Source organism: Pelomonas sp. SE-A7 (genome assembly GCF_030345705.1).
GTDB lineage: Bacteria > Pseudomonadota > Gammaproteobacteria > Burkholderiales > Burkholderiaceae_C > JAUASW01.
The window spans coordinates 1,815,817-2,719,846 of record NZ_JAUASW010000001.1 but is presented as its reverse complement, the minus strand read 5'-3'; the positions used below and the strand labels follow the sequence as shown (position 1 = coordinate 2,719,846).

Genomic DNA, 904,030 nt, shown 5'->3' with positions numbered 1-904,030 from the left:
CCTACCGCGGGCAGCTGCTGGCGGCCGTCGCCGAGCGGATAGAGGCGCGGCGCAGGGTTCTGGTGCAGTGGCAGATGCAGGTCAACGGCAAGCCGCGCGCCGAGGCCGAGCAGGACGTCAGCGATGTCGCCGCCTGCTTCGCCTACTACGCCGGGCTTTGCCTGCAGTGCGATGCCTTTGCAGTCGAGCCCGTGGAGCTGCCCGATAGCTCGGTGTCGGCGCGGCGCGAACGCGTGGCCGTGGGCGTGGCGGCCCTGATCGTGCCCTGGAACTTCCCCATGGTCACCACGGCCTGGAAGCTGGCGCCGGCCCTGGCCGCGGGCTGCAGCGTGGTGCTCAAGCCCTCGGAGCTGAGCTCGCCGGCCGAGCAAGCGCTGTTCGAGCTGCTGGCCGAGGCCGGCATGCCGCCGGGCGTCGTCAACCTGGTCAACGGGGGCGCCGAGGTCGGTGCTGCCTTGGTTGCGAATGGGCAGGTCGACAAGATCTCCTTCACCGGCAGCACGGCCGTGGGCCAGCGCATCATGCGCGAGGCGGCCGGGGGCATGAAGCGCCTCACGCTGGAGCTGGGCGGCAAGTCGGCGCTGATCGTGCGCGCGGACGCCGACATCGCGCTGGCCGTGCAGCTGGCCGTGGCCGGCGCCTTTGCCAACGCCGGCCAGATGTGCTCGGCCACCTCGCGCATCCTGGTCCATGACGAGGTCTACCGCCGTTTCATGAGCGAGTTCGAGACCGCGGTGCGCGCGCTGGTCGTGGGCCCGCCTGGGCATGAGGCCAGCCAGATGGGGCCCCTGATCTCGGCGGCGCAATTGGCGCGGGTGCGGGCCCTGCTCGACCAGGGCCTGGACGCCGGTGCCCAGATCGCCTTCGCGGGCCGGGTGGCGGAGCGCGCGGACGACGGCTTCTTCATGGCGCCGGTGGTGGTGGCCGAGCCGCCGTCGGACAACGTCCTGTGGCGCGAGGAGGTCTTCGGCCCGGTGGCCTGCGTGCGCTCGTTCCGCGACGACGACGAGGCCCTGGCCCTGGCGAACGATTCGCCCTACGGCCTGGTCGCCACCGTCGTCACCGAGGACGCCGAGGCCGCCGAACGCTTCTCGACCGAACTGCGCGCCGGCCTGGTGTGGGTCAACACGCCGCAGCTGATCTTTCCGCAGGTCTGCTGGGGCGGGCTGGGTGCCAGCGGCGTCGGGCGCGAGCTGGGCCTGGAGGGGCTGCGCGCCTTCCAGGAACTGCGCCACGTGGTCCGCCGAAACTGATCTAAGCTTGCGCCGCCAACCGGGACGCCGCGAGCCGCATGTTCTCCAACACCACCGACCTCGACCTCCGCCTGATCCGCGTCTTCCTGGCCGTCGTCGATGCCCGCGGCATCACGGCCGCCGAGGCTTCGCTGGGCGTGCGCCAGTCCACCATCAGCACCCAGCTGTCGGCGCTGGAAACCCGGCTCGGCTTCAAGCTCTGCGAGCGCGGTCGCGGCGGCTTCCGGTTGACCTCCAAGGGCGAGCGCTTCGCCGCCTCGGCGCGCACCCTGCTGGCCGCCACCACCGACTTCGTCGCCCAGGTGCGGGAGATGGACCGCAAGCTGGTCGGCACGCTGGCCCTGGGCCTGATAGGCCAGGCGCCGCTGACCGAGAACACCCGCCTGGCCGAGGCGATAGGCGCTTTCCGCAAGCGCGACCAGGCGGTGCGCTTCACGCTGACGGTGGCGCCCTCGCAGGCGCTGGAAGAAGGCCTGGTCAACAAGCAGCTGGACCTGGCCATGGGCTATTTCTGGCACCGCGTGCCGGGCCTGAGCTACACGCCGCTGTTTGCCGAACGGCAGGAGATCTTCTGCGGCCGCGGCCATCCGCTGTTCCATTCGCGCAAGACGGTGAGCCTGGAGGACCTGCAGGGCTTCGACTGGGTCTGGCGCAGCTATCCGGTGCCCGAGGAGCAGCTGCCGCTGACGCAGCGCCATGTCACGGCGACGGCCGACAACATCGAGGCCGCCACCATCCTCATCCTCTCCGGCGGCCACCTGGGCTATCTGCCGGCCCACCATGCCGAGCCGCTGGAGCGGCGCGGCCTGCTGCGCGCCGTGGGGCGCGACTCGTTCGGCTTCGACGTGCCCTTCCATCTGGTGATGAAGCGGGCCAGCCTGGAACGACCCGTCGTCAAGGCCTTCTGCGAGGACGTGCTGAAGGCCTTCGGCGTCAAGAACGCCCATCCCTGAAGCCCCGTCCGGGGCGCCGGGCCGGAGCGCCGCCGGCCACATCGAGAAAGCCCAATGTGAGTGTCGAAAACTCAGGATTCGACGCGCATGGGCGCTTCCTATCATCGATTCGAACTTGGTTCCTGGCTCCCAATTCCAATCGATCAAAGGAAGACGCATGAAGAGACAAATCCTCGCTGCCTCGACGCTGTTCGCCCTGACAGCCGGCGCCCTCTGTGTTTCCGGTGCCTGGGCCCAAGGCGCCCCGGCCGCCGAGCCTGCTGCAGCCGATGCCGGCGCGGCCAAGACGGGTGACGAAGCCAAGAAGCTGGAGACCGTGGTCGTCACCTCGCAGCGGCGCGAGATGGTCATCACCAAGGTGCCGATGAGCGTGGCGGCCATCACCTCGGCTGCGCTGGAAAAGCAGAGCATCCGCGACGTGAGCGACATCAGCCACGCCACGCCGGGCCTGACGCTCAGCAGCCCCGATCCTTCGGGCGAATCCAACATCTCGATCCGCGGCATCAGCTCCATCATCGGCGCCTCGACCACGGGCCTCTACATCGACGACCTGCCGATCCAGATCTTCAACATCGTCAACTGCCCGATCTCCTGCGGCGGTGACACCCATCCCAAGCTGTTCGACGTGGACCGGGTCGAGGTTCTGCGCGGCCCGCAGGGCACGCTGTATGGCGCCAGCTCCGAAGGCGGCGCTGTGCGCTTCATCACGGCCCAGCCCAAGCTGAGCGGCCAGCTGAGCGGCCGGCTGCATGCCGAGGTCTCGGCCTGGCAGAAGGGCGCACCCAGCGAGGAACTGGGCGTGGTGCTCGACACGCCGCTGGCCACCGACGTGGCCGGCATGCGCCTGAGCCTGTGGCAGCAGCATGAGGGCGGCTACCTGAATGCCTATTCGCCGACCAGCCGCGCCCTGACCGAACGCAACGTCAACTCCAGCGATTCGCAGGTGGCGCGCATCGCCTTCCGCCTGGTGCCCACCGACCGGCTGTCGATCACGCCGTCCTACTTCTATCAGAACGTCAAGCAGGCCGACCGCGCCAGCTTCGTCGAGTCGCTGGGCGTGGACAAGACGCTGGCCAATATGCGCCAGCCCAAGCACGACCGCTTCGGCATTGGCGCCGTGTCGGCCGACTACGACTTCGACAGCTTCGCGATGAAGACCGTGGTGTCCAATCTGCACCGCATCGAGGACCGCATCGACGACACCTCCAACCTGGGCGAGGGCCGGCTCTACCTGAACTACCCCAGCCTGGTGCCGGCGCAGTTCCCGTTCTCGGCCCTGGCCGTGCCGCTGCCGAGCAAGGACGGCATGGCCAACTCCAGGTCGGTCACCCGCAACACGCAGAACACCTGGACCGCCGAGCTGCGCCTGACCTCGACGGACCGGCCCGACTCGCAGCTGTCGTGGATCGCAGGCGCCTACTTCCAGCGCGCCAAGCAGAGCTACAAGCTGGCCATCGAGGAGAACGTGCCCCTGCTCTCGTCGATGTATGACGTGCTCTGGGGTGGTGGCGGCACGCTGTACGCGCCCAGCAATCCGCTGGGCAACCAGCTCAGCTACACCGAGTTCGATCATTTCAACTCCAGCCAGCAGGCCTTGTTCGGCGAGAGCAGCTACAAGATCACGCCCAAGCTGACCAGCTCGGTGGGCCTGCGGATGACGCGGGTCACGACCTCGTTCGACAACGCGCTGGACGGCTGGTGGGCCGGCGGCCCCAACTACTTCTCGGGCAGCAACAAGGAAAGCCCGGTCACGCCCAAGTTCGGCCTGTCCTACCAGGCCTCGGCCGACACGCTGGTCTATGCCACTGCGGCCAAGGGCTTCCGACAGGGCGGCGCCAATCCCTCGCTGGCCGCCAACCCGACCTGCCAGGCCGACCTGAACGCGCTGGGCGGCGCCAACGTGGAGCCGCCGCTCTACAAGTCCGATTCGGTCTGGAGCTACGAGCTGGGGTCCAAGCAGACCCTGGCCGACGGCGCGGCCAGGCTGAGCGGCAGCCTGTTCTGGATCAACTGGAGCGACGTGCAGACCCAGGTCGCCCTGCCGACCTGCGGCTTTGCCTACATCGCCAACATGGCCACGGCCACCAGCAAGGGCTTCGACCTCAGCCTGCAGGCCAAGGCCAGCGCGGCCGTGACGCTGTCGGCGACGCTGGGCTACACCCATGCGACCTATACCAAGTCGGTGGACAACGCCGGCTACGCCAAGGGTCTGTCCTCCGTGCCCTACCTGGTGAAGGCCGGCGACCCGCTGCCCACGCCGCGCTGGACCAGCACGCTGGGCATCGAGTACGGCTGGCAATGGGCGGGCGCGGGGCCGGCCTATGCCCGGGCCGACTACCAGTTCGCCACCGGCTACTACCGCACCGGCAGCCAGGGCACCCAGGGCTACGAGCCCAGCACCCGCGACGTGAACGCGCTGCACATGCTCAACCTGCGGGCCGGCCTGCGCGCCGGCGACTGGGACTACAGCCTCTTCGTCAAGAATGCGCTGAACAACCGCACCGAGATGAGCCGCTTCGACTCCTACCGCCGCTCGGTGATCACCGGTGGCCCGTCGACCTTCTTCTATGGCATGGCCCTGGCACCGCGGATGTTCGGCGCCTCGGCCAGCTACAAGTTCTGAGGGCCCGGCGATGAAGAACGACAGCAGCAAGAAGGGCATCGAATGCATCACCCGGATGGCCACGGGCGTGGGCCGCGTGGTGGTGCCCGAGGTGCCGGCGGACACGCCCCAGCCCTGGATTGAAAAAGAGTGGCGCGTGGCCGAACGCCCGGCCGGCCGCTTCTACGGCGGCTCCTGGGCCGGCGAGGTGGGCCGCCTGCCCATCGAGTACACGTTTGACGAGTTCTGCTTCATGCTCAGCGGCCGCGTCGCCCTGGTGGACCAGGGCGGCGGCCGCGTGGAGTTCGGCGCCGGCGATGCCTTCCATGTGGCCAAGGGCTTCGTCGGCGAATGGCTGACACTGGAGCCGGCCAGCAAGCACTTCGTCATCGTCGAGTGAGTCTCGAGGATCCCCTTGTGGAGAGCCATCCAATGAGTGTTGAGCAGAGCGTTTCGCCGCCGCGGGCCCGGGGCTTCGTCGCCGCCATGATCGCCATGGGGGCGATGGCGGTGACCGTCTTCCTCGGCCTGCCCGAGATCGTCGGCCAGATGGCCCGGCAATGGGGCTTCTCGGAATCGGTGCTGGGCCTGATCGTGTTCGCCGACATCGTCGGCAACACCGTCGGCGCCCTGATCGTCGCGTTCTACCTGGGGCGCGTGCCGGTCCGTTGGACCTTGGCGGGCTCCGTGGCCCTCGCGGTGCTGGGCAATCTGCTCACGCCTTTTGCGCCGGATGCGGCGGCCTGCATGGCACTGCGCTTCCTCGCCGGCCTGGGCAGCGGCGGCATGAGCGGCGTGGCCACGCGCTACCTCTCGTACACCCGGCATGCCGAACGCGACCTCGGCCTGATGATGCTGGGCCAGAACCTGTGGTCCAGCTTGCTGCTGGCCCTGCTGCTGCCGGCGACCGGCCAGTGGAAGGGTGCGACCGGCAGCTTCCAGTTCACCGCGGCCGTGCTCGCCGTGTTCCTGCTGCTGATCGTCTACTTCGGCCGCAAGGAGGCCCTGGTCCACCAGGGCGCCGAGACCAGGAGCGCCAGCGGCCTGGTGAGTCCGGCACATGCCCTGCTCGCGCTGGGCGCGATGCTGATGCTCTACCTCGGGGCCGGCATGGTCTGGACCTTTGTCGAACGCGTCGGCAAGGACGCCGGCTTCGAACACGGCTTCATCTCCAACAGCCTCGGCGCGGCCAACCTGCTGGCCATGCCGGCCTGCGCGCTGGCGCCGCAGCTGATGAAGTGGGGCGGGCTGCGGCTGTGGAGCCTGGTGCTGCTGGCGGGCTGCGGCGCCTGCTCGGTCGGCCTGGGCTGGCTGCAGTCGCCGGTGGCGTATGCGGGCCTGGTGGCGGGCTTCCTGGTCACCTGGTCGGCCGCGGCCGTGCTGCTGCTGGCCACGATTCCGCGCTACGACGCCGTGGGCCGCTACGCCACCCTGGGCCCGGGCGTGCTGGGCCTGGGCTTCGGCCTCGGCGCCCTGGTGGCCGGCGTGGTGGCCGAGCACAGCTCCATGCCGCTGGCCCTGGCCCTGGCCGGTGGCGCCTGCGGCGTGGCGGCGCTGCTCTACGCCGTCCTGCACCACGTGCCGCTGCCCAGCGTTCGTCCGCTCAATCAAGACCCCAGGCCGGAGCCAGTCTCCGGACCCCATCAGGCCACAAGCCCATGACACATCCTCTCAAGCAGAACTACTGGAATGCCCATCCGCTCGCCGACCAGGTCGAGCGGGCCTCGAACGACCCGGCAGCGCGCGAGCTCTGGGCGTACCTCGACGGCGTGAGCCACGGGCCGGCAGAACCGGTCCGCCTCTATGTGCACTGCACGGCGGAGCGCTTCTCGGTCCGCGTCGTCCTCGACGACCCCAGCCAGGCCGTGGCCTGGGAGCTCAAGGACCTGGCCGGCCTGCGCCAGCACACGCCGGAGGACGCGGCCGTCAACGGCTGCGGCTGGCATTCGCCGGTCATCCTGCCGCTGACCTCGGGCTGGCGGCCGGGGCCCTACCGGGTCGAGCTGAGCGCCGAGCAGGACGGCGAGCAACTGCAGGCTGAAGCCTTCTTCGTCCTCAGGAACGAAGCCCAGGCGAACCGGGCCTCGCGCATCGCCATGGTGCTGACCACCTCGACCTGGAATGCCTACAACGACTGGGGCGGCGCCAACTCGTATCGCAGCGTGCAGGAGGACGGTGCCTCCATCGACATGCCGGCCCCGGTGCTTTCGACTCAGCGCCCCTGGGCCCGCGGCTTCCTGAGCCTGCCGGCCGACATGCCTCGCCACGGCGATGCAAGCGGCGATCTCGCGCCGGGCGAGGGTCCTTCCTATCCCTGCATCGACTGGGCATTGGAGCGCGGCTATTCGCGCCACTGCAGCGACGCCGGCTGGGCCTTCTACGAGCGGCCCTTCCACCACTGGCTGATCGAGCAGGGCTACCAGGTGGACCTGCTCACGCAGGAAGACCTGCACCTTCGGCCGGCCTGCCTGGACGGCTATGGCGTGGCCCTGCTGGTGGGCCATGACGAGTACTGGAGCTGGGAGATGCGCGACGCGATGGATGCCTTCGTCGAGCGCGGCGGACGCCTGGCGCGCTTTGCCGGCAACATGCTCTGGCAGATCCGCCTCGACCTGGAGGCGGGGCTGCAGACCTGCTACAAGCTCGCGTCCTACGACCCGGTGCATGAAAGCGAAGAGCCCAGGCGCACGACGACCTACTGGGACTCGGTCCTCGTGAACCGGCCGGCCGCGGCCAGCTTCGGCATCACGGCCTCCTCAGGCGGCTACCACCGCTACGGCCTGTGCTCGCCACGCGCCAGCGGCGGCTACACGGTCTACAAGCCGGACCACTGGGCGCTCGCAGGTTCGGGCCTGTTCTACGGCGACGTGTTCGGTGCCGGCGAGTCGCGCATCGTTGGCTTCGAGGTCGATGGCGCCGACTACGGCATGCGCTTCGGCCAGCCCTATGCCACCGGCCGCGACGGCGCGCCGCAGGACCTGGAAATCATCGCCATGGTGCCCGCCACCAAGGGTGAGCGCGCCGCGCCCGGTCAGGTCCTGAACGCACCGCTGGCCGACGGCCTGGGCCTGATGCAGGCCGTGCCGTCCATCAACGACCGCACGCCCGAGCAGGCCGAGTTCGGCGCCGGCATGGTCGTCGCCTTCCAACGCGGCCGCGGCCAGGTGTTCAACGCCGGCTGCTGCGCCTGGGTGACCGGGCTGATCAGGCGGGATGTGAGCGTGGAGGGGATTACGAACAATGTGCTGAGGAAGTTCTTGCAGCCTCAGCTCTAGGCGCTCACGTCACTTCACGTCACTTCGCTGCACTGGCAGGCGCGGCCGGGCTCAAGCTGAACCCCAGCTGCTCGGCCAAGTGCAACCTGTCGTAGGCCGCCCAGTTCTCGACGATGCGTCCGTTGGCAATCCGGTAGACGTTGGTGTACGACGCGACGACGTCCTTTCCCGCGATGGGCAGGTCGCGATAAACGTTGGTGTACCTGCCCCGCCAGGTGGACCGGACGGTCACCAGATCGCCCTCCGCCATCATGAAGTCGATGGTGATCTGGCGCGGGTTCAGAAAAGAACACATGGGACAGGCTTCGCGCAGCGTCTTCGCCGGCTCGCCCTTGCCCACCTGGTCCACCGTGGCCGTATGAAACGCCGCCTTGGGATCGCCCAGCTGATTCAAGGCGGCCAGGTCGCCGTCGTTGAAGGCCTGGAAGAGGCGTCGGACCAAGGCCTTGTTGGCTTCGATTGACGGGGCGGGTGCGTTGCTCCCGTTTGCAAAGCTTGTTCCTGCGGACGCGAGCAGCAGTCCAAAGATGAGCTCTACTTTCCTGTGCGCCATCGTTTGATCTCCTGTCTGTCGGTGAGCCGCAGCACCGTGGGCGGCTTGATGACCTGGCCTGGCCGCGCCTTTGCAATCGCTGGAGTTGGTCGTGGTCTTTGCGGTTTGGTGCCTTGGCGAGGGTACTAAGAAAGGCCGACAAAGGCAGTATTGGCGTCGGTGAATTCGGTAGCCAGAAATACTCCGTGCTTGCACCTCTGGGGGAGTCTTCCGGATCGACGCAAGTCGAGCTTGTGGTTGATCCGGATCTCTCAGCCTATGGCGGCCAACTCCGAGGCGCAGCCAGCCAGGTTACGGCCGAACCGACTGCCAGAGATCGAAGTTGCGCTCGGCTTGTCGATGAATGATCTGTTCAGAGTTGCTACGAAGTGTCGCTTGGTCAAGCAGGGCAGAGAGCGCCGGCGACGTCCCCAAGCTGCCTTCGACAACGTGAAGTCGACCTAGCGGACAAGCGTCAGGCCCTCAAGTCGTTCTCTGCCTCGGTTGAACGCCGCTAACTTATGAGAACGGCCAAGAGCAGAACTTGAGCAAACACATCAGCCCAAAAGTGCGCTGGCAACAGATGACCGTATCGCTTGCAGTGCGTGATGCAAACTTTGACCCATTGACTCTTGCTGCGGCGCATTTGAAATCGATGCGCCTAAATTGTTTATTAGCGGCCAAGAAAATACCCAATCCCGACCCAGATGACTGCTGCCGCGGTAATTAGTCCTCTGGCTAACCATCGGCTGCTGGATAACAGTCCAAATACTATGATCGGCACGCAGATTAAACTCGCGAGCAAAGAAAACTCAATGCCATGACCGATTCCCAACGGAATCATCGGACCGATCAAGAGAAAAGCCCAGCTGGGTATCTCTTCTAGGGCGGATGCGCCACCCATGCAACTCATTGCTAAGGCTACAGCTATCGCCATGCTTGCGTAAGTGCAAAGTACTAGTCGGATTGCTATGCGTCGATTGAGTCGCATGGTTACTTGCATCTACACTCTGGGAAGAGTGCCTTTGTCTTTTGGATGGCATCTCGAATTTCGGCAGGTGATGGGAATTCGTCACCTGCCAAATGGTTAAGGTCCGAGTACCCCGTATAAGTTTGGTAGCCTTTGTGTCCTCGAGCTGCACTGTCCTGCGCCGCGTGAATGGCCCGTCCGATGCTCTCGGTCGTTCCAAACGCCAACTGAACCTTAATAAAAGCCTCAGTTGATCGCCGTGCGTCGGAAACGCTTTGGCGTGGCCGTGCCATTGCGTGCCAGTTTGCTGAGCCAATACTCTGAGATACTTTCCATGAAGGCGTCCAATCTCCCGCGGCAGCCGCCCAAGCGAGCTCGTTGGCTCGCCGATAGGTAAATCCACACTGCCGTAAGGCTGCAATCGTGATGGAGACGTGATTGAGGGTCGTAAATAAACCCAATGGATCAGAATAGTTGAGCGGATTGTCGTCAACATAGGCATAGGTGTTGACGCCCCCTTGAAGCCCGATGGGGTCACTTTGAACATACCGACCCGTGGTCGGGTCATAGTCCCTGAAGTAGTTGTAATGCGTCCCAATGAACTCATCGTACTGCTGACCCGGAAATCGCAACGACAGCTTCAGCTCACCCACATTGCTCGGGTTCGCTTCCGCCGGCCAAGCTCCAAACGGCTCACCCGCCCAGCGCCACCGCAACCGATTCTGCTGATCCACGGCAACTCGCGGTGCACCCAAATGGTCGGCATGGATATAGAAAACTTCCGGAGTTCCGGTTCCAGCGGTTCGCACAGCCGCAATCGGCAGATCCGCCAGCCAGATGTACTCCATGCTTGCACTGCCATCGCTGAGGTACTCGCCGATCAGGTGGCCGCTCAGGTCGTAGACAAGGTGCGTTGTCGTCGTCGTGGCCGGGGAAGTGATCTTCTTCCGTACACGTTGACCCAACGCATCGTAGGCAGCTTCAAAACTGGCACTGCCCACCACCATCTTTGCGAGCCGGCCTTCGTTGTTGTACGTTGAGATGGCGGTGCCAGTCAGTTGATTGCCGGCCGCGTCATAGCTGAAGCTCTGGGCCGGATTCGTGATGCTCAACAGACGATTGCTGTTGGTGGCCGTGGTGTACGTGCTTGTGCCGCTGGCATTGCCGAGCAGGGTTCGGTTGCCATTGGCGTCATAGCTGTAGGTCCAAGAGCTGGTGCCCATGGTGGCCAACAGAAGCCGACCCAACTCGTCGTAGCCGAAGTCCTGATTCAGATTGGCTAGCGGCGAACCCGTGCTGGCGTCTGAATGGCGGTAAGAAAGGATGCGGCCAGCGGCGTCGTAGGCCAAGTCCCGCACCATGGTGCCCAGCGGGTAGCGAACGATTCGGCCCATGGTATCGAACTCCCGCGCATATGTTTGCTCTCCGCTAGCCATTTTCCAGCGCCACGCCGTCGGAGCCCCCAAGGGGCTCGTGACAATCTGGCTGAGCAAGGGACTCGATGTTGAGCCGCTGGCGGCCTTCAATCCGACACCGGTGACTAGTCCGTCTGTGTAGGTGTAGACGACTGAACGGCCAGAGGGATAGGTGAGCTGTGTGATGTGCCCCGCGGAGTTGTACGAATAGCCAACGCTGCGTGTTCCCTCATTCAGGATCTTCGTGGCGACCTGTGTTGCGCGGCCAGTCGGGTCGTACTTGAAGGTCGTTGAAGCCTCGGGCGTCGTCGCTGTGGTCAGGCGGCCGACACCGTAGCTGAATCCGCTCCCAACCTGGTCGTAGGTCCAAGTGATTTGGCGGGTGCCGCTGTTGGCAAGATTGCGCACTGAGCGAAGCGTAGGGCGATCTAGAGCGTCATAGCTGAAGCTGCTGATGAACCCCCTGGCATCGGTGCTGGTCACCAAGTTTCCGGCGACGTCGTAGGTATTGCTGGTCACGCCGGTGTCGGGGCTGGTCTGCTGCGTGACGCCGCCCATCGCCGAGACTTGGTACTGCGTCGAAAGGCTTCGCGGGTCCGTGACTTGCGTCAGCTCGTCGCGGAGGTCATAGGTCAGCTGAACCGCGCCATTTCTGGCGTTTGTGATCGACCGGCGTCGACCCAATGAGTCATAGACATTCGTGGTCGCGAAATTGCCGCCCACCAGATCGGGGGCCTGAACCGTCTTGGTCAGGTTGCCATCGGCGTCGTACTCGAACTTATGCGCTAGCGTGGAGGATGCTGACGAGAGGGGTGGATTGCCACCCGTCCCAGTGACCATCAAGTTCGCGGTTGCAGACTGACTATTTCCGTACGCAGCGTCTGCGCTGGAAAAACTGGCCGTGACTGTGTACTGCCCCGGGACCAGGGTTCCGCCGGGAATGGTCAACGAGGCAAATCCTCGCAATACCAACCAACACTCCAACGATGGCGGCAGAACAATGCCTGCTGGCCCAGGTGGCGGCTTGGGAAGCATAGTTGGAGCACATTCTTCGGTCGCGCGAAGGTCGACGGAGACGGTACCCAGGACCTGTTGGTTGGCCTTGAAACTGACTTGCCCCAAGACGCCAGGCGCAACTCTCGCATCGAGCGTCAAACTCTGACTCGTCGCTATCGAGTTCGTGCCCAAGTACAGCTTGGAGGCTGTCGCCGTCTGAGCTATGGCAGGCTCGTAAATCAATGCAGTTGCCGCAGCCAGCATCGCGATGCTCCAGCGGCGGAGGCTTCTTTCGCCATTCATGGCTGCACCCCCTGTGTCAACTGTTGCACCCGTCCGAGCGCGTCAAATATCCGGGTGATTTGGCTTGCCAACTGGCCGCTTGAATCCTTGATCTTTTCCGAAGTTCGATTGCCACTACTGTCCAGCGTGTACTCGATGCTATTGCCATGGCTGTCGTTGACTCCAACGAGTCGATGCGCGTCGTCATACTGGTAGCCAATGAAGCTGCCGTCGGGCTGACTGACCTGCTTGAGCAGACCTGTCGGCCAGTAGGTATAGGTCGTTGTTGCGCCGTCAATCTTGACGCTGGTCAGGCGCTGGCGAACGTCGTAGGTAAAGCTTGTGACGACGCCGTTTGCGTCTGACATCTCCAATACCTGCCCCGATGAGGTGTACTTCGTGTACTGCGTGACTTGCCCCAACGGATTTGCCACGCTTTTCAGATCCCCTGTGGTGTGACCGGAGGTGGTGTCGCCGTAGTAGGCGCTCATTGTGGTGTTGCCTCTTGGGTCCCTCATGGTCAGGACCTGACCCCTCTCGTTGTACGTGTACTGCCAAATCCGTGCTGTGACTCCGCTCTGCAGCGGCGCGCTGAAGCCCAGGCGTCCATTCAGGTCCGTCGTTGCCTGCTCAACCTGCTTGCACAACACAACCAGGGGTGCGCCGTCCATCAACAATGCCGAGCCTGGCGCGCATGACGCAATGGCGTTGCCATTGAACGGATCGGGCTGACCGTTGTAGACCATGGTGGTGATTCGGCGCGGCTCTGCCCGCCGAACAACCAGCCGCCAATCGGGATGCCATTGGGTGGAGACCTTGCGACTTGCATCGGGAAGCGCAACGCCCTCGGCAAGTACCGATGTACACGAATTTCCGCTGCCAAGCCCCTCTATCCGCACCGTCTCCGTACCGCGACTTGGGTCATGGGCAAAGCAACTGCGCCTGCCATCAAAGCCATCTAGTCTTTCGACATTGCCCAGTGCATCAAACGTCTGGTTCTTGCTGCTCGCGGAACAGCCCGATCCCGCAGGTTGCGATTGACCGGTGAGATAGGGCGAGCCTTGAATGGTTGAAACCGATAGGTCCGTCGATTCGCCATTGGGCAATAGCACCCGTGTCCCGACAGGTGCGTCCCATTCAATTGTCCGAACAGCCAAGGCAGGGGCTTGTGACAAGTCGACGGAAATTCTCCGGCTTGGTGGTGTACCCCATTCAACAGTGTGCCGGTTTGCATTGCTGCCGAGTTCAGTGCCAATTGCGCGGCCAGTGTCGTCGTACTCGTAGCGCGCGTATCTTGCCGAGCCTTCCTTGATCCCTGTGACGGCCCATGGCAAGGCGGTTGCCTCGTAGACGAAAACTTGTGAAGCCAAATCGGGCCACGCTACCGATTCAAGCCGGCCCTTGGAGTCATAGGAAAATGACGAGATCTCCAGCGCGTCCAAATAAAGCTTGCTCAGGGACTCGCGTACTCCATTGTTCTTGTAGAAAACCTGAAGCTTTCTACCGGTTTGGTCCTGCAACTCTATTGGCATGCCCCAATTTCCGGCGTTAACCGCAGGCGTGGCAGGGTCGCTGTATTTGTAGGTGATGGTTTGACCGCCAATGCTTTGGCTGGTCAGTAACTTGCCGCCCGAATCATATTTGTCGATTCTGCTCTTTGCCCTGTCGTAATGAAGGAAGCCCCCGCTCACTACGATCAGCCGATCTGCAGTGTCTGAAATTGGTGTGTAGACACCGGATCCTAAAGTAAATGAACTGAAATTGCCGGGAGCGCGAATAAGCTGAATGCCCCCACTCCCCTGGGCGTCGGCAGCTTGGACGACCAATGATCTAATAAATGATAGTCCCCATCCTTCCGCCACCAACGTGCTTCCGTCGTATTCGATCCCTTTGGTGTCACCTGCTGAAGTTGGCACCTTGGTGCGCGTGTTGTAATTTAGGCTGAGTGTGCTGCCAAAAATATTCCCGAGCGCTACTTCAATGCTCTTGGATCCAGCCAGCGGATGCACAGGATTGCCCCATGTAGGATTAGTTGTGTTGCAATTGCTGGCTTTGTCTTTGATCTCGTCGCGATAGGGAATGCAGGTGGTGTTGTCCAATGGGTAGAAGTTCTTCGTGCATTGACAAGGTCCGGGTGAGCCGGGAGGTGCGTCGACCGAATTCGACGGACAGATCTTGTCCAGGACTGGGCGAATCGCCATCGTGAATCCCGTGCAGGGTGAACTGCTCCCGTCCTTGTAATCAGTACACAAGCCGAGCCCGAAGCAATCAACAGCTCCGGCTGGAACAGGTATCGGGGTGCATTTGGCGGAGCCGCGAATCACGTGCACGTACTCCCAGCGTGGGCCTGGGCCAACTTGGTTGTCGTACAGTTTGTGGAATACTACGGTATATATTTCATTGGGGCTCGTACCGCAGAAATTTCCGCTGTAATAGACGTCGCACCAACCAGATTGCACCTTTTTTTGGACGAACCCAAGCGCGCTGGCATCTTGCATTGGCACGAGGAACGTCAAGGCCAGCATCAACGGCCATATGCTTACAGCTGCGAGTTTTCGCAGGGCAATAAGCAGTCTGGTTCGAGCGCTGGCGACGACTGGCTTGCAGTCCGCAATACGTGAGTACGATTTGCGCATTTTCCCCTCCCGACAATATCGATTGAATCTGCGTGGCTGCCGACTGGAATTGTTTTGTCGGCGCAGTCGAACAACAGTCTGGGCGCTACTTTTTCTGTAGAAAGCTCCCATCAAGGAGTTGTTTGTGATGGGGCTGGGCGCGACAAGAATTCAAGTCGCCGCTCGGGCGGCTGCCTTCTGGCGGCCTGACTTGCAGTGCGGACGCGTCTGAACTGTGTTAGGACGCATATTTGATCCGTTGCCCAGGGAATGCATCCGCAACGTGGATGAAGATCAGCGGGACGTGGTGGCGTTCGAGGCGCCGGACCCAGCGGGCCGCGGGCAGTGCCCAAGCCCATCATGAACTGCATGGCCGAGGAGGGATCTCGGCTTCAACGGGGAAGGTGGTGCGCAGCAGTCACCCCACCTCAAACACCCCCCAAACACAAATACTTCATCTCCAGATAGTCCTCGATCCCATGCCGCGATCCTTCGCGCCCCAGGCCCGATTGCTTGACCCCGCCGAACGGCGCCTCAGCCGTTGAAATCAGCCCGGTGTTGATGCCCACCATGCCGTACTCCAGCGCCTCGGCCACGCGGAAGATGCGGGCCATGTCGCGGCTGTAGAAGTAGCTGGCCAGGCCGAACTCGGTGTCGTTGGCCAGGGCGATGGCCTCGGCCTCGGTCTTGAAGCGGAACACCGGCGCCACCGGGCCGAAGGATTCCTCGCGGGCGCAGAGCATGTCGGCGCTCGCCTCGGCAATCACCGTGGGTTCGTAGAGCCGGCCCGAGCGCAACTGCCCGCCGGTCAGCACGCGGCCACCTTTGGCCTGGGCGTCGACCACATGCTGCTGGACCTTGGCCACGGCCGGGTCGTCGATCAGCGCGGCCACCTGCACCTCGGGGTCGAAGCCGTTGCCGAGCCGGAGCTGGCCCACGCGCTCGGCCAGCTTGGCGACGAAGGCCTCGTAGACGCCGTCCTGCACATAGAAACGGTTGGTACAGACGCAGGTCTGGCCGGCGTTGCGGAACTTGCTGGCCAGCGCGCCTTCGACGGCGCTGTCCAGGTCGGCATCGTCGAACACGATGAAGGGCGCGTTGCCGCCGAGTTCCAGCGAGAGCTTCTTGATCGTAGTCGCGCATTGCCGCATCAGGATGCGGCCCACCTCGGTCGATCCGGTGAAGGACAGGTGGCGCACCACCGGACTTTCGCACAGGGCCTTGCCGATGGCGACCGAGTTGGGGCCGTCGGCCGTCAGCACATTGAAGACGCCGGCCGGGAAGCCGGCGCGCGCCGCCAACTCGGCCAGGGCCAGGGCGGTCAGCGGCGTCTGCTCGGCCGGCTTGATGACGACCGTGCAGCCCGCGGCCAGGGCCGGCGCCACCTTGCGCGTGATCATGGCCAGCGGGAAGTTCCACGGCGTGATGGCCGCGCAGACGCCGATCGCCTGCTTGAGCACCAGCAGCCGCTTGCTCTTGTCGTGCGTGGGAATGATTTCGCCGGTGGCCCGGCGCGCCTCTTCGGCGAACCATTCGACGAAGCTGGCGCCGTAGGCCACCTCGCCGCGGGCCTCGGCCAGCGGCTTGCCCTGCTCGGCCGTCATCAGCCGGGCCAGGTCGTCGGCATGCTGCAGCATCAGCGCATGCCAGCGCATCAGCAGGGCCGCCCTCTCCTTGGCCGTGCTGTCGCGCCAGGCGGGCCAAGCCGCGTTGGCGGCGGCTATGGCCTGCTCGGCCTCGGCGGCGCCCAGATTGGCCACGCGCGCCAGCTCCAGGCCGGTGGCCGGGTCGCTCACCGCGAACTGCTGCGGCCGCTCCAGCCAGGCGCCGCCCACATAGGCCGCGGTCTTGAGCAGGGCGCGGTCCTGCAGCTGCAGCAAGGGGCCGGCGCTCATGCGAGGCTCGCTTCGCGCAGGCAGGCTTGCAGGATGTCCAGGCCTTCGTCGACCAGCGCGTCCGAGGCGGTCAGCGGCACCAGGATGCGGACCACGTTGCCATAGCTGCCGCAGGACAGCAGGATCAGGCCGCGCCGGGCGGCCAGGGCCAGCACGTGGCGGGTCAGCTCGGCATGCGGGGCCTTGAGGTCGGCCTGGCCCTGGCTGGTGAAGAACAGCTCGAAGGCCACCATGGCGCCCAGGCCGCGCACGTCGCCTATGACGGGCAGCTCGCGTGCCATGGCCTTCAGGCGCTGGCGGATGCGCTCGCCCATGGCCTGGCTGCGCGCCAGCAATTGCTCTTGCTCGAAGACCTTGAGCACGGCCAGCGCTGCGGCGCAGGCGATGGGGCTGCCGGCATAGGTGCCGCCCAGGCCGCCGGGGGCGGGGGCGTCCATCACTTCGGCACGGCCGACCACGCCCGAGATCGGGAAGCCGCCGGCCAGCGACTTGGCCGTGGTGATCAGGTCGGGCGCCACGCCCCATTGCTCGCTGGCGAACCAGGTGCCGGTGCGGCCTGCGCCGGTCTGCACCTCGTCGGCGATCAGCAGGATGCCGTGCTGGTCGGCCAGGGCGCGCAGGCGGCGGATGAACTCCACCGGCGCCACGTAGAAGCCGCCTTCGCCCTGCACCGGTTCGACGATGAAGGCTGCCACGCGCTCGGGCTCGATGTCGTTCTTGAAGATCTGCTCGATCGAGGCCATCGCCTCATCGACGCTGATGCCGTGCAGGGCATTGGGGAAGCGGGCATGAAAGATCTCGCCCGGGAAGGGGCCGAAGCCGGTCTTGTAGGGCAGGACCTTGCCGGTCAGGCCCAGGGTCATCATCGTGCGGCCGTGATAACCGCCGCTGAAGGCGATGACGCCGGAACGCCGGGTGTAGGCGCGGGCGATCTTGACCGCGTTCTCCACCGCCTCGGCGCCGCTGGAGAGCAGCAGGGTCTTCTTGGCGAAGTCGCCCGGGGCCAGCGCATTGAGCTTCTCGGCCAGCTCCACATAGGGCTCGTAGGCCAGCACCTGGAAGCAGGTGTGGGTGTAGAGGCCCAGTTGCTGGCGCACGGCATCGATCACCTGCGGATGGCCGTGGCCGGTGTTGAGCACGGCGATGCCGCCGGCGAAGTCTATGTAGCGCTTGCCTTCCACATCCCAGACCTCGGCATTGGCGGCGCGGTCTATGAAGATCTCGTGGCCCTGGCCGACGCCTCGGGCCACGGCGGCGCGGCGGCGCGCCATCAGTTGGGCATTGCTTGTGGATTGGGTCATGGTGAGGGAATCCTGTGCTGGGTCTTGATGCGAGGCACTCTAGGAGTCCGCCGCCCAGGGCAACAGGTACAGTTGCCGGCACACAGCGCCGCGCCGTACTGGTGCGCGGGCCTGTACAGATGCTCTCCACCCATGTTTTCCCTTGAGCACGACTCGACTACGCCCCTGGTGGCCCAGATCGTCGGCGGCTTCCAGCAGCTGATCGCCACGCAGGGCCTGCGGCCGGGCGGCCGGCTGCCGTCCATCCGCCAGTTTGCGCAGACTCAAGGCGTTAGCGTCTTTACCGTGGTCGAGGCCTATGACCGGCTGGTGGCCCTGGGCCTGGTGCATTCCAAGCCGAATGCGGGTTTCTTCGTGCGGCTGCGCGCCACGGCGGCGGCGCAACCGGCCGCCGAGGTGCAGGTGCAGTTCGACGCCAAGTGGTACCTGCGCCAGATCTTCGAGACCCGCGAGCTGGACATCAAGGCCGGCTGCGGCTGGCTGCCTCAGGACTGGCTGTTCCAAGAGGGCGTGCACCGCGCCTTCCGCCAACTGGCGCAGGAGGGCGCCGAGCTGGGCGGCTACGGCTCGCCCTATGGCCATGCCGGCCTGCGCGAACTGCTGGCCGAGCTGCTGGCGGAGCGCCAGATCAAGGCCAAGGCCGACGCCATCCTGCTGACCCAGGGCTCCAGCCAGGCCATGGACCTGCTGGCCCGCTACTTCGTCAAGCCCGGCGAGGCGGTGCTGGTGGACTCGCCCGGCTATCCGAACATGCTCTACATCCTGCGCTACCTCGGTGCCACGCTGCTGCCGGTGCCGCGCACGCCCGAGGGCTACGACCTGGCCGCGCTGGAAGCCCTGCTGGCCGAGCACAAGCCCAAGGTGTTCTTCACCCAGCCGCGCCTGCACAGCCCGAGCAATTCCACGGTGCCGCTGAACCAGCTGCTGCGCCTGCTGCAGCTGGCCCATCAGCATGAGTTCGCCATCGTCGAGAACGACATCTATGCCGACCTCGACGAGCAGCTGAATCCCAGCCTGGCCAGCCTGGACCAGCTGCAGCGCGTGGCCTACCTGGGCAGCTTCTCCAAGACCATCTCGCCCAATCTGCGGGTCGGCTATGTGGCCGCGGCCCCGAAGCTGCTGGAAGACCTGGCCACGCGCAAGATGGTCTCGGGCCTGACCTCGTCCGACCTGAACGAGCGCCTGGTGCTGCGCGCCCTGACCGAAGGCCGCTGGCGCAAGCACCTGGGCAAGCTGCGCGGCCGGCTGGCAGCGGCCCAGCTGGTGGTGGCCTCGCGGCTGAGCCAGCTCGGCTTCGAGCTCCACACCCAGGGCACGAGCGGCATGTATCTGTGGGCGCGCCACCCCGACATCCCCGATGCCGGCCTGCTGTCGCAGGAGGCCGCGCGCCACAGCATCATGCTGGGCCCCGGCCATCTGTTCTATCCCGAGCCCCGCGAGACCGGCTGGCTGCGCTTCAACGTGGCCTTCAGCGAGGAGGTCCGGCTGTGGAGCTTCGTCGAAACCGAGATCGCCCGGGCCGGCGGCTAGTCACTTCCTCCCCGTCGTCCTTTTTGCTTGATGCCCCACGAACTTCCCTTGCCCACCGCCTTCCTGATCGACCTGGACGGCACCCTGGTCGATACCCTCGGCGACTTCGTCTTCGTGCTGAACCAGGTGCTGGCCGAGCTGGGCCAGCGCGGCGTGGACCGGCGCTTCGTCGAGCACACGGTAGGGCAGGGAAGCGAGCACCTGATACGCAGCACGCTGGCCGAGGTCGGCGCGCCGGCCGCGCTCTACGAGGAGGCCTGGGCCCGCTACCAGCGGCACTACGAGGCGGCCAACGGCGAGCATTCGGATCTGTTCCCCGGCGTGGCCGAGGGCCTGCAGCTCTTGAGGGCACGCGGCCTGCCCATGGCCTGCCTGACCAACAAGCCAGCCCGCTTTGCCCGCGAGCTCTTGCGCCGCAAGGGCCTGGACGGCTTCTTCGACCAGGTCTTCGGCGGCGACGATTTCGAGCGCAAGAAGCCCGACCCGATGCCCCTGCTGAAGACCTGCGAGGCGCTGGGCACGCCGCCCGGATCAAGCTGGATGATCGGCGACTCCAGCAACGACGCGAAGGCCGCGCGGGCGGCCGGTTGTCCGGTGGTGCTGGTTCGCTACGGCTACAACCATGGCGAACCTATCGAAGCGGTCGATGCCGACCGCTTCATCGACTCGTTGGTCGAGCTGGGCTAAGGAAGATACTCAGCGGCGGCGTTTGCGCTCGATGCCGAGCAGCGCTTCCTTCAGCGAGTCATCGGCGGGCGACTTGCCCAGCCAGATGCGCATCAGGGCAGTGAAGAACTCGGGCTCCTTGATCGGATCGCCGGCGACCTTGCCATTGATCAGGATCTGCGAGCCAACGCCGGGGATGTAGTCCACCGTGAAGCTCTCGCCCTTGGCCAGTTCCTTCTTGGCGGCGAAGTGTTCGGCCACCTTGAGCACGCCGTTGATCGACTTGACGAATTCCTCGCGCGGGGCATTGGCTTCCATGCCCTTGGTGAACTTCTTGCCGAGGTCGTTGCCGTCGATGTCGCGCAGGGCCACGATGTGCAGGCGCTTGGGGCCGGCCATGGCCAGCAAGGCATCCGGATCGTTGGTCTTCTCGGAGAGGTACAGGCCGGCCGCATAGACCTTGATCACCACCGCGTAGCGGATGCCGGCGCCATTGAGCACCAGCTTCTTGCCACCCACCTCGGCCTGGGTGTCGTACTTGACCCCTGCCACTTCGACGGTGTCGGCCTGGCTGCCCAGCGGCAGCAGGAGGGCGGCGGTGGCGGCCACGGCCAGCGCAATCAGTGATCGACGGCTACGCATTCTGATGTCCCACTCCGTTGTTGTCGGCCGGGGCCAAGCCCGGCCTGTGATGCCAGAGGCCGAGTATGAGCCAGGCGAGCGAGCCTTGTCCGCGGCCGAATTCACGGACGTTCGATTGCCAGTACACTCGCCCGCATGTTCATCACGCGCAAGCAGATCAAGGGGTCGAACGACCGGGGAGCCTGGCCCTGGCGTCGCCCAACCGACTTCACTTGAAGCCGCTGCTGCTTGCCGACCTGCCCGCGACCCGGGCCCTCACTCTTCTCTGATCCGGCCAGCGCAGCGCCTGTAGATTGGTGCGCGCTCGTGAAGGCTGCGCACACTAGCAAGGTGTGTTGACGTGATCACAGAACTTGAATTCCAGAGCCTGGCCGCCGAAGGCTACAACCGCATCCCGCTGATCAGCGAGGCTTTTGCGGACCTGGAAACCCCACTCTCCCTCTACCTCAAGCTCTGCGCCGGTTCCGGCCAGGGCAAGCACAGCTTTTTGCTGGAATCGGTGGTGGGCGGCGAGCGCTTCGGCCGCTATTCCTTCATAGGCCTGCCGGCCCGCACGGTGTTGAGAAGCGCCGGCCAGCGTACCGAGGTGCTGCGCGACGGCGAGCTGGTCGAGACCCACGAGGGCAATCCGCTCGACTTCATCGAGGCCTACCAGCAGCGCTTCAAGGTGGCGCTGCGGCCGGGCCTGCCGCGCTTCTGCGGCGGCCTGGCGGGCTACTTCGGCTACGACGCCGTGCGCTACATCGAGCCCAAGCTGGCCCAGACCGAGAAGAGCGGCGGCCTGAACACGCCCGACGTGATGCTCTTGCAATGCGAGGAGCTGGCGGTCATCGACAACCTCAGCGGCCGGCTCTACCTGATCGTCTATGCCGACCCCGGCCAGCCCGAGGCCTATTTTCGCGGCAAGAAGCGCCTGACCGAGCTGCGCGACAAGCTGGCCTACAGCGTCAGCGCGCCGCGCGTGGTGCGCAGCGAGGCCCATCCGGTGGAGCGCGAGTTCCCGCGGGCCGAGTTCGAGGCGAACGTGCTCAAGGCCAAGGAATTCATCGCCGCCGGCGACTGCATGCAGATCGTCTTCGGCCAGCGCCTGCGCAAGCGCTACACCGGCTCGCCGCTGAGCCTGTACCGGGCGCTGCGCTCGCTGAACCCCAGCCCCTACATGTACTTCTACGACATGGGCGACTTCCAGATCGTCGGCGCCTCGCCCGAGATCCTGGTGCGCCAGGAAAAGACCGCGGGCGGCCAGCAGGTCACCATCCGCCCGCTGGCCGGCACCCGGCCGCGCGGCGGCACGGTGGAGAAGGATCTGGCGCTGGAAGCCGAACTGAAGGCTGACCCGAAAGAGCGGGCCGAGCACCTGATGCTGATCGACCTGGCCCGCAACGACGTGGGCCGCATCGCCGAGACCGGTTCGGTCAAGCTGACCGACGCTTTCGCGGTGGAGCGCTACTCGCATGTGATGCACATAGTCTCCAACGTCGAGGGCACGCTGAAGCAGGGTCTGTCCAGCATGGACGTGTTCCGCGCCACCTTCCCGGCCGGCACGCTGTCGGGTGCACCCAAGATCCGGGCGATGCAGATCATCGACGAGCTGGAGCCGGTCAAGCGCGGCATCTACGGCGGCGCCTGCGGCTACCTGAGCTTTGCCGGCGACATGGACCTGGCCATCGCGATCCGCACCGGCGTGATCCAGGACCAGACGCTCTACGTGCAGGCTGCGGCCGGCATCGTGGCCGATTCGGTGCCCGAGCTGGAATGGAAAGAGACGGAAGCCAAGGCGCGTGCCTTGCTGCGTGCGGCTGAACTTGTGGAAGAGGGGTTCTGAAATGCTGTTGATGATCGACAACTACGACAGCTTCACCTTCAACCTGGTGCAGTACTTCGGTGAACTCGGCGCCGAGGTGAAGGTGGTGCGCAACGACCAGATCACGGTCGAGGAAATCGGCGCGCTGAAGCCGCGGCACCTGGTGTTCTCGCCCGGGCCCTGCACGCCGGCCGAGGCGGGCGTCTGCGTGGAGGCGATCCGCGCCTTCAAGGGCAAGCTGCCCATCCTGGGCGTCTGCCTGGGCCACCAGAGCATTGGCGCGGCCCTGGGCGGCCGCATCGTGCGGGCCCAGACGCAAATGCACGGCAAGGCCAGCACGCTGACCACGGACCAGAAGGGTGTGTTCAAGGGCCTGCCGCGCCAATTCAGCGTGATCCGCTACCACTCGCTGGTGATCGAGGAAGCCACGCTGCCGGCCGAGCTGGAGGTCACGGCCCGCAGCGAGGACGGCGAGATCATGGGCGTGCGCCACCGCGAGCTGGCCGGCACGGCCACGCCGCTGGAAGGCGTGCAGTACCACCCGGAATCCATACTCTCCGAGCATGGCCATGCGCAGCTGAAGAACTTCCTGGAGCTGGCGCTGTGAGCCCCGTCATCGATCTGCGCAGCGACACCGTCACGCAACCCACGGCCGCAATGCGAGCCGCCATGGCGGCCGCGCCGCTGGGCGACGATGTTTTCGGCGACGACCCCAGCGTCAATGCGCTGCAGGACGCCACTGCAGCGCGCCTCGGCTTCGAGGCCGGCCTGTTCATGCCCAGCGGCACGCAGAGCAATCTCTGCGCGCTCCTGAGCCATTGCCAGCGCGGCGACGAATACCTGGTCGGCCAGTACGCCCACACCTTCCGCTGGGAAGGCGGGGGCGCGGCCGTGCTCGGGTCCATCCAGCCCCAGCCCATCGCCCATGCGCCGGACGGCTCGCTGCCGCTGGCCGAGATCGAGGCCCAGATCAAGCCGGACGATGCGCATTTCGCGCGCAGTCGCCTGCTGTGCCTGGAGAACACCATTGGCGGCAAGGTCCTGCCCATGAGCTACCTCGCCGAGGCCACCCAGCTGGCTTCGCGCAAGGGGCTGGCACGGCATCTCGATGGCGCGCGGCTTTTCAATGCTGCGGTGGCCGTGGCCGGCGAGTTCAATGGCGATGCCTATGCGGCGGCCAAGGCCATCTGCAGCCATTTCGACTCGGTCTCGGTCTGCTTCTCCAAGGGCCTGGGCGCGCCGGTGGGCTCGGTGCTGTGCGGCAGCCGCGACTTCATCAAGCAGGCCCACCGCTGGCGCAAGATGTGCGGCGGCGGCATGCGACAGGCCGGCCTGCTGGCCGCGGCTGCGCAGCATGCGCTGGACCATCATGTGAACCGCCTGGCGGACGACCATGCCCTGGCCCGCCGCCTGGCCGACGGGCTGGCCGGCATCAACGGCCTCACGGTCGAGGCTCCGCAGACCAATATCGTCTTTGTCGATGTCACGGCCGCCGACCAGGCCGCCGGCGTCGTGCCCTTCCTGAAGTCGCGCGGCGTGCTGGCCACCGGCCTGTACCGCCTGCGCTTCGTCACCCATCTCGATGTCGATGCCACCGGCATCGACCGTGCCGTCGCCGCGATGCGCGAATACTTCGGAGCTTGATGCCATGCCGATCACCGACAACGAAGCCCTGACCCGCGTCATCGAGCACCGCGAGATCTTCCACGACGAGATGCTGGCCCTGATGCGCCGCATCATGGCCGGCGAGATGTCGCCGGTGATCGCCTCGGCTCTGCTGATAGGCCTGCGCGTCAAGAAGGAGACGATTGGCGAGATCACGGCCGCGGCCGAGGTGATGCGCGAGTTCTCGGTCAAGGTGCCGCTGCCCAAGCTGCCTAACCTGGTCGACGTGGTCGGCACCGGCGGCGACGGCGCCCATACCTTCAACATCTCGACCTGCTCGATGTTCGTGGCCGCCGCGGCCGGCGCCCAGGTGGCCAAGCATGGCAACCGCAGCGTCTCCAGCAAGACCGGCAGCGCCGATGCCGTGGAAGCCCTGGGCGCGCGCCTGGACCTGAGCCCCGAGCAGGTGGCGCATTGCGTCACCAGCAGTGGCATCGGCTTCATGTTCGCGCCCAATCACCATCCGGCGATGAAGAACATCGGTCCGGTGCGGCGTGAGCTGGGCGTGCGCACCATCTTCAACATCCTGGGCCCGCTGACCAACCCGGCCGGCGCGCCCAACATCCTGATGGGCGTGTTCCACCCCGACCTGGTCGGCATCCAGGTGCGCGTGCTGCAGCGCCTGGGCGCCGAGCATGCGCTGGTGGTCTACGGCAAGGACGGCATGGACGAGATCTCGCTGGGCGCCGCCACCCTGGTCGGCGAGCTGAAGAACGGCGAGGTGCGCGAGTACGAGATCCATCCCGAGGACTTCGGCCTGGCCATGGCCTCCAACCGCAGCCTCAAGGTCGACGGCCCGGCGCAGAGCAAGACCATGCTGCTGGCCGTGCTGGACAACGAGCCCGGCCCGGCGCGCGACATCGTGCTGCTGAATGCCGGGGCCACGCTGTATGCCGCCAATGTGGCCGGCTCCATCGCCGAGGGCATCGAGCAGGCGCGTGAAGTCATCGCCAGCGGTGCCGCGCGCGCCAAGCTCGCCCAGTTCGTGGCGGCCACGCAAGCGGGCCACTGAAGCGCCATGGGCCTGCGCTCCGATGCCACCTTGCTGCGCGCCCTGATCGATCAGGCGCGGGCCGCGGGCAGTCTGCTGCTGCCGCGCCTGGAGCCGCATCCGGCGGCCCTGGTGGTCACGCTGGGCGGCACGGGCCTCGGCCTGGCCGCGGCCCGCAATCCTGATTGGGCCTGGCGCAGCGAACTCGGCTGGCTGGCCCTGGGTCTGGTGCTGGTCGGCATGCTGATGTTCTTGCTGATGCGCCGCGAAGGCGTGGGCTGGCAATTGGATCTGCAGCAGAAGCGGGCCGAGCCGCTGGGCGAAGTCGGCGAGCCGCGGGATTTGCAAGGCGAGGGCTGGCGGCTTTTCTGCGTGGCCGGCAGCAAGCGGCGCTCGCTGGCGCTGGAGCTGCGCCATGACGATGGCGGACGGCCGCTGCGCCTGTTCCAGACCCGCGGCGGGGCCGACCGAGAAGAGCATCGATTGACGAGCGAGCTGGCCGATGTGCTGGCCGCGCGGCTGGGCCTGGGCCGCGAAGGCCTGAGCCTCTGAGCAAGACGGGAACCGATTCATGTCCGACATCCTGAACAAGATCAACGCGGTCAAGCACGAGGAAGTGGCGGCCGCCAAGGCGCGTCGCTCGCTGGCCAGCCTGCGTGAAGAGGCCGAAGCCCGGCGCGACCTGCGCGGCTTCGAGCGTGCGCTGCGGGCCAAGGTCGCCGCCGGTGACGCGGCCGTGATCGCCGAGATCAAGAAGGCCAGCCCCAGCAAGGGCGTGCTGCGTGAGGACTTCCGGCCGGCCGAGATCGCCGCCAGCTACGCCGAGCATGGCGCGGCCTGCCTCAGCGTGCTGACCGACGAGCGCTTCTTCCAGGGCGCGGTCGCCTATCTGCAGCAGGCCCGAGCCGCCTGCGAGCTGCCGGTGCTGCGCAAGGACTTCATGGTCGACGAGTACCAGGTCTACGAAGCGCGGGCCATGGGTGCCGACTGCATCCTGCTGATCGTCGCCAGCCTGGAGGACGCCCTGATGGTCGACCTCGAGGCCTGCGCGCTGAGTTTGGGGCTGGACGTTCTGGTCGAGGTGCATGACGGCGCCGAGCTGGACCGGGCCCTGCGACTGAAGACGCCGCTGGTGGGCATCAACAACCGCAATCTGCGGACCTTCGACGTCACGCTGGAAACGACGCTGGGCCTGTTGAAGCACGTGCCTGAAGACCGGCTGCTGGTGACCGAGTCCGGCATTCTGGGCCGGGCCGATGTGCAGACGATGCGGGCGGCCGAGGTGAATGCCTTCCTGGTCGGCGAGGCCTTCATGCGCGCGCCGGTGCCGGGCCAGGCGCTGGCCGAGCTGTTCTTTCCATGAAGCTGGACTGGGACGACGCTGACGCCGGCTGGCAGCCGGCTCTGCAGGCCTGGCGAAACAGTGCGGCCGGCCAATCGCTGCTGGCGTTTCTGGCGCAGCGCGAGGCGGCCGGCGCGACCATCTATCCGCCCGAGCCGCTGCGAGCGTTGCAGCTGACGCCGCTGAACCAAATTCAGGTCGTGATCCTGGGCCAGGACCCGTACCACGGCCCTGGCCAGGCCGAGGGCCTGTCCTTCTCGGTGCCGGCTGGCCAGAAAGTGCCGCCCAGCCTGCGCAACATCTTCAAGGAACTGCAGCGCGACCTGGGCCAGCAGCCACCCATGAGCCCGCACCTGGGCGACTGGGCGCGCCGCGGTGTGCTGTTGTTGAACACCTGTTTGACGGTGGAAGACGGCCAGCCCGCCAGCCATGCCAAGAAGGGCTGGGAGGCGCTGACCGATGCGCTGATAGCGGCCGCGGCCCGCGACGCCGGCCCCAAGGTCTTCATGCTGTGGGGTGCCCATGCCCAGGCCAAGGCGGCCCTGATTGAAGCGGCGGGCGGCCGCCATCTGTTGCTGCAGGCCAATCACCCTTCGCCGCTTTCGGCGATGCGGCCACCCGTGCCCTTCCTGGGCTGCGGCCATTTTTCCCAGGCCCGTGCCTGGCTGGCGGCGCAGGGGCGAACCCTCGACTGGACGCTGCACGGATAGATACCAATCCTAGGGCTGGCCCTGATCCGCGGCTTGGTTCTAAACTGGTATGGTGATTGCACGCCCGCAGCCCTAGGCCCTCGCCTTTTTCCCTGTGACCCGCGGCCGGGCGGCCCACCAAAACCAGTGAAATACCAATTGACGCTTCAAAGCCGTTGGTATTAGACTGGTATCACGATGAGTACCGCATTCCAGACCCGATCCGCCGCGGCCAACCCAGCTGCTGGCCCTGTGCGCTTTCTGATCGGCGTTGATGGCGGCGGCACCGGCACACGGCTGCGTCTTTCCACCGTCGATGGCCGCCAACTTGGCCAGGGTGATGCCGGTCCTTCGGCCCTGGGCCAGGGCGTCGCTCAGGCCTGGGCCCATGTGCAACAAGCGCTGCAAGTGGCTTGCCGAGGCGCCGGCATGGAGCAGCTTGATCTGGCCGAATGCGCCATCGGCCTGGGCATGTCGGGTGCCGGCAATGCGCAGGCGGTGGCCGAGTTCCTGTCCGGCCATCCCGGCTATGCGCGTGTGGTGCTGGACAACGATGGCTACACCACGGTGCTCGGCGCCCATGGCGGCGAGCCGGGAGCGGTGATCGCTTCGGGCACGGGCTCGGTGGGAGAAGCGCTGCGCCGCGACGGCAGCCGTGTCTGCGTTGGCGGCTGGGGCTGGATCATCGGCGATGAAGGCAGCGGTGCCTGGCTGGGCCAGAAGGCCATGCGTCATGCCATGCAGGCGCTGGATGGCCGCGCCCAGGCCGGCACGCTGGCCCGTGGCATCTGGCGCGTGGCCGGCCAGGACCGCGAATCGCTGATCGCCTGGTGTGCAGCGGCCGGCCAGCATGGCTATGCGACGCTGGCGCCGCTGGTCTTTGAACATGCAGCCGGCGATGCGGTCGCCGAAGGCTTTGTCGGCGAGGCCGTGATCGAGCTGGAGAAGCTGGCCGCCGCGCTTGACCCTGCGGGCGACCTGCCCATGGCCCTGTGCGGCAGCATCGCCGTGCGCCTGGGCCCGCTGTTCTCCACCACCTTGCGCCAGCGCTGCGTGCCGCCCCAGGGCGACTCGGCCGCCGGCGCGCTGCTGCTGATTCGTCGTGCTCTTTCCTGAAACGGGTCATCTTTCATGAGCAACAACAAGCTGCCCTTCCAGTTCAAGCCGGATCCGCAAGCCGCTTCGCCGCTGTACATGCAGCTGGCCCACAAGCTGGCGCAGGCGATCCGCGAAGGTCAGTACCACGCCGATGAAGCCCTGCCCTCGGAGCGGGTGCTGTCGGAGTCGCTGGACCTGTCGCGCGTGACCGCCCGCAAGGCCATAGACCGCCTGGTGGAGCAGGGCCTGATCGTGCGCAAGCGCGGCTCGGGCAACTACATCGCGCCCAAGCTAGAGCAGCCGCTGTCGCGCTTGACCAGCTTCTCGGAAGAACTGCACCAGCGCGGCTTCAAGCCCAGCTCGCGCTGGCTGGCCCGCGGCTTCTCGCTGGCGGCGCCGGACGAGCAGCTGTCGCTGGGCCTGGCTACCGGCGAGCGCATCGCCCGGCTCGAGCGGCTGCGCCTGGCCGACGACGTGGTGATGGCCTATGAGGTCAGCGTGCTGCCGGCCTCGGTGCTGCCGGACCCGCACAAGGTCGAAAGCTCGCTCTACAACTTCCTGTCCAAGCATGGCGGTGCGCCGGTGCGCGCCCTGCAGCACATCCGCGCCATCAACGCCGACCCGCGCCTCGCCGGTCTGCTGCAGGTGCCGGTGGGCCAGGCCGTGCTCTTCATCACCCGCGTCGGCTATCTGGACGGCGGCCAGGCGGTGGAGCTGACCCACAGCTACTGCCGCAGCGACTACTACGACTTCGTCGCGGAAATGAGGCGCGAAGGATGAGCGGGCTGAAGGCGATCACCGGCCATGTGCTGACGCCGCAGGGCTTTGTCCGTGGCCAGCTCGAAATCGACGCGGGCCGCATCACGCAGATCAGCGGCCAGGCCGTGACCGAGGCCGAGGTGCGCGCCGGCGAGCTGCCCATCGTGCTGCCAGGCTTCATCGACATCCACGTCCATGGCGGTGGCGGCCGCGACACCATGGAAGGCGGCGATGCAGCGCCGCTGATCGCGCGCCAGCATGCCCGGCACGGCACAACCTCGATGCTGGCTACCACGATGACGGCCCCGCTGGATGAGATCCGCGCGGCGCTGGCCGCGCTGGGCCCGCTGTGCCGCCAGCGCGACCCGCAGGGCGCGCGCGTGCTCGGCGTCCATCTGGAAGGCCCCTACATCAACCCCGGCAAGCTGGGCGCCCAGCCCGACTTCGCCAAGGACGCCAGCCTGGACGAGGTGCGAGCCCTCGACGCGCTGGCGCCTATCAAGCTGATCACGCTGGCGCCCGAGATCGAGGGCTTGCTGGCCCTGATCCCCAAGCTGCGTGAAGCCGGCTTCCGCGTCCAGATCGGACACACGGCCGGCACCTACGAGGACGGCGTGGCTGCCCTGCAGCAGGGCGCGGGCGGCTTCACCCATTTGTTCAATGCGATGAGCGGCCTGCATCACCGCGAGCCCGGCATGGTCGGCGCGGCCCTGGCCCATGCGCGCTATGCCGAGATCATTCCGGACCTGCTGCATGTGCATCCGGGCGCGATCCGCGTGGCCATGCGGGCCATTCCCTGCATGTTCTGCGTGACCGACTCGACCGCGGCCGCCGGCATGCCCGACGGCGAATACAAGCTCGGCCGCCACACGGTGACCAAGTGCATGGGCGGTGTGCGCCTGCCCGACGGCACGCTGGCCGGCAGCACCCTGACCATGGACCAGGCGCTGCGCAACCTGGTGCAGAAGCTGGGGCTGGAAATTGCGGACGCCTCGCGTCGCGTGTCTACGCATGCGGCCGATTACATGGGCCTGGATGATCGCGGCCGCCTGGCCGCGGGCGCCTGGGCGGATCTGGTGGTGATGGACCGCGAGCTGCAGCTGCAGCGCGTGGTCGTTGAAGGGGAAGAGATTGACCTCGCGAATGCTTGAGGAGTGCCTGAGCGCTCCTGCCGCCGTGGCGCGCCAGCTGGCCGCCGATCAGAACGCCTATGCCGCACTCGGAGAATCGCTGCGCGCCAGCCCGCCCAGCTCGCTGCTGACCGTGGCCCGGGGTAGCTCGGATCATGCGGCCCACTACATGGCTTACCTCGTGATGGCGCGCCTCGGCCGCCTGGTGACCTCGCTGCCGATGTCGCTGATCACGCTGTACCAGAGCAAGATCGAATGCCAGGGCCTGGTGTCGCTGGCCTTTTCGCAGTCGGGCCAGAGCCCCGACCTGGTGGCGCCGCAGAAGTTCTTCCGCGCCGGTGGCGCCCGCACCGTGGCCTTCGTCAATGCCGCCGGCTCGCCGCTGGCCGAGGCCAGCGAGCATATGTTCGGCCTGCACGCCGGCCCGGAGCAGAGCGTGGCCGCCACCAAGAGCTACATCGCCCAACTGGTGGCCGGTGCCCGCGTGGTCGCCGCCTGGCAGGGCGACGAAGACTTGTCGGCCGCGCTGCAGCAGCTGCCCGCGGCGCTCGAAGAGGCAGCACGCCAGGACTGGAGCGTGGCGGTCGATGCACTCAAGGACGCCGACCGCCTGTTCGTGATCGGCCGCGGCACCAGCCTACCGATCGCGCTGGAAGCGGCGCTGAAGTTCAAGGAAACCTGCGGCATCCAGGCCGAGGCTTTCTCGGGCGCCGAGGTCAAGCATGGCCCGATGGCCCTGGTCGAGGAAGGCTATCCGCTGCTGGTGTTCGCGCCGCGCGGCCCGGCCCAGGCCGGCCTGATCGCCCTGGCCGAGGAGATGCGCGGCCGCGGCGCCCGCGTGCTGCTGGCCGCACCGGTCGGCACGCCGGGTGCCGAGCTGCCGCTGGCCTGCACCGGCAACGAGGACCTGGATCCGATTGCCGCGGTGCAGAGCTTTTATCCCATGGTCGAGGCCCTGGCTCGTGCGCGCGGCCTGAACCCGGATCAGCCCCGCCATCTGGCCAAGGTCACCAAGACTCACTGAGGTTCGGCGATGACGCAGCAGTCCAACGTCCATCCTGGCCAGCTGGTCATGGTCGATATTCCCGGGAAGTCGCTCGATGCCGAGACCGCGGCCTTCCTGCGCGAACGCCAGGTCCGCGCGGTCTGCCTGTTCCGCAAGAACCTGGGCACGGAAGACGAGATCCGCCAGCTGACCGCCGACCTGCGCGCGGTGATGGGCGAGCAGGCCCTGATCGGCATCGACCAGGAAGGCGGCTCGGTGATCCGCGCCATCAGCCTGCCGCAGGCGCCGGCCGCCATGGCGCTGGGTGCCATCGGCGACGAAGCATTGGCCGAGGAAGTGGGCGCCGCCGTGGCCCGCGGCCTGCGCCATCTGGGCATCAACTGGAACTTCGCGCCGGTACTGGACATCAACAACAACCCGGCCAACCCGGTCATCGGCGAGCGCAGCTTCGGCGAGGACGCCGAGACCGTGACCCGGCTTGCCCGGGCCTGGATGCGCGGCTCGCTGCGCGAGGGTGTGGCCTGCTGCGTCAAGCATTTCCCCGGCCATGGCGACACCCATGTGGACTCGCACCATGCGCTGCCCACGGTCGACAAGTCGCTGGCCGCGCTGGAAGCGCTGGAGCTCAAGCCCTTCCGCGCCCTGGCCTCGGGCCCTGAGGCGGCACCGGCGGTGATGACCGCCCACATCGTCTATCCGCAGCTCGACGACGAGCATCCGGCGACTCTGTCCAAGACCATCCTGACCGGCATCCTGCGCGAGAGCATGGGCTTCGACGGCGTGGTGATCACCGACGCGCTGATGATGAAGGCCGTGTTCGAGCGCTACGGCTATGCCCGCGCGTCGGTGCTGGCCCTGCAAGCCGGTGCCGACATGCCGCTGGCCCAGGGCTCCATCGCCGAGCAGGCCGAGGCCATAGACGCCATTGCGGCGGCCCTGGCGGCCGGTGAGCTGACGGCGGAGCGACTCGACCAGGCCAAGCTGCGCCTGGACCGGCTGGCGACCCGCTACCCGCTGGCCCGCCGCGACTATGACGCCGGCCAGCGCGAGGCCGACGACCAGCTGATGCGCGAGACCTGGGCCCGCGGCCTGAGCGCCTTGCGCGGCGCCGCTGCACCCGATCGGGCCGCACCGATCCGCGTGATCTGCCAGGCCAGCGTGGCCAGCGACGGCGTGTCCGAGGCCGGTGCCTCGGTGGCCCAGGTGGCCGCGCTGTTTGAAGGCTGGTTCACCGACGTGCAGTTCCTGCACCTGCCCAATCTGCGCGCCCTCTCTTCGGCCGACATCCCGGCCGATGGGCGCATCAACATCCTGGTGTCCAACCAGCGCGGCCGCTACCAGGCCAGCGCCGGCTCGGCCCGGCCCGACCTGCATCTGGCGATCTGGAATCCGTTCCAGGTGCTGGACATCGCCGCTCCGGCCGTCGTCAGCTGGGGCTATGCGGACGGCGCGCTTGAAGCACTCAGGCGCTGGCTGCGTGGCGAGCTCAGCGCTTCGGCGCGGCCGCCGGTGACCTTGCACTGACGACTCACAAACACACAAGACCTACGAGGGGACCCCGCATGGAAGCAGCCGCAGCAACTCAACAAGCTTCGCCTATCCGCTGGGTGCCCAGCCTGTACTTCGTGCAGGGCATGCAGTTCTTCGTCGTCATGCTGATTGCCGGCCTGATGTTCAAGAACATGGGCGTGGGCAATGACCAGATCGCCCGCTGGACCGGCGTGCTGGGCCTGGCCTGGGCCTTCAAGCCGCTGTGGAGCCCCTTCCTGGAACTGGCGCGCAGCAAGAAGCTGATCGTCGTGGCCATGCAGTTCACCGGAGCCGTGGGCCTGGCCCTGATGGCCGGCGCGCTGCAGCTGCCGGCCTGGTTCGGCGCCAGCATCGCCGTGCTGTTCCTGCTGGCCTATGCCTCGGCCACGCACGACATCGCCTGCGACGGTCTCTACATGGCCTCGCTCGATGCCAAGAGTCAGGCGGCCTATGCCGGCTGGCAGGGCGCCTTCTTCAATGCCTCCAAGTTCCTGACCCTGGGCGGCCTGCTGGTGCTGGCGGGACATCTGGAAAAGTCGATCGGCGTTTTCAACGCCTGGTCGACCATCTTCGTCATGCTGGCCGTGCTGCTGGCCGTGCTGGCCAGCTACAACGCCTGGGCCCTGCCCGGCGCGCTGAATACCGAGCACAGCGACCTGAGCGTGGCCAGCGTCGCCAAGACACTCGGCGAGGTGATCGAGGACTTCCTGCGCAAGCCCGGCATCTGGCTGGCCATCCTCTTCATCGTGCTGTTCCGCTTCGCCGAAGGCCAGGTGCAGACGATTGGGCCGCTGTTCCTGGTCGAGGCGCGCGACAAGGGTGGCCTGGGCCTGACCACCGAGCAGGTGGGTGGCATCTACGGCACGGCCGGCACGGCGGCCTTCCTGGTGGGCAGCATCCTGGGCGGCTATTTCACGTCCTGGCTGAGCCTGAAGCGGGCCATGCCGGTGTTGATCATTGCGATGGCCGTGCCCAACGTGGTCTTCTATTACCTGTCGATGGCCATGCCCGAGGTCAATACCGCGCGCGGCATGTTCCACGTTGGCACCGCGGTGAGCATCGAGATGTTCGGCTACGGCTTCGGCTTCGTCGGCATGATTCTCTACATCATGCAGGCGGTGGCGCCGGGCAAGTACCAGACGGCCCATTACGCGCTGGGTTCGGGCGTGATGCAGCTGGGCTTCATCCTGTCCAAGACCATCAGCGGCGACATCCAGGTCGCCATGGGCTACCAGCAGTTCTTCCTCTGGACCATCGCCTGCGGCCTGCCGGCCCTGGTGCTGATGTTCTTCGTGCGGATTCCGGGCCGCGAAGCGGTGCCGGCTGCCACGGCTGGCGAAGCGACGGCCGGCGCATGAAGGCGGCCCTGCTGGCCCTGCTGGTCTCGGCGGGCGCATTGGCCGCGCCGCCGGAGCGTCTGTTCGACGACTTCAGCCAGGCCGACCTGAACAGCCTGTTCTCCCAGGGCTGGACCGCGCGCAGCAAGGCCGGTCACCCGGGCGTGGAAGGGGCGCGCTGGAATCCGGCGGGCATCAGCCTGCTGGCCGATCCGGCCCAGCCCGGCAACCGCCTGCTGCGCATGACGGCGCAGACCGATGGCAGCGGCGCCGGCACCGAGCAGGTCCAGCTCTGCCATCAGCGCAAGTACCTGGAAGGCACCTACGCCGCGCGGGTCCGATTCAACGACAAGCCGGCGGCCGGCGTCGATGGCGATCCGGTGATCCAGACCTTCTACGCGGTGGCGCCGCTGAAGCACGACTACGACCCCAGGTTCAGCGAGCTGGACTGGGAATACCTGGCCAACGGCGGCTGGGGCAGCGAGAAGACGCGGCTCTACAGCGTGAGCTGGCAGACCGTGCGCATCGAACCCTGGGATGCCCACAACCAGCAGCACGAGGAAGTCGGCGCACTGGACGGCTGGCATGTGCTGATGATGCAGGTGGGCGAGGGCAAGGTCCGCTGGCTGCTGGACGGCCGCGAGCTGACCCAGCATGGGGGCCGCAACTATCCGGTCCAGCCCATGGCCATCAGCTTCAACCTCTGGTTCTCGCCGGGCGGATTGCTGCCCAAGTCCGAGCAGCCGCGGCGCTGGCAGCAGGATGTGGACTGGGTCTTGCATGCCCGCAACGAGATCCTGAGCCCGGCCCAGGTCGAGGCGGCGGTGCTTGACTACCGCCGGCGCGGCGTGGCGCGCGAAGACAGCGTGCCTGCCAGCGGACTCGACAGCCGCTGCGATATCTGAATCCGGGCGTCACGACGATGACGGCCGCCCGCCTGCAATCGGTCGACGCGCTGCGCGGCCTGACCGTGGCGGCCATGCTGCTGGTCAACAACCCGGGCGACTGGGGCCATGTGTACGCGCCGCTGGAACATGCGGCCTGGCATGGCTGCACGCCGACCGACCTGATCTTTCCGTTCTTCCTCTTCATCGTCGGTGTGTCCTGTGCGCTGAGCCTGGGCGCCCGCGTCGAGGCCGGTGCGGAACCTGACCCGTTGCGCAAGTCGGTGCTGGTGCGCAGCCTGCGCATCATCGGCCTGGGCCTGGTGCTGCATCTGCTGGCCTGGTGGCTGATGAACCGACCCGAGTTCAGGTTGATGGGCGTGCTGCAACGCATAGGCCTGTGCTTTGCATTCGTCGGCCTGGTGGCAATCCAGTTGAGGGAACGGTCTCAGTGCCTGCTGCTGGCGGGCTTGCTGGTCGGCTACGGCGCCTTGTTGCATGGCGGTGCGACGCTTGAGAAGTCGGGCAGCCTGGCGCAGCGGATCGACACCGCCGTGCTCGGTCGTTTCGCCTACGAATGGGATGCCGCGAGCGGCATTGCCTTCGATCCCGAAGGCCTGCTTTCCACGCTGGGCGCGCTGGGGACTTGCGTGCTCGGTCTGCTCTGCGGCGCCCAGCTGCGGAGCGGGCGGGTGGCTGCGCTGGTGGTGACCGGCATCGCAGCGGCGGCTCTGGGCCTGGTGTGGTCGGAGCTGCTGCCGTTCAACAAGCAGCTGTGGACGCCTTCCTTCGTGCTGTGGACCGGTGGCCTGGCCGCGCTGGCCTTGGCGGGCGCGCATTGGCTGGTCGATCAGCACCGCGCGCCTGCGCTCGGCCAGGCCTTCGGCATCAACGCGATTGCGGTCTATGCCGGCGCCTGGATGGCGACCGTCCTGCTCGAGGGCCTGGGCTGGATGCCCAAGCTCTACGCGACAGGCTTTGGCTGGCTGCAGGCCTGGATCGGGCCTTATGGACAATCGCTGGCATTCGCCCTCTGCTTCGTCCTCGCCTTCGGCCTGTTGGCCCGCTGGATGAAGCGGCGCGGTCTGGTGATCAAGGTCTGAGCCGCTGCCATCGGCGGGGAAATGAAGACAAGCGATGAAGCCGGTTGAAATCTGGTCGGCGGCCGACGAGCCGCAACTCAAGCAGCGTTTGGAGCAGCGCGCACAGCCGGTGCTGCTGAAGGGCTTGGTCAAGGAATGGCCCGCGGTGCAGGCCGGCCGGGCGAGCGTGCTGGGCATCTGCGACTACCTGCACCGCTTCGACCGCGGCAACGAGGTGATCGCCACCAAAACGCGGGCCGCTGCCCGCGGCGTGATGGGCTACAACGAAGGCCTCAGCGACTTCGCCTTCGTCAAGGCGCGCATGGGCCTGGGCGAGTTCATGAGCCATCTGCAGACCTATCTGACGGTCGAGGGCGCGCCTTCCATCGCTGCGCAATGCGCCAAGGTGAGCGAGATCATCCCCGGCTTCCTGGACGAGAACCTGCTGCAGGCCCTGCCCGGCGTGATCCCCAATTTCTGGCTGGGCAATGCGCTGACCGTGCCGGTGCACCACGACCATCCGTACAACCTGGCCTGCGTGGTGGCCGGGCGGCGACGCTTCACGCTGTTTGCGCCCGAGCAGGTCGGCAATCTCTACATAGGCCCGCTGGAGCACACGCCTTCGGGCGCGCCGATCTCGGTGGTCCATCCCAAGGATCCGGACTTCGAACGCTATCCGCGCTATCGCGAGGCGCTGGCGAACGCCCAGGTCGCCGAGATGGAGCCGGGCGATGCGCTCTATCTTCCGCCCCTGTGGTTCCATCAGGTCGAAGCCTTGGAGAAAGTCAATCTGCTGGTCAACTACTGGTGGCCGGTCGTGGGGGACGCCAAGCTGCCCACGCCGGTGGCCAGCCTGCTGCAGGCCATCCAGGTTCTGAATGCGCTGCCGGCCGATCAGCGCGAGGCCTGGGCCGCGATGTTCGAGCACTACGTGGTGCAGCGCGACGAGGATCCGTCCGCCCATATTCCAGCGGCCTGGCACGGCGTGCTGGCGCGTCGGCGTTGACCGCGCAAGGAGGCCGCATGCAAGCGATCAAGGAGCTGGCCGGCCTCACGCGCCAAGGCTTCGAGCAAGAGGTGCTGCAGGACTACCGGCCGGTGGTGATGCGAGGCCTGGTCTCGGACTGGCCCTTGGTGGCGCAGGGCCGGGCGGGCCTGGAGGCTTGCCTCCAGTACCTGATGGCTTTCGATGGCGGCAAGCCCGTCGATGCGGTGCTGGCGCGGCCGGACCCGGCGCGCGCCTTCGGCTACCGGCCGGGCCTGAGCGGCTTCAGCTTCGTGCACGACAAGCGGCCCTATGCGGCGCTGTTCGAGCAGCTCTGGCGCTACAGCCATTTCCCGGATCCGCCGGCCTTGGCGGCGCAGAGCGCCCTGGTGGCCGAGGTGTTGCCGGGGCTGGAGCAGGCCAATGCCTGCCCGCTGCTGGATGCCGCGGTGCGGCCGCGGATCTGGATTGGCAACCGGGCGAGCGTGCCGGCCCATTTCGACGACTCGCACAACATCGCCTGCGTGGCCGCCGGCCGCCGCCGCTTCACATTGCTGCCGCCGCAATGCGCGCCGCTGCTCTACATGGGGCCGCCCGACCACGCGCCCACGCCTGCGCCCATGTCGGTCCTGCCCAACTTGCAGACGGCCGATGCCGAGCGTTTCCCGCTGGTGCGCCAGGCACTGGAGCAGGCGCTGGTGGCCGAGCTCGGGCCGGGTGATGCGCTCTACATTCCGCCGCTGTGGTTCCACCAGGTCGAAGCGCTGGCGCCGGACCTGAACATCCTGATGAACTACTGGTGGCGGGACGCGCCGGCTGCGCAACGCAAGGACGACCTCCATCTGGCGGCGATGCGCCTGGCGATGCTGGCGTTCCGGCACTTGCCCGACGGCGAGCGCGAGGGGTGGCGAGCGCTGTTCGAGCACTATGTGTTCGGTGCGCGGGGCGAGTCTCTTGCACATATTCCCGCCGACCAGCGCCACATGTTTGGCGAGCTCGATGTGAAAGCCGACGCGGCCATCCGCAAGGACCTCATCGCGCAACTGGGCAAGCCCTGACGCAGGCAGTCCGCCTTTTCCTGTCGGCGAGAGCCAAAAAAACGGCCCCGAGGGGCCGTTTGCATTGCAGCAGCCGGTGCCCGAAGGCAGCCGGCTGTTTGCCAAGGCGTCAGAACTTGACGCGGGCAGTCAGGTAGTACTGACGGCCGTTGTTGTAGATCGCGCGCGGCTGGGTGTCGGACGCGAAGTACTTCAGCTTGGGGCTGTTCAGGTTCTGACCATCCAGGCTGATGCCGAAGTTCTCGGTCAGCTTGTAGCCGATCGAGGCGGACAGCACGCCGGAGCCCTTCTGGTAGTAGTCCGTGCCACGGTCGGTACCGATGTAGATGCTGTCGGTATAGCCGTAGTTAACGCGGGCCGAGAACTTGTCGTCTTCGTAGAAGCCGCCCAGGTTGACCGAGTGTCGGACGTTGCCGCGCAGCACATGGCCATTGCTGTCGTGGCCGTCGGCGAAGGTGTAGTTCGCACTGACGCCGAAGTTCTTGTTGATCGGCGATTCAAACGCGAACTCCAGGCCGGTGACCGAGGCGCTCGTGTTGATCGGGCCGGTCAGCAGGTACTTGCGGTCCACGATCTGGGCGGCGCCACCACCGGCCGGGGCCAGCAGCGTCGGCAGGGTCGCGCTGAAGGTGCCGTCCTTGATGTAGCTGCCCATCTGCATGTGGAAGGCACCCATGGACACAAAGGCGCGCGGGGCGAAGTACCACTCCAGGTTGGCGTCGAAGTTGTTCGAACGGATCGGCTTCAGGTTGGGGTTGCCGGCCGAGCCGCCACCAACCGATTGGTCCTGCAGGTTGGCCGGCGGCGACAGGTTGGCGGCGGCCGACAGCGCCGTGTAGTCCGCGCGGGTCATGGTGCGGCTCAGGGCCAGGCGACCGACCAGATCCTTCGAGATGTCGATGCGGATGCTCGCGCTGGGCAGCAGGTCGGTGTAGCTGCGCGAATTGCTCGTCAGGTACTCCGCGCCCCAGGCCGAGGTCACGTCCGGCTTGGCCGCGTTCGGCGTGTAGGTCCAGGCGTGCGAGGACTGCTTGGTGCGAACGGCACGCAGGCCGATGTTGCCGCTCCAGGCCTGGCCTTCCAGGTTGCCCTGCACGTACATCGCCGTGGTGGTTTCCTTCACGCCGTATTCACCGCCCTGGATGGGCGAGTGCACCAGGGCCGCGCTGTTCGGGTCACGGTTGGTGTACTTGGCGTTGAAGGCCGCCAGGTCGGCTGCCGAGACGTAGGCGATGCTCGTCGGGAAGCCTCCGCCCAGACCGCCGCCGAAGTTGCTCGGATAGAGCTGGCTGAAGGCCGGCGAGTTGGCGATGGTGTAGGGCGAGGGCGAGCTGGCGGCATTGTTGTCGTTGGCGCCGCAGTAGAAGGTGCCCGACCAGGGGAACATGCTGGCGCCATAGGCGGTGCCGGTGCTGCAACCCGGGCGCTGGTTGACCGTAGAGCCGGTACCGCGGTCGTGGGTGGCGCTGCGGGCGCCGAACTTCAGGCTCTTCAGCACGCCGGCGTCCATGGTGTATTCGCCGTCCACCTGGGCCCAGGTGTCCTTGTCGTTCACGACCAGGTTCTCGACGCCAAAGATCCAGCCGAAACCCATGCCGGCCGCGCTCGTGCCCGGCTGGTTGTTGATTCCCTTCTTGGGGTCGATGCCGACCGAGAACGCCGGTGCCGCGCTGTTGCCATTGAGCTGGTAGCCGGCGGCCTGGGTGTAGATGTTGGCTTCGTAGACGTCTTGCGAATCTGTCTTGCCCTTGCCCTTGGAGGTGCCGCCGTTGACCGACAGGGTCAGTGCGTCGTTGACCTTGAACGTGCCTTCCAGGCCCAGGAAGTTGCTCTCGGCCGAAGCCTTGCGCGAGATCATGTCGTAGACACCGCCGGCGGAGGGCGTGGTCCAGGTCAGATTCAGCTTGGACACGGTCTTCACGCCGTTCTTGTCGGTCACGACGCTGTAGTCACCCAGCTTGGCCGTGCTGTACGCCGTGAAGCCCGGCCGGTTGATCAGCATGTAGTTGCGGTTGTAGTTGTCCGCATCCATCTTGGACGAGAAGCCGGTCAGGATCAGGTCGACGTCCTTCGTCGGCTTGAACTCGGCGCGGACCAGGCCGCCCTTGCGTTCACGTTCCTGGGTGAAGTAGGCGGCACCGATCAGGTCGGGGATGTAGGCGCCTTCCAGGCCCGGGGCCTGGGCGATCAGTTCGGCGGCATTGGCTTTGGTCAACTGGTTGATCCAGCCGAGGGTCTCGACGCCGTCGCGACGCAGGCTGCGCTTCTCGGAGAAGGCCTGAACCAGCACGCCGAAGGTCTTGTCGTCGCTGCGGAAGTTCAGCAGGGCACTCAGCTGCGGATCGGTCTTGCGCGGCAGGTCGGCATAGACGGCGCCGACGCTGGCCTCGATCGTCAGCGGCTTGCTGAAGTCCAGCGGCTTGCGAGTGATGATGTTGACCGAGCCGGCCGTGCCGCCTTCGACCAGCGAAGCTTCGGCGTTCTTGCGGACTTCGACGCGGCTCACCAGTTCGGAGGGCAGCAGCGAGTAGCTGACGCTGCGGCCGACGCCGGCACCGGACTGGTCCAGCACGAACCAGTCGCCGTTGGCGATGGCGTGGCTGTCGACCAAGGTCTGGGTCAGGCTGGGATTGGTGCCACGCAGGCCCACGCGGTCACGCTCGTCGAAACCGCCGGAACCGCCGGCCGGGCTGTTCAGCACCGTGACGCCGGGAATGCGGGCCAGCGAGTCGGCCACGTTCTTGTCGGGCATCTTGCCGATGTCTTCGGCCGAGACCACGTCGATGTGGGCGTCAGCATTGCGCTTGACGCTCAGCGACTTTTCCTGGGAGGCGCGGATGCCGGTCACCACCACCTGTTCGAGCTGTTGGTTCTCGGCCGGCTTCGGCGCGGTTTGCTGGGCTTGCGCCAGGGCGCCGGTGCTCAGCAGGGTGAGCGCCACGGCGGCGGCGATGGGGGTCTGTCTGACCTTCATGAACTGCTCCTCGATTTGGCCAACGGATTCGAATTCGGCCTGTTGAAACGCGGAACCAGCGCATACCAATCTATGAAGTGGCATGGGGCTGGTGCCTCCAGGGGACCTCTTGATGCAACCAATGCCATGCCACTATATCCCTCGGTAGTGCCACTTTGCTACCACTTTCGGGTTCGTGTTTTCCCTGCCACCTGCCGGCCTTGATGCGCTGCGACCACACTTTTCCTGTGGCGCCCGGGCTTGGTCTTGTATTCGTCCGGCTCGTTGTGCTTGGTACCAGATTGGTATGGTCGCGAAGGCAGCGAGTGCGTGACGGCATGTGCCTGGGGCGATGCGTATGCATTGCCGGCGCGTGGGTGGTCGACGGGCTTTGAGCGGGCGGCGTCGGTCGCGATCTCGATGCCCTGGCTCAAAAAATGTTTGTCCCGAACAATTGCTGTGCTATAGTCGTGGGCTCGCTTCGGAGGGGTGGCCGAGTGGTTAAAGGCAGCAGACTGTAAATCTGCCCGCTAACGCGTACGCTGGTTCGAATCCAGCCTCCTCCACCAAAGCGAACGCCTTGATCCGGCTTGGTCGGGTCCGTGGCGGCGACTCCCGGGCGGGAGTAGTTCAATGGTAGAACCTTAGCCTTCCAAGCTAATGACACGGGTTCGATTCCCGTTTCCCGCTCCAGCAAAGGTGTCGGTTCTGCAGTGTTAGAGATGTCGGCACGGGTTTGCCGGTCGGTCCGCAAGATGGCCGTCAAACCTGTGTCGATGCCCATGTGGCTCAGTGGTAGAGCACTCCCTTGGTAAGGGAGAGGTCACGCGTTCGATCCGCGTCATGGGCACCACCTCCCTTCCTTTCCCTTTTCTTTTTGATCTGACCGCTCGGAGCGCAAGATGGCAAAAGGCAAGTTTGAACGTACCAAGCCGCACGTGAACGTGGGCACGATTGGTCACGTGGACCATGGCAAGACGACGCTGACGGCTGCAATTGCAACCGTGCTGTCGAAGAAGTTCGGTGGCGAGGCCAAGGCCTACGACCAGATCGACGCAGCGCCGGAAGAGAAGGCCCGCGGCATCACGATCAACACCGCGCACGTCGAGTACGAGACGGCCAACCGCCACTACGCGCACGTTGACTGCCCCGGCCACGCCGACTACGTCAAGAACATGATCACGGGTGCCGCCCAGATGGACGGCGCGATCCTGGTGTGCTCGGCCGCTGACGGCCCGATGCCCCAGACCCGCGAGCACATCCTGCTGGCCCGTCAGGTCGGCGTGAAGTACATCATCGTCTTCCTGAACAAGTGCGACATGGTCGACGACGCCGAGCTGCTCGAGCTGGTGGAGATGGAAGTTCGCGAGCTGCTCTCGAAGTACGACTTCCCGGGCGACGACACTCCGATCGTCAAGGGTTCGGCCAAGCTGGCGCTGGAAGGCGACACGGGCGACCTGGGCGAGCAAGCCATCATGCGACTGGCCGACGCGCTGGACACCTACATCCCCCAGCCGGACCGTGCCGTTGACGGCGCCTTCCTGCTGCCGGTGGAAGACGTGTTCTCGATCTCGGGCCGTGGCACCGTGGTGACCGGTCGCGTCGAGCGCGGCATCATCAAGGTCGGCGAAGAAATCGAAATCGTCGGTATCCGCGAAGTGCAGAAGACCACGGTCACGGGCGTGGAAATGTTCCGCAAGCTGCTGGACCAAGGTCAAGCTGGCGACAACGTCGGCATCCTGCTGCGCGGCACCAAGCGTGAAGACGTCGAGCGCGGCCAGGTTCTGGCCAAGCCGGGCACGATCAAGCCGCACACCCACTTCACTGCTGAGATCTATGTTCTGAGCAAGGAAGAGGGCGGCCGTCACACTCCGTTCTTCAACAACTACCGTCCCCAGTTCTACTTCCGCACGACGGACGTGACCGGTGCCGTGGAGCTGCCCAAGGACAAGGAAATGGTCATGCCTGGCGACAACGTCAGCATCACCGTGAAGCTGATCGCTCCGATCGCCATGGAGCAGGGTCTGCGCTTCGCCATCCGTGAAGGCGGTCGTACCGTCGGCTCGGGCGTCGTCGCAACGATCATTGCCTAAGTTTTAGAAGGCCACAGGGGCATAGCTCAATTGGCAGAGCGTCGGTCTCCAAAACCGAAGGTTGGGGGTTCGAGACCCTCTGCCCCTGCCAGCGAAAGTCGTCTGCGATAATCGCCGGTTCCAGTGGTCCAGCAAGCAGCCCGCGGGAGTTGATCCCGGCGGGCTTTGCTGCTGATGGGTCGGGTCCGCAGGGGCTTGCCTGATACGCAAAGAGTTCAATGTCCAATACGCAAGTCGAAACCGTCACTACCAGCGCCGACAAGGCCAAGCTGGCCGGCGCCGTGGTGCTGGTGGTTGCCGCACTGGCCGCGTACTACGCGCTGGCCAAGCAGGGCCCGATCGCTCAATGGGCCGCATTGCTGGTGCTGCTGGCTGCTGCTGCCGGCGCATTCTTCACCGCCGAGTCGGGCAAGTCGCTGATCGCCTATGGTCAGGACTCGCTGCGCGAAGTGCGCAAGGTGGTCTGGCCGACCCGCAAGGAAGCGATGCAGATGACGGGCTACGTGTTTGCCTTCGTCGTCGTGATGGCGTTGTTCCTGTGGCTGACCGACAAGACGCTGGAGTGGGTGTTGTACGACCTGATCCTGGGCTGGAAGCGCTGAGCGTAAGAGGAACGACGAGATGACCGAACAACTGAACGTCGCCGCAGAAGCTGCTGCCGCCCCCGTCGGGCTGCCCAAGCGCTGGTACGTGGTCCACGCCTATTCCGGCATGGAAAAGGCTGTCGAGCGCAATCTGCGTGAGCGCATTGACCGTGCTGGCATGCAGGACAAGTTCGGCCGCATCCTGGTCCCGACCGAAGAAGTTGTCGAGCTGAAGAACGGCAAGAAGGCCGTGACCGAGCGCCGCTTCTTCCCTGGCTACGTGCTGGTTGAGATGGTGATGGAAGACGACACCTGGCACTTGGTGAAGCACACGTCCAAAGTGACGGGCTTCGTCGGCGGCGCCAAGAATCGCCCGGCTCCGATCTCGGAAGCCGAGGTGATGAAAATCGTCAACCAGATGCAAGAAGGCATCGAGAAGCCGCGACCCAAGGTGGAATGGACCGTTGGCGAGATCGTCCGCGTCAAGGAAGGCCCGTTCACCGACTTCAACGGAGCGATCGAGGAAGTCAATTACGACAAATCCAAGGTTCGCGTCTCGGTCACGATCTTCGGTCGTGCCACGCCGGTCGAGCTGGACTTCGGTCAGGTGGAAAAGGTTTAACAAACGCAGTTTGTTAAACCTTTCGCCGGAGATCCGCAGGATCGAAGGCAAAAGGTCTCTGGGCCTGGCAGCCGCCTGATTGGCTGCCCGTAGTCAGTCTGCAACGAGAGGCGGACAAGAGGAGCGAAGGTAAAGGCGCAAGCCCCAGTCCTTCGCGCTAGCACTCAGGCATCGCGGCGTGGCCGCCGTGGTGCTCCTAGGAGAAATCATGGCCAAGAAAATTGTCGGCTTCATCAAGCTGCAAATTCCGGCTGGCAAGGCAAATCCTTCGCCGCCGGTCGGTCCCGCGCTGGGTCAGCGCGGCCTGAACATCATGGAATTCTGCAAGGCGTTCAACGCCCAGACGCAGAGCTATGAGCCGGGCCTGAAGCTGCCGGTGGTGATCACCGCCTTCGCGGACAAGAGCTTCACCTTCATCATCAAGTCGCCCCCGGCGACCGTGCTGCTGAAGAAGGCTGCCAAGATCGAAAAGGGCTCGCAGCGCCCGCATTTGGACAAGGTCGGCAAGCTGACCCGTGCCCAGCTGGAAGAAATCGCGAAGACCAAGCAGAAGGACCTGACGGCCGCCGACATGGACGCCGCCGTTCGCACCATCGCTGGCTCGGCCCGCTCGATGGGCATCATCGTGGAAGGCGTCTGATCATGGCAAAGCTGACTAAGAAGCAAAAGGCCCTGCAAGGCAAGGTCGAGAGCACCAAGCTGTACGGCCTGGGCGATGCGCTGAACCTGGTGAAGAGCCTGGCTACCGCCAAGTTCGACGAGTCGATTGACGTTGCCGTCCAACTGGGCATCGACGCCAAGAAGTCGGACCAAGTCGTCCGTGGCGCTGTCGTGCTGCCGCACGGCACCGGCAAGACCAAGCGCGTCGCCGTGTTCGCCCAAGGCGCCAAGGCTGAAGAAGCCAAGGCCGCCGGCGCCGACGTGGTCGGCATGGAAGACCTGGCCGAGCGCGTCAAGGCGGGCGACATGCCCTTCGACGTGGTGATCGCCTCGCCGGACACCATGCGTGTCGTCGGTACCCTGGGTCAGATCCTGGGCCCGCGCGGCCTGATGCCGAACCCCAAGGTCGGCACCGTGACCCCGGACGTCGCCACCGCCGTCAAGAACGCCAAGGCTGGCCAGGTCCAGTTCCGCGTCGACAAGGCCGGCATCATCCACGGCACGATCGGCCGTCGTTCGTTCGACACCGACAAGCTGGAAGGCAATCTGCGCGCGCTGATCGACGCCCTGAACAAGGCCAAGCCGGCCTCGAGCAAGGGCATCTACCTGCGCAAGGTCGCCGTGTCTTCGACCATGGGCGTTGGCGCCCGCGTCGAAATCGCGTCGATCGCTGCCTCGGGCGCTGCCGCCTAAGGCTCATTCGATTGAGGTGCGACGCGAGTCTGGCGTCGCGCCGATGAATTGGTGGGGCGTGGGAGTCAACAACTTCCGCGCGTCATCCAAGACCGCTGGTGTGAAGCCCTGCTGTATTGAGGGCAACGCTTAATCGGAGGGCGCAAGCCCGACAGCCAGCGCAGATGGCGAACCCGCTGCAAAGGATCTGGTTCCATGTCGAGTCTCGGCTGGAGCGGTTTCCCGAAACAGAAGGTCGCTGATTCCGGTGCCTGAAGCCGCAAGGCTGAGGGCGTAATGTGAGGAGTAGACCTTGAGTCTCAATCGCAACGAGAAGGCAGCCGTTGTCTCCGACGTCGCAGCACAAGCTGCCAAGTCGCAGACGCTGGCGCTGGCCGAGTACCGTGGCCTCACCGTGGAAGCTCTGAACAAGCTGCGCGTCACCGCGCGTGCCCAAGGCGTGTACCTTCATGTCCTGAAGAACACCCTGGCACGTCGTGCTGTCGCCGGCACTTCGTTCGAAGCTGCCTCGGAGAGCATGGTCGGTCCGCTGATCTACGGCTTTTCGGAAGACGCTGTCGCGGCTGCCAAAGTCATCGCTGACTTTGCCAAGACCAACGACAAGCTCGTCATCAAGGGTGGTGCCTACGGCGGCAAGGCTCTGGACGTCAACGGCGTGAAGGCGCTGGCGGCAGTTCCGAGCAAGGAAGTCCTGCTGTCGCAAATCGCCGGCCTGCTCAAGTCGCCGGTGCAGCGCACCGCGGCCGTGCTGGCAGCCCTGGCTCAGCAACGTGGTGGTGGTGCCGAAGCATCGGCCGAAGCCCCGGCTGCTGCCTAAGACGACGACATCGTCACACGCAACCAATCTGTATTTAGGAAACACATCATGGCATTCGATAAAGACGCATTCCTGGCCGCTCTGGACAGCATGACCGTTCTGGAACTGAACGATCTGGTCAAGGCAATTGAAGAGAAGTTCGGCGTGTCCGCCGCTTCGATGGCTGCTCCGGCTGCTGGCGGCGCTGCTGCTGGTGGCGCTGCTGCCGCTGAAGAAAAGACCGAATTCACGGTCGTCCTGGCCGAAGCCGGTTCGAACAAGGTCGGCGTCATCAAGGCCGTCCGCGAAATCACCGGCCTGGGCCTGAAGGAAGCCAAGGACCTGGTCGACGGCGCACCGAAGCCCGTCAAGGAAGGCATTGCCAAGGCCGACGCCGAAGCCGCCAAGAAGAAGCTGGAAGAAGCCGGCGCCAAGGTCGAACTCAAGTAAGATTTTGGGGAGGGGTTCTCCCCTCCGCTGCGCTAAAGGGGTGGTCCGCGAGGGCCTCCCCTTTAGTCGTCTAAGGGTTAGTCCCATTGAGGGCAGTTGAAAGGGCCTGGCATCAGGTATGATGCGCGGTTCTTTCAAGTGTTCTCTGATCCGACTGCAGAGAGCCGGTTTGGTCGGGCCCTGGTGCAACGCCAGGGTTGTCCGCCAGCGGTTGGTAGTGGCCAACCACCAAGCTTCGGTCGCAATGACCGAATAGCCAGTCGCCGACGAAGCCCGTACCACGGCCAGGTGCGGGCTCTCGACACGGAGTGTTTATGGCGCAAACAACCCCCTACAGCTATACCGAGCGCAAGCGGATTCGCAAGAGCTTCGGCAAGCGCGCGAGCGTTCTCAACGTTCCCTACCTCCTGACCATGCAGAAGGACTCGTACGTCGCCTTCCTGCAGAAGGACGTACCCCCTGCCAAGCGCAAGCCCGAGGGCCTGCAGGCGGCTTTCCTCTCCGCTTTCCCGATCGTGTCGCACAACGGGTTCGTGGAGATGAAATTCCTCGAATTCAACATTGCCAAGCCGCCGTTTGACACCCGTGAGTGCCAGCAGCGCGGCCTGACCTATGCAGCGGCCGTTCGCGCCCGCCTGCAGATGATCATTTACGACCGTGAGAGCCCGCAGGCCAAGACGGTCAAGGAAATCAAGGAACAAGAGGTCTACATGGGCGAAGTGCCCCTGATGACCGACTACGGTTCCTTCATCGTCAACGGCACCGAGCGTGTCATCGTCTCCCAGCTGCACCGTTCGCCTGGCGTGTTCTTCGAGCACGACAAGGGCAAGACGCACTCGTCCGGCAAGCTGCTGTTCTCGGCGCGCATCATTCCCTACCGCGGCTCCTGGCTGGACTTCGAGTTCGACCCGAAGGACGTGCTGTACTTCCGCGTCGACCGTCGCCGCAAGATGCCGGTCACCATCCTGCTCAAGGCCATCGGCCTGAACCCCGAGCAGATCCTGGCCCACTTCTTCGTGTTCGACAACTTCCGTCTGATGGACTCCGGTGCCCAGATGGAATTCGTGGCCGACCGCCTGAAGGGCGAGGTCGCCCGCTTTGACATCACCGACAAGAGCGGTGCCGTCATCGTCGAGAAGGACAAGCGCATCACCGCCCGCCACGTGCGCCAGCTGGAGCAATCCGGCACGCAGCACGTCAGCGTGCCCGAGGACTTCCTGGTCGGCCGCGTGCTGGCCAAGAACATGGTCGATGGCGACACCGGCGAGATCATCGCCAAGGCCAACGACGAGCTGACCGATTCGCTGCTGAAGAAGCTGCGCCAGGCCGGCATCAAGGAAGTCCAGGCGCTGTACACGAACGAGCTGAACGAAGGCGCCTACATCAGCCAGACCCTGGCCACCGATGAGACCGCCGACCAGTTGGCCGCACGTGTCGCCATCTATCGCATGATGCGCCCCGGCGAGCCGCCGACCGAAGACGCGGTCGAGGCCCTGTTCAACCGCCTGTTCTACAGCGAAGACACCTACGACCTGTCCCGCGTCGGCCGCATGAAGTTCAACGCCCGCGTGGGCCGCGACACGCCGGAAGGCGCCATGGTGCTGTCCAACGAGGACATCCTCGACGTGGTCAAGATCCTGGTCGAGCTGCGCAATGGCCGAGGTGAAGTCGATGACATCGACCACCTGGGCAATCGTCGCGTCCGCTGCGTCGGCGAACTGGCCGAGAACCAGTACCGCTCGGGTCTGGCTCGTATCGAAAAGGCCGTCAAGGAACGTCTGGGCCAGGCCGAGACCGAAGCCCTGATGCCGCATGACCTGATCAACAGCAAGCCGATCTCGGCTGCACTGAAGGAATTCTTCGGTGCCTCGCAGCTGTCGCAGTTCATGGACCAGACCAACCCGCTGTCGGAAATCACGCACAAGCGTCGCGTCTCGGCCCTTGGCCCGGGCGGCCTGACGCGCGAGCGCGCCGGCTTCGAAGTCCGCGACGTGCACCCGACCCACTACGGCCGTGTCTGCCCGATCGAAACGCCGGAAGGCCCGAACATCGGCCTGATCAACTCGCTGGCCCTGTACGCCCAGCTGAACGAGTACGGCTTCCTGGAGACGCCGTACCGTCGCGTGGTGGACGGCAAGGTCACCGACCAGATCGACTACCTGTCGGCCATCGAAGAAGGCAAGTACGTCATCGCCCAGGCCAATGCCTCGCTGAACCCGCAAGGCCAACTGATCGATGAACTGGTGTCTGCCCGTGAAAACGGCGAATCGGTGCTGACCTCGCCCGAGCGCATCCAGTACATGGACGTGGCCCCGACGCAGATCGTGTCGGTTGCCGCCTCGCTGGTGCCTTTCCTCGAGCACGACGACGCAAACCGCGCACTGATGGGCGCCAACATGCAACGTCAGGCCGTGCCGACCCTGCGTCCTGAAAAGGCGCTGGTTGGTACCGGTGTCGAGCGTGTGGCCGCCAAGGACTCGGGTACCGTGGTCGCGGCCCGCCGCGGTGGCGTGGTCGACTATGTCGACACCAACCGCATCGTGATCCGCGTCAACGACAACGAGACCGTGGCCGGTGAAGTCGGCGTCGACATCTACAACCTGATCAAGTATCAGCGTTCGAACCAGAACACGAACATCCACCAGCGTCCCATCGTCAAGCGTGGCGACCGCGTTGCAGCGGAAGACATCATTGCCGACGGCGCCTCGACCGACATCGGCGAGCTGGCCCTGGGCCAGAACATGCTGGTCGCGTTCATGCCCTGGAACGGCTACAACTTCGAAGACTCGATCCTGATCTCGGAGCGCGTGATCGCCGACGACCGCTACACCTCGATCCACATCGAGGAACTGGTGGTCAATGCCCGCGATACCAAGCTGGGCAGCGAAGAAATCACCCGCGACATCCCGAACCTGAGCGAGCAGCAACTGGCCCGCCTGGACGAGTCGGGCATCGTCTACATCGGCGCCGAAGTCGGCCCGGGCGACGTGCTGGTCGGCAAGGTCACGCCCAAGGGCGAGACCACGCTGACGCCGGAAGAGAAGCTGCTGCGCGCCATCTTCGGCGAGAAGGCTTCGGACGTGAAGGACACCTCGCTGCGCGTCGACCAAGGCACGCAGGGTACGGTGATCGACGTCCAGGTCTTCACCCGTGAAGGCATCCAGCGCGACAAGCGCGCCCAGCAGATCATCGACGACGAGCTGAAGCGCTACCGCCTGGACCTGAACGACCAGCTGCGCATCGTCGAAAGCGACGCCTTCGACCGTATCGAGAAGCTGCTGGTCGGCAAGGTCGCCAATGGCGGCCCGCAGAAGATCGCCAAGGGCACCGTCATCAGCAAGGACTACCTGGCTGGCGTCGAGAAGTTCCACTGGTTCGACGTGCGTCCGGCCGAGGACGACATCGCCAACCAGCTCGAGTCCATCAAGAACTCGCTGGAGCAGACCCGCCACTCGTTCGATCTGGCCTTCGAAGAGAAGCGCAAGAAGCTGACGCAAGGCGATGAGCTGCCCGCCGGCGTGCTGAAGATGGTCAAGGTGTACCTGGCCGTCAAGCGCCGCCTGCAGCCTGGCGACAAGATGGCCGGCCGTCACGGCAACAAGGGTGTGGTCTCCAAGGTCGTTCCGGTCGAGGATATGCCCTACATGGCCGACGGCACGCCTGCCGACATCGTTCTGAACCCGCTGGGCGTGCCCTCGCGGATGAACGTGGGCCAGGTGCTGGAAGTCCACCTGGGCTGGGCCGGCAAGGGTATCGGCCAGCGCCTGGGCGACATGCTGCAACAGCATTCCGCCGTTAGCGAGCTGCGCAAGTTCCTGGACGAGCTCTACAACAAGTCGGGTGGCCGTCCGGAGAGCCTGGACGAGCTCAGCGACGCCGAGATCATCGAGATGGCGCAGAACCTGTCCAAGGGTGTGCCTTTCGCGACCCCGGTGTTCGATGGCGCCAAGGAAGAAGAAATCCGCGCCATGCTGAAGCTGGCCTACCCGGACGACATCGCTGCGAAGAAGGGCCTGACCCCGACCCGCACGCAGGCCTACCTGCACGATGGCCGCACCGGCGAGCAGTTCGAGCGTCCGACCACGGTCGGCTACATGCACGTGCTGAAGCTGCACCACCTGGTGGACGACAAGATGCACGCCCGCTCGACCGGCCCGTACTCGCTGGTGACCCAGCAGCCGCTGGGCGGCAAGGCCCAGTTCGGCGGCCAGCGCTTCGGTGAGATGGAAGTCTGGGCCCTGGAAGCCTATGGCGCGTCCTACGTGCTGCAGGAAATGCTGACCGTCAAGTCTGACGACGTGAACGGCCGCACCAAGGTCTACGAAAACATCGTCAAGGGCGAGCACGCCATCGACGCCGGCATGCCGGAGTCGTTCAACGTGCTGGTCAAGGAAATCCGTTCGCTCGGTATCGACATCGAGCTCGAGCGCAACTAATCAGGAACAGGAGAGAACACATGAAAGGTTTGCTGGACCTGTTCAAGCAGTTCACGCCGGACGAGCATTTCGACGCGATCAAGATCGGGCTCGCATCGCCCGAGAAGATCCGTTCGTGGTCCTTCGGCGAGGTGAAGAAGCCCGAGACCATCAACTACCGGACTTTCAAGCCCGAGCGTGATGGCCTGTTCTGCGCCAAGATCTTCGGCCCGATCAAGGACTACGAGTGCCTGTGCGGCAAGTACAAGCGCCTGAAGCACCGTGGCGTGATCTGCGAGAAGTGCGGCGTTGAAGTCACCCAGACCAAGGTGCGTCGCGAGCGCATGGGTCATATCGACCTGGCCGCGCCCTGCGCCCACATCTGGTTCCTGAAGTCGCTGCCGTCGCGTCTGGGCCTGGTGCTCGACATGACGTTGCGCGACATCGAACGCGTGCTGTACTTTGAAGCCTACGTCGTGGTCGATTCGGGCATGACGCCGCTGAAGAAGTTCTCGATCATGAGCGAGGACGATTACGACGCCAAGCGCGTCGAGTACGGTGACGAGTTCATCGCGCTGATGGGCGCCGAGGGCATCAAGAAGTTGCTGGAGGACATGGATCTCGACATCGAGATCGACAAGCTCCGCAACGACATGACCGGCTCGGAGCTCAAGGTCAAGAAGAACTCCAAGCGCCTGAAGGTCATGGAAGCCTTCAAGAAGTCCGGCATCAAGCCGAACTGGATGGTGCTGGACGTGCTGCCCGTGCTGCCGCCGGACCTGCGTCCGCTGGTGCCGCTGGACGGCGGCCGCTTCGCGACTTCCGACCTGAACGACCTCTATCGTCGCGTCATCAACCGCAACAACCGTCTGGCTCGCCTGCTTGAGCTGAAGGCCCCTGAAATCATCGTGCGCAACGAAAAGCGCATGCTGCAGGAAGCTGTCGACTCGCTGCTGGACAACGGCCGCCGCGGCAAGGCCATGACCGGCGCGAACAAGCGTGCCCTCAAGTCGCTGGCCGACATGATCAAGGGCAAGAGCGGTCGCTTCCGTCAGAACCTGCTGGGCAAGCGCGTCGACTACTCGGGTCGTTCGGTCATTACCGTGGGCCCGACGCTCAAGCTGCACCAGTGCGGTCTGCCCAAGCTGATGGCGCTGGAGCTGTTCAAGCCCTTCATCTTCTCGCGCCTCGAAGCCATGGGCATCGCGACGACGATCAAGGCTGCCAAGAAGGAAGTCGAAGCCGGCACGCCGGTGGTCTGGGACATCCTGGAAGAGGTCATCAAGGAGCACCCGGTTCTGCTGAACCGCGCTCCTACGCTGCACCGTCTGGGCATCCAGGCCTTCGAGCCGGTGCTGATCGAAGGCAAGGCGATCCAGCTGCATCCGCTGGTCTGCGCGGCCTTCAACGCCGACTTCGACGGTGACCAGATGGCCGTCCACGTGCCGCTGTCGATCGAAGCGCAGATGGAAGCCCGCACGCTGATGCTGGCCTCCAACAATGTGCTGTTCCCGGCCTCGGGCGAGCCCTCCATCGTCCCGTCGCAAGACGTGGTGCTGGGCCTGTACTACGCCACCCGCGATCGCATCAACGGTAAGGGTGAAGGCATGGTGTTCTCGGACATCGCCGAAGTCCTGCGCGCGCTGGACAACGGTGCTGTCGAAATCACCGCCAAGATCGCCGTGCGCCTGACCGAGTACAGCAAGGGTGCTGATGGCAGCTGGGTCCCCGAGACCAAGCTGGTGGACACCACGGTCGGCCGCGCGCTGCTGTCCGAGATCCTGCCCAAGGGCCTGCCGTTCTCGAATATCAACAAGGCGCTGAAGAAGAAGGAAATCTCACGCCTGATCAACACGTCCTTCCGCAAGTGCGGTCTGAAGGAGACCGTGGTGCTGGCCGACAAGCTGCTGCAAAGCGGCTTCAAGCTCGCCACCCGCGCCGGCATCTCGATCGCCATCGACGACATGCTGGTGCCGAAGCAGAAGTACGAGCTGATCGAGCGTGCCGAGAAGGAAGTCAAGGAGATCGAGCAGCAGTACGTCTCGGGCCTGGTGACCGCCGGCGAGCGCTACAACAAGGTCGTGGACATCTGGGGCAAGACCGGCGACGAAGTCGGCAAGGTCATGATGTCGCAGCTGTCCAAGCAGAAGACCATCGACCGCAACGGCAAGGAAGTGGATCAGGAGTCGTTCAACTCCATCTACATGATGGCTGACTCTGGTGCCCGCGGTAGCGCGGCCCAGATCCGCCAGCTGGCCGGCATGCGGGGCCTGATGGCCAAGCCGGACGGCTCGATCATCGAGACGCCGATCACGGCAAACTTCCGCGAAGGCCTGAACGTTCTGCAGTACTTCATCTCCACCCACGGCGCCCGTAAGGGTCTGGCCGACACGGCGCTGAAGACCGCGAACTCGGGTTACCTGACCCGTCGTCTGGTCGACGTGACGCAGGACCTGGTCGTGACCGAGAGCGACTGCGGCACCGACAACGGCATCGCCATGCGCGCCCTGGTCGAAGGTGGTGAAGTCATCGAGTCGCTGCGTGACCGCGTGCTGGGTCGCGTGGCTGCCATCGACGTGCTGCACCCCGAGACCCAGGCGGTCGTGCTCGACGCCGGCAAGATGCTGGACGAAGACACGCTGGACATGCTGGAACAAGCCGGTGTCGACGAGATCAAGGTCCGCACGCCGCTGACCTGCGCCACGCGCTTCGGCCTGTGCGCCAAGTGCTATGGCCGCGATCTGGGCCGTGGTGGCCTGGTCAACACCGGTGAAGCTGTCGGCGTGATCGCCGCCCAGTCGATCGGTGAGCCGGGCACCCAGCTGACCATGCGTACCTTCCACATCGGTGGTGCCGCATCGCGTGCCGCCGTGGCCTCGAGCGTCGAAGCCAAGTCGGATGGCATCATCGGCTTCAACGCCACGATGCGCTACGTCACGAACGGCAAGGGCGAGTTGGTGGTGATTTCGCGTTCCGGCGAGATCATCATTGCCGACCCGCATGGCCGCGAGCGCGAGCGTCACAAGGTGCCGTACGGCGCGATCCTGAACGTCAAGGCCGACCAGCAGATCAAGGCTGGCCTGGTGCTGGCGAACTGGGACCCGCTGACCCGTCCGATCATCACGGAATTCGCCGGCCAGGCGAAGTTCGAGAACGTCGAGGAAGGCGTCACCGTGGCCAAGCAGGTGGACGAGGTCACCGGCCTGTCGACCCTGGTGGTGATCGATCCGAAGCGCCGTGGCGCTGCCAAGATCGTGCGTCCGCAGGTCAAGCTGCTGGACACCAACGGCCACGAGGTCAAGATCCCCGGTACCGACCACTCGGTGAACATCGCCTTCCAGGTCGGCGCCCTGATCCAGGTGCGCGATGGCCAGGAGCTGGCTCCCGGTGAAGTGCTGGCGCGTATTCCGGTCGAAGGCCAGAAGACCCGCGACATTACCGGCGGTCTGCCGCGTGTGGCCGAGCTGTTCGAAGCCCGTTCGCCCAAGGACAAGGGCGTGCTGGCCGAGCAGACCGGTACCGTGTCGTTCGGCAAGGAGACCAAGGGCAAGGTTCGTCTGCAGATCACCGATCCGGACGGCAAGGTCTGGGAAGAGCTGGTGCCCAAGGAAAAGAACATCCTGGTGCACGAAGGCCAAGTGGTGAACCGCGGCGAACTGATCGTCGACGGCGCGGCCGATCCGCAGGACATCCTGCGTCTGCTGGGCATCGAGGAACTGGCCCGCTACATCGTCGACGAAGTGCAGGACGTCTACCGTCTGCAGGGCGTGAAGATCAACGACAAGCACATCGAGGTGATCGTTCGCCAGATGCTGCGTCGCGTTCAGATCACGAACTCGGGCGACTCGCACTACATCGTCGGTGAGCAGGTCGAGCGTTCGGAGCTGCTGGACACCAACGACCGCCTGCGCGGCGAGGGCAAGCTGACCGCCACGCACGCCGATGTGCTGCTGGGTATCACCAAGGCTTCGCTGTCGACCGATTCCTTCATCTCGGCCGCTTCCTTCCAGGAAACGACCCGCGTGCTGACCGAGGCTGCCATCATGGGCAAGCGCGACGAGCTGCGCGGCTTGAAGGAAAACGTCATCGTCGGTCGCCTGATTCCCGCCGGCACCGGCATGGCCTTCCACCAGGCACGCCGTGCCAAGGAAGAAATGGACGACGCCGAGCGCCGTTCCATCGCCATGCAGGAAGCCGAGGAACTGGCTGCTGCACAGATGGCCAGCGTCGACGCCCCGGGCGAAGGTTCGGCCGAGTAATCGGTCAACTGGCTCAGGCCTACAAGGCTGCCGCACCCGCAAGGGGCGGCAGCCTTTTTCATTGCGGCCCGGTCAGGTGGGTGCTGTCTCTGTCCAGGCCTTGATCCAGGCCTCGGGCTTCTGGATCGTCAGGCCACAGAGTTTCTGAGCCCGCTTGGCCAGCGCCAGCACGGCGCGGTCGCGAGAAATCAGCCAGCGTGCCTGGCTCGCGACAGCCAGGTCGACGAAGATCTGGTCATCGGGATCTCGGCAGACCAAGCGGATCGCTGGTGCAGGGGGCTCTTGGACTACCGCGCACCAGCGAGAGAAGACTTCGCTGATGGCGGGCAAATCCGGCAAGCGATCAGCAGCGATCCCGCGCCCCAGCACATGCAGTAGCTCCGCCTGCATGTATGCCGTCCCAATCCAGGCGACGGCGCCTGACTGAATCGCGTCGACCAGTGGGACGACCGAGGGGTCGCGGAACACCAGCCAGTCCATGACGACCTGGGTGTCGATGACGATCTTTGGGGCTTGCATGGGCCGCGCAGCATAGCCCTGGTACAGCACTCAACACCGCCCCTTGTGCGGAAAACCCTAGCTGGTCTACAATCGCGGGCTCTCCGGCAGGCTTTGCTGCGCCTACGCGCGTCCAAAACCTGGGAATCCTGACGCACTGCGCTCCGCGTGGTGCGTTCAGTCGTTTCCAGAAACAGGGCGACATTCGATGGCACAGCAAGGTTTGCGGCCGCTGTGGTCGATGCTGCCGGGGGATGTGACTTCAAACGGGAACAAGTTACTTATGCCAACTATCAATCAACTCGTGCGCCAAGGCCGTCAGGCCGAGGTCACGAAATCCAAGTCGCCCGCGATGCAGGATTGCCCGCAACGCCGTGGCGTCTGCACTCGCGTCTACACGACGACACCGAAGAAGCCGAACTCGGCTCTGCGTAAGGTCGCCAAGGTTCGCTTGACCAACGGTTTCGAGGTCATCTCGTACATCGGCGGTGAAGGCCACAACCTGCAAGAGCACAGTGTCGTGCTGGTGCGCGGTGGTCGTGTCAAGGACCTGCCGGGCGTTCGCTACCACATCGTCCGCGGTTCGCTGGACCTGCAAGGCGTCAAGGATCGCAAGCAGTCGCGTTCCAAGTACGGTGCCAAGCGCCCCAAGAAGTAAGAAGCCAATAGCGTTTGTCATGGCGCAGCGTTGAACAGCAGCTGTCGCCGGATGTTTAGCGGTTTGTGCGGCCCAAGAGGGCTGTAGCAGCCGAGTAAGTGGATGACCCCAGAAGCCGGTGGTCATTCCAAGGCGAGGAGCTCAAGCTCCAAGCCAACTGAAGCAAGAGGAAGATTCCCATGCCACGTCGTCGCGAAGTACCCAAGCGCGAGATCCTGCCCGATCCCAAGTTCGGTAGCGTTGATCTGTCCAAGTTCATGAACGTCATCATGGAGTCGGGCAAGAAGGCCGTCGCCGAGCGCATCATTTACGGTGCTCTCGACCAAGTCGAGAAGAAGGCCGGCAAGGACCCGCTGGAAGTGTTCATGGTCGCCCTGAACAACGTCAAGCCGATGGTCGAAGTCAAGTCCCGCCGCGTGGGCGGTGCGAACTACCAAGTTCCCGTGGAAGTTCGCCCCGTTCGCCGGATGGCCCTGGCCATGCGCTGGTTGAAGGAATCCGCCCGCAAGCGCGGTGAGAAGTCCATGGCCCAGCGCCTGGCCAACGAGCTGCTGGAGGCCGCGGAAGGCCGCGGCGGCGCGATGAAGAAGCGTGACGAAGTCCACCGCATGGCCGACGCCAACAAGGCGTTCTCGCACTTCCGCTTCTAAACTACACCCTCTCAGCCGCCTCGGGTTTCTACCAACCCGATGGCGGCTCACTGCATTTGGAGCAAGACCATGGCCCGCAAGACCCCCATCGAGCGCTACCGCAATATCGGTATCTCCGCGCACATCGATGCCGGCAAGACCACGACGACCGAGCGCATCCTTTACTACACCGGTGTGAACCACAAGATCGGTGAAGTGCACGATGGCGCTGCCACGATGGACTGGATGGAGCAGGAGCAAGAGCGCGGCATCACGATCACGTCGGCTGCCACGACCTGCTTCTGGAAGGGCATGGACATGTCCTATCCGGAGCACCGTTTCAACATCATCGACACCCCCGGACACGTGGACTTCACCATTGAGGTGGAGCGTTCGATGCGCGTGCTGGACGGCGCCTGCATGGTCTATTGCGCCGTGGGTGGCGTGCAGCCGCAGTCCGAAACCGTCTGGCGCCAGGCCAACAAGTACAAGGTGCCGCGTCTGGCCTTTGTCAACAAGATGGACCGTACCGGTGCCAACTTCTTCAAGGTCGTCGACCAGATGAAGACGCGCCTGAAGGCCAACCCCGTGCCCATCGTGATCCCCATCGGCGCTGAAGACAACTTCAAGGGCGTGGTCGATCTGCTGAAGATGAAGGCCATCATTTGGGACGAGGCGTCCCAGGGCATGAAGTTCAGCTACGAAGACATCCCGGCCGACCTGGTGAGCGTCGCCCAGGAATGGCGCGAGAAGATGGTCGAGGCTGCTGCCGAAGCTACCGAAGAGCTGATGAACAAGTACCTCGAGACGGGCGACCTGACCGAGGAAGAGATCAAGCTGGCCATCCGTACCCGTACGATCGCCACCGAAATCCAGCCGATGCTGTGCGGCACGGCCTTCAAGAACAAGGGCGTGCAGCGCATGCTGGACGCGGTCATCGACTTCCTGCCCTCGCCGGTCGACATCCCGCCGGTGTCGGGTACCGACGAAGACGAGCAGCCGGCCAGCCGCAAGGCTGACGACGGCGAGAAGTTCGCTGCCCTGGCCTTCAAGCTGATGACTGACCCCTACGTCGGTCAGCTGACCTTCGTTCGCGTGTATTCGGGTGTTCTGCAGTCGGGCGCTACCGTCTACAACCCGATCCGCGGCAAGAAGGAGCGCATCGGCCGTATCTTGCAGATGCACGCCAACCAGCGTGAAGAAATCAAGGAAATTCTGGCCGGTGACATCGCAGCTTGCGTGGGTCTGAAGGACGTCACGACCGGTGAAACGCTGTGCGATCCGGAATCGATCATCACGCTTGAAAAGATGATCTTCCCGGAGCCGGTGATTTCGCAGGCCGTCGAACCCAAGACCAAGGCCGACCAGGAAAAGATGGGTCTGGCTCTGGGCCGTCTGGCTGCGGAAGATCCGTCGTTCCGTCTGCGCACCGACGAAGAATCGGGTCAGACCATCATCTCGGGCATGGGCGAGCTGCACCTGGAAATCATTGTCGACCGCATGAAGCGCGAGTTCGGCGTGGAAGCCAACGTCGGCAAGCCGCAGGTGGCCTACCGCGAAACCATCCGCAAGACCGCTACCGACGTGGAAGGCAAGTTCGTCCGCCAGTCGGGTGGTAAGGGCCAATACGGTCACGTCGTGCTGACGGTTGAGCCGCAAGAAGCTGGCAAGGGCTTCGAGTTCGTCGACGCCATCAAGGGTGGCGTGGTGCCTCGCGAGTACATCCCGGCGGTCGAGAAGGGTGTCATCGACTCCCTGCCGAACGGCGTGCTGGCTGGCTTCCCGGTCGTGGACGTGAAGGTCACGCTTACCTTCGGTTCGTACCACGACGTGGACTCGAACGAAAACGCGTTCAAGATGGCCGCTTCGATGGGCTTCAAGGAAGCCTGCCGTCGCGCCAGCCCGGTGATCCTGGAGCCGATGATGGCCGTGGAAGTCGAGACCCCGGAAGACTACGCCGGCAACGTGATGGGCGACCTGTCCAGCCGTCGCGGCATGGTCCAGGGCATGGACGACATGGTCGGCGGTGGCAAGGTCATCAAGGCCGAAGTGCCGCTGTCGGAAATGTTCGGCTACTCGACCACGCTGCGTTCGATGTCGCAAGGCCGTGCTACGTACACGATGGAGTTCAAGCACTACAACGAAGCTCCGAAGAACGTGGCCGACGCGATCATTACCGCTCGCGGCAAGGCGGCTTAAGACTCAAGCGAATCGTCTTCGCAGCGCACCTCCCGTCTGCCAGTCGGCGGGGCAACAAGGGCGCTGCGGAAACGCTAAACCAACAGACTGGCGCAATGCTCTTTATCTGGAGAATTTGAAATGGCAAAAGGCAAGTTTGAACGTACCAAGCCGCACGTGAACGTGGGCACGATTGGTCACGTGGACCATGGCAAGACGACGCTGACGGCTGCAATTGCAACCGTGCTGTCGAAGAAGTTCGGTGGCGAGGCCAAGGCTTACGACCAGATCGACGCAGCCCCGGAAGAGAAGGCCCGCGGCATCACGATCAACACCGCGCACGTCGAGTACGAGACGGCCAACCGCCACTACGCGCACGTTGACTGCCCCGGCCACGCCGACTACGTCAAGAACATGATCACGGGTGCCGCCCAGATGGACGGCGCGATCCTGGTGTGCTCGGCCGCTGACGGCCCGATGCCCCAGACCCGCGAGCACATCCTGCTGGCCCGTCAGGTCGGCGTGAAGTACATCATCGTCTTCCTGAACAAGTGCGACATGGTCGACGACGCCGAGCTGCTCGAGCTGGTGGAAATGGAAGTGCGCGAGCTGCTCTCGAAGTACGACTTCCCGGGCGACGACACTCCGATCGTCAAGGGTTCGGCCAAGCTGGCGCTGGAAGGCGACACGGGCGACCTGGGCGAGCAAGCCATCATGCGACTGGCCGACGCGCTGGACACCTACATCCCCCAGCCGGACCGTGCCGTTGACGGCGCCTTCCTGCTGCCGGTGGAAGACGTGTTCTCGATCTCGGGCCGTGGCACCGTGGTGACCGGTCGCGTCGAGCGCGGCATCATCAAGGTCGGCGAAGAAATCGAAATCGTCGGTATCCGCGAAGTGCAGAAGACCACGGTCACGGGCGTGGAAATGTTCCGCAAGCTGCTGGACCAAGGTCAAGCTGGCGACAACGTCGGCATCCTGCTGCGCGGCACCAAGCGTGAAGACGTCGAGCGCGGCCAGGTTCTGGCCAAGCCGGGCACGATCAAGCCGCACACCCACTTCACTGCTGAGATCTATGTTCTGAGCAAGGAAGAGGGCGGCCGTCACACCCCGTTCTTCAACAACTACCGTCCCCAGTTCTACTTCCGCACGACGGACGTGACCGGTGCCGTGGAGCTGCCCAAGGACAAGGAAATGGTCATGCCTGGCGACAACGTCAGCATCACCGTGAAGCTGATCGCTCCGATCGCCATGGAGCAGGGCCTGCGCTTCGCCATCCGTGAAGGCGGTCGTACCGTCGGCTCGGGCGTCGTCGCAACGATCATTGCCTAAGTTTTGCGTGACTGGTCAGGGCTGCCTTCGGCGGCCCCGGCCTCACAAAACTCGCGGCGAGACAGGACGTTAAGCCGCACGTTCTTTAAGGAATAGTCATGCAAAAGCAAAAGATCCGCATCCGCCTGAAGGCCTTCGACTACAAGCTGATCGACCAATCGGCTCTGGAAATCGTGGAAACCGCCAAACGCACCGGCGCCATCGTCAAGGGCCCCGTGCCCCTGCCGACGCGCATGCAGCGTTTCGACATCCTGCGTTCGCCGCACGTCAACAAGACTTCGCGCGACCAGTTCGAAATCCGTACGCACCAGCGCCTGATGGACATCGTCGATCCCACCGACAAGACGGTTGATGCTCTGATGAAGCTCGACCTGCCGGCCGGCGTGGACGTCGAGATCAAGCTGCAGTAATGCGGTCGCGGCCTTCGGGTCGCATCTAGAAAACGGCACCTCTCGGGGTGCCGTTTGTCCTTGGCGAGTATGCTTGCGTTGAACCTAGGGTTCACGCTATACTCGCCGCTTTTCCGCCCTCGGTGTCTCCCTGGGTGGGTTGAAGCGCGCCGCGTTTGCCTTTACCGAAGGCGGTGCATTTGGTCAGCCTGGCCAATCGATGTCAGGCATTTGGAGAAAAAACATGAGTCTTAGCAATCGTCTCGGATTGCTGGGCCGCAAGGTGGGCATGATGCGCATCTTCACGGACGATGGCGACGCCATTCCCGTGACGGTGCTGGACGTGTCCAACAACCGCGTGACCCAGGTCAAGACCGAAGAGACTGACGGCTACAGCGCCATTCAAGTGGCGTTCGGTACGCGCAAAGCATCGCGCGTCACCAAGCCGGAAGCCGGCCACCTCGCCAAGGCGGGTGTCGAAGCCGGTGAAATCCTCAAGGAATTCCGTGTTGCCGCTGATGTGGCTGCCGAATACAAGGCGGGCGCTGTGCTGCCCGTCTCGCTGTTCGCAGTCGGTCAGATGGTGGATGTGCAGGGCACGTCGATCGGCAAGGGCTTTGCAGGCAGCATCAAGCGCCACAACTTCAGCTCGCAGCGCGCTTCGCACGGTAATAGCCGTTCGCACAATGTCCCGGGTTCCATCTCGATGGCCCAGGATCCCGGTCGCGTGTTCCCCGGCAAGAAGATGACGGGTCACATGGGCGACGAAACCGTGACGACCCAAAACCTCGACATCGTGCGCGTTGACGAAGCCCGTCAGCTGCTGCTGGTCAAGGGTGCTGTGCCGGGCGCCAAGAACGGCCACGTGGTCGTTCGTCCGGCCGTCAAGGTCAAGGTCAAGAAGGGAGCCAACTGATGCAGCTCGAGCTCCTGAACGAGCAGGGTCAGGCCACCTCCAAGGTGGACGCGCCTGACACCGTCTTCGCTCGTGATTACAACGAAGCCCTGATTCACCAGGTCGTTGTCGCCTTCCAGGCCAACGCCCGCCAGGGTACCCGCGCCCAGAAGGATCGCGAACAGGTCAAGCACTCGACCAAGAAGCCGTTCCGTCAGAAGGGCACCGGCCGCGCTCGCGCCGGTATGACCTCGTCGCCGCTGTGGCGCGGGGGCGGTCGCATCTTCCCGAACATGCCTGACGAGAACTTCTCGCACAAGCTGAACAAGAAGATGTACCGCGCCGGTATGGCCGCCATTCTGTCGCAGCTGGCCCGCGAAGGCCGCCTGGCCGTGGTGGACTCGATCTCGGTCGAAGCCCCCAAGACCAAGCTGCTGGCTGCCAAGTTCAAGGCCATGGGCCTGGACTCGGTGATGCTGATTGCCGACTCGGTCGACGACAACCTGGCCCTGGCCTCGCGCAATTTGGCCAACGTGTTGATCGTTGAGCCGCGCTACGCTGATCCGCTGTCGCTGGTCTATTACAAGAAGGTGCTGGTCACCAAGGCCGCGATGGAGCAACTGAAGGAGATGCTGGCATGAGCGCCCCCAAGTTTGCTGAAGGCCGTCTGGCCCAGGTGCTGCTGGCTCCGATCGTGTCCGAAAAGGCCACGGCTGTTGCCGAAAAGCACAACCAAGTCCTGTTCAAGGTCCTGCGCGACGCCACCAAGCCCGAAATCAAGGCCGCCGTTGAACTGATGTTCAAGGTCGAAGTCGAATCGGTCAGCGTGGTGAACGTGAAGGGCAAGGCCAAGCGCTTCGGCGGCCGTGCTGGCCGTCGCGACCACGTCAAGAAGGCGTATGTCGCTCTGAAGGCGGGCCAAGAGCTCAACTTCTCCGGGGAGGCTGCGTAATGGCCGTCGTTAAAGTCAAGCCGACCTCGCCTGGCCGCCGTGCCGTGGTGAAGGTGGTTCACAAGCACCTGCACAAGGGCGCTCCGGAAGCTTCGCTGCTGGAGCCGCAAAAGCAGAACGCTGGCCGTAACAACAACGGCCACATCACGATGCGCCACAAGGGCGGTGGCCACAAGCACCACTACCGCGTCGTTGATTTCAAGCGCAACAAGGACGGCATTCCGGCCAAGGTTGAGCGCATCGAGTACGACCCGAACCGTACGGCCCACATCGCGCTGGTGTGCTACGCCGACGGCGAGCGTCGCTACATCATCGCTCCGCGTGGTCTGGAAGTCGGTTCGACCATCCTGAGCGGCGCCGAGGCCGCGATCAAGGCTGGCAACACGCTGCCGATCCGCAACATCCCGGTGGGTTCCACGATCCACTGCATAGAGCTGCTGCCCGGCAAGGGTGCCCAGATTATCCGTTCGGCGGGCGCTTCCGCCGTCCTGATGGCCCGTGAAGGCACGTACGCTCAGGTCCGCCTGCGCTCCGGTGAAGTGCGTCGTATCCACATCGACTGCCGCGCCACGATCGGCGAGGTCAGCAACGAAGAGCACAGCCTGCGCCAGTACGGCAAGGCCGGCGCCATCCGCTGGAAGGGCATCCGCCCGACCGTCCGCGGCGTTGCCATGAACCCGGTGGATCACCCGCACGGTGGTGGTGAAGGTCGTACCGGTGAGGGCCAGGCGCCTGTGTCGCCGTGGAACACCCTCACGAAGGGCTACCGTACTCGTAACAACAAGCGCACGCAGACCTTCATCGTCTCGCGTCGCAAGAAGTAAGAGGTAGGCCATGACTCGTTCGCTGAAGAAGGGCCCGTTCGTCGATGCCCACCTGATGGCCAAGGTCGACAAAGCGGTTGCCAACAAGGACAAGAAGCCCATCAAGACCTGGTCGCGTCGCTCGACGATCCTGCCCGAGTTCATCGGTCTGACGATCGCCGTGCACAACGGCAAGCAGCACGTGCCGGTCTATGTGTCTGACCAGATGGTCGGCCACAAGCTGGGCGAATTCGCACTGACCCGCACCTTCAAGGGCCATCCGGCCGACAAGAAGGCCGGGAAGAAGTAAGGATGCCAACGATGGAAACCAAAGCAATCGTTCGCGGCGTTCGCCTTTCGTGTGACAAGGGTCGCCTGGTGGCAGACCTGATCCGCGGCAAGAAGGTGGACCAAGCGCTGAACATCCTGGAATTCACCCAGAAGAAGGCCGCTGTGATCATCAAGAAGGCGCTGGAAAGCGCCATCGCCAACGCCGAGCACAACGACGGCGCTGACATTGATGAACTGAAGGTCACGTCGATCTACGTGGAGCAAGGCGCCACGCTGAAGCGTTTCTCGGCTCGCGCAAAGGGCCGTGGCAATCGCATCAGCAAGCCCACCTGCCACATCTTCGTGTCGGTCGGTAACTGAGGCCAAGAGGAAGACTATGGGACAAAAAATCCATCCGACCGGCTTCCGTCTGCCCGTCACCCGTAACTGGGCTTCGCGTTGGTACGCCAACAACCAGAACTTCGCCGGCATGCTGGCCGAAGATCTGCAGGTACGCGACTACCTGAAGACCAAGCTGAAGAATGCCGCGGTTTCGCGCATTCTGATCGAGCGTCCGGCCAAGAACGCCCGCATCACGATCTACTCGGCACGTCCGGGCGTCGTGATCGGCAAGAAGGGTGAGGACATCGAAAGCCTGAAGGCCGAACTGACCAAGCGTCTGGGCGTGCCGGTGGCCGTGAACATCGAGGAAGTGCGCAAGCCCGAAATCGATGCTCAGCTGATCGCCGACTCGATCACCCAGCAGCTGGAAAAGCGCATCATGTTCCGCCGCGCCATGAAGCGCGCCATGCAGAACGCAATGCGTCTGGGCGCCCAAGGCATCAAGATCATGTCCGCCGGACGTCTGAACGGCATCGAAATCGCTCGTACCGAGTGGTATCGCGAAGGCCGCGTGCCTCTGCACACGCTGCGCGCCGACATCGATTACGGTTTCTCGGAAGCCAAGACCACCTATGGCGTCATCGGCGTCAAGGTCTGGGTCTACCGCGGTGACCGCCTGGCCAATGGCGAGGCCCCCGTGATCAACACGCCGGCTGGTGCCGAAGACGACCGTCGTCCGCGTCGCAACGCCCGTCCGGGCGCTCCGGCCGGCCGTGGCCGCCGTGACGGTGACAAGCCTGCTGGTGACGCCGCTGGCGACAGCAAGCCTGCCGCCAAGCGCGTGGTCCGCAAGCCCGCCGCTGCCGCTGGCGAGGCCAAAGGAGAATAAACATGCTGCAACCTGCACGTCGCAAATACCGCAAGGAGCAGAAGGGCCGTAACACCGGTATCGCCACCCGTGGCGCAGCCGTGTCCTTCGGCGACTTCGGCCTCAAGGCTACCGAGCGTGGCCGTCTGACGGCCCGCCAGATCGAAGCTGCACGTCGTGCGATCTCGCGCCATATCAAGCGCGGTGGTCGTATCTTCATCCGCATCTTCCCGGACAAGCCGATCTCGCAAAAGCCCGCCGAAGTCCGTATGGGCAACGGTAAGGGCAATCCGGAGTACTACGTGGCTGAAATTCAGCCGGGCAAGGTGCTCTACGAGATCAATGGTGTGCCGGAGGCTCTGGCTCGCGAAGCGTTCACGCTGGCCGCTGCCAAGCTGCCCCTGCGTTGCACCTTCGTGGCCCGCCAGGTCGGCGCCTGATTGGAGAACACGATGAAAGCATCTGAACTGCGTGGCAAGGACGTCGCTTCCCTTGAAAAGGAAGTGACTGACCTGCTGAAGGCCCATTTCGGCCTGCGCATGCAAAAGGCTACCCAGCAGCTGACCAACCACTCGACCCTGGGCAAGACCCGTCGCGATATCGCTCGCGTCAAGACTGTCCTGGCCGAGAAGAAGAAGGGAGCCGCGAAATGACTGAAGCTCAAACCAAGAACACGCGCACCCTGGTCGGTCGCGTTGTCAGCGACAAGCGCGCCAAGACCGTCACGGTCCTGGTCGAGCGTCGCGCCAAGCATGAGCTGTACGGCAAGATCGTCGCTCACTCGCGCAAGTACCACGCCCACGACGAAAAGGGTGAGTACAAGATGGGTGACGTGGTCGAGATCGCCGAAGGCCGTCCGCTGTCCAAGACCAAGAGCTGGGTCGTGACCCGCCTGGTCGAAAAGGCTCAGCTGGTCTGATCGCCTGAAGACGGGATTGCCGCAGGGTCTTGCGCCCGGCGGCTTCCGAACGGCCGGTTCGCTGGATACTAGCGACCCGGCCGTTTTTCTTGACGTTTGCGAAGCAGGAGTCAACCCATGCTGAAGATTGGTGATCGCATCCCCTCGGGCACGCTGCAGGAATTCATCGAGGTCGAGGGCGAAGGCTGCTCGATCGGCCCCAACAGCTTCGACATCGACAAGCTGGTTGCTGGCAAGACGATCGCCGTGTTCGCCCTGCCTGGCGCCTACACGCCGACCTGCTCGGCCCAGCATGTGCCGGGCTATGTGGCCAAGGCCGCAGAGCTGCGCGCTGCAGGTGTCGATGAAATCTGGTGCATCTCGGTCAACGATGCCTTCGTCATGGGCGCTTGGGGCCGCGACCAGAAGACGGCCGGCAAGGTCCGCATGATGGCCGATGGCAGTGCCGACTTCACCAAAGCCACTGGCCTGACGCTGGACCTGACGGCCAAGGGCCTCGGCCTGCGCTCGCAGCGGTACTCGATGCTGCTGGTGGATGGTGTGGTCAAGTCGCTGAATATCGAAGGCCCCGGCAAGTTCGAAGTCAGCGATGCCGGCACTTTGCTGAGCCAGGCCAAGACCGCCTGATCCTGGTCATCGACGGAGGGGCAGCTCGGCAGCCCTCTTCGATTGCGCGCCGAAGTCGCTTGACACGACCTCGGGTAATCGCGCATAATGCAAAGCTTCGCCGAACGTCGAGGTGCGTGTCTACGCATTTTCGGCCTCGGATCCGCCCTTAACCGCCGGGCGTACCTTCAAGCTGAGGGTGCAATCGGTTCACGGGCCCAAGACTGACCGCTGCGGCTGCTCACGGCCAATGCGGGAGAAGTTGGGGATAGACATGATTCAAATGCAATCGCGACTCGATGTCGCGGACAACACTGGCGCCAAGTCCGTTCAGTGCATCAAGGTGCTTGGCGGCTCCAAGCGCCGTTATGCCGGCATTGGCGACATCATCAAGGTCAGCATCAAAGAAGCTGCTCCGCGTGGCCGCGTCAAGAAGGGCGAGGTCTACAGTGCTGTGGTCGTGCGTACCGCCAAGGGCGTGCGCCGCCAGGACGGCTCGCTGGTCAAGTTCGACGGCAATGCTGCTGTCCTGCTGAATGCCAAGCTGGAGCCGATCGGCACCCGCATCTTCGGCCCGGTGACGCGTGAACTGCGTACCGAGCGCTTCATGAAGATCGTGTCGCTGGCGCCTGAGGTCCTCTAAGGCCTCGTCAAGTCAAAGGTATTGCCATGAACAAGATTCGTAAAGGCGACGAGGTCATCGTGCTGACCGGCCGCGACAAGGGCAAGCGCGGCGTCGTGTCGTCGCGCGTTGATGCCGATCACGTCGTCGTTGACGGCGTCAATGTCGTCAAGAAGCACGTCAAGCCCAATCCGATGAAGGGCACCACCGGTGGCGTGGTCGACAAGACGATGCCTATCCATCAATCCAACGTGGCGATTTTCAACGCCGCTGCCGGCAAGGCCGATCGCGTGGGCATCAAGCTGCTCGCCGATGGCAAGAAGGTGCGCGTCTACAAGTCGACCGGCGAAGAGATCAAGGCTTAAGAGGTCCGACATGGCTCGTTTGCAAGCGATTTACCGCGAAAAAGTTGTGCCAGGCCTCGTTGAGAAGTTTGGCTACAAGTCGGTCATGGAAGTGCCGCGCATCACCAAGATCACGCTCAACATGGGTGTGAGCGAGGCGGTGGCGGACAAGAAGGTCATGGACCACGCCGTCGGCGATCTGACCAAGATTGCCGGCCAGAAGCCCGTGATCACGAAGTCGAAGAAGGCAATCGCCGGCTTCAAGATCCGTGAAAACGTGCCCATCGGCTGCATGGTCACCCTGCGTGGCGTCCAGATGTATGAATTCCTGGACCGCTTCGTGACCATCGCCCTGCCGCGCGTGCGCGACTTCCGTGGTATCTCCGGCCGCTCGTTCGACGGTCGTGGCAACTACAACATCGGCGTCAAAGAACAGATCATCTTCCCCGAAATCGAGTACGACAAGGTGGATGCTCTGCGTGGTCTGAACATCAGCATCACGACGACCGCCAAGACGGACGACGAAGCCAAGGCTCTGCTGGCTGCGTTCAAGTTTCCGTTCAAGAACTGAGGTGCCCTATGGCAAAACTCTCTATCAAGCAACGTGAACTGAAGCGCGAACAGCTGGTCGCTAAGTACGCCAAGAAGTACGCGGAACTGAAGGCCATCATCAACGACTTCAAGAAGTCGGAAGAAGAGCGCTATGCCGCCCGCCTGGAGTTGCAGAAGCTGCCCCGCAACGCCTACCCGACTCGCCTGCGCAATCGCTGCGAGTTGACCGGTCGTCCGCGCGGCACGTTCCGCAAGTTCGGCCTGGCCCGTAACAAGATTCGTGAACTGGCCTTCAAGGGCGACATCCCCGGTGTCGTCAAGGCCAGCTGGTAATCGGCAGGTTTAGGAGATTTCGTATGAGCATGAGTGATCCTATCGCCGATATGCTGACCCGCATTCGCAACGCCCAGAGCGTTGAGAAGAGCAGCGTCGTGATGCCTTCGTCGAAGCTGAAGGTCGCGATCGCCAAGGTCCTGAAGGACGAGGGCTATATCGACGGTTTCGATGTGCGCGGCGATGCTGCCCGTCCCGAACTGGAGATTGCGCTGAAGTATTACGCCGGTCGTCCGGTGATTGAGCGTATCGAGCGCGTGAGCCGTCCTGGCCTGCGCATCTACAAGGGCCGCCACGACATTCCTCAGGTCATGAATGGCCTGGGCGTGGCGATTGTCACCACCCCGCAAGGTGTGATGACCGACCGCAAGGCACGTCAAGCCGGTATCGGCGGCGAAGTGCTCTGCTACGTCGCCTAAGCGCAAGGAGAGACGACAATGTCCCGCGTTGGAAAAATGCCGGTGGCCGTCCCGCAAGGTGTGGACGTGACCATCAACGCTGACCAGATCAGCGTCAAGGGCACCCTGGGCACGCTGACCCGTCCGGTCAATGCCCTGGTGACTGTCAAGAACGAAGGCGGCAAGCTGAGCTTCACGCCTGTCAATGAATCCAAGGAAGCCGATGCCATGAGTGGCACGATGCGCGCTCTGGTGGCCAACATGGTCACCGGCGTGAGCAAGGGCTTCGAGCGCAAGCTGAACCTGGTCGGTGTGGGTTTCCGTGCCCAGGCCCAAGGTCAGAAGCTCAACCTGCAAATCGGGTTCTCTCACCCTGTGGTGAAGGATATGCCGGCGGGCATCAAGGTTGAGTGCGCCACGCAGACCGAAATCCTGATCAAGGGTGCGGACCGCCAAGTGGTGGGCCAGATCGCCGCAGAAGTGCGCGCCTTCCGTCCGCCGGAGCCTTACAAGGGCAAGGGCATCCGCTATTCCGACGAGAAGGTCTCTCTCAAAGAGACCAAGAAGAAGTAAGGAGCAGCGACATGATGACCAAGAAAGAACAGCGCATCCGTCGTTCGCGCCAAACCCGCGTCCGTATTGCCATTCAGCGCGTTGCACGCCTGACGGTGTTCCGCTCGAACCTGCATATCTACGCCAGCGTCATTTCCGACGACGGCGCCCGTGTGCTGGCCAGTGCGTCGACCGCCGAGAAGGAAGTCCGCGAAGCTCTGGGTACCGACAAGGGTGGCAACGTTGCAGCTGCAGCCCTGATCGGCAAGCGCATCGCCGAAAAGGCCAAGGCCGCTGGCATCGAAAAGGTTGCCTTCGACCGCGCAGGTTTCGCCTATCACGGCCGCATCAAGGCCCTGGCCGATGCAGCCCGCGAAGCCGGCCTGCAGTTCTGACGCACAAAGGATTTAGAAATGGCAAAGTTTCAACCCCGCGCGCAGACCGAAGGCAATGACGACGGCCTGAAGGAAAAGATGATCGCGGTCAACCGCGTCACCAAGGTGGTCAAGGGCGGCCGTACGCTGTCCTTCGCAGCACTGACGGTGGTCGGCGACGGCGACGGCCGCATCGGCATGGGCAAGGGCAAGGCGAAGGAAGTTCCGGTCGCCGTGCAGAAGGCCATGGAATCGGCCCGCCGCAACATGGTCAAGGTCAACCTGCGCAACGGCACCATCCACCACAACGTGACCGGTCAGCACGGCGCTGCCCGCGTCATGATGATCCCGGCTGCAACCGGTACTGGCGTGATCGCCGGCGGCCCGATGCGCGCTGTGTTCGAAGTGATGGGCGTGACCGACATCGTGACCAAGAGCCACGGTTCGACGAACCCCTACAACATGGTCCGCGCCACGCTGGACGCGCTGAAGCGCTCCACCACGGCGTCGGAAGTTGCCGCCAAGCGCGGCAAGTCGGTCGAAGAAATCCTCGGCTGATTCGCCCATTGGAGTGACAAACATGTCTGACAAGAAAACCGTGACGGTCAAGCTGGTCCGCAGCCCGATCGGCTGCCGTGCCTCGCACCGTGCCACTGTGGCCGGTCTGGGCCTGCGCAAGCTGAACAGCCAGCGCACCCTGGAAGACACGCCCGCCGTGCGCGGCATGATCAACAAGATCGCCTACCTGGTCCAGGTGCTGTAAGCGCCGGCCGGGAAATCGAGGACTTCAAGATGCAACTCAATACCATCAAGCCCGCCGCTGGTGCCAAGCACGCCAAGCGTCGCGTGGGCCGTGGCATTGGCTCGGGTCTGGGCAAGACCGCTGGCCGTGGCCACAAGGGTCAAAAGTCGCGTGCCGGTGGCTATCACAAGGTCGGCTTCGAAGGCGGCCAGATGCCCCTGCAACGTCGCCTGCCCAAGCGTGGCTTCAAGTCGCTGGCTCGCCCGTTCAATGCCGAGGTCACGCTGAGCGACCTGCAAGGCCTGGTCGGCGAGGAGATCGACCTGCTGACGCTGAAGGCCGTCGGCCTGGTGCCCGAACTGACCAAGCAGGTCAAGGTCATCAAGTCGGGTGAAATCAGCCGCAAGGTCACGCTCAAGGGCGTGGCTGCCACGGCTGGCGCCAAGGCAGCGATCGAGGCCGCTGGCGGCACCGTCGCCTAAATCGACAGGACCAAGGCACAGTGGCTACCACCACCGCTAACCAACTGGCCAAGAGCGGCAAGTTCGGCGACCTGCGTCGCCGGCTTGTGTTCCTGCTGCTGGCGCTGGTCGTCTACCGCATCGGGGCGCATATCCCCGTGCCCGGTATCGACCCGGCCCAGCTGCAGCAGTTCTTCAAGGGTCAGGAAGGTGGCATCCTGAGCCTGTTCAATATGTTCTCGGGCGGTGCGCTGTCGCGCTTCACCGTCTTCGCGCTGGGCATCACGCCCTACATCTCGGCCTCCATCGTCATCCAGCTGATGTCGTACGTGGTGCCGAGCCTGGAAGCGCTGAAGAAGGAAGGCGAAGCAGGGCGTCGCAAGATCACGCAGTACACGCGCTATGCCACGCTGGGTCTGGCCATCTTCCAATCGCTGAGCATTGCGCTGGCGCTTGAGAGCTCGGCCGGCCTGGTGATCAGCCCGGGCTTTGGATTCCGCCTGACCGCGGTGTCCAGCCTGGTGGCCGGCACGATGTTTCTGATGTGGCTGGGCGAGCAGATCACCGAACGTGGCCTGGGCAACGGGATCTCGATTCTGATCTTCAGCGGTATCGCTGCGGGTCTGCCGGGCGCCATCGGCGGCCTGCTGGAGCTGGTTCGCACCGGTGCGATGGGCCCTGTGTCCTTCCTGATCGTGGCTGCCATCATCGTCGTCGTGACCTACCTGGTCGTGTTCGTCGAGCGGGGCCAGCGCAAGATCCTGGTGAACTACGCCAAGCGTCAGGTCGGCAACAAGGTCTACGGTGGCCAGAGCTCGCATCTGCCGCTGAAGCTCAACATGTCGGGCGTGATCCCGCCGATCTTCGCCTCGTCGATCATCCTGCTGCCGACCACGGTGGTCAGCTGGTTCGCCACCGGTGACAGCCTGCGCTGGCTGAAGGACATCGCCGACATGCTGCGTCCGGGCCAGCCGATCTACGTGCTGCTCTACGCTGCTGCGATCGTCTTCTTCTGCTTCTTCTACACGGCCCTGGTGTTCAACAGCCGTGAGACCGCAGACAACCTGAAGAAGAGCGGCGCGTTCATCCCTGGCATCCGCCCGGGTGAGCAGACGGCGAAGCATATTGACAAGATCCTGTCTCGCCTGACCATGGCCGGCGCCATCTACATCACCGGCGTGTGCTTGCTGCCGGAGTTCCTGAACCTGAAGTACAACGTACCGTTCTACTTCGGCGGGACCTCGCTGTTGATCATCGTGGTCGTCACGATGGACTTCTGGGCGCAAGTGCAGTCCTACGTGATGAGTCAGCAGTATGAATCGCTGCTGAAGAAGGCAAATTTCAAGGCCAGCTGAAAGGCTGGACGAACCAGGTAGTAAATTAAAGAACCCATCAACACACGCATACGAGGCATGGCGAAAGACGACGTCATTCAAATGCAGGGTGAGATTCTCGAGAACCTCCCCAATGCCACGTTTCGTGTGAAGTTGGAAAACGGGCATGTCGTTCTCGGACACATCTCCGGAAAGATGCGGATGCACTACATCCGCATCCTCCCCGGCGACAAGGTGACCGTGGAACTGACACCGTACGATTTGAGTCGTGCTCGCATCGTGTTCCGGGCGAAGTGAGCGATTGAGTACCCCGGACTCGCGTTGAGCGATTAAGAGTAGGTCAAGGAGCAGACCATGAAAGTTTCGGCATCTGTTAAGCAAATGTGCCGCAATTGCAAGATCATCCGCCGCAAGGGCGTGGTGCGTGTGATCTGTACCGATCCGCGCCACAAGCAGCGCCAGGGCTGATTGCAGCACGACTAGAGCGAATTAGAGGACGCACATGGCACGTATTGCTGGTATCAACATTCCGCCGCAAAAGCACACCGAGATCGGTCTGACCTCGATCTACGGCATTGGCCGTACGACCGCGCAGAAGATCTGCACCGCTTGCGGCATTCCGTTCGACAAGAAGGTCAAGGACCTGACTGACACTGATCTGGAAAAGATCCGTGAAGAAGTCGGCCGCATGACCATCGAAGGCGATCTGCGCCGTGAGATGTCGATCAACATCAAGCGACTGATGGATCTGGGCTGCTACCGCGGCTTCCGTCATCGCCGTGGTCTGCCGATGCGCGGTCAGCGTACCCGCACGAATGCCCGTACCCGCAAGGGTCCGCGCAAGTCGGCCGCCACCGGCAAGAAGTGACGCTCGGCAAGCATTGAAAGAAGGTCATCATGGCAAAAGCACCCAATAACTCGGCTGCCCAGCGCGTTCGCAAGAAGGTTCGCAAGAACGTTGCCGACGGTATCGCTCACGTTCACGCCTCGTTCAACAACACCATCATCACCATCACCGACCGTCAAGGCGGCGCCCTGTCCTGGGCTTCGTCGGGTGGTCAGGGCTTCAAGGGCTCGCGCAAGTCGACCCCGTTCGCAGCCCAGGTGGCGGCCGAGGTGGCTGGCCGTGCCGCTCAAGAGCAGGGCATCAAGAACCTGGACGTGAAGATCAAGGGCCCCGGTCCCGGCCGCGAGTCGTCGGTTCGCGCCCTGGCTGCCCTGGGCATCCGGATCAACTCGATCTCGGACGTGACCCCGGTGCCGCACAACGGCTGCCGCCCGCAAAAGCGTCGTCGCATCTAATTCGCATTTGGTGCGATAATCGCGGTTTTCCACCGCCGGCGGGCACGCAAGTGCCGCGCCGGCTGTTTTGCTGAAGTGCCTGGGCCTTGCATGGCCGGCTCCTCAGAGACCACCGTCCGAGCCCACTAAAACACCGGCCGGACTCGCGCATCGGCTAACGACCTTTGCGTCAGCTTGAACAAGGACACTCAAAGTGGCACGTTACCTCGGCCCCAAGGCCAAACTTTCCCGCCGCGAAGGCACCGACCTGTTCCTGAAGAGCGCCCGCCGCTCGATCAGCGACAAGGCCAAGTTCGACAGCAAGCCTGGCCAGCACGGCCGCACCTCGGGCCAGCGCACCTCCGACTTCGGTCTGCAGCTGCGCGAGAAGCAGAAGGTCAAGCGCATGTATGGCGTGCTGGAGCGTCAGTTCCGCCGCTACTTCGCCGAAGCCGAGCGCCGCAAGGGCTCCACCGGCGTCAACCTGCTGACCCTGCTGGAATCGCGTCTGGACAACGTCGTCTACCGCATGGGCTTCGGCTCGACCCGCGCTGAGGCTCGTCAGCTGGTTTCGCACAAGGGCATCACCGTCAACGGTGAAGTCGTGAACATCGCTTCTTACCTGGTCAAGGCCGGCGACACCGTCGCCGTGCGCGAAAAGGCCAAGAAGCAGTTGCGCGTGACCGAGTCGTTCAAGCTGGCTGAGTCCATCGGCCTGCCGGCCTGGGTTCAGGTCGACGGCGGCAAGCTGGAAGGTGTCTTCAAGAAGACGCCCGACCGCGACGAATTCGGCGCCGAGATAAACGAGTCGCTGATCGTTGAGTTGTACTCGCGTTAAGTCTCTCGTTCTGGCCGGCGGCATCCTGGAGGGTGCGGCCGGCTTTTCCTCGTCCGGGCTCAGCCCGGTTGGTCCATCAGCCTTATCGGTGTAACGAACCGAGGGTATTGAAAGAAAGACCTCATGCAAACCAATCTGCTCAAACCCAAATCCATCAATGTGGAGCCCCTGGGCGGTCACCGCGCCAAGGTCACTCTGGAGCCGTTCGAACGCGGCTATGGCCACACCCTGGGCAACGCCCTGCGCCGTGTGCTGCTGTCCTCGATGGTGGGTTATGCGCCGACGGAAGTGACGATCGCCGGCGTGCTGCACGAGTACTCGGCCATCGATGGCGTGCAGGAAGACGTGGTTCACATCATGCTGAACCTCAAGGGCGTGGTTTTCCGCCTGCACAACCGTGAAGAAGTGACCCTCGTCCTGCGCAAGGAAGGCGACGGCCCCGTGACGGCCGCCGACATCCAAACGCCGCACGACGTCGAGATCATCAACCCGGACCACGTCATCGCCCATCTGTCGCAAGGCGGCAAGCTGGACATGCAGATCAAGGTCGAGAAGGGCCGCGGCTATGTGCCCGGCACGATGCGCCGTTATGGCGACGAGCCGACCAAGAGCATCGGCCGCATCGTTTTGGACGCTTCGTTCTCGCCGGTCAAGCGCGTCAGCTACGCCGTTGAAAACGCCCGCGTCGAGCAGCGTACCGACCTCGACAAGCTGGTCATGGAGATCGAAACCAACGGCGCCATTTCGCCCGAGGAAGCGATCCGTGCTTCGGCCAAGATCCTGGTTGAGCAGCTCGCCGTTTTCGCGCAGCTGCAAGGCACCGACCTGGTCGATGCCTTCGATCAGCCGGCCCAGCGCACCAGCAGCTTCGATCCGATCCTGCTGCGCCCGGTCGACGAGCTCGAGCTGACCGTGCGTTCGGCCAACTGCCTGAAGGCCGAGAACATCTATTACATCGGCGACCTGATCCAGCGTACCGAGACCGAGCTGTTGAAGACCCCGAACCTGGGTCGCAAGTCGCTCAACGAGATCAAGGAAGTGCTGGCTTCGCGCGGCTTGACTCTGGGCGCTCGCCTGGAAAACTGGCCGCCGCAAGGTCTGGACAAGCGTTAATTTTTGAAGGAAGGGTGGCCTAGAGCCACCCGGTGCACCCGGGCAGTACCTGATACGGCTGCTGGGATTAATCTAGGAAAGGAAATAGCACCATGCGTCACCGTAACGGCCTCCGTAAGCTCAACCGCACCAGCGAACACCGCAAGGCAATGCTGCGCAATATGTGCGTCTCGCTGCTGCAGCACGAAGCCATCAAGACCACGGTCCCCAAGGCCAAGGAACTGCGCCGCGTTGTCGAGCCCCTGATCACCCTGGCCAAGGAACCCACCCTGGCCAACCGCCGTCTGGCTTTTGACCGCCTGCGCGACCGCGACATCGTCAGCAAGCTGTTCAACGAACTGGGCCCGCGCTTCAAGACCCGTCCGGGCGGCTACACCCGTATCCTGAAGATGGGTTTCCGTGTGGGCGACAACGCTCCCATGGCCTTCGTCGAACTGGTGGACCGTCCCGAGGGCGAGACCGCCGGCGAAGCCGTCGAGTAAGTCGGCAGCAGGGCCTTGAGTTGATCGCTTCGTGCGTTCAACGCAGGGCTCCTGAAGCAAGAAGGCCAGCCTAGTGCTGGCCTTTTCTTTTTAGGATCGCCCGCCGCGGGCGTCCGGCGTCGAATGGCGCTAAGCTGCGCGCCTTCTTGTCCCGATATATCCGTGCTTCGCGCGGCCAGACCTTGATCCCCACCATGCTTCGTTTGTCGCTGCAACGACTCGTATTGCTGTCGCTCCTGATCCTGCTGTCCTTGGGCTCCTTCCAGGTCAGAGCCGATGACGACTTTCTGGAGCCCGAGCAGGCCTTCAAGCTCACCGTGAGGGCCGTTGATGCGAACACTGTTGAGGTGCGTTACCAAATTGCGCCGGGCTACTACATGTACCGGGAGCAATTTCGAGTCGAGGCGCATGGGGCTACGCTGGGCAAACTCGTCATGCCTGCAGGCAAGACCAAGTTCGACGAGACTTTCCAGAAGACGGTCGAGATCTACCGTGCTCAGCTCGAGGTGCAAGTTCCCGTGAGTGCGGCGCCAGGGCCGTTCAAGCTGACGGTGACTGGTCAGGGTTGTGCCGACAAGGGGCTCTGCTATCCGCCGCAGGTGACGAGCGTTGACGTGACCTTGCCAGCGGCCGAAGCGGCCAAGGGCAAATCGTCGCCCGCATCCGAATCCGTTCCAGCTGCAACTTCGACTGAGTCCGGCCGCCTGGACGCTGCGCTGCAGTCTGGACGCTTCTGGACCGTCGTGGGCGTGTTCTTCGTGGCTGGGCTGCTGCTATCCCTGACACCTTGCGTGCTGCCAATGTTGCCCATTCTTTCGTCCATCATCGTTGGCGAAGGCGCGGCCAGGGCGTCACGGGGTCGAAGCTTCCTGCTCGCGCTGAGCTATTCGCTTGGCATGGCCCTCGTCTATACAGGCCTTGGGGTCGCGGCCGGCTTGGCTGGTGAAGGTCTGGCGGCGGCGTTGCAACAGCCATGGGTGCTGGCCCTGTTTGCAACGACTCTGGTGGGTTTCTCTCTCTCGATGTTTGGCGTCTACGAGTTGCAGTTGCCTCATTCGATGACCGGCGGGCTTTCGAGCGCATCGCAAAAGCTGCCGGCCGGCCATTTTGCTGGCGTCTTTGTTATGGGTGGAGTTTCAGCTCTGATCGTCAGCCCTTGCGTGGCCGCTCCGCTCGCAGGGGCCCTTGTCTATTTGAGCCAGAGCCGTGACGTCTTGATTGGCGGTGCCGCGCTCTTTGCTTTGGCTTGCGGCATGAGCGTGCCGCTGCTACTGCTCGGCGCATCGGCCGGCGCTCTGCTGCCGCGCGCTGGTGCCTGGATGGATGGCGTCAAGCATTTCTTCGGCATGCTGCTGCTCGGCGTTGCGCTCTGGACCGTGCAGCCAGTGCTGCCGGCGCCGCTGGCGCAAGCGCTGTGGGGGGCGCTGTTGATTGCTTCGGCCGCGATGCTGGGGCTCTTCGAACACGGGCATGCGGCAGGCCGCCCCAGGACCTGGTTGCGCAAGACGGTGGCTGTCGTAGCACTGGTCTACGGCTTGCTCCAATTGCTTGGTGCAGCGGCCGGCGGTACCGATCCGCTGAAGCCTTTGGCGGGCCTGTCGGTGGCTCGCGCCGAGTCTGCTACCAGCGGTCCAAGCGGCCAGGGCGGCCTGAGTTTCCAGCCCGTGCGCAGTGTGGCCGAGCTGGATGCCGCCATTGCAAGTGCCGCGCGCCCAGTCATGCTGGACTTCTATGCCGACTGGTGCGTGTCGTGCAAGGAGATGGAGCGCTACACCTTTAGCGACGCACAAGTCCGTCAGCGCCTTGCCGGGGCCTTGCTGCTCAAGGCAGATGTCACGGCCAACAGTCCAGCCGACAAGGAACTGCTTAAGCGCTTCAAGCTCTTCGGCCCTCCCGGAACCGTCTTCTTCGATGCCATGGGTCGCGAGATCCGTGAGGCTCGCCTGATCGGCTATCAGGACGCCCAGCGCTTTCAATCGACGCTCGCGCTCGCCGGCCTCTGAGAATTGCGCTATACTGCTAGCTTCAGTCGCGGGGTGGAGCAGTCTGGTAGCTCGTTGGGCTCATAACCCAAAGGTCGTAGGTTCAAATCCTGCCCCCGCAACCAGCAATTTCGGGCCTAGGCCCATCGCTGAAGCCGCTCATCCCAGGAGCGGCTTCTTCGTTAGAGAACGAAGACAGATCAGTCGCGGGGTGGAGCAGTCTGGTAGCTCGTTGGGCTCATAACCCAAAGGTCGTAGGTTCAAATCCTGCCCCCGCAACCAAGTCGCCAACGCCAACCCAATGGGTTGGCGTTTTGCATTTCGGAGCGTGCAAGGTGTCTGTCGCTCCAGCTGTACCGCCCCCGGGCTCCGTTGCGCAACCTGTCGCGTCTGAACGGAGTCTGGCGCGCAAGCTGTGTTGATTGAGGCTAGGTCTCCGCCAGATACGGCCGCATCACCTCAGCCAGCCAGTTCATGAAGACCTGCACCCGCTTGGGCTGATGGCGGCGGTGTGGATAGAGCAGGGTGACGGGCATGGGCGCTGCTTGCCATAGAGGCAGCAGTTCGACCAGCTGGCCAGTGTCGATCAGCGAGCGCATGGCGGGTGCCGGCGTCTGGATGATGCCCAGACCTGCCAGGCAGGCGGCCAGGTAGGACTCGGAGTTGTTGACCGTCAGCATGCCGGCCATGGGTTGGAACCGGACCTGCTGCGCCTCATCGACGTATTCGAATCCAGCGGCCCGCTGTCCCAAGGTGGCTTGGTAGTGAACCAGCCGATGCTGCACGAGGTCTTGCAGAGACTCCGGCCGGCCATGGCTCGCAAGATAGGCCGGGCTGGCCACATTCAGCATCCGGTATTGGCCCAGCGGCCGGGCCACCAGGCTTGATTCGCCGAGCGGGCCGACTCGCAGCACGCAGTCGAAGCCCTCACGGACCGGGTCTACGCGGCGGTCGGTGCTGCTCAGGTCCAGTTCCAGCTGCGGATGCGCTTGCAGGAACGCGGGCAAGGCCGGTAGCACCACATTCCGTGCGACACCCATTGGCATGTCAACCCGCAATCGTCCGCCAAGCGGGGCACCGTCGCCATGGAATAGCTGCTGCAGCTCCTCGTAGTCGGCCAGCAGGTCCTGGCAGCGCTGCAGAGCTTGCTGGCCGTCCTGGGTCAGCTGAACGCGCCGTGTCGTGCGGTGCAAGAGCCGGGTGCCCAGCTCTGCTTCCAGCGAACGTACCGCCGCCGAGACCGCGGCCTTGGGCAGGCCGAGCTGATCGGCCGCCTGGGTGAAGCTGCTGAGCTCGGCCACCCGGACAAAGGCCTGCATGGCGGCAATCGGCTGCATGGATGCTCCTATTGGTCTGATTTCCTGATCAGTCTAAGCAATCAATCGCCATTTATCTCTTCATTGGCGATTAATAGACTGAATCCATCGCAGCCCATCCCGGGCCGCGCCACCAAGGAAACGGAATCCTCATGGACCCCAAGATCGCCCTCATCACCGGTGCCAGCCGCGGCCTGGGCCGCAACACCGCCCTGCAACTTGCCGCCCAGGGCGTTGACCTGGTGCTCACCTACCGCAGCCAGCGCGAAGAGGCGCAAAGCCTGCTGGCCGAGGTCCAGGCACTGGGCCGCAGGGCCGTCATCCTGCCGCTGGACATCGCCAAGACCGACAGCATCCCGGCCTTCGTTGTCGAACTGCGCCAGCAGCTGCGCGAGGTCTGGGACGCCGAGCAGTTCGACTTCCTGGTCAACAACGCCGGCATCGGTATCCACCAGGCTTTTGCCGAGACCACTCCCGAGCAGTTCGACGAGCTGATGCGCATCCACCTGAAGGGGCCCTACTTCCTGACCCAGGCCTTGCTGCCGCTGATCAGCGATGGCGGCCGCATCGTCAATCTGTCGACCGGCCTGACCCGCTTCGCGCTGCCGGGCTATTCGGCCTATGCGGCAATGAAGGGCGGCATCGAGGTGCTGACCCGCTATCTCGCCAAGGAACTCGGTCCGCGGGGCATTGCGGTCAACGCCGTGGCGCCGGGTGCCATCGAGACCGACTTCGGCGGTGGCCTGGTTCGCGATGTGGCGGATGTGAACCGCTTTGTCGCCAGCCAGACGGCGCTCGGCCGCGTCGGCGTGCCGGACGACATCGGTCCGGTGATCGCCTCGCTGCTGGCGCCGGCCGGCCGCTGGATCAATGCCCAGCGCATCGAGGCTTCGGGCGGCATGTTTGTCTGAAGTCGCGCTTCAGCGGAAGTCGCCGCGCAGGATCAGCGCCTTGAGCTGATCCTTGCCGGCCGTCATCGGAAATGACTGACCTGCAGCCGGTGGCGTCACAAACCGCAACCCTTGCAGCAGGGCCTGCTGGCTGGCCTGGACCGGCTGCTGCTTCAGCGGCTTGCCGTCCAGGCTGGCTTTGGTTCCAGCCATTCGTAGCACGACCGGCCGCTCCGGCGGAAGCTGGAAGCTCAGGCGCTGCCGGCCACCACGGGCATCGAGAACATCGAAGGCCAGCTTCTGCACCTGGCCAGTGCCTAGCGACCTGAGGGTCCAGCGCCAGCCATGGCGCTCGCGCTGACCCTGCACCTGCAGCGAGGCCCCGCGGCCAAACGGCAGCACGGCATCAAAGCGTCGCCAGGCTTGCGGCAGGGCGGGCGAAAAACGCAATTCGCCGCGCAGCAGGTCGGGCCGGAAGCCCAGGAAGTCCTGGAAGCCATTGCGCTCGAACTCCGCCACGCTCCAGGACTGGGCGAAGGTGCCCGAGGGCCCCGGCCGGCCATCGGCGCCGGGCAGGGCGTCGAGCAGCTCGCTCATCGTGCCCAGGGTGCCATCGACGTTGCGGCCCAGCACCTGCTCGGCAAGGTTGCGGCTCAGCTGCCAGGCCAGGTCTTGCTGGCCGAACTTGTTCAGGGCCGTGATCGCGAAGCCGGCGTTCCAGCCCCAGATCGTGCCGTTGTGGTAAGCCGCGTCCTTGTGGTGGTAGGTGTCGTTGACGTGGTGGGGATGGAAGTAGTCGCTCGTCGGGTCCAGCGAGGCGATGCCGTACGGAAACAGCAGGCCGTTGACCGAACTGCGCAGCATGCGGGCCTCGACGTCCAGCGGCACGATGGGTTGCAGAGGATCGAGCGGCACCGAGACCAGCATCAGCTGATTGGGCCTCAGCTTCAGGTCGCGGCTTCCGTCGGCGCGCAGCCGGTCTGCCATTGCGCGGCCATCCCAGAACAAGCGCAGCAGGCTTTGCCGAGCACGGGCAGCATGAGAGCGCCAGGCCTTGGCCAGTTCGAGGGACTTGCCCTGCCATTCGGCCAGCTCGGCGGCGGCTTCCAGCGCCGTGATCCAGAGCGCTTGGATTTCGACAGCCCGCGGGCCGCGGGCCGACCAGGGCTCACGGCCTTCGATGCGCGCATCCATCCAGGTGTCGGCGTCGTCATGGACCAGCAGGCCGTCGGCGTCGACCGAATGCTTGAGCGCGCCGTCAATGTAGGGCTTGGCCAGTTTCAGCAACTGCTCGGCAAAGCCGGTGTCGCCGCTGTAGCGCACGTACTCCAGGCCTTCGCGCAGCATCCAGGGCGTGCCGTCCACCGTGTTGTAGATCTTCTCTTCACCCCGCACCCGGTTGGGAATGCGACCGTAGTGGCTGGCGCGCTGGCCGGCCACCGGGTCCTTGGCATCGCCGTCCTTGGGCGGCTCCAGGTTCTGGTAGCGGGCGAAGTTGTCCAGCACCTCACGGGCCGACTCGAAATGGCCGCTGACCAGCAGGGTGCCAGGCAGGGCGATGAAGGTGTCGCGCCCCCAGTTCTCGCGGAACCAGGGCAGGCCGGCCCAGAGGCCGCGGCCGTATTCATCGACCAGAAAGCCCAGGGCCGAGGCCTTGGCCCACAGCAGGGCCTGGTCGTAGCTGGCGTCACCGGTGGACAGCCAGCTGCGGGTCAGGCGCTCGTGCAGGCTGGCCAGGCTTTGGGCGATCACCTGGTCCGAGCCGGACATGGCACGAGCCTGGGCCAGGGCCGATGCTTCGTCGGCCGCGATGGCCAGATGCAGCGTGAATCGGCGCGACTTCTCCTTGGCCTGCAGCAGCGGCATGCCGGCCGCGAGGGCACTGCCATCGGCGGCAATCTCGAACGGCTGATCAGCGCTGAGCGCCGCGACCAGCGGGCTGTCCGTCCACTGGATCAGCAAGACCTGACCTTCCCAGCGCAGCGTGGCCGGCTGGCTCTTCCAGAGCGGCTGGATGGCGAGCCGGGCGGCCTTGTCGCTGCCGACCTGCATGGACAGGCGCCGGCTGCCGGCGTGCATCACCAGTTGCTCTTGATCAGGCCCCAGGCGCAGTTCACGGCCATAGGGCAGCACCCGCTCCTGCGCGCGTGGCGAGGCGCGGTCCAGCAGGCGGCCATCGACATAGCTGGCCTGGTCTTTGAACAGGATTTGCTGGCCTATCCAGTAGCCCTCGCCGAGGCCATGGCCGCCGGTGCGGGCGTCGAGGTAGCCGTCGACGTTGTCGCCGACGACGAAGTGGCGTGGCTTGTCGGGGCTGACCTTCAGCGCCATGCCGGTGAACAGGGCCTCGACGCCTGGCCTGGGATCCTTGGCATTCGCCGATCCACCGACAACAAGGCAGGCCACCAACGTGGCCGCGCGCAACAAGCCTTTGTTCATCGCGCCCCCGCCAGCTTCTCGAAGCGGATGGCCTGGCCGCCGCCGGGCGCGAGTCTCAACACCAGCCGGCTGGCCGAGCCGACTTCGCGCCGCTCGACCACCAGGTCCTCACGCGCTGTCGTGTAGTTGGCCCTGGGACCGTCGCGGTAGATGTGGGCGCGGTAACGGGCGCCGGGCTCAAGGAAGTCCAGCTTCAGCTCGAGGCTTCGCGGGTGCTCGTCGGTGATGGCGCCCAGGTACCAGTCCTCGCCGCCGCGCTGCTTGCGGGCGATGGTCACGTAGTCGCCGACCTCGCCGTTGAGCACCCTGGTCTCGCTCCAGTCCACCGGCACCTGCTTGATGAACTCGAACGGCAGCGGATGCTTCTCGTAGTTGTCCAGCAGGTCGGCGGCCATCTGGATAGGGCTGTAGATCACCACGTAGAGGGCCAGCTGCTTGGCCCAGGTGGTGACGACGCCGGCGGGCTGCTGCGTCTTCATGGCCAGGATGCCGGGCGTGAAGTCCATGGGCGCGGACAGCAGCCGCGTGAACACCAGGTTGACCTCGTGCTCGGGCGGATTGCCCGGGCTGCCCCAGGCGTTGTACTCCTGGCCGCGCGCGCCTTCACGCGAGATCCAGTTCGGATAGGTGCGGCGCAGGCCGGTGTCCTTGACCGGCTCATGCGGATTGATCGCGATCCGGCGCTTGGCCGCCTCCTGCACCACCTTGAGGTGGTGGCGGACCATGTCCTGGCCCTCGTGCCAGCCGTAGCGCTCGACGCCATCGCTGCCCAGGACCTTGGCCTGGGCGGCATCGGCGACATAGCCGGTCTTGATGCTGCCTACGCCCAGCCTGGCGTAGAGGTCCAGGGCCGGGCCGAGCTGGCGCTCGTAGTTGGCGGCATTGGCGCCGGTCTCGTGGTGGCCGATCAACTGCACGCCCTTGGAACTGGCGTAGGCCGTGATCCGCTCCAGGTCGAAGTCGGCATAAGGCTCGGTGAAACTGAACTTGTGGCTGTCGGCGACCCAGTTGCCGTCCCAGCCCTTGTTCCAGCCCTCGATCAGCACGCCGCCGAAGCCGTGCCGTGCGGCGAAGTCGATGTGGCGAAGCGCATTGGCCGTGGTCGCGCCATGCGTGGGTCCGCTGCTCCAGGTGGAGAGGTTCTGGTGCATCTCCCACCAGATGCCGACGTACTTCATGGGCTTGAACCAGGAGACGTCGCCCAGGGCGTTGGGCTCGTTCAGGTTCAGCATCAGGCGCGACTCGGCGAGCCTGGCGGCGCTGTCGGCGATCTGGATCATCCGCCAGGGCGTGGCAAAGGGGGCGGTCCGGACCACCTTGGGTTGGCCGCCACTGCCCGGCGTCAGCTGGGCCTTGAGTCGGCGGTCCTCGACCCGCACGAGGTTCATGCCGGCGTAGTCCACCAGGGCGGCCTCGTGCAGGGCCAGGTGCACGCCATCGGCCATGCGCAAGGTCATCGGCGTCTGGGCCAGGCCGACCTGCTCGATGGGCGTGCGCTTGTAGAGGTATTCCTCGCGGTCCCATTCGAAGGCCGTGTTCCACCAGGCCGTGCCAGGGCTGGCGATGTTGAACTCGGTCAGCTCCTCGCCGATCTGCACCTGTTTCAGGTTCGGCTGCTCGGGGAACAGGTAGCGCAGGGCGACGCCGTCGTCATAGGCCCTGAGCCTGAGGCCGAGCCGGCGCTGCAGGCCTTCCTGCTCGCGCAGGACCAGGTCGAGCTCCTTGTAACGGTTGCGGATGAACTGCTGCTCGCCCCAGGGCTGCTCCCAGCGCTCGTCGTGTTCGGTGGCGGCGGTCCTGGACTCCAGCGCGAAGCCTCGGTCGAGCTTGGGCGCGTCGGCCAGCAGAAAGCCCAGCGACGAGGGGGCGATCAGAGGCTTGCCGAGGCGGCTGACGCTGTAGCTGGCGCGGCCATCGCGGTCGAGGCTGACGGCGATGCTCAGGCGGCCGTCGGGCGACTTGAGCTCGACCGCCGGCGCGGCCAGCGCTGCAGTGCCGACCAGGGCGAGCACCAGGACAAGGGAAGACTTCAAACGGGACAGCATGCTCGACGAACTCCTGGCCGGGCGGGCCGGCCGATCGCGGCATTGTTGAGCAGGCCTGCCGGCCCAGGATGCGGTCAAACCCCGCTCGGCAGCGTCAAGCGGGTTACCAAAGAGCGCTCAGAGCTTGTGGGTCGACAGCAGCAAACTGGTCTCGGTCTGGGCGATGCCTTCGATCAGGCGGATGCTGGACAGCACGCGGTCGAAGTCTTCCAGCGTGTCGGCGCGCAGCTCGGCCACCAGATCCCAGCGGCCGTTGGTGGTGTGCAGGGCAAACACGTTGGGATGGCCCCGCAAGGCCCGCAGCACCTCGCTGGCCTGGTTGCCCTCGACCGCCACCGTGGTCAGGGCTCGGATCCGTTGACCCTCGGCCTGGGGCTTGAGCCGCACCGTGTAACCCACGATCACGCCGTCCCGCTCCAGCCGGGCCATGCGGTTCTGCACCGTACCCCGGGCGACCTTGAGCTTCTTGGCCAGGGCCGACACCGGCAGTCTGGCGTTGTCGCGCAGCAGGGCGATCAGCTCGCGGTCCACATCATCGAGTCCGGACATATTGCTAGCTCAAGGTGTCAATGTGGCTAGTTTAGCTATTGGATCTGACAGGTTTCTGGCTATTTGTTGGCCGCGCGAGTTCCCAGAATGGAGGCCGAGGTGCACGCGGCGGCGAGGCGCCCTTTCCAGGAGATCCGCCATGACCCGTTTCATCGATGTGCCCGCCCTGTCCCGTCTGGTCCAGGAAGTCGGCGTCCCCCAATTCATGGCCGAGCTGGCCGACACCCTGCGCAGCGACTTTGCCCGCTGGGGCGAGTTCGACAAGGCCCCGCGCGTGGCCAGCCATTCGGACGTCGGCGTGATCGAGCTGATGCCGGTCGCGGACAGCGCCCGCTACGCCTTCAAGTACGTCAATGGCCACCCCAAGAATACGGCCCGCGGCATGTTCACCGTGATGGCCTTCGGTGTGCTGGCTGACGTGGCCACCGGCTATCCCGAACTGCTTTGCGAACTGACCCTGACCACGGCCCTGCGCACCGCCGCCACCTCGGCGATGGCAGCCAAGGCGCTGGCCCGGCCGGATTCGCGGGTGATGGCCCTGATAGGCAATGGCGCCCAAAGCGAATTCCAGGCCCTGGCCTTCCACAGCCAGCTGGGCATTGAGGAAATCCGCTTGTTCGATGTGGACCCGCGGGCCACGGACAAGCTGATCCGCAATCTCTCCGGCTATCCGGGCCTGCGCCTGGTCCGCTGCGCCTCGACCGCCGAGGCGGTGCGCGGCGCCGACATCGTCACCACCGTTACGGCCGACAAGACCCGTGCCACCATCATCACGCCCGACATGATCGAGCCGGGCATGCACATCAATGGCGTCGGCGGCGACTGTCCGGGCAAGACCGAGCTGCATGCCGACGTGCTGCGCGCCGGCAAGATCTTTGTGGAGTTCGAGCCCCAGACCCGCATCGAGGGCGACATCCAGCAGCTGCCGGCTGATCATCCGGTGACCGAGCTGTGGCAGGTGCTGACCGGTCAAGCGCCGGGCCGCAGTTCGACCAGCGAGATCACGGTGTTCGATTCGGTGGGTTTTGCGCTGGAAGACTTCTCGGCGCTGAGCTATGTGCACCGGCTGGCGCTGGCGCGCCAGGTGGGCGAGGACGTGGCCCTGGTGCCGCCGGCGGAGGATGATCCCAAGGACTTGTTCAGGCTGACCCGCGGAGGGCGGGCCCAGCTCCGTCGCGTGGCCTGAGCGGCCGCGACTGGATAGTTGTCAGGCGGACCAGCAGGCCGCGGAGCGATCCGCGGCCTTTTTCTTTCTTATGCCTCGGCTTCCGCCAGGGCCTGTTGCGGCTGCTGCTGCTCTTCGCTCTTGGGCTTGACGCAGCTGGGTTTGCAGACCACCTCGGTGCGGCCCAGGATGCGTTTGGATTGCAACGCGCTGGGCGGGCGGTGCTTGCCGCATTTGAAGCAGGAGCGGGTATGGCCGCTGCCCAGGAAGGGCGAGCCGCCCACCTTGGATTCGTAGCGCAGGCCGTCGTTGCTGACGGCGGTGTAGGTGTCTTTGCTCATTGTTGTACTCGGCTACCAAGGATCCGCACCTTGTGGGTGGCGGGCCAGATGCAATCGAAATCCCTCGTTGTTGAGCGATGTTAGGCGGCAGATCATGACAAGCGTCTGCTCGCTTGCCCGATGTAGAGGGTTTGTCCGGGGGCGCCCCGCGCGAGCCTCGCCCAGGTCTGGCGGCGGCCGGGCGGCACAATCGCGGCTCCCTTCCTGCCCCTGTTCCGATGGCCAAGCTGTTTTTCCGTTACGCGGCGATGAACGCCGGCAAGTCGACCGCCCTGCTGCAGGTCGCGCACAACTACGAGGAGCGCGGCCATCAGGTCCGCCTGTACACGTCCTCGGTGGACGATCGCTATGGGCGCGGCTACATCACGTCCCGCCTGGGGCCCAAGCGAGATGCCGAGGTCTTTGACGCCGGCACTGATTTCCTGGCCCTGGATCTCAAAGGCCAGGCCGTGGCCTGCCTGCTGATCGACGAGGCCCAGTTCCTCAGCAAGGCCCAGGTCTGGGCGCTGCACGAGATTGCCCACAACCACCATGTGCCGGTGATCTGCTACGGGCTGAGGACGGATTTCCAGGGCGAGCTGTTCCCCGGATCGGCCGTGCTGCTGGCGCTGGCCGACGAGATGGACGAGATGAAGACGATCTGCGACTGTGGCCGCAAGGCCACGATGAACATGCGCGTCGACGCCTCCAACCGCAAGGTCACGGAGGGCGCGCAGGTCGAGATCGGGGGCAATGCCCGCTACCGATCGGTCTGCGGGCGCTGCTTCAGGCAAGAAGCCTGAGCAGAAAAGCATCGCGGCCCGGGAGGGCCGCGATGGGAAGGAAGGCTTACTTGGCCGTCAGTTGCGCCTCAAGCTCTTTGCAGGAGGGCGCGCAGACTGGCTGCGATTTGCCGAGTAGCTTCTTGGACTTGAGCATGGCGCGCGGGCGATGCTTGCCGCACAAGAAGCACGACATGGTTGCCGCTCCGAACGACGAGGTCGCTGCGAACGGCGAGCCCGGTGCTTTTGAGCGATAGCGCAGACCATCCGCTTCGATGGTCGTCTTGGTACTTTCCTTGGCCACGCTGGTCCTGGTCTAGTGTTGCTGGGGGAGGGCGCATTGCGCCAGGGCGCTATTTTCCACCATGTGCCCCTCCCGGCCCTAGCCCGGGCTTTCACCCGAATGGGGGAGGGTCAGGAACCGCGAAAAACGGGCTTGCGTTTTTCCTGCCAAGCCTTTACCCCTTCGGCCAGGTCTTCTGAGGCGTTGGCCCGCTCTATGTCCGAGCGCAGATCGGCCGCGTCCAACGTGCCGCGGGCGATGCGGTTCAGGTGCTTCTTCATGCCCAGCAGGGCCAGCGGGGCCAGGCCGGCCAGGTCCTGGGCCAGGGCTTCGGACGCCTGGCGCAACGAGTCTGCATCGGGCAGTACGCGGTCCAGGAACTGGCCCTCCAGCATCTGCTGGGCATCCAGGGTTTCGCACGCCAGCAGCACCCGCTTGGCCATGTTGATGCCCAGCCGGGTGACATAGCGCTCCAGGCCGCCGCGGTAGAAATGCAGGCCCAGCTTGGGAGCCGGCACGAACATTTCGCAGGCGGCGACGCCGAGCCGGAAATCGCAGGCCAGGGCCAGGTCGGTGGCGCCGCCGTAGACGCCGCCGTTGATCGCGGCGATGGTGACCGCACGGCAGTTCTCCAGCTCGTCGGCCAGCCGTTCGAACAGGGCGCCGGCATCGACGCCCGGCACGCTGTCAATGTTGAAGCCGCTGCAGAAGTAGCGCCCCTGGGCGCTGAGCAGCAGTACCCGGACCTCGGGCGTGCGCTCTATCAGGTCCAGATGGTGGTGCAGGGCTTCCAGGTCCTGCAGCTCCAGCCGGTTGGCCTGCTGCGGGCGGCGCAGTTCTATTCGGGCGAGGGCGCCTTCCAGGCTCAGCAACGGGGTCTTGTCGGGCATGGCGGCAGTCTACTTTTGACCCGAATGTATTTTCGACCGACTGGTCGGACGACTTTTGTCAATACGGCCTGCTCCTAGCGGCCGGATCCGGGTTTTTGCGTAGAGTCGGTCGGCAACGCAAGCCCTGTGCGCGGAGTTCCCATGGATTTCTCGATCGCAAGCATCCTGGCGCTGGATGGCGTCACCAACGGTGCCATCTATGCCTTGCTGGCCCTGGCCACCGTCCTGGTGTTCGCCGTCACCCGGGTGATCTTCATCCCGCAGGGCGAGTTCGTGGCTTATGGCGCCCTGACCCTGGCCAGCCTGCAGCTGGGCAAGACGCCGGGCACTGCCTGGTTCCTGCTGGCCCTGGCCGGCGGAGTCGCGGTGCTGGACGCCTGGGCCGGCCTGCGAGCCGGCAAGGCGCCCGGACCACTGCTGCTGAAGCTGCTGAAGGCAGCCGCCACGCCGGTGGCGATTGCCCTGCTGACGATCTGGGCCGGCCCTCAGCAACTGCCCCTGCTCGCCCAGGCCCTGCTGACGCTGGCCCTGGTCACGGCCATGGGCCCCCTGATCTACCGCCTGGCTTACCAGCAGCTGGCCGATGCCTCGGTCCTGGTGCTGCTGATCGTGTCGGTTGGCGTGCACTTCGCGCTGACCGGTTTCGGCCTGGTGTTCTTCGGCCCCGAGGGCTCGCGCAACCCGAGCTTCTGGGACGCCAGCTTCAACCTGGGACCGCTGCTGCTGTCCGGCCAGACCCTGATCATCATCGGCAGCTCGGCCGCCCTGATCGTGCTGCTGTGGCTGTTCTTCGAGCGCAGCCTGCAGGGCAAGGCGCTGCGGGCCACGGCGGTGAACCGCCTGGGCGCGCGCCTGATGGGCATCTCCAGCGACGGGGCCGGCCGGCTCTCGTTCACGATGGCGGCCTTCATTGGCGCGCTGTCGGGCCTCTTGATCAGCCCGACGGCCACCATCTCCTACAACAGCGGCTTCGTCATCGGCCTCAAGGGCTTTGTGGCCGCCGTCTACGCGGGCCTGGCCAGCTACCCGGGCGCGGCCGTCGGTGCGCTGTTGGTCGGCCTGCTGGAATCCTTCAGCTCCTTCTGGGCCAGCGCCTTCAAGGAGGTGATCGTGTTCACCGCCATCCTGCCGGTGCTGCTGTGGCGCTCGCTACGCGACCCGCATTCCGAAGAACATTGAGACGAGCGATCAACAAGCCATGCTGCGCAAACTGCTGCCTCTCGCGGGTCTGATCCTGCTGTTCGGCCTGCCCTGGATGCCGGTTCCCGAGTTCTGGATCACCCAGCTCAACTACATAGGCATGTTCGCCATGGTCTCGCTGGGCCTGGTGCTGCTGACCGGCGTGGGCGGCCTGACCTCATTCGGCCAGGCGGCCTTTGTGGGCCTGGGCGCCTATGCAACGGCGCTGCTGAGCACGCGCTACGGCCTGTCGCCCTGGCTGGGCCTGGTGCTGGGCCTGGCCGTCACCCTGGTGGCGGCCCTGGTGCTGGCCTGGATCACGCTGCGCATGTCGGGCCACTACCTGCCGCTGGCCACCATCGCCTGGGGCCTGAGCCTGTACTACACCATGGGCAACATGGAATTCCTGGGCAAGCACGACGGCATCCAGGGCCTGCCCCCGCTGCAGCTGTTCGGCTGGAGCCTGGCCGACGGCCGCTCGTTCTACCTGCTGATCTGGTTGATCGCCCTGCTGAGCGCACTGGCGGTGCGCAACCTGCTCGACTCGCGGCCGGGTCGGGCCATTCGCGCGCTGAACGGCGCCACCACCATGGCCGAGGCCATGGGCGTTTCGACGCTGCGCTACAAGGTCGTGATCTTCGTCATCGCCGCCTTGCTTGCCTCGACCTCGGGCTGGCTCTACGCCCATTTCCAGCGCTCGGTCAGCCCCAGCCCCTTCGAGCTGAAGATGGGCATCGAATACCTGTTCATGGCCGTGGTCGGCGGCATTGGCACGGTCTGGGGCGCCTTCGCCGGCGCGGCCGTGGTCAAGCTGATCGAAGACCAATTGAAGGAGCTGCTGCCAGCCTTGCTGGGCTCCAACGGCAACTTCGAGATCATCGTGCTGGGCATCGTGCTGGTGCTGATGCTCAAGTACGCACCCAAGGGCCTTTGGCCCTTTGTCGAGACACAGCTGCGGCGCTGGCTGCCGCAGCGTCCACGAGAGCGCGACTGGACCGATGCCGCCGCGCTGCCGGCGCGCGACAAGCCTGTGCCCGGCGAACTGCTGCTGGATGTGGACAAGGTGCGCAAGCAGTTCGGCGGCCTGGTGGCGGTCAATGACGTCAGCTTCCAGGTCCGCGCCGGCCAGATCGTCGGCCTGATCGGCCCCAACGGCGCCGGCAAGTCCACCACCTTCAACCTGATCAGTGGTGTGCTGCCGCTCACCAGCGGCCAGGTCGCGTTCCGTGGCCAGGCGGTCGGCGGGCAGGCTTCGCGGCTGATCGCGCGGCGCGGCATGTCGCGCACCTTCCAGCACGTCAAGATGATCCCGGACATGACGGTGCTTGAGAACGTGGCCCTGGGCGGCTACCTGCGCTCCAGCACCGGCAGCCTGCGCGCGATGCTGAGGCTGGACCGCGACGAGGAGCGCCGCCTGTTCAAGGAGGCCGAAGCCCAGCTGACCCGCATAGGCATGGCCGCCCAGATGCACGAGCTGGCCGGCAACCTGGCCCTGGGCCCGCAGCGCCTGATGGAAATTGCCCGCGCGCTGTGCACCGACCCGGCCCTGCTGCTGCTCGACGAGCCGGCCGCCGGCCTGCGCCACAAGGAGAAGCAGGCCCTGGCCGAGGTGCTGCGCCAGCTGCGCGGCGAGGGGCTGTCCATCCTGCTGGTCGAGCACGACATGGACTTCGTCATGGGCCTCACCGACCGCATCGTCGTGATGGAGTTCGGCACCAAGCTGATCGAGGGCACGCCGGCCGAGGTGCAAGCCAGCCCCGAGGTGCGCGCCGCCTACCTGGGCACGGAGCATTGAAGAAAATGACGACGAACCTGCTTGAAGTCCATGACCTGCATGCCGGCTATGGCCGCGCCGAGGTGCTGAGCGGTCTCAATCTGAAGCTGGCCGCCGGTTCGGTGGTCACCGTCATCGGCCCCAACGGCGCCGGCAAGTCCACCACGCTGAATGCGCTGATGGGCGTGCTGCCGGCGCGGGGCCGGGTCTTGTTCGAAGGCGAGAACATCGCCGGCCTGGGCCTGGAGGAGCGCGTGATGCGCGGCCTGGCCCTGGTGCCCGAGAAGCGCGAGCTGTTCACCACCATGAGCGTGGAGGACAACCTGGTGCTCGGCGGCTTCCGGCCGATGAAGCTGGGCGAGCGCGCCTGGCGGGCCGAACTGGACAAGGTCTATGCCCTGTTCCCGCGCCTGCTGGAGCGGCGCAAGCAGCTGGCCGGCACGCTCTCCGGCGGCGAGCGCCAGATGCTGGCTGTGGGCCGCGCCCTGATGAGCAAGCCGCGGCTCTTGATGCTCGACGAGCCCAGCCTCGGCCTCGCGCCGTTGATCGTCAAGGAGATCTTCCGCATCGTTGCCACGCTGCGGGAGGCCGGCGTCAGCATCCTGCTGATCGAGCAGAACGCCCGTGCCGCGCTGGAAGTGGCCGACTACGGCTATGTGCTGGAGACCGGCGAGATCGCGCTGGAGGGCCCGGCCGAGCAACTGGCCGGCGATGCCCGCGTGGTCGAGACCTACCTGGGCCGCAAGAAAGAAGCCGAATAACGGCTTTTCGGGCCCGAGCCCCGGCCCTAGACTCGGCCCATGCGGGCAGTACCTGGTCGAACCGATGAACCGGCTCAGTAGCAGCCATCTGGTGGTCGGCAAGGCCGTCCCCTTCGACTGCTACGACGCACAGGGCAACCTGCTGCTGAAGAAGGGCCTGGTCATCGATTCGCAGCGCCAGGTCGATTTCCTGATCGACCGTGGCCTCTTCGGCAAGCCGGCCGAGGTGCAGAACAAGGTCGACGTGGTCAACGACCGGCCCCCCACGCCCTTCGAGCTGCTGGCCGATTACCACGGCCACCTGCTGCGCTGGTTCAGCCAGCTGGAATCCGAGCCCGGCGATGCCAGCCGCCTGCTCGGTATTGCCAGGCATCTGCAGGCCTTGTGCATGGGCCATCCCGACGAGGTGCTGGGCGCCGTTCACCTCGACATCGGCGGCCGCTACGGCGTGCGCCATCCGCTGCACCGGGCCATAGTCTGCGAGCTGCTGGCCGGGCGCAAGGGCATGCTCCCGGAGGAGCGCTTGCCGCTGCTGGCGGCGGCGTTGACCGCCGACGTCTCCATGCTCAAGCTGCAGGAAGAGCTGGTCCGTCAGGCCAGCCCGCTGCTGCCGGCGCAGCGGGCCCAGCTTCATCAGCATCCGCAGGAATCGGTGCGCCTGCTGAGCAGCATGGGCGTGCAGGACAGCAGCTGGCTGCTGACCGTGCTGCAGCACCACGAGATCCCCGACGGCAGCGGCTATCCGCGCGGCCTCAAGGCCGGCGAGATCAGCCTGGGCGCACGCATCCTCAAGATCGCCGACCTCTACACCGCGCTGACCGCGCCGCATGCCCACCGCGAGCCCTTGATCAGCAAGCTGGCCATGCGCGACATCTACATGCGCCGCGGCGCCGAGGTCGACGAGGAACTGGCCCTGCTGCTGATCAAGGCCATGGGCGTCTATCCGCCGGGCGCCTTTGTGCGCTTGCAGAGCGGCGAGCTGGCCATCGTGACCCAGCGCGGCGACAACCCCAAGGCGCCGGCCGCCAAGGCGGTGGTCGGCCCGCGCGGTGCACCCTACGAGCGCGCGCTGCCGCGGCGCACCGAACTGCGCGAGTACGAGATCCGCGACGTGGTCGAGCGCGACAAGATCGTCAAGCTCGGCCTCAACCACATCTGGGGCTACGAGACATGAGCCCGTTCCCTAAGCCGAGGAGGCTGCCGTGAGCACCACCCCCAAAGACGCTGGCGACGAACGCCTGATGTTCGACGACGACGACCGCGACGCCGAGGCCGATCAGCGTCCGCCGGCGCCGCCCTGGAAGCTGCTGATCGTCGACGACGATGCCGAGGTCCACAGCGTCACCAAGATGGCGCTGAACAGCTTCAGCTTCATGGAGCGCCGCCTGCAGTTCATCCACGCCTATTCCGGCAGCGAGGCCTGCGAAGTGCTGAAGGCCAATCCCGACATCGCCGTCGTGCTGCTGGACGTGGTGATGGAGTCCAACGATGCCGGCCTGCGCGCGGTGCGCAAAATCCGCGAGGAGCTGGGCAACAAGCTGGTGCGCATCATCGTGCGCACCGGCCAGCCGGGCCTGGCGCCGGAGCGCGAGGTCACGCTGAACTACGACATCAACGACTACAAGGCCAAGGCCGAGCTGACTGCGCAGAAGCTCTACGTGTCGCTGGTGGCGGCGCTGCGCTCGTACAACGACCTGCAGACCATCGAATCGAACCGGCGCGGCCTGGTCAAGATCCTCGACGCGGCCAGCAGCATGGACTTCCGCTCGCGCAGCCTGTTCGCCTCGGGCCTCTTGCAGCAGCTGGCGGCGCTGCTGGAGGTCGGCGAGCAGGACCTGCTGCTCTTGCGCCAGGACGAGGACGGCGGCGGCTGCAGCATCATGGCGGCCGCCGGCAACTTCGACGCCTTTGCCGGAGAGCCGGTCGACCAGGTGCTGGACCCGGCCCTGGTCGCCCGCATCATGGCGCTGTTTGCCGATGGTGTGCCGGCCCGCGAAGGCCGCTACAGCCTGCGCCGCATCGAGCTGGCAGAGCTGCCGCCGGTGGTGCTGATGCTGGGCGGATCGCGCCAGATCAGCGAGGCCGAGCTGCTGCTGGCCGCCATGTTCTGCCGCAAGATCGTCCAGGCCAGCGAGAACTTCGATGCGCTGGAACAGGGGCGCCAGGACCAGGAGGGCGCGTTGTCCCTGCTGGGTCTGCTGGGCAGCCAGGCCAGCTACCTGGATGCCCGCTACCTGGCCCACCGCGGCCAGCTCTGCCGCGATCTCGCGCTGCAGATGCAGGCTGATGGCGTGGCCATGGACAGGCGGCTGCCAGCCCTGATCCAGGGCGCTTCGCAGCTGGCCGACATCGGCAACGCCAAGCTGTCGGCGGAACTGCTGGAGCAGGCCACTCCGCTGAGCGAGCTGCAGCGCCGCCAGCAACGCGAGCATGTCCGCATCGGCGCTACCCTGATCGAGGACATGCTGGCCGTGCGGCCCGAAGCGCGGCTGTTGAAGCTGGCCCGCGAGTTGGCCCTGCACCACCATGAGCGGCCCGATGGCAGCGGCTATCCCCAGGGCCTGGGCGCGGCGGACATTCCGCTGGCGGCACGCATCCTGGCCGTGGCCGATGGCTATATGGCCCTCAGCTCGGCGCGGCCCTGGCGCGCCGCCTTCGGCCATGAGGCCGCGCTGGCGGAACTGCAGCAGCAGTCAGGCAGCGGATACGACCCGCAAGTGCTGCAGGCCCTGCAGGCCGTGGCCGAGCAATACCGGCCCGGGTCCTGAGGCATGGCTGCCATCCCGGTCGAGCTGGTTGCCGACGACGCCTCGCTGGCGTTGCTGGAACAGGCGCTGGCGGACCAGCCTGGGTCGGCGTCCTTGCAAGTCGCGCTGAGCTGGCAACTGCGCCAGCGCGACAGCGGCCGGGCGCTGGCGCTTGCTGCCGAGGCCCGCCAGACCGGCGGCCTGGAGCCCGGCGAGGCGCTGCGGCTGGACCTGGTCGAGGCCGAGTTCGCACTCTTGCAGGGCCGGACGGCCGAGGTCGAGCAGCGACTGCAGACGCTGCTGGTCGCGGCCGAGAACCTGGGCGATACAGGTCTGATCGGCGACCTGCACTGGCTGCGCACCAGCCTGATGGAAGACATGGGGCGGCGCGACCAGGTGCCGGCCTGCGTGGCCGCTGCGCGTCAGGCCTACCTGGCCGCCGGCGATACGGCGCGCCTGGATTGCCTGCGTGCCCGCGAGCTCAGCCAGGGCGTGTTCGGCGATCCCATCGGCGTGGGCCGGACCCTGGAGGCCGAGTTCCCGCCGGAGCGTGACGTCGGTGCCGCCGCCGGCTGCTGGCTGGCCACGGCGCGGGCCCTGGTCGCTGCGCTGACCGACGACCCGGCCGCCTCGATCCGCTTGTTCATGGACTCGCACCGCATGGGCCTGGCCAGCGGCCAGCTGCGGCGCGCCGTGGTGGCGGCCAGCAATGCGGCCGAATCGTTCTCGCGCCTCGGCGATCTGGACGCCGCGCTGGAACTGCAGGAGCGCACCGTGGCCCTGGCTCGCAGCGGCGGCTGGCCTTTCAACATAGGCGTGGCCCTGGGACGCCTGGGTGAGCTGATGCGCCGCAGCGGCCGCTACGTCGAAGCGCGGCGCTGCCTGGACGAGGCCGAGCCCTTGCTGGCGCGACCCGTGGGCGGGCGTGCCCATGTGCTGGCGGTGCAGGACCGGGCCCGGCTGTCGCAGGACGAAGGCGCTGCCGAGCAGGCCGAGGCGGAGTATCAGAAGACCCTGGCCTGGCTGGATGCCGAGCAGACGCCCGATCTGTTGATGGAATCCTGGCGAGGCCTGGCCCAGGCGCGCTTTGCCCTGGGCCGCCGTGACGAGGCCTGCCGGGATGCGCTCGCAGCCCTGGAGCTGGCCCGCGAGCGCCGCAACACGGTCACCCAGATCGAGGTGCTGCAAGCCCTGGCCGGCATGCAGGAAAGCACCGACGCCGCGCTGCCGTTGCTCGAGTCGGCGTTGGCGCTGTGCGAAAGCCTGAGCGGCTTCACCGTCATCCCCGAACTGCTGCAGCAGCTGGCGCGTTGCGAGGCCGAGCGCGGCCAGCACGAACGTGCCTATGACTTCAGCCGACGTGCGCTGGAAGCGCATCGCAAGGTACAGAGCAGCAAGCTGGAATCGCGGGCCCTGGCCCTGCAGGTGCGCCACGAGCTGGAGCTGGCCCAGGCCGAGGCCGCGCGCCACCGCCAGGAGGCCGCGGCCCTGCAGGAGACCACGGCCACGCTGGTGACCCTGAGCCAGGTCGGCCGCGAGATCACGGCCTGCCTGCAGCCCGACGAGGTGTTCGCCGCCCTGCACCGCCATGCAGGTGCCTTGCTGCCGGTCACCTCGTTCTACATCTACCTGCTCGATGCCGCGGCCGGCCAGTTGCTGCCCGGCTTCACCAGCGAGGCCGGACTGCCTATCCAGCTGTCGCCGGTGTCGCTCGATTCACCGCATTCGCTGACGGCGCGCTGTGCTCGCGAGCGCCAGGACCTGGTGTTCGACCTGAGCCAGGATGGCGAAGAAGCCCGCGTCATTCCCGGCACCTTGCCGACCCTGAGCCTGCTGTTCGCGCCGCTGGAGATCGGTGAGCGGCTGCTGGGTGTGATGACCTTGCAGTCGGCTCTGCCCAAGGCCTATGGCGAGCGTGAGCGATCGATCTTCCGCACCCTCTGCTCCTATGGCGCCATCGCGCTCGACAACGCCGGCGCCTATGTGGCTGCCGAGCGGGCCCAGCGCCAGGCCCAGGCAGCGCTGAAAGAGCTGCAACAGGCCCAGGCCCGGCTGGTCCAGGCGCAGAAGATGGCGGCGCTGGGCAGCCTGGTGGCCGGCGTGGCCCATGAGCTGAACACGCCGCTGGGCAACGGTTTGACGGCCGTCACGGCGTTGGACGATCAGTTGCGCGAGTTCCGCCGTGGCATGGCGGAGCAGGGGCTTAAGCGGGCTGCCTTCGACGATTTCCTGAGCCAGGTCGAGACCGGCGCCGAGCTGGCCCAGCGCAACTTGCGTCGCAGCGCCCAGCTGGTCAGCAGCTTCAAGGAACTGGCCATCAGCCCGCAGATGTGGGACCGCCTGCCCTATCAACTGGACGAGGCCGTGGCCCTGGCCCTGGACGAACAGCGCGAGGCCTTGAAGTCCAACGGCGCCCAGCTGAAGCTGGAACTGCCGGCAAGCCTGGCCATGCACGGCTGCCGCGCCGCCCTGTGCGCCGTGCTGGTCAAGCTGATCGATAACGCCCTGATTCATGGCCTCGCGACCGACGTGCCGGGGCGGCAGCTGCTGCTGCGCGGCGAGGTCGATGCGGCGACCGGCCGCCTTGCCCTGCGCGTGGCCGACAACGGCAAGGGCATTGCGGCCGAGCACCTGGGCCGTGTCTTCGATCCCTTCTTCACCACCCGCATGGGCCAGAGCTCGGGCCTCGGCCTTTACATCGCCAGCAGTCTGGCGGCTCAGGTGCTGGGCGGCGAGCTCAGTGCCAGCAGCGAGCCTGGCCAGGGCTCGACTTTTCTGCTGGAGCTGCCGCTGGACGACCGGCGCGAAGCCTAGCGAACTCCGTCCGAGGCCGGCTGTAGCAGCTCGGGCGTCACGCGCGGCAACCTCAGGCTGAAGACGCTACCTTGCCCCGGTGTCGAACTCAGCTCGAGTTCGCCCATCAGCAGGGAGCGCACGATCCGCTGGCAGATCGCCAGACCCAGGCCGGAGCCGCCCCGGCCGGCCCGGGTGGTGAAGAAGGGCTCGAAGGCCCGGGCCGCCGTCTGGGCCGACATGCCGATGCCGTCGTCCTCGACCTGCAGCAGCAAGGTCTCGGGCGTTTCCTGCCGCGCCGTGATGCGGATGCGGCCTTGTTCGCGTCCTTCGAAGGCATGGATGGCCGCATTCAGCACCAGATTGCTGAGCACCTGGCCCAACGGGCCGGGATAGCCGTCGCACTGGATGTTTTCCGGCACCTCGACCTCCATCTCGATCCGGCAGCTCCGGTTCTTCAGCTGGGGCCTCAGCGTCGCCAGCACGTCCATCACCAGGCTGCGCAGCTCGAATTCGCGGCGGCGTTCCGAGGCCTGGTCCACGGCCACCTGCTTGAAGCTGGCGATCAGCTCGGCCGCGCGCGTTCCGCAGTTCAGGGCCAGCTCACTGAGCTGCTGGCCGGTCTGCAGGAACTCCTGCAGGTTGGACTTGCTCATGGTGCCCAGGGCCAGCTGGGCGCGGATCTGGGCGAAGCGGTCATTCAGCGTGGAGGCCGCCGTGACGGTCGTGCCTATCGGCGTGTTCACCTCATGGGCGATGCCCGCGACCATGGCCCCCAGCGAGGCCAGGGTCTCCGATTGCACGACCTCGGCCTGGGCCGATTTCAGCTGCTCCAGGGCCTGCAGCAGGCGGCCGGTCTCGTTGCTCGACTGGGCGGCCGGCACGGCGGCGTCGAGCTCGAAGCGGGCAATGCGTTCTGCCGCTGCCGAGGCCTGCTGCAGTTCGCGGCCGACGCGGTGGACCACCACCCAGATCAGTCCGACCGTCAGCAACAGCGAGACACCCAGCAGCGCCAGCGTGCGGGCAATGAAGGCATCGACGCCGGCCTTCATGCCGCCCAGCGGGATGGCGACCTCGAACACGCCACGCACGTCTCCCAGCTTCCAGCCGGCCCGGGGCGACTGGGGATGGGCGTTGTGGCAGTTCACGCAGGCCTGGGTGGACATGCGGTCGGCCAGCGCATATCGATACACGGGCTGGCCCTCGCGTTGCTCGACCCGCCAGAAGGCGGTACCGGGTGCGGCTTCCAGATGGGCCAGGGCCTGCTGCTCGAAATCATCCAGCCGGGTCTCGGCCGCCGTGCGGTTGCTGAAGGGCCAGCGGCTGAACAGCCGCATCTCGCCGCCGGGCAGCTCGTTCAGCTTGGACAGCTCGCGGGTCAGCGTGGCGGGCAGGGGCAGGGCCTGCGGATCGGCTTCCCAGTCGGGCCTGACATGCATGCCGGCCGCCTGGGCCCGGTCCACCACATGCTCGGTGTAGAAGCGCCGCATGTTGACCACGGTGCTCGCCAGGCTGCGGGCGGCCATCAGGCCGGACTCCTCGGCCATCTGCCTGCGCAGGTCCAAGGTCAGCCACGCGCCCAGCGAAAGCAGCAGCACCATGCCGGCCAGGATGGGCAGCATGACCTTCCAGAACAAGGGCAGGTTCTTGATCACAGCAGTCTCCCTGCTGTGACGGTAGCGGCGGCGGACGGTGCTGTAAACCGGTGTTTCAGGCCCTCGCGACAGGGGGCAGCCGCTGCAGCAGCCAGTCGTTCAGCTCGCGGATTTCTTCCAGGCAGACCGAATGCTGTACCGGGTAGTCGTGCCACTCGACGGCGTAGCCCAGCGCTTCCAGCTGCTGGCGCGAGGCATGGGCCCGTTCGATGACGACCACCGGGTCGGCGCTGCCATGGGCCATGAAGATGGGCGTGTCCGCATTGGCCTCGCTGCGCTCGGTGGCCACGGTCTCGGCCAGCGGCAGATAGCCCGACAGGGCGACCAGGCCGGCCAGCTTGTTGGGCTGGCGCAGGCCGCTCATCAAGCTCATGGCGCAACCCTGGGAGAAGCCCATCAGCACGATGCGTTCGGCTGGAATGCCGCGCTCGATCTCGCGCGCTATCAGCGCGTCGACGATGGCTTGCGAGCGGCGCAGCCCGGCTTCGTCCTCGCGGGGCTGGGGCCAGGGGCCGTAGATGTCGTACCAGGCGCGCATGCGGTAGCCGCCGTTCAGCGTCACCGGCATCTCCGGCGCGCTGGGGAAGACGTAGCGCACCGGCCCCGCGGCCTCCAGGTCCAGCTCCTGGCAGATGGGCACGAAGTCGTTGCCGTCGGCACCCAGGCCGTGCAGCACGATGATGGCCGCCGTCGGCTCGGGCCCGGATTCCAGTTCGATCAGCTCGATGTTCATATGGCGTACCAGAGGGCGGCGAAGAAGTGGCAGCAGCTGCCGGCCAGCACGAACAGATGCCAGACCGCATGGGCGTAGCGGATGCGGTTGTCGAGCAGGAACACGCCGGCGCCCAGCGTGTAGGCCACGCCGCCGGCCACCAGCCAGGCAAGACCAGCCCCTTCCATGCGGTCCAGCAGCGGCTTGAGCGCGATCAGCACCACCCAGCCCATGGCCACGTAGAGCCCGGTGGACCAGAACGGATGGCGCAGCCGGTTGAACAGCTTGGCCGCCACGCCGACGGCGGCAATGCCCCAGGTCAGGCCGAACAGGGTCCAGCCCCAGGCGCCGTTGAGCACGCCCAGCGCGAACGGCGTGTAGCTGCCGGCGATGAAGACATAGATGGCCGCATGGTCCAGCCGGTTCAGCCAGCGCTTGGCCGTGCCCTGCGGCAGCGCGTGGTACAGCGAGGAGACCAGGTAGAGCAGGATCATGGTCGCGGCGAACACGCTGGCCGCGACCACGTTGACGGCCGAGCCCTGCTGGGCGGCAAAGTAGACCAGGATGGGCAGGGCGGCGATGGCCAGGGCGCAGCCCAGTCCATGGCTGATGGCGTTGGCGATTTCCTCGCCCAGGGATTGGGGACGGTCAAGAGTCATGGGGCGATTGTGCACAGCCGGCGGCACCGTCCAGCAGCACCTGCAGCGGCGCCGGTTCCAGCGGGATGCGCGGCCGGCCCGGCGCATCGCTCCAGCCCATCAGTTCGCGAGCGATGCCACCGCAGATGCGGCCCTGGCAGGCGCCCATGCCGCAGCGGGTCTGCAGCTTGGCCTCGCGCCAGCTCGCCGCGCCGCGCAGGGCGCCCAGGCGCACGTCCTCGCAGCGGCAGATCGTGGTCTTGGCATCGGCCAGCTTGAGCAGCTCGGGCCGCAGCGCAAAGTGGCGGGCCAGCGAGCGGCCAAAGCTCAGCGCGGCCTTGTGGGCGCGCGCCAGGCCGGGCTGTTGGCCCAGCATCTCCCGTGCGGCGCGTTCGCCTTCGATCAGCGACTTGTCGACGCCGCCAATGCCGGTGCACTCGCCCGCGGCGTAGATGCCGGGCAGCGAGGTCTGCTGCCTTGCATCGACTTCGATGGTGCCATCGGCATCCAGGCGGCAGCCGAGCAGGGCCGCCAGTTCGCTGCTGGGCAGCAGGCCGAAGCCCAGGCCCAGCGCATCGCAGGCCAGCGTCCGTCCATCGCTCAGTGAGATGCTCTGCAAGCGGCCTTCGCCATGGGCCGCGGTGACCCAGGTGCCCGTCAAATAGGGAATGCCGCGCAAGCGTCGGCGCAGTCCCAATGCCTGCACGGCCTTGCCGACGGGCAGGCCCAGGGCGAATCGGGCCAGCGCGGCGCGAGGCGCCTGTTCGACGAGGGCGAGGATCTCGGCGCCCTTGGCCTTCAGCGTGTCGGCCGTGGCCAGCAGCAAGGGCCCCGAGCCGGCCAGCACCACGCGTTGGCCGGCTATCGGCCAGCCGTTCTTGACCAGAGCCTGCAATCCGCCAGCGCCAGTGACGCCGGGCAGGGTCCAGCCCGGAATCGGCAACAGGCGTTCGCGAGCGCCGGTGGCCAGCAGCCATTGCGGGGCCTGGACCCGCAGGGCCAGGCCTTGCGCCTGGTCGTGCAGCAGCAGCTCCCGGCCGGCTTCGGCCGCGATCACGGCATGCGAAGCGAGGCGGGTCAGCCGGGGCGAGGCTTCCATGGCCTGGAGCTCCCTGGCCCAGGCCGGTGGCGGCCCGCCGCGCCAGATCTGGCCGCCGGCGCGGGGCTGCTTGTCTATCCAGATCACCGAGCGGCCGGCGTGCACCAGGGTCCGGACGGCTGCGATTCCGGCCGGACCGGCACCCACCACCACGGCATCGGCCTGCAGCTTTCGGCTCATGCCTCGGTCTCCACTTGCATGCCCTCTGCGACCAGGGTGAGACAGGACAGGCGGCCGGGCCGGCCATCAATCGTCACCCGGCATTCCTGGCAGACACCCATGCCGCAGAAGGGGCCACGGGGCTCGCCGCTTGCCGAGCGACGCAGCACCGGCAGGCCGACACGGGCCAGCGCCGCCGCGACGCTGATGCCTGGCTCGACCTCGTGAACCTGCTGGTTGATCTTGAGCTTCATGGCGTGGCGGCGAAGCGTGTCGGTGAATAGGGGCTGGCGTCGAGCAGCGGAGTCTGGGCCAGGCTCAAGTGGGCCAGCAGTTCGGCCGTGGCCAGGCTGGTGGTGATGCCCAGGCCCTCGTGGCCGCAGGCGACCCAGACTCGCTCAAGTCGCGGGTGAGCGCCAATCAGCGGCTGGCCGTCGCGGCTGGCCGGGCGTATGCCGCTCCAGCAGCGCAGCAAGCTCATCTGCGGCAAGGTGGGCACGAAGCTGCCGGCATGGGCCAGCATGCGCTGCAGCATGGCGAGGTCCAGCTCTGTGTCGTCGCGATTCAGCTGGCGCGAGGAGCCGATCAAGAGCTGGCCGCCGGGGCGCGGCTGCAGATTGAAGGACACGGTGTCTTCATCGGTCCGGTGCGCGTTCTTCAGATAGCCCAGTTCGACCAACTGGTGGCGGACCGTCGAGCTACCGCTTCGCTGCGTGATCGCGAGCTGGCCCTTCTTGGGCTGCAGGCAGCCCGCGGGCAAAAAGCGCTGGCTGGCCAGGCCGCCGCACAAGACGATCAGGGCGCCCCAGAGCCGGCGGCCATCGGCCAGGCGGACGGTCGAGCCCTGGATGTCCACCACTTCGCCGCGCACCAGGGTGGCCCGGCTTTCTTCCAGCCAGCGTGCCACCACGCGAGGCGGGTAGACGCGGGCGTCGGCCGGCACATGTAGAGCGCCGAACAGGCCGGCGCGCAAGAGCGGTTCGGCGCGTTGCAGCTGGTCAGCGTCCAGCAGTTCGGTCGGCTGGTCGACCTCGCGCCACCAGGCCTGCTTGCGCAGCGCGGCCTGCATTTCTTCTTCATCGGCGGCGAGCCACAGCGTGCCGCATTGATCATGCTCGGCGGCTTCGCCATGGGCGGGAGACTCGGCCAGCCATTCGGCCCACAGCTGCATGGAGCGCTGGCTGAGCTGGTACTCGTGCGTGTCGGGCGCACCCTCGGCATCGACGCAGAGCAGATGTCCCATCGAGGCCGCGGTCGCGCCGGCGCCGACGGCGCCCTGCTCGATCACGGCCACGCTGAGCCCCTGGCGGGCATATTCGCGGGCACAGGCGGCGCCGACGATGCCGGCGCCGATCACGATCACATCGGCCGTGCGTTTCAGGTGATGCCCCAGGCGAAGGGATCGGCCGGATCGAACAGCAGGCGCGCGTCCAGCACCACATGGGCGCGGCCGCGTATCGTGGGCAAGACCTGGCCCTGGGCGGCACCGTGCTGGTAGCTGGCCTCGAATACCGAGCCGATCACGCTTTCCTGGCGCCAGAGCTGGCCTGGCTGCAGTGTGCCTTCAGCGGCCAGGCAGGCCAGCTTGGCGCTGGTGCCGGTGCCGCAGGGCGAGCGGTCATAGGCCTTGCCCGGGCAGAGCACGAAGTTGCGGCCGCTGTTGCCGGCGCCATGGGCCGGGCCGGTCAGCTCGATGTGGTCGATCTCGGCGCCGTCGGCTCCGGTGATGCCTCGCTGCTGCAACTGCTGGCGTAAAGCCCAGCTGAAGCGGGTCAGTTCCTCGGCCTCGCCCAGGTCCAGCCTCAGGCCATGGTCGGCGCAGAGAAAGAACCAGTTGCCGCCCCAGGCGATGTCGCCGTGGACCGTGCGCCCTTCGACTTCCACCGCCACATCGCTGGCCAGCCTATAGGCCGGCACATTGGCGATGGAGACGCTGCCGTCCTCGTGCAGCGTGGCGGTGATGGTGCCGACCGGCGTGTCTATGCGATGCAGGCCCGGCTGGATGCGGCCCAGGTGGGCCAGGGTCGCCACCAGGCCGATGCTGCCGTGGCCGCACATGCCGAGGTAGCCGACGTTGTTGAAGAAAATCACGCCGCAGGCACTGCCGGGTTCGACAGCCTCGGTCAGCAAGGCGCCGACGATCACGTCCGAGCCGCGCGGCTCGTTGACGAGGGCGCGACGCCAGGCATCGTGCTGCTCGCGCAAGCGGGCCAGGCGTTCCGGCATGGTGCCGGAACCTAGGTCGGGGCCACCTTCGATCAGCAGCCGGGTCGGCTCACCGCCGGTATGGGAGTCGATGAATCTGGGGCTGCTCATTCAATCAATCACTTGCTGGGCAAAGCGGCGCAGGTAGTCGATCAGCGCATCGGCGGCCTGGCCGGCGGCCTCGGGCTGGCCGTCGGCAATCGCCTGGGCCAGCACCTGGTGGCAGCGTGCGCCTTCGCCTATGTCGCCTTGGTGCTGGTAGGCGTACCAGAAGCGCCGGCACTGGATGACCAGGGGCACGACGGCGCTGACCGCGAACGGGTTGCGGCAGGCAGCGTGGTTGATCCGGTCCAACGCCTGGTCGGCCTGCATATAGGCCGCGAGGTCGTTGGCGACCACCGTGGCCATCATGGTGTCGGCGGCTTCGAGCAGGGCCTGGCGCTGCGGCGGCGTGGCGCGGCGCGCGGACGTGGTGGCAATCAGCCGTTCCAGTGCACGGCGGGCTTCCAGCAGGTCGAGGTGTTCGGCCAGCAGGATGTCGCTGACCAGCAGGCCGCGCCGCGGCAGCTGCACGATCAGGCCATTGGCCACCAGGCGCATCAGGGCCTCGCGGGTCGGCGTGCGGCCCAGGCCGATGCGCTCGATCAGCTCGGCCTCGACGACCGGGCTTCCCGGCTTGAGCGCCAGCGTGGCGATCAGGGCCTCGATGGCGTCGTAGGCCTGGTCGGCGACGCGGCGCTTGTCCGCTTCCGGGGCTTCAGCAGCAGCTTGCATGGGGCTGGATCATCGCAGGCTGGGGCGGCTGTCCAGGGCCTTCTGGATGATGGTTTGCACCCGTTCGCGCTCGGCGCCGGCGAGCGGCAGGCGGGGCCGGCGCACCAGCTCGTTGCCGGCGCCGACCATGGCCTCGGCCAGCTTGATGTTCTGCACCAGCTTGGCATGCACATCCAGGTGCAGCAGCGGCATGAACCACTGATAGAGCTTGAGCGCCTCGTCGTAGCGCTTCTGTTGCATGAGCTCGTACAGGACGACCGTCTCCTCCGGGAAAGCGTCGCACAGGCCGGCCAGCAAGCCGTCGCAGCCCAGGGCCAGGCCCTCGAAAGCCAGGTCGTCCACGCCTATGAACAGCTGGTAGCGAGTGCCCAGCGCATTGCGCAGGTCGGTGATGCGGCGGATGTTGTCGCTGGACTCCTTGATGGCCACCAGCCAGGGGCAATCGGCCAGCTCGGCGAAGTCCTCGGGCTTGAGGTCGACCTTGTAGGACACCGGATTGTTGTAGACCATCACCGGCAATTGGGCCGCCTCGGCGATGCAGCGCACATTGGCCTTGGCCTCGGCGGCGTCGGCGCCGTAGAGCAGGGCCGGCATCAGCATCAGGCCCTGAACGCCCAGCTTGGCCGCGCCCTCCACATAGCGCAGGGCCTCGCGGGTCGACAGCTCGGACACGTTGGCCAGCACCGGCACCCGCCCCTCGGCGGCGCGCAGCGCAGTGGCGGCGACCTCGAGCTTCTCTTCCAGCGTCAGCGTGCTGGCCTCGCCCAGCGAGCCGCAGGTGACCAGGCCATGCACGCCGGAGCGGATCTGCCAGTCGAAGTGCTGCTCCATGGCGGCGATGTCCAGGCTTTCGTCGGCATGGAACTTGGTGGTGACGGCCGGGAAGACGCCGGTCCAGCGGGGCAGGGTGCTCATCGTTCTTGCTCCAGGTATGCGGTAAATATATCAACAAGATATTGGCGCAGTATGGGCTTGTGATCGCGGCCTGTCAACCGCATCTGGCGCGCTGGTCGGCATCGCCGCCGGCCCTGATCCGCTGGGGCTGGCCCCCGGGAAGGGGGCTCGGGCCGGCCGCATACAATCCGCCGTTCTTCCGCCCGCGCGCGGCAGTGCTCCTGCCTGCGCGATTGCGGCTCCCTACAAAGGAAATCGACGTGTTTATCTCCAATGCCTTTGCCCAAGCGGCTGCGCCCGCCGGCACGCCGGAATCCGGCCTGATGCAGTTCCTGCCCATCATCGCCATGTTCGTGGTGCTGTACTTCGTGATGATTCGGCCGCAGATGAAGCGCCAGAAGGAGCACAAGGCCATGGTCGAGGCGCTGGCCAAGGGCGACGAGATCGCCACCTCCGGCGGCCTGATCGGCAAGGTCACCAAGGTCGGCGACAGCGTGCTGAGCGTCGAGCTGGCCGCCGGCGTCGAGGTGCAGCTGCAGCGCCATGCCGTGGTCCAGGTCCTGCCCAAGGGCACGGTCAAGTAAGAAGACTCTCCCGCTGACGCGCTTCGGCCCGTCCGGCCCGGCCATCCGCGCATGGCGCCGGGCCCAGTTCAGTCCCCATCGAGGACGTCACCATGAATCGTTATCCGCTGTGGAAGTACGCGATGCTCGTCGTCGCGCTGCTGATCGGCCTCATCTACACGCTGCCGAATTTCTTCGGCGAGGCCCCGGCCGTCCAGGTCTCTAGCGGCAAGGTCACCGTCAAGATCAATGCCGACGTCACGGCGCGGGTCGAGAAGGCCCTGGCCGATGCCGGCGTGAAGCCCGACTTCGTGCACTTCGAGGGCAGCTCGGTGCGCGCCCGCTTCGGCGACACCGACACCCAGATCAAGGCCAAGGACGCGATCAGCAAGGCGCTGAACCCGGATCCGGCCGACACCAATTACATCGTGGCGCTGAACCTGGTCTCGCGTTCGCCGACCTGGCTGACCAGCCTGCACGCCTTCCCGATGTACCTGGGCCTGGACCTGCGCGGCGGCGTGCATTTCCTGATGCAGGTCGACATGAAGTCGGTGCTGTCCAAGAAGGCCGAGGCGCTGACCGGTGACGTGCGCTCGCTGCTGCGCGACAAGAACATCCGCCATGCCGGCATCAACCGCCAGGGCAACGAGGTGGTGATCAACTTCCGCGAGGCCGCGCTGCGCGAGCAGGCCCGCGACGTGCTGCGCGACAAGATCACCGAGATGCAGTGGACGCCGACCCAGAGCGGCGAGGACCTGCAGCTGGTCGGCCAGCTGCTGCCGGCGGCCATGACCGCGGCACAGGAAAACGCGCTCAAGCAGAACATCACCACGCTGCACAACCGAGTCAACGAGCTGGCCGTTTCCGAGCCGGTGATCCAGCAGCAGGGTCTGGACCGCATCGTCGTGCAGTTGCCCGGCGTGCAGGACACGGCCAAGGCCAAGGACATCATCGGCCGCACGGCCACGCTGCAGTTCCGCCTGGTGACCGACGTCGAAGGTGCCCCCGAGGTGGTCATGGAGCGGCTGCGTGACGGCACGCTCAAGCCCGTGGGCCTCAAGCGCGAGGTCTACGTGACCGGCGATCGTGTGCAGACCGCGACGGCCAAGATGGACGAGAACCAACGTCCGGCCGTTGGCATCCGCCTGGACGAAGCCGGCGGCCGTGCGATGAAGGCCATGAGCCGCGACAACGTCGGCAAGCCCATGGCCATCGTGCTGTACGAAAAGGGCAAGGGCGAGGCGATCTCGGTGGCCAACATCAACACCGAGCTGAGCTCCGACTTCCAGATCACCGGCAACTTCACGACCGAGCAGACCACCGACCTGGCCCTGCTGACCCGTGCCGGCTCGCTGGCTGCACCGATGGAAATCATCGAAGAGCGCACCATCGGCCCGTCGCTGGGGGCCGAGAACATCGCCAAGGGCTTCAACTCGGTGCTGTGGGGCTTCGTGGCCGTGGCCGCCTTCATGTGCGTCTACTACATGTTGTTCGGCGTGTTCTCCTCGCTGGCCCTGGGCTTCAACCTGCTGCTGCTGGTGGCCGTGCTGTCGATGATGCAGGCCACGCTGAGCCTGCCGGGCATGGCGGCCATCGCGCTGGTGCTGGGCATGGCCATCGACTCCAACGTGCTGATCAACGAGCGGGTGCGCGAGGAATTGCGTGCCGGCGCGGCGCCGCAGACGGCCATCTTCGCCGGCTATGAGCGGGCCTTCGCGACCATCCTGGACTCCAACGTGACCACCTTGATCGCCGGCGTGGCCCTGCTGGCCTTCGGCTCCGGCCCGGTCAAGGGCTTCGCCGTGGTCCACTGCCTTGGCATCCTGACCTCGATGTTCTCGTCGGTCGTGTTCTCGCGCGGCCTGGTCAACCTCTGGTACGGCCGCCAGAAGAAGCTCAAGTCGGTCTCGATCGGCACCGTCTGGCGCCCCGAGGGCGCCGCCACCCCCAGCCCTGAGGCCTGAGGCAAGCCATGGAACTCTTCCGTATCCATCGGGACATCCCGTTCATGAAGCATGCGTTGGTCCTCAACGCTGTGTCCTTCCTCACCTTCGCGCTGGCCGTGTTCTTCCTGGTCACGCGCGGCCTGCATCTGTCCATCGAGTTCACCGGCGGTACGGTGATCGAGGTCGAGTACGCGCAGAGCGCCAACATCGAGAAGACCCGCCACGTGGTCGAGGCCATGGGCTTCGGCGAGGTGCAGGTGCAGAACTTCGGCACCTCGCGCGACGTGCTGATCCGCCTGCCGGTGCGCGGCGACATCAAGCAGACCGAGCTGGTCGGCAAGGTGTTCGCCGAGCTGTGCAAGGCCGAGCAGGGTCAGGTCTCGCAGCGCGAGCTGGTCAGCGACAAGGGCGAGGCGATCAGCAAGCAGGTCTGCCAGGCCGGCACGGCCGAGCCGGTCAAGCTGTCGCGCAACGAGGTGGTCGGCCCAGCTGTCGGTGCGGAGCTCGCACAGGATGCAGCCAAGGCGCTGGCCTTCACCGTCATCGGCATCATGGTCTACCTGGCCTTCCGCTTCGAGTGGAAGTTCGCGGTGGCCGGCATCATCGCCAACCTGCACGACGTGGTCATCATCCTGGGCTTCTTCGCCTTCTTCCAGTGGGAGTTCTCGCTGCCGGTGCTGGCAGCGGTGCTGGCGGTGCTGGGCTACTCGGTGAACGAGTCGGTGGTGATCTTCGACCGGGTGCGCGAGGCTTTCCGCAAGTACCGCAAGCTGACCACGCACGAGGTGATCGACCACGCCATCACCAGCACCATCAGCCGCACCATCATCACGCACGGCTGTACCCAAATGATGGTGCTTTCCATGCTGCTGTTCGGCGGCCCGACCCTGCATTACTTTGCGGTCGCGCTGACCATCGGCATCTGTTTCGGCATCTATTCATCGGTGTTCGTGGCCGCTGCCATCGCCATGTGGCTGGGCGTCAAGCGCGAGGATCTCGTCAAAACGACGACGGCCAACAAGGAAGATCCGGACGATCCGAACGCCGGGGCCGTGGTATAGAGTGACACCTGTCCTCCACTGAGCCGCCGCAAGACCTCCAGCCATGACCGACCCCGCCCGCAGCACGGCCTTGGTAGCGCATGCGCGGCGTGTCTATCTGGAGGCCTTGCTGCGCGGTGTGCCGGCCCTGGTCCATTCGCTCAGCGAGGCAGGCCGGCAGCTGTTGCTGATGGCCGCGGAATACCCGGTGCAGATGGCCCGCAAGGATGCGGTTGGCGCCTGGATCAAGCTGGGCCCGCTCTGGCAGTCCACTTTCATGCAGTCGATCCGCCAGGCGGCGGCGGCCGGTGGCACCTTCGAGATCCATGCCGAGACCGGTGAGCCCAGCCGGCTGACCCTGGTCGAGGACAGGATCATCGAGCGCGAAATCACCAGCTCGCGCCTGGCTCTGGCCATCATGGACCGGGCCTCCTGGGAATTCACCGACCTGCGCACCCGCATCAATACGCTGGAGCAGCACGAGGAGTTGCCGTCGCACGACCTGCTGCGTGCCCCTGTGCTGGCCGGCCTGGTGTTGCACACCTGGCAGAACAGCGGCCTGGGGCCCAGCGAATGGCAGATGTTCCAGGGCGTGTTGCACGATGAGTTCGCCCATCTGGTCAGTGAGGCCTATCACGAGGTCAACCACTGGCTGGTTGAGCGCAAGGTCATGCCCGAGGTCGACCTGCGGCCCTTCATCAAGCGTTCGCCCCAGGCCCGTCAGGGCGCGCTGATGGCGGCGCTGGCCGGCGGCACGGTGGTGGTCGGCGCGGCAGTCACGACACAGGCCGGTGCCGTGACCGACGGCGCGGGCCCGATCAGCGAGGCGACCCGCTTCATGGCCCGGCCGGTCGCCACCGACCAGGCCGCGCTCAGCCCCTACAGCGCGCAGGCCGCCGAGGTGCTGGCCCAGCTGCAGCGCATAGTCGGCAAGCAGATCCCGGCCTTTGCGGCCACCATCGTCGGTGGCGAAGTCGAGCACCACGATCCCGTCCCGCCCTCGCCGCGCCTCAGCGCCGCGATCAACCGGGCGCAAGACGCGCTGGTGCGCCGTCCCGAGCAGGCCCGCCGCAGTGGCAAGACCGTCACCGGCGCCCCGCTGGCCGAGCCGCCGGCGCCGCAGGTGCTGGACGAGCTCAAGGTCCGCAACCAGGCCTTCAAGCAGGTCCTCAAGCAGGCCGCCGATTCGCCGGCCGAGCGGGCCACGATCGAGATCGTGGCGATGATGTTTCAGAGCATCCTGACCGAGGAGCGCATCCCGGCCGCCGTGCGGGTCTGGTTCGCGCGGCTGCAGATGCCGGTGCTGCGCGTGGCGGTCAGCGAGCCCGAGTTCTTTGCCGAGGCCGACCATCCGGCGCGCCGTCTGATCGACCGCATGGGCGCCTGCGTGATGGGCTTCTCCAGCTCCACCGGCAGCGAAAGCCTGGAGCGCGAGATCAAGCGCATCGTGCAGGTGGTCGAGGCCTATCCGGATACTGGCCGGCGCGTGTTCCAGACCGTGCTGACCGAGTTCGAGAAATTCCTCGAGCAGTACTTCGAGAAAGAGAACCAGGCCTCCGCCAAGGGCGTGTCGCTGGCCCAGCAAGTCGAGCAGCGCGAGACCATGGCGATCCAGTACACCATCGAGCTGCGCAAGATGCTCAACGAGGTGCCGGTGCAGGATGGCATCCGCCAGTTCCTGTTCCAGGTCTGGGCCGATGTGCTGGCGGTCACGGCGGTGCGCTCCGGCGCCCAGGCCGACGTGACCCGGCAGATGAAGCGGGCCGCGGCCGACCTGATCTGGTCGGCCAGCGCCAAGGTCTCGCGCGAGGAGCGGGCCGAGGTCATCCGCCGCCTGCCGCCGCTGCTCAAGACCCTGCGCGACGGCATGGGCCATGCCGGTCTGTCGGCCGAGAAGCAGGATGAGCACATCCGCTCGCTGAACAACTCGCTGGCGGCGGCCTTCACGGCCAAGGCCGCAGCCATTCCGCGCGAGCGCCTGGACGACCTGATGGACCAGCTGGAAACGCTGGAGGCCATGCTGCCCGAGGCCGAGGGCGTGGAGATCAACGACACGCTGATGCGTGACCTGTCCGGCCACGAGACCGAGGGCCTGGAAGTGGTGGCCGAAGGCGGCTCGGCACCGACGCCGGCCATGCTGGCCTGGGCCAAGGAACTGCAGGTCGGCGGCTGGTACATGCTGGACTACCGGGGCCGCAACGAGGCCGTGCAGCTGGCCTGGCGCGGCAACCGCCGCAATATGGTGCTGTTCGTCTCGCCCAACGGCCGCGGCGTGCTGTTCCAGCAGGCGCGGCTGGCTTCCTTCCTGCAGGCCGGCCTGCTGCTGCCAGCCCAGGACGAGGCGCTCACCGTCAAGGCCACGCGCAATGCGCTGGCCAAGCTGGACGTCGATCCGAGTCGACTCCTGAACTGACGGAAAAACGAAGGCCGCTGAAAAGCGGCCTTGTTGTCAGAGGAGCGGGCGTCGCTCAGTGGATCAGCCGGTCTTCCGGTGCGACGAAGAGCTCGTCCAGTATCAGCGCGTCGGGCTCCTCGCCCAGGCTCCAGAACACCATCAGCACGATGATCTTCAGGTCTTCCAGGTCCATGGGGGCGCCGGGAATGGCCATGGCGCGGTCTATCACCATCTCGCGCATCGGCGGGGGCAGCACGCCGGCCGATTCCAGGAAGCTGATGAAGCCCACCGAGGGCTCGCCCAGGTGGTCCAGCTCGTCCGGGGAATAGACCCGCAGGCTCAGCTGGCCCTGCTCGCCGTGGTGGGATTCGGCGGCGCTGGCCAGCCCTTGCAGCCAGCTCAGCGCTTCCTGGATTTCGTCATTCTCGAAACCGACGGCCGACAGCTTGCGCGTCAGCTGCGCGTGGTCCGGGCAGGCGTCCGGGCGCCAGTAGGTTTCGTACAGGTAGACCAGGACGTCGAACATGGGGCGCATGATAGCGCAGCCCCTCAGGCCGTCCGGCGCAAATAGCCTGTCGAAATCCCGTTCTTCAGCCGCGTGCGCGGCGCTGGAAAAGCTGACCTGGCAGCCGGGCCACATGGCCTTCCAGCTCCAGCTCCAGCAGCAGGGCGCTGAGCTGGGCGGCCGGCCAGCCGCCGCGGGCGATCAAGGCGTCCAGGCCGACCGGGTCATGGCCCATGGCTTCCAGCACCAGGCCGGCCTCGCCGTCCGGCCCCGGCGTGGGCTCGGGCGCCGCCTCGACTGGCTTGGGCCGCGGGTAAGCTGGTCTCAGTACCTCCAGCATCTCCTCGGGCTCCTCGACCAGGGCCGCCCCCTGGCGTATCAGCTCGTGGCAGCCGCGGGCCAGCGGCGAGCGGATGGAGCCGGGAATGGCGAACACCTCGCGGCCGGCCTCCGAGGCCAGCCGGGCGGTGATCAGCGAGCCGGAGCGCAGGGCGGCCTCGACCACCAGGCAGCCGCGGCTCAGTCCCGCAATGATTCGGTTGCGGCGCGGGAAATTGGCCGGCAGCGGCGGCGTGCCCAACGCGTATTCGCTGATCAAGAGGCCTTGCTCCTCGATGCGCCGGCCCAGCGCCGCATGGCGTTCGGGATAGAGCAGGTCCAGCCCGGTGCCCAGCACGGCGACGGTGCTTCCGCCGGCCTGCAGTGTGGCTTCGTGGGCCACGCCGTCTATGCCCAGGGCCAGGCCCGAGACTATGCAGAAGCCGGCGCGACTCAGGGCAGCCGAGAAGCTGGCCGCGTTGTCGCGGCCCTGCGGTGTGGGTGAGCGGCTGCCGATCACGGCCACGCATTCGGCCTTGAGCAGCTCACGGCGGCCGCTCAGGTAAAGCAGCAGGGGCGGGTCGGCGGTCTGGAACAGGGGCTCGGGGTAGTCCGGGTCGCCCAGGACCAGCAACTGGTGGCACGGATCGGCGGCCAGCCAGCGCTCGGTGCGTTCCAGCAGGGCCGGCAGATTCTCCGGTGGCCGGGACAGGGCTTCCATCAGCTTGGGGCCGGCCAAGGCCTTCAGGGCGGCGGGCTCGGCGGCGAAGACGGCTTCGGGAGGGCCCAGAGCCGCCAGCAGGCGCCGACATCCGGCCAGGCCCAGGCCGGGTGTCTCGAGCAGGCGCAACCAGGCGGCCAGCTCGGGACGGTCCATGGCGGCGTCCCGTCAGGCCCGTTCAGGGCTGCGAGAAGCGATCACCGCCGCGCACCGGCTGCTGGGCCGAAACGATCAGCGCATAGCTGACGCGCTCATAGACCTGGAACACGAACAGCGTGCCAATGCGCTCGTCCGGCAGCTTGACTTCCTCGCGGCGCTCACCGGTGGCGTCGGTGATGCGGCGGCCGTCCTGCAGCAGGCCCAGCACATGGCCGCGCTCCATGCCGTCGCGGCGGCCGCGATTCAGCGACACGATCTGGTTCTGACCGCCAGTCAGGGCGTCGCCATAGATGGCGATGATCTGTCCCTTCATGGCGCTCGCCGGCGCATGCGGCACGTAGCGGACGAATTCGCGCTGCGGCACCGGCGACAGGCGGTCGCCGACACCGATTTCCTGGCGCACCGCGCGGATGGTCAGCGTCGAGGCCGTCGGCTCGGTCTTGCCATCGGGCGTCTTCACTTCGTCGGCCAGGCGGGTCAGCTCGGCCGACCCCACATAGGCGGCTTCAAAGCCCAACACCTCGCCACTGGTCGGATCGCGCAGCGGCTTGGCCTGGCGGAACACACGCCAGTCGCGCGCTTCCTTGAGCGTGGCGCCCCGGGCGTAGGCCAGGTCGCCCCGCGTGGCCATGACGCGGCCTTCGGGCGCGGCGACTATGCGCGGCGCCGTGTTGATCGCGTCGGTGTCGAAGACCACGGCCTCGTTCAGGAAAGGCTCGATCAGGTGCTGGGGGATGGGCTGGATGGCCGCGTCTTCCAGCCGGCTGCCGCGGACCTGGGGCGAGAGCTTGGCCGACGGCAGGCCTTGCATGCCGGCGTTGCCAACAGGCTGGGCCATCTGCAGCGTGGCACGGCCGTCTTTCTTGACCAGGTACAGGACCTGGCCAGGATAGATCAGATGCGGGTTGGCGATCTGCTCGCGATTCATGCCCCAGAGTTCCGGCCAGCGCCAGGGGCTCTTGAGGAAGATCTTGGAAATGTCCCAGAGCGTGTCGCCGGTCTTCACCGTGTGCGACTCGGGTGCATCGGGGGCCAGCTCGGACAGCGGCACACCGGCCTGAGCGACCTTGTCGGCCGTCTGGCGCTGGGCGTCGGTGATCGGGTACTGCCCCTGGGCCGCGGCGGGGAGGGTGACCAGCACCAGGCTGGCGGCCAGCAGACTGAGCTTCAGCGGGTTCACGCAAGAAGGCATCGAGAACTCTCTCCAGGCTGGGCGGATTGCAAGGACTAGCAGCGGCTAGGCTGCGGCTTGTTCTTATATCGGCGAAAATCGCGCCGGACTGCGGCGATTCTGCCCTCAAAGGGCGGGCCGTCGCAATGAAACAAACCCGGGCACTGCCGCCCTTGCAAGCACTTACAAACAGGCGTTGTGCGCTGTCCACAAGCCTTCCCTCCATGGCCCAGCTGAACATCCTGAAATACCCGGATCCCCGACTGCATACCGTTGCCAAGCCAGTGGCCGAGGTGGACGAGCGCATCCGCACCCTGGTCGACGACATGCTCGAGACCATGTATGCCGCCGAGGGCGTGGGTCTTGCCGCAACCCAGGTCGATGTACATGAGCGGGTGGTCGTGATCGACACCTCGACCGAGCGCAACGAGCCTCGCGTGCTGATCAACCCGGAGCTGGTGAGCTTCAGCGAGGACTGGGTCGAGGGCGAGGAGGGCTGCCTGTCCGTCCCCACGATCTATGACAAGGTGCCCCGCCATTCCAGGATCAAGGTGCGCTCGCTGAACCGCGAGGGCCAGCCCTGGGAGTTCGAGGCCGAGGGCCTGCTGGCGGTCTGCGTCCAGCATGAGATGGACCACCTGATGGGCAAGGTCTTCGTCGAATACCTGAGCCCGATGAAGCGGGACCGCATCAAGACCAAGCTGGTCAAGAAGGCGCGCGAGGACCAGCAGTCGCGCGCGCGCCGATGAGCGGAACCGGACTGCGCGTCGGCTTTGCCGGCACGCCGGAATTTGCGGCTGTCGCGCTGCAGGCACTGCTGAAGGCCGGATTCGAGGTCCCGCTGGTGCTGACCCAGCCCGACCGGCCTGCCGGCCGCGGCATGAAGCTGCAGGCCTCCAGCGTCAAGCAACTGGCGCTTCAGCACCAGATTCCCGTTGCCCAGCCGCGCAGCCTGCGGCTGGACGGCAAGTTCCCCGACGAAGCCGAACTGGGCCGCCAGGCCCTGGTGGCCGCGAAGCTCGACCTGCTGGTCGTCGCCGCCTACGGCCTGATCCTGCCGCAATGGGTGCTGGACCTGCCGCGCCTGGGCTGCCTGAACATCCACGGCTCCCTGCTGCCGCGCTGGCGCGGCGCGGCGCCCATCCACCGCGCCATCGAAGCCGGCGATACCGAGACCGGCATCACCATCATGCAGATGGACGCGGGCCTGGACACCGGCGACATGCTGCTGATCGAGAGGCTGGCCATTGCCGCCGACGACACAACCGCCTCGCTGCACGACAAGCTGGCCCGGCTGGGCGGGCGCCTGATCGTCGAGGGCCTGGAGCTGGCGGCGTGCGGTGGCTTCCATCCAGTCCAGCAGCCCGAAGAAGGTGTCTGCTATGCGCACAAGATCGAGAAGGCCGAGAGCCTGATCGACTGGAAGCAGGGCGCGGAGCAGATCGAGCGGCGGCTGCGCGCCTTCGACCCCTTCCCGGGCGGCCAGGCCCAGTTGGGCGACGAGACGCTCAAGGTCTGGCGGGCCGAGCGGGTGGCCGATGCGGCGGGCGAGCCCGGCCTTGTGCTGGCCGTCGACGCGCGCGGCCCGGTTGTCGCCTGCGGCAGCCAGGCCTTGCGGCTGACCGAGCTGCAGCGCGCCGGCGGCAAGCGCGGTCCGGCGGCGGCCTTCCTGCAGGCCCGGCCCATCGCCACCGGCGAGCGCTTCGTCCTGGCTTGATTTCGGCCGCGGGGCCATCATCTGGATCCGACAGCCACTCTTTCGCTCCTGGAGCCTGAGACCACCATGTTCAATCTGATGAAGACCGCCGTGCTGATGGCCGCCATCACGGCGCTGTTCATGGCGATCGGTGCCCTGATAGGCGGCCGCGCCGGCATGATGCTGGCCCTGCTGCTGGCCCTGGGCATGAACTTCTTCAGCTACTGGTTCTCAGACTCCATGGTGCTGAAGATGTACAACGCCCGCGAGGTGGACGAGAGCTCGGCGCCGCAGTTCTACGCCATGGTGCGCGAGCTGGCCCAGAAGGCCGAGCTGCCCATGCCGCGGGTCTATCTGATCGACGAGGACGCGCCCAATGCCTTCGCCACCGGCCGCAACCCGGAGCATGCGGCCGTGGCCGCCACCACCGGCATCCTGCGCGTGCTGTCGGCCCGCGAGCTGCGCGGCGTGATGGCTCATGAGCTGGCCCATGTGAAGCACCGCGACATCCTGATCAGCACAGTCAGCGCCACCATGGCGGGCGCGATCTCGATGCTGGCCAATTTCGCGATGATCTTTGGCGGCCGTGACGAGGAGGGGCGTCCGGCCAATCCGCTGGTCGGCATCCTGGTCGCCATCCTGGCCCCCATTGCCGCCAGCCTGATACAGATGGCGATCAGTAGGGCCCGCGAGTTCGAGGCCGACCGTGGCGGTGCCGAGATCTCGGGCGACCCGGCGGCCCTGGCCTCGGCGCTGGACAAGATCCACCGCTATGCCCAAGGTATTCCGCTGGGGCCGGCCGAGGCCCATCCGGAAACGGCCCAGATGATGATCATGAATCCGCTTTCGGGCAGCGGCCTGGCCGGCCTGTTCAGCACCCATCCCTCGACCGAGGAGCGGATCGAGCGCCTGAAGGCCATGGTGCGCCGCTAAAGTGGCCCGCGATTCGGTCGATAGTTCCACGATGAAGCGCGCCATTTTTCCCCTGCTGGCCCTGACCCTGCTGTCGGCCGGCTGCGAGCAGCTGGGCATCGAGGACCCGGCCAAGATCGCTGCCGCCAAGGAGGCCGAGGGCAAGGCCGTGGGCAGCGCCTGCCGCCATGCCTCGCGTGCCATCGAGGACTGCTACCTGCTCAATCCCAAGGCCCAGAAGGCGGCGGTGTTCGCCGGCTGGAAGGAAATGGACGAGTACATGCGCGAGAACAAGCTGGAGGGCGTGACCCCGGTGGTGCCGCGCGGGCCGGATGGCAAGGCCCTGCCGCCGCCCGAGCCGGGTGCCTCCCAGGAGGCCGACAGCAAGGGCTCCGGCAAGGAGGGCAAGGACGGCAAGGACAGCAAGGACGCCAAGGCCAAGTCGCGCTGACGCCTGCTCGACGCCATCTGTTGCAGGGCGGCCGTAGGGCCGCCTTGGCGTTTTTGCACTTCAGGCCCTGAGTCCTGCACTTGGTCGTCAGGCGCTCGCAGCGACCCGGCGGCGTCGAGATGATGCGAGCCATCTCAACACCACCCCAGGAGACCGCACCATGAACCGTCGTCAACTGTTTGCCGTCGCCGCCCTTGCCGGCGCTGCCATCACCGCCTCCACTGCCGCCCGCGCCTTCGACTGGAACTGGGGCACCGAGCGCATCAAGGGCTCGGGCGAGATCAGCACCGAGAACCGCGATGTCGGTGCCTTCGACGGCATCGCCCTGGTCGGCGGCTTCAAGGTCCAGATCCGCCAGGCCGACTCGCACAAGGTCGAGATCAAGGCCGACAAGAACCTGCTGCCCTACCTTGAGACCCGTGTGGTCGAGAGCGGCAAGGGCCGCGTGCTGGAAGTGGGCCCCAAGAAGGGCGTCAGCTTCTCGTCCACCACCACGCCCGAGCTGAGCCTGACCATGGCCCAGCTGCGTTCGATCCGCATCGCCGGCTCCGGCCTGGTCAAGGTCGAGGCGATGAAGACCGGCGCGCTCGAGGCCGGCATCTCCGGCTCCGGCGACGTGCGCTTCGAGGACCTGACCAGCGAGAAGCTGAGCCTCAGCGTCTCGGGCAGCGGTGACGTGGTCGCCAAGGGCCGCACCGGCATGATGAGCGTGTCCATCGCCGGCTCCGGTGACGTCAAGGTCGCCGAGCTGGTCGCCGACGAGGTCAAGGTCAGCATTGCCGGCAGCGGTGACGCCCGCGTCAATGCGCAGAAGAAGCTGAACGTGTCCATCGCCGGCAGCGGCGACGTCAGCTACGTCGGCTCGCCCGAGATCAGCAGCTCGGTGGCCGGCAGCGGCAAGGTCCGCAAGATGAACCCTTAAACAGGCCTAACGCCACGATGCCCGTGTGAAAGCGGGCAGAAAGAAGCCCATACGACAATGCGTCGCATGGGCTTTTCTACTGCGGCGCCGGCCTGGCGCCACCCCGCCTTCGTCGAGGGTGCGCGCGACATGGCGGGCATCACGCTGGGCATCTCGGCCTGGGGCCTGGTGACCGGCGTGGCCATGGTCAAGAGCGGCCTGGGCGTGCCGCTCTCTCTCCTGATGAGCCTCACGGTTTTCGCCGGCAGTTCCCAGCTGGCCTCACTGCCGCTGATCGCCAGCGGCGCGCCGCTGTGGGTGCTTTGGGCCACGGCCTTCTGCGTCAATCTGCGCTTCCTGATCTTCAGCGCCCAGTGGCGCGAGTACTTCGGCAAGCTGCCGCGGGCGCAGCGGCTGCGCATGGCCTATTTCGCCGCCGACCTGAACTACGTGGCCTTCATGAAGCGCTTCCCCGAGCCGGGGCCGGCCAGCGATGAGCAGATCCGCTACTTCTGGGGCGGTGTGGCGCTGAACTGGCCTTCGTGGCAGCTGCCGGCCATCGTCGGCATCCTGCTGGCCGACAGTGTGCCCACCCATTGGGGCCTGGGCTTTGCCGGCGTGCTGGCCCTGCTGGGCCTGAGCTACTCGCTGCTGTCCGACCGCAACTCCTGGGTCTCGGCCGGCGTGGCCGGCTGCGCGGCCGTGGCAGCCTATGCCCTTCCGCTGCGACTCAACATCGTGGTGGCGATTGCGGCGGCCGTGGCAGCCGGGCTGTTGCTGGAGCGCTGGATGCCGGTGCCCAAGAGGGTGGGTTCATGAGCGCAGGCTGGACCGCCGTCGCCATCCTGGGCATGGCCGTGATCACCCTGATCACCCGCGGCTTCTTCCTGATCTCGGACCGCGAATGGCCGATGCCACCCTGGCTCAAAGACGGTCTGCGCTACGCGCCGCTCGCGGCGCTGGCGGCGGTCATCGTGCCCGAGATCGTGCTGACCCAGGGCCAACTGATCTCCACCTGGCAGGACGCCCGCATCTACGCCACCGTGGTCGCCACCGCCTACTTCTTCTGGCGGCGCGGCATCCTGGGCACCATCGTCTGCGGCACGGCCGTGATGCTGGCGCTGCGCCTGGGCCTCGGCTGGTAATCGCACGAAACGGCCGCTTGGTAAGCTTCGGCCCGGTTTTTAGGCTTCCGCTTTCTCCAAGAGTCCTTCCATGAACGTCCTGCGTTTCTCCGATCTGGTTGCTGCCGGCAAAGTCGCCGGCCAGCGTGTCTTCATCCGTGCCGACCTCAACGTCCCCCAGGACGATGCCGGCCGCATCACCGAGGACACCCGCATCCGCGCTTCCATCCCGGCCATTGAGCTGGCGCTGAAGGCTGGCGCCGCCGTGATGGTGACCTCGCACCTGGGCCGTCCCACCGAGGGCGAGTTCAAGCCCGAGGATTCGCTGGCGCCCATCGCCCAGCGCATGGGTGAATTGATGGGTCGCGAGATCAAGCTCGTGGCCAACTGGGTGGATGGCGTTGAAGTGGCCGCTGGCCAGCTCGTGATGCTGGAGAACTGCCGCGTCAACAAGGGCGAGAAGAAGAACAGCGAAGAGCTGGCGAAGAAGATGGCCGCGCTGTGCGACATCTACGTCAACGACGCCTTCGGCACCGCCCACCGCGCCGAGGGCACGACCTACGGCATCGCCCAGTTCGCCAAGATCGCCTGTGCCGGCCCGCTGCTGGCCGCCGAGATCGACGCTATCAGCAAGGCCCTGGCCCAACCGAAGCGCCCGCTGGTCGCCATCGTGGCCGGCTCCAAGGTCTCGACCAAGCTGACCATCCTCAAGGCCCTGTCCGACAAGGTCGACGGCCTGATCGTCGGTGGCGGCATTGCCAACACCTTCATGCTGGCCGCCGGCCTGTCCATCGGCAAGTCGCTGGCCGAGCCCGACCTGGTCGGCGAGGCCAAGGCCGTGATCGAAGGCATGAAGGCGCGCGGCGCCGCCGTGCCCATCCCCGTCGACGTGGTCTGCGCCAAGCGCTTTGCGGCTGATGCCGAAGCCACGGTCAAGGCCGCCACCGAGGTGGCCGAGGACGACCTGATTCTGGACATCGGCCCCAAGACCGCGGCCTTGCTGGCCGAGCAGCTGAAGGCGGCCGGCACCATTGTCTGGAACGGCCCGGTCGGCGTGTTCGAGTTCGACGCTTTCGCCCAGGGCACCGAGACCATCGCCCGTGCGATTGCCGCTTCCAGCGCCTTCAGCATTGCCGGTGGTGGCGACACGCTGGCGGCCATCGCCAAGTACGGCATCGACAAGGACGTGGGCTACATCTCCACCGGCGGCGGCGCCTTCCTCGAGGTGCTGGAGGGCAAGACCCTGCCGGCGTTCGAGATCCTGAGCAAGCGCGCAGCGGGCTGATAGCTTTCGCTCCAAGACCAAGGGACCCGGCAAGGGTCCCTTTTGTTTTGGTGAAGCCTTCTTGCGTTTCTTGCATGGGAGCCAAAAGGCCCGGCATTGGACTCTGGAGGGTTCGGCGCTAACCTGTGCGGCCCTCGAAAAGAAGTCCTGCAGGAGACAAACCCATGACCCAGCCCTTGTCGCCGGCCGAGGCCGCCTTGCGTGAAGCTGCGCTCGAATACCACCGCAGCCCGACGCGCGGCAAGATCGCCGTCACGCCGACCAAGGCCTTGTCCAACCAGCGCGACCTGTCGCTGGCCTATTCGCCCGGCGTCGCGTACCCCTGCCTCGACATCGAGAAAGACCCGGCCCTCGCCGCCGACTTCACCTCGCGCGGCAACCTGGTCGGCGTGATCACCAACGGCACGGCCGTGCTGGGCCTGGGCGACATCGGCCCGCTGGCCGCCAAGCCGGTGATGGAAGGCAAGGGCTGCTTGTTCAAGAAGTTCGCCGGCATCGACGTGTTCGACATCGAGCTGGCCGAGCGCGACCCGGACAAGCTGGTCGAGATCATCGCGGCCATGGAGCCCACGCTCGGTGGCGTGAACCTTGAGGACATCAAGGCGCCCGAATGCTTCTACATCGAGAAGAAGCTGAAGGAGCGGATGAACATCCCGGTCTTCCACGACGACCAGCACGGCACGGCCATCATCAGCGCCGCCGCCTTGCTGAACGGCCTGGAGCTGGTGGGCAAGGACATCGCCAAGGTCAAGCTCGTGGCCTCGGGCGCCGGCGCTGCGGCCATTGCATGCCTGGACGTGATGGTGGGCCTGGGCGTCAAGCGCGAGCACATCTTCGTCGTCGACTCCAAGGGCGTGATACGCGAGGGTCGCGGCGACAAGCTCGATGAGAGCAAGCAGCGCTACTGCCAGGTCACGGACGCCAAGACGCTGGCCGATGTGGTGCAGGGTGCCGACGTCTTCCTCGGCTGCTCGGCCGCCGGCGTGCTGACCGCCGAGATGGTTAAGGCGATGGGCCCGCAGCCCATCATCCTGGCGCTGGCCAACCCCGAGCCCGAGATCCGCCCCGAGCTGGCCAAGGCCGTGCGGCCGGACTGCATCATCGCCACCGGCCGTTCGGACTACCCGAACCAGGTCAACAACGTCCTGTGCTTCCCCTACATCTTCCGCGGCGCGCTGGACTGCGGCGCGACCAAGATCACTGAAGAGATGAAGCTGGCCTGCGTGCGCGAGATCGCCGCCCTGGCCAAGGCCGAGACCAGTGACGAGGTGGCGGCAGCCTATGCCGGCCAGGAGCTGGCCTTCGGCCCCGACTACCTGATCCCCAAGCCCTTCGATGCCCGCCTGATCCTGCGCATCGCGCCGGCCGTGGCCAGGGCCGCCGCCGAGTCGGGCGTGGCCACGCGGCCCATCGCCGACCTGGAGGCCTACCGCCAGTCGCTGGAGCGCTTCGTCTACCAGACCGGCATGTTCATGCGCCCGGTGTTCGCCGCTGCCAAGGCTCATCCGGCCCGCGTGATCTATGCCGAAGGCGAGGACGAACGGGTGCTGCGCGCTGTGCAGGTGTCGCTGGACGAAGGCTTGTGCAAGCCCACGCTGATCGGCCGTCCCGAGGTCATTGAGATGCGCATCCAGCGCGCCGGCCTGCGCCTGAAGCTGGGCGAGGACGTGGCCGTGATCGACCCCGAGAACGACAGCCGCTTCCGCCGGTACTGGGAGGCCTACCACCGCGCCATGGGCCGGCGTGGCTTCACGCCCGAGATGGCCAAGGCGGCCGTGCGCCGCTCCAACACGACGATTGGCGCACTGGCTATCAAGCTGGGCGATGCCGACGCCATGATCTGCGGCATGGTCGGTCGCTTCGACTCCCACCTGGAGCATGTGCAGGACCTGATAGGCCTGCGCGAGGACGCCCACTGCTTCGCCACCATGAACGCGGTGATGCTGGAGAAGCAGACGCTTTTCCTGACCGACACCTTCGTCAACGACAGCCCGGACGCCGAGCAGCTGGCCGAGATCGCCGCGATGGCAGCCGACGAGGTGGCGCGCTTCGGCCTGCCGCCCAAGCTGGCCTTCGTCTCGCATTCGATGTTCGGCTCCAGCAAGCGGCCGTCGGCGGTCAAGATGCGCAAGGCCCATGAGCTGTTCGCGGCCGCCCGGCCCGAGATCGAATGCGATGGCGAGATGCATGGCGACGCGGCCCTGTCCGAAAGCGTGCGCAGCGCCTTCCTGCCGGACAGCAAGCTCAGTGGCTCGGCCAATCTGCTGGTCCTGCCCACGCTGGACTCGGCCAACATCCTCTTCAATGTCTTGAAGATCAGCTCGGGCAACGGCGTGACCGTGGGCCCCATCCTGCTGGGCGCGGCCGCACCGGTCCACATCCTGACGCCTTCGGCCACCGTGCGACGTATCGTCAACATGACGGCGCTGGCCGTTGCCGACGTGCGTGCGAACAAGAGTTGAACCGTCATTTCGTAACTCGATGGAACTGCCACAGCGGGCATTCAGCGGCCCATAATCGGCCGCTGTAACTAAATTTCAGAGAGACAAGCCCATGACCCGAGCCACCAAGATCGTCGCCACGTTGGGGCCGGCGTCGTCTTCTCCCGAGATCCTGGAGCGCATGATCCGGGCCGGCGTCGACGTGGTGCGCTTGAACTTCTCGCACGGCAAGGCCCAGGACCATATCGACCGCGCCCGCCTGGTGCGCGAGGCGGCCGCCGCGGCCGGCAAGGAAGTGGCCATCATGGCCGACCTGCAGGGCCCCAAGATCCGCGTCGGCAAGTTCGAAAACGGCAAGATCGAGCTGGTCAACGGCACGCCCTTCATCCTCGATGCCGACCGCACCGAGCTGGGCAATGAGCAGGCCGTGGGCCTGGACTACAAGGAGCTGCCGCGCGACGTGAAGCCGGGCGACACGCTCTTGCTGAACGACGGCCTGCTGGTGCTGACCGTGGAGTCGGTGCGGGGCGCGGCGGTGCACACCATCGTCAAGGTCGGCGGCGAGCTGTCCAACAACAAGGGCATCAACAAGCAGGGCGGCGGCCTCACGGCACCGGCCCTGACCGGCAAGGACATGGAAGACATCAAGACCGCGATGTCCTTCCAGTGCGAATACCTGGCGGTGAGCTTCCCCAAGAACGCCACCGACATGGAGATGGCGCGCCAGCTGGCCAACGTGGCCGGCGAGCCCTATCGCCACAAGCCGGCCATGATCGCCAAGATCGAGCGCTACGAAGCCATCCCGCACCTCGAGTCCATCCTGAAGGCCAGCGACGGCATCATGGTGGCCCGCGGCGACCTGGCCGTTGAAGTCGGCAATGCCGCCGTGCCGGCGCTGCAGAAGCGCATGATCAAGATGGCCCGTGAGCTGGACAAGGTGGCGATCACCGCGACCCAGATGATGGAGTCCATGATCGTCAACCCGGTGCCGACGCGTGCCGAGGTGTCCGACGTGGCCAATGCCGTGCTGGACGGCACCGACGCCGTGATGCTCAGCGCCGAGACGGCCGCCGGCAAGTACCCGGTCGAGACCATCGAGCAGATGGCGGCGATCGCGCTGGAAGCCGAGCGCGCCGAGTTCGTCAGCCTGGACACCGACTTCGCCGGCCGCCAGTTCGGCCGCATCGACCAGTCCATCGCCATGGGCGCGCTGTTCACCGCCTACCACCTGGGCTGCAAGGCCATCCTCGCGCTGACCGAGTCCGGTTCGACCGCGCTGTGGATGAGCCGCCATCGCATCCAGGTGCCGATCTTTGCGCTGACCACCAAGCAGGTCAGCCAGCGCAAGATGTGCCTGTACCGCAATGTGCGCCCTCTGATCATGCCGAGCTTCGACGACCGGGACGTGGCCCTGGCCGCGGCCGAGAAGATCCTGGTGGACAAGGGCGTGCTGATGCCGGGTGACACCTATGCGATCACCTGCGGCGAACCCATGGGCTACCCGGGCGGCACGAATATGCTGAAGGTCTGCCGGGTCGAGTAAGCCGGCTAGGGCCTGCCATGTCGATGCGACGCCGCCAGGCCTTGATTGCCGCCCTGGCCCCGGTGGCGGCCGCGGCTGGAGCGGCCGAGCCCCAGCGTCCGCTGCCAGTGGCCGTGGCACCCAGCCTGACGCCCGAGTTCGTGCAGAAACTGCTGAAGTTGGTGGCCGAGGGCGGTGGCTTCGAATGGCAGGTCCAGGTCGTGCCCTGGGCGCGGGCGCTGCAGCTGGCGGAGCTGGGCCAGGCCATCGCTTTCGGCGTGGCCCGCAACAGCCATCGCGAGGCGGTGTTCGAGTTCTCGGAAACGGTCTACACCAACAACGTCTGGCTGGTGGCAAGGCGTGACCAGCGGCTGAGCTTTGCCAGGCTCGAAGACCTGCGAGGCCGACGCATTTGCGTGCGGCGGGGCACCAGCTATGGCGACGCCTTCGATGCCGCGCGCGGCCAGCTGTTCCAGGTCGAGCAGGTGGACGGTGACCTGCGCAGCCGGGTGCGCATGATGCTCGGCGGCCGTTGCGACCTGGTGCCGGGCTCGCATCGCAGCAGCCGGGCCGGCTTCGAGCGCCGCCTGGCCGAGGGCGCCAACTTCCTGCCCCAGGTCGAGGTGCTGCCCACGCCCCTGTCCAGTGAAAGCATTCATTTCGCGGTGGCCCGCGAAGCCCCGCTGGCTGCCGCGATGGCTCGCGTCAATACCGGCCTGCGCACACAGCGTGCGGCCATCCAGGCGCTGCTCGACGAAGACAGCTGAGCTGGCGCTATCCTGGCTCATGCCCGCGCAAGCCGATGAGCCCCCATCTCCGGCTGCCCGTCACCCCGACGAGCGCCGCCGCAAGCTGCTGGCCTGCCTTGCGGCGGCAAGCCTCGGTTCCGCGCGGGCCTGGGCACCGCAGCCTGTGCCGGTGGCCATTGGCGAGAACAGTTCGCGACCCTTTGTCGAACCCCTGCTCAAGCTGATTGGCGAGTCGGCCGGCATCAGCTGGCAGCTGCAGTCCGCGCCCTGGGCGCGCGTGTTGGCGCTGGCCGAGCGCGGCCAGTCGCTGGCCTTCGGCATGGCCCGCACGACCGAGCGCGAAAAGCTCTATGCGTTCAGCCAGCCGGTGTTCGACAACCATGTCTGGATGCTGATCAGGCGCGATCAGGCTCTGGATTTCCGCAGCCTCGACGACCTGCGCGACCGCACCGTCTGCATTTCACGCGGCACCAGCTACGGTGGGCGCTTCGACGCGATCAAGGGCAAGCAGGTGAGGGTCGAGTATGTCGACGGCGATCTCGGTGCCCGGCTGCGCATGCTGATCGCCGGTCGCTGCGACATGACGCTGGGTTCGCACCGCAGCCCCGATCCCTGGCTGATAGAGCGCCGTGCCCGCCAGCTGTCCGGCCTGGGCGCGGCCATTGCCGTGCTGCCGGTACCGCTGGCCGTCGAGCCGGTGCATTTCGGAGTGGGTCATGGCTCGCCGCTGGAGGCCTTGCTGCCGCGGATAGACCAGGCCGTGAAGCGCCAGCGTGTGGCCATCCGTGCCCTGGTCGACTCGGAGCTGTGAGCAGCGATCAGCCGCGTCGCGCGCTCTCCACCAGGGCCTGGATGCGCGGCGTGGCACCCACGGCCACCAGCTCCACCTCCGGATGAGCCCGGGCGAACACACGAAACAGCTCGTCGACGAAGCCGTGGCCGACCTCGCCAACGCCGCCGAAATCGATCTCTACCTTGCGGAAGGTGGGCAGGCGCGCCACCACGCGGCGGGCCTGGGCGCGCGAATCGAGTGCCTGGCCTTCGCCGGCCAGCAGGCGCAGGCTGACCTTGGTGCGGTCGAATTCGATGCCGTCGCCGGCCAGGCTCCAGGCTTCCATCACCTGGTCCAGCGTGCGCGTGGTCTCCAGCGAGATCGCCATGTAGATCGAGCTGCCCTGGCGCGGCAGCGGCCGGCCCTTGGTCCAGCCGGTGGATTCCCAGGCGCGGCGCTGGAAGGCCGTGCCGTTGGCATGGATGTCGAACACATCGGCCAGCTGCGAGCTGAAGAACAGGCCGCGGCCGGTGTGCTGCTCGGGCTGGCTGGTCAAGCGGCCCTTGCTGAGCTCCAGCATCGCGTGCTGGGCATCGGGAATGTCGAAGGTGGTGCAGATCTTGTCGAACACGCCGCAGCCATCGTCAGAGACCAGCAACTGGGCATGGGTGGGCGTCTGGCGCAGCGAGACGGTGACGCTGCTGCCGCCGCTGTGGTCGGCCGCGTTGTTGACCAGTTCGGTGAAGGCATGGCGCACCATCTGCTCCACATGCTTGGGCAGGGCGAAATGCGGGGCGAAGTCGCGCTGCCAGGGCAGGTCTTCCTGCAGGCCGTACAGCGTGTAGCTGCGCGCCACCTGGCGCAGGGCGCCGGGCGCCCAGACCGGCCGGTTGCGCGAGCCGCCGCGCACCAGCCAGTTGGCCTCGGCCAGGCGCCGTAGCGCCGACTGGGCCGAACGGCGACTGGCGCCGGTCTTCTCGGCCACATGGTCGGCCAGGTCCAGTGAATGCTCGCGCGCCGCCGCGGTGATCCACAGCGTCATCTGGTCGAGGGAGAGGCGGACGGTCATGAAGGCTTGAAGCCTACTGGCGCCCCGGGTGCGGCGCAAGCGAGCTTGCCCAGATCCCGGGGGCGAGGGGAGGTCGGGCGATGACCGCCCGGCTAGAATCCTGGCCAGTTACGGCGCGGTTACATGCAATGCTGCGCCCTGAAGATTCTTAGCAACTTCCCGGGGACTTCTCATGCCACTCGTGTCAATGCGCCAGCTGCTGGACCATGCAGCCGAACAGGGCTACGGCATTCCGGCCTTCAACGTCAACAACCTCGAGCAGGTCCAGGCCGTGATGGCCGCCGCCGACGAGGTCAATGCGCCGGTGATCCTCCAGGCCTCGGCCGGCGCCCGCAAATACGCTGGCGAGAGCTTCATCAAGCACCTGATCCAGGCCGCCGTCGAGGCCTATCCCCACATCCCGCTGGTGATGCACCAGGACCATGGCACCAGCCCCAAGGTCTGCGAAGGCGCGATCAACCTGGGCTTCGGCTCGGTGATGATGGACGGCTCGCTGATGGACGACGGCAAGACGCCGGCCTCCTTCGAATACAACGTGGACGTGACCCGCCGCGTGGTCGAGATGGCCCACAAGGTCGGCGTGACGGTCGAGGGCGAGCTGGGCTGCCTGGGCAACCTGGAAACCGGCGACGCCGGTGAGGAAGACGGCATAGGCGCTGTCGGCAAGCTGGACCACAGCCAGATGCTGACCGACCCGGAAGAGGCTGCCACCTTCGTCAAGGCCACGCAGCTGGATGCGCTGGCCATCGCCATCGGCACCAGCCATGGCGCCTACAAGTTCTCGCGCAAGCCCACGGGTGACATCCTGGCGATCAGCCGCGTCAAGGAAATCCACAAGCGCATTCCCAACACCCACCTGGTGATGCACGGTTCGTCCAGCGTGCCGCAGGAGCTGCTGGCCATCATCAACCAGTACGGCGGCAAGATGAAGGAAACCTTCGGCGTGCCGGTCGAGGAAATCCAGGAAGCCATCAAGCATGGCGTGCGCAAGATCAACATCGACACCGACATTCGCCTGGCCATGACCGGCGCGGTGCGCAAGTTCCTGTTCGAGAACCCGGACAAGTTCGACGCCCGCGAATGGCTGAAGCCGGCGCGCGAGGCGGCCAAGCAGGTCTGCAAGCAGCGCTACATGGAATTCGGCTGCGAAGGCCAGGCCGGCAAGATCCAGGGCCGCAGCCTGACGGACATCGCTGCCGCCTATGCACGCGGCGAGCTGGCCCAGCTGGTCCAGTAAGCAACAAGGAATTCCCTGGCAATCAGGAACGAGGCAACTCCACAAGCGTCGGCTTTCATCAAAGCTCTGGAACGCATGGGCCCGTCGGCTGTTGGTCAGCCGGCGGGCCGTTTTTTTGCCTGCCCGGGTCCCACTAAAATCGCCGCCTGCCTACGGATGCTTCCATGACTGCTGCCCTGCTCGAATCCAAGATCCATTCCCTGCCGCTGCTCGGCCGCGGCAAGGTCCGCGAGAACTATGCGGTCGGCAACGACCGCATCCTGATGATCGCCAGCGACCGGATTTCGGCCTACGACGTGATCATGGGCGAGCCGATTCCGGGCAAGGGCGCCCTGCTGACCGAGATGGCGCTGTTCTGGTTCAAGCAGCTGGACGGCATCGTGCCCAACCACCTGACCGGCGACGATCCGCTCTCGGTGGTGGCCGAGGACGAGCGCGAGCAGGTGCGCGGCCGCACCATGCTGGTCAAGCGCCTCAAGCCCGTGCCGATCGAGGCCGTGGTGCGGGGCTACCTGGCCGGCAGCGGCTGGGCCGAGTACCAGCACAACGGCCAGGTCTGCGGCGTGGCTTTGCCGGCCGGTCTGCAGAACGCCTCTAAGCTGCCCGAACCCATCTTCACGCCGGCCACCAAGGCCGAAATGGGCGACCACGACGAGAACATCGACTTCGAGCGCTGCGTGGCCATCATCGGCCGCGAGCTGGCCGAGGAAGTGCGCCGCGTGTCGATCGCGCTCTACCAGCGGGCCGCCGACTACGCGCTGACCAAGGGCATCATCATTGCCGACACCAAGTTCGAATTCGGCCTGGACGAGCAGGGACGGCTGACGCTGATGGACGAGGTGCTGACGCCCGACTCCTCGCGCTACTGGCCGGCCGAAAGCTATGCGGTGGGCAGCAACCCGCCCTCGTATGACAAGCAGTACCTGCGCGACTGGCTCGAGCAGGCCCAGGTGGATGGCAAGCCCTGGGGCAAGGTGGCACCGGCGCCGCAGTTGCCGGCCGAAGTGATCGCACAAACCGCGGCCAAGTACCGCGAGGCATTGGAACGACTGACACGCTGAAGTCTGGCGCTGGGCCGTTCGGGGAGGGCTCATGCAGAACAACCTGTCCAGGCTGATCCGCAGGCTGGATCAGCAGATTGCCCAGGCGGCGAATCCGGTCCAGGGCGGCTGCCTGATGGCGCAGCGCGCCATCGCGCTGACCCGCCATGGCCAGACCAGCGAGGCGCGCGACCAGCTCACCACGCTGCACCAACTGGCCTTCCAGACCCCGCATCCGTCCATTGGCGCCTGGCTGCATCTGGCCGAGGGCCTGATGAGCTATTTCACCGACTTCAGCGGGGCCGGTCGCGAGCGCATCCAGCGGGCGCTGGCCATTGCCCGCAGTGCCGGCTTGCGTGAGGTCGAGGCGCTCAGCCATGCCTGGCTCAGCCACCTGGCCTATGCCCGCCATGACCTGCCGGCCCTGATCGAGCATGCCCGACTCGCGCAGGCGCTCGCGGGGCCCGATCAGCATGCGGCCCGCTCGCGTCTGGCGATGGTGCTGGCCTTGGCCCACCACCATTCGGGGCAGTCCGAGCGAGCGGCCCCTTAGTACACCCTGGCCCGCCGCCATGCCACGGCCGAAGGCGACGATGCCACCCTGTCGGCCCTGATCTACAACCGCGCCGAGATGCAGACCGCCGAAGCCCGCCAAGCCGCGCTGTCGGGCCAGGGCGGGCGCCAACCCGAGCTGCTGCTGGGCGCCGATTCGGTGCGCAACTTCGACGCCGTGGTCGGTGGCTCGGCGATGGAATCGTTGACCTTCATCCTGCGGGGCCAGGCACTGATGCTGCAAGGCGACTACGAGACCGCCCGGCGACTGTTCGAGGAACACCTGCCGGTGGCCATGTCCAACGGCCTGGCGCGGCTGGGCAGCAGCCTGCTGGCCGACCTGGCCTGGTGCCGGCTCAATTGCGGCCAGCCTGAGCATGCGCGGCAGCAGGCCCGTGAAGCCGAGATCGAGCTGGACCCGGCCTGCGAGGTGGATGACCGCGCGGCCACCCACAGCCGGCTGGCCCAGGTCTACGCAGCGCTTGGCGAGGCGGACAAGGCGGCCAGCCACAGCGCCGCCGCGGCCAGCGAATGGGCCAAGTTTGCTGCCCAGCAGCGGGACTGGACCCTGGCGCTGGAAGCGGCCGACCTCAGAACAGCGCCATGCTGAGCTTGCGGCGGTACTGGTCGATCAGCGGGTCGCTGCCGGTCACGGCGGCCTTGCCGGCGATCTCCAGCGTGCCCTTGGACTCGCTCGCGGCCTGAGCCTTTGGCTGGGGCTTGGTCAGCAGCTCCAGGATGGCCACATAGGTCTTGCGCGCCAGCTCGCCGTTCCAGGCCTTGTCGCGCATGATGATTTCCAGCAGCTCATCCATCGCGTCGGTGAAGCGGCGCTCGGCGAAACGCGATTGCGCCAGCGCGAAGCGGGCCTCGAAATCGCGCTTGTTGGCGGCGATGGCGGCCTGCGCATCGGAGGCAATCGGATGGGCCTCGGCGGCGGCCAGCCAATGGCCCAGGGCGGCGAAGCGGGCATGCGGGGTGATGGTGTCGGCGGCCTTGGCGGCAACCGGCGTGAAGGTGGCTCGGGCCTCGGCCACGCGGTCCTGTTCCAGCAGGGCACGGACCAGGTCGAAACGCAGGGCCTCGTCCTCCGGCCTGGCCTGCAGCTGCTGGACCAGGCGGGCGACCGGGTCCTCGCCCTCGTCGGCCGGCGGTAATGCATCGATGGCTTCTTCAGCCTCGTCGGCCTCGCCCTCCGGTGGCACATGCTTGTCCAGGAACTCGCGGATCTGGCCTTCGGGGATCGCGCCGACGAAGCCGTCCACCGGCTGGCCACCGGCGAACATCACGCAGAAGGGGATGGAGCGCACACCGAAGGCCTGGCTTAGCTGGCCGGCAATCTCGGGCTGCTCGTCACTGTTGAGCTTGGCCAGCTTGAAGCGGCCGGCGTAGGCGACTTCCAGCTTTTCCAGGATGGGTCCCAGCGACTTGCAGGGGCCGCACCACGGCGCCCAGATGTCCAGCAGCACCGGCTGCTGCATGGAGGCGGCGAGCAGCTCGGCTTCGAAATTTTCCAGCGTGATATCGATCATGGCTTGGCTTGTGGGCGGGTGACGGGGGCGCCAAGCGGTCAATTGGCAGCGCCCCCCTACAATTCAAGGCTTTCCAGCCCCTCCATTGAGCGAGCCGTGCAGCCTATGCAGCAAAGCGCCTCCCCCTTGGTCGGCGTGGTGATGGGCTCCAGCAGTGACTGGGAGACCATGAAGCACGCGGCCGACATTCTCTCCGAGTTCGGCGTGCCCTTCGAGGCCAAGGTCGTGTCGGCCCACCGCATGCCGGACGAGATGTTCCGCTATGCCGAAGCCGCTGGGCAGCGGGGTCTCAGGGCCATCATCGCCGGGGCTGGCGGCGCCGCCCATCTGCCGGGCATGCTGGCCGCCAAGACGCCGGTGCCGGTGCTGGGCGTGCCGGTGGCCAGCCGCCATCTGCAGGGCGTCGATTCCCTGCATTCCATAGTCCAGATGCCCAAGGGCATTCCGGTGGCCACTTTCGCCATCGGCACGGCCGGCGCCGGCAACGCCGCCCTGTTTGCCGTGGCCATGCTGGCCGCCCATGACGAGAAGCTGCGCGAGCAGTTGGCGGCCTACCGCCAGCGCCAGACCCAGCACGCCGAGGCCATGAGCAAGGACCTGATCTGATGGCAATCGACAAGGTCCTGATGCCCGGCGAAGCCACGCTGGGCGTGATGGGAGGAGGCCAGCTGGGCCGCATGTTCGTCCAGGCCGCCCAGAGCCTGGGCTACCGCGCCGTGGTGCTCGACGCCGATGCCGACAGCCCGGCCGGCGCCGTGGCCCATCAGCAGGTGCGCACCGGCTACCTCGACCCGCAGGGCCTGGCCGAGCTGGCCGCGGCGGCGGACGCGATCACCACCGAATTCGAAAACGTCCCGGCCCAGGCCCTGGCGACCCTGGCCGAGCAGCGCCGCGTGGCGCCGGCCGGCCGCTGTGTGGCGGTCTGCCAGGACCGGGCCGACGAGAAGGCTCATTTCAAGGCCAGCGGCGTCGCATGCGCGCCGCACGCCGTGATCCGCAGCGAGGCCGAGCTGGCCGCGGTCGATGCGAGCCTGCTTCCCGGCATCCTCAAGACCGCCCGCATGGGCTACGACGGCAAGGGCCAGGCCCGTGTCCGCGACCGCGCCGAGCTGGCCGCCGCCTGGGCCGCGATGAAGGGCGTGCCCTGCGTGCTGGAGCAGTTGCTGCCCCTGGACCTGGAGCTGTCGGTTATCGTGGCCCGCGGCCTGGACGGCCAGGTGGTCGAGTTCCCGGTCCAGCAGAACCTGCACCGCGACGGCATCCTGGCCGTCACCGAGGTGCCGGCGCCCAGCGTGCCCGAAGCGGTGCAAGCGGAGGCCCGAACCGCCGCTGCCCGCATTGCAACCGAGCTGGGCTATGTGGGTGTGCTGTGTGTCGAGTTCTTCCTGTTGAAGGATGGCCGCCTGCTGGTCAACGAGATGGCACCGCGTCCCCACAACTCGGGCCATTACACGCTGGATGCCTGTGACGTCAGCCAGTTCGAGGCCCAGGTGCGGGCCCTGGCCGGCCTGCCGCTGCGCCAGCCGCGCCTGCATTCGCCGGTCGTGATGCTGAATCTGCTGGGTGACCTGTGGTTCGATGCCGAGGGCCGCGAGCGCAGCCCCTGCTGGGACCAGGTCCTGGCGCTGCCGGGTGCGCATCTGCATCTGTACGGCAAGGCCGAACCTCGACAGGGCCGCAAGATGGGCCACCTGAACATCATCGGCGCGAGCGCGGCGGAAGCCGCGGCCAGCGCGCGCCAGGCTGCGGCTTTGCTGGGCCTGCCGTCCGAATGGTGAGCGGGCGATGCTGCTGAACGGTCAGGACGGAAACGAGCTGCACCGCGCCGCCGAGGCGCTGGCCGCCGGCGACCTGGTCGGCATGCCCACTGAGACCGTCTATGGCCTGGCCGCCCGCGCCGATGTCGATACGGCCGTCGCCAAGATCTTCGCGGCCAAGGGCCGGCCGGCCGATCATCCGCTGATCGTCCATGTGTTGGACGAGGCGGACGCCCTGCATTTCGCGGCCGAGCTGCCGCCGGTGGCGCGGCGCCTGATCGCCGCCTTCTGGCCCGGACCGCTGACCCTGATCGCTCCTCGCCGCGCCGGCGTGGCCGCAGCTGCGGCCGGCGGGCAGGACACCATAGGCCTGCGCTGCCCGGCCCATCCGGTCGCCCGCGCCCTGCTGGAAGCGGCGCGCCCGCTGGGGGTCCACGGCGTCGCCGCACCCAGTGCCAACCGCTTCGGCCGCATCAGCCCGACCCGGGCCCGCCATGTGGTGGACGAATTCGAACCCGGCTTGCTGGTGCTGGACGGGGGCGACTGCGAGGTCGGCATCGAATCCAGCATCGTCGACTGCAGCCGTGGCCATCCGGTGCTGTTGCGGCCCGGTGTGCTCACGCCGGCCCAGATCGAAGCGGCGGCCGGGGAGCCGCTGCGCTTGCCCGACGCCCAGGCGCCCCGAGCCTCGGGGACGCTGGCTGCCCACTACGCCCCGCGGGCGCGGGTCCGGCTGTTTGCCGGCGATGACCTGGCGGCACAGGTGGCGAAACATTGGTCGCCGACGCTGGCTGTATATTCACGCACCGCGCGGCTGGCCGACGGTCCGCTGATGCGGCGGATGCCGGACGAGGCGCGTGAGGCGGCGCGGCAGCTGTTTGCCGTGCTGCGTGAGCTGGACGCCGCCGGCGCCAGCGAAATCTGGATTGAAGTACCACCGTCCGAGCGTGCCTGGGACGGTGTCAGGGACAGGCTGTCGCGCGCGGCGGCGGCTTTTGAAGGCTGAGGCCGCGAGGCAATTCGGCTCTGGGAATGGATGGAATGTTGATGAACAGGTTCAAGCAGAGTGCCCGACAACTGGGTCTGGCACTGCTGGCAGTGTCCGCGGCCGTGCTGGCCGGTTGTGGCGGCGGTTCGGAGCCGATCGAGAAGTTCGCGCCCAAGCGCATCATGGCTTTCGGCGACGAGTCCAGCACGATCACGAGCCAGGGCAAGAAGTACACGGTCAACGCCGTAGACACCAACGGCAACCTCGTTTGCATGGCCAACCCGATCTGGGTGCAGACGGTGGCCGCGGGCTACGGCATGGTGTTCCCTCAGTGCAACCCCGAGAACATTGCCGCACCTCAAGGCCAGATGTATGCCAAGGCCGGTGCCAAGGTGGCCGACGTGGCGGCGCAGCTGGACGTGTTCTTCTCGACCGGCAGCTTCAACGCCCACGACCTGGTGACCATGATGGCCGGCGCCAACGACATCCTGGAGCTGTATTCGCAGTTCCCGGCGGTCAGTCGAGACTCGCTGATCAACAGCGCCCGTGACATCGGCAAGCGCTGGGCCGCCCAGGTCAACCGCGTGGCCGATGCGGGTGGCCGCGTGGTCGTAACGACTTTGCCGGACCAGGGCGTGACGCCCTACGCGCTGAAGGAAAAGCAGACCAAGCAGGACACGGACCGGGCCAAGTTCCTGACCGAGCTGACCACCGAGTTCAACACCTATTTCCGGCTCAACATCCGCAACGACGGCCGTGCCATCGGTCTGGTGCTGGCCGATGAGATGACGCAGACGGCGTCGCGCTACCCGGCCTATGCCAGCCTGATCAACGCGACCGACGCCATGTGCCTGACCACGGTCACCATCGCCGACTGCACGACCAAGACCATCCTGGCGGAATCCGATCCGGCCACCTGGCTGTGGGCCAACGACAAGCTGCTGAGCCCGGCGGGTCACCACATGATCGGCCAGAGCGCCCTGAGCCGCGCCGTCAACAATCCGTTCTGACGCGACCGTCGCGTTCACCACCACACGACCCCGACCTTTGCGACAAGGTCGGGGTTTTTACTTTCCGGGGCCGCAAATCGCCCACTTATAGTCTTCCCGAGAAAAGCGAACGGTCGTTCTTTTTTCGAATCCCCAAACGAGAGAGACAACTCACTGCGAGGTTTGCATGAGCACCAAGAGACATCTGGCCCTGCTGGCCCTGGCCAGCGCGGCATTGGCCGGCTGCGGCGGCGGCGCTAACAACAACACCGATGACCCGCCGCCGGCGCGGGCCACCATCATCACGGCCCAGGTGGCCGGCGCCGCGACGATCGCCCAGATCGACGCCGGCACGGCGGCCTCCGGCGCCCAGGCCCTGACCGGCAAGGCGGCCTGCGACGTCGAGATCCGCTATGTGCTGTACATGACGCGCGACCCGAACGGCCTGCCGGCCACGGCCTCGGCCGGCGTGCTGGTGCCCAAGGGCACGGCGGCGGCCTGTACCGGTGATCGTCCGGTGCTGCTGTATGCGCACGGCACGACGACGACCAAGAGCTTCAACATGGCCGACGTCAGCAAGAACGGCGAGGCCTCGCTGCTGATGTCCATGTACGCGGCCCAGGGCTTCATCGTCGTGGCACCCAACTACCTGGGCTATGACCGCAGCTCGCTGTCCTACCACCCCTACCTGAATGCCGAGAACCAGGCGATCGACATGGTCGACGGCCTGCGTGCCGCCAAGGCCCATCTGATGGCCGACAGCAGCGTCAAGCCCTCGAGCAAGCTGTTCATCAGCGGCTATTCGCAGGGCGGCCACGTGGCCATGGCCACGCACAAGATCATCGAGCGCGACTACGGCAGCGAGTTCACGGTGACCGCGGCCGGCCCGATGTCCGGCCCCTACAACATGGTGGGCTTCGGCGACATCGTCACCGGCAGTGGCCCGGTCAACGCCGGCGCCACGCTGTTCGTGCCCCTGCTGCTGACCAGCTACCAGAAGTCCTACGGCAATATCTACAGCAGCCCGGCCGAGGCCTATCAGTCGCAGTTCGCGCCGACCATCGAGACCCTGTTCCCGACGGACACGCCGATCTCCGAACTGATTGCCGGCGGCAAGCTACCTGCCGACCCGACCTTCACCAAGCTGTTCGGCACCGGCGGTCTGTTGAACGACAGCTTCCGTGCCGGCTACCAGGCCTCGAACTACCGCAAGGCACTCCAGGCCAACACGCTGCTGGGCTTCACGCCCAAGCGGCCGCTGGTGATGTGCGGCGGCAAGCAGGATCCGACGGTGTTCTACGACGTCAACACGACGGCCATGTCGGCCGACCTGAAGACCCGTGCCGCCGCCCTGGTGATGGGCACCTACGACCTGGAGACCCTGTCCAGCCTGCCCGCCGGCGTGACCGGCCAGACGGTCTATGGCGGCTTCCAGCAGGCCAAGGCCGCGGCCGGCGCCAATGCCCAGAGCCAGTACCACGGCAGCCTGGTGCCGCCGTTCTGCACCGTGCTCGTGCGCGGCTTCTTCCAGCAGGTGCTGGCCACCGGCATCTGAGCCCGCTCAGCGACACGGAGACAAACACCATGAAGTTTCGTTCCTTTGTTCCCCATCTCGCGTTGGCACTGGGCCTGAGCCTGGCGGCCGGCCTGGCCGCCGCACAGACCCACAGCGTCTATCTCGGCGGCGTCTTCATCGACGTGCGCGCCAAGGCGCCGGCCCTGGAAGGCGGCCCGGCCGTGCCGGCTCCCGGCGGCCTGCTCGAGGTCGGCGATGCCAGCACCACGGGCTTCGGCTACGTCTACCATGCGACGCCCGAATGGTCGGTCGAAGTGGCCCTGGGCATTCCGCCGCGCCACAAGGTCTATGGCCGCGGCTTCCTGGAGCCCTTCGGCCAGATTTCGTCGGTCAAGCAGCTGCCGCCCACGGTCTTCGTCAACTACCGCTTCGGCGACCTCCTGCCGCGTCTCAGCCCCTTCGTCGGCCTGGGCCTGAACTACACCAAGTTCAGCCAGGCGCGCAGCACGGCCTCGGGCGATGCGGCCAGCGGCGGCTCGACCAAGATCATGCTGGACGACTCCTGGGGCCTGGCCGCCCATGCCGGCCTGAGCTATGCCATCGACAAGAACTGGGCCCTGGTCGGTACCGTGGCCACGGCCAAGGTCAAGAGCGACATGAAGGCGGTCACCAGCACCCGCACGGGCGACGTGACGCGGACCACGACCATCGACTTCCGACCCATCGCCTACACGCTGTCGCTGGGCTATACCTTCTAGCCCGCCAGCGCCCCCGCTCCGGCCCCTTCGGCAGTAGAAGGCGGCAGGGGCGGGGCTACACTTGCGCCATGATTTCACTGCTGTCCATCGACAGTTCGACGGAAGCACTGGCCCTGGCGCTCAGCGCTCCTGCGGGGCGCTTTTTTTTTGAAGGCGAGGGCGGTGCCAAGGCCTCGGCCGAGCTGCTGCCTCAGGTGCGCCGATTGCTGCGCGACGCCGGCCTGCGCGGCGAGCAGCTGGACGCCATCGCCTTCGGCCGCGGCCCCGGCGCCTTCACCGGCCTGCGCACGGCCTGCGCGGTCGCCCAGGGTCTGGCCTTCGGCTGGAACAAGCCCGTGCTGGCCCTCGACAGCCTGATGCTGGTCGCCCAGGATGCCCGCACCCAGGGGGCGCCCGAAGGCCTGCCGCTGTGGGTGCTGATGGATGCCCGCATGGGCGAGATCTATGCCGGCTGCTATCGCCGGGCTGGCGCGGCCTGGCAGGTGGTCGAGGCCCCGGCGCTCTACAGCCCCGAGGCCTTGCGAGCCCATTGGAGCAGCCAGCCCCTGGCGGTCTGTGGATCGGCCTTGCAGCCTTTCGCTGCCCAGCTGTCGCTGGAGGGCGTGCCGGCCTGGCCCGAATGCAAATCGCGCGCTGCGGCGCTGGCCGTGCTGGCCGAGCAGGCCTGGGCCGGCGGCGAGCACCTGGACGCGGCCGAAGCCATGCCGCTGTATGTGCGCGACAAGGTCGCGCAGACCACGGCCGAACGTGCAGCCGCCGGGGGCAAGGCATGAGCGCCCAGCCGCAGTCGCTGCTCGCCATCCTGCCGCTGCGCCTGGTGGACCTGGAGGCGGTGCTCGGCATCGAGCAGCAGTCCTACAGTTTTCCCTGGACCCAGGGCAATTTCGTCGATTCACTGGCGGCCGGCTATGAGGCCTGGTCGCTGTGGGAAGGCCAGGGCCAGCAGGCTCGGCTGATCGCCTACTTCCTGGCCATGCGCGGCTTCGAGGAGCTGCATCTGCTGAACATCACGGTGCACCCGGCCTATCAGGGCCAGGGCCTGGCCCGCTTGTTGCTGGACGAGCTCTGCGCCCGTGCCCGGTTGCTGGGCTGCCTGCAGGTCTGGCTGGAGGTGCGCGAGAGCAATGCCCGCGCCCGCAGCGTCTACCGCCGCTATGGTTTCACCGAGGTGGGCCTGCGCCGCGCCTACTACCCGGCCGGCCACGGCAAGCGCGAGGATGCGGTGCTGATGAGCCTGAACCTGGAAGCCGAGGAGGCCTCGGCATGAGGGCCGCAGCGCAGGGCCGCCCCAAGCAAGGCCTTACCCTCTCGGAGGGTCGCTCGATGTACTCGGAGAGCGGGGTGTCGACATGACTTGGGATCCGCGTCAACGTGCGATGTTGGAAGCCATGGGCTACAAGGTCTGGGCGGCGCCGGCGGTTGAGCCCGTGGCCCTTGTCGAGGAGCGGCCGGCGCCTGCACCGGCGCCGCGAGTTGCTGCACCTGTCCCTGCCGTGCAGGCCGTGGCCACCGCCCTGCCTCAGCGCGTGGCGGTTGCTTCGGCCCGCCCTGAAATCGCCCAGCTCGACTGGCAAGGCCTGCAGCAGAGTGTCGCCGCCTGCCGCAACTGCGGACTCTGCGAAAGCCGCCAGCAGACCGTGTTCGGCGTCGGCCATCCGCAGGCCGAGTGGATGATCGTCGGCGAGGCGCCGGGCGAGCAGGAGGACCGGCAGGGCGAGCCCTTCGTCGGCGTGGCCGGTCAGTTGCTCGACAACATGCTGCGGGCCGTCGGCCTGACCCGGGCCGAGGCCGAGCCGGCGCGCCAGGTCTTCATCGCCAACACCCTGAAGTGCCGGCCGCCGCGCAACCGCAATCCCGAGCCCGAGGAACTGGCGGCCTGCCAGCCCTATCTGGACCGCCAGATCGAGCTGGTGCGGCCGCGCATCATCCTGGCGCTGGGCCGCTTTGCGGTGCAGGCCCTGCTGGGCAGCAACGAGGCCCTGGGCCGGCTGCGCGGCCAGGTCCACCGCTACCAGGGCATTCCGGTCATCGTGTCCTACCACCCGGCCTATCTGCTGCGCAACCTGACCGACAAGGCGCGCGCCTGGGAAGACCTCTGCCTGGCCAAGGCCACGCTCGAACAGCAGCCGGAGCGGCGCTGATGGACGAGGACCGCCTTCAGCAGGAGATCGCCGCGGCGCGGCTGCGGCTGATCGCCGACAACGTGCCGGCCCTGATCGCGCTGTACGACGCGCGCACCGACCTCTGCCTGTTCGCCAACCGCCAATACGCCCAGACCTTCGGCCTGGACGAGCGCAGCATCCTGGGCCGCTCGTTTGGCGAGGTCATCGGCCCGGACGCCACGGAAAAGATCCAGTGGGCGGTCGACAAGGTCAAGACCGAGCACCAGGCCGCCAACTACGAGCGCCAGCTCGACGATGGCCGCTGGATCGAGGTCAACCTGATTCCGCACCTGGACGATGCCGGCACCCTGATCGCCAGCTGCGTGCTGATCAACGACATCAGCAAGCACCGCAACGCCGAGAAGCTGGCGCGCGAGACCCAGCAGCGGCTGGACAAGTTCATGCACGCCACGGTCGAGGGCATCCTGTTCCATCGCGACGGTGTCGTCACCGACGTCAATCCGCCGCTGTGCGCGCTGGTCGGCTATTCGCTGGAAGAGATGATCGGCCGCCAGGCCCTGGCCTTCGTGGCCGAGGACGAACTGGCCAAGGTCCAGCAGGTGATGAGCGCGGCGCGCGAGCTGCGCTACGAGACCGCCGTGGTCCACAAGGACGGCACGCGCATCCCGGTCGAGTTCATAGTGCGCACCATGGAGATGGACGGCGAGCGCCACCGCATGACCATCGTGCGGGACATCCGTGACCGCGTCGCCGCCCAGGCCCGGATCCAGCACCTGGCCCACCATGATTCGCTGACCCAGCTGCTGAACCGCAGCGCCTTCATGGAACGTCTGCAGCCGGCGCTGGACAGCGCCGCCTCCCAGGGCCACCAGCTGGGCCTGCTCTTCATCGACCTGGACAACTTCAAGCGGGTCAACGACTCGCTGGGACATCTGGAAGGCGACCAGGTGCTGACCACGGTGTCGCGCCGCATCACCGGCTGCCTGCGCTCCAGCGACCTGGTCGGCCGCTTCGGTGGCGACGAATTCGTCGTGCTGCTGGAAGACGTGCACCACCGCGACGACGTGCTGGTCGTGCTGCAGGCGCTGCTGGAAGTGGTCGAGGTGCCGGTGTTTGCCGACGGCCGCGAGCTCTCGGTCACGCCCTCGATCGGGGTGGCGCTGTTCCCCGAGCATGGCGAGACGGCGCAGGAGCTGATCCAGCATGCCGACACCGCCATGTACCGGGCCAAGGCCAAGGGCCGGGCCACCTACGAATTCTTCGCGCCCGACATGGCCGAGAGCGCCTACGCCGACCTGGTGATCGAAAGCGAGCTCAGCGCCGGCCTGGACGAGGGCGAGTTCCTGCTCTATTACCAGCCCCAGGTGGATGCCAGGAGCGGCCGCCTGGTCGGCGCCGAGGCCCTGTTGCGCTGGCGCCATCCGCAGCGCGGCCTGCTGACGCCCGAGGCCTTCATTGCCGTGGCCGAACGCCACCGGCTGATGCTGCCGCTGTCCGACTGGGTGCTGGCCGAAGCCGCCCGCCAGGCGCGGCGCTGGCACGACGCCGGCCTGCCGCCGCTGCGCATCGCGGTCAATCTGTCCAGCATGCAGTTCCGGCTCGACAGCTTTGCCTGCGCCGTGGCCCAGGTGCTGGAGGAGTCCGGCGCCAGCGGCGAATGGCTGGAGCTGGAGCTGACCGAGCGCATGCTGATCGACGACATCGACCATGCGCCAGAGACGCTGGCGCGGCTGCGCGCGCAGGGGCTCAGCATCTCGGTGGATGACTTCGGCACCGGCCACACCTCGCTGGCCCACCTGACCCAGCTGCCGCTGGACAAGCTCAAGATCGACCAGGGTTTCGTGGCCAAGCTGCCCGAGGATGCCGGCGCAATGGCCATCACCCGCGCCATCACCGAGATGGCGCGTGGCCTCAATTTCAAGGTCGGTGCCGAAGGCGTGCGCACCGACGAGCAGCGCCGCCTGTTGCAGGAATGGGGCTGCCACGAGCTGCAGGGCGAGCTGTTCGCCGTGCCCATGCCGGCGGCCGAGTTCGAGCGCTGGTTGCGACAGCGCGAGGAGATGGGTTGATCCATCGGCTGGAACAACAGATCCGCGACGAGATCGCGGCGGCCGGCGGCTGGCTGGGCTTCGAGCGTTTCATGGCGCTGGCCCTGTATGCGCCAGGTCTGGGTTATTACGCCAACGAGCGCCGCAAGTTCGGCCGCATGCCCGAGAGCGGCTCCGACTTCGTGACCGCGCCCGAGCTGTCGCCGCTGTTCGGCCGCGCGCTGGCGCGCCAGGTCGAACAGGCGCTGGACGCCACGGGCACCGACGAGGTCTGGGAGTTCGGCGCCGGCAGCGGCGCACTCGCGGCCCAGCTGCTGGAGACCCTGGGCGACCGGGTCAGGCGCTACCGCATCGTCGACCTGTCCGGCCTGCTGCGGGAGCGCCAGGCCGAGCGCCTGGCCGCCTGGAGCGACAAGCTCGAATGGATGGACCGCCTGCCGGATGCCATAGAAGGTGTGATCGTCGGCAACGAGGTGCTCGATGCGATGCCGGTGCAGCTCTTGCACTTCGACGGCGAGCAATGGCGCGAGCGCGGCGTGGTCGCGCTGGAGACTGGCTTCGGCTGGGCCGATCGGGCTACCGAGGCGCGGCCGCCTTTCAGCGCGCCCTTCGTGCCCGACACCCTGACCGAGATCCATCCGCAAGGCGAGGGCTTCATCCGCACGCTGGCCGCCACGCTGAAGCGAGGTGCGGCCTTCCTGATCGACTACGGCTTCCCCGAGGCCGAGTACTACCACCCGCAGCGCACCGGCGGCACCCTGATGTGCCACCACGAGCACAAGGCCGACCCCGACCCGCTGGTGCGGATCGGCGACAAGGACATCACGGCCCATGTCAACTTCACCGGCATCGCCCTGGCCGGCCAGGACGCCGGCCTGCAGGTGCTTGGCTACACCAGCCAGGCCAACTTCCTGATCAACTGCGGCCTGGTCGAACTGATGGGCGAGGCGGCCTTGCCCGAGCGGGCGATGGCGCACCGCCTGATCACCGAGCATGAGATGGGCGAGCTGTTCAAGGTCGTGGGCTTTGCCACCGGAGAGGGCTTCGAAGCCCTGGGATTTGCCCGCGGAGATCGCAGCCATACGCTTTGAAGAGCCGGGCATCCGGGCCGACTTCGCACGGCGCTACACTGCGCGGCGCATGGCCGGGGCAACGACTCGCAGAAGCTCCCCGGCTCAACAATCAGGGAGCATTCATGCAAGCAAGACAAGCAGTCGCGGGCGCCATCGCGCCTATCGTGGTGGCCCTTCTGACCGCCTGTGGCGGTGGCGGCGGTGGCAGCAGCGGCAACGGTGGGGCGCCGACCCCGGCACCGGTGCAGACCCAGCTAGCGATCACGTCAGGCAACTATGTGGGCGTGGCCCAGCAGGCGCTGGCGGCGTCGGACTTCGTGGCCAACTCCGGCGGCATGGTGGTGGCGGCCGAGACGGTCGACACCAACCTGGCGCTGCGCCAGGGCCTGGCTCTGCGCGACCGGCTGAGCGGCTGGTTCAAATCGGCACCGGTGCTTGCCGCGGGCGCCGAGACGCGCCAGGTCGTGCTCTGCGGAACTTCGGGCTCGATGGAGCTGACGGTCACGGACAAGAATGGCAACAACGACTTCGATGCCGGCGACAGCGTGAGCATCAAGGCCACGGCCTGCGTCGAGGCGGGGGTTCGCATGGACGGCGGTCTCAGCTTCGCCGCGACCAGCATGACGGGCAACTTTGCCTCGGCCTCCTACACGGCCGGCATGGTGCTGACCTTCAGCGACTTCAGCGCCAGCAGCGGCAATGTCGGGGTCACCGGCAACGGCCAGATGAACCTGAAGATCGTCTCGGCCAGTCCCTTCGACAACGAGCTGACGATCGACATCCCGAGTTTCAGCTCCACGGTTCGCATCGCGGGCCAGACCTACAGCCAGGCCTTCAGCAACTTCCACATGGTCGTCACGACCAAGCTGGTCGGCTCGGACTTCACGGCCTCGACCAGCGCCAGTGGCCAGCTGTCGGGCAGTGGCTTTGACAACAAGTCGATCAGCGTGGACACCCCCACGCCGTTCAAGCGCCGCGTCAATGAGGCCAACCCGACCAGCGGCCAGATCCTGATCCGCGGCTCCGGTGGCAGCCAGCTGCGCGCGACCGCCCAGGCCAACGGCACGATGGTGCTGCTGGAGCTGGATGCCGACGGCAACGGCGCGTTCGAAACCTCGGTGAGCAAGCCCTGGTCCGAGCTGCACTGATCTGGGCCCTGGCGGCGGCACCGGCCGCCGCCTGCTCGCCCGATCGGGTGGCACTGAGTCCGGTTCAATCGCACAGCCGCTGGAGCGAATGGAGCGAGGACCGCGGGCGCCTGGTGCTGGAGCGCGGCTGGCTGGCGGGGGCCGGCCTGGATCTGGCCGGCGGCTGTGCTGCCAATTGGCGCTGGGAGCTCCAGCTCAACCATCTGCAAGGGCGGCTCCCCTACCAGGGCCAGAGCAGCCGGGGCGCTCCACTGCAGACTCACAGCGAATGGCGTGAACAGGCGCTGGACCTGACCGCCCTCCACGCCCTGGCCTCCAGCCCCCTGCAGGTCGGAGCCCGCGTGATCTGGTCGCGCCAGCGCCGTGACATCGGCTCGGCCGGTGCCGTTCAGGGCTATCCGGAACAGTACCGGCAAGCCGGCTTGGCGGCAGGCTTGCGCTGGCGTGCCGCCTTGGCGACCCACTGGCAATGGCAGGCCCAGGCCTGGCTGGGGCGGTTCCAGCCCAGCCGGATCGCGATCGAATTTCCGACCGCGGACCCCACGGTCCTGCGCAGCGGGTCTGGCCGCATGGCCGAGCTGGGCCTCGGGCTGGAGTGGCAGATCGCCGGTCAACCCTGGGCTGCCCAGTTCGGTCTGGATTGGCAGCAGCAACACCGGTCGCAGGGCGCGGCCCAGCCCCTCTACCGGGGCGGCCTGCTGGTCGGGGTGGCCAGCCAGCCCGCCCACACGGAACTGAGGACCCGCCTGAGCGCCGGGCTTGCCTATCGTTTCTGATGGGGCGCGGCTCCGTTCCGCTCCACTAAACTCGTCCGCATCCCGCGTCGCAGCGGCGCCGGGTTTTCAGGCAAGACCCGAAGCGCGACCCGTCACGGCTCACAGCGCCCGCCTGTGGTGAGCCGGCTCCAGCATCCGAGTTTTTCTGCATGGAAAGCTATCTGCTCGACTGGGCCAACCTGCTGCTGCGCTGGCTTCACGTCATCACCGTCATCGCCTGGATAGGCGCCTCCTTCTACTTCGTCTGGCTGGACAACCACCTGCTCAAGCCCGAGGCCCCGGACCTCAAGGCCAAGGGCGTGGACGGTGAGTTGTGGGCGGTCCATGGAGGTGGCTTCTACAACCCGCAGAAATACCTGGTCGCCCCGCCCAACCTGCCGCAGCACTTGCACTGGTTCTACTGGGAGAGCTACTGGACCTGGATGAGCGGCTTCGCCCTGTTCGTCGTGCTCTACCTGTTCAATGCCCGCAGCTTTCTGATGGACCCGCGGGTCCACGAGTGGAGCGGACCCTGGCCGGCGGTGGCGGCGGCGCTGGGCTTCCTGGTCGCGGGCTGGGTGGTCTATGACCTGATTTGCCGTGCCTTTGGTCAGAACAAGGGCGAGGGCGGTCGCGTCGTCATCGGCAACGACGGCCGCGTGCTGGGCCTGGTGGCGGCCTTCGTCGTCGTCGCCAGCTGGGCGGCCTGCCAGCTGTTTGCCGGCCGCGCGGCCTTCGTCGTCGTCGGCGCCATGATCGCCACCATGATGAGCGCCAACGTGCTGTTCTGGATCATCCCCGGCCAGAAGCAGGTGATCGCCGACATGCGCGCCGGCCGGCCGGTGGACCCGGTGCATGGCCAACGCGGCAAGCAGCGCAGCGTGCACAACACCTACTTCGGTCTGCCGGTGCTGGTCGCCATGCTCAGCAACCACTACGGCATGCTGCACAGCCATTCGCAGAACTGGCTGGTGCTCAGCCTCTTGATGGCGGCCGGCGTGCTGATACGGACCTTCTTCGTCAAGCGCCACAAGGGCGTCAACAGCTGGGGCCTGGTGGTCGCGGCCGTCGCCTTGCTGGCAGGCCTGATCGCGTGGATGGCGCCGGCCAAGCAGGATGCGGCGATGCCGGCGCCTACGCTGGCCCAGGTCCAGGCTGTGGTCGAGCAGCGCTGCCTGATGTGCCACAGCGGCCCGGCCGCCCAGAAGGGCCTCAGGCTGGACAGCGCCGAAGCCCTGCAAGGCCATGCAGCAGCGGTCTACCAGCAGGTGGTGCTGCAGAAGACCATGCCCTTGAACAATGTGACCGCGATCACCGAGGCCGAGCGGGCCCTGGTCGCCCGCTGGTTCGAAGCCAAGTCCAAATGACATTCGAGCCGCGCGCCCTCTTGCGCCATCTCTACGAGGTGGCCGTGGCGCGCGCCCTGCCGGCCGAGGTGCTGGCCGCGCATCTGCCGGCCCCGCCCCGGGGGCGCACCCTGGTGCTGGGCGCGGGCAAGGCCGGCGGCTCCATGGCCGAGGCGCTGGAAGCTGCCTGGCCCGAGGCGGCGCCGCTGTCCGGCCTGGTCATCACCCGCTATGGCCACAGGCCGCCTAGCTATCAGCCGCGGCGCATCGAGCTGGTCGAGGCCGCCCATCCGGTGCCCGATGCGGCCGGCCTGCAGGCGGCCGAGCGCATGCTGGCGCTGACGCGAGGGCTCACGGCCGACGACCTGGTGATCTGCCTGATCTCCGGCGGCGGCTCGGCCCTGCTGAGCCTGCCGGCCGAGGGGCTCAGCCTGCAGGAAAAGCAGCAGCTGAACCGCGCCCTGCTCGACAGCGGCGCCGACATCGCGCAGATGAACTGCGTGCGCAAGCATCTCTCGCGCATCAAGGGCGGCCGCCTGGCCGCGGCCTGCACGCCGGCGCGGGTGCTGACGCTGGCGATCAGCGATGTGCCCGGCGACGACCCGGCGGTGATTGCCAGTGGCCCCACGGTGGCCGACGCCACGACCTGCGCCGATGCGCTGGCCATCTGCGCCCGTTACGGCATCGAGCTGCCTGCCGCCGCGCGCGCCGGGCTGGCAAGCGGCGCCTTCGAGACGCCCAAGCCCGGCGATCCGCGACTGGGCGGCCACGAGCTGCGCCTGATCGCCACGCCGCGCCAGAGCCTGCAAGCCGCGGCCGAGGCGGCCCGGGCTCTGGGCCTGCAAGCCCATGTGCTGAGCGACGAGATCGAGGGCGAATCGCGCGAGGTCGGAGCCCTGCATGCGGCGCTGGCCCGTTCGGTGGCCCGCCATGGCCAGCCGTTCCAGCGGCCCTGCGTGCTGCTGTCGGGCGGCGAGACCACGGTCACGGTGCGCCATCCCGAGGGCCGGGGCGGGCGGGCGGCCGAGTTCCTGCTCGGCTGCGCGCTGGCCCTGCGGGGCGAGCCCGGCATCCACGGCCTGGCGGCCGATACCGATGGCATAGACGGCAAGCTCGACAACGCCGGCGCCTTCATCACGCCCGACAGCCTGGCCCGCGCCGCGGCGGCCGGTCTGAATCCGGCCGAACTTCTGCAGGCCAACTGCGCCTACGACCTGTTCGCCGGCCTCGGTGATCTGCTGGTCACCGGCCCCACGCTCACCAACGTCAATGACTTCAGGGCCTTGCTGGTCGTCTGAGGATCGCAGCGACGGTTTGACGAAGAACAAGGCCGACGCGGCGGCGATGGCTGACCATGGCCGTACCCCTTTTCGAATCGACGCGCCGTGGACTCACTCGCCTCTCACAACGGATCCTCGCAACCGCGCAACTCCGGAACCTCGCCCTGGTTCGCGCTGCTGGGCAGCACGGCGGCCCAGCCGCCACTGCTGCACCAGCTGGACCTGCTGGTCGCAAGGCGCCAGCTGGAAGCGGGCAGCAATGTACTGGACCGACGACTCGCGGCAACCGAGCTGGTGGCGGTGGTCGAGGGCGGGGTCGGCCTGGGCCTGCTGTCGACCGAGGGCTTCCAGCTGGAGCGCAGCGTGCGGGCGCCGCAATGGCTGGACCTGTCGAGCGCCTGGCTGGGCGGCAGCTATGTCCAGGATGCGCGGGCGCTGGAGCGCAGCACGGTGATCTACATCCCGGTTGCCGCGCTGAGGCCGCTGATCCAGCGCGAGCCGACCCTGCAGCTGGCACTGATGCAGGCCCTGGCCCAGCAGGTCCACCGGCTGACGGCGGCCACGCAGGAGCTGATGCACAAGGGTGCCGAAAAGCGGTTGGCGGCCTGGCTGCTGCAGCACCGGCCCGCCGGTAGCAACGGCTCGGCCCTGCTTCAACTGACTGAGCGCAAGCGCGACATCGCGGCGCAGTTGGCGATTGCGCCGGAGACGCTGTCGCGGATGATGCGCGAACTCAAGCGCAAGGGCCTGATCGAGGTGCAGGGCTACCGGGTGCGCCTGCTCGATGTGGCCGGCCTGGAACGCGAAGCCATGCCCGGCTGAGCGATGGACTGATGGACTGTCAAATCCGACCGAATCGCCGGTCGATTCGCTTGCACTGGGCTGGCGAGGCTCTCTAGACTGGGCCGATCGCCATGCCCGATCCGGAGCCTTTCGAATGAGTCCATCTGCTGCCGCCGCCGAGAAGTTCTTCCACAAGAATGCCGCCCTGCCGGCGATGCCCGAGGTGGCCAGCCGGCTGCTCAAGAGCTTCGACGACGACAACATCAGCCTCGCTGCGATTGCCGAGCTGATAGGCAAGGATTCCACGCTGGCGGCCAAGGTGCTTCGGCTGGCCAATTCGGCGCGCTACAGCCCGGCCCATCAGATCGCCAGCCTGCAGGATGCGGCGGCCGCGCTGGGTATGGACACCTTGCGCAACCTGTCGCTAGGCGCCTGTCTGTCAGGTGCGTTTCCTGTCGTCAAGGGATTGGATCGCACCCGTTTCTGGCGCCACAGCATCAGCACGGCGGCCTATGCGCGCGTGCTTTCCAACGTGGTTCGCCTGGATGCCGACACCGCCTATCTGGCGGGCCTGATGCTGCGAACCGGCCAGCTGCTGATGGCCATGAGCGAGCCCGATCTGGTGGCCGACGTGGAGGCCCACGCACAAGAGCCGGGCAGCCGCTACTCGCTGGAGCAGCATCGTTTCGGTTGCACCCATGCCGACGTGACCGCCTCGCTGGCCAGCCATTGGCATTTTCCGGCGCCGCTGACCGAATCGTTCCGGCTCGCCAACAACCCGCTGGAGCTGCGCCCGTTCTCGCTGATGGCGGCCGTGCTGCACCTGGCCGAGGTGCTGGCCGATGCGGCGGAGCAGAAGATCAAGGCCTCCGAGGCCTTGCAGGTGGCGGTGCCCGAGCTGGTCGAGCACCTGCACCTCGACCTGGACTACCTCGAGGCGCGGCTCGCTGCGGCCGGCGACGTGGCCAGCGACGTCGATTCGATGCTGGCTTGAAGCTCGTCAGCCCGGCAGTGCTTCGAGCGCGGCCAGCCGCGCCTGGCCGACCGCCCGGCCGATGTCCGGGCCCTTGAGCCCACGTGCCAGGGCCTCGGCGCTGACCGCGCCCAGGTCCAGCGCCAGCAAGGTGACCAGGTCGCGTGACAGCAGGCGGCGCTGCGGATAGTCGCGCTGCTCCAGGCCGAGCCGGCCCCGCGCATCGCATTCGCAGGCCAGCAGCATTTCCTCGAAACGCTCGGGCCGGCGCAGCCCGTCGCAACGCTCGATCAGGCGCAGCCGTGCGGCCGGCGAGAAGCCCAGGCTCTGGTGCACATGGGTGTGCTCACGGGCGGTCAGCTCGGCCAGCTCGCTGCAGTCGCGTGGCACGCGCCAGCGTTCGCTGACCCGCCTGGCCAGCTTGGCGCTGCGGCCTTCATGGGCGATGTGGCGCGGCAGTTCTTCCTGCCGCGTCTCGCCCTTGCCCAGGTCATGGCAGAGGCTGGCGTAGCGCACCGTCAGCGGCGCGCCGACCAAAGCGCACTGGTCCAGCACCATCAGCGCGTGGATGCCGCAGTCGATCTCGGGATGGTGTTCGGCCGGCTGCGGCACGCCGAACAGCGCCTCCAGCTCGGGCAGCAGCCGCGCCAGCGCACCGCATTCGCGCAGCAGCTCGAACATGCGCGAAGGGCGGGCTTCCATCAGACCACGCGACAACTCCTGCCAGACGCGCTCCGGCACCAGGGCATCGACCTCGCCGGCCTCGACCATGGCCCGCATCAGCTGCAGGGTCTCGGGCGCGACCCTGAAGTCGTGAAAGCGTGCGCCGAAGCGGGCCAGCCGCAGGATGCGCACCGGGTCTTCGGCAAAGGCCTCGGACACATGGCGGAATACTCGCGCCTGCAGGTCCTGCTGGCCGCCGTACGGGTCGATCAGGCTGCCGTCGGCCGCCTGGGCCATCGCATTGATGGTCAGGTCGCGCCGCGCCAGGTCCTGCTCCAGCGTGACCTCGGGCGCGGCATGGAAGGCGAAGCCGTGATAGCCGGGCGCGGTCTTGCGCTCGGTGCGGGCCAGCGCATATTCCTCGTGCGTCTCAGGATGCAGGAAGACCGGGAAGTCCTTGCCCACCGGCAGATAGCCCTGGGCCAGCATTTCGTCCGGCCTGGCGCCGACGACCAGCCAATCCACGTCCGAGACGGGCCGCCCGAGCAGGCGGTCCCGCACCACGCCACCGACTTGATAGATCTGCATCAGCCCATTTTCGAATAGGTCCGGTAGGGTTCGTCTTCGGCCACCCAGACATGCTCGGCCAGCGCATCGGCCACCCAGGCTTTCACCGCGCTGGTCTGCTCCATGCGCTGCACATAGGCGCGGGCGGTCTCAGACAGCGGCAGCCCATAGCGCGTCACGCGCATCACCACCGGCGCGAAGAAGGCGTCGACCGCGCTGAATTCGCCGAACAGGTAGGGGCCGCCATGGGCCGCCAGCTGCTCGGTCCAGATCTGGTCGATGCGGGCCAGGTCGGCGGCGAAACCGGCGTCCTCGGCCATGAACTTCGGGCCCAGGTGCTGCAGCTCGGCCTCGACATTCATCGGGCAGAAGCTGCGCAATTTGTTGAAGCCCGAATGCATCTCGGCGCACAGGGCCCGGGCCTTGGCGCGCTGGCGTGCGTCGCGCGGCCAGACGGCTTTCTCGGGGTTCTGTTCGGCGATGTATTCGACGATGGCCAGCGAGTCCCAGACCGAGAAGCCGTCGGCCTCCACGGCCACCGGCACGCGGCCGGCCGGGCCCACGCCTTGCAGCGCGGTGTAGAAGGGCGAGCCGGGGCTGAAGTCGAACAGCACCTTGTGCTCTTCAAACGGGATGCCCAGTTCCTTGAGCAGCACCCAGGGCCGCATGGACCAGGACGAATAGTTCTTGTTGCCGATGATCAGTCGCATCGCTCAGCCCTCATTGAAAGAAGCGGCCATGCTAGTGGCAGCCGGGGCCGGCGGCGCTGAGTCATGCGCAACTCAGCGTTGCGCTTCGCTCAATGCCGCCGAGCTGGTTTCGCGCGGGCCTATGCTGCGGCCCAGGTGGTCGCGCAGCAGCGGCTTGGGCCGGCCCAGCAGCTGGGCGTAGATGGTGGTGTTGGACAGCACCTTCTTGACGTAGTCGCGGGTCTCGTTGAACGGAATGGTCTCGGCCCAGATCGCGGCATCGAGCGTCGGCCCGTCGCGCCAGCGGCGCGGCCGCGAGGGACCGGCGTTGTAGGCCGCGGCCGCCATGGGCAGCGAGCCCTCGAAGCTGTCCAGCACCATCTTCAGGTAATGCGTGCCCAGCAGCAGGTTGCGGTCGCGGTCGCTGAGGTCGCCCTTGCTGTAGGCGATGCCGTTCTTCTTGGCCAGCCACTGGGCCGTGGCCGGCATCACCTGCATCAGGCCCGAGGCGCCGACATGGGAGCGGGCATCGTGGACGAAGCGCGACTCCTGACGGATCAGGCCGTAGACCGCCGCCGGGTCCACGCCCACTTCGCCGGCCGTGGCCAGCACCTGGCTGCGCAGCGGCGTCGGGAAGCGCTGGGCCATGTCGATCTCGGTCTTGGTGCGTTCGCTGGCGCTGATGCAGCGGTCCCAGACCTCCTGCTCGCAGGCCAGCTGGGCGGCGGCCATCAGCTCGCGGTCGTTCAGGCCGCGCATCATGAAGTTCCATTCGCGCACGCCTTCGCTGCGCCATCCCAGGGCCAGCAGGGCCAGGGCGCGCTGCAGTCCCGGGTTGTTCGCGGCCTGCTCGCGCTCCAGCGCGCTCAGCGGCGTCGGGGCCGACGGCAGGCTGAGCGTGAGCCCCAGCTCGTCGGCCGCCAGCTTGCCGTAGAAGTGCAGCGGCGAGGCCAGCTGGCGCAGCTGCTCGCGGGCCTGACCGCGCTGGGCATCGCCGGGCGCGCCAATGGCGGCGGTGTTGAGCAGCGCATGGGCGCGCCAGTATTGCCAGGCCGTGTCGCGCGCCTCCTGCGGGCCCAGGCGGTCAATCGCCTGGATCAGCTCGGCATCGCGGCCGGTGCCGTAGACACGCAGCGCCGCGCGCGCGGCCCAGGCCAGCGTGTCCTCGCTCCATTCGATGCTGTCCTTGCCCTGCAGCCGGAGGGCGCGCTGGAAATAGCCCAGGGCCTCGGCCTGCTGCTTGAAGGCCGACTGCCGGCCCACCTGGGCCCAGACCCAGGCCGACAGCTCGTCCGGCAGGTTGCGCTCCCAGCGGCTGTTCATCAGCTCGGCGGCCTGGGCCGGGTCGCTTGAGGCGACGCGGATCAGGGCCAGGGCCGTGAGCTCCTGCTGGCCGCGCTGGGGCAGGGCCTGGCGGCGATTGAGGAACTTGCCGGCGCGGTCCTGCAGCTCTTCCAGTGACTTCAGCGTGGGCTTGCCGAGAAGGGCGCCGGCCTGCTTGATGGCGCGCAGCTTGTTGGCCTCCACCGCATAGCGCAGCTTCAGCCAGACATCGGACTGATGCAGCTTCCTGGCCTCGAACAGCGTGGTGGCGAGCAGGTTGCAGCCCTCGTCGCCATCCTTTTGCGCCAGCCAGGCGCTGCGGGCCGCGGCCTTGACATCCTTGCCGGCCAGGTTCTCGGTCAGCAGGGCATAGCAAGTGACCTCGCGGTCGTCATTCATCCTGAAGCGCGGATAGTCCAGCGCGAAGTTGCGCCAGTCGCGCCGGTGGCCCAGCTCCAGCAGCCAGTCGTTGCGCAGCCGGTCTTCCACATAGCTGCCGCGCCAGCGGGCGTAGAAGGCCTCGACCTCGGATAGGTTGACCTCCGAGAGGCGCAGGCCCAGCTCCCAGTAGTCGATCCAGGGGGCGAGCGGATATTGCTGCTGGCGCGCCTCGGCACTGATCAGGGCCAGCTGCTTGCGGTCGCGCTTGGCCAGGGCCTGCTTGGCACGCTCCAGCGGTTCGGGGCTGGGGGTGGCGGCTTGGGCCGGCGTAGCGACCAGTGCTCCATATACTGCCCAGGCCGCGAGCCAGCTGCGTCCTGCGGTTCTCAAACTCATCAACTTCATCTCTCTCGCCATGGCTGCCACAGTGCCACAAGCCGGACATCCCGTGCCGCATTCGCGGGCCGAATTGCGGCAACAGTTGCTGTCGCGCCGCAAAGAATGGCTGGCAACGCCTGCCGCCCATGCGGCCGCGCTGGCCCTGAGCCGCTCGCTGCACGAGGTGCTGGTGCAACTGGAGCCGACCTGCCTGGGCCTGTACTGGCCCTTGGACGGGGAATTTAACGCAGCCGATGCGCTGTTGCCCCACACGGAGGCCTTGGCCTGCCCGCTGGCCCTGCCATTCGCCTACAAGAATCCGCGCCGCATGGAGTTCAGGCTCTGGGATGGCCAGCCGCCAGAAGTGCAGGACGAGTGCGGCATAGGCTCAAGCAACGGCGCCGTGGTGCAGCCCGATGTGCTGCTGGTGCCCTGCGTCGGTTTCACCGAAGAGGGCTACCGGCTCGGCTACGGCGGTGGCTACTACGACCGCTACCTGGCGGCCCATCCCGGCCTCACCACGATTGGCCTGGCCTGGGACCTGGGCCGCTGCCATTTCCCGGCCGAGCCACATGACCAGGCCCTGACCCTGGTGCTGACCGAGACCGAGGTCGTCAGCCCCTGAGGCGCTGCATGGCTGCCCGGCATGCCTCGGCCTGCTCGGCTATCCAGGCCGCGAATTGCAGGACCTCGGGCCGTTCCCGCCCCTGGCTCGACAGCAGCAGCCAGTAGGCATAGGGGCTCTCGGTGCGCAGCTCGGGGCCGAAGGGTTCGACCAGCGCGCCTCGCTCCAGCAACTGCTGGCACATGGCCAAGCGGCCCAGGGCCAGAGCCTGGCCGGCCAGCGCCGTCTGCACCTGCTGGTGGGCATAGCTGAGGTAGAGCCAGCGGCGCGGCTGCAGTTGCGGCTGGCCTTGCGCGACCAGCCAGTTGCGCCAGCTCAGCGAGCCGTCATAGCGCCGCTCGTCGTCGTCCTCGACCAGGGTTTGGCGGCTCAGGTCGGCCAGGCGACGCAGGCCGGGGCCCTTGGCGAGCAGGGCCGGGCTGGCGACCGGGCTCAGCATTTCGTCGAACAGCCAGGTGGCGCCGGCGGTCGGCGTGGCCTTGCGCTGGTGGCGCAGGGCGAGGTCCAGCTCGCCTTCCTCCAGGTCCACCAGGGCGTCCTGGGCCGACACGCGGATGTCGATGTCTGGGTGGCGCTGCTGGAAGTCTTCCAGCCGCGGCAGCAGCCACAGCGAGGCAAACGAGGCGAAGGTCGAGACATGGACCACGCGGCGGCTGCGCGCCTGGCGGATCTGGCGCACGCTGCCGTCTATGCGCTTGAGCGCGGACACGGCGGCGCTCAGCAGCGAGGTGCCTTCCGGCGTCAGCTCCACATGACGGCTGCCGCGCCGCAGCAGCGGGGCGCCGACCTCGTCCTCCAGCGCCTGGACCTGGCGGCTGACGGCCGAGGCACTGAGGCTCAGCTCCTCGGCTGCGGCCCGAAAGCTGGACAGGCGCGCCACGGCCTCGAAGGCCCGCAAGGGGCCGACCGACAGCGGTCGTTGGCGGGGCGGTGCGCCGCGGGTCGTCATGCGTCTTTCTTCTTCCTGGCCTTGGGCTTCTTGGCCTGGGCCGCGCGCAGCGCAGCGTCCAGGGCCAGTCGCGCCCAGGGCTGCATCAGGGCCGGCGATTCCAGCGCCTCCTCGGGCGGGCGGAAGTACGACATCGAGACCACCTCGCCGGTGCCGGTCTTCTCGAAGCTGAACGGCAGGCACTGCTCGGCCTCGAAGCGCGGCCGGCTCAGCTCGTCGGCCTTCAGGAAGAGCTGGTCCTCGTCGACGATGGCGACGAAGAAGTCGTCCAGGTAGAGGCCATGGCCGCCGAACATGCGCCGGCTGCGCACCGGCCCCAGCGGCTGCAGCAGCTCGACGCAGTGGGCGATGAACTCGGGACTGTTCTTCATGGCGCCATCGTAGTCGGCCACAATGCTCGCCAGCCGACCGTCTGCCCCCGAGGAGTTGCCGACCGTGGACCTGAACGACCGCCCCGCGCTGCGCCACAAGCTGATCCAGGACCGCCTTGCGCTGCCGCACCGGCTGGAGCTGGCCGACGAACTGCAGCAGGTGCTGCGGGTCTGGCTGGTGCAGCGCCGCGAGACCACCATTGGTGCCTACTGGCCGATCAAGGGCGAGTTCGACCCGCTGCCGGCGCTGTTCCGCTGGAGCGAAGCCCACCCCGAGCGCCGCATAGGCCTGCCGGTGGTGGACCGGGAACACGGCACGCTGCGCTTCCACGTCTGGTATCCGGGCTGCCCGATGGAAGAGGATGCCTACGACATTCCCAAGCCCAAGGACACCGAGGTGTTCGAGCCCCAGCTGGTCATCGTGCCCTGCCTGGGCTTCGGCCCCTGCGGCCTGCGCCTGGGCTATGGCGGCGGCTTCATGGACCGCACGCTGGCCGAGCTGCAGCCGCGTCCGGCCACGGCCGGCATTGGCTATGCGCATGGCTTTCTGCCGCTGCTCAAGGCCGAGCCGCACGACGTGCCGCTGGATGCCATGCTGACGGAAGAGGGCGTGGTCTGGGATGTGAATGGCTAAGTGAGAATGCGGGCATGAACACCCTTCATGCCCACCACGTCGCCCAGCTGCAGCAGCGTGCCGAACAGGCGCTCGCCCGCACCGGTTTCGACGCCCTGGCCATTGCCTCAGGGATTGAGAAATTCGCCTTCCTGGACGACCGGCCCTATCTGTTCCAGCCCAATCCGCATTTCAAGCATTGGCTGCCGCTGACCCAGCATCCCAACAGCTGGCTGCTGGTGCGCCCGGGCCGCAAGCCCCTGCTGATCTACTACCAGCCGGACGACTACTGGCATCTGCCGCCCGAGGCGCCCAGCGGCTTCTGGGTGGACCCGTTCGACATCGTCGTGATCGCCGATCCGGCCGATGCCGCCGCCCATCTGCAGGGTCATGGCCGCCTGGCCGTGATCGGCGAGGCCGATGCCGCGCTGGAAGGCGTGCTGCCCAACAACCCCGAGGCCCTGCTGCATCTGCTGCACTACCCGCGCGCCTGCAAGAGCGAGTACGAGCTGGAGCAGATGCGCGCCGCCTCGCGCCGGGCGGTCAAGGGCCATGTGGCCGCGCAGCAGGCCTTCATGGAAGGCCGTTCCGAGCTGGACATCCACCGTGCCTACCTGGCCGCCACCGGCCACACGGACCGCGACCTGCCCTACACCAACATCGTGGGCCTGAACGAGCATTGCGCGGTGCTGCACTACCAGTACCAGGACCCCCAGGCCCCGGCCCAGTCGCGCAGCTTCCTGATCGATGCCGGTGCCCAGGTCAACGGCTATGCCAGCGACATCACCCGCACCTGGAGCCGCGGCGGCCACGAGGAATTCGAGGCCGTGCTGGCGGCGATGGAAGCGGCCCAGCTGGCCCTGGTCGATGAGGTGCGCGCCGGCACCGACTACCGCGAGATCCATCTCAGCACCCACCGCCGCATCGCCGCCATCCTGTCCTCGCAGGGCATCGTGAAGATGAGCGCCGAGGCCATCGTGGCCGAAGGCGTGTCCTCGACCTTCATGCCGCACGGCATTGGCCATCTGCTGGGCCTGCAGGTGCACGACATTGGCGGCTTCATGGCTGACGAGAGCGGCGCCGTCGCGCCCAAGCCCGAAGGCCACCGCTACCTGCGCCTGACCCGCGTGCTGGAGCCGGGCATGGTGGTGACGATTGAGCCGGGCCTGTACTTCATCCCCACGCTGCTGGACAAGCTTCGCGCCACGTCGGCCGGCGGCGCGGTGGACTGGGCCAAGGTGGAGCGCCTGCTGCCCTATGGCGGCGTGCGTATCGAAGACGACGTGGCCTGCCGCGCAAGCGGTGCGCCCGAAAACCTGACCCGAGATGCGTTCGCGGCGCTGGCTTGAGCTCGGGCTGCTGGTCGCGCTGGCCTTGGCGGGGCCGGCCGGTGCCGAGCCGCCGCAGCTGTCCAAGGTCGAGGTGCAGGGCGAATCCACCGCACCGCGCGAGCTCAAGACCTTGGCCACCTTGTACGAGGCCCGCGAGCTGTTCGAGAAGCACCATGCGCTGGCACCGCAGGCCGAGCTGAAGTTCAAGGTCTACGCCCGCACCCAGGCCGAGCATCAGCAGCGGATGAACCTGGCCCTGGTCACACGCCAGGGCCGGGTGCCGGTGCCGCTGGATGAAGAAGACAACTTCGTCATCGACCCGACCTGGAACCGCTATCCCGATGCCACCGAGCTCAAGAGCAAGCTGCTGGACGGCCGCGTGACCTGGCGGGCCGACATCCGCACGCCCGGCTGGCCGGACCACGAGCGGCGACTCGGCGACCTGCGGCTGCAGTGCCGCGTCGGCTTCGAAAGCGGCGTGGCGCGCGGCGGTGACCGGGGTTTCTTCGCGACCCTGGCCAAGGCCGTGTTCTCCAGCAAGGATGGCTGCGAGAACAGCTATTCCAGCAGCAGCAGCTTTGCCGACCGGCCGATCTTCTCGGTCACCCTGGTCGACGGCCCACGACGCATGACGCTCAGCAACGTGATGCTGCACGGACTGCGCGATGTCACAGGCGAGCAGTACGACTGGGGCTTCCTGCTGCGTGAGCGCATGTTTCGCCTGCCCATGGGCGACATGAGCTGGTCCAACGAGACGCGGGTGGTGATGGAGTTCGCAGAGGATCCTCAGCAGCCGGCCGATGCACAGCTGCTGGCCTCGGACCATGCGCTGGCTCAGGCCGCCCGAGAGCTCCGCGTCGGCGAGACCTTGGCCGAGTCGCTGCGCGAGAAGCTGGGCAAGGCCGACGAGAAGCATTTCGACAGCGGGCGCCGCCTGCTGCGGCACCTGAGCGTGAGAACCCTGTTGCCACCCGATCTGCCGCCCGAGGTGCTGGCGCAGCTGCCGGCGCAGGACCTCGGCAAGCTTTCGCCGGCGCAGCTGGCGGCCTTGCTGGCCAAGCTGCCGGCCTACAAGGCTGCCGCGGCATCGGCTGCCAAGGCGGCGTCGGGGGCAGCCCTGGGCCGCCCCGGGCTTGAAGTGGTCGAGCTGGTCACGCTCTTCGACGAGCAGGACCGCTTGATCAAGTACGCCTTGCGCCGGCTCTCGCCGACGCAGCGTTACCGTTAGGTCTGTGCCTTAGAAGCGCCATCCCAGGCCCACACCAAGCAGCACGGGGTCGACCTTGAAAGTGCCGACCTTCGTGCCCTTGGAGCTGACGTCGGTGTCGATCTTGACCTTCTTGAGGTCGATGTTCAGGTAGGTGCCCTTGCTGATCGCGATGTCGGCGCCGATCTGGGCCGAGAGGCCGAAGCTGCTGCGCTTGACGTTGGGACCCAGGGCCGTGACCACGGCGGGGGCGAACTTCACCGACGAGAAGTGGGTGTAGTTCAGGCCCAGGCCCACGTAGGGGCGGAACGTGGCTTCGGGAGCGAAGTGGTACTGCAGGCTCAGCGTCGGCGGCAGGTGCTTCAGCGAACCGATCTCGGCGCCGCCGGCATAGAGCCTGTGCTTCTGCGGCACGGTCAGAATCAGCTCGGCCGCCAGGTTGGGCGTCAGGAAGTAGCTGAAATCAACCTCGGGAATGGTCTTGTTGTTGATCGTGAGGCCGAGGCCGGTGCTGTCGCCGTTGGCCGAATCGATGTGGACCGCACGCACCCGCACCAGCAGCGGGCCTTCGGCGGCCGCGGTGGCGAAGCCGGACGCAGCGGTGAGCAGGGCGAGGGCGGCAATCTTCTTGTTCAACATGATGTCAATGACTCCTGGATCTGCGGGAACATTCCCGTCAGCAGTCATTGCATCGCTGCGCAAAGTGCCGGCCCTTGAGGTGACACAAGGGCCCTGGGCCACGTTTGCGTCCCGCGCAGGACGCTTGTGTCAGATCAAGCTTCTTGACCGAGGCCGAGGCGCCTGCACAACTCCAGCGTCAGCGCCGACTGGTTGAGCGTGTAGAAGTGGATGCCCGGCACGCCCTGGGCTATCAGGCGCTCGCACAGGCCGGCGATCACGTCCAGGCCGAAGGCGCGGATCGAGGCCACGTCGTCCATGTAGCCCTCCATCTTCAGCGCTACCCAGCGCGGAATGTCGATGCCGTCGCGGGCTGCGAACTGGGCGATGCGGGCGTAGTTGTGGAAGGGCATGATGCCCGGGACTATCGGCTGCGCAACTCCCAGCTTGCGCGCCTGCTCGACGAAGTGGAAGTAGGCGTCGGCATTGAAGAAGAACTGTGTGATCGCGCCGTCGGCACCGGCCTTCATCTTGTCGGCGAAGTGCTGCAGGTCCTTGGCGGCGTAGCGCTGCTGCGGGTGGTACTCGGGATAGGCCGCGACCTCCAGGGTCCAGTCCGCGCCTTGGGTCTCGCGGATGAAGCTGACCAGCTCGGAGGCATAGCGGAATTCACCGGCCGTGGCCGTGCCGCTGGGCAGGTCGCCGCGCAAGGCGACGATGCGGCGGATGTTCTGGGCCCGGTAGGTGGCCAGGATCTCGGCGATGCTTTCGCGGGTCGAGCCCACGCAGGACAAATGGGGCGCAGCCTCGTGGCCGGTGGCGGCGATGTCCGTCACCGTGGCCAGGGTCTTGTCGCGGGTCGAACCGCCGGCGCCGTAGGTGACGCTGAAATAGTGCGGGTTCAGCGCTCCCAGTTCCTGCACCACGGTCTTCAGCTTCTCGCTGCCCACCGGGGTGTTGGGCGGGAAGAACTCGAAACTCACTGCAGGGGTCGTCATGCTCGTCGGTCCTTGTCTTGTTCGTCTTGGCTTCAGGCTGCGGCCGAGGCCCACAGGAAGAATTCGCGGTTGCCGTCACCGCCGGTGATGCTGCTGTCGAACCAGCCCTGCCATTGCCAGCCCTGGGCCGCCACGGCCGCTCTAGCCTGCTGCTCCAGCTCGGCGTACTGGGCCTTGTCCTTGACCAGGCCGCCCTTGTTCAAGGCCTTGGGGCCGAGCTCGAACTGCGGCTTGATCAGCAGCAGCAGCTGGCCATCGGCCGCCAGCCAGGGCGCCAGCTGGGCCAGCGAGCCCAGCATGGAGATGAAGCTGAGGTCGCCGACGATCAGCCGGAAGCCGCCGGCCGGCTTGTGCGCTTGCAAGCCTGAGCTAGCCAGCTCGCGCACATGCAGGCCCTCAAGCAGAACGACCCGCGGGTCGTTCGCCAGAGAGGCATGCAGCTGGCCATGGCCCACGTCGACGCCGACGACTTTCTCTGCGCCGCCTTTCAGCAGGCAGTCCGTGAAGCCGCCGGTGCTCTGGCCCATGTCCAGCACCGTGAACCCTTGGACCTTGATGCCGGTGGTGGCCAGCGCACCTTCCAGCTTCAGCCCGCCGCGCGAGACATAGCGCAGCTCGGCGTCGTCCGTGACCCGCAGCTCCTCGTGCTCGGGCACGTCTTCGCCGGCCTTGCGCACCGGGCTGCCGGCCGCGCGCAGCACCGCGCCGCTCTCGATCAGCCGCTGGGCGGCCGAGCGAGAGGGAGCGAGCCCGCGGCTCAGCAGCAGCTGGTCGGCACGCATCCGTTCTCTCGATCAGTAGCGGTAGGTGTCGGGCTTGTACGGGCCGGCCTTGGGCACGCCGATGTAGGCCGCCTGCTCCTCGGTCAGCTCGGTGAGCTGCGCGTTGAGCGTGGTCAGCTGCAGGCGCGCCACCTTTTCGTCGAGGTGCTTGGGCAGCACGTAGACCTTGCCGATGTCGTAGGCGTCGCGGTGGGCGAACAGCTCGACCTGGGCGATGGTCTGGTTGGCGAACGAGGAGCTCATCACATAGCTCGGATGGCCCGTGCCGCAGCCCAGGTTCACCAGGCGGCCCTTGGCCAGCAGGATGATGCGCTTGCCGTCCGGGAAGATCACATGGTCGACCTGGGGCTTGATCTCTTCCCACTGGTACTGCTCGAGCGCCGCGACCTCGATCTCGTTGTCGAAGTGGCCGATGTTGCAGACGATGGCGTTGTTCTTCATCGCGGCCATGTGCTCATGGCGGATGACGTTCTTGTTGCCGGTGGTGGTGACGAAGATGTCGGCCTTGTCCTGGGCGAATTCCATGGTCACGACGCGATAGCCTTCCATCGCGGCCTGCAAGGCGCAGATCGGGTCGATCTCGGTGACCCAGACCTGCGCCGAGAGCGCGCGCAGCGCCTGGGCCGAGCCCTTGCCCACGTCGCCATAGCCGGCGACGACGGCGATCTTGCCGGCCACCATCACGTCGGTGGCGCGCTTGATGCCGTCCACCAGCGATTCGCGGCAGCCGTAGAGGTTGTCGAACTTGCTCTTGGTGACCGAGTCGTTGACGTTGATGGCGCGGAACAGCAGCGTGCCCTTGGCGGACATTTCCTTCAGGCGGTGCACGCCGGTCGTCGTCTCCTCGGTCACGCCGATGATCTCGGCGCTCTTGCGGGTGTACCAGGTCGGGTCGACGGCCAGCTTGGCCTTGATCGAGGCGAACAGGATGCGCTCTTCCTCGCTGCCCGGGTTGGCCAGCACCGACAGATCCTTCTCGGCCTTCTGGCCCAGGTGCATCAAGAGCGTGGCGTCGCCGCCATCGTCCAGGATCATGTTCGGGCCTTCGCCTGCGCTGCCGGCAGGGCCGAAGTCGAAGATGCGGTGGGTGTAGTCCCAGTAGTCTTCCAGCGTCTCGCCCTTGTAGGCGAACACCGGCGTGCCGGCGGCCACCAGGGCGGCGGCGGCATGGTCTTGCGTAGAGAAGATGTTGCACGAGGCCCAGCGCACCTCGGCGCCGATGGCCTGCAGCGTCTCGACCAGCACGGCCGTCTGGATGGTCATGTGCAGCGAGCCGGTGATGCGGGCGCCCTTGAGCGGCTGGGTGGCGGCGTATTCCTTGCGGATGGCCATCAGGGCCGGCATCTCGCTCTCGGCGATGGCGATCTCCTTGCGGCCCCAGTCGGCCAGCGAGAGATCCTTGATGACGTTGTCGGGGAGGTTGACGGGGGCGTTCATGCGGGGCTCCTTCAGAGAGACCAGCGTGGCCAGAGCATCCTTCACTCACCCACGCCGGATCGGTAGGTGAGCGCCGTTGCCAGGTCCCCGCACGGTCGCGGGGAGCGTCCCAAGCCTGGCCGGGATCCTGGGTCTCAGGTCCGGTTGCAGCGCCCCTTGGGTCAGGGCGCGATTATGCCGAACCTGGGCCGGTCCCAGGGCGCATTGGTGTGAAAATCCGCGCGCATCAAAAAAACAAGGGCGGCCGGTTGGGACGGCGACGCACCTGGGCCGTTCGGCCCGACCATCAATGATCAGAGGGAGTCATGCAGTTGAAGAAATACCAGGGGATGCGGGCAGGCGCCTGTGCAACGGCCATGGCGGCCGCAGTGTTGTTGGCGGCCTGTGGCGGCGGCGGTGGATCCGGAGGCGGTTCGACCACGCAGCCCACCCAACCGACGCAGCCCACCCAACCGACGCAGCCCACCCAACCCACCCAACCTACGAACCTGGTCTGCTCGGCCGGCACGCCTTCGGCCCAGGTGCTGATCGAAGGCCCGCTGGTCGGCAAGCAGGCCGCAGCGGCCATCGCCGGCTGCTCGGGTCCGATCAGCAATCTGCAGTGGACCCAGACCAGCGGCCCGGCGGTCAGCCTGCTGAGTGCCCAGACCCAGGTCATCCATTTCGAGCCGACGACGGCCGGCAGCTATGGCTTCCGCGTCAGCTATACCGACGTGGCCGGTGCGGCGCAGACGCGTGACGTGACCCTGGACATCACGGCACCGGCCACGCCGGCCAAGGCCATCGTCCGCAACCACCAGGCGGTGCGCATGGGCGGCAAGGCCTCGATCCGCGCCTGGTCCACGACGGGCGAGACGGTGCAGAGCGTGAGTTGGACCCAGCTCGACGGGCCGACGGTGAGCCTGGAGTCGGTCGACAGCTCGGCCCGCCAGTTCGTCGCTCCCACGGTGAGCCAGGACACGCTGCTGCGCTTCCGCGCCACGGTGCAGACCGCCAGCGGCAGCGACAGCCAGGACGTGATCGTGCTGGTCGAAAAGTACGACCAGGCGCCGGCGGCGAACAACAACTACGTCTGGTCGGACCGGCATGTCTCGCGTGTCCATGCCTATCGCTCGACCAGCGCCTACGCACCGGTGCTGGCTGACTGCGTCTACAACGCGGCGATTCGCACCTACGAGCTGTGCAGCGTGTCCCGCCTGCCGTTGTTGGGGCAGGAAACGAACGGCAATCTGCCGAGCATCGAGCAGGTGATGAATCGCGTGCTGGTGTCGCACGACTGGCAGGGCAAGAACTTCGAGAAGTTCCTGCAGGTCCATGATGCGCGCGGCGACTTCCGGCGCATGCTGATGAGCACCACGGCCGTGGTGATCGGCTCGCATGTCCGGCCGTCCTTCTACAACCCCTACACCGGGGCGATCTACCTGGATGCCGACAACATCTGGATCGAGGCCGGCGAGCGCGACACAATTGACGAGGCGCCGGACTACCGCGAGGCCTACAGCCAGGGCCTGGCCTTCCAGGACCTGTGGCGCTATGTGAAGTCCAACCAGTACTTCATGACCAACTACAGCGCGACGCGCCGTGCGACCCGCAGCATGGACGACCTGCTTGGCGACATGGGCTGGCTGCTCTATCACGAGCTCTCGCATGCGGGCGACTTCCTGCCTGTGGAAACCTTCGAGCTGCTGAACCAGCAGCCGGGCCAGACGATCGGTGCCTATGCGGTTGGCTATCGCTATGCCAACCGGCGCCTGGTTTCGGACCTGATGGACGGCGCCTATCCGCTCAAGAACCGCGACCTGGACGCCTTGGCCGACGTCAAGTTCGGCGGCACCGCGGCGTCGGCCGCGCAGAAGGCCGTCACGGCCGGCCAGGTCGGCGATTGGTTTGCCGCCGACCTGGCCACCGACATCTACGCCTACTACACCTTGCGCGAAGACATGGCGATGACGGTGGAAGAGTCGCTGATGAGCCTGCGTCTGGGTGTCTACCGCGACGTGGCCTTCGTGCCGCGTGATGCCAGTGGCAACCTGGTCCTCGGCGATGTCCGCTGGGGCCAGCGCGGGCGGATCGGCGAGTCCAGCCTGCGGCCTCGCCTGAAGCTGGTGGCGGCCAAGGTCGTGCCCTGGATGACGGCCGGCGACTTCGACACCCTGCCCGCACCCAAGCCCATGCGCGTGGGCGCCAGCTGGACCGACAACCTGGTGATCAATGGGCCGGTGCCGAGCGGCTCCGTGGTGCTGATCAAGCCGCAGGAGGCCGACTACCGGGCCGAGTACGAGGCGGCCGGCCGCCTGGCCCAATGGGCCCGCCGCGCCAAGGATCGCGAGGAGGGCCATCGCCAGGTTGAGCGCTGGCTAGGCAAGCGCTAAGAACCGCTTCATCGCTTCCAGCTCGCCCTGCACGGCGTCCTTGAACAGGGCGCCGGCAGGGCGTTTTTCAATGAAGCCCAGCTCGTGGCGCAGCCGGCCCTTGTCTAGGCGCAGATTGGCCCAGCCGATGATTTCCTCGCCCCACAGCAGGGGCAGGGCGTAGTGGCCCATGGTGCGCTTGTGGGCCGGCGTGTAGGCCTCGAAGCGGTACTCCCAGCCCCAGAAGCGCTCGAAGCGCCGGCGGTCCCAGACCACCGGATCGAACGGGGCCAGCAGGGTCACCTTGCCCTGCGGTGCCTGGTGCCGGCGCGAGCGCGGGTTCTCGTCCAGCGGCCAGTACCAGGTCTCGCCGTCGATCTGGGCATGGGCATAGCGGTCCTTGGCCGCCTTGCAGACGGCGCGGGTCTCGGCCTGCAGATGCGGTGCGCCGTAGCGCAGCAGCGTGGTCAGGTAGCCGAGGCTGGCCGCCGGTAGTGGCGCATAGAGCGCCACGACCTTGTCGAGCAAGGCCTCGGCGCACGCCTTGCGGGCGGCCGGGCTGTCGTCGGCCTCGGGATGGTTCACGGCTTCGTAGACACGCGTGCCGCTGTCGCGCCGCTTGACCCGCAACTTGCCGCGGTAGTGCAGGCCGTCCAGCAGCTGGGTGCTGATGTTGAGCTCGCCGCCCCAGTAGCCCGGCATGCGGCCATGGTGGGCGAACTCGTCCAGCACTTCGGTGGGATGGGTGGGGCCATGGCGGCGCACGAAATCGAGCAGCTCCTGCGCATGCTGCTCGCGCTGCGCGTCCCAGGGCTTGCGCGGCGTGCGCGGATGCATCAGCGCCAGGGTCTCGCGCGGCAGGAAGCCGTAGTTGACGAAGCAGTCTTCCTCGACAGCGAGGCGCGGGTAGCGCTGCTCCAGCTGGCCGGCCACATAGTCCTTGACCCTGAGCCTGAGGATCAGGTCCTGGGCCCGGGCCGGGGCCCGCATCGGGTCGGCCTGGACGAAGCCCAGCTTCTTGATGGCGGTGGGCAACGTGGTGGGTTTGAAAAGGGTGCGTGCCAATGCATAGCGGCGCAGCTCCTCGAGGGTCGGTGCCTTCATGGGCGGAGTCTCTCCAGTTGCCGGTCGTGCCAGCGCGCCAGCAGCCCTTGGGCCAGCAGCGCGCCCAGCCAGGCCAGGGCCATGTCCTTCTGCGTGTCCCAGGGGTCGCCTTGCGTGCCCAGGAATTCATCCGCCCCCTGGCCCAGGACCACGGCCGCGCCCCATTCGATCAGCTCGTAGATCGCGCTGATCGCCAGGCAGACGGCGGTGACCAGGCTGAAGGTCCAGGCGCCGGCCTGCAGCGGTGTCTTGCGCAGCAGCAGCTCGCGTGCCGCGATGGCCGGGATGAAGCCCTGGGCCAGGTGGCCGATGCCGTCATACGGATTGCGCGCAAGGCCGAACCCCTCCTGCATCCAGAAGCCCAGCGGCACGCGGGCGTAGCTGTAGTGCCCGCCCAGCATCAGGATGGCCGCGTGGACGAAGACCAGGGCCAGCAACAGCGGCGTGATTGGGAAGCGCTTGTGCGTGGCCAGCAGCAGCGGCCAGACGATCAGCACCGGCGCCACTTCCATCCACCAGGTGGCACGGTCATAGGCGCCGAAGTAGCTGAAAGTCAGCAGGGCGAGGCTGGCGGCGGCGGTGAGTTGCAGGGGGCGGCTGCTTGTCATGGCGGCCGATTGTGCAGAGGAAATGAAAAAGGGCCACCGAAGTGGCCCTTGCGATTGGCGATGCAGCCTTGTGGTCGCCGCTCACATCGCAAGCGATATGAGCGCCGCCCCAAGCCCCAGGGTTTGCTGGCGCAAACGCCGGGCCTTACAGCCCGGCCGCTACACGCAGCGCCTGGGCCTTGTCCGTACGCTCCCAAGAAAACTCAGGCTCCTCGCGGCCAAAGTGGCCGTAGGCCGCCGTCTTGGAGTAGATCGGGCGCAGCAGGTCCAGCATCTGGATGATGCCCTTGGGACGCAGGTCGAAATGCTCGTTCACCAGCTTGGCGATCTTGTCGTCGGGGATGACGCCCGTGCCTTCGGTGTAGACCGTGACGTTCATGGGGCGGGCCACGCCGATGGCGTAGGCGACCTGGATCTGGCACTGGCGGGCCAGGCCGGCGGCCACGATGTTCTTGGCCACGTAGCGGGCGGCGTAGGCGGCCGAGCGGTCGACCTTGGTCGGGTCCTTGCCCGAGAAGGCGCCACCGCCGTGCGGGCAGGCGCCGCCGTAGGTGTCGACGATGATCTTGCGGCCGGTCAGGCCGCAGTCGCCCTGCGGGCCGCCGATGACGAAGCGACCGGTCGGGTTGATCAGGTACTTGGTGTCGGGCGTCAGCCAGTCCTTGGGCAGCACCGGCTTGATCAGCTCCTCGCGGATCGCCTCGTAGAAGGCGTCGGTCATCTTGTCGCCCAGGCTCATCTCGGGCGAATGCTGGGTGGACAGCACCACGGTGTCGATGCTGTGCGGCTTGCCGTCCACATAGCGCATGGTCACCTGGCTCTTGGCGTCCGGACGCAGGAAGGGTAGGCGGCCGTCCTTGCGCAACTGGGCCTGGCGCTCGACGAGGCGGTGGGCGTAGTAGATAGGCGCGGGCATCAGCTCGGGCGTCTCGTCGCAGGCGTAGCCGAACATCAGGCCTTGGTCACCGGCGCCGGTGTTCAGATGGTCGTCGCTGGCGTGGTCCACGCCCTGGGCGATGTCGTTCGACTGCTTGTCGTAGGCCACCAGCACGGCGCAGCCCTTGTAGTCGATGCCGTATTCGGTGTTGTCGTAGCCGATGCGCTTGATCGTGTCGCGCGCCACCTGGATGTAGTCCACATGCGCATTGGTCGTGATCTCGCCCGCCAGCACCACGAGGCCAGTGTTGCACAGGGTCTCGGCGGCCACGCGCGAGCGCGGGTCCTGCTGGAAGATCGCATCGAGGATGGCGTCCGAGATCTGGTCGGCCACCTTGTCGGGGTGGCCTTCAGAGACAGATTCAGACGTGAAGAGGAAGTCGTTCGCCACTTTTACACTCCGGGTTCAGGGTCCATCGGCGTTGCCGGTGCTGGTGGAGCGGTGCGGCGAACGCTTTAGCGGCATTTATTGAGCTGCTTTGACACAGCCCGGCGGGAGTCTTGTTCCTCCCGCGTCGCCCCGCAAGTTGTCCATTTAACTCGGCGACGCGCGAATTATAGAAACATGTTTTTGCTGATGCGTTTGCTGTCCCGCCTGCCGCTGCGGCTTTTGCACGTGCTGGGCACTGGGGCGGGCTGGTTGACCTGGTTGCTGTCGCCCACCTACCGCCGCCGCTTCTCTGCCAACGTGGCCCAGGCCGGCCTGGCCCCGGCCCAGGGCCGGCCGGCCATTGCGGCGGCCGGCCGCATGATTGCCGAGACGGCCTGGCTGTGGCTGCGTCCACCGCAGCAGCCGCTCGGCAGCAAGCTGCAGTGGGATGGGGCGGAGCTGATCGACCAGGCCCTGGCCCAGAACAAGGGCCTGCTGCTGCTGACGCCGCACATGGGCTGTTTCGAGGTCTGCGCCCAGGCCTATGCCGAGCGATGGGGCGCGTCCAAGCCGATGACGGCGCTGTTCCGGCCGGCCCGCAAGCCCTGGATGCGCGAGTTCGTTGATGCCTCGCGGGCCCGGCCGGGTCTGCTGACCGCCCCGGCCAACCTGGCAGGCGTGCGCCAGATGATCCGCGCCCTGCGCTCGGGCCAGACCGTGGGGCTGCTGCCCGACCAGGTGCCGCCGGAGGGCCTGGGCGTCTGGGTGCCCTTCTTCGGCCGTGAGGCCTACACCATGACCCTGGCCGGCCGCCTGGTGCAGCAGACCGGCGCCGTGCCGGTGCTGCTTTGGGGTGACCGGCTCAGTGGCGGCCGTGGTTATGTGGTGCGGGTGCGACCCGCGCCACAGATTGCGTCCGATTCCACGCCAGAATCCGCTGCCCTGGCGATCAACAAGGCAATGGAACATTTGATCCTGCAGGCCCCGGGCCAATACCTCTGGGGCTACCACCGCTACAAGCAGCCGCGCGGGCTGGACATTGGCGCTGCCGCGAAAGCTGGCGAGGGTCAGAACGGATGATGGGTCGTTTCGCCGCCCGGCTGCTGATCGGCCTGCTGTGGCTGCTGCACTGGCTGCCATTGCCGCTGCTGGTGGTACTGGGCCGTGGCCTGGGCCGGCTGCTGTGGTGGCTGGCCGCCTCGCGCCGACGCATTGCGCTGCGCAATCTGGAGCTGTGCTTCCCCGAACTGGACGAGGCGGCACGCAGGGCGCTGGCGCGCGAGCATTTCGCCTTGATGGGCCGCAGCTTCCTGGAGCGCGGCCTGCTCTGGTTCGCCTCGGCCGAACGGCTGCAGCGCCTGATGCAGATCGAGGGCGACATAGCCCTGGCGGACCGTTGCGGGCAACCGGTGATGTGGCTGCTGCCGCATTTCGTCGGCCTGGAATGGGCGGCGCCGGGACTGCTGCTGAACCAGCGGACGCCGCCGGTGGATGTCTACCAGCGCCAGAGCAACCCGGTGTTCGACCGTCAGATGCTGGCCGGGCGCGGGCGCTTCGGCAATAGCGTCTTCGTGGACCGACACGACGGCATCCGTCCGGTGCTGCGCTTCATCAAGCAGGGCTATGGCTTCGTCAATGCGCCGGACATGGACTTCGGCGAGAAGGACTCGGCCTTCGTGCCCTTCTTCGGCGTGCCGGCCTGCACCCTGCTGGCCCCGGGCCGCATGGCAGCGAGCCAGGGCATGCTCGTGCAGCCGCTGGTGATCACCATGCTGCCGGGCGGCCGCGGCTTCAAGGTCGAGGCCTGCGCCCCCATCCCCGGCTACCCCAGCGGCGACCCGCTGGCGGACGCCCACACCCTGCATGCCTGGCTGGAGCAGCGCATCCGCGCCAACCCGGCGCAGTACCTGTGGGTGCACAAGCGCTTCAAGACCCGCCCGGCCGGCGAGCCGTCTCTCTACTGAGAGAATCGCAGCATGAATTTGCGCTTTACCAAGATGCACGGCGCGGGCAATGACTTCGTGGTCATTGACGCGACCCGGCAGCCCCTGACGCTGACCCCGGAGCAGATGCGCCGGCTCGGCGACCGCCGTTTCGGCGTCGGCTGCGACCAGATCCTGGTGGTGGAGCCGGGCCGCGAGCCGGGCGACGACTTCGCTTACCGCATCTTCAATGGCGCCAGCGGCGAAGAGGTGGAGCATTGCGGCAATGGCTCGCGCTGCTTCGTCCGCTATGCCGTCGACCACGGCCTGACCGACAAGCGCAGCATCCGCGTGCGCACCGTCAACGCGCTTTTGGAACTGCATCTGCGCGAGGACGGCCGGGTCACGGTGGACATGGGCGCCCCGGTCTTCGAATCCGAGCGCGTGCCCTTCGATCCGCGCGCCCTGACGCCTCGGCTGGAGAACGGCTTCGAGCAATGGCCGCTGGTCGATCTGGGCATCGAGGTGGCGGTGGTTTCCATGGGCAATCCCCATGCGGTGCAGCGCGTGGCCGACGTCGAGACGGCGCCGGTGCTGGAGCAGGGCCCGCGCATAGAAAACCACCCGCGCTTCCCGCGACGCGTTAACGCCGGCTTCCTGCAGGTGCTGGACCGCGGCCATGTGAAACTGCGCGTGTTCGAGCGCGGCGCCGGCGAGACCCTGGCCTGCGGCACGGGCGCCTGCGCCGCCGTGGTGGCCGGCATCCGCGCCGGCTGGCTGGACGAGCGCGTGGACGTGCAGGCCCGAGGTGGCCTGCTGACGATCGAATGGGCCGGCCTGAGTCAGGGCCTGCAAGCGCCGGTCCTGATGACCGGTCCGGCCGTGCAAGTGTTTGAAGGAGAGATCAGCCTGTGAGCAGCAGCAACCCCACCATCGAAGGCGTCACCGAGCACGACATCGCCAACTACCTGGCCAACAACCCGGCCTTCTTCGAGCGCCATGCCGAGCTGCTCGCCTCGGTGCAGCTGAGCCATCCGCACAGTGCGCGGGCCGTGTCGCTGCAGGAGCGCCAGGCCGAGATGCTGCGCGAGAAGATCAAGGGCCTGGAGCAGAAGCTGATCGAGATGATCCGCAACGGCCAGGAGAACGTGGCCATTGCCGACCGCCTGCACCGCTGGACCCGCGCCCTGATGCTGACCGCCGATGCGGCCAAGCTGCCCGGCGTGCTGCTGGAAGCGCTGCGCCACCAGTTCCTGATTCCGCTGGCCGGCCTGCGGCTGTGGGGCGCGCGGCCGGAGTTTGCTGAGGCCGATTTCGCCCAGGCGGTCAGCGCCGACGTGCGCAGCTTTGCCGAGAGCCTGAGCCACCCCTATTGCGGCATCAACTCCGGCTTCGAGGCCGCGCGCTGGCTGGGCGAGGGCAATACGGCGCTGTCGCTGGCCCTGATTCCGCTGAGCGTGCAGGGCCGCAGCTTCGGCCTGCTGGTGCTGGGTTCGCCCGATGCCACGCGCTACACGGCCGAGATGGGCACCGAGTTCCTGGCCCGCATTGGCGAGATCGCCAGCGCCGGCCTGGCTCGCCTGCTGCAACTGCAGGACGGCGATGGTGGCGCAACCGCAAGCACCGACGGCCCCGCTGCCTGAGCTGCTGCAGGCCTACCTGGGCTATTGCCAGGTCCAGCGCCGGCTGGCCGGCCGCACGCTGAGCATCTACGGCGAAGCGCTGCACAAGCTGCAGCGGCTGGCCGAGCGTGACCAGGTCGAACTGCTGCAACTGGGCACGGCCCAGGCCCGACGCTGGGTGGCCGAGCTGCATCGCGGCGGCCTCGCGCCGCGCAGCCTGGCGCTGATGCTCTCGAGCTGGCGCGGCCTCTACCGCTGGCTGGGCCAGGAGCAGAAGGTTGCCTTCAATCCGCTGGACGGCCTGCGTGCGCCCAAGGCCGGCAAGCCGCTGCCCAAGGCCTTGTCGGTCGACGATTCGGTGCAGCTGGCGGAGTTCAAGGCCGAGAGCGCCAGCCCGGCCGAGGAGGCCCGCGACCGGCTCATCGTCGAGCTGCTCTACGGCTGCGGCCTGCGGGTCGCCGAGCTGGTGGGCCTGGACCTGCACGCCGGTGCCGCGGCGGCCGGTTGGGTGGAACTGGGCAACGCCGAACTGCAGGTGCTGGGAAAGGGCAGCAAGCGTCGCTCGGTGCCGCTCGGCAAGGCGGCGCTGGAGGCGCTGGAGCAGTGGGTGCCGCTGCGCGCTGCCATCGCCCGGCCGGACGAGCCGGCCCTGCTGGTCGGCCCTCGCGGCGGCCGATTCCAGGCCGGCCAGGTACGGGCGCGCCTGAAGGCCAGGGCGCTGGCGGCAGGCATGCCGAGCCATGTCCATCCGCACATGCTGCGCCACTCGTTCGCCTCGCATCTCTTGCAGTCCAGCGGCGACCTGCGCGCGGTGCAGGAGCTGCTGGGCCACGCCAATATCTCGACCACCCAGGTCTACACCAAGCTGGACTTCCAGCATCTGGCCAAGGTCTACGACGCTGCCCATCCGCGGGCCAGGAAGAAGTAGGCCGGCGCAGCACCCTGGTATGGTGCGCACCCATGTTCCGAACTCGAATCCTGCCCGGCCTTGCCCTGGGCCTGGTGGCCAGCGCCTGGGCCGCCGATGACGCCATTCCGCCGACCCCGGGAGCACTGAAGGCGCAACCGGCGGCTTTCGAGGCCAACTGGACTTCGCTCAAGCTGCCCACCGGCGACCGCGTGACCCTGCTCGGCACCAGCTACCTGGTGGCCATGGACGAGGACTGGGGCGCCGGTCCCAGCCTCTACGGTGCGGCACGCGGCAAGATGGGCGGCCTGTTCACCATGGGCATGACGGCGCAGCGGCGCTGGCAGGTCGGCCAGGATGCCCACCTGGCCGTCAGTCTCTACGCCGGAGCCGGTGGTGGGGTCGGATCGAACGAGGTTCGCTTCGGCGGCGGTCTGATGCTGCGCCCGGAGGTCTCGCTGCGGACACGCTTCGGTTCCTGGTATGGCGGCGTGTCGGTCGCGCATACCCGCTTTCCCAGCGGCAATGTGCGAGGCACCTCGACCAGCCTGGTGCTGGGCACGGCCGATGGTTTCTTCAGTTTCGCGCCCACCGATTCGGGCTACCGGGCCAGTCCGCATCGGCGCACCGGCCTGGGCATAGACGAGGTGCTGCCCACCTTTGGCAGCTATCGCCCGCGGCACAGCAGCGTGGGTCGTGATGGCAGCCCCACCCGGGCGACGGTCGGCAAGGCCGGCGCCTCGCTGCGCCAATACCTGGACGAAGGTTCCTGGTGGGGCGTCGAGGCTGCCGGGGCCAGTACCGGCGGCAACGATGGCTACATGGAGGTGCTGGCCGCCCTGGGCCGTGACTGGCCCTTTTCTGCGGACCGCTCCGTGCGCCTGGGTTGGCATGGCGCGGCCGGCCTCGGCGGTGGTGGCAACCTGGACACCGGCAACGGCTGGGTGGTCAAGGCCGGTCCCACCTTGCGCTGGACCAGCCCCTGGGGCCCCTCGCTGCATCTGGAGGCGGGCCTGATGGGCGCGCCCAGCGGCACGTTCAAGGGCAGCTATTCGCGCCTGGCCATTGGTCTGCCGCTGGACAGCAAGGCGCGTGGCGACCAGATGTTCAGCCCCAGCAGCGGCACGGTGCGCTCGCAGGCCCTGTTCTTCAACTACGAGCATCTGGGCGGCGTGCGCTTCCGCGATGGCCGCCGCCAGGGCCTCGGCCTGCTGCAGGTGGCGATCACGCAGGACCTAGCTTCCAACCTGTATGCCACGGTGCGCGCCGGCAGCGCGGCCTGGGGTTCGGCGGGCGGCTATTCGATGGGCCTGATGGGCGCCGGTGTGCAGAGCAATCCGCTGGCGGGTGGCAAGCTCAATGTGGGTGCCGGCCTGATGATCGGCGCCTCTGGCGGCGGCGGCGTCGCGGTCAGCGGCGGGGCGGTCGCGCAGAGCGAGGCCTGGGCGCAATGGCGCTTCGGCGAGCAGGATCGGCTGCGCCTGCGTGCCGGCCTGACCCAGTGGCGCAGCCTGCGCGGCCAGACCCAGTCGGCCACCGGCTTCGACATCGCCCTGGGCTATGCCTTCGGCACGGTGAGCCGCTGAGCCGGACCGAAGGACAATCCGCGCCATGAAGACGATCAAACTGCGCCCCGGCAAGGAGCGTTCGCTGCAGCGCCGCCACCCCTGGGTGTTCGAAGGCTCCATCCACAAGGGCGGCGGCGACAGCGGCGAAACCCTGCGCATCGAATCCAGCGAGGGCGAGTTCCTGGGCTGGGCGGCGTTCAGCCCGCAGTCGCTGATCAGGGCGCGGGTCTGGAGCTTCGACGAGAACGAGCGCATCGATGCGGCCTTCTTCCGGCGTCGCATCGCTGCGGCCGTGGCGGTGCGCCAGCGCCTGCCGATTGCGTCGAACGCGATGCGCCTGATCCATGGCGAGGCCGACGGGCTGCCGGGCCTGGTGGTGGACCGCTATGACGACATCCTCAGCGTGCAGTTTTCTTCGGCCGGCACCGAGCGCTGGAAGAAGCAGATCGCCGAAGCCCTGCTCGAAGTCACCGGCCTGAGCCGGCTCTACGAGCGCAGCGACGCCAACGTCCGCAGCCTCGAAGGCCTGCCGGAAGTGCGGGGCTGGCTGCATGGCGAAGGCGCGACCGAGCTGACGATCCGGGAGCATGAATGGCGGCTGAGCCTGGACGTGGCCGAGGGCCACAAGACCGGCTACTACCTGGACCAGCGCGACAACCGCAAGAAGTTCGCCGAGGTCGTGCGCCAGTACGGTTGCAAGAAGGTGCTGAACTGCTTCAGCTACACCGGCGGCTTCTCGGTCGCGGCCCTGGCCGGCGGCGCCGAGCAGGTGACCAGCGTGGACTCCTCGGGCCCGGCGCTGGCGCGGGCCACGGCCCATGTGGCACTGAACGGCTTTGATCCGGCCCGCCATCAGGCCCTGGATGCCGACGTGAACGCCACGCTGCGCGCCGCGCTGAAGAATGGCGAGCGCTACGACGCCATCGTGCTGGACCCGCCCAAGTTCGCGCCCACGGCCGCCCACGCGGAGCGGGCCGCACGCGCCTACAAGGACATCAACCGCCTGGCCCTGATGCTGCTGCAGCCGGGCGGCCTGCTGTTCACGTTCTCCTGCTCGGGCGGCATTCCGCCCGACCTGTTCCACAAGATCGTGGCCGGTGCCGGCGTCGATGCCCAGGCCGACGGCTTCATCCTCGACCGCGTCGGCGCCACGCCCGACCATCCGCAGACCATCTGCTTCCCCGAGGGCGAATACCTCAAGGGCCTGTTGATACTGAAGCGCTGAAGGCCGGCGCCTCTACAGCCCGGCCCCGTCGCTCGTCGGCTGGTCGCAAAGCCGTTGGCGTCTGGAGCGTGTGAGTCGAGCATGCCGGCTTTATTCAATGAGGAGGCCGATTCATGAACGAAGTACAAGAGCTGACGCCGGCTGCACTGTCCCGCCGCCGGGCCCTGGTGGGCATGGGCGTGGCGGCCGGCAGCATGCTGAGCAGCAGCCTGCGGGCCCAGCCCGCGCCGGCCTGGCCGCTGTGGCAGGTGCATGGCCAGGATGGGCGTCGCGCCTATCTCTTCGGCGAGACGCCGGCACGCGCGTCGCCCTGGCACGATGCCCGCATCGAAGCCTTGCTGCCGACCTGCTCGGTGCTCTGGAACGAGACCAACCAACAGTGGCGAGGGGACCGCCAGGGTGTGATCAAGCGCTACGGCATGGACCTGCAGACGCCACTGCCCCGGAAGCTCGACGCTGCCCGCCTGGCGCGGCTGGAGCAGGTGGCAGCGCTGGCCAAGATGCCGCTCGAGAGCCTGGCGCCGCTGCGGCCTTGGACGGCGGCGCTCACGCTGGAAGGCGCCTACTACGCGCAGCTGAAGCGCAACCCGGCCCACAGCGCCGAGAACATCCTCATCCCCATCGCCAGGCAGGCCGGTATTGCGCAGGCGAGCGAGTTCGCTGCGCAGGATGATGTCTGCGCCTTCATGGGCGAATTCACGCCCGAGCAGGACCTGCAGTTCCTGGACTACACGCTGGACAACCTGCTCGCCGGCCCCGAGGCGAACGAGCGCATCCATGCCAGTTGGGCCCGGGGCGATGCCGCGCCTGCTGAGCAGGTGGTGCTGCGCACGAAGACGCAATACCCGGCTATACATGAGCGCATGGTGCTGGACCGCAATCGAGGGTGGGTGTCTCGTTTTGCCCAGATGCTGGCGGCGGACAAGCCGGCGATGGTGGTCGTGGGCCTGTACCACATGGCCGGGCCCGATAGCGTCGTCGCCCAGCTGCGCGCCGCTGGATACCGGCTCAGCCGGATCTGAAGCCGCGCCGCGCTCAGGCCGGCCGGTGCAGGTTCAGCCTGGGCTCGAACTTGCTGCGCTGGACGGCGAAAAAGCTCTTCACGTTGCGGACGTTGGCCTGCTGGGTGAACAGGCTCTGCACCAGGGCGTGATAGGCCGGCATGTCCGGCACCTGGACCACCAGCACGAAGTCCGGCCCCGGCGAGACCCGCCAGCATTGCTGCACGGCCGGCTCGCCCAGCACGCGGGATTCGAACTCGGCGAGGTGCTCGGCGCCCTGGCGGTCCAAGGTGATCTCGACGATGGCCGAGAGCCCTGCCCCCAGCTTGTCGGGCGATAGCAGGGCGACGCGTCGCTCGATCACGCCGCTTTCCACCAGGCGCTTGACCCGCCTGAGACAGGTCGCTGGCGAGACATGGGCCTTTTCGGCCAGGGCCTGGTTGGACAAAGCGGCGTCCTGCTGCAACAACTCCAGCAGCCGCCAGTCCGTCGCGTCGAGCTCGATGGGCTTTTGAATGAATGAATCTGCCGTATTCATTTGATTGGTGAAATTATTGGCCGTGAATATTTCACGACGGATGTTAATTGCATTTGCGATTGAAATTTGAAAGCAAATGCCGCCGCTGTCTGCCTAGGATCGCGCCCATCGCATTCAACCCAGCTGCCGTCACGGCAGGGAGCAAACACCATGTGTGGCATCGTCGGCGCCGTCAGTCAGCGCAACATCGTTCCCATCCTGATCGAAGGCCTCAAGCGCCTGGAATACCGCGGCTATGACTCCTGCGGCGTGGCGGTTCACCAGGACGGCGAGCTGAAGCGCGCCCGCAGCACCTCGCGCGTGGCCGAGCTGCACAGCCAGACCGCCGAAGACGGCATTGCCTCCGGCACCGGCATCGCCCACACCCGCTGGGCCACGCACGGCGTGCCCGCGGTGCACAACGCCCACCCCCATTTCTCGCATGGCCCCAATGCCGCTGCCGCGACCGCCGGCCGCATCGCCCTGGTCCACAACGGCATCATCGAGAACCACGACGAGCTGCGCGCCGAGCTCAAGGGCCGCGGCTACGAGTTCCACAGCCAGACCGACACCGAGGTGATCGCCCACCTGGTCGACCACCTCTATCACGGCGACCTGCTGGAAGCCGTGCAGCAGGCCATCACCCGGCTCAAGGGTGCCTATGCCATCGCCGTGTTCAGCCGTGATGAGCCGCATCGCGTGATCGGCGCCCGCGAAGGTTCTCCGCTGGTGCTGGGCGTTTGCGAACAGGAGAACTTCCTTGCCTCCGACGCCATGGCCCTGGCCGGCGTGACCGACCAGATCGTCTACCTGGAAGAGGGCGACGTGGTGGACCTGCAATTGGGCCGCTACTGGATCAGCCACCTCGATGCCGCGAGCAACCGTTTCGAGACCGTGCAGCGCGAGGTCAAGACGGTCCATGCCCACAGCGGCGCGGCCGAGCTGGGCCCCTACCGCCACTACATGCAGAAGGAAATCTTCGAGCAGCCGGTGGCCATCGCCAACACGCTGGACGCGATCACCGGCATCAGCCCCGAGATCTTCGGCGACGGCGCCTTCAGCGCCTTCAAGGAGATCGACTCGGTGCTGATCCTGGCCTGCGGCACCAGCTACTACTCGGGCTCCACGGCCAAGTACTGGCTGGAGAGCATTGCCAAGATACCGACCAGCGTCGAGATCGCCAGTGAATACCGCTACCGCGACAGCGTGCCCAACGAGCGCACCCTGGTGGTGACCATCAGCCAGAGCGGCGAAACCGCCGACACGCTGGCCGCGCTCAAGCATGCCCGTTCGCTGGGCATGAAGCACACGCTGACCGTCTGCAACGTGGCCACCAGCGCCATGGTGCGCGAATGCCAGTACAGCTTCATCACGCGCGCCGGCGCCGAGATCGGCGTGGCCTCGACCAAGGCCTTCACGACCCAGTTGGTCGGCCTGTTCCTGCTGACCCTGGCCCTGGCCCAGGCCCGCGGCAAGCTCAGCGACGAGCAGGAAGCCGAGCACCTGAAGGCGCTGCGCCATCTGCCGGTGGCCGTGCAGGCCGTGCTGGCCCTGGAGCCGCAAGTCGTGGCCTGGAGCGAGGCCTTTGCCCGCAAGGAAAACGCGCTCTTTCTCGGCCGTGGCCTGCACTACCCGATCGCGCTGGAAGGCGCGCTCAAGCTCAAGGAAATCTCCTACATCCACGCGGAGGCCTATCCGGCCGGTGAACTCAAGCATGGCCCGCTGGCCCTGGTCACCTCGGAGATGCCGGTGGTGACCGTGGCTCCCAACGATGCGCTGCTGGAGAAGCTCAAGAGCAATATGCAGGAAGTGCGCGCCCGCGGCGGCGAGCTGTTCGTCTTCGCCGATTCCGACACCCGCATCGAAAGCGAGAGCGGCGTCCACGTGATCCGCATGCCTGAGCATTACGGCGCGCTCAGCCCCATCCTGCACGTGATCCCGCTGCAGCTGCTGGCCTACCACACGGCCTGCGCAAGGGGGACGGATGTGGACAAGCCCAGAAACCTGGCGAAAAGCGTCACTGTGGAGTGACGCTTTTCGGCGCCGACGGCGCTGACTCCAACAAATAAAGTCCGTCGGGCACAAATAAAGTCCGTCGGGAGTATTCCGCATCGTGGAATATTGGGCGGCTTGTTTTGCTGAGTCTCGGCGAGCCGAAGGGGCGGACCTTCTGCTCGCCACTTTGGCCGCGACCGCCCCACCCGCCATCGACCGTCTTGTCCTGCTCGAACCCTATTCACTTAGAACATTTGAGCCGCATCGACCTGCTCCGCCTCGTCGCGGCTTGCCTGAGGGCTTTGACCTGTCGAACTCAACAAGCTGTGTGGTCAGCGTCACCGTGGCGGCTCATCCGCCGTACAACCGGTATTTGAGCCACCCTCAGACCTGGGACTCGGACGTGCTCACTCCCGTGATCCATGGGAGTAAATCGAGTTGCCGACTAAGGGCACCAGTGCACTCGACCATGGCGAATCCAGAAGTGCGACTGGCAGCCGTCACGAAGCCACACCGATGGGGTTAAGGATGGGCGACCTTTCTGGTCCAGGTCCAGATCCCAGCGTGGAGCAGCCTCTTTGATCAACAGAAGTTCGATCTTCCGGCCGCACCCGCAAGGGCACCGCATCCCTGCACACCAATCTTCATCGCCGTCCCGCGCCAGCACGAGGGCCCTGAACGGCAGCCTCGGAGGCAGGCTGTCTCCACTGACCAACTGGAGACGGCGAGCCGGCGCCACGAAGTCGAAAAGCCTCAGCAACAGCCTCTTGGCCTTCATGCGATTGCCTCCGACTTCGGCGCGCGTAGGGCGGGTAGCCCCAGGAGCGGTTCCAAGTCGCCGCGTGCGAACTGCGGGATGGTCGTCGTTGGGAACGACTCAACCGGGAAGAATTCCTCTTCGTTCGCAGCGAGGCTGAACTGCGTTCTGGCGTACGCAGCGTTGGACTCGTGGCGAAACGGGTAGGCCCGCGCGATGAACTCCATCACGCATGCGGATGCCGCCCTCATGTTCAACGCAATGACTGCTGGCGCTTCTTCGGCGACGCCGCGTAGATAGCCGGCCTGCATCTCTTCCCTGTGTGCATCCGGTGCCGTGCGCCGCAGGTACTCCGCGCGCAGCGAGGCGGGGTCGTAGACCCTACGATCTTGAAGCGTCGGGCCGCCCGGGTGGACGTAGTCGATTCGCCCGCAGACGTCAGCGATGGCTGATCCTCCCGTCGTCCTTCTGGTGGGAATCGAGACCCCGACGTCGAACAGCGGGATCAAGAAGCTGGCGGCCAAAAGATCTGCGATCTGTCGAGCGTCAAGGGTGTCGACGCATGAGAACATCACGTCGGCTTGGCTGGCGCACAGCACTGCTTCGCGTGTCGAGATTGACGCGTTCACTGGTACGGCGACCCCCTCGCCCCTGTAGCTGGTCACAGCTTCAGCAAACGCGACGACCTTCGATCTCTGAGCCTTGGCGTCCGCCAGCGTCGAGTTGACAATTCGATTCAGGTTGCGCGGTTCGATCTTGTCGAAGTCTATGAGGATCACTTGGCCGAATCCAAGCCGCGCGAGTTGCTCCGCGACGAGCGAGCCCGTCCCAGACACACCGATGACGCAGGCACTGAGGCGACCGAGCTCTTGGGTCGCCTCGCTGGTGAATGCTGTTGGTCGAGGGCTGAACTTCCTGTCCGCCCAGTGCCAGGTGAGGTCATCACCGGCAACCATCACAGACTCGACCGAGATCGGTGACAAGTCCTGCCGGTAAAGACGCGCCAACACGGCGCCATCAGGGGTCATGATCGCTGTGCCGTGTAGACCGCCAAGCGCTTGAAAGAGGCTGGGCACCGCCAACAGATCGCTTCTGTCGTCGTGCCGAGAGAAGCCGAATAGACCACCGGGATGCGAGTGGGTCAGCACCAAGGAGAGGCCATCAGCTTCCGCCAAGTCGATGGCCTCTTCGATCGCGGCCCCCGGCCAAACCAGGTAGTCCGAGCGCCGCTCCTTGCAAGCGGAATGCGGCACCAACAAGATTTGCTTCACGAGCAGGCGCACTCGTGGACCAGGAGTCCGAGCGCACAGCAAGATGGCGGCTGCCTCGAGACCATCGCCTGGAAAGAGGTGATCTCGCAGTTTCCGGTGGTCTGCATTGGTGATTGTCAGGTTGGTGGACGGGTTCATTGCTGCACCTCTTTGGCCAGCGCCGACTCGACCAGGGCAAGATGCGTCACGACGTTGTCGGAGTCCGGTCGCCACTGACAGGCATCGGACCGATGGCGTGACCACCGCTGGTACGACTGGCCACAGATGGCCTCCTGTACCTGCGTGCACTCAATCGCTTGGCCACTGTTAAGCGCGAGGCCCGGGAAGACATAGAACATGTCGATTTGCGCGCCGGGGTAGGTCGGCGGCACTTCGAGGCCCAAGGTGACCTGCTGTTCGTTGTAGCCCGCGGGCACCGAATATCCAAAGATCAGCAGCCAGCGCCGCTGGTTGTCGAGCACCGTCTCCCACTGGGCAAAGTGCTCGTCGAGGAAGCGTTCGTCGACGTCCAGCAACGGGAAGTCACGGCGAAGAGCTTGCGCAGCTTCACCGTTGCTCACGTCTTTCGGAGTCAACCGGATCTTCTCAATGCCGGGCGCCCGCAAGTCAACGACCGAGGTGAGTTCCAGCGCCTGCTTCGGTTGCCCGGCCACCTTGAGGAAGATGTGCCAGCCTTGATTGGTGTCAAAGCCCGCTTGGCGCATCGCATCACTGACAACGATCGTCGGCGTCGGCACCTCGAGGCGGACGCCCTGAATGTTGAGGATCCAGACGCGGGCTCGGCTGTAGAAGGCTTCGACTCCTGCGTGGCCGAGGTCCACAAATTCGTGGTCTTCGACGACAGCGTCAGCCTTGTCCTGACGCTGCAGGTACAGAAGTTTGTCCGCCTGAACTCCGCCGAGGTGGCGCAGGATGCTCCCGGAGATCCGCTGCGCTGGCCAATCGATGCGCTTGCCATCGATCGTCAGCCGATACGAGCGGTCAGTGACCACCACAACGAACCGGCCGCCGGGTTGCGGAACGCTCACCACTTCGGTCGGGCGAATGTCTTCCAGTTCGCCGTTGGCCAACAGGTGGAGAACGGTGACCACCTGGGCATCGCTGTAGCCAGCTGCGCTGGCAATTTGCGCCCCGGTGGGGGTGTGGTCAGCCAAAGGAACAGGCTTGAACACGAGGTCGAGGCCAGCGACCTCGATGAAGTGCCCATCTTGGGCAGGAGGGAAGGTGTTTGCGTTGGGCATGGTTGCCCCTTTCGTAAAGCGAAATGAACGTTTTTCCGTGACTGATCAGCCACGAAAGACCACAGACATCGCTTGGGAGCCTTGACTAGGGGCTCCGACGCAAACACACTCTCAATCGCCAAACCGAGTCGGGCGTTCGCGTCAGATTCACCCCTAAGGGCAAGCTCTCAAGCTTGCCCTTTCCTATTTGTACGGCAGCATTTGTTGCGCCTCCTTTCTTACTGGCAGGCCAGTTGGCTGTTGAACAAGTCGGAGACCTTGCCAGCGGAGCTGATCAGGTTTGACAGCAAGCGCCAGTTCTCCGTCTCCTTGCGAACTCTCCCGGCAATGATGGCCGGATGAATCTGTAGTTGCCGCGCCAGGTCGACCGCGTCATCGGTGGAGTGGCTGATCCTGACTGGGGCATTGACCCAGGCGGCCTCCGGAATCAAGGCTTCTCCGGCCTCTCGATCGGCCTCCAGCTCTTGATCGCTGGTTCGTGTCTTGTCATCCAGGTTGTCCGCAATGCACGGATCCGACGCAGTCAAATGCCGCTGGACGTGGATGAGTTCGTGCAGCAGTGCGAACCAGAAGTTGTCGATGCGGTCGTGCCGAAGCGTCAGCGCAACGATCGGTGCTTCGCCGTCCAGCATGGCTGCCCCGTCAAGGTAGGTCTTGTCGAAGTGCCGCTCAAAGACCAACGCGATGCCATGGTTGGAGAGGTACTCCTGAGCCAGCAGAGGGCCGGACTCGAAGGTCGACAGCCGAGTCAGGTTGCGGATCCACTCTGACGTGATGACGCCGTGCTGATAAGCACCTTTGAGAGCCATGGCGCGTGCCTTTCGCAGCACGCAGGCTTGCCAGACCTTGAACGCGTACTCGTCCATGGTGCGTGCCCCGGTTTGATGAAGCGTCGCACGCATCATGACCGGCTGTCCGCCCAGACCTGACGCGCACCGAAAGAAGCCCGTCACCAGTTCTTCTGCGTATTCTTTCAGGGACTGCAGCGGCCGCTTGTTCGGCCCGAACAGGCCGCGTTCCTGCATCTCGGCCAACGGGAACTTCGTGTAGTCCACCGTCGAATCAACCGACAGCTCTTGCCCTTCGCCGATCAGCACGTCAGCCGGGATACCCAGGCCTGCGTGCAGCCGGCGGATCATCGCCAGGCTCAACGGGCGCTTGCGGCTGAGTACCTCGGAGACCTTGGACATCGAGCCGATGTAGGGCACGAGGTCCTTGTGTGCCAGCCGCTGCTGATCCATCCGGAACAGGATGGCGTCGATCGGGTCCGGCGGCGTAGGGGGGAACTTGGTCTGTTCGTACGACTGGATGAGCAGGGCCAACAGCTCCAACTCAGCCTCTTCGGCGGACCCCGCTGCGGGGTCCATGTCCATCAGCTCAGACAGCCGAGCAACGGCAACGGCGTGATCGCCGTCCGTCTTCAGTACTCGAATCTGCGTGCTCATGTTCTTCTCCTGGTGTCGAGGGTTTTGGGGGCTCACTGGCCGAAGTTCTTCTTGTCGTACTCGGCGTGTGTGCCGCCCCACTCGATCATGACGATGCCGTTCTGAAAACGGACTTTGACAACCAGCCGGTAGCTGTTGCCCTTGATGTTGAAGATGACCCGGTTGCCACCCAAAAAACTTGCCGAGGCGTAGCGGTCCTTGATGTCCTGCGGGGAAGTCCAAGTCGCGCCCTCCACTTCCTTGCGCCAGGCATCCAGCACTCCCCGAGCATCTGCATGGGCCGCCTTCAGCTCCTCCAAGATGGGTATGTTGACTAGTTGCATAGGCCTCGCTTTGGCCCCCCGGCATGGTTGAATTGTGACTTCCCAATTGGGGAAGCGTCAAGAGTTCCCTTTTCCACGTTGATCGCCTCCTTGTGTTGTTGTAAGAATCGCTTTTGTGCGTCATCACGAATGCTGCGTACGAAATCGATGTTGGCATCCTAGCACTATCACGCTAAGATCTGCAACATGAACGATGCCGCACTAAAAATGAAGCTGGGCGATCTGGCGCACATCCGTGCCGGACACCCCTTTCGGGGCGCGGTTGAGGCGGTTCCTGAGGGCGCGGTCGCCGTTGTCCAGATGAAGGACATCCTGCCTGGCGGGGGTGTCGACTGGTCGTCGGCGGTCCGTACGGAACTGGTGGGGCGGAAGGAGCCGGACTGGGTGAGCGATGGCGACCTCCTTTTCGTGTCGAGGGGCAGTCGGTACTTCGCTGTGTGCGTTGATTCGCCCCCGGCGCCTGCGGTCTGCGGGCCTCACCTGTTCCACCTGACGGTCAAGGCTCGCGAGCTGTTGATGCCGGAATTCCTTGCCTGGGTCGTTGGGCAGGGCCCGGTGCAACGTCAGCTCCAGCAGGCAGCCTCTGGATCGCTGCAACTCAGCGTGACCCGGCAAGCGCTTGAGGCCCTCGAGATCCCGCTGCCACCGCTTGCGACTCAACGGGTCGTCACAGATTTGGCTGCCGCGGCCGCTCGTGAGCGCGCTGTTCTGACGGCCCTGATTCAAAACCGCGAACTGCAGCTTGAAGCGCTCGCCTCCGCCCTGGCCAGCGGACAACCCATGAAGCTCACCTGAGAGAACCGATGACTGAAATCACGAACGTCAGCCAAGACGACATCAACGCCGCCGTCTGGAACGCCTGCGACACCTTCCGCGGCACCGTCGACCCCAGCATCTACAAAGACTTTGTGTTGACGATGCTGTTCTTGAAGTACGTCTCGGACGTCTGGCAAGACCACTACGACAGCTACAAGCAGCAGTACGGTGATCACCCAGAGCTGATCGCCGAGATGCTCAAGAGCGAACGCTTCGTCCTGCCTCCGGACGCGAGCTTCTACGCCCTGTACAACCAGCGGCACAGCCCTGGCAACGGCGAGCGCATCGACAAGGCCTTGCACGCGATCGAAGAGGCCAATATCGCCAAGCTGCGCGATGTGTTCCAGGACATCAGCTTCAACTCCAACAAGCTGGGCGACGAGCAGCAGAAGAACGACATCCTCCGCCACCTGCTGGAGGACTTTGCCAAGCCCGAACTGGACCTGCGCCCCAGCCGCGTCGGTCAGCTCGACGTGATCGGCAATGCCTATGAGTTCCTCATCAAGAACTTCGCCTCCACCAGCGGCAAGAAGGCCGGTGAGTTCTACACGCCACCCGAGGTCTCGACGCTCATGGCGCGACTGATGGCACCGCAAGAGGGCGACGAGATCTGCGACCCGACCTGTGGCTCCGGCTCACTGCTGATGAAGTGCGGCCGACTGGTCCGCGAAAGCACTGGCTCGCGCAAGTACGCGCTTTACGGCCAAGAGGCGATCGGCAGCACCTGGGCCCTTGCCAAGATGAACATGTTCCTGCATGGCGAGGACAACCACCGCATCGAGTGGGGCGACACCATCCGCAACCCGAAGCTGTTGGATGGCGCGGCGAGCCTGAAGCACTTCGACATCGTCGTTGCCAACCCGCCCTTCAGCCTGGAGAAGTGGGGCTTCGAAGGCGCCGACGCCGACAAGTTCAGCCGCTTCCGCCGCGGCGTGCCACCACGCACGAAGGGCGACTACGCATTCATCCTGCACATGATCGAGACCATGAAGCCCGGCACCGGCCGCATGGCTGTCGTCGTGCCGCACGGCGTGCTGTTCCGTGGCGCAGCCGAGGGTCGCATCCGCCAGAAGCTGATCGAAGAGAACCTGCTGGATGTGGTGATCGGCTTGCCGGAGAAGCTCTTCTACGGGACAAGCATTCCTGCTGCCGTGCTGGTGTTCCGCAAGAACAAGTCCGACGAGAAGGTGCTGTTCATCGATGCCAGCCGTGACTTCGAAGCCGGCAAGAATCAGAACGTGCTGCGCGAAGTTGACCTTCAGCGCGTTGTGGATACGGTGCACTCGCGACATGGCGTCACCAAATACGCCTACCTCGCCACCAGGGCAGAGATCGCGGAGAACGACTTCAACCTCAACATCCCGCGCTATGTGGACACCTTTGAGGACGAGAACGAGATCGACCTCATGGCCGTGCGTAGGGAGCGCGAGCAGCTTAAAGCCGAGCTCGCCAGCCTAGATGCAAGGATGGCTGAGTACCTGAAGGAGTTGGGCTATGAGTGAAGGTTACGAACGCTGCGTCTCTACCAAGTGGCCTTCTTGGCAGGCGAATCCCAGCGAGCCTGTTGGATCTATCAAAGTTCTTTGTGAAATGACATGGGGGCGAGATGCTTCCTGACGGCTGGACTCTCGAACGTCTTGATGCGATAGCAACCGTTGAGCGAGGCAAGTTCTCTGCGCGACCTCGCAACGACCCCAAGTACTTTGGCGGTGACACGCCCTTCGTTCAAACAGGAGATGTTGCGGGCGCGCAGCTTTACCTCGGAACGCACAGCCAAACTTTGAATGCGTTGGGGCTCACCGTAAGCAAGGTCTTCGAAACCGGAACCATCCTGCTAACGATTGCTGCAAACATCGGTGCTACTGCGATAACGCGGGTGCCAACTGCGTGCCCTGACAGTGTGGTTGGAATTCGTCCCCTGTCACCGGCAACAGACCTGCTCTGGCTCAAGTACGCACTTGACGAGATGAGAGGTGATCTCGATTCCCAGGCAGGTCAGAACGCTCAGAAGAACATCAACCTTGATGTGTTGAAGCCACTTCGGATCGCAACCCCCCCTGCCAGGGAGCAGAAGCAGATTGGCGAGATTCTGTCCGCTTGGGATCAAGCCATCGCTACGGCCCAGCACCTGCTGGTCAATAGCAGGCGATGCTCGCGAGTCTTGATGTCATCGTTGCTGGCTGGGCACCGACGCTTCCCTGGCCTGTCCGACAAATGGCGCCACGCCGAGCTCGAGGCCATCTTCGAGCGAGTCACCAGGAAGAATACCGAGCAGAACACGAATGTGCTGACGATCTCCGCGGAGCACGGCCTCATCAGTCAACGCGACTACTTCAACAAGTCGGTTGCCAGTGCCAACCTCAGCGGGTACACGCTGCTGCATCGGCATGATTTCGCCTATAACAAAAGCTACTCCGCCGGGTACCCGATGGGAGCGATCAAGCCGCTCCTGGCGTATGAAGCTGGCGTCGTGTCGAGCCTGTACCTTTGCTTCCGCTTGCGCGAGGACGTAGACGCAGACTTCGACTTCTTCCGCCACTACTTTGAAGCAGGACTCCTGAACCAGGAGATTGAAGGCATCGCGCAGGAAGGCGCACGCAACCACGGTCTCCTGAACGTAGGCGTGACGGACTTCTTCAAGCTGCAGCTGCATATTCCCAGTGCGCCAGAGCAACGTCGCATTGCCGAGGTCATCAATGTCGCACGCGCAGAGGAAGCCTTGCTTGAAGCCCAAGTCCGAGCCTTGCGACAGGAAAAGACGGTCCTGATGTCGCAACTTCTGACCGGTAAGCGCCGCGTCAAGTTTTCCGAAGTTGAGTTGGAGGCCCAGGCATGAGCGCCACCCCCAATTCCCGCGAGCAGTACAGCGCTCACCTGCCAGCGCTGCACCTGCTGTGCAATCTGGGCTGGAACTTCCAGACGACGACACAGGCGCTGAGCCTGCGCGGCAGCACGCGCGAAGTGTTGCTCAAGGGGCGGCTGGTCGAGGTGCTGCAGACCCGCCGCTACGAATACAAGGGCGAGTGGTATCCGCTGTCGCCCAGTGGCATCGAACAGATCGTGCGGGAGTTGTCGGCGCTCAGCTTGGCCGAAGGGCTCATGCCGGCCAATGAGCGCCTGTACGGCAAGCTGGCCTTGGGCATCACGGTCACGGAGTTCATGCCGGATGGCAAGAAGCATCAGCCCACCATTCCGGTGATCGACTGGAGCGATCCTTCTTCGAACCGCTGGGACGTGACCGAGGAGCTGGAGGTGTTGTCTGCGCAAGGCACGCACCACCGAACGCCAGACGTTGTGGCCTACGTGAACGGCATCCCGCTGGTGGTGATCGAGGCCAAGCGCCCGGAGTCGGGCGGTGGCAGTCATCCTTCGAAGGCCATGGTGCAGGAAGGCATCAGCCAGCATCTGCGCAACCAACGCCCAGACGAGATCCCCAACCTCTTCGCGTACGCCCAACTGCTGCTGTCCATCAGCCAGACGGAGGGGCGCTACGGCACCACGCACACTGCTGCCAAGTTCTGGGCCAAATGGCGAGAAGAAGAGTTCGACGACGCGCACCTGCAGGCCGTCAAGAACGCGCCATTGCGTCCGGACGTCCGTGCCGCGTTGTTTGAAGGCAAGCCTGCATCGCTCGCCACCTACTTCGACACGCTCTGGAGCGCGCCGATGCAGGCCACTGAGCAAGATCGCTTGCTGGTGAGTTTGCTGACGCCGTCCCGCCTGTTGGAGTTCCTGCGCGGCTACGTGCTCTTCGACCGCAAGGTCGGCAAGATCGTCGCTCGCTATCAGCAGTTCTTCGGTATCCGCGCACTGCTGTCGCGCATCAGCCAGAAGAAGCCTGAATCGCAGGGCGGTGGTCGCGAGGGTGGTGTTGTCTGGCACACCACGGGCTCCGGCAAGAGCTTCACCATGGTGTTCTTGACCAAGGCCCTGCTGCTGGTCGAAAGCCTCAAGGAATGCCGCATCGTGGTGGTCACCGATCGCGTGGATCTTGAAACCCAGCTCTCGCGCAATTTCATGACGGGCGGGGCCTTCGGGTCGAGCATCGCCACGCAAAAGGATGGCGAGCGCAGCCGCACCCTGTCCGGTCGTGACCTGGCCCAGCGCATCGGGAAGGGGACCGAGCGGATCACCTTCACGCTCGTCCACAAGTTCAACACGGCGTCCAAGTTGCCCGAGTGCCGCAATGACTCTGCGGACATGATCGTGCTGGTCGACGAAGGACACCGGAGCCATGGCGGCGAAACCCATGAGCGGATGAAGAAGGCACTGCCCAAGGCGGCTTACATCGCCTTCACCGGCACACCGCTGCTTAAAGACGAGAAGACCTCCAACAAGTTCGGCCCCATCGTGCACGCCTACACCATGCAACGCGCGGTGGAGGACGAAACCGTGGCACCACTTCTCTACGAAGAGCGCGTGCCGGAACTGGACATCAACGAAGAGGCCGTCAACCGCTGGTTCGACAAGATCACCAGCAACCTCAGCGACGCCCAGCGCAGTGACCTGAAGCGCAAGTTCGCAAAAAAGGGCGCGATCTATGGTGCCGCCAACCGCATCGAGCTGATCGCCTGGGACATCGCGACTCACTTCAACGAGAACATCAAGAAGCTGGGCCTGGGTCTGAAGGGCCAAGTCGCAACCGACAGCAAGCTGGATGCGATCCGCTACAAGAAGGCGTTGGACGAGACTGGCCTGGTGACGAGCGCGATCGTGATCTCGGCACCCGACACCCGTGAAGGCAACTCGGAAGTCGATGAGGACACCCTGCCCGAGGTCCAGAAGTGGTGGAAGCAGGCCATGGCGACTTGTGGCAATGACGCTGAAGCTTACGAGAAGCAGGTGATCGGCGACTTTGGCACTGACGGGGCGCCGGATCTGCTCATCGTCGTGGACAAGCTGCTCACGGGCTTCGATGAACCCCGCAACACGGTGCTGTACATCGACAAGCCGCTGAAGGGCCACAACCTAATCCAGGCGGTAGCGCGGGTGAACCGCTTGCACGACGCCAAGCGCTACGGCGTGCTGGTGGACTACCGCGGCATCCTGAAGGAGTTGGACACTGCCATTCGCGCCTATCAAGACTTGGAGTCGCGGACGCAAAGCGGGTTCGATGTTCAGGACCTCGAAGGGCTGTACCACCAGTTCAGCACCGAGTACAAGCGCCTGCCGGCGCTTCATGAGCAGCTGTGGGCCTTCTTCAAGTCGGTCACCAACAAGCTAGACCGCGAGCAGTACCGACAGTTGCTCGCCCCTCGCTTCGTGAAGGACGCCGATGGCACCGAGTACGACGAGCGTCAAAAGCTTCGCGACGACTTCTATGACGCGCTCACAGCCTTTGGCCTGTGCCTTCAGACGGCACTGTCTTCGCGGAGCTTCTTCGAGGACAAGAGCTTCTCGGAGGAACTGATCACTCGATACAAAAGTGATCTGCGCTTCTTCACCGAATTGCGCCAAACGGCTCGCCGAGATGCCATGGAGACGGTGGATTACAGCGTCTACGAAGATCAGATCCGCAAGCTGGTCGACAAGCAGGTCATCGGCACGGAGGTGCGAGAGCCTGAAGGTGTGTATCTGGTCCACCAGTTGGGCCAGGAGAAGCCGGAGGATTGGTCGGAAGAGAAAACCCGCAACGAGACGGACATGATCCGGACGCGGCTGCGGAAGACCATCGAGCAAGAACTGGCTGAGGATCCGTACGCGCAGAAGGTGTTTGGTGAGTTGCTACGCCAGGCGATCGCCGAGGCCGAGGCGATGTTCGATCACCCGTTGAAGCAGTACGCCTTGTTCAAGTCGTTCGAGGAACAAGTGGCGTCGCGGGCGACGCCTGGCACACCCGACGAACTGGCAACCAACCCACACGCCAAGGCCTACTTTGGTGCCATCCGCTTGGTGCTGGGTGAAGACAGCTTCGCCGCTCTGGAGTCCCAGACCCTCGAGCGCTTGGTCCAGCAGTCTCTGGCCATCGACACCGTGGTCAAGGACTCAGTCGCCGAAAACTCGCTCAACCCCCAGAACATCGAAGCGGCGATCCGCAAGGGGCTGCTGCCACTTCTCTTCGGCAGCTTGGGGCTGGACAACGCAAAGCAAGTGGTGGAACAAGTCATCCAGATCACTCGCATCGGCCTCAGCAAGGCGTGACCATGGAGACGTTGGGTTTTGATGGTCAGCACCGAGTGGCGTACGGTGATGAGCAGATTGCTTTCACGTTGCGGCGGCAAACCACACGCGTGGTTTCGCGGGTTGCCATCCACGTTGAGCCGAATGGATGCGTGCAGGTCGACGCGCCACCGTCAACCTCGCTGGCCGACGTGCTGGCGGCGGTGCGCAAGCGCTCGCGCTGGATCAGTCAGCATGTCGCTGCTGCCAAGGCACGGATGGCGCATGTGCTGCCGCGCCAGTATGTGAGTGGAGAGTCCATCCACTACCTTGGCAAGCGGTATCGGCTCAAGGTTGTGGTTGAACCGGCGAGCGCTGCCGAGGCAAAGTTGCGTGGGGCGTTTGTGGTGGTGAATGTGCCTGGCCACGACGTCGATCAGATCCGCGCGTCTATCGACGCCTGGTATCGCGAGCGGGCTCGCGAGGTCTTCGCAGCGCGCCTGAAAGTCGTTGCGGAGCCATTGAGATGGGTTCGCCAGCTGCCGCCGTTTCGCTTGCAGTTCATGACCCGTCAATGGGGTAGCTGCTCTCCATCGGGCCGATTGACCCTCAACCCTTGGCTGGTGGCTGCACCGCGCGAGGCCATCGACTACGTGTTGCTTCACGAGCTTTGCCACCTGAAGCATCACAACCACGGCAGTGCCTTCTACCGAGCCTTGACGCGGCATTGTCCCGAGTGGGAGCGGATCAAGGTCCGTCTGGATAATCAGGCAGAGGTCTTTCTCCGCAGGTAGTACCTTTTAGTCAGCTTAGGTGAGCCGCTCGCACAGGCGACCTAGAAAAGCCAATGGTTGTTGCGAACAGCAGTGGCCGCAACCGGGCCGCGTTGCGGTTCCAAGCGGGATTCGCCATCCATCACGGGAAGGTATGCATGTCCTGCGATTCAGCTGAGCGCGGCTGCCTGGATAGGGCGATGGAACTCCAGCGCCTGACGGCCTGCGTTTGCCAGTCGCCGCCAGTCCGCGCCCAGAGACGAGGCTTCGCGCCAAGCATCCTGAAGGTGCTTTAGTCGACCTTGTTGAGAATGCCATTCGATCAACGACGCGGCTTGTTCTAAATCCAGGGCTTCGGCTTCTCGCGGGGCCGCCGACTTCTCGCCGAGGCCGATGATTTTGTGAACTGCGAAGCGCGCCGGATCAGGGAGGTTGACCGCGAAGGCACCGGTCTTCGCAAAGACGACTCCGCGTGTCTTGCGTTCAAGCAGGAACTCCATGTAGTTCATCGGGGCAAGAGAGGGCCGCAGGCCTTGCAAGTGGGGCATGTGATGGGCTACGGCAATAGGCGCAAGCATCTTGATGCGCAAGCCGGGCTCCCCACGCGCGCTAGCCTGCGCTCTGGCACGAGTCGACAGCTCCCGGATCGGGAGATTGCCTGTCTCCAGCGACACCAACGTTTCTCTTGCTGGAAGATCCAAATCGCTTGGAAGCGCGACGCAGACGTCTTGAACCGCTCGCCAGCAAAGGGCGCTGTTCGCTTCGTTGAACGCTTTCCAGCTGATCCCGAGCATGTTGCCTAGCGCTACGAAGGCATGCGCGCCAATCAGTACGGCGCCTGATCGGAAGAGTCCGTAGCTGGCCAGCTTTTGTAGGATCCGAAAGTGCCTTTCCGGCAAGCTGCTACAGCCCAGCGCCATGCAGGCCTGCGCGCGCCGCGAAAGTGCAGCGATACGCTCCGAGACTTGAGCATGCTCGTAATCTTTGATCAGGCTCTGAACACGTTCAGAGTCGGGGCCGACATAGACCGACCGTCCCCCGCCGTCGGCGTCTCTGAAATTGAAGTAGATGTAAGTCCGGCCCTTGATCTGACGCCGATGAAACGAGCCGCGCAGCGTATTGAACCGGGCTTGCTCGACAGCCTGGACCATGTCGTAGAGCTCGGCGTACGAGGTCTGCGCGCCAAGGGCGAGGTCAGAGAAGGACCGCGTGGTTACCATACGGAAGCTACGTTTGTATGGTAGTTCCCGTTTTTGAGGGCTGCGCTGCTTGCGGACCAAGCTGAGGGATGAATTGCGGCACCTGCGGCGGGCATATGGGGTGTTGGATTTCGCGCCTCAATTGGCGGTGTCAGCGGCCAAGGGTTCGTCCAACCACCGCGAAGATCGCCGCCCGCGTGAGTGGCATGCGATCCAGCCTGAGGATCTTGGCCTTCAGCTCCGGGATCCGCTGGTAGAGCTGGGGCAGCCTGAGGTGGCGAACGCCTTGCATCTCGAACATCTCCAGCGCGACCTGGCGAACTTGGTGAGCGAACTGCCGGTCCCGCGAATCCCAGTCCACGCGGGCCTGCGGCACGCGAATCGGCCGAGCCATCTTGGCGGTGTTTTCGGCCAACCAGTCGCGGTCGTTGCGATAGAGCCAGGCGTACGCTGCCGGCTCAGCCATGCGCGCGGCCTTCACGCCAGACAGAGGGTTCGCTGCCGTAGTCTGCGTCCAGACATTGCGGTTGCGATGCCTAGCGTTCTCGAAGCCAGCCTGACGCCAGGTCTCATGCAGGCCCACCTCGGTCCTTAGAAGGGTCGTCACCGTCTGAAGCGAGACCTCGCCGTAAGCCGCAGCCTCTTCCTTGGCGACGCCCTTGCGCAGCAGCGCGATGAGGCAGCCCCTCAAGTCGCCCTTGAGCAACTTCGGCCGCCGCGGAGTGGCCAAGCCGGCGGCGGCGGCCCACACCATGCCCGTGGTCGTGTCGATGCCCACCTCCTTGGCGGCCGCCGATGTCGAGCTCCCAGAGTTGATCAGATCTACCAGGCGGGCGCGGCGCGGGTCATCTTGCAGCTGCGCCGTGGACTCCGGCGCCGGTGCGGCGGTGCCGGTCGAGCCGCTTGTCGTCTCCATGCGGGCCAGTAGATCCTCGAGGTCGTCGAACAACCAGGCTGCGAGCGCCAACCGCCTCAACGGATGAACACTGGCCGAGCGGGCCGAGATTTGCCGGGCGATCTCGGCGTAGGCCTCATCGCTAGACGCGGGCAATTGCCCCATCTGCTCCAAGTCGAGCAACGGTCTCAGGAACTCTGCGTATGCCTCGCCGGCGGCAACGCGCCTAAGCCGCTGCGCAGCACCCGCCAGCAGGCCTCGGTTCCCCAACGCAGCACGAAATGTTTGGCCTATCAGGTGGGCGGACAGCAGCAGACCTGGCTTGGCCACCAGGCCTGCAACCATACGTGCGAGTTGTGTGACGCTGGGTGGCGGCGGCGCGGATGGTGCGGGCAAGAACTGCGACGGCGTCGGCAAGAGCCAGCCGAACCTGCTGATCCCAGTCGCCTTGAGGTCTGAAGACTGCAACCAGCCTCCGTGGCGACTGCAGATCCAGACACCTGGCAGTTGGTGCTCACGATGCCAGTACGGCGTGATGTGCTGCAGGGTGTCCTCCTGCATGCAAGCACGGCACGCCTTCAGCGGGTGGTTGGCCCTGAACCGACTGGTGAGCAAGCCGAGCTGGAATTTCAGCCGACCGGATGAGCTCTGCGCCGCGGCGCTGCTGGTCGCGTCGACCATCTCTGGGCTGGCGAAGCGCAGGTAGAGAGGAAGCAGGGTGTGCTCCTCCACGATGCTCGCCGCCGTGCCCAGCGCGTCGCCAGCGACGGAAAGGAAGTGGTCGAGTCGCGCGGGAAAGTCGTGGGCGCAGCCTTGCCTCGGATGCCCGAAGAGCTGACGGCATGTTGTCGAAGGCAGCTTGTTGCCGCTGGCCACGTGATATCGACTGCACAGGCTGAAAAGGGTCTCGTCGGGTAGCCAGCGTTGCGGCAAGCCGGGCTGAAAGGAGTCCAGCGTCGCCACCACAGCTCCCATACGTTCGCGTTATCGAACGCGCCGGATGTGAATCCCGGTCTTTGCCGCTTTACGGTGCAGCGCGGCGTCGCGCATCGCCTGGGCCTGCAAGGCCTCTCTCACAGATCTCTCGATCTGCCAGGCGCCCACACCGACCAGGAGGATGGAGAAGCCGCCCCACATAAGGGTGAAGAACGATCCTCCACTGGTCAGCCCAGCGCTAAAGACGCAGATGCAGAAGCACGCCAGCACCAACATGCTGATGCCGAAATGCCGGCGACGACGGGCGACGGCCGGCGTTATGACTTCCAGCGCTTCGCCCAACGCGCCGCGATCGGCGTCTGCCTGGTTGCCGCTGTGCCGGCGCAGCTCATCTTTTCCTGCCCGGTCGATCAGCGAGGCGCCAGTGGCCAGCAGCGCGATGGCCGCCGCACACGTCAGAAGGATGGCGGCCGGTCCGACGCGTCCTGCCAGCAGTCCCAGGGCAGCGATGCAGGCGCTGGCCATTGCCATCAGCGAGGTGCCCACGATGCGCCTGCGGCGGGCCGCTTCCTCGGTGCGCGTGTCTGGAGGTGATGCCACCACGTCGTACAGCGCTTCGTCCAGAAGCGCATCGATCGAACCCAGGGCCTCCTTTTCCACAGACGGCATCGATCAGGCCGCCATGAAGAGGGTCTCGCTGAGCGCGACCTCATCGATTTGCTCTTGCGACGCGAACTTGAGGTACAGGTGCTTCACGATGATGGCCTTCTTTTCTGGCGTCAGCGTGATGTCGCGGGACCGAGCCCAGGCGTCCACTCGGTCCGAGATGGCCAAGGACAGCTCCCAGTTGAGCAGCCGGCCAGCAGCCGTGACGCCCGGCTCACCGGTGAGCACCTTTAGCACATCGAATCCATGCGCTCCCAGTTCAAGCAAGCGCTCCGCCCCCAGCGACGACTGGTCTGTTTCGATCATGCCGACAGCGCTGCGGCTCACCTTCAGCAAATCAGCGAGCTGCTGTTGCTTGAGCTTCAATCGCTTGCGCTCGGCTGCGAGACGAAATCCGAACATGTATGCGCATCCTTGGAAGATCCGACCATTGTCTACAAAAAGCGACGCAAGACAAGATCCATGAATAATGTCAGCTAAATTGACAAATGGCGCCATGACTGCGACGATCTGAGCATGACAACCCTTCGGACCCCCGTCGAAGCGCGTGCCTGGCTTCAGCGCCACGGCGTGACGATCAGTGAGTGGGCACGCGCCAATGGCTTCAAGCCGGCGGTGGTCGCGGCGCTGCTAGCGGGCAGGTCTCAGGGCAACTGGGGTGAAGCGCACCAAGCCGCCGTCGCGCTGGGGTTGCGTTCGCCGCCCGCTGAAGGCGAGGAGCATCCTCTGGCAAGTGCGCTCCGCGCACCATCGCGCGTGCCAGCCCCTGCTCACGCCACAAGGAGCGCCTCATGAATTGAACCCACAACCAAGAATCCGTGGGACAAAAGCACCACGCCCCTGAACCTCGCCAAAGGTTCAGGGGCGTGTTTGGAATGTGCGAGCAGACTTTGGTAAGCGCCTGCCTGTACTTTCTGACAAAGCGCCCTTTCTGTCAATCCGGCCCCGTGGGGCCGGACGCGCTGTCGTGCTGTCCCCATCCTCGTCCTGCCGGCCTACGGCCGGCATCTGGAGACAGCGATGGCAGAACTGAAATTATCGGAAGCAAGGCTCACTGAAATCCTTCGGCGTCAGGACCCGCCCGCGTTCGGCGCAGGCTACGAGCCGTCGCTCAAGGCATGTCGCGAGGAGGCTCCGTCGGGATCGCGCTTTGCGACGGTCTGGTCGGAGTTGCTCGGACGGGAGGTACACACTTTGTCCACGCCGGAGCGGGCCTTCCTGTCGGTTCTCTTGTATTGCGAATGCGGCCTCTTTGAACTGCAAGAGCAGCGCATGCTGCCGTTCGCGCCAGCGGCGCATCCGCTTGAAGGACATCCCCGGGCCATCGGCCTGCCGCTCAAACGATTCCGCGGCACACTCAAAGTTGCCGACGAACTGCATCATCTTTCGTTCCATCCCTTCGTCACGCTGAAAGACGATGACGGCGGTCGTGATGTTCCTGGCTGCTGGGTTGGAGACTACCTTGGCTTCTTCGTTGATGCGCACGGGGCCTTCTGTCGGAACTTCAACATCAAGGCGACCCGCGCTGCGTTCACCGTGCCGAGCTACGGTGTAACGGTCAAGACCAAGTTGTCGCAGGCCACGGCGCGCAACACGGCGCGGCACGAGGTGGAAAAGCAGCTTTACGCGGATATTGAGATCCGCACCATCGAAGTCGCCACAGAGGAGATCCCGCCGATCCTCGTCGCCAACCTCCTGGAGTTGCTGCGGTGGCAAAAGCACCGCCACGCGCTGACGTCAGAGCAGGAGCGGGCCGTGCTCGACGCTTTCAACGAGGGCCTCGAGGTTGGCGCTTCGCCGCTGGAAGTGATGGGGGCCGTCGGGCTCGATCAACGCATCACCATGTACGACCAGAGGATTGTCCTGATGCAGGGAATCTTCAAGAGAAGGGTGCGTCTCGACCTCTTCGATAGCCACATCTTTATTGACAAGTCCATGGTCCCGGAACAGCAGGACGTGAAGGAGGTGTTTGGTCATTGGTTCCGGAGGGAAGCATGAGCATCGTTGCCGGAACACCCATCGTCGCGCCAAAGGGCTTCAAGAACCTCGCTGCCGGCGTCGTCTACTATTTCCTTCGAAGCAGTCCCAAGACCGAGCAAGTCACGCTGGTGGACTTCGTCATCCGGCCACCGAAGCAGGTGGTCCACGCCACGGCAAAGATCCCGAAGCGGACGGTCGCGCAGTTGCCGCTGCCCGTGCTAACGCGCCTGCCGCGCAGCGACTGGGAGGATGCCATTTGGGCCGGAAAGGTTCTGCCTGGCGAGAGAAAGCCGATGCCACCTTGGCTAGAAGGGCTCGACGGACTGGACCTTGTCGCGATAGACGCTGCGCGTAAGGAGCCGGCGAGGTCCCATCAGGATCGGATCGATGAGAAGCTTTTCAGCATCCACGCGATGGTCAACGACGTCGAAGAGATCCTGGACAGCGACGAACCCGAGAAGATCATCAATCGCCATGCTCGACTCCAGGTTCCGCCTCAGAACGAGACGCGGCTGCGACTCACCTTCTTCGTGTACGTCGCCTTCGGTCGCAACCGAAACGCCCTGCATTACCCGACCCATCGGATCGGTCACTGGGACCGTCTAAGCGACGAGCATGCCAATGACGCCAAGCGAGGCGCTCCAGGCAGCAAGGGCGCCGAGCACGGCTACAACGTGACCTCCGAGATGGTCGAGAAGATCAAGAACTCGTATGTGCGTCACGCAGGAGTGGGCGTTACAGACGAGGTGATCTACGGTGACGCTCTGAAGGACGACTTCGGCTGCAAGACGCGGTGGGTCACAAAGGGGCACGAGCGGGCGCTCCAGTATTTCCACCCTCGCGGCGAGCCCTTCCCGCAGAAGGGTGCCTACTTCTATCACGTCAACAAGCACTTTCGGCCGCATCTGGTGCAGGCGACGCGTCTCGGCGGCAACCGCGCACGCTCGAAGATCAAGCCGTTCCTCGGCACGTTCACCGAATCCGCCTGGAACCTCCTGCAGCGCGTCGAGGCAGATGCGTACTTTGTGCTCGATCTTCCACGTGGCTACATCGAGGGCAGTGATCTGCCGCCGCTGGCCGTCGTCGTGTGCCGGGACACCACTTCCGGCAAGAAGGTCGGGATCGGCTTCAGCCAAGGCAGAGAGACAGGGGCCGCTTATCGGATGGCCAAGTTCTGCATGGCCATTGGGCTTGAGGCATTTGCACTCCTGCTGGGCCTCAGGATCAAGGACACTAGCAAGGGGCTGTCGCCCCACGACATTACTGACAGAGGGCCTGGCGCGACGTCCACGGCGCAGTCGCGTGATCCCGCTCTGCGGCCGGTGATCCGCGAGGGGACGCAGTCGTACAGCGGGCAGGCCAAGGCCATCGTGGAGACCTCGAATCCAAAGACCCCCTCCAATGACGAAGCACCTTCCTTCCGAAGGTCCGGGGAGACAGTGATCGAGCTGGCCCGCCGCGAACTGGGCAAGCTCATCGAGTTCAACGAGACCACCAACGTCGCGAGTCGGGTCGATCCAGAGCTCGAACACAAGGTGCCCAGGCTGAGCCCGAATGGCATTTGGGAGGCGCTAGATTCGGTGGGACGTAACGATGCGGTGCTGGTCGCCTTTGAGGATGCCGTGCGCGCATATCTCGAACTCGTCCCGGCGGTGCTGAACCTCGGCGGCCTGATGGTCGCGGGCCGCAAGTACCACTCGAAGGCAGAGCCCTTTCAGGAGGCGCTGGGTTCCGTGGCGGAGAAGCAGGAGACGGACGTTAAGGTCTACGTGCTGACCTGCTGCATTCGGCATGTTTGGTTTGAATGGAATCATCGCCTGATCCAGCTCGATGTGAGGTACCCCATCGCGGTGTCCCGGCTGGTGCAAGACATGTCGCTGGCCGAGGCGTTGGAATATCACCAGCACATGGCGGCGCGCATCGCGGCCCATGACGACCATCGACGCGCGGCCCACGCCCACATCGCCGAGGACTTCCAGGCGCAGACCGGTATGTCGCTGAACTCCGGCACGCGCACGCCTGGCCGACCCAAGCGCGGGGGCGCCGCCGCCCGTCAGGAGGCCAAGGAGGCGAAGGAGATCGCAGCGGGACGGAGGGCCGCATGAGATGCGCCGACGCTTCGACGTGGACCAGGCCGTATGAAGACGCGCTTCAGCCGGGCGTGATCAAGGAGCGCGGGGAGACCCGCGGAAGTGCGCTGGGAGATCTCACCGCACTGGACATTGAAGGAGCCTGTTTCGCCATGGATATGGCGCTCAAGGCGGTCGTCCTTGTCACCGAACAGGGAGAAGCGATCATCAGGAGTCAGATCCAGCGGGCGCTGGCGCATGCCAAGGCGGTCTACAAGGATCCACACGCCGCGCTGAAGGCTACGTACCACGGCTTGGCGGCGGATGATGGTGTCGTGCCGACGGTCATCACGGGGCCAGCTGGGGCCGGGAAGTCGGCGATGCGGACCGCTCTCAAGAGGACGCTGGTCGAACAGGAAATGATCCGCATCGACGAGACGCATCCACCCGTTCCACATGTCGCGTTCGCCGAGTGCGTCGTCAAACAGCAGTCGAGCATGACGGGCGTCCTACGCAGGCTGGCCAGCCCGGAGATTGCGGCCGGGCAAGTCAAGGTCAGCCAAGCGGAGATGCCCGCTCAATGCTCGAAGTGGCTCCGGATTTGCGGCACGTGCTTGTTCGGTGTGGACGAGACACAGTTCATAGCCCAGTCCGAAGGCGCCTCCACGCTGGTCACCAAGGTCCTGCTGGGGCTCTCGGAGTTGCAGGTTCCGTGGTTCGTCATCTGCAACTATTCGCTGATCTGGAAGCTGCGTAACCGTCGACCCGCTGAGGCACAGCAGCGGCTGCTCGCGGACCCGGTCGTCCTACTGCCTGATGCGCCGCAGTCGGTGGATTGGCAGCGTCTGCTCGAGGAATACCAGGTGGTCCTTGGACCTACGGCTGGGTTCAAGCTGATGGACCATCCCGTCGACCTGTGGAACTACTGCGCTGGCCTGAAGCGCAAGCTGCGCTCGCTGTTGGTGTTGGCCTATCGAAAAGCTCGTTCAGACGGCGTCAGCGTGATGCTGTGGGATCACGTGATCAAGGCCTTTGAATCAGACAAGTACTCCGTTGCCCGAGCAGACGTCAACCGCCTCATCGCTTGCGCAGGGCAGTCCGGAGATCTGCGTCAGGACTTGCAGTGCCCATTCGACGGGCCCGAGATCCGGAGCAAGACGGAGGTGTACGCCGCCAAGCTTCGCGAAGCACGGCAGGGGACGGTCTCGAACGCCGCAATCCGCGCCTCGATGAATGCGCAGGAGCGCCGTGCGGTCGAGGCGATTGAGAAGGCCGTGGAGCCGCCCGCACCTTCCGGGAAGGTCGTGCAACTCGAGCGTCCGAAGAGGCAGCGGCGGACGCTGGACAGCCTGCTCGAAGCGGGACAGGATTTCATGGCCAGTCGACCCAATAAATCAGGTGCGAAGCCCTAGTTCATTGCCGAAGCGGCGACAAGCCGGCCCCTGCCTTCGCGCAGTACCGCAGGGGATGGTTGGCATTGCCCTGAATTTCAGTAATAAGGAAACGGAGCTTGAGCAGGCATATGGACTACTCGTTCAACAACCTATCCGCGCACATCAGTACTTCAGCGAAGCTGCCTAGCGCATCCATGACCCTTCCACGACCGCTCGATTCAGAGGGTGAGCTCGCGCTAGGTCATCTCGGTCGGGTCCGAAAGTGGTGCGGAATATCCGGCTCCCTAGAACACACAACCATTTCCATCCAGAGGAGTGTGTCGGCTCGCCTCGGCGTTGCCATGAGCTGGCCCAGCGCGATAGCGCATGGATGCGAGATCGATGCGCACGACTATGTCGCCAGGCACTCGATGCTTCCGTTCAGCGAGTGCGTTGACAGCGTAAACCAGCCCGAGTGCATCCACGCTTATGGCTGGCCCGAGTCGTTCCACGGTAGCCTGCTCGCCGCGCCCATGAAGCAGGCGGTGTTCTGTCGCCGCTGCGTTGAAGATCAGCTAGAGCAGCGCTCCTTTGCGGTGTGGCGAAGACTAGATCACCTGCCGTATCGATTCAGATGCGCGGTGCACGACATCCCGTTGTCGCGTGCACTCAATAGCGGCGCCCATGCAGAAGATCCGGCTGTGATTCTCGAGTCTGGCAGGTGGGTGCCCGTTGCGGCTCAGGCTGAATGGCAGGAATCAGAGGCTGTGCAGCGACTGGACTCGATCTCAGAAGCGCTGTTGCATGCTGGCGTCAGGTGGCCGCGCCATCGGGTGTGGGCGCGACTGAGACAACGCGCCAAGCGACGTGCCCTCCGCCTGACGCAAAAATCCAGCGGCGAACTGTTGTCGGACGAGATTTGCAAGACATTCCCGTCCAGCTTCTTGACTGACAGATTCCCGAGCTTTCGCAAGAAAGTTCGCGGTCGTTACATCGGGGCGGTCGACGGGGTGATCTCCGACAAGTATCAAGCCCTTTCGCCGCACCTCAGCTTGGCCCTCGCCGTGCTGTACCCGTCGGCAAAGAGCGCGCTGCGTGATCTCAGCACACCCGTTTGATCAGAGTGCGGAGAATCAAGCAAGATGAAAGCGACTGACGCCCGGGCTGAGCTCGTGGCATACCTGCGGCACCTGCTCGAGCAGAGCGGCGACGCGGAGGAGTTGACCCGTTTCGACGTGGATGCCTGGGTCGGCCTCTGGATCAAGGAGCCATTGCAAGAACTTGGTGGCTTGGCGCCAGAACGCGCTCTTCGCAGCGCATCTGGGCGGCGCCGAGTGCGAGCCCTGCTGGAACGGATGCGTGGCGGGCTGCCGGGCTAAAGGCTGCCGGCGTCGCCAATGCAAGCCACGGCCGGCAGTTCAACGCGCGCCGGACGGCATGCTCAAACATCACATCCCTTCTGATTGATAGTTGTAGGCATTGGCCAGCACAGGGTAACGCTACGGCTCCTCAGCGCCCTGATCTTCACTGGCATTTGCAGTTGGAGGGAGCTTGCCAAGGCCGGCCGGATCACGCAGGATCCGCTCGGCTAACTCGTGCACCTCAATGGCCGCGAGTTCACATGCCGGGGACCGGTCTGAGCATGGATCTGCGCCCTTGTGAAGGCAATGACGATTGAAGCGATCCAGTTTCATCGCGCCCGGCGGATGCCATAGGTCGCGGACCCACCGACTCAGGAGTGGGTCAAGTGCAGCCAAACTTCGTATGACGCCGAGTCATCGCCAGCCCATCCACAAATTTGATGACTGCGTACTGCGCGGCCCTGGCTTTCCGAGTCGCCCGCAGCAATACTGAACGCTCGCTTGTATTGAGAATGCCCCTGTTACCTCATCGAACAGGGCTCAGGCGATGGTGTTCGAGGCCCTGCATTGTGCGAGGGTGGGAGGGGAGCCCAATGTCTTTGGTTTCGCTCTGGTTCGGCAATCAAAGTCATCCCCTTCTCGCCAGATTCCGTGTACGCGCCGGTTGGCCTTGCACGGAGTGCCTGGAGCTTGAGGCGCGATGGAGCTGAATCCCGCGGCTGCCTGCCGGGCCGGGTTGGCCGGGGGCGGGCCAGGCAGCCATGGCCCTCAGGCTCGCGATACTTCGAGTGCTGAAGGCCCATCGGATCAACGCGCCCCTGCTGGAAGTTCCTTTGGTCCTGTGGTTCCAAAGGTGTCAAAACCCAGTGGCGGGGGATCCATCCGGGGCATGGGCGAGCGCGTGGAAGCCAACCCAGCGAACGGATCTTGCCGCCTCGAACTGCCATTGCATTTGCCTGAAGGTCGGGTCGACCTCGGCACCAACCTGACGCTCTCGTACAGCTCGGGTGGTGGCGATGGGCCATTTGGGCTGGGTTGGTCGCTGTCGGTGCCACAGGTGACCCGGCGCACTGATCGGGGTGTCCCGACGTACGGCTTGGGCGACCATCCAGACACCTTTCAACTCACAGGTGAAGATGATCTTGTACCTTGGGAAGAGGTGCAAGCTGACGGTTCGTCCTCTGCCCATCTCACCACGTTTGAGCGCTGGCGCATTCGAAGGTACCGCCCGCGGAACGAGCGCTTCGCGGCTCGCGTCGAGCACTGGTCTGACATGACCATTGGGCGTGACCCTGGGCATTGGCGCGTAACGAGCCGAGAGAACGTCACCTATCTGTATGGTTTCGACGGCGAAGCGCGAATTGCAGATCCTGCAGACCCAAGCCGGGTTGTCACGTGGCTTTTGCAGGAGGTGCGCGACGACCGCGGGAATGTGGCCATCTATCGATACAAAGCGGAGGACGGTGCGGGAGTCGACCCCAAGGCTGTGCACGAGCTGCAGCGCTGGCAGCAAGGTCGATTCGTCGCCACGGCGCAGCGCTACCTGAAGCGCGTGCTGTACGCGAATCGAGAACCTCAGGGCGTTGACCGAGGCAACCGCTTCAATCCGCTTCATTGGCAGATCGCTGAACCTCGGGCCGAGCATTGGTGTTACGAGCTAGTGTTCGACTATGGCGAGCACGACGAGGCCGATCCTTCGCCGCTGGAGCTGTCAACTTGGAAACTCCGCACTGATGGGGTGTCCTCGTACCGATGTGGCTTCGAAATCCGCACGCTGCGCCAATGCCATCGCGCGCTGGTGTTCCACCGACTGCCCGGAAAGGCGGCCGTTGGGATTGAGCCGGCGGCCCAAGCGCGGCTCGAGTGCGTGCGCGAGCATCACTTCAAGTACCGATCTGCAAGCCCGCTCGATGATGCGGGCCTGGGCTTCCTCGAAAGTGTCGACGTGCTGGGGATCGGTCGGGATTCACTAGGGAAGACTTACCGCGAGCCCGACAGCGCCTTGCCACCCGTGCGCTTCGACTACAGCCGTGTCCGCGATCCTGTTCTACTCCCAGCCGCAGATGTGACCGGTCCACTCCCGCGTGGCATGGACTCCAGTTGGTCCCGATGGATCGATCTGAATGGTGAAGGCCTGCCAGGGCTGTTGTGGGAAGGGACATCTGCTTGGCGGTTTCGCGCCAATCTTAGTGACGGCGGCTCTTCCGGCATGACGCTTGCCAGCGAGCCCGAAGTCGCGAAGGTTGAATTCGCGCCTCCAACTCAACTTCCCACCGTGCCACAAGCGGCCAGGGCAGGCCCTGGCGCCTACCTCCTGTCTGACGTTGATGCCGATGGGCGCCTCGACCTGGTTGCCACGGGTGACAGAGATGTGGGCTTCTGTGCCCGTGATGGGGGCGGTAACACTTGGGGAGACTTCCACGCGTTCCGGCAGGTACCGTCAAGCGTTCGAAGCGACCCTCGCGCACGTTGGGTGGACCTAACCGGCGACGGACTACCCGACATTCTCATCACTCGAGCGGACGAACTTGTTTGGTTGCACTCGCTGGGCTCGGAGGGTTACGCAGCCGCCGTCCGGCGGCTGGAGGTGCCTCGCGAACCCTTAGGTGGGCCTCCTGCAGTTTTCGCGGATGGCACGGAGACCCTGTTCATTGCCGACATGTCTGGCGACGGTTTGCCAGACCTGGTCCGCATCCGCAACGGCAGCGTGGTGTACTGGCCCAGCCTGGGTTACGGGCGATTCGGACTGCCGGTGGTGATGTCGGACTGCCCGCTGCTGGACCACGCTCAGCAGTTCGACCCGAAGCGCCTTCGGCTCGCCGACATCGACGGTTCAGGGACCACCGATCTTTTGTACCTGCGAGCAGACCGAATTGATGTCTATGCCAACGTGGCCGGCAACCGCTGGGTCAGCAAGCCGCCATTGAGGCTGTTGCCGCAGTGGACGCCCGGCGCTTCCGTGGAAGTTGTCGATCTCATGGGCAACGGTACGGCCTGTGTGGTGTGGTCCGGTCCATCGTCAGGGGGCAAGCCCGAGAGCCTGAGAGTTCTGGATCTCACCGGTGGCGTCAAGCCGCACTTGCTAACCGTCATGGACAACGGACATGGCGGCCGCACCACGATCGACTACACCACCTCGGCTCGCGAGTACCTCCGAGACAAGCTCAGCGGCAAGCCTTGGCACACCCGAGTTCCCGTTCCGGTTCAGGTGGTCAGCCGCATCACCCGCGCTGACGACCATGCGGGCACGCAACGTATCACGCGCTACCAGTACCACCATGGGCATTACGACGGCCGCGAGCGCGAGTTCCGAGGTTTTGCATTCGTCGAAGAGTGGAACGCGGAGTCGGCTGGCGCACCAGGACCAAAGAAGCCGCAGGACGACCAGCCTCCACGCTTGACCAAGCACTGGTTTCACACCGGAGCCCAGCTTCCGGACGACTTGGCTCGCCGTTTGGCCGCGGACTACTGGACCGATGACACCGAGAACAGGAGGCTCAGCCTTGACCCTGGCACGCTGCGCCTGATCGACACCCCAACGCTGACTGGCGTCGCTCCGCAAGACCAGCTCGACGCCGTTCGCGCGTTGGCCGGTAGGCCCCTGCGTGAAGAGGTCTATGGCCTCGATGGCAGCGCTGATCAGGGCATGCCGTTCATCATTCGCGAGTTCAGCCATGGCTTGCGGGTCCTACAGGCACGCAAGGGCAGGCAGGCTGCGGCCGTGCAGGTGCTGGAGGATCAGCAACTCGACTGCGTGATCGAGCGCGGCGACGCCACCCTCTTGACCAAGCCTAGTGCCGAGCGTGCGCCCCAGCAACCGCGCATTCAGCACACCCTGGCCTTGGCACACGACGCGCTGGGCTTTGTGGGTCGCCGCGCCACCGTGGCCTATGGGCATCTGCGGCAAGCAGGCACTGCACAGGGCCGAACATGGGTGACGCTTGAAGACCGGCAGTTTCATCACTTCGACGACCTGGCGAACCAGTTCCGTACTGGCACTCCCACGGCGGAGCAACGCCAGTCTGTATTGGCTCCGCTGGCATGGACGGGTGAACTGTGGAGCGCGGACAGACTGCGCCATGCCCTGGCTGACGCAACCCGGGCGAGTCCTGGCACTAAGCCTTCAGAAACTGCGGCCAATCAGATTCAACTGATCGAAGCCCGTTATTTCGAATACTGGGCTGACTCAGTGGGCACTGAGAAGCCAGCCCCTCTCGGTACCGCCTCGGCAAGGGCGCTGCTTCGCCGGGAAATCCGACTGGTGTTCACCGCCGACATGCTGGCTGCAACGCTGGGCGCGCAGCGCCTGAACGGTATCGACCTGTCCAAGGAGGGCGGCTATGTCCACAGCCAGACGTTGCAGCCGAAAGATCCACCGCCCTCACTGCCCCCTGACGCCTGGTGGGCACCATCGCCGGCAGTGACTTACGACCGCTCGCGGTTCCTACTGGCAAAGGAGCAGCGGGACCCATTCGGCAACACCACAAGCTTTGCATTCGATGATCATGCGCTGCACCTGGCCCAGGTGACCGATCCATACGCGAACAAAACCGTCGTCGAGACTGACTACCGAGCGCTGGCCCCCCGCCTGATCACCGACGCCAACCTCAATCGCACTGCCTTCCGGTTCGATGCCAATGCCCGCCTGCTGGCCATGGCACTGCTGGGGAAAGAAGGCTCCGATGAGGGCGACAGCGAGGAGTCCCCGACGGCCGAGTTCAGCTACCAGCTCAGAACTCCCGGCCAACCGATGATGGCCCGGTCTCGCGAGCGAGAGCAGCATCGTGCGGCCGACACGCGCTGGCGCGACATCATCACCTACACCGACGGCTCCGGGCGCGAGATCCTGCGCAAGATGCGCGCCGAGCCAGGCCTGGTGTCGGTGCGCGATCAGTCGGACGCCTTGGTGCTCGACGGGCAGGGCCGTCCCTCAGAGGCATTCGCGCAGGAGCGCTGGGTGGGCAGCGGGCGGGTGGTCTACAACGACAAGGGCAACCCCGTCCGTCAGTACGAGCCATACTTCGCTACCCACAGCGGCTTTGAGTCGGACGCGGCGGTTCGGCAGTGGGGCGTGAGCCCCATCATGACCTACGACGCCATGGACCGCCTGATGCGCACCGACCAGCCGGACGGTAGCCGGCAACAGGTGGCATACCTCACCTGGAGCCAGGAGCACTGGGACGCAGGCGACCTGGTCACGCTCTCTGGTTGGAAGCCACAAGACACTCAAGCGCAGTCGAACGCCGACGATGCCAAGCGCCTGAAGCGCTGCGCAGACCTGTCCGCACGCTACGCCGCCACGCCCGAACTGCGCTTGCTTGACGCCCTGGGTCGCGTTTGCGAGGTGAACGAAAACGACGGCCGCAACTTCCCCCGCATCGCACGGCAGACGCTGGATGCGCTGGGCAACGTGCTGGCCATCCAGGACGCTGACGGCCTCTACCTCAGCACCACACGCTTCGACCTGCTGAAGCGCCCGATGCATGACACCTCGGCTGCGGCCGGAAATACCTCGGTGCTGCATGCCAGCGACGGCACGGTGATGCGCCGATGGACGGCGCGTGGCCATCGCATGCGCCATGTGTACGACCGCCTGCGTCGTCAGACTCACCACTTCGTGCTTGACGCGGCCGGCGACCCGCCTGATGCCACTGCTCCGCCGCTCGAGCCTGCACCGGGCACGGAGGCGCAGGACGAGCCCGGTGGCTTCTTCGACTTCCTGTCGGCCATGGTTTCCTCTGTCGAAGTGGATGACGATGGCCCCGCGCCGCGGCGGGAGGGCGAGCGCCTGGTTCATCGTGTCTTCCACGGTGAATCCGTCAGCGACCCGAAGACCGCGCGCAAGCTCAACCTGATGGGCAAGGTGCGCCGCGAATTCGACGGTGCCGGCCTGCAGACCTTCAGCTACGACTTCAAGGGCAACCGCACCGAGACCGCACGTCGGCTCAGGCGCGTCTACCGCTGGCAGCCCGACTGGAAGCCGCTGGCCAGCGAGACACTGGATGCCGACAGCGCCCCCAACCAGGTGCTGGACGAACTGGAAAGCACCACCTACCGCATCGCGCAGACCTACGACGCCCTGGCGCGCGTGGTGCAGGAGCGCCACCCAGACGGCACCGAAGTCCGCCCCCAGTACGGCGACGGCGGCCTGCTCGACGCCATAAGCGCCCGGCCCCGTGGCCAGGGCGGCTGGCAACCCGTGGTGTTGAACATCGACTACAACGCCCGCGGCCAGCGCATGCAGGTGGCCTGGGGCAACGGCGTGCTCAGCCGCTATGCGTATGACCCGCTGCGCTTTCGCCTGCGTGAGCTGAAGAGCTGGCGCAAGCAGGGCGGCGAGGGCCGGCCGCTGCTGCACCACCGCTACTTCCACGATGTGGCCGGCAACATCGTCGAGATCACCGACGAATCCGACCCCACGCACTTCTACAAGGGCCACACCGAGCCCGGCGGCCAACTCTTTGAGTACGACGCGCTGTACCAACTCACCCGCGCCGAAGGGCGTGAACTGCCTGCGCTCCCGCCGGATGCCAGCGACCCCTTGGGCAGCCGCCTGCCGCACCGGGCAGACCTGCAGGCGCTGGCCCGCTACACCGAAGATTTCGGCTACGACCGCGAGGGCAACCTCACTGCTCTCCGGCATGAGTGGAAAGGCGCGCGCCCAGCCGTCTGGACCCGCGCCCACAGTCACGAGGCGGGCAGCAATCGCTTGACCCGCAGCGTGGCCTCGGGCTCACCGGCGGTGAACTATGCCTATGACGCCGGCGGCAACCTGCTGTCCATGCCGCACCTGCCGCAGATGCGCTGGGATGTCGAAGGCCGCCTTGCCTCCGTGGACCGCGCAGCCGGTGCGCGGGTGTGGATGAGCTACGACGCCCAAGGGCAGCGCGTACGCAAGGTGCATCGCCACGGCCAGCGGGTGGAAGAGCGCATCTATCTAGGCCCGTATGAGATCTATCGCCGCCGCCGCGCGGGCTCGGCCACCGTGCGCGTGGAGCGCAGCACCTCGCACTTGATGGACGGGACGCAGCGCGTTGCGATGCTCGAGACCTTGACGCGAGACGACGGCGATGCGGTCAGCAGCCCAACACCTCGCTGGCGATACCAGCTCAATGACCATCTCGGCTCAGGCTGCATCGAACTGGACGAGACGGCGAAGCTGATCTCGTTTGAGGAGTTCCATGCCTTCGGTACCACGGCGGTTGCCGCCCAAGGGTTTGGCGAGGTTTCCGGTCGACGGTATCGATACACGGGCAAGGAGCGGGACGAAGAGACAGGGTTGAACTATCACGGCGCCCGATACATGGCGCCTTGGCTGGCTCGATGGATCAGTCCCGACCCGGCTGGGCGGGTGGACGGGGTGAACGTCTATGCCTACGTTCGAAACAACCCGGTGAGGCATGTCGATCGCCAGGGGCAATGGGCAGAGGACCTCGCCATTGGCCTGCCGTCTCTGGTGATGGGCGTCTACAGCTTGGTTGACAACGTCAAGCAGGGCAACGTCAAGGATGCGGTCATCGACACGATCGGCGTCGTTGCGGACGCGGCTGCGATCGCATTGCCAGGTGTTCCAGGTGGTGCGGGCTACGCAGTCAAGGCCACCAGGGCCGTCGAAGTCCTGCAGAAGGTTGACAAGGCGGCCCAAGCTTACTCGGCTGCCGAATCCGCCTACAAGAACGGTTCAGAGGCTGTTGAGAAGTTCTCCGCTGGTGACACTTCGAGTGCAGTGAATTCAGCGGGTTGGAGCCTCCTCGCAGTAGCGGGAGGTCTCCTAAGCGCAAAGAGCAAATCACAGCCAACTGGGCCAAAGGCTCTCGGCGTGAAAGATGTGAAGGACGATTTCGCCAAGGCTAGGAAGAGCGAGTACGGTTCGTACACAAACACGCATCAGTCTGGAAAGAAATATGCTGGAAAGGGTTCATTGGATCGCGCCAAAGTTTCGGCGCGAGAGAAAGAGAAGCTATACGACGATCCAATCGTAAGTATCGACCACACGCCTGCGGAGTCCCAAGCTCAGCAGAGTTTTGATGAGGCACTGCGCATCCACGAAATTGGTGGCAAGAGCAGTCCATCGAACTACAACAAGATAGAAACGGGAAAGAAAATTGAGCCGGACCTGTATGCAGGCTTTATAAGCCTAATGAAGTGGGACCGCTAAGCCGCCTTCGATGAGCTATTCCCCAGAATTGAACTCGTTTTGCCGACCTGTATCGACTTGGGCGACTCTAGGATTCACTGGGAACTGAGGCAAAGCATCAATCGAATCGACCAATGGAAGCTCTTCGACTGATCCCTCAATTGTTCTTCGATCTCCTGGCACGAGTCGTCCCAGGTGTCGTTCTGCTGGTCATCGTCGCCTTCCTGCACACAAACGGCAGTTGGAAGGACTTGCTCAACGTCGCCGCCGGTGGCAGCCTCGACCCAGAGAACGCCTTCGCCTTCGCCTTTTTCATCCCGCTGGGCGTGGGCTTCGTGCTGGGCCACCTGATCGCCCCCATCGGCAAGACCCTGGGCGGCTGGGTGCGGCACCCGGGCTTCAAGGCGCCCTGGCGCGAGTACGACTGGCTGCGCATGCACCGCCCCGACGCTGGTGCCTTAGTCGCCAAGATCCGCGCCGAGTACACGATGCACTACTCACTGGCCGCCGCCTTCGCCATCGGGCTGGTGGCCGGCATCGCCATGCATGCCCTGGGCACCGCCGGCGCACCGCCCCTGTGGGGCCTCGTCGCCCTGGCCACGCTGACCGCCCTGTCGCTCTGGCGCGGGCGTGATACCGAGAAAGTGTTTGCCGACAGCGCGCGACAGTTCTATGCCGTGGCGCAGGAGGAGTTGCCGGTGTCGCCGCCGGCTATTCCAGGGCCAGACGGTTGATTGGACGATCTTGCCGTCCAAAGGATCTAAGGACGTTCTGGCCTGCTGAAACAGACCTCGAAGCAGGGCACTAGAAGCATCAAAGATTCCATCAGGGAGCGCCTCATGGCTGCTGATTTCAAAGACACCTGGTCACGTCTGCTGGCCGCCAAGGGTAAGCCGGGTGGAGGACTTTTTGACGCGGAATATCGGTTCGATCTGCTTGAGGGCGTGATCCAAGCATTCAAAGACAAATATGAGAACGCTGATGAAGAAGGGCTGCTGGCACGGGCAAACGGTCGGCTAAGTACGTTTAGCCTCTCTTACGCACAGATCGTTGGAGCGGCGGCGCCGTTCTTGGCTTCCGAGTCAAACAGCACACCGCCGCCGACTTGGCACGACTCGTTGCCCGTTGGCTTGCTCGTATTGGTGACACCTGCAACCTTCGATACCGTCAAGAAGGTGGAGGAACTCGCTCAGACAGCGCCTGGTGAGCTAAGCCCACACTGGGATGCGCTAGGTTCGCTGTTGGCCGTTCTTGATCGTGAACTCGGAAAGGCTGCCGATACGGAACTGTGGGGAGGCACGTGGTCTGAGTGGCTGCGCGTCAAACTGGCGCTCAAAACCAACCCGCCCGATGGGCCGGCGCGGGTCCACCTGTGGGTGACGGTGGCCGCGGCTGATGTCAGCCAGGCAAGTTGGCTGATGCCCGCTTACCGATCGCAAGGAGCCGCAGAGGCTGTCGCGATCATGGCGACGCCAGCGAAACCTAAGGAACTCGCCCCCAAGTCCGGAATGGAGGCGGTTGTCATGGTGGACGATCCGCGGACACTGGTCCCGGCGTCGCAAACCAACAAGGTGAAGTTCATCAGCGCCGCCAGCGTTGAGCTTCGCGTCGCCCTGTCTGAGCCGGAGCCGGACGAGTTGACCATTGCCGCGCTCATGCTCAGTCGCTATCGGCTGAATCCGGGATCCGGCGTTGATGTCGAGGATGCTGTCAGTCTCTGGGACGCGGCGCTGGACCTTGATCCGCCATCGGGCGGGGTGGGAAATGTTGACTGGGACTTCAAACGTAAAGTCTTCGATTTGAGACTCGGGAAGCTGATCAGTCGATCGTTGCCTGGTTCCGGACTTGCAGCTCAACCTGAAGAGACCTTGATCTCGGCTTGCTGGGCGCGTCGGCTGAGTGGTATTGCGGCGCACGGCCTTAGTTATTCGGCACCTGGGGTTAACGCTTCCATTCTCCCGATCGAACATGTCAAAGAGCCCGCTAGGACGCAGCAGCTTCCGCCCGAGAACGACATGGATGCTGACAAGTGGCCGATGCCATCGCCGGTGCCACAAATCCTCGACCCGCTGCTCAGTGCCTTCTACCTTGCCGTTCGACTAGGCGCTTCGGCCGCCTCAGCAAGGTCGTTGAACCTGCGCGTTGAGGATGCGGGCACGGGAGTGGCAGGGTTGTTGCTGCCGCCGGAGATGGTCTACGTCAATGTGGCTGCAAAACTCAGGGCTCGGCTTCGGTCACGTTCAACGACGGATGCGGCTGCCGAAGTCGTGAGGGATTGGATTCACGTGGCCAGGAACGAGAACGCCAGTTCCTGGAGACCTTGCGTTCGCCTTAGCGTGTTGGCGCTCTGTGAGGGTGCGCCGGCTCTGGTCCAGATCGCGTCCGGCGCGGAGGTGGCCGATATCAAGGTCGAATCGCGAAACGCGCTATCGACGTTGGAGGCGAGCCAGCTAGGGCTGGTCAAAGCACTTGCAGCCGTTTATGCCAACCCTCCAGTGGGGGGGCTTCCCGCCTTTGTCACCAGCGTAGCGGCCAACACGAAGGCCGTCGACGGCGCCGTGGCAGTTCAGGTGGGACAAGTGCCGCAGGTGGCGCTGTCACCTTCAATTGATATTCCGTCAGGACTCAGGAGGCTGCTGTCCAGGGGATTCGAAGACTTGGAAAGTTTGCTGAGTCGTCTAGCCCAGCAGGCGAAGAATGCGAGCGTGGTTCTGCGCGGGGCGCGCGACATCGTTCGAATGGGGCGAGGCGCTTTCATCAAGCGATTCACCAACGAGGCTCTGGCCCTGGAGCCCGCTCTGCTGTCACGCATCTATAGCCGGGCATGGAGCAAGACTAACGCTCGCGCGCAATTCATTGCCGCAACGCGCTCCAGCGACGTGACAAGTGGTGCTGCGCAGGCGCCGCACAAGCCTGAGAGCGTCGACTTCCCGGATCTTGCGCATCTGTTTGGGTTGACTGATCTGCCGACCTGCACTTGGGGGGACTCCATCCATGGCCCCGCGGCGTACTTGGTTGACGTTCTCGAGTTCCTGCGCCATCGGCGGCTAGTGTCCAGCAGCGATCTAGGGGTTCCCTCGCGCAGTGCCTTGAACTTGCTACTTGACCGTCGCCCGGATCTCGCTGAGATCGACCTCTCCAGCGAGAACGCGACGATCGAGATGCCTTTCATCGATCTCGTCAATGAGATTCTGGAGCAGCAGCTGCTGGGCACATCTGCCTTCCTGCTAGATGGCCCGTTTGATTGGATTCCCAAAGAAGGCCAGGCGCTTTCGGAGGGCTTCCTCAAGTCTTTGCAGACGTCCTTACAACCCTTCGGTTTGCATCTTCTATCGCCCGTGACCTCTTCGGAAGTACCGGAACGCGAACAGGAACCGGGATGCGTCAACGAAGAGTGGGTGGTCCGAGATGCTACTGGTATTGCAGTCCGCGTATGGCGCCACGTCAAGAAGCACGGTCGACCAGACCCTTGGCAAGCGCGTCTGATGCCGCAGACGACGTTGTCCGCGAGCGAGCTCGCGGCAGAGCCGCAGTTCGTTGAGCGTGCGGCCTATAAAGAGCTGGCCTCAGCCACCGTCCCGGGTAGCTACAGCTTGCCTTGGTCGCTCGGGGAAGCACAGCTTCGCGAGCTGCTGGCACTCGTGAGCGTTGATGTTCAACCTTTGCTCACGTGCGCAGTACCGGATTTCCTATTAGCAGGCGATGACGCCTGGCTGCCACGTGCACTCGCCGACCTCGGGATTTCTCAGGCCGAGGGGCAGGAGACGATATTTGGCAGTGGGAGCGACAAGCTGCTGTTTGACCCCGATCGGGATAGGGCCGACGACTACCGGTTGTCGGCATTCCTACAGCGCTCAGGGCTTGGATTTCATGAAGCGCTTGAGCTTGAACAGACGCATGCCATGCGGCGCGTGGGCTTTCGCCTTGTCGCTGTCGGTTCTGACCCGTGCAGCGCTGACTCCACAAGGATCCGCGTAGTCTGGAGCAACGACGAGGGGCCATCGCTAACGGCCAAGTTCCTTCGCCTGCGCAAGCGGTTGGGATGGCGCACCTCCGAGCTCGACCTCGCATTCGAGTCAAAGGACATCGGCAAAGCAGCGTTCAGCTCGAGGTTTGCCCTCCGCTTGTCAGAAGTGCGGGAACTCGGACAAAGGCTTCGTCTGTCAATCCGAGACACGCTTCGCATCTTCACCAGGCTACGGACAACTACCCCGAGGAACGCCACTGCCAGCGAGTGGGCATCCGTCTTCCTTGATACCCGAGCCAACGGCGCTGATGCCCTTCGAGATGCCGAGGCGCTGCAAGTGCTTCGGTCCCTGTCTAGTCCGGAGGGCAGGCGAACGTCGATCGAGCAACTGCTTGCGCAAGTCGGTCGCGAAAATGCCCCGCGAATTGAGCGACGACTGCAAGCCATGCTTGGTGCGGTGCTTCAGCTTCCCAGTGAAGAGCTCAACACGCTAACGGCGTTGAGGCATGACGCCGCGGCCTCATGGAAGCAGCTCGACAGCGAGATGTTGGCGCAACTCTATGGTGCGTCCCTGCTGCAGCGAGCCTGCGATGTCAGTCCAAGGGCGCTGGGCGTCATGCTGGCGATGTCCACGGGGAACCCGTTCACGAATCCCCACTCAGCGCTCGAGTTGGTCGAGTTCAGGGATGAAATCACCGCGGCGGGCCTGGATGCGCAGGTGCTCGGGGCCTGTCTCGTCCCGCCGCCCGGCGCGGCATCCAGTGCTGATACGGCAATGAGCGGGTACAGCCCTGTCACCGTCTTGGAGCGCCTGCTGGCCCTGTACAAGGCGCTGGAATCTGTAAAGTCGCGTGGCGTTACTGCATTGCTGGCCCAAGGTGACGCCAGCGCACGGCTGGCTCCTGAGAGCTGGACGCAGTTCTTGAAGGATGTCGGCTCTTCCATCTCGACGCATTCAACTTGGGAAGAGAGATTGAGCTTGCTGCGTGAGTCGGTCCGGCGCCAACTCCCAAGAATCCAGGCGGACGCGGTCAAACTGAGGGCTGAGCTTGTCGAAAGCTATCGGCTGGGCGGTCCGGGCGACTGTGATTGCGGCTCCAACTTACTAGCTGATCACTTGGAGGCGCTCGAGGCACTGCTGGACGAAGTCCTGCCGGAAGGGCTCCCGCCTTTGGACCCCTTTGCGCCTGGTTTGCAGCATGTCAAGCTAGGCAGCGATTTGCTACATCCAGTTGTAGCTCGGTGGATCGTGAAAGTCTTTGGCCCTGCGTTGCAGTGGGCAGGACTCAGCCGTGACGAGATTCTTGTTCGGCTGTCTCGCTGGCTAGAGAACGACGCGGAGGTGACTCGTGCCGGCCAGGCTGACGTCCCAGGCCTTCCGCCGGAGCCGGAGATCGCTGCTGAGTTGGCCAGCTATCTGGTCTGCCACCCATTAGAGCGACATGCGGCGATGCTCGACAGGCAGACGGCCCTGTCAGCGCAGCTTTCTGCGTCACTGGCTGTCACGCCGGAAGAAGCATGGGTTCTGTTCAACGCAACGCCATCGGGTTTGATGGACGGAAGTAGCGCCGCGCAATGGTGGTTGCAATTGAAGGAGCAGACCACTCCAGCGTGGAAGGGCCCAGCGGTACTGTCGCTGGGGCAGTTGGATACGGATGCGGCGCTGAGCGTGGCGTTTGATCAAATCAAGGCCATCTCCCTGTTCGCGCGCGCAGTTGCGGGGATGAAGCTAGACACTGCATCTTTGAGTTGGCTGTACGACCCGGCAGCGAGCAAGGATGGACAGTGTGCGGGGCAGCGTTTGAAGGTTCTGGTCCCCGGGGACCTGCTGGGGAATGCGCCCGGCAAGCCAGAGCAACTCAAGGAGTTGGCAGCTCGGTGGCGGAAGCTTTTCGCTTGGTCTCGCGTCTTCAAAGCAACGCCCGATGTTGCAGCCGTTGATGGATCCTCCGGCCTCGTTTCAATCCGGAAGGATGTTCTCGACGTTCTGCATGAGAAGGAAGAGCAGCGGACGTTTGCCGACGATGATTGGGCCCTTATCGCAGGCGCCCTGAAGAGGCTGTTTGGTTTGTCGTCCTCGGATGCCACAGATCACCTTCGAAGGCTTGGCACGTCCGTATTACTCGAACCACAGGTCTATGTGTGGTTGGAGCAGGTCGACAAGATCCTTGTGACTACGGGCTTATCAGCTCTAGACCTAGAGGGCGTCGCCGCCGCGATATCGAGTCCCGACGAGGTGGAGAGACTGGATCTAGGCAGTAGGCTGCGGTCTAGCCTTCGTCGACGGTTCGCGGACGCGGCATGGCCTGAGGCGATTCGCAAAGGACAGGACCGCCTGCGCGAGCAGAAGCGAGATGCGCTTGTCGACGCTCTGTTGAACAAGGGCGATGCAAGGTGGTCGAACCTCGATCGCTCCAAAGACAGGCTGTACGAGTACCTGCTGCTGGATACGCAAATGGCAGCCAGTATGACCACTTCCCGCATCGTTCAGGCGCATGCGGCAGTTCAGCAGTTTGCGATGCGCTGCACGATGGGGCTGGAGATTGAGTGGCGGATACCAGCGAGCGAGCTGGTCGACTGGGGGCAGTGGAAGTGGATGGGCACGTATCGGGTGTGGGAGGCCTGTCGAAAAATCTTCCTGTATCCAGAGAACTGGATGGAGCCGGAAGTTCGCGACGACAAATCGCGCTTCTTCGAGGAACTGGAAGCGGACCTTAACCAAGGCGAGCTGACCAACGACAACGCAGAGCTTGCGTTCACTCGCTATCTGCACAAGCTACATGATGTTTCTCGCGTGAGCATCGTGGCCACCTATTACGAGTTTGATCCGAATGAACCGGTGATGCACGTGCTCGGGAGGACACTCTCTCAGCCGTTCCGCTACTTCTATCGTCAGTGGGTAGACGAGCGCCGCTGGGCGCCCTGGGAGCCGGTGGATTTGGAGATCGAGTCCGATCACATTGTGCTGTTCAAGCGGGGTGGGCGCCTGTACCTCGGTTGGCTGATGGCAGCCCACGAGGAGACTCGCCCCAAGTTGCCTGAGACCTTCACGACGAAGCAAGGTACCGATGGCACAGTCACAGTGGGAGGCATAGAAGAGCCCGCCGTTCGATGGAAGCTTCAGCTCGCTACCAGCGAGCGGTCTAAGGAGGGATGGCAAGCCAAGCGTACAAGCCCAAGTTATCTCCTTTGGCCCGCTCAGCCAGTGCCGATGTCACGCCTCGCCAGAGAGAATCGGGTCGAACGGTTGCAGCTCAGCTTTCAGGACTTCGAGGTTCCCGAGATCCTTCTCACTGTCTTCCCGCAGGACGGTGAACCGCCGCAGGTGAAATCCAGTGCATCGAGGCAGCTCATCGGCTCGTTCTCTCTTGCAAGTTGCCTCGCATTGGCAAACCCCGAGCCATTGTCCGACGACCGACTTTCGCAACTTTCCGTCTATCCGGTCGTTCAAGCTGCAAAACCGCAAGGTTCGCGCTACCTCGAGCGTTTGGGGGCGAACGCCTCGCTCCGGTTGGAAGAGGGATCTGGTCCTGGTTCGGTGGCTGACGCGATCGATTCGATCCTGGCCGATCCACCCGAAGGCGTCGATCCAACGCCCGGTCGCTTTGCGGTCACGTTGGCCGCGCAGGCAAGCCTGTTGGATGCGCTCATTGCTATCGCCAGAGCGACATTGGTACCTTCGTCAACGCCGCTGCCGATGACGATGGGACTGGGCCTGCCGATCTTCTACTCGGACGACGTCGTTGACATTGCAATCAGGACCAAATTTGGGAAGGAAAAAGCCGAGCACGTCAGCGCCCGACAAATCGCACGGACGCTGGCAGACCTTCGGAAAGCCGTTCTGAGCGAGCCCGTTCAGACCAAAGTCTGGTCGTCGGCTTCATCACAGAGTACGTGGGACGACACATGGGCTGCGGAGGTGATCGACGCGATTGAGAAGGCATCCTCGTCCTCGCCGGTCGAAACAATCCTGACGCTGCTAGAAAAGGTTACGGACACGTACTCACCAGAATCTCCGTTTGAGCTGGCGGCGCGGACGCACCATCCCCTGGCTTGTGAGCTCGTTACGCGAGCCGAAGGCCGGGGAATCGCCAGCGTGTTCTCCGGCCGTGTTCAGGAGATGAGGCGCGAGGAGGTGTACCGCGGTCGAACCCAGACCCAGCTCAGCAAACAAGCGATCGAGCGTTTTCCCGTCTACGGGTTGTCTTTCGAGCAGTCGCGTGATGCCTATGCCTGCTACAACTGGGAGACGTTCTATCACGCCCCGTTCATGGTCGCGATGAAGTTCGCGGCGGAAGGCAAGTTTGAGGACGCCGTACGCTGGTTCAACTACATCTTCGATCCGATTGGAGTGGATGACGCTGTAGCCACGCCTGGTGCGGAGCAGCGGCGCCAGTTCTGGAGAACTCAGCCGTTCCGAGCTGCGATCGATGGATCGATCAATCCGCACAACGTCGATGTTCTGCTCGATCCCAGCAAATGGGGGAGCGAAGTTCGGCAAGAGGCGCTACAGGATCTCGCGGATTCCATCATGGCCTGGCGGCGCAGACCGAATTTGCCGTTCCAGGTCGCTCGCGGTCGATGGATCTCATTCCAGAAAGCCGTGGTTTATCGATACATCGATACGTTGATTGCGTGGGCCGATGCGCGCTTCCGTATAGACACACGCGAAGAGATCACTGCCGCCTCGCAGTTATACGTGCTCGCTGCACGCCTGTTGGGGCGCCGCCCACGATCCGACATCTCGATGTGCGATCGAGATGCTGCGCAAGGATGCGGTGCCAAGAGCTACGAGCAATTGCAGGCCTTGATCGATAGGCGCGACGATGAGCTCAGCAAGTACCTAGACACATTGCTGGGTGACGTTGAGGACATCCTGGATTGCACCGAGAACGAGGAGCCAGACTCCCCGCACCTGAACTTCTACAACGAATACTTCTGCATTCCGCCCAACGAAAAGTTATTCGATCTGTGGGATCGCATAGCTGATCGCCTGTACAAGGTCAGGAACTGCTTGAACATCGATGGCGTGTTCCGATCGCTGTCGCTGTTCGCGCCACCGATCGATCCTGCGCTTCTAGCGCGCGCCGGTGCAGCTGGTCTGTCTTTTGACCAGATCATGACAGGGCTCAACCAGCCGCGCGCCCACTATCGGTTCTCCGTCATGCTTCAGAAGGCCAATGAAGTCGCCTCAGAGCTGCGGGTGCTGGGTGGTGAGCTGCTGCAAGCGCTGGAGAAGCGCGATGCCGAGGAGATGGCGACGTTGCGGTCCCGGCTTGATCTTCAGGCAATTCGCTTGAACAAAGACATTCGAGATGAGCAGATCAGAGAGGCGAAGACGCAGCTTGAGGCAGTTATCACACAGATCAACACCGTGAAGGCGCGTCAGGGCTGGTATCTCGCTCGGATTGATAGAGGTACGTCGGCGAAGGAACTGGAGTCTATTGACGGCATTAGGAGCGGCCTGCTGGTGCGCACTCGCGTTGCTGCAATGAAATCGACAGCAGCGATTGCATCCATGATTCCCGAATTCACCGTCGGCGCCAACGGTGCGTTTGGATCGCCGCACTTCGCGCTGAAGATCAGTGGCCAGCCGATTGCTTTCGCCCAGAATTTCTTTGCCGACAAGTTGGCCGTTGAGGGCGACAAGGACCAGACGGCCGCAGGCATTACTGCTACGCTGGCGAGCTACGAACGTCGCTTGGAGGACTGGCAGTTCCAGCGAGACATGGCCTCCGGCGAGCTCCTGAGCCTTGAGAAACAGCGTATTGCGTCGGAAATCCGTCTGACCATGGCCTTGGCGGAAAAGAGAAACCTCGAGAGGTCCATCGAAAGCTCGGAGACCACAGACGCCTTCTTGAAGTCCAAGTTCACAAACACGGGACTCTACGATTGGATGGTCCGACAGGTTTCGACGGTCTATTACAAGACCTATCAGCTGGCGGCCGAGTATGCGAGAGCGGCCGAGGACTGCCTTAATCGAGAGCTCCCGGCGTCACAGTCCGGAGTCAAGGTCGTACGCTCAGATCACTGGAATGGGCTACGAAAAGGACTGCTTGCCGCAAGCAGCCTGATTCATGACTTGAAGCGACTGGAGTCTGAGCACATCAAGCGCAACAAACGTGTACCGGAGCTGATGAAGCATGTCTCCCTTGCCGTCGTGGACCCGCGGCAGCTGCTGGAGTTGAGAGCTACCGGGCGTTGCAGCTTCAAGGTACCTGAGGTGCTGTTCGACATGGATCATCCGGGGCAGTGCATGCGAAGGATCAAATCCGTAGCGCTGTCGGTTCAGTGTATTACCGGACCCTATGCAGGCGTTTCATGCAGGTTGAGTCTCCTGCGCAGCGAGATCCGAAAGCCAGACCAGGAGAAACCCGAGCGCGTACTTGGGCCGGCGGAAGCAATCTTTAGTAGTACGGCCAACAACGACGCCGGCCTCTGGGAACCGAACCTCAGAGATGAGCGGTACCTGCCCTTTGAGGGCGCTGGGGCTATCAATAGCGAATGGCGGCTCGACTTGCCAAACATGGTCCGCCTGTTTGACTACGCCACCATCTCTGACGTCGTTCTCCACATTCGATATACCGCAGAGCCTGGTGCAGATCCAGTTCAGGCAGACAAAGACCTCGCGATGAAGCTTCAGGATGCTGTTGAAATGGGCGGCTCGATTTGGGTCTATTCCAGCCTGCGATCCGACCTCGCGGATCAGTTCGCCGCGCTTGGCCGCGATTCAGGAGGGCCCCCCATTCGCCTCAAGATGCCAAGGGAGTTGATGCGTTGGAACGGACAGCCTGTGCGGCCTACCGGCCAAGTGGTGTTTGCCATCCTAGGGGAAGGTGGCGATGCCCCGACGGTTTCCTTTAACGGAGAGAAGCTGGTGGGGCTTAAGGCGCTGAACGAGAAGCGAAGCTTCTGGCGCGTTGAGACTGAAGTCAAAGACCCGGAGGAAGCACTAGGAGGCGCAGGTTTCGAGCTGTCCGTCACGGGTCTAACCCAGCTTCGAGATGTGATCATCTACGCTGAAGCGATCGCAGGGTTGTAAGCCACTGAAGATTGGCAACGATGCAAAGCAGTCGTTCTTGGTCTGGAACGACGGGTACATAGCGTGGCTTGACGAAAACGGCGGTCAGAGTCCGCTGTACGTACACAAGCGAGATTGCTGAATCGCTTGGGGCTCAGCGGAAACTTTCCATGTTTCAGGTCTTGCAGCGGAGACGGCGCGTGCGGTGGCCGACCGTGATGACGGCACCGTCAGTGCTGCTCACCTCATATGCGTCGAGCCACTGCGAGAGCTTGGCGACAGGCTGTCTGCCCATGTCGTGTTCCATATGGCGCCGGCCGCGCTTGCTCAGAAACCTGACGACCGTGCCGCCACCCAGGTGCTTCTCCTCGCCATAGCGGTCCAGAAGTTCCTCGATGAATGGGGGCAGGCCACGCTGCTGAGCCCGGGCCTGTGCGTGATGAGTCTTCGCCATGGTTCGCACTCCTAGAGGCTTGCCAGCAGTTCTTCCGAGGCAGCGTTTTCCTTCTTGGCAGCTTCGCTATCCGGAACCAGGCGGTCTGGGAGGTGGCAGCTCATCCCGAGCAGGCTTGCGCCCGGGTTGTTATTGAACGTGATGGAGAACGGGGTCGCATAGATGCTTGCAATGGGCGTAGGTGCTCCGCCAACGGTTCGGTTGATGAGGATCTCTCTGCCGCTTGTGGGCTCCACCCACTTCTCGCTGCAACCGGATTCTTCGTTCCAGATTTCGAGGGCCATGCGGATGGCCCAGAGTGGATCCTGCGCTGCGCGTAGCGGGAACAGTCCGTTCTCAAAGAAGGCGTCAGTTTCGTTCTTGTGATTGCTCCACAAGTCCCTGCGCCAGTCTTCGCAGTCATCGCCAAGGAACAGCAATTGATCGACCGTCTTGGCATCGGCAACCAGCAGCAGAAAGAGCCGATTGAAGAAAGCGTCACGCACGATCCGCTTGCGCTCGCAGATCTCGGCGAGGCGTTCGACCAGCGCCTGTGGGAGCCGCATGGTGACCGCCTTGCGCGGCAGCTTTGCGAGCTCCTGGGTCACATAGCGGTAGGCCTCAGGGCTGTTCGGGATGCTGACCTCCCGGTCCAGGCAAGCGAGCTCGCCTTCGATGACTTTGGCCAGGTACGCGTCGCGCCGGAAACAGGCGTCTCGCAGGGTCTCCTCGAGGCGTTGGGCAGCTCGCTGCCAAACCTGAACAGTGATTTTGAGCAACGGCACATCTTGGGCCTTCTTGCGCGTCGTCGGGCTCTTGGTGGTTCTGGGCATTTCGTACTCCGCTCGTCGATGGCGCAACTCTAGAAGAAACGTTGCGGCAAATGGGAAAGGCATTTGCCGCAACATCAGACGGCGCCAGCTTGGGCGGTGTCAGCACCCCGTCCTAAAGGACTGATGCAGCAAGAGCCCTAGTTTGGAGGAGCGGATACGGAGCAGCCAGATCCAAAAAGTGGCGATGCAGACTTGCGCGGTATTCAGCTCGCTACTCGTGCTTTCGAGAGGTGCCTCCGGATTGCTTGCGGCAGGGCTGCTGACACTGAGTCTGGTCTGTTGGCGCCGACCGAAGCCGAGGCAAACTACCGTAGCCAGCTTGCACGTCAGGCCGTCCCGGTCTGACTCACACCAACCGGCCTCCACGAATGCTGGGGCGATTCAGGGAGCGACGTCGTAAAACGTCTTCGGATTCCGTTCCAAGCTAAAAGCAGCATCTGAACCGCGCTGCTCCGCAAATACAAAGAAGACTCGATGGCATCTTCCCTGACCTGGCTTGACCATGACTCCGCCGCAAGAGACCGCAGCCTGCGTGTCCTATCGCTCTTTCGAGAGAAGGAAAGCCGAGACGAACTGGGCATCGGTTCGATCCGGGACGGCATCGCCGACATTCTTTTCCCGGGAACGTCGACTATCCAGACGCGTTTGCGCTACATGCTGCTGGTGCCCTGGATGTATCGAGAGCTCGAGAGCCGACGTCTGGCGCCAGGTTCCTTCTCGCTCGAGTCTCGCAAGTTCGAGCTGTCCATGGTCGAGCCGCTCTTGGACAGCAATGAGCGCGGAGTCTTCGGTGCTCAGTCCAAGGGGGATCTGAAGCGGCTACCGAGCTCGGTCTACTGGGCTGGCCTACGCACTTGGGGCATCCGGGCCTTTGATGGCTCCCAGAGCGACTACTTTCGTAGCGCACCGGCCCTGGCCCTGAAGCGGGCTGCCCGTCGCCGGAAAGACGACGACGATGCGGACACCAACGCATCGCTGAACACATGGCATCTGGGTCTGCCCGCTGCGCCTGAAGGGTTCCCGACCAAGCTCAGTCTGAAGATCAGTCCCGACGAAGCTCGATACCTGCGTGATCGCATCGCGACAAGCTGCCCCGACAGCCTCCTGTCGTGGCTTGTCCTATACGGTAGGTCTGACGACTGTCGCGAGCCCTGGCTTCACCACCAGCTCGGCTCGTTTCCGAAGTCGGCGCGTGACCTGCTGGAACACGGACGGCTCCTGTCGGACGTCGTCGAGGGCGCGGCATGGCTCTACAACGTCTGCTTGGCAGACAAGCGCCAAGACGAAGCCCTCGGTCAGAGCCATCGCGAGGGGCTTGAAGAGTGGCGGGAGCGCGCAAGCCTCTCGGACATCAAGAAGTGGAACCTCGGCGAGCTCTGGGACGTTCTGGCAAGTCGTGGTCATCCGGTCTCGAGTGCGACACGGGGCTTCGTGGCGGATTGGACTGCCCGTCTGATCGCCACCCGGGGTGAGTTCGCCGAGGATGACTTAGCCCGAGATCTGATCGAGCGTCGCGAGCGGACGCTCAAGAAGTCACGTTCTCGCTTCACCAATCGAGGAGCACTGAACCAATGGGGCGGCACCTCTGGCTTGAACCGGTTGGTGTATCGGTGGCCGACGACCAATGACTTCCTGGGCGACCTTCTGCCGGCACTTCGCCGAAGCTGACGCACATGCTCGATCCAAACAACCGCAGCCTTCTCACCAGCCTGTTGACGCCTCCGCTAGGACTGGTGTTCGACAAGGGCATCGCGACAACCTACTCGCTTGATCCATTGAGCCTCCTTGGAGTGCCCGTCCATCTGGCCTGGATGGCCAATCGGGATGATGCCTCCATCCTCCAAGACCCCATCCGACTTCTTGAGTCGCTGCAGCGGGTCGCCAAGCGACTGACGGTGTTCGCAGACCGAGGTCGGATTGCTGTTCCTGGCAACGGGAATGCCTTGTTCTCGATGCTCGAGTCCACCATCGCCGAGGTGAGAGCGCCGGGCGGCGGAGCCTTTCATCCAAAGCTCTGGCTTCTGCGCTTTGCAGATCCCAGCAACCAACGCCCCGCCCTGGTCCGCTTGGGGGTTCTGTCTCGAAATTTGACCTCCGACCGATGCTGGGACCTGTCCCTGGTCTTGGAGGGCGAAGTTCTACGCGCGACCCAGCCAGAGAACCGTCCCTTGTGCGACCTACTCAAGCTGCTGCCGGACTGGGCGGTCTCGCGCCTCAAGACAGCTCGAAAAAAGCAGCTCACCGAACTGACCGACGACCTCCTGCGTACCAAGCTCGCGCCCCCGGCCGATTGGCAGGAAGTGAAATTCCACGTACTCGGGCTCACGCAGACGCCGTGGATGCCCGGCCCCACCGATGAGATCGCTCTCATCTCTCCGTTCCTGACAGACACCGCCGTCGCCCAGGTATGCGGTACCGCCAAACAGCGCGTGTCACTCATCTCCCGGCCTGACACTTTGTCGGCACTGAGTGCGCAGACTCGAGCAAGCTTCAACGCCTGCTACGTTCTTGACGACGCTGCCGAGACCGAAGATGGTGAGGAGCAAACATCACCAGACCTCGTCGGCTTGCATGCAAAGGCCATCCTGCTGCGGCGTGCGTGGATGACGCATCTCTATGTCGGCTCGGCCAACGTGACCAATGCAGCGATGGTCGCCGGCACAAATGTGGAGGTCCTGGTCGAACTTGTCGGCAAGCACAGCAAAGTCGGGAAAGTCACCGATCTACTGTCCCAGAGCGGCTTCGGTTCAGTTCTGGCCCCATTCACCGACAAGGATGTCTGCGCGGCCGAAGATGCCGAAATCCAAGAAATACGCCGTCAACTTGAGAACCTCCGACGAGCAATCTCGGAATCGAACCTCAAGGCGGAGTGCATCCAAGCATCTGACGGCCTCTGGCAGGTTCGACTGACGTCGCCTACACACATAGAAGTCTCCAGCGCCCAGTTTGAGGCGTGGTTGCTCTCCCAGGCGCCTGAGACCGCAGTCGATGCCGCACCGCTCATGGAAGCGCAGGCGCTGCTGCTTCCCCCGGTGGAATCGGCCGATATCACTGGCCTCGTGGCGCTCTCGCTGAGCCTGAGCGGCCAGCGCCTGATGTTCGTTCTCAATCTGCCACTGACGGCGCCCGAAGATCGCGAGGCCGCGATCATGCGTCGGGTCATTCGAAATCGCGAAGGGTTCGTGCGGTACCTGAAGCTTCTTCTCGGTGGCTTCGACCAAGAATTTCCTGCCGAGCCATCTACAGGCCACGGCAAGGGCTTCGAGTGGAAGAAGGGGCTCGACGACTCCGCAGCGCTGTTGGAGGACCTTGTTCGAGTGTGGTCTCGCGAGCCGAAGCGACTCGATGACGTCGCGCGCGTCGTCGATCACCTAAGAGGCCTCGCTGGCGATGACGGGGACGTCGTGCCGCCAGCCTTCGACTCAGTCTGGAAGGTCTTCGAGGCGGCCAGGGCCGGAAGGGGGCGATGACGATGCCGTTTTCCGCCGACGAGACGCTTCGCAGTCTCAAAGACTTCCAGCGACGAACAGTCGAATACGTCTTCCATCGCATGTTCCTCGCCGAGAAGCCGACGAGGCGCTTCCTCGTCGCAGATGAGGTCGGCCTTGGAAAGACAATGGTGGCGCGGGGCGTGATCGCCAAGACACTCGAGCACTTGAAAGACAGCAAGGCGCGCGCAGACTTTGTCTACATCTGCTCGAACGCAGCCATCGCCCACCAGAACGTTGCTCGGCTGAATGTATTGGGCCAGAAGGACTTCTCGCTCGCAAGCCGGCTCACGCTGCTGCCCCTTCACGTCAAGAACTTGGCTGCGAACCGAATCAACTTCGTCAGCTTCACACCTGGTACCGCGTTTGACCTCAAGTCCCAAGGCGGATGGCTTCCTGAGCGCATCCTCATTTTCCGAATGCTCCTGGGTAATGGCCTGAATTCGGATGGACTCGCGAACCTACTCCATGCGACCGCTCGCTCGAGCGGTTGGGCCAATGCGATAGCAAGGCAGACCGAAGCGTTTGATCCCGATATCGCCGAGCGCTACATCCATAGTCTCCGGGCAGACGAGGCGTTCTTTGAAGGACTGCGCAGACTTGCCCTCAAGTTCAAGACCTACCGCGAAGACATCCCTCCTCAAGTCAGCGACGAGCGCTACGCCGTCATTGGTGAGCTGCGCCAACGCTTGGCCCGAATCTGCCTGGAGGCGTTGACACCAAGACTCGTCATCGTCGACGAGTTCCAGCGCTTTCGCCATTTGCTCCAAGACGAAGATCCGGCGTCCGAACTGGCACACGCCCTCTTCGACCACAAGACAGCCCGAGTTCTCCTTCTGTCTGCGACACCGTACAAGATGCTTTCGCTCGACCATGAGAAGGGCGATGATCACTATCCTGATTTTCTGAGGACGCTCGGATTTCTGTTCGACTCCAAGCGAGCCGTCGACGAAGTCAAGAGCGAACTCGATAGGTTCAGGCGCGACCTGCTCGACCTTTCATCGACTTCGTCGACGCTGCAGGCCGAGCCGGCCAGAGATGTCCTCCAGCGAAGGCTGCAGCAGGTCATGTGCCGCACAGAGCGCGTCGCGAGCACGACACTCCTCGACGCGATGACGCGTGAGCCTTCAGTGTCGGCGCCCATCGAGGTCGATGACCTGGCGCAGGCTGTTCTTATTGACGGAGCGTCGCTCAAGGCGGACGCGAGAGACTCCATCGAGTACTGGAAGTCCACCCCGTACGCCCTTAACTTCATGAAGGGGTATGAGCTGCGTCGCAACGTTGATGGCTTAACTCACACGCGTCGCGCCGAGCTCGTCGCATTTCTGCAGCGCAATCGACGAGCCCTCCTTACCAAGACTCGCTTCAAGAAGTTCGCTGCCGTCGCTCCAGCGAACGCGCGGCTGCGCGCGCTGATGAGAGACACAACGGGCCGCGGTCTCTGGCGAGTGCTGTGGCTACCGCCATCACTTCCCGCATGGGAGCCCGCAGGACCGTTCAAGGGTCTAGGCACTCAGACCAAGTCCCTGGTCTTCTCGGCATGGAACGTTGTCCCAGATGCGATCGCGTCGCTCTGCTCCTATGAAGCGGAACGCCTGGCGTTCACCGATAGCCAGGTTGCCATGGACTCGGGCCGCAACTACGAGACGGTCGTACCAAGGCCGCTTCGGTTCAGGCAGGAGACTGACGGCAGCCCGACCGGGATGACGGTGCTGTTGCTCATGCACCCCTCTCCAGCCCTGGCCGGCATAGTGGATCCGGTCGAGCTGTCCCTGAAGTCTGCCGACCTACCCAGTCAGCAATGGGTGCTGGACGAGGTCGAGGTGAGGCTCGATAAGGCTCTGCGCCCTCACCTTGCAAAGCATCAAACCTCTGTCTCCCGACCCGATGAGCGATGGTATTGGGCCGCAGTCGCACTCTTGGACGGCGCCATTAGTCCGTCGATTGCACAGTGGCTGCAGACCTGGCGAGGCGTTGATGATCCTGAGGATGGCGAGTCGAAGCACTCGGTGCATGTGGCGATGTTCATCCGAGCCGTGAGCGATGCGAGCGGCCTCAAGCTTGGACCGCCTCCTGCCGACCTAGCGCGAGTGCTGGCCAGCCTCGCACTCGCCAGCCCCGCGGTCTGCGCGCTTCGATCGCTCAAGCGGTCGTGCACCACAGCTGAGTGGGATGACCCCGCCCTGCTGAGTGCGTCCTCGAGCATCGGCGTGGCGTTCCAGTCGCTCCTCAACGTGCGCGAGTCCGTGACCATCCTTCGGGACACATCGACACGGCCATACTGGGAGCTCGCACTCCAACACGGCCTGGACGGCAATCTGGGTTCGCTCCTCGACGAACAAGTGCACGTGCTTGTGGAGTCTCTCGGGGTTGCACGCGCGCCTGACGAAGAGCGGGTCACCAAGGTTGCCGCCGAAATCAGCAACAGTCTCTCCATTCGAGCCGCGCCTCTGTCAGTGGATGAGTTCAAGCTGGAGCCCAACCGGGGACGAATGGAAGCTGTGCCCTTCAAGGTGAGGTGCCAATTCGCGCTTCGCTTCGGAGACCTGAAGGATGAGAAGGGAGAGACGCGCGCAGAGGTGGTGCGCTCAGCATTCAACTCACCGTTCCGTCCGTTCGTGCTCGCATCCACGTCCGTGGGTCAGGAGGGCCTCGATTTCCACGTCTGGTGCCATGCCATCGTTCACTGGAACCTGCCGTCAAATCCTGTGGATATGGAGCAGCGCGAGGGACGTGTCCATCGCTACAAGGGCCATGCCGTCCGCAAGAACGTTGCGAGTGCATTCGGTCGGGTTGGCCTGAGCGCTCATTGGGAGGCAGGGCAAGATCCGTGGAAGGTCATGTTCGAGCTCGCCAAGCAAGAACGCGGAACGGACCTCAAGACTTTCTGGCTGTTCGAGACGGAAGGCGGTGCGCGCATCGAACGCAGGGTTCCATTGCTACCGCTGTCCCGCGACGAGGTCCATTTGCAGCGACTCAAGCGCGGGCTGGCGCTTTACCGTCTAGTCTTCGGTCAGCCTCGGCAGGAAGAGCTTCTCACGCACCTCGGTGACCTCGACGAAGAGCAGCGTCAGGCGGCCGTTGCCAAATGGCGTATCGACTTGACACCGCCGGCGATGCCTGAACGGTCCGAGGACTAAATCGCTGCCTCGAAGCGCGAGCATGCACTCCGACTGACTTTGTTTGTCATCACTGCCCGAGGGGCTTCGAACGTGCAGCTCCCGACGGACTTTGCGCCAGCTCGTCAGTGCTGAAGAATCAAGCACTTATCGGCGCCCTCTCCGACGGACTTTATTTGTTGGAGTCAGCGCGGCGCCCTGGGCGCCCCAGGTTTCTGGGCTTGGACGTCACTCATTTGCCGCAGGCAAGTGAGAGACGGCACAAGGCTGCATTGCTTGGACGTCACTCATTTGCCGCAGGCAAGTGAGAGACGGCACAAGGGCGCATTGCTTGGAGGTCACTCATTTGCCGCAGGCAAGTGAGTGACGGCACTAGCCGCCGCACAATCTGGCGACCCAACGCAAGCCGGAGCACCCCATGCCCACCCCCGTCACCGTAGGCGCCTTCGCCATCGTGCCGAGCAATGACCTGGCTGCGGCCCAGCCGTTCTGGGAGCGCCTGGGTTTCCAGCGTACGGGGGGTGATGCCAACTACCTGATCATGACCGGCTGGGGCTGCGAAGTGCACCTGACGCAGGCGGGCAGCGGTCCCTGGCGGGTGCCCGAGTCCCACAACCCGTTCGGCGTCTTCATCCGCACACCGGAGGTGGACGCCATTGCCGCGCGCGTGGACGACCTGATCATCCGCCCCGGCGGCGTCCTGCGTCACCGCGAGTGGGGCCTCTACGAGGTGGGGATTGCCGGGCCGGACGGCCTGCTGGTCCGCATTGGCTGGCCCTCGAGCCTTGTGCGGGATGGCTCCGCGACTGGCCGCACCTGATGTCCGCTGCGCCGTTGCTGGACTTCCCGCAACAGCTGCTATGTCCCGAGGGGGCGAAGGGCTCGTTTCCAGCCGCGGTCGAAGCCTATGTGTTGAACGCCTTCAGCAGCTGCTTCAGGCGCTTGCGCCCATCACTATTCGTCTCGCGATAGGTCTTCAGCGCGAGCGCAAGGAACTGCTGCTCCCCAGCAGATAGCCCCGCGGGCTCACGCTCTTCATCGAGCCACCCGGCATCCTTACCGCAGTGCTGCTCGATCTGTCTCGCCAGCTTGTCGCCGATCGGTCGCGCCCCGCTCTTGGCCATCGACCAGGTGGCGCCGCTCACCTCGACCTTGGTTGCCCAGGCCGACTCCAGCCCCTTGGGAGGATCGCCTGCTGTGATGCGCTCTTCCGCAAAAGTCTGGAAGAGCGACAAGGCATTGATGCGACGGAAGGTAGTGATGCTGGACACGGCGGGTGTTGTTAAAACACTTCACATGCATTCTAGGGGTGAAAGGTGGTTGACGAGATTGTGAACACTCTTCACAATCCGCTCATTCGTTGATTCACCCCAACCCACACGGACTCATCATGCTTCGCCCAGCCCTCGTCACCAACGCCAAACGCCCCTTCTTGGGCGAGATGGCTTTGTGCGTCGCTGCAGGTCGACATGCGCTGCCGCTGGCACAGGGCCAGTCGCGCCTTGACCGATATGAGGGTGACTCAACGCCGCCGGGGAAAGCTCCAACTTACTGAAGCTTTCGTACTCCAGGGATCCGTCGATCCCATGAAGCCCGGTCTCCTGCAGGAACCGGGCTTTTTGTTTGGCGCCTGCGAATCGGATTGATGCCATTTCGGGTGTGCCCGTGCACAAGCACCGGCCGGCCCGGTGTGCATGTGTGCCGCGCACGTTCTGCAGACGGAGCCGGCATGCAGCGGTCAAGGCGAGCCTCGCTTGCCCGGATCGCGTGCGGACACAGCCGAGATTGCATCGCCTCGTTAGCTCAGTGGATCAGAGCGCCGGTCTACGAAGCCGGAAGTCGGAGGTTCGAATCCTTCACGAGGCACCAGCGTTCATTTCTGTCACGTTGGACTTCCGGTGAGGTCCTCGGCCCTTCAAGCCGAAGAGGCGGGTTCGACTCCCGCACGGGATGCCATACCAAAGCCTGTCGTCGAGCTCGCGCTTCGACCGGCGAAACCGGCCGCAACGATTGGGCGGCGTCGGAACCCGTCACCGACAGCCACAGCGAGCAGGACCCGTGTGTAGCGCAACTGGTAGCGCATCTGCTTTGGGAGCAGGCGGTTGCAGGTTCAAGTCCTGCCGCACGGACCAGAAGAGAAACATGTCGCCATAGCTCAGTTGGAAGAGCGCCGGTCTGTCGAACCGGAGGTCGCGGGATCGAGAACCGTCATCACTATCAGCGTTGAGCAGCTCTGCTGCCCGACAAGCCATCAGCTGGGGCGTAGCTCAACTGGAAGAGCAGCGGCCTTTGAAGTCGCAGCTTGCAGGTTCGAACCCTGCCGCCCCTGCCAGAGACATTGATTCGTGCGCAGTCACAGAAGGGAGGACGCCATGCACGACGTATTGCAGCTGGACATCACCGGCCAGCCTCAGGCCTGGATCTCGATCGAGCAGGCGGCCATCCACGTGGCCACCCGCTCCATCGCCTGGTCGCTCGGTGACACGCCGCTGGCCGTGCTGCGTGGCGGGATGAACGTCCGCACCGGCCATCAGTCGATCCTGGAGGTGCCCGCCATCCTGGCTCTCAGTGGCAACTCGCGTCTGAACCTGTTCGACGTGTCGCCCAGCTTCAGCAAACTCAAGTTGATCCGGCGCGACCGCCAGACCTGCGCCTACTGCGGCGAGCCGCGCGATATGCGAGACCTCACGGTCGACCACATCCTGCCGGCTTCGCGTGGCGGCCCGCTCAGCTGGATGAACACGGTGGCCGCCTGCCGCGCCTGCAATGCGCGCAAGGCCGACCGCACGCCGGAGGAAGCCAGGATGCCGCTGCTGTTCACACCCTACGTGCCCAGCCGCTTCGAGGACTTCCTGCTCAAGGGCAGGCGGATCCGAGCGGACGTGCATGAGTGGCTGGCCGCAAGGCTGCCGAAGGACTCGCGCTTGAACTGACCGGCTCGGTCGGCCAGGCGCCAACAGATCTGCCTTGGAAGGCAGGGCTCACAGGTTGGGGGTTCCACCCCACCGGTGCGCCGTGGCCGGGTTCGTCCCGTCGCCACAGCGCATGCCGCCCTGCTGAAAGGGGCCGATACGGTGAAACACGGTTGTCCCGCAAGGGCTTGGGTTCGACTCCCAGTTCATCACCACTGGATAGCTCAGTCGGGTAGAGCAACGGATTCAGATTCCGTGTGTCGTGGGTTCGACTCCCACTCCACCAATGGCCTGAACAGCCAGTGAAACGGTCGCAAGACCACCCCGCCGAACGTGTCGGAATGCCTTTGGGGCAACCGACATCAGCGCGGTCACCCGTGCCTCGGGCACGCGAGGCCTGCGTGCGCGGCCAGTCGAAGGTGTGCTGGGAGGGCATACCGTCGACGCACCGCGCCACCCAGGTCTTGGCATCCGAGGTCCGTGTCTGCGCTGTAACGGCACCCCTATTCAAACCACACGCTGCAAACAAGGAGAAAACCATGACGATCAAGCGTGTCAATGTGAAGAAGAACGAGCGCGGCTTGCTGCTGCGCAACGGCGATTTCGACCGTGTGCTGCAACCGGGTTCGCACTGGCTGTTCGCAGGCCTTGACGAGCTGCGGGTCGAGCTGTTCGCGCTGGATGCGCCGGCCTTCGTGCACCGCCTCACCGAGTACCTGCTGGTCAAGGAGCCCGAGGTGGTCGCGGCCGAGTTCGTTCGCGTCGAGTTGAATGCACATCAAGTCGGCCTGCGTACCGAGAACGGCGCGCTGGTCGAACTGCTGCCGCCCGAGACCCGGCGCCTCTATTGGAAGGGCCTGGTGGACGTGCAGGTCGAGGTCATCGACCTGGATGAAACCATCGAGCTGTCGCCCGCGCTGACTGCGCTGCTGCTGCAGACTCAGCTGCGTCCGCGCAGCATCACCGGCCTGGCCGGCGTGCTGCAGGTGATCGTGCCCGAACACGGCGCGGGCATCCTGTGGGTCGACGGCAAGATCGAGCGGCTGCTGGGCCCTGGTTCGTTCGCGTTCTGGAAGTTCAACCGCAACGTGAGCGTGGAGCTGGTGGACCTGCGGCTGCAGGCGGTCGAGGTGACGGGTCAGGAAATCCTGACCCGCGACAAGGTGGCGCTGCGGCTCAACCTCTCGGCGACCTGGCGCTTCATCGACGTGCTGGCCGCGTTCAAGGCGCTGGCCAAGCCGGTCGACCACCTGTATCGCGAGCTGCAGTTCGGCCTGCGCGCTGCGGTGGGCACGCGTTCGCTCGATGAGCTGCTCGAGAACAAGAGCGTCATCGACGAGGTCGTGACCGCCCAGGTCAAGGACAAGCTTGCAGCTCTCGGGCTGGAGCTCACCAGCGTCGGCGTGAAGGACATCGTGCTGCCGGGCGAGATGAAGACCATCCTCGCCCAAGTGGTGGAGGCCGGGAAGTCGGCCGAAGCCAACGTGATCCGCCGCCGCGAGGAAACCGCCGCGACCCGTTCGCTGCTGAACACCGCCAAGGTGATGGAGGACAACCCCGTCGCCCTGCGCCTCAAGGAGCTGGAAACCCTGGAGCGCGTGGCGGAGCGCATCGACAAGATCTCCGTGTTCGGAGGTCTGGACCAGGTGCTCAACGGGCTCGTGAAGCTGCGTTGAACACCGCCCCGGCCGGGCTCGATTTGAATCGGGCCCGGCCGGGGCTCTACATTGGAATCAAGATCATGAAAGAACCTCAACACATTCACGAAGACGTCCCCGGCGGCGTGCCGCTGAAGATGTGGACGCGTGGCGTGCCGGTGGAGGCCGAGGCCAAGCGCCAGCTCACCAATGCGGCGCGCCTGCCCATCGTCTTCAAGCACATCGCGGCCATGCCGGACGTGCACTTCGGCATCGGCGCCACCGTGGGATCGGTCATCCCGACCATCAAGGCCATCATTCCGGCGGCCGTGGGCGTGGACATTGGCTGCGGCATGATCGCCTGCAAGACCACGCTGCGCGCCGAAGACCTGCCCGACAACCTCGCCCCGCTGCGCGCGGCCATCGAACGCGCGGTGCCGCATGGCCGCGTGCCTGGCAACCGGGACCCGGGCGCCTGGCAGAAGCCGCCAGGCTCGGTGGACACGGCCTGGGGGCAGCTGGAGCCGGAGTTCAAGGAGCTGTGCCGCAGCTACCCGAAGCTGGAGAAGACCAACCATCACAAGCACCTGGGCACGCTGGGTGGCGGCAACCACTTCATCGAGGTCTGCCTCGACGAAGCCGGCGCGGTCTGGTTCATGCTGCACTCGGGTTCGCGCGGCGTGGGCAATGCCATCGGCACCATGTTCATCGAACTGGCCAAGCAGGACGCGATGCGCCATCAGGCCAATCTGCCGGACCGCGACCTGGCCTACTTCGAAGAAGGCAGCCGCTACTTCGGTGACTACGTGCGTGCCGTGAGCTGGGCTCAGAAGTTCGCTGCCACGAACCGCGAGGTCATGATGCGTCGTGTCATCGAGGCGGCCAAGACGGTTCTGCGCAAGAACTTCCAGAGCCACATCGAGGCGGTGAACTGCCACCACAACTATGTGCAGCGCGAGCAGCATTTTGGGAAGGATGTCTTCGTCACGCGCAAGGGAGCGGTGAGCGCCAAAGCTGGCCAGTTGGGCATCATCCCGGGCAGCATGGGCGCGCGCAGCTACATCGTGCGCGGCAAGGGCAATCCGGAGTCGTTCGAGTCCTGCTCGCATGGCGCTGGTCGCGTCATGAGCCGTGGCGACGCCAAGCGCAGCTTTACGCTGGCCGACCACCGCGCGGCCACGGAAGGCGTCGATTGCCGCAAGGACAAGGATGTGCTCGACGAGACGCCCGCGGCCTACAAGGACATCGATGCCGTTATGGCCGCGCAGGCCGACCTGGTCGACGTGGTACACACGCTGAAGCAGGTGGTTTGTGTGAAGGGCTGACTGGCAACCACCGCCAGCACAGGCCGCCCAGGGCCAGCGCCGCCGCCCCAGCCAGCCCCGCCAGCAAGCTAAAAAACCCCGCCGGACCCAGCGGCAACCACAGCCGGCCGACCAGGCCGGACAGCAGGTTGCCGGCAAAGGCGGCCAGGAACCAGGCGGCGATCAAGGTCGCGCCCAGGCCGGGGGGTGCCAGGCGGGCGAACAGGCTCAGGCCCACGGGCAGGATGAAGAGTTCGGCCAGCGTGTAGATGACGAAGAAGGCCAGCACCCAGGCCACGGACACCGGCCCGTCGCCGGCCGAGCTGGCGGCCGCCACCGCCGCCAGCAGCAGGTAGGCCAGGGCCACGCCTGCCGCGCCCATGGCCATCTTGCCCAGCTGCGTCGGTTCGCGGCCCCGCTGCGCCTGTCGCCGCCAATGGGCGACCAGGAAGGGCGTGAACAGGAAGACGAACAGCGGGTCCAGGGCCTGCACCCAGGTGGCCGGCAGCTGCCAGCCCAGCAGCCGCAGGTCGACCGACTGGTCCACCCACAGGGCCACGGTGTTGCCGCTCTGGGCGTAGGCACTGCGGAACAGCATCACGGCCAGGCCCACGCCCAGCAAGGGCAGCAAGGCTGCGAGCCGGATCTTGCCGCGAGGCTGCTGTTCCTCAACTCGCACGGAGGCGCTCGGCGCTCGCGGCGCGGGCAGGTAGCGCTGGCCCAGCACATAGATGGCCAGGCCCAGGCACATGCCGGTACCGGCCGCACCAAAGCCCCAATGCCAGCCGTAGACCTCGCCCAGCGTGCCGCAGACCAGCGGTGCCAGCAGGCCTCCCAGGTTCACGCCCACGTAGTAGACGTTGTAGGCACCGCCGCGTCGGGGATCGTCGTCGCCGTAGAGGTCGCCAATCTGGCTGGGAAGGCTGGGCAGGAACAGGCCGTTGCCGAGGCAGATCAGGAGCAGCCCGGTGTAGAACTGCGCCTCCCAGGCCAGGGCGAAATGGCCGATGGCCATCAGCGTACCGCCCAGCAGCACCGCGCGGCGCTGGCCCATCCAGCGGTCGGCAATGTAGCCGCCAAGTATTGGAGTCAGGTAGACGCCACCGGTGTACAGGCCGAAGATCATCGAGGCATCGGCCTGGCTGAACTGCAGCTGCTTGCTCATGTAGTAGATCAGCAGCGCGCTCATGCCGTAGTAGGAGAAGCGCTCCCAGGTCTCGGTCAGGAACAGGATGGTCAGGCCGGGCGGCTGGCCGAACCAGTTGCGGCCGGGCGAGGCGAGGGTGGCCTTCATTTGGCGCGCACCCCGCCCTTGATCACGGCGCTGGGACGCTCCAGCAGGCGGATGTCCTGCAGTGGGTCGCCGCGGACCGCCACGAAGTCGCCGAAGCGGCCGACCGCGATCGCGCCCACGTCACCCTCGCGCGCGAGCGCTTGTGCTGCGTTGCGCGTGGCGGTGCGGATCGCCTCCAGCGGCGACATTCCCCACTCGACCATCTTGGCGAACTGCAGCGCGTTCTGGCCGGCCGGGAAGACGCCGCCGTTGTCGGTGCCGAAGACCATCTTCACGCCGGCCTGGTGGGCGGCGCGGAAGCTCTGGCGCTGCTTCAGGCCGACCTCGCGCTCCTTGGCAAGCGAGGCCTCGTGCAGGCCGTTCTTCGCGCCTTCGGCGAGGATGTAGTCGTCCACATAGATGTCCATGGAGAACCAGGCGCCGCGTTCGCGGGCGAGATTGAACGAGGACTCGTCGGCCAGGCTGGCGTGTTCTATGGTGTCGACCCCGGCACGCAGCGCGTCGTTGATGCCGGCCGTGCCGTGCGCATGGGCGGCCACCTTCAGGCCCAGGCGGTGCGCTTCGTCGACGGCCGCCTTGATCTCCTCGTAGCTCATCTGCTGGGCGCCGGCGGCATCGGTGCGCGAGGTCACGCCGCCGGTGACGCACAGCTTGATCACCTCGGCGCCCAGCTTGCGCATCTTGCGCACCAGCTGGCGGAAGCCGTCGGGGCTGTCGGCCACGCCGGGCGTGGGCACGGCCGCATAGCTGGGCGGCAGGCCTTCGGTGTAGTCGCAGTGGCCGCCGGTCGCGCCCAGCGCATAGGTGGCAGGCACGATGCGCGGCCCCGGGATGTAGCCGCCCTCGATGGCCTGCTTCAGGCCCACGTCGGCATAGCCGGCCGAGCCCAGGTCGCGCACCGTGGTGAAGCCGGCTTCCAGCATGGATCTGGCATTGGCCACGCCCACCGCCACCCAGAAGGCGTCGGTGTACTCGAGGTACCGGCTGCCGTTGATGCGGGCGTCGGCGGCCAGGTGCACATGCATGTCGATCAGGCCGGGCAGCAGGCTCTGCCCTGGCAGGTCGATTCGCTTGGCGTCCCTGGGCAGACCGGTCTCGCCTTGCTTCAAAACGGCCTGGATGCGGCCGTCCACGACGACGATGGCCGGGCGCTCGACCCAGCGGCCGGACAGCACGTCCAGCATGCGGTCGGCGGTGACCACGGTGGTCTCCGCCCATGCCATCGACGCCATGGCGGTCGTGAGCACCAATGCCAACAGGCCATGCGCAGCCTGACTCGCCTTGCACTTCATCATGCAATTCGCTCCTGGGAACTAGAGGGGATGCGCGGACTGGCCGCCGCGCCGGCTGGGTCAGGACTTGGGTCGGCCGATGTGGATCTCGTCGCCTCGTACCTGCACCTCGAGCTGGAAGCCGACGCGCAGCAGCCGCGCGAAGGCATCCACGTTGTTGGCGTCGAACACGCCGCCGATCTCAATCCTGGCCACCTCGGCGTCGTCGATCACCAGCTGCTTGCGGTTGTAGCGATTGAACTCGCGCGCCGCGTCGGCGAGCGACAGCTGGTCGAACACCAGCTTGCCCTGCAACCAGTTCAGGTCGGCCTGGATCTGATGCGGCGTCTTGTGCGCCACCAGCACGCTCTCGGGCTCGGCGATGGCGGTGTCGTTGCGCGCCAGCACCGTCGGCGGTGCCGTGCCGGCCGCGACCTGGACCCGGCCTTCGGACACCTGGACCCGCACGTCGTCGCCCTGGCGCCGGACCGTGAACTTGGTGCCCAGCACGGTGATCTTGTGCTTGCCGGCATGGACGATGAAGGGATGGGCCGGGTCATGGGCGACCTCGAAATAGGCCTCGCCGCCTTCCAGCCAGACCTCGCGCGATTCGCTGGCGATCTCGGCACGGACCCGGGTGGCGGTGTTCAGCGTCATGCGCGAGCCGTCCTTCAGGGCCACGACCTCGCGGGCGCCGACCTCGGTCTGGTACTTCTGCGCTTCCGGCATCCGGGGCAGGCCGAGGACCAGCAGCAATGCGAGGGCGAAGACGCCGGGCACGGCGATGGCCCAGCGCGCACGGCCGGGGCTGGGCAGCCAGCGGCGGGGTCGGGTCGGCTCGTTGCGCTCGGCGGCAGCGCCGGCCTGCCGGTCCTTCAAGGCGACCAGCCGGTCGGCCTGGCGCCAGGCCGCGTCCAGACGCAGCCAGGCCACGCGATGGGCGGTGGATTCGGCGATCCAGCCGTCCAGCTCGGCCTGCCGCGCCGGCGTCCATTCGCCGGCCGACAGGGCGCGGTCGCGCGCCGCGATCCAGTCGGCGGCGCGTTCTTCGATGATCTGGCTGGACGTGAGCATCCTCATTTCTCTTCGCATGCAAGTCTTGACGGGCGAGGGCCTGGATTCCGGTACATGGTCGTCAATGCTCCGTTCGCTTGCGGGCACTGGCCCGGGCGCCGGCACGGCCGCCGACTTCCTGTCCCACCGCGGCCATGGCATCGGCCAGGGCCCGCACGCCCTTGGAGACCTGCCGTTCCACGGTGTCTTCGGTGATGCCCATGCGCGCCGCCACCTCGCGCTGGCTCATTTCGTCGATCTTTCTCAGCTGCACCACCATGCGGCAGCGCTCCGGCAGCTTCTCCAGCGCCGACTGCAGAAAGCGCAGGGCGCTGCGGCCCGCCGCGTGGCGTTCCGGCCCCAGCTCGTCGACCGGCTGCGGCAGCGAGTCGATCTCCGCATAGGACTCGAACGACACCACCTGGGCGCGCCGGGCCTGGTCGATCAGCAGATTGCGGGCCGTGGTCAGCACAAAGGCCTGGGTCGATTCCGGGCGGAACGTGGTGCAGGCGTCGAAGACCCGGGTGTAGACCTCCTGTCGCAGGTCGGCGATCTCGTCGGCATTGCGCCAGTTGCTGCGGAGGTAGCGCTCGATCACGCCTTCGAGAGGCAGAACCTCCCGAACGAACCAATCGCTGACATCGTCAAGCTCCACGCCCACCAACCCCTGCCGCAGCCCTGCGTCCATTGCCGAATTGGCGCGACGATACGTCGGTCGGCGGGGCGCGCACAACAGCAAATCGCGCCAACGCAAAAATAAAGAATTCGCGTACCGGAATCTTCTTTGAGCCTCGTCTTCCAGGACCCCGCAGCCATGGCCAGGCCCCTTTTTCAGCGCGTCGCAAGAAATTTGCGAATTCGATACCGGAGAACTCCGGCCACCTCGTCTTGGCTTGCATGGGCACAGTCGCCCTGATGAGGTCATCGATGAAAACCAGGCAAGGCGTTTCCAAGAAGTCCGTGTCCCGCTGGCTGCTGAGCGGGATCTGCGCGGCGGCCCTGTGTGCGGCCGCCCATGCGCAGGCGCTCAAGTTCGACATCCCGGCCGGCGACCTGAAGGCCGCGCTGGATGCCTATGCGGCCCAGTCGGGCGCGCAACTGATCTACAAGGCCGAGGACGTCAGGGGCCGCACGACCAAGGGCCTGCGCAGCGACCTGCCGCCGGCCGAGGCGCTGCGCAAGCTGCTCGAGGGCACCTCGCTGGCGGTGCGCACTGATCAGAGCGGCGCCGTCGTGCTTTTTCTCGAAGCCGGCCCCAAGGAAAGCAAAAAGACCGAGTACCTTGACGTCGTCGTCATCTCGGCCAACAAGCGTCCTCAGCGGGATGTCGCCGGCACCATCACCTCGTTCTCGGGCCATGCGCTGGAAGAGGCCGGCCTGAAGAATGCCGAGGACGTGTTCCACCGCGCGCCCGGCATCCAGATCAACAAGGGCGACCCCGACCTGTCCATGCCGACGATACGCGGCGTGGGCACGGCCACCAACGCCAACATCATCGGCCTGCAGCAGGCCACCACCGGCGTCTACATCGAGGACGTTCCGTTCACCGATCCGATCGCGGTCAATTCGACCGCCGACCTGGCGCCCTTCGACCTGGAAGGCCTGGACATCCTGCGCGGCCCGCAAGGCGCCCTGTACGGCTCCTCCTCACTGGGCGGTGCGATCCGCTACACGCTGAAGAAGCCCGACCTCAAGGCCTTTGATGCCAGCCTGCTGGCCGACCTCAGCAGCGTGTCCGGCGGCACGAGCCATTCGGTCTACGCCATGCTGAACACGCCGATCAAGACCGACGTGGCCGGCCTGCGCGCCGTGGTCTACGACCGGCGCGACGCCGGCTATATCGACAACCTCGGCACCGGTGTCAAGAACGCCAACAGCCTGCATCAGCGCGGCGGCCGGCTGATGGCCACGCTGAAGCCCGACGCCAGCCTCAAGATCGGCGGCCTCTACCTCTACCAGGAGTCCTCGATCGCCGACGGCTTCGCGGTCTCGCCCGCTCCCGATCAGCTGAGCATAGACACGCCCACGCCATCGACCCGCAAGGGCCGCTTCTCGCTGGCCCAACTGTCCATCGAAAAACAGATCGACAAGCTCACGCTGAGCAGCAGCACGGCCCAGCTCAACAAGCGCGTCTACACCTACGGCGACGTGACCAAGAGCTGGGCGGACTTCGGGACCTTCTTCGGCCTGCCGCTGCTGCCCCAGGTGACCGGGCCCGGCGAGCCGGTGAGCCGCGCCTTCTCGCAGGAGTTCCGTGTGGCCGGCACGGCCGACAAGCTGAACTTCGTCGCTGGTGTCTTCTACCAGCGCTACCAGGCCCGCTACGACGCCAAGTACCTGGCCAAGGGCGGCGCCAAGCTGTGGGGCGACGACCTGGTGCCGGGCGATGTGCTGTACACCGAGAACGACAGCAACCGGGCGGACGAGAAGGCCCTGTTCGGCGACGTCGAGTACCAGCTCACCGAGCAGCTCAGCCTCGACGTCGGCGGCCGCTTCTACCGCAACACCCAGCGCGCCTCCTACGACTCGCATCTGCTCGATGCGCTGTTCGGCGTGCTGCCGGTGATGAACGTGAACAACTCGCAGTCGGGCTTCACGCCCAAGTTCAACCTCAAGTACAAGCAGGGCAAGGCCCTGTGGTACGCCACGGCCTCCGAGGGCTACCGCTTCGGCGGCGTCAATCCGGGCGTGAACACCGAGTACAAGTCGGACTCGGTCTGGAACTACGAGACCGGCCTGCAGTACGCGCCGTCGCGCGACTTCAACCTGGACTTCGACATCTTCCGGGTCAACTGGCGCGACGCGCAGATGAACGCCCTGGTGGGTACCGGACCGACGGCGGTGAACGGCGTGGCCAACGTCGGCAAGGCCATCATCGACGGCGCCGAGCTGAAGCTGGTCTGGAAGCCCACAGCCGCCCTGACGCTGCGCACTTCGCTGGCCTACATCGACGCGCTGACCGCGCGCGACTTCACCGCTTCCAACGGCAACTTCGTGCCTTCCGGCAGCCGCCTGCCGGGCACGGCGCGCTTCCAGTCCTCGGAAGAAATCGACTACCGCTTCGACGGCCCGGGCGAGAGCAGCGGCCGGGTCTCGCTGAGCCACAGCTACATAGGCAACCGCAAGACCAACCTCGACCGGCCCGGCATGGTGGACGGCTACCAGGTCTTCGACCTGCGCGCCGGCCTGGCCTGGAACCACTACGAGCTGACGGCCTACGTCAACAACCTCGCCGACAGCCGCGGCTCCAGTGGCGGGTCCAAGGTGCGATCGCTGGGCGGCACGTACTACAACGTCTACTACCCGATCAAGCCGCGCAGCATCGGCATCAGCCTGCGTTACGACTACTGAAGCCGGCGGGGAGATCGCCATGTGCAGAGTGGGCGCATCGCTGCGGCGTGCCTTGATCGCGGGCCTGGTGATGCTGTTGCCGGGACTGGCCTGGCCGGACGCCGGCTTCAGCTTCACCAATGAGCCGGGGCCGAATGCCGTGGGGCTGAGGGTGCTGCAGCAGTACGACTTCTCGAGGTCGTATCGCAGCCGCTTCGATGCGGTCACCGGCCAGCCGGTGAGCGGCGAGCGGGCGCGGCCGGTCCAGACCCTGGTCTGGTATCCGGCTGCACCAGGGGGCCGTCCACTCCGCTATGACGACTACGTGGAGCTCAGCGCCACCGAGGAGAGTTTCGAGCCGGGTCGCGGCCGCAGCCTCGCCTTCGGCCGGCACGGGCCGGCGCTCAAGGCCGTGGCTGCCCAGGCCATGCGGGCCCGGCGTGACGCGGCGCCGGCCGCGGGCCGGTTTCCGCTGGTGGTCTATGCGCCCAGCTTCAGCGCCAGTGCCATCGAGAACGCCGACCTGTGCGAATACCTGGCCAGCCAGGGCCATGTCGTGCTGGCCAGCGCCTCGATGGGCGCCAGGACCCGGGCAATGACGGCCGACCTGGAAGGCGTCGAGGCCCAGGTCGGCGACATCGCCTTCCTGATCGCCCAGGCGCGCTCGTTGCCCCAGGTCGATGCCGAGCAGATCGCCGTGGTCGGCTTCAGCTGGGGCGGCCTGGCCAATGTGGCGGCGGCCGCGCGCGACTCGCGCATCCGAGCCCTGGTGAGCCTGGACGGCACGGTGCGCTACGACAACGAGACCCTCAGGTCCATCGCCTACCTGACGCCGGCCAAGGTCGCCGTGCCCTATCTGTTCCTGGCCTCGCGGCCGGCCTCGCTGGAGCAGATGAACACCGACAGAAAGTACTACGACCTGTCGCGCAACTTCCTCAACGAGCTGAAGTATTCGGAGCTGCTGCTCGGTTCGCTGCCCGCCCTGGCGCACCAGGACTTCTCGTCCTACCTGCTGCGGGTGCGGCCGACCGAGGCCTTCGGCGATGGCTATTCCCGCGAGGAGGCGGTCGTGGCCTATGGTTGGGTCGCCCGCTATGTGGAGCGCTTCCTGGCCGCCCACTTGAAGGCCAGTGCCGAGGCCAAGGCCTTTCTGGCCAGGGAGCCGGAGCAGAACGGCGTGCCGCGGCACTTCATGCGGCTGGAGACGCGCAAGGCCGAGGCCGTGGCGCCCACGCTGGAGAACATAGGCCTGGCGCTGAGCCGCCTCGGCTTCGAGCGGGCCGATGAGGTGATACGCGAGCTGCGCCTGGCCGAGCCGGCAACGCGGCCCGGCGAGGAGCTGCTGAACGACTGGGGCCACGAGGTGCTGTACAGCGGCCTGGCCGCGCGGGCCATCCAGGTCTTCCAGTTCGCCTTGCGCCTGCATCCGGCCAGCGCCGACCTGCTCGACGGACTGGGCGAGGCCTGGCAGGCCAGTGGCGACAAGCTGCAGGCCGAGGCGCATTACCGCAAGGCGCTGGCCCAGGATCCACGCCATGTCTTTGCGGCACGCCATCTACGAGCCCTGGCAGCCCCCTAGCCGCGAAGATGCTGCCTGCACCAACAGGGGATCCCATGCGCAAACTCATTCCTTTCGGCTTGCTACTGGCCGGCCTCGCGGCCTGTGCCTTGAATCCGCCCGCGACCGGGCCGGACCGGGCCGAGCGCCGCATCAGCGCCGACGACATGCTGCGGCACATCCAGCAGCTGGCCTCCGACGAATTCGAAGGCCGCGCGCCCGGCAGCCGCGGCGAGCAATTGACGGTGGACTACATCCGGCGCGAGTTCGAGCGCCTGGGCCTGGAACCGGCCGCAGCGGACGGCAGCTATGTGCAGGCCGTGCCCATGGTTGGCATCAACTCGACGCCTTCGCTGACGTTCAAAGTCGGTGGGCAGGAGCTGAAGCCGCTGCGCTCCATGGAGGACTACGTGGCCTGGTCCGCACGGCCGGTGGAGAAGACCCGGGTCGAAGCCTCCGAGCTGGTGTTCGTGGGCCATGGCGTGCAGGCGCCCGAATACGGCTGGGACGACTTCAAGGGCATGGACCTGCGCGGCAAGACCCTGGTGATGCTGATCAACGACCCGGCCATTCCCGATCCAGCCAATCCGTCGCGGCTGGATCCGCGGATGTTCAAGGGCAGCGAGATGACCTACTACGGCCGCTGGACCTACAAGTTCGAGACCGCGGCCCGGCTGGGCGCGGCGGCCGCGATCATCGTCCACGAGACCGGGCCGGCCGGCTATCCGTTCGACGTGGTGCGGCACAGCTGGGGCCACAAGAACCTGGGCCTGGCCGACAGCAAGGCCTTGCTGCATCCGCCGGTGTCGGCCTGGATGCAGCAGCAAAGCGTGAGCGAGCTGATGAAGGCGGCCGGCTTCGAGCTGGCGGCGCTGAAGCAGGCGGCCCTGAGCCGCGACTTCAGGCCGGTGGCCCTGGGCATCCAGGCGCGTATCGACGTCAGCAACCGGGTCGAGAAGCTGGACTCGCGCAATGTCGTGGCCCGCATCACCGGTTCCGATCCGGCGCTGCGCAACGAGGCCGTGGTCTACACCGCCCACTGGGACCACCTGGGCATCGATACCGCACTGCCCGGTCCGCGCGGCCGCCAGATCTATCACGGCGCGCTGGACAACGCGGCCGGGGTGGCCTCGCTGTTCAATATCGCCCGCGCCTTCAAGGCCTTGCCGGAACGGCCGCGGCGGACCGTGCTCTTCATCGCCACCACGGCCGAGGAGCAGGGCCTGCTCGGCGCCCAGCACTACGTGGGCCAGCCGCTGCTGCCGCTGGACAAGACCCTGCTGGCGGTCAACATCGACGTGCTCAATGCCTATGGCCGCACCCGCGACCTGCGCATCATCGGCGCCGGCAGGTCCGACGTCGACGAGCTGGTCGTCCGCGAGGCCCAGCGCCAGGGCCGCACGGCCCTGCCCGATGCCTATCCGGAGCTGGGCTCCTTCTACCGTTCCGACCAGTTCGAGTTCGCCAAGGCTGGCGTGCCGGTGCTGTTCCTGAAGGCCGGCACGCAGGTCATTGGCAAGCCCGAGGCCTATGGCGGCGAACGGCGGCACGACTACGTGAGCCACCGCTATCACAAGGTGGACGACGTGGTGGAAGAGCACTGGGACCTGTCGGGTGCCGTCGAGGACCTGCAGGTGCTGTTCCGCGTGGGACTGTCGGTGGCGAACGGCGACCGGCGTCCCCAATGGCGGCCCGATGCCGAGTTCCAGCGGCCAGGCCGCTGAGCGGCCTGGCTATTGCGTCTTTCCAAGTACCGGATCCTCCTGATGTCACGTCCGTCCTGGCCCGTCCTCGCTTTGCTAAGCCTGCTGTTCATCGCCCAGGGTGCGGCGGCCCAGGATCCCCACCTCTGGCTGGAGAAACTGAGCAGCCCCGAGGTCAGCGAATGGCGGCGCGGCGAGAACGACAAGACGGTGTCGGTGCTGGAGACGGATCCACGCTTTGCGGCCTTCCAGGCCCAGGCCCTGGCGATAGAGCAGGCGAGCGACCGTATTCCTTTCGTACGCCGACTCGACGGCGGGCTGTGGAACTTCTGGCAGGACGCAACTCATGTGCGCGGCCTGTGGCGCGTGGCTTCGCCCGCCAGCTATGACGCCGGTGGCACGCCGGCCTGGATGCCCGCGCTCGATCTCGATCAGCTCTCGGCCACTGAGCAGAAGAGCTGGACCTGGAAGGGCGCGCAATGCGAGGGCCGGCGCGAGCACCGCTGCCTGGTCTCGCTGTCCGAGGGCGGCGAGGATGCGGTCACGGTGCGCGAGTTCGACCTGCGCCAGCGCCGCTTCGTGCGCGGCGGCTTCGAATTGCCCCGGAGCCGACAGACCGTGGTCTGGGAAAGCGCCGATGCGCTGGTGCTGGCGCGCGAATGGCAGGCCGGCGAGCTGAGCAAGTCCGGCTACCCCTATGTGGTCAAGCGCCTGCCGCGTGGCCAGCCCTTGTCGGCGGCGGTGGAGGTCTTTCGCGGCAGCCCCGGCGATGCGCGCCTGCGGCTGCGCTCGCTGTCGGATGCGCAGGGCCGCCGGGTCGTGCTGATACAGCGCGGCCTCACTTTTTTCGAATGGGAAAGCCGGCTGCTGACGCCGTCCGGCACGCTCAAGCTGAACCTGCCCGCCAAGGCCAGCGTGCTCGAACTGTTCGACGGGCAGCTGATCGTCCGGCTGGACGAGGCCTGGTCGGCCGCGGGGGCTCAATTCAAGGCGGGCACCCTGGTGGCCGTCGATCTGGCCCAGGCGCTGACGGCGCCCGAGCGGCTGCGTCCGGTGCTGGTCTTCGCCCCGACTGCCCAGCAGACCCTGCAAGGCGTTGCCGGCACCAAGAGCGGCCTCTTGCTCACGCTGTTGGACAAGGTGCGGGGACGCGCGAACCTGCTCAAGCGCGAGCGCGACGGCCGTTGGACCAGTCATCCGATCGCGCTGCCCGAGGACACGACGGTGGAGATCAGCGAGGCCTCGCCGAACTCGGCCACGGCCTATCTCAGCGTGGCCGGCTATCTGCAGCCGCCGAGCCAGTGGCGCGTGGACGGTAGCGATCCGGCGCGCGCCCGGTTGTTGCGCTCGCTGCCGGCCCGCTTCGATGCCTCGCGGCTGCAAGTTCAGCAGTTCGAGGTCGAGTCGAGCGACGGCACGCTCATTCCCTACACCGTGGTCCATGCCAAGGACATGCGGCTGGACGGCAGCAATGCCACGCTGCTGCATGCCTACGGCGGCTTCGCGGTCTCCAAGTCGCCCAGCTACAGCGGCACGCTGGGCAAGCTGTGGCTGGAACGCGGCGGGGTCTACGTGGTGGCCAACATCCGCGGCGGCGGCGAATTCGGCCCGCGCTGGCACGAGGCCGGCTTGAAGACGAAGCGCCAGCAGGTCTACGACGACTTCATCGCCGTGGGCCGCGACCTGATCGCCCGAGGCATCACGAGCCCGCGCCGCCTGGGCATCACCGGCGGCTCCAACGGCGGCCTGCTGATGGGCGTGGCCATGACTCAGCATCCGGAGCTCTGGAACGCGGTCGAGATCGCCGTGCCCCTGCTGGACATGCTGCGCTACGAGCAGATCGCCGCGGGCTCGCTGTGGGTCGGCGAATACGGCTCGGTCGCGAATGCCGACGAGCGCGAGTTCCTGGCCCGCATCTCGCCCTACGCCAATCTGCGCCGCGACCGGACCTATCCGCAGGCCTTCGTCTGGACCACCAGCAAGGACGACCGCGTCGGGCCGCAGCATGCGCGCAAGTTCGCGGCCCGGCTGGCCGAATACGGCATCCCCCATCTGTTCTACGAATTCACCGAGGGCGGCCACAGCGCCGACACCAACCTGCAGGAACTCGCCCGCAGCCTGGCCCAGGAATACGTGTACTTCACGCGCCAGCTGATGGACCGTTGAACGGCCGCCTCTCTCCACCCCTTCGATTCGCCCATGAGCTCTCTCCTCATTGAGATGGACTGCCAGGTCCATTCGCCCCGGCTGCTGGAGCCGGTCCGCATCGCCGGCCATACCTTCTACGAGATTCCCTGCCTGCAAGTGCAGCTGAGCAGCGGTCCGCACCGCGGCCGCGGCGAGGCGGCGGGCGTGTTCTATCTGCAGGACGATCCGGCCCGCATGCCGGCCCAGCTGGAGGCGGTGCGCGGCGCCCTGCGCGAAGGCCTGGGCCGCGATGCCTTGAGGCTGGGCATGCCGGCCGGCGGCGCGCGCAATGCCCTGGACTGCGCGCTGTGGGAGTTGGAGGCGCGGCGCACGGGCCGGCCGATCTGGCAACTGGCCGGCCTCAACCCGCCGCGGCCGCTGCGCACGGTCTTCACTTTGAGTGCCCATGAGCCGGCCGAGATGGCGGCGCGCGCGCTGCGCGGCCTGCATGGCCAGGCCCAGGCGCTCAAGCTCAAGCTGACCGGCAATACCGACGTGGACATCGAGCGGCTGCGCGCCGTGCGGCGAGTTCGGCCCGAGGTCTGGATGGGCGTCGATGCCAACCAGGGCTACACGCCCGCCAGCATCGAGGCCTTGCTGCCGGTGCTGGTCGACTGCCGGGTACGGCTGCTGGAGCAGCCCTTCGCGCGCGGCCACGAGCAGGACATGGCCCAGGTCGACTTCCCGCTGCCCACGGCCGCCGACGAAAGCTGCCTGGACCTGATGGAGCTGGAAACGCTGCCGGGCCGCTTCGACCTGGTCAACATCAAGCTCGACAAATGCGGCGGCCTGACCGAGGCCCTGATGATGGCCCGCCGCGCCCGCCAGCTGGGCCTGCAGGTGATGGTGGGCAATATGGGCGGCAGCAGCCTCGCCGCGGCGCCGGCCTTCCTGCTGGGCCAGCTGTGCGACGTGGTCGACCTGGACGGCCCGACCGTGTTGGCTCAGGACTGCAGCCCCGGCGTGCGCTACGAGGGCGGCTTGGTGCATTGCCCGAGCGAAGTCTGGGGCTGAGGGGGCTCGTCCAGGGCGCGACAAACCCGGGTCGCGCGAGCGGGGCTTCTCGGTTAGGGTGGTGGCTCGTGTGCGCAAGCCCTGCGCCGCATGACCGTCGAGCATGGATCGCATCCACCACGCCCCGAGCTACTACGCCGCGACCGGCCTCGACCAGCCCGAACGCCGGCCGCTGCAAGGCAGCAGCACGGCCGATGTCTGCATCATCGGCGCCGGCTACACCGGCCTGAACGCGGGCATCGCGCTGGCGCGGCGCGGCTACCGAGTGATCGTGCTCGAAGCCGCGCGCGTGGGCTGGGGCGCCTCAGGCCGCAACGGCGGCCAGATCGTGCACAGCTATTCGCGCGACATCGACACCATCGCCGCCCGCCATGGCGAGGCCGTGGCCGCGCCGCTCGGCGCCATGGCCTTCGAAGGTGCCAAGGTCCTGCGCTGCAACGTGCAGGACTTCGGCATTGCCTGCCATCTGCAGGACGGCGGCATCTTCGCCGCGTTGACCGACAAACAGGCCCGCCAGCTGGAACACCACAAGGCGCTGTGGGAAAGCCTCGGCCACCCGGGCCTCGACATCGTCAGCGGCAGCGACGCACGGCAACTCGTCGACAGCGCGCGCTACAAGGCCTTGCTGGTCGATCCGACCGGCGGCCATTTCCATCCGCTGCGACTGGCCCAGGGCGAGGCGGCGGCGCTGGAATCGCTGGGCGGCCTCATCCACGAACAGAGCCGCGTGCTGCGCATAGAGCGCGGCGCGCAGCCGGTGGTCCACACGGAAGCGGGCAGGGTGCAGGCGCGCTTCGTGCTCGTGGCCTGCAATGCCTACATCGGCGACCTGGAGCCGGCGCTGCTCGGCCGCACCATGCCCTGCGGTACCCAGGTCATCGCGACCGAGCCGCTGGGGGAGCGCGCACTCGATCTGCTGCCGCAGAAGCACTGCGTCGAGGACTGCAACTACCTGCTGGACTACTTCCGCCTTTCGGCCGATGGCCGGCTGCTCTATGGCGGCGGCGTGATCTACGGCGCCCGCGAGATCGAGAAGATCACCGAGGTCATACGCCCCAAGCTGCTCAAGACCTTCCCGCAATTGCAGGGCGTCAGGATCGACTACGCCTGGACCGGCAACTTCCAGCTGACCTTGAGCCGCCTGCCCGACGTGGGCCGCCTGAGCGACAACATCTACTACTCGCAAGGTTGTTCCGGCCATGGCGTGACCTTCACCCACCTGATTGGCACGGTGCTGGCCGAGGCCATAGACGGCCAGGCGACGCGCTTCGACGCGTTTGCTCGCCTGCCGCATCTGCCCTTCCCGGGCGGCCGCATGCTGCGCGTGCCGCTCACGGCGCTGGCCGCCTGGTACTACCAGCTGCGCGACAGCCTGGGCTTCTGAGAAAGGGCTGCAAGGAGCTGGCGAGAATGGCGGCTTCGTCCGTCCAACCCGTCGCACCGCCATGACCCAGTTCCACCGATTCACGATCAGCCTGCTGCTGGCCTGCGCCGGCTCCGCTGCCGGGGCCCAGGCCACGCCCGACCTGGCCGCGCTGCGCAAGCTGATAGACGGCAACCGCTTCGTCGAGGCCAAGGTCCTGATGCAGCCCTTGCTGGTCAAGGACCAGGCCAGCACGGCCGAGCGCGAGCTGGTTTACGACTGGCTGGTGCTGAGCGACGACCTGCAGGCGCTGGACCGGCTCAGCCAGCAGCGCCTGGCCGGCGGGGCCGAGGCCATAGACCACATCGCGGCCGGCCGGCTCGCGGTGGAGCGCAAGGACTTCGAGGCGGCGAAGCGGCAGTTCCTGCGGGCGCGCGAGCTGTCGGCTGCATCGGCGCCGCTGGATGCCCGCGCGCTGCGGGGCCTGGCGGCCGTGGCCTACCAGCAGCGCCAGTACGAGGCTTCGCTCAAGCATCTGCAGGAAGCCCGGGGCAAGGACGCGACGCCCGACCTGCTGATGGCGCTGAACGAGACCCTGATCCGGCTGGGCCGGACCAATGAGGCGGTGGCCGCGGCCGACGAGGCCTTCCGCCTCAACCCGGACCATGAGCAGGCCAACTACCAGCTGGGCAACGGCTACACCCGCACCAACTACACCGACCTGGCCAAGCGCTGCGGTGCCGGCTTCGGCCAGGCGCAAGCCCTGACGCGCACGGCCTCGGATGCCTTCGAGCAGCAGGCGCTGGACCAGGCGAAGCAAGCGGCCCATGCAGCACTCGCGGCCTGCACCGGCTATGGCCGGGCCCATGCGGTGCTGGCCAAGGTGGCCGAGTTCCAGCGCCTGGCGGTCGATGTGCACAAGGACGCCGAGGAGCGGCGCTTCCAGGCCCTGGCCATGCCGCAGATTCCCGGCATCGAGCGCTATGTGCTGAACTGGGCCCAGCTGTCGGAGCGCCACAAGAAGCGTGTGGCCCTGTCGATCGCGCCCTGGAAGGCCTATGTGCCGGTGCTGGTGGCCGGCGGCGCCTCGCACTTCATCAAGCCGCTCTACATGCGGCTGTCGGAAACGCCGGGCGTGCAGCTGCTCAAGGACAGGCGCATCGACTACGACTCGCGGCTGTGGGACGACGTGCGCGGCGTCGGCGGCCATGCCACGGTGACCGGCATCGAGGACGTGGAGCGCTCGGTCTACGGCCGCTACAACACCGTGCTGCATGAGCTGAGCCACCAGGTCCATGGGGTGCTCGGCACGGCCGACAAGAAGCAGATCCAGGAGCTCTATGCCCAGGCCAAGGCGCGCGACGCGCAATCGGGCCAGGCCTTCCTGTCGCGCTATGCGGGCGGTTCGGAATGGGAGTATTTCGCCGAGGGCGCGAACTCGCAGGACACGCCGCGCCGTGATGCCTACGACTTCCGCGAGATCGTGCGCGAGCGGCTGATCGACAAGGACTTGCCGCTGCAGGCCCTGGTGCTGAAGCTCGAAGCCGCCACCGATGTCAGCGCCAGCCTGGCCGCCTCGCTGGTCAACGCGGCCTACAAGCATGTGTCGGCCGGCGAGCTGCCGCAGGTCTTTGCCAAGCTGGACGAGGCGCTGAAGGCCAGCCCCAAGGACGAACAGGTCTGGTCGGCTCGACTCCATGCCTTCGGACTCAAGGGCGACCGCAAGGGCGTCGAGGCTGCCGGCAAGCGTGCGCTGGCCTTGTTCCCGAACAGCGGATCGCTGCGTAGCAGCTATGTCGATGCGCTGTGGCACAGCGGCGCGGCGCTGGCGCCGCAGCTTGCATCGCTGGAAACGATGAGGGCCCGGCTGGACGCGGCAGATCGCTTCGACCTGGACAACGAGCTGGGCCGCTATGCCTTGCACCTGGGTCGCGCGCCTCGGGCGCTGGCAGCCTTCGACGCGGCCCTGGCCTACCAGGCCGGCAGTCCCGAGGCCCTGTGGGGCCGCGCCTCGGCCCTGGCCCTGGAGCGCCGCTGGGACGAGGCGGTCGAGACCTATGAGAAGGCGATCAAGATCCGCACCGGCACGCTGGCGCTGCGCCTGGACTTCGTCCGCGACCTCTTGATCGCCGGGCGCACCGAGCGGGCGCGGCGCGAGCTGGAGGAAGCGGCCACGCTGGGCCCGGCCGACGCCCAGTTGCTGGCCCTGCGCGGCTGGCTGGCCTTGCTGGACCAGCAGCCTGACCGCGCGCTGGAACTCACCGCCACCGCACTTGAGAAAGCGCCCTGGTGCGACACCGCCGTGCTGGTCAAGGCGACGGCGCTGCGGCTCAAGGCAAGCCGTGACGAGGCTCGCGAGTCCGTGCAACTGATGGCCGCACTGAACAAGCGCCTGGTGCCGGGCGCCAGCCCACGCCATGTCTACCGGGCCGACAGCTCCAGCTGGACCTCGGTGAACCTGGCTTCGGAAACCTGGCGGCGCAGCCTGGCCAGTCTGCAGGCCCTGAAGCCTTGATCTGGATCCAGAAACATCCCCCCGAGGCAGGGGGGAGGATGACCTGACCCCCCTAAGTCGAAGTCCGTTTTGCGATCTGCCCCCGGGCCCGGTGGGTTGCTACAAATCGTGACGCGGCTCAAGAATGGCCCCCAGGCTTCGACGGGCGATTGACGCACTCAACGGGGCCAAGGCGCGGTGGCTCAGGCGATGGCAAGTCCAACGTCCGCTGCCGACAAGGCCCCTCGGGGCCCAGGCACTAGGTTGGAGGGCAGTCATGGACCGCCAATTTCTCCTCCGTCGCGGCGCTCGCAAGCCCTTGGTGGCATTGGTAGCCGCTTTCGTGACCGCCCTTGCCCTGGCGGGCAATCCGGTGTTCAGCGGCCCGTCGGTCGGCAAGGCCTCGACGGCGGCCGAATTCAAGGGCTCGGGCTTCGCCGCCAATGCCTCGGTGCTGGTGATGGTCAAGTCGCCGGACGGCAACTCGGCCGGCTATTCGGCGGTGACCGATGCGAGCGGCGAGTTCCGCTTCACGCTGACGCCGTCGCAATCCGGCGTCTACACCTTGACCGTCGCCAACAGCGGCGGCCAGTCGCTGGCGTCGGCTACGGTGTCCATCCTGTCCTGAACGCCGTACCGCCATGGGACACCGAACTCTTGCTGCCTGTCGGGGTGGCTGCATCCGAGTCGCGCTGGTTCTGGGGCTCGCGGGCTTGGGCGGCATTGCGGTCGGCAGTGGCGGCAAGGCTGAGGGCGACGATCTGCTGTTCATGTCGAACCGAAGCGAGAACCGCTTCGAGTACTACCGCATGTCGGCCGACGGACGCAACGTGCGCCGCGTGTTGGCCGAACGCCGTGAGGTCGAGAGCATGCGCTGGTCCCCTGACGGTGCCAGCGTCCTCTATGCAGCGGCGCGGCCGGGCGAGCACCAGAATCTGTACCTGACCTCGACGCTGGATGGCAAGACCCGCCAACTGACCCACGACAAGATGCCCTGCATGGACGCCGTCTGGGCTCCGGACGGCAAGAGCATTGCGTTTGTCTCGCTGCGTGGCGGAGTCCGGCGAATCTATCTGCTGGACCTGGTCGACGGTCGCGAGCGTCGTCTCACGCAGTCCGAGCGCGACGACGAATTCGGGCCGCGCTTTTCGCCGGACGGTCGGAGCGTTGCCTATCTGGCGGCCACCGACAAGCTGGCCGCCCGGGTGGCCGTCGCGGACGTCGCCGCCGGCAAGGGTGGACTGGTCAGCCAGGTCACGGAGCGCAGCATCGAGACCCAGCCCGCCTGGTCTCCGGATGGCACGAGGTTGCTGTTCAGCACCAAGAAGGGTGAGGGCAGCCAGCTGGTGCTGATGCAGGCGGACGGCTCAGCTCGCAAGGCGCTGACAACCACCGAGGCGCGCAACAGCCAGGCGCAATGGTCGCCGGACGGATCGCAGATCCTGTTTCTTTCCGTGCCAGGCAACTCGGCGCGCCAATCCCTGTTCCTGATGAACGCGGATGGCACGGGGGTGCGCAAGCTGCATGGCGGCAGCAACGACGTGATGGACGCCGCCTGGTCGAGCGATGGCCGCAGCGTCTATTTCGTCGAGCACCTGCCGACCGGTGGGCAGGTGTTCGGGCTGGACCTGTCTGGCGGCGAGCCCAGGCGCCTGTCCGGCGGTGAAGGTTTTGACGTCAACGTTCAGGTCTGTTGCAGCAAACCGCCCGCACGGCTGCTCAGTTCGCGCTGAGCATCGGCCGGCAACGGATTCGAACCCTTTCCGATCCTCGCCTTTCCTTTGGAGGACTCCATGAACCCATCTGTCCACACCCGCCGCCCGGCACCCAGGCTGGCCGGTCTTGTCCTTGCCATGAGCAGCCTGCTTGCCTCAACGGCGCTGGCAGGCGGCCGGACCTATACCTTCGACGCCGATTTCTCGCTGGGTCTGCTCGAGAACCTGAACTACACCTCGGTCCACAACCAGCTGCAGGTCAACCTGATCGGCGTGGGATCCAAGTACATCTTCGTTGCCAATCACAACGAGGACTCGGTCTCGAAGTTCGACACCACGGATCAGCTCGGTGGCGGCGGCGTGATCGTGGCGCCGGGCAAGGAAGTGGCGCGCTACAAGACCTTTGCCAGTCCGATCGGTGGCAGCAACGGCGGCCATCCCTCGCGCATCGCGATCGACGTGGACGGCAACGCGTATGTGCTGAACCGGATGGATGGCTATGGCACGCCTCCGTACCTGATCAAGGTGCTGGTCGATACCGCGATCGACCGCAACGGCAACGGCCTGATCGACTCTTCGGGCGAGACGAATGGCACGGCGGGCATCCAGCCTGCAGAGATGATGCCGTTGGCAGGCAATACCAATGCAAGCCTGATGGATGAGCGCGTGGCCTGGATCCAGCCCATCGGTTCCGACACCTCGTTCGGTCGCTCGATCTGCATTGCGCCTGACGGCAAGCTCTGGGTCGGCATCTGGAATCAGGCGCGCTACTACCGGGTCGACCCGGCAACCGGCGCCACCTTGCCGATTCCCGGCAGCAATGCGCCCTACGTGCAACTGAGCAACTGGAATCCCTACGGTTGCACCGTTGACAAGAACGGCATGCTTTGGAGCGCGACCCTGTACAGCAACCTGGGCGTGGTCAACACCAACACCGGCACCTCGACGGTCGTCGGAAATCCCTACAGCGGCTACAACTACGGCATCGCCCAGGGCAACTCCAAGGTCTATCAGGCTCCCTACGCGGGTGGCTATGGCTGGGCCGCCTACAACCCGGCTGCCGGCACCTGGACACGCTCGCCGGACAGCTATTCCGGCGCCGGTATCGCCATCGATGGCGAGGGCAACATCCTGTCGACCGACTATTCCAACATTCGCAAGTACAACGGGGCGACCGGTGCGCTGATGTGGGCAAAGTTCGAAGGGGGCACCACCTATGGCGTGATGGTTGATGGCAACAACGACGTCTGGGTGATGAACACCGGCACGAACCGGACCACCAAATACCGCAGTGCCGATGGTGCCTTGGTCGGCTTCCTGCCGACCGGTGCCTTCCCCTATGTGTACACCGACGGATCCGGCCTCACGACCAAGAACAACACGGTGAACAAGCTCGGCACCTGGACCGTGGTCCATGACGGCGGTGCCGCCGGTTCGGCCTGGGGCAAGATCAACTGGACCGAGTCGGTGCCGACCGGTGCCAGCATCGAGGTGCAGGCGCGGGCATCGGACAACGCGGCCACGCTGGACCTGCAGGCCTATGTGCCGGTGGCCAACAACGGCAACTTCATGGGCACCGGCCGCTACATCCAGGTGCGCACCCGGCTGCAGATGAATGCCGGCAACGAGTCTCCCATCCTGTACGACCTGACGATCAACGGGGCGATGACGGTCTGCGATGTGGACGCCAATGGCTCGATCGACCTCAATGACATCAACCTGATACGCGCCGCCATCGGCATGACGCCCACGGCCAACGATCCGCGCGAAGCCACGGGCGACGGCAAGATCACGATCAACGACGTTCGCGCCTGCACGCTCAAGTGCACCCGCGCCTCCTGCGCCGTTCCGCCGCCGGTGAACTGAGGCCTGGCTTGCCAGCATCAACCGTCTACCGATTCAACCCGCAAGAAAGAAGGCCCACCATGAAAAAGATGCTTCTGTCGTTGGCGCTGGCGGCTGCTGGCCTGGTGTCGACCCTGCCGGCCCAGGCGGCCGCCCTGGTGTTCAGTGCGACGTCCACCCACATCAATGTGGGCGACAGCGTGACCATCGAGGCCAAGATCACCGGACTCGGAGCCCAGGTCCTTTCGGCCTACGACCTCAACTTCATCTACTCCGGGTCGGTGCTCAACTGGTTTTCCATCTCGCAGAACCTCGCCAGCTTCGGACCCGACTACATCGGCGGCGCCGCCGATCTGACCGATGGCAACCTGGACTTCTATGCCAATTCGCTGATGGACGACGCCTACCTGATGGCCAACCAGCCGGACGAGTTCCTGCTGTTCAGCTTCACGCTGAATGGGATGATGAACGGATCGACGATGTTCACGCTGGGCGGTGATCCCGATTTCGAACGGAACTTCGTGGGCCTGGAGTTCCAGACCATGGACGTCGACGTAGGCAGCATCTGCATTGCGGTCGGGGATGGGGCCTGTGCCGTACCAGAACCAGGTTCCTATGGCCTGGTCGGCCTGGCGCTCGCCGGCGCCCTGGTGCCCGCCTGGCGGCGCCGCTCGGGTCGCCCTGCGAACTGAAGGTCTCGGCAGTCTTGCCGCGATTGAAACAAGGGCCGGCGTCCTGATGGGCGCCGGCCCTCTTTCTTGCTTGCCTGTGTCGCTTGGATCTCAGTCCCTGAACTTCGGCGCCTGCCCCGTCTGGCCGGCCGCCATGGCTGCCATCAGGTCCTCGCTCATCAGCATGGCGGCATTCCAGGTGGCGATCTGGTTGAGGCCGTCGGCCACCGAATGGTCGCGGCTGTAGTTCAGCATCTCCTTGGCGCCGCGGATCGACAGCGGTGACTTGGAGGCGATCTGTGCCGCCAGTTCGCGCACGCCGGCCTGCAGGGCCTCGCGGCTCTCGAACACGCGTTGCACAAAGCCCTGGGACTGGGCCTCGGTGGCATCGAAGCGGCGGCCGGTGTAGCTCAGCTCGCGCACCCAGCCTTCGTTGCCGACGATCTTGGGCAGCCGCTGCAGCGTGCCCACGTCGGCCACCATGCCTATGTCGATCTCCTTGACCGAGAAGTAGGCGTCGGCGCTGCAGTAGCGCATGTCGGCGCAGCAAGTCAGGTCGATGCCTCCGCCGACGCAGGCGCCATGGATGGCGGCCAGCACCGGCTTGCGGCAGCGCTCCAGCGAGCTCAAGGTGTCCTGCAGGTCCAGGATCAGCCGGCGCAGGTTCTCGCGGGCGCGGCCGTCGCAGTCGTCGTGGATGGCGGGCAGCAGGCCGGCCATCAGACCCAAGTCGATGCCGGCCGTGAAATGCTTGCCCTCTCCCTCCAGGATGGCCACGCGCACTTCGCGCGTGCGGTCCACCCATTCGAAGGCGCTGCGGATCTCGTGCCACATCGCCAGGTTCATCGCATTGGCCTTGTCGGGCCGGTTCAGGCAGACGGTGGCGATGGAGCCGTTGACGGCGAGGCTGAGGGTTTCGAAGGTCGGCAGTGTCATGGCAGCGGGCGGGCACAGAGGGGGCCGGGCCATGGTACCCAGGATGCGCCGACCGGCGGGTCGCGGGCGTGACGCCGACCGGCGGCATAGCGACAGCCCGGTCGCCGACGACAAACTGCAGAACCAGGGCGACCGACTGCTGGGCCTCCGTGGCGCAGTGGCGCTAGGCTCCGGCATCGGCAACTCGCGGAGTCCGGACCATGCACAAGCGCTTCCTGCTGCAGGCAACTATTGCGCTGCTGCTGGTGACCTCCTCGGCCCGCTCGGGCCCGCCCCTCGACGAAGTCCAGCGTCGCGAGGACCTGGCCCGGTTCGAGACCGAGTTCCTGCAGCGCGACCAGGCCTACATGCCCGAGGCACGTCGCCAGGCCGAGCAGCGGCTGGCGGCCCTGAAGGCCCGCAGCGGCCTGATGGACGAAGCCCCGTTTGCTCTAGAGCTGGCCCGCATCGCCGCCCTGGCCGACAACGGCCACAGCATGGGGCTGCCGATGCCGCGTGCGGATCGCTTCAATCGCGTGGCGCTGCGGATGGTGCCGTTCGGAATCCGGTTCCACGTGCTGCGAACCCAGGAGGCCGATGCCGATCTGCTGGGCGCCAGCCTGGACGCCATCGACGGCCATCCGCTGGAGTCGCTGCGAGCGGCTGCCCGGGAACTGCAGGGCGGCACGCCGGCCTGGCGGGACCGCTGGGCGCCCTACCTGTTCGAAAGTCCCGAGCAATTGCATGCGCTGGGTCTGGCCGCCTCGCCGACCGAGGCGCGCTACCGCTTTCGCCTCACCGACGGTCGCCTGTTAGAACGTACGCTAGCTGCCGAACCGCCGCGCCCCGACCGGCCGCGCGCCAGCACGGAGCGCCTGCTGCTGCCTGGCGTGCTGGACGGGTCGCTGGGCTGGCGCGGCCCCCTGGAAGCGGCCCGCGCACCCTGGTCGCTGCAGGAACCCGGCGCGCTGGCGCGCCTGCGCTTCGATGCCGAGGCAGCAATGCTGGTGCTGGACCTGCGCATCAACCGCAGCACGGCCACGCTGAAACTGCCTGACTTCTTCGCCCAGGTGCACGACGCCGTGAAACTGCACCGGCCGCGCCATCTGGTGCTGGACCTGCGCCAGGACGGTGGTGGCGACCTCACGCAGACGCGCGACTTCGTCCAGGGCCTGCCTGCGCTGGTGGAGGGCCGGCTGTTCGTGCTGACCAGCCCTTGGACCTTCTCGGCCGCGATCAGCACCACCGGCTACCTGAAGCAGGCGGCCCCGCAGCGCGTCACCCTGGTAGGCGAGGAGGTCGGTGACCGGCTCGAATTCTTCGCCGAAGGACGCACGATCACCTTGCCGCATTCGCGTGTCGTGCTGCTGCCGGCCAGCGAGCGACATGACTACGCCGACGGCTGCCGGCGCTTCAAGGACTGCCACGGCAACGTGCAGCGTCATCCGATCGCCGTGACCACACTCGCCCCCGAGATTGCCGCGCCCTGGACCTACGAGGCCTGGGTGGCCGGCCGCGACCCGGCCATGGAGGCGGTGCTTGCCGACTTGCGCTCTGCGCCGCGTTGATCGCCGGCACGCCGCCAGATTGCGTCGGATGCCCGTGCCGCATGGCGGCGCTGCTACGCTTGCGGCCCGCAGCCCCACTGCCGCCCATCGCCACCCACCGCCATGCCCGCCTCGCCGCCTCCTGCGCCTTCGAGACCCGAAGCCTTTGCCTTCTGGCTCAAGCTGGGCTTCGTCAGCTTCGGCGGGCCCGCGGGCCAGATTGCGCTGATGCACGAGGAACTGGTCGAGCGGCGCCGCTGGATCTCCGAGAGCCGCTTCCTGCACGCGCTGAACTACTGCATGGTCTTGCCCGGCCCCGAGGCCCAGCAACTGGCCACCTACATAGGCTGGCTGATGCACAGGACCTGGGGCGGCCTGGTGGCCGGCGGCCTCTTCGTCCTGCCCTCGCTGCTGATACTGATCGCCCTGTCCTGGGTCTACCTGGCCTGGGGCCAGCTGCCGGCGGTGGCCGGCCTGTTCCATGGCATCAAGCCGGCCGTGACCGCCCTGGTGCTGCATGCGGCCTGGCGTATCGGCTCAAGGACTCTGAAGAACCGCTGGCTCTGGGCCATCGCCGCCATGGCCTTCGTCGCCATCTTTGCGCTGCAGCTGCCGTTCCCGCTGATCGTGCTCGGCGCCGGCCTGATCGGCTGGCTGGGCGGGCAATATGTGCCGCAGCAATTCCGCGGCGGCGGTGGCCATGGCGCGGCGCAGGCCGGCTACGGTCCGGCGCTGATCGATGACCACACGCCCACGCCCGAGCACGCGCGCTTCAGCGCGGCGCGGCTGGGCCGCAGCGTCGCGGTCTTCGTAGGCCTGTGGGCGCTGGTCGAGGGCAGCCTTTGCGCGCTGTTCGGCTGGCAGGGCACGCTGACCCAGATGGGCTGGTTCTTCACCAAGGCGGCCCTGCTGACCTTCGGCGGCGCCTATGCCGTGCTGCCCTATGTGTTTCAGGGCGCGGTCGAGCACTACCAGTGGCTGACTGCGCCGCAGATGATCGACGGCCTGGCGCTGGGCGAGACCACGCCGGGCCCGCTGATCATGGTCGTGGCCTTCGTCGGCTTCGTAGGAGGATGGGGCCGGGCCCTGTTCGGTCCCGAGTCGCTGCTGCTGGCCGGTGCCGTGGCCGCGGCCGTGGTCAGCTTCTTCACCTTCCTGCCCTCGTTCTTCTTCATCCTGGCGGGCGGGCCCTTCATCGAGACCACGCATGGCAAGCCGGGCTTTACCGCGCCGCTGACCGCCATCACCGCGGCCGTGGTCGGCGTGATCCTCAACCTGGCGCTGTTCTTTGCCTGGCATGTGCTGTGGCCGGCCGGCGGCGGCTTCGACACGTCGGCAGCCCTGATTGGCGTGGCCGCGGCCGTGGCGCTGTTCCGCTTCAAGCGCTCTGTGATCGAGGTGGTGCTGGGCGCCGGCATGGCCGGCCTGCTGCTGCGGTTGCTGGCCGCCTGAGCTCAGCAGCCCTCGATCTCCAGGCCGCTGACCCGCTGCGTGCGGCCTTCGACCTGGTAGCGCACCACGCAGCGGAAGTCCACCGGTCCGGCGTCGCCAGCCAGCTTGGCCGACTTGGCATAGACGTAGATGCTGGAGCCGTCGCGCTGCGGATGGACCGAGGTCGGCTTGCCCAGCTTGGCCAGCAGCTCCTGCAAGGGGGCGCCGCGCCAGGCGGCGAGGTTGCGATCGAACTCGGCCTGGCGGGCGGCGTCGACCTGTTGCTGACTGCTAGGCTTGGTGGGCTCGCCGGGCGCCGTCGTTGTTGTGGAGCGGCCCGTGGGAGAGGGCGAAGAGGGCGGGAGGCTGCTGCATGCGGCCAGCAGCAGGCCGGCGAGCAGGGCGGGGATGCGGGAAGCTGAGTAGCGTTTCATGGCGCCTCTAGCCTAGACCGGCCGTGGCCACACGCTGTATCCAATTGCAAGCGCAGAGCCCCTCACTTCAGGGGCGCGGCTGCACCCAAGCTTCATAGTCGCGCGGGCCGCCAAAGCGCTGCCAGGTCTTGCCCTCGGGCCGGCCCAGCAAGGCGGAGAGCAGCACGCCGTTCATCTCGCCGACCAAGCGGGTGTGCAGGATCTTGTTGTCCGGGTTCCTGTGCAGGAAGAAGGCGATGCGGCCATCGCCGGAGCGGCGGCGCAGCCAGTCGGCGTCTTCCTCCAGGCTCATGGGCCGCAGCGGCGCGAGAAAGTCCAGCATGCGGTGCGAGGCGCGCCAGGTGCCGCCGGTCGGGCCTATCACCGGCTTGCCGTCGATCTGGATGTTGCGGTCGTCGTAGGCGATGACTACCAGCTGGCGCCGCGCATCGCCGTCCAGCCAGTCCAGCAGCCGCCGGCCATGGCCGGCCGAGGCCTCGAAGTTGTAGTTGGCGTCCAGCAGGGCGATGCGGTCTATGGCCGGCGGGATGGGGGCCTGCTCCATCAGGCCGAAGATCAGGCCGCCGCCACCGCTGTGGGCCATCAGGTCTATGCGCACCGGGCCCGGCAGAGGGTCGGCCAGATGCGCCACCACCTCGGCGATGCGGGCGTTGGCGTCCTGCGGATGGGCGCGCCGCCAGGCCGGCCAGGACAGGCCGCGGGCTTCCATCAGCACCAGCACCAGGTTTTCTTCGCCGGACGAGCCCAGCTCGCGCAGCCGGCGCCACTGGGCGCCCACATGCTGGATGTCGTAATGCCAGTCCAGCCCCGGCTCCAGTCTGGCGCCCAGGGTCTGCTCGATGCTGTTGCCATTGGGCAGGGCGAAGGCCAGGAGCCGCGTGGGCTTGGCCGGGTCCAGCCGCGGCGGCGCCAGATAGAGCAGGCGCACGCCGTCATTGACCTGCAGTTCCAACCGCTGTTCGTCGAAATGCACCGAGCGCTGGAAGCCGGGCAGCAGGGCCGGCGCGTTGGCGCAGGCCGACAGCAGAAGGGCCAGCGAAGGGGCGAACAAGCGGGAGAACAAACGGGCGAACAACGGGGCAAGCACTCGCATGGCTGGGCATTCTCGCAACGAAGGCTGGCGCCGGGCCGAGGCATGATGCGAGGGTGTCCACCGAGCGCCCAGACCCCCAGGCTTTCGACGCCCAGCTCCAGGCCGCCGCGCGCAGCGGCGACGCCGGGCATTTCGACGAGTTGCGCGCCCGCCTGACCGGCGCTGGACCGGCGCCTTTCTCCTCGGCCTGGCAGCGCTTCTTCGCAGCGGGAGGCGCTGCGCAATGGGCCGAGCTGCCGCACCGCGCCGAGCGGGTGCGCCGGCGCATCCATGAGGACGGCGCGACCCACAACATCCATGGCCGCGACGGCGAGGCCGCACGCGACTGGCCGCTGGAACTGCTGCCCCTCTTGGTGGGCAGCGAGGACTGGCTGCAGATCGAGGCCGGCGTGCTGCAGCGCGCCCGCTTGCTCAACCAGGTGCTGGCCGATGCCTATGGCGAGCGCAGCCTGCTGGCGCGCGGCCTGCTGCCGCCGTCGCTGGTGCTGGCCCATCCGCAATACCTGCGGCCCATGCAGGGCTGCCGGCCGCCGGGCGGCGTGTTCCTGCATGTGCTGGCGGTGGATCTGGCGCGTGGCCCCGATGGTGGCTGGTGGGTGGTCGGCCAGCGCTGCCAGGCGCCCTCGGGCCTGGGCTATCTGCTCGAGAACCGGCTGATCGTCGCCCAGCAATTTCCCGAGGCCTTCCGCGAGCTGCGGATCCAGCGCCTGGCCGGTGCGCCGCAGGCCATGCTGCAGGGCCTGATGCGGCTGTCGCCGGCCGGCGAGCGATCGCATGTGGCGCTGCTGACGCCGGGGCCGCTGCACGAGACCTATTTCGAGCAGGCCTTCCTGGCACGCTACCTGGGCTTGAGCCTCGTGGAGGCCAGCGATCTGACGGTGCGCGGCGACCAGCTCTTCCTCAAGACCCTGCAGGGCCTGGAACGCATCCATGTGCTGCTGCGCCGGGTCGATGACGAATACCTGGACCCGCTGGAGCTGCGCGCCGATTCCACGCTGGGCGTGCCGGGCCTGCTGCAGGCGCTGCGGGCCGGCGAGCTGGTGATGGCCAATGCGCCCGGCGCTGGCTGGCTGGAGAGTCCGGGCCTGTCGGCCTTCTGGCCGGGCGTCTGCGAGGCCTTGCTGGGCGAGCCGCTGAAGCTGCCGGCCGTGACCTCCTGGTGGTGCGGCGAGGCCTCGGTCTGGCGCGAGCACCGCGGGCAGCTGGCCGACTATGTGCTGGCGCCCAGCTTCCCGGCCAGCGACTGCACCCAGAGCTTCATGCCGCAGCTGCTGGCCGGCCTGTCGCCGGCCGAGCTGGAGCAGGTGGCGCGCGATGTCGAGGCCGATCCGGCCGCCCACACCTTGCTGGCGCGGCTGCGGCCTTCGCAGACGCCGGTCTGGCGCAGCGGCGCGCTGGAGCCGCGGCCGGCCGTGCTGCGGGTCTATGCCATGACCGACGGCCGCGGTGGCTGGAGCCTGCTGTCCGGCGGCCTGGCCCGTGTCGCCAGCCGCGGCGAGGGCGGTGCCGATGCCTGGCTGTCCATGCGCGAAGGCAGCGCCAGTGCCGACTGCTGGGTGCAGACCGAGGGCCCGGTGGACCGCAGCCCGCTGGTGCAGCAGCCGCTCAGCGCCGCCGAGCTGGGCCAGAGCCAGCGCCGGGTCAGCAGTCATGCGGCCGAGAACCTGTTCTGGCTGGGTCGCTACACCGAGCGGGCCGAGAACGCCGTGCGGCTGGCGCGGCTGAGCCTGGAGACGCTGGCCGCCATCCAGCGCAGCGTCGCGCCGGCCGAGCTGCAGATCATGCTTGGCGAGCTGTGCGCGCAGCAGGGCTTGCTGCCTGCGGGTGTGAATGCCTCGTCGGCCCTGGAGCTGGAGCGCCAATTGATCAGCTCGCTGGGCGACTTGCAGGGCGCGCACAGCGTGGCTTGGAGCCTGCAGGCGCTGCGCCAATGCGGCCAGGCCTTGCGCGAGCGGCTGTCGGCCGAGCATTGGCAGCTGATCCACGAGGTCGGCGAGCATTTCGGCGAACACCTGTCCACCGTGCTGGCCAGCGGCAGCGCCGAGCCGCTGGCCGATGTACTGGGCCTGCTCGGCCGCGCGGCCACGCATCTGGCGGCGATCACCGGCGCCCAGACCGACCGCATGACCCGCGACGACGGCTGGCGCCTGCTCAGCGTGGGCCGGCAGATCGAGCGGCTGGACTTCCTGGCCGGCGCGTTGGACCTGGGCCTGGCCCATGGCCTGCACCGGCAGGACGAGGGCTTTGCCCTGCTGCTGGGCCTGTTCGACTCCACCATCACCTACCGCGCCCGCTTCCAGGCCAGGCTGGAGCTGCTGCCGCTGGTGCAGCTGCTGGTGCTGGACACCGAGAACCCGCGCTCGCTGGCCTGGGTGGCGCGCACGCTGCGCGATCGCCTGCTCAAGCTCTCGCGCCAGGAGGCGCGCTGGGCCGAGGTGGCCTTGGCGGCCCTGCCGCAGCCGGGCCAATGGCGGCTCGAGGCGCTGGCCCAGCTCGACGACCAGGGCCGTCCCGCCTCGCTGGCCCGACTGCTGCGCGACTGCGGCAGCGAGGCCCGGGCGCTGTCCTCCGCCATTGGCCGGCGCTTCTTCGCCCATGTGGGCAACGACGTCCATCGGGTGTGGCAATGAGCGAGCACGCCGCACGCCGCTGGCTGCATGTCCGCCACGACACGGTCTACCACTACGCCGCGCCGGTGGAGCTGGCCCATCACCTGGCCTGCCTGCGGCCGCGCGAAACGGAGCGCCAGCAGCTGCGTCATTGGCGGCTGGACATCAGCCCGCGGCCCGACCGCTGGGAAGGCACGGGCCTGCCACGCCACGCGCTCAGCGAAGACGTCTGGGGCAACGGCCGCATCGTGTTTTCGCATAACGCGGTTCATGAGCGTCTTGTCGTCAGCAGCAGTTTCGAGGCCGGCCTGCTGGCGCCGCCGCCGCTCGTGGCCGAAGACAGCCCGCCCTGGGAACAGGTGGCCGGGCAATTGCGCTACCAGGCTGGTGGCATCCGTCTGGAGGCGGCCGAGTTCACGCTGGCTTCGCCGTTGGCGCGCCCCGAGCCTGCGCTGGCCGAATTCGCGCAACGGGCTTTCACGCCGGGCCGGCCGCTGGCGGCCGCGGCGCTGGCGCTGATGGCGCAGATCCACGCCGGCTTCCGCTATGTGCCGCACAGCACCGACGTGGCGACCGACGCCTCCCAGGTCCTGGCCCTGGGCCAGGGCGTCTGCCAGGACTTCGCCCATCTGCTGATCGCGGCCTGCCGTTCGCTGGGCCTGGCGGCCCGCTATGTCAGCGGCTATCTGCTGACCCAGCCGCCGCCGGGGCAGCCGCGCCTGGTGGGGGCTGATGCCTCGCATGCCTGGGCCGAGGTCTGGTGTCCACGCCAGGGCTGGATTGCGCTGGACCCGACCAATGACATGCAGGCCGGCCTCGACCATGTGCTGCTGGCCTGGGGTCGCGACTATGCCGACGTGGCACCGCTGCGTGGCGTGATACGCGGGGGCGGCCAGGCCAGGCCGCAGGCCTCGGTGACGGTGGAGCCCGTCAGAGATTGACGGAGAAGAGTCGGCGCAGGAACAGCTGCTTGAAGCCCTGGGCCTGGTCCAGCCCCAGCCTTTCCAGGTAGGCCTCGGGCACCGGCCGTTCGCCGGTCAGGCTCTGGAACACCATGGGCAGCAGCTCGGCCGGATGGGCGCTCGCATGCTTGAGCTTCTTCAGCGCGCGCACGATCTTCAGCTCGTCCTCGTCCAGGTCGGTGCCGAACGGGAAGTCGGCCAGCAGGCCGGCATTGCGCCAGGGCCGCAGCTGCTCGCGCAGCATCTCCGGGCTGTTGCTGCGGAAGCGCTCGGGGATTCGGTAGTCCGGCTCCAGCTTGCCGTGGGCGACGGCCTGCTCACGAAGCGATTCCTGGAAGCGTGAGTCGGTCACGTTCAGCAGCCGCTTCACCACCTCGGCATCGGTCTGGCCGCGCAGGTCGGCAACGCCGTATTCGGTGATCACGAGGTCGCGCAAATGGCGCGGGATGGTGCAGTTGGCGTAGTCCCAGACGATGCTGCTGGTCAGGCCATGGGCGTTGTCGTGGGTGGCGCGCATCAGGAGCACCAGGCGCGCATCGGGCAGGGCATGGGCCATGGCGACGAAGTTGTACTGGCCGCCCACGCCCGAGACCATCTGGCCCGAGGCCAGGCCGTCGGACGAGGCCGCGCCCAGCAGCGTCATCTTCATGGTCGTGTTCATCAAGCGGGCCTGGCGGCGCTGGGCACGCTTCAGCGACTCGTCGGCGAAGCGGTCGCCCCAGAGCTCGTTGACGAAGGAGATGCGCGTCATCGAAATCTGCTCGCGCAGCGGCTCGCGCAGATCGCGCAGCCGCTGGTAGAAGTCGCCCGGGCCGAGGAAGAAGCCACCGTGCATCAGAGGTGCCTCGCGCCAGCGCTCGCCGATGGCGCTGTCGTCGTCCAACGTGGTGGGCCTTGCGCCCACTCGCAGGACACCGAAGCGTTCGAGGTAGGCGATGTCGTCCTCGCGCAGCGGCCAGGCGATGCGGCCGCGCTCCAGCAGCAGGCGCAAGACATTGGCGCCGGGCCTGGGGCCGAGCCGGCCTTGGTCCGATAGCGACTGCAGCGTGGCATCCATGAAGACGCGGCGGCGCACGATGCCGGCATCGATCAATCGCATGAAGCCATTGACGAACATCTCCGAGCAGCCGTACAGGCCCTGGGCGAAGGGCTCCAGCTCGCGGCCTTGCAGATCGCCGCCGGCCAGGCCGGTGAGCATGCGGCGGTAGGACTCGTTGTGGCGGTCGCGAACGATCAGCGCATTGGCGATGGCATCTCCCAGCGAGCCAATGCCAATCTGCAAAGTACCGCCATCGACCACGAGGCTGGAAGCATGCAGGCCTATCGCATGGTCGGCCCAGCCTATGGCGGCATTGGGTGGCGCGAACAGCGTGTGGCTGCAGGCCGGCTCGTCGATGACGATGTCGAAGCGCTCCGGCGCCAGCGCCGCCTCGCCGACCATGAAGGGCAGCTGGCGGTTGATGGCCGCCACGGTCATGAGCGGGCGGCCGGCGGCGCCCATGCGCTCGATCAGGTCCAGGGTCAGGTCGGGATTGCTGGAGAGCGAGAGCAGGCCGTCTCGCTCGGCCACGGCCTGGGCGATCAGGTTGACGCCTTGCGCCATCATGTCGCGCACCACGAAGCTGTAATTGGTGCAGACGAAACCCTGCTGGGCGGCGTCGTTGCCGAGGTAGTCGCCGGTCTTCATGAAGAACTCGTGGACCGCGATATTGGGCGGCAGGCCGGGCCCGCGCAGCGCCTTCACATAGTCCAGGTCCGGATAGTCGGCGAACACCCGCTCGCGCAGCGGCGCCAGGAAATGCTCTTCCAGCTCGCTGTGGCCGACCGGCTTCTCCAGCGACAGCGCCGTGAAGATCGCCAGCCGGCGCGAGGGCTCGGCGGCGATGCGCCGGTACAGCGCATTGACGAAGGCATTGGGCTTGCCTATGCCCAGCGGAATCGCCATCACGAGGTCGCCGGGAATGGCCTGCAGCACGGCCTCGACTGCGGCTTCGATGCTCTGAGTCTTCTTCGTCATGCGGTTCGTCTCCTGTCTCCAGTGTCGAACCGATGGACCCGGTCCGGCTTGACGTCGGACAAGGGCCGGCCTCGCCTCACTTCCAGGTACAGCCCTTGCCGCGTGCCGTGTCCAGGGCCAGCGGGATCACGGCCAGGATGCCGGCGTTCTCGTAGGCGCGCCGGCAGTCGGCGCGCTTGGCGGCCTCCAGTTCCTGCTCCAGCTTGCTCTTCTTGTCGGGCGGGGCCGGCACCAGGTCGACCATGCCGCGCACGCCCTGGCGGGCCAGCGGGCCGCCGCTGCGCGGCAGTTCCAGATTGAGCTTGGGCGCGCTGGCGCCCGGCGCCGGGGGCAGGGCCAGGTCGCTGCCGATCTTGCGGCCGGCATCGGGCGCGCCAGCCGGTGCTGCATTGCTGGCGCCGGGCGTGGTGACGGTGCGCTGCGGCGCGCTGTTGTCGGAGGTGCTGGGGCTGGTGGAGGGGCTGGCCGCAGGCGTGGTGGCGGCCGGTGCGGCAGCGACCGGGGCCTGGACCGGCTCGGCGGCCAGGCGTGGGGTCTCAGGCAGCGGAGCGATGGCCGGCGCGGGGCTGGCCTGCGTAGGCGTCGGCAGGCTGGGCAGGGGCTTGGCCGGCACGGCGGTCGAGGTCGGGGCGGCCACGGTGCCCAACGGCGTCGGCGTTTGCGGCAGGGCGGCGGGCAGGTGCACCTCGTTGGCCTGTACGCGGCTTGGCAGCGTGGGCAAGGGCTTGCTGGTCAGCGGACTGGCCGTCGTGCCCTGCTCGATGCGCGACATCGGCTTGGGCGTGGCGGTGAGTTCGGGTGTCACGACGCTGTCGACGCTGGTGCTCGTCGGCAGGGCATTGGGCAGGGTCTTGAGCGCGGGGGTGGCGGATTGGCTGACGGCGCGTTTGCTGGGCGCCAGCGTCGGTGCCGGCTGCAAGAGCTCGCTGCTTGCGGGCAGCGATTGCAGGGTCTGAAGCGAGCTGGCCTCGGGGTTGCTCACGCGGTTCAGCGTCCTGGGCTCGGGCGAGGGCTCGCTCTTGGCCGGTTCGGCCGGCGCGGCCGTGGCGCCGGCCCCCAGCTTCTCGCTGGGCAGCGGTTGCAGCTGGCCGCCCGGCACGGTGTCGGCCAGTCGGCTCAACTCGGGCTCTTCGCGGATCGGGTTGGTCTGGCCGACACGGGCAGCGCCGGGTGCAGCATCGGTCGGCGCTTCGGTGCTGCGCACCTGGCCTCCGATGCGGGGGGTGTCGCGCGGCGGCGCATCGCTGCTGCTGGGGCGCGGTGCGGCCGCGCTGTCCGAGCCCTTGCGATTGGGGCCGGGTTCGCCGCGCAGCGTCACGTTGATGCGGCCCCACAAGCCCTCGCCGACCTGGGCCGTGCCCGGGGTCGAGCCTATCCAGGCGACCAGCAGGCCGTGCAGCAGCAGGGCCAGCAGCAGGCAGCGCTCCATGGGAGTAGGCGCGCGGCCGGTGGGAGGCCAGGTGACGATGGTCGGGGCTGTGCGCAGCGACAGGAGCACGGAGGTTCGTGGGTTCGGTGGAGCCGGCCCTAGTGTCTCGCATCGCGGGGCTCATTTCTGGTCGGACACAAATCGGGCAAATGGGGGACAAGGCCCCAGGCTGCAATGGCGCTCAGGCAATGCAACCGGAGCGAACAGCATGCAGCACGACCATGACCAGGGACTGGCCTACGACCTCGAACAACTGCTGCGCCAGCGCCGCCGGACGCTGGGCTGGCTGGCCGGTGTGGGCGCGCTCGGCCTGCTGGGCTGCGGCGGCGGTGGGGGTGATGCATCGAGCTCCGCCGGTTCGTCGACGACCAGTGGCAGCAGCAGCAGCGGCGGCGGCAGCAGTTCCGGCGGCGGGACCACCACCACCGGCAGCTGCAGCGTGATTCCCGAAGAGACCGCCGGCCCCTACCCGGGCGACGGCTCCAACTCCGCCAACGGCGGCGTCGCCAATGCGCTGATGCTCAGCGGCATCCTGCGCTCCGACATCCGCAGCAGCATTGCCGGCGCCAGTGCCGTGGCCGGCGGCGTGCCGCTGAGCCTCAAGCTGCGCCTGGTCAACACCAACGGCAGCTGCGCCGACCTGGCCGGCTATGCGATCTACCTCTGGCACTGCGACCGCGAAGGCCGCTATTCGATGTATTCCAGCGGCGTGACCGCCGAGAACTATCTGCGCGGCGTGCAGGTCAGCGGCAGCGACGGCATGGTCACGTTCACCACCATCTTCCCGGGCTGCTACGACGGCCGCATGCCGCATATGCACTTCGAGGTCTACCGCAGCAGCACGGCGGCCACCTCGTTCAGCAACAAGATCAAGACCTCGCAGATCGCCTTCCCGACCGACATCTGCAACACGGTCTACGCCAGCAGCGGCTATTCGGCCAGCGCGACCAACCTCGCCCGCATCAGCTTCGCCGCCGACAACGTCTTCAGCGATGGCTACGCCACCCAGCTGGCCACGCTCACCAGCAGCGTGGCGGCCGGCTACGCGGCGACGCTGACCGTGGGCATCTCGGTGTGAACCGCGGCGGGTGGGCTGGGTTATCGTCCACGGGCGCCGCGGCCGGCGCGGTGGAGGACGGGATGACCCGCTGTCTGGTGGTCGACGACGACGCCGAGATCCGCAACTCGCTGCAGCAGTATCTGCAGGGCTTTGCCATGCAGGTGAGCACGGCGGCCGATGGCCGCGAGATGCGCCGCCTGCTGCTGGCCGAGGCGGTGGACGTGGTGGTGCTGGACCTGATGCTGCCCGACGAGAACGGCCTGGACCTGTGCCGCTGGCTGCAGCAGACCCATCCCGAGCTGTCCATCGTGATGCTGACCGCCCAGGGCGACCCGATCAGCCGCGTGCTGGGCCTGGAGATGGGCGCCGACGACTACCTGGCCAAGCCCTTCGAGCCGCGCGAGCTGGTGGCCCGCATCCATGCGGTGCGCCGCCGCACCGGCAAGGCCGACAAGCTGCTTGAGGGCGAGCGGTCGCTGCAGTTCCATGGCTGGCGCTTCGACCGCCTGCTGCGCCAGCTGGTCTCGCCCGAGGGTGTGGTGGTGGCGCTCTCCAGCGCCGAGTACCGCCTGCTCAGCGCCTTCGTCGAACGGCCCGGCCGCGTGCTGAGCCGCGAGCAGCTGATAGAGATGAGCCGCGCGCCGGGCGTCGAGGTCAACGACCGCAGCATCGACCTGGCGGTCTCGCGGCTGCGCCAGAAGCTGGGCGACTCGCCCAGGGAGCCGAGGTTGATACGCACGATGCGCGGCGAAGGCTATCTGTTCGATGCGCCGGTGGGATTTGCGCCTTGATGAAGCTCAGCTGGTTCACCGACACGCTGGCCAAGCGGCTGTTCCTGCTGATGTGGGGCGCCCTGGTGGTCAGCCATGTGCTGGCCTGGGCGGCCGTGCACCTGGTCTACCTGGAGGGCCGTGGCCGGCCTGTGATGCTGCCGACCTTTCCTTCGCTGCCGCCCACGCCCGGCCTGCCGGATGCGCGCCGTCAGGGCGGGGAGGGGGAGCGGCCCCTGCCACCACCGCCTCAGTCGAGGCAACGGCCGCCGCGCGGCGAGCCCGGCCCGCCCGACGAAGGCCCCGACCTGCGGCCCGAGATGGCCGGTGATGGTCCGGTGCCCCTGCGCCCTCGCGGCGGTGGCGGAGGCCTGCCCACCGAGGTGCTCGTGCTGGACTACGGCATCCGCCTGCTGGTGATTGCGCTGGCCGCCTGGTGGGGATCGCGCTGGCTGGCTGCGCCCATGAAGAAGCTGGTCCAGGCCTCGGACGACCTGGCGACGAGCATCCGCAGCGGCCCGCAGGCCGGCACGCCGCCGCCCCCGCTCGACGAGCAGCAGGGCACGCGCGAGGTGCGCGAGGCGGCCCAGGTTTTCAATGGCATGGCCCGTCAGCTGCGCCAGCAATTCACGCAGCGGGCCCTGATGGTCAGCGCCATCTCGCATGACCTGCGCACGCCGCTGACCCGGCTGCGCATGCGGCTGGAAACCCTGGGCCTCACGGGTGATCCGCTTGAGAAGTCGGTGACCGACATCCGCGAGATCAATGCCTTGATCGACACCGTGCTCGAAGTATTCCGCGGCGACAGCGGCGCTGCCGAACCGGCCCAGGCCTGCGATGTGGCCGCGCTGTTGCAATCGCTGTGCGACGACCTGGCGGAGCAGGGCTTGAAGGTGACTTGCGAGGCCGGTGGCGAAGCGCTGATCCGCTCCGTCCAGCCTCAGGCCTTGCGTCGCGTGCTGGGCAACCTGATAGGCAATGCGCTGCGCTACGCGGGCAGTGCCGAGGTCGGCTTGCAGCGCGAGCCGCGCGGTCTTGGCTTCGTCATCACGGTGGAAGACCGCGGGCCGGGTATTCCGGCCGACAAGCTGGAGTCGGTGTTCGAGCCCTTCTACCGCGTGGAGGCTTCACGCAACCGGCATACCGGTGGCATGGGGCTGGGGCTCTACATCGCCCGGGACCTGACGCAGCGCATGGGCGGCACGCTGGTGCTGCGGCCTCGCGAGGGTGGGGGGCTGAGGGCGGAGCTGAGCTTGCGTTAGGTCAGAGGCCGATCAATCACTGGAGCACGGTGTTAGCCGAGACCTGAACGCGTGGTCAGACAAGCGAGACGCGGTGCCTACCGCTCTTGGAATTGACCAGCGCGACCGCGCCCGAGGAAATGCAATTTCGATGCGAATGCCTTTGAGCAGCGCGCGAAACATCGCAAACATTGACGATGACCTTTCCATGGTCCCCAATTAGGCTGTTCATCACTAGCCGGATACATCATGGGATTCTCTGCATATCAGTGGGCTGCTGTTGGCGCCATGTTGGTAGCAATTTGGTTGCTTGATCGTTGGATCCTAAGTCAACCATTGGACAAGGGGCGCTGGGGGTGGCTGTTTAGGAGGTTGATTGCCGATACTAGATCCAGATGGATGTTTCGTCTGGTCGTTGGCATTTGTTTGATCGCGGCCATTGTTTGGAGGTTGCATGCTTAGACATGTTTTCACCATCTTCTTGCTCTTCGTGGCGTCGACCGCATCGTCGATTGACACGGCACGGTCAGTGAATGGTTCCGAATCTTCAAAGGCTTCAAAAAGGTTGACTGATTGCAGCCCAATTTCAATCCTGAAAACCAGTGGGAATAGGGTTTTTTCAGTGCGCCGCAGTGACGGGAGAGTTCTTGAATTCTCCTATGACGCTCAAGGGCGTCTTTCCACAATGCAGGTGGATACTCGCAGAAAGGTATTCTTTTATCAAGCAACAATGTTGGCACCCTATATGATTCGATTTGAATCGAGGCAAGTGGGTATTGCGGACGTTGTTCAGGATACAACCTCAGCTCGCGCATTGAAAGCCGTCGAAATTATCAATAGAACTCAGGGTCGCGATTTGTATAGGTTCATGAAGGCAATGGTAAGGGCGAAAGTTGTCGACTCGAAGATTGCCAAGACCGGATCCGGCGGAAGCTCCGCTGCATACTCTTTGGGGCTCGAGGAAGGTCCGGACCCTACCGATCCAATCTATTCGCATGAGTATGACTATTGGGTGGATGACCTGCTTGCTTATTATGTGCCGCAAGAAGATATTCCATCATTGCTGGTTTGTCAAACTCCTATTTCGTGTGCAATATGTCTGGGCGCCTGCCGATACATTACCAATCAAGCTCGGGCCGAGTGTGATGCGCTGTGGGGCGATGATAAGACGCGATGCCTAATTAACTCTGGGCGCGATGAATTGATTTGCGGCTTGGCATGTCTATAGTGGATTTTGGCGCTGCTGGCCAAATGGTCTCAAGGCGCGACGAGGTGCCCGGGAGTTCAAACAAGGGCGTTGCGTTGGTGCGTCGAGGTCTGAACGGTGTGCTGCGCTTGCCCTGAAGGCTAGGTCGGTATTGCGAGACTTTGATGGGCACAGCCCTCACTGCGCCCGCGCAGAAGGTCGACGAACCCACGGTGTCGGCGATCGGGCGGCAGGCGACGGCCCGCAGTCCGGCGGCACGGCACCGCATCAGCTCGACGAAAGGCAGGGCACGCGCGAGGTGCGCGAGGCGGCCCAGGTTTTCAATGGCATGGCCCGTCAGCTGCGCCAGCAATTCACGCAGCGGGCCCTGATGGTCAGCGCCATCTCGCATGACCTGCGCACGCCGCTGACCCGGCTGCGCATGCGGCTGGAAACCCTGGGCCTCACGGGTGATCCGCTGGAGAAGTCGGTGACCGACATCCGCGAGATCAATGCCTTGATCGACACCGTGCTCGAAGTATTCCGCGGCGACAGCGGTGCCGCCGAGCCGGCCCAGGCCTGCGATGTGGCCGCGCTGCTGCAGTCGCTGTGCGACGACCTGGCGGAGCAGGGCCTGAAGGTGACTTGCGCGGCCGGTGGCGAAGCGCTGATCCGCTCCATCCGGCCTCAGGCCTTGCGTCGCGTGCTGGGCAACCTGATAGGCAATGCGCTGCGCTGCGCTATGCGGGCAGTGCCGAGGTGGGCTTGCAGCGCGAGCCGCGTGGCCTCGGCTTCATCATCACCATCGAAGACCGCGGGCCGGGCATTCCGGTCGACAAGCTGGAGTCGGTGTTCGAGCCCTTCTACCGCGTGGAGGCTTCACGCAACCGGCATACCGGCGGCATGGGCCTGGGGCTCTACATCGCCAGGGACCTGACGCAGCGCATGGGCGGCACGCTGGTGCTGCGGCCTCGCGAGGGCGGGGGACTGAGGGCGGAGCTGCGACTGTCCTGAGGCCTGTGTCCAGCCTAGCGGGACCCCGTCAGCGGCGCAGCGTGTCGCCGATGGAATGCAAAAGGCCGACAACCCTAGGGCGTCGGCCTCGAAGGGCGCCCCGCATTGGCGGAGGCGCGCTCAGGTCTTGATCAACAAGAGCTCAGCGACGGCGGCGTGCCACCAGGCCTGCCAGGCCCAGGCCGACCAGCGCCAGGCTGGCCGGCTCCGGCACATGGTTCTCGCCGCTGCCGGTGTCGAACGCGATCTCATTGAGGTTGATGTAGGTGTCTTGGTGCGCAGAATCGAAGACGACGCGCACATAGCGGCCGGTTGCATCCGTCAGGTCGAACACCTGATGCGGCGTGCCGATGTCGTAGGACAGCAAGTTGTTGTCGTTGTTGCCGTACATGGCGTTGAACGCACCCAGCGAGCTGCTGACGGCGAAATCGGCGGTGTCGGAGATCAGCAGGTGGAAGGCATCGACGCCCTGGTAGTCGTGGTCGTTCCACATCGCCAGCCGTGCGAGGGTGTAGGAAGCACCCAAGTCGATGTCGACGACGGCACCGGCAAAGGCAAAGTAGCCTGCCGGGAACAGCGGCCACGTCGACGAGCCCAGTGCGGTCGGCGACGAAGCCAGGTAGGTGTCGAAGTCGGTCACGCCGTTGACGTAGTTGCTGGACAGGCCGGACTGGTCCACCAGCAGGCTGGCGACCAGACCGCAGCAGGCCGACGCCGACGACGCGATCACGGTTCCAGATCGAATGGCGCCAGCCGACGCTCCAGCCGTCAGGCCAGCCAATGCAAGCGCCGCGATTGCGGCGCGAAGGGCTTTGATGTTCATGGACGATCTCCAGGTCGTTACACGCAATCCCTTGCCGTTGAGCAAGGGGCTCAGGTTCCGAGCCAGGGTCGAAGCAAATGTGGTGCCAACAAGAAAAATCCATTGCTTTCAAGGACTTGAAGACCGGACGGCAAGGCGGTGCTGCCGGCATGTAAAGCACCTCGACAAGAGCCGGCGGCGGGGCCGAACGCATCTGTCCGGCAGGTGGCTCGGGCTCGGGGCTCGCTGAGGACGCCGCTCAGCCTGTTTCGGCGGCCTGTTGGGCGATTGCCGTCGGGTTCCGTTACAGATGCGCACGAAACCTCAGCTATGTCCTTGATTCCATTGGGTGGCACGGTGATTGCTGACGATTCGGGTTTTTCGCCCTGAGGTGCTCATGAGATTGATTCGAGGCTTGATTGCAAGCGTTTTGATGGCCGGTGCTTCGTTGGCCGCCGTGGCAGGACCCGTGACCGCCAAGGTGGTCTTCGATCTGAACAGCCAGATCAGCGGCACCACCTGGAAACAACCCGCGAACTTCACCGACCTGGTGTCGGCCGTGACCGTCAACGACCTGGATCTGGTGACGATCTCGATCTCCTTCCTGCCCGGCCAAGCGCTGCGCTGGAACGGCCAGGGCAGCATCGAGGCATGGCTGGGCGTGGACACCGTCTCGTCGTTCGGCACCTCGCAAGGTTCGCTGACCTTCACCGGCCTGCAGAGCGGTCCGGCCTGGTCGGCCGCCATCGCAGACAGCAGCAGCTGCTGCGCGCATCTCGGCATCACCCAGCGACTTTTCGGCGACGGTGTCACGCGCGAGTTCACCGGTCTCGACATCGGCTTCAAGGCAGATTTCTACGACAACAAGAGCCACACGTTCTCCCAGATCGGCTGGACGGCGCTCTTCCAGGGCAACGGCTTGGAAGTTCGTCAGGTGGCAGTCGTTGACCAGTCGGTGCCGGAACCGGGCATGCTGGCGCTGGTCGGCCTTGGCCTGGCTGGGCTGGCCGTCGCGCGACGTCGCCAGTCCTGAGCGATTCGGCGCACCGGGCCTGCGGCTCGGTGCGGCCTGCGCCGTCAAGCCCTTGGCCCGGGCGTCCAGGCGCCGCGCCTAGAACAGGTCGCCGGTCACCGGCCCAGGCTCGTCCGGCAGCGGTGGGTCCTTGGGCCTGGCCCGGCTCCTGCGGGCCTTGATCGCGCGGGCCGCCGGGTCGGTGGCGGCATCGCGCCAGGCGTCCTCGAACAGGTCCGGCTCGTTCTGCCAGGACTTGGGCTCGGCCAGCGGCTTCCAGGCCAGGGGATCGGGCTGCGATTCCAGCAGCTCGGCCGGATAGGGCCGGATCAGGCGCTCCGCCAGCTCGTTCGTGCCGAACAGCCAGTCGTCGTAATCGGACCGGAACAGGATCACCGGCATGCGTTTCTCGTCGGCGGGAGGATGCAGCTTGCCGAAGATGCCGTGGCCGTCGGCATTCACGGTCAACATGGTGAATGACAGCACCTCGGTGCCCTGCGGGTCGAACCACAGTCCCCACAGGCCAGCCACGCCCAGAGGTTCACCGGTGCGATGCCGGATCAGCCAGCGCACCGGCTCGCCGGTCTCGTAGCTGAACTCGTACAGCCATTCGACCGGCACGATGCAGCGGTGTCCGTAGGCCCAGGCCTTGCGAAACGCCGGCTTGGTCCGCATGGTCTCGGTGCGGCAGTTGTAGGTGTGCCGGCCGAAGGCCAGGTCCTGTGCCCATTCGGGCAAGAGACCGTAGCGGCCCAGAAAGCAGGCCCGCTCCTTGAGGTCGGCCTTGTGGTCGGGCCGCATCAGGAAAGGGGCGCCGACGCCGGGCGACACCATCTCGGGCGGATCGACCTCGTCCGGACGCACCACGCCGAAGTTGGCCAGCAGGCGATCCTGCAGGGTCACGGGCTTGTAGTTGGAACACATGCGGACGGGGGCTGGCGCGTAGGCGAGCCGCTATCCTAGCCCGCGCCTGCGGCGGGCTGGAGGCCCGCACTCACTGGATCGCCGCGATGCTCACGGTCCGGACGACGCCAGCGCAAAGCGCCGACGTGCCCACCGTGCCGGCGATCGGGCGGCAATCGGCAGCCGACAGGCCCAGCAGGTGCGGCCCGGCGGTCAAGGCGCGAGCCGGGATGGCATAAGTCGGCCCGAGCACGTCGTCCACTTCAGACTCCCACGACATCCAGGTCAGGCGGCCGGAAGTGACGTCGCCGATCCACAGGCTGTAGGCGAACTCGCTGGTGGACGTGGACGACGCGGCCCGGGTCGGAGCGGACCAGGCGACGGTCAACGCTTGTCCGGCCGGCACGGCGTGGGTCGCCGCAGGTGAGGTGACCACAGGCAGCGAGGCCAGCTGGCGGGTGGTGGCGGTGAAGACCTGGCTGCCGACGCGGACCGAAAGCGAGACCATCGCGCCCAGGTCGGCCGAGAGCGCGCCTCGATACACCTGCGTCTCGCTGTCAAAGACCAGGCGCCTCCCGTCGACGACCACCTCGGCGTCCATGACCGCCCCGCCGCGCATCGAGTCCCCCACATAGACCGAGGCCATGGCGTTGAGTCCGGCCGGCGGACCCGAGAAGAAGCTGTCGGTCGCCGGGTAGCCGTCGGCATACAGATAGACATTGGCCACGATCGAGGTGCCCGCCACGGCTGCCGGTGCTGGCTGGCCCGGCTGGGGTGACGTGACTGCCGGCGGGGCCATGGCGCCCGGGGCGGCCGCAAGCGCACCGCTGGCGGCGCCGCTACCGCCACCGCCGCAGGCGCACAACAGCGCAGCAGCGCAGCACAGGATCGTGGTCAGTCTGGGATTCGGGCATTGCATGGCGCGGCTCCCCGGGGTTGCCGTTCCAGTTTGGTTCCGGGGTGCGTGACCTTCAAGGCAATTCGACGGATGAGCGGGGATGTGATGTCGGTGATTTGGAGGACGGGGGCGTGCGGCTCACTGGCCCAGCTTGGCAATCTCGTAGAGATAGTCGACGTAGAGCATGGTCGCCTCGTCGAGGCCGGCGACCTTGGGATGGGTCGACTTGATGAGGAACCACTCATCAGGGGCATGCGCCCCGTTGCCGCGGCCGATTCCGAACTGGCCGGTCGGCAGGTTGAGTGGTGCGCCGTTGAACACGACGCCGGGCCAGCTCCCGGCATTGCGGGGGCTCAGCGTGTACTTGATCCCGGCCCGGTCGAAGACGCGCTTCTGTGCCTGGATGAAGGCACTGTTCTCATTGGTCTGGTTGGGGCCGTAGCCGCCGCTCACCACCACCTTCACATCGTCGAAGCCGCGCTTGGCCAGATGGGCCTTGAGCTTGGTGACCGCCTCGTCCTTGCTCATGTTCGGCACCAGGCGGAACTCGAGCTTGGCCTCGGCACGGCCGGGCAGGACGGTCTTGCCGCCCACCCCGGCATAGCCGCTCACCAGCCCCTGGATGTTGACGGTCGGTTGAGAAAGGAAGCGATACGAGCTTGCCAGGTAGTCCTCGTCGCCTATCCATCGGCCCACGCCCAGGGCCTTCTTCACCTCCGCTTCGTTGGTCGCGGCGACGCGCTGCGCGATCAGCTCTTTCTGCCGCGCGCTGAGCGGCTGGACGTTCTCGAACCAGCCGTCGATCGCCGGCGTGTGGCCGTCGGCCGCGACCAGCGTGTCGAGTGCCTTCACCAGGCGCCAGGCCGGGCTCTCGATCCGCGCATGATTGCTGGAGTGGATGTCGGACTTCGGATATTTGTCGCTCGTCTCGCTGCCAACGATCAACTGGAACTCGACCGCGCCCTTGGCGCCCAGCGAGATGGCGCCATGGCCCCGCGCGTCCTGGCTGGACGTCGGAATGAACACGCCGACCGTCTTCTTGAGCGCGGCGGCCACCTCCGGGTCGGCGACGATCGTCGGGAAGTTCGGCGAAGCGATTTCCTCTTCGCCTTCCGCCACCAGCACCAGGTTGACCGGCAGCTTGCGTCCGCTCGCCTTGAACGCATGCAGCGCGGCCAGGAAGGCCATTTCCGGCCCCTTCTGGTTGATGGCGCCACGCCCCATCATGGCCGTGCCTTCCCCCGGCCTTTCGACGAGCCGGCCCTCAAGCGGCGGCGAGCTCCATTCGGCGGGGTCGTACTGCTTGACGTCGTACATGAAATAAAGGCCCAGCGTCACCGGGGCACCGGCATCGAGCGTCGCGAACACGCCCGAGACGCCGCCTGAGGGGACGATCCTCGCCTGCTGGAACCCGGCATCGAGCGCCAGTCGGCGCATGTATTGCGCACCCTCGGCAATGTTCTTGCCCTCGGCGGCAATGGTCGGCAGCGCGATCCAGTCCTGCAGTGCCTTGACTGTGAGGTCGTGCCTCGCGGCCACCGCCTTTTCGAGTTGCTGGCGGTCCAAGGTCTGGGCATGCAGTGCTTGCGAAACAAGCAGCGCGGTCAGCCCGGCCGACAGCGTAAGGTGCAGACTCTTCATCGATTCCCCTTGTTGCGAGCAACGCCGAGCGACAGGAGCGGGCCAGGTCAAAGCGAGGTGACCCCTTGTCCGAGGCCGGCGCAAGCTCGGCGCGGCATCATAGGTTGCCGCCCCCCGCTTGTGTTCGCCGATCCGAGCCCGCTCACACCAGGCCCACCAGCCTCGCCACCATCTCGCTCGCCGAGCTGGCGCCCACCTTGCGGATGATGCGCGCGCGATGGCCTTCGACGGTGCGCGGGCTGATGCCCAGCACGCGGGCGATCTGCTTGCTGCTGGCGCCGGCGGCGAGCTGGCGGACGATCTCGCGTTCGCGCACGGTGAGGTCGGTGGTGACGGCGCGCCGGCTGGAGATGTCCTCGAACATCCACACGGCGCAGGCGAACGGCGTGTCGCGCTGCAGCGACTGGCCCGAGGCATGGACCCAGAACAGCCGGCCGCTGCGGTGCTTCATGATGCGCTCGTCGCTGTAACGGCCGGTCTGCTGCATCACGGCCAGGCCCTGGGCACCGATCTGCTCGAACTCGTCGGGCGAGGGGTAGAGCAGGGCCAGCGACTGTCCGGCCAGCGCTTCGCTGGTGTAGCCGAACATGTCGCCGAAGGCCCGGTTGCAGCGGCGGATGCGCCGGTCCAGCGACACGCACAGGCCCACCGGCGCATGGTCGAAGGCGAGGGCGAGCGTGCCCACGTCGACGTCGGCCCCGGCCTGGACGTCGGCAGTGGCATCGACGTCGGCAGCGGCATCGGCAGATCGGCGGGCGGGTTCCGGGCGGGGCGGCATCGGGAAGGGTCCTGACGTAGTTGTACGTGTTTCGTGCAGCGGGGCGATTCCCCACAATGCCGCCGGCATCAGCAGGATCCGTGCCGGAAGGAATCGCATCATGTCAGTTTGCATCGTCGGCTGGTCGCACAGCCCGTTCGGCCGTCTCGACGCGCTCGACCTCGAAGCCCTGATCGCCACGGTGGCCCAGGGCGCATTGACCGATGCCGGCCTGGCCGGGGCCCGGGTCGACGGGGTCTGGCTGGGTCAGCTCAATGGCGGTTTCGTGCCCGAGATCTTTGCCTCGTCGCTGGTGATGCAGGCCGATCCGGGCCTGCGCTGGGCGCCGGCCACGCGGGTCGAGAATGCCTGTGCGTCCGGTGCCGCGGCGCTCTACGCGGCGGCCGATGCCATCGAGGCCGGCCGGGCGCGCATCGCCCTGGTGGTGGGCGCCGAGAAGATGACCGCCGTCAGCGGCGTCGAGACCACGCGCATCCTCGGCAATGCCTCGTACGTGCGTGAGGAGGCGGCCGCCGGGCTGACGTTCCCGGGCATCTTCGCGCAGATGGCGCAGGCCTATTTCGAGCGCCATGGCGACCACGCCGCCACGCTGGCGCGCATCGCCGCCAAGAACCATGCCAACGGCGTGCGCAATCCGTTTGCCCAGATGCGCAAGGACCTGGGCTTCGAGTTCTGCAACACGGTGTCCGAGAAGAATCCGCTGATCGCTGCACCCCTGCGCAAGACCGACTGCTCGCTGGTCTCCGACGGCGCCGCCGCCCTGGTGCTGTGCCACGAATCGCTGGCCGCCGACTTCCGCCGGGCCGTGCGCTTGCGCAGCCGCGCCCAGGTCAACGACTACCTGCCGATGTCGCGCCGCGACGCGGTGAGCTTCGAGGGGCCGCGCCGTGCCTGGGCCCAGGCCCTGGCCGCCGCTGGCTGCAGCGTGAATGACCTGAGCTTCGCCGAGGTGCACGACTGTTTCACCATCGCCGAGCTGCTGAGCTACGAGGCCATGGGCCTGGCGCCGGCCGGGCAGGGCGCGCGGCTGCTGGACGAGGGCACCGTGTTGCGCGCGGGCCGGCTGCCGGTCAACGTGAGCGGCGGACTCAAGGCCAAGGGGCATCCGATCGGCGCCACTGGCGTGTCCATGCATGTGCTCTCGGCGATGCAGCTGTGCGGCGAGGCGGGCGAGATGCAGTTGCCCGGCGACCCGACACTGGCCGGGGTGTTCAACATGGGTGGCTCGGCCGTGGCGAGCTACGTCAGCGTGCTGGAGCGGGCCCGCTGATGAACCTCGCCTCCCTGCTCGAGCGCGCGGCGCGCCAGCATCCCGGGCGGCCGGCCCTGCTGCTGGGCTCCGAACTTCTCTACAGCTATGCCGAGCTGGCTGACCGTGTGGCGCGCCTGGCGCGTGCCTTGCGCGAGTTCTACGGCCTCGCGCCGGGCGACCGCGTCGTGCTCTTCATGAGCAACGAGCCGGCCTACCTGGAGTTGCTCTACGCCTGCTGGTGGGCGGGCCTGGCCGTGGTGCCGGTCAATGCCAAGCTGCATCCGCAGGAGCTGGCCTACATCGTCGAGGACAGCGGCGCCCGCCTGGCCTGCGTGAGCTCTGCCTTCCGTGACGCGGTGCGCCGCGAGCTGCCGGAGTTGCGCCTGCTGGTGCCTAACAGCACCTGCTACGCGGAGGCACTGCTGCAGCAGCCCTTGCCCATGGAATCCGTGGAGGCCGGGGATCTGGCCTGGCTGTTCTACACCTCGGGCACCACCGGTAGACCGAAGGGCGTGATCGAGACGCACGCCATGCTGCTGGCGATGACCGCCTGCTACTTCTCGGACGTGGACCCCAGCCTCGGCATTGACGACGCCATCGTCTACGCGGCGCCGATGTCGCATGGCGCCGGGCTCTACAACTTTGCCTTCGTGGCCCGGGCGGCGCGCCATGTGGTGCCGGTGTCGGAAGGATTCGAGCCGGCCGAGTTGGCCGGGCTCGCGGAGTCGGTCGGTCGGCTCTGCCTGTTCGCCGCGCCGACCATGGTGCGGCGCCTGGTCGACGAGCTGGAGCGTCTGGGCCGTGGCGGTGAGGGCTTCAAGACCCTGGTCTACGGTGGCGGTCCGATGTATGTGGAAGACATCCAGCGCGCGCTGCGTGTGATGGGGCCGCGCTTCGTGCAGATCTACGGCCAGGGCGAATCGCCGATGACCATCACCGCCTTGGCTCGCGAGGACCTGGCCGACGTGCTGCATCCCGACTGGCTCTCGCGCATCGCCTCGGTGGGCCGGGCCCAGCTGCTGGTCGAGGTGCGGGTGGCCGACGAGCAGGGTCAGGCCTTGCCCGACGGCGCGGTGGGCGAGGTGCTGGTGCGCGGCGCCACCGTGATGCCGGGCTACTGGAACAAGCCCGAGGCCAGCAGCGCCGCGCTGCGCGACGGCTGGCTCTGGACCGGCGACCTGGGCGTCCTGGACGCGCATGGCTACCTGACGCTGAAGGACCGCAGCAAGGACCTGATCATCAGCGGCGGCTCCAACATCTACCCGCGCGAGGTCGAGGAGGTGCTGCTCGCCGCGCCCGGTGTGCGCGAGGTGGCCGTCGTCGGCCAGAGCGACCGCGAATGGGGCGAGGTCGTCGTGGCCTTCGTGGTGGCCGATGCGGGCGTCGACGCCGCTGCGCTGGATGCCCTGTGCCTGGAACGCATCGCCCGCTTCAAGCGACCCAAGCGCTACGAGTTCGTCGCGGCGCTGCCCAAGAACCACTACGGCAAGGTGCTCAAGACCGCCTTGCGAGAGCCACTCAACCCCAAGGAGACATGAGATGACGTTGAAGGGAAGAACCGCCCTGGTGACCGGGTCGACGCAGGGCATAGGCCGCGCCATCGCCGAGCAGCTGGCGGCCGCCGGGGCCGACGTGGTGCTGCATGGCATCGAGCCGGTCGAGCAGGGACTGCGCATCGCCGACGAACTGGCCGCTGCGTCGGGCGTGCGCTGCGCCTACGTGTCGGCCAACCTGGCGGACGCACAGGCCGCCGCCGGCCTGGTGGCCGCCGCCACGGCGGCCCTGGCCGCGCCCGACATCCTCGTGAACAACGCCGGCATCCAGCACACCTGCGGCATCGCCGACTTCCCGGCCGAGCGCTGGGACGCGATCATCGCCATCAACCTCTCGTCGGCCTTCCACACCATGAAGGCCGCCGTGCCGGGCATGCGCTCGCGCGGTTGGGGCCGCATCGTCAACATCGCCTCGGTCCACGGCCTGGTGGCCTCGGTCAACAAGAGCGCCTATCTGGCGGCCAAGCATGGTCTGGTCGGCATGTCCAAGGGCGTGGCCCTGGAGACGGCCGCGGAGGGCCTGACCGTGAACTGCATCTGCCCGGGCTGGACCGATACGCCGCTGATCGGCCCGCAGATCGAGGCCCGTGCGGCCGCCTTCGGCGGCGACCGCCAGGCCGGCATCCGCGAGCTGCTGCGCGAGAAGCAGCCCAACCTGACCCTGCTGCCGCCCTCGCGCATCGGCGACGTGGCGGTGTTCCTCTGCAGCGAGGCGGCCGCCGGCATCACCGGCGTGGCCCTGCCCGTGGATGGAGGCTGGACAGCCCAGTGACAGGGGCTGTCTGAATCCCAGTCACTGCCTGAAATCCAGGCAGTGCAAGGCGTCTGGAATCCGGCCTGTCCGAGCTTGGCAGGGCCGGGTCCAGCCCCCTGGCGTGGGCGCGCGCCTGGGGAGACCGGCGCGCTCCTAGTGGTTTGCACCAGGGCGGCGCGTCCGGGCACAGGTCTTGCGCAGACAGCCGTCATGGCGCCCCAGACGCCAGGCGTTTTTTCAGATCAACAACGGAGACAGAACCCATGAGCATTCGTCCGTCCTCGACGTCCATTTCCCTTTTCCGCCGCTCCCCGCTCGGCCTGGCCGCAGCACTGGCCCTGACCGGTGCCGCGTTTGCGCAGCAGGCGCCGGCCGCCAAGGCCGACGACAAGGCCAAGGCCGACGTCAACACGCTGGAGACGGTGACCGTCACGGCCCGCCGCCGCGAGGAGACGCTGAAGGACGTGCCGGTGGCCGTCACCGCGCTGTCGGCCGAGGCGCTGGAGACCAAGGACATCAAGAACCTGGGCGACCTGCAGAGCCAGGTGCCCAACCTGAGCATCTACGCCGCCCGCGGCAGCAACACCACGATCACCACCTACATCCGCGGCGTCGGACAGTCCGATCCGCTGTGGGGTGTGGACCCGGGCGTGGGCATCTATTTCGACGACGTGTTCATTGCCCGTCCGCAGGGCGCGCTGCTGGACGTGTATGACGTGCAGCGCATCGAAGTGCTGCGCGGCCCGCAGGGCACGCTGTACGGCAAGAACACCATCGGCGGCGCGATCAAGTACGTGTCCAAGCCGCTGCAGGACTCGAATGGCGGCTCGATCGGCGTCACCGTCGGCAACTATGGCCAGCTCAACCTCAAGGGCGCGCTCAACCTGAGCAGCGACGACGGCCAGCTGCGCGGCCGCGTGGCCCTGGCCAGCCTGCAGCGCGACGGCTACGGCAAGAACCTGGCCGATGGCAGCGACGTGTCCAACCAGGACACCCAGGCCGGCCGCGTCAGCCTGGGCTTCTTCCCCAAGGGCCTGCCCATGAGCGTGCAGATCAGCGCCGACGAGACCCGCGACAAGTCGAACATGCGCGGCTTCCAGCGCCTGATCGCCAACCCCAACGATCCGGCCAAGACGCCGCCCTACGAGAGCCGCTACGACATCAACAGCGGCATGGCCAACCAGAACCACACGACGGCCAAGGGCAACTCGATCACCGCGACCTGGAACCTGAACGAGTCCTGGACCGCCAAGTTCATCAGCGCCCAGCGCCAGTCCGAGACCGAGACCGGCATCGACTTCGACGGCCTGCCCAACAAGATCGCCGACGTGCGCGCCGCCTATTCCGACAAGTCGCGCAGCAACGAAGTGCAGCTGACCTACGACGGCAACAACAACAACGGCGTGTTCGGCCTCTACACCTTCGACGGCAATGCCGGCGGCCGGGTGCGCAACAACTTCTTCAACCTGCTGTTCGGCGACACCAACGGTCGCGTCTACACCAAGAGCGAAGCCGCCTATGCCGACTGGAGCTTCAAGATCTCGCCGCGCCTGGGCGCCAGCGCCGGCGTCCGCTACACGCAGGAAAGCAAGCACGCCATCGTGCTGAACCGCAGCTACAGCAACGACCAGTTCACCACGATCACCGCCACCAGCGCCGACTTCGACAAGACCCGCAAGGTCTCGAACACCGCGCCCAAGATCGGCGTGGACTACAAGCTGAGCGACTCCACCAACCTGTATGCCACGGCCTCGCGCGGCTTCAAGTCGGGCGGCTACAACGTGCGTGCCAACACGGCGGCCGTGCCCGATTCGGCCAAGCCCTTCGCCGACGAAATCCTCGACTCGCTGGAGCTGGGTTCCAAGATGAGCCTGGACGGCGGCCGCTTCGAGATGAACACGGCCCTGTTCAGCAACAACTACAAGAACGTGCAGCTGTCGGTGTTCACCTCCTACACGCTCGCCAACGGCACGCAGGGCTTCTTCGGTGACTTCACCAACGCCGGCAAGGCCACGGTGCGCGGCATCGAGATCGAGTTCGCCTGGCGTCCCGATTCGATCTGGACCGTCAGCGGCAACGTGGCCGGCGTCGATGCCAAGTACAAGGAGTACATGGACCGCGGTGTCAACGTGGCCGCCAACAAGTGGTTCAGCAACACGCCCAGCTTCAGTGGCGCGCTCAACATCGAGGCCAAGTCGGCCGCACCCTTCGGCGGCGTGCTCCGCACCCGTCTGGGCATGAGCTACCGCAGCAAGGTCTACCCGACCACCGACCTGAGCGAAGCCATCGCCCAGGACGGCTACGCGCTGTTGAACGCCGGCGTGGTGTGGGAGCGCGACAAGCACTGGAGCTTCTCGCTGCAGGGCAACAACCTGACCAACCAGGTCTACCGCACCGATGGCTACAACATCGCCTCGCTGGGTGTGCTGAGCGGCTTCTACGGCGCACCGCGTACCGTCTCGGCCAGCGCCACCTACAAGTTCTGATGGTCGTCGCATGCCCTATTTCGATCGCTACTTCCTGAGCGACGACGGGCTGCGGCTGTATGCGCGTGACTACCCAGGGCCGGCGCCGGACGCGCCTGTCGTCCTGTGCTTGCCCGGGCTCACGCGCAACAGCAAGGACTTCGCGGCGCTGGCCGGGCAGCTGAACACGCGCTACCGCGTGATCTGCCCCGACCTGCGCGGCCGCGGCCATTCGGCCCGCGACAGCGATCCCGCGCGCTACCGTCCTGACCGCTACTGCGCCGACATGCTCACGCTGCTGGGTGTGCTGGGCATTCCTCGGGTCAGCATAGTCGGCACCTCGCTGGGCGGACTGATGGCCGTGATGATGGCGGCCATGGCGCCGATCCTGGTTCACGCCATCGTGCTGAACGATGTGGGACCGGAGCTGGATCCGCGTGGCATCGCGCGCATCGCCGGCTACGTGGGCAAACAGCACGAGCCTTGCAGCCTGGAGCAGGCCGTCGAGCGCATTGCCGCGATCAATGGCGAGGCGTTTCCGGACTTCGGCCGCGAGGACTGGCTGGCCATGGTGATGAACACCTGCATCATGGACGTGGACCAGGTGCTGCTGGACTACGACCCCGAGATCTCGCAGGGCGTGGCCAATGGCAGCGCGGCGCCCAATCTATGGCCGCTGTTCCAGATGCTGGGCACGCATCCGGTGCTGGCCATTCGCGGGGCGCTGTCCGACATCCTGGCGGCCGCTACCCTGCAGGCCATGACCGAACGCCTGCCGTCGCTGGAGGCCCTGGAGATTCCGGGCCGCGGCCATGCGCCCACGCTGGACGAGCCGGCCGCGCGAGCCGCTATCGTCGATTTCCTGGCGCGACACAACAACCCCTGACGGCGAACAAGGGATTGCGGATCAACAACTGTATGGATGTACAGTTGGCGACAGCCCTTCAGGGGCTCCGCCGGTCGGTTCTGTACGGCTGTTGATGCCGATCAGGGTTTGTCATCAGGCGGGGTCCTGGGGCGGGGGCATGATGGCTCTCCGCCCCTTTTTCATTTCATTGAACCGCACGCCGCCGGAGCCTCGCCGCCATGAGCACCACGCAGTCCCCCGAACCCATCCTCAGCCCCCTGCCACCCCAGCGCGCCGATGCGGCCAGCCTGCCGGCGCAGGAGATCAGCGCCGAGGTGCTGATCGAGAAATACGCCAAGGGCGAGGAGCTGGACATCGAGACGCTGCGGCTGCGCGTGGCGCGAGCCCTGGCCCAGGCCGAGCTGCCCGAGCAGCGGGCGCAGTGGGAAGCCAGGTTCGTCGAGGCGCAGCGCCGCGGCTTCGTGCCGGCGGGCCGCATCATGTCGGCCGCCGGCACCGAGCTGGCCGCCACCCTGATCAACTGCTTCGTGCAGCCGGTGGGCGACTCCATCGCGGCGCTGGAAGACGGCCATCCCGGCATCTACACGGCGTTGACCGAAGCGGCCGAGACCATGCGGCGCGGCGGCGGCGTGGGCTACGACTTCTCGCGCATCCGCCCCAAGGGCGCCTGGGTCGGCGCCACGCGCTCCAGCGCCTCGGGCCCGGTCAGCTACATGCGCGTGTTCGACCGCAGCTGCGAGACGGTGGAAAGCGCAGGCGCCCGCCGCGGCGCCCAGATGGGCGTGCTGCGCTGCGACCATCCGGACATCGAGGAATTCATCCACGCCAAGGACCAGGGTGACCTGCGCAACTTCAACATCTCCATAGGCGTGACCGATGCCTTCATGAAGGCGGTGGAGGCGGGCAGTGAGGTCGAGCTGGTGCACCGCGCCGAACCCGGCCCCGGCCAGCGCGAAGAAGGCGCCTACCAGCGCAAGGACGGCCTCTGGGTTTACCGCCGCGTCGCCGCCCGCGACCTCTGGGACCAGGTCATGCGCTCCACCTACGACCATGCCGAACCCGGCGTGCTGTTCCTGGACCGCATCAACAGCGACAACAACCTGCATTACTGCGAGTCGATCACGGCCACCAACCCATGCGCCGAACAGCCGCTGCCGCCTTACGGCTGCTGCTGCCTCGGCTCGGTCGATCTGACGCAGTTCGTCGAGCATCCGTTCGAAGAGCAGGCGGTGTTCGACGAGGCCGCCTTCACCGAGGTCTGCCGCACGGCCACGCGCATGCTGGACAACGTGCTGGACGTGACGCCCTGGCCGCTGCCGGCGCAGGCGCAGGAGGCGCGCAACAAGCGCCGCGTGGGCCTCGGGTTCACCGGCCTGGGCGACACGCTGGTGATGCTGAACCTGCGCTACGACACCGAGGCCGCGCGCAACATGGCGCGGCGCATCAGCGAGGTGATGCGCAATGCCGCGTATGAAGCATCGAGCGACATGGCGGCCGAGCGCGGTGCCTTCCCGCTGTTCAACGCCGACCTGTATCTGTCGGGCGGCAGCTTTGCCTCGCGCCTGCCGCAATCGCTGAAGGACAAGATCCGCGCCCAGGGCCTGCGCAATTCGCACCTGCTGTCCATCGCGCCCACCGGCACCATCAGCCTCGCCTTTGCCGACAACGCGAGCAACGGCATAGAGCCGGCCTTCAGCTGGGCCTATACCCGCAAGAAGCGCATGCCCGACGGAAGCTTCAAGGAATACGCGGTGGAGGACCATGCCTGGCGGCTGTTCCGCCATCTCTACGGCACCGAGACGCCGCTCACGCCGGCCTTCGTCACCGCGCTGGAGCTGAGCGCGGCCGACCATGCCTCCATGGTCTCGGCCGTGGCGCCCTACATAGACACCTCGATCTCCAAGACGGTCAACGTGCCGGCCGACTATCCGTACGCCGACTTCCAGGACCTCTACACGCAGGCCTGGAAAGGCGGGCTCAAGGGCCTGGCCACCTACCGGCCCAACTCGGTGCTGGGCTCCATCCTGAGCGTCGAGCCTTCCTCGGCCGCGCCCGAGCCGCTGCGGCCGGTCACCGACGTGGACGGCAGCAACCAGCGGCTGCGCGTCGAGCGCCTGCCCAAGGCCGTGATGGCCTCGCTGCGCTGGCCCAGCCGGCCCGAGCTGCCCGGCGGCAACCCGGCCTGGAGCTACATGATCCGCCACCCGCATGGCGACTTCGCGCTCTTCGTCGGCGAGCTGCCGGCCGAGGGGCCGGACGCCGGCCTGTTCGGCAAGAACCTGCCGTTCGAAGTCTGGGTCAACGGTGCCGAGCAACCGCGCGGCCTGTCGGCCGTTGCCAAGACTTTGTCCATGGACCTGCGCACCAACGACGCGGCCTGGCTCAAGCTCAAGCTGGATGCGCTGACCACGGTGGCCGAGGAGCGTGCCTTCGAGATGCCCATGCCCCCGGGCGGCGAGCCGCGCCTGTTCCCCGGCGTGGTGGCGGCCACGGCGGCCGTGATCCGCTGGCGCTGCGAGCAACTTGGCGCGCTGCAGGAGGGCGGCCCCACGCCGGTGCTGGACGCGATGTTCAGCCGCGAGGAGCCGCGCACCGGCACCATGGGCACGCTGGCCTGGGCGGTGGACGTGGACAACCCGGCCACCGGCGAGCAGTTCACGCTGACCCTGAAGGAAGTGCTGCTGCCCAAACCCGAGGGTGGCCACAGCACGCGGCCCTGTGCCATGGGCTTCTCCGGCAACTATCCCAAGGCGCTGGACGGCATGGCCCGCTTGCTGAGCCTGGACATGCGGGTGATGGACCCGGCCTGGATAGGCATGAAGCTGCGCAAGCTGCTCAACGTGGGCGAGCCGCTGGGCCACTTCATGGCGCCGGTGCCCAACCTGGCGGGCGAGCGTCGCCAGCAGGTCTGGCCCAGCACCGTGGCCTATGTGGCGCGGCTGATCATCCACCGCTACGCCATGCTGGGCATCCTCGACGAGCAAGGCCTGCCCCTGGTCGAGATGGGCCTGCTGCAGGCGCCGGTGGGCTCCAGCAAGGCGGCGACCACCTCGGTCCAGGCCATGGCCGGCAAGCCCTGCCCGGAATGCGGCAACGCCACCATGATCCACAAGGACGGCTGCGATTTCTGCACCGCCTGCGGCTATGTGGGGCAGTGTGGGTGAGCCAGCCATGATCGTTGAAGCCCAGATCACCGTCAGCGCCAGCAAGGCAGCCACCTGGGCCAAGCTGGCCGACATCGAGCACTCGGCGAGTTTCATCAGCGGCATCGAGGCCATCGAGATCGTGCACAAGCCGGCCCAGGGCCTGGTGGGCCTGCGCTGGAAAGAGACGCGGATGCTGTTCGGCAAGCCGGAGTCGGTGGAGAAGTGGATCACCGAGGCGGCCGAGGGCGAGTTCTACAAGACCCGGGCCGAGCATCCGGGCTTTGTTTTTCTGTCCACGCTGCGCCTGGCCGAAGGTCCGGGTGGCGTCACGCTGACCAGCGCCCACGAGACCCTGCCGCAGGACTGGGTGGCCAAGCTCAAGTCCATTCCCATGGTCCTGTTCTTCAAGGGCGTGATCCGCAAGGCCTTGATGGCGGACCTGAACGACCTGAAGGCGGCGGCCGAAGGCCGTTGAGCAGCCCTGCCGTGCGCTCCCTATACTCGCGCGCTTTCGCTGGCGGCCGGAACCCGGCCCGCCTTCCGCCTAGCCTCGGCACAGTCCGCCCGCCCATGTACACCTCCACCTTCACCTTCGCCAAGAAGCAGTACGACGACGCCTTCTACGCCCTGGACGAGGCGATTGCGCGGGCGGCCCGCTCGGTGCCGGGCTATCTGGGCGAGGAGACTTGGGAGAACGCCGAGACCGGCCTGATCTCCAACGTCTACTACTGGGAATCTATGGAGGCTCTGCAGGCGCTGATGAAGCATCCGGACCATGTCGAGGCCAAGCAGCAGCAGGCGCGCTGGCTGGCCGGCTACCAGGTGGTGGTGGCCCAGGTGCTGGCGAACTACGGCGATGGCGGCATCGTTCATCCGCTGGCGGGCCGCCGCGTGGCTGCGGGTTCGACCGTCGTCGCTACTGGCTGCCCTCAGCGGCCCGCTGCTGCGCAATCCACTGAGGGCCTGCCCGCAGCTTGAGGGCCAGCGGCGAGGCCGGATCGACGACCCGCCAGAACGGCGTGACCCGGTCTATGGGCGTGCCGGCTTCCAGCTGGTCCCAGGCATGCTCGGCCACGATGCGCAAGAAGATCGAGGTGCTCATCGGACAGGTGCCGTCGGCCCCATGCTTGCGGGCCAGGCGGGCGCGCACTTCCGGCAGGTCCAGGGTCATGCCGGGCCGCAGCGCGCGGCGCAGATAGGCCTGCAGCTCGCGCGGGCTGGACACCAGCATCCGCCCGCCGGCCGGGATGCCGGCGAAGGCACGGTCCAGCTGCTCCACATGGGGTTCGCCGGTCTCCAGCTTTTCGGCCCAGGTCTTGCTGCGTTTGGCCATGCCCGACTCCCTGCGTGAAGCTAGCCGCCACCATAGCAGGCCGACGTAGCCCGGGTTTTCACCGGGGCTGGTTTGTCTATCCGTACGGCCTCCGATCGTCGAGAGTAGAGGCAACCGGGATGGCCCCGGCTGCTCCTGCCAGGAGATCACCATGACGAGCAAGAAGACCCTGAATTTCGAAACCACCGTGGCCGCCCCCTGTGCCCGGGTCTGGTCCTGCATGCTGGGGCCGGAGGGCTACCGCGCCTGGACGGCGGTGTTCAGCGAAGGCTCGACCTATGTGGGCTCCTGGGAGCAGGGCACGAAGATGCGCTTCGTCGGCCCTTCGGGCGATGGCATGAGCGCCGAGATCGCCGAGAACCGGCGGCATGAGTTCATCTCGATCCGGCATCTGGGCATGATCGAGAACGGCGTCGAGGACCTCACCAGCGACAAGGTGCGCGCCTGGGCGCCGGCCTACGAAAACTACCGCTTCGAGGCCGTGCCCGGCGGCTGCCGCCTGGTCGTCAGCCTGGACACGGCCCAGGACTGGGAGCAGTACATGCTCGACACCTATCCCAAGGCGCTGGCGGTGCTGAAGCAGCTGTGCGAGCAGCCCGGCACATGACGGCGGCCGCCTCATCAAAACCGCGCCTGCTCTCGGGCGGCAATCCGCAGATCGCCAAGGCCGATGGCGATGCCCCGGTGCAGGCCTACATCGCCGCCATGCCCGGCTGGAAGAGAGAGCTCGGCCGCCGGCTCGACGCGCTGATCAGCGCGGCTGGCGTGACCGGCCTGTGCAAGGCGGTCAAGTGGAACTCGCCGTTCTATGGTGTCGAGGGCCAGGGCTGGTTCCTCAGCTTCCACTGCTACGACAAGTACCTCAAGATCGCCTTCTTCCGCGGCGCCGCGCTGCAGCCGCTGCCGCCGGGCGAGTCCAAGCAGGCAGAGGTGCGCTACCTGGACCTGCGCGAGCACGATGTCCTGGACGAAGCTTGCTTCACCCACTGGGTGCAGCAGGCGAGCCGACTGCCGGGCTGGGGGCGCAACTGAACGATCAGAATCACCCGCTTGACTCACTGTTGAGAGCAACGCCATGAAGACCCCGACACCGGCAGCCGCCGCCGACTCCGCCTCCGCCCAGATCGACGCCAAGATCGCCGCCCTGGCCGACTGGCGCGGCGCCATGCTGGCCAAGGTGCGCGCGCTGATGCACGCGGCCTTGCCCGAGGTGGTGGAAGAAGTGAAGTGGATGGGCACGCCCTGCTGGTCCTGCCAGGGCCTGATCACTACCTGCGAAACCTACAAGCAGGTGGTCAAGCTGACCTTCGCCAATGGCGCCTCGCTGTCCGATCCGGCCAAGCTCTTCAACTCCAGCCTGGACGGCAATGTGCGCCGCGCCATCGACATCCGCGAGGGCGAGAAGCTGGACGAGAAGGCGCTCAAGGCCTTGTTTCAGCAGGCCGCGGCCTTCAATGCGGCGAAGAAGAGCCAGAAGAAAAGCCCGGCCATGAAGCCGGCCGCGGCCAAGGAGTGAGCGCCATGTCCATGATCACCGCCATCACGCCGCAGCTGCGCACCACCGACCTCGAGGCCTCGCTGCGCTTCTACACCGAGCAGCTGGGCTTCGAGCTGGCGTTCAACTACCAGGGCTTCTACGCCGGCCTGCGCATGGGCGACCAGCAGATCCACCTGAAGCTCGTCGACCAGCCCGACCCCTCGATTCCCTATGTGGACGAGGGCGGCCATCTGCACCTGTACCTGACCACCGGCGACGTGGCAGAGCTGGCCGAGCAGCTCAAGGCGCGTGGCCTGAAGCTGGACCAGGACGTGCACGACACCGCCTGGAGCACCCGTGAGATCGTGCTGCGCGACAACCAGGGCCACACGCTGTACTTCGGCCAGGCGCTATAGGAACCGGTGCCGCCGCCGACCCCCGGGGATGCCCTGGTGCGGCGGCCGGTAGCCGGGCCAAGAATCGGTCCATCCACAGCGTCCGGAGTCTGCAAGATGAATCGCCTGCTTCGCCTGATCCTCGCCGTGCTGGCCGGCCTCGTCATAGGCAGCATCGTCAACATGGCCCTGGTCATGACCGGCCCCAAGCTGATCCCGCCACCGGCGGGCGCCGACGTGACCACGATGGAAGGGCTCAAGGCCACGATCCATCTGTTCGAGCCTCGGCACTTCTTGTTCCCCTTCCTGGCCCATGCGCTGGGCACCCTGGTCGGCGCCGCGGTGGCGACCGTGCTCACCCCCGACCGCTCGGTGCGCGCGGCCTATGCCGTGGGCGTGATGTTCATGCTGGGCGGCATCGCCAACTGCTTCATGCTGCCGGGCCCGGCCTGGTTCAATGCGGTGGACGTGATCCTGGCCTACCTGCCCATGGCCTGGCTGGGGCATCGCCTGAGTTGGCGGCGCCTGGGCTGAAAGGACAGGCCATGGGACCCCGCCTGCTTGCCGTCCATCCGGTATTGATGGCCCATGACGTGACCGAGTCGGTCCGCTTCTATGAGCAGCTCGGCTTCGTGCTCGACTTCCAGGACTCGGCGACAGCGCCGCGCTATGCGGCGGTGATACGCGAGGGCGCGGAGCTGCACATCCAGTGGAACGATCTGTCCGGCCTGCCGGCCGGCATGGACCGGCCGGTCTACCGGCTGCTGGTGGACGACGTGGATGCGCTGCAGCGCGAGTTCGCTGCCGCGGGCATAGACAGCGGCGCGCGCAGCCGCAGCCCCTATGCCATGCCGGCCGATACGCCCTGGGGCACGCGCGAGTTCCATTTGCACGACCCGGCCGGCAACGGCCTGCAGTTCTACCAGCCGCTTTGAACAGCAGCAGCCACAGCCCGAATTCAGGGCGCGACGTGGCCGGCGCGCTGGGCGAGGCCTTGCTGGACCTGGTGGCGCAGCGGCCGGCGTCCAGCGAAGCCGCCGCCAGCCGACCGGAACAGCAGGCGCGGCGCCTGACCGAGCGTGCCGCCCGCCGCGCCGCGCTGGCGGCCGGCAGCCTGAGCCTGCCGGTCGGTCCGCTGGGCTGGCTGACCCTGGTGCCCGAGATGATGAGCGTGTGGCGCATCCAGTCGCAGCTGGTGGCCGACATCGCCGCGGTCTACGGTCGCACGCAGGAGCTGGACCGCACGCAGATGCTTTACTGCCTGTTCCGTCACACGGCGGCGCAAGGCCTGCGCGACCTCGCTGTCCGCGTGGGCGAGCGCCTGGTGGTGCAGCCGCTGGCGGCCGGTGCGCTGAAGAAGCTGGCCGCCGCCATCGGCCTCAAGCTGAGCCAGCGCGCGCTGGGCAGCAGCCTGGCCCGCTGGCTGCCCCTGGTGGGCGCGGCGGGCGTGGGCGCCTATGCCTGGTACGACACCCGCCAGGTGGCGCAGGCCGCCATCGAGCTGTTCGAGGGGCGGGCCAAGGTTTAACCCGAAGTGACTCCCGGCACGCCCGGCCGCGGCTGGCATCCTCGCCGCCTCTGCACCGCTCCCTCAAGGACCGCCCATGATCATCGACCGCCTCATCCCTTCGCTGCGCACCAGCCTGACCCTGCTGAGAATGGGTGTGGCCGGACTGTTCCTGGCCCATGCCATAACGCGTGTCTTGAACGGCACGATTCCGCGCTTTGCCGACTTCATGGGCAACAAGGGCTTTCCGTTTCCGCTGGGCGTGGTCTGGGGCATCACCACGGTCGAGATCGTCTGCGGCCTGCTGGTGCTGCTGGGCTACAAGGCGCGCTACTCGGTGCTGGGCCTGATGGCGATTGCGGTGGGCGGCATTTTCGTGGTCCATGCACCGCGCGGCTGGTTCGTCGGCGAGCATGGCTCGGGCGGCTGCGAATACAGCGTCTGCCTGCTGCTGTGCCTGATCGCCGTGGCCGGTGCCGACAAGGCCGGCCTCTACGACAAGCGCGGCAGCATCGCCTCGTTCTGAGCTCGCAGGCTCAAGCCGGCTGCGGTCCGTCGTAGCCCTCGATGATCACCAGGTCGATCACCGAGACCGGCGCGCGCAGCCGGATGGCCGCCTGGTAGTCGGGGTCATGCCAGCAGGCGACGGCGGCCTGGTAGCTGGGGAACTCGATCACCACATTGCGGCTGCGGTGGCCGCCCTCGGGGTTCTCGAACGCGCCGCCGCGCACCAGGAAGCGCGCGCCATGGGCGGCGAAGGGCTTGGCGTTGGCGGCCACATAGGCCTTGTATTGCTCTGGGTCGCTGACGTCGACGCGGGCGATCCAGTAGCCCTTGGAGTTGTTGCTCATGATGGTTTGCTCGGGTCCGGCGCGCCGGCCTGGTGTCGGAGGAATCGGTAGAGATCGGCGAGCTCCTGCTCGCTGAAATGGCTGAAGCGGCCACGGGCCACGCCGCTCATCATCTTCAATTCGCGATCTCCCAGGGCGCGCCCGGTCTTCATCAGCGTGCGGAACTCGGCCGGCCCGTAGGCGGCGATCAGGCGCAGGTCCGGCGCGAACGGCGGACCGCCGCTGGCCCAGGGCTCGTCGGCATGCAGCGAGAAGCCATGGCATTCGATGCAGGTGGTCATGGCGATTTATTCGCCGCGGGCCAGCGAGGCATCGGGGCCCGCCTGGTGCTTGAGCGTCGGCACCTGGGGCAGCCAATGCGGCACGGCGCCGTCGCGGCCCAGGGCCAGGTCCAGGCGCACCCGCCAGGCCAGGCTGGGCTCAGGCAGGTCCGGCTGCGGTGGCAGCGGCGCCTGGCGCAGGTAGGCGATCAGGTCGGCCAGGTCGGCGTCGTTCAGGTGGACGAAGCTGAAGGCCGGCATGGTGTAAAGGGCCTTGCCGTCGCGGCCTATGCCGTGGCGTATCGCTGCTTCCAGCTCGGCCGCGCTCGCCGTGCGGGCCAGGGCGGCCAGGCCGGGTGCCGGTGTGCCGTAGAACAGCTGGCCCTCCAGCTGTGCGCCATGACAACCCTTGCAGCCGCGCGTGTTGAGCAGGTGCTCGCCGCGGGCGATGGCTGCGGCATCGGTGGGTATGGCTTGCGCGAACGGCGGTGGACGCGGGAACGAGCGCAAGTGCCGCTCGCTCAGGACCCAGACCGCTGCCGCTGCCGCCACGGCTGCCAGCAAGAGCAGGGCGACGAGCCAGGACAAGACGCGCCGAACTGCCATGCGGACCTCCTGGGTTCAGGCCGGTGGGCGATCGCTCCAGTCTGCCATCTGCTTCGCCTCGTCGCCACCGGAATGGCGCAGGGCCGCAGACAGGCCGGCCCGGTCCTCTGCGCTGCGGTTCTGGCTGACCTTCCACTTGCCCTGCAGCCGCTCGATCGGGATCTCGATGCCGACGATGGCGCCCAGCAGCTTGTCTATGTAGTCGATGGGCGCGTCGGTGACGTCCCAGGGCTGGGGCTGAGCCGACTCGTGGCGGCGGGTCAGCCGGGTGACGATTTCGAGCAGGGCGGTCTTGTCCTCGATCGCTCGCGGCCGGCCATGCACATGGACGACGGCGTAGTTCCAGGTCGGCACCGCCTTGCCATGCTCGGCCTTGCTCGGGTACCAGTTGGGTGAGATGTAGGCCTGCGAATCCTGGAACACCAGCAGGGCCTCGGCCTCGCCGGTGCAGGCCTTCCAGACCGGATTGGCGCGGGCCACATGGCCGATGAGCAGGCCCTGCTCGCCGCGGCTGCGATCCAGCAGAAAGGGGATGTGGTTGGCCTGCAGCGGTTCGTCGGGCGTGGGCATCACCCAGGTGGCGAGCGGGTTGGCCTCGATCAGCGCCAGCAACGGCTCGCGCTCCTTGACCTCGAAATGGCTGGGCAGGTACATGGGGTCGGCGTCCTTGGTCCGGGCGTTCAGGGCTGGGTGGCGACAGTATCAGGCCGCGAACAGGCTGAGCCTCAGCCCGGCCGCACGCAGACGGCGACGACGGCGTCCTTGCCTGAACCGGTGGCTGCACCGCCTATGGCCGCGATGGCGGACTGCTGGTAGACGATGCGTCCGCCGCCGCGCCAGATGCTGCCGTCCGGCTGGCGTTCCTCCAGCACGCATTCCATCGTGCCCAGGGCAATGCCCATCTTCTCTTCCAGCGTCAGCTTCTTGATCGAGTTGCTGCGCGGGTCATGCAGGGCCGGGTTGTGGAAGGCGCTGAACTCGCCGGGCTTGCCGGGCTTGGGCAGGATGATGCGCAACGGTGGCCGCGCGGCTGCAGCGCCCTCACTGATCGTTGCAGCAGGAGGACCTTCGACGGCGGCGGAGCGGGTCGGCTCGCCGGTGGGCTCGGCGGTGGCGGTGGTGGATTCGGGCGCAGGTGCTGGCAGGGCCACCGGCCGGGCCGGCTTGATGGTCGGCTCGGTCCGGGGCTCCACCGCGCGCTCGGCCGGCGGCCTGGGCAGCACCCAGACCTTCAGATCCAGGCGCGCCCGGCGAGCCGGCTGCTCCGACGGGCGACGAGCCCGCGGATCCAGGGCCCAGAGCAGTGCGAGATGGACCAGCAGCAGCGCCGCCAGCAAGCCGGGCCGGCGCGGTGCCAGGTCTTGCCAGGCGGGGCTCAGCGGCTCAGCTGCAGGTTGAGCTTGAAGCCGCTGCTGAACTCGACCGCAGCCTTCTTGCCGATCTCGGCGATCAGCGAGCCCTCGCTGCTGCCGACCAGCTGTTTCTCGCTGCCGACGCCGCGCTGCGGCTCGGCCACATAGCTCACGCGGACATTGCCCGTCGGTGCCGGGTCGAACTGCAGCGTGTAGCGCCGGTCACCCTGGGTGAAGGCCAGACGGCCGGGCACCGCGATGCGGGCCTTGGCGCTCGCCTTCTGGCCGTTGTCCGTGATCTCGGCCTCGACCTGCAGGCCGGCCTCCTGGTAGGCCGCCATCGAAGCGGGCGGCGGGCTGCTGCTGCTATTGCTGCTCTGCGCCTGGGCCAGCGTGGCCAGCAGGGCCAGCGATGCGGCGGCCAGGACCTTGTTGTGCTTGGTCAGCATGGGTCTTCCTCCTTGGGTGTCGGGGCCTCAGGGCGGGCAGCCCTGGGGCTTCAGAACGCGGGTCGTCGAGGCCGGGTTGACCGCCAGCTTGTGGGCCGGACGGCGTGGCCGCACCACCAGCTCGCCGCCGCAATTCGGGCAGATGTTCCTGAGCTTGTCTTCGGCGCAGCGGACGCAGAAGGTGCATTCGTAGGTGCAGATGCGCGCATCCGGGCTGTCGCCCGGCAGGTCGCGGTCGCAGCATTCACAGCCGGGTCGAAGTTGCAGCATGCTCGTCTCCTTCGTGGGTGTTTCAGGGCGCGCGCTCGCGCAGCTGGTAGACATTGCCTTCGGGGTCCACACCATCGCAGGCACGGAAGCCGCGGGCTTCCCATTCGCGCTCGACCGGGCCCAGCCGCCCGCCCAGCGCCGGTGCCGCCGCGCGTGCCGCGGCCAGGCTGGCGACCGGCAGGCACAGCTTCAGGTAGCAGTCCTCGCGCGGCTCCGGCGGTTGCTCCACCGCCGGTTCGCCGCGCAGCTTGTGGAGGACCAGCTGCAGCCCATGGCCTTCGAGCACCACATGCTCCTCGTCCGCATGCACCTTCGTCATGCCCGCCAGCTGGCCATAGAAGCGGGCCATGCCGGACACGTCGGCGACGAAGAGCACGAGGGCGGGGAGGGGCGGGGGGCTCATCGCGTGGCACCCGGCCCGTGGTTCTTCAAGAGGACCGTCAGCGCGGCTTTCATGGCTTGCGTCGTTTCAGCGGGCCCAGTCGATGCGTCCGCCCCAGGGCAGGGGCAGGTACTTGTGCGGTTTCATCTCGGTGACGGTGCGCAGCAGGCGGTTGCGGCGATCGTAGTGCAGCTGGATGCGGCTGCTGTCGTCCCGGTAGAAGCTGCAGACCTTGTTGCGCACCGGCACGCTGGCATAGACCAGGCTGCCGCTGCCGCATTGGCTCAGAAAGCGCGGCTTGGCGCGGGCGCAGTCGTCAGGGGTCAGCAGACGGACCTCGAGGCCGCGGGCCGCGAGGAAGTCGCGGGCCGACTCGGGTGTCTTCAGCGAGGCCTGGCTGCTACCGACCAGCGACTCGGCCTGCAGATATTCGGCGGTGCAGGCGCCGTCGGTGAACAAGGGCGGCATCAGGGCCAGCCAGACCAGGCCGACCACCACAAGCAGGCGGATCATTGACTTCTTGTCGGTGAGGTGATGACAGGGGCCGGATCCTAGGCGATCCCTGCATCGGTCCGGCTCGGGCCTTGCCCTATCCGCCATTGGTGGGGGAAGGCGCTCAGCCGCGCAGCACCAGTCCCACCAGGCTCATCGCCGCAGCTGCCAAAAGCCAGGCCGCGATGCGCAGCAGCAGCGGCTTGTCCACACCGCGGCCCGAGGCGCCGAAGCCGACGACGAAGGCATGGGCCGGCAGGCCGACCAGCAGCACCGTGCCCAGGGCCAGCTCGACGACGCCGTTGGCATTGGCCACGCCATAGCGCGACCACAGCCAGGGCCAGGCGGCAGCGGAGAACAGGCCGGCCAGGGCGGCGGTGGTCAGGGAGGGCGTGATCTTCATGAAGTCCTCGTCAGACGGGCGGGGCAGCGCGCGATCATGCCACTAGCCCAAGGCCCACCAGCGCGGCAGCAGGGCGCGCACCTCGCGCCTTGCAAAGCGGTCATCCAGCAGCACGACCACGCCCTGGTCCTCGGTCGTGCGAATCACGCGGCCGGCGGCCTGCACGACTTTCTGCAGCCCCGGCACCAGGTAGGCGTAGTCATAACCGCGGCCGGCGCCGAAGCGCGCATCCAGGCGTTCGCGGAACTGCTCCATCACCGGATTGACCTGGGGCAGGCCCAGCGTGGCGACGAAGGCACCGATCAGCCGGTCGCCCGGCAGATCCACGCCCTCGGCAAAGGCGCCGCCCAGCACGGCGAAGGCGATGCCGCGGCTCACTTCGGTGAAGCGTTCGAGAAAGGCCTTCTGCTCGGCCTCGCCCATGCGGCGCTGCTGGCGCCATTGCGGCAGATCGGGGTGGCGCGCGGCCAGACGGTCGGCCGCCTGCTGCAGGTAGTCGTAGCTGCTGAAGAAGGCCAGGTAGTTCCCGGGGCGTCTCGCGTACTCGCCGGCGATGCGCTCGGCGATGCGGTCCAGCGAGCCGGCGCGGTCGCGCCAGCGGGTCGAGACCTCGCGGGCCACCTCGACCCGCAATTGTTCGGCCCTGAACGGCGATTCCACATCGACCCAGGCGTGCTGCTCGGGCAGGCCCAGCAGGTCGGCATAGCAGGCCGGCGGCTGCAAGGTGGCCGAGAACAGCGTGACCGTGTGGGCCGACTCCAGCCGCGGCTTCAGGTGCGGCGCCGGCACGATGTTGCGCAGGCAGACCACCGGCGTCTCGGCGCGCCAGGCGGCGTCCTTGCCTCTGGCCAGCGGCGAGGGGCTGTCGTTGCGCGAGAGGTCGATGAGGGAATGGCTGGGCTCCAGCGTCTCGCACAGCCGCAGGAACTGCAGGGCCTCGAGATAGAAGCCTTGCAGGGCCGGATCGGGCGCATCGGCCGGATGTTCGGCCAGGTGCTCGCTGATCGTACCGCTGGCATTGACCAGGGCCTCCAGCCAGGCCGGCGGCGGCTCGGTGCAGACGCGGTAGCCGTCGCTTGCCTCGGCGATTTCTGAGGCGAGCGCGTGCCAGGTCTTGCGCAGCTTGTCGAGCGCACGCTTGATCGTGCCTTGCTGGCGGGCCGTGGCCGAGCCGCGCGCGTCGGCCAGGCTGTCGGGCCGCAGCTCGGCGCTGTACATGGAGCGGCCGCGGTCCACCAGGTTGTGGGCCTCGTCCACCAGCAGGGCGACCCGCCAGTCATTGACCTGGGCCAGCGAATGCAAGAGGGCGCTGCCGTCGAAGAAGTAGTTGTAGTCGCCGACCACCAGGTCGGACCAGCGCACCAGCTCCTGGCTCAGGTAGTAGGGGCAGACCTCATGCCGGCGGGCGATCTCGCGCACCCGCGCCTGGTCCAGCGGCTCGCTCTGGGAGCAGGCCGCGGCGCGGGCCGCCGGCAGCTTGTCGTAGAAGCCTTGCGCCAGCGGGCAGCTCTCGCCGTGGCAGGCCTTGTCGGGGTGCTCGCAGACCTTGTCGCGGGCCACCAGTTCCAGCACACGCACCGAGGGCTTGTCGAGTTGCTGCACCGCGTCCAGCGCCAGCTGCCGGCCCGAGGTCTTGGCCGAAAGGAAGAAGACCTTGTCCAGCCGCTGGCCCGGCGCGGCCTTGAACAGCGGGAACAGCGTGCCCAGGGTCTTGCCAATGCCGGTGGGCGCCTGGGCCAGCAAGGGGCGGCCGCTGCGTGCCGCGTTGTAGACCGCCGTGGCCAGCACCCGCTGGCCGGCGCGGAACTCGCCGTGCGGAAACTTCAGCTGCTGCAGCGCTGCATCGCGCGCCTTGCGATGTGCCAGCTGCTGTCGCGCCCAGGCCAGGAAGGCATCGCAATGACGAGCGAAGAACTCGCGCAAGTCCGCTGCCGAGCAGCGTTCCGTGAACACGGTCTCCTGCTCGCTCGTGATGTTCAGGTAGACCAGGGCCAGCTCGACCTGGTCCAGCTGCTTGAGCTCGCACAGCAGATGGCCGTAGATGCGCAGCTGGGCCCAGTGCAGCGCGCGGTGCGTGGCGGGCTGGCGCTCGAGCTTGCCCTTGTGGGTCTTGATCTCTTCGAGCCGGCCGCGCGCCGCGTCCCAGCCATCGGCGCGGCCGCGCACCAGCAGCTCTTCATGCAGGCCTTGCAGCGACAGCTCGGTTTCGTAGCCGAAGCCGCGGCGCTGGGCGACGCGGGCATGACCTTCCATGCCTTCCAGCGCGGTGGGAGCGGGCGTGAAGCGCAGGTCGAGATCGCCGGTCTTGGCCGCGAACTCGCACAGTTCGCGCACCGCAACGCTGTAGGTCATTCAGGGACCTCTTGCAGCGGCGCCTGCGGCCCTTCGTCCTCGTCGTCGCGCGGCAGCGGCGTGGCCTTGGCCAGCGCCAGCCAGACGGCGAAGGGCAGGCGCCGCGCATGGTGGCGGGCCGGGCGCAGTTGCTCGAAGCGGCCGTCCTCGATCTCGCCATGCAGGACCCAGACGCCATAGGGCTCGGGAATCTCCTCGGGCTCGGCGATGCCGGCCGGGAACAGGTAGTAGCTCTCGCAGCTGAGCCATTCATAGGCCTGGCGCTTGGCAGCATGGCGCAGGTCCGACAGCAGGTCGGCGCGGCTGGCCTTGACCTCATGGACTTGCGGCTGCAGATAGGCCTCGACGCTGGTGTTGCGGACCGAGAACAGGTCGGGCCGGGCCAGCCGCCAGGCATGGGGCGGTGGCAGCTCGGGGCCGGGCGAATCGGGCCACAGCGGCGCCGGCTCATGCACTTCGCGGGCCGCCGCCTCGACCTGGGCCCGCAGCGACAACTCGCGCCAGACTATGCGGCCTCCCTGCATCAGCTCGCCGGCAAAACGCAGCGCCAGCCGGTCGTGTTTGCTGAGGGCTCGCACGCCCTGCTGGCGCGCTTCGGCCAGCCAGGCTATGCCGGCCTCGCTGAGCCTGAGCTGCTCGCGGCCCTGCGCGTCCTCGACCTGGCGCAGCATCCCGGCCGCCAGCAGGTCGATCTCGAGGCCATCCTTGCAGGGCCAGCCGGCCGAGCGCCATAGCTTCATCAGGCGGGTGCGGTGCTGGCGGGTCAGGGGGCTCATGGGGCTACTGAGTATAAATACAGTGATCGCCGCGGGGCCCCGTGTTTGCGCGGCTTGCCGGGTGATGGGCCCTGCGTACACTGAGCCGTCACAAGAAGCCGCCGCCTCGCGCATGACCCCACCCGCCATCCTCGACGTCGAAGCCTCGGGCTTCGGCCGCGGTTCCTATCCGATCGAGGTCGGCTTCGTCACCTGCGACGGCGGCGTGTTCTGCTCGCTGATACGCCCGCTGCCGGAATGGCAGCACTGGGACGAGCAGGCGCAAGCCCTGCATGGCATCAGCCGCGAGATCCTGTTCCAGCATGGCCGCGAGGCGGCCTGGGTGGCGACCGAGATCAATGCCCGGCTGGCCGGCCAGACCGTCTACTGCGACGCCTGGGCCCACGACTATCCCTGGCTGTCACGGCTGTTCGACGTGGCCGGCCTGGTGCCACGCTTCAAGCTGGCCGACCTGAGGGCCTTGCTCAGTGAAGAGGAGGCCGCGCGCTGGCACGAGACGCTGACCGAGGTGCGCGGCGAGATGAGCCTGCAGCGTCACCGCGCCAGCACCGATGCCAAGGTGCTTCAGCAGGCGCTGCTGAGGGTCAAGCGGGCGCTGACCCACTGAGCTGCAGGTCGCTGCCGCGCCAGGTGCCGCGGCCGGCCCGCTTGGCTTCATACAGCCGGGCATCGGCCTCGGCCACCATGGCCTCGAGGTCGGCCTCGCCGCCCCAGGCGACGCAGAAGCCCACGCTGGCGCCTATATGCAGTTCGTGCTGGTCGATCATGAAGGCCGCGCCAATGGCCTGCACCAGCTTGGCCGCCACTTTCTCGGCGTCCTCGCGGCTGTGCAGCGCGGCCAGCAGCACGGCGAACTCGTCGCCGCCCAGCCGGGCCGCCAGGTCGCTGGGCCGCAGCGCATTGCGGATGCGGCCGGCCACGGCGCGAAGCAGGGCATCGCCCATCGGATGGCCGTACTGGTCGTTGACCGGCTTGAAGCGGTCCAGGTCGACGTAGAGCAGGGCCATCAGGTGGTTGTGCTGGCGCGCATGGGCCAGCTTCTCGTCGGCCGCCAGATGAAAGCCGTTGCGGTTCAGCAGCTGGGTCAGGGTGTCGGTCTGCGAGGCATGGCGCAGCCGCGCCTCCTCGGCCTTGGCCGCGGTCACGTCGCGGGCTATGCAGATGGCACCGGCAATCTCGCCGCCGTCCAGGCGCAGCGGCGAGTAGCGCACGTCCAGGATCACCTGCTCGGGCCGGTCGGCATAGGCCTTCTCAAGATCGCGGTGCCGGCCTTGCAGCGCGGCTTCGATGGCCGGCAGGCTGGTGGCGTATTGCGCTTCGCCGATCAGCTCGCGGATCGGCCGGCCGCGCCAGGCTTCCAGCGTGGTGCCGAAGTGGTCGGCATAGGCCTTGTTGAAGAACAGGTAGTGCTGCTCGGTATCGAGCACGGCGATCATCACCTGGGCGCTGTTGGCGACGGAGCGCAGCATGGCCTCGCTGCGCAAGCGCTCGCGTTCGGCCAGCACCTCGGCGCTGAGGTCGCGCATGACGCCCGAGATCAGCTCGACGTCGCCCTGCTCATTGCGGTGCACCAGGACGGTGTTGTCGACCGGCACCAGGGCGCCGTCGGGTGCCTTGAGCAGGCTGCGGCCGGACCAGTGGCCCTGCTGCATGGCGACCGGCAGGATCTCGTTGCGGAATCGGTCCGGCTCCGTGAATGCGACAAAGCTGAGGTAGCTCAAGCCATCCAGCGAGGCATCGCGAGCCAGGCTGATGCGCTGGCGTGCGGCCGGGTTCAGGTAGACGAGCCGGCCGTCGGGCTTCATCTGGGCCACATAGTCCGGCGTCATGTCGAAGATCGCCTGCAGCATCCGCTGGGCGCGCTCGCGCTCGGCCACTTCGGTGATGTCGGTCACGGTGCCGGCCTGGCCGACCACCTTGCCGCTGACGCGCAGCGGCGCCGTGCGCAGCGAGACCAGGATCTGCGAGCCGTCGCGCCGGTTCAGCGTTCGGTGCATGTGCATCGGATCTCCGGTGGCACAGGCCTGGCGCCAGCGCTCCTGCGCGGCCGCACGCTCACCCTCGGGCAGCAGCAAGAGCCAGCCCCATTCGGCTTCGTCGGCCTCCAGGCCGTGCAGGCGCAGGTAGGTCTCATTGGCCCAGATCACCCGGCCGCTGACGTCGCTGCGGAACAGGCCCAGCGGCGAGGCGTCGCTGGTGGCCAGCAACTCGGCGTCGCGGATCCGCAGGTCGCGGTGCTGGCGCACCAGGACCAGGGTGGTCAGCATCGCCGTGAAGCTCAGGACGGTGGCCAAGGCCAGCACCCACAGGCGCTGCGAGCGATGCAGGACCAGGGCCCGGCTTTCGCCCTCGGCCAGGAGCAGCTTGATGCCGAAGTCGCCCAGCGTCTCGAAGGCCACGGTGCGCAGCTCGCCGTCGGCCGGGCTGAGGCTGTTGCGCAGGATGCCGGCCTGTGGCGCCAGGTTCGCGCGGGCCTGTGGCCGCATCGCATAGACGTTCTTGCCTATGTAGCCATCGATGACCGGCGTGCGGCTCAGCGCTTCACCGTCTCGGCCGATCATGCTGACGCTGCCCTGGGTGCCCAGCAGGTACAGGCCTTGCATCTGCATCAGCCGGTCCAGATTGACCAGGGCCAGCACCGTGATCATGTCCTGGCGAGGCCGGCTCAGCCGCATCGCCAGCGGCAGGCGCAGCGGGCTTTCGGGGTTGAAGCGCAGCGAGCTGCCCAGCTGCATGCCCTCGGTATCCGGGTTGCGCAGCGCGGCGACGAACTCGGGGTTCTTCAGCTGGAAGAAGGCCTGGCCGCTGGGGCTGGGCAGGCGGTAGAGCCGACCTCCGGCGTCGGCCAGCACGATCTCGACCATGCCCCGCGTGGTGGACTGCAGGGTCTCGGCCATCTGCACCAGCGGTGCGTCGCTGAGCAGCTCACGGGTCTCGCGGGTCATCAGCCAGAGGTCGATGGTGCGCAGGCAGATCTCGGCGTCGCGCAGCACCGCCTCGGTCTGGGCGGCGGTGACGCCGGCCTGGGAGGACAGCTCCCGCTCATGCTCGAAGTGCAGCTGGTCGCGATAGGCGAAACCAAACCAGGCCACGCCGGTCCATAGCAGGATCAGCAGCATGCCCAGGGCGGTCAGCGGGCCGCGTTCAAGCAGGCGTTGCCGCAGGCTGGGTTTGCCGGAGCTGGGGGCCGGGTCTGTCATGGTGGGGTTGAGGGAACCGGACCGAGCCATTGTGCAAGTGGGCGGGGCCTGCCACAAGTCAAGAAAGCAGGCCGGCGGGTGCTGATTTGTGACCGGCGTGTCAGGTCTTGCCCGCCTCGGCCTGCTGGCGCTTCAGCTCGCGCAGGCAGCTCAGGCACAGGCAGCCCTGGTATTGGCGTGCCAGCTCGCTGCGCAGGGCCTCGTCCAGCTTCAGGTCGAAGCAGTCGCAGCGCGCGTCGGCCGCCCCACAGTGGAAGGGGCCGCCGCAGCGTGGGCAGGCAGCATTCAGCTCGAGGGTGGCGTCGCTCACTGGAACAGCTCCGCATGCTGTTCGCGCAGCAGCTTCTTCTGCACCTTGCCCATGGCATTGCGGGGCAGCTCGGTCGCCAGCAGCATGGCTTTCGGCACCTTGAAGCCGGCGATCCGCTGCCTGAGCTGCGCGCTCAGCGCCCCGACGTCGGGCTGGGCACCGGGCCTGGCGATCACGACGGCGACGACCGCCTCGCCGAAGTCCGGATGCGGCACGCCGATCACGGCCGATTCGGCCACGCCGGGCAGCTCGTTCAGAAAGCCCTCGATCTCGGCCGGATAGACGTTGAAGCCGCCGGTGATGATCAGGTCCTTGCTGCGGCCGACGATGCTCACGTAGCCGTCGGCGTCGACGCGGCCCACGTCGCCGGTCTTGAACCAGCCGTCGGCCGTGAACTCCTCCCGGGTCTTCTCCGGCATCTGCCAGTAGCCCGAGAACACATTGGGGCCTCGCACCTGGATATGGCCGATCTCTTCCACTGCGCAGGCCTTGCCTTCATCGCTGACGATGCGCAGGGCTACGCCGGGCAGGGCCGGGCCCACCGTGCCACCCTTGCGCTCGCCATCGCGCGGCCGGCAGGGGTTGGAGGTCAGCATCAGCGTCTCGCTCATGCCGTAGCGTTCCAGGATCAGGTGGCCGGTGCGCTCTTGCCAGTCGCGCCAGGTTTCAATCAAGAGCGGGGCCGAGCCGCTGATGAAGAGCCTCATGGTGCCGGCCGCCTCGTCGGTCAGCGTGGGCTCGGCCAGCATGCGGGTGTAGAGCGTGGGCACGCCCATGAAGACGGTCGCGTCGCTGAGTCGGCGAATCACCGCCTTGGGCTCGAACTTCGAGAACCAGATCATCCGGCTGCCGTTGAGCAGGGCGCCGTGCGAGGCCACGAAAAGGCCGTGCACGTGGAAGATCGGCAGGGCATGGATCAACACGTCGCTGCTGCGCCAATCCCAGTAGTCCTTCAGCATGCGGGCGTTCGACAGCAGGTTGCCATGCGAAAGCATGGCGCCCTTGCTGCGGCCGGTCGTGCCGCTGGTGTAGAGGATGGCCGCCATGTCGTCGGTCGACTTTTCTGCGATGACATGGCTGTCGGCGTGGTGCGCGGCACGGTCCAGCAGCGTGCCGCTGCGGTCCTCGTTCAGCGTGAACACGTATTGCGTGCCGGCCTGGAAGGCCAGCTTGCTGATCCAGCCGAATTGCCGGCCCGAGCAGACGAAGACGGCCGGCCGGGCGTCCTGGATGAAGTACTCCAGCTCGGCCGACTGGTAGGCATTGTTCAGCGGCAGGTAGACGAAGCCGGCGCGCAGCACCGCCAGGTAAAGCAGCAGGGCCTCGACGCTCTTTTCGGTCTGCACCGCGACGCGGCTGCCGGCCGGCAGGTCCAGCGAGGCCAGCAGATTGGCCATCATGGCCGTGGCACGGTCGATGTCGCGCCAGCTGTAGCTCAGCTGGTCGCCGTCGGCGCATTCGATGGCGCAGGCGTCGAGGTCGGTGGGGAAGGCCGCGCGCAGCGCGGCGAACAGGTTGGCGTTCATGGGTCTAGCGGGGGACGACAGCCCCCATCATGACATCGGGGAACCAGGTCGCTATGCCCGGCACAGCGCAGATCAGCAGCACGGCGAACAGCATCAGGCCCACGAAGGGCAACACGCCCCAGATGATCTGCGAGAGCGTGATGTCGGGCGCGATGTTCTTGATCACGAAGATGTTGAGCCCCACCGGTGGATGGATCAGGCCGGTCTCCATCACGATGGTCATCAGGACGCCGAACCAGATCAGGTCGAAGCCCGCGGCCTTGAGCGGCGGCAGGATGATGGGCGCGGTCATCAGGATGATGCTGACGGGCGGCAGGAAGAAGCCCAGCACGATCACCAGCAAGAGGATGGCGGCGAGCAGCAGCCAGGGCGAGAGCTGCTGGGCGACGATCCAGTGCGCCACCGACTGGCTCAGGTGCAGGTAGCTCATCACATAGCTGAACAGCAGCGACATGCCGATGATGAACATCAGCATGGTCGATTCCTTCAGCGTGGCGGCGAGGATGGGGCTGAGGTCGCGCGGCCGCCAGATCTTGTAGATCGCCGCGATCAGCAAGAGGGCCAGCATGGCGCCCAGGCCGGCGGTCTCGCTGGGCGTGGCATAGCCGCCGTACAGGGCCACCATCACGCCTATCAAGAGCACCACGAAGGGCAGGACCCGCGGCAGCATCTCGAACTTCTCGCGCAGCGAGAAGGCCTCATGCGCGAGCAGGGCCGAGCTGGCACCGCCGGCCTCGGCCACGGCCAGGGCAGCGCGGTGCTCGCGCCGGTATTGCCAGGTGGCGTAGACCGAGAACAGCAGCACCAGCAGCACGCCCGGGCCTATGCCGGCCAGGAACAGCCGGCCCAGCGACTGCTCGGAAGCGACCGCATACAGGATCATGGTGATCGAGGGCGGCAGCAGGATGCCCAGGGTGCCGCCGGCCGCGATGATGCCGGCCGCGAAGCCCGGCGAGTAGCCGCGCTTGCGCATCTCGGGAATGCCGGCGCTGCCTATGGCCGAGCAGGTGGCCGGACTGGAACCCGCCATCGCAGCGAACAGCGCGCAGGCCAGCACATTGGCGATGCCCAGGCCGCCGGGCACGCGATTCATCCAGACATGCAGGGCCGCATACAGGTCCTGGCCGGCCCGGGATCGGCCTATGGCCGCGCCCTTGAGGATGAACAGCGGGATGGACAGCAGGGTGATGCTGGCCATCTCCTCGTAGACGTTCTGGGTCACCGTGTCGAGCGCGCTGCGCGGCATGAAGACGGCCATGAAGCCCACGGCGACCACGCCCAGCGCAAAGGCGATGGGCACGCCGAGGAACATCACGAACAGCGTGGCCGCAGCGAACAGCAATCCGATCTGCAATTCGGTCATGCCTTGGCTCCCTTCAGCCGGCTGATTCGAACCACCAGTTGCAGGAAGATCTGCAGTGACAGCAAGCTCATGCCGAAGGCCATGAAGCCATAGGGAATCGCCAGTGGCGGCGCCCAGGACGAGGAGGTGGTCTGGCCGTCGACCCAGGCCTCATGCCAGAGCGTCCAGCTCTTCCAGGCGAAGAAGGCGCAGAAGGCCAGCGACAGCAGGTCGATCAGCACGCCGCGCCAACGGTCCACCCGCGGGCCCAGCAGGCCGGCCACCGCTTCTATGCCCACATGGCCGCGCAGCAGCTGCACCTGGCCGGCGCAGGCGAAGGTGGCACCGACCAGCAGGAAGACCGCGGCCTCGTCCTGCCAGTCGGTGGCCATCTTGAAGAAATAGCGGCTGAACACGCTCCAGGTCAGCACGCCGGCCGCGGCCAGCAGGGCCAGCATGGCCAGGGCCTGGATGGCGCGGTGCAGCTGGTGCACGCACCAGGCCAACGGCCGCAGAAACGCCGGCAGGGCGGCGCGCTCCAGCGCGGCCGGATCCGGGCCGGCCGTGGTCGGGGCGGCGCCGGTCATAGCAGCTTCTGGGCCGCGCGCAGCAGCGTCGCGCAGGACTCGTTCTTGTCGTTGAAGTCCTTCCACGCGGTCTCGTGGGCCAGGGTCTGCCAGCGCTTGAGCGTGGCCTCGTCCAGGTCGTAGACCTTGGCGCCGGCCTTGGCATAGACCTCGGCGCAGAGCTTGTCGTCGGCCTTGGCGCCCTCGGTGCCGAACTTCTCCATCTCGGCGCCCACGGCCATGATCAGGTCCTGCTGGGCCTTGGGCAGCTTCGTGAAGATCTCCTTGGAGATCAAGAGCGGCTCCAGCATGAACCAGTAGGTGCGCTGGCGGCCGCTGGTCAGGTGCTTGGCCAGCTCCTCCAGCTTGAAGGAAATGAAGCTGGTGGACGAGGTCATGGCCGCGTCCATGGCGCCGGTCTGCATGGCGGCATAGATCTCGTTGGAAGGCAGCGAAATCACCGACGCGCCGGCGGCCTTGAGCATCAGGTCCATCTCGCGGCTGCCGCCGCGCACCTTGAGGCCCTTGGCATCGTCGGGCGTCACCAGCGGCCTCGCCCGGCTGGCCACGCCGCCGGCCTGCCAGATCCAGGACACGATGACGATGCCCTTGTCGTCCAGCAGCTTGGTGAGCATCCGCCCGACCTCGGCGTTCTTCCATTGCGCGCCGACCTCGTAGGTGGGCACCAGGGCCGGCATCAGGCCGATGTTGGTCTCGGCCACTTCGCCGCCGGCATAGGACAGCGGCACCAGGCCCATGTCCAGCGCGCCCTTGCGCAGCGCCGAGAACTGGGCATTGGTCTTCATCAGCGAGGAGCCCGGGTAGACCGAGGCCTTGAGCGCGCCGCCCGAGCGCTTGTCGACCTCGGCCGCGAAGCGCTGGCACAGCCGGTCGCGGAAGTCGCCCTCGGTGGCCGTGCCGCCGGGGAACTGGTGCGAAATCTTCAGGGCCGTGGCCTGGGCCAGCGCGCCGCCCCCCCAGAGCCCGGCGCTGCCGACGGCAAGACCCTGAACCACCTGTCTGCGCGAAATCGTCATCGATGTCTCCAAACTCGTTGTGGATCGCCGGGCGCTGTTCGCCCGCTCCGGCGGGGCCGCGGAAGGGGCGGGCCGGGCACCCATAATTGCAGCCTCCTGATGTGATGGGAATAGGGTCTGCCTGCATGAATGCCAAGCTGCTGCCAGGGTTGCCAGCCGACGCCGAGGGCGTGATGCGCCTGGCCGCGCAATCGATGTTCGAGCTGATGGCCGATGCCTCGCAGGGCATGATCCTGGTCAACCGCGAGCACCGCATCGTGTGGATCAGCGAGGGCTACAAGAAGGCCCTGCCGCGCCTGGGCTTCGAGGACGAGCACGACTTCGTCGGCCGCCGCATCGAGGACGTGGTGCCCAACACGCTGATGGCCCAGGTGATCGAGACCGGCCGGCCCATCCTGGTGGACGTGATCACCAACGTCTCGGGCACCTTCGTGGTCAGCCGCCTGCCGCTGCGCGACGAGGCCGGCGCCGTGATCGGTGCGCTGGGCATCATCCTGCTGGACAACCAGCAGACCGCCATGCAGCCGCTGATGCAGAAGTTCTCGCGCCTGCAGGAAGAGCTGGACGAGGCGCGCCGCCAGCTGGCCGCCCAGCGCCGGCCCAAGCACCAGATCGCCAGCTTCATCGGTTCCAGCCCGGCGGCCCTGGAGGTCAAGCGCCATGCGCGCCGCGTGGCGATGACCGACTCGACGGTGCTGCTGCTGGGTGAGACCGGTACCGGCAAGGAGCTGCTGGCCCATGCGATCCATGCCGCCTCGCCGCGCGCTGCCAAGCCGCTGGTCGGCATCAACATCGCCGCCATCCCGGACACGCTGCTGGAGGCCGAGCTGTTCGGCGTGGCGCCCGGCGCCTACACCGGCGCCGACCGCAAGGGCCGCGACGGCAAGTTCGCCATCGCCGATGGCGGCACGCTGTTCCTCGACGAGATCGGCGACATGCCGCTGGCCCTGCAGAGCAAGCTCCTGCGGGTGCTGCAGGAGCAGGAGTTCGAGCCGCTGGGTTCGAACAAGGTGCGCCGAGTGGACGTGCGCGTGATCGCCGCCACCAGCCGCGACCTGAACGCCATGATGGCCCGCGGCGAATTCCGCGCCGACCTCTACTACCGGCTCAACGTGCTGCCGATCAGGCTGCCGGCGCTGCGCGAGCGCCAGGGCGACATCGAGGCCCTGGCCGATGCGCTGGGCGAGGACATCGCCCGCCGCTCCGGCATGCCGGTGCGCACGCTGGAGCCCGACGCGCTGGAGCTGCTGGCCCGCCAGAGCTGGCCGGGCAATATCCGCGAGCTGCGCAATGCGCTGGAGCAGGCCAGCATGATGACCGACGAGCTGCACCTGCGGGCCGAGCATTTCTCCGGCCTGCTGCCCGACGCGCCGGCCGTTGCGCCGCCGGCGCCGGCGCCCGCCGACGAGACGGCCGTGCTGCGACCGCTGCCCGAGCAGATCGCCGCGCTGGAGCGCCAGGCCATTGCCGCGGCCCTGGCCCACACCCAGGGCAACAAGCTGGCCGCGGCCAAGCTGCTGCAGATCTCGCGCGCCGCGCTCTACGACAAGCTGGCGGCCTACTCGCTCTGAGCCTTACTCGGCGTCGCGCATTCCCTGCGCCCGCTTCACCGTGGCGGCCTTGAAGGCCTCCCACTGGGCCTTGTTCATGGGCTGCGAGGCGATGCGCTCCAGCCTGAAGCTCTTCCAGTCGGGGTTGTCGGGCAGCGCATGCTCGAAGCGTTCGATCAGGCCGTCCTTGGCATTGATCCACAGGCTGCCGGCGACGTTGCCGAAGGCCGGGCCGCTGACCTCGAAGCGGTGCGTGGGAATCTCGTCCAGCACCTCGTCCTTCAGGTAGCGGAACGTAGCCTTGCCCTTGTCGACCATGCCGCCTTCCTGCACGCCGCCATCGGGCTTGAACTTGGTGCGCAAGAACTCGAAATCGGGGTCGAGGATGCCGACCTCGAAGTCCGCCCGCCGGTTCTTCAGGAAGGGCAGCGTGGCGTTCATGCCCGTCAGGTCGAAGTTGTAGATATGGGCCGGCAAATGGCCGACCTTGACCGGCAGCGTGGCCTTGGCCACCGTGGCCACCAGTCGGCGTTGGCCGGGGTCGCTGTCCATGCTCATCTGCAAGTTGGGCTTGCCGAGCTCCAGGCGGTTGTACGAGCGCATCCAGCTTTCGGTCAGCGACTTGGGATCGAGCCTGGCCGTGACCAGGGCCAGGTAGCGGCCGTCGGCCTCGACCTTGAGCGCCTCGACCTGCAGCGGCGCTCCGAAATGCAGCGAGAGCACCAGGCGCTTCGTGCCGTCCAGGTTGGACTTGACGTAGTGCACTACCTGGTTCACCGGCGCCTTCTTGGCCTGGTAGTCGAACTGGGCCAGCGAGTCGGTCTGGGCCGAGCTGGCGGTGCTGGCGGCGGCCAGGGCCAGGACGGCGGCGAGTTGCTTGACGGTCATGCTTGTCTCCATGTCTTGTCTGATCGCGCATTGTGCTGTGCCTGGATGGCAGACAACCCGGATCAGTCGATCTGCCTGAATCCCGGACAGTCGGGCGCCCGATCCGCCGCTCGCCCCAGGGAAACCGGGCCCGCGGCGGCTGGCACAACGCTTGCAACAGAATAGCCAAGGCTGCCGTGCCTTCACAGGCGGCCCTTCAAAAACAGGAGACAAGCCATGACCGTCCTCGCGCCGCGCCGTAGTGCGCTGCTGCTGCTGTCCGCCCTTGCGCTGGGCACTGGCATCGCTGCCGCCCAGTCCAAGAGTGGCGAGATCCGCATCGCCCACATCTACAGCAAGACCGGCGCGCTGGAAGCCTATGGCAAGCAGACGCAAGTCGGCTTCATGATGGGCCTGGACTACGCTACCGGCGGCACGATGACCGTGGGCGGCAAGAAGCTGGTGGTGATCGAGAAGGACGATCAGGGCAAGCCCGACGTGGGCAAGAGCCTGCTGGCCGCCGCCTATGGCGACGACAAGGTCGACATCGCCGTGGGCCCGACCAGCTCGGGCGTGGCCCTGGCCATGCTGCCGGTGGCCGAGGAGTTCAAGAAGATCCTGCTGGTGGAGCCGGCCGTGGCCGACGCCATCACCGGCGAGAAGTGGAACAAGTACATCTTCCGCACCGGCCGCAGCTCCAGCCAGGACGCCATCGCCAACGCCGTTGCCTCCGACGCCGACGGCGTGCAGATCGCCACCATCGCGCAGGACTACGCCTTCGGCCGCGACGGGGTCAAGGCCTTCAAGGACCAGCTCAAGAAGACCAGGATCGTCCACGAGGAATACCTGCCGCCGGCGACGACCGACTTCACGGCCGGCATCCTGCGCGCGGTCGAGGCGCTGAAGGACAAGCCGGGCAAGAACAACAAGTTCATCGCCGTGGTCTGGGCCGGCGCCACCAACCCGTTCAACGCGCTGGCGGCCATGGACCTGGACAAGCGCTACGGCATCCGTGTCGGCAGCGGCGGCAACATCCTGCCGGCCATGGTGGCCTACAAGCAGTTCCCCGGCATGGAAGGCGCCACCTACTACTACTTCGGCATCCCCAAGAACCCGGTCAACGAATGGCTGGTGGCCAACCACTACAAGCAATACAAGAACCCGCCCGACTTCTTCACCGCGGGCGGCATGTCGGCCGCCATCGCCCTCGTGGAGGCGCTGAAGAAGACCAACGGCGACACGGCGACCAACAAGCTGATCAAGACCATGGAAGGCATGAGCTTCGAGACGCCCAAGGGCAAGATGACGTTCCGCGCCGAAGACCACCAGGCGATGCAGTCCATGTACCACTTCCGCATCAAGGTGGACCCGGCCTTCCCCTGGGGCGTGCCCGAGCTGGTCCGCGAGATCAAGCCCGAGGACATGAACGTGCCGATCAAGAACAAGCGCTGATCCATCGTGCTCGAGACCCGTCAGCTCAGCATCCGCTTCGGCGGCCACGTGGCGGTGGATGGCGTGTCCTGCGCCTTCCAGCCCGGCACGCTGACCGCCATCGTCGGCCCCAATGGCGCCGGCAAGACCACCTACTTCAACCTGATCTCGGGCCAGCTGCGCGCGAGCGAGGGACAGGTCTTGCTGGACGGCCGCGACATCAGCGGCCTCAGCGCGCCGCAGCGCACCCGCGCCGGCCTGGGCCGCGCCTTCCAGCTGACCCAGCTGTTCCCGCATCTCACGGTGCTGGAGAACGTGCGCCTGGCCGTGCAGGCCCGACGCGGCTTCGGGCTGAAGATGCTGTCGGTGTGGCTCTCGCACAAGGCCCTGATCGACGAGGCCATGGCCATCGTCGAGCGGGTGCGGCTGGCGGCCAAGGCCCAGTCCATCGCGGCCAGCCTGCCGCATGGCGACCAGCGCAAGCTGGAGGTGGCGATGCTGATCGCGCTGGACCCCAAGGTCTACATGTTCGACGAGCCCACGGCCGGCATGAGCGTGGACGAGGTGCCGGTGATCCTGGACCTGATCCGTGAACTCAAGGCCAGGCGCGAGCACACCATCCTGCTGGTGGAACACAAGATGGACGTGGTGCGCGAGCTGGCCGACCGCATCATCGTCCTGCACCAGGGCCAGCTCGTGGCCGACGGCGAACCGGCCGCGGTGATCGCCTCGCCGGTGGTGCAGAACGCCTACCTCGGAGCCGTTGAAGAACAGGAAGAGGGTGCCGCGGCATGAACTTGCTTGTACTGAAGGGCGTGCATACGCACATAGGCGCGTATCACATCCTGCATGGCGTGGACCTCGAAGTGCCGCAGGGCCAGCTGACCATGCTGCTGGGCCGCAATGGCGCCGGCAAGACCACGACGCTGCGAACCATCATGGGCCTGTGGCAGGCCAGCAGCGGCACGCTGAGATTCGACGGCCAGGACATCGCCAAGCGCGAGACGCCCGACATCGCCCAGCTGGGCATTGCCTACGTGCCCGAGAACATGGGCATCTTTGCCGACCTGACGGTGCGCGAGAACCTGCTGCTGGCGGCTCGCAAGGCCCGCTCGGTGGACGAGCTGGACACGCAGCGGCTGGAGTGGCTGTTCGGCCTGTTCCCGGCGCTGAAGAAGTTCTGGCTCTACCCGGCCGGCAAGCTCAGCGGCGGCCAGAAGCAGATGCTGGCCGTGGCCCGCGCCATGATCGAGCCGCGCCGCCTGCTGCTGATCGACGAGCCCTCCAAAGGCCTGGCCCCGGCCATCGTCCGCAACCTGATCGAAGCGCTGCGCGAACTGAAGAAGAGCGAGACCACCATCCTGCTGGTCGAACAGAACTTCAGCGTGGCCCAAGCCCTGGGCGACCGCGTGGCCGTGATGGACGACGGCCGCGTGGTGCATGCCGGCCCCATGGCCGAGCTGAGCGCCAACGAAGAGCTGCAGCAGAAGCTGCTGGGCCTGTCGCTGGGAGCGCATCAATGATGAATACGACGACGACGACGCTGCCGGCGCCTGCGCCGGACGCCATCCCCAAGGCCCGCTTCGACTGGAAGCCGCTGCTGCTGCTGGCCGCCATCGCGCTGGTCGCCTTGCCCCTGGTGGGCAACCCGGCCAGCTGGGTCACTCTGACCCTGGCCGGCCTGGCCATGGGCCTGATCATCTTCATCATCGCCTCAGGCCTGACCCTGGTCTTCGGCCTGATGGATGTGCTGAACTTCGGCCATGGCGTCTTCATCGCCCTGGGCGCCTTCATGGCGACCACGGTGCTGGGCGCGATGGGTGGCTTCACGGCGAGCCCATCGCTGATCGCCAACCTCGTGGCCGTGGCGGCGGCCAGCCTGGCCGGCATGGCCGTGGCCGGCGCCGTGGGCCTGGCCTTCGAGCGGGTGCTGGTGCGGCCGGTCTACGGCATGCACCTGAAGCAGATCCTGATCACCATGGGCGGCATGATCATCGGCGAGGAGATGATCAAGCTGGTCTGGGGCCCGCAGCTGATCGCCTTGCCCATGCCCGAGGCGCTGCGCGGCGCGCTGTGGTTCGGCGACGTGTCGGTGGAGAAGTTCCGCATCCTCGCGGTGCTGGCCGGGCTCAAGGTCCTGGTGCTGCTGCTGCTGGTGCTTAACAAGACCAAGCTGGGCCTGCTCATCCGCGCGGGCGTGCAGGACCGCGAGATGGTGGAGAGCCTGGGCTACCGGATCCGCCGGCTGTTCGTGGCGGTGTTCGTCGGCGGCTCGGCGCTGGCCGGCCTGGGCGGCGTGATGTGGGGCCTGTACCAGCAGGGAGTCACGCCGCAGATAGGCGCCCAGGTCAACACCCTGATCTTCATCGTCATCATCATCGGCGGCCTGGGCTCCACGCTGGGCTGCTTCGTCGGCGCGCTGGCCGTTGGCCTGCTGGCCAACTACATAGGCTTTGTCGCACCCAAGGCGGCGCTGTTCTCCAACATCGGCCTGATGGTGGCCGTGCTCCTGTGGCGGCCGCAGGGGCTGTATCCGGTCGGGGGCAAGCAATGATCCGCAGCCTGCTTTCGCATGACCTGCCACGCAGCAAGCTGCTGGCCGCGCTCTTGATCGCCACGGTGCTGGGCCTGGCGCTGACGCCCTTCATCTTCCCGGGCACCAAGGCGCTGAATGTGGCGGCCAAGATCCTGATCTTCATCGTGCTGGTGTCCAGCTACGACCTGCTGCTGGGCTACACCGGCATCGTCAGCTTTGCCCACACCATGTTCTTCGGCATAGGCGCCTATGGCGTGGCGATTGCCTGCAGCCGCGCCGAGGACCCGGGCTGGGGCACGGTGCTGACTGGCATCGGTGGGGCGCTCGGCATCTCGCTTGTGCTGTCGCTGGTGATCGGCCTGTTCAGCCTGCGGGTCAAGGCCATCTTCTTCGCGATGATCACCATGGCGGTGGCAGCGGCCTTCATGACGCTGGCCTCGCAGCTGTCGGAAATCACCGGCGGCGAAGACGGCCTCAGCTTCAAGGTGCCCGAGGCCCTGCGGCCCTCGACCGAGTACTTCGAGGAGCCGGTGCTGGGCGCCATGATCGACGGCAAGTTTGCCGCCTACTACCTGCTCTTCGTGGCGACCGTGGTGCTGGTGCTGCTGCTGCTGCGCATAGTCAACTCGCCCTTCGGTCGCGTGCTGCAGGCGATCCGCGAGAACGACTTCCGCGCCGAGGCCATTGGCTACCGCACGGTGGTCTACCGCACGCTGTCCAACGTCTTGGCCGCGCTGTTCGCCACGGCGGCCGGCGCGCTCTTGGCGCTCTGGCTGCGCTACAACGGGCCGGACACCTCACTCTCGCTGGAGATCATGCTGGACATCCTGCTGATCGTCGTGATCGGCGGCATGGGCACGATCTACGGCGCCGTCATCGGCAGCGTGCTCTTCGTGCTGGCGCAGAACTACCTGCAGGACCTGATGAAGCTGGGCGCCGGTGCGGTGGAGGGCATCCCCGTGCTGTCGCAGCTGATCGCACCGGACCGCTGGCTGCTGTGGATGGGCCTGTTGTTCGTGCTGGCGGTCTATCACTTCCCGTTCGGCGTCGTCGGCCGGCTGCGCCTGGGCGCTGCGGCCAAGGCCAGGGAGTGAGCTAGCCATGACGCGGCCCGTCGTCGTGCCCCAGTCGCGCTACCTGGTCTGCGAAGGCCGCGAGCTGCACTACATGGAGTGGGGCGCTGAAGAGAACGAGGCGGGCGAGGTGGTCATCGCCTGGCACGGCCTGGCACGCACCGGCCGCGACATGGACGACCTGGCCGGGCACCTGGCCAGCCGCGGCTACCGCGTGATCTGCCCCGACACGATAGGCCGCGGACTCTCGCAATGGAGCCCGGCGCCCGACGACGAATACTGCCTGGACTTCTACGTGCGCCTGGCCACCTCGCTGGTCAAGCAGCTGGACCTGCAGCACTGCCTGTGGGTGGGCACCTCGATGGGCGGTGCCATCGGCCTGGTGGCCGCGGCCACCAGCTTGCGTGGGCGCATACGCCGGCTGCTGCTCAACGACAGCGGCCCTGAGATCACCGAGGCGTCGGTGCAGCGCATCCGCAGCTATGCCGGCAACCCGCAGGCCTTCGACACCATGGCCGAGCTGGAGCAGTACTTCCGCACCATCTACGCACCCTACGGCTGGCTCAGCGACGCGCAGTGGCGCCGCCTGACCGAGACCTCGACGCGCCGTCTGCCGGACGGCCGCGTGACCCCGCACTACGACCCGGCCATGGTGCGCCAGTTCATCACCCGCCCCGACGACTACAGCCGCTGGCCCGAATGGGACAGCCTGGAGCTGCCCGTGCTGTGCCTGCGCGGCGAGACCAGCGACCTGCTGACCGTCGAGACCACCGAAGCCATGCGCACCCGCGGCCCCCGCGCCGTGGTCGTCACCATTCCGGATTGCGGGCATGCACCGGCGCTCAATACACCGGCGCAGTTGGGGGTGGTGGAGAGGTTTTTGGGGGCGGGGTGAGGGGACGCTGGCGCGGCGCCAGCGGAAAGAGGTGGGCATGCCGGCCTGGATCGATTCGGCAGGCGGCGGCGAACCTGTGGCAGCCGCAAGCAATTGGGAGGCCTATTGCACCCGGCGGCGCGTCGGTGCCCGGGTAAGTCCGCTCTATGACGAGTCCGGCCACGCCGTCCAATCATTCGCTGGCTGCATCACGTTAGGTGGCTAGTTGCTAGTTGGATACTGCAGCCGACTAAACGTTAGGCCGCATTAATGCAGATCTTTGCCGCAGGTATCTCGAACATCGCGCTACTGTTGATCGCCATTGCTGCATCCTTTGTTGGGCTTTATTGGCTCTGGACCGAGTACATGCTCTTTGGCTTGGCTTTGTCGGCGACATTGCTGTTCGGTGGCGCTCGGCTTCTTCCTTCGCGGCTGGTTCAGATGCATTCGATATCGCTAGGGCTCGCAATCGGTGCTGCAGCGGGAACATTTGTTGGCGCTGCAAAGGCGCTGTCCTAAATGGCTCGGGTGATACCTAACCAGTCGCTCGAGCCGACTCGCGTCGGCAAGCCGCCGCTCGCGGCTCAGCTTCAACGTTAGGCTGCAAGAGCATGACAACACCTATCCCGGCACCCCTGGCTGACTTCTGGAGTGCTTTCGCCGATTCGATCGCCGGCGTGGATCCCACTCGCTTCTACGAGGTGTGCGTCTTTGGCGATAGTGAAGCTCTGGCGAATGAGCTTGCCGAACTCGTGCTTCTAGGTACTAAGCGCGCAACATCGGGCTCGGTGTGGTCCTACGAAGATGAAGGGAAGCGAATTCCTATCCCGGGCGATCTCAGCATCGTCACGAACTGGGCGGGCAGGCCGCTGTGCATCATTGAAACCGAATCAGTCGAGGTTGTTCCTTTCAGCGAAGTCAGTTCCGAGTTCGCGGCCACTGAAGGCGAAGGGGATGGCTCGTTGTCGTTCTGGCGAGAGGCACATAGACAGTACTTCACTCGCGAATGCGCCCGATCAGGACGCCAGTTCAGCGAGAACATGCTTGTTGCCTGTGAGCGGTTCAGAGTTGCCTATGTCGTTCGCTCATGACCCGGTGGCTTGCACAACGCACAGGACGACGCGTCAATGGCCGGGTAACTACGCACTGATGGCATCTATTGCCGGCGGTCCAATCAGCAAGCTGCAATCGTCGGTCGTGCTTCAACGACCGCGGCGTGGCCTCCGATCATTTGCCTTCACCAGCCGCTGGCTATGCCAAGAATCATCACCGCCTTCGCAATCCTCGCAAGCCTAGTGATGTGCGCTTGCAGCCAAGAGTCCATCTTCGAGAGTCTGATCCCCAAGCAAGAGGCCGCGCTGGCCAAGGAGCTGGTGGCAAAGATTGGCAGCCGCGATTTCTCTGCGGTTGAAGAGGCGCTGAATCCGGACCTCCGCACACCGGACTTGCGCGCCAAGCTTGAACAGATGGCCGGCATGCTGCCGCAGGGCGCGCCAAAGTCTGTCCTTGTCATCGGCTCAAACACGATGACCCGCGCCGCTGGCACCACCTATGAGCTGACGCTTGAGTATGAGTACCCCGATGCGTGGGTAATTGCCGCTGTCACGCTCGAACGCAGCGACGGGAAGATCGTCCTGCAGGGGATTACCTTTACTCCAAGGGCACGATCACTTGCCGCCGAGAACCGGTTCACTTTTGAGGGCAAGGGAGCCCTGCACTACATCGTCTTTGCCTTGGCCGTCGTTATTCCGATGTTGGTTGTCTACGCGCTGGTGTTGTGCGTGCGGACCAAGATGAAGCAGCGCAAGTGGCTGTGGATTCTGTTCATCGCCATTGGCCTGGTGCAGGTCCACTTCAACTGGACGACGGCTTCCTGGAATGTGCAGCCGGTCAGCTTCGTGCTGCTTGGCGCGGGCTTTGCGAAAAGCGGCCCCGTGGCTCCGTGGATCTTCACGCTCGCATTCCCCTTGGGCGCCATCTTGTTCTTGGTACGCCGTCGCAGCTTGCAGTACCACGAGGCATCCCTGCCGGTTGCTGTAGCTGAATAGCGTTGGCAACTGACGCCCACCCGGCTCCACCATCAAGGGCATGCTCGCCGACCTAGGGGATCCACGCGGCTCTGGAGCGGAACGCGACTCTTCTCCGACCTTGCGTCTCCGCATCGTCGTCAGGTCCCCACCTCAGTTGGGCTGTGGCCTGGCAGGTGGCCTGATGATCGAACCTTGGGCGAGACCCGGCATATCGATGCAGCGATTCGGCGCCTCCCGTGCCGATTGACAAGGCTGGCTCGGGAAACTGCCTATCATGGCTGCCAGAAAATTTTCCCCGGGCTGTTTGCCAGCGAGCCACCAAAGCAGCCGCAACGGTCGATGTCGCAAAGGACCAAGCCATGTGTGCTCTTCTCGCCATGCTCAAGAACCCGAAGGCCGGCCCGGCTCGGTGGCGTGATCAGCTGATGGCCCTGCTCCTGGCAGCGTGCGCCTCCGTCTGCGCCGCTCAAGACGCGAATCGCTCCGGCCCGCTCTTTGATGCACTCGCGCGAATGGACAAGGAGCTCTTCGACGCAGCCTTTGTCAACTGCGACGCGAACAAGTTCCGGGCGCTCTTCACCGAGGATGCGGAGTTCTATCACGACCGTACAGGCCTGGCCGCTGGCGAAGCCGCCAGAACGATGAAGTCCTGCCCTCGGGACAACGGCGTGACGCGAACCTTGATCGCTGAGAGCCTCGAGGTCTATCCCATGCAGGGCTACGGCGCCATACAGATGGGTCGCCATGTCTTCGCCAGGAAGGGTGAGCCGGGATCCGAGGTGGCCAAGTTTGTCCATCTCTGGAAGCAGGAGAACGGTGCCTGGCGTCTTGCCAGGGTGCTGAGCTTTGACCACAAGCCATCGTCGAAACCGGAGTGAGCGAGCCGTGGCACGCGCTGTTGCCTGGCCAGGCGCTTGATCCGACCCGCGTCGACGCGCCAACGGATGCTCTTCATCAACGCTAGTCGCCTCGCCATGTTCATGCGGTACGTCTCCATCCTCATTGCCATCGGCCTCGCCACGGCTTCCCAGTGCCACGCTCAGAAGGCAAGTGTCCATTGCGACTCGAAGGCGGGTGAGATGAGCATTCGCTACCTGCCTTCCGTCGAAGCGCTGCCGTCAGCGCCTGGCGTGCGGGTGGTGGATTTCAGCGCCCTGGTCCTGCATGAGCCCTGCCCAGCCACCGGGCCTTGCATGATCACTTCGCTCAAGAAGCGGTCGATGTCATGCAAGCTGTCGGGCTCCACGTTTCAGGCCACCTTCACGCCGACGCCTGGAAACGCGAATCTCGCAGGAAGATGCGGTGGGGCCATCGCCGGGAAAGTGGAGATCCACAGGAATGGAAAGCCGTACCTGCCGACGACCGAGCTGGAGCCCGGTCTTTGCGGGGCCAGCGAGCAGCCGGCCATTGACACGATCCTTGTGCGGGTCGGCGCTGAGCGCGCCCAGTTGGTCAGGCAAGCCTTGCAGTGACGAGATCCGTCCTGTTTCAACCGTGATCAGGCCCAACAGGAGCCCGCATGAGTCCCGCAAAGGCATTCGCTATCCTGGCAATTTCCGCTCTCACCGCATCCGGCGCAATGGCAGCTCCTCCTTGTGATTCATCGGCCCATCGGGCGTTCGACTTCTGGCTCGGCGAATGGAACGTCCACACGCCGGACGGCAAGCTGGCGGGCACCAATCGCATCGTCAGCGAATACAACGGCTGCGTGCTGCACGAGCGCTACGACACCGGCCGCGGCTACAGCGGCGAGAGCCTGAACACCTATGACGCGGGGCGCAAGGTCTGGCACCAGACCTGGGTCGACACCACCGGCACCTTGCTGCTGCTCGAGGGTGGCCTGCGCAATGGCAGCATGGTGCTCGAAGGCCAGACCACCGGCGCCGATGCCAAGCTCACACGGCACCGCATCACCTGGACGCCGAACAGCGATGGCAGCGTGCGGCAGTTGTGGGAGTCCAGCGAAGGCAACGGCCCGTGGAGCGTGGCCTTTGACGGCCGCTATTCGCGGAAGTAGCGCGTCGGCCGCCTATCGTGCAGATTGAGGAGGCTGGCTCGGGAAAGTCCTGTCTCCCGGGGAGAAGGGCTGGCATTCAATGATGCGTGCCTGCACCAAGTGGGGTGGACAGGCTGGACTTGGGTGCTGAGGTCCATTCGTTGTCCGGCCGCCCCGGTGGCGCTCACGAGCGGGCTGTAGACGAACTCGATCGGGAGTGCAAATGCCGTACACCAACGATGACAAGCTGCAGTGGGAAGTCAAGAAGCTAGTTGCCGAAACTGGAAACCTCTCACGACCCTTCATCCGGCGACCGAGCTTTTGGCTTGGCCTGGGACCACTGGCGCTGTCGCTCGGCACGAATCTCGTCCAGCTGAACAGCTCTGAGCGGATTCAGCAACTGGCCGAGATCAAGACTGCTTCTCTTCAGCTCGACACGAAGCAGCTGACGCAGCAGAAGGCCGAATTGGAAGCTGGCGTCCGCGAGCAAAGGGCGCAACTCGTGCAAGTCGCCAAGGAGCTCGAACAGCAGCAAGCCGCGCTTGAGAGCATCAAGACCCAAGTCGCGGGTACGACGGCTTCACGCGAGGCCGTTCTTCGAAGCGTCACGGCACTCCAGCAGCGGGCCACCACTCTGGGTGGAATCGTCGAGACCACGAAACGGAGCCTCGCGGTGGCCGGTGCGCCTCAGCGCCACGTATCCACCCAGGACACAGGGAAGGCCGCACAGTTTGAGGCACAGGCGTTCGACGCCCTTGCTTCGAAGGATTTCAGCAAGGCATTGCAACTCTTTCAGGCCTCCGAAGATGCCGCCAACGGATTCCGCTACTCCTACGAGTGGTCGCGCTTGCTTCGAACTCGGGCAAGTGAGCTCCGAACTCCGGAGGGGCAAAGGGCCGTGCTTCAGTTCGCTCTTGCCAAAGGCTACGCGAGCTATGCGTCCGAAGAGGTGCGCGCCAAGCTTCGGGAGCTTGCACAGGCATAGGGAGTCGGCCGAGGCCGTCGTAGGCGGCCGAGTTCAAAACGCAATGCAACTTCTAGAGAAAGGCATGAATCCGGACTGGATCGGTGACTTGACGACAAGCCGTCTTGGGCCAGTGCAAGGTGGTGTTGACCGAGCAGGAGTTCGAGGAGAAGCGCGCCGAGCTCGTCGCCGACCTTTAGCCATTCCTTGCGTGACTAAGGCAAGCGGCACTGGAGCGATAGAGTTGATCCATGCCTAGACAGCCACAAGAACTCTCAATGCCCATCGTCACCTTTCCTCGCTTCCTCGTGGCCCTCGCACTGGCCTATTGCATCGCCAGCTTCGTGCACTTCAGCCACAACGCCGAGTACATCGCCTTCTATCCCGGCATGCCCGGCTGGTTGACGCGCGAGCATGTCTATCTGATCTGGCTGGCGATCACCGGTCTGGGTGCTGCGGCCTGGCTGCTGGCCACCCGATTCAAGCGACCTGCTGCGGCCCTGGCCCTGCTGGGCGTGTACGGCGCTTTCGGGCTGGACGGCCTGGCCCATTACACCCTGGCGCTGTGCTCGGAGTACTCGCTGATGGCCAATATCAGCATCTGGTCCGAGGCCGTCACCGGCCTCGTGCTGCTGCTGGTGTCGGCGGTGCTGCTGGTCAGGCGCTTGACGCCAATGCGGCAGCCGAGAGTCGGGTGAGCCATCCGCTGAGACCAGGCCTGTCGTTCAACACTGGCAGCCCTGCTGCGCGCTGAAGAGAAGGACCCGAGATGAATGCTTCCGTGCAATACCCGATGCTGGGCCCGGTCATCGCCCTGGTGGCCTGGTCCATGGTGATGTGGGCCTGGATGTACGCGACGCGGCTGCCGGCCATGTTCGCGGCCAAGATGAAGCCGGACCCCCATGCGCCACGGGGCGAGCAGATGGCCACGCTGCCGGCGCGGGTGCGCTGGAAGGCCGACAACTACAACCACCTGATGGAGCAGCCGACGATCTTCTACGCCATCGCGCTGACGCTGGCGCTGCTCGGCGTGGCCACGCCCACCTGCCTGGCCCTGGCCTGGGCCTATGTGGGGCTGCGGGTGCTGCACAGCCTGGTGCAGGCGCTGATGAACAAGATCGAGCTGCGCTTCCTGCTGTTCGCGCTTTCCAACCTGCCGTTGCTGGGGCTGACCGGGATGGCGGCGCTCGAGTTCGCACATCGCTCCCACTGATCAACAAGGAATAGAACTGAGCATGAACATCAACCTCTCGGCCACGGTGATCGCCGCCGTCTCCAGCTTCCTGCTGGGCGGACTCTGGTATTCCGAAGCCCTGTTCGGCCGCACCTGGAATACCGAGAACGGGGGCATCGACAAGCAGGCCGGCCATCCGGGCAAGGTCTTCGCCATCAGCTTCCTGTTCTCGCTGATCGCCGCCTTCACGTTCGCCTGCTGGCTGGGCGCGGCCCCGTCCCTGGAGGCCGCGCTCAAGGCCGGCGTCCTGGCCGGCGGTGGCTTCGTCGCGGCCAGCTTCGGCATCAACTACCAGTTCGCCCAGCGCTCGTTCAAGCTCTGGCTGATCGATGGCGGCTACCACCTGGCGCAGTTCTGCCTGTTCGGCCTCATCCTGGGCCTGTGGCACTGAGAAGGCATTTCATCCATGTTCGACCACGTCAAGTTCGGTGTCAGCGATTTCGAAGCCAGCAAGCGCTTCTTCCTGCAGGCGCTCGCGCCGCTGGGGGTCTATGTGGCGGGCGAGGGCGAGCCCAGCTATGGCATCGAGCTGGTCAGGCCGGGCAGCAATGCCTCGCTGGTGCTGTTCCTGACCCAGGAGAGGCCGGCCCATCTGCACATCGCCTTCGAGGCCGCGACCCGGCAGCAGGTCGATGACTTCTACGCGGCGGCCCTGGCGGCGGGCGCGAAGGACAACGGCCCGCCGGGCCTGCGCCCGCATTACAACGCCAATTACTACGCGGCCTTCGTCATCGCGCCGGACGGCCACAACATCGAGATGGTCTGCCAGGTCGCTCAGGGCTGAGTGCCGACTGCTGACTGGTCCGGCATGGAACGGCAGCGTTTGATCGCAGCACGGCTGGCGTACATTGCCAGCTGCTGTCGCTGAAGCCATTCACTCACCGGAGGTCCGCCATGGATGCACAACAGCAAGCCGCGGTCGTCTTCAGCGGCGTCACGCCCATCCTCCGCGTCGAGGACCTGGAGGCCAGCCTGGCCTACTACCAGCAGAGCCTGGGCTTCACGATCGACTGGCGCGACGGCGAGGGCTTTGCATCGGTCTCGCGCGGCAAGGTCCATCTGATGCTGGGCGTGTGCGACCAGGGCCGCAGCGGCACCTGGGTCTATGTGAGCATCAACGACGCCGATGCCCTGCATGCCGAGTTGCTGGCCCGCGGCGTGGCCGTGCGGCATCCGCCGACCAACTACCCCTGGGGTGCCCGCGAGTTGCAGCTGCAGGACCCCGACGGCCATGTGCTGCGCTTCGGCTCCGACGCGACCGAGGAGCCGTACGGCCCCTGGTGCGACGGCCAGGGCCGGCTCTGGCATCCGCAGCCGGACGGCAGCTGGACCCTGAAGGCATGAATAGGGTGGTCGAGGTACGGACCCGAGCCCGCAAGCGAGTGGCAAGCCTGCTGGGCTGCCTGCTGCTGGCCCTGGCCGGCTTGCCGGTCGCCGCAGCCCCCGAGCGCGTGCCTCTGTACACCGCCTACCTGGACGCGCCGCTGGATGCGAGCTCGCCCGGCAACCTGACGGCGGAGCTCGCGGCCTGGCTGAGCCGGCGTTCGGCCGGCCGCTACCAGTTCGTGGCAACCAGCCTGGCGCGCGGGCCGCTGGATGCGCTGATCGCCAAGCCCGGCTGGAACGGTGCGGTGGTCTGGGCCAACCCGCGCTGGTTCGACGACCTCGATCGCCAGCGTTTCCTCTGGACCGAGGCCTTCATGCAGGACTCGGACATCGTGGTCTCGCTGCGCCGCCAGCCAATCGACTACCTCGACGAGGGACGCTCGCTGGAGAACTTTGTCGTGGCCGTGGAGCGCGGCCACCGTGTGGCCGACGTGGAATGGCTGATCGCCGCCGGCCGCCTGCGCCGCATCGACGTGACCCAGGCCGTGGACGGGCTTGTCGAGCTGCGCGATGGCCGTGTCGATGCCGTGTTCGTCCAGGCCATCTCGCTGCCGCATTTCCGCCGGCAGCTGCCCGAGCTGGACAGCTGGCTTTATGTGGCACCCCAGCCGCGCGACACCTTTGGTCGCCATGCCTTCACGGCGCGCGGCAATGCCTCCTTGCGCAACTTCCTGGCGGCGCAGCTGAGCGTCCTGTCGCAGGATCCCGCCTGGCGCGGGCGCCTGCCCAGCCCGCCTCGCCAGCTCAAGCTTGTCGGCGTCGACATCATGGGAAGCCACTACAGCCAGGCGCTGCGGCGGACGCTGGACCTGGCCTTCGAGCGCTCCGGCCTGCGCTATGCGCTGAGTTCGCTGCCGGCCGAGCGAGCCGTCGTCGACTTGCGTACGGCGCGCGCCGACGGCGACATGGCCCGGGGGGCGAGCTACGACCGCACGGTTCATGGAGCCCTGCGCGTCGAACCGGCCCATTCCAGCATCCTGCTCCTGGCGCTGGCGCGGCCCGGCGTGGCCGTTCCAGCCCGCGTGGCCGACATGAGCTCGATGCGCGTCGCCGTCCCTCGCGGCTTCAAGCAGCAGGAAGAGCTGACCCGCGGCCTGCCCGGGCGCGAGATCGTCGAGGGTCTGGCGACCTGCGTCCGCATGGTGAGCCAGGGGCGGGTCGACGTCTGCCTGATGCCGGGCTACAGCGCGACCGACTGGCCCGGCCGCCAGGCCAAGGGGCCCCAGCTGGTGGCCCATGTGATGGACTCGTTCGACGTCCATCTGTGGCTGAGGCCCGGCCTGGAGGCCGAGGCCCGTCAGCTGAGCGCTGCCCTGCAGGCCCTGCAGCGCAGCGGCGAACTGGCGCGCCTGATGGGCGAGTTCCGCTATAAGGCCGGGCATTGAACAGCGCAGCGCTCCAGTTCCTGTCGTTTGAGCTGAGCGACGGCGACGACGGCATCGTCACGCTGGACGCCATGGCCTCGACGCGCGGCGACCAGCAGCCGGCCGTGCGGGCCGAAGTGGAGCAGGTGCTGGCCTGGGCCAGAGAGCAGTTCCCGAATTCGCAGGGCCCGGTCGAGGAGGGCATGGACTGGGACCATGAGCTGCTCGAGCAGCAGGAAGCCGGCGGCTGGTTCACGGTCACGCTGACCCTCAGCGCCTCGCCGGCCTTCGCCGAGGCGTTTCTGGCCCGCTTCGGCGAAGCTGAGGATTGAAATCGCTGTGCCGGCCGGGTCAGTCGCGGTACTGGTCCAGCAGCCGCTTGAGGCTGCCGTCGCTGCGCAGGCCGCTGATCAGCTCGTCCACCCGCGTCACCTTGAGTGCGCTGCGCTTGGACAGGGCGCAGCGGGTTTCATAGGCGCCGGTCTGGAGGTAGGGGTGCAGCGCCTGCTTGTAGATGCCCAGCTTGCGCTGGTATTCGAGGTATTGCAGGTTGACGCTGGCGTGCTTCATGCGGCCCAGCTCCAGCATGCGCAGCAAGGTGCGTGAATCGGGCGCGTCCTCGCGGACGAAGCCGCGGCCCAGCGCCTGTTCCAGCTCGCGGTAGGCGTAGCCCTTGATCGTGCCTATGGGCTGGCCGGCCAGCGCGTCCAGGCCGCCCGGGCGCGGCTGGACCTGCGGCGTGATGACGACGCCGGCATGCGGCAGGAAGGGCTGGGTCCAGTCCACCGCGGCCTCCAGCCATTCCGGCAGCAGGGCGCAGGCCAGGTCGGCATGTCCCGCGTCCAGCAGCTGGGCTATGCGCTTGCGCGGCACCGCCCGGACCTCCAGCGGCATGCCCAGCCTGGCGGCCAGCATCTGGCCCAGCTGCAACTGGATGCCGGCGCGCACCTGGTCGCCCTGGAACTCCGCGAACGGCAGGTCCGCCGCCCGGTCCACCAGCATCACCAGCTGCGATGCCCGGGCCGCCACGTGCAGCGAAGGCATCAGCAGGGCGCTGAGCAAAAGCGGAAGCAGGCAGCCGGTAGTGCGCATGTCGCGCGATTCTCGCTCAGGGGCGCGGTCACGCCAGGGCCGGTCGTTCCGCTCTGCGAAACATTGCATTCGGCTCGGCGGCCGTTCTGCTTTCGGTCGTGCTCAACCATAGTTCGGTCACTCGCTGCAGCGCCTGCAGCCTGGTCAACGACAACGGACAGAACCATGAGCCGCGCCTACTCCGACCTTGCCTTCACGCCCGCCGTGCGTGCCATGCAGACCCGCATGGGCAGCCGCTCGTCCTATGCCCGCCTGGACCAGGCCGAGGATCGCCGCGACGCCCTGACCGAGCGCGAGGCCGAGTTCATCGAGAAGCGCGACGGCTTCTACCAGGCCACCGTGGGCGAAACCGGTTGGCCCTATGTGCAGTTCCGCGGCGGGCCGGCCGGCTTCCTGAAGGTCCTGGACGCCAGGACGCTGGCCTATGCCGATTTCCGCGGCAACCTGCAGTACATCAGCGTCGGCAATCTCGAAGGCAACGATCGCGTCTCGATCCTGTTGATGGACTATGCGAACCAGCGCCGGCTCAAGATTCTCGGCCGTGTCCGCCTGGTGAGCGCGACCGAGGATCCGGGCTTGCTGGCCCGGCTCAGGGATCCGCAGTACCGGGCCCAGGTCGAGCGGGCTTTCGTCATCACGGTCGAGGCCTACGACTGGAATTGCCCGCAGCACATCACGCCCCGCTACACCGAGGCGGAAGTCGAGCAGGCGGTGCAGCCCCTGCGCGCCGAACTCGAGCAGGCGCGCCTCGAGCTGGCCCGGCTGCGGGCTGCGGCATCGCCACGGTCCTAGCCGGTCGCCCCCTCCCTTTCAAGCCAGTCCCGGTGCGAGGCCACCGGGCCGGGCGCACTCGTCCCGCCTCAACCCCCAGGAGTCCACCATGCACATCAAGCAGATGCTCACCAAGGCTCGTTCCGACGCTGCCATCACCCCGGTCGAAGCCCGCGACGCCATGCTCGGCTGCTTCGTCACCATTCACGGCGAGACGCTCAAGCGCGGCGCCGCGCTGCTGGGCAAGCCGCTCAACGACGAGCAGGCCGAACACCATGCCACCGTCATCATGAAGGGCCTGCTGGGTCCGCAATGGGACCGTCCGACCAAGGCGGCGCTCGCCGATGCGCGCATCCGCATGGACCAGAAGATGAACTTCTCGCAGGCGCCGCAGGACCTGCAGGACCTGCACGAGCAGGTCTGCAATCTCATCGTCAGCAAGACCGCCTGAGTCGGCGGGACCCTCCTTCGCCTCAGCCGGGCGGCGCCAGCCGTTCGCGCAGCCGCTCGATCGCCAGGTCGATGAAGGCCCGCGCCTTGTGCGAGGCATGGCGGCCCTCGCGGTGCACCAGGTGCACCGGCAGGGGCGCCAGCTCGAACGGCTCCAGCACCCGGCGCAGCGCACCGCTGCCTATCAGGGCGTCGACCTGGTAGGACATCAGTCGCGTCAGCCCGAATCCGCCCACGGCGGCCGCAATGGCCGAATCATTGGTCGTGGTCAGCAGCCGTGGCGTGACTCGCACCGAACGGACCTCGCCGTCCGCCTTGAAGCGCCACTCCGGCGCCGGCGTGACGGCGTTGGCCGAGATCAGCCTGTGGCCGACCAGGTCCTCGGGCTGCTGAGGTTCGCCGTGTTCGGCCAGATAAGCCGGCGCCGCACAGATGACGCGGCGCACGCTGCCGACCCTGATCGCCTGCAGCGACGAGTCCGGCAGCTCGCCGATGCGCACCGCCACGTCCACGCCTTCGTCGGTCAGATTCACCACCCGGTCCAGGAACCAGCAGGACGCCGTCACTTCCGGGTAGCGCTGCAGGAACTCGGTCACCACCGGCGTCACGTGAAGCGCGCCGAACAGCATGGGTGCCGTGATCGTCAGCCTGCCGCGCGGAGCGCCATGCAGGCCGCTGACCGACTCGTCGGCCTCGGCCAGCTCGGCCAGGATGCGCCGGCAATCCTCCACATAGCGGGCACCGGCCTCGGTCACGCGCACGACGCGTGTGGTGCGCGTCAGCAGCCGGGCGCCCAGGTGCGCCTCCAGTTCGCTGATGGCCCGCGTGACCGCCGGCGGCGAAATGCCGAGCTTGCGCGCCGCACCGGCAAAGCCGCTGGCATCGACCACCGCCACAAAGACATTGATGAGATGCAGTCGGTCCAACTGTTCCTCCGTGCGTAACGGTGTATTGGATTTGGCGGTGATTCTAATCATCGGGCGATTCAACGACAGTTCAGTCATTCGCTGCATCGGCAGCGGATCACGAGCCTGAATCCACCGCGAAACCACCCTGGAGAACCACCATGTCCCGCCTCAGCATCCCCACCGTCGACCAGTCCCTGCAAGCCGCCAAGCCCCTGCTGGCCGCCGTCGAAAGGCAACTGGGTGTCGTGCCCAATCTGATGAAGCTGGTCGGCCACAGCCCGGCCGCCCTGGAAGGCTACCTGTCGCTGAGCGGCGCCCTGGCCAAGGGCAAGCTGAGCGTGCAGCTGCGCGAGCGCATTGCGCTGACCGTGGCCGAGTTCAACGGCTGCGACTACTGCCTGTCGGCCCACAGCTACCTGGCCAGCAATGTCGCCAAGCTCAGCGCCGGCGAGATCGATGCCGCCCGCGACGGCCGTTCGGACGATGCCCGCACGGCCGCCGCGCTGCAGTTCGCGCGCCGCGTCGCCGAGTCGCGCGGGCATGTGGCCGACGCCGATCTGGCTGCGCTGCGCGCTGCCGATTTCGACGAAGCCGCCGTGCTGGAAATCGTGCTGAACGTGGCGCTCAACGTGCTGACCAACTACGTCAACAACGTGGCGCAGACCGACGTCGACTTCCCCCTGGTCAAGGCCAGGCAGGCCGCCTGAGGCCTGGTCGGGCGGCCGGGCCGCCCGCGACCTCAATTCCCGAACACAGCCCCATGAGCATGAACACCGAAAGTCCCCGCCAGCCCTTGCCATCCTTCACCCCTGAGGCGACGGCGCAAGTCAACGAACTGCTGGGCCTGCGCCAGCAGGTGGCGAGCCAGCGCCAGGCCCTGCTGGCCAGCCTGCTGGTCTCGGCCTGGATGGTCGAGGCGCGCGACCCCTACACCGGCGGCCACCTCTGGCGCGTGGCGCGCATGGCGCATGCGCTGGCCCTGGCATCGGGCAGCGCGCCGCGGGAGGCCAGCCGCATCGCGATGGCAGGCTTTCTGCACGACCTGGGCAAGGTGGGCATCCCCGACGCCATCCTGCGCAAGCCGGGCCGGCTCACCGACGAGGAGTTCGCGACGATCAAGACGCATCCACGGGTCGGGGCCCGCATGCTGTCCGGCCATCCGCTGGCCGAGCTGGTCGTCGGCGTGATTCATCACCACCACGAGATGCCCAACGGCCGCGGCTATCCCATGGGCCTGGTGGACGCCGAGATACCTCAAGATGCCCGACTGGTCGGCATCTGCGATGCCTTCGATGCCATGACCAGCACGCGGCCCTACCGGGCGGGCATGCCCATCGCCAAGGCCCTGGACATCATCGAGGCCGAGCTGGGCAGCCAGTTCGATCGGCTGCTGGGAGAGAAGTTCGTGCACATGGGCCGCGCCGGCGCCTTCGACGCCATCGTCGGCCACAGCGATGACGGCATTCCGCTGCAGCATTGCCCGGTCTGCGGCCCGACCCTGGTCCGCACGCGCAACTCGCGCGCCGGCGATCATCTGGGCTGCCCGGCGTGTTCGGCGCGCTTCAGCTGGACCGACACCGAGCAAGGCCTGCGCGCCCTGCCAACCGGCGAGCCTGCTTCGGCAGACGAATTGGAGCCCGGCCTGGATCGCGTGCAGATCGAAGCGCTGGTGCTCGATTGGGCCGACGCCATGGCCGGCCTCTGAGCAGCGTTCCCGGCATTGCAAGCTGGGCCGACATGGCCGACGCCACCATCGAAATGGCGGCGCGCGGCCGGCGCTAGCGGGCCCGCTTCTCGGTCCAGCCGTCCAGCAGCTGCCGAGCGCCGTTCCGGGCCGGGTCCATCGCCTGGTCATGCCCCTCGGCCTTGCTGGCCAGTTCGATCACATAGCCATTGGGGTCGCGGAAGTAGATCGAGTGGATGAAGCCATGGTCGGAGATGCCGCGGGTCTCGATGCCGGCGGCCTTGCCCTTGGCGAACATGGCTTCCAGCGTGGGCCGCTCGACCTCCAGCGCAATGTGCAGGTCGAAGTCGTGCTGGGTCTTGAACTCGAAGGCCATGTCCGGCGCCTCGAAGAAGGCCAGGAAGGAGCCGTCGTCCAGTCGGTAGAAGCTGTGCAGCGTGTCGGTGGCGCGGCCGCTCTTGGTCTCGTGGATCTCCAGCACGCCGGCCAGCGGCAGGCCCAGGAAGTCTTCATAGAAGCGACGGGTCTGCTCGGAGTCGCGGCAGCGGTAGGCGTTGTGGTGCAGGCCCTTGATCATGATGGCCGCTCGGCTCAGAGCGTGACGAAGCTCTTGCCCTTGAGCGAGGCGCCGAAGCCCTCGACGGCTTCGTGCACCGGCTTCCAGGCCGGCAGGGCCTTCATGTTCTTCAGCCAGCGCGAGACATTGCGGTAGCCCGAAAGGTCGCAGCCGATCAGGGTCTCGGCCAGCAGGATCATCTCGGCGCCCATGTAGTCGGCCAGCGAGATCTGGGCGCCGCAGAGGTAGGCCTTGTCCGGGCCTATCAGGCGCTCGTCCAGGATCTGCAGCCAGTGGCGCGCCTTGTCGCGGCCCCAGGCGATGCTGCCGGCATGGACCGTGTCGTCCGGCCGCCTGTGGTGCGGGAACAGCTGCGGATAGATCATTCCGTAGGCCAGGTCCTTGTAGAGATTGGAGTTGAGCCAGTCCATCATCTCGTTGACCTTGGCCCGTGCCTGCAGGTCCTTGGGATAGGCCGGCGAGCCGCTCTTCTCGGCCAGGTAGCGCAGGATGGCGGCGCTCTCGCAGAGGGTGAAGTCGCCGTCCTGCAGCGCCGGCACCAGGCAGCTGGGGTTGAGGGCGGCATAGGCGGGCTTGTGGTGCTCGCCGGTGAACATGTCCACCACCTGGTAGTCCAGGTTCACGCCCTGGTCCATGGCGAACATCTGCACCATGCGGCTGGTGGTCGAGGCGGGATGGAAATGCAACTTCATCGTCGACTCCTCACGGCCGGCGGGGCCGGGGGTCGAGCATCGGCCAAATGCGATCCGGCCGCAATGGGGGCGGGCCGGGGCTCAAGGCCCGCGACCCTGGCGCCGTGCCAGTTCGGGCAGGTAGCGGTAGCAGGCGAGCAGGCTGTCGGCCTGGTCAGCCGGCAGCCGCCGGCATTCGACCCGCGGTGGGCGCTCGTCCGCCTGGGTCTCGATCAGCAGGCGGAACAGTCCACCACCGGGCATGCGGCAGATGTAGAGGCTGCTCAGCTGAGGCTCGCTGTCTTCGGTGCCCAGCGACTGATGGTCCTGCAGCAGCACCTCGGCGCGGCGGCCGTCGAACAGCAGCAGGCCCTGCTCGTCCTGCAGCCGGGTCTGGCGCAGGGCCTGCTCGACCTCGCGGCGCAGGCGGCGCCGCTGGTTGACGATCAGCCAGGCCATCAGGCCCAGGAACAGGAGGACGATGGCGAGGCCGATCCGGTCGGGGTTCACGCGGCGCCAGGGAGGTGGATAAGGGCGCGGATGCTAACCAAAAAACGACGCGTGTCAAGCGGTCCCTGGTGGGCCGCGAAGCGAGCTCAGCGCAAGGCCTCGATGGGGCGCAGACGCAGGGCCAGCCCCAGGTGGCGGGCGGCGGCCAGGGTGACCACGCAGCCCAGCACCAGCAGGCCGGTCAGCATGGGCAGGGTCAGGCCGGTCACCAGGTCCACCCGGTCGACGAAGCCGGCCAGGAACCTCCGGCCCAGCAGTCCGGCCAGTGGCAGGCCCGCCAGGGCGGCCAGACCGAGCGGCCAGGCGAACTCGCGTGCGAGGCGCAGCGCGATGGCCGCATGGCTGGCGCCATGCAGGCGCCGCAGGACCAGTTCGGTGCGACGGCGGCGCAGGGTGTCGGCCACTAGGGCATAGGCTCCCAGCATGGCGACGACCACAGCCAGCAGGGCGACCACGGCCAGGGTCCAGGCGAAGACCGCCTCCTGCTCGTAGGCGGCCGCACGCTGCGCGTCGACCCGCTCGACCGTGTGGCGGATCGCCGGGCCGTGGCGCTTCCAGAGCTCGGCGACGGCCTGCTGCAGCGAGGCCATGTCGTTGCCGTGGACTGTGATGTCCCATTGCGGCGCCTCGCTGAGCTGGAACACCATGGGCCGGGCCGGCTCGCGTGCCGACTCCAGGTTGACCTGGCCGACCACACCGACCACGCGTCGCGGCCTGCTTTCGCCGGACTGGAGGAAGGCGCCGCCGCCATTCAGCAGGGCACCGATCGCTGCCTGTGGTGTCTTGAAGCCCAGGGCCTGGGCGGCCTTGGTATCGATGATCACCGGCCGCTCGGCCGACTCGTCGGCGACCGGCTGCCACTTCACCGGCTGGCCGGCCAGCAGCTTCATGCCGTAGGTGTCGAAGAAGCTGGCCGACACGGTGGCGACCCCGACCAGCTGTGTCTGCCGGGCCGCATTGCTGTAGTGCTCAAGCCGGCCGGGGCCGAAATCGCGCGCCGGCCGCATGCTGCTGAAGGCCCAGTGCCGGATGGCCGGATGCGTGCTCAGGCCGTCGAGCAGGCCCTGCAGTTCGGGCAGCTTGGCCGGATTGACGTTCAGCCCCAGGTACAGCCGGTTCTCGAGCTGATAGCCGCGGTCGGCGCTGATCAGGTGGTGCTGCTGCAGGCCCAGCACGCCGGTCATCACCAGCAGTAGCAGGGCGCCACCGAGCTGCAGGGACAGCAGGCCTTGGCGCACACGGCGGCCCCAGGGACCTTCGCTGGCCGTGCGGCCTTGCAGGGCCGGTGCCGGCGCACGACGCAGCGCCTGCCAGGCGGGCAGGCCCAGGGTCAGCGGCAGCAGCACCAGCAGCACGCCCGCCAAGCCCAGCCAGATTTCGAGTGGAATCGGATCGGCCACCGGGTGGCTCGGGGCCAGGCCCAGCACGCCGGCCACCGATGGCGCCAGCATCCAGGCCAGCAGCAGGGCCAGGGCGCCGCTGGCCAGCAGCAGCAGGCCGGTTTCAAGGCCCCAGAGCCGCAGCAGATGCGGCCCGGCGGCGCCGAGGCTGCGGCGCAGGGCAGTCTCGCGCTGGCGCTGCAGGAGCGTGGCGCTCTGCAGGCTCAGGAGGTTCAGCGCGGCCATCACCAGCAGCAGCGCCGAGGCGCCACCGACGGCGGCGAGCGCGTTCCAGCGCAGCTCGTTCTCCTCGCCCTCGAAAGGCAGTTCGGTCAGCGGCAGACCGCGGAAATAGGCGGCCTCGCGGCCGGCGCTCCATTCCGGCGGCAGCTTCTTGAAGGCGGGGCTGGCGAGGAAGGCCTCGCGCATCCAGGGGCCCACCTGGGCCGCACTGACGCCGGCTCCCAGCCGGGCGAACACCCGGCCGTTCATGTTGAAGACTTCCTGGCGGGTTTCCTCGTCCATGGGATTGGCCAGCGAGTCGAAGCCGGCGATGGCGCGGTAGGTCGCCAGCGGGGCGCGCGGATCCGGCTCCGGGACGATGGCGGTGACCGTCACGACCCGGCCCTCCAGGTCCAGTGTGCGGCCGAGGGCCTGCTGCGGCGGCAGCTCGCCCCACAACATGCGCACCGTGGACGGGGTGAGGGCGATGGCGTCCTTCTGCGTCAAGGTGCCGGGCAGGGTGCCGTGCAGGGCGCGCAGGCCCAGCAGGGGAACCAGTTCGGGATCGACCAGCAGCATGGCCAGTGGCTGCACGATGCCTTCCATGCGGGTGTCCAGCCAGCCGGGCGCCGCCCGGGCGATGTTCTCCAGCGGCAGCTGGCGGGCCTTCAGCAGTTCGCCGAAGGCGACCGGCGAACGCGTGAACCAGGGGCTGGGCATGCCAGGGGGATTGCCCTTGAAGTCGAGCACCACGACGCGGGCAGGATCGCGGATGTCGGGCGAGGTGCTCGAGAGGGCCAGCGCCAGCAGGCCCATCAGCAGGCAGGCGGCGAGGGCCAGGCCGAGGCCGAAGAGGGCCACCAGCGAGGGGCCCGGCCGGGCGCGCAGATTGCGCAGTGCGGCAATCAGCAGGGCCTTCATGCCACGGCCTCCGCGTGGGCATCCACGAGGATGCGGCCGTCGAGCAGGCGCACGCTGCGCGAGGCCAGGGCGGCATGCTCGGCACTGTGCGTCACCATCACCAGGGTAGCTCCCTCGTCATTGAGCTCGCGCAGCAGCTTCATCACTTCCAGGCCATGGGCGCTGTCGAGGTTGCCGGTGGGCTCGTCGGCGAGCAGCAGGGCCGGCCGGGCGGCGATGGCCCGCGCGATGGCCACGCGCTGCTGCTGGCCGCCGCTGAGCTGGCTGGGGTGGTGCCTGGCGCGGTGCGAAAGGCCCAGCCGCTCCAGCACCTCGGCCACCCGCTGGCGCTGCTCGCGTTCGGCCATGCCGCCGTAGCTCAGGGCCAGCTGCACGTTGTCGGCCACCGTCAGCTCGTCCACCAGGTTGAAGCTCTGGAACACGAAGCCTATGCGGCCGCGGCGGATGGCGGCGAGTTCGCGCGGCGACCTGCCGGTCACGTCTTCGCCCTGCAGCAGGTAGCGGCCGCTGCTGGGTGCATCGAGCAGGCCCAGCAGGCCCAGCAAGGTGGACTTGCCGCAGCCCGAGGGGCCGGTGATGGCCACATATTCGCCGGCCTCGATGCGCAGGTCGACGCGGTCCAGCGCCGTGGTCTCGACTTCACCGCTGCGATGGCGCTTGGAGAGTTGTTGGAGTTCGATCATGGAAGCGCGAGCCTTTCCTGGGCATCGGGAGGAGGTTGGGAGATCAGCACCTGGTCGCCGGCCTTGAGACCGGACAGGACTTCGACGCGGCCGGCCGCCCGTCGGCCGAGATGCACCTCGCGCAAACGCAGCTCGCTGCCTTCGCGCACATAGAGCCGGCTCTGCACGCCGGGGCCATCGGGCAGCACCAGGGCCTGCGCCGTGGCCTCGCTGAGCTGCAGCCGCAGCTCCACGGCCTGGCCGGCGCGCAGACCGACCGGTGCAGCCTCGCCGTTCCAGCGCAGCAGCACGCGCACCTTGCCGCCCTGCACCTGGGGCAGGGTCTGGGCCAGCTGCAAGCGGCCGCGGCCCTCGGTGGTGGCGGCCAGGCCGGTGCGCAGCCGCGGCAGGTAGTACTCGTCCACCTCGGCGGCCAGTTGCAGGCCGCCCTCGGCATCGTCGATGCGGCCCAGGCGGTCGCCGGGGCGCACGCTGGCGCCCACCTGCAGGCTGAACCCGCTGAGCTGGCCGGCGATCGGCGCCCGCTGCAGCAGCCGTTGCTGCGCCTTCTCGATCAGCTTGAGTCCACCCTGCAGGCGGCGCACGGCACTGTCCATCTCGGCCTGGGACTGGGCGCGTGTCTCGGCCTCGAGGCGCTGGTCTTCGCGGGCCTGGACCAGCAGCTCGCGGGCCAGCCTTTGCTGGCGCTGCACCTGTTCCAGGGCCGACTGGGTGATGAAGCCCGACGCGGCCAGCTCGTTCTGGCGCTTCAGCTCGGCCTCGGCCTGCTGGGCGGCCGCCTGCAATTGCAGCAGCTCGCGCCGGTTCTGCGCCAGGCTGGAGGCCAGGGCACTGCGCTGCACCGAGGCATTGGCCATCTGCTGGGCGACCTCGGCACTGCGTTGCATCAGCAGCTGTTCCTGCTCGGGGCTGTGCAAGCGGTACAGCGGCACACCGGCCTGCACCACCTCGCCGTCGCGCACCAGCACGGCTTCGACCCGTCCGGCTTCGGTGGCATCCAGCTGCACAGAGCGCAGCGGCTCGACCCGGGCACGCAAAGGCAGCTCGTCACGGAACTCGCCGGCTTCGACCGCGGCCAGCTGCGGCGTCTCGACCTTGCGCAAGGCAGGCTCGCGCAGCTTGGCGACCAGGACCGCGACCATTCCCACGGCCAGCAGCGCCAGGCCGGCCCGCGCCAGCTTCATGGCCAGGCCTCGGTGTGGCGGCGGCACGACTCGGTCCATGGCCGCGCCGCTGGCCAGCGGCGGGACGGTGTGCAGGGAAGGAGGATGCTTGGAGGTCACGGACGGCAGCATCGCCGGCCTGGCGTTGCCGGCACAGGCCCCTGTTCGATTCCGGACAGCGGTTCCCTGACCGATGTTGGGCTAGCTCAGCCGGCCCCGGTCTGTCCAGGCCGGACACCCGGATGAGGGGGTGGCAGTGTTTTTCCCTCGTTTGCCCACGGATTGTGCGAATAGCATCCGCCGACCAAAAAACTAGGGCTGGAGTCCACCTTGTCGCGCACGTTTTCTTCTTTCAAGACCTCACTGATCGCAGCCTCGGTGGCTGCTGCTGCCGCGCTTTTTGCCGGTCCGGCCAGTGCCGTGGAGATCGTTCTCCATGACCTGGGTGGCAATGCCGCCGTGACCGGTACCAAGGCCGAGAAGGGCTTCAAGATCGCTGCCAAGTACTGGGAGTCGGTGCTGACCAACGACGCCAAGATCGAGATCAACGTGGGTTACGCCAAGCTGGACCCGGGGGTGCTCGGCGGCACCAACTCCAACTTGCTGGAGTTCCTGCCCATCGATGCCTACTACGGGGCCCTGGCCGCCACCGGGAACAGTGCTCTGGATGCCCTGGCTGTGAGCAACCTCTCGCCGCTGAATGTGAACGGTGGCGTGTCGGCCCTGGTGCCGGGCTACCTGACGCCGGGCCTGGGCATCGACGTCAGCGCCGGCAAGCGCCTCGCACCGGACGATGCGATCAACAGCACCCTGGCCCTGACCACCGCCAATGCCAAGGCACTGGGCGCGAACTTCGCACCGGGCACCATCGATGCCCGCATCCTGTTCTCCAACCAGTACGCCTTCGACTTCGACCCGACCGACGGCATCAAGTCGGGCTACATCGACTTCGTCGGCGTGGCGATCCATGAGATCGGCCATGCGCTGGGCTTCGTCAGCGGTGCCGACGACTTCGACTATTCCGACGGCTATGGGGGCCGGGTGGACGGCGCCTGGTGGGCCTACGGCCTCGACATGTTCCGCTACGGCGCACCCGGCCAGCTGGACTGGGCGCCCGTGACCGACGCGTATTTCTCGCTCGATGGCGGCGTCTCGGCCTTCTACGGCGGCTACTTCTCGACCGGCCCGATCAACGGCGACGGCAACCAGGCCTCGCACTGGAAGGAACCCAACCAGCAGGCCCCATGCTCCAACTTCCTCGGCACGATGAACCCCTACATCTGCGGCGGCAAGATGGACGAGGTGTCGGCCCTGGACCTGGCAGCCTTCGATGCCATCGGCTGGAACACCAGCGTGGACGTGATGGCCAACCCGCAGTACCTGCGCAGCACGGCCGACATCTACGCCGAGTTCAATGTGCCCGAGCCCTCGACCATGGCCCTGCTGGGGCTCGGCCTGGCCGGCCTGGCCTTCGGCTCGCGGCGTCGCGCCGGCAAGGCCTGACCCAAGGCTGACCGGCAGGGCGGACGTCGCGAGGCGTCCGCCCTGTTCGTTTCCGGACGCTCCCCTGACCAGTGCGGCAGCTGCCTGCGATGATGCGCGCGTGAACGGCCCCGTTGCTTCCCACTCGTCCATCCTGCTGCTCGACGACGACCCCGACGTGGGGCTCGCCGCGCAACTGCTTTTGCAGCGCCGTGTGGCGCCGCTGCACTGCCTGCGTCGCCCGGCCGAACTGCCGGCCGCGCTGGAGCGCCTGCAGCCGGGTCTGCTGCTGCTGGACATGAACTTCGGCCCCGGCCGCACCGACGGCGAGCAAGGCCTGCGCCTGCTGTCGGAAGCACTGGCGCGGCCGAAGCCGCCGCGCGTGGTCGTGATGACCGCCTATGCGGAGATCGAACTGGCGGTGCAGGCCCTGCGCCGCGGCGCCTTCGACTTCATCACCAAGCCCTGGGACAACGTGCGCCTGGTGGCGACCTGCCGCGAGGCCTTGCAGGGCAGCGTCGAGTCCGAGACCACGACGACGACGGCGAGCCTTGAATCGATGGCCGGCAGCCCGCGCTCGCTGGCGGCGCAGGAGCGGGCCGCCCTGGTGGCGGCCGTGGCAGCCTCTGAAGGCAATCTCAGCGAGGCGGCGCGCCAGCTGGGGCTGTCGCGCGCAGCCCTGTATCGAAGGCTGGAGAAGCATGGGCTCTGAAGCCTGGCGTCTGCTCGCCGCAGCGCTGTGCTGGAGTGCCGCCGGCGCCACTGTGGCCTGGGCCGGCGGCAGCTCGCGCGGATGGGTCAGTGGCGCGGTACTGGCCCTTGTGGGCCTGGCGTCGGCCTGGCCGCTGCGCGCTCGGCGCGAGCCGGTGCTGCTGCCCTCGGCGGAACCCGAGCCGCGGCGATCACCCGATCTGGAGCTGCTGCTGCAGACCCGGCTCGAGCATCTGCCGGTCGCGGCCTGGGTGCTCGAAGGCGAGCGCCTGCAACCCCTGAGCAGCCGCGCGCGCCGCCTCGCGGCGCCCGGCGGCGTGCGCGATGCCAGGGCCCTGCAGACCCTGCTGCGCGAGGCTACGAGCAGCGGCCCGGTCCTGCTCGATACCGAACGCGGTGCCGAGCGCTGGCTGCTGCGCCGCCAGCCGCTGTCCATCGCCGGTCGTGCCGAGATGCTGCTGGCCCTGGTGCCCTTGGAGCATGAGCTGGAGACCGAGTCGCTGCAGGCCTGGCAGCAGCTGGTGCAGGTGCTGACCCACGAGATCATGAATTCGCTGACGCCCATCCAGAGCCTCAGCCAGACGGCGCGGCAGCTGCTCGACGAACCGGACGCGGCCGACGAGCTGCGCCTCGCGCTGGATGCCATCGCCCATCGCGCCGAAAGCCTGGCCGGCTTCGTCGCCACCTACCGCCAGGTCAGCCGCTGGCCGGCACCGCAGCTGGCACCGGTGGACCTGGGCCTGCTCTTCGCTCGCCTGCAGCAGGCTATTGCGCCGGCCTGGGCCGCACGCGGTGGCGAGGCCCGCTTCGAAGTGGGGCAGACCCAGGGCCTGCGCCTGATGGCGGACGAAGGCCAGCTGGAACAGGCCCTGCTGGCCCTGCTCAGCAATGCCGAGCAGGCCACGGCCGGGCTGCGCCAGCCGCGGGTCTGGCTGCAGGCCCACCAGGGCCGCGGCGGTCGGCTGATGCTCAGCGTGCGCGACAACGGCCCCGGGGTGCCGGCCGGGCTGGAGCGCCAGATCTTCCTGCCCTTCTTCAGCGCCCGCGAGGGCGGCCAGGGCATAGGCCTGACCGTGGTGCGCCAGCTGGTCAACGGCATGGGCGGCCGCGTGCGCCATGTGCGGCCGGTCGAAGGCGGGGCGGGCTTCGTGCTGGTGTTCTGAGCCTGGGCTCAGTCGCGCATGAACTCGGGCTGTTCCCTGAGCTTGGCCAGGGCGTTCCAGAAGCGCTCTATCAACGGAGCGAGGCTGGCCGAGGGCTTGCTGATGGTCACCACGTAGAAGTCCTGGCGCTGCAGCGGCCGCGGCATCACGACCAGCGGCTTGGTGGTGGGATCGGCCAGGGCCATCTCCATTTCTTCCTGCAGGCCCAGCACCACGTCGACCCGGCCTACGGCCAGCATGCGCAGCACGGCCGCTGCCGTGATGGCCTTGTCGTCCACGTCGTAGCCGAGCTGGGCCGCGGACGAGGAGGCGATGCGCTGGCTGGCCCGGGTGCCGACCAGCAGCGGCCGGTTCTTGGGCAGCTCGCCCACCATCTGCTTGCCGTCCCAGTCGAGGCGGCTTTCGGGCCGGCGCAGCCAGACCAGGTTCAGGCGGGCCATCCTGCGCTCGGGGTCGAGCACACCGGCCTTCATGGGGAACTGGTACTCGATCAGGTTTTCGGGCGTCACGCCGGCGAGGATGAAGTCGCTGTCGCCGGCCTGCATCATCTGGCGGCAGCGGCGGAACGGGTAGCGTTGCAGCACCACGCCCAGGTCCAGCGCGCGCCCGGCCTCGACCATCAACCGCTCGGCGCGGCCCAGGTGTTTGGGGTCGTTGTTCAGGTAGGGCGGGATGGCGGAATCGCCGATGCAGATGCGCAGCAGCCGCGGACTCTCGCCATTGGGAGCTTGTGCCCGGGGGGCACTTGCTGCAAGGCAAAGCAGGACCAGCAGCACCAGGGCTCTGATGGGCATGGCCGGCAACATGGTGCCGAGCATAGGCCTGCGGCCTGCGCGCCGGCAAGGTCTGTCACCGGCCCAGGGGTCAGGGCGCCAGCGAGCGGGTCAATTCACCGGCCGGCACAGGCCGGCAGCCGCTCAGGTTCTGGCCGGCCCACAGCGGCGAGAAGTCACCCTTGCCGCGGGCCTCGGCCGCAGCGCGCAGCGGTGCAATCGCCGAAGTGGCCAGCGGGAACTCGGGCACCGGCTCGGACATCGGCCCCAGTTCGCGCATCAGCCGGTTGACGATGCCGCGCGCTGGGCGGCCGGTGAACAAATGCGTCAGCGTTGTATGGCCGGCCGCGGGGCTCTGCAGCGCGGCGCGGTGGATGGCGCTGGTCTCGCATTCGTCGCAGAGCAGGTAGGCGCTGCCGACCTGCGCGGCCGAGGCGCCCAGGGCAAGGGCGGCCCTCACGCCGGCCGCGTCGGCAATGCCGCCGGCCGCGATCACCGGCACTTTCACGGCGGCGACGACCTGGGGCAGCAAGGCGAACAGGCCCTGCTGGCGGCTGAGGTCGGGGCTGAGGAAATGGCCGCGATGGCCGCCGGCCTCCAGACCCTGGGCGATCACGGCGTCGGCGCCATGCTCCTCCAGCCAGCGCGCCTCTTCCACGGTGGTGGCCGTGGACAGCACCATGGCGCCCCATTGCTTGACGCGGGCCAGCAGCAGCGGATCGGGCAGGCCGAAATGGAAGCTCAGCACCGGCGGCTTGAATTCGGCGATCAGCTCGGCCAGCTCGGCGCTGAACGGCGCACGGCCCGGGCCGTGGGGGATGCTGGCCGCGGCTATGCCATGTTCGGCGTAGTAGGGGCCGAGCCGGCTCAGCCATTGCGCCTCGCGCTCGGCATTGGGTGGCGGAGGCCGGTGGCAGAAGAAGTTGAGATTGAAGGGCTTGTCGGTGGCCGCGCGCAGGGCCTGCAACTCGGCGCGCAGGCGGTCGGGGCTGAGCATGGCCGCCGGCAGCGAGCCTATGGCGCCGGCCTGGCAGACCGCGATGGCCAGGCGGCTGGTCTGCGACCCGGCCATCGGGGCCTGGATCAGTGGCAGCTCGCAACCCAGCCAGCTCATGGTGTGGCGCCTACCCGGGGGTCAGTCGTTGCCGCCCGGCAGCTTGAGCCAGCGTGACAAACGGTTGCGCAGCGCGGCGAAGTCCAGCGGCTTGGTCAGGTGCTCGTCCATGCCGGCGTTCATGCTGGCCAGCACGTCGGTCTCCAGCGCATGGGCGGTCAGCGCGAGGATGGGGAAATGCGCCATCTGGCCCTGGCGCTGCAGCTCGCGCAGCCGGCGCGCGCATTCCAGGCCGTCCATGCCCGGCATCTGAATGTCCATCAGCACCAGGTCCGGCGCCTTGAAGCGGCATTGCTCCATCGCTTCCAGGCCGTCCTGGGCCAGGCGGCTCTGCAGTCCCATCAGCTTGAGGAACTCCAGGGCCACGACCTGGTTGATCGGGTTGTCCTCGACCAGCAGGACTTCGGCTTCGGCTTGGACGGCGACGGACATCATGGTGGCTGCATTCTCGCGATTCGGCGCTTCCTCGGTGGCGTCGAGGATACCAAGGGTTGCAAGGGTTAACCCTTGAGATGCCTGCTGCCACCCTTTGTCAGGAGCCTGGGGCCCGGCAGCGGCAAGGCCTTGCAGGCCTTCCTAGAATGCCTGTCCTCCGTTGGTCCAGCCTAACCCGTACCACCAAGATGTCCGAAGGTCAGATCCGCATCCGGGGCGCCCGGCAGCACAACCTCAAGAACCTCGACCTGGACATCGCCACCGGCGAGCTGACCGTGGTCACCGGGCCCAGTGGCTCGGGCAAGTCCAGCCTGGTGTTCGACACCCTGTATGCCGAGGGGCAGCGCCGCTATGTCGAGACCTTCTCGGCCTATGCCCGCCAGTTCCTGGACCGCATGGACCGGCCGGCGGTGGACAAGGTCGAGGGCGTGCCCCCGGCCATCGCCATCGACCAGACCAATCCGGTGCGCACCAGCCGTTCCACGGTCGGCACCATGACCGAGCTGAACGACCACCTGAAGCTCTTGTTCGCCCGCGCGGCGGCCTTGTATGACAAGCAGACCGCGCTGCCGGTGCGGCACGACACGGCGCAGACCATCTATGCCGAGCTGCTGGAGCGGACGAAGGCTGCAGATCCGCGCCTGGTGCTGACCTTCCCGGTCGAGCTGCCGGCCAACACCACGGCCGATCAGGTCGAGCAATGGCTGTCGGCCAGCGGCTTCACCCGGGTGCAGGCCGAGCGTCAGGTGGGCGAGCGCAAGATCCTCGACGTGGTGGCGGACCGCTTCCGCCTGCAGGGCGCCGACAAGCAGCGCGCCATGGAGGCCATCGAGCTGGGCCTGAAGCGCGGCAGTGGCCGTCTCACGGTCTACGTATTGCAGGAAGAAGGCGAACCGCTGGTGTGGAAATACTCCACCGGCCTGCACTGCCCCGAGAGCGATCTGCGCTATGCCGATCCGCAGCCGCCGCTGTTCTCGTTCAACTCGGCCATGGGCGCCTGCGAGACCTGCCGCGGCTTCGGCCGCGTCATCGGGGTCGACATGGGCCTGGTGATTCCGGACGAGAAGAATACGCTGCGCAGCGGCGCGATCAAGCCCATGCAGACGCCGGCCTGGAAGGAATGCCAGGACGACCTGATCAAGTACGCCGGCGAGGCCGGCATTCCGCGCGACACCGCCTGGAACCAGCTGACGCAGGCCCAGCGCGACTGGGTGGTGGGCGGCTCGCCGAACTGGAACGGCAACTGGAACAAGCAGTGGTACGGCATCAAGCGCTTCTTCGAATACCTGGAGAGCAAGACCTACAAGATGCACATCCGGGTGCTGCTGTCCAAGTACCGCAGCTACACCGAATGCCCGGCCTGCCGCGGTGCGCGGCTCAAGACCGAGGCCCTGCTGTGGCGCGTGGGCTCCAAGGCCCTGGCCGACGAGGCGCTGCCGGTCGAGCAGCGCTTCCTGCCCGAAGGCGTGAGCTGGAACCGCAACCAGCTTGAAGCTTTGGATGGTCTGTCGCTGAACGATCTGATGCAGCTGCCGCTGCACCGCTTGCGCCGCTTCATGGACCAGCTGGAGCTGCCGTCCACCATGCTGGACGAGGCGCTGAAGCTGCTGCTGGACGAAATCCGCAACCGGCTCAAATACCTCTGCGACGTGGGCATCGGCTACCTGACGTTGGACCGGCAGAGCCGCACGCTCAGCGGCGGCGAGGTGCAGCGCATCAACCTGACCACGGCCCTGGGCACCTCGCTGGTCAACACGCTGTTCGTGCTGGACGAGCCCAGCATAGGCCTGCATCCGCGCGACATGGACCGCATCGTCCAGGCCATGCACCGCCTGCGCGATGCCGGCAATACCCTGGTCGTGGTCGAGCACGACCCGGCCGTGATGCTGGCGGCCGACCGCCTGATCGACATGGGCCCGGGCCCGGGCGAGAAGGGCGGCGCCATCGTGTTCGACGGCACGCCGGCTCAGATCCGCTCAGCCGACACGCTCACCGGCGCCTACCTCGGCGCTCGCAAGCAGGTGGGCATGGGCATCAAGCGCATCGTCGATGGCGGCACGCCCAAGCTGATCTTGCAGGGGGTGCGCGAGCACAACCTGAAGAACGTCACCGTCGAGTTCCCGCTGCAGAAGATGGTGGCGGTGACCGGCGTCTCCGGCTCCGGCAAGAGCACGCTGATGCAGGACGTGCTCTACCCGGCCCTGGCCCGGCATTTCGGCCAGGCCACCGAGGCGCCGGGTGCGCATGAGCAGCTGCTGGGCGCGGACTGGCTGGCCGATGCGGTCTTCGTCGACCAGTCGCCGATTGGCAAGACGGCGCGCTCCAACCCGGCTTCCTATGTCGGCGCCTTCGACGAGATCCGCAAGCGCTTCGCCGATGCGCCTGTGGCTCGTGAGCGCAGCTACACGGCCGGCTACTTCTCCTTCAATGCCGGCGATGGCCGCTGCCCCACCTGCGGCGGCTCGGGCTTCGAGCATGTGGAGATGCAGTTCCTGTCCGACGTCTACCTGCGCTGCCCTGACTGCGACGGCAAGCGCTTCCGCGCCGAGATTCTCGACGTCAAGATCGAGCGCGACGCATGTGAAATGAGCGTGTCCGACGTGCTGGAGCTGACGGTCAGCGAAGCGGTGCATCTGTTCCGCAATGACCGGGAGGTGGTCGCCAAGCTGCAGCCCATCGTCGATGTGGGCCTGGAGTATCTGAAGCTGGGCCAGCCCGTGCCCACGCTGTCGGGCGGCGAGGCCCAGCGGCTCAAGCTGGCCGGTTTCCTGGCCGAGGCGGCCACAGCCAAGCCGCGCCAGGCGGTGGCTCGCAAGGGCACCTTGTTCCTGTTCGACGAGCCGACCACCGGCCTGCATTTCGACGACATCGCCAAGCTGATGCGGGCGCTGCGCAAGCTGCTCTCGGCCGGTCATTCGCTGGTCCTGATCGAGCACAACCTCGACGTGATTCGTGCCTCGGACTGGGTGATAGACCTGGGCCCCGAAGGCGGCGAGCAGGGCGGCGAGCTGGTGGCCACGGGCACGCCGGAGGAGCTGAAGGAGCACCCGACTTCGCACACGGCGGCGGCCCTGCGCGACTACGCGCTGCACATGGACCAGCCGGCCACCAAGGTCGAGGAAGGCCTGCCGCTGCAGTACGCGATGCGGCCACGCCGCGCCAAGAGCGGCGACGAGGCGATCCGCATCGTCAATGCCCGCGAGCACAACCTGAAGTCGGTCGACGTCAGCATTCCGCGCGGCAAGTTCAACGTCATCACCGGCGTCTCGGGCTCGGGCAAGAGCACGCTGGCCTTCGACATTCTTTTCAACGAAGGCCAGCGCCGCTATCTGGAGTCGCTGAACGCCTATGCCCGCTCCATCGTGCAGCCGGCGGGCCGGCCCGAGGTCGATGCGGTCTGGGGCATTCCGCCTACCGTGGCCATCGAGCAGCGGCTCAGCCGTGGCGGCCGCAAGAGCACGGTGGCGACGACGACCGAGGTCTGGCATTTCCTGCGCCTGCTCTACGTCAAGCTGGGCGTGCAGCACTGCGTCAAGGACGGCACGCCGGTGCGGCCGCAGAGCGTCGAGTCCATCGCCGCGCAATTGCTGCGCGACTACCGCGGTCAGCATGTGGGCCTGCTGGCGCCGCTGGTGGTCAACCGCAAGGGCCTCTACACCGACCTGGCCAAATGGGCCAAGGGCCGCGGCTACACGCATCTGCGGGTCGATGGCGAATTCCTGCCCACCTCGCCCTGGCCGCGGCTGGACCGCTTCAAGGAGCACACGCTGGAGCTGCCGGTCGGCGACCTGGTGATTGAGCCGGCCAGGGAAGTCGAGCTGCGCGAGCTGCTGGCCAAGGCTCTGGACCTGGGCAAGGGCGTCTTGCATCTGCTGAGCCCGCTGGACCGGCTGAACCAGGCGATTGCCGATGCCCGCTCGACCGTGGGCATAGGTGAGACCAAGGTGTTCTCGACCAAGCGTGCCTGCCCGACTTGCGGCGACAGCTACGCCGAGCTGGACCCGCGCATGTTCTCGTACAACAGCAAGCATGGCTGGTGCCCGCATTGCGTGGGGACAGGTCTTGCCTTGACCCGCGAGCAGCGCAAGGCGCTGGACGATACGCAGCAGGACAAGGACAACCGCGGGCGGGAGCAGAGCTTCCCGGCCGAGGAGACCGAGATTGAAGGGCTGGCCGACCAGCCCTGCCCGGAATGCAGTGGCGCCCGGCTCAATGCTTCGGCCCGCTCGGTGACCTTCGAGTCGCAGGGCATTGCCGACGTGGCCGGCTGGAGCGTGGGCGAGGCCCGGGCCTGGATAGAAGGCCTGAAGCTGACGGGCCGCGATGCCGATATCGCCCGCGACGTGGTCTCCGAGATCCGCGGCCGGCTGGAGTTCCTGGAGGAAGTGGGCCTGGGCTACCTGACCCTGGACCGCGCGGCCCCCACGCTGTCCGGCGGCGAGGCTCAGCGCATCCGCCTGGCGGCCCAGCTTGGCAGCAATCTGCAGGGCGTCTGCTATGTGCTGGACGAGCCCACGATTGGCCTGCATCCGCGCGACAACCAGATCCTGCTCAAGGCCCTGGGCCAGCTGGGCGACAAGGGCAATACCCTGGTCGTGGTCGAGCATGACGAGGACACGATACGCCGCGCCGACCACATCATCGACATAGGCCCCAGCGCCGGCAAACGCGGCGGTCAGGTGGTGGCCCAGGGCTCGGCGGCCGAGCTGGCCTTGCATCCCGATTCCGTGACCGGCCGCTTTCTCGCCAAGCCCTTGCTGCATCCACTGCAAGCGCGGCGAGCCATCGATGCGGACACGCCCAAGCTGCGCGTGCTGGAAGCCAGCCTGCACAACCTGAAGCAAGTGAGCATCGACGTGCCACTGCAGCGCCTGGTGGCCGTGACCGGCGTCTCGGGCTCGGGCAAGAGCACGCTGGCGCGCGACGTGCTGCTGGCCAACATGGCCATGGCCGTGCCGCTGCGCAAGGATCCGTCAGGACCTGGCCCCTCGCCCGCGAGTACACGGGCGGTCCCCCGAGGGGACGCCGCCGCGCTCGGGAGCGGCCCAGCGCGCGGCTGGATAGGCTGCGCCGGCATCGAGGGCCACAAGCAGGTCGACCGGGTGCTCGAGGTCGACCAGACGCCCATAGGCAAGACGCCGCGCAGCTGCCCGGCCACCTACATAGGCTTCTGGGACGCGATCCGCAAGCTGTTCGCCGAGACGCTGGAGTCCAAGGCCCGTGGCTATGCGGCCGGCCGCTTCTCGTTCAACACCGGCGAGGGCCGCTGCCCCGGCTGCGAAGGCCAGGGCATGCAGACCATAGAGATGAGCTTCCTGCCCGATGTGAAGCTGCTCTGCGATCAATGCCATGGCCGGCGCTTCAACCCCGAGACCCTGGGCGTCAGCTGGCGCGGCAAGAGCATTGGCGACGTGCTGGCCATGGAGGTGGACGAGGCGGTGGAGTTCTTCGCCTCCATGCCTTCCATCGCCCATCCGCTGCAATTGCTGAAGGACGTGGGCCTGGGCTATCTGACCCTGGGCCAGCCTTCGCCGACGCTGTCGGGCGGCGAGGCCCAGCGCATCAAGCTGGTGTCCGAGCTGGTCAAGGTGCGCGACGACGTCACGCGCCGCGGCCAGAAGGCGCCGCACACGCTCTATGTGCTGGACGAGCCCACGGTGGGCCTGCACATGGCCGACGTGGAGAAGCTGATACGCGTGCTGCACCGACTCGTGGCCGGCGGCCATTCGGTGGTCGTCATCGAGCATGACCTGGACGTGATCGCCGAGGCCGACTGGGTCATAGACCTGGGGCCGGAAGGCGGAGGCGCGGGCGGCCGGGTCGTCGTGGCGGGCACGCCGGAGGCGGTGGTCCAGGCCGGCACGCACAGCGGCGAGGCCCTGCGACCGGTGCTGGCGCGGGCTTGAGGGCCGTCTTTCCGATCGGCCATTGAGTGCGGCCCGGGCGATGGCTGGGGCATAGTCCGGCCATGAGCCCGCTTCGTCTGCGCTTTGCCGACCTGATGGCCTGCCTGGCCGCGGCCAGCGAGCTGGCCATGGGCCAGGATGCCGACCAGGCCTTGCAGGGCTGTGCCGTGGCGCTGCGCATTGCCCAGGACCGGGGAGTCAGCGGCAGCGAGTTGCGCCAGGTCTACTACCAGGCCCTGCTGCGCTTCATCGGCTGCAATGCCGATACCGGCGTGATGGCCGGCATCGCCGGCGACGTGATCGAGCTGCGGCGCGCGATGGCGCCGCTGGACACGGCCGCCGCTCCCCAGGTGATCGCCGCGCTGGTGCGCCGCATCCGCGCCGCCCATGCGGAGGACTCGGCCATTGCTACGGCCCTGGCCAGCTTGCGCGGCTTGGCGCGCTCGGCCGAATTCGCCCGCGAGATCTTTCCCGGCCATTGCGAGGTGGCCCAGCGCCTGGGCCGGCGCCTGGGCTTCGATGAGCGCTTCGTGACCGGCCTGGGCCAGCTGTTCGCGCGCTGGGATGGCCGGGGCATCCCGGCCGTGGCTGGCGAGGCCATCCTGCCGGCCGTCCGTATCGTCGTGCTGGCTCAGGAGCTGCTGTTGCATGCTCGCCTGGGCGGCCATGCGCGCGCGGCCGAGGTCTTGCGCGAGCGTCGCGGCGGGCAGTTCGAACCGAGCCTGGTCGACCGGGTGCTGGCCCTGGGGCCTGGCCTGATCGAGCAGCTGCCTGCGCGTTGGGATCAGCTGTCGGCGCTGGAGCCGCTGCCGCACGAATGGCTGGAAGGCGAGTCGCTGGAGCAGGCCCTGCTGGTGCTGGCCGACTATGCCGACATCCAGTCGAGCTGGCTGCTGGGCCACAACCGGCGGGTGGCGGACCTGGCGGTCGATGCGGCCCGCAGCCTGGGGCTGGACCTGGATCAGCAGCATCTGCTGCGCTGCGCCGCCCTGGTCCATGACCTGGGGCGCGTGGGCATCTCCACCGAGGTCTGGGACAAGCCCGGGCCGCTGAGCCAGGGCGAGCTGGACCGACTCAGGCTGCATGCGAACTACACGCGCCAGATCCTCGGCCGGGTGGCCTCGCTGGCCCCGCTGGCCGAGCTGGCCGGCGCCGCCCATGAGCGGCTGGACGGCAGCGGCTACGGTCGCTCCATCGATGCCCGTTCATTGACGCTGGCAGCGCGCCTGCTGGCGGCAGCCGACGTGGTGGCGGCGCTGGGCGAGGCGCGACCGCACCGCAATGCGATGGACCTGGCGGCCATTGCAGGCATCGTCGGCGACGAGGTGGCGGCGGGACGGCTGGACCGCGAGGCCACGTCCGCGGTGCTGGCCGTGCTGGGGGCTCGCCTGCAGGCGCCGGTGCCGGCTTCGCGCCTGCCGGCCGGTCTGTCGGAGCGCGAGGCCGAGGTGCTGGTCGAGCTGGCGTCCGGGCGCACCAACAAGGAGATGGCGCGCCGTCTGGGCAGCTCGCCCAAGACCATCGGCCACCAGGTCCAGTCGATCTACCGCAAGGCCGGTGTCCATACCCGCGCGGGCGCCACCTTGTTCGCGCTGGAGCAGGGCCTGCTGCCCCGGCCCCGATAGGGCATTCGCCCGATGCCCGCTGTCCGGGCGCTTCCTAGAGTCTCGGACAGGGGCGCATGAAGCGGCCCGCCGACAACGCCAAGGAGACCGCCATGCAAGACCTCTGGAGACTGCCCGCCCTGGACCTCGCCCGCCATATCGCCAGCCGCGAGCTGAGCGCCGTCGAGGTGGTCGACGCCCACCTGCAGCGCATTGCCGAACTCAACCCGCACCTCAATGCCATCGTCCATGTGCTGGACGGCGAGGCCCGCGCCGCGGCCCGCGCTGCCGACGCCCGGGCCGCGCGGGGCGAGCCGCTGCCGCCGCTGCATGGCGTGCCGTTCACCGTCAAGGCCAACATCGACATGGCCGGCCAGGCCACGACCTGGGGCGTGGCCCCGCTGGCCCATGCCGTGGTGCCGCTGGACGCACCGGTGGTCGAGCGCATGCGCGCGGCCGGCGCCATCCCCATAGGCCGCACCAACCTGCCCGACATGGCACTGCGCGTGCACACCGACAGCAGCCTGCATGGCCTGACGCTCAATCCCTGGAATCCGCAGCGCAGCTGCGCCGGCTCCAGCGGCGGCGAGGCGGTCGCCCTGGCCACCGGCATGGCGGCGCTGGGCCTGGGCAATGACATCGGCGGTTCGCTGCGCAATCCGGCCAGCGCCTGTGGCATCGCTTCGATCCGGCCCTCGTACGGGCGCGTGCCCGACGCCGGCCTGGTGCCGCATGAGGAGCACCTGCTGGCCGTGCAGCTGATGAACGTGCAGGGCCCGATGGCCCGTCGCGTGGCCGACCTGCGGGTGGCGCTGGACGTGATCTCGGGCGCCCATCCGCGCGACCCCGCGTCGCTGGACCTGCCGCCCGCCCGCCGGCGCGGCCCGGTCCGCGTGGCCGTGCTGGCCGAGCCGCCGGGCGGCCGCACCGACCCGGCCATTGCCGCCGTCGTGAGGCGCAGTGCCCAGGCGCTGGCGGCCGCCGGCTACGAGGTCGAGGAGCTGACTCCGCCGCGCTACGAAGAGGCGGTCGCCACCTGGGCGCGGCTGCTGATCGGCGACTTCGGCGCCGTGCTGCCCCAGCTGCTGCCGCTGATGGGCGAGGACGCGCAGCGCTTCCTGGTCACGGCCGGCCAGGGCGTGCCGCCGCTGGACAACCCGCTGGCGATGTCCGGCCTGATGCTGCTGCGCGATGGCATTGCGCGGGCCTGGTCGCAGTTCCTGGATCGGACGCCGCTGATCCTGTCGCCGACCTGGACCCAGCTGCCCTTCGAGCTGGGCTTCGACGTGGCGACGCCCGAGGGCACGGCGGCGACGATAGAGATGATGCGGCCGGTGGTGCCGGCCAACTTGCTGGGCCTGCCCTCGGCCTGCGTGCCGGCCGGCCGCGATGCCGCGACGGGTCTGCCCATCGGCGTGCTGCTGACCGGCGCTCGCTACCAGGACGAGCTGTGCCTGGATGCCGCCGAAGTCATCGAGCGGCAGGGCGCCGTCGTGACGCCGATCGACCCGGTGCGGGCCTAGTTCGAGGCGGCCTGGCCGCCGTCCTGGGCCTCGATGAAGGCCCTGCGGAAGTCCATCGGCGAGGCGATGCCGGTCAGCGGCGCATGCGAGGTGCCGGTGCCCGAGATGACCAGGGTGCCGAAGTCGAAGATGCGGCCCAGCATGCCCTGGTCCACCTGCACGCTCTCGGCCTTGTTCAGGTTGATCTCTATGGTGCTGCGGCGGATGAAGCCGTGCTTGACGATGATGCGCTTGTTGGTGACGGCCAGCTCGACCGACTTGTAGCGCACCCAGGCCACGATGAAGAACACCAGGCCCAGGCCGAAGGCCGGCAGCAGCAGCACGCCCAGGGCGATCAGGTGCCACAGGGCCCACAGGCTGATGTGACCGATGTGGACGATGCGCTCGTCCTTGACCAGGGCGCCTTCTACATAGCTGGACATTCGCGGACCTCGGGAAATATGGGAAGCGGCCGCAGTGTAGACAGCCGCCGGGATCTAGCGATCGCTGGCGGCGAAATTCAGCTCCACGCCATTGCCGGCCGGGTCGCTGAAGAACAGCTGCACCTGGCCGGTCAGCGGCACCTCGCCCACCTCGTAGGCGATGCCGTGGCGGGCCAGGCGCTGCTCGACCTCGCTGCGGCCGCTGCAGTTGAAGGCCGCATGGTCGAAGCTGGCGCGGGCACCCAACTGGCGGACCTCGTCCGGCCGCATCTCGGTCAGGTGCAGCACGTCGCGTCCACCGGCATAGAGCCAGTAGCCGAAGTTGTTGAAGGCGGGCCGCGGGCCGGCCGTGAGTCCGACCACCTCGCAATAGAAGTCGCGCAGCTGGTCGAGCTGAGGCCGCGGGGCGCGCAGGTTGTAGTGGCTGAAGCCGAGGATGCTCATGGCGGCAAGGGGGTGGCTAGGGGGCCGATTCTGCACGCCCTCGGGCCATACTCGGCACCCATCGCAGGGCCAGGAAGACCGGCATGAGCATGAGCAGCCACGACGAACACCGCGCCGAGACCAGCGGCCGCACCCACCGCATCCGCCGGGTCGACGGCCGCGATCCGCATGAGCAGGGCCGCACGGCCACGCCGCTGGAGCTGCTCTACGACCTGGTCTTCGTGGTCGCCATCGGCCAGGCGGCCAACCAGCTGGCCCATCTGCTGGCCGAGGGCCATGTGGGCGCGGCCCTGGGCGGCTTCGGCTTCGCGATGTTTGCCGTGATCTGGGGCTGGATCAACTACTCCTGGTTCGCCTCGGCCTTCGACACCGACGACTGGGCGCACCGCCTGGCCACCATGGTGCAGATGGTGGGCGTCACCGTGATGGGCCTGGGCCTGCCGCGGGTCTTTCATTCGCTGGATGCGGCCGAGGGCATAGACAACGGCGTGGTCGTGGCTGGCTATGTGGTGATGCGCGTGGCCATGCTGTTCCAGTGGCTGCGCGCCGCCCGCCAGGCGCCGCGCTATGCCGCCACCTGCCGCACCTATGTCGCGACCATCGTCATCGCCCAGATCGGCTGGGTGGCCATGGCCTGGATCCCCATGGGCCTGGGGCCGGCGCTGGCGGTCTACGCCTTGCTGCTGGCGATAGAACTGAGCGGCCCCTACCTGGCCGAGACCCGCCACGGCGGCACGCCCTGGCATGCCCACCACATTGCCGAGCGCTACAGCCTGCTGGCCATCATTGCGCTGGGCGAGGGCGTGGTCGGCACCGTGGCCTCGCTGTCGGCCGTGGTCGAGGTCCAGGGCTGGACCCTGGATGCGGTGCTGGTCGTGATCGCCGGCCTGGGGCTCACGTTCGGCATGTGGTGGGCGTACTTCCTGGTCTCGGCCGGCGAGATCCTGCATGCGCGGCGCGAGCGCTCGTTCAAGTGGGGCTACGGCAGCATGCTGGTGTTCGCCGCCATCGCGGCCACCGGCGCCGGCCTGCATGTCGCGGCCCTGGCGATAGAGCACAAGGCCCACATCAGCGCGGTGGCCGTGGTGTTGTCGCTGACGGTGCCGGTGGCGGTCTACCTGCTGACGCTGTACTGGCTCTACAGCGTGTTGTACGCCGAGATGCACTGGTTCCACGGCCTGCTGCTGCTGATCACCGCGGCCGTGCTGGTGGCGGCGCCCCTGGCCGCGGCGGCCGGCTTGTCGATGACGGTCTGCCTCTTGATCGTGATGGCGGCGCCGGCAGTCAGCGTGATCGGCTACGAAGGCTTCGGCTACCGCCATGTGGGCCAGGCCCTGGAGCGCGCGCTGGGCCGCTAGGCCCCGTCCTCAGAAGCTCACCACCGAGCGTATGGACTTGCCTTCGTGCATCAGCTCGAAGGCCTGGTTGATGTCGGTCAGCGGCAAGGTGTGGGTGACGAAGGGCGCCAGCTGGATGCGGCCGGCCATCGCGTCTTCCACCATGCCGGGCAGCTGCGAGCGGCCCTTGACGCCGCCGAAGGCCGTGCCCATCCAGCGCCGGCCGGTGACCAGCTGGAAGGGCCTCGTCGAGATCTCCTGGCCCGCCCCGGCCACGCCGATGATGATGGACTGGCCCCAGCCGCGGTGCGCGCATTCCAGCGCGGCGCGCATCACCTTCACATTGCCAATGCACTCGAAGGAGTGATCGACGCCCCAGCCGGTCATCTCGGTGATGACTTGCTGGATGGGCTTGTCGTGGTCGGCCGGATTGACGCAGTCGGTGGCGCCGAACACCCGGGCCAGCTCGAACTTGGACGGGTTGGTGTCGATGGCGATGATGCGGCCGGCCTGGGCCAGCTTGGCGCCCTGGACCACGGCCAGGCCTATGCCGCCCAGGCCGAACACCGCCACCGTGTCGCCCGGCTGCACCTTGGCCGTGTTCTTGACCGCGCCGAGGCCGGTGGTCACGCCGCAGCCCAGCAGGCAGACCTGCTCCGGGTTGGCCTCGGGATTCACCTTGGCCAGCGAGACCTCGGCCACCACGGTGTACTCGCTGAAGGTGGAGCAGCCCATGTAGTGGTAAAGCGGCTGGCCCTGGTAGGAGAAGCGCGTCGTGCCGTCCGGCATCTGGCCCTTGCCCTGCGTGGCGCGCACGGCCACGCAGAGGTTGGTCTTGCCGCTCTTGCAGAACAGGCATTCGCCGCATTCGGCGGTGTAGAGCGGGATCACATGGTCGCCCGGCTTGACGCTGCTGACGCCTTCGCCGACCTCGACCACCACGCCCGCGCCCTCATGCCCCAGCACCACCGGGAACAGGCCCTCGGGGTCGTCGCCGCTGAGCGTGAAGGCATCGGTGTGGCAGACGCCGGTGTGGGTGATGCGGACCAGCACCTCGCCCTTGCGCGGCGGGGCCACATCGATCTCGACCACCTGCAGCGGCTGGCCCGCCGCAAAGGCCACGGCGGCGCGCGACTTCCTCGTCATCGCTCAGGCCTTCTTGAGCAGGCTGGTGTCTATGGGCAGCTTGCGGATCCGCTTGCCGGTGGCCGCGAAGATGGCATTGGCCACCGCCGGTGCCAGCGGCGGCGTGCCGGGCTCGCCTATGCCGCCGGGATCGGCCTTGCTAGGCATGATGTGGACCTCGACTTGCGGCATCTCGTTCATGCGCACCAGCGGATAGTCGTGGAAGTTGCCCTGCTGGACCTTGCCACCCTCGAAGCTGATCTTGCCGTACAGGGCAGCCGACAGCGCGAAGCAGATGGCGCTCTCGATCTGCCGGGTGATGGTCTGCGGATTGGCGGTCAGGCCGCAGTCCACGGCCGCGACCACGCGGTGCACCTTGGGCGTGCCGTCGCTGGAGACCGAGACCTCGGCCACCTCGGCCACGAAGCTGCCGAAGGCCTCGGCCACGGCGATGCCGCGGTGCCGGCCCGCCGGCAGCGGCTTGCCCCAGCCGGCCTTGGCGGCGGCCAGTTCCAGCACGCCGCGATGGCGCGCATGCTTCTTGGGGTCCAGGTGCTCCAGGCGGAAGGCCAGCGGGTCCTTCTTGGCCGCGGCCGCCAGCTCGTCGATGAAGCTCTCGATGAAGAAAGTGTTCTGCGAATGGCCGACCGAGCGCCAGAACCAGACCTGCGGGCCCGGCTCGGCGCGGCCATAGGCGATGCGCTGGTTGGCGATGCTGTAGGGATGGTCGGCCAGGCCTTCCACCGCCATCGCATCGACGCCGCTCGGCGGTATCTGCATGAAGCCCGAGGCGGCCATGATGGACGGCGAACCCACGTCGGCGCGCAGCAGCGCGATCTGGCCCTTTTCGTCCAGACCGCCTTCGAAGCGCACCAGCGAGGCCGGGCGGTAGAAGCCGGCCGCCATGTCGTCCTCGCGGGTGTAGATCAGCTTGACCGGCCGCTTGCTGAGCTTGGACAGCAGCACGGCATCGATGGTGAAGTCCGGCGCGAAGCGGCGCCCGAAGCCACCGCCCAGCAGCAGGGTGTTGATCTTGACCTTGGCCGGCGTGGCCGAGGCAACCTGGGCCAATATGCCCTGGGCCGGGCCCTGGCTCTGCGTGCCGGCCCAGATCTCGACCTCGTCGCCCCTCACCCAGGCCAGGCAGTTCAGCGGCTCCATGCAGGCATGGGCCAGGTAGGGCACCTCGTACTCGGCCTGCAGCGTGCGTGCGGCGCTGCTGATCGCCATCTTGACGCTGCCCTCGTCCACGGCGATGGCGTCGGCATTGGTGGCGCCGGTGGACAGCAGGTCCGAGACCTTGCTGCCGCCGAGCTGGGCCTTGTCGCCCATGTCCCAAACCACGGCCAGCGCATCGCGGCCCTTCTTGGCGGCCCAGAAGCCGTCGGCCAGCACGGCCACGCCGGAGTCGATGGCGATCACCTGGCGCACGCCCTTGACGGCCTTGGCCGCGGCCTCGTTGAAGCTCTTGGGCTTGATGCCGGCATGCGGCGCGCGGGCCATCACGGCCACCAGCATGCCGTCCACCCGCGCATCGATGCCGAAGCGGGCCGTGCCATTGGTCTTGGCCGGCGTGTCCAGTCGCGGCGTGGGCTTGCCGAGGATCTTGAAGTCGGCGCTGGACTTGAGCAGCGGCTTCTCCGGCACCGGCTGCTCGGCCGCCAGCGCGACCAGGGCGCCGTACGTGATCTTCTGGCCGCCGGGGGCAATGATCTGGCTCTTCTCGCAGCGCAGCTTGTCGGCCGGCAGGCCCCATTTCTTGGCGGCCGCGGCCAGCAGCATCTCGCGCGCCGCGGCACCGGCCTGGCGCACCGGCGTCCAGTGGGCCCGCACCGTGGTCGAGCCGCCGGTGGCCTGCATGCCGAACATCGGGTTGTTGTAGGCCTGGTCCACCGGCGCCTGCTCGACGCTGACCAGCTTCCAGTCCGCCTCCAGCTCCTCGGCGACCAGCATGGGGATGGCGGTCAGCACGCCCTGGCCCATCTCGGCCGAGCCACAGATCACGGTGATGCGGTTGTCCGGCGTGATGCGCAGCCAGGCATTGGGGGCGAAGGTATTGCTCTGCGAAGCGGCGGCAGCGCGTGCCGACAGGGGCAGGGCGAAACCGATGCTGAGGGCGGCACCGGACTCGAGGAATTCGCGGCGGTCCAGCTTCATCTCAGGCTCCCTTGCTCAGCGTGGCCGAGGCGTCCTTGATGGCCGCACGGATCTGGTTGTAGGTGCCGCAGCGGCAGAGGTTGCCGCTCATGGCGTTGTCTATGTCGGTGTCGCTCGGCTTCTTCTTGCCGGCCAGCAGGGCGCAGGCGCTCATGATCTGGCCGCTCTGGCAGTAGCCGCATTGCGGCACGTCCAGCTTGACCCAGGCATGCTGGACCGCCTTGCCGGTGGCGGAGGCACCGACGCCTTCGATGGTCGTCACCTTTTTGCCTGACACGGCGGACAGCGGCGTCGAGCAGGAGCGGATCGGCTGGCCGTCCAGGTGCACGGTGCAGGCGCCGCACAGGGCCATGCCGCAGCCGAACTTGGTGCCGGTGAGATTGAGGTCCTCGCGCAGGGCCCACAGCAGGGGCATCTCGGGATCGGCGTCCAGCGACACCGGCTTACCATTGACCGTCAGCTTGATCGGCATTGCCGCGCTCCTTGTCGTGAGGCTTGGGGGAGGGGAGCGCGAAGCGTAACGCTTTGAGGGCCGCTCTGCATGCATGGAAGGGTTTGTTGATGACGCCGAACCGTGCCCACCTCTGGCTGCAGGCCCATGGCCTGGCCTGCTTCGTGCTGATGACGCTTTGCTTCCTGCTGTTCGGCTGGCTGTCGCTGGACCTGGTGCGACAGGTGTCGGCCAATGCCAGCCTGATCGCGGCCCATGGCTGGGATGCGCTGCTGGACGGCGGCGCCCAGCAGGCGCTGGAACTGCTGCTCACCGCCGTGGCGGCGGTGGCCGCCTGGCTGGGCTTCAAGCTCTGCGAGATGGTGCTGGTGCAGCGCCTGGCCTACCGGCGCTGAGCCGCGGCAGCGATCAGGTCAGGGCCTGGTAGAGCGCAGCACGCTCACGCTCGACAGCTGCCGCATCGCCGCTGGCCGCGGCCTCGGCCAGGGCCGTGGCCCCGAGGTCGGCGCAGATCGCCTGCAGGTCGGCCAGCAGGGCCTGGCGCTGGACCTCGTCGGCCGCGGCCCAGGCACCGCGCCAACCACCGAGGAAGACCCGCGCATGCTCGATGCGCCGCAGCCGTTCCACCGTGCCCGGCGGCAGGCGTCCGCCGCTCAGCAGCTCGTGGACCGCCGGGCCGGCCGGCGCCGCATGTGGCGCCTCGCCCGGCGCGGCGCGGCGGCCGTGGCGGGCCAGGGTCTGCAAGAGCTCGGTCTGGCTGACCGGCTTGCTGAGGTGGCCGTCGCAGCCGGCCGCCAGGCTCTTGAGCGCATCGGCCTCGAAGGCATGGGCGGTCAGCGCTATCACCGGCGTGCGCGGCCAGCCCTGCTCGCGCTCCAGCTCGCGCAAGGCGCGGGTGGCGCTGTGGCCGTCCATGCCCGGCATCTGTATGTCCATCAGCACCAGGTCGTAGCGGCGCTCGCGCAGACAGGCCAGGCCCTGCTCGCCGCTGCCCGCCACGTCGACCCGGTGGCCCTGCGGCTGCAGCATGGCCTCGATCACCAGCACATTGACCTCGTTGTCCTCGCACAGCAGGATGTCCAGCGGGGCCAGGTCTTGCTGTGGCTGGGACAGGGGCTCGGCCGCTGTGCTGCTGGGCGGCTCGGTGGCCGGCAGCGGCAGGCTCAGGCGGAAGGTCGAGCCCAGGCCGGGCTCGCTGACCAGGCTGAGCTTGCCGCCCATCATCGCGGCCAGGCTGCGGCTGATCGCCAGGCCCAGCCCGGTGCCGCCGAACAAGCGCGTGGTCGAGCCGTCGGCCTGGGTGAAGGGCTGGAAGATCAGCTCATGCTTGCTGGCGGCTATGCCTATGCCGGTGTCCTGCACCGCGATCACCATCTCTTCCTCGCCCTCGCCGCAGCCCAGGCGCACGGTGACGCCGCCTTCGCGGGTGAACTTGATCGCATTGCCCATCAGGTTGACCAGCACCTGCGCCAGGCGCTTGGCATCGCCCAGCACCCAGGCCTCGGCGCGCAGCTGGGCGGCTGGCTCCACCTCCAGCCGCAGATAGAGGCCGGCGGCAGCGGCTCGCTCGTGCAGCAGCTCCAGCTGCTCCTCGACCAGGGCGCGCAGCCGCAGCGGACCCGGATGGATGCTCATGCGGCCGGCCTCGATCTTGGAGATGTCCAGCAGGTCGTTGATCAGCTCGAACAGGCTCTGGCCCGAGCTGCGGAACAGGCTGACGTAGCGGCGCTGTTCCTCGTTCAAGGGTGTGCGCGCCAGCAGCTCGGACAGGCCCAAGAGCGCATTCATGGGCGTGCGGATCTCGTGGCTGACATTGGCCAGGAACTGGCTCTTGGCCTCGTTGGCCGCCTCGGCCACGGCCTTGGCCATTTCCAGCCGGCGCTCGGTCAGCGTCTGCCAGCGGATCTGGGCGAAGGCGCCCAGCAGCAGGGTGCAGACCAAAGTGAGCAGGGCTGGCAGCAGCGGCAGCAGCAGGCGCGACTGGCTCAGGGCGGCGAAGCCGGCGAGCAGCAGCACGCCACCGGCCACTGCGCAGGCCAGGCTCAGACGTGCCAGCCGCGGCCGGCGGTGCCACAGGGCCCAGAGCGCGGGCAGCCAGGCGAAAAAAGCCAGGGCCATGGCGGCGCCGGGACCGGCATCGCGGACCTGGCTCTGGGCGGCCAGCTCGGCAAAGGCCAGGGCCATCAGCTCGGTGCCGGCATGCTGGCCCTGGGCCGTCATCACGCGGTCGGCGAAGAAGGCGCTGCTGCCTATGAAGACCGTGCGGCCGCCCAGCTGCGGCCGCAGCGAGGCATCCTCCTGCCGGCCCAGCGCGGCGCCCAGCAGGCGCGTGGCATCCAGCCGCGGCAGGGCTTCGGCATTGCTGGGCAGGTGCAGGCGCAGCTGGGCCTGGTCGCCGACCGCCAAACGCCGCGAACCCAGCAGCAGCGCGCCGCCCTCCAGCCGCGCGGCGCTGCCATGCAATCGCTCCAGTGCGGCCAGCGGCAAGCTGCTGAGGGTCCGGCCCTGGACCCGCTGCAGCAGCGGCAGGCGGCGCAGCCGGCCGTCGGCATCCAGCGGCGCGCTGATCAGGCCCAGTGCGCCCGGGCCCTGATTGGCCTGGCTCAGCAGCGGCGCCGGCAGCAGGGCCGCCGGCCAGGTGTGGAGCCTGGCGGTGACCGCGGCGGCCTGGCTGGCGGGCGAGGCCGGCTCGCGGCTCTCCAGCGCCTGGCCCTGAGGCAGGCCGGCGACGGCCAGCACCACGTCCTGGCGGGCCGCCAGCACCCGGGCCAGTTCCGCGTCACCGGGGCGTTCGGCCTCGAACACGATGTCGAGCACGACCACCTTGGTGCCGGCCTCGCGCAGGTAGTCGATCAGCAACGCGTACACATCGCGCGACCAGGGCCAGGGGCCGAGTTGCGGCTGCAGGCTGGCCAGGGCGGCATCGTCCAGGTCGACCAGCAGCGGCGGGTCCTGGTTCATCGGCCGGGCGGTCCAGCGCAGCTGGGCGTCGTCCAGCAGGTCGGTGGCGCGCTGGGCGGTGGGCGTCAGGCTCAAGAGGCCGGCCAGCGGCAGGGCCAGCAGCGGCAGGGCGGCCAGCCTTTTCAGGCTGCTGAACGACAGGGGCCGCCGGCTGCTGCGCATCTAGCCAGGGCTCAGAGGGCCAGCAGCAAGAGGCCGGCCGGGATCAGCCAGGGCCACCAGGGCCGCGGAATCTCAATGCCCTGCGGCGTGCCGAACGGGCCGGGATGGCCGTCGGCATCCACCGTGCGCACGCGCAGCCAGTAGCGGCCGGGGCCGGGACGCGGCAGCACCAGCGAAGGCTGGTCCAGGGTCTGCTCGCTCAAGAGGGCCTTGAACTCGGGGTCGCTGCTCCATTGGGCCTGGTAGCGGGCGCCGGGCAGGCTGGAGGCGCCCCAGCGCAGCTTCAGCTCCTTGCCTTCCAGATCGGGCGGCAGCGATGGCGGCGCCGGCGGCACTGGCTTGAGCGTGACCTGCTGGGCCTCGCCCCAGGGGCCCTGGTCGGGGCCGGCCGCGATGCTGGCCAGGCGCCAGTGATAGTGGCCGTGGGCGATGGCCAGCTTGAGCTCGGTGTCCTTGAGGTCGGCGCGGTCCACCAGCGGCGTGGCGAAGTCGGGCGTGGCCGCGATCTGCAAGCGGTAGGCCTGGGCCTGCTGGGGTGCGGTCCAGGCGAGACTGAGGCTGTCGCCATAGATCTTCTCGTCCGGCGCCGGCTGGCGGATGAAGGGCGGCTCGGGCCGGGCCTTGAGCTTGAACGCCACCTCGCTGGACAGGCCTTCGAGGCCGGCGTCGTCGAGCGCGCGCACCCGCAGGCGGTAGCGACCGTCAGGCAGGTCGGCCCAGCTGGCCTGCGGCTGTTCGAAGCGGCCGTCCAGCAGCAGTTGTTCCTTGTCGCCGTCGGCGAAGACCTGGGCCCGGTAGGCCTTGGCGCCAGGCGCCGCGGCCCAGGCCAGTTGCAGCGGAATGCGCTCGACCAGGGCCGGTGCCGCGCTCAGCGAAGGCGCGGCGGGCAGGGGCCGGGCCTGCAGTTTTTCACCGGGCTTCGCCACGATGCCCTGGCCAGCGTTGAGGGCCAGCTCTTCGCGGCCACCGCGGCCGGCCGCCACGCGGCCTTCGAGCACCGCAGCGCGGCTGCCCGAGGCATCGGCCTGGACGCGGAACTCCGTGCCCCGCACGCCCAGGTTGATGCCCGGCGTGCGCAGCTCGTAGGACGGCCGTCCCTGCGGCTGGACCTTGCTGTCGGCGCCACCGCGCTGCAGTAGCAGGCGGGTGTCGTGCAGGCCACTACGGCCCATCACCATCAGCTGTTCCAGCGTCAGCTCGCTCTGCGGCGACAGCAGCAGGCGCGAGCCGTCGGCGAAGCGCAGCGTGGCGGAGGACTGTTCGCCGCTTCTGAGCAGGTCACCGCTTCGCAGCTCGGTGCCGACCTGCAGCGGCTGCGGCGCTTGACCGGCTCGCAGCAATTGCACGTCGCCGCGCACGAACAGGGTCTGGGCGAAGCTGGCCTCGCGGGCCAGCCAGCTGACCGGCATCTGCAGCTCGCTGCCCGGTTGCAGCCGGCGCGGATTGGCCACGCGGTTGAGCCGCTGCAGCTCCTGCCAGCGGCGCGAGGGCTGCAGGAACTGCTGGCTCAGCGCGATCAGGGTGTCACCCTGTCGCACCTGGTAGCGCCAGACCTCCTCGGCCGCGCCGGCCTCGCCAATGCCAAGGCCCAGCCCCAGGCCAAGGGCGAGCAGGGCAACAGGGAAACGACGAATGCAATGGCCGACCCACATGCAGACCTCCCAAGGCACCGGACGTGCCGGGGCATGGTAGCGGAAGGCTTTGTGAATCAGTCCTGGTCGAGGGCGCTCTGCAACTGTTCGCGCAGCCGGCGCAGCGCAGCCAGCTCGCGGTCCGGCGCCTGCAGGGCAGGCCAGAGCAAGGCCACCAGGTCGCGGGCGCTCTGGTCCACGTCGATCTGCCGGCCGGCCGTGATCACCTCCCACAGCATGTGCTCCATGGGCCCGAAGACCAGGGAGCGCAGCATGCGCAGCGGAATGTCCTGGCGCACCTGGCCGAGCTGCTGGCCGCGCGACAGCAGGTCCATCAGCGGCGCGGTGTAGCGTCGCTGCAGCTCGATGAAGGCCTCGCCGAATTCCGGGCCCCAGTCGGCATCGCGCTTGCGGCCTTCGGACAGCACCAGCTCGCACAGGCCCGTGCCCTGGATCAGGAACAGTCGCAGATGGGTGTGGACTATGAATTCCAGCTGCTCGCGCACGCCGGCCTCGCGCGGCAGGCCGCCCTCGATGGCGGCAATGATGTCGTCGTACCAGTCGGCGATCACCCGCATGCAGAGCTCGCGCTTGCTGCGGAAATAGGTGAACACCGTGGCCTCGGAGACCCCCAGGCGCTGGGCGATCTCGGTGGTGGTGGCGCGCTCGTAGCCGCGACCGGCGAAGACCTCGCGGCCGACCCGCAGAATGTCCCGCACCCGCTGTTCCGCCCTGGCACTGGTAGGGGCCCGGCGTTGTGGCTGCAGAATCGAGGCTGAGGCGCTCATGGGGCGCATTCTGGCGCAAAACTTGAGGACGGCTCAAGTCGGCTTGCGCCAGGGTTTTTGCTGAGATATCCTCGCGCCTCGCTCGGGTCTGATTGGCCTGGGCCAAGAATATTTTTGAGTGCTGCTCAGATCGGGCGGCCGGCCTGATTTCCTCGGAGACACCATGCCCGTCCTGTCCACCAAGCTGAACGCCCGCTCGGCCGACTTCAAGGCCAATGCCGCGGCCATGGAAGTGTTGCTGGTCGACCTGAACACCCGCCTGGAGACCATCGCCCAGGGCGGCGGCGAGGCGGCCCGCGCCAAGCACACGGCCCGCGGCAAGCTGCTGCCGCGCGAGCGGGTCGAGCTGCTGCTGGATCCGGGCACGCCCTTCCTGGAGCTGGCACCGCTGGCCGGCCTGAACATGTACGACAACGCGGCCCCGGGCGGCGGCATCGTCGCCGGCATCGGCCGGGTCTCGGGCGTGGACTGCATGATCGTCTGCAACGACGCCACGGTGAAGGGCGGCACCTACTACCCGGTGACGGTCAAGAAGCACCTGCGCGCGCAGGAGATCGCCGATCAGAACCACCTGCCTTGCATCTACCTCGTCGACTCGGGCGGCGCCAATCTGCCGAACCAGGACGAGGTCTTCCCGGACCGCGACCATTTCGGCCGCATCTTCTTCAACCAGGCCAATCTCTCGGCCCAGGGCATTCCGCAGATCGCCGTGGTGATGGGGTCGTGCACGGCCGGCGGCGCTTACGTGCCGGCGATGAGCGACGAGACCATCATCGTCAAGAACCAGGGCACCATCTTCCTGGGCGGCCCGCCGCTGGTGAAGGCCGCGACCGGCGAGGTCGTGTCGGCCGAAGACCTGGGCGGCGGCGACGTGCACACCCGCCTCTCCGGCGTGGCCGACCATCTGGCCAACGACGACACCCATGCGCTGGCCCTGGCCCGCCAGTCGGTCGCCCGTTTGAACCGCAACAAGCCGGCCCCGCTGGCTACCGTCACTCCGCGCGCGCCGGCCTTCGATCCGGCCGAACTGCATGGCGTGATTCCCACCGACACCCGCAAGCCCTTCGACGTGCGCGAGGTCATCGCCCGCGTGGTCGACGGCTCGGAGTTCGACGAATTCAAGGCCCGCTACGGCAATACCCTGGTCTGCGGCTTCGCCCACATCGAGGGCATGCCGGTCGGCATCGTCGCCAACAACGGCATCCTGTTCGCCGAGAGCGCGAACAAGGGCGCGCATTTCATCGAGTTGTGCTGCCAGCGCAAGATCCCGCTGGTGTTCCTGCAGAACATCACCGGCTTCATGGTCGGCCGCAAGTACGAGAACGAGGGCATCGCCCGCGCCGGCGCCAAGATGGTGACGGCCGTGGCCTGCGCCCAGGTGCCGAAGTTCACCGTCATCATCGGCGGCAGCTTCGGCGCCGGGAACTACGGCATGTGCGGCCGCGCCTACAGCCCGCGCTTCCTCTGGATGTGGCCCAACGCCCGCATCTCGGTGATGGGCGGCGAGCAGGCCGCTTCGGTGCTGGCCACGGTCAAGCGCGACGGCATCGAGGCCAAGGGCGGCCAGTGGAGTGCCGACGAGGAGCAGGCCTTCAAGGCGCCCATCCTGAAGCAGTACGAGGACCAGGGCCATCCTTACTACGCCAGCGCCCGGCTGTGGGACGACGGTGTGATCGACCCGGCCGACACCCGCCGCGTGCTGGCCCTGGGCCTGAGCGCTGCGCTGAACGCGCCCATCCCCGAGACCAAGTTCGGCGTGTTCCGGATGTAAGCGAGCGGGAGTCCACGAGCATGAGCACGACGCTGAAGATTGACCGCCAGGGCCCCGTGGCCCGTGTCACCCTGAACCGCCCCGAGGTCCGCAACGCCTTCAACGAGGCGGTGATCGCCGAGCTGACCGCTACCTTCGCCGAGCTGGGCCGCGACCCGGGCCTGCGCGCCATCGTGTTGGCGGCCGAGGGCAAGGCCTTCTGCGCCGGCGCCGACCTGAACTGGATGAAGGCCATGGCCGGCTACTCCTGGGACGAGAACCACGCCGATGCCGGCGCGCTCGCCCAGATGCTGTGGACCATCTACAGCTGCCCGGTGCCGGTGATTGCGCGGGTGCAGGGCGATGTCTATGCCGGCGGCGTCGGCCTGGTCTCGGTCTGCGACATGGTCGTGGCGGTGGACTCGGCCGGTTTCTGCCTCAGCGAGGCCAAGCTTGGCCTCTTGCCGGCCACCATTGGCCCCTACGTGATCCGCGCGCTGGGCGAGCAGGCCTCGCGGCGCTACTTCGTGACCGCCGAGCGCTTCTCGGCCGCCGAAGCGCATCGCCTGGGCCTGGTGCACGAGCTGGCAACGGCCGAGACGCTGGATGAGAAGGTGGATGCGCTGCTGGCCGCGATAACGGCCAACGGCCCGGCCGCTGTCAAGGCCTGCAAGAAGCTGGTGCAGGACCTGGCGCACGAGACCATCACGCCGCAGCTGCGCGACGACACGGCCCGCCGCATCGCCGACATCCGCGCCAGCAGCGAAGGCCGCGAAGGCGTGCAGAGCTTCCTCAACAAGAGCAAGCCTTCGTGGTTGGCATGAGCGAGAACACCAGCACCCAAGCACTGCAGCAGCGCAGCCTGGCCGCGGTCTGGCATCCCTGCACCCAGATGGCGCGGGCCGAACTCATGCCGCCGTTGCCGATCCAGCGCGGCGAGGGCGCCTGGCTGTACGACTTCGAGGGCAATCGCTATTTCGACGCCAACAGCAGCTGGTGGGTCAATCTGTTCGGCCATGCCGATGCCCAGCTGAATGCGGCCATCAAGCAGCAGCTCGATACGCTGCCGCACGTGATGCTGGCCGGTTGCACGCATGAGCCGGCCGTGCGCCTGGCCGAGCGGCTGAGCGCGCGCACTGGCGGCGCCCTGGGCCACTGCTTCTTCGGCAGCGACGGCGCCAGCGCGGTCGAGATCGCGCTGAAGCAGAGCTTCCACAGCTGGCGCAACCTCGGCCAGGTCGAGAAGCGCGAATTCGTCTGCCTGAAGAACGGCTATCACGGCGAGACCATAGGCGCGCTGGCGGTGACCGACGTGGCCATCTTCCGCGATGCCTATGACCCGCTGCTGATGCGCGCCCACATCGTCGAGTCGCCCGATTCGCGCAAGGGACCGGAAGGCCAGGTCAAGGCGCTGGCCGCGATGCGGGCCTTGCTGGAAGAACGCTCGGCCAGCGTCGCGGCCGTCATCGTCGAGCCGCTGGTGCAGGGCGCCGCCGGCATGGTCATGCATTCGCCGGCCTATCTGCGAGCGCTGCGGGCGATGACGCGCGAATTCGGCGTCCACCTGATCGCCGACGAGATCGCCGTCGGCTGCGGCCGCACCGGCACTTTCTTCGCCTGGGAGCAGTCCGAAGCCGAGTGGCCGGACTTCATCCTCCTGTCCAAGGGCATCACCGGCGGCACCCTGCCGCTGTCGCTGGTGCTGACCACCGAAGCCATCTTCAAGAGCTTCTGGAGCGAGGACGTCACGCGGGGCTTCCTGCATTCGCATTCCTACACCGGCAATGCCCTGGCCTGTGCCGCCGCCAATGCGGTGCTGGACCGCTTCGACGCCGGCCAGCTGGAGCGCAATGCGGCGCAGAGCAAGCTGCTGGGCGCCGCCTTTGCGCCGTTGGCCGAGCATGAGCGCGTCGAGCAGATGCGCCAGCGCGGCATGATCCTGGCCTTCGACGTCAAGGACGCGCCCGAGCGCTTCGCTGAAAAATTCCATCTGGCGGCGCGCCGCCACGAGCTGCTGATACGACCCATAGGCCAGACGGTCTACCTGATGCCGCCCTATCTGATAGGCCCGGCCACCGCGTCCTTCCTGGCCAATGCGGTGACGAACACGCTGAACGATGTCCTCTCTGATTGACCACCTGCAGGCCAAGCTCGGCGCCCTCGCCGCGCAAGACCTGACCCGCTTCCTGCGCGAGGCCGAGAGCCCGACCGCGCCGCACCAGATCGTGCGCGGCGCCGACGGCGTCGCCCGCGAGCTGCTGATGTTCTGCAGCAATGACTACCTGGGTCTGGCCGCCCATCCGCGCATCGCCGAGGCCCTGGCCGAAGGCGCACGCATCTACGGCGGCGGCTCCGGCGCCTCGCCCCTGGTCAGCGGCCATTCGGTCGCCCATGCCCGCGTGGCCGAGACCCTGGCCGACTGGTTCGCGCCGCATATTCCGCAGGCCCGCGCCCTTGGCTTCTGCACCGGCTACATGGCCAACCTGGCCGTGGTCACGGCGCTGGGCGATGCCGACACCGAGATCTTCTCGGAGGCCCTGAACCACGCCTCGCTGATTGACGGCACGCGCCTGGCCAAGGCCAAGGTCACGCGCTACGGCCATGCGGATGTGGATCAGCTGGAGGCGCTGCTGTACGCCAGCCCAGCCAAGCTCAAGCTGATCGTCACCGACGCCGTCTTCAGCATGGACGGCGACATTGCGCCGCTGCCGCAGCTGCTGGCCCTGGCCGAACGCCACGATGCCTGGCTGATCGTCGACGATGCCCATGGCTTCGGCGTGCTGGGCGAGAACGGCCGCGGCTCGCTGGAGCACTTCGACCTGCGCAGTGAGCGGCTGATCGTGGTCGGCACGCTGGGCAAGGCCGCGGGCCTGGCCGGCGCCTTTGTCGTGGCCCATTCGACGGTCACCGAGTACCTCTTGCAGTCGGCCCGCAACTACATCTTCTCGACCGCCTCGCCGCCGGCCGTTGAGCATGCGCTGCTGACCAGCTTCGACCTGATCGAGAGCGAGCTGGGCAAGCAGCGCCGCCAGCATCTGCGCGAGCTGCAGCAGCGGCTGTCGATCGGCATCGAAAAGCTCTTGAAGCGGCAGCCTGGCCTGGCCTGGCGGCTCGCGCCCTCAAGCACGCCGGTGCGGCCGTTGATCGTCGGCGGCAATGCGCAGGTGATGGAACTGGCCGCGCGGCTGGAGCGCCAAGGCCTGCGCGTGCCCGGCATACGCCCGCCCACCGTGCGCAAGGGCGAGGCCCGCCTGCGCATCACCTTGTGCGCGACCCACACCGAGGCCGACGTGGACCGCCTGCTGGCGGCGCTCGAGGCGGCGGCAGCCGACATGGCGAGGATCTCGGCATGATGAAAGGTTTTTTCATCACCGGCACCGACACCGAGATCGGCAAGACCTGCATCACGGCCGGCCTGACCGTCGCCCTGCAGCAGCTGGGCCAGCGCGTGGCGCCCATCAAGTCGCTGGCGGCCGGCCAGTTCCAGGACGAGCAGGGCCGCTGGGTCAACGAGGACGTGCAGCAGCTGCACGCCGCCCAGACCCTGGGCCTGAGCCTCGATGAGGTCGGCCCCGTGCAGTTCCGCACGCCTTGCGCGCCGCATATCGCGGCCCGCTTCGATGGCCGCAGCATCGACCGCGAAGCCCTGCTCGCCGCGATCCGCAAGACCGCGGCCAAGGCGGACCTGGCCCTGGTCGAAGGGGTGGGCGGTTTCCGCGTGCCCCTTACAGACGATTGGGATACGGCCGACCTGGCCGTCGACCTGCAGCTGCCGGTGATCCTGGTGGTGGGACTTAGGCTGGGCTGCATCAACCATGCGCTGCTCACCGCCGAGGCCATCCGTTCGCGCGGCCTCCAGCTGGCCGCCTGGGTGGCCAATACCGCCGATCCGGCGTTTGCCCATGTGGCGGACAATCTGGCGGCCCTGCAGGCCGGCCTGGCCGTCCCCTGCCTTGGCCAGGTGCCGCGCCTGGCCGCGCCGGTCGAACCCGCGGCCGTGGCCGCCCATCTTTCTTCGCAGCCCCGGCTGCTGCTGAAACTTCTCTCTGAAGACTCCTGAACCATGAAGCAGACCCAAAACCAGATCCAGTCGTTGACGCCGACCCGCGACGAGGACCGTCGCAACAGCAAGCCCTGGACCGTCAATGAAGTGGCCGAGCTGTTCGAGCTGCCCTTCATGGACCTGCTGTTCCGCGCCCAGCAGGTGCACCGCGAGCATTTCGATGCCAATGCGGTCCAGCTGTCCACCCTGCTGTCGATCAAGACCGGCGGCTGCGAGGAGGACTGCAAGTACTGCCCGCAGTCGGCCCATTTCGACACCGGCCTCAAGGCCGAGAAGCTCTTGCCGCTGGACGAGGTGATGGAAGCCGCCAAGGCCGCCAAGGCCAATGGCGCGACCCGCTTCTGCATGGGCGCCGCCTGGCGCGCCCCCAAGGAGCGCCATATCGAGCAGATCGGCGAGATGATTTCCAGCGTCAAGGCCCTGGGCCTGGAGACCTGTCTGACCGCCGGCATGCTGGCCGACGGCCAGGCCGAGCAGCTGCAGCAGGCGGGCCTGGACTACTACAACCACAACCTCGACACCGCGCCCGAGTTCTACGGCCAGATCATCACCACCCGCACCTACCAGGACCGCCTGGACACGCTGGACCGGGTGCGCGGCGTGGGCCTCAAGGTCTGCTCCGGCGGCATCGTGGGCATGGGCGAGACCCGCCGCCAGCGCGCCGGCCTGGTGGTGCAGCTGGCCAACCTGGATCCCTATCCGGAGTCGGTGCCGATCAACAACCTGGTCCAGGTCGAAGGCACGCCGCTGGCCGGAACGGCCCAGCTCGATCCGTTCGAGTTCGTGCGCACCATTGCCGTGGCCCGCATCTGCATGCCGCGCGCCATGGTCCGCCTGTCGGCCGGCCGCGAGGAGATGCCCGAGGCCATGCAGGCCCTCTGCTTCATGGCCGGTGCCAATTCCATGTTCTATGGCGACAAGCTCTTGACCACCAGCAACCCGCAGGCCGAGAAGGACCGCGCCCTGCTGAGCCGGCTGGGCATGCACTGCGCTACCGAGGCCGAGCTCTCGCACGGCGAGTCGGGCAGCAAGGAAGCCAAGATCATGCTGATGGCCAAGCCGGCCGCCGACGAGCAGCCGCCGGCGCGTCCCTGCCAGACGCACTGACGAATCCAGACGCCCAGCACAAGACGGAGACAGACGGCCATGTTCAAGAAGATCCTGATCGCCAACCGCGGCGAAATCGCCTGCCGCGTGGCAGCCACCGCGCGCCGCCTCGGCGTCAAGACCGTGGCCGTCTACTCCGAAGCCGATGCCCGGGCCAGGCATGTGCAGGCCTGCGACGAAGGCGTGCTGATCGGCGGTCCGGCGCCGAAGGACTCCTACCTTCAGTGGCAGCGCATCATCGATGCCGCCTGCGCCACCGGCGCCGAGGCCATCCACCCCGGCTATGGCTTTCTGAGCGAGAACGAGGACTTCGCCCAGGCCTGCGCGAATGCCGGCCTGGTCTTCATAGGTCCGCCGTCGTCGGCGATCCGCGCGATGGGCCTGAAGGCCGAGTCCAAGCGGCTGATGGAGCAGGCCGGCGTGCCCCTGGTGCCGGGCTATCACGGCGCCGACCAGAACCCCGAGCTGCTGAAGAGCGAGGCGGATCGCATCGGCTATCCGGTGCTGATCAAGGCCAGCGCCGGTGGTGGCGGCAAGGGCATGCGCGCGGTCTATGCGGCGGATGAATTTGAAGCTGCACTGGCCTCCTGCAAGCGCGAGGCGATCAACAGCTTCGGCGACGATGCCGTGCTGATCGAGCGCTATGTGCAGAAGCCGCGCCACATCGAGATCCAGGTCTTCGGCGACAGCCACGGCGACTGCGTCTTCCTGTTCGAGCGCGACTGCTCGGTGCAGCGCCGCCACCAGAAGGTGCTGGAGGAAGCGCCGGCCCCGGGCATGACCGAGGCCCGCCGCCGCGAGATGGGCGAGGCCGCCGTGGCCGCGGCCAAGGCCGTGGGCTATGTGGGCGCCGGCACGGTGGAGTTCATCTGCGAGCAGGATGGCCGCTTCTATTTCATGGAAATGAACACGCGCCTGCAGGTCGAGCATCCGGTGACCGAGGCGATCACCGGCCAGGACCTGGTCGAGTGGCAGCTGCGCGTGGCTGGCGGCGAGCCGCTGCCGCTCAAGCAATCCGAGCTGCGCATGAACGGCCACGCCATTGAGGCCCGCATCTGCGCCGAGAACCCCGAGGCCGGTTTTCTTCCTGCCACCGGGCGCCTCGACGTGGCTCGCTGGCCTTCGCATGTGAGCTTCGAGCGCGGCACCGTGCGGCTGGATGCCGGCGTGGGCGAGGGCGACGAGATCAGCCCCTACTACGACTCCATGGTCGCCAAGCTGATCGTCTGGGGCGAGGACCGCGAGCAGGCCCTGGCCCGGCTCGATGCCGCGCTGCGCGACACCCACATCGTGGGCCTGCAGACCAACGTAGCCTTCCTGCGCCGCTGCGCCGCGACCAAGTCGTTTGCCGGTGCCGACCTGGACACCGCGCTGATCGAGCGTGAGAAGGCCGCGCTGTTCGGCCAGCCCGGTCTGCCGCTTGATGTGGCGGCTGCCGCTGTCGTGGCCCATACGCTGGCCGTCGAAGCCACGCAGCAGAGCGACGATCCCTGGAGCCGCCGCGACGGCTGGCGCATCTTCGGTTCGGCCGTGCGCCGCTTCGAGCTGGACTTCAATGGCGAGCACCACCGCGTGCTGCTGTCGCGCCACCACCAGGGCGGCATGCAGCTCACGGTGGCCGGCGAGGAGATTCCGTTCGCGGTCAACTCGGCCAGCCAGGAAGCCCATGAGCTGCTGCTGGGCGAGGGCCTGAACCTGCGCCGCATCGCGGTGAAGACCTATGCCCGCGGCGAGCGCGTCACCGTGTTCGCGCCGCAGGGCTCGGCCGAGCTGACCGAGTTCGACGTGATCGCCCATGCCGGCGAGGGGGCTTCCGAGGGCGGCCGCCTGAGCGCGCCCATGCCGGGCAAGATGGTGTCCTTCCTGGTCGCTGCCGGCGACAAGGTCACCAAGGGCCAGGCCCTGGCCGTGATGGAGGCGATGAAGATGGAACACCAGATCCATGCGCCGCGCGACGGCGTGGTGGCCGAGATCCTTTACTCGGTCGGTGACCAGGTGACGGACGGCGCGGAACTTATCCGCCTGGAGGCTTGAGATGTCCGCGTTGCCCACTCAAGTCACCCTCGTCGACGTCGGCCCCCGCGACGGCCTGCAGAACGAAAAGCAGCCGGTCGCCACCGAGCACAAGGCCCAGCTGGTCGAGATGCTGCAGCAGGCCGGCCTGCGCAACATCGAGGTCACCAGCTTTGTCAGCCCCAAGTGGGTGCCGCAGATGGGCGACAACGAGGCGGTGATGGCGGCGATCACGCGCCATCCCGGCGTGCGCTACAGCGTGCTGACGCCGAACATGAAGGGCCTGGAGGCCGCCTTGCCGACCAAGCCGGCCGAGATCGTGGTCTTCGGCGCGGCCTCCGAGGCCTTCAGCCAGAAGAACATCAACTGCAGCGTGGCCGAGAGCATCGAGCGCTTCGCGCCCGTGGTCGCCGCCGCCCATGCGGCCGGGCTCAAGGTGCGCGGGGCGCTGTCCTGCGCCGTGGGCTGCCCTTACGAGGGTGACATCCATCCCGACAAGGTGGAGCGCGTGGTCCAGCTGATGAAGGACATTGGCGTGGACCACATGGGCGTGGCCGACACCATTGGCGTGGGCACGCCGCGGCGCATCCAGGCGGCGATGGAGCGGGCCTTGAAGCACTATCCGCTGCACGAGGTCAGCGGCCATTTCCACGACACCTACGGCCAGGCCCTGTCCAACATCTACGCCTGCCTGGAGATGGGCATCCACCATTTCGATGCCAGCGTGGCCGGCCTGGGTGGCTGCCCTTACGCCAAGGGCGCCACCGGCAATGTGGCGACCGAAGACGTGGTCTTCATGCTGAACGGACTCGGCATAGACACCGGCATCGACATAGACAAGCTGGTCGATGCCGGCGCCTTCATCTCCAATGTGCTGGGCCGCCCGCCGGTCTCGCGTGTGGGCCGCGCCCTGCTGGCCAAGCGGGCCAGCTGAGTCCGCATCAATCCATCAGCCGCGGATGCGCTGCGAGAACCACCACAGGTGGCCATCGCAGTCGAGCGCGCCGTAGCTGCGGTCGGCCCAGTATTCCGGGCCGTAGTCGCACAGCACCGGCTCGGCCGTGATGGTGGCGCCGCAGCTGCGGGCGCGTTCGCAATGGGCGTCGACGTCGTCCACATAGAGCATCACGCTCTGCGTGTTGGCGCCGCCCAAGACCTTGGGGCTGTGCAGCGGCGTCCCGAAGCGGGCGGCACGCTCGGCGCCGCCCTCCGACACCATGATCACCGCCTCGCCATAGGTGAGTTCGCTGTGCAGCACCGAGCCGTCCTCGGCATCGACCTTGATGCGCAGCTCGAAACCAAAGGCCTCCATCAGCCAGGCGATGGCCTCGTTGGCGTTCTCGTAGAACAGCGAGCTGGACAGGCGCGGCCAGTCGGCGGGCGTGGGCTTCATCGCGGATCTCCGGCAAGGGTCGGGCTCGCAGAATAGGTGGGACCCGGCGGCCGCACAAGCCGCTAGCATAGTCCTCATGAACGACAGCCTGGAACCCTTGAGACTGCCGCCCGGCACCGACCTGCGCGCGGCGCTGGAAGCGCTGGCCCGCGAGCGCGGCGCCGGCTTCGTCGTGGCTGGCCTGGGCAGCCTGAAGCCGACGCGGCTGCGCCTGGCCGGGGCGGAGCTGGTGATGGAGCTGGAAGGCGATGTGGAGCTGCTGAGCCTGACTGGCTCGCTCACCCGCGAGGGAGCTCATCTGCACGCCAGCATTTCCGACGTCAACGGCCAGGTCTATGGTGGCCATCTGATGGCCGGCAGCCGGGTCCGCACCACGGCCGAGCTGCTGGTCGCGTGGCTGCCCGGTTGGGAGCTTCGCCGCGAGCTGGACGCCGCGACTGGCTATGCCGAACTGCAGGTGCGTCGGCGCGAACCATGAGCCGTCCGCTGTGCCCGCGCTGCGAGCGGCCGCTCGCCGCCTGTCTGTGCGCCTGGGTCAGGTCGGTGAGCAATCGGGTCGAGGTCCTGCTGCTCCAGCATCCGGACGAGCAGGGGGAAGCCAAGGGCACGGCCGCGCTGCTGCGGCTCAGCCTCTCGAATTGCGTGCTGAAAGTCGGCGAACGCTTTGATCCGAGCGAACTCGACGACGGCCGCCAGAGCTGGCTGCTCTACCCGGGCGCTGACGCGGGTGCTGCCTTGCCGCTGCCGGAACGGATGCGGCTGATCGTGCTGGACGGCAGCTGGCGCAAGAGCCGCAAGCTGATTCACCTGAATCCCTGGCTGACTGCCTTGCCGCGGCTTTCGCTGGCCGATGCGCCGGCCAGCCGCTATGCCTCGCTGCGCCGGGCCGATGCAGCCGGACAGTTGTCGACGCTGGAAGCGACGACGCTGGCCCTGATGCAGCTGGAGCAAGGCAATGCAGCCCCGTACCAGGGGCTGCTTGAGGCGATGGACGGCTTCGTGGCGCAGCAGCTGGCCTTCAGGCCAACAGCCGCGCACTAGGCCTGCCCGCTTCTTACCCCTTGCTCGCCGCCGGGGCCTTCATGCGGGGCTTTTCGTAGTCGGCTGGCACCTTGAACAGGTTGGCATCCGGCTCGCCGCGCTTGATGTTGTGCAGCTTGTAGTTGACCTCGCCGGAACGCGGATCGAAGTCGCGCGAGCTGACGGTCAGCATCAGGTCGGGCGAGGTCCAGACCTCGCGCGTGGTCACCATGGGCTTTTCGTTACCCATCTTGCCGGCCTCGACGGTCCAGGTGGTTTTCTCGCCGTTGGCCTTGACACCCTCGACGTCCTTGGTACCCAGCGAGCTGGCCACGCCGGGGCCGCGGGGGGCCAGGTTCAGGGCGCGCAGCTGCACCATGGGAGGCACCGGTGGGACCGGAGCGACCATGGGCGTTCCCGGCACGCCGGGCACCGGCGGCACCGTGGTGATGGTCTGGCCGTCGCCGGTGCGGATCACGCGGACCTCGACGTCGCGGCGGGTGCGGCCCTTGTCGTCGGTGCTCTCGGTGCGGCTGATCACGGCCGGGGTCGGTGGTGCGGGCTGGGCGGCCTCGGGAGCCTTGGGCAGCTCGGCGCGCGGCGCGCCCGGTTCGCCGATGCGCTTGGTGATCTCGCGCACCCGCTCCTGCACCTTGTCGCCTATGCCCTGCCAGCTGGCGCCGTCGCCGAAGTTGAAATTGAAGTCGCGGTTGATGGCGATGCGCAGGTTGCGGGCCGTCTTGGCCTCGGGGTCCAGCACCCAGTGCTCCTTGGCGACCGGGTCGTTCAGGAAGATGCTGCGCTTGCCATTGCGCTCGACTTCCTGGCGGGTGCGGCCTTCGCCGTCGCGGCACAGCTTGCTGGTCTGCTTGCGGTAGATGCGGTTGCCATCGGCGAGCGGCTGGATGGTCTCGTGCGTGGCCTCGGCACAGTAGGGCGCGCCCTTGACCACGCGCTCGCCGCCCAGCTCATGGGCCGCGAAGGCCATGTCCTCGGCGATGAAGCGGGCATGGGCTTCGCCGGCCTGGGCCAGCATCACGGCGTGCTGCTCCTTGGCCTTGGCGTACCGCTCCGTGGCTTCGGCGTGCTGGGCCTTGGCCTGGGCATGCAGGTCCTGGACCTGGATGCGGACCTGCTGCTCCTTGGCCTGTTCGGCGCCGTCTTGGGCGACCCAGGTCTGGGCCTGGGCGGCGGTGGTGGCCAGGCCGGCCAGCAGGCAGGCGGCGGCGATGCGGTGGTTGCGGTGCTTCATGGTGTACCTCGGTGAGAAAGAGAGGAAGCGGTGGGGAAGTCGGGTGGAAGAGGGCGGGATTCAGCGAACGAAGCGCACGGCCAGCAGGTCGCCGGATGGATGCATCAGCAGCTCGGCCTTGACGCGCTCGCCGGCCTGGCTGGGGTCGTAGGGCAGGCCCATCAGGGCCAGGCGGTCGCGCGGCAATTCGGTGCTGACCAGCCAGGCGCGGGCCTGGCCGGTCTCCTGCAGATAGCTGGCCCATCGGTCGGGCGGCACCAGGGGTACGAAGTCGGTGGCGTAGGCGGTCTGGTCGGCCGAAGGCGGGGGTTCCAGCAGCAGCAGGGCGCTGGCAGCCACCAGCAGGAGGCCGCAGGCGCCGGCGCCCGACCAGGCCAGCGGTGCGGCCCAGCTGGCGCGCTTGCCGCCAGCAGCTGCCGGCTCACGGCTGAACAAGCGACGCCACCAGGGCTGGCGGGCGGCCTTGGGTCGGCATTGCAGCGACAGCTGCATGGCATGGCGGGCGGCGGCGTCGCGGGCCGGCGTGACCTGTTCGGTGCCAAGTTCGGTCGCGCAGTCTTCCAGCCAGGCCGACAAGGGACGCAGGCTCTGCGACGGGGGATGCGTGGGGAAGGGGCTACTGCTGCTCATCGCTGCTCTCCACGGCCGGCGTTCAGGAATTCGGCCAGCCGAAGGCGCGCCCGGTGCAGCCGGGTGCGCAAGGTGTTGATTTCAATGCCGGCGATCAGGGCGGCTTCGACATAGGGGCGGTGCTGCAGGTCCACCAGGACCAGGGCCTCGCGTTGCGGCCAGGGCAGGCGGCGTATCGCGGCCCAGATCTCGGCCTGGTCCTGGGCCCGCACCAGCAGTTCCTCGGGCGAGGGATGGAGTTCGTCGGACGAGAGCTCCTGCTCGGGGTCGGGCGCACCCGGTTCGCGCCAGCGCTGCATCAGCGCATGGCGGGCAATGCCGGCCAGGTAGGCGCCCAGCGTGCCGCGTAGCGGATCGAAGCCCTGGGGCCGGGCAGCGAGGCTGACGAAGGCGTCCTGCATCGCGTCGGCCGCCCAGGCCGGGTTGCCGCTCAGGGCCAGCGCATAGCGGTAGACCGAGGCCGACTCGCGGCGGTAGAGCTGGTCCAGCGCCTCGGATTCGCCACGGCCCAGCCGGCGCAACAGGGCGACGGTTTCGCTGCTTGCCTCGCTGGCGGCGGCCGGACTGACGAAGGGCATCATCGGATCAGGGGTTCGGGTCGTGCTGACTCTAGCTATTGCGGGCAGGGGCTCAAAAAGTTCCTCAGGGTTTCTGCGGGGGCAAAAAAAAAGCCCCGGCCTAGGCCGGGGCTCATGGAGAGAGGCTTGGGAAGAACGATCAGAACTCGTACTTGACCGTGGCCTGCACCGCCCATTGCGACTCGCCCTTGACTTGCTTCAGGGTCACGTCGTCGATGTTGGTGTTGACCTGGTAGATGTACTTGCCGGCGGCGTTCAGGCCGACGTAGTTCACGAAGGTGCGCTTGTTGCCACCGGCCGAGGCGAAGGCCACTTCGTTGATGCGGCCCCAGCGCGGGTTGATCAGGTTGCCCACGTTCAGGATGTCGAACGAGAACGAACCCTTGTGCTTCTCGGTGAAGCCCGGGATCTGCTGGCTGATGCGCAGGTCGAAGCTGTTGGCCCACGGCGAGATGCTGCCGAAGCGCTTCACGACACCACCCTTGGAGTCACGCAGTTCCTTGTAGGAATTGACGATGTTCCAGAAGTTGGTTTCGTTGACCTTGCTGGCCGCCGTGTCGCCCAGGAACTCGACGTCTCCCGAACCGAAGGCGGTCGGGATGTACATCAGGTCGTTGACGACGCCGTCGCCGTTCATGTCGTTGCGATAGGTCCAGCTGTAGGGCTTGCCCTTGCGGCCTTCGTAGAACAGGCCCACCGTGGTCTTGTAGTTGCCGATGAAGGCCTTGGACCAGTTGACCGCGGCGCTGATGCGATCCTTGATCAGGGCTGCCGAGTTGGCGGCCGTGTCTTCGTTCGGGTTGAAAATGGCGCGGGCGTTGAAGTTGGAGTTCGAGACCGACGAGGTCAGCGGGCTCACTTCGGTGGCGGAAGAGCGGCTGTAGGCCACGCTCCAGCCGAAGCCCTGGCGAGCCGGTTGCGACAGCGATAGCGTCAGCGAGTTGCCCGAGCCCTTCTTCGACTCGGCCGCCAGCAGCACGTTGTTGAACGCCGGGTTGCTGAGTGCGCGGGTGCGGGTCTGGCCGGTCGGCGTGGCGCAGGCGCCCGAGGTGACCGTGCCGCCGGTGGCGGTGTAGCAGGCCGGGTTGTAGCCTTCCGGACGGAAGAACATCTCGCGGCCATCCGGACCGATCTTGGTGGCAGCGCCCAGGTTCAGGTGCTTGTAGTAGATGCCCGAATCAGTCTTGGTGTACAGCCATTCAGCCGACCATTCCAGGCCACCCCAAGGCAGCTGACCGTCATAGGCCAGGTTCAGCTTCCAGACCGAAGGCTGGCTCATGCCGGGCTGGACGAAGTCCACGTTGGCCGCCGGCTGGGTACCGGCGAAGCTGGTGACCTGCTTGGTCGGATCCGGGTTGAACAGGCCGCCGGTGCTGGCGCAGGTGCCGAAGCCCGAGATGCCGCAACCGATGACCTGGGTGGCCAGGCCGGTGTTGGAGTAGGGGTTGGACAGCCAGACGTTGGCAGCCGCACCCTGGAACAGACCGAAACCGCCGCGCACCTGGGCCTTGGCGTCCTTCTTGTCGTTCAGCAGGTAGTTGAAGCCGAAGCGCGGCTGGACCAGGTTGGCGCCATCGACGTTGGCCGAGTTGTCCAGACCGAAGCCGCCGCTGTTGCGGACGACCGTGGTGCCGTTGACCGAGCCGGCCACGGTGGCGGCGGCGGCGGCGGCGTTGCGGGCCGGCTTGTCGTTGGTGGACAGCTGGTCCACGCGGACGCCGGCCGTCACGGTCAGGCGGTCGTTGACGGTCCAGGTGTCCTGCAGGAACAGGCCGGTCTGGGCCAGGGCCCACTTGGCGATGCCGTCATCCAGCGTGCCGCCGGGCACCGGGGTCTGTACCTGGTACGAGGACGCACGGCCGATGTTGAAGTTCTCCAGCACGGCGGCTTCGATCTGGGCGGCCGTGGCCGTGCCGCAGTTGATCGCGCCGAAGCTGTAGGTGTAGGTCGCGCTGCTGTTCTGGCAGCTGAAGGTGTAGTTGCCCTTGGTGTTCTGGAAGAAGGCGTTGAACACCTTGTTCTTGGCGTAGTCCGCGCCGAACTTCAGCTCGTGGTCGTCGATGACCCAGTTGGCGCCGAAGTAGGCATCCTGGGTCTTGGTGTCCAGGATGTTGTAGTGACGGCTCAGCTCGGTACCGAAGTTGACGAAGCGGCTGCCGGTATTGACGCCGGCGGGCGAACCGGCCGGTGCCGGACCCGTGAACTGCAGGGCCATGGCCGGCAGGTTCGCGTGGTTCTTGGGCTCGCTGTGGTAGTCGCGGTTCGAGATCTTCAGCTCGGTCGAGAAGTTGGGCGTCCAGTCCGAGAAGATCTGGCCGACAACGGTGTCGATCTTCTTCTCTTGCTCCCACCACCACGAGGTCAGGTTGATGGCCGTGGCGCTGAAGCTGCCGAAGTTGGTCTCGCTCTGCTCGGTGCGGGCGAAGCGGACGTTGGCGCGGTGCTTGTCGCTGATGTTCCAGTCCAGCTTGACCAGCGAGTCCTTGACGTTCAGGACGCTGGGGCCGTTGGCATCACCGACCTCCATGTTGTACTTGCTCTTGGCAATGCTCTTGAGCGAGTCAAGCGAGGACTGCGAGATGGCGACGTTGGTCAGCGGGCTGCCGACCGGGCCGAACTCGGGCTGGGCGCGGGTGCTCTTCAGCTCTTCGTAGCTGGCGAAGAAGAACAGCTTGTCCTTGACGATGGGGCCACCCAGGGTGAAGCCCTTGGTGTCTTCCTTGAAGGGCAGGAAGTTGAAGTAGCTGTCATTGGCGCGGTTGAAGCGCGAGCCCACCAGCTTGTCGTTGCGGTAGACGTAGTAGACGCTGCCCTTGAGCTCGTTCGTGCCCGACTTGGTGACGGCGTTGATGTTGGCGCCGGTGTAACCCTTCTGGGTCACGTCGTAGTTCGAGATGTTGACCTGCACCGACTGGATCGCATCGATCGAGATCGGCTGCTTGGCCGTCGGCATGTTGTTGGCTTCCAGGCCGAAGGTGTCATTGATGGTGACGCCGTCGATGGTGACCGAGTTGTAGCGGACGTTCTGGCCGGCGGCCGAGATCTCGCCGCGCTCCTTGTCGGTCTGCGACAGGCGCGGATCGGTACGGGCGTAATCCTGGAGGTTCCGGGCGACCGAGGCGTAGGCGTCGAGCTCGTTGCGGCCGATGCTGGTGCCGGCACCCATGGTGCCGCTGTTGAACTTGCTGGCGGCCGAGGCGCTGCCGGTGATGGTCACCGTCTGCAGCTGCTGCGAGCCCAGGCGCACGTCCAGGTTCAGGTTTTCGGCCAGGGCCAGGAAGATGCCGTTGCGGGCTTCCTTGTCGGCACCCTTGGCAACCGTGATGTCGTAGGGGCCGCCGACGCGCAGGCCGCGAGCCGAGTAACGACCTTCGGCATCGGTGGTCAGCGTGTTGGTCGAACCCGACTCGCGGTGGACGATGGTCACGGTGGCAGCGGCCACCGGCTTGCCATCAGGCGAGGTGATGCGGCCGTTGACGGCGGCGGTCGTGTTCTGCGCGAACGCCGGGGCGGCGGTCACGATGGCCACTGCGGCGCCCAGCGCCGACAGCGAGAAGCCGGTCCAATTCCTGTCACTCATCTGTCTTACTCCTGAAAAGATGCCAACGAATCCGGGAGGGTTCAACGTCAAAAAAATGTAGCACCCGAGGGGGTCGCAAACGTTTTGCTCCTCATTTGCGCCACGCCAGAGAAAGTACGGCTTGAAATGTCCTTGCCTTTGTGACTGGCCCATGCCCACCTGGGTGGGCGCCACAGACATGCCTGACCCCTGCTGCAACAGCCGGCGTGGTCGGCGGCGACTTTGCCGCGTGCATGTTGTGGGTCTGTGACAGTCGGCATGACGCGACAAACTCCGTACGTCCAAGACCCGCCAACAGCAATGGCTGGCCTGACGCCAATACGCAAGGGTCGTATCGTCGCCGCGAATGCCTGGAAACGCTGTTGCGCCATATATACAAATCACCGCTTTCGAGGGGAGCGGCGCGCGCCGGGCGACCCCCTCATTTGCGCGAATCCTGGCTTCGCTCGTTGAAAAGGTGCGTTTGTAGGAATGCTCCAAATCGAGATCCTGACTCGAATATTCAGGCTGTGTGCACTTGCTCACATCCAGATTTGGTGCATCGGCTTCGGGTGAAACCCCAAGTGCGTGCGTTGGGGCCAAACCCTAAAGTCGCGTCACTCGAAGCGCCGCTGTGCGAGCAGCGTGCGCCGGCGGGGCTGAGGAGACAAAGACAAGCAGAGCAACTCGAACGAATTGATTCGGTGACACAGTCACAATTCGCGGGCGCCGGCCAAAAGCCAGGCGCCCGTTTCTTTGTGGGCTGCACTTGCCTGCCTCCCGCGTCGCCCTCGCTCCAAGACCCATAAGCAGCTCCTGATGTTTGAAATCGCCGTCGCGGCCCTGGCCTCCTTGCTGGCCGGTTTCATCGATGCCGTCGTCGGCGGTGGGGGCCTGATCCTCGTGCCCGCGCTGTTCGGCGTGTTCCCGCAGGCGGCGCCGGCCACGCTGTTCGGCACCAACAAGGGCGGCGCGATCTGGGGCACGGGCTGGGCCACGTGGCAGTACGCGCGCCGGGTGGATCTGCCCTGGTCGGCCTTGCTCCCGGCGGCTGGTGCGGCACTGGTCGGCAGCTTTGTCGGCGCCTGGGCCGTGACCCAGATCAGCCCCGACGGCCTGCGCAAGGCCTTGCCACTGATCCTGGTGGCGGTGTTCGTCTACACCTTGGCGCGCAAAGATCTCGGCCGCGAGCATGCCCCGCGCTTTGACGGTCGGGCGCAAGCCCTCATTGCCAGCCTGATCGGCCTGGTCATCGGCTTCTACGACGGCTTCTTCGGTCCCGGCACCGGCAGCTTCTTCGTCTTCCTGTTTGTGCGCCTGCTGGGCTTCGACTTCCTCCATGCCTCGGCCAGTGCCAAGCTGCTGAACACGGCCACCAATGCCGCGGCGCTGCTGCTGTTCGCGCTCAAGGGTCACGTCTGGTGGCATGTGGCGGCGGTGATGGCGGTAACCAATGTGACCGGAAGTCTCATTGGCACGCGGCTGGCCCTGGCGCGTGGTGCCGGCTTCGTCAGAGTCATGTTCATCTGCGTGGTGGGCGCGCTGATTCTGAAGACCGCGTGGGATGCTTTCCTGCGCTGAGCCTGACCTAGTACGGCTACCATTGCGCAGCCCGTCGTCCCGCTCTCACAATCCAGCACCATGCCCGTCGATCCTCAACTGCGCTCGCTAGACATCGAGATCCCGACCCAGCCCGAAGTGCTGGTCAAGCTCTCCCTGCTGATGGCGGCCGAGGATGTCGATCTGCAGGCGCTGACCACCCTGATCGAGTCGGACATGGCCCTGGCGGCCGCCGTGCTCAAGGCGGTCAACTCCTCGCTCTACGGCCTCAAGGGCCGGGTGCAGACCGTGCACCAGGCGCTGACTTATCTGGGCATGCGCGAGGTCTCGGCCATCACCTTCGAGATGGGGCTGCGCGCCGCATTTCCGCCGGCCGTCGAGCTGGAGCCGGTCTGGACCCGCGCCTCGCAGCGTGGCCTGCTGATGGGCCGCATGGGTCAGATGCTGGGCGTCGATCCCTGGGCCGCGCATTCGGCCGGCCTGTTCGAGGAATGCGGCAAGGCCGTGCTTTACCGCCATGCGCCGGCCCACTATCCGTCCATGCTGCGCGCGGCCACGCGTGATGCCGAGCTGGTGCAGCTGGAACACACGGCCTTCGGTGTCAGCCACGATGCCCTCGGCGCCGCGCTTTGCGAGAGCTGGGGCCTCGCCCCCGCCGCCGTGTCCAGCGTGCGTTTCCACGTGCAGGTCCAAGACACCATGGTGCTGGGCGAAGCCATCCAGCGCCGCTCCATCTGCGCGATCTCGGCCCTGGCCTGGGTGCTGATGAACGAGCCAGGCGAACTGGAGGCGGTGGCCCAGAGCATGGCGGCCCAGGCCCAGATGGACGAGACCCTGGTGCTGCGGGCCGCGCGCCGGGTCAGCGAGCAGGTGCTCGAGGCCCAGTCGCACGGCCGCTGAGCCGCTCCCTCAAGGCGCCATCAGGCGCATTCCCGATTCGAATGACCGAGGCTGGCCGCTGAGCGGATCCTCGAAGGCGATGCGGCGCGCCAGCAGCTGCAGCGGCCGCGAATAGTCCGGCCGATCCTCCACCGGCTGCAGCACCGGATAAATGCGGTCGCCGAGGATGGGCAGGCCCAGCGCGTTCATCTGCGCGCGCAGCTGATGCTTGATGCCGGTCCTCGGGCGCAACTCGTAGCGGGCCAGGCCGCCCGCCAGCGTTTCGATCATGGCGATGCGGGTTTCGGCATTCGGCTCGCCCGGCAGCTGCTGCATCTGCATGAAGGCCTCGCCCTCGCGTTCTACAAGTCGGCTGCGGCAATTCATGGGCAGGGTCAGGTCCAGTGGTGGTGCCGGGGCAATCGCCTCGTACACCTTCTCGACGAGACGCTCGCGGAACAGTCGCTGGTAGGCGTCGCGCTGCGCTGGCTGCAGACTGAACAACGTCAACCCGGCGGTCTCGCGGTCGAGTCGGTGGATAGGGCTCAGCGTGCCGATGCCCAGCTCGCGCTGCAGTCGCACCAGCAGGGTCTGCTGCACGTAGCGGCCCTTGGGCGTGACCGGCAGGAAATGCGGCTTGTCGACGACCAGCAGCTGCTCGTCGCGGAACAGCACGCGGGCTTCGAAAGGAATCGGGTCCTCGTGGTCCAGCAGCCGGTAATAGAAGACGCGCCGGCCCTGTCGATAGGGCGTCGCCGCAGGCAAGACCTGGCCCTGTTCGTCCAGCACCTCGCCGCGTTCCATGCGAGCCAGCCAATCCTCGCGAGCGACCAGCGAAAGGCGCTCGGCCAGGAAGTCGAGCAGCAGCAGCCAGGGCCCGGCCGGGCACGCTACGGCGCTGGCGTTGACGCCATGGAGCAGCGGCAGTTCCGGCTTGGCCGGCCGGCTCACTATTCGACCCGCGAGCCGCCGCGGGCGCGCTCGTCCATGTAGCGCAGGATGCTGCGACGCTCGGCCTCGTCGACCGAGTCGCCGCGCCAGCTCCGTATCCAGGCATCGCGGTGGGCGTCCTGGGCCAGCTTGCGGACCGCGGCGTCAATCGCCTCTATGCGTTGCTTGCCCTCGGCATTGCGGCTGCAGGCCAGCGTGGCCACGGCCGTGCTGCGACCTTCGGCCAGTGGCAGGGACACCAGTTCGCCACCGCCCAGCGAATCCACCACGGACGGGTACTCCAGCGTCCAATCCATGCGATGGGCTCTGAGCATCGTGAGCAACTGCATGCCACGCCCGCTGACCACGGTGGCCGGAGCATTGCTCCCGGCTTCGCGCAGCAGGCTGTCAATGCGGCCGCCGAAGGCGCGGTCGCGCGGCAGAAGGCCGACCAGGTCCCGCCTTTGCAGCAGCTCCTTCAACTGCAGCGGCTGGCCCCGGAGCTCGAAGTTGGCCAGTTTGTCCTTGTGCACGACCACGTGGATCTGGCGCGAAAAAAGCGGCGGGTAGAGCTCGGTGAAGTACAGCCACTCGAGACGCTCCGGCCGGCGCAAGTGCAGCGCCGAGCACAAGGTCTCGCCCTGGCGGACCAGGGTCTCGAAGCGCGGCAAGCCAGCCTCGACGAACTCGTGCCGGTACTGCGGCAGCCGCTGGATCAGCAGCTTCAGGAAGCCCGAGATCTCACCGTTGCCGAGGTCGTCGGCATTGCGCGGCGCATGGCCGTTGGCATAGGAGAAATGCGGCGGCATGTCCTGCACCAGCCAGCGCAGGGTCGGTACCTGAGGCTCGCCTCCCGCTAGGGCGGAGGCCGAAAAGATCAGCAGCGCCAGCGCGCCGCCCCAGCGTTTCATGGATCAATCGCCTTCGACCCACTCGATCTGCGCGCCCAGGCCGCAGATGTTCTCGACGAAATGCGGATGGGCGCGGCGTATCGGCGTGGCATTGCGTATCACCGACTTGCCCGGGATGCTGGCCGCCACCATCAGGAGGGCAATGGCCACGCGGATGATGTAGGGGCTCTCCACCTCGGCCGCCGCCAGCGGCTTGCCGCCGAAGGTGACCATGCGGTGCGGGTCCGACAGGAAGGCATGGGCGCCGAACTTGGACAGCTCCGAGGTCCAGCCCATGGCGCCGTCGTAGACCTTGTTCCAGAACATCACGCTGCCCTCGGCCTTGACGCCAAGTGCAACGAAGATGGGCAGCAGGTCCACCGGCAGGTAGGGCCAGGGCGCGGCCTCGACCTTCTGCAGGATGTTGCGGGTGAAGGGTTCCTTCACCTTGAGCTTGCCGCCTTCGGTGACCGAGCGCGACCAGCCATTCTCGTGAATGATCTGCACGCCGAACTTGGCAAAGGTGCGGTCGATCAGCGGGAACTGCTCGGGCTGCGAATTCTTGACCTGCACCTCGCCGCCGGTGATGGCGCCCAGGGCCAGGAAGGTGACGATTTCGTGGAAGTCCTCGGCGAACGTGAACTCGCCGCCCTTGAGCGCATCGATGCCGGTGATCTTCAGGCGCGAAGTGCCCAGACCTTCGATCTGGGCGCCCAGCATCACCATGAACTGGCAGAACTCCTGCACATGCGGTTCGCTGGCCGCGTTCATCAGCGTCGAGGTGCCGGCCGCCAGCGCGGCGCAGAGCACGAAGTTCTCGGTGGTGGTGACCGAGGCGTAGTCGGTCCAGTGGTCGTTGGCGCGCAGCTTGCCGGCCACCGTGCACAGCAAGCCGTCGCTGAGGCGCTCGACCTCGGCGCCGAAGCGCTGGAACACCTCTACATGCGGATCGATCTCGCGGGCGCCCAGGGTGCAGCCCTTGACGTCGTCCTCCACGCGGGCGGCGCCGAAGCGGGCCATCAGGCCGGGCACCAGCATGATGGACGAGCGCATCTCTTCGGGCAGGCGGTCCACGGCCGGGTCGAAGCGGGTGTTCTTGTGGTGCACGTCCAGGATGCCGGTCTTGAAGTCGATCTCGACCTCGCTGCCGAGCTTGCGGAACACCTCGACGATCTTCTTGACGTCGGTGATCTCGGGCACGCCACGCAGCCGTATCGGTTCGGCGCTCAGCAGGGTGCCGCACAGGATGGGCAGCACGGCGTTCTTGTTGGCCGACGGAATGATGCGGCCGGCCAGGGGCGTGCCGCCGTGAACGATCAGGTTGGACATGGGAAAGGGATCCGGGAGGCTGGGGACTGCAGGGAAGGCCGATTATCGCGGGCTCGGCTCGCTGGCCGGGGCATGCAGCAGCCGAACTGGTAACGGTCGGCTCTTGGGAATCTCGCCGCTGGTCTCGGCGCTGCGCGTGTTCAAGGCCCAGCCCAGCATGAAGGAGGTGCCCTCGGCCTTGCCGCCATTCATCACGGTACCGTAGTTGTAGGGGTTGGACCGGGCCTGCGTTGCATTGACCGTGGCCGTCCAATGCCAGTCGCGCGGCGCGGCGGGGAACACGGCCGCATCCAGCCCCGGCGGGCGGCCCGCCTTCTCGACCAGGCGGCGGAACTCGGGAATGCGTGGCAGACGCCAGGCCAGGCCGTCCTCCTTGGCGCGGGCCGCGGCGCGGGCCAGGGCCTGCGGCAGGGTCAGCAGAAGCGGCTCGCCGGTGCAGGTCTTGCCGTTCCACTGCATGCCCTCCACACAGCGGGCCCAGACCAGGCCGGACTGCGGGTCGGTCCATCCCGGGTCGGGGCCGGCCTGCGCAGGCAGGGCGGCGAGTGTCAGCCATGCTGCGGTCACGGAGTGGAAACTGGGGCTGGTCATGCGGAATTGCGCGCCAATGCGTCCTTTGGGGGGCCGGGAGCCGATCGTCGCATCATCTACGATGGCTCCATGGATGGATGCCGACTGCCGCTGTCAGCAGTGTCGCGCCGCGCGCTGTGCGCCCTGCTTCTGGCCGGGCTGCCCGCCGGCGCCGCCTGGGCCGCAGGTCAGACCTTGCGGGTGCTTGCCTGGCCCGGCTATGCCGAGCCGGAGGTGGTGCAGGCCTTCGAGAAGAAGACCGGCGCCAAGGTCGAGCTGACCGTCATCGATACCGACGAGGCGCTCTGGCACAAGCTCAGCCAGAGAGCCGGGCCCGCCTTCGACGTGTTTGCTGTCAACACGGCCGAGTTGCAGCGCTACCGAGCCGCCGGTCTGGTCCAGCCAGTCGATCCCGCGCTGGTTCCCAACGCCCGGCAGCAATTGCCGCGCTTTCGCGACCGGGCGGCGATTCCTGGCCTGGTTGCCGGCCACGGTGCCGAGGCCAAGGTGCTGGCGATTCCCTTCACCTATGCGGAAATGGGGCTGATCTACGACCGCCACCAGTTCAGCCAGCCGCCGGACTCGCTGCAGGCCCTGTGGGATCCGCGCTGGCAGGGCAAGGTCATCGCCTACAACGGCGGCAGCCACAACTTCTCGCTGGCGGCCCAGATGCTGGGCGCCGAATCGCCGTTCCGGCTGCCGCCCGCCCTGCGGCCCAAGGCGGTGGACAAGCTGATCGAGCTGCGCCGCAATGTGCTGGGCTTCTACAGTGAACCCAACGAGTCGGTGAAGCTGTTCCAGCGCCATGGCGCGGCCCTGATGTATGCCAACTACGGCCGCCAGCAGTACCAGCTGCTCAAGGCCGCCGGGGCCGACGTGGGTTACGCGATCCCGCGTGAAGGTGCCCTGGCCTGGCTGGACTGCTGGGCCATCCCGGCGGCGTCCCGGCAGCGCGCCCTGGCCCATGCCTGGATCGACCACCTGCTGGGCCGCCAGGCCAGCAGCCTGCTGGTCAGCCGCCAGGGCCTGGCCGCCACCACGGCCGAATCGGCCGCCAGCGCCGGTGCCCACCGTCTGCTGTGGCTGGAGCCGGTCGAGGATGCCGGCCAGCGCGAGCTGATGTGGTCGCGCATACGCTCGGGCGACCGGGCGGCCCGGGTGCTGGCGCCATGAAGCTCGGCATTGCCTGGCGCATTGGGCTGGCGCTGGCCGCCGTTGGTGTGCTCGCGGCCGGCCTGACCGGCTACTACGGCTACTCGGCCAGCCGCCAGCTGCTGGTGGCCGCCGCCGAGGAGCGGCTGCTGACCGCTACCCGCGTGCTGGTGCGCCAGCTCTCCGTGGGCCTGGAAAACACGGCGCGCGACGCCCAGCTGTTCGCCGAGCATCCGATGGCGGCGCGGCTGCTGACCCGCAGCGACCCGGCGATCCAATCGCGCAGCGAAACCAACAGTGCCCTGCTGTTCAAGCGCATGCTGGACACCCATCCCGAGTACTACCAGATGCGCCTGATAGGCGCGGCCGACCATGGCCTGGAAAGGCTGAGGGTGGACCGTGACAGCGCCGGCGTGCTGCGCATCGCCGAGGAGGACCTGCAGGAGAAGGGCCACTATCCCTATGTCTTCGAGACCCTGCGCCTGCCGCTGGGCGCGGTCTATGTCTCGCGGGCCGTGATCAACCACGAGGTCGGCGCCCACGCCGGCCTGGACAAGCCTTCGCTGCAGGTGGCGGCCCCGGTGCGCGGCGACGATGGCCGGCCGCTGGGCCTGGTGGTGATCAACCTCGATCTGGACCGCCTGTTCGACCAGCTCGGTGCCGACCTGCCGCAGGGCCTCAGGCTCTACCTGGTCAACAGCGTGGGCGAGTTCCTGATCCATCCGGACCGCAGCAAGGCCTTTGCCTTCGACCGCGGCCAGAGCGCCCTGCTGCAGCAGGACTTTCCGGCCACGGTCGAGCTGGTTGAGAAGAAGCCCGGCGCGCCAGTCCAGCTGGTGACCACGCTGGAGCCGGGCGATGGCGCGGGCCTGGTGGCCGCCTTCGTGCGCCAGCCGCAGGGCACGTTGCACAGCGAGGACGAGTTCATCCTCGGCCTGTCCGTGCCACTGGACCAGGTGCTGCGCGAGGCCGAGAACCTGGGCCGCGTCAGCGTCCGCATCGTCATTGCCTTCAGCGCCCTGGCCCTGCTGCTGGCCTTCCTGCTGGCCCAGGCCCTGTCGCGCCCGATCGCGCAGATCGTGATCGCGGTCCAGCGTTTCGCCAGCGGCCGAGAGCAGGCCGGCGTGCTGCCCATGGATAGAGACGACGAGATCGGCCTGCTGGCCCGCTCAATCGACCACATGCAGCAGCAGATCGGTGCGCAGATCGATTCGCTGGAGCACAAGCAGCGCGAGCTGGACCACCTGGCCAGCCACGACAGCCTGACCGGCCTGTGCAACCGCCGCGTGCTGCTGGAGCGGCTGGACCATGCGCTGGCCCATGCCAAGCGCAACGGCGGCCGCCTGGCCATGCTGTTCATCGACCTGGACAACTTCAAGGACATCAACGACAGCCTGGGCCATGCGGCCGGCGACGCCGTGCTGCGCACCCTGGCCCAGCGGCTGCGCCAGCTGGTGCGCGAGGTCGACACCGTGGCCCGCATGGGTGGCGACGAGTTCGTGATCCTGCTGGACCACACGGACGATCCGGAGGCGATCACGGCCGTGACCCACAAGGTGCTGGAGGCCCTGGCCCAGCCGGTGATGTTCGGCGAGGCCCAGCTGGTGGCCGGTGCCAGCATCGGCGTGTCCCGCTATCCGGAGAACGGCGGCAATGCCACCGAGCTGATCGCCGCGGCCGACCAGGCCATGTACCGCGCCAAGAACGACGGCCGGCAGCGGGCGATGTTTTCCGAGACCGACTGACTGATCAGCCGGCCGGATCCAGCCGCCTGGCCCGCGCCAGACGCCAGGCCTCGTCCGGGTCGTCGCCAAAGACCTGCTCGGCCGTGGTGGCGGTCTCCTCGCGCTGGGGGTCGATGGCGATGCGCTTGTCGAAGACGAAGCATTCGCCCTGCCAGTCCTCGCCGCCGGTCTGCTCGAAGTAGTTGAGGATGCCGCCGTCCAGCTGGGCCACCTGCAGGCCCAGTTCGCGGCTCATCCAGCCGCCTATCTTTTCGCAGCGTATGCCGCCGGTGCAGTACATGGCGACCGTCTTGCCCGCCTGCTTCCATGCCTCGGCATGGGCCTGGACATAGGCCGGGAAGTCGCGGAAATGGCGCACGCCCGGATCGATGGCGCCGCGGAAATGCCCCAGCTTCCATTCAAAGCTGTTGCGGTTGTCCAGCAGCACCACGTCCTCGCGGGCGATCAACTGATGCCAGTCCTGCGGAGAGACATGGGTGGTCCGGGCATCGTCGAGGCCGCTGACGCCCTCCAGCCCGAAGGCCACCAGCTCGGGCTTCACATGGACCTTGCAGAGCGTGAACGGCCGCGTCGTGCAGAAGCTGCGCTTGAACTGGATGCCGCGGAACGCGCTCTCGAAGATCGGGTCTTCGACCAGGGCCAACTCAAAAGCATCGAGCGCCGCAGGCAGTCCGCCCAGGGCACCACTGATGCCTTCCGGCGCCACCAGCACATTGCCGCCCAGCTCGCGGCAGAGCTCGCGCAGCCGCTCGGCCACGCGCTCGGCATCGCTCAGCGCGACGAACTTGTAGAAGGAACTGTGCTCGTGGCGCGGAGCATCAGACATACAGCGCCGGATCCGCCGCGGCCGGCGTGCGCTGCGGCCACAGGGCCAGGCCGCCGGCCAGCGAATAGGCCTCCTCGTGGCCCAGGCGCTTCAGCAGGTTGGCGGCCACCAGGCTGCGGTTGCCGCTGCGGCAGAAGAACACCACCGGCCGCTCGGCCGGCATGGCCAGCCAGGCCGGCAGCGTGTTCAGCAGGCGCGAGACCGGCACGGCCTCGATGGCCACCGCCGGCTCTAGCACCGGGGCCTGGCCCAGGCGCTGCTCGAAGGGCTCGCGCACGTCGATCACCAGGGCGTCGGGATGGGCCTTCAGCAGCTCGTGCAGGGACTGCGGATCCAGGCTGCGTGCCGGCGTGGAAGGGCCGGCCAACTGGCTGCTCGGCGTGCTGGTGATCTGGTTGTCCAGGTCGCGCGAGGCGGCGAGCAGCGTGGCTGGCTGGACCGCTGTGCCGAGCTCCTCGACCGAGGCCTGGCCAATGAAGGCGACGCGGACCTGGCGCTCGTCGCCAAGCAGCCAGGCACTGCGGCCTTGGCTCAGTGGCAGCTGTCGAACGAGCGAGGCCGGCGCGGCCAGCAGCTCGGGCACGGCGGCGCGCAGCGCTTCGCAGGCGGCCTCGTGACTGGCATCGGTGGCCAGCACGCCCACCACCGGATAGCCCTGGCAGCGCAGTTGCTGGGCCAGGCGCTCGACCAGGCCGGCCAGCGGATCGATAACCACGCATTGCCGCTTGTCGGCATCGGCCACCAGCCAACAACATTCGCCGTCGAGCAGATAGCGGCTGATGCCATTGCCCGGCAGCGGCAGGTTGCCGCCACCCGGCGCCAGGCAGTTGGCGCGCAGGGTCTCGCCGCAGACGCGGATGCGTTCGCAGGCCTCGATGATGAAGGCCTCGTCGGCCGCCGGTCCGAACGAGAGGCGCACGGCCGAGGCGGTCTGCTCGTCGGGCAAGCCCATGGCCTGCAGCACGAAGCTGGGCTGGGCCTTGGCGGCGCTGCAGGCCGAACCGCCGCTGACGCGCAGCTCGGCGGCATCGAACAGGTCCAGCAGCAAACGCGAGGCCAGGCCCGGCACCGAGAAATTCAGCGTGGTGGGCAGGGCCTGTTCCAGCGGCGCATTGAAGACCAGGCCAGGAAAGGCCTCGCGCAGCGCATCGGCCAGGCGGTCACGGAAGCGCACCAGGGTCGCGTGGTCGCGAAAGCTCTTGCCGTCCTGCAGGGCTTCCAGCACGGCGCCCAGGGCGGCGATGCCGGACATGTTCTCGGTGCCCGAGCGCAGCGCGCCTTCCTGGCCGCCGCCGGCCATCAGCGGCGTGAACGGAGCGCCCTCGCGCACATAGAGCAGGCCCACGCCCTTGGGCGCATAGAGCTTGTGGCCGGAGAAGGGGGCGTAGTCGATGCGGCGCGTGGCCAGGTCCAGCTGCAGCTTGCCGAGGGCCTGGACGCCATCGACCAGCCAGAACGTGGCCGAGCCCTGCAGCGCGGCCTCGATGCCGGCCAGGTCGCTGACCACGCCGGTCTCGTTGTTGGCGGCCATGGTGCAGACCAGGCCGGCGCGCGGCGCATGCTGGCGCAGCCAGTCCAGGTCATGGCGGCCGTCGCGGCCCACCGGGATGGCCTGCACCTGCAGACTCAGGCCCAGCAACTCGTTCCAGTGCTTGAGCGCCTCGGGCACGGCCTTGTGTTCGGTGGCGCCGTAGAGCAGCAGCTCGGCGCTCGTGTCACCGGCTTCGCGGCGGCTGCGCAGCGCATGCAGGGCCGACAGCACGGCGGTCTGTATGCCCTCGGTGGCGCCCGAGATGAAAAGCAGACGGCCATTGCCGGCGCCCAGCAGCTTGCGGGCACGCTCGCGCACCGCTTCGATCAGGGCCCGTGCCTTCAGCCCGGTGCTGTGGATGCTGCTGGGATTGCCGTAGTCCTCGGCCATGGCCGACAGCGCGGCGGCGCGGGCGGCGTCCAGCACCGGGGTCGTGGCATTGGCGTCCAGATAGATTTCCATGGTCGGGGCGTTCGGCTGGCGGGAAAGGGCGCCATGTTAGGCCACGCGCTGCGGCGTCATGTGGGCCAGGCTGGCCGCGATGATCTGGCGCAGCACGGCCTCGTCCACGTCGGCCAGCTTCTTCAGGTAGAGGCAGACCTTGCCGGTCTTGTGCTTGCCCAGCCGAGCCAGCAGGTCTTCCTGGCCCTTGAAGTTGGTCAGCACGTAGAGGGTCAGGTCGGTCTTGCGTGGCGAGAAGGCCAGCACCGGCCATTCGGTCGGCTTGCCGCCGCTGGGGGTGAACAGATAGGCACCGAAACCGATGATGGCCGAGCCCCACATGCGCGGCGCGACGCCGCTGGCCTCCTGCATCAGCTCGGTCACGCGCTGGCAGTCGGCGCGCTTGCGCTCGTCGGGCAGGGCGGCGATGAATTCGGAGACGGGCTGGTCGGTCGGTCGGGTCTTGGGCTCGGCCATGGGGTCACTCCTGAGGATGGCGCCAGTGTGGCGGCAAGAGCCGCAACCTACAATCGCGGCCCGCTTTCGCTGTTGAAAGAAAGAAGGAAGAGCCCCGTGTCCGATCGCCTTGCCGTCCTGCCCCAATACCTGATGCCCAAGCAGCTGCTGACCCAGCTGGCCGGGGCCGCGGCCGGCGCCAGGCTGGGCGGCCTGACCACCTGGACCATCAGCCGCTTTATCCGGCGCTACGGCGTGGCCATGGAAGAGGCGGCCAATCCGGACCCGGCGGCCTACGCCACGTTCAACGACTTCTTCACCCGCGAACTCAAGCCCGGCGCCCGGCCACTGGCCGGCTCGGAGCTGATCTGCCCGGTGGACGGTGCGATCAGCCAGTTCGGCCGTATCGAGGGCGAGCAGATCTTCCAGGCCAAGGGCCACAGCTACTCGGCCACCGCCCTGGTCGGTGGCGATGCCACGTTGGCGGCACAGTTCCGCGATGGCCTGTTCGCCACGCTGTACCTGAGCCCGCGCGACTACCACCGCATCCACATGCCCTGCGAGGGCCGGCTGCTGCAGATGATCCATGTGCCGGGCGATCTGTTCTCGGTCAACCCGACCACGGCGCGCGGCGTGCCGGGCCTGTTCGCCCGCAACGAGCGCGTGGTCTGCGTGTTCGAGAACGACAGGATAGGCCCCTGGGTGCTGGTCCTGGTCGGCGCCACCATCGTGGGCTCCATGGCCACGGTCTGGCATGGCCTGGTCAACCCGCCGCGGCCGGGCCGGCCGCGCGAATGGAGCTACGAGGACCGCGAGATCCGCCTGGCGCAGGGCGCCGAGATGGGCCGTTTCCTGCTCGGCTCCACCGTGGTGATGCTCTTTCCCAAGAGCGACCTGCAATTCAACGCCGACTGGCAGCCGGCCCGCGGCATCCGCCTGGGCGAGGCCATGGCCGACCGGGCGGTTTCGGCTGCCTGAGCGGCCAGACCCCTAGCTTGGCCCTGGATCCCGGGCCGGCCAGGACCTAAGTTGGTTTGGCAGCCCCGCAGCGCGGGCGCTGTAAAGGGGTTGCTTTGCCGGCCCCGAACCTGGCCAAGCCTTTCCCTGGAGGGCTCCCATGCGTCCACTTGTCCTGACCGGCTGCGCCTTGCTGCTGACCGGTGCCGCCCTGGCCGACCCGCCGGCCAGCTATTCCTACGACGCCTCGTATGCAGCCAAACAGGCGGCCTACGACCAGGCGGCGCGCGCCGATTGCGCCGACTACAAGCGCTACCGGCAGGCCGACTACAAGCCGGACGAAAAGGCGGACTACAAGCCCGACTACAAGCCCGACTACAAGCCGTCCACCGGCGCCGGCTCGCCCGCCTACTCGGCGACCGGCACGCCGGCCTACACCTCCAACGCGGCTTCCAGCTACGCCTGCACCGACCTGGAATACAGCCAGTACCTGCTGGAAAGCCAGCCCACGGCCGCCGGTGCGTCGGGCAGCAAGAGCCGCTATCAGGTGATACGCGAGCTGCAAAGGGCCCGCCGCGACGGCGAGCTGAACTGGGCCGACTACGAGCTGGGCGGCTTCATCCCGCGCTGAGCCCCGGTCTGGCGGCTGCGGGCGCTGGCTGCAGCACCTGCTCCAGAAGCCGGGTGGCGCCGGCTTCCGGCAGCGGCCGGCCGAGCAGATAGCCCTGCAGCTGGGTGCAGCCGAGCGCCTCGGCGGCGGCGGCCTGGGCGTAGGTTTCAACGCCCTCGGCCACGATGTCCAGCTTGAGCGAGCGGCCCAGCACGCAGGCGGCCTGGACGATGGCGCCGGCATCGGCGGCCGGCAGCGGCGTGATCAGGCTGCGGTCCAGCTTCATCGCGGCGATGGGCAACTGGCGCAGCATGGTCAGCGAGGACTGGCCGGTGCCGAAGTCGTCCAGCGAGATGCTGACGCCGGCCTCGCGCAGCTGGGCCAGCTGGGGCAGGACCCGCTCCACATGGCCGATGGCCGCGGTCTCGGTGATCTCCACCTCCAGCAGGCCGCGCGGCAGGCCATGCTCGCGCTGCAGGGCCAGCAGCCGGGTCGCGAAATCCGGGTCCTCGAACTGCAGCGGCGACACATTGACCGCCACCGGCAGGCCCTGGCCGAAGCGGCGCTGCCACTCCTGCAACTGCGCGCAGGCCAGCTTGAGGATCAGCTCGCCCAGTGCCTTGATCTGGCCGGTGCGTTCGGCCGCCGGAATGAACTGGGCCGGGCTGACCCGGCCGCGCTCCGGCCTTTCCCAGCGCACCAGGGCCTCGAAGCCGCAGAGCTTGCGGCTGCCGGCCGTGAACTTGGGCTGGTATTCGAGCAGGAACTCGCCGGCCGACAGTGCGCGGCCCAGCGCCTGCTCGATCTCCAGCCGGGCCTGGGCGGCCTGCTTCATGGTGGCGTCGAAGAACAGCCAGCTGGCGCCGGCCGTGGACTTGGCGCGGTGCATGGCCGAGTCGGCCGCGCGCAGCAGCGTGGCGGCGTCGCGGCCGTCCTGCGGGAACAGGGCCACGCCTATCGACAAGTGGACGAAAAGCTCGGCGCCCGAAATCGCGAAGGGCTTGGCCAGCATGGCCAGCAGCCGCTCGGCCAGCGCCTGGGCGGCCAGGGTGTCGCAGGCCTCGGTGGCGATGACGACGAACTGGTCCTCGCCCAGCCGGGCCAGCTCGGCATCTAGCGGCAGCTGGCGGTGCAGGCGCCGGGCGATGGCGCGCAGCAGGGCGTCGCCGGCCTCGTGGCCCAGGGTCTCGTTGACCAGCTGGAAGCGATCCAGGTCGGCCGACAGCACGGTGAAGGGCGTGCCGCCCGGCCGGCACAGCTGCTGCAGCCGCGTCACCGCATGGTTGCGGTTGGGCAGGTCGGTCAACTCGTCGTGCAGGGCCTGGCGGCGCAGCGCCTCGACGGCCTCGTAGCGCGAGCTGTCGTCGATCATCACGATCAGCTCGGCCGGCTCGTCGTCCCATTCCACCTGGCTGGACAGGCAGTGCAGGTGGATGGCCTGGCCGTCCATGCCCAGGCGGTGGCTCTCCCATTCGAGATGGGCATTGCGGTCGGTCAGCACGCGTGCATGGCGCTCGCGGGCCGCCTCCTGCTGCTCGGGCGGCACGAAGCGCGCCAGCAGATCGACGGTTTCGGCCGGCATCCTGTCGGTGCCGAAGGTGCGCAGTGCGGCCGGGTTGGCATAGAGCAGCCTGTGGTGGCGCATCACGACCAGGCCCTGCAGCGAGAACTCGGCCAGCCGCGTGAAGCGCTCGCCCTGGTGGCGGGCCAGCGCATGAGCGCGCCGCACCGAGAGCAGGATCAGGCCCAGGCTCAAGGTGGTCTGCACCAGGATGCCGGCCGAATAGGTCATGAGCGACTGGGCCTTGGGGTCCAGCAGCGGGCCGCTGATGTGGACCGCCGCCAGCGCGACGAAGCCCATGGCCACCCAGCGTTCGAAGCGATGGCCGGCCAGCCAGATCAGCCAGCCGCTGACCAGGCACATGCTCGCCAGCATCACGGCGCCGGCCACGATGGCCTGGCGCATGTCCTGCATGCCCAGTGAGGCCAGCACCACGACGGCCGCCAGCACCAGGGCCAGGGTCAGCGGCAACGAGACGCGCCGGTCGCGGTAGCGCAGGGCGCCGACCGTCTGGAAGGCCTGGGAGCTCATCAGGGCCACCGAGGCGAGCAGGGCCTGCAGGTTGCGCAACGGACCGGGTTCCAGCCAGTCCTGCATGATGGGGCCGAGGATCAGGCCCAGGGCCAGCAGCATCCAGCTCCATCCCCAGTCGCGCACATAGTCCTTGTGCTTCTCCTGTGACCACAGCAGGAGCAGGGCGCCCCCCAGCATCAGGTTCAGGCTGGCGCTGACAAGCATCAGGGCGGTCATGGTGGCGCAACTGCTCCCGGATCCGACTGCGGATGAGGGCATGCTATCCGCACATTCGGGCCTGCAGCGTCCCGTTTTGCGGGGAGAAGCGACAATGCGCCTCCCGGCAATCCCGTCCCAGCCCAGCTCCAGACCATGACCCAGCGCGTCCTGACCGGCATCACCACCACCGGCACCCTGCACCTCGGCAACTATGTCGGCGCGATCCGGCCTGCGATCGAGGCCAGCCGCGAGGCCGGCGTGGAGAGCTTCTTCTTCATGGCCGACTACCACGCGCTGATCAAGTGCGACGACCCGGCCCGCATCGCCCGCTCGCGCCTGGAGATCGCCGCCGTCTGGCTGGCCGCCGGCCTGGACCCGGAGCGCGTGGTGTTCTACCGCCAGAGCGACATCCCCGAGATTCCCGAGCTGACCTGGCTGCTGACCTGCGTCACCTCCAAGGGCCAGATGAACCGTGCCCATGCCTACAAGGCTTCGGTGGACGCCAACGTGGCCGCGGGCGAGGACGAGGACGCCGGCATCACCATGGGCCTGTACAGCTACCCCATCCTGATGGCGGCCGACATCCTGATGTTCAACGCCCACCGCGTGCCGGTCGGCAAGGACCAGGTCCAGCACATCGAGATGGCCCGCGATGTGGCCCAGCGCTTCAACCATCTGTTCGGCCAGGGCCGGGACCTGTTCGTGCTGCCCGAGGCGCAGGTCGATGCCGAGATGGAACTGCTGCCTGGCCTGGACGGCCGCAAGATGAGCAAGAGCTACGACAACGTCGTGCCGCTGTTCGACGGCGGCGCTCAGGGCCTGCGCGATGCCATCGCCCGCATCGTCACCGACTCCAGGCTGCCCGGCGAACCCAAGGAACCCGAGGGCACGGCCCTGGTCCAGCTCTATGACGCCTTTGCCAGCCGCGAGCAGCGGGCCGCCTTCCGCGCCGCGTTGCGCGAGGGCCTGGGCTGGGGCGATGCCAAGAAGCAGCTGTTCGAGCTGATAGACGGCCAGATCGGCGCCATGCGCACCCGCTACGACGAGCTGCTGGCCCATCCCGAGAAGATCGAGGCCATCCTTCAGCAGGGCGCGGCCAAGGCTCGCGCCCTCGCCGGCCCGCTGCTGGCCCAGGCCCGTGCGGCCGTGGGGCTGACGCCGTTCACCGCCGTGGCTGCGGCCACCAAGGTCGAGAAGGCCGCCAAGGCCGCGCTGCCGCTGTTCAAGCAGTACCGCGAGAACGACGGCCAGTTCTACTTCAAGCTGGTGGCCGCCGATGGCACGACGCTGCTGCAGAGCCAGGGCTTTGCCAGTGGCCGTGAGGCAGGCCAGTGGGTGAGCAAGCTCAAGACCGAAGGGGCGGCGGCGCTGGCCGGCGCGCCGGTCCAGGTGACGGGTGATGCCGCCGGCGCTTTGGCCGATCTGCTGCAGGCCGCCTTGGAGAGCTGACTCTAAGCCCAGCATTTACCCGGTAGGCGATGCCGGGTTCCCTGGTTAGCCTCTCTGCGAGAGAGAAGTACACAGGAGACAAGCCCTATGCCCACCATCGCCGCCGACGCGCTGGCGTTGCAACGCCTTTACCACTGGGAAAGCGAAGCCGCCAACCAGGTCGTGCTGACCCAGCCCATGGGTGACGGCTCGGTCCGCGACTACACCTGGGCCCAGGTGGCCGACAACGTGCGCCGCATGGCCGCCCACCTGAAGAGCCAGGGCTGGGAGCCCGGTTCCAAGGTCGCCATCCTGTCCAAGAACTGCGCCTGGTGGCTGATGAGCGACCTGGCGATCTGGATGGCCGGCTATGTGTCGGTGCCGCTGTACCCGACGCTGGCGCCCGAGACCATCCGCCAGATCCTGGAGCACAGCGAATCCAAGGCCCTGTTCGTCGGCAAGCTCGACGGCTGGGAGGGCATGAAGCCCGGCGTGCCGGCCGGCCTGCCCTGCATGTCCTATCCGCTGTCGCCGGACGATGCCCGCGGCAGCTACGAAGGCTGGGAGGCCATCGTCGGCCGCACCGCGCCGCTGCAGGGCGAGGTCAAGCGCGGCGTCGACGAGCTCTGCACCCTGATCTACACCTCGGGCACGACCGGCGCGCCCAAGGGCGTGATGCATTCCTTCGGCGCCTTCGCCTGGGCCATCCAGACCGGCCAGAAGCGCTTCGACCTCAGCTCCAGCGACCGCCTGCTGTCCTACCTGCCGCTGGCCCACGTGGTCGAGCGCATGCTGGTCGAGCATGGCTGGCTGTGCGTGGGCTTCCGCGTCTACTTCGCCGAGTCGCTGGACACCTTTGCCGCCGACCTGCAGCGCGCCCGTCCCACGGTGTTCTTCTCGGTGCCGCGGCTGTGGGTCAAGTTCCAGCAGGGCATCCACCACAAGATGCCGCCGGCCAAGCTGCAGAAGCTGCTGCGCATTCCGCTGCTGGGCGGCCTGGTCCGCAAGAAGATCCAGAAGGCCCTGGGCCTGGACCAGGCGCGCTTCTGCGCCGGCGGCGCGGCGCCCATGCCGCTGGCCCTGCTCGAGTGGTATGCCGGCCTCGGCATCCCCATCAACGAGGGCTACGGCATGACCGAGAACCTGGCGGTCTCGCACATCACGCTGCCGGGCAAGAACCAGCGCGGCACCGTGGGCACGGCCTACGAGGGCGTGCAGACCCGCATAGACCCGGTCACCGGCGAGCTGCAGATGCGCAGCCCGGCCGTGATGCAGGGCTACTACAAGGAAGCCGAGATCACCCGCGAGGCCTTCACCCAGGACGGCTGGCTGCGCACCGGCGACAAGGCCGCGCAGGACGCCCAGGGCTGCCTGCGCATCACCGGCCGGGTCAAGGATCTGTTCAAGACCAGCAAGGGCAAGTACGTGGCCCCGGCGCCGATCGAAGACCGCCTGGGCATGCATCCCGACATCGAGGCCTGCACCGTCACGGGCGCCAACCTGGGCCAGCCGCTGGGCATCGTGATGCTGTCGCCCGATGCGGTGGAGCGCGCCAAGACGGCCGAGGGCCGCGGCCAGATCGAGCAGGAACTCAAGGAGCACCTGGCGCAGATCAACACCAAGCTCGATCCGCATGAGCAGCTGGACTGCCTGGTCCTGGTCAGCACGCCCTGGACCGTGGACAACGGCTTCATCACGCCCACCTTCAAGGTCAAGCGCAACCGCATAGAGGACGTCTACGCCGGCCAGTACGAGCGCTGGGTCGGCCTGGGCAAGAAGGTGGTCTGGGGCGAATAGCAGCTGGCCTCCCTGGGAAATTCCGGGGATGACCCGAGGCGGCGCGAAAGCCGTCTCGCTATGCTGGCGGATCCCCAGGGAGGATCCGTCCATGAACCAGTTCCGCCGGGCCGGCTTGGCCCTGGCCCTTGCCTTGTCCTTTGGCGCCGCGGGCGCTCAATCCTTCAGCGATGCCGACCTGGCCGTCGCTGCCAAATTGCGCGAAGCCGGCCAGGCCAGCAACCTGGCCTACGAGCTGGTCGATTCGCTGGTCACCGAGGTCGGCGCGCGGCCGGCCGGCTCGGCCAATGACAAGAAGGCCGTCGACTGGGCCGTGGCAAAGCTGAAGTCGCTGGGCTTCCCGGTGGTGCGCGCCGAGCCCGTGCCGCTCAAGGCCTGGAAGCGCGGCGAAGCCCATGCCCACATCACCGAGCCGTTTGCCCAGCCACTGGTGATGACGGCCCTGGGCATGAGCGTGGCTACGCCCAAGGAAGGCATCAGCGCCGAAATCGCCTACTACCCCGACTTCGCCACGCTCAAGGCCGACACCAGCGACAAGGCCAAGGGCCGCATCGTCTTCGTCGACCAAAAGACCGAGCGCGCCAAGGACGGCCGCGGCTACGGCCCTTCGTCTACCGCCCGCACGCAAGGCCCGACCGAAGCCGGCAAACGCGGTGCGCTGGCCTTCGCGATCCGCTCGGTCGGTACCGACCATGACCGCCTGGCCCACACCGGCGCCACCCGCTATGCCGAAGGCGTGCCGGCCGTGCCGGCCTTTGCCGTCTCGGTGCCCGATGCCGACACCATTGCCCGGCTGCAGCGCTACGGCAAGCCGGTCAAGATGCATGTCTCGCTGCAGGCCGAACTGGGCATAGACGCGGTCTCGCACAACGTGATCGCCGAGATTCCCGGCACCGACCTGGCCGACGAGGTGATCGCCATAGGCGGCCACCTGGATAGCTGGGACCTGGGCCAGGGCGCGATAGACGATGGTGCCGGCGTGGCCATCACCGCCGCCGCCGCCAAGCTGATCCTGGACAGCGGCGCCAAGCCGCGCCGCACCATCCGCGTGGTGATGTTCGCCAACGAGGAGAACGGCCTCGACGGCGCGCGCGCCTATGCGGAAAAGTACAAGGGCCAGAAGCACCAGCTGGTGGCCGAGAGCGACTTCGGCGCCGGCCCCATCTACCGCTTCCAGACCCGCGTGCGGCCCGAGGCCCTGGGCGTGGCCCTGGTGATTGCCGAGCAGCTCAAGCCGCTGGGCGTCGAGGCTGGCGGCAACGAAGGCCGCACCGGCGCCGACACCGGCGTGATCCAGCGCGCCGCCAACCTGCCGGTGTTCTCGTTCAGCCAGGACGGCACGGACTACTTCGACTTCCACCACACGGCCAACGACACGCTGGACAAGATAGACCCGGCCAAGATCCGCCAGAACGTGCAGGTCTGGGCCACGGCCGTCTGGCTGGCCGCGCAGAGCCCGGTGGCCTTCCATCCGCTGCCGGCGGTGGAGAAGAAGCCGGCGCAGTAAGTCGCCCGGTCGCGCCATGCTGCATCTGCTCGACAACCTCATGTGGCATGCGCTTTCCGGCACGCAGGCGCGCTTCGCTGTGGGCAGCGGCGGGGTCAGGCGCATGGCGCCGGGCTTCTCGCCGCTGATAGGTTTTGAGAATCCGGATCAGCCTGATCTGCAAGCGCTGTCGGCGCTGGCCGAGCCCGGCGAGAGTTTCTACACCGGCGTCTGGTCCGGCCCGGTGCCGGCCGACTGGCGCATCGAGGCCGAGGCCACGATGTTCAGCATGTTCTGGGATGCTGCCTGCCGCGAGCATGACGAAGCGCCCGAGGCCGTTCCGCTAGCCGCCGAGCATGCGCAGCAGGCGCTAGAGCTGGCGCTGTTGACCAAGCCCGGACCCTTCGGCCTGCGCACGCTGGAGCTGGGCGACTACTTCGGCTGCTTCGACGAGCAGGGCCGCTTGATGGCCATGGCCGGCGAACGCATGCAGGCCGAGCAGCTGCGCGAGATCAGCGGCGTCTGCACCCATCCCGATTTCCAGGGCCGCGGCCTGGCGCGGCGCCTGATGCTCAAGCTGGTGCGCCGCCAGTTGCAGCGCGGCCAACTGCCGGTGCTGCATGTGATGAGCGCCAATGCCGGCGCCCGCGGCCTCTACGAGCGCATGGGCTTTCGCTACCACCGGGAGGTGGTGGTGAGGGTGATCGCCAAGACGGCCGACCAGGCAGCCGACTAGTAGCGCCGCTAATGGCGCTTTAGATCGATTGCTGCGGCTTTGAACGCCGCAGGCCCGGCCGTACAAGGACAGCTCTGAAAACAAGACAACGGAGACAAGCCCCATGCGCATCGGCGTTCCCAAGGAAATCAAGAACCACGAATACCGCGTCGGCCTGACGCCGGCCAGCGTCCGCGAGCTGGTCTCTCATGGCCATCAGCTGCTGGTGCAGACCGGCGCCGGCGCCGCCATCGGCCTCACGGACGAGCAGTACATGGCGGCCGGCGCCCAGATCGTTGGTGATGCGGCCGGCGTCTTCGCCCAGGCCGAGATGATTGTCAAGGTCAAGGAGCCGCAGCCGCAGGAATGCGCGATGCTGCGCGAAGGCCAGATCCTCTACACCTACCTGCACCTGGCGCCGGACCCCGAGCAGACCGCGGCCCTGGTCAAGAGCGGCGCCGTCTGCATCGCCTACGAAACCATCACCGGCCCCGGCGGCGGCCTTCCGCTGCTGGCGCCCATGAGCGAGGTGGCCGGCCGCATGTCCATCCAGGCCGGCGCGGCGCATCTGGAGAAGAGCAAGGGCGGCATGGGCGTGCTGCTGGGCGGCGTGCCCGGCGTGGCGCCGGCCCATGTGGTCGTGATCGGCGCCGGCGTGGTCGGCACGCATGCGCTGCAGATGGCCGTGGGCATGGGCGCCCGCGTCACCGTGCTGGACAAGAACGTGGACCGGCTGCGCCAGCTGGACCTGGTTTTCGGCAACCGCATCACCACCGCCTACTCGAACGCCCAAGCGCTGGAAGAGGCCGTGCTCTCGGCCGAGCTGGTCATAGGCGGCGTGCTGATCCCCGGGGCTGCGGCGCCCAAGCTGGTGACCAAGGAGATGGTCAGCCGCATGAAGAAGGGCTCGGTGATCGTCGACGTGGCGATCGACCAGGGCGGCTGCTTCGAGACCTCACATGCCACCACTCACGCCGAGCCGACCTTCGTCGTCGATGGCGTCATCCACTACTGCGTGGCCAACATGCCCGGCGCCGTGGCGCGCACCTCGACCTTCGCCTTGAACAACGCGACGATTGGCCATGCCGGGGCCCTGGCCAACAAGGGCTGGAAGCAGGCGCTGCGCGACAACCCGCACCTCAAAGCCGGCCTGAACGTGGTAGCAGGCCGGGTCACCTACGAGGCCGTGGCGCGCGACCTGGGCTACGACTACCTGGCGGCCGATTCGCTGCTGGGCTGATCGCCCCTGACTTCCGCGACGCGGCCGCAACTGTGCGACGCTTGCCCCTCATCCATCCATTCACCGAGATGAGGGGCGACATGAAGCGCAGAAACATCATGGCTCTCGGCGCGGCGGTCGCCGGCCTGGCTGCAGATCCGGCCCTGGCGGCGGAAGGCGAGCGCGAGGCCGCCATTCGCCGCACGGCCATGGACTACATCGAGGGCTGGTACACCGGCGACGCCGCCCGCATGGAGCGCTCGCTCCATCCCGAGCTGGCCAAGCGGGTGATGATGAAGGGCCCCGACGGCCGCCGGCGCCTGCAGCAGATGAGCGCCATGACGCTGACCCAGTCCACCCGCCAGCGTCCGGCCAAGGAAGACAAGACTTCGCGCCGCGAGCTGCGCATCCTCGACATCTTCCAGGGCACGGCCAGCGTGCGCCTCGATGCCGAGGGCTGGATCGACTACATGCACCTGGTCGAGACCGACGACGGCCGCTGGCTGATCGTCAATGTGCTGTGGGACCTGAGGCAGTAACCGCCCGAGGCTAGAGCTGCTTGAACCGCCCCGAAAACGTCGGGCTGACCTCCAGCGTCTCGGGCCGGTTCTTCAGCGCGATGCGCAGCTTGCCGCTGAGCGAGCGGCTGACCGACTTGATCGCGTGGGCGTTGACGATGGTCGAGCGGTGCACCTGCCAGAAATGCTCGCCGTCCAGGCGCTGGACCAGGTCCTTCAGTGGCACCGAGATCAGGGCCTCGGTGTCGGCCGTGATCACGGCCACGTACTTGTTGTCGGCGCGGAAGTAGATGACGTCGTCCACCGCGATCAGCTGCAGCTCGCGGCCGCGCTGCACCGTGATCCAGCGCAGCTGTTCAGTGGCGCCGTTGTTGCGGGCGCCGGCCAGCGCATCCAGGCCGCGCAGGTCGGCCGGCGGCTGGCTCAGCCGCTCCTTCAGGCGCAGCAGGGTCTTGGCCATGCGCGCCGGGTCCAGCGGCTTGAGCAGGTAGCCCACGGCCCCTTCGTCGAAGGCCTGGATCGCATAGCGCTCATGGGCGGTGATGAAGACCACATGGGCGCGCCGACCGATCAGCTGCGCCACCTCCAGGCCCGAAAGGCCGGGCATCTGCACGTCCAGGAAACAGACCTCGGGCTGCAGCTGCTCGACCAGGTTCAAGGCCTCGTGGCCGTCGCGGGCCATGGCCAAGACCTCGGCCTCGGGCCATTGGCGCAGCAGCTCCTCGCGGATCTCGGCCGCCAGCAGGGTCTCGTCTTCAGCGATCAGGATGCGGGTCATGGCGCGGAACGGTCGGCGGGCCTGGGCCAGCGGAGTATGAACAAGGGCTGGTCCTCGCGCAGCAAGTTCAGCGAGGCGGCCTCGCCATGGACGGCGCGCAGGCGCTGGGCCAGCTCGTCGAGAGGCACGCGTTCGGCGGTCAGCCAGGTGTGCTGCGGATCGGGGCCCAGGGCCTGCAGCCGCAGTTCGGCCTGGTCGGCCTGGGTCTGCAGGGACAGGCTCCAAAGCGTCGTGCCTTCGTCCAGCAAAGGGCGAACCAGGGGCAGCAGGACCATGGGCGCCAGCGGCCAGTCCGGCGCTTCGGCCAGGTCGGCGAGGTGCAGACGCTCGGTGTGCAGGGCATCGGCGCTGACCAGGCGGGCATAAGCGCGCAGCGCGAGCAGCTCGCGAGCCAGCGTCGAGACCTCGGCCTCCACATGGGGCTGCAGGGCGCGCAGCAATTCGATCAGCGCCGCCAGCCTGGCCTGGCCTCGCGCCGGCTGCTCGGCCAGCTCGGAATCGATGACGCCCAGGCGCTCCGACAGCAGGGCCGGATCCATGCGGGCCTGCAGCGCCAGCAGCTGCGCGGCGGCCAGCTTGCGCTGGCGTTCGGCGGAGGCTTCCTGCAGGGCCTTGAGCCGTGCCTGGGCGCGCCGCGACTGGCGCAGCTGCACATAGACCAGCATGCCCATCGCATGCCAGACGAAGCTGGTGCCGGCGAGCGAGAAGTCCTGCTCGCGGCCCCACCACGCGACCTTGCCCAGCACCGGGTAGAGCGCCGGCGCGATGACCCAGACGCCCAGCAGGATGGTGGCGAACAGTACGGCCGGATAGGCGAGCCAGGCGGGCAGACGGCCGGCATCGACGGCCCAGTCGGCCGCGCGCACGCCCAGCACGGCGGGCACGCCGAACTGCAGCACGTTGTAGCTCAGCGCATTCAGAAGGCCGGCGCTCAGATGACTGTTGAAAGGCGTGCCATTGGCGAACAGCGTGGCCGCGCCGACCAGCAGCATCCAGCTGAGATCGCTGGTCCGTATCAGCTTCAGTGCCATGGCAATTGCACCCGCGCGATCAGGCCCTGCGGCTGGTTGATGTGCAGACTGAGCCTCGCCGCGCTGCCATGGAGAGCGGCGAGGCGGGCGCGCAGCGTGACCAGGCCGGTACCGCCGCCGCTGCCGGGCGTCATGCCGGCGCCGGTGTCGACCACTTCCAGCCTGAGCGTGGACGGCAGCTCCGGGTCCGGCAGCGCACGGACGCAGATCTCGCCGCCCGCGAGCTGCGGCGTGATGCCATGCTTGATCGCGTTCTCCGCCAGGGTCAGCAGACAGGTGCAGGGCACGATGGCCGCCTCCAGGCCGGGTGCGATCTCGAAGCTCAGCTTCAGCCGATCCGGGCCTATGCGGCGCTGGTGCAGGGCCAGAAAGGCGCGCACCAGGTCCAGTTCGCGGGCCAGCGGGGTTTCCGTCTGGCGCAGTTCGGGCAGGGCTGCGGCGAGGTAGAGGCGCAGGTCCGACAGCATGGCCCGTGCCGCCCCGGTGTCGGTATGGGCCAGGCGGCGCAGATGGGCCAGGGTGTTGAACAAAAAATGCGGTTCGACCTGGGCCTGCAGCAAGGCCATGCGCGCCTGGGCCAGCTGGCGAGCCTGGGCGGGCGCGCTGTGGCTCAGCGACTCGGCATCGGCCTCGCCGCGCAGCCGGCGCTGCCGGTACTCGAAGGTCAGGCAGGCCACCACGGCGAAACTGGCCTGAACCTGCAGGTCGTAGGGGCTGTTGGGCAGCAGGCTGCCGTCTGACAGGCCGAGCAGGGCGCCCAGGGAGGGGCTCAGCAGGGTCAGACCTGTCACCTGCAGTCCCAGGGCCAGCGGGCGCGCGGCTTCGTTGCTGGGCAGCCAGTGCTGGCTCAGGCAGGCCCCCGCCACCATGCACCAGATCCAGGCCGCGCGGCCCAGCATACGGGGCAGGAAGACCAGCCCCTCGCCGCCACAGCCATCCTCGGCGTGGCCAAGCAGATGGCAGCTGGCGATGCTGGGCAGGAACACGCCGGCCGAGAACACCAGGGCCAGGACGGCGGCGACCAGCAGGTCGCGGCGATCCTGGCGGGTCAGGAGCAGGGCGGGCGCAGGAGGCATGCGGTATCAGCGTGAATTGGCCATTGAAACACGCGGGGCGGCGGCAGCCAGGGCCGAGGCGCTGGCCGCGGTCGGCTCGGCAAAGCGGATGCTGACGACATAGCGCTGCGGCGTGCCGCCGTGGCAGTTCATGGAATAGAGGGCGGTGCGCACCGCACCGCGGTAGCGGCGGTTGCCGTCCACGGTCAGCGGCTGCACGCGGCCCTTGGCATCGACTTCGAACTCGGCCTGCACCTCGGCCTCGCGGCCTATGCGCTGCATGCTGCTGGCCAGCAGCTCGGGCAGCTCCTCGGTGGCTTTGGGGCAGTGGGCAGGCTGGACGGTCTGGGCCAGCGCCGCCGGGGCGAACAGCGCGAACGCGAGGCTGGCAACGGCGGCGAAGGTGGCGGAAGGGGATTTCATGACGGGCTCCTTGATCGGACGGTGGGCAGACGGCGCAAAGGTACGCAGTCCCGCCCGGCCGATCAGCCGACGCCAGACAAAGCTGGGTACGGGCCGACGAATCGCCGCTGGAACCCGACGGATCGAAAGGCCGTCGAGCCGATTCAGACCAGGCCCAGGTCCTTGATCGCCGCGCCCGGGAACACGCGCGCCAGCGCCTCGTCCGACAGGCCGAACTGGCGCTTCCAGAGGCCGCCCAGCACGGCGCGGTATTCATTCAGCACCGGGTAGTCGCGGCCCTGGTTCAGGGTCTTGGCTGTCAGTTGCACCTGCTCGCCGGCCACGCCCCCCTTGGCCGCCAGGCTGCCGCCCAGCAGCCAGTAGGTCGAGCCATGGCCGTGGTCGGTGCCGCGATTGCCGTTCTCGCGGAAGGTGCGGCCGAACTCGCTGATCACCATCACCGTGGTGCTGCGCCACAGCTCCGGGCCGAGTTCGGCGCTGATCGCGGCCAGGCCGCGGCCCAGCTCCTCGAAGCGGGTCGCCAGCGTGCCGGTGGCGCCGCCCTGGCCGACGTGGGTGTCCCAGCCGCCCACGTCGATGAAGCCCAGGCTGAAGCGGCCGCGCATCAGCTTGCCTATGCGCCGCGCCTCCAGCTCGAAACCCTTGGCGCTGATCGCGTTGCGGCCCGAGGCGTCCATCTCCTTCATGCGCTCGGGCGAGAGCTCGCGCACCAGCTCCTCGCGCAGCGCAAAGCCTTCCTCGACCTGGGTGGACAGCGGCTGCTGCTGGTACATGCCCGAGACCAGCTGGCGGGTCTTGGCATCGACCGCCAGCCGGGCGTTGTCGCGCAGCGCCGCATTGCCAATCTTGGCCTGGCCGCGGAAGCTGATCGGCAGCTGGTCGGTGAACGAGATCGCACCGCGCGCACCGATCTCGGCAGCGAGGCGGTTCATGAAGCCGCTCTGGAAGTCGCGCTGGCCCGTGAGGTTCTGACCCAGTTCTATGCTGTCCTGGGTCTCGAAATGGCTGCGGCTGAGGTCGTCGGTGCCGGCGAAGGGGATGAAGGCGGCCTGGCCGGCCTGCAGCAGGGGGTAGAGGCTGTCCTTCAGCGCCGGATGCAGGCCCCAGTCGGCATTGATGGACAGGGCCGCCTCGGCGCTGGGCTCGCTGCCCGGCTTGGCGATGGCGATCTTGGGCCGCGATTCGTAATAGAAGCTGCTGCCGGTCGGCACCAGCAGGTTGGCGGCGTCGTAGCCGCCGCGCAGAAAGACCAGCAGAAAGCGCGGCTTGTCGGCGCCTGCGGCAAACAAACGGGTGCCGGGCAGGGCCAGACCCGCGGCGGTGGCTTGGAGCAGATGACGTCGGTTCAACAGCATGGCGGTCACCGGTTCAGCGGTTCATGAATTCGGGGCTGGACAGCAGCAGCGTGAGCCACAGCTGCGGCGAGTCGGCCTGGGCCAGGGCGCCGCGCGTGGCCGGGCTCAGGCTGGGCTCGATGCGGCTGCGCATGGGTGGCGCGTCTAGCTTGTAGGGCGGTGGCGGCGGCTTGGGCGCGTCGGCCGCCTCGCCCTTGAACAGGGCCGGCACGCCGCCGCCCATCTGGCGGGCGATCTCGAAACGCAGGCTCATCTGACCGGCACTGTTCCAGGCCTCGGCCTGGGGCGGATAGCCGTCCGGCGTCTGGCGGTCGTACAGGCCCTGGCCCAGGCGGCGCAGCCAGCCGGCCAGCGGCTGGCTGTTCAGCATCTGCTGGCCCTCGAAGCCGGCGCGCAGGCCGGAGAGCAGGTAGTGCTGCGGGTCCTTGAACTTGGCCGGCGGCAGGCTGGCGAATTCGCTGGACAGCAGCAGCGGCCGCAACGTGGCCTTGATGTCGCCGCCGCTTTGCTGGAAGGCCGCGGCCATGCGCTCGACCACGGCGGCCGGCGGCTGGTCGGCCAGGAAGAATTGGGCCAGCTTGCGGCTGACGAAGCGGGCCGTGCTGGGATGGGCGACCAGCAGGTCCAGCACCTGGTCCAGCTCCTTGGCGCCGCTGCCCTTGATGGTCTGGCCGAGCAGCTGCTTGTCGCCGAAGTCATGGCGGGCCGGGTTGAATTCGTACAGGCCTTCGCGAACGTACTGGCCGTTGAACTTGGGCGGCAGCTTGGGGTCCTCGGGGTCCAGGCGCACGCCGAAGCCGGTCAGCACGCGGGCCAGCTCCTGCACGTCGCGCTGGCTGTAGCCGCCGTCCACGCCCAGCGTGTGCAGCTCCAGCAGCTCGCGGGCGTAGTTCTCGTTGACCCTGGGAATGCCGTTCTGGTCGTTGTCCAGATAGCGCAGCATGGCCGGATGGCGGGCCACGGCGCCCAGCATGGTGCGGAACGAGCCGAGCGCATTCGGCCGCAGCGCGCGGTCCTCGTAGTCGGACACCAGCACGCGGATCTCGCGCTTGTACTGGTGGACATTGAAGTGGTTGAACCAGAAGGCGCTGATGTGCTCCAGCAGCTGCTGGTCGGAATACAGCGCTCGCAGCAGGAAGCGGTGGCCGGCCTCGCGCGAGCCCTTGTTGAGCCCGTTCTGGTAGGCCTGCCGGGCGACGACCCGCTCGGCCTCGGTGGGCGGCTTGTCCTGGTTCTTGCGCAGGGTCTCGACCTCCTGCACCCGCTCGTTCAGCGTCTTGCTCGTGATGTCCAGCTGGGCGATCTGCGCCTCGGCAAAGGCCGGCAGAGGCGCCTTGGGGTCAGCGTTCAGCTGCTGCTCCACATAGCGGCCCCAGCCTTGCGTGGCGATCTGGTCCAGCTGGCCGGTGGTGGCGCCCCAGCCTATGCGGTTGGCGGCGCGCAGCTGAGAGGGCGGATCAAGTGGCGGTGGCAGGCTGGCACAGGCGGCGAGCAAGAGGGCGACAGCGGTGCCGAGCAAGGCGGCGCGCCGGCTCGGCCGCGGCAGGGTGAAGCGGTGGGACTGCAGCATCCGCGCAGGATGCCAAGGCCGGCGCCACCCTGTCCAGCGGCTTTGCAGGCCTTTACCGGCGATGTGCGCTATCCGGTCAGCAGGCCCTGCTGGGCCAGGCAGCTGCGCATGCGCGCATCCAGCAGGCCGCGCCGCTCCAGCAACTGGGTCAGGTCGCAGCCGCCGGTGGCGAACAGGTTCAGCTCCAGCGCCAGCGGCCCGCTGGCCGACAGGGCGATGTCCCATTGCTGGAAGCGCAGATGCGGGAACAGCGTGGCCACCCGCAGCGCAAAGGCCTGGACCTCGGGCCAGCCTGGCACGCTGAGCTGGTGCAGGTCGGCACCGGTATCGGGATGGTGGCGCAGTTCGCGCAGGTCCAGCCCAATGCCGTTGATGACGCGCAGCACCCGGCCGGTGTCGTAGTCGATGGCGGCGGCCAGGTTGCCGGTGCTGCCGCTGTTGTAGTTGTCGCTGAAGTTGGCGCCGGTGGGGAATTTCCAGAAGGCACGGTGGATCTGCGGGCCGGTCTCCTCATCCAGCAGCACCATGATGCGCAGGCTGGTCAGCTCTGGGCCCAGTTGGGCCTGCAGGGACGGATCGGGCGTGACCGGGCGCTGGAACAGATAGCCAAGGTTCTCCTGGTCGGCGCGGTGGAAGTCGAAGGCATCGACCGCCAGCTCGCTGCCGTCGCCCAGGCGCAGCGCGTCGCGCTCCGGCAGGTACTCATGGGCCAGGCAGGCGCCGCGGCCGAAGCCGCTGGCGCTGGGCTTGGAGAAGAAGGGGTAATGGATCGTGTCCCGCAACCAGCGGCGCAGGGCGGCTTCGTCAGCCAGCTGTTCGGCGCGCTGGTGGGGTCGGCCTGGGCCGCGCTTGTAGATCGCCAAGGTCTTGGTGCAAGCCAGGCCCTGGGCGCCCAGCAGCTCCAGGGTCAAGACCTTGTCCAGCCCCAGGCAGGCCCAGGACCGCTGGTTCAGCCCGTCCAGCAGGGCTTCGCGGCGCCAGCCGACGAACTCCAGCTTCTGCTCCCAGCTGAGGCCGGGATCGAACAAGCGGTAGGTGTAGTAGTCGCCCGGGCCGATGGCGCCCGGGCCACGCGACAGCTTCAGCAGTTCCAGCCATTGCGGCCAGCGACCCCGGCCCGTCGCCTGATCGGCACGCCGGGCCAGCTCCGAGTAAGCCAGCAGTCGCCGGATCCAGGGCATCGGGACTCCTCTGAGGGCAGGACTCCATTGAAACCCAGAAGTGCTCGCCCGCCTACAGCTCGGCCACGCCCTTGATGCGCGCTACCGACGCAGGCTCTGCGATGACGGCCACGGCCGCGCGGCCGTGGAAGCGGTCCAGCAGGTCCTTCCACTGTGCACGCACGGTCACCACATTGGCCAGCTTCACATGGCCATAGCCGCGGATCTTTTCGGGGAGCCGGGCCAGCTGGACGGCGAGGTCCAGCTTGTCGGCCGACAGATGGGCCAGCAGGTCGGCGACCAGGGCTTCGTAGTCGCTGATCAGCTGGCGCTCCATGCGCCGCTCCTCGGTCTTGCCGAACAGATCCAGCCAGCCGCCGCGCAGGCCCTTGAAGCGGGCCAGCAGCTTGAGCGCCTGGAAGGTCCAGCTGCCCAGCTCGATCTTGCTGGCGCGGCCGTCGGCGCCGGGTCTTGCCATAAGGGGCGGTGCCATGTGGAAGCTGATCCGCTCCCAGCCTTCGAACTGGGCCTTCATGGCGGCCTCGAACTTGCCGTCGGTATAGAGCCGGGCGACCTCGTACTCGTCCTTGATCGCCAGCAGCTTGGCGTAGTAGCGGGCCACGGCCTTGGTCAGCTTCTCGGCCTTGCCGGCTTCGCCCAATTGCGCCTCGGTCTGGCGGACTCGCGCGACCAGGGCCAGGTAGCGCTGGCCATAGGCTTCGTCCTGGTAGGCCGTGAGATGGGCGGCGCGGCGGGCGAGCAGGCCATCGGGGCCGTCGAGCCTGTCCTGGCCCATCAGCAGCTGGATCGGCTGGGCCGTCTCGCCACCGAGGCGTTTGATCGCCTCCGGTGAGGCAATGGCCAGGCGGCCCAGCGCGAAGGCGGTCTTGTTGCCTTCGACGGCCACGCCGTTCAGCTCGATGGCGCGCATCAGCGCGGCCTCGCTCAGCGGCACCAGGCCGGCTTGCCAGCAGGCGCCTAGCATCACGATGTTGCTGGGCATGGTGTCGCCCATCAGCTTCTGGGCGATGGCCTGGGCATCGATGGTCGAGAGCCACTTGGCCTCGCCACCGACGGCATACAGCATCTTGGCGACCAGCGAGTCGGCCTGCAGGCTGGCGTCCGGGTTGCGGACGAAGGCGGCCGTGGGCAGCTCATGGGTGTTGGCCAGGATGCGGGTGCGGCCAGGCTTGACCGTGCCCAGCGCATCGGGGCTGGCGCCAACCACCATGTCGCAGGCCAGCAGCACGTCGGCCTGCTGGGTGTCGATGCGGACCTGGTTCAGCAGGTCTTGCGTCGGGGCCAGGCGAACGAAGCTGAGCACCGAGCCGCCCTTCTGGGCGAAGCCCATGAAGTCCAGCACCGAGGCCTGCTTGCCTTCCAGATGGGCCGCCATGGAGACCAGGGCGCCGACCGTGACCACGCCGGTGCCGCCGACGCCGGTGACCAGCATGTCGAAGGGGCCGGTCCAGTCCCAGGGCAGCGGCGCCTGGATGGCGGCCAGCTCGCGCGCCAGGTCGGCAGCGGTCCAGCCGGCGCCGACCTTTTTCTTCAGCTGGGCGCCGTGCACCGAGACGAAGCTGGGGCAGAAGCCGTTGACGCAGCTGAAGTCCTTGTTGCACGAGCTCTGCTCGATGGCGCGCTTGCGGCCGAAATCGGTTTCCACCGGCACCACCGACAGGCAGTTCGAGGCCTGGCCGCAGTCGCCGCAGCCTTCGCAGACCTGCTCGTTGATGAAGAGGCGGCGCGGCGGATCCGGGAACTCTTTTTTCTTCCTGCGGCGGCGTTTCTCGGCCGCGCAGGTCTGGTCGTAGATGAGGACGGTGACGCCCTCGATCTCGCGCAGCTCGCGCTGCACCGCATCCAGCTCGGCACGGTCATGAAACGTGGTGCCGGCCGGGAACAGGCCGTGGTGGCCCTCGTACTTGCCAATCTCGTCGGAGACGACGACCAGGCGCTTGACGCCCTCGGCCTCGACCTGACGCGCGATCTGCGGCACGCTGGTCTGGCCGTCCACCGGCTGGCCGCCGGTCATCGCGACCGCGTCGTTGTAAAGGATCTTGTAGGTGATGTTGGCCCGGGCCGCGATGGCCTGGCGGATCGCCAGATAGCCCGAGTGGTAGTAGGTGCCGTCACCGAGGTTCTGGAACACATGCTTCTCGGTGGTGAAGCGGCTGTGGGCGGCCCAGTCCACGCCCTCGGCGCCCATCTGGATCAGGCCCGAGGTGCCGCGCTCCATCCAGCTTGCCATGAAGTGGCAGCCTATGCCGGCCAGCGCGCGCGAACCTTCGGGCAGCTTGGTCGAGGTGTTGTGCGGGCAGCCCGAGCAGAAGTAGGGCTGGCGGCGCACGCCGTCGGCGGCATTGCTCAGCAGGCAGGGGGTGAGGAAGTCGACGACCAGGTGGCGGCGGTCCAGCGCCGGGTTCAGGCGAGCCAGCCAGTCGGCCACGGTCGGCATGATTCGCGAGGGTCGCAGCTCGCCCAGCGAGGACAGCACGGAAGCGCCATGCTCGTCGGTCTTGCCGACCACGCGCGGCCGCTGGGCTTCCGGCAGGTGGTACAGCAGCTCCTTGATCTGGCGTTCGACCACCGGGGCCTTTTCCTCGATCACCAGCATGTCGGTCAGGCCCTGCGCGAACTCGACCATGCGGGTCGACTCCAGCGGATAGACCAGGCCGACCTTGTAGACCCGCACGCCGGCCGCGGCCAGCGCATTGGGGTCCAGGTCCAGGCGGCGCAGCACTTCCATGAAGTCGTAATGCGCCTTGCCGACGGTCACGATGCCCAGCGTGGCGCGCGGGCTGGTGACGATGTGCTTGTCTATCGAATTGAGCTTGGTGAAGGCGCGCACCGCGGCCAGCTTGTGCTCCAGCCGCGACTCGAGCTCCAGCGAAGGCAGGTCGACCTGGCGGATGTGCAGATTCGTAGCCGGCTCGTGATCCACCGGCAGCTCGAAGTCCAGCGGCACCGCGTCCAGGTCCACGGTCATGCCCGACTCGACCACCTCGGAGATCGCCTTGAAGCCGACCCAGGCACCCGAGAAGCGCGAGAGCGCCCAGCCATAAAGGCCGAACTCCAGGTACTCGGCCACATTGCCCGGGTGGACGATGGGCATGCTCCAGGCCTGCAAAGCCAGGTCGCTCTGGTGCGGGGTGGAGGAGGACACGCAGCCGTGGTCGTCGCCGCAGACCACCAGCACGCCGCCCTGGGGCGCCGTGCCGTAGACATTGCCGTGCTTCAGCGCATCGCCCGAGCGGTCCACGCCGGGGCCCTTGCCGTACCACATGGCGAACACGCCATCGACGGTGCGCTTGGGGTCCAGGGCCACGCGCTGTACGCCCAGGCAGGCCGTGGCGGCCAGGTCTTCGTTGATGGCGGGCAGGAAATTGATCTGGGCGGCGTCGAGGAACTTCTTGGCCTTCCAGAGCTGCTGGTCGACCATGCCCAGCGGCGAGCCGCGGTAGCCGGAGACGAAGCCGGCGGTCTTGAGTCCGTTGCGCTCGTCATGCGCCTTCTGTGCCAGCAGCAGCCGCACCAGGGCTTGGGTGCCGGTCAGGAAGACGGCGCCGCTGTGGGCGGCCAGGTTGTCGGAGAGCTTGTAGTCGCGCAGTTGCGAAGGTTCGGACATGACGGCGGCGGGTGGATCCGGGAGCGGAGATTTTTCGCCAGCGGCTGCGGAGATTCTTTGCTCTCTTCCTCGTTCTGTCCAACGAATGGAGAGGATTGTTCTTCTATCTATTTGATTTGTAGATGATCATCCTCGTTCATGCCACCCGGCCTCCGTTGGGCCGTCCGTCCGCTCAGCCGGCCGAGCCCTGCAGCGCTTTGTTGCGTTCCAAGATCTTGGCCAGAAGACGGCGTGCCTCGGCCTCGACCGCAGGCGGATATTGCTTGACCGCATCTTTGCTCACCGGTTTGGCCCCGGCCGCCTCGGCCAGCAACGACTGTTCCATTTCTTGTCGGGATTGACCCATTTCCAGCATCCATTTGGCCCGCTGGCTGACATGTGGACCTTCCCGTGCTGCCATTTCCAGGGCGGCGCGGAACGCGGCCTTTTCGTCTGGCTCCAAGCCCAGCGGCGCGATAGCGTTGTCGGCAGCCATGATCCCGAGCGAGGTGATCGAACCATTTCGCGCGTCCCGCAATACACGCTCGGCCATCTGTGTTGTCTTGCTACCTCGTAGATAGGCCGAGGCAGCAGCGTCAAAGACATGCTTGGCTGCAGCCAGTGCGTACATGGCCAACTCGGCTTTGTTGAAATCGATGCCCGAAGCTGCGCATTCATTGCTGAAGCTTTGCATCGTGAGCGTTTGCCGTGCCATGGCGGACTGCAGCTGGGAATCCGCAATCCTTCCCAGATTGTTTCGCGTGTACTCGAGTTCCCGATCTACCGAGGCGCAACGTCCAAGGATTCCTGCAAGCTCGTAGGCCAGTCGCCCGTCCGATGTGCGGGTCGCCAGTTCCAGCGTGGCCGCCAGCCCCAGCGGGTAATCGATGGTGTAGGGCTCTCCCTTGCTTGATCGCTTGCCATTGCTGCTTTTCGGTGCGTTGCTCGCCCGTGAATCGACTTGCGGGGTCCCGGCCGACTTGTCCTGCGCCCCGCGCGCAGCCGCCAAAGCGTCTGGGCTTGAACTGCCGATCAGTGGCATGCCGCCATTCGTCTGCATCGAGCGAGTGCCTGGGTGCAAATCCAGGGGCGGGCTGAGGTAGCTCAAGACCGTCGCCGTAAGGGTGCCGAATAGCGCAGCTACCAGCAGCAATGACTTCCAATGTTTCATTCATCCTCCACGGCAGCCAGCTAGCAGCCAAACGCCGTTCACGGCTCGCGCATGGAGGCCCGCAATGGGCTGCCTTGCCCCCAACGCTGCTACGTTGATCAACTCGCAAGCGCCTACCTGGCTGACGGGCTTGGCGTGCAAAACCAATCAAAACAATCTTATCAGTCGTTTTGTGCGGGCGGAACAGCCAGTGGATGCGGGCATCACTTCTCTTTGGTCACCAGGAGGTCGGGGAGAATATTCATCTCTAAATCAACGGATTTCGAGATGAGCAACCTCGATCGTGCCGCCCGGCAACTGCTGGAGGCGCTGCAGCAGGACTGCCGCCAGAGCACCCAGGCCCTGGCCGAACAGGTGGGCCTGTCGGCCACGCCGGTGTGGCGGCGCATCAAGGAACTGGAGGAGGGCGGCGTGATACGCCGCTATGTCGCGCTGGCGGATCGCGAGAAGCTGGGCCTGTCGATCTGCGTGCTGGCCAATGTGAGCCTGGTGCGGCACGGCGAGGGCGCGACCGAGGCCTTCGAGGCCATGGTGCGGGCCAGTGCCGAGATCATCGAATGCCAGGCCATCACCGGCGAGGCCGACTACGTGATCAAGGTGGTCGCTCCCGACATGAAGGCCTACGACCAGTTCCTGCAATCCAAGGTGTTCAAGGTGGCCGGCGTGGCCAGCGTGCGCAGCAATGTGGTGCTGCGCGAACTCAAGTACGAGACGGCGCTGCCGGTGCCCTGACGCCCGGAAGATGCTCGGGGTCAGGTTTTGCCCTAGGGTCCGCCCGGAGTTCCCTGGGGCCTGTGTTGCAAGTGCTGGCAAGCCCGCTTGCGGCCCCCAGGGGCCGGGCGTATAAGGCCGACAAGCCCTGGGCCAGGAGCTGCCAGCAGAGACAAAGCAGACTCCACGAGGCCCATCGCAATTCGTCAGTTTCCCTGTTCGTTCGACCACTCCATAGAGGGAGGTGTTCATGGAACTCGAAATGCATCCCCACCAGTGGGAGCGCCGCATGCCGGACTGGCCTGCGGCGGTTGTGTCTGGCCTGGTGGCCGGCGCGGTGATGATGGTGCTGGACCTGGTCTGGTCCGCCATCATGTCCAGCGGCGACACCTGGCGCAGCTCCCACCTGGTGGCGGCCATCGTCCTGGGCCCCAGCGCCCTGCAGGACAGCGCGTTCAGCATAGGCATCGTGGCCGTGGCCCTGATCACCCACTACCTGCTCGGCATCGTGTTCGCCCTGTGCCTGGCCTTCATCGTCGCCGGCTTCCATTACGAGTCCAGCGTCTCGATGATCGAGTCCATAGGCATCGTGTTCGGTGGCGGGGTCTACGTGATCAGCATGTACGGCTGGACCAATGTCTTCCCATGGATCGCCGAGCTGCGCGGCTGGGGAAGCTTGATCGGCCACATGGTGTTCGGCATGACGGCGGCGCTGACCTACTGGAAGCTGGTCCAGCGCGGCAGGGTCGGCGACTGAGCTTGGAAGTGAACGCGACGGCGCCCTGGGCGCCGTCGCTGTCTTCGAAGGAGACTTTCCATGCTGATGGTGATCGTGCTGATCGTGATGGTGATCGGCTCGCTGATCTTCCACTTCATCGCCCCCTGGCATGCGCTGCCGCTGGCCTCGAACTGGAAGAACATGGACGACACGCTGACCATCACCTTCGTGGTGACGGGCGTGTTCTTCGTCGTGCTGAACGGCTTCCTGGCCTACACGCTGCTGAAGTACCGGCGCGGCGCCGGCCACCAGAAGGGCGCGGCCTACCAGCCGGTGGACCACAAGATGGAGCGCTGGCTGACCATAGTCACCGCGGTCGGCATCGCGGCGCTGCTGGCGCCGGGGCTGTCGGTCTACGCCGACTTCGTGCGGCCGCCAACGGGTGCCATGGAAGTCGAGGTGCTGGGCAACCAGTGGCAGTGGCGCTATCGCCTGCCGGGCGCCGACCACAAGATGGGCCGCAGCGACGCGCGCTTCATCTCGCCGACCAATCCCTTCGGCCTGGATCCCGACGATCCGGCCGGCAATGACGACGGCATCATCGAAGGCAATGAGCTGCGCCTGCCGCAGGGCCGGCCCATCAAGATGCTGCTGCGCTCCATCGACGTGCTGCACGACTACTACGTGCCGCAGTTCCGGGCCCGCATGAACATGGTGCCGGGTCAGGTCAGCAGCTTCTGGTTCACGCCCACGGCACCCGGCCGCTACGAGGCCATGTGCGCCCAGCTCTGCGGCGTGGGCCACGCGGCCATGCGCGGTGCCGTGGTCGTGATGCCGGCCGAGGCCTTCGACAGCTGGGCCCGTACCCTGCCGACGCGCACCACGCCGGCCCAGGCCGACATGTCCGGCCCGGTCGCCATCGGCCAGGCCCTGGCCAAGAACAAGGGCTGCGTGGCCTGCCATTCGATAGACGGTGCGGCGGGCGTGGGCCCCAGCTGGAAGGGCCTGTTCGGCAAGACCGAGAGCTTCGTCGACGGCAGCCAGGCCAAGGTCGACCAGGCCTTCCTGGTCAAGGAGATCAGCGAGCCGACCGCCCGTGTGGTCAAGGGCTTTGCGCCGGTGATGCCCAAGAGCGAGCTGAGCGAGGCCGAGGTGGCGGCGCTGGCCGCCTACATCGAGTCGCTGGGCAAGCAGCCCTGAGCCCGCCCTGAGCCCGGATAGATAGCGGAAGAGACAAGCACAGGAGACGCCCGCCATGTCGCATGACGCGCACGACGACCACGGTCACCACGAGCCGCAGAGCTTCTGGACCAAGTACGTCTGGAGCCAGGACCACAAGGTGATCGCGCTGCAGTACGGCGGCGTGGCCGTGTTCGTGGGCCTGATAGGCCTGCTGCTGTCCGACCTGATGCGGCTGCAGATCGGCTTCCCGGGCATGTTCGAGTTCATCAACCCGGAGCGCTACTACCAGTTCGTCACCATGCACGGGATGATCATGGTGGTGTACCTGCTGACCGCGCTGTTCCTGGGCGGCTTCGGCAACTACCTGATCCCGTTGATGGTCGGGGCGCGGGACATGGTGTTCCCCTACCTGAACATGCTCAGCTTCTGGGCCTATCTGCTGTCGGTCATCGTGCTGCTGGCCAGCTTCTTCGTGCCGGGCGGGCCCACCGGGGCGGGCTGGACGCTTTATCCGCCGCAGGCCATCCTGCCCGGGACACCGGGGCATGACTGGGGCATCGTGCTGATGCTGATTTCGCTGGCCATCTTCATCGTGGCGGCCACCATGGGCGGCCTCAACTACGTCACCACGGTGCTGCAAGCGCGCTGCGAGGGCATGACCCTGCTGCGCATGCCGCTGTCGGTCTGGGGCATCTTCATCGCCACGGTGCTGGCGCTGCTGGCCTTCCCGGCGCTGTTCGTGTCGGCCGTGATGATGTTGCTGGACAAGCTGGTCGGCACCAGCTTCTTCATGCCGGCCGTGGTGAGCCTGGGCCAGACCCTGTCCTACAAGGGCGGCTCGCCGCTGCTGTTCCAGCATCTGTTCTGGTTCTTCGGCCATCCCGAGGTCTACATCGTGGCCCTGCCGGCCTTCGGCCTGGTGTCGGACCTGATCGCGGTCCATGCCCGCAAGTGCATCTTCGGCTACCGCCAGATGGTCTGGGCCATCGTGGCCATCGGCCTGCTGAGCTTCGTCGTGTGGGCCCACCACATGTTCGTCAGCGGCATGAATCCGTACTTCGGTTTCTTCTTCGCGACCAGCACCCTGATCATCGCCATCCCCACGGCCATCAAGGTCTACAACTGGCTGCTGACGCTGTGGCGCGGCGAGATACACCTGACGGTGCCCATGCTGTTCGCGCTGGCCTTCATCTCGACCTTCATCATCGGTGGCCTGACCGGCCTGTTCCTGGGCAATGTCTCGGTGGACATCCCGCTGTCCGGCACCTACTTCGTGGTGGCCCATTTCCACATGGTCATGGGCGTGGCGCCGCTCTTGGTGGTGTTCGGCGCGATCTACCACTGGTACCCCAAGATCAGCGGCCGCATGCTGGACGACCGCCTGGGACTGTTCCATTTCTGGGTGACCTTCATTGGCACCTACCTGATCTATTTCCCCATGCACTACCTCGGCCTGCTGGGCATGCCGCGGCGCTACTACAACTTCGACGACTACGCCTTCATCCCGACCTCGGCCCACCAGCTCAATGCCTTCATCAGCGTGGTGGCCCTGATCGTCGGCGTGGTGCAGCTGGTGTTCGTCTGGAACCTGATCTGGAGCGCCTTCAAGGGCCGCAAGGCCGATCCCAACCCCTGGGGTGCGGCCTCGCTGGAATGGTCCACGCCCGACACGCCGCCCACACACGGAAACTGGGGCCCGCATCTGCCGGTCGTGCACCGCTGGGCCTATGCCTACAGCGTGCCGGGCGCGGCGCAGGACTTCATCCCGCAGACCGCGCCGCTGTCGGCCGGTGGCGTGGAGCCCGATGAGCATGGCAATTCGCCACAGGCCAACGGAGCGGCAGCATGAGCAGCAGCGTCGCGATGAATCTGCCGCTGCAGCAACGCCAGCGCCTGGCCCCAGGCGCTGCGGCCAGCATCGCCCTCTGGTTCTTCATGGCCGTGGCGACCTCGCTGTTCTCGCTGTTCCTGGTCGCCTATGTGATGCGGCTGGACGGGCTGGAAGGCTATCCGCTGGCGCTGCCCTGGCAGTTCTGGCTGTCCACCGGTCTGCTGGTCGCCGGCAGCGCGGCGCTGGAGCTGGCCTGGCGCCGCAACGATGCCGGCCTGCTGTCGGTGCTGGGCGGTGCGCTGGCGCTGGGCTTCGTGCTCAGCCAGCTGTGGGGTTGGCAAGTGCTGTCGGGCCGCCTGGTGCTGCCGGTGGGCAATCCGGCGGGCAGCTTCCTGTACCTGCTGACCGCGATGCATGGCCTGCACGTGGTCGGCGGCCTGGGTGGCTGGTGGGTGGCGCGGCGTGCCGGCGGCGAAGCGTGGCGGCTGCGCCTGCTGGCCCGCTACTGGCATTTCCTGCTTGGGGTCTGGCTCGTGCTGTTCGGCGTGCTGGGCTGGATGACACCCGAGCTGGTGCGTGTGATCTGCGGCGTGGCCCGCTAGCAATGGCTGTGAAAAGGGCAAGGAGGCAGGCATGACGAGTGCAAGCAACCTCTCCGGCGGCGCCCCAGGCTGGCGCGGCCTGGTGCAGGACTGGGCCAGCGACCGCGAGACCTTCAAGGTCTCGTGGGGCAAGGCAATGATGTGGATCTTCCTGCTCAGCGACACCTTCGTGTTCAGCTGCTTCCTGACCGGCTACATGACGGTGCGCAGCTCCACCACGGTGGCCTGGCCCAATCCCAGCCATGTGTTCTCGCTGCATGTGGGCGGGGTGGACGTGCCCCTGCTGCTGATCGCCATCATGACCTTCGTGCTGATCACCAGCAGCGGCACCATGGCGCTGGCGGTCAACTACGCCTACCGGCGCGACCGCTCCACCACCTTCAAGCTGATGCTGGCCACCGGCCTGCTGGGCGCCACCTTCGTCGGCATGCAGGCCTTCGAATGGACCAAGCTGATCCTGGACGAAGGTATTCGCCCCTGGGGCAACCCGGCGGGCGCGGCGCAGTTCGGCGCGGTGTTCTTCATGATCACCGGCTTCCACGGTCTGCATGTGTCCATAGGCGTGCTGTATCTGCTGATCGTCGCCTTCAAGGTCAGGCGCGGCGACTACGAGAAGCACGGCAACTACCAGATCGTCGAGATCGCCGGCCTGTACTGGCACTTCGTCGACCTGGTCTGGGTCTTCATCTTTGCCCTGTTCTACCTGTGGTGAGGAGGTGTAGCCATGTCATCCGCATCCGGTCAACAACATCCGCTGGGCCTTTACTTCAAGGTCTGGATCCTGCTGTTCGTGCTCAGCGCGGCCTCGTACATGGTGGACTACCTGCAGTTCCACGGCCTGCTGCGCTGGAGCCTGGTGCTGCTGTTCATGGCGGTCAAGGCGGGCCTGATCATCGCGGTCTTCATGCACATGGCCTGGGAGCGCATGGCGCTGATCTGCGCCATCCTGCTGCCGCCGCTGGTGCTGCTGGTGCTGATAGGCCTGATGTCTTCCGAAGCCCACTGGACCTGGGCCAGCCGTTTGTTGCATTTCGGCGGTTGAAGCCCAGGCAGCGCGGCGCAGAATGCCCGCATGTTCACCGTCTACGGCCTGAACGGCCGCGTCTACAGCGGCGCCCTCGAAGGGCTGCGTGATCTGGAGCCGGTACGCGCTGCAGGCCGCCTGCGCGCCACTTCAGCGCTGGTAGCTGGCGCCAGCCCGGACGCTCTGGCTGCAGTGCAGACGCAGGGACATCACGCCGGGCAGCAGCCTTCGCACGAGCCGCTGCCGCATGTGGTGGCCGCCGCGGCCTATGTTCAGGCGTCCAAGGCAGACCAGCCAGGCCGCCGCCTGCTGACAAGGGTGCGTGAGCTGATGACGCCCAAGGTGCTGGGCCTGCCGGCGACGCTGAGCCTGTCCGAAGCCTGGCAGCAATTGCTTGACGCCCACCTGGGCCAGGCGCCGGTGCTCGATGCCGAAGGCCGGCCTATCGGCCTGCTGGTGCGGGCCGAGCTGCCGCAGCTGTCACCTGCCCATACCGACCTGCAGGCCTGGAGCGAATGGCGCGAGCAGCTCAGGCAGCCGGTGACCACGGTGATGCTGGCTCCGCTGCCGGCGGTCAGTGCCGACACGCCTATCCGCGAGGTTTCGCAAGTGCTGCACGAGATGCGACTGCCGGGCCTGCCCGTGGTCGAGGACGAGACCGGCCGCGCCATAGGCTTCATCTCCCGCAGCGACCTGCTGCGCGCCATAGGCCACGAGCCGCCGCTGGACCTCTGGTCCTAGTCCGCGGCCGCGTTGCTGTTCTGCGCTGCCAGCCAGGCCAGGTACTCGGCGGCGGGTAAGGCGGGCGCGTAAAGCCAGCCCTGGGCCACGTCCACCTGCATGCCGCGCAGCCAGTCGGCCTGGCCCTGGGTTTCAACGCCTTCGGCGATCACCTTGAGCCCCAGCTCGCGCGCCGCGGTCACCAGCGAACGGATCAGGGCCTGGCCGCGTTCGCCGCCGCTGTTGATGAAGGAGCGGTCCAGCTTGATCGCGTCCAGCGGCAGCTTCGCCAGCTGGGCCAGCGATGAGAAGCCGGTGCCGAAGTCGTCCAGGAAGACCTTGCAGCCCAGCATGCGGCATTCATGCATGAAGCCCTCGGCCCGGTCCTCGTCGTCGACCACGCAGCTCTCGGTCAGTTCCACGTCGAGCAGGCCGTGGGCGATGCGCTGGCATTCCGCCAGCCAGCGCGGCAGTTCAGGGTCGGACAGCTGGCGGGCACTGATGTTGATGGCGATGCGCACCCGCAGGCCCTGGGCCAGCCATTGCTGGGCCTGCGCCGCGGCATTGACGATGACCCAGCGGCCCATGGCCACGATCTGGCCGTTGTTCTCGGCCCGGGCGATGAACAGGTCGGGTCGTATCAGGCCGCGCTTGGGATGGCGCCAGCGCAGCAGGGCCTCGACACTGGTGGTCACCTCGCCGGCCAGGGCCACCTTGGGCTGGTAGTGCAGCTCCAGCTGGTGAAGTTCCAACGCGCGGCGCAGGTGGTGGTCCAGCCAGAGCCGCTCGCGTGCTCTCAGCAGCAGGCGGGGCTCATAGACCGTCAAGTGGCTGCCGGGCGTTTCCAGCGCGCTATGCAGCGCGGTGGAGGCATTGCGCAGCAGCTCTTCCAGGCTGCCGCCATGGGCGGGGTAGCTGACCTCGCCGACGGCGATGGACGCGTTGACCTCGGTGTTGGGCAGCTGCAGCGGCAGCTTGAAGCGCGCCAGGATGGCGCGGCCCAGCTTCTGCAGCTCGCCCTTGTCGCGACTGTCGACGGCGATGCTGAACTCGTCGCCGCCTTCGCGCGCCAGCAACTGGCCGGGCTCCAGCAGCTCGCTCAGCGCATCGGCCGCGGCCAGCAGCACCTGGTCGGCGCCCTCGGGGCCGAAGTTGTCGCGCAGCAGGCTGAAGTCCACCAGCTTCAGCGCCAGCAGGCCAAAGCCCTCGCCGCGCGCGACCCGGCCGAGCAGATCCTCGCGCAGGGCGTGGCGGCTCAGGAGACCAGTGAGTTCGTCGTGATAGAGCAACTGGCGCAGCGCATCGCTCTGGGCCTCGGCCTTCTGCTGGGCCTGGCGCTCGGCACTGACATCCACGCCCGAGCAGAGCAGGTTGGGGCGGCCCTGGCTGTCCAGCAGCCGCTGAAAGCACCAGCGGGTGCGGTGGCCTTCGTAGACCAACTCGCCGCTCCAGTCGGCGACCTCGGTATCGCTCGCCAGCATCGCGGCCATGCGTTCCTGCATGGCCTCGGGTAGCAGGCTGGTGAGGTCGGGTCGGTCCAGCAATTCCCTGCCGAGCAGTTGCTCGGCCAGCTGGTTGCAATGCAGCAGCCGACTGTCCGGCCCGAGTACCACCAGCATGACGCTACCCAGCCGGCGTAGCACCTGTTCCGCGAGCGTCGCTTCTAGTCCCAACTGCAACTCCGAGCTCTGGGGCCGTGTTTGTCCCATGTTAAGCGCTGTACGAACCTTGCCCGTTGGACCTTACACTAGCCTGCAAGGGAGTTGTCCAGAAGTTTCGGGATACTCATTGATGAAATTCAGAGAAGTACTGATCTACAACGGCGAGCAGTTCAAGGTGCCGCAAGGCATCCAGCGCATAGACGCTCGCTCCACCCACGGTTGGCAACTGCGCTACGGCGGCACAAAGTTCTACTCGGACAGCAAGTTCGAAGGCGGTGCAGGCGGTGCGCTCAAGGCGGCCAACACCGAACTTGGCAAGCGCATCGCCAAGCTTCCAGCCCCCACCCGACTCAAGCCCGAACGCAACGCGAACAAGGGCAGCGAGCTGCCGGTCGGCATCTCGGGCCCCATCGTCCGCGAGCGCCGGCCGGGCGTGCGGGACTGCAGCTTCAGCGTGCTGCTACCGCGTTTCGGCGAGTCGCCGCGGCGTTCCAGCGTCTACATCGCCTCCGAGAGCACCTACACCATCGAGCGCTACCAGGCGGCGCTGGAGAAGGCGGTGGAGATGCGGCGCGTGGCCGAGGAGGCCTATCAGAAGGCCGCCACCAAGGCCAAGCGCCAGGAGAGCAAGGTCTGGCAGGCCGAGGCCGGCGAGCTGGCGATCAAGAAGCGCAGCGCCAAGCCGGCGGCGCGCAAGAGCACGGCTGCCCGAGCCTGAGTCCGGGCCGGCGGAGCCGGTCTGCTAGAATTGCGGCCATCACCGCTGCGACGCCTTTTCGCGTTGCAGCGGTTTTGTTTTGTCCCGCGTCTGGTTTGCAGGCGCATCCACGGAGAGCTGCCGCATGGCCAAGGAAGAACTGATCGAGATGCAGGGCAAGGTCGATGAGGTCCTGCCGGATACCCGTTTCCGCGTGACCCTGGACAACGGCCACCAGCTGGTGGCCTACAGCGCCGGCAAGATGAAGAAGAACCACATCCGCATCCTGGCGGGTGATCGTGTGTCGCTGGAGCTGTCGCCCTACGACCTGAGCAAGGGCCGCATCGTGTTCCGTCACCTGGAACGACGCCCGCAGCAGGCCTGATCCATCAGGACCAGGCAGCCGGGTCGAGGCGGTAGTAGCCGCCCAGCTCGGCATAGAGAGCCGGATGCAGGGCCTGGAGCTCGCCCGGCTGCTCGAAGAAGACCTCGCTGGCCACGGCAAAGAACTCGGCCGGGTCGGTCGCCCCATAGGGGTTCAACAAGCTTGGCAGGCCCTCGGCGCAGCGCCATTGCAGCGCCTGGTACTCGGCCTGCATCACCTCGCTCCAGCGCTGGTAGGCCGCGCGGTCGCGCAGCAGCGGCGCGCCGTTGGCATGGCCTTTCAGCTGGTCCAGCTGGTGGGCGAATTCATGGATCACCACGTTCTGGCCATCGGCCGGATCGGCCGCGCCCTGCACCACGTCCTGCCATGACAGCAGGACCTGGCCCTGTACCCAGGACTCGCCCGCCAGCGCCCGGCGCTGCTCCTGCAGCACGCCGCCCGGCGCATTGACCGGCCGGTCGACGACGAAGGCCGCCGGGTAGAGCAGGATCTGATTCAGTCGCGGATAGAAGCTGCGCGGTGCGCCCAGCAGCGGCAGGCAGGCCTGGGCTGCAATCGTCACCCGCATCTCGTCGGTCACCGTCAGGCCGTCGCAGCCGATGATGGGCTTCTCGGCCAGGAAGACCTGGATCAGGCCCTTGAGCCGCAGTTGCAGATCGGCGGGCAAGCTGGCCACCTGGGGCACGCGGCGGCGCAGGATGCGTCGCCAGGCCTGGGGGAAGGGCTGGGCCATCAGCCGCTGGCGTCGCCGGCGCCGCAGCAGCGGTGGCAGCAGCAAGGCGGCGATGGCGAGCAGGCCCAGGGTGAAGATGAAGAGCAGGGCCATGGCAGGGGCTGTGGAATCTTGGACTTTCACGCAGATGGGCGGGCGCATCTCGAATTCAAGGGCCCGCAAACCCTGGGGTTGTCGCCGAGCCGTCAGCGCCGGTTGGGCTTGCGCGGCTACGCTTGGCCCCCATGCAAACAGCAGCGCACGGCAACAAGCTCCAGGCCTGGCAGGTGATCAGCGGCGGCATTGCCGGCCTGGTGCTCAGCATCGGCCTGGCGCGCTTTTCCTACACGCCCATGCTGCCGCTGATGCAGGCGCAGGCCGGCCTGTCCGATGCGATGGCCGGTGCGCTGGCGGCGATCAACTACGCCGGCTACATGAGCGGCGCCCTGCTGGCGGCCTGGATAGACCAGCCGCGGCTGCGCCAGCAGCTCTACAGCCACGGCCTGTGGCTCTCCCTCGTTTCTTGTGTCTTGATGGCGCTCGCCACCAACGTGTGGCTCTGGGCCCTGGCTCGCTACCTCGGCGGCCTGTGCGGAGCCGCGGGCATGCTACTGGGATCGGGCCTGGTGCTGGGCTGGCTGATGCGGGCCGGCCGCCGGCCCGAGCTGGGCCTGCATTTCACCGGCCTGGGCCTGGGCATCGTGGTGTCGGCTTTGGGCGCCATGCTGATGGGCCTGATGAAACTGGACTGGGCCGGCCAATGGCAGGGCTATGCGCTGCTGGGCCTGGTCTTTCTGCTGCCTGCGTGGCGCTGGCGGCCACCGCCGCCGCCGCCAGCCGCTGCGGCCGAAGCGCAGGCGCCGGGCCGGCGCTGGATGGCGCTGATGATCGCCATGTATTTCTGCGCCGGCTGGGGTTTTGTGATCAATGCAACCTTCACGGTGGCCATCGTCGAACGCCAGCCGCTGCTGGCCGGGCAGGGGCCCTGGGCCTGGCTGCTGGTCGGCGTGGCGGCCACGCCGGCCGTGTTCCTGTGGGACCGCATCGCCCGCCGGCTCGGCGACATCCAGGCCCTGCTGCTGGCCTTCGTGCTGCAGACCGTGGGCGTGCTGCTACCGGCCCTCTCGGGCAGCCTGTTCGCCGCCCTGGCCGGTGCCTTGCTCTATGGCGCCACCTTCATAGGCATCGTCAGCCTGACCCTGGCCCTGGTCGGCCGCCGCTCGCCCGCCAATCCGGGCAAGGCGATGGCGCGGCTGACGCTCAGCTACGGCGTGGCCCAGATCAGCGCACCAGCGCTGTCCGGCGCGATGGTGCAGGCCAGCGGCGGCTTTGCCGGTGCCCTGTGGCTGACCGGGGCCGTGCTGCTGGTCGGCATGGGTCTGCTGCTGGCCCTGCTCAGCTCGGACTAGGTCCTTCGTCGAAGCGCTCGCCGGCCTCGGCCATTCGCACCAGCAGCGCAGCCGGCTCGAAGCGCTCGCCATGCCTGGCCGCCAGCTCGCGGCAGCGGGCCACGAACTGCGGCAGGCCCATGGCATTGATGAACTGCAGCGCGCCGCCCTGGAAGGGCGCAAAGCCCCAGCCGAGTATGGAACCGATGTTGGCATCGGCCACCGAGCGCAGCACACCTTCCTCCAGGCAGCGGGCCGCCTCGTTGGCCTGGACCAGCATCAGCCGCGCAACCAGCTCCTGCGGCTCGGGCTGCATCAGCTTGGTCGGCCATTGCGCCGTCAGGCCCTTCCACAGGCTGCGGCCGTCCTCGCTCCAGTCGTAGAAGCCCTGGCCGGCCTTCTTGCCGACGCGGCCCTGCTCGCAGAGCTTGCGCAGCACGGGCTCGGCCGGATGCTCGCGGTAGGCCTTGCCCTCGGCCGCGAGGTCGGCCCGGGTCTGGTCGACCACATGCAAGGCCAGGCTGAGGCTGACCTCGTCCTGAAGGGCCAACGGCGGCATGGGCATGCCGGCCTGCTGGCCGGCGGCCTCGATGGCGCGCGGATGCACGCCCTCGGCCAGCATGGCGATGCCTTCCATCACATAGGTCGCGAAGACGCGGCTGGTGTAGAAGCCGCGCGAGTCGTTGACCACGATGGGCGTCTTGCCGATCTGCTGCACGAAGTCGAAGGCCCGAGCCAGCGTGGCCTCACTGGTCTGGCGGCCGCAGATGATTTCGACCAGGGGCATCTTGTCCACCGGCGAGAAGAAATGCAGGCCTATGAAGTTGGCGGGCCGGCTGCTCGCCTCGGCCAGGCCGGTGATGGGCAGGGTCGAGGTGTTGGATGCGAACAGGGTGGTCTCCGCGAGTTGAGCCTCGGCTCGCTGCGTGACGCCGGCCTTCAGCGCCCGGTCCTCGAAGACCGCCTCAATCACCAGCTCGCAGCCGGCGAGCTGCGTGTAATCCTCGGTGGGACGGATGCGGGCCAGCTGCGCCTCGCGCTGCTCGGCCGTGCGACGGCCCTTCTTGACCGCCTTGTCGAGCAGGCCCTGCGAATACTGCTTGCCCTGCTCGGCCTTGTCCTGGCTCTGGTCCAGCAGCACCACCTCGATGCCGGCGCCCGCCGCCACATGGGCAATGGCCGCGCCCATCATGCCGGCGCCGAGGATGGCGATGCGGCCGACCTTGGACACCTCATGCCCCGCCGGCCGCGAGGCGCCTTTCTTGATCGCCCCGAGCTGGTACCAGAGCGTGGAGATCAGGTTGCGCGACTCGGGACTGATGACGCAGGCAGCGAAGAGGCGCGACTCGATTTCGAGCGCTCGGTCGATGTCGGTCAGGCCGCCCTCGAATACGCTGGACAGTATGTGCGTCAGGGCCGGGTAGTTGCCCCAGCTCTTGGTCGATGCCATCGAAGGCGCGACCGACATCAGCTGGGCCACGGCCGGCGAGCGTGAGTCGCCGCCGGGATAGCGGAACTTGGACGAGTCCCAGGGCTGGACCGGCTTCTTGCCGCGCTGCTGAACGATCCATGTGCGCGCCTTCTGCAAGGCCTCGGCGGTGTCGGCCGCCTTCTCGTTCACCAGGCCGGCGGCCAGGGCCTGCTCGGCCCGCACCTCCGTGCCTTCCATCATCCACTGCAAGGCCTGCTGCATGCCCACGAGGCGCGGCAGCCGCTGCGTGCCACCGCCACCGGGCAGCAGGCCCAGCTTGACCTCGGGCAGGCCGAGGCGGGCCTTGCCGTCGTCGATCACGATGCGCCAGTGGCAGCCCATCGCGATCTCCAGCCCGCCGCCCAGGCAGCGTCCGTTGAGCACGGCCACCACCGGCTTGCCGCAGCGCTCCAGCCGGCGGATGAAGGCCTTGAACCGCATCGACTCGTCGAAGGCCTGCTGGGCCGTCGTCAGCTGCCAGAGCCGGTCCACATCGGCGCCGGCCATGAAGTCGACCTTGCTTGATCGCAGCACCAGGGCGCTGACCGCCAGATCGGTCTCCAGCCGCTCGGCGAGCTGGGCCAGCGGTGTGGCCAGTTCGTCGTTGAGCACATTCATCGAATGGCCGGGCAGGTCCATGGTGGCAACCAGGGTGCCGTCCGCTTCCAGTTCGCAATGCAGTGCGGCACTCATGCTCAAACCCTCTCGATGATGGTGGCAATGCCCATGCCGCCGCCTACGCAGAGCGTGGCGCAGCCCAGGGCCAGGTGGCGGCGCTCCAGCTCTTCCAGCAGCGTGCCCAGCAAGATGCAGCCGGTGGCGCCGAGCGGATGACCCATGGCGATGGAGCCACCGTTGACGTTGACCTTGTCCAGCGAGACACCCAGGTCGCGCGCCGTCTTCATCGGCACGACGGCGAAGGCCTCGTTGATCTCCCACAGGTCTATGTCCGAAGCCCGCAGCCCGGCCTGGGTCAGGGCCTTGTGGCAGGCCGGCGTGGGGCCGGTCAGCATGATGGTGGGCTCGGAGCCGACCACAGCCGCGGCACGGATGCGAGCGCGGGGACGCAAGCCGGCCGCCTGGCCGCCGGCCTTGGAGCCGACCAGCATCAGGGCTGCGCCGTCGACGATGCCCGAGGAGTTGCCGGCATGGTGCACATGGGGAATGGCTTCAAGCGTCGTGTACTTGCGCAGCGCCGTGGCGTCGAAACCCATGGAGCCCATCATGGCGAACGAGGGCTCGAGCCTGGCCAGCGTGTCCACCGTCGTTGTCGGCCGGATGGTCTCATCCTGGTCCAGCAGGGTGAGGCCGGCGATGTCCTGCACCGGCACGATGGAGCGGGCGAAGTTGCCGGCCTCGCGGGCCGCGGCCGCGCGCTGGTGCGAGCGGGCGGCAAAGGCATCGAGCTCCTCGCGGCCGAAACCTTCCAGCGCGGCGATCAGGTCGGCGCTGATGCCCTGCGGGATGAAGCCGATCAGCTGGTTGATGCGCGGGTCCATGAACCAGGCGCCGCCATCGCTGCCCATGGGCCAGCGGCTCATGGACTCGACGCCGCCGGCCACCACCAGGCTTTCGAAGCCGCTGGCCACCTTGGCCGCCGCCAGGTTGATGGACTCCAGCCCCGAGGCGCAGAAGCGCGACTGGGTGACGCCGGCCACGCTCTCGTGCCAGCCGGCGTCGAGCACGGCGGTGCGGGCGATGTCGGAGCCCTGCTCGCCGACGGGCGTGACGCAGCCCAGCACCACGTCGTCCACCAGGCTGGTGTCCAGGTCCTGGCGCTGCTGCAGGGCCTTCAAGAGGCCGCGCAAGAGCCAGACCGGGCTGGCCTGGTGCAGGCGGCCGTCTTTCTTGCCCTTGCCGCGAGGCGTTCGCACATGGTCGTAGAGGTAGGCGTCGAACATTGGGTCTCTCCAGGCGGACTCACATGAAGCGTGAGGCCAGTTCCTTCATGATCTCGTTGGTGCCGCCGTAGATGCGGGCCACGCGGGCATCGGCATACAGCTCGGCGATGGGGTACTCCATCATGTAGCCGTAGCCGCCGAACAATTGCAAGCATTCGTCCATGACCTTGCAGGCCAGGTCGGTGGACCAGGCCTTGACCAGGGCGGCGCGGGCCGCATCCAGCTCGCCGTTCAGATGGGCCTGGATGGCGGCATCGACCGTGGCCCGGGCCGCCAGCACCTGGCTCTGCACCTCGGCCAGCTTGAAGCGGGTGTTCTGGAATTCCCAGACCGGCTTGCCGAAGGCCTGCCGCTCCTTGGTGTAGGCCACGGTATCGGCCAGCGCGCGCTCCATCGCGCCGATGGCGCTGACCGCGATGATCAACCGCTCCTGCGGCAGCTCCTGCATCAGCTGGAAAAAGCCCTGACCCTCGGCACCGCTGGCGCCGCCGAGCAGGTTGGCGGCGGGCACGCGCAGCTCGTCGAAGAACAGCTCCGAGGTGTCTTGCGCCTTCATGCCTATCTTGTCGAGGTTGCGGCCGCGGCGGAATCCTTCGCGCAGCGAGCCGTCTTCGTTCTCGACCTCGGCCACCACCAGCGAGATGCCGCGCGCGCCACCATCGCCGGTGCGGCAGACCACGATGATCAGGTTGGCGTTCTGGCCATTGGTGATGAAGGTCTTCTGGCCGCTGAGCAGGTAGTCGTCGCCGTCCCGCTTGGCCTGTGTACGCACGCTCTGCAGGTCGGAGCCGGTGCCCGGCTCGGTCATGGCGATGGCACCCACCAGCTCGCCGCGCGCCATCCGCGGCAGCCAGCGCTGCTTCTGTTCCTCGGTGCCGTGGTGCAGGATGTAGGGCCCGACGATGGCCGAATGCAGGCCGCCGCCCCAGCCGCTCAGGTTGGCGCGCGCCTGCTCCAGCAGGATCACGGCCTCGTGGCCGAAGTCGCCGCCACCGCCGCCGTAGGCTTCGGGCAGGGCGGCACACAGCAGGCCCAGCGAGCCGGCCTCCAGCCAGGTGTCGCGGCCCATCAGGCCGGCCTCGCGCCATTCGGCCGCGCGCGGCACCCAGCGTTCCTTGAAGAAGCGGGCGACCGAGTCCTGCAGCATGCGGTGCTCGTCGCTCATCCAGGCAGAGGGAAACAGGGGCAGACTCATGGCGGGCTTGGCACTTGACTAGGTGACAGCGATGCTAGGCCAGTGCGGCAGACGCGCAACGGCATTTGCGCTTATCGTTGCACGCAAGACGCCCACCGAATGGCGTTGTCAGGGAGTAGTGGATGACGGCTGACGAGCAGGCTGGCGTCGGTGTTTCCTTGCAGGCCTATGTCACGCGGCTGATCTGGCTGTGCATGGCGCCGCTTGTCTTGCTGGCCGGCTACCTGGCCATTGACCGGGTGCTGCAGGTCCGCTTCGAGACCGACCAGCGTGCCGCCCGCGCCTCGCGCGTGCTGATGGCCGATGTGGACCAAGACCTGCAGGCCCGCATCAACGGCCTGCTGATGCTGGCCCAGTCGCCGCTGCTGGACCGGCCCGACGCCCGGCCTGCCCTCTATGCCGAGGCCCTGGGTTTCCGCCAGGCCTTCGGTAGTCATGTGGTGGTGGCCGACCTCGAATCGCAGATGGTGGTGAACACCCGCCAGCCGCTGGGCGCCAAGCTGCCCAAGTTGCCGCGGCCTACCGGGCGCAGTGCGGCCAGGACGGCGCTGGAGACGGGGGCGCCCGGGGTCGGCGACCTGTTCATCGGCCCCGTGGCCCATGAGCCGCTGGTGGCTGTGGCGGTGCCTGTGCGCCGCCAGGAAGCCAATACGGGCGTGGTGCTGAGTACCTTCGAAGCCGCCCAGTTCCGGCGTGCACTCGACCAGCTGCAGCTGCCGGCGGGCTGGAATGTCCGGCTGCTCGATGGTCAAGGTGCGGTAATCGCACAGAGGTTGGGCAGCGAGGAATCCGCCGACGGAGGCCTGCGCCAGCGCCAGCCCAGCCGCCTGGCGGGCTGGAGCATGGTCATAGAGATTCCCACCTCGGTCTATCGAGCGCCGCTGCTGGCGGCCGCGCTGACCCTGGCCATTGCCCTGGTTGGGGCAACGCTGGCTGGCCTGCTGGGTGGCGTGCTGGCCAGCCGACGCCTCGGGCGTGCGGTGGCCCAGCTGTCGGGCCAGGCCGGGAGCGACGGCCGTCCGGTGGCCGCGATCCGCGAGTTCGTGCAGGCCCGGCAGCAGCTGCAACAGGCGGCCGCCGATCAGGCCGAGGCCGAGGCCGCCCTGCGCCACAGCAGCGAGCGGCTGCGCCAGCTGATGGACGATCTGCTGGAAGGCTGCCAACTGGTCGACAAGGACTACCGCTACCTCTACGTCAACGCGGCGGCCGTGCGGCAGAACCGCCAGAGCGCCGAGGCCTTGCTGGGCTGGCGCATGCAGGAGGCCTTCCCGGGCATCGAGCAGGCGCCGGTGTTCGCGATGCTGCGCGATTGCCTGGAGCATGGCCGGGGCTTCCGCGGCGAGGTCGAGTACCAGTTCCCGGACGGCGAGGTCGGCTGGTTCGAGCTGCAGCTGCGCAGCACCTCAGAAGGCATGTCCATCTTCAGCGTGGACATCACCGAGCGGCGCCGCGCCGAGCAGGAGATACGCGCCATCAACACGCAGCTGGAACGCCGCGTGGCCGAGCGCACGGCCGAGCTGGAGCAGGCCCGCGCCACGGCCGATGCCGCCAACCAGGCCAAGAGTGCCTTCGTGGCCAATATGAGCCACGAGATCCGCACGCCCATGAACGCCATCATCGGCCTCAATCACCTGCTGCGCCGCGATGCGCAGGACAGCATCGCCAAGAAGCGCTTGGACCAGGTCGGCGAGGCCGCCACCCATCTGCTGCAGATCCTCAACGACATCCTGGACCTGTCCAAGATCGAGGCCGACAAGCTGGTGCTGGAGCAGACCGACTTCTCGCTGCAGGCCCAGCTGGAACGCTGCCGTTCGCTGCTGGGGCCGCGGGCCCATGAGAAGAACCTGGCGCTGGAGCTGCAGGTGGACGAGGGCGTGCCCGACCTGCTGCGCGGCGACCCGACGCGGCTCAGCCAGACCCTCTTGAACTTGCTGAGCAACGCGATCAAGTTCACCGAGCACGGCGGGGTCCATCTGACGGTCAGCCTGGCGGATTCCGACGCCGACTCGGGCCAGCTGCTGCGCTTCTCGGTGCGAGACACCGGCATCGGCATGGCGCCGGAGACCCTGCAGCAGCTGTTCCAGGCCTTTGTCCAGGGCGATGCCTCCACGACGCGGCGCTTCGGCGGTACCGGCCTCGGCCTTGCGATCACGCAGAAGCTGGCGCGGCTGATGGGTGGCGATGTGGGTGTCAGCAGCGAGCTGGGCCGCGGCAGCGAGTTCTGGTTCAGCGCCCGGCTGCAACACGGCTCGGCCCCGCCGCCGCCACGGACCCGGGGCGACGATGCCGAGCGTCTGCTGCGTGAGCGCTGCGCCGGCGCGCGGGTGCTGCTGGTCGAGGACAACCCGGTCAACCAGCAGGTCGGCCTGGAACTCCTGCAGTCGGCCGGCCTGCGGGTCGAGGTGGCCGGCAACGGTGCCGAGGCGCTGGCCCGGCTGCAGTCGCCGCAGCGCTACGACCTGGTGCTGATGGACATGCAGATGCCGCGCATGGACGGCCTGGAGGCCACCCGGCGCATCCGCGCCTTGCCGGATTTCTCGACCCTGCCCATCCTGGCCATGACGGCCAACGCCTTCGGTGAAGACCAGGCGGCCTGCCTGGCGGCGGGCATGAACGACCATGTGTCCAAGCCGGTCGATCCGGCCGAGCTCTACGCGGCCCTGCTGCGCTGGCTGCCGGCCGCCGCCGCGGGTGCTCCGCTGCCGCAGGCCGAACCCGCACCGCAGCCCGGCGGCGAGGAGCAACTGACCTTGGATCCGGCCCTAGGCCTGCGCTACTGCGGCGGCCGCAAGGAGGCCTACCGGCGGGTGCTGGAACAGTTCGTCGAACGCTATTCGGAGAGTGCAGTCGCGCTGGAGCTGCTGCTCAACAAGCAGGACTGGGAAGGGCTGGCACGGCTGGCCCATTCGCTGCGCGGCGCGGCTTCGACCATTGGCGCGCAGCGGCTGTCGGCGCTGGTGCGGGACTTCGAATCGGCGCGCGAGAACCCCGAGCAGGGCTGGCCGGCGGCGCATGCGATGGCGAACGAGCTGCAGGCCTTGCTCGAGGCCGTGCGGGCCCTGCTCGGCAGCGGACTCTAGCGGCGGCTATTCGCCGTTCTTGAAGGCCTCGCGCGCCGCACGGTCCTCGGCCCGGCTGTCCTTGCCCTTGCGGGCGGACTTGCGCTCAGCCTGCTTGCGCTCGCGCTCGGCGTCCTGTGCCCGCGAGGCCTCGCACCAGGCTTCGAACTGCGCCGGCGTCTCCAGCGTGATGCGGCCCAAGACGCCCTGGCGGAATTCGTAGATCAGCACCTCGGCGGCCTTCTGCAGATTGACCCGGCCGCCCGGCAGCATGGCGCTGCGCTTGCGGCCTATGGCGGCCAGCAGGGCCTCGTCGTCCAGCTCGGCCGCCGGCTCGGCGATCTTGTAGCGCTGCTCGACCAGGGTTGGATATTCGGCGCGCAGGTAGTGCAGCAGTTCCAGCGCCACCTCTTCTTCGCTGAAGGCATTGCGGCCCACGGCGCCGCTGGCGGCCAGGTTGTAGCCGCTCTGCTCCACGCTGATCCGCGGCCACAGCATGCCGGGCGTGTCGAACAGGTAGACGTCCTTGTCCAGCACCAGCTTTTGCTCGACCTTGGTGATGCCGGGCTCATCGCCGGTCTTGGCCGACTTGCGGCCCACCAGGGTGTTGATCAGCGTGCTCTTGCCGACGTTGGGAATGCCGCAGATCAGCACGCGCAGCGGCTTGGCCATGCCGCCACGGTTGGGCGCCAGCACCCGGCATTCGTCGACCAGGGCCTTGGCCGGCGCGACCATGCTGGTGTCCAGCACGATGGCGCGGGTGTCGGGCTTGGCCCGGTAATGGGCCAGCCACTGGGCGTTGCGATCCGGGTCGGCCAGGTCCTGCTTGTTCAGCACCTTGAGGCTGGGCTTGCCCTCGGTCAGCTGGCCCAGCAACGGGTTGCTGCTGGAGCCTGGCAGGCGGGCGTCGAGCAGCTCGATCACCACATCGATGCCGCCCTTCATGCGTTCCTTGATCGCGTTCCGGGTGCTGTTCATGTGCCCCGGGAACCACTGGATGGCCATTGCTGCCTCGGTCCTTGATGTCTACAACCGGGCCGATTGTCTCAGCACATCTTGCTGGGGGCAGGCCTTGCGTCCGCCTCCGCATCCCGGACAATCGCGTCAATTCCCCGAGACCTCCCCAGGAGCGACCCTTTGCCCGACGAGTTCCGCAAGCGCAAATCATGGCTTGACGGCTTCATGGCCTATCCCTTGCCGACCGGCCTGAGCGAGGCGGCGGTGCGGCACAACATCGTGTTGCTGGACCAGCTGCTCTACGAGCTCTGGCGCCTGGGCGAGAACCTGATCTATGCCTGGAGTCCCAGCGGCCGCGGCCTGCGGGTGCTGGTGGCGCCGCACACGCTGCTGACCGAATACGTGGCCGAGGCGCCCGATGCGGCCGGCCAGTGGCGTCGCTCCCAATTGCTGGAGCATCTGCTGACGAGGCGCGAGCACCTGAACAGCCCGGCGCTGGACACCGCCGCCCAGCAACTGGGTCTGCGGCCGCGGCTGATCGAGCTGCCGTTCAGCCTGGAGGCCGGCCTGGGCCTGCCGCTGGTGGCGGCCATCGTCGAACGCTACGGCATACGCCTGGTCCGCGACCGGGCCGTGATCCTGTTGGATGCCGTCGGCTTCTCGCTGCTCTCGCCACTGGAGCAGGTGGTGCAGCTGAACGCGCTGTCCGTCTCGGTCAATGCGGCCTATGCCAAGCTGCTGGACCGCGAGATCAACATCAACTTTGCCCGCACCACGACCGGCGACGGCTTCTACATCTGGAACCGCATGCGCGGCATCGCGGCCAATGTGGAGCTGTACCAGCTGATGCAGTTCATCCTGGCCGACAACGCCATCGCCCGCGAGCGCGCACCGCGCAAGAGCACCGTGCCACAGCTGCGCGCCTGCTTCCACGTCGGCTCGCACTACGAGTTCCACCAGAGCGAAGGCCTCAACCCGACTTCGTTCAGCTATGTGGTGGGCCAGGTGACCATCGAGCTGGCCCGCATGGTCGAGCGGGCGATGCCGGGCCAGATCCTGGTCGGCAAGTTCCGCACCCAGATGCGCGACGAGGCCACTGGCCGCGACGTCGAGATCGACAGCATCGAATTCGTCGAGCGCACCCGCGGCCCGCTGCAGCAGTTGGGCGGCCTGAACCTGGCCGGGGCCGAGATCGACGAGATCGCCTGCTACCTGACCGGCCCGGAAGGGCAAGGCGGTGCCTATGCGATCAGCGAGTACGAGATCGCCGACAAGCACGGCCAGCCGCACCGGGTCTACAACGCCAAGGTCAACATCCATCGGCGCGAAGGTGCGCCGGTCTTCCTGGGCCTGCGCGACGAAGACCTGCAGGGCTTCGAGGCCCGTGTCATCGAGCCGGGCCCGACCTAGGCGGCCTGGGCCCGCAGTTGGGCCCGCAGCGCCTGCTCCAGCGTCAGCAGCAGCTGTTGCTGGACTTCGGCAGTGAGCTCGGTACGGGCCAGATGCTGGAGCAGCACGGGTTCGGCCACGCGAAGGTAGAAGGCCTGGTGGAACAGCGAGAACGCCAGCGAGCGCACGGCCAGCGATTCGGCGTCGCTCCCCACGATGCGGGCAATCACGGCGCGCACCTGGGCGCGGCTGGGCTGCAGGGCGGTCCGGAAAACCTGGCCGACGGCATCCTGAGGATCGGCCTGGCTGCGCAGGAAGAACTGGATCCAGCTCGGTTCCAGCTCGCCGGCCAACGTGATGTGGGACAGCGCCAGCATGTAGCGGACCAGGGCCTCGATCAGCTCGTGGCTGTCGTCGGTGGAAGCAACCTCGGCGCAAAGCCGCTGCAGCGGCCCGGCCTGGTCGGCCTTCATCTCGGCCGCCAGGAATTCGGCGGCGGCGCGGTACAGCTCTTCCTTGGAGGCGAAGTGGTAGGGGATGGCGGCCAGGTTGACCCCGGCTTGCGCAGTCAGCATGCGGGTGGTGGCCTGCTCATAGCCGTGCACACCGATGACCTCGAGCGCGGCCAGGATCAGCTTGTGCCGCGTCTGTTCGCTGCGCGTGGGCTTGGGGCATTCCTCGGTGAGCATGCGGGCCATCGTCGCGCAGCCGGCCGGGGCGGGTCAATCACCGCAACTCCCTGCTGGAAATGACCAAGGGCCGCTAAGCGGCCCTTGTGCTATTGGCGATCAGCCCGCCCGCGAGCAGGCGGCTTTGCAAGTCCGGACTCAGTCCTCGTTGCGGAACACCAGCTTGACTTCGGCCGTCTGCTTTTCGCCCGAGCCTTCGTACTTCCACTCCAGCAGGGCGGCGGTGACGGCCTTGTCGAACACGCGCTTGGGTTCGGCTTCCAGCACGGTGACCTTGCTGACCTTGCCGTCCGGATCGATGGCCAGTTCGGCCTTGACGCTGCCGTTGGAAATGCCCTTCTGGGCGGCTTCGCGCGGGAACTCCGGCGGCACCTTCTTGACGACCTTGGGGGCGGCCTGGGCGGCACCGAAGGCCAGGGTCAGGGCGGCGGCGAGGGCGAAGAGCTTGGTGGTCTTGAACATGTTGGAACTGACTAGGAAAACAGGGGAGAGGGGTAGAGAGAGAGAGAACAGGGGATCAGGCAGCGGCCGAACGGAAGAAGCCCACGGCTTCCAGCAGGCGGCTGGAGCTGTCCTTCAGCGCATCGGTCGAGCGGCTCAGGTCGTCGACCAGGGTGGTGTTCTGCTGGGTGGTCTTGTCCAGCTCGTTCATGGCCTGGTTGACCACGCCCACGCCGGAGGCCTGCTCCTGGGCCGAGTGCGAGATTTCCTCGATCAGCTGACCCATGTTGTTGACCTCGTCGACCACGGAGCGGATCGTGACGCCGGCGTTGTTCACCAGGGTCGTGCCGTTCTCGACCTTGTCGGTGCTTTCCTGGATCAGGACCTTGATTTCCTTGGCGGCAGCGGCCGAGCGCGAAGCCAGGGCACGCACCTCGGTGGCGACCACGGCGAAGCCCTTGCCATGCTCGCCGGCACGGGCGGCTTCCACGGCAGCGTTCAGGGCCAGGATGTTGGTCTGGAAGGCGATGCCGTCGATCACGCCGATGATGTCGCCGATCTTCTTGGAGCTGGCGCTGATGTCCTGCATGGTCGAGACGACCTGCGACACGACCGCGCCGCCGGCCGAGGCCGACTGGCGGGCCTTGGTGGCGATGCCGGCGGCCTTGCGGGTCAGCTCGCTGGCGCCGCTGAGGTTGGCGGCAATCTGCTCGACCGAGGCGGCGGTGTTCTGCAGGCTGGCAGCCGAACGCGAAGTGCGGTCCGACAGGTCGATGTTGCTGTCGGCGATGACGCTGGAGTTCTGGGCCACTTCGCCAGCGGCGGCGCTGACACTGTTGACCACGCCGCTCAGGGCCATCTGCATGTCGTGCATGGCGTGCAGCATCTGGGCCAGTTCGTCCGTGCCTTCGGCTTCGATGTGCTGGGTCAGGTCGCCGGCGGCGATGGCCTGGGCCGCGGCCTGGGCCTTGCGGGCCGGCACGACGATGGAGCGGGCGATGACGAAGCCACCGCCGACACCGATCAGTGCCGCCACGACAACCAGGAAGGCGGTCACGTAGATGGATTTGTTGGCCACCTCGCCGCCGGCCACGGCCAGTTCGCGGGCGCTCTCGAACTGCAGCTCGACCAGGGCCTTCAGGTCGTCCTGGTAGGCCTGCTGAGCCGGGCGCACCACCGTGATCAGGGCTTCGCGGGCTTCGTCCGGGCTGGCGGTCTCCTGGGTCTTCAGGAACTTCTGCAGCGCGGTGAAGAACTCGGCCTGGTGGGAGCGCACGGCGCCCAGCAGGTCCTTTTCCTTGCTGCCGTCGATCTTCTCGGCCAGGGCGGCCAGCTGTTTCTCGCTGTCGGCCTGGGCGGTTTCGAGGGCGGCCTTCTGCTTCTTGATCTGGCGGGCTTCGTCCAGCAGCAGCAGGTCGCGGCTGGCACGGGCGATCACGTTGACATTGCCTTCCAGGGCGTTCGCCGCTGCGATCTTCACCAGGCTGGAATTGGCCGTACGGTCCAGGTCATGCGACAGGCGGCCGGCATTCGAGGCGCCATAGGTGCCGATGACGACCAGCAGCACGATCAGGAGGAAATAGCTCAGCGCCAGGCGACGGCTGATGCTCAGCTTAGCAAGCAGGTTCATTCTGGGGATTCCCTCAGACTTTCGGTGGTTGGAGTGCCTTGGTGGAGCCACGCGGTTCCGGGCACTTCGGCGTAAGCGGAAGTTTCAAGCCGGATCGACGGAAACTCACCAGTGCAGTCGGCGGGGGGTGTGAAGGAATTGCACGATGGGGGGCTGGGAAATCCCTGATTTCGGGCCCGACCCCCGGATCACGGGCTTGCCGCGGCCGGATTCCGTGCGGGCCTTCAGGCTCTGGGGCGGCTGCCGAAGATCGCCGAACCCACACGCACCATCGTGGCGCCTTCCAGGATGGCGGCCTCCAGGTCGGCGCTCATGCCCATCGACAAGGTGTCCAGCCGTAGGCCCATGGCTTGATTGAGCGCTTGCAACAGCCGCGCCAGTTCGCGATGCGGCTGGCGCTGGGCCTGCAGATCGTCAGCCGGTTCGGGAATGGCCATCAGCCCCCGCAGCGCCAGGCCGGGCAACGCAGCGACGGTGCGGGCCAGGTCCGGCAGCTCGGCTGGTGCAACGCCGCTCTTGCTGGCCTCGCCGCTGACATTGACCTGCAGGCAGACCTGCAGCGGTGGCAGCGAAGGCGGCCGCTGCTCGGACAGGCGCTGCGCGATCTTCAGGCGGTCGATGCTGTGGACCCAGTCGAAGGCCTCGGCCACGGCGCGCGTCTTGTTGCTTTGCAGCGGGCCTATCAGGTGCCATTCGAGCCCGGCGCGAAGGTCCTGCAGCTCGGCGATCTTGTCCAGGCCTTCCTGCACGTAGTTCTCGCCGAAGCGCCGCTCGCCGGCCCTGTGCGCCTCGCGCACCGCGTCGCCTGGAAACGTCTTGCTCACCACCAGCAACGTGACGCTTTGCACGGGGCGCGAAGCGGCTGCACAGGCGGTTTCCATACGGTGGTGCAGCTGATACAAGTTGTCGGCGATCGTCGCCATAATGCCCCGATCCTTCTCTCGAGCGGCCCCATCGATGGACATCACCCAACTGCTGGCATTCTCGGTCAAGAACAAGGCCTCCGACCTGCACCTCTCGGCCGGCCTGCCGCCGATGATCCGGGTGCACGGCGACGTGCGCCGCATCAACGTGGAGGCGCTGGATCACCGCGGTGTCCACGACATGGTGTACGACATCATGAACGACGCCCAGCGCAAGGCCTACGAGGAGACGCTGGAAGTCGACTTCTCGTTCGAGATCCAAGGGCTGGCGCGTTTTCGCGTCAATGCCTTCAACCAGAATCGCGGCGCCGGAGCGGTGTTCCGCACCATTCCGTCCAAGATCCTCACGCTGGAGCAGCTGAACGCGCCCAAGATCTTTGCCGAGCTGGCGCTCAAGCCGCGCGGCCTGGTCCTGGTGACCGGCCCGACCGGCTCGGGCAAGTCGACCACGCTGGCCGGCATGATCAACCACCTCAACGAGAACGAGTACGGCCACATCCTGACCATCGAGGACCCGATCGAATTCGTCCACGAGTCCAAGAAGAGCCTGATCAACCAGCGCGAGGTCGGCCCGCATACCCTGAGCTTCTCCAACGCCCTGCGCTCCGCGTTGCGCGAGGACCCGGACGCGGTGCTGGTCGGCGAAATGCGCGACCTCGAGACCATCCGCCTGGCGCTGACCGCGGCCGAGACCGGCCACCTGGTCTTCGGCACCCTGCACACCAGCTCGGCGGCCAAGACCGTGGACCGCGTGGTCGATGTGTTTCCGGCGGCCGAGAAGGAGATGGTGCGGGCCATGCTGTCCGAATCGCTGATCGGCGTGATCTCGCAAAGCCTGTGCAAGCTCAAGGACGGCAGCGGTCGCGTGGCGGCGCACGAAATCATGCTGGGCACTTCGGCCATCCGCAACCTGATCCGCGAGAACAAGGTGGCCCAGATGTATTCCTCGATCCAGACCGGCAATGCCCAGGGCATGCAGACCCTGGACCAGAACCTGACGGACCTGGTGCGCCGCAACGTGATCTCGCCGGCCGAAGCCCGCGCCAAGGCCAAGTTTCCTGAGAACTTCCCCGGCTAGCCGGAGAAGTTCGACCTCACTCTTGCGGCGGCGCCGCTTGGGTGACGGCAAAACTTCTCTCGAGAGCTGTACCAAAGGATCCATATGGAACGCGACCAGGCCTCGAAATTCATCAACGACCTGCTGCGCCTGATGGTCTCGCGCAAGGGTTCGGACCTGTTCCTGACTGCCGACTTCCCGCCGGCGATCAAGGTGGACGGCAAGGTCACCAAGGTCTCGCCGCAGCCGCTGACCGGCCAGCACACGCTGCAGCTGGCCCGTTCCATCATGAACGACAAGCAGGCGGCCGAGTTCGAGCGCACCAAGGAATGCAATTTCGCGATCTCGCCGCAGGGCATTGGCCGCTTCCGCGCCAATGCTTTCCTGCAGCAGGGCAGCGTGGGCCTGGTGCTGCGGACCATTCCGGCCCAGTTGCCGACGATTGCCTCGCTGGATCTGCCCCATGTGCTGCGCGAGGTGGTGCAGACCAAGCGCGGCCTGGTCATCGTGGTGGGCGCCACCGGCTCGGGCAAGAGCACCTCGCTGGCGGCCATGATCGACGAGCGCAACGAGACCACGCACGGCCACATCATCACGATCGAAGACCCGATCGAATTCGTCCATCCGCACAAGAACTGCATCGTGACCCAGCGCGAGCTGGGCATAGATACCGACAGCTGGGACATGGCGCTGAAGAACACGCTGCGCCAGGCGCCCGACGTGATCCTGATGGGCGAGGTGCGTGACCGTGAAACCATGGAGCATGCCGTGGCCTTCGCCGAGACCGGCCACCTGTGCATGGCCACGCTGCACGCCAACAGCGCCAACCAGGCGCTGGACCGCATCATCAACTTCTTCCCTGAAGAGCGGCGGGCCCAGCTGCTGATGGACCTGTCGCTGAACCTGCGTTCCATCATCTCGCAGCGCCTGCTGCCGCGCCGCGAGGGCAAGGGCCGCATCGCCGCGGTCGAGATCCTGCTGAACACGCCCCTGGTCTCGGACCTGATCTTCAAGGGCGAGGTCAGCGAGATCAAGGAGCTGATGAAGCGCTCGCGCGAGCAGGGCATGCAGACCTTCGACCAGGCGCTGTTCGACCTGTACGAGGCCGGCAAGGTCAACTACGAGGACGCGCTGCGCAATGCCGACTCGGTCAACGACTTGCGGCTGCAGATCAAGCTGAACAGCGAGCGGGCGCGGTCCGGCGACCTGAACAGCGGCATCGAGCACATGACCATCGTCTGACCCTTTCCCTTAGTCCTTCCTCATGAGCAGCAAGCAATACGAGAGCATCGCGCCGCGCCGCGTGGCCTTCCTGGGCCTGGGCGTGATGGGCCATCCCATGGCCGGCCACCTGGCACGTGCCGGCCACCAGGTCAGGGTCTACAACCGCACGGCGGCCAAGGCCGAAGCCTGGGTGAAGGACTATGGTGGCAGTGCAGCGCCCACGCCGACCGCGGCCGTGGCCGATGCCGAGCTGGTGTTCGCCTGCGTTGGCAACGATGCCGACCTGCGTTCCGTGGTGCTGGGGGAGACCGGCGCCTTCGCCGGCATGCAGCCCGGCGCGATCTTCGTGGACCACACGACGGCCTCGGCCGACATCGCCCGCGAGCTGCATGGCGAAGCGCTGAAGCGCGGCTTGCACTTCATCGACGCGCCGGTGTCAGGTGGCCAGGCGGGTGCGGTCAATGGCCTGCTGACCGTGATGTGCGGCGGCGATGCTGCGCCATTCGAAGCCATGCAGCCGGTCGCCATGGCGTTCTCGCGAGCCGTGACGCTGGTCGGCAGCTCCGGCGCCGGTCAGCTGGCCAAGATGGTCAACCAGGTCTGCATCGCCGGCGTGGTCCAGGGCCTGTCCGAGGCCATCGCCTTCGGCCAGAAGGCCGGGCTGGACATGAAGCAGGTGCTCGAGGTGATAGGCAAGGGCGCGGCGCAGAGTTGGCAGATGGACAACCGCGGCAAGACCATGGTCGACGACCAGTTCGACTTCGGCTTCGCGGTGGACTGGATGCGCAAGGACCTGGGACTGGTGCTGGACGAGGCGCGCCGCAACGGCTCGCGCCTGCCGCTGACGGCCCTGGTGGACCAGTTCTACGCCGACGTCCAGGCTCTAGGCGGGCAGCGCTGGGACACGTCCAGCCTGATCAAAAGGCTGCGCTGAGTCAGTTCGCGCCGCTCTTGTCCTCGGCCGCGGCCTTGGGCGTCATCCGGGCCAGCTCTTCCTCGCTGATCAGCTCGAACATCTTGACCACCTTCTTGACGCCGCCCACGGCGCGCGCGATCTCGGCGGCGCGGTTGGCCTCGCGCTCGGTGACCCGGCCCAGCAGGTAGACATTGCCGCGCTCGGTCACCACGTAAAAGGCATTGGCCAGCAGGTCCTTGGCCTCGACCAGGCGGCCCTTGACCTTGGTGGCCAGCAGGCTGTCGCTGGCGCGGCTGGTCAGCGAGCTGGTGAAGCCGACCTCCAGCTCGTTCATCACACCGCGCACGTTCTCGACCTTGGCGGTCACGGCCTCGGCCTTGGCCTTGTCGGCCTCGGTTGCCACCTCGCCGGTCAGCAGCACCATGCGGTTGTAGCTGTTGGCATTGACGTGGGCTCGGTCCGGCAGGTGGTGGCGCATGTTCTGGCCGACCTTGATCTCGATGCTTTCGTCCTCGAGCTGCATGCCCGAGGTGCGGCGGTCGGTGGCCACCAAGGCACCGCCGACCATGGCGCCGCCGACCACCAATGGTGCACAGGCCGAGGCCAGCAAGGCGGCGGCCAGCACGGTGGCGCTCAGCGCGAAACGGGAGGGCTGCTTGCGGATGCTCATGGTGTAGGACTTGTTCAGAAGGATGGGTCGGGAGCTGGCCTTATTCGCCGCTGCCCAGCAGTTGGAGGTCGATCGCGTCACACAGGCAATGGGCCAGCAAGCGCTGGCCTTCAGCGACACGGGCGGCGCGGCTGTGCGGCAACCGGATCTGGACATCGGTGTCCAGCAGGGCGCCGCGCCAGTCTTCGTCCTGGCTGCCGCTCAGGGCGATCACGGTCATGTCCTGGGCATGGGCGGCTTCCAGCAGGGCGGCCAGCTGAGGGCCAGGCGTGCCCTGCGATTCGAACAGCAGCAGCAGGTCGCCGGGATGGCCCAGCACCTGGATCTGGCGGGCCAGCTGGCCGGCGCTGTCGCCGTTCGCGCCCAGCTGGACCAGGCCGTCGAGGCAGAGTGCCGCGAGGCCGGGCCGGTCCTGTTCGAAGCGGCCGCTCAGCAGGGCGGCCATGTAGCGGGCATCGAGGCCGGAGAGACCGAGGCCGCAGCACAGCACGCGATTGCCGGCCGTGATGCCCTCGACCAGCAGCTGGGCCGCATCGGCCAGCGGCCGCGACAGGCTTTCGGCCACCTGGTAAAGCAGGTCGGCACTCTCGAAGAACTGTTGTTGAATCCGTTGCTCAAGCATCGGCGTGCATCATAACGAGGCGTCGAAAGCGGCCTGCAGCCACTCGATCTGCTCGCCTTCCAGAGCCAGCACATCGAAGCGGCAGGGTGGTGGTGTCGGCATCCGAAGCAGGTAGTGGCGGGCAGCGAGCAGCAGCCTGCGCTGCTTGGAGCTCGTGACGCTGGCTGCCGCGCCGCCATGGCTGCCATCCTTGCGAGCTCGCACCTCGACGAAGACCAGGGTGCCGTCCGACGCACGCATGACCAGGTCGATCTCGCCGCCCCGGGCATTCGGTCCGCGGGCCACTCGATAATTGCGCGTCACCAGGCGCAGGCCCCGGGCCTGCAGATAGTGCAGCGCACGGTCTTCGGCCGCATCGCCGCGCCCTTTTGGAGAGCTTCCCTTGAGCATTGCCCCCGCCTCCCTGTTGTTGCAGGCCGCCCAGGCCGCGGCCGGCGGCCAGCAGTATCCCGCTGCCACGCTGTACCTGGTGGCCACGCCCATAGGCAACTTGGCGGATCTGAGCCTGCGGGCGATCCAGGTGCTGTCCCTGGTCGATGCGGTGGCCTGCGAGGACACGCGGGTCACGGCCGGGCTGCTGCGCCATGTGGGCCTTCACAAGCCACTGCTCAGCCTGCATCAGCACAACGAGCATGAGGCGGCGCAAGGCCTGGTGGCCCGGCTGCAGGCCGGCGAAAGAATTGCGTACGTGAGCGATGCCGGCACGCCGGCGGTGTCGGACCCGGGCGCGGCCCTGGTCGCCGCCGTGCAGAAGGCCGGCCTGCGGACCCTGCCCATTCCCGGCGCCAGCAGCGCCACCAGCCTGATGAGCGTGGCCGGTGATGCCGCGGCCAGCGGCTTCCGCTTCGTCGGCTTCCTGCCGCCCAAGGGCCAGGAGCGGCGGCGCCGCCTGCAGGCGCTGCTGGGCCAGGACCACAGCATGGTCTTGTTCGAGGCGCCGCATCGCATTGCCGAATTGCTGGGCCTGCTGGCCGAGTTGGCGCCGGCGCAGACCGTCACGGTCGGTCGCGAGCTGACCAAGCAATTCGAGACGGTCCACACCGCGCCTGCGGCCGAGCTTCCGGCGTGGTTGGCGGCCGATGCTCAGAGGGAACGGGGTGAATTCGTGCTGGTGCTGCATGCGGTCCAGACCTCTGCAAGCGCTGACGAAGAGCTGCCAGCCCTGGCCCGCAAGTCACTCGAAGTGCTGGCGGCGGAACTGCCGCTGAAGCAGGCCGTGGCCCTGGCTGCCGAGATCAGCGGAGCGCCTCGCAATCAGTTGTACGAGCTGGGGCTGGCAATGAAAAAGGCCCGCGAGGCCTGATCTCCTGCGTACCAGGCCCGGGAGGGCCTGGGAACCGGCGCAGAAGGGGGCTTGTTCGCGGGCGGGGGAAACCTAGTCGTCGCGTCTCACTTGCCGGGCGCACTGGCGCTCTTGGCGTTGTGCTTTGCGTGATGGATGTCCTTGCTGGTCGCATCCTGCATCTTGTGCAGCCGGCGGCGTTCCTGGCGGGTCACCGTTCCATCGGCCTTGGCCTTGTCTTCGGCCTTGTTGACGGCGGCCTGTTCCTTCTCGAGGCGGCGGGTCTCGCGGGCCGTCAGGCTGCCGGAGGCGGCGCCTTGGGCAATACGGGCTTGCTGATTGGCTTCACGCTGATCGACGCGGGGCGTGGCCGGGGCGGAGGCGGCCGTGGCGGTCTGGGCCTGACTCAGGGCGCTCAGGCCAGCGAAGCCGAGCAGGGCGATCAGGCGGAGGGTGCTTTTCATCAGGGACTCCTTGTTGCGGGTAGCGCAGCGGTCTTGCGCGCCTGCCTACACAACGCCAGCCCTGCGGGTCAGCCGACCGTGAGCGTGTAAAGAATCGTGTTTCAAGTCCGGGCAAAAGCCAGGCGCCAGCCACCTGACAAGGCGTAGCGCGGGAAAGTGATCCACTGCTCTGCCTCGATGCGCAGCAAAGCGTTCAACGGGCCGGTGAAAGGCAATGCCGGCCGCGCTTCCATCGCATGACCCCGTCCCTGGATCGCGATGGCGAACAGGGCCAGGCCGACCCAGGCCAGGGCGGCGCCCCAATGGCCCTGGCCCAGCGAGACCAGCAGGCCCAGGTGGGCGAGCTGAAACACCGGCGCCGTCAGCAGGTGCAGGCGCAGATTGGTGCGGTCGGCGTGGAACTGGGCGTAGCCGAGTTGTTGCTCGCGGATCAGCTCGAACAGGTTCATGGGACTTCCTTGCTTCTGATGGGGCTGCAGTTTGTCGGCTGCGGCTGATATTCGGAATGGGCTAAATTCAATGCCAGGTATTCATTGGTGAATTGCAATGACCGCACTCCCGCTCGATTGGTCGCTGATACAGCTGCTGCTCACCCTGGCCGAATCCGGCTCGCTGAGCCGGGCGGCAAGCCGGCTCGGATTGAGCCAGCCCACGCTGAGTCGGCAGTTGGTGCTGCTGGAAGAGCAGGTCGGCCAGACCCTGTTCGAGCGCCATCCCCGCGGCCTGAGCCTGACCGCCGGCGGCAAGGCCCTGATGCCGGCGGCGCAGCGCATGCGCGACGCGGCTCGCGAGCTGGACCTGGTTCTGGCTTCCAGCGACCGACAGTTGGCCGGCACGGTGCGCCTGACCGCCAGCGAAGTGGTGGCGACTTTTGTATTGCCTGCAGTGCTACGGCCGTTGCGCGAGCAGCATCCCGAGATTCAGCTGGAGCTGGTGGCCAGCAACGAGATCGAGGACCTGGTGGCGCGCCACGCCGACATTGCGCTGCGTATGCTCAGACCCACCGAGCACTCGCTGGTGGCCCGCAAGCTGGTCGACTTGCCACTCGGTGTCTACGCCCACCGCAGCTACCTGGCGCGCGCCGGCGTGCCCACTCCGGCGACGCTGCGTCAGCATCAGTGGCTGGGCTTTGACCAGGCCGATCAGCTGATTCGCGGCTTTGCCCAGGCGGGCTTCGAGGTCGAGCGCGAGTTCTTCGGTTGGCGCTGCGACGACATGACGGTCAATTGGGAGGCGATGCGCGCCGGCCTGGGCCTGAACGTGGGTCTTTGTGGCCTGGCCGAGCGGGATCCGGAGCTGGTGCGGGTGCTGCACGAGCTGGAAATTCCGCCGCTGCCACTGTGGATCACCGCCCATCGCGAGCTGCGTGACACACCGCGGCTGCGCCTGGTGTTCGACCACCTGGCCGAGCATCTGCCAGGGGCATTGGCCGCTCCTACAATCGCCCGATGATTGCCCGCGAACCCACCCTGGCCCGTCTCGCGACGGCCCGCAGCAAGCTGCTGGAACCGTTCGGCCTCAGCGACGCCACGCTGGCCCAGGCGCTGTGCCTGATCACCGAGCACCGGGTCGACGACGCCGACCTGTACTTCCAGACCACCCGCGCCGAAGGCTGGAGCCTGGAGGAGGGCATAGTCAAGAGCGGCAGCTTCTCCATCGACCAGGGCGTGGGCGTGCGCGCCGTGGCCGGCGAGAAGACGGCGTTCGCCTATTCCGACGACATCTCCGAAGCGGCCCTGCTAGACGCCGCCCGTACCGTGCGCTCGATTGCCGCCGCAGGCCAGAGCAAGCGGGTGAAGGTGCCTGCCACGCCGACCGTGGCGGGCAGCCGGTCGCTGTACGGCGAGTCGGACCCGATCGCCAGCCTGGACAGCACCGAGAAGGTCGCCTTGCTGGAGCGCGCCGAGCGCATGGCCCGTGCCAAGGATCCGCGCGTGGTCCAGGTGATGGCCGGCCTGGCGGCCGAACATGAGGTGGTGCTGATCGCGCGCGCCGACGGCACGCTGGCGGCCGACGTGCGGCCCCTGGTGCGCCTGTCCATCACCGTGATCGCCGAGCAGAACGGCCGGCGCGAGGTCGGCAATGGCGGCGGTGGCGGTCGCTTCGGCCTGGCGTATTTCAGCGACACCATGATCGCGAGCTACGTGGAGCAGGCGGTCTCGGCCGCGCTTACCAATCTGGAATCACGTCCGGCACCGGCCGGCGAGATGACCGTGGTGCTGGGCCCGGGCTGGCCCGGCGTGCTGTTGCACGAGGCCGTGGGCCATGGCCTGGAGGGCGACTTCAACCGCAAGGGCTCGTCCACCTTTGCCGGCCGCATCGGCCAGCGCGTGGCCGCCAAGGGCGTCACCGTGCTGGACGATGGCACCATCCCGGACCGCCGTGGCTCGCTCAACGTCGATGACGAGGGCCGCGCCTCACAGCGCAATGTTCTGATCGAGGACGGCATCCTCAAGGGCTATATCCAGGATGCCATGAATGCCCGCCTGATGAAGGTGGCGGCCACCGGCAACGGCCGGCGCGAGAGCTATGCCCATGTGCCCATGCCGCGCATGACCAACACCTACATGCTGGGCGGCGACAAGGACCCGGCCGAGGTCATCGCCAGCATCAAGAAGGGCCTGTACGCCACCAACTTCGGCGGCGGCCAGGTCGACATCACCAGCGGCAAATTCGTGTTCTCGGCCAGCGAGGCCTTCTGGGTCGAGGACGGCAAGATCCAATACCCGGTCAAGGGCGCCACCATCATCGGCAACGGCCCGGACGCGCTGACCCGCGTCAGCATGATCGGCAACGACATGCAGCTGGATACCGGCGTCGGCGTCTGCGGCAAGGAAGGCCAGAGCGTGCCGGTCGGCGTGGGCCAGCCCACCCTGCGCATCGATGGCCTGACCGTCGGCGGTACGGCCTGAGGACCTGGATCACAAGCCAGGCTTGCCCAGCGATGAAGGCTTGTCGTAAGGATCTGCGTGCTACATTCGCCGCCATGCCTTCGTTGAAGTCCTGCTTCTTCTTTACGTTTTTTTGGTTCTCGCACCGCACCGGCGGCGGAGAGGCAAGCGCGTAAGCAAGCAGCGAAACGACAGCAGACCGAATCTCCCAAAACCGCCGGGTCCCAAGCCCGGCGGTTTTTTTTCGCCGCGGCAAGGCCGGTGGCCCCCTCCCAGTCTCAGCACGGAAAGAAGCAAGTCCATGAACGCCAAGACGACGACCCAGGCCGACCGCTGGTACTCCCCCCAGGACAAGACCAGCCAGACCGACGACCAGCGCATCCGCGACGTCACGCCGCTGCCGCCGCCCGAGCACCTGATCCGCTTCTTCCCTATCGCCAATACGCCGATGGAACAGCTGATCGCCGGCACCCGCCAGAAGATCCGCGACATCATGCAAGGCCAGGACGACCGCCTGCTTGTGGTGATCGGCCCCTGTTCCATCCACGACCCGGCCGCCGCCCTGGAGTACGCCCGGCGCTTGAAGGCCGAGCGCGAGAAGTACGCCGACACGCTGGAAATCGTGATGCGGGTCTACTTCGAGAAGCCGCGCACCACGGTCGGCTGGAAGGGCCTGATCAACGACCCCTACCTGGACGAGAGCTACCGCATCGACGAAGGCCTGCGCATCGCCCGCCAGCTGCTGCTGGAGATCAACCGGCTGGGCATGCCGGCCGGCAGCGAGTTCCTGGACGTGATCTCGCCCCAGTACATAGGCGACTTGATCGCCTGGGGCGCCATTGGTGCACGCACGACCGAGAGCCAGGTGCACCGCGAACTGGCCTCGGGCCTGTCGGCGCCCATAGGTTTCAAGAACGGCACGGACGGCAACATCAAGATCGCCACCGATGCGATCCAGGCGGCGGCGCGGCCGCACCATTTCCTGTCGGTCCACAAGAACGGCCAGGTCGCCATCGTCGAGACCAAGGGCAACAAGGATTGCCATGTCATCCTGCGCGGCGGCAAGGCGCCCAACTACGACGCCGCCAGCGTGGACCTCGCCTGCAAGGATCTGGCGGCTTCCAAGCTGGAGACCACGCTGATGGTCGACTGCTCGCATGCCAACAGCAGCAAGCAGCACCTGCGCCAGATCGAGGTGGCGCGCGATATCGGCGATCAGCTGAAGGCTGGCAGCCGGCAGATCTTCGGCGTGATGGTCGAGAGCCATCTGAACGACGGGGCCCAGAAGTTCAGCCCTGGCAAGGACGATCCGGCCCAGCTGGAATACGGCAAGAGCATTACCGACGCCTGCATTGGCTGGGGCGACTCCACCGAGGTGCTGGCCTGCCTGAGCGAGGCCGTGAAGGCGCGCCGCCTGCGCCGACCGAACTGAGACAATCCACCGGTCGCAACCAGAACCAGGACCTCCGCGATGCGCAAGGAAGTCAAGCTCGTCTTCGGCCCCGGCAAGGAGATCGACCTGGCAGTCGATGCCTCCGAGGTGCTGTCCTTCGAGGCCTCGCGGCAATGGCTGGACGAGCAGTTCGTGCGCCTTGGCTGCGAGCCCATGCGAGGCTCGGGCAAGGTGCTGGTGGCCGACAAGATCCTGAGCGTGGCCGCCGCCGCCGGGCTCGAGGGCTTCCAGGACGCGGCCTTTGCGCTGGACTACGCCCGTGCCGCCAGCGGCGCGCTCAGCAAGGCTCTGCTGCGGATCGACATTCCCAAGCACACGCTGTCGTACTGACAGAATAGCCCCCCTCTTGAAGCGCGCCGCGGCGCCCCCAGCTGGCTGGGCGCTGGCGGCGCTGCCGCCTTTTGAGAACCGAAGAAATCGCCATGAGCACGAAGCAAACCCATTCCTTCCAGGCCGAGGTCAAGCAGATCCTGCACTTGGTCACGCATTCGCTGTACTCCAACAAGGAGATCTTCCTGCGCGAGCTGGTCTCCAATGCCTCCGATGCCTGCGACAAGCTGCGCTTCGAGGCGCTGGACAACGCTGCGCTGTTCGAGGAGCAGCCCAATCTCGAAGTGAGGGTCTCGTTCGATGCCGAGAAGCGCACGGTCACCATCAGCGACAACGGCATCGGCATGAGCGCCGACGAGGCCATCGCCCACCTCGGCACCATCGCCAAGAGCGGCACGCGCGAGTTCATGGCCAAGCTGGAGGGTGATCAGAAGAAGGATGCCAACCTGATCGGCCAGTTCGGCGTGGGCTTCTATTCCGGGTTCATCGTGGCGGACCGCATCACCGTGGAATCGCGCCGCGCCGGCCTCTCCAGCGACCAGGGCGTGCGCTGGAGCTCCGAGGGCACGGGGGACTTCGAGGTCGAAGCCATCGACAAGCCGGGCCGCGGCACCGACGTGATCCTGCACCTGCGCGAAGGCGAGGAGGAGTTCCTCAAGACCTGGCGCCTGAAGTCGGTGATCAGCAAGTATTCGGACCATATCTCCCTGCCCATCCTGATGCGCAAGGAGCACTGGGACCCGGAGAAGTCGGAGCAGGAACTGACCGACGAATGGGAGAGCGTCAACAAGGCCTCGGCCCTGTGGACTCGCAGCAAGAGCGAGGTCACGCAGGAACAGTACGAGGACTTCTACAAGCAGATCTCCTACGACAGCGAAGCGCCGTTGGCCTACACGCACAACCGCGTCGAAGGCCGCAGCGAGTACACGCAGCTGCTCTACATCCCCAAGAAGGCGCCGTTCGACCTGTGGAACCGCGACAAGCGCGGCGGCGTCAAGCTCTACGTCAAGCGCGTCTTCATCATGGACGACGCCGAGGCCCTGATGCCGGTCTACCTGCGCTTCGTCAAGGGCGTGATCGACTCGGCCGACCTGCCGCTCAACGTCTCGCGCGAGCTCTTGCAGGAGAGCCGCGACGTGAAGGCGATCCGCGAAGGCTCGACCAAGCGCGTGCTGTCCATGCTGGAGTCGCTGGCCGATAGCGAGGACCAGGCCGAGCGCGACAAGTACGCCGCCTTCTGGAAGGACTTCGGCCAGGTGCTGAAGGAAGGCATCGGCGAGGACCATGCCAACCAGGAGCGGCTGGCCAAGCTGTTCCGCTTCGCCTCGACCGAGGCGGACGAAGGTGTGTCGCTGGCCGACTACCTCAAGCGCATGAAGGAAGGCCAGGAGGCCATCTTCTACATCACGGCCGACACCCTGGCCGCCGCCAAGAACAGCCCGCAGCTGGAGATCTTCCGCAAGAAGGGCATCGAGGTGCTGCTGCTGGTCGACCGGGTCGACGAGTGGATGCTCTCGCACCTCTATGAGTTCGAGGGCAAGCCTTTGCAGTCGGTTGCGAAGGGCGCGGTCGACCTGGGCAAGCTGCAGGACGAGGACGAGAAGAAGAAGGCCGAGGAAGCCGCCGAGGCCTTCAAGCCGCTGCTGGAGAAGCTCAAGGCCTCGCTGGCCAGCCGCGCCAAGGATGTGCGCGTGACTACGCGCCTGGTCGATTCGCCGGCCTGCATCGTGGTCGAGGAAGGCGACATGTCGGGCCATCTGGCGCGCCTGCTCAAGCAGGCCGGCCAGGCTGCTCCTGCGTCATTGCCGACGCTGGAGATCAACGCCGAACACGCGCTGGTCAAGAGGCTCGATAGCGCAGGCGAGCGCTTCGACGACCTGGCTCAGGTGCTGTTCGACCAGGCCGTGCTGGCCGAAGGCGGCCACCTGGAAGATCCGGCGGCCTATGTCCGCCGGGTCAATGCGATGCTGCTGGGCTGAGCATCCGCCTTCACATATCCCAGAACTTGTAGTCCTCTTCGTCGTCGGTCGGCGACGTTGAGGGCTCGAGGTCTGTGGGCTCCATCGCCTCCAGCTGCTCACGCAGCTTGACCGTCTGGTCGCTCCAGTAGTTCGGCGTGCCGAACCAGGGGAAGGCCAGCGGAAAGGCCGGGTCGCCCCAGCGCCGGGCCAGCCAGGCGCTGTGGTGGATCATGCGCAGCGTGCGCAGCGGTTCGATCAAGGCCAGCTCGCGGCGGTCGAATTCGGCCATCTCCTCGTAGCCTTCCAGCACGCATTCCAGCTGGCGGCGCATGCTCAGTGCGTCGCCGGACAGCAGCATCCAGAGGTCCTGCACGGCCGGGCCCATGACGGCGTCGTCCAGGTCGACGAAATGCGGGCCCTTGTCCGGCGTCCAGAGGATGTTGCCGGGATGGCAGTCGCCGTGCAGGCGCTGGGTGCGCAGATCGGGTACGGCGGCGAAGGCCTGGTCTATGCGATCCAGGCAGCGCAGGGTCACATCGTTCCAGCCGGCAAGCAGCTCAGGCGGCAGCGATTCATGTTCGATCAGCCAGCGGTGCGCGGTGCGGCCGGGCTCGGCACTGTCCCAACGCAGTCGCGTGTCAAACGGGCGAGCACGGCCAACGGTGTGGATGCGCGCCAGGTAGCGGCCTATCCAGCTCAGGACTTCGGGATCCTCCAGTTCGGGGGCGCGGCCACCCTGGCGTGGCGTGACGGCAAATCGCTGGCCCTTGAAGTGGCGCAGGGTGGAATCGCCCAACTGCCAGGGCGCGGCGACAGGCACCTCGGCCTCGGCCAGCTCCGCGGCAAAGGCGTGTTCCTCAAGGATCTGGGCGTCGCTCCAGCGACCGGGCCGGTAGAACTTGGCCACGGCCACGCGGCCATCTTCCAGGTGCACCTGCAGCACCCGGTTCTCGTAGGAATTCAGCTGCAGCAGACGGCCATCGCCGTGCAGGCCGGCCTCTTCCAGCGCATCGAGCATGAACTCGGGGGTCAGGCTGCCGAAGCTGGTGTCTGGGTCTTGGCTCATGGGAAGGGGCTGCAAATGACAACGGCGCCCGACCGGGGCGCCGTGTGGCGGATTATCGAGCCAGCGCGGGGCTCAGCGGGGCGTGCCGGCGCCGTAGCGCGGCGTGTCGACGACCACGCCGACGATGTCGTTCGGCGCCTCGTCAGGGAACTGCGCATTGCCACCCAGCGGTTCGGCGAACGGTGTGGTGTTGCGGAAGCTGGTCGCCACCGGCTCAGGATTGCGGGTGGCGGGAGCGGTGCCGGTCAGCGAGTCGAAACGACTGTCAGGAGCGAAGAACGAGTCGCTGAACATCGCCGAGTCCTGCCAGAGGCTGTGCTCTCGGGCGGCGCGCTGGCCTTCGCTGGAGCGGCCTACGGCTGGACGCAGCAAGGGCGCAGCCTGTGGCCCACGGGCGTTGCTGGTGTTCGTGAACGGCACCAGCAACTGCAACTCGGCGGCGCTGGGCAGGTTGTCTATCGGGCAGCGCAGGTAGCGCACGCGGCAGGCGCTGAGCACCGACTGCTTGATCTGCAGGTTGCGGCCCGAGACGCTGCGCTCGGTATCCAGGTCGATGGCGGCCAGCACTCGACCGTTCGGGCTGCAGATCGCGAAGGTGACATGAATCGAGCCCAGCAGGTCGAACCAGTAGCGCACTTCCTTGGCCTCGGTCGGCTGGCAGAAGCGGACCAGGGGCAGCTTGGACAGGATGACGTGGTGCGGCAGCGCTTCCTTCAGCAGCCGGTAGACGCGGCGTTCATCGGTGCTGAAGACCGGCCGCGCGGTCAGCGACCAGTCGGCGGGCAGGGGTTTGGCAGAGCGGTTCGGCCGGCGCAGAGCCCAGAGCAGAGCCAGGCCGAACAGGCCGCAGCTCGACACCAGCGCAATGATCCACGGTAGGTTGGCCGACATATCCCTCGCGGTCCCTGAGGCCTTGAAAGGCCGAATTGCGCCGGCAAAACGGCGCTTATCGGGCGAATGTAGCGGATATTTGCAACAAATCACTACGGGCCTACCCGCCTAGGAAGGGGGTAGTCCGGGCCCCGGTCCGCCTCAGGGCTTGGGGCCCTTGCCGCCCCCGTCTCCGAGGTGCTGTGTGACTTCCGCGACGCCGTCGATGATGGCGTGAAGGGTGCGCACATGTCGCTTGAGCGTGAAATCGACCTCGGCCAGGTGTCGCTCCAACGCCTCGCCGACATGGGAGGCAACCGTGTCCGGCGGCAGTCTCAGCCAGGCTTCGGACTCGGAGCCGTCCCGCTCGACCGTGGCGCCCGCTGATCGGGCAATCTTTAACATGGGCGCGTTCTCGCTCAGGGCATGGATGAACAAGGTCTCGATGCCGCGGTTGCGGGCGTGCAGGGCGGCATGTTCGAACAGCCGGGCGCCGAAGCCACGGCCGCGCGCCTTCTCGGCCACCGAGACGCCGAACTCAGCCATGGCCGGCTTGCCTATGCGCTGCGGTAGCGGCTCATAAGCCAGGTGGGCCATGGCCACCAGTTCCAGCTTGCGGTTGAAGATGCCCAGCACCTCGTCGCGGTCGAAGTCCAGGCCCAAGGCGTACTTGGTGACCTGTTCGTCGGTGGCGGGGTAGCCGAATCGCAGGTAGCGGTCGCGCTCGCCCAGGGCCAGCAGGTGGTCCTTGATGCGCTTGCGGTGGCGCCGAGCCAGTGAGCGGATCGGCACCCAGTCCGCCCAGCGGCGCAGCACAGCCTGGTGCCAGGGCTGCGGGCTGTCCTTGCCGTCTTGCTCGGGAGGCTGGGTCATGGCGGGGTCCGGCGGGCGTGGCAGCCATGCTACCCCGGGGCTGGAAGAGGCCCCCGGCCCAGGGGCCTCCGGATGCTTTGGGGATTTCACTAGGCTCTGGTACACTCGCGGGCTTTCCTCGACTTGGCTGCGGGGAAATGGCTTCCTGCCCTGGCATGAGAGGTCGCGCCGGAAGGGCTTCCTTCCCAAGAAGCGGCACCGATTCAGGGGCATGAATGCGAAGTTCAGCCATCTCATCGTCGTCCCCGAATTCGGGAACGACTATCGAAAGATCCTCATGAAGACCTTCAGCGCCAAGCCGGCCGAAGTGACGCACGAGTGGTTTGTGATTGACGCCACCGACAAGGTGCTCGGACGTGTTGCCAGCGAAGTGGCACTCCGTTTGCGCGGCAAGCACAAGGCCATTTACACGCCTCACGTCGACACCGGTGATTTCATCGTCATCATCAACGCCGACAAGCTGCGTGTCACGGGCAACAAGGCCACGGACAAGGTGTACTACCGTCACTCGGGCTTCCCGGGCGGCATCTACGCCACCAAGTTCAAGGACATGCAAGCCAAGCATCCGGGCCGTGCCCTGGAGAAGGCCGTCAAGGGCATGCTGCCCAAGGGCCCGCTGGGCTACGCCATGGTGAAGAAGCTGAAGGTCTACGCCGGTGCCACGCACCCGCACACCGCTCAGCAGCCCAAGGCTCTGGAAATCTAAGGAGCGGTGATGATCGGAAACTGGAACTACGGCACCGGCCGTCGCAAGTCGTCGGTTGCTCGCGTCTTCATCAAGAAGGGCACGGGCCAAATCATCATCAACGGCAAGTCGGTCGAGCAGTATTTCGGCCGTCAGACCTCGATCATGGTCGCCCGCCAAGCGCTGATGCTGACCAACAATGTCGAAGCCTTCGACATCAAGGTCAACGTCCACGGTGGTGGCGAGTCGGGTCAAGCCGGCGCGATCCGCCTGGGTATCACCCGCGCTCTGATCGACTACGACGCAGCCCTGAAGCCCGAACTGAGCCGCGCTGGCTTCGTCACGCGTGATGCGCGTGAAGTCGAGCGTAAGAAGGTCGGTCTGCACGGTGCACGTCGCCGCAAGCAATTCAGCAAGCGCTGATCGATGCTTCGCAAGCCGGCCCTGGGCTGGCTTGCACGCAAGAAGGCCGCTCTCCGGAGCGGCCTTTTCATTTGCGGATTGGCCCTCAACTGCCTGGGGTCTCGGAAGGCCTGGCCGTTTCGAGGGACAATCGCGGCCATCGACGGCTGAAGCCGTCTTCTACTCAGGAATCCATTCATGAGCGCAGTGCTTGAGAACAGCTCCACCCTTGGCGACATGCCGGCTCCGCTGGTCTTCACCGACAGCGCCGCCGACAAGGTGCGCGACCTGGTGGCCGAGGAAGGCAACCCCGACCTGAAACTGCGTGTCTTCGTGCAGGGCGGCGGCTGCTCGGGCTTCCAGTACGGTTTCACCTTCGACGAGGCCGTCAATGAAGACGACACCCAGATGGTCAAGAACGGCGTGACCCTGCTGATCGACGCGATGAGCCTGCAGTACCTGATGGGCGCCGAGATCGACTACAAGGAAGACCTGCAGGGCGCCCAGTTCGTGATCAAGAACCCGAACGCCTCGACCACTTGCGGTTGCGGTTCTAGCTTCTCGGTCTGAAGCCGGATTCCTGGTCCCAATGAGAAAGCCGCCCTCGGGCGGCTTTTTCTTTGACCCGACTCAGGCCGGATAGAGCGCGCCGAGCATGCGCGGCCCCCTGGCGCCGGTGACCGCTTCCAGATTGCCTGGCTCGCGTTTGACAAAGCGTTTGGCCAGCCAGGCAAAGGCGGCAGCCTCGACCTGCATGGGCGGCAAGCCGCGGGCTGCGGTGCTGAGAACCAGGGTCGATGGCAGTCGCTGCTGCAGCCGCTGCATCAGCCGGCCATTGAGAGCGCCGCCGCCGCATACCAGCAGTTCGGCCGGCGTGCCGACGTGAGGGGCAATGGTCTCGACCGTCAGTTCCAGCAGCGTGGCCTGGATGTCTTCGGGCTTGGCGCCTGGCGCATGCTTGTTCACGTGGCCTAGCAGCCAATCCAGGCTGAACAGATCCCGGCCGGTGCTGCGTGGGGGTGGCAGGGCGAACCAGGGTTCGGCCAGCTGGGCCTGCAGCAAGGCCGATAGCACCTGGCCGCTGGCAGCCCAGGCGCCGTCGGCGTCATAGGGTAGGCCGCGTCGCTCGGCAATCCACAGGTCCATCAAGCAATTGCCGGGGCCGCAATCGAAGCCGCGGGTCGAGCCGTCGGCACCGAGCAGGCTCACGTTGCTGAAGCCACCAATGTTGAGCGCCACGATGTCGCGGCCGGCCTGGCCGAACAGCGCGCGATGGAAGGCCGGCACCAGCGGGGCGCCCTGCCCACCGGCAGCCAGGTCGCGATTGCGGAAATCGCAGACCACGTCGACGCCCGTCAGCTCAGCCAGCAAGCTGCCGTTGAGCAACTGGATCGAGTAGCCGCAGCCGTCAAAGGCCAGCGGCTGATGGCGGATGGTCTGGCCATGCGCGCCCAGGGCCTGGACCGATTCCGTGATGCCATCCATCGCCTGACCTGCGACGGCCGCGTAGCAGCGGGCCACGGCATTCGCGGCCAAGGCCATTCGATGGGCTTCGTTGGGGCCGGCCGCGTTCAGCGCCAGCAGTTCGGCGCGCAGCTCTGCCTCGAAGGGCTGGTGGCAATGCGCCAGCACTTCGATGCGATCCTGCGTGGGGAAGCGAGCCAGTACGGCGTCGACACCGTCCAGCGAGGTGCCGGACATCAGGCCCAGGTACAGCCCGGGCATCTATCAGTCGGAACTGCTGACGCCGCTGCTGATGCTGGCAGCGACTTCCAGCTGGGTCTGCGCGCTGGCGACCTGCTGCTTGAACTGGGTGCGGGCCGTGGCCGGCAGCGGCACGGACTCCGAAGCGCGCGCGATCATGCGCGGATCCTGGTGGCGGCCGCCGACGCGGAATTCGAAATGCAGATGCGGGCCGGTGGCCCAGCCGGTCGAGCCGACTGCGCCTATTTGCTGGCCCTGGTCGACGCGCTGGCCCTTCCTCACGTCGATCTTGCTCAGATGGGCGTAGACCGTGGTGCGGTCACCGGCGTGGCGCAGATGGACCACGTTGCCGAAGCCGTTCTGCCAGCCGGCGAAATCGACCGTGCCGTCGCCGACGCTGCGCACCGCCGTGCCGGTCGGCGCGCCGTAGTCCGTGCCGAGGTGCTGGCGCCAGGTCTGGTGGATGGGGTGGAAGCGCATTGCGAACCCGGAGGTCACGCGCGAGAACTCCATCGGGCTGGCCAGGAAGGCGCGGCGCTTGTTCTGGCCGTCGAAGCCGTAGTAGCTGCCCTTGCCGGAACCGCTGTCGCGGTACCAGACGGCCGAGTAGCTACGGCCGTTGTTGACGAACTCGGCGGCCACCACGCGGCCGGCCGCGCCGTCCCAGTTGATGGGTTCGCCGTCGGCGGTCAGGCTTTCGTAGACCAGGGAGAAGCGGTCGCCCTTGCGCAGTTCGCGGTGGAAATCGATGTCGCCCGAGAACATGTCGGCGAGCTGCGAGGCCACGCTGTCGGGGATGCGGGCATCGTCGGTGGCGGCGAACAGCGAGCTCTGGATCGTGCCGCTGCCCAGGCGCACCTGCGACTGCAGCGGCACGGTTTCAAGGCGGGACACGAACGCTTGGCCCTGGCGCTCGACCGTCAGGCGGCTGAAGTGCGTGGCCTGCTGCTCCACCTTCTCGGCCGGGAAGCGGGCGACCAGGCGGTCGACCAGGCCCGAGGCATCGGCCGACAACTGCACCATCTTGCCCACGCGGCCTTGCAGCACGCGGCGGGCCAACGGGTCGCTGCGCAGGAAGGCAGCGGCGGCGGCATCGAAGCCGCCCATGCGGCGCAAGAGCGAATCGGCCGTGTCGCTGGCGCGGGTCACGTCGTTGCGGCTCAGCGAGATCTTGTTGGCAGCCAGGGCGGCGAGCTGTTCTTCCAGGCTCTCCGGCGTCACTTGCTCGATGAGCTGGCGCTGCGGCAGGTCTTGGGCGTCCGGCGCCAGCGGGGCGATACCGAAGGCGGTGACCGCGAAGCAGCTCAGGGCGCCGACGACAGCTCCGGTCAGCGCGCGCGGATGCTTGGCTGCGAAAGCCTCGGCCTGGCGGCCGGCCTTCTGCAACTCTTCAATCCAATCGTTGACGCGGCGAGGGATTCCCACGGGGGCTGTCGTTCTTGTCTGGAAACCGGTCGCCGGGATGGCGTCCACTAGAATTCGCGCTCCTTGGGCACCGGGCTCCGGGGCCGCAAAGCGAGCCGCGAGTATACCGAGCCCCCTCCAGGGTCAATGCCTAGGAAACCCGAGAAATCAAGACCTTAGCGCTGGCTGAGGGAAACTTTACACAGCCCATGTCCGAATCGCGAACAAGCCCCGCCGCCCCCGAGTTTGCCGTGACCGACCGCGTCCGCGAAGCCCTGGCCCAGTCGCGCCGCGGCGTGGACGAGCTGCTGCCCGAGGCCGACTGGATCAGGAAGCTGGCCAAGTCCGAGGCCACCGGCGTGCCGCTGCGCATCAAGCTGGGCCTGGACCCGACCGCGCCCGACATCCACCTGGGTCATACGGTGGTGCTGAACAAGATGCGCCAGCTGCAGGACCTCGGCCACCAGGTGATCTTCCTGATCGGCGACTTCACCTCGATGATCGGCGACCCCTCGGGCCGCAACAGCACTCGGCCGCCGCTGACCAAGGAACAGATCAAGTCCAACGCCGAGACCTACTACAAGCAGGCCAGCCTGGTGCTGGATCCGGCTCGTACCGAGATCCGCTACAACAGCGAATGGAGCGAGCCGCTGGGTGCCAGCGGCATGATCCAGCTGGCCGCCAAGTACACCGTGGCCCGCATGATGGAGCGCGACGACTTCGCCAAGCGCTTCGCCGCCCAGACGCCGATCTCGGTCCACGAATTCCTCTATCCGCTGATGCAGGGCTATGACTCGGTGGCGCTGAAGAGCGACCTGGAGCTGGGCGGAACCGATCAGAAGTTCAACCTGCTGATGGGCCGTCATCTGCAGCAGGAATTCGGCCAGGAGCCGCAGTGCATCCTGACCATGCCCCTGCTCGAGGGCCTGGACGGCGTGGACAAGATGTCCAAGTCCAAGAACAACTACGTGGGCATCACCGAACCGGCCAACACCATGTTCGCCAAGATCCTGTCCATCAGCGACGAGCTGATGTGGAAGTGGTTCGAGCTCCTGAGCTTCAAGAGCCTGGCCGAGATCGCGGCGCTGAAGGCCGAGGTGGCAGGCGGCCGCAATCCCAAGGACGCCAAGGTCATGCTGGCCAAGGAGATCACGGCGCGCTTCCACAGCGCGGCCGCTGCCGAATCTGCCGAGGCCGACTTCAACAACCGCGCCAAGGGCGGCATTCCGGACGAGATTCCGGAGGTGACGCTGAGCGGCGCGCCGATGATGATCGGCAAGGTGCTGCTGGGTGCCGGTCTGGTCGCTTCGGGCGGCGAGGCCACGCGCATGATCGAGCAGGGTGGCGTCAAGATCGACAGCGTGACCATCTCGGACAAGGCGCTGAAGCTGGAAGCTGGCAGCTTCGTCGCCCAGGTCGGCAAGCGCAAGTTCGCGCGGGTGACGCTGAGCTGATCCAACGTTGGCTGCAATGAAAAACGGGAGGCCGCGGCCTCCCGTTTGCTTTTCAGCGGCGATCCAACCCGCTCAGGGCTTGACCGGGCGCAGATAGGGGCCGGGCTTGACCGTCACCACCGGCTTGGCGGCGATGGTCTTCTTGAGCTCGGCGATGGCGGCTTCCAGCTGGGCGTCGCCGCCCAGGAAGCTGGCGCGCGGCGGGTTGTCGACCTCGATGTCCGGCGTCACGCCCACGCCCTCGATCAGGAAGCGGCCGTCGGCGCTCATCTGGCCGATCTCGGCGGCGCGCATGATGCCGTTGTCCATCAGGCGGTTGCCGTCGGACAGCCAGACGCCGGCGCCCGAGCTGCGCTTGCCGATGACCGGACCCAGGCCCAGGCGCTTGAAGCCCTCCGAGAAGGTCTCGCCGTCCGAGTAGGTGTCCTCGTTCATCAGCACGGCCAGATGGCCGCGGAACACATGCTGCATGTTCGGGTAGGTCGCAGCGCCTTCCGGTGCACGCGGCTGCCAGAAGGCCCAGGCGCGGCGCAGGAGCTTCTCGAGGATCCAGCTGTCGATGTTGCCGCCGTTGTTGTAGCGCACGTCGATGATCAGGCCGTCGCGGTCGCTGTAGGCATAGAACTCGCGGGCGAAGTCGGCGATGTCGTCCGGGCCCATGGCGCGCAGATGCAGATAGCCGATGCGGCCGTTGCTGCCCTCGGCCACCATGCGGGCGCGGGTGTAGCGCCAGTCGTTGTAGCGCAGCTGGGCATCGCGGCGCTGGGCCACCGGCGTGACTATGCGCTGCTGGCTCTTGCCGTCGGCGCCGCGCACGTCCAGCAGCACCTGCTTGCCGGCCTGGCCGCGCAGCAGCTCGGCGATATGCGGCGCCTCGGCCGACTTGCGGCCGTTGACCGCGGTGATCACGTCGCCGTTCCTGATGCCCAGGCCGGCCAGGCCCAGCGGGCCGGCTTCCGAGGGCAGCTCGGGGTCGCTGACGTAGATGCGCTCGACGCGCCAGCCATCGGCCACCTTGGCCAGGCGGGCGCCCAGGCCGGCCAGGCCGGGCTCCTCGGGACCCTGGCGGGTGTCGCCGGCATTGACCTGGCTGTGCAGGGCACCGAGCTCGCTGACCATCTGGCTCATCAGCTCGGCCAGTTCGTAGCGGTCGGTCACGCGCTCGACCAAGGCTTCGTACTTGCTGCGCACAGCCTTCCAGTCCACGCCATGCATGGCTTTGTCGTAGAAGTGCTCGCGGTGCATCAGCCAGGCGTCGGCAAACATCTGCTTCCACTCGGCCTTGGGATCGGTGGCGATCTGCCAGTCGCTCCAGCGCACCTGGAACTTGCCGGTCTCCGCCGGCAGCTTGGCGCCGGCCTCGACCAGCAACACCTCGGGCGCATTGCCCATGCCGGCATTGCGCACCACCATCAGCTTCTTGCCGTCGGCGCTCAGCTCGTAGCTGCGCACATCGGTGGCAAAAGATTCGAGGCTGCCGCCCTGGTTGTCTATGGCCGCAGTCTTGAGCTGGGTGCGGCCGGCGCCTTCGCTCTCCATGACCCACAGGCGCTTGCCGTCGGTACGCAGCGCGCGGTAGTTGCCCGAGGCCAGCGGCAACTCGTACAGACGCTCGGCCAGACCCTCGAAGACGATGGCCGGCTTGGCCTTGGCATCGGGCTTGGTCTCGGCCTTGGCTTCCGGCTTGGCGTCGGTCTTTGCCTCGGTCTTGGTGTCAGGTTTTGCCTCGGGCTTGGCTTCGGCCGCCTCCAGCTCGTCCTTGGCCGCGAACGGGAAGCGCTGGCCTGGCTGCAGTGCCAGGGCGTAAAGCTTGCCGCGGCGGTCGAAATGCGGGCCCATGTTGCGGTCGCCCCAGGGGCTGCCGTTGCCGCTGATCGCGATCTGGCGGTTGGAGATGAAGTACAGCCAGCGGCCGTCGGGGCTGAAGGCCGGCGAGTCGCTGGCGTAGCGGTCGCTGGTCAGCGTGTGCAGCTTGTCGTCGGCCAGGCTGAACAGCATCAGCTGCGGTCGGTCGGTGTCGCGCAGCGTCTGCGTGAAGGCCAGGCTGCGGCTGTCCGCGGCCCAGGCCAGCTCGCCGAGACTGCTTTCCAGCTTGTCGCGGGCGATCATGCGCGTCGTGGCCTTGGGCGTGGCCTTCAGGTCGGTCAGCCAGAGCCGGCCTTCCTTGTCGACATGGGCCAGGTACTTGCCATCGGGCGAGGGCAGCAGCTGCATGCGCAAGGTGCTCCCATCGCTGGTGATCTGCTCGGGCTTGCTCAGGCCGTTGGCGGCGAAGCGCCAGACCTCATGCTCGCCCGTGAAGTCGCAGAGCGCGAACACGCTCTTGCCGTCGGCGCTGAACTCGCCCTTCTTGCAGCGGCCATCGGCCTGCGTCGGCAGCTCGGCGCGGCGCAGCGCACCCACGCCCTGAGTTGCCAGGTGGCCGCGGCTGGCCAGCAGAACGCGCTCGCCATTGGGCGAGATCGACGTGTCGGTCAGGAAGTCCTGCGGCTTCTTGACCCAGCGCTGGCGCTGCTGGTCGAAGTCGCCGGCCAGCGTGATTGCCAGCTTGCGCGGCTCGGCCGTGCCGTTCAGCTCCAGCATGTAGACGTCGGCGCCCAGCGAATAGACCAGCTTGCTGCCGTCCAGCGAGGCATGGCGGATGTCCCAGCCCTTGTGGCGGCTGTGCTGGCGCAGGTCCTGGCCCTTGGCATCGACCGACCAGACGTTGACTGTGCCGTCGCGATCCGACAGGAAGGCGATGCGCTCGCGGCCCTGGGCATCGCGGTAGGGCATGGGCCGGCGGTCGTTGTTGCCTTCGGCGACCAGGGGCCTGGCCTCGGCATTGCTGCTGAGGTCCATGCTCCACAGCCGGGCGATGGCGCCGCCGCGGTACTGGCGCGCGTTGTCGCTGCGCAGGCCGGAGCGGGTGAAGTACAGGGTCTTGCCATCGGCGCTCAAGGCAGCATCGCTGGCCTGGCCCACCGGCAGCTGGCGGCGCTGCAGGGTCTTGGGATCGATGGCGAACAGCTGGCTGCCGGGCTGGCCGTCCAGGCTGGTGTAGAGCACCTCGCCCTGCGGCGTGAAGCCCCAGACCTTCATGCCGCCGGCTTCCCAGGTCAGGCGCTGCGGCACGCCGCCGCTGGTGGGCATCAGGTAGAGCTCGGTGCCGCCTTCGTACTGCGCGGTGAAGGCCAGCCAGCGGCCGTCGGGCGAAACCGCCGGCATGGATTCCTGGCCCGGGTGGGTGGTGACGCGCTGGGCTTCGCCACCGGCGGCGGCCACGCGCCAGAGGTCGCCTTCAGCGACGAGATAGACCTGGTCCCCATGAAGGGCGGGCTGGCGGTAGAAGCCATTTTGGCCAGCCTCGGCGGCGCTCAGCGCCAGCAGGGTCGAGGCCGCCGCGAGGGCGCGCAGACGGAACTTGGGGCTCATGGGTCTCCTCGGCGTTTCGCAAAAGCCGCGGATTGTGGCCCAGCCGGGCGCCTCAGGCGTTGGTCACCCCGGCGGCCACATGACCGGCCGGCACATGGGCGCTGGCGCTGTTGATGTGTCCGATCTGGTCGTCGAAGAAGAAGTCCGGCTCGAACTCGCGCAGGAACTCGCCCTTGGCCAGGCCGCCGAGGAACATGGCCTCATCCACCTCGATCTGCCAGTCCATCAGCGTGCGCAGCGCGCGCTCATGGGCCGGCGCGCTGCGGGCCGTGACGAGGGCCGTGCGCACCCGCATCGCATTGCCAGGCTCCTGCTGCAGGCGATGCAGCGCTTCAAGCATGGGCTTGAACGGGCCGGGCTGCAGCGGCTGCTGGGCACGCGAGCTTTCATGCGCCTGGAAGGCGTCCAGGCCTTCGCGCTGGAAGACCTGCTCGGCCTCGTCCGAATACAGCACGGCATCGCCATCGAAGGCGATGCGAAGCTCGTTCGGATGAGCGGCCGAGGCTCGCGCCGACAGCGGCGAGACCCGCGCCGAAGGCACGCCGGCCGCCAGGGCCGAACGCACGTCGTCCTCGTTGGCCGACAGGAACAGCTGGGCCTGCAGCGGCATCAGGTAGCGCCAAGGGCTCTGGCCGCGAGTGAACACGCCGCGCTGGATGTCCAGCTCGTAGTGCTTGGCCGAGCGAAACACCCGCATGCCCGAGACCGGGTCATTGCGCGACAGCAGCACCACCTCGACGCGGCGTGGTTTGCCGGGCTCGTTGAAGGCGAGCAGCTTGCGCACCAGCGAGAAGGCCACGCCCTGCTTGGCCGGCTCGTCCAGGCGTTGCTGCTGCAGCGCCATGTAGGCACGGTCGTCATTGGCCTCGAAGACCTGGTTCTCTTCCTCGAAGTCGAACAGGGCGCGGGACGAAAGGGCTACGACCAGTTGGCCGTCCAGGGTGGCGGGCATGGGCAGAGTCTTGGTTAGGTGCGAGTGGAGGGCGTCCGGTCAACGCTTGAAACCAGCTTCTCGCTGGCTGCGCAAGGCCAGCACGAAAACCGTGTCCAGGCGCTCGACGAAGCGATAGAGGGCGATGTAGCCGCGCACGCCCTGGCCGATGACCAGCTCGCGCTTGCCGCTGCGCGCCGGCCGACCGATCAGGGGATGGGAAGCGAGGATTTGCAGGCCCTGGATCAGTTCGGCCACGCGTTGCAGCGGATGACTGGCTTCATGCTGTTCCAGATGGCTCAGGAAGCGCTCCATGTCGTCCAGCACCTCGGGAGCCAGCTCTATCCTCGCCATTCAGCCACCCAGCTTGCGGCCCTGGGACTTGCGAGGCTTTTCTCCACGGGCCCGGCCCTGCAGATAGCGCTCGGCGTCGGCCAGCGATACCGACTTGCCGGTCTCCAGCAAGCGGGCCCAGCGCGACTCGGCGAGCTGGTCGAACTCGTCGGCCCGCTCGGCCTGCTCGACGGTTTCGGCGATGGCATCGACGATGAAGGAGTGGGCCGACTTGCCGGCGCGCTCCGCTGCCAAGGCCAGCCTGGCCTTCAGCGCCTCGTCGATGCGTATCGTGGTGGTACTCATGGCAGCTCCGTGATTGCTGCCAATGTAGCACTCGTGTGCTACGTCAGCGCCCCGCCATCGCATTCATCTCGATGATGGGCAGCAGCACCGACAGCACGATCAGCATCACCACCGCACCCATGCCGACGATCAGCAGCGGCTCCAGCATGGTGGCCAGGGCCATGGCACGGCGCTGCACCTCGATGGACAGCTGGCGCGCGGCCCGGTCCAGCATCTGGGGCAGGGAGCCGGTCTGCTCGCCGAGGCGGGCGAACATGGCCAGCAGGCCGGGGAAGCGCTTCTTGCCAGCGAGGGCCGAGCCCAGCGGCGCGCCTTCGCGCACCTGGACCAGGGTCTCCATCGCGTCGGCCCGCATGGCGGCATTCGAGAGCGTCTCGGCCGCCGCCTGCAAAGCCTTGAGGATGGGCACGCCGGCGCCGGCCAGCATGGCCAGCGTGGCGGCGAAGCGGGCGCCGTTGTAGCCGCGGGCCAGACGGCCAATCAGCGGCGCACGCAAGAGTCCGGCATCGAAGCGGCGCCTGAAGGCCGGCCGCCGCAGCGCGATGGCCAGCGCAAGGCCGCCGGCTATCAGGAGCAGCACCACCAGCCATCCCCAGTTGCGCACGAAGGACGAGAGGCCCAGCATGACCTGGGTCAGCATGGGCAAGGCCTTCTTGCTCTGCGCGAACACGCCGGCCACTTGCGGCACCACATAGGTCACCAGGAAGGTGATGATGATGACGGCGAAGAAGCTGACGATGGCCGGATAGGCGATGGCGCCCAGCAGCTTGGAGCGCAGCTCCTGGCGCTGCTCCAGGTCGTCGGCCAGCCGCTCCAGCACCTGGCCCAGCGCGCCGCTCTGCTCGCCGGCGGCGACCACGGCGCGGTAGACGTCGTTGAATTCGCGCGGCGCCGTGGCCAGCGCTCGTGCAAACGCCGAGCCGGCGTTGACCTCGGCCCGCAATTGGGCCAGCAGCTCGGCCTGGCGCGGGTCCTCGGCCTCGTCGGCCAGCGCGGTGAGGGCGCGTTCTATCGTCAGGCCCGAGCCGACCAGGCCGGCCAGCTGACGGGTCCAGATCGCCAGCGTCGAGGGCTTGAAGACCCGACGTGCCCAGCGGCTGCCGGCCGCGCCTTCGGCCTGCTGCTGCACCGCCTGCACCTGCAGCGGCACCAGGCCCATGCCGCGCAACTGCGAACGAGCGGCGCGCGGCGAGTCGGCCTCGACCAGGCCGTTGGCCGGGCGCCCGGCTTCGGTGAGGGCTTCGTACTTGAAGGCGGGCATCGGCTTCAGTCGCGGGTCACGCGCAGCACTTCCTCGAGCGACGTCGTGCCGTCAAGCACCAGTCGTTCACCGTCCTCGCGCATGGAGCGCAGGCCGGCATGGCGTGCTGCATCGGCCAGCTCGGCCTCGGCGGCACGGTTGTGTATCAGCGAGCGGACCTGCTCGTCGGCCACCATCAGCTCGTAGACGCCGGTGCGGCCCTTGTAGCCGGTCATGCTGCAGGTGCTGCAGCCGACCGGGTGCCAGCGACCCTCGCCATCCTGGCGGCGGCAGCTCGGGCACAGCTTGCGCACCAGACGCTGGGCCAGCACGCCCAGCAGGCTGGAGCTGAGCAGGAAGGGCTCGACGCCCATGTCGGTCAGACGGGTCACGGCGCTGGGCGCGTCGTTGGTGTGCAGCGTGGCCAACACCAGGTGGCCGGTCAGCGAGGCCTGGATCGCGATCTGCGCGGTCTCGAAATCGCGGATTTCGCCGATCATGATCACGTCCGGGTCCTGGCGCAGGATGGCGCGCAAGGCCTTGGCAAACGTCAGGTCGATCTTGCCGTTGACCTGGGTCTGGCCTATGCCGGGCAGCTCGTATTCGATCGGGTCCTCGACCGTCAGCACATTGGTCGTGGAGGTGTCCAGGGTCTGCAGCGCCGCATACAGCGTCGTGGTCTTGCCGCTGCCGGTGGGGCCGGTGACCAGCACGATGCCATGCGGCTGCTGGCACAGGCGCTTGAACTCGGACAGCACATGGCCGTCCATGCCCAGACCTTCCAGCGTGAACTTGGATTCGCTCTTGTCCAGCAGGCGCAGCACGGCGCGCTCGCCGTGCGCCGAGGGCAGGGTGGAGACGCGCACGTCGATGGCGCGGCCGCCAATGCGCAGCGAGATGCGGCCGTCCTGCGGCAATCGCTTCTCCGCGATGTCCAGCTCGGCCATGATCTTCAGGCGCGAGATCAGCGCCGCATGCAGGCCGCGGTTGGGCTGCACCACCTCGCGCAGGCTGCCGTCGACGCGGAAGCGCACCGAGCTGGCCCGCTCATAGGGCTCGATGTGGATGTCGCTGGCCCCGTCCTTGGCGGCCTGGGTCAGCAGCGCATTGAGCATGCGGATGATGGGCGCGTCGTTGGCCGCTTCCAGCAGGTCTTCCACCGCTGGCAGGTCCTGCATCATGCGGCTCAGGTCCACGGCGCTCTCGACTTCGCCGACCACGGCCGCCGCGCTGGACTCGCTGCCGGCATAGGCGGTGTTGATGCGCTCGGCCAGGGCTGCGGCATCCTGCTGTTCGCAGCGGTCCACTGCGTACAGGCGCTGGATCTCCGACAGCGTGCTCAGCTGCAGCGCTGGCGAGGCCCAAAGCACCAGCTCGGAGCCCAGGTCCTCGAGCAGCACCGTCTTGGCCTTGGCATAGGCATAGGGCAGGGGATGTCGACCGGCCATGGCTTGCTGCCTCAGGGGTTCTTGACCGGAGCCGAGGCCGGCGCCGATGGCGGCGTGGCAGGCAACAGCGGCGCGCCGGTGTCCGGGAGCAGCGGCTTGGACTCGGGCTGCACGCCCTGCTGCTTGGCGCGGATCACGTCGTAGCGGTCCAGCGTGATCTGGTTGGCGCTCTGCTGGTCGCGCAGCACCACCGGCCGCAGGAAGACCATCAGATTGGTCTTCACGCGCTTGCGGTTCTCGCTCTTGAACAGATTGCCGATCAGCGGAATCTTGGCCAGGCCCGGCACCTCGTCGGCACCGTCGGTGTATTCATCCTTGAGCAGGCCGCCCAGCACCAGGATCTGGCCGTCATCCACGACCACCGTGGTCTCGATGGCGCTGCGGTCGGTGGTCGGGCCGCCGGCCGTGCTTGCGCCCGGCACCACGCTGGAGTTCTCCTGGAACACCTGCATGCGAATCGTGCCGCCTTCGCCAATCTGGCTGCGGATGCGCAGCGTCAGGCCCACGTCCTCGCGGTTGAAGGTCTGGAAGGGGCTGACCGCGCCGGTGCCGGTGCCGGTGTTGGTGAAGGAGCCGGTGGTGAAGGCCACCTTCTGGCCGATCACGATCTTGGCCTCCTCGTTGTCCAGCGCCACCAGGTTGGGCGTGGACAGCACATTGGCCCCGGCCTGGGCCTCGAGGAAGTTGGCGATGGCGCCCAGCGTGTAGAAGTTGCCGATCTGCTTGAGCACGCCGATGTTCAGGCCAGTGGGCACGGCGCTGCCGGAGGCCAGCAGCGAAGCAGCGCCCGTGCGGCCGTTGGCGGCGGCGCCCGACAGGTTGAGGATGTTGCCGGCGCCGCTGCCGAAATTGGTGCCGGCGCCTGTGATGGTCGAGTCGCCCTTGTTGCCGAACAGGTTCTGCCACTGCACGCCGAACTGGGCGGCCTTGGTGGCGTCCACCTTGACGATCATCGACTCCACGTAGACCTGGGCGCGGCGCGTGTCGAGCTGGTCGATCACGTTGCGGATCTGCCGGTACATGGCGTCCGGCGCCGTGATGATCAGCGAGTTGGTGGCCGGGTCGGCCTGCACGAAACCGCCGGTGGACGGCTGGGCCGAGGGCGAGACCGGGTTGGTGGCGGCCGGGCTGTTGGCGCCGCTGCTGGAGCTGGTGGACGAGCTGCCCAGCTGCTGGCTGCCACTGGGCGACTGCTGGCCGCTCAGGCTGCTAGGCCCGCTGCTGCCGCTGTTGCCGCCGCTGCCGGCCTGGCCGGTGAAGGCGGCGCGCAGCACGGTGGCCAGGCGCGTCGCGTCGGCGTTCTTCAGGTAGACGACGTGGATGTTGCCGTTCGGGTCGCCCGGGATGTCCAGCTTCTCGATCATGGCCTTGGCCAGCACCAGGCGGGCCGCGCTGCTGGCTCGCAGGATCAGCGAATTGCTGCGCGGATCGGCCAGCACGTTCAGCGCGCCGCCGCCGGCTGCCGGTACCGCGCCGCCGGTGGCACCGCCACCGCCTTCGCCCAGCTTCTGCACCAGGGCGGCGATGTCCGAGGCCACGGCATGCTTGAGCGGCACGACCTCGATGTCGGTGGTGCTGGCGGTGTCCATGGCCGCGATGATCTTGGCCATGCGCTGCAGGTTCTCCGCATAGTCGGTGATCAAGAGGCTGTTGTTGCCAGGATTCGCGTTGATCATGTTGTTGGCACTGATCAACGGCCGCAGCACGGCCAGCAGGTTGTTGGCGTTCTCGTGCTGCAGCTTGAACACCTGGGTGATGACCTGGTCGCCGCGCTGCTTGCTGTCGCCGACAGTCACCGTGCCGGTCTGCAGCTTGGCATCGGCCTCGGGCACCAGCTTGTAGAGCCCGCCGCTTTCCACGACGGTGAAGCCCAGGCCGCGCAGGGCCGCCAGGTAGTTCAGGTAGGCCGAGGCCACCGGCAACGGCTGTTCGCTGTAGACCGTGATCACGCCCTTGACCCGCGGGTCGATGACGAACTGGCGGTCCATCATCACGCCGATGGCACGGGTCACGGCCTCGATGTCGGCATTGACGAAATTCAGCGTCACCGGTGTGGCCGACTTGACCGCCGGGCCCTTCTTGGGCGCGGCCGGTGCAGAAGCCGCCGCCATGGGGGCGGGCTTGGCTTGCTGCTGCTGCTGTTGATGCTGTGCGGCGATCGTGGTGGCCAGCGGCTGGGCCACAACGGGAGGAGCCAGCAAGGCAGCCAGCAGGGCGGACGACAGCTGGGTGGGGCGGGAGAGTTTCATGCTCATCCGATCGAAATGACGGAACGCGCGCCTTCGCGCCGGCCGATGATGTTCAGGAGATTGTTCAGCGCGGCCTCGCGGCCGGGCGCGGCCGTGGCGTCGCCGAGGAAACGGGCCTTGCCGCCTCCCAGGCTGCCCTGGCCGTTCAGCAGCAGGGCACCGTCCAGCGTGCTCAGTTGCAAGAGCGATTGGCCGGCGGCCTGGCCGCCGACCAGGCTCAATCGGTAGCTGCCAAGCGGGGCCAGCGTCGAGAGGCGCGAGCCCAGGTTGACCAGGTCCAGGTCCAGGCGGCCGGTCTGGGTCCAGCGACCACCAACGCGTTCGAGCCGGAAGTCCTGGGCACTGAGGCGCACCGAGCCGTTCAGCTGCAAGGTGTTCCAGGGCGTGCCCAGGCCGCCCAGCCAGGCGGCGGGCAGGCGGGCCAGCCAGTCGCCCGGGACTTGATGGGGAAGGCTGATCGCCAGGCGGTTCGCGCCAGGCTGGACCAGCAGGTTCAGCTCGCCATTGGTGCAGCAGGCCTGGCGCAGCCGCAGGACCAGGCCCAGGCCCTGGGGGCGCAGCGTCCATTCGAGGCGACCCGGCAGGGCGCTGGCGTCGCGGCTGCCTTCACCACCGGTCAGCACCAGCACGCCGGAGCCGGACCAGACACTGCCGCGCGTCTCAGTCAGCAGCAGATGGCCGTTGCTGGCGTCGGCCAGCCCATGCGCCAGCCAGCTGGCCGGCGCGAACAGCAGCACGGCCAGCAGCAGGCCGACCAGGCCGCCCGCGATGGCCCAGCGGCGCGACGAGCGCTGTTCCGGAGCGAGCGAAGCACTCATGACCCCACCCCGTTGGCGATGCTCAGCACGATGCTGCCGTTGAAGCCTTGCGGGCCTCGTTGCAATTGGGCTTCGACCGGGCGGGCGCGGGCCGCGCTGCGTACTTCGGCCAGCCAGGCCTGCAGGGCCTCGGGCGAGATGCCATTGAGGTTGAGCGTGGCTCGTTCGCCGCTGACCACCAGCCGAGCATTGCTGCCCAGTCGTTCGCTGGCGGCTTGCAGGGCGGCCTGGGCCACGGCGGCCGGCACCGGCGGCTGGCTGCGCAGCTCGCGGGCTTCCAGGGCCAGGGCCTGCATCTGCTGCAGCTGGGTCTCAAGATCCGCGCGCTTGGCCGGAGCTTGCTTCAGCGTGCGCAAGGCCGGCATCAGCAGCACCAGCCAGACCAGCAGCAGGGCCAGGGCCGAGAGGCCGACTTGCACCAGCAGCCGCTCGCGCGGTGCCGCCTGTTGCCATTGGCCGCGTAGCGGCGCGAGCTGGGTTTGCAAGCGCTGGGACAGTGTGGCCTTGCCCATGGAAGAAGAGGCGGAAGAATTCATCGCGTCGCTTGCTCGCCGGGCTTGGCGCGGCGCAGGGTCATGCGGCCTTCGGCCGGTTCAAGCAGCCAGCCCTCGCTCTGCAGCTGGCGTCGGAAATTGGCGAGCTGGGCTTCGCTCCAGCCCTGGGACGACAGGCTCAGCCTGCCGGTCTCGAAGCTCAGCGCATCCAGCGGCGGCCGGTCGGCGGGCCAGGCCGCGGCGGCTGCGGCCAGCAGGGGCTCCAGATCCTGGTCGCCCGTACGGCCGGCCTGGCTGCGAAGCAGCTCGGTTTCCCTCTGCATCTGCAACGGCGCGTCGAGTACGGCCCGGACCTGTGGATGCGCGCTGCGCAGCACGCCTTCGACCGAGGTCCGCAGCCGCTCCAGTTCGCGGTTCTGCTGCCAGGCCCAGACATTCATGCCCAGCAGCTGGACACCCAGCAGGCCGGCCAGGGCCCAGCGCGTCGGAGCCCAGCGCTTGTGCATCAGCTCGCGCTGCCATTGGCGCAGCGCATGCAGGCCGCGCATTCGCGGCGCCAGGTCGAACTGGCGCAGATTCCAGGGGCCGTCCAGCGCCTGCAGGGCGCGTTCGGCGCGGCTCTGCACCGCGACAGGCGCGCCGAGCCAGCGCTCGCCCGCTTCGACGGCGTCCGCCGCCGCACGCCAGCTGGCACCTGCGGTCGCTTCAGCGGCCAGCACCTGGCGGCCAAAGCCCTGTAGGTTCAGCGTGCTGCTGCCGTCGGGATGGCTCCATTGCAGCTCCACATGGTCTTCGTCGGCCCGGCGTTCAAAATAGCCCTGCGCGGTGGTCGTGGGCCAGCACAGGGGGGCCACCCGGTCGACGAAGCGCTGGGCCGCATCGAGTCGGGCCAGATGGCCAGACAGCCAGCCGTGCTCGCAAGTGGCGACCCAGGCCTCTTCTCCACCCTGGGCCGATGGCGCGAGGGCGAAATGCAGGCCATCGGGGTCGTCCAGCAATTCTTCTTCCAGCAGGCCGGCCAGCGCTTGACGCAAGCGGGCCGGGCTCAGCTTGGGTAGCCTGAGCTTGTGCCAGGACAGGTCGGCCGGCGCCAGCATCAGCACCAGCTGTTCGGCGGCCGGCAGATCGGCTACGGTGGCGCGGCCTTGAGCCAGCACCTGGCGGCCGTTGCCGCACAGCAGGTAGTCGTAGTCGCCGGCCGAGCGCGGCAAGGCTTCGGCACTGGATCGACCCTGGGCGTGCAAGCGGTCGCGGGGCGGCAGGAACAGGATCAGGGTCGGCATGGGGCGCCCATTCTAGGAGGGGGACGAAGGTGGCCGACTCGGGCCCAGCCCCGAGTCATGGCCGCACCGGCTCCAGCAGCAGATTCACCCGCTCGCGGCTCAAGACCACCATGTCCAGCCCGTTGCGCTGGACCAGGGAGCGCTCTTCCAGCACCCGCTCGTCCAGGCGCAGCCGGCCGCTGACGCTGAAGAAACTGGAATTCACCGAGGCCCGGTCACCTGCGACCACGACCGCCGCCGGCAGCAGCTTCTTGGCATCGTCCAGCGAGCGCAGCGGCTGGATCTGCCGGCTCTGCACCAGGCGCTCGGCGCTGGCCAGGTCCATGCCGTCGAACAGCGAGGCGATGACCTCGCGCGGCGCGGTGTTCAGATTGACCGGCGTAGGCACCGGCAGCAGGTCGACGAAGGGCCGCAGCCGCTGGATCGTGTCTCGCGGCAGCTCCAGCCAGGTCAGCTGGTCCAGCGAGCGCGGTGCCACCGGGGAGGTGGCGGTCTCAGGCTTGGCAGAGTTGGCGGCACGCAGGCTCTGGGCGATCAGGACGGCCGAGCCCGGCGCGGCACCGGCCAGCTCGCAAAGCCGTTCCAGCGTCCTCAGCTCGGCGGGTGGAACCTGGTCGCCGCCCACCAGGTTGCGCAGGTTGTAGTGGGCCTGGGCGTCGCTGAGCTTGCCGGACAGAAAGGCCTCGGGCCCGGCATCGATGCTGCTGTCCTGCTCGGCGGCCAGAAAGGTCGAGAGCCGGGCCTCGGCCAGGGGCACGGCCCAGACCTCGCCGAGATGGTCTACAGCGTCGCCCTGCTGGTTGGCGCGGGCGTCTTCGCGCAGGATCAGCCGCGCCCAGTCGAGCGCACCTTGCAGTATCCAGGCCGACTGGGCGCGTACGCGCTCGGCCTCCTCGACCCGCAGCGCCCGGTACTGGCGCCAGGCCATGGCCGCGGCCAGCGTGGCGATCAGGCTGACGATGATCATGGCCGTCAGCAGGGCGGCGCCAGACTGGCGGCGGTCGTTCTTGCTCATTGCTGTTGCGGACCCAGCTGCAGCTGGCGCGTGACCGGGCCGCCATAGCCGCTGTCCGGCAGGAAGCTCAAGACGATGCGAACGCCGTTTGGCAGCTTTTTGCGCTGCGGCACGCCGGGCGCCGGCTGGCTGGGAGGCTGGGCCGGCGCCGCTGGTTGTTGGACGTCGTCACTCGATTGGGCATGGCTCCAGGCGCTGCCGCGGTAGAAATAGACCTGCCATTCCTGCAGGCCCTGCAGCGTGCGGACCGAGCCCTCGGCCAGGCTCAGCGGCTGCAGGCTTCGCTCATAGGCCTGGGTGAGAGCGTCCTGCGTCGTCACCGGCGGTGTGGCCCAGCGGTCGAGCTCGCCGTTGCGCACGGTCCAGACGACGACCTGCAGGCCCTGCTCGGTGGCGCGGGTCAGCCGCAGCGACGCGCCGTCGAAGGCCAGGGCCGGCACCAGCTGGCTGTCCTGCAGAAGGCGCAGGTCCTGCTCCCATTGGGCCAGAACGGTCTGCAGCCGGGTCGTGCGGTCCAGGTGGGCCTGGCTGATCTCGCGGCTGCGCAGCACGGCATCCAGGCCTCGCCAGGCCATGCCGGCCATCACGGCCATGATGACCAGGGCGATCAACACCTCGATCAGGGTGAAGCCGTGCAGCCGACGGGCGCTCATCCTCATCAATAGCGCCCCAGGATGGTCGCCAGGCTCAGCAAAGGCTGGTCCTGCTCGTTGAGCATGCGCGCCTCGACGCGGCGGAAGTTCGGATTCGGCGTGGGCCGGATGACCAGGCTGCCGCGGTAATTGCGGCCCAGTTGCTGGCATTCGAAGCTGCTCTCGCCGACACCGGGGAACTGGCGCGAGAGCCTCAGCTCGGTCAACTGGTTCTCGGCGCACCACTGGGCCGAGCTGACCTCCAGCAGGCGCTCGGCATTGCCGCTCAGCGCGGCGGCTGCGCGTATGCCGGCGGCCAGGGCGACGGCCACGATGCTCAGGGCCACCAGCACTTCGATCAAGGTGAAGCCGCGCGGGCTGCGGCCGCTCATGACGGCGCTCCGCGATGGATGGCGAACGGCGCCAGGCCATCGGTCTCCAGCAGCAACTGCTGGTCTCCGAGGCGCAGCCTCAGGCGTTGCGGGCCGATCATGGGTTCGGGGCCGAGCAGCAGGGCACGGCCGCCGGCGATCTCCACGGCGACCGGCTCGCCCAGCCAGCGCGTGGGCAGCTGGATCTTCTGGGGCAGGCCCAGGAAGCGGAACTGGTCGCCGGAGTCGTCCTGCACCGGCGCCCAGCTGACGCTGACGCCACTGGCGCGGGCCTCGGCGCGGGCCGATTCGAGCAGGGCGGCCAGGCGTTCGGCTTCGCGCTCCAGCTGGGCGGCATTGCGATCGGGCAGGGCCAGGCTGATGGCGGCGACCGCGACGGCCACGATGGCCAGCACGATGACCACCTCGATCAGCGTGAAGCCGGCGCTGCGGAGGCGACGGCGCGGTTCTTGCGGCTTATTGCCAGGAGCCGATGTCGGCATCGTCGCCTTCGCCCCCGGCCTTCTGGTCGGCACCGAAGCTGTAGACATCGATCTCGCCCTTGATGCCGGGGTTGGCGTACTGGTAGGCGCTCTTCCAGGGATCGACCGGCAGCTTCTCGATGTAGGGCTTCCAGTTCGGCGGGATCGGGCCGATGCTGGGCTTGCGGACCAGGGCTTCCAGGCCCTGCTCCGAGGTGGGATAGCGGTTGTTGTCCAGCTTGTACATCTTCAGCGCCTGCATCAGGCTGGCCACGTCGGCACGTGCCGCTGTGACCTTGGCTTCGGCGGCGCGGCCCATCACGGCGACCGTGACCATGGTGGCCATGACGCCGATGATCACCATCACCACCATCACCTCGATCAGTGTGAAGCCCTGGCTGCGGGAGCGGCGGTCCGAAGGGCGGGTACTGCGGCGAAGGCTGGGGGAGCTGGACATGACTGGAAAGGCCGCGAAAGCTGTGGAGCGCTGAATCATAATCGGCGCCCATGATCGCTCGACTGTCCGCCTTCTTCTCCTGGGGCCTGCTGGCCTGCTGCGCCGCTTTCTGGCTGCTGCAGTTCGGCGCCCGGCCGCTCGCCCAGCCGCAGCAGGCCCTGGCGGTGTCGGAACGAGGACCGGTGCAGAGCGACCTGAGTCGCCTGCTCGGCGTGACGCCGGCCGAGGCGCCGGTTGAGGCGGCACCTACGCAGAGCCGTTACGAATTGCTGGGCGTGGTCGCGGCCAAGAGCGAAGCGGCTCGCAACGCCGGCGAAGGCCTGGCCCTGATCTCGGTGGACGGTCAGCCGCGCACAGTGCGGGTGGGAGCTCCGCTCGAGCCCGGTCTCCATCTGCTTGCGGTCGACGCTCGCAGCGCGACGATTGGCGGCGACGGTCGCCCGTCCCAAACCCTGCAGATCGTTCCGCCCGCCGCGCCCGCGACCGGCCAGTTGCAGCCGGCCCAGGCCTCGCCTACCGTGCTGGGTGGCACGCCGCCCCAATTGCAGACCGTCGATCCGCAGGCCGCGCCTCCCTTGCAGGTCATGCCGGGCGGACCCCGTCCGCCCCAGGCTCCGCCCACCCAGCGGCCCGGCGGGCGCTCTCCGACCGAGCGTTGAACCCGGTCAGGCGGCGGCAGCGGCCGCGCCGGCCTGGTTGGTTTCGCCGTCCTGGATGTCGGTCAGCAGGGCCGCGGCGCTGCGTATCAGCGGCCAGGCCAGGGACGAGCCAGTACCGTCGACCGCCTCCATGCCCAGCTCCAGCAGGGCCGAGGCATGGAACAGCGACAGGGCTTCGTCCAGGCCGCGGTGCGAATTGCTGCGGCAGAACATGGCGTAGTCGGTGACCGGCGGCGCGATGGCCGAGGCGATCTTCAGGGCAGCGCAGGCTGCGAGGCCGTCGACGATGATCAGATGGCGCTTGCTCGCGGCCACCAGCATGGCGCCCACCATGACGGCGGTCTCGAAGCCACCGTAGGCCGCCAGCACTTCCATCGGGTCGGTGGTGTCGCGGTGGCGGGCCTGGGCCGTCTGCAAGGTGTTCTGCAGGCGGTTCAGCCGGTCCTGGCGCATGTCGGCGCCGGAGATGATGAAGTCCCGCACCGGCCGGTCGGCCAGGCTGGCCAGCACCAGGGCCGCGCTCTCGGTCGAGCCCTGGCCGAGGCCGGCACAGGCCAGCAGATTGCCGCTCATGGTGTCGGCGAATTCCATGCCCACGCGGACGCCGGCCTGGGCATGCTCCAACGACATGGCCGCGCCGACACGGCTGTTGCGCGTGCCATGGGCGATCTTGCGGGCCAGCAGTCGCGGATGCGGCTGCAGCTCCTCGGCCACACCGCAATCGACCATGGTGAAGGCCAGGCCGTGGAGGCGGGCAAAGGCGGACACCGGCAGACGGTTCTGCAGGCCCAGCATCACGCTGTCCTTCGTGGCGCGATCGCTGGGTTCGCCGATGCCATCCACGACGATGCCGTGGTCGGCGGCGAACAGGGCCAGCACCGGATCGCGGAAGCGCGGCGTCAGGCTGTTCTGCACCAGGCCCAGGCGGATGGCCAGCGGCTCCAGCTCTCCCAGCGCTCCGGCGATGGCAGCGCGCTTCGCGATCCGCTCGCGCAGCGAGCTTTCCAGCTCGTCGTTGGCGGTCGGCGTGATCAGGGATTGCTGGTCGGACATGGCGGGCAGGGCCTCACTCGCGGCGCGGTGCGGTCTTGGATTGTGGAGCAGCAGGCAAGACCTGGAACATCGGCACTTGCCCTTTCGGCAATTCAGCGCAGGAACAGCTGGTAGACCGGGTTCCTGGTCTCGTCCACGCAAGGGTAGGCCAGGCTGGCCAGGAACTGCTTGAAGGCCGCATTGTCACCGCGCGGCACCTGGATGCCGACCAGGATGCGGCCGTAGTCGGCGCCCTGGTTGCGGTAGTGGAACAGGCTGATGTTCCAGCCCGGGTGCATGCTGGACAGGAAGCGCATCAGGGCGCCCGGCCGTTCCGGGAAGATGAAGCGGTAGAGCCTCTCGTCCGCCGCCAGCTCGCTGCGGCCACCGACCATGTGGCGCACGTGCTGCTTGGCCAGTTCGTTGTCGGTCAGGTCCACGGTGTCGAAGCCATGCTTCTGGAACAGCTTGGCCAGCTTCTCCGATTCCTCGCGTCTCGTGATGGACACGCCGACGAAAACATGGGCGACGTTCTTGTCCGAGATCCGATAGTTGAATTCGGTGACGCTGCGCGGGCCCAGCAGCTCGCAGAAGCGCTTGAAGCTGCCGCGTTCCTCGGGAATGGTGATCGCGAAGAGGGCCTCGCGCTGCTCGCCCACCTCGGCGCGCTCGGCGACGAAGCGCAGCCGGTCGAAGTTCATGTTGGCGCCCGAGGTGATGGTGACGAAGGTCTTGCCCTTGCAAGCCTTGGCGGCGACGTACTGCTTGATCGCCGCGACGCCCAGGGCCCCCGCCGGCTCAAGGATGCTGCGCGTGTCTTCGAACACATCCTTGATGGCGGCACAGACTGCGTCGGTGTCCACCCGCACGTAGTCGTCGACCAGGGCCTGCGTGATGCGAAACGTTTCCTCGCCAACCAGCTTGACCGCCGTGCCGTCGGAGAACAGACCGACATCGGGCAGGGTCACACGCTTGCGCGCGCGGACCGAGCGGATCATGGCGTCGGAGTCGGCCGTCTGGACGCCAATGATCTGGATCTCGGGCCGCAGGGCCTTGATATAGGCGGCAATGCCCGAGATCAGGCCGCCGCCGCCTATGGGCACGAAGACGGCGTCGATCGGGCCGGCGTGCTGGCGCAGCAGTTCCATGGCGATCGTGCCCTGGCCGGCGATGACGTCGGGGTCGTCGAACGGATGGACGAAGCAGAGACCCTGGTCCTTCTCAAGCTCAAGGGCGCGGCCATAGGCATCGGTGAAGCTGTCGCCATGCAGCACGACCTCGCCACCCAGCGCCTGGACCGCGTCGATCTTGACCTTGGGCGTCGTGGTCGGCATCACGATGACGGCGCGACAGCCCAGCTTCTTGGCCGACAGGGCCAGTCCTTGCGCATGGTTGCCGGCCGAGGCGCAGATCACTCCGCGGGCTCGTTGCTCGACGGGCAGGTTGACCATCTTGTTGTAGGCGCCGCGCAGCTTGAAGCTGAACACCGGCTGCTCGTCTTCACGCTTGAGCAGCACCTTGTTGCCCAGCCGCTTGGACAGATTGCGCGCTGACGTCAGCGAGGTCTCGACGGCAACGTCATAGACCCGCGCATTCAGAATTCGCTGCAGATAGCCATCCTGTGCCGGGGTCAGCGCCGGCTGCGTGGCCGGCACGGGCTGGGACGGTTTGCGGCGGGCGGGCATGAGGGCGTCTCCTGCAATCTGTTGCGGCGCAGCATCATAAGCGAGGGGTTCGCCCGAGGCGCTTCGGTAGGCAGGGCAAAAAAAAAGCCCGTGGCCTCACGGCCCCGGGCTGAATCCACCATGTGGCGGTGGAGGAGACAATCGGTGCGCAATCATTGCGTCAGAGGTCTTGTCGACCGGCCCGATCTGCTCGGGCGCCGCAATTCATACGCTTGGATGGAATTCTAGGGCTGGCTTTGCTGCACCGCAATAAGAAAGCCATGAAGAATTTGGAACTGATTCACTAAAAAGGACATGTCATGGAATGCGTGATCAATTGGATGGGGGCCGACGGCATGGCCTTCGTGGCCGAGACCGGCAGCGGCCACCTGCTGACCATGGACGGCGCGCCGGCCGGCGGTGGCCGTGACCTGGCGCCCCGGCCCATGGAAACCGTGCTGGCCGGCACCGGCGGCTGCACCGCCTATGACGTGGTGCTGATCCTGAAGCGCGGCCGACATGACGTACGCGGTTGCCAGGTCAAGCTCACGGCTGAGCGCGCTGAAACCGAACCCAAGGTGTTCACCAAGATCCACATGCACTTCGTCGTCACCGGCCGCAACCTGCCGCAGGTGGCGGTCGAGCGGGCGGTGGAGCTTTCGCACGAGAAGTACTGCTCGGCCAGCATCATGCTGGCCAAGACGGCCGAGATCACGACCTCGGTCGAGGTGGTGGAGGGCTGAGAAGACCCCGTCCCAAAAGCAAAAAAGCCGGCGTGAGCCGGCTTTTTTGCAGCGGAGAAGCGCGCCGATTACTTGGCAGGCTTGTAGTCAGCAGTCTTCTTGGCGGTGGGACGGCCAGCGGCGGTCGGGTAGGCGTTCATCACGCGGACCGGATCGGCCTTGTCCAGGTAGGCGGCGTACTGCTGCTCGGTGCAGGCCAGCATCTTGCCCGGCTGGGCTTCGCCCTTGTACTTGCCGCTGCTGTAGACGAACTGGTATTCGTTCGACGACGGGGCCTTGTCCTTGCCGTAGTAGCTGGCGCTGTACTGGGCGGCGCACTCGCCCTTCAGGGCGGAGATTTCGGCTTGCGGGGTGGTCGCGGCCTGGGCCAGCGATGCGGCGCCCACGGCGGCCAGGGCGATCAGGAGGTTGCGCTTCATGGTCTTTACCTTTCGGTGTTCAGCAATGTCTGTGACGAAACTCATGCCGGCCCTTGTCTCGTGGGGGTCAACAGGCCTTGTGGGAACGAAGCTTAGCCCTCTCGGCCCGCCTTTTCCATCCGTGACTGAGGGGGGCAGGAACCCCAGGCCGCCCCGATTTTCGTGAACTATTCCTCGAGTTCCTCGCGGGCCAGCTCCACATCGAGGCATTCCATCGCATCCATGGGCGTGCAGGCGGCGGCGTCGGCATAGAGAGCCTCGGCCTGCTTCATCCGCTTATCGCCCTCCAGCATCACCAGGCCGTTCGCCTGTTCGATCATCGCAATCGCGCTGGTCGGGTTGAGCTTGCAGGCCTGCTCGAACATCTTGAGCCCGGTGGCGGTGTCGGCGCCCTGGGTCTTGCCCAGCAGCTTGCCGACCTTGTCTATCACCTCGGCATGGAAGGCGCCCAGCGCGATATGGGCGTCGGCATGCTTGGGCTGCAGCTTGATCGTGGTCTCGAGCGCGTTCTTGACCTTGCTGCCCAGGCCCTGGGCCAGAGCCTTGGCGACGCTGATGCCCTGGCCGTAGCGGCCTATGGCATAGGCCTGCCAGTAGTAGGCATTGGGATTCTTGGCTTCCTCGGCCTGCTGGGCCTCGGCCCGTTCGGCGACCTCGAGGAACATTTCCAGCTTGGTCTTTTCCTTCTTCTCGAGGTAGTTGGCGTAGATGGCCTGGGCCTTGTTGGCGACCGTGATGCCGGCGCCGCCGGCGGCCAGGCCGGCCTCGTAGGCCTTCTGGAAATCGCCGGCATGGAAATGGATCCAGGCCTGGACCACGGCGGCGTCCTTTGGGAAGGGCTCGGCGTCGCCGGCATGCAGGCGCGCCCAGTGCTTCTTCAGCGCGGCAGCGTCGTACTGGAACGCGTCGTTGTCGTAGGGAAAGGCGGTCCACTTGGCCATGCTCGGCACTCCTGACTACGGTTGTTGTGACTGCGATTGATACTTGGCGGCCAGCGCAAACAGATGCTCCCGCGACTCGCCCTGCAGATAGGGCAGCAGCAGGCTCAGCACATGAAAGGCGCCGCGCATCAAGGCCTGGCCGGCGCGTTCCGGCTCCAGCGCATGGCGCGGATCCCGAACATACTCGAAGCTGAGCCAGTAGCTCAACAGGACCACCATGGACGAGGCCGTGGGGCCGGCGTCGCGCGAGTCCATCTTCAGCGCCCCGCCCAGTTGCAGGCCCGAGAGGATGCGGCTCATGGCCAGGCTCTTGTGCTCCAGCACCGTCTGGAAATGGGTCTCGAGCCGGCGGTTCTTGCTCAGCAGGTCGTTCAGGTCGCGGTACAGGAAGCGGTGCTTCCAGATCAGCTCGAACAGCATGTGGAAGAACAGCCAGGCGTCCTCGACATGGCGCACGTTGTCGGCCGCGGCCAGCAGCTCGCCCAGTTCCTGCTCATAGCGGCCGAATAGCGAATTGATCAGCTCGTCCTTGGCCGGGTAGTGGTAGTAGAGGTTGCCGGGGCTGATGGAGAGCTCGGCCGAGATCAGCGTGGTCGAGACATTGGGCTCCCCGAAGCGGTTGAACAGGTCCAGCGTGACTTCGAGGATGCGCTCCGCGGTGCGGCGCGGCTTTTTTGTGGCCATGGGCGAACTCCTGGGCGGATTCTGGCACCGGGCCGGCAAGGATTGGCCCCGCCCAGCAGGATTGGAGGCGGCTTCCTACAATCGCCGCCCATGCAGAAAGCCGCCATCGCGTTCAACAACGTCAGCAAGACCTACAGGGGCGGCCAGGTCCGCGCCCTGGACGGTGTCTCCTTCGACATCCAGCCCGGCGAATTCTTCGGCCTGCTGGGCCCCAACGGCGCAGGCAAGACCAGCCTGATCAGCATCCTGGCCGGCCTGTCCCGGGCCAGTGGTGGCACGGTCCAGGTGATGGGCCACGACGTGGTCGACGACTACGCCGCGGCCCGCAAGGCCCTGGGCATAGTCCCGCAGGAGCTGGTGTTCGACCCCTTCTTCTCGGTGCGCGAGGCGCTGGAGATCCAGAGCGGCTATTTCGGCGTCCGCAACAACGGCGCCTGGATCACCGAGCTGCTGGAGAACCTGGGCCTGGCCGACAAGGCCAAGGCGAACATGCGCCAGCTCTCGGGCGGCATGAAGCGCCGCGTGCTGGTGGCCCAGGCCCTGGTGCACCGGCCGCCGGTCATCGTGCTGGACGAGCCCACGGCCGGCGTGGACGTGGAGCTGCGCCAGACGCTGTGGCAGTTCATCGCCCGCCTGAACAAGGAAGGCCATACGGTGCTGCTGACCACCCACTACCTGGAAGAGGCCGAGGCCCTGTGCCAGCGCATCGCCATGCTCAAGCTGGGCAAGGTCGTGGCCCTGGACCGCACCAGCAGCCTGCTTTCGGGCCGCGCCTCGACCATGCTGCGCTTCAAGACCGATGCCGCCCTGCCGACGGACCTGGCCAGCGCCGCCCGCGTGACCGGCCGCATCGCCCAGATCAAGGCCCATGACGCGGCCGAGGTCGAGACCATCCTGGCCCGGCTGCGCGCCGCCCAGGTCCCGGTGGAAGACCTGGAGATCGGCCGCGCCGACCTGGAAGACGTGTTCCTCGAAATCATGAACGGAGCCACCGCATGAGCGCCATCCAGCTGCAAGGGGCGCGCACGCTCTTCTACAAGGAAGTGCTGCGCTTCTGGAAGGTCAGCTTCCAGACGGTTGCCGCGCCGGTGCTGACCGCCGTGCTGTACCTGCTGATCTTTGGCCATGTGCTGGAGAACCACGTCAAGGTCTACGGCACGGTGGGCTACACCAGCTTCCTGATCCCGGGCCTGGTGATGATGAGCGTGCTGCAGAACGCCTTCGCCAATTCCTCGTCCAGCCTGATACAGAGCAAGATCACCGGCAACCTGGTGTTCCTCTTGGTGACGCCGCTGTCGCACTGGGCCTGGTTCGTGGCCTATGTGGGCGCGTCCATCGTGCGCGGACTGGCCGTCGGCACCGGCGTGTTCGCCGTGACCTGCTGGTTCGCCTGGCCGGGCCTGGCGGCGCCGCTGTGGATCCTGGTGTTCGCCGCCCTGGGCGCCGGCATGCTGGGCGCCCTGGGCCTGATCGCCGGGCTCTGGGCCGAGAAGTTCGACCAGATGGCCGCCTTCCAGAACTTCATCATCATGCCGATGACCTTTTTGTCCGGCGTGTTCTATTCGGTGCACTCGCTGCCGACGTTCTGGCAGGCGGTCAGCCACCTGAATCCGTTCTTCTACATGATCGACGGCTTCCGCCACGGCTTCTTCGGCATCAGCGACGTCTCGCCCTGGCTCAGCCTGGCCATCGTCGCGGCCAGCTTCCTGGGGGTCTCGGGCATTGCGCTGACCCTGCTCAAGCGGGGCTACAAGATCCGCTATTGAGGCCTTGCGAAGGCGGGGGACTAGGGTAGGCCCCTAGAATCCGGCCCACCATGGCCGATCCCACCCCCGCCGAAGTCCAGTCGTACATTGCCGCCGGCCTCAGCTGCGAACAGCTGCAGGTCGAGGGCGACGGGCGCCATTTCTTTGCCACCATCGTCTCGACCGAGTTCGAGGGCCTGAACCGGGTGCGCCGTCACCAGCGCGTCTACCAGGCGCTGGGCGACCGGATGCGCGAGCAGATCCATGCGCTTTCGATGAAGACGCTCACGCCGGCCGAAGCCGCGGCGGCGCCCGAGCTATGACGATCACACTGGCCCTGTCCAAGGGACGCATCTTCGAGGAGACGCTGCCGCTGTTGCGTGCCGCCGGCATCGAGGTGCTGGAGGATCCCGAGACCTCGCGCAAGCTGATCCTGGCGACCAACAAGCCCGAGGTCCGCGTGGTGCTGGTGCGCGCCACCGACGTGCCGACCTATGTGCAATACGGCGGCGCCGACCTGGGCGTCGTCGGCCGCGACGTGCTGATCGAGCATGGCGGCGAGGGCATGTACCAGCCGCTGGACCTGAACATCGCCCGCTGCCGCATGAGCGTGGCCGTTCGCGACGACTTCGACTACGCCGCGGCCGTCAAGCAGGGCTCGCGCATCCGCGTGGCCACCAAGTACACGGCCATCGCCCGCCAGCATTTCGCCGACAAGGGCGTGCACGTGGACCTGATCAAGCTCTACGGCTCCATGGAGCTGGCCCCGCTGACCGGCCTGGCCGATGCCATCGTCGACCTGGTTTCGACCGGCTCCACGCTCAAGGCCAACCGCCTGGTCGAGGTTGAGCAGATCATGGACATCTCCTCGCGCCTGGTGGTCAACCAGGCCGCCCTCAAGCTCAAGCGCGCACCGCTGCGTGCCCTGATCGACGCCTTCGCGTCCGCCGTTCCGCAGTCATGACGACGAACCTCCGCCAGCTCAGCACCGCCGCGCCCGATTTCGAAGCCGAGTTCCAGCGGGTGCTGCACTGGTCGGCCGAAACCGACTCCGCCATCGAGCAGCGCGTGGCCGAGATCCTGGCCGACGTGCGGGCCCGCGGTGATGCCGCGGTGCTGGAGTACACGGCACGTTTCGACCGTGTTGAGGTGGGCTCGGTCGCTGCACTGGAACTGACGCGCGAGGAATTGAAGCAAGCCTTCGAGGCCATCACCCCGGCCCAGCGCGAAGCGCTACAGGCCGCCGCCGCCCGGGTGCGCAGCTATCACGAGCGCCAGCTGCAAGCCTGCGGCAAGAGCTGGAGCTACCGCGATGAGGACGGCACGTTGCTGGGCCAGAAGGTCACGCCGCTGGACCGCGTGGGCATCTATGTGCCCGGCGGCAAGGCGGCCTATCCGAGCAGCGTCTTGATGAACGCGATCCCGGCCCAGGTGGCCGGTGTGCCCGAGATCGTGATGGTCGTTCCCACGCCGGGCGGCGAAAAGAACCCGTTGGTGCTGGCCGCCGCTTATGTGGCCGGCGTGCACCGCGCGTTCACCATCGGTGGGGCGCAGGCGGTGGCCGCACTGGCCTACGGCACGGCTACCGTGCCCGAGGTGGACAAGATCACCGGCCCCGGCAATGCCTATGTGGCCAGCGCCAAGAAGCATGTGTTCGGCCAGGTCGGCATCGACATGATTGCCGGTCCCAGCGAGATCCTGGTGCTGGCCGACGGCACGACCGATCCGGACTGGGTGGCCATGGACCTGTTCAGCCAGGCCGAGCATGACGAGCTGGCGCAGAGCATCCTGCTGTGCCCGGATGCCGGCTACATCGCCAAGGTGCACGCCTCCATCGAGAAGCTCCTGCCTGAGATGCCGCGCAAGGACGTGATCAAGGCTTCGCTGGAAGGCCGCGGCGCGCTGATACTGACCCGCTCGATGGATGAAGCCTGCGAGATCAGCAACCGCATCGCGCCCGAGCATCTGGAAGTCAGCAGCAGCGAGCCGCACCGTTGGGAGCCGCTGCTGCGCCATGCCGGTGCGATCTTCCTGGGGGCCTACGCCAGCGAGTCGCTGGGTGACTACTGCGCTGGGCCCAACCATGTGCTGCCCACCTCAGGCACGGCGCGCTTCTCTTCGCCGCTGGGCGTCTACGACTTCCAGAAGCGCAGCAGCCTGATCGAGGTCAGCGAATCCGGCGCCCAGAACCTGGGTCCGATTGCGGCCGAGCTGGCTTACGGCGAAGGCCTGCAGGGCCATGCCCGTGCCGCTGAACTGCGCTTGAAGAAGCAGCGCTGAGAAGCATCGGTGATGCGCAGACGAGATTGGCTGCCCGCAGCGTTGGGCCTGGCTGCCAGCCCGGCCTTGCGAGCCGCGCCGCCGCTGCGGGTCATCTACCCTCGGCCGCCGCGCGAGGTCGATCCCCGCCACTGGTATCCACTGCAATTGCTGGAGATGGCGCTGCAGGCCTCGGGCGTGAGCTTCGAGTTGCAGCCCTCGGCCGACATCATGGTGCAGAGCCGTTCGCTGCTCGAAGTGGCGGCTGGCAACGAGGCGGTCCATATCGCCTGGAGCATGACGAGCCGGGAGCGTGAGCAGCGTCTCCTGCCGGTTCGCATTCCCCTCTACCGCGGCCTCTACGGCTGGCGCCTGCTGCTGGTGCAGCGAGACTCGCTGGAACGCTGGAGCCAGGTGCGCAGCCTCGACGACTTGCGCAAGCTGGAGCTGATCCAGGGCCATGACTGGCCCGACACCGAAATCCTGCGCGCCAATGGCATCAAGGTGAACCCGGCGTCCACTGCTGATGCGCGGATCAACATGCTGCGCGCAGGTCGCGGCGCCGGCTATCCGCGCTCGGTGCTGGAGATATGGGAAGAGCAGGGCCGCCAGCGCGACTGGGCTCGGATCGAGCCGCGTCTGGCCCTGCATTACCCGACTGCCATGTACTACTTCGTGCGCCCGGGCGACACCCGGCTGGCCGGCCTGGTCGAGCGCGGTCTCAACCGGCTGCTGGCCGATGGCCGCTTCGAGCAGCATTTCGAGCAGGTCTACCGCGGCGACCTGCGCCAGGCTGGGCTGCGCCATCGCCGCGTCATCCAGCTGAGCAATCCGCTGCTGCCGCCGCAGACGCCGCTGGACCGCAAGGAACTCTGGTACCGGCCGGCCTGAGCCTTCAGGCTACGCGGAACGCCCCCAGCGCCGCATCGACCCGTGCCGCCTGCTGGCGCAGGCTCTCGGCCGCGGCGGCGGTCTGTTCCACCAGCGCGGCGTTCTGTTGCGTGCCTTCGTCGATCTCGCTGAGCGTCTGGCCCATGCTGCTGACGGCCGTGCTCTGTGCGCGTATCGACGCGTCGGTCTGGCCCATCAGCTCGCTGAGCTTGCGGACCTGCTGCACCACTTCGGCAATGGTCTCGCGTGCCTCGGCCACCGAGTGTGTGCCAGCCTCGACCTTGCTGACACTGTCCTGGATCAGCTGCTTGATCTCGCGAGCCGCCGTGGCACTGCGCTGGGCCAGCGAACGCACCTCGGAGGCAACCACGGCGAAGCCGCGGCCCTGTTCGCCAGCGCGAGCGGCCTCGACCGCTGCATTGAGCGCGAGGATATTGGTCTGGAAGGCGATGCCGTCGATGACGCCGATGATGTCGGCGATCTTGCGCGAGCTGCCATTGATCTGGTCCATGGTGGCGACGACCTGGCCCACGGCCTCGCCGCCGCGGGTGGCCACGACCGAGGCATCGCGCGCCAGGTGGTCGGCCTCGCGGGTGTTGTCGGCGCTGTGACTGACGATCTGTGCCATCTCCTGCATGGCTTGCGCCGCCTGCTGCAGCCGGGCCGCCTGGTGTTCGGTGCGGCTGGACAGGTCGCCGTTGCCGGCAGCGATCTCGGCCGAGGCGCCGGCGATCACCGAACTGCCTTCGCGCACCTCGGTGATCACGCCGCGCAGCTGGCAGACCATGCGGTCCAGCTCGTCCTGCAGCTGGCCGATCTCGTCCTGGCTGTGGGACGTTGCTTCATCGTGGCCGCGCAAGTCGCCCTCGGCCACGGCCCGCGTGGCCTGCATGGCTTCGTTGAGCGGCTTGCGGAGGCTGCGCAGCAGCCACAGGCAGCTGACCATCAGCACGGCGGTGAGCAGAGCGGCCACCGTGGGCATCACCCACAGGCCGCTGCGGCGCGTGGCATCGAAGCTGGCCATGGCGGATTCGGCAAAGGCATTGGCTTCCTGTACGGTGGCGTCGACACCGGTGCGGTGCCGCTCGTAGATTGCATGCGCCGCGCGCAGGCCCTCGCGCGCTGCGGCCGCGTCGCCGCGCTTGAGCGGCTCCATCACCTGACCGCGTGCGGCCTTCAGGAGGGCCTCGGCCTGCTCGTGCTGCACCCCCAGAAGCCTTTTCTCCAGGCCATAGGGCGGGTTCTGCTTCCAGTAGTCGACGCGAGCCTGGTATTCGCTGGTCAGCCGGTCAATCGTCGTCGCGGCCGCTTCGGGCGTAAGGGTGCCCTCGACGGCGGCCGACAAAGTCAGCCGCAACTCGATCAGGTACATGGGCGGGGGCAGGATGTCGGCGACGACATCCTTGGCGACGAAGGCCTGTTCCGCGTGGGCCCGTAGCTTGGAATAGCTCCACAGCGACTGGGCCAGCAGGGCCATGGCGGCCACCAAGCTGGCGACCGCCACGACGGCGATGCGCATGCGCAGCGTGGCGCTGCGGGTGGACGGAGACGGTTGAGCCATGCTGCTCTCCCAACGATGGTTGCCGCGCCGCATCTGTGGCGGGTCGGCAAAGGTCCCAGGAGCGAAGTGTGCGGCCGGGGCCCGCTCTCGGTAAAGACCCGTGGATCGCCTTCTCACGGGGGTTTTGAAGACACGAATCTCGTGTTGCACGAACTTCGTGTTAGTCTCCGGCCCCATGAAGAACGTGACCGTCAGCATGGACGACAGCGTGGCCGACTGGGCCCGGCTGGAGGCGGCGCGCCGCAACACCAGCGTGTCGCGACTGCTGGGCGAGCTGCTGGCCGACAAGATGCGCCATGACGACGCCTACGAGCGCGCCCTGCAGGACTGGTTGCACCGCGAGCGAAGCTGGGTCTCCGATGGCCGGCCCTATCCGCGCCGGGAGGCGCTGTGAGCGGGCCCCTGGTTTTCGTCGACACCTCGGTGCTGATACTCAGCGAGGACGGCGTCGACGAAGCGCAACGTGAGCGGGTGCTCGCCTGGCTGCGCGAACTCTGGCAGCGGCGCTCGGGCCGGCTCTCGGCCCAGGTGCTGAATGACTTCTACCGCTGGGTCACGACCCGAATCCAGCCGGCCATGCCCAATGGTGATGCCCGCGCCGAAGTGCGCCGTTACCAGCATTGGCAGCCCTGGGCGATCGACCATGCGACGGTCGAGAGCGCCTGGTCGATAGAGAGCCGCTTTGGCCTGGCCTATGTGGATGCGCTGATCGTGGCCGCCGCCAAGGCCCAGGGCTGCGAGCTGCTGCTGAGCCTGGACCTGGCCCATGGGCTGCAACTCGACAGCGTGCAGATCGTCAACCCGCTGCAGGCCGAGCCTGCACAGCTGCTGGATGTTTGAGATGACAAGTCTGGAGCGCGGCCTGGCAGTGATCCGCGACGACCTGCGCTCGGTCAAGGCCTACGCGGTCCAGCCCAGTGCCGGCCTGATCAAGCTGGACACGATGGAGAACCCGTTCCGCCTTCCCGAGGCCTTGCAGCGTGAGCTGGGCGCCAGGCTGGGGGCGGTGGCGATCAACCGCTATCCGGCCGAGCGGACCTTCGAACTGGCCGCCGAGCTGGCCCGCCATGCCGGCATGCCCGAGGACTGCGCAATCACCCTGGGCAATGGCTCGGACGAACTGATCACCATGCTGTCGATGGCGATCAGCCGCCCTGGGGCCACGGTGCTGTCGCCATTGCCCAGCTTCGTGATGTACGAGATCTCGGCCCGCTACCAGGGCCTGAAGTTCGTCGGCGTGGACCTGCGGCCGGACTTCGAGCTGGACGAGCCGGCCATGCTGGCGGCGATCACCGAACACCAGCCGGCCCTGATCTATCTTTCCTACCCGAACAACCCGACCGCCAATCTCTGGGATGCCGACGCCATAGAGCGAATCGTGCAGGCGGCGCCCGGCCTGGTGGTGATGGACGAGGCCTACCAGCCCTTCGCCGAGCGCGACTCCATGGACCTGTTGCGCCGCTACCCGAACGTCCTCGTCATGCGCACCATGAGCAAGTTCGGCCTGGCCGGCGTGCGCATTGGCTATCTGATGGGCCGCAAGGAATTGGTCGGCGAGATCGACAAGCTGCGTCCGCCGTTCAACATAGGCATGCTCAATGCCGAGGCCGGCCTGTTCGCGCTGGAGCATGCCGAGGTCTATGCCCGCCAGGCCCAGGTGCTGCGCGCCGAGCGCGACCAGCTGATTGCCTCGCTGGATGAAATCGAAGAGGTGCAGGCCTTCGCCAGCCAGGGCAATATGGTGCTGGTCCGCGTTCCGGATGCGGCCGCCATGTTCGAAGGCATCAGGCGGCGCGGCGTGCTGGTCAAGAACGTCTCGGCCCTGCATCCGCTTCTGCACAACTGCCTGCGCCTGACCGTGGGCACGCCCGAGGAAAACCTGGCCCTGCTGGCCGCATTCACTGAGAGTCTGCCGTCATGACGACTGATCGCATCGCCGAAGTCTCCCGCAACACCAAGGAAACCCAGATCCGCGTGCGGGTCAACCTGGACGGCACGGGCGAGGCCAGGCTGAACACAGGCATAGGCTTCTTCGACCACATGCTGGACCAGATCGCCCGCCATGGCCTGATCGACCTGGAGATCGAGGCCAAGGGCGACCTTCACATAGACGGCCACCACACGGTCGAGGATGTCGGCATCACGCTGGGCATGGCCGTGGCCCAGGCGGTGGGCGACAAGAAAGGCCTGACCCGCTACGGCCACAGCTATGTGCCGCTGGACGAGGCGCTGTCGCGCGTGGTGGTCGATTTCTCGGGCCGGCCCGGCCTGGAGATGGAGGTCAAGTTCAGCTCGGGCAGCGTCGGCGCCTTCGACACCCAGCTGACCTATGAGTTTTTCCAGGGCTTCGTCAACCATGCGCTGGTGACCCTGCATGTGGACAACCTCAAGGGCCACAACGCCCACCACCAGTGCGAGACCATGTTCAAGGCCTTCGGCCGCGCGCTGCGGATGGCGATGACGCTGGACCCGCGCTCGGCCGGCGTGATTCCGTCGACCAAGGGCAGCCTCTGAAATGAGCAAGCGAACGGTCGCGGTCGTTGACTACGGCATGGGCAATCTGCGCTCGGTCTCGCAGGCCGTGCTGCATGCGGCGGGTGACACCGGCTACGAGGTCGTGATCACCTCCAGGCCCGAGGAAGTCTTCGCCGCCGAGCGCGTCGTGCTGCCGGGCCAGGGCGCCATGCGCGACTGCATGCGCGAGCTGGGCGATTCCGGCCTCAAGGAGGCGGTGCTCGACGCCGCGACCCACAAGCCGCTGATGGGTGTCTGCGTGGGCATGCAGATGCTGCTGGACCACAGCGAGGAACAGGACACGCCCGGTCTGGGCCTGATCCCCGGGCAGGTCCGGCGCTTCCAGCTTGAGGGACAGTTGCAACCCGATGGCAGCCGCTACAAGGTGCCCCAGATGGGCTGGAACCGGGTGCAACAGGCCCGTGCCCATCCGGTCTGGCAGGGCGTGCCGGACGGCAGTTGGTACTACTTCGTCCACAGCTACTACGCCCAGCCGTCGGACCCGCGCCACAGCGCCGGCGAGACCGACTACGGCCTGCGCTTTACCTGCGCGGTGGCCCGGGATAATATTTTCGCGACCCAATTCCACCCCGAGAAAAGTGCTGCGCTGGGGCTCGCCCTGTATCGCAACTTCCTGCTCTGGAAGCCCTGACGAGGATCCATCACTCCTCCTAACCGCACTTTTCCGCGCCTCGTTTTCCTTCCCCCACCTTCCCCCCACTTCTTTGCATTTCGGCCATGCTGCTGATTCCTGCGATCGATCTCAAGGACGGACGCTGCGTGCGTCTGCAACAGGGCGACATGAACGCCTCCACCACCTTCGGCGAAGACCCGGCCGCGATGGCCCGGCGCTGGCTGGACGCCGGCGCGCGGCGCCTGCACCTGGTCGACCTGAACGGCGCCTTTGCCGGCAAGCCGGTCAACGAGCCGGCAATCAAGGCCATCCTGAAGGAGGTCGGTGACCAGATTCCGGTGCAGCTGGGCGGCGGTATCCGCGACCTGGACACCATTGAGCGCTACCTGGATGACGGCATCTCCTACGTCATCATCGGCACGGCCGCGGTCAAGAACCCGGGCTTTCTAAAGGACGCCTGCTCGGCCTTCGGTGGCCACATCATCGTGGGCCTGGACGCCAAGGACGGCAAGGTCGCCACCGACGGCTGGAGCAAGCTGACCGGCCATGAGGTGATAGACCTGGCGCGCAAGTTCGAGGACTACGGCATCGAGGGCATCATCTACACCGACATTGGCCGCGACGGCATGCTCAGCGGCGTCAACATCGAGGCCACGGTCAAGCTGGCACAGGCGCTGTCGATTCCGGTGATCGCCTCGGGCGGACTGTCCAACATCGCCGACATCGAGGCGCTCTGCGCGGTCGAGAGCGAGGGCGTCGAGGGCGTGATCTGCGGCCGTGCGATCTATACCGGCGACCTGGACTTCGCGGCCGCCCAGACCCGCGCCGACGTGCTGAGCGAACAGGCTGAGTCCTGATGCTGGCCAAGCGCATCATTCCCTGCTTGGACGTCACCGGCGGCCGGGTGGTCAAGGGGGTCAACTTCCTGGAGCTGCGCGATGCCGGCGACCCGGTGGAAATCGCGGCCCGCTACAACGAGCAGGGCGCCGACGAGCTGACCTTCCTGGACATCACGGCCACCAGCGACGGCCGCGACCTGATCCTGCACATCATCGAGGACGTGGCCTCGCAGGTCTTCATTCCGCTGACCGTGGGCGGTGGCGTGCGCGAGGTGGCCGATGTGCGGCGCCTGCTCAATGCCGGGGCCGACAAGGTCAGCTTCAACTCGGCCGCCGTGGCGCGGCCCGAGCTAATACGCGAGGCCTCGGACAAGTACGGCGCGCAGTGCATAGTCGTCGCCATCGACGCCAAGCGGCGGGCCGATGGAACCGGATGGGATGTCTACACCCACGGCGGCCGCAAGAACATGGGCCTGGACGTCGTGCAATGGGCGCGCCAGATGGCCGAGTTCGGCGCTGGCGAGATCCTTCTGACCAGCATGGACCGGGACGGCACGCGCAGCGGCTTCGACCTGGAACTGACCCGCGCGGTCAGCGATGCGGTCAGCGTGCCGGTGATCGCCTCCGGCGGGGTGGGCTCGCTGGACGACCTGGCCGACGGCATCCAAAAGGGCGGCGCCGACGCGGTGCTGGCCGCCAGCATCTTCCACTACGGCCAGCACACGGTGGGCGAGGCCAAGGCCTTGATGGCAGCACGCGGCATCGCCATTCGCCAATGAACGAGATTCGTATCAACGGCGGCCAGTGGAAGCGCTCCAAGCTGCCGGTGGCCGACAAGCCGGGCCTGCGCCCGACGCCGGACCGCGTGCGCGAAACCCTTTTCAACTGGCTGGGCCAGGACCTGGACGGCTGGCGCGTGCTGGATGCCTTCGCAGGCAGTGGCGCGCTGGGTTTCGAGGCCGGTTCGCGCGGCGCATCCGAGGTGCTGCTGCTGGAGCGCGACGCCGAGCTGGCCCGCAGTCTCAATGCCAGCAAGGCCAGGCTCAAGGCCGAGTGCCTGAAGGTGGAATGCTGCGATGCGCTGGCCTGGATGAAGCGCTCGGCGCCGGCGCGCTTCGAGCTGGTGCTGCTCGATCCACCGTTCGGCCAAAACCTGTTCGAACCCGCACTGGCCGCCGCGGCGCCGCTGCTGGTGGAGGGCGGCTTCCTCTACCTGGAGGCGCCCGAAGCCATCACGCCGGCGCCCGCGCTGAGCCTGGAGCCCTGGCGCTCGGGCAAGGCCGGGGCCGTGCATTACGCGCTGTTCCGGCGCGCCGCTGATAATCCGGCCTCATGACCTCAGTCACCGTCCTGACCGCCGTCTACCCCGGCACCTTCGATCCCATGACCCTGGGCCATGAGGACCTGATGCGCCGGGCCAGCCGCTTGTTCGAGCGCCTGGTCATCGCCGTGGCCGCGGGCCACCACAAGCGCACCATGTTCTCGGTCGAGGAGCGGCTGGAGATAGCGCGCGAGCTGGCCGCCAAGTACCCCAACGTCGAGGTGATCGCCTTCCGTGGCCTGCTGCGCGACTTCGTGGTCCAGCATGGTGGCAAGGTGGTGGTGCGGGGCCTGCGTGCGGTCAGCGACTTCGAATACGAGTTCCAGATGGCCGGCATGAACCGCAAGCTGATGCCCGAGGTCGAGACCGTGTTCCTGACACCCTCGGACCAGTTCCAGTTCATCTCGGGCACCTTCGTGCGCGAGATCGCCAGCCTGGGCGGCGATGTCTCGCAGTTCGTCTCGCCTTCGGTGCGTGAGCGGCTCGAGGAACGGATCAGCAAGGGCCGCCCGGCGGAGTGAGGCACAAGCCATGGCCTTGATGATCACGGACGAATGCATCAATTGCGATGTGTGCGAGCCCGAGTGCCCGAACCACGCGATCTCGATGGGCGAGGAGTACTACCAGATCGCGCCGGACAAGTGCACCGAATGCGTGGGCCATTTCGAGGAGCCGCAGTGCGTGGCTCTGTGCCCGGTGGCCTGCATTCCCGTCAACCCGGCCCATGTGGAAAGCCGCGAGACCCTGATGCAGAAATACCTGCGGCTGACCGCGGCGCCGGTCTGAGGCCTGCTCAGCCGGCCAGCTCGGTGTCGGGGAAGCGCTCGTAGATTGCGTGGACCGCATCCAGTCGGTCCAGCAGCATCTGCACCAGGCCCGGATCGAACTGCAGGCCGGCCTGTTCCTTGACGTAGCCGAGCGCCGCGTCGAAGTTCCAGGGTTCCTTGTAGCAGCGGCGGCTGACCAGGGCGTCCAGCACGTCGCTCAGGGCGACGATGCGGCCGGCGATGTGGATCTGCTCGCCGGCCAGGCCGCGCGGATAGCCGGCCCCGTCCCAGCGCTCATGGTGCTCGTGGGCAATGATGGCGCCCAGCTGCAGGATGCGCTTGTCGCTCTTGTTCAAGAGCTCGTAGCCGATGCGGGCATGGGTCTTCATGATTTCCCATTCCTCCTCATCGAGCTTGCCCGGCTTGTTCAGCACCCGGTCCGGTATGCCAATCTTGCCGACGTCGTGCAGCGGCGCCGCCTGGCGCAGAAACTCCACGTCGCTGCTGCGCAGGCCGGCCGCCTCGGCCAGCAGGGCCGCCAGCTCGCCGACGCGTCGTACATGGGCGCCGGTCTCCTTGCTGCGCTTCTCCACCGCCTCGCCAATGATGTAGACGGTGGAGCGCTGGGTATCCTGGATTTCCTCGCGCAGCAGCAGGCTCTCGTAGGTGATGGCCACGTTGGCGCAGAAGATTTCCAGCAGCTCGCGTGCGCTGGCGTCCACCGGTTCGGAGAACACCATGTAGAGCAGGCTCTCGTTGCCGGTGCTCGAACGGTAGTAGCCCACGCAGCGGTGCGGTTCGAAGAAGCTCTGCTGCTCGCGCAGCGCCCGGTCCAGCGCCTCGCGCACGTCCAGCGGCAGGGTGTTCAGCTCCTCGTCGACCAGCAGGCGTGAATATTCCGAAGTGGCGGCCAGCACCTTGAGATGGCCTTCCATGTGCGAGGCCGCATAGGCCGACACGCGGCTGGCACACAAGCCCTGCGCCTCGTAGCCCAGCAGATGGGCCACCTGCTCCAGCACGGCCGAGGCGAAGCGGCGCAGATTGTGCGAGTCGTAGACCCGGGTGATGGCGTCTATCGAGCGGCGCAGCGCCAGGCGCGACTGCTCGATGATCATGATGTCGCGATAGGAGCGCAGCGCGGTGTAGAAGACGGTGATCAGCTTGCGCTTGGTGAGCTCGGTCTTTTCCTTGTAGTCATTGATGTCGTAGCTCTTGATCACATGCTCTTCGGGCGCCTGGCCCGGCTGGCCGGTACGCAGCACGATGCGCACATGGTGGTTGTCGAGGTCGCCGCGGATGTAGCGGGCCAGTTCCAGGCCGGCATGCTCGGTCTCCATCACCACGTCCAGCAGGATCAGGGCGATGTCCTGGCGGGTGCCGAGCAGTTCCCTGGCTTCGGCGGCGCTGTAGGCGTCCAGGAACTGCAGCCGGCGGCCTGCGAACTCGAAGTCCGACATCACCAGCTGGGTGACCTGGTGCACGGCCGGATCGTCGTCGACGATCATGACCACCCAGGGGTCTAGCACCTTTATTGCCGAACCGGCAGGCACCTCGGGTGCCTCGTCGGCGAACACCATATCGGTCATCGTGTCCCCCATCGCGCTGTGTCGATTATTACCACAGCGAGGACGCGCTTCATGAAAGTGTAGGAAGGGTTCCCCCCAGCAGGGCGGCCAGACTGCCCGGCTGGAAATGCCGATCCAGATAGTCGGCCAGCCCCTCGAACACCTGCTCCAGGTCCGGAGCCTCCTGGCCGAACAGGGCCCGCAGCACTGCGGCCTGCTCGAAAAGCCCGTGCGCATAGCAGCCCAGGACCGAGCCCTGTTGCCAGCCTATGACCTCGCCCTCGGCCGTTTTCAGGGCCGGGAGGGCGTTCGGCAGGTCGGGATGCTGGGCCGTGCGGCCCTGACGGATCTCGTAGCCGCGCGCCTCGATGCCAGCCAGCGCCTGCCAGGGCGTGGCGAGCCCGGTGACAAAGCGCAACTCGGCCGGCCGCAGCAGCTTGTCGGGATCGTACTGCGTGACCAGGGGCAGCAGGCCCAGGCCCGGCGCATTGCCATCCAGGCCATGCGGGTCGAGCAGGGCCTCGCCCAGCATCTGCAGGCCGCCGCAGATGCCCAGCACCGGCTTGCTCGCGGCCGCATGGGCGTTGATCACGGCATCCAGCTTCTGCGCGCGCAGCCAGGCCAGGTCGGCGGCCACCGACTTGGAGCCGGGCAGGATGATCCAGTCGGCTTCCTGCAACTGGCGCGGCTCGCGCGCCCAGACCAGGCGCACGCCCGGCGTGTTGCGCAGCGGCTGGAACTCGTCGAGGTTGGAGATGCGTGGGTAGGCGACGACTGCGATGCTCAGGCCCGAACCAGTCGCACGGTCATCAAAGATGCCATCCTCTTCAGGCAGTCCATGGCCGCGCCACATCGGCAGCACGGCCAGCGTCGGCACGCCGGTCATCGCTTCGAGTTGCTCGGGCCCGGGCGACAGCAGGCTGGCATCGCCACGGAAACGGTTCAGCACGAAGCCGCGGAGCAGGGCGCGCTCATTCGGCGGCAGCAATTGATGCGTGCCGTAGAGATGGGCAAAGGCGCCGCCACGGTCTATGTCGGTCACCAGCAGGCAGGCGGCGTTCGCCTCCAGCGCGGTGCGCATGTTGACGAAGTCGTTGGCGTGCAGGTTGATCTCGGCCGGCGAGCCGGCACCCTCGATCACGACGATCTCGTTCTCCTGCATCAGCTCATGCAGGGCCGGCCGGGCCGCCTTCCACAGCGCCTCGCTGCGCTCCCGCCAGGGCATCCTGGACAGGGCATCGTCAACCTGGCCCAGCAGCACGACCTGCGAAGCGGTATCGGCCTCGGGCTTGAGCAGCACCGGGTTGTGCCTGACCTCGGGCGCGCAGCGCGCCGCCAGGGCCTGGAAATACTGGGCGCTGCCGATCTCGCCGGCACCGCCGCCCGGGCCCTGGACCACGCGGGCGTTGTTGCTCATGTTCTGAGCCTTGAACGGCGCGACCTTGTAGCCCTGGCGGGCATACCAGCGGCACAGGGCCGTGGCCAGCCAGCTCTTGCCGGCGCCGCTGGTTGTGCCCAGCACCATCACGGCGCGTGCGCGGTGCTCAGTCATGATGCCGGCCATGCAGCGGCAGCACATTGCTGGCCGACGGCTGCGGCGTTGCGGGCAGGGCGACCCATTGGCCTTGCAGCTCGAACAGCTGCAGCCGGTGCTGGAAGACTTGCTGGAGTGCCGCACGGGTGGCGGCCTCCGAGGGTGCTCCGAAGTGGACCGTTCGTCCGGCCTCCATGATCAGCATGCGGTCGGCCTGCAGCGCGATGTTCAGCTCATGGAGCACCGACAGCACGGTGGTTCCGGCGGCCGCGCGCTCGCGCACCAGGGCCAGCCAGTCGGCCTGGTGCGGCGGGTCCAGATGGGCGAGCGGCTCGTCCATCAGCAGCAGCGGCGATTCGGTGGCCAGGGCGCGGGCCAGCAGCACGCGCTGGCGTTCGCCGCCGGAGAGCTGGTTGAGCGGCCGCTCGCGCCAGTCCCAGCACTGGGTCTGGCGCATCGCACGCTCGACGGCCTGCTGGTCGACCGCGGAAGGTGGCGCCAGCCAGGCCTGGTGGGGCAAGCGGCCCAGCATCACGACCTCGCGGGCCAGCATCTCGTCGGTGCTGGCTTCGTTCTGGCCCAGCCAGGCCAGGGTCAGCGCCCGCTCGCGGCGTGACCAGTCGGCCAGCTCGCGGCCCTGCAGCACGATGCGGCCTTCGCAGGGCAGCAGGCCGGCCAGTGCCTTGAGCAGCGTGGACTTGCCGGCGCCATTGGGGCCGACGATGGCGGTCCAGCCGCCGGCCAGCTCCAGGCTGCAGTCGCCCAGCACGGTCTTGCCGCCGAGGGCCAGGTGGCGGATCTTGGCGGCGACCCTCATGCGCGGCGCTCCTGCAGCAGGCCGCGGCGACGCATCAGCTTGAGCAGATAGGCACCGCCCAGCAGCGAGGTGACTATGCCGACCGGCAGCTCCTGCGGCGCGACTATCCAGCGCGCAATGATGTCGGCCGCCAGCAGCAGGTCGGCGCCGGTGCAGGCGGCCAGCACCAGCAGCCAACCGTGGCTGCAGTGCAGGCGACTGCGCACCAGGTGCGGAGCGACCAGGCCGACAAAGGCGATCAGTCCGGCCTGTGCCACGGCAGCGCCGGCGCACAGCGAGATCGTGGCGACCAGCAGCAGACGAACGGCAGCCAAGCGCACGCCGAGGCTCTGGGCCGTGTCGGCGCCCAGCGTCAAGGCATCGAGCGAGCGGGCGGCGCCCAGGCTGGTCAAGAGGGCCAGCAAGAGCACCGGCGCCATCACGCCCACGCTCTGCCAGCTGAGGAAACCGGTGCTGCCCAGCATGAAGGCCTGCATGGGGCGCAGGATGTCGGGCACGGTCAGCGACAGCATGGAAGTGGTCGCACCCAACACCACGCCGACGATGACGCCGGCCAGCAGCAGCCTCATGGTCTGCTCCAGGCCCTGGGCCAGCAGCAGGGTCAGGACCACGGCAGCGATCGCGCCGAGGAAGGCCGCACCGGTCAGGCCCAGCTTCAGCCCCCAGGCTGCGGCAGCGGGCGAGACGCCCAGCGCCACCAGCAGCAGCGCCACGCCCAGGGCCGCGCCACTAGAAGCGCCGAGCAGATAGGGATCGGCCAGCGGATTGCGGAACAGGCCTTGCGCCACGGCACCGGCCAGGCCCAGCAGGCCGCCGGTCAGCCAGGCGCCCAGCGAGCGGGGCAGGCGGATCTCCCAGAGGATCTGGCGGCCCACGGCATCGTCAGCAGCGGGCAGGGCCAGGCCTTCGCTGCCCACGCCGACGCCCAGCACCAGCAGGCCGGCGGCGATCAGCAGCAGGGTGACGAGAAGGAGCAGAGCCTTGCGGGACATGGGATCAACCCTTGCGAGTGGCCAGTTCCTTGAGGCAGCGCAGCACGGCCTGGGCGCCTTCGCCTATCCGGGGGCCAGGTCTTGCCATCAGGTCGCCCTCGGCCGGCGTGAAGCTGCAGACGCGCTGATCGCGCAGCGCAGCGATGTTCTGCCAGCCGGGTCGGTCCACCAGCTTCTGGGCATTGCGCTGCGAAACCAGGATCAGCTGCGGGTCGGCCCGCACGACGAATTCGGGGTTGAGCTTGGGGAAGGGGCCCAGCGTAGCGGGCACGATGTTGCGCAGCGTCAGCCGGGCCAGGATCTCGCCGCTGAAGGAGATCTCACCAGCGGCATAAGGCGCGCTGTCGACCTCGTAGTAGACGCGCAGGCCCTTCATGGCATCAGGCACCTCGGCTGCTGCTGCAGCGAGCTCACGCTCCATGCGCTCCTTCAGGCGAGGCGCGGCATCGCTGCCGAGCAGCTTGCCCAGCGTGTCCATGTGGCGGCGCACATCGGCCAGGCTCAGTGTGTCCAGCACCACGGCCTTGACGCCCAGCGCGGCGAGCCGGTCATGCAGGCGCGAAGAGGGGCTCAGCAGGACCATGTCGGGCCGCAGCGCGACTATGGCCTCGACCGAGGCGTCGTCCAGCGCGCCCAGCTTGGGCAGCTTGGCGATGCTGGCAGGGAAATTGGCATAGCGGTCCACGCCCACCAGGCGCTCGCAGGCGTCCAGCGCGCAAACCAGCTCGGTCAGCGAGGGCAGCAGGGAGACGATGCGCCGGGGCGTATCGTTCCACTGCTGGGTGCGGCCCAGGTCGTCGGTGACGCTGACCGGGGCCGCCCGGGCCGGGCCCAGGAGAAAGCTGGCGGTGAGCAGGCTCAGCGCGGCGATGAAGGCCTTGTAGCGGTGCTTCACTGTGGTCTCTCCAGGGTCGGCGGCTGTGGCTTACAGCGAAGGCGTCCAGCGCAGGCCGACGAAGGCCTGACGCGGGCCGGTGGCATAGCCGTTGGCGTACTGGTACTTGCGGTCGAAGGCATTGTCCAGCTTCAGCTGCAGGCGCAGTTCCTTGGTGAGGCTGTATTGCGCGTCGAGGTTGAGCAGGGTGTAGCCGCCCAGCCAGACCGTGTTGGCCGCGTTGTCGAAGCGATGGCCGCTGGCCAACACCTGCGCGCCCAGTTCCCAGCCGGCCACCGAATAGTCGGCGCGCAGCTTCAGCTGTTCCTTGGAACGGCGGGCCAGCAGCTTGCCGTAGCTGCTGGTGCTGCTGACGTCCTTGGGTGCCTGCAGGTCCAGCGTGCCGGAGAGGCGCAGCGGGCCGAACGAGCTGGCGGCGCTCAGGCTGAGACCTTGCAGGCGGGCCTGGCTGACGTTCTCGTAGCAGCCGAACTGGTTCGGGCACTTCTTGGGATCGGCGGCGCCGAAGATGATCAGGTCGTCGATCAGGTTGCGGTAGGCGGTCAGGCCGAAGCTGGTGCCGCCGGCCTCGTAGCGCAGGCCAACTTCCTTGTTCTGGCCATGCTCGGCCTGCAACTGTCGGTTGCCGTAGGGGCTGAAGCGCTGGTACAGCGTGGGCGCGCGGAAGGCCGTGCCCAGCGAGGCCTGGACGCTCCACTGCGGCGTGAAGCGGAAACCGCCGGCCAGGCTGCCGGTGGTGCTGCCGCCGAATTCGCTGTCGCTGTCATGGCGGGCATGGACCTGGAACGAGAGCGGACCCGAGCCCCAGACATAGCCGGCACCGAAGGCGTTCTGGTGGCGGTCGGCGCTGCCGGGTGTGGGGCTTTGCGGCAGGCTGGTGTTCAGCAGTTTGTCTTCGCGGCGCTCGACCAGGGTGTTGAGCTGGCCCTGGCCCAGGCGCAGGCTAAGGTTGGCCGTGTAGGAACGGATGCGGGTCTCGGTCAGGTAGACGCTGGGGCTGGTCTCGTAGCGGTCCACCGATTCGCCGATCGAGACTTCGCTGCTCAGGTCCTTGCTCCACAGCGAGCTCCAGGAAAGGCGGTCGGCGCGCATGTCGTTGCGCGTGAGGTCGTCGGTCTTGGGCTTGGCCGAGGCGTCGTACTGCGCCTTCATCTTGTTCTTCAGGCCGACGAACTCCAGGCGCTGTTCCTTGCTCAGCTGCAGGCCCAGGCGGGCGCTGCCGCTGGTGGTCTTGTAGCCGTCGGCATCGGGCGTGAAGGTGGCATCGGTGGTCGGGCGCGAGTTGAAGCCGTCGCTGCGCTCGTTCGACAGCGACAGCGCGTAATCGAAGAGGCCGAAGTTGCCGAAGGCACTGGCGTCGACCTTGCGGGTGCCCAGGCTGCCGGCGCCGACGCCGAGATCCAGCTGGGGCTTGCCATTGCCCTTGCGGGTGAAGATCTGCACCACGCCGCCGATGCCGTCGGAGCCGTAGACCGCGGCACCCGGGCCGCGGACGATCTCGACGCGCTCGATCTGCGACAGCGGGATCGCGTTCCAGCTGGCACCGCTGCTGGCCTGCGAGTCGAAACGCACGCCGTCGATCAGCACCGTCGTGTGGCGGGTCTCGGCGCCGCGCACGAACATCGAGGTCTGGGCGCCGGGGCCGCCGGTGCGGACGATCTCGAAGCAGGCCTGGCTGCGCAGCAGGTCGGCCAGCGTGCCCAGGGCCTGGCGTTCGATGTCGGCGCGGGTCAGCACGGTGACGTCGGCCAGCACGTCGGCCAGGCGCTGCGGGCTGCGGGTGGCGGTGACGACCACCGAGTCCAGCTTGTTGGGCGTGCTGGTCTGGGCGGTGGCATTCAGGCTCGCGAGGGCGGCGAGGGCGAGGGGCGTGGCGCGCAGCGATGCGGCGAGCGAGCGCACTTGGCGCTGGGACTTGGAAGACATGAAAGAAAAAATCCGAAATACAGCCAGTGGCCAGCTTCCCCGCAGGCCCCTGTGAACCGATGCCGTCGACGCTTGCGGCGCGACGCATCACCTGTTGGCCGGTATCCGGGCTGGTGGTCTGCATTCCCGAATCCTTCCCAGCGCTGCAGCGCCAGTGGATTGATGTATCGGGAACGGGAAGCCGGGCGGCTTCGACCACTTACCGTTGCGGGGACAGCTCAGGTTGGCTTGCCGCTCCGAAGGAGGGCCGCTTCCTGATTCCCGTTTAACTGCCCTGGCCAGGAATGGCCGCGGGCGAGCACCAACGGGCGCGATTCTAGCGGGGTGCCGAGGCGCCCTGCGCTGGATGCGGGGCTTTCTTGCGCTGGGGCAAGGCCTTGACGGCTTTCTGTGCCGGAGCGCTGGCGGACACCGGAGCAGGCCGGGCCAGTCCGTCGATGCGGCCCGGCCCTGCCTGCTGCTTGCGCTGTGCGGCCTCGCTGCGCAGGCGTTCGCGCTCCATCATGTCGGCCTGGCGCTCGATCTCGAGAGCCTGCTGCTGGGCCGCGCGCTGCTGGCTGCCGGACGGCTGGTCGAAGCGCACCGCCTGGGCCGGCGCCGAGGCCTTGTCGGCACAGGGGCTGTCCTGCAGCTGGCGCCCCTCCGGGCCGCAGCGATAGACCCGGGCCTCGCGGGGCGAGGTCTGCGCCGGTGCGCTGCTGCTGAGGACTGCGAGGAGCAGGGGGTACAGCAGAGCGACAACCGGCGGCTGGGTCATGGCGTGGTCTCTGAGGTCGAAGAAGAAGAAGAAGACGGCGGGGCCGGGGGGGCCGGCGCGGGCTTGGGCGGCTTGGGCCGTGGCGGCTTGGCGTGGATCTTGGTCAGGGCCTTGTCGAGATCGCCGGCCAGCATCAGCGGCAGGGCTTCGTAGGACTTGGCGATGCAGTCCTCCACCGCCTGGCGCTCGGCCAGCGGCGGCTTGCGCAGCACGAAGTTGGCCACTTCGGCCTTGTGGCCCGGATGGCCGATGCCCAGGCGCAGCCGCCAGAAATTGGCGCTGCCAAGCGCGGCCTGCATGTCCTTCAGCCCGTTGTGGCCGCCGTTGCCGCCGCCGAGCTTGAACTTCATCTGGCCGGGCTCCAGGTCCAGCTCGTCGTGGATGGCCAGGATCTCCTCCGGCGCGATCTTGAAGAAGCGCGCCAGCGCCGCCACCGACTTGCCCGAGAGGTTCATGTAGGTCATGGGCTCGAGCAGCCAGATCGGGCCCGGCGCGCCGGGCGCGTTGTTCACCCGGGCCACCAGTCCGTGGTAGCTGCGGTCCACCTGCAGCGAACAGCCCAGGCCGCGGGCTACGCCGTCTATCCACCAGAAGCCGGCGTTGTGGCGGGTGTCTTCGTATTCGGGGCCCGGGTTGCCCAGGCCGACAAGGAGGCGAATCATGGGGAGCGATTATCGAGTCGTCACAAATGAAAAAAGGCCCTGCATCGCAGGGCCTTCCTTCCAAGAGCTGAGCTCGGGCGAAGAATTACTTCTTGCCCTTCTTGCCCTTCTTGTCGTCGGCGGCCGGAGCGGCAGCCACGACGATTTCCTCGGCCACCGGCTCGACCGGGGTCGCAACCACCGGGTTCGGCTTACCGTGGGTCACGACCTTGATGCCGGCCGGGATCTTCACGTCGTTGACATGCAGCGAGTGACCCTTGGTCAGGTTGCTCAGGTCCACTTCGATGAACTCGGGCAGCTGCTGGGCCAGGCAGGTGATCTCCAGCTCGGTGATCACGTGGTTGACCGTGCACTTGTCGGTCTTGACGGCCGGCGAGTTCTCTTCGCCGATGAAGTGCAGCGGGATCTTCTTGGTGATCTTGGTGGTGCTGTCCACACGCTGGAAGTCGATGTGCAGGACTTGCGGCTTGTAGGCGTGCATCTGGAAGTCACGCAGCAGAACCTGCGACACGGCGCCGTTCAGTTCCATCTCGAGGATGGTGCTGTGGAAGGCTTCCTTCTTCAGGGCATGGAACAGCGCGTTGTGGTCCAGTTCGACCAGGGCCGGCTCACCAGCGCCATAGACGATACCGGGCACCTTGCCGGCGATACGCAGGCGGCGGCTCGCTCCGGTCCCCTGCAGCTTGCGCTCAAAAGCGACGAATTTCATAGCTAACTCCAAAATGACGAAGCACCCCCATGGCGCTCCGGTTGCAAGGCCCGCGACCAGGCTCTTGCGTTGACGGCCGCCGCTGTTGAGGGCGTCGGCCGGGTTCGAATGCGATCAGAAGTTGTTGTTCTGCTCGCTAAACAAGGACGTCACCGACTCGCCGTCAGAAATGCGGCGGATGGTTTCAGCGAACAGGAAGGCGACCGACAGCTGGCGGATGTTGCTGCAGGCCTTGGCCGCGTCGTTCAGCGGAATGGTGTTGGTGATCACCACCTCGTCCAGTGCCGAGCCCTTGATGCGCTCGATGGCGGGGCCGGACAGGATGGGGTGGGTGCAATAGGCGAACACGCTCTTGGCGCCGCGGTCCTTCAGGACTTCGGCCGCCTTCACCAGGGTGCCGGCGGTGTCGATCATGTCGTCCATGATCACGCAGTTGCGACCGTCGATCTCGCCGATCACGTGCATGACCTCGGAGACATTGGCGGCCGGACGGCGCTTGTCGATGATGGCCAAGTCGCAGCCCAACTGCTTGGCCAGCGCGCGGGCACGGACCACGCCGCCGACGTCGGGGCTGACCACGACCAGGTTGCTGTAGTTGCGGGCCTTCAGGTCCGACAGCAGGACCGGGCTGGCGTAGATGTTGTCGACCGGGATGTCGAAGAAGCCCTGGATCTGGTCGGCGTGCAGGTCCATGGTCAGGACTCGCTCGACGCCCACGGTTTCAAGCAGGTTGGCCACGACCTTGGCCGAGATCGGCACGCGCGTGGAACGCGGGCGGCGGTCCTGGCGGGCATAGCCGAAGTAGGGAATGACGGCGGTGATGCGGCGGGCGCTGGCGCGCTTGAGCGCATCCACCATCACCAGCAGCTCCATCAGGTTCTCGTTCGTGGGAGCGCAGGTCGGCTGGATCACGAAGACGTCGCGGGCGCGGACGTTCTGCTGGATCTCGACCGCGACCTCACCGTCCGAGAAACGGCCGACCGAAGCCTTGCCGAGCTCCAGGCCCAGATGGGTGGCGATTTCTTGGGAGAGAACCGGGTTCGCATTGCCGGTGAAGAGCACGGTGTTCAGCAGCACAGGCCATCCTTAGATGTATGTGGCCCTGTGCCGAACCAGCTTGTCCGGCTTGGGTCCGGGATCAGACTAAAAACTTTGGCAGGGGAGGAAGGACTCGAACCCTCGCATGTCGGAATCAAAATCCGATGCCTTGACCAACTTGGCGACTCCCCTACACAGGACACTGCAGAGCTGCAGCACCCCTGAATCTTGCTCAGCCTGCCCAACCGCTCAGCGGATGCTGGTTCAGACTGCGGCAGATCTTTCCAACCCATCCTGCAGGAAGGTCTTTCTCCTGCAGCATTGTCGCCATGGATTGGAGCGACTTGCCTTCTTCCCCGTCCACTCTGGCGAACACCGCACTGCCCGAGCCCGTCATCCGGCTGTTGCCGAAGCGGTCTTGCAGCAGCTGCAGCGCCTGACTCACTTCGCCGCTGAAGGCCTCTGCCGGGGGTTGGAGGTCGTTCCTACCGAATCCCTGGCAAAGCCATTCCTGGCTTGCTTTGTCTTCGCTGCCGTCGTGTGCAGGAAAGCCCGCTACTATAGCCACAGATTCGGACCTTGCCAAGAGCGGACTCGAAAAAATTTCCTTGGTGGGGATGGAGATTGTCGGCTTGACGATGGCAAACCACTGCTCGGGCAGGCTGATCGGATGCAGGACTTCGCCAATGCCTTCCACAAAGGCATTGCTGCCCCCGAGAAAGAAGGGCAGGTCGGCGCCCAGGCTCAGGCCCATCGGCAGCAGCCGGGCCAGCGGCCAGTTCAGGTCCCACAGGCGGTTCAGTGCCAGCAGGGTCGAAGCCGCGTCGGACGAGCCACCGCCCATGCCGGCGCCCGAGGGCAGACGCTTCTCGATGTGGATGTCGACACCCCGTGTGCAGCCGCTTTCGCGTTGCAGCAGGCGTGCGGCGCGCAGGCACAGGTCGTCGGCCGGCAGCGGATCACCTTGGTCATGGCGCAGCAGCTGGCCGTCATCACGGCGCTCGAAGTGCAACGTGTCAGCCCAGTCGACCAGGGCGAAGATGGACTGCAGCAGGTGGTAGCCGTCGGGCCGTTTGCCGACCACATGCAGGAACAGGTTCAGTTTGGCCGGGGCCGGGACGTCGTAGAGCGCGCGCATGGCCTCATTGTCCCGTGGCCGAAGGCTCGACCCGGGCGCGCAGCACCACCTCGGTCGGCTCGCTGCGCCGGGCGACGATCAGGCCCTTTTCGGCGAAGCCCGCCAGATCGACGGTCCAGCCGAGCTGGCGGAAGCCTGGCGTGTCGCCCGCCAGGGGTTCGCTGGGTGCGTCCGGCCAGGGCCGGCCTCGCAGCCAGTCGAACAGGGCGGCGACCGGAATCGATTCGCCCAGCAGGTCGTAGGTGAGGCTGTCGAGGTCGGGATAGCGGCGCTGCTCGCGCGGCGTCTGCAGCAGCACGGACTGCCCATCCCAGCGTGTGCGGGCCACCAACTGCCCCAGCGGACTGGACAGCTCCAGTTGGCCGGCGCGCGGCGTGCCCGTCAATTCGAAACTGGCGTTGCCGCCCTGATCCTTGCCCGTGACCTTGACGCTGAGCTTGCCGCTGAAGCTCTGGGCATCGGCCTGGGGGGGCAGCGGCGGTGGCTTGTCGTTGATGCTGGCACAGCCTGCCAGCGCCGCGGCGAGCGCGGCGGTCAACAGACGACGCCGCATCAAGGCTTGGCCTTCAAGCGCAGCTGGGTTTCGCGAAGCGCCTCGTTGCCGGGGTCGCGCTTGCTGCCTTCGGCCCAGACTCGCCGGGCCTCGTCCTGCTGCTGGTTGATCCACAGAACCTCGCCCAGGTGTGCGGCGATCTCGGCATCGGGCCGCGACTGATAGGCCTGTCGCAGCAGCTTCAGCGCCGCCTCGTGATTGCCGAGCCGGTATTCGACCCAGCCCATGCTGTCCACGATGAAAGGCTCGTTGGGTGCGTACTGCAGGGCCTTGGCGATCAGTTCCCTGGCCTCGGCCAGCCGCTCCTTGCGATCCGCCAGCGCATAGCCCAATGCGTTGTAGGCGTGGTAATGCTCGGGCTTGAGCGCGATCACTCGGCGCAGCAGGGCTTCCATCTGTTCCAGGCGCCCCAGCTTCTCGGCTGCCATGGACTGCTCGTAGATCAGGTCGACGTCGTTCTCGAAGCGCTGGTTGGCTTGCTCAAGCACCTCGTAGGCCTGCTTCCATTGCTGCGCCTCGCGCAAGAGCTGAGCCTCGGCGACCAGCTTGTTGCGCCCATCTTCTTCGCGGGTTTCGGCCTGGGCCTGGATCAGCTTGCGGGCCTGGTCCAGCTTGCCCTGGCGCGCCAGCAGCGAGGCGCGGCGGTAGGTGGTCTCGGTGGACCGCTGCGGGTTGTCGACCTTGGCCAGCCAGGTCTCGGCCGCCTTGAAGTCGCCCCGCATCTCCGCAGCCTGGGCCAGCTGAAGCCAGGCCTGCTGCAGGGCCTCCTGGGTGTCGAAATCCTTGTCGGCCGGCAGCTGCTCGATGCGCTTGATGAACTCGTTCAGCGCCAACTCGGCCGCTTCGGGATGGCGCAGGTCCAGCTCCAGCGCGCCCAGCGCATACCAGGCCGAGGGCAGCTCGGGCGAGCGTTGCGTGACCATGCGGAACTCGCGTGCCGCGTCGGCACTGCGCTGCGAACGGGCCAGGGCGCGGCCATAAGCCTGGCGAACCGAATGGGCGTCGGGATGTCCCTTGAGATAGTCGGCGACCAGGCCCTCGGCCTCCTCTCTGGCCTGCATCAGCTCCAGGGCCAGCAGCGCGGGCTCTTCGGCGTTGGGCGCGGCCTTGGCGGCCTGGCGAACCAGCTCAAGAGCCCGGCCATGCTGTTCAGCTACTGATGCCAGGCGACCGTTGACCAGCAGTGCGATCAGCCGAGTGGCCGGTTCTCGGGCCTGCTCTTGCAGGAGGGGCTCGACGGCTTCGAGCACCTTGCGGGGCTCTGGGGAGCGCTGGAACAACCTCGGCAGCGAGGCCAGCACACCGGCGCGCTTGTCTTCGGGCGTCAGGTTCAACAAGGAGCGCAGGGGGGCTGTGATGTCGGCTGGCCGGTTCAACAATGTGACCAGCTGCAGCGTCATCTGCTGGGCTTCGACCGATTCGGGCACGGACTCGCGCCAGGCTCGGGCCGCCGTCAGCGCCTGATCGCCGGCGCGGGCCTGCAAGGCGATGTCGACCACGCGGCGGAACAGCGCTTCGTCGCCGGTGCGACGGGCGGCATCCAGCAGCACCTGGAAGGCCACGCCTGGCTGGCCCGAGCGCAGCTCCATCTCGCCGACCAGCAGTTGGTAGAACAGGGGGGCGTCCAGCTCCGAATTGGTCGGCGGCACCGGATTGGCCTGGGCCAGCGAGCTGCCGAGCAGGGCCGCGATCAGGGCCAGCCTGAGCGGGGCGGGGCGGAGGGACTTGGGCATGGAAGCTCCTGGGATCCGAACGGGTTCCGGCCGATTCTAGGGAGGCTCTGTAAAGCCGCCATTTATCATCCGCGCCATGCCGGAATTGCCCGAGGTCGAAGTCACCCGCCGCTCGTTTGCTGAGGCCATTGCGGGCGCCCGCGTCGAGAGCGTCCGGCTGGGCAAGCCACTGCGCTGGCCGCTGGGCGTGGACCCGGCGAAATTGCGCGGCCAACGCGTCGGCGAGGCGCTGCGGCGCGGCAAATATCTATGGCTGCCGCTGGAGCAAGGCGGCCTGCTGATGCATCTCGGCATGTCGGGTTCGCTGAACTTTTCGCCCGGCAGTTCATCAGCCCCTGGGCTGCACGACCATTTCGACCTGCAGACCAACCGCGGCCTGCTGCGGCTGACCGATCCGCGCCGCTTTGGCGCCGTGGTCTGGTCGCCAGGGCTGGATGAGGATCCGGCCGCCAAGCTCCTGGCCGGCCTGGGCTTGGAGCCCTTTGATCCGCGCTTCGATGGCGGCTGGTTGCATGCCGGCCTCGCCGGACGGCGGGTAGCCGTCAAGCTGGCCCTGCTGGCCGGCGACATCGTTGTAGGTGCCGGCAATATCTACGCCTGTGAGGCGCTGTTCCGCGCCGGCATCGACCCGCGCATGCCGGCCCAAAAGCTGAGCCGGCCACGCTGTGCCCGCCTGGCGGATGCGGTGCGTGCCGTGCTGGCCCAGGCTCTGGAGGCCGGCGGCACCACGCTGCGAGATTTCAAGGACGCCCATGGCGTGGCCGGCAGCTTCCAGATGCAGGCCGAAGTCTATGGCCGCGAAGGCCAGGGCTGCCTGCGCTGCGATGGCGTGATTCGGCGCATCGTCCAGGGCCAGCGATCGACCTTCTTCTGCCCCTCATGCCAAAAACGATGAGCAGCCAGCTGCCGACCGAGTTCGGCCCCTTGCTCGTGGCCTGGCAGCGAAAGCATGGCCGCCATGAACTGCCCTGGCAGAACACTCGCGACCCCTACCGCGTCTGGCTCAGCGAAATCATGCTGCAGCAGACCCAGGTGACGACGGTGCTGGGCTACTACCAGCGCTTCCTGCAGCGGTTCCCGACCGTGGCCGAGCTGGCTGCGGCATCGCTCGATGAGGTCCTGACGATGTGGCAAGGCCTGGGCTACTACAGCCGGGCGCGCAATCTGCATCGCTGCGCACAGTCCGTGGCGGCGCGGGTCGACGGCAAGTTTCCTCCCACCGCGGCCAAGCTGGCCGAGCTGCCTGGCATAGGCCGCTCGACGGCTGCTGCCATCGCCGCGTTCTGCTACGGCGAACGGGTCGCCATCCTCGACGGCAACGTGAAGCGCGTGCTGTCGCGACTGCTGGCCTTCGAAGGCGACCTTGCAAGCGGCACGCAGGAAAAGCTGCTGTGGAAGCAGGCCGAGGCGCTGCTTCCATGCAAGGACATTTCAGCCTACACGCAGGGCCTGATGGACCTTGGCTCGGGCATCTGCACGACTCGCTCGCCGCAATGCCTGCTGTGCCCGGCCTCGGAGCTCTGTGCGGCGCGGGCCGCCGGCGAGCAGGAGCGCTTTCCGGTGCGTACCCGCAAGCTCAAGCGGGGTCGGCGCGAGAACTGGTGGCTGTGGCTGGAGAACCCGGCCGGCGAGGTGCTGTTGCAGCAGCGGCCGGAAAGCGGTGTCTGGGCCGGTCTGTGGACCTTGCCGCTCTACGACGACGAGGCCAGCCTGGCCACGGTCACGGCCGGCCTGAGCAGCGAGCCGCTGCCGCGCATCGAGCATGCGCTGACCCATTTCGACTGGGTGTTGCATCCGCGCCGGGCCCTGATGACTCAAGGCATTGGAGAGCTGCCGCCCGGAGAATGGGTGGCTCGCGAGCGGCTGGTCGAATATGCTCTGCCCGCTCCGCTGAAGAAGCTGCTCGGCTGAGCCCGCACAACAAGAGGATCGACCATGAATGCCGCCGTCAAGAATGCCATCGAATCCGCGCTGATCGCCCTGGTGGTGGCGGCCGCCTGCATCTGGCTGCTGGCCAGCGGCGACGACCTCTCCGAATTCAAGACCGTGATGTTCGGCGCGGGCATTGCGGCGGCCGGCGTGGCTCATTTGTTCTTCATGACCCAGGCGATCAAGCAGAGCGGCCGCGAGCCGCTGCGCTGGGTGGCCCTGATGGTGCTGACCATGCCCATTGGTTCGGCCATTGCGCTGGCCATCCTGGTGTCGGAAGCGCGGAAGAACGGCAGCGCCCAGCAGGCCGGCTGAGTGGCCTGCTGAGCAGGGCTCAGCGCTGGTCCAGCTCGCGGTGCCGCTTGAGCACCTGGCCGTGATAGGCGAACTGCCGGGTCAGGGTCTCGACCAGATAGACCGAGCGGTGCTGGCCGCCGGTACAGCCTATGGCCACCGTCAGGTAGCTGCGCTGGTCTGAGGCAAAGGCCGGCAACCACTGGCCTATGAAGGCGCCTATCTGGGCCAGCATCAGGCGCACCTCGGGCTGGTCTTCCAGGTAGTCGGCCACCGGCTTGTCGCGGCCGGTCAGCGGCCGGAGCTCGCGGTCGTAGTAGGGATTGGGTAGCACCCGCACGTCGAATACGAAGTCGGCGTCGCTGGGCACGCCATGCTTGAAGGCAAAAGATTCGAACACCAGGGTCAGCGAATCGCCCTGCACGGCCACCAGGTCGCGCACCCAGGCGCGCAGCTGGGCCGGGCGCAGCAGGCTGGTATCAATGACGGTCGACTCGACCCGTATCGCCGCCAGCAGCTCACGCTCCAGCTGGATCGCGTCCAGCAAGGCCCGGTGGGCGTCGTCGCCTGAGCTTTCGTCCTGGCGCAGCGGATGGGGGCGGCGGGTCTCGGAGAAGCGCCGCATCAGCGCCTCGGTGTTGGCATCCAGGAAGATCGAGCGGACCGCCATGCCCTCGCTGCGCAGCTGCTTGATCAGCGGCAGCAGGTGGGGCAAGGAGCCGGCGCTGCGCACGTCCACGGCGATGGCCACGCGCCGTTTGCCGCGCCGCTCTTCCAACTGCAGGAACTGCGGCAACAGCTCGGGCGGCAGATTGTCCACGCAGAAGAAACCGGCGTCTTCCAGCGCATGCATGGCCACCGACTTGCCGCCGCCGGACATGCCGGTCAGCAGCACCAGGTCGGCCTGGCCGCTGGGGCTGGCACCGATCTCGATCAGGGGGGCGGGGCTGGTGCTGATCATGATGCGGACGAAGAGCTGGACGACAGCGACAGCATTTCCTGCGCATGGGCCAGGCTGGTCGAGGAGAGGCGCTCGCCGCCCAGCATGCGGGCGATTTCGGCCACGCGGGCCTCGCCGCTGACCGGCTGCACATCGCTGCAGGTGAAGCCATGGTGCAGCGCCTTGGAAACCACGTAATGCTGGTCGGCGCAGGCGGCGACCTGGGGCAGGTGGGTCACGGCCAGCACCTGGCTGCTGCGGCCGAGTTGCTTCATCAGCCGGCCGACGGTCTCGGCCACGGCGCCGCCGACGCCGGCATCGATTTCGTCGAAGATCAGCGTGCCGGCCGTCTGGCCTTCAAGCTGGCAGGTCGTCACCGCAATCGCCAGCGCGATGCGCGAAAGCTCGCCACCCGAGGCCACCTTGGCCAGCGGCCGTGGCGTGCTGCCGGCATGGCCAGCGACCAGGAACTCGGCCGACTCCAGGCCAAAGCTTTGCGGCTGCTCTTGAGGCAGCAGCGCGATCTCGAAGCGTCCACCTGCCATGCCCAATTGCTGCATGGCCTGACTCACCGACTGGGCCAGCTTTGGCGCCGCCTTGGCGCGCGCCGTGCTCACGCGCTTGGCCTCTTGCTCGAAGGCCTTGCGCGCCGCGACCTGGGCCTGCTCCAGCGCCGCAAGATCGGAGGCGGCTTCGAGCTGCTGCAGCTCGGTCTTCCATTCCGTCAGCAGGGCCGGCAGCTCGGCCGGCGGCCGACGGTAGCGGCGAGCCAGCTGCATCCAAGCGGACAGGCGCTCATCCAATTGCGACAGGCGCTCCGGCTCCAGTTCGGCGCCATGCAGATAGGAGCTCAGGGTATGGACCGCATCCTGCAACTGGGCCTGGACCCCTTGCAGGGCCTCGACCGCGGGTTGGAGCCGCGAGTCGTAGTCGAGCACGGCCTGCAAGCCATCGAGCGCCCGCTCGGTCAACCTGTCGGCGCTGGGTTCGGCTTCGGACAGGGCCTCCAGCGCAGCCCGTGCCGCGTCCATCAGCGAGGCTGCATGGGACAGGCGCTGATGCTCGGCGTTGAGCTCGTCCCACTCCTGCGCGCCGGGCCCCAGCTTGTCGACTTCGCCAATCTGCCAGGCCAGGCGCTCTTGCTCGCGAGCGAGCTCGGAGGACTTTTCTTGCGCGGCCTGCAGCTTCTCGCTGGCGGTTCGCAATTCGCTGTATTGGCGGGCGAGGGCGGACGTGTCGAGGCCTGCAAAGGCGTCGAGCATGCCGCGCACCGAAGGCGCCCGTGTCAGGCCTTGCCAGGCATGCTGGCCGTGGATGTCCACCAGATGATCGGCCAGTTCGCGCAGCTGAGCCACGGTGGCGGCGCTGCCGTTGATCCAGGCGCGGCTCTTGCCTTGGGCATCGATCACGCGGCGCAGCAGCAGGCTTTCGGAATCGGCTTCGAAGCCGGCCTCGTCCAGCCAGGCGGCCAGGCTGGAGGGGCTGTCGAACACGGCCGTGATTTCCGCGCGGGCAGCGCCTTCGCGCACCACGCCTGCATCGCCGCGGCTGCCCAACGCCAGCTGCAAGGCGTCGATCAGGATGGACTTGCCGGCACCGGTTTCGCCGGTCAGTGCGGCAAAGCCCGCGCTGAAGTCGAGCTCCAGCGACGGGACGATGACGAAATCGCGCAGGGAGAGGCGGCGCAGCATCAGCTCACCCCCTCATACCAGCGCAGCTTGCGGCGCAGCGTTGCGTAATAGCTCCAGCCCTGCGGATGCAGGAAGCAGACATGGTGCTGCGAGCGCTGCACGCTGATGCGGTCGCCGTGCAGCAGGCTGGCCAGGCTCTGCATGTCGAAGTTCACGCTGGCATCGCGGCCGGCGACGATCTCCAGCAGCACGCCGCCCTGGTCGGGCAGCACGATGGGACGGTTGGACAGGGCGTGCGAGGCAATCGGCACCAGCACCCAGCCGGCAATGCTCGGATGCAGGATGGGGCCGCCGGCCGACAGCGAATAGGCGGTGGAACCGGTGGGCGAGGCCACGATCACGCCATCGGCCCGCATATTGGCGACGAACTCCTCGCCGACCTGGACCCGCAGCTCCACCATGCCGGCCGTGGCGCCGCGGCTCACGACCACGTCGTTCAGGGCCAGGCCCTCGAAGATGCATTCACCGTCGCGCCAGACCGCGCCTTCCAGCACGGCCCGCTTCTCCATCTCGTAGTCGCCGGCAAGGATGGGCGCCAGCGCCTCGCGGAAGCGCTCCATCGAGATGTCGGTGATGAAGCCAAGCCGCCCCTGGTTGATGCCGACCAGTGGGGTGCCATGTCTTGCCACCTGGCGGGCAAAGCCCAGCATGGTGCCGTCGCCGCCGACCACGATGGCCAGGTCGCATTGCGCACCCAGCTCGTCGGGGCTGAGCGTCTCGTAGCTGCTGATGCCGGTGTTCTGTGCGGTCTCCAGCTCCAGCGAGACATCGAGGCCCTGGCCGGTCACGAACTCGGCGATCTCCTCCAGCACCGGGCGTATGCCTCGGGCCTGGTGTTTGCCGACGATGGCCGCATGTCGAAATCGCTTGGAGGGCATGGCGGGAATTACACCACAGGGGCTAGTCCCGAATGAGGCGGACCCGGCGCTGTCCGTACAATGAAAACCATGCTGGACGAGCGCTCCAAATCGCTGCTGAAAACCCTGGTCGAACGCTATATCGCGGACGGCCAGCCGGTCGGTTCTCGCACGCTGTCCAAGGCCTCGGGTCTTGAGCTGTCGGCGGCGACGATTCGCAATGTGATGGCTGACCTGGAAGAGCTGGGCCTGATAGCCAGCCCCCACACCTCGGCCGGCCGCATTCCCACGGCGCGCGGCTACCGGATGTTTGTGGACACCATGCTCACCGCCCGGCCGGCTGCCATGTCAAGCGAATCGCTTGAGCAGCAGCTGATGCCCGACCAGCCCCAGCGCGTCATCACCAGTGCCGCCCAGCTGCTCTCGAACCTGTCGAGCTTCGTGGGCGTGGTCACCGCGCCGCGCAAGCCCAGCGTCTTCCACCACATCGAATTCCTGCGCCTGGGCGAACGCCGTGTGCTGGTCATCTTGGTCTCGCCAGACGGCGACGTGCAGAACCGCGTGATCTTCACCGCGCAAGACCACAGCCAGTCCGAGCTGGCCGAGGCCAGCAACCGGCTCAACGCCCAGTACGCCGGCCTGACGCTGGAAGCGGTGCGCGAGAGGCTCAAGCTGGAAGTCGATCAGCTGCGCGGCGAGATCGCCCAGCTGATGCAGGTGGCCGTGCAGGCCGGCACCGAGGCCATGCAGCAGGAAGAAGAGCACCTGATCATTTCCGGCGAGCGCAATCTGCTCACGGTCCAGGACTTCAGCAACGACCTCGGCAGCCTGCGCCGCATGTTCGGGCTGTTCGAGGAGAAGACGCAGTTGATGCGCCTGCTGGACGTGTCGAGCCGCGCCGAGGGTGTGCGCATCTACATCGGCGGCGAGAGCCAGGTCGTTCCCTACGAGGAGCTGTCGGTCGTCTCCGCCCCCTATGAAATCGATGGCCAGGTCGTCGGCACGCTGGGTGTCATCGGCCCTACGCGCATGGCCTACGACCGCATGATCCAGATCGTCGACATCACCTCGCGCATGGTCAGCCAGGCGCTCTCCGTCCACAAATAAGCAGGCCCCTTCGCAGGCCCTACAATGCCGCGCTTCCCCCGGGGGCCGTTAGCTCAGTTGGTTAGAGCAGAGGACTCATAATCCTTTGGTCACAGGTTCAAGTCCTGTACGGCCTACCAATCCCTTCATCCCTTGCTGCCCAGCACCTTGGCCACACCGTTCGGCCTGAGCCTGAAGGCCTCGGGCATGCCCGAGCCCAGCAGCGGCCGCAGGTAGAGGCGGAAGGCGTCAGTCACGTCGGTGCCGCTCTCCGAGATGAAGGCGTCCTCCATGACGCGTGTCTTGCCGGCCACCATCTCCAGCGGCATCAACTCGTAGTCCACCGAATAGAAGCCGGTGCGCTTGATGGCGACTGAGCCGGTGGTCCGACCCTGCTTGTCGCCCCAGATCGCGTACTGCACTGCTTTCTCGCCGACCTCGCGGGCCTCGCGCTGGTCAACGTCGGACACGCAGCCGACGAAGCTGCGCTGCACATAGCCGAAGGTGTCGCCGCGCACGCGCTTGATTCTCAGCTTGCTCTTGATCTCCTCGCATAGCAGATCGGCCAGTGCGCCCGAGCCTGAGAGCTGGACGTTGCCGTGGGCATCGCGCTCCAGGTCCTTGGCTAGCTGGGCGGCGATGGTCTCGCCCTTCTCGTCGTGGATGCCTTCCGAGACCGCGATCACGCAGCGGCCATAGCGTTCATAGGTCGCCTTCACGTCGGCCAGGAACTTGTCCAGCGAGAAGACGCGTTCAGGCAGATAGATCAGGTGCGGGCCGTCATCGGGGAACTTCTTGCCCAGGGCCGAGGCGGCGGTCAGGAAGCCGGCATGGCGGCCCATCACCACGGCCAGGTAGATGCCGGGCAGCGAGGCGTTGTCGAGATTGGCGCCGGCAAAGGCCTGGGCGACGAAGCGGGCGGCCGACGGAAAGCCGGGCGTGTGGTCGTTGCCGACCAGGTCGTTGTCGATCGTCTTCGGGATGTGGACGCAGCGCAGTGGGTAGTTGGCCTTGGCCGCCTCCTCGCTGACTATGCGCACCGTGTCGGACGAGTCGTTGCCACCTATGTAGAAGAAGTAGCCGATCTCGTGCGCCTGCAGCACCTTGAAGATCTGCTGACAGTAGGCGAGGTCGGGCTTGTCGCGGGTCGATCCCAGGGCCGAGGAGGGCGTGCCGGCCACCAGCTCCAGGTTGTGGCTGGTCTCCTGGGTCAGGTCGACAAAGTCTTCGTTGACGATGCCGCGCACGCCATGCAAGGCGCCGTAGACCCGCTCAATGCCTCGATGGCGCCGCGCCTCAAGCACCACGCCGACCAGTGACTGGTTGATCACCGCGGTCGGGCCACCGCCCTGGGCCACCAGAATCTTTGCACCTGCAGACATGAAAAAGCCGCTCCATCCGTGACGAGGGAGCGGCCATTGAACCATGCGGCGCAGGCGCCGCGAAGCGGGTTATTGCGCGGCCGAGGCAGGCTTTGCGGCGCTTTGCTGGACGACCGGGGCGCGCGACACGCGAGTCTTGCCGCCTGTGGTGACCAGGATCACCGGCTCGCCGGCCGCGAAGTTTTCTTCGCCTTTGGCCTGGACCACGGAACGGCGTTCGCCATTGCGCAGTTGCAGCAGGATTTCGACGGCGTCTTCGCGGGTGGCGCTGCGCTCGATGGCATTGCCGACTACTGCACCGACCACCGCACCGATCACACCGACGACCTGGCCTTCGCGGCGGCCGCCGACGGAGGAGCCGGCGATAGCGCCGGTCACGGCGCCCGCGGCACCGCCGATACCGCTCTGACTACCGTCCACGACGACGGGGCGTACCGACAGAACGGTTGCGTCAACCACCTGGGACATGCGCTGTGCATCGCCACGCTGAATGACGTCGGGGTTGGTCGTCGAGCAGGCGCCAAGCAGCAGGGCGGACGCGACAGCGGCTGCGGTGAACAGGGTTCTCATTTGTTAGCTCCGGGATGCGATGGCACCCCAACGGCGCATATTTTGTGCCGGTTGACCGGCTTACAAGACTTTACCCAGGCCGTCGCAGCGGTCCATGACTTCAGGCATAGAGCCGGCTGGAGCGAGGCACGCTGGCCAGCAGGAACTCCATCTGGTCGGCCAGGATGCGGCGGCCGCGCAGGATCATGTCCTCGTGCAGGCTGGGCACATAGGGCAGGTAGAGCAGGCTCATGTGCGCCTCTTCCGGCAGGCGGCTGCCCTTGCGACCGTTGCAGTTGCGGCAGGCGGTGATGCAGTTCATCCAGGTGTCCATGCCGCCGCGCGAGGTGGGCACGATGTGCTCGCGGGTCAGGTCTTCGGCGTGGTGGCGGTGGCCGCAGTAGGCGCAGACCTGGCGGTCGCGGTTGAACAGCTTGGGATTGGTCAGGGCCGGGGTCTGGCGCCAGGCCCGGCTGGGGACCGCGCCGCGTACCGCGATGATCGGATGTACCTCGATGCGCGATTGCATGCCAGTGCGCCGCTGCAAGCCGCCGCGCATTACATGGCAGGGATCTCCGAGTGTCCAGGCCACGCCGTCGCTGGCGTAGATGACGGCCGCTTCCTTGGTCGTGATCCAGGCCTGGGGGCGTCCGGAGACATCCAGTTGCAGAACATCCACAGCTCTGACCTCCTGGACGCACAGGGTACTTCATTAGTGCGCGCTGACTCAAGGGTAGAGCCCAGGAGTCCGGACCCTGTCGATGTTCCGCGACGTCATCGCGGCGTCATCCGGGTCGGGCCCGGACCGCGCTTCCTAGAAGCCATCCCCTAAAAATTGCACGGAGCGCCGGCGGAAGACGATCACAAGTTCTGCAAAATAGAACGACCGTTCGTTTTATTATTCGCTCCGTCATCCTGCTTCCGGATTCCCCAGCCGTGTCAGCCTTGCCCTCCACCGCCTCCAAGCCCGCTGCTCCGCGCCGCGTGGCGCGCTCGCTGCAGAAAGGCCAGCAGACCCGCGCCGCCATTTTGGAAGCAGCCCTGGGCCTGGCCTCGCACATGGGCCTGGAAGGCCTGTCGATAGGCGCGCTAGCGGACGTGACCAAGATGAGCAAGTCCGGCGTGTTCGCCCATTTCGGCTCGCGCGAGGAATTGCAGATCGCCGTGGTGCGCGAGTATCACGCCAAGTTCGAGGAAGAAGTGTTCTTCCCGGCTATCCGCGAGCCACGCGGCCTGCCGCGCATGCGCGGGCTTTACGAGCGCTGGGTGCGCCGCGTGTCGGTCGAAATCGATTCGGGCTGCATCTACATCAGCGGCGCGGTCGAGTTCGACGACCGACCGGGCCCGGTGCGCGACGCCCTGGTCACCATGGTGCAGGCCTGGCATGCCGCCCTGCACAAGGCCATCGTGCTGGCCAAGGACGTCGGCCACCTGAAGCCCGATGCCGACGTGGAGCAGATGCTGTTCGAGCTGCACGGCCTGATTCTTTCGCTGCATCACGACGCCCGCTTCATGCGCAGCCCCGGCGCCCTGGGCCGGGCCGGCGTCGGCTTCGAGCGCATCGTCCAGTTCTATGCAACTCCGGCCGGCCTCAAGGCCGATGCCGCTGCCATGGCCAAACCCGAATCGACCGCTGGCAAGAAGCGGTCCTGATTTCACTGATTCAACCCGAGGAGAGCCCCATGCCCCAGTACAACCCGCCGCTGCGCGACATGCAGTTCGTGATGCACGAGGTGCTGAACGTCGTCGACGAGCTGAAGCTGCTGCCGGCTCATGCCGATGTCGATGCCGACACCATCAACGCCGTGCTGGAAGAGGGCGGCAAGTTCGCCTCCGAGGTGCTGGCGCCGCTGAACCTGTCGGGCGACGCCGAGGGCTGCAAGCTGGACAAGACCACGCACGAGGTCGCGCCGCCCAAGGGTTTCAAGGAAGCCTACAAGCAGTACGTCGAAGGCGGCTGGCCGGCGCTGGGCTGCGACCCGGAGTACGGTGGCCAGGGCCTGCCGGTGATCATCAACCAGGCCTTGTACGAGATGCTGAACTCGGCCAACCAGGCCTGGACCATGTACCCCGGCCTCAGCCATGGTGCCTACGAGGCCCTGCATGCCCACGGCACGCCCGAGCAGAAGGCCACCTACCTGCCCAAGCTGACCACCGGCGAATGGACCGGCACCATGTGCCTGACCGAGCCGCACTGCGGCACCGACCTCGGCATGCTGCGCAGCAAGGCCGAGCCGCAGGCCGACGGCACTTACAAGATCACCGGCGCCAAGATCTTCATCTCGGCCGGCGAACATGACATGGCCGAGAACATCATCCATCTGGTGCTGGCCCGTCTGCCGGACGCGCCGGTCGGCTCCAAGGGCATCTCGCTGTTCATCGTGCCCAAGTTCAATGTGAACGCGGACGGCTCCATTGGCGAGCGCAACGGTATCTACTGCGGCGGCCTCGAGCACAAGATGGGCATCCACGGCAACTCGACCTGCCAGATGGTGCTGGACGGCGCCGTCGGCACCCTGGTCGGCCAGCCCAACAAGGGCCTGGCAGCGATGTTCGTGATGATGAACGCCGCCCGTCTGGGCGTGGGCAACCAGTCGCTGGGCCTGACCGAGGTGGCCTACCAGAACGCCGTGGCCTACGCCAAGGACCGCATCCAGATGCGCGCCCTGTCGGGCCCCAAGGCGCCGGACAAGGCCGCCGACCCCATCATCGTCCACCCCGACGTCCGCAAGATGCTCTTGACCGCCCGTGCCTATGCCGAAGGCGGCCGTGCGCTCAACACCTATGTCGGCCTGCAACTCGACAAGGCCCTGAGCTCGGACGACGAAGACGAGCGCAAGGAATGCGAGGCCGAGGTCGCCCTGCTGACGCCCATCATCAAGGCCTTCATCACCGACAACGGCTGGATCGCCACCTCGCACTGCATGCAGGTGTTCGGCGGCCATGGCTACATCCATGAATGGGGCATGGAGCAGTTCGTCCGTGACGCCCGCATCAACATGATTTACGAAGGCACCAACACGATCCAGTCACTGGACCTGCTGGGCCGCAAGATCCTGGCCAACAACGGCGCCACGCTGAAGAAGTTCGGCGGCAAGATCGCCGCCTTCGTCGAGGAAGAGGGCACCAGCGAGGCGATGCAGGAATTCGTCAATCCGCTGGCCGACCTGGGCGACAAGGTCACCAAGCTGACCACCGAGCTCGGCATGAAGGCCTTCGGCAACCCGGACGAAGTCGGCGCCGCCGCCGTGGACTATCTGCGCGTGGTCGGTCACCTGACCTTTGCCTACTTCTTCGCCCGCATGGCCAAGGTGGCCCTGGAAAAGAAGGACAGCGGCGATCCGTTCTACACCGCCAAGCTCTCGACGGCCCGCTTCTATTTTGCGAAGCTGCTGCCCGAGACCGCCGGCCTGATCCGCAGCTGCCGCGCCGGCCTCGCCCCGCTGATGGAGATGGACGAAGCCTTGTTCTGACCCCCAGCTTCCGAACCCAGGCCCGCCGCAGATGCGGGCCCGTCACAACATCCAGGAGACCCGCTGATGAAGAAGACCTTGTTCGCCGCCACCGCCCTGCTGCTCGGCACCGGCCTGGCTGCCGCCCAGTCCACGCCCGTGGGCCTGTGGAAGACGATAGACGACGATGGCAAGACCGAGAAGTCGCTGGTGCGCATCACCGAGAACGGCGGCGTCTACACCGGCACCATCGAGAAGCTCTTCGACGCCTCCAAGGCAGAGAACAAGTGCGACAAATGCAAGGACGACCGCAAGGACAAGCCGGTCGTGGGCCTGCAGATCATCCGCGGCATCAAGCAGGACGCGAGCGACAAAGGCTTGTGGGGCGGCGGCGAGATCCTCGACCCCAGCGATGGCAGCACCTACAAGGCTCGACTGAAGCCGATCGAAGGCGGCAAGCGCATGGAAATGCGTGGCTACGTCGGCATGCCCATGTTCGGCCGTACGCAGACCTGGGTTCGCGTCGAGTAAGACCATGGGCGAACTCGCAGGCCGCAGCTGGGAGGCGCTGACCGCAGAGCGGCCGGCGCTGCGCTGGTGGGGCCACCGCCAGTTGAAGAAGCCCTTCTTCGGCCGCTTCATGAAGCCCTGGCGCTGGCCGTCGGAGGTGAATGAGGCTGCATGGCAGCGCGTCGCCATTGCCAGCGGCAGCCGCGCGCAGCTGGCCGCGGTGCTGCAGCAGACCACGGCCGTGCAGCCGCGCGGCGTCGTGGTCTGCGCCCATCCCATGGGTCTGGCCTGCAAGGGCTTCTGGCTCAAGTACGGCCATGCCCAGGCCCTGCTGGAGCAGGGCTTCCATGTGCTCGCCTTCGACTTCAACGGCTTCGGCGAGAGCGAGTCCACCAATTTCGACTGGCCGGCCGACGCCATTTCCGTGGGCCAATGGGCGAAGCAGCGCTTCCCCGGCCTGCCGGTCCATGCGCTGACGGCTTCGTTCGGCGCCATGCACCTGATCAACGCGATGCCGCGGGCCGACTTTCCGTACCAGCGCATCGTGGCCGAGGGCTGCGCTCCCAATCTGCCCATGTTCTGGAAGGCCTACCCCTTTGCCCACTTCATGCTGAAGCTGGGCGGCGTGGTGATGCCTTCCATCGAGCGAGGCCTGCGGCCCGAGGTGGCGATTGCCTCGCTGCCGGAGACAAGCCGGCTGCTCCTGATCCACAGCCACGGCGACCACTGGACGCCCGTGGCCCATGGCGACCGCCTGGCTGCGGCCGCCGCACCGAATGCCCGCCTGCAGAGGTTGACGCTCGCCAGCGCCGATCACACGCACGGCATGCGCGACGAACCGCAGGTCTACTGGCCGGCGGTGCGCGATTTCTTTCTATCCGACTGATCCATTGGAGACCCCATGAGTCGATTCCAAGTCCGCAAAGTCGCCGTGCTCGGCGCCGGCGTGATGGGCGCGCAGATCGCCGCCCACCTGGTCAACGTGAAGGTGCCGGTCGTGCTGTTCGACCTGCCGGCCAAGGAAGGCCCCAAGAACGGCATCGTGACCAAGGCGGTCGAAGGGCTGAAGAAGCTCAAGCCCGCCCCGCTGGGCGTGCCCGAGAACGCGGCCCTGATCCAGCAGGCCAATTACGAGGAGCACCTGGAGCTGCTCAAGGACTGCGACCTGATCATCGAGGCCATCGCCGAGCGCATGGACTGGAAGCTGGACCTGTACACCAAGATCGCTCCCTTCGTTGCGCCGCATGCCATCGTGGCCTCGAACACCTCGGGCCTGTCGATCACCAAGCTCAGCGAAGTGCTGCCCGAAGAGATCAAGCCGCGCTTCTGCGGCATCCATTTCTTCAACCCGCCGCGCTACATGTACCTGGTCGAGCTGATCAACACGCCGACGACGCGCCCCGAGGTCATCGACCAGCTGGAGAGCTTCGTCACCACCGCCGTCGGCAAGGGTGTGGTGCGCGCCAATGACACGCCCAACTTCGTCGCCAACCGCGTCGGCATCGCCGGCATGATGGCCACGATGATCGAGGCCGAGAAGTTCGGCCTGTCGGTCGACGTCGTTGACGACCTGACCGGCAAGAAGCTGGGCCGCGCCTCCAGCGGCACCTTCCGCACGGCGGACGTCGTGGGCCTGGACACCATGGCCCACGTCGTCAAGACCATGCAGGACAACCTCAAGGACGACCCGTTCTACAGCACCTATGCCACGCCCAAGGTGCTGGCCGGCCTGATCGAGAAGGGCGCCCTGGGCCAGAAGACCGGCGGCGGCTTCTACAAGAAGGTCGGCAAGGACATCCAGCGCCTGGACTTCGCCACCGGCGAGTACGTCGCCGGCGGCAAGAAGGCCGACGAGATCGTCGCCCGCATGCTGAAGAAGCCGGCGGCCGATCGCATCAAGCTGCTGCGCGAATCGACCAACCCGCAGGCCCAGTTCCTGTGGTCCATCCTGCGTGACGGCTTCCACTACGCCGCCGTGCACCTGAACACCGTGGCCGACACCGCCCGCGAAATCGACTTCGCCATGCGCTGGGGCTTCGGCAGCAGCCAGGGCCCGTTCGAGCTGTGGCAGGCCGCCGGCTGGAAGCAAGTCGCCGAGTGGATCTCGGCCGACATCGCCGACGGCAAGACGCTCTCGAGCGCCCCGCTGCCCGCCTGGGTGACGGCCGGCCCGGTGGCCGAGAACGGTGGCGTGCATTCCAAGGAAGGTTCCTGGAGCGCGTTTGAGGGCAAGTTCAAGCCGCGCGCCAAGCTGCCGGTGTACGAGCGCCAGGCCTTCCCCGAGTCCCTGGTGGGCGAGGGCGCTGTCGAGCCGCTGAAGGCTGGCACCGAAGAGTTCAAGAACGAGGAAGTGCGCGTCTGGACGCTGGACGGCGAGGTGCTGATCGCCTCGATCACCGCCAAGCTGCACCTGATCAGCCCGACCGTGACCGAGGGTCTCCTGAAGGCCGTCGAGATCGCCGAGGCCAAGTACAAGGGCCTGGTGATCTGGAGCCCGGACGACGTGTTCTCGGCCGGCGCAAACCTGGAAGCGCTGATGCCGGTCTTCATGAGCAAGGGCTCCAAGGGCATCGCCCCTGAAGAGAAGAAGCTGCAGGACGCGATGCTGCGCATCCGCTACGCCAATGTGCCGGTGGTCGCTTCCATGCGCGGCCTGGCGCTGGGCGGCGGCTGCGAGCTGGCCGTGCACTGCGCCCGCCGAGTCGCGCACATGGAAAGCTATGTGGGCCTGGTGGAAGTGGGCGTGGGCCTGATCCCGGGCGCCGGCGGCCTGACCTACATCGCCCGCCGCGCGGCCGAGATGGCCAATGCCGGCAATGCCGCGGCCGACATCTTTGCCTTCCTGAAGGATGGCTTCACCACTGCCGCCACCGCCAAGGTCGCCACCTCGGCCCTGGAAGCGCGCAAGAACGGCTTCCTGCTGGACAGCGACATCATCGTCGCCAACAAGGACGAGCTGCTGCATATCGCCACGGCCCAGGTCAAGGGCCTGTACGAGTCGGGCTACCGTGCGCCGCAGAAGGCCCTGTTTCCGGTGGCCGGCCGTTCGGGCATCGCCACCATCAAGGGCCAGCTGGCCAATATGCGTGACGGCGGCTTCATCAGCCAGCACGACTTCCACCTGGCTGCGCTGATCGCCGACGTGGTCTGCGGCGGAGAGGTCGAGGCCGGATCGCTGGTCGACGAGGAATACCTGATGTCGCTGGAGCGCAAGCATTTCTGCTCGCTGCTCGACCATCCCAAGACCCAGGAACGCATCATGGGCATGCTGCAGACCGGCAAGCCGGTGCGCAACTGATCAGGCGGCCCCAGAAGGAAACCCAATCATGAGCAAGCAAGTTCAAGAAGCCTACATCTGCGCCGCCACCCGCCTGCCCATCGGCAAGTCGGGCCGTGGCTACTACAAGAACACCCGTCCGGACGAGATGCTGTCGCGCGCCATCCAGGCCGCGCTGGCCCAGGTGCCAGGTCTTGACCCGGCCGCCATCGAGGACGCCATCATCGGCTGCTCCTTCCCCGAGGGCGAGCAGGGCATGAACATCGCCCGCGTGGCGGCCGTGCTGAGCGGCCTGCCCAACACCGTGGGCGGCGTGACGGTGAACCGCTACTGCGCCTCGGGCATCACCGCCCTGGCCATGGCGGCCGACCGCATCCGCGTCGGCGAAGCCGAGGTGATGATCGCCGGCGGCGTGGAATCGATGTCCATGGTGCCCATGGGCGGCAACAAGCCCTCGCTGCCGCCGGCCATCTTCACGCGGGACGAGAACATCGGTCTGGCCTACGGCATGGGCCTGACGGCCGAGAAGGTCGCCGAGAAGTGGAAGGTCTCGCGCGAGGACCAGGACGCCTTCTCGCTGGAATCGCACCGCCGTGCGCTGGCCGCCATCGAGGCCGGCCACTTCGCCGCCGAGATGACGCCGTTCGAGGTGATCGACCGCTCGCCCAACCTGGCCGATGGCTCCATCGTCGAGAAGAAGCGCATCGTCGACATCGACGAAGGCCCGCGCAAGGACACCTCGCTGGAAGGCCTGGCCAAGCTCAAGCCGGTGTTCGCCGCCAAGGGCAGCGTCACCGCCGGCAACAGCTCGCAGACCTCGGACGGCGCCGGCGCCCTGATCGTGGCTTCGGAAGCCGCGGTCAAGCGTTTCGGTCTGACGCCGCTGGCTCGCTTTGTCTCGTTCACCGTGCGCGGCGTGCCGCCCGAGATCATGGGCATCGGCCCCATCGAGGCGATTCCGGCCGCGCTGAAGCTGGCCGGTATCCAGGCGCAGGACCTGGGCTGGATCGAGCTGAACGAAGCCTTCGCCGCCCAGTCGCTGGCCGTGCTGAACGACCTGGACAGCAAGGGCATCGTGCTGGATCGTACGAAGGTCAACCCCAACGGCGGCGCCATCGCCCTGGGTCACCCGCTGGGAGCCACCGGTGCGATCCGCGCGGCCTCGGTGGTCCACGGCCTGCGCCGCACCGGCGCCAAGTACGGCATGGTCACGATGTGCGTGGGCGCCGGACAAGGTGCCGCCGGCATCATCGAGCGCCTGTGAACATGAAGCCCCCACGCGAACTGCGTTCGCTGCCCCCCGAGGGGGCGCTGGCCCCCTCCGGAGCGGCCGAGCGGGGGCCGATCATGCGACGCCGGCAGTTGCTCAAGACCGGGCCGCTGCTGGCGGCGCCTGTCCTGCTCACCGGCTGCCAGGGCGACCTGGTGGCCCCGTTCACCAGCTGGGCCGAGGCCCAGAAGGCGGTGCTGGAGCTGCGTTTCAGGGAGCCCAAGCCTTCAGGCGCCTGGGGCCTGGCGCAGACGCTGCAGCATCTGGCCCAGAGCATCGAGTATTCGATGACGGGCTTCCCGGAACCCAAGTCGCGCGTGTTCCAGGTGACCCTGGGCAATGCGGCCTTCGCCGTGTTCGATGCGCGCGGAAAGATGAGCCATTCGCTGGACGAGCCGATTCCCGGCGCCCCGGCGCTGGATGCCGGGCTGAGCGTCAAGGGCTCGGTGCAGCGCCTGCTTGATGCCATGGAGGCCTTTGCCGCCTTCAAGGGCGAGCTGAAGCCTCACTTCGCCTACGGCCCGCTGAGCCGCGAACAGTACCAGCGTGCCCACCTGATGCACCTGGCCAATCACTGGACCCTGTTCGGCGCCGCTGCGCGCTGAGCGCCTGCCTGGGAGCTCGAGCATGAGCATCCGCTTCAATGCAGCAGATGGCTTCGAGCTGCACGGCCAGTGCTGGGGCGACCCTGCCACGGCCCGCGCCGGCCTGCTGATCGCGCCGGCCATGGGTGTGGAGCTGCGCTACTACGCCGACTTCGCCCAATGGATGGCCAAGCAGGGCTGGCTGGTGCTGAGCTTCGACTACCGCGGCATGGGCCGGTCCCGGCCCGAGGCCATGAGGCATTCGCTGCGGGGCCTGGACGCCGACATAGAAACCTGGGCCAAGCTGGATGCCGCCGCGGCGCTGGACGAGCTCTCGCGCCGGCTCGGCGAGGGCAGCAGCAAGCCGATCCACTGGCTGGGCCACAGCCTGGGTGGCCAGATCCTGGGCATGCTGCCCAACCGCGAGCGGGTCTCGCGCGCCGTCACCGTGGGCTGTGGCAGCGGCTACTGGCTGGAGAACGCGGCCGCGCTGCGCCGCTATGTCTGGTGGCTCTGGTTCGTGATCGTGCCGCTGGCGCTGCCGCTGTTCGGCTACTTTCCCGGCCGCCGCCTGCGCAAGGTCGGCGACCTGCCGCGCGGCGTGATGCAGCAGTGGCGCCGCTGGTGCCTGGACCGCGACTACATGATGGGCGAGGGCGGCAGTGCGCTGCGCACGCACTACGCGGCTTTCAAGGCTCCCATGCTGTCGCTGGCTTTCACTGACGACGAGTTCATGTCCCGCCGCAACACCGAATCCCTGCATGGCTTCTATGTCGGCGCCAAGCCCGAGCTGCGCCGCATTGCGCCGACCGACATCGGCGAGCGCCGCATAGGCCATTTCGGTTTCTTCCGTTCCCGCTTCGAGGCCAAGCTGTGGCCTCAGGTGGCGCAATGGCTGGCATGATGCCGGCCGCATTCTGACCGCTAGGAGACTTCCTGTGAGCATCAAGACCGCCACCGTCAACGGCGTGGCCACCATCGAGATCGCACGACCCGAGAAGAAGAACGCGCTGACCCGCGACATGTACCAGGCCATGGCCGACGCCTTGGTGGCGGCCAATGCCGACAAGGCCGTGCGCGCCGTGCTGATTCAGGGCCAGCCCACGATCTTCACCTCGGGCAACGACCTCGAGGACTTCATGGGCAGCCCGCCGCGCGACGAGGACGCTCCGGTGTTCCAGTTCATGCGCGCCCTGCTGGCCTGCGAGAAGCCTGTGGTCGCCGCCGTCAACGGCGCTGCCATCGGCATTGGCACGACCATGCTGCTGCACTGCGACTTCGTCTACGTGGCCGACGACGCTCGCCTGGCCATGCCCTTCGTGAGCCTGGGCCTGGTGCCCGAGTTCGGCTCCAGCCTGGCCGTGCCGGCCCTGATGGGCATGCGCCGCGCCGCCGAGAAGCTGATGCTGGGCGACCCCTTCACCGGCGAGCAGGCGGTGGAATGCGGCATCGCCAATGCGGTGCTGCCGGCCGCCGAGGTCGCGCCGCATGCGCGCCGCGTGGCCGAGCGCTTCAGCCGCCTGGCGCCCAGCGCGGTGCGCGAGACCAAGCGCCTGATGCGCCGGGTCAGCAACGAGCAGATCGCCGAGGCGATCCGCACCGAGGCCGAGATCTTTGGCGCGCGGCTGCGCAGCCCCGAGGCCATGGAGGCCTTCCAGGCCTTCTTCCAAAAGCGCGCACCTGACTTCTCGAAGTTCGACTGAGCGTGCCCCTGCCGTGATGCTGGCCATCGCCAAGCTGGCGCTGGCGCCGCTGCTGGTCTGGCAAGGCCTGCGCGTGCGACGCCAGGCCTTGCGCCTGCCCGAGGCCACGGGTCCGCGTGCGGGGCTGGCCGGGCAGGGCGCGCTTAAGCTGCGGCTGCTGATCGTCGGCGACTCCTCCGGTGCGGGCGTCGGCGCTTCGACGCAGCAGCGGGCCTTGGCCGGCCGCTTGTCTGAGGCGCTGGCAGATCGGCTGGGTGGCAGCGTGCACTGGCAGCTGCTGGCCACCACCGGCCATTCGACGGGCGATGCGCTGCAGGCCCTCAAGCAGGCCGAACTGCTGCCGGCCGACCTGATGGTCACCGCCCTGGGCGTCAACGACGCCGTGGGCCAGGTGTCGCCGCGCCGTTGGCTGACCCAGCTCGATGAGCTCGACGCCATCGCGCGTGAGCGCTGCGGCATCGGCTACACGCTGCACAGCGCCGTGCCGCCCATGCACGCGTTTCCCTTGTTGCCCCAGCCCTTGCGTTGGCTGCTCGGCGCCCAGGCCTTGCGATTGAACCGGGCGCTGGCACGACAGCTGATAGGCAGCGCGACTCGCGGCATGCAGGCTCTGCCCGCGCATTTGCACGGTCAGGCCGCGGCGGCGCTGATGGCGCCCGACGGCTTTCATCCGAACGAGGCCGGCTACGCGGCCTGGGCCGAGGCCCTGGCCGAGCGCATCGCGCGGCTTCAGATCACGTTGAGTTCGCGATAGGGCCGCTGCTCGGCAATGCGCCTTGGCGACAGCGGCGAAAGATCCAGCGTCTGATAGCCGCCGCTCGAGATCCATTCGGCCAGGCCGCGGCCCACGCCCGGCGCATGCTGCAGGCCATGGCCCGAGAAGCCGCAGGCCAGCAGCAGATTGGGGCATTCGTCCAGGGCGCCGACCAGGCCGTTGTGGTCGAAGCTGTTCATCTCGTAGTAGCCGGCCCAGGCCCGCTCCATGCGCAGGCTTTCGAAGCCGGGAACGCGAGCGGCGAGCGCGGGCCACAGCTGCTGCTCGAAGAGATCGGGCTCGGGGTCCAGCGGCAGGCCGGGCCTGTCGTCCAAGGGCTCGCCGCCGCAGAGAAAGCCCTCGCCCTCGGGCCTGAACCAGAGGCCGGACGGGTCTATCACCAGCGGGCATTGCGCGGCGGCCTGCGGACTGCGGAACTGGTAGACGCTGCGCCGGCTGGCGACCACGGGCACGTCCAAACCTGCCGTCGCTGCCAGCGAGCCGGACCAGGCACCGCAGGCCAGCACATAGAGGTCGGCCTGCAGCACGCCAGTCGTCGTGAGCACGCCGTCCAGTGCGCCACTGCCGTCGCGCATCAGTTCCAGGGCTTCGAGCTGCTGGTACTCCGCGCCACCAGCCAAGGCGATACGGCGCAGTTCCATCAGCAGGGCCCAGCCGTCGAACCAGCCTTCGCCGCTGCGGCCGAATGCGCCGAGGGCCAGGTCTTGCGTGGCCAGCCAAGGCCAGCGTTCAGCCAGCTGCGCCGGCATCAGCAGCTCGATGTCGGCACCGCATCGGGTCTGCAACTCGTGCAGCTCGGTGAGCCGCTGCGGCTCGCGGGCGAGGTAGAGGTAGCCGCCCTCATGCAAGCCGGCACGCTCGCCCATGCCGCGCAGAAAGGCCAGGCCCAGCTGCGACAGCGCGATGTTTAGCGGCGTGGAGAACTGCTGGCGGATGGAGGCGGCCGACAGGGCCGAGGAGGCGCGGGCATAGCTGGCATCGCGTTCGATGACGCGGATGCGCCAGCGCTTGTCGCCTGCCAGGTGGGCTGCGACGGCCGAGCCCAGGGCTCCGCCGCCGATGACCAGCAGCTCAGGCATCCTGGACGATCTGGCGCGACTTGCCGTCGCGGTCGATCGCGACATAGGTGAGATTGGCCTCGGTGACCTTGACCACCTGCGGATTGGCCGGGTCGCGCTCGGCGAACACCTCGACATGGACCGTCACCGAGGTGCGGCCCACGCGCACCACGGTGGCGTAGAAGCTCAGCAGGTCGCCTATGGACACCGGCTGCTTGAAGATGAATTCGTTCACCGCCACGGTGGCGATGCGGCCGCGGCTGATGCGGGCCGGCAGGATGGAGCCGGCGATGTCGACCTGGGCCATGATCCAGCCGCCGAACACATCGCCGTTGTGGTTGGCGTCGGCCGGCATGGGCATCACGCGCAGCACCAGCTCGCGTTGCGTGCCGGTGCTGTCGGGAACGGGGGAGGAAACGGCGGCTTGATTCATGGCCGCCATTGTCCGTCAGCTCACTGCTTGAGGTTGCGGTCCAGGAAGGCCTCGACCTTGGTCCAGAAGTCGACCTTGTTCTTGGGCCGCGACCAGCCATGACCTTCTTCGTCGTAGACGATCCACTCGGGCTTGTTGCCGGCGGCGACCAGGGCGGAGCGCATCTTCTCGCCATGGACCAGGGGCACGCGCTTGTCCTGGTAGCCGTAGGCCAGCAGCACCGGCGCCTTGATTCGCTGGGCCAGCTCGATGGGCGCATTGGCAGCCAGCATGCCGGCGTCCTTGACCGGGTCGCCGATGGTCTCGGGCATGGAGTACTTCTTGGCATCGCTGCTGATGTCGGACCAGTGCACCTCGAACATCAGGCGCGGGTCGGTCACGCCGACCCAGGACACCGCGCAGCGGAACAGGTCGCCCTGCTTGGCCACGCCCATCAGGGCCGCATAGCCGCCATAGCTGCCACCGGCGATGCAGGCGCGCTTGCCATCGGCCCAGCCCTTGTCGACGGCGAACTTCAGCGCATCGGCCAGGTCGTCCTGCATGGCCTGACCCCATTGCTTGAAGCCGGCGCGCATCAGCTTGTCGCCGAAGCCGCTGCTGCCGCGGAACTCGGGCTCGATCACGAGGTAGCCGCGCGAAGCCAGGAACTGGGCATTGCTCTCGAAGCCCCAGCTGCGCCCCCGCGCGGTGGGACCGCCGTGCACCAGGACCACGGTGGGCAGGGCCGTGGTGGGCTTGCTGCCGGCCGGCCGGGTCACCCAGATCGGGAACTCCATGCCGTCGCGGGCCTTGATGCGCAGGAACTCGGTCGTGCCCATGCGGCGCTCCTCGATGCCGGCCATGACCTGGCCCAGGCGCTGCCAGGTCTTGGTCTTGCCGCTGTAGAGCAGGTACTCGCCGGGCTGGCGATCCGAGTAGGAATACACCAGCACCGTGTCGGTGGTGTCGCAGCCGCGGCAGCTCAGCTGGTTGACCCGGCCCGGCAGCAGCTTGTCCACCTGCTGCTGGAAGGCCTTCATGGCCGGGTTCAGCCAGACGGTCTCCGAATCGTCCAGCGTGACGCGGTAGCCCAGGGTACGAGTGCTGCCGAATTCCTTGAGCCGGGTGACTTCGGCATCGAAGCCTGGCGTGGTCAGCAGCGGCTCGGGCTTGGGCGCGCCCTTGGCCAGGTCGAACTCGTGGAGCTCGGTGTAGTTGCCCAGCTTGTCCAGCATGTAGACGAAGAAGCGGCCCTCGCCATCAACGAAGGCCGGCTGGAAGGCCTGGTGCAGCCAGGGGAAGCGGCCGATCTCTCTCCAGGCGCCGCCTTCGGCGCCGCGGTAGAAGTACAGCACCTCGCCCCCGTCGGTGGCGCTGGTCAGGCGGGGGCGGCCCTGCGGGTCGAACCACCAGCCGGTCACGCGCTTGTGCGGCGGATCGTCGGTCGTGACCAGCCGCTTGGCGCGTGTCGTGACGTTGAAGTAGTAGGGCGTGACATGGGTCAGCTCGCGCTTCAGGAAATGGTGGTCGCCGACGATGATTTCGTTGCTGCCATCGGCGCCATAGCCGATCAGGCCGAAGTTGGGCTCCAGCGGCTTGCCGCCGCGCTGCGAGAAGTCGTTGTCCCAGTCGCGGCGCAGCAGGCGCTTCATCTCCTTGCCGTCGCGCTGGATGCTGAACACGCCGGCGGCCTTGCTGCGCGCGTCGACGTCCTCGGTGTCGTCGACCCAGAAGATCAGCGTGTCCTCGCTCATCCATTCCACGGCGACCACGTCCACGGTCTCGAACAGGGCGATCACGCGCGGCGGGTCTTCGGACTGCGTGTCCATCATGATCAGCTTCTTGCGCTCGCCGGTCTTGGCGCCTACGGCGGCCAGCCAGCGGCCCGAGGGCGACAGCCGGGCGCCCGACAGGTCGCGCGGCTGGAAGAAGGCTTCGACCGGCACCGGCACTCCGGCGGCCTGGGGCGCCAGCGGCGCCAGGCTCAAGGCCGCCAAGGCCGTGACGCGGGCGAGCTTGTACAGCTTGTCCATATTTCCTCCCTGATTGTTGGACGGCGCGATTATTGGCGCTCCGAAAATGGGTGCCATCGGTAGGTTCACGGTGGCTGACCCACAATCGCAAGCCATGCAAAGAACACCCAGCCTGCCCGGATCGCTGCCGGCCGCGACCCCGGCTGCCACGCCGCCTTCCGATTGGTCCACCGTCGCCAAGCTGCTGCCCTATCTATGGCAGTACCGCTGGCGGGTGACGCTGGCGCTGAGCTTCATGGTGGCGGCCAAGCTGGCCAATGTGGGCGTGCCCCTGTTGCTCAAGCAGCTGATCGACGCCCTGTCCATCAAGCCGGGCTCGGCCGAGTCGCTGCTGGTCGTGCCGCTGGGCCTGTTGATGGCCTATGGCGGTCTGCGCCTGTCGACCTCGCTGTTCACCGAGTTGCGAGAGCTGATCTTCGCCAAGGCCACGGAAGGCGCCTCGCGCAGCATCTCGCTGCAGGTGTTCCGGCATCTGCACGACCTCAGCCTGCGCTTCCACCTGGAGCGCCAGACCGGCGGCATGACCCGCGACATCGAGCGCGGCACCCGGGCCGTGCATTCGCTGATCTCCTATTCGCTTTACAGCATCTTTCCGACGCTGATCGAGGTGGCCCTGGTGCTGACCCTGCTGGCCACGCAGTTCGACCTCTGGTTCGCCGGCATCACGGTGGCGGCCCTGGTGCTCTACATCGCCTTCACCGTGGTGGTCACCGAGTGGCGCACCAAGTTCCGCAAGACCATGAACGAGCTGGATTCGGTGGCCCACAGCCGCGCCATCGATTCGCTCCTGAACTACGAGACGGTCAAGTACTTCAACAACGAGGACTTCGAGGCCCGCCGCTACGACGAGAGCCTGGAGAAACTGCGCCGCGCCCAGCTGAAGTCGCAGACCACGCTGTCCATGCTGAACACCGGCCAGCAGCTGATCATCGCGGCCGCCCTGGTCCTGATGCTGTGGCGGGCCACGCAGGGCGTGGTCGAGGGACGCATGAGCCTCGGCGACCTGGTGATGATCAATGCCTTCATGATCCAGCTCTACATCCCGCTCAACTTCCTGGGCGTGATCTACCGCGAGATCAAGCAGGGCCTGACCGACCTGGAGAAGATGTTTCAGCTGCTGGAGCGGGAGCGCGAGGTGGCGGATGCGCCGAACGCCCAGCCGTTGCAGGTGGGCGAGGGAGCGGTGCGCTTCGAGCAGGTCGACTTCGCCTACGAGGCGGCGCGGCCCATCCTGCATGGCGTCAGCTTCGAGATTCCGGCCGGCAAGAAGGTGGCCGTGGTCGGACCCAGCGGCTCGGGCAAGAGCACGCTGGCGCGGCTGCTCTACCGCTTCTACGACCCGCAGGCTGGTGGCATCAGCATCGACGGGCAGCTGATCCGCGAGCGCTCGCAGGCTTCGCTGCGCCAGTCCATTGGCATCGTTCCGCAGGACACGGTGCTGTTCAACGACAGCATCGCCTACAATATCGCCTATGGCCGGCCAGGCGCCAGCCGTGAGGAGGTCGAGGCGGCGGCGCGGGCCGCGCATATCCACGACTTCATTCTGAGCCTGCCCAAGGGCTACGACACCACGGTCGGCGAGCGCGGCCTCAAGCTGTCGGGCGGCGAGAAGCAGCGCGTGGCCATAGCGCGCACCCTGCTCAAGAATCCGCCCATCCTGATCTTCGACGAGGCCACCTCGGCCCTGGATTCACGCAACGAGCGGGCGATCCAGGCGGAGCTGGAGGCGGCGGCGCAGAACAAGACGGTGCTGGTGGTGGCCCATCGCCTGTCGACCGTCGTCGATGCCCACGAGATCCTTGTGCTGGAGGGCGGCCGCATCGTTGAGCGCGGCAGTCACGGCGCCCTGCTGGAACGGGCGGGGCGCTATGCCCAGATGTGGCGACTGCAGCAGGAAGGCGCCGCCAAGGCCTGACGGCGCAAGATCGAAAAGCAAGAAGCCCGCACGCGGCGGGCTTCTTGGTGGGGGTCTTGCCGGCAGCGGATCAGCTGTTGCGGCGGCGGCGGGTCAGCGCCAGGGCACCCAGGCCGGCCAGCGCGAGTGCGCCGCCGGTGGGTTCGGGGACCTGGTTGCCGGGGCCGCCGATGTCGCCGAAGCGCATGTTGTCGAACCAGTAGCTGTCGTCGGCCGCCGTGATCTCGATCGCATAGACGGCCTGGTTGCCCAGCTCGACATGCATGAAGCCCCAGGCGCAGCTGACGCCGGCATCCGGACAGTCGAGGCCGGTGTCTGCGTCCTTCTGGATCACGGTCTTGATCGTGGTGTTGCCCAGACCGTTGATCACGTGGTTTTCCTTGTCCAGGAAGCGAACGCCCGAACCCTGGACGGCGCCACCCATCGAGGTGTAGAGCATTTCGAAGACGGTGCCGAAGCCGTCGGGGACTTCGATCCGGTACGTGGCGGGGTTGCCAAGGGTCACCTGCGAGGCGTTCAGACCCAGGGCGACGTTGTCGCACACCGGCTGGTCGCCGCCGGCCTTGCCGTTGCCTTGACCCTTGAAGTCGCCGGTGTAGGCGGTGCCGGGGTTGTCCAGGGTGCCATCGTCACCCGGCTGCCAGCCGGTGCCAGCACAGCGCATGCCGCCCATGGTGAACGCCTGGTTGCCGAACAGCACGCCGTTGTAGTTGGGCGCCGGGAAGGCGTCGTCGAATCCCAGCTGACGATCCTGGAACGTCAGGTAGATACCGGCATTCGCCGCCGCGGTACACGCGAACAGGCCAGCCGCCAAAAATTTGCTGAGCTTCATTGTTCTTGCTCCTCTTCCTGGATCTGAGACACCAAGTCGATTACTAATAGTTGCGACTGTACTGAGACCCGGCTTGTCGCGAACGCCTTCGCACCCTCCATCCGCGGGGGGTAATGCCCCGAATATGGGGGCGGCTACACTGCCCGCCGTGGAAACCAAGTGGCTCGAAGACTTCGTCAGCCTGGCCGAGACGCGCAGCTTTTCGCGCTCGGCCCAGCTCCGTCACGTGACCCAGCCGGCGTTTTCGCGCCGCATCCAGGCGCTGGAGGCCTGGGCGGGGGTCGATCTGGTCGATCGCTCCTCCTATCCGACCCGGCTGACCGGGGCCGGCGAAACGCTGCTCGCACAAGCGGTGGAGATCCTGGGCAACCTCCAGGCGACGCGCAACATGCTGCGCAGCCACCAGTCGGCCGGCCAGGACATGATCGAGTTCGCCGTGCCGCATTCGCTGGCCTTCAGCTTCTTCCCGCATTGGCTGATGGACCTGCGCCAGCGCTTCGGGGCGATCAAGAGCCGGCTGCATGCGCTGAACGTGCACGACGCCATGCTGCAGCTCAGCGAAGGCAATTGCGACCTGCTGATCGTCTACCACCATGCCAGCCAGCCGCTGCAGCTGGACCCGGAGCGCTACCAGATGGCTTCGCTGGGCCACGAGACCCTGGCCGCCTATGCCAAGGCGGACGCCAACGGCCAGCCGCTGTTCCGCCTGCCCGGTCACCCGGGCCACAAGATTCCTTTCCTCAGCTATGCCTCGGGCGCCTACCTGGGCCGCCTGGTGGAGCTGATCGCCAAGGCCTCGCCCGAGCCGCTGAACCTGGACGCGATCTACGAGACCGACATGGCCGAGGGCCTCAAGGCCATGGCCCTGGAAGGCCATGGCCTGGCCTTCCTGCCGGCCAGCTCGGTGTCCAAGGAGCTGAAGGCGCGCCGCCTGGTCCAGGCGGCCCAGGGCGGCGACTATGAGCTGAGCATGGAGCTGCGCATCTACCGCGAGCGGCCCGAGGTGGCCCGACGCAGCAAGCCGGCCGCCGAGGCGCTCTGGAACTTCCTGACCGGGACGCCGTCCTGAACGAGAATCCCGCCCCAATCCCTCCCTGTCGTTCACCCTCCCCACCAAGGAGCATCCTGCCCATGTCCACCATCAAGACGACCCTGCTGAGCCTGGCCCTGCTGGCCGCCGGCACCGCCGCCCAGGCCGAGGACACGCTGAAGAAGATCAAGGACAGCGGCACGGTGACCATGGGCGTGCGCGAATCCTCGGGTGCGCTGTCCACCGCCATCGGCGACAACAAGTACACCGGCTTCCATGTGGAGCTGTGCCAGCGGGTGCTGGCCGACCTGCAGAAGCAGCTGGGGCTGGCCAAGCTGGAGATCAAGTACTTGCCGGTGGTCTCGTCCAACCGCATCCAGCTGGTCAAGATAGGCACGGTCGATATCGAATGCGGCTCGACCACCAACAACCAGGCGCGCCAGAACGACGTGGCCTTTGCCGTCACCACCTATGTGACCGAGATCCGCATGGCGGTGCGGGCCAATGCCGGCCTCAATTCCATCGCCCAGCTGAACGGCAAGAACGTGGTGACCACGGCCGGCACGACCTCGGTGCAGACCCTGCGCAAGCATGAGCGCGCCACCGGCGTGGACTTCAAGGAAGTGATCGGCAAGGACCATGCCGACAGCTTCCTGCTGCTGGAGGCCGGCCGTGCCGATGCCTTCGTGATGGACGACTACATCCTGGCCGGCGGCATCGCCCATGCCAAGAAGCCGGCCGATTTCAAGATCAGCGGCGAGCCGCTGGCCGTCGAGCCGATCGCCATCATGTTCCGCAAGGAAGACCCGGCTTTCAAGAAGGCGGTGGACGACAGCCTGAAGGCCATGATGAAGTCGGGCGAGATCGCCAAGATCCTCGCCAGGAACGGCGGCACGGCCAGCGATGCGACCAAGGCTGCCTGGGCCGCTCCCAACGACAACCCGGCCGAGAGCTACGCCAAGAAGTAAGCCGCCATAATCCAGCCCCTTGCGGGGAACGAGGCCGCCCCGCGCGGCCTCTTTGTTTATCCGGAGATCTCTGAAGTGCCCAACTCCAACTGGGACTGGCAGGTGTTCTGCAAGAACACCATAGACGGCGAGGTCGTGACCCGCTGCTTTGGCCAGAACGGCGACATCACCTACCTGGACTGGCTGCTGTCGGCCTGGGGCTGGACCCTGTCGGTGTCGGGCCTGGCCTTGCTGCTGGCCCTGGCGGCCGGCACGCTGGTGGGCATTTCGCGCACCCTGCCTTCGCGCGGCTGGGTGCTGGTCGGCGATGCCTGGACCGAGCTGTTCCGCAACATCCCGCTGCTGGTGCAGATCTTTCTCTGGTACCACGTGGTGCCGGCGCTGTTCCCGGTCTTCCTGAAGCTGCCGCCCTTCGTGCTGGTGGTGTTCGCCCTGGGCTTTTTCACCTCGGCCCGGGTGGCCGAGCAGGTGCGGGCCGGCATCCAGAGCCTGCCGCGCGGCCAGCGCAATGCCGGCCTGGCCGTGGGCCTGACGCTGGGCCAGACCTATCGCTACGTGATCCTGCCCAATGCCCTGCGCATCGTGATCCCGCCGCTGACCAGCGAGGCGATGAACATCGTCAAGAACTCGTCCGTGGCCTTTGCCGTGTCCATCGCCGAGCTGACCCTGTTCGCCCGCCAGGTGACCGAGGAGACATCGCGCGGCGTCGAGGTCTACCTGGCCGTCACCGGCCTGTACTTTGTCTCGGCCTTCCTGGTCAACCGCGTGGCGCGGCTGATCGAGGGCCGGCTGCGGCTGCCAGGTCAGATCGGGGCCAAGGCATGACCGAACTCGACTTCGGTTTCCTGACCTGGGACTTCGTCTCGAAGTTCATCGTCCAGGGCTTTGTGTTCTCCATCGAGCTGACGCTGATCGCCGCGCTGGGCGGCATGGTGCTGGGCACCTTGCTGGCGATGATGAGGTTGTCGGGCCGGGCTTACCTTGCCATGCCGGCAGCCGGCTTCGTAGACGCGCTGCGCTCCATCCCGCTGGTGATGGTGATCATGTGGTTCTACCTCTTGATCCCCCTGCTGCTGGGCAAGTCGCTCAGCGCCGAGCTGTCGGCCATCATCACCTTCACGGTGTTCGAGGCGGCCTACTACTCGGAGATCATGCGGGCCGGCATCCAGTCGGTGCCGCGCGGCCAGGTCCATGCCGGTCAGGCCCTGGGCCTGAACTACTGGCAGTCCATGCGCCTGATCGTGCTGCCGCAGGCCTTGCGCAACATGCTGCCGGTGCTGATGACGCAGACGGTGATCCTGTTCCAGGACACCTCCCTGGTCTATGCCATCGGCGCCTACGACCTCTACAAGGGCTTCGAGCTGGCCGGCAAGAACCTGGGCCGCGCGGTCGAGGCCAATCTGCTGGCCGCCCTCGTGTACTTCCTGATCTGCTTCAGCCTGTCGATGCTCGTGCGTCGCCTGCAGAAGAAGATCGCCATCATTAGGTAGATCCCAAGATGATCGACATCCGCAACGTCTCCAAGTGGTACGGCAACTTCCAGGTGCTGACCGACTGCACGACCTCGATCGCCAAGGGAGAGGTGGTGGTGGTCTGCGGCCCCTCGGGCTCGGGCAAGTCCACGCTGATCAAGACGGTCAATGCGCTGGAGCCGGTGCAGAAGGGCGAGGTCACGGTCGATGGCGTGGCCGTCACCGACCCCAAGACCAATTTGCCCAAGCTGCGTTCGCGCGTGGGCATGGTGTTCCAGCACTTCGAGCTGTTTCCGCATCTGTCGGTGACCGAGAACCTGACCCTGGCCCAGATCAAGGTGCTGGGCCGCAGCAGCGACGAGGCGCGCGAGCGCGGCCTCAAGATGCTGGATCGCGTGGGCCTTTCGGCCCACAAGGACAAGTTCCCCGGCCAGCTCTCCGGTGGTCAGCAGCAGCGCGTGGCGATTGCCCGCGCCCTGTCCATGGACCCGGTCGTGATGCTGTTCGACGAGCCGACCTCGGCCCTGGATCCCGAGATGGTCGGCGAGGTGCTGGACGTGATGGTGCAGCTGGCCAACGACGGCATGACCATGATGTGCGTGACCCACGAGATGGGCTTCGCCCGCAAGGTCAGCCACCGCGTGATCTTCATGGACGGCGGCCGCATCGTCGAAGACTGCAGCCGCGATGAGTTCTTCGGCAACCCGGAAAACCGGGCGCCGCGCACGCAGGAATTCCTCTCAAAGATCCTGCACGCCTGATCAAGTCCAGAGCGTGATCTTGTTGTCCTGCTTGTCGGTGAACGAGCCGGTCAGCAGCATGATCACGTCGATCAGCCACCACAGGCCCAGGCCGCCGAAGGTGATCAGGAACAGGATGCCCGTGCCTATCTTGCCGACGTAGAAGCGGTGGAAGCCCAGCGTGGGCAGCAGCAGCAGGAACAGGAATGCCGGCAGGATGCGCTTGGCGCTGGCGCCGGCATGGACCTGCTGGGCGCCGCATTTCGGGCAGGCTGCGGCAGTGATGTGCATCTGCGTACCGCAGGCACTGCAGTAGCGCATGTTGGCGGCGACGGTCGAGTTGTTGTCGTTGTCCAAGGCGAACTCCCTTCAATAGCAAAGCGCGCGATCTTCGAACAAGCGTGCGCGCCCTGCCAGCGGGCCTACCCTGAGCAGTGAGCCCAGGCTCAGGGCTCGATGGCCGCGCCCACCACCTGCTCGCCTTCGCCTATCGTGCCCATCAGCTGGGCCTTGCCGGTCTTCAGGTCGATGCGGTACCAGCGGCTCACTGCGGGCGAACCCTTCTCGGCATAGGGCGTGATCGCCGCATAGGCGGCGTTGGAGAGGTCGGAGATGTCCAGTGTCGCCCGCTCGAACGGCGGCAGGCCCAGCGGGCCTACCGTGTACAGGCGGCCGGTGTTGGGCGAGACCGCCGGCGTCACGTCCTCGTGCGTGCCCATGGTGGCCAGCACGCCGGCATTGCGCTCGATCACGTAGTTGGTGGTCAGCTTGTCGTTCTGCTTGTTGTAGGTGTAGCCGGCGGCCACCACGGCGGCCTTCTTGCCTGCGTTTGAATCCTTGGCGTCGTAAGCCGGCGTGCCGTCCAGCTGCAGGCCGGGCTTGGCCGGGTCGCTGTCGACCATGGCGCCGGTGTCCGGATGCATGCGCAGGTTCAGGCCGGTGTCGCCGATCACGCGGATGCGGTCCACCGTGGGATTGAAGTCGAAGCCGTAGTCGCGGGCCTCGCCGGTCAGCACCGCCGGCGAGCCCACCGTCGTGGCTGCTGCGGCCACCGGGTCTATACGGTAGAGCTGGCCGCTGGCGCCGAGGCCATAGAGCTGGCCGCGCGCCACGCGGTAGTCGATGCCGACCAGGCGGTCCTGGGCCAGCAGGCCGGTCAGCGCCTTGCGGCTCAGCAGCTTCTGCGGCTGGCCGGCATTGAAGCGGATCAGCTGATTGGACGCGGTGACCGCATAGACCATCTCCTTGGTCGGCGGCTGACTGGGCTCGGAGGCACAACCGGCCAGCAGGGCGATGGCAAACAGGATGAGGGCAGGGCGACGACGCATCTCGACAGACTCCTTGAAGGCGTGGCTCGAGGCATGCTAGCGGCGACAGCTCCGGCCTGCTCTCAGGGCCTTCACCTGTTTTGGGACAATGCCGGCCATGCAAGACAGCCTGACCCTGACCCGCCCCGACGACTGGCATGTGCACCTGCGCGACGGCGCGGCGCTGCAGGCTGTCGTTCCCTACACCGCACGCCAGTTCGCCCGGGCCATAGCGATGCCCAATCTGCGGCCGCCCATCACCACGACCGCCCAGGCCCAGGCCTATCGCGAGCGCATCCTCGCCGCCGTGCCCGAAGGCGTGGACTTCGAGCCGCTGATGACGCTGTACCTGACCGACCTGAGCTCGCCGGACGAGATCCGCCGGGCCAAGGACGCCGGCGTGGTGGCGCTGAAGCTCTATCCGGCCGGTGCCACGACCAACAGCGATGCCGGCGTCACCGACATCCGCAAGACCTACAAGACGCTGGAAGCCATGCAGCGCGAAGGCCTGCTGCTGCTGGTCCATGGCGAGGTCACCGACCCGGCCGTCGACGTGTTCGACCGCGAGGCGGTCTTCGTTGACCAGGTGATGCGACCGCTGCGGGCCGACATGCCGGAGCTAAAGGTGGTGTTCGAGCACATCACCACGGCCGAGGCGGCCGCCTATGTGGCCGAATCGGACCGCTTCACCGCGGCCACGCTGACGCCCCAGCATCTGCTCTACAACCGCAACGCCATCTTCATGGGCGGCCTCAGGCCGCATTACTACTGCCTGCCGGTGCTCAAGCGCGAAACCCATCGACTGGCCCTGCTGAAGGCCGCCACCTCGGGCAGCCCCAAGTTCTTCCTCGGCACCGACAGCGCCCCGCATGCCTCGGTGATGAAGGAGAACTCGGTCTGCGGCGCCGGCTGCTTCACCGCCCTGTCGGCGCTGGAGCTCTACGCCGAGGCCTTCGAGGCGGCGGGTGCGCTGGACAAGCTGGAGGCCTTCGCCAGCTTCCATGGTCCGGACTTCTACGGCCTGCCGCGCAACACCGGCCAGGTGACGCTCAAGCGCCAGCCCTGGACCCTGCCCGAGGCCGTGCCCTTCGGCGACGCCCAGCTCAAGCCGCTGCGCGGCGGCGAATCGCTGGGCTGGCGGCTCGTCTGATCCGGGATTTCCGGGTTCTGGATCCAGTGCCGACCGCTCGAACGGCCGAATTTCGCCAGTTCCTCCCCCATCCGAGGGTAAATCCCTGTGTGCGCCCCGCGACCAGCATCGGCGTCATTCGCACCCGTTTTCATAGGGGATGTGGATGAAGTCGGTCGAAAACTAGGGTAATCCAGCCCCCGCGCTCGGGGGGCCCCCTAGGGTGGGTGTGACTGACTACATTGGGGCCTCAAACCAGTACGGCAGTGCCCGAGGACCCCAATGCAAGTACAAAAGTCACGAACCCGCCTGGCTGCAGCGATCGCGCTGGGCCTTGGCCTTGTTTCCGGCGCGAATTCCGCCTCCATCGTCCTGAACAACACCGGCGGTGTCGAGGTCGGGACCCAGGCCTACATGGGCTTCACCAAGGCCGCGGCTTATTGGAGCAGCGTGCTGACGAACAACGTCACCATCAACCTGAATGTGGGCTATGCCTCGCTCGGCCCCGGCATCCTGGGTTCGACCAACAGTCCCAAGGTCGTCGGCTATGTTCAGGACGTCGAATTCCTGCTCAACGCCAACAAGTCGGGCTCGGCCATTGACGCGATGGCGACCGCCAACATGCCTGGCCTCAATGCGAACGGTGCTCTCAAGGTCATCACTTCGGGCTACCAGAACCCCGCCACCCAGGCCGGCGTGAACACGGCGACGCGCGTGCTGGACGAAGACTCCTCGGGCAACAACATCGCCCTGGCGATCACGCGGGCGAATGCGAAGGCGCTGGGCTACACCGGCCTGAACGGGCCCGATGCCTCGATCACCTTCAGCAGCAACTTCTCGTTCGACTTCGACCCGACCGACGGCATTGCCAACAACAGCTACGACTTCCTCGGCATCGCCATCCACGAGATCGGCCATGCTCTGGGCTTCGTCTCCGGCGTCGACACCTACGACATCCTGGGTGGGCCGAATGGTCCCAACAAGTCGGACCTGCGGAACTTCAACAGCTTCGCGATCGCGTCCGTGCTGGACCTGTTCCGCTACACCTCCGACCCGGGCAACCTGGCTCCCGGTGGTGCCTTCCTGGACTGGTCCGTTGGCGGCAGTGCTTATTTCTCGGTCAATGGTGGCGCCAGCGCGCTGAACCTGAACGGCGTGAATGGCATGTTCTCGACCGGTCGGTACAACGGTGACGGCCAGCAGGCCTCGCACTGGAAGGACAACATGTATGCCGGCAACGCCAACTGCTCGAACCCGACGGTGGCGCCCATCGGCGTGCTCGACCCGACGGCCGGCCGTTGCGAAAGCCTGGGCGTGACCGCCATGGACCTGGCCGCCTTCGACGCCATGGGCTGGAACGTCGCCTATGACGCCTATGGCACGCAGACCTATCACGCCTCGACCGCCGACATCTTCCGCGGCGACTTCGACGGCGTGCCCGAGCCGGGCACCTGGGCCCTGCTGGGCCTGGGCTTTGCCGGCCTGGGTCTGACCCGCCGCAAGGCCGCCAAGCGCGCCGACTGATAGCTGACGCTTCCCTCGAAGGCCCAGGCGCTCAGGCACCTGGGCCTTTTTCATTGGGGGCCGCAGTTCCGGCTCTGATGGATGACAAACCGGCTAGCATCCAGGCCTTCCGCCCTCAAGGAGCCGAGGCTTGCTTCTCCAGAGATTGATCCGGCGGCCGCTGATGCTGGCCCTGGTGCTCGTGCCGCTGTCCTGCGCCTGGGCGCAGCCTCAGCAGCAACAACGCATTCCGCGGCCAGCCGCGCCGGCCGCGTCGGCCGTGCCCGTGCCGGTCTCGGCCACGGCCCGCAAGGTCTACGAGCGGGCCCGTTCGCAGCTGCTGCAGATCCGCACGCTGCTGAAGAACCAGGACAGCCAGGCCTCGGTGGGCTCGGGCTTCCTGGTCAGCAGCGAAGGCCATATCGTCACCAACTATCACGTGATCAGCCAGGTGGCGCTGGAGCCCGAGCGCTACCGGCTGCAGTACGAGACCACCGACGGCCGCCAGGGCCAGCTGGAGCTGCTGGACTTCGACGTGCGCCGCGACCTGGCCCTGCTGCGCGCCGATCCGGCCAAGCTGCAGGCCACGGGCGCGCTGAGCTTCCGCGCCAAGGAGCAGCCGCTGTCCAAGGGCGACCGCATCTATTCGATGGGCAATCCGCATGACGTGGCCTTTGCCGTCGTCGAGGGCACCTACAACGGCCTGGTCGAGCGCAGCTTCGATCCGCTGATCTATTACTCGGGCTCGATCAACTCGGGCATGAGCGGCGGTCCGGTGGTGGACGAGGAGGGCCGGGTGGTCGGCATCAACGTCTCGGCCATGTTCTTCGCCCAGCAGATGAGCTTCCTGGTGCCGGCCGAGTTCGCCCAGGCCCTGTTCGAGCGCAGCCGCGGCGCCAAGGCTATCAAGTCGGCCGCCTGGCCGCGCCTGAAGGATCAGCTGATGGCCTACCAGGACGAGCTGAGCAAGCGCTTCATGGAACAGCCCTGGCGCGCCGCCGGTCATGCGCGCTACACGCTGCCGGTGCCGCAGGAGCAGTTCTTCCGCTGCTGGGGCCGCGGCACGCCGGCCGACACCAAGGGCCTGGAATTCCAGCGCTCGCAATGTCGGATGGACCATGCGGTCTTCATCAGCGGCGGCATGCAGACCGGCTACCTCGACATGTCGCACGAGGCCTATGACGGCCGCAAGCTCGGGGCGATCCGCTTCTCGCGCCAGTACTCGGCCAGCTTCCGCAACGAGCGCCTGGGCCGCGATGACAAGGACCGCACCGCGCCCTACTGCCGCGAGGAATTCGTGGACCAGGGCGGCCTGCCGCTGCGGGCCGTGGTCTGCCTGCGGGCCTACCGCAAGCTGGACGGCCTGCATGACCTCAGCATCCTGGTCACCACGGTGGACGCCAAGACCGAGGGCGCGCTGGGACGCTTCGACGCCAAGGGCGTCAGCTTCGACAACGCACTCAAACTGACATCGCATTACCTGGGAGGCTTCGGATGGGCAGCCAAGCCGCGCTGATCGAGATCCTGGACCGCGACGGCCAGGTCCGGGCGCTGCACAAGATCGCCCAGTGGCCGCTGAGCCTCGGTCGCTCGCCGGACTGCGACCTGGTGCTGGCCGACGCCCATGTGGCCGGCCAGCATGCGCTCCTGCAATGGGGCGAGGAGGGCGCCGAGCTGGTGCTGCTGCCCAGCCTGAACGGCGGCTGGGTGGACGAGCGCCGGCTGCAGGCCGGCGAGAGCGCCGCGCTGGGCGTGGGCGGCCTGTTCCGACTGGGCAACACCTGGCTGCGGCTGCGCACCTCGGCCCAGGCCCTGCCGGCCGAACAGCCCCTGCACCACGAGGCCAGCGGCTGGCGCCACCATGCCTGGTGGCCGGCCCTGCTGCTGCTCTGGATGGGCCTGCTGTGGTTCGACCAGTGGTCGGCCCTGAACCCCGGTTCACCCTGGATCGACTACAGCGGCGCGGTGCTGGCACCGCTGTCGGTGCTGCTGGTCTGGGCGGCGCTCTGGTCGCTGATCAACCAGCTGTTCCAGCACCGCTTCCCCTTCGTGATGCATCTGAAGCGAGCCCTGGTGGCGCTGACCGGCCTGCATGTGCTCAGCGCCGCGCTGCCACTGGTGGCCTATTCGCTGTCGCTGCCGCGGCTGATGGCGATCGATGCCATCGCCTTCCCGCTGGGCCTGGCGGCCTTGCTCTGGTGGCATGCCAGCGCCGTCTGGCCACGCGCCAAGCGCTGGATGGCGGTCATGCTGGGAGCGCTGCTGCTGCTGGGCCTGCTGCTCAATGTGGCCAAGCGCCAGGAGCAGCAGCATTGGCTGGGCCCGGCCTATCTGAGCGCCTTGCCACCGCCGGCCCTGCGCCTGGCCAGCCCCAAGCCGCCCGAGGTGCTGATCGATTCGCTGCGCACGCTGCGCGAGCAACTGGCCAAGCAGGCCAAGCGGGACAACGAAGAGCCGAGCCTCGATGGGGCAGAAGACTGAACTGGGGCACCCGGGGAACGGGATACCGTTCCCCACCCGCCGAGCGGGTAGCTCGTCCGGCTTGGGGCGGCCCGGCGCCGTCCGAGTCAGACCGGCAAGAAGCCTTCCACAGACAGATAGCGCTCACCCGTGTCGTAGTTGAAGCCCAGCACGCGGCTGCCGGCCGGCAGCTCGGCCAGCTTCCTGGCGATGGCGGCCAGCGTGGCGCCGCTGGAGATGCCGACCAGCAGGCCTTCCTCACGGGCGCTGCGGCGCGCGAACTCGCGCGCCTCCTCGGCATCGACCTGGATCACACCGTCCAGCAGCTCGGTCCGCAGATTGGCCGGGATGAAGCCGGCGCCAATGCCCTGGATCGGATGCGGACTCGGCGCGCCGCCGCTGATCACCGGCGAAGCGCTGGGTTCGACCGCATAGACCTTGAGATTCGGCCACGCCTTCTTCAAGACTTCGGCCGTGCCACTGATGTGGCCGCCGGTGCCGACGCCGGTGATCAGGGCGTCCAGGCCTTCGGGAAAGTCGGCCAGGATCTCCTGCGCCGTGGTCGCCACATGGACGGCGATATTGGCCGGGTTCTCGAACTGCTGCGGAATCCAGGCGCCGGGCGTCTGTGCGGCGAGTTCCTGGGCGCGGGCGATGGCGCCCTTCATGCCCTTCTCGCGCGGCGTCAGGTCGAAGCTCGCGCCATAGGCCAGCATCAGGCGGCGGCGCTCGATCGACATGCTGTCGGGCATCACCAGCACCAGCTTGTAGCCCTTGACCGCGGCCACCATGGCCAGTCCCACGCCGGTGTTGCCCGAGGTCGGCTCGATGATGGTGCCGCCGGGTTTGAGCAGCCCGTCGCGCTCGGCCGCTTCGACCATGGCCAGGGCGATGCGGTCCTTGATCGATCCGCCGGGGTTGCTGCGCTCGCTCTTGATCCAGACCTGGGCCTGGTCGCCGAACAGGCGGTTGATGCGTATGTGGGGCGTGTTGCCTATGGTGGCGAGGACGTTGGCGGCTTTCATGGGCGGCGATGCTAGCCGCTGGCGCGAGGCCTGGCCAAACAACCAGATCTCATGCCTTCATGAAAATTGCTGCTGATCGCCCCTGAGCAAAGCTTCTTTGCATGCTGGTTGCTATAAAGGCCGCTTCGTCCGTTCTGCGAGCCCTGTGCTCCTTCCAGACATGAACACGCTGTTCCGATCCAGCCTCGCGCTGGCCGTGGTGCTGCTGACCGCCGGTCCCGGCTGGTCGGCCACCGATGCCGCGCCGGCCGCCAAGAAGCCCATCACCCATGACGTCTATGCCGGCTGGCGCAGCATCCAGGGCTCGGCCCTGAGTGCCGACGGCCGCTTTGCCGCCTATGCCCTGGTGGGCCAGGAGAGCGATGGCGAGATCGTCGTGCGCCAGCTGTCCGACGGTCGCGAGTGGCGCGCCACGCGCGGCTCCAGCGCCGCCGCCGCGCCGGCCCAGCCGGGCGAAGCCCCGAGTCGCGCTGCCCTGCCATTGCTGGCCTTCAGCGCCGATGGCCGCTACCTCGCTTTCGCCATTCATCCCAGCCGTGCCGAACAAGACAAGGGCAAGAAGGAAAAGAAGCGTGGCGACGACGCGCCCAAGCCTTCTGTCGGACTGATGGACCTGGCCACCGGCAAGGTCGAGACCATCGAACGCGTCAAGCGCTTCGCCTGGCCCGACGAGGGCGGTGCGCAGCTGGCCGTGCTGCTGGACGCGCCGGTCGCCAAGAAAGAAGGCGCGGCAGCCGCTGCAGCTGCCAAGGCCGACAGCGACTTCGCTGATGACGACCAGGCGGCGCCTGCTGCCGGTGCTGCCGCTGCAGCCGGTGCCCGCCGCAAGGACGCGGGCACCGAGCTGATCCTGCTCGATGCCGCGAGCGGCAAGCGCACGAGCTTCAAGGACGTGGCCGACTTCGCCTGGCCGCGCAACGGCGCCTGGCTGGCCTATACGGTGTCGGTCAAGGACGCACCGGCCGCGCCGGCCCGTCCGGCCAGCGGCGCCAGCGCGCCCGCCGAGCCGCCCAAGCCGGCCGACAACCTGCGCGAAGGCGTCTATGTGGTCAATCTGGCCGACGCCAGCGCGCGTGCGCTGATCACCGGCCCGGGCAGCTACAAGCAGCTGGTCACCGACCGCGAAGGCCGCGAGCTGGCCTTCATCTCCAACCGCGACGCGCTGGCCGAGCAGGCCGCCGCAAAGAAAGAGGCCAAGGGCAAGGACGCCGCCGCCAAGAAGGACGAGCCCGAGACGCCCGCGCCCTACAAGCTGTTCTTCTGGCGCTCCAATGACGCGGCCGCCCAGGTGCTGGTCTCCGCCGGCACCGTCGGCATGCCGGCCGGCTGGGGCCCGAGCGAGCACGCCTCGCTGGGCTTCAGCAAGGACGGCCAGCGCCTGTTCCTGGGCACGGCCGAACTGCCCAAGGCCGAGCCCAAGGACCAGCCCGAGGCGATGAAGGTCGACCTCTGGCACTACAAGGACCCGGAGCTGCAGTCGGCCCAGAAGGTCAAGGCCGAGCGCGACAAGAACCGCAGCTATCGAGCCGTCGTCCACCTGGACGGCACGGCGCCCAGGTTCGTGCAGCTGGCCGGCGCCGACATGCCCAACCTGCTGGCCAACGACAACGGCCGCTGGGCCCTGGGCACCAGCGAGCTGCCGTACCGCATGCTGCAGAGCTGGGACGCGCTGTACTACGACGTGTATGCCGTGGATCTGCAGACCGGCGCCAAGCGCCAGATCGCAACCAAGCAGCGCAGCCAGCCGCGGCTCTCGCCCGGTGGCGAATACGCCATCGGCTTTGCGCCGGCCCAGAAGACCTGGTTCGCCTGGCGCCTGGCCGACGGCCAGCAGTTCAACCTCACCGGCAAGATCAAGGCCCGCTTCGAGAACGTCGAGCGCGACGTGGTCGAGCCGGCCGATGCCTATGGCTATGCCGGCTGGACCGAGAACGATGCGGCCGTGGTGCTGTACGACCAGTTCGACCTGTGGGAAGTGCAGATCGCGACCCAGGCCGCGCGCAACCTCACCAACGGCTTCGGCCGCAAGCACCAGCTGCAGCTTCGCTATGTGCCGCTGGAGACCGAGGACCTGGAATCGCGTCGCCTGCCGACCGACGGCCTGGTGCTGTCGGCGGCCCATGAGGTGAACCGCTCGACCGGCTTCTACAAGCTGCCGGCAGGCGGTGGCGAACCGGCCAAGCTGCTCCATGCGAACAAGCTGATCGGCGGCCTGATCAAAGCCAAGAAGGCCGATGCCGTGCTGTTCACCCAGCAGAGCTTCGTCGAGTTCCCCGACCTGTGGCAGGCCAAGCTGGACCTGGCCGCCCCTAGCAAGATCAGCAATGCCAACCCGCAGCAGTCGCAGTACCTGTGGGGCACGCAGGAGATGATGGAATTCACCTCGGCCGACGGCAAGAAGCTCAAGGCCCTGGTGGCCAAGCCGGAGAACTTCGACCCCAAGAAGAAGTACCCGGTGATGGTCTACATCTACGAGAAGATGACCGACAACCTGCACCGCTACGTGCCTCCGGCACCGGCGCAGAACATCAACGTGAGCCGCTACGTCAGCAATGGCTACATCGTGCTGCGTCCGGACATCGTCTACACCATCGGCCATCCGGGCAAGAGCGCGCAGAACGCCGTGCTGCCGGCCGTCCAGGCCATCGTCAAGGCCGGCTATGCCGACGAGAAGCGCGTGGGCATCCAGGGCCACAGCTGGGGTGCATACCAGATCAACTACCTGATCACGCACAGCAACGCCTTCCGCGCAGCCGAGGCGGGCGCCTCGATGGCCAACATGATCAGCGGCTACGGCGGCATCCGTTGGGGTCCCGGCATCAGCCGTGCCTTCCAGTACGAGCAGCAGCAGAGCCGCATTGGCGGCACGCCCTGGGACAGCGCCAATCTCTACATCGAGAACTCGCCGATCTTCCAGGTCCACAAGGTGCAGACCCCGTTCCTGACCATCCACAACGACGACGACGACGCCGTGCCCTGGTACCAGGCCATCGAGTTCTTCACCGCGCTGCGACGCCTGGGCAAGGAAGCCTACTGGTTCAACTACAACGGCGAGAAGCACGGCCTGCGCGAGCGCGACAACATGAAGCACTTCACCGTGCACATGGGCGAGTTTTTCGACCACTACCTGAAGGGTGCGCCGCGCCCCGAATGGATGGACAAGCCCGTGCCCTATCTCGAGAAGGGCAAGCGCGATGTGATGCCGATGTTCAAGCCGACCGCACCCTGAGTCTGTTGGTTCGTTTGATGGAAATGAAAGACCCGCTTCGGCGGGCCTTTTTGCTTGCGAAGATTGCTTTAGGAGGCCGGCCCTGCGATGCCAGGGTATTCCCCGCGTCGCTGGTTGGATCTCGCTGGCGAGAATGTGCTCGGACGCAACGTTTGTCAGTTAGCTTTCACAGGGATATGAACAAGAAGCTGCTCATGCTTTTTCTACTGCCGCTGGCGGCCGCCACGCCAAGCCATGCCGCCGAGTGCGATGACTATGCAAAGGAACTGGCGACGATGCGTCAATCTGATCAGGCCGTACGTATGGCTCAGCATCAGACTGGAGACACGACGATGCCGCGACGGACGAAGAATGCGTTCGAAGCGGTGGACAAGGCCAATACAGCTCGCTTGAAGGTGCTGGTCAATCAATGCGGCTGGCCCGCAGCGAGCCGGCACGGAAGGGCTGCAGGCCTGACGGCCTTCATGCTCGTGCAGCATTCGCCCGACCGTGACTTCCAGCGACAGATGCTGGAATTGCTGAAGCAAGCTGTCAAAGCCGGGGAGGCCGAGGGCTTGACGCTGGCCTACCTCACCGACAGGCTGGCCATGGCCGATGGGCGGCCGCAGGTGTATGGAACACAGTTCAAGCAGGAGCTCGTGAACTGCAAACGCGTCCTGGCGCCACTGGATGGCAGCCGTGAGGTCGTGGACGCGCGTCGCCGTGAGATCGGCGAGATGCCCACGCTCGACGAGTACGAAGAGCTGACCAATGCCCGGTTGGTGCTGCCACCGGAGTGCCGCGCCACGAAGTAGCGCGGCAACAGGATCAGGATCGGTAGTCCGCGTTGATCGTCACGTACTCGTGGCTGAGATCGCAGGTCCAGACGGTGGCTGATGCCGGGCCGCGATGCAGGCCCACGCGGATCGTGATCTCGCTCCGCTTCATCACGCGCTGGCCGTCTTCCTCGCGGTAGTCGGGGTGACGGCCGCCGGCGCGGACCACGTGGACGTCGTCGAGGAAGAGCTCGATCAGGGTCTGGTCCAGGTCGGCGATGCCGGCATAGCCCACCGCGGCCAGGATGCGGCCCAGGTTCGGGTCGCTGGCGAAGAAGGCGGTCTTGACCAGGGGCGAGTGGGCAATGGCGTAGGCCGCCAGCTGGCACTCGGCTTCGTCGCGGCCACCTTCGATCTGGATGGTGATGAACTTGGTCGCGCCTTCGCCGTCGCGCACGATGGCCTGGGCCAGTTGCTGCGACACGGCGATCACGGCGTCGCGCAGCATCTGGCCTTCGCTGGACGCCAGCGACTCGATGCGGCCATGCTTGGCCTGGTTGGTGGCGATCAGCAGGAAGCTGTCGTTGGTCGAGGTGTCGCCGTCGATGGTGATGCGGTTGAAAGAGGCATCGGCCGCATCGCGCACCAGGCCTTGCAGCAGGTCGGGGTTGATGTTGGCGTCGGTGGCTACGAAGCCCAGCATGGTCGCCATATTGGGCCGGATCATGCCGGCGCCCTTGCTGACGCCGGTGATGGTGACCGTCTGGCCACCGATGCTGACCTGGCGCGAGGCGGCCTTGGGCAGCGTGTCCGTGGTCATGATGCCGGCAGCGGCCTCGTCCCAGGCATTGGCGCGCAGTGCGGCGATGGCCGCGGGCAGGCCGGCGACGATGCGATCGACCGGCAAGGTCTCCATGATCACGCCGGTGGAGAAGGGCAGGACCTGGCTGGCCTGCAGGCCCATCAGCTCGGCGGCGGCGGCACAGGTCTGGCGGGCGCGGGTCAGGCCGTCGGCGCCGGTGCCGGCGTTGGCATTGCCGGTGTTGATGACGATGGCGCGGATGCTGTGGCTGGCGTCCAGGTGCTCGCGGCAGACCTGCACCGGCGCGGCGCAGAAGCGGTTCTTGGTGAACACGCCGGCCACGGCCGAGCCCTCGGCCAGCTCGATGACGCTCAGGTCGCGCCGGTTGGCCTTGCGCACGCCGGCCATGGTGACGCCCAGGCGGACACCGGGCACAGGATGCAGGGAGGCAGGATCGGGGGCGACAAGATTGACGGGCATGATGGTCGCGCAGGGCGCAGCAGGGACGGGGATGGCGCGAATTGTAGGCAGCAGGAAATGAAAAGGGCTCCTTGAAGGAGCCCTTTCGAAATGCCGGCGGCCGGTCAGGCCAGCTTGCCGTGGCAGGCCTTGAACTTCTTGCCGCTGCCGCAAGGGCAGGGGTCGTTGCGGCCCACGCCGATGAACTGGCTGGCGTCCATCTCCTTGTCTTCGGAGACCGAGCCATCCTCGTTCGGGTGCGTGTAGGTCACGTTGCTGACGTTCTCGGCCTGCTGCTCGATGGCGGCGGCGGCCTGGGCGGCTTCGTCCTGGCTCTGGATGCGCACGTTCATCAGCGTGCGCGTGACTTCCATCTTCACCTGGTCCAGCAGCTGCGAGAACAGCTCGAAGGCCTCGCGCTTGTATTCCTGCTTGGGGTTCTTCTGGGCGTAGCCACGCAGGTGGATGCCCTGGCGCAGGTAGTCCAGCGAAGCCAGGTGCTCGCGCCAGTGGTGGTCGATGCTCTGCAGCAGCACCATGCGCATGAAGGGCGTGAACTGTTCGGCGCCGACCATGTCCAGCTTGACCTGGAAGGCCTCGTCGGCCGCCTTGACCGCCAGCTCGAGGATCTCGTCGTCGGTGATGGAATCGCTCTTCTCGACGGCGGCACGCAGGCCCACGTCCAGCTGCCATTCGTCGTGCAGCACGCGCTCCAGCTGGGGCAGGTCCCACTGCTCTTCCAGGCTCTCGGCCGGCACGAAGGTCCGGACGACGTTTTCCATGGTGCTGGCACGCAGGTTGGCGATCGGCGCCAGCATCGATTCGGCTTCGAGGATGTCGTTGCGCTGCTGGTAGATCACCTTGCGCTGGTCGTTCGACACGTCGTCGTACTCGAGCAGCTGCTTGCGGATGTCGAAGTTGCGGCCCTCGACCTTGCGCTGGGCGCTTTCGATCGAGCGGGTGACGATACCGGCCTCGATGGCCTCGCCCTCGGGCATCTTCAGACGGTCCATGATGGCGCGCACCCGGTCGCCGGCGAAGATGCGCATCAGCGGATCGTCCAGCGACAGGTAGAAGCGCGAGGAGCCCGGGTCGCCCTGGCGGCCCGAACGGCCGCGCAGCTGGTTGTCGATGCGGCGGCTTTCATGGCGCTCGGTGGCGATGATGCGCAGGCCGCCCTCGGCCTTGACCTTCTCGTGCAGGCCCTGCCACTCGTCCTTGAGCTGCTGGATGCGCGCGGCCTTGTCGGCCTCGGGGATGGCCTCGTCGGCCTCGATGAACTGCACCTGCTTCTCGACATTGCCGCCCAGCACGATGTCGGTGCCGCGCCCGGCCATGTTGGTGGCGATGGTGATCACGCCCGGGCGGCCGGCCTGGGCCACGATCTCGGCTTCCTTGGCATGCTGCTTGGCGTTCAGCACCTGGTGCGGCAGCTTGGCCTGGGTCAGCAAGTGCGAGATCAGCTCGGAGTTCTCGATCGAGGTCGTGCCCACCAGCACCGGCTGACCGCGCTCGTGGCAGTCGCGGATGTCGGCGATGACGGCGTCGAACTTTTCCTTGGCGTTCTTGTAGACCAGGTCCAGCTCGTCCTTGCGGATGGTCGGGCGGTTCGGCGGGATCACCACGGTCTCGAGGCCGTAGATCTCCTGGAACTCGTAGGCCTCGGTGTCGGCCGTGCCGGTCATGCCCGACAGCTTGCCGTACATGCGGAAGTAGTTCTGGAAGGTGATCGAGGCCAGGGTCTGGTTCTCGCTCTGGATCTTGACGCCTTCCTTGGCCTCGACGGCCTGATGCAGGCCATCGCTCCAGCGGCGGCCGGTCATCAGGCGGCCGGTGAATTCGTCGACGATCACCACCTCGTCGTTCTGCACCACGTAATGCTGGTCCTTGTGGAACACGTGGTGGGCACGCAGCGAGGCATACAGGTGATGCATCAGCGTGATGTTGGCGGAGTCGTAGAGCGAGGCGCCATCGGCCAGCAGGCCGTGCTGGGACAGCAGCTTCTCGGCGTTCTCGTGGCCGTCTTCGGTCAGGTAGATCTGGTGCGACTTCTCGTCCACCGTGAAGTCGCCCGGCACCTCGACGCCTTCGCCGGTGCGCAGGTCCAGCTCGCCGATCTGCTTCTTCAGCAGCGGGGCGACCTTGTTGATCGCCAGGTAGACGTCGGTCTGGTCTTCGGCCTGGCCGGAGATGATCAGCGGCGTGCGAGCCTCGTCGATCAGGATCGAGTCCACCTCGTCGACGATGGCGTAGGCCAGGCCTCGTTGCACGCGGTCGGCGGTCTCGTAGACCATGTTGTCGCGCAGGTAGTCGAAGCCGTACTCGTTGTTGGTGCCGTAGGTGACGTCGGCGGCGTAGGCGGCCTGCTTCTCCTCGCGCGGCATCTGCGGCAGGTTGATGCCCACCGTCAGCCCGAGGAAGTTGTACAGCTTGGCCATCCACTCGGCGTCGCGGCGGGCCAGGTAGTCGTTGACCGTCACCACGTGGACGCCCTTGCCGGTCAGGGCGTTCAGGTAGACCGGCAGCGTGGCCATCAGCGTCTTGCCTTCGCCGGTGCGCATTTCGGCGACCTTGCCGTTGTTCAGCACCATGCCGCCGATCAGCTGCACGTCGAAGTGGCGCATCTTCAGCGAACGCTTGCTGCCTTCGCGGCAGACGGCAAAGGCCTCGGGCAGGATCTGGTCGACCGTCTCGCCGGCAGCCAGGCGCTGCTTGAATTCCTCGGTCTTGGCCTTCAGCGCGGCATCGTCGAGCTGCTCGAACTGCGGCTCCAGCGCATTGATCTGGGCCACGACGCGACGGTACTGCTTGAGCAGGCGCTCGTTGCGGCTACCGAAGAGGGAGGTGAGAAGCTTGGGCAACATGCGGCGTATCGGGTTCGGACGGGGAGACCCCGGAGGGGCGACAGCTGCCCGACATGGGGGCGGCCGAGGCCAAAACAAGCGCAAAAGCAAGTCGCGCCCGTGGCGGGCGCGACTCGTCAAAAACCCGGGGAGTTTAGCACCGGCCCGGACCCGGCCTTGGTCGCCCGACCTACACTGACGGCCTGATGGCGACGCAACGATTCAATCCCCAGGTGCCCGACCCGCTGCCGCTAGCCCGCGTGCTCGAGCAGCACAGCGGCCTGGCCCGGCTGGGATTCCTGCTGCAGCAGTCGCAGCGACGCATGGAGATCGTCAAGCCGGCCTTGCCGGGGGCGCTGTCGCGCCATGTGAAGGCCGGTCCGGTGGACGAGGAGGGCTGGACCCTGCTGGCCGCCAATGCCGCCGTGGCCGCCAAGCTGCGCCACCTGCAGCCCCGACTGGAAGAGCTGCTGAAAGAACAAGGCCTGCAGCCTTACGCGGTTCGCGTGAAGGTTCTGCAGGCCTGATGCAATCTGGTGCCGGCTATCGGATTCGAACTGATGACCTACCGCTTACAAGGCGGTTGCTCTACCAACTGAGCTAAGCCGGCGTTCCCTGAACGGGAGCGCATTGTAGGCGCAGCGCTGCGCCCTCAATGCGATGTCTTACTTGATGCGCTTGAGTGAAGGACGACCGCCTCCGGCCGGGCCGTTGGGCTCGTCACCGCCGTCGTCGGCGGGTGCTTCCACCTTGGGCTCGGCGGCCTCGGGCTCGGGCGTGGAGGCCAGGCGCAGGCCGCGCAGCGGCGTCACGCCACGGCCGCCGGCGGGCGTCGGAGCCACCGCCTCGGGCGAGGAGGTGGCCGTTGTTTCCACCGTCGGCGCCGGGAAGGCCATGCCCTGGCCGTTCTCGCGGGCGTAGATGGCGACCACATGGTCGACCGGCACGAGGATCTCGCGCGCCACGCCGCCGAAGCGGGCCTTGAACTGGATGAAGTCGTTGCCGAGTTCGAGGCCGGAGGTGGCCTCGAAGCCGACGTTGAGCACGATCTCGTTGTTGCTCACGTACTCCATCGGCACCTGGACCATCCGATCCACATGGACCGCGATATAGGGCGTGAAGCCGTTGTCGGTGCACCAGTCGTGCAAGGCCCGTATCAGGTAGGGCCTTGTCGAGCTGCTTGGGCCTTGGTCGCTGCTGGATTCCATGTGGCTCGGCAGGCGCTTACTTGCGCATCACCTTTTCGGACGGGGTCAGTGCCTCGATGTAGGCGGGACGCGAGAAGATGCGCTCGGCGTACTTCAAGAGTGGCAGGGCGTTCTTGGACATGTCGATGCCGTAGTAGTCCAGGCGCCACAGCAGCGGGGCGATGGCCACGTCGAGCATCGAGAAGTCGTCGCCCAGCATGTACTTGTTCTTCAGGAAGATCGGCGCCAGCTGGGTCAAGCGGTCGCGGATCTGCGAACGGGCCTTTTCCAGTTGCTTGTCCGTTGCCTTCACCGTCGTGCCACGGCCTTCCAGCACGTTCACGTGAGCGAACAGCTCCTTCTCGAAATTGAGCAGGAACAGGCGCACGCGGGCGCGGGCCACCGGGTCGCCGGGCATCAGCTGCGGATGCGGGAAGCGCTCATCGATGTACTCGTTGATGATGTGCGACTCGTACAGGATCAGGTCGCGCTCGACCAGGATCGGCACTTCGTTGTACGGGTTCATCAGCGCGATGTCTTCGGGCTTGGCGAACAAGTCCACGTCGCGGATTTCAAAGTCCATGCCCTTTTCGAACAGCACGAAGCGGCAGCGGTGCGAGTAGGGGCAGGTGGTTCCTGAGTAAAGCACCATCATGGCGGTGGACTCCCGATCAGTCGATCAACAAAAAACAAACGCAGTGGATGGCCGGCAGGCCGGTCCCACTGCGTGACGAGGCTCAGGATCCGAGAAGCCCGAGCCCCAAGGCTTACTTCACGTCCTTCCAGAAGGAAGCATTCAGTCGCCAGGCCAGCACGCTGAAGATGGCCAGGAAGATCAGCACGACCACGCCCAGGCGGAAGCGCTGGGCCTGGGCCGGCTCACCCATCCACTGCAGGTAGGCCACCAGGTCGCCGACGGCGCTGTTGTACTCCTGCTCGGTCATCTTGCCGGGGGTCAGCTGCTCGAAACCCTTGAACACATGCGTGGTCTTGCTGTGGTCATGCGGGTCGGCCACCTCGGCGAACTTGGCGGCGCGCTGGCCCTGCAGTTCCCACAGCACATGCGGCATGGCAACGCTGGGGAAGGCCAGGTTGTTCCAGCCGGTGGCCTTGGTTTCGTCGCGGTAGTAGGTGCGCAGGTAGGTGTACAGATAGTCAGCACCCGATCCCTTGGACCCGTCGGCGCGCGAGCGGGCGATCACGGTCAGGTCCGGCGGCACGGCGCCGAACCATTCCTTGGCCTGCTTCGGGTCCAGCGAGACCTTCATCAGGTCGCCGACCTTGTCCGAGGCGAACATCAGGTTGGACTTGATCTGGACTTCCGTCAGACCCAGGTCGCGCAGCCGGTTGTAGCGCATGAAAGCCGCGGCATGGCAGTTCAGGCAGTAGTTGACGAACAGCTTGGCGCCGTTCTGCAACGAGGCCCGGTCTTCCATCTTGTCGGTCGGGAACTTGTCCCAATCGATGCCGCCGCCCGAGGCGTGGGCGCCCGAGACCAGGCCTGCACCCAGGGTCAGCGAGGTCAGCAGCGTAGCGATGAGCTTTTTAATGGTCATTCTTTGAACTCCGGTGCTGCGGCTGTCAGTGGGCGTGGAAGGTCACGCGGTCCGGCACGGCCTTGGGCGTGCCGAGCTTGCTCCACCAGGGCATCAGCAGGAAGAAGCCGAAATAGAACAGCGTGCCGATCTGCGCGACGATGGTGCCGATGTCGGTCGGCGGCTGGATGCCCAGGTAGCCCAGGATCAGGAAGATCACGACGAACACGGCGTACAGGTAGCTGTGCCAGGTCGGGCGGTAGCGGATCGACTTGACCGGGCTGTGGTCCAGCCAGGGCAGGAAGAACAGGATCACGACCGCGCCGCCCATCACGACCACGCCCCAGAACTTGGCGTCGAAGGTCTTGAGCAGGGCGATGCCGATGATGGCCCCCACCAGCACGGCGATCTTGCCCTTGCCGGCGAAGCTGCCCTTGAGCACGGCCAGCACGGCACCCACGCCGATGATGCCCGACAGCACGTTGACCATCACGTCGGTGGTGGCGCGCAGCATCGAGTAGAACGGCGTGAAGTACCAGACCGGCGCGATGTGCGCAGGCGTCTTCAGCGGGTCGGCCGGGATGAAGTTGTTGTACTCCAGGAAGTAGCCACCCAGCTCAGGCGCGAAGAAGATGATCGAGCAGAACACCAGCAGGAACAGGGTGACGCCGTAGATGTCGTGCACCGTGTAGTACGGGTGGAAGGGGATGCCGTCCAGCGGCTTGCCGTTGGCGTCCTTCGGAGCCTTGGGGCCCTTGATCTCGACGCCGTCCGGGTTGTTGGAACCCACTTCATGCAGCGCAATGATGTGAGCAACCACCAGGCCCAGCAGGATCAGCGGGATCGCGATCACGTGGAAGCTAAAGAAGCGGTTCAGCGTGGCGTCCGACACCACGAAGTCGCCGCGGATCAGCAGGGCCAGGTCCGGGCCGACGAAGGGCACGGCGGCGAACAGGTTCACGATCACCTGGGCGCCCCAGTAGGACATCTGGCCCCAGGGCAGCAGGTAGCCCATGAAGGCCTCGCCCATCAGGCACAGGAAGATCGCGCAGCCGAAGATCCAGACCAGCTCGCGGGGCTTGCGGTACGAGCCGTAAAGCAGGCCGCGGAACATGTGCAGGTACACGACCACGAAGAACGCCGAGGCGCCCGTCGAGTGCATGTAGCGGATCAGCCAGCCCCAGGGCACATCGCGCATGATGTACTCGACCGAGGCGAACGCCAGGGCGGCGTCCGGCTTGTAGTGCATCACCAGGAAGATGCCGGTGACGATCTGGATCACCAGCACCAGCATGGCCAGCGAGCCGAAGATGTACCACCAGTTGAAGTTCTTCGGAGCGTAGTACTCCGACATGTGCTCCTTGTACATCTTGCTGGCCGGAAAGCGGTTGTCCACCCAGGTCAGCAGCTGGGTGGCGATGGACGCGCCAGCGGGAGCTTCTTTGAATTCAGCCATGTTTTACCTCTGTCCTGTTCAGGCCTTCTTGTCTTCACCAATGAGAAGCTTGGTGTCGGACAGGTACATGTGGGGAGGCACCTCGAGGTTGTCGGGTGCCGGCTTGTTCTTGAACACGCGGCCGGCCAGGTCGAAGGTCGAACCGTGGCAGGGGCAGAGGAAGCCGCCGTGCCAGTCGTCCGGCAGCGAGGGCTGCGGGCCGGTGGCGAACTTGTCGCTGGGCGAGCAGCCCAGGTGCGAGCAGATGCCCACGGCGACGAAGATCTCGGGCTTGATCGAGCGCGACCCGTTCTTGGCGTAATCGGGCGTCGGATAGGCCGTGCGCTCCGACTTGGGGTCGGCCAGCTGGGACTCGGTCCCTTCCAGGGCTTTCAGCTGCTCGGGGGTGCGGCGAACGATCCACACCGGCTTGCCACGCCATTCGACGGTCTTCTTCTCGCCGGGCTTGATGTCGCTGATGTCGACTTCGACGGCGGCACCGGCGGCCTTGGCGCGCTCGGACGGCGTGAAGGTACTGACGAAGGGTACGGCGGTGGCAACGCCACCTACGGCGCCGGCGCAACCGGTGGCGATGAGCCAGGTGCGCTTGCCTTGGTCCACTTGCTGGTCACTCATGAGGGTCCTCGAACGAGACTTCTGATCTGGGGCAACCGGGGATTCTAAGGGATGCTGTCAAGCCTCCCGGGGCAAGATGGGGTGCTTCCTCCTGGTTTGGCCCGATTCGCGCCCCGGCACGGCATGCACAATGCCCAAGCTCACATCTTTGGAGGCAGCATGGGCATGATGTCGGAGTTCCGCGAGTTCGCGGTCAAGGGCAATGTGGTCGACCTGGCGGTCGGCGTGATCATCGGCGGCGCCTTCGGCAAGATCGTCGATTCCATGGTCAACCACCTGATCATGCCCCTGGTCGGCCGCGTGGTCGGCGGCCTGGACTTCAGTAACTACTTCGTCATGCTGGCCAGCCCGCCGGCGGACTTCAAGGGCCCGATGACCTTTGACGCCCTGACCAAGGCCGGCGTACCGCTGTTTGCCTATGGCAGCTTCTTGACCGTGCTGCTCAACTTCATCATCCTGGCCTTCATCATTTTCATGATGGTCAAGCAGATCAACCGGCTCAAGCGCGACAGCGCGCCGGCACCCGCACCGGCCGAGCCGCCGGCCACGCCGGAAGACATCCAGCTGCTGCGCGAGATCCGCGATTCGCTGAAGCGCTGATCCACCGGGGCCGCCCCCGGTGGGCGGTAAGCGAAAGTTACGGCACGCGCGAGTGTTAGCTTTTTGGCGACGCGAGCGCTGCCGGATCGGCCGCGCTCCCTGTGAGGCCCGGCGAATCAGGTGATACTCGCAGCGCACGTGGCTTGTGCGCCACATGGCCTTGCCAGACCCCTGATGAATCAGCCCGACCTCAGACTGAATCCCCACCTGGAGGCTGCCCTCCAGCGCATCCGCACCGCTGCCGAACAGGCGGCCGAGCGGGGGGCCGAGGGCATGGGCCTGTCGGCCCTGTCGGCCAGCCAGACCAAGCGCCGCGATGAGCTCTTGGCCGCCCAGTTCCTGTTTCGCAAGCAGCAGGTCGTCTTCGGCCAGCACTTCTATCAAAGCCTGCGCAAGCAGGTCGCCGCCCAGCGCAGCCCCGAGATGGCCGGCGCCCCGGCCGCCCCCAAGAAAAAGGACTGGACCGAGCTGTCGCTGATGGGCGACGAGCAGGTCGAGTCGCTGGTCGCCGCCGACCGCATTGGCATGGCCATAGGCCACCAGAGCGAATGGGAGCTGCGCGAGGTCGATTCCTACATTGCCAGCCTGTCCGGCGGCGAGCGCAATCCGCTGCGGCCCGAGGTCGTGGCCCAGGCCCTGATCGAGGGCGTCAATGCGATTACCGAGGAAGCCGGCGCCCGCCAGGTCCTCACCGATGAGCTGACCCGCGCGCTGTCCCAGGAAATGCGGGCCTGCTATGCCGACATCGCCGAGCTGTTCCGCAGCCGCGGCCTGCGTCCGCAGGACCTGCGGGTGAGGGCGGCGCTGGATCCGCACGGGGCCCGCAGCGGTCAGAGCGAGCATGGCGCGCTGGACGAGGCCGACAGCGGTCACGGCGGGCCGGGTGGCCCGATTTCCGGCCGCGGTGGTTTCGCCGGCGGCTCGCGCGGCGGCGGTGGCTTTGGCAACAGCATGCCGGGCGGACTGGGTGGCTATGGCGGCGGCGGTGGCCGACGCGGTGGTGGTGGTGGTGGCGGCGGATTCGGCACGGTGGACGTGCAGATGATGGACCTGCTGCGCCGCCTGGCCCAGGTACCCAGCGGTCATGGCGGCCTGGGCGGTGGCGACAGCGGCTGGGCCGAGGAATACGGCGATATCGGCAGTGGTGGCGGCGTTGGCGGCGGCGGCCATTGGGGCGGTGGCGCGATGCCGGCCAACCTGATCGTCCAGCACCGCGACGAGCTGCGCCAGGCGGCCTCGGCGCCGCTGGACCACATGGTCATCGACGTGGTCGGCAGTCTGTTCGACCAGATCCTGTCCGATCCCAAGGTGCCGCCGCAGATGGCGCGCCTGATCGCCCGCCTGCAGCTGCCCGTGCTGCGCGTGGCCCTGGGCGACAACAGCTTCTTCTCCTCGCGCAAGCACCCGGTGCGGCGCTTCGTCAACCGCATCGCCTCGCTGGCCTGCGCCTTCGACGATTTCGCCGAAGACCCCGGCAAGTCCTTCCTCAGCCATGTGCGCGACCTGGTGCAGGACGTGGCCAACGGCGATTTCGACCGCATGGACGTCTACGAGTCCAAGCTCGATGCGCTCGAGCAGTTCATCGCCGTGCAGACCTCGGAGGCCCTGAAGGCCCAGAGCGACGCGGCCGCCGTGGTCGAGCGCAAGGAAACCGACCTGCGCCTGCAGCAGCAGTACATGCAGCAGCTGCAGCGCCAGCTGGCTCCCGTGCCCATGCACGACTTCCTGCGCGACTTCCTGGCCCAGGTCTGGAGCCAGGCCATCGTGCTGGCCTCGCGCGACGCGGCACATCCCGACCGTGCGCTGCGTGTGCGGCAACTGGGCCGGCAGCTGGTGATGAGCGTGCAGCCCAAGGCCGGCAGCGAGGCGCGCAAGACCTTCCTGACCGAGCTGCCGGTGCTGATGCGCACCCTGAACGAGGGTCTGGACCTGATCCAGTGGCCCGAGGCCGCTCGCAAGCCCTTCTTCGCCCAGCTGCTGCCGGCCCATGCCGAGTCGCTGAAGGTCCCGGCGCTCAGCGCGCTGGACTACAACCTGCTGGCCAAGCAGCTGGACCAGGTGTTCGGCTGCGCCCCGCCCGAAGAAAAAGACCTGCCGGCCGTGACCGCGCCGGTCGAGGTGCCCGAAGAGCTGGACCTCGGGAGCCGGCTGAGCGCCAACGAGGCCAAGCAACTCGGCCTGGTTGACGAGGCCAAGGTCAACTGGAGCGGCCAGGTCGACATCGAACTCAGTGCCGACGACAAGCCGCTGGAGGCGGTGGACATCAGCATCGAAGGCCTGCCCGCCGCCGAGGAGGCGCCCGATCCTTCGGGCGGCGCCCTGCTGATCGACCATCTGCAGCTGGGCTTCGCCTACAACATGCTGACCGGCGACGAATGGCACAAGGTGCGCCTGGCCCACATCAGTGCCGGCCGCAGCTTCTTCATCTTCACCCACGGCCACAAGCACCAGCAGACGCTGACCATGACGGCCCGAATGCTGAAGCGCCTGTGCGAGGCCGGCCGGCTCAAGGCCTTCGAGAACGCCTACCTGCTGGAGCGTGCCACGGCGCGCGCCCGCGCGCAGCTGGCGGCCCTGGCTCCCGCCAAGGCCTGATCCTTCTTCCTCAGCCCGCCCGGCTCAGCCGGCGGGCCATCTGCAGGGCCGCCCGCAGGCTGGAGGCGTCGGCGATGCCGCGACCGGCAATGTCGAAGGCCGTGCCGTGGTCGGGGCTGGTGCGCACGAAGGGCAGGCCCAGCGTCACGTTGACGCCTTGCTCCACGCCCAGGTATTTCACCGGGATCAGGCCATGGTCGTGGACCATGGCGACCACGGCATCGAACTCGCCGCGGCGGGCTCGCATGAAGACGGTGTCCGGTGCGAACGGCCCGCTGGCCTGCAGTCCGGCGGCCCGGGCCTCGGCGATCGCAGGCGCGATGTGGACGATCTCCTCGTCGCCGAACAGACCGCCTTCGCCGGCATGCGGGTTGAGGCCGGCCACCGCGATGCGCGGGCTCGCGATACCGGCGCTGCGCAGGGCCTGGTCAGCGATGCGAATCGTCTCCAGGACCCGCGGGACGTCTATGGCCTCAATGGCCTGGCGCAGCGACATGTGAATGGTGACCAGGACGGTGCGCAGTTCGTCGTTGGCCAGCATCATTCGCACAGGCGGCGGCGCCTGGCCTGCGGTCGTGGCGAGGGCCTGCAGCATCTCGGTATGGCCGGGATAGGGCAGGCCGGCGGCATGCAGGGCTTCCTTGTGGATGGGGGCGGTGACGATGGCCAGTCCCTGGCCCTGCTGGACAGCGCGCACGGCGGCTTCAATGCAGGCAGCCGCGGCAGCACCGGCACGGGCATCGACCTGGCCTTGCACTGCTGACAACAGGTCGGCGGGCAGGCCCGGTGGCTGCCAGACCGGCAGGCAGTTCGGCGGCGCGGCCTCGTCAGGCGCGTCGAGCCGCGCGACCGGCAACGAGAGGCCGAGTTGTCGCACGGCGCGCCGCATCACCGACAGGTCGCCGACGACACAGACATCCTGTGGGGCTTCCTGGCTGTCCCACAGCCGGGCAATGATCTCGGGCCCGATGCCACAGGCATCGCCCATGGTCAGCAGCAGCTTGGGATGGCTCATGCGGGATTGGGCAGGTCGATGAACTGCTGCTCAAGCCCGAAACGGGCGGCCAGATGCTCGCCCAGGGCCTTGATGCCGTAGCGCTCCGTGGCGTGATGGCCGGCGGCCACGAAGGCCACGCCGGTCTCGGCAGCCAGGTGGGCTTGCGGCTCGGAAATCTCTCCGGTCACGTAGACATCGGCGCCCGCAGCGATGGCCGCCTCGAAATGGCCCTGCGCGCCGCCGGTGCACCAGGCGACGCGTCGCAGCGGCCGCCCGTCACCGGCCGCTACCGTGGGTTCGCGGCCCAGCACCAGTTGCAGTTGCTGCTGCAGGTCGGCCAGCGATTGCTCGGTCAGCGGGCCGACGAAGCCGAGGTCCTGGTCGCCGAAGCGTCCATCGGCCTGCCAGCCGAAGCGAGCTCCCAGCTGGGCGTTGTTGCCGAACTCCGGATGCGCATCCAGCGGCAGGTGGTAGGCGAACAGGTTGATCTCGGCCGCGAGCAGATGCTGCAGGCGCTGCTTCATCCAGCCGGTGACGCGGCCGTCCTGGCCGCGCCAGAACAGGCCGTGGTGGACCAGCAGGGTATCAGCGCCGGCCTCGATGGCGGCATCGATCAGCCTGAGGCTGGCGGTCACGCCGCAGACGATGCGGCGCACCTCGGTGCGGCCCTCGACCTGCAGACCGTTCGGCCCATAATCCTTGAAGCGTCCGACCTCGAGCAGGGAGCCGAGGTATTGGTCGAGTTCGGTGCGTTGCATGGCGGGGGATCTTTTCTGGTGCGCAGACTTTGGCTGATTTTCGCCCAGGCCACGACGGTGGCGCTGGCCCTGCTGTTCGTGGTCGCCACGCTCAAGCCCGAATGGCTGCGCCGGCCCGAGCTGCGTTCGGTGCGTCAGAGCCTCAGTGGCAGCGGGCCCCTGACCCTGACCAGCAATCCGCCGCGTTCAAGCGCTGGCGACGATGCCCGCGGCCTGCGTGGCGCGGCGCGGCGTGCGGCGCCGGCCGTGGTCAGCATCAGCGCCAGCAAGGCGCCGCAGCGCGACCGGCAGGACCCTTGGCAGCGCCTGCATGAGGGCCTGCGCGGCGAGGTCCAGCGGCCGCCGCAGACCGGCCTGGGCTCGGCCGTCATCGTCTCGCCCGAGGGCTATCTGCTGACCAACAACCATGTGATCGAGGGCGCCTCCGACATCGAGGTCCAGCTCAGCGACGGCCGCCATGCCAAGGCCGAGCTGGTGGGCACCGACCCCGAAACCGACCTGGCCGTGCTGCGCATCCCGCTGCGCGAGCTGCCGGTGATCGAGTTCGGCCGGGTCGAGGACCTGGCGGTCGGCGACAGCGTGCTGGCCATAGGCAATCCGTTCAACGTCGGCCAGACCGTGACCTCGGGCATCGTCAGCGCCCTGGGCCGCAAGGAGCTGGGCATCAACACCTTCGAGAACTTCATCCAGACCGATGCAGCGATCAACCCGGGCAATTCGGGCGGCGCCCTGGTCGATGCCGGCGGCGCCCTGGTGGGCATCAACACGGCCATCTATTCGCGTACCGGCGGCAGTCTGGGGATAGGCTTTGCCATCCCGGTCAGCACGGCGCGCCAGGTGATGGAGGCGCTGGTGCGCGACGGCGTGGTGGCGCGCGGCTGGATAGGCGTGCAGACCCGCGAGCTGAACGAGGAAATGATCGAGGCCTTCAAGCTGCCGCTGCGCGAGGGCGTGCTGATCAGCGGTGTGCTGGTCAACGCGCCGGCGGCGGCGGCCGGCATCAAGCCGGGTGATGTAGTGACCCGGGTGGCCGGCACGCCGGTGCGCAGCCCGGGCGAGCTGCTCAATGCGGTGGCGGCGCTGGCGCCCAAGTCGCGGGCCCAGATTTCGCTGCAACGCGGCGACAAGGCGCTGCAGATCGAATTGACCGTGCAGCAACGTCCCAAGCCCAAGGCCCAGGAGTAAGGAAGAGGAGAGGCCTCAGGCCTCCTCGGCCGCCTTGGGCTTGGGCTTGACGAACAGCTTGGTCGCCAGGATGCCCAGCTCGTAGAGCAGGCACATGGGCACGGCCAGGGCCAGCTGCGAGACCACGTCGGGCGGCGTGATGATGGCCGCGACGATGAAGGCCACGACGATGAAATAGCTGCGGAAATTGACCAGCTGTTCCACCGTCACCAGGCCCACCTTGACCAGCAGCACCACGACGATGGGCACCTGGAAGGCCAGGCTGAAGGCGATGTACAGGCCCAGGATGGCCTCCACATAGCTGGCGATATCCGGCGTGGCCGCCACCGAGGTGGGCGTGAAGGCCTGGATGAAGGCGAACATCCGGTCCAGCACGAAGAACTGGACGAAGGCGATGCCGCTGTAGGCCAGCAGGCTGCCGAAGAAGATCAGCGGCAGCGCGAAGCGCTTCTCGTGGCTGTATAGGCCCGGCGCGATGAAGGCCCAGGCCTGGTAGATCAGCCAGGGCAGAGCCAGCAGCACGGCCGCCATCAGCAGCACCTTGAGCGGGATGAAGAAGGGCGAGAACACGCCGATGGCGATCAGCTTGGCGTCCGCCGGCATGTGGGCCTTGATCGGATGGGCCAGGAAGTCGATCAGGCCGCTGGCGCCGGGCCAGACGGCCAGCAGGGCCGTGCAGGCGGCCAGGCCGTAGACCATCTTCAGGATGCGGTCGCGCAGCTCGATCAGGTGGGCGACGAAGGGCTGCTCGGTGCCGGCCAGTTCGTCTTCTTTGTCGGCGGTCATGTGAGCTTGCGGGGGCGGAAGCGGGCCACGCGGGCGGCCCCGGATTGCACATGGCGGCGCACGCCTTCGCGCTGCTTGTACCACTGGGGCGTGGCGCCGCGCTTGAGGCGCCAGTTCTTGCTGGGTCGCTGGTAGTTGGGCGGGGCGGCCAGGGCGCTGTAGTCGCCACCGTCGCCCTCAAGGTTGGACCAGGAGGACTGGAACACCTGGTTGGCGCTGTCCACCTCCTGGCGCACGGTCTGCTCGACCTCGTGCGCCGCGGTCTCCATCTGGGTCTTCATCTTCTTGAGCTCTTCGAGCTCGATGGAGCGATTGACCTCGGCCTTGACGTCAGCGACATAGCGCTGCGCCTTGCCCAGGAGGTGGCCGACGGTGCGGGCCACGCGCGGCAGCTTCTCGGGCCCGATGACGATGAGCGCCACCGCGCCTATCAGCGCCAGCTTGTCGAAACCGAAATCGAGCATTGAGCCGTGCTGCGAGCCTTAGCCCTTGGTCTTGGCTTCGACGTCGACGGTATTGGCGTCGTTCGCCTTGGTCGTCGTGACTTGCTGGGGCGGCGCATCGCTGGAAGCGGCGCCGTCCTTCATGCCGTCCTTGAAGCCCTTGACCGCCGAGCCCAGGTCGGTGCCGACGTTTTTCAGCTTCTTGGTGCCGAAGACCAGCACGACGATCACCAGCACGATCAGCCAGTGCCAGATGCTGAGGGAACCCATAGACGTATCTCCAGAAAAGGATGCGTGATTCTAGTGGCCGACTGTGACAGCTCCCGGCTGGTCACCCTTTCAACCACGGGCGCGGTCCGCCCATCACGTGCATGTGCAGGTGGTAGACCTCCTGGCCGCCGTCCGGGCCGGTGTTGATCACCGTGCGGAAGCCGCCCGTGACGCCCAGCTCGCGCATCAGCTGCGGGCCCAGCAGCATCATCTTGCCGGCCAGGGCGGCATGCTCCGGACCCAGCTCGGCATGGGTGGCAATGTGCAGCTTGGGAATGATCAGCACATGGACCGGCGCCCAGGGGTGGATGTCGTGGAAGGCCAGCAGGTCTTGGTCCTCATAGGCCTTCTTCGCGGGAATCTGACCGGCGACGATCTTGCAGAAGATGCAGTTGGGGTCGTGCGACATGGGGAATCTCAATGCTTGTTGATGCTGCTGCGCTGGGCGAATTCCTGCAGGCCCGAGAGGCCTTCGCGTCGGGCCAGCTCGGCCAGCACGTCGGCCGGCTTCAGGTCGAAGGCCGCCAGGGCCACGATGGAATGGAACCAGAGGTCGGCCACCTCGTAGGTCAGCTTGGCCTTGTCGCCGTCCTTGGCGGCCATCACCAGCTCGGTGGCTTCCTCGCCGACCTTCTTGAGGATGGCGTCCAGCCCCTTGTCAAACAGCTTGGCCACATAGCTGGATGAAGGATCGGCCGCCGCCTTGCGCGCCGCGATGGCCTCGGCCAGGCGTGCCAGCACCTGCTGTTCGTCTTGCTTGCTGCTGATGCTGTCGCTCATTTGTAGATGCTCTCCGGGTCCTTGAGCACCGGTTCGACCGCGTGCCAGGCGCCATTGTCATAGCGCTGGAAGAAGCAGCTGTGGCGGCCGGTGTGGCAGGCAATGCCCGGCTCGTGACCTTGCTGGCTGATCTTCAGCAGCACCACGTCGTTGTCGCAGTCCAGCCGCATCTCGTGCACCTGCTGCTTGTGGCCGGACTCCTCGCCCTTGTGCCAGAGCTTGCGGCGCGAGCGGCTGTAGTACACCGCCTCGCCCAGCTCGGCCGTGCGAGCCAGGGCCTCGCGGTTCATCCAGGCGAACATCAGCACATCGCCGCTGTCCTTCTCCTGGGCGATCACCGGGACCAGGCCGTCGGCGTCCCATTTCACTTGATCCAGCCAATTCATGGCGGCAGTGTAGTCAGCCGACATGGGTGACTCCGCTGTGGTTCCTCTCCGCGGCGAACCATTGCAGCACTGGAATGGTTCCCGGCAGCACCGGCTGCACCTGCACCGGCAGGTCCTGCCAGGCCATGGCCTGCTGCTCGCGCATCTCGAATTCGCCCTGCCAGTCGTAGACCTTGCAGAAATGCAGGCGCACCCGGGCATGGGGATAGTCCATCAGCTCGATCTTCCAGGGATGGGCTTCACCAATCGTGATGCCCAGCTCCTCATGCAGCTCGCGCCGCAGGGCCTGTTCGACTGACTCGCCGGCCTCCAGCTTGCCGCCCGGGAATTCCCAATAGCCGGCATAGACCTTGCCCGCGGGCCGCGAGGTCAGCAGGAAGCGGCCTTCGCGGCCCTCGGCATCGCGTTCGACCAGCACGCCCACGGCCACGTCGACCGGTGTGCGTTCACCGTATTCAGACATGGTCCAGGCCTCCTCGTCCGGCCAGGTCGCGGGCGAACTGATAGGCCACCCGGCCCGAGCGCGAGCCGCGTTCCAGCGCCCAAACCAGGGCAGGCTGGCGCGCCGCGGCGATGGTGGCCTCGTCCAGGCCGAAGAAGCGCAGCCACTGGCCGGCGATCGCCAGGTATTCCTCCTGGCTGAATGGGTAGAAGCTGATCCACAGGCCGAAGCGCTCGGACAGCGAGATCTTCTCCTCCACCGCTTCGCCCGGATGGATCTCGCCATCCTCGGCCCGGTGGTAACCGAGGTTGTCTTTCATCTGCTCGGGCAGCAGGTGGCGGCGGTTGCTGGTGGCATAGATCAGCAGGTTGTCGGTGGCCTCGGCCACCGAGCCGTCCAGGATGGACTTGAGCGCCTTGTAGCCGGGTTCGCCCTCGTCGAAGCTGAGGTCGTCGCAGAACACGATGAAGCGCTCGGGGCGGCCGGCCACGAGGTCGACCAGGTCGGGCAGGTCCACCAGGTCGGCCTTGTCGACCTCGATCAGGCGCAGGCCCTGGCCGGCGAATTCGTTCAGCACCGCCTTGATCAGCGAGCTCTTGCCGGTGCCGCGGGCGCCGGTCAGCAGCACGTTGTTGGCCGGCTTGGCCTCCACAAACTGGGCGGTATTGCGCAGCAGCCGTTGCTTCTGCGGCTCGACCTCGCGAAGCTCGGCCAGGCGGATGCGGGCCACGTGGCGCACCGGCTCCAGCACCGGCCGGCCCTGGCGCTTGCGGTAGCGAAAGGCGCTGGAGGCTTTCCAGTCCGGCTCGGACAGCGCTTGCGGCAACACGCCTTCCAGGCGGCCGAGCAAGGCTTCGGCTCGGGCAATCAGTAATTCGACGGCAGACGACATGCCCGCCAGTGTAGTGATCGCCCCGCAGCGATAATGTTCGCCGTGAAGCAAGCCAGACCGCCGCTGGGGCAAGCGTGGAAACACGGCCCTGGAGGAAGGTCCGGACTGCAAAGAGCGGCGTAGCAGCTAACGGCTGCCCGGCGTAAGCCGAGGATCAGAGCAACAGAGACGAGTTCTGCCGGACACCCGACGGGTGGTCTATGAGGCGCCAGCGCAAGCTGGCGTGGGGTGAGGCGAAAGCCTCGCACCATCGGGCGAAAGCCCGAACCGAATAGCACCTCTGCCGGGCTCTGCCCGGCAGAGGTGAAACGGGCAATCTCTACGCGCAGCAACACCAAGTAGGCCAGCGTTGATGCGGCTCGCAGAGCTGGCGGGTAGGTGGCACCGAGCCGGGCAGTGATGTCCGGCCCAGAGGAATGGCGGTCACGGTCCTGGGGCGCAAGCCCCGGGGCTGCACAGAATCCGGCCTATAGGCTTGCTTCACACTTTTCTTTCTTTCCTTGTTTTCTACTTTCTCCCCCTCTTAGGTTGTGCGATTGGCGCCCATTTGGCGCTGACATGCCACACCAGTTGCGCCGCCAGCGAATAAGGTTCCGGATCAGCGGGTCGCTAGCACGGCCCCTATAAGCCAGCGCGGTGACGCCCGGGCCGCGCCGGTATCGCTTCGGGCAGCGCGCCGTCCGCGGCGCGGGGGAGTGTTGTCATGCTGTTGTCCCTGAATTCACTGCGCGTGAAGGCCAAGCTGATGCTGGGCTTCGTCGCCTTGGCCACCGTCGTGCTGCTGGTCTCCGGGCTGGCGCTGAACTCGCTGGGGAAATCCAACGCGCGGTTTTCGCAATACCTGGAAGGCGTGGGTCTGCGTGAGCGGCTCGCCACTGACATCCGCGGTGCGGCCTCCCGCCGCGCCATCGCCGCACGCAATCTGGTCCTGGTCTCGCAACCGCGCGACCGCGAGGCGGAGCGCCTGGCCGTGACCCAGGCCCATCAGGACATGGGCGAGGCCGTGGCCCGACTACGAGACGTGGTGGCCAAGGCCCGTGATGTGAGCGAGCGCGACCGCCAGCTGCTGGCTGAGATCGAGCAGGTCGAGGCCCGCTATGGCCCGGTGGCCCTGGCCATCGTCGGCACGGCGCTGGACGGCAAGCGCGACGAAGCCGTGCTCAAGATGAACGCCGAATGCCGGCCGCTGCTGGCGGCCCTGCTAAAGGCCACGGGCGACTACATCCGCTACGAACAGGACCAGGCCGGTCAGCGGGTGCAGCAGGCGCTGGCCGACTTCTCCAGCGACCGCCTCACGCTGTTCGGCGTCTGCGCCCTGGCCATCCTGGCGGCGATCGCCATGGGCTGGCTGCTCAGCAATGCCGTGACCCGGCCGCTGCTCAAGGCAGTCAATCTCGCCGAGGCCGTGGCCGGCGGTGACCTCAGTTCCGACATACAGATCGACCGCCGGGACGAACTGGGCCAGCTGCAGGCGGCGCTGCGCAAGATGAATGAAAGCCTGGTAACCATGGTCGGCCAGGTGCGCGATTCGGCCGACGGCATCGCCACGGCCTCACAGCAGATCGCCAGCGGCAACCAGGACCTGTCCAGCCGCACCGAGCAGCAGGCCAGCGCCCTGCAGCAGACCGCGGCCTCGATGCAGCAGATGACCAGCACGGTCCAGCATGCGGCCGAAAGCTCCCGCCAGGCCACGCAGCTCGCCGGCTCGGCCGCCGCCGTGGCCGGGCGTGGCGGCGAGGTCGTGGGCCGCGTGGTCAGCACCATGGGCGAGATCAGCGAGGCCAGCCGGCGCATTGCCGACATCATCGGCGTGATCGACGGCATCGCCTTCCAGACCAATATCCTGGCACTCAATGCTGCGGTCGAGGCGGCGCGGGCCGGCGATCAGGGCCGCGGCTTCGCCGTCGTGGCGGGCGAGGTCCGGGCGCTGGCCCAGCGTTCGGCCCAGGCCGCGCGCGAGATCAAGGTCCTGATCACGGCCAGCGTGGAAAAGGTCGAGGCCGGCAGCCGCCTGGTCGGCGAGGCCGGCAGCACCATGGGCGACATCGTCAGCCAGGTGCAGCGCATGACCGATCTGATGAGCGAGATCAATGCCTCGGCCGACGAGCAGAGCAGTGGCATCGTCCAGGTCAATCAGGCCGTGGCCTCGATCGACCAGGGCACGCAGCGCAACGCCGCCCTGGTCGAGGAAAGCGCTGCCGCGGCCGAGGCGCTGCGCCAGCAGGCGGCGGCCTTGCAGCAGGTGATCGCGCAGTTCAAGACCAGCAGCCGCGGCGCCTGGGGCGCCTGAGCCGGGCGGGGCACGGACAGCGCACGGGGCGGGAAGGCCGGCCGCTACACTGGCCCCGCCTTCCCCTTCTTGCGTTGAACCCTCCCCGATGAATCCCGAAGCCAGCCAACTCTGGCGCGCACCGCGCTGGGCCCTGGCGGTCCTGCTGGCCTGCCTGGGCATGGTGGGGCCGTTCTCGATCGACACCTATCTGCCGGCCTTTTCGGGCATCGCCCAGGCGCTGGACGCCACGCCGGTGCAGATGCAGCAGACGCTGTCCAGCTATCTGTTCGGCTTTGCCGTGATGAACCTGTTCCACGGCGCGCTGTCCGACAGCTGGGGCCGCCGGCCGGTGGTGCTGTGGGGCATGCTGGCCTTCACCATCGCCTCGCTGGGCTGCGCGGTCTCGACCAGCATCGGCCAGCTGGTGTTCTGGCGCACGGTGCAGGGCATGTCGGCCGGCGCCGGCATCGTGGTCTCGCGCGCCATCATCCGCGACATGTTCCCGCCGTCCGAGGCGCAGCGGGTGATGTCGCAGGTGACCCTGTTCTTCGGCGTGGCACCGGCCATCGCGCCCATGGTGGGCGGCTTCCTGTTCGTCCATGCCGACTGGCATTCGATCTTCTGGTTCCTGGTCGCCGTCGGCGCCGCCCTGGTTCTTGCCAACTGGCGGCTGCTGCCCGAGACCCTGCACAAGACCCAGCGCCAGCCCTTCCACGTCGGCGAGCTGATGCGCAACTACTGGCGGCTCTCGACCGACCGGCGCTTCCTGCTGCTGTGCCTGGCCAGCGGCATTCCGTTCAACGGCATGTTCCTCTACGTGCTGGCGGCGCCGGTCTTCCTGGGCGAGCACCTGGGCCTGGCGCCGACGCAGTTCTTCTGGTTCTTCTGCTTTTCCATCGGCGGCATCATGGCCGGCGCTGCGGTCAGCGGCCGCCTGGCCGGCAAGATCCGCCAGCGCCGGCAGATACGCCACGGTTTCGTGGTCATGTTCCTGATCTCGCTGCTGAACATCGCCCTGAACCTGCTGCTGCCGGCCAAGGCCTGGTGGGCCCTGCCGGTGGTCGGAGCCTTTGCCTTCGGCTGGGCGCTGATGGTGCCGGTCGTGACCCTGCTGGTGCTGGACCAGGCGCCCGACCGGCGCGGCATGGCCAGCTCGCTGCAGTCCTGCATTGCCAGCCTGGCCAATGGCCTGGTGGCAGGCGTGCTGGTGCCGCTGGTGATGCATTCGACCCTGGCCCTGTCAATCGCCTCGGCCGGCATGATGCTGATAGGCCTGGTGTCCTGGCACTGGGTCAAGCGAGAGGTAGCTCAAGACAGGCCCTGATCCGGCCGATGTAGGGTGACACGGCCTCTTCCGAGGCCAGGAGTGCTGCATGTCCAATTCGCCGCGGGCCCTGGGGCTCGCCAGCTGCTGTCTGATGAGCCTGGCCCTCGTGCCGGCCTGGGCCGCGTCGCCCAAGGCGGCCAAGGCCGCGGCCGCGCCGGCTTCGGCGGCTTCCAGCAGTGCGGAAGAGCCGCTGGATGTGCTCAAGCAGCGCCTGACCGACCGCCTGTCGTCCAAGGAGGAGGCGGCCAAGCTGACCAACCGCGGCGGCCGCAATGAGGCGGGTGGCCGCCAAGCGCCGGCCGCCAAGCCCAAGCCTCCGCCGCACTGGGGCTATGCCGGCGACCTGGGTCCGGGCCACTGGGCCGAGCTGGGACCGGAATACAAGCAATGCGCCGTCGGCACGCGGCAGAGCCCCATAGACATCCGCGACGGCATCAAGGTCGCGATGGAGCCGGTCAAGTTCGACTACAAGCCCGGCTCCTATTCCGTGCAGGACAACGGCCACACCATCCAGGTCGGTGTGGCCGCCGGCCAGACCATCGAAGTGATGGGCAAGCGCTACGAGCTGCAGCAGCTGCACTTTCACCGTCCGGCCGAGGAGCGCATCAACGGCCGCAGTTTCGAGATGTCGGCCCATCTGGTCCACAAGGACGCGCAGGGCAAGCTGGCCGTCGTCGCCGTGCTGTTCGACCGCGGTGCCGACGATGCGCCGCCGCAGCCGGCGGTGCAGTCCATCTGGGCCAGCATTCCGCTGGAGAAGCATGAATCGCTGGCCGGCCCGGCGCCGCTGGACCTGGGCCAGCTGCTGCCGGCCGACCGCGGCTACTACACCTACATGGGCTCGCTGACCACGCCGCCCTGCAGCGAGGGCGTGCTGTGGATGGTGATGCGCCAGCCGGTGCTGCTGACCGCCGGCCAGCTGGACGTGTTTGCCCGGCTCTATCCGATGAATGCGCGTCCGGTGCAGGCGGGTTCGGGCCGCCTGATCAAGGAATCCCAGTAGCCCAGCCCGGCCGGACGCTCAGCGCCGGGCCAGCCAGAGCTTGAGCGTGGCGAACAGCTGTTCGGCCACCACGGGCTTGGCCACATGGTCGTTCATGCCGGCGTCCAGGCAGCGCTGGCGTTCTTCCTCGAAGGCATTGGCCGTCATCGCCAGGATGGGGATGTTGTTGCCGCTGGCGCGGATCGCGCGGGTGGCGTCCAGGCCGTCCATCTGCGGCATCTGTACATCCATCAGCACCAGGGCATAAACGCCGCCTCCGACCATGGCCACGGCCTGGGCGCCATCCTCGGCCACGTCGACCGACAGGCCGGCGCTGGCCAGCAGGGCCACGGCCACTTCCTGGTTCACCGGGTTGTCCTCGGCCAGCAGGATGCGGGTGCCGGCAAAGCGGGCGGCCAGCTCCTGTGCGGCCTGGCTGCGGCTCAGTGGTGCCAGCAGCGGGGCCGGGCTGCCGGCCTTGTCCAGTTGCAGCCGGAACCAGAAGCGGCTGCCCTGGCCGGGCTCGCTCTGCACGCCGACCTCGCCGCCCATCAGCTCGGCCAGGCGGCGGCAGATCGCCAGGCCCAGCCCGGTGCCGCCATAGCGGCGGGTGGTCGAGCTGTCGGCCTGCTCGAAATCCTGGAACAAACGTCCCTGGGCTTCCTCGGCGATGCCTATGCCGCTGTCCTCGACCTCCATCAGCAGGGCCAGGGACGGGCCCAGGTCCTTCTCGATCCGCACCGCAATGCGCACAAAGCCCTGGTCGGTGAACTTGACCGCATTGGCCGCGAAGTTGAGCAGCACCTCGGAGATGCGCTGGGCGTCGCCCAGCAGCAGCTGTTTCTCGAGGGCCGGGTCCAGCTCGACCTGGACCTCGAGGCGCTTTTCGGCCGCGCGCTGGGCCAGCATGCCGGAGACCGTGTCCAGCACCTGGGGCAGGCCGAACTCGGCGATCTCCAGCTCGAACTTGCCGGCCTCGATCTTGGAGAAGTCCAGCACATTGTTGATGATGGACAGCAGGTGCTCGGCGGCATCGGCCACCTTCTTGAGCCGGGCCTGCTGCTCGGCTTCGCGGCTGTCGCGGCGCACCAGGTAGGTCAGGCCGATGATGGCGTTCATCGGCGTGCGGATCTCGTGGCTCATGTTCGCCAGGAAAGCGCTCTTGGCCTGGTTGGCCGCCTCGGCCGCCTCGGTGGCGGCGGCCAGCTGGCGGGTGCGGGCCTCGACCAGCTCCTCCAGGTGGTGGCGGTGTTCTTCCAGCTCCAGCGCATCGCGGCGCTGGCGCGAGATGTCGGTCAGGAAGCCATGCCACATCACGCCGCCGCCATCCTCGGCGCGGGCGATGGCATTGGCGAACAGCCAGCGTTCGCTGCCGTCGAGGTTGTGGGTGCGGAACTCCTGCTGCCAGGGCGCCAGCTGGCCGGCCGAGGCCTGCAGCGAGCTCATCACCGCCAGGCGGTCGTCGCGGTGGACCTGCTGGAACCAGCGCTGGGCATCCTCGGCCAGCTCGGCGGCGCTGAGCTGGAAGTAGTCGCGCACCGCCTCGCTGACATAGCCGAATTCATAGCGGCCGTCGGCATGGCGGCGCAGCTGGAAGACCACGCCGGGCACGGTCTCGGCAATGCCGCGCAGCCGTTCGATCAGCGCATGCTGGGCCTCGAACTGCTGCTGCAGCGCATTGCGCATGTGGACCAGGTGGCCGCCCAGCAGGCCGATCTCGTCCTTGCGCTCGGTGCGGATCTCGGCGGTGAAGCGGCCCTGTGCCAGGTCGTTGGCGAAGCCGCCCAGCTTGCGCAGCGGCCTCATCACCCGCGAGTTGAGCAGCAGCAGCACGAAGGCCAGCGAGATCGCCAGCTGCAGGCCCACCGTGGCGCCATAGAGCCAGCGCTGGCGGCTCAGGGCCTCGGCCGACAGATGGTCGTCGATCTCGATGCGGATATGGCCTATGCGGACGCTGCCGCGGAACACGTCGCGCTCCCCCTTCAGGGTCCGGCCGCGGCTGCGTTCGGGATGGCGTACGTCGATGAAGGCCTTGCCCTGGGAGTTGTCGGCGACGCTGATGTGGACCACGTCGGGCGACTTCATCACCGCCGACACCACCTCCTTGGCCGCCACCTGGTCCAGATTCCACAGCAGCTCGGGCAGGCTGCTGGACAGCACGTCGAGCTTGGCCTGCAGGTCGCGCTCCAGCGCGGTCTGGGCGACCTGCGGTTCGCGCAGGCCTATCCACAGGCCCCCGATCACCAGCGCCGGCAGGAGCAGGCCGATGCTGGCACCTGTCGCGATGGCAATGAAGAGGGAACTGGAGGCTTTGCGACTCAAGATGAAGCAGGGGTTGGGGCTGGCTAAGGGCCGGGCGAAGCATTATCGTGACCCAGAACCGGGCGCGGCATGGCCTGGCGCAGGGGGAGTTTGTGACAAACCAACAACTATTGCCGCCCCTGCAGGCCGATGTGAGCCGGTTGCGGGCCCTGGTGATCGACGAGGGCGAGCTCTCGCGCTCGGTGCTGTCCGGCATCCTGCGCCAGCTGGGCCTGCAGTTCGTGCAGAGTGCCCGCCGGCCCGAGGAGGCGCGGCGCATGATCCGCAACGCGCCCCAGCCCTACGACCTGATCGTCAGCGACTTCCATTTCCGCGGCGAGGGTCCTGACGGCATGACCGGCCAGGACCTGCTGGACGAGCTGCGACAGGCCCGCGGCCTGCCCATGCAGACCGCCTTCATCATGGTCACCGACGAGGCCAGGTACCAGCATGTGGCCGATGCGCTGGAAGGCGCGCTGGACGACTACCTGCTCAAGCCGATCACGGCCGGCCAGTTCGAGGACCGCTTCCGCCTGGTGATGGAGCGCAAGGCGGCGCTGCGCGAGGTCTTCCAGTCCATAGAGAAGGGCGACTACGACGATGCGGCGGCGCGCTGCGAAGTCATGTTCGCCAAGGCCAACAAGTTCAGGGTCTATGCGGCCCGCATCGGCTCGGAGTTGTACCTGAGGCTCAACCAGCTCGATGCCGCCAAGCGCATGCTGGAGGCGCTGCTGGCCAGCAAGGCCGTGCCCTGGGCGCGGCTGGGCCTGGCCCGGATCGAGCTCAGCACGGCAGACTCGGCCACCGCCTGCCGCACGCTGGAGACCTTGCTGGCCGAGAACCCCGGCTATGCCGATGCCTACGACGTCTATGGCCGGGCCCTGCTGGAGGAGATGAAGTTCGACGCCGCCGTCGAGGTCTTTGCCAAGGCGGTACAGATCACGCCGGGCAATGTCTCGCGGCTGCAGAAGCTGGGCTCGCTGGAGCTGTTCCTCGGCCAGTCGCAGGCGGCCGTGCAGCACCTGACGGCGGCGCTCAACGTCGGCGCCCAGTCGCGGACGCTGGACTACCAGGGCGTGGTCGCCCTGGCCATTGCCAGCCTGGACCGCGGGGCCGAGGAAAGCGGCGAGCGGGCCGAGCGTTTCATGCAGGACGCCGCCATGAAGCATGGCGACAGCGACCGGGTGCGCCGGCTCCGGCTGTGCAGCGAAGTGGCCTGGGCCCTGGCCCTGCGCCGCTACGAGCCGGCGCTGTCCGGCCTGGCCCGGCTGGCCTCGGAGCTGAGCGAGCCGGCGTTTTCGTTCGAGATGGCCTGCAACCTCGTGATGCTGGGTGTGCGCTGTGCGCCGCATCGTGCCGTGCCTGACCTCGAGGCCTGGGTGAGGAAGGCGGCCCAGCGCTTCTCGATCTCGCGGCCGCGCACCCGCATGCTGGAGATGGCGGCCTCGGCGCTGCCGCCCATGGAGCAACTGGTGCGAGAAACCGCCGGCCAGATCAACGAGGCCTCGCGCGAGGCCATGTCGCACCTGGTCAACAAGCAGCACGGCCGCACCTTGCAGGCCCTGGTGAAGCTGGGAGAGTCCAGCCTGAACGCCCGCATCATCAATCTGGCCAAGGCCACGCTGGACCACCACGGCCACCAGCTGGACGCCTCCGAGTCGCTGCTGCTGGGCCGCCGCATCGAGGCCCTGCAGGAGATGTACGCCGACGCCGGACGGCGCCCGGTGGAGCGTCGAGCCTGAGACTCAGAGCAGGCGGAAGGCCGCCACGGCCACCAGGGTCGGTGGCAGAGCAGCCAGCAGCAGTTGCAGCGGGCTGATGGTCTGGTCCTCGAAGCTGCCCCGCAGGATGGCCACGCCGGCCGGGTTGGGCGCATTGGCCACCACGGTGAGGCCGCCGCCTGTGACCGCACCGGCCACCAGGGCGATCTTGAAGTCGTCGGACAGGCCCGGCACCAGCGAGCCCAGGTAGGTGAGGGCGGCGTTGTCAGTCAGGGCGGTCAGGGCGGTGGCGCCGTAGAACACGGCGTTCGAATCCATCTTCATCAGCAGCGGCTGCAGCCACCATTGCTGAAGGCCGCCCAGCACCACCAGGCCCGCCAGGAAGAAGGCCACCAGCAGGGCCTCGCGCAGGATCAGCGGACTCTGGTGGCGCTGGTAGGCGGTGGTGAAGCCCAGGAAGAACAGCAGCAGGCCCATGAACAGGGCCGGATGGTGGGCGAACACCACGATGCCGGCCAGGAACAGCAGATGCACCAGGGTCACGGCCAGCGGCACGGGCGTGGCCTCGGAAGGCTTTTCGGCAGCCAGGCCGGCCAGTTCGCGGCGGAACAGCAGGGCCGCGGCGGCTGCATTGACCGCCACGGCCAGGGCCGCCTTCCAGCCGAAATGGCCGAGCATGAAGCCCATGTCCCATTGCCAGACGCCGGCCACCATCAGCACCGGAGGTGCAGCGAACGGGGTCAAGGTGCCGCCTATGGAGATGTTGACGAAGAGCACGCCGACCGTGGCGTAACGCAAGCGGCTGGACGTGGGGTCGGCGAACAGCCGGTCGCGCAGCATCAGGGCCGCCAGCGTCATCGCCGCCGGCTCGGTGATGAAGGAGCCCAGCAGCGGCACCAGGCCGAGCAGGACCAGGTAAAGCGAGACGCCGGGGGCCAGCGGCAGCACGCGGCTGATCAGGCGCACCAGGCTGCTGGCCGCTTCCAGCACCGGCCGGCTGGCGGCCACCACCATGATGGCGAACACGAACAGCGGCTCGGTGTAGTTGCGCGTGTCCACATAGCCGGTGGCTGCCTTGGACCCTTCCAGCGCGAACAGGCCCAGCACCAGGACCATGGCCCACAGGCCGAACACCACCTCGACCTCGCCCAGCAGGTGGAGCAGGCCGGCGTGGCGGGGCCGCGTGTGGGCCAGGTGCTCGAAGAACTTGGTCGAAAAGGTATGGACCAGGGCCAGGGCGAATAGCGCAGCGGCCAGCAGCTGGACAGTGGTCGGGTCGGCGTTTGTCATCGCGGAGATTCTGGCAGGGCCGGCTGCGGCGTTCACAATGCAAGCCATCCCGGCTCCCGCGTCCAGCGTCACCGTCGTGCTGAACCAGTTCTTTCTATTCAGGGACGGCGCCCCGACCCTGCTCCTGCTCAGCGGCAGCTACCAGCCGGGCCTGGTCCTGCTGTCGGTCGTGGTGGCTTCGCTGACCTCGGCCATGGCCCTGCAGATGGCCGGCATGGCCGGGCGCACCGCCAACCTGGCGAGCCGGCAGGCCATCCTGGCCAGCGGCGCGGCGGCCATGGGCGGCGGCGTCTGGTCCATGCACTTCATAGGCATGCTGGCCTTCCAGCTGTGCACCGAGGTCCAGTTCGACGCGACCTGGACCGTGGCTTCGATGCTGCCGGCCCTGCTGGCCTCCTGGGTGGCGCTGGCCCTGCTGTCGCGCGGCAAGATCTCGCGCTGGCAATGGGTACAGGGCGGCGTGCTGGTCGGTGCCGGCATCGGGGCCATGCACTACATGGGCATGGCAGCGATGCGCCTGAACGCCGAGCTGCGCTACGACCCGCTCTGGTTCGCGGCCTCCATCGTCGTGGCCGTGCTGCTGGCCATGCTGGCGCTGTGGATACGCTTCGGCCTGGAGGGCCGGCTGCGGCGGCTCTGGACCGTGCTGCTGGGCGGCGTGGTCATGGGCGCGGCGATCTCGGGCATGCACTACACGGCCATGGCGGCCGCCCGCTTCATCAGCCCCGGCGACCAGCCCTGCAATGCGCTGATAGGCGGCAGCGGCGCCGTGGCCCTGGGCGTGACCGTGGTGACGCTGGCGATCAGCACCCTGACCGGCGGTGCCAACGGCCTGCTGGGCTATCGCCGCCTGACCCGCCAGCTGCGGTCCGAGAAGCGCCGCATGCAGGCCATGCTGGACACGGCGGTCGACGGCGTGATCACGATCAATGGCCGCGGCAGCATTCTTTCCTTCAACGGCGCGGCCGAGCGGCTGTTCGGCTGGACCGCCGACGAGGTGCTGGGCCGCAACGTCAAGCTGCTGATGCCCGAGCCCCACCACGGCCAGCACGACGGCTACCTGCAGCGCCACCTGGAGACCGGCGAGGCCCGCATCATCGGCGTGGGCCGCGACGTGGTGGGCCAGCACAAGACCGGCCGCCCGCTGCCCATACGCCTGGCGATTGGCCGGGTCGAACAGCAGCAACAAGCGCAGCAGGAAGAGGGTGCGGAGGAGGCGCTGTTCGTCGCCTTCGTCACCGACATCAGCGTGCGCCAGCGCATGGAGCAGGCGCTGCGCGACAGCGAGCTGCAGTACCGCAGCCTGATTGCCAACAGCCCGGGCGTGAACTTCCGCTGCCGCATCGATGCCGACTGGAGCATGGTGGTGATCAGCGACTCGGTGCAGGTGCTGACCGGCTGGCCGGCGCAGGACTTCCTCGCCGGCCGCGCCAGCTTCGCGCCGCTGATCCACGAGGGCGACCGCGCCCGGGTCAATGACGAGGTCGAGCGGGCCCTGGCCGCCGACGAGCCCTATGCGCTGGAGTACCGCCTCAACGCCCGTGACGGCACGGAGCGCTGGGTCTCCGAGACCGGCCGCGGCGTGCGCAACGAGGCTGGAGAGCCGCAGTGGATTGATGGCGTCATCGTCGACATCAGCGAGGCCAAGCGCCTGCAGCTGGCGCTGGAGGAGGCCAAGGGCCGGGCCGAGGCGGCGGCCGCCGCCAAGGGGGCCTTCCTGGCGAACATGAGCCACGAGATCCGCACGCCCATGAATGCCATCCTGGGCTTCACCGAGCTGCTGCTGGACACCGGGCTCAGCGAGGTCCAGCGCAAGTACCTGAACACCTTGCGCGGTTCGGCGCGCTCGCTGCTGGGCCTGCTCAACGACATCCTCGACACGGCCAAGCTGGACAAGGGCGCGGTCGAGCTGGAGCGGCGCGACTTCTCGCTGCGGGCCGTCTGCGAGCAGACCCTGGCCTCGCTGCGCCTGGCGGCCGCGCGCAAGGGCCTGGCGCTGCGGCTGGACTATCCGGCCGAGGCGCCGCAGTTCTTCAAGGGCGATGCTTTACGCATCCAGCAGGTGCTGCTGAACCTGGTCGGCAATGCGATCAAGTTCACCGAGCATGGCAGCGTGGCGCTGGCCATGGGCCAGGAAGCCGACGGTCAGATCCATCTGAGCGTCAGCGACACCGGCATAGGCATTGCCGCCGACAGGCTGGAGCGCATCTTCGATGCCTTTGCGCAGGCCGATGCCTCGACCACGCGGCGCTTCGGCGGCACCGGGCTGGGCACTACGATTTCGCGCCAGCTGGTGGAGCGAATGGGCGGCCGCATCACGGTGGAAAGCGTGCTGGGCGAGGGCAGCTGCTTCCATGTCTGGCTGCCGCTGCCCGCCGGCGACCCGGTGTCGGCCGAGGCCGCCGTCGAGGAGCTGCCGGCCCTGCCGCCGCTGCAGGTGCTGGTGGCCGACGACGTGGAGCAGAACGGCGAGCTGATGCAGCTGATGCTGAGCCGCGACGGCCACCGGGTGCAGCTGGTCAGCGACGGCATGCAGGCCTTGCAGGCCTTCAGCGAAGGCGAGTTCGACGTGGTGCTGATGGACATCCACATGCCGCAGCTGGACGGCCTGGGCGCGACCCGGCGGATCCGCAATTTCGAGCTGGCCCAGGGCAGGGCGCGTACGCCCATCGTCGCCCTGACCGCCAGCGTGCTGGAAGAGGACCGCCAGGCCGCGCTGACGGCAGGCATGGATGGCTTTGCGGTGAAGCCGGTCGAGCCGGTGCGCCTGTACTCGGAGATGGCCCGGGTGCTGGGCCTGAGCCCTGCCGATGCGGAGCCGGTGGTGGCCGTGTCGGAAGGCCAGTCGCCGCTGGATTGCGAGCAGGGCGTGCGCCTGTGGGGCAGCGCGCCGGCCTGGCGGCGGGCGCTGCGGCGCTTTGCCGAGGAGCAGAAGGACGGCGCACCGCGCCTGCTGGCCCTGCTCAAGGCCGGTGAGCATTTGGAAGCCCGTGCAATGGCTCATCGCTGGCGCGGCGTGGCGGGCAGCCTGGCCTTGCCGCAGCTGCTGGCTGCGTCGGCCCGGCTGGAAGACGCTTTGCGTCGGGACCAGCGCGAGCTGCTGCCGGAGTTGGGCCGCGCCGTGGTCGTGGCGCTGGACCAGGTGCTGATGGCCATAGAAGAACTGGCGGCCGGCACGCCCTCGGCGCTGGCGCCGCTGACGACGCCGGGCGAGGCCTCGGCCGCTACCGTCCTGGACCGGCTGCAGCGCGCGCTTGAGCATGGCGAGCTGGAGGACCAGGCCCTGGTCGCGCTGCAAGGCCTGCTCGGTGCGCAGCGCTGCGCACCGCTGGTCGAGGCCCTGGACCAGTTCGATTTCGACGCCGCCCTGAAAGCCGTGCAGACCCTCAAGTCAGAAAGCGAGCGACAAGCATGAGCAGCAGCCCCAGCGACGAGCGGCCCAAGCTGCTGCTGGTCGACGACGAGCCGGCCAATCTCCAGGTCTTGCGCCATGCGCTGCAGGACGACTACCGCCTGGTGTTCGCGCGCGACGGCCACAAGGCGTTGGAGCTGGCGCGGGCCGAGTCGCCGCAGCTGATCCTGCTGGACGTGATGATGCCGGCGCTGTCAGGGCTGGACGTCTGCCGCACGCTGAAAGCGCAGGCCGCAACGCGCTCGATTCCGGTGATCTTCGTGACGGCCCTGGCCGACACGCAGGACGAGGCCCAGGGCTTCGAGGCCGGCGGCGTGGACTACATCAGCAAGCCCATCAGCCCGGCCATCGTGCGGGCCCGGGTGCGCACCCACCTTTCGCTGGTGCGGGCCGACGAGCTGCGGGCCACCCGGCTGCAGATCGTCCAGCGCCTGGGGCGCGCCGCCGAGTACAAGGACAACGAGACCGGCTGGCATGTGCTGCGCATGAGCCACTACTCGCAGATCCTGGCGCGCGCCGCCGGCTATTCGGAGCAGCGCGCCGACGACCTGCTGCATGCCGCGCCCATGCATGACGTGGGCAAGCTGGGCATTCCGGATGCCATCCTGCGCAAGCAGGGGCCGCTGGACGAGGCGGAATGGTCGCAGATGCGCCGCCATCCCGAGATCGGCGCCGAGATCCTGGGCGAGCACGAGGGCGGCCTGCTGGCCATGGCCCGGCGCATCGCCGTGGCCCATCACGAGAAATGGGATGGCAGCGGCTATCCGCAGGGTCTGGCCGGCGAGGCCATCCCCGAGGAGGCCCGCATCGTGGCGATTGCCGATGTCTTCGATGCGCTGACCAGCGTACGCCCCTACAAGCCCGCCTGGCCGGTCGAGAAGGCGGTGGAGTTCCTGAACGAGCAGGCCGGCCGGCACTTCGATCCGCGCCTGGTGGCGCTGTTCGTCGAGGAATTGCCGGCGGTGCTGGAGGTGCGGGAGCGCTTCCTGGAAGTGGGCTGAGTTCGCCTAGGCGCCGGGGTTTTCCTGGCTCCAATAGCCCAGGGCGCCTTCGAACTGGCAGGCACGGGCCGCATGTGCGGCAGCGCGTTGCATCGTGTGCTCCAGCGGCCATTGCCTGAGCAGACCCTGCAAGGTCACGGCCGCGAAGGCGTCGCCGGCGCCGACCGTGTCGCGTACCGTGACGGCCGGTGCGCTGCCATGTAGCCAGCGTTCGGTTTCGGCATCGAAGCAGCTCCAGCCCTCGCCACCGCGCGTCACGATCAGCTGCCGCAGCGAGAAACGCCTCGCCAGCGATTCGGCCGCCAGACCGAACCAGGCTTGCAACTGGGCCAGTTCCGCATCATTGACCTTGAGCACATCGGCCAGGTCCAGCGACTCCTCGGCCAGGTGCCGGGCGTCGGGCAGGCCGTCGCGCAGATTCAGATCCAGAAAGCGCCTGGCACCGACAGCGGCGGCTTCCGCGAGCCCGGTGCGAATGGCGGCCCGCGCCGTAGCTTCGCGCTGGGCCAGCGTGCCGAAGTAGACGAGGGCGGGCGGCGTCGCCGACAGCGCCTGCCGCACGTCGGCTTTGTCCAGTGCCTCCCAGGCGCAGCCGGTCTCGATCACGAAGCGGTGCTGCTCGGGGCGGGCTTCATCGATCAGCACCTGCACCACGCCGGTGGCCCTGTGCGGATCACGCTGCAGGCCGCGCATCGTCATGCCATGGCGATCGAATTCGGCGGCAATGGCGGCGCCGCGGGCATCGTCGCCTATGCGGGTCAGCATCAGCGGTGTCTCGCCGAGGGCAGCGAGATTGCGCGCCACGTTGAACGGTGCTCCGCCAACCACCTCGCGGCCGGGAAACGCATCGATCAGGGCTTCGCCCAGCACGGCGATCAGGGTCGTCATGCGGCCAGCCTTTCGGGCAAGCGCTCCATGGCGCTGCGCAAGGCGTCGACAAGACGGGCGTTGCCGGCCAGATCGCCCCACAGAGCCTGGTTGGCAGCGAAGGCCATCACCGGGTCGGCGGCGGCGCAGATCGCGTGTACGGTCTCGGTCTCCATGCTCTGGTCTTCGTAGGCATCGTCAAGCTCGCCACTGTGCCAGCGCTGGAGCCGCATGAGCATCAGGGCCGGCAGCAGGGCGCCGCTGGCGATGTCGGCACCGGCCGCGAGTCGCTCGCGCAGTGTGGGCACGATGAAACCGGCCAGCTTGGACCCGCTGTCCGCAATGACGCGGCGGCAGGTGTCGCCCAGCGCGGCGTTGCCGAAACGGGCCAGCACGCTGTCGCGGTAGCCCGCCAGGTCGAGCAGGCTGCCCTTGGCGACCAGGCAGGGCAGCACCTGCTCCGTGATGTAGTCGTGGGCGATCCGCCGGACGCGTGGGTCGAGCACCGCCTCATGGATGAAGCGATGGCCGAGCAGCGTGCCGGCCCAGGCTATGGCGCTGTGGCCGGCATTGAGGATGCGGATCTTGGCTTCTTCGTAGGCTGCCACGTCGCCGACCATCTGCACGCCTGCCTGCTCCCAGGCCGGGCGGCCGTTGCAGAACTCGTCCTCTATCACCCACTGCAGCCAGCTTTCGGCCATGACAGGCGCGGCATCGTCCTTGCCGGTGGCGGCGAAAACGCGTGCCCGCAGTTCCGGCGGTGTGCGGGGCGTGATGCGGTCGACCATGCAGCTGGGCCAGCTGGTGTTGAGCAGCACCCAGTCGCGCAGCAGGGCATCGTCTTCGAGATGGTCCAACAGGCCGGCGAGGGCGACCTGGCCGTTGTGCCGCAGGTTGTCGCAGCACAGCAGGCTCAGCTTGCCGGCATCGAAGCGCCGGCGTTTGCGCAGGATGGCCGCCAGAACCGGGAAGAGCGCATTGCCAGGTCCCGGTGCATAGCCGGCCTCGGTGACGGTGAAGGACAGGATGCGCGTGCTCGGCCGCGCGCCCAGCTCGATCAGGCTCGCCAGGCCGGGCTCATAGGGCAGCACGGTGCGGATGGACTGCACGCGCTGGTACTGCGTCCTGCCATCGGGCGCGACGTTCTCCACGGTGTAGACGCCAGCCTGGTCGAGCAGCGCCGCTTCGACCGCCTCCTGCCCCGGGCAGATATTGCCGGCGGCGATGTGCCAGTCGGTATCGCCGCCTTCGATCAGCCTTTGCAGGACGACAGCCTGGTGCGCACGATGAAAAGCGCCCAGGCCGAGATGCAGGATCCTCACGCCGCGGTCTCAAGGCTGCGGATGCGCCGATGCAGCAGCCAGAAGAAGAGCACGGTCAGCCAGTTGACCATGGCCACGCCGGTCATGGCCCAGCGCAGACCCTCGGCGCCGGGCTTGCCGCCGGCGATCAGATCGCTGATCGCGCCGACGAGCAGCGGGCCCAGGCCCTGCCCGAAGACCACGCCAGCCACGCTGACGATGGCCACGGCCGTGGCGCGGGCGTCGGGCTTGACCAGGTCCTGCACGGTCGCGAACACCGGGCCCAGGATGGCGCCGGCCATGATGAAGACCACGAACAGCATGGCAAACGCGAGCAGCGGATGCGGCGCATGGAAGCTGCCCATGTAGAAGGGCATGACCGCGACCTGAATGCAGGCGGCGAAGCCCGCGCCCCAGGCCCGCGACTTGGCACCGTACTTGACCGAGAGCTGGCCGCCGGTGATGGAGCCGATGGCCGTGGCCACGCCCAGGCACAGGCCGAGGCCGCCGCCGATCTGCATCGGCGTCAAGGCAAAGGCGCGCTCGAAGTAGCTGGGCAGCCAGGTCATCACGGCAGCGCCGGCCAGCGAGGTCGTGGCGAAGGCGCCGACCAGCAGAAGGAAAGCCGTCGGATCGCCCAGGCGCTTGAACACGCTCTCGCCCGCAATCTGCGGCGCCGCATCGACCCGGGCCGGTTCGTGCACCGTCAAGTGGAAGATCAGCGAGAGCACCAGGCCCAGCAGGCCCAGCACAATGAAGCCGCTGCGCCAGCCCACGGTCTGCACCAGGATGCCCCCGCCCAGCAGGCCGCCAAGCATGCCCAGGTAGGTGAAGGCGCTGTGGATGCCTATGGCGCGGCCGCGTGTTTCGCGCGGGTAGTAGTCGCCGATCATCGAATGCGTGGCCGGAATGCAGCCCGCTTCGCCCACGCCCACGCCTATGCGCGCGGCGAGGATCTGCATGAAGTTCATCGCCATGCCTGAGGCCGCGGTCATCAGCGTCCAGGCCAGGAAGCTGATGCTGATGATCCATTTGCGGCTGCCACGGTCCGCCCAGCGCGCCAGCGGCACGGAGGCGATGCCGCCCAGCAGGGCGAAGGCCAGGCCGGTGAGCAGGCCCAACTCGGTGTCGGTGAGGCCGAACTCCTTCTTGATCGGCTCCATGAACATCGAGATCACGACCTTGTCCACGGCGCACATGAAGCCGACGACGGACAGGGCCGCCAGCACATAGGCGCGGTAGCGCGGGCTGGTCTGCGCCGGCGTCAGCGCCGTCTCGGCGGCTGCGGCCGGGGGAGCGGTGAGGGTCTGCATCTTGCTGTCCTTGGTGTTCATGGCTCGAAAAGCCAGCGCAGCGTGGCCGGCAGCAGGGCGCCGCCATGCGCGAGCGAATGGCCGCCCTCGCCGACGACGAGACGGTGCGGAATGCCGCGATAGCTGAGCGCCGCCGCCATGTCGCGGTTGGCACTGGGCCAGTGGCCGAAGACGATGTCCAGGTCATGCTCGCCGGTCTGCAGCAAGACCTTGTTCAGCGTTCGCGTGCCGTCGCGGCGGATCTGGCTGGCCAGCCCATGGCCGCCGCGGATGTTGACGAAGCTGCCGCAGTGGCTGGCGACGAGATTGAAGAAATCGGGGCGTTCCCAGGCCGCGTTCAGGGCGCAATGCCCGCCGCTGGACAGGCCGACGATGGCGCGGTCGGGGCCCAGCGCGATGCCTTCAAGCGCATGGGGGATCAGCTCTTCGATCAGGAAGCGCGCATAGTCGCCGCCCGGGCTGTCGTACTCGATGCTGCGGTTGCCGGGACCGCCATAGATAGGCAGGCCGGGGCCTTCGGCACCGGGCTCGACGAACAGCGCGACGCAGGGCAGGCCCAACTGGTCGAGCACGGCGGCCGCGTTGGCCTCGGGGCCTAGGTAGCGCTCGCCGTCCAAGAACACGAGCAGCGCGTAGGCCGGGTGCGAGCCGGCCGACTGGTAGCGCTGGTAGCGATGCGGCACGCCTGGATAGACCTGGCCGGGCGGGCAGATGCCGGCGGTGAGCAGGCCGCGAGGCAGGTCTTCCCGTGCCTGCAGCGCCGTGTAGGGGCCGGGCTTCAGCAGGCTGGCGGCGAAGCGCTCGGCGTCCTGCTCGGACATGCCGGGCAGCTGCTGGCGGAGCTGGGCGGCGACTTCGTTCATGGCCTCGTCACCTGGGCGGCGAATTCATTGACCAGGGCCGCGAACTGCTTGGGCGAGCGGATGCTGACGCCATGGCCGGTGTTCTCGAAGTGACGGACCTCCGGCGCGCGCGGCAAGCCTGCGATGAAGCTGGTTTCCTTGGCGATGGCGCGTGTGTCTTCACTGCCATTGACGATCAGCACGGGTTGGGTGATAGCGGCCAGGCGCTGCTTGAAGTCCTCGCCCATCATGGAGCGCACCGCCACCGGCACGACACGGATGCTGCCACCGGTTGCTATCACCGGCTTGGCATCGGCCGGAGCAAAGCCGAACTTGTCCATGGCCTTGACCAGCAGCTCCTGCTCGTCCACGAAAGCCAGCAGGGTCTTCACCATCACGACGTTGCCGACGTAGTTGATGACTTCGGACGGCTCAAAGTTGCCGCTGGCGCCACCGAGGATCAGGCCGCGCAGCTGCTGCTGCGGCAGGGCCGAGGCGGCGGCCATGGCGGTGTAGCCACCCAAGGAATCGCCGACCAGGATGACGGGCGAGGGGTAGACGGCCTGCGCGGCTTGCTTGACGGCGGCAGTCGCGGTTTCAAGCGTATAGGCCTCGCTCAGGCGCGCGCCATGGCCCGGCAGGTCCGGCGCGATTACGCGCCAGCGGGGGTCGAGGTCGCGGCGCACGGCGTCCCACATTCGGCCATTGAGACCGGCGCCATGCAGGAGGATCAGCACTGGGCCATCACCAGCGGGCGCTGCAGCCTGTGGCGGATTGGCCATCGGCGAGCGGGTTCGCCATTGCCATTCAGCCGTCGCCACCATGGCGATCGCAGCGAGCAAGAGCAGGGCCAGCAGGATCAGCAAGCCCTTGACCAGCTTCTTCAACATCAGCGCTCCATGAAGCTGCGCAGCGCTTCGGCCCAGAGAGCGGCATCGGCACCGGAAGCGAAATGGCCCTTGTTGCTTTCGATGGCATGGGCTTGCCAGCGCAGGCCTGCGTCCGTGAGGCCGGGCGCGACCTGGTCGGCGATCTCGGGCGGGAAGACCGTGTCGGTGCGTGAGTTGGCGATCAGAACCCGGGCCTGGATCTTGTTGAAATGCGGCCGTACGTCGAAGCCTTCGGCGGCGCGCATCAGCGTCACCAGCGATTCGGGTTCGAAGCCGCGGGCCCAGTCCTCGGCCATGCGGAGGATCTCGGCACTGCGCGCTGCCGCATCCGGGATGCGAGGCGCGAGTTCGGCATCGACGCCATAGCGAGTCAAGGTGCTCACGCGCATGGCGACCAGGCCGGACCGCAGCTGCTCCCGCACGATCCCGACATTGCCGGCGCCCGCCGGATGAAAGGGGGCACTGACGGCCGCCACCATGCGTTCGACAAAGCCCGGGTACTGCACCGCCCACTGCCAGGCCTGGTAGCCGCCGAACGAGGGGCCGACCGCGGCGGCCAGGCGGCGGACGCCAAGGTCATCGAGCAGGCGCTTCTGCACGGCGACTATGTCTTCGAGCCTGATGCTCGGGAAGCTTGCGCCATAGGCCTTGCCCGTTGCCGGGTCGATGCTGCCCGGCCCGGTGGAGCCGTAGCAGGAGCCCAGCATGTTGGGCGCGACGATGAACAGCCGATTGCTGTCGATCGCCTTGCCCGGCCCCACGAGTTCGTGCCACGAGCCTTCGGCCACACTGGCGCCGGCGTCGAGCATGCTCGGGCCGGTCGTGTAGCCATGCAGCACCAGCACGGCATTCGTGCCCTCGGCGTTGAGCCGGCCCAGCGTGCGGTAGGCCGTGACGGCCTCCGCCAGCACGGTGCCGCTCGCCAGCGCGAAGTCGGTGATGCGGTGCAGCTGCATCTCAGAAGCGATACGAAGCTTCGACGCCGAGGGTGCGCGGCTGGATCATGCCGGCGCCGTAGGGAGCCGTAGGCGTGAACGGCGGCAGTCCACGGTCGCCCAGGACGATGATGCCCTTGGCGTCGCTGGCGTTCTTCACGAAGGCGGAGAAGCGCCAGCTCGCGTTCTCCACGGCGGCACTGAGGTTCACCGTGGTGTAGGCCGGCAGGTCGATGTTGGGCTTGCCGCTGAAGTCGCTGCGGCGCTTGCCGGTGTGGGCCACGGCCGCGCCCAGCGAAGCGCTCCAGTCGGCACTCACCGCGAACTTGTAGTCGGCAGCGAGCGAGGCGGTCAGCTTGGGAACGAAGGGCATGGCGTCGCCGTCCTTGCCCAGCGGCGTGGTCGCGTTGACCATGACTTTGGTGGTGTCCTCGGTCAGGTGGGCGTCGGTGTAGCCCACGGTGGCACGCAGACCCAGGCCGGCCGTCGGATACATCGCCAGCGTCGCCTCGACACCGCGGCTCACGGCCTCGCCGCCATTGATCAGGAAGTTCGATCCCGAGCGGTTGGTCTGGATCTGCACGTCCTTCCACTTGGTGTTGAAGACCGCCGCCTCGAAGCTGGCCTTGCCGCCGGAGAACACCGCCTTCCAACCCAGCTCGGCGCTGGTCAGCGAATCGGCGCCGACTATCGGGCTGGCGCCGGTCACCGGCGTAGCGGCGCTGGGGCCACCCGGGCGGTAGCCGGTGGCCAGGCGGCCGTAGATGGAGTCGGTGCTGCCCAGCTTGTAGCGGCCGGTCAGCAGGTAGGTGGACTTGCTGTTCTTGCTGTCCTGCACCAGGGCGACCGGCGGCGTGAACAGCAGGCCGGTGTAGAGCTGGTCGTAATGCTGGCGGTCCTGGCCCCAGCGCAAGCCGGCCTGGACATCGAAAGCCTCGGACACCGCGTAGGTGGCATTGGCGAACACCGAGACTTCCTTGTAGTCGGTGTCTATGCGGGCCTTGGCCATGCCGTCGGGGTAGGGCGTGGTCGTGCCGGGAATGACCACCGGCTTCACGGCGCCGGTGGCGGCGTTGAAGGTGTTCATGCCGGGCAGGCGGTTGGTGTTCTCTTCCTTGGTGTAGTAGAGACCGGCTTCGTAGTCCAGCTTGCCGCCGAGTGCCGTGGACTGCGCACGCAGCTCCTGCACAAAGCGGCGCGTGTGGGTGCGCTGGTCAAACTGGACATTCAAGCCAGGTTGCGCGGCCAGCAAGGCCAGCAAGGTGCCGTAGCTCAGGGAGACGTCGCTGGTGGCTTGCGCGTCCAGCGTCTGCAGCGTGGTGGACGAGACGAGGTTCACATCGCCGATCTGGCCGTTGATCGTCACATTGCCGAGGTCCAGCTTGCGCTCGCCGGTGACCGGCACGCGATTGTTGACCTGGTACTCACCGGTGCTCGGGGCCAGCGTCGTGCCGTTGACGTCCACCGAGTTGGTGCCATCGGCCTCCAGCTTTTGCGTCAGGGCCTGCGCCTTGAGCTTCCAGTCGGGAGACAGGCGCCAGGCGAAGGCCAGCCGCGCGCCGCTGGTGCGGACCTCGTTGCTGTCTTGCTTGGGCATCAAGTTGTTGATGTTGTCGATATAGCCCGGCTCCTTGCGCGAGAAGGCCGAGAAGCGCAGGCCCATGTCGCCGCCATTGCCCAGCGGCAGGTTGACCATGGCGCGGGCGAGATTGCCCTTGCCACCATGGGCTACCGAACTGGCACCCAAGGTCAGGCCGCCGCTGGCGCGGCTGAAGTCGGGGTCGGTGGTCACATAACGCAGCATGCCGCCCACAGCGCCCGAGCCGTAGAGCGTGCCTTGCGGACCTTTCAGCACCTCGATGCGGCGCAGCTCGGCCGGGTCGATGTCGGGCACGAGATTGGCGCCACCGGTGTAGGCATTGACCGAGCCGATCGGCGCTTCATCGATGTAGATGGCCGTCGTGGCCGAGGACTGGGCTGCGCCAGTGGAGATGCCGCGCAGCGTGACCTGCATGTTCGCGCCATTGCTGGTGATGGACATGCCGGGCACTTGCGCCACGTAGTCTTCCAGCTTGGATGCGCCGCTCTTGGAGAGTCGCTCGGCGCTCACAGCGGTGACAGAGGCCGGCACGTCCAGCACGGCTTGCTCACGCTTTTGCGCGGTGACGACGACCTTGTCCAGCGTCTCGGGCTTGGCGGGTTCGTCCGCTGCTTGGGCGGAGGCCATGCAGGCGAGCGCGGCGGCGAGGGCCAGGGGTTTGAGGGTCTTGTGATTCATGGTTTGTCTCCGATAAATACAGCGGTTAGCGGATGGAGGGCCCTGCGTCTGTGCGCATTCCTTGGCCCGGACCTTCTAGAAAATCTTGCCGGGGTTGAGAATGCCTTTCGGGTCCCAGGCGGTCTTGATGGCGCGCATCAGGCCCACGACTTCGGGGCCGTACTGCGCGAGCAATTTGGATTTCTTGCCCATGCCGATGCCGTGTTCGCCGGTGCAGGTGCCGCCGACGGCGAGCGCGCGCTCGACCATCGCGGCATAGACGCGGTCCACCGCCGCCTGTTCTGCGGGCTGGTCGGGCATGGGCATGAAGAGCACGTGGAAGTTCCCGTCGCCGACATGGCCAAGGATGGGCGCGACCAGTCCCTCGGCATCGATGTGTTCGCGAGCCAGTTGCACCTGCTCGGCCAGCGCCGACATGGGCACGCAGACGTCGGCCACCACGCTGATGCAGCCCGGCTTGAGCGCCAGGGCGGCGAAGTAGGCGAGATGGCGCGCCTTCCACAGCTGGCTGCGGTCTTCGGGCCGCGTGGCCCACTTGAATTCGATGCCGCCGTGGCTGGTCGCCACTTCCTGTGCCAGCTCGGCCTGTTCCTTGACGCCGGTTTCGCTGCCGTGGAACTCAAGGAAGAGCGTGGGCAGCTCGGTCAGGCCCAGCTTGGAATACTCGTTGCAGGCGCGGACCTGGTGCTCGTCCAGGAACTCGATGCGGGCGAATGGCAGGCCGCTCATCGACAGTTCGGTCACCGCATCCACCGCTGCCGCCAGGCTCGGGAATGCACAGGCCGCCGCCGCCACTTCAACCGGCAGCGGATGTAGGCGCAAGGTGATCTCGGTGATCAGGCCCAGCACGCCTTCGCTGCCCACCATCAGATGGACCAGGTCGAAACCGGCCGAGCTCTTGCGGGCCCGGGTTCCCAGGCGTACCAGGCGGCCATCGGCCAGCGCGACTTCCAGGCTCATCACGTTGTGGACCATGGAGCCGTAGCGCATGGTCGTCGTGCCCGAAGCCCGGGTGGAGACCATGCCGCCGATCGTGGCGTTGGCGCCCGGGTCCACCGGGAAGAAGAAGCCCGTGCCTTTGAGCTGCGCGTTCAGCTCCTCGCGGGTGATGCCCGGCTGGACCACGCAGTCGCCGTCTTCCAGATGCACTTCGAGCAGCGCATTCATGCGGCTCATGTCCACGCAGATGCCGCCATGCGGCGCGCTGACATGGCCTTCCAGCGAACTGCCGGCACCAAAGGCGATGACCGGCACGGCGAGCTCGTCGCAGAGCTTCAGGATCTCGCAGACCTCGGCCTTGTTCTCGGGCCAGACCACGGCATCGGGTGCCAGGCTGGTGACCAGGCCTTCGCCGCGGGCATGCTGCTCGCGGACCGCCTTCGAGACGTTGAGTCGCTCGCCGAACAGCTTTTTCAGGCGTGAGATCGCCTGCTCGACGGCCTCGGGAGCCATCGAGAAATCGGGGTGGGACATGGGGGCCTTGCTAGGTGCTGATGTCGGGCCGCTGGCGCTGCACTTGCACCAGGGCCAGATCGAAGTGGTAGGACATGGCCGACTGCGCGCCCATCGGGTCGCCGGCGCAGATGCGCTCGACCACGGCGTCATGCGCGTCGATCACGCGTTGGAGTTCGGCCTCGCTGCGGGTCTCGGCCAGGTGCATGCGTGCCGAGGCTTCGACGGGCGTGCCCAGGGCGCCCAGCAGCAGGCTGTTGAGCGGGTTGCCGCTGGCGGCGGCGATCAGGTGGTGGATGGCCGAGTCGCACTGCACGCGGCGGACCGGGTCGCGCAGTGCATCGCGCATCTGCGCCGCCAGCTCGCGCAGCCGCTGGCGCTGCTCTTCCGTGGCATAGCGGGCGGCCAGCTGGGCCGTCTGCAGCTCAATGGCGCGGCGGGTTTCCAGCACATGGGCCAGGCTGACCTGGGCCGTGTTGAGCGCGTAATCGAACACCTGGGCCAGCACGCTGGCGTCGATCAGGCGCAGCCGCGGTTTGCGGCCGCCTTCGATCTCCAGGATGCCCAGGGCCGCCAGCGTCCGGTAGGCCTCGCGCACGCTGCCGCGGCTGACCTGCAGGTCCAGGCCGATCTTGACTTCGCTGGGCACGGCATCGCCGGGGCGCAGCTGTTCGTTGTTGATCAGCGCGAGCAAATGCCTGGCCACCTGGGCCGACAGGGTCGGGCGCTCGATGGGGGACAGGGCGGGCTGGGCGGAAATCATGGCTTGGTCTTGGTGCGTTGGTTTGAAGCGTAGTCTCGCTTATCAAACCTGTCAAACAGGTTGTACGAGTTTGAGGGGAAATACTTAGCGTTCCCTGGCTTGATCATTGAGAATCCGCAAGTCGTCTTGATGAATGCAAGGCCAACTTGTAGGATAGGTTTGTCCATTCAGCCGCATTGCCTATGAACGCCGACCTGACTGCAGCACCGGTGCTGATCCTGATCCACGGGGCCACCATGAATGGCCGGATGTGGGACCCGGTGCGCCGGCACCTGGCCCCCGGCCGGCGCGTGCTGGCGCCCGACCTGCCGGGCCATGGCAGCCGCCGCGGCGAGCGATTCACCCTGGAAGCGGCCGTGGCCACGGTGGTGGAGGCGGCACGCTCAGTGGAGGACTCGCCCGTGATCCTGGCCGGCGACTCGCTGGGTGGCTATGCGGCGCTGGCGGCGGCATCGGCCCTGCCGCGTGATCAATTGCGAGAGCTGCTGGTGGGTGGTTGTACCGGGAACATCGAGGGCTTGGCGATGCTGAGCCACTTCATTCCCAAGACCTTGCTGTTCAAGACCCTGCTCGCGCTGATGGGCGAAGAGAAGTTGATTGCCAGCCTCTCCGGCAAGGTGCGCGCCATGCTGGCCGAGGCTGGCGTGGCGGTTGAGGATGCCGAGGCCATCATTGGTACGGGGCTTTCCGCCAGCGTCTTCGAGCAGGCCGTCGCGGCGCTGCGCGGCGTGGACTTCCGCAGCATGCTGGCAGCTATCGAGCAGCCGGTGCTGCTGCTCAACGGCGATCGAGACAGGGTGATGACACGGCAGGAGGCTGAGTTCCTGGCTGCCGCCCGCCAGGGCTCGGTGCAGCGCTGGAACTGCGAGCACGGCGTGAGCCTGTTGCGCAGCCGAGAGTTCGCCGCCTTGCTTGAGGCGGCGGCGGCACGAGCTTCTCTGGCCGACAATCGGCACCTCGCCGCGCCTGCGCTGACGCGCTGATGGTCTAGCGCGGCTGCCGCCTGCGGGCCGGCCTGGTCCCCGGATCTGGCGGTGCGCTCGGTCTGCGTCTTGGCGCACTGACCACGGGTCGGCGGGTTGAAGGGCTGCATTGAGCCGCCCGAACGGCGCGTTTTGCGCCCGCCGCATCGCCCAATTTGTTCATCCAGCACTTGCAATGCCTATTGCAAGTCCTTCATTTTGAAGGACTTTTGCCTGCAATTTCAGTCTAAGAGATTGCCCTAAGTGCTTGATTTCATTGAGAAAAATTGTGTTTTTCGCTTGACCTGGGCTGGGTCGAAAGTTAAAGTGGTGAAAAGTGCAATTTAGTGGGTCGCCGTGGCGAATTTTGTGTTTCAGGGGGCTAGTGCCTTGGCGATGGACGCCAAGGGGCGCATGGCCGTCCCGACACGCCATCGCGAAGTGCTGCAGGCCCTGTGTGCCGGTCAGTTGACGGTCACCAAGCATCCCGAGGGCTGCCTGATGGTCTTCCCGCGGCCGGCCTGGGAGGCCTTCCGTGACCGCATCGCGGCCCTGCCCATGTCCGCCTCGGGCTGGAAGCGGGTCTTCCTCGGCAACGCCCAGGATGTGGAAGTCGACGCCGCGGCCCGTGTGCTGATTTCTCCCGAACTGCGCGCGGCCGCCGGCCTGAGCAAGGACGTGATGCTGCTCGGCATGGGCAGCCACTTTGAACTCTGGGATGCCGCGACCTACGCTGCCCATGAAGCCCAGGTCATGCAGAGCGACCTGCCTGATGCGCTGAAGGACTTCAGCTTCTGATGGCCACCGCCGTGACCTTCACCCACACCACCGTGCTGCTCGACGAGACCGTCGAGGCGGTGCTGAACGACCCGACGGGTCTGTATGTAGACGGCACCTTCGGCCGCGGCGGCCATTCCCGTCTGCTGCTGAGCCGACTGGCGCCGGGAGGGCGCCTGGTCGCGATCGACCGCGATCCGGAAGCCGTCGCAGCCGCGACCACCGGAGAGACGCGGGTCACGGACCCGCGTTTTTCCATCTGCCATGCCCCGTTCGCCCAGATGCGCGAGCAACTGGCCCTGCTGGGGATCGACCGGGTCCAGGGTGTGATGCTCGACCTGGGTGTCTCCAGCCCGCAGATCGACAACCCCGAGCGCGGGTTCAGCTTCCGCTTCAGCGGACCGCTGGACATGCGCATGGACACGACCCGTGGCGAAAGCGCCGCGGACTTCCTGGCCCGCGCCGAGGAGCGCCACATCGCGGAGGTGATCAAGAACTATGGGGAAGAACGGTTTGCTGTACAGATTGCAAAGGCGCTTGTTGCTCGCCGGGACGCAGGGAAGCCCGTTCGTAGCACCGATGAGCTTTCCCAGGTCGTGGCTGGTGCGGTCAAGACCCGCGAGCCAGGCCAGGACCCTGCAACGCGCACATTTCAAGCTCTTCGGATTCAAGTCAACGCTGAGCTTGAAGAGCTCGAACAGGGCCTGAGGTCCGCGCTCGAGCTGCTGGCCCCGGGCGGCCGCCTGGCGGTGATCAGCTTCCACTCGCTGGAAGACCGCATCGTCAAGAACTTCATCGCCGAGCACAGCAAGGAAGTGGTGGACCGCCGCGCGCCGTTCGCTGCTCCCAAGCCGCTGGCACTGAAGAGCCTGGGCCGCATCAAGCCCTCGGAAGCCGAGGTCAAGGTCAATCCGCGCTCGCGTTCGGCCATCCTGCGGGTGGCGGAGCGTACCGAGGCGGAGCTGCCGGCCGCGCCCGCCGGCAAGCCCGGCAAGCGAGGTGGCCGATGAGCCGCCTCAACCTGATCCTGATGCTGGCCGTGCTGGGCTCGGGCGCGCTGATGGTGCGCAGTGCCTACGAGGCGCGCCGGCTGTTCACCGAGATCGACAAGGCCCAGGCCGAGGCACGGCGGCTCGACGCCGACCTGCAGCGCCTGCAGGCCGAGCGCCAGGCGCAAGCCACCAATCTGCGGGTCGAAAAGGTCGCCCGCGAACGCCTGCAGATGCGCGCCGCCACGCCGGCCATCATCCAGCAGGCCAGCCTGAGTGCCAGCGGAGTGCAGAGATGAGCGGCGCCAAGCGCAACAAGAGCAATGGCGGCGCCATCGCGGCCCGCAGCGTCAGCTACAGCAGCAGCCCGCTGCTGGCTTCCAAGACGCCGCCGTGGCGTTCGCGCTTCCTGGTGGCTCTGGTGGGCATTTCCTTCACCGGCCTGCTGGGCCGTGCGCTCTATGTGCAGGTCATTGGCACGGAGTTTTTCCAGAAGCAGGGCGAGGCCCGCTACGCCCACACGATGGAGCTGCCGGCCAGCCGCGGCCGCATCATCGACCGCTCGGGCCAGGTGCTGGCGGCCAGCGTGGCCGTGCCCTCGTTCTGGGCGATTCCCAAGGAAGTGGATGCCGATCCGGCCAAGCGCCGCCAGCTGGCCAAAATCCTGGGCCTGAGCAGCGCCGAGCTGGATCGCAAGCTGGACCCGGACAGCCGCTTCGTCTGGCTGCGCCGCCAGGCCGACGACGAGATGGCCGGCCAGATCAAGACCCTGGGCATCAAGGGCGTGTTCCAGGACCGCGAGTACAAGCGCAAGTACCCCGAGGGCGAGGCCGCGGCCCATGTGGTCGGCTTCACCAACATCGAGGAGCGCGGCCAGGAAGGCATAGAGCTGGCGTTCCAGAAGGACCTGCAGGGCCGCGACGGCTCGCGCTCGGTCGTGCGCGACCGCCTGGGCCGCGTGGTCGAGGACATAGGCGACCGCGTGCCACCGGTGAACGGCCGCGACATCGACCTGTCCATCGACTCCAAGATCCAGTTCTTCGCCTACCAGCGGGTGCGCGACGCGGTGCTGGAGAACAAGGCCAAGGCCGGCTCGGCCGTGGTGCTGGATGTGCTGACCGGCGAGGTGCTGGCCCTGGCCAACTACCCCAGCTTCAATCCCGGCGACCGCCAGAACCTCAGCGGTGCCCAGCTGCGCAACCGGGCGCTGACCGACGTGTTCGAGCCCGGCTCGACCATGAAGCCCTTCATCGCCAGCCTGGCGCTGGAGAGCGGCCGCGTCACGCCGCAGACCATCATCAACACCGCACCGCGCAGCCTGGTGATTTCCGGCTGGTCGCCGACCGATGCCCACCCTCATGGCGACCTGAGCGTGGAGCAGGTGATCCAGAAGTCCAGCAACATCGGCGCCGCCCGCCTGGCCATGCAGATGCAGCCGCGCGAGATGCACGAGATGTTCTCGGCGATTGGCCTGGGCCAGCGGCTGCAGATCAATTTCCCCGGCGCGATCAGCGGCAAGCTGCGTCCGTACAAGAGCTGGCGCCCGATCGAGCAGGCGACCATGAGCTACGGCTACGGCCTGTCGGCTTCGCTCTTGCAGCTGGCCCGTGCCTACACCGTGTTCGCCCGCGACGGCGAGGTGATTCCCATCACCATGACCAAGTCGGCCAGCGGCGAGCCGGTGCACGGCATCCGCGTGTTCTCTCCCAAGACCGCCACCACCATGCGCGGCATGCTGCAGATGGCGGCCGGCCCCGGCGGCACGGCGCCGCTGGCCATGGCCCAGGGCTACAGCGTGGGCGGCAAGTCCGGTACGGCCCACAAGCAGGAAGGCAAGGGCTATGCCGGCAACAAGTACCGCAGCTGGTTCGTTGGCCTGGCGCCGATCAGCAATCCGCGCATCGTGGTTGCGGTGATGGTGGACGAGCCCAGCGCCGGCCAGTACTTCGGCGGCATCGTGGCCGGCCCGGTGTTCAGCCAGGTCGTGTCGCAGAGCCTGCGCCTGATGAATGTGCCACCCGACCTCGAGGTCAAGCCGCAGATCGTGGCGACCCAGAAGGTTCAGGCCGTGGAAGAGAGCTTCTGATCATGATGGCCCCCACGCTCACTGCGTTCACTGCCCCCCAAGGGGGCGTTCGTTGCCCTTCGGGGCGGCCGGGCGGGCAACGATGCTGACCCGCCTCAAATCCCCCGAAGCCGCCGCCCGCTGGCTGCAGGAATGGACCACCGGCGCGCTGCGTACCGACAGCCGCCAGGTCCAGCCGGGCGATGCCTTCATCGCCTGGCCCGGCTATGCGCGCGATGGTCGCGAGTTCGTGGCCGCGGCCCTGGCTGCGGGTGCCGCGACCTGCCTGGTCGAGGATGCCGGCGTCGATGCCCACGACTTCAAGGACGCCCGCGTCGCCACGCTGCCCGGCCTCAAGGCCATGACCGGCCGCATCGCCGCCGCCTACTACGGCGAGCCCAGCCGCACGCTGCCGGTGATCGCTGTCACCGGCACCAATGGCAAGACTTCCAGCGCCTGGTGGACCGCCCAGGCGCTGTCGCTGCTGGACTCGCGCTGCGGCGTGATCGGCACGCTGGGCGTGGGCGTGCCGCCGGCGCCGGACGGCACGGGGGCCGCCATCGACTACACCGGCCTGACCACGCCCGACCCGGTGCTGCTGCAGCAGGCCTTCCGCCGCATGCTGGATCAGGGCTTCGGCGGTTGCGCCATCGAGGCCTCGTCCATCGGCATCGAAGAGCAGCGCCTGGCCGGCACCGAGATCCGCGTCGCGCTGTTCACCAACTTCACCCAGGACCATCTCGATTACCACGGCAGCATGGAGACCTACTGGTCGGCCAAGCGCAAGCTGTTCGACTGGGCGGGCCTCAAGTCGGCCGTGATCAATATCGACGACGCCCAGGGGGCGGCCCTGGCCGGCGAGCTGGCCGGCGGCAAGCTCGATGTCTGGACCTATGCGGTCAATGCCGAGGCGCGGCTCTCGGCTCACCAACTGCAGTACGCCGCCGGTGGCATCGCCTTCACGCTGAAGGAGCAGGGCGGCGACACGGTCGCGGTGCAGACCGGCCTGATCGGCGACTACAACATCAGCAATCTGCTGGGCGTGATCGGCGGCCTGCGCGCGCTGGGCCATTCGCTGGCCGAGGCCGCTGCCGCCGCCGGCCAGGTGACGCCGGTGCCCGGCCGCATGCAGCGCATCGGCAATGGCCGCGAGCTGCCCGAGGTGGTGGTGGACTACGCCCACACGCCCGACGCGCTGGACAAGGCGCTGCAGGCGCTGCGCCCGCTGGCGGCGGCGCGCGGTGGCCAGCTGATCTGCGTGTTCGGCTGCGGCGGCGACCGCGACCGCACCAAGCGGCCGCAGATGGGCGCCATTGCCGCGCGCCTGGCCGACCTGGTGATCGCCACCAGCGACAACCCGCGCACCGAATCGCCCGAGACCATCCTGGCCGATATCGTCGCCGGTGCGCCGCTGGCCACCTCCATCGTCGACCGCGCCGTCGCCATCGACCATGCGGTGCAGCAGGCCGGCAGCCGCGACGTGGTCCTGGTGGCCGGCAAGGGCCATGAGGACTACCAGGAAATCCAGGGCCGGCGCCGTCCGTTCTCGGATGTTGAGCAGGCCCGTGCTGCCTTGATCCGGAGGGCTGGTTTGTGATTCACCACGACACGCCTTTGATGACGCTGGGCCAGGCCCTGCACCTGCTGCAGCAAAGCCTGCCGCAGGCGCGCCTGGTCGGCGATCCGCAGACCGAGATCCAGCGGGTCCACAGCGACACCCGCACGCTCAAGTCCGGCGACCTGTTCGTCGCCCTGCGCGGCGACCGCTTCGATGCCAACGACTTCCTGGCCGATGCCAAGGCCGCCGGTGCCGTCGCTGCGCTGGCCGAACGCGGCCTCGAAGCGGCTGGCCTCGCTGGCATCGAGGTGCCAGATGCCAAGCAGGCCCTGGGTCTGCTGGCCACGGCCTGGCGCCGTCACTGTCATCTGCCTGTGATCGCGGTCACCGGCAGCAACGGCAAGACCACGGTCACGCAGATGATTGCCAGCATCCTGCGGGCCTGGCTGGGCAATGCTTCGCTGGCGACCGAGGGCAACTACAACAACGACATTGGCGTGCCGCTGACGCTGCTCAGGCTGCGCCAGGACGACGCGGTCTGGCATCGGGCCGCCGTGGTCGAGCTGGGCATGAACCATCCGGGCGAAATCGCTCCGCTGGCCGCCATGGCCCAGCCGACGGTGGCCCTGGTCAACAACGCCCAGCGCGAGCACCAGGAATTCCTGCAGACGGTCGAGGCCGCGGCGCGTGAGAACGGCGCCGTGATCGAGGCCCTGGGCGCTGCCGGCGTCGCGGTGTTCCCGGCCGAAGATGCCTGCGCCCCGATCTGGCACCAGCTGGCCGGCCATCGCGGCGAGCTGAGCTTCGCGTTGCAGGGACAGGCCGACGTGACCGGCCGCGCGCGCTGGATTGGCGCGGGCGAAGAGGGCGAGTCGACGGGCCACTGGGCGCTGGAGCTGCACACGCCGGCCGGCGATGCACCGGTCAGCCTGGCCGTGGCCGGCCTGCACAACGTCCGCAATGCGCTGGGCGCCGCGACCTGCGCGCTGGCTGCCGGTGCGCCGCTGGCTGCCATTGTGCGCGGCCTGGAAAGCTTCCGCCCGGTCAAGGGCCGGTCCGCGCTGGGCACGGTGATGCTGGGCGGCCGCCGCGTCACCCTGATCGACGACAGCTACAACGCCAATCCCGACAGCGTGCGTGCCGCCATCGACGTGCTGGCCGAGCTGCCGGGCGCGGCCTGGTTGCTGCTGGGCGACATGGGCGAGGTCGGCTCGCAAGGCCCGGAGTTCCACCGCGAGGTGGGCGCCTATGCGGCCGAGCGCGGCGTGGCCCATCTGTGGACCGCTGGTGCGGCGGCCAAGGACGCTGCGGCGGCCTACGGCGCGAATGGCCGCGCCTTCGAAACCGTGGCGGACCTGCTGGCCGCGCTGGGCGAGGCGCCACGCGTCTCGACCGTGCTGGTCAAGGGCTCGCGATTCATGCGCATGGAACAAGTGATCGCGGCGCTGTCGGCCGCTGAAGGGAAGTAGGAAGCCATGCTGCTAAGCCTCTCGCAATGGTTGCTCAGCCTCTATCCGGAATGGGGCTTTCTGCGCCTGTTCAACTACATCACCTTCCGCGCGGTGATGTCGGCCATGACGGCCCTGCTGATCGGCCTGGCTTTCGGTCCCTGGGTCATCCGCCGCCTGACCGAGATGAAGATCGGCCAGCCGATCCGCGAGTACGGCGTGCAGCAGCACCTGGCCAAGAGCGGCACGCCCACCATGGGCGGCGTGCTGATCCTGATAGGCATCGGCGTCTCGACCCTGCTGTGGTTCGACTGGAGCAACCGCTTCGTCTGGGTCGTGATGATGGTGACCATGGGCTTCGGCGCCATCGGCTGGGTCGATGACTGGCGCAAGGTGGTGCGCAAGGACCCCGAGGGCATGCGCAGCCGCGAGAAGTTCTTCTGGCAGGCGCTGATCGGCATCATCGCCTCGATCTACCTGGCCTTCAGCGTGTCCGAGACCTCGGCGCTGCGCGTGTTCGAGCTGTTCTTCCGCTGGGTGCAGAGCGGCTTCTCGACCGAGCTGCCGCCGCGCGCCGACCTGCTCGTGCCCTTCTTCAAGTCGGTCAGCTATCCGCTGGGGGTGTTCGGCTTCATGGGCCTTTCGTTCTTCGTGATCGTGGGCACCAGCAATGCGGTGAACTTCACCGACGGCCTGGACGGCCTGGCCATCATGCCGGTGGTGATGGTGGGCTCGGCCCTGGGCGTGTTCGCCTACGTGACCGGCTCCTCGGTGTTCTCCAGGTACCTCCTGCTGCCCTACATCCCGGGCGCCGGCGAGCTGCTGATCTTCTGCGCCGCCACCGCGGGGGCAGGTCTTGCCTTCCTGTGGTTCAACACCCATCCGGCCCAGGTCTTCATGGGCGACGTGGGCGCGCTGGCCCTGGGCGGCGGCCTGGGCACGCTGGCCGTGATCACGCGCCAGGAAATCGTGCTGGGCATCATGGGCGGCGTCTTCGTGGCCGAGGTGCTGTCGGTGATGATCCAGGTCAGCTGGTTCAAGTTCACCAAGAAGAAGTTCGGCACCGGCCGGCGCATCTTCAAGATGGCGCCGCTGCACCACCACTTCGAGAAGTCGGGCTGGAAGGAGACGCAGGTCGTCGTCCGCTTCTGGATCATCACCATGCTGCTGTGCCTGGTCGGCCTGGCCAGCCTGAAGCTGCGCTGAGGACCAACGGTGGAACTGAACGGCGCACACCTGCTGATCCTGGGCCTGGGCGACACCGGCCTGGCCATGGCCGCCTGGGCGGCTCGCCAGGGCGCGGCCGCGATCCGCGTCTGGGATTCGCGCGAGAACCCGCCGCAGCTGGCGGCGCTGAAGGAACTGCTGCCCGATGCGCAGTTTTTCAGCGGTGCGCTGCAGGCCGCCGATGCCGAAGGCCTGCGCGCCGTCCTGAAGAGTCCTGGCCTGTCGCCCCTGGATGCGCGCCTGCAGCCGCTGCTCACGCGCGCCCGTGAGCTGGGCCTGCCTCTGTTGGGTGAACTCGATCTGTTTGCTCAGGCGCTGAATGCCCTGAAGGCCGAGCGCCGCTACGCGCCCGTGGTGCTGGCCATCACCGGTACCAACGGCAAGACCACCACCACCAGCCTGACCGGTCTGCTGGTCGAGCGCTGCGGCAGGCGCGTGGCCGTGGCCGGCAACATCGGCCCGTCCATGCTGACCACGCTGGCCCAGGCGCTGGACCTGGAGCCGGTGACGGTGGAGGCCGCTGAGGAACTTGCAGTCGAGCCTGAGTCGGCCGTCGAGACGGTCGTCGAAGAAGAGGAAGCGCCGGCCGAAGCCTCCGCCCCGACGGCTCTGGAAGAAGTCGAGGCCCTGCTGGACGAACAGCCGTTGCCCATCAAGCCGCCGCCGCCCAAGGGCCCGGTGTTCGAGCACCTGCCCGAGGCCTGGGTCTTGGAGCTGTCCAGCTTCCAGCTGGAAGGCGTCGAAGGTTTCGAGCCGACCGCGGCCACCGTGCTCAACATCACCCAGGACCATCTGGACTGGCATGGCGACATGGCCGCCTATGCACGGGCCAAGGCCCGCGTGTTCGGCCAGGAAGCCGTGATGGTGATCAACCGTGACGACGCTGCCGTCGAGGCCCTGGTGCCGGCGACCGTCATGGTCAGCCCGGGCCGCGGCCGCCGCAAGATCGAGCAGGGCCGCAAGGTCGTGCGCTTCGGTCTGGATGCGCCCAGGAAGCCGGGCGACTACGGCCTGGTCAGCGAAGGCGGTATGGCCTGGCTGGTGCGCGCGCTGGAAAGCGATCCGACGATCAAGCGCAAGCCCGGCGACGAGGACGAGGAACTGGTGGTGCAGCGTCTGATGCCGGCCGATGCGCTGCGCATCCGCGGTCGCCACAACGCTTCGAATGCGCTGGCCGCGCTGGCCCTGGCCACGGCGGCGGGTTGCCCGCTGGCGCCCATGCTGCATGGTCTGCGCGAGTACCGCGGCGAGCCGCATCGCGTGCAGCACATTGGCACGCTGGACGGCGTCGATTTCTACGACGACTCCAAGGGCACGAATGTCGGCGCCACCGTGGCTGCCTTGGGTGGCCTGGGCGCCGACCGCGCACCGTCCAAGCTGGTCGTCATCCTCGGTGGCGACGGCAAGGGCCAGGATTTCTCGCCGCTGCGCGAGCCGCTCCTGCAGCATGCGCGCGCCGTGGCCCTGATCGGCCGTGATGCGCCGGCCATCGAGGCCGTGCTCGAAGGAACAGGCCTCGCGGTGCAGCGCCACGAGACGCTGGAAGCAGCCACCGCCTGGTGCTTGGCCCAGGCCGAGTCGGGCGACAGCGTGCTGCTGAGCCCGGCCTGCGCTTCGCTGGACATGTTCCGCAACTACGCCCATCGGGCCGAGGTCTTCGTGGCCGCGGCCGAGGCGCTGGCGGCCGAGCGGGGAGCGAGCCTGTGAGCACCGCCGCATTGACCAACCTGATCCAGTCGCTGAAGCAGCGCTTCGGCAGCACCGGCACCGCCGAGGGCGACGGCCCGACCGCCGTGCCGGTGCGTGACTGGGTCTCGACCGGCCAGCCGACCAAGCTGCTGGGCTGGGACGTGACCCTGGTCTGGGTCGTGATCGCGCTGATGGCCTTCGGCCTGCTGATGGTCTATTCGGCTTCCATCGCGATGCCGGACAACCCGAAGTTCACCCGCTATTCACCGACCTTCCACTTCGCTCGCCAGGCGATGTACATAGGCGCCGGCCTGATCGCCGCGCTGATCGTGGTGCAGGTGCCAGTGGCAACCTGGGAGCGCTGGGCGCCCTGGCTGTTCGTGGTCTCGCTGGTGATGCTGGTCGTGGTGCTGATCCCCGGCATTGGCAAGGTGGTCAATGGCGCGCGCCGCTGGATTCCGCTGGGCCTGATGAACTTCCAGCCCTCGGAGCTGGCCAAGTTCGCCATCGCCATGTACGCGGCCAGCTACATGGTGCGCAAGATGGACGTCAAGGAGAACTTCGTCCAGGCGGTCTGGCCGATGATCGTCTCGCTGGGCGTGATCGGCGTGCTCCTGCTGGCCGAGCCCGACATGGGCGCCTTCATGGTGATTGCCTGCGTCGCCATGGGCATCCTGTTCCTGGGCGGCGTCAACGGCCGCATGTTCTTCCTGGTGGTGGCGGTGCTGGTCGGCGCCTTCGTGCTGATGATCACCTTCAGCGAATTCCGCCGCGAGCGCATCTTTGCCTACCTCAATCCCTGGGACGAGAAATACGCCCAGGGCAAGGCCTACCAGCTGACCCATTCGCTGATCGCCTTCGGCCGCGGCGAGTGGTTCGGCCAGGGACTGGGCTCCAGCGTCGAGAAGCTGCACTACCTGCCCGAGGCCCACACCGACTTCCTGCTGGCCGTGATCGGCGAGGAACTGGGCTTCGTCGGTGTGGCCGTGGTGATCTTTGCGTTCTTCTGGCTGTCGCGCCGCCTGTTCCACATCGGCCGCCAGGCCGTGGCGCTGGACCGGGTGTTCGCCGGCCTCTACGCACAAGGCATTGGCATCTGGATGGCCGGCCAGGGCTTCATCAACATGGGCGTGAACCTGGGCGCGCTGCCGACCAAGGGCCTGACCTTGCCGCTGCTGAGCTTCGGCGGCTCGGCCATCCTGATGAACTGCATCGCGCTGGCCGTGGTGGTCCGGATTGACATCGAAAACAGGCAAATGATGAGAGGGGGCCGCGGATGAGCCGCCACCTGGTCATCATGGCGGCCGGCACCGGCGGCCACATCATTCCGGGCCTGGCCGTGGCCGAAGAGATGAAGCGGCGCGGCTGGAGCATCTCCTGGATTGGCACCGAGACCGGCATGGAGAACAAGCTGGTGCCGCCCACCGGGATTCCGCTGGACCGCCTGGCCTTCGCGGGTCTGCGCGGCAAGGGGCCCAAGCAGCTGGTGCAGGGCCTGATCGGCCTGGTCAAGGCCTTCGTGCAGAGCCGCCAGGTCTTTGTCACCCGCAGTGCCGACGCGGTGCTGGGCATGGGCGGCTATGTCTGCCTGCCCGGCGGCCTGATGGCGCGGCTGATGCGCCGCCCGCTGGTGCTGGTCAATGCCGATGCCGGACTGCTGCTCTCGAACAAGGCGCTGAAGCCGCTGGCCTCGCGCATTGCCTTCGGCTTCGACGGTGTGGACGCGGCCCGCAGCGGTGCCGTCGTCACCGGCAATCCGGTGCGCGACGAGATCGAATCCATCGCCGCACCGGCGGCTCGCTATGCCGGCCGCAGCGGTCCGCTGCGCCTGCTGGTGGTCGGTGGCTCGCTGGGTGCCAAGGCCATCAATGCGGCGGTTCCGAAGGCGCTGGCCCTGTGGCCGGCGGAACAGCGTCCGCTGGTGGTCCACCAGACCGGCCAGGCCAATCTGGCCGAGGTGCAGCTGGCCTATCGCGAAGCCGGAGTCGAAGCCGAGATCCTGCCCTTCATAGACAACATGGCCGAGCGCCTGGCCACGGCCGACCTGGTGGTCTGCCGCGCCGGTGCGATCACGGTCAGCGAGCTCTGCGCCGCCGGTGCGCCCTCGGTGCTGGTGCCGCTGGTGGTCAGCACCACGGCCCACCAGCGCGACAACGCCCAGTTCATGGCCCAGCACGGCGCGGCCCTGCATCTGCCGCAGACCGAGCTGACGGCCGAGAAGCTCAAGCAGCTGATCGAAGGCCTGGACCGGGCTCGTTTGCAAGCAATGGGCGAGAAGGCGCGCCAATTGGCTCGCCCCCGCGCTGCTGCTCGCGTGGCCGATGAGATTGAAAGACTGACCCCGTGAAGCACGCCGTCAAGCACATCCACTTCATTGGCCTGGGCGGCGCCGGCATGTCGGGCATCGCCGAGATCCTGCACAACCTGGGCTACCAGGTCAGCGGCTCGGACCAGAGCGACAGCGCCACGCTGCAGCGCCTCTCCGGCCTGGGCCTGACAAGCTTTGTCGGCCATGAGGCTTCGAACATCGCTGGTGCCCAGGTGGTGGTGGTCTCGACCGCCATCCAGGCCGACAACCCGGAGCTGGTCGCCGCGCGCGCGGCCGGCGTGCCGGTGGTGCAGCGTGCCGTGATGCTGGCCGAGCTGATGCGCCTGAAGAAGGGCATCGCCATCGCCGGCACCCATGGCAAGACCACGACCACTTCGCTGGTGACCACGGTGCTGGCCGAGGCCGGCGTCGACCCCACCTTCGTGATCGGCGGCAAGCTGAACGCAGCCGGCGCCAACTCGCGCCTGGGCCAGGGCGAGTACATCGTGGTCGAGGCCGACGAGAGCGACGCCTCCTTCCTGAACCTGCTGCCCATGATGGCCGTCGTCACCAACATCGACGAAGACCACATGGACACCTATGGCCACGACCTGGCCCGCCTGCATGGCGCCTTCGTCGACTTCCTGCACAAGATGCCGTTCTACGGCGCGGCCGTGGTCTGCGGCGACGATGCCGGCGTGCGCGAGATCATGGCCCGCATCGAGCGGCCGGTGGTGAGCTATGGCTTCGGCGAGAACAACAGCGTGCGCGCGGTCGAGGTCCAGGCGCTGCCCGGCGGCCAGATGCGCTTCGTGGCCCAGCGCGAAGGCATGGCCGACCTGCCGGTGACTCTGAACCTGGCTGGTCGCCACAACGTGCTGAATGCGCTGGCCGCGATTGCCGTGGCGACCGAGCTGGAGCTGCCGGATGCACCCATAGTCGCGGCGCTGCAGAAGTTCGGCGGCGTGGGCCGGCGCTTCCAGCGCTACGGCGAGCTGCGTGCGGCCGATGGCGGCCAGTTCACGCTGATCGACGACTACGGCCACCATCCGGTCGAGATGGCGGCCGTGCTGGCCGCGGCGCGCGGCGCTTTCCCGGGCCAGCGCCTGGTGCTGGCCTTCCAGCCGCATCGCTACACCCGCACCCGCGACTGCTTTGCCGACTTCGTCAAGGTCCTGGCCCAGGCCGATCTGGTGTTGCTGGCCGATGTCTATGCCGCCGGTGAAGCGGCGATCGCCGGCTTCGATGCCGCACACCTGGCTGCCGCCAGCGATGCAACCCTGGTCGGCCCGGTCTCGGCCATGCCTGCTGCCATCGCCGCCTCCACCCGGGGCGGCGACGTGGTGATCGTGATGGGTGCCGGCTCTATCGGAGCCGTGCCCGCACAAACGGTGGAACTGCTGAAATGAAACTGGACCTGAACATCGACCCCAAGCAGCTAGGCAAGACCGCCGTGCTGATGGGCGGCAGCTCGGCCGAGCGCGAGGTCTCGCTGACCATGTCCGGCCCCGGCGTGCTGGCGGCGCTGCGCGCCAGCGGTGTCGACGCCCATGACTTCGATCCGGCCGAGCGCGGCCTGCATGAGCTGAAGGCCGAAGGCTTCCAGCGCTGCTTCATCGCCCTGCATGGCCGCCACGGCGAAGACGGCACGGTGCAGGGCGCGCTGGAGCTGCTGGGCATTCCCTACACCGGCTCCGGCGTGATGGCATCAAGCATCGCCATGGACAAGATCACGACCAAGCGGCTGTGGCGCGCCGATGGCCTGGCCACGCCCAAATGGCTGAGCCTGAAGCGCAGCGAGCTGCAGCGCGAGCGCGTCATCACCGTGCCCGACGAGCTGGGCCTGCCGGTCTTCGTCAAGCCGCCGCACGAAGGCTCCAGCATCGGCGTGACCCGGGTCGACGGCTATTCGCAGATGCAGGCCGCGGTCGAGGCCGCCGCCCAGTACGACGAAGAAGTGCTGTGCGAGCAGTTCATCGAAGGCCCCGAGCTGACCTGCCCGGTGCTGGGCGAGGGCGCTTCGGCCGTGGCGCTGCCGGTCATCCAGATCGAGGCCGACCAGGGCAACTACGACTACCAGAACAAGTACTTCACCAACAGCACGCGCTACCTGCTTGGCAACCTGGACCCGCAGCTGGAGCGCCGCATCCAGGACCTGGTGCTGGCGGCCTACCGTTCGCTGGGCTGCCGCGGCTGGGGCCGTGCCGACCTGATGCTGCGCAAGTCGGACGGCGAGCCCTTCCTGCTGGAGATGAACACCTCGCCCGGCATGACCTCGCATTCGCTGGTGCCCAAGTCGGCGGCGCATGCGGGCATCACGTACGAACAGCTGTGCCTGTGGCTGCTGGCCCAGGCGCGACTCGACTCGGGCAAGGCCTGACCCTCAAGCAAGCATGGCCGCCAACACCGCGCTCGACCAGGCACTGCCACCCGACGTCCGTCTGATGAACGGCGTCGCGGTGCTGCTGATGCTCGGCCTGGTGCTGGCGGTGCTGGCCTATGGCGCCAACTGGCTGGCGCGCCGGCCGGTGTTTGCGATCCGCGCGGTGCAGATCGAGGGCGATGTGGCCCGCAACAGCTCGGCCACGCTGCGGGCCAATGCGCTGCCGAGGCTCTCGGGCACCTTTCTCACCATGAACCTGCAGCAGGCGCGCCAGGCTTTCGAGGCCGTGCCCTGGGTGCGCCAGGCCACGGTTCAGCGGATCTGGCCGGCACGGCTCAAGGTCACGCTGGAAGAGCATCGTCCGGCCGCCTACTGGGAGCTCAAGGCCGAAGGCGCCGATGCGCAGAGCGACGCCGCGGTCGAGCGCCAGCTGGTCAACAGCTTCGGCGAGGTCTTCCAGGCCAACCTGGGCGATGTCGAGGACGAGAACCTGCCGACGCTGTCGGGCCCCACCGGTTCGGCTGGCCACATGCTGATGCTGTGGAAGCAGTTGCAGCCGCTGACCGAGGCCCTGTCGGACAGCGCCGAGCGGCTGGACCTTTCGGGTCGCGGCTCCTGGCGCCTGAAGCTTGAGAAGGGCGCCGAGATCGAGCTGGGCCGCGGCAGCGACGCCGAGGTGCTGGCGCGCTACGAGCAGTTCGTGCGCACGCTGACCCAGATGACCTCGCGCTACCAGGCACCGCTGCTGGCGGCCGACCTTCGCCACCGCGACGGCTATGCGCTGAAGCTGCGCGGCGTGACGACGAGCGGCCCCGAGGCGGGCGCCAAGAACAAATCGACGAAGACCACAAGGAACTAACAGATGGCCAAGGAATACAAGGATCTGGTCGTGGGCCTGGACATCGGCACTGCCAAGATCATGGCGGTGGTCGCCGAGGTGATGGGCAATGGCGAGCTGCGCATCGCCGGCCTGGGCGTGGCCCCGTCGCACGGCCTCAAGCGCGGCGTGGTGGTCAACATCGACGCCACCGTGCAGTCCATCCAGCAGGCGCTGAAAGAGGCCGAGATGATGGCCGACTGCAAGATCAGCCGCGTCTTCACCGGCATCACCGGCAGCCACATCCGCGGTCAGAACTCGACCGGCATGGTGATCGTGCGCGACAAGGAAGTGACGCCGGTGGACGTGGCCCGCGTGGTCGAGACCGCCAAGGCGATCAACATCCCCAATGACCAGCGCCTGCTGCTGGTCGAGCCGCAGGAATTCGTGATCGACGGCCACGAGGTCAAGGAGCCGGTCGGCATGAGCGGCGGCCGCCTGGAGGTCAAGGTCCACATCGTCACCGGCGCCCAGAGCGCGGCCGAGAACATCGTCAAGTGCGTGCGCCGCTGCGGCCTGGAAGTGGACCAGCTGGTGCTGAACCCGACCGCATCGAGCAGCGCCGCCCTGACCTCGGACGAGCGCGACCTGGGCGTGGCCCTGGTCGATATAGGTGCCGGTACTACCGACGTGGCCATCTTCACCGGCGGTTCGATCCGGCATACCGCAGTGATTCCGATTGCCGGGGATTTGATCACCAGCGATATCGCCATGGCGCTGCGCACGCCGACCAAGGATGCCGAGGAAATCAAGGTCGAACACGGGGTCGCCAAGCAATTGCTGGCGGATCCGGCCGATCAGGTCGAGGTACCCGGCCTGGGCGATCGGGCGCCGCGCCTGCTTTCAAAACAAGCACTTGCCGGCGTTATTGAACCGAGAGTCGAGGAAATCTTCTCGCTGGTGCACCAGGTGATTCGCGAATCCGGGTATGAGGAACTGCTCTCCTCGGGGATTGTGCTGACCGGCGGATCGGCCGTCATGCCGGGCATGGTGGAACTCGCCGAGGACATATTCCTGAAACCCGTGCGGCGCGGCAATCCGACCTACAGCGGCGGCTTGTTCGACATGGTTGCCAACCCGAGGTCGGCCACTGTCATGGGTTTGCTCGAAGAAGCGCGCATTTCGAGAACACGCGGCTTGAAGGCGGCTCAGCAGGCGGGGTCCATGAAAACCCTGTTCGGGCGCGCCAAGGATTGGTTTCTGGGGAATTTCTGAGGACCCTTTTCAAGTTCGGGCTCGAATCCCTTCGTTTGCTTCCAAACCCTGTCGGGCGACAACGACAAAGGGCAAACAAAAGGGTTCTTCCCGGTATTTTTCTACGTTTGGCGACTGCATAATCGGCGAAGGAGGTTTGATATGGCGATCGAAATGATCGAAGAGTTTGACCAGGGCACCCAAATCAAGGTGATTGGGGTCGGTGGCGGCGGCGGCAACGCGGTCGAGCACATGATTGCCCAGGGCGTCCAGGGCGTGGAATTCATCTGCGCCAATACCGACGCCCAAGCGCTGAATCGTTCCAAGGCCGACCAGCTGCTGCAGCTGGGTAATTCGGGCCTGGGCGCCGGCGCCAAACCCGAGGTCGGCCGTCAATCCGCCGAAGAGGCCGAGGCCCGCATCCGCGAGTCCATCCAGGGCGCCAACATGCTGTTCATCACGGCCGGCATGGGTGGTGGCACCGGCACCGGCGCCGCGCCGGTGATCGCTCGCGTGGCCAAGGAGATGGGCATCCTGACCGTGGGCGTGGTCACCAAGCCCTTCGACTTCGAAGGCACGCGCCGCACCAAGGCGGCCGAGTCCGGCCTGGCCGAGCTGGAAGCCAATGTCGATTCGCTGATCGTGGTGCTGAACGAGAAGCTGCTGGAAGTGCTGGGCGACGATGTCACCCAGGACCAGGCCTTCGCGCACGCCAACGACGTGCTGAAGAATGCCGTCGGCGGCATCTCCGACATCATCCACATCCCGGGCCTGGTGAACGTCGACTTCGAAGACGTCAAGACCGTGATGAGCGAGCCGGGCAAGGCCATGATGGGCACGGCCCAGGCCGGCGGTCCGGACCGCGCCACCAAGGCTGCCGAGGCCGCCGTGGCCTGTCCGCTGCTGGAAGGCATTGACCTGTCGGGTGCCCGTGGCGTGCTGGTGCTGATCGCCGCGAGCCGCAGCAACTTCAAGCTGAGCGAGTCGCGCAACGCGATGAACACCATCCGTCGCTATGCCGCCGAAGATGCCCATGTCATCTACGGCACGGCCTACGACGAATCGCTGGGCGACCAGCTGCGCGTGACGGTCATCGCCACCGGCCTGAGCCAGGGCAAGGCCCGCCAGCAGCAGCAGCCGCCGCTGCAGGTGATCCAGCAGGAAGCCGTGCGCCGCACCGGCACCGACAACATGCCGGTGCTGACCCAGCCGGTGAACATGTCGGCCACGCTGGGCCAGACCGTGGCCGCCCCGACCCTGGGCGGTGGCGGCGGAGATTTTGCCGGCATGACCGTGCCCAGCGTCTGGCGCCATGGCCGCACGGCCGCCGCGACCAAGGTCGAGGCCCTGTCCAGCAATGGCATGGACGAGATCGAGATCCCGGCCTTCCTGCGCAAGCAGGCTGACTAAGCAGGCCTCACGCCCCAGGCAAGACCCGGCACCCGCCGGGTCTTTGCTTTTGGGGCCCGCGCCACGTCCCTGATCGGAACGGCTAGGCAGGCGGTGGATCGCCGGGCGACACTCCGGCTTCCCAGCCGCTACTCGCACAAAGCCGATTCCCTCGATGCGCGCCCTGATCCTTGCCCTGCTGATCCTGCTGGCCGGCCTGCCGGCCGCTGCGCAGCGCATGCCCATGCCCGAGGGGGTGCCAACCAGCTCCGGCGACCGGGCCACCTCGGCCGAGCTGGCGCTGTCCAGCTGGACCCGCGAGGAGCTGCGTGAATGGTGGGCGGCGCTGCGCTCGCTGGACGGCAACCCGGGCCAGCTGCCGGCCAAGTTGCAGCCGCCGGTCGACCCGGCCGCCTGGCAGAAGGTCTCGCTGCCCGACGTGCGCACCCGCGGGCCCTCGGTGGCCCTGGGCGACGGCGATGCGCAGTTCCAGATGCGCTGGTACCGGTTGCGCTATGCCGCGCCGGAAGGCCGCTGGCCGACCAGCATCGCGCTGTACATGCCGCGCCTGGTCACGCTGGCGGCGGCCGTGCTGGTCAAGACCGACGAAGGCTGGCGGCCGGTGTTCGACAACCAGGCCGGCGCCCGCGAGCAATGGGTGAGGCCGCTGTGGGCCGTGGTGCCGGCGGCGCTGAGCGAGAAGCGCCATGTGCTGGAGATGGTGGTGGCCGTGCCGGTGCTGCGCGACAGCTTCTATTCGGTCTCCAGCGCCTGGCTGGGCGCACGCGAGGACCTGGAGCCGCGCTACGAGGCACGCTGGGTGCTGCAGATCGGCGTGCCGCAAGCCACCGGCCTCACGCTGATCGTGCTCGGCCTGTTCGCCTTCACGCTATGGCTGCGCCGTCGCGAGGAGCCGGCCTATCTGCTGTTCGCGCTGGCCACCGTGGCCTGGCTGGTGCGCAACCTGCACTACCACATGGACCTGCCGCGCACCCATGCCGGGCTGGAATGGTTCTGGTGGGCGACCCATGCCTCGATGTCCTGGGTGATGCTGCTGACCTTCCTGTTCGCACTGCGCTTTGCGCACCGCCGCTACCCGAGGTTCGAGCGTGCCGTGAGTGTGTTCGTGCTGGTCTCCAGCCTGGCCACCATGCCGTTCTCGTCGCTGCTGCGCGACCCACTGGTGCTGCAGCACATCGTCAATGCCGTGGTCGGCACGGTGGCGACGCTGTTCATCGGCGGCGTGGCCGTGCGCGACGGCAGCCGCGAGCTGCGGCTGATCGCGGCCAGCCTGGTGCTGGGCCTGGGCCTGGGCGTGCACGACCTGTTCCTGCTGGCCGGCTGGGCCTGGCCGGAGCATATCTACCTGATGCCCTTCGCCACCCTGGTCATCGTGGTCTGCTTCCTCTACGCGGTTCAGCACCGCTACATAGGCGCGCTGCAACAGGTGGAGCAGGTCAACGCGCAGCTGGGCGAGCGGCTCGCCACACAGGGCGCCGAGCTGCAGGCCCAGCATGACCGGCTGCGTGAAGCCGAACGTCAGCAGGCCCTGCTGGTCGAACGCCAGCGCCTGATGCAGGACATGCATGACGGCCTGGGCTCCTCGCTGCTGTCGGCCATGGTGGCGGTGGAGCAGGGCAGCATGGACCAGGACAAGGTCGTGGAGGTGCTGCGCGAATGCGTGGACGATTTGCGACTGGTGATCGACTCGCTGGAGCCGGTCGGCCACGACCTGGTTTCGCTGCTGGCCACCATGCGCTACCGGCTTGGCAAGCGGCTGCAGACCGGCGGCCTGCAGCTTGACTGGGACGTGCAGGACCTGCCGCCGCTGGACTGGCTGGAGCCGCCCGACGCCCTGCATGTGCTGCGCCTGATGCAGGAGGCGCTGACCAATGTGCTCAAGCATGCGCGCGCCACCCGGGTGCGCATCGTGACGCGGGACGTCGGCCATTCGGTCGAGATCCGGGTCGAGGACGACGGCGAGGGTTTCGACATCGATTCCGCCCGCCGCGGCCGCGGCCTCAAGAGCCAGCAGCGGCGCGCCCAGCGCCTCGGTGGCCGCATCACCTTCGAGAGCAGCCTCGGCCATGGCACGCGCGTCTGCCTGCGGCTGCCGGTGCAGCGCCAACCGGGCGATCCCAATCTCCCAGCGGCCCCGCAAGGGCAAGCCTGATCGCGGACAATCGCGTCCATGTTGAAGCAACGTACCCTGAAGTCGCTGACCCGTGCCGTCGGCGTGGGCATACACAGCGGCCAGAAGGTCGAGATGACGCTGCGTCCGGCAGCCCCCGACACCGGCATCGTGTTCCGCCGCGTGGACCTGAACCACCCGGTCGACATCCCGGTGCGCTCCGACACGGTCTGCGATACCCGCATGGCCACCACCATCAGCCCCAACGGCGACCCCAACGGGCCGCGGGTCCAGACCATCGAACACCTGCTGTCGGCCTGCGCCGGCCTGGGCCTGGACAACCTCTACGTGGACATCAATGCCGACGAGGTGCCGGTGCTGGACGGCTCGGCCGCCAGCTTCGTGTTCCTCTTGCAGAGCGCCGGGATCGAGTTGCAGAACGCGCCCAAGAAGTTCCTGCGGGTGAAGAAGGCCATTGAGGTCCGCCAGGGCGAGGGCAAGCGCCTGATGTGGGCCAGGCTGGAGCCGCACCACGGCTACACGCTGAACTTCCAGATCGAGTTCGACAACCCGGCCGTGTCCGCCACCGGCCAGCAGTACGTGTTCGACATGGGCTCGGGCCAGTACAAGAAGGAAATCGCGCGGGCCCGCACCTTCGGCATGACCAGCGACATCGAGGTCATGCGCAGCCGCGGCCTGACGCTGGGCGGCGCCATGGACAACGCCATCGTGGTGGACGACTACCGCGTGCTCAATGCCGACGGCCTCCGCTACGACGACGAATTCGTCAAGCACAAGATCCTCGACGCCATCGGCGACATGCAGGTCGCCGGCCATCCGCTGCTGGCCGCCTACACCTCCTTCAAGGGCGGCCATGCGCTGAACAACAAGCTCTTGCGCGCCCTGCTGGCCGACCAGGAAGCCTGGGAGATCGTCACTTTCGAAGACGAGCGCCAGGCACCGGCGGGCTTTGCCGAGCTGGCGCCGGCCTGGTAGAGCAGCTCCGCCTTTTCATCCATGCTGATCGCCCGCCTCATCGTCGGATTGCTGTTGTTCGCGGCCGTCGTCTGCTTTGCGATGTACATAGGCACTCGCCAGGAGGGCTGGCGGCGGCGTGGCATCGTCATCGTCAAGTGGACGGTGCTGGCCGGGCTGGGCTTCTTTGCCGTGCTGATCCTGGAGCGGCTGGCCCTGATGCTCTGAGAGCCAGAGCCACGCAGGCCCTGGGGACAGGTCTTGCGCCATTCGTGCGCAATGCGCCCGGATCCGGGCGAACTCGCCGATTTCCGGCTGAGCCGGCGCCAATCTGGCCGGAATATGGCCAGCAACTCGTGACTTTGTGCGCGGTTTCCGACCCCTACACTGGCTTCACATCAACGGGGAAGACCTGACATGAACAAGCCGGGCGTCGGAGTGGAACTTGTGGGCAGCGCGGAGCGCCTGCCCTTCCAGGTGAGGGTGGCCCAGCGGTCCGAACTCGAGGAAGTCGTTCGCCTTCGGTCGCAGGCCTATGGCCGTCATCTGCCGGAATTCGGCGCCAAGCTATCCCAGCCCGAAGCGGCCGATTACCAGCTGGGCTGCGAAGTCTTCGTCGCGATTTCCAAGCTCGACGGCAGCCTGCTCGGCACGCTGCGCACCCATGCCAATGCGCTGCAGTCGCTGCCGCTGGAAGGCTCCATCCAGTTGCCCGACCGCTTCACCGGCAAGCGCATGATCGAAGCCACACGCCTGAGCGTGCTGGGCAATGCCAATTCGTCCCTGGTCCGCAATGCGCTGTTCAAGGCCTTCTTCAGCTATGCCCGCGAGCAGAACGCCGACTGGATGCTGGTGACCGGCCGCAAGCCCATCGACCGCATGTACGAAGCCCTGCTGTACCGCGACGTGGCCGAGGAGGGCGCCTTCTTCCCCATGAAGTGCACCGGCAACCTGCCGCACCGCGTGATGTGCATGGCCGTGAAGGAGGCCGAGCCGATCTGGCGCGAGGCCCGGCATCCGCTGTATGACTTCGCCTTCGTGACCCGCCACCCCGACATCGACGTCAGCGGTGCGCGCGACCTGGGCGACGTCTGGGAACGCCGCCCCGGTGCCAAGCTGGCCCTGTTCCAGCCGCCGGTGCGGAGCCTGGCCCGCGTGGCTGTCTAACTGGCCTCAGGCTGATCGCGTGTATCGCGATCAGTCCTTCGCCAGCCACAAGCTCCTTCCGGACCTTGTGCGCGGGCTCAGTGCAGCAGGCCTGAGGCCAGCAGCTCGCCGCGCTGCTGTTCCGGGAACAGCGGCATGGTGTTCTGCTCGCGGCCCTGCAGCTGTCGCACGAAGGCGTAGATTTCCGGATCCTCGATGAAGTCGGCGGCCGAGCGCGCCTCCAGGATGCGCTCCGGCAAGACCGGCCGGCTGATGCCGTAGCCCTGGGCGTAGTCCACGCCCGCCGACACCAGGGCCTTGAGGATGGGCAGGTTCTCGGCGTACTCGCCGATCGACTTCATGCCCAGGTTGTTGACCAGGCCGCCCAGCGCGCTGAGCACGGCCATGCCGGAGGGGTTGTTGGCCGCGTCACGCACCAGCGATCCGTCCAGCTTCAGCGCATCGACGCTCAGGCCCTTGAGGTAGCCGAACGAGGAATAGCCGGCGCCGAAATCGTCCAGCGCCACCTTGACGCCCAGGTCGCGGGCGCGGTCGATGAAGCGCTGCATGTGGGCCATGTCGTTCAGCGCCACGGTCTCGGTGATCTCTATGCAGATGCGGGCCACCGCCTCCTGGTGCTGGTTGAACAGGCGCAGCAGGTCCTCGACGAAGGCCTCGTCGTTCAGCGAGCTGCCCGACAGATTGACGCCGACGAACTGGGTGTTGAGCAGCTGGCCGGCGTGGGCCTCCAGCCAGGAGATCACGGTGGTGACCACCCAGCGGTCGATGATGGCGGTCTTGGCATGCGCCTCGGCCGCCTCGATGATGATCTGGGCCGGCACGATGTCGCCATTGGGCTTGCGCATGCGCAGCAGCACCTCGAAGTTCAGCGAGTCGAAGGGCCGGCTCAGCGACAGCTCGGGCTGCATCATCAGGAACAGGCCCTCGGGCGTCTCGCCGCGCTCCAGGCAGCTGATCAGGGCCAGCTCGTCCTTGTGGTGCTTGAAGAAGGTGTCGCCGCCGTCCATCACCACCAGGCGGTCGCTGGGCTTCTTCTTGGCCATGCGGCACAGGGTGTCGGCCGCCGAGACGATTTCCTTCATCGCCGGTGCGCCGAAGCTCTCGGCCGCTACCAGGCCACCCGACACGCTGAGCGCAAAGCGCTGCACGTCGATCTGGAACGGCGCCGAGGAGATCAGCGCCAGGATGTTCTGGCAGCGCTGCGAGGCCTCGGTGATCGAGGCATCGGGGAAGGCGACCACGAACTCGTCGCCGCCCACGCGGGCCAGCAGGTCCAGCGGCCCCAGCTGGCTGCGGATGCGCTCGCAGACCTGCTTCAGCACCGCGTCGCCGGCCGAGTGGCCGTAGAGGTCGTTGATCAGCTTGAAGCGGTCCAGGTCGAAATACGCCAGCGTCCGCGGCGGCGTCAGCGAGCGTTCGAACTTGCGCGACAGGCCGCGCAGGTTCAGGCATTCGGTCAGCGGGTCGTGGTTGACCAGGAATTCCAGCCGCGTGGTGGCGCGCACCCGCTCGGTGATGTCCTGCAGCGAGCCTTCGATGATGCGGCCGTCGACGGTCGAGGCCTTGATCGCGCACCAGTATTCGCCGCCGCCGGGTGGCAGCAGGCGGGCCTGCAGGTCGAAGGAGGCGCTCTGGCCGGCACTGTGCAGCGAGCCGAAGGCCAGGGCCACGTCGGGCTCGAACAGCTCGTCCAGCGTCAGCGCGCCGTCCATGCCCATTGTCGCGAGCATGGACTTGAAGGCCGGGTTGGCATTGGCGATCACCAGGCCGTCATGGACGGTGAACAGGCCGATAGGCGAGTCGTTGTAGGCGGCCTTCAGCGTCTTCTGCGCCTGCTCGGCGCGGCGGCGGTCCGAGCGCATGTGCTCGGCCACGGCGGCCGAGGCCAGCACGCCCGAGGCCAGGGCCGCGGTGACGCTGTTCAGCGCGCCCAGCAGCAGGCTCTGGCCGGTGGAGGCGACGACGATTTCGTTCAGCGTGGCGCCCAGGGCCACCACCAGGGAGGAGGCGTACCACATGGCCGTGCGCGAGCGGGTGCGGCGCACGATGCGGTAGAGGTAGGGCAGGGTGGCGAACCACAGCAGGGCCGTACCGACCCAAAGCACGGGCAGGATCTGCTCGTAGCTCAGCACCGCGCACAGGCCCATCAGCAGCAAGGTGCTGGCGCGCTGGATCGGCAGCAGCCAGCCGCCGCCGACCTTGGCCATCTCCTTGCGGAACAGCAGGCCGAACACGGCGATGGTGGTGACGAAGTAAAGGCACAGCGTCCATTGGCGGGTCAGCGTCAGCCATTCCGGCGCGATCGGCATGCCGAAGAAGCTGAAGTCCGAGCCCTCCGACAGCAGGGCCATGCGCATGCTGATCATCAGCCAGCCAATGAAGGCCCAGTACAGCCGGCTCTTGTTGATGGCCGCGGTCAGCGCCATCGACAGCGCCAGCAGGCCGAGGCCGGCCTCGATCATGGTGGCGGTCTTCTGGTGCTGTGCAGAAGCGGCGTCGAGTTCGGCGGCCTGCCAGCGGGCCGCGGCAATCTTGGCCGGACCGCGGAAGTTCGAACGGCACAGCAGCTGAATGTCGCGCCGCTCGCCATCCAGCGTCAGCGCAAAGCCGCCGCGCACCGGCATCACCGCACCGCTGCTGCCCGAGCGCGTCGCCGAGCCCAGCAGCTCGCCGCTCTGCTCGTCCCAGCAGCGCAGGGCCATGGAATGGCGGGAAGGGAACTCGACCGACCAGGCCTGCTGGCCGGCCGGCGCCTGAGCCTTGACACCTATCCAGAAGGCGTCGGTCGAGCGCTGGGTGCTGACGCTGGTGGCGCTCTGGCGCTCGGCCAGGCGGGCGCGCACATAGGCGAGGTCCTGGTCCAGCGGCTGCTTCAGGTCGGCCGGCTCCTGCCAGGCGACCAGGGGCAGCGGCGTGCCCGTGGCGGGCTCGGGCCGGCTCAGATGCCAGAGACCGGTGAGGGCCGCAACGACGAACACCACCACCGGCAGCAGCCGGGCGGTGGTGGCATTGAGCAGGTCCTCGGTGATGTTGCGGAACATGGATCGATAGAGGTCACGCGGGGGCGAGCAGGGCCTACCCGCCGAACCGCGTGTTGCACTTATCGGCGATGGTTACCGGCTTTTGCATGACTGCAAGGAACGACCTGACCCCTGCCGTGACAAGCTTCACCGAAAGGCTTGGATCGGTGCGATGTGCGCACCGATCTATGGCGCGAGCGCCTCACTCTTCCAGCGCTTGCAGGGCCACCAGGCGTTGGTAGATCCCGCCTTCGTGGGCCATCAGCTCGTCGTGCCGGCCGCGCTCGGCGAGCCGGCCGTGGTTGAGCACGATGATCTGGTCGGCCTCGCGGATGGTCGACAGCCGGTGGGCGATGGCGACTATGGTCACGCGGCCTCGCAAGGCCTGCAGTGCCTCGCCGACCAGGGCCTCGGTGGCACTGTCTATGTTGGAGGTGGCCTCATCCAGGAACAGCAGGGTGGGTGCGCCGGCCAGGGCCCGGGCCATGGCGATCAGCTGCTTCTGGCCGGTCGAGACCCGCGCCCCGCCTTCGCCCAGCGGCGTGTCCCAGCCCTGCGGCAGCGTGTCTATGAAGGCTTCGACCCGCGCGGCGCGGGCGGCGTCGCGCAGCTCGTCCTCGGCGATGTCGCGGCCCATGGCGATGTTCTCGCGCACGCTGGCCGCCAGCAGATAGGGCTCCTGCGGCACCAGGCCCACGGCGGCGCGGAAGGCCGCGTCAGGCACGGCCGAGAGCGGCTGACCGTCGATGCGGATCTCGCCTTGCTGGGCCTCGTAGAAGCGCAGCAGGAGCGAAAGCAGCGTGGACTTGCCGCTGCCGGTGTGGCCCACGATGCCGACGAAGCTGCCCGGCGCCATGTCCAGGTTCAGCGGATGCAGCACCGGATGCGCCGGGTCGTAGCCGAACTGCAGCTCGCGTATCGCAATGCCACCGCGCGTGATCTGCGCGCCCTCGGCGCCCATGGGTCGGGCCTCGGCCTCGCGCAGCAGGGTGCGCACCCGCGAGGCCGCCACCATGGACTGCTGCAGCTGGCCGAACTGCAGGGTGATCTGGATCAGCGGATCGACCACGCGCGAGATGTAGCTGAGGAAGGCATAGAGCAGACCGACTTCGACGCCGGAGAGGTCGCGACGGCCGAAGCCGTAGATCACGGTCACCAGCAGCAGCACGTTGAGCAGGTCCAGCGCCGGCCGCAGCAGCCAGGCGTTGGCGCGCAGTTCGGCCACGCGGGCGCCCCAGTGGCGCTGGTTCAGCTCGGCAAAGCGCTGGGTGAAGCGTGGCGCCGCGCCGGCCGACTGAAGCACGGCCATGCCGGCCATGCTCTCGGCCATCTGGGCATTGATGTCGCTGCGCAGCGCCCGCTGCTGGGCCACGGCCGGCGCGCTCCAGCGCTGGTAGCACCAGATGATCAGCACCACGGCCGGCACCAGGGGTAGGACGATCAGGGTCAGCCGCCAGTCCAGCCAGGCCATGGCGACGATGGAGCCTATGACGACGATGCTGGAGTCCAGCATCACGTAGAGCACCTGGCGGTAGAGCTGGTTGACCGACTCGCTGTCGTTGGTGACGCGGCTGACCAGGGCGCCGGTGATGGCCTTGTCGAAGAAGGCCATGGGCAGGGCCAGCACATGGGCATAGACCTTCTCGCGCAGCCTCAGCACCGAGCGCCGCGCGACGGCGGCCATGCGGGTCAGCTGCAGATAGCGGATCCAGCAAGCCACCCAGCCACTCAGCAGAATGGCCGCCAGCAGGCCGGCCATGGCGCCGATGTTGTAGTTGCCGGGCAGCAGATAGCCGTCTATGTAGTGCTTGCCCAGCGCCGGCCCGGCAGCCTCCATGGCGGCGGCCAGCACCAGCCACACGGCGCCGGCCACCAGCTGCGGCCGCTCGGGCCGCGCGGCTTCCAGCAGCAGGCCTATCGAGGACCAGGGGCTGTCTTCCTTGCTGGCCGGTTCAGATTTCGGCGTCAAGGGAAGCCTCCAGTTGTTGATAGCGCCACTGCGCCGCATACCAGCCGCCGAGTTCCAGCAGCTCGGCATGGGTGCCGCGTTCGGTGATGTGGCCTTGCCTAAGCACGATGATCTGGTCGGCCTCCATCACCGCGCTGAGCCGGTGGCTGACGATGATGCGGCTGCCGGCGGTCTTCTTCTCCCGCAGGTGTTCGAGGATCTGCGTCTCGGTGCCTGTGTCCACGGCCGACAGCGCGTCATCGAGGATCAGCAGCGGCGCATGCGCCAGCAGGGCGCGAGCGATGGCCACGCGCTGGCGCTGGCCGCCCGAGAGCGTCACGCCGCGCTCGCCGACCAGGGTCTCGTAGCCCTGCGGCAGGCGGGCGATGTCTTCATGGACCGCGGCCAGCTGCGCGGCCTCCTCGATCTCGGCGCGCGTGGCCTCGGGCCGCGCCAGGGCGATGTTGTCGGCAATGCTGGCCGAGAACAGGATGGGCTCCTGCGGCACCCAGGCCAGGCTCTCGCGCAGCGCCGCCAGGCTCAGCTCGGGCAAGGCCTGACCCCCGAGCCGCAGCTGGCCGCTGCCCGGTTCGTAGTGGCGCAGCAGCAGGCGTATCAGGGTGGACTTGCCGGCCCCGGTCGGGCCGACCACGCCCAGCGTCTGGCCGGCCGGCAGTCGCAGGTTGATGTCGCTCAGCGACTCGCGCTCCAGGCCGGGGTAGGTGAAGGACAGCTTGTCGATCGTGAGATCCGCGGATGCCGGGCGGCCCAGCAGGCCTTCGTCCCTGAGGCTCAGCGGCTCGTCCAGCATGGGCTGCAAGCGGCCCCAGGCGGCGCGACCGCGCTCGATCAGCGAAAGCACCCAGCCGGCAGCGAACATGGGCCAGATCAGCTGGCCGAGGTACATGGTGAAGGCAGTCAGCGAGCCGATGCTGAGCTCGCCGCGCGACACAAACCAGGCACCCAGGCCCAGGGCGATGGCCAGGGCCGTGGCCAGCGTCATGCCGACGGCCGGCTCGTAGGCCGCCTCCCAGCGCTGGGCGCGGTAACCGGCCTCGCCGGCGCTGTCGGCCAGCTGTGCAAAGGTCTGCTCGCTGCGCTGGACCAGGCCCAGGGCGCGCACGGTGCGCACGCCGGCCAGGCTCTCCTGCACATGCTGGTTCAGCGCCGAGAAGCGCTCCAGCGACTGCTTCCAGGCCTGGTGCACCTGCTCGGAGATGCGCCAGAAGGCCAGGGCCATCAGCGGGAAGGGCAGCAGGGCGGCCAGGCCCAGGCGCCAGTCCACGCCCAGGGTCATCATCGCGATCACCAGGACCAGGGTCAGCGTGCCGTCGAAGGCGGCCAGCATGGCCTCGCCCGCGGCCAGTTCCACCGCATCGACGTCGTTGGTCGCCAGGGCCATCAGGTCGCCGGTGCGCTTGGCCTGGAAGAAGACCGGGCCCTGCAGGCTGAGGCGCTGGTAGAGGCGGATGCGCAGCTCGCGGCCGAGCTGGTAGGCGGTGCTGAACAGGGCCAGGCGCCAGCCCACGCGCAGGAAATAGATGGCAAGGCCGGCGGCGACCAGCAGGGCCAGCTGGATCAGCAGGGCGGTGCCGGCCAGCCGGCCGGCGACCAGGGCATCGACCACCTGGCCGACCTGGCGCGGTATCCACACGGTCAGCACCGCGATGGTGGCCAGCATGCTGGCGGCGGCGGCGTACTTGATCCAGTGCCGACGCACGAAGCCGGCGAGCATGCGGGACAACAACATCGGCGGGATTCTAGGAGCCGGGTCCCGGCCCTGCCGACCGTCAGGGCAGGTCTATGCCTTCGCCCAGCGCCGCATAGACCGTGGCGACGCGGCGCAGGTGGCGCGCGTCGGCATGGGTCAGCAGCCAGAGCTCGGTCTGGGCCTCGTCCAGTGGCTCGCTCAGCCGCTTCACGTCGCTGCGGCCTTCGGCCAGGAAGATCGGCACCACGCCCACGCCCAGGCCCTGCGCCACCAGCTCGAGCACCGACTGGATGCTGCCCACCTGGTAGCGCGGCTTGAGCCGGGGGTAGTGGCGCTTGCGCCAGACCACGGAGGGATGCTCGGGCAGGGCCTCGTCGGGCGCTATCCAGTCCACCGTGTCCGCCGTCTCCAGGCTGCGCGGGCCGCCACGCCGCGGGCCGTAGAGCGCCACGCGGATATTGCCCAGGCAGCGGCCCACCAGATGCTGGGGCGGGCGCTTGGTGGCGCGCAGCGCGATGTCGGCATCGCGCCGGGTCAGGCTGGCCAGCTCGTTGCCGGTGTGCAGCTCGTAGCGCAGCTCCGGATGCTCATGCCTGAGGTCCTTCAGCGCCGGAGCGACCAGGCCGTGCAGCAGCGTGTCGGTGGTGGTGATGCGCACCGTGCCCGTGATCTGCGAAGGCCGTTCGCTCAAGAGGCTGCGGGCGGATTCGAGCGCCGCTTCCATCTGCTCGGCCTGCTCGACCAGCTGCTGGGCCAGGTCGCCCGGCCGGTAGCCGCCGCGGCCGCGTTCGAACAGCTGGCGGCCGAGGCCGCGCTCCAGCTTCTGCAGGCTGCGGAACACCGTCGAGGCATCGACGCCCAGCCGCTCGCCCGCCGCGGCCAAGGTGCCGCCGCGCGCCAGGCCCAGCAGCAGGGCCAGGTCGGCGGGGTTGAGCTTGTATTGCGGATATGCAATCTTGGCTTGCATGCTTGTCTATTCCGGTTGCCGAAGTGCAAGCATAGATTGGCGCCACCTGTTCAACAACGGAGTGCTTCATGCGCCACGCTTCTTCTCCCGAGTCGGCCGCTGATACCGCTGACACGGCTGCCTATGGTCTGCTCGTCCTGCGCCTGGCGCTGGGCTTGATGTGGATCGCCCATGCCCTGCTCAAGCTGCTGGTGTTCGGCCTGCCGGGCACGGCCCAGTATTTCGCCAGCATCGGCTTCCCGGCCTGGGTGGCCTATCCGGTGTTCGGCATCGAGCTGCTCGGCGGCATCGCCCTGCTGCTCGGCCTCTACGCCCGCCAGGTGGCGCTGGCATTGACGCCCATCCTGCTCGGCGCCGCCTGGGTCCACCTGCCCAATGGCTGGGTCCACACCAGCACCGGCGGTGGCTGGGAGTACCCGGTGTTCCTGGCCCTGGCTTCGCTGACCATCTGGCTGAGCGGCGATGGCGCCGCGGCCCTGCTCCGCAGCTCCTTCGCCGTACCGGTGTACTCGCCGGCCGAGGGGCAGTCATGAACGAGCTCGTGCTGGTGTCGCACCGGCTCTGCCCCTATGTGCAGCGTGCCGCCATCGTGCTGATGGAAAAGGGCCAGGCCTTCGAGCTCCGCGACGTGGACCTGGGCAACAAGCCGGACTGGTTCTTGCGCATCTCACCGCTGGGCAAGACGCCGGTGCTGCTGGTCGAGGGCGAGGCCTTGTTCGAATCGGCGGTGATCTGCGAATACCTGGACGAGACCCTGGTCCCGGCCCTGCATCCGCAGGACGCGCTACAAAGGGCGCGGCAGCGGGCCTGGATGGAGTTTGCGTCGCAGTTGCTGGCCGGCATCGCCACGCTCTACAACGCGCCCGACGAAGCCGCCATGGAGGCCCAGCTGCTGCAGCTGCGCCGGCGCTTCGAACAGATCGAAGCGCAGCTGGCCGAGGGCGGCCCCTGGTTCGGCGGCCAGCGCTTCGGCCTGGTCGATGCGGCCTTCGCGCCGGCTCTGCGCTACTTCGAGGTGGTGGACGAATTCATCGCCGCCGATTCGCTGTGGCAGGGCTTGCCGCGCCTGGCTCGCTGGCGCAGCGCGTTGGCGCAGCGGCCGTCGGTGCAGGACGCGGTGGCACCGCAATACGCCGAATGGCTGCGCGACTTCCTGCGCCGCCGACCCAGTGCGCTGGGCCGACGCGTGGTGATGCAACGCCGGCTGGCAGCTACTGCCTGATCTCGGGCTCGACCAGCTGGGCCAGCAGGGTCAGCGATTCCTGCCAGCCCATGTAGCAGGCCTCGGGCGGAATCATGTCCGGAATGCCTTCCTGCACCGCGGTCAGCTCAACGCCGCAGAACACCTTGCGCAAGGTGACCGTGGTCTGCATCGCGCCCGGCAGGTTGGGGTCCTCGAAGGCGGCCGTGTAGCGCAGCTTCTCGTTCGGCACCAGCTCCAGGTATTCGCCGCCGAAGCTGTGCGGCAGGCCGGTCGTGAAGTTGGTGAAGGACATGCGGTAGCGGCCGCCGACCCGCGGGTCCATCTCGTGGACCTTGCCGGTGAAGCCATGCGGCGGCAGCCACTTGGCCCAGGCCTCGGGGTCGAGGAAGGCCCGGTAGACCCGCTCGGGCGGCGCGCGCAGGACGCGGTGCAGTCGGATGGTGCTTGGCATGTTGGTCTCCTGGTAGCTCGAGGATGGTCCTCTGCCACACGACGGCCGACGATACGTGAATTCGACAGGACGCGGTGCTAGGCTTGGTCCACTCATCCGGCGGGAGACAGGCATGGACGGTGGTTTCGGCATCGAATCGCATGCGGCCCACCAGCATGGCGCGCTGCGCAAGGCGGCCCGCTACCTGGTGCTGATCGACTCCGGCGGCTTCGCGCTGGCCCGGCTGTTCGTCGACAGCCGCGAGCAGGTGGCCGAGTTCGACGGCAGCACCGAGGAAACCGCCACCATGATCAGCGGCCTGGTCTCCATCGGCAATGCCAGCGGCAGCGATTGGGACCTGGCCCTGCGTGGCCACAGCGCGCAGGAGCGGGCGGCGGCCACGGTGTACGAGCTGAGCGTCTGATCAGGCGCGCCGAGGGCGGCTGACCAGCCACAGCCCGGCAAAGCTCAGGGCCGCGTTCAGCAGCAGCAGTTCCAGGCCCATCTCGTAGCTGCCGAACAGCTGCTGCTGGCGGCTGTCGATCAGCCAGCAGAGCAGCGGCGCGGCCAGGGCCACCAGGGGCACCCGGCCGTCCATCACATCGCGGCGGGTCAGCAGGCCGAAGGCGAACAGCCCAAGCAGCGGCCCATAGGTGTAGCCGGCGATCTTGAGGATCAGGCCGATCATGCTGGGGTTGTCCACCCAGCGGAACACCAGCACCAGCACCAGGAACAGCGCGGCAAAGCTCAGGTGCACGCGCTTGCGCACCTGCAGGCGGCGGGCCTCGTCCCAGTCGCTGCGGCGCTGCAGGCCCAGCAGGTCTATGCAGAAGCTCGAGGTCAGGGCCGTGATCGCACCGTCGGCGCTGGGGAACAGGGCCGAGATCAGGGCCACGATGAAGATCAGCTGCACCGCGGCCGGCAAGTGCTGCAGCACCACGGCCGGGAACAGCGCGTCGCCGCGCGCCGCCATGCCCTGCTGCGCAGCATAGAGCTGCAAGAGCCCGCCCAGCACCAGGAACATCAGCACCACGCCCAGCATCACCAAGCTCATCAGGAGGATGTTCTTCTGCGAGTCGCGCAGCGTCTTCACCGAGATGTTCTTCTGCATCATTTCCTGGTCCATGCCGGTCATCGCGATGGCGATGCAGGCGCCGGCCAGCAGCTGCTTGCCCCAGAACAGCCGGCTGTCCGGCTCGGTGACGAAGACGCGTGAGAGCCCGGCGTCCGACAGCGCCGCGAAGCTGCCCGTCAAATCCAGGCCCAGCGCATTGGCCAGCCACACCAGGCACACCACCAGGCCGGTCAGCATGCCGGCGGTCTGCAGCGTGTCGGTCCAGACTATGGTCTTGACCCCGCCCTCGTAGGTGTAGAGCAGGATCATCAAGAGCAGCACGGCCGTGGTCAGCCAGAACGGCAGGCCGAAGCTGTCGAGGATGGCGTCCTGCAGGATGCGCACCACCAGGTAGAGCCGCGCCGTGGCGCCCAGCGTGCGCGAGAGGATGAAGAAGCTGGCGCCGGTCCTGTAGCTCTGCGGCCCCAGGCGTTCACCGAGGTAGCGGTAGATCGAACTGAGCTGCAGCCGGTAGTACAGCGGCAGCAGCACGAAGGCGATGACCGCGTAGCCGATCATCTGGCCCAGGGCGATCTGAAAGTAGCTGAACTGCGTGGCGCCGACGGCGCCCGGCACGCTGATGAAGGTCACGCCCGACAGCGAAGTGCCGATCATGCCGAAGGCCACCAGGCCCCAGTGGCTGCTGCGGTTGCCGACGAAGAAGCTCTCGTTGTCGGCGCCGCGCGAGGCCAGCCAGGCCACGCCCAGCAGCAGGGCGAAATAGATCAGGATGACGGTCAGCAGGAGGGGTGCGGTCATGGCGGCCGGATGATAGGGGCCGACCCTGGGCCGTGGCATTCCGAGGGGCGGGCTCCGGATAACTGAGGGTATTCACCGAGAGTGGCGCAAGACCTGGCACCTGTGCCAAATCGGAACACATTGAGGCGGCCGGACTGGTGCACCTTGCCCACATTCGACCGCTTCGTGCACCCGGGCCGGGCCTGGTGGCGGACTCGCCGGGCCGGGCTCAGGGGAATCTCTGGCGCAAAGCGCAAATCGTTTGCGCAAGCGTTGGCCAGCGCTTGTCAAGTACCCCCGCATTCGGGCGTCGCCACTCTGTGCGAACTGTCACGTCGCGGTCTTAGCATGCGCCCTCGCGTGTCGGGCCCGGGTCCGGCGCTGGCGGTCGTCCGAGGACGATCAAGTCGCAGTCCACAGCCGTACAGATGATGAAACTGAAAACCCTCGTCTCCCTCATTGCCGCAGGTCTGGCCGCACCGGTCTTCGCGGCCGGATCGAACGTCGTGATCAGCCAGGTCTACGGGGCCGGCGGCAACGGCGGCGCCACGCTCAATGCCGACTACGTCGAGCTGTTCAACCGCAGCAACGCCAACGTCACCATCGGCGGCTGGTCGGTGCAGTACGCCTCGTCCGCCGGCACCACCTGGACCAACAAGGTCAACATCCCGGCCGGCGTCGTGCTGCTGCCAGGCCAGTACTACCTGATCGGCATGGCGACCGGCGCCAACGGTGCCGCCCTGCCGACGGTGGATCTGACCGGCACCATCGCCATGGCCGCCAACTCCGGCAAGGTGGCCCTGGTGACCAGCACCACGGCGATGAACGACGCCACCCGCGTCGGCCTGCTCGACATGGTGGCCTACGGGGCTTCGACCGGCGGCAGCGAAGGCGCCCCGACGGCCCAGATCGGCACCACGACGGCTGCGCTGCGCCAGCAGGGTGGTTGCAAGGACACCGACGTCAATGCCAGCGACTTCGACGTGCTGGCTCCGACGCCGCGCAATGCGGCCTCGGCAAAAAACGTTTGCGCTGGATCGCCGCCGGTCAACCAGCCCATCGTGGCCGCCTGCCCGGATGGCGTCGCCACGCGCGGCACGGCCGCGCTGTTCACACCCACGGCGACTGACCCGGACGGCATCGTCAACAGCGTGGCGCAAGAAGGCAACTGGCCTGCCGGCTTCAGCCTGGGCAGCTTCACCGCGGCTGCTGGCACCGGCGGCACGGCCTCGCAGCAAGTGAGCATGTCCAACGCCGTGGGCCTGGGTACCTACACCCTGGGCCTGCGCTGGAACAACGCCGACAACCTGCCGGTGAGCTGCAGCTTCAAGGTCTCGGTGTCGGGCGAGGCCACGATTCCCGAGATCCAGGGCTCCGGCCAGTTCAGCCCGCTGAAGGACATGACGGTCACGACCCGTGGCATCGTCACCAAGATCATCAGCAACGGCTTCTACCTGCAGGACCGTCTGGGCGACAACGACCCGACCACCTCGGACGGCATCTTCGTCTTCACCAGCGTGGCACCGGCCAGCCTGCTGCCGACGATTGCCGCGGGCCAGGACCTGAAGCTGACCGCCAAGGTGGCCGAGTACGCCGCTGCGCCTTCCAACCCCTACAGCTCCAGCCGTCCGCTGACCGAGCTGACCGCCCCGGCCGGCTTCCAGACCCTGGGTGAGGGCTACCAGATCCAGCCGGTCGAGATCGACCTGCTGAATCAGCCGGAAGGCGGTCTGGAGCGCTATGAAGGCATGCTGGTCACCGTGCGCGGCCCGCTGACCGTGACGCAGAACGCCTACCTCGGCAGCTATGGCCTGCTGAGCCTGGCCGCCGGCGGCCGCACGCTGAACCCGACCAACGTCCATCGCTGGGACGACCAGGCGGCCAAGGACCTGCTGGCCGACAACCTGGCCCGCACCATCCTGCTGGACGACGGCAGCTCGGCCACCAATCCGAACCCGACGCCCTACCTGGCCGCTGACAAGACCGTGCGCTCCGGCGACACCACCGGCGACATCACCGGCGTGCTGGACTTCGGCCTGGCTTCGACCAGCGACGGCTTCGCGATGTACAAGATCCATCCGCTGACCGCGCCCGAGTTCGAGCGCAGCAACCCGCGCTCGGAGACCCCGCCGGCCGTCGGTGGCAATCTGCGCGTGGCCAGCGCCAACGTGCTGAACTTCTTCACGACGTTCACCAATGGCCAGACGGCCGACGGCCTGACCGGCCAGACCTGCCAGGTGGCCTGCCGCGGTGCCAACAACCTCACCGAGTTCCAGCGCCAGCGCAGCAAGATCGTCAAGGCCCTGGCCGCGATGAATGCCGACGTGGTCGGCCTGATGGAGATCCAGAACAACGGCAACACCGCCGTGCTGAATCTGGTCGGCGCCCTGAACGACGTGCTGGGCCAAGGCACCTATGCCGCCGTGCCCTCGCCCTCGGTCGGCACCACCGGCACCGACGCGATCCGCGTGGCCATGATCTACAAGCCCGGCAAGCTGACGCTGCAGGGCCGCTCGATCGCCGACACGGCCGGCATCCACAACCGTCCGCCGTTCGCCCAGGGCTTCCAGGCCCTGAACGGCGAGCGCTTCGCGGTGATGGTCAACCATATGAAGTCCAAGGGCGGCAGCTGCCCCAGCACCGGCGGCGATGCCGATGATGGCCTGCAGGGCTGCTTCAACGCCACCCGCGTGCAGCAGGCCCTGGCGACCAAGGCCTTCGTCTCGACCGTGCAGTCCGAAGCCGGCACGCCCAACGTGATCCTGATCGGCGATTTCAACTCCTATGCCAAGGAGCAGCCCATCATCACGATGACCTCGGACGGCGGCATCGTCGACCAGGTCGACCTGTTCGATGCCAAGGACTACTCCTATGTGTTCGACGGCTTCGCCGGCCGCCTGGACCATGGCCTGAGCACGCCCTCGCTGACCGGCAAGATCGTCGGCGCCACCTCGTGGCACATCAATGCCGACGAGCCCGAGGTGATCGACTACAACCTGGACGGCAAGTCGGTCGACAACTTCGTCGACAACATGTTCCGCGCCTCCGACCATGACCCGCTGCTGCTGGGCCTGAACCTGGTCAAGACGCTGACCGGCACCAGCGGCCGCGACACCATCGTCGGCACCGCGGGCGACGACGTCATCGAAGGCGGCATGGGTGCCGACACGCTGACCGGCAACGGCGGCCGCAACCAGTTCGTCTACAACAACCTGCTCGAAGGCGGCGACACCATCACCGACTTCAAGCCGGGCACCGACCTGCTGGTGTTCACCAAGCTGCTGCAGAGCGCCGGCGTCGTCAGCGCCGACCCGCTGGCCAGCGGCCATGTGACCTGCACCGATTCCTCGGCCGGCGCCGTGATCGGCGTGGACACCGATGCGGCCGGTCCGCTGAAGACCCGGCCCATGGTCAGCCTCAAGGCCGTGACCTGCGCCAACGTCAAGGCCAACAGCTTCAAGTTCTGATTTCCCAGGAGTACCTCACCATGATCACCAAGACCCTCCGTCAAATCGCCGTCGGCCTGGTGGCCGGCCTGGCCTTCGCCGTGGCCCAGGCCTCGCCGATCAACTACCTGCTGAAGGGCCAGTTCGACACCGGCCCGCAGGCCGGCGAGAAGTTCAGCGCGACCTACAGCTATGACCCCAGCGTGGTCGCCCAGCTCGGCGATGACCACCTGGCCCTGGGCACCTGGACGCTGAATATCTTCGGCCAGACCTACACCGGCGCCGAAGCCGACGACGTGCCTGTGGCCACCTTCCTGGACGGCGCCTTCATCGGCATCGACGTGTCCTACAGCAGCCTCTCGCCCATGCTCGCCTTCATGAACGGCGGCTTCTCCAGCGACTACGCCTGGGTGGCCTACATGACAGACAGCGGCGATTTCGGCGAAGGCAGCTATGCCGTCACCCAGGTGCCGGAGCCGGCCAGCCTGGCCCTGGTGCTGGGTGGCCTGGCCGTGGCCGGCGTCGCCCGCCGTCGCCGCCAGGCCTGAATCGAGGAAGAAGCGCCAGCTACAAGTCCCGCGCCAGAGCACCGAAGCGCTGCAGCAGGTCCTCCCAGTAGGGACGCACGCAGGGCAGGTGGTCGGCCGGGCTGGCCTGGCATTCGGTGAGGCTCAGCGGCGTGGCGCCGCGGGCCTTCATCGCGTCGAACGCCCGCTGGGCGTTGACGAAGGGCACGGTGCGGTCCTCGCGGCCATGGAACAAGGCCATGGGCGCGCGCGGCAGCCAGTCGGCCACGTTGCAGCGCTGCACGATGGCGTCGCGCTGGTCGTCCAGGAACAGGTCGATGAAGTCGGTGCGGAACACCACGTCCGCATCGTCCGGGATGGCCTGCTTCAGCAACTGCTTGCGCACCTCCTTGCGCACGCCGCTGCCCAGGTGCTTGAGAAAGCCCGGGTTGATCAGCGCGGCCAGCAGCGGCTCCTCGTCGCGCAGATGGTCCAGCGCCCAATCCAGCGTGGCCATCACGTCATAGGGCCCGGCTCCCGCGGCCGTGGCGACCAGGCCGGCTTGCTTGCCCGCGACCTGCAAGGCGCGCTGCGCGGCGAGCGTGACATGGCCGCCTTCGGAATACCCGGTCAGGAAGAGCTGGCCGTTCAGGCGCCGCCCCTGGGTCTGCAGCCAGTAGCGGCTCGCCGTCAGTGCATCCACCACCGAGGCCGCCACCGGATCGGCCAACAGATAGGGGTGGGCCACCCCCTTCGAGGTTCCATAACCCACATAGTCGGTGGCCAGGACGACATAGCCCAATGAAGCCATCAAGAGGGCCGGCTCGTCGGCCGTCGCATGGTTGCTGGGGGCGTCCGCGTCGTGGAATATCGTGCCGTGCTGGTACAGCAGCAGCGGGCTGGCGGCGCCAAGGGCCTTGTCCGGCAGCGCGATCAGGGCCGAGGCCGTGAGCTCGACGCCGTCGGCATCCGTGGTCCGGTACTCGATGCGCCAGCTGCTGACTGCATAGCGTGGCTGCAGTGGCGGCGCACGGCCGGCGTTGCCGGCCAGGGCGGCCTGGAATTCGGTGATCGTGACCCGACCCAGCGAGGTCGCGCGACGATGTTCGCCGGGGCCGCTGGCATTGCTCAGTACCGGCTCGGCGGCCTGGGGCTGGCTGCCGGGCTGCGAGCCCGAACCAGCGCCACCGCCGCCGCAGGCGACGATCAGGCTGGCCAGCAGGCCAGTGAGCAGCAGGATGGAGGCGCGGCGCATGGTGTTGCGGCTCCCACCGGCGAGACCGGGTTGTGGCAGCTTACGACTGACGGCGCAGGCCGCGCAACGGCCGGCGCCTGTCAGTAGGTGCGACCGCCGCGGAAATGCGCGTGCTGGCGGCGCTGCAGCGTGGTCGCCTTGCCCATGGCCTCGAAGCTGACGCGCGCATGGGCATGCATGATGGCCAGGCCCAGCGCGTCGGCCGCGTCCTTGCCCGGCAGGCCCGGCAGGTTCAGCAGGCGCTGGACCATCATCTGGATCTGCTCCTTCTTGGCATGGCCATGGCCGACCACGGCCTTCTTCATCTGCAGGGCCGTGTATTCGGACACCGGCAGGTCGCAGGCCACCAGGCCGGTCAGCGCCGCGCCGCGGGCCTGGCCCAGCAGCAGCGTCGATTGCGGGTTGACATTGACGAAGACGATCTCCACCGCGGCGCATTGCGGCTGGTAGCGCGAGACCACCTCGCGCACGCCGTCGAAGATGATCTTCAGCCGGCCCGGGAGATCGCCCAGGTCGGCGGCGCTGGTCTTGATCGTCCCGCTGGCCACGTAGGACAGCCGCGGGCCGTCGGCGTCGATCACGCCAAACCCCGTTGTCTGCAGACCCGGATCGATGCCGAGAATACGCATCACAAATTCGCTTTGAAGTACCAGCGGACGGAATGGAAGAACACCGGCGCCGCGAAGCAGAGCACGGCGATCCGGTCCAGCAGGCCGATGGCGCCGGTGATGGAGCTGCGGTTGCCCCAGTAGACCACGCCGAAATCCTTCTTCAGCGCCTTCATCACCAGGCCGCCCAGCGCGCCGGCCAGCGAGGCGATCAGGGCCATCACCAGGGCCTGGCCGGCCTTGAAGGGCGTGATCCAGTAGAGCAGGGTGCCGGTCAGCGCGGCGGCTAGCTGGCCCAGCCAGAGCGCACGCAGCGAGAAGCTGCGGCTGATGCGCCGGGCCACCGGCCGGCGGCGCAGCGCGCGCGAGGCGGCCTCCTGCACGATCTGGCCCACGCCCACCACCATCACCATGAAGAACAGCAGGAAGGGCCCGCGGCCCTCGTAGCCGCGGAAGTCCAGCAGCATCAGGGCCGGGCCGTGCGAAAGGCCGTAGACGCAGACCATGATGCCCCACTGGATCTTGGCGTTGCGCTCCAGGAAGCGGCCGGGGTCGTCGGCAAAGGCGCTGACCACCGGGGTGGCCAGGAAGCCGTAGACCGGAATCAGCACCGTGGTGATGTCGAAGTGCCGCGTGGCCACCAGCGCGTACTGCAGCGGCAGCAGGATGAAGAAGGCCAGGATCAGGCTGCGGTGGTCGGCCCGGCGGGTGTGCATCAGCGTGATGAACTCGCGCAGCGCCAGGAAGGAGAAGGCACCGAACAGCAGCGTGGCGCCTATGGGGCCCGAGATCCAGGCCAGCCAGAACAAACAGGAACCGAACCAGACCGCATTCAGGTCGCGCTGGAACTGGCGCCAATTGCCTTCGGCGGCGGGGCTGCGCTTCTCGGGGTCGCGCAGCGAATACAGGAAGCCGCCGATGCTGATCAGTACCAGTGCGCCGAACAGCATCACGAAGAGCAGGGCAACCTGCTCGCTGGCCGTCAGCGTGCGGAGCGTGCGCCAAAAGTTCATGCGGCCCGCTCCTGCACTGGCCGCTGGGCCATCACCGCTTCACGCGCCCGCTCCAGAAAGGCCCGCTTGTCCTCGCCGGGCTCAATCTGCAGGGGCTCGCCGAAGGTGACGGTGCACAGGATAGGCACCGGCACGACCTCGCCCTTGGGCATCACGCGCTGGACGTTGTCTATCCAGGTCGGAATCAGCTTCACGTCGGGGAACTGCTCGGCCAGGTGAAAGAGCCCGGCCTTGAAGGCCTGCGGGTCGCCCTTGTTGGAGCGCGTGCCCTCGGGAAAGATCACCAGCGAATCGCCATGCGACAGCGCCTCGACCAGGGGCTCCAGCGGATCCTCGTCCGGCGTGGCGCGGCTGCGGCTGACGTAGATCGCGTTGAACACGTCACGGGTCAGCCAGGTCTTGAACGGGCTGGCGGTCCAGTAGTCGCGGGCGGCGATCGGCCGGGTCTGGGCGCGCAGCTCGCGCGGCAGCGCAGCCCAGATCAGCACCCAGTCGAAGTGGCTCTGGTGGTTGGCGAAATAGATGCGCTGCTCGGCGGTGGGCGGGCAGCCCTTCCAATGGCCTTGTGCACCGGTGATCAGGCGCGCCAGGAAGGACAGGAACAGGCCGGCGAAGTCGGCTAGGGACATGGGCGGATTATCTCTGTCGATCCGATCGCGCCATTTCAGCGAGGCGCTGCAGGCGTCGGTGCGGCGGGATGAGCAGCGAGGCGCGCGTCCAGGAACTCCGCAATCGCCGCAAAGTAGTGTTCATTCGCGCGTTGCCAACGCAAGTGCTGGGGCGTCTCGGGGGCCATGCCCCCCGAATTGAGCGCCCGTAGCTGGGGCGCGCGGCCCGCGCGGGTGAGCGCGTCGATAAGCCTGCGCGTCACCTCGTCTGGGCGCCCCTGGGCGTCGACATAGTCGGTCAGCAGTGTGGGGACCCTGATGTTGCTGGCCAGCCGCACGGCAGACAGTTGCCGCAAGAGGTTGCCATCCCACACGAACGAGCCTTCTCGATATCCCACGAACAACTGGTAGAAGGGCAGCCCCTGCAAGCGCTTGCCGGCTTCCGTCAGGTCGGCGAGCGGCTCCCGGGCAATCAGGCAGGCAAACTGCTCCGGTGCATGCGCGGCGGCCATCAACACGGCATGACTGCCTTCGTCCTGACCCAGCAGGCAGATGCGGCCCGGCTGACTGAGCCCCGAGGACTTGAGCCACGCCGCGGCATCGACCAAATCCTCGTACCCGGTCGACCACCAGGCCGTGACGGTCGCTTCGAATTGCTCCCAGTCCATGACGCTTCCGACCCGGCCGGGTAGCGTCAACACGGCCCAGCCTCGGCTGGCGATCATCTGCGAAATCGCGTGATAGCCCATGGATGCTTCGCCCACCAGGCGGCTGATGATGACCGTGGGCAGGGGCTCGCCGGCCTTGCCCCTGGGCAGCGTCACGGTCGCATCCACCGTCTTGCCGCCCCGCAGCGGCAATCGGACGAGCCGGATCGGCGAGAGCATCGAGTCCTGGACATCCGGTCGCGAGTCTTCCAACAGGCTCAGTTGGCCGTGCTCAAGATCTCCGATAAGGTACTGAACTGGCTGCCCTGGCTCGCTGCTCGGGACCAGGTAGCGCAGGCCATCGTCGCTGAGTTGCAAGGAGCCAGGCAGGTGGTTCGGTAGTGCCTTGGAAAGCAGCTTGGCAATGTCCCGGAATTCGGGTGCCCAGTAGATGGGGTGCTGCTTGCTCCCGGGGAAGACCCCGACCAGCTGGTTGTTGCGAACATCGGAAATGTCGATCAACCAGTCGATCGGGTCGGCTGGCTCGGCCAGCAACCTGAGTTTGAGCGTCGGCTCTCGCAAGTCGACCGTGAAGACGGCTCGGCCGGCAAGGTGTCGGGCGCTGACATAGAGCAGGTTCGGGTTGGCGCCAAAACCCAAGGGAACGGCGCCGTCGAGTTCTCGGCCCAATCGCCAACCCAGGCGCAGACCTCGGCCATCCAGCGAATCGATCAGGATCTCGTCCCAGTTCTGGCCCATGCTCCGCGCGACTCGCGTGCGCCGCTGCATATCGAGGACCAGACCACGCTGGCGAGGTTGGGCCTCGTGCACCAGACGGTGTTCGCCAGATTCGACATCGATCTCGTAGACCGCCTCGCCCTGGTTGGAGTCAGCACCGGTCAGGGCGACCAGTACGCGTGCCGGCTTGCCGGGCTGGGTGGCCAGCAGGCGGAAGGTGCTGCCCGGCGCGAATTCGGCAGCGGTGAATCGATTGTTTGAGACCAGCTCGCGTGGCGCACTGCCATCCAGCGGTATTTCCATCAAGATGCGTGGCCGGCCTCCAGGCATCACGTCGAGCGCAGCAAGCAGCAAGTCGGGGCTGACCCAGCGAATCCAGCTGAAGCTGAAATGCTGTCCACCGTTCGTCAGCAGGCTGCGAGCCGTCCGGTCACCCTTGACGCTGCGCAAGGCGAGGATGTCCCGGCCTTCGCGGTGAGCGAGAAAGGCGTAACGTTGGCCGTCAGGCGACAGCGCGATGTTCTGAATCAAGGCCGGCCGCGCGAACTGTTCGGGGTCGGGTCTTGCCGGCTCGGATTGCGCAAGCCGCGCGCACAGGGCAAGGCCGACGAGTAGCCAGCGGGCATTGGAGCGAATGGTCATAGGTGAACTGGCGGCTTGAATCAGGCGCAATCCTAGGGGCCTGTTGCCGTGGCGGGGATTCGGGTAGTTACGGGCGACTGCCGCGCGACCTGATGTCGCCTGGCGGACTGCACTGCATCGCAGGCCGAGCACAATCAATGCAAGTCCAAACAGGAGTGCCCGCCATGCCTGATCCCCAGCATTTCAACCAGTTCGGCGCCGAGAACCTGCCCGGCCACCTGGGCATCCGGGTCAAGGCCGTGGCGCCCGGCGAGATCCAGGCCGAGATGGCGGTGCGCAAGGAGCTGATGGCGCCGAACGGCTTTCTGCATGCCGGCTCGGTGGTGACCCTGGCCGACACGGCCTCGGGCTATGGCGTGATGGCCAATCTGCCCGAAGGCGCGCAGAGCTTCACCACCATCGAACTGAAGTCCAACTTCATGGGCACGGCCCGCGAGGGCACGGTGGAGTGCACGGCCACGGCCGTGCACCTGGGCCGCACCACCCAGGTCTGGGATGCCAAGGTCACGCACCGCGAAAGCGGCAAGACCCTGGCCCTGTTCCGCTGCACGCAGATGATCCTGTATCCCAAGGCCTGAGACGCGGCGAGGGCTCTTCAAGCCAGGGCTTCCGGCGTGCCGCCCAGGCGCTCCACCAGGCCCTGGCTCAGGCGATTGGCCAGGCCGTAGACCGAGAGCTGGGGATTCGCGCCAATGCTGGTGGGGAACAGCGAGCCGTCGTGCACCGAGAGATTGGCCAGCTGCCAGTGCTGGCCGTCGGGCCGCACCACGCCGCGGCCGGCGTCGGCCGCCATGGTGCAGCCGCCCATCACATGGGCGCTGCCCACCGTGGTGACGAAGGGCCGCAGGTCCAGCCTGGCGATGCCGGCCTTGGCCTCAGCCAGGCTCTTGTAGTCGGCCGCTTGCTCATGGACCGGCCGCACGCTCTGCGCGCCGGCGGCGAACTGGATCTCGGCCATGGCCAGGTAGGCCCGCCGCACGCCGTCGAACAGGTAGTCGTTGAGCGCGTAGTCCAGTTGCGGCGTGCCGTCGCCGCGCAGCTTGACCTGGCCGCCGGCGGACTGCTCGTGGAAGCCGTCGCGCAGCAGGGCGATCATCACCTGGGTGTTGGGGAACTGCCTGACCCTGTCGGCCAGCGCCGGACCGAAGCCGCCCAGGTTGGTGGCGGCGAAGCCCGGATGCACGGGCGCCGCTTCCAGCTTGAAGCCCATGGGCCCGTCCACCGGCCCCTGGTGCAGGTAGTGGTCGCTGAAGATGGACAGCGGCGCACCGGCCCAGCCCTCGACCTTGTCCGGCAGCAGGGCGCTGTTGGCCACGGTCGGATGCAGGAAGGTGCGCTTGCCCAGCAGGCCATGCGGATCGGGCGCCTGCGAGCGCAGCAGCAGGGCCGGTGAATTGATCGCGCCACCGGCCACGACGTAGTGCCGCGCGCGCACGCGCAGCTCGGGGCCTGCGGCCTTGCCGTCCAGTTCCACCGGTGTGCAGACCAGGGCCTCGACCTTGCCTTCTCTGTTGATCAGGAGCTTGTCGGCGCGGGTCTGAACCAGCAGCGTGGCGCCGCGGTCCAGCGCCGCCGGGATGGTGGTCACCAGCATGGACTGCTTGGCATTGGTCGGGCAGCCCATGCCGCAGGAGCCCAGGTTCCAGCAGCCCTTGACGTTGCGCGCGATCACGAAGCTGGGAATGCCCAGCTTGTCGGCGCCGCGCTTGAGCACGGCATTGTTCTCGTTCGGGTCGGTCTGCCAGGGCGCGATGCTGAGCCGGCGCTCCACCTGCTCGAACCAGGGCGCCATGCGCGACTCGGTGAAGTCGCTCAGGCCGAACTTGGCGGCCCAGACCTCCAGCGCATCCTTGGGCGTGCGGAAGGAGCCGGTCCAGTTGACCGTGGTGGAGCCGCCCACGCAGCGGCCCTGCAGGATGTTCATCGCCTGGTCCAGGGTCTTGCGGCCGGCGGCCTCCTGGTACAGCGAGGCATAGGCAATGTCTTCGCGCTGCGGCTTGAAGTCGCTGCTGGAGCGCAGCGGGCCTTCCTCGATGATGACGGTCTTGAGCCCGGCCCGCGTCAGCAGCTCGGCCGTGATGCCGGCGCCGGCACCGCTGCCGATGATGGCGACATCGCAGTCGACCAGCTCGGGCAGGGCGCGCTGGCCGGGGCCGTGGACTTTCCAGCCTCGGGCCAGGCCTTCTTTGATCGGGTCGTTCATGGAATCTCTCGCGGTCCGGGATAGCCGGCCAGGCTCCAGTTCGCCGGGTCGGTGAAGAAGGCGACGCTGCTGAGGTCGCGCAGCGCGTGATAGACCTGCTGGCGGGTCTGGCTGCCGGACAGGCGCAGCGCCTCCAGCACCTCGGCCAGTTCGGCGGTCGAGGCCTTGGCCCAGTCGGTCTTGAGGCCGATCAGCGCATAGCGGCCGGCCGAGGTGTCAAGCAGGCTCAGCAGCTGCGACAGCTCGGCCCGCACCGCGTCAGGCAGGCCGGCGATGCTGGCATCGACCCGGTCCAGGAAGGCGTTGAGCCGGGCCGTGTCCTCGGCCTTCATCAGGCCCCCGTCGAACACCGCGCGGGCCACGGCCGCGAAGACGGCACGGCCGGCGGGGCTCAGCTTGCGGCCGCCATCGACCAGGCCGGGCTTGAGCAGCAGGGCCGCGCCGGTGCCGGCAAGGCCCAGCACCACGGCCGCGCCCAGGCCCAGTTTCAGCAATCCACGTCGCTGCATCAGGCAATCCTCTTCAACAGACCCAGCAGGCGCTCGAAGGTCGCGCCATAGGGCGGCTGGAACAGCTTGGTCCCGGCGAAGCGCGACTGCAAGAAGATGGGCTTCTCCTTGCTGAAGGTGCGGAATCCCCATTCGCCGTGGTACGAGCCCATGCCGCTGGCGCCGACGCCGCCGAAGGGCTGTTCCTCCTGGCCCAGATGCCACAGGCAGTCGTTGATGGTCACGCCGCCGGCATGGGTCTGGCTCATTGCATGCTCGCGCGCCGCGCCGTCCTGGCCGAACCAGTACAGGGCCAGCGGCCGCTCGCCGCGGTTGATGTGGGCGATGGCATCGTCCACGCGCTCGTAGCCGATCACCGGCAGCAGCGGGCCGAAGATCTCTTCCTGCATCACCGTCATGTCGGAGCTGACGTCCAGCAGCAGGGCCGGCACGATGCGGCGGTCCTGCGGCTGCTCGCCTTCATGGCTGCGCAGCACGCGGGCGCCCTTGGCAGCGGCGTCGGCCATCAGCGACTGCAGGCGCGCATGGTGGCGCGGTGTGGCGATGCTGGAGTAGTCGGGGTTGCCGGCGATGGCCGGGTACATGCGGCGCATTTCGGCCAGGATCTTCTGCGTCAGCGGCTCCACCAGCTCGCGTGGCACCAGCAGGTAGTCGGGCGCCACGCAGGTCTGGCCGGCATTGAACAGCTTGCCGAAGGCCAGGCGCGAAGCGGTCAGCTCCAGGTTGCAGCTGCGGTCCACCAGGGCCGGCGACTTGCCGCCCAGCTCCAGCGTGCAGGGCGTGAGGTTCCTGGCCGCGGCCTGGGCGACGTGGCGGCCCACGGCGGTGGAGCCGGTGAAGAACAGATGGTCCAGCGGCAATTGCGTGAAGGCCTTGCCGACCTCGGCATCGCCGGTGATGACCTGCATCTCTTCCGGTGCGAAGTACTCGGCCACGATGCGGGCCATCAGCTCCGAGGTGGCGGGCGAAAGCTCCGAGGGCTTGATCAGCACCCGGTTGCCGGCGGCCAGCGCAGCCACGGCCGGCTCCATGGCCAGGTAATAGGGATAGTTCCAGGGCGCGACTATGCCGACCACGCCCAGCGGCTGGCGCATCAGCACATTGCGGCCGGGCATGAAGTGCAGCGGCGTGCTCACGCGGCGCGGCTTCATCCAGCGGCGCAGGCAGCGGATCGCGTGGCGGGTGCCGGACTCGACGGTGAACACATCGGCCAGCAGCGATTCCTGGCGGGCACGGTGGCCGAAGTCCCTGGCCATGGCGGTGGCCAGGGCCTCGCCATGCTTGCGCGTCATCGCCAGCAGGCGCTGCAGCCGGTCGCGGCGCACCGCGTAGGACGGCATGCGTTCGGCCTCGTAGGCACGGCGCTGCAGTTCGAGCGCGAGATGCAAGCGCTCCTGCACAGACTGGTCCATCTTGCATGTCTCCTTGGTTTGCGCCGAGGCTAACCGCAAGAAGGGGGCGGGCCAACCGTGTTGGCCCTGGGCTAGAGGGCTGCGTCTAGTCGCGCAGATGACAGGCGTCAAAGAAAAAGCCCGGCACAGGCCGGGCTTGCTCGCTGGTGGCGAATTGGTTCAATGGCGGAAATGGCGCACGCCGGTGAACACCATGGCGATGCCGCGCTCGTTGGCGGCGGCGATCACCTCGTCGTCGCGCATGGAGCCGCCCGGCTGGATCACGCAAGAGGCGCCGGCATCGGCCAGCACGTCCAGGCCGTCGCGGAACGGGAAGAAGGCGTCCGACGCGACCACCGAGCCCTTGAGCTCGAGCTTCGCGTTCTCGGCCTTGATCGAGGCGATGCGGGCCGAGTCGATGCGGCTCATCTGGCCGGCGCCCACGCCCAGGGTCATGCCGCCGCCGCAGAAGACGATGGCATTGCTCTTGACGTACTGGGCCACGGTCCAGGCGAACATCAGGTCGTCCAGCTGCTGGGCCGAGGGCTGCAGCGTAGTGACGATCTTGAGGTCGGCCGGCTTCAGGAAATGGTTGTCGGCCGACTGCAGCAAGAGGCCCGAGCCGACGCGCTTGCTGTCGCCCAGGTTGCGGCCTTGCAGCCAGGCGGAGTCGCCGCCCGGCGGCAGGGCGATCTGCAGCAGGCGCACATTGACCTTGGACTTGAAGACTTCCAGCGCCTCGGCGCTGAACGAAGGTGCCATCAGCACTTCGACGAACTGCTTGGACACCAGCTCGGCCGCCGCGCGGTCGACCTCGCGGTTGAAGGCGATGATGCCGCCGAAGGCGCTGGTCGGGTCGGTCTTGAAGGCCTTGCTGTAGGCCTCGGCCGCATTGGCCGCCACGGCCACTCCGCAGGGGTTGGCATGCTTGACGATGACGCAGGCCGGTGCCCCGAAGCTCTTCACGCATTCCCAGGCCGCGTCAGCATCGGCGATGTTGTTGTAGCTCAGCTCCTTGCCCTGCAGCTGCTTGCCGGTGACCAGCGAGCCGGGGGCCGGGTAGAGGTCGCGGTACAGCGCAGCGCTCTGGTGGCTGTTCTCGCCGTAGCGCAGGTCCTGCACCTTGACGAAGCAGCTGTTCATCTGGCCCGGGTAGGCGCTCAGGCTGCCGTCATCCTGCAGGGCGCTGAGGTGGTTGCTGATCGCGGCGTCGTACTGGGCGATGCGGTTGAAGGCGGCCACCGAGCAGGCGAAGCGGGTCTTGTCCGAGGTCTTGCCGGCGCTCTTCAGCTCGGCCAGCACGCCGGCGTACTGCGAAGCGTCGGTCAGCACGGTGACGTCCTTCCAGTTCTTGGCCGCGCTGCGCACCATGGCCGGGCCGCCGATGTCGATGTTCTCTATGGCGTCTTCCAGCGTGCAGCCGGGCTTGGCCACGGTGGCCTCGAACGGGTAGAGGTTGACCGCCAGGATGTCGATCATGCTGATGCCGTGCTTGGACGCGGCGGCCATGTGCTCGGGCAGGTCGCGGCGGGCCAGCAGGCCGCCGTGGATCATCGGATGCAGGGTCTTGACGCGGCCGTCCAGCATCTCGGGAAAGCCGGTGTGCTCGGCCACCTCGGTGACCGGCAGGCCGGCGTCCGTCAGCAGCTTGGCGGTGCCCCCGGTGGACAGCAGGCGCACGTTCAGCGTATGCAGCTCCTTGGCGAAGTCGACGATGCCGGTCTTGTCGGACACGGAAATCAGGGCGGTCAATTGAGACATGGTTCTCTTCTCGAGGTTTCAGTGAATTCGGTGTCCGGCAGTGCTCAGGCCATCACAGCATCTGGTGGTCGCTGAGCTTGCGCCGCAAGGTGTTGCGGTTGATGCCCAGCCATTCGGCGGCCTTGCTCTGGTTGCCCTTGGCATGGGCCATCACGACCTCCAGCAGCGGGCGTTCCACGACCTTGATCAGCATCTCGTGCATGGAATGCGGTTCCTCGCCGTCGAGGTCGTGGAAGTAGGCTTCCAGGTTCTCGCGCACGCAGGCTTCGATGTGTTTTTGTTGGCTCATGCTTCGAGTAGCAGCTGTTCGTCGTTGGCCGCGGCGCTGGTGTCCGCGGCGAGATAGGGGAGGCGCTCATGTTCGCGGCCGAGTTGGGCGAACCAGTCGCTCAGCGCGCTGACCTGGTCGGCGCTCGATTCCAGCAGATTCATCTGGCGGCGGAAGTCCTCGCCGCCCGGCAGCTGGCGCACCGCCCAGCCTATGTGCTTGCGGGCACTGCGCATGCCGGTCAGCTCGCCATAGAGCTGGTAGTGGTCGTGCAGATGCTCGATCAGCCACTGGCTGGCTTCTTCCACCGTGGGCGGCGCGAGGTGAAGGCCGGTCTCCAGGTAATGGGCGATCTCGCGGAAGATCCAGGGCCGGCCTTGGGCGGCGCGGCCGATCATCAGCGCATCGGCGCCGGTGCGCTGCAGCACCTCGGCCGCCTTCTCGGGCGTGGCGATGTCGCCGTTGGCGACCACGGGTATCTTCAGCGCGGCCTTGACCGCGGCAATCGTGTCGTACTCGGCCTCGCCGCCATAGCCCTGCTCGCGGGTGCGGCCGTGGATGGTCAGCAGGGCGATGCCGGCGTCCTGGGCGGCGCGGGCAATCGAGAGCGCATTCTTCTCGGCCTGGCACCAGCCGGTGCGCATCTTCAGCGTGACCGGCACGCCCTTGGGCGCGCAGGCCTCGACCACGGCCGCGACGATTTCCAGCGCCAGGGCCTCGTCCTGCATCAGGGCCGAGCCGGCCCATTTGCTGCAGACCTTCTTGGCCGGGCAGCCCATGTTGATGTCGATGATCTGGGCGCCGCGCTCAATGTTGTAGGCCGCGGCCTCGGCCATCATGGCCGCGTCGGTGCCGGCGATCTGCACCGCGATGGGGGCGCTCTCGCCCTCATGGTTGGCGCGGCGCGAGGTCTTGAGGCTGTTCCACAGGTCCTTGCGCGAGGTCACCATCTCGCTGACCGCATAGCCGGCGCCGAGGCGCTTGCACAGCATGCGGAAAGGCCGGTCCGTCACCCCGGCCATGGGCGCGACGAACAACCGGTTCGGCAGCGTGTAGGGGCCGATCTGCATGGGAGGACGTGGGGAAGGTGGTGCCTAAAAAAGAGGCAGGAGTATACCTTCCCCGCCCGTGCCCACCGGCGGCAATCCTGCACCGCAGCGGCGACTACTGGTTCTGCTTGCGCCAGAGCTGGATGTTCTTGTCGATCAGGCCCTGCATCACGTTGGAGCGGGCCAGCTTGTAGACCGCCCGCGTGATGCGGCCACGCAGCTCGGGCGTGTTGCAGGCCGACTTGTGCGACAGGGTCAGGTGCAGGTTCTCGTTGGCCACGGCCGGGCTCAGCGACTTGAGGTCGAGGATGTTCATCTTGGCCAGGTAGGCCGCGCCGGGACTGTCCTCGTAGACCAGGTAGTCGGCCCGGCCCTTCTGCAGCATCTGGATCGCCTGCTCCAGGCTGGCGACGGTGGAGATCTTGAGGTTGTCGCGTGCGTAGCGATCGAAGTCCTCGCCGAAGCTGTTGTTGATCACCGTGACGCCCTGCAGCGAGGCCAGGTCGGCCCAGCGGCGGTAGTTCAGGCGCTGGTTGTCGCGGGTCCAGACCACCGAGCGGGTTTCGCGGAAGGCCGGATGGAAGTAGTCCATGTACTCGGTGCGCGGCAACGTGAAGAAGGCACCGGCGATCAGGTCGTTGCGGCCGGCCCGTGTCTCTTCCTGCACCCGGCCCCAGGGCCCTATGTAGCGCACGTCGATGGGGATGCCGATCTCCTTGGCCAGCATCTGCATCAGGTCGGCGTTGGCGCCGACCAGCTTGTTCTCGTCGTCGGGATCGCGCCACAGGTAGGGCGGATATTGCGGGTTGCCCGAGGCGAGCAACTGCTTGCAGGTTTCGGGTGCCTGCGGCTGCGCCTGCGCGGCCGAAGGCAACGCGGCGAGCGAGGTCACCAGGCTCAGCGACCCGACCAGGCCCTTGATGAGCCCGGGCCCTCTGCGGGGCGCCTTGACAGGCTGCTTGCGATACATGGCGATTCCCAGGTTGGCGCCCCGCTGCATTTGTTGTTCCGAGCGAATCGGTGCGGGGCTTGTGGATGCTCCCAACGTGCATCTTCGGCGGCAAGTTTGCATGGCCCTCAAGACCGGAACAAGCCGGGCTTGTCCTGATAATGCAGGGCATGGAAGCCTGGTTGATGCAGCAGCTGGAGGCGCTGCTGGTGGTGATGGCCCTGCCCAAGGTCGGACTGAGCGCCATCTTCGTCATTGCCTTCGTGTCGGCCACCTTGCTGCCCCTGGGTTCGGAACCGGCGGTGTTCGGCCTGGTCAAGCTCTCGCCCGAGCTGTTCTGGCCGGCGGTGCTGGTGGCCACGGTCGGCAATACCTTGGGCGGCGCCCTGACCTGGTGGATGGGCTACGGTGCCGAACGCCTGACCGAGCGGGCCCTGCATCGCAAGCCGACCGAGGCCCGCGCCCTGGCCTGGCTGCACCGCTTCGGCGCCAAGGCCTGCCTGCTGTCCTGGCTGCCGCTGGTCGGCGATCCGCTGTGCGCCGTGGCCGGCTGGCTGCGCCTGCCGTTCTGGCCCTGCGTGCTCTACATGGCGATAGGCAAGTTCGCCCGCTACCTCTGCATGACCCTGGTCCTGCTCCATCTCTGGCCCACACAATAAGTCCATGAACAGCACCCCTGCCTACCTTGACCTGTGCCGTCGGCACCAGCGCCTTTACCGCCTCAATCACCTGCAGGCCATCGCCAGCTGGGATCAGAGCGCCAACATGCCGGCCAAGGGCAACGAGGCCCGCTCGCTGGCTCTGGCGGAGATGGGCGGTCTGCTGCACGAGATGGCAACCGACCCGGCGCTGGAAGGCCTGCTGAGCGCGGCGGCGGCCGAGCCGCTGGGCGAGGTGGAGCAGGCCAGCCTGCGCGAGATGCAGAGGGTCTGGCGCGCCAGCAATGCGCTGCCGCCTTCGCTGGTCGAGGCCAAGTCGCTGGCCAACTCGCGCTGCGAGCATGCCTGGCGCAGCCAGCGGCCGGCCAACGACTGGCCCGGCTACCTGGAAAACCTGCGCGAGGTCGTGCGCCTGGCGCGCGAAGAGGCCGGCCTGCTGTCGCAGAGCAGCGGCCTCTCGCCCTATGACGCGCTGCTCGACCGTTATGAGCCGGGCATGCGCTCCAGCGAGATCGACCGCGTGTTCGGCGAGCTGCGCCAATGGCTGCCCGGCCTGATCCGCGAGGTGACGGCCCGCCAGGCCACCGAGGCTGTGATCGAGCCGACCGGCCCTTTCACGCAGGCGGCGCAGAAGGCTTTGGGCCACGAGGTGATGCAGCTGCTGGGATTCGACTTCGAGGCCGGGCGGCTGGACGAGAGCGCCCATCCGTTCTGCGGCGGCGTGCCCGAGGACGTGCGCATGACCACGCGCTACCGCGAAGACAGCTTCCTGCCGGCCCTGATGGGCACCATCCACGAGACCGGCCATGGCCGCTACGAGCAGGGTCTGCGCCGCGACTGGCTGGGCTTGCCCATTGCCGAGGCCCGCTCCATGGGCCTGCATGAGAGCCAGAGCCTGTCCTTCGAGATGCAGCTGGGCAGCCATCCGGCCTTCGCCCGGCTGTTGAGCCCGCTGGTCGGCCGACACCTGGGCGAGCAGCCGGCCTTCGAGCCGGGCAATCTGCAGCGGCTGCTGACCCGCGTGGCACCGGGTTACATCCGGGTCGATGCCGACGAGGTCACCTATCCGGCCCATGTGATCCTGCGCTACGAGATCGAGCGGCCGCTGATCGAGGGCCGCATCGAATGCGAGGACATCCCGGCCCTGTGGGACGCCAGGATGCAGGAGCTGCTGGGCCTCGACACCCGCGGCAACTACAAGGACGGCTGCATGCAGGACGTGCACTGGGGCGCCGGCCTGTTCGGCTACTTCCCCTGCTACACGCTGGGTGCCATGTATGCCGCCCAGTTCTTCGCCGCGATGCGGCGCGAGACGCCCGGGCTGGACCAGCGCATTGCCGCCGGCGAGCTGGGCCTGGTTTTTGACTGGCTGCGCGAGCGCATCTGGACCCAGGGCAGCCGCTGGACCACGCCCGAGCTGGTGCAGCGGGCCAGCGGGGAGCCGCTGAACCCGGCGCATTTCAAGGCGCATCTGCGGCAGCGCTACCTGGGCGACTGACGACGGGGCGGGACAAAAAGAAAGGGCGCGGCGGTTGCCCGCTGCGCCCGAATTCATGTCCAACAATCTTCGTCAATCCAACAACAAAACGCTTACTGCTCAGTACCAAGCGCCGCATTCTTTGTCTCTACCCGCCGAATGCTGCGCTTCCAACGACGCCCAGCCTGTTGCTGTCGTCATGAGCCTATTGTGGGCGTGGATCGCCCGGATTTCATCCCCTCGCTTGCTGGGGGCGTTCCGGGCCATCCGTGATTCAGTTCACGAACGGCGGCGACGGCTGAAAGCGACCGCGATGGCCAGCGCCAGGCCGAAAAGCGCCCAGCTCTGAGGCTCGGGCACGGCGCTCAGGGCCACGTTGTCCAGCGAAGTGCCCAGGCTGTCGTTCGTGCCCTGGGCCCAGAAGCTGACCGTGCTGCTGCTGCCGGTGGCCTGGAAGCGGTAGCTGTAGTGGCTCCACTGGTTGTCGGCACTGCCGTTGTAGCTCAGCACCGGGGCCAGGCTGCTGACGCCGGCCACGCCCCAGCCCAGCCCATTGCTGGCCACGGCCACGCCGGCACGGTTGGAATAGTCGAAGCTCAGCTCGTACCACTGGCCCAGCACGGTCGCCACGGTCTGGCTGATCTGGCTGTTGCGGTCCACGTCCAGTTCCAGGAAGTTGACGCCGTTGCTGGCCTTGCCCACCACATCGTTGCGCAGCTCGGCCTGGTTGCTGCCCACCAACCAGCCCGGCAGGCTGTCCTGGCGGCTCCAGCTGCCGGCGGCCTGCGGCGTGGCTTCGAAACTGCCGTTGCTCAGCAGGTTGATCGGGCCGGCCAGGGCCATCAGGGGGGCGCTCAAGAGAGCGACGACCAGGGACTTTTTCATTGCTTGGGGAGCCAGGGTTGGGCGCTGGATGCGCGACAGCCGCGATTGTCCGGACCGGGCCCCGGATTCCTGCCCCCTCAGGCCGATGGGTCCCTGGGGCCGGTCGTGAAGCGCTTCACGCGTGCCGTGCTTCCAGCCGGCTCAGCGCCGCGTCCAGACGCTTGATCGCAGCCCGGCTGCGCTGTTCCAGCGAGCTTTCCGGCCGGACCGGTGCCAGCAATTGGCGGTCGGCGTCGAACAGCACGGCCTCGTCCAGCTTCAGGCCATGGGCGGCCAGGCGCGGCTTCAGGCCGGCGAACTGGCGGCGCAGGATGGCGCGGGTCTGCTGGTAGGCATGCTCGGCAAGGCGGCGGCGCTGCGAATAGCTGAAGGTGTTGGCCATGTAGAGCTCGGCATCGCGCGGGTCGGGCTCGAACAGCAGGATGTCGGTGTCCGGATGGCTGCGGGCATAGCCCTTCATGCCCAGCTCCAGCCGCGAGTGGATCAGCGAGCGGAAGGTCTGCGACATCACCACCGGCAGCCCGGCATCGACCAGCGGCGGGATCTGCTCGCCCTCGTCGGCCTGGTAGGGCACCAGCGGATTCAGGCAGATCAGCAGCTCGGGCTTCTGGGCCAGCAGCACCGAGGCATGCAAGGTCTTCTTGAGCGCGCCATCGACGTAGTAGCGGCCGGCTATTCGCACCGGCGGGAACAGGCCCGGCAGGGCGGCGCTGGCCTGGACGGCGCGCGAGATCGGCACCTCGTCATGGCCGGGCATGCCGAAGGGGACGGCAGCGCCGCTGTCCAGGTCGGTGGCGACCAGGACCAGGCGCGACCTCAGCTGGCGGAAATCATCGGTGCGGCCGGGCAGGCTGAACTGGGCGCGCAATTGCTCGGCGATGGGCTCGCCCGACAGCAGGCCGGTCGGCAGGGCCGGGCCCAGCCTTTCCAGCGCGCCCAGCAGTGAGCGGCCTTCGACGCCGACTTCCCACAGCGCCTTGGCCAGCAGGCCTGGCAGGCGCTTGAGGCGGCGCCGGTATTCGTCCCAGGCCGGGCGCAGCAGCAGGGCGGGGTCGAAGCGGTCCGGCGCCTCGCTGCTGTTCTCGATGAAGGCGGCGCAGAGCTGGCGCGGGCTGAGGCCATTGGCCAGGCCCGCGGCGATGAAGCCGCCGGCGCTGACGCCAATGAAGCCGTCGCAGTCCTTGAACTCGAAGCCGGACAGGACTTCTTCGAGCGCGCACAGGGCGCCGATCTCGTAGATCGCGCCCAGCGGACCGCCGCCGGCCAGCGCCAGCGCCACGCGGGCGCGGCGCGGGGAGGCTGTCTTCATGCTTCAGCCGTCTCCAGCAGGGGACGATCAGGCCGGGGTGGCCGGAGTCGCCTTCTTGGCGGCCGGCTTGCGGGCCGGGGCCTTCTTGGCGGGGGCTGCCTTCTTGGCCGGGGCGGCCTTGCCTGCAGGCTTCTTGGCAGCGGGCGCCGCCTTCTTGGCCGGGGCGGCCTTCTTGGCGGGAGCGGCCTTCTTGACCGGCACGCCGACGGCCTTGCTCAGCGCGTCGATGCGCTCGATCAGGGCCTCGACTTCCTTGGCCGTGGGCACGCCCAGGCGCTTGAGGGCCTGGGCCACGCGCTCTTCAAAGATGCTTTCCAGCTTGTCCCAGTGCTGGCCGGCCTTGGCGCCGACGTCGCCGGCCATGCCGCTGACCTTGCTGGTCATGGCGGACAGCTTCTGCTCGGCGGCCGACTGAGTCTTCTTCTGCAGCTTCATGCCTTCGCTGACCAGGGCCTCGAAGACCTTGCCGCCTTCGCCCTGGGCCTTGGCGAAAGCACCCAGGCCGGCGGCCCAGATCTGCTGGGCCGAGTCCTTGACCGCCTGGCCGATCTGGCCTTCCAGCAGACCGGCCGGCAGGCCGGCGAAGGCGCCGTTGGAGGCGGTGGCCTTTTGCTTGGCTGCCATCTTCTGAAGCTTCTTGACCATGATCAGGGTGTCCTTTGTCGTTGGGGTGGGAACGAGGAGGGCCGCGCTATCACTAACAAACACCGCGGACCGGCTCACTATAGGCCGGCCTCCCGGCGCTTAGCACCTGCAAAACCTAGTGAGTGCGCTCTACCTAGGCCGCTCGCCTAGGCCCGCCGTGCGCACAGCGCATCCGGGTAAGCGCGCAGCAGGGCGCCACGGCGCTTGGACAAGAATGGTCCTCAAACCCCTCGACGATATGGAGACAAGCATGCAGTACTTCGTCACCGGAGCCACCGGCTTCATCGGCAAGCGCCTGGTCAAGAAGCTGCTCGCACGGCGAGGCAGCACGGTCTACTTCCTGCTGCGCGAGGAGAGCCGCGACAAGCTGCCCGAGCTGCTGGAGTTCTGGGGCGCGAGCAAGACCCGCGCCATTGCGGTGTTCGGCGACCTGACGGCCAAGAAGCTGGGCGTGGCCGCCGACCAGATCAAGGCGCTGAAGGGCACGATCGACCATGTGTATCACCTGGCCGCGGTCTACGACCTGAAGGCCGACGAGGAAAGCCAGGTCCAGACCAATATCGAGGGCACGCGGGCCCTGGTCGAATTTGCCCAGGCGGTCGATGCCGGCCATGTCCACCATGTCTCGTCCATCGCCGCCGCCGGCCTGTACGAAGGCGTGTTTCGCGAGGACATGTTCGACGAGGCCGAAGGCCTGGACCACCCGTACTTCATGACCAAGCACGAGAGCGAGAAGATCGTGCGCAAGGAGTGCAAGAAGCCCTGGACCGTCTACCGACCCGCCATGGTGGTCGGCGACTCGCGCACCGGCGAGATGGACAAGGTCGACGGTCCCTACTACTTCTTCAAGCCGATCCAGCGCCTGCGCCAGATCCTGCCGCCCTGGATGCCCTCCATCGGGCTGGAAGGCGGCCGCGTCAACATCGTGCCGGTGGACTTCATCGTCGATGCGCTGGACCACATCAGCCACCAGCAGCGCAAGAGCGGCGGCTGCTTCCATCTGGTGGATCCGGTGGGCTACCGCGTCGGCGACGTGCTGGACATCTTCAGCAAGGCGGCCCATGCGCCCAAGATGAGCCTGTTCGTCAATGCGGCCCTGCTGGGCTTCATTCCCAAGAGCGTCAAGAAGGGCATGATGGCCCTGGCGCCGGTGCGCCGCATCCGCAACGCGGTGATGAAGGACCTGGGCCTGCCCGAGGACCTGTTCCACTTCATCAACTACCCGACCCGCTTCGACTGCCGCGAGACCACGGCCGCGCTCAAGGGTTCCGGCATCGAATGCCCGAACCTCAATGACTACGCCTGGAAGCTCTGGGACTACTGGGAGCGCCACCTCGATCCGGCCCTGCTGATCGACCGCAGCCTCAAGGGCACCTGCGGCGGCAAGGTGGTGCTGGTGACCGGCGGCTCGTCCGGCATTGGCCTGGCGGCAGCGATCAAGTTCGCCGAGGCGGGCGCGATCACACTGATCTGTGCACGCGACGAAGCCAAGCTGGCCGAGGCGGTCAAGGAGATCAAGGCGGCCGCGGGCAAGGACGCGCAAGTCCACAGCTTCTCGGCCGACATCGCCAACGAGCAGAGCTGCGCCGAGATGGTGGCCTGGATCAACGAGAACTTCGGCGGCGTCGATTTCCTGATCAACAACGCCGGCCGCTCGATCCGCCGCGCCATCGAGTCCAGCTACGACCGCTTCCACGACTACGAGCGCACCATGCAGCTGAACTACTTCGGCTGCCTGCGCGTGACCATGGGCCTGCTGCCCGGCATGGTGGCCAAGCGCAAGGGCCATGTGGTCAACATCAGCTCCATCGGCGTCCTGACCAATGCGCCGCGCTTCTCGGCCTATGTGGCCTCCAAGGCCGCGCTGGATGCCTGGACCCGCTGCGCCTCCAGCGAGTACGCCGACCTGGGCATCACCTTCACGACCATCAATATGCCGCTGGTGCGCACGCCGATGATTGCGCCCACCAAGATCTACAACAACGTGCCGACGCTGGCGCCGGAGGAGGCGGCCGACATGATCGCCCAGGCCTGTATCAACAAGCCGGTGCGCATCGCCACGCGCCTGGGCATCACCGGCGAGCTGATGCATGCCCTGGTGCCACGCGTGGCCCAGATCGTGATGAACACCAGCTTCCGCATGTTCCCGGACAGCGACGCGGCCAAGGGCGACAAGGGCGGCAAGCCGCAGCTCTCGGCCGAGGCCATCGCCCTGCAGCAGATGATGCGCGGCATCCATTTCTGAACCGCACCTGAGCTTTTTCAGTTCTTCGTCTCCAAGTCGGGATGGTCGCGCGCTGGGGCGCGGCGAAGTCGTATCAGGTCCCGCCGGCCGACCCGTGCCGGCAGGGATCCGCCAAGGAGTCCTGACATGCATGAATCACGGGTCGAGGCCGGCGACAGGGCCGGCCCGCGGCACGGCCAGCTGAGCCAGCTCAGCGTGCTGTTTGCCGATCTGTCCGGTTCCACGCGACTGGGCGCGCAGCTTGACGTCGAGCGCTACGCCGAGCTGCTGTGCCGTTGGCGCCAACTGGCGCGTGAGCAGGTGCGCGCCCATGGCGGGCAGGTGGTCCGGTTGCAGGGCGACGGCCTGCTGGCGATCTTCGGCCACCCGGAGCCGCGCACCGACGACGGCCTGCGTGCGGCCAAGGCGGCACTGGCCTTGCACGAGGCCCTGCGCAGCCTGGAAGTGCCGGGCCTGGACGAACCGCTGAGCCTGCACAGCGGCCTGCACAGCGGCCCGGTGCTGTTGCGCGATGGCGACCTGGAACTGGGCCGATTCGAGCTGGTGGGGGATGTGCCCAACGTGGCAGCACGCCTGTGCGAGCTGGCCCCGGCTGGCCAGAGCCTGGCCAGCGAGGCGGCCCTCGGTGATGAAGGACTGGACCGATTCCGTACCGGCCTGCGCCGGCTGCTGCAGATCCGCGGCCATGAGCAACCGCTGGCAGCCTTCGAACTGCAGGGGCTGGCGGGCTGATCCGCCGCGGCAGTTTCAGGGGCCCGCGCTCTCCAGCAGACTGCCGCCGAGCAGGGCCGGCGCCGGGTCGTGCAGCCAGGCCTTGATCTCGACCTCGGGCGGGGCCGGCAATCCGGCGGCCGTGCTTGCACTCAAGCCCGACCAGCGGTTGCGGCCGGAGCGCTTGGCGCGGTACAGGCCCTGGTCGGCCAACTCCACCACCTCGGCCCAGCCCAGGCGTGACGGGGCCTGCGGTAAGAAGGGATAGGCGGCAAAGCCAATCGAGCAGGTCTTGCTCAGACTCTGGCCGTTCTCGAGCTGGAACGGTCGGCCGGCCACGGCGGCCCGGATCCGCTCGGCAATCAGGCCAGCCTCGCGGCGATCGCTGTGGCGCGCCACCATCAGGAATTCCTCGCCGCCCCAGCGCACCAGGTAATCCGACTCGCGCGAGACCTCGCGCAGCCTTTCGCAGAGCTGGATCAGCACCTGGTCGCCGGCCGCGTGGCCGTGCTCGTCATTGACTGCCTTGAAGTGGTCGATGTCGACCATGAAGAACAGCAGGTCGCCGTCCTCGGGGCTCTGGTAGGGCAGCTGCCGCAACGCGTCTTCGTGGCGGCGCAGGCTGATGCCGGTGTCGGCGTCCAGGTGCTGCAGCAGGAAGCGGCGGTTGCGAAGGCCGGTCAGCGGGTCGCTGAGGCTGGCCTCCTCCAGCTGGGTCTGAGTCACGCGCAGCGCCTTCAGCGTGGCTTCCAGTCGGCGGTAGGTGTTGGCGTTGTCCAGCGCAATGGCGCCATAGGCGCACAGCGTGCGGAAGATCAGCTGCTCGCGCTCACCGTAGGCGTTCTGGCGGGGCGACTGGACGCTCATCACGCCCAGCACCCGGTCGTGCACTACCAGCGGTGCATAGAGGGCGCTGAGGATGGGCAGGGTGCCAGCCACATGGCTGGGACTGACTTCGCCGGCCGTGCGGTTCAGCGCGATCTCGCGGCGCTCGCGGGCACACCGGGCGCTGGCGGCCACCGGGCTGTCCAGCGGAATGCGGCGCGGCGGCAGCAGGCGTCCGGCCTCGTTCAGGTAGAGCGACTGCAACACCTGGCCGCTCTCGTCGCTCTGGTAAATGGCCAGCGCGGTCACGTCCAGCAGCTCCTGCACATGCTCATGCAGGGCCTGACAGATCGCCTCGGCATCGAGCTGGGCGGTGATGGCCTGGCCAATCACGCCCAGACGCTCCAGCGTCTGGCCCTGTTCGTGCAGCAGGGCTGAACGGCGCGCCTCCACGATCGCCAGCTGCTTGTGGTGCTCGGCCTCGGCACGGGCGCTTTCGGCGGCGTAGCGCAGCTGCATGGCGATCAGTCGGTCGGCAGCTTGCCGGGCATGCTGCTTCTCGCGTGCCTCGGCGGCCCGCACGGCCATGCCGTAGGCCTGCGGGAAGCGGGCGACCCGGGCGTACTCGGCGGCGAGGTCGGACAACAGCTCGGACGGCGGATGCAGGCCTTCGATGCCGCGGGCGATCTTCAGGGCCCGCTCCAGGCAGGCCAGCGGCAGGTCCTCGGGACCGTGGCGCTCGGGGTCCATGCCGGCCTGGCCGCGAATGCGGGCCAGCACCTGCAGGGCCTCGATCTGGCGGTCGGCCATGCCGGCGGCCTCGGCCGAGCGCAGCGAGGCTTCGGCCATGGCCTCGGCCTCCGCCCACTGGCCCAGCCGCGCCAGCGCCTGGGCCTTGCCGCGGCTGGCTTCGAGCAGGCCCACATGGCCGGACTCGCGGGCGGTCTCGGGCATCTCGTCGAACAGCTTGAGCGCCAGCTCCGCATCGCCGCGGTCCAGCGCCAGCTCGGCGCGGCAGGCCAGCAGCATCGCGTAGTTGCGCGAGCGACCCAGCGGCGCCAGGATCTGCTGGGCCTCGTCCAGCGCTGTCTGGGCCTGGTCCAGGCGGCCCAGCCGGCGCAAGGCCTCGCCGCTCTGTGCCAGGCAGGCGCCCAGGCCGGCCGGCCAGCCGCACATGCGGGCCAGTTCCAGGCCGCGCTGCACCCAGTCCAGCGAGGCCTCGTGGTCGTTGAGCTTGCCGAAGGCATGGCTGACGTTGGCGGCCGCCATGATGGCGTTGTAGAGCTGGCCGGTCTGCAGCGCCGTCTCGTGGGCGCGCATGAACAAGCGGATCGCCTGGGCGAAGTCGCAAGCCAGGTAGTCGCGCGTGGCCAGGTAGAGAGCCAGGGCCGGCTGGCCGGCCAGTGGCTGGACGTCCAGGGCGGCGCCGAAATGGCCGCCCCATCGCTGCTCGCAAAGCACCAGGTCGCGGAAGGCATCGAAGCGGGCGAGGCTGGCCTCGAAGCAGAGCAGCCGGCCCGGCTCACCGGCACTGCGGGCGTAGGCGATCGCCTGCTGCAGGCTGGTATCGCGGAGCGCCGCCTGGCCGCGTGCCCCTTGCAGCAGCGAGAGCAGCCAGCAGGCATCGGCCTGGCCCAGCGCATCCTGCAATTGCTCGAAGCGCGGCAGGGACTGCTCGATCAGGGCGAGGGCAGCAGCGTAGTCGGCGAACAGGTAGCGCTGTTCGGCCCGCATCAGATCGAGGCGGGCTTGCAGGCCTGGGTCCGTCAGCTCGGCCTGGGCCTGGTCGGCGCAACTGAGCGCACGGCGGCCATCCCGTTCGCGCAGCAGCCAGGCGAGCTGGACCAGGCCTCGCTGGCGCTCTGCGCCTTGCAGCGAGGGGAGAACAGCTTCCAGGCGGGCCAGCGCTTCGTCGGTGCCGAACAGCTGCAGCGGCGATTCAAGCGCGGCCGGCCCGTCGTGTACGGGACGGTCGGAGTCGGGGGCTTTCATCGGCGATCGATGTCGGGCCAGGGCGGCCGACAAGGTCCCCCGAGTGTAGGGTTGGCTTCAGAACAGGCGTACCGGAGTTCCGAGCAGTGCTCCCTTGCGTTCGTGCACAGCGACACGAAGACTGCCGTCGTCGCCAACGTCGAGCCGGCAGAAGTTGTCCTCGAAGTAGCAGGCGCTCAACGCGCGGGTGGTGTAGACGTTGCTGCCGGTCTGGGCCAGTTCGCGGTCGAACAGGAAGTCGCGTCGGGCCATGTGCGGATAGGGCCAGAAGAAGGGCGAGGCCACCACGCCATGGACCACGAAGCCGGGCTTGTCCTCGCGCTCCAGATAGCAGCTGAACGAGCAGTGCACGTCGCCGGACAGCATCACCACCCGCGGGATCTGGTGCTCGAACACCAGGTCCAGGATCTCCTTGCGCTGGCCGGGAAAGCCGCCCCATTTGTCGGCGCCCTCGCTGCCCAGGTCGGGGAACATGGGCACGCCGCTGACGATGAACTTGATGCGGCCGCTGCCATCCAGCAGCCATTCGCGCAGCTTCTGCATCTGGCGCGCGCCCAGCATCTGGCCGCTGCCGGCGCGGCGCTCGGTGCGGGTGTCCAGCATGAACCAGTCGGCCGTGCCGTCGCTGAACTCGTACCAGTACTTTTCCAGCTGGCCTTCGATGCGGCCCTCGGGCGTGGCGTTGAACAGCGGGCTGTGGCTGCACTGGTAGATCTGGTAGGCATGCATGGCGCGCGGATAGAGCACCAGCTGGTCCTGGGCCGTGGCCTTGCTGGGCCAGTCGTTCTCGATCTCGTGGTCGTCCAGCAGCATGTAGGTCGGCACGCTGGCCATCAGGGCGCGCAGATGCTCCTGGCCGAAGGCCGCGCGGTAGCGCTTGAGGAACTCGCTCAGCTTGTCGTCTGGGGACAGGCCGCCGAGGTCGTCGGCATAGATCTGGTCGCCGATCATCAAGAGGGCATCGATCGGCCGGCCCGCGGCGACCTGCTCGCGCACCGAGCGGAATACCTTGTCGCCGCGGTCGTCGAACCAGTTGTGGCCCAGCAGGCGCAGCAGATAGCGGCAGGAGCCGACCACGTAGGAGCGGGCCGCGGCCGTGGCGCTGCAGGTGCGCAGGCTGGCCGTGGCGGCGTGGCCCCAGTCCAACTGGGTGGTCGGGCCCAACTCGGCCAGCTCCAGCTGCGGCGCGCTGAACCAGCCGGCCTGGACCTCGTAGGCCGTGGCCGCCGCCAGCTGGTTCAGCACGCAGACGCCGGTCAGGTCGAAGGTCGGGCTGAGCTTGTTGAACACCGGCGCGCCCCAGGCCGTGGAGCCCCGCACCCGGCAGCGGACGACGGCGAACAGGCGGTCGCCCGGGGCGCCTTCGCCGCGCAGGAAGAGGCGGCTGTGCTGGTGGTCGGTATGGCCGACGATGGGGCCGAGGCTGGGGGTGTTGACGGTGTAGCCGGGCATGGGACCTCCTGATCGTGCGGCTTTGTAGGCGAGATGCCCAAAGCAGCGCATCCCGATGCCAGGGGATGCGGCGCGACGCCACAATGCGATCCGATGCCTGCAAGGAGTTGCGATGTCGCGCGAGCGTCCCTATGACCTGATCCTGTTCGGCGCCACCGGCTTCACCGGCCGCCTGGTGGCCGAGTACCTGCTCAAGCGCTACGGCGCCGACGGCGAGCTGCGCTGGGCGCTGGCCGGTCGCAACCCGGCCCGCCTGGCCGAGGTCCGAGCCGGGCTGGGCGCGCCTGAATCCTTGCCGCTGCTGCAGGCCGATGCGGCGGATGCCGCCGCCCTGGCGCGGCTGGCGGCCCAGACCCGGGCCGTGATCACCACGGTTGGCCCCTATCAATTGCATGGCGAGCCCCTGGTGCGCGCCTGTGCCGAGGCCGGCACCGACTACCTGGACCTCTGCGGCGAGCCGCTCTGGATGGCCCGCATGATTCCGCTGCTGCAGCCGCTGGCCGAGCGCAGCGGCGCGCGCATCCTGTTCTCCTGCGGTTTCGACTCCATCCCCTTCGAGATGGGCGTGGTCTGGCTGCAGGCCCAGGCCCAGCAGCAGCTGGGCCATGCGCTGGGCGAAGTGCGGGCCCAGGTGCGCGTGATCAAGGGCACGGCTTCCGGCGGTACGCTGGCCAGCGGCATGGAAACCTACAAGGCGATCGCCCGCGACCGCTCGCTGGCCGGCCAGATGAGCAACCCCTTTGCGCTGACGCCGGGCTTCCGCGGGCCGCGCCAGCCCGAGGGCTCCAGCGCCGCCTTCGACGACTGGGAGCAGGGCTGGACCGGCCCCTTCGTGATGGCGGCGATCAACACCAAGAACGTGCACCGCTGCAATGCGCTGCGCGGCCATCCCTGGGGCCAGGACTTCGTCTACAGCGAGCGCCAATGGACCGGCGCCGGCAGCGCCGGCGAGAAGAGGGCGCGGCGCCTGGCCCGCCAGACCAGGCTGCAGAACCTGCTGCTGGCCCTGGGCCCGACCCGCGAGCTGCTGCGCCGCTTCGTGCTGGCCAAGCCGGGCGAGGGGCCTACGGCCGAGCAGCGCGAGCGCGGGCGCTACGAGATCCTGTTCAGCGGCCGTGACCGCGCGGGCAAGCAGTTGCGCGCCTGGGTCAAGGGCGACCGCGACCCCGGCTATGGCTCGACCTCGAAGATGATTGCCGAGGCGGCCCTGTGCCTGCTGGAGGAAGTCGGCCGCGAGCAGGCGCCGGGCGGCGTCTGGACCCCGGGGGCGGCCATGGGCCTGGCGCTGAGCCGGCGGCTGCAGGAACGGGCAGGGCTGACATTCGAACTGGGAGCGGCTGGCTGATGGGGACAGGCATCATCGACCTGCGCAGATTTTGGACGGGTCTGCTGGCGTCATTGCTGATGCCGGTGGCCGCGGCCGCCGAGGTCAGCATGGCCTTCGGCGAGCGCATCCCGCCGTACTGCTTTCCGCAGACCAATTCCGGCATCGAACTCGAGGTGATTGGCGAGGCCCTGGCCTGGCGCGGCCACAAGCTCAAGCCGGTCTACTTCCCGTTCGCGCGCATTCCCATCGCCTTCAAGGACGGCACGGTGGAAGCGGCCATGACCGACCTGGGCGAGGACATGGCGCCCTTCGGCGGCCATTACGGCGACCCGGCGGTGCTCTACGACAACGTCTTCATCTCGCTGAAGAGCAGCAAGCTGGTGATACGCAGGCCCGAAGATCTCAAGGGCCTGTCGGTGATCTCCTTCGTCGGCGGCGCGCGGCGCTATCCGCAGTGGCTGGACGCGGTGAAGGCGGCCGGTCACTACACCGAGCAGAACGACCAGGCAGTGCAGGTGCGTACCTTGATGCGCGGCCGCTACGACCTGGTACTCAGCGACCGCGGCATCTTCAAGTACTTCGCGCTGCAGTTCCGGCGCGAGGGCGGCGAGCTGCTGCCGGTGGAGGAGCATGCCTTCACCAAGGTCAACCCCATGGACTACCGGCCGGTGTTCCGCAGCAAGCAGGTGCGCGACGACTTCAATGCCGGCCTGGAACATCTGAAGAAGACCGGCCGCTACCAGGCGATCTACGACCGCTACCTGAAGGAATGATCAGCGGCCGATAAGAAAAAGGGCCGCAACCCTTTCAGGTCGCGGCCCCGGTCCGGACGGACGATGCCGAGGCTTACTTGCCCTGCACCGTGAACTCGCCGAACTCCTTCAGCTGCTCGCTGACGGCGGCCTTGTCGCCGACCACCACGATGCTCTGCGTGGCCGGGTCGAAGTACTTCCTGGCCGTGTCGCGCACCTGCTCGGCCGTGACCTTCTGGATCATGGGCACGTAGTTGCCGAGGAATTCGGACGGCAGGCCGATCAGCCAGTTGTTGGCCAGCGTGCGGGCCACGGCGCCCTGCAGCTGGGTGCTGATCAGGTAGCCGCCGGCCACGTAGCGCTTGTTCATCGCCATCTCGTCGGCGCCGACCAGGTCGGTGCCCAGGCGCTTGTACTCGGAGAAGAACTCCTTCAGCGCCGCGCCGGTGACCTCGTTGCGCACGTCGGCGCCGCCGATGATGGCGCCACCGTCGCGGTACGAGCGGGCCCCGGCCGAGGCGCCGTAGGTGTAGCCCTTTTCCTCGCGCAGGTTCAGGTTGACGCGGCTGCTGAAGCCGCCACCGAGGATGGTGGAGGCCAGGCGCAGCGGCACCTGGTCGGCCGCGCCGGCGTCATTGCCCGGACGGCCCAGGCGCACGGTGGACTGCACGCTGCCCGGACGCTCCAGCAGCAGGCGCTGCACCGCGGCATTGGCCTGGGTGTGCGGCACGGCGGCCGGGGCTTCGCCCGTGGCCTTCCAGTCGCCGAAGGCGGCCTCGATCTGCTTGAACAGCTGCTCGGCGTTGACCCGGCCGGTCACGACCAGCAGGCTGCGCTCGGGCCGGAAGCGGCGCGCATGCTCGGCGCGCAGCAGTTCGGGCGTGGTGGCATTGATGCTGTCGGCCGTGGCGCGGATGCGGGCATAGGCATGGTCGCCGAAGACGACGAAACCCATGGCGCGCTCGGCGCGGTAGCCCGGGTTGGCCTCGCTGGCCTTCAGGCTCTGCAGCGCATTGGCCTTGGCCAGGGCCACCTCGCGGTCCGGATAGGCCGGCGTGCGTGCCACCTCGGCCAGCAGCTGCAGCATGGCCGGCGCGTTGGAGGCCACGGCATTGGCGAACACGGTGATGCCGTCGTTGCCGGCACCGGCGCCGATCTCACCGCCCAGGCCCTGGGCGGCTTCGGCGATGGCGCGCGAATCGCGCTTGGCCGTGCCTTCGTTCAGCACGTTGGCCAGCATGCCGGCCAGGCCCGACTGGGTGGCCGAATCGGCGCCGTAGCCGGCGCCGCGCACCCCCAGCACATAGTCGACGCGGGGCAGTCCGTTGCGCGGCACCACCCAGACCTCCAGGCCGTTGGCCAGGGTCTTCTTGGCGATCTTGGGCACCGGGATGGGCTTGTCCTGGCCGAAGGCCGGCAGCTCGGCCGGCAGCTTGACCTGGGCGGCCTGGACGGTGGCGGACAGGGCGAGCGCCGCGGCCAGGGCCAGCAGCGTCTTGGAGGCGAACTTGTGTTGGATCTTCATGGCGATGGTCCTCGGGCTCGTCATTGCTTCTTGTCGGCAGCGGAGGCCGGGGCGGCCGGCGCGGGAGCAGGTGCCGGCTTGGGCGCCGGCTTGCGGTCGATGACCGAGCGGTTCTCGCGGGTCAGGTAGGTCTTGGCGGTGCGCTGCACGTCGGCGGAGCTGACGGCCGAGATCCAGTCCGGGATCTGGTTGACCACCTTGGCATCGCCCCACAGCGTCTGCAGGCGGGCCAGCGTGTCGGCGCGGCTCAGGAAGCTCTCCAGGCCGTTGTACCAGCTGGCCAGCATGCTGGTCTTGATGCGCTTGAGCGTGGCCTCGTCCACGCCGTCCTTGACCACCTTGGCGATTTCCTCGTCCATGGCGGCCAGCACCGCGTCGGCATTGGTGGTCGGCTTGTAGAGCGTGAACACGGTGAACAGCGTCGGGCCGTCATATTCCCAGGGGCTCGTCAGGCCGTACAGCGAGTTCATGTTCAGCGACAGCTCGCGGCCCTTGACCATGCCCTGGTAGAAGCGCGAGGCGTCGCCGCCGGCCAGCAGCTCGCCGAGCACGGCCATGGGCGCCTGGTCCTTGGAGCCGCGATCCGGCATTTTCCAGGCGGCGGCCAGGGCCGGCACCTGGGCCAGGGTGTCGCTCTGCTCCAGGCGCTTCTCGGCCGTGTTCAGGCCTTCCTTGAAGTCGGTGCCGGCCGGCACCGGACGCTTGGCGATACCACCGAAATACTTCTCGGCCAGCGCAAAGCCCTGGGCCGGCGTCACGTCGCCGGCGATGGACAGCACGGCATTGTTGGGGCCGTAGAAGTCGCGGTGGAAGGCGCGCACATCGTCGAGGTTGGCGTTCTCCAGGTCGGCGAAGCTGCCGTAGCCGTCGTGGTTGTTCTCCCACTTGTTGAAGGCCAGCATGCCGATGTCTATCCACATGAAGCCGCCATAGGGCTGGTTCTTCACGTTGACGCGGATCTCTTCCTTGACCACGTCCTGCTGGTTCTTCAGCGTGGCCGGGTTGAAGTCCAGGGTCTTCATCCGGTCGGCTTCCAGCCACAGGATGGAGTCCAGGGCCGAGACCGGGGCGGTCTCGATGTAGTTGGTGAAGTCGGCGCGGGTCGAGCCGTTGTTGCGGCCGCCGCCGCTGGTGATGACCTGGTCGAACACGCCCTTGGGCGCCTTGGGCGTGCCCTGGAACATCAGGTGCTCGAACAGATGGGCGAAGCCGGTGCGGCCGCGCGGCTCCAGTCGCATGCCCACGTGGTAGACCACGCTGACGCCGACGGTGGGCGAGCTGTGGTCCTCGGAGACCAGCACGGTCAGGCCGTTGGACAGCTTCTTGCTCTGCACCGGCACGGTCCAGCGGTCGGCATCGGCCGCCAGGGCCGACAGCGACAGCGCCATGCCGGCCAGCAGCAGGGAAAGTTTGGGAGTAGTTCGCATGAACGGTTCCTCGTTGGGTCAGGGAGGCCGGGCGGCTGAAGCTGCGGCTCGGCTGGAACAAAGGAGGCGATGTTAGGCGCGAAATCGGAGAGTGACTTCAGGCATATGGGCAGGACATTCGAGCCCACGCTGGGCCGGTTCGCTGTGCTAGCCTTGCCGCATGAATGCCCCCCTGATTCAGGAGCTTGAACAGCTCAGCGCCGCCGAGCGGCGCTTGCTGGGCGAAGCCCTGATCCAGAGCGCCAACAGCGAGTCCGACGCGCCGCTGCTTTCGCCGCAGCAGTGGGAGGAGTTGCGCGAGCGCCTCTCTTGGCATCGGGCCCATCCTGGCGAGCCAGGACTCAGTTTCGAGCAGTTGAAGTCCAGGTTGCAGTCCCTGTCTCGCTAGGCTCGCATGGGCTTCAGCGTGCGCTTCATGCCGCTGGCGGTGCAGGAGATTGCCGAGGCTCACGCCTGGTACGGCCAGCCGCATGTCGCCAGGGCAGACGAGTTCCTCGAGGACCTGTAGCGCAGCCGGGACTTCCTGGTGCTGAATCCGTTCCTGTATCCGGTCCTTGAACTCGATCTGCGCCGGGTGAACCTGCGCCGCTTCCCCTATGCGCTTTTCTTCATCGTCGAGGGCGATCAGGTCACGGTGCTGGCCTGCTTCCATCAGCATAGAAAACCGCTGACCCGGAAGGACTTGTCGGGACCCTGATCCTCGGCGCCCTCAGCGGAAATCCCGGCTCTCGGTGGCCAGGCGGCCAAGCCACGGGCTGAGGTTCTCGAAGCTTTCGGCCAGCAGGTGCTGGACGCCACCGTCGCCGCGCTGCCAGCGGCCGTGCACGGCCAGCAGGCGCGAGGCCAGGATGATGGAGCGGTAGTCCTCGTAGACCTGGCGCCAGACGATGACCTGGACATTGCCGGTCTCGTCTTCCAGCGTGATGAACAGCGTGCCCTTGGCAGTCTGCGGCCGCTGGCGGCCGGTGACTATGCCGCAGGTGCTGACGCTGCGGCGGTTGCGCCCGCCCTGCAGCTCGGCCGAGCTGGAGAGCCCGCGCGCCGCCAGGCGCGGCCGCAGGATGGCCAGCGGATGGCTGCGCAGCGTCAGGCCCAGCGAGCGGTAGTCCCACAGCACCTCCTCGCCCTCGCCGGCCTCGGGCAGGGCCAGCTCGGCTTCGGCCGGCAGCGAGCCCTGCAAGAGCCTGGGCAGCGAGCGCAGGGCGCTGGCCTGCCAGACCTGCTGGCGGCGGTGGCCGGCCAGCGAGGCCAGGGCATCGGCGGCGGCCAGCAGCTGCATCTCGCGCTGCTCGAGCCGGGCACGCAGGGCCAGGTCTTGCGGATGGGCGAAGGGGCCATGGGTCCGGGCCGCGACTATGCGCTCGGCCGCCTTGTCCGACAGCCCGGCCACCAGGCGCAGGCCCAGGCGTATGGCCGGCTGTTCGTGGCCGGCTCGCTCTTCCAGCGTGCTGTCCTTGTCGCTCCACGACACATCGGCCGGCCGCACTTCCACGTCATGGCGGCGCGCGTCCTGCACCAGTTGCGAGGGCGTGTAAAAGCCCAGCGGCTGCGAGTTCAGGAGCGCGGCCAGGAAGATGGCAGGCTCGTGGCATTTGAGCCAGCTGGAGACATAGGTGAGCAGCGCGAAGCTGGCCGCATGCGACTCCGGAAAGCCGTAGGACGAGAAGCCCTTGATCTGCTTGAAGATGCGCTCGGCGAACTCGTCCTCGTAGCCGTTGCGCCGCATATTGGTGACGATCTTTTCGTAGAAGCGCTCCAGGTCGCCGGGCCGCTTCCAGGCCGCCATGGCGCGGCGCAGCTGGTCGGCCTCGCCGGCCGAGAAGTTGGCGGCGATCATGGCCACCTGCATCACCTGCTCCTGGAAGATGGGCACGCCGCAGGTGCGACCGAGCGCCAGCTTCAGCTCGGGCTTGGGATAGTGGATCTTGTCGGCCGGCCTGAATCGGTTCTTCAAATACGGGTGGACCATGCCGCCCTCGATCGGACCGGGCCGCACGATGGCGACCTCGATCACCAGGTCGTAGAAGGTGCGCGGCCTCAGCCGCGGCAGCATGGACATCTGGGCCCGGCTCTCGATCTGGAACACGCCCACGGTGTCGGCCCGGCAGATCATGTCGTAGGTGGGCTTGTCCTCCGCCGGCACCGTGGCCAGCTCGATCTCGCGGCCGCGCCACTGGCGGTAGAAGTCGAAGCTGCGGCGTATGCAGCTCAGCATGCCCAGGGCCAGCACGTCGACCTTCATCAGGCCGGCGGTGTCGAGGTCGTCCTTGTCCCATTCGATGACGGTGCGGTCCGGCATGGCCGCGTTCTCTATCGGCACCAGGCGCGACAGCGGGCCCTGGGTCAGCACGAAGCCGCCCACATGCTGGCTCAGGTGGCGCGGCATGCCCACCAGCTGCCGGCTCAGCTCGACCAGCTGGCGCAGGCGCAGGTCCTCGGGATCCAGGCCCAGCTCGATCTGCAGCTGGCGCAGCCGGCCCTCGGGCAGGGCGTAGTCGGACCAGCCGCTGTGGTCGCGCGCCAGCGCCTCGATCAGCGGCTCTTCCAGGCCCAGGGCCTTGCCCACGTCGCGGATCGCGCTGCGTGGCTGGTAGCGGATCACGGTGGCGGCGATGGCCGCGCGCTCGCGGCCGTACTTGCGGTAGAGGTACTGGATCACCTCCTCGCGCCTTTCATGCTCGAAGTCGACGTCGATGTCGGGCGGCTCGTTGCGCTCCTTGCTGATGAAGCGCTCGAACAGCAGGGTGCTCTCCGCCGGATCGACCGAGGTGATGAACAGGCAGAAGCAGACCACGCTGTTGGCCGCCGAGCCGCGGCCCTGGCAGAGGATGCCTATCGAGCGGGCGTACTGGACGATGTCGGCCACGGTGAGGAAGTAGTGCTCGTAGCGCAGCTCGGCGATCAGGGCCAGCTCATGCTCGACGCGGGTGCGCCAGGCCTCGCCGCCGTCTTCGGGCCAGCGCTTCTTCATGCCGGCCTCGGTGAGGGCGCGCAGATGCTCGGTGGCGGTGAGGCCATCAGGCACGACCTCGCTGGGATAGTGATAACGCAGCTCGTCGATGGAGAACTGGCATTGGCCGGCCACGTTCAGGCTCTGCGCCAGCAGCTCGGGCGGATAGAGCTGGGCCAGGCGGACCCGGTTGCGCAGATGACGCTCGGCATTGGGCTGCAGCGCCAGGCCGCATTCGGCCACGGTGCAGGAGAGGCGCGTGGCGGTGAGCAGGTCCTGCAGGGCCTTGCGCGAGCGGCGGTGCATGTGGACGTCGCCGGCCGCGACCAGGGGCAGGGCCGTGGCCTCGGAGAGCGCCTGCAGGCGCTGCAGCCAGCGCTCGTCCGACAGCTCGCGCAGCAGCTCCACCGCGATCCAGGCGCGGCCGGTGAAATGGCGCAGCAGCCAATGGGCCTGGTCCAGCAGCTCGGTGTCGCCGGCCTCGCGCCGCGGCAGCAGCAGCAGCAGGCAGTCGTCCAGCGCCTGCGGCCGCAGATCGGTCCAGGCCAGGCGGTAAAGGCCCTTGGTGGGGCTGGCGCGGCGCAGCTCGGTGATGAACTGGCAGAGGTTGCCGTAGCCGTTCATGTTGCGGGCCAGGGCCACCAGCTTGAAGGCCGGCTCGCCGGACGCGTCGCGGACCAGGAATTCGCTGCCAATCAACAAGCGGGGCAAGGACGGCGCCGGCGCTTCGTCGGTGGCTTCTTCGGCGGCCTCCTTGGCCAGGCGGCGCAGCTGGGCATGGGCCCTCACCACGCCGGCCAGCGAGCATTCGTCGGTGATGGCGATGGCCGCATAGCCCAGCTCGGCGGCGCGATCCACCAGCTCCTCGGGATCGGAGGCGCCGCGCAGGAAGCTGAAGCTTGAGAGGCAATGCAGCTCTGCATAAGGCGGGACGTTCATCATCAGGCGAACACCCCGTGCAGATACCAATGCGGCTGCTCGCCGGCCAGGCGCTCGTGGAAGATCCACAGCAGGGCCTGCGCCGGGTTGCGGGCCAGGAAGTAGTCGCGCTGCACCTGGGCCGGCTCGGGCCGGCCGCCCCACCAGCCGCCTTCTATGCGCTGCGGGCCCAGCAGCAGCTGCAGCTCGCCGCAGTACAGCGGCTGGTCGTGGCGGGCCAGCAGGCGCAGCGGCGGGTCCAGCAGCCAGCTGGGCTGGGGCTCCAGCGGCAGCAATCCGCCGGTCGGCGGGCGCGTGGGCAAGACCTGGCCCCAGGGCAGCCAATCCTGCAGGCATTCCAGCCGGTGGTCCTCGCGCGGCGCGGCGCGGCGCACGTTCTCGGGCCCCAGGCGGACCGCCATGCGCTCCAGCAATTGCAGCAGCGGCTCCCGGGCCTGGTCGGGGTCGTCGGGCAGCAGCGAGAAGCTGTCGTCGGGCAGCAGCTCGATGCAGTCGGCGCTCAGGCGCAACTCGCCGGCCGGTGCTTCGAGCCGGGTCTGGCCCAGGTGCTCGCCCAGCAGGCGCTGCAGATGGGCGAACTGGCGCGTGGGCTCGGCCGTGGCCAGGCGCAGCTCACCGCCCAGGCCGGCCTCGCGCGGCCGCATCGCGTCGTGCTGCCAGGCCAGGGTGAGTGTGCGGATGCCGGCGCGGCGTGCGGCCAGCCAGGCGCAGAGCTGGTGCAGCAGCGCCTCGGCGTAGTGCAGCAGGGCCGGCGCATGCTCGATGCGGAAGGGCAGCTCCCGCCGCAGCTCGAAGCTCTCGGGCGCCAGCACCCAGTCATGGGCCTCGGGGGCGAGGCCATAGGCCTGGTCAAGCGCTTCCAGCAAGGCTTCGCCGAAGCGCCGCGCGGTGGGCGCGCGCGGCAGGCCGCGCAGGTCGGCCAGGCATCGACAGCCCAGGCGCTCCAGCATGGCGCCGGCTTCCTGTGTGGCGCTCAGGCAGGGCAGGGGCAGGGCGTCGAGCAGCTCGGCCAGCGGCCGGGCGAAGCCGTTGACCACGCCGCCGCGCGCCAGGGCCAGGGCGCCCAGCGAGGTCGGGGCCCAGGCCAGTCCGGCCAGGCTGCTTTCTCCCAGTTCGGCCAGCAGCCGCCGGTGCAAGGCGCGGCGGCCGCCGAACAGGCGCAGGCTGGCGCCCAGCTCCAGCAGCACCGCGTCCTCGCACAGCGCCACCCGCGGCGTGAACTGCAGCGCCCACCAGGCCAGCTGACGCAAGCGCGCCGCCGCATCGGCGGCCTCACTGCAGGGCAGGGGCAAGAGGGCGAGCCAATGCGGTCGGGGGCGTAGTGAGCAGGGGGCGTCGGGCAGCGGACGTGGCAGAGGGGGCAAGCCCATCGCCGGTCTCCGGTGGAGGGGTGGAGGAAGAAGAGGCGAGCAGCAGCCGGCTTGGCAGCAGAGCCTGCAGGGCGTTGGGCAAGGCTGTCAGCCGCAGCAGCTGTTCGTGCATGGGGCCGCGGCGCTTGAGGATCTGCAGCTCCAGGGCCCAGTCTTCGCCCGGAGCCAGTTGCAGCCGCAGCGGCGCGGCCGAGGACTGCGAGGCCGCGGCCAGCGGCCGGAACAGGAAGACCGGCGCACTGCAGCTCAGGGCCGCGGTCTGCAGCCGGCGGACCTGCTCGGGCCGAGCCGCCGGCAGCCAGGCCAGCACGGCGGCCGCGGCATTGGACTTGATCGCCTGCTCGGTGGCCCAGAGCGCCTGCTCCTGGCGCTGCGGAGCTATCCAGACCAACTGGCGCGCGGCGATGCCGTGCTCCCGCAGACCGGGCAGATGCGGCATCAGCGGCGGGTTGATCAGCAGCAGCGTGCGCGCCGAGGCCGCCGGTGCGGCGACCCGGCGGCGCGACCGGCCCGACCTGCCTGTGGCCACCACCGGCGGCTGGATCAGCAGCGGCCTGAGCATTGGGCCCAGCAGCCGCCATTCGGCCAGGCCGGCCTGGGCCTGCAGCACCTCGGTCAGCGCCCGCGTGGGCCAGCCGCCGCCGGGCAGTTCGGCATCGAGTTCGGCATAGCCGCTGGGCAGGCCCGGGCTCTGGCACTGGCCCAGGCTGGCGGCACGCCAGACCCGCGGGTCGGCCTGCAGCAGGGCCTCGGTGCCGGAGGCTTCGGGGAGGAGAAGACCGGCCGGGGACTGGGCGCCCGCGGCCGGCCTGATGGTTGGGCTCAGCATGGTTGAATACTGTATGAACGTACAGTATATGAATCCAACGGGCCGCCGCAAGCCCCGCGGATGTCGATTGCTTCACGGCCAGAGTCGGAGCGAATCCGAGGGTTTACGCCGAGTCTTCATAATCCGGGAAAACCCTCGTTCGACGGATCCATGCCCTTGCCCCAAGACCCCGCCCCCTGGCCTGCCCATGAAACCGCCCGGCTGCTGCTGCGCGCGCCGCAGGCTGCCGACCTGGCGGCGCTGCATGAGATCCAATCCGATCCGGTCAGCAATCGCTTCCATCCCGGCGGCCTGCTGGAAACCCAGGACCAGGCGGCCGAGCTCTTGCAGGCCTGGCAGGCCCATTGGCAGGTCCAGGGCTTTGGCTACTGGGCCATCGCCCTGCTGGAGCGGCCTGGGGAGCTGCTGGGTTTTGGCGGCCTGATGAACAAGCCGGTGGCGGGCCGCCAGGCGCTGAGCCTGTATTTCCGCTTCCGGCCCCAGGCCTGGGGCCAGGGTTATGCGGCCGAGATGGCCCAGGCCGCGCTGCGCCTGGCCTTCGGGCCCTTGCAGGCGCCGGCGGTGCTGGCCGTGGTCCAGGCCGCCAACACGCCTTCACGCAAGACGCTGGAGCGGGTGGGCCTGAGGCTCAAGGGCTCGCTGGCCGATGTGCCGGGCCAGCCGGCCGACCTGCTCTACGAGATCACTGCCGGCCACCACGCCACGCTGCCCCAGCTGCCGCCGCAGGCCACGCCGTTCGGGGCCTGAGGCGACTCAGCCAAAGCGCCGCAGCGCCTGCAGGTCCAGCACGCGCAGGCCGCCGTACTCGATGCGTATCAGGCCGTCTTCCTGCAGCCGGCGCAGCGCCTGGTTGACCCGCTGGCGCGACAGGCCCACCAGATAGCCCAGCTCCTGCTGCGTGATCCGCAGGAGCGTGCCGACGCCGGGATAGAGCAAGGGGTGGAAGAGGGCGGCCAGGTTGCGGGCGACCCGCAGGTCGGGGTCGTTGCTGCGGTCGGTCTCGCGTGCCGCGATGAACTGGCCCAGACGCTCGTTCAGCTGGTTGATGACGAAGCGGTTGAAGGTGATGCTGGTTTCCAGCAGATGGTGGAAGTCCTCCAGCGGCAGGCCGGCCACCACGCTGCGACGCAGGGCCTGGATGTTGTAGCGATAGACCTCGCGCTTGAGCAGCGTGCCCTCGCCGAACCAGCCGCCCGGCGGCACGCCGGTGAAGGTGATGGCCTGGCCGCTGGAATCGTCGTTGCTCATCTTGAGCAGGCCGTCGATCACGCCGAACCAGAAGTTGGCCGGCTTGCCTATGCGGCAGACCCGCTCGCCGACCTCTGCTTCGGCCACCTGCAGCTGCTTGGCCACCTGGTCACGCTGCGCGGGTTCGAGCACGGCCAACCAGGGAATGGCGGCCAGTTCGGCCGGCGTGGCCATGCGGGCGCGCTGGCGCAGCGGAGGGTGTTGGATGGTGGATTCCAGGCTCATGCTTGTTGACGCAGGGCTGACAAGGGACGCAAAACGGGCCTGGTGAAAACCTGCTCCAGGGATGACCCTAGGATTGTCGTTGCAACGACAACCAGGCGTCAAAGTGAGGCCGTAGGATCGCGCCATACAGGGGCCGCCACCGGTGTTTCGGTGCGCCAGACGCCCCGGCAGGAGACAAGCAGTGACGACGACATTCCCGCGTCTGATGCTCGATCACGCGAAGCAGCGCCCCGACGACGCTGCGCTGCGTGAGAAGGAATACGGTATCTGGCAAGCGACCAGCTGGTCGGCCCTGGCCCGCCTGGTCGAGGCCCTGGCCCAGGGCCTGCATCAGGCCGGTCTGCAGCGCGGCCAGCACCTGATCGTGGTCGGCGAGAACCGGCCGCGGCTTTCTGCCGTGATGCTGGCCGCCCAGTCTCTGGGCGCCATCCCTGTGCCGCTGTACCAGGACGCGGTGGCGGCCGAGTTCCAGTTTCCGCTCGCCAATGCCGAGGTCGGCTTTGCCGTGGTCGAGGACCAGGAGCAGGTCGACAAGCTGCTGGAGATCCGCGAGCAGTGCCCGCTGCTGCAGCACATCTGGTACGACGATCCGCGCGGCCTGCGCAACTACGACGAGCCGGGCCTGAGCCCGCTGGATGCGCTGATCGCCGCCGGCCAGGCCGAGGCGCAGGCCCATCCGCAACTGTTCCGGCAATGGGTGGACCAGGTCCAGCCCGAGGACGTGGCCGCGATGTTCTTCACCTCGGGCACGACCGGCAACCCCAAGGGTGTGGTCCACACCCATTCCACGCTGATCGACCGGGCCCAGGCCGGCGCCCGCTTCGACAAGCTGGGCCACGACGAAGAAGTGCTGGCCTATCTGCCGCCGGCCTGGATTGGTCAGAACATCTTCAGCTACGCCCAGTGGCTGGCCTGCGGCTACGTGGTCAACTGCCCCGAGTCCGCCAGCACCGTGTCCATCGACCTGAAGGAAATCGGCCCGACCTACTACTTCGCGCCGCCGCGGGTCTTCGAGGGCTTGCTGACCAGCGTGATGATCCGCATGGAAGACGCCTCCAGCCTCAAGCGCTGGCTGTTCCGCCGCTGCATGGACCTGGCCCGCCGCGTCGGCCCGGCGCTGATGGACGGCAAGCCGGTCGGCACGCTGGATCGTCTGAAGTACCTGCTGGGCACCGCCCTGATCTATGGCCCGCTGCGCAACACGCTCGGGTTCTCGCGAGTGCGAGTGGCCTACACGGCCGGCGAGGCGATCGGTCCCGACCTGTTCAGCTTCTACCGCTCCATCGGCATCAACCTGAAGCAGCTCTACGGCTCGACCGAGACCGCGGTCTTCGTCTGCCTGCAGCCCGACAACGAGGCCAAGGCCGACACGGTGGGCGTGCCCATAGACGGCGTGGAGATCAAGCTCGCGGACAACGGCGAGATCCTGGTGCGCTCGCCCGGCCTGCTCAAGGGCTATTACAAGAACGAAGCGGCCACGGCCGAGGTGCTGACCGCCGAGGGCTGGTACCACACGGGCGATGCCGGCTTCATCGATGCCGGCGGCCATCTGAAGATCATCGACCGCGCCAAGGATGTGGGCCGCCTCAATGGCGGGCCGCATGACGGCGCCATGTTTGCGCCCAAGTATGTGGAGAACAAGCTCAAGTTCTTCTCCCACATCAAGGAGGCCGTGGCCTTCGGCGACCAGAAGGACCGGGTCTGCGCCTTTGTCAACATCGACTTCGACGCCGTGGGCAACTGGGCCGAGCGCCGCAACCTGCCGTACGCCGGCTACACCGACCTGGCCGGCAAGCCCGAGGTCTACGAGCTGATCCGCGACTGCGTGGAAAAGGTCAACGCCGACCTGGCCCAGGACGAGCGCCTGGCCGGCAGCCAGATCACCCGCTTCCTGGTGCTGCACAAGGAGCTCGATGCCGACGACGGCGAGCTGACCCGCACCCGCAAGGTCCGCCGCGGCGCCATTGCCGACAAGTACGCGGTGCTGATCGACGCGTTGTACGAGGGCAAGGCCTCGCAGTTCATCGAGACGGCGGTGAAGTTCGAGGACGGCCGCACGGGCTCGGTCTCGGCCGATCTGAAGATCGTCGACGTGAAGACCTTCCCGGCCGTGCGGAGGGCCGCCTGATGTCCAGCAAGAAAATCGGCGAGGTCATCCTCGAGGTCAAGAACATCTCGCTGGCCTTCGGCGGCGTGAAGGCGCTGACCGACATCAGCTTCGATGTGCGCGAGCACGAGATCCGTTCCATCATCGGCCCCAATGGCGCCGGCAAGAGCTCGATGCTGAACTGCATCAATGGCGTCTACCACCCGACGCAGGGCTCGATCAGCTTCAAGGGCCAGACCTTCAAGCACATGAACTCGCGCCAGGTGGCGGAGATGGGCGTGGCGCGGACCTTCCAGAACCTGGCCCTGTTCAAGGGCATGAGCGTGCTGGACAACATCATGACCGGCCGCAACCTGCACATGAAGAGCAATCTGCTCTTGCAGGCTTTGCGCTGGGGCCCGGCGGAGCGCGAGGAGATCGCCCAGCGCGAGAAGGTCGAACGCATCATCGACTTCCTCGAAATCCAGGCCTACCGCAAGACTCCCGTTGGCCGTCTGCCCTACGGCCTGCAGAAGCGCGTGGACCTCGGCCGCGCGCTGGCCATGGAGCCGCAGGTGCTGCTGCTGGACGAGCCCATGGCCGGCATGAACGTGGAAGAGAAGCAGGACATGTGCCGCTTCATCCTCGACGTCAACGACGAGTTCGGCACCACCATCGTGCTGATCGAGCACGACATGGGCGTGGTGATGGACATCTCGGACCGCGTGGTCGTGCTGGACTACGGCAAGAAGATAGGCGACGGCGCGCCCGACGAGGTGCGCCGCAACGAAGACGTGATCCGTGCCTACTTGGGCACTTCGCATTGAAAGACCGCTGACATGGGATTCCTCATAGAAACAGTCTTCGGCGGCCTGATGACCGGCATGCTGTATTCGCTGATCGCCCTGGGCTTCGTGCTGATCTTCAAGGCCTCGGGCGTCTTCAACTTCGCTCAAGGAGCGATGGTGCTGTTCGCCGCGCTGGCGATGGCGCGCTTCTCGGAATGGATTCCGAAATGGCTGGGCTTCGACAACGCCTTCGTCGCCAATGTGCTGGCCTTTGCCGCGGCCTGTGCGGTGATGGTGGTGGTGGCCTGGTGCGTGGAGCGCCTGGTGCTGGGCAAGCTGGTCAATCAGGAGGGCATCACGCTCTTGATGGCCACGCTGGGCATCACCTATTTCCTCGAAGGCCTGGGCCAGAGCCTGTTCGGCTCCGACATCTACAAGATCGACGTGGGCATGCCCAAGGAGCCGATCTTCCTGTTCGAGAAGGCCTTCGAGGGCGGGGTGCTTGTCAACCAGGAGGACCTGGTCGCCGCCGGCATCGCCGCCGTGCTGGTGGCCCTGCTGGCCCTGTTCTTCCAGAAGACCTCGACCGGCCGCGCCTTGCGGGCCGTGGCCGACGACCACCAGGCGGCCCAGTCGATCGGCATTCCGCTGTCGCGCATCTGGATCATCGTCTGGAGCGTGGCCGGCTTCGTGGCCCTGGTGGCCGGCATCATCTGGGGCTCCAAGCTGGGCGTGCAGTTCTCGCTCTCGCTGGTCGCCCTGAAGGCCTTGCCGGTGGTGATCCTCGGTGGCCTGACCTCGGTGCCCGGCGCCATCATCGGCGGCCTGCTGATCGGCGTCGGCGAGAAGGTCTCCGAGGTCTACCTCGGCCCCAGGCTGGGCGGCGGCATCGAGATCTGGTTTGCGTATGTGCTGGCACTTGGGTTCCTGCTGGTCAGACCGCAGGGCTTGTTCGGCGAAAAGATCATTGATCGGGTCTGAACCATGCTCTATAGAGAAAACGGCCAGTTCAAGGTCTCCTACCGCGCCGACAGCGCGGTGTTCCCCATCCGCCAGGACCGTGTCGCCATCGCCCTGATCCTGCTGCTGGCCTTCGTGGTCGTGCCGGGCCTGGCCTCGGAGTACCTGTTCCGCGCCATCCTGATTCCCTTTTTGATCCTGTCGCTGGCGGCCCTGGGCCTGAACGTGCTGGTGGGCTACTGCGGCCAGATCTCGCTGGGCACCGGCGCCTTCATGGCGGTGGGCGCCTATGCGGCCTACAACTTCCAGGTCCGCATCGAGGGCATGCCGCTGATCGCCTCGCTCTTGCTCGGGGGGCTGAGTGCCACCGCGGTCGGCGTGCTGTTCGGCATTCCCTCGCTGCGCATCAAGGGCCTGTACCTGGCCGTGGCCACGCTGGCCGCACAGTTCTTCTGCGACTGGGCCTTTCTGCGCATCGCCTGGTTCACCAACAACTCGCCCTCGGGCAATGTCAGCGTCTCCAACCTGCAGGTGCTGGGTGTGGCCATAGAGACGCCGGTACAGAAGTATCTGTTCTGCCTGAGTCTGGTCGTGGTGTTCGCGGTGCTGACCAAGAACCTGGTGCGCTCGGCCATTGGCCGCGAATGGATGGCCATGCGAGACATGGACGTGGCGGCCGCCGTCATCGGCATACGCCCGGTCTACGCCAAGCTCAGCGCCTTCGCCGTGTCCAGCTTCATCGTCGGCGTGGCCGGCGCGCTGTGGGGCTTCGTCCACCTGGGCTCCTGGGAGCCGGCGGCCTTCTCCATCGACCGCTCGTTCCAGCTGCTGTTCATGGTCATCATCGGCGGCCTGGGCTCGGTGATGGGCGCCTTCTTCGGCGCGGCCTTCATCATCATCCTGCCCATCCTCCTGAGCCAGCTGCCGCATTGGCTGGGCATTCCCATCGCCACCGAGACCTCGTCCCACCTGGAGTTCATGGTGTTCGGCGCGCTGATCGTGTTCTTCCTGATCAAGGAGCCGCATGGCCTGGCGCGGCTCTGGTCTACGGCCAAGGAAAAGCTGAGACTGTGGCCGTTCCCGCATTGAGTGATTGACTGATCGATCAGGCCCGGAGTTCCTTCTTCATTCGAAACCACAAAGCGCGCCACGAGCGCGCACAACCGGAGACAGCAAGATGATGACTAAACGACTCAAGTCCCTTGCCCTGATGGTCGCGGTCGCCGCGGCCGGGTTCGCCACCGTGGCCACCGAAGCCCTGGCCCAGTCCAAGGAGCAGTTCTTCCCGGTGCTGGTCTACCGCACCGGCGCCTATGCGCCCAACGGCACGCCCTGGGCCAACGGCTATGTGGACTACCTGAAGCTGGTCAATGCCAAGGGCGGCATGAACGGCGTCAAGATCAGCTACGAGGAATGCGAGACCGGCTATGCCACCGACCGCTCGGTCGAGTGCTACGAGCGGCTCAAGGGCAAGGGTGCGACGCTGTTCCAGCCGCTGTCCACCGGCGCCACCTTCGCGCTGACCGAGAAGGCGCCCGGCGACAAGATCCCCCTGATCACCGCCGGCTACGGCCGCAGCGAAAGCCAGGACGGTGGCATCTTCAAGTGGAACTTCCCGCTGCTCGGCACCTACTGGGTGGCGGCCGACGTGCTCTTGCAGCACGTGGCCAAGAAGGAGGGCGGCTGGGACAAGCTCAAGGGCAAGAAGGTCGCCCTCGTGTACCACGACAGCCCCTACGGCAAGGAACCGATTCCGCTCTTGCAGGAGCGCAGCAAGCTGCACGGTTTCGAGCTGCAGTTGCTGCCGGTGACTGCGCCAGGCGTCGAGCAGAAGGCCACCTGGCTGCAGGTGCGCCAGAGCCGGCCGGACTATGTCTTCCTGTGGGGCTGGGGCGTGATGAACTCCACCGCGCTGAAGGAGGCCCAGGCCACCGGCTATCCGCGCGACAAGATGTACGGCGTCTGGTGGGCCGGTGCCGAGCCCGACGTGAAGGACGTGGGCGACGGCGCCAAGGGCTACAGCGCCGTGACCATCCAGCATGGCGCCGAGCCACAGGCCAAGGTGGTGCAGGAGGTGCTGGCCCAGGTCCATGGCAAGGGCCAGGGCACGGGACCCAAGGACGAGGTCGGCCAGGTGCTCTACATGCGCGGCATGCTGTCGGCCATGCTGGGTGTCGAGGGCGTCAAGCGCGCCCAGGAACGCTTCGGCAAGGGCAAGGTCATGAACGGCGAGCAGGTCCGCTGGGGCCTGGAAAACCTGGCGCTGGACCAGAAGAAGCTGGACGCCCTGGGCTTCGCCGGCGTGATGCGCCCGGTCTCCACCTCCTGTGCCGACCACATGGGTTCCAGCTGGGCCCGCGTGCACAGCTGGGACGGCAAGAAGTGGAACTTCGTCGGCGACTGGTACGAGGCGGACGAGCAGATCATCAAGCCGATGGTGAAGAGCACGGCCGAGCGCTACGCCGCAGAGAAGAAGCTCACCCGGCGCACCCCGGAAGACTGCCAGTCCTGAGGACTGGCAGTCTTCGGCAATACGCATTTCTTCAGCTCCCACCCCATCCCCGCCCTCCGTGAGGGCGGGGCACAGCAACCCCACCCCTGTCCCCGCCCCCGCGGGGCGGGGAACTCTCTGCGAAGAGTGTTCGGTTCAGCGCCGCGAGCGGCGTTGAACCGAGTCAAGCGAGGCAAGTGATGAGCAATGTGCTTCTGAACGTCAACGGCATCGAGGTCATCTACAACCACGTGATCCTGGTGCTCAAGGGCGTGTCGCTGCAGGTGCCCGAGGGTGGCATCGTGGCCCTGCTGGGCGGCAATGGCGCGGGCAAGACCACGACGCTGCGGGCCGTGTCCAACCTGCTCGCCGGCGAGCGCGGCGAGGTGACCAAGGGGTCCATAGAGCTGCGCGGCGAGCGCATCGAAAAGCTCAGCACGGCCCAGATGGTGGACCGCGGCGTGATCCAGGTGATGGAGGGCCGGCACTGCTTCGCCCACCTCACCATAGAAGAGAACCTGATGACCGGCGCCTACACCCGCAAGGACGGCAAGGCGGCGGTCAACGCGACGCTGGAAAAGGTCTACAACTACTTCCCGCGGCTCAAGACCCGCCGCGGCTCGCAGGCCGCCTACACCTCGGGTGGCGAGCAGCAGATGTGCGCCATCGGCCGGGCCCTGATGGCCAATCCCAGGATGGTGCTGCTGGACGAGCCCTCGATGGGCCTGGCGCCGCAGATCGTCGAGGAGGTGTTCGAGATCGTGAAGGACCTCAACACCAAGGAAGGCACGACCTTTCTGCTGGCCGAGCAGAACACCGGCATGGCGCTGCGCTATGCCGACTACGGCTACATCCTCGAGAGCGGCCGCGTGGTGATGGACGGCGAGGCCAAGGCCCTGCGCGAGAACGAGGACGTCAAGGAGTTCTACCTGGGCGTGGGCGGCGAGAACCGCAAGAGCTTCAAGGACGTCAAGAGCTACAAGCGCCGCAAGAGGTGGTTGGCATGAGTGATAGCGAAGACTGGGGTTTTGCGCTCCCCGCTTTCAAGCCCGACGAGGCCTTGCAAAGGCTGCGTCGCGATCTGCGCGAGCTCGGCCTGACCGAGCGCGAAGGGCGCTTCGAGCGGCGCGGGAATGCCATCGCCCGTGCTGCCGTCGATGGCCAGCAGCTGCGCGTCGCCGTGGTCAAGCGGCCGGCGCGGTCGCCGGAGTGGAACGAAAAGATGCTCAAGGACAGCGGCCAGCTGCGCGAGTTCGTGGCCCTGGTGAAGAAGAGCCTGGCGGGGTGGGGCAGCGATGTCGATGAATGACTTTTTCTACGACGCGCTGGAGGCGCGCGACCCGGCGCTGCGCGAGCAGGCCCAGATGCAGGCATTGGATAGGCAGGTCCGTCATGCACGCAGCAACACGCAAGCGTTCGCCGAGCTGCTGGCCGATGCGCCCGACCAGGTGAACAGCCGCGAGCTGCTGGCCAGGCTGCCGGTCACCCGCAAGTCCGAGCTGCTGGCGCGCCAGCAGGCCCATCGTTCAAGGGATGCCTTCGGCGGCTTCTCGGCCATCGCCTGGGGCGCGGCGCGGCGGGTGTTCCAGTCGCCGGGCACGATCTACGAACCCGAGGGCTCGCGGCCCGACTACTGGCGGGTGGCGCGCGCCCTGCATGCCGCCGGCTTCCGGGCTGGCGAGCTGCTGCACAACAGCTTCTCCTACCACCTGACCCCGGCCGGCTCGCTGATGGAGACCGGTGCCCATGCGATTGGCTGCACGGTCTTTCCCGGCGGTGTGGGCAATACCGAGCTGCAGCTGCAAGCCATGGCCGAGTTGCGTCCTCAAGGCTATGTGGGCACGCCCAGCTTCCTGAAGATCCTGCTGGACAAGGCGGCCGAAGCCGGCCAGCCGCTGTCGGTGGTCAAGGCCCTGGTCAGTGGTGAGGCCTTTCCGCCTTCGCTGCGCGACTGGCTGCTGGAGCGCGGCGTGACCGGCTACCAGTGCTATGCCACGGCCGACATAGGCCTGATCGCCTACGAGACCCCGGCCCGCGAGGGCCTGGTGATCGACGAGGGCGTGATCGTCGAGATCGTGCGCCCCGGCACCGGTGACCCGGTGCCCGAGGGCGAGGTCGGCGAGCTGGTCGTGACCAGCTTGAATCCCGACTACCCGCTGATCCGCTTCGGCACCGGCGACCTGTCGGCGATGCTGCCCGGCCACTGCCCCACGGGCCGCACCAATGGCCGCATCAAGGGCTGGATGGGTCGGGCCGACCAGAGCGCCAAGGTGCGCGGCATGTTCGTCCATGCCAACCAGGTGGCCGAGATAGGCAAGCGCCTGCCCGAGCTGGGTCGGCTGCGCCTGGTGGTCGAGGGCGAGATGGCCAGCGACCGCCTGACGCTCAAGGCCGAGCTGGCCGCGCCTGCGCCCGAAGGCCTGCAGGCCCGCGTGGTCGAGGCGGTGCGTGACATCACCAAGCTCCGCGCCGAGGTCCAGTTCCTGGCCCCCGGCAGCCTGCCCAACGACGGCCGGGTGATCGAGGACGCGCGCAGCTACGCCTGAGCTCGCGCGCGAGGCCCTCTCTTACTTGCTTTCCAGGTCTATGGTCTTGGCCGGCTGACCCTTGTCGTCCAGCAGCTGGATGCTGGGCTTGCCTTCCGGTGTGACCATCAGCATCAGGCGCGGGCGCCCCTGGGCGTCGCTAAGCATCAGGGCCGAGGACTTGCCGGGCGTGGTGCCCAGGGTGACCCGGTTGGTCTGCAGCTGGCCCTGAGCCCTCATCTCGCTGATGGCAGCGCGGCGGGCGGCGGGGTCGAGCTTCTCGATCTCCTTCATGCGGGCGGTGCGTGCATGGACATCCAGCTCCGTGCCGCTGGGCTGATCATTGATCTTCAGCGCGCTGTAGTTGTCGCCGCCACGCTCCGCATGCAGCAACTGCAGGACCTGGTCTTGCCTGAATCGGTCGAAGGTCAGGCTGAGTCCGGCATCGGCCTTGCCGTCCGCCGCGACCGCACCCTTCTGGATGAAGCCACCGTTCTCGGTGCCCTCGTCATTGATGAACAGCATGCCGGCCTTGTCGGCCCGGTCCGGGCGGGCGCCTTCCTTGCCCTGCATGAAGTCGCCGGGGAACTGTGCCTTGTTCGAGATCACCAGGCGCAGCGTGCCGTCAGGCTCGCGCACATTGATGCGGCCCACATCGATCTCCTCGAACTTGGCCGGCGGCGCCTTGGCGCCGGTCAGCAGCGTGATGGCCATGATGGCCGTGGCACTGGCGGCGCAGCCGCTAAGAAACGTGGCGAGCTTGCTCATTCTGGGTCCTCCTTGACCTTGTCGATTTCAGGAGGCGCGAGTGTAGGCAGCGCCTCTCCCGCGACGCCGTCGCCTGCGACAGGGCGTCGAATCCGCGGCATGGGACGTTCAATGGCCACGACCCTTGGCATGACCAAAGTATCTTGACATCGTTCAAATAAACAAGAACACTGCGCACCTATATCTGAACAGCGTTCAAATTAAGGAGTGGCGCATGAATCTGGATCTCTGGCTGGACCCGGCGAGGGTCTTTGCCATCGGCAATGGCCTGGCCCCGCTGGGCTGGCTGCTGCTGGTGGCTTCGCCCTACCGGGCCTCCTGGTCGCGCTGGGCGCGGCTCGTCAGCGGACGGGTGCTGCCTCTGCTGCTGGCCGTCGCCTATGTGGCCCTGTTCCTGCACAACGGCATGGGTGACGGCGGCTACGGCTCGCTGGACGAGGTGCGCCGCCTGCTGGCCCAGCCGGCCCTGCTGACGGCAGGCTGGCTGCACTACCTGGCCTTCGACCTGTTCGTCGGCAGCTGGATCGCCGAGCGTGGCGGGGCCATGGGCCTGCCGCACTGGCTGATCGTGCCCCTGCTGCTGTTGAGCTTCCTGTTCGGGCCGGCCGGCCTGCTGGCCTTCGCGCTGCTGCGTGGCGGCTGGTTGCGCTGGCGCGGTGCTGCGGCCGGCTCGCTGGCAACGGAGGGCTGAACATGCAAACCCTTGCCCTGCAATTTCGTTCCTCGGGCTGGCAGCGGGTCTTCGCGCGGCTGCAGGAAGATGCTCCCGCGTTGACCTGGTACGCGCTTGGCTTGCTGGTGCTGGTGCCGCTGATGTCCATTGGCTGGATGACGGACGAGCGCCTGGTCCGCGGCGCCATCGTCTGGATCAAGCCGATCAAGTTCGCGCTGGCCATCGCCTTGCTGGCGCTCACCACGGCCTGGTTCATCGGCCATCTGCCGGCCGCCATGCGGCGCGGCCGCGCAGTCCGGCGCCTGAGCTGGCTGCTGATCGCCAGCGGCAGCTTCGAGTTCGGCTATATCCTGCTGAAGGCCGCGATGGGGCAGGGCTCGCACTTCAACGAGGTCGACACGCTGCACCAGGTCATGTATGCGCTGATGGGCCTGGGCGCCCTGGCGCTGACGGCCACCCAGCCCGCGCTGGCCTGGCTGTTGTGGCGCCATCCCGACCCGCGGCAGGCCTCGGGCCATCGTCTGGCGATGCTGTTGGGCCTCACGCTGACGTTCGCCCTGGGTGCCATCGTCGGCGTGATGCTGGGCAATCACCGGCCGCCCGAAGGCGGGCTGCCGGTGCTGGGCTGGGTGCTGAGTGGCGGCGACCTGCGGCCGGCCCATTTCGTCGGCATCCACGCCGGGCAACTGCTGCCCATGGCTGCACTGGTCTGGCCCAGCCGGCGCGCGGTCTGGACCTTCACCTCAATCCTGAGCCTGCTGTTCGGCGCCCTGGTCTTGCTGGGCCTGAGTTGAGCCTCGGCCGCATGCTCAGTTCATGCGCATGGGGATGGTCACCGGGCCGTCGTTGACCAGGTGGACCTGCATGTCGGCGCCGAACTCGCCACCGGCCACTTCGCCGTGGCGGCTGCGTGCATAGGCCAGCGCATGCTCGTAGAGACGCCGGCCCAATTCGGCCGGTGCGGCAGCGCTGAACGAGGGCCGGTTGCCGCCTCCGGTGTCGGCGGCGAGGGTGAACTGCGAGACGATCAGCAGCCCGCCGGCACAGTCCTGCACGCTGCGGTTCATCTTGCCGGCCTCGTCGGAAAAGATGCGCAGCTTGAGGACCTTGTCCAGCAGCTTCTCGCAGAGCTTCTCGTCGTCGGTCGGCTCGGCGCAGAGCAGGACCAGCAGGCCGGGGCCGATCCGGCCTACGGTGGCGCCAGCCACCTCGACACGGGCTTCGCGGACGCGTTGGAGCAGGGCGATCAAATCAGGTCCTTGGGGTCGTCAAAATGGGCTTCCACGTCCATGGGAAGCAGCTGGATGCTGGCCCGCAAGCCCGGCACGGCGCTCATCAGGGCCTGTTCGACCGAGCTGCGCACCGCGGCGGCGCGGCCCAGGCTCCATGAAGACGGCATGTGCATGTGGAGGTCGACAAAGCGCCGCTGGCCGGCACGTCGGCTGACCAGGTGGTCGAAGCGGATGGTCTGATGGCTGAACTCGTCCAGCACCTGATGCACCAGGGCCAGCGACTCGGTCTCCAGGGCCTGGTCCATCAGGCCTTGCGAGCTGGTCCACACCAGGTGGGCGCCTTCCCTGAGGATGTTGAGAGCGACCAGCGTGGCCAGCAGCGGATCCAGCCAGGTCCAGCCGGTCAGCCCGACGCCGACCAGGCCGACGACCACACCGGCCGAGGTCCAGACATCGGTGAACAAATGCCGGGCATCAGCCTCCAGGGCCATCGAGCGATGCTCGCGGCCCTTGCGAAGCATGGCCCAGGCCAGCAGGCCGTTGAGGACGGAGCTGACGATGGCGAGGCCCAGGCCCAGGCCCAGCGACTCCACCGGCTGCGGGGTCAGGAAGCGGTGGCCGGCGGCCCACAGGATGCCCAGCGCCGCGGCAATGATCAGCACGCCCTCGAAGCCGCTGGAGAAGAACTCGGCCTTGTGATGGCCGAAGGGATGGTCCTCGTCCGGCGGTCGCGCCGCCACCGTGACCATGGCCAGGGCAAACACCGCGCCGGCAAGGTTGACCAGCGACTCCAGCGCATCGGCTGCCAGGCTGACCGAGCCGGTCCACCACCAGGCCGCGGTCTTGAGCGCGATCGTCAGCAGGGCCAGCGCGACAGACAGCTTGAGATAGGAGCGCACTTGCATCGCGGCATTGTCACCGGGATGCCCCCCTACAATGCCCGCCAACCCCAGTCACAGCTGCCGTACCGCCATGAAGAACGAGCCGAATCCCCACGCCGCCGACGTCTCGCACATTGCACCGCGGGAGAAGGCAGAGATCCTGTCGCAGGCGCTGCCCTATATCCGCAAGTTTCACGGCAAGACCATCGTCATCAAGTACGGCGGCAATGCGATGACCGATCCGGTGCTGCAACAGGACTTTGCCGAAGACGTGGTGCTGCTCAAGCTGGTCGGCCTGAATCCGGTGGTGGTACACGGCGGTGGACCCCAGATCGAGGATGCGCTGAACAAACTGGGTAAGAAGGGGCATTTCATCCAGGGCATGCGGGTGACCGATGCCGAGACCATGAGCGTCGTGGAATGGGTGCTGGCCGGCGAGGTGCAACAGGACGTGGTGGGTCTGATCAATGCGGCCGGTGGCAAGGCCGTGGGCCTGACCGGCCGCGACGGCGGCATGATCCGCGCCCGCCAGCTCAAGATGGTGGACAAGGACGATCCGGCCAAGGAGCACGACATCGGACAGGTCGGCGACATCGTCTCCATCGACCCCAGCGTGGTCAAGGCGCTGCAGGACGACCAGTTCATTCCGGTGGTCAGCCCGATCGGCTTTGGCGAACACAACGAGAGCTACAACATCAATGCCGACGTGGTGGCAGCCAAGCTGGCCACCGTGCTGCAGGCCGAAAAGCTCCTGATGCTCACCAATATCCGCGGCGTGCTGGACAAGGCCGGTGAACTGCTGACCGAGCTGACGCCACGCAGGATCGACGAGCTGGTGGCCGACGGCACGATCAGCGGCGGCATGATCCCCAAGATCGCTGGCGCCATCGATGCGGCCAAGAGCGGGGTCAACGCCGTCCACATCATCGACGGCCGGGTGCCGCATGCGATGTTGCTCGAAATTCTGTCGGACCAAGCCTACGGAACAATGATTCGGTCTCACTGAGACCGAAGGCTTGTTCCGCGTTTGACCGAAGGGAGAACTTGCGATGATTCGGTCTCACTGAGATCGAATGCTCGCTTACCCGCGACTTCAAACGTGGGGGTGGGCCTCCTGACCTCGGGTGGACGCGCATTGTTGGCCCGAGCTTCGCTGCAGAGAATTCCAGCCTTTCCGGAACGTCTTTTTCCATGTCCCGTTTTTCGCTGTTGATCGTTGAGGACCAGGTCCGTTTCCGTGATGCCTTCACCCATGCGCTGGCCGGCAGCGAAGACATCCACCTGCTGGGCATCGCCCAGGACCTGCCCAGTGGCCGCCACATGTTCGACCAGTTCCGGCCCGATGTGCTGCTGGTGGACCTGGACCTGCCAGGCGGCAGCGGCATCGAGCTGATACGCCATGCCTCGGCCACGCACCCCGACTGTGACGTGATGGTGATCTCGGTGTTCGGCGACGAGCAGCATGTGCTGTCCAGCATCGAGGCCGGCGCCACCGGCTATCTGCTCAAGGACGCGCTGGCCCTGGAACTGCCCACGCAGCTGCGCTCGCTGCGCGCCGGCGGCAGCCCGATCAGCCCGGTGATCGCACGCCGCCTGCTGATGCGCCTGGCTCCCTCGGCCCCGCACCTGGCCAGCAATGCCTTGCCCTCGGGCGACGAATCGGCCGTGGCCCTGTCCGAGCAGGAGTCACGCGTGCTGCACCTGGCGGCCAAGGGCTTCACCTTCGACGAGATCGCCCAGTTCATGCAGGTCTCGCCGCACACGGTGATGACCTACGTGAAGCGCACCTACCGCAAGCTGCAGGTGCGCAGCAAGGTCGAGGCAATTTACGAGGCACGCCGCCTGGGCTGGTTGCGCGATTGAAAACGGGCCATCGGGCTGTGCAAGAATCGTTCGCCATGTCCGATGCCAGCCCCAACCTCAGCGAGTCCCCAGCGCCAGCGGCCGGCGAGGCGCCGCGTCGACGTCCCAAGCCGGGCGAGCGCCGGGTGCAGATCCTGCAGACCCTGGCCGGCATGCTGGAACAACCCGGTGCCGACCGGGTGACCACCGCGGCCCTGGCGGCCAAGCTGGAGGTCAGCGAAGCGGCGCTCTACCGCCACTTCGCCAGCAAGGCCCAGATGTTCGAGGGCCTGATCGAATTCATTGAAAGCAGCATCTTCACCCTGGTCAACCAGATCAGCGAGCGCGAGGGGTCAGGTCTTGCTCAGGCGCAGAAGATCGTTTCCGTGCTGCTGCAGTTCGGCGAACGCAATCCGGGCATGAGTCGCGTGATGGTCGGCGATGCCCTGGTCTACGAGAACGAGCGCCTGGTGGCGCGCATGAACCTGTTCTTCGACCGCATCGAATCTTCGCTGCGCCAATGTCTGCGCCAGGCGGCCGAGGAGGCCGGATCAAGCACGCCCACGGTGGCGGCCAATGCCCAGGCCTCGGTCCTGGTCAGCTTCGTGATCGGCCGCTTGCAGCGCTATGCCCGCTCGGGCTTCAAGCGCGAGCCGACCGAGCAACTGGAAGCGGCGCTGCGCATGCTGGCCGGCTGAACTCAGTCTTCATCAGTGTTTGCAGTGAGGCCCATGCACATGGGGCTCGGCAGCTGAGACCTTGATGCCTATGGACTTGCGCGCGGGAGCGTGCTCGTGATGATGGCCGGCCTCCGGCGCGATCACTCGCACCATCGACCCATCGTCCACCAGCAGCACGTCGCCGTCGCAGAGCTGGCTGCCCTCGGGCAGGTCCACGCTGAGCAATCGCCCCAGGCTGTCGGTCGCTTCGAAGCGATTCAGCTTGCAGCTGGCCGCATCCAGTTCGACCGTGGCGGCGCGCTTGACCAGGGCCGGGGCCAGGCCTTGGCCATGGGGGAAGAGCTTGTTGACGATGGGCATGGCAGTTCAGAAATCGACGGCACGGGTTCGCATGCCACGGGCGACCATGGTCGCATTGATCAGCTGGGCCTGCTCGCGAGTCGCGAAGGGCCACACGGTGGGCACATAGCCGGCCGGCGTCTGCAACACCTGCAGCTGAAGGGAATCCGGCTCCTTGGTGACGCCGCTCAGCATGGACTTCATCCGTGCGAGATAGGCCTCGGCCTCCTCGCGTTTGGCGCTGGCCGGGCCGACCAGGGCGACCTGGCGGCTGCCGAGTTTGGGAATCACAGGCGCCACCTTGCGCTCGGGCGGGGCCTCCGCCTGCTGGGAAGCAGGCGGGGTCGCTGCCGTTGCCGCGGCCGGAACCTTGTCGGGCTTGCCAGGGGCGCTGGCCGTCGCCGCCGCTGGTTCGCTGGCCGACGAAAGCAGGGGAGGTGCCTTGTTGGGACGCTGCGGGACCAGGCGGGGCCGGATGTCGGCCTGCGGGCCCGAGGCCTGGTCCGGCAGTTCCGAAGCCGGCACGCCATGCGGCATCGCAGCGGCCGGCAGGGCCTGGCTGGCCGGCAGGGGTTGAGGTTCGGCGGTCGAGGCCGGAAGACCGGCCGGTGCTTGCGATGAAGCCGGCATGGCGGTGGTCGATGCCGGTGGCGCCATTGTCGAGGCCGGCGCCGAGGCGGCTGCCGTGACCGCGGCGGCCTCTTGGCCAGCCTGGCGCTGCCCCCACCACAGTGCGCCCAGGCCGCCGACCAGCAGCAGCACGGCGGCGGCGCTGCGGACCGGGCTGATGCAGCGCTTGCCGGCGATCATCAGGTGGCGGCCCATGCCCTGGCCGACCAGGACCCGGGTGCGCGAGCTGCCGGCGTCGATGCCGGCGCTGACGAGGAAGAGCTCGAAAGGCCAGGCGCCACCGCGGTGCTTGGCCGAGCCGCGCGCCACGAAGTCCTCGTCGACTGCGGCCGTGCGTCGCGGCCAATGCGGGTCGCCTGGCGCCTCGTTGTAGCCGTAATCCAGCGCAAACCGGGCCACCTTGGCCGCGGCCAGCCCGGGAATCAGCTCTTCGCTGAACACCGGCCACTGCCAGTGGTTGCCCCAGCGCTGGCGGCGCATCCGGAACAAAAGATTGCGCAGCGGCTGCAGCCAGGCCGGGCCACCGCCGGTGCGGGGCGCGATCTCGGCTTCGAAGCGGCTGAAGGCGCCAGGACCATCGGCGGCGTCGTCGCCGTCGGCATCGCCGGACTCGGCGTCGCGGGTCTCGGCCTCATGGACCAGCGGGTCCGGCACCTCTTGCGTCAGCACCGGTTCCATGGGCACCGGCGGGCGCCGGTTCTGGCGCATGAAGGGCAGGGCGATCACGCCGACCGTGTGCACGTCGAAGGCACTGATCCGCTTGGCCAGCGGATGCCGGTTGTGCCAGGCCACGATCTGCTCGGTCAATCGCTCCATGCTGCAGGTAGGGGGAGGGGGATCCAGCGGGCATTATCCCGGTGCATCGAGGGCCTGATCGGCCGATCTGGCGCCGAATCCCCGCACTACAGGGCGCTGGCCGCCCCTGCCGGTGTCAGAGCGCCAGCGTCATGAACACGCTGTAGGGGTCTTCCTCGTAGTCGCCGAAGGGGCCGCAGACCTGGAAGCCGGCGCTGGCGTAGAGCCGGCGTGCCGGTTCGAAGGCCGGCTGCGAGCCGGTCTCCAGGTTCAGGCGCGAGAGCCCACGGCGGCGGGCCTCGGCCAGGATGTGGTTCAGCATCAGCCTCCCGGCGCCCTTGCCCCGGTGGGCCTGGCCGGTGCGCATGGACTTGATCTCGCCATCGCCGGCAGGCCCCTGCATCAGGGCGCCGCAGCCCAGCAGCTCGCTGCCCTGCCAGCAGGTCCAGAAGCTGATCTCGGGCCGGCGCAGCTTGCTCAGGTCCAGCGCGTGCACGCTCTCCGGCGGCGAGAGTTCGTGCATGTGGCGCAGGTGTTCTTCCAGCAGGGCGCGGATTTCGGGACCGCTGAGGTCGTCGAGGCGGATGTCCATGGTCGGGTTCAAGGCATTGGTGCTCAAAGGCAAGTCCGGGTGCAAGCCGCATGCCAGCCGAATCCTGGCCCCAACGCTTCGGTTCGTCGACCGGGGTGCCGCAACTTGGTGCGAGATCCCCATCCTGGTGCCTCGGAGGGCTCGAAGACCCCGCCGCCGTCCGGTCCGCGCCCGGCACGGCGCTTGCAATCAGATGGCTCGATGACTGACCAGCCACCGCACCGCACCGCCGACGATCCCGACCATGCCAGCCTGGAGCCGGCCCTGCCCAGCGCACCGCCGGCCACGGCCCATGGCGAGCGGGTGCTGCTGCTGAGCAGCCTGCCCAAGGCCTGGGCCGCCCATGTGGATGCGATGGAGGAGTCAGGCTACTCGGTCGAGCTGCTGGCGCCGCGCTGGCCCCTGCCGGCCGAGATCTCTGCGCCCGACCTCGTGATCCTGGATGCGCCCGAGCCGCGCCAGCTGGAGCTGTTGAGCCGGCTCAGGGTCGAGAGCAGCCTGCCGGTGATCGTGCTGTGCCTGGCCGGCGTGGAAGGCATGGTCGAGGGCGCGATGGCGGCCGGGGCCAGCGACTGCCTGCTGGCGCCGGTGCGGCCGCGCGAATTGCTGCAGCGCATGTCGGCGCTGCTGAGGCGTGCGTCGGATCGGCCGCGCAGCGCACTGGACGCCTTCGGCCACGCCAGCATCGCCGTGCGCGAGTCCGATGGCTGGTGCCTGTGGCAGACGGCGCTGGCGCGTTCGCTGATGGCCGAGTTCTTCAGCGGCGGGCATTTCGAGCGCGGCCGCCTGCCGCCCGAGCTGCTGCTGTGGCTGCACCGCGAGGCCCTGCGCCGCCGGGCCGGTGCCGAGCCGGGCGAGCTGACCGTGCTGGCCCAGTGGCGGGCCTCGCGCGGTCGCTCACCGCGGCCCAGTGCGGCGGCCCTGGTGGCGCGCAGCGAGCGGCGCCTGAGCTTCACTCTGCACGAGGCCGACCCCGAGGCCCTGGGCGAAGGCCAGTGGCTGATCGTGCTGCACGAGGCGGCCGAGGAGCGCCCCGGCCGCTAGCGAATGTGGCCTGCGCTCAGCGCAGGTCTATGCTCATCACGATGGGGCAGTGGTCCGAAGCACCCAGCACCGGGTCGCTCTTGCCGGCCGGGGGCGGCAGGCTGTCGCCGAAGGCGCCAATGCCGACCTTCTGCGCGCCCAGCACCTTGGCCTTGAGCTTGTCAGCGACGACGAAGTGGTCCAGGCCGATTGCGTTGCGGCAGCCCAGGCCCGAGGCTTCGCCGAGCGGCGCCATGTCCTCGCGGCGCAGCGCCTCGGTCTTGGAGCGGTCGCACAGGGCGGCCAGCTTCGGGTCCAGCTTGCACTCCATCGGCACGAGAGCGGCGCGGGTGTTGGCCGGCTCGCCGTCGAACACTTCCTTGAACAGGTTCTGGGTCTTCACGCCGGCCGGCAAGGGCTTGGCCAGGTCGGTCGAACCATCGCTGCGCAGGGCCTTGGCGCCCTCGACCTCGTTGGCCTCGTGCCAGAGGTTGCGGTTGAAGTCGCCCAGCACGATGAACTGGTCCGAGGTCGCCGCCAGCTTTTCCACCGCGGCCTCGATGGGCGCGACCTGCTGCTGCAGGGTGGGGCAGGGATCGGTGAAGCCGCGGTCCTTGTTGCTGCGGTCCTGGTCCAGGCGGCCGCGGCCGTCCAGCGGGCTCACGCAGCTGGACTTCAGGTGCACGGTCATGAAGCTGGTGCGCTTGTCGGCGATCTTCAGCGTCAGCACGAAGCCGGGGCGGACCTGGTCCTTGTCCGCGACCTCGGGCAGGGTCATCGCGTCTTCGGTGCGGCAGTCGCCGGCGCCCAGTTCCTTGCGCCAGGCGAAGGCCAGGCGCTGGACCTTGAAGCGGCCGTCGAACGAGCAGACGTTGTAGCGTTCGGCCGCGGCGCCCAGGGCTTCACGAACGGCGGCCGTGCCCGAGACTTCCTGGAACGCGATCACGTCGGCGCGCACGTCCTTGTCGAGGATCTGGGCGATGCGCTGGTTGCGCTCGGCCCAGGCGGCCGGCGTGACGGCGAGCTTGCTGCGGTCCGGGCCTTCGTAGACGCCGCAGGGCGGCATCCTGGACAGGTCCAGGCCTTCCAGTTGCGAACGCGATTCCTTGATGAACCAGCCCACCGTGGCGCCGGCCGCGCCCTCGGGAGCGACGCGCCAGACACCGTCGGCGGCGCTCTTGGCGTAGGGCTTGCTGCATTGGGCGATCCAGGCCGGCAACTCGGCGGTGGAGACATGCCAGCCCAGGTTCCAGCTGGCCACGCGCAGCGGCTGGGCGCTCGCGGTTGACGACGAGGCGGTCGCGGCGGCCAGGATCAGGGCGAGGGGGTACTTCATGGACGACAGGGCGTTGTTGGGGAAGGCGCCGCGATGGTAGCGGCGTCTGCGGCCAGGATCTGACCAGCTGGTGAGACTTTGCACTTTTTCACGGTAATCGCCCCGGCGTTGGGCCATGCCCCCACAACCTCGGGGCTGTCCCGCAGACGTGCGACAGGGCCGCGGCCCAGAATCGGGCCATTCGATTCCTTCATCCACCAGACCCGCAGGGAGCGGACCATCCATGCGACGTAGCGGCCGACGACTTGTCTCCTTGTTCTCCGGCGTAGGCCTGTACCTGGCGGCTCAGGCCATGGGGCAATACCTGGGCCGCAACGGCGTGCCGCGCAGCTGGGTCACCTTGTTCGGCGCGCGCGGCAGCCTCAGTGTGCAGATCGCCGAAGCCCTGATCCTGGCGCTGCCGGTGTTCGCGTTCTGCCTGGTCTGGGCCTGGCTGACGGTGCGCCCCTGGGGGCGTGCCCGCCATGCCCATACCGCCTGGTGCGTGGCGGGTGTAGGCCTGGGCGTGGTGGGCTGGCTGCTGTTCGGCGTGATCCGTTTTGCGTTGAATCCGCCGGCCTCGGAAGTGCCCGTCAGCTACATGCTGATGCGCTATTCGCAGGCACCGCTGTTCGGTGCGCAGTTCTCGCTCGCGGCGCTGCTGGGACTGGCCCTGGCGGCGTGGGGGGTGGACCGCTACCTGCGCAAGCACCCGCCGCGCCGTTCGCGACGGCACGACATGGGCTTCAAGGCACCGGAGGCGCTGGGCCCGATCAGCACGTCGCCGCCCGCCGCCAACAGCTGAGCCTGGCGTCAGGCGGCCGTGCCCAGCAGGGCGCGGCCCACCGCCTCAGCCACCTCGATGCCGTCCACGCCGGCCGACATGATGCCGCCGGCATAGCCTGCGCCTTCGCCGGCCGGGTACAGGCCCTTGACGTTCAGGCTCTGGTAATCCTTGCCGCGCGTGATGCGCAGCGGTGACGAGGTGCGCGTCTCGACCCCGGTCAGCACCGCGTCGGGCCGGTCGAAGCCGCGGATCTGGCGGGCAAAGGCCGGCAGGGCCTCGCGGATCGCTTCCAGCGCATAGTCGGGCAGGCTGCCGCGGCCCTTCTGCTGCAGATCGGTCAGCAGCACGCCGGGCTTGTAGGACGGCACGACGTCGCCGAACTCGCGGCTGACCTGGCGCTTGATGAAGTCGCCGACCAGGGAGCCCGGCGCGATGTAGCCGCCGCCGCCCAGCTCGTAGGCGCGCGACTCCCAGAGGCGCTGGAAGGCCATGCCGTCCAGCGGATTGACCGGGCTGCCGTCGCGCTTGCCGTCCTGCCGGTAGTCCTGCGGGTCGAGGTTGACCACGATGCCGGCATTGGCGTTGCGCTCGTTGCGCGAATACTGGCTCATGCCATTGGTGACCACGCGCTCCGGCTCGGAGGTGGCGGCCACCACGGTGCCACCCGGGCACATGCAGAAGCTGTAGACGGCGCGGCCGTTCTTGGCGTGGTGGACCAGCTTGTAGTCGGCTGCGCCCAAGATGGGATGGCCGGCATTGGGGCCGAAGCGGGCGGCATCGATCAGGCTCTGCGGATGCTCGATGCGGTAGCCGATGGAGAAGGGCTTGGCCTCCATGTAGACGCCGCGCTCGTGCAGCATCTTGAAAGTGTCGCGGGCGCTGTGGCCCAGGGCCAGGATCACATGCTCGGTGCGGATCTGCTCGCCGGACTCCAGCGTCACGCCACGCACCTGGCCGTCCTCGATCAGGACATCCGACAGCTTCTGCTGGAAGCGGATCTCGCCGCCCAGCGCCTCGATCTCGGCTCGCATCTTGATGATCATGGAGACCAGGCGGAAGGTGCCGATATGGGGCTTGCTGACGTAGAGGATCTCGTCCGGCGCGCCGGCCTTGACGAACTCGGTCAGCACCTTGCGGGTCAGGTGGCGCGGGTCGGAGATCTGGCTGTAGAGCTTGCCGTCCGAAAAGGTGCCGGCGCCGCCTTCGCCGAACTGCACATTGGATTCGGGGTTGAGTTCCTGCTTGCGCCACAGGCCCCAGGTGTCCTTGGTGCGTTCGCGCACCGGCTTGCCGCGCTCCAGCACGATGGGGCGCAGACCCATCTGGGCCAGGATCAGGGCGGCGAACAGGCCGCAGGGGCCGAAGCCGACGACCACGGGCCGGGGCTTCTCGGAGGCCGCGAAATCGGCCGGCGCATGGCCGACGAACTTGTAGCGGGTGTCCGGCGTGGCGCGGATCTGGTGGTCGCCACTGTGGCGGGCGAACACGGCGGCTTCGTCGGCCAGCTCGCAGTCGATCGTGTAGATCAGCGTGATCGCGGTCTTCTTGCGGGCATCGTAGCCGCGCTTGAAGACGTGGAAGGACTTCAGGTCTGCATCCGCGATGCCGAGCCGCGCCACGATGGCGGGGCGCAGCTCATCGTCTGCATGAGTGAGGGGGAGACGGAGTTCGGTGATGCGGAGCATGGTCAGGGCTCAAATCGAACGCTGGAAATAGAAACAGGCCCGTCAGGGCCTGTGGTCTTGCGGATTCAAGGCATCCGCAGGGCCGCCCCAAGGATGACTTGAGGCGATGTCATTGGCGGGCAAGCCCGCCGATGATCGCCGTCCCCTCGGGGGACCGCCCAGGTATTCCCTGGGCGAGGGGCCAACATTCAACCCGAATGCGGACGCTTGCCCGGGTTCTTCTTGCTGCGGGTGTGCGAACCACGCTCCAGGCTGCTGCGGTGGCCGGCGCCCATGCGCGACGGCGTGCCGGCCAGGCGCGGGGTGGCGCGGCGGTCGGCTTCGGTCTTGATCTTGTTGCCCATGATGGCTCCGATGAATAAGAAAAGGCGAAGCCGGACACGGGAGGTCCGGCGTGGGGCGGGATTCTACCCGGTCGCCGCCGTGACAGCCGCGGCGGGTTCCGGCCGGCGATGATGGCCCCATGGGAACCCTTCATCTGGTGCGCCACGGCCAGGCCTCGTTCGGCGCCGCGGACTACGACCAGCTCAGCCCCCTGGGCGAGCAGCAATGCGTCCGCCTGGGCGAGCATTGGAAGCAGCGCGGCCAGCGTTTCGACGCGGTGCTGCGCGGCTCATTGAAGCGCCATGCGCAGAGCTACGCCGGCATTGCGCAGGGTCTGGGCGGCCTGCCCGAGCCCCTGGTCTGGCCGGGCCTGAACGAGTACGACAGCGAGGCCGTGGTGCGGGCCATCCACCCGGGGCCATTGCCCCATCCCAAGACGGCAGAAGAAGTGCGCCAGCATTTCCGCCTGCTGCGCGAAGGCCTGCTGGCCTGGATGCGGGCCGAGTCCCGGCCCGAGGGCATGCCCGGCTTCGCCGAGTTCTCAGCCGGCGTGGCCGGGGCGCTGGGCCATGTGCGCGCCCATCATGCCGGCCAGCAGGTGCTGATCGTCTCCAGCGGCGGTCCGATCTCGGTGGCGGTGAGCCAGGTGCTGGCGGCGCCGCTGGAATCCACCATCGAGCTGAACCTGCGCATCCGCAACAGCGCGGTCAGCGAGTTCGTGTTCACGCCGAAGAAGCACGCACTGCTGAGCTTCAACAGCCTGGCGCACCTGGACGGCGCGCCAGACATGCAAACCTACGCTTAAGGCTTGACGAACTTCAGCGTCATGCGGTCGCTTTCGCCGATCGCCATGTACTTCTCGCGGTCCTTGTCCTTGTTGGTGTAGGTCGGCGGCAGGGCCCAGACGCCGTTCTCGTGCTCGGCCTTGTCCTTGGGATTGGCATTGACCTCGGAACTGGCCGCCAGCTTGAAGCCGGCCTTCTCGGCCAGCTGCACCACATAGGCCACGGGCACGTAGCCGGTGCTGGCCTTGTCGTCCATCTTGCGGTCGGCCGGCAGGCGGTGCTCGACCACGCCGAACACGCCGCCCGGCTTCAGCGCGGCGAAGGCGCCGTTGAAGACAGCCTGCACCTTGTCCTCGCCCTGGCCCACCCAGTTGTGGATGTTGCGGAAGGTGAGCACCAGGTCCACGCTGGCCGGCGGCGCGAAGCTCATGTCGCTGCGGGCCACGTCGAAGACGCCGATGCTGACCTTGTCGTACAGCGCCGGCGTGGCCGCCAGCCGGGTGCGCAGCCGCTCGACGCCGGCCTGGGCATTGGCGGGGGCCGACGGGGCCACGCCGGCACCCAGGATCAGCTTGCCCTGCGGCCGCAGATAGGGCGCCAGGATCTCGGTGTACCAGCCGCCGCCGGGGGCCAGCTCGACCACGGTCTGGCCCGGCTTGATGCCGAAGAACGCGAGCGTCTCGTAGGGATGGCGCCAGCTGTCGCGCGCGCTGTTGGCGGCCGAGCGGTGGCTGCCGGCGATGGCTGCCTTGAGGCCGTCGTCGGCCAGGGCCGGGCCGGCCAGCGAGGCGGCGGCCAGGGCGGCGGCCAGGGCGGCGGCCAGCCAGGTCTTGATCTTGTTCATCGTCAGGGCTCCCGGGATGGGTAGAGGAGGCGCCGAGTATGTCCGCTTGGCCTGACCCCTGCAGGAGGTCATTCATTCTCCCGGCTGGGTCTCGCGCAGCAACCGCATGCCGACCAGCACATAGCGGGTGTCGGGCGCGTTCCAGTTGCGGTAGCTGGAGCGGGCGTAGAAGGCCCAAGTGTGCCAGGAGCCGCCGCGCCGGACCTTGACCCCGCCGTCCGCCGGGCCCTGCGGATCGTCCACCGGCGAGACCTTGTAGTAGTCGTCGTCATGCCAGTCGGACACCCATTCCCAGGCATTGCCGTGCATGTCGTGCAGGCCCCAGGCGTTGGCGGCGAAGCTGCCCACCGGCGCGGTGAACACATGGCCGTCGCGGCCCTTCAGGGCCATGGCCTGCCAATGCGGCCAATGGCGGGCGCTGTCGGCATCGAACACATTGGCGGCGGCCAGCAGGCCGGCCGGGTCGTCGCCGCTGTGATAGCGGCTGCGTGTACCGGCCCGGGCCGCGTATTCCCATTCGGCCTCGGTGGGCAGGCGGTAGCGCCGGCCCTCGGTCTTGCTGAGCCAGTCGGCCAAGGCCTTGGCGTCGTTCCAGGTGATGTTGACCACCGGATGGTCCTCGCCCTGGGCGAAGCCGGGATTGCGCCAGGAGTAGCGCTTGTCGCGGCCTTCGAAGGCGTCGCCGCGGCGGGTCTTGGCCGGGTCGTAGTCGGGCCGCCAGCCATAGGCGCCGGTGCCGTCGGCTTCCGATTCGGGCACATAGCCCGAGGCCTCGATGAAGCGGCGGAACTGTCCGACCGTGACCTCGTGCTGGCCCAACCAGAAGCTGCGCGTGATGCGGACCTTGTGGACCGGCCCCTCGTCCTTCAGCAGCTCGAAGCGCTCGCGCGGCAGCTGGGGATAGGCGCGTGCCATGGACTCGGCGCTCTCCTCGCTGCCCATCAGGAATTCGCCGGCCGGGATGCGCACAAAGCGCATGCCCAGGCTGTTGACGGTCTGCGCCGAGGCAGCGCCGAAGCTGAGGAGGCAGAGCAGGGCGGCGACGGGAGATTTCATGCGGCCATGCTAGGCCGCGGGCCATCGCGGAAAATCGGGGCTTTCGCCAACCGGTCCGACCCTAGCTTCCGATGCTGTTCACTTCCTTGCTGCCCCATGACGCGCCCGACGCGGTTCAGCGATTTGCCCGCCTGGTCGAGACCGCCTGGGTCGAGGGCAAGCTCGCCAAGCTGCTCCTGAGCAAGCCCACCGGCGAGGCCGAGGCCACGCTGGAGCGGGTCACGGTGCGCGAAGTGCTGCTGCGCGGCGAGCGCCAGCTGACCTGGCTGTGGCGCCACCAGACCCGCGACATCACCAAGAACCACCCGTTCGACGAATCGTTGCGCCATCTGCTGGGCCTGCTCGGCACGCAGTTCCAGAACGCCCACCTGCTGACCGACAGGGAAGACGTGCAGCTGGCCTTCAGCCGCAAGGGCAAGCCCAGCCTGCGCGTGGGCAAGCTGGCCGGGGCCGAGACCGCCAAGGCCGAGCAGTCGCACGACCGCGAGAAGCAGCGGCTGCTGGAAATCGACAGCCCGTTCTGGACCGAGCTGGCGCTGACGCACGAGGTCAAGGGCCAGCGCCAGCTGGTGCCGGCCATGGCCCGCAAGTGGAAGCAGATCAACCGCTTCATCGAGATCTTCTCGAACGCCTTCCAGAACTCGCAGCTGGCCGCCAGCCCTGACGTCCATGTGGCCGACTTCGGCTCGGGCAAGGGCTATCTGACCTTTGCCATGCACGACTGGCTGAGCCGCCAGGGCAAGGATGCCCGCGTGGTGGGCGTGGAGCTGCGCGACGACATGGTGGCCCTGTGCCGCGGCGCGGCCGACAAGCATGGCCTGACCGGCCTGGTGTTCGACCAGGGCGACGTGCGCTCCTACACGCCGGCGCGGCTGGACGTGATGATTGCCCTGCATGCCTGCGACATCGCCACCGACTATGCGATCCACCTGGGCCTGCGCGCCGGGGCGCAGATCATCATGTGCTCGCCCTGCTGCCACAAGCAATTGCGGCCGCAGATGCAGATGCCGGCCATGCTCAGGCCGATGCTGCAGCATGGCATCCACCTGGGCCAGGAGGCCGAGATGGTGACCGACTCGCTGCGCGCCCTGCTGCTGGAGAGCGAGGGCTACGACTGCCAGGTGTTCGAGTTCGTGGCGCTGGAGCACACCAGCAAGAACAAGATGATCCTGGCCGTCAAGCGCGCCCAGCCGCTGCCGGCCGCGCGCCGCCAGGAACTGCTGGCCCAGATCGAGGCGATCAAGGCCTTCTACGGCATCCGCGAACAGGCCTTGCAGGAACTGCTCTGCGCGGCCTGAGGCTCAGGGTTCAGTCTGCACCTTGTGGTGCGGGCTGCGGACCATCGGCCGCAGCCATCTCGTCCAGCGCCTGCCAGCTGCGCGTGGCCAGGGCCAGCAGCACGATGCCGCCGAGCAGCGGGATCGCATAGATCAGCACATCGGCCACCGGTCGGAAGCCACCCATCTTGTCCATGTGATAGCGGGCATGCATGGCCAGCATCAGCGGTGCGGTCCAGAGCGCGGCGCGGCGCCAGACGCCGGCGGTGGCGCCCAGCACTTCGCGGCCGGCCAGCAGGAACAGGGCCGAGGCCACGAAGACCAGGGTGAAGAAGGTGCCGACTATGGGCTGGGCCTTGCCCAGCAGGTCGTGGTTGGCCCAGTAGGGAATCCAGAGCAGGCAGCAGACGCCCAGCACCACGGCCGATTTGCGGGCCCGGCCCACGGCCAGCGCGTCGCTGACCACGGTGGACCGCTTCAGGGCCGGCAGCAGCAGCAGGCCCATCGCACCGGTGATGGCGTCCACCAGCAGGGTGGTCGGATAGCCCCAGGCCTCGACCGCAATGCCCTGCCAGCTGGCGGCGATGGAGATCGCCAGGTTCTGCATGGCCATGTAGGCGGTGAACTGGGTGGCGGCGACCTTGGGATTGGTCACGTCCATGTAGATGGCGGCGCGGGTGCCGTACATCAGGCCCTGGAAGGCGTTGTACCAAACGGAGGCGATCCACAGCGCCGTGATCAGCTCGGGATTGGCCGGCCCGCCCACCTCGCGCGGCATCACATAGCCGTGCTGCTGCAGCTTCCACATCAGGTACAGCACCGGCGGACTCATGCCCAAGGTGTAGACGAACAGCGTGGGGCGACGGCCCAGCTTGTCCGAGACCAGGCCGCCCAGCACCATGCAGGCTGCTGACAGGATCAGGGTGACGCCGGTCAGCGTGCCCACCTCGTCGTCGCTCATGCCCAGCTCGACCGCCAGGTTGGTCTGCAGGGCCAGGCCCAGCGACATGGCGCCGGCCGGCAGCAGGGCGAAGAACACGCCCGATAAGGCGCCGCGGCTGCCGACGAAGGAACGGAAGGCATCGACCGAGAACTTCTTCATCTCGGCGATGGCGCCGCTCAGGCCGCCCATCGCGCGGTCGGCGCCCTCGGCCAGCGCTTCCTTCATGGGCAGGACCACGAAGCCGGTGACCGCCAGGATGCAGCCGGCCACGAAGATGAAGGTGGGCTGGAAGCCGACCCAACTGGCCAGGAACAGCACGCCGCTGCTGCCTATGGCCTGGCCCACGGCCGCGCCGCCAAACATCAGGCCGTTGGCGAGGCCGCGCTCGTCTTCCTTCAAGGTGTTGCAGGCCAGGGCGTCGATGGCCACGTCCTGCATGGCGCCGAAGCTGTTGTGTATCAGCAGGATGGCGGTGAACAGGCCCAGGCCGGCCGGCAGCGGCACCATCACCAGCACCAGCAGCGTGGCTGCCATCATGATCTGCGTGCCCAGGATCCAGCCGCGGCGGTGGCCCAGCATCTTGGAGCGGAACACGTCGATGAAGGGGCCGAAGGCCCACTTGAAGGCCCAGGGCAGGTAGAACGAGGCCACGAAGGCGCCGATCTCGGCCGGGCCCACACCCTGGCGGCGCAGCTGCGAGGCCACGGCCGTGGCTGCGAAGCCCAGCGGAATGCCCTCGGTCACGTACAGCAGGAAGAAAGCCGCCAGGCGGCCGCGGCTGGTGGCCAGCAGATTGGGGAGTCGCATGGGATGCGGTCAGGAACGCCACTGCGGCTGGGCTGCGGCCGCGGCGACCTTCCTCTATGGATATGAAAGTGGCCGGATTATCGGCAGGCCGGTCAAGCCGCCCTGACAGGTGAATCCCTGGCCCATCGCCTGGATTGGGGGTAGCGAAAGCCAGCAAGCAAAGAAGGCGGACCTCTTTCGAGGCCCGCCTGAAGAAGCGTGGACGCCGCCCTAGGACGCCGGTGGTCGACTCACCGGCATGGGGCCGCGGCGTGGACGCGCGGCAGCGCAGGGCCGGGCAGGCCTCCTGGCGGAGTCTGCAGCCTGGGCGCTGTGGAACTGCTTGGTGTCAGGGTGTGCGAAGCGGGGGACTGTCGCCCTCGCACCCGCTCCGGGAGGAGCAGGCTTGCCGGTGGTGGCAGGCGGGGCTGACGGTGTGTTTGGATCGCATGGCAGCTATCTTCGCCGCGTCCGGAAACGACAAAGCGGCGAAGAACGCCGCTCTGTCCAGCTTTTCTTGATGGCCCGGATTCCGGTTCAATAAACCGTTGCGAGAAAGCCCGCCTTATCTTTGCATTGCGGGCTGAGCGCCGGGCCGCCCCAAGCCGGCCCGCCTTGGGCAGTGCTTGCGGCTCAGGGCCGCAAGCGCCGCCGTCCCCTCGGGGGACCGACCGGGCTCGCCCGCGTTCAGCGTGGCGAGCCCGGGCGAGGGGCTCACTGCTTCGTGTCCATCTTGAAGGTGTTGGCGAAGAAGGCCAGCATGTCGGCGCGCTCCTCGATGATCTTCGAGGTGGGCTTGCCGGCGCCATGGCCGGCCGCGGTCTCGATGCGGATGATCTTGGGCGCGGCGCCGGTATCGGCGGCCTGCAGCGCGGCCGCGTACTTGAAGCTGTGCGCCGGCACGACGCGGTCATCGTGGTCGCCGGTGGTGACCATGACGGCCGGGTAGTTGCGCATGCCCTTGACCGTGTGCAGCGGCGAATAGGCCAGCAGGGCCTTGAACTGCTCGGCGTCCTCGCTCGAACCGTAGTCGGTGACCCAGGCCCAGCCGATGGTGAACTTGTGGAAGCGCAGCATGTCCATCACGCCCACCTGCGGCACGGCCGCGCCGAACAGCTCGGGGCGCTGGTTGACCACCGCACCGACCAGCAGGCCGCCATTGCTGCCGCCGTTCACCGCCAGCTTGGAAGGCTGGGTGTACTTGTTGGCGATCAGCCATTCGGCGCTGGCGATGAAGTCGTCGAACACGTTCTGCTTCTTCAGCTTGGTGCCGGCCTCGTGCCAGGACTCGCCGTACTCGTTGCCACCGCGCAGCGAGGCGATCACGTAGACGCCGCCCATCTTCATCCAGGTGGCGGCGGTGACGCCGTAGGTCGGGGTCATGGGCACGTTGAAGCCGCCGTAGCCGTACAGCAGGGTCGGGTTCGTGCCGTCCAGCTTCAGGCCCTTCTTGTGGGCGATGAAGATCGGCAGCTTGGTGCCGTCCTTGCTGGTGACGAATTCGCGGCGGGTCTCGAACTGCTCGGCCTCGAACGGGGTCTTGGGCTTCTGGAACACCGTGGCCTGGCCGGTGGCCACGTCGTAGCGCCAGACTTCCGAGGGCGTGGTCAGGCTGGTGTAGCTGAAGAAGGTCTCGGAATCGGTCCACTTGCCGCTGAAACCGGCGCCGCTGCCGACGCCGGGCAGCTGCACGTCGCGGACGAACTTGCCGTCCTTGGCATGGACCTTGACCAGGGTCGAGGCGTCGCGCAGGTAGCCGATCAGGAAGCGGCCGCCCACGGCATGGGCGCTGGTCATGGTGTCCGAAGTCTCGGCCACCAGGGTCTTCCAGGCGCTGCGGGCCGGCTTCTTCAGGTCGATGGCGATCAGGCGGCCGCGCGAGGCGCCCTGGTCGGTCTTGACGAAGAGGGTGCTGCCCTCGTTGCCGACCGCCGAGTACAGGGCGTCGAAGTCCTGCGTGATCACCTGCACCTTGGTGCCGGCCACGAAGCTGCCCTTGTTCAGCGGCAGCACGGCCAGGCCGTTCTTGCTGCCGGCGCCCTTCCAGATGGCTATGTAGACCAGGCTGCCGTCATCGCTGACCTCGGCGCCGAAGCCCCATTGCTTGTCGTCCTTGTTCTCGAACACCAGCTGGTCGGCCGACTGCTCGGTGCCCAGGCGGTGGTAGTAGAGCTTGTGGAAGTAGTTGGCGCCGGTCAGGGCGGCACCGGCCTTGGGTTCGTCGTAGCGCGAGTAGAAGAAGCCCTTGCCGTCCGGCGTCCAGGCGGCGCTGGAGAACTTGACCCAGCGGACCTCGTCCGTCATGTCCTGGCCGGTGGCCAGGTTGCGGACCTTCCAGCGCTGCCAGTCCGAGCCCGACTCGGCGATGCCGTAGGCGATCAGCTTGCCGTCCGGCGAGGGGATGAAGCCCGACAGCGCCACCGTGCCGTCCTTGGACAGGGTGTTGGGGTCCAGGGCCACCGTGGGCTTGTCGCTCAGCGAGGCAGCCGTATAGAAGACGCTCTGCTGCTGCAGGCCGTCGTTGCGGGTCCAGAAGTAGCGGCCGCCTTCCTTGAAGGGGATGCCGAACTTCTCGAAGTTGTAGAGATCGGTGTAGAGCTTGCGGGTCGGCAGGCGCTGGGGCATGTCCGACAGGAATTTGTCGGTGACGGCGTTCTGGGCCTTGACCCAGGCGGCGGTCTCGGCGCTGTTGTCGTCTTCCAGCCAGCGGTAGGGGTCGGCGACGCGCTGACCGTGGTAGACGTCTTGCTGGTCGGCCTTGCGCGTGGTCGGGTAGACCAGGCCTTGGGCCGCGGCGCCGGCGGCCAGGGCGATCAGGCCCAGGGCTGCCAGGGTGCTCTTGCTGTTCATGCGGGTTGTCTCCTCGAACGGGGGCGATGCTGCTGCTGCATCCCCGGGGCGCAATCCCCGAGGGCGCGCCATTTTGCCCAGACTTGGCGGGCATGACCAAAGGCACGGGGGAACGAAGACCGGCCGTCGCACCGGCTTGCGATTGGCGAACGCGGCTCGCCATCCGTCGGAGCCGGCGGTGCCTGCCCGGCGGGCCGGCCAACAATGGCGGCTCCTCAACCCGGAGCATTGCCATGAAGACCTTGATTCCGAGCCTGCTGCTGGCGGCTCTCTGCCTGACCGCGCAGGCCCAACCCGCCCATGACCCGCAGGCGCAGATCCGGGCACAGCGCGAGGCGATGCTTCCACTGGCCAAGCTGGACGGCGCCTGGCGCGGCTCGGCCTGGACCCTGTTGCGCGACGGCAGCCGCCAGGACCTGGTCCAGACCGAGCGCGTCGGTTCCTTCCTCGACGGCAGCGTCAAGGTGATAGAAGGCCGCGGCTACGAGGCCGACGGCCGGATCGGCTTCAATGCCCTGGGCGTGATCAGCTATGACCCGGCCACCAAGGCCTACACGCTGCAGTCCAATGCGCTGGGCCGCTCGGGCAACTTCCCGCTGTCCGTCACCGCCAACGGATTCATCTGGAGCATCCCGGCCGGCGCGGTGACGATCCGCTACACGGCCGTTATCGAAGGCGACTCCTGGGTCGAGACCGGTGAAGTCCTGATCTCCGGCCGCGAGCCGATCAAGAACTACGAGATGCGGCTCAAGCGCATAGGCAGCACCGACTGGCCCGGCGCCGGTGCCGTCCCCATGCGCTGAATCCGGCGCCTCGGCGGCTCAGCGCGGCACTCGCGGCGTCACGCGCAGCAGCACGGCCGGCGCCTTGAGGCCGCTGGTCGACATGCCCTCGGCAGGCAGCTCGGACCAGTCCCAGGCCCCTTGCACGCAGTCCTGCCGGACCTTGAACCACAGCGGGCCGGGCTGGCCGGGCAGGGTGCCGCGAACGACGAATTCGTCGTACCAGGCGTCCTGCAGCCAGTCGGCTTCGGTGTTGGCGGTCCAGCTGACCTCGGCCAGGCCTTCGGTGACGGACTTGCCGTGACTCTCGTAGGGTTCCTTGAGCCGGGCCATGCGCAGGCTGAGCGTCCAGCCGGCCTTGGGCATGGGCTTGGCGCCCTTGAAGCCCTCGGGCAGCAGCACGGTCAGCTTGCGCGTGGCCGAGCCGTCGCAGCCGTGGCCCACGCGCAGCACCGCCTTGTAGGGTGTGCCGGCCTCGGCTTCGCGCTGCTCCAGCGTGACATGGGCCTGGGCGCTGCCGGCCAGCAGCAGCGCCGTCATCCATGGGCGTTGTTTCATCGGAGGCCTCACAGGTCGAAGCGGATTTCCGCGTGCCAGGTCCGCTGCGGATAGGGGTGGAAGTTCCAGAACTGGTAGTTGTTCAGGTTGTCCACCCCGGCCGACAGCATGAACTGCTTGTTCAGCTTCCACTGGGCGCGCAGATCGGTGGTGAAGTACTTGCTGGCGGCCTGGTAGGCGAAGCCGTTCGGGTCGCTGTTGTCCAGCGTGCTGAACTGCGGGCCGCTGTAGCGGGCGCCCAGGCTGAGGGCCAGGTCCGGCAATGCTTGCCAGCTGGCCAGCAAGGTGGCGCGCCAGCGCGGCACGCGCGGCTGCTGCTTGCCGAGGGTGTCGCCGGGCAGGGCCACGTAGCCGTCGTTGGCCAGGATCCTGGAGTCGGCGAAGGTCACGCTGCCCAGCAGGGACAGGCCCTTGAGTAGCTGCTCGGTCCAACCGCCTGCCGTGTTGTACGAGACCTCGACACCGTGGGTGCGGATCTGGCGGACGTTCTGCACCGTGTTGGCATTGCTCGCCACGTTGAGCTGCGAGTACAGCGCGTCGCGGCTGTCCTCGCGGAACAGGGTCACGCGCAGCGAGCTGGCCTTGGCGCCGGCGCCTTGCGCCCATTCGGCCGACAGCTCGCTGGTCCAGCTGCGCTCGGGCTTCAGCTCCGGGTTGTTGTTGATCGCCTGGCCTGCCGCGTTGACGCCGCCCTGGTAGAGCTCGCTGACCGTGGGGAAGCGGATCGCGCGGCCGGTGCTGGCCTTGATCACCCAGTCTTCGCTCAGCTGATGCGAGAGGGCCGCCTTGGGGCTGAGGTAGTTCGCGCTGCGCTCCGGATGCACCAGGGCGCAACGCTGGGTCGAAATGCTGCAGACACCGCGGTCGGCCGTGCCGGTGTAGGCGCTCTCGGTGAGGCCGTCACGGGCAGTCCAATGCTCGGCGCGCAGGCCCAGCACGCTCTGCCAGTCACGACCGAGCTGGATGGCGTCCTGAACGAACAGCGCGTCGGTCGAAGTCTTGCCACCGAAGCGCGAGGTGAAGGCGGCCACGCCGCCGTTGCGCCAGTCATTGGTGGCGTTGACCAGCGTGCTGAGCTCGTAGTTCTCCTGAGACAGGCCGAAGTCGAGGCTGTGCTGGTCCAGCCGGTAGACGCCCTTGGCCGAGAGCGTGGTCCAGCCGGTGCCGTTCTGGTCGGTGATGCGGCCGGCCTCGGCCTGGGCCTTGGTCGTGGGCGCATAGGCGCGAGAGAGGTCGGTGCCGTAGTCGTAGGTGCTGGCGGCCAATTCGTAGTCGAAGGCACCGCCCGTGCGACTCTTCAGGCTCAGGGCCTGCATGCTGTGGCCCAGATCGTCGCGGCTGCGCGTGAAGTCCGAGGCCGCAAGCGTGTAGCGCTTGCCGTCGATCAGCACGGCCTGGCTGACATCGCCGCCGTAGCGGTTGTCGACCACATTGCCGGACCCGTCGCGGAGATAGCTGCGCGAGCTGCCGTCGGACGCATTGCCCCAGGTGCCCAGCACATAGCTGGCGCGCAGGCTGGAGCTGATGTCGTAGGCCAGCTTGAGCTTGGCGTGGTTCTGCGTGGTGTCGTACTCGGTGCCGGTGCCGATGAGGTACCAGGGCACATTGCTGCGGTTCTTGTCCAGCACGGCGCCGGTGACGCTGATCGCGCCGCTGCCGGGCGCGGCGCCCGCGCTGACCAGCTTGGTCGGGAAGGTCAGCGGCTGGCCGATGCTGTGCAGCTGGTTGACGTTGAGCCACCAGCTCAGAGCGCCGCTGCGGTCGCCTATCGAGGCGCTGAGCTGTTGCACGTCGAAGTCGCGCTTCTTGCCGTAGAGGTCATTGGGCTGCTTGGCCAGGTTCAACCTCACATGGGCCTCGAAGGCCTTGGGCATGCGGGTCTGGTAGTCAACCACCGCGCCCACGGCGTTGCCGGAATAGGCGGCCGAGAACGGGCCGTAGAGCACGTCGACCCGCTCGATCTCCTCCGGCGTGACCAGGCCCCAGCGGGGGGTGAAGGTCGCGCCGTTGCCCAGCAGATTGGACAGCTGGATGCCGTCGGCGAACACCAGCGAGCGGGCGCTGTTGCCGGTGCCCGAGGCGCGGGTGGACAGCACGGCATGGTTGTAGTCGCCTATGTAGCGCTTGCGCACCAGCAGGCTGGGCAGGTACTTCAGCGCATCCTCGGCGTCGGTGGCGTTGATCGAGCGCTCGATGTCGGCGCGCTTGATGCCTTCCAGCGTGGTCGGGATGTGGGTGGGCAGCGAGGTCGGGGCGGCACCCTGGACCTGGACCAGGCCCAGCTGGTTGCGCCGGGGGGCGCTGGCTTCGGCCTTGGCCGGCGGCGTGTCGTCCTCGGCTTCGCTGCATTCATCGCAGGCCTGGGCGGTGGACAGCAGGCAGAGCAGGGCGGCAAACGACAGGGCGCTCGCCTTGAAATTCTTCGTGGGCATGGGAAGTCGATTCCGGATTTGATCGTGACGGCGCGGCCGCCGCTGCAGGAGCAGGCGGCCGCCGCGGGGGCGGGGTCAGATCGAAGCCGGAGGTGCCCGCGCGGCTGCGGGGCGCCAGGCATGGGCCGTCAGCTCGGCGCTGAAGAAGCGCTCCGGCAGGCCGAAGCGCAAGCCAGGCAGCGGCTGGAAAGCCGGCACGGCCAGGGGGGGCGGGGCCGCCAGGTCTTGCTGATGCAGGGCGCACCAGGCGCAATGCTTGAACATCGCGTGGCTAGCCTGATCGTCCTGACCGCCCTGGCTGAAGCTCGTGACCTCGGCACGCGGCGAGACCAGGCTGGAGCGGCAGAGCTGGGTCCAGGGCGCCAGCTCGCCTTGCTGGGCCGCCCATGCCATGCCGAAAGCAGGCACCACCGCGCCCAGCCAGAAGGTCATCACGACCATCCAGCGCAGCATCGTGGAGCGGCTCAGGGTTTGCACGGGGCGGGATTCTAGGGCCGGATGCCGGCGAGCACGGCCGGGGCCGGCTTGCAGCAGGCCGGCTCGGCCACATGGACCTCGTAGCGCTCCAGCATCTCGCGCCAATCGGCCGAGGCGCGCAGCCGCACGACCGCATCCAGCAGGGCGGCGCGCAAGGAAGTCGGCAGCTGGGCCGAGATCATCAGGTGGCGCTGGTAGCGCATCCGCGGCCGGGCCGCGACGATGAAGAGGGCATCGAACTCCGGCAGGCGGCGCTTCCACCAGCCCAGGCCGCTGCGCGACAGGAAGATCGCATCGACACGGCCCAGTTGCAGCATGCGCAGATTGGCTTCCTGGGTGAACGAATCCAGCCGGGTCAGCTCGCCGCGCAGGACCATCGGGTCGGCATCGCGGTAGACATGGCCGAACACGCCGCCCAGGGTCAGGCCGCGCAGCGATTCCACGCCCTCGAAGACGATGGGGTGGGCGCGACGGCTGAGGACCAGGTCCTCGTCGTCCATCAGCGGCTCGCTCCAGACGAAGGGCCGCTCGGCGGACTTGTTGGGAAACCAGCTGGGCGCCACCCAGGGCACCAGGCCCTGCCAGCCGGCCTTGCCGGTGATCGCATCAACGCGTCGCCGCGGCAGCACCTCCAGCTGCGGACGGACCAGGCCCTCGCGTTCCAGCCACTGCGCCAGGTCCTGGCTGAGGCCCTGGCCCGGCGCCACCTGGAAGGGTGGGTAGTCGTAATAGCTCAGCAACTGCAACGGCGCCGCCAATGCCAGCGAACGCGCGGGGAGCAGGCTCAACGACGCGGCGCCGAGCAGCAGGCAGCGACGCGCCGGTGATTCGGGGGGCTGGGCCATCGGGGCATTGGACACCAGGACCGCCCCGGGATCAGGCCTGAATCAGCAGCTCGCGTAGCGTCCTTGCGACGACCTTGGTGGCCCGACGCAGGTCCTCCAGCACCAGGTGTTCGTCGGCCCGCTTGGCGTTGCTCTCCAGCACGGTGCGCGGCCCGGCGCCGTAGATGGCGGCCGGGATGCCGCGCTCGCCATAGAGCCGCACATCCGTGTAGAGCGGCGTGCCCGAGGTGGGGATGGGCTCGCCGAACACCGCCTCGCCCTGCTTCCGCAGGGCGGCGACCAGGGCGGCATTGCCGGCCAGCGGCTGCAGCGAACGGGCCAGCAGCAAGCGCTTGATCTCCACCGTGATGCCTGGGCAGCCAGCGGCCGCCTGCTCGATGACGCGCCGAACCCCGGCCTCGACCGCCACCGGGTCTTCCTCGGGAATCATGCGGCGGTCCAGCTTCAAGACCACCTTGCCCGGCACCACGTTCGTGTTGGTGCCGCCTTCGATGCGGCCCACGTTCAGGTAGGGATGCTTGATGCCCGCCACCTGGCTTGTGGTCTTGCGGTACTCGATGTTCTGCGCGTACAGCGCGTTCAGGATGGCGACCGCGCCCTGCAGCGCATCGACGCCGGTGTCGGGAATGGCGGCATGGGCCATCTTGCCGTGCACCGTCACCTCCATCTGCAGGCAGCCGTTGTGGGCCGTGACCACCTGGTAGCTGAAGCCGGCCGCGATCAGCAGGTCGGGTTGGGTCAAACCTTGCGCCAGCAGCCAGCCCGGGCCCAGCTCGCCGCCGAATTCCTCGTCGTAGGTGAAGTGCAGTTCGACACCGCCTTTCAGCGGCGCGCCCAGCGATTCCAGCGCGCGCAGCGCAAATGTGTAGCTGGCGAAGTCGCTCTTGCTGACGGCGGCGGCGCGGCCGTAGAGCTTGCCGTCCTCGATGTCGCCGCTGTAGGGGCCATGGGTCCAACCCTCGCCGGGCGGCACCACGTCGCCATGGGCATTGAGCGCAATCGTCGGACCCGATTCGGAGAAGCGCCGACGCACGATCAGATTGGTCAGCGACTGCAGGCCATAGGCCTGGACCTGGTCGGCCGGCACAGCATGCTTTTCGGCCTGGTATCCGAAAGCCTGGAGCAGCTCGGCCGTTCGCTCGGCATGGGGCGCGTTGTTGCCCGGCGGCGTGTCGGTGGGCACGCGCACCAGTTCCTGCAGGAAGCGCACCTGCTCGTCGAAATGGGCGTCGATCCAGGCGTCCAGCTTTTGCTCGTCGTTCATGCTTGTTCCAGCAGATGAAGAAAGGTCTCGACGCAGAGCTGGGCGTCGTCGGCCGTGATGGATTCCAGCGGGTTGTGGCTGATGCCCTCGTTGCCGCCGCGGACGAAGAGCATGGCTTGCGGCATGAGCTCGTGCAGCTTCATCGCGTCATGGCCGGCGCCCGAGGGCAGGCGGAACAGCGGCAGGCCCTGGGCCTGGACCGCCGCTTCCCAGCGCGCCTGCAGGGCCGGGTCGCTGGGCGCGGCGGCGGCGATCATGGTGCGGTCCAGCTGGGAGCTCAGCCCGCGTCGGCTGCAGATCGCTGCGAGCTCGGCACGCACCGCGGCATCGAGCTCGTCGCGAGCCGCGTCGCTGGTTGCGCGCAGGTCCAGGCTGAAGCGGCAGCGGCCGGGGATCACGTTGATCGAGCCGGCCGGCACCTCGACGATGCCCACGGTCCCGACTACCTGCTGGCGTTCGCCAGCGAGCCGCTCTACCGCCAGCACCAGCTCGGCCACGGCGGCGGCGGCATCGCGGCGGCTGCCCATCGGCGTGGTGCCGGCATGGGCGGCCGTGCCGCGCACCTCGCCCAGGTAGCGCACGCTGCCGTTGATCGACGTGACTATGCCCAGCGGCAGGTCGCGGGCATCCAGCACCGGGCCTTGCTCGATGTGCAGCTCGACGAAGCCGCGGTAGCGCGCCGGCTCGCGGCGCAGCGGCTCGATGGCTTCCAGCGTGGCCGGCAGGCCGGCGGCGACCATGGCTTCGCGCATCGTGATGCCCTCGGCATCGCGCTGGGTCAGCCAGTCGGCGTCGAAATGCCCGGTCAGCGCACTGGAGCCCAGGAAGGTGGCCTTGTAGCGCTGGCCTTCCTCCTCGGCAAAGCCGACGACCTCGAAGCCGTAGGGCAGGCGACGGCCGGTGCGATGCAGCTCGCGCACGCAGGCCATGGGCACCAGGATGCCGAGGCGGCCGTCGTACTTGCCGCCGTTGCGCACCGTGTCGTAGTGCGAGCCGGTCAAGAGGCGCGGGGCCGTGCGGTCTTCACCGTGATAGACGCCCACGACATTGCCGACCGCATCGATGCTGACCTCGTCGAAGCCGCAGTCCTCCAGCATCCATTGCCGCAGCTGGGCGGCGCAGGCGCGGTGGGCCTCGGTCAGGTAGGTGACGGTCAGCTGGCCCTGCTCCTTGAAGCCGGGGTCGGAATGGACTGCCAGCTGCTCGGCCCAGTCCCAGACCTGATCTCCCAGCGAGGGCGAGATGCCGAACTTGTCGTTCAAACGGATCTCGGCGATGCGGTGGATATTGCGCAGGCACTCGGCCCGCTCGAATTCGGCCGCGCCCTCGAGCCGGCGGGCGAAGGTCCCGATGATCTGCTCGCGTGTAAGGCCCGTGCCCCGCGGGCCGCGCACCGCCAGGATGAAGGGCCAGCCGAAGCGCGCGTTGTAGTCGCGGTTGAGCTGCTGCAGTCGTTCGAATTCCTCGGGCGTGCAGGCCGTGAGGCCGGCCTTGCTCTGCTCGTTCGTCGATTCGGCGGTCAGCGACTTCGCCACCATGGCCTTGCCGGCCAGCTCGGGGTGGGCGCGTATCAGGCCCAGCTGCTCATCGACCGTGGCCTCGTGCACCACTTGCGCCAGCGCCGCCTTCAGCGCGGCCAGCGTGCGGAACGGCCGCGCCGCATGGGCCCGCTCGGCGATCCAGGGCGAATGCTCGTAGGTGCCGTCCAGCAGGGCGACGAACTCTTCGCGCGCGGCGGCGTTGAGCTGGTCAAGGCTCACTCCCATATGAAGGCCTTGCTGGCGTCGAAGGGATGGACCTGCTTCCAATGCCGGGCGATGTCGATGCGGCGGCAGATCCAGACCCGCTCATGCTTCTGCACATGGTCCAGGAAACGCTGCAGCGACTTCATCCGCCCCGGCCGGCCCAGCAGCCGGCAATGCATGCCTATGCTCATCATCTTGGGCGCCTCGGCGCCTTCGGCGTAGAGCACATCGAAGCTGTCGCGCAGGTAGTCGAAGAACTCGTCGCCATGGCTGAAGCCCTGGGGCAGGGCGAAGCGCATGTCGTTGCAGTCCAGCGTGTAGGGCACGACCAGATGGGGCGCGAGCTGGCCGTCGCTCTTCCTGACCTGCAGCCAGAAGGGCAGATCGTCGCCGTAGTAGTCGCTGTCGTATTCGAAGCCACCCTGGTCGGCCACCAGGCGGCGGGTGTTGGGGCTGTCGCGGCCGGTGTACCAGCCCAGTGGCTTCTCGCCGGTCAGCTTCCGGATGATCTCGATGCCGCGCTGCAGATGCTCGCGCTCCTCGCTTTCGGCCATGCCCTGGTAGTGGATCCAGCGCCAGCCATGGCAGGCGATCTCGTGGCCCAGCTCGACGAAGGCCTGGGTCAGCTCCGGATGCCGCTCCAGCGCCATCGAGACACCGAACACGGTCAGCGGCAGGCCGCGCTGCTCGAACTCGCGCAGCAGCCGCCAGACGCCGACCCGCGAGCCGTATTCGTAGATGCCTTCCATGCTCAGGTGCCGGGCCGGGTAGGCGGCCGGGTTGAACATCTCGGACAGGAACTGCTCGCTGCCGGCATCGCCGTGCAGCACCGAGTTTTCGCCGCCTTCCTCGTAGTTGAGGACGAACTGCAGGGCGACTCTAGCCTGGCCCGGCCATTGCGGATGCGGCGGATTGCGGCCGTAGCCGACCAGGTCGCGCGGATAGCGGTGGGTCTCAGTCATGCGGCTTTCAGCGCGGCGGCCAGGTCGGACGCCCGCGGCTCCAGTTTCAGGTTGGCCTCGACATTGCCGAGGTGGGCGTCGAGCAGCTTCAGCAGCGCGCGGCGGTCGCGCGCCTCCAGCGCATCGACGATGGCCTCGTGCTCGGCCTGCGACTCGGCGGCCGAATGGCTGCTCTGGTACATCAGGGCGATCAGCGAGCAGCGCGACAGCAGGTCCGAGAGCAGCTCGGCCAGCACCTCGTTGCCATGCAGCCGCGCCAGCAGCACATGGAAGTCGGCCAGCAGCCGGGTGCGGCCCGGCACGTCGCTGCGGCGTATCGCCTCGCGCTCCTGCTTCAGGTGGTTGCGCAAGAGGCGGACCTGGGCCGGCGTGATCGTGCCGCAGAGCTGCGTGAGCAGGCTGCTCTCCAGCATCTGGCGCAGCTCGAAGACCTGGCGCGCTTCCTCCACGCTGGGCTCGGCCACGCAGGCGCCGCGCGAGGGCGTCAGCGTCACCAGGCGGTCGCGGCTCAGCTGGTTCAGGGCCTGGCGCACCAGGGTGCGTGAGACGCCGTAGATCTCGGCCAGCTTCTGCTCGGCCAAGCGCGTGCCGGGCATCAGGCGCCGCTCGACGATGGCCTGGGCGATGGACGCGGCGATGCGATCGGTGGCGGTCGTGATTTCGTCGGCCATGGTGTGCCGGAGTGTATACACTTTGGCATCCAATCCAGCAGGACGATTCACCGATGGGCAAGCTCACCACCCATGTGCTCGACACCGCCAACGGCTGCCCCGCCGCCGGCATGGCCGTGCGCCTGCTCGGCGCCGACGGCACGCTGATCAAGGCGCTGCGCCTGAATGCCGATGGCCGCGCCGACGGCCCGCTGCTGGAAGGCGAAACGCTCAAGCCCGGCCGCTACCGCCTGGTCTTCGAGCTGGGTGCCTACTTCCGCGCCCGCGGCGAGGCCCTGCCCGAGCCGGCTTTCCTGGATGAAGTGCCGCTGGACTTCGGCATCGCCGATGCTTCGGCGCATTACCACGTGCCCCTGCTGGCGAGCCCCTGGAGCTATTCGACCTACCGGGGCAGCTGAGTTCCTTGCCTGATCCATTCACCATGCGCGACTGGCAGCAACTGGCCCTGACCCTGGCCCGCGAAGCGGTGGTGCTGGTGACGGTGCACGAGGTGCAAGGCAGCGGCCCGCGCGAGGTCGGGGCCTGGATGGCGGTCACGGCCGCTGGCCTGTGCGCCGGTACCGTGGGCGGCGGCCGGCTGGAGTTCGATGGCATCGCCCAGGCCCGCGCCCTGCTGGCCCTGGGCCGCATAGACGAGCCGGTCAAGCGCTATCCCTTGGGCCCCAGCCTGGGCCAATGCTGCGGTGGCGTGGTCTGGCTGCGCTACGAGCTGCTGTCGGCCGACCAGATCCCTGCCTTGCGCGAGCGGCTGGCGCCGGCGCCGCTGGGCTCCGTGGCCTTGTTCGGCGGCGGCCATGTGGGCCGGGCCATCGTCGAGCTGCTGGCCCGGCTGCCGCTGGACCTGCTGTGGGTGGACAGCCGCGACGAAATCTTTCCGGCCGACCTGCCCGAGCAGGTGAGGGCCGAGCATTCGGACCCGGTGCAGCGCGCCGTGGCCGACCTGGCGCCGGGCAGCCTGGTCTTGATCATGAGCTTCAACCATGCCGAGGACCTGGAGCTGGTGGCCGCCTGCCTGGCGCGCCAGCGCCAGCGAGGCGACCTGCCTTTCATAGGCCTGATAGGCAGCAAGAGCAAATGGGCCAGCTTCCGCCAGCGGCTGGAGGCGCGCGGCTTCACGGCCGCTGAACTGGCCCAGGTCACCAGCCCGATAGGATTGCCAGGCATCGCCGGCAAGCAGCCCGAGGTGATTGCCGTCGCGGTGGCGGCCCAACTGCTGCAACGCCTGGACGCTGCCGTGGAGTGATCAAGATGAAATGGATGAGTTGCCTGCTCTTGTGGGCAGGTAGTGCGGCGCTGGCCGCTGAGTTGCCCCTGCCTGCGCTGATTCCGGTGCCGGTCTCGATGGAGCGCCAGGCGGGCGAGTTCCGCATCAATGCGGCGACCCGCATTGCGGTCGCCGCGCCGGAGCTTGACGAGGTCGCCGAGGGCCTGGCCCAGCGGCTGCGTCGCGCCACCGGCTTCAAGCTGCCGGTCGACAAGGGCCAGCCCAAGTCGGTGGCCGCCAATCGCATCCTGGTGAGCCTCCAGTCCGGTAGCGGCCTGCCGCCCGAGGGCTATCAGCTCAAGGTCAATCGACAGGGCGTGGTGCTGGCCGGGGCCACGCCGGCCGGTGCCTTCCGGGGTGTGCAGACGCTCTTGCAACTGCTGCCCAAGGAAGTCGAGCGTGAGGCGGTCTCCAAGCAGGTCCGCTGGGCCATGCCGGCCGTCGTGATCAAGGACCATCCGCGCTTTGGCTGGCGCGGCCTGATGCTGGACGTCTCGCGCCATTTCTTCAGCGTGGCCGAGGTCAAGGCCTTCATCGACCAGATGGCCCGCTACAAGTTCAATCTGCTGCACTGGCACCTGACCGACGACCAGGGCTGGCGCATCGAGATCAAGAGCCTGCCGCGGCTGACCGAGGTCGGCGCCTGGCGCGTGGGCAAGACCGGCAACTTCGGCCGCTTCTCGGCGCCCACCGCCGAAGAGCCGCGCGACTACGGCGGCTTCTACACGCAGGAGCAGGTGCGCGAGATCGTGGCCTATGCCAAGGCCAGGCACATCGACGTGCTGCCCGAGATCGACATGCCGGGCCACAGCCTGGCGGCGCTGGCCGCCTATCCCGAGCTCAGTTGCACGCCCGGCAGCTATGCGGTCAACAGCGGCGAGCAGCTGCTGGTCTGGCCGCCGGGCGGCCGCTACTACGGCCTGGTTGACAACACCTTGTGCCCGGCCAAGGAGCAGGTCTACGAGTTCGCCGACCAGGTGTTCGGCGAGCTGGCCCGGCTGTTTCCGTTCGACTACCTGCACATGGGGGGCGACGAGACGGCCCGCAATTTCTGGGAGAAGAGCGAGGCGATCCAGGCCTTGATGGCACGCGAGCAGCTCAGGAACCTGGACGAGGTGCAGGCCTATTTCGTCGCCCGCCTGCACAAGCTCATCACGGCGCACGGCAAGAAGATGATCGGCTGGGACGAGATCCTGCAGGGCGGCCTGGTGCCCGGCGCGGCCGTGATGAGCTGGCGCGGCCAGCAGGGTGGCATAGACGCGGCGCGCCTGGGCCATGAGGTGGTGATGACGCCGCGGGATTTTGTCTACATCGACCTGATGCAGGGCGATGCCGGTTTCGAACCACCGGTCTATGCCTCGGTGCGCCTGAGCAAGACCTACCAGTTCGAGCCGCTGCCGGAGGGGGTCGATGCGAAGTTGGTCAAGGGCGGCCAGGCCAATCTCTGGACCGAGCAGGTCTACAACACGCGCCATGCCCAATACATGACCTGGCCCCGCGCCTTTGCCGTGGCCGAGGCATTGTGGAGCCCGAAGGACAAGCGCGACTGGGCCGGCTTCGTGCCCCGCGTCGAGGCCCACTTCCAGCGCTTCGACGAGGCCAGGCTGAAGTACTCGACCAGCCTCTACGACCCCATCATCAAGACCAGCGAGACGGCGGTGGGCGGCCTGCGGGTCGAGATGACTCCGGAAATAGACGGCTTGAGTCTGTACTACAGCTTCGACGGCTCCTTCCCGGACGAGTTCTATCCCCGCTATGCGGCGCCGCTCGCCGTGCCCAAGGACGCGGCGCTGCTGAGGGTGATCGCCTACCGCGACGGCAAGCCGCTCGGCCGCATGATCACCCTGCCCGTGACCGAGTTGCGAAAGCGCTCCGGCAAGCCCTGAGCGCCTGGGCGTATGCTCGCCGCTGGCCTTGCTGATCCAGGAGACACCCATGCGCAAGTTCTTCCGCCATGAGTTCGACATGCCCATCGAGGTCGAGGAGTCCGGCTATGACTCGCTGCTGGACCCTGACACGCCGGGCCAGCTGCAGGACATCAGCGTCGGCGGCCTGTCGCTGCATGTGGACCAGCCGGTGCTGCCGGGCCGGCAGCTCCTGATCAGCATTCCCTATGTCGAGCCGCCGCTGAAGGCCGAGGCCGAGGTGGCCTGGTGCCGGCCCAACGACCGCGAAGGTGGCTACGACGTGGGCGCCGGTTTCCTCGATACCGAGATCGTCGCCATGACCCGCATGCTGCGCCAGCTGCAGCAGATCGAGGACCTGCGCGAGGCGGCGATGCGCGACGGCGGCCAGGCGATGACCACCGAGCAGGCCGCGGCCGAATGGCTGGACCGGCAGCTCAGCGGCGAGGGTCCCCTGCTGCACTGAGGCCCGCCGACGGGCCGTGCCGCATCAGCGGGTCACGGCCTCGGCATAGCGCGCCAGTTCCTCCTCCTGCACCTGCCGGATGAAGCGCTCGCGCTCCATCTCGCGCAGCGTGGCGGTCAGCCGCGGCAGCAGGGCTTCATGGCGCTTGTTCAGGTAATGGAAGACCGGGAAAGTGGCCAGCGGCGGTGACAGCACGCGCACGCCGTTGATGGGCAGTCCGTGCAGGGCCGCCAGGCCCGAGGCGCGGTTGGCCAGCACCAGGTCGGTCCGGCCCAGGTCCAGCTTGACGAAGGCCTGCTGCATCGTCGCCACCGGCTCCTGCTTCATGCCGGCCGTCATCTCCTCGACGATCTTGATGCCCTTCACATAGCCCAGCCTGTAGGGCCGCAGGCTCTCCCAGCCCTCGATGGCGAAGGGCCTGCTCTTGGTGAAGACGACGATCTCATAGGTCAGCAGCGGCACCGGCACCTGCAGCAGCTGGGGGTAGAGCCGGTCGATACCGGCCCTGCGGTACAGCTCGGCGTCGGTCTCGCCGCTGTTGGCGCTGATCAAGGAGCGCTCGCCCGGCATGGCCTGCACCTGCAGCTCCAGGCCCAGCCGGCGGTAGGCCTCGCGCATGACCCGCTCGGCCACCGTGGTGGCCGGATCCTGCTCCAGCAGGGTGGACGAGCGCATCAAGCCTGGCTGGGCGCCGACCCAATGGGGCGCCAGGGCGATGGCAGAAAGGGCGTTGCGACGTCTCATGGTGGCGGAAGGATTTCTCCCGCCATTCTGGCCTGCACCGCGCGCTTCAACCAGCCGCTCTGGACATGGCGATAAAGGTTCCTGCCCGGGCAGACGGTCTGCTTGCTGTGGTCCTTGTGTGTGGCAATCGCATCCACGCCCAGGCCCAGCCGCTGGGCCGACCAGGCCATCAGCTCGGCCGTGGCGGCCAGGGCCTCGCGGGTCGGTTCCACTTCCTCGAAATTGCCCAGCAGCATGATCAGCAGATGGCCGCGCGGGTCGTATTCGGTGTTGGTGTCGCCGGCAACGCCCTCGGGCCGGGCCGCATAGATGCGGCCGTCCGGCGCGATCACGTAGTGGTAGGGAATGTCGGCCCAGCGCTTGGTCTGGCGCGACCAGGTCTGCAGCTTGGGCAGGTACTCGGCCGGGTCGCGCGCCGGGTTCCAGGTCTCGCCCTGGTGGTGCAGGGTGATGTGGGTGAGGGTCTGCGGCGGGCCGGGGTCCTGGATCGGCGTGCCGCCCCAGCTCTGCATGGAGACGATGGCCGGCGCCGGCACCACATAGGGCTTGTTGCTGGCGCAGCCGGACAGCCCGGCCAGGCCGAAAAGGCTCAGGGCTAGAGGCAGCAGGAAGCGCTTGAGCAGCATGGGCGGGATCTCCGGGTCGTGAGCGGCGGCCAGTCTATGACAGGCCCTGGGGCCGGCTGCGCCGCCGGTCCAAGGCTTGTGCGGCTGGCGCCTAGGCGAAGCTGAGCTGCTTGCTGAACGGCATCTCGCGCAGCCGCTGGCCGGTGGCCGCGAAGATCGCATTGGCCAGGGCCGGTGCCGCCGGTGGCACCGGCGGTTCGCCGGCGCCGCGCAGCTTGGCGCCATGCTCCAGCCCCCGCACCACGATCTCCGGGCACTGGTTCAGCCGCATGCCGGGATAGGCATGGAAGTTGGTCTGCTGCGCCTGGCCGTCGGCATAGGTGATCTCGCAGTTCATCGCATGGCCCAGGCCCCAGACCACGGCGCCCTTGACCTGGTTGTCGAAGTTGACCGGGTCCACCACCTTTCCCACGTCCAGCGCTACCCAGACCTTGGCGATGCGCAGGCCCTGCGGCGTGTTGTGCACCTCCACCACCTGGGCGCAGGGCACGCCGAAGGACTCGACGAAGGCCACGCCGCGGCCACGCCCCTCGCCCAGCCTGGCGCCTTTCCAGCCCGACATCTCGCCCACGGCTTCGAGCACCTTGCGCGCCACCGGATCGCTGGCCAGGCGCAGCCGCTCCAGCAGCGGGTCGGCACCGGCGGCGTGGATCAGCTCGTCCAGGAAGCCATCGGCGAAGAAGCCGGCCGACGAGGCCCCGACCGAGCGCCAGGAGCTGGTTGGCGCCAGCTCGGGCACGCGGTAGGCCCGCAGGCGGAAATGCGGCAGCGCATAGGGCAGGTTCCAGGCGCCGGCCGGGATCTGGCCATCGGGCCCCGGCATGGGCTGGCCCAGGCGCTTCATCTGCGAGCTGCTGGACGAGACCGAGGCGATGTCCAGCGACAGCGCCTCGACCTTGCCGTCCTTGACGCTGCCGCGCGCGCGGCTCATGGTGATCTGCCGCGGGAAGTCGTGGGCGAAGTCTTCCTCGCGGCTGAAAGTCAGCTTGATGGGCACGCCAGGCATCTGCTTGGCCACCTCGGCGGCCAGCGTGATGTTCTCGAACTCCAGCCGGTGGCCGAAGCTGCCGCCGCAGACCTGGTTGTGCAGATGCACCCGCTCGACCGCGACGCCGCAGATCTTGGCGACCTTTTCCTGCGCGAAGCGCGGCACCTGGCTGCTGACCCAGACATCGACCCGTTCGGCCGTCACCTTGACCACGGCCGAGAGCGGCTCCAGCGGCGCATGGGCCAGGTAAGGCGCCTTGTATTCGGCGCTGAGGGACTTGTCGTCCAGCGCGGTTTCGATGTTGCCGTCGTTGCGCCACTGCTTGTCCAGCCGCTCGGGCACGAAGGACTCGGCCACGGCGCGCCAGTGCTCGGCCTGTTCGGCCGGGTAGGGCGCCGGGCCCCATTGGATGTTCAGCGCATTGGCGGCCTGGAAGGCACGCCAGGTGTTGTCGGCGATCACGGCCACGCCGTTCGTCACCGGCACGATCTTCTTCACGCCGCGCATGGCCGCGGCCACCTTGGCGTCGTAGCCCAGCAGGGCGCCGCCCTGGCGCGGATTGACCTTGACCGTGGCGTGCAGCAGGCCTTCCATGCGCAGGTCTATGCCATAGGTCTGGGTGCCGGTGGACTTGGCCACCACGTCCAGCCTCTGCATGGGCTTGCCTATCAGCCGCCACTGCGAGGGATCGCGCAGCACCACCTCCTGCACCGGCTCGATGGCAGCTGCCTCGCGGGCCAGGGCGGTGTAGGCGATGCGCCGGCCGTCGGGCAGCACGACGGCGCCTTGCTCCGTCTTCAGCTGGTCCAGCGGCACGCCGCTTTGCTTGGCGGCGGCGCGCTTGAGCGTCTCGCGGGCTACGGCGCCGGCCCTGCGCAACTTGTCGAAGCTGTCCGGCACGGTGCTGGAGCCGCCGGTCAGCTGCAGGCCCAGGACCTTGAACAGCGCGCCCATGGTCGAGCGCAAGGCCTCGGCCGTGGCGCTGGTGTCGGTTGACATGAAGGGCACCTGCTCGCCGGCCAGCGCAGTGTTGTAGTAGGCCGCGGCCGGCGGGCCGGGATCGACCGTGAACTGGCCCCAGCCCAGGTCCAGCTCTTCGGCGATCAGCGCGGCCTGTACCGAGCGCGCGCCCTGGCCGAGGTCGGTGTGAGGCGCGATCAGGGTGATGCCCTTGGCGTCTATCTTCACCCAGGGGTTGAAGACGGTTTCGCCCTCGGCCCGGCCGTCCAGCAACGGGTTGGCCGGCGTGCGGCGCACCAGGTAGGTTCCGAAGGCCACGCCACCGGCGATGGCGACCGAGCCGACCAGAAAGGTCCGGCGTGCGATCGTGCCCAGCTTGCTGCTGCCGCCGCTCATTTCGCAGCTCCGCCCAAGGCCTTGGCGGCGGTCTTCACTGCTTCGCGGATGCGCGGGTAGGTGCCGCAGCGGCACAGATTGCCCGACATCGCGGCGTCGATGTCCTCATCGCTGGGCGCGGGCTTGGTGGCCAGCAGGGCGGCCGCTGCCATGATCTGGCCCGACTGACAGTAGCCACATTGCGCCACCTGGTGCTCGACCCAGGCAGCCTGCACCGCATGCAGGGCCGCGGGGCTGCCCAGGCCTTCAATGGTGGTCACGGCGCCCCGGACCTGGCCGACCGGCAGCGAGCAGGAGCGCACCGCCACGCCATCGACATGGACCGTGCAGGCGCCGCACATGGCGATGCCGCAGCCGTACTTGGGGCCGGTGATGGCGAGCTCGTCGCGCAGCACCCAGAGCAGGGGCATCTCGGGCTCGACGTCGAGCTCGTGAAGCCTGCCGTTGACGTTCAATCGCATGGCCAATCTCCTGCTTGTGATGACCGCTGGATACGCGCGGCCGAGCGCTTACCTGGGCGGCACGACCTGCTGGAAAAACTCCCACATCCTGTTGTTGGCCGACAAGGCCTGCGAGGCCGCCTCCTTGCCGCGCCTGACCTTGCCGGCGCCTGGCCAGGAATGGCCGCCGGTCTCGGTGGTGCAGACCTCGACCACGGCGCCGCCTGCGCAGCCGGCGGCATGCCGCTCGCAGACCGCGCCTTCGTTCTTCAGCACGAGCTGGGCGGGCGACGCCGCATCGCAGCGATTGCGCTGCATCCAGCGCTGGGCGGTCTCGGCGACCGAGGTGAATTCAGTGACCTGCGAACGGTCGCGGAAGGCCTTCTCGCCGGCGCCGCCCTCGAACAGCACATGGTCGTCGTTGCGTGCATGGATGATCAGCACCGGCACCGGCCGCGAGGGGCTGCAGGCGCGGGTGTTGTCGGTGCCGGCCACGGCGGCGATGGCGCTGATGCGGTCGGCCATCTCGCAGGCCAGGCGGTGGGCCATCATGCCGCCGTTGGACATGCCGGTGGCATAGACGCGCCGCGTGTCCACGGCCTGGCGTTTCTCGATCTCGGCCAGCATGGCGCGGATGAAGCCCACGTCGTCGCTGCCCTTGTCGCGCGCCTGGGCGCAGCAGTTGCCGGCATTCCAGGTGGCGAGCCCGCCGCCGGGCAGGGGGCTGAGCCCGTTCGGGAAGGCCACGAGGAAGCCGGCTTGCTCGGACTTGCTGATCAGGCCGTAGTTCTCGTCATCGGCCTGGAAGCGCATATTGCCGCCGCCACCGTGCATGGCGATCAGCAGCGGCGTCGGCTGGCCGGCCGGCTGCAGGGTCTTGGGAATATGGAGCAGGAAGCGGCGGGTCTGGCCCGCGTGCTGGACGCTCAGCTCGTGAGTGCCTGGGCCCAATGTTCCAGCCGGCGGCGCGGGCTGCTTCTCGGCCTGGCGGGCCTGCATTCGCTCGCGCAGGCGTTCCCGCAATGTGGCGTCCTGGGCTGCGGCCGGGCCGAACAGGCCGGCCGCGAGGGTGACGAAGAAAACCGTCAGCGGAAGCAGTTGCATCCGCCGACTGTAGCGAGGCTCAGGCCGGACGCAATCCGGCCTTGGCCTCGGCGACGCTGATGCCCGTCGGCTCCACGTGGTTCGGATCCCAGCCCAGCTTGACCGGCGGCAGGTGCCGGTACAGGTCATACGCCTTCTCGCTGTAAGACTTGGCCTCAAGGTAGTAAGCGTTGGCAAAGATCACGAGCAGAAGACCGGCGCCGAAGAAATGCAGTGGCCGGTAGCGAGGCTTGGGGGGCTTGGAGCATTCGTACGCCGTCATGGTCAGCAGCAGCAGGGCGCAGGCCGCCGCGGCGCCGCGCAGCACGCGGACGAAGGACTTGTGCCGGTCGAACCAGGCGCGGGTGGCCTCGCTGCGCTCGCGCAGCAGGAACTCGGCATGCTTGAGGCTCGGAGGACGCTTGGAATCCTGCGAAGCCCAGGCCTTGTAGGCGTCCGAGTAGGCTTGCCCAGGCTTGATGAGTAGGTCTAGGCCATCGTCTATCAAGCGGTTGCCAGCCACGCCCAGCGCGTAGCTGAGCAGCACCACGATGGCCAGGCGGCCGCTACCTTCCTTGAGGTAGTCGACCGCGGGAATGAATCCATTGCCCTGCCTGGCCAGCGGACTCAGTCGCACGATCAGCGGCGACAGTGCCAGCAGCAGCAAGCCACCGATCACCAGGATTTCGGCAAAGAGGTCAAGGTCCGGCATGATGCTACTCCCGCCGGACGCAGGCCACCGGAGCGGTGCACGAGGCCGGGCGGTCGGACGCTACCGACCTGTCTGCCGGCAGGCATCCTCAATGCTGAGGGGCGGCCTTAGGCAACGGAGTGAACCGGCTTCAGCACCCGGAAACTCGCCGGAGTGCCCCAAGCAGTCCGCCGTCGTGGCCCCCGTGTCAATGCCCTGCGAGCACCTGGGCAAGAAGGGTTCGAAGCCTGGTCCATTTCCGCTCGGTTGCTCTTTCGAGCATTGCCGACAGGCGCGCCCGATCAACGGGCAAGGAGGCACCTGCGTCGAGCAGCAGCAGGGCCACGTCTTCATCAAGTGCCGTCTCCAGCGGTGTGTTCCCCTTGAGATCCTTTGCGTTGACGTCGGCCCCAGCTTTCAGCAGGACCTGTGCATTGGCAGGGTAGCGTTGATCGAACAGGGCGGTCTGGCCTAGGTGATCTCTGGCAGCCAGATCGGCCCCTCCTTCGATGAGCGCCGGCTTGGTTTCGTCAAAGTACTTGTCGAAGAGGGGCGTCTCGCCGCGGTTGTTCCGTGCGTTTGGATCAGCGCCGCTGGCGACTAGCGCGCGTACTACCGCGGCGTCGTTGGCCTCATGCAGCGGTGTATTTCCATCGTTGTCGCGAGCATTGGGGTCCGCACCGGCAAGCAGCAGTAGCGTGACCACCTTGGCAGGGTCGAATCCCAGGTCGGCCGACGCTACTCCGTCGCGGGCGTAGCCTTTCGCGGCGGCGATGATCAGTGGCGTACCGTCAGCGGTCGTGCGCCGTCCATGGGGATCATGCTTCAGTGCGATTTCGACAAGGTCCGGATAGCCGCTATGGACGCTGGCATCGAGAAACGCCTGAGCGTCCCGCTTGCGTGCCAACGAGCCACGAGCTTCCAGCTGGCGTACCAGGCCGAGATTGCCGCACTGTGGGGCCAGCGACGTGGCTAGGCCTGCCAGCCAATCGTCGCTCCGCACCTTGATTGGCGCGCCCGCCCGAATGAAGTCCATCGCCAGAGCGACCTTGCAGTCGGCGATCAGCCGCACCAGGCCTTGCCCAGCTGCCTGTGATCGGAAGCTCCACTTTGCCTTGCGTAGCTTGATGAGCGTGCTCTCGTCGCCACGGACCCAGCTATTGACGCCGGTAGCGGCATCTATGGCGTCCTCAAGTTCGGTCACTGCGCCCGGCATCTTGGGGTCAGCGACACCGAAGGAAGTTGCGGCGAGTACTTCACCGACTTCGCCGCCGCCGTAGTCGAGAACAAACTTCTTGTGTCGCCCAATACTCAGCCGTGTCACGTAGGTCGGCAGATCAGTGGCATCGATCGTGTAATAGCCATTCAGCTTCAAGTAATCCGCCGACCTGAACCTCTCGATCAAGGCATGGACTGCAGCCGGCTCTACCCGCCAGTGATGCTCGCCCCTGACGACGACGTTTTGGAAGCCGCGGTAGCTGACGCTGCCGTCGCCTCGCAGCTCTACCCAATAGTCCGGACAAGAGCCAAAGCAGCCGGTGCGCCGAAGCGCGATACGGACTTGCCTTGGGTCAATGGCTGCCGGAAATGATCGGTCCACCGGGCCGTCATAGTCATTGACCTCCCCTTGGATGGCGTATTCGAACCGAACCGGCACGGCGCGCCCGTCGCGCAGAAAGGGGTTGAACTGCATGGCCATGGCTGCCCGTACTGCCTCCCTGCGATTGGCCGCTGGGCCGAACTTGAGGTCGGCTCGCTTGACTCGTCCAGTGGCATCGACTGAGATCTGGAAGAGCCAGCCACTGTCAGACACGTCCTGTTTTGTCAGGTCACGCCAGGCGGTGCGAATGACTTGCGGTGGAGCAAGCAGATGAGACTTGATTTCAGCTGGGTCCCGCACGTCGAGGGGTTCTTCACCAGGTGCACCTACTGCATTGCGGCATACGAGCAAGACTGTGAGAAGCAGCGGCAAGTGGGGGCGCATGTGGAGGCCTTGAAGCGGTTGAGATACTGCCGCCGCGGATTCTGCAGCACTCGCAAGCAACCCGCGGTCCGCTTCGCTAGCCCGGACCGTACGCCCTGACAAACTCAAGCCATGCTCCTAGACATAGCCCCCCTGCGGCACAACCTCGCCTTCCGCCGCCTCTTCGCCAGCCAGTTCATCTCGGGCCTGGGCACCATGGTCAGCTACGTGGCCGTGCCCTGGCAGCTCTACGAATTGACGCATTCCAATGCCCAGGTGGGCTTGCTGGGCCTGGTCCAACTGGTGCCGGTGGTGCTGTGCGGCCTGCTGGGCGGGGCGGTGGCGGACCGTGTGGACCGCAAGCGCCTGCTGCTGGCGTCCGAGGGGGTGATGGCCCTGTGCCTCGCGGGCCTGCTGGCCAATGCAATGTCGGCCGCGGCCAGCGTGTGGGCGATCTATCTGCTGGTCGCCGTGCTGCAGGCCGCCAGCGGCTTTCATCGCCCGGCGCTCGAGGCGCTGACGCAGAAGCTGGCGCGGCCGGAAGAGTTCGCCGCCGTCGCCGCCTTGTCGTCGGTGCGGGGCACGGTCGGCATGGTGGCCGGGCCGGCCCTGGCCGGCGTGCTGCTGGCGACCTGGGGCGCGGTCGGTGCCTACCTGTTCGACTTCTTCACCTTCGTCGCGGCCCTGTTCTTCATCTACCGCATCCCGCGCGAGGCGCTGGGAGCGACCGAGACGCCGGCCGAGCGACCGCATCTGCTGGCCGATCTGGCCGAGGGCCTGCGCTTCGCCTGGAAGCGGCCCGAGCTGATGGGCACCTATCTCGTCGACATCGTCGCCATGGCCTTCGCCTTCCCGGTGGCGCTGTTCCCGGCCATGGCCGCCGCCGACGGCCGCACCGAGTCCGTGGGCTGGCTGCTGTCGGCCATGTCGGTCGGTGCCCTGGTGATAGGCGTGTTCAGCGGCTGGACCGGCCGGGTCTCGCGCCATGGCCGCGCCGTCGTCATCGCGGCGGCCGTGTGGGCGCTGGGCATCGTGGCCCTGGGCTTTGCGCCCAGCCTGCTGCTGGGCCTGGCCTGCCTGGCCGTGGCCGGCGCGGCCGACATGGTCAGCGGCGTGTTCCGCGGCACGATCTGGAACCAGACCATCCCCAACGAGATGCGCGGCCGCCTGGCCGGCATCGAGATGATCAGCTACCTGACCGGGCCGCTGATCGGCAATGCACGGGCCGGCTTCATGGCCGATGCCTGGGGGCTGTCGACCTCGATCTGGCTGGGTGGCGCGATCTGCCTGGTCGGCGTGATCGCAACCGGCTTTGCGCTGCCGCGCTTCTGGGCTTATCGGGGCAGCGTGGCGCCAGCTCCCAGTGAAATGGCGTGAGGGCCATGGCGAGGGCGGACAGGTCCGCCCTCAGCGCGCCAGGCTCTGAACCGCCTTCAGCACCGCCTCGGCCGTGGCAGGTGCCCGCAGTTCGGGATCGCAGCCGGTCGGTCCGCAGCTTGCCACCGCATCCTTGATCGCCAGCAGCACCGAGAAGGGCAGCAAGAGCGGCGGCTCGCCGACGGCTTTGCTGCGGTGGATGCTGTCCTCGCGGTTGGGCTGGTCGAACAGGGCGACGCGGAAGTCGACCGGGCTGTCGTTGGCCGTGGGGATCTTGTAGGTGGAGGGAGCGTGGGTGCTCAGCAGGCCGGACTTGGGATGCCAGACCAGTTCTTCCATGGTCAGCCAGCCCATGCCTTGCACGAAGGCGCCCTCGACCTGGCCTATGTCCAGCGCCGGGTTCAGCGACTGGCCCACGTCGTGCAGCACGTCGGCGCGGACCACGCGGCTTTCGCCGGTCAGGGTGTCGACGACCACCTCGGACACCGCCGCGCCATAGGCGTAGTAGTAGAAGGGATGGCCCTGCAGCTTGGCGCGGTCCCAGTGCAGGCCGGGCGTGGCGTAGAAGCCATCGCTCCAGAGCTGGATGCGGGCGAAGTAGGCCTTCGAGACCAGCTCCTTGAACGGAATCGAGGCCTCGCCGCTCGTGACCAGGCCGTTGGCAAAGCTCAGGGCTTCGGGCGCGCCGCCCAGCAGCTCGGCGGCGAGCTTGGCCAGGCGCTGCCTGATCTTGCGGGCGGCGTCTTGCGCGGCCTTGCCGTTCAGGTCGGAGCCGGTCGAGGCGGCCGTGGCCGAGGTGTTGGCGATCTTGCTGGTGTCGGTGGCCGAGGCGCGCACCTGGCTCAGCGGAACGCCCAGCTCATGGGCCACGACCTGGGCCACCTTGGTGTTGAGGCCCTGGCCCATCTCGGTGCCGCCATGGTTCACCAGCACCGAGCCGTCGGTGTAGACATGGACCAGGGCGCCGGCCTGGTTCAGGTGGACCACGTTGAACGAGATGCCGAACTTCACCGGCGTCAGCGCCATGCCCTTCTTCAGCACCGGGCTGGTCGCGTTGAAGGCCTGGATGACGGCGCGGCGCTGGTGGTAGTTGCTGGTCTCGACCAGGCGGTCGGTCAGCGGCTGGATGATGTTGTCGCTGACCTGCTGGCCATAGGGGGCCAGGTCTTGCCCGGGCCGGTAGAAATTGCGCTGGCGCACCAGCAGCGGATCCAGCTTCAGCCGCCGGGCGATGGAATCCAGGATGACCTCGACCGCCAGCGCGCCCTGCGGCCCGCCGAAGCCGCGGAAGGCGGTATTGCTCTGCGTGTTGGTCTTGGCGCAGAAGCCGTGCATGGCCACATGGGGCAGCCAGTAGGCGTTGTCGAAATGGCAGAGCGCCCGCGCCATCACCGGGGCCGACAGGTCGGCGGAGTGGCCGGCGTTGGAGACCAGCTCGATCTCGGCCGCCAGCAGCAGCCCTTGGTCGTCATAGCCCACGTCCCAGCGGTAGTCGAAACCGTGGCGGCGGCCGGTGATCAGGAAGTCGTCGTCGCGGTCCAGGCGCAGCTTGACCGGCCGGCGCAGCTTCATCGCCGCCAGGGCCGCGACGATGGCGAACTGGGCCGACTGAGACTCCTTGCCGCCGAAGCCGCCCCCCATGCGCCGGCACTGCACCTGCACCTGGTGCGAATGCCAGGCCAGCGCATGGGCCACCAGCTGCTGCATCTCGCTGGGATGCTGGGTCGAGCAGTGGATCAGCACCGCCTGGCCGTCCTGGGGCAGGGCATAGCTGATCTGGCCCTCCAGATAGAACTGCTCCTGGCCACCGACCGACCATTCGCCCTGCAGCCGGTGCGGCGCCGCGGCCAGCTGCTGCTGCGGCTCGCCGCGGCTGAGATGCATGGGCGGCAGCACGTATTGGCCCTTGGCATGGGCCTCGCGGGCGGTGAGCACAGGCTCCAGCGCCTCACAGCGGATCGCCTGCTTGTCGAGCGCTGCGGCGCGGCGGGCCAGCTCGCGGTCGGTGGCGATCACGGCGAACACCGGCTGGCCCAGGAAGCGCAGCTCGCCCTCGGCCAGGATGGGGTCGTCGTGGATCAGCGGGCCGCAGTTGTTCTCGCCCGGGATGTCGGCCGCGGTCAGCACGGCCACCACGCCGGGCTGCTGCTTCAAGAGCTCGATATCGATGCCGAGCAGCCGGCCATGGGCGATGGGCGAAAGGCCCAGTGCGCAATGCAAGGTGCCTTGGGCCTCGGCGATGTCGTCGCAGTAGCTGGCCTGGCCGCTGACATGCAGGGCCGCCGATTCGTGGGCAGCGCTGGTGCCGACCACTTGCGGCAGGTCGACCGGCTTGTTCATGCGCGCACCTCGTCATCGTGAGAGACCGCCATCCAGACACTGGCATGGCGCGGCGCCAGGGCCAGTGACGGCCGGGTCTCCAGCCAGAGCTTTCGGAACAGGTTCTGCGCCACCTGCATGCGATAGCCGCTGCTGGCGCGCATGTCGCTCAGCGGCGTGAAGTCGCGCGCCAGTGCCGCGGCGGCGGCCTCGGCCGTGGCGTGGCTCCAGACCTGGCCGACCACGCCGCATTCGGCCTGGTTGGCGCGCTTCACGGTGGCGGCCATGCCGCCGAAGGCGAAGCGGGCGGCATGGACTTCATGGGTGGCCGGGTCCAGCGTCAGTGACAGCACGCCGCAGACGGCCGAGATGTCGCTGTCGTAGCGCTTGGCGATCTTGTAGGCGCGCAGCGTGGTGTGATCGTCCGGCAGGGGCACGAGCATCGCTTCGAGGAACTCGCCGGGCTCCAGAGCGTTCTTCATGTAGTCGAGGTAGAAATCCTCGAGGGCCAGTTGCCGTTGGCGCGAGCCCTTGCGCAGCAGCAGCTGGGCGCCCAGGGCCATCAGGGCCGGAGCGCCATCGCCGATCGGGCTGCCGTTGGCCACATTGCCGCCCAGGGTGCCGGCATTGCGCACCGGCGGCGAGGCAAAGCGCAGCCAGAGCTCGCGCAGCGCAGGCACGGCCTCGGCCAGGGCCGACCAGCTTTCTTCCAGCGAGGCGCCGGCGCCAATCCAGAGCGCCGGTGCGCCATTCAGCGCCTGGCGGCGGATCTGCCGCAGCTCGGCCACGCCGCCCAGGTGGATCACATCGCCCAGGTCGCGGAACTGCTTGTTGACCCAGAGGCCTATGTCGGTGGAGCCGGCCAGCAGCCGGGCTTGCGGGTTGGCTTCGCGCAGCGTGGCGAGCTGGTCGATGGTGCGCGGTTGATCGAAGCGGTCAGTGCGGCCGCCGAAGGCCGGGTTCGCCGCCTCGTAGTGCAGTGGCGGATCCTGGGCCAGGGTCTTGAGCGCGGCGGCCAGGGGGGCGCGGTCCAGGTGATGGGCCGGCAGCTCGAACATGCGCTCGCCGGCATCCAGCAGCGGCCGGTAGCCGGTGCAGCGGCAGAGGTTTCCGGCCAGGTCGTCGGCCAGCTGCTGGCGGCTGGGGCGGGTGCCGGCCTCGCCATGGCGCTCGTAGCAGGCCTGCAGCGTCATCGCGAAGCCGGGAGTGCAGAAGCCGCATTGCGAGCCGTGGCAATCGACCAAGGCCTGCTGGACCGGGTTCAGCGACTCCGGCGTGCCCAGGTCCTCGACCGTCAAGAGGGCCTGGCCGTCCAGCGTGGGCAGGAACTGGGTGCAGGCGTTGACGTTCTTGAGTTGAAGCTCGCCCTGCGAGTCCAGCTCGCCGACCAGCACGGTGCAGGCGCCGCAATCGCCTTCGGCACAGCCTTCCTTGGTGCCGGTGCAATGGGCGTGCTCACGCAGGTACTGCAGCACCGTGGTCGTGACCGGCAGGCCGCTGATTTCGCGGATTTCGCCACGGTGGAAGAAACGGAGGGGACGCGCGCGGGATTCCATCGCGTGACCTTAACTGCAAGCGGCGAAGATGCCTATACGATTCCGGGCATGTCCACCATGCCTCAAGGCTTATGAGCTTGCGCGCGACTTTCGACAAGATCGAGCTTCAACTCGTCCGTGTCCTGCATACCGTGATCACCGAGCGCAGCGTTTCCCGGGCTGCGATGCGTCTGCACATGAGCCAGCCCGCCGTCAGCGCCCAGCTGAGGCGGCTGCGCACGCTCACCGGCGATGCGCTGCTGGTGCGCAGCGGTGCCGGCATGACGCCAACGGCCGCCGCGCTGGACCTGCTGGCCCCGGCCCAGCGCCTCTTGCAGGATGCCGACCAGCTGTTCGGCGAGCGCCGGCGCAAGAGCGGCTTCGACCCGGCCTCGGCCGAGCTGAGGGTGCGCATTGCCGCCAGCGACTATCTCGATCCGCTTTTTCTGCCCACCCTGGTGGCCCGTTTGCAGCGCCTGTCGCCGGGTCTGATGCTCGACCTGCAGCCGCTGTCGGCCGAGTACGACTACCGGGCCAGCCTGGCACGCGGTGAGGTCGACCTGGTCATAGGCAACTGGCTGCAGCCGCCGGCCGAGCTGCATCTGGGCCGATTGCTCAGCGACGAAGTCGTCTGCCTGGTCAGCGAGAAGCACCCGATGGCCCGCAGCAATGGTCGCGGCTGGACCGTCGACAAATACCTGGCCTGCCAGCACCTGGCGCCCATGCCGCTGAGCCCCGGCCAGCCCGGCGTGATCGACCAGCACCTGACCGACCAGGGCCTGAGCCGCCGTATCGCCGTGCGTTGCGCCCATTTCGGCCAGCTGCCTGCGATGGTGGCCGACAGCCTGCTGGTGCTGACCACCGGCCGGCTGTTCTGCTCGCGCTACCTGGGTGATCTGCCGGTCAAGGTGCTGCGCTGCCCGGTGGCCTTTCCGCCCATGGCCTACTACCAGCTCTGGCATGAACTCAGCCACGCCGCCGCGCCCATGCGCTGGCTGCGAGAACAGGTGCGCGAAGTGGCGCGCAGCCTGGTGGCCAATGCGCCGGCCGCGGCCCGCGTGAAACCCGAATGACGATGAATCAGAAGACCTCCCAGACCGCAAAGACAGCCCTTCGTGGCGACCTGCTCGATTTCTCGGCGGCCCCCGCCTGGGGTGCCGAGGACGATGCGGCCGTGCGCTTCCGCCCCAACCACTGGCTGCTGATCGACGAGCAGGGCCGCATCGCCGGCATCCAGGCCGAGGAGCCTGGGCCCGAGTACCAGCGCATCGACCACGCCGGCAAGCTGATACTGCCGGGCTTCATAGACACCCATGTCCACTGCCCGCAACTTGACGTGATCGCCAGCTATGGCAGCGAGCTGCTGGACTGGCTGAACCGCTACACCTTCCCGGCCGAGCGCCGCTACGCCGACCCGGCCGTGGCCCATGAAGGCGCGGAGCGCTTCGTCGACGCGCTGCTGGCCCATGGCACGACCTCGGCCGTGGTCTTCCCGACGGTGCACAAGGGTTCGGCCGAGGCCTTGTTCGAGTCGGCCCGTAGCCGCGGCATGCGCATGATCGCCGGCAAGGTGCTGATGGACCGCCACGCACCCGACGGCCTGCGCGACGACGTGGCCCAGGCCGAGCGCGACTGCGTGGACCTGATCCAGCGTTTCCATGGCCGCGACCGCCTGGCCTATGCCGTGACCGTGCGCTTCGCCCCCACCAGCACGCCCGAACAGCTGGCCATGGCCGGCGCCCTTTGCAAGGCCGATCCCACGCTGTACATGCAGACCCATGTGGCCGAGAACCGGGCTGAGGTCGACTGGGTGGCCCAGCTGTTCCCGGATGCGCGCAGCTACCTGGACGTCTATGCCCGCGAGGGCCTTCTGCATCCGCGCGCCGTGCTGGCCCATGGCATCTGGCTGGACGAGGCGGACCGCCGCGTGCTGGCCCGGACCGGCGCCCAGATCGCCCATTGCCCTTCGTCCAACCTGTTCCTCGGCAGCGGCCTGTTCGACTGGACGGCGGCGCGCGAGGCCGGCTTCGCGGTCAGCAGTGCCAGCGACGTGGGGGGCGGTACCTCGCTGTCCATGCAGCGCACCCTGGCCGATGGCTACAAGGTGCAGGCGCTGGGCGGCCGGCGGCTGTCGGCCTGGGCGGCCCTGCATTCGGCCACCCGCGGCGCAGCCAAGGCCCTGGGCCTGGGCGAGGAGATCGGTTCCTTCGAGACCGGCCGCCTGGCCGATGTCTGCGTCTGGGACTGGGCCCATGGGCCGGTGGCCGAGCAGCGGGACACCGTGGCTCGCGAGCTGCACGAGCGGGTGTTCGCCTGGCTGCTGCTCTCGGACGAGCGCAACTTGGCCCAGGCCTTCGTGGCCGGGCGCAGCCGCTTCAGGCGCGGCTGAGCGCCGTCCATCTCGCCATCCTGCAGCCTGTCAGGGGATTGGTTGTGCCTGGGGGTGGGCCGCTCCTATAGTCGCGCCCAGCCGGCAGGGACCGGCACCCATCCATAGGAGCGAGAAACACAATGAAGTCCGCCTACAAGAAGATGTTCGGCGCCAGCCTGATGGCCGCCGCCCTGGGCTTGAGCCTCACGCCGCCGGCCGCGCTGGCGGCCACGCCGGCAGCCAAGGCCGCGGCCAAGGCGCCCAAGCGCTACACCATCGAGCAGTTCATGGCCACGGTCTCCGTCGGCGGGGCCTCGTTCAGCGCCGACGAGAAGCGCATCCTGTTCTCCAGCAATGTCACCGGCATCTTCAATGTCTACTCGGTGGCCGTTGGCGGCGGCGAACCGGTGGCGCTGACCAAGTCGACGACCGAGAGCCATTACGCCGTCGGCTACTTCCCCGACGACGACCGCGTGCTGTTCACCCGCGACCAGGGCGGCAACGAGCAGAACCACCTCTACGTGCGCGAGCTGGACGGCAGCGAGAAGGACCTGACGCCGGGCGACAAGCTCAAGGCCTCGTTCGCCGGCTGGAGCGGCGACCTGAGCGCCTTCTACGTGAGCAGCAATGAGCGTGACCCGCGCTTCTTCGACATCTACCGCTACGACGCCAAGACTTACGCCCGCACCCTGGTCTATAAGAACGACACCGGCATGTCGGCCGGCGCCATCAGCCGCGACGGCCGCTGGATGGCCCTGGGCAAGACCAACACGACCTCCGATTCGGACGTCTACCTCTACGACACGCAGACCCAGACCAGCAAGCACATCACGGCGCACCAGGGCGTGGCCAGCTACGGCGCCGCCACCTTCGACCCGGCCTCCAAGCGCCTGCTGCTGACCACCAACGACGGCAGCGAGTTCAGCCGCCTGATCGCCTACGACCTGGCCAGCGGCCAGGTCAGCGACCTGGAGAAGGCCGACTGGGACATCGTCTACAGCGACTACTCGCGCGACGGCCGCTTCCGCGTCACCGGGGTCAACGTCGACGCCAGCATCCAGCCGCGCATCCGCGAAAACGAGAAGGACATGGTGCTGCCCAAGCTGCCCGAGGGCGAGCTGCGCGGCGTCAGCTTCTCCAAGAGCGGCGGCAAGATGGCCTTCTACGTGAACGGCGACCGCTCGCCCAACAACCTGTTCGTGCATGACTTCGCCAGCAAGAAGACCACGCAGCTGAGCCGCAGCATGAGCAAGGAGATCGACCCTAACGACCTGGTCGAGGCCAGGATCGTCCGCTTCAAGTCCTTCGACGGCATGGTCGTGCCCTCGGTCTACTACCTGCCCAAGGAAGCTTCGCCGACCCACAAGGTGCCGGCCGTGCTGCTGGTCCATGGCGGCCCCGGCGGCCAGACCATGCGCGGCTACAACGCCCTGGCCCAGTACCTGGCCAACCACGGCTATGCAGTGCTGGGCATCAACAACCGCGGCAGCTCGGGCTATGGCAAGAGCTTCTACACCGCCGACGACGGCAAGCATGGCCGCGAGCCGCTGTGGGATTGCATCGAGGCCAAGACCTACCTGGCCTCGACCGGCGTGATCGACCATGAGCGCATTGGCATCATGGGCGGCAGCTACGGCGGCTACATGACGCTGGCGGCCCTGGCCTTCCGGCCCGAGGCCTTCAAGGTCGGCGTCGACATCTTCGGCGTCAGCAACTGGCTGCGCACGCTGGAATCCATCCCGCCCTACTGGGAGAGCTTCCGCAAGGCCCTGTACCAGGAGATTGGCGATCCGGTGAAGGACAAGGACTTCCTGATCGCCACCTCGCCGCTGTTCCATGCCAAGGAGATCCGCAAGCCGCTGATGGTGATCCAGGGCGCCAACGACCCGCGGGTGATCAAGCCCGAGAGCGACGAGATCGTCGAGGCGGTCAAGAAGAACGGCGTGCCGGTCCAGTACCTGGTGTTCCCGGACGAAGGCCATGGCTTTGCCAAGAAGAAGAACCAGATCGAGGCCAACCGCCAGATCAAGGAATTCCTGGACAAGTACCTCTTGCCGACCTCCAAGTGAGCCGGCTGAACAAGGAGCGCTGAAATGATTGGCTTCCTGCTCTGGTGCCTGCTGTTCGTGGTCTGCTGGCCGCTGGCCTTGCTGGCCCTCGTGCTGTGGCCCCTGGTCTGGCTGGTCAGCCTGCCGTTCCGCCTGGTCGGCATCGGCCTGGAGGCGGTGTTCGCCCTGCTCAAGGCCCTGCTGTTCCTGCCGGCGCGGCTGCTGGGAGGCGGCCGCTAGTCCTGGGGATGCCTAGGGTTGTTACTGATGGAAGCCCCCGGCGGCCCTGGCAATTTGTCAGGGCCGCCTTGCTTGGGATTGCCCGCCGCCCAGGCAACAGCTCTTACATCGTGTTGCGGGCCCGAGAGCGCCTTTCGGTCCAAGATGCCGCCATGGCCGCAAACGCGGTCCGGCATCCATCAAAGACCGAGCAGCAAACACAGTTGGGCAGACCTATGCGATTCGAAGGCAAGCTGAAAACCTGGAACGACGATCAAGGCGTCGGCAGCATCGAACCCCAGGACGGGGGCGAGCCGCTGTTCGTCCGCATCTCGGCCTTCCCGGGTGATGCCCAGATGCCGCAGGTCGGCGAGCGGCTCAGCTTCGAAGTGGACTTGTCGCCTTCGGGCCGCAAGCAGGCGGCGCGGGTGCAGCGCCTGGCTCGTTCGCGGGCCTCAGCGTCTTCGAGCAGCAGCGCTCGCCAATCACGTGCTGCCGCACCGCGGCGCAACAGCTGGATGTTCGGCACGGCCGCTGCCGTGTTGGTGGCAACGCTGGGCGGCCTGGCCCTGATGCGCCATTACGAGCCCGAGGCCAGCGCCCAGTTCGCGGCCCTGAATGCCGAGATCCAGCAGGGCCAGCCGACCTCGGCCGGCCAGCCCGAAGGCAAGCCGGCCAGCAAGGCCGCGCGCACGGCCGCCAAGCATCCCTGAGCCGCCGGGCGCTTCAGATCCGCATTTCCAGCCGCAGCTGCCACTGGGTGAAGGTGCGGCCGCCGCTTTCGGTGGTGATCCGCTGGTCCGTGGTCGTGATCACGCTGCCATTGCTGTAGTCCAGCGGTGACAGGTTGGTGGCGCTCAGCCGCAGCCCGGTGTTCATGTTGACGTTCCACAGCGCGAAGGCGTCGAATACGCGCTTCTTGCTCGTGGTGGCCGCGGTCAGCACCGATTGCTGGATCTGGTTGGCCGGCGTGAAGTTGATGCTGCCGCCCACGGTCACCGGCGCGCTGCGCAGCCGGTAGTCCACGCCGAAGTTGGCCACGCCCTTGGGCTGCTGGTCCAGCTTGTTGTTGGGGCCGGGAATGCCTTCGACGCTGGAGTGGAAGACGCTCAGGTTGCTGCGGATGGACAGCGGGATCGCGTCGTCGAAGAACTCGTCCAGGCGGAACTTGGCTTCCAGTTCTATGCCTTGGGTCTTGGCATTGCCGATGTTGCGCGGCCGCGAGACCCAGCGCTGCACCGACGACCAGGACACGGTCTCCAGCTCGGTCACGTTGCGCATCAGGTCCGAGATGCGGCGCGAGAACATGTTGATGCTCATCACGCCGCCCTTGCTCAGGTAGCGTTCGAAGGCCAGGTCCACGCCCACGGCCAGCTCGGGCTTGAGGTTGGGATTGCCGGCCCGGTCGGCGTAGTTGGCGGTGTTGCTGCCGGTCGGGTACTGGGCGTTGATGCTCGGCCGGGCCACCAGGTCCTGCAGCTGCGGGCTGCGGTAGCTGCGGGTCAGGCTCATGCGCACCTGGTCGCGGCTCTTTTCGTCGGGCTTCCAGACCGCGTGCAGCAGCGGCGTCCAGACGCTGCTGCGGTTCTTGACCGCATAGTTCAGCGCGGCGCTCTTGCTCTCAATGCCTTCCCAGCGCAGGCCGGCGTAGGCCGACCACTGCTTGCTGGGGTTCCATTCGTCCTGGATGTAGGCGGCGGTGCGCAGCGTCGAGGCCTCGAACTCGTCGCCGAATTCGATCACGCCGCGGCAGGCCAGGCCGTTCTCCTTGCAGACCCGGGTCTGGTTCTGCTTCTGGCCCTCGGCTTCCAGGCCGCTGACCAGGCTGTGCTCGCTGGGCAGCAGCTGGTGCGAGAGCTTGCCGACCAGGCTCCAGGAATGGTTGTCGCCATTGCTGCTGTCGTCCTGCACGCGGCTGGGCGCGGCGATGCCGTTCAGGTATTCCTTGCGCAGGCTGTGGGTCTTCATGTCGCCGCGGCCCACGCCGCCGCGCATCTCCAGCCGAGTCTCCTCGCCCAGCTTCCTGGTCCACTGGCCGTTGACGCGGAGCATGGTGAACTCGTTGTCCGAATGGGTGTCGGCGCTGTTGTAGTTGATGCCCGGCGTCTGGAAAGACTGGTTGTGGCTGTTGCCCTTGGACGAGACCAGGAAGGGCTGCAGCGAGAAATTGCTGCCGGCATCCAGGCGCCACTGCAGGCGCGCGTTCATGTTCAGCGCACGGCGCTTGTTCTCGTTGGTGCCGGTGGTGGTCTGCACCGACTCCTGGCCGGTGTGCAGGTCGCGCGTGGTGGCGCGCACCGCGATGTCGTCGATGTTGTCGCCCTGGTGCGCATTCAGCGTGACGTTGTAGGCGCCGCCGTTGTCGTCCAGCTTGTCGTTGCGGGTCCAGGAGGCATTGGGACGCAGGCGGCCCTTCTCCTCGGCCACGGCCAGGCGCACCTCGTTCAGGCGCTTTTGCAGGGCCTCGCGCAGCACCACGTTGATGGTGCCGGCGATGGCGCGGGCCCCATGCTCGGCCGTGGGCGCCCGCATGATCTCGATGCGCTCCACCTGCTCGGGCGGGAGCTGGTCCAGCGAGAAGCCCGGCGGCATGCGCTCGCCGTTGACCAGGATCTGGGTATAGCCACCGCCCATGCCGCGCATGCGGATGTCGCCGCCGCGGCCCGGACGGCCGCCGGTGGTGACACCGGGCAGGCGCTTGAGCACTTCGCCCAGGTTGTTGTCGCCGAAGCGCTCGATCTCTTCGCGGCCGATGATGATCTTGGCGGCGGTGGACGCGCGGCGCTTGCTTTCGTCGGTGCCGCCGCTGACCTCGACCCGCTGCAACTGCTCGGTCTTGGTGGCCTCGGGGGGCTTCTGCGCCGGGCGCTGCGGCTGAGGCGGCGTGGCCGGCCTGGCGGCCGGCTTGGGCGCGCTGGCCGGGCTTTCCGGCGGCGGTGCGGTCTGTGCCTGGGCGGCCGCGGCCATTGACAAGGCCAGAGCGGCGGCGAGCGGATGCGGGGCGAATTTCTTGGCGTGATTCATGGGCTGGCGGCCGTCGAACGGCCGTACTGCTGTCTTGTTCTGTGAGGCGATGAGGGGCACCGGCACCAGGCCGGGTCAGCGCAGGCGCGCAGCATCTCATGGGCTCCGTGCGAATACCGGAGGTCGCGCCGGGCTTTTTAACTTCTTTACCTGCTGCAATGCAAAGCGTGGCGCTGGCGCCGCTCGCTAGGCCAAACAATCAAGTCCGTGATCGTTGTGCGCCTGGCGCGCGGCGAGCGCGGCCTGGCTCAACCCGGCTCAGGACGGTCTTGGCGCTGGAAACGGATCTGCTTGATGCGGCCGGTATCGACGACCAGGGTCGAGATCCGGCCGGCTAGGTCGCGCTCCAGCCTCAGCAGCTGATGGGGCTGCATCCAGTAGCCGCGCGAGCGCAGCTCGACCAGGTCGGGTGTCAGGCCGTGCAGGGTCCAGGCCTGTTGGGTCTTGACCAGCGGCCCTTCGGCCCACAGCTCCAGGCCGCTGGCGGACTCGACGATGCGCCAGGTCGTGGCCGCGTCATCGCAGTGGTAGCTGCCGACCAGTCCGGCGGGCAATTGCGCGTCGGGATCGACGCGGCTCATGCGGGCGGTTCGGCCGGCGCCTATCTCGGCGCAGACGGTGTCCTGCCCCTCGGGACGCAGCCTCAGCTCGTTGGCGCCGCGCAGCGGCACCCAGCTGCCGTCGGCTTCCTGGTGCAGCTCGAAGCTGGCACCCCATTGAGCGCCCAGGTGGCGCTCGCCCTCGACCGTGATCTCGATGAGCTGGGCCAGCTCTGCATCGAGCCAGCGCCCCTGCCAGGGCCGCAGGTCGGCGGTCGATGGTGGCGTTGGCCGGTCCAGGCAAATGCCGGCCAACTCGCGCGCCACCTTGAAGGGATTGCTGCCGCCGTCGTTGGAGATCACGACCACGGCCAGCTGTTGTTCCGGCATCAGCAGGAACTCGGTGCGGAAACCCGGCCACAGGCCGCCGTGGCCCAGGCAGGCGATGCCCTGCCAGCGGCTGTGCTCCTGGCCGCGGGCATAGGGCGTGGCATGGCCGCCGCTCAGCAGCTGCGGCTCGGCCAGGGCCTGGGCCAGCTCGCGCAGCTCGGGGCTGGGTTGCAGGAGCTGGCCGGCCCAGAGCAGGAGGTCGTCGACCGTGGAGACCAGGCCGCCTTCGCCGCCATGCTCGAAGGCGTGCAGGGCGCGGCGCCAGCGGCCGGGCTCGTCGGCATCGGGCAGATAGGGCGTGGCCAGGCCAGGCAGGGGCCGGTCGCAGCTCAGTTCCATCGAGGTGTTGTGCATGCCCAGCGGCCGGAACAACCGGTGCTGCAGGAAGCCGTCCAGCGTCTCGCCGCTGACCCGCTCGACCACCAGGCCCAGCAGGGCGAAGCCGCTGTTGCAGTAGAGGAAACGGCTGCCGGGCTCGAAGTTCAGGTGCCGGCAGCGGGCGATGGCCTGCAGCAGCATGGCGCGGTCCACGCGCAGGTCCAGGTTGGCGCCGCCCAGGCGCAGGAGCTCCAGCATGTCGGGCAGGCCGCTGGTGTTGCGGGCCAACTGATCCAGCGTGACGGCCTGGGGCAGGGCGGCCAGCTCCGGCAGGTGGCGGCGCACATCATCCTGCAGGCTCAGGCGGCCCTCGGCTTGCAGCAGCAGGACCGCGGCCACGGTGAATTGCTTGGACACCGAGGCGATGCGCAGCCTGGAATCGCGCCGCAGCGGCGTCTGCTGCTCCAGGCTGGCCAGGCCGTAGCCCTTGGTCAGCAGCACCTCGCCCTCGCGCAGCAGGCCGACGCTGTAGCCGGGCGCGGCACAGCCCTGCAGGGCGGCGAAGTAGTGGTCGATGCGGGCCTGCAAGGGCGCCGCCGCCGCATGGTTCATGGGGACTCCTTCGAGGCTGGTCAGTGTAGGGGCCGGCCGCCATCAGTCGCGGCCTCGCAGGCGCTGCTTGAGCTGCACGCTCTTGATGACGCTCTTCCACCGGGCCAGCTGCTCTCGCCGTTCCAGCGCCGTCATCTCGCCACGGCGTGCTTCGCGCTGCAGCTTCTCATAGCTCTTCAGCCGCTCGGCGCCGAGGCTCTCGCGTACCGCACAGCCGGGCTCGTCGCCATGGCTGCAGTTGCGGAAGCGGCAGGCCTGGGCGAGCTCCTGCACATCGTCGAAGGCCTGGGCCACCGTCGCGGCATCGGCGTCCAGCGCCAGGCCGCGCAGGCCCGGCGTGTCGATGATGCAGGCGCCGCTCTGGCAGCGGTGCAGGCTGCGGCTGGTGGTGGTGTGGCGGCCCCGGCTGTCGTCCATCCGCACGGCGCCGGTGAGCTGCTCGCTGTGGCCGCAGAGGCTGTTGGTCAGCGTGCTCTTGCCGGCGCCGCTGGAACCCAGCAAGACCAGGGTCTGGCCCAGGCCCAGATAGGGGCTCAGCGCTTCGCAGCTGGCGGCCGAGGTGGTGTCCACCGCCAGCACGTCCAGCAGGCCGAGGTGGCTATGGGCCAGATGCCGGCGCACGGCTTTCAGGCGTTCCGCTGGCTGAGCGCAGAGGTCGGCCTTGCTGAGCACCACGACGGCCGGCACGTCGGCACTGCGCGTCAGCACCAGATAGCGGTCGAGCCGCGCCAGGTTGAAGTCATGGTCCAGGCCTAGCACCAGCAGCGCGCAGTCCACATTGCTGACCAGGGGCTGCAGCCGGCCCTCGGGATCGCGGCGGTTCAGGCTGTTGAGCGGCGGGATGTGCTCGCGCACCCAGTGCTGGTCGCCCTCGGCTTCGGCGAGTACCCAGTCGCCCACGGCCAGGCGCTGTCCCTGGGCCTGCAAGGCGTTCAGGAGCTGAGGATGGACGCGGGCCCGCAGCGGGCCCTGGCTGCCTTCCAGGCGCAGCGCGTCGCGGTGGATTTCGGTGATGCGGACCGGGTCCGCCTTGGGGTGTTGGCCGAGCAGCGGATGCAGCAGCGGCAGCAGGTTCTGGTTCAGGCCGAGGCGGCGCAGCGCCTCGAATTGCAAGCTTTCGAGCATGACGGTCTCATGGGCAAAGTAAGCCGGTCCCCGCGGCGCTTGGCGTCGCAGGGGAATGAGGTCAGGGTCGGCCGCACCGGGGCGGCAGCTTGTCGGGCGGGAGGTCTTGCTGGCTGCGCTCAGGGCGAGCGCGGCGCCAGGGTCTTCTCAGCCTTCAGGCAGCCAGGGCGGCGGCCGACAGGGGCTGGACAAGATCACGGGTGGCGTTCATGAGGAGCTCCTGTATTTGAAGGGTTGAGGGGGAATGAGCGGCGCAGTGTGCCACAACACAAAAGCAAAGGGCCACCGAGGTGGCCCTGATCGCTTACCGGACCGCTGCCGCACTGGGGCAGGGACGGGGTACGTCGGCGCTGGTGACGGGTTCCAGTGTTCTGCCCAATTTGCAGCCGGTTTTCGCTTCCGTGCTTCGCATTGTGCGGGCCGTCCGTGACGGCCGCATGACGAAGAACAAGGACTTTGCAGTCCTCTTCCGTTGCAGAGGACTATTTCAGATCGTTCAGCGCCTTGCGTTCCTTGTTGCGGCTGCGCTTGTCGGCCTTGGCCTTGGAGTCGGCCTTTTCCTCGGCCGTGGGCTCGATCGGCATGGGCTTGCGCGGCAGCTTGTTGTCGGCGATGGACGCGTTGTAGACCAGCGTGGCCAGCACCACGGCGGCCTGCTTCATGTCCTCGGGGATCACATGATCGGCCGAGTCCACATGGGTGTGGTGCAGGCGCGTGAAGTAGTCCAGCGGGTCCTGGATGAACTGGAAGCCGGGCAGGCCCACGTTGTCGAAGGACACATGGTCGGTCGAACCCGTTGAGTTGTTCGAGATCGTGCCGTCGCTGAGGTCGGAGACCTGGCCGAACCATTCGGCGAAGGTCGAGCGCGCCGCGGCGTTGCCCTGGGTGGTGATGCCGCGCAGCTTGCCGCTGCCGTTGTCCACGTTGAAGTAGAGCGAGAAGCGCTCATGGTCGGCCAGCTTGCTGATAGGCCAGCCCGGGCTGCTCCACAGCCAGCGGCTCAGCTCGCGCTCCTTCGGGTCGCTGGGCTTGGGACGGGTGGCGAAATGCTGCTCCACATAGGCGGCCGAGCCCAGCAGGCCCTGCTCCTCGCCGGCCCACAGGCCCAGGCGGATGGTCCGCTTGGGGCTGAAGCCCACGGCCTTGAGGATGCGGATCGCCTCCATGGTGATGGCCACGCCGGCACCGTTGTCCACGCCGCCGGTGGCGCCGTGCCAGGAGTCCAGGTGGGCGCCCAGCATCACCAGCTCGGGCTTGTCGCCCTGGCCGGGGATCTCGGCCATCACGTTGTGCGCATTCACGTCTTCGTCGTGGAAACGGGCCACGACGTTGAACGAGATCTTGGGCGTCTGGCCGTTGTCCAGCATGCGGCCCAGCATGTTGTAGTGCTCGACCGGCAGCATCAGGCCCGGCACCGGAAAGGTCTTGCCGACGCGATGGCTCTGGCCCATCACGCGGATCAGGCCGCCGTCCCAGGAGCTACGGAACAGCGCGCCGGCCACGCCCTCGGCCTTGAGGAAGGCGTCGCGGGCTTCGCTGAAGCGGTTGGACTTGCGGCGCTGTTCGATGCTGTCGACCGGCGGCTGCTGGCCTTGGCTGGCTGTGCTCTTGATGTCGAAGTTGCGCATCTCGGCCAGCTCGGCGCTGGAGTAGCGCTTGGAGATCTCGCGGCGCGGCTCCTCGCTCTCGGTCGGCTCGTTCAGCATCACGACCTTGCCCTTGAGCTTGCCCTTGAACTTCTGCAGCTCGGCCTCGGTCACCGCGTCGAGGTAGACCACCTCGGCCTCGACCGTGCCATTGGTGCCCGGCGTCCAGGCCAGCGGAATGGTCTGCAGCGAGGTCTTGCGCGGCGACAGCAGGTCGACGTTGGCATGGTCATAGCTCCAGCCGCGGCCGAACTCGAAGGCCTCCTGGTGCACATTGCTCAGGCCCCAGGCCATGAGCTGGTCCTGCGTCCAGCGCGTGGCCTCGCGCATCTTGGGCGAGTTGGTCAGGCGCGGGCCGATCTTGTCGGTCAGCTGGTACAGGGTCTGCATCACCTGCGAGTGATTGAAACCCTGGTCGCGGATCGCGTTGACGACCTCGGGCTCGGGCTTGGCGGCCCAGGCGAGGGCGGGGATCAGCAGGCTGGCGGCCAGGGCCAGGGACAGCTTGTTCAAAGTCGGCATCAACGGGCTCCGCGGGTGAGGAAACTGGATCCAGAGTTGGAAGCGGCGCAGTCTACTGGCGGCTTTCAGGGGTGCCGTTCGTCAGGGGCGGGGCTGTGCGAGAGCGGCATGAGGGGAAACACCGAGCGGACGCCGTGCATGCCGCAGGCCGGTCCTGGTGCAATCAGGGCGAACTTGGTGCATGCGCCATTTGCAAGGCCGGCACCGCCCTGGTGCCCGGCCTTGGCATCGCCCTTGCATTGGCCTGGGCATGGAACTGACGCCGCGTGAGAAAGACAAGCTGATGCTGTTCACCGCCGCCCTGCTGGCCGAGCGCCGCTTGGGCCGTGGGCTGAAGCTCAACTACCCGGAGGCCGTGGCCTTCATCAGTGCCGCGGTGCTCGAAGGTGCCCGCGACGGCCGCACCGTGGCCGAGTTGATGAGCGCGGGCCGTGAGGTGCTGAGCCGGGCTCAGGTGATGGACGGCGTGCCCGAGATGATTCCCGAGATCCAGGTCGAGGCGACCTTTCCGGACGGCACCAAGCTGGTCACGGTCCACCAACCCATTGCCTGAAGCCATGCGCACAAGACTCCCCCTGCTGTTGCTCGTCCTGATTGCTGCGCCGGTGCTGGCCCATACGGACGAAGCGGCCCACAGCCATGTCAGCGGCTTCTGGGCCGGTGCGGTCCATCCCTGGACCGGTGCCGACCACCTGGCCGCGATGCTGGCCGTGGGCCTGTGGAGCGCCCTGGCGCTGCGCCAGCCTCTGCGCGCACCACTGGCGTTCGCGGCCTCGCTGCTGGCCGGCGCCTTGCTGGCGATGCTGAGCGGCTGGGCCCAGCCGGCGGTGGAGGCGGGCATCACGGTCTCGCTGGCGGTGCTGGGCTTGCTGGTGGCTTTGAAGGTGGGCCTGCCGCCGGCCATCGGCGCTGCGACGGCGGCCCTGCTGGCCTTCAGCCATGGCTCGGCCCATGGGCTGGAACTGCAGGGCCTGGCAGCGCTGGCCGGCATGGTGGCCAGCACGCTGGTGCTGCACGGACTCGGCCTCGCCCTGGGTTGGAAACTGCGCAGCGCGCCCAGGCTGGCCCATGGCCTGCTCGGTGCCGGTGTTGCGGCGATTGCGCTGACCCGGGTGCTCTGAAGATGATTCCCGGCGAGCTGATCACGGCCGACGGCGAGCTGGAGCTGAACCCAGGCCGGCGCACGCTGACCCTCAAGGTGGCGAACACCGGCGAGCGGCCCATCCAGGTCGGCTCGCACTACCACTTCGCCGAAACCAATGCGGCGCTGGACTTCGACCGCGGCGCGGCGCGCGGCATGCGGCTCAACATCTGCAGCGGCACGGCGGTGCGCTTCGAGCCGGGGCAGGCGAGGACGGTGGAGTTGGTGGAGCTCGGGGGCGACCGCGTCGTCCACGGTTTCCGCGGCCTGGTGATGGGCAAGCTATGAGAATCAGCCGTCGCGCCTATGCCGAGATGCTCGGCCCCACCGTCGGCGACAAGTTCCGCCTGGCCGACACCGCCCTCGTGATCGAGGTCGAGCAAGACCTGACCCTGCGCGCCGGCGGCTACGGCGAGGAGGTGAAGTTCGGCGGCGGCAAGACCGTGCGCGACGGCATGGGCCAGTCGCAGCGGCCGAATGGCCCCGGGCCCGGCGACGCGGTCGACACCGTGATCACCAATGTCGTCATCATCGACCACTGGGGCATAGTCAAGGCCGACATCGGCCTGCGCGGCTGCCGCATCGCCGCCATCGGCAAGGCTGGCAATCCCGATGTACAGGACGGCGTGGACATCGTCATCGGCCCCGGCACCGAAGTCATTGCCGGCGAGGGCCAGATCGTGACGCCCGGCGCCATTGACACCCACATCCACTTCATCTGCCCGCAGCAGATCGAAGAGGCGCTGATGAGCGGCGTGACCACGATGATTGGCGGCGGCACCGGGCCGGCCACCGGCACGCTGGCGACCACCTGCACGCCGGGCCCCAGCCATATCGCGACGATGCTGAAGGCGGCCGAGGCCTTTCCGATGAACCTGGGCTTTCTCGGCAAGGGCAACGCCAGCCGGCCCGAGGGCCTGATGCAGCAGATCGAGGCCGGTGCGATCGGCCTCAAGCTGCACGAGGACTGGGGCACGACGCCGGCCGCCATCGACAACTGCCTGAACGTGGCCGAGGCCACCGACACCCAGGTCGCCATCCACACCGACACGCTGAACGAGAGCGGCTTCGTCGAGGACACGATCGCCGCGTTCAAGGGCCGCACCATCCACAGCTTCCACACCGAGGGCGCCGGCGGCGGCCATGCGCCGGACATCATGAAGGTGGTGGGCGAGGCCCATGTGCTGCCCAGCTCGACCAACCCGACGCGGCCCTTCACCGTCAACACGCTGGACGAGCACCTGGACATGTTGATGGTCTGCCACCATCTCGATGCCGGCATTGCCGAGGATCTGGCCTTCGCCGAGTCGCGCATCCGCCGCGAGACCATCGCGGCAGAGGACGTGCTGCACGACCTGGGCGCGATCAGCATGTTCTCATCCGACAGCCAGGCCATGGGCCGCGTCGGCGAGGTGAGCCTGCGCTGCTGGCAGACCGCGCACAAGATGAAGCTCCAGCGCGGCGCCTTGCCCGGTGACGGGCCCGGCAATGACAACGCGCGGGTCAAGCGCTACCTGGCCAAGCTGGCCATCAACCCGGCCTTAACCCATGGCATCGCGCATGAGGTCGGCAGCATTGAAGTGGGCAAATGGGCCGACCTGGTGCTGTGGAAGCCGGCCTTCTTCGGCGTCAAGCCCAGCCTGATCCTCAAGGGCGGCTTCATCGCCGCGGCGGCGATGGGCGACGCCAATGCCTCGATCCCGACACCGCAACCGGTGCATTACCGGTCGATGTTCGGCAGCTTCGGTGGCGCGCTGGCGCAGGGCTCGCTGAGCTTCGTCAGCCAGGCCGGTCTCGCGAGCGTGGAGAAGCTGGGCCTGGCCAAGACGCTGGCGCCGGTGAAGGGCTGCCGCACGGTGCGCAAGGCCGACATGCGGCTCAACGACTACCTGCCGGTGATGGAGATCGATGCGCAGACCTACGAGGTCCGTGCCGACGGCCAGCTGCTGAGCTGCAAGCCTGCCACCGAGCTGCCGATGGCGCAGCGCTACTTCCTGTTCTGACCATGATCCATGCAAGCAAGCGAATTGCCGGCGGTGCCGGCCTGGCCCTGGCCCTGCTCAAGCGGGCGGCCACGCTGACGCTGGACTGGGACCAGCGCAGCAAGAGCCGCTTTGCGGCCACCGATTCGGCGGGCCGCGAGATCGGCGTGGTGCTGCCGCGGGGCACGGTGCTGCGCGATTCCGATGTGCTGGTGGCGGACGACGGTTCACTGCTGAGCATAGTCGCGGCGGATCAGCCCGTCATGCAGGTGCGCATCTGCGCCGAGCATGGCCGGCCCTTCGATCTGCTGCGCGCCGCTTATCACCTCGGCAACCGCCATGTGCCGCTGGAGCTGCAGCCCGCGCTCCTGCAGTTCGAGCCCGATACGGTGCTGGCCGACATGTTGCGCCGCCAGCACCTGATAGTGACCGAGGCGATGGCGCCCTTCGAGCCCGAGGGCGGGGCCTATGGCGAGGCGGGTGGGCATCACCACCACCATCACGGCCATGGCCATGAGCATGCGCATGACTGAGACCAGCCTGCTGCATCTGCTGTGGCTGGCCTCGCCGGCCTTGCCGGTGGGTGGCTTCAGCTACTCGGAAGGGCTGGAAGCGGCCATCGAGGCCGGCGTTGTTCATGACGAAACCACAGCCGGCATCTGGCTGCTCAACCAACTGGAGCTGGTGCAGGCGCGGGCTGAGCTGCCGGTGGCTGCGGCCGCGCATTACGCGACCTTGTCGCTGGACGCCGCACGCCTGGTCGAGCTGAACGACTGGGTGCTGCTGAGCCGCGAGACCGCCGAGAGCCTGCAGCAGACCCAGCAGATGGGCCGCAGCCTGCTGGTGTGGATGCAGGGCCTGATGCCCGAGGCCGAGGTGCTGTCGTTGCTGCAGGCCCTGACCCCGGCACCGGCCTGGCCCGTGGTCATGGGTGCGGCGACGGCCAGCCGCGGCGCGGCGCTGGAGCCGGCCTTGCAGGCCATCGCCTTCGGTTGGGCCGAGAACCTGGTGCAGGCCGCGGTGCGCTGCGTGCCGCTGGGCCAGACGGCCGGCCAGCGCCTGCTGGCGCGCCTGGTCGAGGCGATTCCGGCGGCGGTGGCACAGGCCTTGTCCGTGCCCGAACCACTGGCCTTCGCGCCGCTGCTCGGCGTGCATGGCGCGCGTCACGAAACCCAGTACTCGAGGTTGTTCCGATCATGAATGAGTCTGCCGCACCGCTGCATGCCATCCCCGGCCGCACCAAGAAGCTGCCGCCCTTGCGCGTCGGCGTGGGCGGGCCGGTGGGCTCGGGCAAGACGACCCTGGTCGAGGTGCTGTGCAAGACCATGCGCGAGCGCTGGGACCTGGTGGTGGTCACCAACGACATCTACACCAAGGAAGACCAGCGCCTGCTGACCGTGGCCGGCGCGCTGGAGCCCGAGCGAATCATGGGCGTGGAGACCGGTGGCTGCCCGCACACGGCGATCCGGGAGGACTGCTCGATCAACCTTGAGGCCGTGGACCGGATGCTGGAGAAGTTCCCCGAGGCCGACATCGTCTTCGTCGAGAGCGGCGGCGACAACCTGGCCGCTACCTTCAGCCCCGAGCTCAGCGACCTGACGATCTACGTGATCGACGTGGCCGCCGGCGAGAAGATTCCGCGCAAGGGCGGGCCCGGCATCACCAAGAGCGACCTGTTCGTGATCAACAAGACCGACCTGGCACCGCATGTGGGCGCCGACCTGGGCGTGATGCGCCAGGACACGCAGCGCATGCGGCCGCTCAAGCCCTGGGTGATGACCAACCTGAAGACCCGCGAGGGCCTGGACGAGGTGGTGCGCTTCATCGAGAAGCAAGGGCTGCTCCTTGTCGACTGACCTGGCATCGGTCCGCTGGCCGGCCCGCCTGCAGCTGAGTGCCGTGCACGATGGTGCGGCGACGCGGTTGCGGGCGCGCCATCAGGGCCCGCTGCGCCTGCTCAAGACCTTGTATCCCGAGGGCCCTGGCGTTGCCCATGCGGTGATCGTCCATCCACCGGGCGGCCTGGTGGGCGGGGACCGCCTGGACATCGAACTCGAAGTCCGGCCCGGTGCCCATCTGCTGGTCACCACGCCGGCCGCGACGCGCATTTATCGAAGCAATGCCGGCGAGGCGGCCCAGTGCGTGGAGGCCCGCGTCCACGAACGAGGGCGGCTGGAATGGCTGCCGCAGGAGACCCTGGCCTTTGAAGGCTGCGAGGCCCGCAACGAGGTACGGCTTTGCCTGGCTGCCGGCGCGAGCCTGATCGCGAGTGAGGTGCTCGCCTTGGGCCTGCCGGCTGCCGGCCAGCATTTCAGGCGTGGCCGCATCCTGCAGCACCTGGAGGTCGAAGGCCTGTGGCGCGACCGAGGCTGGCTGGACGCGGCCGATGCCGCCTTGCTGGATGGTCCTTGCGGCCTGGCAGGCCACCGTGTGCTGGGCAGCCTGGCCTATGCGCAGACCGAGACCATGGCCGGAGGCGAAGAGCTGCTGGAGCAGAGCCGCCGTTTGATGGCCGATCTGCCGCTGTCGGGTATCACCCGGCTGCTGCGCCCGCAGGGCACGGTGCTGCTGGCGCGTGTGCTTGGCGATGAGGTCGAGGCGGTGTCAGCGGCGCTGCGCCGCCTTCGGGCCTTGTGGCGGCAGCAGCTGTGGGGCCTGGCCACGGCGGAGCCGCGGGTCTGGTCGACCTGATGAACCAGGGCGGCATCGACCAGGACCGCGACAACATCTCGCGGCGCGGCGTCGGTGAAGACTTCAACGACGACGGCATCCGCGGTCTGCTGGTGCGCGAGGATGCTGGCGGCACGGTGCCGGAGCCGGCTTCGCTGGGGCTGGTCGGCCTGGCCTTGGCGGGGCTGGCGGCGGCCAGGCGGCGCAAGGCAGACCCCAGCGGCCGCTGAAGGAATCAGCAGGCGCCGCCACTGCGGGCGGCGTCTGCTGCCTCTGCTGACTCAGCTCTTGGCCTTGTCCGTCGGCGTGGGGGCTGCCTGTGCAGGTGTGCCGCCGACTTCGATGCCCGGCGTAGGCTGGCCCTGCTTCTCTGCACTGCGGTCGAACACCATCAACTTGCCGAATACCAGCTGAACCCATGTTGGATAGGTGTAGGCGGTTCCCTTGTTGTGGTCGATCAAGGCGCCGATGCCACCCCCGATGAGGATGTTGCCCCACATGCCTGAATTCGCGCGCGAGATTGCGCGACCGGAGGCCTCCGGCTGATTGGGCGCCTTGCAGCTGATGTCCAGGTCCTTGGCTGAACGGCGAACCGGGGTGGTTTCGCCCGACTTTGCACTGACGCTGCCGTAGTCGTTGGACAGCTTGCATTCGGCGTTGCTGATCAATTCACCGGCTTCGGTCCTGGTCTCGATGCGCACAGGATGGGTGCTGTCGTTCATGACCGATGCGCAACCCGAGCAAAGCAAGACGGCTGCGGCCGCAAGGACGCTGATTTTCATGGAGTTCCCCTGAAGTGTTATCAATTTCGCACCGCCCGACGACGGTGCGCGCGGATTGTGGCCGCGGCAGGAGTCATGGCGCGTCAACGAAAACCCGTGGTCGAGAGGGCTCGGACGCGAAGTCATCTTTCGGGGCACCGATGAGCTGTCGGCTCGGACTGCTCCGGTGCCGACCGAGACCATCAAGAAAGCCTCGCAGGCTTGCACCTGCGAGGCATTTGGTTCTGCAGTGGCCGTGGCCGCAAGCTTGCCGCGACGGAGCTCAGGCTGCGAGCGGCGCCTTCTTGCCCAGCACCATCTCGTCAAACGAGGGCAGCGGCTTGATCGAGGGAGCCATCAGCTCGCCGCAACGAGCGGTGGTGACGACGTCTTTCGGATCGAGCTTGATCAGCTCCGACTGCTCGTGCAGCGGCTCATAGACGTCCTCGCCGATCAGGCGGCCGCGGCTGTCGTAGGGCCAGATCATCTGCATGCCGACGATCTTGTGCAGGTACATGTCGTTGTTGTCGGCGTGATGCTGCTTCTGGTCCAGCACATGTTCGAGCAGCCGGCGCGCAATGAACTTCGGCAGCCGATTGAGCAGCTTGTTGGCACGCAGTGACTTGCCGGAGACCTGCTGGTAGACGGTGGAGATCGAGGTCACGTAGTGGTCGGAGACCGAGACCTCTTCGGTGGCCATGTAGAAGGCCGTCTGGTTGGTCTGGGACCACAGGCGGTACAGGCCCTTGATCTGTTCCTGGCCGTTCAGCACCACGTCGTTGCCGCCGGCCGTGACGTGATAGACCGCCTCGGGGCTCATCATGTCGGGCGCGAAGATTTCCTCGTAGCGGCCGGCCACTTCCAGGGCGCGGTGGCGCGCGTAGGCCATCAGCAGGAAGCGGTGGCGCGGGTTTTCGGTCACGGCCAGCAGGCGGTCCACGGCCGCGTTGAGTTGGGTGAGGTCCAGGTTCAGGTGCTTCATCGTCTTGCGCTTTCGATCAGGGGCGGTGTCGGGCTTGGCAAGAATCAGGCGACCCGCCTGTCCTGCTTGCCCAACACCATCTCGTCGAACGAGGGCAGGGGCTTGATGTGCGGGGCCAGCAGCTCGCCGCAGCGGGCGGTGGACAGGACATCCTTGGCGTCGAGCTTGATCAGCTCGGATTGGTGCTGCAGCGGCTCGTAGACATCCTCGCCCAGCAGTCGGCCGCGGCTGTCGTAGGGCCAGATCATCTGCATGCCGACGTACTTGTGCAGGTACATGTCGTTGTCGTCGGTATCGTGATGCTGCTCGTCCAGCGCGCGCTCGAGCAGCCGGCGCGAAATGAACTTCGGCAGCCGGTTGAGCAGCTTGTTGGCGCGCAGCGACTTGCCCGAGACCTGCTGGTAGGCGGTGGAGATCGAGGTCACGTAGTGGTCGGAGACCGAGACCTCCTCGGTGCCGAGGTAGAAGGCCGTCTGGTTGGTCTGGGCCCACATGCGGTACAGGCCCTTGATCTGCTGCTGGCCGTTGAGCACCACATTGTTGCCGCCCACCGTGAGGTGGTACACGGCATCGGGGCTCATCATGTCGGGCGCGAAGATCTCCTCGTAGCGACCCGCCACTTCCAGCGCGCGGTGACGTGCGTAGGCCATCAGCAGGAAGCGGTGACGCGGGTTCTCGGTCACGGCCAGCAGGCGGTCCACCACGGAGTTGAGTTGCGTGAGGTCCAGGTTCAGGTGTTTCATCGTCGGCGCCTTAGATCAGACATGCGGCCCCGAGTGCTTCGAGGGCTGTGCGCAGTCTGGCGAAGGGCGGCCGGATCGGCCATGACGCTGAGCGACAAATGCCTGTCAGTTCCCGACAGGCAGGGTGCCTTGCGCCAAGGAATGCTCGGTGAGGCGCGCGGCTCAGCCCGGCTTGGCGGCGGCTTCCTTGTCCCGGGCCCAGAACTCGACCATCACCGTCATGGCGATCCAGACCAGCAGCGTGGGGCGCACCTTGTCCGGGACCATGCCCTGGCCGCGCAGCATGAAATCCATCATCTCGGGCAGGGTCGCCGCGTAGACCACGGCCATCAGCGAATACACCAGCTTCTGCCGGCTGGACGAGATGTAGAGCACCGTGATGACGATGCTGGCCAAAGTCATCAACAAGACGCCGAACTGCCAGGCGTTCAGCTTTTCTGTGCCGGCCAGCACGAAGCCCAGCACGGCGCCGAAGAACATGTTCAGCCCGTTGAGATTGGCCTGGTATTCCCCCGTCGACATGCGTCCTAGCCCGGCTCCGGTGAACAGCCGGCGGATCACTGCTTGCATCTGGACCTCTCCTGAATCATTCGTGGTCGGTCCATTCTGCCTTGGGGTGGTGTCAGGTCTTGCCTGGGCGCGGGCCAGGGACCTACGGATTGACAGGCCCGGCATGCACCGTAGAGTCCGGACCTGGATCTGCGGCCCGTGGTCAAGCCGTCGGCTGAAGTTGGCCTTGGCTCCGCTAGTCGTCTGCTGTGGAGTGGAAGGGGGCAAATGCTGGTTCAAGCAAAGCCGTGGCGCGCCAGGCGCGGGAGCTCCGACCATTGGCTGCAAGGCTTGCATCGCTTCGATGCGGCGCGCGGCGCCAATTCAGCGTCTTTTGAACGCCGGCGCTTCCGGATGCTGTGCATCGCCAGCGGCCTGATCATGCTGATCTTCACGCCCTGGGCGATTAGCGACATCTTGCTTGGGCGCGTCGCGCTTTTTCTGTCCGACCTGTACTTCCTGGTCATGGCTGGCCTGGTCGTGCTGCTGGCCCGCCAGAGCTTGCTGAGAGTGGCCAGCCTGCTGTTCACGATCGCCGCCTTCGTTGGCGTCGTCGGCCTGAGCGTTGTGGTCGATGTGCCCAGTGCAACGCTGCCGCGCGCCACGCAGATCTACCTGATCCCGCTTACGGTGGTTGCGTACTTCCTGCTCCAGTACGAGGTGCGAAACCTGCGTACGGCCGTGCCCGTGCTGAACCTCGTGGCCTTCGTCGTGCTCGCAACGACGTCCAGCAGCTTCGGCTTCAGCCCCATGGTCAGTGAGGCAGAACGCGGCTTGGCGAACAACTTCGCCTCGCTGCTGGCCGCGATCGCGCTGTACGCGGCGCTGACGGTCATGCACCGCGAGGCGAGGGAGTCGACGGCCCTTGAACGGGCCTTTGGCGTCGCCATCATGAACGGCGAGATCGAGGCCTATCTGCAACCGCAATGCACGGCCGAAGGCGCTCTGATTGGCGCCGAGGCCTTGATGCGCTGGCGCCATCCGACGCGCGGCTACATCTCGCCGGCCGAGTTCATCCCTATGGCCGAGCACAGCGGACTGATCGTTCCGGCGGGCGAGCAGCTGTTGGGCAAGGTCTGCGAACTGCTGAACCGCTGGGAAGGCGACGCGGCGCTCAGCCATGTCAGGGTGTCGGTCAATGTCAGCCCCATGCAACTGCTGGCGGCCGAGTCCGCGGAACGGCTGCTGAGCCGGGTCTCCAGCAATCTGGCGGCGCGAAAGGTGCTGAAGTTCGAGCTGACCGAATCCATGTTCGTCGAGGACTTCGAAATGGTTCACGGCCGCATGATGCAGATTCGAGCCAGCGGCATCGCCATCGCCCTGGACGACTTTGGCACCGGCTTCTCCTCGCTGAACTATCTGCGCAGGCTGCCGCTCGATCAGCTCAAGGTCGATCAGGCCTTTGTCAAGGACCTGCCGGCCGCGCCGGACGCCAGCAAGATCGCCCGCACCATCGTCCAACTCGGCAAGGACCTGGGCCTGGAGGTGGTGGCCGAGGGCACGGAAACCGCTGAACAGGTCCGGGCCTTGCAGGAAATGGGTTGCGAGATCTTTCAGGGCTTTTTCTTCTCACGCCCCATTCCCGCGGAGGCCTTCGAGGCGCTGGCTCAGGAGTTGCACGACGGGACGCGATCCTTGCGGCCTGCGGCGGTGCCCAGTTGCTAAGCCTTCTTCACGAACTCCGACTTCAGCCCCATTGCGCCGATGCCTTCGATCTTGCAGTCGATGTCGTGGTCGCCGTCGGTCAACCGGATGTTCTTGACCTTGGTGCCGACCTTGACCACCAGCGACGAGCCCTTGATCTTCAGGTCCTTGATCACGGTGACGGTATCGCCGTCCTGCAGCACGTTGCCCACGGCGTCCTTGATGACTCGAACTTCTTCGGCCGCCGCAGTTTGCGAGCCTTGGGCCGACCATTCGTGACCGCATTCAGGACACACCAACTGAGTGCCGTCCTCGTAGGTATAGGCCGATTGGCATTGGGGGCAGGCGGGCAGGGTGGACATGGCAACACTCCGGGGTGAGCAAAGAAAAACCCCCAACACCTTGCGATGCTGGGGGCTCTCTATCTGGCTCCTCGACCTGGGCTCGAACCAGGGACCTACGGATTAACAGTCCAGATCACAGCCCGATTTTGGTCGAGGAAAGTTGAAGAATCTTAACGAAATTTTCCAATGGCTCTGGTGGTCGATGGCGTTTGCCGACCTGAACCCGAACCCGCCATAGATGGCGGACCATTGAGTATTCCGGAACTTCGATGTGAATCAAGGGCTTGCGCACCATGATGTCGACCGAAATTCGACAATGGTGTCGCTCGGCAGGTCGGTCGGGGTTAGGACGGCATTGCGAAGCGCAGAAGCATCGTCCAGAATGGCGGCGCGCATGGCTGGATGCCACGCCCGCTGGACCCAGTAGGGACAGCACAGCCACACTATCAAAGCGACGGCGCCCGCCATCACTGGATCACAGAAGCGGGGACTTTCCATCACACGGAGTCCTCTATGCCTTCAAAGATCCCAACCCTTCGTACCCAAGCCTTTGTTCAGCAAGGTGGTCGCTGCTGGTACTGCTGTGTTCGCATGTGGTGCGCATCACCCATTGAACTGGCTTCGGCTCGGCACAAGGGAATGGCAAGCCTGAAATGCACCGCTGAGCATTTGCTGGCCAAGTCGGAAGGTGGCAAAGACCAGGCGAACAATGTTGTCGCCGCCTGTTGGCACTGCAATCGAACCCGACACAAAAGGAAGCTGCCGCCGAAGCCAGAGGCCTTTCGTGCAGATGTGCGGAGGCGGGTTGCTCGAGGACGGTGGCATCACCCATGGGTAAGAACGCTTGGCCTTCTTTGATATTGGGTTCAAATCGAAAGTGCGTCGGGGGGGCTTCGGTGGAGAACATGAAGTCGGCCAATCAAAACGCCCCATAGGGCGCGCGCCGCGCCAGCGAGTAGGGTGGGCAACCCCGGCCCGCGTTTGGCCGCTAGAGGGCCAGATAACGCGAAGCCGGGGGTGTGCCAGCAATACCTGACCCTAGCGCGCCGCTGCCGACGCACGGGGGACTAGCACCGAAGCCGCATTGGCCGCATCCTGCAGAGCCTTGGTCGACAGGTGGCTATAGCGCATCGTGACCTTGGGATCAGAGTGACCCAATATGCTCTGCACTTCGAATAGCGTGCGGCCGCTGGACACCAAGAGGCTGGCGTAGGCATGGCGCAAGTCGTGAATGCGCAGATGCGTCAAGTCAGCTTTGGTGCGCAGTCGTTCCCACACCTTCATGATCGTGGTGTACGGCAGGCGGGTCTGGCGATTGATGAATAGGTGGTCGAACTCGCCCCCCGTGTCGAGCTGGTCGAGCACATGCAGCGCGCTGTCGTTCAAGGGAACGGAGCGCATGCGTTTGGACTTCGAGTTCTTGGCCGGGATGCGCCACACTCGATTCGAACGATCTACCTGACGCCACTCGGCTTGCAAGGCTTCGTTGAGGCGGCAGCCGGTGCTGAGTAGGAACATGGCGATGTTGCACACGGTACGGTTTTCGTCGGTGCGGAGGACGGTTAACAGGCATTGCAATTCTTCGTCGGTCATGTAGTTCTCCATACGGTTGTCGTGGTTGAACAATTCGATTCCGCTGATCGGGTTTTTCTCGATGAAGCTCCAGAGGACGGCCAGGTTCAACATGCGGCGCAGCACTTTTATGTGATGGTCCGCGGTGGCCTTGCTCAAGCCGCCATCAGCCAGGCCCGCGTGAAAAACCTGAACCTTCTGGCGATTCAGCTGATTCAGGCGTAGGTTGCCGAAGGCAGGGTTGATGCGCAGTCGGAATAGCTCTTCATCACGCTTCCACGAGCGCTTGTGGCTCTTGGCATGCGGTAGGTACTGGTCGTTGAAGAAGGAGGTCAGGGTAGGCACGTCCTTGGCTGCCCGGATTTCCGCCGCAGGGTTGGCGCCCAGTGCGATCTCGGCCTTCTGCTTCTTGGCCTCTTTGCGGGCGTCCGAGAGCGAGATGTCGATGCTCTTGCCGATCTTGTGGTGACAGGTCTTGCCGTTCTGATCCTTGTAGCGGAGGTAGTAGGTGCCGCGGCCCGGCGAGGTGCGGCTGACGAGGATGTAGAGACCGGGTACTTCGATGTCGCAGTACTCGACGCGATCACCGGTATTGCAGATCAGGCCGGCGCTGATAAAGGTGGGGGTCAGTTTGACTTTTGGCATTGGGGTTCCTTGAGTTCTTGAGTTCTTGAGTTCTTGAGTTCGAATAGCTCCGCCCGCCCGGATTGGTGGGCGAAGTGGCGGGCTGGGAAACTGAGGGGGCGCGTCTTCACCGAAGCTGACGCTGCCGGGCGACTAGGGCGTCGGAGGTCCGGCCGAAATCAGCGAGTAGTTCTTGGCGCCGCGCTCGCCGACCGAATAGGCCCAGAGCTGCTGTTGACCTGAGCCGTCGTAGCGATCGATGACTTCAATGGCGGCATTGCGGCCTACACGGGCGCGCTCCGCCGCCGCTCGTGCGAGGTCCATCTTCTTGGTGATGCCGTCGCCAATGCAGGCCTTGATCGCAGTGATGACGACGGCGTCCGAGACCTCTGCAGCCTCGGCCTTGGACTTAGCCAGGTCGTCCGAGGGAACCTCAACAACAGACGCCAGGATTTGCGAATAAGGCTTGCCTAGCGCAGTGCTGTATCGATAGGCCAGCGTATCGGGAACATCGCCACGGCGCTTGATGTTCTTGAGTTCGATAACCTTGCCCGGCTCCACGCCTGTCCAGGGCAGCGAGTCCACGATGTAGGCGCAGTCGAAGTCGTCCACCAGATCCGAGGTTCCGGCGTACACCAACTTGCCGCTAGCGGTGCGGTTCTTGTTGGTGTGGGCGAGCGCGATCAAGGTACCGCCCTTAGAGACAAAACGGCGGACAGCTTGAGTGAACTCAGCCATCTGCGACTTGCTCATCAGGTCGGCCACCTTCTTGGCCGTGTCCAGGATGATCACCATGCCCTTCGGGTCCGACTTGGTGACCAGATCGTTCAGGATCGTCAAGAACATGCTGCCGCGAAAGCCCAGATGACCGTCCGCGAGCATGTGGAAGCCGTACGTATCCGCGATCTTGAGCTTCTCGACCAGACCTTTCGCCGTGTCGTCCATGTTGATGTAGTACACGTTGCCCGCGTCAAGACTTCCATCGCCCAGGCTGACGGTCAGGAGATGCAGCGTTAGCAGCGTCTTGCCTGTGTTGGGCGGCGCAAAGATGACGGTGGCCTGTCCCGTCAGTGCAATGGGGCCGAGCGCCTGTTCTTGCTCCAGCAATTGTTTTTCGAGCTCTTCGGATTTGCCGCGCAGCGAGAAGCGTGCCAGTGGACCGGGCTCCACGGGCTGCATGGCTGCCGCAGTGCTGGCAACGAGCGGTGCCGAGACACTCGGCTGCGCATGTACTTCTCCAGGGCCAGAGACAACCTCGGTTTCTGTGACTTCAAACTGGTCGTCGCCCAACGCCATCGGGTCGATGCTGGCACCGGCCTCGCGCGCCAGATGGATCAGGGTGCCGATCGTGTAAGGTTTTCCGGCGTAGGACTTGAAGCTGCGCCACTTGACTTCGATCTCACGGCGACCAGGATAGTCCTTGCCGCCCGCGCTCCAGCTATCAAAGGCGTCCAGACCAGCATCGGAGCCATCGGATTCGTGATGCAGGGCCATGCCGACGCTGACCCACACTGCATAACCGCAATTCGGGTCAATGTAGGCCAGCAGCTGCGTCGCCGCGCTGAACTGCTTGGTGCCGTTCACATGCTCGGCGTTGCCAGCGGCGCGCACTTCATGCTGGCGAGGCGTTGGGCTGCCGTTATGCGCAAACACATCGTCGACAAACTCTTGCGTGACGGCATCGAGTTCGTTGACATGATTGATAACGCAGGCGTGAACGACTTTTCCCGCGCTACCGGGCATCACCACCAGGCTGCGGCCGGTCTTGACGTCGATGCGCTCGGGATGGTCTGCAGTGGAATGCGATTGCTGCTTTGCGTAAACCTGCGCTGGACGACGGTAGTAGAAGTGCTGGCCTTTGCTGGTGTTGACGATGAGGCGCGGCACCATGTCGTGTTCCTGGGCAAAGCGGGACAGGGCGCGGACGGACTCCGGCGAGTCGGCGTCGAGCACCAAGATTTCAGCGGTCGTGATGCATCCAACCTCGTGAGTCGGATTGCGTTGCCAATGGGCGCGGATCGTGGCTTCACTCAGCGTCGCCAACCAAGGATCCCAGGGGCAAGCAGGGCACTTGGTGCCAGGTAGCAGCGGAATGACGTGAAAGCCCATCGCATGCCAGTGCAAGGCTGCCTGGAGCGGGCTGTCAAAAACGAAAGGGGAGGAGGGTGTTGAAATGTTGATCATCTAAACGGCAAGTGGCAATCGGGTGGAGGCTGCTTGCACAAGGCGCTCATCGGGCGATGAACGCAAGCAAACAGGAACTCTCGGATGGCACTTGCCGTAGACAGATGTTTCAACAGCCCCTGAGGGCCGTTCTGGCTGCAGACCCCGTAGTCAGCCCACAGCAGAGGGGCGCGACTCTAGCAGAGAAATTTGCGACCGGAAAGAGCGGCTGGGCGAATGTTGCTCGGCGGGCGAGGCCGGCAGCCTGGAAACCTGGAACGGTGGCAGCGTTGTTAGGTCACCAGGATTTCAGGTTTCCTGAGTGGTTGCCGCAGCAGCCGCCTGCAATGCGCGAAGTAAGCGTGCCTGAGCAATCGCAACAAAAGTTGAAAAGCTCGGCTTCAGGCTGGCCGCGGCCCCTCGGTCCTTGCGGCCCAGGAGGTGCGCCAATCTCAGGCAGGCCATCGCCAACAATCCTTTTGCTCGATCACTTGGCAATAGGGTCGTAACGATGCGAGCTAGTCCCTAGAGCTACCGGACCCCTTCATTCCGTTGGGGGCAGCCGTATCGATGCGTGAATGCGCCGTCAACGGCAGGATGCGCAAAGTTTCAAGGCCCACGATCCGCCCCACGCCGACCTCTCCCCTAGCTCCAGCCGCACGCAAGCCTCCGCAGCATTGCGGATCAAGTCGATGTGCGATGGAGAAAAAGGGAAGAAGAGAGCGCGAAGCGGGAGATGGGTTTTGGCGGCCTGGGCGGGAGGCTCAGCGCCAAGAAGAGTCGATGCTGTCGCTGCCGGCCATTAATGCGGCCTCATTTGCGATCGTCAGCGGCAGCAGGTCAGCAGGCAGGTCCAGGTCGAGGACAAAAGCCAAGCGGTCTTGGAAAGTCATGGTCAAAATCCTTTCGGTGGTTTGAAGAAAGACGAAGAGCGCTATAGGGGGCGCGGGTGCGGTTGGGGTCGGGATAGGTTCGGCATTGGCGTAAATGGCCAAGCCGGGCGCAAGAACGTCTTGCGCTTCAAGGCACTACGGTGAACACGAAGGCGAGAGCTGCGGACTTCAACTCCAGCGCACAGCGCCTTGGACTAAGGCGCGCCCCGCGTCTTGCGCTTGCTCTTACCGCCGGCCTTGCCACCATCCGGTCTGGCGTCCTCGCCGAGCGAGACCGGCGATGCCATCAGCGCTTGCACTTCGGCTACGAAGCCGCTGAGCTCGCCCAGCTCATGAGCGCGTGGGTTTTCCTCCATTGATCGAATGACACTCAAGCCCTTTAGCACTGCCATCAAGAAGCCACCCGTATTGACGGAGCGACCTTCGAATAGCGGCTGCAAGGCGGAGAAGGTCAGAGGCTGGTCGGGTGGAAGCAATTCCAGGATCGAAGCGAACCGGACCCATTCGCGGCTGAAGTAGCCGCTGCCAGTGTTGGAAACCAAGCGAACCAGCACATCGGAATCCGAAGTACAGGCGAGCTGGTAGCCCAAGGTGGAGCGGCCGGATAGCGATGGAAACAGACCAACACGAAGGACGCGGAATGTGGGAGTTGGCGAATTCTCAGTGGACATGATTTCCTTTCGAAGTTGAATGCGAAGGGAACATCCCTTCATATAAGTTGCTCCGTTTTGCGCTGCTCAAAGCAGCGACTTCAAGACCCGCGCAGGGTGATTGCGGATCACTTCCAGCAGGGCCAAGCACTCGGCCCATTCGCGTGTCAGACCACCATCGAACTCAACGATGGCTGCGCGCTCTTCCCAGGCCTCGCGCAGATCCGCATCGAGCCGGACAACAAAGAACTGGATCAAGTCGTTGCTGCTGCTCATGAATTCCTCCAAGGAAATGACGGACAAAAAAATGCCGCCTCGATGGGCGGCTTGGGTGGTGGATTGCTTCGTCTCATGGGTCAAGGTCCATGTGTGCGGCATGGCGTAGGCACAGGTCTGCCAGCATGGGATCGATCAGGTCATCGGCTGGGATGTAGATGACCAGGCCGAAACCGTCGTCACCAAGGACGAACACCACCTCATGCCAAGGACCATGAGCGGTGAAGGACTCCCAGGGCCTGGACACGTCGCCCAGCTCGAAGCCCAACTCCCGTGAGATTGAAGCCAGGCTGTCGCTCGGATCGACAACGATGAAATTGACCAGTTCGGCGATGTCGTAATCGTCATAGTCGGCCAGCTCGGCCATCCTTTCGTTGATGAGGTTGTTGAGGTCGGTGGAAGTGTTGTGCGCGAGAAATGCGGCGACGGACGACGCATCACGCAGCCATTGCATAGACGTACCCCTGTGGTTGGACAAAGAAAAGCGCCCCGGGATTTCTCCAGGGGCGCTGCTAGGCTTGAAAGATGGAAGAAAGGGCGCTGCTATCGGTTCAATTCGATAGGGCCGGTGGCTTGGATGTCCGTAAACGCATGGCCTGGCCACGAGATGGCCCACACGGTGACTCGGCATTGCTGTTTGATGTTGCTGCACCGCTTGATGACATCGGCCACAGCGGTCTTGCTTAGGCGGCTGAGGTCCACGCGCACCGGGCTCATATCCCCGGCGGAACCCTGAAGATAGAAGACACCCATCAGGTATTTCCCAACGCCACCGAAGCGCAGCGTCTTGCCCTCGAACGCTCGCCAGTCGGCGCGAAACTCCGACAGATCCGTGAGCGGGCGGCGATACAGCAGGCCGTCCATCAAGAATGCATGGGCCTCCTTTGCAGTCAACCCCCCCTCGGGGCAGTTGGCGAAAGCAGACTGCAGCTTTTTTGTGAGGTCGGAGTTTTGGTCTTGGATCTTCGCTGTCAACGTCTTGAACTTCGCTGCATACGCCTGCTTGGTCAGAATCGCTTTTTCGAAAAAATGCTCCGATAGTTCGGAGACCGCCAAGATGAAGCAGGCCTCCAACTGATGCACCTGGCTCTCGGAAAGATCCTTCTTCTGGTCAATGACTTCCTGTGCTCTCCAAAGAAAGTCCGCACCGAACTCATCCGCGCTGCATGTTGGGCCTGAGAGGCAACGTGCCGGCGTGCGGGCGTCCGAGCACCAACTATGAAGCGGAAGCAGCAGAGCGACGGTCGCAAGGAAGGCTCGGCCGAACGCCCGACTGGGCTGCCAGCGTATTGGAAATTGCATTCAATGGTTCCTTGTATTGGATTAGGACTGGGCCAATGTGAACAACAGAGCGATCGCAGCGCCGAATACCACGACATTGGCCAGCACGATGAATAGGGCTCGCAGGTTGAGCAGCAGCAGTGCACCGATCTCGCGCAAGATCGACCAGAAGAACCACTTCAAACCTCCAATCAGCTCCAGGCAGAGATGACGTGGCCAACTATGCAGGTAGTTCAGCTGCTTCAAAGCTCCCTCGTACTCAGGGTCGCCTTTGCGATGGCGTCTGATGGTCTGAAGTAGCTTCGAGGCTTCGGCGCGGTCGCGATCGTTCTGCTTTTGATGTTCAAAGATGCCGACGATGTGGTCGCGCACCTTTGCCGAGTTGATCAAGTGCCGATATGTGTCCTTGGATCGCTGATGATCTCGTCGGACTTGCTTGATGAACTGGGAACTCATGGGCCTCCAGCTGATATTGCGTTGAAGAAATGGTGGGCTTGGTTGGGATGAATTCCTCTGGCTGAATGGGCGTGAAAAGTCCGGCAATGGCGGGAGCCAAGCCGGGGCGAGGGATGGGAAGCGGTGAGGGGGAGTTGTCGCCAGGTACTGGCGGTGCAGTCGGCGGGATGGAACAGGGCAGCTCTGCTGCTCCGCAGGTGGATTGCCTTCAGAAAATTGCGCGGAACAAGCCGCCAAAGAGTGCGCCCATGATCGCGAAGGTGAACATCAGGATCGCGACGGCAGGGATCGATGCAAGTGACCACTTGATCATGAAGAACACCATTGACCAGAAAGGAATGCTGGCGTCAACGATGGCGACTGCCTGAATTTGACCGGCGGCCCTGGGCCGTGACATGTTCTTCCCTCGAGCAATTTCGGCCCGGTTTTCTGCTGACTCTGCGCGTACCGACTGATCGGGTGGCAGGCCACTCTTGGAGTAGCCGCAACTCCAACAAGCGTCGAATTCTTCCTCGATCGACTTTGAACATTGCTTGCATTTCCACATGAAGTCCTCCTTGGTTACGGGAATCGTTGGATTTACTGCCACACGAACGTGGCCGTCCAGCCAGCGGCCTGGAACATCGGGGCCAGGACTTGCTCAGCGTTCTTCTTGGCCTCGGCAACCCACTGGGGCGAGGCGCAGTACTTGCCAATGTCTTTCTCGGCGGCAGCCCAGCCGTTGTTTACGGCGGCGACCTGGTGCGCGTTGCTGGGGATGAAGAACTGAAGGCCTTCGTCGGTCACGGTGTAGAAGTAGGAACCGCCGGCCTCACGGGCGGCGTGGCTGACCCTGGGCTGCAGCATCCGGGGCGCCGGCAGCACGACATGCAAAGTCTTCGATCCAGGCTGAACTTGCTCATACCGAGCCGCTCGTAGGTTGGTGCTGATCTCGCAATCGCCGCGAACCACCATGAGGATCTTGGTGCCACCCAGGCGGAGCTCCCAGGGCGTCATGGGAATGTCCTGAGCACGCTTCTGGAAGAACTCCAGGATGTTGGCGTAGTGCAGGCGCAGCATGACCAGCTCGCCGAGCTTTTCAGTGGATATCTGAGGCGGTGGCGGAGGCGGCGCTGGTGGGCGATTGAAGGACTGCCAGGCGAGGACGGCAAGCGCAAAGGCAATGACTACGAATGCAAGTCGAGCTAGGTAGACCATGCAGGCCGAAGGTAATGAGGGCTTGCTTGCCCAGGTGATAGGTGACCCGTAGCCGGACTACTACCTCGGCAGGGCAGTGCTTTGGAATCTATATGAATTAGTGTTTATGCGAATTAAAGCATATGAAACACAGTGCGCCGCGTGGGACGGACGCTTACTCAACAACTCGGCCAATGCATTCGAGACCTGAGACTCGGTCGCGGGTTGAGTCAGGTCGAGTTTGGCGAGCAGTGCGGCTTCTATCAGACTTATCTAAGTCGCATCGAGAACGGGCAAGCAAACCCCACCGTCAATGCTCTTGAGGTGATTGCTAACGCCTTCGGGCTGACAGTTTTTGATCTCTTCGACAGAGTGCGAGAGATGGAAACTGCGGGCGACGCCGCCGAACCAATGTAGGCCTCCCGGCCAGAAAGCAAGAAGGTCGCCTCAGCGGGCGACCCTTCAATGTGTGTCGTGAAGACACTCTTGGTCTAAGTCAGACGGCGAAATCTTCGATCTTCTGACCCGCTGCCAGCTTAGCGGCCAGCCATTTGGGCTTGAGGCCACGGCCACTCCAGCTTGCGCCGGTTTCCTTGTCGCGGTACTTGGCGGCCACCTTGGAGCCCTCACCGGCCTTGCCGGCCTTGGAAGCGCGCGAGCCGAGGTCTTCGATGGTCAGGCCATGGTCCGCCATGAGCGCACGAACCTGCTGGATGGCGTCGGCGCGTTCACTTGCTTGAGTCTGGGCGATTTGGGCGTCCAGGGCGGCGCGTTGAGCGATGAGGTCTTTGAGGGAGGAGGCCATTTGACGGTCGCAATGTTGTATGGAGGCAGACTTGGCGCCAATCGCCACTGGCCTATGTGACTTCCGCATGCTCTGGCGAGAAGATGGATACGGGTTCCATGTAGGCCGGCATTGAATTGGGCGACATCGCGAGAAGAAAGTTCTGAAGCCAACGATGCTTCGCAAGTTCGTGCTCGTTGCCGTCAAGCATTAAATGCTCGGCGGCATAGATAGCTTTTGCAAGTTCGTAGCATTCCTCCAGATTTTCGTTTGCTACATTGAGAAAGAATACACCATTCTCCTTGCAAATGAGGCGCTCACTTCTGATTGCGTCAATCTCTGCCTCAAGCTTTCCGCCTCGGTCCATCATTGCGATGATATTCTTGTCTATGACTATGCGCGGATATATAGCTTGCTTCTGCTCCATTTCGTAGGCGACCGGAAGTGCATGACTGTAGGTTAATGCCCCGGATTTGAAATGCTGCGCAAAAGCAATTCCGCCGCGAATAAATAGACCATTCTTCAGAAAGGCCCGATGTACCTTCGAGAGGGCACGTAGAAGATCAATGAACGGTGCGGATGGATGCGTGCTGACAATGATCGTGTCACTAATGGCCTGATACGCAATCTCTGCCTCATTGATGCTCTGCAAGACAGATAGCGATGATTCAAGCTTTTCTTTGAAATCCTCTTTTCCGTTCTCGCGATCAGAGGCAATTTTGTTCTTGTAACCCAGTACGTCCAAGAGTGCGACAAAAGTGTATGGAATGGCCATTGGTTACTCCATGGCAGCAGCAATTTTCCCAATTTCGTCCTGATATTCTTGCATTCTCTTCTGCCAATCGGCCCAAACAATCCCTCGGTAGTGGTCGCCATCTGATGATGCGTGCACGGTGTCTGCTTGACCAATGTCGAAAATTGCCTTTCCAACTATCTGTGCGACGGGGGCCATAGGACCAACATCGCGTATTGAGGCGACAAATGGTTCCGTGCATAGCGACTTATTCTTGGGCTCCAGGCGCTTTCCTGTGGCGCCAAGTAGTACTTTGATAATCCCATCTTTTATCAATTGCTCCCACTTCTTGTACGACCCCTTCTTCTGCCCGGCGCGATGAATTTTATAATTGTTGATTATCGCCCCATAGAACTTGGGGGTCGAGAACGGGGCCTTAATGCCGTGCGGGTCGAACGTAGAAACAATTAGCGCATGCCGGGTTAGCCAATCATGCATGATCGCTCCCATGCCTTGGATTGCCTGGTATGAGAACCTATCTGGTGCGGTGGGGATGAAGACGCCGTCGCAAGCGAGAATAGTCATTCTGGTAATAGATCCTGCACTTGGGCCAACGTCGCACAGTATGTAGTCAAAGTCATGCAATTCGCCGAGATCCCGGAGCAAGCGCGTCATGACCGCGTATGTGTTCTTGTCGTGAATTGATTCGGTCACGGCTTGGGCGATTGCCAAGGAAAAATATTGCTCCGCTCTAGAGAAGTTAATGTCTCCCCTCAATATCTGGAGATTCTCGTAAATCGGAGATTGCGGCAGGTCAATTTTCTTGACGTCAATACGTGCGGTGTCGCCTTCGAAACGTGGCTGCAGCGCCTCATAGATACTTGTTCCGGGTAGTGCTTGGTCAGGATCGTCGAAATTGTCTGCCGCGCAAAAGAATAACTCTGTGCAATTGCATTGCGGGTCGCAGTCAACCAGTAGAACCTTCTTGCCAAGCTTTGTGGCCAAGAATACGGCCATATTGAATAACGTCGTGGTTTTGGCGACGCCACCCTTGTTGTTGTATAAGGAAATGATCTTTGTCATATGTGTTCTCGATGCTCAATGCACGTTACGGTGTCGGTCAATTTGGCCTTCCGTCACAACACGGGCCTTTATTTGCCAACGATGAACTGAATATTCGGGGAACTAATTGCCAATTGGTGCAAGGTAGGACGAGACGGTGGCGCGCAGTTGCTCGGCAAATTTGTGAATGTCGTCAATTGATTCCAGCGAAAATTGTTCTTCATCTTTCGTTGCATTGAACAGTCCGAGGCGCAACTTCTGGGTGTTGTTGAATCGCAACCTACATACGGGCTTGCGGTTGTTGTCGTCCAACAAGATGGCGCAATAACTCTGTGCATCGCGCATGACCACGCGCTTTGACGGAACAAGATTTCGCACCAAAGCCCGAATCGTATGAAAGGCTTCGAGTTCTTCTGGCGAGGTCACAACTTGCGGTTCGTCTTGACTGCTGGTTGATGCTTGGCTCGAAGCGGCCGGCTGCGCAACAACCACTGGCTCTGACACGGTTACGGACTCGGGCGCCATCGCGCCCTTGAGACGCTCGTTGATTCGCTCGCCAAGCAATTGCTCGAACGCGCGCTTAGTGATCAGCGTGAACTGATCTTTGATCGCCGGAGTGAAGCGGCGATTGCCGAGGAGATCGCCTGATACCAATCGAACAAACTCTTCGGATGGGTTGATCATCCACTCAGCCAACCGAGTCTGAATCGCCCGGGTGTACTTGAGATCGTTGGCGGTCGTGAGAATCGTTTCCAGGTCGAACGCTGTCTTGGCAAACTTTTTCAGTTCCTCGACATCCCTCTCGTTGAAATCGAGGATGTTGAACTCGAAGAACGGTTTCTCGTCCATCTTGTTCGGTTGCTCAAGGTCCGTGAAGAAGCGATAGACCAAGCCATTGGTGAGCACGCCGAAGCGAGCCTCGGTAACGTGAAAGTACCGGAACAACTGGCCAGCATGATTGATATTCAGCTCTGCACCGGCTTTCTTGCATTCGAAGAGCATGATAGGTTTGCCTTCGCGAAGAATGGCGTAGTCAACCTTCTCACCCTTCTTGGTGCCCACGTCGGCCACCAGCTCTGGCGTGACTTCAAGCGGATCGAACACGTTGTACCCAAGGGCTTGAATGAACGGCATGACCATCGCGTTCTTCGTTGCCTCTTCGGTCTGGATCAAGGCCTTCGTACTTCCGATGCGTGTTGACAGCACGCGCAATTGATCGATGAAGTCCACTTGTTATCTCCCTTGGGTGCGGAACTAGGCAGTTGTTGTATCACTTGGTAAGCGGGTTGCCATCAGGTGAGTCCTTGGGCTGGTAGATACTTCGCACAAATCGAATTGGCGATAGTCCCCCGAAAGAACCGTGTGGGGCTCGCCGACTCAGGGGGAGCGGGTTATGGGGCGGAAGAAGCTAAGCCTTGCGGAAGACCTGTTGAACTTGGTTGCGCTGTTGCCGTGGTGGGCAGGCGTAGGGCTGTCGATAGCGAGCTATTTCTTGCTGCACCGGCTGGCCATTCCGGACGTGCCAGTTGCAATCCAGCCGGGCCAGATGGGCGGTATGGCAGTTCGCGCGATGACTACGGCACTTGCGGGCGTGGGCCAGTACGTGTTGCCCTTAATCTGCCTTGGGGGCGCAGCCACATCAGCCTGGAGGCGACATCAGCGCAAGTCACTGGCTGTCAATGTGGCCGAGGCAAATGGTGCCGATGCGCTCGACGGTATGTCTTGGCGCGAATTTGAAATGCTCGTCGGTGAGGCGTTTCGAATGCAAGGTTTCAGCGTCGGTGAGCTGGGCGGCGCTGGCCCTGACGGTGGCGTTGATCTGGTGCTCAAGAAGGGCACCGAGAAGTTCCTGGTTCAGTGCAAGCAGTGGAAGGCCTACAAGGTCGGCGTAGACGTCGTGCGCGAGCTCTACGGCGTGATGGCGGCCAAAGGGGCGGCAGGTGGCTTCGTGGTCACATCCGGCAGCTTCACTGCGGACGCTAAGGGCTTCGCCGAAGGACGCAATGTCAAGCTGGTGGATGGACAGCGGCTGTCTCAGATGATCAAGGAAGCCAGAGCAACGTTGTCTGCAGGTAGCAGTGCTGGCGCTGAGGTACGGCAGGCCAGTGAGACTGCCACGCAAGCGCACATTCCTGCTGACGTTGTGTGTCCCGCGTGCGGCGCTGGGATGGTCCAACGGACGGCTAAAAGGGGTTCCAATGCTGGCGCTATGTTCTGGGGCTGCTCCACCTATCCAGCGTGCCGTGGAACCAGGCAAATTTCGTAGGCGATCCAGAAATTCAAGGAGGACTTGATGGGATTCTTTGGCAATGAATGCGCTCCACCCATAGTTGAGCGACTCGCGCAAGGATGAAAGCAGAAGCATGGAAGTCTTCTACTTCACCACGGCGCAGCATGCGATCAACAACATCGCCCTCCGCCGACTCAAGGTGTCGCGCTATCGAGAGTTGAACGATCCGTTCGAACTTCAAGCGATGAGCTTCAACACGGATGGCGAACGCGACCTCTTCAACGAGTCAATTGAAGCGCTGCATGCGGAAGAGGGGCTGGTTTGCTTCACGGAGGACTGGAAAAACCAGCTGATGTGGAGTCACTACGCCGATAAGTATCAGGGCGTGGCCCTGGGCTTTGAAGTGGAAGACGGGCGGCTGGACGAGATCAAGTACCAGAAGACGTTTGCCGTAGGCGACCTGACTGCAACTAGCGTCGAGAAACTCCTGGGCAGACTCAAAACCACAAAGTCCGACGAGTGGAGATATGAAAAGGAGCGTCGGCTGTTCGTCACGCTTGCAGACGCGACCAAAGAGGGCGGCCTATATTTCATCCCTTTCTTGGGAGCCATGCGCCTCACTAAGGTCATCTTGGGGGCACGCTGCTCGATAGACCCAAACACCGTGCATGATCTTCTAAAGCCGTTCGAGGGTGCAGTGGCAATAGTGCAAACGAAGACCGCAACAGGGGGCTTTGACATCGTGACGGTCAACTGGCGGCGCCGACTTTCTCATGCGTTCAGAGGTGGAATCATGCGCCGTAGCTGACGGGGCACGCGTTTGGCTGCGCAATTTGCCAAGTTCCCAGTGGACGGTGAAGGGGCCATTGGCGAATCCATGCAAGAACTGATCACTCATCCGATGGGGGCTCTGCATGAAGGAGAAGAGATTCAAGGTTGGGATCACGCTGACCATCTGCTGGCTTGCAGTCATGGTCGCCTTCGTGGGCTTCGGCCTGTTTGGCTACGGCCAGCTTCCTGGCAAGGTCAATGAGTGGGGGGACTTCTTCGCAGGCTTCTTTGCACCGCTTGCGTTCCTGTGGTTGGTACTCGGTTACTTGCAACAAGGCGAGGAGCTGCGCCTACAGGCGGCGGAGCTGAAGAACTCTGTCGAGCAGCAGACCCAGCTTGTCCAGGAAACACGGCGCCAAATTGAACAAGATGCAGAAGCTAATCGCGAAGAGCGGGAGCGGCAGCACCGGCGGGCTCAGCCGGTGTTCGAATACTCAGTCCTGTCCTATGCCGACAACGACACAACCTTCGAGGTCCAATGTCGGATTGCCAATCACGGAATGGCCGCTCGCGAAGTGATGTTGATGACTGAAGATGCCGAGGGCGGCGACATTGATCTTGGTGAGTTTTCCGCATTGCCGCGTGGCGCGGTCAACCAGTTCACCGTGCGGCTTCCACGCGCTCACGAAATACAGATTTCGATCTCGTACACCGACATCAACAATTCGCTGGAGGTCGAGGAAGTCTGGATGGGTGTGATCCAGGACAAGCCTTGTTTCATTCCATCCGTAGGCGCCTTGTAGTCTTTGACGGCCGCCATTTCGGAAGACGTTGAAGGTCGGTTCGCTGAACCGACCATCGATCATTCGCACAAAGAAAAAACCCCCAACACCTTGCGATGCTGGGGGCTTCATTTGGCTCCTCGACCTGGGCTCGAACCAGGGACCTACGGATTAACAGTCCGGCGCTCTACCGACTGAGCTATCGAGGAATTGATGGGTATGTCGGCTGGCCGTGCGGTTGCGTCCAGCGTCATAAAAAAGAGAACCGCTTGCACGGTTCTCTTTGGGTTCTGTGGCTCCTCGACCTGGGCTCGAACCAGGGACCTACGGATTAACAGTCCGGCGCTCTACCGACTGAGCTATCGAGGAACAGAGCCTTGCATTATAGACCAGATTTTTTGGCTCTTACAAGCTCAGCTCCAGACTGGCTCGCCAGCTGCGCGGTGCCAGCGGGTAGAGGTAGACGTGCTCGTACTGATAGGGCGATTCCTTCCAGGCGCGGCGGTTGGTCAGGTTGTCGACGCCGGCACGCCAGATCCACTGCGTGCGGCCGACCTGATGGTCGAAGCGCAGGGCGGCGTCGATGCGGGTCCAGGCCGGCAGTTGCAGGCTGTTGTCAGGCAACACTTCGCGTGCGCCTTCGCGGACCAGGCCGAGCTGGGCTTGCAGGCCGGCAAACAGCTGCTGGCGCGCCTGCAGCTTGATCGTGGTCTCGGGCACATTGGCCGGCCGCAAGCCGTTCAGCGAGCCGATGGCGCTGCCCTGGTTGCGCGCGCGCAGCTGCATCCAGCTGCCGAGCAGGCCGCCGCCTTCCCATTTGAGATCGGCCTGGGCCTCGAGGCCGCGGTGGCGCGCTTCGCCGTCGGCGTGGCGGACGCAGCTGTTGGCCGTGGAGTCGCAGTTGCCGAAGTCCCGCCAGGCCGGGCGCTTGATGTCGAAGGCCGCGAGCGACCAGTCCACGGTCTTGCTGCCCGACTTCAGGCCGAACTCCAGCTGCTCGCTCTTGAGCGCCGGCAGGGCCTGGCCGCGGTTGCTGTAGCGGCTGCGATTGGGAGCGACCTCGCTCTCAATGCCCTGGCCCCAGCTGGCATAGGCCATCAGCTGCGGATTGATCGCATAGCTCAGGCCCAGCCAAGGCGTGGTGAAGCCCTGGTCGTAGTCGGTGGCGCGGGTGTCGCTGGTGTTGACGCGATAGCTGGAGCGTTCGACGCGGCTGTGGCGCAGGCCCAGCCAGGCGTTCAATTCCGCCGTCAGCGCCACGGCATCGCGCAGATAGAACTCGCGGCTGTGCTCGTCGCGGTTGGTGTTGGCGTCGTACAGCGAGCCATCGGCCACGGTGCGCGCCTGGCCGCTGATGTTGCCGGTGCCGGCCCAGTTGTAGGCCTGGCCCTGGAAGCGGCTCCAGAAGCGGGTGAACAGCAGGCCGGTCGTGATCTGGTGGCGCAGGCCGCCGAGCACCAGCGATCCGCTCAGCGAGAAGTCGGTGGCATCGCTGTTGCGGCGCTCGTTCTCGCTGCGGAAGTCCCACATGTCGAAGTCGCCGTTGGGGCAGTAGCTCGATGCCCAATAGGTGCCGTCGGCGGCGCTGCAGCCGAAGGGGTAGGCCAGGCGGTCGTCCGTCTTCAGCGCTTGTCGGCCCCAGTGGGCTTGGGCCTTCCAGTCGCCGCTCAGCCGCTGCTGCCAGCGCAGCGAGGCAAAGCTGTTGTCGAAGACCACCGGCTGGCTCCAGGCCTGGTTGTTCAGGTTGATGCGCGGGTCGATGCTCTTGGCGTCGGGCAGCTTGTTGCCCAGCAGGCTGAAGCCGGGCTGGCTGGCCTGGGTCTGCTTGTTGGCCTCGAACTCGGCTTCGAGTTTTGTGTCGGGCGAGAGCTTCCAGTCGCCGGCCAGGGCGAACAGATGGCGCTGGCCGCGGGTGTCGTTCAACTGGGGCTTCACATGGGCCGTGCTGGCGTTCAGGCGCAGGCCGAACTCGCGGTCATTGCCAAAGCGGTGGCTCAGGTCGGTCGAGACCTCGGCCGTGCCGCGTTCGCTGAAGCCCAGCGTCAGGCTGTGGATCTCGGCCGTCGGCCGCTTGACGATCAGGTTGACCAGGCCGCCCGGCGCACTGGTGCCGGCCTGGATGCCGCTGGCGCCCTTGAGGATTTCGACGCCGGCCTTGTTGCCCAGCGCGATGGCCGTCTCGGCATTGATGGGCAGGCCGTCGCGGCGGTAGTTGAAGCGGTTGTCCAGGTCGAAGCCGCGGATCTTGAGGTAGGAGACATAGCCCTGCGAGTTGTAGGCGTCGCCGACGCTGGCGTCGAGCAGGGTCAGGCCGGCCAGGTTCTGGATGCCGTTGGCCAGCAGCAATTCGGTGCCGACCAGGTTGGCCTGCAGCGGCAGCTTGGCCACCGGCGTGTCGCCGAAACCGCCGATCTGGACCGGGGCTTCGGCCGAGCGGCCGGTGACCGAGACCGTGGGAAGTTGCTGGGCTGCAGCGGCGGTGCTCATGAGTGCCAGCGCCGCTGCGATGCGGGTGAGGGACAGGTGTATTGCCATCGAAATGCTGTAGCGATGGCAGGTCGGCAGACGACAGGGCCCGGAACGTCGCGAGAAAGGCGTGGCCGACGACGGGCTGGATGCGTGCTTGCTTCCCTGCGCGAGGATTAACTCGTCTCGACCCCGAGGGGGCGAGATGGCGACCGAAGCCGCCGATCAGGTTCAAAGGGACTTTCTCAGCCAGACCTGCAAGGCCCAGCACCCCTAGCGAAGTGGCCGCGACTCGGAGAACCGCAGCGCGGCGGATTGTAGTTCGGCAAGGAAACAAAAAAGGCCCGCACGGGGCGGGCCTTTCCAATCAACAGGCTTGACCGGGCTCAGTCGAACACCGGCGTTTCCACGCCCAGCACCTTGTGCAGCTTGGGGCTGGTGGTCGTGTACTGCAGGTGGACGCGCTTCTCCGGGAAGATGTAGGGCGCGGCGCCGAAGGCGGCCAGGGCGCACTCGTGGAAGCCCGAAAGGATCAGCTTCTTCTTGCCCGGATAGGTGTTCACGTCGCCGACGGCGAAGATGCCGGGCACCGAGGTCTGGAACTTCTCGGTGTCGACGACGATCTGCTTGCGCTCCAGGGCCAGGCCCCATTCGGCGATGGGGCCCAGCTTGGGGCTGAGGCCGAAGAACACGAGCACTTCGTCGCAGGGCACGACGCGGGTCACGCCGTCACCGCCGGTGACCTTGACGCCCTTGAGCTTGCCGTCGGCTTCGTCGATATCGGTCACCTGGCCGACCAGGAACTGCATTTCGTGCTGCTCGCACAGCTCGTGCATCTTGGCCACCGAGGCCGGCGCGGCGCGGAAGCCGTCGCGGCGGTGCAGCAGGATCACGCTCTCGGCCTTGTTGGCGCTGCCGTCGTCATTGCCGGCACAGAAGTTCAGCGCCCAGTCCAGCGCCGAGTCGCCGCCGCCGACGATCAGCAGGTTCTTGCCGGCGAACTGGGCCGGGTTGCGCACGCGGTAGTGCAGCTGGCTGTCGGTGTACTTCTCGATGCCCTCGACCTTCAAGGTGCGCGGCTGGAACGAGCCCACGCCGCCGGCGATGAAGATGGTCTTGGTCAGGAAGCGCGTGCCCTTGCTGGTCTCGACGTAGAAGCGGCCGTCTTCCTGCTTCTGCACGGTGGTGACTTCCTGGCCCAGGTGGAAGGTCGCGCCGAAGGGCTCGATCTGCTTGAGCAGGTTGTCGGTCAGTTCCTTGCCGGTGCACACGGGCACGGCCGGGATGTCGTAGATCGGCTTGTCCGGATAGAGCTCGATGCACTGGCCGCCGGGGTAGGCGAGCGAGTCGATGATGTGGGCCTTGATCTCCAAGAGGCCCAGCTCGAACACCTGGAACAGGCCCACAGGGCCGGCGCCGACGATGACGGCATCGGTCTCGATGGGGCTGCCACCATGCTCGGCGGCGGTCTTGGCGATCTCTGCGTTCACTTGAGGTTCCATGTCGGGGCGCGGCTTGTGGCCGCTTCGTCTCGGTTCAATCGGGTTGTGTTCAGCGGATCAGCTCGGGCAGCTTGCCCGTCTTGTCCTTCCAGTCGTCGGCATCGGGCAGCGCGGGCTTGCGCTTGGTGATGCTGGGCCACTTCTTGGCCAGGTCGGCGTTGAGCTTGATCATGTGCTGCTGGTTGCCCGGCACATCCTCCTCGGGGACGATGGCATTGACCGGGCACTCGGGAATGCAGACCGCGCAGTCGATGCATTCGTCCGGGTCGATGGTCAGGAAATTCGGGCCCTCGCGGAAGCAGTCAACGGGGCAGACATCGACGCAATCGGTGTACTTGCAGCGGATGCAGGCTTCGGTAACGACGTGGGTCATGGAGGCAGCTCGGTTTCTTGTGGGCCCAGCCCTCGCGCGGGACGCAGTGAGGGCAAAGCGCGGATTTTAGTCGTTCAGGGTAAGTACCGGGCTTTGATCCGGATCTAGGACGCGGGTTTTGGCACGGCTGCGGGCCGGAACGGCCAGCGCCCGGGCGCCAGCGCCCACCGTCACCACCGTGGGACGGCCTTTGTGCAGCAGCGCGGCAGCGCCAAGGGTGCCGACCTGGTGGTCGCTGGCCAGGGCATCGGCACAACCGGCACGCGAGACCACGGCCACCGGCGTGTCGGCCGGCCAGCCGGCCTGCTGCAGCTTCCTGGCGAGCTGCCCGAGCTGGCGGCCGGCCATATAGAAGACCTCGGTGTCGGCACTCTTCAGCGCTTGCAGGTCACCGTCCTTGGTCATCGCGGTCGTCAGGCTGACGCTGCGGCCCTTGCCGCGGCGCGTCAGCGGACGCTGGATCTGGGCCGCAGCCGCAATCGCCGCCGTGACGCCGGGCACGACCTCGCTCTCGATGCCGGCTTCGGCCAGCGCGAGCAGCTCTTCTTCCAGGCGGCCGAAGATGCTGGCGTCGCCGCCCTTGAGGCGCACGACCAGCGCATGCTGCTGGGCTTGCTTGACCAGCAGGGCGTTGATCGCAGTCTGGGCGGTGGAATCGCAGAAGCCGCGCTTGCCCACGTCCAGCCATTGGGCCTGGGGAGCCAGCTCGCGCAGCGCCGGGTCGGTCAGTGCGTCAAACAGCACCACATCGGCCCGGGCCAGGGCGCGGGCGCCGCGCAGGGTGATCAGGTCGGCCGCGCCAGGGCCTGCACTGACAAAGATGACATGTCCCATGGCGCTCACCTCACCAGCAGTGCACCCGAGGTGCGATTGGTCGTGGGGTCCACGACGATCAGGGCGCCGCCGACGCGGTTGGCCGCATAGGGCTCCACCGGCAGCGGCTGCTGGGTCTCGATCCGCACATGGCCGATCTCGTTCACCGCCAGCTCATGCGCCTCGGCCTCCTTGAGCGTGTGGATGTCCACCTTGTGCTCGATCGCCGTGATCCGCGCCTGCACCCAGCGGTTGCCGTGACGCACCCAGTACTTGCGGCCCACTTGCGCCGCTTCGGTGTCCAGCCAGGCCAGCGTCGCCTCGAAGGCATTCGTCGGCTGGGCCGAGTCCGGCGTGACGATCCAGTCACCCCGGCTCACATCGAGCTGCCGGTCCAGCAGCACGCCGGCCGATTCACCCGCCACCACTTGCGCCACCGTGCTGCCCGCCTTGCGCACCTCGACCACCCGGGCCTTCTGGCCGCTGGGCAGGATCTGGATCTCGTCCCCGGCCTGGACCTGGCCGTGGGCGATGCGGCCCCACAGCGTGCGGGGCTGATGGCCGGTGCCGTCGCCATTGGTGGCCACGTACTGCACCGGAATCGCCAGGCGCCCTTCGACCTTCTCCTGCACCGTCGGCAGCGATTCCAGCACTTGCAGGAGGCTAGGCCCCTGGTACCAGTTCGACTCCAGCGGCTGGGTGACGTTGTCCCCGCGAAGGGCGCTGACCGGCACGATGGCCTTCACTTCGATGCCCGCCTCTTCGGCGAACTGGCGCAGCGCCCGGCTCACCTTGGCATAGCCCTCGGCCGGATGCACCAGCGCATCGATCTTGTTGATCGCGAACACGATGCTCGGGACTCTCAGCAGATGCGCCAGCAAGCTGTGCCGGCGGGTCTGGGGCAAGAGCGTGACCTCGGCTTGCTCCAGGTCCAGCTTGGTGATGTCCACCAGCACCACCGCCGCATCCGATCCGGCGGCGGCCGTGACCATGTTGCGGGTGTACTGCTCATGGCCCGGCGCGTCGGCAATGATGAACTTGCGGGTGCGGGTGGCGAAGTAGCGATACGCCACGTCGATGGTGATGCCCTGCTCGCGCTCGGCTTCCAAGCCGTCGGTCAGCAAAGAGAGATCGATGGGGGCGCCGGCGGCGCGCTTCTCCAGCGTATCGAGCTGATCCGCGAGGATGGCGCGGCTGTCGAACAGCAAGCGGCCGATCAGGGTGCTCTTGCCATCGTCCACGCTGCCAGCGGTCAGGAAGCGCAGGGCGCGATGCTGGGTGTCCACGTCGCTCTGGTGATGAATCAGGGAATTGAGAACGGCGCTCATCAGAAGTAGCCCTCTTTCTTGCGGCGCTCCATCGAGGCCTCGCTGGTGCGGTCGTCCATGCGCGTGGCGCCGCGCTCGCTGATGGTGACAGTCAATGTCTCGGCGACGATCTCCGAGGCGTTGGCGGCCTCGCTCTCCACCGGGCAGGTGCAGGTCATGTCGCCCACGGTGCGGAAGCGCACGGTGGCGGTCTCCACGCTCTCGCCGGCCTCGGGCGGCGTCACCTCGGTCAAGGGCACCAGGAGCCCCTTGCGGCGGATCACCGGGCGCTCATGGGCGTAGTAGAGGGACGGCAGCGGGATGTTCTCTCTAGCGATGTAGAGCCACACGTCCAGCTCGGTCCAGTTCGAGATCGGGAAGGCTCGGAAGTGCTCGCCCGGGCGGATCCGGGTGTTGAACAGGTTCCACAGCTCGGGCCGCTGCTCCTTGGGCTGCCATTGGCCGAAGGAATCGCGGTGGCTGAAGATGCGTTCCTTGGCGCGGGCTTTTTCTTCATCGCGGCGGGCGCCACCGATCAGGCAGTCGAAGCGGTGCTCTTCGATGGCTTCCAGCAGGGTCACGGTCTGGTGGCCGTTGCGGGATTCCAGCGGGTGAGAGAGGCGCACGGTGCCGCGGGCCATGGAGTCTTCCAGGTGGCCGACGATCAGGCGCTCGCCCATCTCGGCCACGCGCTGGTCGCGGAACGCTATGACCTCGGGGAAGTTGTGACCCGTGTCCACGTGCAGCAGCGGGAACGGCAGGCGACCCGAGAACTCGTTGCCGACCACGCGGTTCTTGAACGCCTTCTCGGCCAGCCGCAGGACCACGCAGGAGTCCTTGCCGCCCGAGAACAAGAGCGCCGGGCGCTCGAACGAGGCCGCCACCTCGCGCAGGATGAAGATGGCTTCTTCCTCGAGATGGTCCAGGTGGCGGTGGTCCACCGTGGGCAGCAGTTTTTCCAGATTCACAGGCGCATTCATGCAGGCGCTCCCGACTTCGTCAATTCTTCATTCGAATGCGCCTTGTGCAAGCCGCATTCCTTCGCGTTCTCGTCTTCCCACCACCAGCGTCCGGCGCGGAAATCTTCCCCGACCGCAATCGCCCGCGTGCAGGGCGCGCAGCCGATGCTCGGCATGAACTGGTCATGCAAGGGGTTGTAGGGCACGTCGTTCGAGTCGATGTAATGCCAGACATCGGCCCAGCTCCATTCGGCCAGCACATTGAGCTTGGCGCGGCCCTGGCCGTCGGGCTCGCTGAAGGGCACCTCGGCGCGGTTGCTGGACTGTTCGCGGCGCAGGCCGGTGATCCAGGCCGTGCGGCCGGCCAGCATGCGCGACAGCGGCTCCAGCTTGCGCAGGCTGCAGCAGGCCTTGCGCAGGGCCAGGCTTTCGTACATGGCCTTCTCGCCGTTGTTGCGGACGAACAGGATGACCTGCTCCTCTGCCGGCTTGAACACCGCCACCTCGCGCTGGTAGCGGCCGCGGATCTGGCCGAGCAGGCCCAGGGTCTCGTCATGCAGCTTGCCGGTGTCCAGCGTGGCGATGGCGATGGGCAGCTGGTGGCGGGCGATCAGGTCGGTGATCACCATGTCCTCGGCGCCCAGGCTGGTGGACTGGATCAGGCCGTCGCCATGGGCCTGCACGGCTTCGCGCAGCAGCTCGACGGTCCGGGTCACGCGCTCTTCGTAGCCGGCCGTCCGGCGGGCATAGAGCGCAGTGGCCGAGCTGCCGGCCGCGACGCCGGGCAGGAAGGACGAGACCAGGTCGTTCATGCCGCCACCTTGGCAAACACCGGCTGCGGCTGCAAGACATCGCCCTGGTAGTGAGCCGGGAAGAAGCCGAGCGCGCGCCGGGCGGCCTCGAGGTTCTGGTCGGCGCGGAGCGTCACGGCATCGAAGCCGCAGCGCTGCAGCAGCGGCAGCATGTCCACCAGCACCTCGCCGGTGGCGCGGATCTCGCCGGCAAAGCGGTAGCGCGAGCGCAGCAGACGGGCCTGGCTGTAGGCGCGGCCGTCCACCCACTTGGGAAACTTGAGGACGACCAGGGCCAGGCGCGGCAGGTCCTCGACCAGGCCTTCGATGTCGAAGTCGTTCGCGACCTCGACGGCGGTCGGCAGCTCGCGCGGCCAGTGCTCGCGCACCGCGTGCCATTGCTCCAGCGTCAGCAGCCGGTGCGAGACCGTGGGCGGATGCGGCACAGGGCCGTCCTCGCCGACGACGCGCTGCCAGGGATCTTGGTGAGGGGCGATGAATTTCATGGCGGATCTCCGGAGGCTCAGGCGGTCGCGGTGGCGGTCAGGCTGCGCTGGGCATTGGCCGGCGCCTTGAAGGGCTCGATGCCGATGCGGCGCACCGTGTCGATGAAGCGTTCGCCGCTCCTGCGCTCGGCACGGTAGGTGGCGACGATGGACTCGATCACATCGGGCACCTCGTCGGCCGCGAACGAGGGACCTATCACCTTGCCGGCCTGCGGTGCGCCCGAGAGCGTTGAGCCGTCCGAGCCGCCCAGCGAGACCTGGTACCACTCCTTGCCATCCTTGTCGACGCCGAGCACGCCGATGTGGCCGCTGTGGTGGTGGCCGCAGCTGTTGATGCAGCCGCTCATGTGCAGGTCGATGTCACCAATGTCCCAGAGCTCGTCCAGGTCCTGGTAGCGCTCGGTCAGGGCCGCGGCGATGGGTAGCGAGCGGGCATTGGCCAGCGCGCAGAAGTCGCCGCCGGGGCAGGCGATCATGTCGGTCAGCAGGCCGATGTTGGGCGTGGCGAAGCCCAGGGCCTTGGCCTCGGCATACAGCGAGGGCAGCTCGGTCTCGCGCACCCAGGGCAGCAGCAGGTTCTGGTCGTGGGTCACGCGCAGCTCGCCCTGGCTGAAGCGGTCTGCCAGATCGGCGGCGGCTTCCATCTGCGCATCCGTGGCATCGCCCGGGGGCAGGCCCACACGCTTGAGCGACAGCGTGACGCCGCGGTAGCCGCTCAGGCGGTGGCCGTGGACATTGCGTTCCAGCCAGCGCTTGTAGGCGCCGCCGGCTCCTTCGAAGATGTCCAGCGCGGGCACGGCGGCCACGCCGGCCGGCACGGTGAAGCTGGCCGCCACGCGGTCCAGCTCGGCCTGCGGAATCAGGTGCTCATGGCCGCCGGCGTCGTCCGAGAGGATCTGGCGGAACTCTTCGTTCACCGCGTCGAAGAACTTCTGGCCCTCGGCCTTGACGAGGATCTTGATGCGGGCCTTGTAGGCGTTGTCGCGGCGGCCGTAGCGGTTGTAGACGCGGACGATGGCCTCGATGTAGACCAGGATCTGCTGCCAGGGCAGGAAGTCGTTGATGGTCTGGGCCACCACCGGCGTGCGGCCCATGCCGCCGCCGACCAGCACCTGGAAGCCGACCTCGCTGGCCGCGTTCTTCTTCAGCTGCAGGCCGATGTCGTGCCAGGCGATGGCGGCACGGTCCTCGGCGGCGCCGGAGATGGCGATCTTGAACTTGCGCGGCAGGAAGGCGAACTCCGGATGCAGGGTGCTCCACTGGCGCAGCACCTCGGCATAGGGCCGCGGATCGACGATCTCGTCCGGCGCCACGCCGGCCAGGCCGTCGGTCGTGATGTTGCGGATGCAGTTGCCGCTGGTCTGGATGCCGTGCATGTCCACGTCGGCCAGCAGGTCCATCACGTCGGCCGACTTCGTCAGCGGAATCCAGTTGTATTGCAGGTTCTGGCGGGTCGTGAAATGGCCGTAGCCGCGGTCGAACTCACGCGCGATGCGACCCAGCTGGCGCAGCTGGCGCGAGGACAGCACGCCATAGGGCACGGCCACGCGCAGCATGGGTGCATGGCGTTGCACATACCAGCCGTTTTGCAGGCGCAGCGGGCGGAACTCGTCGTCGGAGAGCTGGCCGGCGAGGTTGCGCTCCAGCTGGTCGCGGAACTGCGCGGCGCGGGCGCGGACGAACTGGCGGTCGAAGTCGGTGTAGGCGTACATAGCGGTATTCAGTGAATGACTTTCCAGCCGGCCATCAGCAGCGAGACGCACAGCAGGGTGCGGATCACGCCGTCGGGCAGGCGCCGGGTCAGCTGGGCACCCAGCCAGATGCCGGGCACCGAGCCCAGCAGCAGCGGCACCAGCAGGGTCCAGTTCACATGGCCCAGCGTGGCATGGCCAATGCCGGCCACCAGGGTCAGCGGCACGGCGTGGGCGATGTCGCTGCCGACGATGAAGCGGGCCGGCAGGCGCGGATAGATCAGCAGGATCAGCGTCGCGCCAATGGCGCCGGCGCCAATCGACGACAGCGAGACCAGCACGCCCAGGATGGCGCCGGAAGCGATGGTGAGCAGCGGCTTGCGCGACTCGGGGACGTAGCGTTCCAGCTTCAGGCCCAGGGCCATCCAGCTCTTCTTGAAGGCCACGACCAGGGCGGTCAGCAGCAGGGCGATGCCCAGCGAGAAGGTCAGGGCCGAGGCCCAGCCCTTGGTGATGCCGGTGAGGTGCATCAGGGCCACGGTGGCGACGGAGGCGGGGATGGAGCCGGCCAGCAGGCGGCCAGTGATGTCCCAGCGGACATGGCCATGGCGGGCGTGGGCGACCGAGCCGGAAACCTTGGTCAGGGCGGCGAACCACAGGTCCGTGCCGATGGCGATGGCCGGGCTGAGCCGGAACACCGACAGCAGCAGCGGCGTCATCAGCGAGCCGCCGCCTACGCCGGTGATGCCGACGATGGCGCCGACACCGAATCCGCTGATCACTGCCATCCAGTCCAAAGCCGCTCCCTCGGGGCATGGGCTACCCCCGTGGCAACCCTAGGCGCCGGACTGTAGAGAGGCTTTATATATAAGCAAACTACAAAATCGTTTTTCTTATATTCAGATCAAGAATATGGCCTAGCTCGAGGCCAGTTCGGCCAGCGCGCGGACCTGCTCCAGGATGCGAGGCGGCACGGCCTCACGGCCGGCCAGCATGGCCTGGATCAGCGTTGCGTTAGTGCTTGCTTCGCAGGCGGGCGAGAGCGGCCAATCGATGTCGGTCGTGTCGGCTGGATGCAGTTCGCGGGCCTGGCCATCGAAGAAACCCATCAACAGCGCCCGGCGGCGCAGGTGGGCATACGCCTCCCCCTCGCTGGCCCGCATCAGGAGGGCCCGTCCGCCCCCCTCGGTCAGGCGGGGCAGGGCCTGGCCCAGGTTGTCCAGGTATTCCGGATGGGTCACGGCCACCACCCGCACCGAGCGGCCGGGCGCCGGGTCGATCAGCTTGGCCACGCTGTGGCCGCTGTTGCGCACACCCAGCCGCGGGCGCAGGGCCATCAAGCGGTCCAGGCCGGGGTTGAGAGCCGCCAGCGGCAGCACGGCCAGCCGTTCAGCGGCCAGGCGGGCCGAGGCCTGATCGACATCGGTGGACACCGACAGCCCCAGGGCCGCCAGCAGCTCGAAGGGGCTGACCCGGCTGTCGAAGTCATGCCGGCCGTGTATCAGCACCGGCACGCCCTCGCGGGCCAGCAGCAGGGCGACCAAGGGCATCAGATTGGCCTGCTTGCGGGCGCCGTTGAAGCTGGGCAGCAGGACGCAGAGCGGGCCGGCCGGCACGTCGATGCGGGCGGTGCGGGCCTGCATGGCGCGTTCGAAGGCCAGCATCTCGTCCAGGCTCTCGCCCTTGATGCGCAGGCTCAGCAGGATGGCGCCCAGCTCCATGTCGGGCACCTGGCCATCCAGGATGGCGCCGAACAGGTCTTGAGCCTGCGCGGCCGTCATGTCGCGTGCACCGCGGGCGCCGCGGCCGATTTCCTTGATCAGGGGAGCGAACTGCATGGCGGCAGTGTAGGAGCCGCCGGCAAGTGCCAGGTCTTGCCTGTACCGGCATTGACAGCGCGCCGGGGCTGCGGCCTGATGCTGGCCGAGGTCCGCGCCCGTCCATGCCTGCCTGGGGAGGCTCAGCCATGCCGCCTGTGAAGCCGCGTTCTATCTACGTCACGCTGTCGGTGCTCATGGTGGGCATCGTCCTCTTGCTCTATGTGACGCTGCTGGCCTATCAGCTGCAGGCGGGCAAGCAGCGCATGCTGATCCAGGCGGCTGGCACCTTCGAGCACGTCAGCCGCGAAGCCAGCGCAGCCATCGAGGCCGAATTGCGCCCGGCCCGCCTCAGTGCGGCTCTGCTCGCGCAGACCCGCCTGATCGATGCGTCGGACGAGGGAGGCCGCCTGGCCAGCCTGCCGGTGCTGACCGCGGCCCTGCGCGAGAACCCCTCGCTGTCGGCGGCCTATGGCGGCACGGCCAAGGGATCGTTCCTGCTGCTGAGGAGACTGGACAGCCGCGAACTGGGCGCCCGGCTCGACGCACCACATGGCGCGGCCTACTTGCTGCAGACCGTGGACCGCGACCGCGAGCCGCTGCGCGCCCGCTTCAGCTACTACGACGCGCAGATGCAGCCGCTTTCAAGCAGCGAGCGCGGCGACTACCGCTTCGACCCGCGCGAGCGCCCCTGGTTCACCCAGGCCCTGGCCCGGCCGGGCCAGGTGATACAGACCGCGCCCTATATGTTCTTCACCACGCGCGAGGTGGGCCTGACCCTGGCCAGCGCCCGTGGCGAGGGTGCGGCCGGCGTGGACGTGAGCCTGGCCGCTCTGGGGGCCATGCTGGCACGCCAACGCATCACGGCCTCGGCCGAACTGATGATCGTTGACGAGCGCGGCCAGGTGCTGGCCGGTTCGCTGCCAGCCCGCCAGCCGGCGGCGGCACCAGTGGCCGATGAAAGCGCCAAGCTGCTGCAGGTGGCCGAGCTCGGTTCGCCGGTGATGCTGCATCTGTGGACGAACGCCGGCCGCACGACGGAACCCATCTTCGAGCAGGAGGGCCGCGAATGGGTGGCCCGCCTCGATGCGCTGCCCGGCACGCCGGGCCTGAGCCTGGCCGTGGCCGCGCCGCGCGACGAGCTGCAGGCCGACATCCTGCGCGCGCGCGGCATCTCCATCCTGATCACGGCCGGCATCGTGCTGCTGACCCTTCCCATCGTGCACTGGGCCGCCAAGCTGGTGGCTCGACCCTTGAAGCAGTTGGCGCGCGAGGCCGAGGCCATACGCCGCTTCGATTTCGCGGGCCCCGACCCGGCGCGCAGCCACATCAAGGAAGTCGATCTGCTGGCCTTGTCCATGACCAGCATGAAGCATTCGCTGCGCCGTTTCCTCGACATCTCCACGGCCTTGTCGGCCGAGCGCAATGTCGATCGGCTGCTGGACCGCATCCTGGCCGAGACCCTGTCCGTGGCCCAGGCGGCCAGTGGCGCCATCCATCTGCTGAGCCCCGACGGCAAGCGGCTCGTGCCGGCGGCCACGCGCATAGGTGAGGAGGTGGCGGACCCGAGCGGCCTGTCCGAATGGGACATGGAGGATGCCGACAGCCTCTCGGTGTCGGTCGCCGCCTTGCGATCCGGCTGCCTGGTCGAGCGCGAGCTGCGTTGGGACAACCCGGCGCACCTGGCTGCCTATGCCGGTGCCTTCAGGCGGCTGAACACGGCCAAGCTGCGTCTGGTCGGCGTGCCGCTGCTGAACCGCAAGAACGAGATGATCGGGGCCTTGTCGCTGGGCTTCCTCGATGGTGATGGCGAAACCGGGCGCCTGGCCTCGTCGCGTGCTGCCTTCATCGAGGCGCTGGCCGGGCCGGCGGCCGTGGCCATTGACAACCAGCAGCTGCTGCGCGCGCAGAAGGAGCTGCTGCAGAGCTTCATCGAGCTGGTGGCCGGTGCCATCGACGCCAAGAGTCCCTACACCGGCGGCCATTGCCAGCGCGTTCCCGAACTGACCAAGCTGCTGGCCCGCGCCGCCTGCGAGGCCAAGGAAGGGCCGTATGCCGGCTATTCGCTCAGCGAGGAGCAATGGGAGGAGCTGCACATCGCCGCCTGGCTGCACGACTGCGGCAAGGTCACCACGCCGGAGTACGTGGTGGACAAGGCGACCAAGCTGGAGACCCTCTGCGACCGCATCCACGAGGTGCGCATGCGCTTCGAGCTGCTCAAGCGCGAGGCCTACGTGGAGCAATGCGAGCGGGAGCTTGAACAGCGGGGCGCCGACCTGGCGCAGCTACGCGATGCTGTGGCGCCGGCCCAGCGGCAGCTGGACGAGGAGTTCGCCTTCGTCGCCAGTTGCAACGAGGGCGGCGAGTATCTGTCACCCGACAAGGTCCAGCGGCTGCGCGAGATCGGCGCGCGGCGTTGGTGGCGGACGCTGGACGACCGGCTGGGCACCTCGCAGGACGAACGGCGCCGCAAGTCGGCGACCCCCGCGCCGCCGCTGCCTGTGCAGGAGCCGCTGCTGGCCGACAAGCCCGAGCATCTGTTGCCGCGGCCACCTGGCGAGAAGGTGCCGGAAGGCTTCAAGGTGCGGCAGCCCGAGCATCTCTACAACCGCGGCGAGCTCTACAACCTTTCCCTGGGCCGGGGCACGCTGACCGAGGAAGAGCGCTACAAGATCAACGACCACATCGTGCAGACCATACGCATGCTGGAGGCGCTGCCGCTGCCTCGCCATCTGCGCCGTGTGCCCGAGATCGCCGGCGGCCATCACGAGAAGCTGGACGGCAGCGGCTATCCCAAGGGCCTGACCCGCGAGCAGATGAGCCCCGAGGCCCGGATGATGGCCATCGCCGACGTGTTCGAGGCCCTGACCGCCGATGACCGGCCGTACAAGAAGGGCAAGACCCTGTCGGAGGCCATGGCCATCATGGTCAGGATGCGCCGCGAGCAGCACCTGGACGCGGAGCTGTTCGAGCTGTTCCTGCGCTCCGGCGCCTACCTGGACTATGCGAAGCGCTTCATGAAGCCGGCCCAGATCGACGAGGTCGACCTGGCAGCCTGCCTGGCCTAATTAGGCCTTGAGCTTCAGCAGGTAGTCGACCACGGCCAGGGCTTCGTTGTTGCCCTTGGCCATGACCGGCGAGGTGGCGTACTGGCCATTGACCACCAGCCAGGGCACGCCGTCGACCTCGTAGGCCGTGGCCGCGGCCTGGGCCTGGCGGCAGCGGCCATCGACCGAGAAGGAATTCCAGAGCTGGGCAAAGCGGGCACCGTCAAAGCCGCTGCGGCTGACGAAGGCCTGGATGTCGGGCAGGGTGCTCAGGTCCAGCTGCTCGACTTGCAGCGCGTTGAACAGCCGCGCATGCAGCTTGTCGCCCAGGCCCATGGCCTCCAGCGTGTAGAAGATGCGCTGGTGGGCCTCGGCCACCTTGCGGATCACGGCCGGGGTGCGCTTGAACTGCACCTCGGCCGGCTTGCGGGACAGCCAGGCCTGCAGCGGCGCCTCAAGCGCAAAGCAGGCGCCGCAGCCGTACCAGAAGAACTCGTGCACCTCGCCACCCGCGCTGCTGCCGGCCAGCGGCTGGGGCATGCGAAGCTTGCGGTAGTGCTGACCTTCGACGGGCCGGCCCTGGGCCCAGGCAAAGCTGGGCGACAGGCCCGCAATCAGGGCGGCTTGGCTGAACTGGCGGCGGTCCATGGTGCTGGGGCTTCCTCGTTGATGTTGCAGGACCGGCGGATTCTGCCCTTGATCAGCGCTCCTGCTTCTGCACGCTGAAGCGCAGCGGCGGCGCCTTCAGCAATTGGTTGCCATCACTGTCTTGCAGGCGCAGGTCCAGCTCGTAGTCGCCGCGCGGCAGTTCGATCAGGCTCTCGGTGCGGCCGTCGGCCAGCACCTGGCGCTGGACCTGGCCGCCGCCTCGGCTGTTGATCGTGTAGATGAAATGACCGGTGTCCTTGACCTTCTGTGCGGCCGGCGCAATGCCGAGTCCGACCACGCCAAAGCTCAGCGTGAAGGGACTGCCGACCACCTCCTCGTCGCGCAGGTTCTTGACGTAGGCCTCCTTGGCGCCCGAGCGCGGCGCGGCCATGGTGTCCTGGTACCAGAGGGTGCAGCTGTCGTCGAAGTTGTTGGACTCGATGCGCACCGGCGCGGCGGTGCGCCGGCCTATCACCTGGATGCTGATTTCTCGGCTGTAGACGAAGTAGGGCCGATGCTCATGGTCGGCAAACAGCAGGCGCAGCGTGTGCTTGCCGTCGGGCAGGTCCAGCTGGGTGCCGGTCTGGCCCTTGCCGAAATGCTTGTGGGTGTCGGAGAACGGGATCTGGGCCTGGTGATTGATCGGCAGCGGCGTGTCTATCAGGATGTGGTGGTGGCCGGCGCGCTCGTTTTTGTTGCCGGCCGGTACCACGCCCATGCCGCGCACGCCGAACTCGACCCAGAAAGGGGAGCGGAAGGCATAGCCGTTGCGCAGATTGCTGAAGCTCACCGCCGTGGGCTCGCGCAGATCGACCGCCGTGCGCTCCGACGTGTGGGCCAGCCAGCAGCGCTTCTCCAGCGCGCCGGCCGGCAGCGTGTCGGCGCGGCCGGCCGGGCTGACCGATGCCAGCGCCAGAACGACCAGCGAACACAAGATGCGATGTCCCATCGTCGCCTCCCTGACTGCATGCGGCGAGGCCATTCTTGCATCGGGCCGGCCGGCCCGGCCTCGCTCAAATCGGGGACTCGCTCGTCAGTGCTTCAGCGACAAGGTCAGCAGCAGGCAGCTGTCGACTTCGGCCTCGACGCCATGTCGCTCACCGCCGCGCAGCAGCACCAGCTGACCGGCGCTCAGCGGCATCTGCTGGCCCGGTGTGCGCAGCCGCACGCGGCCCGCCAGGCATTGCAGGATCAGCTCACCCGCCACCTGATGCTCGGGCAGCGACTGGCCGGCATGCAGGACCATGTGCAGCAGCTGCAACTGCTCGGTCTTGATCAGGCTGGTGCTGGGGCTGTCGGTCTTGCCGTCGGCCAGCGGCACCAGATCGATCAACTGGCCGGGATTGGCGTGGGTCAGGGCCATGCTCGTCTCCTGCGGATTGCTGGAATGCCTGCGGTCGATTGTGAACGCCTTCCCTAGAATCCGGCGCATGTCCGAAGCCCCTGTTCGCGCGCCGCTGGCGCGCCGCGGCCTGCTGCTGGCAGGTCTGGCCCTGGCGGCCTGCTCCAGCCTGCCGCCACCGCCGATTCCCGTGCCACCGCCGGTCGAGCCGCCACCGGCTCCGAAGCCTGCGCCCAAGCCGCCGCGCATCGGCCTGGCCCTGGGTGGTGGCGCGGCGCGCGGTTTCGCCCATATCGGCGTGATCCAGGTGCTGGAAGAGCAGGGCATCAAGGTCGACCTGGTGGCCGGCACCTCGGCTGGCAGCCTGGTCGCCGCCCTTTATGCCTCGGGCAGGAACGGCAACGAGATGGCCCAGCTGGCCGAATCCATGGACGAGGGATCCATCACCGACTGGGCCTTCCCGACGCGTGGCCTGATACGCGGCGAGGCGCTGGCCCGCTTCGTGCGCGAGAAGACCGGCAACAAGCTGATCGAGCAGATGCCGCTGCCGCTGGGCATAGTCGCGACCGATCTGTCGGACGGTTCGCCCATCCTGTTCCGCACCGGCGACACCGGGGCCGCGGTGCGGGCGTCCAGCTCGGTGCCGGCGGTGTTCCAGCCGGTCCATATCGGCAATCGCGACTATGTGGACGGCGGCCTCGTAGCGCCGGTGCCGGTGCGCTTCGCCCGCCAGATGGGCGCCGAGCTGGTGATTGGTGTGGACATCACTTCGCCGCCCGAAGAGAAGCCGGGCAGCGATCCGCTGCGCATGCTGCTGCAGACGTTTTCCATCATGGGCCGCAGCATCAATACCTTCGAGCTGCGCGATGCCGACCTGGTGATTCGTCCGGCGCTGAACGGCATTGGCAGTGCCGACTTCACGGCTCGCAAGCGCTCCATCCAGGCCGGCCGCGAGGCCGCTCAGGCCCTGCTGCCGCAGCTGCGCCAGCGCATCGCTGCCAAGACTCGCTGAGGCCGCGAACGATGAGCGACGAACGCATCGAGTTGTTCCCGCTGAGCTCGGTGCTGTTCCCAGCAGGTCTGCTGGAGCTGCGCATCTTCGAGCCGCGCTACCTGGACCTGATCCAGCGCTGCCTCAAGGACGACCGGCCGTTCGGCGTGGTCTGCCTGACCTCGGGCAACGAGGTGCGCCAGCGCGGCGAGGGCGATCAGTTCCTGCGCGAGAGCTTCGAGAGCCTGGGCACCCTGGCTCATGTCGACTCATGCGATCGGACCCAGCCCGGCCTGCTGCAGATCCGCTGCACCGGCGGCCAGCGCTTCCAGCTGTGGCGCAGCGAATGCCTGCCGCATGGGCTGTGGGTCGGCGAAGGCCGCCTGCTGTCCGCCGACGCCGAGGTGCAGGTGCCGCCCGACCTGCAGCGCGCCAGCCGGCAATTGCAGCTGCTGCTGAGCCGATTCGAACAGGCAGTGGCCACGGCGGACCTGCCGGTCCAGCCTCCCTATCGCTGGGACGATTGTGGCTGGCTGGCGAACCGCTGGTGCGAGCTGCTGCCGCTGCCATCTTCCGAGAAGCAGCGCCTGCTGGCGCTGGACAACCCTCTGCTGAGGCTGGAACTGGTGGCGGATCTGCTGGAGCACCTGGGCCCCTGAGGCCCGCGCAGGAAAAAAGAAAGCCGCCGGACTTTCATCCGGCGGCTTGCAGTTCAGACTGCTTCGATCAGAAGGCCTTGTTGTAGGTCACGGCAAAGCGGACGTTGCGCGGGGCTGCATTGCCTTGCGACAGCTCGTAGATGCTGCGCGGAGCGCCGCTGCCGGTCTCGCCGCGTTCTTCCACGGCCAGGATGGCTTGCGAGTTGGCGACGTTGAACACCTCGGCCGACACCGACAGGCCCGGCACATAGCTGGGCTTGTAGGTCAGGCTCAGGTCGATGCGCGAGTTGTTGGCGAGACGGCCCACGGCACCGCGATCAGCGGGCTTGCCGAAGCAGTAGTGGTAGTTCGAGCCGTAGTTCAGCGTGCCCCAGTTCACGTCGTTCTGGTTGGGGCCCTTGTAGACACCCAGGCAACTGCGCGGACGGCCCGATTCCCAGCTCAAAGCGCCGGCGGCCTGCCACTCAGGCGTCAGCTGAACATAGCCATAGCCCTTGATCTGGTGCTTGCGGTCATTGGGCAGGTAGCCATAGGCGTGCTCCATCAGCTCGGGCTGGTCCCAGGTCTGCGTGGCCGACACGTCGCGCTGCGCCCGGTCGGACAGGGTCTGGCCTTCGGTGTTGCCCTTGCTGGTCGAGTAGGTGTAGGTCACCTTGCCGTACCAGTTGTCGCGGAACGGGTGCTCGACGAAGAAGTCCAGCGCGGTGTAGACGCGCTTGGGCTTCATGCCGCCGTAGCCCAGGTCCGCGGCGCTCAGGTTGACGCGGGTGTAGGTCTTGCCGTCGCCGTTGAAGTTGATGTCAAAGCTGTTGGCCTCGCCCGGGTTGAACGAGGCGCAGCTGAACGGCGAATGGCCGTTCTCGACATCAGCCAGGAACGCCTTCCAGGGCGCGGCACTGACGCCGGGGTTCTTCTCCAGCCACTTGGCGAACGGACGCCAGTCACACATGTCGTCGATCGTGCTCTTCAGCGAGCGGTAGGTCAGCTTGACGCCGCCGTTCAGGTCTCGGGTCAGGGCTTTCTCGATGCCGACGGTCATCTCGTCCTGATACGCCGGCTTCATGTTCACGCCGGCGACGCTGTGCGGGTCCTTGGCCTGGCCATATTCGGCATTCGGCGAATAGGCCTTGGTCTGGTCGATGCGGCCGGTGGGCATGCCCTTGGAGTCGACGCCGGTGTAGGTGAAGACGGTGGACGTGCCGGTGGAGCCGTTGGCGCCGCGCAGGGCCACCAGTGTGGGGATCTGGATCGAGTAGCGGCCGGCGCTGGTGAAGACTTTCAGCGACGAGTCGCCCAGCGCGTCCCATACGGCCTGGAAGCGCGGGTTGTACTGGTTGTCGACCTTGAGGAAAGTCTCCTTGGCCGAATTCTGGTTCTCGTAGGTCTCGCGGCGCAGCCCGGCGACCAGCAGCAGGTTCTTGGTCACCTGGTACTTGTCTTCGATGTACTGCGCCGTCTGGTTTGAGTAGGCGTCGCTGACGCTGGAGGTGATGTTCTCCACGCCGTAGTAGCCCTTGGCAGCCAGGGCTCCGTTGTTCGGGTTGCCAATCCACATCTGCTGGCTGCCCGAGTCCGGCAGCGTGAGATTCTTGTTGGCCACGGCCGCGGGGTCGGTCAATAGACGGTACTGCAGGCTGCGGCCTCCCGGGGGCGCTTCCTTGCCGCCGAAGAGCGTGGACATCTTGTTGTCGTCCATGCCGGCGCGCAGCGTGTGCTGGCCCAGCTTGTACTCGATGTCCAGGCGCAGGCCCTTGACCTTGTCTTCGTTGCCGGCGCGGTAGAGCTGGCCGGTGAAGCTGTTCAGGACCGGATAACTCAGGCCTGGCGCCTTGGCTGCGTTGCCGTTCTCGAAGCCGACGAAGGGTACGGTGGTGTCGATGCCGGCCGTGGTGGCGGAACGCTTGGTCGAGCTCTTGCCATACAAGGCGGTCAAGGTGAGGTTGTCGCTCAGCTCGCCCACATAGCGCAGGATCTGCACGTTGGCGCCCGAGGTGGTCAGGCCGTCCTCGTCGTTCTTCCAGTTCTCGATGTGGTCGACCTTGCCATTGCGGGCACCGGTCAGGGTGTTGGCCCCTGATACCGTGCGGGTCAGCTTGGGCGTGTCGCCGATCAACGTCAGGTCCAGGCGATGGCCGTCAGTGATGTTGAAGTCCAGCTTGCCCAGCACGCGGGTGGTGACGGTCTTGTCGTCGTTCCAGGCGCTTGGGGCGTCGGCGCCATTCACGGTACTGCCGTTGATCGCGTCCATCGAGCCGTTCTTCAACGTGCGCTTCTCGGCGGCGACGAACATGAACAGATGGTCCTTGATCAGCGGGCCGCCCACATAGCCGCCCACTTGGGTCTCGCTTTGCGTGTTGTTCTCGCGGTACAGGAAGAGCTTGCCGTCGGTTGCCGGCACCTTGCCGGTAGTGGCGTAGTAGCGGTTCTGCGCCTTGCTGCGCAGCGAATTCGGCGACAGGCTGATGGTGCCGCCGGTTTCCCAGGTGTTGGTGCCGCTCTTGGTGATGACGTTGATCACGCCACCCACCGAACGGCCGAACTCGGCGCCGAAGCCGCCGTTCAGGATCTGGGCCTGTTCAATCGCGCCGAATGGCAGTTCCGACGATCCCAACTGGTTCAGCGGGTTGGTGACCGGGAAGCCGTTGATGTAGTACGAGTTCTCAGAAGCCGCGCCGCCGCCGATGCTGGCGCCGCCGGGATAGCGCGGGTCCACATTGGTGGTGTTTGGCGCGAGGCGGATGATGGCGTCCAGGTTGCGGCCGGTCGGCAGAGCCTCCAGTTGCTTGGCCGAGAAGCTGGCGCCGTTGTCGGCACTCGACACGTCAAGCTTGCGGCGAGCGCCGGTCACCGTGACCGTTTCAAGCTGCTGGCCGAAAGAAACCTCGGCGCCCTGACCGAGCTGCACTTCGACGCCCTCGCGGGTCTGGATGGCCTTGCCGTCGCGCAGCAGGCTGACCTTGTAGCTGCCCACCGGCAGCGAGGAGGCCTGGATGCGGCCGGTGGCGTCGGGCGTGACCGTGCGCTTGAAGCCGGTGGCCGGGTTCTCGATCAGCACCGTGGTGCCGGGCGTTGCCTGCACCGAGCCGAAGATGCTGCCGGTGGCGTTGGACTGGGCTTGGACCTGGGTGGCCGTGGCGGCGGCAAGACAGACGGCGAGCGCAACGGCAGTTCGATGCAGGCGCAGATTGCCGCTGAAGTTAATGGGCATGGGTTCCCCTCGTTTGGTTGACTGATTGCTTTGTTGCAAGCCTTGCGCTTGCCCGGCGAGTTTCAGATCAACGATGGGGGGGGCTCACCGGGTTGTCCCTCGGACACACCGAAGGGTGGGCATGCGGAAAAGCACGGGCATGGATGCAGGGCTGCGTGCTAACTCCCAGAACGAGGTCCGACCTGCAGCGGCCGGAGCCGACGTAAAAAAGCCCGATGCTGTCAGGCATCGGGCCGAAGGGTACTTGCAGAGCAGAGCTCGCTGGGTACCGAGGAGACAACTTGGATGCCGCCGCCCTCAGGCGTTGCGCGGCCAAGAAGCTCGGGTTTCTTGCTTGGCTATCAGGCAGCGGCCTTCTTGCTCGAGCGGGTGGCCGTCTGGGTGGCCTTGACGGCCTGGCTGGTCACGGCCTGGAAGTTGGCTTCGGCCACTTCGGCGGCTTGCTTGGCAGCCTTCTGTGCGGTTTCCAGGGCGTTGTTGGCGGCAGCGACAGCCGACTTCACCAGGGCAGCGGCGCTTTCGCTACCGGCCGGGGCGTTCTTGACGGCGTTTTCGATGACGGCGTTGAACTTCTTCTGCACGTCGCCGTACTGCGACTCAGCCAGCTTGACGAACTCGGCGTTCGTGGCGGCGGCGATGTCATACAGGTGACGGCTGTAGGCGGCGGCCTTCTCGGCGCTCGGCTGCAGCAGCGACTGTTGCAGCGACAGCAGCTCTTGGGCGTCCTTGACCGACAGGGCGGCGGTCGACGAATCGGCGACTTCGCTCAGCGCGGTCTTGGCGGCTTGCAGGTTCAGTTCGACCAGCTTTTCGACGCCTTCGAAGGCCTTGTTGGTCAGGCCGAACAGGGTCTCGACATTGGCCTTGTGGGCGGCAAAAACTTGTTCCGGGGTCAGCATGGCAGGGCTCCTGAGAAGGGTTGTTTACTGGGGAGTTTCTAGGGTCTGCAGGTTTTGTTGCACTGCAGCATGGAGCGAAGTATGGGGGGCGCCCGAACCGATTGCAAGAACTTTTTGCTGCACTGCACCAAAAAATTTGTAACTTGACTCGGAGCGCCCCCCGGACCCCGCCTGGGCTCAGCCTGACCGGCCCCGGTGACGCCCGGATGACGGCGCTGTAGCGGTGGCGCCGCTATCGTGTCGCCCCATGCTGGCCTTCCATTCCGACGCCCACAGCCTGGCCCTGCCGCCGGGGCACCGCTTTCCTCAGGACAAGTACCGGATGCTGCGCGAGGCCCTGGAGAGCGAGCCCGGCCTCTTGCGCCTGCAGGCGGCCCGGCCGGCGACCGAGAGCGAACTCGCCCTGGTCCACGAGGCGGGCTACATAGACGCGGTGATGCAGGGGCGGCTGAGCGAGGCTGCCCAGCGCGAGATCGGCTTCCCCTGGTCGCCCGCCATGGCGGAGCGTTCCCGCCATTCGGTCGGCGCCACCATCCAGGCGGCGCGAGCCGCGCTGGAGGAGGGTGTGGCCGCCAACCTGGCGGGCGGCACCCACCATGCGTATTCGCACAAGGGCTCGGGCTACTGCGTCTTCAATGACGTCGCGGTGGCAGCGCGCTTGATGCAGGCGGAACGCGCGGGCCTGCGCGTGCTGGTCATCGATCTGGACGTCCACCAGGGCAACGGCACGGCGGCGATCTTCAGCGGCGATGACAGCGTCTTCACGTTGTCCATGCACGGCGCGCGCAACTTTCCGTTCCGCAAGGAAGCCAGCGACCTGGACGTGGAGCTGCCGGACGGCTGCACGGACGAGCCCTATCTGGCCGCGCTCGATGCCGCGCTGACCACGGTGTGGTCGCGGCTGGCGACCCAGCCGCCCGGCCTGGCCTTCTACCTGGCGGGTGCCGATCCCCACGAGGGCGACCGCCTGGGCCGCCTCAAGCTGAGCTATGCCGGCCTGCGTGAACGCGACCGGCGTGTGCTGACCGAGCTGCGCGAGCGCGGCATTCCGGTCGCCATGGCCATGGCCGGTGGCTACGGCCATGACCTGGCCACCACGGTGGCAGTGCAAGTGAATACCCTGAGCGAGGCCGTGCACAGCTGGCGGCTGTGGCAAACCCGTCGATGAAAGAATCGCCCTCCATGAGCAGCCCTTCGCCCCGTCCCCAGCCCGAGCCGCGCTCGGCCTATGCCCGCTTCGTGACGCTGGGCACGCGCTGGATGGACAACGACCTCTACGGCCACCTGAACAACGTCGTCTACTACAGCCTGTTCGACACCGCGGTGAACCAGTACCTGATCGAGCAGGGCGCGCTGGACCTCCACGGCGGCGCCGTCATCGGCCTGGTGGTCGAGACCCACTGCAACTTCTTCGAGTCGCTGGCCTTTCCGCAGCGCATAGAAGCCGGCCTGCGCGTGGCTGGTGGCGGACGCTCCAGCGTGCGCTACGAGATCGCCCTGTTCGCCGAAGGCGCCGAGCTCAGCGCGGCGCGCGGCCATTTCATCCATGTCTATGTGGACCGCGAGTCGCGCCGGCCGGTGGCCGAGTTGCCGAACGCCTATGTCCAAGCCCTGCAATCCCTGAAGGTGCCAGCCCCATGAGCCGATTCGAGATCCCCAGCCCCGAGCAACGCGCCGCGGTCGATGCCGCCATCGAGAGCCGCCATTCGATGCGGGCCTTCCTGCCCACACCGGTGGCCCGCGAGGTGGTCGAGGACATCCTGCGCATTGCCGCGCGGGCGCCCTCGGGCACCAACACCCAGCCCTGGCAGGTCCATGTGCTGACCGGCGCGGCCAAGCAGCGCCTGTCGAGCCGCATCCAGGCGGTCTACGACGACCCGACCGAGCTGGCCGCCCACACCGAGGAATACGCCTACTACCCGCGCGAATGGGTCTCGCCCTACATAGACCGCCGCCGCAAGATCGGCTGGGACCTGTACGGCCTGCTAGGCATCGCCAAGACCGACAAGGCCCGCATGCATGACCAGCACGGCCGCAACTACGCGTTCTTCGACGCGCCGGTGGGCCTGATGTTCACCATAGACCGGGTGATGCAGCAGGGCAGCTGGCTGGACTACGGCATGTTCATCCAGAACATCATGATCGCGGCGCGCGCGCGCGGCCTGCACACCTGCCCGCAGGCGGCCTTCACCCAGTTCCACCGCCTGATCGCCGAGGAGCTGAAGCTGGGCCCTGAGCAGCAGCTGGTCTGCGGCATGTCGCTGGGCCATGCGGACCCGGTGGCGGTGGAGAACGGCCTGGTGACCGAGCGCGCCTCGGTGGCCGAGTTCGCCCGCTTCCTCGCGGACTGAGGCGATGCTGGACGGGCGCACGCTCGGGGCGCTATGGGGCCTGCCGTTCGCCGGCCTGCTGCTGTCGATAGCGCTGTGTCCGCTGCTGACGCCGCGGCTCTGGCATGCCCACTACGGCAAAGTCGCTGCGGCCTGGTCACTGGCGTTTCTGCTGCCGTTCGCGCTGGGCCAGGGCGCCGGTTCGGCGGGGCACCTGGTGCTGCACACACTGCTTTCTGAATACCTGCCTTTCATCATCCTGCTGGTGGCCCTGTTCGCCACGGCCGGCGGCATCTACGTGCGGGGCAACCTGCATGGCAGCCCCGAGCTCAACGTAGCCCTGATGGCCGTGGGCGCGCTGCTGGCCAGCGTGATGGGAACGACCGGCGCCTCGATGCTGATGATCCGGCCGCTGATACGAGCCAACGACCACCGCAGGCGCTGTGCCCATGTGTTCGTGTTCTTCATCTTCATCGTCAGCAATGCCGGCGGCTCGCTGACGCCGCTGGGCGACCCACCACTGTTCCTGGGCTTCCTGCAGGGCGTGGATTTCTTCTGGACGCTGCGCCACATCTTTCCCGAGACGCTGTTCCTGATAGGCGCGCTGCTCGCCGTGTTCTGGCTGCTGGACCGCTGGTACTGCCAGCGCGAGGGCGGTCCCAGGCAAGACCCGACACCGGATGACGCGGCGAGCTTCGGCATCGAGGGCGGCATCAATCTGCTGCTGCTGGCCGCCGTGGTCGGCCTGGTGCTGATGAGCGGCCTGTGGAAGCCGGGTGTCAACTTCCTGCTGGCCGGCATCGAGGTGCCGCTGCCCTCGTTGTTGCGCGACCTGGGCCTGCTGGCCGTGACCTGGCTGTCGCTGCGGCTCACGCCTTCCGCGGTGCGCGAGAGCAACCAGTTCGGCTGGGGGCCCATGCAAGAGGTGGCCAAGCTGTTCGCCGGCATCTTTCTGACCATGATTCCGGTGCTGGCCATGCTCAAGGCCGGCGAGCAGGGCGCCTTCGCGGCCGTGACCCGGGCCGTCACCGGCGCCGACGGCCAGCCGCTGCCCTGGGCCTATTTCTGGTTCAGCGGCCTGCTGTCCTCCTTCCTCGACAACGCGCCCACCTACCTGGTGTTCTTCAACCTGGCCGGTGGCGACGCGCAGCAGCTGATGGGGCCGCTGGCCACGACGCTGGCCGCCGTCTCGGCCGGCTCGGTCTTCATGGGCGCCAACAGCTACATAGGCAATGCGCCCAACTTCATGGTCAAGGCCGTGGTCGAGGAACGCGGCATCGCCATGCCCAGCTTCTTCGGCTACATGGCCTGGTCGGGTGCGGTGCTCTTGCCGCTGTTCCTGCTGATGACGCTGATCTTCTTCCGCTGACAACAGGGAGTCCGCTATGTCCAAGCCCAAGGTTCTGGTGGCCCGCCGCGTGTTCGATTCGGTGCTGCAGCGGCTGGCCGCACATTTCGAGGTCGAGGGCAATGACGAGGACCGCGTCTGGCCCAAGGCCGAGCTGGTCGCTCGCCTGCAGGACAAGGACGGCGCCTTCATCACCGGCAGCGAGCGCATCGATGCCGAGGTGCTGGAGGCCTGCCCGCGGCTCAAGGCGGTCTGCAACATGGCCGTGGGCTACAACAACATCGACCTGCCGGCCTGCACCGCCCGCGGCGTGATGGCCAGCAATACGCCCGACGTGCTGACCGAGACCACGGCCGACTTCGGCTTCGCACTGATGATGGCCACGGCCCGGCGCATGGCCGAGAGCGAGCATTTCCTGCGCCGCGGCGAATGGAAGCAGTGGTCCTACGACATGTTCACCGGCTCCGATGTGCATGGCGCGACGCTGGGCATCCTGGGCATGGGCCGCATAGGCCGGGCGATTGCGCGGCGCGGCCACCTGGGCTTCGGCATGCCGGTGATCTATCACAACCGTTCGCGCCTGCCGGCCGAGCAGGAGGCCGAGGTCGGGGCCCGCTATGTGAGCAAGGAGCAGTTGCTCCGTGAGGCCGATCACCTGGTCCTGGTCCTGCCGTACTCGGCCGAATCGCACCACGCGATAGGCGCCGTCGAACTCGCCCAGATGAAGCCCGAGTCCACGCTGACCAATGTGGCCCGCGGCGGCATCGTCGATGACGCCGCCCTGGCCCAGGCGCTGCGCGAACGCCGCATCGCCGCAGCCGGCCTCGACGTGTTCGAAGGCGAGCCGCGCGTCAATCCCGATCTGCTGACCCTGCCCAACGTGGTGCTGACCCCGCACATCGCCAGCGCCAGCGTGAAGACCCGGCTGGCCATGGCCGACCTGGCAGCCGACAACCTGATCGCCGCGCTGACCGGCGGCACGCCGCCCACGCCGCTGAATCCAGAAGTGCTGGCCGGCCGCTGAGCGGCTTCAGGCCAGTGAGGGCGTGCCCTTGAACAGGCCGGTCGGATCCCAGCTCTGCTTGAGCTGCCGGAGCCGCGCGAGGTTGGCTCCGAAATAGGCCTCGGCCGGCTTGTCCAGCAAGCCGTCGAGGTAGTTCACGTAGGCGCCGCCGCTGCTCCAGCGCTGCATCGTCGAGCGCATGCCGTGAGTCCAGGCTGCGGCTTCGTCCAAGGTGCTGGACGAAGTGCCGGCCGCGTACTCGGCCAGGTATTGGGCGCTGAACAGGGCGCGGCGGTGCGCAAAGGCCGTGGCCTCCGGCGCCACGCGGCCGACGGCGCCGCCCATCAGATTGAGCAGCACCGTGCCCGTGCGCTGGCTGTCGCGGCGCTGCTGCAGCGCTTGCTGCAAGGCGGCGATGCCGTTGCCGTCCAGCGGCTGGTCGAAGAAGTCCGAGCTGGCCGCCATGGCCACGCGGCCGAGCACGCCGCTGGCGTTCTGGCTGGGCAGATGGCATTGGGCGCGGCTGATATTGAGGCAGGCCCCTAGCATCACCTCGCGATAGCTGCGCAGTTGCAGGCTCTTGTCGGCCGGTGCTCGGCCAATGCGGCTCAAGAGTCCTTCCCAATGCGCTTGCGCGAAGGCGGTGTCGCCGATCGCCAGTCCCCACAGGTAGACGCTGCCCTGGGCCGACAGCGCCAGCTGCGACCAGATGCGGTCGGGCAGGGTCTGAGGCCAGTCCTGCCAGGCGGCCAGCACGGCCGGCAGGTCGGCCAGCTGGAAGCTGGCGCCGAACTGGGTCAGCGGGCCCACGGCATGGGTCTGGAAAGTCAGCGAGCTGACCAGGCCGAACTGGCCGCCGCCACCGCCGCGCAGGGCCCAGAACAGGTCGGGTGACTCGGTCGCGCTGCACACGATCTGCCGGCCGTCGGCCGTGATCAGCCGGGCCGAGACCAGGGCGTCGCAGCTCAGGCCATAGGCCCGGTCCAGCACGCCCACGCCGCCGCCCAGGGTGATGCCGGCTATGCCCACGCTGACGCAGCTGCCCGAGGGGATGCAGCGGCCGGCCGAGATCAGGCTGTCGTAGACATCGGCCAGCTTGGCGCCGGCGCCCACGGTGACGCGCTCGCCGTCCAGCAGCACCGAATCCAGGGCACCGACGTCGATCATCAGGGCGCTGCCACTGCTGGCGCCCAGGTAGCTGTGGCCGCCGCTGCGGGCCGTGAACGACAGCTTCTGCTGGCTGGCGTAGGCGAGGGCGGTGGCGACGTCGGCCGTGCTGGCGCAGCGGGCAATGGCCTGGGGCTGCAGACTGTCGTAACGGGCATTGGCGGCGCGGGCCAGGCGCTCGAAGTCGGCCTGGCCGGGCTGCAGCAACTGGCCCTGCATCTGGCGCGCCAAGTCGTTCCAGGCCGAGGCGGGCGGCGTGGGCAAAGAAGAAGTGGGAGTGGCGGCCGTCGAGCCTCCACCCCCACCACAAGCGGTCAAGCCGCCAGCCAACAGCACCGCGCTTCCCGACCACGCGGCCCGGCCCCCCAGGGCCAGGAACTGTCGTCTGTCCATCGCTCCCTCTTCCACTCCAATCGACTACCAATGTAAGACCAATAAAAGTCCAATACCACCGGGTTGACCCGGGTGCGAGGGCAAGACGCAGGGGACAAGGCGGGACTTGGGCTGCTGAGACAATGGCCCGCATGAGCGCTTTCGACCTGCTGTTGCTGGGCCTGCTGGCCCTGGTTCTGGCCTTGCTGCTGACCGTCTGGCTGCGCCTGAAATCGCAGAGCCAGGCCTCGCCGCAGCTGACCCAGGCCCTGCAACAGAGCAACGAGCGCCTGGAGCGCGAGCTGCGCGACGAGCTGGGCCGCAGCGCCAGCTCGACCCGTCAGGAGCTGGTCCAGGGTCTGGCCCAGTTCCAGCAGGTGCTGAGCCAGGGCCTGCAGGGCACGAACCAGTCGCTGGCCAGCCAGGCGCTGGCCGCGCGCGAGGCCCAGGACGCCGCCGCCCAGCGCAGCGCCCAGGCCCTGACCGAGGCCATGCAGCGCCTGGCCGAGGCGATGCGCGAGCAGCTCAAGGCCATGTCCAGCAGCAACGAGCAGCGCCTGGCCGAGGTACGCCAGACGGTGGAGGCCCGCCTCACCAGCATCCAGCAGGACAACGAGAAGAAGCTGGAGCAGATGCGCGCCACGGTGGACGAGAAGCTGCACGCCACGCTGGAGCAGCGCCTGGGCGAGAGCTTCAAGCAGGTGGCCGAGCGGCTGGAGCAGGTCCACAAGGGCCTGGGCGAGATGCAGGGCCTGGCCCGCGACGTCGGTTCGCTGAACCGGGTGCTGACCAATGTGAAGACCCGCGGCATCTTCGGCGAGGTGCAGCTGGCCGGCCTGCTGGAGCAGGTGTTCACGCCCGAGCAGTACGCCGCCAACGTGGCCACGGTGCCGGGCAGCAACGAAAGGGTGGAGTTCGCCATCAAGCTGCCGGGCCAGCGCGACGACGGCCAGCCGCTGTGGCTGCCCATCGATGCCAAGTTCCCGCGCGAGGACTACGAGCGCCTGCTTGAAGCGCACGAGCAGGCCGACGTCGCCGGTGTCGAGGCCGCGGCCAAGGCGATTGAAGCCCGGCTCAAGCTGGAAGCGCGGTCCATCCGCGTCAAGTACGTGGCGCCGCCCCACACCACCGATTTCGGCATCCTCTTCCTGCCCACCGAAGGCCTCTACGCCGAGGCGCTGCGCCGGCCCGGCCTGGTCGAAGGCCTGCAGCGCGAGCACAAGGTGATGCTGGTCGGCCCGACCACGCTGCTGGCCACGCTGTCCAGCCTGCAGATGGGCTTTCGCACGCTGGCGCTGGAGAAGCGCTCGGCCGAGGTCTGGGAGGTGCTGGGCGCGGTCAAGACCGAGTTCGGCAAGTTCGGCGAGGTACTGGCCAAGACCAAGAAGAAGCTGGACGAGGCCAGCAGCAGCATCGAGCTGGCCGAGACCCGCACCCGCCAGATGAGCCGCAAGCTCAAGACGGTCGAGGCGCTACCGGACGATGCGAGCCAGAAACTGCTGAGGCTGGATCAAGCCGGCGCTGACGACGAAGGCGAAGCCTGAGTCCATGCAAGACGCCCCGCCCCGCGACCTGCGCCGCGCCTTTCCCGCCGTCATCGCCACACTGATCGCCGTCCATGCCTGCATGGCGGTGACCCGGGTCGCGTCCAGCCTCTGGGTGCTCAAGCAGGGCTATGGCGAATGGACCGTGGGTCTGCTCCTCAGCCTGTTCGCGGTGGCGCCCATCCTGCTGTCGCTGTGGGCCGGCCGCCAGGCGGATCGGCACGGCTTCCACAGGCCGGTCGGCATAGGCGTGCTGTTGGCCACGGCCGGGGCCACGGTTGCGCTGATCTGGCAGTCGGTCTGGGCCATGGGCCTGTCCTGCCTGGCCAGCGGTGGCGCCATTGCCGTGGCGGCCGTGGCCATCCAGCGCGAGGCCGGGCTGATGGCCGACGAGCCTTCCGAGCTGAAGAAGGTATTCAGCTGGGTGGCGCTGGGGCCGGCGCTGTCCAACGCCATCGCGCCAGTGGCCGCCGGCCTGCTGATCGACCATGTGGGCTTTCGCGCCGCCTTCGCCCTGGCCGTGCTGCTGCCCGGCCTGGCCTGGCTGCTGGCGCAGAAGGTGCCGCGCCATCCGCCCAAGCCGCCCGCGGCCGGCGCCAAGAGCCGGCCGGCCTGGGATCTGTTGAAGCAGCCGGCGATCCGCAAGCTGCTGCTGGTCAATATCGCGCTGTCGGCCTCCTGGGATTCGCACAGCTTCGTCGTGCCGGTGGTCGGCCATGCTCGCGAGCTTTCGGCCTCCAGCATCGGCCTGGTGCTGGGCAGCTTCGCCGTGGCGGCCTCGGTGGTGCGCCTGGCCATCGTGCGCTGGGCCGTGCACCTGAACGAACTCAAGGCCCTGCGCAGCGCCATGCTGCTGGCCATGAGCATGCTGGCGGCCTATGCCTGGCTGCCGGGCACGCTGGGCTTGATGGCCGGCTCGGCCCTGCTGGGCGTGGCTCTGGGTTCGGTCCAGCCCATGGTGCTGTCCATGCTGCACCAGGTCACGCCGCCCGAGCGCCACGGCCAGGCGCTGGGCCTGCGCATGCTGACGGTCAACAGCGCCACCGTGGCCATGCCGCTGGGCTTCGGCCTGCTGGCCAGCGCCAGCTTTGCGGCGGCGCCCATGTGGCTGATGGCCAGCCTGCTGCTGCTGGCGCAGTGGCCGGCCAGCTCGCTCAAGAACGGATAGGGCGGCGCCCGGCGCGGGCGCAAAATGCACTCCCTTTGCAGTGGGCCGGGAGGGCCGCCAGATGAACGCGCACAGCCACAGGTTTTTCCGTCTGAGTCTCTTGAGCGCAGCCCTGGTCTGCGCCGCTGCCCAGGCCACGCCGCCGGTCAAGATGGACAAGGGCGGCAAGCCGCCGGTGGCGGCCAAGGCGGCCGCCAAGGCCGAGAAGCCCCAGTTCGTGCGCGAGCTGGGCGGCATCCGCGAATACCGGCTGGCCAACGGCCTGCAGATCCTGCTCTTCCCCGACCAGGCGCAGAGCACGACCACGGTCAACATCACCTACCGGGTCGGCAGCCGTCATGAGTCGCAGGGCGAATACGGCATGGCCCATCTGCTGGAGCACCTGGTCTTCAAGGGCACGCCCAAGACTCCCAAGCCCGACCAGGCGTTCAAGGACCGGGCCATGAGGACCAATGGCACGACCACGGTGGACCGCACCAACTACTTCGCCTCCTTCAACGCCAACGAGCAGACGCTGGACTGGGCCCTGGGCTTCGAGGCCGACCGCATGGTCAACAGCTTCATCGCCAAGGCCGACCTGGACTCCGAGATGACCGTGGTCCGCAACGAGTACGAGAACGGCGAGAACGACCCGATGGGCGTGCTGAGCCGGCGGGTGATGGCGGTGGCCAACGACTGGCATCCCTACGGCCACTCGACCATAGGCCCCAAGAGCGATATCGAGAACGTGCCCATCGAGCGGCTGCAGGGTTTCTACAAGCGCTACTACCGGCCCGACAACGCCACGCTGCTGGTGGCCGGCCGCTTCGAGGTGGACAAGGTGCTGGCGTCCATAGTGCGCGCCTTTGGTCCGCTGGTCCGTCCGGCCGCGCAACTGGTCGAGCCCTACACGGCCGAGCCGCCACAGGACGGCGAGCGCAGCGTGGTGGTGCGCCGCGTCGGTGGCCAGCCGATGCTGATGGCTTCCTACCACGTGCCCTCGATCGCCCATCCGGACAGCGCGCCGCTGCTGGTGCTGAGCCTCTTGATGTCCATGCAGCCCAGTGGCCATCTGTACAAGGAGCTGGTCGAGACCAAGCTGGCCGTCGGCGCCGGCCTGGGCGGCCTGGGCGGCGCTGCACCGGGCAGCACCCAGGCCATGGCGGCGCTGGCACCGGGCGCCGACGCCGCCGAGGTCGAGCGCAAGCTGTTGGACCTGGTGGAAGGCCGGAGCGGCAAGCCTTTCGAGCAGTCGGAACTGGAGCGGGTGCGCGAAATCGCGGTGGTGAGCTATCGCCAGCAGATGAAGCATCCCGAGGCCCTGATCCAGCAGATCTCCTCGCTGCTGGGCGCCGGCGACTGGCGGCTGCTGTTCCAGCTGGTCGAGGACATTCCCAAGGTCAGCCTGGAAGACGTGGAGCGGGTGCGTCAGGCCTATTTCAAGCCGGCCAACCGGACCCTGGGCCGCTACCTGCCGGCCACCGAGGTGGAGCGCGTGGCCATCCCGCCGGCACCGCCGCTGGCCGAACGCCTGAGCAAGCTTCAGGGCCCGCCCAAGGTGGAGGAGGGCGAACGCTTCGACCCCACGGTGCAGAACCTGCAGGCCCGCACCAAGGTCTCCAGGCTGCCATCGGGCCTCGTGCTCTCGCAACTGGCCAAGCAGACCCGCGGCAACCAGGTCCAGCTGCAGATGAAGCTGCGCTGGGGCGAGCCGCGGGCGACCACGGCGGCCCTGGGCACCGGCATGATCGACGAGCTGATGGACGAGGGCAGCGCCAGCTGGGACAAGCAGAAACTGCGCGACGAGCTGGTCAAGCTCAAGGCCGGCCTCGACATCCGCGGCGGCAACCAGGGCGCCACGGTCAGCATCAGCGCCGAGAAGGACACCTTGCTCGCCGTGCTGAAGATCGCGGCCGACGTCCTGCAGAAGCCGCTGCTGCCGCCTGATGCCTTCGACCGCATCAAGAAGCAGGGCCTGGCCCAGATGGAGGCCTCGCGCCAGGAGCTGGAGCTGCTGCGCTCCGAAGCCACGCGAGCGCATGCCAACCAGGCCCGCGGCGCGGTCAAGGGCGATCCTGACTACCTGGCCAGCCTGGACGAGCAGATCGACGAGCTCAAGCGCACGCAGCTCGCCGACGTGCAGCGCTTCTGGACCGAGTACTGGTCGGCCGACGATGCCCGCATAGCCGTGGTCGGCGCGATCCCGGCCGGTCTGGAGGCGGCGCTGGAGCAGGCCTTTGGTGGCTGGAAGAAGCCGCAGGCGCCGCGCTACGTGCGCCATGTCAGCAAGGCGGTGGCGCTGCCGCCGGCCCGCTTCGACGTGCAGGCCAAGGACAAGACCAGCGCGATCTTCCGCATGACCCAGCGCTTCGAGCTGTCCGGCCAGGACGCCGACTACCTGCCCATGCTGGTGGCGGTGCAGGTTTTCGGCGCAGGCGGCCTGGACAGCCGGCTGAGCGACCGGGTGCGGCAGAAGGAAGGCCTCACCTATGGCATCGGTGCGAGCCTGCAGGCGCCTTATTTCGGTCGGGACGGCGGGCTGGGCATTGGCGGAACCTTCGCGCCGCAGAACCGCGAGCGCATCCTGGCCGTGGTGCAGGAGGAACTGGTGCGCATGAGCCGCGACGGCATCACCGAGCTGGAGTTGACCCGCGCCCGCAAGGACCTGCTGGAAAGCTGGCGCCAGGCCCGCGCCGGCGAGGCCAGCCTGGCGACCTCGCTGAACTGGTTCGCCGAGATTGCCAAGGACTGGCTGGGCTATGACGGTGCCCTGGAAGCCCAGCTGCAGAAGCTGAGCGTGGCCCAGGTCAACGCGGCCTGGCGCCGCCTGGTCAAGGCCGATGCTTTCGTGACGAGCACGGCAGGGGATTTCGCCGCGAAGTGAATTGACCCGGAGATCTTCTGAGTCGCGTCGGAGCGGACCGCTATAGTCCGGCCCCGACAAGAAGAGCGGTGACTGCGCATGAGCGGCCAGACTCAGGAGGAATCATGCAAGGAAAGTTCAAGAAGGCAACGGCCCTGTCGCTGGCCGGTGTGCTGGCCGGCCTGCTTGCTGCTTGTGGCGGCGGGGGCGGTGGTGGTGGTGGCAGCAGCGGCAGCACGGTCGTCGTGACTCCGCCGGCCATCCTCACCCAGCCCGCCTCGGCCGAAGCCCAGCGCTGCGAGGCCGTGATGTTCAGCGTGGCAGCCTCGGGCACCGGGCCGCTGAGCTTCCAGTGGCAGCGCAACGACCAGGACATCCCCGGCGCCAACAAGGCCACGCTGCAGGTCAATGCCCAGGCCGCGGACGATCAGGCCCGCTACAGCGTCATCGTCAGCAACAGCGGCGGCCAGACCAGGTCCACGGCGGCCACGCTCAAGGTCAATCCGGTCGATGAGAGCAAGCTGTCCATCGCCTCGGTCGAGCTGGCCCAGGTGATGCTGGTCGATGCCAAGGACCCGACGCTGGAACTGGTCCAGGGCCGCGAGGTGCTGGTCAAGGTCAATGCCCGTGCGCCTGTGCCCATGCACTGCAAGCCCAGCGGCACGCTGCGCATCGAAGACCTGTCCGGCCAGCCGGTGCGCGAGATCGCGCTGAATGCGCCGCTGCTGCCCATCCCTTCGAGCACGCCGGCCCAGGCGAGCACGCTCGACAGCTACAGCGCCAGCGTGCCGGCCGAGCTGGTCAAGCCGGGCCTTCGCCTAGTGGTGTCGCTGCCGGGCCAGAGCGCGCCGCAGAAGATCGCGCCGGCCGTCTCGCCCAGCCCGGCCATCACCCTGGTCGTGATTCCCTTGCAGATTGCCGACACGGTGGCCCAGATCCCGGCCGGCATTCCCGACTACATCACGGCCCGTTCGCCGATCCAGTCGCTCAAGCTCGAGACCCGCGCCGTGATGCGCTCGCAGTCGCTGACGGCCCAGCCCACGGTCAAGGAAGACTGGGTCGATGGCCTGTCCAAGCTGCTGACCGAGATCAACCAGCTGCGCAGCCTGGAGGGCAACCCTGCGCGGACCCACTACTACGGCTTCGTGCGCCAGACGGTGATTGGCAGCAATGTGGGTCTGGGCTACCGGCCTGGTGGCGCGGCCGTGGGCTACGACCGGCCCGAGTATCCCGAGTACGCCCGCGAGACCCTGCAGCATGAGCTGGGCCACAACTTCTCCCTGCAGCACGCGCCCTGCGGCGAGCCGGCCAATCCGGACACCAAGTTTCCCTATGCCGATGCCCGCATGGGCGCCGGCAGCCGCATGGTCTGGGGCTACAACGGCGTCAGCAAGACCTTCGTCGATCCCAACGACGCCAACAACCACGACCTGATGAGCTACTGCTCGGGCGACTGGTTCTCGGACTACAACTACGGCAAGGTGCTGGCGCGGCTGCGCACCGCGCTGCCCAGCACGCTGCCGGCGGTGGCGGGCGCGCAGATCGCCGCTGCCGTGGAGTCGCAAACCGAACCGCTGCTGCTGATCAGCGGCGAGATCGGCCCGCGCGGCCTGAGCCTGTCGGCACCGCGAGCCTTCAGCGGGCAGGCCGAACGGCCCGAGTCCGGCCCCTTCGTGCTGACGCTCAAGCTGGCCAGCGGCGAGTTGCGCCAATGGGCTTTCGATGCCCAGCCGCTCGAGCATGCGCCGCAGCTGCGCCACTTCCACTTCAGCATTGCGCATCCGGGCCGCATCGAATCGCTGAGCATCGCGCGCGATGGCCAGCAACTGCTGCGTCAAGCCGTGGTCGCAACCGAGCCGCGCAGCGCGCAGCAGGCAACGGCGACCCAGCTGCAGGCCCAGCTGAGCGGCGCTCGCCTGAGCCTGCAGTGGGATGGCCAGCGCTGGCCGCAGCTCAGCCTGGTCAAGCTGATGGCAGACGGCAAGCGGCGCTTGCTGTCTGCCTCGTTGAGCGGCGGCAAGGCCGAGGTCGAGATCGGTGCCGGCGAAGCCCTGGGCTACGAGATCGGCCTGGTCGACGGCCTCAACAGCCAGCTCCTTTGGCTGGATGCTGCCGGCCGGCCCCAGACCGGCTCACCGGCGGCCGCTCAGAGCCGTGGTGCAGCCTGGCTGGCCCTGTAGGCCTCCAGCACCGCGCGGTACTGCTCTTCGCTCAGGAGCTCCTTGAGCTTCTGGTGGAAGCGGCGCAGGTCGCCATAGGCGGCGGCCTGGTCGGCCAGCGATTCCTGCTCCAGGCGCAGATCGCGATCGATGTCGGTCACGGCCGAAACCGGCGGCCGGGCAAAACCCATCACCCTTGCGCGGCGTCGCTCGTTCAGGTCGGCCAGGTCCCGCAGATCGCGCATCAGCGCGGCCCAGGCCTCGACCTGGTTGGCCTGCAGCGCCAGCGTGGCTTCCAGCTGGCCCAGCTTCTCGTGCCAGAGCTTCAAGGGCTCGGGGGCGCGCGGCTGTTCGGCCTGGCCGGCGGGCTTGTCAGCCGGCGCACGGCGTTCGCCACCCTCACGGTTGCCGCCCCGGCCTCCCATGCCGCCCTTGCCTCCGCCCCCCATGCCGCCACCGGGCGGGAACTGGGCCAAGGCCAGGGTGGGGACGAGCAAGGCGATCAGCAGCAGCGGGCGGACAGGCTTCATGGGGGAACGGAATTCCTGGAGAGGGGAGGCCCAGTGTCCCGGGACTTTGCCTCGCGGCTGTGGGCTGATGGTCAAGAAATGTGAAGCGGCGCGGACGGTCCATGTAAAGCCGCGGTAACAAAGCTGCACGCTGCTTCACTGAAATGGACCGTGGCGCAACCTTGCCACATGGCCACGATACAGCTGCTGCGGACACTGGCCGCTTCCCCTTTGCCGCCTGCTTCCCACCGTGCCACAAGCTCCCGCGGCCCTGCGCCGCTGGCTCACGCCCGTCTTGCTGTTCACGCTGATCGCCCTGGTCAGCGGCACGGCCTTCATGCGCAAGTACCTGGGCCCGGTGACGCCGGACCAGCTGCTCTTCCATCTGCAATACGGCGGCCTGGACTATGCCGACCCGCGCATGATCTCGCGCGCGTTGCGCTACCTGGCTGGCACCTTGCTGCTCACCTGGATGGCCACCGCAGCCCTGCGCCGCATCTCTCTGCGCCTGCAGCGGGCAATGTGGCTGCTGTTGCTGGGCACTGCGGCCGTCTCGGTGGGTGCGACCGTGGACGACCCCTGCGACGGCGAGGCCCGCGACACCATTGCCGAGGCGTACGTCGATCCGTCGGAGCAGCGCTTTACACAGCAGGGGCAGGCCCCCGACCTGCTGATCGTCTTCATCGAATCGCTGGACGAGCGCTATGCCGAGCCGGTCGGCCGCAAGCCTGCGGCCCTGCATGAGCTGGTCGATTGGCGCCAGCAGGGGCGCCGCCTCGGCGACATGCGCACCCTGGGCGGCTCCAGCTGGACCGTGGGCGGCCTGTTCAGCTCACTGTGCGGCGTGCCGCTGCAGCCGGTGGGCCTGATGAGCCGCCATGCGCTCGAATATTCCACCCGCTTCTTCGACGGTGGCAGCTGCCTGACCGATGTGCTGGCCCGTCAGGGCTGGGAGCTGAGCTTCTACGGCGGTGCCTCGCTGAAATTTGCCGGCAAGGGCCTGTTCATGGCCAAGCACCAGGTCGGGCGCCGCTTCGGCAAGGAGCAGTGGGAGCAGCAGGGCGTGGCCGTGCCGGACCAGGGCTGGGGCCTGCTGGACGCGGCGCTGACCGAGCAGGCCTGGCATGACATGCAAAGGCCGCGCGACGGCGATCGTCCGCGTGCTTCGCTGCTGCTGACGGTCAACACCCATGGCCCCTCGGGCACGGCCGATCCGGGCTGCGGCCAATCGGAGGATGGCGAGCTGTCGGTCGACGAGCAGATGGCCCGGGCCCTGGCCTGCACCGACCACGTGGTGGCCCAGCTGGCGCGCCGCTTCGCCGCGCAGGCCGACGGCCGGCCCAAGCTGGTCTGGATCATGGGCGACCATGTGGGCCCGACGCCGCTGCTGTTCGAGGGCAGTGACGAGCAGTGGCGCCACCGCACGCTGTTCCACACGATGGCGCGCTTCGATGGCCAGGGCCGGTCCTCTGCCTTGCCGGCCGGAGGTTCGCGCGTCTTCAGCCATCTGGATGTGCTGCCGACCTTGGTCGAAGCCCTGGGCCTGAGCTGGCAGCCGAGCAGCCACCGGCTCGGTCTGGGTGTTTCGCTGCTTGCGTCGGAGGCGCCACCGACGCTGCTGGAGCAGCAGGGCTACGAGCGCACGAATGCGCGGCTGTCCTGCCCTTCGCCGCTGTTCCACCGCCTCTGGGTGGACCGGGCTCAGGCCTTGACCGGCGAGCGCACCAGCAGCACCGGCACCGGCGCCTGACGCAGGATCAGCTCGGCATCGCTACCGAGCAAGGCCCGGCCTATGCCGCGCCGGCCGTGCGTGCCAAGCACGATCAGCTGAGCGTCGTTCTTGGAGGCCGCCTCCACGACGGCGTCGCAGACCCGCTGTGCAAAGCCTTCGACCATCTGGGTCTCGACCGGCAGGCCCGCCGCCTCGACCTGGGCCCGCGCCTTGGCCAGGATCTGCTTGCCGCCCTCGTGCAGCAGGTCGAACACCTCAGGCGTGATCCCGAGGCCGGCATTCGGATGGCTGCTGAACGACAGCATGTCCACGACATGCAGCAGCAGCAGGCGCGAGCTGCAGAGCCTGCCCAGGCGTATCGCCTCGGCCAGGCCGAGTTCGGACGTCGCACTGCCGTCGACCGGCACCAGGATCTTGCTGTACATGGCGCACTCCCGTCTGGATGGATGCGCCATGCTCGCGCCAAGGCTGTCAGTGGCGCTTGATCCGCATCAAGCTTCAGCGCGTGGGCCGGGCCTCGTAAACCAGGCGGCCGCCGACCCAGGTCTGCAGCACCTGGGTCTTGAGCAGGGCCGTGGGAGAGGAGCCCAGCGGGTCGTGGTCCACCAGGATGAAGTCGGCGCGCGCGCCCGGCGTCAACGTGCCGATCTCGCCTTCGCGGTGGGCGGCGAAGGCGGCGCCGCGGGTGAAGCAGTCCAGCGCCTGCAGCTGGTTCAGGGCCTGCTGGCCGTACCAGCCGCCGGGCGGCTTGCCTTCCTGGTCCTGGCGGGTGATGGCCGCGTAGAGGCCGGCCCAGGGGCTGGGCTCCTCGACCGGGAAGTCCGATCCGCAGGCCAGGCGCGCGCCGCTCTTGAGCAGGCGCTGCCAGGCATAGGCACCCTGGATGCGCTGCGGGCCGACGCGGTCCTCGGCCATGTTCATGTCCGAGGTTGCGTGCGTAGGCTGGACCGAGGCGATCAGCTGGGCCTTGGCCAGGCGCGGGATGTCGTTCACGGCAATCACCTGGGCATGCTCGATGCGGTGGCGAAGCTGCGTGCTCTTGCTGCCCAGTTCGCGCTGCAGGGTCTCGAAGCCCTGGATGACCTGGCGGTTGGCCGCATCGCCTATGGCATGGACATTGACTTGCAGGCCCGCCTTGGCAGCGGCGCGCATCTGGGCGAGCAGCTGGCTGTCGTTCTGGAACAGCAGGCCCTGGGTCTGGGGCGCATCGCTGTAGGGGGCGAGCAGGGCGGCACCGCGGCTGCCCAGGGCACCGTCGGCGAACAGCTTGACGGCGCGCAGGCTGTAGAGCCCGTCGGCGTCGCCCTTGTAGGGGCCGGCCTGGCGCATGCGCTCGAACAGCCTGGCATCGCTGCCGCGGCCCATGCCGTCGATGCGTATCTTCAGCTTGCCGCTGGCCGCGTACTCGCGCAGCAGCTGGTCGACCTCGTCGGCCACGCCAGCGTCCTGCACGGCGGTCAGGCCCAGGCTCAGAAGCTCGTCCTGGGCGGCGTCGAGGGCGGCCCGCAACTCATCGGTAGAAGGCGCCGGAATATGGCGGCCCATCAGGCCCATGGCGGCATCGACCAGCACGCCGGTCGGCTCGCCGCGCTCGTCGCGCTCGATCTTGCCGCCCCGCGGGTCGGGCGTGTCGCGGGTGATGCCGGCGATCTGCAGGGCGCGGCTGTTGGCCCAGCCGGCGTGGCCGTCCACACGTTCCAGCCAGACCGGGCGTTGGCTCTCGGCAGCATCCAGCTCGGCGGCGGTGGGGAAGCGGCCCAGCTTCCAGACCGCCTGGTTCCAGCCACCGCCCAGCAGCCAGGTGGCTTGCGGCCGGGCCGCGGCATAGGCCTTGACCGCAGCCAGCGCGGCGCCCAGGTCGGCCGTATCGCGCAATTGCAGGCTGCGGCGTGCGAGGCCCAGGTCCATCACATGGCCATGGGCGTCGATCAGGCCCGGCATCAAGACCTGACCCTTGGCATCGATGCGGCGTGCGCCGGCGGCCTTGGCTTCCAGGGCCGCCAGCTTGCCGGTGGCCAGAACCCGGCCCTGGGTGTCTATGGCGAGCGCCTCGAAGCGCTGGACCCGGCCCTGGGCATCCAGGGTCAGGCCGCGGGCGTTGTGGATCAGCAGCGGCTCGGCGGCCTGAGCGGCGAGAGCGGCGACCAGAGGTAGCAGGGAAAGCAGGAGGTTCTTGCGCATCGGCCGAGTATCGGGGCCCGTCCCCCATCCGGGCGTCGGGCCCTTCCCCAGGGCCGGCCGGGCTCCTACGATGCGCTCACCGCGCGCCGGGGCGCCGCGCTAGCATCGAATCCACCGCGGAGGCAGCAGATGAAGAAGACCTGGATGCTCTTGGGACTCTTGTCGGCGACGTTGGCGGTGCAGGCCGCCCCGGTCTGCGAGGTGATGGCCGTGCTGGGCGAAGCCCAGGTCAATGGCAAGGCGCTGAAGGTCGGCGCGCAGCTGGAGGTCGGTGTCGAGGTGCAGACCAGCGCCAAGGGGCGCGTGAGACTGCGCTTCGTCGATGGCTCGACCCTGGTCGTCAGCGACGGCAGCCGCTTGCGCATCGAGCGCTTCGAAGCGGCCGCGGGCGACAAGCCGCGCGAAGTCTCGCTGCGCCTGGAGCTGGGCCTGATAGGCCAGAAGGTGGCGCCCGGCGGCGGCTGGGAGGTGCGCACACCCACGGCCGTGACGGCGGTGCGCGGCACCGAATTCATGGTCGAGGTGGGCGGCGACGAGACCACGGCCGTCCATGTGCAGACCGGCCAGGTGGCGGTGCAGTCGAGCCGGCGAACCCGCAGTGCGACGCCCAGGCCCGCGGTGTTGCTGGATCGCCAGAGCGACGGCACGCAATGCTCCAACCTGGGTTGCGAGGAATCCAAGCGCTGGGGCGAGGCCCGGGTCAAGAGCATGCAGGACCGGCTGGGCGGGTTCTGAGCCATGAAGCCGCTGCGCCTGGCCTACCTGGGAGTCGCGCTGCTGGCGGCGCTGCTGGCCTTGTGGGGCTGGTCGCAGAGCTCGCGCATTGGGCTGCTGGACCGGCTGGACCGGCTCAGCCTGGACCTGCAGATGCAGTGGCGTGGACCGCTCAAGCCCTCGGCGCCGCTGCTGATCGTCACCGTGGACGAGTCCACCGCGCTGCGCGGCGGAACGCTGGACCGCCAGGCACTGGCAAGCGGGCTGGACCGGCTGCGCGGCTCGCGCGTGGTGGCCATGGACCTGCTCTTGCTGGAGCCAGGCGAGCCCGCCGGCGATGCCGCGTTGGCTGCTGCGATTGCCCGCTCAGGCAAGGTGCTGCTGCCGATCGCCCTGGCCGAGGATGCCGGGCTGGATGGCGGCGACAACCACGCCGTGCTGAACAGTGCCTGGCCCCGCGTCAGTGGCGAACTGCGCGATTCAGCCGTGCTGTTGCGGCCCCGCCGCCTGCTCGCGCCCTTGCCGCAGTTTGCCGATCTGGCCCTGGGCCTGGGTCACGTCACGGCGCTGCGGGGTAGCGATGGCGCACTGCGCTTTGACCTGCCGGCTCTGGCCTTCAAAGGCGAGGTCTATCCGACGCTGGCCCTGCGCATTGCGGCCCAGGCCGCCGGCGAGGACTGGCGTCAGGCGCGCCTGCAGCAGGGCCGTGAAGCGCAGGTGGGCCAGTTGCGCGTGCCGCTGGACGACCAGTCGCGCCAATGGCTGAACTACTACGGCGCGGCCGGGCGTTTCGAGCAGATGTCACTGTCGCAACTGCTGGCGGGCGGCCAGGAGACGCGGGTCAAGGACCGCATCGTCATCATCGGCACCACGGCCATTGGCAGCGGCGATGCCTTTCCCACCCCCTTCGATGCCGGCCTGCCGGGGGTCGAGCGACTGGCCACGGCGGTGGACAACATCCTGGGCGAGCGCGTGCTGCGCCGTCCCGAATGGGCCGAGCGGGTCGAGTTGCTGCTGATGCTCGGCTGGCCCTTGCTGGTGGTGGGGCTGATCGGCTGGCTGCCGCCAAGAGTGGGCCTGCCGCTGGTGCTGCTGGTGACGCTGCTGTTGGCCCTGGGTCTGCAGAGCCGGTTCGAGACCGCACAGGAATTCATCGCCCCGGCCTTCCCGGCCCTGGCCGCCGGCCTGGCCCTGCTGGGCGCACTGACGCTGCGCGCCACTGCCGAGCACCAGCGGCGCCAGGCGGCGCTCAAGGCGCTGCGTGAGAGCGAGCAGCGCTATGCGCTGGCCGCCGAAGGCGCGAATGACGGCCTGTGGGATTGGGACATCGACGCCGGCAGCGTGCATTTCTCGCCGCGCTGGCTGAACCTGATGGGCCTGGACGCCGGCGAGGCGCGCGACATCCAGGCCTGGACCCGACCGCTTTCGCCGTCGGCGCAGGCTGAATTCCAGCGCGCACTGGACGAACACCTGCAGGGGCGCACGCGCCAGCTGCATCACCTGCTGGAGTTCGAGCAGGGCGGCCAGCACCGCTGGCTGCTGGCTCGCGGCATGGCCACGCGGGACGATGGCCGTGCGGTGCGCATGGCGGGTTCGCTGACCGATGTGTCGGAGCTGCACCGGCTGCAGCAGCAGCTCAGCCACGACGCGCTGCATGACCGGCTGACCGGCCTGCCCAATCGCACGCTGTTCACGGTTCAGCTGGAGGCCCTGATGGCCGAAGGCGATGCCAGCCTGCTGTTGCTGGGCCTGGACGAATTCCGCGCCTTCAACGAGGCCAATGGCCTGTCGGCCGGTGATGCGGTGCTGGTGGAGACGGCTCAGCGCCTGAAGCTGAGGGATGGCCAGAGCCTGACCTTGGCCCGGCTGGGCTCGGATGAGTTCGCCATCGCCTTCCGCGGGCGACTCGGCCAGGACCATGGCCTGGTCGCGTGGAGTCTGGCAAGACTGGATCTGCCGTTTGCGCTCGCCGAGGGCGGCATGCAGAAGCTCAGCGCCTGCGTGGGCTGGGCCCAGGCGGCCGAGGGCCCGGCCATGGCCGAGGAGCTGATAGGTGCGGCCGAGTCGGCGCTGGCCCGGGCCAAGGAGCAGGGGCCGGGCAGCCGCCACTACTACGACCCGGCCGAGCAACTGGTCGAGCGTTCGCGCCGCTGGCTGCGCGAGCAGATCGACCTGGCCCTGGCCGGTGGCGGGCAGTTCAAGCTGTTCTACCAGCCCTTCATCCGGCTCGACGACCGCCAGCTGCTGGGTTTCGAGGCGCTGATCCGTTGGCAGCATCCGCAGCGCGGCATGATGATGCCGGGCGACTTCATCCCGGTGGCCGAGGCCAGCGGCCAGATCGCCGCCATAGGCCGCTGGACCCTGTTCGAGGCGGCCGCGCAATTGCGGCGCTGGCAGGCGCTGGGTTTTGCCGGCGAGGTGGCGGTCAACGTGTCCGGGGTTCAGCTTGAACGCGACCAGGAGCTGCTCGCCGATGCCCGCGCCGTGCTGCAGGCACTGGGCGACGTGCCGCCGCGGCAGCTCAAGCTGGAGGTCACCGAGAGCATGGCCATGGCCAATCCGCAGCGTTCGGCCGAGGTCTTGCGCGAGCTGGCCGGCCTGGGCTTCAAGATTTCCATCGACGACTTCGGCACCGGCTATTCATCGCTGGCCTACCTGCACCGCTTCCCCTTCGACACGCTGAAGATAGACCGCAGCTTCGTGATGCGGCTGGAGGCCGGCCGCGAGGCGATAGAGATCGTCCGCACCATCGTCGGCCTGGCCAAGGCGCTGGACAAGCAGACCCTGGCCGAGGGCGTCGAGGACGAAGCCCAGGCCAGGCAGCTGGCCGAGCTGGGCGTGCAGGTGGGGCAGGGCTGGCTGTTCGCCAAGGCCCTGCCGGAAGCCGAGGCAAGCCGCTGGATCGAGGAACGCGGCGGCGCCGGGGCCTGATCAGCCCATGCCCTGGTGGCGCAGCAGGGCGTCGATGCTGGGCTCGCGGCCGCGGAAGGCCTTGAAGTTCTCCAAGGCTTCGCGCGAGCCGCCCATCTCCAGGATGTTTTGCAGGTAGCGCTTGCCGGTGGCCGGATTGAACACGCCCTCGTCCTCGAAGGCGCTCCAGGCGTCGGCGCTCAGCACCTCGGCCCATTTGTAGCTGTAGTAGCCGGCCGAATAGCCGCCCGCGAAGATGTGCGAGAAGCTGTGCTGGAAGCGGTTGAACTCGGGCGGGCGTATCACCGAGACCTCGGCGCGCACCTCGTCGAGGATGGCTTGCACCTGCTTCTCCGTTCCCGGCTCGGCGTGCAGTCGCATGTCGAACAGCGAGAACTCGATCTGGCGCAAGGTCTGCAGGCCGCTCTGGAAGTTCTTGGCCGCGATCATCTTGTCGAACAGCGCGCGGGGCAGGGCTTCGCCGCTGTCCACATGGCCGGTCAGCTGCTGCAGCACTTCCCATTCCCAGCAGAAGTTCTCCATGAACTGGCTGGGCAGCTCCACCGCATCCCATTCGACACCGGAGATGCCCGAGACGCCCAGCTCGTCCACCTGGGTCAGCAGGTGGTGCAGGCCATGGCCGAATTCGTGGAACAGCGTGGTGACGTCGTCGTGCGTGAGCAGGGCCGGCTTGTCGCCAACCGGCGAAGGGAAGTTGCAGACCAGCTGCGCCACCGGCAGCTGCTGAACCCCCTCAGGGCGGGCCCAGCGGCTGCGCACCTCGTCCATCCAGGCGCCGGGCCGCTTGCCGGTGCGCGCGTACAGATCGAGGTAGAACTGGCCGACCGATTGCCCCTTGCGCTCCAGGCGATAGAAGTGCACGGACTCGTGCCAGACCTCGGCCTCGGCCTCGACGATCTTCACGTCGAACAGCCGCTCGATGATCTGGAACAGGCCGGCCAGCACCCGCGGCACGGTGAAGTACTGCCTGACCTCCTGGTCACTGAAGGCGTAGCGGGCTTCCTTCAGCTTCTCGGACACATAGGCGTTGTCCCAGACCTGCGGATCGGTGAGGCCCAGTTCCTTGGCGGCGAACTCGTGCAGCTCGGCCAGGTCCTTCTCGGCGTAGGGTCGGGCGCGGCGGGCCAGGTCGCGCAGGAAGTCCAGCACCTGCTGCGGCGAGTCGGCCATCTTTGCCACGACCGAGACGTCGGCGAAAGTCGGGTAGCCCAGCAGCTGCGCCTCTTCCTGGCGCAGCATCAGCAGTTCCTGCATCAGCGGACCGTTGTCCAGCGCCGGATTCGCGCCCAGCTCGCTGGCCCGGGTCGAATAGGCGCGGTAGATCAGCTCGCGAAGCTGGCGGCTGTCGGCGTACTGCATCACCGGCAGGTAGCAGGGCGCATGCAAGGTCAGCTTGTGGCCAGGCTTGCCTTCGGCCTCTGCGGCGGCGCGGGTCGCCTCGAGCACGTCGGCCGGCAGTCCTTTCAGCTCCTCGCTGCTTGCGTAGTGGGCGAAGCCGTCGGTCGCGTCCATCACATGCTCGGAGAACTTCTGGCCCAGCTCGGCACTGCGTTCCTGGATGGCAGCGAAGCGCTCGCGGGCTTCGCCCTGCAGCTCGGCGCCGGACAGCACGAAGTCGCGTATCCAGAGCTTGAGCGCCTGGCGGCGGGCCGGGCTCAGACGCCCGGCATTCGTGTTGATCGCCTTGTACTTGGCGAACAGCTTCTCGTCGGCGCCCAGCTCGGTATAGAACTCGGTCACCGCCGGCAGCATGGCGTTGTAGGCCTCGCGCAGCTCCGGCGTGTTGGCCACTGCATTCAGGTGGCCGACAGCGCCCCAGGCGCTCGACAGCCGCTCGGTCGCAACGCTCAGCACGCGAGCCAGCGTGTCGTAGTCGGCCGGCGTCTCGTCCGAGGTGGCCGTGGCCAGCGCTGCCTTGGCGTCGGCCAGCAGCTGGGCTATGGCAGGCTGGATATGGTCGGGCCGGATCTGGGCGAAATGCGGCAGGGCGGCGGTCGAGAGCAGCGGGTTCATGGCGGTCATCCGGTCAACGTTCCGCCGACTCTAGGGTGTTGACCAGCAGCATGGTGATGGTCATGGGTCCGACCCCACCGGGGACCGGGGTGATCCAGCCGGCCACTTCCTTCACGCCGTCGAAATCGACGTCGCCGCAGAGCTTGCCTTCGTCGTTGCGGTTCATGCCCACGTCGATGACCACGGCGCCGGGCTTGACCATGTCGGCGGTCAGCACATTGCGCTTGCCGACTGCGGCCACCACGATGTCGGCCTGGCGGGTCATGGCGCCCAGGTCGGCCGTGCCGCTGTGGCAGACGGTGACCGTGGCATTGGCCTGCAAAAGCATCATGGCCATGGGCTTGCCGACGATGTTGGAGCGGCCGATCACGACCGCATGCTTTCCCTTCAGGTCCTTCATGCCGATGCTCTCCAGCATCTTCATGCAGCCGTAGGGCGTGCAGGCCTTGAAGCCCTTTTCGCCGACCATCAGCGCACCGGCGCTCTCGATCGCGAAGCCGTCCACGTCCTTGGCCGGCGAGATCGCCTCGATGACCTTGTGGTCGTCGATGTGCTTGGGCAGCGGCAGCTGGACCAGGATGCCGTGGATGCTCGGGTCCTTGTTCAGCGCGTCGATGCGGGCCAGCAGCTGGTCTTCGCTCATCGTGGCCTCGTACTTCTCGAGCACCGAGTGCAGGCCGGCGTCTTCGCAGGCCTTGACCTTGTTGCGCACATAGACCTGGCTGGCCGGGTTGTCGCCGACCAGGACCACGGCCAGGCCGGGCTTGCGGCCCTGGGCGGTGAGGGCGGCGGCACGCTGGGCGACCTCCGCACGGACTTGCTTCGACAAGGCGTTGCCGTCGATCAGTTGTGCCGTCATTTGGAACTCCTCAATGCAAGAGGCCGCTGTCTCGCAGCGGCCTCGTGGGGGTGTGGTGTGGGGATCAGGCCTTGGCCGTCGCGCCGAGGGCGATCTTGAGCAGGTCGGCCACGGTGTTGGCGTTGAGCTTCTCCATGATGTTGGCGCGGTGCGCCTCCACCGTCTTGATCGAGATGCCCAGGTCGTCGGCGATCTGCTTGTTCAGGCGGCCGGCGACGATGCGCTCCAGCACCTGGGCCTCACGCGTGGTCAGGCGGCTCAGCAGGGCGTCGCGGCTGGCGGCTTCCTGATGGCTGGAGAAGGCGTCACGGGCCTGGTCGAGCATGCGCTCCACCAGGGCCAGCAGCTCGTCTTCCTTGAAGGGCTTCTCGATGAAGTCCATCGCGCCCTTCTTCATGGTCTGCACCGCCATCGGCACGTCGCCGTGGCCGGTGATGAAGACCACCGGCAGCGGGCTCTTGCGCTCCAGCAGGCGGTCTTGCAGCTCGAGGCCGCTCATGCCTTCCATGCGGATGTCGGCGATCAGGCAGGCGACTTCGCGCGGGTCGTAGCGGCTCAGGAAGGACTCGGCCGAGTCGAAGCACTTGACGCGGTAGTCCTTGCCCTCCAGCAGCCATTGCAGCGAATCGCGCACGGCTTCATCGTCGTCGACTACGTAGACATTACCCTTCTTGGGAATCAAGCTCATGGTGTTGCAGCAGTGTTCAATGCAGTGCCCGAGGGCTCGGGGCGGGGGATGTCTACCGGGATGGTGAAGGCGAACCGGCACCCCACAATAGCCGCGCCATTGTATAGATTCTCAGCACGGATCCGGCCCTGGTGGGACTCGACGATAGACCGGCATAACCCTAGGCCTATGCCCATGCCATCGGCCTTGGTCGAGAAGAAGGCCTCGTACATGCGCTCTATGACCTCGTCCGGCAGGCCCGGGCCCATGTCGGTCACCGAGAACTCCACATGCCCCCCGAGTTCAGGGGTGTGCTTGGGAACCACACGCAGCTCGATGTGGCGGCGCGAAACCGGCAGGCTGGCGTTGTCTATGGCCTCGGCGGCGTTCTTCAGCAGGTTCATCAGCACCTGCTCGATCAGGATGGGATCGACCAGCAGCTGAGGCAAGCGTTGTGCGACATACGTATGGATCGCCACATTGCGCCGGCGTAGCTCGATGCCGGCCAGCTCGACCGCGTCCTCGACGATCTCGGGCGCGCTGGACAGCTGGCGCTGCGGCTCGCTGCGCTTCACGAAGTTGCGGATGCGGTGAATGATCTGGCCGGCCCGCTGGGCCTGCTTGGCGGTCTTCTCCAGCGCGGTCAGCAGGTCTTCCTTGCGGATGTTGTCGTCGCGCACCCGCGAGACCATGCCGTTGCAGTAGTTGGTGATGGCGGTCAGCGGCTGGTTCAGCTCATGGGCCACGCTGGAAGCCATCTCGCCCATGGTCATCAATCGGCTGGTCACCTGCGACTTGGCGGCGGCCAGGGCCTGCTGCTCCTCGGCATGGCGGCGCGAGGTGATGTCGGTGGCGATCAGCATCTGGGCCAGGCGGCCGTCGGTCCACTGCAGGTAGCGGGCGCGCACGTCGAACCACATCTGCAGCGACTCGACGAAGACCTCGCGCGGGTCGGAGCCGACCTCGGTCAGGTGGGCGGCGGGCAGGCCGGTGTATTCATCCACCGCGTTCCCGCTGTCGCTGGGCAACTGGCTGCCGGCCAGCATGGCGTGGCCGCTGGGGTCGGCGCCGAACCAGAGCCGGTAGCTGCGGTTGGCGAACAGCAGCTCGTTCTGCTGCACCGACAGCACCGACACCGCCGCGTCCAGGCCTTCCAGCACCGTGGTGAAGCGCTCGTGCGAAGCGCTGAGCTGGTCGCGCACCCGCTTGGCCTCGGTGATGTTGGTCATCGAGGTCATCCAGCCGGTCTGCTTGCCCTTGGGGTCGATCAGCGGCGAGACATACATGCGGGCGTCGAAGATGGTGCCGTCCTTGCGCATCACCTTGACCTCGGCGCCGCCGGCCGGGCTGCGGCCCTGAACTTCCTGTTGCAGCAAGCGGGCGTTCTCTTCGTAGCGGTCCGGCGGCCAGTAGGGGAAGGGCGGCTTGCGGCCGATCAGCTCGGCCTCGGAGAAGCCGGTCATGGCGCAGAAGGCCGGGTTCACATAGGAGATGCGCGACTCCATGTCCATGGCGCGCATGCCGGTCAGCATGGAGTTCTCCATGGCCCGGCGGAAATTGGTCTCGTTGATCAGGGCGCTCTGGATCTGCAGCCGGCGCCGCATGTGCTTCCAGGTGCCGAGCAGCATCCAGACGGTCAGCACCGACAGCGCCACCACCATCCAGAACAGCGTGTTGGAGATCAGGCCGATCGAGGTGCGGTAACCGGTGCCGCGCAGCACCAGGCCGTTCAGCGAGGGCATGGGCACCTCGTGGAAGATGGTCGCCTTCTGCGCACGCTGGCCCGGCATGGTCATCACCGTGCTGAACAGCAACTGGTCGCGCGAGTCGATCACCGAGATGCCGTGGCGGTTGCTGACCTCGCTGGGCACGTAGTAGCGCAGCAGCGAATCGACCGAGTACTCGGCCACCAGCACGCCGTGGAAGACGTTGCGGTCGAGCACCGGCACATGGAGCTGGAACACGGTGGTGCCGTTGGCGTCGCTGAAGGGCGCTGAGGAATGTTCCTTGCGCTTTTCCTTGACCACCTGGAAGGCCAGCTCGGCCGCATTGGGCTGGCCGCTGGGCAGCAGGGCCGGCAGCGAGGGATCGGGGCCGCTGTCGCTGGCCTGGCTGTCGGTCTGGAAGCCGGCGCCGCTGACGCTGGCCCGGCGTTCACGCCGGCCGTTCAGCCAGATGATCTGGGTGATCTCGGGCCGCTCGCGGGCAAAGCTGTTGGCCTGGCTGCGGAACTCGGCCGTGTCTATGCCGCGGTTGACGATGTCGCGGGCGATCTGGGTCAGCTGCTGCTGGTTCTCCGACAGGCGCAGCCGCAGCTGCTGCTGGGCAATCTCGGTGTCGCGCTTGACGCCCTCGGTCTCGCGTTCGATTTCCTCGTTTCTGAGGTACCAGAAGGCCGCAATGATGCAGGCCAGGAACAGCATCACCGAGATCAGAGGACCCAGCGTGGCAAAGCGGTCCTGGCGGGCGGGCGACTGGCGGCGCCACCAACCGGCGAGCTGGCGGCGCGCCGGGCTCAGCAAACGGGAAGCGGCAGATTTCACTTGCAAGGGCATGGCCGGGATTATCGGGGCGGGCATCGCCCCGACTCTTCGGTGCGAACGCCATGATTTCGTTATGTGAAATGGCGTCGCGCAATTTGGAAAACGAAAGAGTCTATGAGACACTCCGCCCGAACTTTTTCGAGAATGGCCTCTAAAGGCTCAGAACAGGAGACAAAGCCATGTCCGCGCAGCCCCAGTCCTTCCTAGGCGCAGCCGCCAACGACACCGACGCCCTCGAGACCAAGGAATGGCTGGACGCCCTGTCTGCCGTCATTGGCGAGGAAGGTGGCGAGCGCGCTCACTTTCTGCTGAACCAGCTGATCGACCATGCCCGGCAGTCCGGCATCGACGTGCCGTTCTCGGCCACCACGGCTTATGTGAACACCATCCCGGTGGAGCAGGAAGCCAAGTGCCCCGGCAATATCGAGATCGAAAAGCGCCTGCGCGCCTACATGCGCTGGAACGCCATGGCCATGGTCGTTCGCGCCAATCGCCTGAACCCCGCTGACGGCGGCGACCTGGGCGGCCACATCGGCTCCTTCGCCTCGCTGGCCTCGATGCTGGGCGCCGGCTTCAACCACTTCTGGCACGCCGAGAGCGCCGATGGTGGAAAGACGCACGGCGGTGACCTCCTCTACATCCAGGGCCACAGCTCGCCCGGCATCTATGCCCGCGCCTTCCTGGAAGGCCGCCTGAGCGAAGCCCAGCTGGACAGCTTCCGCCAGGAAGTGGACGGCAAGGGCCTGTCGAGCTACCCGCATCCAAAGCTGATGCCCGAGTTCTGGCAGTTCCCGACCGTCTCGATGGGCCTGGGCCCCTTGATGGCCATCTACCAGGCCCGCTTCCTGAAGTACCTGCATGCCCGTGGCATCGCCAACACCGAGAACCGCAAGGTCTGGGCCTTCATGGGCGACGGCGAGATGGACGAGCCGGAATCGCTGGGCGCCATCGGCCTGGCCGCACGCGAGGGCCTGGACAACCTGGTCTTCGTCATCAACTGCAATCTGCAGCGCCTGGACGGCCCGGTGCGCGGCAACGGCAAGATCATCCAGGAGCTGGAAGGCGAGTTCCGCGGCAGCGGCTGGAACGTCATCAAGCTGATCTGGGGCAAGGGCTGGGACGAGCTGCTGGCGCGCGACAAGAGCGGCAAGCTCAAGCAGCTGATGATGGAAACCGTGGACGGCGACTACCAGGCCATGAAGGCCAATGACGGCGCCTATGTCCGCAAGCATTTCTTCGGCAAGTACCCGGAGACCGCCAAGCTCGTGGAGCACATGAGCGACGAAGAGATCTTCGAGCTGCGCCGCGGTGGCCACCAGCCGGAGAAGGTCTTCGCCGCCTTCCACAAGGCGCACAACAACACCTCTGGCCAACCGACCCTGCTGCTCGTCAAGACCGTCAAGGGCTACGGCATGGGCAAGGCCGGTGAAGGCAAGAACACGGTCCACCAGACCAAGAAGCTGACCGACGAGGACATCAAGTACATCCGCGACCGCTTCGGCATTCCGATCACGGACAGCGAGCTGCCCAAGCTGCCGTACTACAAGCCGGCCGACGACACGCCCGAGATGCGCTACCTGCACGAGCGCCGTCAGGCCCTCGGTGGCTATCTACCGCAGCGTCGCGTCAAGGCCGACGAGAGCTTCACCGTGCCGCCGCTGGACACCTTCAAGGCCGTGCTCGAGCCCACCGCCGAAGGCCGTGAGATCTCGACCACGCAAGCCTATGTGCGCTTCCTGACGCAGCTGCTGCGCGACAAGGACCTCGGCCCGCGCGTCGTGCCCATCCTGGTGGACGAGGCCCGCACCTTCGGCATGGAAGGCCTGTTCCGCCAGATCGGCATCTACAACCCCAAGGGCCAGCTCTACACCCCGGTCGACAAGGACCAGGTGATGTACTACCGCGAGGACAAGGCCGGCCAGATCCTGCAGGAAGGCATCAACGAAGCGGGCGGCATGGCCTCGTGGATCGCCGCGGCGACGTCGTACTCGACGAACAACCGCGTGATGATTCCGTTCTATGTCTACTACTCGATGTTCGGCTTCCAGCGCATCGGCGACCTGGCCTGGGCGGCGGGCGACATGCAGGCGCGCGGCTTCCTGCTGGGCGGCACCTCGGGCCGCACCACGCTGAACGGCGAAGGCCTGCAGCACGAAGACGGCCACAGCCACATCCTGGCGGGCACGATCCCGAACTGCATCTCCTACGACCCGAGCTTCGCGCACGAAGTCGCCGTCATCATGCACAGCGGCCTGAAGCGCATGGTCGAGAACCAGGAGAACGTCTACTTCTACCTGACGCTCTTGAACGAGAACTACGCGATGCCGGGCCTGAAGCAGGGCACGGAAGAGCAGATCCTGAAGGGCATGTACCTGCTGGAAGAAGCTGCGCCGGCACAGGTGCAGGTCAACCTGCTCGGCTCCGGCACCATCCTGCGCGAAAGCCAGGCGGCCAAGGTTCTGCTGGAACAGGACTGGGGCATTGGCGCGAACGTGTGGAGCTGCCCGAGCTTCAACGAGCTGGCCCGCGACGGCCAGAACGCCGAGCGCTGGAATCTGCTGCACCCGACCGAACTGGCCTGCGTGCCTTTCGTGACGCAGCAGCTCAGCAAGACCAGCGGCCCGGTGATCGCCTCGACCGACTACATGAAGAATTACGCCGAGCAGATCCGCGCCTTCATCCCGGCCGGCCGTTCGTACAAGGTGCTGGGCACCGACGGTTACGGCCGTTCGGACTTCCGCTCCAAGCTGCGCGAGCACTTCGAAATCAACCGTCACTACATCGTCGTGGCGGCCCTGAAGTCGCTGGCCGACGAAGGCAAGCTGCCGGCTGCGAAGGTGGCCGAGGCGATCGTCAAGTACGGCATCAACGCCAACAAGATCAACCCCCTGTACGCCTGATCGCGCGGTTCACGGAGACAAGAACATGGCATTGGTTGAAGTCAAGGTTCCCGACATCGGCGACGTCAGCGACGTCGCGGTGATCGAGTTGATGGTCAAGGTCGGCGACACGGTCAAGCTCGAGCAGAGCCTGGTGACCGTGGAGAGCGACAAGGCCTCGATGGAAATTCCGAGCAGCGCTGCCGGCGTGGTCAAGGAAATCAAGATCGCCCTGGGCGACAAGGTCAGCGAAGGCAGCCTGCTGCTGGTGCTCGAAGCTGAAGGTGTGGCCGCGGCCGGTCCGGCAGCTCCGCCGCCTGCTGCTCCTCCGCCGGCAGCGCCCCCGCCGTCCGCACCGCCTCCGGCAGCGCCGCCGCCGGCCGCAGGTGCTTCCTCGGTCGTCGAGGTGGTCGTGCCCGATATCGGCGACTTCGACGAAGTCGCGGTCATCGAGGTGATGGTCAAGGCCGGCGACACCGTGAAGGTCGAGCAGAGCCTGATCACCGTCGAGAGTGACAAGGCCTCGATGGAGATCCCCAGCTCGCATGCTGGCGTGATCAAGGAGTTGAAGGTCAAGCTGGGCGACAAGGTCGCCAAGGGCAGCGTGCTCGCGCTGGTGGAAGTGCAGGGCGCTGCGCCTGCTGCTGCCGCACCGGTCGCTGCACCAGCTCCGGCTCCGGCCGCTGCTGCTGCCGCGCCTGTTGCTGCTGCTGCCGTGGCTGCATCGCCTGCCGCCGCTGTGCCTGCTCACGACCCGACCGCCTCCAAGGGCGCGCTGCCGCACGCCTCGCCGAGCATCCGCAAGATCGCTCGCGAACTGGGCGTGCCGCTGGCCGAGGTCAAGGGCACCGGTCCCAAGGGCCGCATCCTGGAAACCGACGTCCAGGGCTTCGTGAAGTCCGTGATGGCCGGTGCCGTGCAGACGCTGGCTCAGAAGGCCGCAGCGCCTCCGGCTGCTGCAGGCGGTGGCATCTCGGGCCTGCTGCCCTGGCCCAAGGTCGACTTCGAGAAGTTCGGCGCCATCGAGCGCAAGGAACTCTCGCGCATCAAGAAGATCAGCGGCGCCAACCTGCATCGCAACTGGGTGGTCATCCCGCACGTCACCAACCACGACGATGCGGACATCACCGAGCTGGAAGCCTTCCGCGTGCAGCTGAACAAGGAGAACGAGAAGGCCGGCATCAAGGTCACGATGCTCGCCTTCATGATCAAGGCCGCGGTCGCTGCCCTGAAGAAGTTCCCCGAGTTCAATTCCTCGCTGGAAGGCGAGGGAGACGCACAGAAGCTGGTGCTGAAGAGCTACTACAACATCGGCTTCGCGGCGGACACGCCCAATGGCCTGGTGGTGCCGGTGATCAAGAACGCCGACCAGAAGGGCATCTTCCAGATCAGCCAGGAAATGAGCGACCTGGCCAAGAAGGCGCGCGACGGCAAGCTGGGCCCGGCCGACATGAGCGGCGGCTGCTTCTCGATCTCGTCGCTGGGCGGCATCGGCGGCAAGTACTTCACCCCCATCATCAATGCGCCGGAAGTGGCGATCATGGGTGTGTGCAAGAGCAGCATCGAGCCGGTGTGGGACGGCAAGGCCTTCCAGCCGCGCCTGATCCTGCCCCTGAGCTTGAGCTGGGACCACCGCGTGATCGACGGCGCTGCTGCTGCTCGATTCAACGTCTACTTCGCGTCGCTGCTGGCGGATTTCCGCCGCATCGCGCTTTGATCGGGAGCGCGCAATGGCACTGATCGAAGTGAAAGTTCCCGACATCGGCGACGTGACCGATGTGGCCGTGATCGAGCTGCTGGTGAAGGCTGGCGACACGGTGAAGGCCGAGCAAAGCCTGGTGACCGTCGAGAGCGACAAGGCCTCGATGGAAATCCCGAGCTCGCATGCCGGCGTCATCAAGGAATTGCGAGTCAAGTTGGGCGACAAGGTCAGCGAAGGCTCGGTCTTGCTGATGCTGGAAAGCGCTGATGCAGCGACTGCCGCTCCTGCGCCGGCTCCGGTGGCAGCACCTGCTGCCGCGCCCGTGGTCGCACCGACCGCAGCCACGCACAGCGGCGGCGCCGATATCGAATGCGATGTCGTCGTCCTCGGCGGCGGCCCCGGCGGCTACTCGGCGGCGTTCCGCGCGGCCGATCTCGGCTTGAAGGTCGTGCTGGTCGAGCGCTACGCCACGCTCGGCGGCGTCTGCCTGAACGTCGGTTGCATCCCGTCCAAGGCGCTGCTGCATGTCGCGGCGGTGATGGACGAGGTCTCGCACATGGCCGACCTGGGCGTGGACTTCGGCGCGCCGACGGTCAACATCGACAAGCTGCGCGGCCACAAGGAAAAGGTCATTGGCAAGCTGACTGGCGGCCTGAGCGCCATGGCCAAGATGCGCAAGGTCACGGTCGTGCGTGGCTACGGCAGCTTCCTCGACCCGCAGCATCTGCAGGTTGAAGAGACCACCGGCTCGGCGCAAGAAAAGACCGGCGCGAGCAAGACGATCCACTTCAAGAAGGCCATCATCGCGGCCGGCTCGGCAGCGGTGCGTCTGCCTTTCCTGCCGAACGACGATCGAATCGTCGATTCGACCGGCGCGCTCGCGATGAAGGGCACGCCCAAGAAGATGCTGATCATTGGCGGCGGCATCATCGGCCTGGAAATGGGCACGGTGTATTCAACGCTCGGCGCGCGCCTCGACGTGGTCGAAATGCTCGACGGCCTGATGCAGGGCGCTGACCGCGACCTGGTCAAGGTCTGGCAGAAGATGAACGCCAAGCGCTTCGACAACATCATGTTGAAGACCAAGACGGTCGGCGCCGAAGCCACGCCCGAAGGCATCAAGGTGCAGTTCGAGACGCTGGAAGGCGTCAAGAGCGAAGGCCTGTACGACCTCGTGCTGCAAGCCGTGGGCCGCACGCCCAATGGCAAGAAGATCGCTGCGGACAAGGCCGGCGTGGCGGTGACGGACCGCGGCTTCATCAACGTCGATGTGCAGATGCGCACCAATGTGCCCAACATCTTCGCCATCGGCGACATCGTCGGCCAGCCGATGCTGGCGCACAAGGCCGTGCACGAAGCACATGTGGCGGCTGAGGTCGCTGCTGGCGAACTGCTGGGCGATGCCAATCTGGCCAAGTCGCAGTTCGACGCCCGCGTGATCCCGAGCGTGGCCTACACCGACCCCGAAGTGGCGTGGGTGGGCCTCACCGAAGACCAGGCCAAGGCGCAAGGCATCAAGGTCAAGAAGGGCCTGTTCCCCTGGACCGCCTCGGGCCGCGCCATCGCCAACGGTCGCGACGAGGGCTATACCAAGCTGCTGTTCGATGACAGCCCGGAAGCCCATGGCCACGGCAAGATTCTCGGCGGCGGTATCGTCGGCACGCATGCCGGCGACATGATCGGCGAGATCGCGCTGGCCATCGAGATGGGCGCGGACGCAGTGGACATCGGCAAGACCATCCACCCGCATCCGACGCTGGGCGAGTCCATCGGCATGGCCGCGGAGATCGCCCACGGCAGCTGCACGGACGTGCCGCCGCAGAAGCGCTGATCGTTTCTGCTGCCAAAGTACAGGCCCGGTCCGGCAACGGTTCGGGCCTTTTCCTTTTGGGCGACGCAGTGGAGGCTGCTCGGGGAGGCCCGACCCCGCCCGCTCGCAGGCGCAGGCGTGCAGGTCGGCCCCAGGGGCCGACTGTCCTCGGTGCTCGCAGCCCGGGTCGCAGCGCATAACTCACTACGCTCCCTTCGGTGCGCTCCGTTCAGACAAACGCGCTGAGTCAGATGAGCGAAGCGCGCATTCGCGCGCCGACCCGGGCCGCTGCGCTCTCGGCTGCCCGCATGCGCCTGCGAGCGGGCGGGGCCGGGCCTCTGGCACCGTCGTGGCATGCGCCTCTCTCGCCGACCGCGTCGGTTCGCTCAGCTGTGGCCCCGCTTGCCGGTGGGCCCGTTGGCGGTGCTGAGAAGCACAGGAGTCCGGGACGCGCGCTTGCGCGCCTCGTTCAACTGACTGGGCGCGCTTGTTTGAACGGAGCGCACCGAAGGGAGCGAAGTGAGTTGTGCGCCCGTCCCGGGCTCCGAGCATCGCAAGGGAGTCGGCACCTCGTGCCGACCGCCGCCTCCGGGCCCACAAGCAAGCGGGGCCACAGCTGAAGCCGGCACGGCCGTCATGTTTTGTATGAGGCGTGGGCGCTCCTCGCGCCTCAACGGGTTTACCCTCCGTGACTTACCGCCACCCCTGATCATCAAGATCTAATCCCGGCCAACTAGCAGTTGGGACGATGACGACTACGACGATGACGCGCCTTCAGAAGCTGGCGCTGCTGCGCCCCGGCGAGGGGCGGGCGCTGCTCTGGGCCGCGGCCTATTTCTTCTTTCTGCTGACCAGCCTCTACCTGCTCAGGCCGGTGCGCGAGGCCATGGGCATTGCCCGCGGCGCGGACAAGCTGCCCTGGCTGATGAGCGGCACCATGATCGTGATGCTGCTGGCCAATCCGCTGTATGCGGCCCTGGTCTCGCGCTGGCAGCGGCGGCGCTTCATCCCGGGCGTCACGCATTTCTTCGCCTTCAATCTGCTGGGCTTCGCCGCGCTGTTCGCGTTCCTGCCCGGCCATGGAGGCAGCACGCTCGGCTATGTGTTCTACATCTGGCTGAGCGTGTTCAACCTGTTCGTGGTCTCGGTGTTCTGGAGCCTGATGACCGACCTGTTCGACGAGGACCAGGGCAAGCGGATGTTCGGCCTGATCTCGATGGGCGGCACGCTGGGCGCCGTGGTCGGCGCCGGTGCGACCGAGCTGCTGTCCAGCGGAAGCCTGGGCGTGCAGCTGCCGACGGCCGGGTTGATGCTGGCGGCGGTGGTGACGCTGGAACTGGCCGTGCTTTGCATGCAGCGCCTTGGCAGCATGTTCCATTTGTCGACCGATGGCCATCGCGAGCGCGAGCCGGGGCCCGACTTCAAGGCCGGCTTCCTGGCGATTGCACGCTCGCGCTACCTGCAGGCCATCGCGCTCTACATGCTGCTGTTCACCGTCTGCACCACCTTCCTGTACCTGATGCAGGGCGACATCGTGGCGCGCAGCTTCGACAGCATTGCCGAGCGCACGGCGGCCTTTGCCCGCATCGACGTGGGCGTCAATGTCCTGACCCTGACCCTGCAGTTGCTGGTGACCAGCCGTCTGTTGCGGCAGATTGGCGTGCATGGCGTGTTGATGGTGCTGCCGGTGCTGACCGTGGTCGGCATGGGCGGCCTGGCCCTGTGGCCCAGCTTCATGATGCTGGTCCTGGTGCAGGTGCTGCGCCGCGGCATCCACTACGCCATCGACCGGCCGGCGCGCGAGATCCTCTACATCCCGTTGGGCCCGGAAGAGCGCTACAAGTCCAAGGCCTTCATCGACACCTTCGTGTTCCGCCTCGGCGACGTGCTGGGCGTCTGGGCGCCTACCCTGGTTGCGGCGCTGGCGATTCCGGTCTCGGCTGCGGCCCTGGGCACGGCCGGGGCCTGGACCTGGCTGGCGGCGCGGCTGGGCCGCATGGTCAACAACAAGTCGCAGGCGCACGCAGCGCATTCCTCGTCGTCATCGTCTTCTTCTTCTTCTTCTTCTTCTCCCCTGAGCGTTCCCCAACAAGAAAGGAGCTGAGCATGAGCCAACTCAAGCGTAGACAAGTCCTGCAGGCCGGACTGGCCCTCTCCGGCACCAGCCTGCTCGGCCAGGTGATGGCGGCCACCAAGCCGCTGCGCATCCTCATCCTCGGCGGCACCGGCTTCCTGGGCCCGGCCATCGTGGCCGTGGCGCAGGCGCGCGGCCATACGCTCACGCTGTTCAACCGTGGCCGCACGCGGCCGGGCCTGTTCCCCGACATCGAGAAGCGCCAGGGCGACCGCGACCCCAACAAGGGCGAGGGCCTGAAGTCGCTGGAGACCGGCGAATGGGACGTGGTGTTCGACGACTCGGGCTACTACCCGCGCATGGTCGGCGCCTCGGCCAATTTGCTGGCCGCGCGGGTCAAGCAGTACGTCTACATCTCCAGCATCAGCTGCTACAAGGAACCCAATCCCATGTACGGCGACGAGGATGCGCCGCTGGCCACGCTGGCGGACCCGAACGTCGAGGAGATGGGCAAGAACTTCGCCAACTACGGCGGCCTGAAGGCGGCCTGCGAGGCCGCGGCCGAGAAGGCGCTGCCGGGCCGCACCACCATCGTCCGCCCCGGCTACATCGTCGGTCCGGATGATCCGACCGGCCGCTTCACCTACTGGCCGGTGCGCTTCGACAAGGGCGGCGAGGTGGTGGTGCCGGGCGCACCCACCGACCCCTTCCAGTTGATCGACGTGCGCGACCTGGCCGAATGGCTGGTGCTGATCGCCGAGACCCGCACCACCGGCCGCTTCAACGCCATCGGCCCCGAGAAGGCCATGACCTGGGGCCGTGCCGTGGCGGCCTGCCAGAAGGCGGCCTCGGCGAGCAGCACGCTGACCTGGGTGCCGGGCGAGTTCATGGCCAAGCAGGAAGACCTGGAGTTCCCGATCTGGGCGCCTTTCCATGGCGACACCAAGGGCTTCCACACCTGGAAGAACGAGCGTGCGGTCAAGGCTGGCATGCGCTTCCGCCCGGTCGAGCAGACCGTGGCCGACACGCTGGCCTGGTACAAGGGCCAGCTCAAGGAAGAGAAGGGCCGCGTCAAGATGGCCTTCACGGCCGAGCAGGAGGCCGAGGTGCTCAAGCGCTGGAAGGCGTCCAAGGCTGGTTGAGCCAGGAACTGACTCAGCGCGGCTCCAGCGTCGCGCAGTTGCCCACGCCGTAGCGGTCCACGCGCAGCCTGTAGCTGGCCTGGTCCGCCACGGCGGCCCATTGGGCCTGCGGCAGGGCGCAATGCCAGTCGCGGCCCTGTTCGTCCAGCAGCTTCAGCTCGTAGCGTTCCAGACGCTTGCCCACCCGCTCGGCGTCCAGCTCGGCGGGCGGCAGGGAGCTGAGCGCGGCGATCGGCCATTGCGGCTTGCGGGGCAGGTCGCCTTCGGCAAGCAGCGACCAGCGCCGGCGCCACTGCGGCGAGCGGTAGCGGCACAGCTCCTGGCCGTCGGCCTGCCGGGCTCGCACCACCTCGCCGACCACCGTGGCCGGCATGGCGCTGCAGGGCCCGGAGTCGCTCTCCAGCACATGCTTCTCGATCTCCACTTCGCGCTGCCAATGCCGGGCCTCGACCCGCACCTCGACCCAGGGCGGCCTGAACAGGCGCCAGGCCAGAAAGGGCAGGGACAGGAGGATCAGGGCAAGCACGGCGCGGCGGCGGCGGCCGCGCGGCATCATCAGCACGGGCATGGCGGCATTGTCCCTGCCCGCCTCAGCAACAATCCGCTCACATTGAATCGCGAGACTGCGCGTCCATGAAGTTCCCCTCCGCTCCTTCGCCGGCCTTGCGCCTCTCCCTCATCGTCAGCCTGCTGCTGGCCGCGACTGCCTCGCAGGCCGAGATTCCGCTGCAGTTCTCGGGCGGTGCCGACCGCTGGTCGCAGCGGGTCTCCGAGCAATGGCTGCCGCGCAGCAAGCAGGCGCTGGATTCGCTGGAAGCCTTTGCCCAGGCGCAATACGGAATCAAGCTGGACGGGCGGTTGTCGCTGCTGATGCTGTCCACGCCGACGGCTGCCGTGCCGATCCAGGCCGGTGCTGCTGGCCAGCTGAAAGTGGAGGCCGGCCTGGCCGAAGCCGAGCTGCGTCGCCGCGCCCTCTTGCAGCCGCTGCGCCAGGGCATGGGCCTGGTGGTCGAAGAGCTGACGGCCGGCGAGGCCAAGCGGCTGCCGGCCTGGCTGAGCACCGGCCTGGCCGACCTGGTGGCGCGCCAGCTGGTCGCGGCCCTGAACCTGCCGACCCTGCCTTCCTACGCGGCCGAGCCGCCCATCCACCGGCCCGAGGGCGCGGACGCGGCCAAGTCGGCCAAGCTGGTGCAAGGCCAGCAAACCCTGCGCGCCGCCCAGCGCCTGTCCCTGAGCCTGGTCGAGGCCTTGCAGCAGCGCCTGGGCGCCGACTTCCATCCGCGCATGAAGGCTTACCTGCAGGCCGCTGGCCGCCATGGATTCGATGCCGAGGCTGCGTTCAGCCAGCAGTTCGGGCTGAGCCAGGCCGAGCTGATCGCGGTGGTCGAGAAGCAGCAGGCCGAGCGGCCCGAAGCAGACGCCGTGGCCGAGGCGGCCGCGGCCAGCCCGAATGCCATCCAGGTCAAGATGGGCGGCTATGTGAAGGACGAGTTCGCCCTGCAGGTCGAGCGCGACTGGCTGGGCGTGGTGCGCCAGGCCAGCGCCCAGTTCGATCGCCTGGTCAACGACACGCTCAAGGTCGGCTTGGTGCGCGGTGCCCGCATCTATGTGGGCGGCGGCCTGCAGGACTACGAGACCATACTGCGCGAAGACATGCGCATGCCGGTCGAGCGGGCCGAGCTGCAGGGCGAGGTCAGCGGCGGCCTGTCCAACAGCAAGGGCCAGATCGCCCTCAAGTTCACGCCCAGGCAGAACCGCGCCGCGGCCTACGACGTGGCGGTGAAGACCACGCTGCACGAGTTGACCCATGAGCTGCAGAAGCAGCTGGACAACAACCATGCGGGCTTCCGGCCGCCGGTCTGGCTGCGCGAGGGCACGGCCGACCTGATGGCCTACATGCTGGCGCCGCAGGTGCGCGTGACCGATGTCGAGACCGAGGTGATGCGCAGCTGGCGCGACCGCAACCTGAACTGGTGGCGCACCGGCAACAAGACCAGTCTGCAGCCCGAGGAGCTGGCCACGGTCAGCCCCAACGGCTGGACCCAGATGATGAAGGAGAAGCGCGGCAACTATCAGATGGCCGGCTTGATGAGCATGTACCTGCAGGCCATCACCGGCGAGCGCTTCCTGCCGGCCTGGGTCGAGTACTACAAGCTGGCGGGCCAGAAGCAGCCCGGCGCGGCCGCCTCGTTCCAGCAGGCCTTCGGCCTCAGCGAGTCCGAGTTCCAGGCCGACTTCAGGCGCTGGCTGGTGCAGCAATGAAGAAGCGCTCCCTGACCCTGCTCGCCCTGGCGCTGGCGGCCGCCGCCTCCTGGGCCGAGCCGCAGCGCCTGCTGATCGATCCCCATGCCACCGATGCCCGGCTGGCCGCAGGCGAGGCGCCGCATCTGGTGGTCTATGGAGCCGTGCAGGCCGCGCAGGCCAATGCACCTTTGATCGTGTGGCTGCCCGGCACCAACGGGCGGCCGGCGCCGGGGCCGCGCCAGCTGTTCGAAACCTGGCTGGAGCAGGGCTATCGCCTGGTCGGCCTGTCCTACCTGAACCATCAGGCGGTGTCGCAGATCTGCGTGCCGGCGCGCCTGCGCAGCAAGCCCGGCTGTGCGGCCGAGATGCGCCAGCAACGGGTCTGGGGCGACATCAGCACCGGCCTGATCGGTGACCGGCCCGAGGACGCCATCGTGCCGCGCCTGACCGCCTTGCTGCAGTACCTGGTGCGCAGCGATGCCGCCGGCCGCTGGGATCAGTACCTCGATGCCCAGGGCCAGCCGCGCTGGGAACGCCTGGTGCTGGCCGGCCAGTCGCAGGGCGGCGGCATGGCGGCCTACCTGGCGCAGAGCCGTGCCGTGGCCGGCGTGATCATGTTTTCCGGCGGCTGGGACCATGGCAGGGACGGCGACATCGCGCCCTGGTACGGCCGCAGCAGCGCCACGCCGGCCGAGCGCTGGTGGGGCACCTACCACGTCGAGGAAGAGCAGGGCTCGACCATGGCCCGCATCTACCACCGCCTGGGCGTGCCGGCGACCCAGATCAAGGCCTTGAAGGAGCCGGTGCGCGAGGGCGGCCGGGCCCATGGCGAAGGCATTGCCAACCCGGTCTACAAGCCACTGTGGCAGCAGATGCTGCCGGTGGTTCGCTGAAGTCCCGCGGCCTCAGGCCGGGGTGCGCGGCTTCTGCGAATGCTTGGCCTCGCGCCGGGCACGCACCTGGTCGGTGAGGGCCTTGAGCTGCTCGCCCTGGGCCAGCAACTGGTGGGTCAGCTGCTCGTTGTCGCGGGTCAGCGTGGCCAGCCGTTCCAGCGACTCGGCATCGAGCGCCTGGGCCGGTTGAGGCTGCGGCGGCAGTTCCAGTGCCGGTGCCGGGCCCGTCGGGCCAGGCCGCACTGCCAGAAAGAGCAGGGCCGCCAGGGCCGCGAGGGCCGGCAGGCTGACGGGCCAGTAGCTGAGCATGAAGCCGAGCAACTGCACCGTCGTCGGTCGGGTGGCCATGACCGGCAGCTCGGCGCGAAGCGTCCAGTCCGGAACGCCCTTCAGCGTCGTCTCCAGACCCACCATCTCCACGCCCATGGGCCGCAGTTCACCGGACGGATCGACCGGGCCGATGATGCGGACCAGGCCCGAGTTGTAGGGGCCGAAGCGCAGCCGGCCAATGTCCTCGCGCAAGCGGTATTGCGGCATCGGGTCGACGATCTCGTACGTGGACCCGTCGCGGCGCTTCACCGTGATCATCTGCGGCGGCTGCTTGGCGAAGCTGCGGTAGAACTCCGAGGCCTGGTCCAGGCTATGCCGCATCTGCTCGCGAACCTCGGCCTGGAAACCGAGCTGCGATGCCAGCAGCCCGCCGATCACGATCAGCGAGGCGGCGAGCAGACAGGCCAGACGCTTGAGCAGCATGGGGACGACTCCGGGCTAAGACTCAGAGTGAGCGCGCGATGATAGAAAACCCCTGCCATTCGGTACATCGGGTTAATGCGGGGTCTGTGCGATGACCGATACTCGCGGCCGTCCTGCGTTCGGGGCGACGGTTGCGGAGGAAAAGAGGCGATGACCGGGAACATTGAACTGGCGACCGAGGCCCTGGCCCAGGCCGTGGTGGCGGATGAGATGGGGCGCGGCGAGCCGGGCCAAGGCGCGGCCGGCCATTCAGCCCAGGCCTGCGCCAACTGCGGCGCCACGCTGACCGGGCGCTTCTGCCAGCACTGCGGCCAGGCCGCCCATGTGCACCGTTCGCTGCTGCACATGTTCGAGGAGCTGCTGCACGGCATCCTGCATTTCGACACCAAGGCCTGGCGCACCTTGCCGGCCCTGGTCCTGCGTCCGGGGCGTCTGACCCGCGGCTACATCGACGGCCAGCGCGCCAGCCATGTGTCGCCGCTGGCCCTGTACCTGTTCATGATCTTCGTGATGTTCATGACCTTCTCGCTGACCAGCAGCGAGGACAGCGTCAAGCTCGGCGACGGCACGGTGGTGACGAGCAGCGAGGTGGGGCTTCAGCGCATAGACGAGAAGCTGGCCAGCAGCCGCGAGCGCCTGCAGCGCCTGGAGGCCCAGGCCGTGGAACGGGGGGCCTCGGCCAACGGTGCCGAACGGTTGGACGGCGAGATCAAGAGGGAGAAGGAGCGGATCGACGGGCTGGAGCGGACCCGCCTGGCCCTGGAACTGGGCGCCAAGCCCAAGCTCACCGGCGAGGACGGCAAGGCAGCCACCCAGGCGCCGCAGTCGCGCGAAGCCGACGTGAAGCGCAACCTGGAAAAGAACCTGCCCTTCCTGGCCACGCCGACCCTCATCAAGAAGCTGGCCCATGCCATGGACAACCAGGAGCTGGCGCTCTACAAGATCAAGTCGGCCAGTTCCAAGTTCGCCATCCTGCTGATGCCGATCTCGCTGCCCTTCGTCTGGCTGCTGTTCCTGTTCCGGCGCCAGTTCACCATGTTCGACCACGCGGTCTTCCTGCTGTACTCGCTGTCCTTCATGTGCCTGCTGCTGTCGGGCATCGCGGTGGCCGGCGCGCTGGGGCTCCCGGCCGTGGCCGCGCTGCTGGTGATCTTCGCGCCGCCAGTGCATATGTACGCCCAGCTCAAGGGCACCTACCGCCTCGGCTGGCTGGCCGCAACCTGGCGAACCGTGGCCCTGCTGTTCGTGGCCCTGCTGTGCTCGCTGCTCTACATCTTGCTGGTGATGTTCATCAGCATGTGAGTGCTGCGGCTTCAGGCCGGCGCCTGGCCTCGCTGGTCCAGGCAGGCGCGCAGCAGCCGGGGCAGGGCGTCCAGCGTGTCCTGCTTCTCCAGCAAGGCACAGACGCCGGCGCGCTGGGCCCCGGCACGCAGCTCGTCGGTGATGAAGCCCGAGCTCATCATCAGGACCAGGCCAGGCCGCAGCCGCGCCGCCTGTTCGACGACCTCCAGGCCCGAGAGGTCGGGCATGTTGAAGTCGGTGATCAGCGCGTCCACCGGCTGGCCGGGTTCGGCCAAGGCCGCCAGCGCGACCTCGGCCCGCTGGAAGGTACTGACCCGGTAGCCCAGGCGCTGCAGCAGCCGCTCCACCATCAGCAGCATCACCTCGTCGTCGTCCAGGTAGATCACATGCTCCTGGCCACCAACGTGGTGGGGGTTGGCAACGGCAGGGTCCGAGGTTTGCGCCGGCGCCTGCTGGCGCGGCAGGTACAGATGGAAGCGGGTCCCGTGGCCGACCTGGCTGTCCACCAGGATGGCGCCACCGTGGCTGGCCACGATGCCGTGCACCACGGCCAGGCCCAGGCCCGTGCCTTCGCCGACCGGCTTGGTGGTGAAGAAGGGTTCGAAGATGCGCTCCAGCAGCTCGGGCGCCATGCCCATGCCGGTATCGGACACCCACAGGTGCACATAGTCGCCGCGTGGCAGGGCCTGCAGGCGCGGATCGGAGCCGGGCTCCAGCCGGGTGGCCTCGCAGCCCAGGCCTATGCGGCCGGTGCTGCCGCCCAGTGCATGCCAGGCATTGGTGCCGAGGTTCAGCAGCACCTGCTGCAGCTGAGTCGCGTTGGCATTGACGTAGAGCGGCTCGGCGGGCACCTGGCGCTCCAGCGTGACGCGCGCGGGCAGGGTGGCGCGCAGCAGGCTGATCGATTCCTCGATCAGCGGTTGCAGCGCCTGGACCTCGAGCTGGTGCGGCTGACGCCGGCTGAAGGTCAGGATCTGCTGCACCAGGTTGCGGGCACGCAGCGCGGCGCGGTTGATCTCGTCCAGGAAGGCGCGCACCGGATGGCGAGCCTCCAGATCCTGGCGGGCCATGCCCACATTGCCGAGGATGGCGGCCAGGATGTTGTTGAAGTCATGGGCGATGCCACCGGCCAGCGTGCCTATGGCCTCCATCTTCTGGGTCTCGCGCAGCTGCAGTTCCAGCTGGTGCAGCTTGCCCTCGGCGGCCCGCTGCGCCGTGATGTCGACCGGTGAGAAGATGACCAGGGCGCCGTCGTCGGCCTCGAAGACCTTGGCCGAAATCTGGCATTGCAACACGGCGCCGTTGCGGTCGACCAGCCGGGCTTCGTAGCCATGGAGCTGCTGGTCGGCCCGCAGCTGTTCCAGGTAGGGCTGGCGCTCGGCATAGTCGGCCCAGATGCCCAGCTCCTGCGGCGTGCGGCCGATGAGGTCGCGGTCGCGGTAGCCGAACAGGGCAAGGAAGGCCGGGTTCGCGTCGGTCACCCGGTCGTCCGCCATGCGCAGCAGGGCCAGCGGCACCGGCGAGTTGTGGAAGATGCTGGCCAACCGGGCCCGGCTCTGGGCCAGCGAGTTGCGCGAGTTGTGCAGCCGGCCGATCTGCCGGTACAGCAGCGCGCCCAGCAGTACGAGGAAGGCGGTCACCGCGGCGGTGAAGAGGGCGCGGTCGCGGCTGCGCAGCCGCCAGCCGGCCAGCACCTCGTCCATGTCGCGCGCATAGATCACGGTGACCGCCGTGTCGGCGATGCGTTGGTGGAACACCAGGCGGCGCTGCTCGGCCGGGTCGCCCAGGAAGCCGCCGGATTCGAAGCGGCCCTGGTCGCGGGCCGACTTCAGTTCGGCGAAACCGGGATGCTGGCTGACCTCGGCACCCACCTCGCCCGGCACGGCCGGCGCGCGGACGATGAGGAAGCCGTCGTCGCTGACCAGGCCCACCAGCGCATGGCTGTCCTGCGCGATGTGGGCATAGAAGTCGGTGAAGTAGGACAGCCGGATGTCGGTGCTCAGGACGCCCTGGTAGCGGCCGTCGCCGGTGCGGAAGTTGCGGGCCAGCGGCAGGATGGCCTCGCCGTCGTAGAAGCGGGCGAAGGGCCGGCCGACCTTCGAGCCCTCGTTGTCCGGATGGGCCAGCAGCTGGGCGACATAGGTGCGGTCGTCGGCGTCGGTCTGGTAGGCCGGGTAGTCGATCGAGCTGACCGAGGCGACGCCGCGAGTGTTGACGAACTGGAACGAGGTGATGGTGCGCTTGAAGGACTGGGCCTGGGTCAGCACGCGGCGTATCAGCGCGTCGTCGGACGGCCGGCTGCCGCGCTCCTGGTCGATCTTGCGGGCCAGCGAGGCCAGGTTGCCTTCGGCGTCGTCCAGGATCTGCCGCGCATGCTCGGCCAGCAGGTGGATGGCGGTGAAGCCATGCTCGCGCTCGGTGGCCAGGGTCTGCAGCCGGTCCTGGCGCACCGCGTACCAGGTCTGGGCCAGGCCCATGGACACCACGGTCAGTATCAGCAGCACCACCAGGGCGCGGACGCCGCGAGCGTTCTCCAGAAGGACGGCGATCAGACGCTGAAGCATCGCGGGTGGCTAGCGTGAGACGTAGATGCCGGTGCCCAGGCAGAAATCGGGTTCACCCGGCACGCGCTGCACATAGCCGCGCTTGGCCTCCACCGTCTTGGTCAGCGGATGCGGCCATTTGTAGGACACCCAACCCCGGCCCTCGCGCGATTCGAAGCAGGCCTTGACCAGCTCTCTGATCAGGAAGATGCCATCGGCGTCACGCATGTCCAGCATGACCTTGCCGCGGATCTTGGGGTTCTTGCCATGCACTGACTGGTAGCCGCTGCGGGTCAGGCTGTACAGGTAGAGGTCGCCCTTGGGATTGATGTCGCTCTTGACGTTGAACGGACTGTCCAGCCGGTTGAACTCGGCGATCGAACGCGCCATGCCATGCTGCTTGAAGTAGGCCTGGGCCTGGTCCATCAGCCGATGGGCATCGGCTTCATCGCTGCGCGGCAGCGGTTCGGCCAGCGCTGTCAACGGCAAGGTCAACAGGAGCAAGATGCGATGGAAGGTGGATGGCATGGCGGCCCCTTTCCTGCAATGTTGCGCTCAGGCTTCGTCCAGCATCGGCCTGAGCTGCTCGTCCCAGAGCTCCAGCTCCTCGGCGCCGACCTGCAGCCAGTCCAGCGCCCTGGCGCTGTGCAGGGCCCAGTCGGCATCGGGCACCAGGCCTTCGTGGGCGCGCATCAGCTGCTCGGCCACCAGGCCGGCGGCCACCAGGGTGTGGATCTCGGCCTCGATGCTGCCGTCGCCGAGCGAGACGAAGTCGTGGTGCAGCCGGATCGCGGCCATCAGCTCGGGCGCCATGTTCCAGGCCCGCACGACCAGGGCACCGACCACGGCATGGTCGGTGCGGTGGTTGGCGTTCTCGGTCGCGATGTAGGGCCGGTCGATGCGGGCGCCGGCCTCGACCATGGTCGAGCCATAGCCCCGCACGCTCTGCAGCAGCACCGGCATGCCCACATGGCAGAACAGTCCGAAGGTGTAGGCCAGCTCGGGCGACAGGCCCGGCAACTGGCGGGCGATGAAGTCCATGGCGATGGCGCGCTTGGTCGAGCGCTCCCAGAAGCGCGCCAGCTGCGGGCTGTTCACCGGGATGGCATTGCGGACCAGGAAGCCGGTCAGGATGGCGGCGGTCTCGCGCAGACCCAGCCGGTTCATCGCCTGGCCCACGGTGGAGCAGGGCTGGCCCTCGGCCTTGTAGAGCGGGCTGTTGGCAGTGCGCAAAAGCGTGGCCGACATGGCCACGTCGGCGGTGGCGATGCGGGCGACCTCGTTCAGGTCGGGCTCGGCCTGGGCCATGGCCTGCTGCAGGCGGGCCAGCAGCTCGGGGCAGGGCGGGATGACGATCTGCCGCAGGGCACCGCCACTGCGTGCGGTGTCGATTTCTTCTCGGATGGCTTGGGTTTTCATGCGCGATTGCCGGCTGGCTGTGCCGGCACGGCGAGGGGCCGCGGGCTTGCCTGTAGAGTCCGCGAATTATCTCCAGCCAGGCCGGCGTCACCTTGATGGCCCGCCTGTTCAGTCGGAGGATTTTTGCTCGCTGCGCGTGGATTTTTATGGCTGCGTTCCCTGCTGCTCCACGGCCTGCTCTGGCTGGCCGTGGCGCCGGCCTGGGCGCTTGACGCAGCCAAGCTGATGGAAGCGGCGGCACGCCTGGGTCCGGGAGGCCCGGCCGAGGCCCAGGCGCTGCTGATGACCATAGACAAGGCCAGGCCGCTCGACGATGAGCAGCGCCTGGTCCAGATCAACCGCTACATCAACCGGCGCATCGCCTTCTACAGCGATCAGGAAGCCTGGGGCCAGGCCGACTACTGGGCCAGTCCGCTGGAAAGCTTGATCAAGGGCAAGGGCGATTGCGAGGACTACGCGATCGCCAAGTACTTCAGCCTGGTGTCGGCCGGCGTGGCCGAGAGCAGACTGCGCATGGTCTATGTGCGGGCCATGCTGGGCGGCCGGCCCGAGGCTCACATGGTGTTGGCCTACTATGCGCAGCCGGAGGCGGTGCCGCTGATTCTGGACAATCTGCAGGGCGAGGTGAAGCCGGCTTCGCAGCGGCCCGACCTGGCGCCGGTGTTCAGCTTCAATGCCGAGGGCCTGTGGCAGGGCGTGGGCCAGCGCAGCGCCGGCGACCCGCTGGCCCGGCTCTCGCTGTGGCGTGACCTGCTGGCCAAGGTCCGGGCCGAGGGATTCTGATGATGAGCATCAAGACAACAAGCAAGACAACAACGGGAACATCGAGATGTCGCTGATACGCCAGATGTGGATGCTGCTGGTGGCCGTGCTGCTGGTGGCCTTGCTGGGCAGCGTGGCGCTGTCCACCGCCTCGCTGCGCGAGCTGCTGCAGACTCAGCTGCAATTGAAGAACAGCGACAACGCGCAATCGCTGGCGCTCGCGCTTTCGCAGCAGCAGGGCGACCCGGCCCTGATGGAACTGGCGATCTCGGCCCAGTTCGACACCGGCCATTACCAGCGCGTGCTGTTGCGCAAGCCCGATGGTTCGGTGCAACTGGAGCGCAGCGCGCCCGGCAAGGCCAGCCAGGCGCCGGCCTGGTTCGTGGCCCTGGCGCCGATCACGGCCGCGGCCGGCGTGGCTCAGGTCAGCAATGGCTGGAACGCCATCGGCACGGTCGAGGTGCTGAGCCATTCCTCCTACGTCCATGACGAGCTGTGGCGCAGCAGCCTGCGCACCGCCCTGCTGCTGGCCGCGCTGGCCGCCGTGGCCGTGGTGCTGGCGCTGGCCGTGCTGCGCCGCATTCGCCGGCCGCTGGACCTGGCCGTGGCCCAGGCGCAGTCGGTGGTCGATGGCCAGTTCGCCACCGTGGCCGAACCCAGCGTGCCCGAACTCAGGCGCCTGGCCCAGGCCATGAATGCCATGGTGCTGCGGGTCAAGTCGCTGTTCGAAGGCCAGGCCGAGCAGCTCGATGTGCTGCGCCGCCAGGCCCATTGCGACTCGCTGACGGGCCTGTCGCACCGTTCGCATTTCATGGCCGAGCTGGAATCGGCCCTGGCCCGCGACGAAGGCCCGGTGGCGGCCGGCCTGGTGCTGCTGCGGGTGCGCGAGCTGGGCCAGCTCAACGAGCGGCTGGGCCACAAGCCGGTGGACCAGGCCCTGCTGGCCATCGCCCATGCGATCGGCGCGTACCCGGAGCGGGTGCCGGGTTGCCTGGTCGGCCGGCTCAACGGCTCGGACTTCGCGCTCTGGCTGCCGGCGGCCGGCGTGGCGCAGGACTGCGCCCAGGCGCTGGCCGAAGGCCTCAAGGCCAGCCTGCCGGCTTTCGGCAACGGTATCCAGGTTGCGCTGGGCGCGGCCGAGCTGCCGCGTGCGCGCGGCTCCAGCGCCTGGTTCGCCGCCGCCGATGCGGCGCTGGCGCGGGCCGAGGCCCAAAGCGGCTTTGCGGTCGAAAGCTCGACCGAGCACCTGCCCGAATCGATGCTGCAGGGCGAGCGGGCCTGGCGCCAGCAGATTGCCGATGCGCTGCAGGGCCGCCGCGCGCGCTTGCAGGAATTCCCGGTGCTGGACCGCCACGGCGCCCTGCTGCATCTGGAATGCCCGCTGCAGCTGCAGCTGGATCCGACGGCGGGCTTCGAGCCCGCAGCCCGCTGGCTGCCGCTGGCCACCCGCAGCCGCCTGACGGCCGATGTGGACCTGCTGGCCGTGAGCCTGGCGTTGGAAGCGATTGCCCGCGACGGAATGCTCCGCTGCGTCAACCTGGCACCGGCTTCCCTGCAGGACGGCAGCTTCATCGCCCGCCTGCGCGAGCTGGTGCTGCAGGCGCCTTCGGCGGCGCGCAAGCTGGGCGTGGAGCTGGGCGAGAGCGCGGCTGTCCAGCAGTTCGAACTCTTGCAGGAACTGGGTCGCCAGCTGCGGCCGCTGGGCGTCAAGCTGGGCCTGGAGCATTGCGGCGCCGGCCTCACCCAGGTCGAGCGGCTTTACCAGGCCGGCCTGGATTTCGTAAAGCTGGACATCTCGGTGCTGGCCGGCGTCTCGGACGACGCGGCCCGCGCCGCCTTCGTGCGCGGCATGGTCATCATGCTGCGCAGCCTGGTGCTAAAGGTCTACGGCGAGGGCCTGCAGCAGGCCATGGACGTACAGGCCCTTTGGGACTGCGAGCTGGACGGCGTGACCGGCCCCTGGGCCACGGCCCAGGCCCGCGAATCCCGCGAGTCGCCCTGAGCCGGCTTCGTCTTCAGACCTTGCCCGCATCCACCTCGCGGAGGAACTTGACCAGGCCCTTGAAGTAGGTCTGCTGGTCGTCGTACATGGACATGTGCGAGCCCTGGGCGCAGAAGAGGTAACGGCCCTTGGCCAGCTTGCCCGCCATCATCTCCATGTGCTTGGGGTCCATGGTGTCGTGCTGGCCGCCTATGGTCAGCGTGGGCACCGTGATCTTGCCGAGGTCGGCCACGCGGTCCCATTTCTCCAGCTTGCCGCTGGCGCTCATCTCGCTGGGCCCCTGCATGGGGATGTAGACGTCCTTGTTCAGCCGGGCGAAGGCGCGGTTGACCGGATCGGGCCACTGCTCGGCCGGCATGCGCAGGATGTGGTGCACGTAGTAGTGCGGCACCAGCAGCTCCATGTAGCGCGGGCTGTCGAAGGCCTTCTTCTTCTCAAGCGCCAGGATCTCCGCCAGCACCTTCTGGTCCATGGCCGGCATCAGCACCTTCTCGGCATAGCTGACGTAGGCCGGGATGCTGGCCATCATGTTGGAGATCACCAGGCCCTTGAGGTTCTGCTGGTACTTGAGCGCGTATTCGATGGCCAGCAGGCCGCCCCAGGAATGGCCGAGCAGGTAGAAGTTGCTGTTGTCCAGCTTCAGGGCCTGGCGCACCTGCTCCACCTCCTCGACGAAGCGCGGCAAGTCCCACAGGCTGCCGTCCTTGGGCTGGTCGCTGAAGGCCGAGCCCAGCTGGTCGTAGTAGTAGTACTCGATGCCTTCCTTCGGGAAAAAGCTGTCGAAGGCCTCGAAGTATTCGTGCGTGGCACCGGGGCCGCCGTGCAGCAGCAGCACCTTGATCTTGGGGTTGTTGCCGACACGCTTGGTCCAGACCTTGAACTTGCCCTTGGGCGTGTCGATGCTGATCTGGCGGACGCCGCCGGCCAGCACGTCGTCGCGGCCGGCGGTGTCGAAATAGGCCGACGGCGGGCTGGGCGGTTCCGGTGCCACCGGTGCGGGCGGAGGCGGTGCCGTCGAGGTCGAGGGCGAGCAGGCCGCCAGGAACAGGGAACAGCAAAGCGCAAGAACGAGACTTCTCATGGCGACGATCTCCGGTCGGTACTGCGGTTGCGAATCGGGGACTGCGGATCAGCCTATGTCGCCGCTGTGCAGCGCAGGCGGCCGGCCAAGCCGGCGGTCTTCGAAGAAATGCTGCAGCGTCCGGCGCACGGTGCGGAAGGCGAGCTGATCCCAGGGCAGCTCATGCTCGTGGAACAGCCGCGCCTCCAGCGTCTCCGGGCCCGGATTGAATTCGGTGGACAGCAGCCGGGCCGAATAGAACAGATGGATCTGGCCGACCTGGACCACGTTGAGCAGGCAGTACAGCGGGCCCAGCTCGATGCGCGCGCCGGCCTCTTCGTCGGTCTCGCGCTGCGCGCCCTGGGCGGCGGTCTCGCCCAGTTCCAGGAAGCCGGCCGGCAGGGTCCAGAGGCCGTAGCGCGGCTCGATGGCGCGCTTGCAAAGCAGCACCTGGGTCGCCTCGCCCTCGCCCCAGACCGGCAGGGTGCCGACCACGTTGATCGGGTTCTCGTAGTGGATGCTGCCGCAGTTCAGGCAGGTGGCGCGCTCGCGGTTGTCGTCGGCCGGCACCCGGTATTCGACCGGGCCGCCGCAGCTCGGGCAGTGCTTGTAGCGACGCGCATGGAACATGGCGGCCAGTGTAGCCAGCGCGGTGGCATCATCCCGCCATCGTCCCCTGATCCTGCTCCGCCATGGAACTCTTCAACTATTTCCGCTCCTCGGCCTCCTACCGCGTGCGCATCGCGCTGGCGCTCAAGGGCCTGGACTACGACTACAAGGCCGTCCATCTCGCCAGGAACGAGCAGTTCCACGAGAGTTACGCGGCCGTGGCCAGCTCGCGCCTGGTGCCGCTGCTGAAGGACGGCGAGCAGGTGATCACCCAGTCCATGGCCATCATCGAGTACCTGGACGAAACCCATCCCGAGCCGCCGCTGCTGCCGCGCGATGCCGCCGCCCGGGCGCGGGTGCGAGCCCTGGCCCAGGACATCGCCTGCGAGATCCATCCGCTCAACAACCTGCGCGTGCTGCGCTACCTGGTCAAGGAAATGGGCCTGAGCGAGGACGCCAAGACCCGCTGGTACAAGCATTGGGTGGAGAGCGGCCTGGAGGTGGTGGAGCAGCGCCTGCAGCGCGACGGGATCGCCGGCCGCTTCTGCCATGGCGACACGCCGGGCCTGGCCGACTGTGTGCTGGTGCCGCAGATCTTCAACGCGCAGCGATTTGATTGCCGGCTCGACCATGTGCCGGCGGTGATGAAGGTGTTCGAGGCCTGCATGGCGCTCGAGGCCTTCAGCAAGACCCAGCCTTCGGCTTGTCCGGACGCGGAGTGAGCGCGGCCATCCATCCCGATTGGCTGGTCCCGGACTGGGAGCTGCCGGCGAGCTGGCCGCAGGTCCGCGCCTTCATGACGACTCGCGCTGGCGGCGTCAGCCAGGGCCGCCATGCCAGCATGAATGTGGGCCGCGCGGTCGAGGACGATCCGGCGGCCGTGGCCGCCAACCGGGCACATGTGGATGAAGTGCTGGGTGCGCCGGCGGTTTTCCTGCACCAGATCCACGGCGCCGATGTGCTTGAGCTGGCGCCCATGCACCTGCAAGGGGAACGCCCCAAGGCCGATGCCAGCTTCAGCACCATCCGGGGGCTGGGCTGCGCCATCCAGGTGGCCGATTGCCTGCCCGTGCTGTTCGTCGCGCCGGGCGTGGTCGGCGGTGCGCATGCCGGCTGGCGCGGCCTGGCCGCAGGCGTGCTGGAGAACACGGTGCACGAGATCAGCCGGGCGGCGGGCTGCGAAGCGAGCGAGCTGCGTGCCTGGCTCGGGCCCTGCATAGGGCCGCAGCGATTCGAGGTCGGGGCCGAGGTGCTGGTCGCCTGTGGTGCCGATCCGGCGTCGCCCGATCCCGCGTTCTTCACCTATCGCACCAATGAGCGCGGCGAAGACCGCTGGCTGGCCAACCTGCCGGCGCTGGCCCGCCAACGTCTGCAAGAGGCCGGCCTGAGCCACATCAGCGGCGGCCGCTGGTGCACGCTGAGCGAGCCCTCAAGGTTCTTTTCGTTCCGTCACGAGCCGCTCGCCGGCCGCATGGTCGGCGCCATCACCTTGGTCTGAATCTTCCTGCTGCTGCGCCTGCTGCTCGGCCCGGCGCCGCGCCGCGCGGCGGGCCGGCGTGCCCATCAGGTAGAGCACGATGGACAGCGGCAGCACGCCGTAGAGCATCAAGGTGAAGAAGGCGCCCAGCAGCGTGCCCTGGGTGCTGGTGGCCTCGGCCAGCGTCATCAAAAGAACGACGAAGGCCCAGGCGATGGCGACGATGTACATGCGGTGTCATTGGAAGGTAAGCAACGAAGCGTACAACGTCACCTTGGCGACTGTGGCAAGCTTCTTGCCTGTCCACCGTCGACCACCAGGAGACTTATGAGCAGCAAGAAGAACAAGGCGGAGGCCGCGAACGGCGCCGCCGCGGAGACTGTGAACGATCCCATGGCCGCCATGGGCGAGACGCTGAAGTCGCTGGCCGGACTGCAGATTCCGTTCGAGGCGCTTCAGCAGGCCCAGCAGGCCTACCTGCAGCAGGCGACCGACCTGTGGAACCGCAGCCTGCAGCTGTCCGAGGCCAAGCCGCTTGGCGACCGCCGCTTTGCCGACACGGCCTGGAGTTCCAGCCCGGTCGGTGCATTCACCGCGCAGCTGTATCTGCTGAACGCCCGCACCTTGATGGAGCTGGCCGAGCAGGTGCAAGGCGACGAGAAGACCCGCGCCCGCATCCGCTTCGCGGTCCAGCAATGGGTGGATGCCGCGGCGCCCAGCAACTACCTGGCGCTCAACCCCGAAGCCCAGGCGCTGGCGCTCAAGAGCAAGGGCGAGAGCATCGCCAAGGGCGTGCAGCAGCTGCTGGGCGACATCCAGCGAGGCCATGTCTCGCAGACCGACGAGAGCGCCTTCGAGGTCGGCCGCAACGTGGCCACGACCGAGGGCAACGTGGTGTTCGAGAACGAGCTGTTCCAGCTGATCGAATACAAGCCGCTGACGCCCCAGGTCCATGCGCGGCCCTTCCTGCTGGTGCCGCCCTGCATCAACAAGTTCTACATCCTGGACCTGCAGCCGGAGAACTCGCTGATCCGCTATGCGGTGAGCCAGGGCCATCGCGTCTTCGTGGTCAGCTGGCGCAACCCCGATGCCGGCTGCAAGGCCTGGACCTGGGACGACTACATAGAGAAGGCCGCGATCCAGGCGATCCGCGTGGTGCAGGAGATCGGCGGCAGCGAGCAGATCAATACGCTGGGTTTCTGTGTCGGCGGCACCATCCTGGCCACGGCCCTGGGCGTGCTGGCGGCGCGCGGCGAGCAGCCGGCCGCCAGTCTGACGCTGCTGACCACGCTGATCGACTTCGAGAGCAACGGCATCCTCGACATCTTCATCGACGAGGCCATGGTCGAGCTGCGCGAGCAGACCATAGGCGCCGCGGCGCCCACCGGCCCGGGTCTGCTGATGGGCAAGGACCTGGCGGCGACCTTCAGCTTCCTCAGGCCCAACGACCTGGTCTGGAACTACGTGGTCGGCAACTACCTCAAGGGCGAGGCACCGCCGCCGTTCGACCTGCTGTACTGGAACGGCGACTCGACCAATCTGCCGGGGCCCATGTACTGCTGGTACCTGCGCCACACCTATCTGCAGAACGAGTTGAAGCTGCCCGGCAAGCTGACCGTTTGCGGCGAGAAGGTGGACCTGGGCAAGATCGAGGCGCCGGTCTACATCTACGGCTCGCGCGAGGACCACATCGTGCCCTGGGACGCGGCCTACCGCTCGACCCAGGTGTTCAAGGGCAAGAAGCGCTTCATGCTGGGTGCTTCGGGCCATATCGCCGGCGTGATCAATCCGCCGGCCAAGGGCAAGCGCAGCCACTGGGTGGGCAAGGGGGCTAGCTTTCCCAAGAAAGCCCAGGACTGGCTGGACGCGGCCGTCGAGCATCCCGGCAGCTGGTGGACCGACTGGGCCGCCTGGCTGGCCTCTCACGCCGGCCCCAAGAAGGCCGCGCCCAAGACGCCGGGCAACCGGACGCACAAGGCCATCGAGCCCGCGCCCGGTCGTTACGTCAAACAGAAAGCCTGATTCAGGAGACTCTCGCATGAGCAGCACCGACATCGTCATCGTCGCCGCGGCACGCACCGCCATCGGCAAGTTCGGCGGCACCCTCGCCAAGACCCCTGCGCCCGAACTGGGCGCCACCGTGATCCAGGAGCTGCTGCGTCGCGCCAGGCTCGAAGGCGGCCAGATCGGCGAGGTCATCCTCGGCCAGGTGCTGACCGCCGGCTCGGGACAGAACCCGGCCCGCCAAGCTGTCATCAAGGCCGGCCTGCCCAAGGAAGTGCCGGCCATGACCATCAACAAGGTCTGCGGCTCCGGCCTCAAGGCCGTGATGCTGGGCGCCCAGGCGATCCGCGACGGCGACAGCGAGATCATCATCGCCGGCGGCCAGGAGAACATGAGCCTCTCGCCCCATGTGCTGCAGGGCTCGCGCGACGGCCAGCGCATGGGCGACTGGAAGATGGTCGATTCGATGATCGTGGACGGCCTGTGGGACGTCTACAACCAGTACCACATGGGTATCACGGCCGAGAACGTGGCCAAGGAATTCGGCATCAGCCGCGCGCAGCAGGACGAGCTCGCCCTGGGTTCGCAGCTCAAGGCCGCCGCGGCCCAGGAAGCCGGCCGCTTCAAGGACGAGATCGTGCCGGTGGTGATCCCGCAGAAGAAGGGCGATCCGCTCAGCTTCGAGGCCGACGAGTTCATCAACCGCAAGAGCACGGCCGAGGTGCTGGCCGGCCTGCGTCCGGCCTTCGACAAGGCCGGCAGCGTGACCGCCGGCAATGCCTCGGGCCTGAACGACGGCGCGGCCGGCGTGGTGCTGATGAGCGCCGCCAAGGCCGCCAGCCTGGGCCTGACGCCGCTGGCCCGCATTGCCAGCTATGCCAGCGCCGGCCTGGACCCGGCCACCATGGGCATGGGCCCGGTGCCGGCGGCGCGCAAGGCGCTGGCCCGTGCCGGCTGGTCGGCCCAGGACCTGGACCTGCTGGAGATCAACGAAGCCTTTGCCGCACAGGCCTGCGCCGTGCACCAGCAGATGGGCTGGGACCTGAGCAAGGTCAACGTCAACGGCGGCGCCATCGCGCTGGGCCACCCGATCGGCGCCTCGGGCTGCCGTGTCCTGGTCACCCTGCTGCACGAGATGCAGCGCCGCGGCGCCAAGAAGGGCATTGCCTCGCTCTGCATCGGCGGCGGCATGGGTGTGGCGCTCACCGTCGAGCGCTGAACATTGAACGAGAAAACGGTCCGCGCCCTGAATAGGGGCGGACCCTGTTGACCGCGTTGCTGGCATGCGGGAGCCTGCCAGGCACGAGAGCGGCATTCACGCACAAGCCCTCCGGGCGATTTCTGACAGGAGACAAATGATGAGCAAGAAAGTGGCCTACGTGACCGGCGGCATGGGCGGCATCGGCACCTCGATGTGCCAGCGTCTGCACAAGGACGGCTTCAAGGTGATCGCCGGCTGCGGCCCCAGCCGCGACTACGACAAGTGGCTGAGCGAGCAGGCCGCGCTGGGCTACACCTTCTACGCCTCGGTCGGCAACGTGGCCGATTGGGAATCGACGGTGGCGGCCTTCGCCAAGGTCAAGGCCGAGCACGGCACGGTGGACGTGCTGGTCAACAACGCCGGCATCACCCGTGACGGCATGTTCCGCAAGATGACCCGCGCCGACTGGGATGCGGTGATCGACACCAACCTGAACTCGATGTTCAACGTCACCAAGCAGGTGATTGAGGACATGCTGGACAAGGGCTGGGGCCGCATCATCAACATCTCCTCGGTCAACGGCGAGAAGGGCCAGTTCGGCCAGACCAACTACTCGGCCGCCAAGGCCGGCATGCACGGCTTCACCATGGCCCTGGCCCAGGAAGTGGCCAGCAAGGGCGTGACGGTGAATACCGTGAGCCCGGGCTATATCGGCACCGACATGGTCAAGGCCGTGCGCCCCGACGTGCTGGAAAAGATCGTCGCCTCGATCCCGATCAAGCGCCTGGGCACGCCCGAGGAAATCGCCTCGGTGGTGGCCTGGCTGGCAGGCGAGGAATCGGGCTTCACCACCGGCGCCGACTTCAGCTGCAACGGCGGCTTGCATATGGGGTGAGGCTGGGGCAGAGATCGACCTCAGGGCCGAATTCCGGATCCTGAACTTCCACTCGAACGGCGGCGCCCACGGCTCCGCCGTTTTTCCATGGGCGCATGGATCACCACGCTGCCGGCCAGCTTGTCCTGCCAGCCCTGCTTGCGCTTGTCGAAGGCGATCCAGACAAAGCCCAGGCACAGCGGCAGCATGGCGAGCAGGTAGCCCAGGTAGCGCAGGATCGCCTGGCGGAGCTTCAGGGTCTGGCGGCTCTGGGCGTCGACCACGCGCAGGCCCAGCAGCAGCTTGCCCGGTGTGCCCTGGAAGCGCAGCCAGCAGAGCAGGGCCAGGGCCGCGCCGACCAGCAGGTCGATGGCCTGGTCCTTGAGGCTGGCCAGCGTGCCGATGAATTCGTAGTCGGCCTGGCGCCCGAACAGCAGCAGGATGGGGCCCAGCACCAGCCACAGCAGGGCCGAGTCGATGATGCTGGCACCGAGGCGCAGCCAGAAGCCGGCGTAACGGACCTCGTCGGGCGGGGCGGCGCTCATCCAGTCTTCAGCGCGAGCAGGTTGGAAATGCTGGCCGCGGCCGCGAGCAGCTTGGGCAGGCCCTGGCTCAGCAGCGCCTCGGGCGGCAGGCGGTTGACCTGGGCGCCGAGGTTGAGCGCGGCAATCACCTGTCCGCTGCGGTCGCGCAGCGGTGCGGCCAGCGAGACCAGGCCTTCCTCGAGCTCCTGGTTGACCAGGCACCAGCCCTGCTGGCGGGTTTGCAGGATGCGGTCGCGCAGCTGGTCGACATCGACCACGGTATGGGCGGTGTTGCGCGTGATCACCAGGTGCTCCAGCCGCGCATCCAGCTCGGCCCGCGGCAGTGCGCCCAGCAGCACGCGGCCCATCGAGGTGCACCAGGCCGGCAGCCGGCTGCCCAGGCCCAGGTTGATGCTCATGATCTTGCGGGCCGGCACGCGCAGCACGTAGACGATGTCGTCGCCGTCCAGCACGGCGGCCGAGCAGGATTCCTGCAGCTCGGCGGTCAGCTGCTGCATGGTCGGTTCGGCCAGGTGCCACAGCGGTTGCGAGCTGAGGTAGGCAAAGCCCAGGTCCAGGGTCTTGGGCGTCAGCGAGAACAGCCGGCCGTCCAGCTTTACATAGCCCAGGGTTTCCAGCGTCAGCAGGATGCGGCGTGCGCCGGCGCGGCTGAGTCCGCAGCGCTTGGCCACATCGGTCAGGGTCTGGCGCGGCGCGTTGGCGTCGAAGGTACGGATCACGGCCAGGCCGCGCGCGAAGGACTGCACATAGCCGTCGCCCGGCTTGCGGTCCGGCAGCTCGGAGGACGGGGGCTCCTGCACTTTCATGGCGCGCAGTATATGGACGGCGAAGTGACGCCACGATTTCGCTACGATGCCGGCCATCGCACAAATCCCGCTGGAGGAAATTGACATGGCAATGGACGTGGTCGACTACGAAATCAAGGGCGCCGAGATGCAGTTCGTCGAGGTGGAACTCGATCCCGGCGAGGCCGCGATCGGCGAGGCCGGCAGCATGATGTTCATGGACGGTGGCATCGCCATGGACACCATCTTCGGCGACGGCTCGGCCGGCCAGGGCGGCTTCCTGGGCAAGCTGCTGGGCGCCGGCAAGCGCCTGATCACCGGTGAATCGCTGTTCACCACGGTCTATACCAACCAGGGAACGGGCAAGCAGCGCGTGGCCTTCGCGGCTCCCTATCCCGGCAAGATCCTGCCCATGGACCTGAAGCAGCTCGGCGGCATGCTGATCTGCCAGAAGGATGCCTTCCTGTGCGCGGCCCGCGGCGTCTCGCTGGGCATCGCCTTCCAGCGCAAGCTGGGCGTGGGCTTCTTCGGCGGCGAGGGCTTCATCATGCAGAAGCTCGAGGGCGACGGCCTGGCCTTCGTCCATGCCGGAGGCACGGTGGTGCGCCGCACGCTGCAGCCGGGCCAGACCCTGATGGTGGACACCGGCTGCGTCGTGGCCTACACGCCCAGCATGGACTTCGAGATCCAGTACGTCGGCAAGATCAAGACCGCGCTGTTCGGCGGCGAGGGCCTGTTCCTGGCCAAGCTGACCGGTCCGGGCGAGGTCTGGCTGCAGAGCCTGCCGTTCTCGCGCCTGGCCTCGCGCATCTTTGCCGCTGCGCCGCAGACCGGCGGTGGCGGCCGCGAGGAAGGCTCGGTGCTCGGAGGCTTTGCCGCGGGCGGCCTGCTCGGCGGCCTGCTGGGCGGTGACAACGAGTAAGGCCAGGTCTCTAGACTGAGCCAGCGCAAGCGACCGCAGCGGCGGGCGCTCTACACTGCGGACGCGGCCAGCAGGCCGCCCCGTGCCAAGGATCCATCGATGTTCTCCCGCCTCTGCGTCAGCGCCGCTGCCGCGCTTGCCCTTGCGTTGCCGGCCCTGGCGGCCGCGCCTCACCCGATCTTCGTGCTGAACTCGCTGGACGCCGACATCAGCGTGGTCGACCCGGTCAGCTTCAAGCAGGTCAAGCGCATTCCCACCGGCAAGGAGCCGCACCACCTGTACCTGACGCCGGACGACAAGTCCATGGTGGTGGCCAATGCGCTGGGTGATTCGCTGACCTTCATCGACCCTCGCACGGCCGAGGTGCAGCGGGTGGTGCGCGGCATCACCGATCCCTATCACCTGCGCTTCTCGCCGGACATGAAGTGGTTCGTCACCGCCGGCAACCGCCTGGACCATGTGGCCCTGTACCGATGGCAGCCGCAGAACCCTGAGCAGCCGCTGACCCTGATCAAGCGCATCCCGGCGCCCAAGACGCCCAGCCATCTGTTCATAGACAGCAAGAGCACGGTGGTCTATGCCAGTCTGCAGGACAGCGACGAGCTGACCGCGATCGACCTGAACACCCAGGCGGTGCGCTGGAAGATCCCGGTCGGCAAGATGCCGGCCGACATCTACCTGACACCGGACGACAGGCATCTGATGGTGGCCCTGACCGGCGACAAGCAGGTCGAGGTCTATGACGTTTCGGGTGCGACGCCCAAGCTGGCCAAGCGCATCGTCACCGGCGACGGCGCGCACAGCTTCCGATCGCTGGGTGACAAGCGCCATGTGCTGGTCAGCAACCGCGCGGCGAACAGCATCAGCAAGATCGACCTGCAGAGCTTCACCGTGGTCGACACCTTGCCCGGCCCGGGCGGCCCGGACGACATGGAGATCCTGCCCGACGGCAAGACCCTGCTCGTGACCTCGCGCTGGGCGCGCAAGCTGACCATGATCGACATGCAGACCCGCAAGGTGGTCAAGCAGGTCAAGGTGGGCAAGTCACCGCACGGGGTCTGGACCCTGGACCACGTGCCGCGCTGGTGATGGCTGGCTCGTTGATGCGCCGCTGCCTCGCGGCCGTGCTGGCGCTGGCGCATTGCGGGGCTTTCGCGGCCTCCTGCGACAAGCCTGTCTATCTGACCTTCGATACCGGCCACATGGGCGTGGCCCCGCTGGTGGCCGAGTTGCTGAAGCGCTACGACGCCAAGGCCACCTTCTTCCTGGCCAACGAGCCCACGCAGAGCGGTGGCAAGACGCTGGACGAGGAATGGGCACCCTGGTGGAAGGCGCGCGCCGCCGAGGGCCATGACTTCGGCTCCCACACCTGGGAGCACGACACCTGGCTGGCCGACCTGCCGGACGGCCGCTTCCGGGTCCGCACCGCGGCCGGCATAGAGAAGCCGCAGGTCCGCGAACTCAGCGCCGAGCAGTACTGCGAAGGCCTGCGCAAGCCGGCCCAGCGCTTCCTGGCCATGACCGGCAAGACCATGCCTCCCATCTTCCGGCCGCCGGCCGGCAAGAGTTCGCCGGCTCTGCTGGCCGCGGCCCAGGCCTGCGGCTTCACGGCCGTGCTTTGGAGCCCGGCCGGCTTCCTCGGCGACGAGCTGAACAGCGAGCGCTATCCGAATGCCCTGCTGCTGGAGCGGGCGCTGCGCGACATCCGGCCCGGCGATATCCTGATGGCCCACCTCGGGATCTGGCAGCGCCAGGACGCCTGGGCCCCCGCGGTGCTGGAGCCATTGATGAAGGGTCTGACCGCCAAGGGCATGTGCTTCGCGCCGCTGCGCGAACACCCGCGCTACGCACCGCTGATGCAGCAGCAGATGCAGGGGCGCCAGCCATGATCGAGCGCTTCAGCGATGCTTTCGGCCAGGCCCAGCAATGGCTGTTCGAGACCGCGGTGCAGCCGCTGGTCTTCGGAATGGGCCTGGGCGCCCGGCTGGAAGACGCCTACGACGCCACCGGCTGGCTGCTGGTCGGCCTGGTGCAGATCCTGGTGATGCTGACCCTGTTCAAGGCGCTGGAGCATTGGCGGCCGGTCGAGCCGGTCAGCGACAAGGCGGCGATCCGCGAGGACGTGGTCTACACGCTGATTCACCGCCTGGGCCTGTTCCGCCTGGTGATGTTTTTCAGCCTGGACCCGCTGTTCGACGGCCTGGCCGGCGAGATGCGCCTGGCCGGCGTGCCGACCTGGCAACTGGACGGCCTCTGGCCCGGCGTGACCGACCAGCCGCTGGCGAGCTTCCTGCTGTACCTGGTGGTGTTCGACTTCCTCATGTACTGGCTGCACCGCGCCCAGCACAGCTTCAACTGGTGGTGGGCCCTGCATTCCTTGCACCACAGCCAGCGCCAGATGACGCTGTGGAGCGACAACCGCAACCACCTGCTGGATTCGATCCTGATCGACGCGGCCTTCGTCCTGGTCGCCAGGCTGATAGGCGTGGGGCCGGGCCAGTTCGTGGCCCTGGTCGCGGTCTCGCAGCTGATGGAAAGCCTGCAGCATGCCAACCTGCGGCTGTGGTTCGGACCGGTGCTGGAGCAGCTGCTGGTGAGCCCGCGCTTCCATCGCCGCCATCATTCGATTGGCATAGGCCATGAGTCGGCCGGCAAGGGCACGCTGGGCGGCCACAATTTCGCCGTGCTGTTCCCGCTCTGGGACATCCTGTTCGGCACCGACGACTTCACGCTGCAATACGATGCCACCGGCGTGCGCGACCAGCTGCCCGAGGAGGGCGGACGCGACTATGGCCGCGGCTTCTGGCGCCAGCAATGGCTGGGCCTGAAGCGCATGGCGGGCCGGGGCTGAGGACGAGGAGAGAGCAACTTGGAACACATGAGCCGTCTGGGCGACTCGTTCTGGCGGGCGGTGGCCTACTGCCTGCATCCCAAGGTGATAGGCCTGTCGCTGCTGCCGCTGCTGCTGGTCGTGCTGTTCAGCGGCGGCTTCATGTACTTCTTCTGGGAAGCCTCGGTGGACGGCATGCGCTCGACCATAGAGCACTGGGCCCTGGTCGAGACCCTGCTGCGCTGGCTGGATGCGCTGGGCGCCAACGGCTTCCGCAGCGCGCTGGCGCCGCTGCTGGTGCTGGCCCTGGTGCTGCCGGTCATCGTGGTGCTTAGCCTGGTGATGGTGGCGGTGTGCATGACCCAGGCCATCGTCAAGCTGGTCGCCGAGCGCCGCTTTCCGCAACTGGAGCGCAAGCAGGGTGGCAAGCTCTGGCAGGGGCTGGCCATCACCGCCGGCGCGACGCTGCTGGCCCTCGGGGCCCTGCTGTTCAGCCTGCCGTTCTGGCTGATACCGCCGCTGGCCCTGATCCTGCCGCCGCTGATCTGGGGCTGGCTCAGCTACAAGGTGTTCAGCTTCGACGTGCTGGCCGAGCATGCCTCGGTAGACGAGCGCCGCACGCTGCTGCGCGAGCACAAGATGCCGCTGCTGGCGATAGGAGTGATCACCGGCTACCTGGGCGCTGCGCCGGCCCTGATCTGGGCCGCCGGCATGATGGCCGTGGTGCTGGCGCCGCTGCTGATCGTCGCCACGGTCTGGCTCTACATGCTGGTGTTCGCCTTCTCGACCGCCTGGTTTGCCCACTATGCCTTGGCCGCCCTGCAGGCCTCGCGGGCAGCGGCCATGCCGCCGCCATCACCCGTTGAATTGCAGCCGCTGGTGCCGCTGGCATGAAACGGATCGGCCTGATCGTCATCGGCGACGAGATCCTGTCCGGCAAGCGCCAGGACAAGCACCTGGCCAAGGTCATCGAGCTGCTGTCGGCGCGTGGCCTGCAGCTCTCCTGGGCTCGCTACCTGGGCGACGAGCGCGAGCAGATCGCGGCCGCCCTGCGCGAGGCCTTTGCCGGTGGCGACATCGTCTTCAGCTGCGGCGGCATTGGTGCCACGCCCGACGACCACACGCGCCAGGCCGCGGCCCTGGCCCTCGGCCGCGAGCTGGTGCTGCATCCCGAGGCGCGCCAGCGCATCTGGCAGCGCAGCGTGGAGATGGCGGCGGAGAAGGGCGAGACGCCCGACCCGGAGCATCCCGACACCCTGCGCCGCTTCAGGATGGGCGAGTTCCCGCAGGGCTGCGAAATCATCGAGAACCCCTTCAACCGCATTCCGGGCTTCTCGGTCGGCGAGGTGCATTTCGTGCCGGGCTTTCCGGTGATGGCCCATCCGATGATCGAGGCGCTGCTGGACGGCCGCTACGCAGCCCTGCACCAGGCGGTTGCGACGCGGGAGCTGTCGCTGATCGTCCAGGGCGCTATGGAGGCAGCGCTGACGCCGCTGATGGAAAGCATCGAGGCAGGCTTCCCCGGCATCAAGGTGTTCAGCCTGCCCAGCGTCGACCATCCGCAATGGGGCCGCCATATCGAGCTGGGCGTCAAGGGCGAGGCCGGCAGCCTGGAGGCGGCCTATGCCGCGCTGAAACAGGGTCTGGCCCAGTTTGGTGCCACGGTAAGCGCCGAAATGGTGCGCTGATCCCCGGCAATGGGCACCATGGCGGTGCGCCTATCCCGGTTGGCGGGTCGGTCGGGCGCATAATCCGCCGCCAAGTCCTTTGTGCACCAGAGAAAGGCGGGCAAGGCGCCCCGAAGCGGCCCCTGTCACGCTACTGGCACGCAATCTGCTTAGTTTCCCGAGGTAGCGCGCCCGCAGGCGCGCTTCGCCGAATACCCACCGAACCCACAGCGCTAGGAGCTATTGATGGCCAAGACCGTCGCCGACGTGATGAAGCTGGTGAAGGAGAACGAAGTCAAGTTCGTCGACTTCCGCTTCACCGATACCCGTGGCAAGGAACAGCACGTGTCCGTGCCCGTTTCCCATTTCGACGAAGACAAGTTCACGTCGGGCCACGCCTTCGACGGTTCGTCGATTGCCGGCTGGAAGGGCATCGAGGCTTCGGACATGCTGCTGATGCCGGATCCGAACACCGCCAACGTCGACCCCTTCTTCGAAGAGCCGACGCTGATCCTGACCTGCGACGTGATCGACCCGACCGACGGCAAGGCCTATGAGCGCGACCCGCGTTCGCTGGCCAAGCGCGCCGAGGCCTACCTGAAGTCCTCGGGCCTGGGCGACACCGCCTACTTCGGTCCGGAACCCGAATTCTTCATCTTTGACTCGGTGCGCTGGGGCAACGACATGTCCGGCTCGTTCTTCAAGATCGACTCGGAAGAGGCGGCCTGGAACACCGGCAAGGACTACGAGCACGGCAACAGCGGCTACCGTCCCACCGTCAAGGGCGGCTACTTCCCGGTGCCCCCGGTCGACAGCGGCCAGGACATGCGCTCGGAGATGTGCCTGATCCTGGAACAGATGGGCATCCCGGTCGAGGTGCACCACCACGAGGTCGCCAACGCCGGCCAGATGGAAATCGGCACCAAGTTCAGCTCGCTGGTCCAGCGCGCCGACTGGCTGCAGCTGCAGAAGTACATCATTCAGAACGTCGCCCACGCCTATGGCAAGACCGCGACCTTCATGCCCAAGCCCATCGTCGGCGACAACGGCAGCGGCATGCACGTGCACCAGTCGATCTGGAAGGACGGCAAGAACCTGTTCGCCGGTGACGGCTATGCCGGCCTGAGCGAATTCGCGCTGTACTACATCGGCGGCATCATCAAGCATGCCCGCGCGCTGAACGCGATCACCAACCCCGGCACGAACTCGTACAAGCGCCTGGTTCCTGGTTTCGAAGCCCCGGTCAAGCTGGCCTACTCGGCCAAGAACCGCTCGGCCTCGATCCGCATCCCGTACGTGGCCAACCCCAAGGGCCGCCGCATCGAGGCGCGCTTCCCGGATCCCTCGGCCAACCCGTATCTGTGCTTCGCCGCCCTAATGATGGCCGGCCTGGACGGCGTCGAGAACAAGATCCACCCGGGCGAAGCCGCCACCAAGGACCTGTACCACCTGCCGCCGGAAGAAGACGCGAAGATCCCGACCGTCTGCCACAGCCTGGACCAGGCGCTGGACTACCTGGACAAGGGCCGCTCGTTCCTGACCAAGGGCGGCGTGTTCACCGACAGCTTCATCGATGCCTACATCGACCTGAAGATGCAGGAAGTGACCCGCTTCCGCATGGCCACGCACCCGGTCGAGTTCGACATGTACTACAGCCTGTGATCACTGGCTGATACAGAAGAGGGGACGGTCTTGACCGTCCCTTTTACATTCATGCCCCACAATCCCGCCCATGAGCTTCTACCCGCAAGCTGCCCGGCACCTGCTGCCGGCTCTGCTGCTGACCCTGGCCGGGTCGGCGTCCGCTCAGGGCGTGGTCTACCGCTGCCCCGGTCCGCCGGTGCTCTACACCGACGCGCTGACCGCCAAGGAGGCGCAGGAGAAGGGCTGCCGGACCATCGAAGGCACGCCCATCACCGTGCTGACGCCGGCACGCCGGCCGACGCCTGCGGCCAGCGGCGCCCAGCCGACCACACCGCCGGGTGCCCGGCCGCCCGAAGGCCGCGTCGAGGCACCGCAACAGCGCAACCGCGACAACGAGCGCCGCGCCGTGCTGCAGACCGAACTGCGCGAAGCCGAGTCCCGCCTGTCGGCCACCAAGGCCGAGTACAACAACGGCACGCCCGAGCGGCGCGGCGACGAGCGCAACTACCAGAAGTACCTGGACCGCGTGGCCGAACTCAAGGCCAGCATCACGCGCCAGGAGAACGACATCGAGGCGCTCAGGCGCGAGATCGGCAAGCTGCCCTGATCGCCGGCCGGCGCCACCAGCCGGGAGCGCGCCATGATGAGTGACGAGGGGCGGAGCAGCTTGCCGCAGCAGTACGCCGGCCTGGACATCCTGGCCACCATGGTCGTGGTGGTGCAGCCCGACGGCCAATGCCTGTTCGCCAATGCCGCGTTCGAGAACGTGATGCGGCTGTCGCGCCGGGCGGTCATGCAGGGCAATCTCTACGACTGGCTGGTCGATGCGACCCGGCTGCGCGAAACCGTGCTGAGCGTCTCGCGCAACAACTATTCGAGCAGCCGCTTCGATGCGCTGCTGCGCCGCAATCCGCTGCACCAGCAGCGCAATGAGGAGCCGCTGCCGGTCCACGTGATCGTCAGCCAGGTCGAGGGCCAGCCCCAGGTCATGGTCGAGCTGCTGGAGAACGAGCAGCAGGCCCGCCAGGACCGCGAGGAGCGAACGCTGGACCAGGTCCAGGCCACCAAGGAGCTGGTGCGCAACCTGGCCCACGAGATCAAGAACCCGCTGGGCGGCATCCGCGGCGCGGCCCAGTTGCTGGCCATGGAGCTGCAGGGCACCGAGCTGTGGGACGAGCTGGCCGAATACACCCAGGTCATCGTGCACGAGGCCGACCGGCTGCAAAGCCTGGTGGACCGCCTGCTGGCGCCGCACCGGCGCGCCCAGGTAGTGGTGGACGTCAACATCCACGAGGTCTGCGAGCGGGTGCGGGCCCTGGTGCTGGCCGAGTTCCCGCGCGGCCTCGCCATCGTGCGCGACTACGACACCTCGCTGCCCGACTTCCGTGGCGACCGCGAGCAGCTGATCCAGGCCCTCCTGAACATCGTGCAGAACGCGGCCCAGGCGCTGCAGCCGCGCATCATGGCCGGCGACGCCCGTATCACCTTGCGTACGCGGGTCGCTCGCCAGGTCACCATAGGCAAGCAGCGCTGGCGCTTGGCATTGGAATTGCATGTGGAAGACAACGGTCCCGGCATCCCGGCCGAGATCCGCGATCGCATCTTCTTCCCGCTGGTGTCGGGCCGGGATGGCGGTTCGGGTCTGGGCCTCACGCTGGCGCAGACCATCGCCCAACAGCACCAGGGCATGATCGACTGCGAGAGCGAGCCGGGCCGGACCGACTTCAGAATGACCTTGCCCTTGCCTTGAGAACCTGGAAGGCCTGATTCCTATGAAATCCATCTGGGTTGTTGACGACGACCACTCGATCCGCTTCGTGCTGGAGAAGGCACTGAGCCGCGAGGGTCTGCCGGTGCGCAGTTTCAGCAACACCCGCGAGATGCTGGCGGCGCTGGAGACCGACAGCCCGCAGGTGCTGGTCTCCGACATCCGCATGCCAGGCGGCTCCGGCCTCGAGCTGCTGAGCAAAGTGCGCGAGACGCATCCCAAGCTGCCGGTCATCATCATGACCGCCTACTCGGACCTGGACAGCGCGGTCTCCGCCTTCCAGGGCGGCGCCTTCGAATACCTGCCCAAGCCCTTCGACCTGCCGCGCGCCATCGAGCTGATACGCCGGGCCCAGGAAGAAAGCCTGCGCGAGGCCGTGGCCGACGAGCAGGCCGCGCAGCTGCCTGAGATGCTGGGCCAGGCGCCGGCCATGCAGGACGTGTTCCGCGCCATCGGCCGCCTGTCGCAAAGCCATGTGACCGTGCTGATCACCGGCGAATCGGGCTCGGGCAAGGAGCTGGTCGCCCGTGCGTTGCACAAGCACAGCCCGCGCTCAGAAGGCCCGTTCGTCGCGATCAACACGGCCGCGATTCCGAAGGACCTGCTGGAGAGCGAGCTGTTCGGCCATGAGCGCGGCGCCTTCACCGGCGCCCAGGCCACGCGGCGCGGCCGCTTCGAGCAGGCCGACGGCGGCACGCTGTTCCTGGATGAGATCGGCGACATGCCGCTGGACCTGCAAACCCGCTTGTTGCGCGTCCTGTCCGACGGCCAGTTCTATCGCGTCGGCGGTCACAGCCCGCTGCGCAGCAATGTGCGCGTGATCGCCGCCACCCACCAGAACCTGGAGGAGCGGGTGCGCCAGGGCGCGTTCCGCGAAGACCTGTTCCACCGGCTGAACGTGATACGCCTGCGTCTGCCGGCCCTGCGCGAACGGCGCGAGGACATCCCGGTGCTGGCCCGCTACTTCCTGCAGCGCAGTGCCACCGAGCTGGGCGTGGAGACCAAGCGTCTGTCCGACGCGGCGCTCTCCCGGCTGGAGAACTTCGACTTCCCGGGCAATGTGCGCCAGCTGGAAAACATCTGCCACTGGCTGAGCGTGATGGCGCCCAGCCAGATGGTCGAGGCCAAGGACCTGCCGCAGGAACTGCTGGGTCACGGCCCGGCCGGCAACAGCGCCTTGCCTTCGCCGGTCGAGGGCGCAATGCCCGCGATGGCTCAGCCTCAGACGATTGCCGGCGGGGTCGCCGGCGGGCCGGATGTCTGGATCACCGAGATGGCTCGCGAGGCTCGCCGCCTGCTGCTGGCCGGCGAGACGGACGTCTGGGACCAGCTGACCCGGCGCTTCGAGGCCAGCCTGATCCTGACGGCCCTGGACATCACCCGCGGCCGTCGCATCGAGGCGGCCCAGAAGCTGGGCATTGGCCGCAACACCATCACCCGCAAGATCCAGGAGCTGGACCTGGACGTCTAGCCGCCCGGCTTGTCCAGCTTGTCCAGCCAAACGCCCAGGCCCTGGGCGTTCAGCTCGATGTCGGTGGCCAGCAGTTCCAGCTGGCGCTCCGGCGTCAGCGCGCAGCCATGGGATTTCAGCTCGCTCAGGTAATGGGCTGACAGGCCGGCCTTGAGCCGTTCATGGCGCTGCGGGTCCGCCTTCAGTGCCAAGGCCAGCGCCACCATCACGTCGATCTGTGCCACCAGCGAGGCGGCCAGCCGTTCCACCTCGGCTACGCGGCTGTAGTGGGTCAGGTACATCTGCGTCGGGCCATAGCTCAGCATGCGTGCAATCGAGGCCTTCAGCGCCTCGGGCTCGAACTGCACCGGCGTGCTGGTCGGCAGCACCCAGGGGCCCTTGGCCGTATCGAACTCGCGGTAGGACAGGCCGAAGGTGTCGCCGGTGAACCAGCCGCGGCTGCGATCGTCCCAGATGCAGTGGTGGTGCTTGGCATGGCCGGGCGTGTCTATCAGCAGCAGCTCGCGACAGCCCAGGCGGATGCGCTGGCCGTCCGAGCTGCTGTCCACGCGCTCGGCCGGCACCGAGCGCAAAGTGCCGTAGCTGCGCTGCATCTCGGCTTCGCCATAGACCGCCAGCGCACCGAGATAGAGCGCCTTCGGGTCGATCATGTGGCGCGCACCGCGTGGGTGCACCAGCAAGCGCGCCTTGGGCAGCGACTGCATCAACAAGCCCACGCCACCGGCATGGTCCAGGTGCACATGGGTGGGGATCACCCAGTCCACCGCTTCCGGCAGCAGACCCAGTCCTTCCAGGGCCGCCAGGAGGCGCGGCACGGCGTGGTTGGTGCCGGTGTCTATGAAGGCGGCACGACCCTGGTCGACCACCAGATAAGCCGCGTCGAAATGCTCGCGCTGGAAGGCCGTGTCTATCGCGTAGATGCCCTGGCCCAGGTCCTGGACGAAGTCCTGCTGCTGCATGGTGAGATTGCTTTCTTAGAATCCGGCGCCATGGCCGTTCGAGAAATCCTGAAGATGGGCGACCCGCGCCTCCTGCGCGTGGCTCAGCCGGTGAAAGAGTTTGGCACGCCGCTGCTGCGCGAGCTGGTGGCCGACCTGTTCGACACCATGGCCGCCGCCAGGGGCGTGGGCCTGGCGGCGCCGCAGATCGGCGTGGACCTGCAGTTAGTGATCTTTGGCTTTCAGCGCAACGAGCGTTATCCGGATGCGCAGCCGGTGCCGCAGACCATCCTGCTCAACCCGGTGATCACGCCGCTGGGCGAGGAGCTGGAAGAGGGCTGGGAGGGCTGCCTCTCGGTGCCGGGGCTGCGAGGTGTCGTGGCCCGACCGAACCGCATCCGCTACACCGGCTTGGACCTGGAGGGCCAGGCGATCGAGCGCGAGGCGGAGGGGTTCCATGCCCGCGTGGTCCAGCATGAATGCGACCATCTCCAGGGTGTGCTCTATCCGATGCGGGTGCGCGATTTCAGCCGCTTCGGCTATACCTCGGTGCTGTTCCCGGACCTGGATCCGAACGCCGACGACTGAGCCGAAAGTAATCAGCGGTAACCCGGTCAGCCGATCTCCGGCCGACCGCGTTGAGGCCGAACTGACCGAGGAGCGCCCATGGACGCCTACAAGAACAGCAATCCCCCCCTGATCCGTTTCCTGCTGCTGGCCCTGACGGTCCTGCTGCTGGCCTTCAAGCCTGCCTGGGCCGACCCGCCGGGCCGCGTGGGCCGCGTGGCGGAGGTGGTCGGCGAGGCCTGGCTGTTCGATGCCGAGGACAAGGAATGGCAGAAGGTCGAGCGCAACCAGCCGATCACCGAGGGCGACCGTCTGCGCACCGACAACGGCGCCCGCATCAGCCTGCGCATTGGCTCGACCAGCATCTGGCTGGACGAACGGGCCGACCTGGAATTCAGCCGGCTGGATGACGAGGCCGTGGAGCTGCTGCTGGCCCGCGGCCAGTTGGCCCTGCGCCTTCGCTCGCGCGAGAACGTGGCCGAGACCCGTGTGATCACCCGCGAGGGCCGCTTCGCGTTCGAGCGCGAAGGCCTGTACCGGGTCGACCAGCTGGACCGCGGCAGCCGTGGCTACGCCTGGCTGGGCCAATTGCGCTTTGAACCCAAGGGTGAGGGCGCTTCGACCTGGATCAGTGGCGGCGAGCAGGCCGAGTTCTGGTGGGGCAATGGTCCGCGGGTGGAGCGCCAGCGCATTGATCGCGACTACTTCGGCGACTGGGCCGTGGCCCAGAGCGATGCCGAGGGCGACGGCCCGCCGGCCCGCTATGTGTCGGCCGAGATGACCGGCGCCGAGGACCTTGAGCGCCATGGCCGCTGGGAGCAGCACGACGAATACGGCGCGATCTGGTTCCCGCTGGTACTGGCGGTCGACTGGGCGCCTTACCGCCATGGTCGCTGGGCCTGGGTCAATCCCTGGGGCTGGACCTGGATAGACGACGCCCGCTGGGGCTTTGCACCGTTCCACTATGGCCGCTGGGTCCAGGTGCGAGGCCGCTGGTGCTGGGCGCCGGGCCGCTTCGTCCACCGCCCAGTGTTCGCGCCGGCCCTGGTGGCCTGGGTGGGCGGTGGCAATGTCTCGGTCGGTGTGCAGATCGGCGGTGGCCGCCACAGCCCGCCGCCGCGCTTCGGCTGGTTCCCGCTGGCACCGCGCGAGGCCTATGTGCCCAGCTACCGCCACAGCCCGACCTATGTGACCCGCGTGAACGTGGACATCGACGTGCGCGGCGGCGGCGGCGGGTCGCCCCGCTATCGCAATCGCGAAGTGGTGGGAGCCGTCAGCGTGCTGCCGAATGAGCAGCCGTGGCGTGGCCGTCCGCAGCCCTTCAAGCCCGATGGCGGCGCGGCGCTGACTGTGGTGCAAGCGCCGGTGCGCGGCGATGGCGGCCCGGGGCGAGGCAATCGTGTCGAGGTGCCGCAATGGGTGAACCAGCCCGGCAACCGTGAATCGCGCCGCAACGAACGCGATGCCGACCGCGACGGCTGGCGCGACCGAGGCAATCGCCAGGGTCAGCCGACCCCGGCGGTGACCATGCCTCAGGTTCAGCCGGGGCAGCCGGTCCAGTCGGTCCAGCCTGTGCAGACTCAACCGACCACCCCGCGCGACGACCCGCCGCGCTGGAACGGTGGCGAGCGCGGCAACCGTCCGCAGGAGCCGGGCAATGACGACCAGCGCCGCGGCTGGCGCCGTGGTGGCGCAGACGACCGCCGGGACGTCCCCACGCCCCAGGTCAATCCGGTGCCGACTCCGCAGGTCCAGCCTCAGCCCCAGGTTCAGCAACCCCAGGTGCAGCCGGTGCCGACCGTGACGCCGCCGCCCTTCGGCGGCTGGCGCCGCGATGACCGGCGCGAGGAGCGCCGCGAAGAGCAGCGCAGGGATGAGCGCCGCGAAGACCGCCGGGATGATCGGCGCGACGGTGGCCAGCGGCCTGCCATGCCCGAGGTCAAGCCCATGGCCCCCGTGCCCATGCCGCAGGTCCAGCCCATGCCGCGTCCGCAGCCGGAAGCCACGCCGCAACCCCGCAAGCGCGAGGACGAGGGTCGCAATCCTCCGCGTGGCAAGCCCGGTCAGGGCGACAAGACAGAGCGCTAGCTCAGAGCAAGGGCTTCAAGGCTGGCCAGACGTTGTCCAGCATCAGCGGATGGGCCTTGGCCAGCGGATGGATGCGATCGGCCTGGAACCAGGCCTCGGCATCGGGCCGGTCCGCCACGCCCTTTAGCAGGAAGGGCGCGAGGCCGGCCTTCTCGTCCTTGGCCACCTGGGCGAACAGCTCGGCGAAGTCCCTGGCATAGGCCGCGCCATAGTTGGGAGGCATCTGCATGCCCACCAGCAGGACCTTGGCGCCGGCCGCCTTGGCCGCCTGGCTCATGGCGCGCAGATTGTCCCGGCTCATGCTTAGCGGCAGGCCGCGCAACGCGTCGTTGCCACCCAGCTCGATCACCAGCAGGGTCGGCTTGTGCTGCTTCAGCAGGGCCGGCAGGCGCGAGCGGCCGCCCGAGGTGGTGTCGCCGCTGATGCTCGCGTTGGTCACCTGCGCGGAGATCTTCTGTTGAGCCAGGCGCCGTTCCAGCAGGGCCACCCAGCCGCTGCCGCGGGCCAGGCCGTATTCGGCCGAGAGGCTGTCGCCCAGCACCACGATGCGGCGCGCCGGTTCGGCCGCCATGGCTTGAGGCAGCAGGGCCGCCATCAGGCTAAAGTGCGCGAGCCATTCCCGCCGTCCCATTCTTCGTCGCATTGCCTGCGCTCCCTCATCCATGTCCGAATTCATCATCGAGGTCGACCATGTCCGCAAATCGGTGGTCGACGCCACCGGCGAGCTGACGATTCTGCATGACATCAGCTTCCGCCTGGAGCCGCGCGAGTCGGTCGCCATCGTCGGCGCTTCGGGCTCGGGCAAGAGCACCCTGCTGGCCATCCTGGCGGGCCTGGACAAGCCCACCAGCGGCACGGTCAAGCTGCGCGGCCAGGACATGTTCGTGCTCAGCGAAGACGATCGCGCCGCGCTGCGTGCGCAGGAGCTGGGCTTCGTGTTCCAGAGCTTCCAGCTGCTGGCCAATCTGAATGCGCTGGAGAACGTGATGCTGCCGCTGGAATTGCGCGGCCTCCGCGACGCGCGCGCCCAGGCCCAGGCCATGTTGGAGCGGGTCGGTCTGGGCCAGCGCCTGGGCCACTATCCGCGCGTACTTTCGGGCGGCGAGCAGCAGCGGGTGGCCCTGGCCCGCGCCTTCGTGCAGAAGCCGGCCCTGCTGCTGGCCGACGAACCCACCGGCAGCCTCGACTACGCCACCGGCGCCGCCGTGATGGACCTGATGTTCGAGATGAACCGCGAGGCCGGCACTACCCTGGTCCTGGTCACCCACGACCGCCAGATCGCCGAGCGCTGCGAGCGCCAGTTGCGCATCGAGGCGGGCCGGCTGGTGCAGTCGCCACTGGCCCATGCTCCTGCATAAACGAAAAAAGACCCGCCGCTAGGCTGGGTCTTCTTGTGGCGGAGTCCGAGGATCCGGCTTTGCCGGTCCTACGGACTTGCCCCCTTGAGGGGGAGGCGCACAGCGCCTCCGGGGGTGGTCCGTTTACTTGCTGAACTTGTAGTCGGTCTTGGCCTTGGTCTTCAGCTCGTTCTGGAAGGCGGCCGTCTTGGCCTGCTCCAGACGCTGCTTGACCTGGGCCTTGACGTCGTCGAAGGCCGGGAAGGTGGCTTCGCGGGTGTCTTCCAGGCGGATCACGTGGAAACCGAACTGGGTCTTGACCGGGGTGTCGGTCATCTCGCCCTTCTTCAGCAGCTTGATGGCCTGAGCGAACTCGGGCACGTAGCCGTTCGGGTTGGCGAAGTCCAGGTCGCCGCCGTTGGCCGCCGAGCCGGGGTCCTTGCTGTTCTTGGTGGCCAGGTCTTCGAACTTGGCGCCGCCCTTGATCTGCGAGATCAGGGCCTTGGCGTCTTCTTCCTTCTCGACCAGGATGTGGCGGGCGCGGTACTCGAGGCCGGCGTTGGCGGCCTTGTACTTGTCGTACTCGGCTTGCGCCTCGGCGTCGGTCACCGGGTTCTTCTTCTTGAAGTCCTCGAACAGGGCGCGGATCAGGATGGACTGGCGGGCCAGTTCCATCTGGTCCTTGTACTGGGCGGTGGCCGGGATGGCGCGCTTCTCGGCTTCCTGGATGAAGATGGCGCGCAGCACCACTTCGTCCTTCACCTGGGCTTCCAGCTCCGGCGTGACCGGCTGGCCGTTGGCCGTGACTTGGCGGATCAGCAGATCGGCATTGGTCTTGGGCACGGGCTTGCCGTTGACGGTGGCGATGTTTTGCGCGCTGGCCGACACGGGCACGAGCGCAGCGGTCAGAGCCGCAACGGCGGCGGCATGCACAAACTTCTTCATGGGGATCTGGATCTCTAGGATAAAAAAAGGCGCCGCAAGATACGGCGCTTCGCTTGGGATGGCCGATTCGACGCGAATCTCAGGGTTCTCCCGGGGCTCTGGCCTGGATGGCCAGCGCATGGATGCCCTGCTGCATCAAATCGCCGAGGGAATGATATACGAGGCGGTGCCGAGCCACTTTGTTAAGGCCCGTAAAGCTGGGGCTGACGATGTCCACGCTGTAGTGGCCACCTTCGCGCGCACCGGCATGGCCGGCATGCTGGGCGCTGTCGTCCTGCAGCCGAAGTTCGGTGGGCGAGAGCGCTTCGCGCAGTCGGCGTTCGATCTCGGCGAGGCCGGCCTTGGGCGTCGTGTCGCTCATGGCTTTGGCTCCTCGGCGGCCGGCTCTTCGTCGGGCAGGTGGCGGGCCAGATAGAAGCCCTGTCCCAGTACGAAGACGATCATCAGACCAATCGTGCCGAAGGCCTTGAAGCTGGCCCAGGTCGAGGTGGAGAAGTTGAAGGCCACCCAGAGGTTCAGCACACCCATGAAGGCGAAGAAGCCGGCCCAGGCCCAGTTCAGCCGCAGCCAGTTCTGCTCGGGCAGGTGGATGGTCTCCTTGAGCGAGACCTTGATCAGGTTCTTGCCGAACAAGGCCTGGCTGCCCCAGAAGGTGAGGGCCATGGCCCAGTAGACGCCGGTGGGCTTCCACTTGATGAAGGTCTCGTTGTGGAACCAGACGGTCAGGCCGCCCAGCACCGTCACCAGGGCCATGCTGATCCACAGCATCAGGTCGATCTTGCGGCCCAGCAGCCGGGTGATCAGGGCCTGGGCCAGCGTGGCCGTGATCACCACCAGCGTGGCCAGCAGCACCGGGGCTTCCTCGGGGCCGACCTGGCCGCCCGAGACCAGGAAGGCGAAATGCTGGGTCGCAAAGGCTGCGGCCGCCGCCTTGTGCCCCTCGGCGATCTTGAAGGTCGTGAAGAAGAGGATCAGCGGCAGGAAGTCGAGCAACAGCTTCATCAACAGGGACTCAGGGCTTGGGGTCGGGGGCGGGCGGCGCGAAGTCTATCGCGGCCGAATTGATGCAGAAGCGCTCGCCGGTCGGCGCCGGGCCGTCGGGGAACACATGGCCCAGGTGCGAGCCGCACTGGTTGCAGCGAACTTCAACTCGCACCATGCCGTGGCTGCGGTCGACCACGCGCTCGATCACCTCGGCATTGACCGGCGCGAAGTAGCTGGGCCAGCCGCAGCCGGCGTCGAACTTGGTGTCGGCCTCGAACAGCTTGATGCCGCAGCCCACGCAGTTGTACTGGCCGGCCTGCCAGTGGTCCCAGTACTTGCCGGTGAAGGCACGCTCGGTGGCGGCATGGCGGGCCACCTGGTATTGCATGGCGTCGAGTTGCTCGCGCCACTCGGCATCGGTCTTCTGGACGGGGTAGGTCTTGGGAGAGCTCATGATGAACAGGACACCTCGAGTTGGGCAGCCCAGTCGGGCGGAAGTGCGGCGTCGGACGCCAGCACCGGTTCGTCGTAGGGCCGCTCAAGAACTTTCAGCAGCCGCTCGATCTCGCCGAAATCCCCTTCGCTGGCGCTGCGGATCGCGCCCTCGGCCAAGTGGTTGCGCAGCACCACGGCCGGATTGACCCGGTTCATCCTCGCACCCCGTTCTGCATCCAGGCTGGCTTCGGCCAGCAGCCGCTCGCGGTAGCGTCGGGCCCAGGCGTCGAAGGCCTCACGGTCCAGGAACAGGTCGCGGATCGCGGCGTTCTCGGCCTCGACCTGGCTGTCGAACCGGGCCAGGTGGCGCCAGGCAATCGTGAAGTCGGTGCGGCCCGCGGCCAGCAGCTTGAGCCAGTCGTCGGCCAGCTCGCGGTCCTGCGGCAGCTCGGCCAGCAGGCCCAGCTTGGCGCGCAGGCGGCCCAGCATCTCGCGGGGGAAGGCCTCGCGGTAGCTCTCCAGTGCGGCCAGCAGAGGCTCGGAGGCTTTCTCCGGCTCGCCCGGCACCAGCGGGATCAGGGCTTGCGCCAGCGCATGCAGGTTCCAGAACGCCACATTGGGCTGACGGGCATAGGCATAGCGGCCCTGGTGGTCGCTGTGGTTGCAGATGTGGCCGGGGTCGAAGCCGTCCATGAAGCCGAAGGGACCGTAGTCCAGCGTCAGGCCCAGGAGCGACATGTTGTCGGTATTCATCACCCCATGCATGAAGCCGACGGCCTGCCAGTCGGCCATCAACGAGGCGGTCTGGCGGCTTACTTTTTCCAGCAGAGCGGCAGCGGGCACCTCGGCCTCGCGGCATTCCGGCGCATGGCGGTCCAGCACATGCTCGAACAGCTGCGCCAGCTGCGGCAGCAGGTCATGGTGGGCGAAATGCTCGAAGTGGCCGAAGCGCAGGAAGCTGGGCGCTACGCGGGTGACGATGGCGGCGGTCTCGATCTCCTCCCGACGCACCCTCAAGGGGCTGCCTGTGATGCACAGCGCACGGGTGGTGGGAATGGCGAGTGCGGCCATGGCCTCGGAGCAGAGGAATTCGCGGATCGAGCTGCGCAGCACGGCGCGGCCGTCGCCCATGCGGGAGTAGGGCGTGCGGCCCGCGCCCTTGAGCTGCAGTTCGTAGCGCTGGCCCTGGTGCTCGATCTCGCCCACATGCAGGGCCCGGCCGTCGCCGAGCTGGCCGGCCCAGACGCCGAACTGGTGGCCACTGTAGACGCTGGCCCAGCCGCTCTCGCCGCCGTTGCCACTGAGCAGTTCCAGGGCCTGGGGCGTGCGCCAGTCAGAGCCCAGGCCCAGCCGTTGCGCGCAGGCTTCGCTGTGCGCGACCCAATGCGGTGCAGGTGCCGGTTCGGGCGGCAACTCGGTGAGGAATTCGGGGCCCAGACGGCTGAAGCCGAGGGGGCTGCGGGACAGCGTCAGCCCAGGGAAAACGTGCATGGCCTCAGTGTAACGAGGGTGACTTTGTGCGGTTTTTCGCAGGGTTAACATGGCCCGAAACCGGCCGCCTGCAGGCGCTGGGTCAACACACAAGAACACCAGGAGACTGCCATGGCGCTGATGGGCCAGATGATGTCCATGCCGCTGATGATCTCGTCGCTGATTCAGCATGCCGCGCGGCATTCGGGCGAGACCGAGATCGTCAGCAAGCGGGTCGAGGGCGACCTGCATCGCTACACCTGGAAGGACGCCGAGCTGCGCTCGCGCAAGCTGGCCCAGGCCTTTGCGCGCCTGGGCTGCCGCGCCGGTGACCGGATCGCCACGCTGGCCTGGAACGGCTACCGCCACCTGGAGATCTACTACGGCAGCTCGGGCTCGCAGCTGGTGTGCCACACGATCAATCCGCGCCTGTTCCCCGAGCAGATCACCTGGATCGCCAACGATGCGCAGGACTCGGTGCTGTGCTTCGACCTGAACTTCCTGCCCTTGATCGAAAAGCTGGCGCCGCTGCTGCCGACGATCAAGCACTACGTCCTGATGTGCGGCCGTTCGCACATGCCGGCGCAAAGCTCGATCCCGAACCTGCTTTGCTACGAGGAGCTGGTCGAGGCCGAGGACGGCAACTACGCCTGGCCGGTGTTCGACGAGAACACCGCCTCCTGCATCTGCTACACCTCGGGCACCACGGGCAATCCCAAGGGCGCGGTCTACAGCCACCGCTCGACCATCCTGCATGCCTATGCCTCGGCCATGCCCGATGCGATGGACTGCTCGGCCAAGGACGTGATCCTGCCGGTCGTGCCCATGTTCCACGTCAATGCCTGGGGCATTCCGTACAGCTCGGCCATCGTCGGCGCCAAGCTGGTGTTCCCCGGGCCGCACCTGGACGGCAAGTCGCTGTACGAGCTGTTCGAGGGCGAGAAGGTCACGTTCAGTGCCGGCGTGCCCACGGTCTGGCTGGGACTGATCAACTACGTCAAGGGCAACGGCCTGAAGTTCTCGACCTTCAAGCGCACCGTGATCGGTGGCTCGGCCTGCCCGCCGGCCATGCTGGCCACGCTGATGGACGACTTCGGCATCGAGGTGATCCATGCCTGGGGCATGACCGAGCTGTCGCCGCTGGGCACGCTTTCCAAGCTGACCAGCAAGCAGCTGGCCCTGCCGCAGGAGCAGCAGCGCCGGATCCTTGAGAAGCAGGGCAAGGTGATTTACGGCATCGACATGGCGGTGATCGACGACGAGGGCGCGCCCCAGCCCTGGGACGGCGCCTCGTCCGGCAACCTGGTGGTGCGCGGCCACTGGGTGATAGACCAGTATTTCGGCGGCAGGGTCTCGCCGCTGGTCGATGTGCAGGGCGCGGGTTCCTGGTTCCCCACCGGCGACGTGGCCACCATCGACGCCGACGGCTTCATGCAGATCACCGACCGCAGCAAGGACGTGATCAAGAGCGGCGGCGAGTGGATCAGCTCCATCGACCTCGAGAACATCGCCATGGCCCATCCGGCCGTGCACGAGGCGGCGGCCATCGCGTCGCGGCATCCCAAGTGGGACGAGCGGCCGCTGCTGGTCGTGGTCAGGAAGCCCGATGCCGAACTGACCCGCGAGGAGATGCTGGCTTTCTACGAGGGCCGCATCGCCAAGTGGCAGATCCCGGACGACGTGGTCTTCGTGGCGGAGATCCCGCACACGGCCACCGGCAAGATCCAGAAGCTCAAGCTGAGAGAGCAGTTCAAGGACCACCGGTTGCCCGGGGCCTGAGATTCGCCTGTTTTCGGGGTAGTCCCCAGGGCCTCAGCGGCCCGCAAGCCGCTACTGTGCCCGCGCAGGCCTAGTTCACTGTCTTTAGACCTTGCAAACCAAAGGAGACAACGATGTACAGCAGCAAGCGCTCCCTGACGATGACCGCCGCGGCGGTGGCCCTCGCCTTGACCGCCGTGTCGGCCCAGGCCCAGAAGGGCGAGACGGTCAAGATTGCCTTCATCGACCCGCTCTCGGGTCTGCTCGGTCCGGTCGGCCAGAACCAGGTCAAGACCTTCCAGTTCCTGATCGAGAAGTACAACAAGAGCAACCCGGCCGGCGTGAAGTTCGAGCTGGTGCCCTTTGACAACAAGCTGAGCCCGGCTGACACGCTGACCGCCTTCAAGGCCGCCACCGACCAGGGCATCCGCTACGTGACCCAGGGTGACAGCTCGGGCGTGGCCGCCGCGCTGCTGGACGCCGTGATCAAGCACAACGAGCGCAATCCGGGCAAGGAAGTGGTCTATCTGAACCACTCGGCCGTGGACCCCGACCTCACCAACAGCAAGTGCAATTACTGGCACTTCCGCTTCGACGCCGACACCTCGATGAAGATGGAGGCGATCACCACCTACATGAAGGACCTGCCGGAGATCAAGAAGGTCTTCCTGCTGAACCAGAACTACGCCCACGGCCACCAGGTCGCCAAGTACGCCAAGGAACTGATGGGCCGCAAGCGTCCGGACATCCAGGTGGTCGGCGAGGAACTGCACCCGATTGCCCAGGTGCGCGACTTCGCCCCCTATGTGGCCAAGATCAAGGCCAGCGGCGCCGACACGGTGATCACCGGCAACTGGGGTTCCGACCTGGCCCTCTTGATCAAGGCGGCCAACGAGGCCGGCTACAACGGCAAGTTCATCACCTACTACACCAGCACCACGGGCACGCCCACGGCCATTGGCGCGGCCGGTGCCGGCCGCATCTACCAGGTGTCCTACAGCCACTACAACATGGGTGGCCAGACCCAGGCCTGGGCCGAGGAGTACAAGGCCAAGTTCAAGGATGACCTGTACACCAACAGCATCAACCACATCCTGAACTACCTGAGCGCCTCCATGGCCAAGGCCAAGTCGACCGACCCGGTCAAGGTGGCGGCGGCGCTGGAAGGCCTGACGGTCAACAGCTTCAACGGCGAAGTGACCATGCGCAAGACCGACCATCAGCTGCAGCAGCCGCTGTACATGACGGTGTGGGAGAAGACCAGCGCCAAGTACTCGTACAGCCCGGAGAACACCGGCTTCACGCTGGCCCCGGTCAAGACCTACGAGTCCTACGTCTCGAGCACGCCGACCTCGTGCCAGATGAAGCGGCCGGGATAAGGACCACCCCCGTTGCCGCTGACGCGGCTCCCCCTCAAGGGGGCGCACCCGGTGGCCTGGCAAAGCCAGTTCCACGGGTGCCACTTGATCTGTAGCACCAGAGGCCGGCGCATCGCGCGCCGGCCTCCTTGAGTGAGTCGTCGTGGACCAAATCCTGATCAACCTGCTGAACGGCCTGTCCTCCGGACTGCTGCTGTTCATGCTGAGCTCCGGCCTGACGCTGATCTTCAGCATGATGGGCGTGCTCAATTTCGCCCATGCCAGCTTCTACATGCTGGGCGCCTATGCGGCCTATGCCCTGGTGGGCGTGCTGGGCTTCTGGCCTTCGCTGATCCTGTCGCCGCTGGTCGTGGGCCTGCTGGGCGCCGGCTTCGAGCGCATGGCGCTGCGCCGGGTCCACAAGTTTGGCCATGTGCCCGAGCTGCTGATCACCTTCGGCCTGACCTATGTGCTGCTGGAGCTGGTGCAGCTGATCTTCGGCCGCACGGCCGTGCCCTTCACGCCACCGCCGGCACTGCAGGGGCCGGCCTTCACCATCGTGCAGCAGGCGGGCAGCGGCCTGTCCATAGCCCTGGGCGGCGCGCCGGCCGAGCTCTGCGCCACGGCCTCCTGCTCCAACTTCCCGATGACGCGGGTCTTCATGATGTTGGTGGCGGTGCTGATGCTGGTGTCGCTGTGGCTGGTGCTGACCCGTACCCGCATCGGCCTGGTGATCCAGGCCTCGCTGACCCATCCCGAGATGGCCGAGGCCCTGGGGCACAACGTACCGCGGGTGCTGATGATGGTGTTCGGCGGCGGCTGCGCGCTGGCCGGCCTGGCCGGTGTGATCGGCGGCTTCACCTTCGTCACCGAGCCCTCGATGGCCATGGTGGTCGGGCCGATCATCTTCGTAGTCATCGTGGTCGGCGGCATCGGCTCGCTGGCCGGTGCCTTCGTCGGCTCGCTGCTGATAGGCCTGCTGCAGACACTGCCTCTGACCGTGGACGTGTCCATGGCCTCGCTGCTGAATGGCTGGGGCTTCAAGGTCGGTCCCGAGAACCCCATCTACCCGCTCCTGCGGCTGCGCCTGCCCGAGGTGGCGCCCACGCTGCCCTATCTGCTGATGGTGCTGATCCTGATCTTCAGGCCCAAGGGTCTGCTCGGAACGCGGGAAGATTGAGATGAACCATACCCGCGCCTCTTCCGCCAACTTCCACTTCAAGCCCTACAACGTCGGCCGCTGGATCGTCTGGGGCCTGTTCGCCGTCGTGCTGACGGTCGCGCCGCTGCTCTGGACCAGCGGCCTGGCCCAGACCATGCTGACCCAGATGGGCATAGGCATCATTGCCTGCCTGGCCTACAACATGCTGCTGGGCCAGGGCGGCATGCTGAGCTTCGGCCATGCGATCTACAGTGGCTTCGGCGCCTTCCTGGCCATCCATGCGCTGAACGCCATCACCCGCGGCGCGCTGCCCATCCCGGTCAGCCTGGTGCCCCTGGTCGGCGGCCTGTCGGGCCTGGTGCTGGCCTGCCTGCTCGGCTATGTGTCGACCAAGAAGGCCGGCACGCCGTTCGCGATGATCACGCTGGGCCTGGGTGAGCTGATCGCCTCGATGTTCCTGATGCTGCCGGAGTTCTTCGGCGGCGAGGGCGGCGTCTCCAGCAACCGCGTGATCGGCAAGCCGGTGATGGGCATCTCGTTCGGTCCTCAGATCCAGGTCTACTACCTGGTCGCCATCTACTGCTTCTTCTGCACGGCCGCGATGTTCGCCCTGACCCGCACGCCGCTGGGCCGCATGCTCAATGCGGTGCGCGACAACCCGGAGCGGGTCGAGTTCGTCGGCTACGACACCCAGTGGGTGCGCTACCTGGTTTTCATGATCTCGGGCTTCTTCGCCGGCGTGGCCGGTGGCCTGGGCGCGATCAACACCGAGATCGTCACGGCCGAGGTGGTCGGTGCGGCGCGCTCGGGCGCCTTCCTGCTGTTCACCTTCCTCGGTGGCGCGACCTTCTTCTTCGGCCCGGTCATTGGCGCGGTGCTGATGGTCGTGGCCCTGGTGCTGCTGTCCGAGCTGACCAAGGCCTGGCTGCTCTACCTGGGCCTCGTATTCCTGTTCATGGTGATGTACGCGCCGGGCGGCGTGGCGAGCCTGATCATGATGAACCTGCGGGTCGCGGCCTTCGGCAAGCTGTCCAAGCTCTGGACCTCCTACCTGGCCCTGGCCGGCACGGCCCTGACCATGCTGGTCGGCGGCGGCGCCATGGTCGAGATGCTCTACCACCGCCAGCTCAACGAGGCCATGGGTCCGGAGCTGCGCTTCATGGGGGCCACGCTCGATTCCTCACGGCTGGATGCCTGGTTCGGCTCGGCTTTCGTGCTGGTGGTGGGCATCGTGCTGTTCGAGCTGGCGCGGCGCCAGTACAAGCGCGAATGGGACGAGACCCAGGAAGAGATCGAAAAAGAAATCAAGCGTCGGGAGAGCCTGTGATGGCCGCCAGTGAATTTGCCTTGGAACTGCTCGACGTCCGCAAGAGCTTCGGCAAGAGCGAGATCATCCGCGGCGCCCAGCTGCGGGTGTTGCCCGGCGAGCGCGTCGCCATCATCGGCCCCAACGGCGCCGGCAAGAGCACGCTGTTCAACCTGATCAGCGGCCGCTTCGGCGTCTCCAGCGGCGAGATCCGCCTGAACGGCGAGCGCATTGACGGCCGCAAGCCCTACGAGATCAACCGCCGCGGCCTGTCGCGCAGCTTCCAGGTCTCCAACCTGTTCACCCGGCTGTCGGTGTTCGAGAACATCCGCTGCGCCGTGCTCTGGAGCATGGGCTACCGCTACGCGTTCTGGAAATTCCTGGCCGACCTGGACGATGCCAATGACCGCGCCGACCAGGTGTTGGAGATGATCAAGCTCGACAAGCGCCGCGACGTGCTGGCCATGAACCTCACCTATGCCGAGGCGCGGGCGCTGGAGATCGGCATCACCATCGCCGGCGGCTCCAACGTGATCCTGCTCGACGAACCCACGGCCGGCATGAGCAAGAGCGAGACCAAGCGCTTCATCCAGCTGATCCGCGAGGTCACCGAGGGCAAGACCCTGCTGACCGTGGAGCACGACATGGGCGTGGTCTTCGGCCTGGCGGACAAGATTGCGGTGCTGGTCTACGGCGAGGTGATCGCCTTCGACACGCCGGAAGCGGTGCGGGCCAATGCGAGGGTGCAGGAGGCCTATCTGGGCTCGGTCCTTGCAGAACAACAGGCGGCCGGAGCCCACGCATGAGCGACTCACGCAACCTCAAGCTGGACAACGTCCACGCCTTCTACGGCAAGAGCCATGTGCTGCATGGCGTGAGCATGGAGGTCAAGGCCGGCGAGATCGTGGCCCTGCTGGGCCGCAATGGCTCGGGCCGCTCGACCACGGTCAAGACCATCATGGGCCAGGTCGATGGCCATGGCTCGATCAAGTTCGGCGAGCGCGAGCTGCTGGGCGAGAAGGGCTACCGCGTGGCCCATGCCGGCATCGGCTATGTGCCCGAGAACCGCGACATCTTCCCCAAGCTGACGGTGCACCAGAACCTGTTGCTGGGGCAGAAGAGCGGGGCCAGGAACCCGCGCTGGGGCTTCGACGACATGTACAGCATGTTCCCGCGGCTCAAGGAGCGCCAGCACACCGAGGCCGGCGTGCTCTCCGGCGGCGAGCAACAGATGCTGACCCTGTGCCGCACGCTGATGGGCGACCCGGACCTGATCATGATCGACGAGCCCACCGAGGGCCTGGCGCCCAAGATCGTCGAGCTGGTGGCCGAGTACCTGAAGGAGCTCAAGCGGCGTGGCATCGCCGTGCTGCTGGTCGAGCAGAAGCTGGCCATCGCGCTGGAGATTTCCGAGCGCTGCTATGTGATGGGCCATGGCCGCATCGTGTTCGAAGGCACGCCGGCGGATCTGCGCGGCAATGCCTATATCCGCAAGGAATGGCTGGAGGTCTGAGATCGGACCGAGGACCTGCCCTGCGGCAGGTCCGACGCCTACCGAAGGCCAGAACTGCGTCTCGCGCAGGCTGGCTAGGCCTCATCTGTCCCCCATCCCCCGGACAGCAGCTCCCCACCAGGCGTGACTTCCTTGCCATTCCGATGGATGGCAGCGGCGGGCTGCGGCGCTACATTTGCTCGTAGCTGCAACAGCTGGGGTAGTACATGGACGCCAATCAGTGGTTGATCGCCGTGCTGGGCTTCCTGGCGGGGGGCGTCCTCGTCGGCGGTGGCCTGTTCTGGTGGTGCGGCCGGCAGCTCAAGGCGGCGGCGGCGCGGGTCGACAAGGTCGAGAAGGCGCGCCAGTTCGCCGGCCAGCAGGTCACCCAGGCCCGCAAGCAGGTCGAGGCCTTGCAGAAGGAACTGGGCGAGCTCAAGCATGCGTCAAAGGCCGCGCTGAAGCCGGCCCATGCCCCCGCCGCTGCGCCGACCGAGCCGGCGGCATTCGATCCTTTTCTGCCGCTCGCCCAGGGCGCGGCGCCACCGCCGGCCGGGTCCGATGGCTTCGCCGACACCCTGGTTCTGAGGCCCCACAAGGGCTGATCAGCCCAAGTCCGTCTCTTCGGCAAACGTCTCCACCCGGTTGCGACCCGCTGCCTTGGCGCGGTAGAGCGCCGCATCGGCCCGCCTGAGCAGGGCGCCGATCTCGCGCTCTTGCGGCCGCAGCTGGCTGAGGCCGACGCTGACCGTGGCCTGAAGGCCCGGGGCGATGTCATCCAGCGGCGTGCGCGCGGCGGCCTCGCGCATCCGCTCAGCGATCTCCAGTGCGGCACTGACGCCGATGCCCGGCAGCAGGGCGACAAACTCCTCGCCGCCGGTGCGGCCCAGCGAATCGCTGCGGCGCAGGACTGCCTGGCAGGCGGCCGACACCCGTTGCAGCACCCGGTCGCCGGCCTCGTGGCCGAAGCTGTCGTTGACGCGCTTGAAGTGGTCGATGTCCAGCGTCAGCAGGCTCAGCTCGCCGGCCCCGGCGCGGGCGGCGGCGATCTGCGCCTCGGCCAGCATCAGCAGGTGGCGACGGTTGGGCAGCCGGGTCAGTTCATCGGTCATCGCCAGGTCGCGCATCCGCCGCGCATGCCGGCGCTGCCGCCAGCCGAGCAGCATCAGGGCCAGCAAGGCCGTGGCACCCAGCGCGATCGCGGCCGCCTGCCAGCGCAGGATCTGGTCGGCATCCAGCAGGGCCTGGGCGCGTGCGGCGTTTTCGGCGCTGAGCTCGCGGTTCTCCTGTTCCTTGCGTTCGGTGTCGAACTGCACCCGCAGCCGCGAGGTCTGCAGGGCCTTGGCCTTGTCGGTCAGGCTGCGCACCAGCGCCAGCTGCTGCTCGCGGGCCTGCAGCGCGGCTTGCAGGTCGCCGACACTGGCCAGGGCCTGGGCGCGTTCGTCGGCGATCTTCTCCAGGAAGCGCTCGTTGCCCTCCTGCTCGAAATGGCCGCGCACGCTGTTCAGGTCCGCCAGGGCCTCGCGGGCGCGGCCGAGCTGGCGCAGCACGACGGCGCGCGACAGCCGCGTCTGCGCTGCCCGGTCCGCGTCGCTGGCCGCCTCGAATTCGGCCAGCGCCTGCTGCAGCACCTTCAGCGCTTCAGCCGCCCGACCCTGCTTGCCGAGCACGATGCCTATGGAGCGCTGCGCATAGGCGGCCTCCAGCGGTTGCTGGCGCTTGCGGTCCATCTCGGCGGACAGCCGGAAATGCTCCAGCGCTGCATTCCAGTCGCGCAGCCGCTCGTAGGTGCTGGCGATGTTGAAGTGGTTGGTCGAGAGTTCCTGCGGCCGGCCGTTGAGCTGGTGCTCCTTCTGCAATTGCAGGTAGTAGTCCAGTGCCTTGGCGTATTCGCCCACATTGGCATCGGCATAGAGATTGGCGATGGCATTGAGTGCGTAGCTCAGCTTGTCGGCCCGCTTGAGCTCCCGGTTCAGGTCGTAGGAGCGCTTGAGGTCGGCCAGGGCCAGCACGTATTCGCCCTCGCCGTAACGCCATTCGCCACGCAGGACCAGGGCATCTGCCAGCAGGGCCTTGTCGCCCAGGCGCTGGCTTTCGGCGACCGCTTCTTCATAGGCGGCCATGGCTTCGTGGGGTCGCTGGGCCCGCTCATGGCCGTAGCCTTCGCACAGGCGCAGCTCGACGCGCAGCGCCGCCAGTCCGGCCTGGCGACCCAGCCAGGCCAGGTCTTCGGCCATCGAGGGCAGGGCCTGCCGGGGCTCGGAGGTCTGGGCCATCCAGCAGCGCAGGACCAGGGCATCGCCGCGCAGCTTGGCATCCGACGGTGACTGCAGCAGGGGCAGGGCTCGCTGGACCAGGGCCCATGCGGCGAGCGTGTTCTTGTCGCGTATCGCCTCGGCCTCGGCCAGCAGGGCCTTGGCCTGCGGATTCGCCTGGGCCGCGGCACAGAACGCCAGCAGGGCGGCGGTCACGCCTTGTTGCAGCCAGCGCATGGAAGAGCGGTTCGTCATCGGGCAGGATTGTGTCTGCCGTTGAGGGCGGCCCCGGGCGGCGCGGCCTCGGTGGATTCCCGCCGATCCATTGTCTCGGCAGCGACAACGCCGCCGCCGCCTAGCTGCCTAGAATCGAACGACCGTTCTATTCGAGCCGCCGCCCCCGCCGGCGCCGCGCTCGCCCCGCTTCTCGAATCGCTTGCAAGGAAGGGCATGCCCCATGACAGCCACCTATGAAGTCCGCGGCGCCGTCGCGCTGATCACCCTGTCCAACCCGCCGGTCAACGGCCTGGGCCATGCCACCCGCAAGGCCGCGGCCGAGGGCATCCAGCAGGCCGAGGCCGACGACAGGATCAGGGCCATCGTCATCACCGGCGCCGGCAAGGCCTTCTCGGGCGGCGCCGACATCAAGGAATTCGGCACGCCCAAGGCGCTGGCCGAACCCAATCTGCACAGCCTGATCAGCGTGGCCGAGAACTGCAGCAAGCCCATCGTGGCCGCGATCCACACCGTCTGCATGGGCGGTGGCCTGGAGCTGGCCCTGGGCTGCCACTACCGCGTGGCCGCGCCGGGCGCCAAGATCGCGCTGCCGGAAGTGAAGCTGGGCCTCTTGCCCGGTGCCGGCGGTACGCAGCGCCTGCCGCGTGCGCTGGGCGTGGAGCCGGCGCTGAACATGATTGTCAGCGGCGAGCCGGTCAACAGCGAGCTGCTGGCCATGGTGCCGGGCCAGATCCTGTTCAACCGCATGATCGAAGGCGACCTGATAGACGGCGCCGTGGCCTATGCCAGCGAGATGGCCGATGCCCGCCCGCTGCCCAAGGTGCGCGACCTCAAGGCCCGCGTCGCCAATGGCGAGGCCTTCTTCCAGTTCGCCCGCAACATGGTCGGCGGCATGAGCAAGAACTTCCCGGCACCGCTGCGCTGCCTGGAGGCCGTGGCCGCGTCGGTCAACATGAAGTTCGACGAAGGCCTCAAGGCCGAGCGCGAAGGCTTCGTGGCTCTGATGATGACGCCCGAGTCCAAGGCCCTGCGCCATGCCTTCTTCGCCGAGCGCGCCACCAGCAAGATCGGCGACGTGCCGGACGACACGCCGGTGCGCAAGATCGCCAAGGTGGCCGTGATCGGTGCCGGCACCATGGGCGGCGGCATCACCATGAACTTCCTGAATGCCGGCATCCCGGTGCAGGTGCTGGAGATGAAGCAGGAGGCGCTGGACCGTGGCGTCGCCACCATCCGCAAGAACTACGAGGCCCAGGTCAAGAAGGGCAAGCTCAAGCAGGAGAAGTACGACGAGCGCATGGCGCTCCTGAGCACCACGTTGAGCTACGAGGAAATCGGCGATGCCGACCTGGTGATCGAGGCGGTGTTCGAGGAACTGGGCGTCAAGGAAAAGGTGTTCAAGCAGCTGGACAAGGTGATGAAGCCCGGCGCCATCCTGGCCTCCAACACCTCGACGCTGGACGTGGACAAGATCGCCGCCTTCACCGAGCGTCCGCAGGACGTGCTGGGCCTGCACTTCTTCAGCCCGGCCAACGTGATGAAGCTGCTGGAGGTGGTGCGCGGCGCCAAGACCGCCAAGGACGTGCTGGCCACCGTGATGCAGATGGCCAAGAAGATCCGCAAGACGGCCGTGGTCTCGGGCGTCTGCGACGGCTTCATAGGCAACCGCATGATCGAGCAGTACAGCCGCCAGGCCGGCTTCCTGCTGGACGAAGGCTGCTCGCCGCAACAGGTGGACAAGGCGGCCGAGAAGTTCGGCTTCGCCATGGGCCCGTTCCGCATGGGCGACCTGGCCGGCAACGACATAGGCTGGGCGATCCGCAAGCGCCGCTACCAGGAGAAGCCCAATCTGCGCTACTCCAAGAGCGCCGACCTCTTGTGCGAGATGGGCCGCTTCGGCCAGAAGACCCAGGGCGGCTGGTACGACTACCGCGAAGGCAAGCGCGACGCCATCCCGTCCAAGGCCGTGGAGCAGATGCTGGAGATGCACCGCGCGGCGCTGGGCATCACGCCGCGCCAGATCACGGACGAGGAAATCGTCCACCGCCTGGTCTTCGCCCTGGTCAACGAGGCCGCCCATCTGCTGGAAGAGGGCATCGCCCAGCGCGCCTCCGACGTGGACATGGTCTACCTCACCGGCTACGGCTTCCCGCTGTGGCGCGGCGGCCCCATGTGCTACGCCGACACCTATGGCCTCTACAACGTGGTGCAGACCATGAAGCGCTTTGCCCGCAACCCGCATGACGACGCCAACTTCTGGCAACCCGCTCCGCTCCTGGCTCGACTGGTCGAGCAGGGCAAGAGCTTCACTGAATAAGCAGCCAGGAGCAAAGAACCATGAGCAAGGCACTGATTGTTTCCACCGCCCGCACCCCGCTGACCAAGAGCTGGAAGGGTTCCTTCAACATGACCCATGGCGCCACCCTGGGCGGCCATGCCGTGCAGGCCGCGGTGCAGCGCGCCGGCATTGAGGCAGCGCATATCGAAGACGTGCTGATGGGCTGCGCCACGCCCGAAGGCGCGACCGGCGGCAACATCGCCCGCCAGATCGCACTGCGCGCCGGCCTGCCGATCACGGTCAGCGGCGTCACCATCAACCGCTTCTGCTCCTCGGGCCTGCAGACCATCGCCATGGCTGCGCAGCGAGTGATCGCTGGCGAGGGCGATGTCTACGTGGCCGGCGGCGTGGAGAGCATCTCCTGCGTGCAGAACGAGGCCAACCGCCACATGTACACCGACCCGGCCCTGTTGAAGAGCAAGCCGGAGATCTACTGGAGCATGCTGCAGACCGCCGAACAGGTGGCCAAGCGCTATGGCATCTCGCGTGAGCGCATGGACCACTATGGCGCCGGCAGCCAGCAGAAGGCCTGTGCGGCACAAGCTGCCGGCAAGTTCGCCGACGAGATCGCGCCTATCACGGTGACCATGGGCGTGGTCGACAAGATCCGCGGCATGACGACCAAGGAAGTGACCGTGTCGGCCGACGAAGGCCTGCGCGAGGGCACGACCTTCGAAGGCATCAAGGACCTGCGCAGCGCGCTGCCCGGCGGCGTGATCTCGGCCGGCAATGCCAGTCAGTTCAGCGACGGCGCCGGTGCCTGCGTGGTGGTCGACGAGGCCTATGCGCAGCGGCACAACCTCAAGCCCCTGGGCCGCTTCCTCGGCTTCGCCGTGGCCGGCTGCGAGCCCGATGAAATGGGCATCGGCCCGGTGTTCGCCGTGCCCAAGGTCTTGAAGAAGCTGGGCCTCACCGTGGCCGACATCGACCTGTGGGAGCTGAACGAGGCCTTCGCCGTGCAGGTGCTGTACTGCGCCGACACGCTGGGCATTCCCATGGACCGCCTCAACGTCAACGGCGGCGCGATTGCCGTGGGCCACCCCTATGGCGTGTCGGGCCAGCGGCTGACCGGCCATGCGCTGATCGAAGGCAAGCGTCGCGGCGCCAAGCGCGTCTGCGTCACGATGTGCATTGGCGGTGGCATGGGCGCGGCCGGCGTCTTCGAAGTCCTCTGACGGCCGAGGAGCGGCGCATGCAGATCGACCTCGAAACCCTGCGCCGCTTCTTCGCCAGCGCCCCCTTCATGGTGGAGCTGGGCGTGGAGCCGGTGGCGGTGGAGCCCGGCAAGGTCGTGACCCAGCTGAAGCTGGAGACCCGCCACAAGCAGCACACAGGCGTGGGCCATGCCGGCGTGGTGGCCTCGCTGGCCGACCACACCATGGGCGCGGCGGCGCAAACCCTGGCGCCTGAAGGCCATTGGGTGCTGACCGCGGAGTTCAAGACCAGCCTGCTGCGCGGCGCGGCCGGCGAGCGCCTGGTCTGCGAGGCCTGGGTGCTCAAGCCCGGCCGCCAGGTCTCGTTCTGCGAGGCCGAGGTCTATGCGATCAACGACGGCCAGCGCACGCTGGTCGCCAAGGCCTCGGCGACGATGGCCATCACCAAGGCTTAGCTAGCGAGCGAGGCGACATGCGCCAGACCCTGGAATTCCTGCTCAACGACTGGCTCAAGGTCGAGACCCTGAACCAGCGCGAGCGCTTCGCCGACCATTCGAGCGAGACCTTTGCCGCCGTGCTGGACACCAGCGAGCGGATCGCGCGCGAGAAGTTCGCGCCGTTCAACCGCTTGTGCGATACCGAGGAGCCGCATTTCGACGGCGACAAGGTCCACCTGCCGCAGGCCACGCATGAGGCGATGGCGGCCTTCGTCGAGAGCGGCCTGCTCGCCGCGGCGCAGGACTACGAGCTGGGCGGCATGCAGCTGCCCTGCGTGATCGAGATGGCGGCCAAGTGCTTCTTCAGCAAGGCCAGCGTGGCGCTGTCGGGTTATCCGATGCTGACCAAGGGCAATGCCAATCTCTTGATGGCCCATGGCACGGACAAACAGCGCGAGGTCTTCGCGGCCCACGAGTTCTCGGGCCGCTGGTTCGGCACCATGTGCCTGTCCGAGCCGCAGGCCGGGTCCTCGCTGTCGGACATCGCCACGCGGGCCGAGCCCGATGGCGACGATGAGCTGGGCCCGCGCTACCGCCTCAAGGGCAACAAGATGTGGATCTCGGGCGGCGAGCATGAGCTGTCGGAAAACATCATCCACCTGGTGCTGGCCAAGATCCCGGGGCCGGACGGCAAGCCCCTGCCGGGCACCAAGGGCATCTCGCTCTTCGTCGTGCCAAAGCACCTGGTCAACGCCCGCGCCGAGCTGACCGGCGAGCGTAACGACGTCTCGCTGGCCGGCCTGAACCACAAGCTGGGCTACCGCGGCACGACCAACTGCTTGCTGAACTTCGGCGAGGGCCGCTTCAAGCCGGGCGGCAAGGCCGGGGCCATCGGCTACCTGGTGGGCCAGCCGGGCGAAGGCCTGCGCTGCATGTTCCACATGATGAACGAGGCCCGCATCGGTGTCGGCCTGGGTGCCGTGATGCTGGGCTATGCCGGCTACGAGGCCAGCCTGGAGTACGCGCGCCAGCGTCCGCAAGGCCGTCCAGTAGGTCCGGCTGGCAAGGACTCGGCCCAGCCGCAGCGCCCCATCATCGAACACGCCGACGTCAAGCGCATGTTGCTGGCGCAGAAGAGCTATGTGGAGGGCGGCCTGGCGTTGTCGCTGTACTGCGCCCGCCTGGTCGACGAGGAGCACACGGGCACGCCGGACGCGGTGGCCGAGGCCAAGCGCCTGCTGGAGGTGCTGACTCCCATTGCCAAGAGCTGGCCCAGCGAATGGTGCCTGGAGGCCAATTCGCTGGCGATCCAGGTGCTGGGTGGCTATGGTTACACGCGCGACTTTCCGGTCGAGCAGTACTGGCGCGACAACCGGCTCAACATGATCCACGAGGGCACGCATGGCATCCAGGGCCTGGACCTGTTGGGTCGCAAGGTGGTGATGGATGGCGGCGCCGCACTGATGGCGCTGGCCGGCCGCATCAACACCACGGTGCAGCAGGCGGTGCAGCGGCCCGAACTGGCCGAACTGGGCAACCAGCTGGCGGCAGCGCTGGCGCGGGTCGGCGGCGCCACCAAGAAGGCCTGGGCCACCGGCCATCCGGAAGAGGCCCTGGCCAATGCCACGCCCTATCTGCAGGCCTTCGGCCATACGGTGCTGGCCTGGATCTGGCTGGAGCTGGCACTGGCCGCGCCGGGCGAGAGCGACTTTGCCCGCGGCAAGCAGTCGGCCGCCCGATACTTCTATGCTTTCGAACTGCCCAGGATCGCGGCCTGGCTCGAGGTGGTCGAGCGGCGCGAGGGGCTCTGTCGGGAGATGAAGGATGCCTGGTTCTGATCGTTCCGCGAAGGCGCTGCTGTGGATGGAGCGCCTGGCGTGGATCCTGATCTTCGGCGGCGGCCTGGCCGTGTCGCTGGGGATCTTTCTGTTGCGCGGCGGGCCGGACGGCACGCTGATGGGGTCGCTGCTGCTGGCCAAGGGCGGCATGGCGATAGGGGGCGGCGTGCTGATGATCTGGCTGCGCTCCTACTGGTCCTGAATCCAAGCTGAGAGACGAGACGATGAGCAATCAATCGGTGCTGAACCTGTTCGACCTCAAGGGCCAGGTGGCCCTGGTGACCGGCGGCTCGCGCGGCCTGGGCCTGCAGATGGCCGAGGCCCTGGGCGAGGCCGGCGCGCGAATCATGCTGAGTTCGCGCAAGGCGGCCGACCTGGAGGAGGCGGTGGCCCATCTGGCGGCCCGCGGGATCGAGGCGCAGTGGATAGCGGCCGATGCGGCCGACGAGGCCCAGGCCCGCGCCGTCGTGGCCCAGACGGTGGAGCGACTGGGCCCCATCGACATCCTGGTCAACAACGCCGGCGCCAGCTGGGGCACGCCGGCCGAGGACCATCCGATCGAGGCCTGGGACAAGGTCATGGACCTGAACATCCGCAGCCTGTTCGTGTTCGCCCAGGAGGTGGCGCGGACCTGCATGATTCCGCGCCGCAGCGGCCGCATCATCAACATCGCTTCCATCGCCGGCCTGGGCGGCAATCCCTCGATGATGAAGACCATTGCCTACAACACCAGCAAGGGCGCGGCGGTGAACTTCACCCGCGCGCTGGCGGCCGAATGGGGCGAGTACGGCATCAACGTCAATGCGCTGGCACCGGGCTTCTTCCCGAGCAAGATGACCAAGGGCCTGCTGGCAGCCGTGGGTGCCGAGAACCTGGCCGCCCATGCGCCGTTGCGCCGCCTGGGCGATGACGAGGATCTGAAGGGCGCCGTGCTGCTGTTCGCCAGCCAGGCCGGCAAGCACATCACCGGCCAGATCCTGGCGGTGGACGGCGGCGTCAGCTGCCTGGTCGGAGGCTGAGGTCGTGAGCAGCGCTCCGTTGAAGTTCCCGGTCCACATTCCCTTCGTCGAGCAACTGGGCTTCGAACTGCACAGCCTAGGCGACGGCGTGGCCGAACTGCGCGTGGACCTGAAGGAAGCGCACCTGAATTCCTGGGAGGTGGCCCATGGCGGCGTCTTGATGACGCTGCTGGACGTGGCCATGGCCCATGCGGCCCGCAGCATCCACCGCGACCAGCCGGACTTCGGGCCCGGCGTGGTCACGATAGAGATGAAGACCAGCTTCATGCGGCCCGGCGAGGGCGAACTGCGTGCCGTTGGCAAGCTCTTGCACCGCTCGACCACCATGGCCTTCTGCGAAGGCTCGGTGCTTGGCGAGGACGGCAGGCTCTGCGCCCATGCCACCGGCACCTTCAAGTACCTCAAGGCACTGCCGGGCCGTGGCCGCAGCGTCAAGGCGCTGCAGCGAACCTGAGTGCTGCGGCTAGGGCTGCTCGTGGTAGCTGCGCACTATGCGCGCCAACTCGCCGCTGGCCTGCAGCCGGCTCAGCGCGCGCTCCAGCCGCTCATGCTGGGCAAGAGGCAGCTTGCGGCTGGTCCAGAAATAAATCATCTCCTCGTGAAAGACCGAGGGCAGCAGCTTGACCTGCTGCTCCAGGCCCGAGGCCTGGATGGCGCGCAGCAGCGCGAATTCGCCGCCGTAGAAAAAGCGTGAACGCTGGGCCAGCAGCTTGCGCAGATTGGCCTGGTAGTCGCCGGTCGACTCATCGATGCGGAAACCCTGACGCAGCAGGAACTGGCCATGCGAGGCGCCGCGGGTGGTGAGCATCGGCTGCTCGCCGCTCAGCTTGCGTAGGTCCTGCAGCGTGGTGGGCCGAGCGGCGTCGTCGGCCCTCAGCACCACCATATGGCGCACCCGGTAAAGCGGCGTGGCCAGCTTGTGGGCATAGGCCTGGCGGCTGGGCAGATCCAGCAGCGCGCAGGCGGCGCCCACATTGCCGTTGCGCAGGCCTTGCTCGATCAGGCTGAGCGACAGCTCCTGGTCGAAGCCCTCGAAGCGCAGGCCCGGCTCCAGCTTCTGCATGGCCAGCAGCAGGTCGGGGCAGATGCCGCGCGGCGCGCCCTGGCCGAGGATGAACTTGTGCGGCGCCTTCTCCTGCGCCGGCACGAAGATCGGCAGGTCGGCCGCTGCCGCCGCACCGCTCAGGACCAGCCATGCGGCGGCCAGGCATTGCAAAAAAGAACGACCGTGCTTTTCTGTCGCCGACGGGACGCCAGGGCTAGGGCTGACATGCTTCAATCGCTGGCATTGCATCGCTGATCGAAAGACTGCCGTCATGAACTCCTCTGCCATCAATCGCCAGATCCTGCTGGCCTCGCGTCCCCAAGGCGAGCCGACGGTCGACAACTTCCGCCTGGTCGAGACGCCCGTGCCCGCGCTGGCCGAGGGCCAGGTGCTGGTGCGCAACCATTATCTGAGCCTCGATCCCTACATGCGCGGCCGCATGAACGACGGCAAGAGCTATGCCGCGCCGCAGCCACTGGACGCCGTGATGATCGGCGGCACGGCCGGCGAGGTGGTGGAGTCGCGCAATGCCAATTTCAAGGCCGGCGACCGGGTCGTCGGCATGGGCGGCTGGCAGGAGTACCAGCTGGTCGATGCCAGCCAGCGCGGCGTGCTGCAGAAGGTGGACACGACCCACATCCCGCTGTCGGCCTACCTGGGCGCCGTGGGCATGCCGGGCGTCACCGCCTGGTACGGCTTGGTCAAGATCATCCAGGCCAAGGCCGGCCAGACCGTGGTGGTCAGCGCCGCCAGCGGCGCCGTCGGCAGTGCCGTTGGCCAGTTGGCAAAGGCGCGCGGCGCACGGGCCGTGGGTATTGCCGGTGGTGCTGACAAGTGTCGTTATGTTGTCGAGGAACTGGGCTTCGACGCCTGCATCGACTACAAGGAACACAAGGACCTGAAGTCGCTGTCGGCCGCGCTCAAGCAGGCCTGTCCGGACGGCATCGACGGCCACTTCGAGAACGTGGGCGGCATGATCCTGGACGCGGTGCTGATGCGCGCCAATGCCTTCAGCCGCGTGGCCCTGTGCGGAATGATCTCGGGCTACAACGGCGAGCCTATCCCGCTGCAGTTCCCGCAGCTGCTGTTGAGCAACCGCATGAGCATCGAGGGCTTCATCGTCTCCGAGCACATGGAAATCTGGCCCGAGGCGCTGAAGGAACTGGGAACCCTGGTGGCCACCGGCAAGCTCAAGTACCGCGAGACCGTGGCCCAAGGCATTGCCGCCGCGCCTGAGGCCTTCCTGGGCCTGCTCAAGGGCAGGAACTTCGGCAAGCAGCTGGTCAAGCTGGTCTGAGCCATGCGCTGGACCTGCGTCCGGCTGGACGAGTTGCCGGCCCGTGAGCTCTACGAGGTGCTGAAGCTGCGCGCCGAGGTCTTCGTCGTCGAGCAGCGCTGCATGTATCTGGACCCGGATGGTGCCGACCTGGAGGCCTGGCACCTGCTCGGGCGTGCCGACGATGGTGCGCTGGCGGCCTATGCCCGCCTGCTGTCTGGCCCGCGCATTGGCCGCGTGCTGACCTCGCCCGCGGCGCGTGGCAGCGGCCAGGGCAGGGCCTTGATGGGACAGGCCCTGAGCCACTGCGAGCGGCTATGGCCGGGTTCCGCGGTGGAGCTCAGCGCCCAGGCCCATTTGCAGCGCTTCTACGCCAGCCTCGGTTTTGAGCCGACCTCTGGGGTCTATGACGAGGACGGCATTCCCCATATCGACATGCGGCGTCCGGCCGCTTCCCAAGACAGGAGCTCGTGATGAAGGACTACGCAGGCAAGACCGCGGTGCTGACCGGGGCCGGTTCGGGCTTCGGCCTCGAGGTGGCGCGCCTGGCCGCCGAGCGCGGCATGAACCTGGTGCTTTGCGACGTGCAGGAAGACGCGCTGGCCAAGGCCGCGGCCGAATTCGAGGGCAAGGTGCCGGTGCTGGCCCGCCGGGTCGACGTGGCCAAGGCCGACCAGATGGAGGCGTTGGCCGCCACCGTGAAGAAACGCTTCGGCGCCCCGAGCTTCGTGTTCAACAACGCCGGCGTGGGCTCGGGTGGCCTGATCTGGGAAAACAGCCTGGCCGACTGGGACTGGGTGCTGGGCGTCAATTTGATGGGCGTGGTCCACGGCGTGCGCCTGTTCACCCCGATGATGCTGGAGGCAGCCGCGGCCGACCCGGCCTGGCAGGGGCACATCGTCAACACGGCCTCGATGGCCGGCATGCTCAACCCACCGAACATGGGCGTCTACAACGTGTCCAAGCACGCGGTGGTCTCCCTGAGCGAGACGCTGTACCAGGACCTGGCCCTGGTGACGGACCAGGTCCGCTGCTCGGTGCTGTGCCCCTTCTTTGTCGCCACCGGGATCTCGCAGAGCCATCGCAACCGGCCGGCCGAGCTGGCCGGCGCCAAGCCCAGCCGCAGCCAGCTGATAGGCCAGGCCATGACCGACAAGGCGGTCAACTCCGGCAAGATCACCGCGGCCGAGGTGGCGGCCATGGTGTTCGCGGCGCTGGACCGCGAGCAGTTCTACATCTTCAGCCATCCCAAGAGCCTGGCCGGCGTGCAGACCCGGCTGGAAGACGTGATGCAGCTGCGCAACCCGACCGATCCCTTCCACGACAAGCCCGAGATCGGCCAGCAGCTGAAGGCGGCGCTGCGCGGGGGCTGACGTTTACACTCGCGGCCCTCGCTGTTCCAAGGTCCGCCGATGTCCCAGTCGCCCCCTCGCTCCGCCCTAGTCATAGGCGGCGGCCCCGCCGGCCTGATGGCCGCCGAGCGGCTGCGCGCGGCCGGCGTGGCGGTGGACGTTTACGACGCCAAGCCCTCGGTCGGCCGCAAGTTCCTGCTGGCCGGCAAGGGTGGGCTCAACCTGACGCATTCGGAAGAGGCCGCGCCGTTCCGCAGCCGCTTCGCCGAGCGCAGCGCCGAGGTCGGCCGCTGGCTGGACCGGCTCGACGGTCCCGGCCTTCGCGCCTGGGCGGCGGACCTGGGGGTGGAGACTTTCGTCGGCAGCTCCGGCCGCGTGTTCCCCAAGGAAATGAAGGCCGCGCCGCTGCTGCGCGCCTGGCTGCAAAGGCTGCGGGCCAGCGGTGTGCGCTTCCACATGCGCAGGCGCTGGCTGGGCTGGACCGAGGATGGCAGCGCCTTGCAGTTCGAAGGCGAGGACGGTGATGTCGAACAGGCCGCCGCAGGCGTCGTCGTGCTGGCCCTGGGGGGCGCCTCCTGGCCGCAGCTGGGTTCCGACGCCGCCTGGGTTCCGCTGCTGCAGGCGCGTGGCGTGGAGATCGCGCTGTTGCGGGCTGCCAACTGCGGTTTCGATGTGAAACCGGGCTGGACGCCTTTCTTTGCCGAGCGCTTTGCCGGCCAACCCGTCAAGCCGGTGGCCCTGCATTTCGAAGGCCGCTCGGGCCGGCGCTTCCAGCGCCAGGGCGAGTTCGTCATCACCGTCAGCGGCATCGAGGGCTCGCTGATCTATGCCGCCTCCAGCCTGATGCGCGAGGAGATCGCCGAGTTCGGCGAGGCTCGCATCAGCCTGGACCTGCTGCCTGGCCGCACGGCCGACTTTGTCGCAGCCGAATGTGCGCGGGGACGGGGCACGCGCTCCATGTCCACTCACCTCAAGAGCCGGCTCGGCATCGAAGGCCTCAAGGCCGGCCTGCTGCATGAGCTGCTGAGCAAGGACGAGTACCACGACCCGGCCGTCGTCGCCCGCACGCTGAAGGCTGCGCCGCTGCGCCTGGTGCGCGCGAGGCCGGTGGCCGAGGCGATCAGCACCGCCGGCGGCGTGAAGCTGGAGGCCATGGACGAGGGTTTGCAGCTGAAGGCGCTGCCGGGCGTTTTCTGCGCCGGCGAGATGCTGGACTGGGAAGCGCCCACGGGCGGCTATCTGCTGACCGCCAGCATGGCCAGCGGCTGGGTGGCCGGCGAGGCCGCGGCACAATCGCTGCATGCCTGATTCAACAACCGGCACTGCCGTTTCGAATTGTCCGCTCTGCCGCGATGCCGGCGGACTGCTGCTGGTGAAAACGCCGAAATGGCGCGTCATACGCTCCAGCGACGATGGGAACTTCCCGGCCTTCTACCGGCTCATCTGGAACGCGCATGTGGCCGAGTTCAGCGACCTGGATGCCGCCGAGCGCTCCGAATGCATGGAGGCCGTGACGGCCATCGAGCGCGTGCTGCGCGAGGCCCTGCAAGCCACCAAGATCAACCTGGCCACCTTCGGCAATGTCGTGCCGCATCTGCACTGGCACGTGATTGCGCGTTTCGACTGGGACAGCCACTTTCCCAATCCGGTCTGGGGCGCGGCCCGGCGCGAGGTCGAGGGCGGTGCCGAAGCGCGGCTGGCCCTGCCTCTGGTCGAGCTGGACCGCCGCGTCGCGGCGGCCCTGCTGCGTCCCTGAGCTAAGCCGGCGATCAGTCGATCTTCAGGGCCACCTGGCCGGTCGGATGGGTCTTGTCGGGCGAAACGATATGCACATTGAAGGCATAGGCCTGCGGCTGGCTGGAACCGCTGTTGCAGGTCAGTTCGCGCATGGCCTTGCGGATGCCGTCGCGATAGGTGTTGGCGCCACGCGAGCGGATGTCGTGCACGCCGTCCTGGTCGACCGTGAACTCGACGCGGAACATGCCGGTTTCCTGGTGCAGGCCCCAGATCGGGCTCAGCTGCTTCTGCAGCACGGCGCTGATGCTGGGGCAGCTGGCCTTCACATCGGTGCGCATCTCGGTGGTCTGGCGGCCGCTGACTTCGACGCGCTTGAGCTCGTCTTGCGGATTGGCCAGGGCAGCGGCGCCGGCGAAGGTCAGCGGGGCTGCGATGAGCAGGGCTTGAACGATGGACTTGGCTTGCATGACAGACTCCTGGTTTGAGCTTGGGACTGCCGTTTCGCCCTTGTTGCTGTCCTGTGGCGATCCGGTCTGACTGCAGGTTAGATGTGGCCCGCGGTCGGCCCAACAGCCAGGTGACCAAGTCCAGTTTGGACGCGACGATTTGCCTCAATCGGCGATGAATTGCATTCGTCGCAAACCCTGATTCACGACACCATTTCTTGTGGCATGGATGCCTCAAGTCATGATGCGGATCAGTGCTGCGGACCCGGGGCGGCGCTGATGTATTTCTGGACGATGGCCTGGTAGCTGCCGTCCTTCACCATGGCCTCGGTGGCCGCGTTGAAGCGTTCGACAAAGGCCTCGTTCACAGTCGCCTTGCTGAAGGCAAAACCGGACGATTCGGTGGACGCGACCACCTCGGTCATGCCCACCAGATTCTGCAATCCCAGCTCGGCAATCTCATAGCGGGCGGTGAGCTCGTCGGCGATCAGGCCGTCGATGCGGCGCAGCTTGAGCATCTGCCACAGGTTGCGGCGGGAGCCGCTCTTCTGCAGCGTCTGCACGAAGGCCGGGTCGCGGCTGAGTTCGGCATATTCGGGACCGTAGCTCACGCCCAGTTGCACACCGAGCCGGAAGCCGCTGGCCGGGATCTCTGCCAGCTTGCTCTGTGGCCAGAGTGAGCGCGACTGCACATGGGCGAACAGGCGGTTGCGCGAATGCCAGCGCTCCTGCGCGAAATGAGCGAAGAGCTCGCGCTCGGGGCGACGCAGGGCGCCGGGCAGGATGTCCAGCCGGCCAGCAGCCAGCTCGGTCAGCGCACGCGCAAAGGGCATTTCCACCAGCTTGACCGTGCAGCCCATGCGGGACAGGGCTTCGGCCACCAGTTCGATGTTGATGCCGCGGATCTCGCCGTTGGCCAGCCGCATGCTGTAGGGCGGGTCCTCGTTCCAGCGCTGGCTGAGCACGCAGGGCTGCTGGCCGGCCAGCGCAGCGCCGGTCGGCCAGAGACACAGTGCAAGCAGCGGAAGGACGAGGCGTAGCCGGATCGGCATGGGCCGATTGTCAGGGCTGATCGATTACCAGACCGAGATCGGGTCGGTCGCAACCATGGGTGATCCGGCCGGGCACGCAAAGGCCTTGCCGAAGGCCGTCATCTGGGCCATCGGCGCGATCACCCGGTACTTGCCCGGCGAATGCGAGTCCGTCCGCAGCTGGTTGACCAGGGCCTCGGTACGGTACTTGGCGCGCCAGATCATCGCGTTGGACAGGAAGAAGCGCTGCTCGGGCGTGTAGCCGTCGATCTTGTCGGCCTTGGCGCCGGGGCGCCTGAGGGCCATCTGCAGGGCGTCGAAGGCGATCGGCATGCCGGCCACGTCCGAGATGTTCTCGCCCAGCGTCAGGCGGCCGTTGATCTTCTCGCCCGGCACCGGCTCGAAGCCGCCGTAGAGCTTCACCACGCGGTCGGCGCGCTCCTTGTAGGCCTCGGCATCAGCCGGCGTCCACCAATCGGCCAGGTTGCCCACGCTGTCGAACTGCCGGCCGCGGTCGTCGAAGTGGTGGGTGATCTCGTGGCCGATGACCATGCCAATGCCGCCGTAGTTGACCGCGTCGTCGGCCTTGGCGTCGAAGAAGGGCGGCTGCAGGATGCCCGCCGGGAAGGTGATCTCGTTGAAGCCGCCGGCCGAGGCATTGACCACATGGGGCGACATGCCCCAGCGGCCGCGGTCCACCGGCTTGTCCAGCTCGTTCATCTGGCGCTGCTGCGACCAGGCCGCGGTGCGCAGCAGGTTGCCTGCGTAGTCGTCGGCGGCGAGCTGCAGGCCGCTGTAGTCGGGCCATTTTTCCGGAGCGCCGATCTTGGGCGTCATCGCATCCAGCTTCTGCTGGGCGCGCAGCTTGGTCGGCTCGCTCATCCAGGGCAGGGCCTTGATATGGGCGCGCATCGCTTCCTTGACGTCAGCCACCAGCTGCGAGGCGCGCTTCTGGGCCTCGGGCGAGAAGGCCTTGCTGACGAAGACCTCACCCATGCTCAGGCCCAGCGGCAGGCTGCCGGTGCGGCCGGCGATGGCCAGGATGACGGCCTCGGCCCGCGGCGGCGCGGCCTGCAAGCCCTTGATCGTGGCCTCGCGGTAATCGAAATGGGCGCTGGCGAAGGCCTTGGGCAGGCGGTCGGCCGTGGCGTCCAGCAGGCGCAGTTTCAGGTAGCTGCGCCAGACCTCCAGCGGCGTCGAGGCCGCCAGTTCGGCGAAGCGCTTCGCGAAGGCCGGCTGGCCGACGATGACGCGGTCCACGCCGCCCTTGCGCTGGCTGGTCATGGTGGCGTCCTTCAGGTAGCTGGTCCAGTCGAAGCCGGGAGCGGCCTTGGCCAGTTCCTCGGGGCTGAACGGGTTGTAGAGGGCGTTGGGATCGCGCAGCTCGGCCCGCGGCTTGGTCGCTTCGGCCAGGCGGGTCTCGAAAGCCAACAGGGCGGCCACGACCTCGTCGCCGGCCGGCGCGCCGGCGGCTTCCAGCAGGCGGTGGACATAGTGCTTGTAGGCGGCCAGCAGCTTGGCCGAGGTGGCGTCGGTCTTGAAATAGTCATCGCGGTCCGGCAGGCCCAGTCCGCCGTTGCCGAGGTAGAGGGCGTTGCGGCGCACGTCCTTGGAATCTGCGCGTACGCCGAGGCCGATCGGCCCGACCTGCAGGCGGCCGAGTTCGACCAGCAGGGCCGGCAATTTCTCGCGCTGCTGCAAGGCATCGATGCGCTGCAGGGCCGGCTTGAGGGCGCTCAGGCCCTTGGCCTCGATGGCCGCCTGGTCCATGCCGCTGGCGTAGTAGGTGGCGGCCAGCTTGAGGCCGGGCGTGGTCTGCAGGGCCGGCTTGGCCACCAGCTCGTTCAGCGCGTTCTGCAGCACGGCCTCGTTGGCCAGGCGCAGCTGCTCGAAGCTACCGATGCGCGACTGGCTGGCCGGCACCACGGCCTGTGAGACCCAGGGGCCGTTGACGAACTCGTAGAAGTCCTGGCAGGGCGAGACCTCGGTCGACAGGCCCTTGAGGTCCAGGGCCTGGACGGCGCCGGTGCAGGCGAGGGAGGCGGCTAGGGCGAGGGCGGTGATGCGGCGCATGGCTTGTAGTGACTGCTGGAACAAGGCCGCAAGCCTAGCCCAAGCGACCGGGCACCGACGATGGGCATGGCGTCGCCGCTACACTGCTCGCCCATGGCCGGCCTAGAAAAGACCACCCCCCAGCCCACCGATCTCACGGTGCACCAGCAGTCGCGGGTGCTCGAGATTGGCTTCGCAGACGGTGCGCGTTTCCGCATCCCCTTCGAGCTGATGCGGGTCTACAGCCCCTCGGCCGAGGTCCAGGGCCATGGGCCGGGTCAGGAGACCTTGCAGCATGGCAAGCGCGAGGTCGGCATCCTGGCGCTGGAGTCGGTCGGCCACTATGCGGTGCGTCCGCAGTTCAGCGACGGCCACGAGAGCGGCATCTTCTCCTGGGCCTATCTCTACCAGCTGGGTGCCGAACAGGCCCGGCTGTGGAGTGACTACGAGGCCCGGCTCATGGCTGCCGGCGTGGACCGCGATGCGCCCATGCCCGGCAAGGCCGCCTCGTCCTGCGGTCATTCCCACTGAATTTCATCGTCCTGATATGAGCAGCACCCATTTCGGCTTCCAGACCGTCGACGAGACCGAGAAGGCCTCGCGCGTACGCGGCGTGTTCGACTCGGTCGCCTCGCGCTACGACGTGATGAACGACCTGATGTCCATGGGTCTGCACCGGGCCTGGAAGAAGTACACGCTGGCCGTGGCCAACCTCAAGGCCGGCGAGCGGGCGCTGGACATCGCCGGCGGCACCGGCGACCTGTCGCGTGCCTTTGCCCGCCAGGTCGGCGAGACCGGCATGGTGGTGCACACCGACATCAACGAGGCCATGTTGCGCCAGGGCCGCAACCGCCTGCTGGACGAAGGCCTGGTGTTGCCGACCAATCTCTGTGACGCCGAGAAGCTGCCCTACAAGGACGCCAGCTTCGACCTGGTCAGCGTGGCCTTCGGCCTGCGCAACATGACCCACAAGGACCTCGCCCTGGCGGAGATGTGCCGGGTGCTCAAGCCGGGCGGCCGGCTGCTGGTGCTGGAGTTCTCCAAGGTCGCCGCGCCTCTGGCCAAGCCCTACGACTGGTACTCGTTCAAGATCCTGCCGCGCCTGGGCCAGATGATTGCCGGCGACGCCGAGAGCTACCGCTACCTGGCCGAGTCCATCCGCATGCATCCGGATCAGCAGACGCTCAAGGCCATGATGAAGACGGCCGGCTTCGGCCATGTGGACGTGCACAACCTCAGCGCCGGCATCGTGGCCCTGCATGCCGGCATCAAGTGCTGAGACAAAGCCCCTTGGCGTGAGCATTCCGCCCCAGGAAGGCGTGCGCTGGGCGTAGCGGCGCAAAGCTACACTCTGTCCCCGCCTTGGCGCCGGTTTGAACGGCGCGACGCCGGCCCCCACGACGGAGTGTTCTCACCATGCAAAAGCGTTTCCTTGTTGCTGACCCGCGCAGCTCTCGCGTTCTGGCCATTGCGGCCGCTGCCGGGTTGGCGGCCCTGCTGGTCGCCTGTGGCGGTGGCAACAGCAAGACCACATCGAGCCAGCCGGCGGCGAAGGTCAACCAGGAAGCGGTCACCATCGATCAGATCAACCAGGTGCTCAGCCGCCAGAACGGCCTCAAGGCCGAGCAGACCGAGGCGGCGGGCCGCCAGGTGCTGGAGCGCCTGATCGACCAGGAGCTGCTCGTCCAGAAGGCGATGGAGCAGAAGCTGGACAAGGATGGCAAGGTCCAGCAGATGCTGGAAGCGGCCCGCCGCGAGGTGCTGGCCCGGGCCTATGCCGAGCGCATCGGAGATGCGGTGGCCAAGCCCACCGAGGCCGAGGTGGCCGCCTATTACGCCAGCAAGCCCAATCTGTTCAAGGACCGCCGCGTCTACAACCTGCAGGAATTTCTGATCGAGGCCAATGCCGAGCAGTTCGGCCTGCTGCGCAGCAAGCTCAGCAAGGCCAACAACATTGGCGAGTTCGTCAAGGGCCTGCAGGCCGACGGCCGGCGCTTCAACGTCAACCAGGCCGTCCGCGCGGCCGAGCAGCTGCCGGCCGCCGTGGCCGACGACCTGGCCAAGTTGAAGGAAGGCCAGTCGCTGCTGATCAATGCGCCCGCGGGCATGCAGCTGGTCTATGTCAATGCGGTGCGCAGCCAGCCGATCGACGAAGCCCGCGCCAAGCCGCTGATCGAGCAGCTGCTGCTGGCCCAGCGCAAGAGCGAGGCTGCCAGCAAGGAGATGAAGGCCCTGCGCGACGCGGCCAAGATCGAATACATAGGCAAGTTCGCCGACAAGCCGGCCGGCGCTGCAGCCAGTGCTCCGGCGGATGCCGCCTCGTCGCTGCTGGCCCCGGTGGCCAGCGAACCGACCGCCAAGTAAGCCGCGGCCACGGGAGAGACCTTGAAAGTACTCATCACAGGCGCGGCCGGCTTCATCGGCATGCACGTCAGCCAACTGCTGCTGGCGCGAGGCGACCAGGTCGTGGGGCTGGACAACCTGAACGACTACTACGATCCGAAGCTCAAGCATGACCGCCTGGCCCGGCTCACCCCGCATCCTGCCTTCAGTTTCGTCAAGCTGGACGTGGCCGACCGGGCCGGCATGGAGGCCCTGTTCGCCGAGCAGAAGTTCGACAAGGTCATCCACCTGGCCGCCCAGGCCGGCGTGCGCTATTCGCTGATCAATCCGCATGCCTACATCGAGTCCAACATCCAGGGCTTCATGAACGTGCTGGAGGGCTGCCGCCACCACCAGGTCCAGCACCTGGTCTATGCCTCCAGCTCCAGCGTCTACGGCGGCAACACCCAGATGCCGTTCTCGGAGCACCACGGCGTGGACCATCCGGTCAGCCTGTACGCGGCGACCAAGAAGGCCAACGAGCTGATGGCCCATACCTACAGCCATCTGTACGGCCTGCCGACGACCGGCCTGCGCTTCTTCACGGTCTACGGTCCCTGGGGCCGGCCGGACATGGCCCTGTTCCTGTTCACCAAGGCCATCGTCGCGGGCGAGCCGATCAAGGTGTTTAACCACGGCCAGATGATTCGCGACTTCACCTATGTTGACGACATCGCCGAAGGCGTGGTCCGCGTGCTGGACCGCAACGCCACTGCCGATGCCGGCTACGACCCGGTCGAGGCCGACCCGGCCCGCTCCAACGTGCCGTACCGCGTCTTCAACATCGGCAACCATGATCCGATCAAGCTGATGGACTTCATCGAGGCCATCGAGCAGGCGGTCGGCAAGGAGGCGGTCAAGAACTTCCTGCCGCTGCAGGACGGCGATGTGCCTGCCACCCACGCCGACGTCCAGGAACTGGCCGACTGGACCGGCTTCAAGCCCACCATGCCGGTGCCGGAGGGGGTCCGGCGCTTCGTCGCCTGGTACCGCGACTACTTCAAGGTTTGAATCCCATGGTCAAGATCAACGACATCGTCGTCGACAACGACAAGCCCTTCGTCCTGTTCGGCGGCGTCAACGTCCTGGAATCCGAGCAGTTCGCGGTGGACGTCTGCGGCGAGTACCTGCGGGTCACCCGGAAGCTCGGCATTCCCTATGTGTTCAAGGCCTCGTTCGACAAGGCCAACCGCTCGTCCATCCATTCCTACCGCGGTCCCGGCCTGGAGCAGGGGCTGAAGATCTTCGAGGCGGTCAAGAAGGTCCATGGTGTGGCCGTGCTGACCGATGTGCACGAGCCCTGGCAGGCCTCCGAGGTCGGTGCCGTCTGCGATGTGCTGCAACTGCCGGCCTTCCTGGCGCGGCAGACGGACCTGGTCGTGGCCCTGGCCAAGACCGGCCGTGCCATCAATATCAAGAAGCCGCAGTTCGTCAGCCCGCCGCAGATGAAGAACATCGTCGAGAAGTTTGAGGAAAGCGGTAATCCGAACCTGATGCTGTGCGACCGCGGCACCCAGCATGGCTATGACAACCTGATCGTCGACCTGCTGGGCTTCGGCGTGATGAAGCGCCTGGGCAAGCCGGTGATATTCGACGTGACCCATGCGCTGCAGCAGCGCGAGTCCGGCGCCGCCGCCTCGGGCGGCCGCCGTGGCCAGGTCACCGAACTGGCCCGCGCCGGCATGGCCATAGGCATAGGCGGCCTGTTCCTGGAAGCCCATCCCGATCCGGCCCATGCCAAGTGCGACGGCCCCAGCGCACTGCCGCTGGCCAGGCTGGAACCCTTCCTGGCCCAGGTCAAGGCGGTGGACGACCTGGTCAAGCAGTTGCCTGAGCTGGACACGAACTGAGGCTGCGCCCTGTTCGACAGCTGTGGTTCATCCTTCCATAGGCTTGTTGATTCCTCTGGTTTCTACCTACTGAAATAGGGCGAATACCGCCCATTCTTTGGGCTCAACAACAGCCAGTCCTTCCGGGAATACGGCCAGCCTTGTGCGTTCAATCAGCTCTATGTCTGGTTTGGACGCTCACATAATGAGTTGGTTGATATCCCGTGAAAGATGGAACGGGAGGGTCCAATGGATGCAGGTCATTGCTTTGCCTGGTCCTGGGTGAATCGTTTTGTAGCGATGCCTGGGTTTTCGGCCGTGTCGTCGCTGATGTTGCGGGCGGCATCTCAGACTTTTCCGCCCGGTGCGCGAATGATCTCTTGTCGACCTAGGCGGTTTATCGGCTGCCTGTTGTGGCTTCTGGCCGTCGGCCCTGGAATGGCCCAGGATGCGCTTACGCCCGACAAGGAGTACGGGAAGTTTGTTGCGACCGCGCGGACGGTGAGTCCGATGTCTGAGTTCGGCGATTCGGTCAACCTGCGTGACGGCGCCCTTTCGTTGCGGGCGACTGATATCGAACTCAGGGGCAAGGGGCCGGTGATTCGGATCACGCGCAGCTTCCAGCCTGGGGGCATGAGCGAGTTTTTCAATGAGTCCTCGGGCAATGCCTTTGGCCGGTGGGAACTTGAGATTCCGCGGATCAAGACCATCACCGCCGACATGCCCGGTGCCACGCCATCCAGTCCTTATGGATGGCAGGTGACAGGTCCGAACGATGCGTACAAGAACCAGCGCTGCAGCAACTTTGCTGCACCGGGGCGTGTCACCTTCTTCAATGATGCGGCGCGCTCCTGGAATGCTGCGGATTGGTGGAATGGCTACCAGCTGGTCGATGACAGCGGTGGTTCACAGGCCCTGATGAGCCGGACGGATTCGACCGTCAATCCGAGCT

General features: G+C 67.1%; 819 protein-coding genes, 17 tRNA genes, 1 other RNA gene, 4 pseudogenes and 2 riboswitches (2 of these 843 running past the window's edge). Of the genes and pseudogenes, 484 read left to right on the top strand and 357 right to left on the bottom strand.

The features are described from left to right. From QT382_RS12325 to QT382_RS12300, 6 genes are all read left to right on the top strand, one after another. On the top strand, positions 1–1,253 hold the 3' portion of the coding sequence (locus tag QT382_RS12325) for an aldehyde dehydrogenase family protein (protein WP_289254320.1). 211 nt of this gene lie to the left of the window's left edge; 1,253 of the gene's 1,464 nt are visible here — the last part of the coding sequence; its start codon lies beyond the left edge, outside the window; its stop codon occupies positions 1,251–1,253. 38 nt (positions 1,254–1,291) lie between these two features. After that, entirely contained in the window at positions 1,292–2,206 is a 915-nt protein-coding gene (locus QT382_RS12320) for a LysR family transcriptional regulator (RefSeq protein WP_289254319.1), read from the top strand. A 157-nt stretch (positions 2,207–2,363) separates the two neighbouring features. Beyond that, a complete protein-coding gene (locus tag QT382_RS12315; protein ID WP_289254318.1) occupies positions 2,364–4,829 on the top strand; it encodes a TonB-dependent receptor in 2,466 nt (821 codons plus the stop codon). A gap of 10 nt (positions 4,830–4,839) precedes the next feature. Then, on the top strand, positions 4,840–5,208 hold the full coding sequence (locus QT382_RS12310; protein ID WP_289254317.1) for a cupin domain-containing protein: 369 nt from the start codon (positions 4,840–4,842) through the stop codon (positions 5,206–5,208). A gap of 32 nt (positions 5,209–5,240) precedes the next feature. Further along, positions 5,241–6,470, top strand: a complete 1,230-nt coding sequence (locus QT382_RS12305; protein WP_289254316.1) for an MFS transporter — start codon at positions 5,241–5,243, stop codon at positions 6,468–6,470. Continuing rightward, positions 6,467–8,083 (top strand): N,N-dimethylformamidase beta subunit family domain-containing protein, encoded by a 1,617-nt coding sequence (locus QT382_RS12300; RefSeq protein ID WP_289254315.1) that lies wholly within the window; start codon positions 6,467–6,469, stop codon positions 8,081–8,083. The genes QT382_RS12305 and QT382_RS12300 overlap by 4 nt, the downstream gene beginning before the upstream one ends. 19 nt (positions 8,084–8,102) lie before the next feature. Here QT382_RS12300 and QT382_RS12295 read toward each other — a convergent pair whose 3' ends face one another. Beyond that, positions 8,103–8,636 (bottom strand): ester cyclase, encoded by a 534-nt coding sequence (locus QT382_RS12295; protein WP_289254314.1) that lies wholly within the window; start codon positions 8,634–8,636, stop codon positions 8,103–8,105. Positions 8,637–9,159: 523 nt separating this feature from the next. On the opposite strand from QT382_RS12295, the gene QT382_RS12290 reads away from it, so the two are divergent. Further along, positions 9,160–9,345 (top strand): hypothetical protein, encoded by a 186-nt coding sequence (locus QT382_RS12290; protein ID WP_289254313.1) that lies wholly within the window; start codon positions 9,160–9,162, stop codon positions 9,343–9,345. Positions 9,346–9,608: 263 nt separating this feature from the next. On the opposite strand, the gene QT382_RS12285 is transcribed toward QT382_RS12290, so the two are convergent. The 4 genes from QT382_RS12285 to gabT form a co-directional block, all read right to left on the bottom strand. Next, the gene (locus QT382_RS12285; protein WP_289254312.1) at positions 9,609–12,260 is read right to left on the bottom strand and encodes an RHS repeat-associated core domain-containing protein; all 2,652 of its coding nucleotides are present in this window, start codon (positions 12,258–12,260) and stop codon (positions 9,609–9,611) included. 35 nt (positions 12,261–12,295) lie between these two features. Next, positions 12,296–14,377 carry an RHS repeat domain-containing protein gene (locus QT382_RS12280; RefSeq protein ID WP_289254311.1) on the bottom strand — a complete coding sequence of 694 codons (2,082 nt, stop codon included), beginning with the start codon at positions 14,375–14,377 and terminating at the stop codon, positions 12,296–12,298. A 944-nt stretch (positions 14,378–15,321) separates the two neighbouring features. Further along, positions 15,322–16,788 carry an NAD-dependent succinate-semialdehyde dehydrogenase gene (locus tag QT382_RS12275; RefSeq protein WP_289254310.1) on the bottom strand — a complete coding sequence of 489 codons (1,467 nt, stop codon included), beginning with the start codon at positions 16,786–16,788 and terminating at the stop codon, positions 15,322–15,324. Beyond that, the gene (gene gabT, locus QT382_RS12270; protein ID WP_289254309.1) at positions 16,785–18,089 is read right to left on the bottom strand and encodes a 4-aminobutyrate--2-oxoglutarate transaminase; all 1,305 of its coding nucleotides are present in this window, start codon (positions 18,087–18,089) and stop codon (positions 16,785–16,787) included. Before gabT ends, QT382_RS12275 begins: the two co-directional genes overlap by 4 nt. A 132-nt stretch (positions 18,090–18,221) precedes the next feature. On the opposite strand from gabT, the gene QT382_RS12265 reads away from it, so the two are divergent. Both QT382_RS12265 and gph read left to right on the top strand, forming a co-directional pair. Beyond that, a complete protein-coding gene (locus QT382_RS12265) occupies positions 18,222–19,619 on the top strand; it encodes an aminotransferase-like domain-containing protein (protein WP_289254308.1) in 1,398 nt (465 codons plus the stop codon). A gap of 30 nt (positions 19,620–19,649) precedes the next feature. Next, on the top strand, positions 19,650–20,306 hold the full coding sequence (gene gph, locus QT382_RS12260) for a phosphoglycolate phosphatase (protein WP_289254307.1): 657 nt from the start codon (positions 19,650–19,652) through the stop codon (positions 20,304–20,306). 9 nt (positions 20,307–20,315) lie between these two features. On the opposite strand, the gene QT382_RS12255 is transcribed toward gph, so the two are convergent. Beyond that, positions 20,316–20,927, bottom strand: a complete 612-nt coding sequence (locus QT382_RS12255; RefSeq protein ID WP_289254306.1) for a chalcone isomerase family protein — start codon at positions 20,925–20,927, stop codon at positions 20,316–20,318. A 340-nt stretch (positions 20,928–21,267) separates the two neighbouring features. On the opposite strand from QT382_RS12255, the gene trpE reads away from it, so the two are divergent. The 17 genes from trpE (at position 21,268) to QT382_RS12170 (ending at position 38,287) form a co-directional block, all read left to right on the top strand. After that, on the top strand, positions 21,268–22,752 hold the full coding sequence (trpE, locus tag QT382_RS12250) for an anthranilate synthase component I (protein ID WP_289254305.1): 1,485 nt from the start codon (positions 21,268–21,270) through the stop codon (positions 22,750–22,752). Position 22,753: 1 nt separating this feature from the next. Continuing rightward, on the top strand, positions 22,754–23,338 hold the full coding sequence (locus QT382_RS12245; RefSeq protein WP_289254304.1) for an anthranilate synthase component II: 585 nt from the start codon (positions 22,754–22,756) through the stop codon (positions 23,336–23,338). Then, positions 23,335–24,375 (top strand): low-specificity L-threonine aldolase, encoded by a 1,041-nt coding sequence (gene ltaE / locus QT382_RS12240; protein ID WP_289254303.1) that lies wholly within the window; start codon positions 23,335–23,337, stop codon positions 24,373–24,375. Before QT382_RS12245 ends, ltaE begins: the two co-directional genes overlap by 4 nt. Positions 24,376–24,379: 4 nt before the next feature. Further along, positions 24,380–25,408, top strand: coding sequence for an anthranilate phosphoribosyltransferase (gene trpD / locus QT382_RS12235; RefSeq protein WP_289254302.1), 1,029 nt, complete (start codon positions 24,380–24,382; stop codon positions 25,406–25,408). Between the two features lie 6 nt (positions 25,409–25,414). Next, positions 25,415–25,939: a hypothetical protein gene (locus QT382_RS12230; RefSeq protein ID WP_289254301.1), complete on the top strand. Its 525-nt coding sequence runs from the start codon at positions 25,415–25,417 to the stop codon at positions 25,937–25,939. Between the two features lie 19 nt (positions 25,940–25,958). Further along, positions 25,959–26,750, top strand: a complete 792-nt coding sequence (trpC, locus tag QT382_RS12225; RefSeq protein WP_289254300.1) for an indole-3-glycerol phosphate synthase TrpC — start codon at positions 25,959–25,961, stop codon at positions 26,748–26,750. After that, positions 26,747–27,439, top strand: a complete 693-nt coding sequence (locus QT382_RS12220) for a uracil-DNA glycosylase (protein WP_289254299.1) — start codon at positions 26,747–26,749, stop codon at positions 27,437–27,439. Before trpC ends, QT382_RS12220 begins: the two co-directional genes overlap by 4 nt. Before the next feature lie 231 nt (positions 27,440–27,670). Then, positions 27,671–28,534, top strand: coding sequence for a glucosamine kinase nucleotide-binding domain-containing protein (locus tag QT382_RS12215; protein WP_289254298.1), 864 nt, complete (start codon positions 27,671–27,673; stop codon positions 28,532–28,534). Positions 28,535–28,549: 15 nt separating this feature from the next. After that, positions 28,550–29,296, top strand: a complete 747-nt coding sequence (locus QT382_RS12210) for a GntR family transcriptional regulator (RefSeq protein ID WP_289254297.1) — start codon at positions 28,550–28,552, stop codon at positions 29,294–29,296. Next, positions 29,293–30,426 carry an N-acetylglucosamine-6-phosphate deacetylase gene (gene nagA, locus QT382_RS12205; RefSeq protein ID WP_289254296.1) on the top strand — a complete coding sequence of 378 codons (1,134 nt, stop codon included), beginning with the start codon at positions 29,293–29,295 and terminating at the stop codon, positions 30,424–30,426. Before QT382_RS12210 ends, nagA begins: the two co-directional genes overlap by 4 nt. Further along, a complete protein-coding gene (locus QT382_RS12200; RefSeq protein ID WP_289254295.1) occupies positions 30,419–31,429 on the top strand; it encodes an SIS domain-containing protein in 1,011 nt (336 codons plus the stop codon). Before nagA ends, QT382_RS12200 begins: the two co-directional genes overlap by 8 nt. Before the next feature lie 9 nt (positions 31,430–31,438). Beyond that, positions 31,439–32,935 (top strand): beta-N-acetylhexosaminidase, encoded by a 1,497-nt coding sequence (gene nagZ / locus QT382_RS12195; RefSeq protein ID WP_289254294.1) that lies wholly within the window; start codon positions 31,439–31,441, stop codon positions 32,933–32,935. Between the two features lie 38 nt (positions 32,936–32,973). Next, positions 32,974–34,299, top strand: a complete 1,326-nt coding sequence (locus QT382_RS12190; protein WP_289254293.1) for an MFS transporter — start codon at positions 32,974–32,976, stop codon at positions 34,297–34,299. Further along, positions 34,296–35,183 carry a glycoside hydrolase family 16 protein gene (locus tag QT382_RS12185; RefSeq protein ID WP_289254292.1) on the top strand — a complete coding sequence of 296 codons (888 nt, stop codon included), beginning with the start codon at positions 34,296–34,298 and terminating at the stop codon, positions 35,181–35,183. The genes QT382_RS12190 and QT382_RS12185 overlap by 4 nt, the downstream gene beginning before the upstream one ends. A gap of 17 nt (positions 35,184–35,200) precedes the next feature. Continuing rightward, positions 35,201–36,265 carry an acyltransferase family protein gene (locus QT382_RS12180; protein ID WP_289254291.1) on the top strand — a complete coding sequence of 355 codons (1,065 nt, stop codon included), beginning with the start codon at positions 35,201–35,203 and terminating at the stop codon, positions 36,263–36,265. Positions 36,266–36,299: 34 nt separating this feature from the next. Next, positions 36,300–37,250 (top strand): cupin-like domain-containing protein, encoded by a 951-nt coding sequence (locus tag QT382_RS12175; protein ID WP_289254290.1) that lies wholly within the window; start codon positions 36,300–36,302, stop codon positions 37,248–37,250. Between the two features lie 17 nt (positions 37,251–37,267). Continuing rightward, on the top strand, positions 37,268–38,287 hold the full coding sequence (locus QT382_RS12170; protein ID WP_289254289.1) for a cupin-like domain-containing protein: 1,020 nt from the start codon (positions 37,268–37,270) through the stop codon (positions 38,285–38,287). 109 nt (positions 38,288–38,396) lie between these two features. Here QT382_RS12170 and QT382_RS12165 read toward each other — a convergent pair whose 3' ends face one another. Next, positions 38,397–41,261, bottom strand: coding sequence for a TonB-dependent receptor (locus QT382_RS12165; protein ID WP_289254288.1), 2,865 nt, complete (start codon positions 41,259–41,261; stop codon positions 38,397–38,399). A 462-nt stretch (positions 41,262–41,723) separates the two neighbouring features. Between QT382_RS12165 and QT382_RS12160 the strand changes: the two genes are divergently transcribed. The 13 genes from QT382_RS12160 (at position 41,724) to rpoC (ending at position 55,812) form a co-directional block, all read left to right on the top strand. Further along, positions 41,724–41,809, top strand: a tRNA-Tyr gene (locus QT382_RS12160). Positions 41,810–41,859: 50 nt separating this feature from the next. Further along, positions 41,860–41,933, top strand: a tRNA-Gly gene (locus QT382_RS12155). An 85-nt stretch (positions 41,934–42,018) separates the two neighbouring features. Then, positions 42,019–42,093: transfer RNA gene (locus tag QT382_RS12150), tRNA-Thr, on the top strand. A 49-nt stretch (positions 42,094–42,142) separates the two neighbouring features. Then, the gene (tuf, locus tag QT382_RS12145; RefSeq protein WP_289254277.1) at positions 42,143–43,333 is read left to right on the top strand and encodes an elongation factor Tu; all 1,191 of its coding nucleotides are present in this window, start codon (positions 42,143–42,145) and stop codon (positions 43,331–43,333) included. 15 nt (positions 43,334–43,348) lie between these two features. Then, positions 43,349–43,424: transfer RNA gene (locus QT382_RS12140), tRNA-Trp, on the top strand. Between the two features lie 127 nt (positions 43,425–43,551). Continuing rightward, positions 43,552–43,935, top strand: coding sequence for a preprotein translocase subunit SecE (secE, locus tag QT382_RS12135; protein WP_289254287.1), 384 nt, complete (start codon positions 43,552–43,554; stop codon positions 43,933–43,935). A 19-nt stretch (positions 43,936–43,954) separates the two neighbouring features. After that, on the top strand, positions 43,955–44,539 hold the full coding sequence (gene nusG, locus QT382_RS12130) for a transcription termination/antitermination protein NusG (protein WP_289254286.1): 585 nt from the start codon (positions 43,955–43,957) through the stop codon (positions 44,537–44,539). Positions 44,540–44,747: 208 nt separating this feature from the next. Then, the gene (gene rplK, locus QT382_RS12125; RefSeq protein ID WP_183103976.1) at positions 44,748–45,179 is read left to right on the top strand and encodes a 50S ribosomal protein L11; all 432 of its coding nucleotides are present in this window, start codon (positions 44,748–44,750) and stop codon (positions 45,177–45,179) included. Positions 45,180–45,181: 2 nt separating this feature from the next. Next, entirely contained in the window at positions 45,182–45,892 is a 711-nt protein-coding gene (gene rplA / locus QT382_RS12120; RefSeq protein WP_289254285.1) for a 50S ribosomal protein L1, read from the top strand. A 292-nt stretch (positions 45,893–46,184) separates the two neighbouring features. Continuing rightward, the gene (gene rplJ / locus QT382_RS12115; RefSeq protein ID WP_289254284.1) at positions 46,185–46,709 is read left to right on the top strand and encodes a 50S ribosomal protein L10; all 525 of its coding nucleotides are present in this window, start codon (positions 46,185–46,187) and stop codon (positions 46,707–46,709) included. A 48-nt stretch (positions 46,710–46,757) separates the two neighbouring features. Continuing rightward, positions 46,758–47,138, top strand: coding sequence for a 50S ribosomal protein L7/L12 (gene rplL, locus QT382_RS12110; RefSeq protein WP_289254283.1), 381 nt, complete (start codon positions 46,758–46,760; stop codon positions 47,136–47,138). 314 nt (positions 47,139–47,452) lie between these two features. Continuing rightward, the gene (gene rpoB, locus QT382_RS12105; protein WP_289254282.1) at positions 47,453–51,574 is read left to right on the top strand and encodes a DNA-directed RNA polymerase subunit beta; all 4,122 of its coding nucleotides are present in this window, start codon (positions 47,453–47,455) and stop codon (positions 51,572–51,574) included. A 20-nt stretch (positions 51,575–51,594) separates the two neighbouring features. Then, entirely contained in the window at positions 51,595–55,812 is a 4,218-nt protein-coding gene (gene rpoC / locus QT382_RS12100) for a DNA-directed RNA polymerase subunit beta' (RefSeq protein ID WP_289254281.1), read from the top strand. Between the two features lie 72 nt (positions 55,813–55,884). Here rpoC and QT382_RS12095 read toward each other — a convergent pair whose 3' ends face one another. Beyond that, positions 55,885–56,331: a putative toxin-antitoxin system toxin component, PIN family gene (locus tag QT382_RS12095; protein WP_289254280.1), complete on the bottom strand. Its 447-nt coding sequence runs from the start codon at positions 56,329–56,331 to the stop codon at positions 55,885–55,887. Between the two features lie 262 nt (positions 56,332–56,593). Here QT382_RS12095 and rpsL point away from each other — a divergent pair, with 262 nt between their 5' ends. From rpsL to QT382_RS11910, 37 genes are all read left to right on the top strand, one after another. Next, entirely contained in the window at positions 56,594–56,968 is a 375-nt protein-coding gene (rpsL, locus tag QT382_RS12090) for a 30S ribosomal protein S12 (protein ID WP_282824742.1), read from the top strand. Positions 56,969–57,147: 179 nt separating this feature from the next. Beyond that, on the top strand, positions 57,148–57,618 hold the full coding sequence (rpsG, locus tag QT382_RS12085) for a 30S ribosomal protein S7 (protein WP_289254279.1): 471 nt from the start codon (positions 57,148–57,150) through the stop codon (positions 57,616–57,618). A gap of 69 nt (positions 57,619–57,687) precedes the next feature. Beyond that, entirely contained in the window at positions 57,688–59,796 is a 2,109-nt protein-coding gene (gene fusA, locus QT382_RS12080; RefSeq protein WP_289254278.1) for an elongation factor G, read from the top strand. 120 nt (positions 59,797–59,916) lie between these two features. After that, positions 59,917–61,107 (top strand): elongation factor Tu, encoded by a 1,191-nt coding sequence (tuf, locus tag QT382_RS12075; protein ID WP_289254277.1) that lies wholly within the window; start codon positions 59,917–59,919, stop codon positions 61,105–61,107. A gap of 98 nt (positions 61,108–61,205) precedes the next feature. Next, positions 61,206–61,517, top strand: coding sequence for a 30S ribosomal protein S10 (gene rpsJ / locus QT382_RS12070; RefSeq protein WP_173121442.1), 312 nt, complete (start codon positions 61,206–61,208; stop codon positions 61,515–61,517). Positions 61,518–61,740: 223 nt separating this feature from the next. Then, the gene (gene rplC, locus QT382_RS12065; RefSeq protein ID WP_289254726.1) at positions 61,741–62,412 is read left to right on the top strand and encodes a 50S ribosomal protein L3; all 672 of its coding nucleotides are present in this window, start codon (positions 61,741–61,743) and stop codon (positions 62,410–62,412) included. Further along, the gene (gene rplD, locus QT382_RS12060; protein WP_289254276.1) at positions 62,412–63,032 is read left to right on the top strand and encodes a 50S ribosomal protein L4; all 621 of its coding nucleotides are present in this window, start codon (positions 62,412–62,414) and stop codon (positions 63,030–63,032) included. The genes rplC and rplD overlap by 1 nt, the downstream gene beginning before the upstream one ends. Then, positions 63,029–63,343 (top strand): 50S ribosomal protein L23, encoded by a 315-nt coding sequence (gene rplW / locus QT382_RS12055; protein ID WP_289254275.1) that lies wholly within the window; start codon positions 63,029–63,031, stop codon positions 63,341–63,343. Before rplD ends, rplW begins: the two co-directional genes overlap by 4 nt. Continuing rightward, on the top strand, positions 63,343–64,167 hold the full coding sequence (gene rplB, locus QT382_RS12050) for a 50S ribosomal protein L2 (protein WP_289254274.1): 825 nt from the start codon (positions 63,343–63,345) through the stop codon (positions 64,165–64,167). Before rplW ends, rplB begins: the two co-directional genes overlap by 1 nt. Before the next feature lie 10 nt (positions 64,168–64,177). Beyond that, the gene (gene rpsS, locus QT382_RS12045; RefSeq protein ID WP_289254273.1) at positions 64,178–64,456 is read left to right on the top strand and encodes a 30S ribosomal protein S19; all 279 of its coding nucleotides are present in this window, start codon (positions 64,178–64,180) and stop codon (positions 64,454–64,456) included. A gap of 11 nt (positions 64,457–64,467) precedes the next feature. Further along, a complete protein-coding gene (rplV, locus tag QT382_RS12040; RefSeq protein ID WP_195795807.1) occupies positions 64,468–64,797 on the top strand; it encodes a 50S ribosomal protein L22 in 330 nt (109 codons plus the stop codon). A 16-nt stretch (positions 64,798–64,813) separates the two neighbouring features. Continuing rightward, positions 64,814–65,647, top strand: coding sequence for a 30S ribosomal protein S3 (gene rpsC / locus QT382_RS12035; RefSeq protein WP_289254272.1), 834 nt, complete (start codon positions 64,814–64,816; stop codon positions 65,645–65,647). 2 nt (positions 65,648–65,649) lie between these two features. Continuing rightward, a complete protein-coding gene (rplP, locus tag QT382_RS12030) occupies positions 65,650–66,066 on the top strand; it encodes a 50S ribosomal protein L16 (protein ID WP_289254271.1) in 417 nt (138 codons plus the stop codon). 12 nt (positions 66,067–66,078) lie between these two features. Further along, on the top strand, positions 66,079–66,279 hold the full coding sequence (gene rpmC, locus QT382_RS12025) for a 50S ribosomal protein L29 (RefSeq protein WP_289254270.1): 201 nt from the start codon (positions 66,079–66,081) through the stop codon (positions 66,277–66,279). Continuing rightward, entirely contained in the window at positions 66,276–66,545 is a 270-nt protein-coding gene (rpsQ, locus tag QT382_RS12020) for a 30S ribosomal protein S17 (RefSeq protein WP_289254269.1), read from the top strand. The genes rpmC and rpsQ overlap by 4 nt, the downstream gene beginning before the upstream one ends. Before the next feature lie 117 nt (positions 66,546–66,662). Next, positions 66,663–67,172, top strand: coding sequence for a peroxiredoxin (locus QT382_RS12015; RefSeq protein WP_289254268.1), 510 nt, complete (start codon positions 66,663–66,665; stop codon positions 67,170–67,172). Between the two features lie 253 nt (positions 67,173–67,425). Then, on the top strand, positions 67,426–67,794 hold the full coding sequence (rplN, locus tag QT382_RS12010; RefSeq protein ID WP_183103998.1) for a 50S ribosomal protein L14: 369 nt from the start codon (positions 67,426–67,428) through the stop codon (positions 67,792–67,794). 26 nt (positions 67,795–67,820) lie between these two features. Beyond that, on the top strand, positions 67,821–68,138 hold the full coding sequence (gene rplX, locus QT382_RS12005; protein WP_289254267.1) for a 50S ribosomal protein L24: 318 nt from the start codon (positions 67,821–67,823) through the stop codon (positions 68,136–68,138). 10 nt (positions 68,139–68,148) lie between these two features. Beyond that, the gene (gene rplE / locus QT382_RS12000) at positions 68,149–68,688 is read left to right on the top strand and encodes a 50S ribosomal protein L5 (protein WP_289254266.1); all 540 of its coding nucleotides are present in this window, start codon (positions 68,149–68,151) and stop codon (positions 68,686–68,688) included. 8 nt (positions 68,689–68,696) lie between these two features. After that, positions 68,697–69,002, top strand: a complete 306-nt coding sequence (rpsN, locus tag QT382_RS11995; protein ID WP_282824708.1) for a 30S ribosomal protein S14 — start codon at positions 68,697–68,699, stop codon at positions 69,000–69,002. A gap of 23 nt (positions 69,003–69,025) precedes the next feature. Then, the gene (rpsH, locus tag QT382_RS11990) at positions 69,026–69,421 is read left to right on the top strand and encodes a 30S ribosomal protein S8 (RefSeq protein ID WP_289254265.1); all 396 of its coding nucleotides are present in this window, start codon (positions 69,026–69,028) and stop codon (positions 69,419–69,421) included. Between the two features lie 18 nt (positions 69,422–69,439). Continuing rightward, entirely contained in the window at positions 69,440–69,973 is a 534-nt protein-coding gene (rplF, locus tag QT382_RS11985) for a 50S ribosomal protein L6 (RefSeq protein ID WP_289254264.1), read from the top strand. 11 nt (positions 69,974–69,984) lie between these two features. Further along, on the top strand, positions 69,985–70,347 hold the full coding sequence (gene rplR, locus QT382_RS11980; RefSeq protein WP_289254263.1) for a 50S ribosomal protein L18: 363 nt from the start codon (positions 69,985–69,987) through the stop codon (positions 70,345–70,347). 18 nt (positions 70,348–70,365) lie between these two features. Beyond that, positions 70,366–70,884, top strand: a complete 519-nt coding sequence (gene rpsE, locus QT382_RS11975) for a 30S ribosomal protein S5 (RefSeq protein WP_289254262.1) — start codon at positions 70,366–70,368, stop codon at positions 70,882–70,884. A 22-nt stretch (positions 70,885–70,906) separates the two neighbouring features. Beyond that, complete coding sequence (rpmD, locus tag QT382_RS11970) at positions 70,907–71,089, top strand: 50S ribosomal protein L30 (RefSeq protein ID WP_289254261.1); 183 nt, start codon at positions 70,907–70,909, stop codon at positions 71,087–71,089. Between the two features lie 29 nt (positions 71,090–71,118). Continuing rightward, positions 71,119–71,550 (top strand): 50S ribosomal protein L15, encoded by a 432-nt coding sequence (gene rplO / locus QT382_RS11965; RefSeq protein WP_289254260.1) that lies wholly within the window; start codon positions 71,119–71,121, stop codon positions 71,548–71,550. 20 nt (positions 71,551–71,570) lie between these two features. Beyond that, positions 71,571–72,884 (top strand): preprotein translocase subunit SecY, encoded by a 1,314-nt coding sequence (gene secY / locus QT382_RS11960; protein WP_289254259.1) that lies wholly within the window; start codon positions 71,571–71,573, stop codon positions 72,882–72,884. Positions 72,885–72,941: 57 nt separating this feature from the next. Then, positions 72,942–73,160: a translation initiation factor IF-1 gene (gene infA / locus QT382_RS11955; RefSeq protein ID WP_009855680.1), complete on the top strand. Its 219-nt coding sequence runs from the start codon at positions 72,942–72,944 to the stop codon at positions 73,158–73,160. Positions 73,161–73,217: 57 nt separating this feature from the next. Beyond that, a complete protein-coding gene (gene rpmJ / locus QT382_RS11950; RefSeq protein WP_056194202.1) occupies positions 73,218–73,331 on the top strand; it encodes a 50S ribosomal protein L36 in 114 nt (37 codons plus the stop codon). Between the two features lie 34 nt (positions 73,332–73,365). Continuing rightward, positions 73,366–73,731 (top strand): 30S ribosomal protein S13, encoded by a 366-nt coding sequence (gene rpsM, locus QT382_RS11945; protein ID WP_289254258.1) that lies wholly within the window; start codon positions 73,366–73,368, stop codon positions 73,729–73,731. 29 nt (positions 73,732–73,760) lie between these two features. Next, complete coding sequence (gene rpsK, locus QT382_RS11940) at positions 73,761–74,165, top strand: 30S ribosomal protein S11 (RefSeq protein ID WP_056194196.1); 405 nt, start codon at positions 73,761–73,763, stop codon at positions 74,163–74,165. A 193-nt stretch (positions 74,166–74,358) separates the two neighbouring features. Continuing rightward, complete coding sequence (rpsD, locus tag QT382_RS11935; RefSeq protein ID WP_289254257.1) at positions 74,359–74,982, top strand: 30S ribosomal protein S4; 624 nt, start codon at positions 74,359–74,361, stop codon at positions 74,980–74,982. A 123-nt stretch (positions 74,983–75,105) separates the two neighbouring features. Next, positions 75,106–76,095, top strand: coding sequence for a DNA-directed RNA polymerase subunit alpha (locus QT382_RS11930; protein ID WP_289254256.1), 990 nt, complete (start codon positions 75,106–75,108; stop codon positions 76,093–76,095). A 92-nt stretch (positions 76,096–76,187) separates the two neighbouring features. Next, complete coding sequence (gene rplQ / locus QT382_RS11925) at positions 76,188–76,577, top strand: 50S ribosomal protein L17 (RefSeq protein ID WP_289254255.1); 390 nt, start codon at positions 76,188–76,190, stop codon at positions 76,575–76,577. Between the two features lie 194 nt (positions 76,578–76,771). Beyond that, on the top strand, positions 76,772–78,580 hold the full coding sequence (dsbD, locus tag QT382_RS11920) for a protein-disulfide reductase DsbD (protein WP_289254254.1): 1,809 nt from the start codon (positions 76,772–76,774) through the stop codon (positions 78,578–78,580). 27 nt (positions 78,581–78,607) lie between these two features. Further along, a tRNA-Met gene (locus QT382_RS11915) sits at positions 78,608–78,684 on the top strand. Positions 78,685–78,764: 80 nt separating this feature from the next. After that, a tRNA-Met gene (locus tag QT382_RS11910) sits at positions 78,765–78,841 on the top strand. Between the two features lie 146 nt (positions 78,842–78,987). Here the strand turns inward: QT382_RS11910 and QT382_RS11905 are convergent. Further along, positions 78,988–79,896: a LysR family transcriptional regulator gene (locus tag QT382_RS11905; RefSeq protein WP_289254253.1), complete on the bottom strand. Its 909-nt coding sequence runs from the start codon at positions 79,894–79,896 to the stop codon at positions 78,988–78,990. A 131-nt stretch (positions 79,897–80,027) separates the two neighbouring features. Here QT382_RS11905 and QT382_RS11900 point away from each other — a divergent pair, with 131 nt between their 5' ends. Next, positions 80,028–80,786, top strand: a complete 759-nt coding sequence (locus QT382_RS11900; RefSeq protein WP_289254252.1) for an SDR family NAD(P)-dependent oxidoreductase — start codon at positions 80,028–80,030, stop codon at positions 80,784–80,786. 9 nt (positions 80,787–80,795) lie between these two features. Here QT382_RS11900 and QT382_RS11895 read toward each other — a convergent pair whose 3' ends face one another. The 3 genes from QT382_RS11895 to QT382_RS11885 all read right to left on the bottom strand — a co-directional run bounded on the left by QT382_RS11895 (position 80,796) and on the right by QT382_RS11885 (position 85,798). Next, complete coding sequence (locus QT382_RS11895; protein WP_289254251.1) at positions 80,796–83,204, bottom strand: amylo-alpha-1,6-glucosidase; 2,409 nt, start codon at positions 83,202–83,204, stop codon at positions 80,796–80,798. Further along, entirely contained in the window at positions 83,201–85,249 is a 2,049-nt protein-coding gene (locus QT382_RS11890) for a glycoside hydrolase family 97 protein (protein WP_289254250.1), read from the bottom strand. Before QT382_RS11890 ends, QT382_RS11895 begins: the two co-directional genes overlap by 4 nt. A 117-nt stretch (positions 85,250–85,366) precedes the next feature. Continuing rightward, the gene (locus tag QT382_RS11885; RefSeq protein ID WP_289254249.1) at positions 85,367–85,798 is read right to left on the bottom strand and encodes an Lrp/AsnC family transcriptional regulator; all 432 of its coding nucleotides are present in this window, start codon (positions 85,796–85,798) and stop codon (positions 85,367–85,369) included. Positions 85,799–85,937: 139 nt separating this feature from the next. Here QT382_RS11885 and ocd point away from each other — a divergent pair, with 139 nt between their 5' ends. Next, entirely contained in the window at positions 85,938–86,984 is a 1,047-nt protein-coding gene (gene ocd, locus QT382_RS11880) for an ornithine cyclodeaminase (RefSeq protein ID WP_289254248.1), read from the top strand. 68 nt (positions 86,985–87,052) lie between these two features. On the opposite strand, the gene QT382_RS11875 is transcribed toward ocd, so the two are convergent. Further along, positions 87,053–87,304: a hypothetical protein gene (locus tag QT382_RS11875; protein ID WP_289254247.1), complete on the bottom strand. Its 252-nt coding sequence runs from the start codon at positions 87,302–87,304 to the stop codon at positions 87,053–87,055. Positions 87,305–87,522: 218 nt separating this feature from the next. Between QT382_RS11875 and QT382_RS11870 the strand changes: the two genes are divergently transcribed. Continuing rightward, positions 87,523–88,086 carry a thymidine kinase gene (locus QT382_RS11870; protein ID WP_289254246.1) on the top strand — a complete coding sequence of 188 codons (564 nt, stop codon included), beginning with the start codon at positions 87,523–87,525 and terminating at the stop codon, positions 88,084–88,086. A gap of 46 nt (positions 88,087–88,132) precedes the next feature. Here QT382_RS11870 and QT382_RS11865 read toward each other — a convergent pair whose 3' ends face one another. Continuing rightward, entirely contained in the window at positions 88,133–88,369 is a 237-nt protein-coding gene (locus QT382_RS11865; protein WP_289254245.1) for a hypothetical protein, read from the bottom strand. A 110-nt stretch (positions 88,370–88,479) separates the two neighbouring features. Next, positions 88,480–89,238, bottom strand: a complete 759-nt coding sequence (locus tag QT382_RS11860) for an enoyl-CoA hydratase/isomerase family protein (protein ID WP_289254244.1) — start codon at positions 89,236–89,238, stop codon at positions 88,480–88,482. Between the two features lie 141 nt (positions 89,239–89,379). Between QT382_RS11860 and QT382_RS11855 the strand changes: the two genes are divergently transcribed. The 6 genes from QT382_RS11855 (at position 89,380) to QT382_RS11830 (ending at position 98,513) form a co-directional block, all read left to right on the top strand. Next, positions 89,380–90,417, top strand: coding sequence for a branched-chain amino acid ABC transporter permease (locus QT382_RS11855; RefSeq protein ID WP_289254243.1), 1,038 nt, complete (start codon positions 89,380–89,382; stop codon positions 90,415–90,417). 19 nt (positions 90,418–90,436) lie between these two features. Next, entirely contained in the window at positions 90,437–92,212 is a 1,776-nt protein-coding gene (locus QT382_RS11850; RefSeq protein ID WP_289254242.1) for a branched-chain amino acid ABC transporter ATP-binding protein/permease, read from the top strand. Between the two features lie 5 nt (positions 92,213–92,217). Beyond that, entirely contained in the window at positions 92,218–92,952 is a 735-nt protein-coding gene (locus tag QT382_RS11845; RefSeq protein ID WP_289254241.1) for an ABC transporter ATP-binding protein, read from the top strand. Positions 92,953–93,016: 64 nt separating this feature from the next. Beyond that, positions 93,017–94,126, top strand: coding sequence for an HD-GYP domain-containing protein (locus tag QT382_RS11840; protein ID WP_289254240.1), 1,110 nt, complete (start codon positions 93,017–93,019; stop codon positions 94,124–94,126). 28 nt (positions 94,127–94,154) lie between these two features. Then, the gene (locus QT382_RS11835; RefSeq protein WP_289254239.1) at positions 94,155–95,720 is read left to right on the top strand and encodes a DUF3369 domain-containing protein; all 1,566 of its coding nucleotides are present in this window, start codon (positions 94,155–94,157) and stop codon (positions 95,718–95,720) included. Positions 95,721–95,723: 3 nt separating this feature from the next. After that, positions 95,724–98,513, top strand: a complete 2,790-nt coding sequence (locus tag QT382_RS11830) for an ATP-binding protein (protein ID WP_289254238.1) — start codon at positions 95,724–95,726, stop codon at positions 98,511–98,513. Here the strand turns inward: QT382_RS11830 and QT382_RS11825 are convergent. Genes QT382_RS11825 through QT382_RS11785 form a run of 9 tightly spaced genes read right to left on the bottom strand, consistent with a single transcriptional unit; the run spans position 98,510 to position 106,649 of the window. After that, positions 98,510–100,147 (bottom strand): ATP-binding protein, encoded by a 1,638-nt coding sequence (locus QT382_RS11825; protein WP_289254237.1) that lies wholly within the window; start codon positions 100,145–100,147, stop codon positions 98,510–98,512. The two genes, QT382_RS11830 and QT382_RS11825, sit on opposite strands and share 4 nt — an antisense overlap. 55 nt (positions 100,148–100,202) lie before the next feature. After that, positions 100,203–100,880 (bottom strand): alpha/beta hydrolase, encoded by a 678-nt coding sequence (locus QT382_RS11820; RefSeq protein ID WP_289254236.1) that lies wholly within the window; start codon positions 100,878–100,880, stop codon positions 100,203–100,205. Next, a complete protein-coding gene (trhA, locus tag QT382_RS11815) occupies positions 100,877–101,518 on the bottom strand; it encodes a PAQR family membrane homeostasis protein TrhA (protein ID WP_289254235.1) in 642 nt (213 codons plus the stop codon). Before trhA ends, QT382_RS11820 begins: the two co-directional genes overlap by 4 nt. After that, complete coding sequence (locus tag QT382_RS11810) at positions 101,508–102,776, bottom strand: FAD-dependent oxidoreductase (protein WP_289254234.1); 1,269 nt, start codon at positions 102,774–102,776, stop codon at positions 101,508–101,510. The genes trhA and QT382_RS11810 overlap by 11 nt, the downstream gene beginning before the upstream one ends. Further along, the gene (locus QT382_RS11805; protein ID WP_289254233.1) at positions 102,773–103,009 is read right to left on the bottom strand and encodes a (2Fe-2S)-binding protein; all 237 of its coding nucleotides are present in this window, start codon (positions 103,007–103,009) and stop codon (positions 102,773–102,775) included. The genes QT382_RS11810 and QT382_RS11805 overlap by 4 nt, the downstream gene beginning before the upstream one ends. After that, complete coding sequence (locus QT382_RS11800; RefSeq protein WP_289254232.1) at positions 103,006–104,118, bottom strand: NAD(P)/FAD-dependent oxidoreductase; 1,113 nt, start codon at positions 104,116–104,118, stop codon at positions 103,006–103,008. Before QT382_RS11800 ends, QT382_RS11805 begins: the two co-directional genes overlap by 4 nt. Positions 104,119–104,132: 14 nt before the next feature. Continuing rightward, positions 104,133–105,071 carry a proline racemase family protein gene (locus QT382_RS11795; RefSeq protein ID WP_289254231.1) on the bottom strand — a complete coding sequence of 313 codons (939 nt, stop codon included), beginning with the start codon at positions 105,069–105,071 and terminating at the stop codon, positions 104,133–104,135. Continuing rightward, positions 105,072–105,734 (bottom strand): GntR family transcriptional regulator, encoded by a 663-nt coding sequence (locus QT382_RS11790; protein WP_289254230.1) that lies wholly within the window; start codon positions 105,732–105,734, stop codon positions 105,072–105,074. Between the two features lie 9 nt (positions 105,735–105,743). Next, positions 105,744–106,649, bottom strand: a complete 906-nt coding sequence (locus QT382_RS11785) for a dihydrodipicolinate synthase family protein (protein WP_289254229.1) — start codon at positions 106,647–106,649, stop codon at positions 105,744–105,746. Positions 106,650–106,888: 239 nt separating this feature from the next. On the opposite strand from QT382_RS11785, the gene yajC reads away from it, so the two are divergent. The 4 genes from yajC (at position 106,889) to QT382_RS11765 (ending at position 112,590) form a co-directional block, all read left to right on the top strand. Further along, complete coding sequence (yajC, locus tag QT382_RS11780) at positions 106,889–107,212, top strand: preprotein translocase subunit YajC (protein WP_289254228.1); 324 nt, start codon at positions 106,889–106,891, stop codon at positions 107,210–107,212. Positions 107,213–107,304: 92 nt separating this feature from the next. Beyond that, positions 107,305–109,155 (top strand): protein translocase subunit SecD, encoded by a 1,851-nt coding sequence (gene secD / locus QT382_RS11775; RefSeq protein WP_289254227.1) that lies wholly within the window; start codon positions 107,305–107,307, stop codon positions 109,153–109,155. Positions 109,156–109,163: 8 nt separating this feature from the next. After that, a complete protein-coding gene (gene secF / locus QT382_RS11770; RefSeq protein ID WP_289254226.1) occupies positions 109,164–110,198 on the top strand; it encodes a protein translocase subunit SecF in 1,035 nt (344 codons plus the stop codon). A 43-nt stretch (positions 110,199–110,241) separates the two neighbouring features. Continuing rightward, positions 110,242–112,590 (top strand): DUF1631 family protein, encoded by a 2,349-nt coding sequence (locus QT382_RS11765; RefSeq protein ID WP_289254225.1) that lies wholly within the window; start codon positions 110,242–110,244, stop codon positions 112,588–112,590. A 55-nt stretch (positions 112,591–112,645) separates the two neighbouring features. Here QT382_RS11765 and QT382_RS11760 read toward each other — a convergent pair whose 3' ends face one another. The 3 genes from QT382_RS11760 to QT382_RS11750 form a co-directional block, all read right to left on the bottom strand. Beyond that, positions 112,646–113,098 carry a Smg family protein gene (locus QT382_RS11760; RefSeq protein WP_289254224.1) on the bottom strand — a complete coding sequence of 151 codons (453 nt, stop codon included), beginning with the start codon at positions 113,096–113,098 and terminating at the stop codon, positions 112,646–112,648. Between the two features lie 64 nt (positions 113,099–113,162). Further along, positions 113,163–114,272, bottom strand: a complete 1,110-nt coding sequence (gene dprA / locus QT382_RS11755; RefSeq protein ID WP_289254223.1) for a DNA-processing protein DprA — start codon at positions 114,270–114,272, stop codon at positions 113,163–113,165. A 22-nt stretch (positions 114,273–114,294) separates the two neighbouring features. Beyond that, positions 114,295–115,467, bottom strand: a complete 1,173-nt coding sequence (locus QT382_RS11750) for a LysM peptidoglycan-binding domain-containing protein (protein ID WP_289254222.1) — start codon at positions 115,465–115,467, stop codon at positions 114,295–114,297. A gap of 203 nt (positions 115,468–115,670) precedes the next feature. Between QT382_RS11750 and def (QT382_RS11745) the strand changes: the two genes are divergently transcribed. The 12 genes from def (QT382_RS11745) (at position 115,671) to QT382_RS11690 (ending at position 127,338) form a co-directional block, all read left to right on the top strand. Next, positions 115,671–116,195: a peptide deformylase gene (def, locus tag QT382_RS11745; protein ID WP_289254221.1), complete on the top strand. Its 525-nt coding sequence runs from the start codon at positions 115,671–115,673 to the stop codon at positions 116,193–116,195. 11 nt (positions 116,196–116,206) lie between these two features. After that, complete coding sequence (gene fmt, locus QT382_RS11740) at positions 116,207–117,163, top strand: methionyl-tRNA formyltransferase (protein WP_289254725.1); 957 nt, start codon at positions 116,207–116,209, stop codon at positions 117,161–117,163. Between the two features lie 66 nt (positions 117,164–117,229). Then, entirely contained in the window at positions 117,230–118,075 is an 846-nt protein-coding gene (gene htpX, locus QT382_RS11735; protein WP_289254220.1) for a zinc metalloprotease HtpX, read from the top strand. Between the two features lie 31 nt (positions 118,076–118,106). Beyond that, positions 118,107–118,505 carry a hypothetical protein gene (locus tag QT382_RS11730; protein ID WP_289254219.1) on the top strand — a complete coding sequence of 133 codons (399 nt, stop codon included), beginning with the start codon at positions 118,107–118,109 and terminating at the stop codon, positions 118,503–118,505. Between the two features lie 160 nt (positions 118,506–118,665). Continuing rightward, positions 118,666–119,427 (top strand): head GIN domain-containing protein, encoded by a 762-nt coding sequence (locus QT382_RS11725; RefSeq protein WP_289254218.1) that lies wholly within the window; start codon positions 118,666–118,668, stop codon positions 119,425–119,427. A 66-nt stretch (positions 119,428–119,493) separates the two neighbouring features. Continuing rightward, positions 119,494–120,225 carry an AzlC family ABC transporter permease gene (locus tag QT382_RS11720; RefSeq protein ID WP_289254217.1) on the top strand — a complete coding sequence of 244 codons (732 nt, stop codon included), beginning with the start codon at positions 119,494–119,496 and terminating at the stop codon, positions 120,223–120,225. Further along, positions 120,222–120,551, top strand: a complete 330-nt coding sequence (locus tag QT382_RS11715; protein ID WP_289254216.1) for an AzlD domain-containing protein — start codon at positions 120,222–120,224, stop codon at positions 120,549–120,551. Before QT382_RS11720 ends, QT382_RS11715 begins: the two co-directional genes overlap by 4 nt. A 70-nt stretch (positions 120,552–120,621) precedes the next feature. Beyond that, positions 120,622–121,815, top strand: coding sequence for a phosphoglycerate kinase (locus tag QT382_RS11710; protein ID WP_289254215.1), 1,194 nt, complete (start codon positions 120,622–120,624; stop codon positions 121,813–121,815). Positions 121,816–121,979: 164 nt separating this feature from the next. Continuing rightward, positions 121,980–124,277: an NADP-dependent malic enzyme gene (locus tag QT382_RS11705; protein WP_289254214.1), complete on the top strand. Its 2,298-nt coding sequence runs from the start codon at positions 121,980–121,982 to the stop codon at positions 124,275–124,277. 91 nt (positions 124,278–124,368) lie between these two features. Then, on the top strand, positions 124,369–125,799 hold the full coding sequence (pyk, locus tag QT382_RS11700) for a pyruvate kinase (protein WP_289254213.1): 1,431 nt from the start codon (positions 124,369–124,371) through the stop codon (positions 125,797–125,799). 17 nt (positions 125,800–125,816) lie between these two features. Beyond that, on the top strand, positions 125,817–126,545 hold the full coding sequence (locus tag QT382_RS11695; protein WP_289254212.1) for a substrate-binding periplasmic protein: 729 nt from the start codon (positions 125,817–125,819) through the stop codon (positions 126,543–126,545). A gap of 19 nt (positions 126,546–126,564) precedes the next feature. Then, the gene (locus tag QT382_RS11690) at positions 126,565–127,338 is read left to right on the top strand and encodes a substrate-binding periplasmic protein (protein ID WP_289254211.1); all 774 of its coding nucleotides are present in this window, start codon (positions 126,565–126,567) and stop codon (positions 127,336–127,338) included. Between the two features lie 7 nt (positions 127,339–127,345). Here QT382_RS11690 and QT382_RS11685 read toward each other — a convergent pair whose 3' ends face one another. Next, positions 127,346–128,368 carry an ATP-binding protein gene (locus tag QT382_RS11685; RefSeq protein WP_289254210.1) on the bottom strand — a complete coding sequence of 341 codons (1,023 nt, stop codon included), beginning with the start codon at positions 128,366–128,368 and terminating at the stop codon, positions 127,346–127,348. Positions 128,369–128,540: 172 nt separating this feature from the next. On the opposite strand from QT382_RS11685, the gene fba reads away from it, so the two are divergent. The 4 genes from fba to QT382_RS11665 all read left to right on the top strand — a co-directional run bounded on the left by fba (position 128,541) and on the right by QT382_RS11665 (position 131,807). Further along, positions 128,541–129,605: a class II fructose-bisphosphate aldolase gene (fba, locus tag QT382_RS11680; protein ID WP_289254209.1), complete on the top strand. Its 1,065-nt coding sequence runs from the start codon at positions 128,541–128,543 to the stop codon at positions 129,603–129,605. Positions 129,606–129,769: 164 nt separating this feature from the next. Further along, positions 129,770–130,666 (top strand): phosphoribosylaminoimidazolesuccinocarboxamide synthase, encoded by an 897-nt coding sequence (locus tag QT382_RS11675; RefSeq protein ID WP_289254208.1) that lies wholly within the window; start codon positions 129,770–129,772, stop codon positions 130,664–130,666. Positions 130,667–130,697: 31 nt separating this feature from the next. Next, positions 130,698–131,198, top strand: a complete 501-nt coding sequence (locus QT382_RS11670; protein WP_289254207.1) for a hypothetical protein — start codon at positions 130,698–130,700, stop codon at positions 131,196–131,198. A 78-nt stretch (positions 131,199–131,276) separates the two neighbouring features. Beyond that, complete coding sequence (locus QT382_RS11665; protein ID WP_289254206.1) at positions 131,277–131,807, top strand: hypothetical protein; 531 nt, start codon at positions 131,277–131,279, stop codon at positions 131,805–131,807. Here the strand turns inward: QT382_RS11665 and QT382_RS11660 are convergent. Next, a complete protein-coding gene (locus tag QT382_RS11660; RefSeq protein WP_289254205.1) occupies positions 131,788–132,729 on the bottom strand; it encodes a tetratricopeptide repeat protein in 942 nt (313 codons plus the stop codon). The two genes, QT382_RS11665 and QT382_RS11660, sit on opposite strands and share 20 nt — an antisense overlap. A 105-nt stretch (positions 132,730–132,834) precedes the next feature. Between QT382_RS11660 and purE the strand changes: the two genes are divergently transcribed. From purE to QT382_RS11575, 17 genes are all read left to right on the top strand, one after another. Beyond that, positions 132,835–133,335, top strand: coding sequence for a 5-(carboxyamino)imidazole ribonucleotide mutase (purE, locus tag QT382_RS11655; RefSeq protein ID WP_289254204.1), 501 nt, complete (start codon positions 132,835–132,837; stop codon positions 133,333–133,335). Further along, the gene (locus QT382_RS11650; RefSeq protein ID WP_289254203.1) at positions 133,335–134,507 is read left to right on the top strand and encodes a 5-(carboxyamino)imidazole ribonucleotide synthase; all 1,173 of its coding nucleotides are present in this window, start codon (positions 133,335–133,337) and stop codon (positions 134,505–134,507) included. The genes purE and QT382_RS11650 overlap by 1 nt, the downstream gene beginning before the upstream one ends. Positions 134,508–134,514: 7 nt before the next feature. Continuing rightward, positions 134,515–135,492: an L-threonylcarbamoyladenylate synthase gene (locus QT382_RS11645; RefSeq protein ID WP_289254202.1), complete on the top strand. Its 978-nt coding sequence runs from the start codon at positions 134,515–134,517 to the stop codon at positions 135,490–135,492. Positions 135,493–135,533: 41 nt separating this feature from the next. Then, positions 135,534–136,484: an SGNH/GDSL hydrolase family protein gene (locus QT382_RS11640; RefSeq protein ID WP_289254201.1), complete on the top strand. Its 951-nt coding sequence runs from the start codon at positions 135,534–135,536 to the stop codon at positions 136,482–136,484. A 166-nt stretch (positions 136,485–136,650) separates the two neighbouring features. Beyond that, a complete protein-coding gene (locus QT382_RS11635; RefSeq protein ID WP_289254200.1) occupies positions 136,651–138,018 on the top strand; it encodes an alpha/beta hydrolase family protein in 1,368 nt (455 codons plus the stop codon). A gap of 29 nt (positions 138,019–138,047) precedes the next feature. Next, complete coding sequence (locus tag QT382_RS11630; protein ID WP_289254199.1) at positions 138,048–138,737, top strand: OmpW/AlkL family protein; 690 nt, start codon at positions 138,048–138,050, stop codon at positions 138,735–138,737. A 68-nt stretch (positions 138,738–138,805) separates the two neighbouring features. Next, the gene (gene tsaB, locus QT382_RS11625; protein ID WP_289254198.1) at positions 138,806–139,510 is read left to right on the top strand and encodes a tRNA (adenosine(37)-N6)-threonylcarbamoyltransferase complex dimerization subunit type 1 TsaB; all 705 of its coding nucleotides are present in this window, start codon (positions 138,806–138,808) and stop codon (positions 139,508–139,510) included. Continuing rightward, positions 139,507–140,004, top strand: a complete 498-nt coding sequence (rimI, locus tag QT382_RS11620) for a ribosomal protein S18-alanine N-acetyltransferase (protein WP_289254197.1) — start codon at positions 139,507–139,509, stop codon at positions 140,002–140,004. Before tsaB ends, rimI begins: the two co-directional genes overlap by 4 nt. Positions 140,005–140,086: 82 nt before the next feature. Further along, on the top strand, positions 140,087–140,878 hold the full coding sequence (locus tag QT382_RS11615; protein ID WP_289254196.1) for a uracil-DNA glycosylase: 792 nt from the start codon (positions 140,087–140,089) through the stop codon (positions 140,876–140,878). Further along, the gene (locus QT382_RS11610) at positions 140,878–142,929 is read left to right on the top strand and encodes a putative bifunctional diguanylate cyclase/phosphodiesterase (protein WP_289254195.1); all 2,052 of its coding nucleotides are present in this window, start codon (positions 140,878–140,880) and stop codon (positions 142,927–142,929) included. Before QT382_RS11615 ends, QT382_RS11610 begins: the two co-directional genes overlap by 1 nt. Then, complete coding sequence (locus tag QT382_RS11605) at positions 142,926–143,999, top strand: class I SAM-dependent methyltransferase (protein ID WP_289254194.1); 1,074 nt, start codon at positions 142,926–142,928, stop codon at positions 143,997–143,999. Before QT382_RS11610 ends, QT382_RS11605 begins: the two co-directional genes overlap by 4 nt. A 104-nt stretch (positions 144,000–144,103) precedes the next feature. Next, positions 144,104–145,129, top strand: a complete 1,026-nt coding sequence (locus tag QT382_RS11600; protein WP_289254193.1) for a hypothetical protein — start codon at positions 144,104–144,106, stop codon at positions 145,127–145,129. Between the two features lie 47 nt (positions 145,130–145,176). Beyond that, entirely contained in the window at positions 145,177–145,905 is a 729-nt protein-coding gene (locus tag QT382_RS11595) for a hypothetical protein (protein ID WP_289254192.1), read from the top strand. A gap of 149 nt (positions 145,906–146,054) precedes the next feature. Beyond that, the gene (locus QT382_RS11590; RefSeq protein ID WP_289254191.1) at positions 146,055–147,251 is read left to right on the top strand and encodes a urate hydroxylase PuuD; all 1,197 of its coding nucleotides are present in this window, start codon (positions 146,055–146,057) and stop codon (positions 147,249–147,251) included. Then, positions 147,248–148,528, top strand: a complete 1,281-nt coding sequence (locus QT382_RS11585) for a glycerate kinase type-2 family protein (protein ID WP_289254190.1) — start codon at positions 147,248–147,250, stop codon at positions 148,526–148,528. The genes QT382_RS11590 and QT382_RS11585 overlap by 4 nt, the downstream gene beginning before the upstream one ends. 87 nt (positions 148,529–148,615) lie before the next feature. Further along, positions 148,616–149,332, top strand: coding sequence for a Crp/Fnr family transcriptional regulator (locus QT382_RS11580; RefSeq protein WP_289254189.1), 717 nt, complete (start codon positions 148,616–148,618; stop codon positions 149,330–149,332). 115 nt (positions 149,333–149,447) lie between these two features. Further along, a complete protein-coding gene (locus QT382_RS11575; RefSeq protein WP_289254188.1) occupies positions 149,448–150,287 on the top strand; it encodes an HDOD domain-containing protein in 840 nt (279 codons plus the stop codon). Between the two features lie 6 nt (positions 150,288–150,293). On the opposite strand, the gene QT382_RS11570 is transcribed toward QT382_RS11575, so the two are convergent. The 3 genes from QT382_RS11570 to QT382_RS11560 all read right to left on the bottom strand — a co-directional run bounded on the left by QT382_RS11570 (position 150,294) and on the right by QT382_RS11560 (position 154,285). Continuing rightward, positions 150,294–151,517, bottom strand: coding sequence for a multifunctional CCA addition/repair protein (locus QT382_RS11570; protein ID WP_289254187.1), 1,224 nt, complete (start codon positions 151,515–151,517; stop codon positions 150,294–150,296). Next, on the bottom strand, positions 151,517–152,206 hold the full coding sequence (locus tag QT382_RS11565) for a glutathione S-transferase family protein (protein ID WP_289254186.1): 690 nt from the start codon (positions 152,204–152,206) through the stop codon (positions 151,517–151,519). Before QT382_RS11565 ends, QT382_RS11570 begins: the two co-directional genes overlap by 1 nt. Positions 152,207–152,278: 72 nt before the next feature. Beyond that, positions 152,279–154,285, bottom strand: a complete 2,007-nt coding sequence (locus QT382_RS11560) for a lytic transglycosylase domain-containing protein (RefSeq protein ID WP_289254185.1) — start codon at positions 154,283–154,285, stop codon at positions 152,279–152,281. A gap of 19 nt (positions 154,286–154,304) precedes the next feature. On the opposite strand from QT382_RS11560, the gene QT382_RS11555 reads away from it, so the two are divergent. Next, positions 154,305–154,892 (top strand): 5-formyltetrahydrofolate cyclo-ligase, encoded by a 588-nt coding sequence (locus tag QT382_RS11555; protein WP_289254184.1) that lies wholly within the window; start codon positions 154,305–154,307, stop codon positions 154,890–154,892. Here QT382_RS11555 and QT382_RS11550 read toward each other — a convergent pair. Both QT382_RS11550 and QT382_RS11545 read right to left on the bottom strand, forming a co-directional pair. Next, positions 154,882–155,841: a LysR substrate-binding domain-containing protein gene (locus QT382_RS11550; protein ID WP_289254183.1), complete on the bottom strand. Its 960-nt coding sequence runs from the start codon at positions 155,839–155,841 to the stop codon at positions 154,882–154,884. The two genes, QT382_RS11555 and QT382_RS11550, sit on opposite strands and share 11 nt — an antisense overlap. Further along, positions 155,838–156,212 (bottom strand): TfoX/Sxy family protein, encoded by a 375-nt coding sequence (locus tag QT382_RS11545; protein WP_289254182.1) that lies wholly within the window; start codon positions 156,210–156,212, stop codon positions 155,838–155,840. The genes QT382_RS11550 and QT382_RS11545 overlap by 4 nt, the downstream gene beginning before the upstream one ends. A gap of 22 nt (positions 156,213–156,234) precedes the next feature. Here QT382_RS11545 and QT382_RS11540 point away from each other — a divergent pair, with 22 nt between their 5' ends. Genes QT382_RS11540 through QT382_RS11530 form a run of 3 tightly spaced genes read left to right on the top strand, consistent with a single transcriptional unit; the run spans position 156,235 to position 159,384 of the window. Next, the gene (locus QT382_RS11540) at positions 156,235–156,846 is read left to right on the top strand and encodes a 5-formyltetrahydrofolate cyclo-ligase (protein WP_289254181.1); all 612 of its coding nucleotides are present in this window, start codon (positions 156,235–156,237) and stop codon (positions 156,844–156,846) included. Between the two features lie 14 nt (positions 156,847–156,860). Beyond that, the gene (gene pepQ / locus QT382_RS11535; protein WP_289254180.1) at positions 156,861–158,174 is read left to right on the top strand and encodes a Xaa-Pro dipeptidase; all 1,314 of its coding nucleotides are present in this window, start codon (positions 156,861–156,863) and stop codon (positions 158,172–158,174) included. After that, entirely contained in the window at positions 158,152–159,384 is a 1,233-nt protein-coding gene (locus QT382_RS11530) for a hypothetical protein (RefSeq protein ID WP_289254179.1), read from the top strand. Before pepQ ends, QT382_RS11530 begins: the two co-directional genes overlap by 23 nt. 9 nt (positions 159,385–159,393) lie before the next feature. Here QT382_RS11530 and QT382_RS11525 read toward each other — a convergent pair whose 3' ends face one another. The 4 genes from QT382_RS11525 to ahcY all read right to left on the bottom strand — a co-directional run bounded on the left by QT382_RS11525 (position 159,394) and on the right by ahcY (position 163,198). Further along, positions 159,394–160,002 (bottom strand): OmpW/AlkL family protein, encoded by a 609-nt coding sequence (locus QT382_RS11525; RefSeq protein WP_289254178.1) that lies wholly within the window; start codon positions 160,000–160,002, stop codon positions 159,394–159,396. A gap of 134 nt (positions 160,003–160,136) precedes the next feature. Then, positions 160,137–160,979 carry a methylenetetrahydrofolate reductase [NAD(P)H] gene (gene metF / locus QT382_RS11520; RefSeq protein WP_289254177.1) on the bottom strand — a complete coding sequence of 281 codons (843 nt, stop codon included), beginning with the start codon at positions 160,977–160,979 and terminating at the stop codon, positions 160,137–160,139. 32 nt (positions 160,980–161,011) lie between these two features. Beyond that, entirely contained in the window at positions 161,012–161,761 is a 750-nt protein-coding gene (locus tag QT382_RS11515; protein WP_289254176.1) for a TlyA family RNA methyltransferase, read from the bottom strand. Positions 161,762–161,773: 12 nt separating this feature from the next. After that, on the bottom strand, positions 161,774–163,198 hold the full coding sequence (ahcY, locus tag QT382_RS11510; protein WP_289254175.1) for an adenosylhomocysteinase: 1,425 nt from the start codon (positions 163,196–163,198) through the stop codon (positions 161,774–161,776). A 61-nt stretch (positions 163,199–163,259) separates the two neighbouring features. Beyond that, positions 163,260–163,362, bottom strand: a riboswitch (S-adenosyl-L-homocysteine riboswitch). Positions 163,363–163,503: 141 nt separating this feature from the next. Between ahcY and QT382_RS11505 the strand changes: the two genes are divergently transcribed. Then, positions 163,504–165,570: a PKD domain-containing protein gene (locus tag QT382_RS11505; protein ID WP_289254174.1), complete on the top strand. Its 2,067-nt coding sequence runs from the start codon at positions 163,504–163,506 to the stop codon at positions 165,568–165,570. Here the strand turns inward: QT382_RS11505 and QT382_RS11500 are convergent. From QT382_RS11500 to metK, 3 genes are all read right to left on the bottom strand, one after another. Continuing rightward, positions 165,556–166,653, bottom strand: coding sequence for a DNA glycosylase AlkZ-like family protein (locus QT382_RS11500; protein WP_289254173.1), 1,098 nt, complete (start codon positions 166,651–166,653; stop codon positions 165,556–165,558). The two genes, QT382_RS11505 and QT382_RS11500, sit on opposite strands and share 15 nt — an antisense overlap. Then, positions 166,650–167,261, bottom strand: a complete 612-nt coding sequence (locus QT382_RS11495) for a DUF2238 domain-containing protein (RefSeq protein ID WP_289254172.1) — start codon at positions 167,259–167,261, stop codon at positions 166,650–166,652. Before QT382_RS11495 ends, QT382_RS11500 begins: the two co-directional genes overlap by 4 nt. A 145-nt stretch (positions 167,262–167,406) precedes the next feature. Then, the gene (gene metK / locus QT382_RS11490) at positions 167,407–168,588 is read right to left on the bottom strand and encodes a methionine adenosyltransferase (RefSeq protein WP_289254171.1); all 1,182 of its coding nucleotides are present in this window, start codon (positions 168,586–168,588) and stop codon (positions 167,407–167,409) included. A gap of 174 nt (positions 168,589–168,762) precedes the next feature. On the opposite strand from metK, the gene QT382_RS11485 reads away from it, so the two are divergent. The 8 genes from QT382_RS11485 (at position 168,763) to QT382_RS11450 (ending at position 176,833) form a co-directional block, all read left to right on the top strand. Next, positions 168,763–169,647, top strand: coding sequence for a lysophospholipid acyltransferase family protein (locus QT382_RS11485; RefSeq protein ID WP_289254170.1), 885 nt, complete (start codon positions 168,763–168,765; stop codon positions 169,645–169,647). After that, a complete protein-coding gene (locus QT382_RS11480) occupies positions 169,647–170,531 on the top strand; it encodes an LpxL/LpxP family acyltransferase (protein WP_289254169.1) in 885 nt (294 codons plus the stop codon). The genes QT382_RS11485 and QT382_RS11480 overlap by 1 nt, the downstream gene beginning before the upstream one ends. A gap of 12 nt (positions 170,532–170,543) precedes the next feature. Further along, positions 170,544–171,404 carry a diaminopimelate epimerase gene (gene dapF, locus QT382_RS11475; RefSeq protein WP_289254168.1) on the top strand — a complete coding sequence of 287 codons (861 nt, stop codon included), beginning with the start codon at positions 170,544–170,546 and terminating at the stop codon, positions 171,402–171,404. Next, positions 171,401–172,132 carry a DUF484 family protein gene (locus tag QT382_RS11470; RefSeq protein WP_289254167.1) on the top strand — a complete coding sequence of 244 codons (732 nt, stop codon included), beginning with the start codon at positions 171,401–171,403 and terminating at the stop codon, positions 172,130–172,132. The genes dapF and QT382_RS11470 overlap by 4 nt, the downstream gene beginning before the upstream one ends. Next, complete coding sequence (locus QT382_RS11465) at positions 172,095–173,039, top strand: tyrosine recombinase XerC (RefSeq protein ID WP_289254166.1); 945 nt, start codon at positions 172,095–172,097, stop codon at positions 173,037–173,039. The genes QT382_RS11470 and QT382_RS11465 overlap by 38 nt, the downstream gene beginning before the upstream one ends. A 32-nt stretch (positions 173,040–173,071) precedes the next feature. Continuing rightward, positions 173,072–174,604 (top strand): hypothetical protein, encoded by a 1,533-nt coding sequence (locus QT382_RS11460; RefSeq protein ID WP_289254165.1) that lies wholly within the window; start codon positions 173,072–173,074, stop codon positions 174,602–174,604. Positions 174,605–174,629: 25 nt separating this feature from the next. Next, complete coding sequence (locus QT382_RS11455; protein WP_289254164.1) at positions 174,630–175,811, top strand: class I SAM-dependent rRNA methyltransferase; 1,182 nt, start codon at positions 174,630–174,632, stop codon at positions 175,809–175,811. 113 nt (positions 175,812–175,924) lie between these two features. Continuing rightward, complete coding sequence (locus tag QT382_RS11450) at positions 175,925–176,833, top strand: TraB/GumN family protein (RefSeq protein ID WP_289254163.1); 909 nt, start codon at positions 175,925–175,927, stop codon at positions 176,831–176,833. A 13-nt stretch (positions 176,834–176,846) separates the two neighbouring features. Here the strand turns inward: QT382_RS11450 and QT382_RS11445 are convergent, their stop codons facing one another. Next, complete coding sequence (locus tag QT382_RS11445; RefSeq protein WP_289254162.1) at positions 176,847–177,350, bottom strand: Lrp/AsnC family transcriptional regulator; 504 nt, start codon at positions 177,348–177,350, stop codon at positions 176,847–176,849. A gap of 150 nt (positions 177,351–177,500) precedes the next feature. Between QT382_RS11445 and glmS the strand changes: the two genes are divergently transcribed. Beyond that, positions 177,501–179,360, top strand: a complete 1,860-nt coding sequence (gene glmS, locus QT382_RS11440) for a glutamine--fructose-6-phosphate transaminase (isomerizing) (protein WP_289254161.1) — start codon at positions 177,501–177,503, stop codon at positions 179,358–179,360. A gap of 409 nt (positions 179,361–179,769) precedes the next feature. Here glmS and QT382_RS21120 read toward each other — a convergent pair whose 3' ends face one another. The 5 genes from QT382_RS21120 to QT382_RS11415 all read right to left on the bottom strand — a co-directional run bounded on the left by QT382_RS21120 (position 179,770) and on the right by QT382_RS11415 (position 184,337). After that, complete coding sequence (locus QT382_RS21120) at positions 179,770–180,102, bottom strand: ubiquitination-like system serine protease family protein (RefSeq protein WP_289254160.1); 333 nt, start codon at positions 180,100–180,102, stop codon at positions 179,770–179,772. After that, the gene (locus QT382_RS11430; RefSeq protein ID WP_289254159.1) at positions 180,099–181,490 is read right to left on the bottom strand and encodes a ThiF family adenylyltransferase; all 1,392 of its coding nucleotides are present in this window, start codon (positions 181,488–181,490) and stop codon (positions 180,099–180,101) included. Before QT382_RS11430 ends, QT382_RS21120 begins: the two co-directional genes overlap by 4 nt. Then, a complete protein-coding gene (locus QT382_RS11425; RefSeq protein WP_289254158.1) occupies positions 181,487–182,593 on the bottom strand; it encodes a multiubiquitin domain-containing protein in 1,107 nt (368 codons plus the stop codon). The genes QT382_RS11430 and QT382_RS11425 overlap by 4 nt, the downstream gene beginning before the upstream one ends. Before the next feature lie 218 nt (positions 182,594–182,811). After that, positions 182,812–184,038: a transcriptional regulator gene (locus QT382_RS11420; protein ID WP_289254157.1), complete on the bottom strand. Its 1,227-nt coding sequence runs from the start codon at positions 184,036–184,038 to the stop codon at positions 182,812–182,814. A 32-nt stretch (positions 184,039–184,070) separates the two neighbouring features. Then, positions 184,071–184,337 (bottom strand): type II toxin-antitoxin system HigB family toxin, encoded by a 267-nt coding sequence (locus QT382_RS11415; RefSeq protein ID WP_502929867.1) that lies wholly within the window; start codon positions 184,335–184,337, stop codon positions 184,071–184,073. 210 nt (positions 184,338–184,547) lie between these two features. On the opposite strand from QT382_RS11415, the gene QT382_RS11410 reads away from it, so the two are divergent. The 5 genes from QT382_RS11410 to QT382_RS11390 all read left to right on the top strand — a co-directional run bounded on the left by QT382_RS11410 (position 184,548) and on the right by QT382_RS11390 (position 192,070). Next, a complete protein-coding gene (locus QT382_RS11410) occupies positions 184,548–185,156 on the top strand; it encodes a restriction endonuclease subunit S (protein ID WP_289254155.1) in 609 nt (202 codons plus the stop codon). 8 nt (positions 185,157–185,164) lie between these two features. Next, positions 185,165–186,679, top strand: a complete 1,515-nt coding sequence (locus QT382_RS11405; RefSeq protein WP_289254154.1) for a type I restriction-modification system subunit M — start codon at positions 185,165–185,167, stop codon at positions 186,677–186,679. A 104-nt stretch (positions 186,680–186,783) separates the two neighbouring features. Continuing rightward, positions 186,784–188,013: a restriction endonuclease subunit S gene (locus QT382_RS11400; RefSeq protein ID WP_289254153.1), complete on the top strand. Its 1,230-nt coding sequence runs from the start codon at positions 186,784–186,786 to the stop codon at positions 188,011–188,013. Then, positions 188,010–191,318 (top strand): type I restriction endonuclease subunit R, encoded by a 3,309-nt coding sequence (locus tag QT382_RS11395; RefSeq protein WP_289254152.1) that lies wholly within the window; start codon positions 188,010–188,012, stop codon positions 191,316–191,318. Before QT382_RS11400 ends, QT382_RS11395 begins: the two co-directional genes overlap by 4 nt. Before the next feature lie 2 nt (positions 191,319–191,320). Next, positions 191,321–192,070 carry a M48 family metallopeptidase gene (locus QT382_RS11390; RefSeq protein WP_289254151.1) on the top strand — a complete coding sequence of 250 codons (750 nt, stop codon included), beginning with the start codon at positions 191,321–191,323 and terminating at the stop codon, positions 192,068–192,070. A 149-nt stretch (positions 192,071–192,219) separates the two neighbouring features. Here the strand turns inward: QT382_RS11390 and QT382_RS11385 are convergent, their stop codons facing one another. The 4 genes from QT382_RS11385 to QT382_RS11370 all read right to left on the bottom strand — a co-directional run bounded on the left by QT382_RS11385 (position 192,220) and on the right by QT382_RS11370 (position 196,147). After that, entirely contained in the window at positions 192,220–193,329 is a 1,110-nt protein-coding gene (locus QT382_RS11385) for a GSU2403 family nucleotidyltransferase fold protein (RefSeq protein WP_289254150.1), read from the bottom strand. A 70-nt stretch (positions 193,330–193,399) separates the two neighbouring features. Continuing rightward, the gene (locus QT382_RS11380) at positions 193,400–195,106 is read right to left on the bottom strand and encodes a TnsD family Tn7-like transposition protein (protein WP_289254149.1); all 1,707 of its coding nucleotides are present in this window, start codon (positions 195,104–195,106) and stop codon (positions 193,400–193,402) included. A 21-nt stretch (positions 195,107–195,127) separates the two neighbouring features. Beyond that, entirely contained in the window at positions 195,128–195,748 is a 621-nt protein-coding gene (locus QT382_RS11375; RefSeq protein ID WP_289254148.1) for a hypothetical protein, read from the bottom strand. A gap of 3 nt (positions 195,749–195,751) precedes the next feature. After that, positions 195,752–196,147 (bottom strand): helix-turn-helix domain-containing protein, encoded by a 396-nt coding sequence (locus QT382_RS11370; RefSeq protein WP_289254147.1) that lies wholly within the window; start codon positions 196,145–196,147, stop codon positions 195,752–195,754. A gap of 114 nt (positions 196,148–196,261) precedes the next feature. Between QT382_RS11370 and QT382_RS21080 the strand changes: the two genes are divergently transcribed. From QT382_RS21080 to QT382_RS11330, 9 genes are all read left to right on the top strand, one after another. Further along, on the top strand, positions 196,262–196,540 hold the full coding sequence (locus QT382_RS21080; protein ID WP_353957268.1) for a DNA-binding protein: 279 nt from the start codon (positions 196,262–196,264) through the stop codon (positions 196,538–196,540). A 225-nt stretch (positions 196,541–196,765) separates the two neighbouring features. Further along, a complete protein-coding gene (locus tag QT382_RS11365) occupies positions 196,766–197,743 on the top strand; it encodes a PDDEXK family nuclease (protein ID WP_289254146.1) in 978 nt (325 codons plus the stop codon). Next, complete coding sequence (locus tag QT382_RS11360; protein ID WP_289254145.1) at positions 197,740–199,830, top strand: hypothetical protein; 2,091 nt, start codon at positions 197,740–197,742, stop codon at positions 199,828–199,830. The genes QT382_RS11365 and QT382_RS11360 overlap by 4 nt, the downstream gene beginning before the upstream one ends. Beyond that, complete coding sequence (locus tag QT382_RS11355; protein WP_289254144.1) at positions 199,827–201,206, top strand: P-loop NTPase family protein; 1,380 nt, start codon at positions 199,827–199,829, stop codon at positions 201,204–201,206. The genes QT382_RS11360 and QT382_RS11355 overlap by 4 nt, the downstream gene beginning before the upstream one ends. Positions 201,207–201,529: 323 nt before the next feature. Further along, entirely contained in the window at positions 201,530–202,285 is a 756-nt protein-coding gene (locus QT382_RS11350) for a hypothetical protein (RefSeq protein ID WP_289254143.1), read from the top strand. 24 nt (positions 202,286–202,309) lie between these two features. Further along, on the top strand, positions 202,310–202,546 hold the full coding sequence (locus tag QT382_RS11345; protein ID WP_289254142.1) for an MbcA/ParS/Xre antitoxin family protein: 237 nt from the start codon (positions 202,310–202,312) through the stop codon (positions 202,544–202,546). 871 nt (positions 202,547–203,417) lie between these two features. Then, positions 203,418–210,686, top strand: a complete 7,269-nt coding sequence (locus tag QT382_RS11340) for a SpvB/TcaC N-terminal domain-containing protein (protein ID WP_289254141.1) — start codon at positions 203,418–203,420, stop codon at positions 210,684–210,686. A 140-nt stretch (positions 210,687–210,826) separates the two neighbouring features. Beyond that, positions 210,827–211,399: a hypothetical protein gene (locus QT382_RS11335; protein WP_289254140.1), complete on the top strand. Its 573-nt coding sequence runs from the start codon at positions 210,827–210,829 to the stop codon at positions 211,397–211,399. A 105-nt stretch (positions 211,400–211,504) separates the two neighbouring features. Next, a complete protein-coding gene (locus QT382_RS11330) occupies positions 211,505–221,674 on the top strand; it encodes a Tc toxin subunit A-related protein (RefSeq protein WP_289254139.1) in 10,170 nt (3,389 codons plus the stop codon). Between the two features lie 154 nt (positions 221,675–221,828). Here QT382_RS11330 and QT382_RS11325 read toward each other — a convergent pair whose 3' ends face one another. Continuing rightward, the gene (locus QT382_RS11325) at positions 221,829–222,107 is read right to left on the bottom strand and encodes a hypothetical protein (protein WP_289254138.1); all 279 of its coding nucleotides are present in this window, start codon (positions 222,105–222,107) and stop codon (positions 221,829–221,831) included. Between the two features lie 11 nt (positions 222,108–222,118). Then, the gene (locus tag QT382_RS11320) at positions 222,119–222,919 is read right to left on the bottom strand and encodes a hypothetical protein (RefSeq protein ID WP_289254137.1); all 801 of its coding nucleotides are present in this window, start codon (positions 222,917–222,919) and stop codon (positions 222,119–222,121) included. A gap of 474 nt (positions 222,920–223,393) precedes the next feature. On the opposite strand from QT382_RS11320, the gene QT382_RS11315 reads away from it, so the two are divergent. From QT382_RS11315 to QT382_RS11300, 4 genes are all read left to right on the top strand, one after another. Further along, positions 223,394–224,587: a DUF6361 family protein gene (locus QT382_RS11315; protein ID WP_289254136.1), complete on the top strand. Its 1,194-nt coding sequence runs from the start codon at positions 223,394–223,396 to the stop codon at positions 224,585–224,587. 5 nt (positions 224,588–224,592) lie between these two features. Further along, positions 224,593–226,389, top strand: a complete 1,797-nt coding sequence (locus tag QT382_RS11310; protein WP_289254135.1) for a phospholipase D family protein — start codon at positions 224,593–224,595, stop codon at positions 226,387–226,389. Further along, a complete protein-coding gene (locus tag QT382_RS11305) occupies positions 226,386–229,547 on the top strand; it encodes a DEAD/DEAH box helicase (RefSeq protein ID WP_289254134.1) in 3,162 nt (1,053 codons plus the stop codon). The genes QT382_RS11310 and QT382_RS11305 overlap by 4 nt, the downstream gene beginning before the upstream one ends. 397 nt (positions 229,548–229,944) lie before the next feature. Further along, positions 229,945–230,346 carry a VOC family protein gene (locus tag QT382_RS11300; protein ID WP_289254133.1) on the top strand — a complete coding sequence of 134 codons (402 nt, stop codon included), beginning with the start codon at positions 229,945–229,947 and terminating at the stop codon, positions 230,344–230,346. A gap of 85 nt (positions 230,347–230,431) precedes the next feature. Here the strand turns inward: QT382_RS11300 and QT382_RS11295 are convergent, their stop codons facing one another. After that, a complete protein-coding gene (locus QT382_RS11295) occupies positions 230,432–230,797 on the bottom strand; it encodes a hypothetical protein (RefSeq protein WP_289254132.1) in 366 nt (121 codons plus the stop codon). Positions 230,798–231,318: 521 nt separating this feature from the next. On the opposite strand from QT382_RS11295, the gene QT382_RS11290 reads away from it, so the two are divergent. The 8 genes from QT382_RS11290 to QT382_RS11255 all read left to right on the top strand — a co-directional run bounded on the left by QT382_RS11290 (position 231,319) and on the right by QT382_RS11255 (position 235,400). Then, a tRNA-Arg gene (locus QT382_RS11290) sits at positions 231,319–231,395 on the top strand. Positions 231,396–231,407: 12 nt separating this feature from the next. Continuing rightward, positions 231,408–231,482, top strand: a tRNA-Glu gene (locus QT382_RS11285). A 100-nt stretch (positions 231,483–231,582) separates the two neighbouring features. Further along, positions 231,583–231,658 (top strand) — tRNA-Pro (locus QT382_RS11280). A 20-nt stretch (positions 231,659–231,678) separates the two neighbouring features. After that, positions 231,679–231,740, top strand: a tRNA-Asp gene (locus tag QT382_RS11275). A gap of 158 nt (positions 231,741–231,898) precedes the next feature. Further along, positions 231,899–232,459, top strand: coding sequence for an HNH endonuclease (locus QT382_RS11270; protein WP_289254131.1), 561 nt, complete (start codon positions 231,899–231,901; stop codon positions 232,457–232,459). Between the two features lie 196 nt (positions 232,460–232,655). Continuing rightward, positions 232,656–232,724 (top strand) — tRNA-Leu (locus QT382_RS11265). A 253-nt stretch (positions 232,725–232,977) separates the two neighbouring features. Continuing rightward, the gene (locus QT382_RS11260; RefSeq protein WP_289254130.1) at positions 232,978–234,114 is read left to right on the top strand and encodes a slipin family protein; all 1,137 of its coding nucleotides are present in this window, start codon (positions 232,978–232,980) and stop codon (positions 234,112–234,114) included. Positions 234,115–234,179: 65 nt separating this feature from the next. Continuing rightward, the gene (locus QT382_RS11255) at positions 234,180–235,400 is read left to right on the top strand and encodes an RtcB family protein (protein WP_289254129.1); all 1,221 of its coding nucleotides are present in this window, start codon (positions 234,180–234,182) and stop codon (positions 235,398–235,400) included. Here the strand turns inward: QT382_RS11255 and QT382_RS11250 are convergent. The 4 genes from QT382_RS11250 to QT382_RS11235 all read right to left on the bottom strand — a co-directional run bounded on the left by QT382_RS11250 (position 235,330) and on the right by QT382_RS11235 (position 239,685). Beyond that, on the bottom strand, positions 235,330–236,673 hold the full coding sequence (locus QT382_RS11250) for a peptide MFS transporter (protein WP_289254128.1): 1,344 nt from the start codon (positions 236,671–236,673) through the stop codon (positions 235,330–235,332). The two genes, QT382_RS11255 and QT382_RS11250, sit on opposite strands and share 71 nt — an antisense overlap. Further along, on the bottom strand, positions 236,670–237,968 hold the full coding sequence (locus QT382_RS11245) for a Xaa-Pro dipeptidase (protein WP_289254127.1): 1,299 nt from the start codon (positions 237,966–237,968) through the stop codon (positions 236,670–236,672). The genes QT382_RS11250 and QT382_RS11245 overlap by 4 nt, the downstream gene beginning before the upstream one ends. Positions 237,969–238,025: 57 nt before the next feature. Continuing rightward, positions 238,026–239,018 (bottom strand): FecR family protein, encoded by a 993-nt coding sequence (locus QT382_RS11240; RefSeq protein WP_289254126.1) that lies wholly within the window; start codon positions 239,016–239,018, stop codon positions 238,026–238,028. 61 nt (positions 239,019–239,079) lie between these two features. After that, positions 239,080–239,685 (bottom strand): RNA polymerase sigma factor, encoded by a 606-nt coding sequence (locus QT382_RS11235; RefSeq protein ID WP_289254125.1) that lies wholly within the window; start codon positions 239,683–239,685, stop codon positions 239,080–239,082. A gap of 239 nt (positions 239,686–239,924) precedes the next feature. On the opposite strand from QT382_RS11235, the gene QT382_RS11230 reads away from it, so the two are divergent. The 11 genes from QT382_RS11230 to QT382_RS11180 all read left to right on the top strand — a co-directional run bounded on the left by QT382_RS11230 (position 239,925) and on the right by QT382_RS11180 (position 256,898). After that, positions 239,925–242,348, top strand: coding sequence for a TonB-dependent receptor (locus QT382_RS11230; RefSeq protein WP_289254124.1), 2,424 nt, complete (start codon positions 239,925–239,927; stop codon positions 242,346–242,348). A 19-nt stretch (positions 242,349–242,367) separates the two neighbouring features. Continuing rightward, positions 242,368–243,906: a dienelactone hydrolase family protein gene (locus tag QT382_RS11225; RefSeq protein ID WP_289254123.1), complete on the top strand. Its 1,539-nt coding sequence runs from the start codon at positions 242,368–242,370 to the stop codon at positions 243,904–243,906. Positions 243,907–243,941: 35 nt separating this feature from the next. Beyond that, positions 243,942–245,609: a M28 family peptidase gene (locus QT382_RS11220; RefSeq protein ID WP_289254122.1), complete on the top strand. Its 1,668-nt coding sequence runs from the start codon at positions 243,942–243,944 to the stop codon at positions 245,607–245,609. A gap of 42 nt (positions 245,610–245,651) precedes the next feature. Next, entirely contained in the window at positions 245,652–247,754 is a 2,103-nt protein-coding gene (locus QT382_RS11215) for a prolyl oligopeptidase family serine peptidase (RefSeq protein ID WP_289254121.1), read from the top strand. Positions 247,755–247,787: 33 nt separating this feature from the next. After that, positions 247,788–248,789, top strand: coding sequence for a dipeptide epimerase (locus tag QT382_RS11210; protein WP_289254120.1), 1,002 nt, complete (start codon positions 247,788–247,790; stop codon positions 248,787–248,789). Positions 248,790–248,892: 103 nt separating this feature from the next. After that, positions 248,893–250,173: an NAD(P)/FAD-dependent oxidoreductase gene (locus QT382_RS11205; protein ID WP_289254119.1), complete on the top strand. Its 1,281-nt coding sequence runs from the start codon at positions 248,893–248,895 to the stop codon at positions 250,171–250,173. 61 nt (positions 250,174–250,234) lie between these two features. After that, positions 250,235–252,667 carry a tetratricopeptide repeat protein gene (locus QT382_RS11200; RefSeq protein WP_289254118.1) on the top strand — a complete coding sequence of 811 codons (2,433 nt, stop codon included), beginning with the start codon at positions 250,235–250,237 and terminating at the stop codon, positions 252,665–252,667. A gap of 322 nt (positions 252,668–252,989) precedes the next feature. Continuing rightward, the gene (locus QT382_RS11195) at positions 252,990–253,274 is read left to right on the top strand and encodes an Ig-like domain-containing protein (protein ID WP_289254117.1); all 285 of its coding nucleotides are present in this window, start codon (positions 252,990–252,992) and stop codon (positions 253,272–253,274) included. A 13-nt stretch (positions 253,275–253,287) separates the two neighbouring features. Next, on the top strand, positions 253,288–254,379 hold the full coding sequence (locus QT382_RS11190) for a beta-propeller domain-containing protein (protein ID WP_289254116.1): 1,092 nt from the start codon (positions 253,288–253,290) through the stop codon (positions 254,377–254,379). Between the two features lie 120 nt (positions 254,380–254,499). Continuing rightward, positions 254,500–256,227, top strand: coding sequence for a Vgb family protein (locus tag QT382_RS11185; protein WP_289254115.1), 1,728 nt, complete (start codon positions 254,500–254,502; stop codon positions 256,225–256,227). Between the two features lie 59 nt (positions 256,228–256,286). Further along, positions 256,287–256,898, top strand: a complete 612-nt coding sequence (locus QT382_RS11180) for a PEP-CTERM sorting domain-containing protein (protein ID WP_289254114.1) — start codon at positions 256,287–256,289, stop codon at positions 256,896–256,898. A 90-nt stretch (positions 256,899–256,988) separates the two neighbouring features. Here QT382_RS11180 and QT382_RS11175 read toward each other — a convergent pair whose 3' ends face one another. After that, the gene (locus QT382_RS11175) at positions 256,989–257,813 is read right to left on the bottom strand and encodes a crotonase/enoyl-CoA hydratase family protein (RefSeq protein WP_289254113.1); all 825 of its coding nucleotides are present in this window, start codon (positions 257,811–257,813) and stop codon (positions 256,989–256,991) included. Between the two features lie 200 nt (positions 257,814–258,013). Between QT382_RS11175 and QT382_RS11170 the strand changes: the two genes are divergently transcribed. Together QT382_RS11170 and chrA are read left to right on the top strand one after the other, a co-directional pair. Further along, on the top strand, positions 258,014–259,360 hold the full coding sequence (locus tag QT382_RS11170; protein WP_289254112.1) for a S41 family peptidase: 1,347 nt from the start codon (positions 258,014–258,016) through the stop codon (positions 259,358–259,360). Between the two features lie 102 nt (positions 259,361–259,462). Further along, entirely contained in the window at positions 259,463–260,791 is a 1,329-nt protein-coding gene (chrA, locus tag QT382_RS11165) for a chromate efflux transporter (protein ID WP_289254111.1), read from the top strand. A 2-nt stretch (positions 260,792–260,793) separates the two neighbouring features. Here the strand turns inward: chrA and QT382_RS11160 are convergent, their stop codons facing one another. Together QT382_RS11160 and QT382_RS11155 are read right to left on the bottom strand one after the other, a co-directional pair. Beyond that, positions 260,794–261,204 carry a hypothetical protein gene (locus tag QT382_RS11160; protein ID WP_289254110.1) on the bottom strand — a complete coding sequence of 137 codons (411 nt, stop codon included), beginning with the start codon at positions 261,202–261,204 and terminating at the stop codon, positions 260,794–260,796. A gap of 67 nt (positions 261,205–261,271) precedes the next feature. Continuing rightward, positions 261,272–262,297, bottom strand: coding sequence for a hypothetical protein (locus tag QT382_RS11155; protein WP_289254109.1), 1,026 nt, complete (start codon positions 262,295–262,297; stop codon positions 261,272–261,274). A gap of 53 nt (positions 262,298–262,350) precedes the next feature. Between QT382_RS11155 and QT382_RS11150 the strand changes: the two genes are divergently transcribed. Both QT382_RS11150 and QT382_RS11145 read left to right on the top strand, forming a co-directional pair. Further along, entirely contained in the window at positions 262,351–264,927 is a 2,577-nt protein-coding gene (locus tag QT382_RS11150) for a circularly permuted type 2 ATP-grasp protein (protein ID WP_289254108.1), read from the top strand. Further along, positions 264,924–265,847 (top strand): transglutaminase family protein, encoded by a 924-nt coding sequence (locus QT382_RS11145; RefSeq protein ID WP_289254107.1) that lies wholly within the window; start codon positions 264,924–264,926, stop codon positions 265,845–265,847. The genes QT382_RS11150 and QT382_RS11145 overlap by 4 nt, the downstream gene beginning before the upstream one ends. On the opposite strand, the gene QT382_RS11140 is transcribed toward QT382_RS11145, so the two are convergent. Beyond that, positions 265,837–267,885, bottom strand: a complete 2,049-nt coding sequence (locus QT382_RS11140; protein WP_289254106.1) for an acetyl-CoA hydrolase/transferase C-terminal domain-containing protein — start codon at positions 267,883–267,885, stop codon at positions 265,837–265,839. The two genes, QT382_RS11145 and QT382_RS11140, sit on opposite strands and share 11 nt — an antisense overlap. Before the next feature lie 76 nt (positions 267,886–267,961). After that, positions 267,962–269,383 carry a hypothetical protein gene (locus QT382_RS11135; protein WP_289254105.1) on the bottom strand — a complete coding sequence of 474 codons (1,422 nt, stop codon included), beginning with the start codon at positions 269,381–269,383 and terminating at the stop codon, positions 267,962–267,964. Positions 269,384–269,522: 139 nt separating this feature from the next. Between QT382_RS11135 and QT382_RS11130 the strand changes: the two genes are divergently transcribed. From QT382_RS11130 to QT382_RS21070, 6 genes and pseudogenes are all read left to right on the top strand, one after another. Next, positions 269,523–270,392: a dioxygenase family protein gene (locus QT382_RS11130; protein ID WP_289254104.1), complete on the top strand. Its 870-nt coding sequence runs from the start codon at positions 269,523–269,525 to the stop codon at positions 270,390–270,392. A 62-nt stretch (positions 270,393–270,454) separates the two neighbouring features. Next, positions 270,455–271,165 carry a response regulator gene (locus QT382_RS11125; protein ID WP_289254103.1) on the top strand — a complete coding sequence of 237 codons (711 nt, stop codon included), beginning with the start codon at positions 270,455–270,457 and terminating at the stop codon, positions 271,163–271,165. Further along, positions 271,165–272,406, top strand: a complete 1,242-nt coding sequence (locus tag QT382_RS11120; RefSeq protein ID WP_289254102.1) for a sensor histidine kinase — start codon at positions 271,165–271,167, stop codon at positions 272,404–272,406. The genes QT382_RS11125 and QT382_RS11120 overlap by 1 nt, the downstream gene beginning before the upstream one ends. 433 nt (positions 272,407–272,839) lie before the next feature. Further along, positions 272,840–273,613 (top strand): hypothetical protein, encoded by a 774-nt coding sequence (locus QT382_RS11115; protein ID WP_289254101.1) that lies wholly within the window; start codon positions 272,840–272,842, stop codon positions 273,611–273,613. Positions 273,614–273,920: 307 nt separating this feature from the next. Beyond that, positions 273,921–274,118 (top strand): annotated as a pseudogene (locus tag QT382_RS21075) (histidine kinase dimerization/phospho-acceptor domain-containing protein); the annotation flags it as partial. A gap of 62 nt (positions 274,119–274,180) precedes the next feature. After that, a complete protein-coding gene (locus QT382_RS21070; RefSeq protein ID WP_353957275.1) occupies positions 274,181–274,585 on the top strand; it encodes an ATP-binding protein in 405 nt (134 codons plus the stop codon). A 142-nt stretch (positions 274,586–274,727) separates the two neighbouring features. Here QT382_RS21070 and QT382_RS11105 read toward each other — a convergent pair whose 3' ends face one another. Beyond that, positions 274,728–275,453 (bottom strand): PEP-CTERM sorting domain-containing protein, encoded by a 726-nt coding sequence (locus QT382_RS11105; protein WP_289254099.1) that lies wholly within the window; start codon positions 275,451–275,453, stop codon positions 274,728–274,730. A 403-nt stretch (positions 275,454–275,856) separates the two neighbouring features. On the opposite strand from QT382_RS11105, the gene QT382_RS11100 reads away from it, so the two are divergent. Next, complete coding sequence (locus QT382_RS11100; RefSeq protein WP_289254098.1) at positions 275,857–276,420, top strand: PEP-CTERM sorting domain-containing protein; 564 nt, start codon at positions 275,857–275,859, stop codon at positions 276,418–276,420. A gap of 78 nt (positions 276,421–276,498) precedes the next feature. Here QT382_RS11100 and QT382_RS11095 read toward each other — a convergent pair whose 3' ends face one another. From QT382_RS11095 to QT382_RS11080, 4 genes are all read right to left on the bottom strand, one after another. Beyond that, a complete protein-coding gene (locus QT382_RS11095; RefSeq protein ID WP_289254097.1) occupies positions 276,499–277,323 on the bottom strand; it encodes an SOS response-associated peptidase in 825 nt (274 codons plus the stop codon). A gap of 70 nt (positions 277,324–277,393) precedes the next feature. Beyond that, complete coding sequence (locus tag QT382_RS11090; protein WP_289254096.1) at positions 277,394–278,221, bottom strand: hypothetical protein; 828 nt, start codon at positions 278,219–278,221, stop codon at positions 277,394–277,396. A 117-nt stretch (positions 278,222–278,338) separates the two neighbouring features. Further along, a complete protein-coding gene (locus tag QT382_RS11085) occupies positions 278,339–279,841 on the bottom strand; it encodes a M20/M25/M40 family metallo-hydrolase (protein WP_289254095.1) in 1,503 nt (500 codons plus the stop codon). A 142-nt stretch (positions 279,842–279,983) separates the two neighbouring features. Beyond that, positions 279,984–280,619 (bottom strand): LuxR C-terminal-related transcriptional regulator, encoded by a 636-nt coding sequence (locus tag QT382_RS11080; protein ID WP_289254094.1) that lies wholly within the window; start codon positions 280,617–280,619, stop codon positions 279,984–279,986. A 100-nt stretch (positions 280,620–280,719) separates the two neighbouring features. Between QT382_RS11080 and QT382_RS11075 the strand changes: the two genes are divergently transcribed. The 8 genes and pseudogenes from QT382_RS11075 to QT382_RS11040 all read left to right on the top strand — a co-directional run. Next, positions 280,720–281,889 (top strand): acetyl-CoA acetyltransferase, encoded by a 1,170-nt coding sequence (locus QT382_RS11075; RefSeq protein WP_289254093.1) that lies wholly within the window; start codon positions 280,720–280,722, stop codon positions 281,887–281,889. Then, complete coding sequence (locus QT382_RS11070) at positions 281,889–283,409, top strand: class I adenylate-forming enzyme family protein (RefSeq protein WP_289254092.1); 1,521 nt, start codon at positions 281,889–281,891, stop codon at positions 283,407–283,409. The genes QT382_RS11075 and QT382_RS11070 overlap by 1 nt, the downstream gene beginning before the upstream one ends. A gap of 1 nt (position 283,410) precedes the next feature. Further along, positions 283,411–284,196, top strand: coding sequence for a 3-hydroxybutyrate dehydrogenase (locus QT382_RS11065; RefSeq protein WP_289254091.1), 786 nt, complete (start codon positions 283,411–283,413; stop codon positions 284,194–284,196). A 245-nt stretch (positions 284,197–284,441) separates the two neighbouring features. Beyond that, positions 284,442–286,664, top strand: coding sequence for a TonB-dependent receptor (locus tag QT382_RS11060; protein ID WP_289254090.1), 2,223 nt, complete (start codon positions 284,442–284,444; stop codon positions 286,662–286,664). 10 nt (positions 286,665–286,674) lie between these two features. Further along, positions 286,675–287,529, top strand: coding sequence for an alpha/beta fold hydrolase (locus tag QT382_RS11055; RefSeq protein WP_289254089.1), 855 nt, complete (start codon positions 286,675–286,677; stop codon positions 287,527–287,529). Between the two features lie 200 nt (positions 287,530–287,729). Then, complete coding sequence (locus QT382_RS11050) at positions 287,730–290,675, top strand: adenosylcobalamin-dependent ribonucleoside-diphosphate reductase (protein ID WP_289254088.1); 2,946 nt, start codon at positions 287,730–287,732, stop codon at positions 290,673–290,675. Positions 290,676–290,682: 7 nt separating this feature from the next. Further along, on the top strand, positions 290,683–291,132 hold the full coding sequence (locus QT382_RS11045; RefSeq protein WP_289254087.1) for an SRPBCC family protein: 450 nt from the start codon (positions 290,683–290,685) through the stop codon (positions 291,130–291,132). Positions 291,133–291,227: 95 nt separating this feature from the next. After that, a pseudogene (locus tag QT382_RS11040) lies at positions 291,228–291,539 on the top strand (antibiotic biosynthesis monooxygenase family protein); the annotation flags it as partial. Between the two features lie 34 nt (positions 291,540–291,573). On the opposite strand, the gene QT382_RS11035 reads toward QT382_RS11040, so the two are convergent. Continuing rightward, positions 291,574–291,990: a hypothetical protein gene (locus QT382_RS11035; RefSeq protein WP_289254086.1), complete on the bottom strand. Its 417-nt coding sequence runs from the start codon at positions 291,988–291,990 to the stop codon at positions 291,574–291,576. 151 nt (positions 291,991–292,141) lie between these two features. On the opposite strand from QT382_RS11035, the gene QT382_RS11030 reads away from it, so the two are divergent. The 8 genes from QT382_RS11030 (at position 292,142) to QT382_RS10995 (ending at position 295,895) form a co-directional block, all read left to right on the top strand. Continuing rightward, positions 292,142–292,597 carry an SRPBCC family protein gene (locus QT382_RS11030; protein ID WP_289254085.1) on the top strand — a complete coding sequence of 152 codons (456 nt, stop codon included), beginning with the start codon at positions 292,142–292,144 and terminating at the stop codon, positions 292,595–292,597. Further along, positions 292,594–293,022, top strand: coding sequence for a DUF1801 domain-containing protein (locus tag QT382_RS11025; RefSeq protein WP_289254084.1), 429 nt, complete (start codon positions 292,594–292,596; stop codon positions 293,020–293,022). Before QT382_RS11030 ends, QT382_RS11025 begins: the two co-directional genes overlap by 4 nt. Before the next feature lie 43 nt (positions 293,023–293,065). After that, entirely contained in the window at positions 293,066–293,506 is a 441-nt protein-coding gene (locus QT382_RS11020; RefSeq protein ID WP_289254083.1) for a DUF1801 domain-containing protein, read from the top strand. Positions 293,507–293,511: 5 nt separating this feature from the next. Beyond that, on the top strand, positions 293,512–293,883 hold the full coding sequence (locus QT382_RS11015) for a VOC family protein (protein ID WP_289254082.1): 372 nt from the start codon (positions 293,512–293,514) through the stop codon (positions 293,881–293,883). A 96-nt stretch (positions 293,884–293,979) separates the two neighbouring features. Continuing rightward, positions 293,980–294,396 (top strand): hypothetical protein, encoded by a 417-nt coding sequence (locus tag QT382_RS11010; protein WP_289254081.1) that lies wholly within the window; start codon positions 293,980–293,982, stop codon positions 294,394–294,396. 11 nt (positions 294,397–294,407) lie between these two features. Continuing rightward, on the top strand, positions 294,408–294,797 hold the full coding sequence (locus QT382_RS11005; protein ID WP_289254080.1) for a DUF8817 family protein: 390 nt from the start codon (positions 294,408–294,410) through the stop codon (positions 294,795–294,797). Next, positions 294,794–295,390: a hypothetical protein gene (locus QT382_RS11000; protein WP_289254079.1), complete on the top strand. Its 597-nt coding sequence runs from the start codon at positions 294,794–294,796 to the stop codon at positions 295,388–295,390. The genes QT382_RS11005 and QT382_RS11000 overlap by 4 nt, the downstream gene beginning before the upstream one ends. 76 nt (positions 295,391–295,466) lie before the next feature. Beyond that, positions 295,467–295,895 (top strand): DoxX family protein, encoded by a 429-nt coding sequence (locus tag QT382_RS10995; protein ID WP_289254078.1) that lies wholly within the window; start codon positions 295,467–295,469, stop codon positions 295,893–295,895. A 10-nt stretch (positions 295,896–295,905) separates the two neighbouring features. Here the strand turns inward: QT382_RS10995 and QT382_RS10990 are convergent, their stop codons facing one another. The 12 genes from QT382_RS10990 to QT382_RS10935 form a co-directional block, all read right to left on the bottom strand. Continuing rightward, the gene (locus tag QT382_RS10990; RefSeq protein WP_289254077.1) at positions 295,906–296,220 is read right to left on the bottom strand and encodes a DUF1330 domain-containing protein; all 315 of its coding nucleotides are present in this window, start codon (positions 296,218–296,220) and stop codon (positions 295,906–295,908) included. Beyond that, positions 296,217–296,501, bottom strand: a complete 285-nt coding sequence (locus tag QT382_RS10985) for a c-type cytochrome (protein ID WP_289254076.1) — start codon at positions 296,499–296,501, stop codon at positions 296,217–296,219. Before QT382_RS10985 ends, QT382_RS10990 begins: the two co-directional genes overlap by 4 nt. A gap of 6 nt (positions 296,502–296,507) precedes the next feature. Continuing rightward, positions 296,508–297,086, bottom strand: coding sequence for a c-type cytochrome (locus tag QT382_RS10980; protein WP_289254075.1), 579 nt, complete (start codon positions 297,084–297,086; stop codon positions 296,508–296,510). A 15-nt stretch (positions 297,087–297,101) separates the two neighbouring features. Further along, positions 297,102–297,740, bottom strand: a complete 639-nt coding sequence (locus tag QT382_RS10975) for an FMN-binding negative transcriptional regulator (RefSeq protein ID WP_289254074.1) — start codon at positions 297,738–297,740, stop codon at positions 297,102–297,104. Positions 297,741–297,811: 71 nt separating this feature from the next. Then, positions 297,812–298,423 (bottom strand): hypothetical protein, encoded by a 612-nt coding sequence (locus QT382_RS10970; RefSeq protein WP_289254073.1) that lies wholly within the window; start codon positions 298,421–298,423, stop codon positions 297,812–297,814. Between the two features lie 38 nt (positions 298,424–298,461). Then, the gene (locus tag QT382_RS10965) at positions 298,462–298,887 is read right to left on the bottom strand and encodes a hypothetical protein (RefSeq protein WP_289254072.1); all 426 of its coding nucleotides are present in this window, start codon (positions 298,885–298,887) and stop codon (positions 298,462–298,464) included. A 27-nt stretch (positions 298,888–298,914) separates the two neighbouring features. Continuing rightward, a complete protein-coding gene (locus QT382_RS10960; protein WP_289254071.1) occupies positions 298,915–299,157 on the bottom strand; it encodes a DUF1272 domain-containing protein in 243 nt (80 codons plus the stop codon). A 22-nt stretch (positions 299,158–299,179) separates the two neighbouring features. Next, on the bottom strand, positions 299,180–299,560 hold the full coding sequence (locus QT382_RS10955; protein ID WP_289254070.1) for a VOC family protein: 381 nt from the start codon (positions 299,558–299,560) through the stop codon (positions 299,180–299,182). Positions 299,561–299,626: 66 nt separating this feature from the next. Continuing rightward, positions 299,627–300,052, bottom strand: coding sequence for a hypothetical protein (locus QT382_RS10950; RefSeq protein ID WP_289254069.1), 426 nt, complete (start codon positions 300,050–300,052; stop codon positions 299,627–299,629). A gap of 103 nt (positions 300,053–300,155) precedes the next feature. After that, entirely contained in the window at positions 300,156–300,434 is a 279-nt protein-coding gene (locus QT382_RS10945) for a hypothetical protein (RefSeq protein ID WP_289254068.1), read from the bottom strand. A 42-nt stretch (positions 300,435–300,476) separates the two neighbouring features. Continuing rightward, positions 300,477–302,786: a helicase C-terminal domain-containing protein gene (locus tag QT382_RS10940; protein ID WP_289254067.1), complete on the bottom strand. Its 2,310-nt coding sequence runs from the start codon at positions 302,784–302,786 to the stop codon at positions 300,477–300,479. Further along, positions 302,783–303,562 (bottom strand): hypothetical protein, encoded by a 780-nt coding sequence (locus tag QT382_RS10935; RefSeq protein ID WP_289254066.1) that lies wholly within the window; start codon positions 303,560–303,562, stop codon positions 302,783–302,785. Before QT382_RS10935 ends, QT382_RS10940 begins: the two co-directional genes overlap by 4 nt. A gap of 112 nt (positions 303,563–303,674) precedes the next feature. Between QT382_RS10935 and QT382_RS10930 the strand changes: the two genes are divergently transcribed. After that, positions 303,675–304,169, top strand: coding sequence for a 3'-5' exonuclease (locus QT382_RS10930; RefSeq protein WP_289254065.1), 495 nt, complete (start codon positions 303,675–303,677; stop codon positions 304,167–304,169). Here QT382_RS10930 and QT382_RS10925 read toward each other — a convergent pair. From QT382_RS10925 to dctP, 6 genes are all read right to left on the bottom strand, one after another. After that, a complete protein-coding gene (locus QT382_RS10925) occupies positions 304,147–306,762 on the bottom strand; it encodes a diguanylate cyclase domain-containing protein (RefSeq protein WP_289254064.1) in 2,616 nt (871 codons plus the stop codon). The genes QT382_RS10930 and QT382_RS10925 overlap by 23 nt on opposite strands. 100 nt (positions 306,763–306,862) lie before the next feature. Further along, a complete protein-coding gene (locus QT382_RS10920) occupies positions 306,863–307,072 on the bottom strand; it encodes a cysteine-rich CWC family protein (protein ID WP_289254063.1) in 210 nt (69 codons plus the stop codon). After that, on the bottom strand, positions 307,069–308,598 hold the full coding sequence (locus QT382_RS10915; RefSeq protein WP_289254062.1) for a malonate--CoA ligase: 1,530 nt from the start codon (positions 308,596–308,598) through the stop codon (positions 307,069–307,071). Before QT382_RS10915 ends, QT382_RS10920 begins: the two co-directional genes overlap by 4 nt. A gap of 4 nt (positions 308,599–308,602) precedes the next feature. Beyond that, positions 308,603–309,961 carry a TRAP transporter large permease gene (locus QT382_RS10910; protein WP_289254061.1) on the bottom strand — a complete coding sequence of 453 codons (1,359 nt, stop codon included), beginning with the start codon at positions 309,959–309,961 and terminating at the stop codon, positions 308,603–308,605. Then, the gene (locus tag QT382_RS10905) at positions 309,958–310,527 is read right to left on the bottom strand and encodes a TRAP transporter small permease (RefSeq protein ID WP_289254060.1); all 570 of its coding nucleotides are present in this window, start codon (positions 310,525–310,527) and stop codon (positions 309,958–309,960) included. Before QT382_RS10905 ends, QT382_RS10910 begins: the two co-directional genes overlap by 4 nt. Continuing rightward, positions 310,524–311,543, bottom strand: coding sequence for a TRAP transporter substrate-binding protein DctP (gene dctP / locus QT382_RS10900; RefSeq protein WP_289254059.1), 1,020 nt, complete (start codon positions 311,541–311,543; stop codon positions 310,524–310,526). Before dctP ends, QT382_RS10905 begins: the two co-directional genes overlap by 4 nt. 125 nt (positions 311,544–311,668) lie before the next feature. On the opposite strand from dctP, the gene QT382_RS10895 reads away from it, so the two are divergent. Then, positions 311,669–313,114, top strand: a complete 1,446-nt coding sequence (locus tag QT382_RS10895; RefSeq protein ID WP_289254058.1) for a sigma-54 interaction domain-containing protein — start codon at positions 311,669–311,671, stop codon at positions 313,112–313,114. A 3-nt stretch (positions 313,115–313,117) separates the two neighbouring features. Here the strand turns inward: QT382_RS10895 and QT382_RS10890 are convergent, their stop codons facing one another. Next, positions 313,118–313,981, bottom strand: coding sequence for a hypothetical protein (locus QT382_RS10890; RefSeq protein ID WP_289254057.1), 864 nt, complete (start codon positions 313,979–313,981; stop codon positions 313,118–313,120). Between the two features lie 216 nt (positions 313,982–314,197). On the opposite strand from QT382_RS10890, the gene QT382_RS10885 reads away from it, so the two are divergent. The 20 genes from QT382_RS10885 (at position 314,198) to QT382_RS10790 (ending at position 329,180) form a co-directional block, all read left to right on the top strand. After that, positions 314,198–315,412 carry a substrate-binding domain-containing protein gene (locus tag QT382_RS10885; RefSeq protein ID WP_289254056.1) on the top strand — a complete coding sequence of 405 codons (1,215 nt, stop codon included), beginning with the start codon at positions 314,198–314,200 and terminating at the stop codon, positions 315,410–315,412. A gap of 6 nt (positions 315,413–315,418) precedes the next feature. Beyond that, a complete protein-coding gene (locus tag QT382_RS10880) occupies positions 315,419–316,186 on the top strand; it encodes an ABC transporter ATP-binding protein (protein ID WP_289254055.1) in 768 nt (255 codons plus the stop codon). Then, positions 316,183–316,914, top strand: a complete 732-nt coding sequence (locus QT382_RS10875) for an ABC transporter ATP-binding protein (RefSeq protein WP_289254054.1) — start codon at positions 316,183–316,185, stop codon at positions 316,912–316,914. Before QT382_RS10880 ends, QT382_RS10875 begins: the two co-directional genes overlap by 4 nt. Beyond that, positions 316,914–317,945 (top strand): branched-chain amino acid ABC transporter permease, encoded by a 1,032-nt coding sequence (locus tag QT382_RS10870; protein WP_289254724.1) that lies wholly within the window; start codon positions 316,914–316,916, stop codon positions 317,943–317,945. Before QT382_RS10875 ends, QT382_RS10870 begins: the two co-directional genes overlap by 1 nt. Further along, positions 317,942–319,021, top strand: a complete 1,080-nt coding sequence (locus QT382_RS10865) for a branched-chain amino acid ABC transporter permease (RefSeq protein WP_289254053.1) — start codon at positions 317,942–317,944, stop codon at positions 319,019–319,021. Before QT382_RS10870 ends, QT382_RS10865 begins: the two co-directional genes overlap by 4 nt. A 7-nt stretch (positions 319,022–319,028) precedes the next feature. Further along, positions 319,029–319,895: an alpha/beta fold hydrolase gene (locus QT382_RS10860; protein WP_289254052.1), complete on the top strand. Its 867-nt coding sequence runs from the start codon at positions 319,029–319,031 to the stop codon at positions 319,893–319,895. A 249-nt stretch (positions 319,896–320,144) separates the two neighbouring features. Then, complete coding sequence (locus QT382_RS10855; RefSeq protein WP_289254051.1) at positions 320,145–320,393, top strand: hypothetical protein; 249 nt, start codon at positions 320,145–320,147, stop codon at positions 320,391–320,393. A 92-nt stretch (positions 320,394–320,485) separates the two neighbouring features. Continuing rightward, positions 320,486–320,965 carry an ASCH domain-containing protein gene (locus QT382_RS10850; RefSeq protein ID WP_289254050.1) on the top strand — a complete coding sequence of 160 codons (480 nt, stop codon included), beginning with the start codon at positions 320,486–320,488 and terminating at the stop codon, positions 320,963–320,965. Positions 320,966–321,127: 162 nt separating this feature from the next. Then, positions 321,128–321,922: a hypothetical protein gene (locus tag QT382_RS10845; RefSeq protein WP_289254049.1), complete on the top strand. Its 795-nt coding sequence runs from the start codon at positions 321,128–321,130 to the stop codon at positions 321,920–321,922. Positions 321,923–322,281: 359 nt separating this feature from the next. Then, entirely contained in the window at positions 322,282–322,782 is a 501-nt protein-coding gene (locus QT382_RS10840) for a nuclear transport factor 2 family protein (protein WP_289254048.1), read from the top strand. Between the two features lie 96 nt (positions 322,783–322,878). After that, positions 322,879–323,376, top strand: coding sequence for a hypothetical protein (locus QT382_RS10835; RefSeq protein WP_289254047.1), 498 nt, complete (start codon positions 322,879–322,881; stop codon positions 323,374–323,376). Between the two features lie 107 nt (positions 323,377–323,483). Then, complete coding sequence (locus tag QT382_RS10830; RefSeq protein ID WP_289254046.1) at positions 323,484–323,921, top strand: hypothetical protein; 438 nt, start codon at positions 323,484–323,486, stop codon at positions 323,919–323,921. 202 nt (positions 323,922–324,123) lie between these two features. Further along, the gene (locus tag QT382_RS10825; RefSeq protein WP_289254045.1) at positions 324,124–324,885 is read left to right on the top strand and encodes a hypothetical protein; all 762 of its coding nucleotides are present in this window, start codon (positions 324,124–324,126) and stop codon (positions 324,883–324,885) included. 257 nt (positions 324,886–325,142) lie between these two features. Then, the gene (locus QT382_RS10820) at positions 325,143–325,562 is read left to right on the top strand and encodes a hypothetical protein (protein WP_289254044.1); all 420 of its coding nucleotides are present in this window, start codon (positions 325,143–325,145) and stop codon (positions 325,560–325,562) included. A gap of 71 nt (positions 325,563–325,633) precedes the next feature. Then, positions 325,634–326,077, top strand: coding sequence for an MAPEG family protein (locus QT382_RS10815; RefSeq protein WP_289254043.1), 444 nt, complete (start codon positions 325,634–325,636; stop codon positions 326,075–326,077). 22 nt (positions 326,078–326,099) lie between these two features. Further along, positions 326,100–326,489 (top strand): DUF1761 domain-containing protein, encoded by a 390-nt coding sequence (locus tag QT382_RS10810; RefSeq protein ID WP_289254042.1) that lies wholly within the window; start codon positions 326,100–326,102, stop codon positions 326,487–326,489. 15 nt (positions 326,490–326,504) lie between these two features. Then, a complete protein-coding gene (locus QT382_RS10805) occupies positions 326,505–326,882 on the top strand; it encodes a VOC family protein (protein ID WP_289254041.1) in 378 nt (125 codons plus the stop codon). Between the two features lie 110 nt (positions 326,883–326,992). Then, on the top strand, positions 326,993–327,442 hold the full coding sequence (locus QT382_RS10800) for a bleomycin resistance protein (protein ID WP_289254040.1): 450 nt from the start codon (positions 326,993–326,995) through the stop codon (positions 327,440–327,442). Positions 327,443–327,480: 38 nt separating this feature from the next. Continuing rightward, on the top strand, positions 327,481–328,869 hold the full coding sequence (locus tag QT382_RS10795; protein WP_289254039.1) for a transporter substrate-binding domain-containing protein: 1,389 nt from the start codon (positions 327,481–327,483) through the stop codon (positions 328,867–328,869). After that, positions 328,866–329,180: a hypothetical protein gene (locus QT382_RS10790; RefSeq protein ID WP_289254038.1), complete on the top strand. Its 315-nt coding sequence runs from the start codon at positions 328,866–328,868 to the stop codon at positions 329,178–329,180. Before QT382_RS10795 ends, QT382_RS10790 begins: the two co-directional genes overlap by 4 nt. Positions 329,181–329,199: 19 nt before the next feature. Here QT382_RS10790 and QT382_RS10785 read toward each other — a convergent pair whose 3' ends face one another. Further along, positions 329,200–329,940: a substrate-binding periplasmic protein gene (locus QT382_RS10785; protein ID WP_289254037.1), complete on the bottom strand. Its 741-nt coding sequence runs from the start codon at positions 329,938–329,940 to the stop codon at positions 329,200–329,202. A gap of 165 nt (positions 329,941–330,105) precedes the next feature. Here QT382_RS10785 and QT382_RS10780 point away from each other — a divergent pair, with 165 nt between their 5' ends. Together QT382_RS10780 and QT382_RS10775 are read left to right on the top strand one after the other, a co-directional pair. Continuing rightward, positions 330,106–330,732, top strand: a complete 627-nt coding sequence (locus QT382_RS10780) for a pyridoxamine 5'-phosphate oxidase family protein (protein ID WP_289254036.1) — start codon at positions 330,106–330,108, stop codon at positions 330,730–330,732. Between the two features lie 88 nt (positions 330,733–330,820). Further along, positions 330,821–331,162: a hypothetical protein gene (locus tag QT382_RS10775; protein WP_289254035.1), complete on the top strand. Its 342-nt coding sequence runs from the start codon at positions 330,821–330,823 to the stop codon at positions 331,160–331,162. A 22-nt stretch (positions 331,163–331,184) separates the two neighbouring features. On the opposite strand, the gene QT382_RS10770 is transcribed toward QT382_RS10775, so the two are convergent. Continuing rightward, positions 331,185–332,087 carry a LysR family transcriptional regulator gene (locus tag QT382_RS10770; protein ID WP_289254034.1) on the bottom strand — a complete coding sequence of 301 codons (903 nt, stop codon included), beginning with the start codon at positions 332,085–332,087 and terminating at the stop codon, positions 331,185–331,187. 140 nt (positions 332,088–332,227) lie between these two features. On the opposite strand from QT382_RS10770, the gene QT382_RS10765 reads away from it, so the two are divergent. Then, complete coding sequence (locus QT382_RS10765) at positions 332,228–332,776, top strand: carboxymuconolactone decarboxylase family protein (RefSeq protein WP_289254033.1); 549 nt, start codon at positions 332,228–332,230, stop codon at positions 332,774–332,776. A 59-nt stretch (positions 332,777–332,835) separates the two neighbouring features. Next, positions 332,836–333,774, top strand: a complete 939-nt coding sequence (locus tag QT382_RS10760; protein ID WP_289254032.1) for an HD-GYP domain-containing protein — start codon at positions 332,836–332,838, stop codon at positions 333,772–333,774. Between the two features lie 73 nt (positions 333,775–333,847). Here QT382_RS10760 and QT382_RS10755 read toward each other — a convergent pair whose 3' ends face one another. From QT382_RS10755 to QT382_RS10730, 6 genes are all read right to left on the bottom strand, one after another. After that, on the bottom strand, positions 333,848–334,330 hold the full coding sequence (locus tag QT382_RS10755) for a VOC family protein (RefSeq protein ID WP_289254031.1): 483 nt from the start codon (positions 334,328–334,330) through the stop codon (positions 333,848–333,850). Between the two features lie 14 nt (positions 334,331–334,344). Further along, on the bottom strand, positions 334,345–335,022 hold the full coding sequence (locus QT382_RS10750; RefSeq protein ID WP_289254030.1) for a glutathione S-transferase family protein: 678 nt from the start codon (positions 335,020–335,022) through the stop codon (positions 334,345–334,347). An 81-nt stretch (positions 335,023–335,103) separates the two neighbouring features. Beyond that, positions 335,104–335,511 carry a hypothetical protein gene (locus QT382_RS10745; protein WP_289254029.1) on the bottom strand — a complete coding sequence of 136 codons (408 nt, stop codon included), beginning with the start codon at positions 335,509–335,511 and terminating at the stop codon, positions 335,104–335,106. Between the two features lie 86 nt (positions 335,512–335,597). Continuing rightward, entirely contained in the window at positions 335,598–338,033 is a 2,436-nt protein-coding gene (locus QT382_RS10740; RefSeq protein ID WP_289254028.1) for an ABC transporter permease, read from the bottom strand. Beyond that, a complete protein-coding gene (locus QT382_RS10735; protein WP_289254027.1) occupies positions 338,030–338,716 on the bottom strand; it encodes an ABC transporter ATP-binding protein in 687 nt (228 codons plus the stop codon). Before QT382_RS10735 ends, QT382_RS10740 begins: the two co-directional genes overlap by 4 nt. Beyond that, on the bottom strand, positions 338,713–339,999 hold the full coding sequence (locus QT382_RS10730; protein ID WP_289254026.1) for an efflux RND transporter periplasmic adaptor subunit: 1,287 nt from the start codon (positions 339,997–339,999) through the stop codon (positions 338,713–338,715). Before QT382_RS10730 ends, QT382_RS10735 begins: the two co-directional genes overlap by 4 nt. Positions 340,000–340,209: 210 nt before the next feature. Here QT382_RS10730 and QT382_RS10725 point away from each other — a divergent pair, with 210 nt between their 5' ends. From QT382_RS10725 to QT382_RS10715, 3 genes are all read left to right on the top strand, one after another. Next, positions 340,210–341,382, top strand: a complete 1,173-nt coding sequence (locus QT382_RS10725) for an NF038122 family metalloprotease (protein ID WP_289254025.1) — start codon at positions 340,210–340,212, stop codon at positions 341,380–341,382. Positions 341,383–341,482: 100 nt separating this feature from the next. Continuing rightward, the gene (locus tag QT382_RS10720) at positions 341,483–342,073 is read left to right on the top strand and encodes a response regulator (protein WP_289254024.1); all 591 of its coding nucleotides are present in this window, start codon (positions 341,483–341,485) and stop codon (positions 342,071–342,073) included. Continuing rightward, a complete protein-coding gene (locus QT382_RS10715; protein WP_289254023.1) occupies positions 342,063–343,235 on the top strand; it encodes a sensor histidine kinase in 1,173 nt (390 codons plus the stop codon). Before QT382_RS10720 ends, QT382_RS10715 begins: the two co-directional genes overlap by 11 nt. A gap of 8 nt (positions 343,236–343,243) precedes the next feature. Here the strand turns inward: QT382_RS10715 and QT382_RS10710 are convergent, their stop codons facing one another. The 3 genes from QT382_RS10710 to QT382_RS10700 form a co-directional block, all read right to left on the bottom strand. Further along, on the bottom strand, positions 343,244–344,029 hold the full coding sequence (locus tag QT382_RS10710) for a transporter substrate-binding domain-containing protein (protein ID WP_289254022.1): 786 nt from the start codon (positions 344,027–344,029) through the stop codon (positions 343,244–343,246). A 70-nt stretch (positions 344,030–344,099) separates the two neighbouring features. After that, the gene (locus tag QT382_RS10705; protein ID WP_289254021.1) at positions 344,100–345,122 is read right to left on the bottom strand and encodes an NAD(P)H-dependent flavin oxidoreductase; all 1,023 of its coding nucleotides are present in this window, start codon (positions 345,120–345,122) and stop codon (positions 344,100–344,102) included. Positions 345,123–345,143: 21 nt separating this feature from the next. Then, positions 345,144–345,554, bottom strand: coding sequence for a response regulator (locus QT382_RS10700; protein WP_289254020.1), 411 nt, complete (start codon positions 345,552–345,554; stop codon positions 345,144–345,146). Positions 345,555–345,745: 191 nt separating this feature from the next. On the opposite strand from QT382_RS10700, the gene uvrA reads away from it, so the two are divergent. The 3 genes from uvrA (at position 345,746) to QT382_RS10685 (ending at position 354,590) form a co-directional block, all read left to right on the top strand. Continuing rightward, positions 345,746–351,463, top strand: coding sequence for an excinuclease ABC subunit UvrA (gene uvrA, locus QT382_RS10695; protein WP_289254019.1), 5,718 nt, complete (start codon positions 345,746–345,748; stop codon positions 351,461–351,463). A gap of 62 nt (positions 351,464–351,525) precedes the next feature. Beyond that, entirely contained in the window at positions 351,526–353,088 is a 1,563-nt protein-coding gene (locus QT382_RS10690) for an HD domain-containing phosphohydrolase (RefSeq protein WP_289254018.1), read from the top strand. Between the two features lie 92 nt (positions 353,089–353,180). After that, a complete protein-coding gene (locus QT382_RS10685) occupies positions 353,181–354,590 on the top strand; it encodes an amidase (RefSeq protein WP_289254017.1) in 1,410 nt (469 codons plus the stop codon). Here the strand turns inward: QT382_RS10685 and QT382_RS10680 are convergent. Next, positions 354,587–355,012 (bottom strand): PH domain-containing protein, encoded by a 426-nt coding sequence (locus tag QT382_RS10680; protein WP_289254016.1) that lies wholly within the window; start codon positions 355,010–355,012, stop codon positions 354,587–354,589. The genes QT382_RS10685 and QT382_RS10680 overlap by 4 nt on opposite strands. 54 nt (positions 355,013–355,066) lie before the next feature. Next, positions 355,067–355,456 (bottom strand): VOC family protein, encoded by a 390-nt coding sequence (locus tag QT382_RS10675; RefSeq protein ID WP_289254015.1) that lies wholly within the window; start codon positions 355,454–355,456, stop codon positions 355,067–355,069. Between the two features lie 83 nt (positions 355,457–355,539). Between QT382_RS10675 and QT382_RS10670 the strand changes: the two genes are divergently transcribed. Continuing rightward, positions 355,540–356,814, top strand: coding sequence for a low temperature requirement protein A (locus QT382_RS10670; protein ID WP_289254014.1), 1,275 nt, complete (start codon positions 355,540–355,542; stop codon positions 356,812–356,814). A 9-nt stretch (positions 356,815–356,823) separates the two neighbouring features. Here QT382_RS10670 and QT382_RS10665 read toward each other — a convergent pair whose 3' ends face one another. The 3 genes from QT382_RS10665 to QT382_RS10655 are packed head-to-tail and all read right to left on the bottom strand — an operon-like array spanning position 356,824 to position 360,547. Beyond that, positions 356,824–357,939, bottom strand: coding sequence for an S-(hydroxymethyl)glutathione dehydrogenase/class III alcohol dehydrogenase (locus QT382_RS10665; RefSeq protein WP_289254013.1), 1,116 nt, complete (start codon positions 357,937–357,939; stop codon positions 356,824–356,826). 3 nt (positions 357,940–357,942) lie between these two features. Further along, positions 357,943–360,075: a xanthine dehydrogenase family protein molybdopterin-binding subunit gene (locus tag QT382_RS10660; RefSeq protein WP_289254012.1), complete on the bottom strand. Its 2,133-nt coding sequence runs from the start codon at positions 360,073–360,075 to the stop codon at positions 357,943–357,945. A gap of 1 nt (position 360,076) precedes the next feature. Beyond that, positions 360,077–360,547 (bottom strand): (2Fe-2S)-binding protein, encoded by a 471-nt coding sequence (locus QT382_RS10655; RefSeq protein WP_289254011.1) that lies wholly within the window; start codon positions 360,545–360,547, stop codon positions 360,077–360,079. Positions 360,548–360,636: 89 nt separating this feature from the next. On the opposite strand from QT382_RS10655, the gene QT382_RS10650 reads away from it, so the two are divergent. Further along, positions 360,637–360,921, top strand: coding sequence for a hypothetical protein (locus tag QT382_RS10650; protein ID WP_289254010.1), 285 nt, complete (start codon positions 360,637–360,639; stop codon positions 360,919–360,921). Between the two features lie 13 nt (positions 360,922–360,934). Here the strand turns inward: QT382_RS10650 and QT382_RS10645 are convergent, their stop codons facing one another. From QT382_RS10645 to QT382_RS10635, 3 genes are read right to left on the bottom strand one after another with little or no spacing between them, the layout of a single operon-like run. Continuing rightward, on the bottom strand, positions 360,935–363,649 hold the full coding sequence (locus QT382_RS10645) for a CHASE2 domain-containing protein (RefSeq protein ID WP_289254009.1): 2,715 nt from the start codon (positions 363,647–363,649) through the stop codon (positions 360,935–360,937). Between the two features lie 11 nt (positions 363,650–363,660). Then, complete coding sequence (locus QT382_RS10640; protein WP_289254008.1) at positions 363,661–365,301, bottom strand: FecR domain-containing protein; 1,641 nt, start codon at positions 365,299–365,301, stop codon at positions 363,661–363,663. Between the two features lie 56 nt (positions 365,302–365,357). Next, the gene (locus QT382_RS10635) at positions 365,358–366,068 is read right to left on the bottom strand and encodes a TetR/AcrR family transcriptional regulator (protein ID WP_289254007.1); all 711 of its coding nucleotides are present in this window, start codon (positions 366,066–366,068) and stop codon (positions 365,358–365,360) included. 163 nt (positions 366,069–366,231) lie between these two features. Between QT382_RS10635 and QT382_RS10630 the strand changes: the two genes are divergently transcribed. Genes QT382_RS10630 through QT382_RS10595 form a run of 8 tightly spaced genes read left to right on the top strand, consistent with a single transcriptional unit; the run spans position 366,232 to position 375,935 of the window. Then, entirely contained in the window at positions 366,232–367,839 is a 1,608-nt protein-coding gene (locus QT382_RS10630; RefSeq protein ID WP_289254006.1) for a carboxyl transferase domain-containing protein, read from the top strand. 20 nt (positions 367,840–367,859) lie between these two features. Next, entirely contained in the window at positions 367,860–368,642 is a 783-nt protein-coding gene (locus QT382_RS10625; RefSeq protein ID WP_289254005.1) for an enoyl-CoA hydratase/isomerase family protein, read from the top strand. Further along, on the top strand, positions 368,639–369,952 hold the full coding sequence (gene bioA, locus QT382_RS10620) for an adenosylmethionine--8-amino-7-oxononanoate transaminase (RefSeq protein ID WP_289254004.1): 1,314 nt from the start codon (positions 368,639–368,641) through the stop codon (positions 369,950–369,952). The genes QT382_RS10625 and bioA overlap by 4 nt, the downstream gene beginning before the upstream one ends. Beyond that, positions 369,936–371,171, top strand: coding sequence for an 8-amino-7-oxononanoate synthase (gene bioF, locus QT382_RS10615; RefSeq protein WP_289254003.1), 1,236 nt, complete (start codon positions 369,936–369,938; stop codon positions 371,169–371,171). The genes bioA and bioF overlap by 17 nt, the downstream gene beginning before the upstream one ends. Next, the gene (bioD, locus tag QT382_RS10610) at positions 371,168–371,878 is read left to right on the top strand and encodes a dethiobiotin synthase (RefSeq protein WP_353957267.1); all 711 of its coding nucleotides are present in this window, start codon (positions 371,168–371,170) and stop codon (positions 371,876–371,878) included. Before bioF ends, bioD begins: the two co-directional genes overlap by 4 nt. A 3-nt stretch (positions 371,879–371,881) precedes the next feature. Then, on the top strand, positions 371,882–372,988 hold the full coding sequence (gene bioB / locus QT382_RS10605) for a biotin synthase BioB (RefSeq protein ID WP_289254002.1): 1,107 nt from the start codon (positions 371,882–371,884) through the stop codon (positions 372,986–372,988). Between the two features lie 39 nt (positions 372,989–373,027). After that, positions 373,028–375,022: an acetyl/propionyl/methylcrotonyl-CoA carboxylase subunit alpha gene (locus QT382_RS10600; protein WP_289254001.1), complete on the top strand. Its 1,995-nt coding sequence runs from the start codon at positions 373,028–373,030 to the stop codon at positions 375,020–375,022. A 1-nt stretch (position 375,023) separates the two neighbouring features. Beyond that, positions 375,024–375,935, top strand: coding sequence for a hydroxymethylglutaryl-CoA lyase (locus tag QT382_RS10595; protein WP_289254000.1), 912 nt, complete (start codon positions 375,024–375,026; stop codon positions 375,933–375,935). A gap of 15 nt (positions 375,936–375,950) precedes the next feature. On the opposite strand, the gene QT382_RS10590 is transcribed toward QT382_RS10595, so the two are convergent. Next, positions 375,951–376,394 carry a VOC family protein gene (locus QT382_RS10590; RefSeq protein ID WP_289253999.1) on the bottom strand — a complete coding sequence of 148 codons (444 nt, stop codon included), beginning with the start codon at positions 376,392–376,394 and terminating at the stop codon, positions 375,951–375,953. A 76-nt stretch (positions 376,395–376,470) separates the two neighbouring features. On the opposite strand from QT382_RS10590, the gene QT382_RS10585 reads away from it, so the two are divergent. Continuing rightward, positions 376,471–376,872 carry a PPC domain-containing DNA-binding protein gene (locus QT382_RS10585; RefSeq protein WP_289253998.1) on the top strand — a complete coding sequence of 134 codons (402 nt, stop codon included), beginning with the start codon at positions 376,471–376,473 and terminating at the stop codon, positions 376,870–376,872. Beyond that, the gene (locus QT382_RS10580) at positions 376,869–377,435 is read left to right on the top strand and encodes a tRNA-uridine aminocarboxypropyltransferase (protein ID WP_289253997.1); all 567 of its coding nucleotides are present in this window, start codon (positions 376,869–376,871) and stop codon (positions 377,433–377,435) included. The genes QT382_RS10585 and QT382_RS10580 overlap by 4 nt, the downstream gene beginning before the upstream one ends. 13 nt (positions 377,436–377,448) lie before the next feature. Here QT382_RS10580 and QT382_RS10575 read toward each other — a convergent pair whose 3' ends face one another. From QT382_RS10575 to QT382_RS10560, 4 genes are all read right to left on the bottom strand, one after another. Then, complete coding sequence (locus QT382_RS10575) at positions 377,449–378,666, bottom strand: hypothetical protein (RefSeq protein WP_289253996.1); 1,218 nt, start codon at positions 378,664–378,666, stop codon at positions 377,449–377,451. A 60-nt stretch (positions 378,667–378,726) separates the two neighbouring features. Next, on the bottom strand, positions 378,727–379,296 hold the full coding sequence (locus QT382_RS10570) for a hypothetical protein (protein ID WP_289253995.1): 570 nt from the start codon (positions 379,294–379,296) through the stop codon (positions 378,727–378,729). Then, positions 379,293–379,874 (bottom strand): RNA polymerase sigma factor, encoded by a 582-nt coding sequence (locus QT382_RS10565; RefSeq protein WP_289253994.1) that lies wholly within the window; start codon positions 379,872–379,874, stop codon positions 379,293–379,295. The genes QT382_RS10570 and QT382_RS10565 overlap by 4 nt, the downstream gene beginning before the upstream one ends. Before the next feature lie 139 nt (positions 379,875–380,013). Further along, positions 380,014–383,454 carry a TonB-dependent receptor gene (locus QT382_RS10560; RefSeq protein ID WP_289253993.1) on the bottom strand — a complete coding sequence of 1,147 codons (3,441 nt, stop codon included), beginning with the start codon at positions 383,452–383,454 and terminating at the stop codon, positions 380,014–380,016. 798 nt (positions 383,455–384,252) lie between these two features. On the opposite strand from QT382_RS10560, the gene QT382_RS10555 reads away from it, so the two are divergent. Then, on the top strand, positions 384,253–385,014 hold the full coding sequence (locus tag QT382_RS10555; protein ID WP_289253992.1) for a sulfite exporter TauE/SafE family protein: 762 nt from the start codon (positions 384,253–384,255) through the stop codon (positions 385,012–385,014). A 60-nt stretch (positions 385,015–385,074) separates the two neighbouring features. Next, positions 385,075–385,893, top strand: coding sequence for an HDOD domain-containing protein (locus tag QT382_RS10550; protein WP_289253991.1), 819 nt, complete (start codon positions 385,075–385,077; stop codon positions 385,891–385,893). Between the two features lie 9 nt (positions 385,894–385,902). On the opposite strand, the gene QT382_RS10545 is transcribed toward QT382_RS10550, so the two are convergent. From QT382_RS10545 to QT382_RS10530, 4 genes are read right to left on the bottom strand one after another with little or no spacing between them, the layout of a single operon-like run. Then, positions 385,903–386,823, bottom strand: coding sequence for a pseudouridine synthase (locus tag QT382_RS10545; RefSeq protein ID WP_289253990.1), 921 nt, complete (start codon positions 386,821–386,823; stop codon positions 385,903–385,905). Beyond that, a complete protein-coding gene (locus QT382_RS10540) occupies positions 386,823–387,713 on the bottom strand; it encodes a hypothetical protein (RefSeq protein WP_289253989.1) in 891 nt (296 codons plus the stop codon). Before QT382_RS10540 ends, QT382_RS10545 begins: the two co-directional genes overlap by 1 nt. 3 nt (positions 387,714–387,716) lie before the next feature. After that, positions 387,717–389,021: a UDP-N-acetylglucosamine 1-carboxyvinyltransferase gene (locus tag QT382_RS10535; protein WP_289253988.1), complete on the bottom strand. Its 1,305-nt coding sequence runs from the start codon at positions 389,019–389,021 to the stop codon at positions 387,717–387,719. Between the two features lie 42 nt (positions 389,022–389,063). After that, a complete protein-coding gene (locus QT382_RS10530; RefSeq protein ID WP_289253987.1) occupies positions 389,064–389,588 on the bottom strand; it encodes an Lcl C-terminal domain-containing protein in 525 nt (174 codons plus the stop codon). Between the two features lie 93 nt (positions 389,589–389,681). Between QT382_RS10530 and QT382_RS10525 the strand changes: the two genes are divergently transcribed. Both QT382_RS10525 and QT382_RS10520 read left to right on the top strand, forming a co-directional pair. Beyond that, on the top strand, positions 389,682–390,764 hold the full coding sequence (locus QT382_RS10525) for an extracellular solute-binding protein (RefSeq protein ID WP_289253986.1): 1,083 nt from the start codon (positions 389,682–389,684) through the stop codon (positions 390,762–390,764). Further along, positions 390,761–392,488: a diguanylate cyclase domain-containing protein gene (locus QT382_RS10520; protein ID WP_289253985.1), complete on the top strand. Its 1,728-nt coding sequence runs from the start codon at positions 390,761–390,763 to the stop codon at positions 392,486–392,488. Before QT382_RS10525 ends, QT382_RS10520 begins: the two co-directional genes overlap by 4 nt. Positions 392,489–392,492: 4 nt before the next feature. On the opposite strand, the gene trhO is transcribed toward QT382_RS10520, so the two are convergent. Genes trhO through QT382_RS10505 form a run of 3 tightly spaced genes read right to left on the bottom strand, consistent with a single transcriptional unit; the run spans position 392,493 to position 395,763 of the window. Then, positions 392,493–393,314 (bottom strand): oxygen-dependent tRNA uridine(34) hydroxylase TrhO, encoded by an 822-nt coding sequence (trhO, locus tag QT382_RS10515; RefSeq protein WP_289253984.1) that lies wholly within the window; start codon positions 393,312–393,314, stop codon positions 392,493–392,495. Then, the gene (locus QT382_RS10510) at positions 393,307–395,307 is read right to left on the bottom strand and encodes an aminotransferase class V-fold PLP-dependent enzyme (protein WP_289253983.1); all 2,001 of its coding nucleotides are present in this window, start codon (positions 395,305–395,307) and stop codon (positions 393,307–393,309) included. Before QT382_RS10510 ends, trhO begins: the two co-directional genes overlap by 8 nt. 36 nt (positions 395,308–395,343) lie before the next feature. Then, positions 395,344–395,763, bottom strand: coding sequence for a DUF1801 domain-containing protein (locus QT382_RS10505; RefSeq protein ID WP_289253982.1), 420 nt, complete (start codon positions 395,761–395,763; stop codon positions 395,344–395,346). Positions 395,764–395,859: 96 nt separating this feature from the next. Between QT382_RS10505 and asd the strand changes: the two genes are divergently transcribed. Together asd and QT382_RS10495 are read left to right on the top strand one after the other, a co-directional pair. Next, positions 395,860–396,720 carry an archaetidylserine decarboxylase gene (gene asd / locus QT382_RS10500; RefSeq protein ID WP_289253981.1) on the top strand — a complete coding sequence of 287 codons (861 nt, stop codon included), beginning with the start codon at positions 395,860–395,862 and terminating at the stop codon, positions 396,718–396,720. A gap of 139 nt (positions 396,721–396,859) precedes the next feature. Then, positions 396,860–397,330, top strand: coding sequence for a hypothetical protein (locus tag QT382_RS10495; RefSeq protein ID WP_289253980.1), 471 nt, complete (start codon positions 396,860–396,862; stop codon positions 397,328–397,330). On the opposite strand, the gene QT382_RS10490 is transcribed toward QT382_RS10495, so the two are convergent. Beyond that, complete coding sequence (locus tag QT382_RS10490) at positions 397,317–399,620, bottom strand: putative bifunctional diguanylate cyclase/phosphodiesterase (RefSeq protein ID WP_289253979.1); 2,304 nt, start codon at positions 399,618–399,620, stop codon at positions 397,317–397,319. The genes QT382_RS10495 and QT382_RS10490 overlap by 14 nt on opposite strands. Positions 399,621–399,755: 135 nt before the next feature. On the opposite strand from QT382_RS10490, the gene QT382_RS10485 reads away from it, so the two are divergent. The 6 genes from QT382_RS10485 to QT382_RS10460 all read left to right on the top strand — a co-directional run bounded on the left by QT382_RS10485 (position 399,756) and on the right by QT382_RS10460 (position 406,786). Further along, on the top strand, positions 399,756–401,051 hold the full coding sequence (locus tag QT382_RS10485) for a tryptophan--tRNA ligase (RefSeq protein ID WP_289253978.1): 1,296 nt from the start codon (positions 399,756–399,758) through the stop codon (positions 401,049–401,051). 87 nt (positions 401,052–401,138) lie between these two features. Next, positions 401,139–402,827: an AMP-binding protein gene (locus QT382_RS10480; protein ID WP_289253977.1), complete on the top strand. Its 1,689-nt coding sequence runs from the start codon at positions 401,139–401,141 to the stop codon at positions 402,825–402,827. Positions 402,828–402,918: 91 nt separating this feature from the next. Further along, positions 402,919–404,334, top strand: coding sequence for a M20/M25/M40 family metallo-hydrolase (locus tag QT382_RS10475; protein ID WP_289253976.1), 1,416 nt, complete (start codon positions 402,919–402,921; stop codon positions 404,332–404,334). 16 nt (positions 404,335–404,350) lie between these two features. After that, positions 404,351–405,049, top strand: a complete 699-nt coding sequence (locus tag QT382_RS10470) for a GNAT family N-acetyltransferase (RefSeq protein ID WP_289253975.1) — start codon at positions 404,351–404,353, stop codon at positions 405,047–405,049. 103 nt (positions 405,050–405,152) lie between these two features. Continuing rightward, the gene (gene ald, locus QT382_RS10465) at positions 405,153–406,268 is read left to right on the top strand and encodes an alanine dehydrogenase (protein WP_289253974.1); all 1,116 of its coding nucleotides are present in this window, start codon (positions 405,153–405,155) and stop codon (positions 406,266–406,268) included. Positions 406,269–406,348: 80 nt separating this feature from the next. After that, on the top strand, positions 406,349–406,786 hold the full coding sequence (locus tag QT382_RS10460; protein WP_289253973.1) for a nuclear transport factor 2 family protein: 438 nt from the start codon (positions 406,349–406,351) through the stop codon (positions 406,784–406,786). 10 nt (positions 406,787–406,796) lie between these two features. On the opposite strand, the gene QT382_RS10455 is transcribed toward QT382_RS10460, so the two are convergent. From QT382_RS10455 to QT382_RS10415, 9 genes are all read right to left on the bottom strand, one after another. Then, positions 406,797–407,543, bottom strand: coding sequence for a LytR/AlgR family response regulator transcription factor (locus QT382_RS10455; protein WP_289253972.1), 747 nt, complete (start codon positions 407,541–407,543; stop codon positions 406,797–406,799). Continuing rightward, positions 407,540–408,574, bottom strand: a complete 1,035-nt coding sequence (locus QT382_RS10450; protein ID WP_289253971.1) for a hypothetical protein — start codon at positions 408,572–408,574, stop codon at positions 407,540–407,542. Before QT382_RS10450 ends, QT382_RS10455 begins: the two co-directional genes overlap by 4 nt. Continuing rightward, positions 408,565–409,650, bottom strand: coding sequence for a sensor histidine kinase (locus tag QT382_RS10445; protein ID WP_289253970.1), 1,086 nt, complete (start codon positions 409,648–409,650; stop codon positions 408,565–408,567). The genes QT382_RS10450 and QT382_RS10445 overlap by 10 nt, the downstream gene beginning before the upstream one ends. Before the next feature lie 6 nt (positions 409,651–409,656). After that, a complete protein-coding gene (locus tag QT382_RS10440) occupies positions 409,657–410,052 on the bottom strand; it encodes a hypothetical protein (protein ID WP_289253969.1) in 396 nt (131 codons plus the stop codon). 143 nt (positions 410,053–410,195) lie between these two features. After that, positions 410,196–411,401, bottom strand: coding sequence for a DUF1501 domain-containing protein (locus tag QT382_RS10435; RefSeq protein ID WP_289254722.1), 1,206 nt, complete (start codon positions 411,399–411,401; stop codon positions 410,196–410,198). Between the two features lie 19 nt (positions 411,402–411,420). After that, complete coding sequence (locus QT382_RS10430) at positions 411,421–412,977, bottom strand: DUF1800 domain-containing protein (RefSeq protein WP_289253968.1); 1,557 nt, start codon at positions 412,975–412,977, stop codon at positions 411,421–411,423. Positions 412,978–413,045: 68 nt separating this feature from the next. Next, on the bottom strand, positions 413,046–414,158 hold the full coding sequence (locus tag QT382_RS10425; RefSeq protein ID WP_289253967.1) for a sugar-transfer associated ATP-grasp domain-containing protein: 1,113 nt from the start codon (positions 414,156–414,158) through the stop codon (positions 413,046–413,048). Between the two features lie 52 nt (positions 414,159–414,210). Then, positions 414,211–417,765: an indolepyruvate ferredoxin oxidoreductase family protein gene (locus QT382_RS10420; RefSeq protein ID WP_289253966.1), complete on the bottom strand. Its 3,555-nt coding sequence runs from the start codon at positions 417,763–417,765 to the stop codon at positions 414,211–414,213. A 172-nt stretch (positions 417,766–417,937) separates the two neighbouring features. Beyond that, positions 417,938–418,915, bottom strand: a complete 978-nt coding sequence (locus tag QT382_RS10415; protein WP_289253965.1) for a hypothetical protein — start codon at positions 418,913–418,915, stop codon at positions 417,938–417,940. A gap of 267 nt (positions 418,916–419,182) precedes the next feature. On the opposite strand from QT382_RS10415, the gene QT382_RS10410 reads away from it, so the two are divergent. From QT382_RS10410 to QT382_RS10375, 8 genes are all read left to right on the top strand, one after another. Continuing rightward, positions 419,183–419,647, top strand: a complete 465-nt coding sequence (locus QT382_RS10410; RefSeq protein WP_289253964.1) for an Lrp/AsnC family transcriptional regulator — start codon at positions 419,183–419,185, stop codon at positions 419,645–419,647. Positions 419,648–419,876: 229 nt separating this feature from the next. Beyond that, on the top strand, positions 419,877–420,383 hold the full coding sequence (locus QT382_RS10405; protein WP_289253963.1) for a hypothetical protein: 507 nt from the start codon (positions 419,877–419,879) through the stop codon (positions 420,381–420,383). 60 nt (positions 420,384–420,443) lie between these two features. After that, entirely contained in the window at positions 420,444–421,544 is a 1,101-nt protein-coding gene (locus QT382_RS10400) for a cytochrome c oxidase subunit II (RefSeq protein WP_289253962.1), read from the top strand. A gap of 55 nt (positions 421,545–421,599) precedes the next feature. Then, on the top strand, positions 421,600–423,375 hold the full coding sequence (locus QT382_RS10395) for a cytochrome c oxidase subunit I (RefSeq protein WP_289253961.1): 1,776 nt from the start codon (positions 421,600–421,602) through the stop codon (positions 423,373–423,375). Beyond that, positions 423,372–423,959 carry a cytochrome c oxidase subunit 3 family protein gene (locus QT382_RS10390; RefSeq protein WP_289253960.1) on the top strand — a complete coding sequence of 196 codons (588 nt, stop codon included), beginning with the start codon at positions 423,372–423,374 and terminating at the stop codon, positions 423,957–423,959. Before QT382_RS10395 ends, QT382_RS10390 begins: the two co-directional genes overlap by 4 nt. 31 nt (positions 423,960–423,990) lie before the next feature. Beyond that, the gene (locus QT382_RS10385; RefSeq protein ID WP_289253959.1) at positions 423,991–424,671 is read left to right on the top strand and encodes a heme-copper oxidase subunit III family protein; all 681 of its coding nucleotides are present in this window, start codon (positions 423,991–423,993) and stop codon (positions 424,669–424,671) included. A 12-nt stretch (positions 424,672–424,683) separates the two neighbouring features. Further along, on the top strand, positions 424,684–425,001 hold the full coding sequence (locus tag QT382_RS10380) for a cytochrome C oxidase subunit IV family protein (protein WP_289253958.1): 318 nt from the start codon (positions 424,684–424,686) through the stop codon (positions 424,999–425,001). Between the two features lie 30 nt (positions 425,002–425,031). Then, positions 425,032–425,724 (top strand): CBS domain-containing protein, encoded by a 693-nt coding sequence (locus QT382_RS10375; protein ID WP_289253957.1) that lies wholly within the window; start codon positions 425,032–425,034, stop codon positions 425,722–425,724. Here QT382_RS10375 and QT382_RS10370 read toward each other — a convergent pair. Further along, positions 425,721–427,322 (bottom strand): EAL domain-containing protein, encoded by a 1,602-nt coding sequence (locus QT382_RS10370; protein ID WP_289253956.1) that lies wholly within the window; start codon positions 427,320–427,322, stop codon positions 425,721–425,723. The genes QT382_RS10375 and QT382_RS10370 overlap by 4 nt on opposite strands. A gap of 172 nt (positions 427,323–427,494) precedes the next feature. On the opposite strand from QT382_RS10370, the gene QT382_RS10365 reads away from it, so the two are divergent. Next, a complete protein-coding gene (locus tag QT382_RS10365) occupies positions 427,495–428,082 on the top strand; it encodes a hypothetical protein (RefSeq protein WP_289253955.1) in 588 nt (195 codons plus the stop codon). Positions 428,083–428,206: 124 nt separating this feature from the next. Continuing rightward, on the top strand, positions 428,207–428,446 hold the full coding sequence (infA, locus tag QT382_RS10360) for a translation initiation factor IF-1 (protein ID WP_289253954.1): 240 nt from the start codon (positions 428,207–428,209) through the stop codon (positions 428,444–428,446). Between the two features lie 4 nt (positions 428,447–428,450). Here infA (QT382_RS10360) and QT382_RS10355 read toward each other — a convergent pair whose 3' ends face one another. Next, positions 428,451–429,272, bottom strand: coding sequence for a M90 family metallopeptidase (locus QT382_RS10355; protein ID WP_289253953.1), 822 nt, complete (start codon positions 429,270–429,272; stop codon positions 428,451–428,453). A 131-nt stretch (positions 429,273–429,403) separates the two neighbouring features. On the opposite strand from QT382_RS10355, the gene QT382_RS10350 reads away from it, so the two are divergent. Continuing rightward, complete coding sequence (locus QT382_RS10350) at positions 429,404–430,567, top strand: YbfB/YjiJ family MFS transporter (protein WP_289253952.1); 1,164 nt, start codon at positions 429,404–429,406, stop codon at positions 430,565–430,567. Here the strand turns inward: QT382_RS10350 and QT382_RS10345 are convergent. From QT382_RS10345 to QT382_RS10335, 3 genes are read right to left on the bottom strand one after another with little or no spacing between them, the layout of a single operon-like run. Next, positions 430,554–432,710 (bottom strand): 3-hydroxyacyl-CoA dehydrogenase NAD-binding domain-containing protein, encoded by a 2,157-nt coding sequence (locus QT382_RS10345; protein ID WP_289253951.1) that lies wholly within the window; start codon positions 432,708–432,710, stop codon positions 430,554–430,556. The two genes, QT382_RS10350 and QT382_RS10345, sit on opposite strands and share 14 nt — an antisense overlap. Positions 432,711–432,712: 2 nt before the next feature. Next, positions 432,713–433,918 (bottom strand): acetyl-CoA C-acetyltransferase, encoded by a 1,206-nt coding sequence (locus QT382_RS10340; RefSeq protein ID WP_289253950.1) that lies wholly within the window; start codon positions 433,916–433,918, stop codon positions 432,713–432,715. Between the two features lie 19 nt (positions 433,919–433,937). Beyond that, the gene (locus QT382_RS10335) at positions 433,938–435,113 is read right to left on the bottom strand and encodes an acyl-CoA dehydrogenase family protein (RefSeq protein ID WP_289253949.1); all 1,176 of its coding nucleotides are present in this window, start codon (positions 435,111–435,113) and stop codon (positions 433,938–433,940) included. Positions 435,114–435,235: 122 nt separating this feature from the next. On the opposite strand from QT382_RS10335, the gene QT382_RS10330 reads away from it, so the two are divergent. Then, positions 435,236–438,193 (top strand): PAS domain-containing hybrid sensor histidine kinase/response regulator family protein, encoded by a 2,958-nt coding sequence (locus QT382_RS10330; protein ID WP_289253948.1) that lies wholly within the window; start codon positions 435,236–435,238, stop codon positions 438,191–438,193. 6 nt (positions 438,194–438,199) lie between these two features. Here QT382_RS10330 and ylqF read toward each other — a convergent pair whose 3' ends face one another. Continuing rightward, the gene (ylqF, locus tag QT382_RS10325) at positions 438,200–439,177 is read right to left on the bottom strand and encodes a ribosome biogenesis GTPase YlqF (RefSeq protein WP_289253947.1); all 978 of its coding nucleotides are present in this window, start codon (positions 439,175–439,177) and stop codon (positions 438,200–438,202) included. Between the two features lie 132 nt (positions 439,178–439,309). Between ylqF and QT382_RS10320 the strand changes: the two genes are divergently transcribed. Beyond that, the gene (locus QT382_RS10320) at positions 439,310–440,539 is read left to right on the top strand and encodes a hypothetical protein (RefSeq protein ID WP_289253946.1); all 1,230 of its coding nucleotides are present in this window, start codon (positions 439,310–439,312) and stop codon (positions 440,537–440,539) included. Here the strand turns inward: QT382_RS10320 and QT382_RS10315 are convergent. The 4 genes from QT382_RS10315 to QT382_RS10300 form a co-directional block, all read right to left on the bottom strand. After that, positions 440,536–441,216 carry a CerR family C-terminal domain-containing protein gene (locus QT382_RS10315; protein ID WP_289253945.1) on the bottom strand — a complete coding sequence of 227 codons (681 nt, stop codon included), beginning with the start codon at positions 441,214–441,216 and terminating at the stop codon, positions 440,536–440,538. The genes QT382_RS10320 and QT382_RS10315 overlap by 4 nt on opposite strands. Positions 441,217–441,345: 129 nt before the next feature. Then, positions 441,346–441,669, bottom strand: coding sequence for an energy transducer TonB (locus QT382_RS10310; protein ID WP_289253944.1), 324 nt, complete (start codon positions 441,667–441,669; stop codon positions 441,346–441,348). A 55-nt stretch (positions 441,670–441,724) separates the two neighbouring features. Further along, on the bottom strand, positions 441,725–443,278 hold the full coding sequence (locus QT382_RS10305) for a methyl-accepting chemotaxis protein (RefSeq protein WP_289253943.1): 1,554 nt from the start codon (positions 443,276–443,278) through the stop codon (positions 441,725–441,727). 224 nt (positions 443,279–443,502) lie between these two features. Next, positions 443,503–444,201 (bottom strand): YggS family pyridoxal phosphate-dependent enzyme, encoded by a 699-nt coding sequence (locus QT382_RS10300; RefSeq protein ID WP_289253942.1) that lies wholly within the window; start codon positions 444,199–444,201, stop codon positions 443,503–443,505. Positions 444,202–444,235: 34 nt separating this feature from the next. Here QT382_RS10300 and QT382_RS10295 point away from each other — a divergent pair, with 34 nt between their 5' ends. From QT382_RS10295 to QT382_RS10285, 3 genes are all read left to right on the top strand, one after another. After that, positions 444,236–445,279, top strand: coding sequence for a type IV pilus twitching motility protein PilT (locus tag QT382_RS10295; protein ID WP_289253941.1), 1,044 nt, complete (start codon positions 444,236–444,238; stop codon positions 445,277–445,279). Between the two features lie 84 nt (positions 445,280–445,363). Beyond that, positions 445,364–446,500, top strand: a complete 1,137-nt coding sequence (locus tag QT382_RS10290) for a PilT/PilU family type 4a pilus ATPase (protein ID WP_289253940.1) — start codon at positions 445,364–445,366, stop codon at positions 446,498–446,500. Positions 446,501–446,522: 22 nt separating this feature from the next. After that, positions 446,523–447,416, top strand: coding sequence for an NAD(P)-dependent oxidoreductase (locus QT382_RS10285; protein ID WP_289253939.1), 894 nt, complete (start codon positions 446,523–446,525; stop codon positions 447,414–447,416). A 1-nt stretch (position 447,417) separates the two neighbouring features. Here the strand turns inward: QT382_RS10285 and QT382_RS10280 are convergent, their stop codons facing one another. The 3 genes from QT382_RS10280 to QT382_RS10270 are packed head-to-tail and all read right to left on the bottom strand — an operon-like array spanning position 447,418 to position 449,080. Continuing rightward, on the bottom strand, positions 447,418–448,068 hold the full coding sequence (locus tag QT382_RS10280) for a BON domain-containing protein (protein WP_289253938.1): 651 nt from the start codon (positions 448,066–448,068) through the stop codon (positions 447,418–447,420). 40 nt (positions 448,069–448,108) lie between these two features. Beyond that, positions 448,109–448,690, bottom strand: coding sequence for an SIS domain-containing protein (locus QT382_RS10275; RefSeq protein WP_289253937.1), 582 nt, complete (start codon positions 448,688–448,690; stop codon positions 448,109–448,111). A gap of 9 nt (positions 448,691–448,699) precedes the next feature. Continuing rightward, positions 448,700–449,080: a YraN family protein gene (locus QT382_RS10270; RefSeq protein WP_289253936.1), complete on the bottom strand. Its 381-nt coding sequence runs from the start codon at positions 449,078–449,080 to the stop codon at positions 448,700–448,702. Here QT382_RS10270 and rsmI point away from each other — a divergent pair. Next, positions 449,073–449,993 carry a 16S rRNA (cytidine(1402)-2'-O)-methyltransferase gene (gene rsmI / locus QT382_RS10265; RefSeq protein ID WP_289253935.1) on the top strand — a complete coding sequence of 307 codons (921 nt, stop codon included), beginning with the start codon at positions 449,073–449,075 and terminating at the stop codon, positions 449,991–449,993. The genes QT382_RS10270 and rsmI overlap by 8 nt on opposite strands. A gap of 86 nt (positions 449,994–450,079) precedes the next feature. On the opposite strand, the gene QT382_RS10260 is transcribed toward rsmI, so the two are convergent. Both QT382_RS10260 and QT382_RS10255 read right to left on the bottom strand, forming a co-directional pair. Next, positions 450,080–450,436 (bottom strand): hypothetical protein, encoded by a 357-nt coding sequence (locus QT382_RS10260; RefSeq protein WP_289253934.1) that lies wholly within the window; start codon positions 450,434–450,436, stop codon positions 450,080–450,082. Between the two features lie 101 nt (positions 450,437–450,537). After that, positions 450,538–450,885 carry a terminase gene (locus tag QT382_RS10255; RefSeq protein WP_289253933.1) on the bottom strand — a complete coding sequence of 116 codons (348 nt, stop codon included), beginning with the start codon at positions 450,883–450,885 and terminating at the stop codon, positions 450,538–450,540. Positions 450,886–450,982: 97 nt separating this feature from the next. Here QT382_RS10255 and QT382_RS10250 point away from each other — a divergent pair, with 97 nt between their 5' ends. The 5 genes from QT382_RS10250 (at position 450,983) to htpG (ending at position 457,089) form a co-directional block, all read left to right on the top strand. Further along, positions 450,983–451,888, top strand: coding sequence for a LysR family transcriptional regulator (locus tag QT382_RS10250; protein ID WP_289253932.1), 906 nt, complete (start codon positions 450,983–450,985; stop codon positions 451,886–451,888). Continuing rightward, positions 451,885–453,348, top strand: coding sequence for a metalloprotease TldD (gene tldD, locus QT382_RS10245; protein ID WP_289253931.1), 1,464 nt, complete (start codon positions 451,885–451,887; stop codon positions 453,346–453,348). Before QT382_RS10250 ends, tldD begins: the two co-directional genes overlap by 4 nt. Before the next feature lie 280 nt (positions 453,349–453,628). Continuing rightward, positions 453,629–454,759: a 3-deoxy-7-phosphoheptulonate synthase gene (locus QT382_RS10240; protein ID WP_289253930.1), complete on the top strand. Its 1,131-nt coding sequence runs from the start codon at positions 453,629–453,631 to the stop codon at positions 454,757–454,759. 39 nt (positions 454,760–454,798) lie between these two features. Then, the gene (locus QT382_RS10235; RefSeq protein ID WP_289253929.1) at positions 454,799–455,110 is read left to right on the top strand and encodes a hypothetical protein; all 312 of its coding nucleotides are present in this window, start codon (positions 454,799–454,801) and stop codon (positions 455,108–455,110) included. 92 nt (positions 455,111–455,202) lie between these two features. Further along, positions 455,203–457,089 carry a molecular chaperone HtpG gene (gene htpG, locus QT382_RS10230; RefSeq protein WP_289253928.1) on the top strand — a complete coding sequence of 629 codons (1,887 nt, stop codon included), beginning with the start codon at positions 455,203–455,205 and terminating at the stop codon, positions 457,087–457,089. Between the two features lie 10 nt (positions 457,090–457,099). Here htpG and QT382_RS10225 read toward each other — a convergent pair whose 3' ends face one another. From QT382_RS10225 to QT382_RS10215, 3 genes are all read right to left on the bottom strand, one after another. Next, a complete protein-coding gene (locus QT382_RS10225; protein WP_289253927.1) occupies positions 457,100–458,137 on the bottom strand; it encodes a serine/threonine protein kinase in 1,038 nt (345 codons plus the stop codon). 72 nt (positions 458,138–458,209) lie between these two features. After that, positions 458,210–459,028 (bottom strand): DUF2726 domain-containing protein, encoded by an 819-nt coding sequence (locus QT382_RS10220; RefSeq protein WP_289253926.1) that lies wholly within the window; start codon positions 459,026–459,028, stop codon positions 458,210–458,212. A gap of 141 nt (positions 459,029–459,169) precedes the next feature. Further along, the gene (locus tag QT382_RS10215) at positions 459,170–459,880 is read right to left on the bottom strand and encodes a GNAT family N-acetyltransferase (protein ID WP_289253925.1); all 711 of its coding nucleotides are present in this window, start codon (positions 459,878–459,880) and stop codon (positions 459,170–459,172) included. A 277-nt stretch (positions 459,881–460,157) separates the two neighbouring features. Here QT382_RS10215 and rplM point away from each other — a divergent pair, with 277 nt between their 5' ends. The 3 genes from rplM to erpA all read left to right on the top strand — a co-directional run bounded on the left by rplM (position 460,158) and on the right by erpA (position 461,537). Beyond that, positions 460,158–460,586 (top strand): 50S ribosomal protein L13, encoded by a 429-nt coding sequence (gene rplM / locus QT382_RS10210; RefSeq protein ID WP_195796143.1) that lies wholly within the window; start codon positions 460,158–460,160, stop codon positions 460,584–460,586. Between the two features lie 9 nt (positions 460,587–460,595). Further along, on the top strand, positions 460,596–460,988 hold the full coding sequence (rpsI, locus tag QT382_RS10205; protein WP_289253924.1) for a 30S ribosomal protein S9: 393 nt from the start codon (positions 460,596–460,598) through the stop codon (positions 460,986–460,988). A gap of 177 nt (positions 460,989–461,165) precedes the next feature. Next, positions 461,166–461,537 (top strand): iron-sulfur cluster insertion protein ErpA, encoded by a 372-nt coding sequence (gene erpA / locus QT382_RS10200; protein ID WP_289253923.1) that lies wholly within the window; start codon positions 461,166–461,168, stop codon positions 461,535–461,537. A gap of 60 nt (positions 461,538–461,597) precedes the next feature. On the opposite strand, the gene QT382_RS10195 is transcribed toward erpA, so the two are convergent. Together QT382_RS10195 and QT382_RS10190 are read right to left on the bottom strand one after the other, a co-directional pair. Then, positions 461,598–462,692 (bottom strand): anhydro-N-acetylmuramic acid kinase, encoded by a 1,095-nt coding sequence (locus QT382_RS10195; protein WP_289253922.1) that lies wholly within the window; start codon positions 462,690–462,692, stop codon positions 461,598–461,600. 3 nt (positions 462,693–462,695) lie between these two features. Further along, positions 462,696–464,096, bottom strand: coding sequence for a M23 family metallopeptidase (locus QT382_RS10190; RefSeq protein ID WP_289253921.1), 1,401 nt, complete (start codon positions 464,094–464,096; stop codon positions 462,696–462,698). A gap of 188 nt (positions 464,097–464,284) precedes the next feature. Here QT382_RS10190 and tyrS point away from each other — a divergent pair, with 188 nt between their 5' ends. Beyond that, entirely contained in the window at positions 464,285–465,529 is a 1,245-nt protein-coding gene (gene tyrS / locus QT382_RS10185) for a tyrosine--tRNA ligase (RefSeq protein WP_289253920.1), read from the top strand. 72 nt (positions 465,530–465,601) lie between these two features. Here the strand turns inward: tyrS and QT382_RS10180 are convergent, their stop codons facing one another. The 15 genes from QT382_RS10180 to gspG are packed head-to-tail and all read right to left on the bottom strand — an operon-like array spanning position 465,602 to position 481,002. Further along, positions 465,602–468,943, bottom strand: a complete 3,342-nt coding sequence (locus tag QT382_RS10180) for a S41 family peptidase (protein ID WP_289253919.1) — start codon at positions 468,941–468,943, stop codon at positions 465,602–465,604. A gap of 52 nt (positions 468,944–468,995) precedes the next feature. Then, entirely contained in the window at positions 468,996–469,895 is a 900-nt protein-coding gene (locus QT382_RS10175) for a 5'-nucleotidase (protein WP_289253918.1), read from the bottom strand. Positions 469,896–469,934: 39 nt separating this feature from the next. Next, on the bottom strand, positions 469,935–470,228 hold the full coding sequence (locus QT382_RS10170) for a type II toxin-antitoxin system RelE/ParE family toxin (RefSeq protein WP_289253917.1): 294 nt from the start codon (positions 470,226–470,228) through the stop codon (positions 469,935–469,937). Next, positions 470,229–470,513: a ribbon-helix-helix protein, CopG family gene (locus QT382_RS10165; protein ID WP_289253916.1), complete on the bottom strand. Its 285-nt coding sequence runs from the start codon at positions 470,511–470,513 to the stop codon at positions 470,229–470,231. A 43-nt stretch (positions 470,514–470,556) separates the two neighbouring features. Further along, complete coding sequence (gene gspF, locus QT382_RS10160; RefSeq protein WP_289253915.1) at positions 470,557–471,774, bottom strand: type II secretion system inner membrane protein GspF; 1,218 nt, start codon at positions 471,772–471,774, stop codon at positions 470,557–470,559. Positions 471,775–471,779: 5 nt separating this feature from the next. Further along, positions 471,780–473,201, bottom strand: coding sequence for a type II secretion system ATPase GspE (gene gspE, locus QT382_RS10155; protein ID WP_289253914.1), 1,422 nt, complete (start codon positions 473,199–473,201; stop codon positions 471,780–471,782). Between the two features lie 11 nt (positions 473,202–473,212). After that, entirely contained in the window at positions 473,213–475,450 is a 2,238-nt protein-coding gene (gene gspD, locus QT382_RS10150; RefSeq protein WP_289253913.1) for a type II secretion system secretin GspD, read from the bottom strand. A 2-nt stretch (positions 475,451–475,452) separates the two neighbouring features. Then, positions 475,453–476,268: a hypothetical protein gene (locus QT382_RS10145; RefSeq protein WP_289253912.1), complete on the bottom strand. Its 816-nt coding sequence runs from the start codon at positions 476,266–476,268 to the stop codon at positions 475,453–475,455. Further along, complete coding sequence (locus tag QT382_RS10140) at positions 476,265–476,804, bottom strand: type II secretion system protein M (protein WP_289253911.1); 540 nt, start codon at positions 476,802–476,804, stop codon at positions 476,265–476,267. Before QT382_RS10140 ends, QT382_RS10145 begins: the two co-directional genes overlap by 4 nt. Then, positions 476,801–478,045 carry a type II secretion system protein GspL gene (gene gspL, locus QT382_RS10135; RefSeq protein WP_289253910.1) on the bottom strand — a complete coding sequence of 415 codons (1,245 nt, stop codon included), beginning with the start codon at positions 478,043–478,045 and terminating at the stop codon, positions 476,801–476,803. Before gspL ends, QT382_RS10140 begins: the two co-directional genes overlap by 4 nt. Positions 478,046–478,100: 55 nt before the next feature. Beyond that, complete coding sequence (gene gspK, locus QT382_RS10130; protein WP_289253909.1) at positions 478,101–479,060, bottom strand: type II secretion system minor pseudopilin GspK; 960 nt, start codon at positions 479,058–479,060, stop codon at positions 478,101–478,103. After that, positions 479,057–479,713, bottom strand: coding sequence for a PulJ/GspJ family protein (locus QT382_RS10125; RefSeq protein WP_289253908.1), 657 nt, complete (start codon positions 479,711–479,713; stop codon positions 479,057–479,059). The genes gspK and QT382_RS10125 overlap by 4 nt, the downstream gene beginning before the upstream one ends. Positions 479,714–479,718: 5 nt before the next feature. After that, a complete protein-coding gene (gspI, locus tag QT382_RS10120) occupies positions 479,719–480,084 on the bottom strand; it encodes a type II secretion system minor pseudopilin GspI (protein WP_289253907.1) in 366 nt (121 codons plus the stop codon). Beyond that, complete coding sequence (locus tag QT382_RS10115; protein ID WP_289253906.1) at positions 480,081–480,566, bottom strand: GspH/FimT family protein; 486 nt, start codon at positions 480,564–480,566, stop codon at positions 480,081–480,083. The genes gspI and QT382_RS10115 overlap by 4 nt, the downstream gene beginning before the upstream one ends. Further along, positions 480,541–481,002: a type II secretion system major pseudopilin GspG gene (gene gspG, locus QT382_RS10110; RefSeq protein WP_289253905.1), complete on the bottom strand. Its 462-nt coding sequence runs from the start codon at positions 481,000–481,002 to the stop codon at positions 480,541–480,543. The genes QT382_RS10115 and gspG overlap by 26 nt, the downstream gene beginning before the upstream one ends. Before the next feature lie 50 nt (positions 481,003–481,052). Here gspG and QT382_RS10105 point away from each other — a divergent pair, with 50 nt between their 5' ends. Next, on the top strand, positions 481,053–481,661 hold the full coding sequence (locus QT382_RS10105) for a hypothetical protein (protein WP_289253904.1): 609 nt from the start codon (positions 481,053–481,055) through the stop codon (positions 481,659–481,661). 6 nt (positions 481,662–481,667) lie between these two features. Here QT382_RS10105 and QT382_RS10100 read toward each other — a convergent pair whose 3' ends face one another. Beyond that, positions 481,668–482,714: a nicotinate-nucleotide--dimethylbenzimidazole phosphoribosyltransferase gene (locus QT382_RS10100; RefSeq protein ID WP_289253903.1), complete on the bottom strand. Its 1,047-nt coding sequence runs from the start codon at positions 482,712–482,714 to the stop codon at positions 481,668–481,670. Between the two features lie 92 nt (positions 482,715–482,806). Further along, a complete protein-coding gene (gene ilvA / locus QT382_RS10095) occupies positions 482,807–484,378 on the bottom strand; it encodes a threonine ammonia-lyase, biosynthetic (protein WP_289253902.1) in 1,572 nt (523 codons plus the stop codon). Positions 484,379–484,677: 299 nt separating this feature from the next. On the opposite strand from ilvA, the gene QT382_RS10090 reads away from it, so the two are divergent. Continuing rightward, on the top strand, positions 484,678–485,100 hold the full coding sequence (locus QT382_RS10090; protein WP_289253901.1) for an OsmC family protein: 423 nt from the start codon (positions 484,678–484,680) through the stop codon (positions 485,098–485,100). A 68-nt stretch (positions 485,101–485,168) separates the two neighbouring features. Here QT382_RS10090 and QT382_RS10085 read toward each other — a convergent pair whose 3' ends face one another. The 3 genes from QT382_RS10085 to QT382_RS10075 all read right to left on the bottom strand — a co-directional run bounded on the left by QT382_RS10085 (position 485,169) and on the right by QT382_RS10075 (position 487,144). Continuing rightward, on the bottom strand, positions 485,169–485,519 hold the full coding sequence (locus tag QT382_RS10085; protein WP_289253900.1) for a hypothetical protein: 351 nt from the start codon (positions 485,517–485,519) through the stop codon (positions 485,169–485,171). 167 nt (positions 485,520–485,686) lie between these two features. Next, positions 485,687–486,460 carry a tetratricopeptide repeat protein gene (locus QT382_RS10080; protein WP_289253899.1) on the bottom strand — a complete coding sequence of 258 codons (774 nt, stop codon included), beginning with the start codon at positions 486,458–486,460 and terminating at the stop codon, positions 485,687–485,689. A gap of 15 nt (positions 486,461–486,475) precedes the next feature. Next, positions 486,476–487,144, bottom strand: a complete 669-nt coding sequence (locus QT382_RS10075; RefSeq protein WP_289253898.1) for a TetR/AcrR family transcriptional regulator — start codon at positions 487,142–487,144, stop codon at positions 486,476–486,478. A 90-nt stretch (positions 487,145–487,234) separates the two neighbouring features. Between QT382_RS10075 and QT382_RS10070 the strand changes: the two genes are divergently transcribed. From QT382_RS10070 to QT382_RS10045, 6 genes are read left to right on the top strand one after another with little or no spacing between them, the layout of a single operon-like run. Continuing rightward, positions 487,235–488,143: an ABC transporter ATP-binding protein gene (locus QT382_RS10070; protein WP_289253897.1), complete on the top strand. Its 909-nt coding sequence runs from the start codon at positions 487,235–487,237 to the stop codon at positions 488,141–488,143. After that, positions 488,140–488,910, top strand: coding sequence for an ABC transporter permease (locus tag QT382_RS10065; RefSeq protein ID WP_289253896.1), 771 nt, complete (start codon positions 488,140–488,142; stop codon positions 488,908–488,910). Before QT382_RS10070 ends, QT382_RS10065 begins: the two co-directional genes overlap by 4 nt. Positions 488,911–488,960: 50 nt before the next feature. After that, positions 488,961–489,212, top strand: a complete 252-nt coding sequence (locus QT382_RS10060) for a BolA family protein (RefSeq protein ID WP_289253895.1) — start codon at positions 488,961–488,963, stop codon at positions 489,210–489,212. Next, a complete protein-coding gene (gene hisG, locus QT382_RS10055) occupies positions 489,209–489,853 on the top strand; it encodes an ATP phosphoribosyltransferase (RefSeq protein WP_289253894.1) in 645 nt (214 codons plus the stop codon). Before QT382_RS10060 ends, hisG begins: the two co-directional genes overlap by 4 nt. Beyond that, positions 489,850–491,169 (top strand): histidinol dehydrogenase, encoded by a 1,320-nt coding sequence (gene hisD, locus QT382_RS10050; protein ID WP_289253893.1) that lies wholly within the window; start codon positions 489,850–489,852, stop codon positions 491,167–491,169. Before hisG ends, hisD begins: the two co-directional genes overlap by 4 nt. A gap of 12 nt (positions 491,170–491,181) precedes the next feature. Beyond that, on the top strand, positions 491,182–492,039 hold the full coding sequence (locus QT382_RS10045) for a substrate-binding periplasmic protein (protein ID WP_289253892.1): 858 nt from the start codon (positions 491,182–491,184) through the stop codon (positions 492,037–492,039). Positions 492,040–492,043: 4 nt separating this feature from the next. Here QT382_RS10045 and QT382_RS10040 read toward each other — a convergent pair whose 3' ends face one another. Then, positions 492,044–493,600, bottom strand: coding sequence for a methyl-accepting chemotaxis protein (locus tag QT382_RS10040; RefSeq protein WP_289253891.1), 1,557 nt, complete (start codon positions 493,598–493,600; stop codon positions 492,044–492,046). A 175-nt stretch (positions 493,601–493,775) separates the two neighbouring features. Here QT382_RS10040 and QT382_RS10035 point away from each other — a divergent pair, with 175 nt between their 5' ends. From QT382_RS10035 to QT382_RS09990, 10 genes are all read left to right on the top strand, one after another. After that, positions 493,776–493,994 (top strand): CopG family transcriptional regulator, encoded by a 219-nt coding sequence (locus tag QT382_RS10035; RefSeq protein ID WP_289253890.1) that lies wholly within the window; start codon positions 493,776–493,778, stop codon positions 493,992–493,994. Next, positions 493,991–494,440, top strand: a complete 450-nt coding sequence (locus QT382_RS10030; protein WP_289253889.1) for a PIN domain-containing protein — start codon at positions 493,991–493,993, stop codon at positions 494,438–494,440. Before QT382_RS10035 ends, QT382_RS10030 begins: the two co-directional genes overlap by 4 nt. Continuing rightward, on the top strand, positions 494,433–495,521 hold the full coding sequence (gene hisC, locus QT382_RS10025) for a histidinol-phosphate transaminase (protein ID WP_502929862.1): 1,089 nt from the start codon (positions 494,433–494,435) through the stop codon (positions 495,519–495,521). The genes QT382_RS10030 and hisC overlap by 8 nt, the downstream gene beginning before the upstream one ends. Next, positions 495,518–496,114: an imidazoleglycerol-phosphate dehydratase HisB gene (gene hisB, locus QT382_RS10020; protein WP_289253887.1), complete on the top strand. Its 597-nt coding sequence runs from the start codon at positions 495,518–495,520 to the stop codon at positions 496,112–496,114. Before hisC ends, hisB begins: the two co-directional genes overlap by 4 nt. Position 496,115: 1 nt before the next feature. After that, complete coding sequence (gene hisH / locus QT382_RS10015) at positions 496,116–496,766, top strand: imidazole glycerol phosphate synthase subunit HisH (RefSeq protein ID WP_289253886.1); 651 nt, start codon at positions 496,116–496,118, stop codon at positions 496,764–496,766. A gap of 86 nt (positions 496,767–496,852) precedes the next feature. After that, the gene (hisA, locus tag QT382_RS10010; protein ID WP_289253885.1) at positions 496,853–497,605 is read left to right on the top strand and encodes a 1-(5-phosphoribosyl)-5-[(5-phosphoribosylamino)methylideneamino]imidazole-4-carboxamide isomerase; all 753 of its coding nucleotides are present in this window, start codon (positions 496,853–496,855) and stop codon (positions 497,603–497,605) included. Continuing rightward, positions 497,605–498,366, top strand: a complete 762-nt coding sequence (hisF, locus tag QT382_RS10005) for an imidazole glycerol phosphate synthase subunit HisF (protein ID WP_289253884.1) — start codon at positions 497,605–497,607, stop codon at positions 498,364–498,366. The genes hisA and hisF overlap by 1 nt, the downstream gene beginning before the upstream one ends. Beyond that, positions 498,363–498,923 carry a 16S rRNA (guanine(966)-N(2))-methyltransferase RsmD gene (gene rsmD, locus QT382_RS10000; protein ID WP_289253883.1) on the top strand — a complete coding sequence of 187 codons (561 nt, stop codon included), beginning with the start codon at positions 498,363–498,365 and terminating at the stop codon, positions 498,921–498,923. Before hisF ends, rsmD begins: the two co-directional genes overlap by 4 nt. Then, positions 498,920–499,429: a pantetheine-phosphate adenylyltransferase gene (coaD, locus tag QT382_RS09995; protein ID WP_289253882.1), complete on the top strand. Its 510-nt coding sequence runs from the start codon at positions 498,920–498,922 to the stop codon at positions 499,427–499,429. Before rsmD ends, coaD begins: the two co-directional genes overlap by 4 nt. Positions 499,430–499,439: 10 nt before the next feature. After that, complete coding sequence (locus QT382_RS09990; RefSeq protein ID WP_289253881.1) at positions 499,440–499,694, top strand: YfhL family 4Fe-4S dicluster ferredoxin; 255 nt, start codon at positions 499,440–499,442, stop codon at positions 499,692–499,694. 7 nt (positions 499,695–499,701) lie between these two features. Here QT382_RS09990 and QT382_RS09985 read toward each other — a convergent pair whose 3' ends face one another. From QT382_RS09985 to QT382_RS09920, 14 genes are all read right to left on the bottom strand, one after another. Further along, on the bottom strand, positions 499,702–501,261 hold the full coding sequence (locus tag QT382_RS09985; RefSeq protein ID WP_289253880.1) for a DUF3369 domain-containing protein: 1,560 nt from the start codon (positions 501,259–501,261) through the stop codon (positions 499,702–499,704). A gap of 49 nt (positions 501,262–501,310) precedes the next feature. Beyond that, positions 501,311–502,792 carry a cobyric acid synthase gene (locus QT382_RS09980; protein ID WP_289253879.1) on the bottom strand — a complete coding sequence of 494 codons (1,482 nt, stop codon included), beginning with the start codon at positions 502,790–502,792 and terminating at the stop codon, positions 501,311–501,313. Further along, entirely contained in the window at positions 502,785–503,591 is an 807-nt protein-coding gene (locus tag QT382_RS09975) for an ABC transporter ATP-binding protein (RefSeq protein WP_289253878.1), read from the bottom strand. The genes QT382_RS09980 and QT382_RS09975 overlap by 8 nt, the downstream gene beginning before the upstream one ends. Next, complete coding sequence (locus QT382_RS09970) at positions 503,588–504,583, bottom strand: FecCD family ABC transporter permease (protein ID WP_289253877.1); 996 nt, start codon at positions 504,581–504,583, stop codon at positions 503,588–503,590. Before QT382_RS09970 ends, QT382_RS09975 begins: the two co-directional genes overlap by 4 nt. Positions 504,584–504,587: 4 nt before the next feature. Continuing rightward, positions 504,588–505,478 carry an ABC transporter substrate-binding protein gene (locus QT382_RS09965; protein WP_289253876.1) on the bottom strand — a complete coding sequence of 297 codons (891 nt, stop codon included), beginning with the start codon at positions 505,476–505,478 and terminating at the stop codon, positions 504,588–504,590. Positions 505,479–505,508: 30 nt separating this feature from the next. Beyond that, entirely contained in the window at positions 505,509–507,404 is a 1,896-nt protein-coding gene (locus QT382_RS09960) for a TonB-dependent receptor domain-containing protein (RefSeq protein ID WP_289253875.1), read from the bottom strand. A 79-nt stretch (positions 507,405–507,483) separates the two neighbouring features. Next, positions 507,484–507,725: riboswitch (cobalamin riboswitch) on the bottom strand. Beyond that, positions 507,721–508,161 carry a hypothetical protein gene (locus QT382_RS09955; protein ID WP_289253874.1) on the bottom strand — a complete coding sequence of 147 codons (441 nt, stop codon included), beginning with the start codon at positions 508,159–508,161 and terminating at the stop codon, positions 507,721–507,723. Its footprint overlaps the riboswitch before it by 5 nt. Further along, positions 508,158–508,823, bottom strand: coding sequence for an aminoacyl-tRNA hydrolase (pth, locus tag QT382_RS09950; RefSeq protein WP_289253873.1), 666 nt, complete (start codon positions 508,821–508,823; stop codon positions 508,158–508,160). The genes QT382_RS09955 and pth overlap by 4 nt, the downstream gene beginning before the upstream one ends. Before the next feature lie 85 nt (positions 508,824–508,908). Beyond that, entirely contained in the window at positions 508,909–509,532 is a 624-nt protein-coding gene (locus QT382_RS09945; RefSeq protein WP_289253872.1) for a 50S ribosomal protein L25/general stress protein Ctc, read from the bottom strand. A 114-nt stretch (positions 509,533–509,646) separates the two neighbouring features. After that, on the bottom strand, positions 509,647–510,609 hold the full coding sequence (locus tag QT382_RS09940) for a ribose-phosphate pyrophosphokinase (RefSeq protein ID WP_289253871.1): 963 nt from the start codon (positions 510,607–510,609) through the stop codon (positions 509,647–509,649). 76 nt (positions 510,610–510,685) lie between these two features. Next, positions 510,686–510,762, bottom strand: a tRNA-Gln gene (locus QT382_RS09935). Positions 510,763–510,802: 40 nt separating this feature from the next. Beyond that, a complete protein-coding gene (ispE, locus tag QT382_RS09930) occupies positions 510,803–511,708 on the bottom strand; it encodes a 4-(cytidine 5'-diphospho)-2-C-methyl-D-erythritol kinase (protein ID WP_289253870.1) in 906 nt (301 codons plus the stop codon). A gap of 4 nt (positions 511,709–511,712) precedes the next feature. Beyond that, a complete protein-coding gene (locus tag QT382_RS09925) occupies positions 511,713–512,261 on the bottom strand; it encodes an outer membrane lipoprotein LolB (protein ID WP_289253869.1) in 549 nt (182 codons plus the stop codon). Then, complete coding sequence (locus QT382_RS09920; protein ID WP_289253868.1) at positions 512,261–513,994, bottom strand: tetratricopeptide repeat protein; 1,734 nt, start codon at positions 513,992–513,994, stop codon at positions 512,261–512,263. The genes QT382_RS09925 and QT382_RS09920 overlap by 1 nt, the downstream gene beginning before the upstream one ends. A 76-nt stretch (positions 513,995–514,070) precedes the next feature. Here QT382_RS09920 and mutM point away from each other — a divergent pair, with 76 nt between their 5' ends. The 3 genes from mutM to QT382_RS09905 are packed head-to-tail and all read left to right on the top strand — an operon-like array spanning position 514,071 to position 516,238. Beyond that, complete coding sequence (gene mutM, locus QT382_RS09915) at positions 514,071–514,889, top strand: bifunctional DNA-formamidopyrimidine glycosylase/DNA-(apurinic or apyrimidinic site) lyase (RefSeq protein ID WP_289253867.1); 819 nt, start codon at positions 514,071–514,073, stop codon at positions 514,887–514,889. Continuing rightward, positions 514,886–515,905 carry an A/G-specific adenine glycosylase gene (gene mutY / locus QT382_RS09910; RefSeq protein ID WP_289253866.1) on the top strand — a complete coding sequence of 340 codons (1,020 nt, stop codon included), beginning with the start codon at positions 514,886–514,888 and terminating at the stop codon, positions 515,903–515,905. The genes mutM and mutY overlap by 4 nt, the downstream gene beginning before the upstream one ends. A 24-nt stretch (positions 515,906–515,929) precedes the next feature. Then, a complete protein-coding gene (locus QT382_RS09905; RefSeq protein ID WP_289253865.1) occupies positions 515,930–516,238 on the top strand; it encodes a hypothetical protein in 309 nt (102 codons plus the stop codon). 19 nt (positions 516,239–516,257) lie between these two features. Here QT382_RS09905 and rapZ read toward each other — a convergent pair whose 3' ends face one another. Genes rapZ through QT382_RS09890 form a run of 3 tightly spaced genes read right to left on the bottom strand, consistent with a single transcriptional unit; the run spans position 516,258 to position 519,726 of the window. Next, the gene (gene rapZ, locus QT382_RS09900; RefSeq protein ID WP_289253864.1) at positions 516,258–517,178 is read right to left on the bottom strand and encodes an RNase adapter RapZ; all 921 of its coding nucleotides are present in this window, start codon (positions 517,176–517,178) and stop codon (positions 516,258–516,260) included. Further along, positions 517,175–518,848 carry a DNA repair protein RecN gene (gene recN / locus QT382_RS09895; protein WP_289253863.1) on the bottom strand — a complete coding sequence of 558 codons (1,674 nt, stop codon included), beginning with the start codon at positions 518,846–518,848 and terminating at the stop codon, positions 517,175–517,177. Before recN ends, rapZ begins: the two co-directional genes overlap by 4 nt. Beyond that, positions 518,848–519,726, bottom strand: a complete 879-nt coding sequence (locus tag QT382_RS09890; RefSeq protein WP_289253862.1) for an NAD kinase — start codon at positions 519,724–519,726, stop codon at positions 518,848–518,850. The genes recN and QT382_RS09890 overlap by 1 nt, the downstream gene beginning before the upstream one ends. Before the next feature lie 69 nt (positions 519,727–519,795). Between QT382_RS09890 and hrcA the strand changes: the two genes are divergently transcribed. Both hrcA and QT382_RS09880 read left to right on the top strand, forming a co-directional pair. Continuing rightward, positions 519,796–520,812, top strand: coding sequence for a heat-inducible transcriptional repressor HrcA (hrcA, locus tag QT382_RS09885; protein ID WP_289253861.1), 1,017 nt, complete (start codon positions 519,796–519,798; stop codon positions 520,810–520,812). 42 nt (positions 520,813–520,854) lie between these two features. Further along, a tRNA-Ile gene (locus QT382_RS09880) sits at positions 520,855–520,931 on the top strand. Positions 520,932–520,937: 6 nt separating this feature from the next. On the opposite strand, the gene QT382_RS09875 is transcribed toward QT382_RS09880, so the two are convergent. The 3 genes from QT382_RS09875 to QT382_RS09865 all read right to left on the bottom strand — a co-directional run bounded on the left by QT382_RS09875 (position 520,938) and on the right by QT382_RS09865 (position 523,401). After that, positions 520,938–522,173 carry a 6-phosphofructokinase gene (locus QT382_RS09875; protein WP_289253860.1) on the bottom strand — a complete coding sequence of 412 codons (1,236 nt, stop codon included), beginning with the start codon at positions 522,171–522,173 and terminating at the stop codon, positions 520,938–520,940. A 69-nt stretch (positions 522,174–522,242) separates the two neighbouring features. Further along, positions 522,243–522,743, bottom strand: a complete 501-nt coding sequence (locus QT382_RS09870; protein WP_289253859.1) for an outer membrane lipoprotein — start codon at positions 522,741–522,743, stop codon at positions 522,243–522,245. Positions 522,744–522,843: 100 nt separating this feature from the next. After that, entirely contained in the window at positions 522,844–523,401 is a 558-nt protein-coding gene (locus QT382_RS09865; RefSeq protein WP_289253858.1) for an HNH endonuclease, read from the bottom strand. A 257-nt stretch (positions 523,402–523,658) separates the two neighbouring features. Here QT382_RS09865 and QT382_RS09860 point away from each other — a divergent pair, with 257 nt between their 5' ends. From QT382_RS09860 to QT382_RS09815, 10 genes are all read left to right on the top strand, one after another. After that, positions 523,659–524,375: a TetR/AcrR family transcriptional regulator gene (locus tag QT382_RS09860; protein ID WP_289253857.1), complete on the top strand. Its 717-nt coding sequence runs from the start codon at positions 523,659–523,661 to the stop codon at positions 524,373–524,375. 29 nt (positions 524,376–524,404) lie between these two features. Then, on the top strand, positions 524,405–526,195 hold the full coding sequence (locus QT382_RS09855) for an acyl-CoA dehydrogenase C-terminal domain-containing protein (protein ID WP_289253856.1): 1,791 nt from the start codon (positions 524,405–524,407) through the stop codon (positions 526,193–526,195). 66 nt (positions 526,196–526,261) lie between these two features. Further along, positions 526,262–526,705, top strand: coding sequence for a DUF2147 domain-containing protein (locus QT382_RS09850; RefSeq protein ID WP_289253855.1), 444 nt, complete (start codon positions 526,262–526,264; stop codon positions 526,703–526,705). A 4-nt stretch (positions 526,706–526,709) separates the two neighbouring features. Next, positions 526,710–527,570, top strand: a complete 861-nt coding sequence (locus QT382_RS09845) for an alpha/beta hydrolase (protein WP_289253854.1) — start codon at positions 526,710–526,712, stop codon at positions 527,568–527,570. A 15-nt stretch (positions 527,571–527,585) separates the two neighbouring features. Continuing rightward, positions 527,586–529,982 carry a 3-hydroxyacyl-CoA dehydrogenase/enoyl-CoA hydratase family protein gene (locus QT382_RS09840; protein ID WP_289253853.1) on the top strand — a complete coding sequence of 799 codons (2,397 nt, stop codon included), beginning with the start codon at positions 527,586–527,588 and terminating at the stop codon, positions 529,980–529,982. A gap of 28 nt (positions 529,983–530,010) precedes the next feature. Next, entirely contained in the window at positions 530,011–531,225 is a 1,215-nt protein-coding gene (locus QT382_RS09835) for an acetyl-CoA C-acyltransferase (protein ID WP_289253852.1), read from the top strand. A 2-nt stretch (positions 531,226–531,227) separates the two neighbouring features. Continuing rightward, a complete protein-coding gene (locus QT382_RS09830) occupies positions 531,228–531,836 on the top strand; it encodes a DUF1569 domain-containing protein (RefSeq protein WP_289253851.1) in 609 nt (202 codons plus the stop codon). A 22-nt stretch (positions 531,837–531,858) separates the two neighbouring features. Next, the gene (locus tag QT382_RS09825; RefSeq protein WP_289253850.1) at positions 531,859–532,719 is read left to right on the top strand and encodes an alpha/beta hydrolase family protein; all 861 of its coding nucleotides are present in this window, start codon (positions 531,859–531,861) and stop codon (positions 532,717–532,719) included. 34 nt (positions 532,720–532,753) lie between these two features. After that, positions 532,754–533,518, top strand: coding sequence for an enoyl-CoA hydratase (locus QT382_RS09820; protein WP_289253849.1), 765 nt, complete (start codon positions 532,754–532,756; stop codon positions 533,516–533,518). A gap of 16 nt (positions 533,519–533,534) precedes the next feature. After that, positions 533,535–534,272 (top strand): SGNH/GDSL hydrolase family protein, encoded by a 738-nt coding sequence (locus QT382_RS09815; protein ID WP_289253848.1) that lies wholly within the window; start codon positions 533,535–533,537, stop codon positions 534,270–534,272. Here QT382_RS09815 and QT382_RS09810 read toward each other — a convergent pair. Genes QT382_RS09810 through QT382_RS09800 form a run of 3 tightly spaced genes read right to left on the bottom strand, consistent with a single transcriptional unit; the run spans position 534,248 to position 537,796 of the window. Continuing rightward, entirely contained in the window at positions 534,248–535,372 is a 1,125-nt protein-coding gene (locus tag QT382_RS09810) for an NAD(P)/FAD-dependent oxidoreductase (RefSeq protein ID WP_289253847.1), read from the bottom strand. The genes QT382_RS09815 and QT382_RS09810 overlap by 25 nt on opposite strands. Beyond that, positions 535,365–535,784: an acyl-CoA thioesterase gene (locus QT382_RS09805; protein ID WP_289253846.1), complete on the bottom strand. Its 420-nt coding sequence runs from the start codon at positions 535,782–535,784 to the stop codon at positions 535,365–535,367. Before QT382_RS09805 ends, QT382_RS09810 begins: the two co-directional genes overlap by 8 nt. Positions 535,785–535,804: 20 nt before the next feature. Then, entirely contained in the window at positions 535,805–537,796 is a 1,992-nt protein-coding gene (locus tag QT382_RS09800) for an alpha/beta hydrolase family protein (RefSeq protein ID WP_289253845.1), read from the bottom strand. Between the two features lie 94 nt (positions 537,797–537,890). On the opposite strand from QT382_RS09800, the gene QT382_RS09795 reads away from it, so the two are divergent. Further along, entirely contained in the window at positions 537,891–539,711 is a 1,821-nt protein-coding gene (locus QT382_RS09795) for an ABCB family ABC transporter ATP-binding protein/permease (RefSeq protein ID WP_289253844.1), read from the top strand. Between the two features lie 70 nt (positions 539,712–539,781). Here QT382_RS09795 and QT382_RS09790 read toward each other — a convergent pair whose 3' ends face one another. After that, positions 539,782–540,543: an MYXO-CTERM sorting domain-containing protein gene (locus QT382_RS09790; protein WP_289253843.1), complete on the bottom strand. Its 762-nt coding sequence runs from the start codon at positions 540,541–540,543 to the stop codon at positions 539,782–539,784. Between the two features lie 148 nt (positions 540,544–540,691). Between QT382_RS09790 and QT382_RS09785 the strand changes: the two genes are divergently transcribed. The 5 genes from QT382_RS09785 (at position 540,692) to QT382_RS09765 (ending at position 544,774) form a co-directional block, all read left to right on the top strand. Further along, complete coding sequence (locus QT382_RS09785; RefSeq protein ID WP_289253842.1) at positions 540,692–541,612, top strand: LysR substrate-binding domain-containing protein; 921 nt, start codon at positions 540,692–540,694, stop codon at positions 541,610–541,612. Between the two features lie 71 nt (positions 541,613–541,683). Continuing rightward, positions 541,684–542,541 (top strand): amino acid ABC transporter substrate-binding protein, encoded by an 858-nt coding sequence (locus tag QT382_RS09780; RefSeq protein WP_289254721.1) that lies wholly within the window; start codon positions 541,684–541,686, stop codon positions 542,539–542,541. Positions 542,542–542,616: 75 nt separating this feature from the next. Further along, complete coding sequence (locus tag QT382_RS09775; RefSeq protein ID WP_289253841.1) at positions 542,617–543,366, top strand: amino acid ABC transporter permease; 750 nt, start codon at positions 542,617–542,619, stop codon at positions 543,364–543,366. Beyond that, positions 543,363–544,031 (top strand): amino acid ABC transporter permease, encoded by a 669-nt coding sequence (locus tag QT382_RS09770; protein ID WP_289253840.1) that lies wholly within the window; start codon positions 543,363–543,365, stop codon positions 544,029–544,031. The genes QT382_RS09775 and QT382_RS09770 overlap by 4 nt, the downstream gene beginning before the upstream one ends. 8 nt (positions 544,032–544,039) lie before the next feature. Next, on the top strand, positions 544,040–544,774 hold the full coding sequence (locus tag QT382_RS09765; protein ID WP_289253839.1) for an amino acid ABC transporter ATP-binding protein: 735 nt from the start codon (positions 544,040–544,042) through the stop codon (positions 544,772–544,774). Here QT382_RS09765 and QT382_RS09760 read toward each other — a convergent pair whose 3' ends face one another. Beyond that, positions 544,775–545,110, bottom strand: coding sequence for a TM2 domain-containing protein (locus QT382_RS09760; RefSeq protein ID WP_289253838.1), 336 nt, complete (start codon positions 545,108–545,110; stop codon positions 544,775–544,777). 89 nt (positions 545,111–545,199) lie between these two features. After that, positions 545,200–546,081, bottom strand: a complete 882-nt coding sequence (locus QT382_RS09755) for a DUF4394 domain-containing protein (protein ID WP_289253837.1) — start codon at positions 546,079–546,081, stop codon at positions 545,200–545,202. 97 nt (positions 546,082–546,178) lie between these two features. Between QT382_RS09755 and pyrC the strand changes: the two genes are divergently transcribed. From pyrC to QT382_RS09735, 4 genes are all read left to right on the top strand, one after another. Next, complete coding sequence (pyrC, locus tag QT382_RS09750) at positions 546,179–547,210, top strand: dihydroorotase (RefSeq protein WP_289253836.1); 1,032 nt, start codon at positions 546,179–546,181, stop codon at positions 547,208–547,210. A 261-nt stretch (positions 547,211–547,471) separates the two neighbouring features. Further along, positions 547,472–548,713, top strand: a complete 1,242-nt coding sequence (locus QT382_RS09745; protein WP_289253835.1) for an NF038122 family metalloprotease — start codon at positions 547,472–547,474, stop codon at positions 548,711–548,713. Positions 548,714–548,843: 130 nt separating this feature from the next. Then, complete coding sequence (locus QT382_RS09740; protein WP_289253834.1) at positions 548,844–550,208, top strand: S1 family peptidase; 1,365 nt, start codon at positions 548,844–548,846, stop codon at positions 550,206–550,208. Continuing rightward, positions 550,187–551,173, top strand: a complete 987-nt coding sequence (locus QT382_RS09735; protein WP_289253833.1) for an FHA domain-containing protein — start codon at positions 550,187–550,189, stop codon at positions 551,171–551,173. The genes QT382_RS09740 and QT382_RS09735 overlap by 22 nt, the downstream gene beginning before the upstream one ends. 86 nt (positions 551,174–551,259) lie before the next feature. Here the strand turns inward: QT382_RS09735 and cysK are convergent, their stop codons facing one another. Next, positions 551,260–552,177 carry a cysteine synthase A gene (gene cysK / locus QT382_RS09730; protein WP_289253832.1) on the bottom strand — a complete coding sequence of 306 codons (918 nt, stop codon included), beginning with the start codon at positions 552,175–552,177 and terminating at the stop codon, positions 551,260–551,262. Positions 552,178–552,337: 160 nt separating this feature from the next. On the opposite strand from cysK, the gene QT382_RS09725 reads away from it, so the two are divergent. Further along, on the top strand, positions 552,338–555,406 hold the full coding sequence (locus QT382_RS09725; RefSeq protein ID WP_289253831.1) for an alpha/beta hydrolase family protein: 3,069 nt from the start codon (positions 552,338–552,340) through the stop codon (positions 555,404–555,406). Positions 555,407–555,582: 176 nt separating this feature from the next. Next, complete coding sequence (locus QT382_RS09720) at positions 555,583–556,200, top strand: DUF6624 domain-containing protein (RefSeq protein WP_289253830.1); 618 nt, start codon at positions 555,583–555,585, stop codon at positions 556,198–556,200. A gap of 13 nt (positions 556,201–556,213) precedes the next feature. Here QT382_RS09720 and argJ read toward each other — a convergent pair whose 3' ends face one another. Then, entirely contained in the window at positions 556,214–557,443 is a 1,230-nt protein-coding gene (argJ, locus tag QT382_RS09715) for a bifunctional glutamate N-acetyltransferase/amino-acid acetyltransferase ArgJ (RefSeq protein ID WP_289253829.1), read from the bottom strand. A 104-nt stretch (positions 557,444–557,547) separates the two neighbouring features. Beyond that, positions 557,548–560,286 carry a preprotein translocase subunit SecA gene (secA, locus tag QT382_RS09710; protein WP_289253828.1) on the bottom strand — a complete coding sequence of 913 codons (2,739 nt, stop codon included), beginning with the start codon at positions 560,284–560,286 and terminating at the stop codon, positions 557,548–557,550. 185 nt (positions 560,287–560,471) lie between these two features. Between secA and QT382_RS09705 the strand changes: the two genes are divergently transcribed. Further along, positions 560,472–560,792 (top strand): hypothetical protein, encoded by a 321-nt coding sequence (locus QT382_RS09705; protein WP_289253827.1) that lies wholly within the window; start codon positions 560,472–560,474, stop codon positions 560,790–560,792. 7 nt (positions 560,793–560,799) lie between these two features. On the opposite strand, the gene QT382_RS09700 is transcribed toward QT382_RS09705, so the two are convergent. The 6 genes from QT382_RS09700 to petA all read right to left on the bottom strand — a co-directional run bounded on the left by QT382_RS09700 (position 560,800) and on the right by petA (position 565,058). Continuing rightward, positions 560,800–560,875 (bottom strand) — tRNA-Thr (locus QT382_RS09700). 55 nt (positions 560,876–560,930) lie between these two features. Then, entirely contained in the window at positions 560,931–561,473 is a 543-nt protein-coding gene (locus QT382_RS09695) for a ClpXP protease specificity-enhancing factor (protein WP_289253826.1), read from the bottom strand. Between the two features lie 16 nt (positions 561,474–561,489). Next, positions 561,490–562,107: a glutathione S-transferase N-terminal domain-containing protein gene (locus QT382_RS09690; protein ID WP_282828862.1), complete on the bottom strand. Its 618-nt coding sequence runs from the start codon at positions 562,105–562,107 to the stop codon at positions 561,490–561,492. Between the two features lie 112 nt (positions 562,108–562,219). After that, positions 562,220–563,002: a cytochrome c1 gene (locus QT382_RS09685; protein ID WP_289254720.1), complete on the bottom strand. Its 783-nt coding sequence runs from the start codon at positions 563,000–563,002 to the stop codon at positions 562,220–562,222. 31 nt (positions 563,003–563,033) lie between these two features. After that, positions 563,034–564,443, bottom strand: coding sequence for a cytochrome b (locus QT382_RS09680; protein ID WP_289253825.1), 1,410 nt, complete (start codon positions 564,441–564,443; stop codon positions 563,034–563,036). A gap of 18 nt (positions 564,444–564,461) precedes the next feature. Continuing rightward, positions 564,462–565,058, bottom strand: coding sequence for a ubiquinol-cytochrome c reductase iron-sulfur subunit (gene petA, locus QT382_RS09675; protein WP_289253824.1), 597 nt, complete (start codon positions 565,056–565,058; stop codon positions 564,462–564,464). 159 nt (positions 565,059–565,217) lie between these two features. Here petA and mscL point away from each other — a divergent pair, with 159 nt between their 5' ends. Next, positions 565,218–565,658 (top strand): large conductance mechanosensitive channel protein MscL, encoded by a 441-nt coding sequence (gene mscL / locus QT382_RS09670; protein WP_289253823.1) that lies wholly within the window; start codon positions 565,218–565,220, stop codon positions 565,656–565,658. 174 nt (positions 565,659–565,832) lie between these two features. After that, positions 565,833–568,253, top strand: a complete 2,421-nt coding sequence (locus tag QT382_RS09665) for a DUF1631 family protein (protein WP_289253822.1) — start codon at positions 565,833–565,835, stop codon at positions 568,251–568,253. A 10-nt stretch (positions 568,254–568,263) separates the two neighbouring features. Here the strand turns inward: QT382_RS09665 and pdxA are convergent, their stop codons facing one another. Together pdxA and QT382_RS09655 are read right to left on the bottom strand one after the other, a co-directional pair. Further along, entirely contained in the window at positions 568,264–569,268 is a 1,005-nt protein-coding gene (gene pdxA / locus QT382_RS09660; protein WP_289253821.1) for a 4-hydroxythreonine-4-phosphate dehydrogenase PdxA, read from the bottom strand. Next, complete coding sequence (locus tag QT382_RS09655) at positions 569,265–570,008, bottom strand: Nif3-like dinuclear metal center hexameric protein (RefSeq protein ID WP_289253820.1); 744 nt, start codon at positions 570,006–570,008, stop codon at positions 569,265–569,267. The genes pdxA and QT382_RS09655 overlap by 4 nt, the downstream gene beginning before the upstream one ends. Positions 570,009–570,026: 18 nt before the next feature. Between QT382_RS09655 and QT382_RS09650 the strand changes: the two genes are divergently transcribed. Then, entirely contained in the window at positions 570,027–571,193 is a 1,167-nt protein-coding gene (locus QT382_RS09650) for a S1C family serine protease (protein ID WP_289253819.1), read from the top strand. Positions 571,194–571,208: 15 nt separating this feature from the next. Here the strand turns inward: QT382_RS09650 and tatC are convergent, their stop codons facing one another. The 8 genes from tatC to QT382_RS09610 form a co-directional block, all read right to left on the bottom strand. After that, entirely contained in the window at positions 571,209–571,979 is a 771-nt protein-coding gene (gene tatC / locus QT382_RS09645) for a twin-arginine translocase subunit TatC (protein WP_289253818.1), read from the bottom strand. Beyond that, positions 571,976–572,443: a Sec-independent protein translocase protein TatB gene (gene tatB / locus QT382_RS09640; protein ID WP_289253817.1), complete on the bottom strand. Its 468-nt coding sequence runs from the start codon at positions 572,441–572,443 to the stop codon at positions 571,976–571,978. Before tatB ends, tatC begins: the two co-directional genes overlap by 4 nt. A gap of 18 nt (positions 572,444–572,461) precedes the next feature. Continuing rightward, positions 572,462–572,692 (bottom strand): Sec-independent protein translocase subunit TatA, encoded by a 231-nt coding sequence (tatA, locus tag QT382_RS09635; RefSeq protein ID WP_289253816.1) that lies wholly within the window; start codon positions 572,690–572,692, stop codon positions 572,462–572,464. 61 nt (positions 572,693–572,753) lie between these two features. Then, positions 572,754–573,101: a histidine triad nucleotide-binding protein gene (locus tag QT382_RS09630; RefSeq protein WP_289253815.1), complete on the bottom strand. Its 348-nt coding sequence runs from the start codon at positions 573,099–573,101 to the stop codon at positions 572,754–572,756. An 8-nt stretch (positions 573,102–573,109) separates the two neighbouring features. Further along, entirely contained in the window at positions 573,110–573,472 is a 363-nt protein-coding gene (locus QT382_RS09625) for a phosphoribosyl-ATP diphosphatase (protein WP_289253814.1), read from the bottom strand. Further along, a complete protein-coding gene (hisI, locus tag QT382_RS09620) occupies positions 573,469–573,858 on the bottom strand; it encodes a phosphoribosyl-AMP cyclohydrolase (RefSeq protein WP_289253813.1) in 390 nt (129 codons plus the stop codon). Before hisI ends, QT382_RS09625 begins: the two co-directional genes overlap by 4 nt. A gap of 13 nt (positions 573,859–573,871) precedes the next feature. Further along, positions 573,872–574,321, bottom strand: coding sequence for an NUDIX domain-containing protein (locus QT382_RS09615; RefSeq protein ID WP_289253812.1), 450 nt, complete (start codon positions 574,319–574,321; stop codon positions 573,872–573,874). Further along, positions 574,314–575,192, bottom strand: coding sequence for an ATP-binding protein (locus QT382_RS09610; RefSeq protein WP_289253811.1), 879 nt, complete (start codon positions 575,190–575,192; stop codon positions 574,314–574,316). The genes QT382_RS09615 and QT382_RS09610 overlap by 8 nt, the downstream gene beginning before the upstream one ends. Before the next feature lie 44 nt (positions 575,193–575,236). Between QT382_RS09610 and rnpB the strand changes: the two genes are divergently transcribed. The 4 genes from rnpB (at position 575,237) to QT382_RS09590 (ending at position 579,794) form a co-directional block, all read left to right on the top strand. Then, positions 575,237–575,678, top strand: an RNA gene (gene rnpB / locus QT382_RS09605) — RNase P RNA component class A. Between the two features lie 217 nt (positions 575,679–575,895). Then, complete coding sequence (locus tag QT382_RS09600; RefSeq protein ID WP_289253810.1) at positions 575,896–577,482, top strand: methyl-accepting chemotaxis protein; 1,587 nt, start codon at positions 575,896–575,898, stop codon at positions 577,480–577,482. A gap of 88 nt (positions 577,483–577,570) precedes the next feature. Beyond that, a complete protein-coding gene (locus QT382_RS09595) occupies positions 577,571–578,788 on the top strand; it encodes a multidrug effflux MFS transporter (protein WP_289253809.1) in 1,218 nt (405 codons plus the stop codon). 49 nt (positions 578,789–578,837) lie between these two features. After that, complete coding sequence (locus QT382_RS09590) at positions 578,838–579,794, top strand: carbonic anhydrase (RefSeq protein ID WP_289253808.1); 957 nt, start codon at positions 578,838–578,840, stop codon at positions 579,792–579,794. Positions 579,795–579,812: 18 nt separating this feature from the next. Here the strand turns inward: QT382_RS09590 and QT382_RS09585 are convergent, their stop codons facing one another. Further along, on the bottom strand, positions 579,813–582,095 hold the full coding sequence (locus QT382_RS09585) for an ATP-binding protein (protein ID WP_289253807.1): 2,283 nt from the start codon (positions 582,093–582,095) through the stop codon (positions 579,813–579,815). 92 nt (positions 582,096–582,187) lie between these two features. Between QT382_RS09585 and QT382_RS09580 the strand changes: the two genes are divergently transcribed. After that, positions 582,188–583,816: a response regulator gene (locus QT382_RS09580; protein ID WP_289253806.1), complete on the top strand. Its 1,629-nt coding sequence runs from the start codon at positions 582,188–582,190 to the stop codon at positions 583,814–583,816. A gap of 3 nt (positions 583,817–583,819) precedes the next feature. Here the strand turns inward: QT382_RS09580 and QT382_RS09575 are convergent, their stop codons facing one another. After that, positions 583,820–585,085: a putative Na+/H+ antiporter gene (locus QT382_RS09575; RefSeq protein WP_289253805.1), complete on the bottom strand. Its 1,266-nt coding sequence runs from the start codon at positions 585,083–585,085 to the stop codon at positions 583,820–583,822. 37 nt (positions 585,086–585,122) lie between these two features. Between QT382_RS09575 and QT382_RS09570 the strand changes: the two genes are divergently transcribed. Continuing rightward, the gene (locus tag QT382_RS09570; RefSeq protein ID WP_289253804.1) at positions 585,123–588,500 is read left to right on the top strand and encodes an MHYT domain-containing protein; all 3,378 of its coding nucleotides are present in this window, start codon (positions 585,123–585,125) and stop codon (positions 588,498–588,500) included. Then, on the top strand, positions 588,497–589,498 hold the full coding sequence (locus tag QT382_RS09565; protein ID WP_289253803.1) for an HD-GYP domain-containing protein: 1,002 nt from the start codon (positions 588,497–588,499) through the stop codon (positions 589,496–589,498). Before QT382_RS09570 ends, QT382_RS09565 begins: the two co-directional genes overlap by 4 nt. A gap of 6 nt (positions 589,499–589,504) precedes the next feature. On the opposite strand, the gene QT382_RS09560 is transcribed toward QT382_RS09565, so the two are convergent. The 9 genes from QT382_RS09560 to QT382_RS09520 all read right to left on the bottom strand — a co-directional run bounded on the left by QT382_RS09560 (position 589,505) and on the right by QT382_RS09520 (position 600,139). Next, entirely contained in the window at positions 589,505–590,386 is an 882-nt protein-coding gene (locus QT382_RS09560; protein ID WP_289253802.1) for a PfkB family carbohydrate kinase, read from the bottom strand. Continuing rightward, on the bottom strand, positions 590,383–591,681 hold the full coding sequence (locus QT382_RS09555; RefSeq protein WP_289254719.1) for a mannitol dehydrogenase family protein: 1,299 nt from the start codon (positions 591,679–591,681) through the stop codon (positions 590,383–590,385). The genes QT382_RS09560 and QT382_RS09555 overlap by 4 nt, the downstream gene beginning before the upstream one ends. 2 nt (positions 591,682–591,683) lie before the next feature. After that, entirely contained in the window at positions 591,684–592,979 is a 1,296-nt protein-coding gene (locus QT382_RS09550) for an MFS transporter (protein WP_289253801.1), read from the bottom strand. A gap of 17 nt (positions 592,980–592,996) precedes the next feature. Beyond that, a complete protein-coding gene (locus QT382_RS09545; protein WP_289253800.1) occupies positions 592,997–593,842 on the bottom strand; it encodes an alpha/beta hydrolase in 846 nt (281 codons plus the stop codon). Next, positions 593,839–594,711, bottom strand: a complete 873-nt coding sequence (locus QT382_RS09540; RefSeq protein WP_289253799.1) for an alpha/beta fold hydrolase — start codon at positions 594,709–594,711, stop codon at positions 593,839–593,841. Before QT382_RS09540 ends, QT382_RS09545 begins: the two co-directional genes overlap by 4 nt. Then, complete coding sequence (locus QT382_RS09535) at positions 594,711–595,667, bottom strand: alpha/beta fold hydrolase (protein ID WP_289253798.1); 957 nt, start codon at positions 595,665–595,667, stop codon at positions 594,711–594,713. Before QT382_RS09535 ends, QT382_RS09540 begins: the two co-directional genes overlap by 1 nt. 1 nt (position 595,668) lies before the next feature. After that, positions 595,669–597,924, bottom strand: a complete 2,256-nt coding sequence (locus QT382_RS09530; protein WP_289253797.1) for a TonB-dependent receptor — start codon at positions 597,922–597,924, stop codon at positions 595,669–595,671. Between the two features lie 75 nt (positions 597,925–597,999). Next, a complete protein-coding gene (locus QT382_RS09525; protein WP_289253796.1) occupies positions 598,000–599,397 on the bottom strand; it encodes an FAD-binding oxidoreductase in 1,398 nt (465 codons plus the stop codon). 10 nt (positions 599,398–599,407) lie between these two features. Next, positions 599,408–600,139, bottom strand: coding sequence for a FadR/GntR family transcriptional regulator (locus QT382_RS09520; RefSeq protein ID WP_289253795.1), 732 nt, complete (start codon positions 600,137–600,139; stop codon positions 599,408–599,410). A 182-nt stretch (positions 600,140–600,321) separates the two neighbouring features. On the opposite strand from QT382_RS09520, the gene QT382_RS09515 reads away from it, so the two are divergent. The 20 genes from QT382_RS09515 to QT382_RS09420 all read left to right on the top strand — a co-directional run bounded on the left by QT382_RS09515 (position 600,322) and on the right by QT382_RS09420 (position 623,278). Next, positions 600,322–601,122 (top strand): alpha/beta fold hydrolase, encoded by an 801-nt coding sequence (locus QT382_RS09515; RefSeq protein WP_289253794.1) that lies wholly within the window; start codon positions 600,322–600,324, stop codon positions 601,120–601,122. A gap of 348 nt (positions 601,123–601,470) precedes the next feature. Continuing rightward, positions 601,471–601,899 carry a division/cell wall cluster transcriptional repressor MraZ gene (mraZ, locus tag QT382_RS09510; RefSeq protein ID WP_289253793.1) on the top strand — a complete coding sequence of 143 codons (429 nt, stop codon included), beginning with the start codon at positions 601,471–601,473 and terminating at the stop codon, positions 601,897–601,899. Then, on the top strand, positions 601,899–602,888 hold the full coding sequence (gene rsmH, locus QT382_RS09505; RefSeq protein ID WP_289253792.1) for a 16S rRNA (cytosine(1402)-N(4))-methyltransferase RsmH: 990 nt from the start codon (positions 601,899–601,901) through the stop codon (positions 602,886–602,888). The genes mraZ and rsmH overlap by 1 nt, the downstream gene beginning before the upstream one ends. Continuing rightward, positions 602,885–603,166 carry a cell division protein FtsL gene (ftsL, locus tag QT382_RS09500; RefSeq protein WP_289253791.1) on the top strand — a complete coding sequence of 94 codons (282 nt, stop codon included), beginning with the start codon at positions 602,885–602,887 and terminating at the stop codon, positions 603,164–603,166. The genes rsmH and ftsL overlap by 4 nt, the downstream gene beginning before the upstream one ends. Continuing rightward, positions 603,163–604,953, top strand: coding sequence for a peptidoglycan D,D-transpeptidase FtsI family protein (locus QT382_RS09495; RefSeq protein ID WP_289253790.1), 1,791 nt, complete (start codon positions 603,163–603,165; stop codon positions 604,951–604,953). The genes ftsL and QT382_RS09495 overlap by 4 nt, the downstream gene beginning before the upstream one ends. A gap of 82 nt (positions 604,954–605,035) precedes the next feature. After that, the gene (locus QT382_RS09490) at positions 605,036–606,529 is read left to right on the top strand and encodes a UDP-N-acetylmuramoyl-L-alanyl-D-glutamate--2,6-diaminopimelate ligase (RefSeq protein ID WP_289253789.1); all 1,494 of its coding nucleotides are present in this window, start codon (positions 605,036–605,038) and stop codon (positions 606,527–606,529) included. 20 nt (positions 606,530–606,549) lie between these two features. Next, the gene (locus QT382_RS09485; RefSeq protein ID WP_289254718.1) at positions 606,550–607,959 is read left to right on the top strand and encodes a UDP-N-acetylmuramoyl-tripeptide--D-alanyl-D-alanine ligase; all 1,410 of its coding nucleotides are present in this window, start codon (positions 606,550–606,552) and stop codon (positions 607,957–607,959) included. 6 nt (positions 607,960–607,965) lie between these two features. After that, on the top strand, positions 607,966–609,144 hold the full coding sequence (gene mraY / locus QT382_RS09480) for a phospho-N-acetylmuramoyl-pentapeptide-transferase (protein ID WP_289253788.1): 1,179 nt from the start codon (positions 607,966–607,968) through the stop codon (positions 609,142–609,144). 9 nt (positions 609,145–609,153) lie between these two features. Then, on the top strand, positions 609,154–610,872 hold the full coding sequence (murD, locus tag QT382_RS09475) for a UDP-N-acetylmuramoyl-L-alanine--D-glutamate ligase (RefSeq protein ID WP_353957266.1): 1,719 nt from the start codon (positions 609,154–609,156) through the stop codon (positions 610,870–610,872). Beyond that, positions 610,869–612,134 (top strand): putative lipid II flippase FtsW, encoded by a 1,266-nt coding sequence (ftsW, locus tag QT382_RS09470; RefSeq protein ID WP_502929859.1) that lies wholly within the window; start codon positions 610,869–610,871, stop codon positions 612,132–612,134. The genes murD and ftsW overlap by 4 nt, the downstream gene beginning before the upstream one ends. After that, positions 612,131–613,201, top strand: coding sequence for an undecaprenyldiphospho-muramoylpentapeptide beta-N-acetylglucosaminyltransferase (gene murG, locus QT382_RS09465; RefSeq protein WP_289253787.1), 1,071 nt, complete (start codon positions 612,131–612,133; stop codon positions 613,199–613,201). The genes ftsW and murG overlap by 4 nt, the downstream gene beginning before the upstream one ends. Next, on the top strand, positions 613,198–614,571 hold the full coding sequence (gene murC, locus QT382_RS09460; RefSeq protein WP_289253786.1) for a UDP-N-acetylmuramate--L-alanine ligase: 1,374 nt from the start codon (positions 613,198–613,200) through the stop codon (positions 614,569–614,571). Before murG ends, murC begins: the two co-directional genes overlap by 4 nt. Continuing rightward, positions 614,568–615,542, top strand: a complete 975-nt coding sequence (locus QT382_RS09455; RefSeq protein ID WP_289253785.1) for a D-alanine--D-alanine ligase — start codon at positions 614,568–614,570, stop codon at positions 615,540–615,542. Before murC ends, QT382_RS09455 begins: the two co-directional genes overlap by 4 nt. Positions 615,543–615,555: 13 nt before the next feature. Then, complete coding sequence (locus QT382_RS09450; protein WP_289253784.1) at positions 615,556–616,404, top strand: cell division protein FtsQ/DivIB; 849 nt, start codon at positions 615,556–615,558, stop codon at positions 616,402–616,404. Between the two features lie 3 nt (positions 616,405–616,407). Further along, positions 616,408–617,637 carry a cell division protein FtsA gene (gene ftsA / locus QT382_RS09445; protein ID WP_289253783.1) on the top strand — a complete coding sequence of 410 codons (1,230 nt, stop codon included), beginning with the start codon at positions 616,408–616,410 and terminating at the stop codon, positions 617,635–617,637. A gap of 141 nt (positions 617,638–617,778) precedes the next feature. Further along, a complete protein-coding gene (ftsZ, locus tag QT382_RS09440; RefSeq protein ID WP_289253782.1) occupies positions 617,779–619,026 on the top strand; it encodes a cell division protein FtsZ in 1,248 nt (415 codons plus the stop codon). A 154-nt stretch (positions 619,027–619,180) separates the two neighbouring features. Further along, positions 619,181–621,178: a sensor histidine kinase gene (locus QT382_RS09435; protein WP_289253781.1), complete on the top strand. Its 1,998-nt coding sequence runs from the start codon at positions 619,181–619,183 to the stop codon at positions 621,176–621,178. A gap of 18 nt (positions 621,179–621,196) precedes the next feature. Further along, positions 621,197–622,132 carry a UDP-3-O-acyl-N-acetylglucosamine deacetylase gene (gene lpxC, locus QT382_RS09430; protein WP_289253780.1) on the top strand — a complete coding sequence of 312 codons (936 nt, stop codon included), beginning with the start codon at positions 621,197–621,199 and terminating at the stop codon, positions 622,130–622,132. Between the two features lie 21 nt (positions 622,133–622,153). Then, positions 622,154–622,339, top strand: coding sequence for a hypothetical protein (locus QT382_RS09425; protein WP_289253779.1), 186 nt, complete (start codon positions 622,154–622,156; stop codon positions 622,337–622,339). 189 nt (positions 622,340–622,528) lie between these two features. Next, positions 622,529–623,278 (top strand): N-acyl amino acid synthase FeeM domain-containing protein, encoded by a 750-nt coding sequence (locus QT382_RS09420; protein WP_289253778.1) that lies wholly within the window; start codon positions 622,529–622,531, stop codon positions 623,276–623,278. A 77-nt stretch (positions 623,279–623,355) separates the two neighbouring features. On the opposite strand, the gene QT382_RS09415 is transcribed toward QT382_RS09420, so the two are convergent. From QT382_RS09415 to QT382_RS09400, 4 genes are all read right to left on the bottom strand, one after another. Then, positions 623,356–626,319, bottom strand: coding sequence for a putative bifunctional diguanylate cyclase/phosphodiesterase (locus tag QT382_RS09415; RefSeq protein WP_289253777.1), 2,964 nt, complete (start codon positions 626,317–626,319; stop codon positions 623,356–623,358). A 181-nt stretch (positions 626,320–626,500) separates the two neighbouring features. After that, positions 626,501–628,267, bottom strand: coding sequence for an ABC transporter ATP-binding protein (locus QT382_RS09410; RefSeq protein WP_289253776.1), 1,767 nt, complete (start codon positions 628,265–628,267; stop codon positions 626,501–626,503). Continuing rightward, positions 628,251–629,996 carry an ABC transporter ATP-binding protein gene (locus QT382_RS09405; protein WP_289253775.1) on the bottom strand — a complete coding sequence of 582 codons (1,746 nt, stop codon included), beginning with the start codon at positions 629,994–629,996 and terminating at the stop codon, positions 628,251–628,253. The genes QT382_RS09410 and QT382_RS09405 overlap by 17 nt, the downstream gene beginning before the upstream one ends. A 40-nt stretch (positions 629,997–630,036) precedes the next feature. Then, positions 630,037–630,924 carry a LysR family transcriptional regulator gene (locus QT382_RS09400; protein ID WP_289253774.1) on the bottom strand — a complete coding sequence of 296 codons (888 nt, stop codon included), beginning with the start codon at positions 630,922–630,924 and terminating at the stop codon, positions 630,037–630,039. A 68-nt stretch (positions 630,925–630,992) separates the two neighbouring features. Between QT382_RS09400 and QT382_RS09395 the strand changes: the two genes are divergently transcribed. Then, entirely contained in the window at positions 630,993–631,457 is a 465-nt protein-coding gene (locus QT382_RS09395; RefSeq protein WP_289253773.1) for a DoxX family protein, read from the top strand. Then, on the top strand, positions 631,454–632,146 hold the full coding sequence (locus QT382_RS09390; protein WP_289253772.1) for a glutathione S-transferase family protein: 693 nt from the start codon (positions 631,454–631,456) through the stop codon (positions 632,144–632,146). The genes QT382_RS09395 and QT382_RS09390 overlap by 4 nt, the downstream gene beginning before the upstream one ends. On the opposite strand, the gene QT382_RS09385 is transcribed toward QT382_RS09390, so the two are convergent. Next, positions 632,136–632,579: an SRPBCC family protein gene (locus tag QT382_RS09385; RefSeq protein ID WP_289253771.1), complete on the bottom strand. Its 444-nt coding sequence runs from the start codon at positions 632,577–632,579 to the stop codon at positions 632,136–632,138. The genes QT382_RS09390 and QT382_RS09385 overlap by 11 nt on opposite strands. Positions 632,580–632,691: 112 nt before the next feature. On the opposite strand from QT382_RS09385, the gene QT382_RS09380 reads away from it, so the two are divergent. Next, a complete protein-coding gene (locus tag QT382_RS09380; RefSeq protein ID WP_289253770.1) occupies positions 632,692–632,982 on the top strand; it encodes a hypothetical protein in 291 nt (96 codons plus the stop codon). Here QT382_RS09380 and QT382_RS09375 read toward each other — a convergent pair whose 3' ends face one another. Next, a complete protein-coding gene (locus tag QT382_RS09375; protein WP_289253769.1) occupies positions 632,983–634,431 on the bottom strand; it encodes a sodium:solute symporter in 1,449 nt (482 codons plus the stop codon). It abuts the gene before it with no gap. 410 nt (positions 634,432–634,841) lie between these two features. On the opposite strand from QT382_RS09375, the gene QT382_RS09370 reads away from it, so the two are divergent. Both QT382_RS09370 and QT382_RS09365 read left to right on the top strand, forming a co-directional pair. Next, positions 634,842–637,877 carry an ExeM/NucH family extracellular endonuclease gene (locus tag QT382_RS09370; RefSeq protein ID WP_289253768.1) on the top strand — a complete coding sequence of 1,012 codons (3,036 nt, stop codon included), beginning with the start codon at positions 634,842–634,844 and terminating at the stop codon, positions 637,875–637,877. 20 nt (positions 637,878–637,897) lie between these two features. Next, complete coding sequence (locus QT382_RS09365; protein ID WP_289253767.1) at positions 637,898–638,404, top strand: PEP-CTERM sorting domain-containing protein; 507 nt, start codon at positions 637,898–637,900, stop codon at positions 638,402–638,404. Positions 638,405–638,423: 19 nt separating this feature from the next. Here the strand turns inward: QT382_RS09365 and QT382_RS09360 are convergent, their stop codons facing one another. From QT382_RS09360 to QT382_RS09340, 5 genes are all read right to left on the bottom strand, one after another. Continuing rightward, complete coding sequence (locus tag QT382_RS09360) at positions 638,424–639,617, bottom strand: alpha/beta hydrolase family protein (RefSeq protein ID WP_289253766.1); 1,194 nt, start codon at positions 639,615–639,617, stop codon at positions 638,424–638,426. Between the two features lie 80 nt (positions 639,618–639,697). Beyond that, positions 639,698–640,246: a crossover junction endodeoxyribonuclease RuvC gene (gene ruvC / locus QT382_RS09355; protein WP_289253765.1), complete on the bottom strand. Its 549-nt coding sequence runs from the start codon at positions 640,244–640,246 to the stop codon at positions 639,698–639,700. Beyond that, a complete protein-coding gene (locus tag QT382_RS09350) occupies positions 640,246–641,238 on the bottom strand; it encodes a phosphatidate cytidylyltransferase (protein ID WP_289253764.1) in 993 nt (330 codons plus the stop codon). Before QT382_RS09350 ends, ruvC begins: the two co-directional genes overlap by 1 nt. Next, positions 641,235–641,867: a lysophospholipid acyltransferase family protein gene (locus QT382_RS09345; protein ID WP_289253763.1), complete on the bottom strand. Its 633-nt coding sequence runs from the start codon at positions 641,865–641,867 to the stop codon at positions 641,235–641,237. The genes QT382_RS09350 and QT382_RS09345 overlap by 4 nt, the downstream gene beginning before the upstream one ends. Before the next feature lie 35 nt (positions 641,868–641,902). Continuing rightward, positions 641,903–643,873: a S9 family peptidase gene (locus QT382_RS09340; RefSeq protein ID WP_289253762.1), complete on the bottom strand. Its 1,971-nt coding sequence runs from the start codon at positions 643,871–643,873 to the stop codon at positions 641,903–641,905. Between the two features lie 164 nt (positions 643,874–644,037). Between QT382_RS09340 and QT382_RS09335 the strand changes: the two genes are divergently transcribed. Further along, positions 644,038–644,451 carry a PaaI family thioesterase gene (locus QT382_RS09335; protein WP_289253761.1) on the top strand — a complete coding sequence of 138 codons (414 nt, stop codon included), beginning with the start codon at positions 644,038–644,040 and terminating at the stop codon, positions 644,449–644,451. A 17-nt stretch (positions 644,452–644,468) separates the two neighbouring features. On the opposite strand, the gene QT382_RS09330 is transcribed toward QT382_RS09335, so the two are convergent. The 7 genes from QT382_RS09330 to QT382_RS09300 form a co-directional block, all read right to left on the bottom strand. Further along, positions 644,469–646,076 (bottom strand): GMC family oxidoreductase, encoded by a 1,608-nt coding sequence (locus QT382_RS09330; RefSeq protein ID WP_289253760.1) that lies wholly within the window; start codon positions 646,074–646,076, stop codon positions 644,469–644,471. Further along, positions 646,073–646,585 (bottom strand): hypothetical protein, encoded by a 513-nt coding sequence (locus QT382_RS09325; RefSeq protein ID WP_289253759.1) that lies wholly within the window; start codon positions 646,583–646,585, stop codon positions 646,073–646,075. Before QT382_RS09325 ends, QT382_RS09330 begins: the two co-directional genes overlap by 4 nt. Beyond that, positions 646,585–648,036, bottom strand: a complete 1,452-nt coding sequence (locus QT382_RS09320; RefSeq protein ID WP_289253758.1) for a coniferyl aldehyde dehydrogenase — start codon at positions 648,034–648,036, stop codon at positions 646,585–646,587. The genes QT382_RS09325 and QT382_RS09320 overlap by 1 nt, the downstream gene beginning before the upstream one ends. A gap of 120 nt (positions 648,037–648,156) precedes the next feature. After that, entirely contained in the window at positions 648,157–649,737 is a 1,581-nt protein-coding gene (gene purH / locus QT382_RS09315) for a bifunctional phosphoribosylaminoimidazolecarboxamide formyltransferase/IMP cyclohydrolase (RefSeq protein ID WP_289253757.1), read from the bottom strand. Between the two features lie 52 nt (positions 649,738–649,789). Further along, entirely contained in the window at positions 649,790–650,026 is a 237-nt protein-coding gene (locus QT382_RS09310) for a helix-turn-helix domain-containing protein (protein ID WP_289253756.1), read from the bottom strand. Next, positions 650,023–651,075, bottom strand: coding sequence for a tRNA dihydrouridine synthase DusB (dusB, locus tag QT382_RS09305; RefSeq protein WP_289253755.1), 1,053 nt, complete (start codon positions 651,073–651,075; stop codon positions 650,023–650,025). The genes QT382_RS09310 and dusB overlap by 4 nt, the downstream gene beginning before the upstream one ends. A gap of 94 nt (positions 651,076–651,169) precedes the next feature. Further along, complete coding sequence (locus tag QT382_RS09300; RefSeq protein WP_289253754.1) at positions 651,170–652,024, bottom strand: substrate-binding periplasmic protein; 855 nt, start codon at positions 652,022–652,024, stop codon at positions 651,170–651,172. 149 nt (positions 652,025–652,173) lie between these two features. On the opposite strand from QT382_RS09300, the gene QT382_RS09295 reads away from it, so the two are divergent. Both QT382_RS09295 and QT382_RS09290 read left to right on the top strand, forming a co-directional pair. Continuing rightward, entirely contained in the window at positions 652,174–652,662 is a 489-nt protein-coding gene (locus QT382_RS09295; protein ID WP_289253753.1) for a YqaA family protein, read from the top strand. 4 nt (positions 652,663–652,666) lie between these two features. Then, entirely contained in the window at positions 652,667–654,160 is a 1,494-nt protein-coding gene (locus tag QT382_RS09290) for a carboxypeptidase M32 (protein ID WP_289253752.1), read from the top strand. Between the two features lie 258 nt (positions 654,161–654,418). Here QT382_RS09290 and QT382_RS09285 read toward each other — a convergent pair whose 3' ends face one another. The 3 genes from QT382_RS09285 to QT382_RS09275 form a co-directional block, all read right to left on the bottom strand. Beyond that, positions 654,419–655,024, bottom strand: a complete 606-nt coding sequence (locus QT382_RS09285; RefSeq protein WP_289253751.1) for a DUF642 domain-containing protein — start codon at positions 655,022–655,024, stop codon at positions 654,419–654,421. 115 nt (positions 655,025–655,139) lie between these two features. Then, complete coding sequence (locus QT382_RS09280) at positions 655,140–656,333, bottom strand: patatin-like phospholipase family protein (protein WP_289253750.1); 1,194 nt, start codon at positions 656,331–656,333, stop codon at positions 655,140–655,142. A 27-nt stretch (positions 656,334–656,360) separates the two neighbouring features. Next, a complete protein-coding gene (locus QT382_RS09275; RefSeq protein ID WP_289253749.1) occupies positions 656,361–656,978 on the bottom strand; it encodes a phasin family protein in 618 nt (205 codons plus the stop codon). 250 nt (positions 656,979–657,228) lie between these two features. On the opposite strand from QT382_RS09275, the gene QT382_RS09270 reads away from it, so the two are divergent. Together QT382_RS09270 and QT382_RS09265 are read left to right on the top strand one after the other, a co-directional pair. Continuing rightward, entirely contained in the window at positions 657,229–659,223 is a 1,995-nt protein-coding gene (locus QT382_RS09270; protein ID WP_289253748.1) for an SDR family oxidoreductase, read from the top strand. A 126-nt stretch (positions 659,224–659,349) separates the two neighbouring features. After that, entirely contained in the window at positions 659,350–659,955 is a 606-nt protein-coding gene (locus QT382_RS09265; RefSeq protein WP_289253747.1) for an adenylate/guanylate cyclase domain-containing protein, read from the top strand. Positions 659,956–659,970: 15 nt separating this feature from the next. Here QT382_RS09265 and QT382_RS09260 read toward each other — a convergent pair whose 3' ends face one another. Together QT382_RS09260 and QT382_RS09255 are read right to left on the bottom strand one after the other, a co-directional pair. Further along, positions 659,971–662,751: a sensor domain-containing diguanylate cyclase gene (locus tag QT382_RS09260; RefSeq protein ID WP_289253746.1), complete on the bottom strand. Its 2,781-nt coding sequence runs from the start codon at positions 662,749–662,751 to the stop codon at positions 659,971–659,973. 57 nt (positions 662,752–662,808) lie between these two features. Continuing rightward, positions 662,809–664,203, bottom strand: a complete 1,395-nt coding sequence (locus tag QT382_RS09255; protein ID WP_289253745.1) for an alkaline phosphatase D family protein — start codon at positions 664,201–664,203, stop codon at positions 662,809–662,811. A 112-nt stretch (positions 664,204–664,315) separates the two neighbouring features. Here QT382_RS09255 and QT382_RS09250 point away from each other — a divergent pair, with 112 nt between their 5' ends. After that, entirely contained in the window at positions 664,316–665,548 is a 1,233-nt protein-coding gene (locus tag QT382_RS09250; RefSeq protein ID WP_289253744.1) for a saccharopine dehydrogenase family protein, read from the top strand. Beyond that, the gene (locus QT382_RS09245; protein WP_289253743.1) at positions 665,548–666,303 is read left to right on the top strand and encodes a substrate-binding periplasmic protein; all 756 of its coding nucleotides are present in this window, start codon (positions 665,548–665,550) and stop codon (positions 666,301–666,303) included. The genes QT382_RS09250 and QT382_RS09245 overlap by 1 nt, the downstream gene beginning before the upstream one ends. 73 nt (positions 666,304–666,376) lie before the next feature. Here QT382_RS09245 and QT382_RS09240 read toward each other — a convergent pair whose 3' ends face one another. After that, positions 666,377–667,807, bottom strand: coding sequence for a M16 family metallopeptidase (locus QT382_RS09240; protein ID WP_289253742.1), 1,431 nt, complete (start codon positions 667,805–667,807; stop codon positions 666,377–666,379). 20 nt (positions 667,808–667,827) lie between these two features. Then, the gene (locus tag QT382_RS09235; protein ID WP_289253741.1) at positions 667,828–669,234 is read right to left on the bottom strand and encodes a M16 family metallopeptidase; all 1,407 of its coding nucleotides are present in this window, start codon (positions 669,232–669,234) and stop codon (positions 667,828–667,830) included. Between the two features lie 160 nt (positions 669,235–669,394). Between QT382_RS09235 and QT382_RS09230 the strand changes: the two genes are divergently transcribed. Beyond that, positions 669,395–669,622 carry a hypothetical protein gene (locus tag QT382_RS09230; protein ID WP_289253740.1) on the top strand — a complete coding sequence of 76 codons (228 nt, stop codon included), beginning with the start codon at positions 669,395–669,397 and terminating at the stop codon, positions 669,620–669,622. A gap of 138 nt (positions 669,623–669,760) precedes the next feature. Continuing rightward, the gene (locus QT382_RS09225; RefSeq protein WP_289253739.1) at positions 669,761–669,931 is read left to right on the top strand and encodes a hypothetical protein; all 171 of its coding nucleotides are present in this window, start codon (positions 669,761–669,763) and stop codon (positions 669,929–669,931) included. Positions 669,932–669,943: 12 nt separating this feature from the next. Here the strand turns inward: QT382_RS09225 and QT382_RS09220 are convergent, their stop codons facing one another. Genes QT382_RS09220 through QT382_RS09210 form a run of 3 tightly spaced genes read right to left on the bottom strand, consistent with a single transcriptional unit; the run spans position 669,944 to position 675,322 of the window. Next, positions 669,944–673,123, bottom strand: coding sequence for an error-prone DNA polymerase (locus QT382_RS09220; protein ID WP_502929884.1), 3,180 nt, complete (start codon positions 673,121–673,123; stop codon positions 669,944–669,946). 2 nt (positions 673,124–673,125) lie between these two features. After that, entirely contained in the window at positions 673,126–674,415 is a 1,290-nt protein-coding gene (locus QT382_RS09215; protein WP_289253737.1) for a Y-family DNA polymerase, read from the bottom strand. Further along, entirely contained in the window at positions 674,396–675,322 is a 927-nt protein-coding gene (locus QT382_RS09210) for a recombinase RecA (RefSeq protein ID WP_289253736.1), read from the bottom strand. The genes QT382_RS09215 and QT382_RS09210 overlap by 20 nt, the downstream gene beginning before the upstream one ends. A 156-nt stretch (positions 675,323–675,478) precedes the next feature. Here QT382_RS09210 and QT382_RS09205 point away from each other — a divergent pair, with 156 nt between their 5' ends. After that, positions 675,479–676,069 carry a GNAT family N-acetyltransferase gene (locus QT382_RS09205; RefSeq protein ID WP_289253735.1) on the top strand — a complete coding sequence of 197 codons (591 nt, stop codon included), beginning with the start codon at positions 675,479–675,481 and terminating at the stop codon, positions 676,067–676,069. A 6-nt stretch (positions 676,070–676,075) separates the two neighbouring features. Here the strand turns inward: QT382_RS09205 and QT382_RS09200 are convergent, their stop codons facing one another. Beyond that, positions 676,076–676,795 (bottom strand): Crp/Fnr family transcriptional regulator, encoded by a 720-nt coding sequence (locus QT382_RS09200; protein ID WP_289253734.1) that lies wholly within the window; start codon positions 676,793–676,795, stop codon positions 676,076–676,078. Between the two features lie 181 nt (positions 676,796–676,976). Between QT382_RS09200 and QT382_RS09195 the strand changes: the two genes are divergently transcribed. From QT382_RS09195 to QT382_RS09160, 8 genes are all read left to right on the top strand, one after another. Further along, positions 676,977–678,923: an AMP-dependent synthetase/ligase gene (locus QT382_RS09195; protein WP_289253733.1), complete on the top strand. Its 1,947-nt coding sequence runs from the start codon at positions 676,977–676,979 to the stop codon at positions 678,921–678,923. Continuing rightward, positions 678,923–679,708: an ABC transporter ATP-binding protein gene (locus QT382_RS09190; RefSeq protein ID WP_289253732.1), complete on the top strand. Its 786-nt coding sequence runs from the start codon at positions 678,923–678,925 to the stop codon at positions 679,706–679,708. The genes QT382_RS09195 and QT382_RS09190 overlap by 1 nt, the downstream gene beginning before the upstream one ends. A gap of 12 nt (positions 679,709–679,720) precedes the next feature. Further along, positions 679,721–680,650, top strand: coding sequence for a branched-chain amino acid ABC transporter permease (locus tag QT382_RS09185; protein WP_289253731.1), 930 nt, complete (start codon positions 679,721–679,723; stop codon positions 680,648–680,650). A gap of 3 nt (positions 680,651–680,653) precedes the next feature. After that, a complete protein-coding gene (locus QT382_RS09180) occupies positions 680,654–681,718 on the top strand; it encodes a branched-chain amino acid ABC transporter permease (protein WP_289253730.1) in 1,065 nt (354 codons plus the stop codon). Positions 681,719–681,806: 88 nt separating this feature from the next. After that, positions 681,807–683,141, top strand: a complete 1,335-nt coding sequence (locus tag QT382_RS09175; RefSeq protein WP_289253729.1) for an ABC transporter substrate-binding protein — start codon at positions 681,807–681,809, stop codon at positions 683,139–683,141. 179 nt (positions 683,142–683,320) lie between these two features. After that, entirely contained in the window at positions 683,321–684,127 is an 807-nt protein-coding gene (locus tag QT382_RS09170; protein ID WP_289253728.1) for an ABC transporter ATP-binding protein, read from the top strand. After that, complete coding sequence (locus QT382_RS09165) at positions 684,124–684,429, top strand: hypothetical protein (RefSeq protein ID WP_289253727.1); 306 nt, start codon at positions 684,124–684,126, stop codon at positions 684,427–684,429. The genes QT382_RS09170 and QT382_RS09165 overlap by 4 nt, the downstream gene beginning before the upstream one ends. Then, positions 684,416–685,666 (top strand): phenylacetate--CoA ligase family protein, encoded by a 1,251-nt coding sequence (locus tag QT382_RS09160; protein ID WP_289253726.1) that lies wholly within the window; start codon positions 684,416–684,418, stop codon positions 685,664–685,666. The genes QT382_RS09165 and QT382_RS09160 overlap by 14 nt, the downstream gene beginning before the upstream one ends. A 21-nt stretch (positions 685,667–685,687) precedes the next feature. Here QT382_RS09160 and QT382_RS09155 read toward each other — a convergent pair whose 3' ends face one another. Further along, positions 685,688–686,413 (bottom strand): hypothetical protein, encoded by a 726-nt coding sequence (locus QT382_RS09155; RefSeq protein WP_289253725.1) that lies wholly within the window; start codon positions 686,411–686,413, stop codon positions 685,688–685,690. 214 nt (positions 686,414–686,627) lie between these two features. Here QT382_RS09155 and QT382_RS09150 point away from each other — a divergent pair, with 214 nt between their 5' ends. Both QT382_RS09150 and QT382_RS09145 read left to right on the top strand, forming a co-directional pair. After that, on the top strand, positions 686,628–687,104 hold the full coding sequence (locus QT382_RS09150) for an ABA4-like family protein (protein WP_289253724.1): 477 nt from the start codon (positions 686,628–686,630) through the stop codon (positions 687,102–687,104). 2 nt (positions 687,105–687,106) lie between these two features. Continuing rightward, on the top strand, positions 687,107–687,880 hold the full coding sequence (locus tag QT382_RS09145) for a hypothetical protein (protein ID WP_289253723.1): 774 nt from the start codon (positions 687,107–687,109) through the stop codon (positions 687,878–687,880). Between the two features lie 15 nt (positions 687,881–687,895). Here QT382_RS09145 and dtd read toward each other — a convergent pair whose 3' ends face one another. Together dtd and QT382_RS09135 are read right to left on the bottom strand one after the other, a co-directional pair. Further along, positions 687,896–688,336 (bottom strand): D-aminoacyl-tRNA deacylase, encoded by a 441-nt coding sequence (gene dtd, locus QT382_RS09140; protein WP_289253722.1) that lies wholly within the window; start codon positions 688,334–688,336, stop codon positions 687,896–687,898. After that, entirely contained in the window at positions 688,333–689,223 is an 891-nt protein-coding gene (locus tag QT382_RS09135; protein ID WP_289253721.1) for a cation diffusion facilitator family transporter, read from the bottom strand. Before QT382_RS09135 ends, dtd begins: the two co-directional genes overlap by 4 nt. Positions 689,224–689,290: 67 nt before the next feature. Between QT382_RS09135 and argB the strand changes: the two genes are divergently transcribed. From argB to slmA, 3 genes are all read left to right on the top strand, one after another. After that, complete coding sequence (argB, locus tag QT382_RS09130; protein WP_289253720.1) at positions 689,291–690,205, top strand: acetylglutamate kinase; 915 nt, start codon at positions 689,291–689,293, stop codon at positions 690,203–690,205. A gap of 185 nt (positions 690,206–690,390) precedes the next feature. Continuing rightward, a complete protein-coding gene (locus QT382_RS09125) occupies positions 690,391–691,062 on the top strand; it encodes a response regulator (protein ID WP_289253719.1) in 672 nt (223 codons plus the stop codon). Between the two features lie 35 nt (positions 691,063–691,097). Beyond that, positions 691,098–691,739, top strand: a complete 642-nt coding sequence (gene slmA / locus QT382_RS09120; RefSeq protein WP_289253718.1) for a nucleoid occlusion factor SlmA — start codon at positions 691,098–691,100, stop codon at positions 691,737–691,739. Positions 691,740–691,751: 12 nt separating this feature from the next. Here the strand turns inward: slmA and QT382_RS09115 are convergent, their stop codons facing one another. The 3 genes from QT382_RS09115 to QT382_RS09105 form a co-directional block, all read right to left on the bottom strand. Next, positions 691,752–692,081 carry an urease accessory protein UreE gene (locus QT382_RS09115; protein ID WP_289253717.1) on the bottom strand — a complete coding sequence of 110 codons (330 nt, stop codon included), beginning with the start codon at positions 692,079–692,081 and terminating at the stop codon, positions 691,752–691,754. A gap of 6 nt (positions 692,082–692,087) precedes the next feature. After that, positions 692,088–693,506 (bottom strand): flagellar biosynthesis protein FlhF, encoded by a 1,419-nt coding sequence (locus QT382_RS09110; protein WP_289253716.1) that lies wholly within the window; start codon positions 693,504–693,506, stop codon positions 692,088–692,090. Between the two features lie 115 nt (positions 693,507–693,621). Then, complete coding sequence (locus QT382_RS09105) at positions 693,622–694,104, bottom strand: GNAT family N-acetyltransferase (RefSeq protein WP_502929858.1); 483 nt, start codon at positions 694,102–694,104, stop codon at positions 693,622–693,624. 174 nt (positions 694,105–694,278) lie between these two features. Here QT382_RS09105 and QT382_RS09100 point away from each other — a divergent pair, with 174 nt between their 5' ends. Continuing rightward, the gene (locus QT382_RS09100) at positions 694,279–695,121 is read left to right on the top strand and encodes a response regulator transcription factor (protein ID WP_289253715.1); all 843 of its coding nucleotides are present in this window, start codon (positions 694,279–694,281) and stop codon (positions 695,119–695,121) included. A 16-nt stretch (positions 695,122–695,137) separates the two neighbouring features. Here QT382_RS09100 and QT382_RS09095 read toward each other — a convergent pair whose 3' ends face one another. Beyond that, on the bottom strand, positions 695,138–696,436 hold the full coding sequence (locus QT382_RS09095) for an endonuclease/exonuclease/phosphatase family protein (RefSeq protein WP_289253714.1): 1,299 nt from the start codon (positions 696,434–696,436) through the stop codon (positions 695,138–695,140). A 223-nt stretch (positions 696,437–696,659) separates the two neighbouring features. On the opposite strand from QT382_RS09095, the gene QT382_RS09090 reads away from it, so the two are divergent. Then, positions 696,660–697,220, top strand: a complete 561-nt coding sequence (locus tag QT382_RS09090; protein ID WP_289253713.1) for a hypothetical protein — start codon at positions 696,660–696,662, stop codon at positions 697,218–697,220. An 8-nt stretch (positions 697,221–697,228) separates the two neighbouring features. Here the strand turns inward: QT382_RS09090 and QT382_RS09085 are convergent, their stop codons facing one another. Both QT382_RS09085 and QT382_RS09080 read right to left on the bottom strand, forming a co-directional pair. Further along, entirely contained in the window at positions 697,229–698,887 is a 1,659-nt protein-coding gene (locus tag QT382_RS09085; protein WP_289253712.1) for an NAD(P)/FAD-dependent oxidoreductase, read from the bottom strand. Between the two features lie 188 nt (positions 698,888–699,075). Then, the gene (locus QT382_RS09080; RefSeq protein ID WP_289253711.1) at positions 699,076–699,231 is read right to left on the bottom strand and encodes a hypothetical protein; all 156 of its coding nucleotides are present in this window, start codon (positions 699,229–699,231) and stop codon (positions 699,076–699,078) included. Positions 699,232–699,350: 119 nt separating this feature from the next. Here QT382_RS09080 and QT382_RS09075 point away from each other — a divergent pair, with 119 nt between their 5' ends. Beyond that, positions 699,351–700,016 carry a histidine phosphatase family protein gene (locus tag QT382_RS09075; RefSeq protein WP_289253710.1) on the top strand — a complete coding sequence of 222 codons (666 nt, stop codon included), beginning with the start codon at positions 699,351–699,353 and terminating at the stop codon, positions 700,014–700,016. Here QT382_RS09075 and QT382_RS09070 read toward each other — a convergent pair. Continuing rightward, complete coding sequence (locus QT382_RS09070; protein WP_289253709.1) at positions 700,013–700,840, bottom strand: class I SAM-dependent methyltransferase; 828 nt, start codon at positions 700,838–700,840, stop codon at positions 700,013–700,015. The two genes, QT382_RS09075 and QT382_RS09070, sit on opposite strands and share 4 nt — an antisense overlap. Before the next feature lie 72 nt (positions 700,841–700,912). Next, positions 700,913–701,896 (bottom strand): formylglycine-generating enzyme family protein, encoded by a 984-nt coding sequence (locus QT382_RS09065; protein ID WP_289253708.1) that lies wholly within the window; start codon positions 701,894–701,896, stop codon positions 700,913–700,915. 71 nt (positions 701,897–701,967) lie between these two features. Here QT382_RS09065 and QT382_RS09060 point away from each other — a divergent pair, with 71 nt between their 5' ends. Further along, positions 701,968–703,194: a class I SAM-dependent methyltransferase gene (locus tag QT382_RS09060; RefSeq protein WP_289253707.1), complete on the top strand. Its 1,227-nt coding sequence runs from the start codon at positions 701,968–701,970 to the stop codon at positions 703,192–703,194. Between the two features lie 10 nt (positions 703,195–703,204). Here the strand turns inward: QT382_RS09060 and QT382_RS09055 are convergent, their stop codons facing one another. Both QT382_RS09055 and QT382_RS09050 read right to left on the bottom strand, forming a co-directional pair. Further along, positions 703,205–704,923 carry an MFS transporter gene (locus tag QT382_RS09055; RefSeq protein ID WP_289253706.1) on the bottom strand — a complete coding sequence of 573 codons (1,719 nt, stop codon included), beginning with the start codon at positions 704,921–704,923 and terminating at the stop codon, positions 703,205–703,207. A 693-nt stretch (positions 704,924–705,616) separates the two neighbouring features. Then, positions 705,617–707,752 (bottom strand): prolyl oligopeptidase family serine peptidase, encoded by a 2,136-nt coding sequence (locus QT382_RS09050; protein WP_289253705.1) that lies wholly within the window; start codon positions 707,750–707,752, stop codon positions 705,617–705,619. Positions 707,753–707,985: 233 nt separating this feature from the next. Here QT382_RS09050 and QT382_RS09045 point away from each other — a divergent pair, with 233 nt between their 5' ends. Beyond that, positions 707,986–708,555: a DUF1579 domain-containing protein gene (locus QT382_RS09045; RefSeq protein WP_289253704.1), complete on the top strand. Its 570-nt coding sequence runs from the start codon at positions 707,986–707,988 to the stop codon at positions 708,553–708,555. Positions 708,556–708,573: 18 nt separating this feature from the next. Here the strand turns inward: QT382_RS09045 and QT382_RS09040 are convergent, their stop codons facing one another. From QT382_RS09040 to QT382_RS09005, 8 genes are all read right to left on the bottom strand, one after another. After that, positions 708,574–709,092, bottom strand: a complete 519-nt coding sequence (locus tag QT382_RS09040) for a YcnI family copper-binding membrane protein (protein WP_289253703.1) — start codon at positions 709,090–709,092, stop codon at positions 708,574–708,576. Between the two features lie 8 nt (positions 709,093–709,100). Further along, positions 709,101–711,524 carry a TonB-dependent receptor gene (locus QT382_RS09035; protein WP_289253702.1) on the bottom strand — a complete coding sequence of 808 codons (2,424 nt, stop codon included), beginning with the start codon at positions 711,522–711,524 and terminating at the stop codon, positions 709,101–709,103. Between the two features lie 75 nt (positions 711,525–711,599). Next, positions 711,600–712,001, bottom strand: coding sequence for a DUF2946 domain-containing protein (locus tag QT382_RS09030; protein ID WP_289253701.1), 402 nt, complete (start codon positions 711,999–712,001; stop codon positions 711,600–711,602). Between the two features lie 11 nt (positions 712,002–712,012). Next, entirely contained in the window at positions 712,013–712,846 is an 834-nt protein-coding gene (locus tag QT382_RS09025) for a substrate-binding periplasmic protein (protein ID WP_289253700.1), read from the bottom strand. Between the two features lie 31 nt (positions 712,847–712,877). Beyond that, complete coding sequence (locus tag QT382_RS09020; protein ID WP_289253699.1) at positions 712,878–714,110, bottom strand: M20 family metallopeptidase; 1,233 nt, start codon at positions 714,108–714,110, stop codon at positions 712,878–712,880. Next, entirely contained in the window at positions 714,107–715,876 is a 1,770-nt protein-coding gene (uraD, locus tag QT382_RS09015) for a 2-oxo-4-hydroxy-4-carboxy-5-ureidoimidazoline decarboxylase (protein ID WP_289253698.1), read from the bottom strand. The genes QT382_RS09020 and uraD overlap by 4 nt, the downstream gene beginning before the upstream one ends. Then, on the bottom strand, positions 715,867–716,817 hold the full coding sequence (gene puuE, locus QT382_RS09010; protein WP_289253697.1) for an allantoinase PuuE: 951 nt from the start codon (positions 716,815–716,817) through the stop codon (positions 715,867–715,869). The genes uraD and puuE overlap by 10 nt, the downstream gene beginning before the upstream one ends. Beyond that, entirely contained in the window at positions 716,814–717,488 is a 675-nt protein-coding gene (locus tag QT382_RS09005; protein WP_289253696.1) for a GntR family transcriptional regulator, read from the bottom strand. Before QT382_RS09005 ends, puuE begins: the two co-directional genes overlap by 4 nt. Before the next feature lie 53 nt (positions 717,489–717,541). Here QT382_RS09005 and uraH point away from each other — a divergent pair, with 53 nt between their 5' ends. From uraH to QT382_RS08985, 4 genes are read left to right on the top strand one after another with little or no spacing between them, the layout of a single operon-like run. Then, positions 717,542–717,886 carry a hydroxyisourate hydrolase gene (uraH, locus tag QT382_RS09000; protein ID WP_289253695.1) on the top strand — a complete coding sequence of 115 codons (345 nt, stop codon included), beginning with the start codon at positions 717,542–717,544 and terminating at the stop codon, positions 717,884–717,886. Positions 717,887–717,909: 23 nt separating this feature from the next. Further along, on the top strand, positions 717,910–718,731 hold the full coding sequence (gene xdhC / locus QT382_RS08995) for a xanthine dehydrogenase accessory protein XdhC (RefSeq protein WP_289254714.1): 822 nt from the start codon (positions 717,910–717,912) through the stop codon (positions 718,729–718,731). Between the two features lie 5 nt (positions 718,732–718,736). Then, positions 718,737–720,638, top strand: a complete 1,902-nt coding sequence (locus QT382_RS08990) for a beta-N-acetylhexosaminidase (protein ID WP_289253694.1) — start codon at positions 718,737–718,739, stop codon at positions 720,636–720,638. Between the two features lie 49 nt (positions 720,639–720,687). After that, a complete protein-coding gene (locus QT382_RS08985; RefSeq protein WP_289253693.1) occupies positions 720,688–721,122 on the top strand; it encodes a PilZ domain-containing protein in 435 nt (144 codons plus the stop codon). A 24-nt stretch (positions 721,123–721,146) separates the two neighbouring features. Here QT382_RS08985 and QT382_RS08980 read toward each other — a convergent pair whose 3' ends face one another. From QT382_RS08980 to QT382_RS08950, 7 genes are all read right to left on the bottom strand, one after another. Then, complete coding sequence (locus QT382_RS08980; protein WP_289253692.1) at positions 721,147–721,866, bottom strand: substrate-binding periplasmic protein; 720 nt, start codon at positions 721,864–721,866, stop codon at positions 721,147–721,149. Then, the gene (locus QT382_RS08975; protein ID WP_289253691.1) at positions 721,863–722,492 is read right to left on the bottom strand and encodes a peptidoglycan recognition protein family protein; all 630 of its coding nucleotides are present in this window, start codon (positions 722,490–722,492) and stop codon (positions 721,863–721,865) included. Before QT382_RS08975 ends, QT382_RS08980 begins: the two co-directional genes overlap by 4 nt. Positions 722,493–722,583: 91 nt before the next feature. After that, complete coding sequence (locus QT382_RS08970) at positions 722,584–724,836, bottom strand: xanthine dehydrogenase family protein molybdopterin-binding subunit (RefSeq protein WP_289253690.1); 2,253 nt, start codon at positions 724,834–724,836, stop codon at positions 722,584–722,586. Further along, positions 724,833–725,297 carry a (2Fe-2S)-binding protein gene (locus QT382_RS08965; RefSeq protein ID WP_289253689.1) on the bottom strand — a complete coding sequence of 155 codons (465 nt, stop codon included), beginning with the start codon at positions 725,295–725,297 and terminating at the stop codon, positions 724,833–724,835. The genes QT382_RS08970 and QT382_RS08965 overlap by 4 nt, the downstream gene beginning before the upstream one ends. A 48-nt stretch (positions 725,298–725,345) precedes the next feature. Continuing rightward, positions 725,346–726,380, bottom strand: a complete 1,035-nt coding sequence (locus QT382_RS08960; protein WP_289253688.1) for an extracellular catalytic domain type 1 short-chain-length polyhydroxyalkanoate depolymerase — start codon at positions 726,378–726,380, stop codon at positions 725,346–725,348. Between the two features lie 19 nt (positions 726,381–726,399). Next, on the bottom strand, positions 726,400–727,071 hold the full coding sequence (locus QT382_RS08955; protein ID WP_289253687.1) for a hypothetical protein: 672 nt from the start codon (positions 727,069–727,071) through the stop codon (positions 726,400–726,402). Between the two features lie 187 nt (positions 727,072–727,258). Continuing rightward, positions 727,259–728,743 (bottom strand): DUF6438 domain-containing protein, encoded by a 1,485-nt coding sequence (locus QT382_RS08950; RefSeq protein WP_289253686.1) that lies wholly within the window; start codon positions 728,741–728,743, stop codon positions 727,259–727,261. A 402-nt stretch (positions 728,744–729,145) separates the two neighbouring features. Between QT382_RS08950 and QT382_RS08945 the strand changes: the two genes are divergently transcribed. Then, positions 729,146–730,390, top strand: a complete 1,245-nt coding sequence (locus tag QT382_RS08945; RefSeq protein WP_289253685.1) for an MFS transporter — start codon at positions 729,146–729,148, stop codon at positions 730,388–730,390. 30 nt (positions 730,391–730,420) lie between these two features. On the opposite strand, the gene xdhB is transcribed toward QT382_RS08945, so the two are convergent. After that, entirely contained in the window at positions 730,421–732,730 is a 2,310-nt protein-coding gene (xdhB, locus tag QT382_RS08940) for a xanthine dehydrogenase molybdopterin binding subunit (protein ID WP_289253684.1), read from the bottom strand. Next, positions 732,727–734,265 carry a xanthine dehydrogenase small subunit gene (gene xdhA, locus QT382_RS08935; protein ID WP_289253683.1) on the bottom strand — a complete coding sequence of 513 codons (1,539 nt, stop codon included), beginning with the start codon at positions 734,263–734,265 and terminating at the stop codon, positions 732,727–732,729. Before xdhA ends, xdhB begins: the two co-directional genes overlap by 4 nt. Positions 734,266–734,336: 71 nt before the next feature. Here xdhA and QT382_RS08930 point away from each other — a divergent pair, with 71 nt between their 5' ends. From QT382_RS08930 to QT382_RS08910, 5 genes are all read left to right on the top strand, one after another. Continuing rightward, positions 734,337–735,317, top strand: coding sequence for a LysR family transcriptional regulator (locus QT382_RS08930; RefSeq protein WP_289253682.1), 981 nt, complete (start codon positions 734,337–734,339; stop codon positions 735,315–735,317). Between the two features lie 2 nt (positions 735,318–735,319). Further along, positions 735,320–736,633 (top strand): guanine deaminase, encoded by a 1,314-nt coding sequence (guaD, locus tag QT382_RS08925; protein WP_289253681.1) that lies wholly within the window; start codon positions 735,320–735,322, stop codon positions 736,631–736,633. A 122-nt stretch (positions 736,634–736,755) separates the two neighbouring features. Beyond that, a complete protein-coding gene (locus QT382_RS08920; RefSeq protein WP_289253680.1) occupies positions 736,756–738,684 on the top strand; it encodes a S9 family peptidase in 1,929 nt (642 codons plus the stop codon). Between the two features lie 24 nt (positions 738,685–738,708). After that, positions 738,709–738,903 carry a hypothetical protein gene (locus QT382_RS08915; protein ID WP_289253679.1) on the top strand — a complete coding sequence of 65 codons (195 nt, stop codon included), beginning with the start codon at positions 738,709–738,711 and terminating at the stop codon, positions 738,901–738,903. Between the two features lie 215 nt (positions 738,904–739,118). Next, positions 739,119–739,595: a cold-shock protein gene (locus tag QT382_RS08910; RefSeq protein WP_289253678.1), complete on the top strand. Its 477-nt coding sequence runs from the start codon at positions 739,119–739,121 to the stop codon at positions 739,593–739,595. A gap of 13 nt (positions 739,596–739,608) precedes the next feature. On the opposite strand, the gene QT382_RS08905 is transcribed toward QT382_RS08910, so the two are convergent. The 4 genes from QT382_RS08905 to QT382_RS08890 form a co-directional block, all read right to left on the bottom strand. Then, positions 739,609–741,906 (bottom strand): TonB-dependent receptor plug domain-containing protein, encoded by a 2,298-nt coding sequence (locus QT382_RS08905; RefSeq protein ID WP_289253677.1) that lies wholly within the window; start codon positions 741,904–741,906, stop codon positions 739,609–739,611. A 248-nt stretch (positions 741,907–742,154) separates the two neighbouring features. Continuing rightward, positions 742,155–743,765, bottom strand: a complete 1,611-nt coding sequence (locus tag QT382_RS08900; RefSeq protein ID WP_289253676.1) for a serine hydrolase domain-containing protein — start codon at positions 743,763–743,765, stop codon at positions 742,155–742,157. Between the two features lie 42 nt (positions 743,766–743,807). After that, positions 743,808–744,890 (bottom strand): ribosome small subunit-dependent GTPase A, encoded by a 1,083-nt coding sequence (rsgA, locus tag QT382_RS08895; protein ID WP_289253675.1) that lies wholly within the window; start codon positions 744,888–744,890, stop codon positions 743,808–743,810. A gap of 482 nt (positions 744,891–745,372) precedes the next feature. Beyond that, on the bottom strand, positions 745,373–747,058 hold the full coding sequence (locus tag QT382_RS08890) for a M20/M25/M40 family metallo-hydrolase (RefSeq protein ID WP_289253674.1): 1,686 nt from the start codon (positions 747,056–747,058) through the stop codon (positions 745,373–745,375). A 250-nt stretch (positions 747,059–747,308) separates the two neighbouring features. Here QT382_RS08890 and QT382_RS08885 point away from each other — a divergent pair, with 250 nt between their 5' ends. The 9 genes and pseudogenes from QT382_RS08885 (at position 747,309) to QT382_RS08845 (ending at position 753,081) form a co-directional block, all read left to right on the top strand. Further along, positions 747,309–747,611 carry an urease subunit gamma gene (locus QT382_RS08885; protein ID WP_289253673.1) on the top strand — a complete coding sequence of 101 codons (303 nt, stop codon included), beginning with the start codon at positions 747,309–747,311 and terminating at the stop codon, positions 747,609–747,611. Positions 747,612–747,615: 4 nt separating this feature from the next. Next, positions 747,616–748,179, top strand: coding sequence for a HupE/UreJ family protein (locus tag QT382_RS08880; RefSeq protein WP_289253672.1), 564 nt, complete (start codon positions 747,616–747,618; stop codon positions 748,177–748,179). A 2-nt stretch (positions 748,180–748,181) separates the two neighbouring features. Then, a complete protein-coding gene (locus tag QT382_RS08875) occupies positions 748,182–748,487 on the top strand; it encodes an urease subunit beta (protein ID WP_289253671.1) in 306 nt (101 codons plus the stop codon). Next, positions 748,484–750,202 carry an urease subunit alpha gene (ureC, locus tag QT382_RS08870; protein ID WP_289253670.1) on the top strand — a complete coding sequence of 573 codons (1,719 nt, stop codon included), beginning with the start codon at positions 748,484–748,486 and terminating at the stop codon, positions 750,200–750,202. The genes QT382_RS08875 and ureC overlap by 4 nt, the downstream gene beginning before the upstream one ends. Before the next feature lie 2 nt (positions 750,203–750,204). Further along, a pseudogene (ureE, locus tag QT382_RS08865) lies at positions 750,205–750,711 on the top strand (urease accessory protein UreE); the annotation flags it as partial. Continuing rightward, positions 750,707–751,381, top strand: a complete 675-nt coding sequence (locus QT382_RS08860; protein WP_289253669.1) for an urease accessory protein UreF — start codon at positions 750,707–750,709, stop codon at positions 751,379–751,381. The pseudogene ureE and the gene QT382_RS08860, both read left to right, overlap by 5 nt. Continuing rightward, a complete protein-coding gene (gene ureG / locus QT382_RS08855; protein ID WP_289253668.1) occupies positions 751,378–752,037 on the top strand; it encodes an urease accessory protein UreG in 660 nt (219 codons plus the stop codon). Before QT382_RS08860 ends, ureG begins: the two co-directional genes overlap by 4 nt. Then, the gene (locus QT382_RS08850; protein ID WP_289253667.1) at positions 752,027–752,872 is read left to right on the top strand and encodes an urease accessory protein UreD; all 846 of its coding nucleotides are present in this window, start codon (positions 752,027–752,029) and stop codon (positions 752,870–752,872) included. Before ureG ends, QT382_RS08850 begins: the two co-directional genes overlap by 11 nt. Further along, positions 752,872–753,081 carry a PEP-CTERM sorting domain-containing protein gene (locus QT382_RS08845; protein WP_289253666.1) on the top strand — a complete coding sequence of 70 codons (210 nt, stop codon included), beginning with the start codon at positions 752,872–752,874 and terminating at the stop codon, positions 753,079–753,081. The genes QT382_RS08850 and QT382_RS08845 overlap by 1 nt, the downstream gene beginning before the upstream one ends. Positions 753,082–753,132: 51 nt before the next feature. Here QT382_RS08845 and QT382_RS08840 read toward each other — a convergent pair whose 3' ends face one another. The 4 genes from QT382_RS08840 to QT382_RS08825 form a co-directional block, all read right to left on the bottom strand. Then, positions 753,133–753,633, bottom strand: a complete 501-nt coding sequence (locus QT382_RS08840) for a hypothetical protein (RefSeq protein WP_289253665.1) — start codon at positions 753,631–753,633, stop codon at positions 753,133–753,135. Between the two features lie 262 nt (positions 753,634–753,895). Then, the gene (locus QT382_RS08835) at positions 753,896–754,594 is read right to left on the bottom strand and encodes a hypothetical protein (RefSeq protein ID WP_289253664.1); all 699 of its coding nucleotides are present in this window, start codon (positions 754,592–754,594) and stop codon (positions 753,896–753,898) included. A gap of 44 nt (positions 754,595–754,638) precedes the next feature. Next, complete coding sequence (locus tag QT382_RS08830; protein ID WP_289253663.1) at positions 754,639–755,337, bottom strand: hypothetical protein; 699 nt, start codon at positions 755,335–755,337, stop codon at positions 754,639–754,641. Positions 755,338–755,499: 162 nt separating this feature from the next. Next, entirely contained in the window at positions 755,500–755,907 is a 408-nt protein-coding gene (locus QT382_RS08825; RefSeq protein WP_289253662.1) for a hypothetical protein, read from the bottom strand. A gap of 207 nt (positions 755,908–756,114) precedes the next feature. Here QT382_RS08825 and QT382_RS08820 point away from each other — a divergent pair, with 207 nt between their 5' ends. Continuing rightward, a complete protein-coding gene (locus QT382_RS08820; RefSeq protein ID WP_289253661.1) occupies positions 756,115–757,551 on the top strand; it encodes a putative bifunctional diguanylate cyclase/phosphodiesterase in 1,437 nt (478 codons plus the stop codon). Here QT382_RS08820 and QT382_RS08815 read toward each other — a convergent pair. Together QT382_RS08815 and QT382_RS08810 are read right to left on the bottom strand one after the other, a co-directional pair. Next, the gene (locus tag QT382_RS08815; protein WP_289253660.1) at positions 757,548–757,892 is read right to left on the bottom strand and encodes a zinc ribbon domain-containing protein YjdM; all 345 of its coding nucleotides are present in this window, start codon (positions 757,890–757,892) and stop codon (positions 757,548–757,550) included. The two genes, QT382_RS08820 and QT382_RS08815, sit on opposite strands and share 4 nt — an antisense overlap. A 64-nt stretch (positions 757,893–757,956) precedes the next feature. Further along, positions 757,957–758,031, bottom strand: a tRNA-Asn gene (locus tag QT382_RS08810). 245 nt (positions 758,032–758,276) lie between these two features. Here QT382_RS08810 and QT382_RS21065 point away from each other — a divergent pair. After that, the gene (locus QT382_RS21065) at positions 758,277–758,732 is read left to right on the top strand and encodes an HNH endonuclease (RefSeq protein ID WP_353957265.1); all 456 of its coding nucleotides are present in this window, start codon (positions 758,277–758,279) and stop codon (positions 758,730–758,732) included. A gap of 180 nt (positions 758,733–758,912) precedes the next feature. Here the strand turns inward: QT382_RS21065 and QT382_RS08805 are convergent, their stop codons facing one another. The 10 genes from QT382_RS08805 to QT382_RS08760 form a co-directional block, all read right to left on the bottom strand. Next, positions 758,913–760,091 (bottom strand): site-specific integrase, encoded by a 1,179-nt coding sequence (locus tag QT382_RS08805; RefSeq protein ID WP_289253659.1) that lies wholly within the window; start codon positions 760,089–760,091, stop codon positions 758,913–758,915. A 132-nt stretch (positions 760,092–760,223) separates the two neighbouring features. Continuing rightward, positions 760,224–762,254 carry a PriCT-2 domain-containing protein gene (locus QT382_RS08800; RefSeq protein WP_353957264.1) on the bottom strand — a complete coding sequence of 677 codons (2,031 nt, stop codon included), beginning with the start codon at positions 762,252–762,254 and terminating at the stop codon, positions 760,224–760,226. A 743-nt stretch (positions 762,255–762,997) separates the two neighbouring features. Continuing rightward, complete coding sequence (locus QT382_RS08795) at positions 762,998–763,126, bottom strand: hypothetical protein (RefSeq protein WP_289253658.1); 129 nt, start codon at positions 763,124–763,126, stop codon at positions 762,998–763,000. Between the two features lie 194 nt (positions 763,127–763,320). Further along, positions 763,321–763,716: a hypothetical protein gene (locus QT382_RS08790; protein WP_289253657.1), complete on the bottom strand. Its 396-nt coding sequence runs from the start codon at positions 763,714–763,716 to the stop codon at positions 763,321–763,323. A gap of 147 nt (positions 763,717–763,863) precedes the next feature. Continuing rightward, a complete protein-coding gene (locus QT382_RS08785; protein ID WP_289253656.1) occupies positions 763,864–764,052 on the bottom strand; it encodes a hypothetical protein in 189 nt (62 codons plus the stop codon). A gap of 73 nt (positions 764,053–764,125) precedes the next feature. Then, positions 764,126–764,506 carry a hypothetical protein gene (locus tag QT382_RS08780; protein ID WP_289253655.1) on the bottom strand — a complete coding sequence of 127 codons (381 nt, stop codon included), beginning with the start codon at positions 764,504–764,506 and terminating at the stop codon, positions 764,126–764,128. A gap of 89 nt (positions 764,507–764,595) precedes the next feature. Further along, positions 764,596–765,354, bottom strand: a complete 759-nt coding sequence (locus QT382_RS08775) for a hypothetical protein (RefSeq protein WP_289253654.1) — start codon at positions 765,352–765,354, stop codon at positions 764,596–764,598. Positions 765,355–765,375: 21 nt separating this feature from the next. Beyond that, the gene (locus QT382_RS08770) at positions 765,376–765,789 is read right to left on the bottom strand and encodes a hypothetical protein (RefSeq protein ID WP_289253653.1); all 414 of its coding nucleotides are present in this window, start codon (positions 765,787–765,789) and stop codon (positions 765,376–765,378) included. Positions 765,790–765,997: 208 nt separating this feature from the next. Continuing rightward, a complete protein-coding gene (locus QT382_RS08765; protein ID WP_289253652.1) occupies positions 765,998–766,336 on the bottom strand; it encodes a hypothetical protein in 339 nt (112 codons plus the stop codon). Between the two features lie 32 nt (positions 766,337–766,368). Beyond that, positions 766,369–766,986, bottom strand: coding sequence for a DUF4230 domain-containing protein (locus tag QT382_RS08760; protein ID WP_289253651.1), 618 nt, complete (start codon positions 766,984–766,986; stop codon positions 766,369–766,371). Positions 766,987–767,127: 141 nt separating this feature from the next. On the opposite strand from QT382_RS08760, the gene QT382_RS08755 reads away from it, so the two are divergent. Then, a complete protein-coding gene (locus tag QT382_RS08755; RefSeq protein WP_289253650.1) occupies positions 767,128–767,382 on the top strand; it encodes a helix-turn-helix domain-containing protein in 255 nt (84 codons plus the stop codon). Positions 767,383–767,461: 79 nt separating this feature from the next. Here QT382_RS08755 and QT382_RS08750 read toward each other — a convergent pair whose 3' ends face one another. The 4 genes from QT382_RS08750 to QT382_RS08735 all read right to left on the bottom strand — a co-directional run bounded on the left by QT382_RS08750 (position 767,462) and on the right by QT382_RS08735 (position 770,774). Continuing rightward, positions 767,462–767,818, bottom strand: coding sequence for an H-NS histone family protein (locus QT382_RS08750; protein WP_289253649.1), 357 nt, complete (start codon positions 767,816–767,818; stop codon positions 767,462–767,464). A 4-nt stretch (positions 767,819–767,822) separates the two neighbouring features. Beyond that, the gene (locus QT382_RS08745; RefSeq protein WP_289253648.1) at positions 767,823–768,524 is read right to left on the bottom strand and encodes a hypothetical protein; all 702 of its coding nucleotides are present in this window, start codon (positions 768,522–768,524) and stop codon (positions 767,823–767,825) included. 3 nt (positions 768,525–768,527) lie between these two features. After that, positions 768,528–769,565, bottom strand: a complete 1,038-nt coding sequence (locus QT382_RS08740) for a ParA family protein (RefSeq protein ID WP_289253647.1) — start codon at positions 769,563–769,565, stop codon at positions 768,528–768,530. Between the two features lie 102 nt (positions 769,566–769,667). After that, a complete protein-coding gene (locus QT382_RS08735) occupies positions 769,668–770,774 on the bottom strand; it encodes a type I restriction endonuclease (protein ID WP_289253646.1) in 1,107 nt (368 codons plus the stop codon). Between the two features lie 163 nt (positions 770,775–770,937). On the opposite strand from QT382_RS08735, the gene QT382_RS08730 reads away from it, so the two are divergent. The 3 genes from QT382_RS08730 to QT382_RS08720 all read left to right on the top strand — a co-directional run bounded on the left by QT382_RS08730 (position 770,938) and on the right by QT382_RS08720 (position 773,348). Beyond that, positions 770,938–771,810 carry a restriction endonuclease gene (locus QT382_RS08730; protein ID WP_289253645.1) on the top strand — a complete coding sequence of 291 codons (873 nt, stop codon included), beginning with the start codon at positions 770,938–770,940 and terminating at the stop codon, positions 771,808–771,810. A 97-nt stretch (positions 771,811–771,907) separates the two neighbouring features. Further along, a complete protein-coding gene (locus tag QT382_RS08725) occupies positions 771,908–772,582 on the top strand; it encodes a DUF2971 domain-containing protein (protein ID WP_289253644.1) in 675 nt (224 codons plus the stop codon). Between the two features lie 106 nt (positions 772,583–772,688). Continuing rightward, on the top strand, positions 772,689–773,348 hold the full coding sequence (locus QT382_RS08720; RefSeq protein ID WP_289253643.1) for a hypothetical protein: 660 nt from the start codon (positions 772,689–772,691) through the stop codon (positions 773,346–773,348). 112 nt (positions 773,349–773,460) lie between these two features. Here the strand turns inward: QT382_RS08720 and QT382_RS08715 are convergent. The 13 genes from QT382_RS08715 to ybiB all read right to left on the bottom strand — a co-directional run bounded on the left by QT382_RS08715 (position 773,461) and on the right by ybiB (position 785,573). Further along, positions 773,461–773,536: transfer RNA gene (locus QT382_RS08715), tRNA-Asn, on the bottom strand. Positions 773,537–773,620: 84 nt separating this feature from the next. Further along, positions 773,621–773,696: transfer RNA gene (locus QT382_RS08710), tRNA-Asn, on the bottom strand. A gap of 36 nt (positions 773,697–773,732) precedes the next feature. Beyond that, on the bottom strand, positions 773,733–775,862 hold the full coding sequence (locus QT382_RS08705) for a TonB-dependent siderophore receptor (RefSeq protein WP_289253642.1): 2,130 nt from the start codon (positions 775,860–775,862) through the stop codon (positions 773,733–773,735). Positions 775,863–776,179: 317 nt separating this feature from the next. After that, complete coding sequence (locus QT382_RS08700) at positions 776,180–777,295, bottom strand: NAD(P)/FAD-dependent oxidoreductase (protein WP_289253641.1); 1,116 nt, start codon at positions 777,293–777,295, stop codon at positions 776,180–776,182. Positions 777,296–777,344: 49 nt separating this feature from the next. Next, on the bottom strand, positions 777,345–777,668 hold the full coding sequence (gene fdxA / locus QT382_RS08695; protein WP_282826253.1) for a ferredoxin FdxA: 324 nt from the start codon (positions 777,666–777,668) through the stop codon (positions 777,345–777,347). Positions 777,669–777,734: 66 nt separating this feature from the next. Beyond that, a complete protein-coding gene (gene cobA, locus QT382_RS08690; RefSeq protein ID WP_289253640.1) occupies positions 777,735–778,502 on the bottom strand; it encodes a uroporphyrinogen-III C-methyltransferase in 768 nt (255 codons plus the stop codon). Between the two features lie 5 nt (positions 778,503–778,507). After that, positions 778,508–779,809 (bottom strand): sulfate adenylyltransferase subunit 1, encoded by a 1,302-nt coding sequence (locus tag QT382_RS08685; protein WP_289253639.1) that lies wholly within the window; start codon positions 779,807–779,809, stop codon positions 778,508–778,510. Next, positions 779,809–780,768 carry a sulfate adenylyltransferase subunit CysD gene (gene cysD / locus QT382_RS08680; RefSeq protein WP_289253638.1) on the bottom strand — a complete coding sequence of 320 codons (960 nt, stop codon included), beginning with the start codon at positions 780,766–780,768 and terminating at the stop codon, positions 779,809–779,811. The genes QT382_RS08685 and cysD overlap by 1 nt, the downstream gene beginning before the upstream one ends. After that, positions 780,765–781,559, bottom strand: coding sequence for a phosphoadenylyl-sulfate reductase (locus QT382_RS08675; protein WP_289253637.1), 795 nt, complete (start codon positions 781,557–781,559; stop codon positions 780,765–780,767). The genes cysD and QT382_RS08675 overlap by 4 nt, the downstream gene beginning before the upstream one ends. Beyond that, entirely contained in the window at positions 781,556–782,044 is a 489-nt protein-coding gene (locus tag QT382_RS08670; protein WP_289253636.1) for a DUF934 domain-containing protein, read from the bottom strand. Before QT382_RS08670 ends, QT382_RS08675 begins: the two co-directional genes overlap by 4 nt. 17 nt (positions 782,045–782,061) lie before the next feature. Next, positions 782,062–783,756: a nitrite/sulfite reductase gene (locus QT382_RS08665; RefSeq protein WP_289253635.1), complete on the bottom strand. Its 1,695-nt coding sequence runs from the start codon at positions 783,754–783,756 to the stop codon at positions 782,062–782,064. Between the two features lie 8 nt (positions 783,757–783,764). Next, positions 783,765–784,523, bottom strand: coding sequence for a sulfite exporter TauE/SafE family protein (locus QT382_RS08660; RefSeq protein WP_289253634.1), 759 nt, complete (start codon positions 784,521–784,523; stop codon positions 783,765–783,767). Between the two features lie 129 nt (positions 784,524–784,652). Beyond that, positions 784,653–785,573, bottom strand: a complete 921-nt coding sequence (gene ybiB, locus QT382_RS08655; RefSeq protein WP_289253633.1) for a DNA-binding protein YbiB — start codon at positions 785,571–785,573, stop codon at positions 784,653–784,655. A gap of 128 nt (positions 785,574–785,701) precedes the next feature. Here ybiB and QT382_RS08650 point away from each other — a divergent pair, with 128 nt between their 5' ends. Beyond that, the gene (locus QT382_RS08650) at positions 785,702–788,620 is read left to right on the top strand and encodes an HD domain-containing phosphohydrolase (RefSeq protein WP_289253632.1); all 2,919 of its coding nucleotides are present in this window, start codon (positions 785,702–785,704) and stop codon (positions 788,618–788,620) included. On the opposite strand, the gene QT382_RS08645 is transcribed toward QT382_RS08650, so the two are convergent. The 3 genes from QT382_RS08645 to QT382_RS08635 form a co-directional block, all read right to left on the bottom strand. Next, on the bottom strand, positions 788,621–789,247 hold the full coding sequence (locus tag QT382_RS08645; RefSeq protein WP_289253631.1) for a thiol:disulfide interchange protein DsbA/DsbL: 627 nt from the start codon (positions 789,245–789,247) through the stop codon (positions 788,621–788,623). 52 nt (positions 789,248–789,299) lie between these two features. After that, positions 789,300–790,196: a DUF4399 domain-containing protein gene (locus tag QT382_RS08640; protein ID WP_289253630.1), complete on the bottom strand. Its 897-nt coding sequence runs from the start codon at positions 790,194–790,196 to the stop codon at positions 789,300–789,302. An 84-nt stretch (positions 790,197–790,280) separates the two neighbouring features. Continuing rightward, positions 790,281–790,610 carry an AraC family ligand binding domain-containing protein gene (locus QT382_RS08635; RefSeq protein WP_289253629.1) on the bottom strand — a complete coding sequence of 110 codons (330 nt, stop codon included), beginning with the start codon at positions 790,608–790,610 and terminating at the stop codon, positions 790,281–790,283. Between the two features lie 67 nt (positions 790,611–790,677). Between QT382_RS08635 and QT382_RS08630 the strand changes: the two genes are divergently transcribed. Next, positions 790,678–791,601, top strand: coding sequence for a patatin-like phospholipase family protein (locus QT382_RS08630; protein ID WP_289253628.1), 924 nt, complete (start codon positions 790,678–790,680; stop codon positions 791,599–791,601). Between the two features lie 11 nt (positions 791,602–791,612). After that, positions 791,613–792,239 carry an LON peptidase substrate-binding domain-containing protein gene (locus QT382_RS08625; protein WP_289253627.1) on the top strand — a complete coding sequence of 209 codons (627 nt, stop codon included), beginning with the start codon at positions 791,613–791,615 and terminating at the stop codon, positions 792,237–792,239. Positions 792,240–792,306: 67 nt separating this feature from the next. Here the strand turns inward: QT382_RS08625 and QT382_RS08620 are convergent, their stop codons facing one another. Both QT382_RS08620 and phaP read right to left on the bottom strand, forming a co-directional pair. Next, complete coding sequence (locus tag QT382_RS08620) at positions 792,307–795,447, bottom strand: TonB-dependent receptor (protein ID WP_289253626.1); 3,141 nt, start codon at positions 795,445–795,447, stop codon at positions 792,307–792,309. Positions 795,448–795,788: 341 nt separating this feature from the next. Next, positions 795,789–796,346: a phasin family protein gene (phaP, locus tag QT382_RS08615; RefSeq protein ID WP_289253625.1), complete on the bottom strand. Its 558-nt coding sequence runs from the start codon at positions 796,344–796,346 to the stop codon at positions 795,789–795,791. A gap of 247 nt (positions 796,347–796,593) precedes the next feature. Here phaP and QT382_RS08610 point away from each other — a divergent pair, with 247 nt between their 5' ends. The 5 genes and pseudogenes from QT382_RS08610 (at position 796,594) to QT382_RS08590 (ending at position 801,048) form a co-directional block, all read left to right on the top strand. Further along, positions 796,594–797,514 (top strand): histone deacetylase family protein, encoded by a 921-nt coding sequence (locus QT382_RS08610; RefSeq protein ID WP_289253624.1) that lies wholly within the window; start codon positions 796,594–796,596, stop codon positions 797,512–797,514. A gap of 14 nt (positions 797,515–797,528) precedes the next feature. After that, positions 797,529–797,987, top strand: coding sequence for an acyl-CoA thioesterase (locus QT382_RS08605; RefSeq protein WP_289253623.1), 459 nt, complete (start codon positions 797,529–797,531; stop codon positions 797,985–797,987). Next, positions 797,984–798,697 carry a nitroreductase gene (locus tag QT382_RS08600; RefSeq protein WP_289253622.1) on the top strand — a complete coding sequence of 238 codons (714 nt, stop codon included), beginning with the start codon at positions 797,984–797,986 and terminating at the stop codon, positions 798,695–798,697. Before QT382_RS08605 ends, QT382_RS08600 begins: the two co-directional genes overlap by 4 nt. A 1-nt stretch (position 798,698) precedes the next feature. Then, positions 798,699–800,045, top strand: a pseudogene (locus tag QT382_RS08595) (sodium:proton antiporter); the annotation flags it as partial. A gap of 16 nt (positions 800,046–800,061) precedes the next feature. Further along, complete coding sequence (locus QT382_RS08590) at positions 800,062–801,048, top strand: 2-hydroxyacid dehydrogenase (protein WP_289253620.1); 987 nt, start codon at positions 800,062–800,064, stop codon at positions 801,046–801,048. 6 nt (positions 801,049–801,054) lie between these two features. Here QT382_RS08590 and QT382_RS08585 read toward each other — a convergent pair whose 3' ends face one another. Beyond that, the gene (locus QT382_RS08585) at positions 801,055–802,458 is read right to left on the bottom strand and encodes an FAD-binding oxidoreductase (protein ID WP_289253619.1); all 1,404 of its coding nucleotides are present in this window, start codon (positions 802,456–802,458) and stop codon (positions 801,055–801,057) included. Between the two features lie 251 nt (positions 802,459–802,709). Between QT382_RS08585 and QT382_RS08580 the strand changes: the two genes are divergently transcribed. From QT382_RS08580 to QT382_RS08565, 4 genes are all read left to right on the top strand, one after another. Next, positions 802,710–804,110 carry a DNA recombination protein RmuC gene (locus QT382_RS08580; protein WP_502929854.1) on the top strand — a complete coding sequence of 467 codons (1,401 nt, stop codon included), beginning with the start codon at positions 802,710–802,712 and terminating at the stop codon, positions 804,108–804,110. 4 nt (positions 804,111–804,114) lie between these two features. After that, positions 804,115–805,278, top strand: a complete 1,164-nt coding sequence (locus tag QT382_RS08575; RefSeq protein ID WP_289253617.1) for an MFS transporter — start codon at positions 804,115–804,117, stop codon at positions 805,276–805,278. 61 nt (positions 805,279–805,339) lie between these two features. Beyond that, the gene (locus tag QT382_RS08570) at positions 805,340–808,141 is read left to right on the top strand and encodes a M16 family metallopeptidase (protein WP_289253616.1); all 2,802 of its coding nucleotides are present in this window, start codon (positions 805,340–805,342) and stop codon (positions 808,139–808,141) included. 104 nt (positions 808,142–808,245) lie between these two features. Further along, the gene (locus tag QT382_RS08565) at positions 808,246–810,300 is read left to right on the top strand and encodes a M66 family metalloprotease (protein WP_289253615.1); all 2,055 of its coding nucleotides are present in this window, start codon (positions 808,246–808,248) and stop codon (positions 810,298–810,300) included. On the opposite strand, the gene QT382_RS08560 is transcribed toward QT382_RS08565, so the two are convergent. After that, positions 810,267–810,809: a hypothetical protein gene (locus QT382_RS08560; RefSeq protein ID WP_289253614.1), complete on the bottom strand. Its 543-nt coding sequence runs from the start codon at positions 810,807–810,809 to the stop codon at positions 810,267–810,269. The genes QT382_RS08565 and QT382_RS08560 overlap by 34 nt on opposite strands. 229 nt (positions 810,810–811,038) lie before the next feature. Here QT382_RS08560 and QT382_RS08555 point away from each other — a divergent pair, with 229 nt between their 5' ends. Then, positions 811,039–812,538, top strand: a complete 1,500-nt coding sequence (locus QT382_RS08555) for a sulfatase-like hydrolase/transferase (protein WP_289253613.1) — start codon at positions 811,039–811,041, stop codon at positions 812,536–812,538. Here the strand turns inward: QT382_RS08555 and QT382_RS08550 are convergent. After that, complete coding sequence (locus tag QT382_RS08550) at positions 812,490–812,945, bottom strand: universal stress protein (RefSeq protein WP_289253612.1); 456 nt, start codon at positions 812,943–812,945, stop codon at positions 812,490–812,492. The two genes, QT382_RS08555 and QT382_RS08550, sit on opposite strands and share 49 nt — an antisense overlap. A gap of 73 nt (positions 812,946–813,018) precedes the next feature. Then, positions 813,019–814,701 (bottom strand): amidohydrolase, encoded by a 1,683-nt coding sequence (locus QT382_RS08545; protein WP_289253611.1) that lies wholly within the window; start codon positions 814,699–814,701, stop codon positions 813,019–813,021. A gap of 129 nt (positions 814,702–814,830) precedes the next feature. On the opposite strand from QT382_RS08545, the gene QT382_RS08540 reads away from it, so the two are divergent. Both QT382_RS08540 and QT382_RS08535 read left to right on the top strand, forming a co-directional pair. After that, the gene (locus QT382_RS08540; RefSeq protein WP_289253610.1) at positions 814,831–815,436 is read left to right on the top strand and encodes a FecR family protein; all 606 of its coding nucleotides are present in this window, start codon (positions 814,831–814,833) and stop codon (positions 815,434–815,436) included. Positions 815,437–815,439: 3 nt separating this feature from the next. Then, positions 815,440–818,346 (top strand): EAL domain-containing protein, encoded by a 2,907-nt coding sequence (locus QT382_RS08535; RefSeq protein ID WP_289253609.1) that lies wholly within the window; start codon positions 815,440–815,442, stop codon positions 818,344–818,346. Here the strand turns inward: QT382_RS08535 and QT382_RS08530 are convergent, their stop codons facing one another. From QT382_RS08530 to QT382_RS08515, 4 genes are all read right to left on the bottom strand, one after another. Then, on the bottom strand, positions 818,347–820,368 hold the full coding sequence (locus tag QT382_RS08530; RefSeq protein WP_289253608.1) for a M3 family metallopeptidase: 2,022 nt from the start codon (positions 820,366–820,368) through the stop codon (positions 818,347–818,349). 4 nt (positions 820,369–820,372) lie between these two features. Then, on the bottom strand, positions 820,373–821,218 hold the full coding sequence (folD, locus tag QT382_RS08525; protein ID WP_289253607.1) for a bifunctional methylenetetrahydrofolate dehydrogenase/methenyltetrahydrofolate cyclohydrolase FolD: 846 nt from the start codon (positions 821,216–821,218) through the stop codon (positions 820,373–820,375). 64 nt (positions 821,219–821,282) lie between these two features. Then, complete coding sequence (locus QT382_RS08520) at positions 821,283–821,906, bottom strand: response regulator transcription factor (protein ID WP_289253606.1); 624 nt, start codon at positions 821,904–821,906, stop codon at positions 821,283–821,285. After that, positions 821,903–824,464, bottom strand: coding sequence for a PAS domain-containing sensor histidine kinase (locus tag QT382_RS08515; protein WP_289253605.1), 2,562 nt, complete (start codon positions 824,462–824,464; stop codon positions 821,903–821,905). Before QT382_RS08515 ends, QT382_RS08520 begins: the two co-directional genes overlap by 4 nt. 143 nt (positions 824,465–824,607) lie before the next feature. Here QT382_RS08515 and aceE point away from each other — a divergent pair, with 143 nt between their 5' ends. The 5 genes from aceE to QT382_RS08490 all read left to right on the top strand — a co-directional run bounded on the left by aceE (position 824,608) and on the right by QT382_RS08490 (position 834,035). Continuing rightward, positions 824,608–827,328, top strand: coding sequence for a pyruvate dehydrogenase (acetyl-transferring), homodimeric type (gene aceE, locus QT382_RS08510; RefSeq protein ID WP_289253604.1), 2,721 nt, complete (start codon positions 824,608–824,610; stop codon positions 827,326–827,328). Between the two features lie 25 nt (positions 827,329–827,353). Beyond that, the gene (gene aceF / locus QT382_RS08505) at positions 827,354–829,024 is read left to right on the top strand and encodes a dihydrolipoyllysine-residue acetyltransferase (protein WP_289253603.1); all 1,671 of its coding nucleotides are present in this window, start codon (positions 827,354–827,356) and stop codon (positions 829,022–829,024) included. Between the two features lie 13 nt (positions 829,025–829,037). Further along, complete coding sequence (gene lpdA / locus QT382_RS08500; protein WP_289253602.1) at positions 829,038–830,840, top strand: dihydrolipoyl dehydrogenase; 1,803 nt, start codon at positions 829,038–829,040, stop codon at positions 830,838–830,840. A gap of 742 nt (positions 830,841–831,582) precedes the next feature. Beyond that, entirely contained in the window at positions 831,583–832,923 is a 1,341-nt protein-coding gene (locus tag QT382_RS08495) for an NTP/NDP exchange transporter (protein ID WP_289253601.1), read from the top strand. A 2-nt stretch (positions 832,924–832,925) separates the two neighbouring features. Further along, positions 832,926–834,035 (top strand): NAD-dependent epimerase/dehydratase family protein, encoded by a 1,110-nt coding sequence (locus tag QT382_RS08490; RefSeq protein ID WP_289253600.1) that lies wholly within the window; start codon positions 832,926–832,928, stop codon positions 834,033–834,035. 13 nt (positions 834,036–834,048) lie between these two features. On the opposite strand, the gene QT382_RS08485 is transcribed toward QT382_RS08490, so the two are convergent. Further along, complete coding sequence (locus tag QT382_RS08485; protein ID WP_289253599.1) at positions 834,049–834,603, bottom strand: hypothetical protein; 555 nt, start codon at positions 834,601–834,603, stop codon at positions 834,049–834,051. 65 nt (positions 834,604–834,668) lie between these two features. Between QT382_RS08485 and QT382_RS08480 the strand changes: the two genes are divergently transcribed. Beyond that, positions 834,669–836,297: a hypothetical protein gene (locus QT382_RS08480; protein ID WP_289253598.1), complete on the top strand. Its 1,629-nt coding sequence runs from the start codon at positions 834,669–834,671 to the stop codon at positions 836,295–836,297. Further along, entirely contained in the window at positions 836,294–837,172 is an 879-nt protein-coding gene (locus QT382_RS08475; RefSeq protein WP_289253597.1) for a BPSS1187 family protein, read from the top strand. Before QT382_RS08480 ends, QT382_RS08475 begins: the two co-directional genes overlap by 4 nt. A gap of 12 nt (positions 837,173–837,184) precedes the next feature. Here QT382_RS08475 and QT382_RS08470 read toward each other — a convergent pair whose 3' ends face one another. Beyond that, positions 837,185–837,925, bottom strand: coding sequence for a hypothetical protein (locus QT382_RS08470; protein ID WP_289253596.1), 741 nt, complete (start codon positions 837,923–837,925; stop codon positions 837,185–837,187). Positions 837,926–838,075: 150 nt separating this feature from the next. Here QT382_RS08470 and QT382_RS08465 point away from each other — a divergent pair, with 150 nt between their 5' ends. Beyond that, complete coding sequence (locus QT382_RS08465; RefSeq protein ID WP_289253595.1) at positions 838,076–839,227, top strand: DUF3667 domain-containing protein; 1,152 nt, start codon at positions 838,076–838,078, stop codon at positions 839,225–839,227. Between the two features lie 11 nt (positions 839,228–839,238). On the opposite strand, the gene QT382_RS08460 is transcribed toward QT382_RS08465, so the two are convergent. From QT382_RS08460 to QT382_RS08450, 3 genes are read right to left on the bottom strand one after another with little or no spacing between them, the layout of a single operon-like run. Continuing rightward, positions 839,239–841,791, bottom strand: a complete 2,553-nt coding sequence (locus QT382_RS08460) for an ATP-binding protein (protein ID WP_289253594.1) — start codon at positions 841,789–841,791, stop codon at positions 839,239–839,241. A 9-nt stretch (positions 841,792–841,800) separates the two neighbouring features. Continuing rightward, a complete protein-coding gene (locus QT382_RS08455; RefSeq protein ID WP_289253593.1) occupies positions 841,801–842,298 on the bottom strand; it encodes a cache domain-containing protein in 498 nt (165 codons plus the stop codon). Positions 842,299–842,325: 27 nt separating this feature from the next. Then, the gene (locus tag QT382_RS08450) at positions 842,326–843,189 is read right to left on the bottom strand and encodes an HDOD domain-containing protein (protein ID WP_289253592.1); all 864 of its coding nucleotides are present in this window, start codon (positions 843,187–843,189) and stop codon (positions 842,326–842,328) included. A 123-nt stretch (positions 843,190–843,312) separates the two neighbouring features. Here QT382_RS08450 and QT382_RS08445 point away from each other — a divergent pair, with 123 nt between their 5' ends. Continuing rightward, complete coding sequence (locus tag QT382_RS08445; protein WP_289253591.1) at positions 843,313–843,972, top strand: transglutaminase-like cysteine peptidase; 660 nt, start codon at positions 843,313–843,315, stop codon at positions 843,970–843,972. Positions 843,973–844,018: 46 nt separating this feature from the next. Then, on the top strand, positions 844,019–845,953 hold the full coding sequence (locus QT382_RS08440; protein WP_289253590.1) for a bifunctional diguanylate cyclase/phosphodiesterase: 1,935 nt from the start codon (positions 844,019–844,021) through the stop codon (positions 845,951–845,953). Positions 845,954–845,966: 13 nt separating this feature from the next. Here the strand turns inward: QT382_RS08440 and QT382_RS08435 are convergent, their stop codons facing one another. Together QT382_RS08435 and QT382_RS08430 are read right to left on the bottom strand one after the other, a co-directional pair. Beyond that, positions 845,967–847,034: a proline iminopeptidase-family hydrolase gene (locus QT382_RS08435; protein WP_289253589.1), complete on the bottom strand. Its 1,068-nt coding sequence runs from the start codon at positions 847,032–847,034 to the stop codon at positions 845,967–845,969. A 48-nt stretch (positions 847,035–847,082) separates the two neighbouring features. Further along, positions 847,083–847,643 (bottom strand): NUDIX hydrolase, encoded by a 561-nt coding sequence (locus tag QT382_RS08430; RefSeq protein WP_289253588.1) that lies wholly within the window; start codon positions 847,641–847,643, stop codon positions 847,083–847,085. 62 nt (positions 847,644–847,705) lie between these two features. Between QT382_RS08430 and maiA the strand changes: the two genes are divergently transcribed. Then, on the top strand, positions 847,706–848,344 hold the full coding sequence (maiA, locus tag QT382_RS08425) for a maleylacetoacetate isomerase (RefSeq protein WP_289253587.1): 639 nt from the start codon (positions 847,706–847,708) through the stop codon (positions 848,342–848,344). Then, a complete protein-coding gene (pgeF, locus tag QT382_RS08420; protein WP_289253586.1) occupies positions 848,326–849,120 on the top strand; it encodes a peptidoglycan editing factor PgeF in 795 nt (264 codons plus the stop codon). Before maiA ends, pgeF begins: the two co-directional genes overlap by 19 nt. Here pgeF and QT382_RS08415 read toward each other — a convergent pair. After that, complete coding sequence (locus tag QT382_RS08415; protein ID WP_289253585.1) at positions 849,052–849,330, bottom strand: hypothetical protein; 279 nt, start codon at positions 849,328–849,330, stop codon at positions 849,052–849,054. The genes pgeF and QT382_RS08415 overlap by 69 nt on opposite strands. Before the next feature lie 96 nt (positions 849,331–849,426). Between QT382_RS08415 and phaC the strand changes: the two genes are divergently transcribed. The 3 genes from phaC to phbB all read left to right on the top strand — a co-directional run bounded on the left by phaC (position 849,427) and on the right by phbB (position 853,199). Continuing rightward, positions 849,427–851,121, top strand: coding sequence for a class I poly(R)-hydroxyalkanoic acid synthase (gene phaC, locus QT382_RS08410; RefSeq protein WP_502929851.1), 1,695 nt, complete (start codon positions 849,427–849,429; stop codon positions 851,119–851,121). 16 nt (positions 851,122–851,137) lie between these two features. Next, positions 851,138–852,322, top strand: coding sequence for an acetyl-CoA C-acetyltransferase (locus QT382_RS08405; RefSeq protein WP_289253584.1), 1,185 nt, complete (start codon positions 851,138–851,140; stop codon positions 852,320–852,322). A gap of 139 nt (positions 852,323–852,461) precedes the next feature. After that, entirely contained in the window at positions 852,462–853,199 is a 738-nt protein-coding gene (gene phbB / locus QT382_RS08400) for an acetoacetyl-CoA reductase (protein WP_289253583.1), read from the top strand. Between the two features lie 20 nt (positions 853,200–853,219). Here the strand turns inward: phbB and QT382_RS08395 are convergent, their stop codons facing one another. Then, entirely contained in the window at positions 853,220–853,723 is a 504-nt protein-coding gene (locus QT382_RS08395; RefSeq protein WP_289253582.1) for an RDD family protein, read from the bottom strand. Further along, a complete protein-coding gene (locus tag QT382_RS08390; RefSeq protein WP_289253581.1) occupies positions 853,720–854,529 on the bottom strand; it encodes an IclR family transcriptional regulator domain-containing protein in 810 nt (269 codons plus the stop codon). The genes QT382_RS08395 and QT382_RS08390 overlap by 4 nt, the downstream gene beginning before the upstream one ends. Positions 854,530–854,614: 85 nt before the next feature. Here QT382_RS08390 and QT382_RS08385 point away from each other — a divergent pair, with 85 nt between their 5' ends. The 10 genes from QT382_RS08385 to ntrC all read left to right on the top strand — a co-directional run bounded on the left by QT382_RS08385 (position 854,615) and on the right by ntrC (position 864,810). Continuing rightward, the gene (locus tag QT382_RS08385) at positions 854,615–855,430 is read left to right on the top strand and encodes a TIGR00266 family protein (protein WP_289253580.1); all 816 of its coding nucleotides are present in this window, start codon (positions 854,615–854,617) and stop codon (positions 855,428–855,430) included. A gap of 99 nt (positions 855,431–855,529) precedes the next feature. Further along, positions 855,530–856,519, top strand: a complete 990-nt coding sequence (locus QT382_RS08380) for a YncE family protein (protein ID WP_289253579.1) — start codon at positions 855,530–855,532, stop codon at positions 856,517–856,519. Positions 856,520–856,533: 14 nt separating this feature from the next. Continuing rightward, positions 856,534–857,319, top strand: a complete 786-nt coding sequence (locus tag QT382_RS08375) for a polysaccharide deacetylase family protein (protein WP_289253578.1) — start codon at positions 856,534–856,536, stop codon at positions 857,317–857,319. Then, positions 857,316–858,281, top strand: coding sequence for a sterol desaturase family protein (locus tag QT382_RS08370; protein ID WP_289253577.1), 966 nt, complete (start codon positions 857,316–857,318; stop codon positions 858,279–858,281). Before QT382_RS08375 ends, QT382_RS08370 begins: the two co-directional genes overlap by 4 nt. A 27-nt stretch (positions 858,282–858,308) precedes the next feature. Beyond that, positions 858,309–859,154 carry an EI24 domain-containing protein gene (locus tag QT382_RS08365; protein WP_289254711.1) on the top strand — a complete coding sequence of 282 codons (846 nt, stop codon included), beginning with the start codon at positions 858,309–858,311 and terminating at the stop codon, positions 859,152–859,154. After that, entirely contained in the window at positions 859,151–859,948 is a 798-nt protein-coding gene (locus tag QT382_RS08360; protein WP_289253576.1) for a competence/damage-inducible protein A, read from the top strand. The genes QT382_RS08365 and QT382_RS08360 overlap by 4 nt, the downstream gene beginning before the upstream one ends. Positions 859,949–860,173: 225 nt before the next feature. Beyond that, on the top strand, positions 860,174–861,589 hold the full coding sequence (glnA, locus tag QT382_RS08355; RefSeq protein ID WP_289253575.1) for a type I glutamate--ammonia ligase: 1,416 nt from the start codon (positions 860,174–860,176) through the stop codon (positions 861,587–861,589). A 70-nt stretch (positions 861,590–861,659) separates the two neighbouring features. Then, positions 861,660–862,178 carry a hypothetical protein gene (locus QT382_RS08350; RefSeq protein WP_289253574.1) on the top strand — a complete coding sequence of 173 codons (519 nt, stop codon included), beginning with the start codon at positions 861,660–861,662 and terminating at the stop codon, positions 862,176–862,178. A 33-nt stretch (positions 862,179–862,211) separates the two neighbouring features. After that, on the top strand, positions 862,212–863,321 hold the full coding sequence (glnL, locus tag QT382_RS08345; RefSeq protein WP_289253573.1) for a nitrogen regulation protein NR(II): 1,110 nt from the start codon (positions 862,212–862,214) through the stop codon (positions 863,319–863,321). A gap of 22 nt (positions 863,322–863,343) precedes the next feature. Further along, on the top strand, positions 863,344–864,810 hold the full coding sequence (gene ntrC / locus QT382_RS08340) for a nitrogen regulation protein NR(I) (protein ID WP_289253572.1): 1,467 nt from the start codon (positions 863,344–863,346) through the stop codon (positions 864,808–864,810). Here ntrC and QT382_RS08335 read toward each other — a convergent pair. Continuing rightward, positions 864,807–865,769, bottom strand: a complete 963-nt coding sequence (locus QT382_RS08335) for an MBL fold metallo-hydrolase (protein WP_289253571.1) — start codon at positions 865,767–865,769, stop codon at positions 864,807–864,809. The genes ntrC and QT382_RS08335 overlap by 4 nt on opposite strands. Positions 865,770–865,799: 30 nt before the next feature. Here QT382_RS08335 and def (QT382_RS08330) point away from each other — a divergent pair, with 30 nt between their 5' ends. Then, positions 865,800–866,336 carry a peptide deformylase gene (def, locus tag QT382_RS08330; protein WP_289253570.1) on the top strand — a complete coding sequence of 179 codons (537 nt, stop codon included), beginning with the start codon at positions 865,800–865,802 and terminating at the stop codon, positions 866,334–866,336. 78 nt (positions 866,337–866,414) lie between these two features. Then, the gene (locus QT382_RS08325; RefSeq protein ID WP_289253569.1) at positions 866,415–868,403 is read left to right on the top strand and encodes a DUF6600 domain-containing protein; all 1,989 of its coding nucleotides are present in this window, start codon (positions 866,415–866,417) and stop codon (positions 868,401–868,403) included. A gap of 1 nt (position 868,404) precedes the next feature. Here QT382_RS08325 and QT382_RS08320 read toward each other — a convergent pair whose 3' ends face one another. Further along, positions 868,405–869,034: an arylesterase gene (locus QT382_RS08320; protein WP_502929883.1), complete on the bottom strand. Its 630-nt coding sequence runs from the start codon at positions 869,032–869,034 to the stop codon at positions 868,405–868,407. Positions 869,035–869,065: 31 nt separating this feature from the next. On the opposite strand from QT382_RS08320, the gene QT382_RS08315 reads away from it, so the two are divergent. Continuing rightward, positions 869,066–869,761: an ABC transporter ATP-binding protein gene (locus QT382_RS08315; protein ID WP_289253567.1), complete on the top strand. Its 696-nt coding sequence runs from the start codon at positions 869,066–869,068 to the stop codon at positions 869,759–869,761. 123 nt (positions 869,762–869,884) lie between these two features. On the opposite strand, the gene QT382_RS08310 is transcribed toward QT382_RS08315, so the two are convergent. The 5 genes from QT382_RS08310 to QT382_RS08290 all read right to left on the bottom strand — a co-directional run bounded on the left by QT382_RS08310 (position 869,885) and on the right by QT382_RS08290 (position 873,595). Beyond that, the gene (locus QT382_RS08310; protein ID WP_289253566.1) at positions 869,885–870,685 is read right to left on the bottom strand and encodes a peptidylprolyl isomerase; all 801 of its coding nucleotides are present in this window, start codon (positions 870,683–870,685) and stop codon (positions 869,885–869,887) included. Between the two features lie 79 nt (positions 870,686–870,764). Continuing rightward, positions 870,765–871,046 (bottom strand): BolA family protein, encoded by a 282-nt coding sequence (locus QT382_RS08305; RefSeq protein ID WP_289253565.1) that lies wholly within the window; start codon positions 871,044–871,046, stop codon positions 870,765–870,767. Further along, entirely contained in the window at positions 871,043–871,687 is a 645-nt protein-coding gene (locus QT382_RS08300) for a septation protein A (RefSeq protein WP_289253564.1), read from the bottom strand. The genes QT382_RS08305 and QT382_RS08300 overlap by 4 nt, the downstream gene beginning before the upstream one ends. A 10-nt stretch (positions 871,688–871,697) precedes the next feature. Beyond that, positions 871,698–872,123 (bottom strand): peptide-methionine (R)-S-oxide reductase MsrB, encoded by a 426-nt coding sequence (gene msrB, locus QT382_RS08295; RefSeq protein WP_289253563.1) that lies wholly within the window; start codon positions 872,121–872,123, stop codon positions 871,698–871,700. Then, positions 872,120–873,595 (bottom strand): protein adenylyltransferase SelO, encoded by a 1,476-nt coding sequence (locus QT382_RS08290; RefSeq protein ID WP_289253562.1) that lies wholly within the window; start codon positions 873,593–873,595, stop codon positions 872,120–872,122. The genes msrB and QT382_RS08290 overlap by 4 nt, the downstream gene beginning before the upstream one ends. Positions 873,596–873,706: 111 nt before the next feature. Between QT382_RS08290 and QT382_RS08285 the strand changes: the two genes are divergently transcribed. The 7 genes from QT382_RS08285 to QT382_RS08255 all read left to right on the top strand — a co-directional run bounded on the left by QT382_RS08285 (position 873,707) and on the right by QT382_RS08255 (position 881,255). Then, the gene (locus QT382_RS08285) at positions 873,707–875,353 is read left to right on the top strand and encodes a 3-(methylthio)propionyl-CoA ligase (RefSeq protein ID WP_289253561.1); all 1,647 of its coding nucleotides are present in this window, start codon (positions 873,707–873,709) and stop codon (positions 875,351–875,353) included. Between the two features lie 113 nt (positions 875,354–875,466). Then, complete coding sequence (locus tag QT382_RS08280) at positions 875,467–876,711, top strand: branched-chain amino acid ABC transporter substrate-binding protein (RefSeq protein WP_289253560.1); 1,245 nt, start codon at positions 875,467–875,469, stop codon at positions 876,709–876,711. Positions 876,712–876,910: 199 nt separating this feature from the next. After that, positions 876,911–877,870 (top strand): branched-chain amino acid ABC transporter permease, encoded by a 960-nt coding sequence (locus QT382_RS08275; protein WP_502929882.1) that lies wholly within the window; start codon positions 876,911–876,913, stop codon positions 877,868–877,870. Between the two features lies 1 nt (position 877,871). After that, on the top strand, positions 877,872–879,179 hold the full coding sequence (locus tag QT382_RS08270) for a branched-chain amino acid ABC transporter permease (RefSeq protein WP_289253558.1): 1,308 nt from the start codon (positions 877,872–877,874) through the stop codon (positions 879,177–879,179). Further along, a complete protein-coding gene (locus QT382_RS08265) occupies positions 879,179–879,964 on the top strand; it encodes an ABC transporter ATP-binding protein (RefSeq protein WP_289253557.1) in 786 nt (261 codons plus the stop codon). The genes QT382_RS08270 and QT382_RS08265 overlap by 1 nt, the downstream gene beginning before the upstream one ends. Further along, complete coding sequence (locus QT382_RS08260) at positions 879,961–880,671, top strand: ABC transporter ATP-binding protein (protein WP_289253556.1); 711 nt, start codon at positions 879,961–879,963, stop codon at positions 880,669–880,671. Before QT382_RS08265 ends, QT382_RS08260 begins: the two co-directional genes overlap by 4 nt. A gap of 206 nt (positions 880,672–880,877) precedes the next feature. Further along, on the top strand, positions 880,878–881,255 hold the full coding sequence (locus QT382_RS08255) for a hypothetical protein (RefSeq protein ID WP_289253555.1): 378 nt from the start codon (positions 880,878–880,880) through the stop codon (positions 881,253–881,255). Here the strand turns inward: QT382_RS08255 and QT382_RS08250 are convergent, their stop codons facing one another. After that, complete coding sequence (locus QT382_RS08250) at positions 881,256–883,160, bottom strand: diguanylate cyclase (protein ID WP_289253554.1); 1,905 nt, start codon at positions 883,158–883,160, stop codon at positions 881,256–881,258. Positions 883,161–883,362: 202 nt separating this feature from the next. On the opposite strand from QT382_RS08250, the gene QT382_RS08245 reads away from it, so the two are divergent. The 7 genes from QT382_RS08245 to QT382_RS08215 are packed head-to-tail and all read left to right on the top strand — an operon-like array spanning position 883,363 to position 890,382. Beyond that, on the top strand, positions 883,363–885,459 hold the full coding sequence (locus tag QT382_RS08245; protein ID WP_289253553.1) for a 3-hydroxyacyl-CoA dehydrogenase NAD-binding domain-containing protein: 2,097 nt from the start codon (positions 883,363–883,365) through the stop codon (positions 885,457–885,459). A 20-nt stretch (positions 885,460–885,479) separates the two neighbouring features. Next, entirely contained in the window at positions 885,480–886,655 is a 1,176-nt protein-coding gene (locus QT382_RS08240; RefSeq protein ID WP_289253552.1) for an acetyl-CoA C-acyltransferase, read from the top strand. A 17-nt stretch (positions 886,656–886,672) separates the two neighbouring features. Beyond that, the gene (locus QT382_RS08235; RefSeq protein WP_289253551.1) at positions 886,673–887,089 is read left to right on the top strand and encodes a PaaI family thioesterase; all 417 of its coding nucleotides are present in this window, start codon (positions 886,673–886,675) and stop codon (positions 887,087–887,089) included. Positions 887,090–887,106: 17 nt separating this feature from the next. After that, entirely contained in the window at positions 887,107–888,909 is a 1,803-nt protein-coding gene (locus tag QT382_RS08230; protein WP_289253550.1) for an acyl-CoA dehydrogenase, read from the top strand. Then, a complete protein-coding gene (locus tag QT382_RS08225) occupies positions 888,896–889,111 on the top strand; it encodes a hypothetical protein (protein ID WP_289253549.1) in 216 nt (71 codons plus the stop codon). The genes QT382_RS08230 and QT382_RS08225 overlap by 14 nt, the downstream gene beginning before the upstream one ends. Positions 889,112–889,133: 22 nt before the next feature. Next, entirely contained in the window at positions 889,134–889,928 is a 795-nt protein-coding gene (locus QT382_RS08220; RefSeq protein ID WP_289253548.1) for an SDR family oxidoreductase, read from the top strand. Between the two features lie 4 nt (positions 889,929–889,932). Continuing rightward, positions 889,933–890,382, top strand: a complete 450-nt coding sequence (locus tag QT382_RS08215; RefSeq protein WP_289253547.1) for a PaaI family thioesterase — start codon at positions 889,933–889,935, stop codon at positions 890,380–890,382. 9 nt (positions 890,383–890,391) lie between these two features. Here the strand turns inward: QT382_RS08215 and QT382_RS08210 are convergent, their stop codons facing one another. Next, the gene (locus QT382_RS08210; RefSeq protein WP_289253546.1) at positions 890,392–891,144 is read right to left on the bottom strand and encodes a substrate-binding periplasmic protein; all 753 of its coding nucleotides are present in this window, start codon (positions 891,142–891,144) and stop codon (positions 890,392–890,394) included. 100 nt (positions 891,145–891,244) lie between these two features. On the opposite strand from QT382_RS08210, the gene QT382_RS08205 reads away from it, so the two are divergent. The 5 genes from QT382_RS08205 to QT382_RS08185 are packed head-to-tail and all read left to right on the top strand — an operon-like array spanning position 891,245 to position 895,357. After that, positions 891,245–892,270 carry an NADP-dependent oxidoreductase gene (locus tag QT382_RS08205; protein ID WP_289253545.1) on the top strand — a complete coding sequence of 342 codons (1,026 nt, stop codon included), beginning with the start codon at positions 891,245–891,247 and terminating at the stop codon, positions 892,268–892,270. A gap of 3 nt (positions 892,271–892,273) precedes the next feature. After that, on the top strand, positions 892,274–892,723 hold the full coding sequence (locus QT382_RS08200; protein ID WP_289253544.1) for a GNAT family N-acetyltransferase: 450 nt from the start codon (positions 892,274–892,276) through the stop codon (positions 892,721–892,723). After that, positions 892,723–893,622: an SDR family oxidoreductase gene (locus QT382_RS08195; RefSeq protein WP_502929850.1), complete on the top strand. Its 900-nt coding sequence runs from the start codon at positions 892,723–892,725 to the stop codon at positions 893,620–893,622. The genes QT382_RS08200 and QT382_RS08195 overlap by 1 nt, the downstream gene beginning before the upstream one ends. A gap of 39 nt (positions 893,623–893,661) precedes the next feature. Next, complete coding sequence (locus QT382_RS08190; protein ID WP_289253542.1) at positions 893,662–894,909, top strand: BaiN/RdsA family NAD(P)/FAD-dependent oxidoreductase; 1,248 nt, start codon at positions 893,662–893,664, stop codon at positions 894,907–894,909. Continuing rightward, complete coding sequence (locus tag QT382_RS08185) at positions 894,902–895,357, top strand: HIT family protein (protein WP_289253541.1); 456 nt, start codon at positions 894,902–894,904, stop codon at positions 895,355–895,357. The genes QT382_RS08190 and QT382_RS08185 overlap by 8 nt, the downstream gene beginning before the upstream one ends. A gap of 13 nt (positions 895,358–895,370) precedes the next feature. Here QT382_RS08185 and QT382_RS08180 read toward each other — a convergent pair whose 3' ends face one another. From QT382_RS08180 to QT382_RS08170, 3 genes are all read right to left on the bottom strand, one after another. Beyond that, a complete protein-coding gene (locus QT382_RS08180; RefSeq protein ID WP_289253540.1) occupies positions 895,371–895,805 on the bottom strand; it encodes a hypothetical protein in 435 nt (144 codons plus the stop codon). Between the two features lie 230 nt (positions 895,806–896,035). Next, positions 896,036–896,836, bottom strand: a complete 801-nt coding sequence (locus QT382_RS08175; protein ID WP_289253539.1) for a substrate-binding periplasmic protein — start codon at positions 896,834–896,836, stop codon at positions 896,036–896,038. A gap of 24 nt (positions 896,837–896,860) precedes the next feature. Then, the gene (locus tag QT382_RS08170) at positions 896,861–898,888 is read right to left on the bottom strand and encodes a M13 family metallopeptidase (RefSeq protein WP_289253538.1); all 2,028 of its coding nucleotides are present in this window, start codon (positions 898,886–898,888) and stop codon (positions 896,861–896,863) included. 93 nt (positions 898,889–898,981) lie between these two features. Between QT382_RS08170 and QT382_RS08165 the strand changes: the two genes are divergently transcribed. The 6 genes from QT382_RS08165 to QT382_RS08140 all read left to right on the top strand — a co-directional run. Further along, complete coding sequence (locus QT382_RS08165; RefSeq protein WP_289253537.1) at positions 898,982–899,398, top strand: gamma-butyrobetaine hydroxylase family protein; 417 nt, start codon at positions 898,982–898,984, stop codon at positions 899,396–899,398. A gap of 16 nt (positions 899,399–899,414) precedes the next feature. Next, positions 899,415–900,146 (top strand): bifunctional demethylmenaquinone methyltransferase/2-methoxy-6-polyprenyl-1,4-benzoquinol methylase UbiE, encoded by a 732-nt coding sequence (ubiE, locus tag QT382_RS08160; RefSeq protein WP_289253536.1) that lies wholly within the window; start codon positions 899,415–899,417, stop codon positions 900,144–900,146. Between the two features lie 137 nt (positions 900,147–900,283). After that, entirely contained in the window at positions 900,284–901,231 is a 948-nt protein-coding gene (locus tag QT382_RS08155) for an EpsD family peptidyl-prolyl cis-trans isomerase (protein ID WP_289253535.1), read from the top strand. Positions 901,232–901,252: 21 nt separating this feature from the next. Then, complete coding sequence (locus tag QT382_RS08150; RefSeq protein WP_289253534.1) at positions 901,253–902,260, top strand: NAD-dependent epimerase; 1,008 nt, start codon at positions 901,253–901,255, stop codon at positions 902,258–902,260. A 5-nt stretch (positions 902,261–902,265) separates the two neighbouring features. After that, complete coding sequence (gene kdsA, locus QT382_RS08145; RefSeq protein WP_289253533.1) at positions 902,266–903,099, top strand: 3-deoxy-8-phosphooctulonate synthase; 834 nt, start codon at positions 902,266–902,268, stop codon at positions 903,097–903,099. Between the two features lie 228 nt (positions 903,100–903,327). Beyond that, a protein-coding gene (locus tag QT382_RS08140; RefSeq protein WP_289253532.1) for an RHS repeat domain-containing protein crosses the window boundary here: on the top strand, positions 903,328–904,030 show its beginning. The gene runs 4,196 nt beyond the window's last position; the window shows 703 of its 4,899 coding nt (coding positions 1–703); its start codon is at positions 903,328–903,330; its stop codon lies beyond the right edge, outside the window.

Coding starts and splice junctions, on each gene's coding strand:
- QT382_RS11805 (WP_289254233.1), bottom strand. CDS start 103,009: ATGAAGCTCAAGATCAACCAGCAGGTTCACGAGGTCGAGCCAGGCATC.
- rplN (WP_183103998.1), top strand. CDS start 67,426: ATGATTCAAATGCAATCGCGACTCGATGTCGCGGACAACACTGGCGCC.
- QT382_RS12170 (WP_289254289.1), top strand. CDS start 37,268: ATGCAAGCGATCAAGGAGCTGGCCGGCCTCACGCGCCAAGGCTTCGAG.
- QT382_RS08205 (WP_289253545.1), top strand. CDS start 891,245: ATGAACTCCTCTGCCATCAATCGCCAGATCCTGCTGGCCTCGCGTCCC.
- QT382_RS09565 (WP_289253803.1), top strand. CDS start 588,497: ATGAGCAGCAGCCCCAGCGACGAGCGGCCCAAGCTGCTGCTGGTCGAC.
- ald (WP_289253974.1), top strand. CDS start 405,153: ATGCGCATCGGCGTTCCCAAGGAAATCAAGAACCACGAATACCGCGTC.
- rpsJ (WP_173121442.1), top strand. CDS start 61,206: ATGCAAAAGCAAAAGATCCGCATCCGCCTGAAGGCCTTCGACTACAAG.
- QT382_RS10445 (WP_289253970.1), bottom strand. CDS start 409,650: ATGCCTCCTGCGCCCGCCCTGCTCCTGACCCGCCAGGATCGCCGCGAC.
- QT382_RS10460 (WP_289253973.1), top strand. CDS start 406,349: ATGAAGCGCAGAAACATCATGGCTCTCGGCGCGGCGGTCGCCGGCCTG.
- nusG (WP_289254286.1), top strand. CDS start 43,955: ATGACCGAACAACTGAACGTCGCCGCAGAAGCTGCTGCCGCCCCCGTC.
- QT382_RS09335 (WP_289253761.1), top strand. CDS start 644,038: ATGCCTGATCCCCAGCATTTCAACCAGTTCGGCGCCGAGAACCTGCCC.
- QT382_RS21065 (WP_353957265.1), top strand. CDS start 758,277: ATGCCACGCCCGCTGGACCCAGTAGGGACAGCACAGCCACACTATCAA.
- QT382_RS12175 (WP_289254290.1), top strand. CDS start 36,300: ATGAAGCCGGTTGAAATCTGGTCGGCGGCCGACGAGCCGCAACTCAAG.
- QT382_RS11830 (WP_289254238.1), top strand. CDS start 95,724: ATGGCTGCCATCCCGGTCGAGCTGGTTGCCGACGACGCCTCGCTGGCG.
- QT382_RS10890 (WP_289254057.1), bottom strand. CDS start 313,981: ATGACCGTCAAGCAACTCGCCGCCGTCCTGGCCCTGGCCGCCGCCAGC.
- QT382_RS11405 (WP_289254154.1), top strand. CDS start 185,165: ATGACTGAAATCACGAACGTCAGCCAAGACGACATCAACGCCGCCGTC.
- QT382_RS11765 (WP_289254225.1), top strand. CDS start 110,242: ATGACCGACCCCGCCCGCAGCACGGCCTTGGTAGCGCATGCGCGGCGT.
- rpsG (WP_289254279.1), top strand. CDS start 57,148: ATGCCACGTCGTCGCGAAGTACCCAAGCGCGAGATCCTGCCCGATCCC.
- QT382_RS09200 (WP_289253734.1), bottom strand. CDS start 676,795: ATGAGCCTGGAATCCACCATCCAACACCCTCCGCTGCGCCAGCGCGCC.
- secE (WP_289254287.1), top strand. CDS start 43,552: ATGTCCAATACGCAAGTCGAAACCGTCACTACCAGCGCCGACAAGGCC.
- QT382_RS11215 (WP_289254121.1), top strand. CDS start 245,652: ATGTCACGTCCGTCCTGGCCCGTCCTCGCTTTGCTAAGCCTGCTGTTC.
- QT382_RS08625 (WP_289253627.1), top strand. CDS start 791,613: ATGAGCGACGAACGCATCGAGTTGTTCCCGCTGAGCTCGGTGCTGTTC.
- QT382_RS08960 (WP_289253688.1), bottom strand. CDS start 726,380: ATGCAACTGCTTCCGCTGACGGTTTTCTTCGTCACCCTCGCGGCCGGC.
- slmA (WP_289253718.1), top strand. CDS start 691,098: ATGTCCGATGCCAGCCCCAACCTCAGCGAGTCCCCAGCGCCAGCGGCC.
- QT382_RS10180 (WP_289253919.1), bottom strand. CDS start 468,943: ATGAGCCCCAAGTTCCGTCTGCGCGCCCTCGCGGCGGCCTCGACCCTG.
- QT382_RS10565 (WP_289253994.1), bottom strand. CDS start 379,874: ATGCCCTTCGTCAGTCCGGCCGCCGCCAGCGAGGCAAGCAGCGAAACC.
- QT382_RS12285 (WP_289254312.1), bottom strand. CDS start 12,260: ATGCTGGCTGCGGCAACTGCATTGATTTACGAGCCTGCCATAGCTCAG.
- QT382_RS10710 (WP_289254022.1), bottom strand. CDS start 344,029: ATGCCCATCAGAGCCCTGGTGCTGCTGGTCCTGCTTTGCCTTGCAGCA.
- QT382_RS08475 (WP_289253597.1), top strand. CDS start 836,294: ATGAAGAAGCGCTCCCTGACCCTGCTCGCCCTGGCGCTGGCGGCCGCC.
- QT382_RS11610 (WP_289254195.1), top strand. CDS start 140,878: ATGGACGAGGACCGCCTTCAGCAGGAGATCGCCGCGGCGCGGCTGCGG.
- QT382_RS10940 (WP_289254067.1), bottom strand. CDS start 302,786: ATGACCTACAGCGTTGCGGTGCGCGAACTGTGCGAGTTCGCGGCCAAG.
- bioB (WP_289254002.1), top strand. CDS start 371,882: ATGAAGCAGACCCAAAACCAGATCCAGTCGTTGACGCCGACCCGCGAC.
- ntrC (WP_289253572.1), top strand. CDS start 863,344: ATGAAATCCATCTGGGTTGTTGACGACGACCACTCGATCCGCTTCGTG.
- QT382_RS11845 (WP_289254241.1), top strand. CDS start 92,218: ATGACGACGAACCTGCTTGAAGTCCATGACCTGCATGCCGGCTATGGC.
- cysD (WP_289253638.1), bottom strand. CDS start 780,768: ATGAATGCGCCTGTGAATCTGGAAAAACTGCTGCCCACGGTGGACCAC.
- QT382_RS09265 (WP_289253747.1), top strand. CDS start 659,350: ATGCATGAATCACGGGTCGAGGCCGGCGACAGGGCCGGCCCGCGGCAC.
- QT382_RS11900 (WP_289254252.1), top strand. CDS start 80,028: ATGGACCCCAAGATCGCCCTCATCACCGGTGCCAGCCGCGGCCTGGGC.
- QT382_RS10560 (WP_289253993.1), bottom strand. CDS start 383,454: ATGAGTGACAGGAATTGGACCGGCTTCTCGCTGTCGGCGCTGGGCGCC.
- QT382_RS10440 (WP_289253969.1), bottom strand. CDS start 410,052: ATGAAATCCCCTTCCGCCACCTTCGCCGCCGTTGCCAGCCTCGCGTTC.
- nagA (WP_289254296.1), top strand. CDS start 29,293: ATGAGCGGGCTGAAGGCGATCACCGGCCATGTGCTGACGCCGCAGGGC.
- QT382_RS11080 (WP_289254094.1), bottom strand. CDS start 280,619: ATGCCGCCCCGCCCGGAACCCGCCCGCCGATCTGCCGATGCCGCTGCC.
- QT382_RS11545 (WP_289254182.1), bottom strand. CDS start 156,212: ATGAAGAACAGTCCCGAGTTCATCGCCCACTGCGTCGAGCTGCTGCAG.
- QT382_RS12275 (WP_289254310.1), bottom strand. CDS start 16,788: ATGAGCGCCGGCCCCTTGCTGCAGCTGCAGGACCGCGCCCTGCTCAAG.
- QT382_RS10580 (WP_289253997.1), top strand. CDS start 376,869: ATGAGCCGTCCGCTGTGCCCGCGCTGCGAGCGGCCGCTCGCCGCCTGT.
- QT382_RS09045 (WP_289253704.1), top strand. CDS start 707,986: ATGAAGACCTTGATTCCGAGCCTGCTGCTGGCGGCTCTCTGCCTGACC.
- QT382_RS09810 (WP_289253847.1), bottom strand. CDS start 535,372: ATGCCTGAGCTGCTGGTCATCGGCGGCGGAGCCCTGGGCTCGGCCGTC.
- QT382_RS11070 (WP_289254092.1), top strand. CDS start 281,889: ATGAACCTCGCCTCCCTGCTCGAGCGCGCGGCGCGCCAGCATCCCGGG.
- QT382_RS11660 (WP_289254205.1), bottom strand. CDS start 132,729: ATGATCGATATCACGCTGGAAAATTTCGAAGCCGAGCTGCTCGCCGCC.
- QT382_RS10910 (WP_289254061.1), bottom strand. CDS start 309,961: ATGACCGAATTGCAGATCGGATTGCTGTTCGCTGCGGCCACGCTGTTC.
- QT382_RS08255 (WP_289253555.1), top strand. CDS start 880,878: ATGGACGCCAATCAGTGGTTGATCGCCGTGCTGGGCTTCCTGGCGGGG.
- QT382_RS08635 (WP_289253629.1), bottom strand. CDS start 790,610: ATGGCCCTGACCCACGCCAATCCCGGCCAGTTGATCGATCTGGTGCCG.
- QT382_RS11205 (WP_289254119.1), top strand. CDS start 248,893: ATGGATCGCATCCACCACGCCCCGAGCTACTACGCCGCGACCGGCCTC.
- QT382_RS09485 (WP_289254718.1), top strand. CDS start 606,550: ATGACGCTGGGCCAGGCCCTGCACCTGCTGCAGCAAAGCCTGCCGCAG.
- QT382_RS09185 (WP_289253731.1), top strand. CDS start 679,721: ATGGGATTCCTCATAGAAACAGTCTTCGGCGGCCTGATGACCGGCATG.
- def (WP_289254221.1), top strand. CDS start 115,671: ATGGCCCAGCTGAACATCCTGAAATACCCGGATCCCCGACTGCATACC.
- QT382_RS09625 (WP_289253814.1), bottom strand. CDS start 573,472: ATGAGCGACAGCATCAGCAGCAAGCAAGACGAACAGCAGGTGCTGGCA.
- QT382_RS10300 (WP_289253942.1), bottom strand. CDS start 444,201: ATGGCGACGATCGCCGACAACTTGTATCAGCTGCACCACCGTATGGAA.
- QT382_RS09765 (WP_289253839.1), top strand. CDS start 544,040: ATGATCGACATCCGCAACGTCTCCAAGTGGTACGGCAACTTCCAGGTG.
- rplE (WP_289254266.1), top strand. CDS start 68,149: ATGGCTCGTTTGCAAGCGATTTACCGCGAAAAAGTTGTGCCAGGCCTC.
- QT382_RS11125 (WP_289254103.1), top strand. CDS start 270,455: ATGACCCGCTGTCTGGTGGTCGACGACGACGCCGAGATCCGCAACTCG.
- QT382_RS09005 (WP_289253696.1), bottom strand. CDS start 717,488: ATGGCCGACGAAATCACGACCGCCACCGATCGCATCGCCGCGTCCATC.
- QT382_RS09905 (WP_289253865.1), top strand. CDS start 515,930: ATGAATGCCGCCGTCAAGAATGCCATCGAATCCGCGCTGATCGCCCTG.
- QT382_RS12190 (WP_289254293.1), top strand. CDS start 32,974: ATGGAAGCAGCCGCAGCAACTCAACAAGCTTCGCCTATCCGCTGGGTG.
- QT382_RS09630 (WP_289253815.1), bottom strand. CDS start 573,101: ATGTCGCACGACCCCAACTGCATCTTCTGCAAGATCGTCGCCGGTCAG.
- QT382_RS08310 (WP_289253566.1), bottom strand. CDS start 870,685: ATGAAGAAGTTTGTGCATGCCGCCGCCGTTGCGGCTCTGACCGCTGCG.
- QT382_RS08265 (WP_289253557.1), top strand. CDS start 879,179: ATGGCCGCCAGTGAATTTGCCTTGGAACTGCTCGACGTCCGCAAGAGC.
- rpsE (WP_289254262.1), top strand. CDS start 70,366: ATGGCAAAGTTTCAACCCCGCGCGCAGACCGAAGGCAATGACGACGGC.
- QT382_RS09100 (WP_289253715.1), top strand. CDS start 694,279: ATGACTGACCAGCCACCGCACCGCACCGCCGACGATCCCGACCATGCC.
- QT382_RS10290 (WP_289253940.1), top strand. CDS start 445,364: ATGGAACGCGACCAGGCCTCGAAATTCATCAACGACCTGCTGCGCCTG.
- QT382_RS10575 (WP_289253996.1), bottom strand. CDS start 378,666: ATGAAGCACCGCAACCACCGCATCGCCGCCGCCTGCCTGCTGGCCGGC.
- QT382_RS11665 (WP_289254206.1), top strand. CDS start 131,277: ATGCAGACCGCCGAAGCCCGCCAAGCCGCGCTGTCGGGCCAGGGCGGG.
- QT382_RS11270 (WP_289254131.1), top strand. CDS start 231,899: ATGCACGACGTATTGCAGCTGGACATCACCGGCCAGCCTCAGGCCTGG.
- QT382_RS09945 (WP_289253872.1), bottom strand. CDS start 509,532: ATGAAATTCGTCGCTTTTGAGCGCAAGCTGCAGGGGACCGGAGCGAGC.
- QT382_RS09290 (WP_289253752.1), top strand. CDS start 652,667: ATGAACAGCACCCCTGCCTACCTTGACCTGTGCCGTCGGCACCAGCGC.
- QT382_RS10345 (WP_289253951.1), bottom strand. CDS start 432,710: ATGAGTGCCGCACTGCATTGCGAACTGGAAGCGGACGGCACCCTGGTT.
- QT382_RS11185 (WP_289254115.1), top strand. CDS start 254,500: ATGAGCAGCCTGCTTGCCTCAACGGCGCTGGCAGGCGGCCGGACCTAT.
- QT382_RS11785 (WP_289254229.1), bottom strand. CDS start 106,649: ATGAGCACCCTGCCCCGCTGGACCGGCGTCTTCCCGGCCGTCACCACC.
- QT382_RS11305 (WP_289254134.1), top strand. CDS start 226,386: ATGACGATGCCGTTTTCCGCCGACGAGACGCTTCGCAGTCTCAAAGAC.
- QT382_RS10490 (WP_289253979.1), bottom strand. CDS start 399,620: ATGACCGCCCTGATGCTTGTCAGCGCCAGCCTGAACCTGATGCTGGGG.
- rplO (WP_289254260.1), top strand. CDS start 71,119: ATGCAACTCAATACCATCAAGCCCGCCGCTGGTGCCAAGCACGCCAAG.
- fusA (WP_289254278.1), top strand. CDS start 57,688: ATGGCCCGCAAGACCCCCATCGAGCGCTACCGCAATATCGGTATCTCC.
- QT382_RS11890 (WP_289254250.1), bottom strand. CDS start 85,249: ATGCTGTCCCGTTTGAAGTCTTCCCTTGTCCTGGTGCTCGCCCTGGTC.
- QT382_RS10685 (WP_289254017.1), top strand. CDS start 353,181: ATGCAAGACCTCTGGAGACTGCCCGCCCTGGACCTCGCCCGCCATATC.
- QT382_RS11375 (WP_289254148.1), bottom strand. CDS start 195,748: ATGCCGTCTGTGGAAAAGGAGGCCCTGGGTTCGATCGATGCGCTTCTG.
- bioD (WP_353957267.1), top strand. CDS start 371,168: ATGATGAAAGGTTTTTTCATCACCGGCACCGACACCGAGATCGGCAAG.
- QT382_RS11095 (WP_289254097.1), bottom strand. CDS start 277,323: ATGTGTTCCAACTACAAGCCCGTGACCCTGCAGGATCGCCTGCTGGCC.
- ahcY (WP_289254175.1), bottom strand. CDS start 163,198: ATGAACGCCCCCGTCAACCTCCCCGACAACGTCATCAAGGATCTCTCG.
- htpG (WP_289253928.1), top strand. CDS start 455,203: ATGAGCACGAAGCAAACCCATTCCTTCCAGGCCGAGGTCAAGCAGATC.
- QT382_RS08155 (WP_289253535.1), top strand. CDS start 900,284: ATGCAAAAGCGTTTCCTTGTTGCTGACCCGCGCAGCTCTCGCGTTCTG.
- QT382_RS10930 (WP_289254065.1), top strand. CDS start 303,675: ATGACCCCACCCGCCATCCTCGACGTCGAAGCCTCGGGCTTCGGCCGC.
- QT382_RS11250 (WP_289254128.1), bottom strand. CDS start 236,673: ATGAAGGCCACCCTCGCCTCGCCCGGCCGCAACTGGTTCGGCCAGCCG.
- QT382_RS12180 (WP_289254291.1), top strand. CDS start 35,201: ATGACGGCCGCCCGCCTGCAATCGGTCGACGCGCTGCGCGGCCTGACC.
- QT382_RS10915 (WP_289254062.1), bottom strand. CDS start 308,598: ATGAACGCCAACCTGTTCGCCGCGCTGCGCGCGGCCTTCCCCACCGAC.
- QT382_RS10340 (WP_289253950.1), bottom strand. CDS start 433,918: ATGTTCGACGCCTACCTCTACGACCATGTGCGAACGCCTCGCGGCAAG.
- QT382_RS09075 (WP_289253710.1), top strand. CDS start 699,351: ATGGGAACCCTTCATCTGGTGCGCCACGGCCAGGCCTCGTTCGGCGCC.
- QT382_RS10480 (WP_289253977.1), top strand. CDS start 401,139: ATGCCCACCATCGCCGCCGACGCGCTGGCGTTGCAACGCCTTTACCAC.
- QT382_RS09170 (WP_289253728.1), top strand. CDS start 683,321: ATGAGCAATGTGCTTCTGAACGTCAACGGCATCGAGGTCATCTACAAC.
- hisD (WP_289253893.1), top strand. CDS start 489,850: ATGACGACGAACCTCCGCCAGCTCAGCACCGCCGCGCCCGATTTCGAA.
- QT382_RS09395 (WP_289253773.1), top strand. CDS start 630,993: ATGCGCCACGCTTCTTCTCCCGAGTCGGCCGCTGATACCGCTGACACG.
- QT382_RS10805 (WP_289254041.1), top strand. CDS start 326,505: ATGTTCGACCACGTCAAGTTCGGTGTCAGCGATTTCGAAGCCAGCAAG.
- QT382_RS11350 (WP_289254143.1), top strand. CDS start 201,530: ATGAGCTGGCCCAGCGCGATAGCGCATGGATGCGAGATCGATGCGCAC.
- QT382_RS08800 (WP_353957264.1), bottom strand. CDS start 762,254: ATGATCAACATTTCAACACCCTCCTCCCCTTTCGTTTTTGACAGCCCG.
- QT382_RS08985 (WP_289253693.1), top strand. CDS start 720,688: ATGCGCAAGTTCTTCCGCCATGAGTTCGACATGCCCATCGAGGTCGAG.
- QT382_RS09070 (WP_289253709.1), bottom strand. CDS start 700,840: ATGAACAAGATCAAGACCTGGCTGGCCGCCGCCCTGGCCGCCGCCCTG.
- tatC (WP_289253818.1), bottom strand. CDS start 571,979: ATGACCGCCGACAAAGAAGACGAACTGGCCGGCACCGAGCAGCCCTTC.
- QT382_RS09825 (WP_289253850.1), top strand. CDS start 531,859: ATGAGCATCCGCTTCAATGCAGCAGATGGCTTCGAGCTGCACGGCCAG.
- QT382_RS10255 (WP_289253933.1), bottom strand. CDS start 450,885: ATGAACCTGTTCGAGCTGATCCGCGAGCAACAACTCGGCTACGCCCAG.
- gph (WP_289254307.1), top strand. CDS start 19,650: ATGCCCCACGAACTTCCCTTGCCCACCGCCTTCCTGATCGACCTGGAC.
- QT382_RS10450 (WP_289253971.1), bottom strand. CDS start 408,574: ATGGCACTGAAGCTGATACGGACCAGCGATCTCAGCTGGATGCTGCTG.
- trpC (WP_289254300.1), top strand. CDS start 25,959: ATGTCCGACATCCTGAACAAGATCAACGCGGTCAAGCACGAGGAAGTG.
- QT382_RS09815 (WP_289253848.1), top strand. CDS start 533,535: ATGCTGGCCATCGCCAAGCTGGCGCTGGCGCCGCTGCTGGTCTGGCAA.
- gspG (WP_289253905.1), bottom strand. CDS start 481,002: ATGTCCAGCTCCCCCAGCCTTCGCCGCAGTACCCGCCCTTCGGACCGC.
- QT382_RS08570 (WP_289253616.1), top strand. CDS start 805,340: ATGAACGCGCACAGCCACAGGTTTTTCCGTCTGAGTCTCTTGAGCGCA.
- QT382_RS08675 (WP_289253637.1), bottom strand. CDS start 781,559: ATGAACGACCTGGTCTCGTCCTTCCTGCCCGGCGTCGCGGCCGGCAGC.
- QT382_RS11930 (WP_289254256.1), top strand. CDS start 75,106: ATGCAAACCAATCTGCTCAAACCCAAATCCATCAATGTGGAGCCCCTG.
- QT382_RS08580 (WP_502929854.1), top strand. CDS start 802,710: ATGGCCCGCATGAGCGCTTTCGACCTGCTGTTGCTGGGCCTGCTGGCC.
- QT382_RS09180 (WP_289253730.1), top strand. CDS start 680,654: ATGCTCTATAGAGAAAACGGCCAGTTCAAGGTCTCCTACCGCGCCGAC.
- QT382_RS08885 (WP_289253673.1), top strand. CDS start 747,309: ATGGAACTGACGCCGCGTGAGAAAGACAAGCTGATGCTGTTCACCGCC.
- QT382_RS21080 (WP_353957268.1), top strand. CDS start 196,262: ATGACAACCCTTCGGACCCCCGTCGAAGCGCGTGCCTGGCTTCAGCGC.
- QT382_RS11670 (WP_289254207.1), top strand. CDS start 130,698: ATGCAGAACAACCTGTCCAGGCTGATCCGCAGGCTGGATCAGCAGATT.
- QT382_RS08545 (WP_289253611.1), bottom strand. CDS start 814,701: ATGCGCAAGAACCTCCTGCTTTCCCTGCTACCTCTGGTCGCCGCTCTC.
- QT382_RS09570 (WP_289253804.1), top strand. CDS start 585,123: ATGCAAGCCATCCCGGCTCCCGCGTCCAGCGTCACCGTCGTGCTGAAC.
- tatB (WP_289253817.1), bottom strand. CDS start 572,443: ATGCTCGATTTCGGTTTCGACAAGCTGGCGCTGATAGGCGCGGTGGCG.
- QT382_RS10990 (WP_289254077.1), bottom strand. CDS start 296,220: ATGAGCAACAACTCCAAGGGCTACTGGATCGCCCGCGTCGACGTCAGC.
- QT382_RS08965 (WP_289253689.1), bottom strand. CDS start 725,297: ATGCGATTGAACGTCAACGGCAGGCTTCACGAGCTCGACGTCGAGCCC.
- QT382_RS11260 (WP_289254130.1), top strand. CDS start 232,978: ATGACGATCAAGCGTGTCAATGTGAAGAAGAACGAGCGCGGCTTGCTG.
- QT382_RS10510 (WP_289253983.1), bottom strand. CDS start 395,307: ATGGAAATCTATCTGGACGCCAATGCCACGACCCCGGTGCTGGACGCC.
- QT382_RS10370 (WP_289253956.1), bottom strand. CDS start 427,322: ATGCTGGTGGTACTCGGGCCGGACAGTCGGCTGCTGCATTGCAACCAG.
- coaD (WP_289253882.1), top strand. CDS start 498,920: ATGACCTCAGTCACCGTCCTGACCGCCGTCTACCCCGGCACCTTCGAT.
- QT382_RS08440 (WP_289253590.1), top strand. CDS start 844,019: ATGTCGCTGATACGCCAGATGTGGATGCTGCTGGTGGCCGTGCTGCTG.
- QT382_RS08775 (WP_289253654.1), bottom strand. CDS start 765,354: ATGCAATTTCCAATACGCTGGCAGCCCAGTCGGGCGTTCGGCCGAGCC.
- QT382_RS10195 (WP_289253922.1), bottom strand. CDS start 462,692: ATGCCCGGGCTGTACCTGGGCCTGATGTCCGGCACCTCGCTGGACGGT.
- QT382_RS08740 (WP_289253647.1), bottom strand. CDS start 769,565: ATGACAAAGATCATTTCCTTATACAACAACAAGGGTGGCGTCGCCAAA.
- QT382_RS11220 (WP_289254122.1), top strand. CDS start 243,942: ATGCGCAAACTCATTCCTTTCGGCTTGCTACTGGCCGGCCTCGCGGCC.
- QT382_RS11460 (WP_289254165.1), top strand. CDS start 173,072: ATGTTCCGAACTCGAATCCTGCCCGGCCTTGCCCTGGGCCTGGTGGCC.
- QT382_RS10270 (WP_289253936.1), bottom strand. CDS start 449,080: ATGCTCAAGGGAAGCTCTCCAAAAGGGCGCGGCGATGCGGCCGAAGAC.
- QT382_RS08315 (WP_289253567.1), top strand. CDS start 869,066: ATGTCCGAATTCATCATCGAGGTCGACCATGTCCGCAAATCGGTGGTC.
- QT382_RS09025 (WP_289253700.1), bottom strand. CDS start 712,846: ATGGCCCAGCCCCCCGAATCACCGGCGCGTCGCTGCCTGCTGCTCGGC.
- QT382_RS08780 (WP_289253655.1), bottom strand. CDS start 764,506: ATGCAATGGCTGCGTGATGCGTCGTCCGTCGCCGCATTTCTCGCGCAC.
- pepQ (WP_289254180.1), top strand. CDS start 156,861: ATGAACACCCTTCATGCCCACCACGTCGCCCAGCTGCAGCAGCGTGCC.
- murG (WP_289253787.1), top strand. CDS start 612,131: ATGAGCCGCCACCTGGTCATCATGGCGGCCGGCACCGGCGGCCACATC.
- gspE (WP_289253914.1), bottom strand. CDS start 473,201: ATGGCCGGTCGACATCCCCTGCCCTATGCCTATGCCAAGGCCAAGACG.
- QT382_RS08290 (WP_289253562.1), bottom strand. CDS start 873,595: ATGCACGTTTTCCCTGGGCTGACGCTGTCCCGCAGCCCCCTCGGCTTC.
- trhA (WP_289254235.1), bottom strand. CDS start 101,518: ATGACTCTTGACCGTCCCCAATCCCTGGGCGAGGAAATCGCCAACGCC.
- QT382_RS09175 (WP_289253729.1), top strand. CDS start 681,807: ATGATGACTAAACGACTCAAGTCCCTTGCCCTGATGGTCGCGGTCGCC.
- QT382_RS09135 (WP_289253721.1), bottom strand. CDS start 689,223: ATGCAAGTGCGCTCCTATCTCAAGCTGTCTGTCGCGCTGGCCCTGCTG.
- QT382_RS09600 (WP_289253810.1), top strand. CDS start 575,896: ATGCTGTTGTCCCTGAATTCACTGCGCGTGAAGGCCAAGCTGATGCTG.
- QT382_RS09920 (WP_289253868.1), bottom strand. CDS start 513,994: ATGCCCAAGTCCCTCCGCCCCGCCCCGCTCAGGCTGGCCCTGATCGCG.
- QT382_RS08720 (WP_289253643.1), top strand. CDS start 772,689: ATGAAGGAGAAGAGATTCAAGGTTGGGATCACGCTGACCATCTGCTGG.
- QT382_RS10650 (WP_289254010.1), top strand. CDS start 360,637: ATGACGCCGAACCGTGCCCACCTCTGGCTGCAGGCCCATGGCCTGGCC.
- QT382_RS10170 (WP_289253917.1), bottom strand. CDS start 470,228: ATGGCGAGGATAGAGCTGGCTCCCGAGGTGCTGGACGACATGGAGCGC.
- QT382_RS10090 (WP_289253901.1), top strand. CDS start 484,678: ATGGAATGCGTGATCAATTGGATGGGGGCCGACGGCATGGCCTTCGTG.
- QT382_RS08830 (WP_289253663.1), bottom strand. CDS start 755,337: ATGAAACACCTGAACCTGGACCTCACGCAACTCAACTCCGTGGTGGAC.
- rpoC (WP_289254281.1), top strand. CDS start 51,595: ATGAAAGGTTTGCTGGACCTGTTCAAGCAGTTCACGCCGGACGAGCAT.
- QT382_RS09155 (WP_289253725.1), bottom strand. CDS start 686,413: ATGAGCAAGCTCGCCACGTTTCTTAGCGGCTGCGCCGCCAGTGCCACG.
- QT382_RS10415 (WP_289253965.1), bottom strand. CDS start 418,915: ATGAAACATTGGAAGTCATTGCTGCTGGTAGCTGCGCTATTCGGCACC.
- QT382_RS09535 (WP_289253798.1), bottom strand. CDS start 595,667: ATGCAGCTGCACCGCATCACCGACTTCGCGCTGGCGAGCGGCACCGTG.
- QT382_RS09985 (WP_289253880.1), bottom strand. CDS start 501,261: ATGACCGATATGGTGTTCGCCGACGAGGCACCCGAGGTGCCTGCCGGT.
- QT382_RS12015 (WP_289254268.1), top strand. CDS start 66,663: ATGCTGAAGATTGGTGATCGCATCCCCTCGGGCACGCTGCAGGAATTC.
- QT382_RS11590 (WP_289254191.1), top strand. CDS start 146,055: ATGGAAAGCTATCTGCTCGACTGGGCCAACCTGCTGCTGCGCTGGCTT.
- uraD (WP_289253698.1), bottom strand. CDS start 715,876: ATGGGAGTGAGCCTTGACCAGCTCAACGCCGCCGCGCGCGAAGAGTTC.
- recN (WP_289253863.1), bottom strand. CDS start 518,848: ATGCTGCGCCGCCTCTCCCTGCGCGATTTCGTCATCGTCCCGTCGCTG.
- QT382_RS09110 (WP_289253716.1), bottom strand. CDS start 693,506: ATGGAGCGATTGACCGAGCAGATCGTGGCCTGGCACAACCGGCATCCG.
- QT382_RS08835 (WP_289253664.1), bottom strand. CDS start 754,594: ATGAAGCACCTGAACCTGGACCTCACCCAACTCAACGCGGCCGTGGAC.
- QT382_RS10895 (WP_289254058.1), top strand. CDS start 311,669: ATGAATGCCAAGCTGCTGCCAGGGTTGCCAGCCGACGCCGAGGGCGTG.
- QT382_RS11200 (WP_289254118.1), top strand. CDS start 250,235: ATGACCCAGTTCCACCGATTCACGATCAGCCTGCTGCTGGCCTGCGCC.
- QT382_RS11525 (WP_289254178.1), bottom strand. CDS start 160,002: ATGTTGAACAAGAAGATTGCCGCCCTCGCCCTGCTCACCGCTGCGTCC.
- hisG (WP_289253894.1), top strand. CDS start 489,209: ATGACGATCACACTGGCCCTGTCCAAGGGACGCATCTTCGAGGAGACG.
- glmS (WP_289254161.1), top strand. CDS start 177,501: ATGTGTGGCATCGTCGGCGCCGTCAGTCAGCGCAACATCGTTCCCATC.
- maiA (WP_289253587.1), top strand. CDS start 847,706: ATGGAACTCTTCAACTATTTCCGCTCCTCGGCCTCCTACCGCGTGCGC.
- hisA (WP_289253885.1), top strand. CDS start 496,853: ATGCTGCTGATTCCTGCGATCGATCTCAAGGACGGACGCTGCGTGCGT.
- folD (WP_289253607.1), bottom strand. CDS start 821,218: ATGACGGCACAACTGATCGACGGCAACGCCTTGTCGAAGCAAGTCCGT.
- QT382_RS08195 (WP_502929850.1), top strand. CDS start 892,723: ATGAAGGACTACGCAGGCAAGACCGCGGTGCTGACCGGGGCCGGTTCG.
- QT382_RS11500 (WP_289254173.1), bottom strand. CDS start 166,653: ATGAAGGCACCGACCCTCGAGGAGCTGCGCCGCTATGCATTGGCACGC.
- pyk (WP_289254213.1), top strand. CDS start 124,369: ATGACCCGAGCCACCAAGATCGTCGCCACGTTGGGGCCGGCGTCGTCT.
- QT382_RS11505 (WP_289254174.1), top strand. CDS start 163,504: ATGCAGTTGAAGAAATACCAGGGGATGCGGGCAGGCGCCTGTGCAACG.
- QT382_RS11060 (WP_289254090.1), top strand. CDS start 284,442: ATGAGCATTCGTCCGTCCTCGACGTCCATTTCCCTTTTCCGCCGCTCC.
- QT382_RS10395 (WP_289253961.1), top strand. CDS start 421,600: ATGTCGCATGACGCGCACGACGACCACGGTCACCACGAGCCGCAGAGC.
- hisC (WP_502929862.1), top strand. CDS start 494,433: ATGTTTGAGATGACAAGTCTGGAGCGCGGCCTGGCAGTGATCCGCGAC.
- QT382_RS09790 (WP_289253843.1), bottom strand. CDS start 540,543: ATGAAGCTCAGCAAATTTTTGGCGGCTGGCCTGTTCGCGTGTACCGCG.
- QT382_RS09365 (WP_289253767.1), top strand. CDS start 637,898: ATGATCACCAAGACCCTCCGTCAAATCGCCGTCGGCCTGGTGGCCGGC.
- QT382_RS09085 (WP_289253712.1), bottom strand. CDS start 698,887: ATGCTCCGCATCACCGAACTCCGTCTCCCCCTCACTCATGCAGACGAT.
- QT382_RS09890 (WP_289253862.1), bottom strand. CDS start 519,726: ATGCCCTCCAAGCGATTTCGACATGCGGCCATCGTCGGCAAACACCAG.
- QT382_RS10410 (WP_289253964.1), top strand. CDS start 419,183: ATGAGCAACCTCGATCGTGCCGCCCGGCAACTGCTGGAGGCGCTGCAG.
- QT382_RS11170 (WP_289254112.1), top strand. CDS start 258,014: ATGCACAAGCGCTTCCTGCTGCAGGCAACTATTGCGCTGCTGCTGGTG.
- QT382_RS10830 (WP_289254046.1), top strand. CDS start 323,484: ATGGCAGCTCCTCCTTGTGATTCATCGGCCCATCGGGCGTTCGACTTC.
- QT382_RS10250 (WP_289253932.1), top strand. CDS start 450,983: ATGACCGCACTCCCGCTCGATTGGTCGCTGATACAGCTGCTGCTCACC.
- QT382_RS12295 (WP_289254314.1), bottom strand. CDS start 8,636: ATGGCGCACAGGAAAGTAGAGCTCATCTTTGGACTGCTGCTCGCGTCC.
- tldD (WP_289253931.1), top strand. CDS start 451,885: ATGATTGCCCGCGAACCCACCCTGGCCCGTCTCGCGACGGCCCGCAGC.
- QT382_RS11325 (WP_289254138.1), bottom strand. CDS start 222,107: ATGGCGAAGACTCATCACGCACAGGCCCGGGCTCAGCAGCGTGGCCTG.
- ftsL (WP_289253791.1), top strand. CDS start 602,885: ATGAGCCGCCTCAACCTGATCCTGATGCTGGCCGTGCTGGGCTCGGGC.
- QT382_RS10850 (WP_289254050.1), top strand. CDS start 320,486: ATGACAACACCTATCCCGGCACCCCTGGCTGACTTCTGGAGTGCTTTC.
- QT382_RS08170 (WP_289253538.1), bottom strand. CDS start 898,888: ATGCGCCGCATCACCGCCCTCGCCCTAGCCGCCTCCCTCGCCTGCACC.
- cobA (WP_289253640.1), bottom strand. CDS start 778,502: ATGGGACATGTCATCTTTGTCAGTGCAGGCCCTGGCGCGGCCGACCTG.
- rplC (WP_289254726.1), top strand. CDS start 61,741: ATGAGTCTTAGCAATCGTCTCGGATTGCTGGGCCGCAAGGTGGGCATG.
- QT382_RS08460 (WP_289253594.1), bottom strand. CDS start 841,791: ATGCTTCAGCGTCTGATCGCCGTCCTTCTGGAGAACGCTCGCGGCGTC.
- QT382_RS08305 (WP_289253565.1), bottom strand. CDS start 871,046: ATGAGCGACACGACGCCCAAGGCCGGCCTCGCCGAGATCGAACGCCGA.
- QT382_RS10215 (WP_289253925.1), bottom strand. CDS start 459,880: ATGACCCAGCCTCCCGAGCAAGACGGCAAGGACAGCCCGCAGCCCTGG.
- QT382_RS12165 (WP_289254288.1), bottom strand. CDS start 41,261: ATGAAGGTCAGACAGACCCCCATCGCCGCCGCCGTGGCGCTCACCCTG.
- QT382_RS10965 (WP_289254072.1), bottom strand. CDS start 298,887: ATGCTGACCAAGCACAACAAGGTCCTGGCCGCCGCATCGCTGGCCCTG.
- QT382_RS08335 (WP_289253571.1), bottom strand. CDS start 865,769: ATGCAGCAGCAGGACTTCGTCCAGGACCTGGGCCAGGGCATCTACGCG.
- QT382_RS10140 (WP_289253911.1), bottom strand. CDS start 476,804: ATGAATTCTTCCGCCTCTTCTTCCATGGGCAAGGCCACACTGTCCCAG.
- ruvC (WP_289253765.1), bottom strand. CDS start 640,246: ATGCGTATTCTCGGCATCGATCCGGGTCTGCAGACAACGGGGTTTGGC.
- QT382_RS11180 (WP_289254114.1), top strand. CDS start 256,287: ATGAAAAAGATGCTTCTGTCGTTGGCGCTGGCGGCTGCTGGCCTGGTG.
- QT382_RS11300 (WP_289254133.1), top strand. CDS start 229,945: ATGCCCACCCCCGTCACCGTAGGCGCCTTCGCCATCGTGCCGAGCAAT.
- QT382_RS11615 (WP_289254196.1), top strand. CDS start 140,087: ATGACTTGGGATCCGCGTCAACGTGCGATGTTGGAAGCCATGGGCTAC.
- QT382_RS10060 (WP_289253895.1), top strand. CDS start 488,961: ATGGCCGATCCCACCCCCGCCGAAGTCCAGTCGTACATTGCCGCCGGC.
- QT382_RS09455 (WP_289253785.1), top strand. CDS start 614,568: ATGAAACTGGACCTGAACATCGACCCCAAGCAGCTAGGCAAGACCGCC.
- QT382_RS10640 (WP_289254008.1), bottom strand. CDS start 365,301: ATGTGGGTCGGCCATTGCATTCGTCGTTTCCCTGTTGCCCTGCTCGCC.
- QT382_RS09425 (WP_289253779.1), top strand. CDS start 622,154: ATGCTGATCGCCCGCCTCATCGTCGGATTGCTGTTGTTCGCGGCCGTC.
- QT382_RS10570 (WP_289253995.1), bottom strand. CDS start 379,296: ATGAGCAGCAGTAGCCCCTTCCCCACGCATCCCCCGTCGCAGAGCCTG.
- gspD (WP_289253913.1), bottom strand. CDS start 475,450: ATGAAACTCTCCCGCCCCACCCAGCTGTCGTCCGCCCTGCTGGCTGCC.
- QT382_RS09350 (WP_289253764.1), bottom strand. CDS start 641,238: ATGAACTTTTGGCGCACGCTCCGCACGCTGACGGCCAGCGAGCAGGTT.
- QT382_RS10960 (WP_289254071.1), bottom strand. CDS start 299,157: ATGCTGCAACTTCGACCCGGCTGTGAATGCTGCGACCGCGACCTGCCG.
- QT382_RS09340 (WP_289253762.1), bottom strand. CDS start 643,873: ATGACCATTCGCTCCAATGCCCGCTGGCTACTCGTCGGCCTTGCCCTG.
- QT382_RS10785 (WP_289254037.1), bottom strand. CDS start 329,940: ATGCGCACTACCGGCTGCCTGCTTCCGCTTTTGCTCAGCGCCCTGCTG.
- QT382_RS11035 (WP_289254086.1), bottom strand. CDS start 291,990: ATGGCCAAACGCAGCAAGACCTGGGCCGAAAAGCTGGAGACCGGCGAA.
- QT382_RS09540 (WP_289253799.1), bottom strand. CDS start 594,711: ATGTTGAAGAAGCTGGTCAAGGGCTTGCTGATCCTGCTGGCCCTGCTC.
- rplW (WP_289254275.1), top strand. CDS start 63,029: ATGAGCGCCCCCAAGTTTGCTGAAGGCCGTCTGGCCCAGGTGCTGCTG.
- gspK (WP_289253909.1), bottom strand. CDS start 479,060: ATGAGCAAGAACGACCGCCGCCAGTCTGGCGCCGCCCTGCTGACGGCC.
- QT382_RS11390 (WP_289254151.1), top strand. CDS start 191,321: ATGGAGACGTTGGGTTTTGATGGTCAGCACCGAGTGGCGTACGGTGAT.
- QT382_RS10645 (WP_289254009.1), bottom strand. CDS start 363,649: ATGCGCAGCAGCCGGCGGCCCCTGTCGTTCAGCAGCCTGAAAAGGCTG.
- QT382_RS11320 (WP_289254137.1), bottom strand. CDS start 222,919: ATGCCCAGAACCACCAAGAGCCCGACGACGCGCAAGAAGGCCCAAGAT.
- QT382_RS08185 (WP_289253541.1), top strand. CDS start 894,902: ATGCCTGATTCAACAACCGGCACTGCCGTTTCGAATTGTCCGCTCTGC.
- QT382_RS10495 (WP_289253980.1), top strand. CDS start 396,860: ATGCGTCCACTTGTCCTGACCGGCTGCGCCTTGCTGCTGACCGGTGCC.
- aceE (WP_289253604.1), top strand. CDS start 824,608: ATGTCCGCGCAGCCCCAGTCCTTCCTAGGCGCAGCCGCCAACGACACC.
- QT382_RS09610 (WP_289253811.1), bottom strand. CDS start 575,192: ATGTCGTCTGCCGTCGAATTACTGATTGCCCGAGCCGAAGCCTTGCTC.
- QT382_RS10400 (WP_289253962.1), top strand. CDS start 420,444: ATGCTGATGGTGATCGTGCTGATCGTGATGGTGATCGGCTCGCTGATC.
- pdxA (WP_289253821.1), bottom strand. CDS start 569,268: ATGAGCCATCCCAAGCTGCTGCTGACCATGGGCGATGCCTGTGGCATC.
- QT382_RS09090 (WP_289253713.1), top strand. CDS start 696,660: ATGCGACGTAGCGGCCGACGACTTGTCTCCTTGTTCTCCGGCGTAGGC.
- QT382_RS10100 (WP_289253903.1), bottom strand. CDS start 482,714: ATGTCCGACCAGCAATCCCTGATCACGCCGACCGCCAACGACGAGCTG.
- QT382_RS11235 (WP_289254125.1), bottom strand. CDS start 239,685: ATGGACGCAGGGCTGCGGCAGGGGTTGGTGGGCGTGGAGCTTGACGAT.
- glnA (WP_289253575.1), top strand. CDS start 860,174: ATGGCCAAGACCGTCGCCGACGTGATGAAGCTGGTGAAGGAGAACGAA.
- ureC (WP_289253670.1), top strand. CDS start 748,484: ATGAGAATCAGCCGTCGCGCCTATGCCGAGATGCTCGGCCCCACCGTC.
- QT382_RS10855 (WP_289254051.1), top strand. CDS start 320,145: ATGCAGATCTTTGCCGCAGGTATCTCGAACATCGCGCTACTGTTGATC.
- QT382_RS10305 (WP_289253943.1), bottom strand. CDS start 443,278: ATGAACCTGCTTGCTAAGCTGAGCATCAGCCGTCGCCTGGCGCTGAGC.
- QT382_RS10430 (WP_289253968.1), bottom strand. CDS start 412,977: ATGCTGCAGTCCCACCGCTTCACCCTGCCGCGGCCGAGCCGGCGCGCC.
- QT382_RS11875 (WP_289254247.1), bottom strand. CDS start 87,304: ATGAGCAAAGACACCTACACCGCCGTCAGCAACGACGGCCTGCGCTAC.
- QT382_RS11575 (WP_289254188.1), top strand. CDS start 149,448: ATGAGTCCATCTGCTGCCGCCGCCGAGAAGTTCTTCCACAAGAATGCC.
- rpoB (WP_289254282.1), top strand. CDS start 47,453: ATGGCGCAAACAACCCCCTACAGCTATACCGAGCGCAAGCGGATTCGC.
- tsaB (WP_289254198.1), top strand. CDS start 138,806: ATGATTTCACTGCTGTCCATCGACAGTTCGACGGAAGCACTGGCCCTG.
- QT382_RS10085 (WP_289253900.1), bottom strand. CDS start 485,519: ATGAAGCGCAACCTCCTGATCGCCCTGGCCGCCGTGGGCGCCGCATCG.
- QT382_RS08575 (WP_289253617.1), top strand. CDS start 804,115: ATGCAAGACGCCCCGCCCCGCGACCTGCGCCGCGCCTTTCCCGCCGTC.
- QT382_RS09870 (WP_289253859.1), bottom strand. CDS start 522,743: ATGAGAACCCTGTTCACCGCAGCCGCTGTCGCGTCCGCCCTGCTGCTT.
- QT382_RS11015 (WP_289254082.1), top strand. CDS start 293,512: ATGTCCATGATCACCGCCATCACGCCGCAGCTGCGCACCACCGACCTC.
- QT382_RS10925 (WP_289254064.1), bottom strand. CDS start 306,762: ATGACAGACCCGGCCCCCAGCTCCGGCAAACCCAGCCTGCGGCAACGC.
- QT382_RS10665 (WP_289254013.1), bottom strand. CDS start 357,939: ATGACGAGGAAGTCGCGCGCCGCCGTGGCCTTTGCGGCGGGCCAGCCG.
- QT382_RS09310 (WP_289253756.1), bottom strand. CDS start 650,026: ATGAGCCAACAAAAACACATCGAAGCCTGCGTGCGCGAGAACCTGGAA.
- QT382_RS10980 (WP_289254075.1), bottom strand. CDS start 297,086: ATGGCAGTTCGGCGCGTCTTGTCCTGGCTCGTCGCCCTGCTCTTGCTG.
- QT382_RS10285 (WP_289253939.1), top strand. CDS start 446,523: ATGAGCAGCAAGCAATACGAGAGCATCGCGCCGCGCCGCGTGGCCTTC.
- QT382_RS10865 (WP_289254053.1), top strand. CDS start 317,942: ATGATCCGCAGCCTGCTTTCGCATGACCTGCCACGCAGCAAGCTGCTG.
- QT382_RS10860 (WP_289254052.1), top strand. CDS start 319,029: ATGACGCGGCCCGTCGTCGTGCCCCAGTCGCGCTACCTGGTCTGCGAA.
- QT382_RS08795 (WP_289253658.1), bottom strand. CDS start 763,126: ATGACTTTCCAAGACCGCTTGGCTTTTGTCCTCGACCTGGACCTGCCT.
- QT382_RS09720 (WP_289253830.1), top strand. CDS start 555,583: ATGAACAAGAAGCTGCTCATGCTTTTTCTACTGCCGCTGGCGGCCGCC.
- QT382_RS10700 (WP_289254020.1), bottom strand. CDS start 345,554: ATGTCCGTCGCCGTCCAAGCCGAAGCCGAAGTCCTGCTGGTCGAGGAC.
- QT382_RS10240 (WP_289253930.1), top strand. CDS start 453,629: ATGAACGCCAAGACGACGACCCAGGCCGACCGCTGGTACTCCCCCCAG.
- QT382_RS09680 (WP_289253825.1), bottom strand. CDS start 564,443: ATGGCTGAATTCAAAGAAGCTCCCGCTGGCGCGTCCATCGCCACCCAG.
- QT382_RS08630 (WP_289253628.1), top strand. CDS start 790,678: ATGTCCGAAGCCCCTGTTCGCGCGCCGCTGGCGCGCCGCGGCCTGCTG.
- QT382_RS12245 (WP_289254304.1), top strand. CDS start 22,754: ATGCTGTTGATGATCGACAACTACGACAGCTTCACCTTCAACCTGGTG.
- infA (WP_289253954.1), top strand. CDS start 428,207: ATGGCCAAGGAAGAACTGATCGAGATGCAGGGCAAGGTCGATGAGGTC.
- QT382_RS08645 (WP_289253631.1), bottom strand. CDS start 789,247: ATGGACCGCCGCCAGTTCAGCCAAGCCGCCCTGATTGCGGGCCTGTCG.
- QT382_RS09255 (WP_289253745.1), bottom strand. CDS start 664,203: ATGCCCGGCTACACCGTCAACACCCCCAGCCTCGGCCCCATCGTCGGC.
- QT382_RS08225 (WP_289253549.1), top strand. CDS start 888,896: ATGCCTGGTTCTGATCGTTCCGCGAAGGCGCTGCTGTGGATGGAGCGC.
- rapZ (WP_289253864.1), bottom strand. CDS start 517,178: ATGATCAGCACCAGCCCCGCCCCCCTGATCGAGATCGGTGCCAGCCCC.
- QT382_RS12315 (WP_289254318.1), top strand. CDS start 2,364: ATGAAGAGACAAATCCTCGCTGCCTCGACGCTGTTCGCCCTGACAGCC.
- QT382_RS10955 (WP_289254070.1), bottom strand. CDS start 299,560: ATGAGCCCCCCGCCCCTCCCCGCCCTCGTGCTCTTCGTCGCCGACGTG.
- QT382_RS09160 (WP_289253726.1), top strand. CDS start 684,416: ATGTCGATGAATGACTTTTTCTACGACGCGCTGGAGGCGCGCGACCCG.
- QT382_RS11515 (WP_289254176.1), bottom strand. CDS start 161,761: ATGCGTGCCGACCAGCTGCTGCTGAGCCGCGGGCTCGCTCCCTCTCGC.
- QT382_RS10535 (WP_289253988.1), bottom strand. CDS start 389,021: ATGTCCAACCTGATCGTTCACGGCGGCACGCCCCTGGCCGGCCGCATC.
- QT382_RS08285 (WP_289253561.1), top strand. CDS start 873,707: ATGGCGCTGATGGGCCAGATGATGTCCATGCCGCTGATGATCTCGTCG.
- QT382_RS09545 (WP_289253800.1), bottom strand. CDS start 593,842: ATGAACGAAGTCGCCGCCCAGCTCCGCCAGCAGCTGCCCGGCATGTCC.
- QT382_RS10425 (WP_289253967.1), bottom strand. CDS start 414,158: ATGCCCTGGATCCGGCGACTGCTGGCTTACTCGGAGCTGGCCCGGCGT.
- QT382_RS09515 (WP_289253794.1), top strand. CDS start 600,322: ATGAACGCCGACCTGACTGCAGCACCGGTGCTGATCCTGATCCACGGG.
- QT382_RS09375 (WP_289253769.1), bottom strand. CDS start 634,431: ATGACCGCACCCCTCCTGCTGACCGTCATCCTGATCTATTTCGCCCTG.
- rpsK (WP_056194196.1), top strand. CDS start 73,761: ATGGCAAAAGCACCCAATAACTCGGCTGCCCAGCGCGTTCGCAAGAAG.
- QT382_RS09035 (WP_289253702.1), bottom strand. CDS start 711,524: ATGCCCACGAAGAATTTCAAGGCGAGCGCCCTGTCGTTTGCCGCCCTG.
- QT382_RS12300 (WP_289254315.1), top strand. CDS start 6,467: ATGACACATCCTCTCAAGCAGAACTACTGGAATGCCCATCCGCTCGCC.
- QT382_RS08435 (WP_289253589.1), bottom strand. CDS start 847,034: ATGAGAAGTCTCGTTCTTGCGCTTTGCTGTTCCCTGTTCCTGGCGGCC.
- QT382_RS11445 (WP_289254162.1), bottom strand. CDS start 177,350: ATGAATACGGCAGATTCATTCATTCAAAAGCCCATCGAGCTCGACGCG.
- QT382_RS08375 (WP_289253578.1), top strand. CDS start 856,534: ATGCGCCGCTGCCTCGCGGCCGTGCTGGCGCTGGCGCATTGCGGGGCT.
- rpsM (WP_289254258.1), top strand. CDS start 73,366: ATGGCACGTATTGCTGGTATCAACATTCCGCCGCAAAAGCACACCGAG.
- QT382_RS08325 (WP_289253569.1), top strand. CDS start 866,415: ATGGACGCCTACAAGAACAGCAATCCCCCCCTGATCCGTTTCCTGCTG.
- hisH (WP_289253886.1), top strand. CDS start 496,116: ATGAGCAAGCGAACGGTCGCGGTCGTTGACTACGGCATGGGCAATCTG.
- pyrC (WP_289253836.1), top strand. CDS start 546,179: ATGCAAGACAGCCTGACCCTGACCCGCCCCGACGACTGGCATGTGCAC.
- dsbD (WP_289254254.1), top strand. CDS start 76,772: ATGCTTCGTTTGTCGCTGCAACGACTCGTATTGCTGTCGCTCCTGATC.
- pth (WP_289253873.1), bottom strand. CDS start 508,823: ATGATTCGCCTCCTTGTCGGCCTGGGCAACCCGGGCCCCGAATACGAA.
- phbB (WP_289253583.1), top strand. CDS start 852,462: ATGAGCAAGAAAGTGGCCTACGTGACCGGCGGCATGGGCGGCATCGGC.
- QT382_RS10875 (WP_289254054.1), top strand. CDS start 316,183: ATGAACTTGCTTGTACTGAAGGGCGTGCATACGCACATAGGCGCGTAT.
- QT382_RS09345 (WP_289253763.1), bottom strand. CDS start 641,867: ATGTCCCTAGCCGACTTCGCCGGCCTGTTCCTGTCCTTCCTGGCGCGC.
- QT382_RS12265 (WP_289254308.1), top strand. CDS start 18,222: ATGTTTTCCCTTGAGCACGACTCGACTACGCCCCTGGTGGCCCAGATC.
- QT382_RS11555 (WP_289254184.1), top strand. CDS start 154,305: ATGGCTGCCACAGTGCCACAAGCCGGACATCCCGTGCCGCATTCGCGG.
- QT382_RS11600 (WP_289254193.1), top strand. CDS start 144,104: ATGCAAGCAAGACAAGCAGTCGCGGGCGCCATCGCGCCTATCGTGGTG.
- QT382_RS11370 (WP_289254147.1), bottom strand. CDS start 196,147: ATGTTCGGATTTCGTCTCGCAGCCGAGCGCAAGCGATTGAAGCTCAAG.
- QT382_RS09095 (WP_289253714.1), bottom strand. CDS start 696,436: ATGAAGTACCCCCTCGCCCTGATCCTGGCCGCCGCGACCGCCTCGTCG.
- QT382_RS10660 (WP_289254012.1), bottom strand. CDS start 360,075: ATGAAGCTGGACCGCCGCGAATTCCTCGAGTCCGGTGCCGCCCTCAGC.
- QT382_RS09055 (WP_289253706.1), bottom strand. CDS start 704,923: ATGCGACTCCCCAATCTGCTGGCCACCAGCCGCGGCCGCCTGGCGGCT.
- tatA (WP_289253816.1), bottom strand. CDS start 572,692: ATGGGTTCCCTCAGCATCTGGCACTGGCTGATCGTGCTGGTGATCGTC.
- QT382_RS11090 (WP_289254096.1), bottom strand. CDS start 278,221: ATGCAATGCCCGAATCCCAGACTGACCACGATCCTGTGCTGCGCTGCT.
- QT382_RS09830 (WP_289253851.1), top strand. CDS start 531,228: ATGAAGCCCCCACGCGAACTGCGTTCGCTGCCCCCCGAGGGGGCGCTG.
- QT382_RS09835 (WP_289253852.1), top strand. CDS start 530,011: ATGAGCAAGCAAGTTCAAGAAGCCTACATCTGCGCCGCCACCCGCCTG.
- QT382_RS10635 (WP_289254007.1), bottom strand. CDS start 366,068: ATGAGCGCCTCAGCCTCGATTCTGCAGCCACAACGCCGGGCCCCTACC.
- QT382_RS11685 (WP_289254210.1), bottom strand. CDS start 128,368: ATGACCGTCCGCCTCTCCCTCGACCAGATGACGCTGTGGATCACCGCG.
- QT382_RS11020 (WP_289254083.1), top strand. CDS start 293,066: ATGAAGACCCCGACACCGGCAGCCGCCGCCGACTCCGCCTCCGCCCAG.
- QT382_RS08405 (WP_289253584.1), top strand. CDS start 851,138: ATGAGCAGCACCGACATCGTCATCGTCGCCGCGGCACGCACCGCCATC.
- QT382_RS09615 (WP_289253812.1), bottom strand. CDS start 574,321: ATGTCTGAATACGGTGAACGCACACCGGTCGACGTGGCCGTGGGCGTG.
- QT382_RS11410 (WP_289254155.1), top strand. CDS start 184,548: ATGAACGATGCCGCACTAAAAATGAAGCTGGGCGATCTGGCGCACATC.
- rplF (WP_289254264.1), top strand. CDS start 69,440: ATGTCCCGCGTTGGAAAAATGCCGGTGGCCGTCCCGCAAGGTGTGGAC.
- QT382_RS09245 (WP_289253743.1), top strand. CDS start 665,548: ATGGGGACAGGCATCATCGACCTGCGCAGATTTTGGACGGGTCTGCTG.
- QT382_RS10105 (WP_289253904.1), top strand. CDS start 481,053: ATGATCGCTCGACTGTCCGCCTTCTTCTCCTGGGGCCTGCTGGCCTGC.
- QT382_RS09390 (WP_289253772.1), top strand. CDS start 631,454: ATGAACGAGCTCGTGCTGGTGTCGCACCGGCTCTGCCCCTATGTGCAG.
- trhO (WP_289253984.1), bottom strand. CDS start 393,314: ATGTCTGATGCTCCGCGCCACGAGCACAGTTCCTTCTACAAGTTCGTC.
- QT382_RS08380 (WP_289253579.1), top strand. CDS start 855,530: ATGTTCTCCCGCCTCTGCGTCAGCGCCGCTGCCGCGCTTGCCCTTGCG.
- QT382_RS08785 (WP_289253656.1), bottom strand. CDS start 764,052: ATGAGCAGCAGCAACGACTTGATCCAGTTCTTTGTTGTCCGGCTCGAT.
- QT382_RS08270 (WP_289253558.1), top strand. CDS start 877,872: ATGAACCATACCCGCGCCTCTTCCGCCAACTTCCACTTCAAGCCCTAC.
- QT382_RS11850 (WP_289254242.1), top strand. CDS start 90,437: ATGCTGCGCAAACTGCTGCCTCTCGCGGGTCTGATCCTGCTGTTCGGC.
- guaD (WP_289253681.1), top strand. CDS start 735,320: ATGAATCAGAAGACCTCCCAGACCGCAAAGACAGCCCTTCGTGGCGAC.
- QT382_RS08880 (WP_289253672.1), top strand. CDS start 747,616: ATGCGCACAAGACTCCCCCTGCTGTTGCTCGTCCTGATTGCTGCGCCG.
- QT382_RS09260 (WP_289253746.1), bottom strand. CDS start 662,751: ATGAAAGCCCCCGACTCCGACCGTCCCGTACACGACGGGCCGGCCGCG.
- QT382_RS08175 (WP_289253539.1), bottom strand. CDS start 896,836: ATGCCGATCCGGCTACGCCTCGTCCTTCCGCTGCTTGCACTGTGTCTC.
- QT382_RS10810 (WP_289254042.1), top strand. CDS start 326,100: ATGAACATCAACCTCTCGGCCACGGTGATCGCCGCCGTCTCCAGCTTC.
- rplQ (WP_289254255.1), top strand. CDS start 76,188: ATGCGTCACCGTAACGGCCTCCGTAAGCTCAACCGCACCAGCGAACAC.
- QT382_RS09080 (WP_289253711.1), bottom strand. CDS start 699,231: ATGGGCAACAAGATCAAGACCGAAGCCGACCGCCGCGCCACCCCGCGC.
- QT382_RS08520 (WP_289253606.1), bottom strand. CDS start 821,906: ATGAGCTTGATTCCCAAGAAGGGTAATGTCTACGTAGTCGACGACGAT.
- QT382_RS09705 (WP_289253827.1), top strand. CDS start 560,472: ATGGCGACGCAACGATTCAATCCCCAGGTGCCCGACCCGCTGCCGCTA.
- QT382_RS08550 (WP_289253612.1), bottom strand. CDS start 812,945: ATGTACAGCAAGATCCTGGTGCCGGTCGACGGCAGTGCGACGTCCGAA.
- QT382_RS10280 (WP_289253938.1), bottom strand. CDS start 448,068: ATGAGCATCCGCAAGCAGCCCTCCCGTTTCGCGCTGAGCGCCACCGTG.
- QT382_RS11400 (WP_289254153.1), top strand. CDS start 186,784: ATGCTTCCTGACGGCTGGACTCTCGAACGTCTTGATGCGATAGCAACC.
- QT382_RS08770 (WP_289253653.1), bottom strand. CDS start 765,789: ATGAGTTCCCAGTTCATCAAGCAAGTCCGACGAGATCATCAGCGATCC.
- QT382_RS09955 (WP_289253874.1), bottom strand. CDS start 508,161: ATGACCCAGCCGCCGGTTGTCGCTCTGCTGTACCCCCTGCTCCTCGCA.
- QT382_RS10040 (WP_289253891.1), bottom strand. CDS start 493,600: ATGGCTCAACCGTCTCCGTCCACCCGCAGCGCCACGCTGCGCATGCGC.
- dprA (WP_289254223.1), bottom strand. CDS start 114,272: ATGGACCGTCCCGAGCTGGCCGCCTGGTTGCGCCTGCTCGAGACACCC.
- QT382_RS11640 (WP_289254201.1), top strand. CDS start 135,534: ATGAACAGGTTCAAGCAGAGTGCCCGACAACTGGGTCTGGCACTGCTG.
- QT382_RS09990 (WP_289253881.1), top strand. CDS start 499,440: ATGGCCTTGATGATCACGGACGAATGCATCAATTGCGATGTGTGCGAG.
- gspI (WP_289253907.1), bottom strand. CDS start 480,084: ATGAGCGGCCGCAGCCCGCGCGGCTTCACCTTGATCGAAGTGCTGGTG.
- QT382_RS12320 (WP_289254319.1), top strand. CDS start 1,292: ATGTTCTCCAACACCACCGACCTCGACCTCCGCCTGATCCGCGTCTTC.
- QT382_RS11630 (WP_289254199.1), top strand. CDS start 138,048: ATGAAGTTTCGTTCCTTTGTTCCCCATCTCGCGTTGGCACTGGGCCTG.
- QT382_RS09370 (WP_289253768.1), top strand. CDS start 634,842: ATGAAACTGAAAACCCTCGTCTCCCTCATTGCCGCAGGTCTGGCCGCA.
- QT382_RS09115 (WP_289253717.1), bottom strand. CDS start 692,081: ATGCCCATCGTCAACAAGCTCTTCCCCCATGGCCAAGGCCTGGCCCCG.
- gspL (WP_289253910.1), bottom strand. CDS start 478,045: ATGCCGACCCTGATCCTGTTCCTGCCGCCCCGCGACCGCTTGCACGCC.
- rplV (WP_195795807.1), top strand. CDS start 64,468: ATGGAAACCAAAGCAATCGTTCGCGGCGTTCGCCTTTCGTGTGACAAG.
- rimI (WP_289254197.1), top strand. CDS start 139,507: ATGAGCGCCCAGCCGCAGTCGCTGCTCGCCATCCTGCCGCTGCGCCTG.
- QT382_RS08260 (WP_289253556.1), top strand. CDS start 879,961: ATGAGCGACTCACGCAACCTCAAGCTGGACAACGTCCACGCCTTCTAC.
- QT382_RS12185 (WP_289254292.1), top strand. CDS start 34,296: ATGAAGGCGGCCCTGCTGGCCCTGCTGGTCTCGGCGGGCGCATTGGCC.
- QT382_RS10375 (WP_289253957.1), top strand. CDS start 425,032: ATGTTCACCGTCTACGGCCTGAACGGCCGCGTCTACAGCGGCGCCCTC.
- QT382_RS09840 (WP_289253853.1), top strand. CDS start 527,586: ATGAGTCGATTCCAAGTCCGCAAAGTCGCCGTGCTCGGCGCCGGCGTG.
- QT382_RS08610 (WP_289253624.1), top strand. CDS start 796,594: ATGCTGGCCTTCCATTCCGACGCCCACAGCCTGGCCCTGCCGCCGGGG.
- QT382_RS10945 (WP_289254068.1), bottom strand. CDS start 300,434: ATGAAGATCACGCCCTCCCTGACCACCGCCGCCCTGGCCGGCCTGTTC.
- QT382_RS12200 (WP_289254295.1), top strand. CDS start 30,419: ATGCTTGAGGAGTGCCTGAGCGCTCCTGCCGCCGTGGCGCGCCAGCTG.
- QT382_RS10295 (WP_289253941.1), top strand. CDS start 444,236: ATGGACATCACCCAACTGCTGGCATTCTCGGTCAAGAACAAGGCCTCC.
- QT382_RS09385 (WP_289253771.1), bottom strand. CDS start 632,579: ATGCCAAGCACCATCCGACTGCACCGCGTCCTGCGCGCGCCGCCCGAG.
- QT382_RS09020 (WP_289253699.1), bottom strand. CDS start 714,110: ATGAACGACGAGCAAAAGCTGGACGCCTGGATCGACGCCCATTTCGAC.
- QT382_RS08975 (WP_289253691.1), bottom strand. CDS start 722,492: ATGCTGCTCAAGCGCTTCCTGCTGCCTCTAGCCCTGAGCCTTTTCGGC.
- QT382_RS09330 (WP_289253760.1), bottom strand. CDS start 646,076: ATGAACGACCCGATCAAAGAAGGCCTGGCCCGAGGCTGGAAAGTCCAC.
- QT382_RS11530 (WP_289254179.1), top strand. CDS start 158,152: ATGCGTTCGCGGCGCTGGCTTGAGCTCGGGCTGCTGGTCGCGCTGGCC.
- QT382_RS10065 (WP_289253896.1), top strand. CDS start 488,140: ATGAGCGCCATCCAGCTGCAAGGGGCGCGCACGCTCTTCTACAAGGAA.
- QT382_RS08230 (WP_289253550.1), top strand. CDS start 887,107: ATGCGCCAGACCCTGGAATTCCTGCTCAACGACTGGCTCAAGGTCGAG.
- QT382_RS11055 (WP_289254089.1), top strand. CDS start 286,675: ATGCCCTATTTCGATCGCTACTTCCTGAGCGACGACGGGCTGCGGCTG.
- QT382_RS11050 (WP_289254088.1), top strand. CDS start 287,730: ATGAGCACCACGCAGTCCCCCGAACCCATCCTCAGCCCCCTGCCACCC.
- QT382_RS10075 (WP_289253898.1), bottom strand. CDS start 487,144: ATGGCCACAAAAAAGCCGCGCCGCACCGCGGAGCGCATCCTCGAAGTC.
- QT382_RS09735 (WP_289253833.1), top strand. CDS start 550,187: ATGGGCAGCCAAGCCGCGCTGATCGAGATCCTGGACCGCGACGGCCAG.
- QT382_RS11720 (WP_289254217.1), top strand. CDS start 119,494: ATGGGCTTTTCTACTGCGGCGCCGGCCTGGCGCCACCCCGCCTTCGTC.
- QT382_RS09050 (WP_289253705.1), bottom strand. CDS start 707,752: ATGAACAGCAAGAGCACCCTGGCAGCCCTGGGCCTGATCGCCCTGGCC.
- QT382_RS11760 (WP_289254224.1), bottom strand. CDS start 113,098: ATGTTCGACGTCCTGGTCTACCTGTACGAAACCTACTGGCGCCCGGAC.
- QT382_RS08860 (WP_289253669.1), top strand. CDS start 750,707: ATGACTGAGACCAGCCTGCTGCATCTGCTGTGGCTGGCCTCGCCGGCC.
- rplR (WP_289254263.1), top strand. CDS start 69,985: ATGATGACCAAGAAAGAACAGCGCATCCGTCGTTCGCGCCAAACCCGC.
- QT382_RS09980 (WP_289253879.1), bottom strand. CDS start 502,792: ATGACTGAGCACCGCGCACGCGCCGTGATGGTGCTGGGCACAACCAGC.
- QT382_RS11160 (WP_289254110.1), bottom strand. CDS start 261,204: ATGAAACGCTACTCAGCTTCCCGCATCCCCGCCCTGCTCGCCGGCCTG.
- QT382_RS10985 (WP_289254076.1), bottom strand. CDS start 296,501: ATGACCACCTGCATCGAATGCCATGGCTTCTCGCTGCATGCCGACGAG.
- QT382_RS08590 (WP_289253620.1), top strand. CDS start 800,062: ATGTCCAAGCCCAAGGTTCTGGTGGCCCGCCGCGTGTTCGATTCGGTG.
- glnL (WP_289253573.1), top strand. CDS start 862,212: ATGATGAGTGACGAGGGGCGGAGCAGCTTGCCGCAGCAGTACGCCGGC.
- QT382_RS10600 (WP_289254001.1), top strand. CDS start 373,028: ATGTTCAAGAAGATCCTGATCGCCAACCGCGGCGAAATCGCCTGCCGC.
- secD (WP_289254227.1), top strand. CDS start 107,305: ATGAATCGTTATCCGCTGTGGAAGTACGCGATGCTCGTCGTCGCGCTG.
- htpX (WP_289254220.1), top strand. CDS start 117,230: ATGTTCAATCTGATGAAGACCGCCGTGCTGATGGCCGCCATCACGGCG.
- secA (WP_289253828.1), bottom strand. CDS start 560,286: ATGTTGCCCAAGCTTCTCACCTCCCTCTTCGGTAGCCGCAACGAGCGC.
- QT382_RS09690 (WP_282828862.1), bottom strand. CDS start 562,107: ATGATGGTGCTTTACTCAGGAACCACCTGCCCCTACTCGCACCGCTGC.
- QT382_RS08485 (WP_289253599.1), bottom strand. CDS start 834,603: ATGCCCGTGCTGATGATGCCGCGCGGCCGCCGCCGCCGCGCCGTGCTT.
- nagZ (WP_289254294.1), top strand. CDS start 31,439: ATGACGCAGCAGTCCAACGTCCATCCTGGCCAGCTGGTCATGGTCGAT.
- QT382_RS09525 (WP_289253796.1), bottom strand. CDS start 599,397: ATGTCCCACCCCGATTTCTCGATGGCTCCCGAGGCCGTCGAGCAGGCG.
- QT382_RS11085 (WP_289254095.1), bottom strand. CDS start 279,841: ATGAAGAGTCTGCACCTTACGCTGTCGGCCGGGCTGACCGCGCTGCTT.
- xdhC (WP_289254714.1), top strand. CDS start 717,910: ATGCGCGACTGGCAGCAACTGGCCCTGACCCTGGCCCGCGAAGCGGTG.
- rplX (WP_289254267.1), top strand. CDS start 67,821: ATGAACAAGATTCGTAAAGGCGACGAGGTCATCGTGCTGACCGGCCGC.
- QT382_RS10310 (WP_289253944.1), bottom strand. CDS start 441,669: ATGTTCAAGACCACCAAGCTCTTCGCCCTCGCCGCCGCCCTGACCCTG.
- QT382_RS10825 (WP_289254045.1), top strand. CDS start 324,124: ATGCCGTACACCAACGATGACAAGCTGCAGTGGGAAGTCAAGAAGCTA.
- ylqF (WP_289253947.1), bottom strand. CDS start 439,177: ATGGCCATCCAGTGGTTCCCGGGGCACATGAACAGCACCCGGAACGCG.
- rpsL (WP_282824742.1), top strand. CDS start 56,594: ATGCCAACTATCAATCAACTCGTGCGCCAAGGCCGTCAGGCCGAGGTC.
- QT382_RS10165 (WP_289253916.1), bottom strand. CDS start 470,513: ATGAGTACCACCACGATACGCATCGACGAGGCGCTGAAGGCCAGGCTG.
- QT382_RS10870 (WP_289254724.1), top strand. CDS start 316,914: ATGAATACGACGACGACGACGCTGCCGGCGCCTGCGCCGGACGCCATC.
- QT382_RS09530 (WP_289253797.1), bottom strand. CDS start 597,924: ATGAATCACAAGACCCTCAAACCCCTGGCCCTCGCCGCCGCGCTCGCC.
- QT382_RS11540 (WP_289254181.1), top strand. CDS start 156,235: ATGCTCGCCAGCCGACCGTCTGCCCCCGAGGAGTTGCCGACCGTGGAC.
- QT382_RS08640 (WP_289253630.1), bottom strand. CDS start 790,196: ATGGGACATCGCATCTTGTGTTCGCTGGTCGTTCTGGCGCTGGCATCG.
- cysK (WP_289253832.1), bottom strand. CDS start 552,177: ATGAAAGCCGCCAACGTCCTCGCCACCATAGGCAACACGCCCCACATA.
- trpD (WP_289254302.1), top strand. CDS start 24,380: ATGCCGATCACCGACAACGAAGCCCTGACCCGCGTCATCGAGCACCGC.
- QT382_RS10125 (WP_289253908.1), bottom strand. CDS start 479,713: ATGAGCGCCCGTCGGCTGCACGGCTTCACCCTGATCGAGGTGTTGATC.
- QT382_RS11175 (WP_289254113.1), bottom strand. CDS start 257,813: ATGACACTGCCGACCTTCGAAACCCTCAGCCTCGCCGTCAACGGCTCC.
- QT382_RS08515 (WP_289253605.1), bottom strand. CDS start 824,464: ATGCCCGCCCCGATAATCCCGGCCATGCCCTTGCAAGTGAAATCTGCC.
- QT382_RS10625 (WP_289254005.1), top strand. CDS start 367,860: ATGAGCACGACGCTGAAGATTGACCGCCAGGGCCCCGTGGCCCGTGTC.
- QT382_RS11635 (WP_289254200.1), top strand. CDS start 136,651: ATGAGCACCAAGAGACATCTGGCCCTGCTGGCCCTGGCCAGCGCGGCA.
- QT382_RS11895 (WP_289254251.1), bottom strand. CDS start 83,204: ATGAACAAAGGCTTGTTGCGCGCGGCCACGTTGGTGGCCTGCCTTGTT.
- QT382_RS11075 (WP_289254093.1), top strand. CDS start 280,720: ATGTCAGTTTGCATCGTCGGCTGGTCGCACAGCCCGTTCGGCCGTCTC.
- QT382_RS09230 (WP_289253740.1), top strand. CDS start 669,395: ATGAATGCCCCCCTGATTCAGGAGCTTGAACAGCTCAGCGCCGCCGAG.
- QT382_RS08300 (WP_289253564.1), bottom strand. CDS start 871,687: ATGAAGCTGTTGCTCGACTTCCTGCCGCTGATCCTCTTCTTCACGACC.
- QT382_RS11690 (WP_289254211.1), top strand. CDS start 126,565: ATGCCCGCGCAAGCCGATGAGCCCCCATCTCCGGCTGCCCGTCACCCC.
- QT382_RS08480 (WP_289253598.1), top strand. CDS start 834,669: ATGAAGTTCCCCTCCGCTCCTTCGCCGGCCTTGCGCCTCTCCCTCATC.
- QT382_RS10975 (WP_289254074.1), bottom strand. CDS start 297,740: ATGTACCTGCCCAGCCATTTCGAGGTCAAGGAGCGCGAGCCGTTGCTG.
- QT382_RS09655 (WP_289253820.1), bottom strand. CDS start 570,008: ATGCAACGCACCGAACTCGACCAATACCTCGGCTCCCTGCTCGAGGTC.
- QT382_RS08820 (WP_289253661.1), top strand. CDS start 756,115: ATGCTGGTTCAAGCAAAGCCGTGGCGCGCCAGGCGCGGGAGCTCCGAC.
- petA (WP_289253824.1), bottom strand. CDS start 565,058: ATGAGTGACCAGCAAGTGGACCAAGGCAAGCGCACCTGGCTCATCGCC.
- QT382_RS11710 (WP_289254215.1), top strand. CDS start 120,622: ATGAACGTCCTGCGTTTCTCCGATCTGGTTGCTGCCGGCAAAGTCGCC.
- QT382_RS11240 (WP_289254126.1), bottom strand. CDS start 239,018: ATGCTCACGTCCAGCCAGATCATCGAAGAACGCGCCGCCGACTGGATC.
- QT382_RS08825 (WP_289253662.1), bottom strand. CDS start 755,907: ATGCAAGCAGTGATCCGCCGGCTGTTCACCGGAGCCGGGCTAGGACGC.
- ybiB (WP_289253633.1), bottom strand. CDS start 785,573: ATGCAGTTCGCTCCCCTGATCAAGGAAATCGGCCGCGGCGCCCGCGGT.
- QT382_RS08660 (WP_289253634.1), bottom strand. CDS start 784,523: ATGGCAGTGATCAGCGGATTCGGTGTCGGCGCCATCGTCGGCATCACC.
- rpsH (WP_289254265.1), top strand. CDS start 69,026: ATGAGCATGAGTGATCCTATCGCCGATATGCTGACCCGCATTCGCAAC.
- QT382_RS08945 (WP_289253685.1), top strand. CDS start 729,146: ATGCTCCTAGACATAGCCCCCCTGCGGCACAACCTCGCCTTCCGCCGC.
- kdsA (WP_289253533.1), top strand. CDS start 902,266: ATGGTCAAGATCAACGACATCGTCGTCGACAACGACAAGCCCTTCGTC.
- rplL (WP_289254283.1), top strand. CDS start 46,758: ATGGCATTCGATAAAGACGCATTCCTGGCCGCTCTGGACAGCATGACC.
- QT382_RS09190 (WP_289253732.1), top strand. CDS start 678,923: ATGTCCAGCAAGAAAATCGGCGAGGTCATCCTCGAGGTCAAGAACATC.
- QT382_RS08670 (WP_289253636.1), bottom strand. CDS start 782,044: ATGAAATTCATCGCCCCTCACCAAGATCCCTGGCAGCGCGTCGTCGGC.
- QT382_RS10260 (WP_289253934.1), bottom strand. CDS start 450,436: ATGAAAAGCACCCTCCGCCTGATCGCCCTGCTCGGCTTCGCTGGCCTG.
- QT382_RS10935 (WP_289254066.1), bottom strand. CDS start 303,562: ATGAGCCCCCTGACCCGCCAGCACCGCACCCGCCTGATGAAGCTATGG.
- QT382_RS10680 (WP_289254016.1), bottom strand. CDS start 355,012: ATGTCCAGCTATGTAGAAGGCGCCCTGGTCAAGGACGAGCGCATCGTC.
- QT382_RS10275 (WP_289253937.1), bottom strand. CDS start 448,690: ATGCTTGAGCAACGGATTCAACAACAGTTCTTCGAGAGTGCCGACCTG.
- QT382_RS09380 (WP_289253770.1), top strand. CDS start 632,692: ATGGACGGTGGTTTCGGCATCGAATCGCATGCGGCCCACCAGCATGGC.
- QT382_RS10035 (WP_289253890.1), top strand. CDS start 493,776: ATGAAGAACGTGACCGTCAGCATGGACGACAGCGTGGCCGACTGGGCC.
- QT382_RS11855 (WP_289254243.1), top strand. CDS start 89,380: ATGGATTTCTCGATCGCAAGCATCCTGGCGCTGGATGGCGTCACCAAC.
- QT382_RS08350 (WP_289253574.1), top strand. CDS start 861,660: ATGAGCTTCTACCCGCAAGCTGCCCGGCACCTGCTGCCGGCTCTGCTG.
- QT382_RS10485 (WP_289253978.1), top strand. CDS start 399,756: ATGACCCAGCGCGTCCTGACCGGCATCACCACCACCGGCACCCTGCAC.
- QT382_RS11495 (WP_289254172.1), bottom strand. CDS start 167,261: ATGACAAGCAGCCGCCCCCTGCAACTCACCGCCGCCGCCAGCCTCGCC.
- QT382_RS08385 (WP_289253580.1), top strand. CDS start 854,615: ATGGCAATGGACGTGGTCGACTACGAAATCAAGGGCGCCGAGATGCAG.
- QT382_RS09165 (WP_289253727.1), top strand. CDS start 684,124: ATGAGTGATAGCGAAGACTGGGGTTTTGCGCTCCCCGCTTTCAAGCCC.
- rplM (WP_195796143.1), top strand. CDS start 460,158: ATGAAGACCTTCAGCGCCAAGCCGGCCGAAGTGACGCACGAGTGGTTT.
- QT382_RS08365 (WP_289254711.1), top strand. CDS start 858,309: ATGAGCCGTCTGGGCGACTCGTTCTGGCGGGCGGTGGCCTACTGCCTG.
- rpmJ (WP_056194202.1), top strand. CDS start 73,218: ATGAAAGTTTCGGCATCTGTTAAGCAAATGTGCCGCAATTGCAAGATC.
- QT382_RS10740 (WP_289254028.1), bottom strand. CDS start 338,033: ATGAAGGCCCTGCTGATTGCCGCACTGCGCAATCTGCGCGCCCGGCCG.
- QT382_RS10390 (WP_289253960.1), top strand. CDS start 423,372: ATGAGCAGCAGCGTCGCGATGAATCTGCCGCTGCAGCAACGCCAGCGC.
- rplA (WP_289254285.1), top strand. CDS start 45,182: ATGGCAAAGCTGACTAAGAAGCAAAAGGCCCTGCAAGGCAAGGTCGAG.
- QT382_RS08390 (WP_289253581.1), bottom strand. CDS start 854,529: ATGAAAGTGCAGGAGCCCCCGTCCTCCGAGCTGCCGGACCGCAAGCCG.
- QT382_RS11570 (WP_289254187.1), bottom strand. CDS start 151,517: ATGCAGATCTATCAAGTCGGTGGCGTGGTGCGGGACCGCCTGCTCGGG.
- QT382_RS09300 (WP_289253754.1), bottom strand. CDS start 652,024: ATGTATCGCAAGCAGCCTGTCAAGGCGCCCCGCAGAGGGCCCGGGCTC.
- rsgA (WP_289253675.1), bottom strand. CDS start 744,890: ATGCTCGAAAGCTTGCAATTCGAGGCGCTGCGCCGCCTCGGCCTGAAC.
- QT382_RS11650 (WP_289254203.1), top strand. CDS start 133,335: ATGGCAATCGACAAGGTCCTGATGCCCGGCGAAGCCACGCTGGGCGTG.
- dapF (WP_289254168.1), top strand. CDS start 170,544: ATGAATTTGCGCTTTACCAAGATGCACGGCGCGGGCAATGACTTCGTG.
- ureG (WP_289253668.1), top strand. CDS start 751,378: ATGAATGAGTCTGCCGCACCGCTGCATGCCATCCCCGGCCGCACCAAG.
- QT382_RS09280 (WP_289253750.1), bottom strand. CDS start 656,333: ATGAAGACAGCCTCCCCGCGCCGCGCCCGCGTGGCGCTGGCGCTGGCC.
- ispE (WP_289253870.1), bottom strand. CDS start 511,708: ATGCGCGCGCTCTACGACGTCCCGGCCCCGGCCAAACTGAACCTGTTC.
- QT382_RS10385 (WP_289253959.1), top strand. CDS start 423,991: ATGACGAGTGCAAGCAACCTCTCCGGCGGCGCCCCAGGCTGGCGCGGC.
- QT382_RS11130 (WP_289254104.1), top strand. CDS start 269,523: ATGCAGCACGACCATGACCAGGGACTGGCCTACGACCTCGAACAACTG.
- QT382_RS10765 (WP_289254033.1), top strand. CDS start 332,228: ATGTCCCGCCTCAGCATCCCCACCGTCGACCAGTCCCTGCAAGCCGCC.
- msrB (WP_289253563.1), bottom strand. CDS start 872,123: ATGAGCTCTCCCAAGACCTACCCCGTCCAGAAGACCGATGCCGAGTGG.
- purE (WP_289254204.1), top strand. CDS start 132,835: ATGCAGCAAAGCGCCTCCCCCTTGGTCGGCGTGGTGATGGGCTCCAGC.
- QT382_RS11790 (WP_289254230.1), bottom strand. CDS start 105,734: ATGCAAGCTGCTGCTGAAGCCCCGGAAGCGGACAAGCGCCGCGTCGCC.
- QT382_RS11190 (WP_289254116.1), top strand. CDS start 253,288: ATGGGACACCGAACTCTTGCTGCCTGTCGGGGTGGCTGCATCCGAGTC.
- QT382_RS11010 (WP_289254081.1), top strand. CDS start 293,980: ATGAATCGCCTGCTTCGCCTGATCCTCGCCGTGCTGGCCGGCCTCGTC.
- QT382_RS08845 (WP_289253666.1), top strand. CDS start 752,872: ATGAACCAGGGCGGCATCGACCAGGACCGCGACAACATCTCGCGGCGC.
- QT382_RS08220 (WP_289253548.1), top strand. CDS start 889,134: ATGAGCAATCAATCGGTGCTGAACCTGTTCGACCTCAAGGGCCAGGTG.
- dctP (WP_289254059.1), bottom strand. CDS start 311,543: ATGACGATTTCGCGCAGACAGGTGGTTCAGGGTCTTGCCGTCGGCAGC.
- mscL (WP_289253823.1), top strand. CDS start 565,218: ATGGGCATGATGTCGGAGTTCCGCGAGTTCGCGGTCAAGGGCAATGTG.
- QT382_RS08890 (WP_289253674.1), bottom strand. CDS start 747,058: ATGCCGACTTTGAACAAGCTGTCCCTGGCCCTGGCCGCCAGCCTGCTG.
- QT382_RS10760 (WP_289254032.1), top strand. CDS start 332,836: ATGAACACCGAAAGTCCCCGCCAGCCCTTGCCATCCTTCACCCCTGAG.
- phaP (WP_289253625.1), bottom strand. CDS start 796,346: ATGCTGACCCCGGAACAAGTTTTTGCCGCCCACAAGGCCAATGTCGAG.
- QT382_RS08450 (WP_289253592.1), bottom strand. CDS start 843,189: ATGAAAACCCAAGCCATCCGAGAAGAAATCGACACCGCACGCAGTGGC.
- QT382_RS11140 (WP_289254106.1), bottom strand. CDS start 267,885: ATGACGAAGAAGACTCAGAGCATCGAAGCCGCAGTCGAGGCCGTGCTG.
- QT382_RS10420 (WP_289253966.1), bottom strand. CDS start 417,765: ATGTCCGAACCTTCGCAACTGCGCGACTACAAGCTCTCCGACAACCTG.
- QT382_RS10540 (WP_289253989.1), bottom strand. CDS start 387,713: ATGAAACGCTGGGGCGGCGCGCTGGCGCTGCTGATCTTTTCGGCCTCC.
- QT382_RS09210 (WP_289253736.1), bottom strand. CDS start 675,322: ATGCTGAGCCCAACCATCAGGCCGGCCGCGGGCGCCCAGTCCCCGGCC.
- argB (WP_289253720.1), top strand. CDS start 689,291: ATGAAGAACGAGCCGAATCCCCACGCCGCCGACGTCTCGCACATTGCA.
- QT382_RS11030 (WP_289254085.1), top strand. CDS start 292,142: ATGACGAGCAAGAAGACCCTGAATTTCGAAACCACCGTGGCCGCCCCC.
- QT382_RS09435 (WP_289253781.1), top strand. CDS start 619,181: ATGCGCGCCCTGATCCTTGCCCTGCTGATCCTGCTGGCCGGCCTGCCG.
- QT382_RS09325 (WP_289253759.1), bottom strand. CDS start 646,585: ATGCAGCGACGTGGATTGCTGAAACTGGGCCTGGGCGCGGCCGTGGTG.
- QT382_RS08200 (WP_289253544.1), top strand. CDS start 892,274: ATGCGCTGGACCTGCGTCCGGCTGGACGAGTTGCCGGCCCGTGAGCTC.
- QT382_RS09560 (WP_289253802.1), bottom strand. CDS start 590,386: ATGACGACCCTGATCGCCGTGCTGGGCGAAGCCCTGATCGATGCGTTT.
- QT382_RS08165 (WP_289253537.1), top strand. CDS start 898,982: ATGGCCGGCCTAGAAAAGACCACCCCCCAGCCCACCGATCTCACGGTG.
- QT382_RS09125 (WP_289253719.1), top strand. CDS start 690,391: ATGTCCCGTTTTTCGCTGTTGATCGTTGAGGACCAGGTCCGTTTCCGT.
- QT382_RS10835 (WP_289254047.1), top strand. CDS start 322,879: ATGTTCATGCGGTACGTCTCCATCCTCATTGCCATCGGCCTCGCCACG.
- rplK (WP_183103976.1), top strand. CDS start 44,748: ATGGCCAAGAAAATTGTCGGCTTCATCAAGCTGCAAATTCCGGCTGGC.
- QT382_RS12220 (WP_289254299.1), top strand. CDS start 26,747: ATGAAGCTGGACTGGGACGACGCTGACGCCGGCTGGCAGCCGGCTCTG.
- QT382_RS09250 (WP_289253744.1), top strand. CDS start 664,316: ATGTCGCGCGAGCGTCCCTATGACCTGATCCTGTTCGGCGCCACCGGC.
- QT382_RS11025 (WP_289254084.1), top strand. CDS start 292,594: ATGACGGCGGCCGCCTCATCAAAACCGCGCCTGCTCTCGGGCGGCAAT.
- QT382_RS10475 (WP_289253976.1), top strand. CDS start 402,919: ATGAACCAGTTCCGCCGGGCCGGCTTGGCCCTGGCCCTTGCCTTGTCC.
- QT382_RS10755 (WP_289254031.1), bottom strand. CDS start 334,330: ATGATCAAGGGCCTGCACCACAACGCCTACCGCTGCCGCGACTCCGAG.
- QT382_RS10705 (WP_289254021.1), bottom strand. CDS start 345,122: ATGAGCTGGCTGGGTTGCGAGCTGCCACTGATCCAGGCCCCGATGGCC.
- fdxA (WP_282826253.1), bottom strand. CDS start 777,668: ATGACCCACGTCGTTACCGAAGCCTGCATCCGCTGCAAGTACACCGAT.
- rplD (WP_289254276.1), top strand. CDS start 62,412: ATGCAGCTCGAGCTCCTGAACGAGCAGGGTCAGGCCACCTCCAAGGTG.
- QT382_RS08685 (WP_289253639.1), bottom strand. CDS start 779,809: ATGAGCGCCGTTCTCAATTCCCTGATTCATCACCAGAGCGACGTGGAC.
- QT382_RS11750 (WP_289254222.1), bottom strand. CDS start 115,467: ATGCCTTCTTGCGTGAACCCGCTGAAGCTCAGTCTGCTGGCCGCCAGC.
- QT382_RS09240 (WP_289253742.1), bottom strand. CDS start 667,807: ATGAAGATCCAACACAAGTTCGCCTCCAAGACGCTGCTGGCCCTGGCC.
- QT382_RS08900 (WP_289253676.1), bottom strand. CDS start 743,765: ATGAACCATGCGGCGGCGGCGCCCTTGCAGGCCCGCATCGACCACTAC.
- QT382_RS08430 (WP_289253588.1), bottom strand. CDS start 847,643: ATGTTCCATGCGCGTCGCTACAAGCACTGCCCGAGCTGCGGCGGCCCG.
- QT382_RS08745 (WP_289253648.1), bottom strand. CDS start 768,524: ATGGCCATTCCATACACTTTTGTCGCACTCTTGGACGTACTGGGTTAC.
- QT382_RS10690 (WP_289254018.1), top strand. CDS start 351,526: ATGAGCCCGCTTCGTCTGCGCTTTGCCGACCTGATGGCCTGCCTGGCC.
- rpsI (WP_289253924.1), top strand. CDS start 460,596: ATGATCGGAAACTGGAACTACGGCACCGGCCGTCGCAAGTCGTCGGTT.
- QT382_RS11315 (WP_289254136.1), top strand. CDS start 223,394: ATGGCATCTTCCCTGACCTGGCTTGACCATGACTCCGCCGCAAGAGAC.
- QT382_RS11425 (WP_289254158.1), bottom strand. CDS start 182,593: ATGCCCAACGCAAACACCTTCCCTCCTGCCCAAGATGGGCACTTCATC.
- rsmH (WP_289253792.1), top strand. CDS start 601,899: ATGGCCACCGCCGTGACCTTCACCCACACCACCGTGCTGCTCGACGAG.
- QT382_RS10950 (WP_289254069.1), bottom strand. CDS start 300,052: ATGATCCGCCTGCTTGTGGTGGTCGGCCTGGTCTGGCTGGCCCTGATG.
- QT382_RS09595 (WP_289253809.1), top strand. CDS start 577,571: ATGAATCCCGAAGCCAGCCAACTCTGGCGCGCACCGCGCTGGGCCCTG.
- hisI (WP_289253813.1), bottom strand. CDS start 573,858: ATGAATTGGCTGGATCAAGTGAAATGGGACGCCGACGGCCTGGTCCCG.
- ocd (WP_289254248.1), top strand. CDS start 85,938: ATGACCCGTTTCATCGATGTGCCCGCCCTGTCCCGTCTGGTCCAGGAA.
- rpmC (WP_289254270.1), top strand. CDS start 66,079: ATGAAAGCATCTGAACTGCGTGGCAAGGACGTCGCTTCCCTTGAAAAG.
- hrcA (WP_289253861.1), top strand. CDS start 519,796: ATGCTGGACGAGCGCTCCAAATCGCTGCTGAAAACCCTGGTCGAACGC.
- QT382_RS09725 (WP_289253831.1), top strand. CDS start 552,338: ATGAACACGCTGTTCCGATCCAGCCTCGCGCTGGCCGTGGTGCTGCTG.
- QT382_RS11115 (WP_289254101.1), top strand. CDS start 272,840: ATGCTTAGACATGTTTTCACCATCTTCTTGCTCTTCGTGGCGTCGACC.
- QT382_RS10175 (WP_289253918.1), bottom strand. CDS start 469,895: ATGCCCGCCACCCTGGACGGCCAACTGGTCGTAGCCCTTTCGTCCCGC.
- QT382_RS10750 (WP_289254030.1), bottom strand. CDS start 335,022: ATGAAGTTGCATTTCCATCCCGCCTCGACCACCAGCCGCATGGTGCAG.
- QT382_RS10080 (WP_289253899.1), bottom strand. CDS start 486,460: ATGGCCAAGTGGACCGCCTTTCCCTACGACAACGACGCGTTCCAGTAC.
- QT382_RS09270 (WP_289253748.1), top strand. CDS start 657,229: ATGCAGTACTTCGTCACCGGAGCCACCGGCTTCATCGGCAAGCGCCTG.
- QT382_RS10840 (WP_289254048.1), top strand. CDS start 322,282: ATGCTCAAGAACCCGAAGGCCGGCCCGGCTCGGTGGCGTGATCAGCTG.
- QT382_RS10070 (WP_289253897.1), top strand. CDS start 487,235: ATGCAGAAAGCCGCCATCGCGTTCAACAACGTCAGCAAGACCTACAGG.
- QT382_RS11645 (WP_289254202.1), top strand. CDS start 134,515: ATGCTGCTGAACGGTCAGGACGGAAACGAGCTGCACCGCGCCGCCGAG.
- QT382_RS09285 (WP_289253751.1), bottom strand. CDS start 655,024: ATGAAAAAGTCCCTGGTCGTCGCTCTCTTGAGCGCCCCCCTGATGGCC.
- QT382_RS11430 (WP_289254159.1), bottom strand. CDS start 181,490: ATGAACCCGTCCACCAACCTGACAATCACCAATGCAGACCACCGGAAA.
- QT382_RS08950 (WP_289253686.1), bottom strand. CDS start 728,743: ATGCAGTTCAACCCCTTTCTGCGCGACGGGCGCGCCGTGCCGGTTCGG.
- QT382_RS08360 (WP_289253576.1), top strand. CDS start 859,151: ATGAAACGGATCGGCCTGATCGTCATCGGCGACGAGATCCTGTCCGGC.
- xdhB (WP_289253684.1), bottom strand. CDS start 732,730: ATGAACAAGCCGGTCGACCTGCCGCAAGTGGTCGGCACCAGCGCTGCC.
- QT382_RS08955 (WP_289253687.1), bottom strand. CDS start 727,071: ATGCCGGACCTTGACCTCTTTGCCGAAATCCTGGTGATCGGTGGCTTG.
- QT382_RS08280 (WP_289253560.1), top strand. CDS start 875,467: ATGTACAGCAGCAAGCGCTCCCTGACGATGACCGCCGCGGCGGTGGCC.
- QT382_RS08470 (WP_289253596.1), bottom strand. CDS start 837,925: ATGCTGCTCAAGCGTCTGGCCTGTCTGCTCGCCGCCTCGCTGATCGTG.
- aceF (WP_289253603.1), top strand. CDS start 827,354: ATGGCATTGGTTGAAGTCAAGGTTCCCGACATCGGCGACGTCAGCGAC.
- ubiE (WP_289253536.1), top strand. CDS start 899,415: ATGAGCAGCACCCATTTCGGCTTCCAGACCGTCGACGAGACCGAGAAG.
- hisB (WP_289253887.1), top strand. CDS start 495,518: ATGACGACTGATCGCATCGCCGAAGTCTCCCGCAACACCAAGGAAACC.
- QT382_RS11355 (WP_289254144.1), top strand. CDS start 199,827: ATGAGATGCGCCGACGCTTCGACGTGGACCAGGCCGTATGAAGACGCG.
- ftsZ (WP_289253782.1), top strand. CDS start 617,779: ATGGCGATCGAAATGATCGAAGAGTTTGACCAGGGCACCCAAATCAAG.
- QT382_RS10355 (WP_289253953.1), bottom strand. CDS start 429,272: ATGGCCCTGCTCTTCATCTTCACCCTGGGCCTGCTCGCCATCGCCGCC.
- QT382_RS08815 (WP_289253660.1), bottom strand. CDS start 757,892: ATGTCCACCCTGCCCGCCTGCCCCCAATGCCAATCGGCCTATACCTAC.
- QT382_RS12255 (WP_289254306.1), bottom strand. CDS start 20,927: ATGCGTAGCCGTCGATCACTGATTGCGCTGGCCGTGGCCGCCACCGCC.
- ftsA (WP_289253783.1), top strand. CDS start 616,408: ATGGCCAAGGAATACAAGGATCTGGTCGTGGGCCTGGACATCGGCACT.
- QT382_RS10595 (WP_289254000.1), top strand. CDS start 375,024: ATGTCCGCGTTGCCCACTCAAGTCACCCTCGTCGACGTCGGCCCCCGC.
- QT382_RS11360 (WP_289254145.1), top strand. CDS start 197,740: ATGAGCATCGTTGCCGGAACACCCATCGTCGCGCCAAAGGGCTTCAAG.
- QT382_RS08190 (WP_289253542.1), top strand. CDS start 893,662: ATGTCCCAGTCGCCCCCTCGCTCCGCCCTAGTCATAGGCGGCGGCCCC.
- QT382_RS10365 (WP_289253955.1), top strand. CDS start 427,495: ATGAAATTCAGAGAAGTACTGATCTACAACGGCGAGCAGTTCAAGGTG.
- QT382_RS10555 (WP_289253992.1), top strand. CDS start 384,253: ATGTTTGAAATCGCCGTCGCGGCCCTGGCCTCCTTGCTGGCCGGTTTC.
- QT382_RS11225 (WP_289254123.1), top strand. CDS start 242,368: ATGTGCAGAGTGGGCGCATCGCTGCGGCGTGCCTTGATCGCGGGCCTG.
- QT382_RS11420 (WP_289254157.1), bottom strand. CDS start 184,038: ATGAGCACGCAGATTCGAGTACTGAAGACGGACGGCGATCACGCCGTT.
- QT382_RS10655 (WP_289254011.1), bottom strand. CDS start 360,547: ATGCCGATCAAGCTGACGGTCAATGGTAAGCCGGTGTCGCTGGACGCC.
- QT382_RS11005 (WP_289254080.1), top strand. CDS start 294,408: ATGGGACCCCGCCTGCTTGCCGTCCATCCGGTATTGATGGCCCATGAC.
- QT382_RS08415 (WP_289253585.1), bottom strand. CDS start 849,330: ATGTACATCGTCGCCATCGCCTGGGCCTTCGTCGTTCTTTTGATGACG.
- QT382_RS08605 (WP_289253623.1), top strand. CDS start 797,529: ATGAGCAGCCCTTCGCCCCGTCCCCAGCCCGAGCCGCGCTCGGCCTAT.
- QT382_RS10820 (WP_289254044.1), top strand. CDS start 325,143: ATGCCCATCGTCACCTTTCCTCGCTTCCTCGTGGCCCTCGCACTGGCC.
- QT382_RS09405 (WP_289253775.1), bottom strand. CDS start 629,996: ATGTTGTTGTCCCGCATGCTCGCCGGCTTCGTGCGTCGGCACTGGATC.
- QT382_RS09495 (WP_289253790.1), top strand. CDS start 603,163: ATGAGCGGCGCCAAGCGCAACAAGAGCAATGGCGGCGCCATCGCGGCC.
- QT382_RS10775 (WP_289254035.1), top strand. CDS start 330,821: ATGCACATCAAGCAGATGCTCACCAAGGCTCGTTCCGACGCTGCCATC.
- QT382_RS12305 (WP_289254316.1), top strand. CDS start 5,241: ATGAGTGTTGAGCAGAGCGTTTCGCCGCCGCGGGCCCGGGGCTTCGTC.
- QT382_RS11560 (WP_289254185.1), bottom strand. CDS start 154,285: ATGAGTTTGAGAACCGCAGGACGCAGCTGGCTCGCGGCCTGGGCAGTA.
- QT382_RS08495 (WP_289253601.1), top strand. CDS start 831,583: ATGACGCGCCTTCAGAAGCTGGCGCTGCTGCGCCCCGGCGAGGGGCGG.
- QT382_RS09800 (WP_289253845.1), bottom strand. CDS start 537,796: ATGGACAAGCTGTACAAGCTCGCCCGCGTCACGGCCTTGGCGGCCTTG.
- QT382_RS11870 (WP_289254246.1), top strand. CDS start 87,523: ATGGCCAAGCTGTTTTTCCGTTACGCGGCGATGAACGCCGGCAAGTCG.
- QT382_RS10315 (WP_289253945.1), bottom strand. CDS start 441,216: ATGGCCCGCATGCTCACCGAGGAATGCCCCAAGCCCACGCGCAGCGAA.
- QT382_RS10455 (WP_289253972.1), bottom strand. CDS start 407,543: ATGACCCGCATCCTGATCGCTGAAGACGAGACCCTGCTGGCGGCCGAG.
- rsmD (WP_289253883.1), top strand. CDS start 498,363: ATGAACGAGATTCGTATCAACGGCGGCCAGTGGAAGCGCTCCAAGCTG.
- QT382_RS09665 (WP_289253822.1), top strand. CDS start 565,833: ATGAATCAGCCCGACCTCAGACTGAATCCCCACCTGGAGGCTGCCCTC.
- QT382_RS09150 (WP_289253724.1), top strand. CDS start 686,628: ATGAATCTGGATCTCTGGCTGGACCCGGCGAGGGTCTTTGCCATCGGC.
- QT382_RS09855 (WP_289253856.1), top strand. CDS start 524,405: ATGCCCCAGTACAACCCGCCGCTGCGCGACATGCAGTTCGTGATGCAC.
- QT382_RS08240 (WP_289253552.1), top strand. CDS start 885,480: ATGAGCAAGGCACTGATTGTTTCCACCGCCCGCACCCCGCTGACCAAG.
- QT382_RS10715 (WP_289254023.1), top strand. CDS start 342,063: ATGGGCTCTGAAGCCTGGCGTCTGCTCGCCGCAGCGCTGTGCTGGAGT.
- QT382_RS10505 (WP_289253982.1), bottom strand. CDS start 395,763: ATGGCCGAGCCCAAGACCCGACCGACCGACCAGCCCGTCTCCGAATTC.
- QT382_RS10220 (WP_289253926.1), bottom strand. CDS start 459,028: ATGTCGGCCAACCTACCGTGGATCATTGCGCTGGTGTCGAGCTGCGGC.
- mutY (WP_289253866.1), top strand. CDS start 514,886: ATGAGCAGCCAGCTGCCGACCGAGTTCGGCCCCTTGCTCGTGGCCTGG.
- QT382_RS10590 (WP_289253999.1), bottom strand. CDS start 376,394: ATGAAGCCCACGCCCGCCGACTGGCCGCGCCTGTCCAGCTCGCTGTTC.
- QT382_RS09805 (WP_289253846.1), bottom strand. CDS start 535,784: ATGAATCAAGCCGCCGTTTCCTCCCCCGTTCCCGACAGCACCGGCACG.
- tyrS (WP_289253920.1), top strand. CDS start 464,285: ATGTCCGAATCGCGAACAAGCCCCGCCGCCCCCGAGTTTGCCGTGACC.
- QT382_RS09850 (WP_289253855.1), top strand. CDS start 526,262: ATGAAGAAGACCTTGTTCGCCGCCACCGCCCTGCTGCTCGGCACCGGC.
- QT382_RS10470 (WP_289253975.1), top strand. CDS start 404,351: ATGCTGCATCTGCTCGACAACCTCATGTGGCATGCGCTTTCCGGCACG.
- QT382_RS08910 (WP_289253678.1), top strand. CDS start 739,119: ATGCGATTCGAAGGCAAGCTGAAAACCTGGAACGACGATCAAGGCGTC.
- QT382_RS09795 (WP_289253844.1), top strand. CDS start 537,891: ATGCAAAGAACACCCAGCCTGCCCGGATCGCTGCCGGCCGCGACCCCG.
- QT382_RS11330 (WP_289254139.1), top strand. CDS start 211,505: ATGGCTGCTGATTTCAAAGACACCTGGTCACGTCTGCTGGCCGCCAAG.
- QT382_RS09040 (WP_289253703.1), bottom strand. CDS start 709,092: ATGAAACAACGCCCATGGATGACGGCGCTGCTGCTGGCCGGCAGCGCC.
- QT382_RS10675 (WP_289254015.1), bottom strand. CDS start 355,456: ATGAGCATCCTCGGCTTCAGCCACTACAACCTGCGCGCCCCGCGGCCT.
- QT382_RS11730 (WP_289254219.1), top strand. CDS start 118,107: ATGAAGCGCGCCATTTTTCCCCTGCTGGCCCTGACCCTGCTGTCGGCC.
- QT382_RS11365 (WP_289254146.1), top strand. CDS start 196,766: ATGGCAGAACTGAAATTATCGGAAGCAAGGCTCACTGAAATCCTTCGG.
- QT382_RS11565 (WP_289254186.1), bottom strand. CDS start 152,206: ATGCGACTGATCATCGGCAACAAGAACTATTCGTCCTGGTCCATGCGG.
- QT382_RS11715 (WP_289254216.1), top strand. CDS start 120,222: ATGAGCGCAGGCTGGACCGCCGTCGCCATCCTGGGCATGGCCGTGATC.
- QT382_RS08395 (WP_289253582.1), bottom strand. CDS start 853,723: ATGAGCGCCGCCCCGCCCGACGAGGTCCGTTACGCCGGCTTCTGGCTG.
- QT382_RS11705 (WP_289254214.1), top strand. CDS start 121,980: ATGACCCAGCCCTTGTCGCCGGCCGAGGCCGCCTTGCGTGAAGCTGCG.
- uvrA (WP_289254019.1), top strand. CDS start 345,746: ATGTCCGAAGGTCAGATCCGCATCCGGGGCGCCCGGCAGCACAACCTC.
- QT382_RS08245 (WP_289253553.1), top strand. CDS start 883,363: ATGACAGCCACCTATGAAGTCCGCGGCGCCGTCGCGCTGATCACCCTG.
- QT382_RS11550 (WP_289254183.1), bottom strand. CDS start 155,841: ATGACGACCCGCGGCGCACCGCCCCGCCAACGACCGCTGTCGGTCGGC.
- QT382_RS08370 (WP_289253577.1), top strand. CDS start 857,316: ATGATCGAGCGCTTCAGCGATGCTTTCGGCCAGGCCCAGCAATGGCTG.
- QT382_RS08600 (WP_289253622.1), top strand. CDS start 797,984: ATGAGCCGATTCGAGATCCCCAGCCCCGAGCAACGCGCCGCGGTCGAT.
- rplP (WP_289254271.1), top strand. CDS start 65,650: ATGCTGCAACCTGCACGTCGCAAATACCGCAAGGAGCAGAAGGGCCGT.
- QT382_RS11695 (WP_289254212.1), top strand. CDS start 125,817: ATGTCGATGCGACGCCGCCAGGCCTTGATTGCCGCCCTGGCCCCGGTG.
- ilvA (WP_289253902.1), bottom strand. CDS start 484,378: ATGCCCGCCCGCCGCAAACCGTCCCAGCCCGTGCCGGCCACGCAGCCG.
- QT382_RS09420 (WP_289253778.1), top strand. CDS start 622,529: ATGAACAAGCCGGGCGTCGGAGTGGAACTTGTGGGCAGCGCGGAGCGC.
- QT382_RS08180 (WP_289253540.1), bottom strand. CDS start 895,805: ATGCAAGCCAAGTCCATCGTTCAAGCCCTGCTCATCGCAGCCCCGCTG.
- QT382_RS09575 (WP_289253805.1), bottom strand. CDS start 585,085: ATGACAAACGCCGACCCGACCACTGTCCAGCTGCTGGCCGCTGCGCTA.
- QT382_RS09970 (WP_289253877.1), bottom strand. CDS start 504,583: ATGTCCCGCAAGGCTCTGCTCCTTCTCGTCACCCTGCTGCTGATCGCC.
- QT382_RS09400 (WP_289253774.1), bottom strand. CDS start 630,924: ATGCAAGCCAAGATTGCATATCCGCAATACAAGCTCAACCCCGCCGAC.
- erpA (WP_289253923.1), top strand. CDS start 461,166: ATGAGCGCAGTGCTTGAGAACAGCTCCACCCTTGGCGACATGCCGGCT.
- puuE (WP_289253697.1), bottom strand. CDS start 716,817: ATGACTGAGACCCACCGCTATCCGCGCGACCTGGTCGGCTACGGCCGC.
- QT382_RS08530 (WP_289253608.1), bottom strand. CDS start 820,368: ATGACCGCCATGAACCCGCTGCTCTCGACCGCCGCCCTGCCGCATTTC.
- QT382_RS11340 (WP_289254141.1), top strand. CDS start 203,418: ATGGGCGAGCGCGTGGAAGCCAACCCAGCGAACGGATCTTGCCGCCTC.
- QT382_RS10670 (WP_289254014.1), top strand. CDS start 355,540: ATGAGCATGAGCAGCCACGACGAACACCGCGCCGAGACCAGCGGCCGC.
- QT382_RS11885 (WP_289254249.1), bottom strand. CDS start 85,798: ATGTCCGGACTCGATGATGTGGACCGCGAGCTGATCGCCCTGCTGCGC.
- QT382_RS12310 (WP_289254317.1), top strand. CDS start 4,840: ATGAAGAACGACAGCAGCAAGAAGGGCATCGAATGCATCACCCGGATG.
- QT382_RS11810 (WP_289254234.1), bottom strand. CDS start 102,776: ATGAGCCGAAAGCTGCAGGCCGATGCCGTGGTGGTGGGTGCCGGTCCG.
- QT382_RS09975 (WP_289253878.1), bottom strand. CDS start 503,591: ATGAGGGTCGCCGCCAAGATCCGCCACCTGGCCCTCGGCGGCAAGACC.
- QT382_RS09415 (WP_289253777.1), bottom strand. CDS start 626,319: ATGTTCCGCAACATCACCGAGGACCTGCTCAATGCCACCACCGCCCGG.
- rpsC (WP_289254272.1), top strand. CDS start 64,814: ATGGGACAAAAAATCCATCCGACCGGCTTCCGTCTGCCCGTCACCCGT.
- QT382_RS08560 (WP_289253614.1), bottom strand. CDS start 810,809: ATGAAGCCTGTCCGCCCGCTGCTGCTGATCGCCTTGCTCGTCCCCACC.
- QT382_RS08920 (WP_289253680.1), top strand. CDS start 736,756: ATGAAGTCCGCCTACAAGAAGATGTTCGGCGCCAGCCTGATGGCCGCC.
- def (WP_289253570.1), top strand. CDS start 865,800: ATGGCCGTTCGAGAAATCCTGAAGATGGGCGACCCGCGCCTCCTGCGC.
- QT382_RS09755 (WP_289253837.1), bottom strand. CDS start 546,081: ATGCGTCGTCGCCCTGCCCTCATCCTGTTTGCCATCGCCCTGCTGGCC.
- rpsN (WP_282824708.1), top strand. CDS start 68,697: ATGGCAAAACTCTCTATCAAGCAACGTGAACTGAAGCGCGAACAGCTG.
- argJ (WP_289253829.1), bottom strand. CDS start 557,443: ATGCCCGTCAATCTTGTCGCCCCCGATCCTGCCTCCCTGCATCCTGTG.
- QT382_RS09520 (WP_289253795.1), bottom strand. CDS start 600,139: ATGATTTCCGCCCAGCCCGCCCTGTCCCCCATCGAGCGCCCGACCCTG.
- QT382_RS11255 (WP_289254129.1), top strand. CDS start 234,180: ATGAAAGAACCTCAACACATTCACGAAGACGTCCCCGGCGGCGTGCCG.
- QT382_RS11065 (WP_289254091.1), top strand. CDS start 283,411: ATGACGTTGAAGGGAAGAACCGCCCTGGTGACCGGGTCGACGCAGGGC.
- QT382_RS08840 (WP_289253665.1), bottom strand. CDS start 753,633: ATGAAAATCAGCGTCCTTGCGGCCGCAGCCGTCTTGCTTTGCTCGGGT.
- QT382_RS09745 (WP_289253835.1), top strand. CDS start 547,472: ATGCAAGTACAAAAGTCACGAACCCGCCTGGCTGCAGCGATCGCGCTG.
- QT382_RS11120 (WP_289254102.1), top strand. CDS start 271,165: ATGAAGCTCAGCTGGTTCACCGACACGCTGGCCAAGCGGCTGTTCCTG.
- QT382_RS08725 (WP_289253644.1), top strand. CDS start 771,908: ATGGAAGTCTTCTACTTCACCACGGCGCAGCATGCGATCAACAACATC.
- QT382_RS10995 (WP_289254078.1), top strand. CDS start 295,467: ATGATCATCGACCGCCTCATCCCTTCGCTGCGCACCAGCCTGACCCTG.
- QT382_RS10335 (WP_289253949.1), bottom strand. CDS start 435,113: ATGAGTCTGCCCCTGTTTCCCTCTGCCTGGATGAGCGACGAGCACCGC.
- QT382_RS08990 (WP_289253694.1), top strand. CDS start 718,737: ATGAAATGGATGAGTTGCCTGCTCTTGTGGGCAGGTAGTGCGGCGCTG.
- QT382_RS12095 (WP_289254280.1), bottom strand. CDS start 56,331: ATGCAAGCCCCAAAGATCGTCATCGACACCCAGGTCGTCATGGACTGG.
- QT382_RS08930 (WP_289253682.1), top strand. CDS start 734,337: ATGAGCTTGCGCGCGACTTTCGACAAGATCGAGCTTCAACTCGTCCGT.
- QT382_RS09360 (WP_289253766.1), bottom strand. CDS start 639,617: ATGCGCCGCGCCTCCATCCTGCTGCTCACTGGCCTGCTGGCCAGCCTG.
- QT382_RS10845 (WP_289254049.1), top strand. CDS start 321,128: ATGCCAAGAATCATCACCGCCTTCGCAATCCTCGCAAGCCTAGTGATG.
- QT382_RS08875 (WP_289253671.1), top strand. CDS start 748,182: ATGATTCCCGGCGAGCTGATCACGGCCGACGGCGAGCTGGAGCTGAAC.
- QT382_RS09875 (WP_289253860.1), bottom strand. CDS start 522,173: ATGTCTGCAGGTGCAAAGATTCTGGTGGCCCAGGGCGGTGGCCCGACC.
- QT382_RS08665 (WP_289253635.1), bottom strand. CDS start 783,756: ATGTACGCCTACACCGACTTCGACCGCCAGTTCGTCCGCGCCCGCGCC.
- QT382_RS10520 (WP_289253985.1), top strand. CDS start 390,761: ATGAAGCTCGGCATTGCCTGGCGCATTGGGCTGGCGCTGGCCGCCGTT.
- QT382_RS08760 (WP_289253651.1), bottom strand. CDS start 766,986: ATGGTCTACCTAGCTCGACTTGCATTCGTAGTCATTGCCTTTGCGCTT.
- QT382_RS10350 (WP_289253952.1), top strand. CDS start 429,404: ATGCAAACAGCAGCGCACGGCAACAAGCTCCAGGCCTGGCAGGTGATC.
- phaC (WP_502929851.1), top strand. CDS start 849,427: ATGAGCAGCAAGAAGAACAAGGCGGAGGCCGCGAACGGCGCCGCCGCG.
- dusB (WP_289253755.1), bottom strand. CDS start 651,075: ATGCAGATCGGCCCCTACACGCTGCCGAACCGGTTGTTCGTCGCGCCC.
- QT382_RS08765 (WP_289253652.1), bottom strand. CDS start 766,336: ATGTGGAAATGCAAGCAATGTTCAAAGTCGATCGAGGAAGAATTCGAC.
- QT382_RS09490 (WP_289253789.1), top strand. CDS start 605,036: ATGCTGACCCGCCTCAAATCCCCCGAAGCCGCCGCCCGCTGGCTGCAG.
- QT382_RS08565 (WP_289253615.1), top strand. CDS start 808,246: ATGCAAGGAAAGTTCAAGAAGGCAACGGCCCTGTCGCTGGCCGGTGTG.
- QT382_RS08915 (WP_289253679.1), top strand. CDS start 738,709: ATGATTGGCTTCCTGCTCTGGTGCCTGCTGTTCGTGGTCTGCTGGCCG.
- QT382_RS08705 (WP_289253642.1), bottom strand. CDS start 775,862: ATGGCAATACACCTGTCCCTCACCCGCATCGCAGCGGCGCTGGCACTC.
- QT382_RS10550 (WP_289253991.1), top strand. CDS start 385,075: ATGCCCGTCGATCCTCAACTGCGCTCGCTAGACATCGAGATCCCGACC.
- QT382_RS21120 (WP_289254160.1), bottom strand. CDS start 180,102: ATGAAGGCCAAGAGGCTGTTGCTGAGGCTTTTCGACTTCGTGGCGCCG.
- QT382_RS09235 (WP_289253741.1), bottom strand. CDS start 669,234: ATGCGAACTACTCCCAAACTTTCCCTGCTGCTGGCCGGCATGGCGCTG.
- QT382_RS08235 (WP_289253551.1), top strand. CDS start 886,673: ATGCAGATCGACCTCGAAACCCTGCGCCGCTTCTTCGCCAGCGCCCCC.
- QT382_RS10585 (WP_289253998.1), top strand. CDS start 376,471: ATGAACGACAGCCTGGAACCCTTGAGACTGCCGCCCGGCACCGACCTG.
- QT382_RS08805 (WP_289253659.1), bottom strand. CDS start 760,091: ATGCCAAAAGTCAAACTGACCCCCACCTTTATCAGCGCCGGCCTGATC.
- QT382_RS10380 (WP_289253958.1), top strand. CDS start 424,684: ATGTCATCCGCATCCGGTCAACAACATCCGCTGGGCCTTTACTTCAAG.
- QT382_RS09145 (WP_289253723.1), top strand. CDS start 687,107: ATGCAAACCCTTGCCCTGCAATTTCGTTCCTCGGGCTGGCAGCGGGTC.
- QT382_RS10330 (WP_289253948.1), top strand. CDS start 435,236: ATGACGGCTGACGAGCAGGCTGGCGTCGGTGTTTCCTTGCAGGCCTAT.
- QT382_RS10780 (WP_289254036.1), top strand. CDS start 330,106: ATGAGCCGCGCCTACTCCGACCTTGCCTTCACGCCCGCCGTGCGTGCC.
- QT382_RS08250 (WP_289253554.1), bottom strand. CDS start 883,160: ATGACGAACCGCTCTTCCATGCGCTGGCTGCAACAAGGCGTGACCGCC.
- QT382_RS12230 (WP_289254301.1), top strand. CDS start 25,415: ATGGGCCTGCGCTCCGATGCCACCTTGCTGCGCGCCCTGATCGATCAG.
- purH (WP_289253757.1), bottom strand. CDS start 649,737: ATGTCTCAATTGACCGCCCTGATTTCCGTGTCCGACAAGACCGGCATC.
- QT382_RS08970 (WP_289253690.1), bottom strand. CDS start 724,836: ATGAGCGGCGGCAGCAGCAAGCTGGGCACGATCGCACGCCGGACCTTT.
- hisF (WP_289253884.1), top strand. CDS start 497,605: ATGCTGGCCAAGCGCATCATTCCCTGCTTGGACGTCACCGGCGGCCGG.
- QT382_RS09450 (WP_289253784.1), top strand. CDS start 615,556: ATGGCCGCCAACACCGCGCTCGACCAGGCACTGCCACCCGACGTCCGT.
- QT382_RS10905 (WP_289254060.1), bottom strand. CDS start 310,527: ATGACCGGCGCCGCCCCGACCACGGCCGGCCCGGATCCGGCCGCGCTG.
- QT382_RS08730 (WP_289253645.1), top strand. CDS start 770,938: ATGGGGCGGAAGAAGCTAAGCCTTGCGGAAGACCTGTTGAACTTGGTT.
- QT382_RS11675 (WP_289254208.1), top strand. CDS start 129,770: ATGACTGCTGCCCTGCTCGAATCCAAGATCCATTCCCTGCCGCTGCTC.
- QT382_RS11395 (WP_289254152.1), top strand. CDS start 188,010: ATGAGCGCCACCCCCAATTCCCGCGAGCAGTACAGCGCTCACCTGCCA.
- QT382_RS09220 (WP_502929884.1), bottom strand. CDS start 673,123: ATGAACGTCCCGCCTTATGCAGAGCTGCATTGCCTCTCAAGCTTCAGC.
- QT382_RS11045 (WP_289254087.1), top strand. CDS start 290,683: ATGATCGTTGAAGCCCAGATCACCGTCAGCGCCAGCAAGGCAGCCACC.
- infA (WP_009855680.1), top strand. CDS start 72,942: ATGGCGAAAGACGACGTCATTCAAATGCAGGGTGAGATTCTCGAGAAC.
- rpsS (WP_289254273.1), top strand. CDS start 64,178: ATGACTCGTTCGCTGAAGAAGGGCCCGTTCGTCGATGCCCACCTGATG.
- QT382_RS10405 (WP_289253963.1), top strand. CDS start 419,877: ATGGAACTCGAAATGCATCCCCACCAGTGGGAGCGCCGCATGCCGGAC.
- QT382_RS08465 (WP_289253595.1), top strand. CDS start 838,076: ATGACCGGGAACATTGAACTGGCGACCGAGGCCCTGGCCCAGGCCGTG.
- QT382_RS11345 (WP_289254142.1), top strand. CDS start 202,310: ATGAAAGCGACTGACGCCCGGGCTGAGCTCGTGGCATACCTGCGGCAC.
- QT382_RS11145 (WP_289254107.1), top strand. CDS start 264,924: ATGAGCGAGCACGCCGCACGCCGCTGGCTGCATGTCCGCCACGACACG.
- QT382_RS08535 (WP_289253609.1), top strand. CDS start 815,440: ATGAAGCCGCTGCGCCTGGCCTACCTGGGAGTCGCGCTGCTGGCGGCG.
- tuf (WP_289254277.1), top strand. CDS start 59,917: ATGGCAAAAGGCAAGTTTGAACGTACCAAGCCGCACGTGAACGTGGGC.
- QT382_RS10630 (WP_289254006.1), top strand. CDS start 366,232: ATGCCCGTCCTGTCCACCAAGCTGAACGCCCGCTCGGCCGACTTCAAG.
- QT382_RS11310 (WP_289254135.1), top strand. CDS start 224,593: ATGCTCGATCCAAACAACCGCAGCCTTCTCACCAGCCTGTTGACGCCT.
- lpxC (WP_289253780.1), top strand. CDS start 621,197: ATGTTGAAGCAACGTACCCTGAAGTCGCTGACCCGTGCCGTCGGCGTG.
- QT382_RS09550 (WP_289253801.1), bottom strand. CDS start 592,979: ATGCAGACCCTCACCGCTCCCCCGGCCGCAGCCGCCGAGACGGCGCTG.
- QT382_RS10815 (WP_289254043.1), top strand. CDS start 325,634: ATGAATGCTTCCGTGCAATACCCGATGCTGGGCCCGGTCATCGCCCTG.
- QT382_RS09695 (WP_289253826.1), bottom strand. CDS start 561,473: ATGGAATCCAGCAGCGACCAAGGCCCAAGCAGCTCGACAAGGCCCTAC.
- QT382_RS10885 (WP_289254056.1), top strand. CDS start 314,198: ATGACCGTCCTCGCGCCGCGCCGTAGTGCGCTGCTGCTGCTGTCCGCC.
- secF (WP_289254226.1), top strand. CDS start 109,164: ATGGAACTCTTCCGTATCCATCGGGACATCCCGTTCATGAAGCATGCG.
- lpdA (WP_289253602.1), top strand. CDS start 829,038: ATGGCACTGATCGAAGTGAAAGTTCCCGACATCGGCGACGTGACCGAT.
- QT382_RS11155 (WP_289254109.1), bottom strand. CDS start 262,297: ATGCGAGTGCTTGCCCCGTTGTTCGCCCGTTTGTTCTCCCGCTTGTTC.
- QT382_RS11725 (WP_289254218.1), top strand. CDS start 118,666: ATGAACCGTCGTCAACTGTTTGCCGTCGCCGCCCTTGCCGGCGCTGCC.
- QT382_RS08620 (WP_289253626.1), bottom strand. CDS start 795,447: ATGCCCATTAACTTCAGCGGCAATCTGCGCCTGCATCGAACTGCCGTT.
- QT382_RS09590 (WP_289253808.1), top strand. CDS start 578,838: ATGTCCAATTCGCCGCGGGCCCTGGGGCTCGCCAGCTGCTGTCTGATG.
- QT382_RS11455 (WP_289254164.1), top strand. CDS start 174,630: ATGAAGACGATCAAACTGCGCCCCGGCAAGGAGCGTTCGCTGCAGCGC.
- QT382_RS09770 (WP_289253840.1), top strand. CDS start 543,363: ATGACCGAACTCGACTTCGGTTTCCTGACCTGGGACTTCGTCTCGAAG.
- QT382_RS11860 (WP_289254244.1), bottom strand. CDS start 89,238: ATGCCCGACAAGACCCCGTTGCTGAGCCTGGAAGGCGCCCTCGCCCGA.
- QT382_RS11840 (WP_289254240.1), top strand. CDS start 93,017: ATGAACCGGCTCAGTAGCAGCCATCTGGTGGTCGGCAAGGCCGTCCCC.
- QT382_RS10115 (WP_289253906.1), bottom strand. CDS start 480,566: ATGCCGACATCGGCTCCTGGCAATAAGCCGCAAGAACCGCGCCGTCGC.
- QT382_RS08905 (WP_289253677.1), bottom strand. CDS start 741,906: ATGAATCACGCCAAGAAATTCGCCCCGCATCCGCTCGCCGCCGCTCTG.
- QT382_RS11210 (WP_289254120.1), top strand. CDS start 247,788: ATGAGCTCTCTCCTCATTGAGATGGACTGCCAGGTCCATTCGCCCCGG.
- QT382_RS09925 (WP_289253869.1), bottom strand. CDS start 512,261: ATGCGGCGTCGTCTGTTGACCGCCGCGCTCGCCGCGGCGCTGGCAGGC.
- uraH (WP_289253695.1), top strand. CDS start 717,542: ATGGGCAAGCTCACCACCCATGTGCTCGACACCGCCAACGGCTGCCCC.
- QT382_RS08455 (WP_289253593.1), bottom strand. CDS start 842,298: ATGCCATCCACCTTCCATCGCATCTTGCTCCTGTTGACCTTGCCGTTG.
- xdhA (WP_289253683.1), bottom strand. CDS start 734,265: ATGGAATCCCGCGCGCGTCCCCTCCGTTTCTTCCACCGTGGCGAAATC.
- QT382_RS08700 (WP_289253641.1), bottom strand. CDS start 777,295: ATGGAACCTCAAGTGAACGCAGAGATCGCCAAGACCGCCGCCGAGCAT.
- QT382_RS08275 (WP_502929882.1), top strand. CDS start 876,911: ATGCTGAGCTCCGGCCTGACGCTGATCTTCAGCATGATGGGCGTGCTC.
- rplB (WP_289254274.1), top strand. CDS start 63,343: ATGGCCGTCGTTAAAGTCAAGCCGACCTCGCCTGGCCGCCGTGCCGTG.
- QT382_RS11450 (WP_289254163.1), top strand. CDS start 175,925: ATGAACGAAGTACAAGAGCTGACGCCGGCTGCACTGTCCCGCCGCCGG.
- rpmD (WP_289254261.1), top strand. CDS start 70,907: ATGTCTGACAAGAAAACCGTGACGGTCAAGCTGGTCCGCAGCCCGATC.
- QT382_RS10145 (WP_289253912.1), bottom strand. CDS start 476,268: ATGAGTGCTTCGCTCGCTCCGGAACAGCGCTCGTCGCGCCGCTGGGCC.
- QT382_RS11480 (WP_289254169.1), top strand. CDS start 169,647: ATGGGTCGTTTCGCCGCCCGGCTGCTGATCGGCCTGCTGTGGCTGCTG.
- QT382_RS09295 (WP_289253753.1), top strand. CDS start 652,174: ATGGAAGCCTGGTTGATGCAGCAGCTGGAGGCGCTGCTGGTGGTGATG.
- QT382_RS10225 (WP_289253927.1), bottom strand. CDS start 458,137: ATGAGCCAAGACCCAGACACCAGCTTCGGCAGCCTGACCCCCGAGTTC.
- QT382_RS09060 (WP_289253707.1), top strand. CDS start 701,968: ATGCTGTTCACTTCCTTGCTGCCCCATGACGCGCCCGACGCGGTTCAG.
- QT382_RS11585 (WP_289254190.1), top strand. CDS start 147,248: ATGACATTCGAGCCGCGCGCCCTCTTGCGCCATCTCTACGAGGTGGCC.
- QT382_RS11795 (WP_289254231.1), bottom strand. CDS start 105,071: ATGAGCAGCCCCAGATTCATCGACTCCCATACCGGCGGTGAGCCGACC.
- QT382_RS10235 (WP_289253929.1), top strand. CDS start 454,799: ATGCGCAAGGAAGTCAAGCTCGTCTTCGGCCCCGGCAAGGAGATCGAC.
- QT382_RS08490 (WP_289253600.1), top strand. CDS start 832,926: ATGAGCCAACTCAAGCGTAGACAAGTCCTGCAGGCCGGACTGGCCCTC.
- tuf (WP_289254277.1), top strand. CDS start 42,143: ATGGCAAAAGGCAAGTTTGAACGTACCAAGCCGCACGTGAACGTGGGC.
- QT382_RS09960 (WP_289253875.1), bottom strand. CDS start 507,404: ATGTCTTCCAAGTCCCAGCGCCAAGTGCGCTCGCTCGCCGCATCGCTG.
- QT382_RS10525 (WP_289253986.1), top strand. CDS start 389,682: ATGGATGGATGCCGACTGCCGCTGTCAGCAGTGTCGCGCCGCGCGCTG.
- fba (WP_289254209.1), top strand. CDS start 128,541: ATGCCACTCGTGTCAATGCGCCAGCTGCTGGACCATGCAGCCGAACAG.
- QT382_RS09275 (WP_289253749.1), bottom strand. CDS start 656,978: ATGGTCAAGAAGCTTCAGAAGATGGCAGCCAAGCAAAAGGCCACCGCC.
- QT382_RS08540 (WP_289253610.1), top strand. CDS start 814,831: ATGAAGAAGACCTGGATGCTCTTGGGACTCTTGTCGGCGACGTTGGCG.
- bioA (WP_289254004.1), top strand. CDS start 368,639: ATGAGCGAGAACACCAGCACCCAAGCACTGCAGCAGCGCAGCCTGGCC.
- QT382_RS11245 (WP_289254127.1), bottom strand. CDS start 237,968: ATGATGAAGTGCAAGGCGAGTCAGGCTGCGCATGGCCTGTTGGCATTG.
- mutM (WP_289253867.1), top strand. CDS start 514,071: ATGCCGGAATTGCCCGAGGTCGAAGTCACCCGCCGCTCGTTTGCTGAG.
- QT382_RS10045 (WP_289253892.1), top strand. CDS start 491,182: ATGCGCAGACGAGATTGGCTGCCCGCAGCGTTGGGCCTGGCTGCCAGC.
- QT382_RS09845 (WP_289253854.1), top strand. CDS start 526,710: ATGGGCGAACTCGCAGGCCGCAGCTGGGAGGCGCTGACCGCAGAGCGG.
- QT382_RS11820 (WP_289254236.1), bottom strand. CDS start 100,880: ATGAACATCGAGCTGATCGAACTGGAATCCGGGCCCGAGCCGACGGCG.
- bioF (WP_289254003.1), top strand. CDS start 369,936: ATGTCCTCTCTGATTGACCACCTGCAGGCCAAGCTCGGCGCCCTCGCC.
- QT382_RS08650 (WP_289253632.1), top strand. CDS start 785,702: ATGCCGCCTGTGAAGCCGCGTTCTATCTACGTCACGCTGTCGGTGCTC.
- QT382_RS09065 (WP_289253708.1), bottom strand. CDS start 701,896: ATGAAATCTCCCGTCGCCGCCCTGCTCTGCCTCCTCAGCTTCGGCGCT.
- rpsQ (WP_289254269.1), top strand. CDS start 66,276: ATGACTGAAGCTCAAACCAAGAACACGCGCACCCTGGTCGGTCGCGTT.
- metF (WP_289254177.1), bottom strand. CDS start 160,979: ATGACGACCCCTGCAGTGAGTTTCGAGTTCTTCCCGCCCAACACCCCG.
- QT382_RS08980 (WP_289253692.1), bottom strand. CDS start 721,866: ATGAGACGTCGCAACGCCCTTTCTGCCATCGCCCTGGCGCCCCATTGG.
- QT382_RS12210 (WP_289254297.1), top strand. CDS start 28,550: ATGAGCAACAACAAGCTGCCCTTCCAGTTCAAGCCGGATCCGCAAGCC.
- QT382_RS11230 (WP_289254124.1), top strand. CDS start 239,925: ATGAAAACCAGGCAAGGCGTTTCCAAGAAGTCCGTGTCCCGCTGGCTG.
- chrA (WP_289254111.1), top strand. CDS start 259,463: ATGCCCGCCTCGCCGCCTCCTGCGCCTTCGAGACCCGAAGCCTTTGCC.
- gspF (WP_289253915.1), bottom strand. CDS start 471,774: ATGCCCGCCTTCAAGTACGAAGCCCTCACCGAAGCCGGGCGCCCGGCC.
- mraY (WP_289253788.1), top strand. CDS start 607,966: ATGCTGCTAAGCCTCTCGCAATGGTTGCTCAGCCTCTATCCGGAATGG.
- QT382_RS11905 (WP_289254253.1), bottom strand. CDS start 79,896: ATGCAGCCGATTGCCGCCATGCAGGCCTTTGTCCGGGTGGCCGAGCTC.
- QT382_RS10735 (WP_289254027.1), bottom strand. CDS start 338,716: ATGATCGAACTCCAACAACTCTCCAAGCGCCATCGCAGCGGTGAAGTC.
- gabT (WP_289254309.1), bottom strand. CDS start 18,089: ATGACCCAATCCACAAGCAATGCCCAACTGATGGCGCGCCGCCGCGCC.
- QT382_RS11485 (WP_289254170.1), top strand. CDS start 168,763: ATGTTTTTGCTGATGCGTTTGCTGTCCCGCCTGCCGCTGCGGCTTTTG.
- QT382_RS08320 (WP_502929883.1), bottom strand. CDS start 869,034: ATGGGACGGCGGGAATGGCTCGCGCACTTTAGCCTGATGGCGGCCCTG.
- QT382_RS10800 (WP_289254040.1), top strand. CDS start 326,993: ATGGATGCACAACAGCAAGCCGCGGTCGTCTTCAGCGGCGTCACGCCC.